Below are 907,723 nucleotides of genomic sequence, written 5' to 3' on the forward strand. Positions count from 1 at the left end.
GTGAGCCAGTAGGGTCTGGGCACCTTTCCACGAGCCAGGGACGTGCCATGCGCCGAAGCCTCACCCGCGCCGCCAGGATCCTCACCGCCGCGACCGCCGTCGGGACGGTGGCCAACGGCCTCCGGCTGCGCGGGCGCGCCGCCGGGCTCGCCACGCTGCCGGACGCGCCGGACGCGCCGACGGACGCAGCCGTGGCCGACGACTGGACCGTCGTCGCCGCGCACGGGGTGACCCCGGCGCCCGCCACGCTCGCGGCCGCGGTCGCGTGGGCCGACGCCGAGGGGCTCGACGCCGTCGACCTGGTCCCCGGCGACCTGCCGGCCGAGCGGGCGCTGGGCCTGCTCCGGCAGGTCGACACCCGCTCCTTCCGCCGCGACCCGCTGCGCGAGGGCCACACCGCCGGACACGCGCTGCTGGTGCGCACCGGGCTGGCCCGGCGCGCGGCGCTGCCCGGGGGTCCGCTCACGCCGGCCGAGCTGGTCGGGGTCAGCCGCCAGGTGAAGCGCTTCGCCCCGCGCTCCACCGACCTGGTGCTCGCCCCCGCCGAGCGCGCGGTCGCGCTCTCGCCGAGCGAGCAGCTCACCCTGGAGCGCACCGTGCTGGACCGCTACGCCGCCGGCCAGCGGGCCGCCGCCACGACCGCGCTCGGGGTCGCCGCCACCGGCGCCCTCCTCGCTCCCGCGGTCGGCGTCCCGGCCCTGGTCGCGCACGCGCTGCAGCCGCGGCTGGTCGGCGTGGGCTCCGGCCGGCCCGCCGGCGTACGACGCCTCCTCGCGGTGCTGCGCGCCCCGGCCCCGCCGCCGCCCGTCGTCCGGCTCTCGGCCGAGCTGCGCCCGCTCTACGAGAAGGAGCTGGAGCAGGGCACCGAGCGGTTCTTCGAGGAGCGGGTCGACTCCTGCCGCTGGTGCGGATCCCCCGACATCGCACCCCGGGTCACCTCGCCCGACCTCATCCAGCACAAGCCCGGCACCTTCACCCTCGACGAGTGCGCCGCCTGCGGCCACGTCTTCCAGAACCCCCGCCTGAGCATCGAGGGGCTCGACTTCTACTACCGCGACTTCTACGACGGCTTCGCCGGCGACGAGATGGAGAAGGTCTTCGCCTCCTCCGACGACGAGTACGCCGGCCGCGTCGGCATGGTCGCCGCGCACGCGACGAGCAGCCCCCGGCGCTGGCTCGACGTCGGCAGCGGGCACGCCCACTTCTGCCTCGTGGCGAAGGAGAGCTTCCCGGGGACGTCGTTCGAGGGCGTCGAGCAGAGCCAGGCGATCGAGGACGCCGCCCTGCGCGGCTGGGTCGACCGCGCCCACCGCGGCTTCTTCCCCGAGGTGGCCGACGAGCTGGCCGGCCAGTTCGACGTCGTGAGCATGCTGCACTACCTCGAGCACACCCGCGAGCCGCTGGCCGAGCTGGACGCCGCCGCCACCGCGCTCGTCCCGGGCGGGCTGCTCATGGTCGAGGTGCCCGACCCCGACTGCCCGTCGGGTCGCCGGCTGGGCAAGTGGTGGATGCCGTGGCTGCAGCCGCAGCACCAGCACTTCCTCTCGATGGCCCGCCTCGAGCAGGCGCTGGAGCAGCGCGGCTTCACGGTGCTGGACCGCTACCGCGAGCCCGCCACCCGGGGGCTCGACGTGCTGCCCGCGGTCTGGTTCGCCGCCGGCCAGGTGGTGCCCCGGCCGTGGATGCCGTGGCTGCCGCACCCCACCCGCGCCCAGCGCGCCGCCCGGGTGGCGGTCTGCCTCGCCGCCCTGCCGGTCGCGGTCGTCGGCGCGGTCGTCGCGCAGGTCGCCGCGGCCCGCGAGCAGGGCGAGCCCGGCGAGCAGGCCGGCAACGCGTTCCGGGTGCTCGCCAGGTACGACGTACCGTCCGGGGCATGAGGCTCCTGCTCCTGCGCCACGGCCAGACCACCGCCAACGTGACGGGGTCGCTCGACACGGGCGCGCCCGGCCCCGACCTCACCGACCTCGGTCGGGCCCAGGCCGCGGCGGCGGCCCGGGCGCTGGGGGCCCGCGGCGTCGAGGGGCTCTTCGTCTCCCGGCTGGTCCGCACCCACCAGACCGCCGACCCGCTGGCCTCCGCCGCGGGGCTCGCCCGCGACGAGCTGCCCGGGCTGCACGAGATCGCGGCCGGGGACTACGAGCGGGCCACCGACCACGACTCCGTCCGGGGCTACCTCACCACCGTCCACCGCTGGGTGCACGGCGAGCTCGACGCGCGCATGCCGGGCGGCGAGACCGGGCGGGAGTTCCTCGAGCGGTACGACGCCGACGTGGCGCGGGTGGCCGAGACCGGGGCCGCGACGGCGCTGGTGGTCAGCCACGGCGCCGCGATTCGCGCGTGGGTGGCCGCGCGGGTGCCCGACGTCGCCGGCAGCCCCGAGGCCACCAGCCCGCTGCACAACACCGGGCTGGTCACCGTCGAGGGCGACCCGGCCCGCGGCTGGCGGCTGGTCGAGTGGCACGCCGACCCGGTCGGCGGCCACCTCCTCGAGGACGGGACGGCGCCCGACCCGACGGGCGAGCCGGTCGAGTAGCCGTCGGCAGGCCAGGCAGGCGACGGGTCAGGCGGACGACGGGTCAGGCGGCGAGCGCGACGACCAGGGCGACGACCGCCCCGACCGCGGCCGCGATCCCGCCCAGGGCGGCCCACCGGAAGCGCTTCTCGGCGCCCTCGACCAGCTCCTCCTCGGTGCGGGTCGTGAGGACGAGCTTGCCGGACTGGGGCTTGCGGACCGACAGCCGGCCGCCGCGGTCCACGGCCTCGCCGCAGACGAAGAGCTGCGCCCCCTCCGGCAGCACCCACTCCTCGTACTCGTAGCCGAGCGTCCCGCCCCGGTTGCCCGACGGGAGGTCGAGGGAGAAGGAGCCGAAGGTCAGCCGCGAGGAGCCCCCGCCCCCCTCCGCCTGGCGGAACTCGCTGAGCACCTTGCGGGCGCCCTGCACCGACTTGTCGGGGACGACCGGGATCCGGCCGGTCTCGTCCACGACGAAGAAGGCCTTGTCGGAGTGGTGGTCGGTCATCACCTCCTCGCGCTGCTCGACCCGACGGTTGCCGTCGGAGTCCCGGCGGACCTCCTCGTACTTGCGGGTGACCTTCTGCCGGTACCAGACGCACGGGGTGCTGGTGAGCTCGGAGGTGAGGAGCCCGTCGACGTGGGCCGCGGCGCGCCCCTTCAGCTCGACCGGCTCGCGGAACGCGTCGGGGCCGGCGGCCTCGCCGGCCGCCGCGTGCAGCTCGCGCAGCTGGGCGGCCGTCAGGGTCTCGTTGCCGACGAGCCGGCGCCGCTCCTCGCGCGCCTGGTGCGCCGTCCACGCCGCCACCGCTGCCGCGACCGCGAGCCCCACCGCCACCCAGATCATGTCTCCCCCTCGCGTCGGCCGACCCGCTGTCGGCGTCCTGCCGCGTCATCCAACCAGAGTCGGCCGGTGCCCCGTCAGATCCAGCCCATCCGCCGGGCGGTCGCGACGGCCTCGTGGCGGTTGGTCGCGCCGAGCTTGGTGACGGCGCTGGAGAGGTGGTTGCGGACCGTGCCGGGCGAGAGGTGGACCCGGCGGGCGACCTCCTCGACCGGGGCCGAGTCGCCCGCCGCCTCGAGGACGTCGGCCTCCCGCGGGGTCAGCGGGGAGTCGCCGGCCGCGATGGCCTCCGCGGCGAGCTCGGGGTCGACGTGGCGGCCGCCGGCGTGCACGATCCGGACCACCTGGGCCAGGGTCGCCGCCGAGGTCGTCTTCGGCAGGAAGCCGCGGACGCCGCCGGCCAGGGCGCGCTTCAGGTAGCCGGGCCGTCCGTGGCTGGTGACGACCATGCAGGCGCAGCCGGGCACCGCCTCGAGGATCCGCCTCGCCACCTCGATCCCGTCCAGGTCGGGCATCTGCAGGTCGAGCACCGCCACGTCGGGCCGGGCGGCCAGCGCGGCGGCCACGGCCTCACCGCCGCTGGCGGCCTCCGCGACCACCTCGAGGTCCTCCTCGAGGTCGAGCATCTGGGCCAGGGCGCTGCGGATCAGGTTCTCGTCGTCGGCCAGCAGCACCCGGACCGGGCGCGTCCCGCCCTCCCCGGTCACCGGGCCTCCCCCCGCGGGTCGCCGGCCAGGCGCAGCCGCAGGACGAACTCGTCACCGACCCGCTCGTGGTCCAGCCGGGCACCCAGCGTCGCGACGTCGTCGGCCAGCGTGGCCAGCCCGGTGCCGTCCCCGGCGCCCCCGGCGACGGCACCGCCCTCGGCGACCCCGTCATTGCGCACCACCAGCACGCCGTCGGCGTACCCGATCCCGACCCGGGTGGCCCGGGAGTGGCGCAGCACGTTGGTGACGGCCTCGCGCACCACCCGGGCGACCGGCGGGTGCCACGCCTCCGGCAGCCCGTCGAGGTCTGCGGTCGCGGCGATGCCGGCCGACCCGAGCAGCGCCACCGCGCCCTCGAGCTCCTGCGCCAGGTCGAGCGGGCGGTAGCCGCGGGCCAGCTCGCGGGCCTCGCGCAGCGCCTCGTGGGCCGTGGCCCGCACCTCGCGGACCCTGCCGGGCGCGCGGGGGTCGCCGCGCTCGGCCAGGGCGGCGGCCAGCTCGGCCTGGACGGCGATCGTGGAGAGGTGGCGGCCCATCACGTCGTGCACGTCGCGGGAGAAGCGCAGGCGCTCCTCGGCCACCGCGAGCGCGGCCTGGCTGGTGCGGCCCCGGTCGAGCTCGACCACCACGCCGAGCAGCCACAGCGAGCTCTGCACGGTGAAGGCGAAGAAGGCGCAGGCCGCGGCGCCGTACACGCCCGTGAAGGGGTTGCCCGCGGCCACCCCGACGAAAAGGCCCCCGCCGACCACGGCGGCGGCCTGGACGCGGCGGTCGCGCAGGCCGCCCACCCCCCACGCGACCATCCCCGCGACCAGGACGGCGGCGCCGACCGACCGCGCGTCCGGCAGCAGCAGGACCCACGCGGCGGCGGGCAGCGCCACCGCGAGCAGGACGGCGACCGGGCGGCGCGGGAACGGCCCCCACGCGGGGTAGAGGGCGACGGCCGCCGTCATCGCCCGGTGGGCCGCGAGGCCCACGACGAGGGCGACGACCGCGAGCGCAGCCTGGTCGCGCTGCTGGTCCAGCTCCGCGGCCGCGCTCACGACGCCCATGGCGACCAGCAGCCAGTAGACGAGGTGCAGCGAGCCGCGGGTGTAGAGGTCGACCAGCTCGACGTCGCCGCGCCCCGCCAGACCCCAGAACCGTGGCAGCCGGGGCAGCGGTGCGGGCGCGGTCTCGGACGGGGGCACGACCGCCATCCTCTCAGCCACGCGGCTCCCACCGCAGCGAACGGGTGGCCAGCCAGAGCGCGAGCGCGGTCCAGGCGACGAGGACGCCGAGGGCGGGGGCGGCCTCCAGCCAGGTCTGCCAGAACCCGACGGTCGCCTCGTCGGAGCCGCGCTCCAGCCCGAACCAGCCGGCGCGGACCAGCTCGTTGACCGCGGCGCCGGGCAGCAGCTCCAGCCAGCGGGCGACGGCGTCCGGCACGGCCGGCGTCGCGAAGCCGGCGAGCGCCACGATCATCACGGGGCCGCTGGTCAGCTGGGCCGCCTCGGCGGTCCTCGTCCAGGCCGCGGTCCACAGCGCGAGGGCGGCGAAGGTGACGGCCGCCAGCAGGGTCCCGAGCAGGAGGAGCACGGGGTTGGCGGGCAGGTCGAACCCGGCGGCCGCCGCGATCGGCACCATGAGCACGAGGACCGCCAGCACCAGCGAGAGGCCGGGCAGCGCCATCGAGGCGACCAGCTCGACGTCGCGGACCTCCCCGGTCCGCAGCCGCTTGAGCACCAGCTCGTCGCGACGCGTGACGAACATCGAGAGCAGGTTGTAGTAGCCCGGGAAGAGCAGCGCCATCAGCAGGGCGCTGCCGAGGCCGGCGGTCCCGGACGTCGGCTCGGGGTCGCCGACGGCGAAGAGCAGCGCCAGCGGCAGCAGCGGGACGAGGAAGGCGTAGAGCATCGTCGTCCTGTTGCGGACCATGAGCGTCCAGTTGATCCGGGCGAGGCCCAGGGTGCGGCGGGCGTCGGGCAGGGCGACGGTGGTGCTCATCGGGTGGCTCCCTCGAGGTCGTGGGCGGGGGCGGCGGCCAGCTCGAGGAAGACGGACTCGAGGGTGGCGGTGCGGGCCTGCAGCAGCTCCAGCACGACGCCGGTGTCGCGGGCCCCCACCAGCAGCTCGGTGAGGGCCGGCTGGAGGTCGGCGCAGCGCAGCACGGTCCGGTCGCCGTCCCGGGAGGCCGTCACGCCCGCCGGCAGCGCCGGCTCGTCGGCCGGGGTGCGGAAGGAGATCTCGGCGGGGTGCCCCGCGACGATCTCGGCGAGCGTGCCCTCGCGGACGACCTCGCCGGCGCGCATGATCGAGACGTGGTCGGCGAGCGCCTCCGCCTCCTCCAGGTAGTGGGTGGTGAGCAGGACGGTGGCGCCCTCGGTCCGGAGCCGGCGCACCAGTGCCCAGACCGCCCGTCGGCTCTCGGGGTCCAGGCCCGTGGTCGGCTCGTCGAGCATCACCAGCTCGGGGTGGCCGGTGAGCGCGCAGGCCAGGTCGACGCGCCGGTGCTCGCCGCCCGAGAGCGCGCGCATCCTGGTGTCGGCGACCCGGGCCAGGTCGAGCATCTCGAGCGACTCCTCGACCGGCCGGGCCCGGGTCACCGTGGCCGCCCACATCCGCAGCGTCTCGCGGACGGTGAGGTCGCCGACGAAGCCGCTGCGCTGCAGCAGCACCCCGGTACGCCGCCGCACCTCGGCGCGGTCGGCGACCGGGTCGAGCCCGAGGACGCGGACCTGTCCGCCCGAGCCTGGGGAGAGCCCCTCCATCACCTCCATCGCCGAGGTCTTGCCGGCGCCGTTGACGCCGAGCAGCGCGTGGATCCGACCCCGCGGCACGGTGAGGTCGATCCCGCGGACGGCCTCGAAGGCGTCGTCGCCGGACCCGTAGGTGCGGCGCAGCCCGCGCACCTCGAGGGCGGGAGCGTGCGGGTCGGGCGCCGCGGGGGTGGGGGCGGGTCGTGCCGTCGTCCGGCTCGTCGTCCGGGTCGTCGTCCTGGTCATGGCTCCACGGTCCCCCGGCTCCGGGCCGGCGACCAGTGCGAGGCGTCACGAGGTCCCGGACGCCGCGCACGGGCCGACCATGACACGCGTCACGGGGCCCGCTGGGCGGGCCCGGTCGCGCTAGACCGCGTCGTCGGCCAGGCCCGGGTGGACGAAGGGGCGCCCCGCCCGCATCTGCTCCGCGGCGCCGGGGTGGACCCGGTGCAGGTGCGCGACGGCGCGCCGCCGGAAGCGGACCATCTGGGCCGCCCCGAAGAGCCAGAACGCGTACTGGGTGGCCATCGCCCACCGGAAGTCGTCGAGGTCGTAGGCCGCCATCCCGCGGGGCTCGCGCAGGTCCAGGACCAGGCCGATCGCGGCCATCGTGAGCAGCGAGGCGACGAAGCCGCCGACGTTGACGATCCCGTTGGCCCGCCCCAGGGCCTGCACCGGCATGAAGGTGCGGGCGAGGTCGAAGCCGATCATCGAGGCGGGCCCGCCGCTGGCCGTGGCGAACGCCATCAGGACCACCAGCCAGCCCGGTGCGGGGTCCGGGCGCAGCAGCACGGCCGCCCAGGCCGTCGCCATCACGGCCACGATCCCGAGCACGATCCACGACCGGTACCAGGGCCAGCGGGAGACGGCGGCGCCGAGCACCAGGCCGCTGAGCACGACCCAGCCGATCATCACCATCATCAGCGTGCCCGCGGCCACCTCCGACCACCCCTGGCCGCGGACCAGGAAGGGGAAGCCCCAGAGCAGGGCGAAGACCGTCCCGGAGAACTGGGCGGTGAAGTGGGTCCACATGCCCAGCCGGGTGCCGGGGTTGCCCCAGACGGTGCGCACCGACTCCGCCAGCGCCCGGAGCTTGACCCTGGCGACCTCGCGGCGGGCGTAGGGCGAGTCCTTGACCAGCAGGGCCACGGCGACGAGCAGCACCACGCCGACGCTGGAGGCGGCGGCGAAGGTGCGGGTCCAGCCGAGCCCGTCGAGCAGCAGGGTGAGCGGGGCGGCGGCGGCGATCGAACCGAGCTGCCCGCCCCACCCCGTCACCTGGGTGACCATCGGCGCCTGCCGGACCAGGAACCAGACCGCCACCAGCCGGATCACGCTGACGAAGACCATCGCGTCGCCCGCGCCGAGCACCGCCCGGGCCAGCACCGCGACCCCGAACGAAGTGGCGAAGGCGAAGGTCAGCTGGGCCAGCGTCATGAGGACCAGACCGCCGAGCAGCAGGGCGCGCGAGCCGTAGCGGTCGAGGAGGACGCCGACCGGGACCTGCATCGCGGCGTAGACGACGAGCTGGAGGACCGTGAAGAACGCCAGCTCGGTGGCCGCGATCCCGAACCGCTCCGAGGCCAGCAGGCCCGCCACCCCCAGCGAGCTGCGGTGGAAGACGGCCAGCACGTAGACGGCCATCGCGACCAGCCAGATGCCCCAGGCCCGCCGCCCGCCGATGGCGTGGACCTGGTCGCGGGGCATCCCCGCAGTCTGCCTCACCGTGCTGCGGGGTCCGACGGGTCGGTGCGGGCGGCGACGAAGGTGACCTGCTGCCCCGGGCGCAGCTGCGCGCAGAGGTCGACGGCCTCGTCGTCGACGTACCCGATCACGGGGTATCCGCCGGTCACGGGGTGGTCGGCGAGGAAGAGCACGGGCAGCCCCGACGGCGGCACCTGCAGCGCGCCTCGCAGCATCCCCTCGCTCACCAGCTCGCCCTCGCGGGCACGGGCCAGCGGCTCCCCGGCCAGCCGGACGCCGACCCGGTTGGAGTCGCTGTCGACGGTCCAGGCCTGCGAGGTCAACCGCTCCCAGGCGGCGTCGTCGAACCAGTCCCGGCGCGGTCCGCGGAGCACCGGGAGGCGGAGCGGCCCATTGGTCGGCTCCGGCACGGGGGCGACATCGACGTTCGGCAGCGGGCGGCCCGTGACACCCACGGGCAGCACGTCGCCGGCCTCGACGGCCTTCGGCCCGAGCCCGGAGAGCACGTCGGTGGCGCGGCTGCCGAGCACCGGCTCGACGTCGACCCCGCCGCGCACGGCGACGTAGGTGCGCAGGCCGGCGGCCGGCATCCCGAGCTCGAACGACTCGCCCGCGCGCAGGACGAACGGCGCCAGGTGCGGTGCCGACCCGGGGCACCGCGCGCCGGTGGTGGCGACGACGACGTCGCCGTCGGCGACCAGCGAGAGGCCCCCGAGGGTGACCTCGAGGGTGGCCAGCGTCGGGTGGTTGCCGACGAGCGCGTTGGCGAGCCGGTGGGCGCCGCGGTCGCAGGCGCCGGAGCGGCCGATGCCGAGCGCGGCCCGCCCCGGCCGCCCGAAGTCCTGGACGGTGGTGAGCGGGCCGGGCTCGACCACCCGCAGCGAGGTGGTCACGACGCCTCCACGAAGGTGACGCGGAGGCCGGGCACCAGCAGGGCCGGCGGGTCCCGGTCGGGGTCGAAGACGTCGACCTCGGTGTGCCCGACGAGCTGCCAGCCGCCGGGCGACTCCCGTGGGTAGACGCCCGTGAAGCCGCCGGCCAGGGCCAGCGAGCGCGCGGGCACCTTCGTCCGCGGGGAGGAGCGACGGGGCACGTCCCACTCCTCGCCGTCGGGCACGAGGTAGCCGAAGCCGGGCGCGAAGCCGCAGAAGGCGACGGTCCACTCGGCCGCGAGGTGGCGCCGGACCAGCTCGTCGGTCGACCAGCCGAGCAGCTCGGCGGCCTCGCCGAGGTCCTCCCCGTCGTAGCGGACCGGCAGCTCGAGCGGGGCGGCCTCGCCGGCGACGTGCTCCCCCGGCCCCACCTGCTCGACCCGTCGCCTGAGGTCGTCGAGGTCGACGTCGCGGTCGCCGACCAGGAGGATCGTGCGCCCGGCGGGGACGAGGTCGAGCACGGGCAGGTCGGCGTCGGCCAGCGCGGCGTACCGCTCCAGCACCTCCTCGAGCGAGTCGAGCTCGAGGAGCAGGCCGCGGGTGCCGCTGGGGAGGACGCGCACGGCTCAGCCCGCCGGGGCGAACGGCGCCAGCCGGACGCCCGCCCCCTCCAGCGCGCCCCGCACCTCGCGCGCGATGACGACGGCGCCCGGGGTGTCGCCGTGGACGCAGATGGAGTGCGGCCGCACCGAGAGCCGGTCGCCGTTGACGTCGGTGATCGGCTCGCCGGTGGCCATCGCCACGCAGCGGCGGGCGATCTCGCCCGCGTCGTGCAGCACCGCGCCGGGCTGCGACCGCGGCACGAGGTGACCCTCGGGGGTGTAGGCGCGGTCGGCGAACGCCTCGTGGGCGGTGCGCAGGCCCGCCTGCTCGGCGAGGGCGAGGACCACCGACCCGGGCAGGCCCAGCAGGACCAGCGCGTCGTCGTACGCCCGCACCGCCTCGACCACCGCCCTCGCCTGCTCCTCGTGGGTGACGATGGCGTTGTAGAGCGCGCCGTGCGGCTTGACGTAGGTGACCCGACCGCCGGCGGCCCGGGCGATGCCGTCGAGCGCCGCGACCTGGTAGACGACCTCGTCGGTGAGCGCGTGCGGCTCCATGTCGATGAACCGGCGGCCGAAGCCCACGTGGTCCCGGTAGGCCACGTGCGCCCCGACCGCCACCCCACCCTCGCCCGCGCGGGCCGTCACCCGGCGCATGATCGAGGGGTCGCCGGCGTGGGCGCCGCAGGCCACGTTGGCGCTGGTGACGACGGCGAGCAGCGCGTCGTCGTCGCCCATCTCCCAGCTGCCCAGGCCCTCGCCGAGGTCGGAGTTGAGGTCGATCGTCGGGGTCGAGCCGTCGGTCACGGGGGCCTCCTCAGCCGGTCACGAGCTCGATGGCGGGACGCACCGAGCTGAACGCCAGGTAGATGGTGACGAGCCAGGCGACGGTGCCGACCGCGGCCAGCCACCTCGGGGAGTCGTACCCCTGGAGGAGGTCGCGGCGACGCCACGCCACCCACATCATCACCCCGATCCCCACCGGGAGCAGGATCCCGTTGAACGCGCCGGCGAAGACGAGCAGCTGCGAGGGTGCCGCGCCGATCACCAGGAAGAGCACCAGGGAGAGCACGATGAAGCCCACCACCATCAGGTTGGTGGTGCGCGGGGCGGTCCGCCGCGAGGTGAGGAACGTGACCGTCGTGTAGGAGACGCCGATGACGCTGGTCAGCGCCGCGGCCGCGAAGACGACGCCGAACATCCGGTAGCCGACGTCCCCGGCAGCGGCCTGGAAGGCGGTGGCGGCCTGGTTGTCGGGGTCGAGGGAGGCGCCGGAGGCGACCACGCCGAGGATCGCCAGGAAGAGCACGACGCGCATCACCCCGGTCACGACGATCCCGGTCACCGCGCTGCGGGTCAGCTCCCCCACCCGCTCGGGGCCGGAGACCTCCGCGTCGACGAGGCGGTGCACGCCGGCGTAGATGATGTAGCCGCCGATCGTCCCGCCGACCAGCGTGGTGATCGCCAACGGCCTGACCTCCTCGGGCGCCACCGTGTTGCGCAGGGCGTCGGCGACCGGCGGGCCGGAGGTGAGGGCGACGTAGAGGGTCAGCATGATCATCACCGCGCCGAGGAGCACCACGACGCGGTCCATCGCGACGCCGGCCCGCTTCGACAGGAAGATCCCGATCGCCACCACCGCGAGGATCGCCGCGCCGACCTTCGCGTCGACGTCGGTCATGATGTTCATGCCGAGCCCGGCGCCGGCGACGTTGCCGAGCTCCTGGGCGCGCATCCCCGAGACCCCGATGACGCGCCAGACGTTGGTCTGGATCGCGATGTCGACCAGGATCGAGACGAGGATCGCGAAGGCGAACGCCGCGCCGAGCTCGACCGTGAAGCTGGCGGTCTGGGTGATGAAGCCGGGGCCGATCGACGACGTCGCCATGAGGAAGACGGCGCCGAGCAGGGTGCCGCGGCTGGTCGGGGTCAGCGTCCTGGTGCCGTCTGCGGCCATGGTGCCCTTCAGGGCGGTCGTGGCGTGCGGGTCCGGGGGCCCGGTACCCGGTGCCGCCGGCGGGCACACCGGCGTGCCTGGAGCACACTGGACGGCATGGACGACCTCGAGCGGCTCCGGCGCTGGGAGGACGCGGGCGGGCACTGGCGGGTGCTGGCCCGGACGCCGGACGCCGTCACGCTGGCGCTCACCACCTGCGACGGCGGCGAGGAGATGGACCGGCTCACCTCGGGCGCGCCGGCGCTGCTCGCGCACGTGGGCGAGCGGGACGCGCGCGCCTGAACCCCGACGACCTGGCCCCGGACGACCTGGCCCGGAAATGACCTGAGCCCCGCACGTGGCGGGGCTCAGTGGCAGGTGAAGGATTCGAACCTTCGAAGGCATAAGCCGACGGATTTACAGTCCGCTCCCATTGGCCGCTCGGGCAACCTGCCGGGTGCTGCGCGGACCGTTTGGCCCGGCGACAACAAGACGGAAGAATAGCGCAGGCCCCACCCCAGAGGAAAAACAGGAGACGTCATGGCTGACTCGTCGTTCGACATCGTGAGCAAGCTCGACCGCCAGGAGGTCGACAACGCGCTCGGCCAGGCCGCCCGCGAGGTCGCGACCCGGTTCGACTTCAAGGGCACGGGCGCCACCATCGAGTGGCAGGGCGAGAAGGCGATCGAGATCACCGCCAACGCCGACGACCGCGCCAGCGCCGTGCTGGACGTCTTCAAGGACAAGCTGGTCAAGCGCCAGCAGTCGCTGAAGATCCTCGACGCCTCGGAGCCGCGCCCGTCGGGCCAGCAGTCGAAGATCTCGATCACCCTCAAGGAGGGCATCACCTCCGAGGACGCCAAGAAGATCAGCAAGCTGATCCGCGACGAGGGCCCCAAGGGGGTCAAGGCGCAGATCCAGGGCGACGAGCTGCGCGTGTCGTCGAAGAAGCGCGACGACCTGCAGGCCGTGCAGCAGCTGGTGAAGGCGCAGGACTACGAGTTCGCGGTGCAGTTCACGAACTACCGCTGAGGGCCGCCGCCCGCGGCATCACCGTGGCACCCTCGGCCGGGCTGAGCCACACCGTGGCCCCCTCCTCGAGCCGCAGCGAGCGGGCGTGGGTGCGGGTGAGCTGGACCAGCACCTCCTCGCCGTCGAGCGTGTGCACCGTCAGCCGGACCTCGAAGCCCACCCGGAGCACCCGGGCGACGGTGCCCTCGGCGGCGCCCGCGACCTGCGGGGTCACCTGCACGTCGATGTCGTGCGGCCGGATCGCGTGGCCGCCCAGGGTGGTGACGTCGCCGAGGAAGCGCATGACGAAGTCGCTGGCGGGCGCGTCGTAGAGCTGGTCGGGGCTGCCGACCTGCTCCACGCGACCGTCGTTGACCACGACGATCTCGTCGGAGACCTCGAGGGCCTCCTCCTGGTCGTGGGTCACGAAGACGGTGGTCACGTGCATCTCGTCGTGCAGCCGGCGCAGCCAGTCGCGCAGCTCCTTGCGGACCTTCGCGTCGAGCGCCCCGAACGGCTCGTCGAGCAGCAGCACGGTCGGCTGGACCGCCAGGGCGCGGGCCAGGGCCATGCGCTGCCGCTGACCGCCCGAGAGCTGGGCGGGCAGGCGGTCGGCGAACTGCGAGAGGTGGACCAGCGCGAGCAGCTCGTCCACCCGCCTCTTGATGTCGGCCCGGGGGGTCTTGCGGATCTCCAGGCCGAACGCGACGTTGCGCGCGACCGACATGTGCTTGAACGCGGCGTAGTGCTGGAAGACGAAGCCCACGTTGCGCTTCTGCACGGGCAGCCGGGTCGCGTCCGTGCCCTCGATGACCACCGAGCCGCTGTCGGGCGTCTCGAGGCCGGCGATGATGCGCAGCAGGGTCGTCTTGCCGCCGCCGCTGGGCCCCAGCAGTGCGGTCAGCTGGCCGGTGGGCAGGGTGAGGTTGATGTCTTCCAGGGCCACGAAGTCGCCGTAGCGCTTGGAGATGCCCGTGACGTCGATGCTCATGACAGGTGACTGACCTTTCGGTGGTGGCGCGCTTCGCGCGAGTCAGTGGTGGCGCGCTTCGCGCGAGCGGAGCACGAAGACGACGAGGATGGCGAGGACGGAGACGCTGGCGAGGAGGAAGGCGATCGCGTACGCCCCCTCCTGGTCGAAGTTGAGGTACTTCTCCTCGACCGCGAGGGTCGCCGTACGGGTGGAGCCCAGGACGTTGCCCGAGACGACCTTGACGGCACCGAACTCGCCCAGCGAGCGGGCCAGGGTGAGGACCACGCCGTAGACGACGGCCCACTTGATGCTGGGCAGGGTGATCCGCCAGAACGTCTGCGCGCCGCTGGCGCCCAGGCTCGCGGCGGCCTGCTCCTGCTCGGTCCCGAGCTCGTGGAGGACCGGCACGACCTCCCGGATGACCAGCGGCAGCGACACGAACGCGGTCGCCATGATGATGCCGGGCGTCGAGAAGATGACCTGGAAGCCCGCGCTCTCGAGCGAGGGCCCGAGCCAGCCGTTGCGGCCGCCGTAGACCAGCACGAGCGCGAGGCCCACCACGATCGGCGAGACCGAGAGGGGCAGGTCGAGCAGCGCGCTTACGACCCGCTTGCCCGGGAACTCGTTGCGCACGAGCAGCAGCGAGACGCCCACGCCGAAGACGGTGTTGATGACGGTCGCCACGACCGCCGCGATCGCGGTCAGCCGCAGGGCCGACTGCATGTCGGGGTCCTCGAGGATCGCGCGGATCGCCTCGTCGCCGTGGGCGAACGTGTGGGTGACCACGAGCGAGACCGGCCACGCGACCAGGAGGAACAGGTAGGCGACGACGACGACCCGCAGCACGTAGGTCATCGGGCCCTTGGGGTAGCGGTGTCGCTCAGCCACGGCGGGCCACCCTTCGCTGGACGACGTCGAGCAGGACGATCACGGCCAGGGAGATCAGGAGCAGCAGCGTCGCGATGGCTGCGGCGCTGCTCCGGTTGTCGTTCTCGATCGCGGCGAGGATGCGCACCGACGTGACCTCGGACCTGAACGGCAGGTTGCCCGAGAGCAGGACCAGGGAGCCGTACTCCCCCACCGCGCGCGCGAAGGAGAGCGCCGCCCCCGCGGCGATCGCGGGCACCAGGGCCGGCAGCACGACGCGGCGGAAGGTCGTGAGGCGGGACGCACCCAGGGACGCGGCCGCCTCCTCGATCTCGGGGTCGAGCTGCTCGAGGACCGGCTGGACCGTGCGCACGACGAACGGCAGCGTGACGAACAGGAAGGCCAGGAAGACCGAGTACTCGGTGTTCGCGACGTGCAGCCCGAGCGGGCTGTCGTTGCCGTAGAGCGAGACCAGCACCAGGCCGGCCACGATGGTGGGCAGCGCGAACGGGATGTCGATGACGAGCTCGAGGAGCTTCTTGCCCGGGAAGCCGTCCCGGACCAGCACCCACGAGATCGTCGTGCCGACCACGATGTTGACGACCGTCACGGCGAACGCCGAGAGCACGGTGAGCTTGATGGCCGCAGCCGTCTGCTCGTTGGAGATGGCCGACCAGAACCCGCCGAGCCCGCCGGCCGCCGCCGTCGCGACGACGGCGGCCAGCGGGACCAGGACGAGCAGGCTGAACCAGATCATGGTGACGCCCAACCCGATCCCCGAGGTCCGGGTCAGGTCGTGGGTCGCCGTGCGGCGGGCCGGGGCCCGCCGCGCGACGTCTTCGGAGACGCTCATGGGGATCTCTCGCGCTCGTCCGACTAGGAGGAGGCCTTGCCGGACTTGGCGATCGCGTCCGTCACGATGCCCAGCGACTGGCCGTCCTCGCCGGTGCCGAACAGCTTGTCGGCGACGCCGCTCCAGTCACCGCCGCCGAAGTCCTGCTCCAGCGTCAGCAGGTTGGGGACCTCGGGGAACGGGTCGTCGGCGACCGGCGCACCCTTGATGTCGGTGGGCTCGAGGCCGACGGCGTCCCAGTCGACGGTGCCGGGCGCGGCGGTGTTGACCGGGCGGAAGCCGGTGAGGGCGAACTGCTTCTGGCCCTCCTTGCTCAGGACGAAGTCGAGCCAGTCCTGGGCGACCGGCGCGCTGTCCTCCAGGACCGCGCCCGGGTTCTCGATGAGGAGGGTGGTCTCCGGGATGACGTACTCGAAGCCCTCACCGTTCTGCGCGGCGAGGATGGCCTCGTTCTCGTAGGCCAGCAGCACGTCGCCGTTGCCCTGCAGGAAGCTCGTCGTCGCGTCGCGGCCCGAGTTGGTGAGCGAGACGACGTTCGCGAAGAGCTTCTCGGTGAACTCGGTCGCCTCCTCCTCGGAGCCCCCGTTCTCGGTGATGTGGCCCCAGGCGGCGAGGGCGTTCCAGCGGGCGGCGCCCGAGGAGGCCGGGTTGGCGGTCACGATGCCGACACCGGGCTCGACCAGGTCGTCCCAGCCCTGGATGTCCTTCGGGTTGCCGTCGCGGACGCCGAGGACCACGACCGAGGTGGAGACGATGCCCTTGTTCTCGCCCTGGTTCCAGGACGGGTCGACGAGCTCGGCGTCGACGAGGCGCTGGACGTCGGTGGAGACGGAGAAGTGGACGTAGTCGGCGTCGAGGCCGTCGGCCACCGCGCGGCTCTGGTCGCCCGAGGCGCCGTACGACGTCTTGAAGCTGGCCCCCTTGCCCTCGTCGGTCTTCACGAACTCGTCGGCGATGTTCTTGTTGGCCGCCTCCGGCACGGCGAAGCCGACGATGCTGATCGTCTTGTCGTCGCCCTCCGCCGCGTCCGATCCGCCGCAGGCGCTCAGGCCCAGCATCCCCAGCGCGACCGCGCCCGCGACCAGTCCTCGGCGCATTCCCCTCGACCTCATGTGCTGCTCCCTCGTGCAGCCGCCCTCGCGGACGGCGTGATCTGATGTTTGCCCAGTAACGTACTGCACTTTAGTGGCTTACTTCGCATATGAGACAAAGGCTGGGACGTGTCGCGGCTCACGCCGCCTCGCGAGGGGCCCCGGCGGCGTTCAAGACGAAGCGGTCGGCGGCTTGGCGCGGGGTTACTGTGGAGGCGGTGCGCCTGCTCCGGGGCGCCCCCAGGACATGCAGCAGGACAGGCAGAAGGAAGGCCCGCAGTGACGAAGCAGGTCAAGCAGCTGGACCGCGTGATCATCCGGTTCGCCGGTGACTCCGGTGACGGCATGCAGCTCACGGGCGACCGGTTCACCCAGGAGTCCGCGGCCTTCGGGAACGACCTCGCGACGTTCCCCAACTTCCCCGCCGAGATCCGGGCGCCGCAGGGCACCCTGCCGGGCGTCTCGTCCTTCCAGGTGCACTTCGCCGACCACGACATCCTCACGCCGGGCGACCGGCCCGACGTGCTGGTGGCGATGAACCCGGCGGCGCTGCGCGCCAACCTCGGCGACCTGCCCAAGGGCGCGACGATCATCGTCGACACCCACGACTTCACCGCGCGCAACCTCACCAAGGCCGGCTACGCGGGCTCGCCGCTCGAGGACGACTCGCTGGCCGAGTTCGCCGTGCACCAGCTCGACCTCACGGGGATGACCGTCGAGGCGGTCAAGGAGTTCGGCCTCTCCCGCAAGGACGCCGCCCGCGCGAAGAACATGTTCGCCCTCGGCCTGCTGTCGTGGATGTACGGCCGTCCGACCGAGACCACGGTCGAGTTCCTCTCCCGGCGCTTCGCCAAGGTGCCCGACATCCGCGACGCCAACATCACGGCGTTCAAGATGGGCTGGAACTTCGGCGAGACCACCGAGGCCTTCGCCGTCTCCTACGAGATCAAGCCGGCCCCGATGGAGCCCGGCACCTATCGCAACATCACGGGCAACCTGGCGCTGGCCTACGGGCTCGTCGCCGGCGGGGTGCAGTCGGGCCTGCCCGTCTTCCTGGGCTCCTACCCGATCACCCCGGCCTCCGACATCCTGCACGAGCTCTCCCGGCACAAGGCCTTCGGCGTCACCACCTTCCAGGCCGAGGACGAGATCGCCGGCGTCGGCTCCGCCATCGGCGCCTCGTTCGCCGGCCACCTGGGCGTCACCACCACCTCCGGGCCGGGCGTGGCGCTGAAGTCGGAGGCGATCGGCCTCGCCGTGATGACCGAGCTGCCGCTGGTGGTCGTCGACGTGCAGCGCGGCGGCCCGTCCACCGGACTGCCCACCAAGACCGAGCAGGCCGACCTGCTGCAGGCGATGTTCGGCCGCAACGGCGAGTCGCCGCTGCCCGTCATCGCGCCGCAGTCCCCCGGCGACTGCTTCGACGCCGCCCTCGAGGCCTGCCGGATCGCGGTCACCTACCGCACCCCGGTGATGCTGCTCTCCGACGGGATGCTCGCCAACGGCTCCGAGCCGTGGCGGATCCCCGAGGTCTCCGAGCTGCCGGTCATCGACCCGGCCTTCGCGACCGGGCCCAACCACGTCTCCACGACCAAGGACGCGAAGACCGGCGAGGTCAGCGAGGTCGCCGACTTCTGGCCCTACGTCCGCGACGAGGAGACCCTCGCCCGCCCGTGGGCGCCGCCCGGCGTCGCGGGCCTCGAGCACCGGATCGGCGGCCTGGAGAAGGCCGACGGCCACGGCAACATCTCCTACGACCCGGCCAACCACGACTACATGGTGCGCACCCGTGCCGCCAAGGTCGCCCGGATCGCCGACTCCCTGCCCCCGCTCGAGGTCGACGACCCGACCGGCGCGGCCAAGGTGCTGGTGCTGGGGTGGGGCTCCACCTACGGCCCCATCGGCGCCGCGGTCCGCCGGGTGCGCCGCGCCGGTGGGCGGGTGGCCCAGACCCACCTGCGCCACGTCAACCCGTTCCCGAAGGACCTGGGTGCGATCCTGGCGCGCTACGACAAGGTGCTGGTCCCCGAGATGAACCTCGGCCAGCTCTCGCTGCTGCTGCGCGCCGAGTACCTGGTCGACACCGTCGGCTACAACCAGGTCAACGGCATGCCGATCAAGGCCGCCGACCTCGCCGAGGTGATCGGCAGCCTCGTCGCCGAGGTCGAGGGCACGCCCCTCGACCTCGCCGGCACCCTCGACGACTCCGTGGAAGGAGCCTCCCGATGACTGCGACCGACCTCCCCTTCCCGACCTCCGGCACCGCCGGCGTCCCGACCCTCGCCGAGGGCGAGAAGCAGACCGGCAAGGACTTCACCTCCGACCAGGAGGTGCGCTGGTGCCCGGGCTGCGGCGACTACGCCGTGCTCAAGGCCGTCCAGTCGTTCCTGCCCGACCTGGGGCTGCGCCGCGAGAACATCGTCTTCGTCTCGGGCATCGGCTGCAGCTCGCGCTTCCCGTACTACCTCGACACCTACGGGATGCACTCGATCCACGGGCGGGCCCCGTCGATCGCCACCGGCATCGCCACGGCCCGCGAGGACCTCTCGGTCTGGGTCGTCACCGGCGACGGCGACGCGCTCTCCATCGGCGGCAACCACCTGATCCACGCCCTGCGCCGCAACGTCAACATGACGATCCTGCTCTTCAACAACCGGATCTACGGGCTCACCAAGGGGCAGTACTCCCCCACCTCCGAGGCCGGCAAGGTCACCAAGTCCACCCCGATGGGCTCGCTCGACCACCCGTTCAACCCGGTCTCCCTGGCGCTGGGCGCCGAGGCGAGCTTCGTGGCCCGCACCATCGACTCCGACCGCAAGCACCTCACGTCGGTGCTGGCCGCGGCCGCCGCCCACCGCGGCACGTCGCTGGTCGAGATCTACCAGAACTGCCCGATCTTCAACGACGGGGCGTTCGACGCGATCAAGAGCCCCGACACCAAGGCCGACGCGATCATCCCGCTGGTCCACGGGGAGCAGATCCGCTTCGGCCAGCACGACGAGGAGGGGCGCGGCACCAAGGTGCTGGTCCGCGACGAGGTGACCGGCGGGGTCCGGGCGGCCATGGCCGCCGACGTCGCCGAGGAGGCCGTGCTCGTCCACGACGCGCACAACCCCGACCCGACGCTCGCCTTCGCCATCAGCCGGCTCACCGACTCGGGCTACCTCAACCAGTCGCCCATCGGCATCTTCCGCCAGGTCGACCGCCCGACGTACGACGACCAGGCGCGCGAGCAGCTCACCCTCGCGGCCGGCTCCTCGTCCGACGGCGACCCGGGGGCCCGCCTCGCCTCGCTGATCGGCGGCGGCGACACCTGGACGGTCGTCTGAGCGACCGTCCAGGTCGGTCGGCTCAGCGCCGCTTCTTGCCACCCGGCATGATCACGCCGATCTTCGTGCTGCGGGAGCGGGCGAAGCCGTCCTGCCCGTTGACCTGCACGCGGTAGAGCCACTTGCCGGGCTCCTTGGGCGCGAGGATCCGGGTCTTGGCCACGCCGTTGGCGTTGACGTTGACCTTCTTGAACTTCTTCCACTTGCACTTGCCGCACTTCTTCTGCTGGATCACGGCCTTGCCGTCGACCATGTCGGAGATGGTCGCCTTGAGCTGGAAGGCGCGGTAGGTCTTCTGGGTCGTCGTCCACTCGATCGTGCGGACCGGGAGGTCCTCGGCCTGCGCCGGGACGGCCAGGAGCGGCCCGCCGAGCAGGAGGGCGACGGACGGGACGAGCAGTGCGCGGAAGATCCGCATGAGTGAGTACCCCCGTGGAGCGTTGGAACGGCTGACCCGCCCATCCTAGGGGGCGACCGCGGACCCCGCCCGGGGCAGGACGGGATGCGCCGCCTAGCCTGTGCCGGTGAGGAGACCGAGGAGCCGCGCGGGCACCGGCCTGGCGGCCGGGGTCGCCGCCTACACCCTCTGGGGAGGCTTCCCGCTCTACTGGCCGCTCCTGGAGCCCGCCGGCGCGGTCGAGATCCTCGCCCACCGCGTGCTCTGGTCGGCGCTCACCATGACGGCCGTCGTGCTGCTGCTCGGGCGCGGGCCCCAGCTGCGGGCCCTCGTGGCGGACCGGCGCAAGCTGGCCCTGCTCGGCGTCGCCGCTGCCGTGATCAGCCTCAACTGGGGCGGCTACATCTGGGGCGTCAACAACGGCCGCGTGGTCGAGGCCTCCCTGGGCTACTTCATCAACCCCCTCGTCACGGTGCTGATGGGGGTGCTGGTCCTGGGCGAGCGGCTGCGCACCCGGCAGTGGCTCGCGCTCGGCGTCGCCGGGCTCGCCGTCGTGGTCCTCACCGTCGACTACGGCCGGCCCCCGTGGATCGCGCTGCTGCTCGCCTTCAGCTTCGGCACCTACGGGCTGGCGAAGAAGAAGGCCGACGGCGGCGCGGTCGAGACCCTCACCGTCGAGACGCTGCTGCTGCTGCCGGTCGCGGGCGCGTACGTCGCCTGGCTGACCGCCACCGGCGGCGCCCACTTCGGGGCCGAGGGGGTCGCGCACGCGCTGCTCTTCACCACCACCGGCGTGGTCACCGCCGTGCCGCTCGTGCTCTTCGGCGTCGCCGCCACCCGGGTGAGCATGGTGGGCCTGGGCCTGCTGCAGTACCTCGCGCCGATCATCCAGTTCGCCCTCGGCGTGCTCTGGTTCGGCGAGGAGATGCCGACCGGCCGGTGGATCGGCTTCGGCCTGGTCTGGCTGTCGCTGGTCCTGCTGACGGCCGAGATGGTGGGCCACCGACGCCGGCAGCTCGCGCGGGCCGCGGAGGGCGCGGCCCTCTGAGGGGTGCCGCTCAGGCGGAGCGGACCGCCACCACGTCGGCGAACGCCTCCAGGGCGTCCCGGACGGGCCCGCCGGGCAGGGCACCGAGCAGCGCCTTGGCCTCGGCCGCACGCGCCCGGACGTAGGCCCGCGCCTCGTCCATCGCCGGGTGCTGGCGCAGCAGGCCCAGGGCCTCCGCGTGGCGGGCGTCGTCGGAGAGGTCCTCCCCGAGCAGCTCGAGCAGGCGGGAATCACCCGGGTCCTGCGAGCGCAGCGCGAAGAGGACGGGCAGGGTGAGCACCCCCTCGCGGAGGTCGGTGCCCGGGGTCTTGCCCGACTCGTCGGACTCCGAGGCGATGTCGAGGATGTCGTCGGAGAGCTGGAACGCCGAGCCCACCAGCTCGCCGTACGCCGTCAGCGCCTCGACGACCTCGGCGGAGGCGCCGGAGAACATCGCGCCGTAGCGGGCCGAGGTGGCGATCAGCGAGCCGGTCTTGCCGGCCACCACGTCGAGGTAGTGGGCGAGCCGGTCGGCGCCCGGCTCCGGCTGGACCGTCTCGAGGACCTGCCCCTGGACGAGGCGGGAGAAGGTCTGCGCCTGGATCCGCACGGCATCGGGGCCCAGGTCGGCCGTCAGCTCCGAGGAGCGGGAGAAGAGGAAGTCACCGACCAGGATCGCGACGTGGTTGTCCCAGCGGGCGTTGGCCGAGTCGGCGCCGCGGCGCAGGTCGGCCTCGTCCATCACGTCGTCGTGGTAGAGCGACGCCAGGTGGGTCAGCTCGACCACGCAGGCGGCGGTGAGCACCTCGGGGGCCTCGGGCCGGGGCCCGGCCTCGGCGGCGAGGAGCACCAGCAGCGGACGGAACCGCTTGCCGCCGGCGGACATGAGGTGGCCGGCGGCCTCCGTGATGAAGGGGGCACTCCCGCGGACGTGCTCGGCGAGCGCCTCCTCGACCTCGACCAGCCGGCCGCGCAGGCGGGCCGAGAGCTCGTCGTCGACGACCGGCAGGGCCAGTCCGGGGGTCGCGTCAGTGGTCACCTGATGAATTCTCCCGCACGGGCCACGAGGTCCAGCAGGGGGCCCGGCACGACGCCGAGGACCAGGGTCGCGGCGGCACCCACCGAGATCGCGACGGCGGTGAGCACCGACGGGGTCGCCACCGACGGTCCGTCGCCGACCGGTTCGCGGAAGTACATGAGCACGATGACCTTGACGTAGAGGTAGACCGCGACCGCGCTGGCGAGCACCGCGGCGACCACCACGGGCCACGCGCCGGCGGCCAGGGCGACGGAGAAGACCGCCCACTTGCCGATGAAGCCCGAGGTGAGCGGGATGCCCGCCATGGCCAGCAGGAAGAACGCGAAGACGGCCGCGACGAACGGCGCCTCCTTGCCCAGGCCGGCCCAGCGGCTCAGGTGGGTGGTCTCGCCGCCCGCGTCGCGGACCAGGCTGACGACGGCGAACGCGCCGAGCGTCATCAGGCCGTAGGTGGCGAGGTAGAAGAGGACGGCCTGGAGCGAGGTGATCTCGCCCTCGGCGATCCGGTCGGCGCCCTGGAGGCCCAGCACGCCGGTGAGGATGAAGCCGGTGTGGGCCACCGAGGAGTAGGCCAGCAGCCGCTTCACGTCGTTCTGGGTCAGCGCCAGCAGGGTGCCGACCACCATCGAGAGGATCGCGACGACCCACAGCATCGGCGCCCAGGACCAGCGGTCGTTGCCCAGGCCGACGTAGAGCAGCCGCAGGAGCGCGCCGAACGCGGCGACCTTGGTCGCGGCCGCCATGAAGGCGGTCAGCGGCGTGGGCGCGCCCTGGTAGACGTCGGGGGTCCAGGCCTGGAACGGGGCGGCGCCCACCTTGAAGAGCAGCCCGACGGCGAGCAGGCCCGTGCCGACCAGCAGCATCGCGCGGTTCTCCGTGGCCCCGGCGACCGCCTCGGAGATCGCGGCGAGCTCCATCGACCCGGCGTACCCGTAGAGCAGCGCCGCGCCGTAGAGGAAGAAGGCCGAGGAGAAGGCGCCCAGCAGGAAGTACTTCATGGCCGCCTCCTGGCTCAGCAGGCGGCGCCGGCGCGCCAGGCCGCAGAGCAGGTAGAGCGGGAGGGAGAGGATCTCCAGCGCCACGAACATGGTGAGCAGGTCGTTGCTCGCCGGGAAGAGCAGCATGCCCGAGACCGCGAAGAGCATGAGCGGGTAGACCTCGGTGTGCTCGAGGCCGCGGGTGGACGCCTCGCGCTCCCCCTCGGTGCCCGGCAGCGCCGCGGCCTGGCCGGCGAAGGCGGAGACCCCGCCGTCGAGCCGGCGCTCGCCGAAGAGCATGGCCCCCAGAGTGGCCAGGACCAGGATCAGGCCCCACAGGAAGAGGGTCGGGCCGTCCACGGCCACGGTGCCGACCGCCGCCACGAGTCCGTGCGCCCGGCCGTCGGCGTGCGCCAGGTCGGAGTCCTCGGAGAGGTCGAGCGCGACGACGACCGTGCAGGCCAGCGCGGCGACCAGGCCCACGAGGGTCAGGCTGGTCTGGGTGACGTAGCGGTAGGCCCGGGGCACGAAGGCCTCGGCCACCACGCCGACGCAGGCCACGCCGAAGACGACCAGCAGCGGCAGCAGCTGGAAGTAGTCGAGGGACGGCTTGACGAACTCGGTCACTGGTCAGCTCCCACGGTGGGCAGGTCGTCGGTCACACCGACCTGGGTGAGGGTGTCCTCGACGTGGGGGTTGATCACGTCGAGCAGCGGCATCGGCACGAATCCGAAGAGGACCAGCGCCAGCAGCAGCGGGGCGAGCACGCCGACCTCGCGGGTGTCGAGGTCGGTGACACCGGCGTGCTCGGGGCGGGTGGGCCCGGTCATCGTGCGCTGGTAGGTCCACAGCACGTAGATCGCGGCCAGCACGATCGCGGTGACCGCGACGGCGCCGGTCCACCAGGCGTAGCCGAAGGCCGCGATCAGGACCATCATCTCGGAGACGAAGGGCGAGAGACCGGGCAGGCCGAGCGCGGCCAGGCCGGCGACCAGGAAGGTGCCCGCGAGCACCGGCGCGACCTTCTCCAGGCCGCCCATCTGGCTGATCAGCGGGGTGCCGCTGCGCCGGATCATGAAGCCGGCGACCAGGAAGAGCGCCGCGGTGGCGAGGCCGTGGTTGACCATGTAGAGGATCGCGCCGGCCGCCCCCTGGCTGGAGAGGACGAAGATCCCGAGCACGATCAGCCCGAAGTGCGACAGTGAGGTGAGGCCGATCAGGCGCAGGACGTCGTCCTGGCCGATCGCCACCAGGGCGCCGTAGACGATCGAGACCAGCGCGAGCACCACCACGACCGGGGTGGCCCACCGGGAGGCGTCGGGCAGCAGCCCGAGGCAGAACCGCAGCATGCCGAAGGTGCCGATCTTGTCGAGCACGCAGACCAGCAGCACCGAGGTGCCGGTCGTCGCCTTCTCGGTGGTGTCGGCCAGCCAGGTGTGCACCGGGAACATCGGCGCCTTGATCGCGAAGGCGATGAAGAAGCCGACGAAGAGCCAGCGCTGGGTGGTCTCGTCGATCTCGAGCGCGGCGAGGTCGCCCAGGAGGTACGACGGTGAGCCGGCGTCCGCGGAGACGACGTACAGGCCGATCACCGACGCCAGCATGATCAGGCCGCCGGCCAGCTGGTAGACCAGGAACTTCGTCGCGGCCCGGCTGCGCCCCTCGCGGCCGAAGCCCGCGATGAGGAAGTAGGCCGGGATCAGCGTCGCCTCGAAGACGACGTAGAAGAGGAAGACGTCGGTGGCGGTGAAGACCGCCAGCGAGAGCGCCTCGAGCGCCAGCACCCAGCCGAAGAAGGCCCGCGTGGACCCCTCGTCGCTGTCGCGCCAGGAGGCGAGCATCACCAGCGGCACGAGGACCACGGTGAGCAGCACCATGAGCAGGCCCAGGCCGTCCACGCCGAGGGCGTAGTGGGCGCCCAGCAGGCCGATCCACTCGTGCTCCTCGGTGAACTGGAAGCCGCCGTCGCGCTCGAAGCCGAGGGCGACCACGAGGGCCGGCACCAGGGTGGCGGCCGCGAAGCCGAGCCCGACCTGCTTGGGCAGCGCCTCGCCCTGCCGACTGGGCAGGAAGCCCGTCACCAGCGCCCCGACGAGCGGGACGAGGATCAGGAGGGTCAACCAGGGAAGTTCGCTCATGCGAGGTTCACCGCCAGCAGGGCCAGGACGACGAGCAGCACGCCGCCGACAACGGAAAGGGCGTAGGAGCGGACGAAGCCGTTCTGGAGGCGCCGGCCGACCGTGGAGAGACCGCCGAGCGCGGCGGCGCCGCCCTCCACGACCCCGTCCACGCCGACCCGGTCCATGGTGGTCAGGCCGCGGGCCAGGCTGGTGCCGGGGCGCACGACGAGCACGTCGTTGAGCTGGTCGCCGTACAGGTCGGCGCGGGCCGCCCGGACGACCGGGGAGACCTCGGTCGGCGCGGTCCGCGGGACCTCCTTCCTGCCGACCAGGAACCAGGCCGCGGCGACGCCGAGGGCGACCACGGCGACGACGATCGTCGTGATCACCAGCGCCGGGAGCGGCGGCTCGTGGTGCTCGGCCACGCCGGTGACGGGCGCCAGGAACTCGACGATCCAGTCGCCGAGCAGCAGGACGCCGCCCAGCACCGACAGGGCCGCGAGCACGACCAGCGGCACGGTCATCACCTTGGGCGACTCGTGCGGGTGCACGCCCGGCTCCCAGCGCTTCTCGCCGAAGAAGGTCATGAGCATCAGCCGGGTCATGTAGAAGCCGGTGATGCCGGCGCCCAGGAGGGCGCAGAGGCCCACCAGGAGGTTCTCGGCCAGCGCGGTCTCGATGATCTTGTCCTTGGACCAGAAGCCCGAGAAGAGCGGGAATCCGATGATCGCCAGGTAGCCCATCGCGAAGGTGAGGAAGGTGACCGGCATGTACTTGCGCAGGCCGCCGTAGTGGCGCATGTCGACGTCGTCGTCCATCCCGTGCATCACCGAGCCGGCGCCCAGGAACATGTTGGCCTTGAAGAAGCCGTGGGTGAGCAGGTGGAAGATGGCGAACGCGTAGCCCGCCACGCCGAGCCCGGCGGCCAGCATCATGTAGCCGATCTGGCTCATCGTGGAGCCGGCGAGCGCCTTCTTGATGTCGTCCTTGGCGCAGCCGAGGACCGCACCCCAGAGCAGGGTGACCGTGGCGACGACGACGGTGGCCGTCTGGGCGGCCGGGGCCAGCTCGAAGATGAAGTTGGAGCGGACCACGAGGTAGACGCCGGCGGTGACCATGGTGGCGGCGTGGATGAGCGCCGAGACCGGGGTCGGACCCTCCATGGCGTCCAGGAGCCAGGCCTGGAGCGGCACCTGGGCCGACTTGCCGCAGGCACCGAGGAGGAGCAGCAGGCCGATCGCGTTGAGCGTGCCCTGCCCGGCCTCGGAGGAGGCGGCGCTGATCACCGAGAAGTCGGTGGAGCCGAAGGTGGCGAACATCAGGGCGATCGCCAGCGAGAGGCCGATGTCGCCCACGCGGTTGATCACGAACGCCTTCTTGGCGGCCGCGGCCGCGGACGGCTTGTGCTGCCAGAAGCCGATCAGCAGGTAGGAGGCGAGGCCGACGCCCTCCCAGCCGAGGAAGACGCCGAGGAAGTTGGCCGAGAGGACCAGCACCAGCATCGCCGCGACGAAGAGGTTGAGGTAGCCGAAGAACCGGCGGCGGCGCGGGTCGTGCTCCATGTAGCCGATGGAGTAGACGTGGATCAGCGTGCCCACACCCGTGATCAGCAGCAGGAAGAGCGCGTTGAGCGGGTCGTAGAGCAGGTCCATGCCGACCTTGAGGCCGCCGGCCTCGAACCAGGTCCACAGCGACTGGCCGACCTGGCGGTCGGCCTCGTCACGGCCCAGCAGCGCGAAGAAGGCAGCCAGGCTGAGCGCGAAGGAGCCCGCGACGGTGGCGGTGCCGAGCCAGTGGCCCCACCGGTCCATCGCGCCGCGGGCCAGCGCGCCGCCGAGCAGCAGCACCACCGCGCCGGCCAGGGGCAGCGCGATGACGAGCCAGAGCAGGGAGAGGACGCCGTCCGCGGCGCCGGGGTCGACGACCGGGATCTGGGCGTCGGCAAGGGAGAGAGACATGTCAGCGACCTCGTCAGTACTTCAGCAGGCTCGCGTCGTCGACCGAGGCCGAGCGACGGGTCCGGAAGATGGTCATGATGATGGCCAGCCCGACCACGACCTCGGCCGCGGCCACCACCATCACGAAGAAGGCGGCGACCTGGCCGTCGAGGTTGCCGTGCTGCTTGGCGAAGGTCACCAGGGCCAGGTTGCAGGCGTTGAGCATGAGCTCCACGCACATGAAGACCACGAGCGCGTTGCGCCGGGTGAGCACGCCGACCGCGCCGATGGTGAACAGGATCGCCGAGAGGACGATGTAGGGGGTGAGGCTCATGCCCGGTCCTCCTCGGTGTCGGTGACCGCACCGCTCTTGCCGCTGGTCTCCGGCGCCCTGGCCGGGTCCTGGTCGGGGACGCCGAGCTGGCGGGCGATCGGGTCGATGTCGTCGGCCAGCGCCGGGGCGGAGCGGACCACGCCGCGCGCCTGCATGACCCGCGAGACGGACAGCTCGGAGATGCTGCCGTCGGGCAGCAGCGCGGGGGTGTCGACCGCGTTGTGCCGGGCGTACACGCCGGGAGCCGGGAGCGGGCCGGGGTGCTTGCCCGACTCGGCGTAGTCGCGCATCCGCTGCGCGGCCATCTCGCCCTGGGTCTGCTTGGGGGTGAGGCGCTCGCGGTGGGCGAGCACCATCGCGCCGAGCGCGGCCGTGATCAGCAGGGCCGCGATCGCCTCGAAGGCGAAGACGTAGCGGGTGAAGAGCAGGGCGGCGATCCCCTCGACGTTGCCGTCGGCGTTGGCCGCGCCCATCCCGGTGACGGCGCCGAGCGAGACCTGGCCGACCGCGAGGACCAGCACCGCGCCGAGCGCGAGCCCGACGAGCGTGGCGGCGAGCCGCTGACCGCGGATCGTCTCGACCGAGGAGTCGCTCGCGTCGACGCCGACGAGCATCACGACGAAGAGGAAGAGCATGAGGATCGCGCCGGTGTAGACGATCACCTGGACGGCGAACAGGAACGGCGCCTCGAGCACCAGGTAGAGCACCGAGAGGCTCATCATGACGACGGCGAGCAGCAGCGCCGCGTGGACGGCCTTGCGCACGAAGAGGATGCCCAGGGCCGCCAGCACCATCACCGGGGAGAGGATCCAGAAGGCGGTCACCGGTCGGCCTCCTTCTTGGAGAAGTCGCCGCGGTAGTAGTCGCCCTCGTCGTCGCCGAGCAGCATCGGGTGGGGCGGCTGCTCCATCCCGGGCAGCAGCGGGGCGAGCAGGTCGTTCTTCTCGTAGATCAGCGACTCGCGCGTGGTGTCGGCCAGCTCGTACTCGTTGGTCATCGTGAGCGCGCGCGTCGGGCAGGCCTCGATGCAGAGCCCGCACAGGATGCAGCGCAGGTAGTTGATCTGGTAGACGCGGCCGTAGCGCTCGCCGGGGCTGAACCGCTCCCCGCCCTCGGCGTCGGAGTTGTCGTCGGCCTCGACGTAGATCGCGTCGGCCGGGCACGCCCACGCGCAGAGCTCGCAGCCGATGCACTTCTCCAGCCCGTCGGGCCAGCGGTTGAGCTGGTGCCGGCCGTGGAACCGGGGCGCGGTCGGCTGCTTGTCGAACGGGTACTGCTCGGTGACGACCTTGCGGAACATCGTCCGGAAGGTCACCCCGAACCCGGCGACGGGGTCCCAGAGCTGCTCCTTCAGGGTCTTCGAGCCCTGCTCGGACCCCGCCTTCTCAGGGCGGGACTCAGCGGCGGCCATCAGATCTCCTCACCAGCGTGGTCGGTCGTGCGGGTCGGGAAGGTCAGCGGGGCGGCGGCGCCGCGGACGGGACCGCCCGCCGGCATCGGGGGCACCGGGAAGCCGCCCGCGAAGGCGTCCTCCGGCTCGGCGGGCGCCTCGTCGGCGCCCTCGCCGTCGCCCCCGCCGCCGGGCAGCACCAGCGCGACGGCCAGCAGCACCACGGCGACCGCGAAGCCCGCGATCAGGTAGTTGCGGTCGATGCCGTCGGGGCCCGCCGCCAGGCGGATCGCGGCGACCGCCATGATCCAGGCCAGCGAGATCGGGATCAGCACCTTCCAGCCGAACGCCATGAACTGGTCGTAGCGCAACCGGGGCAGGGTGCCGCGCAGCCAGATGAACATGAAGATGAAGAGCAGCATCTTGCCGAAGAACCAGAGCACCGGCCAGTAGCCCTCGTTGGCGCCGTCCCACAGGGAGAACGGGAACGGGGCCCGCCAGCCGCCCAGGAAGAGCGTGGTGGCGATGGCCGAGACGGTGGCCATGTTGATGTACTCGGCGAGGAAGAACATCGCGAACTTCATCGCGGAGTACTCCGTGTGGAAGCCGCCGACCAGCTCGCCCTCGGCCTCGGGGAGGTCGAAGGGGGCGCGGTTGGTCTCGCCGACCATCGCGATCACGTAGACCACGAACGACGGCAGCAGGATGAAGCCGAACCAGCCCGGCACCGGCACGTCGAGGCCGAAGAGCTCGACCTCGCCGCCCGCCTGGGCCGCGACGATCTCGGAGGTCGACATCGAGCCGGCGTAGATGAAGACCGCCACCAGGGCCAGGCCCATGGCGATCTCGTAGGAGATCATCTGGGCGCTCGAGCGCAGGCCGCCCAGCAGGGAGTAGGTCGAGCCCGAGGACCAACCGGCGAGCACGATGCCGTAGATCCCGATCGAGGCGATGCCGAGCAGGAAGAGGACGGCCACCGGCATGTCGGTGAGCTGCAGCGGGGTCGTGAGGTCGGTGAACGGGACGTCGACCTCGGGGCCGAGCGGGATCACCGACCAGGTCACGAAGGCGGGGATCACCGCGATGAACGGCGCCGCGAAGTAGACGACCTTGTCGGCCGCCTTCGGGAAGATGTCCTCCTTGAACATCAGCTTCGTGCCGTCGGCCAGCGCCTGGAGCAGGCCGAAGGGGCCGTTGACGTTGGGGCCGATGCGGTGCTGCATCCGGCCCACCACGCGGCGCTCGAACCAGATGTTGAAGAGCGTCAGGAGGACGAGGACGAGGAAGATCAGGACGGCCTTGACCAGGACCAGGCCCCAGGGGTCCTGGCCGAACGCCTCGAGGCGTCCGCCGGCCTCGCCGACCTCGGCCTGGGCGCTCACCAGGACACGCGTTGCGGTGCTCACTCCCCTGCTCCCTTCACCGTGACGGTGCTGCCCGGCGAGGCGACGTCCGCCAGCACCCCGCGCCCCACCGAGCGCGCGGGCAGCCAGACGACGCCGTCGGGCAGGTCGGCGACCTCGGCGGGCAGCACGACGCTGCCCCGGTCGCCGGTGACCTCGACGCGGGCGACGACCCCGTCGGCGACGGGCCCGAGGATCCGCTCGTGGTCGGTGGCCGACAGGCGGGCCACCGCCCGCCGGCCGGCGGCGCGGTAGGCCGACTCGCCGTCCTGCATCGACCCGAGGTCGACCAGCTGCTTCCAGGTCGCCAGGCGCATGGCGCCGGGCGCCGGCTCCGAGGCCCCGGCCGTCGGGGCCGGCGCGGTGCCGGCGAGCGCGGGGCGCTCCCCGTCCCACGGGCCGACGGCGGCCATCTCGCGGCGCACCTCCTCGACGGTCCGGAAGCCGAGCGGGGCGCCGAGCTCCTCGGCGATCCCGGCCAGGACCCGCAGGTCGGGCAGCGACCCCGGGTTGGCGAAGACCTGCTCGAAGGCGCGGGTGCGCCCGTCCCAGGTGACGAAGGTGCCGGCCTTGTCGGTGACCGGGGCCACCGGCAGCACCACGTCGGCGTACGGCGTCACGTCGGTGGCGCGCAGCTCGAGCTGGACGACGAAGCGGGCCCGGCCCAGCGCCTCGCGGAACGCCGCGGGGTCGGCCGTGTCGTCGGGGTCCACGCCCCCGACCACGAGGCCGCCCAGCTCGCCCGCGGCCAGCGCGGCCACGATGGCGTCGCCGTCGCGGCCCGGCCCGGTCGGCAGCTGCTCGACACCCCAGGCGGTGGCGAGGTCGACCCGCGCGGCGGCGTCGGCCGCGGGGCGGCCGCCGGGCAGCAGCGTGGGCAGGCAGCCGGCCTCCACGGCGCCGCGGTCGCCGGCGCGCCGGGGCACCCAGGCGAGACGGGCCCCGGTGGTCCGGGAGAGCTCGGCCGCGGCCGTCAGCGCGCCGGGGGTGGCGGCGAGCCGCTCCCCCACCAGCAGCAGGCCGCCGCCGTCGAGCGCGACCTCCCCGTCGTGGGCCAGCTCGCGGAGCGCCTCGGCCTCGGCGCCGGGCGCCGTGCGGACGAGGCGGCCGTCCAGCTTGGCCAGGCCGCGGGAGGTGTACGGCGCCACGGAGACCACGCGGGTCCCGTGCTGCTTGACCGCCTTGCGGAGCCGCAGGAAGAGGGTGCCGGCCTCGTCCTCGGGCTCGAGGCCCGCCAGGACGACGACCGAGGCGCGCTCGAGGTCGGCGTAGGTGACCCCGCCGTCCTCGTGGCTGGTCAGCACCACCTCGGAGGCGAGGAAGTCGGCCTCCTCGGCGCTGTGCGGGCGGGCCCGGAAGTCGATGTCGTGGGTGCCGAGGGCGACCCGGGCGAACTTCGCGTAGGCGTAGGCGTCCTCGGCGGTCAGGCGGCCGCCGGTGAGGACGGCCGAGCCGCCGGCGCCGGCCAGGCCGCGGGCCGCGACGGCGAACGCCTCGGGCCACGACGCGGGACGCAGCTCGCCGGTGTCGGCGTCGCGGACCTGCGGGTGGGTCAGCCGGTCGGCCTGGCGCGCGTAGGCGAAGGCGTACCGGTCCTTGTCGGTGATCCACTCCTCGTTGACGTCGGCGTCGTGGCCGGCGAGCCGGCGCATCACCTTGCCGCGCCGGTGGTCGACCCGGATGGCTGCACCGCAGGCGTCGTGCTCGGCCACCGACGGCGAGGAGACCAGGTCGAAGGGGCGCGAGCGGAACCGGTAGTCGGCGCTGGTCAGCGCGCCGACGGGGCAGATCTGGACCGTGTTGCCGGCGAAGTAGCTCTCGAACGGCTCCCGCTCGTAGATCCCGACCTGCTGGAGCGCGCCGCGCTCGATCAGCGCGATGAACGGGTCGCCCGCGATCTCCTGGGAGAACCGGGTGCACCGGGCGCAGAGGATGCAGCGCTCGCGGTCGAGCAGGACCTGCGCCGAGATGTTGATCGGCTTGGGGTAGGTCCGCTTGACGCCGCCCTGGGCGGAGAACCGGGACTCGCCGCGACCGTTGGACATCGCCTGGTTCTGCAGGGGGCACTCGCCGCCCTTGTCGCAGACGGGGCAGTCCAGCGGGTGGTTGATGAGCAGCTGCTCCATCACGCCCTGCTGGGCCTTGTCGATGTCGGGCGAGGTCAGCTGCGTGCGGACCTCCATCCCCTCCGAGACGACGAGGGTGCAGGAGGCCTGCGGCTTCATCCGGCCGGGCGGGCCCTGCATCTGGCGCATCGAGCCGTCGGGGCCGGGCAGCGCCACCTCGACGAGGCACTGCCGGCAGGCGCCGGCGGGCGCGAGCAGCGGGTGGTCGCAGAACCGCGGGATCTGGACGCCGATCTGCTCGGCGGCGCGGATCACCAGCGTCCCCGGGGGGACGCTGACGGCCACGCCGTCGATCGTGAGGTTCACCAGCTCGGTGGAGACCTGGGTCATGCGCGCGCTCCTGCGGGTGCGAAGAGGGTGGACGCCGCGGGGTCGAAGGGGCAGCCGCCCTGGGTGAGGTGGGCGACGTACTCGTCCCGGAAGTACTGGATCGAGGACTGCACCGGGCTCACCGCGCCGTCGGCGAGGGCGCAGAACGAGCGCCCCAGGATGTTGTCGCACTGGTCGAGCAGCTGGTCGAGGTCGGCCTCGGTGCCCTGGCCCTTCTCGAGCCGGGCCAGCACCTGCACCAGCCACCACGTGCCCTCGCGGCACGGGGTGCACTTGCCGCAGGACTCGTGCTTGTAGAACTCCAGCCAGCGCAGGGTCGCGCGGACCACGCAGACGGTCTCGTCGAAGATCTGCAGGGCCCGGGTGCCGAGCATCGAGCCCGCGCCGCCGACGCCCTCGAAGTCGAGCGGCACGTCGAGGTGCTCGTCGGTGAGCAGCGGCGTGGAGGAGCCGCCCGGCGTCCAGAACTTCAGGGCGTTGCCGTTCCGCATCCCGCCGGCCAGCTCGATGAGGCGGCGCAGGGTGATCCCCAGCGGGGCCTCGTACTGGCCGGGGCGCTCGACGTGGCCGGAGAGGCTGAAGATGCCGAAGCCCTTGGACCGCTCGGTGCCCATCGAGGAGAACCACTCGGGCCCGTTGGCGACGATGCTGGGCACCGAGGCGATCGACTCCACGTTGTTGATCACCGTGGGGCTGGCGTAGAGCCCCGCCACCGCCGGGAACGGCGGGCGCAGCCGGGGCTGCCCGCGGCGGCCCTCGAGGGAGTCGAGGAGCGCCGTCTCCTCGCCGCAGATGTAGGCGCCGGCGCCGGCGTGCACGACCAGGTCGAGGTCGTAGCCGGAGCCGTGCACGTCCTTGCCGAGGTGGCCGGCCAGGTAGGCCTCCTGGACGGCGCGCTGGAGCCGCCGGATCACGTGCAGCACCTCGCCGCGGACGTAGATGAAGGCGTGGTTGGCGCGGATCGCGTAGGCGCTGATGATGACGCCCTCGACGAGGGTGTGCGGGCTGGCCATCATGAGCGGGATGTCCTTGCAGGTGCCCGGCTCGGACTCGTCGGCGTTGACGACGAGGTACTTCGGCTTCGGGTTGTCCTGCGGGATGAAGCCCCACTTCATGCCGGTCGGGAAGCCCGCGCCGCCGCGGCCGCGCAGCTGCGAGTCCTTGACGGCGGAGATGATGTCGTCGGGCGCCATCCCGAGCGCCTTGGTCAGGGCGCGGTAGCCGCCCTGGGCCTCGTAGGCCTCCAGCGTCCAGGAGCGCTCGTCGCCCCAGTTGGCGGTCAGGACCGGGGTCAGGGTCTCGATCGGGTCGCTCACTTGTCGTCCGCCTTCCGCTGCTCGCCGCCGGTGGGGGCGGTCCAGCCGTTCTCCCGGGCCAGCTCGCGGCCGACCAGCGAGGCCGGGCCGGCCGAGGGGCCCTCGTCGGCGAGGCCGTCGTTGAAGCCGGCCAGCACCCGCTCGGCCTCGCGCCACGTGCAGATCCGCGGGCCGCGGGTGGAGCGGACCTCGCGCCCGGCGCGCAGGTCGTCGACGAGCTGCACGGCCGACTCCGGCGTCTGGTTGTCCATGAACTCCCAGTTGACGGTCATCACCGGGGCGTAGTCGCAGGCCGCGTTGCACTCGATGTGCTCGAGCGAGACGGTGGCGGTGTCGCCCTCGCGGGACGCGGCCGTCTCGTCGTTGCCGACGTCGAGGTGCTCCTTGAGCCGCTCGAGGATGGCGTCGCCGCCCATCACCGCGCAGAGCGTGTTGGTGCAGACCCCGACGTGGTAGTCGCCGACGGGGCGGCGCTTGTACATCGTGTAGAAGGTCGCCACGCCGCTGACCTCGGCGGCGGTGATCCCGAGGACCTCGGCGCACGCCTCGATCCCCTCGGGGGTGATCCGGCCCTGGGCGGACTGGACGAGGTGGAGCATCGGCAGGAGCCCGGAGCGCGGCTGGGGGTAGCGGGCCGCGATCTCGCGGAGCTCGGCGACCGTGCGGTCGTCGAGCGGGGTGTCGGTGCTCATCGGTCCACTCCTCCCATCACGGGGTCGATCGAGGCGATGGCCACGATCACGTCGGAGACCATGCCGCCCTCGGACATCACGCTGGTGCCCTGCAGGTTGACGAACGACGGGTCTCGGAAGTGCGCCCGGAACGGCCGGGTGCCACCGTCGGAGACGACGTGCGCGGCGAGCTCGCCGCGGGGGCTCTCCACCGGCACGAAGGCCTGGCCCGGCGGGACCCGGAAGCCCTCGGTGACCAGCTTGAAGTGGTGGATCAGCGCCTCCATCGACTCGCCCATGATGTGGCGGATGTGGTCGAGGCTGTTGCCCATCCCGTCGCTGCCGATGGCGAGCTGGCTGGGCCAGGCGACCTTCTTGTCGCCCACCATGACGGGGGCCCCGTCGAGGCCGGCGAGCCGGTCGGCGCACTGCTCGACGATCCGCAGGGACTCCCACATCTCGTTGAGCCGCACCCGGAACCGCCCGTAGGCGTCGGGGGTGTCCCAGGTCTGGACGTCGAACTCGTAGTCCTCGTAGCCCGAGTACGGCTGGGTCTTGCGCAGGTCCCAGGCGTAGCCGGTGGCGCGCAGCGGCGGGCCGGTGATCCCCAGGGCCAGGCAGCCGGCGAGGTCGAGCTCGCCGACGCCCTCGAGGCGTCCCCGGAAGATCGGGTTGGCGTTGCAGAAGTCGGCGTACTCGGGGAGCCGCTTCTTCATCAGCGCGACGAAGGCGCGGATGTCGTCGAGCGCACCGGCGGGGAGGTCCTGCGCGACGCCGCCCGGGCGGATGAAGGCGTGGTTCATCCGCAGGCCGGTGATCGTCTCGAAGAGGTCGAGCACGAGCTCGCGCTCGCGGAAGCCGACCGTCATGACGGTCAGCGCGCCGATCTCCATGCCGCCCGTGGCGATGGCCACCAGGTGGGAGGAGATGCGGTTGAGCTCCATCAGGAGCACGCGCATGACCTGCGCCTTCTCGGGGATCTGGTCCTCGATGTCGAGGAGCCGCTCGACGCCGAGGCAGTAGGTCGCCTCGTTGAAGAACGGGGAGAGGTAGTCCATCCGGGTGCAGAAGGTGACGCCCTGCACCCAGGAGCGGTACTCCATGTTCTTCTCGATGCCGGTGTGCAGGTAGCCGATGCCGCAGCGGGCCTCGGTCACCGTCTCGCCCTCGAGCTCGAGGATGAGCCGGAGCACGCCGTGGGTGGACGGGTGCTGCGGCCCCATGTTGACGACGATGCGCTCCTCGGCGCCCTCGCCGAGGCCCTCGCTGATGGAGTCCCAGTCCTGGCCGGTGACGGTGAAGACCCGTCCCTGGCTGGTCTCGGAGCCGTGGGCGTAGAAGTCGTGCTGGTCGGTGCTCATCAGGTGTAGGACCTCCGCTGGTCCGGCGGCGGGACGGACCCGCCCTTGTACTCCACAGGGATGCCCCCGAGGGGGTAGTCCTTGCGCTGGGGGTGGCCCGGCCAGTCGTCGGGCATGAGGATCCGGGTCAGCGCGGGGTGGCCGTCGAAGACGACCCCGAACATGTCCCAGGTCTCGCGCTCGTGCCAGTCGGCCGTGGGGTAGACCGGGACGACCGTCGGCAGGTGGGGGTCGGAGTCGGGGACCGCGACCTCCAGCCGCACCCGGCGGTTGTGGGTCATCGAGAGCAGGTGGTAGACGACGTGCAGCTCGCGACCGGCGTCTTCGGGGTAGTGCACGCCCGAGATCGAGGAGCAGAGCTCGAACCGCAGCCGCGCGTCGTCGCGGAGCAGCCGGACCACGGGGAGCAGGTCCTCGCGGCGGACGTGGAAGGTGATCTCGCCGCGGTGCACCACGACCCGGTCGGTCGCCTGCTCCAGGCCCGAGCCGGCGAGGCCCTCGGCCAGCGCGTCGGCCACCTCGTCGAACCAGCCGCCGTACGGGCGCTGGGTGGCGCCGGGGAAGATCACCGGCGCGACCAGGCCGCCGAAGCCGCTGGTGTCGCCGGTGCCGGCGGCGCCGAACATCCCGCGGCGGACGCCGACCGCGCGCTCCTGCGTCGCGTCGGCAGGCAGGATCTCCCCGCCCTCGCCGGGCGCGTTGACCTCGTCCTCGCGGGCGCGGGTGCCCGGGGTGTCCCGGGTGACCCGCACGTTGTCGGCGGTGCCGAACTCCTTCTTCTTCTCGTCGCTCATCGCAGCAGGCCCCGCATCTCGGAGGTGGGCAGGGCGTTCAGCGCCGCGGTCTCGTCGGCCTCGATCTCCGCCAGGCGGTGGGCGCCCATCTTGGTGCCCTGCACCTCCTTGTGGAGCTTGAGGATCGCGTCGATCAGCATCTCGGGCCGCGGCGGACATCCGGGGAGGTACATGTCGACCGGCACGACGTGGTCGACGCCCTGGACGATCGCGTAGTTGTTGAACATGCCGCCGGAGCTGGCGCAGACGCCCATGGCGAGCACCCACTTGGGCTCGGGCATCTGGTCGTAGATCTGGCGCAGCACCGGCGCCATCTTCTGGCTCACCCGGCCCGCCACGATCATCAGGTCGGCCTGGCGGGGGCTGGCCCGGAAGACCTCCATGCCGAAGCGGCCCAGGTCGTACTTCGGGCCGCCGCTCGTCATCATCTCGATGGCGCAGCAGGCCAGGCCGAAGGTCGCCGGCCAGAACGACGCCTTCCGCATCCACCCCGCCAGGCCCTCGACGGTGGTGAGCATGACTCCGCTCGGGAGCTTGTCCTCGACACCCATGTCAGTTCCTCAGTCCCAGTCCAGTCCGCCACGACGCCACTCGTAGGCGTAGACGATGGTCACGTTGAGCAGGAAGAGCGCGACGGCCGCGAAGCCGAACCAGCTCAGCTGGTCGAAGTAGACCGCCCACGGCACGAGGAACATGATCTCGACGTCGAAGACGATGAAGGTCATCGCGATCGTGTAGTACTTCACGGGGAAGCGCCCGCCGCCGACCGGCTGGGGCGTGGGCTCGATGCCGCACTCGTAGGAGTCGACCTTGACCCGGTTGTGCCGCTTCGGCCCGAGGACCGAGCTCATCCCGATCGACAGCACGGCGAATCCGGCCGCGATCGCGGCCAGGAACAGCACCGGTGTGTAGAGCTCCATCTCCTGCGCACTCCTTCCCGTGGAGCGGCCACGTGGGAGACCCAGGTCACAGTCGTGCGATTGTGAAAGCCTTCACGAATGGCCGCGGCCGCCAGTCTAGGTGCCGGTGCGTCCTTCGTCACGCCGGGGGTGCAGAGCGGCGATTCGCACGCTGACCTGCGTATTTAACTCAGTCTGGCGTTGCGTAATTCTCGTCACGCACGGGCGCGGTGCAGCGCCACGATGCCGCCACTGAGGTTGCGCCACTCGACGTCGCGCCAGCCGGCCTCCCCGACCATCGCGGCGAGACCGGCCTGGTCGGGCCAGGCGCGGATCGACTCGGCGAGGTAGACGTAGGCGTCCGGGCTGGAGGAGACCGCGCGCGAGATCGCGGGCAGCGCCTTCATCAGGTACTCCAGGTAGACGGTGCGGAACGGCGACCACGTGGGGTGGCTGAACTCGCAGACCACCAGGCGGCCGCCGGGCCGGGTGACCCGGCGCAGCTCGGCGAGACCGGCGAGCGGGTCGACGATGTTGCGCAGCCCGAACGAGATCGTCACCGCGTCGAACGAGGCGTCCGCGAAGGGCAGCCGCGTGCCGTCGCCCGCGGTGAAGGGCAGGTGGGGCCGCGCCTGCTTGCCGACCCGCAGCATCCCGAGGGAGAAGTCGCACGGCACGACGGTCGCGCCCGCCTCGGCGAACGGCACGCTCGACGTGCCGGTGCCGGCGGCCAGGTCGAGGACCCGCTCCCCCGGCTGCGGCGCCACCGCGGCCAGCACGTCGCGGCGCCAGCGCCGGTCCTGGCCGAGCGAGAGCACGTCGTTGGTCACGTCGTACCGGCGCGCGACCGCGTCGAACATCCGCTGGACGTCGGAGGGCTGCTTGTCGAGTTCTGCACGGGCCACGGGCGGAGCCTATACGCGCCCGCTCAGCCGAGCCGGTCCAGCAGCACGGGGGCCACGACCAGCACCAGGGCGAGGAGCACCCAGGCGCCGCTGCGCAGCAGCCCCGGCCCGTACCGGGCGCCGGGCGGCACCGCGCGGCGCGCCACCACCAGGCAGCCCGCCGCCGCCCAGAGCAGCGCCGGCACGAGCGGTGGGGCCCCCTCGTCGGTGAACGCGGTCGCGGTGGCGACGGCGGCCATCAGCGCCAGCACGCCGGCCGACACCGCGAGCCGCAGGCGCCAGCGCCGCTCGAGCGCGGACCCCTGCTCGCCGGTGAGTGTCATCTGCGTCCTCCCGTCCCGGGGCCCTCGGCGGCCCGGCGGTAGTCTCGCGGGGTGAGCAAGAGCCCGGCCACCCCCGCCGGTCCGACGACCGGCGACCCGCTGGTGGTGCGGACCGTCGCGGTCGACCCCGCGTCCGTGGACGACCTGCTGGCCCGGCTCCCCGACGACCGGCCCGTCTCCTGGCTGCGCAACGGCGAGGGGCTCGTCGGCTGGGGCGTCGCCGCCCAGGTCCGCACCAGCGGCAGCACGCGGTTCAGCGAGGCCGACAAGTGGTGGGCCGAGCTGGTGGCGCGGGCCGAGGTCGAGGACGCCGTCGACGAGCCCGGGACCGGGCTGGTCGCCTTCGGCTCCTTCGCCTTCGCCGACGCCCCCGGCGACTCCGTCCTGGTCGTGCCCTCGGTCGTCCTGGGCCGCCGCGGGGCGGTGGCCTGGTGCACGACCGTCACCCCCGCCGGCGAGCCCGTCCCCGGCCCGGCGGACGTCCTCGCCGCCGACGTCGCCGCGCCGGCGGCCCCCCGCGACGTGCAGTTCGCCGACGGCGCGCTCAACGGCGACCAGTGGATGTCGGCGGTCGCCGACGCCGTGACCCGGATCCAGCGCGGCGACCTGGAGAAGGTCGTGCTGGCCCGCGACCTGCTGGCCACCGCCGCGGAGCCGGTGGACGTCCGCTGGCCGCTGGCCCGCCTCGCCGAGCAGTACCCGACCTGCTGGACCTTCCACGTCGACGGCTTCTTCGGCGCCACCCCCGAGATGCTGCTGCGCCGCGAGCGCGGCCTGGTCACCTCCCGGGTGCTGGCCGGGACGATCCGCCGCACCGGCGACGACGAGCGCGACCTCGCCCTGGCCGCCACGCTCGCCCGCAGCTCGAAGGACCTCGAGGAGCACGAGTACGCCGTCCGCTCGGTCGCCGACGCGCTGGAGCCGCACTGCTCCTCGATGAACGTCCCCGAGGCGCCGTTCGTCCTCCACCTGCCCAACGTCATGCACCTGGCCACCGACGTGAACGGCGTCGTCCACGACGCCGGGACCGTCTCCTCGCTCCAGCTGGCGGAGTCGCTGCACCCCTCCGCCGCCGTCGGCGGCACGCCCACGGGGCCCGCGACGGCGCTGCTGGCCGAGCTCGAGCGGATGGACCGGGCCCGGTACGCCGGCCCGGTCGGCTGGATGGACGCCTCCGGCGACGGCGAGTGGGGCATCGGCCTGCGCTCGGCGGGCGTCGAGGGACGCGTGGTCCGGCTCTTCGCCGGCTGCGGGATCGTCGCCGACTCCGACCCCGAGGCCGAGCTCGCGGAGTCGCAGGCGAAGTTCGTGCCGGTCCGCGACTCCCTGGGCTGAGCCCGCTACCGCGAGCCGGTCACAGGTCCAGGTCCTCCCCCGCCGCGAGGCGGGTCCAGCCCAGGCCGCGCGGCCCGTTGAGCCGTTCCATGTGGCCGTCGACGATGCCGTGCCCGGCCTCGGAGTAGACCGCGTCGTGGATCGCCAGGTTGCGCGGGGCGCCGACGGTGCGCACGAAGTCGATCGCCTCCCCCACCTTGAGCCACGGCGCGCTGGCCGGCGCCAGCAGCAGGTCGACGGGCTCCCCGGGCGGCGTCAACGCGTCGCCCGGGTGGTAGACGCGGGTCCCGTCCAGGTCCAGCAGGTAGCCGGAGTTGTCGACGCGCGGGAGCTCCTCGTGGATGACGGCGTGCCGCTCCCCCACCACCGAGACCGGGAGCCCGAGGTCGAGGCGGTCGCCGGGCACCACCCGCCGCAGCCGGACCGCCAGCTCCGGCGCCTCGGCGAGCACCCGGTCGGCCACGGCCCCGATCGTCACCACCTCGGCGTCGCAGGCGCGCAGGTGGTCGACGTGCAGGTGGTCCGGGTGCTCGTGCGTGACGAGGACGACGTCCGCCCCGGCGACGGCGTGGACGTCGGTGAAGACGCCCGGGTCGAGCACCAGGACGGTGCCGCGGTGCTCGAGGCGGACACAGGCGTGGCCGTGCTTCGTGATGCGCATGGGGCGAGCGTAGAAGCGTCGACGACACCGGAAAAGTCGGTCCCACCCGTTACGGTGGGCCCCGTCGTCGCCGATGGGGGCGGCACTCGACCACCCACCCACGCCCGAACAGGATCTCCATGTCTGGACGTCGTCTGATCGCCGCCGGCGCCGCAGCCCTGCTGCTGCCCGCCGCGGCCCTCGTCTCCACGCAGGCAAGCTCGGCCACCGCGCCGGCCGCCTCACCCCTCTCCAGCAGTGCGGCGCAGGCCGACGTGCTGGCCCGCAAGAAGGCACGCAAGAAGGCCCGCAAGGCCAAGGTCAGCATCAAGGTGCTGCCCCCGATCTCGCAGTACGGCAAGCGGCCCACCTCGCCGAGCAGCCGCGCGGTCATCGAGGTGACCGCCAAGCCCGGCAAGGCCGGCCGCAACAAGAAGGTCGTCCTCCAGGCCCGCAGCGGCTCCTCCTGGAAGAAGGCGGGCGCGGGTCGCACCAACGCCCGCGGCAAGGCCCACCTCCTGGGCGCGGTCAGCCGCGACGGCCAGCCCGTCGAGTACCGCGTGAAGCTCGGCAAGGCCACCTCGAAGTCGGCCACCACCGCGCAGTGGCTGGCCCCGAGCTTCGAGGACACCTTCGAGGGCACCACCCTCGGCGCCGGATGGAACCACCGGATCCCGGAGTACAACGGCGACGGCAACCGTCTCTGCTCCCGCGGCGGCCCCGAGGCCGTCAGCGTGGGCAAGGGCACGGTCCGCCTCAGCGTGATCAAGGACCCGGCCCGCAACGACAAGTGCGTCGCCAAGCGGAGCGGCAAGGTCACCGGCAAGTACAACTACCGGCTCAACGGCCACATCTCCACCGAGGAGAGCTACAGCTTCAAGTACGGCGTCGCCGCCGCGCGGATGAAGTTCCCCAAGGCCCGTGGCCAGCACAGCTCCTTCTGGATGCAGCCGGCCGAGCACGTCGCGGGCTCGACCGACCCGAAGCTCTCGGGCGCCGAGATCGACGTCATCGAGCACTTCGGCAAGGGCTCCGGCCCCAAGGACTCGATGGGCCTGACCACCTTCACCTACCACTGGGCCAAGGGCGGCCAGCGGGTGAAGACCGGCAACTGGCTCAAGAACGTCAAGCAGTACACCGCGAAGAAGAACGACGACTGGTTCAAGGCCTACCACGTCTTCTCCGTCGAGTGGACCCCTAAGCAGTACATCTTCCGCATCGACGGCCAGGAGACCTGGCGCAGCAACCGGGGTGTCTCCGGCCAGCCGCAGTACCCCATCCTGTCGCTGCTCAGCTCCGACTACGAGCTGTCCGACCTGGGCAACGAGCGCAAGCTGCCGCAGCACATGTACGTCGACTGGATCCGCGTCTGGGAGACCCCTTCCTGACCCGCGACACCGGTCGCTGAAGCACCGAAGACGCGCCGCATCCCCGTCAGGGGGTGCGGCGCGTTCGCGTTGTGGGGGTAGCCCCGGTCGGGCCGGCGTCAGGCCGGACGCAGCGCCCGGATCCGCTGGTCGAGCGCCCGGCGGTCGTCGCGGCGCACCCGCGCCTCCACGACCTCGATCCCGCCGGCGGGCTGGGCGAGGGCGTGCTCGAGCTCGGGGAGCGACTCCACCCGCCAGTGCGGGGTCCGGGTGGCGGCGCACCAGGCGGCCAGGTCGACCCCGTGCGGGGTGCCGAAGAGCCGCTCGAACCGGTCGGCGTACTCCTCGGCCCCCTGCTCGAGCATGCTGAAGATCGATCCGCCGTCGTCGTTGACGACGACCAGCGTCAGGTCGGGGCGGCTCTCCTCCGGCCCGAGCACCAGCCCTCCACCGTCGTGAAGGAAGGTGACGTCGCCGAGGAGCGCGAGGTTGCGCGAGCCGGGCCCGCGGGCCAGGGCGGCGCCGATCGCGCTGCTCACCACGCCGTCGATGCCGGCCAGCCCGCGGTTGGCGAGCACCTTGCGACGGGCCCCCACCTCCCAGCGGGGCACCATGAGGTCGAGGTCGCGGACCGGGCTCGAGGCCCCCACCCACAGCTGGCCCCCCGGGGGCAGCGCGCGGGCGACCGCACCGGCCACCTCGTGGGGGGTGAGCCCGGGCTCGCCGGCCAGGAGCCGGTCCAGCTGCGCGGAGACCGAGGCGTCGGCCTCCCGCCAGGCCGCCAGCCACCCGGCGTTCGCCTCGTCGGCCCCGGCCACCCGCAGCGCCCGGGCCGCGCGGGCGACGACGAAGGGTCGGCGCTGCCACAGCGCGTGGGGGTCGACGTCCCAGACCTCGACGTCGGCGCGCGCCAGCAGCCGGGTCACGGGCCGCGACAGCGTCGGGTGCCCGTGGACCACCACCCGTTCGACCTGCTCCCCCAGCTCGGTGTCGAGCAGCAGGCGGTAGGCGCGCAGCGCGTGGGTCCCCGTGCGGGAGCCGGAGCTGGGCTCGGCGAGCAGCGGCCAGCCGGCGTCCTGGGCGAGCACCCGCGCGGGCGGCCCGGCGTCGTCCCCCGCCACCACCACGGTCCGGGGGCCCAGGGGCACCTCGACGGCCTCGGCGGCCAGGTCGCGCCACGGGTGCTCGATGGGAGCGGGCGGCACCGTCACGTCGGGCACCCACCGGTCCGTGGGCAGCAGCGGCTCGTCGAGCTGCACGTTGAGGTGGACGGGTCCGGGGCGGCCGCGGGACGCCTCGCGCAGCAGGTCGCGGAGCCGCTCCGCCTCTCCCGCGCCACCGGCCAGGTCGAGGACCGGGGCGCCGACGAGGAGCCCCACGTGCTCGGTGGTCTGGTTGGCGCTCGTCCCGCGCAGCCGCAGGGGTCGGTCGGCCGTCACGGCGACCAGCCGCACCCCGGAGTGACGCGCCTCCAGCACCGCGGGGTGCAGGTTGGCGACCGCCGTCCCCGACGTGCAGACCACGGCCACCGGGCGGCCGGAGGACCGGGAGGCCCCCAGGGCGGTGAAGGCGGCGCTCCGCTCGTCGATGCGCGTGTGCAGCCGCAGCAGCCCGGCGACCGCCGCGTCGTGCAGCGCGAAGGCGAGCGGGGCGTTCCGGCTGCCCGGGGAGAGCACGGCGTCGACGACGCCGGCCTCCACCAGCGCCGCGACGACGTCCCGGGCCAGGCCCGTCGCCTGCGCGCCGCCGCCGACGTCGCCGCCCGTCCCGCGCGTCCCGCCGTCGGTCCCGCTGCCCGTGGCGCTCACGCGATCCCCTCCTCGTCCGTCCCGCCGGTCGTCGCCGCGAGTCGGCGGACCGCGTCGTACCGCTCCTGCCAGTGCGCGACCCGATCGGGGGGCGCCGCGTGCCGGGCCAGGGCGTCGCGGTCCACCCGGACGGGGCGCACCGGCAGCCGGCCGCCCACCGGCAGCAGCGGATCGACCGCCACGTCGGCGGCGAGCAGCTGCACGGTGGCCAGGCCGCAGGCGTGGTCGAGCGTGGGCAGCGCTGCGGCCAGGGCCACGCCCGCGGCGATGCCGACGCTGCTCTCCAGCGCGGAGGAGACGACGACCGGCAGCCCGATCTCCTCGGCGATCCGCAGGCAGGCCCGGACGCCGCCCAGCGGCTGCACCTTGAGCACTGCGACGTCGGCGGCCTCGAGGTCGCGGACCCGGTAGGGGTCCTCGGCCCGCCGGATCGACTCGTCGGCGGCCACCGGGACGTCGACCCGGCGGCGCACCGCGGCGAGCTCCTCGACGGCGGCGCAGGGCTGCTCGACGTACTCCAGGCCTCCCGCCGCCCGATCGAGGACGGGGATCCGCGTGACCGCCTCGTCGATGCTCCAGAGCCCGTTGACGTCGATGCGGATCCGCCCGCCGGGGCCGAGGGCGTCGCGGACGGCCTCGACCCGCGCCTGGTCGTCGGCGAGCGACTGCCCGGGCTCGGCAACCTTCACCTTGGCGGTCGCGCAGCCGCCCGCCACGACGATCGCGTGGGCCTGCTCCGGCCCGACGGCCGGCACCGTCACGTTGACCGGGACGTGGTCGCGCACCGGGGCCGGCCAGTCGCCGGCGGCCGCCTCGCGGGCGCTGCGCAGCCACGGCTCGGCGACGGGCGGCGGGTACTCGAGGAAGGGGCTCCACTCGCCCCATCCCCGGTCGGTCTCCAGCAGCGCGCCCTCGCGGACGGTGATGCCGCGGAACCGGGTCCGCATCGGCAGGGAGAAGACGTGCAGCCTCACGCGTCGCTCCCCCCGCTCGCGCGGCGGGCCAGCGCGAGCCGGTCGACCTTGCCGTTGCCGAGCAGCGGCCACTGCGCGACCAGCTCGAGCTGGCGCGGGGCCCACGACCGCGGGTGCGGCCCCGCGACCCACGCGCGCAGCCCGTCGAGCGTCGGCGACGCCCCCGGACGGGGCCGCACCCAGGCGACGACCCGGTGTCCCCACTCCTCGTCGGGCACCCCGACCACCTCGGCCTGCTCGACGTCGGGGTGCTCGCGCAGCCGGGCCGCCACGGCCGGCAGCGGCACGTTGACGCCGCCGGAGACCACGACGTCGTCCAGCCGCCCGAGGACCCGGAGCCGGCCGTCCTCGTCGAGCCGCCCCGCGTCGGCGGTGAGGTACCACCCGTCGACCAGGACCTCGGCCGTGAGCGCGGGGTCGTCGAGGTAGCCGTCGAAGAGGGTGGGCCCACCGAGCCGGATCCGGCCGTCGGTGCCGAGGGTGACCGCCACCCCGTCGAGCGGCACGCCGTCGTAGACGCACCCGCCCGCGGTCTCGGAGGCGCCGTACGTCGCCACCACCCGGATCCCGGCGGCCTCGGCGTCGGCGCGCAGTGCCGGGTCGGTGCCCGCGCCGCCGACGAGCACGGCCCGCAGCGCGGCCAGCGCGGCGGCCTCGCCCGGGTCGCGGAGCATCCGGTGCAGCTGGGTGGGGACCAGGGAGGTGTACGTCGCGGGCACGCCGCCGTCGTCCCACGCACCGACCACGGGCGGGTGCCCGGCGAGCAGGGAGCGGACGACGACCTGGACGCCCGCGACGTAGGAGGTCGGGAGGTGCAGGGCCCAGCGGCCCTGGCTCCCGAGCCTGCGGGCGCTGGCCCGGGCGGACGCGACGACGGCGTCGCGGGGGAGCAGCACCCGTTTGGGGAGACCGGTCGAGCCGGAGGTCTCCAGCAGGAGACGCTCCGGCTCGTCGGCGTCCAGCCAGTCGGCCAGCTGTCGCACGGCCACGTCGGCCTCGGGCGACGGTGCCAGCGGGGAGGGGGACGTCGGGGTCACCCCCGAACGCTATCCCCCTCCCCGGCGTGGCCTCAGTTGCCGGGCAGGGCGTGCCCGTGGTCGTGCCCGCCGCCGCCGGCGGCGTCGTTGAGCCGCGGGTCGTGGGGCTTGGCCGCCTTGCGGGTCTCGCCGCGCAGCTTCGGACCCTTGCGGTTCACGCTCCAGGTGGACTGGGCGTAGGTGTGCACCGCGTGGGCGATCGCGTCGCTGTTGGCGTCGAGGGCCTTCTTCGACACGTTGCCCAGGTCGTCGCACTCCGCGTGGTAGCACTCGTCGTAGGCGACCCCGGCCTTGCCGCCGAACGCCTTCGCCTGCGCCTTGGTCTTCACGCCCTCGGCCCCGGTGAAGAGACCACCGGAGGCAATGTCCTGGTCGATGAACGGCCCGTAGTCGCTGCGCCCGGAGAACGAGGTCTCGGCGGAGCGCAGCCCGGCACCCTTGAAGTGGTCGTGGAAGAGCGCCTCGATCGCGCCGGACCCCTTGGGCCCGACCGCGCCGTCCTCGAACTCGCCGGAGTTGTCCCCGTCGTAGACGAAGAGCGCGTAGTTGGGCGAGCCGACCATGTCGAAGTTGAGGTAGAGCGCGATCTCGTCGAGCGTGTCGGGGTCGTTCTCGGCCAGGTCGCCGACGTAGTGCTCGGCCCCCAGCAGGCCCTTCTCCTCCGCACCCCACCAGGCGAACCGGACCCGGTTGCGCGGCTTGGTCTTCTGCTTCGCCATCTGCACGGCGACCTCGAGCAGCGCGGCGCTGCCGCTGCCGTTGTCGTTGATGCCCGCGCCCTCGACGACGCTGTCGAGGTGGGCGCCGGCCATGACGACGTTGCTGCGCCGGCCCTGGCGGCTCTCGGCCAGCACGTTCCAGGTCTTGCGCACCTCGGACCGGGTGCTCGCGGCGAGGCGGACCGTCGCGCCGCTGGCCAGGGACTGACCGACGGCGAAGCTGGCGCCCACGGCCGGGATCCTGGCGACGGCGCCGCCGAGGGTGCCGGCGAACGCGTCGGTGGCGCCCTCGGTCCCGGTGTTCATGATGATGACGCCGGCGGCGCCGGCGGTCTGCGCGTTGACGACCTTGTCGCCGAAGGCGCAGGTGCCCCGGCGGATCAGGGCGATGCTGCCGGCCGTGAACCCGGCGAAGTCGGCCGCCTCGCAGCCGCTGGTGGAGCCGGCCAGGTCGCCGAGGTTGAGGTCGACGGCCTGCACCGCGGCGGTCAGGTCGCCCGAGCCCGAGTAGTCCATGAGCGCGAAGTCGGTGCCCTCGGCGAACGGGGTCGTCGTGGCGCCCTCCACCCGGGCCAGCGTGGCCGGGGCGAGCTGCTCGAAGTAGTCGAAGTCGAACGCCTGCACCGACGGCCGGTAGCCGGCCTTGCGCAGCGTGCGGACGACGTAGTCCCGGGAGGCGCGGTAGCCGGGGTTGCCCGACGCCCGGTTGCCGTCGTTCTGGTCGGCGATCTTCTGGAGCTCGCGCAGGTGGCTGCGGACCCCGCGCAGGGTGACTGCCTTCTGCAGGGCCCGGGAGTCAGGCGCGGTGACGGTGCGCGTCGGCTTGGACGGCTTGCCGGGCTTGCCGGGCTTGGCCTTCGCCAGGGCAGCGGAGTCGGCCACGGGGCCGGCGGTCGCCGGCGGCGCCAGGACGCCTCCCGCCAGGGCCGCGACGGCGAGGGCGACGGTGGCCGCCCCGGCCCGCCCGCGCTGCGCGGGCCGACGGTTCGATCGGTCGTTCAATGTGCTCAACCTTTCCCGAGTCGGACGCGGCAGGATGGCCGCCACGTGTGCGCTCATCTGAGCCGCAGGGGCTGGCCCTGTCAAGGGTCGACGCCGGATCGGTTCCGCTCGTCCGCGGCTCGGGAGTGTGCAGGTCGCGTGCGCCTCGCCCTCGCTGAGAGACTTTTTTCGAACACTTGTCCACAATTCGGACGTCCGGGCTCCTGCGGGGTCGTGTTGTCGGTGGTCGCTGGTTGAGTGGGGGTGTCGGCAGGTCAGCGGGGGCTCTGTCGGGTGGCGTCGGTACGGCGTCGGGGACGGGGGTCTCGGATGTGGGAGCAGGCGGGTGGTGAGCACCCGATCACCCGTGCGGTGGCGATGATCGACGCCGCGCTCGACTTGGCGGCGTCGGCGGATCCGATGTTCCTGTCGGCCCAGGCTCAGCGGGACGCGCTCCTGAATCTGACTCGGGTCGTTGACGGGGTGGAGTCGCTGCGGATGCGGGTCATGGGTGCCGTGGGAGCGCCCGGGGGTGTCGCCGAGACCGACGGAGCCCGGAGCGTCGCGGGGTGGCTCGACGCCCGGGCGCGGACCGGGTACGCCGCCGGCCGCGCGGCGGAGAAGCTCGGCGAAGCGCTGGCCTCCCGCTGGCACCTCGTGGCCGAAGGGCTCGTGTCCGGGGCGGTGAACCTCCCGCAGGCGCAGGTGATCGTGAAGGCCCTGGACAACCTCGTGGTCGACCCTTTGCCCGGAGAAGAAGTGCCCGCCGAGGTGCTCGCCCGAGCGGAGGCGCACCTGGTGGACGCCGCCCGCAAGTTCAACCCCAAGCAGCTGGAGACCCTCGGCGCGAAGATCCTGCAGACCGTCGCCCCCGAGACCTGCGACGAGCACGAACGCAAGCTGCTGGAGCGAGCCGAACGCCGGGCGAACGCGGCGACGAGGTTGAGCATCCGTCGCCGCGGCGACGGGGCGTCGAACCTCAGGGGCGTGGTCCCCGACCACGTCGCGGCCCGGCTCAAGACCATCCTCGAGGCGTGGACCTCCCCCAAGCAGGACGACGGCAAGGAAGCCGGTGCCGCCACCTCGCTCGGGTCGTTCAATCACATTGATCCCGCCACCGGGGAACGGCTCCCCCAGGAGCGGTTGCAGGGGTTGGCGTTCTGCGCGTTCCTCGAGGCCGCCGACCCCCACCGGATCCCGGCCCACGGGGGTGCGGCCACCAAGATCCTGGTCACCCTCGACTACGAGAAGCTGCGCGACCAGCTCGGCACGGGGTGGATCCTCACCAACGGCGAGGACCTCACCGAGGTCACCGCCCACACCATCCGGCGGATGGCCTGCCAGGCCGAGATCATCCCCGTCGTCCTCGACAGCGACGGGGTGCCGTTGGCCATGGGCCGCACGAGCCGGTTCTTCAAGATCTGGCAACGCGACGCCCACATGCTCACCCACCAGACCTGCCAGACCGTCGGCTGCTCGGTCCCCGCGCAGTGGTGCGAAGCCCACCACGGCGGCGCCAACCCCTGGGTCGGCGGCGGCAACACCGACCTCGACGAGCTGGTCCTCCTGTGTCCCTTCCACCACCACAAGGCCCACGACCCCGGCTACACCACCCACAAGCACGCGAACGGCGACGTCAGGTTCCACCGCCGGACGTAAGCCGCGGACCCAGGCCGGCGGACCCGAACCGGAGCCCGCTCGGCCGGGTGGCGGACCGCCGACGCGGGCCTGCTTCAATCCTCTGGTGGACCTGGCCTTCTTCCGCCCCGACGGCGACCGACTCGTCCCCCTCGACCTCGCGCGCAGCATGTGGCGCGACGACCAGATGCACGGGCTGGCGGTCAGCGGGGCGCTCGGACGCGCGATCGAGGCGCGCGGCCTGGCCGCCGGGCGGCCCGAGCTGGTCCCGGCCCGCTACACCGTCGACCTCTTCAGGGCCGCCACGATGGAGCCCTGCGAGCTGGAGACCGAGGTGGTCCGCGAGGGGCCGCGGCTGATGCTGGTCGACGCCGTGCTGCGCCAGGGCGGCGAGCCCGTGGCCCGGGCGAGCGCGGTGCTGCTGCGCCGCACCGAGGTGCCGGACGGCGAGGTCTGGTCCCCCGACGACGTGCCCGCCCCGCCGCCCCTGGACGTCGCCCCCGACGAGGACACCCCGCGGCTCCCCTTCTTCCACAGCGCCGCCGGCTGGTCCCAGGACTTCGGCCAGCACCAGAACGCCTCCCGCAAGCAGACGTGGCAGACGGGGCTGCCGATCGTCCTCGGCGAGCAGCCGTCCCCCTTCGTGGCAGCCGCGAGCATCGCCGACGGCGCGAGCCTGGTGACCAACTGGGGCACCCGGGGCGTGCAGTACATCAACACCGACATCACCCTCTCCATCGCGCGACCCCCGGTCGGGCTCCAGATCGGGCTGGTCGCCACCGACCACCACGCCAGCGACGGGATCTCGGTCGGCTCCGCCACCGTCTACGACCGCCGGGGCGCGTTCGGGGTCGCCACGGTGACCGCGCTGGCCAACAGCCGCCGCACGGTCGACCTCTCCGACGGCATGGACTACCAGCGGGGGCCGAAGCGATGAGCGGACCGAGCGCTGCCGACTGGTGGGCGGGCGCCCGTCCGCGCACCCTCCCCGCGGCGGTCGCGCCGGTGCTCGCCGGCACCGGGGTGGCGACGTACGCCGACGGGCTGGTGTGGTGGAAGGCCCTGCTGGCCCTGGTGGTCAGCCTCGCGCTGCAGGTGGCGGTCAACTACGCCAACGACTACTCCGACGGGATCCGCGGCACCGACGAGGACCGGGTCGGCCCGATGCGCCTGGTCGGCTCCGGCACCGCCTCCCCCGCGGCGGTGAAGCGGGCCGCCTTCCTCGCCTTCGGCGTCGCGGGCGTGGCCGGACTCGTGCTGGCCGTGACCACGGCGTGGTGGCTCGTCGCGGTCGGGGCCGTCTGCATCCTGGCGGCCTGGTACTACACGGGCGGCACCCGCCCCTACGGCTACCTCGGCCTCGGCGAGGTGATGGTCTTCGTCTTCTTCGGACTCGTCGCCGTCGTCGGGACGACCTACGTGCAGACGCTCACGTGGGAGTGGCCGGCGCTGTACGCCGGCGTGGGCGTCGGCGCGCTCGCCTGCGCGATCCTCGTGACCAACAACCTGCGCGACATCCCCACCGACCGGGAGTCGGGGAAGATGACGCTCGCCGTCCGCCTCGGCGAGGAGCGGACCCGGCTGCTCTACGTCCTGCTCGTCGCCGCGGCCGCGGTCGCCGTCGTCGCGGTGGCCGCGAGCACCCACTGGTGGGTGCTGGCGGCGCTGGCGTTCGTGGTGCCGATGCTCCCGGCGCTCCGCACGGTCCTGAGCGGGGCGAGGGGCCCGGCGCTCATCCCCGTCCTGGCGGCCACGGGGACCGGCCAGCTCTGGTGGGCCGGGCTGGTCGTCGTCATGCTCCTCGTGCCCTGACCCGGCGCCCTGACCCAGCGCCCTGACCCGGCCCACCCTTGCCGGGCGCGTCAGAACGACGTGCGCGACCAGGGGGTGGGGCCGCCGTCGGCCATCCGCGCCCACGACGCGAGGGCGCCGGGGTCGCCGGTGATCCGGCCGGCCGCGACGAGGGTGCCGACCCCGACCCCGCCCAGGTAGAGCGCCGAGAGGGTGGAGACGTCGGTCCGGACCTCCGACCCGTCGCCCGACCCGCCGACCGCAGAGACGGTCGCCGCCCCGTCGCGCACCGCGACGCGCCACCGGCCGGTCGCGTGGCCGAGCGGGTCGGCGACGTCGAGGACGACCTCCCCGTCGCCGTACCAGGGCCGCGCCTCCAGGCACCGCGGCACGTCCAGCACCCGCAGCCAGATGTGGTCGCGCACCCCGGTCACCCGGCGGGTCTGCGGGTCGGCAAGCGCCCACGTGAGCGGGTCGTCGGGCGAGGTGGTCGCCCGCACCACCTCGGTGAGGTCGATGTCGGCCAGGAAGCGCCACAGCGCCAGCTCGGCGCGGGGGGTGAGCCCGACGAGGTCCTGGACGCGCACCGTCCGGGGCCGGTCCCAGCCCTGGTGCCGGTAGAGCACGTAGCCGTCGGGGGTGCCGTCGGCGTCGAGGTGGACGGCTCCGCGGAGCCGGGGGTCCGGCTGCTGGTCCTCCCAGTTCCACTCCCCGCGGCTCATCGCCTCGTAGAGCGCCGGCCGCGAGACCGACCCGCGCGCGGTCCGGTGCCAGGCCTCGAAGAGGTCGCGCGAGAGCGGCCACAGGTCGGCGGGGTCGAGCACCTCGAGGCGGCCGTACCGTTCCTGTCCCGGCAGCGCGAAGCGGCTGCTCACGTCGACCTCGACGTCCGCGCGCCAGGTGGCCACGCCGAAGCCGAACCGGCCGTAGATCGCCCCCTCCGAGACGGTGAGGCCGGCGAGGGGCCGGCCCTGCTCCACGGCGTGCTGCAGGTCCTCGGTCATCAGCCGGCGCAGCACGCCCTGGCGGCGGTGGGCGGGGCTGACGGTGACGTCGGTGACCATGTGCAGCGGCAGGGGCGCGCCGCCCGTGCTCAGCTCGCCCGCGAACGACGTGAAGGTCGCGACCGGCGCCGGGCCGGCGCCGTACTCCCCCTGCGGCACCCAGGCGCCGCTGAGCCGCGGGGCGTCCGCCACGGTCGCACGCAGCCAGCGCGCGTAGGGCTCGTCGCCCAGCGGGGCGTCGTGGAAGCCCCGCGACACGGCGTCCGCGAAGGCCCGCAGGCGGGTGCGGCCCTGCCCGGCCGGATGCTCCTGCTCCCCCGTCGCGGGGTCGTGGGGATCGAGGGTCGCGAAGTCGAGGTGCACGGGGGTCACGCTACGTCGGCCCCGCGCGTCGCCGCACCGGGGTTTCCGCCGGCCCCGACTAGGGAGCGGGAGCCGCTCAGTCCTCCTCGCCCGGCTCCTTGCGGTTGGCCTCGAAGGCGGCGCGCGACCGGTCGGCGCGCTGCTGGATCCACAGGGCGGCGGCCTCCCGCTGGCGGGCCAGGAGGAACCAGGAGGAGACCCCCGACAGGAGCAGGGCGACCACGGCGGCCCAGAGCAGCGGGACCTCGTCGGTGACCAGCGACCAGATCCCCGCCACCACGAGCAGGCAGGCGAGGAAGAGGACGAGGCGCATCACGTTGTAGACGAGGAACGGCTTCACGGGTCCAGCCTAGGCGCCGACCACCCTCGTCCTACATTGGAGGGGTGCTGAAGATCCTGATCGTCGTGCTGCTGGTCGCCCTCGCGATCTACGCGGTCACCCGCCTGCTGGAGAAGCGCGGGCGCGGCAACCGCCCGGGCCCCCGGCCGCGGCAGGCGCCGCCGCGCGTGATGGGCCCCGACGACGACCCCGACTTCCTCCGCGACCTCGAGCGGAAGCGCCGCCGTCAGGAGGACGAGCCGGAGGCGGGCTGACCCGCCACCGCCGGACCCACCGCCACGACCGCGGCCTGCACCGCGCCCCCGTCCTCCACGCCCTGGGCGTAGGAGTGCTGCGAGGTGGTGGAGAAGAAGTTGATCCCGATGAAGTTGAACCACAGGGTGGCGACGCCGACCAGGGCGAGAATCGCGGCGTTCCGGCCACGCCAGCCGGCCGTCGTCCGGGCGTGCAGGTAGGCCGCGTAGACGACCCAGGTGATGAACGCCCAGACCTCCTTGGGGTCCCAGCTCCAGTAGGAGCTCCACGCCTCGTGCGCCCAGATCGGCCCGGTGATGAGCACCGCGAAGGTCCACACGGGGAAGCCGAAGGCGTGCATCCGGTAGGAGATCCGGTCCAGGGTCGCGGTGTCGGGCACCCGCGCCAGGTAGCCGGTGCGCGGCCCGCTGCCGCCCGCCTCCTGCGTCGCCGCGGGCCGCCCGAGCGGCTCGCCGGTCGCGACCCCGCCGGCGGGCACCGCGACTCTCTCCTCGACCCGCTCGGCGGCGCGGCGCTCCGACCGCGCCTTGAGCAGGAAGAGGGCGGAGGTGATGCCGCCGAGGGTGAAGGCCCCCGTGGCGATGATCGCCGAGACGACGTGGATCACGAGCCACGGCGAGTAGAGCGCCTCGGTGAGCGGGGCGACGGGGTCGTAGAGCCAGATCACCGCGGTCATGCTGGCGGCCAGCACGAAGCCCACGACCAGCGGCGCCATCCAGGAGAGCTGGAAGCGGCGGTGGAGCACGAGGTAGAGCAGCGAGACGAAGAATGCCCCCGAGATCGTGAACTCGTACATGTTGCCCCACGGCACCCGGTTGGGGTCCGCGGCCATCCCGCGGCCCAGGAGCGCGACGAAGTGGACGCCCGTGGCGATCACGGTGAGCAGCACGCCGAGGCGGCCGAACATCGCGGTGCGCCCGGTGGTGGGGGTCTCGTACGACGGGATCTTGCGCAGCGCGGCCCACTCCACGAGGTGGGCGAGCAGGGCGAGGAAGTACACCACCCCGGCCACGAAGATGGCCTGGTTGCTGAGGTTCTCCCACTGGGTGTCGGTCACGCGTCCTGCTCCTTGCTGGCTGGTGTCTCCATGATGCCTGCCTGCACCTCGGCGAGCTCCGCCGGGACGTCCCCGCCGCCGGAGCGGTCGAGGCCGGCGATCTCCACGACGGTACGGGCGTCGTCCCCGCTGCCGGTGCGGCGGGCCCGCACCCAGACCCGGCGGGGCCGGACGTAGAGCGAGCCGATGAGCCCGAGGAGGGCGAGGCTGACCCCCGTGAGGGCGACGAGCTTGCCGGGGGTCTGGCTGATCTGGATCCGGTTCCACCGCTCGAGCCGCTCGAACTCGACGGTCCCGAGCCCGTCGGGCAGCTCGACCTGGTCCCCCGGGCGCAGGTCGAGCCGGAACATCGACCCGTCCTCCTTCGTGACCTGCTCGGCCTTGCTCGTGTCGAGGACGTAGACCGACTGGGAGCCGGGGTCGTCCATCCCGAGGTCGCCCTTCCACACGGTCAGCGAGACCAGCGGGTCGAGGGCGTCGCCGAAGGCCGAGTAGGGGCCGATCCCGTCCTCGCCGGCCTGGAAGCCGAACGTCGGGTAGAGCTCGCCCTGCAGGCCGATCTGCTCCGGCCGGGCATCGCTGGCCTTGACCACCCCGAAGGAGCGGAAGGTGCCGTCGGTGGGCAGGAAGATCGTCGGGCCGGTCCACGCGACGTCCCCGTTGCCGTCGCGGACGGTGATCACCGGGGCGTAGCCGTGGCCGATGAGGAAGACGTCGGTGTCGCCGATGGTCAGCGGGTGGTTGACCCGCAGGTCGTACTCCCGCTCCGGCCCGCCCGGCTCCTCGGTGTAGGTGAGGTGGGAGACGAACTTGCGCGCCTGGCCGGCCGCCGGGCCGTCGGTGAGCCACTCGATGTCGAAGTCGGTGACGTCGAAGGCGAAGGGCTCCATCCACTCCTGGCGGAAGAGGCTGCCCGGCACGAAGTCGTCGTACAGCGTGACGTTGTTGCTGAACCCCTTGCCGACCACGACGATCGTGCCGCCCTTGTAGCCGAAGAGGCTGCCCATCGCGAACCCCACCAGGACCACGAGGATCGAGAGGTGGAAGAGCAGGTTGCCGGCCTCGCGCAGGTAGCCGCGCTCGGCGGACACCCAGCGGTCCCCGTCGGTCGAGCCTGCTCCCCCGTCGGTCGAGCCTGTCGAGACCTCGACCCGGTAGCGGCGGCCGCGCAGCACCTCCACGGCCCGGGCGAGCACGACGTCGGGCGCCTGGTCGGTCTCGTACGTCGTGTGGTCGGCCAGCCGGGTCAGGTTGCGGGGCGCCCGGGGCGGGCGCGCCCGCAGGGCCCGCCAGTAGACGCCCGTGCGGGGGATGATGCAGCCCACCAGCGAGACCATGAGCAGCAGGTAGATGGCCGCGAACCAGGGCGTCTCGTAGACGTTGAAGAGGCCGAGCTTCTCGTAGATCGGCGCCAGGGTCGGGTGCGACTCCCGCCACTGGGAGGCCTTGAGCGCGTCGATGTCCTCCTGCGGCACCACCGACCCCGGCACGGCGGCCAGGGCGAGCAGCAGCAGGAGCACCAGCGCGGTGCGCATCGAGGTGAGCTGGCGCCAGGTCCAGCGGCCCAGCTCGCGGACCCCCAGCTCGCCGGGCCTGCGGGTCGGCTCGTCGTCGGGGGTCGTCCCCGGACGGGCCGGGTCGTGGTCGCTCACACGCTCACCTCGAAGTCGTTCTGCAGGTTGACCTGGACCCAGGTCACGAGCTCGGCCCACAGCCCGGTGACCAGCAGGACGCCGACGGCCACCAGCATGAGGCCGCCCGCCCGCATCACCCAGGCCTGGTGCCGCTTGAAGAAGGAGAAGGCGCGCATCGCCCGCCCGTAGGCGAGCCCGGCGAGCACGAAGGGCAGCCCGAGGCCCAGGGAGTAGAACCCCGACAGCAGCGCCCCGCGGCCGGCGCTCCCCTCCTGGTAGGAGAGGTTGAGGATCACGCCGAGGGTGGGGCCGATGCACGGCGTCCAGCCCAGGCCGAAGAGCAGACCGAGGAAGGGAGCGGCCGCCAGGCCCACCGCCGGCACCCGGTGGACGCGCCAGTCCCGCTGCAGCCAGGGCAGGACGCCGGCGAAGACCAGGCCGAGGACGATGGTGAGCACCCCGAGCACCACGGTGATCTGGCGCTCCCAGGTGACCAGCCAGACGCTGAGCCCGCCCGAGAGCGCACCGAGGGCCACGAAGACGGCGGTGAAGCCGCCGACGAAGAGCAGCGAGCCGAGCAGCATCCGGCCGCGGCGCCGTTCCGCCTCCCCCGCCGCCAGGTCGGCGCCCGAGAGGCCGGTGGCGTAGGAGAGGTAGCCCGGGAGCAGCGGGATGACGCACGGGGAGAAGAACGAGACGAGCCCCGCGACGAGCGCGACGGGGATCGCCAGGGCGAGCGAGCCGACCGCGGCCTGCTGCTCGAACCACTCAGCCATCGCCGGCGCCCCCGGGAGCCCCGCTGCCGCCCGTGTTGCCTGCGCCCGCCACGTCCTCGACCAGGTCGACCAGGGTCAGCGCCGAGGGCAGCCGGCCGATGATCGAGCCGGCGACCCGCCCCTGGGCGTCGAGGACGACCGTGGAGGGGATGGCCCGGGGCGGGATCGTGCCGGAGAAGGGCAGCAGGGCCCGGCCGTCGGAGGAGTAGAAGGAGGGGTAGTCGATGCCGACGTTCTCGGCGAACCGGACCGCCTGGGCGGCGGAGTTGTCGCGCACGTTGATCCCGACGAACGCGGCCTCGTCGCCGAGGGTCTCCCGCGCCTCGAGGAGGTCGGGCATCTCGATCCTGCAGTCGACGCACCAGGCGCCCCAGACGTTGACCACGACGGGGGTGCCGCGGCTGTCGGCCAGGTCGAGCGGCTCGCCCTCTAGGCCCTCGCCGGCGAGCTCCACGGGGTCGCCGCGCTCCGAGGGGTCGAGGAAGGTGACCTGCCCGTCGCCGCTGACGTAGCCCTTGTCGCCGGTCGCGGAGAGGTCGGAGCAGCCGGCCAGCAGCAGGCAGGCGGTCAGGAGGGCCGGGACGGCCCGGGGCAGGCGGGACACGTCAGGGTCGCTTCTCCTCGGGGGCGCCGCCGGCCGAGAACGGCGCCCTGCGGTCGTGCACGGGGATCAGGTCGCCGGCCGGCTCGGAGTAGGTGAGCCGGACGAGGCGGTCGTCCTCGAAGTGGAGGGTGGTGAGCGAGCAGAGGGTGCACTGCCGGCTGCGTGGGTCGTGGACGAAGGAGCGGCCCTCGGCGGCCAGCCGCGTCGTCCAGATCGGGAGCTGGTGGGAGACCACCACGGCCTCGTGGCCCCGCGCAGCGTCGCGGGCGTCGTGCACCGCCGCCATCATCCGCGCGGCCATCTCCTTGTAGGGCTCGCCCCACGAGGGCTTGAAGGGGTTGTAGAGGTGGCGCCACAGGTGCGGCCGCTTGACGAGCGTCATCGCGCCCTCGCCGAAGCTGATCCCCTCGAACCGGTTGGTCGACTCGATCACCCGGGGGTCGACCACGGGCTCGAGGCCCCGCGCGGCCAGCAGCGGCGCGGCCGTCTCACGGGCCCGCTCGAGCGGCGAGGTGCGGACGTGGACGACGTCGCGGTCGCCGACGACGTCGGCGACCCGCTGGGCCATCCGACGGCCCCGCTCGGAGAGGTGGAAGCCGTCGCGGCGCCCGTAGAGGACCCCCTCCGGGTTGTGCACCTCGCCGTGGCGCAGCAGGTGCACCATCGTCCGGACCGGGCTCGGGCTCATCGGACCTCCTCCGTGGTCGGGCGCTCGTCGCGGGCGGCGGCCGCGGCCCGCGCGGCGCCCGGCAGCGCGGAGAGCACGTGCTGGACCGCACGGTCGTCGTGGGCGGCGGAGACGAACCAGCACTCGTACGCCGACGGCGGCAGGTAGACGCCCGCGTCCAGCATCGCGTGGAAGAACGCCGCGTACGCCGCGGTGTCCTGGCGGGCGGCCCCGGCGAAGTCGCGCACGGGCCGGTCGTCGAAGAAGACGGAGAACATCGTGCCGGCCGCCTGCACGACGTGGGGCACCCCCGCGGCGGCGAGCGCGTCGCCGGCCGCCTCCCGGATCGTGGTGGAGACCGCGCCCAGGCGGGCGTAGACGTCGTCGTCGGCCAGGCGCAGGGTGGCCAGGCCGGCGGTGGTGGCGACCGGGTTCCCCGACAGCGTGCCCGCCTGGTAGACCGGGCCCTCCGGCGCCAGGTGGGCCATGACGTCGGCCCGCCCGCCGAAGGCGGCGGCGGGGAAGCCCCCGCCCATCACCTTGCCGAAGGTCATGAGGTCGGGCGTCCAGCCCTCGTGGGCGCCGTCCAGGCCCCACCCGCCCCGGGCGGTCGCGCGGAACCCGGTCATCACCTCGTCGGAGACGAAGAGGGCCCCCGCCTCGCGGCAGGTCTCGGCGAGGAACGCGTTGAAGCCCGGCTCGGGCGGCACGACGCCCATGTTGCCGGGGGTCGCCTCGGTGACCAGCGCGGCGATCCGCGGGCCGTGCTCGGCGAAGGCGGCGGTGACGGCCGCCCGGTCGTTGTAGGGCAGGACCAGCGTGAGGCCGGCCTCCTGCGCCGGGACGCCGGGGGTGCCCGGCAGGGCGAGGGTCGCGACGCCCGACCCGGCCTCGGCCAGCAGGGAGTCGACGTGGCCGTGGTAGCAGCCGGCGAACTTCACGACCAGGTCGCGCCCGGTGAAGCCGCGCGCGAGCCGGATCGCCGACATGGTGGCCTCGGTGCCGCTGGAGACCAGCCGCACCCGCTCCACCGGGGCGCGCCGCACGATCTCCTCGACCAGCTCGACCTCGGGCTCGGTGGGGGTGCCGAAGGACGTGCCGCGGGCCACCGCGGCCTGCACGGCCGCGGTCACCTCGGGGTGGGCGTGGCCGAGCAGCATGGGGCCCCACGAGCAGACCAGGTCGACGTACTCCCGGCCGTCGACGTCGGTCAGCCAGGCCCCGGAGGCGGAGCGGATGAACCGGGGCGTGCCGCCGACGGCGTTGAACGCCCGGACCGGCGAGTTGACCCCTCCGGGGGTCACCGCCTTCGCGCGGGCGAAGAGGTCGGCCGAGACCGGGCTGGGGAGGCTCACCGGCTCATTGTCGCCCAACGGCCCAAGCCCGGCCCAATCCCCCACGGGCCGCGGACGCGTGACACAGACGTGAAACGGAGGGTGCGGCAGCGACGCGGGGGTTCCGTCCTCAGGGTGCGAGGAGCATGATCGGAGGGATTCGGGTCGTGCAGGGGGGCGAGATGGCGAAGACGGGGTTCCGCGGGTGGCAGCGGACCACCGCCGGCGCGCCCCTGGCCGCCCTCGCGGTCGGCTGGACGGCGTGCCTCGCCGCGCTGGGCGCCCCCGGGCCCGGTGCCCCCGGCGCGGGTGCCGTCGCACCCGACGGCGCCACGGCGGTGCTCGCCGCCCCGGGCGCCTCCGGACCCGCCGGGGGCGGCGGCGCGGGCTCCGCGACCGACCCGGTCCGCGACCTCCCGCCGCCCGACGTGGTCCGGGCGGCCGAGGTCGACAGCGTCGCCCGGGAGGTCGCCACCGGCCTCGACGTCGAGGCGGCCAGCAGCGGAGCCGTGCCGGGGCCCGCCCTGGCGGCGTACCGGCTCGCCGAGGCCGTGATGCGCACCGCCGACCCCGGCTGCGACCTCGACTGGGCGGTGCTGGCCGCGATCGGCCGGGTGGAGTCCGACCACGGGCGGTACGGCGGCAGCGTGCTGGACGACGACGGACGGTCCCGGCCCGGTGTCGTGGGGATCGCGCTCGACGGCCGCCACGGCACGGCGCGGATCACCGACACCGACCGCGGGCGCCTCGACGGCGACGACCGGTTCGACCGGGCCGTCGGCCCGATGCAGTTTATCCCGTCGACGTGGTCCGCGGTCGCCGTCGACGGGGACGCCGACGGCGTCCGCGACCCCCAGGACCTGGACGACGCCGCGCTGGCCGCGGGCGTCTACCTGTGCTCCGGGCCGGGCTCGCTCGCCGACCCCGCGACGCTGCGCGACGCCGTCCTCTCCTACAACCGCTCGACCAGCTACGTCCGGCTCGTGCTGGGGGTCGCCGAGGCCTACCGCGGGTCGACCGCCGCCGACCCGCTCGGTGCGCGCTCGCTGCAGGCGGCCGGCGTGGCCGACCGGCTCCGGCCCGGCGACCCCGGCTGGCGCAGCAGCCCGGGCAGCGGCGTCGTGGCGCCGGCCCAGGAGCTCGCGGTCCACCCGCTCACCAGCACCCGCGGCCGGCAGGGCGAGGAGGCGGGGCCGCGGATCGAGGCGCTCGGCCCGCCCACCCCCTGGCCGCCGTCGCGGCGCCGCACGCCGACGCCCAAGCCCACGCCGACGCCAACGCCCACGCCCACGCCCACGCCGACGCTCACCCCCACGGCCACCCCGACGGCGACTCCCACCCCGACGGCGACTCCGACGCTCACCCCCACGGCCACCCCGACGGCGACTCCGACGGCGACTCCGACGGCGACCCCGACGACCGAGCCCACCCCCACGGCGACGCCCACGGTGACCGACTCGGCCCAGCCCACGCCCTCCGCCGAGCCGACGCCGACCGCCGAGCCGTCCCCGTCGACGGATCCCACCGACGTGCCCACCGACGGACCCGCGGACCCCGATGACGGGTCCACCGACGAGCCCTGGGTCCCGCCGGCGCTGCCGACCCCGCGCGGCCCGCTGCCCGACGTGGACCCGACGACGCTCCCCTTGCCTGACGACCTGCCTGACGACCTGCTTGACGACCTGCCTGCCGATCTGCGTGACGACCGGCCTGTCGACGACCGCCCGGCGGACGAGGCCGCGAGGATCGCGCTGCTCACCGCGGCGGCGCTCTGCCTGGAGTCGGGCGTGGCGCTGGAGGACGTCGAGCAGCTGGAGGCGTGCCTGGCCGACTGGCTGCTGCCCCCGCCCGACGGGACCGGGGAGGAGCGCGAGCAGGAGCCCCCGGCGGGTCAGCCCGCGGCCCGGGCGGCGGGTCCGGCGGTCAGCGGGTCAGGAGCCGTGCGGCCTCGGCGGCCCAGTAGGTGAGGACCACGTCGGCGCCGGCGCGCCGGATGGAGGTCAGCGTCTCGAGGATCGCGGCCTCGCGGTCGATCCACCCGTTCGCCGCGGCGGCCTCGACCATCGCGTACTCGCCGGAGATGTTGTAGGCCGCCACCGGCACGTCGACGGCGTCGCGCACCCGGCGGACCACGTCGAGGTAGGCCAGCGCCGGCTTCACCATGACGATGTCGGCGCCCTGCTCGACGTCGAGGAGGGCCTCGCGGACGCCCTCGACGGCGTTGGCAGGGTCCTGCTGGTAGGTACGCCGGTCGCCCTGGAGGCTCGAGTCGACCGCCTCCCGGAAGGGGCCGTAGAAGGCGGAGGCGTACTTCGCGGAGTAGGCGAGGATCGAGACGTCGGTGTGCTCCATCGCGTCCAGGGCGGTGCGGATCGTCGAGACCTGGCCGTCCATCATCCCGCTCGGGCCCACCATGTCGACCCCGGCGTCGGCGTGGGCGAGCGCCATCTCGGCGTACGCCGCGAGCGTGCGGTCGTTGTCGACCTGCCCGTCGGAGGTGAGCAGGCCGCAGTGGCCGTGGTCGGTGAACTCGTCGAGGCACAGGTCGCTCATCACCGTCAGTCCGTCGCCGACCTCGGCGACCACGTCGGTGATCGCCAGGTTGAGGATGCCCGTGGGGTCCACGGCCCCCGACCCGGTCGCGTCCTTGTGCTCGGGGACGCCGAAGAGCATCACCCCGCCCAGGCCGAGCTCCGCCGCCTCGGCGGCGGCGGCCCGCAGGGAGTCCCGGGTGTGCTGGACCACGCCCGGCATCGACGAGATCGGCCGCGGCTCGTCGAGCCCCTCCCGGACGAAGAGCGGCAGCACCAGCTGTCGCGGCTCGACGGCGACCTCGGTGACCATCCGGCGCAGGGCCGGCGTCGTCCGCAGCCGTCGCGGCCGCACCACGGGCCCGGTGACGGCACCGAGGGACGCCGGGGCTCCCGACGTCGGGAGCTCCTCGCCCGGGCCCGCGGCGGGGGCCACTACTTGGACCCGGTCCGGCGCCGGCCCGACGCCTTGCGGTCCGAGGGCTTCGTGACGGGCTGGCCCGCCTCCACCATCGCCAGCCGGCGGGCCGCGCCGAAGTCGGCGAGGGCGTCGACGAGGACCTCCACGTCGGGCTTGGGGGCCATCACGTCGACCCGCAGCCCGTGCTCCTCGGCCGTCTTGGCCGTGGCCGGCCCGATCACCGCGATCACGGTCGACGGGTGCGGCTTGCCGGCGATGCCGACGAGGTTGCGCACCGTCGAGGAGGAGGTGAAGACGACGGCGTCGAACTTGCCGGTCTTGATCGCGTCCCGGGTGGGGGCCGGGGGCGGGGTGGCCCGCACGGTCCGGTAGGCGGTGACGTCGTCGCACTCCCAGCCCAGCTCGACCAGGCCGGCGACCAGGGTCTCGGTGGCGATGTCGGCGCGCGGCAGGAAGACCCGGTTGATCGGGTCGAGCAGCTCGTCGTACGGCGGCCACTCCGCCAGCAGCCCGGCGGCGGACTGCTCGCCGGTGGGGACCAGGTCGGAGCGCAGGCCCCACGCGGCGATCGCCTCGGCGGTCTTGTCGCCGACCGCCGCGATCTTGAGGCCGCTGAAGGCGCGGGCGTCGAGGCCGTACTCCTCGAACTTCTCCCGGACCGCCTTGACGGCGTTGACCGAGGTGAAGGCGATCCACTCGTAGCGGCCCTCGACGAGGCCGCGGACGGCCTTGTCCATCTGCAGCGGGTTCCGCGGCGGCTCGACCGAGATGGTCGGCACCTCCTCGGGCACGCCGCCGTAGGCCCGCAGCCGCTGCGAGAGCGAGCCGGCCTGCTCCTTGGTCCGCGGGACCAGGACGCGCCAGCCGAAGAGCGGCTTGGTCTCGAACCACGAGAGCGTCTCGCGCAGGTTGACCACGTCGCCGACCACGATGATCGCCGGCGGCGCCACCCGGGCGGCGCGGACGTCGGCGGCCACGTCGGCCAGGGTCGAGGTGAGGGTGGCCTGTTCGGTGGTGGTGCCGACCCGGGTCACCGCGACCGGGGTCTGCGCCGAGCGGCCGGCGGCGACCAGCGCGGCCGCCGTGTCGCCGATGCTCCCCACGCCGGAGAGCAGCACGAGGGTGCGGTCGTCGGCGTACTGCGACCAGTCGACCGTCCCGCCGCAGGTCACCACGGCGACCTCGCGGTGGTTCTTGTCGGTGAGCGGGATGCCGGCGTACGCCGGGACCGCCTGGACCGCCGAGACGCCCGGGACGATGTCGAAGCCGACACCCGCCTTCACGCACGCCTGCGCCTCCTCGGGGCCCGAGGCGTAGAGGAAGGGGTCGCCGGTCATCAGCCGGACTACGCGGTGCTTCTTGCCGTGCTTGACGACCACCCGGGCGCGGTTGGCGTGGGTGAGCGGCTGGCCGTCCTCGCCGAAGCCGCCGTCGACCAGCAGCGGGGCGCCCTCGACGGGGGCCGGCTCCTCGCCGGGGACGCGGACCGGGAGGCCCAGGACCGCACGGACCATGTCCTCGTGCTCGGGGGCCTCGGTGACGACGACCTCGGCGTCGCGGATCAGCTCCACGGCACGCACCGTGAGCAGGCCCGGGTCGCCGGGACCGCTGCCGACGAAGGAGACCCAGCCGGTGGGGGTGGTCTTGCTGGGGGTGTTGCCTCGGGTCATGGGTGCTGGTTCCTCACTGCTGCCTCGTGCGGTGCTTCCATCAGGTCCTTGGCGCCATCGGCGAGCATCTCGCTCGCCAGGCGGGCGCCGACGCCCGCTGCCTCCTCCGGCCGGCCGGTGGCGCTCATGCGCACCGACAGCCCGCCGTCCGCGGACAGGGCCACCGCCCTGATCCACAGCTCGTCCCCCGACTCCCCCTCGACCACCTCGGCCAGGGCACCCAGCGGTGCGCTGCACCCGGCCTCGAGCGTGGCCAGCACGGCCCGCTCCGCCTCGACGGCGACGCGGGTGCGCGCGTCGTCGAGCTCGCCCAGGAGGGCGGTCAGCTCCTGGTCGTCGCTGCGGCACTCGACCGCCAGCGCACCCTGCCCGGGGGCGGGGAGCATCTGGAGGGGGTCGAGCACCTCGGTCACCTCGTCGAGACGGCCCAGTCGGGCCATCCCGGCGCGGGCCAGCAGGATCGCGTCCAGCTCGCCCGAGGTCACCTTGCCGATCCTCGTGCCGACGTTGCCGCGGATCTCCACGACCTCCACGCCGAGCCCGAGGGCGCCGAGCTGCGCGGCCCGCCGCGGCGAGCCCGTGCCGACCCGGCTGCCCACCGGCAGCTCGCCCAGCGTCAGCCCGTCCCGGGCCACCAGCACGTCGCGGGGGTCCTCCCGCGGCGGCACGGCGGCCAGGGTGATGCCCGGGTGCGGGGTGGTCGGCAGGTCCTTGAGCGAGTGGACGGCGAAGTCCACCTCGTCGGCCAGCAGGGCGTCGCGCAGCGCGCTCACGAAGACGCCCGTCCCGCCCATCTGGGCGAGCGGCGCGCGGCTCACGTCGCCGTGGGTGGTCACCTCGACCAGCTCGACCTCGCGGCCGAGCCGCCGGACCATCTCGGCCACGTGGCCGGACTGGGTGGTGGCCAGGGCGGAGGCGCGGGTGCCCAGGCGCAGGGGTCGCAGGCTCATCGCGCCTCCCCCTCGCCGGGCACGATGCCGCGGGTCACGGCCGAGACCGCCTGGGGGTCGAGCGCGAAGAGCTCGGCGAGCGCCTCCGCGTAGGAGACGGGCTCGCTCTCGGCGGCCAGCTCCTTGACCCGGGTGGTCGGCTGGTGCAGCAGCTTCTCGGCGACCCGGTGCACCGTGCGGCGCACCTCGGCGCGGACGGCCTCGTCGAGCTCGGGCAGCCGCGTGGCCAGCCGGTCCATCTCGCTCTCCACCACGCCGGTGGCCATGGTCCGCAGCGCGACGACGGTGGGCGTGACGCTCGCCTGGCGGCGCGCGGCGAGGAACGCCTTGACCTCCTCGGCGACGATCTCCTGCACGCCGACGACGTCGCGGTAGGCGTCCTCGGCGTCGAGGACCGCCGCCAGCTGGGCCAGCCCGGTGAGCTCGACCCCCGGCAGGGCCGCGACGTCGGGGTCGACGTCGTGCGGCAGCGCGAGGTCGATGACGTCGAGGCGCTCGGTGCGCTCCCCGCGGGCGGTGGCCAGCATCGCCGCGCTGACCAGGATCCCGGTCGCGCCGGTGCAGGTGATGAGGACGTCGGCGTCGGCCAGGGCGGTGTCGAGCTCGGCCAGCGGCAGCGCGGAGACGTCGTACTCCGCGGCGAGGCGCTCGGCGTTCTCCAGCGAGCGGTTGGCGACCACCACCTCGCGCGCGCCCATCCGGGTCACGGTCGCGGTGGCGAGCGCGGCCATCGAGCCGGCACCCAGCACCACGACCTTGCGGCCCCCGAGGCCGCCGTGCGGCTCGGTGGTGTGGTGCAGCGCGGCGGTGACCAGGGAGGGCGCGGCGGCGTCGATGTCGGTCTCGGCGTGGGAGCGCTTGCCGACCCGCAGGGCCTGCTGGAAGAGCAGGTTGAGTGCCGGGCCGACCGTGCCGAGCTCCTGGCCGACGCGCAGCGCCTCGCGGGTCTGGCCGAGGATCTGGCCCTCGCCGACCACCATCGAGTCGAGCCCGGCGGCGACGTGGAAGAGGTGGGAGACCGCGCCGTCGTCGTAGTGGACGTAGAGGTGCGGAAGCATCGCCTCGGTGGTCTCGCCGGCCTGCTCGACCAGCATCCGGGAGAGCTCCTCGACGCTGCCGTGGAACCGCTCGACGTCGGCGTAGACCTCGAGCCGGTTGCAGGTGGCGATCGCGGTCGCCTCGAGCACGTGCTCGCAGGCGGAGACGTCGGTGACCAGCTTGCTGACCCCGTCGGCGTCGAGCGCGAGGCGCTCCAGCACCGCCACGGGCGCGGACTTGTGGGAGATCCCCACGACCAGGACGCTCACGAGACCCTCCCCTGGTCGACCAGGCCCTGCTCGACCAGCGGGACCGGCACCTCGTCGACCGACCCGTCGGGCCGGGCCTGCTGGGCCTTGCGCTGCTCGTGGTAGGCGAGGATCTGGAGCTCGATCGAGAGGTCGACCTTGCGCACGTCGACCCCCTCGGGCACCGAGAGGACGCCGGGGGCGAAGTTGAGGATGCTGGAGATGCCGGCCTCGACCATCCGGTCGGCCACGTCCTGGGCGGCCGGCGCCGGCGTGGCGATGACGCCGATGGCCACGTCGTTGTCGCGCACGATCGCCGCCAGGTCGTCGAAGGGCCGCACCGCGACGCCGGCGACGAGCTCGCCGTGGCGGGAGGCGTCGGCGTCGAGCAGGGCGACCACGCGGAAGCCGCGGCTGCGGAAGCCGGAGTAGTTGGCCAGGGCGTGGCCCAGGTTGCCGATCCCGACGATGACGACGGGCCAGTCCTGGGTGACCCCGATCTCGCGGGCGATCTGGTAGCGCAGGTACTCCACGTCGTACCCGACGCCGCGGGTGCCGTAGCTGCCGAGGTAGGAGAGGTCCTTGCGCAGCTTGGCGCTGTTGACCCCGGCCGCGGCGGCGAGCTCCTCGCTGGAGCACGTCGCGGTGCCGGCCTCCGTGAGGCTGGTGAGGGCCCTCAGGTAGACCGGGAGCCGAGCGACCGTCGCCTCAGGGATCTCCCTGGCCGCCTCGGGTGAAGTCCGTGCAGTCACTGGTTCTTCTTTCCAGCCAGAACGACGGCCCGGTCGGGTCCGGGTCCGGAATCGCTCGGCGCTCCTCACTGTAGGAGTTTGTGAACGCGAGAACAAAATCTGTCCGGTCCGCGGCGCACGCGTCTGGGGCGCCCCGCGGCGGCGGGGGCCGTGAGCGTGAGGTGCGCCACCCGGCGCCGGCGGGACGCGCTCAGGGGCGGGCGAGCGCCGCCCGGAGCCGGGTCTCGTCGACTCGCCAGAAGTCGTGCTGGCGACCGTCGACGAAGGTCACCGGCACCTCCTCGGAGAAGCGGTCGAGCAGATCGCCGTCGTCGTCCACGTCGACCTCGGTCCAGGTGTCGCCGGTCTCGGCGCAGACCCGCTGCACCACCCCCACCGCCTCCTCGCAGAGGTGGCAGCCCTGCCGGCCGTAGACGACGACCCGGGCCAGCCCGCGGGTCCCCTCCAGACCACGTTCCTCGGACACGAGCCGCTACTCCAGCAGGCCCAGGGCCCGGCGCCGCTCGATGCCGCGCAGCCGGCCCTTCTGGATCTTGCCGGTGGCGGTCCGGGGCAGCTCGGCGACCACCTCGATCCGGGCGGGGTGCTTGAACCGGGCCAGGTGGCTCGTGGTGCGCTCCCGCACGGCGGCCTCGAGGTCGTCGGCCGGGACCGAGCCGTCACCCACGACGTAGGCGACGACCCGCTCGCCGGTCTCGGGGTCGTCGGCGCCGATCACCGCCACCTCGACCACGCCCGGGACCTCGCGGACCACCTCCTCGACCTCGGAGGGGTAGACGTTGAAGCCCGAGACGATGACGAGCTCGCGGACCCGGTCGACGAGGTAGAGGTCGCCGTCGGCGTCGAGGTAGCCCACGTCGCCGGTGCTGAACCAGCCGTCGGCGTCGGGGCCGCCGGCGCCGTCGGGCCAGTAGCCGGAGAAGAGGTTGTCGCCGCGCACCTGGATCTCGCCGGGGTCGTCGCCCTCGAGGTGGCCGGTGTGCTCGTCGACCAGCCGCAGCTCGATGCCGGGCAGCGCCGCGCCGACCGAGCCGGTGTGCCGCACGCCGTCCGCGTCACCCGGGCGGCGGGGGTGGCGGCTGCAGAGGGTGGAGGTGACGACCGGCGCGGCCTCGGTGAGGCCGTAGCCCTGGTGCACCTCGACCCCGGACGCCTCGGTGAACCGGTCCATCACCTCGGCCGCCAGCGGCGCGGAGCCGGAGAGCATGAGCCGGACGGGGCCGAGCCGGTCGCGCAGCCCCTCGACCGGGAGCCAGTGGGCGAAGACGGGCGGGGCGACCGGGACCACGGAGACGGCCTCGTCGTCGATCAGGTCGAGCGTGGTCTCGGGCTCGAAGCGGTCGACGAGGATCAGCTTGGCGCGGTGCCGCAGCACGCTGCCGAGCACGGCGTTGAGGCCGTAGACGTGGAAGAGCGGCAGCACCCCGAGGACGACGTCGTCCCCGTGCATCATCGGCGGCTGGACCGCGGCGACCTGCTCGATGTTGGCGACCAGCGCCCGGTGGGTGAGCATCGCGCCGCGCGGCCGGCCCGAGGCGCCGCTGGTGTAGAGGAGGACCGCGAGCTTCTCCGGGTCCTGCAGGAGCGGGCGCGGCCCGGGCGGCTCGGCCACGAGCTGGGCATAGCTGGCGTCGGAGCCGGGGTGGGCGGCGTCGCCGATGACGACGAGGCGCGGGTCGCGGGCCCGCTCCATCAGGTCGTCCTCGAGCTCCCCCTCGGCGAGGGGGCGACCCTCGCGCGCCGCGGCCAGCATCTCGAAGGCCTCGCGGACCGCGGGAGCGGTGCCGCCGTCGGCGACCACGAGGCGGGCGCCGGAGTCGGCGAGCATCCGGGCGAGCTCGTACGCCGTGGAGCCGGGGTTGACCGGCACGGCGACGACCTGCGCCGCGAGGGCGCCGAGGTAGCAGGTGACGAACTCCAGCCGGTTGCCGAGCACGATCATGGCCCGCATCCCGGCGACCAGCCCGGCGCGGCCCAGGCCGGTGGCGACCCGGCCCACCTCCTCGTCGAGCTGGGCCCAGGTCAGGCTGCGGCCGCCGACCTCCACGAGGGCCAGCCGGTCGGGGCACTCGGCGGCGGCGGACACCACCAGGTCGGCGACGGAAGAGCTGCGCGGCATGGCCGTGATACTTGCACAACCGACCCCCCTCGTCTCCCACTACGCTGGACCGGTGACGCGCCCCGGACAGCACCGCACACCGTCCGACCTCCGACGCCGCTCCGCGCTGGCCGGCGAGGCAGCCGCCGCCTCCGCCGAGGTGGAGGTCGCGCTCGCCACGCCACCCGACGCCACGAGCGCCGCCTTCTTCGACGTGGACAACACCGTCATGCAGGGCGCGAGCATCTTCCACCTGGCCAAGGGGCTCTACAAGCGCAAGTTCTTCACCACCCGCGACATCGTCGGCGCGATGTACAAGCAGGCCTGGTTCCGCGTCGTCGGCAAGGAGGACCCCGAGCACATCGAGGACGCGCGCAACTCCGCCCTCGGGTTCATCGCCGGGCACACGGTCGCCGAGCTCGAGGAGCTCGGCGAGGAGATCTTCGACGAGGTGATGGCCCACCGGATCTGGCCCGGCACCCGGGCGCTGGCCCAGATGCACCTCGACCGGGGGCAGCGGGTCTGGCTGGTCACGGCGGCCCCGATCGAGATCGCCTCCATCATCGCCCGGCGGCTCGGGCTGACGGGGGCGCTCGGCACGGTCTCGGAGCACCGCGACGGCGTCTACACCGGCAAGCTCGTCGGCGACCTGCTGCACGGGCCGGCCAAGGCCGAGGCGGTCCGGGCGATCGCGGAGCGCGAGGGGCTCGACCTCGCCCGCTGCTCGGCGTACTCCGACTCGATCAACGACCTGCCGATGCTCTCCCTGGTGGGCGACCCCGTCGCGATCAACCCCGACCCCGCGCTGCGCGCACATGCCCGGGCCCAGGGCTGGCGGATCCGCGACTACCGGACCGGGCGGAAGGCCGCCCGGATCGGGCTGCTCACCGGTGCCGCCGCGGGCGCCACCGCGGGCGGGATCGCCGCCGGCCTGGCCGTGCGCGGCCGCCGCCACGGCTGAGCCCCGTCCGACATGTGACATCTTGCGCGCTCCTGTCACGCTACCCCTTCCCAAACCGCGCGTCCCCTCCTAGCCTCGAAACCACGAGGGAGGGAGGGGCGCGGCATGCTCGGGAGGCACGACGCCCGCGCGGGGCTGGAGGAGCTCCGCCGCGCGGCACTGGCTGCCCTGCGCCCGACCCTGCTCCCCACCCTGAGCCCGACCGGGGAGCTGCGGTACGCCGTCCCGGACGGCCTGCTCCTCGCCGAGGCGGGCCCCCGGCTGCAGGCGCCCGCCCGGGCCGGCACCGCCGCCGCGCCCGACGTGCCCGCGCCCCGGGGTCGCGGCCGGACCCGACCCGGCGACCGGGACCGCGCGACCGCCAACGAGGTCGACGAGGCCGAGCGCGAGCGGCTGATCGCCCTGGTCGAGCTTGCCCGCGGCGGCGACGCGGAGGCCTTCGGACTGCTCTTCGACCACTACCACCGCGCCGTGCACCGCTTCCTGCTGCACCGCACGGGATCGGTCACCCTCGCCGAGGACCTCACCTCCGAGACCTTCTTCCGGGCGCTCCGCTCGATGCAGGACTTCCGCTGGCAGGGCCGGGACTTCGGCGCGTGGCTGACCACGATCGCCCGCAACCTGGCGGCCGACCACTTCAAGTCGGGCCGCACCCGGCTCGAGAGCAGCACCGACGACCTCGGACCGCACGAGGCGGCCCTCGACCGCGACCGGGTGGTCGGCGGCCGCGACCCCGGGCCCGAGGAGGCGGCGCTGGCCTCCGCCACGCACGCGGTGCTGCTCGCGGCGCTGCGCTCCCTGCCCGACGACCAGCGCGACTGCCTGGCCCTCCGGTTCCTCCAGGGGATGAGCCTGGCGGAGGTCGGCGAGGTGCTCGGCCGCTCGACGGGTGCGGTGAAGCAGCTGCAGCTGCGGGGCCTGCGCACCCTGGCCCGGCGGCTGCCCGCGGAGATGGCCGAGCCGTGAGGACCGTAACCTCCGCCCCCTCCGGCTCGTTGCCACCAGTGACCCGGCCGTTCCCGGCGGTCCGGGCGCGCTCCCGAGGAAACCGCCAGCCATGACCCGCCCGTCCCGCCCGTCCCGCCTGCCCGGCCTGCCCGGGTCCCGTCGGCGCGCGGCGGCGCTGGCCGAGCTGGACGCGCTGGCGGACCGGCTCGCGCGGGTGCCGGACACCCCGCCCCGGGCGGAGTTCGTCGCCGACCTGCGCGACCGGCTCGTCGCCGAGGCCGCGACCGTCCTCGTGCCGCGCGCGCGGGCGGGCGGGCTGCGCGACGGCACCGGCCCCGGCACTGGCCCCGGGGTCAGCACCGGGGTCAGGACGCCGGCCCGGCAGGTGCGGGACCGGCGGGTGGCCGCCGTCCTCGGCACCGCCGCGGTGCTCGCGGCCAGCGGCTCGGTCGGCGCGGCCTCGCAGGCGGCGATGCCGGGCGAGTTGCTCTACCCGGTGAAGTCGGTCCTGGAGTCCGCCCGGGAGCAGCTCGCCACCGGCGACCGCGACAAGGGCGAGCTGCTGCTGGCCCGGGCCGGCTCCCGCCTCGACGAGCTCGAGGAGCTGGTCGCGCGCGGCGACGACGACAGCCTCGGGGCCACCGGGCCGACGCTCGAGGACCTCGCGGCCCAGGCCGAGGAGGGCGGCGGGCTGCTGCTCTCCGACTTCGAGGCCGACGGACGCCGCTCCTCGGTGCTCGCGGTGCGGGAGTTCGCCGCGGCCGCGCTCCCCCGGCTCGAGGCCCTCGCCCCGGACCTGCCCGCCGAGGCCCGCGACCCGCTCGTCGCCGCGGCCGAGGTGCTCGTGGCCCTCGACGACCGCGCCGTCGCGGCGTGCCCCGACTGCGGCGGACCCGACGTGCTCGTCGTCCCCCGCTTCCTCACCGCCCCCGTCCCGGTCGGTGCCGGTGGCGCCGACGGACCGCTGCCGCTGGCCTCCGGCGAGGGGCCGGCCGTCGGAGACGACCCGGCCGAGGCGCCCGGCGGAGCCGGGGACCCGGTCGGGCCGGGCACTCCCGGCGTGGGTCAGGAGGGCGAGCCCGCCGGGCCGTCCGCCTCCCCCAGCGCGTCCCCCCACGCGACTCCCAGCGCCTCGCCCACGGGCGGACCGGGCGGCACCGGGCCCACCGACCCGCCGACCTCCAAGCCCACCGACCAGGGCTCCGCGAGCGCGTCGCCCAAGCAGTCCCCCAGCCCGACCGCGAAGCGCACCGAGGAGACTCCCGCAGCGACCTCGGTGCCGCTCCCGACGCCGAGCGACGTGGTGGAGGAGCTCACCGAGGCGCTCGTCGGGTCCGGCGAGCCGAGCGGCACCGGTCCGACCGGCCCGGCGGACCAGGAGCCCACGGACGCCGGCCTCGTCGGTGACGTCGGCCAGGTGCTGGGCGAGGTCACCGGCACGCTGCTCGGCACCCCCGTCGGCGAGGCCGTGGAGCAGACCACCGGCGGCGTCCGCGGCTTGGTCTCCGGGGTGCTGCGCGGGGTCAACGGGGGAAGGCGGAACCCCGGTCCCTGAGCAGGGAGAAGAGGGTCTGCTGGATCGTCTCCCGCACCTGGTCGGTGAGGTCGAAGACCAGCATCGGGTCCTCGGCCTCGGCCTCGTCGTAGGCGTCGGTGCGGATCGGCTCGCCGAACTCCATCAGCCACTTCGACGGCAGCGGCACCAGGCCGAGGGGGCCCAGCAGCGGGAAGAACGGCGTGACGGGCAGGTAGGGCAGGTTGAGCAGCCGCGCCAGCGTCGAGAGGTTGCCGACGATCGGGTAGATCTCCTCGGCCCCCACCACCGACAGCGGGACGATCGGGACCCCCGTGCGCAGGGCCGCCGAGACGAACCCCCCACGGCCGAAGCGCTGCAGCTTGTAGCGCTCGGAGAACGGCTTGCCGATGCCCTTGAACCCCTCGGGCCAGACCCCGACCAGCTCGCCGGAGGTGAGCATCCGCTCGGCGTCCGCCTGGCAGGCGAGCGTCGCACCCGCACGGCGGGCGATGGAGGCGACCAGCGGGAGGCGGAAGACGAGGTCGGCGCCCAGCGGCCGCAGGAACCGGCCGGTCTGCTCGTGGACCGAGAACATCGTCATCAGTCCGTCGACCGGGATGGTCCCCGAGTGGTTGGAGACGACGAGCGCCCCGCCGTCGGTCGGGATGTTCTCGACGCCGCGGACCTCGATCCGGAACCACTTCTCCGCGATCGGCCGCAGCACCGCGAGCAGCAGGTGCTCGGTGAGCTGGGGGTCGAAGCCGAAGTCGTCGACCGGGTAGTCGCCGTCCAGCCGCTTGCGGACGAAGGCGAGCAGCTCGGCCAGCCGGCGCTCCCAGTGGTCGCCGAAGACCTCGCGCGCCCCGGCCTCGATCGCGCCGAGCCACTCCCCGACCGGGATCCCGCCCGTGGGCTCGCGCTCCTCGGTGGTGAAGGGGCTGCGCGGCTCGGACCGGCCGGCGGCCCCGGCGTGGGCCTGCGTGCCGGCGCCCGCGGCGCGGCTCGGGTCGTTGCTCGGGTCCTTGCTCGGGTCGCTGCCCGCGGCGGGGCTCGCGGCGCGCGACCGCTTGGGGGCGGGCGCGGGCTTGCCGGCGAGGTTGCGCGCGGCGGACGACGGCTTGGCGCGGCCGGTCCCGCGGCCGGGGCGGCCACCGGTGCCGAGGGGGATGATCTCTGCCTCAGGCACGGGAACCTCCTGTGGTCGCGAGAGGCGCCCGGTCGCCACGACCCAGGCTGCGGCAGAAGTCGGCGAAGGCCTCGGCGGTGGTGTAGCGGGGGGTGAACCCCAGCACCTCGCGCATCCGGGTGGTGTCCACCCCGCGGCCGTAGGTGAGCAGGTTGCGCTGCTCGGGCGAGAAGTCGGCGAGCCGCGCCGAGCGCAGCATCGACTCCACCCGGCCCAGGGCCAGCGCCGGGAGCGGCAGGCCCACCTTGCCCAGCCGGCGCACGGCCTGGGTCAGCATGAGGACGCCGTCGCCCGCCACGTTGAAGGTGCCCTCGACGTCGTGGGTGGTCGCGTGGAGGAGGACGTCGTAGAGGTCGTCCTCGTGGAGGAACTGCAGGCGCGGGTCGAAGCCCAGCACCATCGGGACGACCGGCATCCGGAAGTAGGACGTCATCGGGCTGACCACGTGGGCGCCGATCACGTTGGCGCAGCGCAGCATCGTGACCCGCACGTCGGGGCGACGGCGGGCGAAGCCGCGGACGTAGCCCTCGACCTCGGTGACGTCCTGGGCGTAGCCGGACCGCGGGAGCTTCTTGGCCCCCATGTCCTCGGTGAACATGGCCGGGTCGCGGTTGCTGGCGCCGTACACGCCGGTGCTCGACTTCACGACCATGTGCTTGACGCCCGGGGCCCGCTGGCACGCGGCCAGCAGCTGCATGGACCCGATGACGTTGAGCTCCTTCATCGCGGTGCGCCCGCCGGAGCCGGCGGGGGTCGCGATGACGCTCATGTGCACGACGGTGTCGACGTTCTCCCGCGCGATCACCTTGGCGATCACGGGGTTGCGGATGTCGGCGCGGACGAAGGAGACGTCGCCGATGTCACCGCGCGGCGGGACGACGTCCACGCCGATGACGCGATCGATGGAGGGGTCGGCAGCGGCCGCGCGCGCGAAGCGGCGACCCACGTCCCGGGACGTCCCGGTGACCAGCACGACCCTCCCCATGATCGCGAGGCCTTGCTTACTTGCCGAGCTTGCGACGCTGCACGCGCGTCTTCTTCAGCAGCTTGCGGTGCTTCTTCTTGGCCATGCGCTTGCGCCGCTTCTTGATGACAGAACCCACGGGAAACCTTTCAACGTCCTCACGGCTCCGACGAGTCGCCGGACCGAGGTGTCAGCCTACTGGCCAGCACCAGCCCGGCAGAATCGGGTGCCACCCGGTGGGCGGCGTCCGGCGGGCGGGAGTCGCCTCAGCCGGCGTTGAAGAAGCTCTTGCGGAGGTACTCGTCGACGTCGTCCTCGGTCACCCGGAACGAGCGGCCCACGCGCACCGCGGGCAGCTCGCCGTTGTGCACGAGGCGGTAGACCGTCATCTTGGAGACGCGCATCATCGCGGCCACCTCGGCGATGGTGAGGAACTTGACGTCTGCCCGGTCCGAGGGGTTGGCCATCTCTGCACCTGTCCTTCTGCCCCACGGCGCCGGCTTCCCCGCCGGCGTCACAGACGTGTGGCGTCTTCGGTGAGAATAGGGCTTCCTGTGACCCGTGGGGAAGAGAATGACTACTGAAACTTCACGGAAACGGCGTGTCGCGTTGATTTTCGGCTGAACGAGGCTCCCGCCGCGGGCTCTCAGGCGTAGGGATCGAGCCCGTGGAGCGGGAAGACCTCCATCCGGGTGGCGTGGATCGCGCGGTCCAGCCAGGTCTCCGGGTCGTAGCCGTCGCGCCAGTCCCGGTAGGCCGGCGTACGGCCGTCGGTCATCCGGTGCGGAGCGCCGCCGCCCAGCACCTCGACCACGTGGTCGCGCCAGGCCTCGGGGGTGTCCTGCGCCGGGTCCAGGGGGTGGCCCCCGACGATCGCGAGCAGGTGGGTCCAGGCCCGCGGCACCACCGTGGAGATCGCGTAGCCGCCCCCGCCTGTGACCACCCACCGCCCGTCCGCGACCTCGTGGGCGAGGTCGTGGAGCGCCAGGTACGCCGCGCGCTGGCCGTCGACGCTGAGCATCAGGTGGGTGAGCGGGTCCTCCATGTGGGAGTCGCAGCCGTGCTGGGTGACCAGCACCTGCGGGGCGAACTCGCGGACGAGCTCGGGGACCACCGCGTGGAAGGCGCGCAGCCAGCCCGCGTCGGCCGTGCCCGGGGGCAGCGCGACGTTGACCGCCGTGCCCGTCGCCTCCGGGCCGCCCAGGTCGGCCGGGAAGCCGGTGCCGGGGAAGAGCATCTGGCCCGTCTCGTGCAGCGAGACGGTGAGCACCCGGGGGTCGTCCCAGAAGACCTTCTCGACGCCGTCGCCGTGGTGGGCGTCGACGTCGACGTAGGCGACGCGCTCCACGCCCTGGTCGAGCAGCCAGCGGATGCCCACCGCCACGTCGTTGTAGATGCAGAAGCCGCTGGCGCGGTCGGGCATCGCGTGGTGCAGCCCGCCGACCACGCTCGCGCTGTGCAGCGACTCGCCGCTCCAGACCTGGCGGAACGCCTCGACGCTCGCCCCGACGACGTGGGCCGAGGCCTCGTGCATGTCGGGGAAGACGGGGTTGTCCTCGGTGCCGAGGCCGTGCTTCTCGTCGACCAGCCCGCGGGTCGAGCCGACCCGCTGCACGGCCTCGATCAGCGACTCGGAGTGCACGGAGGCGATCAGCTCCAGCTCGGCCACCGGCGCCTGCACCACCTGGAGCCCGCGCTCCATCACGCCCAGCTGCTCGGCGAGCCGCATCGTCAGGTCGACGCGCAGGGGCGACATGGGGTGGTGCGGACCGAAGTCGTACTCGGCGAGCGCCTTGTCGAAGACGACGCTCGCGGGCCCGTGGCACTCCCTCATGTGTCGCACGCTACTCCCCGCGCGCCGCGGTCGTGCGCCTTCCCCTGCGCCCGCGTCCCGTGAGGGTCACGGGTCCGTGCGCCCGCCCCCCACCGCTCCTGCGGCAGGATGGAGGCATGGCCGGCTCCCAGATGAACCCCGACACCCGCCTGCTCGCGCTGGAGTTCCCGCAGTCCCTGGCGGTCTACGACACCTACGCCGAGGCGCAGAAGGCCGTGGACCACCTCTCCGAACAGGAGTTCCCGGTCGAGAACTGCATGATCGTCGGCACCGACCTCAAGCAGGTCGAGCGGATCACGGGTCGGCTCACCTGGGGCCGGGTCGCCGGTGCCGGCCTCCTCTCGGGGCTGTGGCTGGGCGTCTTCCTCGGCCTCCTGCTCGGGCTCTTCGTGGAGGGGAGCGGGTGGCTCGCGATGCTGGCGTCGGCGGCCTCGTTCGGCGCGGTGTTCGGCCTGGTCTGGGGCCTGGCCGGGTACGCCGCGACGCGCGGCCGCCGTGACTTCTCCTCGGTGCAGGCGGTCGTCGCCACCCGCTACGAGGTGCTGGTCGAGCACCGGCTGCGCGACCGGGCACGCGAGGTGCTGGCGGCCACCCCGGGCCTGCTGCCCGACCCCTTCGCCTGAGGCCGGTCAGGACGGCGCGACGGCCTCAGGCGCCCTCGGCGAGGGCGCGGGAGCGGTCCCGGGCGGCCTCCATCGCGGCGAGGAAGGCGGCGCGGACCTTGTGCACCTCGAGCTCGCGCAGCGCGGCGGCGGTGGTCCCGGCGGGCGAGGTGACCTGCTCGCGCAGCACGACGGGGTGGGTGCCGGTCTCGCGCAGCATCACCGCGGAGCCGACGAGCGTCTGGACGGCGAGCTCGGTCGCCGTCGTGCGCGGCAGGCCGAGGTGGACGCCCGCCTCGATCATCGACTCGACGACGAAGAAGACGTAGGCCGGGCCGGAGCCCGAGATGGCGGTGACGGCGTCCATCTGCTTCTCCGGCACCCGGAGCACCTTGCCGCAGGAGTCCATGAGCGACTCCGCCTCGGCGAGGTGCGCCTCGTCGCAGTGCGAGCCGGGCGAGAGGGCGGCCATCCCCTCGTCGACGAGCGCGGGGGTGTTCGGCATGACGCGGACCACGGCGACCCCCTCGGGCACCCGCTCCTCGATCCAGGCGGTGGTGATCCCGGCCGCGAGGGAGACGAGCAGCTGGCCGGGTCGCAGCACGGGCGCGAGCTCGGCGAGCACGTCGGCCATGTCCTGGGGCTTGACCACGAGGGCGACGGTCTCGGCGCGCTGCGCCGCCTCGACGTTGCCGAGCACGGTGACGCCGTACCGCTCCTCGAGCTCGGTGGCGCGCTCGGCGCGCTTCTCGCCCACCAGGAGGGTGTCGACGCGCCGGCCGGCGCGGACCAGCCCGGAGAGGAGGGTCTCGCCCATCACGCCGGCGCCGATGATCGCGGTCTGCTTCATGCGGGCCATTGTGCCGGTACGCCGGCCCCGCCCGCCGCGGCCACTACTTCTTGCGGACCAGCGACCTGAGGAAGAGGGAGACGTTGCCGGGCTTCTCGGCCATCCGCCGCATGAGGTAGCCGTACCACTCCGCGCCGTACGGGACGTAGACCCGCATCGTCTCCCCGGCGGCCGCGAGCCGGCGCTGCTCGGCCGGTCGGATGCCGTAGAGCATCTGGAACTCGTAGGTCCCCTGGGCCCGCCCGTAGCGGCTGGCCAGCGACGACGCGATCTGGACCATCCGGGGGTCGTGGGTCGCGATCATCGGGTAGCCCTGCCCGGCGAGCAGGATCTTGAGGCAGCGCACGTAGGCCTTGTCGATCTCGGCGCGCTCCTGGTGGGCGACGTCGGCCGGCTCGAGGTAGGCCCCCTTGCACAGCCGCACCCGCGACCCCTCGTGGGCGAGCGCGCGGCAGTCGTCCTCGGTGCGCAGCAGCGCCGCCTGCAGCACCGCCCCGGTCTCGGGGAAGTCCTTGCGCAGCTCGCGCAGGATCTCCAGGGTCCGGTCGGTGGTGGTGTGGTCCTCCATGTCGAGCGTGACGCTGGTGCCGGCGTTGCGGGCCGCCAGGCAGATGGTCCGGGCCCCGGCCAGCGCGACCGCCTGGCCGGTGACACCGTCGCGGGTCGGCAGCGCCTGGCCGATCGCGCTGAGCTTGACGCTCACCTCGGCGCGCCGCCCCAGCCCCCGGGTCGAGAGCTGCTCGAGCAGCTCGACGTACGCCGCCACCGTGCGGTCGGCCTGCGCCTGGTCGGTGGTGTCCTCCCCCAGGAAGTCGAGGGTCACGGCGAGCCCGTCGGCGACCAGGTCGGCGGTGGCCCGCACGGCGGCCTCGGTGGTCTCGCCCGGCACGTAGCTCGCGACGACGCCGGAGGAGACGGGGAGCGTGCTGATCAGCTCCTTGACCTTGGTGGAGCGCGCGAGCACGAGGATGGGCTGGCGGAGCAACGACATGCGCATCAGGCTACGGGGTACGGCGTCGCAGCGTCGCCGCTCCGACCCCGAGGAGGGCGACGGCGAAGGCGGCGACCACGGCGACGTCCTGCCAGACCTCTCCGGTGGCGGTGCTGCGGCTGAGCCCCGACATCGCGTCGACCGCGAAGGAGAGCGGCAGCAGGTCGCCGACCGTCGCCAGCACGGGCGGCATCTCGTCGCGCGGGACGAGCAGGCCGCAGAGCAGGATCTGCGGCACCACGACGGCCGGCATGAACTGGACCGCCTGGAACTCGGTGCGCGCGAAGGCGCTCACGCACAGGCCCAGCGCCGTGCCGAGGACCGCGTCGGCGACCGCGACGACGGTGAGCAGCCACAGCGGACCCCGCACGTCGAGGTCCAGGAGCCCGACGCTGACCCCGACCGCCAGCACCGACTGGGCGGCGGCCAGCAGCGCGAACGCGACCGCGTAGCCGACGAGGAAGTCGAGCCGTCCCATCGGCATCGCGAGCAGCCGCTCCAGCGTCCCGCCGGTCCGCTCCCGCAGCGTGGTCACGCTGGTGACCAGGAACATCACGAAGAAGGGGAAGACCGCGAGCAGGGCCGGGCCGACCCGGTCGAAGAGCCCGCCGGGCACGTCGGACCAGAGCCACCACAGCAGCGTCATCAGCAGGCACGGCAGCACCAGCAGCATCGCGAGGGTGCGGCGGTCGCGGCGGACCTGGGTGAGCACCCGGCCCGCGACGGCGAGCACCCTGCGGGGGCTCAGCCCCGCGCGGGGGCCGCTCATGCCGACCCCACCAGCCGCAGGAAGGCCTGCTCCACGTCGGCGGCCCCGGTCCGCGCCAGCAGCTCGGCCAGCGAGCCGTCGCCGATCACCGCCCCCTCCCGCATGAGCAGCAGCCGGTCGCAGCGCTCGGCCTCGTCCATCACGTGGCTCGAGACCAGCACCACGGTCCCCGCGTCGGCCAGCCGGTGGAAGAGCGACCAGAGGTCCCGGCGCAGCACCGGGTCGAGGCCGACGGTCGGCTCGTCGAGGACCAGCAGGTCGGGCTCGCCGAGGAGCGCCACCGCGAGGCTGACCCGCGACTGCTGGCCGCCGCTGAGCCGGTCGACCACCCGGTCGGCCTCCCCGGCCAGGTCGACCCGGTCCAGGACCGCCGAGACCCGGGCGGCGAGCGCGTCGCCGCGCAGGCCCAGCACACGGCCGAAGAAGCGCAGGTTCTCGGCCACGCCGAGGTCGCCGTAGACGCTGGTGGCCTGGGTGACGTAGCCGACCCGGTGCCGCAGCCCCGGGGAGCCGGCCTCCTCGCCCAGCACGACCACCCGGCCGGCGCGCACCCGCTGGACCCCCACGACGCTGCGCATCAGCGTGGTCTTGCCGGAGCCCGAGGGGCCGAGGAGGCCGGTGACGCCCCGGTCGACCTCGAGGTCGAGCCCGTCGAGGACCGTGCGGCCGCCGCGCACGACCGTCAGGCCCTCGACCCGCACCGCCGCCCCGGCCACGCCCGCGCCCGCCCTAGCCCGTCCGGACGCCGAGGTGCTCGCGGGCGAAGGCGAGCGACTCGGCCAGGTCGGCGACCCGCTCCTCGACGGTGCCGCACCGGCGGGTGTTGATCTCGACGACGACCGATCCGTCGAAGCCGGTGCCGGCCAGGTGCTCCAGCAGCTCGCGCGCGCGGGTCCCGCCGCGACCCGGCACGAGGTGCTCGTCCTTGGCGCTGCCGTGCCCGTCGGTGAGGTGCAGGTGGCGCAGCCGCTCCCCCATCCGCTCCGCCAGCTCGACCACGTCGGAGCGGGACGTCGCGGCGTGCGAGAGGTCGAGCGTGGTGTGCGCGTAGTCACCGCGGGAGACGTCCCAGTGGGGCGAGTACATCTCCATCGCCCGGGTCCCGCGGCGCCGGGTGGCGGCCCGCCAGGGATACATGTTCTCCACGGCGAAGTGGAGCCCGGTCGAGGCCTCGAGGGCGGCGATCCCGTCCTCGAACCCGCTCGCGTACTCCTTCTGCCAGCGGAACGGGGGGTGCACCACCACCACCGGCGCCCCGAGCGTCTCGGCCATCCGCGCCGAGCGCTCGAGCTTGCCCCAGGGCTCCGTGCCCCAGACCCGCTGCGTCCAGAGCAGGCAGGGGGCGTGCACGGCGCTGACCGGGATGCCGTGGTGCTCCGAGAGCTGCCGGACGGCGGAGGTCTGCTGCGAGAGCGCGTCCATCCCGACCATCACCTCGACGGCGTCGTAGCCCAGGGCCGCCGCGTGGGAGAAGGCGTGCGCGGTCGACTCGGGGTAGACCGAGGCGGTGGAGAGGCCGACCGAGACCGTCACGACGGCGTCCTCAGCCCAGCACCGAGAGCCGGTCGAGGCGCTCGAGGATGACTCCCTCGCGCAGCGCCCAGGGGCAGATCTCCAGCGCCTCGAGGTCGAAGATGTCCATCGCCGCCTCGGCGACCAGCGCGCCCGGCACGATCTGGTGGGCGCGGCTCGGGGAGACCCCCGGCAGGTCGGCGAGCTCCTCGGTGGGGGCGGCGACCAGCTTGGGCAGCCACTCGGCGAGGTCGGCCCGGCGCAGCACCCGCGGCACCAGGGGCCCCTCGGCCGAAGGGGCGGCCCCGCAGATCCGGGCCAGCGAGCGGAAGGTCTTGGAGGTCGCCGCGGCCCGGTGCGGGGTGCCGCCCCGCAGGAGGCCGCCGGCGTCCCGGGCGATCTCGGTGCGGACCCAGCGGCGCAGCTCGCGGACCGACTCCTCGTCGACGCCGCCGGCGAACCGGTCGCGCGCCAGCCGGGCCGCGCCGAGCGGGAGCGACCAGGCGACGTCGGGGGCCTCGTCGGTGCCGGCCGCGATCTCCAGGGAGCCGCCGCCGATGTCGAAGACCGCCAGCCGGCCGGCGGACCAGCCGAACCAGCGGCGTACCGCGAGGAAGGTCAGCCGCGCCTCGTCCTCGCCCGAGAGCACCTCGATCCGGGTGCCGGTGGCCGACGCGACGTGGTCGAGGACGGCGTCGGTGTTGACGGCCTCGCGGACCGCGGAGGTGGCGAAGGCCAGGATCTCCTCGCAGCCCTTCTCCTCGGCGAACTCGATCGCGTGCCGGGTGAAGTCGGTGAGCGCGTCGATGCCGGCCCGGGTCACGGCGTCGGAGGCGTCGAGGTGCTCGGCCAGCCGCAACGGCTCCTTGTGGCTGGCCGCCGGCAGCGGGGCGGCACCGCCGTGCGCGTCCACCACCAGCAGGTGGCCGGTGTTGGAGCCGATGTCGAGGACGCCGAGCCGCATGGCCCCAACGTACCGGGCGTAGGGTTTCCGCCGTGCCAGAAGTCGACCTCGTCTTCCCCCGCGCGTACGTCGAGTTCGCCGACCCCGCCGACCCCGACCAGGTCTTCCGCTGCGACCTCACCTGGCTCACCTCCGCCTACACCTGCATCTTCGGCAGCGGCTGCCGCGGCATCTACGCCGACGCCCCCGACTCCGGCTGCTGCACGCTCGGCGCGCACTTCAGCGACGCCGACGACGAGCGGCGGGTGGCGGCGTACGTCGCGCAGCTCACCCCCGCGCTGTGGCAGCGGCACCCGGGCCGCGAGGTCCGCGACGAGGACTGGGTCGAGGTCGACGACGAGGGCGACCGCAAGACCGCGACGGCCGTCCACGCCGGCCAGCAGGCCTGCGTCTTCCACAACCGACCCGACTTCGCGCCGGGCGGGGACGTCGGCGCGGGCGGCGCCGGCTGCGCGCTGCACGGGCTGGCGCTGCTGCAGGGTCGCCACCCCCTGGAGACGAAGCCCGACGTCTGCTGGCAGCTGCCGATCCGGCGCACCTTCCGCGACGTCGAGCGGCAGGACGGCACCACCTACACCGAGGTCTCGATCGGCGAGTACGACCGTCGCGGCTGGGGCCCGGGCGGGCACGACCTCGACTGGTACTGCTCCGGGAACACCGAGGCCCACGTCGCCGTGGAGCCGCTCTACGTGACCAGCGCGGCCGAGCTGGTCGAGCTGATGGGCCGGCCGGCGTACGACGAGCTGGCGCGGCACTGCGACGCCCACCTGCGGTCGCGGTCGGCGCTGGCCCTGCACCCCGCAGACCCGCGCTGACCGCGCCGGCGCACGCTCGGACGACGCCGCGCAGAACCTCGACGTCAAGAGACCGGTACCCCGGTGCAGCAGCCGGAAAACGACCCGCCAGAATGCTTGACATGCGCCTGGATCACATCTCCTACGCCGCCGGTCCCGACGGACTGGCCGCCACGGCTGAGCGCATCGGGGGACTGCTGGGTCGTGAGTTCCTCGATGGCGGAGTGCACCCTCGCTTCGGCACCCGCAACATGGTCCTGCCCCTCTCGGGCGGGACCTACCTCGAGATCGTCGAGGCCCTGGACCACCCCGCCTCCGACAAGGCGCCCTTCGGCCAGGCCGTCAAGGCCCGGTCGGCCAACGGTGGCGGCTGGCTCGGCTGGGTCGTCGCCATCGACGACCTCGACGCCGTCGAGGAGCGGCTCGGCCGCGAGGCCGTGCCCGGCAACCGGCACCGCCCCGACGGCACCGAGCTGCGCTGGCTGCAGATCGGGGTCAACGGGCTGATCGGCGACCCGCAGCTGCCGTTCTTCATCAAGTGGCTCACCCCCGAGCTCCACCCGAGCACGGGTGCCGACGGCACCTACTCCCTGGCCTGCCTCGAGATCGCCGGCGACCCGCAGCGGGTCAGCGAGTGGCTCGGGGAGACCGTGGAGGCCCCGCTCGAGGACGTCAAGGTCGAGTGGGTCGCCCCCAACGGCACCCCCGGGATCATGGCGGTCCAGGTCCAGACCCCCGCGGGCCTGGTCCGGATCTGACCCGCCCGCCCATCACCCGGCCACCGAGGCGCCACGGCGCCACCCCGAGCCCCAACATCTGGCACCACCCGACCACCTACGAGGTCGAGAACCGGGCCTTCGACCCCGACGGCCTGGTCGAGGCCGCGATGGCGCGGGTTGCCGACTGGCGGGCGCGCACCTTCCTCGACGTCGGCTGCGGCACCGGCTTCCACCTGCCCCGCTGGGCCGAGCGGGCCGCCTCCGTGGTCGGGGTCGAGCCGCACCCCCCGCTCGCCGCGCTCGCCCGGCGGCGCACCCGCCGGCTCCCCCACGTCACCGTGCTCGAGGGGACCGCCCAGGCGCTGCCGCTGCCCGACGCCTCCGTCGACGTCGTCCAGGCCCGCTGGGCCTACTTCTTCGGCCCCGGCTGCGAGCCCGGGCTGGCCGAGCTCGACCGGGTGCTGCGCCGCGGCGGCACGGCCTTCGTCGTCGACAACGACGGGACCCGGTCGACGTTCGGCGGCTGGTTCCGGCGGGGCTTCCCCGAGGTCGACCCCGACGCGGTGGAGCGCTTCTGGTCCCGCCACGGCTGGACCCGCGAGCCCGTGCTCACCCGGTGGGCCTTCGACTCGGTCGAGGACCTCGAGGCGGTCGTGCGGATCGAGCTCCCCACCGCCGTCGCCGAGTCCGTGCTGGCCGAGTGGCGGGCGGCGGGCGGCGGCACCGAGGTCGACTACGCCGTCAACGTGTGGTGGCGCTCGGCCTGAGCCGGGGCGCCGGCCGTGTCAGTAGGGCGCGAAGCCGACCGCCGGGTCGAGGAACCAGGCCTGGCGGTACGCCGTACGTCGCTCCTCCCCCGCGCGCTCGCACGCCCCGGTGGTCACCGTGCAGCGGACCACCTGGACGGTGGCGGTGACCGTCTCGGCGTCCTCGCCCGACGCGTACCCGCCCGTCTCGGGCCGGCGGTCGAGGACCGGCAGCAGGAAGGAGAACGCGTCCTCCCACCCCACCTCGGCCCGCCACCCCGTGTCGGCGAAGGCCTCCCCGGGCACGTCGAGCGACGCCCACCGGCCCTCCTGCGCGTCCCACACCCGCGGGAGCCCGTCGGTGAGCAGCCAGCGGCCGTCGGGCGAGAGGTCGAGCACCTCGCCGAGGTGGGTGCCGGGGCAGGACCCGTCCTCCTCCTCCCACGCCGCGCCGGCGAGCCGGTGCACGGTGACGCAGGCGCCGTCGTCGCCGTACGCCCAGGAGAGCGCGAACCCGGCCGCGCCGCGCCCGAGGGCCCGCACGTCGTCGTCAGGCCCGTCGAGCCGCACGGTCGACCCGTCGGGGCGCAGCAGCCACGTGGTGCCCGCACCGCGCCGGAAGGGGTCGCCCTCGTAGACCAGCCCCTCGTCGGTCCAGCCCAGCAGCTCCCGGGGAACGTGCGGCAGCTCCGTCGTCGCGCCGGTGGCGAGGTCGACCGCCAGCACGCCGTACGCCACCCGCGCGCCGTCGGGCGACACGTGGACCTCGGGGACCCGGATGCCGGAACGGAGGGTGCCCCGCGCCCGGGGCAACGGGTCGAGCCCTCCGCCGGCGTCGAGGATCGCAGGCGCGACCGTCCCGAAGGGGGCCCGGGTGAGCACCACCCAGCGCTCCGCGCCGACCCGGACGGGCGGCATGCTGCGCTCCACCGACGCCGGGACAGGCACCACCCGGTCGCCGTCGCGCAGCCCCTCCCCCGTCCAGGCCGGGAGACGCGGCTCGGGACCCGGCGGCAGGGAGCGGGCCCAGGCCAGCTGCGCCGCGAGCGGGTCGGTCACCGCCGGCTCCTGCACCTCCCGCAGGGACGGCATCACCGAGGCCGCGGCCACGCCGCGAGCCGGAGCTCCAGCTGGTCGGTCATTGCGCCTCCTGCTCGACGGGGTGGGCGGTGCTGGCGGTGCGGGCGGGCTCGTCGAGCGCGGCGCGCAGGGCGGCCAGGCCGCGGGACGCCTGCGCCTTCACGGTGCCGCGGCTGCAGCCGAGGGTGCGGGCGATCTCGGCCTCGGAGAGGTCCTCGTAGTAGCGGAGCACCAGGACGGCGCGCTGCCGCGGCGCCAGGGAGGCCAGCACCGGCCACAGCGACTCGCGGTCGTCGACGGCCACGGACGCGTCGGGGACCGCTCGACGCGGGTCACCGCCCGCGGGGAGCTCGTCGACCAGGGTCTCCGGGCGGCGGCCACGCCACCGCGCCGCGTCGATCGCCGCCCGCGACATGGTCGTGCGCACGTAGGACTCCTGGGCGCCGGCGTGCCGGACCCGCCTCCACGAAGGCCACGAAGTCCGCGTCCCGGTCCACCCGTCCCCCTCACGTCCCGGGGCGGGCGTCGCCCCTCACCAGACAAGACGTCGCCGGCGCCGTACCGGTTGACGCTCGGCTACAAGCTCTCGGCGCTCAGCCCGAGCCGCGGACCTCGAGCGTCGGCGAGAGCAGCACCCCGGTGTTGGCCCGCGGCGGCGTGCTGAGCACCCGGCGCAGCGCCGTGACCACTTCCACCGCGACCTGCTCCAGCGGCGGGCGCACCGAGGTGAGGCCGCCGGGGACGACCTGGGCGACCTGGGAGTCGTCGAAGCCGACCACCGCCACGTCGCGGCCCGCGACCAGGCCGCGCTCGGCGAGCAGCTGCAGCACGCCCATCGCGAGCGTGTCGGAGGCGCAGACGAACGCCGTCGGGGCCGCCTCGGCGAGCAGCACCGCGGCCGCCTCGCGACCGCTGGCCACGGTGTCCTCGACCCGGGACGCCAGCCCGGTGGTGGGGAGGCCGCGGGCGCGCATCGCCCGCACCCAGCCGGAGCGGCGGTCCTCCCCGATGAACAGGTCCTTGCGCCAGCCGATCCAGGCGACCCGGGTGTGGCCGCGGTCGAGCAGGTGGTCGGTGGCCAGGGCGGTGCCGGCGGCGCCGTCGACGTCCACCCAGGCGTGGGTGGCCGACGGGTCCTCCCACGGGCGGCCGAACGCCACGAAGGGGGCGCGCTGCTGGGTGAGGAAGGCGGCCTGCGGCGCGCCCAGGTAGGTGTCGGTGACGACGAAGGCGTCGACCGCCGTGGAGCGGAGCAGGTCGTCGTAGGCCTGCAGGGGCTCGGTGTCGTCGTCGGAGAAGAGCAGGACGTGGTAGCCGTGCAGGGCCGAGGTCGCCACCAGCTTGTGCAGGAAGCGGTCCATCAGCGCGTTGGCCGTCCCCTCCTGGGCCGGGGTGAACCGGAGGCCCACCAGGTGGGAGTGCCGGGTGCGCAGGTTGCGGGCGGCGCGGTTGGGCGAGTAGCCGAGCTCGTCCACGACCGCGCGGACCCGCTCCAGCGTCTCGGGCCGCAGCAGGTGGGGGTTGTTGAGGGCGTTGGAGACCGTCTGCCGGGAGACCCCGGCCCGCTCCGCGACGTCGGCGAGGGTGGGCGGGTTGACCGGCACGGTGCACCCCCCTCGTCCTGGCCACGTGCGCTGGCTTGTATCGATCCAACCGTCGATCCGTGCAGCATAGGCGCTCGCGCCAGGACCGGCACCGGGCCCGGCCCGGACGGGACCGTCGGGACTGTCGGCGGCGTGGCCTAGCGTCGTCCCCATGAGTCGAGGAGTCCGCAGCCGCCCCGCCTACCGCTGCTCCGAGTGCGGGTGGGAGACCGCCAAGTGGGTGGGTCGCTGCGGGGAGTGCCAGGCCTGGGGGTCCGTCGCCGAGGCCGCGGCCGTCCCGGCGGGGCGCACCCAGGCGACCCCGGTCAGCACCCCGGCGGTGCCGATCGGCCAGGTCTCGGTCGAGGAGTCGGCGTTCCGCTCCAGCGGCGTGGCCGAGCTCGACCGGGTGCTGGGCGGCGGGCTGGTCCCCGGGGCGGCGATTCTGCTGGCCGGCGAGCCCGGGGTCGGCAAGTCCACGCTGCTCCTGGAGGTGGCCGCCCAGACGGCCCGGCTGCGCCACCGCACGCTCTACATCACCGGCGAGGAGTCGGCCTCCCAGGTGCGGCTCCGGGCCGACCGCACCGACGCGGTCCACGACGAGCTCTACCTCGCGGCCGAGACCGACCTGGGCGCGGTGCTCAGCCACATCGAGCAGGTCAAGCCCACCCTCATCGTGGTCGACTCGATCCAGACCATCGGCGCCCCCGGCGTCGACGGCGTCCCCGGCGGGGTGAGCCAGGTCAAGGAGGTCGCCGCCGCGCTGGTGCGGGTCGCCAAGACGCGCAACATCACCACGGTGATCGTCGGCCACGTGACCAAGGACGGCTCGATCGCCGGGCCCCGCGTGCTGGAGCACGTCGTCGACGTGGTGCTCCACTTCGAGGGCGACCGCAACTCGCGCTTCCGGATGGTGCGGGCGATGAAGAACCGGTTCGGGCCGGTCGACGAGGTCGGCTGCTTCGACCTCGCCGCCGAGGGGATCCGGGCGGTGGCCGACCCCACGGGGCTCTTCGTCGAGCACCACTCCAAGCAGGTCCCGGGCACGTGCGTGGCGGTGACGATGGAGGGCAGGCGGCCGATGCTGGCCGAGGTGCAGGCGCTGGTCGCCCCCACCCCCGCCGAGCGACCGCGCCGCACCACCTCGGGCGTCGACTCCTCGCGCGTCTCCATGGTGCTCGCCGTGCTGCAGCAGCACTGCGGGATCCGGCTGCACAACATGGACGTCTTCGTCTCGACCGTGGGCGGGGCCCGGGTCCACGAACCGGCCAGCGACCTCGCGATCGCGGTCGCGCTGGCCGGGGCGACGTTCGGGATCCCCGCGCCCACCGGGGTGGTGGCGATGGGCGAGATCGGGCTCGCCGGCGAGCTGCGCCGGGTCCGCGACCTGCCGCAACGGCTCTCGGAGGCGGCACGCCTGGGGTTCAAAGTCGCCGTCGTCCCCAGCGAGCGCCACCGCCCCCCGGGCCCTCGCTCCCCGGAGTCATGGACCGTCGACGGCATGCAGGTGCTCGACGTCGGCGACGTCGCCACGGCCCTGGGCCTGCTGCGGATCACCAAGACCCGCGCCCGCGCGCTGCGTCCCATAGACTGACCCGCGGAGCGCTGCCGCCACCGGCGTTCAGGGGCTGGACGTGCGTGGCTGGACGTGTGGACGGAGGATGCCTTGGTCGGTATCGAGCGCAGCGACGAGAGCCTGCGCCTGCGGGCGACCCTGGCCTCGATCGCTCCCGGGACCCACCTGCGCGACGGCCTGGAGCGGATCCTGCGCGGCCGCACCGGCGCCCTCATCGTGCTCGGCCACGACAAGTTGGTGGACTCCATCTCCACCGGCGGCTTCACCCTCGACGTCCCCTTCACGGCGACCGGGCTGCGCGAGCTCGCCAAGATGGACGGCGGCATCATCGTCGACAAGGACGTCACCCGGATCCACCGGGCCGCGGTCCACCTGATGCCCGACCACACGATCTACTCCGAGGAGACCGGCACCCGGCACCGCACGGCCGACCGGGTGGCCCGGCAGACCGGCTTCCCGGTCATCTCGGTCTCCCAGTCGATGCAGATCATCGCGGTCTACGTCGGGGAGACCCGCTACGTCCTCGAGGACTCCGGGCAGATCCTCTCCCGGGCCAACCAGGCGCTCGCCACCCTGGAGCGCTACAAGCTGCGCCTCGACGAGGTCTCCTCCACGCTCTCCGCCCTCGAGATCGAGGACCTCGTCACCGTGCGCGACGTCGCGGTCGTCGCCCAACGGCTCGAGATGGTGACCCGGATCGCCCGGGAGATCGAGGACTACGTCCTCGAGCTCGGCACCGACGGCCGGCTGCTCTCCCTCCAGCTCGAGGAGCTGGTCACGGGGGTCGACGCCGACCGCCAGCTGGTGATCCGCGACTACCTGCCGAGCGGCAAGACCAAGTCGCCCGAGGCGCTCCTCGACGACCTGGGCCTGCTCTCCCCCACCGAGCTGGTCGACCCGGCCGCGGTGGCCAAGGCGCTCAACCTCACGACCGGCGACCACCTCGACGGCGCCGTGGCCCCCCGCGGCTATCGCCTCCTGGCCAAGGTGCCGCGGCTGCCGGCGCCCGTCGTCGACCGCCTGGTCGAGCACTTCGGCGGCCTCCAGCAGCTGCTGTCGGCCGGGATCGACGACCTCCAGGTGGTCGACGGCGTGGGCGAGCTGAGGGCCCGCAGCGTCCGCGAGGGGCTCTCCCGGCTGGCCGAGTCGAGCATCCTCGAGCGGTACGTCTGACCCGTCAGTCGCGCAGGGTCGGCTCGACCGCGCCCGACGGCTGCGGCTGCGACGGCGACCGCCGCTCCTTCTTCTTCTTGTCCTTCTTGTTCTTCCCGCCACCCTCGCCCTGCTGCCGCGGCTCGGCGGCGCGCGTCTCGGTGATGGAGGCCGCGGTCCGCTCGAACTGGACCTCGGTCGGCTCGCCCTCGAAGGCGGCCGCCATCACGTGGTAGTAGCCGGGCATCGCCCAGGCGGTGTAGCGCGAGCACTCGGGGTCCGAGCGCTTCCCGCTCCACACGAACGGCACCGTCGTGTCCGTCTCGCGGTAGAGCACGACGTCCTGGGTGGGCACGGCAGCCGGGCAGTGGCTGCTGAACCAGTAGTCGTCGCTGCCCGAGCTGATCTTGACCGTGACGGTGTCGGCCGACACCTGCCAGGTGCAGGCCTCGGTCTCCCGGGTGCGGAGCACCAGCGCCATGTCGACCTTGCCGTCGGTCCGCGGGGCCCCGACCGCGGGGGTGACCACGACGTCGCCGTTGGTGCAGGGGCCGCTCGGCGTCGGCAGCGGCGGCGGCTCGGGGGTCGCCTCGGGGGTCGGCTCGGGGACGGGCTCGGGCGCAGCCCCTCCGGACGCCGCGACCTCGGGACCGGGGGTGACCTCCGCGCCGGCGGTGGTGGCCTGCACGTCGGCCTGCCGCTCCTCGGCGTCGCCGGCGAAGAGCCGGGCCACCCCGAAGGTGAGCGCGAAGACGGTCGCCAGCACGAGGACCCGGCGGAACCAGTACACCCGGGCGGGCAGGGGCCCCTTGGGCGCGGTCCAGGCAGACATGGCCGCAAGGTACCGACCCGGAGCGCCCAGTGGTGGGTGCCACACCGGGGGACGGCGTACTCTGCGCGCATGCGCAGCGAGCTCTTCAGCCGCGTCCACGAGGAGGTCTCCACCCCCGAGGCGCTGGCGCTCCAGAACGGCTACCTCCTCAAGGCCACGCTCGGCCCGCCGGTGGTCGCCACCAAGGGCTCGATGGTCGCCTACCAGGGCGACGTCGCCTTCGAGCACAAGTCGGCCGGCTCGCTGGGCAAGCTGATCAAGCGGGCCGTGACCAGCGAGGACACCCCGCTGATGACCGTCACCGGCCGGGGCGAGGTCTTCCTCGCCGACCGCGGCCGCAACGTCTTCCTCGTCGACCTCGAGGGGCCCCAGGACGCCCTGAGCATCTCGGGCACCAGCCTGCTCGCCTTCGAGTCCTCCCTCGAGCACGACGTGCACCGCGTCAAGGGCGCCGGCATGCTCGCCGCCGGCGCCTTCAACACCCTCGTGCGGGGGCGCGGCCGGGTGGCGCTGACCTGCCACGGCACCCCGCTGATCCTCGACTGCAGCCGGCAGCCGACGTTCGTCGACATGAACGCCGTGGTCTGCTGGTCGGCCAGCCTGCAGCCGACGGTCCAGAGCTCGATGAACGTGCGGTCGCTGCTGCGCGGCGGCACGGGCGAGGCGTTCCAGTACGCCTTCCACGGCCCGGGCTTCGTGGTCGTCCAGCCGTCCGAGGGCGACCCCCAGGCCCCCACCGACGGCTCCTCGAAGGGGTCGGGCGGGTTCCTCGGTGACGTCTTCGGCGGCTGAGGCCCCGCCCGCGGAGCAGCTCCACGGGCCGGTGCTCGCCTGGTACGACGCGCACGCCCGCGACCTGCCCTGGCGGCGGCCCGAGGCGTCGCCGTGGTCCGTGCTGGTCTCCGAGCTGATGCTGCAGCAGACGCCGGTGGTCCGGGTGCTGCCCGTCCACGCGGCGTGGCTGGAGCGCTGGCCCACTCCGGCGGCGCTGGCCGAGGAGCCCGCCGGCGAGGCGGTGCGGGCGTGGGGCCGGCTCGGCTACCCCCGCCGGGCGCTGCGGCTGCACGCCGCGGCGACCGCGATCGTCGAGCGGCACGACGGGGAGGTGCCCGCCGACCGCGACGAGCTCCTCGCCCTCCCCGGGGTCGGCGACTACACCGCGGCGGCCGTCGCGGCCTTCGCCTTCGGCCGCCGCGTCGCGGTGCTCGACACCAACGTGCGCCGGGTGCACCAGCGGGTGCTGCGCGGCGCGGAGTTCCCGCCCGACGCGGTGCGGGCCCACGAGCGCCGCGACGCCGAGCTGCTGCTCCCCGACGACCCGCCCACGGCCGCGACGTGGTCGGTGGCGGTGATGGAGCTCGGCGCCCTGGTCTGCACCGCCCGCGCCCCCCGGTGCGGCGAGTGCCCCGTCGCCGACCTCTGCGCCTGGCGCGCGGCCGGCCACCCGGCGTACGACGGTCCCCCGCGCCGCGGCCAAGCGTGGGAGGGCACGGACCGGCAGTGCCGCGGCCGGCTCTTGGCGGTGCTGCGCGAGGCGCACGGCCCGGTGCACCGCTCCGCGCTCGACCGGGCCTGGCCCGACCCCGTGCAGCGGGGCCGGTGCCTCGCCGGCCTGGTCGCCGACGGGCTGGCGGTCCCGGCCGGTCCCGACGGGTACGCGCTGCCCTGACCTGCGCCCGGGTCCCGCCTCAGGCGTCCCGGCTCAGGCGTCCCGGGCTGCGGTCCCGGACTCCAGGTCCCGGAGGCCCCGCACCTGCGAGAGGACCAGGAACGCGGGCGCCGCGAACGCCGCCAGCCCGAGGACGAGCAGCGTGGCACGGCTGCCGACGGACTCGGCGAGCAGACCGGCCACCACGCTCCCCACGGGGAGGGCGCCCCACGAGACGAACCTGACCGTCGCCATCACCCGGGACAGGAGGTCCGGCGGCGACGCCAGCTGCCGGTACGTGCGGGTGGTGATGCTCATGACCACCGTGCCGGCGGTGAAGACGATGGTCCCCACCGCGAAGACGGCCATCCCGACCCACGAGCCGCCCCAGGGGATCAGGACCGCGCCGGCCGCAGCCACGAGGCAGCCCGCGACCGTGATCCGGGCCGTGCCGAAGCGGGCGGCCAGGGGTGTCGCGAGGGCAGCCCCGACGAGGGCGCCCACCCCCTCGGTCGCCAGCAGGAGCCCGACGAGCCAGCCCGACGCGTCGAGCTCGCGCACGAGGTAGACGGGGAAGAGTGCCAGGTGTGCCCCGCAGACGAAGTTGAGGGCGGTCGCCGACCAGGTGAGGGGCGCCATCACGGGGTGGCCGGCGACGAACCGCCAGCCCTCGCGGATCATGGCCGTCACCGGGGGCCACTCGTCGCGCCGCTCGCTGTCCCGGGCAGGGAGGGTGCGCAGGAGGACGGCCGAGGCCACGTAGGTGACGACGTCGACCAGGAGTGCGACCACTCCGCCCAGCGCCGAGACCAGCAGTCCGCCCAGCGACGGGCCCGCGACGCCGGTCACGGCGTCGGTGCCGGACATCAGGCTGTTGCGCCGCTGGAGCTCGTCGTCGTCGACGATCCGAGGCAGGAAGGTCCAGGTGGCCACGTCGAAGAGCACGTCGCAGAGGCTCACCACGAGCCCCACGACCACGAGGTGGGCCACGGTCAGCTCGGCCAGCCACCAGGCGAGGGGGACGGAGAGGATCGCGGCCGCTCGGGCCAGGTCCATGGCGACCTGGCCGCCCCGGAGGGGGAAGCGCTGCACGATGACCCCGGCGGGGAGCCCCAGCACGAGCCACGCGACGTTGGCGGAGGCCGCGATGAGCCCGAGCTCCAGCGCCGAGGCGTCCAGCACCGTCACCGCGACCAACGGGATGGCGATCGCGCTGACCGCCGTACCCGTGCGGCTCAGCGTGAGGGCGGACCAGAACCGCCAGAAGATCGCCGCCGAGCCCTCGGTCGTGCCCCGGGGCGAGGCGTCGGCGGTGGCCGTCACGACCCCTCCTTCCAGGAGTGGCGCAGCTGCGCCGCCACCTCGTCGAGCGCCGTGCGGTCGTAGGGCCGGGGCGGGGACGCCAGGGTCATGCCGTCCTCCGGGGCCCGGGGGATCACGTGGAGGTGGGAGTGCGGGACCGACTGCTGGGCCGCCGTCCCCTGCGACATCAGGAGGTTGATCCCCTCCGTCCCGGGGAGCCGGGCGACCAGGACCGCCAACCGACGGGCCACGGACCACAGGTGGGCCCCGGTCCCCTCCGGCAGGTCGGTGACTCCCGCGTGGTGGGCGACCGGCGCGACCAGGAGGTGCCCCGGACGGACCGGGTGCACGTCGAGGAACGCCACCACCTGCTCGTCCCGGTGCACGAACGAGGCCTCGACCTCCCCCCGGACGATCCCGCAGAACAGGCAGTCCGCCGTCATTGCCCGGACACCTCGAGCAGGCCCTCCCCGTGGGCGGTCGTGGCCATCTCGAGGACGCGCACGGGATCGGCGCCCAGCGCCCCGGCCACCTCGTCGGCGCTGGTCTCCGCCCGGAACGACTGCAGCACGTCGACCCAGAGCGCGGACTCCTCGTCGTCGAACGTGTAGGCGACCACCCCGTCGACGGCCAGGAGCCGTACGTCGGGGGCCGACGAGTCGCTGAGGAAGCGGAGGCCCCCGACCAGGCGCATCCGCGTCGCCGGGCCGACCGGGGCCGCCTCGAACACCCGCTCCGCGATGGCCGCCTCGCTCTCCTCCCAGACGTCGACGACGAGCTCCTCCTCGACCTCGACCCGGTGCGGGTCGAAGGAGACGGACGGCAGCTCGGCGACGAGGTTCTCGAGCAGCCCCAGGTTGACGACGGCGAGGACGTACTCGAGCGAGGCCAGCGACGGGTCGGACTGCAGCGCCGTCACGACGCCCCACAGGGCGTCGCGGTCGACCAGCTCCTTCGCCCCCGGGGCGCTGAGGGCGTCCTCGAGGAGGGCCCGCCGGTCGACGCAGAGCATCCGCACGAACGCCCGCTGGTTGTTGTAGCCCCGGTCGTCGTAGTAGAAGCTCACCTTCGGCCGCGCGACGATGTCGGGCGGCAGCACGGACTCGAGGCCGCGACGCAGGATGGCCTTGTCCCAGAAGAGGCTCTCCCGCATCTCGACCGGGACCCCGTTGGTCAGCTCGACGATCCGGTGGTCGAGGAACGGCACCCGGGCCTCGATGCTGTTGCCGGCGGCGGTGCGGTCCTCGTGCCAGGTGTTGTACTGCTCGATGTCGTGGGTCTTCCACCGCACGAACTGGCGGTACACGTCCCCGCTCACGGCCGGCGTCAGCAGGTCGCCGTGCCGCGGGTCGTACCAGGGTCGCAGCTGGGGGTGCTCCCGCAGGTAGGTCGCACGAGCCATGTCGTCGAGGGTCGAGAGGAACCCGGCCCACCCTCCGCCCGCGGACAGCTTCTTGGAGTAGCCACCGTTGAACTCGTCGGAGGCCTGCCCCAGCATCATCGCCTTGAGGCGGGGGCGGGTGGCACGCGCGAAGCGGTGCAGCTGGTACTTGTAGAAGTGCTCCGGGCTGGCCTGCGGCGTCTCCAGCAGCCAGAGCAGCGCGCGCCACTCGTCACCGCTCGGCACGCGCTCGGTGTCGAAGAGGATCTGGTGGTTGGGCAGGCCGGCGAACGCCGCCGTCCGGTGGGAGTACTCGGCGTCCCCGTTGACCACCGTGCTCCCGGTCAGCGCCGTGAACGTGTGGATGCCGCTGCCCTGCGAGAAGGCCGCGACGGCGGCGGAGTCGATCCCACCGCTGAGCAGCAGCCCGACCTCGCAGTCGGCCGTGAGGCAGTCGCGGACCGAGGACTCCAGGAGGTCGCGGTACGCCACCACGATCTCCTCCTCGGAGGCGTCGGAGAGGTCTGCCGCGACGTCCACGTCCCAGTAGCGGCGCACGGTCTCCTCCCCCGTGTCGAGGTCGATGGTGACCGTGTGCGCCGCGGGGACGACGTGGATGTCCTCGAACCACGTGTTGACCCGGCCCGACACCAGCGTCAGGTCGAGGTTCAGCGCCGGGTCGCGCAGGGCGCCGTGCCAGTCGAGGCGCCGCGGGGTCCGGCCCTCGTGGAAGAGGGACTTGATCTCCGAGCCGAAGACCACCCGCTGCTCGTCGCGGTGGTAGTACAACGGCTTGATCCCGAACCGGTCCCGGCCCATCACGAGCTCGCGTCGGCGGTTGTCGAGCAGGGCGAAGGAGTACATCCCCCTGACCCGCTCGAGGAACGCGAGCCCCTCGTCGAGGTAGCCGTGGAGCAGCACCTCGCAGTCCGAGCTCGTCGCGAAGGTGTGCCTGCCCCGGAGCCGCTCCTCGAGCTCCCGGTGGTTGTAGACCTCCCCGTTGACCATGAGGACGACCTCGCCCTCCCGGTGCACGAAGGGCTGGCGCCCGTCGGCCGGGGCGAGCAGTGAGAGGCGCTGGAACCCCAGGCTGGAGCACTCGTCGTCGTAGTGGACCGTCTCGTCGGGTCCGCGGTGCAGGACCGCCGCGTTCATCCGTCGGACGGACTCGCGGTCCGCCTCGGTGGTGCGACCGCCCACGCGGCACAGTCCGACCATTCCGCACATGGCAGCTCCGTTTCTCTCGATCAGCTCGTCAGGTGGCCACGGCCACGTCGGCACGGGCATCGGCGTGGGCGGTGAGCCGCTCGTCGCCGTACTGGGCGGCGCCCAGGCGCAGGAACAGGTCGATCGTCCGGCGGGCGGAGCCGCGCGCCGAGGCTCGCACCGCCTCCTCGGAGAAGACCTCGGACAGGACGTCGTCGACGACCCCGGGCCGGAGGCCGAGCGCCTCCAGGTCCCGGCGGGAGGCCTCGACCTCCGGCGCGGTGAACGCCGCGATCAGGTCGGGCAGGACCGCGGTCGAGAAGCGCCGGTCGCCGGCCGACATCTGGGCCCAGAGGTGCTGGGCGAGGGTGGCGAAGTAGGCGTGGTGCCGGCCCTCGTCGCGGGCGTGGTCCTTCATCGTCTGGGCGACCGCCGCGTCGACGTGGTCCGCACGACCGACGTCGCCGAGGTTGCCGGTGATCAGGGTCTCGCTCACGATGACGAAGAGGAGCTCCACGAGCGCCCGGCGCTCGGGATGGGCCTCCATCAGGCCGGTGAGGCGCTGCAGGAAGACGGGGCGCTCCGGGAGCTCGGGGGCGACGCCGGACGCCCGGTGCACCTGGCGGACCAGGTCCGCCGAGAAGAGCGCGTGGTACGCCTCGTCGACGCTGATCCGGTAGGCGTCGAAGACCATCGGCTCGGGCAGTGCCAGCCCGAGGCTGCCGTGGGCGATCCGGAGCGCGGTCCGGTTGACGACGAGGTGCTCGAGCTTCGCGGTGAAGTCGAGGAAGCGGTACAGCTGCTGGACCTTGAGGTGGCCAGCCGCCTCCGGCGCCAGGGTGGCCAGGGCCTCGCTGCGCAGCAACGGGGTCAGCTCGGCGGGGAAGGCCTGGAGGATGCTGAACCCGTCGGCGACGACCCGCCGCGGCGCGGTGCGCACCGATGCCTGGCGGTCCCACGCCTCGAACGCGCTCGCGTAGTCGGCGTCGTCAGGCGTGACGGCTCCCGTCCCGCGCAGCAGGTCCTTCGGGCACACGTCCGCCAGCGGACATCCGGCGAACAGGCCGACGGTTCCACACATCATTCCCCCGAGACGATCAAGTGCTGGGCGGCGGCCGAGTGGCGCCGCGGTGGTGGCGGCCCGCCTCCGGGGAGGCGGGCCGCACGTGCGCGTCAGATGCGCGCCATCGCCGCGGTGCGCGCGTCGATCTGCTTGTCGGAAACCTTCGTCATGGAATTCACCCCCTGTCGCCTGCTGCACGTGCGGGTCCATGGAACAGGACCCGTCGGAACGGCGGAAAAGGGCAGCACAGGACAAAGGTCAGCGCGCCCGAACCCGCCGATGACCCCCCGAGACACTGAGAGGCGGCGGACATGCAAGCAGAACCGAAACCACCTTGATAAGGGCGCTGATCAAGGAATGAGACCGGCTGGAACGGAGCCGGTGCACACGCGCAGCGACGGCCCGGCCGACCGTGAGGTCGACCGGGCCGTCGCTGGCGTGCTGCGGGTGGAGCCGGGGCTCAGTCCTCCGACGAGCGGGGGACGTCGACCGGGCCGGCAGAGTCGTCGGGCCCCTCGCCGATCGGGCCCTCGACCACCGTCTCGAGCGGCGGCATGTCGGGCAGCGCGTTGACCTTCTGGCCCTCGAACGTGAAGGTCGCGGAGGGACCCTCGCCCTCGACGTCGACCAGCACGATCTGACCGGGGCCGATCTCGCCGAAGAGCATCTTCTCGGCGAGGGTGTCCTCGATCTCGCGCTGCACGGTCCGGCGCAGCGGACGGGCGCCGAGCACGGGGTCGAAGCCCCGGGTCGCCAGGAGGTTCTTGGCCGCCTGGGTCAGCTCGAGCTGCATGTCGCGGTCCTTCAGGCGCTTCTCGACGGCGTCGATCATGTTGTCGACCATCGCCACGATCTGCTCCTGCGACAGCGGCGGGAAGACGATGATCTCGTCGACGCGGTTGAGGAACTCGGGCCGGAAGTGCTGCTTGAGCTCCTCGGACACCTTGCTCTTCATCCGGTCGTAGGAGCCCGCCGCGTCGCCGACCTGGGAGAAGCCCAGGTTGACCGACTTGGCGATGTCCCGCGTGCCGAGGTTGGTCGTCATGATGATGACGGTGTTCTTGAAGTCGACGACCCGGCCCTGGGAATCGGTCAGGCGACCCTCCTCCAGGATCTGGAGCAGCGAGTTGAAGATGTCGGGGTGCGCCTTCTCGACCTCGTCGAAGAGGACCACCGAGAACGGCTTGCGCCGCACCTTCTCGGTCAGCTGGCCGCCCTCCTCGTAGCCCACGTAGCCGGGGGGCGAGCCGAAGAGCCGCGAGACGGTGTGCTTCTCGGAGAACTCCGACATGTCGAGCTGGATGAGGGCGTCCTCGTCGCCGAAGAGGAACTCGGCCAGCGTCTTGGAGAGCCACGTCTTGCCGACGCCCGAGGGGCCGGCGAAGATGAACGACCCGCCGGGACGCTTCGGGTCCTTGAGCCCGGCCCTGGTGCGCCGGATGGCGCGGGAGAGGGCCTTGACGGCCTCCTCCTGGCCGATGACCCGCTTGTGGAGCTCGTCCTCCATCTTGAGCAGGCGGCTGGACTCCTCCTCGGACAGCTTGACGATCGGGATGCCGGTCGCCACGGCGAGCACCTCGGCGATCAGCTCCTCGTCGACCTCGGCGATCTCGTCCATGTCGCCCGCGCGCCACTGCTTCTCGCGCTCGGCCTTCTTGGCGATGAGCTGCTTCTCCTCGTCGCGCAGGCGGGCAGCGGCCTCGAAGTCCTGCCCGTCGATGGCGCCCTCCTTGCGCTGGCGCACCTCGGCGATCTGCTCGTCGAAGGCCCGCAGGTCCGGCGGCGCGGTCATCCGGCGGATCCGCAGGCGGGAGCCGGCCTCGTCGATCAGGTCGATCGCCTTGTCGGGGAGGAACCGGTCGGAGATGTAGCGGTCGGCGAGGGTGGCCGCGGAGACCAGCGCCTCGTCGGTGATGGTGACGCGGTGGTGGGCCTCGTAGCGGTCGCGCAGCCCCTTGAGCATCTCGATGGTGTGCGCGATCGAGGGCTCGGCGACCTGGATCGGCTGGAAGCGGCGCTCGAGCGCGGCGTCCTTCTCGAGGTACTTGCGGTACTCGTCGAGGGTGGTCGCGCCGATCGTCTGCAGCTCGCCGCGGGCCAGCATCGGCTTGAGGATGCTGGCGGCGTCGATGGCGCCCTCGGCGGCACCCGCACCCACGAGGGTGTGGATCTCGTCGATGAACAGGACGATGTCGCCGCGGGTGCGGATCTCCTTCAGCACCTTCTTGAGGCGCTCCTCGAAGTCGCCGCGGTAGCGGCTGCCGGCGACGAGGGCGCCGAGGTCGAGGGTGTAGATCTGCTTGTCCTTCAGCGTCTCGGGCACGTTGCCCTTGACGATGTCCTGGGCCAGGCCCTCGACGATCGTCGTCTTGCCGACGCCGGGCTCGCCGATCAGGACCGGGTTGTTCTTCGTGCGCCGCGAGAGGATCTGCATGACCCGCTCGATCTCCTGCTCGCGCCCGATCACCGGGTCGAGCTTGCCCTCGCGGGCGGCCTGGGTCAGGTTGCGGCCGAACTGGTCGAGGACCAGCGACGAGGACGGCGCCTCGCTGCCGCTGGTGCCGGAGCCCGTCGCGGCGCCGGCCGACTCCTTGCCCTGGAAGCCCGAGAGCAGCTGGATGACCTGCTGGCGCACCCGGTTGAGGTCGGCGCCGAGCTTCTGCAGGACCTGGGCGGCCACGCCCTCGCCCTCCCGGATCAGCCCGAGCAGGATGTGCTCGGTGCCGATGTAGGAGTGGCCGAGCTGCAGCGCCTCGCGCAGCGAGAGCTCGAGGACCTTCTTGGCGCGCGGCGTGAACGGGATGTGGCCCGAGGGCGCCTGCTGGCCCTGGCCGATGATCTCCTCGACCTGGGCGCGGACGGCCTCCAGCGAGATGTCGAGGGACTCCAGCGCCTTGGCCGCGACGCCCTCGCCCTCGTGGATGAGGCCGAGCAGGATGTGCTCGGTCCCGATGTAGTTGTGGGAGAGCATGCGGGCCTCTTCCTGGGCCAGCACGACAACTCGTCGGGCACGGTCGGTGAACCGCTCGAACATGTGCGCCTCGATTCTCAGCAGTGTGCACAGGTGGTACGTCGTGTGTCGTCCCCGGCGTACCCGACACGGGGTCGGCGCAGCAGGAGTGCGGACACGGGTTCCAACTCCTCCGACAGCCTACGTGTTCCCGGTGACGGGGCCCACGCGGTCCGCTGACAGCGAACAGCCGCCGGCCGGGGCGGCCTCGTGGCCGCCCGGCCGGCGGCCGTGGCGTGGGTCGTGGCGTGGGCCGTGCCCAGGCTCAGTGGGCGGCGTCGTACGCCTGCCGCACCTCGGCGGGGACGCGTCCGCGCTCGGAGAGGTCGTAGCCGTTCTCCTTGGCCCAGGCCCGGATGTCGGCGGCGCTGGGGCCGCCGGAGCCGGAGCCGCCGGAGCCGGTCGAGGTGCGCCGGGTGGCGCCCCGCCGCCCGCCGGTCACCTTGCGGGCGTGGCCCACGAAGCCGGCCAGCGCCTCGCGCAGCGCGGCGGCGTTCTGGTCGTTCAGGTCGATCTCGTAGGCGGTGCCGTCCAGCGCGAAGCTGACCGTCTCGGTCGCCTCGCTCCCGTCGAGGTCGTCGACGAGCACGATGTTCACCTTCTGGGCCACGAATTCAATTCCTCTGCTGAGTCGGACCAACGCGGTCCGCAACGGGATAGGGAATCGACACCCGAAAGGCTGGTCGCCCTTTCCCCTGGCCGGGTGCCGGAACTCACCCTGCCACACGAGACAATTCCCCGACAATTGCACGTCAAGGAATATCGGCGGCAATGCGCCGGAATGGCCGGCAATGCGGGAGCAATGCGGGCGCAAATGCCGGGGCAATGGCAGGGCAATGGCGGGGCAATGCCGGGGCAATGCCGGAGCAATCGCAGGACAATGGCGCAGAATCCGCGGCCACGAATTGCGCGGGTCAGCCGCAGTTGCGCTCGTGCACCATCCGCAGGCCCTGCACCGTCAGCCACGGCGCGTGGGCCGTGAAGCACCCGCACTCGTCGAGCACCAGCGGCGCGAGGTGGCCGGTGGCCACGACCTGCACGTCGGACGGCGCGACGCCCAGCTCGGCGACCATCCGGGCGACCATCCCCTCGACCTGGGCGGCGACGCCGAAGAGCATCCCCGACTGGAGCGCTTCGACGGTGTTCTTCGCGATCACGTGGCGCGGCCGCTTCAGCTCGACCCGGCGCAGCTGCGCGCCGCGGCGGCCGAGCGCCTCGAGCGAGATCTCGATGCCGGGGGCGATCGCGCCACCGACGTAGGCACCCGCGGCGTTGACGACGTCGAAGGTGGTGGCGGTCCCGAAGTCGACCACGATGGCCGGGCCGCCGTAGGTGCGCGCGGCCGCGAGCGCGTTGACGATCCGGTCGGTCCCCACCTCGCGGGGGTTGTCCATCAGCACCGGGATCCCGGTGCGCACGCCGGGCTCCACGACCACCGCGTCGAGGTCGGCGAAGTGGGTGGCGATCATCTCCCGCCACTCCGCGAGCACGGCGGGGACGGTGGCGCAGACCGCGACGCCCGACAACCCCGCGGCGTGCTCGGTGTCGGCGAGCAGGCCGCGGACCAGCACGGCCCACTCGTCGCTGGTGCGCCGCTCGTCGGTGGCCACCCGCCAGTGGGCGACCACCTCGTCGCCGACCAGGAGGCCCAGGACGGTGCTGCTGTTGCCGATGTCGGCGGCCAGCAGGGTCCTCGCGCCCGGCTCGGCCACGCCCGGACGGTTCACGTCAGGTCCAGCCCGAGGTCGAAGACCGTCACCGAGTGGGTGAGCGCCCCGACGGAGATGAAGTCGACGCCGGTCTCCGCGACCTCGCGGGCCCGCGCCAGGGTCAGCCCGCCGGAGGCCTCCAGCTCGACGCCGCCCCCGGCCGGGTGGGCGTCGCGGAGCCGCACGGCCTCGGCCATCGTCGCCGTCGTCATGTTGTCGAGCAGCACGCGGTCGCAGCCCTCGTCGAGCAGCTCGACGAGCTCCTCGAGCCGGGTCACCTCGACCTCGACCGGCAGCCCCGGGAACGCCTCGCGCACGGCGCGCAGCGCCGGGACGACGCCGCCCGCCGCCACCACGTGGTTGTCCTTGACCATCGCCATGTCGCAGAGGCTGAACCGGTGGTTGACCCCGCCGCCGCAGCGGACGGCGTACTTCTGCAGCGCCCGCCAGCCCGGCAGCGTCTTGCGGGTGTCGAGCACCCGGGCACCGGTGCCGGCGAGCGCCTCCACCCAGTGCGAGGTCGCGGTCGCCACCCCGGAGAGGTGGCTGGCGAGGTTGAGCGCGGTCCGCTCGGCGGTGAGCAGGCCGCGGGTCGGGCCGCTGACGGTCATCACCCGGTCGCCGGGGGCGACGCGGGTCCCGTCGGGCACCCGGTCGGCGATGGTGACGTCGTCGCCCATCACCACCGCGAAGACGGCGGCGGCCACCCCGAGCCCGGCGACCACCCCGGCCTCGCGGGCGTTGATCCCGGCGGTGCCGCGCTGGTCGGCCGGGATGGTGGCGACGCTCGTGGTGTCCACGCCGCCGTCGGGGAGGTCCTCGTCGAGGCCGGCCAGGACGAGGCGGCGGACCGCGTCGGGGTCGAGGCCGGCGACCCACAGCTCGCCGGCGAGGTCGTCGGGGAGCGCGTCGGGGGCGGCGTACGTCGGGTTCATGCGGGGCTCCCGTCGGTCGGGTCGGTCGAGGGCGCAGGCGTCCACCGGGCGCGCAGCCCGCCGTCCTCCAGCCACGCGTCGACGTGGCCGGCGACCTCGGGGTCGCGGCCGGGGAAGTCCTCGCGCCAGTGGGAGCCGCGGGTCTCGGTGCGCAGCCGGGCGGCCTCGGCGAGCGCCGCGCTGACGGTGAGCAGGTTGGTGGTCTCCCACGCGTCGACCCCGGGCTCGGCGGGGGCGGCGAGGCCGTCGGCGGCGAGCCGCTCGATCTCGGCCAGGGCCGCGCGCAGCCCGTCCTCGTGGCGCAGCACCCCCACGTGCAGGGTCATCAGCTCCTGCAGGCGGGCGCGGACCCCGCCGGGGACCAGCGCCGGCGTCGCCGCCGGGGTCACCGGCTCGGCCCAGCCGCGCAGCTCGCCGGGCAGCACCTCGGCGATCCGCCGGGAGAAGACGAGCCCCTCCAGCAGGGAGTTGGAGGCCAGCCGGTTGGCGCCGTGCACCCCGGAGCAGGCCACCTCGCCGGTGGCGTAGAGGCCGGGGACGCCGGTGCGGCCGTGGAGGTCGGTGGCGACCCCGCCGGAGGCGTAGTGCTGGGCGGGCGCGACCGGGATCAGGTCGGTGACGGGGTCGACGCCGTGCGAGCGGCAGGTGGCGAGGATCGTCGGGAAGCGACGCTCCCAGAACTCGGCCCCCAGGTGCCGGGCGTCGAGCCACATGTGGGGCCGGCCGGTCTCGAGCATCCGCCGGGTGATCGCCTTGGCCACCACGTCGCGGGGGGCGAGGTCGGCGAGCTCGTGGACGCCGGCCATCAGCCGCGTCCCCTCCCAGTCGACCAGGAAGGCGCCCTCGCCGCGGACCGCCTCGGAGATCAGCGGCTGCTGGCCCTGCGAGTCGGCCCCGAGCCACATCACGGTCGGGTGGAACTGGACGAACTCCAGGTCACGGGCCACCGCGCCGGCGCGCAGCGCGAGCGCGGTGCCGTCGCCGGTGGCCACCGCGGGGTTGGTCGAGGCCGAGAAGACCTGGCCCAGCCCGCCGCTGGCCAGCACGACTGCCCGGGCGTGGACGGCGCCCACCCCGTCGCGCTGTCCCTCGCCGAGCACGTGGAGGGTCAGGCCGGCGACCCCGCCCTCGGCGTCGAGCAGCAGGTCGACGGCGAGCGCGTGCTGGACCACCTCGATCTGCGGGGCCCGCTCCACGGCGGCGATCAGCGCGCGCTGGATCTCGGCGCCGGTGGCGTCGCCGCCGGCGTGCGCGATCCGGTCGCGCAGGTGGCCGCCCTCCCGGGTCAGGCTCAGCTCGCCGTCGGGGTGGTGGTCGAACTCGGTGCCGAGCGCGATCAGCTCGTGCACGGCGGCCGGTCCCTCGGTCACGAGCACCCGGACCGCCTCGACGTCGCAGGCGCCGGCGCCCGCGACCAGGGTGTCCCGCTCGTGCTGCGCCGGGGTGTCCCCCGGCCCGAGCGCCGCGGCGATCCCGCCCTGGGCCCACTGGGTGGAGCCGGCGTGCAGCACGTCCTTGGTGACCACCAGGACCCGCAGGTCGGGGTCGGCGGCGTCGATCCGCAGGGCCGCCGTCAGTCCGGCGATCCCCGACCCGACGACGACGACGTCGGCCCGGGTGGTCCACCCCGGCTCGGGGGCGACCAGGCGGGACGGCAGCCGCACCTCAGCGACCGATCAGGTCGCCGCGCTGCAGCGACGGGTCGCCGAAGGTCTCGGCGGGGTCGAAGCCGGTGGCCAGCACCTTGTTGTCGGCGTCGACGAAGACGACGCTCGGCTGGAACTCCTTGGCCTCGGCGGTCTCCATCTGGCCGTAGCCGATGAGGATGACGAGGTCGCCCGGGTGCACCAGGCGCGCGGCGGCGCCGTTGATCCCGATGATCCCGGAGCCGCGCTCGCCGGCGATCGTGTAGGTCTCGAGGCGGGCGCCGTTGTCGATGTCGACGATGTGCACCAGCTCGCCCGGCAGCAGGTCGGCCGCGTCGAGGAGGTCCTCGTCGACGGTGACCGAGCCGACGTAGTGCAGGTCGGCCTGGGTGACCGTCGCGCGGTGGATCTTGCTCTTCATCATGGTGCGCAGCATCAGAGGTCTCCTTCGGTGGCGCGTGGTTCCCGGCGGGCGCCGAGGGTGAGGGGCATGTTGTCGATGAGCCGCGTGGTGCCCACGCGCGCGGCGACGAGGATCCGGGCCTCCGTGCTCTCGGGCACGGGACCGGCGGGGAGGGGACGCAGGTCGGGGAGCCGCAGCTCCAGGTAGTCGAGGTCGACGCCGTGGGCCTGCCGGAGCTCGGCGCGGGCCGCCTCCAGCGCCACGTCGGGGCCCCAGTGGGCGGCCTCGCGGGCGGCCACGAGCACCCGGTGCAGGGCCGCCGCGCGGAACCGCTGCTCGGGGTCGAGGTAGCGGTTGCGGCTGCTCAGGGCCAGCCCGTCGGCCTCGCGGACGGTCTCGGCCCCGACCACCTCCACCCCGAGGCAGAGGTTGGTCGCCATCTGCGTGATCAGCACGAGCTGCTGGTAGTCCTTCTGGCCGAAGACCGCGAGGTCGGGGCGGACCAGGCCGAAGAGCTTGGCCACCACGGTGAGGACGCCCCGGAAGTGGGTGGGCCGGGTGACGCCCTCGAGCTCGGCGGCCAGGGGGCCCGGGTCGACGGTGACCTGCTCGTCGGTGCGACCGGCCTCGACGCCGCCGGGGTAGACCTCCTCGGCGGTCGGCGCGAAGACGACGTCGACGCCCTCCCCCGCGCAGACCTCGAGGTCGGCGTCCAGGGTCCGGGGGTAGCGGTCGAGGTCCTCGCCCGGGGCGAACTGGAGCGGGTTCACGAAGACGCTCACCACGACGCGGCCCTCGGGGCCGACGCGGCGCCGGGCCTCGCGGACCAGGCTGGCGTGCCCCTCGTGCAGCGCACCCATCGTGGGGACCAGCGCGACCCGGCCGCGCTCCCCCGGGGCGCCGAGGGAGGCGACCAGCTCCTCGCGCGAGTGCGCGAGCGTCACGGGGGCGCTCATCTGGCCGGGCGGCGCTCGTCGGGGCGCAGCACGCCGGTGACGGCGACGCCGCGGGCCGCGGCGTCGAGCAGCTCGAGGATCCGGGCGGCCCGGATGGGCAGCACCCGGCCGTCGGTGACCACCCGGCCGAGCGTGGCGCGGCCCAGGGCGACGTACGACGGCACCGTCTGCGGGGCGTTCGCCTGCAGGTCGACGAGGTGGGCGGCGACCGTCTGCACGTCCCCGCGGACGATCGGGCCGGTGAGCGCGGCGTCGCCGGCGTCGAGCGCGTTGTCGAGGGCGGCGGTGAGCAGCGGGCGCAGGATCGCCGCCGGCTCGTCGGCCCCGGAGGCGGCCAGCATCTCCATCGCCTCGGCGACGAGGGTGACCAGGTGGTTGGCGCCGTGCGCCAGGCCGGCGTGGTAGAGCGTCCGCTTCTCCTCGGGCACCCAGATCCGGCGGGCGCCGAGGTCGGCGACGAGTCGCTCGACGAGCGGGCGCTCGTCGGGACCGGCGGTCGCCCCGAGGACGCAGCCGGCGAGCCGGGGCAGGTCGATGGCGGTGCCGGTGAAGGTCATCGCCGGGTGCAGCGCGACCGGCCGGGCGCCGACGGCCGCGGCCGGGGCGAGCACGGCCAGGCCGTGCCGGCCGGAGGTGTGCACGACGTGCTGGCCCGCGCGGAGGGCGCCGCTGTCGGCCAGGGTGGTGACGACGTTGCCGAGCATGTCGTCGGGGACGGTGAGCAGCAGCAGGTCGCAGGCGCGCGCCACGGCGGTCGGCTTGGCGACCGGGACGCCGGGGAGCAGCTGCTCGACGCGGGCGCGGGAGGCGTCCGACTCGGCGGCGGCGGCGACCACGTCGTGGCCGGCGGCGCGCAGCGCGGCGGAGAGGACGGCGCCGACGCGACCTGCGCCGACCACGCCCACCCGGAGGGTGGCGTTCATGGGGTGGACCTCTCGTTTCAGTCCCGCCGACCACTCCTCCGCTCGCGCGGTGGAGCCGGTACGGGTACCAGACGATGTGGCTCGTGCTGCTCTTTTCAACGACGAGGTTACGTCCCTGCTTCCCCCGTGTGAACAGACCGGGGTGTGACCTAGCCCACGGCGTGCGCCGGGTCGTCCACCACGAAGGGCCGCGGGGCCCGGGGCAGCCAGGCGTGGGTGACGTGGTCGACCACGTGGACGCCGTCGGGGGCGACGATCTCGACGACCCCCTCGGGCACCGTCCCCTCCTGCAGCGCGTTCCACACGGTCCACTCCCGCCGCTTGCGGCGGTTGCGCAGGCTCGTGGCGAAGGAGGCCGGGTCGGTCCAGTGGGCGAACTCGTCGCCGTCGAGCCACTTCAGCTCCACGCAGAGCCCCTGCGGGAGGGCGAACATCTCGAACCGCTCCGGGGTGGTCCGGATCTCCCACTCGGGCGCCTTGGAGTAGACGAAGTCGGGCCCCATCGGGAAGCCCCACTCCTCGATGTTGCGCAGGCCGAGGTCGAGGAAGGCGCGCCGCTCGGACTCGACGTACAGCCCGTGGCGGGGGAAGCGGATCACGGCGTCGGTGCTGCCCACCTGCCACGACAGGTCGGCCATCGAGACCTCCCCCTCGGTGGTGAGCACCATGTCGCCGTCCCACTTCCAGCTGTAGCGGGTCCGGACGTGGGCGAAGCACCAGTTGTAGAAGTAGGCGAGGGAGTGGACCGAGCGCTCGGGCACCGCGAGGTGCTCCGCACCGGCCCGGGCGACGTCGAACGGGTAGTGCTCGAGCGTCAGCCGGTCGGCGTGGCCGGCCTCGCGGGCGACCCGCAGGGCCTCCTCGCCGGTGCCGTCGGTCGAGTTGTTGTCGACCACCAGCACGTGGTCGACCGCGCGCAGCAGCGGGGGCAGCACGAACCGCAGCCCGGGCGCCTCGTCCTTGACCCGCAGCACCGCGGTGGCGCCGCGCCGCAGCCCGCCGGGACGCCGCCACGGCCAGGTGATGTCGTAGTCGGTGTGTCCCTCGAGGTTGGCGATGCCGTCGCCCCGACCGATCGGGATCACGGCTGGCCCGGGGTCCGCTCGCGGCCGAGCGCCCGCCGGACGCCCCGGCGCACCGACGGCGGGATCTTGGCCCGCACCTCGTGCGGCACCAGCTCGGCGAGACCGGGGCGCTCGTCGCGCGCCGCCGCGGCGTCCTCGCGGGCCTGCGCCACGCGGGCGGCGACCACCGACGACTTCGAGATCGCCTCGGACTCCTCGTAGAGCGACGTGTAGGCGTCGCGCAGCTGGTCGAGGGTGACGTGCGCCTGCGGCGTGTCGCCCCCCTCGTCGGCCAGCCCGTCGAGCACCGACCAGGTCTCGGCGACCAGCTCGTGCAGCCGGGGCGGGAGGGAGAGGTCGTCGAGGGTGGTGGTGACCCGGCGCAGGCTGGGGTCGATGAACCGGTGCACCTCGCGGATCTGGTCGCTGCGGGTGTGGATCACCGACTGCACGTCGAGGTGCCGGCCCAGCGCCGTCGTGGTCCGCACCCAGTCGCTCAGCAGGTCCTCGTAGCGGACGAAGACGCGCCCGCCCCCGACGTGGGAGCCGCTCAGCGACTCGCGGGTGGCCTTCTCGGTGTGCAGCAGCATGTTGAGCCAGCTGGCCGCCAGGTGGGCCGAGCCGAGCTTGTTGGCGTAGTACTTCTGCTTGCTGCCGACCACCTCGGCGGGCGGTCGGAGCATCGTGGCGAAGACGGGGGTCGCGCCGGTGCGGATCGCGGCGACCCGCCACAGGCCGAGGAACCAGCTGAGCCGCGGGTCCTTGACGACGAGCTCCGGGTGCTCGGCGAAGTGGGTCTCCAGCCAGTCGGAGACGCGGATCCGGGCCGGCTCGCGGCTGGAGATCCGGCCCGTCTCGAACCACGCGGCCGGGCGGGAGTCGCTGACCTGCACCCCGGCCTCGCGGAGCCACTCGTCGTGGACGTCGACGGCCCACCGCGGCTCGCCGAACCCCTTCGGGTTGGACGCGTCGGCCTCGACCTCGGGCTGGGGCACGTGCATGCCCAGCAGGCTGAGGATCCCCGCCAGCGTGCTGGTCCCGCTGCGACCGGCCCCGGCGACGAAGAGGACCTTCCGGGGCACGCCCTCGGGGTTCAGCTCGTCGATGGCACGGGCACGGGCTTCTCCAGTCACGGTCGGTGAGCCTATCCGAGGAGGCCGCTGGTTACCCTCGCCGCATGAGGTGGAGGCTGCGGGGTCGCCGGCGCGAGCCCCTCGTCGGCGTCGTGGTGCCGGCGTACGGCGTCGAGCAGTGGCTGCCGGAGGCCCTGGCCAGCCTCACCCACCAGGAGCACACGGCGTGGCGGGCGGTCGTCGTCGACGACGGCTCCCCCGACCGCACGGGCGAGATCGCCGAGGAGCTCGCCCGCGGCGACGACCGGATCCGCGTGCTGCACACCGACAACGGCGGCCTCGGGGCCGCCCGCAACCGCGGGGTCGCGGCGCTGCTGGCCGACGGCCCGACGGTCGACCACCTCGGCTTCCTCGACTCCGACGACGTCCTGCCGCCGCGGGCGCTGGCCGACCTGGTCGGGTCGCTGGAGGCCAGCGGCTCCGACTTCGCGGTCGGCTCCGTGCTGCGCTGGGAGGCCCCGCCGCCGCAGGGCGCCGGGCTCCACGAGCCGCCTTGGGTACGACGCCTGCACACCCCGCCGCGGACCGGCGCCCGGATCGCCGACCACCCCGAGGTGCTCGGCGACGTCTTCGCCTGGAACAAGCTCTTCCGGCGCTCCTTCTGGGAGGCGGCCGACCTCTCCTGGCCGGAGCGGATCCGCTACGAGGACCAGCCGACGACCACCCGGGCCTATCTGGCCGGCACCTTCGACGTCCTGGCCGAGCCGGTCTACCACTGGCGGATCCGCTCCGACGGCTCCTCGATCACCCAGCAGCGCAGCTCGGTGGAGGACCTCGTGGACCGGTGGGAGACCAAGCGGATGGCGCTGGCGTCCGTGCGCACCCACGGTGACCCGCGGGTGACCGAGGTCTTCGTCGACCGGGTGCTCCCCGGCGACCTGTGGCGCTACTTCGAGCTGGTGCCCGGCTGCTCCGACGCGTGGTGGCGGCTGCTGCGCGACGGCGTCCTGGAGCTCTGGGGCGGGCGCTCCCTGGTGCACTCGGGCCTCCCGCCCGTGCACCGGCTCTGCGGGTACCTCGTGGAGCGGGACCGGCGCGAGGAGGCGGCCGCGCTGATGACCTGGGTGGCGACGCTCCCAGGCCCCGTTCCGCGGAGCCCCGACGGGGAGCGGCTCGCGGTGCCCGCCGACGTCGTCCGCCCGGGCACCCTGCCCGACGAGGCCCTGGCGGTCCGCCCGCACGAGCGCTGAGCGAGGTGTCGGCCCCCTGCTCTACCGTTGCGCTGTGCAGACGGGCGGGCAGGGCGGGGAGACGCGGGAGCGCCCCCCGGGCGAGGTCGTCCTCGACCCGCAGGCCGTCGCGCTCCTCGAGGGCGACGGTCCCGTCACCTCGCGCCGGGCCCGGATCCTGGCGCTGGCCGTCTGGACCGCGGCGCTGGCCGGCTGGATCGAGCTCGTCGAGCTGCCCAAGTCGGTCTACCAGGCCTTCACCTGGACCTGGCTGGCGGTCATCGCCTGGAACGTCCAGGCCCCCTGGCGCTCCCACCTGGCCTTCCTCCGGGACTGGCTGCTCCCGCTCGCGGTGCTCACCTTCTACCTCTACAGCCGCGGCCTCGCCGACGACCTGGGCCTCGTCGGCGTGCACGTGACGGAGCCGATCGAGGCCGACCGCGCCCTCTTCGGCGGCACCCTGCCGACGGAGTGGCTGCAGGCCCGGCTGTGCGGCGTCCCGTGCGAGCGGACCGCGCCGCGGGCCTGGTACGACGTCGTGCTCACCACCGTCTACTACTCGCACTTCTTCGTGGCCCCGGTGACCGCCGCCGTGCTGTGGGTGCGGCACCGGCCGGCGTGGGTGCGGTTCATGCGGCGCTACCTCGGCCTCAACGTCCTGGCCCTGGTCGTCTACGTGCTCTACCCGATGTCGCCGCCGTGGCTGGCCTCGCGCGACGGCTTCCTGACCGACGACATCGCCCGGATCACCGGCCGCGGCTGGTACGACCTGGGCCCCGGCAACTTCCAGGACTCCTTCTCGGCGGTCGGCAACCCGGTGGCGGCGATGCCGTCGCTGCACGCCGGCATCGCGTTCTTCCTCTCCGTCTACGCCTTCTCCCGCTGCCGGGGGCTGCTGCTGCGGGCCGTGCTGGTCGCCTACCCGCTGGTGATGGCGTTCGCCCTCGTCTACTACGCCGAGCACTACGTGGTCGACGTGCTGGCGGGCTGGCTCGCCGCCGGCGCCGTCCTGGTGGCCGCCGCCGCCTGGGAGCGGCGGCGGCCCCGCGTCAGCTGACCAGGCCCTCCTCCTCCAGGAACCGCTCCGCCACGTCCTCGGGCTTGGCCCGGTCGACGGAGACCTCCTGGATCAGCCCGGCGAGGGTGTCGTTGTCGAGGGCGGCCATCAGGTCCTCCAGCAGACCCTGGACGTCGGGGTTCGCCTCGAGGAACTCGGTGGAGACGGCCGGGACGAGGTTCTGCGCGGGCTGGATCCCCCGGTCGTCCTCGAGCAGGACCAGGCCCTGCTCCTCCAGCGTCCCGTCGAGCGTCCCGGTCTGGCCGAGGTCGGCCTCGCCGTCGAGGACCGCCTTGTAGGTCTCGGGGCTGCCGTAGCCCAGCGGGAGCAGCTTGGTGACGTCGATGCCGTAGGTCTCGCGCAGCCCCTTCTCGCAGTCGTCGCGGCCCTCGCAGTCGGGGGCGGCCGCGAGCACCGTGGGCTCCCCCTCGAGGTCGGAGAGCGCGGTGATCCCGTCGGCCTCCGCCCGCTCGGCGGTGATGAAGTAGGCGTTCTGGGACGTCGCGTCCGACGGGGTGAGGAGGGTGATCCCGGCGTCCTCGAGCAGCGGCGTCGCGGCCTCGATCGACTCGGTCGGGTCGTTGGTCGTGATCGGCTCGGCGTCGGCGCCGTTCGCGGTCGTGTTGAGGTGGTCGGAGATGCCGGCGACGTACTCCGGGACGATGTCGACGTCGCCGGGGAACTCGGCCATGTAGACCGCACGGGTGCCCACCAGCCGGGTCGTCACGTCGTACCCGGCGTCGTCGAGGACCTCCTCGTACATCGCGGTGACCAGCGTCGCCTCGGGGAAGTTCTGGCTGGCCAGGGTGACCGCGCCGCGGTCCTGGTCGGAGCCGTCGCTGCCGCCGTCGTCGTCGGAGGCCAGGTCGTCCCCGGCGCAGGCGCCGAGGAGCAGGAGCGAGGCGACCGCGGCGGCCGCGGCCCCGCGTCGCCGGTGGGTGCGGGTGGTGTGCTTCATCGTGTTCTCCCTCGATCGTTGCTGTTCCTCGACGGCCCCCGGCGGGGCCCGGCCCTCGGTCCTCAGGTGCTGGCCGGCGCGAGCTGGGCGCGGCGGGCGGCACCGCGTTGTACCCCCGCGCCCGCGATCTCCAACACCAGCGCGCCGGCGGCGACCACGAGCGCGCCGGCAAGCCCCTGGCCGTAGTCGTTGCGGTAGAAGCCGTCGGTGATCACCCGGCCCAGGCCGGGCCCGGCGACCAGGGCGGCGATCGTGGCGGTCGCCCACACCTGGACCAGCGCCAGCCGCAGCCCGGCCACCACCAGCGGCAGCGCGAGCGGCAGCTCGACGCGCCAGAAGCGCTGCCGCCCGGTCATCCCCATCCCCCGGGCCGCCTCCTTGACGTCGCCGGGCACCTCGGTGACCGCGACGTAGGCGCCGGTGATGATCGGCGGCAGGGCGAAGAGCATGAGGGCGATGAGGGTCGCCGCGCCGGCGCGGCCGTAGGGCCCCAGCGTCGCGCTCCCCGGCCACTCGGCGGCGACCAGGATCGCCAGCAGCGCGAAGGTCGGCACCGCCCGGCCGACCGCCGACACGTTGATCGCCACGAAGCCGCCCCGCCCCAGGTGGCCCAGCCAGAGCGCCAGCGGGAGGCCGAGCGCGGTGGCCAGCGCGAGGGCCGTGCCGGTGAGCAGCAGCTGCTGCCACAGCAGGGCGAGCATCCCGCCGTCCCCGCGCCAGCTGGCGGCGTCGGTCAGGTGGGCCCACATCTCCTCGAAGACCCTCATCGGCGCCTCACGCCCGGCTCCACGGGGTCAGCGCCCGCTGCAGCAGCACGAGCAGGCCGTCGAGCAGCACCGCCAGCGCGACGCAGAGGACGGCCGCGGTCAGCACCTGCGCCCGGAACGACTCCGCGACACCGGTGACCAGCAGGTCGCCGAGACCGCCGTGCGAGACCAGCGCCCCCACGGTGGTGAGGGCGACGGTGGAGACCGTGGCCACCCGGATCCCCGCCATGAGCACCGGGAGGGCGAGCGGCAGCTCGACCCGCAGCAGCCGCCGGGTCGGGGCGTAGCCGAGCCCCCGGGCCGCCTCGCGGACCTCGGGGGGCACCGCGCGCAGCCCGTCGAGCAGCGCCCGGACCAGGATGGTGAGCGCGTAGAGCGCGAGCCCGAGGACCACCGTGGTGGCGGTCAGCCCGGTGAAGGGGACCAGCAGCGGGAAGAGCGCCAGCGAGGGGATCGTGTAGAGACCGGTGGCCGCAGCCGTGATCGCCGTCTCGAGCCTCGGCACCCGGCGCGCCAGCAGCGCCAGCGGCACCGCGAGCAGCAGGCCGAGCAGGACCGACGAGACGCTCAGCACCACGTGGGACCCGAGCGCGGAGAGGATCTCCTCGCGGCGGTCGACCAGGTAGTCGCCGCAGACCCACTCGTTGCGCAGCCGGCTGTAGCAGCTGGGCCCCTCGGCCGCCTGCCGCACGGCGCCCGCCGTCACCAGTAGGGTCACGGGCATGGACGCTACCGGGTCGGGCGCCCCTGGGGCCACGGACGAGACGCCGATGCTCCGGCTGGTGGGCCTCGGCAAGACGTACGACGACGGCACGGTCGCCGTCCGCGAGCTCGACCTCGACGTCGGGCGGGGCGAGCTCGTCTGCCTGGTCGGCCCCTCGGGCTGCGGCAAGTCGACGACGCTGAAGATGGTCAACCGGCTGATCGAGCCGACGACGGGCCGGATCCTGCTGGACGGCCAGGACGTCACCGGCATCGACCCGCACGCGCTGCGTCGCACCATCGGCTACGTCATCCAGCAGGTCGGCCTCTTCCCCCACCAGCGGGTGGAGGCCAACGTGATGACGGTGCCGCTGCTCCTCGGCGACTCGCGCGCCGCTGCCCGGGAGCGGGCCCGGGAGCTGCTCGCCCTCGTCGGCCTGGACCCCGACCTCTACGGCTCCCGCTACCCCCACCAGCTCTCGGGTGGCCAGCGGCAGCGGGTCGGGGTGGCACGGGCCCTGGCGGCCGACCCCCCGGTGCTGCTGATGGACGAGCCGTTCGGCGCGGTGGACCCGGTGGTCCGCCACCGGCTGCAGGACGAGTTCCGCCGCCTGCAGCGCGACCTGGGCAAGACCGTCGTCATGGTCACGCACGACATCGACGAGGCGGTCCGGATGGGCGACCGGGTCGCCGTCTTCGCCGAGGGCGGCCGGCTCGCCCAGCACGGCACCCCGCAGGAGCTCCTGGCCCACCCCGCCGACGACTTCGTCGCCGACTTCGTGGGCGCCACCAAGGGGTTGCGCCGGCTGTCGGTCACCCCGATCGACGAGGCCCACCTGGAGCCCCTCGAGGGGGTCTCCGCCGGTCAGCTGGGGGCGGCCATCGACATCGACTCCACGCTGGAGGACGCGCTGGCGCTCATGCTGCGCGACGACAAGCCGATGATCGGGGTCCGGCGCGGCCCCCGCTTCCTGGGCGTGCTGACCCCGGCCGGGGTGCACGCGCAGCTGCGGGCCTCGCTCAGCCCGTGACCGGCACGTCCCGGTGCCACGACTCGGTGACGTACTTCGTCGCCCAGCCCATGCCGGTGTAGAGCCCGTCCGCACCCGTCGGGGAGTCGGCGTCCACCTCGAGCCCCACGCGGTCGCGGCCGCGGGCCGCGGCGTCGGCGATCACCGTGCGCAGCAGCCCCTTGGCCACCCCCCGGCCGCGGGCCGACTCCAGCACGCCCAGGTAGGAGACGTAGGAGCCGTCGGGACCCGTCGACGACTCCGAGACCGTGCCGACGAGCGCGCCGCACGGCTCGGGCTCGTCGCCGTCGAGCAGCTCGGCCAGCCACCAGTGGTCCCACCGGTGGCCGGGGTCCTCGCGGAGCCGGTGCACGAACTCCTCGAACGTCTCCTCCGACGAGTTGAAGTGGTCGGTGAACGCCCCCTCGAGGACGCCGTGGACCGCCCGCAGGTCGGCCTCGTCGGGCATCCCGTCGCCCCGCCGGCGCACGGCACGGAAGCGGACGCCGCGGTCCTCCCACCGTCGCGGGTCCGGGACCAGCCCGGCCTCGTCGGCGACCACCGGCCGGCTCATCTGCCACCAGGTGCGGACCTTCTCGAAGCCGCGGTCGGCCAGCCAGCGGTGCTGGCGCTCGTCGTCGGCGAAAGCGCCCGTGTCGATCTGCTGCACGTCCAGCCCGCGGGCGGCGCCGACCGCCCGCGCCTGCGCCTCGGCCCAGTCGAGGAGCGCCCGCGAGCAGCGGTGCGCCTGCGCCTCGGGGATCGACCGGTCGACCACGTGCACGAGGAGCATCCGCCCCAGGGACCGGTCGTGGACGCTGCCCCAGGCCCGGATCACGCCCTCGGCGTCGCGGACCACCAGGTTCTCGCGCATGGCCAGCCCGTGCTCGGAGACCTCGACGAGGACGTCCTGCTCGGACGCCCCCGCCCAGCCCCGGCCTGCCCGCTCGTGCTCGCGCAGCAGGCGGGTGAGACGGGCGACGTCGGACGCGGAGCTGCCGTCAGGGGCCCCCGCCGACCAGCCGTCGGGCAGGCCTGGGTCGTCCGGCAGGGCCGCGTCCGGGTCGCTCTCGAACCTGTTGTCGTCGGGGATCACCCGCCGATTCTCCCCTACGGGTCAGGCGCGCTTGTAGGCCGCCTGGCTGGCCGCGGCCTGCCAGGCCTCCAGCTCGGCACGCAGGGCGTCCAGCTCGGCCTCGAGCTCGGCCACCCGGACGACCGCCTCGGCGGCGCGGGTCTCGGAGGCCTCGAGCACCTCGCTGAGCTTGAGGCCCTCGAGCTCGGCCACGTCGGCGCGGCGCGCCTCGGCGTTCATCTTGAGCGTCGCGGTGGCCGCCCGCTCCAGAGCCTTGCCCAGCTCGGACTCGAGCTGGCCGATGGTCTCCTCGCGCTCCACGATCCGGGCCTGCATGTCCGCGGCGAACGCGGCGCTCTCGGCGGTCCGCCGGGCGGTGATGTCGCGGTAGGCCTGGGCCTGCTGGGCCCGGTCCATCGCCGCGTCGCGCCGCGTCTGGACCAGCTCGGAGTGGGTGATCCGGGTCGCGGCCGCGCCCAGGACGAGCGCGCCCACGGCGGCGAGGAGGACCAGGAGGAACTGGCCAGTGGCGATCGCCCCGAAGACGAGGACGGCCGCGAGCAGCAGCAGGCCGGCGGCGACGGTGACGCGCGTGCTGCGCTGACGTCGGCGGGCGCTGGAACGAGCAGACGGGGAAGTCATGACCCTCAGGCTAGAGGTGAGGGTTCTCCTTGGGAACTCGACACGCGCGTTCCAGGAGCTTGGCCGAGAAGAGAACCGTCACACCCCCGACCGCCGCGAGCGCCGACCTCCGCATCCGCTCGTCGGCCAGCTCCGCGGGCGAGCCGACCCACGAGACCAGGTAGCCGGTGTAGAGGCCGGCCACCAGCGCGCCGACGAGCGCGCAGGCCCGGGCCAGCACCAGCCGGTTGACCATCTGCTGCGCGCCGAGGCGCTCGCGGCGCACGTGGACCGTCCGCCAGGTCACCCAGGCGACGACGGTCAGGACGGCGCCGACGAAGAGCAGCAGCAGCCCCTGGGTCCACGACAGCAGCGGGGCGACGCCCGCCACCCGGCGCGCGACCGGGTGCCACAGCCAGCCCAGCAGCAGCCCCAGCACGGCCGCACCGGCGAGCGGGCCCGGACCGAGCGGCCGCAGGTGGCCGTCGGGAGCCTCAGGTGGCTGCGGGGGCTGCTCGGTCACCCGGCTCAGTGCATCTCGAGGACGAGGTCCTCGCGGGGGCGCACCCCGGCGAGGTCGACCTTCTCGAGCAGCTCGGCGATCGGGCCGGCGTCCAGCAGGACGGCGTCGGGCTCGAGGTCGTGCCAGGGCTTGAGGACGAATCCGCGTTCGTGGGCCCGCGGGTGGGGCAGCTGGAGCAGCTCGTCGTCGGCACGCCGGTCGCCGACCTGGATCAGGTCGACGTCGAGGGTGCGGGGGGCGTTGCGGATGTCGCTGCGCTCGCGGTCGAAGGCGATCTCGACGGCCAGCGCCCGCTCCATCAGCCGGTGGGCCGGCAGCGTGGTGTCGAGCAGCACGACGGCGTTGAGGTAGGGCTTGGACCCGTCGGGGGCGTCGACCGGGTCGGTCTCGTAGACGCCCGAGACGCTGGTCAGCCAGACGTCGGGGGTGTCGGCCAGCGCGTCCACCGCGCCCTGCAGGGCCGTGAGCCGCTCGCCCAGGTTGGATCCCAGCGCCACCACGACCCGGCGGATCGGGTGCATCTCCCCGGTCAGCGCGTCGGCGTCGACGATGTGCGGGTTGGGCGTCTCGGTCACTGGTCGGTCCCCTTGTTCCTGGTGATGGTCAGCGCCACGTCCCGGAACGTGGCGTCGATCGGTGCGTCCGGCTTGTGCAGCCGCACCCGCACCCATTCAACACGGTCGTGCTCCAGGGCCACGTCGGCGAGGCGCTGGGCGAGCTTCTCGATCAGGTCGACCGGGTCGCTCCCCACCGCCTGCTCCACGCGTGCCACGAGGCTCCCGTAGTCGACGGTGTCCTGCAAGTCGTCGCTGGCGGCCGCGGGGCGGGTGTCGAGCCCCAGGGTCAGGTCGACGACGAACTTCTGGCCCCGGCTCCGCTCGAAGTCGAAGACGCCGTGGTGGCCCCAGCACTCGAGGCCGCTGATCGTCAGCTCGTCCGTCATGCCCACGCCGTCCACCCGTCCGCTCCTCCCAGTCGCTGCCACACCGCCAAGGCATCGAGGGTCGCACGGACGTCGTGGACGCGGAGACCCCACACCCCCCGTTGCGCCAGCAGCAACGACAGCGCGGCCCCCGTGTGCTCACGCCGGTCGACCGGCCGCGGGGACCCGTCGGGGGCCGGGGTGAGGGCGCCCAGGAAGCGCTTGCGGGAGGCGCCGACCAGCAGCGGGAGCCCGAGCGAGGCGATCTCGTCGAGGCCCGCCAGCAGCTCCCAGTTCTGCTCGGAGGTCTTGGCGAAGCCCAGGCCCGGGTCGAGGACCAGCCGGTCGTCGGGCACCCCGGCGGCGCGGACGGCCTTCAGCCGGGCGGCCAGCTCGGCGCGCACCCCGGCCACCACGCCGCCCCGGTAGTCGGTGAAGGCGTCCATGTGGTCGGCGTGCGCCCGCCAGTGCATCACCACGTAGGTCGCCGGCGAGTCCGCCACCACCCGCAGCACCTCCGGGTCGGCCAGCCCGCCGCTCACGTCGTTGACGATCCGTGCGCCGGCCGCCACCGCGGCGGCCGCGACCTCAGCCCGCATGGTGTCCACCGAGACCACGGCCCCCCGGGCGGTCAGCTCGGCGATCACCGGGACGACCCGGTCGAGCTCCTCGGCGACCAGCGGCCGGGTCGCGCCCGGCCGGGTCGACTCCCCGCCGATGTCGAGCACGTCGGCGCCCTGGTCGAGCAGCTCGACGCCGTGCGCGACCGCGGAGTCCCGGTCGGCCCAGCGGCCGCCGTCGGAGAACGAGTCGGGGGTGACGTTCACGATGCCCATCACGAGCGGACGGCCGGCGGGCTCGGGGCGGGTCACGGGGTCACCGCGTCCCGGAGCGGATCAGCGCCATCGCCTCGCTGCGGGTGGCCGCGTTGTGCATGATGCCGCGCACGGCCGAGGTGATGGTCCGGGCGCCGGCCTTCCGCACGCCGCGCATCGTCATGCAGAGGTGCTCGGCCTCGATCACCACGATCACGCCGCGCGCCTCGAGGATCTCGGTCATCGCGTCGGCCACCTGGGTGGTCAGGCGCTCCTGCACCTGCGGGCGCTTGGCGTAGACGTCGACGAGCCGGGCCAGCTTGGAGAGCCCGGTGATCTTGCCGGTCTCGGCGGGGATGTAGCCGACGTGGGCGACGCCCGTGAAGGGGACGAGGTGGTGCTCGCACATCGACCACAGCTCGATGTCGCGCACCAGCACCATCTCGTCGTGCCCGAGGTCGAAGGTGGTGGTGAGGACGTCCTCGGGGCGCTGCCGCAGGCCCTGGGTGAGCTCGGCGTAGGCCCGGGCCACGCGGGCCGGCGTGTCCCGCAGCCCCTCGCGGTCCACGTCCTCGCCCATCGCCGCCAGCAGCTCGCGGACGGCCGCCTCCGCGCGGGCGTGGTCGAAGTCCGGCACCTCGAGGGGGTCGCGCCGGTCGACGGCGATCGGGTCGGTCATGCAGGCGTCCCCGGTCCCGGGACGTCGCCGTGCGTGTCGCCGCCGCTGCCGGGTGGCGTGAGGATGACGCCCCCCTCGGAGCCGCCGGAGGACGCCGGGGACGCGACGGTGCCGTTGGTGCGGGCCCGGTCGCGGATCTCCTGGGGGATCTCCACGGGCGGGATGTCGGACGGCGTCCGGGTCGGCGAGCCGGTCCACGCCGGGCGGCGGGGGCGCAGCCGCAGCGCCTCGAAGACCCGGGCGATCTCCGCCTTGTCGAGGGTCTCCTTGTCCATCAGCTCGAGGACCAGCGCGTCGAGGACGTCGCGGTTCTCCACGAGGATGTCGAAGGCCTCCTGGTGGGCGGTGGTGAGGAGCTTCTTGGTCTCCTCGTCGACCGCGCCGGCGACCTCCTCGGAGTAGTTGCGCTGGTGGCCCATGTCGCGGCCCAGGAAGGGCTCGCCCTGGGTCTCCCCCAGCTTCATCGCGCCGAGCCGCTCGGTCATGCCGTACTGGGTGACCATCGCGCGGGCGAGGTTGGTGGCCTTCTCGATGTCGTTGCCGGCGCCGGTGGTCGGGTCGTGGAAGACCAGCTCCTCGGCGGCGCGGCCGCCGAGCATGTAGGCCAGCTTGTCGAGCATCTCGCTGCGGGTCGTGGAGTACTTGTCCTCGTCGGGCAGCACCATCGTGTAGCCGAGCGCGCGCCCGCGGGGCAGGATCGTCACCTTGTGCACCGGGTCGGTGCCGGGCAGCGCCGCCGCGACGAGCGCGTGGCCGCCCTCGTGGTAGGCGGTGATGAGCTTCTCCTGCTCGCTCATCAGGCGGGTGCGGCGCTGCGGGCCGGCGATCACGCGGTCGATCGCCTCGTCGAGGTTGTCGTCGGTGATGAGCTTGGCGTTGCCGCGAGCGGTGAGCAGGGCGGCCTCGTTGAGCACGTTGGCCAGGTCGGCGCCGGTGAAGCCGGGGGTGCGGCGGGCGACGCTGAGCAGGTCGATGTCCTCGGCCATCGGCTTGCCGCGCGAGTGGACCTGCAGGATCTGGTGGCGGCCGTTGAGGTCGGGCGCGTCGACCTGGATCTGGCGGTCGAAGCGGCCCGGGCGGAGCAGGGCCGGGTCGAGCACGTCGGGGCGGTTGGTGGCCGCGATGAGGATGACGCCGCCGCGGACGTCGAAGCCGTCCATCTCCACCAGCAGCTGGTTGAGGGTCTGCTCGCGCTCGTCGTGGCCGCCGCCCATGCCCGCGCCACGGTGCCGGCCGACGGCGTCGATCTCGTCGATGAAGACGATCGCGGGGGCGTTCTCCTTGGCCTGCTCGAAGAGGTCGCGCACCCGGGAGGCGCCGACGCCGACGAACATCTCGACGAAGTCGGAGCCGGAGATCGAGTAGAACGGGACGCCCGCCTCGCCGGCGACCGCGCGGGCCAGCAGCGTCTTGCCCGTGCCGGGCGGGCCGTAGAGCAGCACGCCCTTGGGGATCTTGGCGCCGACGGCCTGGAACTTGGCCGGCTCCTGCAGGAACTCCTTGATCTCGCCGAGCTCCTCGATCGCCTCCTCGCAGCCGGCGACGTCGGTGAACGTCGTCTTCGGCATGTCCTTGGAGATGAGCTTGGCCTTGGACTTGGCGAACTGCATGACGCCCCGACCGCCGCCGCCCTGCGCCTGGTTCATCAGGAAGACGAAGAGCAGCACGATCAGGACGAACGGCAGCAGCGTCAGCAGGATCGAGCCGAGCACGCTCGGCTTGGGCACCTCGGTGGTGTACTCGCTGATCTCGCCGGCCTCGTACTGCGCGGCGACCGCCTGCTCCATCTCGTCCTGCGTGTCGCTGAGCCAGAAGGCGACGACCTTGTCGGAGCCGTCGCGCACGCCCTCGTCGAGGGTCGCCCGGACCTCCTGGTCACCGTCGACGAAGGTGATCTCGTCGACCTCGCCCGCTGCGATGTAGTCGTTCATCTGCGACGTCGTGACCTCGTCGTACCCGTCGTTGGGCGCGAAGAGCTGGATGGCCAGCAGGACGCCGAGGGCGGCCACGACCATCCACAGCCAGGGACCCTTGAAAATGCGCTTCACAGGCTTCTTTCGAGATCAGGACGACAGGGCGGTGTGAAGGAAGACGGTACCCGTCGGGCCCCAGCCGCGCCCACGCGTCGCTCAGGAGTAGACGTGGGGCGCCAGCGTGCCGATGTCGCGCAGGTTGCGGTAGCGCTCCTGGTAGTCCAGCCCGTAGCCCACGACGAACTCGTTGGGGATGTCCCAGCCGACGTACTTCGGCTCCACCGGCATCGAGAGCGCCTCGGGCTTGCGGAGCAGGGTCGCGATCTCGACCGAGGCCGGGTTGCGGGTGCTGAGGCTGTTGACCAGCCAGCTCAGGGTGAGCCCGGTGTCGATGATCTCGTCGACGATCAGCACGTCGCGGCCGCTGATGTCGGTGTCGAGGTCCTTGAGGATCCGCACGACGCCGCTCGACTTCGTGCCGGCGCCGTAGGAGCTGATCGCCATCCAGTCCATCTCGACGTGGACGGGCAGCGCGCGGGCCAGGTCGGCCATCACCATCACGGCCCCGCGGAGCACCCCCACCATGAGGATGTCGCGGCCCGCGTAGTCGTCCGCGATCTGCTGGGCCATCTCGCCGAGCCGGTCCTGGATCTGCTGCTCCGTGAAGAGGACGTTGACCAGATCTGCCTCGACGTGGGTGGTCTCCATGCCGCGTACCCTAACCCGCCCCGTCGCGGGGTCCGGAGGACCGCTCGAGGAGCACCCGGCCGTCGCGCCGGACCGCGCGCAGGTGGCCCGGCAGGTCGACCCCGCGCTGCCCCCGCCAGCGGGTCACCAGCTCCTCCGTCGCGACCACGTGGCCGTGGAAGAGCTCGGCGGCCGGGGCGCCGGCCCGCAGCGCCGCCAGCCGGAGCACGCGGCGGCGCACCCCCGAGGGCAGCGAGGCCAGCGCGGCCACGTCCAGCCCGTCGGGACGGGCCAGCAGCGGGTCGGCCAGCGCCGCCTCGGCGAGGTCGTCGAGGGCCTCCATGTCGCCGCGCAGCGACTCCGCCGTGCGGGCCAGCGTCTCGGCCACGCCGGGGCCGAGCTCGCGCTCCAGCACCGGCAGCACGTCATGGCGCACCCGGGCGCGCAGGAAGCGGGGGTCGGCGTTGTGCGGGTCGGTCCAGAACTCCAGGCCCTGCGCCCGGCAGGCCGCCTCGGTCTGCTCGCGCCGCAGGTCGAGGAGCGGCCGGGCGTACGCCGTCCCGTCGCGGTCGTGCGTGCGGCGCATCCCCGCCAGGGAGCGGCCGCCGCTCCCCCGCGCCAGCCCCAGCAGCACGGTCTCGGCCTGGTCGTCGAGGGTGTGGCCCAGCAGCACCGCGGCGGCGCCGGTGCGGGACGCGACCTCGCCGAGTACGGCGTACCGGGCCTCCCGCGCGGCCGCCTCCGGCCCACGGCCCACCGCGCTCACCCGCACCCGGGCGGCGAACGTCTCGGCGACGCCGAGGGCCTCCATCTGTGCCACCACCCGGGCGGCCTGCTCGGCCGAGCCGGGCTGCAGCCCGTGGTCGACGGTCGCCCCGACGACGGCGAGCCCCGCCCGCCCGTCCCGGCCGCGGGCCTCGAAGACCGTCGCCGCCAGCAGGGCCAGGGAGTCGGCGCCGCCGCTGCAGGCCACCAGCAGGGTGGCGCCGTCGGGCACTTCGAGGTCGGCGAGGGTGCGGCGCACCGCCAGCCGGGCGGCCGCGACCGCCGGGTCGGGGCCCGCCACGTCGTCCCGCCGACCCTCAGCCGTGGACCCGGGCGACCCAGGCGTCGGGGTCGTGGATCTCGGCCCTGCTCGGCAGGTGGCCCGCCTCGGCCCAGACCGCGTTGAACCCCTCCATGCCGACGCGGTCCACGACCGCGCGGACGAACTTCGCCCCGTCGCGGTACTGCGCCATCTTGGCGTCCAGCCCCATCAGCCGGCGCAGCAGCCGGTCGAGCACCCCGACGCCGCCGCGGCGCTGGTCGAACTTGCGCCGGATGTCGGCCACGCTGCCGATCACCTCGGGCCCCACCCCGTCCATCACCACGTCGGCGTGCCCCTCGAGCAGCGACATCACCCCGGTCACCCGGTCGACCAGCTCGCGCTGCTCGGGGGTGCCGACGACCTCGAGCAGGCTCACGCCCTCCTTGCCGCGGACCAGCTCGGAGACCTTGCCGAGCACGTCGGTGACCAGGGCGTCGGGCTGCACCGAGCCCACGAGCTGGTCCATCAGGGAGAAGAGGTGCTCGCGCATCCAGGGCACGGCGGTGAACTGCACCCGGTGGGTCTCCTCGTGCAGGCAGACCCAGAGCCGGAAGTCGGACGGGTCGGCCCCGAGCTCGCGCTCGACGTGGACGACGTTGGGGGCGACCAAAAGCAGCCGGCCGGCGGGCTCGTGGAAGGGGTCGAACTGGCCCAGGACCTTGCCGCCGAGGAAGCCGAGGAGGACGCCGACCTCGGCCGCCGTGACGCGCGAGCCGACGGCACGGGTCAGCCCGCGCGGGGGACCCTTGCGCTCGGCCAGCCGGTCGGCGATCGGGTCGATCACCCGGGCGAAGCTGTCGGCGTTGGCCTGGACCCAGCCGGCGCGGTCCACGACGAGGAGCGGGGCGGTGCCAGACGCCGCGGCCAGCCCGGTGAAGTCGGCGACGAGGCCGGTGGAGCGCTCGGCGCCCGCGCGGAGCTCGGCCACCGCCTCGGCGGCCTCGCCGGCGCCGACCTCGGGCCCGGGGCCCGCGGCCCGCGCCCCGATCCGGGCAGCCAGCTCCCAGTCGACCATCCCGTGCCGGGTCCCCTGCTGCGTCATGCGCCGACCCTAGCCGCCGGCACCGCAGGAGCAGCCCGCCAGCGAGGCGGCCACCCGGTCGAGCGCGGCGCGCGCGTCGAGGCTGCGCTCGGCCGGCACCCGGTCGGCGCCCAGGACCACCACCATCGCGTGGCCGGAGACGTCGGTGACCAGGCCGGCCAGCGCGTGCACCCCGGTGAGGGTCCCGGTCTTGGCCCGCACCCGGCCCGGTCCCGCGGGCGGGCCCTCGCCGAAGCGCAGCGCCAGCGACCCGGAGAAGCCCGCGACAGGGAGGCCCTCGACGACCCCGCGCAGGCGAGGGTGCTCCGGCGAGGCGGCGAGCCGGAGCACCGCGACCAGGGTGGCCGCCGAGAGCCGGTTGTCCCGGGAGAGCCCGGAGCCGTCGTACAGCTCGTCGGCGCCGAGGTCGACGCCGAGGTCGGCCAGCGCCTGCCTGGTCCCGGCGGCGCCGGCCTCGAAGCTGCCCACCCCCGAGGTGGCCAGGCCGACGTGGTGGGCGAGCACCTCGGCGGTCTCGTTGTCGCTGACGTCGACCATCCGGGCGACCAGCTGGTCCAGCGGGGCCGACTCGACCGCCGCGAGCTCGGTCGCCCCGGCCGGCGCGGTCGCGGGCCGCGGCGGGCCGACCACCCGGACGCCGGCGTCGCGGAGCGCGGCCGCGAACCGCTCGGCGGCGTCGCGGGCGGGGTCCTCGACCCGTCCCCAGCCGGAGTCGTCCCGGCCGCCGTCCACCCAGAGCGGGACGATCGGCGAGACGATCTGGTCGCGGACGTAGTCGGGCCGCCACCGCGGGTTCTCGGCCGGGCCGGCGAAGAGGGAGGTGTCGTAGCGGAGCCGCACCTTGGCCGACGTCCGGACGGGCTGCCGGCCGGGCTCCCGGGCGGCCAGGGCGACGGCGGCCTGCTCGGCGAGCGTGGTCAGGTCGGCCCGGGCCGGGCGGGTGCCGGCGGGGGCGGGCTCGGCGGCCAGCAGCGGGTCGCCACCGCCGACCAGCACGACCTGGCCCTCCCGCTCCCCGGTGACGACCCGGGTCCGGAACCGGGTGCCGGGCTCGAGCACCGCGAGCGCCGCCACCCCGGTGAGCAGCTTGGTGGTCGAGGCGGGCAGCAGCCGCCCGCGGCCCCGCGCGAGCACGGGCTCGCCGCCGGCCAGGTCGGCCACGGCCGCGACCACGTGGGGGCCGAGCGCGTCGTCGCGCAGCCCGTCGGCCACGGCGGCCCGGACGGCAGCGGGGTCCAGCGCGGCGGGGCCGACCGGCTCGGCGACCGGCAGGGGCTCCGCGGGGTCCGGCAGCAGCGCCCCGGCCGCGGCGGCCGGCGGCTCCTCCGGGCCCCAGCCGAGGTACGTCGGCCCCCACTCGCGGTCGGCCGCGGCGACGGAGGTGCCGAGCAGGGCCAGGACCAGCAGGGTGGGCAGGACGTGCGCCGCGCGGCCGGGCCCCCGAGGGGACGCCGGCGGCGTGTGGCCTGCATCACGTCGCCCCACGGCAGCGTCCTCCCGACTGTGTGTGTGCGCCCATTGTGCGCGACAATGACCCCCGTCACGTCCCGGGGACTCTCCTGGCGGCCCTCGCCGCCTGCAGGCGCTGGTCGACGTGGACCAATCCGCTGAGCAGAGATGACGAGGTGAAAGCCGTGCTGGAGTTCGACGTGCTGGTCGAGATCCCCAAGGGTGAGCGCAACAAGTACGAGGTCGACCACCACACCGGGCGGCTCCGCCTGGACCGGATGCTCTTCACCTCGACGGCCTACCCGGCCGACTACGGCTACATCGAGAACACCCTGGGCCAGGACGGCGACCCGCTCGACGCGCTGGTCATCCTCGGCGCGCCGACCTTCCCGGGCTGCCTCATCGCCTGCCGCGCGATCGGCATGTTCCGGATGACCGACGAGGCCGGCGGTGACGACAAGGTCCTCTGCGTGCCGACCCACGACCCGCGGATGGAGCACCTGCAGGACATCGGCGACGTCTCCAAGTTCGACCGCCTGGAGATCCAGCACTTCTTCGAGGTCTACAAGGACCTCGAGCCCGGCAAGTCCGTCGAGGGCGCCGAGTGGGTCGGCAAGGAGGAGGCCGTCGCCGAGGTGCACGCCTCCTTCGAGCGCTTCAAGACCGAGGGCCACGGCAGCGACGTGGCCAACCTCGCCGACGACAGCCTGGGCGAGAAGGCCTGACGCCGCTCCACCCCACCCCGCCGGACGTCATACGGTGCGGCGGAGCGCTGCTCCGCCCCGTATGACGTCCCGGCGGTCCAGGCCCCGCAGCTTGTCGGGGTTGCGGACCACGTAGAGCGCGGTCACCACCCCGTCCTCGACGAGCATCGTGCCGACACCGGTGACCTCCCCGTCGACGACGAAGGCCAGCGCGGGCGCGCCGTTGCTCCAGACCGGTCGCAGCTCCAGCCCCTCGGGCGTGACGGCGGCCAGGAACCGCAGCACCTTCTCCACCCCGACGATCGGCCGCAGCGCCGCCTGGACGCGCCCGCCCCCGTCGCTGACGAGGACCACGTCGGGCGCCAGCAGGTCGAGCAGCTGCTGCAGGTCCCCCGTGCCGGCGGCCACCCGGAACCGCTCCACGATCTCGGCCGCCTCCCGCGCGTCGACGCGGCTGCGGGGCCGCCGCGCCGCGACGTGGCTGCGGGCCCGGTGCGCGACCTGCCGCACCGCGGCCTCGGACTTCTCCACCGCGGCCGCGATCTCGTCGTACCCGAGGCCGAAGACCTCCCGGAGCACGAAGACTGCCCGCTCGGTCGGCGCGAGGGTCTCCAGCACGAGCAGCATCGCGGTCGAGACGCTCTCGGCGAGCACGACGTCGTCGGCGACGTCGGGGGCGGTCAGCAGGGGCTCGGGCAGCCACGGGCCGACGTAGGTCTCGCGGCGCCGCGACGCGGTCCGCAGCCGGTTGAGGGCCTGGTGGGTGACGGTCCGGACCAGGTAGGCGCGCGGGTCGCGCACGCCTGCCCGGTCGACCTCCGACCAGCGCAGCCACGCGTCCTGCAGCACGTCCTCGGCGTCGGCCGCCGAGCCGAGCATCTCGTAGGCGACCGTGAGCAGCAGCCCGCGGTGGCGGACGAAGGGGTCGTCGTCCGGCTGCCCGCCCGTCGCCCCGCTCACGGGGTCGAGGGTACGGCGAGCGGCAGCGCGCAGGCGTCGGAGTAGCCCTGGCTGGCCAGGCCCATCGCGGCGTTGAAGCGCGAGCGCTGGTTCTCCACCGCCACCGTCATGGTCAGCTCGACGACCGCCGCGTGGCCCAGCGCCGCGTCGAGGCGGGCGACCATCTCGTCGGTCACGGTGGGCGGGGTGGCCGTGACGGCCTCGGCGTAGGCCATCACGTCGCGCTCGAGGTCGGTGAAGACCTCCGCCTCGCGCCACCGCGGCACCTCGCGCACCTTGGCGACGTCCAGCCCCTCCTGGTGGGCCAGGAAGTAGCCGAAGTCCAGGCACCACGAGCAGCCGATGGTGCCCGCGGAGGCCATCACGGCGTACGTCTTGAGGTGGGCGTCGAGCGCCGACCAGGTCGACACCTTCCGCTCGAACCCGAGGACGGACCTCAGCACCGGCTTGTTGTGCCAGAGCACGTACGCGTTGTCGGGGACCTCGCCCCACATGCGGCGGGCGACGCGGGTCATCACGGCGGCGTAGGCGCCGACGGGCTCGGCCTTCGGGATCCGGAACCTGCTGGGCATCGTGTCTCCTCTCGGCGGGCGCGCTCGTCGCGCCGTCGACATGGAGACACCGCCCGCCCCCGGTCTGTGACACCCCCCTCCCAAGTTGGAGGGGTCAGCCGAGGGAGCGGAGGAAGAGGTCGGTGGTCTCGGCGACGGCGTACTGCACCTCGGCGGAGCGGACGGCGTCGCCGGTGAGCATCCCGTGGTCGGCGTCGGGGACCTCGAGGACGTCGCAGCCGCCCTCGGCGAGCCGGGCGGCGACGGCCGGGTCCCAGAGCTCGTCGGCGAGGCCGCCGACCAGCAGCTGGCGGGCCGGGTTGGCGGCGATCGCCTCGGCCACGGCCGGGACGACGAGGAGCGGGGTGAGCCAGATGGCCGGCAGGCCGCGCTCGGCGGCGTACGGCGCTGCGCGGGTCCCGAGCGACTTGGCCACGACCAGAGCGGGCTCGCCCCCGTCGGCCACGACCTCCTCCACGTGGCGGCGCACCCAGGCGTCGGCGGCGGCCTCCGACGGGGTGGTGGCGTCGCTGGCCCACGGCAGCGGCCGGGCCGTCCAGCCGTGCTGCTCGACCGCCTGCCGGGCGAAGTGCAGGAGCGGCGCGGACGGCGGGTAGTTGCGGCCCGGCAGCAGGAGCGCCGTCCCCTCGCTCACCCGTCGACCCCGACGGCCTCGGAGGAGAGCAGCTCCTCGGAGCGCAGCATCTCCCGCGGGATCCCGTAGGCGTCGACCAGGTCGACCGCGATCGGCCGGATCTTGCGGCAGAGGTTGTTGACCTCGCGGGTGATCGCCTTGCTGCGGGCGATGGAGAGCCTGCCGTGCTCCATGAACCAGGCCCGGTCCGCCTCGATCCGCGACAGGGCGTAGAGGTCGCAGAGCAGGTTGAGGGCGACCTTCTCGTCGCCGTCGGGCAGGGCCGCGGTCTTCTCGACGAACGCCTCCAGCACGAGCCGCTCGACGTGCGCGCGGGCGGTCGCGATCACGTGGTCCTGGACCCGGGAGAAGACGTCGCCGGGGTTGCCGCCGGCGTCGACGCCCGCCTTGAGCCGCCGGGCGACGCCGCCGATCATGTGCTCCTCGCGGAACCGCAGCATCGCCACCTGGTAGTTGGGGTCGAGCAGGCCGGCCTCCTGGTCCCACTCGTCGCCGCCGGGGAGGACGTCCTTGATCCGCTCGAGCAGCTTGTGCACCGCGCTCTTCTCCAGCACGGTCTCGACGGCCAGCCCGGTGACGAACCGGACCATCCCGAACTGGTCCATCTCCTCGAACTCGCCCGCGTAGTCGGTGAGCAGTCCCTTGGCGACCAGCTGGAGCAGGACGTGGTTGTCGCCCTCGAAGGTGGTGAAGACGTCGGTATCGGCCTTCAGCGCGTGGAAGCGGTTGGTCGAGAGGTAGCCGGCGCCACCGCAGGCCTCACGGCACTCCTGGATGGTCCGGGTGGCGTGCCAGGTGCCGAACGCCTTGGTGCCCGCCGCGCGGGACTCCAGCAGCCGCCTGACCTCGTCGTCGTCGGTGAGACCCGAGAAGACGCCGTGCAGCTGGTCGGCGACGACCTCCTGGGCGAAGTGCAGGGCGTAGTTCTCCGCCAGCAGCGGCAGGAGGCGCCGCTGGTGCATGCCGTAGTCGAGGAGCAGCTGCTCGCTCTCGGGGTCGGCGGCCTCGAACTGGCGGCGCTTGTCGCCGTACTTCACGGCGATCGCCAGCGCGACCTTCGCGGCGTTGATGGCCGCGCCGCCGACGGAGACCCGGCCCTGCACGAGCGTGCCGAGCATGGTGAAGAAGCGCCGGCCAGGGCTCTCGATGGGGCTGCTGTAGACGCCCTCGGCGCTCACGTCGGCGAACTTGTTGAGCAGGTGGGACCGCGGGACCCGGACGCCGTCGAACCAGAAGCGGCCGTTGTCGACGCCGTTCAGCCCCATCTTGGGGCCGCAGTCCTCGATCCGCACGCCGGGCGCGGGCTCGCCGTCGACGCGGACCGGGACGACGAAGGCGTGGACGCCGTGGCGCTCGCCGCCGACCTCGAGCTGGGCGAAGACCACCGCGAGCTCGGCGTGGCGGGCGGCGTTGCCGATGTAGTCCTTGCGGGCGTCGTCGTCGGGGGTGGTGATGACGAACTCGTCGGTCTCGGGGTCGAAGACCGCGACGGTGCCGAGCGCCTGGACGTTGGAGCCGTGCCCGGTCTCGGTCATCGCGAAGGAGCCCAGCAGCCGGCCCGAGACGATGTCGGCCATCCAGCGGTCGTGGTGCTCCTGGGTGCCGAGCTGGAGGATCGCGCCGCCGAAGAGGCCGAACTGCACGCCCACCTTGACCAGCACCGACAGGTCGCCCAGGGCGAGGGTCTCGAACGCCGCGATCGACGCGCCGACGTCGCCGCCACCGCCGTACTCGGTCGGCAGGCCCATCCCGGTCTGGCCGGTCGCGGCGAGCTCGACCACGACCTCCTTGACCCGCTCGCGGAACTCCTCGCTGCCCAGCCGCTCGGCCTCCTCGAGCAGGCCGGCGTGCTGGACGAGGTTGTCGCGCACGAGCTGGCGCACCTCGGCGTAGCGGCCGTCGAGCAGGCCGCGCATCACGTCGACGTCGACGGTCGGCTGCCGGTAGCCCTTCTCGACCTCCTCCGCGGACTTCTCGGCGGCGGCGGCTTCGGCGGGGGTGAGCGGCTCGGCAGACATGTCGACACGATACCCACGGGTAGGTCTCCGCAATCGGCGTCGCGGCGATCGGGGGTACCCTCGGCGCCGTGACTCCCACCCGACCCGGACCCGAGGGCTCCCCCTTCGGCCGGCTCGGCTACAACTTCTCCATCGTCGGCGCCCAGAAGTCGGGCACCTCCACGCTGTCGGGCACGATCAGCCAGCACCCGCTGGTCTGCCGCCCGCCGCGCAAGGAGGCGCACTTCTTCAACGACGAGGAGTACGACTGGGAGCACCCCGACTACGAGCGCGACTACACCGCGCCGAAGCGGGCCCGGATCCACACGATGGTCGGCGACTCCACGCCCGTCTACCTGATGTGGCCGCAGGCGCTGGAGCGGATGGCTGCCTACAAGCCCGACATGCCGCTGATCGCGATCTTCCGCGACCCGCTGGAGCGGCTCTTCTCGCACTGGACGATGCTCCGCACCCGGCACCCCGACTGGCCCGACTGGCCCGGCTTCCTCACCGAGTTCCGCCCGACGTCGTTCCCCACGACGATCCCCGAGGGCGTGCGGCCGATGCGCTACAAGCACCTGTCGGGCATCGCGCGCGGCTTCTACGGCGCCCAGCTCGAGCACGGCTTCGGGGTCTTCGACCGCGAGCAGTGGCTGCTGCTGGAGTTCCGGCAGATGCTGGCCGACTACGAGTCCGTCGTCGACCGGGTCACCGACCACCTGGGGCTGCCCCGCTTCGAGGAGCGTCCGCCGCTGCGCAACCGGTACGCCGGCGCCGAGCGGGTGCCGGGGACCGCCCCGACGGGCGACGACCTGGCCGCGCTGGCCGAGCTGTACGCCGAGGACCTCGCCCTCTTCGGCCGGCTCTCGGGCCTCGACACCTCGCACTGGCCGACCACCCGGATCCTCGAGGGCTCCCTCGACCCCGCGGAGCTCGCGGCCCGCTTCGCCACCCGCGTCGCGGGGTGAGGAGTCACCGGGGCCCCGGCGGAGTACGCCGCCGCTACGGGCGGGCGAAGAAGTCGGGCGTCCGCCAGTAGTACATCGACTCCCTGACCACCGGACGGCCGGTCCGCGGCGCGTGGACGATCATCCCGCCGCCCACGTAGAGGGCGACGTGGTAGATCGACGAAGGGCTCGACGAGGCACCCCAGAAGACCAGGTCGCCCGGCGCCAGCTCGGAGGCCCGCACGGGCGTCGAGGCGGCGTACTGGCCCGCTGAGTGGCGCGGCAGGGTGATCCCGCCCGCCTTCCACGCGACGGAGGTCAGCCCCGAGCAGTCCCACGCGTCGGGCCCGGACGCGCCCCAGCGGTAGGGGTCGCCCAGCTGCGCGGTCGCCAGGGCCACGGCCGCGCGCGCCCCCGACTCCGGCGCCGGCGGGGTGACGGTCGGGGTGGCGGTCGGGGTGGGGGTCGGCGTGGGGGTCGGCGTGGGGGTCGGCGTCGGCGTCGCGGTCACCGAGGGCGTGGGAGTCGGCGTGGGAGTCGGCGTGGGAGTGGGCGAAGCCGAGGCCGTCGGGCTCGGGGTCGGCGTCGGGCTCGGGGTCGCCGTGGCCCGCCGCACCTTCGCGGCCTCCCTCTCGGCCGCAGCCTTCTCGGCGGCCGCGGCGGCCGCAGCGGCCTCAGCGGCCTCAGCGGCCTCCTGCCGCCGCTGCGCCTCGGCGGCCGCGGCGGCCCGGCGGGCGGCGCGCGCCTCCAGCGCGGTCTGGCGGCGCTCCGCCAGCTCGACGCTGACCCCCTGCAGGGCGGCGAGCTCGGCCACGAGGGCGTCGCGGGTGGCGGCGACCGCCTCGGCCTCGGCGGCGGCACCGGCGGCCGCCTGCTCGGCGGCGACGCGGGCGGCGTCGGCCTCCTCGGCGCGACGGACGGCCTCGACCTCGGCCGCGTCGGCGGTCCGCACGGCGACCTCCGCCAGGGTGGCCGAGGCGCGGAACCGGTCGTAGCCGCTCTCCAGCGCCTCGACGGCGTTGTCGGTGGTCACGGAGCGCTCGACCCAGGCCTCGACGCCGTCGCTCTCGACCATGGCGGCGAGGCCGGTGACCTGCGGGGCCGTCTCGTAGGCGTTGACCAGGGTCTCGCCGTAGGCCGTGCGCTGCGCCTCCAGGTCGCTCGCGGCACCCGTGGCCGCGGCGCGCGCGTCGGCCAGCGCGGCCTGCGCCTGCTCCAGCTCCCACGCGGTCCTGTTGGCCGCCTCCGCGGCCTGCGCCGCACGGACGCCCGCCTCGTCGAGGCGGTGCGCGGCGACGGCCAGCTCGGCCCGGACGGCGGCCACGCCGCGGGCGGCGGCGTCGGTGGCGCGCTCCGCGGCGGCGACCTCACCGGCACTCGGGGCGCTCGGGACGCCGGGCGGCTCCTCGGCTGCGCCGGCCCCGGGCACGGGGCCCAGCGCCAGCAGGAGGGTGGCTGCCGCCACGACGGTACGCACGATCGTTCCCCTTGCGTGGTCCTCGACCGCGTCGACGGGTCACCGACGGGGCCGTGCCTCGGGCGGCTTCCCCACCGTCCGAGGCACAGGCGGCACGTTAGTGCCCTTTCGTCACACAGGGAACAGAAAGCAACAACTTTTTCAGAATCGTCGGCGTGTCCCGTTGACAATTACACCGGTGTAGTTCTCGGTTCCACCGGCGAGGCCTGCTCGTGCAGGGTCTGCCGGGTGAACTTCTGCCCCGACGCCAGCCCGCCGAGGTAGAAGGAGACGAGGGCGATCGCGACGCCCGCGATGTCGTCGGCGACGTAGTGCCACCCGAAGTAGAGGGTGGCCAGCACGGTGACCCCGAAGTTGACCCAGAACAGGATCTTCACGGTCCGGTTGCGCATCGTGTACTGGACCATCAGGGCGACCAGCAGCGTGACGCCGGTGTGCAGGCTGGCGAACCCCGCCACCGACTGGACGGCACCCTCGATCCCGTCGTGGATCACGCCCTTGCGCGCGTAGAAGAGCGCCTCCATCAGCGTCCTGGTCCCGGTGTCGGGCAGGTCGGCGTAGAGCCACGGGTAGCGGAAGCCCGGGCCGAGGGTGGGCAGGGCGTAGTACGACGCCGTCCCCAGCGTCCAGATCAGCACCTGCGAGGTCACGAACCAGTAGCCGAAGACGATGTTGCGCGACCAGACCAGGAAGACGGCGACCCCGATCGGCACCAGCGGCAGGAACCACAGGTAGATCGTGGAGAGGAAGTGGGCGCTGATCCCGGTGCCGAGCACCGCGTGCAGCACCTCGGCCGGCTCGGTGCCCCCGAAGAGCGCCCGGTCGAGCACGTGCAGCTCGCGGTCGTACTTCTTGTCGCCCATGATGAACGGCAGGAACGACTTGAGGTTCCGGTAGCAGACGTAGGTGACGTAGAAGCAGACGATGCCCAGCACCACGAGGGTGAGCCGCTCCCGGTTCCAGTGGGTCCGCCACCGCTCCTTCATCGCCTCCCAGCCGGCCCGCGGGTGGCCCCGCCCGACCCAGAAGTAGCGCGGCAGCATGTCGGCGAGCAGCGCCGCGCCGACCAGCAGGGGCAGCCGCACCTGCGACGGCCCCAGGAAGCCCTCGGGGTCGACGAGCTCGCGATCGAGCGAGAGCGAGGCGGCCAGGGCGAGGATCCCCATGGTCGCGGCGACCCCGATGAGCAGCAGGTGGGCGCGGCGGTGCATCCGGGCATTCTAGGGAGTCGGGACGGCGGCCACCCGGGCCGCATCCACAGCCAGCCGGACGCGCTCGCCCACCGCCACCGGCACGTCGCGCCGGGCCACCGCGTGCAGCTCGCCGAGGCCCGGGACGTCGACCCGCAGGCGCAGCAGCTCAGGGGTCGCGGCCGCGCTCGTCACCGCACCCGCGAGCGGGCCTCCCGCGTCGACCCGCAGCGCCGAGCGGCGCAGCGCCAGCGAGGCGACCGGCGGCAGCCCGGCGACGTCGGCGACCCGGGCCGCGGCCTCCCCCACCAAGACGGTGGCGTAGCCGAGGAAGACGGCCGTCTCCGGGGACGCCGGCCGGGCCCAGACGTCGGCGATCGGGCCCTCCTGGACCACCCGCCCGCGGAACATCACCGCCAGCCGGTCGGCGACGGTGAACGCCTCCTCGTGGTCGTGGGTCACCATCACCGCAGTGGTCCCGGTCCGGGTGAGGAGGTCGCGCAGGTCCCGGGCCAGGGCCTCCCGCAGCCCGGCATCGAGCGCGGAGAGCGGTTCGTCGAGCAGCAGCAGGCGCGGCTCCACCGCGAGGGCCCGGGCCAGGGCGACCCGCTGGCGCTCCCCGCCCGAGAGGGTGGCCGGCATCCGCCGCTCGTGGCCGGCCAGCCCCACCGCCCCCAGCAGCTCGGCCACCCGCGCCGCCACCTCGGCCCGGGGACGGCGCGCCAGCCGCAGCGCGTAGCCGACGTTGCCGGCGACGTCGAGGTGGCCGAAGAGCTGGCCGTCCTGGAAGACCATCGCGAAGCCCCGGCGGTGGGTCGGTACGCCGGCCAGGTCGGCGCGCTCGAACCGCACCGTCCCGGCCGCCACGGGCTCCAGGCCGGCCACCGCGCGCAGCAGGGTCGACTTGCCGCACCCGGACGGGCCGAGCACGGCCAGCACCTGACCGCGGGGCAGGTCGAGGGTGACGTCGACGACGGCCGGCACGTCGTCGTACGCGACCGACACCCCGCGCAGCGACAGGGCTGGGTCGAAGGCTGAGTCGGGGGCGGGGACCGGCACGTCAGAAGGCTCCCACGCTCGGCACCCGCAGCCGCTCGACGGCCAGCACCACCAGCGTCGTGGTCGCCGCCAGCACCACCGAGCCGGCCAGCGCCATGCCGTAGTTCAGCTGGCCGGGCGTGCCCAGCAGCCGGAAGATCACCACCGGCAGCGTCGGCCGGTCGTCGCGGGCCAGGAAGGAGGTGGCCCCGAACTCCCCCAGCGACGCCGCGAAGGCGAACCCGCCGGCGGCCAGCAACGGCTTCCAGACCGCGGGCAGGTCGACGGTGAGCCACGCGCGGAGCGGGCCGGCCCCCATCGAGGCGGCCGCCTGCCGGAGCCGGTCGTCGACCGCCGCCAGCACCGGGACCAGGGTGCGCAGCACCAGGGGGAGCGCCACCAGCGCCTGGGCGACCGGCACGAGCAGCGCCGAGTCGCGCAGGTCGAGCGGCGGCCGGTCGAGCGTGATGAGGAAGCCGAACCCCAGCGTCACCGCCGAGACGCCGAGCGGCAGCATGAAGAGGGCGTCCACCCCCGAGCGCAGGCGCCGCTCGAGCCGGCCGTGCGAGCGGCGGGTGACGAGGACGGCGAGCACCAGGCCGAGCGCCACGGCCATGGCGGTGGCATCCACCGCGGTGCGCAGCGAGTTGACCAGCGCCTCCGTGACCGGCACCAGCAGGGCGCTCCCGCCGCCGCTCCCGTCGCCCCGGCTGCCCAGCGCCCGGTAGTGGGCCAGCCCCCACCCGTCGCCGACCCGCAGCGAGCCGACCACCAGCGCCGCCAGCGGGGTGGCGACGAAGAGCAGCAGCAGCCCCGTGGTCGCGCAGGCCGGCAGGTCGCTGCGGCGGGGCCGCCGGGGGCGGGCGGCCCGGCGCTCCACGGGCGCGGCGGTGGCCCGCAACCGCCCGGTGAGCAGCAGCAGGCCGGCCACGACGACGATCTGCAGCAGCGAGAGCGCGGCCGCGGCGCGCAGGTCGAAGAGGGTCGTGGTGAGCAGGTAGATCTCGGTCTCGACCGTGGCGTGCCGGACCCCGCCGAGGGTCAGCACGATCCCGAACGCGGTGGCGCAGAAGAGGAAGACCACCGAGGCCGACGAGACGACCGCCGGTCGCAGGGCGGGCCACGTGACGGTCCGCAGCACCTGCGCCGGCGACGCCCCCAGGGCGGCCGCCGCCTCCCCGGGCCGCGGGTCCAGGGACTCCCAGGCGGCCCCCACCCCGCGGACCACGACGGAGGCGTTGAAGAAGGCCAGGCCCAGCACGATCGCGACGGGCGTCCCGTCGAGGCCGAGGAAGCCGAGCGGCCCCGCCTCGCCGAGCAGCTGCCGGAAGGCGACGCCGACGACGACCGTCGGCAGCACGAACGGGACCAGCAGGGCCGAGCGGACCAGCCGCCGGCCCGGCAGCGCCAGCCGGCTCAGCGCGTAGGCCGCCGGCAGGCCGAGCAGCAGCGAGAGCGCGGTGCCGGCCAGGGCCGAGCCGACGGTGAAGGCGAGCACCCGGCCGACCCGGGGCCGGGCCAGCACCTCGAGCACCCCGCCGGGGTCGAAGGTGCCGTCGACCCACAGGCCGCGCGCCACCATCCCCGAGACGGGCAGCACGAAGAAGACCGCGAGCACCAGCAGCGGGCCGCTCGCGAGGCCGGCCAGCGCCCAGGTCCTCCTGGACGGCCGGGGCCGCCGGGTGCCGCCGCGCGTCACCGGGTGGTGATCTCCGTCCACTCACGCAGCCACTGCTCGCGGTTGGCCGCGATCTCGGCGGGCTCGACGCTCCACGGCTCGTCGGGCTGGACGGCGTGCCGGGCCCAGGCCTCGGGCAGCTCGACCGAGGAGTCGACCGGGAAGACGTACATCGACTCGGGCAGCGCCTCCTGCACCGGCTGCTCGAGGAGGAACTGGAGCACCGCCTCGGCCCCCTCGGGGTTGGCCGCGCCGTCCAGCACGCCGGCGTACTCGACCTGCCGGAAGCAGGTCTCCAGCAGGGCGCTCGTCGTCGGCTCGTCCTCGCCCTTGGGCACGGTGAAGGCCGGCGAGGAGTCGTAGGAGAGGACGATCGGCCGGCTGCCGCCGCCCCCGCCCTGGGTGAAGTCGGTGTAGTAGGCGTCGCTCCAGCCGTCGACGACCTTGAGGCCGTTGTCGAGCAGCGACTGCCAGTAGTCGCGCCAGTCGTCGCCGAAGGCCGCGACGGTGGTGAGCAGGAACGCCATCCCGACCGAGGAGGTCGAGGCGGCCGGGACGACCAGGAGGTCCTCGTACGCCGGCTCCGCGAGGTCCTCGAGCGTCCGCGGCGGCCGCACGCCCTCCTCGGCGAACCAGGTGTCGTCGACGTTGACGCAGACGTGGCCCACGTCGACGGGGAAGAGCCGGTCGCCGCCCTCGGCCAGCGCGTAGGCCTCGGCGCCGGGGGGCAGGGTCGGGTCGGAAGGCGCGAAGACGCCCTCGTCGAGGACCCGGGAGGCGAAGGTGTTGTCGATCCCGAAGGCGGCGTCGCCGGTCGGGCTCTCCTTGGTCAGCCCGAGCTTGGCGCTCAGCGCGCCGGCGTCGCCCGACTTGCGGACGATCAGCTCCATCCCGTGCTCCTCGCGGAACCGCTCGACGAGGGAGTCGGGGAGCTCGAACGAGTCGTGGGTGACGAGGATGACCTCGCCCGCCCGCTCCTCCCCGGAGGAGGAGCCGCCGTCGTCGCCGAGCGCGCTGCAGCCGGCCGTCACGACGCCGAGGGCGACCAGGGCCCCCGCCAGGGCATGGGTCTTCACTTCACTGACTCCCTTCGCCGGTGCTAACCGGTGCAGGTTCGGAGGGTCTGCGGCTCGTCCGCACTCTCAGCACGCTCCCTCGTCACGAGGGCGTGCTCCCCTGTCTGGTCCGGCCAGCCTACCGGTAGCCGAACCGGCGCAGCAGCGGCGCCGAGAGCGCGGTCACCAGCCGCCGGTCGCGCGCCGGCATCCGGCTGCGCCACTCCTCGTCGGCGCGCAGCGCGGTGGGCCCGGTGCGGAACCGCATCGGGTTGCCCGCGACCGAGTGGCAGGGACCGAGGTCGACCTCGTGCGGCCCCAGCATCGGCAGCGCCGGCTCGCCGGGCAGGTCGAGGGCCGCCCACGCCGCCGCCACCTCGCCCTCGGGGTCGGCGACCAGGTCCTCGTAGCGCAGCCGGGCCAGCGGCGTGCCGCGCCAGGCCAGCGCCTCGACGGTGAGGTTGCCCGAGACCCACAGGGCGGTGCTGCGGGCCGGCGAGAAGCGCGGCATCGGCTCCCCGCCCGCCTCGGGGCGCGCCACCGTCCGGGCCCACGACCAGGCGACGCCGCGCGGGTCGCGGACGACGTGCAGCGCCCGCAGGTCGAGGTCGGGCAGGTGGCTGAGCGTCACCGCGGTCGGGATCTCCTTGCTCGAGTCGACGAGCACCCGGGCACCGGTCACCTCGCGCGCCGCGGCGTACACGGCGCGGAAGTGGCCGGCGTACTCCAGCACCGCCGCGCGCGTGGCGGCGTCGGGCCGGCGGCGCACGGTGCGCGGCAGGTGGCGCTGCCGGTCGACCCGGGCCTTGAGCCCGGCGACGTGGTCGGGGTCGACGCGGCTCCAGCCGCCGAAGGCGCGCAGCCCGACCTCCGTCCAGAACGGGCAGGCCGAGAAGGCCGCCCCGCAGGCGCAGAGCTGGTCCTCGCGCAGCCCCCGCTCCCAGAGGTGGACGACCTCGCCGAGCAGGGTGACCCCGTCCAGCTCGCCGAGCAGCCGCTCGAGCAGCGTGGAGCCGCTGCGGCCCCACCCGGCCAGGTAGAGGACGACCGGGTCGGCTGCGGGGTCGGTCATGGCGCAGAGCCTAGGGTGCAGGGGTGCCAGCCCGCCCAGGACGTCCCAGCCGCCGCCACGAGCTCCTGGCCTGGGCGCTGCCCCGCGTCCGGCGCACCGGCGAGCTGGTCGACGTCGCCCACGAGCGGGCCCGCGTGGAGGAGCGCCAGCGGACGCGGAGGCCGGGGCTGCCGACGGCGCTGGTCCCCCGCTTCCCCCGGCGCTTCGCGGTGTGCCGCGACGACTCCGCGGGCTACCCGACGCACGTCGTCACCCCGCGCGGCGGGGCAGCCGAGTCAGCCGGGGCGGGCGGGCTCACGCTGCTCCACGTGCACGGGGGCGGCTACTCCTACCCGCTCGACCCCTTCCACCTGCGCTGGCTCTGCCGGCTCTCGGCCGCCACCGGCGCGCGCCTCGTGCTGCCCGACCACCCGCTCTCCCCGCGGCACACCTGGCGCGACTCCCACGCGGCGACGGTGGCGCTGGCCACCCGGTACGCCGAGGGGGCGGCCGCCGCGGGCGGGCGGCTGGTCCTCTCGGGCGACTCGGCCGGCGGCGGCTACGCCCTCGCCGTGGCGCAGGCGATGCGCGACGCCGGGGGCGCCGTGGCCGACCGGCTCCTCCTGGTCTCCCCCTGGGTCGACCTGGCCGACACCACCCCCGACGAGACGGCGGCCGCCACCGCGGCGGACCCGTGGCTCTTCGTCGGCAAGGTCCGCGCCCACGCGCTGTGGTGGGCAGGCAGCGAGGAGGACCTCGCCCGTCCCGAGGTCTCCCCGGTGCACGGCTCGCTCGCCGGCCTGCCGCCCGCGCTGCTGCTCTACGGCACCCGGGACACGCTCGCCCCGGGCTGCCGGCTGCTGGCCGACCGCGGCCTCGACGCCGGGTGGGACCTGACCGTGGTCGAGGAGCCCGGGCTGCTCCACGTCTACCCGCTGCTCCCGTTCGTCCCCGAGGCCGCCCGGGCGCGGCGTCAGGTGCTGGAGTTCCTGTAGACCTCGGTGCCGTCCACCTCGTCGCGGGCGAGCCGGCCGCGGGCCACGAGGAGCTCGAGGTGGGCCCGGGTCTCCATGGTGGCCAGCGCGGCGTTGAAGACGTCGAGGTCGCGCAGCGCGTGCTCGTGCCGGGTCCAGGGCAGGACCGCGGCGACGTCGTGCGCCGTCAGCTCCGCGCCCTCGCCGAAGGCGTCCAGGCAGAGCGTGAGCCGGTGGTCGTGGTGGGCCAGCAGCTCGTCGACCCGGGCGTGGGTGGAGGCGGCGACCGGGCCGTGCGCGGGGAGCAGGGCGAGGTCCGGGAGGGCCCGCACCTTGGCGAGCGAGCCGAGGAAGTCGCCGAGCGGCTGGTCGGGGACGACCGCCTCGAACCCGATCGACGGGGTGATGGTCGGCAGCACGTGGTCGCCGGCGAAGAGCAGCCCCGCGCCCGTCTCGGCGAAGACGTAGTGCCCCTGGGTGTGGCCGGGGGTGTGCAGCGCGTCGAGGGTGCGGTCGCCGACGGAGATCCGCAGGTCGCCCGCCAGCCAGCTGTCGGGGTCCTCCCACACCGTGAGGTCGGCGCTCGACCCGTCGCTGAGCCGGCCCCACTGCCGGGCGAGCTCGGCGGCCCCGGCGCGGCGCAGCTGGGCGACGTGCGGGTCGGCCTGCTCGAGCCCGGCGCGGATCGCCCGGAGCGAGGGGAGCTCGGCCGCCCCCAGGGTCACCCGGGCGCCCGTCTCGGCCCGCAGCGCCACCGCCTGGGTGTAGTGGTCGCGGTGGGCGTGGGTGACCAGGAACGAGCGGACGTCGGCCACCGTGCGGTCGATCGCCGCCAGCGAGCGCTCCAGCACCTCGCGGGAGGCGTCGATCGCCCAGCCGCCGTCGACGAGGGTCAGACCCTCCGCGGTCTCGAGGACGTAGACGTTGACGGCGCGCAGCCCGTCGCTGGGCAGCGGGAGCGGGATCCGGTGCACCCCGGGGGCCACCGGCCAGGCGCCCTCGTCGGCCCAGTGGCGGCCGGAGTCGGCGGAGACGGCGGCGGAGGTGGTCACGGGGTTCTGCACCGTCCCCAATCTAGGGGAGAGGAATGGACCGCCCGTCCGCGGGGGTCGCGGGTGCGGCACCCTGTTCGCCATGCCTCTCGCCCCCGCCACCGACCAGCTCGCCTCGTGGCGGCGCGCCGCGGCGGTGGCCGGCGCCACCGGCGCGGTCACCGGCGTCGCGGCGTGCGTGCTGGCGTGGCTGCTCGCCACCGAGTCGATGTCGACCGGCCAGCTCCTCACCACGGCCGGGGCGCTGCTGGCCGGCGCGTTCGGCGCCGGGGTCGAGGGGCGGATGAGCGGCAGCCTCCTCGTGGTCAGCGGCACCGCGCGGGGCAGCGCGCACGTCGTCCCGCTCACGCTCACCCTGCTGGCGGGCGCCACCTCCGTCGCCGCCTTCCGGCGCGCCACCCGGCGCAGCCGGGGCGGCTGGCCCGACCTGGTGGACGCCGCCCGCAGCGCCTGCGTCCTCGCGGCGCTGGTGCTCGCGGTGGGCCTGCTGGCGCGGACCGACTCCGGCGGGGTCCTCGTGGCGCTGGACTGGATCGCCGCCCGCGACGCCGACCAGGTCGGCGGCTCGCTCGGCGTCACGGCGTGGCAGGCCCCGCTCGGCGCCTTCGTCCTCACCTTCGCCCTGCTGGGCACGACCTGCCTGCTCCGCGGCGACGGCTGGCCGCCGGCCGTGGCCCGCGCCGCCGACCGGCTGCGCCCGGCCGTGCGCGGCGTCGTCACGCTCCTGCTCCTGCTCCCGGTCGCCGGCCTGCTGGGCCTCCTCATGCTGGTCGGGGGCGACGCCCCGCCCGCGGGGGCGGCCGACGTCGAGCCGGCGAGCGGGGTCGGCCTGGCGCTGGCGGGGCTGGCCAGCTGGGGCGTCGCCGTCCTGGCGCTCGGCGCCGGGGGCCCCGCGGGCCGCACGGTGGCGGGCACGGCCTCCGGCGACCTCGACGTGGCGCTGGGCGCCTTCCACCACCGGCTCGGCCACTGGACCGAGCAGGAGCCCGGGCTGTGGGCCTCGGTGCCGGTGCTGCTGGTGGTCCTGGCGCTCTCGGCGCGCTCGGTGGTCCGCGCCTGCGACGACGTACGCCGGGTCCCCGGCGACCTCGTCCGGTGGCTGCTCCTGCTGGCGCTCGTCGTCCCCGCCCTGGGGCTCGCCGCCCGGCTCTCGGGCGAGGGCAGCGTCGAGGGGGAGGTCTGGGGCGACAGCGGGCGCGGCGAGCTGGCCGCCACCCTGGGCGTGGAGCTGCTCCCGGCCTCGCTCTCGCTGCTGGCGGTGGCGGCCCTGGTCGCGCTGGGCGTCGGCGGCACGACCTTGTCGCGGGCCCGGCGCGCGCGCACACTGGAGGCAAGCGGCGCGACGCCCGTCGACCGCGAACCCTCCGATGGACACGCTCCTACCGCACACCCGTGAGGCGCACCGGGTCCTCCTGGACCGGCTGGCCGTGGCCGAGGCCGCCCACGAGGCGGAGGATCCCCTGGACGCCTACCCGCCCGTGGACGTCTTCCTCACCGCGGCGGCGCGGCACGTCGCGGCCGTGCTGGCCGTGCTCGTCCCGGCGGCCCGGCGCAAGATCGACCACGGCCACGAGCTGGCCCGGGCCTTCGTCGAGCAGAGCCGGCGGTTCGAGCTGGCCCTCAACCAGGTGAAGGCCCGGCTGCACGGCTCCGCCTACGCGCAGCGCCGCAGCTGGGCCTCGCTCTGGTCGGACGTGCGCCGCGAGCTGGAGCACCTGTGGCTGCTGGAGGAGCGGCTCGCCGAGGAGCTCGTCGCGGCCCGCGTCGGCTCCGACCCCGACTGGCGGACGGTCATGGAGCGCGTCGAGCGGCACGTCCCGGTGCGGACCCACCCGTGGATCCCGCACCAGGGGGTCCGGGCCCACCTGGTCCGGGTCTACGGCACGGACCCCGGACGGGACCTCAGGCGATGAGCTGGACCTCGTCGCGGCTGGCGGAGCCGTCGACGAGGACGTGGCGCTGCTCGGCGCCGCACCAGCACGTGAACGCGAGCTCGGGGCCCTCGGGCGTCTCGGCGACGGCGTGACCCAGGCTCGGGAAGATCAGCTGGACCTTGTCGCAGGCGGTGCAGTGGTGGGTGAACAGCACGGGAGTCCTCCTCGGGAGACGTGGGGTGGGCGGGCAGACGGATCGCCACCCTCAGGATGAGGGATCCCGCTTCATAGGGGTAGCCTTTCTTTGCTCTGGCGTCCCTAGGATTTCCCTATGCTCTCCCTGCACCAGCTCACCTGCTTCCTCGCGGTCTACGAGCGCGGCTCCATCACCGCCGCCGCCGAGGACCTCGGCTACGCCCAGCCCTCGGTCTCCGAGCAGCTCCGGACCCTGGAGCGCGGACTGGGCGCGCCGCTCTTCCACCGGGTGGGCCGCGGCGTGGTCCCGACCGACGCCGGCGAGCAGCTCAGGCCGCACGCCGAGCGGGTCGTCGCGGCCGCCGACGACGCCCGTCGGGCGGTCGAGAGCTCGATCTCGCTGGAGACCGGCACCATCCGCTTCGGCATGTTCGGGACGGCGCGGCTCTACGCCGGCGCCGACCTCGTCGCCGACGTGCTGGCCCGGCACCCCGGCGTCCGGGTCGAGCTGATCGGCCAGAACTCCAGCGGCGTCCAGGACGAGCTGCGCCGCGGCCGCCTCGAGGCCGCGATGATCGCCGTCCCCGCCCTGAGCAGCGAGGGTCTCGAGGTGACCCCGGTGGCCCGCGACGAGCTCGTCTACATCAGCAACGACCCCGAGCGGCTGGCCACGCCCGTCACCGCGAAGCGGCTCTCCGAGGCCTCGCTGGTGATGGCCGAGACCACCTTCCGGGCGGTCGACTCGGCCCGGACCGTGCTGCGCCAGATGCTGCACGAGGCCGGCCGCAACCCGCGGACGCGGATCGAGGTCGAGGACGTCGAGACCGCCGTCGAGCTGGTCGGCATGGGCCACGTGGACTCGGTGGTCCAGCGCGGCGTCGCCGAGGCGCTGCTCCCCCGGCTGGCGCCGGCGGCCGGCTGGGTCTCGCTGCGGCCGCGGCAGTGGGACACCCTCGCGATCGTGCACCGCAAGGGGGCCACGCTCTCCCCGGCCACCCGGCTGATGATCGAGCTGGCGACCCGGCGGATCCAGACGATCACGGAGCCCCTCGGCCCCGGGGGCAAGGTCCGGGCTCAGCCCCAGTAGGAGTGCCAGCCGGGCTGGTCCCGGTAGCGGTGGAAGGAGATCCGCACCTTGCGGGCCGAGTCGCACCGCGGGTAGGCGCGCACCTCGTAGCGGTAGCCGTCCCGCCAGGCGCTGCGCTCCTCCAGCACGCCGGCGTGGTCGAAGACCGCGGCCACGCGCTTCCTCGTCCCGCCGGTCCCGCCCTTGGCCACGTTGACCGCCTGCCACTCCCCCGGCGTGACGCACGCCCGGTCGTCGACCTGGGTGGGCAGGTCGTAGCGGAGCCGCACCTCGTCGAGCCGGACCTCGGTCCCGCGCGCCACGCTCACCGTGACCACCCGGGTGGTGCGCCCGGAACGCACCACGTCGACCAGCGCGTAGCGCCCCCGGCTGTCCTCGGCGAAGGTGCGCACGAGGGAGGAGCGCAGGTTGATCGCGGCCGCCGGCACCTCCACCTCGTACTCGAGCCAGAACGTCCCGCCCCCGCGGCACGCCACGTCGAGCCCGTCCCCCACCGCCTCGTAGCGGCAGCGCTGCGACTCGAGCTCGTCGTAGTCGCCGACCGGCACCGTCTCGACCACGCGCTCCGCCTCCTCGGTCGGCACGTCGGACGGGGCGGCCAGGGCGGCCTGGGCGGTGCCGGGCAGCAGGGTCAGCCCGGTCACGGCCAGCGCGGACAGCAGCAGGCGCCTCAGGTGCATCTCGAGCTCCTCCGGTTCGGGTGGGGTTCGGGGTCAGGGCTGGTCGGCGTCGGGGTCGGTCCCGGCCACCGACGTGGCGTAGGGGTCGTGCTGGTCGCTGATCACCACGGGGTCCGGGACCCCGGCGGTGATCTTGGTCCCGTCGGCCCGTACCCCGCCGGTCTGGGGCTTGTCACCCAGCAGCCCGTCGATCCGCGGCCCCTGGTGCTCGAGCGGGACCTCGAGCGGGGCCTCGACGGTCACCGTGGCGGGCTTCCCGCGGACCTCCACCTCGACCGGGGCGTCGCCCGCCACGAGCTCGATCCGCAGCAGGTCCTGGGTGACCTCGACGCGGAGCCGGCTGCCCCGCCAGGAGAGGTGGTAGGCCAGCGAGCTCCAGCTGGCCGGGAGCCGCGGGTCGAACGTGAGCCGCCGCTGGTGGTCACGCATGCCGCCGAAGCCCTGGACCAGGGCCGCCCAGACACCGCCGGCGGAGGCGATGTGCATCCCGTCGACGGTGTTGTCGTGCAGGTCGCCGAGGTCGGTGTGGAGGGCCTGGACGAAGTAGTCCATCGCCGCCTCGTGGTAGCCGACCTCCGCCGCGACGATCGACTGCACCACCGCGGAGAGCGTGGAGTCCCCGGTGGTGATCGGGTCGTAGTACTCGAAGTCGGCCTTCTTCTCCTCGAGGGTGAAGCGGTCGCCGTGCAGGAAGAGCGCCAGCACCACGTCGGCCTGCTTGAGCACCTGGAACCGGTAGATCACCAGCGGGTGGTAGTGGAGCATCAGCGGGCGCAGCTCCTCGGGGGTGCGGGAGAGGTCCCACACCTCCCGGTCCAGGAAGTAGTCGTCCTGCGGGTGGATCCCCAGCCCCGCGTCGAAGGGGATCGTCATCTTCTCGGCGCACCGCTGCCACTCGGTCGGCTCGTCCGCGGCGATCCGCAGCCGCGCCACGACCCGCGCGTGGGTCTCCGGGTCCATCTCGCGCAGCCGCTCGAGCACGCGGACGGCCGACTCCAGGTTGGCCCGCGCCATGACGTTGGTGAAGAGGTTGTTGTTGACGACGGTCGTGTACTCGTCGGGGCCGGTCACCCCGTGGATGTGGAAGGTGGGCTCCCCGCCGTTGCTGCGCCAGAAGCCGAGGTCGCGCCACATCCGCGCCGTCTCGACGAGCAGGTCGACCCCGTCGTGCTTGAGGAAGTCGACGTCGTCGGTCGCGGCGACGTACTTCATCACCGCGTGGACCACGTCGGCGTTGATGTGCATCTGCGCGCTGCCGGCGGCGTAGTAGGCCGAGGCCTCCTCGCCGTTGATCGTGCGCCACGGGAAGAGGGCGCCGCTCTGCGCCATCTCGGCGGCCCTCGTGCGGGCGGCCGGCAGCATCCGGCGGCGGAAGTGCAGGGCGTTGCGGGCCAGGTGGGGCTGGGTGTAGACGAGGAACGGCAGCACGTAGATCTCGGTGTCCCAGAAGTAGTGGCCCTCGTAGCCCGACCCGGTCACCCCCTTGGCCGCGATCCCCTGGCCGTCGGCCCGGCCGCTGGCCTGGGCGAGCATGAAGAGGTTGAAGCGCACGGCCTGCTGCACCTCGGGCGACGCGCCCACCTGCACGTCGGAGGTCGCCCAGAACTCGTCGTACCACTCCCGCTGGGCGGCGTGGTAGACCGCCAGGTCGTGCTTGGCGACCCGGTCGAGGGTGCGCTCGCAGCGGTCGAGCAGCTCGCGCACCGGCACCCCGCGCGAGGAGTGGTAGGTGACGACTTTCTCCAGCCGCGTGGTGGTCCCCTCCGTCGCCTCGACCCGGAAGACCTGCTTGGCGAGGTCGTCCTCGCTGCGGGTCCGCACGTCGTGGGCGTCGGCGGTCCGGAGCCGGTGCTGGGCCGAGACGGCCATCGTCATGCCTGAGTGGGTGCAGCGGTAGCCCAGGGTGAGCCGGTCGTCGGCGGCGGAGTGGTGGCGGGGCTGCAGCACCCGGCCCTCGAAGGCCCCCGCCTTGCGCGGGTCGCTGGTGCCGTCGGACTCGCGCGCCTGGTAGTACTCGTCCTGCCCGTCCTGCCGGTTGAGCAGCTGGGAGGAGATCACCAGCGCCGCGTCGCCGGTCAGCATCGTCACCTCGAAGGTGATCACCGCCAGGTGCCGCTCGGTCATCGAGACCATCCGCGTCGAGTCGATCCGCACCCGCTTGCCCGACGGGGTGCGCCAGACCAGCGAGCGGCGCAGGATTCCGTCGGCGAAGTCGAGGTGCCGCTCGTAGCTCTCCACCTCGGAGGTGCCGAGCATCAGCGGCTCGTCGTCGACGTAGAGCTTGACCAGCTTGGCGTCGGGGACGTTGACGATCGTCTGCCCGGTCCGGGCGAAGCCGAAGGCGGCCTCGGCGTGCCGGATCGGCCAGGTCTCGTGGAAGCCGTTGAGGTAGGTGCCGTGCTCGCGGGCCTCCCGGCCCTCCTCGGGGTTGCCGCGCATCCCCAGGTAGCCGTTGGCGACGGTGAAGAGGGTCTCGGTGGTGCCGAGGTCCTCGCCCGTGTACGCCGTCTCGACGAGCCGCCACGGGTCGGCGGGGAAGCGGTGCCGGTCGAGCGGCCGGTGCGCCCGGCTCCGCCTGCCGCGGCTCACCGGTCGCCCCCCGGCACCAGCTCGGCGAGGTCGGCGACCACCAGGTCGGCGCCGGCGTCGGCCAGCGCCTCCCGGCCGGCGCCGCGGTCCACCCCGACCACGAGGCCGAAGCCGCCGGCCGCGCCCGCCCGGACGCCGGAGACGGCGTCCTCGAGCACGACGGCGCGCTCCGCGGACGCGCCGAGCAGCCCGGCGGCGTAGGCGAAGGTGTCGGGCGCCGGCTTGCCGGGCAGGCCGCGCTCGGCGGCGACCGCGCCGGAGACGACGGTGCGGAAGCGGTCCGCCAGCCCGGCCGCCTCGACCACGGCCGGGGCGTTGCGCGAGGAGGAGACGACCGCGAGCGGCACGTCGGCGTCCCGGAGGTGGTCGAGCAGGGCGACCGACCCGGGGTAGGCCTCGACCCCGTCGCGGGCCAGCACGTCGTTGAACGCCTCGTTCTTCCGGTCGCCCAGCGCGCGGACGTGGTCCTCGTCGACCTCGATCCCCCGGGCGGCGAGGAAGTCGCGGACGCCGTCGTAGCGCGGCTTGCCGTCGACGTGGGCGAAGTAGTCGGCGTCGGTGTAGGGCGACCGGTCGCCGCCGCCGGGGGCGGCGGGGTCGGCGAGGAAGGCGTTGAACATCTCGGCCCACGCCCGCATGTGGACCTCGGCGGTCGGCGTGACCACCCCGTCGAGGTCGAAGAGGACGGCGTCGTAGCGGCTCCAGTCGACCGCGTCTGCACTGCTCACCCGGCCAGCGTAGGTGCCGGGGTGGCTATCGCGGGAACGTGCGGATCGACGGGAGCGTCCTCGTGGTCACCGGCGGCGGCAGCGGCATCGGCCGCGACGTCGTGCTCGCCCTGCTCGCCCGCGGGGCCCGCGTGGCCGCGGTCGACCTGCGGCCCGACGGGCTCGCCGGCACGGCGGAGCAGGCGGGCGCCGCCGCGGTGCGGCTGACCACCCACCCCGTGGACGTCTCCGACCGGGAGGCGGTGCAGGCGCTCGTCGGCGAGGTGGTCGCCGCCCACGGACGGGTCGATGGTCTGCGAGGCCTTCCTGCCGCTGCTGCGCGAGCGGCCGGCCGCGAGCCTGCTCAACGTCGCCAGCATGGGGGCGTTCGTGCCCGCGCCCGGCCAGTCGCTGTACGGCGCCAGCAAGGCGGCGGTCAAGCTGCTGACCGAGGGGTTGTACGCCGAGCTGCGGGGCACGCCGGTCGCCGTCACCCTCGTCTTCCCCGGGGCCGTCGGCACCGACATCGCGGCCCACTCGGGGGCGGCCGTCCCGGGCCGGGACGCGAGCGACAGCGACCTGGCCGCCGGGATGACCACCTCGGTCGAGGCGGCGCGACAGGTCGTCGAGGCGATCGAGCGGGGCACCTTCCGCGTCCGGATCGGCAGGGACGCCCGCATGCTCGACCTGCTCTCCCGGGCGGCGCCGCGGCGCGCCATCGAGCTGGTGGCCCGGAAGATGGCCTCGCTGCTCTCCCAGCGGTCGACCTAGCGCAGCAGCGCCTCGAGGATCGGCCCCGCCGTGCCGGAGCCGGAGTCGCCGCGCTCCACGAAGACCGCCACCGCCAGGTCGTCGCGGTAGCCGATCATCCAGGCGTGGGTCGACGGCTCCGGGCCGAACTCGGCCGTGCCGGTCTTGGCGCCCACCTCGCCCGGCAGGTCGGCGAGCCCGCGGCCGGAGCCCTCGGCCACCACCGCCCGCATCAGCTCGCGCAGCTGCCGCGCCTCGCCCGCGGAGAGGGGGGCGCCCGTCGGCTGCGGGGCCGGCTGGTCGGGCAGCAGCACCGGGAGCACCGTCCGGCCCGCCGCGACCGACCCGGCCACGGCCGCCATCGCCAGCGGGCTGGCCAGCACCTTGCCCTGGCCGATCATCGCGGCCGCCCGCTCGGTCTCGCCCCCGGGTGCGGGCACCTGGCCGAAGTAGGCCGGGAAGCCGAGGTCGTGGTCGACCCCGAGCCCCAGCGAGGCCGCGGCCGCGGCGAGGTCGCCCTCCGCCAGCCGGTCGCGGGCGTCGATCATCGCGGTGTTGCAGCTGTGGGCGAAGGCGGTGCGCAGCGTCGTCCGCCCCAGTCGGTCGGCCGGGTAGTCGTCGTAGTTCTCGAAGCGGCGGCCGTCGACGGTCGTGGTGGGGGCGCACGGCAGCACGTCACCCGGCTCCGCGCCCGCGCGCAGCAGGGCCAGCGCGGAGACGACCTTGAAGGTCGAGCCCGGGGCGTACTGTCCGTAGGTCGCGACGGGCAGCTCGCTCCCCGGCCCGGTCGCGGCGGCCAGCACGTGACCCGTGGAGGGCCGCAGGACCACCGCGGCCGAGGCGTGACCGGTGATCGGCTCGAGCAGGGCCTCGGCCCGCTGCTGGAGGGCGGGGTCGAGCGTGGTCGTCAGGTCGGCGCCGGTCACCGGGTCGCGGGAGAAGAGCGTGACCTGCTCGGTGGTGCCGTTGCCGTCGGGCAGCGCGACCACCTCCAGGCCACGCTGCCCGAAGAGCCGCTCGTCGTACCTCGCCTGGAGCCCGGAGACGCCGACCTCGTCGCCCGCGCGGACCCGCCCCTCGGACTCCTCGACGATCTCGGCGGTGGCGGGGGCGACCCGCCCGAGGAGCTCGGCGGCGAAGTCGCGGGTCGGGGCGAGCGGGAGCGAGCCGTCCAGGACGGCGGCGCCGGGGACGCCGGGGAACCCCGACGGCACCCGCTCGGCCGCCTCGTCGACGCGCAGCACGATCGCCTCCACGAACGCCTGCGGTCCGTAGGCCTTCACCTTCTCGACGTAGGCCCGGCGGTCGAGGTCGAACGCCTCCGCGAGCTGCCGCGCGCCGTCGACGGCACCGCGCGGGGAGGTCTGCGCCTTGTCGATCCCGTACCGCTTGACCGGCCGGTCGACCACGATGGGCTGGCCGCCCGCCCCCAGGACCCGGCCGCGCATCGGGGCGGTCTCGCGGACCGCCAGGGTGTGCCCCTCCACCAGCTCGGGGTGGAGCACCGTCGGCGCCCACTCGACCCGCCACTCCTCGCCCTCACGCACCAGCGAGGCGCTGGACTCGTAGTCCCAGAAGTCGCCGCCGACGTCCCAGGACCAGCCCAGCCGGGCGACGGCGCGCGCAGGCTCGCCCTCGTCGGTCTCCGGCGTCTCCTCGACCTCCAACAGCTCGACCGTCCGCGGCCGCTCCGCCAAGGGTTCGGAGAGCGCCGCGAGCGGGTCCTCGGCGTCGACCTGCTCCGTCAGCGGCACGCCGACGAGGTCGAGCCCGGAGACCGCCTCGACCAGTCGCTCGGCAGCCTCCTCGGGCCCCGGGGCGTCGTCGTCGCCCAGGAGCGAGCAGCCGAAGAGGACGAGGCTCGGGACGACGAGGCAGAGGATCGGCGGGACCAGCAGGCGGGCGCGGGGCATGCGCCGCATCCTGCCGGATCCCGCCGACACTGCGCGGGTCAGTCCTCCACCGTTGCGTGGACCACGTCGCGCTCCTCGGCGAAGTGGCAGGCGCTCGGGTGCGGGTGGGCCGGCCGCTCGACCAGCGGGGGCCGCTCCTCGGCGCAGATGTCCTCGGCCTTCCAGCAGCGCGTGCGGAACGGGCAGCCCGACGGCGGGTCGGCCGGGGACGGCACGTCGCCCTCGAGCACGATCTCGTCGCGGAGCCCGCGCAGCGTCGGGTCCGGCACCGGGACGGCCGACAGCAGCGCCTGGGTGTAGGGGTGCGTCGGGTGGTCGTAGATGTCGGTGTCGCTGCCGATCTCCATCACCTGACCGAGGTACATGACCCCGACCCGGTCGGCGATGTGGCGCACGACGGAGAGGTCGTGGGCGATGAAGATGTAGGAGAGGTCCAGCTCGCCCTGCAGCCGCTCGAGCAGGTTCATCACCTGCGCCTGGACGGAGACGTCCAGCGCGCTGACCGGCTCGTCGCAGACGATGATCGCCGGCCGCAGCGCCAGCGCGCGGGCGATGCCGATCCGCTGCCGCTGGCCACCGGAGAACTGGTGGGGGTAGCGGTTGACGTGGTCGGGGTTGAGGCCGACCAGGTCGATCAGCTCCTGCACCTTCGCCCGCCGGCTGCCCTTGGGGGCGACGTCGGCGTGGATCTCGAAGGGCTCCCCGATGATGTCGGCGACCGTCATCCGCGGGTTGAGCGAGGTGTACGGGTCCTGCATCACCAGCTGGATGTCGCGGCGGGCCTTGCGGACCTGCTGCGGCGAGAGCGTGGAGAGGTCGGTGCCGTGCACGGCGATGGAGCCCGACGTCGGGGTCTCCAGCCCGGTCAGCAGCTTGGCCAGGGTCGACTTGCCGCACCCGGACTCGCCGACGATGCCGAGGGTCTCGCCGCGGCGCAGCTGGATGTTGACCCCGTCGACCGCCTTCACGGCGCCGACCTGGCGCTGGAAGACGATGCCCTGGGTCAGCGGGAAGTGCTTGACGAGGTCGTGGGTCTCGAGGACGGTCTCACTCACCTTCACGGACCTCCTTCCAGAAGTGGCAGGCGCTGGTGTGCTGGGCCGCGACGACGTAGTCGGGCGGCGGCGGGTCCTGCCGGCAGACGTCGCGGGCGTAGCGGCAGCGCGGGTTGAAGGCGCAGCCCGGCGGGATGTTGGTGAGCACGGGCGGGAGCCCGCCGATCACCGCCAGGTCCTGGCCCTTCTTGTCCAGGCGCGGGATCGACTCCAGCAGGCCCTTGGTGTAGGGGTGGGACGGCTTCGCGTAGATGTCCAGCACGGGCGCGTGCTCGACCACCTTGCCGGCGTACATGACCGCGATCTGGTCGGCCACGTCGGCCACCACGCCCATGTCGTGGGTGATGAGGATCAGCGCCATGTTGCGCTCCTCGCGGATCTCCGCGAGGAGCTTCATGATCTGCGCCTGCACCGTCACGTCGAGCGCCGTGGTCGGCTCGTCGGCGATCAGCACCTCAGGGTCCAGCGCCAGCGCCATCGCGATCATCACGCGCTGCCGCATGCCGCCCGAGAACTGGTGCGGGTAGTCGGTCACCCGCTGCTTGGCGGCCGGGATCCTGACCAGGTCGAGCATCTCGACCGCCTTGGCCTTGGCGTCCTTCCGGGACATGCCCTGGTGCACCCGGAACAGCTCGCCCAGCTGGTAGCCGACCGTGAACACCGGGTTCAGCGCGGAGAGCGCGTCCTGGAAGATCATGGAGATCTTCCGGGCGCGGTACTCCCGGCGCTCCGCCTCGGGCAGCGACAGCAGGTCGGTGCCCCGGTAGAGCACCTGGCCCCCGGTGATCGCGGCGGGCGGGGTCTCGAGGATCCCCATCACCGCCTGCGCGGTGACGCTCTTGCCGCAGCCGGACTCCCCCAGGATCGCCAGGGTCTCGCCGGCCTCCACGCGGAAGCTCACGCCGTTGACGACCTGGGCCACGCCCGCGCGGGTGCGGAACTCCACGTGCAGGTCCTTGACCTCCAGCGGCGGGGCCTCGCGCCCGGTGCGGGGGGTGCGCGGCGCCGAGCCCTCCTGGCTCAGCACCTCGGTGTTGGGATCAGACATCGGCCCTCACTGGAGCTTCGGGTCGAGGGCGTCGCGAAGGGCGTCGCCCGCGAGGATGAACGAAAGGACGGTGCCGACCAGGAGCCCGACGGGGAAGAAGAGCAGCCACGGGTCGGTGTCGAAGTAGACCTGGTGCATGTTGATCATCACGCCCCACGACGCGGCCGGAGGCTGCAGGCCGACGCCGAGGTAGGTCAGCGTCGCCTCGGCGGCCACGAAGCTGCCGAGCATGATCGTGGCGTAGACCAGGACCGGGGCGATGGTGTTGGGGAGGATGTGCCGGAACATGATCCGGCCGTTGGTCGCCCCCAGCGCCCGGGCGGCCTGCACGTAGTCCAGGTTCCGCGCCTCGATCACGCTGCCTCTCATGATCCGGGCGATCGTCGTCCACCCCAGCACGATGAGGGCCAGCGCGACCGTCCAGATGTTGCGCGCGCTCACCATCGCCAGCACCACCAACGCGCCCAGGAGGAACGGGAGCGACAGGAAGATGTCGGTGATGCGGGAGAGGATCGCGTCGAGCCAGCCGCCGAAGAACCCGGAGAGCAGGCCGATGGTCCCGCCGATCAGCACCACCGCGGCGGTCGCGACCAGCGCGATCGACAGCGACGGCCGCGCACCGTAGATGGCGTGCGCGTAGTAGTCGCAGCCCAGCAGGTTGTAGCCGAACGGGTGACCGTCGGTGGGTGGCTGCCGGGAGAGGCTGATCGAGCAGTCGAACGGGTCCTGGCGCGTCCACAGCTTCGGCGCCACGGCCATCGAGGTGACGACCAGCAGGTAGAGCAGGGAGAGCATGAAGACGGGGCTGCGGACCAGCCGCTTGCGCGCGTCCCCCCACAGGCTGCTCGGCTTGCCTGAGCCCGACGCCGCGACGGCGTCGTCGGCCCCGGCGCCCGCGTCGGGGGCGGTGGTGCCGGTGGCACCCGTGGTCATGGAGGACGGGTCAGTCATAACGGATCCTCGGGTCGAGAACGGCGTACAGGATGTCGACCAGCAGGTTGACCACCAGGAAGACCAGGACGAGGGCGGTCGTGATGCCCACGACCACCGACGGCTGCTGCTGGGCGATGGCGCGGAAGATCTCGCGCCCGATCCCCGGGACACCGAAGATGCCCTCGGTGACGACCGCGCCGCCCATCAGGGCGCCGAAGTCGATGCCGAGGTAGGTCACCACCGGGATGAGGGAGTTGCGGAGCGTGTGCACGCCGATGACCCGCTTCTCCGACAGGCCCTTGGCCCGGCCGGTGCGCACGTAGTCGGCGCGGACGTTCTCCAGGATGCTGGTGCGGGTCAGGCGCGCGGTCGTCGCCAGCGAGATCGAGCCCAGCACGAGGCCGGGGATGATGAGGCTGGCCCAGGGGTAGTCCGGTTTGTAGACCGGACTCATCAGACCGTAGGCGAACCAGTCGGGGAAGTTGCCGCTGGACCGTACCGAGTTCCCGACGTTGACCAGGAACATGTCGCGGACCAGGAAGCCCAGGACGAAGACCGGGACCGAGATCACGAGGACGGTGCTGATCTTCACGAGGTAGTCGACGAAGTTGCCCGACCGCAGACCGGCGAGCACACCGGCGGTGATGCCGACCAGGATCTCGAAGATGATCGCGATGATGACGATCTTCACCGTGTAGGAGAGGCCGTCGGCGATGATGTCGGTGACCGGTCGGCGGGTGAAGTTCATGCCGAGGTCGAAGCGCAGGAAGATGTCGCTCAGACGGTCGAAGTAGAGCCCGATGCACGGGTCGCCGACCCGCTCGAGGCACTTGTCGCCCAGGCCGAGCGACTCCGACATGGCTTGGAGCTGGGCCTCGCTCGGGCGTCGGTCGCCGAAGATGGCGCGCGCCGGGTTGCCGGTCATCTGGATGCCCAGCGAGGTCAGGTAGTGCAGAAGAAAGATGGCGCCCAGGACAGTGGGGATGAACTGGAGCAGGCGCCGTACGACGTAGCGTCCCACGCGGGGTCCTCCTGAGGAGGCCGACCCGAGACGGCGGCGACCTCCGGGTGGGAGGCCGCCGCCGTCAGGGCCGGCGTGTTGGTGCGGACTTGCTAGTTCATCGAGATCTGGCCGTAGTCCACGTCCGTGATCGGGTTGTGAACCATCTCAGCCACGTTCTCGCTCCAGACGACGGTGGTCAAGCCCCACCACATCGGGATGACGGGCATGTCCTCGACGAGGATGTCCTCGGCCTGCTGGTAGAACGGGATCGCGTCCTCGAGCGAGTCGGCGGAGTCGCCGTCCTTGATCAGCTGGTCGAACTCGTCGTTGGCGTAGCCGGAGTTGTTGCTCGGCGCGCCGGTCGTGTACAGCGGAGCCAGGTAGGTCTCCATCACCGGGTAGTCCGGGCCCCAGCCGAGGCGGTACGGGCCGGTGAACTCCTGGTTGTCGGCGATCTCGAGGTACTGGCCGAAGTCGCTCACGTCGACCTTCAGCTTGTAGTCGATGCCGAACGCGCTCTTCCAGCCGTCACCGACGGCCTGCAGCCACTCCTCGTGACCCGCACCACCGTTGGCCCACAGCTCCACCGGGCCCTCGAGGCCGTCGGTGGACTCGTAGAGCTCCTTGGCCGCGTCGAGGTCGTACTCGCAGGCCTCGCAGATGCCCTCGCGGGCGCCGTCGAAGTTGGGCGCCACGAAGCCGGTCGCCGGCGACAGGGAGCCGTCGAAGATGGCGTCGATGATCGCCTGGCGGTCGATCGCCATGGAGAGCGCCTTGCGCAGGTCGGGGTCCTGGAAGCGGTCGTCGTAGTTCGGGAGGCCCAGGTAGGTGAAGCTGGAGCTGGGCTCCTTGAGGAGACGGTCACCGACGGTGCTCTCGAGCTCACCGATCTTGTTCGGCGGCACGGTGTACATGACGTCGAGCTCGCCGCCCTCGAACGCCGCGTAGGCGGCGTCGACGTCGTCGAAGATCCGGTAGGTCAGGCTGTCGGGCTTGCCGGTGTCCTCACCCGCGTAGTCCTCGTTGCGGACCAGCTTGATCTGGACGTTGTTCTCCCACTCGCCCTCGATCTTGTAGGGACCGTTGCCGATGGGGGTCTTGTTGCAGGCGTCGAAGTCGTCGATGCACTCCTGGGCCATCGGGAAGAACCCGGAGTAGCCGAGGACGGACTCGAAGCCGGAGAACGGCTGGGTCAGCTCGATGGTGAAGGTGAGGTCGTCGACCTTCTTCAGGCCGGAGAAGGTGGCGTTCTTCTTCACGCCCTCCTTCTGCAGGTCCTCGAAGCCGGCGATGCGGCCCATGAAGTAGGAGTTGTTCTGGGAGTTCGCCAGGTTGCCGGTGTAGTTCCAGGCGCGCAGGAAGGCGTCGGCGTCCACGGGCTCACCGTTGGTGAACGTGTAGCCGTCCTTCAGCGTGACGGTCCAGGTCTGGTTGTCCTCGGTCTCGATCGACTCGGCGATGTCCAGCTCCGGGGCACCCTCCTGGTTGTACTTCACCAGGCCGCGGTAGAGCTGACGGATCACCAGGATCGAGGGCTCGTCGTCTCCGGCGCTGGGCACCAGGAACGCGGGCTCGGAGCTGTAGATCCGCAGGTCGCCGCCGGCGGAGCCGCCGTCGGAGCCACCGGATCCCTCGTCGGAGTCAGACCCGCCGCAGGCGGCGGTGAGCATGCCCAGCGCGGCGACGGTCGCCGCCAGCTTCACCCTTGCTGTCCTTCGCATAAATGTCCTCCATCTAGAACGCCGACCACCGGCGCACGGACAGGACGAGTTCGTCCCGGCCGTCACCGTGTCACCGATCAGCAGAAAAGACGAGAGGGTGTTATCGAGTTGTGACAGCACCGATGCAGCCGCGTCACGCCGGGCTGGCGCTCCTGTCCGCGCCGTCGACCTCCAGGCCGGTGCCCTCGGCCGCCTTGCCGATCGACCGCTTGATGAGGGACTCGAGATCGAGGCCCGTCGAGGTCTTGAGCATGTTGAGGGTCTGCACCACGTTGTCGTTGACCTGGCGCGGCAGGGCGCCGGCACCCTCCGTGGAGACCACCGTGAGCTGGTCGATGGCCGCCATCGGGGCCGCCACCTCGCGGGCGATCTGCGGCAGCACCTCGATCAGCATCTGCAGCACGGCGGCGTCGTTGTAGTGGGCGAACGCCTCGGCGCGCTTGTCCATCGCCTCCGCCTCGGCCTGGCCGACGGCGAGGGTGGCGGCCGCCGTGGCCTCGCCCTCGGCCCGGGTGGCCTCGGCCTCCGCGATGCGGCGGGCCTTCTCGGCCTCACCGCGCCGGGCCCCCTCGACCGCCTCGGCCTCGGCGAGCGCCGTACGCCGCGACTTCTCGGCCTCACCGCTGAGCCGGGCCTTCTCCGCCTCGGCCTGGGCGGCGGCGATGGTGGCCGCCTTGCGCGCCTCGGCGGCCGCGATCTCGGCCGTGCGCTGGGCCTCGGCCTCCTGCTCGACCTTGTAGCGGGCGGCGTCGGCCGGCTTGCGGACCTCGGTCTCGAGGTTGCGCTCGGTCAGCGCCGCCTGCCGGACGGCGACCTTCTCCTGCTCGGTGAGGATCGCCTGGTCGCGGTCGGCCTGGGCCAGCGGGCCGGCCGCCGCCGCGGTCGCCGCCGCCGCGTCGGTCTCGGCCTTGATCTCGGCCTGCTTGAGCGCGAGGGTCCGCTGCGCCACCGCGATCTCCTGCTCGGCGGCGATCTGCGCCTGCTCGGCGGCCTGGCGGGCGTTCGCCTCGGCGATCCGGGCCTGCTGGCTCAGCCGGGCGGCCTCGGGGCGGCCGAGGTCGGCGAGGTAGGTGCCGTCGTCGGTGACGTCCTGGATCTGGAAGGTGTCGAGGATCAGGCCCTGGCCGGTCAGCGAGTTCTCCGACTCGTCGGCGACCCGCTGCGCGAAGGCCGCGCGGTCGCGGATGATCTGCTCGACGGTCAGGCCGCCGACGATCGAGCGCAGGGCGCCGGCGAGCACCTCCTGGGTGAACGACTCGATCTCGTCCTGCTGCGCGAGGAACCGCTGGGCCGCGAGCCGGATCTGGTCGGCGTTGCCGCCGACCTTGACGATCGCCACGCCCTCGACGTTGAGCTTGATGCCCTGGCCGGAGACGGCGCCGCGGATCTGCACCGAGATCCGCCGGGAGGAGAGGTCGAGGGTCGCGAGCTTCTGCACGAACGGGATGACGAACACACCGCCGCCGAGGACGACCTTCTGACCCGACAGGTCGGTGCTCAGCGCGCCGGTCTCGGGGTTGAGCACCGCCTTGCCCTTGCGGCCGGTGACGATGAAGGCCTGGTTGGGGCCGGCGACCTTGTAGCGGCTCGTGACCAGCAGCACGAGCAGCACCACGAGGACGACGAGGCCGCCGATCGCGACGACGGGGGTGGACAGGTCCATGGCGTTCTCCTCAGGTGAGCTCTGGCCAGACGGGTGCGACGGTGACGGCGGTGGGCGACAGGACGCCCGTGACGTGGACGGGGGTGCCGGGCTCGATCGGGTGGTCGGCCCGGGCGTTGAGCCGCAGGACGTGCCCGCCGACGAGGACGTCGACGACGCCGAAGCCGCCCTCGGGGACGGGGGTGACGACCTTGCCGTCGCGCCCGACGGTGTCGTCGATGCCGGGCGTCGCGTCGCTGCTGCCGTCGGCCAGCAGGCGGGTGAGCCACCACGCGAACCACGCGAAGGCGACCCCCGTCACGGCGCCCACCGGGAGCGCCAGGACGGTCCCGAGCGCCGGCTGCGCGGCGGCCGCGCCGAAACCGGTGGCGGCCACGAAGGCCCCGATCACGGCGCTGGAGAAGACGTCACCGGTCAGGGCGTCGAAGGCCCCGTCGAAGAGGTCGCCCACGACCAGCGAGACCAGGAGCAGGGCGAGGCCGACGACACCGATCACCAGGAACGTCGTCACGTCGTGTCTCCCCCACCCCACCGCCCCCTGCGGCGGCCCTAGCATGGCACGTGCCGCCGACGGCGCGGCACGACGGGAGGAACCATGGGACCCCAGCGGCAGTCCGACCAGTGGCAGCCCGACCTGCTCGGCGAGGGCTACGAGCAGCTCCGCCTCGACCTGGGCGAGGACCCCGACGGCCAGGGCGCGATCGAGGCCGTCCTGGTGCGGCGCAACGTGCGCGAGGGCGAGCGCGTCGACGGCGCGGTGCTCTACGTGCACGGCTTCTCCGACTACTTCTTCCAGACCGGGCTCGCGGACTTCTTCGCCGCCCGCGGCCTGGCCTTCTTCGGCCTCGACCTGCGCAAGTCGGGTCGGGCCCGCAAGCCGCACCAGACCGCGCACTTCGCCACCGACCTGGTCCACTACGACGAGGAGCTCGAGCTCTCGCTGCAGCAGGTCTCCGCGGCGGCCGGCGGCGGACCGGTCGTCGTGGTCGCGCACTCCACGGGCGGGCTGATCACCCCGCTCTGGCTCGACCGCCGGCGCCGCCGGGACGCCGTCGCGCCGGTCGCCGGCCTCGTGCTCAACAGCCCCTGGTTCGACCTGCAGGGCGGCAGGACCCCGCGCGCCAACGCCTTCCTGCGTGGTCCGGTGAGCCGGGTCGTGCGCGGCCTCGCCCGGGTCCGTCCGCACCAGGCGCTCAACCTCGGCGTCAGCTCGGCGTACGGCGACTCCCTGCACGTCACCGGCGGCGGGCAGGGCGAGTGGGAGTACGACGTCGCGATGAAGCCGATGGAGGGCGACCTCGTGACCGTGGGGTGGCTCGCCGCGGTCCGCCGCGGCCAGGCCCGGCTGCACCGGGGGCTCGACGTCGGGGTGCCTGCGCTCGTGCTGCGCTCCGACAAGACGCTGCTGGCGCGCCGGTGGAGCGAGGAGTGCGACCGCGCCGACGTCGTCCTCGACGTCCACCAGATCCAGAAGTGGTCCGGCTGCCTGGGCAACGAGACGACCGTCGTCCCGGTGCCCGACGCCCGCCACGACGTCTTCCTGTCGATCCCTGCGGCCCGCGAGCGGGCCTACCAGGTCGTGGACCGGTGGCTGGCCGCCCACGCGCTCGGGGAAGGTGCTGACGCCGGGGCGCGTTGACCGCGGGTGAGGTTCTCCCTGCTCGACCGCTCCCGCACCCGCGCCGGTCACCCGGACGCGGCCGCGCTGACCCGCACCGTCGGGCGGGCCGTGGCCGCCGAGCGGCTCGGCTACGACCGGTTCTGGGTGGCCGAGCACCACGCCGTGCCCGGGATCGCCTCGGGCTCCCCCGCGGTCCTGCTGGCCGCCGTCGGGGCGCGGACCTCCTCGATCCGGATCGGCTCCGGCGGCGTGATGCTGCCCCAGCACCGGCCCCTGCTGGTCGCCGAGCAGTTCCTCGTGCTCGCCGCCCTCCACCCCGGGCGGGTCGACCTGGGGGTCGGCCGCTCCCTCGGGTTCACCGCGCCGGTGCGCCGGGCGCTCGGCCGGTCGGCCGAGGAGCCCGACACCTTCGCCGAGGACGTCACCGAGCTGCGCGCCTTCCTCGAGCGCACGGCCCCGGTGACCGCCCGCCCCGTCGTCGAGGCGGGGCCGCCCCTCTTCGTCCTCGCCACCGGCCGGGGGCTCGCGGTCGCCGCCGGGCTCGGGCTCCCCGCCGTGGTCGGCGGGCCCGTGCTTGACCGGCCCGACGTGGGCGACCTGCTGGCGGCGTACCGACGCGACTTCCGCCCGCACGAGGGCAGCCGTCCGCAGGTCATCGCCTCGCTCGACGTGCTGGTGGCGGACACCGACGCGGAGGCCCGCGAGCTCGCCCTGCCCGAGGTCTGGGCGATGGCCGACTCGCGCCGCACCGGCTCCTTCGGCCCGCTCGAGCCGGTGGCGACGGTCCGCGAGCGGCTCGGCACCGACCGGCTCGCCGACCGGGTCGAGCAGGCGCTGGACCGGGTCACCGCCGGCTCGCCGGAGACCGTGCGCCGCCGCCTGGAGGCGCTCGTGGAGCGGACCGGGGCGGACGAGCTCCTCGTGTCGGGCTCGACGTACGACGGCGACGCGCTCGCCGCCTCCGACGCCGAGGTCGCGCGGCTGCTCTCCTGAGGCGCCGGGCTGACGGCGGACGACCCGACGATCAGACGGACCGGGAGCTGCGCTGCTTCCTGAATCCCGCCAGGAGGAAGAAGACGGCCATGAAGGTTCCGTACACGACGAGGAAGAGGCTGGTGACCTCCACGTCGATCAGCCGGCTCACGAGGGCGAAGGCCAGGCTGGCGACGACGCCACCCGCCAGGCTGGAGAGGACGACGCCCCACGACGAGCTCCCGTCCCGCACCCTCATCGCCACAGGGTATCGACACGGGTGGCGGCACCGGGTCCACGGCCGGTCACAGCGACCCCGGCACCGGCATGGGTGGCGGCTTGCCGTAGGCACAACGCCCGCTGCTCGTCCGGGTGCCGATCTCGGGCCCACCGCCGCGGAAGCCCACCCAGCTGGTCCAGCCGGGGGTCTCCTTGACGTGGTTGCAGCGCTCGCAGAGGCCCTGGCCGTTCTCGTACGACGTCCGGCCGTCCTCCCGCGCCGGCACCACGTGGTCGAGGTGGCGGATCGACGCGTCGCACCACGGGGTGCGACAGGTCTCCGCGTCGCGGATCCGGATCATCTCCGCGAGCAGACCGTCGAAGCAGCGGCTCGTCTTCTCCATGGCGACGAGCTGCCCGTCCTCCGGAAGGGCGAAGAGCCGCCGCACCGTCACCTCGTGGCGCTCGAATGCCTCGGCCAGCAGGCTGCGGCAGACGGCCGCGGGGAGGTGGCCGGAGCCGGGCACGAGGCCGGGGGCGTCGGCGGTGCCGAGCAGCGAGTCGAGGCCGAGGACGAGCCGCAGGTCGATCCGTCGCGGCTCGACCGGGTCCACCCCGGTGAGCCGCCGCACGACGACGTCGGAGCGGACCTGGTCGGGCGTACGCGGGTCGCCGGCGGCACGGGCCTCGGCGGCGGCCTCTGTGAGCGCCTGCATGACGGGTCCGTAGTGCTCGGAACGGACGACCGCCGTGATCCGCCCGGTGCCGTCGCCCAAGAGCCGCCCGGCGACGTGCCGCCCGGCGCGAGCCCGCGCCCTCCTGCGGGTCGCCGCCACGGGGTCGGCCCCGGTGACCAGGCGCCGCACGTGCTGGCGCAACTGGTCGGTGCCGAGGGTGGCCGCGCAGCCGGACGAGGGCCCGTGCCAGAGCTCGACGTCGACCCGCAGCCGGTCCTCGGCGGAGAGGTCGTCGGTCTCCCGCACGACCAGCAGCGCACGCTCCTCCGTGAGCACCCCGCGCTCCAGGGCCGCGAGCGTCCCGGGGAGGTCGTGGACGAGGGCGCTGGCCGCTCCCACCAGGAACTCGCCTCGCGCCGGCGACTCGCGTCGGGCGATGCCGAGCTGGCTGCCGACCGCAGGCTCTCGCCCACGACGTCGCGAACCGCCGCGCACCCTCGCGAGCCGCGCCCGCTCGCGGTCGGCGTACTCCGCCGTCACCCGCGCCTGTGCGGCGGCTGCCGCCGCTTTCAGCGCCTCGAGCGCCTCGACCTGGGACAGGCAGTCGGCGGTGAGACCGGGGTCGGCCGTGACCTCGACCAGCGAGGCGGCCAGCGCAGAGAGGTCCGCCGCGCTCCACCCCGTGCCACCCCGGCGGCTTTCCTCGATCATGTGTTCGAGAATAGTCCGCATCACCGACAGTAATGATGGCAACGCTCGTGGCGGTCGTGACTCTTGCTCCGACCGGCGTCCTGCTGGGCTGCCTTCAATCTGTAATGTCCGGCCGCCGCGAGCGGCCGTTGAACGGCGCCAGCCGGGCGGACATGACTTCATAAGAGCCTGGCAAGCGCCTCATTACTGTCCTGTCTGCCCACCCGGCTGGGGCCCACCCTCACGAGTGGAAGGCAGCACCCAGCATGACAGTCGAAGATGAAGTCGCCGAGGTCTACGCCGGTATCGACACCCACGACGACTCGATCCACGTCGCCGTGATCAGCGCCCAGGGCCGCGACCTGGACGACCGCGAATTCCCCACCAGCACCGACGGCTACCGCCGTGCCCTGGCGTTCATCGCCAGCCATGGCGACACCATCTGCATCGGGATCGAGGGCACCTCCTCCTACGGTGTCGGAATCACCCGGGCCGCGATCAGCGAGGGTTTCGACGTGGTCGAGGTGATGCGCCCTGAACGCGCCGAGCGGCGCCGGTTGGGCAAGTCCGACCCGATCGACGCCTACCAGGCTGCGCGGGCTGCGATGGGCAGCCACCGCACCGCTCCGGTCAAGGACGGCACCATCGACGGGATCCGGGCGTTGCACAACGCCCGCCGCTCGGCACGCAAGGCCCGCGGGGCTGCGATGGTCCAGATCCACCACCAACTGGTCACCGCACCCCCGGCCATCCGCGAGCGCTACCGCACCATGGGCGCAGAGAAGCGAATCACGGTCTTGGCCCGCATCCAGATCCGACCCGATCGCGATCCCGTCGAACGGGCGATCATGCTCGCCCTCAAGACTCTCGCCCAACGCTGTGTCGAGCTGACCCGTGAGCGGGACAAGCTCGAAGCCGAGCTCGACCAACTCGTCACCGCCGCCAACCCTGGGCTTCGCGCCGCCTACGGCATCGGACCCGACACTGCAGCCCAACTCCTGCTCACCGCCGGCGGCAACCCCGACCGCTTGCGCAGCGAAGCCGCGTTCGCGGCACTGTGCGGGGCCAGCCCGATCCCGGCCTCGTCGGGCAAAGTCACCCGGCATCGGCTCAACCGCGGCGGCGACCGCATGGCCAACAGCGCGCTCTACAGGATCGCCCTGGTCCGCATGTCCAGCGATCAGCGGACCAAGGACTATGTCGCGCGTCAGCGGCAAGCCGGACGGAGCACCGGCGAGATCATGCGACTCCTCAAGCGCGCGATCGCCCGCGAGGTCTTCCGCTACCTCACCACCCCGGTCACCGTCCCGGCCGTCGACGACCTGCGACCGCTCCGCCAGGCCAAGAACATCACCCTGACCGCCGCGGCCAACCAGCTCGGCGTCTGGCCGATCACCATCAGCGAACTCGAGCGAGGCATTCGCCGCAACGACGAACTCGCGGACAACTATCGCGGTGGCTCCTCAGCGCATGACCCGTACAGACTTGCATCGGCACGGTCGCGAGGACCGTGGGGCAGCAAGCCGAGGAGCGGGATGGACAAGATCGACTTCAAGAAGACGCTGGACTCCTATCGAGCATCAGCAGGCGACTTTCGTGTCGTCCACGTCCCCGAGATGCGCTATCTGATGGTCGACGGACACGGTGACCCGAACGTCTCGTCCGCCTACGTCGCAGCGCTCGAGTCGCTCTACCCGGTGGCCTACAAGATGAAGTTCGCCAGCAAGCAGGACCAGGGCCGCGACTACGTCGTCCCACCGCTCGAAGGCCTGTGGTGGGCAGAGGACATGGCGGTCTTCACGACGGCACGCAACAAGTCGCACTGGGACTGGACGATGATGCTCATGGTGCCGAGCTGGGTCGACCAAACGATGTTCGCTGCTGCCGTGAAGAAGGTCGGTACAAAGAAACCACCGCCACGCCTGGACGATGTACGCCTCGAATCGATGACCGAAGGCCAATGCGTTCAGACGCTGCATATCGGCTCGTTCGACAACGAAGCCGAAACGCTCGCGACGATGCACGACGACTTCATCCCCAGCCATGGCCTGCAACTCTCGGGAAAGCACCACGAGATCTACCTCAGCGACCCCCGCAAGGCAGCCCCCGAGAAGTTGCGGACCATCCTGCGCCAACCGGTCAGCGGCGACTACCAGGCTTGACGGCCAATAGGAGCATCAGTCCTGGCTCCCTGACGCGGTGATGCCCCAGGACATCGGTGACAGTCCTGGCCACGCCCGCCGCCCCGGGGAATAGTTAACCTGTCAACCATGTTGACAGCGCCATGAGCAACCTCGTTCTCAGCCCCGAAGCCCAGGCCCTCCTCTTCACCGAGGCCCGCACGGCCAACGCGTTCACCGCCGAGCCCGTCACCGACGAGCAGGTGGCCGCGATCTACGAGCTGGTGAAGTTCGGCCCCACCGCGATGAACACCCAGCCGCTGCGCGTCACCCTGGTGCGCGAGGGTGAGGCCCGCGAGCGCCTGCTCAAGCACATGTCTGACGGCAACCGGGACAAGACCGCGAGCGCCCCGCTGGTGGCGATCCTCGCCGCCGACACCGACTTCCACGAGCACCTGCCGCGGACCTTCCCGCACTTCCCGGGCGCGCGCGACATGTTCGCCGGCGACGCGGCCTCCCGCGCGCAGGCCGCGACGTTCAACGCCGCCCTGCAGGCCGGCTACTTCCTCGTCGGGATCCGTGCGGCCGGCCTGGCCGCCGGGCCGATGGGCGGCTACGACGCCGAGGGCCTGGAGCGCGAGTTCTTCGAGGGCACCACGCTCAAGCCGATCATGGTCGTCAACATCGGTCGCCCGGCCGAGAACGCCTGGTTCGACCGGCTCCCCCGCCTCGAGCTCGACGAGGTCGTCCGCGAGGCCTGAGCCAGCACGCCCGACTGCCGGACGAGCCCCCGCCCTCAGGGCGGGGGCTCGTCCCGTTCACAAAGAAGTAGAACCTGTTACACGGAGGACACGCGCTCGCCGCAACTTCGACATTCAACCTTCCTAGGTTGCGACTCCCGCACCCGACGAAGGGAACCTCCCCGTGACCCGCCCTCGCCCCCTGATCGCCTCGCTCTGCGCCCTCGCGCTGGGCGCCTCCCTGGTCCCGGGCGCCGCCTGGGCGCTGACCCCGGTGACCACCGACGACGGCGCCACCTGGAACGTCAACGACGCCCGCCGCCCCGGCCTGGACACCGGCAGCATCCGCAACGTCTCGAACTCGCGGCTCGAGGCCTTCGGCAGCCTCTTCCTCCGGGTCGAGGGCGGCAGCCACCGGATGAACGGGGAGATGCTCCGCGGCTTCGGCATTACCGAGGTCTCCGCCGGCTCCGGCTCCTACGTCTCCACCGCGTCGGTGCTGATGGACGGCGTCAGCGTCGCCCGCCAGCTCGACGTCGCCAAGGACACCGGCACCGGCACCTTCCTCGACACCTTCACCAACACCACCACCAAGCCGGTCACCCTGCGCGCCTCCTTCGGCGGCTCGCTGGGCTACGGCGTCCCCACCGCCAGCACCGCGGGCCGGGTCACCGCCACCTCGGACGGCGACGGCCAGCTCGACGGCGACGACACCTGGCTCGTCGCCACCACCGCGGGCAACTTCCGTCCGACCGGCGTGGTCGTGGGGTCCGTCCCGCCGGCCCGCCTCGGCGACCAGCAGAACGCCCCCTTCACCGACGACTACTCCCCCACCGGCTCGGCGCAGAACGACCCGGGCTTCGTCCACGAACTGACGATCGCGCCGGGCGCCACCGCCTCGCTCCTGCACTACGTGCACGTCGGTGCCCGTGGCGACTCCAGCGCGGTCGTGGGCACCACCCAGGCGCTCGCCGCGACCCCGGACACCTCCGCGCTCACCCTCGACCAGCTCTGCACCGTGGCCAACTGGGAGCCCGGCTCCCTCCCCGGCATCGACCCGGCCACCTGCGTGGGTGCCGACCCGCTGCAGCTGCCGCCCGCGGTCGCCGACCCGACGGTGCGCACGACGGTCGAGTACGACGTGACCGGCAAGACCGCCGCCGACCTGCGGCGCGACATGCGGGCCGGAGTGGTGACCTCGGTCGAGATCACCCAGGCCTACCTGGACCGGATCGCCGCCTACGACCAGGGCCCGCTGGGCTTCAAGTCGTTCATCCACGTCGCCGACGACGCGCTCGAGCAGGCCGCGGCCGCCGACGCGGCCCGGGCGGCCGGCGACGACCGTCCGATGCTCGGCATCCCGATCGCCATCAAGGACCTCTTCGACGTCGAGGGCCAGCCCAACACCGGCGGCATCAAGTCGCTGGCGACGTGGGAGCCGGAGTCGGACGCCTGGCAGATCGCCGCCATGCGCCGCGCGGGCGCGGTCTTCCTCGGGAAGACCAACCTGTCGGAGTTCGCCAACTCGGGCTCCTTCAGCGAGAGCGGCTTCATGCAGTCGTGGAACGGCCTCCACCCGTCGAAGACCTCCTTCGGCTCCTCGGGCGGCTCCGCGGCGGCGGTCGCGGCCGACCTGGCCCCGATCTCCATGGGCACCCAGACGGGCGTCTCCCTCTACGCCCCCGCCACCGGGGCGAGCCTGAGCACCTTCCGCGGCACCGACGGGCTCACCAGCGCCGAGGGCGTCATGCCGCTCACCTGGGCCCAGGACTACGCCGGCCCGATCGGCCAGACCGTGACCGACCTCGCGATCGTGCTCGACGCGACCGCGACCCGCACCACCGGCAACAACCCCGCCGACGTCCTCACGAACCGGGTCGAGGAGTCCCTGCGGCCGGAGTCGTTCAGCGCCGGTCTCGACGCGGGCGCCCTGCGCGGGAGGAAGGTCGGCTACCTGCCCGGTTCCTTCGCCTCCGCCCAGGTCAGCGACGACCCGGCGGGCGCCGACACCCTCGCCGACGTCCGGGCCGCGGTCGAGGCCGCGGGCGGCGAGCTCGTCGAGATCACCACCCCCGCTCCGGGCAACCCCGCGGCCCCGGGGCCGATCAGCGGCAACTCGGGCGCCCACGGCTGGGTCGACTACATCACCTCCGAGCAGACCTTCCCCTACCGGACGCCCGGGGAGGTCTGGAAGAACCTCGCCAACCTGCCCTACAACGTCTCCGGCACCTCGGTGGACAGCCGGACGCCGTACGACGAGACGAGCGTCGCCAACCTGCTCGCCCGTCGCGACGCCTACAAGGCGGCCGTGGCCACCTGGATGGACGACGCCGGCGTCGACGTCGTCGCCTACCCCGGCTTCCTCACCCAGCCCGGAAACAACGACGCCTCCTCGGCCGCCCTCTCCTCCGACCGGGCGAGCGGGGTGCTCACCTCCAACGTCGGGCTCCCGACCGTGGTGATCCCGGTGGGCACCACCTCCGAGGGCTACTCCAACTCGTTGCAGCTCGTCGGTCGCGCCTGGAGCGACGCCGAGGTGCTCGCGATGGGCTACGCCGTGGAGCAGGTGGCCGACGCCCGGGTGCGCGGCACGCACGCCCCGGCGCTGGAGTACGCCGGCCCCGCCGACTCGGTGGTCGGCCTGAGGCTGGACGCCTCCGCCGTCGAGCGCGGCACGGCCGCGAGGGCGACCGTCTCGGTCATCAGCGCCCGGCAGGCCACCGGCCCCGTCACCGTCACCGTCGACGGCCGCACCGTCACCGGCACCCTGGCCGGCGGCACCGCCACCGTCGCCCTGCCCGCCGACCTGCCGGCGGGCCGGCACCTGGTGGTCGCCCGCTTCGGCGGCACCGGCAAGGTCGCGGCCGGTGAGGCCGCCGCCGAGCTGAAGGTGACCGCTGGCCGCACGCAGGTCGCGCTGGCCGCGGCCGCCGACACCGTCACCGTCGGGTCGGACGCCGTCGTCACGGTGACCGCCACCGGTGCCTCCGGCCCCGCGGCCAACGGGACCGTGCTGGTCAAGCGCGGTGAGGAGGTGCTCCGCAGCGCCACCCTCGGCGCCGACGGCACCGCGTCGTTCACCCTTGCCGGGCTCGCCGTCGGCCGCCACGAGCTGACCGCCACGGTCACCTCCTCGGCCGACCAGGCCTCCGGCACCAGCGCGCCGGTGACGGTCACGGTGGTCCGGGCCAGGCCCGCGGCCACCGCGAAGCTGAAGGGCAAGAAGGTCCGGGTGGCCCTGCAGGCACCCACCCCGGTGGAGGGGACCGTCCGGTTCGCCGCCCGCGGCAAGGTCTTCGCCAAGGTGAGGGTCGCCGACGGCAAGGCCGTGGTCCCGCTGAGGAAGGTGCCCGGCAGGGCCGGGAAGTCCGTGAAGGTGAAGGTCACCTACCTGGGCTCCGAGTCCCTCCTCCGGGCGAAGGCGACCGTCAAGGTCAAGAAGAGGCGCTGAGCATCAGCGCCGCGCCACGGCGGTGGCCAGCTCGGTGAAGCGGGCCACCGTCAGCGGGGCGGCCTCGGTCGGCGGCTCGCCGAGCCGCACGGCCACGACTCCGGTCGACGGCGAGACGTGCAGAATCTGCTGACCCAGCCCGATCGCCCAGAACGCATCCTCCGGCGCCCCGGGGACCATCGGTCCCTGGGGCGTCGGCGTCCCCTCCGGCAGGGGCACCGCCGGCAGCACCGGGCCGGGCTCGTTGATCCAGAAGAGCAGCCCGTAGGCCCGGTTGAGCTCCGAGCTCGACCGCTGCGTGGCCTGTCGCAGGTAGCGCTTCGAGACGATCCGCCGGCCCTGGTACTTCCCGCCGTCGGCCAGCATCACGCCGAGCCGGGCGAGGTCGGGGCAGGTGGTGACGAGCCCCGCGAAGAGCATCGTGTTGCCCGAGGGGTCGCGCTGGATGCTGCTGCTGCGCATCCGCAGCGGCCGCAGCAGCACCCGGTCGGCGAACTCGTGGACCGGCATCCCGGTCGCCTTCTCCAGCACCGCCTCGAGGACCTGGATGGCGGAGTTGTTGTAGTACCACTCGGTGCCGGGGCGCGCCTGCTGGGAGAGCCGGACGGAGAACCGCGTCTTGTTCCGCGCCGAGGTCATCTCGGTGTAGTCGGTCTCCATGCTCCACTCACGGCCCGAGGTGTTGGCGAGCAGGTGCCGGACGGTGACCCGCCGCGACGGCGTACGACGCCACTCGGGCACGTACCTCGACACCCGGTCGTCGAGGCGCAGCAGCCCGCGGTCCTGGGCGATCCCGACCAGCAGGGAGGTCACCGACTTGGTGATCGACCAGGCGGTCGAGGTGTCGACCCTGCGGTCCAGGTCCTTCGACAGCACCGTCCGTCCGTCGCGGACCACGGCCACGCAGTGGGAGCCCGCCGCGCGGGCCTCGGCGAGGAGGGCCTGCCGGTCGCTCGCCGCCCCGGAGGACGCCGGCACCAGGGCCGAGCCGGCCACGACGAGGGAGAGCAGGGGGCCGACGAGGGTGGGACGCATGGGGCGCACCCTCCCCCACGGATGCCGCCGTGTCCACGGTCGGGGCGCACAAATCGTCGGCGCATTGCGCGCATTCCGTCCCCCGACGCGGTCGGGTTCGTGCACGCTGGACGGGTGACCGACGAGCGACTCGAGACCGCCGCACTGAACGTCGCCTGCGTGGTGGCGTCGGGCTTCACCGCCTTCGTCCTGGGCATGTGGGCCCGCACCGGCGAGACGAGCGCGCCGGCGGTGCTCGGCGTGCTGCTGGTCTGGGCGGTGCTGGCCTTCGGCTGGTTCAGTCGCCCACGGCCTCGCGCCCGCGCCTGACGAGCTTCTCGTCCGGCGCCAGGACGATCGCCTCGTCCTTGCCCTCGTAGTCGAAGAGGCTGAGGAAGAGCCGCATCGCCGCGATCCGCCCGCGCTTCTTGTCGTTGCTCTTGATGCTGTGCCACGGCACGTCGTCGGTGTCGGTGCGGAGGAACATCTCCTCCTTGGCGTCGGTGTACTCGTCCCACTTGTCGAGGCTCTCGAGGTCCATCGGCGACAGCTTCCACCGGCGCACCGGGTCGAGCTGGCGGATGGCGAACCGGGTCCGCTGCTCCTGCTGGGTGACCGAGAACCAGAGCTTGGTGACCTGCACCCCCGACTCGTTGAGCATCTGCTCGAAGACGGGCGCCTGCCGCATGAAGACGTCGTACTCCTCGTCGCTGCAGAACCCCATCACCCGCTCGACGCCGGCGCGGTTGTACCAGGAGCGGTCGAGCAGCACGATCTCGCCGGCGGTCGGCAGCTGGGAGACGTAGCGCTGGAAGTACCACTGCCCCTGCTCGGTGGTGGTCGGCTTCGTCAGCGCGACCACCCGGGCGGCGCGGGGGTTGAGGTGCTCGGTGAACCGCTTGATCGTGCCGCCCTTGCCCGCCGCGTCGCGCCCCTCGAAGACGACGACCAGGCGTCGGCCGGTGTCCTGCACCCAGTACTGCAGCTTGAGCAGCTCGATCTGCAGCAGGTACTTCTCCACCTCGTAGTCGTCGCGGCCCATCAGCTCGTCGTACGGGTAGTTCTCCCGCCACGTGTCGACCGCCTGGCCGTCCGGGCCGATCAGCACCGGGTCCTCGCCCTGGTCGTCGCGGACCGTGTAGCCCCCGTCGCGCAGGCTGTCGATGTAGTGGCGGAGGTCCATGTGCTGAGGCATGGGCCCTGCGTACCCGTCCGGGGGCACCCGTGCAACCTTCCCCCTCCCCTTCGCGTCTGGAACACGTCAGGATGAGGAGGGGAAGGTGAACGGCACCATGACCGCAACGGGGGGTTCGGTGGGCCTGAGGCCACGGGAGGAGCGTGCCGCGGCCCGCGACGCCGACTTCACGGCGTACATGCGGTCCCGGCAGCCCTCGCTGCTGCGCACCGCCTACCTGCTGACCGGCGACCTCGCCGGCGCGGAGGACCTGGTGCAGGACGCGTTCGCCAAGCTCTACCTCTCCTGGGACAAGATCCGCGACCGCGAGTCGCTCGACGGCTACGTCCGCCGGATCGTCGTCAACGAGCACAACTCGCTGTGGCGCCGGGCGTGGAAGCGCCGCGAGCGCAGCTCCGACGCCGTCCCCGACACCGCCGTGCTCGACACCTACGAGGACGGCGAGGCGCGCGCCCTGTGGCGGTTCGTGGAGACCCTGCCGCCGCGGCAGCGGGCGGTGGTCGTGCTCCGCTACTACGAGGACCTCTCCGAGGCCGAGATCGCCGCCACGCTCGGGATCAGCACCGGCACCGTCAAGTCCCAGGCGAGCAGGGCGCTCGCCACCCTGCGCGAACGAGCCGGCCGCACCGACCGGGAGGAGGAGCGATGACCGACTTCGAGCAGGAGCTGCGGGCCTCCCTCTCCCGCCGCGTCGAGGGCGGCGTCCCGCCCACCTCGCTGGACCTCGCCACGGTCAGGGGCCGGGCGCGGCGGATCGAGCGGCGCCGCCACGGGATCGTCGCCGGCGTCGCGGCCGCGGTCGCCGCCGTCGTGGTGCCGGGCTCGTTGGCCCTCGCGCCGGCGTTCGAACGATCCGACGTGCCCCCGGCACCGCAGCCGACCTTCACCCCCGCCCCGACGCCCGACCACGCGCTGGCCGGGGACGCGTCGCTCGACTTCCGCGACCTGCCCACCGGCCCCGACCCGACGATCGGCTACCTCGACCTCAGCGGGCAGGAGCCGGTCGTGCGGGAGCCCAGCGGCAACGAGACGGTGCTGGAGCTGGAGAACCCGACGCCGTTCGGCTACACCGCGCTCAACGACGGCCGGTACGTCGTGCTGACCAGGCTCGACGGCGGCTCCTGGCTCGTCGAGGTGACGGACACCTCGGGCACCACGCAGCAGGTCTACGAGACCACCGACGGCCTGAGCGTCGACCCCACCCACACCCAGGTCGCCTGGGCCAGCGACGAGGGCGAGGTGATGGTGCTGACCGCCGGGGTCGAGGAGGCCCGGGTGCTGGCCGAGGTCCCCGGCGACGGGCGGGTCGACGTCACCGACCTCGACGGCACCGACTGCTTCGCCACGCCCGAGCCGGGCGGCGAGGGGACGGGCTGCGTGGTCCACGTCGGCACCTACACCGCCGACGGCTACCCCGGCCCCGGCTACCTGGTCGCCGGCCAGGAGGTCGTCCCCCTCGAGGGGACGACGGAGGAGTTCCTCCGGCACGCCGACTCCGTCACCGCCGGCGACCCGCAGGAGACCAGCTGGACCTCCTACTCCGCCGGGATCCGGGAGCTCGTCGACCAGACGAACCCGTGCTCGGAGGTCTACGGCGTCGACGAGCAGTCGCGCGAGAGCGGCGTGCTCTTCGAGACCTGCGACCACGTCCCCGACGCCTTCTCCCCCGACGCCCGGTCGCTCCTCCTCTGGGGCACGGAGGACGGCGGCGCCCACTCCCGGATCGGCGTCGTCGACATGGAGACGCGCGCGCTCCGGTGGGAGCGGACGGCCACCGACCCCCGGATGGGCCGGGTCGCCCACGCCGCGTGGGAGGGCGACGGGAGCCTGCTCGCCTCCGCCTTCCAGGGCGGCCGCTGGCAGCTCGTCCGGTTCTCCGCCGACGGCGCGATCGAGCGGGTCAGCGGCCAGGTCCTGGGCGACGAGGTGGACGCTGCGTTCATCCCCGAGGCGCAGCACTCCGCTCCCTAGAGCGGCAGCAGCACCGCCCCTGCATGGGCGGGGAGCTCGACCCCGCCGGGGACGGCGGTCGCCCCCGCCGGCGTCGCCCAGCGCACCACGTGGTCGCCGCCGAGGTCGACGGTGACCGGCTCGTCGGAGAAGTTCACGGCCACGGCCACGTCGCCGCGCGTCATCACGAACCAGCGCGCGTCCTCGTCGTACTCGCACGACGTGCGGCGCAGGTCGGGGTCGGTGAGGTCGGGCAGCTCGCGGCGCAGCGCGGCGAGCGACCGGTAGACGTCCAGCAGCACCGCGTGCCGCCCGGTCTCCTTCTCCGACCAGTCGAGCTTGGAGGCCAGGAACGTCTGCGGGTCCTGGGGGTCGGGGACGGTGTCGACGTCCCACGCCATCCGCTCGAACTCCTTGACCCGCCCCTCGGAGACCGCGCGGCCGAGCTCCTCCTCGGGGTGGGAGGTGAAGAACGCGAACGGCGTCGAGGCCGCCCACTCCTCGCCCTGGAAGAGCATCGGGGTGAAGGGCCCGGCGAGCGTGAGCAGCGCCGCGACCGCGAGCTGGTCGTCGTCGAGGTGGGCGGTGAGCCGGTCGCCCGCCGCCCGGTTGCCGACCTGGTCGTGGTTCTGGCTGCAGACCACCAGCCGCCACCCCGGCACCCGCTCGACGTCGAGCGGCCGGCCGTGCTCGCGGCCCCGGAACGACGACCAGGTGCCGTCGTGGAAGAAGCCGCGCTCGCAGACCTTGGCCAGCGCCGCGAGCGGCGCGAAGTCGGCGTAGTAGCCGGTGGTCTCGCCGGTCAGCGCGACGTGGACGGCGTGGTGGAAGTCGTCGCTCCACTGCGCGTCCAGGCCGTAGCCGCCGCCCTCGCGGGGGGTGATCAGCGTCGGGTCGTTGAGGTCCGACTCGGCGATCAGGGTGAGCGGCCGCCCCAGCTGCGCCGACAGCCGGGCGGTCAGCACCGCCATCTCCTCGAGCAGGTGGGTCTCGGAGGTGTCGACCAGCGCGTGGACGGCGTCGAGCCGGAGCGCGTCGACGTGGAAGTCCTCGAACCACATCCGGACGTTGTCGAGCACGAGCGCCCGCACCTCGTCGGAGCCCTCGCCGTCGAGGTTGAGGTGCTCCCCCCAGGTGCTGCGTCCCTCGGTGGACAGGTAGGGGCCGAAGAGGGGCAGGAAGTTGCCCGACGGGCCGAGGTGGTTGTGGACGACGTCCTGGACGACGCCGAGGCCGGCTGCGTGGCAGGCGTCGACGAAGCGCCGGTAGGCCGCCGGGCCGCCGTACGCCTCGTGCACGGTGAACCAGGCGACGCCGTCGTAGCCCCAGTTGTGGGTGCCGTTGACGCCGTTGACCGGGAGCAGCTCGACGAGGTCGACGCCGATCTCCTTGAGGTGGTCGAGGCGGCCGATGGCGGCGTCGAGGGTCCCCTCGGGGGTGAAGGTGCCGACGTGCAGCTCGTAGACCACCGAGCCGGCGAGCTGCCGGCCGGTCCAGGCGTCGTCGCCCCACGCGTGGGCCGCGGGGTCGTCGGTGCGGGCCATGCCGTGCACGCCGTCGGGGAGCCGGCGGGCCCGCGGGTCGAAGACGACCAGGTCGCTCCCGTCGACGCGGTAGCCGTAGTCGACCTCGCCTCGCGGCTCCGGACCGGCAGGGTGCCACCAGTCGCCGGCGCCGCGCTCCATCGGCACCACCCGGCGCGACCCCTCGGGGCCCACGACGAGCTCGAGCGTCTCGGCGCGGGGCGCCCACACGTCGAAGCGGCCGCGGCGTCGGGGCTCGTCGGGCACCAGCAGCGCCACCGGGTAGTCGGCCAGCAGGTGGGTCACCTCGACCAGCCCGTCGCCGTCCGGGCGGACCCGGCGGTCGGTGAGCAGGTCGACGTACTGGCCGGGCGGGAGCTCGAGGGCGGTCTCGCCCCAGCCGCCGGCGCGGACCAGGCCCACCGGCAGCCGGGTCGCGACGGTGACCGCTCCCGGCGTCCCGTCGGCACCCCGGGCGAAGGCGAGCACGTGGTCGGCGGCGGCCCCGTGGGCGTGCAGCGGCCGGTAGCCGGCGAACCACTCGGGGTGGTCGCGGCGGGCGGTGAGGGCGACGTGGGTGAGCAGCAGCTTGGCCGCGCCCTCGTCGTCGGCGTGCGCCTGCACGTGCGGGCGCTCGCCCAGGCGCAGCTCCTCGAGCAGCGCCGCGCGCCGGGCGAAGTCGACGGGGCGACGGTTGTCGGGGTCGACGAGGCTCTGCTCCCACAGCTCGCTGCCCTGGTAGACGTCGGGGACGCCGGGCAGGGTGAGGCCGACGAGCTTGGCGCCGAGCGCGTTGACCCAGCCGGGGGCGGCGACCGCCTCGACCACCTCGGCCACCACGGCGTAGACCTCGGGACGGTCGAAGACGGCGTCGACGCAGCGGTGCACCGCGGCCTCGAACTCCTCGTCGGGGGCGGTCCAGGTGGTCCGCTCGGCGGCCTCGCGCATCGCCTTCTCGGCGTAGGCGTGCAGCCGCTCGCGGCTGGCGGGCCAGGCGCCGACGACGGCCTGCCAGAGCAGGTTGCCGAAGCCCGGGTCGGGCACGGGCACCAGGTCGAGCAGGCGGTCGAGGGCGGCGGCCCACTGGTCGGGGAGCTCGGCGAGGACCGTGATCCGGGCGCGCGTGTCCTCGCCGCGCTTGGTGTCGTGGGTGGAGGCGGCGGTCATCGCGTGCGGCCAGCGCTCCTGCCGCGCGGCCATCGCCTCGTGCAGCTGCTCGGGGCTGACGGCGAAGACGGCCGGGTCGGCGCCGACCTCGTTGAGGGAGGTGAGCCGCGACCACCGGTAGAAGGCGGTGTCCTCGACGCCCTTGGCCATCACCATGCCGCTGGTCTGCTGGAAGCGCAGCGCGGGGTCGGCGGCGCCGTCGGCCAGCACCGGCCCGAGCACGTCGAGGACGCCGGCCAGGTCGGGCCGGTGCCGCCGGGCGGCGGCCAGCGCGTGCTCGAGGTGCTCGTGGCCCTCGGGCAGGTAGGAGCGGTAGACGGGGAAGCAGGCGAGCAACTCGGCGACCCCGTCGCGCAGCTGCTCGGCGGACGGGACCTCGACGGGCTCGGCCGACGAGATCGCGAGGACGTGCGCGACCTCGCGGGCGATCCGGCGGACCTCGGACTGGAGGATCCCGTCGGCCACCGCACGCTTCGACTCGTGGACCATCGCCGCCCAGTCGACGGGGAGGCCGCGCAGCCGGGTCTCGAGGTCGTCGAGCGGCTGCTGCCCGGCGGGGTCGACGAAGACCCGGTCGACCAGCGCCAGCACGTCGTAGCCGGTGGTGCCGTCGGTGCGCCACGACTCCGGCAGCTCCTCGCCGGGCTCGAGGATCTTCTCGACCAGGACGTAGCCGTCGCCGGTGAGCGCCGCGAGGTCGCGCAGGTAGCCGCCGGGGTCGCGGAGCCCGTCGGGGTGGTCGACGCGCAGCCCCTGGACCAGCCCCTCGTCGAACCAGCGGCGGATCTCGGCGTGCGACCGCTCGAACCACTCCGGCTCCTCGACACGGAGCGCGGCGAGGGTGTTGACGGCGAAGAAGCGGCGGTAGTTGAGGTCGGTGTCGGCGCGCCGCCAGCTGACCAGCTCGTAGTGCTGGCGGGCGTGCACCTCGTCGGCGTCGGGCTCGTCGGGCCCGGCGACGGGGAGGCTCTCGGGCGCCAGCGGGAAGCGCTGGTCGTGGTAGTGCAGCTCGCCGCCGAGCACCCGCAGGTTGCGGATCCTCCTCGCCCCGTCGTCGCCGACGACGAGGTCGTCGTCGCCGACCACGGGGACCAGCAGCCGCCCGCCGCCGGCGTCCCAGTCGACGTCGAAGGCGCCGGCGTACGGCGACTCCGCGCCGTGGGTGAGCACGTGCCACCACCACTCGTTCTCCCACGGGTGGGCGATGCCGACGTGGTTGGGGACGATGTCGACCAGCACGCCCATGCCGAGCCGCTGGGCCTCCGCGGCGAGCGCGGCCAGCCCCGAGGCGCGGCCGCGCGACGGGTCGATCGCGCGGTGGTCGGCGACGTCGTACCCGTGGCTGCTGCCCGACTCCGAGGCCAGCAGCGGCGAGAGGTAGACCCAGTCGACGCCGAGCCGGTGCAGGTAGGGCAGGGTGCGCGCGGCCTCCAGCAGGTCGAGCTCCTCGGTGACCTGCAGCCGGTAGGTGCTGGCCGGGACGCGCCTCACGACTCGACCTCGGCCAGCGCCATGAGCGAGGCGGCCACCGAGGTCTCGGGCTCGGGGTCGGGCTGCTCGTACTGGCGGAGCACGACCAGGCTGCGGCCCTCGAGCACCAGGGTCGAGCCCGGGAGCAGCGGCGGCTCGGCGAGCTCGGCCGCGGCGGTGTCGACGACGGGCTCCCAGGCCGGCGCGTACTCCTCGCTCGGCAGCACCAGGTCGACCGGGTCGTCCCCGCCGTTGAAGTAGAGCAGGAAGTGGTCGTCGACCACGGGGTTGCCGGTCCGGTCGGAGCCCGGGATGCGCTGGCCGTTGAGGTACATCCCCAGCACCCGGGCGCCCTCGGCGTCCCACTGCTCGTCGGTCATCGGCTCGCCGCCGGGGTGCAGCCAGACGATGTCCTGGCTGTCGCCGGTGAAGAAGCGGCGGCGGCGGAAGGTCGGGTGCTCGCGGCGCAGCCGCACCACCGCGGCCGTGAACTCAGCCAGCGGCCAGTCGGCGCGGTCCCAGTGCACCCAGGAGATCTCGGAGTCCTGGGCGTAGGTGTTGTTGTTGCCGTCCTGGGTGCGGCCGATCTCGTCGCCGTGCAGGATCATCGGGACGCCCTGGCTGAGCAGCAGGGTGGCGAGGAAGTTGCGCTGGGCGCGGGCCCGCATCGCCAGCACCTCGATGTCGTCGGTCGGCCCCTCGACGCCGAAGTTCTGCGAGCGGTTGTGGCTCTCGCCGTCGTTGTTGTCCTCGCCGTTGGCCTCGTTGTGCTTCTCGTTGTAGGAGACCAGGTCGCGCAGCGTGAAGCCGTCGTGGGCGGTGACGAAGTTGATGCTGGCGACCGGCCGCCGCCCGGAGTGCTCGTAGAGGTCGGAGGAGCCGGCCAGCCGGGAGGCGAACTCCCCCAGCGTCGGCTCGCCGCGCCAGAAGTCGCGCACGGTGTCGCGGTACTTGCCGTTCCACTCGGTCCACTGGGGCGGGAAGTTGCCCACCTGGTAGCCGCCGGGGCCGACGTCCCAGGGCTCGGCGATCAGCTTGACCTGGCTGACCACCGGGTCCTGCTGGACGAGCTCGAAGAAGGTCGCGAGCCGGTCGACGTCGTAGAACTCCCGGGCCAGCGCCGAGGCGAGGTCGAAGCGGAAGCCGTCGACGTGCATCTCGGTGACCCAGTAGCGCAGCGAGTCCATGATCAGCTGGAGCGAGTGGGGGTGGCCGGCGTTGAGGGAGTTCCCGGTGCCGGTGTAGTCCATGTAGTAGCGCTGGTCGTCGTCGACGGTGCGGTAGTAGGCGGTGTTGTCGATGCCCTTCATGCTGAGCGTCGGCCCGAGGTGGTTGCCCTCCGCGGTGTGGTTGTAGACCACGTCGAGGATCACCTCGATGCCCGCGGCGTGCATCGCCTTGACCATCGCCTTGAACTCCTGCACCTGCTGGCCGGCGGCGCGGTTGGCGGCGTAGTCGGCGTGCGGGGCGAAGAAGCCCAGGGTGTTGTAGCCCCAGTAGTTGCGCAGCCCCTTCTCCTGGAGCGTGGAGTCCTGGACGAACTGGTGCACCGGCATCAGCTCGATCGCGGTCACCCCGAGCTTGGTGAGGTGGTCGGTGACCGCCGGGTGCGCGAGGCCGGCGTAGGTGCCGCGCAGCTCCTCCGGCACGTCGGGGTGCAGCTGGGTGAGCCCCTTGACGTGGGCCTCGTAGACGACCGTCTCGTTGTAGGGCACCCGCAGCTGGCGGTCGCCCTCCCAGTCGAAGAAGGGGTTCACCACGACGCCGAGCGTCATGAACGGCGCGGAGTCCTCGTCGTTGCGGCTGTCCTCGTCGCCGAAGTCGTAGCCGAAGAGCGCCTGGCCCCACTCGATCTCGCCGTCGGTGGCCTTGGCGTAGGGATCGAGAAGCAGCTTGTTCGGGTTGCAGCGCAGCCCCTGCGCCGGGTCGTGCGGCCCGTGCACCCGGTAGCCGTAGCGCTGCCCGGGCTGCACCAGCGGGAGGTAGCAGTGCCACACGTGGGCGTCGACCTCGGTGAGCTCGACCCGCGTCTCGGTCCGCTCGCCGGTCTCGGCGTCGACCTCGAAGAGGCAGAGCTCCACCCGCTCGGCGACCTCGCTGAAGAGCGCGAAGTTGGTGCCGCTCCCGTCGTAGGTCGCGCCGAGGGGGTAGGCGGAACCGGGCCAGACCTGCACGGGGTACTCCTGGGGGGTGAGCGGGCGAGTTGAACGATCCAATCGGACCCCCGCCCGGTACCCATCCCCGCCGTCGCTCACACCCGCAGGGCGCGTCGCACGGGCATGCTGCAGACGGTGCAGGCCAGCACCACCCCGTCGGCCTGCAGCCGGCGCGCGCAGCGCTCCAGCGCCGCCAGCCCGTCGACGTCCACCGCGACCACGTGGGTCAGGTCCAGGACGACCTCGCGCACCTGCGCGCCGACCGCCTCGTCGATGCTGCGGCACAGGTCGTAGGCCCCCACCGCGTCCAGCACCCCGTCGACCTCGACCACCGCCGAGTCGGCGATCGGGCGCCCCGGCGTCGTGGCGAGGCGCATCTCCGCTCGTCGCACCCGACCACCCCCTCGACACCGAGCCTAGGCACGCGGCGCGGGGTGGGCGAGGGTTCGCGCCACGACGTCACGCAGTGTTCACACGGGGGGGGCGGGTGTTCACACGGGGGCGCGGGTGTTCACACGGGCGCCTGCAGCCGGATCGCGACGACGGCCACGTCGTCCTCCGGCTCGACCGGGAGCATCTGGTCCAGCACCCGGTCGCAGAGCGCCTCCAGCCCCTCCCCCTCCGGGGCGAACGCCAGCGTGTCGGCCAGCCGGGAGATGCCGTCCTCGAGGTCCTCCCCGCGCCGCTCCACGAGGCCGTCGGAGTAGAGCAGCAGGACGGAGCCGTCGGGCACCTGGGCGTGGGAGACCGTGCGCGGCGACGCCGGGTCGAGCCCCAGCAGCAGGTCGGCGCTGGCCCGGGGCGAGCCGTCACCGGTGAGCACCCGGACCTCCCCCTCGGGGGTGAGCACCAGCATCGGCGGGTGCCCGGCGCTGGACCAGGCGAGCTTGAGGCCGTCGGGCCGGTGGTCGCCGAGCGGCTCGATCCGCACCACGAGCGCGGTCGCCATCGCCCCGATCCCGAGCCCGGCCATCGCCTCGTCGGCGCGCACGAGGATGCCGCCGGGGTCCTCGCCGGTGGTGTAGCCGATGCCGCGGAGCACGCCGCGGATCTGGCTCATCCCCGCGGCGGCGCGACGGTCGTGGCCGATCACGTCGCCGACGACCAGCACGGTCGCCCCGTCGGGCTGCGCGAAGGCGTCGTACCAGTCGCCGCCCACCTGGGCCTCGTGCGCGGCCGCGACGTAGCGGACCGCGATCTCCCCGTGCGGGACCCGCGGCGGCGCGGTGAGCAGGCTGCGCTGGAGCTCGCCGGCCAGCTCGTGCTGGCGGGCGTAGAGCCGGGCGTTGTCCAGGGCGATGCCGGCCCGGCGGCCCGCCTCGACCGCCACCGACAGGTGGGAGCGCCGGAAGGTGCGGCGCGAGTCGTCGCGGACCAGGACCAGGGAGCCGAGGATCCCGTCGCGGCCGGGCAGCGGGACGGCGATCAGGCTGGAGAGGCCGAACGAGCGGAAGTGCTCGCGCAGCACGGGGTCCTCCACCGAGCGCTCCAGCTCGTCGGCGTCGACGTCGCGGAGCAGCAGCGGCCCCTCCCCCCGCGCGACCCGGCGGCTCGGCGCCCCCGCGGAGGCGTGCAGCCCCTGGCGGCGCTCGACCTCGGCGACCGCGTCCTGGAGGGCGGGGTCGCGGTGCCGGACGGTGACGACGCCGAGGTCGCCGAGGTCGTCGGTGAGCTGCACGCTCACCCAGTCGGCGAACTCGGGCACCAGCACGGCGGCCAGCTGCCCCATCGACTCCTCGACGTCGAGGGTGGTGACGAGCGCCTCGGAGATCCGGCCGAGCAGGTCGACCTGGCGGCTGAGCCGCTCCCGGTCCCGCTCGGCCCGGCGCTGCTCGGTGACGTCCACGAGCAGCAGCAGCACGGAGCGGCGCCCCGCGTCGGTCTCGGTCACGACGCCCGTGACGTCGAGGTGGCGGCCGGTGAGGGTGGGCACGACGAGCCCGGTCTCGTGCGGGGCGGCCAGCAGCGGGACGGCGCCGGCCAGGACGTCCTCGAGCCGGTGGGACTCCGACGAGCCGGTGAGGTCGAGCATCTGGGCGGCGCGCCGGTTCCACGCCTCCAGCGCGCCGTCGGGCGCGCAGAGCACGACCCCGACGGGCGCCTGGTCGACGAGGGCCCCGACGTCGAGGGAGGGGGTGAACGGCTCCGGGGGGTGGCGCAGCGTCGCCACGAGGGGGGTGCGGGCCGTGCGGCCCCGGCCGAGCCCGGTGGCCACGGCCTGGCGCACCGCGTCGACGCCGGTGACGACCGTGACGTCGCGGGGCGGGGTGGAGAGGCAGGAGAGCTCGTAGCGGACCTGGACCTCCCGGGCCGGGGGGACGACGAGCACCACGGGGACGCGAGCCGCGGCGCGGCGGACCGCACGGACCACGGAGACCGGACGCGCGGCCCCCGACCCGACGACGACGACGTCGAGCTCGGGCTGGCGCTCCAGGGCGCCGGCGGCCTCGGCCTCGGCGCACCGGGCGCCGGTCAGGTCGTCGAGCGCGTACTGCTCCGCGTGCGAGCCGGCCACCAGCAGCACCCGCCGAGCCGGCGGCGCGGGCCGCGCCGTCTCCTGGGCGCGGTGGGAGGAGGGCTGCGACACCGGCGAAGAGTACCGAGCAGGCACCCCTCCGCGCGGGCGTTTCCCCCAACCCGTCCGCGGGGTACGCGGCCCGCGATGGACGTGGTGCTGGAGTGGCTGGTGCAGGTGATGCGGACCGTCGGCGCGCCCGGGGTCGGGGTGGCCACGGCCCTGGAGACGGTCTTCCCCCCGGTGCCGTCGGAGGTGGTGCTGCCCCTGGCCGGCTACACCGCCAGCCAGGGCCACTACGGGCTGCTCGCGGCGGTCCTGTGGGCGACGGGCGGGTCGGTCGCCGGCGCGCTGCTCCTCTACTGGGCCGGCGCGGCCTGGGGGGCGGACCGCGTGCTGGCGCTCGCCGACCGCCTCCCCCTGGTCGGCCGGGGCGACGTCGAGCGGGCCATCACGTGGTTCCAGCGCCACGGCCGCACCGCCGTCCTGCTGGGCCGCCTCGTGCCGGGGGTCCGCAGCCTCGTCTCGGTCCCCGCGGGGGTCGACCGGATGCCGCTGCCGACCTTCGTCGCCTTCACCACGCTGGGCTCGCTGGTCTGGAACGGCCTCCTCGTCGGCGCCGGCTACGAGCTCGGCGCGCAGTGGCACCTGGTCGAGGGGTACGTCGGCAGCGTGTCGCGGGTCGTCGTCGGCGGCCTCGTGCTGGCGGCGGTGTGGCTGGCCGTCCGGCGCCTCAGAGCCAGGCGGGGTCGAGGTCGAGCGTGACCCGGTCGCCCGCGGCCAGCAGGTCGAGCTGCGGCCCCACCCGGGGCAGCTCGCGCCCGAAGAAGTACGCCGTGGCGGCGCGCTTGCCGCGGGCGAAGTCGTCGTCGCGGTCCGCCACGACCAGCCACTGCTCCAGCCAGAGCCAGGCGACCACGAGGTGCCCGGTGGCCTCGAGGTAGGCGGTCGCGTCGGCCAGCACCTCGGTCGCGGAGCCTCGGCCGGCGAGCAGGCCGGTGACCTCGACCAGCCGGTCGGCGACGGCGGCGAGCTGATCGCCGTACGCCGCCGCGCCCGTGCCGCGGGACCGCTCGGCGGTCGCGCGCACCCGGTCCAGCAGCAGGCCGAGCCCGACCCCGCCGTCCCCGACGACCTTGCGGCCCAGCAGGTCCTGGCCCTGGATCCCGTGGGTGCCCTCGTGGATCGGGTTGAGCCGGTTGTCGCGGTAGTGCTGCTCGACGTCGAAGTCGCGGGTGTACCCGGCGCCGCCGAGCACCTGGAGCGCCAGGTCGTTGGCAGCCAGGCACCACTGGGAGGGCCAGCTCTTGGCGACCGGGGTGAGCACCCCGAGCAGCCGCTCGGCGTCCGCGACCGCCGCGGCGTCGTCCAGGGAGGCGATGTCGTCGACCAGCCGGGCGCAGTACAGGTTGAGCGCGAGCGCCCCCTCGGCGTACGACTTCTGGGCCAGGAGCATCCGCCGGACGTCGGCGTGCTCGACCAGCGGGACCTGCGGCGTCGCCGGGTCGGCTCCCGGGAGCCGACCCTGGAGGCGCTCCCGGGCGTAGGCCAGCGACTTGAGGTAGCCGGTGACGCCCAGGGCGGTGGCGCCGAGGCCGACCCCGATCCGGGCCTCGTTCATCATCGTGAACATCACCGGGAGCCCGCGGTGCAGCTCGCCCACCAGCCAGCCGACGGCCCCGGGGCGGCCCCCCGGGGTGAACGCGCCGTCGCCCAGCACCGGCGCGGTGTTGACCGTGCCCCGGAAGCCCATCTTGTGGTTGATCCCCGCCAGCACGACGTCGTTGCGCTCCGCCGGCGCCCCGTCCTCGCCCGGCAGGTGCTTGGGCACCAGGAAGAGCGAGATCCCCTTGGTGCCGGCCGGCGCGCCGGGGGTGCGGGCCAGGACGAGGTGGACGATGTTGTCGCCCATCTCGTGGTCGCCGCCGGAGATCCACATCTTGCGGCCGAAGAGCCGGTAGGAACCGTCTTCCTGGGGCTCGGCCCGGGTGGTGATGTCGGCGAGGTTGGAGCCGGCGTGCGGCTCCGAGAGCGCCATCGTCCCGAAGACGCGGCCCTCCAGCATCGGGCGGACCCAGCGCTCCACCTGCTCGTCGGTGCCGTGCACGGTGAGCAGGTGGGCGTTGGCGAGCGTGAGCAGGGCGTAGCCGGTGGTCCCGATGTTGGCGGCGTGGAACCACGCCATCGCCGCGTTGAAGACCGACGACGGCAGCTGCAGGCCGCCCAGCTCCTCGTCGACCTGGGCGGCGAGGAAGCCGGCGTCGGCGAACGCGCGCAGGGCCGGCTCCACCTCGGGGACCAGCTCGACCTTCTCCCCGTCGAACCGCGGCTCCTCCAGGTCGGCCTTCCGGTTGTGCGGGGCGAACCAGTCGGTCGCCACCTGCTCGGCGAGGCGGAGCAGGTCCTCGACGACGTCGCGGGAGTGCTCGGCGTACCGCGGGCGGGCGAAGAGCTCGTCGGTCCGCAGCCAGTCGAAGAGCAGGAACTCGAGGTCGGCGCGGGACATGATCTGGCTCATCGCGCCAGCGTACGCCGCACGCCATGCGGGATTTCGGCCCGGACGTGCGAGACTCGGAGGAGCCGAGCGGAGGAAACGCGTGATCCACGAGACCACACCTGCGCAGTCCTCCCCGACTGCGGGCCTGCCGCCACGCCCCGCCGACGAGGTCGGCCCGGCCCGGCTGGAGCAGCTCGTCGAGCTCGCCGCCCGGCTGCTCGGCGGCTCGGACGCCCGGATGACGCTGCTGCCCGACCTCCGCACGGTGATGGCCGGCCTCGGCCGCACCGCCCAGCGCGAGCTGGTGAAGTGGCCCGCCGAGGACGCGCTCTGCGCGGTGACGCTGCGAGGCGACGGTCCGCTGGTGGTCCCCGACGCCCGGCGCGACGACCGGGTCAACGACCTGCCGTCGGTCGCCGCGGGGCGGGTCGGCGCCTACCTCGGCGTCCCGCTGCGCGCCGGCGGGCACACCATCGGCGCTCTCTGCGTGACCACGGACCGCGCCCGGGAGTGGCGCGACGAGGACGTCGCCCTGCTCGACCTGGTCGGCCAGACCCTCAGCGCCGAGCTGCGTGTCGCCGCCCTGAGCAGCAGCCACCACGACGACCGGCTGCTGTGGCAGCTCGCCGTCGACGCCGCCGGGGTGGGCGCCTGGGACTGGGACCTCGTCACCGGCGACCTGCGCTGGGACGAGCGGCTGCACGCCCTCTCCGGCATCGAACCGGACTCCTTCGGCGGCACCATCGAGGCGTTCGGGGAGTGGGTGCACCCCGAGGACCGCGAGCGGGTGAGCGGGCTGCTCGACGAGGCCATCGCGTCGTGCGGGACCTTCGCCGCCGAGTACCGGATCGTGCACGCCGACGGCACGGTGCGCTGGGTCTCGGCCCGCGGCAGCGCGCTCGTGGGCGAGGACGGCACCGCCGCCCGGCTCGTCGGCGCGGCCTACGACTCGACCCTCACCCAGGACGCCGACGCCCGGGTGGCCCGGATCCTGGAGTCGATGCCGGCCGCCTTCTTCCACCTCGACACCGACTGGCGCTTCACCTTCGTCAACGCCCGCGCCGAGCGGATGCTCGGGGCGGTGACGAGCCGGCTCACCGGCGGCAACATCTGGGAGCTCTTCCCCGACGCCGTCGGCAGCGACTTCGAGACCCACTACCGCGCCTCGGCGGAGAGCGGGGAGCCGACGGAGTTCGAGGCCCACTACCCGCCGCCGCTCGCCAGCTGGTACGAGGTGCGGGTCTGGCCCTCCCCCGACGGCTTGTCGGTCTACTTCCTCGACATCACCGAGCGCAAGCTCGCCCAGCAGAAGCTGGCCCGCAGCGCCACCCGCGCCCGGCTGCTCGCCGAGGTGACCTCGGTGCTGACCGACACCCTCGACTCCGAGCAGGGTGTCGCCGAGCTGGCCCGGCTGCTGGTCCCCGAGAAGGCGGACTGGTGCATCGTCACCGTCACCGACGGCCCCGACCCGCAGGCGGGCCAGGACTGGCGCCGCAACATGCGCGACCTCGGCTGGTGGCACCGCGACGCCGAGCTGCGGCCGACCCTCGAAGCCTACGCCCGGCGCCGGGTGCGGGCGCTGCGCGAGGACTCCTTCCAGGCCCGGGCGCTGATGAGCCGCAGCACCCTGCTCGCCGACGACGCCCGCGAGACGGTGACGGCGGGGCTCGAGCCGGGCGAGGCGGCCGACCTGTACCGGGCCCTCGACGTCGAGCAGGCCCTGTTCGTGCCGATGATCCGGCGCGGCCGCGTGATCGGCATGCTGACGCTGGGCCGCGGCGCCGACCGCGAGACCTTCGGGCCCGAGGCCGTCGAGATGCTCGAGGACGTCGCCGGCCGGGCCGCGCTGGCGCTCGACAACGCCCGCGCCTACTCGGCGCAGCGCGACATGGCCGAGGGCTTGCAGCGGAGCCTGCTCACCGCTCCCCCGCGCTCCGACCTGGTCGAGATCGCGGTCCGCTACGCCCCGGCCGCCGAGGCCGCCCAGGTGGGCGGCGACTGGTACGACGCGTTCGTCAGGCCCGAGCGCGACCTCGTGCTGGTGATCGGCGACGTCGTCGGCCACGACGTGGAGGCGGCCGGCGCCATGGGCCAGGTCCGCGGGCTGCTCCGCGGCATCGCCGTCACCTGCGAGGGCGGTCCGGGCGAGGTGCTGCGCCGGGTCGACCGGGCCATGGACGCCCTCGCGGTCGAGAGCACGGCGACCGCGCTCGTCGCGAGCGTCGGCTCCGCGGCCGCGGACGGCTCGGTGCCGGTGCACTGGTCGAACGCCGGTCACCCGCCCGCCCTGGTCCTCCTCCCCGACGACGGGGGCGGCTACGCGGTGGACGTGCTCGGCAGCGAGGCCCCTGACCTGCTGCTCGGCTTCGACGCCGACTTCGAGCGCACCGACCACGCCCTCGACCTCCCCCCGGGGGCGGTCGTCCTGCTCTACACCGACGGCCTGGTGGAGCGCCGCGGCCAGGACCTCGACGACGGCATCGACGAGCTGCGCGCCGTGGTCGCCGAGCTGCTGCCGGCGGCGGCCGACCTCGACGGCCTGCTCGACGGCCTGCTGGCGCGCCTGCTGCCCGACCACGCCGAGGACGACGTCGCGCTGGTGGCCGTCCGGGTCAGGTGAGGCCGCGCGGCGGCAGCCCGTCGAGCGCCCGGCGCGCCAGCGCGGCCCTGGCCGCCACCGTGACCTTGCGGCGCAGCCGGCCCCCCTCGTCGCCGAGCTGCTCCTCGACCGTCGCGACCACCTGGGCGTCGGTGAACGTCGGTCGTTCGCCGGGCGGCACCTCGACGTCGGGGAGCGCGACCAGCACCGGAAGCAGCTGGCTGCCCAGCCCCTCGAGCAGCTGGTACCGGGCGTAGCGATCCATCGACGCCCAGGCCTCGTCGACCGGGGTGCGCCCCTTGCGGACGTCCTTGCGCTGGGCCGCCAGCACGCTCTTGGCCGCCGTCGTGAGGGCGGTGGTCAGCTCGTGCTCGGTGAATCTCATGGTTCCAGCATGCCCGGCGACGTCAGCGACGCAGCCGGACGACCCGGCTGACGGCCTCGGCCACACCGTGCTGGGCTGGCAGCACGACCCGGTAGCGGCCCCGGCGCAGGTCCAGCACCCGGCTCTCGGCCGGCCCCCGGGTGGTCGACCGCTTGACCTGCTTCCAGACCTTGCGACCCTTCCTCCGCACCTGGCGCTGCACCACGAACGCGTAGTCGACCGCCGCGCTGGCCGGCTGCACCCGCACCCGCAGCCGCGACTTCCTCCGCACCGCCGTGGCCGCGACCACCGCCTCGGCGGGCGCGACGGGCAGCCCGATCACCGGGTCGACCACCGGAGGGGGCGCCGCACCCGGCACCACCTCGAACCGCAGCTCGGTCGTCGGACCGACCAGCCCGACGGGGTCGATCGCCCGCACCTCGAACCGGTGCACCCCCTGGTCGAGCGTGCGAGAGGCCGGGCTCGCGCACGCCTGCCAGCCCGCCCGGTTCCAGTTGCACTCGAACCGCACGCCCGGCTCGTCCCCCGCGAACGACACCTGCACCGGGCCCGACCCCGCCGGGCTCGGCGGCGCCCCGGTGATCCGCGGCGCCACGGGCGGCGTCGTGTCGAGCACGACGTTGGTCCGGCGGGTGCCGAGCAGCTGGTCCCACCCGGTCCCGTGGTTGACCGCGTAGACGAAGACCTCCTGGTCCCCCGCCTTCGTCACGGTCTGGAAGGTGAAGTCGAAGCCGCCGCCGGGCTCGGCGTTCCCGACGAACGGGCCCTCGACACCGGGGGTGTCCCAGCCGCCGCCGACGTAGGCGTGGACCGTGACGGGTCGCGTGAGGTCGGAGGCGTCCTGCGCGGTCCCGCGGACCCGCACGGTGCGGTGCGCCGGTGACTCCACCGAGGTCAGGGTGCCGGTGGGGTGCGGCGTCGCCACGGACACCACCCGGCTCGTCAGCCGGGTGTGCGGGTCGTCGCCGACCGCGTTGATGGCCCACACGTCGACGGTGACGTCGCCGGAGAACCGGGTCTCGAGCGTCGCGTCGAAGCCCCGTCGGGTCCCGTCCGGGCGGACCCCGGTCGTCGGCCCCAGGTTGTGGCCCTCCTGCTGGCCGTCGGGACCGGTGACGTAGACGTGGATCGAGATGCTGCCCTCCGGGACGTCGGGGTCGTAGGCCCATCCGGCCACCCGGACCAGCCCACCCGCGGGAGACCCCAGGACGTCGATCGTCCCGCGGGGCTGGACGGCGCTCGCGGGCGGCGTCGTCACCACGGTGAGAACCGCCAGCACGAGCACCACCGCGGAGAGCCCCCGCCGGGCGGCCCGCGTCACCGCCGCAACCTCACGACCTTGCTGCGGGCCGCGGCCAGCCCGTGCTGCGCCGGGACCAGCACCCGGTACCTCCCCCGGCGCAGGTCGAGCACCCGGGACTCGTCGGCCCCGCGCGTGGTCGACCTCGTGACCTGCTTCCACGTCTTCCTCCCCCTCTTGCGGACCTGCCGCTCCACGACGAGCGCGTAGTCGACGGCGGCGCTCGCCGGCGCCACCGCGACCCGGAGCCGCGACTTCCTCCGCACCGCCCCGACCTGCACCGCGACCTGTCCCGGGACCGGGTCCACCTCGACCGGCACGGCCTGGGCCGGCACCACGGTGAACCCCTGCACCGCCTCCGCGCCCTGGTTGCCCACGGCGTCGCGCGCCCGCACCCGGAACTCCCACGCGCCGACCCCGACCGAGACCTGGTGGGGGCTCGCGCAGGGCTGCCAGTCCCGCGACGTCGTGCCGACGGCGTCCAGGCTGCACGTGAACGTCGCCGCCTCGGTCGCCGTGAAGGTGAACGGCACCGCACGCGTCGTCCCCGGCTCGACCTGGACGGGGCCCGACGGCCCCGACGTGATCGTCGTGACCGGCGGGGCGGTGTCCACGAAGACCGACAGGGACAGGCCGCTCACGGGGTCCCACGCATAGGGGGACGTCCCGTCGGCCTGGTAGTGGACGGCCCCGCCCGGGAGCTGGTCGATCGCCCAGATGTCCACCCTGACGGGACCGCCCTTGCGCACCGTGACGGTGGTGTCGAAGAAGCCGTCGGGGCCGGCGGTGAGCTGGAAGAGCTGCGTCCCCTCGTCGTCGTGGACGAAGACGTTGAGGTCCACCGGGCGGGTGCCGTCGTCGGGGTCCTTCACCTGTCCCGTGGCGCGGACCTGCAGGTGCCCCGGCGAGGTCACGACGAAGGGGGTGAGCACCTCCGGGAACTGCGAGTCGCCCGCCACCGCCGGGAGCGCGGGCCCGAGCGCCAGCAGGAGTGCCGGCAGGAGGGTCGGGACGAGCCGGCGCGCCAGCCGGCTCACCGCCGCAGCCTCACGACCTTGCTGCGGGCCGCGGCCAGCCCGTGCTGCGCCGGGACCAGCACCCGGTACCTCCCCCGGCGCAGGTCGAGCACCCGGGTCTCGGCCTCCTGGCGGGTGGTCGAGCGCTTGACCCGCTTCCAGACCTTCCGGCCCTTCTTCCGCACCTGGCGCTCCACCACGAAGGCGAAGTCCACCGCGGCGCTGGCCGGGACCACCCCGACCCGCAGCCGCGACTTCTTGCGCACCGCCTTGACGCTGACGTCGACCGGGGCCCCGGCGGGCAGGCCCGTGACCGGGTCCTCGGCGGGGACGGCCTCGGCCGGCACCACGCTGAACGGATGCACCGCCTCCGCACCCTGGTTGCCCGCGAGGTCCATGGCGCGGACCCGGAACTCCCACGCGCCGACCCCGACCGGCACCTCGTAGGGGCTGGCGCACGCGACCCACCCCCGGGTCGAGACGCCGGCCGCGTCCAGGCTGCACGTGAACCCGGAGACGGCCTCGCTCGCGGTGAAGGTGAACGGCATCGGCCGCGTCGTCCCCGGCTCCACCTGCACCGGGCTGACGGGGCCGGAGGTCACCCGCGTGACCGGCGGGGACTTGTCCACGAAGACGTTGACCGGCGGGCCGCCGAAGTACGTGCCGCCCAGGAAGGCGGCGTGCTGCGCGCCCGGGTCGGCGCTCTTCATGTTCGGCGCACCGCCGGGGAGCTCGTCGAGCGCCCAGACGTCGAACTTCACCTCGCCGCCCAGGGCCGAGGGCAGCACGACGTCGATGAGGCCGTTCGCGTCGGTCTCCCGGAGGTAGGGGCCTCTGCCGCTCCCGTCGTGGACGTAGATCTTCAGGGTGACCGTTCCGGTGCCGGGGTCCGGGTCGGTGACGGTGCCCGCCACCCGCACCTGCAGGTGGCCCGGGGAGGTGACCTCGACCTTGCCGACGATGTTCACGGCCGGGTCGGCGCCGGCGGAAGCCGGCACCCCGACGAGCCCTGCGGCCAGCAGCACCGCGGCCGCCCCGGCTCCCCGCCGTGCACGTGTCCTGCTCATGCGACTCCTCCCCCGAGTGCTCGGCGTCGAGGGTAACGCCCGGCCGGGGCTCCGCCGTTCAGCGTCCGTTCAGGCGCCCTCGGCCACACTTGGCGGGGTCCGGTCCACCGAGCGAGGAGGCAGAGCAGATGCGGGTGCTCGTCGTCGAGGACGAACGCCGCCTCGCGCGCTCCCTGCAGGTCGGGCTGCAGGCCGAGGGGTTCGCCGTCGACCTCGCGGCCGACGGCACCGACGGCCTCTGGCTGGCCCGGGAGCACGACTACGACGCGATCCTGCTCGACCTGATGCTGCCGGGGATCAACGGCTACAAGGTCTGCGAGACGCTCCGGGCCGAGGGCAACTGGACCCCGGTGCTGATGCTCACCGCCAAGGACGGCGAGTGGGACCAGGTCGAGGGGCTGGACACCGGCGCCGACGACTACCTCACCAAGCCGTTCTCCTTCCCGGTGCTGGTGGCGCGCCTGCGGGCCGTCGTACGACGCGGCGCGCGACCGCGCCCGACCGAGCTGACGGCCGGCGACCTGCGGCTCGACCCGGCCGCCCGCCGGGCCTGGCGCGGGGAGGTCGAGCTCGGGCTCACCGCGCGCGAGTTCTCGCTGCTCGAGCTGCTCGTCCGGCACCGGGGCGACGTGCTCTCCAAGACCCGCATCCTCGACTCGGTCTGGGACTCCGACTTCGACGGCGACCCCAACATCGTGGAGGTCTACGTGCGGCACCTGCGCAACAAGATCGACCGCCCCTTCGGGCGCGAGGCGATCCAGACGCTACGGGGCGCGGGCTACCGGTTGGCGAGCGACGGTGGCTGAGCGCGCGGCGTCCGTCCGGGTCCGCACCACCACCGCCGCCACCCTGGTCGTCGCCGTGGCGCTGGGGCTGGGGGCGCTGGCCCTGGTCGCGCTGGTCCGCGCCTCCCTGGCCGACGGCGTCGAGGCGACCGTCGAGCAGCAGCTCGACGCCCTGGTGGCGCAGGTCGAGGCGGGGGGCATGCCCGCGGGCGATCCTGACGCGGAGCCCGACGACGAGCTGGTCTGGCAGGTGCGCGCCGAGGACGGGCGGGTGCTGGCCGGCGTCCCCGGCCTGCCGGACGCGGGCGAGGGGTACGTCGTGGACGACGAGCGCGCCGACGCTCCCGACGGCCGGCGGGTCGAGGTGGTGGTGGCAGCCAGCCTCGAGGAGGTGGAGGACTCGACCGACGCGCTGGTCCCTCCGCTCCTGGTCGGCCTGCCGACGCTCCTCCTGCTCGTCGCCGGGACGACGTGGGTGGTGACGGGCCGGGCGCTGGCGCCGGTGGAGCGGATCCGCCGCGAGGTGGAGCAGATCACCGCCGACGCGCTCGAGCGCCGGGTGCCGGAGCCGGCCTCGCGCGACGAGGTGCACCGGCTGGCCCGCACGATGAACCAGATGCTGGGTCGCCTCCAGGACTCCCACGAGCGGCAGCGGCGCTTCGTCGCCGACGCCTCGCACGAGCTGCGCTCCCCCCTCGCCGGGATCCGGCAGACCGCCGAGGTCGCGGTCGCCCACCCGGGTGCGCTGCCCGAGGGCGAGCTGGCCGAGGCGGTGCTGGAGGAGTCCGTGCGGCTGCAGCAGCTGGTCGAGCAGCTGCTGCTGCTCACCCGCGCGGGCGCGGGGGCGGCGACCCGGCAGGAGGTCGACCTGGACGACCTCGTGCTCGACGACGTACGGCGCCTGCGCGCCTGTGACGACCGGGTGCGGGTGGAGACCGGCGACGTCGGCCCGGCCCGGGTCCTCGGCGACCCGGTGGCGCTCGGCCAGGTGGTCCGCAACCTGCTCGACAACGCCGCCCGGCACGCCCGCACGACGGTCGCCGTCGGGCTGCGCGAGGCCGGCGAGGGGGTGCTGCTCACCGTGGAGGACGACGGACCCGGGGTGCCGGTCGAGGAGCGCGAGCGGGTCTTCGAGCGGTTCGTGCGGCTGGACGAGGCACGGGCCCGGGACGACGGCGGCAGCGGGCTGGGCCTCGCCATCGTCCGGTCGGTGGTGGAGGCGCACGGCGGGACCTGCACGGTCGACGCCTCTCCGCGCGGCGGGGCGCGGTTCAGCGTCCGGCTGCCGGCTCCTCCTGCGGCGCCCTGACCATCGGGACGGTCACGCTCACCGTCGTCCCCACCCCGACCTCGCTGGTCAGGGCGTAGCTGCCGCCGTGCAGCGTGACCAGCTCCCGGAAGATCGCCAGGCCCAGACCCGTGCCGCCGTGCCGCCGCGTCATCGAGCCATCGCCCTGCACGAACGGGTCGAAGAGGAGGCCCTGCCGTTCCGGGCTGATCCCGATCCCGGTGTCGGCCACCTCGAGGCAGACGTCGACGGGCTCGTCGGGCGCACCCAGCCCGCCCACGACGCGGCAGCGGACCCGGATCCCGCCCTCGTCGGTGAACTTCAGGGCGTTCTCGAGCAGGATGTATGCCATCCAGTTGAGCCGGGGCGCGTCGCCCAGCAGGACGTCGGGGACCTCCGGGTCGATCTCCACCGACATCTCGAGGCCGCGGGCCGCCGCCTCGGGGGCGAAAATCTCCGTCAGCTGGGCCAGGGTGGCGCGCGGCTCGAACCGGGCGAGGTGCAGCTTGGCGCGCCCGGTGGCGAGGTCGATGAAGTCGAGCAGGTCGTCGACGAGCCGGGAGAGCCGGTCGCCCGAGCGCTGGACCGTCGCGACGAGGTTCTTGCCGAGATCCGGCATCGGGACGTCCTCGAGCAGCTCGAGGGCGGCGACGGCCGCCGCCAGCGGCGTGCGCAGCTCGTGGCTGACGTTGGCCAGGAAGAGCGACTTCGCGTCGTTCGCCTCCTCGGCGACCTTGCGGGCGGTCTCGAGCTCGCGCAGCGCCCGGTTCCGCTCCGTGACGTCCTGGGCGACCCCGTGGACGCCGATCACGCGGCCGTCGACGATCACCGGCACGCCCGTGATCTCGACCTCGACCCGGGCGCCGTCCTTGCGCCGCACCCCGCAGGCGACCGTCGCCGGGTGGCCGGCGGCGACCTCGCGGAAGGTGTCGACCACCCGCTGGAGGTCGTCGGGGTGGATCACCTCGTCGTAGCCCATCGCGAGGAACTCGTCCTCGGTGTAGCCGGTGAGGGCGGTGCTGGCGGGGTTCACCGCCTGGTAGCAGCCGTCGAGGTCGAGGGCGAACGCCGCGTGGGGAGTGTGCAGGAAGAGCGAGCGGTAGCGCTCCCGGTCCTCCTCCAGGGAGGATCCGGCCAGCGCGAGGTGGCTGCGCTCGTGCTCCATGGGACCCCTTCCGTGCGCTCCTTGATGGGCGACGGGGTACCCAGTGTGCCGCGCCTCACACGCGTCAGGCCACCCCCTCCCACTTCGCCGCGTGCCGCGCCCGCTCCCGCTCGACCTCGCGGGCCGTCGGCTTGGGCGGCAGGGGGCGCCGCTGCTCCCGGAAGTACACGAGGCTCGACCCTCCGAAGACGATCGCGCCGACGACCGCCGCGACACCGAGCAGGACCCACACCATCGTCGTGGTCTCCATGCTGCTCTCCTCTCACTTTTCGATACATCAACTGTAGCGAAAGCGAGCGGGGCCCCCAAACCTCCCGGCCCGACCCCGATACTGCACGGGTGACCTCCCACGCCCCCGTCGGCCGTCCCCGACGACCCGAGACCGAGCAGCGCATCACCGACGCCGCCCTGGCCCTGCTGCGCACCCAGGGGCCCGGCGCCGTCAACGTCGCCTCGGTCTCGGCCCGCTCCGGCGTCGCCCGCACCACGGTCTACCGGCGCTACCGGGACCGGACCGAGCTGCTCCGCGCCGTGCTCGCCGGGGTCACCGACCAGGGGGCGCCGCCGCCGGAGAGCTCCGCCCGGGACAAGCTCGTCTGGGTGCTCACCCGCACCCGCGAGGTGGTCTCCGAGGGCATCGGCGTGGGCGGGGTCGCCGCCGTGCTCGCCGGGACGGACCCGGAGTTCAACGACGCGCTGCGCGACGCCCTGGCGGCCGGACTTGAACCGATCCTCGCGCAGCTCGGCGACGACGTGGCGGCCGGACGGGTGGCGGCCCACACCGAGCCCGAGATCGTGGTCGACGTCGCCTTCGGGGCATGGCTCGCCGAGCTGGTCCGCCACCGCGAGCCCGACCCCGCCTGGGTCGACCGGACCGCCGACCTGCTCGCCGCGGCGCTCGCGCCTCGTTGACCCAGCACCTCGTTGACCAGCGTCTCGTTGACCCAGCGCCTCGTTGACCCAGCGCCTCGTTGACCCGCGGGGGTCCGGACGCTTTCATGACGCATGACCTTCGACGTGACCCACGCCACATCCGTCGACACCTTCGGCGCCACCGGCGGTCCGTGACCTCGGCGTCCGCGACGGGGTCGTGGCGGTCGTCTCCTGGGCTGCCGGAGTCGCTGCGCCACGGGGTCACCACCGTGCTGCTGGGCTCCTGCTCGCTCTCGACGGTCCACGTGGACAGCGTCGACGCCGGCGACCTCTTCGGCCGGGTCGAGGGGATCCCCCGCCGCCACGTCATCGACCACCTCCAGGAGGGACGCACCTGGCACGACGCCGCGTCGTACGTCGAGGCGCTCGAGAACCTGCCGCTCGGGCCCAACCTCGCGGCGTTCCTCGGCCACTCCGACGTCCGCACCGCCACGATGGGGCTGGACCGCGCCACCCGCGCCGACGTCCGGCCCACCCCCGAGGAGCAGCGCCGGATGGAGCGGATGCTCGAGCAGGCCCTCGACGCCGGCTTCGTCGGCATGTCGGCCCAGCAGCTGCTCTTCGACAAGCTCGACGGCGACCTGTGCCGCTCGCGCACCCTGCCGTCGACGTTCGCGAAGGGGCGGGAGATGCGCCGGCTGCGGCGCGTCCTGCGGCGCCGCGGCCGGGTGCTGCAGGCCGGCCCCGACGCCTCGCACCCCCACACGATCCTGCTCCAGGCGCTGCACTCGATCGCCGGACCCGGACGGCGCCCGCTGCGCACCAGCCTCCTCTCGGCCGCCGACATCAAGGCGATCCCGTTCATCATCCACCTCATGCGCCTGCTGGCCGCCGTGGTCAACCGGCTGGGCGCCGACTTCCGCTGGCAGCACCTGCCGGTGCCCTTCGAGGTGTACGCCGACGGCATCGACCTCGTCATCTTCGAGGAGCTGGGTGCCGGGGCGGCCGCCCTCCACCTCACCGAGAAGGTCGTCCGCGACGAGCTGATGCGCGACCCGGACTACCGGGCGGCGCGTTCCGCCGGGAGTACGAGAAGAAGTACACCCCGCGGGTCTGGCACCGCGACTTCTTCGACGTCGAGATCGTGGCCTGTCCGGACCCGGAGGTCGTCGGGAAGAGCTTCGGCCGGGTCGGCGTCGAGCGCGCGGTGCACCGGATGACCGGCGAGCTCGCCGACTGGTGCGGCCTGGACGCCGGCCACCTGCGGGTCGGCGACCGCGCCGGACGCTGTGCGCCGTCGCCCAGCGGGGTCAACGGACGTCTCGGACGTCGGATCCGAGCCGGCGTCCGCCCAGGTCGGGGTGGGCGGGCGGCACAGCCGGGGTGCCTACGCTGGGCCGGTGAACCCTTCGGACGACGACCACCCCACCCTGCGCCGGGAGCTCGCGGGCGACGTGCGCTCGATGGCGGGCGACCTGCGCGACGGCCTGCTCGAGCTCCTGGTCATCGGCGGCCCGGTCGTCCTGGGCGCCGTGGTCGGCTGGTTCGTCGCCGGCACGACCGGGCTGCTCGTCGGCGGGGGCATCGGCGCTGCGGCGGTCGCCCTGTGGTTCGCCTGGGTCGCCGCCGCTTGGCTGCGCGACGGCGTACGGCGGCTCCGCGGGCGTTCCTGACCCGACCTGCGGGGACGACACAGCCGCCCGACGGGGGCTTACCCCGCGGACGGCTGCGCGCTGTTGCTCACCGGCCCGTCAGCCGCCTCTCGGCGGAAGGCCGCTCGTAGCGGCGTGGTGTGAGCCCGGGGGCATGATCCGGACCGGCTGAGGTCTGCAACGACCCGACGCGGCCGGCTATTCCGCCTCGGCGGGTGCCCGTGGCCCTACGCTGCGCATCGTGACTCCCCCCGACGCCGCACCCTACGCCGCCCCGCCCCGCCGCCGCCGCTGGCTCCGCCGCACCCTGCTCGGGCTCGTGGTGGTCCTCGTCCTCGCCCTCGTGGGCTTCTTCACGCTCGTGCCGCGGATCGTGGAGAGCTCGCTCAACCAGGTGACCGACGCCGACCTGCCCGAGGTGACCGCCGAGGCGCAGGCGCTGCACGACGAGCTCACGATCGTCGACATGCACTCCGACACGCTCATGTGGAACCGCGACCTGCTCGAGCGCGCCGACCGCGGCCACATGGACCTGCCGCGCCTGGAGGAGGGCAACGTCGCGCTCCAGGTCTTCTCCTCGGTCTCCAAGTCGCCCAAGGGGCAGAACTACGACTCCAACTCGGCCGACTCCGACAACATCACGCTGCTCACCCTGGCCCAGGCCCAGCCGCCGCGGACCTGGACCTCGCTGCTGGAGCGCTCGCTCTACCACGCCGACCGGCTCCAGGACGCGGTCGAGGAGTCCGAGGGCCGGCTGCGCCAGGTCCGCACCGCCGGCGAGCTCGACCGGCTGCTCGCCGACCGGGCGGCCGGCGAGCAGGTCACCGGGGCGCTCTTCTCGGTCGAGGGCCTGCACAACCTCGAGGGCGACGCCGACAACCTCCGCGTGCTCTTCGACGCGGGGGTCCGGATGGCCGGCTTCACCCACTTCTTCGACAACGAGGCGTCGGGGTCGATGCACGGGGAGGAGAAGGGCGGCCTGACCGACCTCGGCCGCGAGGTGCTGGCCGAGATGGAGGAGCTCGGGATCGTCGTCGACATCGCGCACGCCAGCCCCGAGGCGGTCGAGGAGATCCTCGCCACCGCGACGAAGCCGCTGGTCTCCAGCCACGGCGGCGTCCAGGCCACGTGCGACGTCAACCGCAACCTCAGCGACGAGCAGATCGAGGCCGTCGCCGCCACGGGCGGGGTCGTCGGCATCGGCTACTGGGACGCCGCGATCTGCGACCCCACCCCCGAGGCCGTCGTCGATGCCCTGGAGCACGTCATCGAGGTCGGCGGGATCGAGACCGCCGCGCTCGGCAGCGACTACGACGGGGCCACCACGGTCGCCTGGGACGTCAGCGAGATCGCGGTGATCACCCAGGAGCTGCTCGACCGCGGCCGCACCGAGGAGGAGATCGAGGCGATCATGGGCGGCAACACGCTGCGGGTGCTGGGCGAGGTGCTGCCCGACTGACGCGTGAGCCCGCTGGGTACGCGCCCCCCATGCTGGCCACCACGCACGCCTACGACCCCGACGGCGAGGTCAACCTCGCCGGCTTCGCCGGGAGCATGCTCTCCTACGCCACGCTGGTGGGCCTCGTGGCCGCGGTGGCGCGCGCTCGCCCCGGCACGGTCCCGGAGCGGTACGACGTCCGCGACCTGGTCCTGGGCGGGGTCGCCGCCCACAAGCTCACGCGCCTCCTGTCGAAGTCGTCGGTGGCGAGCCCGCTGCGGGCGCCCTTCGTCACCTTCGAGGAGCCGGCGGGGTCGGGCGAGCACGTCGAGCGCCCGCGCGACGACGGGCACGTCCGGCACACGGTCGGGGAGCTGCTGACGTGCCCGTTCTGCCTGGGCGTCTGGGTGAGCACGGCGTACGTCGCGGGGCTGACCTTCGCCCCGCGCGCGAGCCGGGCTGGCGCGGCGGTGATGGTGGTCGTCTCGCTGTCGGACTTCCTCCAGCACGCCTACGCGCGGGTGCGTTCGGACTGAGGCACGCGGTTCCACTTTGCGGATTCCCGCCCACTGGGCGGGCCGGACAGGCTTCACTGTGCACCAGCCCAGTGCACACGAGCCCATGGGGGGACTCGACGCACCCGACCGAGGACGCCACTGCCGCCATGACCGAGACACCGCCGCCCAGCTGGAGGGACGTCGCCAACGGCCGCTTCGAGGTCGACCCGAAGCCGCTGCCGACCTACGACGACGAGCCGGTCACCCAGCCCCTCGCCGCAGCCCCCGCCGCCGCCCCGGTCCCGGCACCGGACCAGGAGGCCCACGGGGGCTCCGGTCGCACCGTGGCCGCGGTCCTCGTGACCGCGCTGGTCGCGGGCGGCGCCGGCTTCGCGGTGGGCACCCTCGACCCGCTCGGCCTGCAGGACGACGACTCCGACCTGCGCGCCGCCGAGCTGAGCTCCCGCGACGCCGACCTGGCCGGGCGCGAGCAGGCCCTCACCGAGGAGCAGCAGGAGCTGGCCAAGGCGCAGCGCAAGCTGCGCAAGCGCGAGCGCAAGGCCACGGCGCGGGCCAAGGCCCTGGACGGACGGGCGGCCGCCGTGCAGGCCGCCGAGCAGGCGCTCGCGGAGCAGGAGGCCCTGGCCGACAGCGTCGTCGGCGACGGCGTCTTCGAGGTCGGCGTCGACGTGGCCCCCGGCACCTGGACGTCCTCGGGCGGCAGCGACAGCTGCACCTGGGTGGTGCGGACGGCGGAGGACGGCGGCGACGTCGTCACCGAGGAGTCCGTCGCCGGCGGCGCCGCGGCCGAGGTGACCCTGGCCGACGACCTCTTCTTCGAGACCTCGGGCTGCGGCGACTGGTCGCTCGGCTAGGCGAAGAGCGAGACCACCAGCACCAGCGGGAGCGAGACCAGGGACGCCACCGAGGTGGCGACCGTCAGGGTCTTGAGCGTGCCCTGGGTCGAGAGGCCGAGCAGCCCCTTGAACATCCAGAAGAAGTTGCTGTTGACCTGGAGCGCGAACATCGCGCCTGAGGCGATCGCGAGCCCGACCGCCACCGGGGCCACCTCGAGCTGGCCGAGGATCGGGGCGATGATCCCCGCCGCCGCGATCGCCGCGACCGAGACCGACCCGATCGCCAGGTGGAGCAGGGCCGCGACGAACCAGGCGAGCAGGATCGTCGCCACGACCGGGGCGCCGGTGTCGGCGGAGAAGAGGTCCGCCAGCACGTCGCCCAGGTCGGTCGCGCCGATCACCGCGCCCAGCGAGCCGCCGACGCCGGTGATCAGCAGGATCTCGCCGGTCGTGTGGAACCCCTCCTCCATCGCCCGCCGGGTGGGGCCGGTGCCGAGCGTCGCCCGCGAGAGCACGTAGGCGGCGACGAGGCCGACGAAGAGCGCGAGGACGGCGTTGCCCAGGAAGGCGATCAGCGGCGTCGAGAAGTCGAACAGGTCGGCGAAGGCGCCGAAGGCGATCATGACCAGCGGCACCAGGATCGGCAGCAGCAGCACCAGCAGCGGCAGCTGGCGCCGGGTGGCGACGTGCTCGGCGTGGTCGGCCTCCGCCTCGGCCTCCGCCTCGTCGAGCTCCTCGGCGCCCTCCTCGTCGGCGTCGGGCTTCCAGTAGCGGCTGCGCAGCAGCAGGCGCATCAGCCACGTGGTGACCAGCGCGGTGACCGGACCGAGCACGATGCCGTAGACCAGCCACAGGCCGAGCGAGACGTCGAGCAGCCCGGCGATCGAGATCGCCGCCAGGCCCGGGATGACGAAGACGTAGCCGGCGAAGATGCCCGCCCCAGCGCGGAGGCGAAGAGCGGCAGGCCGTGCGGCCCGAGCCGCGGGGCGGCCGAGCGGGCGACCGGCGCGGCGAGCACGACCTGGACGTCGACGTAGATCGACGGCAGCACCGTCGAGAGCATCGCCGACAGCGCGTAGGGCAGGCGGGTGGCCCCGACGACGCGGACCAGCACCGCGACCAGCCGGCGGAACGCGCCCGCCTGCTGCAGCAGCGACCCGATCAGCACGCCGAACCCGATGAGCAGGCCGACCTCGGCCATGATCTCGCCGAAGCCGGTCGCGACCGCCTCCACCGTGCCCTGCAGCCCGACCCCGCCCGCGAGGCCGAGGTAGAGGGAGGCGACGATCAGGGAGATCACCGGGTCGACCTTGAACCGGATGATGAGACCGATCGCGAGGACGATCGCGACGGCGGTGTGGAGGGCGATCATGCTCCCCCGTGCCCCGGGAGGGCGCGGGGGATGCGACGACACGGGGAACGAGGGGGACGACGTGCGGCTGGACGAGATCGACGTGGAACCGGCGCTGCGCGAGCGCCTGGCGGCCGGCGGGCACACCACGCAGGTGTGGCCCGTCCTGGACAACGGGAGACCCGGCGTCCTGCAGGTCCGCGACGGCGCGCTCGTCGTCTTCACCGGGCGGGGCGACCACGTCTTCCGGTGGTCCGAGACCTACCGCGTGCGAGCCGAGGCCGACTGGGTGGGGGTCCTCGCTGCGGATGCCCCGGTCCTGCGCCGCTTCGGACTGGTCTCCTCCGCCCACGGCACGCAGATCCTCGAGGCCGTGGGACGGGCCGGCGGTCCGCTGGCCGAACCCGAGCCGAGCCCGGGAGCGCGGGCGCGGAACGCGCTCGGACTCTCCCTCCTCGGCGGGTTCCTCCTCCAGCTCGCCGCCGTCCTCGTGCTGGCGGTCTCCCCCACGCCCTCGGGCCAGCTGTTCGGCGTGCTGGTCGGCGCCGCCGGCGGCCTGCTGCTGCTCCTCGGCGTCATCGGTTGGGGCGTCGTGCTCGGGTTGAGGGTCGCGCGCGACGAAGGGTCAGCCTGACGAGGTGCTGCCGCGCGGCTCGGGCTGGGGTGACACCAGGCCTCGGCGGGTACGGGTCGGGGTCCAGAGCGTGTCCGTCCAGCGACGAGGAGAGTGCCATGGCTGCCTGCGAGGTCTGCGGCAACGACTACGACAAGAGCTTCGAGGTGACGGCCGCGGGCCAGACCCACACCTTCGACAGCTTCGAGTGCGCGATCCACCTGATGGCGCCCATCTGCGAGCACTGCGGCTGCAAGGTGATCGGCCACGGCACCGAGGTCGACGGTCACTTCTACTGCTGCGCGCACTGCGCCCGGCACGCTCACGAGGGATCGACCGTCGCCGATCGGGAGTGAAGCCCGTCAGCCTGCCAGGAGGCGGAGGAAGCGTTCCTCACGCGGGCTGTGGGTGAGGCGGTTCGGGCCGGTGTCGGGTGGTACGCGTGGGTGCTGGTCGAGGTGGCGTGTGCCGGTGTGGTCGACGAGGTAAAGGGTGCCGTGGGGGTCGCGCCAGAGGTAGATGCCGGGGAAGGGTTGGTGGACGTCCCAGTCGCCGTGGGTCTTGATCCGGTGGTGGAAGCGGGTCAGGGGGCTGTAGTTCCCGATGCGTGACTGGCCCGGTGTGCCTGGGTCGAAGGGGATGGTGTGGTCCAGGTCGTGGGCGTCGGGGTCGGTGTTGGTGGCGAAGGGGAAGACGTCGGCGGGGGTGAGGACCTGCACCGCGCGGCGGTGGGAGTCGGGGACCTCGTAGGAGTCGACCGGGGCCTGGCCCTCGATGCCCTGGACGGGGCGGATGGTGAACGCGGCGTCGCCGAGCCACCGGCGGACCCAGTCGGCGGTGACCGGGCCGACGCCGGGCAGGCGGAGGATCCCGGTGCCGGGCTCGTCGCAGGCACACGCCGGGGCGTAGGTGTGGACGATCAGGGTGACCTGGGGCAGCACCCTGGCCCAGTCGATGACCGGCTTGGCGCCGGTGCGCGCAGGTTCGTCGTGTGCCTGACCCTGTCCCGACTCTTCCTCCTCGGGCGTGGCGGGGGCTGGGGGGTCGGCGGGGCGGTCCTTCCACTGGGTGAAGGCGGTGACGAGCTCGGTGGCGAGGTGGGGGTTGGCCAGGACCGCGAGCGCCTTGACCCGGCGGTGGTCGACCGGGTCGGGGTCGCCCAGGGCGGCGAGGATGTCGGCGATCCAGGCGACCCGGGCGTCCAGCACGGCGATGATCGCGGCGGGGCCGCGGACGTAGAACCCGCGCATCCCGTGCTCGGTCGACCGGGTGCGCTTGGCGAACTGGTCGGTGGCGGCCCGGCGCTCCCGCTCGGCGGTGGCCTCGGGGTCGGCGGCCGCGACCGCGGCCTCGACCAGGGTCTCGAACCGGGACCAGGGGATCCGCCCGTCGGCGGACTCGACGACCCGAGAGTCGACGTAGCCGGCCTGGTCGGGGGTCAGGTCGCGGGTGCGGCGGGCCACGTGGCGGGCGTAGGAGGCACGGACCTCCAGGGCCTGCACCCGGGCCCACAACCGCGGGAGCCGGATCAGCAGGTCCAGCGCGTCACCGATCAGCGAGGCACCGGCGTACGGGCTGATCCCGAGCCGGGCGGCCAGGTCGGCGCAGCAGAACTCCGCAACCCGCGGGGTGCCCAGCCCGCCGTAGCGGCGGGCCCGCTCCCGCCCCGGGAGCCGGGACGCGGCCGGGTCGAGGGTCTCGGGGTTGTTGAGCACCGCGTGCTGGACCGCGATCCGCAGCTCGTGGACCTCCAGCTCACGGCGGGCCCGCGACACCTGGGCGGCGTGGTCGAGCAGCCGCGCCTGCGACAGCTCCTCCAGCACCACACGCGTGGCCGCACCCCCGAGATCCATGACCCCAGTCAAGCCGTCACCACCGACAATCCTGCCCCGCACAGCGCCTCCGTCCCGGACAGTGGATGCACGTGCGAAAAAGTCGTCAGTCGACCACTCCGAGGTCGTAGCCGGCGATCACCAGCTGCACCCTGTCCCGCACGGCGAGCTTCTCGAGCAGCCTGCCGACGTGCGTCTTCACCGTGCTCTCGCTGAGGTGCAGCTCCGCGCAGATCTCGCCGTTCGTCGCGCCGCGGGCGACCAGCGCGAGGACCTCGACCTCCCGCGCCGTGAGCCGCCCGAACGCCGCCAGCCGCGCGGGCGACGGCTGTCGGCCGAGCTGGCGGTCGACGAGGCGACGGGTGACGCTCGTCGACAGCTGGAGCTCGCCGGCGTGGACGGCCAGCACCGACTCCACCAGTCGGTGCCGCGGCAGGTCCTTGAGCAGGAAACCGCTGGCCCCGGCGCGGAGGGCGGCCGTCACCAGCTCGTCCTCGTCGAAGGTGGTGAGCACGACGACCCGGGTGGGGGCCGGTCGGTCGGCGAGCAGCTGACGGGTCGCCTCGATCCCGTCCCGGGCGCCGTCACAATCGGCCCACCGTCGCGACGGGGTCGAGGGAGGCGGTGGCCGTCGGTCACCCGCTCCCCGGAGGCGACCGGGCCCGGGTCCCGCACCTCGAGGTCGACCCGGTCGGGCCGGCACGCGAGGGTCACCCGCGCGGAGCTGGCGCCGCTGTGCTTCACGACGTTGGTCAAGGCCTCCCGGACGACCCGGAAGAGGTCGCGCGAGAGCGCCTCGGGCACCGTCCCGGGGTCGCCGACCAGGTCGACGGCGACGTCGAGACCGGAGTCGGTGAGGACGCCGGCGAGCACCGGCAGCTCAGCCAGGGTGCCGCCTCCCGACCCCTCCCCCGGCGACCGCAGCACCCGCAGCGTCGACCGCAGGTCGGCCAGGCCTCGCCGGCCGGCGTCGCCCACGCGTCGTACGGCGGCACGCGCGGCCTCCGGGTCGTCGGGCAGCGCCGCCACGGCAACCTCCGACTGCACCACCGTGACCATCAGCGTGTGCGCGACCGAGTCGTGCAGGTCCCGGGAGAGCCGCATCCGCTCTGTGGCCACGGCGAGCCGCACCGAGGCGTCCCGCTCCCGGGCCAGCGCCTCGTTGAGCCGACGCAGGTCCTCGGCCTGGGTCGCCAGCACGTGGACGACGCGCCCGGCACCGGTCGCCGCCGCCACGTAGAAGGAGGGGATCAGCGCCTCCCCCGGGGTCTCCACCAGGTCGGCCAAGGTCGCCGCGACGATGCCCACCAGCAACAGCGCGGCTCCGCCGCACACCCGCCCCCAGCCGGTCGCCCACCGCCCGGCCACCCAGGCCGCAGTGAGCACCGCGACGAACGAGCCGAAGTGCAGGCCCCCGCCGACCGCCACCTGGACCTGCAGCGCCAGCGCCACCGTGGCGGCGACCGCCACCGGCCACCGACGCCGCACCGCCAGCGGCAGCGCGAGCGCCAGCGCCAGGTCGGGGTCGGCCGCGGCCGACCCGCCCGGGAGGGTCTCGCCCGTGGCATGACCTGAGCCTAGGGCCGACGGCACCCTGACGGCTCGTACCGCGGTACCACGCACGGCGTACCGCGGGCGGAGCGGATCGGGACCGTCGGGCGGTGCCAGGGGCCCGGCGTGGGCGGCAGGCTCGCAGCACCACCCGACGCAGCACCCACCGCACCCAGGAGACCGCCGTGACTCAGCTTGCCCCGACCACGACCCCGGCCCACCTGCCCGACGACGACCTGGTCCGCGGCGCCGGCCAGGCCTCGCTCGCGGGTGGACTGCTGGGCGCCGCCTCCCTCGTCGGTGTCCTGGTCGGTGAGACCACGCAGGGCGCCGACTTCATGGCGACCGGCGCCGCCGAGCTCGCGGGGTGGGCCGGCTTCGCCTCGGCCTGCCTGCTGCTGCTCGGGCTGGTCGGCCTCGCCGTGCGGCACGGTACGGCGCTCGGCCGAGGCGGGCGCGCCGCGCTGGCGGTCGCCGTCCTCGCCGGGAGCGTCGTCACAGCGTCGGCCAGCACCCTGGCGCTGATGGTGCCCGACCTGGCGGTCCGCGCCCCCGAGGTGACCACCGACCCGCCCGTCGCCGTCCCTGCCTCGTTCATCCTCGGCGGACTGGTGCTCGGCGTCGCGGGGCTCGTGCTGGCGAACCGGTTTCGCCGCGCGGCCGTGGCACCGCGCTGGAGCACCACCCTGTTCTCCGTGGCCTCGGTGGTGGCGATCCTGCCGCTGCCGTCGCGCTACTTCCTGCTGGCGCTCGCCGTCGGCGCCGTGCTCGTGGCGACGGCCCGCGAGGAGACCGGGGCCTGAGGCCTCACGTGTCGCCTGGTCCCTCCCCCGCCACGACGGCCTCGGTCAGGGCGTCGAGCTCCTCGTCGAAGGCCGCCACCAGCAGCTCGGGCGTCGGGACCACCCGGGCGTCGACCTTGAAGCCGATCCGCACGGTCCCGGCGTAGCTGTAGATGCAGACGCCGAGTGTCTGGCGCCCCGACCCCGGGACCCAGCCGAGCACTCCCGCCACCTTGCGGCCGGCGAGGTAGCGGGGCTCCCGCGGGCCGGCGACGTTGGTCGTGACCCCGACCGCCTTGGCCGCGAAGAAGTCGACGAAGGGCCGCTCGATCGCGTGCAGGTAGCCGATGCCCTCCGCCACCGCCGAGGTGATCACGCTCTCCGGGGAGTGCTTGATGCTGGTCATCCGGCGGTTCACCTCGCGAAGCCGCTCGAGCGGCTCCAGCTCCCCGGTGGGGAGGTGGAGCAGGACCAGCGCGAACTTGTTGCCCAGCTCCCGGGGCAGCGGCCGGTCCAGCGGCCGCAGGTTCACCGGGACCATGGTGGTCAGGTGCTCCACCACCTGCCCCCGGGTGTCCAGGTAGCGCGCCAGCGCGCCCGAGAGGGCGGCGACCAGGACGTCGTTCACCGTCGCGTCGGTCGCACGGCTGATCCGCTTGACCTCGTCGATCCCCCGCGGCTGCGACCACGTGAGTCGCTTGGCAGGCCCGGGCTTCCCGTTGAGCACCGAGCGCGGCAGCGCGTCGAGGAGCACCTTCTGCGCCACCTGGACGCTCCGCACCCCGAGCACCGGGAGACCGGGCAGGGACAGCACGCCGCGCACCGCACCCGACAGCAGGGAGGGCCGCTCGCCGCCCGGCCGCCCGGGCTCCGGTGCCGGCTCCGGCGCGGGCGCGTCGGGGTCCGGGTCGGTGAGGGTCATCATCACCTGCGCCAGCGCGATCCCGTCGGCCATCGCGTGGTGGAAGCGGCTGAGCACCACCGAGCCGCCCCGGTAGCCGTCGACGAACCACATCTCCCACAGCGGCCGGTCCCGGTCGAGCGGGCGACTCACCTTCTTCTCCAGGAAGGCCTGGAGCCGGGCGTCGTCCCCCGGCGCCCGCAGCCGCGCGTGGTGCACGTGCCGGCTCAGCCGGAAGTCGGGGTCGTCCTCCCACGAGGGCAGAACCCACGGCCAGGACGACTCCACGGGGCGCTGCCGGAAGACCGGGTAGGTGGCGACGAGGCGCTCCTCCAGCACCTTGCGCACCTCGGCCCAGTCGAGCGGCTCGTCGGTCCACATGATCGCGTCGATCACCATGAGCTGGCTGTCGAGGTCGGCGCCGAGCCACATGGCGTCGGCACCGCTCATCTGGCGGCGGTTCCCGTTGCTCACCGGACCTCCTCCCGCACCGGCCGCACCGGCCGCACCGACCGCGCCGCCAGCGCCCGCTCCCGGATCCCGGCGACGTCCTCGTCGCTGTAGACGCCGTTCACCCCCGAGATCGTCGCCAGCCGCATCCCGTGCTTGAGGCCCAGCCGGTAGATCTCCTTCACCTTCGGCCACTCGATCTGGCGCCCCACGGTGAAGGTCTCGTAGCGGCCCTCCAGAGCCAGCACGATCGTCTCCGCGAGGCAGGCGTAGACGACGTTCTTCGGCAGCCCGATGTCGCGCATCCGCACGTCACCCGGGAGCTCGATCTCCCCCGACTCCACCACCAGCACGTCGGGCCGCTTGGCGACGTCCTCGGCGGAGAGGTCGAGCGGGCGGGCGACGTCGGTGATCACGCAGCCCGGCTTGACCGCCATGATGTCGAGGACCCGCTTGCCCGCGCCCGAGGTGGCGGTGACGACGAGGTCCATCTCGGGGAGCGCCTCGTCGGGGGTCGCGGCGACGTGGACCACCGCCCCGGGCGTCTCGCGCTCGATGTCGCGCTTGAGCGCGAGCAGCTTGGCCGACTCGGGCGAGACCAGCCACAGCTCCGCGCTGGCCACCGCGAGCAGCCGGGCGCAGACCGACCCGATGGCCCCGGTCGCCCCCACCACCATCGCCTTGCCGTGGAGCCGCCCCTGCTCGTCGACCTCGGCGAGGCCGAGCCGCCGCAACGCGTCGTGCGCGGCCCACAGCGCCCCCGAGGCGCTGTAGCTGTTGCCGGTGGTGACCGGCAGCGGTGCCTTCTTGGCAACCGTGACGCCGGCGTCGCCGACGACCTTGGTGAAGGCCCCCAGGCCCATCACCTGGGCGCCCAACTTGCGGGCGGTCTCGGCGGCTCGCAGCAGGCGCGAGTAGGTGAACTCGGGGCTGTGCGCGAGCAGCTCCTTGGGGGTGCCGCCGACGGTGATCAGCCACCCCTCCGCCTCGTCGCCGGTCGGCGAGACGATCCCGGTCACGTGGCTGTAGGTGAAGGGCGGGACGTACGCCGCCGCCTTCTCCACGACGTCCATCACCGGCGACGGCGCCACCTTGGCGATGGTCGCGAGCGGCTCCACGTTGGCCAGGTACTCCTGGGAGAGCGGGTGGATGACGAAGGCGAACCGGCTGCGCCGCTTCCGGCCGTTCGGGTAGAGGAGCCGCGGCTCGAGCCCCGCGGAGACGATCATCTCGAGCAGGTCGTCGTCGGTCAGCGCCCCGCTGGCCGAGCGGTGCACCGCCGCGTGCATGAGCGCCTCGAGGACGGCGGCGGTGACGGTCACCCGGAACGGCTGCGGCACCACGTCGACGACGAGGTCGACGCCGCGGTCGCCGAGGTCGGCGAGCCGCTCGGGCGAGATCGCCGAGCTGAGCAGGGTCTTGGCGGCGAGGTCCTCGAGGCCGAAGCCCTCGAGCTCGTCGTACGTCGCCACCACCACGTCGGCGTCCCGGGCGGCACGCCGGGCGAGGGTGCGCGACAGGAGGCTCCCCGGCATCCGCACCTGCGACTTCACCGGACCGGGCAGCAGGCGCAGGGGCAGCAGCGTGGCGTCGGCGGCGGCGTGCAGCAGGGGGTTGCGCTCCAGCCGCTCGGGGACGCCGAAGCGGAGCAGCGGGTCGGCGAACTCGATGTTGTCGGTGAACTCCCGCAGCACCCGGGCCGCCCGGTCCTGCCGGTGGCCGCTGAGCACCACGGTGCGGGCGTTGCTGAAGAAGCCCGGCATCTCGGCGTCGACGAACCGGACCGCCCACTCCTGGAGCACGTCGAGCAGACCGCGGCCGTCGGTCACCGGGACCTCGTCGGTCGCGGCCATGACCTGGTCCACGGCGCGCTGGTCGCCGTCGTACAGGCCGGCGACCCGCGCCTCCCGGAGGCCGGTGACAGCGATGGCGGCGGCGGAGCCGGCCCAGCGGCGCACGAGCCGCTCGGCGGCCTCGACGTCGCCGCTGACCCCGATCCGCTTGATCCGGTAGCGGTGGTGCAGGAAGGTGACGACCTCGTCGTAGTCGCGGTCGGGCCCGAGCAGGCTGACGTTGAGGACCAGGGGCGGGCGGTGCTTCATGGCTGGCCTCCTAGACCATCGCCGCGGCGGTGTGCTCGGGGTGGCCCCGCATGTAGTCGAGGAGCCGACCGGCGTAGTCGGGGAAGCGCGGGCACGCGACGCCCGTCCCGCGCAGGTCGGCGGTCGCGTGGGCAGTGCCGTACGTCGTGGGCGAGGCGAGGTAGTCCACCGACTCGGCCGGCGCGCCCAGGAGCGCCCCGACGCCGGGGAGGCCGACCACCGTGCGGGTGAGCCCCTGCGGCAGCGGCACCCACAGCACCCGACGGTCAAGGTGGCGGGCGAAGGTGTCGACCAGCTCGCGGACCGACGGCGGGTCGGGGTCGGTGAGAGCGTAGGTGCGACCGCGCGAGCGGTCCAGCAGCGAGAGGGCGTCCATCGCGTCGACGACGAAGTCGCGGGGCACGAGCCCGAAGCGGACGAGGTCGGGGTCGGCCACCCGCGGCATCAGGGCGAGCGGCCCCTGGCGGCGCAGCATCGTCGCCACGAAGTAGGGGCCGTCGTACTTCTGCGTCTCCCCCGTGCGCGAGTCGCCCACCACGATGCCGGGGCGGTAGACCGTGGCCGGGAGGCCGCCCTCCATCGCCCCGCGGACCAGCACCTCGGCGGCGTGCTTGGTCTCCTCGTAGTGGTTGCGGAACTCCTGCCCCTCCTCGAGGTGCTCCTCGGTGAACTCGCCGGCGAAGCTGCCGCTCACGTAGCAGGTGCTGACGTGCTGGAGGCGGCGCAGCGCGGGCAGCTCGTGGCAGAGCTCCAGGACCCGCGCCGTGCCCTCGACGTTGACGCGGCGGGCCACCTCCTCGGGGACCGACAGGTCGTAGACCGCGGCGAGGTGCCACACCTCGGCGAGCTGCTCGAGGCCGGCGCGGTCGTCCCTGGACAGGCCGAGGCCGGGCTCCGTGAGGTCGCCGGCCACCAACGAGACGCGGCCGAGCACCTCGGGGTGCTCGGCCTCGATCTCGGCAAGCCGCTGGCGGGCCAGGGGCAGGTGGCGCTCCTGCACCAGGCAGGTGGCGTCCTCCCCGGGGCGCCGGGCCAGCAGGCGCGGCAGGAGGGCGGATCCGAGGAAGCCGGGGAACCCGGTCATCAGCAGGGCAGCCATGGGCCGTCTCCTTCGACAAGTGCCCCTCCCCTCCCGGGAGGGGCACTTCCGACCCTAGACCCGCCGGGGGGTCAGCGGTCCGTCTCCTTGCTCACAACCTCGAAGGAGTCGTCGAGGTCGACGTCGACCTCCGAGCCGTCCTCGGCGCGGACCTCGACCTCGTAGGCGACGCCCCGGTCGTCGCTGGCCTCGACGTCGGTCACGGTGCCGCCGCCGACCGCCGCCAGCGCGGCGCGCTCGGCGTCGGCCCGCTCGGCGTCGGTGAGCACCCGGTCGTCGCTGTCGTCGCTGTCGTCGGTCTCCTGGCGGACCACGCCGAGGTCGTCGTCGAGGTCGACGTCGACCTCCGAGCCGTCCTCGGCGCGGACCTCGACCTCGTAGGCGACGCCCCGGTCGTCGCTGGTCTCGACGTCGGTGACGGTGCCGCCGCCGACGGCCTCGAGGGCGGCGGCGGAGACGCGGTCGCGCTCGTCGCCGCCCAGCCGGTCGTCGCCGCTGGTGGCGGCCCAGGCGACGCCGCCGGCCCCGAGCAGGGCGACGACGGCGACGGCGGGGACGAGGACGCGGGTCTTGGCGCTGGGCATGGGGGGAACCTCTCGATCGGTGTGTCTGGGGTGTGCTTGTGCGGACGAGTCTGCGACGGGGTCGCTGAAGGCTCGCTGAACGTCGCTGAAGGCGCGTTCAGGGCGCAGGTCACGCTGCGCGATCCGCGGAGAAGCAACCCCGACGGCTACCCGGCGGTACCTTGGAGGAATGAGCCCCACCGTCTCTGCGCAGCAGAGCCTCCCCGATGCCGACCACGACGAGATGGTCATGGAGGACGTCGCCGAGCCCGAGAAGATCTGGGCGGAGGCAGCGCGGACCGTGCTGCTCGAGGTCGCCGGCCGCTACAACGCCGTGACCACGTCGAAGGAGCTCGCCGCCGCCGTGCAGGAGCGCACCGGCGTCGTCACCGACCGGGCCGCGCACTACTGGGTGGGCGAGGTGCTGGCCCTGGTCGCGGAGGAGTGCCACGACCTCGAGGAGCCGCTGCTCCCCTCGCTCTGCGTCAACCCGCAGGGGGCCGTCGTGCCGGCGTACGCGCGGGTGCTGCGCGACATCCGCGGCGAGACCCCGGAGGACGTCGACAAGCAGGCAGCCGACGAGCGCCTCGCCCTCTACCGGCGCCACGACGCGACGGGCCTGCCCGCCGACGGCGGCCACGCCGAGCTCACTCCCCGGCTCGCGGCCTCTCGGGCGCGGGACCGGAAGAACCGGCTGGCCGAGCGGGTCCTGCCGGTGTGCCCGACCTGCTACCAGGAGCTCGCGTCGACGGGCGTGTGCGACCACTGCGACTGAGCGCTCGCAGGCCCAGCGCCACCATCAGCCAGGTCCAGGGCGCCCACAGCACGCCGCCGACGCCGTCGAGGACGGGCCAGTACCCGTACGACGGCCCCTGGCCGACCCGCAGCGCCGACCACGCGGCGAGCGACCCGAGGACCCCGGACGCGACGACCGCCACCGGGACCAGCCAGCCCGACCGACCCCGTCGGAGCAGCGCCGGCAGCGACAGGAGCAGCACGGCCGCCGCGGCGGCGTACCCGCCCGCCGACATCCGGTAGTCGTCGGCGTCGGGCGAGCCGCCGAACTGGAACCAGAGGGCGCCGTAGCCGACGACGATCCCGTTGAGCAGGGTGAACCAGACCGCGAGGGTCCAGCCGGCCGTGCCCCAGGCGTGGAGGCGAGGTGAGGTCATGCGGCGATCCTGCGCCCCCGCCCCGGGGCGGCGGATCCGCCGGCGTACTCAGCCGGGGGCGTCAGGCCCGGGCGCCCGTCCGCTCGTAGTGCTGCTTGTTGGCGAGCATCGCGCCGAACGCGACCGCGACGAGGACGACCAGCTGGAGGCCGACCCGGATGTTCCCCTCACCGAGGGCGAACCAGGCGCCGCCGCCGAAGAGGGTGGCGAGGACGGTGAGGGCGGGGTGGATGAGGGTGTGCGGGGACATCGGCCGTGCTCCTGGTGCGGGGGGAGGGGTGCTCTCCCAGCGTGCGTCAGGAACCCGGGGGTTGTCCGGGGTTTCCGACAGGCGGGACGTTCCGCCCGACAGGATGACACGACTCAGCGGGCGTCGCGTCGCTCCTGCAGCCGGGCCTGCGCCGCCGGGAGGTAGGACAGGCACGGGGCCTCGGCGCCGGGGTGCTTGGCGGTGAGGTGGAGGATCCACCGATCCATCGCCGCCATGTAGCCGTTGTCCTCGCCCGGACGACGCGTGCTCCAGGCGCGGGTGCCCGTCCCGGGCCGCGGCACCTCGCACTCGGTGCAGGTGATCTTGTAGGCGAACGAGTCGTCCGGGCTCACGTCGATGCGGACCTCGGCCAGCGGTCCGGCCTCGGCGCTGGCCTTCCTCTGGCGGGCGGAGCGGCTGGCGGGCACGGGGACCTCGTTCGTGGGGTGGGACGGGTGGACGCACGAAGGCCCCCGACCCGCATCGCAGCGGGTCAGGGGCCTTGACGTGAGCCGCCTGTCGGAATCGAACCGACGACCTAATCATTACGAGTGATTCGCTCTACCGACTGAGCTAAGGCGGCGTGCTGCCCGGGCGAGCCCACGAGGAGCGTGACCGGACAACCCGGGGAAGTATACGGACACCACCCCTCAGCGCGCGAAATGGTCCGCCCCTCACCCGCGCGAGCAGGCGTCCACGACTCAGTGGGCGACGAGCGCCGCCTTCAGCTCCTCGGCCCCGCCGAGCGGCTCGTGGTCGTCGCCGGCGACGAGGGTGACGTCGACGATCCGGCCGGTCCAGGGGAAGCCGCGGCGGCCGTGCGGGGCGGTGCCGTAGTCGTCGGTCACGGGGGTGCCGCGGTCGATCCCGACGTCGAGGGTCTGGTCCATCGAGAAGAAGGTCGAGATGGTCCGCTCGATCCGCCCCGACCCGACCTCGCGCCCGTCGAGCAGCAGGGTGAGCTCGCCGCCGCGGCCGGCGCCGCCGCCGTCGTAGGCGAACCGCGCCTGCACGACGTGCGGCCCCTCCCCCACGGGCGCCTGGGAGCGGACGATCGTCTCCTCCGCCCCGAGCCACGCGTAGGCGAAGGTGAGGAAGCCGTCGCGCACGTAGAACGACCACCCGGCGAAGCTGCTCCCCTGCGCCACGAGGACGCCCTCCGCCTTGCCGGCGCGCGGCCCGGCATCGGCGATCCGCGCGGTCACCGACCAGGAGCCGTTCTTGAACGGCGGCACGGCGTCCTCGCGCAGCCGGCCGGCCCCGGCGCGCAGGGTGAGCCGGCGCGGCGGCGCCGGTCGGCGGCTGACCCCGTCCGCGGTGCCACCGGGCAGCACCACCCCGTGGCGCCGCGCCTCGGCGTGGAAGAGCTCCTGGAGCTCGGCCAGCCGCTCGGGGTGCCGGGCCGCGAGGTCGCGCGCCTGCGTCCAGTCGGTGGTGGTGTCGTAGAGCTCCCAGGTGTCGTCGTCGAGCGACGTCGCGGGTGCGCCGAGCAGCCACGGCGACCGGTGCTTGGCCACCGCGGTCCATCCCTCGTGGTAGATCCCGCGGTTGCCGAGCATCTCGAAGTACTGCGTGGTGTGCCGCTCGGGCGCGTCGGCGTCGTTGAACGAGTAGGCGAAGGAGACGCCGTCCACCGGGTCCTGCGCCACCCCCTCGACGGTCTCGGGGTGCGGCACCCCGGTCACCTCGAGGATGGTCGGGAAGACGTCGACCACGTGGTGCCACTGGTCGCGGACACCCCCGCGGTCCGCGATCCCGGCCGGCCAGTGGACGATCAGCCCGTTGCGGGTGCCGCCGTAGTGGGAGGCGACCTGCTTGGTCCACTGGTACGGCGTGTCCATCGCCACCGCCCACCCCGCCGGGTAGTGGACGTAGGCATCCGGCCCGCCGACCAGGTCGAGCTGCTCGGCGATCCGCCCGGCGGTGTCCTCGACGCCGTTGAACCGCATCGTCTCATTGAGCGTGCCCTCCAGGCCGCCCTCCGCGGAGGCCCCGTTGTCGCCCAGGACGTAGAGGACGACGGTGTTCTCCAGGTCGCCGGCGGCGCGCAGGGCGTCGACGAGCCGCTGCACCTGCGCGTCGGTGTGCTCGGCGAACGCGGCGTAGGTCTCCATCAACCGCTCGGCGACGAGCCGCTGGGTCTCGTCGAGCTCGTCCCAGTGCGGCACCCCGGGAGTCCAGGGCGCCAGCTCGGCGTCGGGCGGCACGACGCCGAGCTCCTTCTGCCGTTCGAGGGTCAGCTCGCGCTGCCGGTCCCAGCCGTGGGCGAACTCGCCGCGGTGGCGGCCCCGCCACTCCTCCGGCAGCTGGAACGGCGCGTGCGTGGCACCGAAGGCCAGGTAGGTGAACCACGGCTTGCCGCCCCCGTGGGAGCGGACGTCGTCGATCCAGTCGATCGCCCGGTCCACGAGGTCCTCCGACAGGTGGTAGCCCTCGGCTGCGGTCCGCGGCGGGTCGACGAACGTCGTCCCCTCGACGAGGGTGGGCTCGAACTGGCTCGCCTCGCCGCCGAGGAAGCCGTAGAAGCGGTCGAACCCCTCGCGCGTCGGCCACCGGTCGAACGGCCCCGCCGGGGTCTGCTCCCAGGTCGGCGTCTGGTGCCACTTGCCGAAGGCAGCGGTGGCGTAGCCGCTGCCCCGCAGCGCCTGGGCGAGCGTGCCGGCGCTCGGCGGCCGCGTGGCGTCGTACCCGGGGGTGCCGCTGCTGATCTCGACGACCGTGCCCATCCCGACGGCGTGGTGGTTGCGGCCGGTCATCAGGGCCGCACGGGTCGGCGAGCAGAGCGCGGTGGTGTGGAAGCGCGAGTAGCGCAGGCCCTCGGCCGCGAGCTGGTCGGCGGCGGGCATCGGGCACGGCCCGCCGAACGCCGAGGAGGCCCCGAAGCCCATGTCGTCGAGCAGCACGAGCAGGACGTTCGGCGGGGCCTCGACGGCGGGACGGGGCTGGTGGCGGGACTGGTGGCGGGACTGGTGGGCGCTGGTCATCTCGGTTCCTTCGTGGGGGCGGGTCGGGCGGCGGGGATGGGGTCGTCGTTGGCGCAGCGGAAGCCGACGTTGGCCGAGGCCGAGTCGGGGGTGCTGCTGGAGCGGGCCGCCACGCGGTAGCGGCGGCAGTAGGAGTCGTGGCAGAGGTAGGAGCCGCCGCGCATGACGCGCTGCTCCCCGGAGCGCGGACCCCGCGGGTCCGCCACGGGGAGGTCGGCGGCGAGCGCGCGGTCGGCGTACTCGGTCGGCGAGAACCAGTCGGCGCACCACTCCCACACGTTGCCGACGGTGTTCCACAGCCCGTGGCCGTTGGGCCGGTAGGAGCGGACCGGCGCGGTGGTGGGGTGGCCGTCCTCCGCGGTGTTGTGGAGCGGGAAGTCACCCTGGAAGATGTTGAGCCGCCAGGCGCCCCGCTCGGTGGGCTCGTCGCCCCAGGGGAACCGGGCGCCGACCAGCCCGCCGCGGGCGGCGTGCTCCCACTCGGCCTCGGTGGGGAGCCGCTTGCCGGCCCAGCGGCAGTAGGCGTCGGCGTCCCGCCAGGTCACGTGGACGACAGGGTGGTGCGGCAGCTGGTCGACCGACGAGAGGGGCCCGGCGGGGTGGCGCCAGTCCGCGCCGCGCACCGCCCACCACCACGGCAGCCCGACCACGGGGTGCAGGACGTCGCGCGGGTGGGCCCGGACGGCCAGGTGGAAGACCGGCGAGACGCCGAGCTCCTCGGCCTCGGTGACGTGGCCGGTCTCCCGGACGAACCGCGCGAAGGCCTGGTTGGTCACCGCCGTCTCGTCCATCCAGTACGGCGCCAGGGCCACCGCGTGGACCGGCTGCTCGCCGTCGGCGGGGTCGCCCTCGCCGAACGTGTCACCCATGGCGACGGTGCCGCCCGGGATCCGCACCTGCCCCTTGCGGACAGCCGCCCCGGGGGACGGCCGGTAGGCGTCCGCCACGGCCGCGCCGCCGGACGCCGGAGCGCCCCCGCCGGCGCAGCAGCTCACGACGCCACCTCGACGAGCGGGGCCGGCTCCCGCCGGGCGGCGGGGTCGGGCACGGGGACGGCGGCGAGCAGCCGCGCCGTGTACTCGTGCTGCGGGCGGGAGAAGACGTCGGCGACCAGGCCGGACTCGACGACCTCGCCGCGGCGCAGCACGGCGACCTCGTCGGCGACCTGGTGGACCACGGCCAGGTCGTGGCTGATGAAGACGCAGGCGAAGCCCAGCTCCTGCTGCAGCGACCGGAAGAGGGCGAGCACGTCGGCCTGGACCGAGACGTCCAGCGCGCTCGTCGGCTCGTCGGCGACCAGCAGCGTCGGCCGGAGCACGAGCGCCCGGGCCAGGGCGATCCGCTGCCGCTGGCCGCCCGACAGCGCCCGGGGCCGTCGGTCGGCGACGTCGGCGGGCAGCCGCACCGCCTCCAGCAGCTCGAGCACCCTCGCCCGGCGCTCGGCCGGGGTGCCGACGCCGTGGATGTCGAGCGGCTCCCGGATGCTCGCTCCGACGGTCATCCGCGGGTCCAGCGACGCCTCCGGGTCCTGGTGGACGAAGGCCAGGTCGCGGCGCAGCTCGCGGCGGCGCCGGGCGCCGACGGAGAAGAGGTCCTCCCCCGCCACCTCGACGCGGCCCGCGGCGAGCGGGACGAGCCCGGCGGTGAGCCGGCCCAGGGTGGTCTTCCCGGAGCCGGACTCGCCGACGAGCCCCAGCACCCGTCCGGGCGCCAGCTCGAGGCTGACGCCGTTGACGGCGGGGAACGCCCGACCCCTGCGTGAGGAGCCGTAGCGGACGTGGACGTCGCTGAAACGGAGGGCGGGGGTTCCTGCCTGCTCCGGCACGCCGCGCAGGGGGGCCGCCGGGACGTCGTCCGGCGTCGGGAGGCGGAGCACCGAGGCGAGGAGCTGGCGGGTGTACGGGTACTGCGGCGCGGCGAAGAGCGTGCGGGTGTCGCCCTCCTCCACCACGTCGCCCTGCTGCAGCACCACGACCCGGTCGGCGATCTCGGCGACCACGCCCATGTTGTGGGTGATCAGCAGGATGCTCGTGCCGGTCCGGTCCCGGATCCGCCGGAGCAGGGCGAGGATCTCGGCCTGCACGGTCACGTCGAGCGCGGTGGTCGGCTCGTCGGCGAGCAGCAGCTCGGGCTCTCCGGCCAGCGCGAGCGCGAGGACGACGCGCTGCTTCTGGCCGCCGGAGAGCTGGTGGGGGTAGTGGTCGAGCCGCTCCTCGGGGTCGGGGATCTCGACCTGGGAGAGCAGCTCCACCGCGCGGGCGCGGGCCGCGGCGCGACTCACGGGCGCGTGGGCGCGCAGCGCCTCGCGCAGCTGCCAGCCGACGGTCCGCACCGGGTTGAGCGCGGTCTGGGGCTCCTGGAAGACCATCGCGATCCGGCTGCCCCGGAACCGGCTCAGCTCCGCCTCGGGCAGCCCGAGCACCTCCTCGCCGCGGAACCGGATCGAGCCGGAGGCCCGGGCCCCGGGCGGGAGCAGGCCGAGCACCGCCCGGGCGGTCATGGACTTGCCCGACCCCGACTCGCCGACCAGGGCGAGCACCTCGCCCCGCCCCACGCGCAGCGAGACGTCGTTGACCGCGGGACGCGGGTGGGCGAAGGAGATGGCGAGGTGGTCGACGACGAGCAGCGGGTCGGTCACGGGGTCAGTCACGGTGGGCCTCCGACAGGGACTGGGCCAGCAGCAGCAGCCCGAGGACGAGGAGCACGACCACCAGGAGGGGGCCGAGGGAGAGGAACGGCGCGTCGTACATGAGCCGGGTGCCGTCCTTGAGCAGCGAGCCGAGCGACGGGTCCGGCGCCTTGACCCCGATCCCGAGGAAGCTCATGGCCCCCTCGATGAAGACCGCCACCGACATCGACAGCGCCAGCTGGACCGTGAGCGGCTCCAGCGAGTTGGGCAGCACGTGGCGGCGCAGCAGCCACCACGGGCGGGCGCCGACGACCTGCGCGGCCTCGACGTACGGCATCTCCCGCACGGTCCGCAGCGAGGTGCGGACCAGGCGCCCGAAGACGGGCACCTCGATCGCCACGACGACCAGGACGATCGTCGTCGTCCCCGGGCCGATGACGGCGGCCAGGGCGATGGCGAGGATGAGCGTCGGGAAGGCGAGCACCAGGTCGAAGACGCGCTGCGTGAGCACGTCGGTGACCTTCCACCAGCTGGTGACCAGCCCGACCAGCATCCCCAGGGCCGCCCCGGCGGGCACGGCGAGGAAGACGACGAGCAGGTCGACGCGGATGCCGGCGAGCGTGCGGGAGAGGACGTCGCGGTTGACGTCGTCGGTGCCGAGCCAGTGGGCGGCCGACGGGCCGACCAGGTTGGCGCCGGGCACCTGCTGGGTCGGCGAGTACGGCGCCAGGAGGGGCCCGAGGACGCCGAGCAGGACGATGCCGCCCACCAGCACGAGCCCGGCGACCCCCTTCGGGGTGGCGAGCGCGGCCCTCATGCCGCGCCCCCGATCCGGATCCGCGGGTCGAGCCAGGCGTGCACCACGTCGGTCACCAGCTGGGTGACCACGAAGATCGCGACCGAGAGCAGCAGGAGCACCTGGACGACGGGGTAGTCGCGGCCCGAGATCGCCTCCTCGATCAGCCGTCCGAGCCCGGGCCAGGTGAAGATCGCCTCCACCAGCACCGCCCCGCCGAGCAGGGTGCCGAACTGGATGCCCAGCACCGTCACCGCCGAGGGCAGCGCGTTGGGCAGCGCCTGGGTGAGCACGATCCGGCGGTGGCGCACCCCGACCGCGCGGGCGGTGGTGACGTAGGGCTGGCGCAGCTGGGAGCGCAGCGCCTCGGTGAGGAAGCGGGACAGGCCGGCCCAGACCGGGACGGCCAGGCAGGTCGCCGGGAGCAGCAGGTACTGCAGGGCGATGTCGGGGCGGGCGACGAAGCCGTCGGGCGGGGTGCCGCCCGAGGGCAGCACCGGCACCACCACGGCGAAGACCAGCACCAGCAGGAGGCCGGTGGCGAAGGTCGGCATCGCCAGCGCGACGGTGTTGATCCCCGCGAGCAGGGCGTCGAGCCACCGACGCTGCGCGACCACGGCGGTCACCGCGGTGACCAGCGCCAGCGTGACCGCCAGCGCGAGGGCCGTGAGGGTGAGCACCACGGTGTTGACCGCCCCGGCGGCGAGGAGGTCGCTGACCTGCCCGCCGACCACGAACGACCGGCCGAGGTCGAAGGTGAGCACGTCGCCCAGCCAGTCGACGTACTGGGCGAGGAAGGGCTGGTCGAGGCCGAGCTCGGCCCGGATCGCCGCCCGCGCCTCCGGGGAGGCGTCGGGGCCGGCGAGCGTGTCGACCGGGTCGCCGGGGACCAGGCGCATCAGCCAGAAGATCAGCAGCGAGGCCGCGGCCAGGAGGCCGAGCGCGGAGGGCAGCCGCCCCAGGACGTAGCGCAGCATCACTGGTCCTTCCACGCCTCGTCGAGGAGCAGCTCGGTCCGCTTGCTGTAGTCGATGCCGTGCACGGCGCTGGTGCTGACCAGGCGCGGGTAGCTGGTGGTCAGGTCGGTGAGCCAGACGTTGTCGACGATGTGGTCGTTGACGCGGTCGAAGAGCTCCCTGGCCTCCTCCGAGGTCGGGTCCGCGACCTTCCAGGAGGCGTCGGAGTCCGCGAGGTACTCCTCGTCGGTGAAGTTGGACGCGTTGTGCGCGGCGTTGAAGGGGAAGGCGCTGACGGTCAGGGTCGCCGGGGAGTACTGCGCGTAGGTGTGGCCGAAGATCCACAGCCCCTCGAACTGGGCGCCGACGAGCTGCTTGTACATCTGGGCGAACTCGGTGGGCTTCAGCTCCACCTCGATGCCGACCTCCTCGAGGTTGGCCTGGACGATCTGCGCGATCGTCTCGCCCGCCGGCTGGCCGGCGGCGAACTGCAGCGGCAGGACCGGCACGTCCCCCAGCTCGGCGACGAGGGCCTTGGCCTTCGCCACGTCGCGGGCGTACGCCTGGCCCTTCGCCTCGTCGTACGCCGGGGAGGACGGCGACCAGGGCAGGCCGCTGGCCACCGCGGCGCCACGGAAGAGCTCGTCGACGATCCGCTGCCGGTCGACCGCGTAGGCGACGGCCTGGCGGAGCCGGACGTCCTGCAGGTCCTTGTTCTCCAGCTGGAAGCCGATGTACTGCTGCTGGGTGGCGCCCTCGAACGAGTGGACGTCGAACTTCGGGTCCTGCTCGAGGGTCTCGACGTCGCGGGCCGTGACGCCGAGCGCCAGGTCGTACTGACCCGACCGGAGCCCGGCGACCTGCGCCTGGGCGTCGGGGACGACCTGGACGTCGACGGCCTCGAGCTTCGGCGCGCCCTTCCAGTAGTCGTCGTTGCGCTCGAAGGTCATCTTGGAGCCGGGGCTCCAGCCGGTGAACCGGAACGGGCCGGTGCCGTTGTAGGTCTTGGCCTCCTTGAGCTCGTCGTAGGTCTCGGAGTCGATGATCGGGACGATGTCGAGCAGGTCGAGGATGTTGCTCAGCGGGTGCGCGAGCTCGAGCGTGATCTCGTGGGGCTTCGAGGTGTCGAAGCCGGTGACCGCGGCGGCGGTCCGCTGCACCTGCACGGCCCAGGCGGGGTCGGCGAAGGTCTGGATGCTGAACTTCACGTCCTCCGAGGTGAAGGGGCGCCCGTCGTGGAAGGTCACGTCGTCGCGCAGCTGGAGGGTGATCGACCTCCCGTCCTCGGCCACCTCCCAGGAGGTGGCCAGCGAGGGCTGGGCGTCGAGGCTGTCGTGCGGGTACTCCACCAGGGAGTCGTAGACGAGCCCGATGAGCGTGTTGCCGACGTCGCTGGACTGGCCGAACGCGGCGGCGGGGACGTGGTCGGTGGTGGCGGCGACCCGGAGGGTCCCGCCCTCGACGGGGTCGCCGGAGGCGCCGGAGCCCGAGGACTGCTCACCCACGGCGGACGAGCAGCCGGCGAGCAGCAGGACCGACGCGGCGGCCGCGGCGGCGAGCCGGAGGAAGGAGGGGCGGGTGTGCGGTGCGGTCACGGACGTGGCCTTTCTGGTGGTGGGGCTTTTCAGGCGGTGGTGGAACGGGGCTGCGGGGCGGTCGGGAGCACGGCGAACGGGTCGTCGTAGACCGGGCCGAGCGCGATCGTGCAGGCGGCGAGCGCCTGGATCCCGGCCCCGAAGCGGGTGAAGGAGAGGTCGAGCGGCGGCAGCGTGGTGGTGGCGTCGAAGGCGGCGACCACCTCGTCGAGCACGCCGGGGAAGTCGGTGAACGCCTGGCCGACGAGGATCATCCGGTCGGGGTCGACCATGTCGCGCACGAGCGCCACGGTCTCCCCCAGCAGGCGCGCGCGCTCGACGAGCAGGGCGCGGGCGCCGGGTACGCCGTCGGCGGCCGCCGCGTAGACCCGCTCGACCAGCGGCTCGTCGACCAGGCCGTCGCGGTGCGCGGCGACGGCCATGGCGTGGTCGCTGACGGCGGCCTCGAGGCAGCCGGTCCGGCCGCAGGGGCAGACCGCCCGCGAGCGGGTCGGGAAGTGGGTGAGCCGGGCGGCGCGGGAGACCTCGGTCTGCCCGCCCTTGTCGAGCGCCACCGCGAAGCCGGCGGTGTTGCGGACGTAGAAGTAGGTGGTCGCCCCGGGCGTGCCGTGCCGGCGGTGGATGTACTCGGCGGCGGCGACGGCCGCGATGTGCTCGCTGGTGGTGACCTCGAGGCCGAGCGCCTCGCCCAGCGCCAGGCCGGTCGCGTGCTGCTCGAGCCCGACCGCGTGCCAGGGGGCCACGACACCGGCCACGAGCGGGCGGCTCCCGGGGCGGGCGCGGAGCATCTCCACCACGCGGTTGCCGACCCACCCGAGGTCGAGCGCGTCGGCGGGGAGCCTCTCGCGGCTTCGGCTGTCGAGGACCCGGCCGGCGGCGTCGCCGAGCGCCACGGTGAGCAGCCGGGTGCCGACGTGGACGCCGACGACGACCCAGGTGGAGGGGTCGACCTCGACCGGGGTGCTGGGCCGGCCCACGGCACCGGGGCGGACCCGGTCGGGGCGCTCGCGGAGCAGGCCGGTGTCGAGCAGCGCGCTGACGGTCCGGGCGACCGTGCGACCGCTGAGGCCGGTCGGCGCGACGAGCTCGTCCCGGGTCATCCGGCCACAGCCGCGGACCTGCTCGAGGACCCGGCCGGCGGACGAGCCGAAACGGCCACGGGTGACCACGATGGTCGGGGGCTGCTGCGTCATCTGCTGCTCCTGGGTCGGGACCCGACGTCAATGTCGAGTAACTCGATCGAGAATGGCAGATATTGTCGTGGCCGTGCCCGTGTCTCAACACCGACACGCGGTTGACGCCACCGTGACGCGAACCCTTCCGGGCCCCCCGCGGAGCGTCCGAAGGTGAGGCCACCACACCCACCCAACGGAGGACTCACCCATGACCATCAGCCTCGACCGCCAGAAGACCTCGCTCGAGGTGCACCAGCTGGGGGGCCGGATCGGCGCCCGTCTCGACGGCGTCCGCCTCGGCGGCGACCTCGACGCCGCCACCGTCGGCGAGATCCGCGCGGCCCTGCTCAAGCACAAGGTCGTCTTCTTCCGCGGCCAGGACCACCTCGACGACGAGGGCCACATCGCCTTCGCCGAGCAGCTCGGCAGCCTCACCACCGCGCACCCGACCGTCAACACCGGCAGCGCGAAGATCTTCACGCTCACCGCCAACAAGGGGATGGCCGCCAACAGCTGGCACACCGACGTCACCTTCGTCGACCGGATCCCCGCCATCAGCATCCTGCGCGGCGTCACCATCCCGGCGTACGGCGGCAACACCGTGTGGGCCAACACGGCGGCCGCCTACGAGGCGCTCCCCGCGTCGCTGCGCGCGCTGGTCGACAACCTCTGGGCCGTGCACACCAACGACTACGACTACGCGGCCTCGCAGGAGAGCCAGGACGAGGTCGTCGAGTCGCACAAGTCCTTCACCCGCAGCCAGTTCGCCTCGACCCTCTTCGAGACCGAGCACCCCGTGGTCCGCGTCCACCCGGAGACCGGCGAGCGCACCCTGCTGCTGGGCCACTTCGTCAAGAAGTTCGTCGGGCTCAACCAGAAGGAGTCGGCGATCCTCTTCAACCTGCTCCAGGACCGCGTGACCAAGCTGGAGAACACCATCCGCTGGCAGTGGCAGCCGGGCGACGTGGCGATGTGGGACAACCGCGCCACGCAGCACTACGCCGTGGCGGACTTCGACACCCAGCCCCGCGAGGTCCGTCGGATCACCGTGGCCGGCGACATCCCGGTCGGGATCGACGGCCGCTCCAGCATCCCCGTCAAGGGCGACGCCGGGTCGTTCTCCGACATCGCCGCGCTGGTGAGCTGACCGACCTCAGCAGGTGACGTCGCCGTCGGGGACGACCCCGTCGACCAGGTAGTCCTCGATGGCGACGTCGATGCACTCGTCGCCCGCGTTGTAGGCGGTGTGGCCGTCGCCGTCGCGGGTCAGCAGGATCCCCGACTCCAGCTGGTCGGCCAGGGACTCGGCCCACTCGTACGGCGTCGCGGGGTCGCGCGTCGTGCCGGTCACCAGGATCGGCGCGGCGCCCGACCCGTCCACCTCGATCGGCTCCGACGGCTCGCCGCGGAATCCCTGGCAGCCCACCAGGCCCCAGGCGAAGACCCGCCCGAACGTCGGCGAGGCCTCCTCGAAGGCCTCGAACTCCGCCGGGACCTCGGAGGCGGGCGTGAAGGACGGGTCGTCGAGGCAGTTGATCGCGTAGATCGCCTCCGAGGAGTTGTCGCTGTAGCTGCCGTCGGGGCCGCGGGAGGCGTAGAAGTCCGACAGCTCCAGCAGGGCGGCACCGTTGCCGTCGAGCGCCTGGCGCAGCGCCCGGTCGAGGAGCCGCCAGTAGTCGCGGTTGTAGAGCGGCGCGACGATCCCGTAGAAGGCGTTGCCGATCCGCAGCTCCCGGTCTCCCGCCGGCAGCGGGTCGGCGTCGACCTCGTCGAGCAGGCGCGTGATCGTGGCCAGTCCGTCGTCCACCGAGTCGCCCAGGAAGCAGTCGCCCCCGTCGACGCAGTTCTCCACGTAGGCGGTGATCGCGGTCTCGAAACCTCGGGCCTGGCCCAGGCTCATCCCGCGGCTGTCCAGCTGGAGGTCGACGGCGCCGTCGAGCACGAGGTGGCCGACCCGCTCCGGGAAGAGCTCGGCGTAGGTCGCGCCCAGCTTGGTGCCGTAGGAGGCGCCGAGGTAGTCCAGCTGCCCCTCGCCCAGGGCGGCGCGGAGCACGTCCATGTCGCGGGCCGCCTCGACGGTGGAGACGTGGTCGACCAGGTCGCCGCTGCGCTGCTGGCAGCCCGCGCCGAACCGCTTGCTCCAGCGGACCGCCTCCCGCACCTCGGCGGGGGTGTCGGGCGCGGGGTCGCCGGCGAGGTACTCGTCGAGCTGCTCGTCGCTCAGGCAGTCGACCGGGTTGCTCCGGCCGGTGCCGCGCGGGTCGAAGCCGATGATGTCGAAGTGGTCGAGCAGCGGCTCGCGGAAGACGAACGCCGCCTGCGCGGCGTACTCGGTGCCGGGGGCGCCGGGGCCGCCCGGGTTGACCACCAGGGAGCCGACCCGGCGCTCTGGAGCGTCGGCGAGCACCTTGAGCAACGCGAGGTCGAGCTTCTCGCCGTCGGGCTCGTCGTAGTCCATCGGGACCTTGAGCCAGCCGCACTCGAAGCCGTCGCCGCAGGACTGCCAGTCGACCTCCTGGGAGTAGTACTGCTCCAGGGCGGGGTCGGGCGGCTCGGTCGCGTCGCCGGCCGGCTCGTCGTCGGAGCGCACCTGACGCTCGGGGGTCCGGGTCGTGGTCTCGCCGCCGCGGGCGCCGTCGCCGCCCCCGTCGTCGTCACCGAGGAGCAGGACCGCCCCCGCCACCACCGAGCCGAGCACCAGCGCGAGCGCCAGGAGCGCTGCCACCACACGGTTCACCGTGTCCCACCTTCCAGCCGCAACGCGACCATCATCGACTCGAGCGCCATCACGGGCGGCACGTTGAACTCCAGCATCTGCTCCCGGGCCGCGAAGATCGCCTCGATCCGGCGCAGGTTGGCCTCGGGGGTCGACCGGCGGGCCAGGGTCGCCACATCGGCGCGGATCTCCTCGTTGACCAGCCGGCCCGGGGCGCCCATCTTGAGGGCGATCGCGTCGCGGTAGACCGAGACGAGGTCCATCAGTCCGCGGTCGACGACGTCGAGGAGCCGCCGCTTCGACCTCGTCTTCTGGCCCTTCTCGAGGTCGCGCAGGGCGGGGGCGTACTCCTTGGGGCGCTTGCCGCGGCCCTCCACGCCGTACGCCCGGTCCAGCTCCGCCTTCTCCCGCGCGTCGAGCGCGGTGGTCTGGGCCTCCGCCTCGGCCTTGGCGACGTCGAGGAGGTTGCTCGCGGCGTTCATGCAGGAGCCCAGCGAGGTGAGCCGCGCGGGCAGCCGGACGACCTCGGCGCGCCGGTTGCGGGTCTCCTCGTCCAGCGCGAGCGCCCGGGCCCGGCCGATGTGGCCCTGGCTGGCGCGAGCCGCGTGGGCCGCCAGCGGCTCGCCGACCCCCTCGGTGCGGACCAGGAAGTCGGTGACGTCGGCGGCGTGCGGGGTGGTGAGGGTGACCAGCCGGCAGCGGGAGCGGATCGTGACGAGGACGTCCTCGGCCGACGGGGCGCAGAGCAGCCAGACCGTGCGCGCCGTCGGCTCCTCGATGGCCTTGAGCAGCGCGTTGCAGGCCTGGTCGGTGAGCCGGTCGGCGTCCTCCACGATCATCACCTGCCAGCGCGTGCCGTTGGGCGCGAGCGCCGAACGCCGCACGAGGTCGCGCACCTCGTCGACGCCGATCGAGAGCTTCTCGGTGCGGACCAGGGTGACGTCGGCGTGGGTGCGGCCCAGCGTGGTGCGGCAGGCGTGGCAGTCGCCGCAGCCCGCCCGGTCGCACTGGAGCGCGGCGGCGAAGGCGAGGGCGGCGTTGGAGCGGCCCGACCCCGGGGGGCCGGTGAAGAGCCACGCGTGGGTCATCCCGTCGCCACCCGCCGCGCGGCCGAGCGTGCCGACCACGTGGCGCTGGCCGACCAGCGCGTCCCAGACCGTCACGTCGCGGACTCCCGCGCCAGCAGCGGGGCGACCCGCTGGCGGACGGCGGCCGAGATCTCCTCGACCGGGGCGCGGGCGTCGAGCACGAGGTAGCGCTCCGGGTCCGCGGCGGCCATCTCGAGGAACGCCGAACGGACCCGCTGATGGAACTCCAGCGACTCCCCCTCGATCCGGTCCCGCCCCGTGAACCGCTCCAGGCCGGCGGCCGGCTCGAGGTCGAGGACGACGGTCAGGTGGGGCCGCAGCCCGCCGGTCGCCCAGCGCATCACCGGCTCCACCTCGGCGACCGGCAGCGCCCGGCCGGCGCCCTGGTAGGCCAGCGCGGAGTCGACGTACCGGTCGGTGACGACCACCTCGCCGCGGGCAAGGGCCGGCAGCACCACGGTGTCGACGTGCTCGGCCTTGTCGGCGGCGTAGAGCAGCGCCTCGGTGCGGTCGGACAGGTCGCCCGTGGCGGGGTCGAGCACGATCCGGCGCAGCCGCTGGCCGACCGCGGTGTCGCCCGGCTCGAAGGTCAGCACGACCGTGTGGCCCTCGGCCTCCAGCCACTCCCTGAGCGCCCGGGACTGGGTCGACTTGCCCGACCCTTCACCGCCCTCGAAGCAGACGAAGACGCCGCGCTCGGCGACGACGGGTGGGACAGGCACGATCACGCGTCACACCCTACGGGTGGGCGCCGACGCCCCCGCCCGGGCGCTCACCGCGCCTCAGCACGGTCGGGGCTTCTTCCAGTCCAGGCCGCAGCGGTCGCGGCCGCCGCCGCCCGCGACCCGCACCACGGCGGCGCCCCTCAGCTCCTCCCGGAAGACCTCCTTGCGCGGGCCGCCGCGGAAGGCGACCCGCCCCCGGCGCACGGTGCCCGAGACCGCGAGCTCCTCGGTGCCGCGCAGCGACGCCCAGCGGCGGCCCGCCACCCGGACCGCGCGACGGGGGACGTCGAGCCGCAGGTCGAGCGGACCGCCCGGCCGGCCGAAGGCCACCCGGAGCTCCAGCCCGTCCCAGCCGGGGCCGCCGACGAAGGCGCGACGCCCGGTCGTCAGCTCCGAGCGTCGCAGGGTCACGTGCACGTCGTCGTCGCCCGCCCCGCCGCGGGCCTCGCCGCCGTCCGACAGGAAGAAGTCGTCGTTCCGGGCGCCGCCGCGCAGCTCGTCGCCGTCGCCGCCGTACAGGAGGTCCGCGCCCTCGCCGCCCGACACCGCGTCCGGGGCGTGGACCCGGCTGCGCCGGTGGTGGAGGTTGGTGACGGCGTCCCCGTCGAGCTCGTCGTTGCCCGGACCGCCGTCGATCACGTCGGAGCCGCCGCCGCCGTGGATCGTGTCGTCGGCCGCACCGCCGACCAGGACGTCGTCGTACGGCGAGCCGACGATGCCGGCGAACGTGTCCGGCACCGACGCGGCGAAGGTGTCGGTCCCGTGCCCGGTGGCCACCCCCGCGCCGAGGTCGACGCGGACCGGGCCCGGGGCGTCGGCGTAGGAGACCTTGTCGCCGTAGACGCCGTCGGCGAAGTAGATGTCGTCGGGCCCCAGGTGGGGGCCGAGATCGACGAAGTCGTCACCCGGGCCGGGCTGCACCACGTCGCCCCAGTAGTCGTCGTCGGCCACGTAGGTGTCGCCACCCCCGAAGAGACGGTCGTCGCCGGGCCCGCCGACGATCGTGTCGGCGCTGTCGAGCCCGCAGATCGTGTCGTCCCCCTCGCCGCCGTCGATGTTGTCGAACCCGTCGCTGCCGACGATCACGTCGTCGCCGGGCGTGCCGTGCACCCACTCCCCGTGGGGGGTCGCGGGGTCGGCGACGATCGTCGCCACCTTGCCGTCGCAGGTGGGGACCTCCGCCTGTCCGGCGGCAGCACCCGTGAGCGGCAGGGCCGCGACCAGCAGGCCGGTCAGGGTCGCGAGGGCGGCGGCGGTGGGGGGTGTCGTGCGCATGCGGGACTCCTGGGTTCCTCGGTGTCGGCTTTCGCGGAGGGAGACGCACCGGGCGCCGGGAAAGTTGTCGTGCACCGTTCCCATCCCCCGGGCCGGAGGCTAGCGTGCCGGGATGGGGTGGTGGACGGACCACGTCGTGCCGAGGCTGACCGACTCCGCGCTCTCGAACGCCGAGGTCGCGGCGCTGCGGGCCCGCGCCTGCGCGCCGCTGGCCGGTCGGGTGCTCGAGATCGGCTTCGGCTCCGGGCTCAACCTCCCGCACCTGCCGGGTGACGTGGAGGCCGTCGACGCGGTCGAGCCCTCCGACGTCGGGTGGGCCCGCTCCGCGGGGCGCCGGGGCGCGGCGGCCGTGCCGGTGGCCCGCGTGGGGCTCGACGGCCAGGCGCTCGCGGCCCCCGACGCGACGTACGACGCCGCGCTCGTCACCTTCTCGCTCTGCACCGTCCCGGACCCCGCGCGGGCCCTCGCCGAGGCCCACCGGGTGCTGCGACCGGGCGGCGTCCTGGCCTTCCTCGAGCACGGGCTCTCCCCCGACCCGGTCGTGGCGCGCCGGCAGCGCCGGCTGGAGCCCGTGCAGCGGCGGGTCTTCGGCGGCTGCCACCTGACCCGCGACGTCCCGGCGCTCGTCGCGGACGCCGGCCTCACGCTCGGACCGGTCGAGACCGGCCACCTCGTGCCCGGGCCCCGGGCGATGCGACCGTGGACCTACGGCTTCCTGGGCACCGCGCGGCGGTGAGGCCGACCGGGCCCGGTCGGGAGCCGGCCGGGCTCCCGGTACGTCCCACCTGCATGAGCTCTCGTCGTGCCGCCCTGCTCCCGCTGCTCCCCCTGCTGCTCGCTGCCGCGCTCGCGGGTTGCGGGGAGGAGGAGCCGGGGGACGCGCCCGACGTCGGGCGGGAGACCACGAGCGTCTCGCCCACCCCCACCCCCACCCCCAGCCCCAGCCCGAGCTCCAGCCCCGGCGACACGACCGGCACGCCGCCGACCGAGGCGCTCCAGCGGATCCGCGTCGTGGGCGAGGTGGTGGAGGTCGACCCCGACCGGGGGTGCGCGGTGGTCCGGGACGACAACGAGATCCCCTGGACCCTCGTCGGCGAGGGCGTCACGGAGCTCGCGCCCGGCGACCGGGTCACGGCGGTCGGCGCCCCCCACCTCGCCGTCCCCGCGCCGTCGCAGCGCTGCGGCGACGGGTCGGTGGTCGCGGTGAGCCGGCTGGACGTCACGAGCTGACGGCACGGGACGCGACGAGGGCCGGGAGCGTCGCTCCCGGCCCTCGCCGTCGTGCTGTGCGTCGTCCCCGGTCAGCGGACCCGGATCTTCATCGACGTGCCGCTCTGCTGCAGCACCTCGATCTTGACGCCGACCCCGGCAACCTTCACCCCGACGCGGGGCAGTCCGCCGTCCACGTAGGGCTGGAAGTAGCGGTTGGGGTCGCTGTCGTCGAAGACCGGCTGGGCCGCCTCGCCCCGCACGAGGCTCTTGCGGCCACCGGCGGTGAGGGTGAAGGAGTCGGAGCGCTCGAGCCCGAAGGGGGCGTCGTACGTCTGGATCCGGCCACGCCACGGCTGGCCCTGCAGGTTGAAGTCGACGTTCGGGTTGGCGTCGACCGGGAGCACCAGGCCCTCACCGGGGTGCTGGCTGGTGTTGTTGTCGCCGTACGAGGCGTCCCAGTAGTTGACCAGGAGGCCGTTCTGGTACGGGAACTTCTCCACGAAGTTCGGCCGGTCCGGGAAGCTGAAGTTGTACGGCCCGGTCTGGAGGTACTTGTCGTAGGAGACGTAGGCCCGGTTGCTCGCGAGGTAGAACCGGTCGGTGTACGCCGTGATCGACGCGGCGACCGAGGAGAAGCCGTCCAGCGTCCAGCCGTTCGGCGAGGTCTCGGCCCCGTCGGCGAGGACGACCTCGCCACCCGCGGTGACCAAGATGTCGTCCACGAAGAGCCCGGTCCACTCGAGGTCGGGGTCCTGGCCCTGCACGGCGCCGTCGGTCTGGTAGCGGGCCCGGAAGCCGATGGTCTGGCCGGCGTACTCCGAGAGGTCGTAGGTCACCTGCTGGTAGCCCTCGCTGACCCCGTCGATGGCGACGTCGTCCTCGTCGAGCTCGGCGTCGGTGTCGAACGGCGTCGGGAGGGCCGTCCAGGTCCCGCTGCCGGCGGGCGCCTCGACCTCGAACCAGGCGAAGTCGTAGTCCTCCTCGATGTTGTAGGCCGTCTTCAGCGACAGCTCGGCACCGCCCGCGGGGACCGCGAGGTCGGCCCGCGCCATGGAGGACTCGTAGTTGTTGCCCTCACCGCTCCACCACTGCTTGCTCCCCTCGGCGGGGGTGGGCAGCGTGGTGACGTTCTCCTTGTCGGGGAGCACGACCGCGACGCCCTGGGCCTTGTCGGAGTTGTACTCGTGGGGGCCGAGGTCGATGGTGCGGTCCTGGCCCGCGACCACCGTCTCGTAGTCGAGCCAGCCCAGCTGCAGCTTGTCCCAGACGCCCAGGTCGGCGGCACGGGTGCCGATGCCCTGGTCGCCCTTGGCCGAGACCCGACTCTGCGCCATGAGGGTCCACCAGCTCACCGGGTTGTCGCCCGAGGCGGCGGTGTCGTAGTGGTCGGGCAGGCCGAGGTCGTGGCCGTACTCGTGGGCGACGACGGAGAGCCCGCCGTTCTCCGGCTGGATGGTGTAGTCGGCCACCCAGACGCCGGTGGTGCCGATCTGCGCGCCGCCGTCGAGGTTGCCCTCGGGACCGGCGGTGCCGTCGAGGTTCTGGAACGCCTTCCAGCGGTGGCTCCAGATGGCGTCCTCGCCGTAGATCGGGTCGCCGTCGGCCTCGTCGCCGCCGGCGTGGATGATCTGGAAGCGGTCGATGTAGCCGTCGGGCTCGTCGAAGTTGCCGTCGCCGTCGAAGTCGTAGCGGTCGCGGATGTCGTAGCGCGACACGACGCGGGCGATCTGGGCGTCGGTCTTGCCGGCCGCCTTCTGGTCGGCGACCCACTGCGTCATCGCGTCGGAGATCAGGGCCCAGTTGTTGCTGCAGACCTGCGAGCCGCACGGGTAGCCGCCGCTGCGGCCGTAGCGGGCCTGGTTGAACGGCACGCTCGTGATGTCGGTGACCATGCCCTCGACGCTGTAGCGGCCCGAGGACTGGCGCTCGTAGTAGGTCTTGAGCGACTCGACGCCCTCGCCCTCACCGAAGTAGAGGTCCTTGTAGTACTTCTTCGTGTACTTCTTGCGCCACTGGGTGGAGTTGTCGTCGCGGCCGGGCTCCGGGATCTCGTTGAACCGGGGGCCGTCGAAGCGAGCGGGGCCGGGGGTGGCCTCGTTGGTGTCCTGGTCGGGGAAGCTCGGGTGACGCTGGTCGCCGAACTCCACGAGCAGCACGAACACCTTGTCGGTGCGCTCGTTGGAGAGCTCGACGTACTGGTCCTGGACGGGGGCCGCCGCGGCGCTGCGCGGGTTGGCCCGCTCGGTCGCGACCTCGCGGCCCATCTTGAGGACCTGGTTGCCGTTGACGGTCCGCGGCTTCCGCTCGCCGCTGAGCACGTCGGCCCACGCCTGCTGGCGCAGCGCCTCCTGCTTCTCGGCGTCCTCGTTGGGGAGGACGTGGGAGGGGAGGGAGGTGGCCCGGGGTTCGCCCGTGCTGCCGGAGGGGTCGGCCGGCGGTGCGGCCGTCGCGGGCAGGGCCAGGAGGCCGCCACCCGCCATCAGCGCCAGGCAGAGCCCGGCAGTCGTGGTTCGCACGATCGTTCCTTTCCCGAGAGGCAGGGCGACCGGACCCCTGCGATACCGGCGCTCCCCTGCGTCGAGAGGACACTAAGCCGGGGATCCGACATCCCGGAAGGCCTCCGCACGTGCGACTTTGTGCAGGAGAAGTTCTGCAGAAAGTGAGCGGACGCCGCTCAGGATCCCGTCTCGAGCCGCTGCCGGGCCGGCGTCTCGACCGGCTGCGTGCGGCGGGCGGCCGCGATCCCGGCCTCGAGAAGGCCCCGCAGACGGGGGTCGCTGTCGGGGTGGGCGGCCCGGATCCCGCGGACGGCGGCGCGCACGACCGTCGGCGCGACGCGCCGGTGGAAGGCCTTCCCGGAGACCGGGCGCCCGGCGCTGAACCGCCTCGCCCAGGCGGCCTCGCCGGGGAACCGCTCCAGCACCGCCTCGACGTCGGCACGGGTGGTGCCGCGCCCCGGCGCGGGGTCGCCGAGGTCGTCGAGGACCCGCTGGACCGAGAGCAGTCCGGCCGCCAGCGCGCGCTGCGCCGAGCGCGGCGACCGGGGCAGGGCGTACGCCGCGACCGCGGCGGCGATCTCCACCTCGGTGCGCAGCCCGCTCCCGCGCAGCCCGACCACCGACGGCACCAGCACGACCAGGTCGGAGCGGTCGGCGTCGCTGGTGTTGTCGTTGACCAGGCGCGCCAGCTCGGCCAGGAGCGGGTCGGTGCACTGGGGGTGGTCGCTCCACCGCTCGCCCGCGAGGTAGGACGCCATCTCCATGAAGCAGGCGCCCGAGCGCGGTGTCCGGTGCCGGCCGCGGGAGAGGACCGGGAAGCTGTCGGGGACCTGGCTGCTGCTCATGGCATTCCTCCTCCCCCCAATGTGCGCCCGACCCGCGCCCCGGGGCAAGGGGTCGGCGGCCGAGATCTGCGCCGGGGTGTCGACGGAGTGCGCTTGACTGTGCGCCGACGCGGGTCACGAGCGTCTCGGGGGAAGCAGGGGGAGTCATGCGCATCGTCGCGCTGGTGGTGGGCCTGGTGACGGGCGTCGGGCTGCTGCCCGGGGTCGCGGCTCCGGCGGCGGTGGCCGGCACGGCCGAGCCCGACGCGCTGGTGACCGCCCGGACGACGTGGCGCTACCTCGCCGACGACACCGACCCGGGCGCCCCCGACGACCCGCTCGCCTGGGCCGCTCCGGGCTTCGACGACCGGGCGTGGTCCTCCGGGCAGGGCGGCTTCGGCGGACGGGTGCGCAGCGACGGCAGCGAGACGGCCGAGTTCGCCACCGGGATGGTGGCCCGCACCCCGCTCCCGATCCGCGCGCCGGGCGCCGCCCAGCCCGTGCGCAGCTACTTCTTCCGCACCACCTTCGAGGTCACCCCCGACCTCCTCGCGGCGGGGCGCGACCTGGTCGGCGAGGGGTACGTCGACGACGCCGCGCTCGTCCTGGTCAACGGGCGCGAGGTGGTCCGCTACCTCGTCGAGCCCGGCACCCCCAACCTCGCGTACGACGACGGGGTCGGCGGCAACGTGGCCTTCCGGATCCCCGCCTCGGCGCTGCAGGAGGGGACCAACACCCTCGCGGTCCGGCTCCACCAGGGCAAGCCCGAGAGCACCGACGTCTGGTGGTCGCTGGACCGGCTGGCGCTCGCCCCGGTCGTCGAGCCCGACCCGCCCGGCCCGCGGCGGGTGGTGCTCACCCCCACCGCCGACCCGTCCACGTCCCAGCACGTGACGTGGCTGGCCGAGGAGCCCACGCAGTCCCGCGGGGCGGTGGAGGTGGTCCCCGTGGCCGGCGGCGAGGTCCGCACCGTGGCGGCCACGCTGGCGGGCCGGGCTCCCCGGCAGCCCGCGCCGCACTTCTCCGCCGCCCTCACCGGCCTGCGACCCGGGACGGCGTACCGCTACCGCGTGGGCGACGCGGCGACGGGCTGGAGCGCCTGGCACGCCTTCACGACGGCCGACCCGACGCGGACCGACTTCCAGTACGTCTACTACGGCGACGCCCAGATGGGCCTCGACAGCACCTGGCCCGCCGTGGTCCGGATGGCCGAGCGGACCGCGCCCGCCTCGGTGGGCTCCGTGCACGCCGGCGACCTCGTCGAGGCGGGCAACGACGACGGCCAGTGGGCCTCGTGGTTCCGCGGGATGCGCCGCTCGGCCGCGACCACCAACGTGCTGGCCGCGCCGGGCAACCACGAGCACTCCGGCGACCGCCTGCTCCAGGCCTGGAAGGCGCACGTCGAGTACCCGGCCAACCAGCCGACCGACGCCACCATCGGCACGCTCGCCCGGCGGGCGGTCGGCGACGACCCGGTGGCCCGCCAGTACCGCGCGTACTTCGACCACTGGTCGCGCCTGGCCCGCGAGACCGTCTACCACGTCAACTACCAGGGCGTCCGGTTCGTCACCGTCAACGCCACCCGGGACCCCGTCTTCCTGACCCCTGCCGCCCTGCCGGAGTGCGAGGGCCAGGGCTGCCCGTCCGCCCGGGCCGACGAGGTGTGGATCGAGTACCAGGCCGCCTGGCTCGACCACGTCCTCGGACGGTCGCCCTCGAAGTGGAAGGTCGTCACCTTCCACCAGCCCGTCCTCTCGGCCAGCCAGGGGCGCGACGAGCCCGTGCTGCGCCGCCACTGGCTGCCGGTGCTGCAGCGCCACGACGTCGACCTGGTGCAGATGGGCCACGACCACGTCTACTCCCGCGGGTTCCTCGACGTGGACCGCACCAGCGAGCCGGGGGTCACCGACGGCCCGGTCTACGTCGTCAGCAACTCCGGCGCCCGCCACTACCACCTGGAGGCCGACCGGGGCAGTGTCTGGGCGGCCAACGGCGCCACCCAGGTGCTGAAGGGGGCCCGGGTCACGACCTTCGCGGTCGTCACCGTCTCCCGGGACGCCCTGGTCTTCCGCTCCTACGTCGCCGAGGTCGCCCCCGGCGCCTACACCGTGCCGGCGCGGCCCCTCGCCGTCGGGTCCGTGCTCGACGAGTTCACGGTCCACAAGGGCGACGACGGTCGCAAGCGGGTCGTCGGCGGGTGGGTCCCGGAGCCCACCCCGACGCCGGAGCCCACCCCGACGGCGAAGCCCACCCCGACGGCGGAGCCCTCGCCGACGAGGAGGCCCGCCCCGTCGGCGGGACCCACCCCCACCGCGACGCCGGGCGCGGTCGCCAAGACGGCCAGCCGCGTCACGGTCAGCCGGCTGACCACCCGCCGCGGGCGCTCCTCGGTGCGGGTGGGCGCCTCCGTGGGGCGGGTCGAGGTCGTCCTCCGACTCCGGGGGCGGACGCTGCGGCGCACGGCGCAGGTGGTCCCCGGACGCACGACGCGGGTGCCGCTCGGCTGGGTCGATCCCCGGGCGGTCCGCCGCAGCGGGAACCGGGCCCGCCTCGTGGTCACCCTGCTCCCCGCCGACCCGGCCGCGCACGCCGGGGCGCGGAAGGTCCGGCCGGTGAAGGCGCCCCGGCGCTGACGCCGGGGCGCGGGCTCACGCCTTCTTGGCGGTCGCCTTCTTGGCGGTCGTCTTCTTGGCGGCGGTCTTCTTCGCGGCCGCCTTCTTGGCCGGGGCCTTCTTCGCCGTCTTCTTCGCGGCCTTCTTGGCGCCCTTCTTCGCGGGCCCCTTGGCGCGCCGCTCCTCCAGCAGCTCGGCCGCCCGCTCGAGGGTGATCGCCTCGACGGTGTCGTCCTTGCGCAGCGTGGCGTTGTACTCGCCGTCGGTCACGTACTCGCCGAAGCGTCCGGCCTTGACCACGACCGGCTGCCCGGAGACCGGGTCGTTGCCGAGCTCCTTGAGCGGGGCCGTCGCGGCCCCCCGACCCCTGGCCTTGGGCTGCGCGTAGATCGCCAGCGCCTCGTCCAGGGTGATGGTGAGCAGCTTCTCCTCCGCGTCGATCGTGCGGGAGTCGGTGCCCTTCTTCAGGTAGGGCCCGTAGCGGCCGTTCTGCGCCGTGATCTCGACGCCCTCGGCGTCGACGCCGACGACCCGCGGCAGCGAGAGCAGCTGGACCGCCTGGTCGAGGGTGACCGTGTCGAGGGTCATCGACTTGAAGAGGGAGCCGGTGCGCGGCTTGGCGTTCTTGGGAGCGTCCTCGGGCAGCACCTCGGTGACGTAGGGGCCGTAGCGGCCGTTCTTCGCCACCACGACGAGCCCGGTCTCGGGGTGCACCCCCAGCTCGGTCTCCTCGCCGGCCGGGTTGGCCAGCAGCTCCTTGGCCTTCTCGAGGGTGAGCTCGTCGGGCGGCAGGTCGTCGGGCACGTTGGCCCGCTTGCCGGCCGGCGCCCCGTCGTCGCCCGGGCCCTCGATGTAGGGCCCGTACCGCCCCACCCGCAGGTGGATCCCGGAGTCGTCGCCGCCGACCGGGAAGGTCGCGAGCTCGCGGGCGTCGATCTCGCCCAGCCCGGTGACGAGCGGGTGGATCCCGGTGACGTCGTCGGAGCCGTAGTAGAACTCGCCGAGCTCGGTGACCCGGTCGCGGCGGCCGCCGGCGATCTCGTCGAGGCGGTCCTCCATCTCGGCGGTGAACTCGTAGGAGATCTGCCGCGGGAAGTGCTCCTCCATCAGCCGGACCACCGAGAAGGCGATCCACGCCGGCACGAGGGCCGTGCCCTTCTTGTAGACGTAGCCGCGGTTCTGGATCGTGCCGATGATCGAGGCGTAGGTCGAGGGGCGCCCGATCTCACGGTCCTCGAGCTCCTTGATCAGAGTCGCCTCGGTGTAGCGCGACGGGGGCTTCGTCTCGTGGCCGGCCGGGGTCACCGACGCGGCGCTCACCGCCGCGCCCTCGACGAGCTCGGGGAGGCGGGTCTCCTGGTCGTCGCGCTGCTTGGAGCTGTCGTCGAGGCCCTCGACGTAGGCCTTGAGGAAGCCGTGGAAGGTGATGACCCGGCCGGAGGCGCCGAAGACGACGTCGCGCCCGTCGGCGGCCCGCCCGGCGAGCCGGACCGAGACGGACTGGCCGACGGCGTCCTTCATCTGCGACGCGACGGTGCGCATCCAGATCAGCTCGTAGAGCCGGAACTGGTCGCCCTTGAGGCCCGTCTGGGCCGGCGTGCGGAAGGTGTCGCCCGCGGGCCGGATCGCCTCGTGGGCCTCCTGCGCGTTCTTGACCTTCGACGCGTAGGTCCGGGGTGCGTCGGGCAGGTACTCCGCGCCGTACAGCTCGCGGACCTGGTCGCGGGCCGCTCCCACCGCCGCGCTCGAGAGCGTGGTGGAGTCGGTACGCATGTAGGTGATGAAGCCGTTCTCGTAGAGGCGCTGGGCGACCGACATCGCCACCGAGGCGCTCATCCCGAGCTTGCGGCCGGCCTCCTGCTGGAGCGTGGTGGTCCGGAAGGGGGCGTACGGCGAGCGCTTGTAGGGCTTCGACTCCACCGAGCGCACCTCGTAGGAGGTGTCGTGGAGCGCCTCGGCCAGGGCCTCGGCGCCGCGCCGGTCGAGGTGGACCACCGCGTCGGGGGCCTTGAGCTCGCCGGCCTGGGTGAAGTCGGAGCCCCGGGCGACCCGCTTGCCGTCGACGGAGTGGAGCTTGGCCGGGAACATCCGCGGGTCGGCGTCGGCGCCGCCGTCGAAGGTGGCCTCGAGGTCCCAGTAGGAGGCGAGGCGGAACTTCATCCGCTCGCGCTCGCGGTCGACCACCAGCCGGGTCGCGACCGACTGGACCCGGCCGGCCGAGAGACCGGACATGACCTTCTTCCACAGCACCGGGGAGACCTCGTAGCCGTAGAGCCGGTCGAGGATCCGGCGGGCCTCCTGGGCCTCCACGAGGTCCATGTCGATCTCGCGGGGGTTCTCCGCGGCGGCGAGGATCGCCGGCTTGGTGATCTCGTGGAAGACCATCCGGCGCACCGGGATGCCCTTGGGCTTCAGCTCGTCGAGGAGGTGCCAGGCGATCGCCTCGCCCTCGCGGTCCTCATCGGTGGCGAGGAAGAGCTCGTCGGCGTCCTTGAGCAGCTGCTTGAGCTTGGAGATGTGGCTCTTCTTGTCGCGGGGGACGACGTAGTAGGGCTCGAAGCCGTTCTCCACGTCGACGCCGAAGCGGCCCCACGGCTTGTCCTTGATCTTGGCGGGGATCTCGGCGGCGCTCTGGGGCAGGTCGCGGATGTGGCCGATGGAGGACTCGACCACGTAGCCCTTGCCGAGGAACCCCCCGATCTTCTGGGCCTTGGTCGGGGACTCCACGATGACCAGCTTGTGCGCCACTTCTCATGCTTCCTTGCTCGAGGGGCCCCAGACGGGGCTCACGGCCGACACGGTAGCGCGACCCCGGGACCGCCCCGGCCACGCCGCCCCTCGCGCGGACCCCGCCGCCTCCCCGCGGCGTCCCCGATATAGGGGGTATGCGCCCCCGATCCCGCTCCGGGACCGTCCCGGTCACCTACGTTGCGCCGGTGAGCTCGGAGTCGCGTCCCCACCTCGTCCTGGTCCTCCTGGCCCTGGCCCTCCCGCTGGCGCTGCTCGTCGCCCCGCCGTCGGCCCGGGCCGACGACCCGGGCCCCGACTGGGGGGTCGTGACCGGCACCCTGGTCGACACCGGGGGCGCCCCGCTCCGGCTCGGGTTCGCCGCCACCTCCGGCGCCCAGCGGCGCACCGCCGCCACCGAGGCCGACGGCCAGTTCTGGTTGCAGCTCCCGCCCGGCCCGTGGCGGCTGACCTTCGCCGAGGACGACGCCGCCTTCGTGACCCGGACCCTCGACGTCACCGTGACCGAGCGCGGCACCACCGAGCTCGGCACCGTGACGCTCGCCGCGCGCGCCACGGTGACCTTCGACGGCGTCGTCCGCAGCTCGGGGGGCGACCCGCTGGCGGGGGCCGACGTGGAGCTCCTCCGGCTGGAGGGGTCGCCCGGCCGGTTCACCGGTGCCGACCCGGTCGCCTCGGCCGTCACCGACGCCGCGGGTCGCTACGAGCTCGCCGGCCTGCCGCAGCAGGCCGGCCGGTGGTACACCGTCGCCGCGTACGCCGCCGGGCACCGCGACGGCGTGCTCGGCGGCGGCAGCGACCCGCTCGCGGGGACGCCCCTGGAGTCCGACACCGACCGGACCGCCGCGCCGCTCGAGCTGCGGCGCGCGCCGTCGGTGCACGGCACGGTCCGGGGACCGGACGGCGCCCCCCTGCCGGGCGTGGACGTCCAGCTCTGGCGCTGGGACGCCTCGCTCGACGGGTTCGTCCCGGTCACCGCCGCGCCCAGCCGCAGCGCCGGCGCCTACTCGATCCCCTTCGTGGGGAGCGGGCACTACACGCTCTGGTTCGAGACCACGGGGAGCGCCGCCACCGCGGCGGTCGCCGAGCCGGGCTGGCTCGCGGGCGGCGCACCGCCCGCGGGACCGGGCAGCCCCGGCGTCTTCTCCTTCGACGAGGACGCCCCCGCCGACGTGACGCGCGACCGCACGCTCGCGGCACCGCCGTACGCCTCGGGACGCCTGGTCGACGCCGCCGGTCGCGGCCTCGCGGGTGTCGCGGTCGACGTCCTGCTCTGGGACGGCCTCTGGTTCTCGCCGCTCTTGACCCCGGTCACCAGCGCGGCCGACGGCACCTTCCGGGTGCGGCTGCCGCGCGGGGCAGTCGTCTCCCTCTCCTTCACCGGCCCCGGGGACCGCGTCCACCACCTCGGGGGTGGCACCGAGATCCCGGAGGAGCCGACCGGCGACAACAGCCTCACCGTGGCCGGCGACGTCGACCTCGGGACGCTCCTCGACGGGGTGCCGACGACCGGGCCCACGCCGACGGAGGAACCCAGCCCCACGGACCTGCCCAGCCCGACGCCCCAGCCCACCCCGACGGTCGCCCCGACGGTCGCCCCGCCGACGCCTGCCGGCACGCCGACACCCGTCGGTACGCCGTCGCCCTCGCCGACCTCCTCGGCTCCCACCGCCGTGCCCACCGCCGCGCCCACCGCCGTCCCGACGCCCCCGCTCGCCGCCTCGACGGTCCGGCTGCGGGTGCAGGGGAAGGGGCGGAAGGTGCGGCTCCGCATCACGGTCCGGATGGCCGCCGGGGGGTCGACGACCGGCCTCGTGCAGGTGCGCGCGGGCCGCGTGGTGCTCGCGAGCGGGCGCCTCCGGGCCGGGGCGGCCACGACGGCCAAGGTCACGCTCGCGATCAGCGCGAAGCGGCTCGCGCGGCTGCCGGGAGCCCGGAAGAAGCTGCGCGCCCACTTCGGCGGGAACGCCCGGACCGCGGCCTCCACGTCGCGGCAGGTCGTCCTGCGACCCTGAGCTGGACTAGTCCGGTGGACGCCTCGCGTCCCCAGCATTGAGCAAAAGTCCACGAGATCGGCCACCTGGCGGTTCGCCGCGCTCCTAGTGTGTGCCCACCTCGCGGGTGCCACGTGGGTCCCGCACCATCCCAGGGGGGATCTGTATGCACCGGTTGTCCAGGGTGCGCCGCGTCGTCTTGCTCGCGGTCGCACTCGTCGTCTCCATGGCCGGGCTCGCCGTGACGAGCTCGGCCCACGCCGCCCCGCCGAAGGACCAGCCCGACCCGAAGGCGGTCGCCCAGGCCGAGGGCGACCCCGGCACCGTCGAGGGCGCCGTCGCCTACCCCGAGGACGGGCCCGAGACCTGGGGCTACGTCAGCCTCTACGGCTGGAACGCCGACTTCGACTACTTCGACTACGTGGACGAGGCCGAGGTCTCCACCTCCTCCCCCGGCTACGCCTTCACCGGCGTCGCCCCCGGCACCTACTACCTGCGCTACGACGACTACGACGACCTCTACTTCCCGGCCTGGTCCCAGGGAGCCACCCAGTCCCCGAGCGACCCGGACCAGCCCGGCGCCTTCGTCGTGAGCTCGGACCAGACGGTCGGCACCCAGCTCGTGCCGATGCCGCGCAACGGCGGCCCGGTGGGCGGCCCGGCCGTCACCGGCACGCTGACCGGCGTGGGCGGTGCCCGGCTCGCCGACGCCCAGGTCACGGCGTACGCGTGGGACGGCAGCGCCTTCGGTCCCGTGGCCGCCGACATGACCGAGGACGACGGCTCGTTCCGCCTCGTCACGCCGACGGGTCAGCAGGTCACCCTCGGCTTCGAGAAGCGGGCCTACGTCCCCGTCTTCCTCGGCGGCGGCGCCTCCCTGCCCGCCGCCCCCGACGCGGGCAACACCGTCACCGTGACGGAGGACGACGTCGCGGTCGGCACGGTCGCGATGACCTCCCGGCCCAGCACGATCGGCCGCGTCGCCGGCCAGGCACACGACTGGTGCCGGACGAGCACGGTGCCCTCCAACGACGACGGCTCCAGCGCCGGCATCCCGGTGCCCTTCGACATGACGTTCTTCGGCACCCCGCACGACACCCTCTTCGTCAACAACAACGGCAACGTGACCTTCGGGTCGGGTCTCTCCGACTACACCCCCAGCGACCTCACCGGTCCCACCGAGCTGCCGATCATCGCGCCGTTCTTCGCCGACGTGGACACCCGCGGCACGAACAGCTGGGAGGTCAGCTACGGCACCTCCCCCGACGGCACGAAGTTCTGCGTCAACTGGGCCGACGTGGGCTACTACTCCTACGCGGACGACAAGCTCAACACGTTCCAGCTGATCCTGAGCTCCACGGAGAACGACCCCGGGCGCAGCGAGGGCGACTTCGACATCACCTTCAACTACGACCGGGTCCTCTGGGAGACCGGCGAGGCGTCCGACGGCGTCGACGGCTTCGGGGGCACCTCGGCGGCCGTCGGCTTCTCCGGGGGCACCGGCCAGCCCGGCACCTTCGTGCAGCTCGCGGGCTCCTTCGTCAACGGCGCCCTGCTCGACGGCGGGGCCAACGCGCTCGTCGCCGGTTCGCAGGGCGCCACCCAGCCGGGGCGCTACGTCTTCCCGGTGCGCAACGAGGGCCTCGAGACCCTGTACGGCGGCCTAGACGGCTCGGTGCAGACCGAGGACGCCGAGCCGGTGGCCGACGCCTACGTGCAGGTCTGCGTCGAGGCGGGCAACCAGTGCTCGTACACCCACACCACCCCGCAGGGCGCGTTCTCGTTCCCCGCGCGTCCCGCCGGTGACCAGGTCGTCCGCGTGTGGCCCCCGTCCGGGGACCTCTTCGCCGGTGGCGGCACCGCCACGGTGGCGGTGGGCGAGACCACCACGATGGAGCCGATCGTGCTCGCCGCCCCGCGCGGCATGCCCGACAACGCCACGCTCGGCGGTTCCACCGGCACCGGTGACGTCCCGTCGGTCTACTACGGCGACCCGCTCCCCCTCACGGTCCGCGGCTGCGCCGGGGTCGACTCCCCCACCTACACCGTCCTCCTCGAGGGTCGTGTGGTGCGGGGTCCGCTGCCCCTCACCGAGGGACCGGCCGGCAGCTACTCGGCCATGATCGCCCCGCTCTACCCGCTGACGGGCAGCGCGGAGATCCGGACCAACGTCCCCGGGACCTGCGGGGGCGCCGAGACCCGGTTCAACGTCTACATCGACCCGAGCGGGACCGTCACCGACCAGTGGGGACGCCCCGTGGCCGAGGCGATCGTCACCCTGCTGCGCTCGGACACCTACAACGGCGACTACACCGTCGTCCCCGACGGCAGCGACGTCATGTCGCCCTCCAACCGGGCCAACCCCGACACCACGGACGACGCCGGCTTCTTCCGGTGGGACGTGACGGCGGGCTGGTACAAGGTGCGGGTCGACGCCAACGGCTGCACCAGCACCACGACCGACGGCATGGAGGTCCCGCCGGAGAAGATCGACCTGCTGATCCGGATGCAGTGCTCCAGCGCCGCCCCCGCGCCCACGACCGCCCCGTCCGTGACGGGCGACCCGGTGGTGGGCAGCACGATCACCGCCGCGCCCGGCACCTGGGCCGAACCGCTGGTCGAGGCCGGCGTCGAGCTGCTGCGCAACGGGATCCCGATGGCCTCCGCGACCCACACGCTCACCGCGGGCGACGTCGGGGCGGTCTTCACGGCCCGCTCGGGCGCCCAGCGTCCCGACTACGTGGACGTGGGCCAGGCCCTCACGGTGACCTTCACCCGGGCCACCGCGACGTCGGCCCCGGTGACCGGTCGCGCGGCGCCGTCCGCGCAGCCGACCCCGGGACCCTCCGAGTCGCCGTCGCCGAGCCCGCAGCCGACGGCCGGCCCGACCCCGGCTCCCGAGCAGCCGGTCGCGGAGCCGGTCGTGGCGTCGAGGACCCTCCTCAAGGTGGACCGGAAGAAGTCGACCGCGAAGAAGACCGTCGTGGTCGTCACCCTCGAGGTGGCCGCCGGCGGGTCGACGGCCGGCACGGTCCAGCTGAAGGCGGGCAAGAAGGTCCTGGCCACCAGGACGGTCGCGGCCGGGACCACGAAGGTCACGTTCAAGCTCAGCGCCAAGAAGCTCGAGAAGTTGAAGGGCAAGGCGAAGGGCAAGGGCAAGAAGGGCAAGAAGCGCGCCAAGGCCAAGAAGGCCAAGGTCAGCGTCAAGGCCCAGTTCGGCGGCAACGCGCAGACCGCGGGCTCCGTCTCCAGGGCGGTGAAGCTCTGACCGCCTGACACCCGCGTGACAGGGTCCCGCGCAGCCATCTGGGAGGTGGCTGCGCGGGACCTTTCACGTCCGGGGCGTCACGACCCGTCGAGGAACCCCTCGGCGACCAGCTCGGCCACCACGGGGAGGTAGGTCGCCCGCAGCTCGGCGGCGTCCCGGCCGAGCAGCGAGGCGACCGCGTCGAGGATCTGTCCGACCGCCAGCTCTCCGTCGCAGGCCCCGACGAGCGCCGCCTCGACCGTGTCGACCTTCCGCGCGCGACGCAGGCCCCGCTGCTGGCGCAGCACGATGGACTCAGGGTCCTCGGCGCCGGGCTCCCCCTGGGTCTCCTGCAGCACGTCGACCCGGGTGGAGAGGCGCGCGGCGGCCAGGTCGGGGGTGCGGTGGAGCAGGTCCCGGGCGCGGGCCCACTGGAGGGTGGCCGGGGCGACCGGCTGCTCCACGTCGTACGGCCACTCCAGCAGCTCACGTGCGGCGCCCTGCGTGGCACCCCCGCGGCGCAGGTTGATCCACCCGAAGCCGATCCCCTCGACGCCCTCGGCGTCGAACCAGCTGAGCCAGGTGTCGTAGCGCTGCGCGTAGTCGGGACCCCCGTGCTGGCCGGCGTCCTTGAGCCACAGCTCGACGTACGCCGCGGGGTCGAGCACCTCGCGCTGCACGACGAAGGCGTCGGTGCCCTCGGGCACCCACTCCTCGAGCCGTTCCGCCCACGGGCGGTCCGCGGCGATCACCCAGTTGGCGAGCACCTGGCACCAGCCGCCGTCGGTGAGGTGGTTCGGCCCGGTGCGCACGATGTGCTCGACGACCCGGTCGCCGGGCAGGCCCGAGTCGCGGTAGACGAGCCGCTCGCCGGTGGCGGGCGAGATCACGAAGGGCGGGTTGGTGGCGATCAGGTCGAACCGCTCTCCCGCGACCGGCTCGAAGAAGGAGCCGTCGCGGACGTCGACTCCCGTCAGGTCGTTGAGCGCCACGTTGAACCGCGTCATCCACAGGGCCCGCCGGTTGACGTCGGTGGCCACCACCCGGCCGCTGTGCCGGGCCAGGTGGAGCGCCTGGACGCCGCACCCGGTGCCGAGGTCCAGCGCGCTGCCCACGGGCTCGCGCAGGGTCATCTGGGCGAGCGAGGTCGACGCGGGGCTGATCCCCAGCACGTGGTCGGGACCGACGCGCGCGGGCGAGCCGTCGAGGCCGGGGGTGAGGTCGCTGACCACCCACAGGTCGCCCCGGTCGTCGTCGTCGGTGGCGTAGGGGCGTACGTCGAGGCGCGCGGCGACCTCGCCCACCGACTGCTCGACCACGCCCTGGGCGGCCAGCCGGTCGACCAGGCCCGGCAGGGCCCGCTCCGCGGCCTCCAGGGGGACCGGGACCTGGAGAAGGAAGAGGCGGGTCAGCGTCTCCAGCGGCGACCCGCCGCCGGTGGCGCGCACGCCGGGGGTGGTCTCGTTGCGGCCCAGCGCGGCGTGGGCGCGCGGGCCCAGCGCCTCGGCGACGGCGTCGTAGGTGAAGCCTGCGGAGAGCACCCGGTCACGGAGCTCCCGGGCAAGGACGGCGGTCTCGTCGGACATGGGCGACATCCTCGCAGGGAGGGCAGGACCCGCGGGCCGCCTGGGCGACCCGCGGGTCCTACTCGCCGGGGACGTCAGCGGATGGTGACGGTCACCCACCTCGACGTGGCTCCGGCGACCCGGGCGTTTCCGGCGTAGACCACGCGCAGCCGGTGCTTGCCCTTCTTGAGCGCCTTCCTGACCTTGAGCGTCAGGACCCCCTTGTGGCCGGGCTTCAGGGTCCCCTTGGCCACGACCTTCGTGCCGTCGAGGACCTTGAGGGCACCCGTCACCGCCCTCACCCCGGTCGCCTTGACCGTGATCCTCAGGACCACGCCCTTCGGCTTCGTCTGCTTCGCGGCGGGCTTGGCCGTGACCTTCGCCTTCGCCTGGGCCTGCTCCGGGGTCGTCTCCGGGGTGGGCTCCGGCGTGGGCTGCGAGGTGGGCTGCGCCGTCGGTTGCTGCGTCGGCGTCTGCGTCGGCGTGGGCTGCTGCGTCGGCGTCGGCGTCGGCGTCGGCTCCGGCGTCGGCGTCGGCTCGGGCGTCGGCTCGGGCGTCCGGGCCGCCGGCACCAACAGGCCGGCCGAGACGTCGGTCAGGGTCCGGAAGTCGACCGGTGCACCACGCCCCTCCTCCTGCGTGTAGCTCGGCCGGCTCGCGACCCGGCGCACCGAGAGCGTCGCCGTCCGGTCCTGCTCCGTCACCCGGTAGGTCGCGCCGGTGGCGCCCGGGACGACGGCGCCGTTGCGGAGCCACTGGGCCGTCGCCGTGTAGCCCGCGGTCCATCCGGAGAGGTCGGCGGTCAGGACGTCCCCGACCTCCGCCGCGCCGCCGTTGGCGTCCGTCACCGTCACGGTCGCCGGGCCGGGGCGTGCGACCTCGCACTCCAGGTCGACGAGCAGGTCCACGCGAGGCGGGTTCACCTGCATCGCCTCGGTGGTCTCGGTCGCGCACCCGGACTTCTCGGCGCGGACCTTGTACCAGCCCTCCTCCACGTCCCAGCGGAAGTAGCCCACCGCGTCGGTCGTCGAGGGGTTGGCGCGGTTCGCGGGCGACATGACGTCGGACCCGTCCGGGACGGCCATGTAGGGGCCGTCCTCGGTGTCGGACCGCAGCAAGGTCACGGTGGCCCCCTCGAGGGGACGCCCGTACTGGTCGGTGACGACGCCGCTCGGGTCGATGTAGACCTTCGTCCGCGTCGGGGCACCGCCGCACTCGGCCGGCACGTTCGTGGTGAACGTGGCCATGCCGCTCGTCGGGAAGACGACGGAGGCGGAGTAGACGGCCTTGCCGTCCGCGACCGCACCCCTCGCCAAGGTGCCCGTCAGCGGCGTCGTGCCGTTGTCGAAGGTCACCTCGTACGTCGGCGCGGCGACGTCGGCGCAGCCGGTCACCTCGATCCGCTGGGGCGTCCCGGAGTAGACCATCGGCACCCCGTTGAAGCTGCCCGTACTGCCCGGGACCTCCACGTTGGGGGCCGGGGTCGGCGGCGACTCGAGGCGGACCTCGATCTCGGCGTCGGCGTCGGCGGTGACGTCGACGACGGCGCGACCGTCGAGCAGTCCGCTGCCCTCCGGGGCGTGGACGACGACCTGGTGACGACCCAGGGGGAGCGTCCCACCGAAGGAGCCGTCGGGTCCCGTCGGCGAGTAGCCCGCCTGACCGCTCCAGGCACAGCTCCAGCCGCCCGCGGAGCAGGCCAGCCAGCTCGCGCCGACGACCGGGGCGCCGTCGGCGTCCTCGACCGCCCGGCCGGCGAAGCGCCCGCGGAGGGGCTCGTCCCCGTCCCGGACGGTGCCGACACCCACCACGTGCGTCGTGGGCACGTGCCCCGGCGCCGTGGCGGTCACGCGCACCCAGAGGTAGCGGCCCGCGTCCCACCCGGAGGGCACGTAGGTGCTGGAGGAAGTCCCGGGCATCCACTGCCCCGTGGTCCGCCACTGGTAGGTGAGGGAGACCTCCCCGCCGTCGGCGACCCACGTGCCCGGCGCCGCCGTCAGCGTGCGACCGACCGCCGGGGTGCCCGTGACCGTGGGGGCCTCGACCATCTCCACCTGCGCCGGGGCCCCCAGCACGACGGGCTCCGTCTCGACGACGAGGTCGGGGTGGCCGGCGCGCGAGACCGTGACCTCGGCACGGATCCGCGCGCCCTCCTGGTGGGTCTGGGTCGCCCACTGGTCACCGGTGACGGGCTGCAGGTACCCCTCCGCGAACCACCGGGTCCGGAAGGAGAGGTCCGCCGTGGTCCCGCCCGGGACCTCCCACTCCCCGAGGTCGACGCGCACGGTCTGTCCAGCCCGCGGCTCCGCGGGGGTCACCGAGGGACGCGTGGTGCTGACGGCCGGGCGCTGCCCGACCGGCAGCACCCGGCTCGCGGTCCCGAAGCCGGGCGCGCGACCCTCCCGCCGCGCCACGACGGTCAGCGCCACCGTCGAGCCCGCGCTGTCGTCGGGCACCGTGTAGGTAGGTCCGGTGCCCACCTTCGTGCCGTCGAGGTGCCAGACGTACCGGTGCTCGAGGTCACCGACCTCGCGGAATCCGATCATCCAGGCCCCGGGGTGGGCCGTGAGCTCGTCACCGGCGAACCCACTCCCCACGATGCGCACGCCCTGTGGCACGGGCGGGGTGGCCCCGGCGAAGCCGGACGTGTGGAATCGGTAGCGGCCAGGCTGGTCGGAGTCGAGCGACCCGTGCACCAGACCCGTCTCGAGGTTGCTGTCGTTGTACGCACCCGAGGCTCCGCTGCCCGGAAGGAGCAGGTGTCCCTCGTCGGTCCCGGTACCGGACGTGAATCCGGCCCAGGCGCGGACGGGGTAGTCGTCGCTGACCGGCAGGTTCACGGCGTCGTAGTTGTAGGTGACGTCGAGCCCGCCGTCGGAGGCGGGCGCCAGCAGCACCTGGTAGGTCGAGTGGTCGGACTGCCACTGGACGCACGTGCTGCCGTCGTCCCGCACGCCCCAGGTCGGAGTCGCGTAGTACCCGCCGGCGAGCGGGGCCAGCTGCGGCAGCCCCATGTCGGGGTCAAGGGGGTCCATCTGCAACCAGGGGCTGTTGACCGGCAGGAGGAGGCCGGTGTCGCCCACCCTCAGGTACTGGTCACCGACCTGGATGCGGTTCTGGTCGTGGCGGTCGAAGCAGGCTTCGTCCCGGATCCCCGCCACGGCGCCGATCGCGCCCCACTGCACCTCGCCCAGCTCGTGGTCCACGACGGCGGTCGGGCTGCCGAAGGACCGGCTGGTCGTCAGCGACCCGTAGGGCACGCGGCTGCTGATCAGGTCCAGCGCGGTGTCGGAGGGGACCCGGATCCGGTACTCCCCGTCGTCCTCGGTGCTGGTGCTCGCGAGCCAGAGACCGCCACCCGCCGAGTAGGCGTGGACGGACGCGCCGCTCAGGGGTTCGCCACTGCCCCGGACCGTGCCGGAGACGACCGTTCCTCGACCCAGCTGCAGGTCGGCGTCGCTCCGCAGCCCCGTGGTGGTGTCGACGACCCCCGCCCCCTCCAGGCCACGGAACGTCGGCGCGTGGCTCGGGAGCGCCTGCACCATCCCGCTCGTGGATCCGTAGGGTCGGGCGACCAGCCCGTAACGTCCGGGCTCGACGTCCGTGAAGCCGAACCGGCCGTCGCCCCGGGCGAGGCGTGCGGCGTCGACCCGCGTGGACGCGACCTGGTAGCCCCCCTCTGACGAGATCAGGACGACCTCGACGGAGGTCGCGTTCATCTCGTCGCCCGCCTCCAGCGTCACGCTCCCGCTGATGGAGCGGGGGTCGGGGACCAGGACCAGGGGGCCGGCCGTGCCGACGCCGGCCTGCAGGGGGACGACGAGTCCGTCGTGCGGCAGCTCGGCCCCGCCCAGGACGGTTCGTCCGAGGTTCGCCTCCGGCTTGCTGGCGGAGACGGTGACCTCGGAGCCCGAGGCCACCCCCCGCACCGTGTAGCTGCCGTCCGCGCGCGACCGCGCGGTCGGTCCTGGGAGGGCACCCCACGGACTCTTGGTCCACACCTGGACGGTCGCGCCCGTCACCGGCTCGCCGTCCGCGTCGACGACCGTGCCGCGGACCCGTCCCGGGGCCGCCGGCATCACGATGGGCGCCAGCTCCTGCGGCTCGCCGGGGGCGAGGGTGAAGCGCGTCGCCTGCGACTCGGAGGCGACGTCGCCCAGGAACCGGCTGGTCCCGTTCCAGTGGGCCGAGACCGTGTAGCTGACGCCGGGCGAGAGGCGCACCGACCAGGTGCCGTCGGGCGCGGCCCAGGTGATGCCTCCGCCCGGCGACATCGGCGGCCCGTGGACCTCGATCCGGACGCCGTAGTCGCCGACCTCCAGGGGTCCGTCCTCGTCGGCCACCACGCCCCGCACCTCGACCAGGCTGCTCGGGAACCGGGTCTCGCCCACGTCCAGCCGCTCGCCTTCCGCCAGCGTGACGGTGCGGGCTCCGGCCGCCTCGGCCGCCCCGCCGAGGTGGACCGACTCCTCGGCCCCGAGGGACCGGGAGAAGCGCAGCGTCAGGGGAAGTCCGGCAGGCACCCGGGTCGAGAACTCACCCGACTCCCAACGGCTCCAGCCGAGGTGGAGGAGTGAACCTTCGACCACCGCCGCGAGGGAGTAGTCGTGGGCAGCCACCCCGTCGGCGTCCAGGATCCGACCCGTGAGCTCCGCTCCCTGCTGCACGCGCAGGTCACCCAGCTGTGCGAGGTTCCCGTCGGTCGGCACGCCGAACGTCTCCGCGGCACTCTGGACAGCGTGTCCGCCGAGCCACGTGGCGATCGCCTCGGCCCCGGTCTGGGGCCTTGCCACCACGGTGTACTCGTGGCGACGGTCGAGCCCCTCGAGGCGGAACTCGCCCCGCTCGTCGGTGACCACGCGGCTGTTGAACCAGATCGAGGGGTCCACTGCGAAGGCGTGGACCTCGATGTCGGACAGCGGACGCCCGTCCGGTCCCAGGACTCGGCCCTGCGCCGCGAAGCCCGGCTCCCGGACCATGGTGACCGGGTCGAGCCGCTTGGTCTGCTCGGCCGCGACGGAGACCGGCTCGCCGGCTCCACCGCCGTAGAACTTCGGGAGGTACTGCAGGACGCCCGACGGACCACCGAACGTGGCCGACGAGTAGCGCACGAGGAGGTCGCCGGCGGGGACCGGCAGCTCGTAGACCCCGTCGTGCGTCGTGGTGGTCGCGAGCGGCGCGGTGGCGGGGGCGCTCGCGTCGAACGCCTCCACGACGATCGCGGCGCTGAGGGCCTTCCCGCCCTCGTCGAGCAGGCGTCCCCAGAGCAGCGCGTCGTCGGGTGCCTGCGGATCGATGATGCCGCGTGGCTGCACCAGCACCTTGCCGTCCACCCGCGAGGCGGGACCGGAGACCGTCGGCTCGGCGTCAGGCCCGACGGCCGAGGCCCCGACGCTCACGCCGACCGTGAGACCGGAGGCGATGAGCAGGAGTGCGAGCAGGCGCATCAGGGCGCGCCCCAAGGACGTCATGGATGTGGATCCCCCGTGTGAAGTCGTGCCCGGCCAGGAAGCCGGGTGTGCGCACCGTACGGTCGCCCCTGCGCCCGCGCCCGCGAGACGCCGGAGATGGTCCGCACTCGGGACCCGAGGTCTAGACCGTCGCACGCCGGAGGGCTTGTCCTCAGGAGACGCACGCGGCTGCCGATGGGAGTCCTCGTGACGGCTCCTGACCTCGAGGTCCTCGACGGCGGCCTCGAGCAGCGACCCACGGATCCCCGGGTCGACGCCGTGCTCGAGGTGCTGGCCGGCGCCCCGCTCGGCGAGGTGGCGCTGCGCCGCGGCGTGGACCGCGCGGTCCTGCACCGCTGGGTGCACGGCTTCGTCGAGGCCGGGACGGGGGCGGTGACCAACCGCCCCGACCCGGACGCCGCCCGGCAGCGCGACCGGTTCCTCGCGGCGTTCGCCCACGAGCTGCGCACCCCGCTGACGGTGGCGCGCGGCTGGGTCTCGCTGCTCGCCGACGAGGAGCTCCCGCCGCCCGTGCCGCGGACGGTGGAACGGCTCCAGGAGTCGCTCGCGCGACTGACCGAGCGGGTCCTGGACGTCGAGCTGCTGGCCGCCGCCTCCCTGGGCCTGCTGCGGGCCGAGCCGCGGGCGGTCCCGGTGCGCCGGCTCCTGGCCGGTGTGGGTGGGCAGGCGGCCGAGGAGGACGTCGCCGACGTCGACGCCCTCGTGGACCCCACGCTCTTCCCGCGCGTGCTGCGCGACCTGTGGGAGGCCGGGGGCTCGCTGCCGGCGCCGCGGCAGCTGCGCTGGGAGGTCACGACCCTCGACGGGTGGGTCGAGCTGCGGGTGGTCCGCGACGCCGACCCGATCGACCCCGCCGTGCTCCAGGCGCTCTTCGAGCCCTTCGACCTCAACGACGACGCCACCGGCGTGACGATCGGCCTCTACCTGGCCCGGGCGCTCACCGTCGTCCACGCCGGCACGCTGGGCGTGGAGCAGGACGACGAGCACGCCGTGCTGTGGGTGCGGGTGCCCCGCGCCGACCGACGTGCCCCGACAGATCCCCCCACCGATCCACCGACCGAGGAGAACCCATGACCTTCAAGCTCGCCTGCGGCGACGTGATGCCCGGCTGCGCGTCCCGCTTCGAGGAGACCGACCGTCAGGTGCTGCTGGCCAAGGTGGCCGCGCACGCCGCCGCCGACCACGGCGTCACGACGCTGACCCCCGAGGTGGTGCAGGCGGTGGAGAGCAGGATCGTCGCCACCGCCTGACCGGCCCCGGTCACTGCGTCACTGGGTCATTCGGCGGAGGGGGACTCGGTCCCCTCCGGCATCATGCAGCCCATGAGCGCGCCCATCAGCTCGCCGCCGGCGCCGCCGGCCTCCTCGCCCTCGACCATCGAGGTGACGAAGAAGTCGCGGAGGGCGTCCTCGGTGATGGCGTCCTCGACGCACTCCTTGGACTCGGCCGGGATCGAGTCGTCTGCGCTCATCTCCTTGAGCATCTCGTCGCGCAGGTCGACGCCGCACTCCTCGAAGTTGTCGTAGATGTCGTTGCCCTGGTCCTCGGTGAGCTCGAGGGTGGAGAAGTCGAGGTCGTCGGTGCCCTCGCCGAACTCCTCGGGCGAGCCGGCCTCCTTGACCTTGTCGAGGCCGACGACGTCGACGAAGCCCTCGCTGAAGCAGGTCGACTGCTCCTTGTCCATCGGGGAGTCGCCCTCGGCCATCGAGGTGGCCATGGCGTCGACGTAGGGCTTGGCCTCGTCGCTCTCGCCCTCGCCACCCCCGCCGCAGGCGGAGAGGATCAGCGGGGCCAGACCGGCCAGGACGAGCGGGGCAAGACGACGACGCATGGAGCACAACCCTTCGATGAGGGCGCGCACTGCTCACGCCCGACTCCGCGCGACTATAGGGGAGCCGGCACCCGGCTGGCACCCCCGCGAGACGGCCTTCGGGACCAAGGTCTCGCGGCGCGCGCGTCAGGTCGTGGGGTGCGTCCGCCGGTGCGGGGCCAGCGAGGAGGAGCCGGAGTCGTCCCCGTCGTCGCTGATCACGACCTCGCGCTGCTTGGAGACCCAGATCGAGACGGCGATGATCGCCACCGCCACGAGGGCGATGAGGATCCGCACGACGTCGTTCTGGTCCTCCCCCACGCTCATCGAGACGACCGCGCCGGCGATCAGCAGCGAGACCAGGTTCATCACCTTGATCAGCGGGTTGATGGCCGGCCCCGCGGTGTCCTTGAAGGGGTCGCCGACCGTGTCGCCGATCACCGTGGCGGCGTGGGCGTCGGAGCCCTTGCCGCCGTGGTGGCCGTCCTCGACGAGCTTCTTGGCGTTGTCCCAGGCCCCGCCGGCGTTGGCCAGGAAGACCGCCATCAGGGTGCCGGCGCCGATCGCGCCGGCCAGGAAGCCCGCCAGCGCCGTGGCGCCGAGGCCGAACCCGACGGCGACCGGCGCGAGCACCGCGAGTAGGCCGGGGGTGACGAGCTCGCGCAGGGAGTCCCGGGTGACGATGTCGACGACCTTGCCGTACTCCGGGCGGGCGGTGCCCTCCATGATCCCGGGGATGTCGCGGAACTGGCGGCGCACCTCGTAGACGACCGCGCCGGCGGCCCGGCCCACGGCGTTGATCGCCAGGCCGGAGAAGAGGAAGACCACGGCCGCACCGAGCAGCACCCCGACCAGGACCGCGGGGTTGAAGACCTCGAAGCTGAGCAGGCCGATCTCGTCGTCGGTGGGTCGGGCCTCCGCCAGCGCGTCGGCGACCGAGGTCGCGTAGGAGCCGAAGAGCGCCGTCGCGGCGAGCACCGCCGTCGCGATCGCGATCCCCTTGGTGATCGCCTTGGTGGTGTTGCCCACCGCGTCGAGCTCGGTGAGGATCTGGGCCCCCTCCTCGCTCACGTCGCCCGACATCTCGGCGATGCCCTGGGCGTTGTCGGAGACCGGGCCGAAGGTGTCCATCGCGACGATGACGCCGACGGTGGTGAGGAGGCCGCAGCCGGCGAGCGCCACCGCGAAGAGCGAGACGGTGAGCGCGGAGCCGCCGAGCAGGTAGGCGCCGAAGACCGCGCTGCCGATCACCAGCGTGGTGTAGACGGCCGACTCGAAGCCGACCGACAGGCCCGAGAGGATGACGGTGGCCGCGCCGGTCAGGGAGGTCTTGCCGACGTCCTTGACGGGACGGTACTCGGTGCCGGTGTAGTAGCCGGTGAGCGCCAGGATGCCGGCCGACATCACGATGCCGATCACCACGGCCGCCGACGCGATCAGCCTCGGGTCGCCCTCGAAGCCGGCGAACTCGCGGCCGAACTCCGCGAAGCTGTCGGGCAGGTAGAGGTAGGAGAGGACGACGGAGGCGAGCGCCCCGACGCCGGCGGAGACGTAGAAGGCCCGGTTGATCGTGGTGAGGCCGTTCTCGTCCTCCCGCGGACGGGTGAGGAAGACGCCGAGGACGGCGGTCAGGGCGCCGATCGCCGGGATGAGCAGGGGGTAGACGAGCCCCTCGGTGCCGAAGGCCTGCGACCCGAGGATCAGGGCGGCGACCAGCGTGACGGCGTACGACTCGAAGAGGTCGGCGGCCATGCCGGCGCAGTCGCCCACGTTGTCGCCGACGTTGTCGGCGATCGTGGCCGCGTTGCGCGGGTCGTCCTCGGGGATGTTCTGCTCGACCTTGCCGACCAGGTCGGCGCCGACGTCGGCCGCCTTGGTGAAGATGCCGCCGCCGACCCGCATGAACATCGCCAGCAGGGCGGCGCCGAAGCCGAAGCCCTCCAGCACGTGGGGGGCCTCGTCGCGGAAGATCAGCACCACCACGCTGGCGCCGAGCAGGCCGAGCCCGACCGTGGCCATGCCGACGAAGGCGCCGGTGCGGAAGCCGATCCGCATCGCCGGGTCGCGGCCCTCCGTCTCGGCGGCCGCGGCCACCCGGAGGTTGGCGCGCACCGCCAGCGACATGCCGAGGTAGCCGATCGCCGCCGAGAAGCCCGCGCCCAGCAGGAAGAAGACCGAGCGCCCGATCCGCACGTCCGTCCCGTCGGCCGGCAGCACCAGCAGGACGAAGAACGCGATCGCCGCGAAGATCCCGAGCGTCCGGAACTGGCGGGTGAGGTAGGCGTTGGCCCCCTCCTGCACGGCCTGCGCGATGGTGCGCATGTTGCCGGTCCCCTCCGAGGCCGCCAGCACCTGCGAGCGGAACACCGCCGCCATGACGAGCGCCCCGAGGGCGATCACCAGGACCACCGTGACGAGAGCGAGGTTGCCTCCGGAGAGCTCGGCGAGCTCCTGCACCTCCGGCTCCACGACGAGGGGACGGATCGCGAGCATGTGCGGCCTCCTGGGACGTGCGTCGAAGTCCAACCGAGCCGGAGTCTACGCAGATGTGACCTGCCTCACGCCAGCCCCAGTTTCGCAGGAGCCCCTTGCGCAGGCGGTTTCCGCGCCCGGCCGGAGACGTCGAGAGCCCGCACGCCGGACGGCGTACGGGCTCTCGGGAAGCGTCGGGGAGTCAGCCGGCGAGGGCGCTCGACTGGTCCTCGTGGATCGCGAAGACCTTGGCCAGACCGGTGATCCGGAAGATCTTGAGCAGCCGGTCCTGGTTGCAGACCAGGGCGAGCGACCCGTCGTGGGCGCGCACCTTCTTCAAGCCGCCCACCAGGACGCCGAGGCCGGTGGAGTCCAGGAACTCCACGTCGGCCAGGTCGATGACGAGGTCGTACACGCCTGCGCCCACGAGCTCGGTGATCTTGTCGCGGAGCTTGGGGGCGGTGTAGACGTCGATCTCGCCCCCGACAGCGACAACGGTCTTGCCGTCGACGTCGCGTGTCACAAGAGTCAGGTCCACGTCGTGTTCCTCGGCCTTTCCGCGGGGGATCTCGCACGGTGCAGGGACGCACCTGTGCTGTCTGCGCAAGATATCAAACCACGCTTTGGGCTCTTGTCGGTCCTCCTTGCCAGACTTGTGGACGTGCCGCCCCCCACGTCGACCTCCGCGACGACCTCCGCCACCCGGCCCACGGGCGCCCTCCTGGCGCGGCTGGGCGAGGGGCCGGGTCGCGAGGAGCGGCTCCGCCACGTCCGGGTGCTGCCCGCCCGCGAGGCGACCACGGAGCCCTGGCCCGCCTGGACGCACCCGGTGGTGCGCGAGGCCCTCGAGCGGCGCGGCGTCGCCGCGCCCTGGCGCCACCAGGTGGTCGCCGCCGACGCGGTGCGCGCCGGGCAGCACGTCGTGCTCGCCACCGGGACGGCCTCGGGCAAGTCGCTCGCCTACCAGCTGCCGGCCCTCACCGCCGTCCTCGAGGGGCGGGGGTCCCGCGGGGAGCGGGGTGCGGGGGTGCTCTACCTCGCCCCCACCAAGGCGCTCGCCCACGACCAGCTGGCCGGGCTGACGGCGCTGCGCACGGGCGTGCGGGCCACCACCCACGACGGCGACAGCAGCCGCGAGCAGCGCGACTGGGCCCGCGACCACGCGGAGTACGTCCTGACCAACCCCGACATGCTGCACCGCTCGCTGCTGCCGGGGCACAGCCGGTGGGCCAAGTTCCTCGGCTCCCTGCAGGTCGTCGTGGTCGACGAGTGCCACCACTACCGCGGCGTCTTCGGCGCCCACGTCGCCCAGGTGCTGCGCCGGCTGCGCCGGGTCTGCGCGCTGTACGGCGCGTCCCCCACCTTCGTCCTGCTCTCGGCGACCGTCGCCGAGCCCGAGGAGGCGGCGCGGCGGCTGACCGGCCTCGACGTCCTCGCCCTCACCGCCGACCACTCCCCGCGGGGCGAGCTCACGGTCGGGCTCTGGGAGCCGCCGCTCACGTCGTTCACCGGCGAGAACGGCGCCCCGGTGCGGCGTGCGGCCTCCTCGGAGACGGCCGACCTCCTGGCCGACCTGGTGGTCGAGGGCGTCTCCACCCTGGCCTTCGTCCGCTCCCGCCGCGGGGTGGAGCAGGTGGCCGTCCGGGCCGCCGAGCTGCTCGACGAGGTCGACCCAGAGCTCCCCGCCCGGGTGGCCGCCTACCGCGGCGGCTACCTCCCCGAGGAGCGCCGCGCGCTGGAGGAGGCGCTGCGGGCCGGGCGGCTGCGCGGGCTCGCGGCGACCAACGCGCTCGAGCTGGGCATCGACATCAGCGGGCTGGACGCGGTGGTGCTGGCCGGCTTCCCGGGGACGCGGGCGGCGATGTGGCAGCAGATCGGGCGGGCGGGTCGCGAGGGCCAGGACGCGCTGGCGGTCCTGGTCGCGCGCGACGACCCGCTCGACACCTACCTGGTCGCCCATCCCGAGGCGCTCCTCGGCGCCCCGGTGGAGGCGACCGTCTTCGACCCCGGCAACCACTACGTCCTCGCGCCCCACCTCTGCGCCGCCGCCCACGAGGCACCGCTCACCGAGGCCGACCTGCCGCTCTTCGGCCCCACCGCCCGCGCGGCCGTCGACGGGCTCACCGAGGCCGGCCTGCTGCGGCGGCGCCCCCGCGGCTGGTACTGGACCGACCGCACCCGGCCGAGCGACCTGACCGACATCCGCAGCAGCGGCGGGGCGCCCTTCCAGCTGGTCGAGGAGTCCAGCGGCCGCGTGGTCGGCACCGTCGACGCCTCCAGCGCCCACGGCACCGCCCACCCCGGCGCGGTCTACCTCCACCGCGGCGAGTCCTGGCTGGTCACCGAGCTCGACCTGGTCGACCGGGTGGCGACCATGGAGCGCCGCGACGTCGACTTCTCCACCTCGGCCCGGGAGACCACCGAGATCACGATCGTCGCCGAGCGGGAGCACGAGCGATGGGGCGACTGCCGGCTCTCCCTCGGCGAGGTCGACGTGACGCACCAGGTCGTCTCCTTCCTCAGGCGCCGGCAGCCGAGCGGCGAGGTCGTCGCGGAGGAGCCCCTCGACCTCCCGCCGCGCGAGCTGCGGACCACGGCGGTGTGGTGGCAGGTCCCCGACCACGTGCTCGCCTCGGCGGGGCTGGACGCCGCCGACCTCCCTGGCAGCGCCCACGCCGCCGAGCACTGCTCGATCGGCCTGCTCCCCCTCTTCGCGACCTGCGACCGCTGGGACATCGGCGGGGTCTCGACCGCCCGCCACCCCGACACCGGGGTCCTCACCGTCTTCGTCCACGACGGCCACCCCGGCGGGGCCGGCTTCGCCGAGCGGGGGTTCCGCTCCGCCCGCGCCTGGCTCACCGCGACCCGCGACACCATCGCCGCCTGCGAGTGCGACGACGGCTGCCCGTCCTGCATCCAGTCCCCCAAGTGCGGCAACCAGAACAACCCGCTCGACAAGCACGGCGCGTCGCGCCTGCTCGACCTGCTGCTGGACCACGCGGGCCGGTAGCGTGGCGCGCATGGTCGCTCTCGGTCTCGTCCTGATCGTCGTCGGCGTCATCGCGATCCTCTCGGCCCTCTTCGTCAGCGAGGGGCGGGCCGAGCTGCTCGGCATGGACCTGTCGGCCCTGTCGATCTTCCTCGTCGGCGTGGCCGCGGGCGCCTGCGTGATCTGGGGGATCAGCATCCTCAAGTGGGGCACGCGGCGCAGCCTCGCCGCCCGTCGTGAGCGCAAGGAGCTGCAGCAGCTCAACGCGAAGCTCGACCGTGCCGGCAGCCCCCGGAACGAGGAGCCCCGGGACCGCGACCGGGACCGCGGCGCCGACGGGGCGTGACCGACCCCGCCCCGCGGCCGGCGCTCGAGCGGCGCCTGGGGCTGCGCGACGCGGTGGTGGTCGCCTACTGCAACGCCACCTCCTCGGCCCAGCTCGCCGCGGAGTACCCCACCTCCGGCGGCACCTACGTCTACGGCCGGGAGCGGCTGGGGAGTGGTGGGGCTTCCTGGCCGGTTGGGGCTTCGTGGTGGGCAAGACCGCCAGCTGCGCCGCGATGGCCCTCACCTTCGCCGCGTACGCCGCCCCCGCGGGCTGGGAGCGACCGGTCGCCGTCGTCGCCGTGGTGGCCCTGGCGACCGTCAACTACCGCGGCGTCACCCGGACCGCCCGGCTCACCCGCGTCCTGCTCGCCGTGGCGCTCGCCTCCCTCGCCGTCGCGGTGACGGCCAGCCTGCTCGCCGACGGGGCCGACCCCGGACGCGCCGCCGTCCCGCTCGAGGCCGACCTCGGCTGGTACGGCGTGCTGCAGTCGGCCGGTCTCCTCTTCTTCGCCTTCGCGGGCTACGCGCGGATCGCCACCCTCGGCGAGGAGGTCCGCGACCCGGCCCGGACCATCCCGCGGGCGGTCCAGCTCGCCCTGACCGCCGCCGTCGCCGTCTACGCGCTGGTGGCCGTCGCCCTGCTGTCCGCACTCGGGGCGGACGGGGTGGCCGCGACGCCTTCCCCCCTCGCGGCCGCCGTCGCCACCGGCCCGTGGCCCTGGGCAGGCCCGGCCGTGCGGGTCGGGGCCGCCGCGGCCGCCCTGGGCGCGCTGCTCGCCCTCGTCGCGGGGATCGGGCGCACCACCCTCGCCATGGCCCGCGAGCAGGACCTGCCGGGCTGGCTGGCGGCCGTCCACCCGCGCTTCCACGTGCCGCGCCGGGCCGAGGTCGCGCTCGCCGCGGTGGTCTGCGCGCTCGCGCTCTCCGTCGACCTGCGCGGGGCGATCGGCTTCTCCTCCTTCGGGGTCCTCCTCTACTACCTCGTGGCCAACCTCTCCGCGCTCACCCAGGACGCCACCCACCGGCGCTTCCCGCGCCTCCTCCAGGTCGTCGGCGCCGCCGGCTGCGTCGTGCTCGTCGTCACGCTGCCCGCGGCCTCGGTGGCGACGGGTCTCGTCGTCCTGGCCCTCGGGGTCGGCTGGCGGGCCGCGCGGAGGGGACGCGTGCGGGGCTGACGGTGCCCCCGAGGTCCGGGCCCGCCCGGGCGACCGCCCGCAGGGTGCCGATGGTGCCCAGCACGGCGGGCGGTGCCACCTCGACCTCCACCTCGAGCCACGCGGCGGTGGCGCGGCAGCGGACCAGCGCGGCCCCGTTGGCCTCGGCCAGCACCCCCGCCCGACCGCACCCGTCACCGCCGGCCAGCTGCTCCGTCGCTCCCGCCAGGGCCGCCAGGTCGGCGGCGGCCTGCGCCGTGCGGTGGGCGTGCACCAGCCCGACGACGCCCGCGACCGCACCGGCGACGAGGAGCAGCACCCCGGCCCCCGCGACCACCAGGACGGTCGCCGCTCCCCGCTCCGACCGGGCCCGCCGCGTCACGGCGGCACCTCCAGGGCCGCCACGGCCTCGGCCTGCACCGTGGGGGTCCGCAAGTCGCCCAGCCGACCCGGGGCACGGAGGGTCGTGGCCCTGACCCGGACCACGACCACCCCCTCGCCGACCTCCACCTCGATGCCGGAGCCGGGCCCCGCGACCCGTCGCCCCAGGGCGAGCGCGTCCGCCCGGGAGTCGCCCCGCGCCAGCGCACGCGCGGTCTCCCGGGCGGCGTCGACGACCCGCACCTGGGCGATCCCGAGGGAGACCATCCACGCCAGCACCAGGACCAGCGCCACGAGCACCGGGATGCCGAGCGCGAGCTCGGCGGTCACCGCCCCGCCCTGGTCGCGGCGCCGCCCGGGACGACGGGTCCGGGTCACCCGATGCCCAGCAGCTCGAGCACGTGGTCGAAGAGCGTCTTGAGCAGGTTGTCGCCGAAGCCGCCCGTCAGCAGCTTGAAGAGCAGGCCGGCCAGGCCGGCCCCGGCGGCGGTGCCGACCGCGTACTCCGCCGTCGTGATGCCCCGCTCGTCGCGGCCGCCCTCCGGCGCACCCGCGTCCTGCACCTGCTCGTGCTGCTGCTCCGTCTCCCGGTCGATCTCCATCGGCACTCCTCCCTCGCTGCGACCGCCCGCTGCGGTCGTCCGGGGACGAGCCTGTCCGGGAACGGAGACGGACGGCGGCGGGCGGCGGCTCTCCTGTGGGGAACCCCGGAGGCCGCGGGCCCTGTGCACCGCCAGCGGCCGCTACGCGGGTCGGGAGGGCCCGGTGGGGCGCGTGGGCTCGAGCACCGCCGCCGCCAGGGCGGCACTCCTCAGCTCGGCGACCTCGGCGTAGCCGGGCGCCTCGAGCATGCGGCGGAAGGCCCCCGGCGAGGGGTACCAGACCAGCATCACGCTGTCCCACGGCTCGTCGCCGACCAGGGTCGGCCCGCCCTGGCCGAGGTAGAGCACACGCGCCCCGACCTGCTCGACGTACGGCGCGGCCCGGCGCAGGTACTCGGCGTACCGCTCCCGCCCGCCGTCGGCGGCGTAGCGCAGCAGGTTGAGCATGACGAAGGGCTCGTCGGGCGCGGACGCCCAGAACTCGGCGAGGTCCTCGGCGGAGGGGTCGACGTGGGGCACCCGCGTCATCCTGCCGGGGCGACGGCCGGCGCGCGCGCCGGGGCCGGGCGGGGGTCGAGCTCGGCCAGCACGGCCCGGCGGATCGTGACCGACAGCGTCGCCACCCAGGCCCCGCACTCCGGCGTCGCGGGGTGCCGTGCCTCGAGGAAGGTGCGCTCCGGCAGGCAGCTGATCCACAGGTGGAGCTGGTCCCCCGCCGGCACGTGCCCGAGGTAGGCCTGGGCCCGGTGCGTGCGCCAGGCCTCCACCCCCGGACCCGTCCGGTGGTCGACCACCGCGAGGACAAAGCTGGGGCGCACCGGCACGCCGAGGAGCCGGCTGACCACGGGCGCCGGCAGCGGTTCGACGCCCGACCGGTCGCAGGTCTCGCGGACCTCGCGCGCGAGCGCGACCAGCGGGGCCGCGGGGTCCACCACGAGCGGGAGCGGGACGATCCCCGTGAACCAGCCGATCGAGCCGGCCTGCTCCTCGCTGCGCCCCGGGACCGCGAGCAGCGCCGGGACCGCCACGGGTGCCACGCCCTCCAGCGCCGCGACCGCGCGCAGCGCCAACGCCAGCAGGGCGTCCTCCAGGCGGGTCTCCCGCTCGGCCAGCAGCTCGGCCAGCTCGCCGGTCTCGCCAGCCGTCGCCAGGGGCATGGAGACCAGCTCGTGGGCCAGCCGGTCGGTGCGCCGCACGCCCGAGGCCGGCGGCAGCCCCGGCACCCCGCCGCCAGCGAGGAGCGCGCGCCAGGGCTCGAGCCGCGGGTCGTCGGGGCCCACGCCCGCGAGTCGCTCCCGCTCGGCGACCGCGTGGTCGAGGTGGCTGGCTGGCAGGGCCAGGAGGGGGTCGGGCCCGTCGCCCCGCGCGTAGGCCCGGTGCAGCAACGGGATCTCGTCGACGGCGGCGTGCAGCGACCCGAGGTCGAAGGCGACGTGGTCGAAGGCGGCGTACAGCGTGACGTGGACGCCGTCGTCGACTGTGAGGAACCCGGCCCGCGGCCAGACGTGCGGTTGGGCGGTGGCGGAGAGGTGCTCGGTCACGCAGGCGTGGGCCGCCCGGGCGTCGTCCAGCACCCCGAAGGCCAGCGGCTCGAACTCGGTCGCGCCGGGCGGCAGCACCACGCGGGTGAACCCGTCGCCCGCGCGCCGGTAGTCGCAGCGCAGGCCCTCGTGCCGGTCGAAGAAGCTCGCCAGCGCCGCCGCCACGGACGACGGCTCGGCGCTCTCGAGGCGGCAGGAGAAGCCGATCCACGGCGCCTCCGCGGGGTCCTCCCCCGCGTGGCCGAGCGAGGCCACCAGGTGGTGGTGCTGGTCCACGGTGAGCGGGCGCGGGTCGGGTGGCGCGTCCCGCCACGCGGCCTCGCACCGGCGCGACGGCACCCACGCCGTCACCCTCCCGGGGCGCACGTGTGCAGCCCCCACGTTGGTCGTACGCACAACCCGGCCCTCCCTGCTGGGTCCTCGCCACCCCCGCGCGCCCGGACGCGCCGGCGAGGGACCACACGCTGGCGGCACTCGCCGGACCCTGTCAAGGGTCGTCCCGCCGGCCCGGCTCAGCGGACGCCGAGCTGGGCGGCCAGCCCGGCGACCACGGGCACGACGCCCAGGAGCAGGAACGCCGGCAGCAGGCAGAGCCCCAGCGGCAGCGCCGCGCGCACCCCGACCGCCCTCGCGCGGTCCTCGGCACCCGCCCGCTCCCGCTCCGCCAGCTGGTCGGCCAGGGCCTCGACGGTCTCCCGCACCGAGGCGCCCGTCTGGTGGGAGCGCGCCAGGGTCCGGCCCAGCACCGCCACCCCCGGTTCCGTCGTCGGGGCGTCGCCGGCCCCGGACCCGGCCAGGTCCGACCAGACGGTGACGGGGTCGACCCCGAGGGCGAGACGGGCCGTGGTCGGCGCCAGCGCGTCGGCCGCCTCACCCGGCAGGGCGGCGCAGGCGGCCGCCAGCGCGTGGCCGGGCGGGGCGCCCGCCCGCAGCCCGGCCGCCATCAGCCCGACCAGGTGCGGGAGGTCGCGGGCCGCCCTCGCCCGGGCCCGACGCACGACCGCCGGCTCCGCGCTGCCCAGCACCCGCCAACACCCCAGCGCCGCCACCGCACCGGCCACCGCGCCGGGCGTCCCGCCCAGGAAGAGCTGCACCCCCACCCCCGCCAGCACGGAGACCCCCGCCTGCCGGGTCCGCGCGCCCGGTCCCGACGTGGCCAACCCCGCCGTGCCCAGCCCCGCCGTGCCCGACCCGTCCCCGGGCGGCGCGGGGCCGCGGGGCGCGACCCGCCACGGCGGGCCGAGGAGCGCGGCGACCGCGACCAGCACCCCGGCGAGCAGGGCCTGGGACGCCGCCCCGCTCACGGCCCACGCTCCACGTCGCCGGCGATCGCCTCGATCCACCACAGCCCACCGAGGGCGAGTGCGAGGCCGCCGACGAGGCAGGCCACCCCGACCGTCGTGGTGAGGAGGAACTCCCAAGGGCGTCCGCCTGCGCCGCCACCGGCGAGCAGGGCGAGCCCGGGCAGCGCCACCAGCAGCCGTGCGGTCGAGCGGGCCGAGGCCAGCTCGGAGGCGACGACCTGCCGGGTCGCCCGCGCCCGCACCAGACCGTCCGCCACCCGGCCCAGCGCCGTCGCCAGCCCCTCGCCGCTGCGGTGGGAGACCTGCCAGGCCGCCGCGAGGAGGCGCAGGTCCCGGTGACGACCCCGGCGCAGCGCCGCCGGCACGTCGGCCCCCAGCCGAGCGGCTCGGAGCGCGGGCTCCAGCTCCCGGCAGTCGCGGGCGGCGAGCTCGAGCGCCCGTTCCGGGCTCCGTCCGGCCCGGAGCTCGTCTGCGAGGGCGGAGCACGCCTCCAGCACCTCGTCGGCCAGCGCCGCCTCGGCCCGGCGCCGTCGTCCGCGGGCGGCGAGGCCGAGCACCCCGGCCACGACCGCCGCCCCCGTCCCGGCCAGCGCCACGTCGCGGGCGCCCAGCCACCCCGTTCCAGCGGCGAGCGCCAGCAGCCCCACCCCGACGACGGGCAGCCCTGCGGCGTCCCGCCCGTCGGCCCGCCCGGCCCGCCGGGGTGGCGCGGGGCTCGCGGGGCGCGGGCGGGACAGCAGCGTCGCGGCCACGACGGCGGCCACCGCCAGCCACTCGGGGCCCTCCCACGGGCTCACAGCCGGGCCGCCAGGGCGTCGGCCGCCGGGCCCTCCCGCAGGCCGCCGTCGGCGTCGAAGGTGAGGGCCGGCACCACCACGACCTGGTCGCCGACCCGGGTGGGCACCGCCACCTCCGCCAGCCGGCGCACGCCGTCGGGCCCGCGCACCACGTGCAGCACCAGGTCGACCGCCGCCCCCAGCTGGCTCGCCGCGGCCTGCCGCCCCAGCCCGGCGGTCGCGGCGAGGGCCTCGACCCTGGCGACGACCTGGGTGGCCGCGTTGGCGTGGAGGGTGCCGGCCCCGCCCTCGTGGCCGGTGTTCATCGCGGCCAGCAGGTCGACGACCTCGGCGCCGCGCACCTCGCCGACGACCAGCCGGTCGGGGCGCATCCGGAGCGCCTGCCGGACCAGCAGGCGCAGGTCGAGCGCACCCTCGCCCTCGACGTTGGCGGGCCGCGCCTCCAGCGCCACGACGTGGGGATGGTCGGGCCGCAGCTCGGAGGAGTCCTCCACCAGCACGATCCGCTCGTGGTCGGGGACCAGCCCCAGCACGGTGGAGAGCAGCGTCGTCTTCCCCGACCCGGTGCCGCCGCTGACGAGGAAGGCGAGCCGTCTGGCCACCACGTCGCGCAGCAGCCGGGCACCCGGGGCGGTGAGCGTGCCCGCGGCGACCAGCTCGTCCAGCCCGAAGGCCCGCTGGCGGGGCACCCGCAGGGAGATCAGCGTCCCGGGCCGGGCGACCGGGGCCAGCACGGCGTGGAAGCGGGTCCCGTCGGGGAGCCGCACGTCGCAGCACGGGGTCGCGTCGTCGAGCCGACGACCCCCGAGGCTCGCGAGCCGCTGCGCGAGGCGTCGCACCTCGGCCTCGTCGGCGAGCTCGACGGCCGTCTGCTCCAGGCCCCGGCCACGGTCCACCCACACGGGGCCCGGGCCGTTGACCAGCACGTCGGTGACGCTCTCGTCGCGGACCAGCGGCTCGAGCACGCCGACGCCGTAGGCTGTGCGCCGGAGCAGCTCGTGGATGGCCCGCACGGCCTCGTCGCCGACCGGCCGACCCTGGCGGCGCAGCACCTCGGCCACCCGGTGGGGCGTGACCTCCCCGGCCTCCCGCGCGAGCTCCTCGCGGACCGCCTCGACGGTGGCCGGGGCCGGACCGCTCAGGCGGCCCACGGCTCTCCCAGCCCGACCAGCAGCTCCGTCGCCGCCCGCGCCAGCGGGCCCCGCCGGGCCCGCGCCGGCCCCAGGCCCAGCTCGACCGACTCCTCCAGGCCGCGCTGCTCGGCCATGGCGACCAGCACGGGGGCGCCCACCGTCCGCTCCACGGCCGCCGGCGCCAGGCCGCGTCCCCGGAGCACCAGGCCCGCCCGCCCGGGACCGCCCTCGAGCACCCGCGCGGTGGCCGCGACGCTGGTCAGGGTCGGCCTCAGCACCACGAGGAGGCGGTCGCTGCGCGCCAGCACCTCCTCGGCCGCCGCCCCCGGCAGGCGGGGCAGGTCGACGACGACCAGGTCGTGCACCCGGCGCGCGGCCTCCAGGGCCTCGCGGAGCACCTCGGCCGGTGGCGGCTCGGCCCCTCCGCCCCACGTCAGCACCCCCAGCCCGCCGCGGCGGGGCACGGCGTCGCGCAGCGAGACCCCGGAGAGCCGGCCGCTGGTGCCGGCGAGCCCCTCCCACCCCAGGCCGGGCTCCCCGTCGAGCCCCAGCACCCGGCCGGCCCCCGGCCCGCCCGGGTCCGCGTCGACCACCAGGACCGGTCCGCTGCGCGCGGCGACCTGGCCCAGCGCGCACGCCAGGGTGGTCGCACCGGCCCCGCCCGAGCCGGCCCGGACGGCGACGACGTGACCGCGCCGCCGCTGGGTGACCAGGTCGGCCATCAGCCCCGCCACCCACCCGGCCGCCCGCTCGAGGTGGAGCACCGCCTCGGCGCCGAGCTCGACCGCCCGGCGGAACTCGGCCTCCTCCGGCTCCTGCCGGGCGACGAGGTGGACGCCCGGACGGCGCGGCGGGCGCAGGAGGGCCAGGCGGCCCGCCAGGTCGGCCCCGACGAGCACCGCCCCCGCTCCCGACCAGGCAGCCAACGCCTCCGCGGCGCCGCCCGCGACGTGGGGCATCACCCCCGCCCCCGCCGCCAGGCGGTGTACCTCCTCGACCAGGGCCGGGTCCGCGCTGACCAGCAGCAGCGGCGCCGTCCCGAACCCCTGAGCGTCCCTCGACTCGTGCATGCGGGGAACCCTGCCGACCCTCTCGCCCCGCCGACGGCCGCGCCCGCCGCGCCTGTGGAGAAGCGCCCGGGACACACGGCCTGTGGAGGCCGAGCGGCGCGCGGACGGCGCCGTTCGCCCGCCTCGGCGGGGCCGGCGACCTAGCATGGAGGGCATGCCTGGCGCGGCTGCGGCCTTCTTCGACCTCGACAAGACGATCATCGCCAAGTCGAGCACGCTCGCGTTCAGCCGCCCCTTCCAGGCCGGCGGCCTGATCACCCGCCGCGCGATGCTGCGCTCCGCCTACGCCCAGTTCGTCTACCTGGTCGGCGGCGCCGACCACGACCAGATGGAGCGGCTGCGCCGGTTCATGTCCCAGCTGGTCGCAGGGTGGGACGTCGCGACCGTCCGCGAGATCGTGGCCGACACCCTGCACAACGTCGTCGAGCCGATCGTCTACGACGAGGCGGTCGACCTCATCGAGGAGCACCGGCTCGCCGGCCACGACGTGGTCGTCGTCTCCGCGAGCGGCGCCGAGGTGGTGGGGCCGATCGCCGAGATGCTCGGCGCCGACCGGGTCGTCGCAACCAGGCTCGAGATCGTCGACGGTCGCTACTCCGGGGAGATCGAGTACTACGCCTACGCCGAGGAGAAGGCCCGCGCCGTCGAGGCGCTGGCTGCCGAGTGCGGCTACGACCTCGACGCCTCCTACGCCTACAGCGACTCGGTCACCGACGTGCCGATGCTCGAGGCGGTCGGGCAGCCCTTCGCGGTCAACCCCGACCGGGAGCTGCGCCGGGTCGCGACCGAGCGCGGGTGGCCGATCCTGACCTTCACCCGGCCGGTGGCCCTGCGCTCCCGCGTGCTCCCCGCCAGGCAGACCCTGGCCGCCCTCGCGGTGGGCGGCGCGGTCGCCGTCGGCAGCCTGGTCTGGGCCAGTTCACGCCGCCGCACGGGCCAGGCCTGAGCCCTCCGTCGGCGTCCGACGGGGCCGTCGCCGACCCAGACGCACGTCACAAAGTCAAGGCCTTGAACCCCCACCGGGAGAGGCGTACAAAGGAGTCAGAACTCCACAGAGCAGCACGTGAACCCGGTACCCACGCGGCGATCATCCCTTCGAAAGGGCGCTGGTCAGGGCGGCAGGTCCGCGGACCACTACTTTGATGCACGCCTGGTAGCCGGGTCCCACGTGTCAGCGGCGGCACCCGATCCCACGCGGCACGGGTGCCGCTCGCATGCTCAGGCCGGGCCCCGTCGCAGCGGGCTCGCCTCGGCGCCGGCGGCGAACGCCTCGGCGGCGTACAGCGCCCACGCGTGGGCCCCGCGCTCGCCACCGTCCCGGTAGCCGCGGAGGTTCGACTCGTACTGCGGGCGCAGCGCCAGGTGGCCGGCCTCCGGCACGACGAGCGACTTGGAGTCGACGCCCCGGGCCACGAGGACCAGCCGCTCGACCGCCCGGGCGACCATCCCGTTGTGGGAGCCGAACGGCTCCCCGGTCGCGATCTCGGCGTGCGCGACGGCGGCGACCAGCAGCGCGGGCGCCTCGGTGGGGGCCAGCAGCAGGTCGGCGACCCGGCGCAGCAGCGCGGCGGAGGCGGCGTCCCGGGGCCGTCCGAGCTGTTCCTCGGGGAGGCTGGTGGCGGCAGCGACGGCGTGCAGCCGGGCCAGGGCCTGGAGCGGGGCGCTGCCCAGCAGCGGCGCGTTGCCCAGCAGCACCGCCGAGAGCCGGAGCGCGTCCTGGGCGACCGCGTCGCCGCGTCCCTCGGAAAGGTCGGCCAGCCCGGAGGTCGACCCCTCCAGCACCGCGGAGGCGTGGGCGCCGCGGGCCAGCGACTCGGCCGTCGTCTCGGGCGAGGTGCGGCGCAGCCCGCGGTCGCGCAGCATGACGTCGATGCCGTCGCGGGTCGCCGCCAGCGCCGAGGAGACGCCCTCGAGCTCCGCCAACCACGCCAAGGGGTCCCTGCTCACCCGGGTCACGCTAGTAGCCTCGGACCAATGACCAGCGAGCAACCCCCGAGCGAGGTGACCCGCGCCCGCACCGCACGGGAGGCGGCGCGGCTCTACGACCGCGGCCGCCCCGGCTACCCGCAGGAGTCCTCCGACTGGCTGGTGGGCGGTCAGGCCCGGACCGTCCTGGAGCTGGGCGCCGGCACCGGACAGCTGACCCGGCACCTGGTCGCGGCGGGCCACGACGTGCTGGCGACCGACGCGGAGCCGGCCATGCTGGAGGTGCTGTCGGAGCGGGTGCCCGGGGTCCGCACCCTCGTCGCCCGCGCCGAGGAGCCCTGCGTGCCCGACCGGTCGGTCGACGTGGTCGTCGTCGCCGCGGCCTTCCACCGCTTCGACCCCGAGGAGGCGCTGCCCACCATCGCGCGGGCCCTGCGCCCGGGCGGCCACCTCGCGCTGGTCTGGAACGAGCGGGACACCCGGATCCCCTGGGTACGGCGCCTCGGCCGGCTGCTGGACGGCCCGCCCGAGGAGCGGGAGCCGCTGCGCGACGTGCTCGTGCGCAGCCCGCTCTTCAGCTTCGTGGAGGAGAAGACCTTCAAGGCGTGGCAGGACGTCAACGCCGAGACCGTCCGCCACCTCGTGCTCTCCCACTCCCACGTCGCGGGGCTGCCGCCCGAGGAGCAGGAGGACGTCGTCGCCGACGTCCGTGACCTGTACGCCGAGTACGGCCGCGGCATGGACGGCATGCAGCTGCCGCACCTCGTCCGCTGCCTGCGCACCCAGGTGGTCCATCAGCCCGGCCTCTTCGGCGAGGGGGCGGAGCCGACCCCCGAGCCCCCGGCGACGGGGGCGGCCGGGGAGCCCGACTCGGGGGACGACGCGGGGGACGACGCGGAGGCGGCCCGGCGCGCCCGCAGCCGGGAGCGGTTCCTCTCAGACGGCACCGACACCGACATGCTGCTCATCGACTTCCGCTGAGGTCGGCGCGGTCGGTCCCGTCCGGGAGGTTTGGCTGTCGGCGGATCGCGGCAGGATGACGCGCACGTGCTCGGGTCACCAGGGAGAGAAGCCATGCGCCACCACCAGTCCGCTAGCAGGTCCGCTAGCAGGTCCGCTCGCAGGATCGCCGCCGTCCTGACCGCCGGGAGCCTCGGGGCGACCACCCTCGCGGTGCTCGCCCTCGCGGGGCCCGCCCAGGCCGCCGCCACCTGCCGGGGCGCCACCACCACGATCCTCGGCACGCCGGGGGTCCCCCTGACCGGCACGCCCGGCAACGACGTCGTGGTCACCAACGGCGCGACCGTGGTGAGCACGCTCGGCGGCGACGACGTGGTCTGCGTGACCGGCGGGACGGCGTACGTCGACACCGCGACCGGCGCCGACGTCGTCGACTCCGTGAGCGCGGGCGGGGCGCCCGTGAGCGCCTGGCTCGGCCCGGGCGCCGACCAGTTCCACGGCGGCGACGGGGCCGACACCGTCGGCACCCACGCCGAGGAGCTGGTCCCCGACACCGACGCCGACACGATCCTCACCGGGGGCGGCGACGACACCGTCCGCTCCGGCACGGCCGGGGAGGACAACGACGACGTGGTCGACCTGGGCGACGGCAACGACCGGCTGGTGCTGCGCGGCGTCAGCGCGGGGAAGGCCACCGCGGTCTCGGGCGGACGCAACAGCGACGTCCTCGACCTCGACCTCTCCGGCAGCGCACCGTGGTGGCTCGACAACACCAAGGGGCTGCTCAACCGCGCGAAGAAGCGGCAGCACGACTTCACCGCCTTCGAGCGGTTCGAGGTGCTGCCCACCACCGGCCGCTTCACCTTCCTCGGCAGCCCCAGCAACGAGCGGCTCGTCTACGTCCACCCCGCCGGCGGGCCGGTGGGCGAGGTGGTCGTGGCGATGGGGCCGGGCAACGACGAGGTGGTCGCCCCGCCCCAGGCCCCCGCGACGAGCCGGTACGACGCGGGCGACGGCCGCGACGAGCTCAGCCTGCTCTCCCCCGGCGACCGGCTCACCGTCGACCTCAGCCTCGGTCGCGTCTTCCGCGGCGGCCGGCAGCGCGGCGGCCAGACCGCGTCGCTGGCCGGCTTCGACGACGTGACGCTGGTGGCCCGCAACGCCACCGCCAAGGGCGACGACAGCGCCAACCGCCTCGTGGTCGGCGGCTGCACCGTGCGGGCCTACGGCCTCGGGGGCCGCGACCTGCTGCGCCGGCTCGACGACGAGACCCTCGACTGCCGCAAGCGGGCCAAGCTGCTCGGCGGGGCGGGGCCCGACCGGCTGGTGGGCGGGGTCGGGCGCGACAAGCTTTTCGGCGGGCCCGGGCGGGACCGCGGCGACGGCGGCGCGGGGCGGGACGTCTGCCGCACCGAGAAGCGGAAGGCGTGCGAACGCCGGTAACCTGCGTCACATGAGCGCCTGGCCGGGGTTCCTGCGACGCACGCCGCTGGGCACCGAGGCCGACCGCGCCACCTTCCACACGCTGCACACCGCGTCGCTGGCCTCGCCCGCGCTGCGGCAGGGGCTGACCGGGGCGAGCGCGGCCCAGGCGGTGCCCCACCTGCGGGCGCTCCTGGGCTCCCCCGCGGTCGCCCTCACCGACACGGCGGGGCTGCTGGCCTGGGACGGCGACGGGAGCCACCACGCCGGCCACGTCCCGGCCCTCATCGGCCCCGCCGTCGAGCACGGCAGCACCCGGACCGCCGACGCCTCCGACCTCCCCTGCGAGGACCCGACCTGTCCGGTGCGGCACGCCATCGCGACCCCGCTCGTGGTGGAGGACCGGATCGTGGGGGTGCTGATGGCGTTCGCACCCCAGCCGTCGGCCGGCCTGGTGCTGGCCACGCACGAGGTCGCCCAGTGGGTCAGCGGGCAGCTGGAGCTCGCCGAGCTGGACGCGCAGCGGACCCGGGCGATGGAGGCGGAGGTGCGCGCCCTGCGGGCCCAGATCAGCCCGCACTTCATCTACAACTCGCTCGGCGCGATCGCCAGCTTCGTCCGCACCGACCCCGACCGGGCGCGCGAGCTGCTGCTGGAGTTCGCCGACTTCACCCGCTACTCCTTCCGCTCCCACGGCGAGTTCACGACGCTCGCCGAGGAGCTGCGCTCGATCGAGCGCTACCTGATCCTGGAGCAGGCGCGGTTCGGCGACCGGCTCCGGGTCACGCTGCAGGTGGCGCCCGAGGTGCTCCCCGTGACCGTGCCGTTCCTGTGCATCCAGCCGCTGGCCGAGAACGCCGTCCGGCACGGGCTGGGCGCCCTCGACGGCGTCGGGCGGCTGAGCATCGTCGCCCGCGACCTCGACCACGAGTGCCTCATCGAGGTCGAGGACAACGGCGTCGGCGAGGACCCCGAGCGGGTGCGCCGCGCGCTGGCCGGCGACGGCAGCCTCGACTCGGTGGGCCTGGGCAACGTCGACGCCCGGCTGCGCAACGCCTTCGGGGACGACTACGGCCTGGTGGTGGAGACCGCGCCCGGGGCCGGCACCAAGGTGATCGTCCGGGTCCCCAAGTTCGCCCCCGGGGTGCACGCGTGAGCGCCGTGCCGGACGAGGCGCTGGCCGTGCTGGTCGTCGACGACGAGCGCCCCGCCCTCGACGAGCTCGCCTGGCTGCTGGCCCGCGACCCCCGGGTGGGCGAGATCCGCACCTGCGACTCCGCGACCGAGGCGCTGCGGGTGCTGCGGGAGTGGGACGCCGACGTGGTGCTGCTCGACATCTCGATGCCGGGGCTCAGCGGGCTCGAGGTGGCCCAGGTGCTCGCCCGGTTCAAGGTGCCGCCCCCGATCGTCTTCGTCACCGCCCACGAGCAGCACGCCGTGGACGCCTTCGAGCTCCGGGCGGTGGACTACGTGCTCAAGCCGGTCCGCGAGGAGCGGCTGGCCGAGGCCCTGCGCCGGGTGCAGGAGCGTCGGGCGGCCGCGTCGGGTGCCGCCGCCCCCGCGGCCGGCGGCGACGAGCAGATCCCGGTCGAGCGCGGCGGGGTCACCCGCTTCGTGGCCCGCAGCACGGTCACCCACGTGGAGGCCCAGGGCGACTACGCGCGCCTGCACACCGCGGCCGGCTCCCACCTGGTCCGCACCCCCCTCTCCACCCTGGAGGCCGACTGGGCCGAGGCTGGCTTCGTGCGGGTGCACCGCTCGCTGCTGGTCTCCCTGGCCCACGTCGACGAGGTCCGGATGGACGCCGGCCGCTGCACGGTGGTGGTGGGCGGCCAGGAGCTGGCGGTCAGCCGCCGGCACACCCGTCAGCTGCGCGACCTCCTGGTCCGGCGGGCCGGCTCGTGAACCACCCGCCCGAGCGGGTCCGGGTGACCGGCCCCCCGCGCCACCACGGCACCGCCCGGCGACCGGGCACGGGCGACATCGACGCCGGCACGCGGATCGGGGCGATCCTCATGGGCAGCCTCGTCGGGGAGCAGCGGCGCCTGGCGCTGGCGACCCTGTCGCTGCTCGCGGTCAGCGTGGGCTCCCTCCCCCTGGTCTTCCACCTCTTCCCCCACCTCGCCGAGGTGCGGCTGCTCGGGGTGCCGGTGCCGTGGCTGCTGCTGGGGGTGCTGGTCTACCCCTGGCTGCTGGGGCTGGGCTGGTGGCACGTGCGCCGGGCCGAGGAGAACGAGCGCGCCTTCGCCGAGCTGGTGGCCGAGGCGATGCCCGACGAGGAGGTCGACGGGACGTGATCGACTCCTGGGCCGCCCTGGTCGGCGTGGTGCTGGTGGCGGTGACCACGCTGGCGATCGGCACCTGGGGGCTGCGCTTCTCCCGGACCACCAGCGACTTCATGGTCGCCTCCCGGACCGTGCGGCCGGGGCTCAACGCGTCGGCCATCGGCGGGGAGTACCTCTCCGCCGCGTCGTTCCTCGGGGTGGCGGCGCTCGTCCTCACCTTCGGCGCCGACATGCTCTGGTACCCCGTCGGCTGGACCGCCGGCTACCTCGTGCTGCTGGTCCTCGTCGCCGCCCCGCTGCGCCGCTCGGGGGCCTACACGCTGCCCGACTTCGCCGAGGCGAGGCTGCAGTCGCGGGGCGCCCGCGCCGTCTGCTCGGTGCTCGTGGTCGCCATCGGCTGGCTCTACCTGCTGCCCCAGTTCCAGGGCGCCGGCCTGGTGCTGCGCCAGGCGGTGGGGGCCCCGCCCTGGGTCGGCACCCTGGTCGTGAGCCTCGTCGTGCTGGCCAACGTCACCTCGGGCGGGATGCGCTCGATCACCTTCGTCCAGGCCTTCCAGTACTGGTTCAAGCTGACCGCCCTGCTGGTGCCGGCCGCCGTCCTGGTCGCGGTCTGGGTGGGCGACGGGGCCGTCAATCCGGCCGACGCCGACGGCCCGGGCAGCGCAGGGATCTGGTCGATCCCGCTCGGCGAGGGCGGGGCGCAGGGCCTCTACGTCACCTACTCGCTGATCGTGGCGACGTTCCTCGGCACCATGGGACTGCCGCACGTGGTGGTCCGCTTCTACACCAACCCCGACGGGCGCGCGGCCCGGCGCACGACGCTGGCCGTGCTCGGCCTGCTCGGCCTCTTCTACCTGCTGCCCCCCGTCTACGGGGCGCTCGGTCGGGTGTACGCCGCCGACCTCGCGGACGGCGGCGCGACCGACACGCTCGTGCTCGAGCTGCCCCGGCTGATGCTGCCGGGGGTCGGCGGCGACGTGCTGACGGGCCTGCTGACGGCGGGGGCGTTCGCCGCCTTCCTCTCCACCGCGTCGGGTCTGACCATCGCGGTCGCCGGTGTGCTGGGGCAGGACGTGACCGGGCGCCGGTACGGCGACCGCCGGCTGTCGGGCGTCACCGCCTTCCGGGTCGGCGCCGTGCTGGCCGTGGTCGTGCCGGGCGTGCTGGCGCTCGCGTCCATGGACGTGGGGGTGGCCCGGGTGGTGGGGCTGGCCTTCGCGGTGGCCGCCTCCACCTTCTGCCCGCTGCTGGTCCTGGGCATCTGGTGGCGCGACCTGACCGCCGCCGGGGCCGTCGCCGGCCTGCTGGTCGGCGGCCTGGGCTCCGGCTTCGCCGTGGCCTGGACCCTGCTCACGACGGCGACCGAGGGGTGGGCGCCGGTCCTGCTCGGCCAGCCGGCCGCCTGGAGCGTGCCGGCGGCCTTCGCCACGATGGTCGTCGTCAGCCTCGCCACCCGGGGACGCTCCCGGGTGGACGCGCGGCGCTTCATGGTCCGCCTGCACACCCCCGAGAGCCTTCCGCTGGACCGGGGCTGACCGACGTCCGTCCCCGGGGGGGGGGGGCGGTCACCGGGGCAGCGAGGTCGCCCAGTCGTGCTGGCCCTGGCGCGGGAGGTACTCCTGGCCGGTGGCCGTGTGCTCGAGCAGCATCAGGGCGACGTCGTCGCCGAGGAAGCCGTCCACGGCGTGCGCCGACACCGCCTCGAGGACCCGGTCCACGGCGTCGTGCACCGCGCCCGCGCGCACCACCGGGGCCAGCGTCCGCAGGTCCAGGAAGTCCCCCGCCTCGTCTCGGGCCTCGCTCAGCCCGTCGGTGTAGAGGAGCAGCCGGTCGCCCGGCTGCCAGGTGAAGGCGTGCTGGGAGAAGCCCAGGCCCAGCCCGAGCGGGAGGTCCGCGGGGACCTCGACGAGCTCGCACGAGCCGTCGGGACGGACCAGCAGGGGCGGCGGGTGGCCGGCGCTCACCAGCACCGGGCGGTCGGCGTCGGTGGTGTCGAGGAGGACGGCGGTGACGAACTCCTCCTCGTCGAAGAAGGGCTGGAGGTAGCTGTCCATGTCCTCCGCGACGTCCCGCAGGTCGCCCTGGACGGCGGCGGCCTGCCGGAAGGCGCGGATCACCCGGGCCGCCTGCTCGATCGCCTCGATGCCCTTGCCCCGCACGTCGCCGAGGAGGAAGCGCGTGTGGTCGCGGGAGTGGTAGCAGTCGTAGAGGTCGCCGCCGATCACGGCGTCCACGACGGCCGACTGGTAGCGCGCAGCGATGTCGACGCGCCGGGCGTGGGCGGGCAGCACCGGCAGCACGGCCCGCTGCGCGACGTCGGCGAGCAGGGTGAGCCGCTGCACCTGCTGCTCGCGGCGCACCCGGAAGGCCGCCACGGCCACGGCCGCGGCGCCCATCACGGCCACGTCGAGGATCCGGACCAGGTGCTGGGCGGTGTCGGCGTTGCCGTTCCACCACCCCGACACGACGGCGGCCAGGAGGGCGGACGCCGCGAACGCGGCAGTCGCGCGGGCAGGGAGCACGGCGGCCGCCACCACCGGGGAGAGCGCGAAGAGCGGGGAGAGCGCGACCAGGTCGGACGGCGTCACGATGTCGGCCACCGCGAGCACCGCGAGGGTCAGCCCCGCCGCGGCCGCCCCCGTCCTGTCGCTGGGGACCCTCATCAGGCTCCGCTCCCTCCCCGTCGCCGGCCCTCGTGCGCACATCGGGGGTCACCGTAACCCGCGACCGCCCTCCGCGCGGTCCAGCGACCGCTCGTCGCGGCGTACCGACCGCTGGGCGACGCGCGCGCGCCGCTGGGCGACCCGATCCGCGCACCCCCTCGCGCGGCTCGTGTGACCTGCGCCACCGTGAGTCAGATCACAAAACTCGGGGATCACCCAGGAAGGGAGCCCACGTGAGCCACCACGACCAGGCCGCGCGCCACGACCCGATCTACGACCACCTCGCCGAGCAGCCGGAGTTCGACCGGCTGCGCCACCAGTACCGCCGCTTCATCGTCCCCGCCACCGTCGGCTTCATGAGCTGGTACGCGCTGTACGTGGTGATGTCGATGTTCGCCCCCGGCTTCATGAACACGGTGCTGTTCGGCAACATCAACGTGGCGCTCGTCTTCGGGCTGCTGCAGTTCGTCACGACCTTCGGGATCGCCTACCTCTACAGCCAGTACTCCAACAAGCACCTCGACCCGCTGGCCCGCCAGCTCAACGAGACGTTCGAGGCCGACCGGGCCAAGCGCCGCGAGGGGGGCGACCTCTGATGGACGGCAACCAGATCCTCACCGCGGGCCTCTTCCTCGCCGTCGTCGCGCTCACCGTCGCCATCACCTTCTGGGCGAGCCGGCAGACCTCCGGCGCGGCCGACTACTACGCCGGCGGCCGCGGCTTCTCCGGCTTCCAGAACGGCCTGGCCATCGGCGGCGACTACATGTCGGCGGCGTCCTTCCTCGGCATCTCCGGCGCCATCGCGCTCTACGGCTACGACGGCTTCCTCTACTCGATCGGCTTCCTCGTCGCCTGGCTCGTCGCCCTGCTGCTGGTCGCCGAGGTGCTGCGCAACTCGGGCCGCTACACGATGGCCGACCAGCTCGCCTACCGGATGAAGCAGCGCCCGGTCCGCACCGCCGCCGCGGTCAGCACCGTCGCGGTCTCGATCTTCTACCTGCTGGCCCAGATGGTCGGCGCCGGCGCCCTGGTCGCCCTGCTGCTCGGCGTCGAGAGCGGCGCCGTCAAGAACCTCACGATCTTCATCGTGGGCGCCCTGATGATCTTCTACGTCACCGTCGGCGGGATGAAGGGCACCACCTGGGTGCAGATCGTCAAGGCGGTCCTCCTGATGACCGGCTCGGCGCTCATCGTCGTCCTGGTGCTGCTGAAGTTCGACTTCAACGTCTCCGACCTGCTCGGGGCCGCGTCGACCAACAACGGCGCGGGCCAGGCGTTCCTCGAGCCGGGCCTGAGGTACGGCGCCGACCTCACGAGCAAGATCGACTTCCTGTCGCTCGGCCTCGCCCTGGTCCTCGGCACCGCGGGCCTGCCGCACATCCTGATCCGCTTCTACACCACCCCGACCTCGCGGGACGCCCGCAAGTCGGTGCTCTGGGCGATCGGACTGATCGGCACGTTCTACCTCTTCACCCTGGTCCTGGGCTTCGGCGCCGCGGCGCTGATCGACCCCGGCGACTTCGACGCGGCGGGCAACCTGGCCGCCCCGCGGCTGGCCGAGGTGGTCGGCGGCGGCGTCGGCACCGTGGGCGGCGCGATCCTGCTCGCCCTGATCGCGGCGGTCGCCTTCGCGACGATCCTCGCGGTGGTGGCGGGCCTGACGCTGACCTCGTCGATGTCGGTGGCCCACGACATCTACAACTCGGTGATCCGCAAGGGACAGGCCACCGAGAAGGAGGAGATGAGGGTGTCGCGGATCGCGGCCGGCGTGATCGGCCTCGTGGCCATCCTGCTCGCCATCCCGGCCCAGTCGCTCAACATCGCCTTCCTCGTGGCGCTGGCCTTCGCAGTCGCCGCCTCGGCCAACCTGCCGGCGATCCTCTACAACATGTTCTGGCGCGGCTTCAACACCCGCGGCGCCGTGTGGAGCATCTACGGCGGCCTCATCTCGGCCGTCGGCCTGGTGATCTTCTCGCCGGTCTTCTCCGGCAGCGAGACGGCGCTCTTCCCGGACGCCGACTTCGCCTGGTTCCCGCTGGCCAACCCGGGCATCGTCTCGATCCCGCTCGGCTTCCTGCTCGGGTTCATCGGGTCGGTCACCTCCAAGGAGCCCGACGCGGCGGAGCGCTACACCGAGCTCGAGGTCCGCGCCCTCACCGGCGCGGGCGCCGAGCAGGCCGTCCAGCACTGAGCGCCCGCCCCGCGCGGACGTCGCACGCCCCCTCGCGGACGTCGTACGGAGGGTGGGGACGCTCCCACCGTCCGTACGACGTCCCGGCGGTCTCGGTAGATTCACGACGAGACCCCCGTCACACACATCACTCGACCCAGGAGCCCATCCCCATGGCTGACGAGACCCTGTCGAACCTGCTGCAAGAGAACCGTCGCTTCGAGCCGCCGGCCGCGCTGGCCGCCGCGGCCAACGTCACCGCCGAGGCCTGCGAGCGGGCCACCGCCGACCGCGAGGGCTTCTGGGCCGAGGCCGCCGAGCGGCTCGACTGGGGCCAGCGGTGGGACCAGGTGCTGGACTGGTCGAACCCCCCGTTCGCCAAGTGGTTCACCGGCGCCACGATCAACGCCTCCGTGAACTGCGTGGACCGCCACGTCGAGGCCGGCCGCGGCGACAAGGTGGCGCTGCACTGGGTCGGCGAGCCCGCCGACGACGCCCGCGACCTCACCTACGCCCAGCTCAAGGACGAGGTCTGCCGGGCCGCCAACGCGCTGACCGAGCTCGGGGTCCGCAAGGGCGACCGGGTGGCGATCTACATGCCGATGATCCCCGAGACGGTCGTCGCGATGCTCGCCTGCGCGCGGCTCGGCGCCCCGCACACGGTGGTCTTCGGCGGCTTCTCGGCCGACGCGCTGGCCTCCCGGGTCGTCGACTGCGAGGCGAAGGTCGTCATCACCGCCGACGGCGGCTACCGCCGCGGCAATCCGTCGGCGCTCAAGCCGGCGGTCGACGAGGCGTGCGCCAAGGTCGCCTCGCAGGGCCGCGAGGTCGAGAAGGTCCTCGTGGTGCGCCGTACCGGCCAGGACGTCGAGTGGGACGACTCGCGCGACGTGTGGTGGCACGACGCCGTCGGCGGCGCGTCGGCCGACCACACCCCCGAGCTGCACGACTCCGAGCACCCGCTCTACGTCATGTACACCTCGGGCACCACCGGCAAGCCGAAGGGCATCCTGCACACCACCGGCGGCTACCTCGTCGGCACCTCGTGGACCCACTGGGCCGTCTTCGACCTCAAGCCCGAGACCGACGTCTACTGGTGCACCGCCGACGTCGGCTGGGTGACCGGCCACTCCTACATGGTCTACGGGCCGCTCGCCAACGGCGCGACGCAGGTGATGTACGAGGGCACGCCCGACTCGCCGCACAAGGGTCGCTGGTGGGAGATCATCGAGAAGTACGGCGTGACGATCTTCTACACCGCCCCCACCGCGATCCGGACCTTCATGAAGCAGGGCGACGACATCCCGGCGAAGTTCGACCTCTCCTCGATCCGGCTGCTCGGGTCGGTGGGTGAGTCGATCAACCCCGAGGCCTACATGTGGTACCGGGAACACATCGGCGCAAGCTCCGCCCCCATCGTCGACACCTGGTGGCAGACCGAGACCGGCCAGATCCTCATCTCCCCGCTGCCGGGCGTGACCGCCGGCAAGCCCGGCTCGGCGATGACCCCGCTGCCCGGCATCGCCGCCGACGTGGTGGACGACGAGGCGCGCTCGGTGCCGAACGGTTCCGGCGGCTACCTCGTGCTGAAGGAGCCGTGGCCGGCGATGCTGCGCACGATCTGGGGCGACGACCAGCGGTTCAAGGACACCTACTGGTCGCGCTGGGAAGGTCTGTACTTCGCCGGCGACGGGGCCAAGAAGGACGACGACGGCGACATCTGGCTGCTCGGCCGCGTCGACGACGTGATGAACGTGTCGGGCCACCGGCTCTCCACCACCGAGATCGAGTCGGCGCTGGTCTCCCACCCGAAGGTCGCCGAGGCGGCCGTGGTGGGCGCCGCCGACGAGACCACGGGCCAGGCGGTCTGCGCCTTCGTGATCCTGCGCGACTCCGCCGGCGACGGCGGCTCCGACATCGTCGAGGAGCTGCGCAAGCACGTCGCCCACGAGATCGGCGCGATCGCCAAGCCGCGCCAGATCATGATCGTCCCCGAGCTGCCCAAGACCCGCTCGGGCAAGATCATGCGCCGCCTGCTCAAGGACGTCGCCGAGAACCGCGAGGTCGGCGACGTCACCACGCTCGCCGACTCCACGGTGATGGACCTGATCAAGCAGAGGGAGTCCTCGGCCGCCGCCAAGGAGGAGTGAGGCCCCCGGCCTCCTCCTCCCCTTCTCCCCGAGTAACGCGCCGTGACGGCGACTCCCGCTGCGTCATTTCAGGGTGGGTAGTGGCCGTCACGGCGCGTTACTTGTCGCGGGCCGGGTCGGGGGCCGGGTCGGGGCCGGGTCGTCGTGGTGCTGCTCGGGCTTCGGGGAGAGGGCGAGCAGGGCCACGACGCCCAGGAGCGCGGCGATCACCGACGCACCGAGGATGCCGACCTTGGCCTCCTCGGTGAGCAGCTCGGCGCCCGGGAACGAGAGCCCGGCGATGAAGAGGCTGACCGTGAACCCGATGCCGGCGACCATGCCGAGCCCACCCACCATCGGCCAGGTGGTGCGCTCGGGGAGCCGCCCGAGCCCCGCCTTCACGGCGAGGAAGCTGAAGAGCAGGATCCCCACCGGCTTGCCGATCACCAGACCCGCCACGATGCCGAGCGCGATGCTCGACTCCAGCGCCTCGCCGAGGACGCCGCCGCCGAGGTGGACGCCGGCGTTGGCGAGGGCGAAGACGGGGAGGACGAAGTACGCCGAGAGGGGGTGCAGCGTCGTCTGCAACCGCTCCACCACCGGCACCGACTCGTTGAGCAGGAACCGCAGCCGGACGAGCTCCTCGGAGTCGAGCTTGTGGTCCGCCAGCGCCTGCTGGGCGTAGGTGCGGGCGACCTCCTCCTTGAGCAGGGGCACCGCAGGGGTGATCAGGCCGACCGCGACGCCGGCCAGGGTCGCGTGGACGCCCGACTCCAGGAGCGCGAACCAGAGCACGACGCCGACCACGACGTAGGCCCAGGTCGCCCAGACCTTCACCGCGCGCATGAGGAGCATGAGCAGGAGCAGCGCGATCGCGAGGCCGAGCCACTCCAGGGCCAGGTCGTCGGTGTAGAAGACGGCGATCACGACGATGGCGCCGATGTCGTCGACGATGGCCAGGGTCAGCAGGAAGAGGCGGGCCGCCGACGGGATCCGCCGGCCGAGGACTCCGAGGACGCCGACCGCGAAGGCGATGTCGGTCGCCATCGGGATCCCCCAGCCGGACGCACCGTCGCCGCCAGCCACCACCGCGGTGTAGATCAGGGCGGGGACGACCATGCCGCCGAAGGCCGCCACGATCGGCAGCGCCGCCGACCTGGGGTCGCGCAGGTCGCCGTTGACCAGCTCGTACTTGATCTCGAGGCCGACGACGAAGAAGAAGATCACCATGAGGGCGTCGTTGACCCAGTGCTGCAGGCTCTCCGACAGCTCGACGAAGCCGAGGTCGAGGGTCAGGTAGGTGTGCCACAGGTCGTCGTACGACGAAGCCCACGGCGAGTTGGCCCACACGAGCGCCGCGACGGTCGCCAGCAGCAGGAGGATCGAGCCGGCGGCCTCGACACGGAGGAACTCCCGCAGCGGCCGGGCCACCAGCCGGGCCAGCGGGCGGTCGCTCTGCGTGAGGACGGGACCGGACTGCCAGACCTCGTCGTCGGCGGGGTGTCGGCGGTCGTCAGAGGGGTTCTTCGAACTCACGTGGCGGGACCTTCCGGGGTCGTGGACAGGGCAACCGCCGCCCGGTCGGACGGCGAGCCGACCAGACTTCCCGGCACTCCGTCTCTCAGCCTAGCAACGGCCCCTGTGGCCCACTTCACGGGTTGTGTAGGGTCGCGCCATGGCAACCGAACCGGTCAAGGACACCGATCCGACCATCGGCCGACTGGTCAGCGACGCAACCCGGGACATCTCCACCCTGATCAACAAGGAGATCCAGCTCGCGAAGTCCGAGCTCAAGGTCAGCGTCAAGGCCGGCGGCACGGGGATCGGGCTCTTCGCGGCTGCCGCGTTCGTCGGGCTGCTCGCGCTCATCCTCTTCTCGTGGACGCTCGTCTACCTCATCCACTGGGGCGGCAGCGGCCTGGCGCTGCACTGGGCCTTCCTCATCGTGACCGTGCTCTACCTGCTGGTCGCCGGCGTGCTCGGCCTCCTGGGCTACCGGGCGGTCCGCAAGGTCCGCGCACCCGAGCGGGCGATCCACCAGGCGCAGGCCACGAAGGCCGCCCTCAAGCGCTGAGCCCCCGGCCCCCACCGGACGTCATCAGCCCCGGTCGCCCCGGCGACCTCAAGTGATGACGTCCGTGGGAGCGAGACAGTCACTCTGCGCTCGGCCGGTGGGTCAGCCGCTGCAGTCGCCGGTCTCGACGGGGTCGCTGCCGCGCACGCCCAGCGTGGCGCTCTCGGCGACCTGGGCGGCGGTGAGCGCGTAGCCGGTCTTGGCGTCGGAGACCGAGGCGGCGAAGACCACCCCGACGACCCGTCCGTCGGAGTCGACGACCGGCCCGCCCGAGTTGCCGGGCCGTACCTTGGCGCGCAGCGAGAGGACCTCGCGGATCACCGCGCCCTCGCCGTAGATGTCGGGCGACCGCAGCCGCTGCTCGGCGCGGACCCGGCCGCTCTGCACGTCGTAGGGCCCGTCCTGCGGGTAGCCCAGGACCGCGACGGGCTCCTTGGCGGCCACCTCGGGGTCGAACGCCAGCACCGGCAGCCCGTCGGCGGCGAAGGCGAGGACCGCCACGTCGAGGTCGGGGTCGTAGTGGACGACCTTCGCCGGCACCGGCCCGCCCGCCAGCACCACCTCGGGCTCCTCCACCCCCGCGACCACGTGGGCGTTGGTCATCAGCCGGCCGGCGGAGTAGTGGAACCCGGTCCCCTCGATGCCGCGGCCGCAGGAGCTGGTGCCGTAGACCTTCAGCACCGCCGGCGCCGCGGCCACGACGTCGGGGTCGGTGAGCATCCGGTCGTCGCCCGCCTCCACGTCGACGATCCGCTCCGGCGCGAAGGGCTCGAGGTAGCGCGGGAAGAACGTCGTGCCGACGACGTCGTTGAAGGCCGCCAGCAGCCGGTCGGCCCCGTCGGGCAGGGCCCGGTCGACCCGGGCCAGCACCTCGGAGCTGCGCACCAGCGGCGTGACGCCGCCGATCCGGGAGCCGGAGATCGCGACGCCCAGCGCCCAGGCGACCAGCAGGACGGCGACGGCGCTGAGCAGCGCTCCCCCGACCGCGTCGACGGCACGCACCGGCTGCCAGGTGAGCCGGTCGCGGATTCGCGCCCCGACGTACTGCATGACCGCCTGGCCCAACGAGGCGCTGAGGATCACGAGGAAGAGGGCGCCCAGCGAGACCCAGAGGGAGGGGGCCGCGTCGCCCAGCGCCTTGGGCGCCAACCAGACCCCCGCCAGCCCGCCGGCGAGCAGCCCCGCCGTCGCGCTGGCGCCCGTGACGAAGCCCTGCCAGTACCCGGAGAGGGCGTAGGTGGCCGCGACGACCAGGAGCACCCAGTCCAGGACGTTCACGCGACTTACTCCCGCAGGTTGGTGTTGGGCGCCAGGTCGGCCCGCGTCTGCACACCCTGCAGCATGTGGGGCGGAAGGTCACGCATCCGGGACCTGTCCCACTCCGTGCCCCATCCGACGAAGTCGAAGAGCCGGGCGAGGATCCCGGCGGTGAACCCCCACAGGATCACCTCCTTCTCCTCGCCGATGAGGAAGCCCGGGCCGACCCACCCCGAGGGGTGGCGGACGTTGACCCGGTTGTCGGGATCGAGGAGCTCGGAGATCCGCTCGTGGTGGATCGCGTGCACCTCGTCGGGGCTCACCACGCTCACCTCGCCCCGGTCGCGCCAGTAGCCCAGCACGGGCGTGACCGCGAAGTTGGCCGGCGGCAGCCAGAGCTCGGGCAGCTCGCCGAAGACGTCGACCTCGGCGGGGGCCAGCCCGATCTCCTCCCACGCCTCGCGCAGGGCCGCCTCGACCACGGTCTCGCCGGGGTCGATGTGGCCCCCGGGGAAGGAGACCTGCCCCGGCTGGCTGCGCATGTGGTGGGCCCGCTCGGTCAGCAGCACCTCGGGCTCGCCGTCGGCGGTCTCGGCGAAGACCATGAGGACGGCCCCGCGCCGCGGGTCGCTGCCCTCCGGGACGACGAAGCGGGTGAGGTGGTCGGCGGTCACCTCGTGGCAGCGCTCGACGACCGGGCGCAGCCACGCGGGGAAGCGGTCGGCGTCCTGGGCGCGGGTCACACGGCCCCCAGGTGGGTCTCGACGAGCTCCTCGAGGTGGTCCAGGCTCCGCACCTCGACGAAGAGCTGGCCGGTGACCTCGCCGTCGGCGTCGACGAAGGCGAGGAACGGCAGGCCGCGCAGCGGCGGGAACGGGGCGGCGGCGTTGAGCTCGCCCTCGAGGTCGGTGTAGAGCGGGTAGGTCACGCCCGTCTCCCCCACCAGGTCCCGGGCCTCCTGGACCTTGGGGTCCTGGAAGTCGACGCCGACGACGTCGACCCGACCGGCGTACTTCTCCGAGAACTCCTGCAGGATCGGCATCTCCTCGCGGCACGGGCCGCACCAGGACGCCCACAGGTTGACCACGGCCGGCCCCTCGAGGGTGGCGAGGTCCAGCGGCGGCCCGCCGTCGAAGGAGTCGAGCTCGACGGCGGGCAGCGGGGCGGGCAGCTCGACTCCTGCCGCGCCGCCGCCGGACTCCCCCGAGCCGCCCGAGCCGCCGGAGCCGCCGGAGCCGCCCGAGCCGCCCGAGCAGCCGGCGGCCAGGACGGCGGCCAGCAACCCGGCGAGCAGCCGCGCGGTCGTGCGCGGCCTCATGCCGGCCCCTGGGTGCGCACCAGGGCGGCCGCGGCCACCGGGTCGGTCGGCCCCTCGCCGTACGACGGGCACCAGCGGGCGACCGGGCACGCCCCGCACGCCGGCTTCTTGGCGTGGCAGCGGCGGCGGCCGTGCCAGATGACGCGGTGGGAGAGCATGGTCCAGTCCTTCTTGTCGAACAGCGCGGCCACCGCGTGCTCGACCTTGACCGGGTCGGTCTCCTGCGTCCACCCGAAGCGACGCGCCAGGCGCCCGAAGTGGGTGTCGACGGTGATGCCGGGGACGTCGAAGGCGTTGCCGAGCACCACGAAGGCCGTCTTGCGGCCCACGCCCGGCAGGGTGACCAGGTCCTCCAGGCGGCCCGGCACCTCGCCGTCGTACCGCTCCACGATGGCCGCGCTCAGCTTGAGCAGCGACTCGGTCTTGGCGCGGAAGAAGCCGAGCGGGCCGACGATCTGCTCGAGGTGCTCCCGCGGAGCGGCCGCCATCGCCCGTGCGTCGGGGTAGGCCGCGAAGAGCGTGGGTCGCACCGCGTTGACCCGCCGGTCGGTGGTCTGCGCGCTGAGGACGGTGACGACCAGCAGCTGGAAGGCGTCGTCGAAGTCGAGCTCGCAGTGGGCGTCGGGGTAGGTCTCGGCCAGCACCCGGTGCACCTTGCGGGCCCGACGGACCAGGGTGGTGTCGGGGCGGGGCGGCGCGACTGGCGGAGGGGCTGAGGACCGGGCGGCGGGCACGCGCCCAGCGTACGGGGGGCCGCCGACAGCACCGGGACGGCGACGGCCCGCACGCGCCGGTTGACCCGGTTCTCCCCCTGTGACGCCCACCACGGCTAGGATCGGCGGAGCAACCCGCCCGCTGCACGGCCCCTGGCCCGACCGCAACCCATCCGGAGGACTTCTCGTGGACAACGACGTGCTGCGCCAGGCACCGCTCTTCAGCAGCCTGGACGACGAGGCCGCCAGCGCCCTGCGCAGCTCGATGGCCGAGACCCGGCTGCGTCGCGGCGAGGTGCTCTTCCACGAGGGCGACTCCGGCGACCGGCTCTACATCGTCGTCGAGGGCAAGGTGAAGCTCGGCCGCTCGGCCGCCGACGGCCGCGAGAACCTGCTGGCCGTGATGGGTCCCGGCCAGATGTTCGGCGAGCTCTCGCTCTTCGACCCCGGCCCGCGCTCGGCGACGGTCACGGCCGTCACCGACGCCTCGTTCGCCTCCCTCTCCCACGACGACCTGCTCAAGTGGCTCGACGGCCGCCCGATGGTCGCCCGCGGCCTGCTCGGCCAGCTCGCGGCCCGGCTGCGCAAGTCCAACGACGTCGTCTCCGACCTGGTCTTCTCCGACGTGCCCGGCCGCGTGGCCAAGGCGCTGCTCGACCTGGCCGACCGCTTCGGTCGCACCGCCGACGACGGCGTCCACGTGCACCACGACCTCACCCAGGAGGAGCTCGCCCAGCTGGTCGGCGCCTCCCGCGAGACCGTCAACAAGGCGCTGGCCGACTTCGCCTCGCGCGGCTGGATCCGCCTCGAGCCCCGCTCCGTCGTGATCATGGACCTCGAGCGGCTCGGCCGCCGGGCCCGCTGAAAGTTCCTCCCTCCGCCTGACCCCCGAGGGCGCCCCTGCCCGCGTCCAGGGCTGTGAAGGGGGTGGGCGATGCGCGCCGACGAGCAGCAGTTCCAGGAGTTCGTGGCCGCGCGGTCGCGCGCCCTGGGCCGGACGGCGTACCTCCTCACCGGTGACCACCACCTCGCCGAGGACCTCCTCCAGACCGCGCTCATGCAGGCGGCCCGGCACTGGGAGCGGATCGAGGGGCACCCCGAGGCCTACGTCCGCCGCACGCTCTACCACCAGAACATCTCCTGGTGGCGGAAGCGGCGGTTCCGCGAGCGGTCCCTCGAGTCGTACGACGACCGTCCGGCCGCGCCGTCCGACCCCACCCTGCGGCTGACCCTCGACGAGGCGCTCCGCCGGCTCACCACGAAGCATCGCACCGTGCTGGTGCTGCGCTTCTACGAGGACCTCACCGAGGTCCAGACCGCCGCCGCGCTCGGCATCTCCGCCGGCACGGTGAAGTCCACGACCCGCCAGGCGCTGGCCCGGTTGCGGGCCCTCGCGCCCGAGCTCGCCGAGCTGGTGGGGGCAGGAGACCCGTCATGACCACGCAGCTGCGCGACGCGCTCGACCGTCTCGGCGACGACGCCCCGTCCGTCCACGTCGACCCCAGCACCTGGGGCCGCGGCCGCCGGGCCCGCCGGCGCGACCAGGTCGTCACCGCCGTCACCGCCCTCGTCCTCGTCGGCTCGCTCGGCGGCGCGGGTCTGGCGCTCACCCGGGACCGCGCGGCGCACGAGGCCGTCGGCGGTCCGGCCGCAGGGGAGCCGACCGGGGGCGTGCCCGAGCTCGTGGTGCTGCCGCCGACGAAGCTCGTCGAGACCGGCGGGCGGCAGGCACGCTGGGACTCCGACGTCGCCACCCACGACCTCGCCATCGGCACCGGTGCCGTCGCGCTCGAGGTCACCGGCCTCGACCGGGCCGGCAGCGCCGTCCCGCTCGTGGTCGGCGCCGACGGGAGGCACCACGCGCTCGAGCTGCCCGGGTGGCAGGGCACGGTCCCGGAGGCCCACGTGCCGGGCGCGACGCGGATGCTGGCGCTCTCCCCCGACGGCACGCGCCTCGCCTATGCCTGGGGCACCGGGTCGGACGACAGCCTCGCCGCCCAGTACGAGGAGCACGGGCTGCGGGTGGTCGACCTGGCCACCGGCGACGTCCGCGACGTGGCCTTCGAGCCGGGCGTCGCCGACCTCGTCAGCCAGGTCGCCTGGTCGCCCGACGGCCGCTGGCTCGCCTGGTGCGGCGCGGAGGTCGAGGCCGACGGCCAGGGCTCCTCGAGCCAGGTGGTCTGCGGCCGGGTCGGCCCCGGGCTCGCCGGCAGCGAGTCGTTCGACTGGCACGAGGGCGGCCTGACCATCGACCACCGCGGCGGGGTCACCCAGTCGGAGGGCCGCTTCACCTGGCAGTGGGACGGCGGCCCGGCCGACGACGTCAGCACGCTCGTCCGCGACGTCGCCGCCGACGGCGCCGGGGCGCTGGCCGCGGCCTCGCCCGACGGATCCACCGCGCTGCTCGGCTCCGCGGAGCCGACACAGGCCGCACGCTTCCTCGACCGCCGGACCGGCGAGGTCACCGAGCGGCCGCTGGCGAAGGACCTCGGCCTCTACGACCTGGGTGCCGAGATCCACCCGCTGGGCTGGGTCGACGACACCCTCGCCGTGGCCCTGGTGATGCCCGCCGGTGACACCGTCGTCCCCGACGACGCCCAGCTGGTCGTGATGTCGAGCCCGTCGGTGCCCGAGGAGTCCTGGACCTACCGGGTCGTCGGCCACGTCGACACCCGCCTGAGCAGCGCCTTCGGGCCCGGCTCACTCAGCGTCGCGACCGACCTGATGACGCTCGACCGCCCCACGATCGCGACCGAGCGCCCTGACTGGCCCGAGGACGGCCCGTGGCAGCGGCTCCCGTGGGGCTGGGTCCTGCTGCTGGTCTCCGGCGCCGCCGCGGCGTACCTGCTCCTCGCCCGGCACCGCCGCCGCCTCCCCCGATAGTCCCCTACATTCTGACCGTCGACACGCCGGTGGAGACGGTCAGAACGTGGGGGACTATCACCCCGCGGGGAGCATCGTGCCGGTGTCGAGGTAGCGCTGGTGCCAGCTGAGTGCCTCGTCGAGCAGGTGCGGGGTGTGCCGGGCGGTGGGGCGGGCGGCGACGGCGCGGTCGAGGTAGTCGGTCAGCCGGTCGGCGTACGCCGGGTGGGCGCAGTTCGCGATCACCTTGCGGGCCCGGTCGTGCGGGGAGAGCCCGCGCAGGTCGGCGAGTCCCTGCTCGGTCACCACCACGTGGACGTCGTGCTCGGTGTGGTCGACGTGGCTGGCCATCGGGACGATCGAGGAGATCGCGCCGCCCTTGGCGGTCGACGGGGAGACGAACATGTTGAGGTAGGCGTTGCGGGCGAAGTCGCCGCTGCCGCCGATCCCGTTCATCACGGCGCTCCCCATCACGTGGGTCGAGTTCACGTGGCCGTAGATGTCGGCCTCGATCATCCCGTTCATCGCGATCACGCCGAGCCGTCGGACCAGCTCGGGGTGGTTGGAGATCTCCTCGCTGCGCAGCAAGATCCGGCCCTTGTAGCGGTCGATGCCCTCCATGAACCGCTGCACGCCCGCACTGGAGAGACCGAAGGAGGTGGCAGAGGCGAACCGCAGGGTGCCGTTGTCGAGCAGGTCGAGCATCCCGTCCTGGATCACCTCGGTGTAGGCGACCAGGTCGGTGAACTCGCTGCCGTCGAGGCCGGCGAGCACCGCGTTGGCGACGTTGCCGACCCCCGACTGCAGGGGAAGCAGCCGCTCCGGCATCCGGCCGGCCCGCACCTCGTGACGCAGGAAGTCGACGACGTGCCCGGCGATCGCCTCGGAGACCGCGTCGGGCGGGGAGAAGTCGCTGTTGCGGTCGGGCGCCCGGGTCTCGACCACGGCCACGACCTTGTCGGGGTCGACGCGCAGGTAGGGCTCCCCGATCCGGTCGGTCGGGTCGTCCAGCGGGATCGGCAGCCGGTGCGGCGGGAGCGCCGTCTTGTAGTAGATGTCGTGGAAGCCCTCGAACTCGCGTGGCTGCCAGTGGTTGACCTCGAGGATCACCTTGTCGGCGCGGTCGAGCCAGGTCTTGTTGTTGCCCACCGAGCTGCTCGGCACCAGCATCCCGCCGGGCAGCACCGCGGTCACCTCGACCACCGCGACGTGCAGGTGGCCGTAGAAGCCGAACCACATGTGCGGGGCGGAGTGGCTCAGGTGGGCGTCGACGTAGTCGACCTCGCCGGCGTTGATCAGCGCGCGCAGCGTCGGGTCGGAGTTGTAGGGCAGCCGCTGCGAGATGCCGTTGACCTCGGCGAGCACGCCGTCGGCGTCGGGGGCGGTCGAGGCGCCGGTCCACAGGCCGATCCGGAACTCCTCGCCGCGCTCCTGGGCCGCCCGGATCCGCTGGGCCAGCGCGCTCGGCAGCGCCTTGGGGTAGCCGGCCCCGGTGAAGCCGCTCATCCCGACGTTGTCGCCGGGGTCGATGTGGGTGGCAGCCTCCTCGGCCGTCACGACGCGGGCCAGCAGGGCGGGGTCGGTGATCCGAGTGCTCACCGGTCGATCATCGCAAACGACCGGGAGCCCGGACGCCGCGCCGTCCGCTACCGGACGGTCACCCCGAGCGCCTCTCGACGTGGTCGAGCGCGTGGTGTCGTGCCGTGCGCTGTCCCATGCCCGCGAGCATGGCACTGCCCGACGACAGGACGGCCGGGCCGACCGGTCAGCCGACCCGCTCGACCAGGTGGGCGAGCTGGGCCCGCACGGAGAGCTCGGCGGCCCCCCAGAGCACGGGGTCGACGTCGGCGTAGACCCGCTCGACCACGCTGCGCGGGGTGACGGTCGCCCCGCTGCCGGGGGCCAGGTCGAGCTCGGTGAGCGCACCGGCCAGGGTCGGCTGCTCGGCGAGCGCCAGCAGCGCCTCCTCGACCTGGGCCAGGCGCTCGCGCCGGTGGGCGATGTAGAAGTCGAGCGCGCCGAGCGCGTCCTCGATCACCGGACCGTGGCCGGGCAGGATCGTCTGCGCCTCGCGGGCGTCGGCCAGCGCGTGCAGCCGGTCGAGGGAGTGGAGGTAGGCGCCGAGCTCGCCGTCGGGGTGGGCCACCACGGTGGTCCCCCGGCCGAGCACGGTGTCGCCGGTCAGCAGCGCGCGGTCGCCCGGCAGCAGGAAGCAGAGGGAGTCGGCGGTGTGGCCCGGCGTCGCGACCACGTGCACCTCGAGGCCGTCGACCTCGACCACGTCACCGTCGCCCAGCCCCTCGGAGCCGAGGCGGTGGGCGGGGTCGAGGGCACGGACGCCGCACCCCATCCGCTCGGCGAACTCCCGCGCCGCCTCGCTGTGGTCGAGGTGGTGGTGGGTCAGCAGCACGACCGCGACCTGCTCGGCGTACGCCGCCACCTCGTCGAGGTGGCTCAGCACCGACGGCCCGGGGTCGACCACGACCGAGCGCCCGGCCCCGGGCTCGCGCAGCACCCAGGTGTTGGTGCCGTCGAGGGTCATCACGTTGGCGTTCGGCGCCAGCACGCAGCGGGCCCGCTCACCGAAGGTGCCGCCTGCCCAGGTCATCGGGTCCGCCGCTGGTGGTCGGCGAGCAGGTCGACGTAGTCGGGGTGGGTGGTCAGCGTCCACTCCTCCCCGTCCTGCTGCAGGGCGGGGGTGAACATCTCCACCCGCCGCCCGCGCGAGGCCTCCAGCACGGCGGCGGGGTCGGCGTACCGGGAGAGCGCCAGGCAGGTGAGCCACGTCGGCGGCATCATCCCGATCTCCCCGGCCTCGGCCCGGCGCACCGCCTCGGAGGCGGCGACCCAGCGCACCGAGGACGCCTCGGTACCGACGTGGCGCGTCACCTGCCCCTCGGGCAGGAGCGCCACGAAGAACCACGTGCGGTAGCGGCGCGGCTCGAACTCCGGCGTCAGCCAGCCCGACCAGACGCCGAGCAGGTCGGTGCGCAGCACCAGCCCGCGCCGCACGAGGAAGTCGCTGAAGTGGAGCTCGCGCGCCTCCAGGGCGACCCGGTCGGCCTCCCAGTCGTCGCCCGTCGTGTCGTCGACCAGGGTGTCGGCCGACGGGCCGGCCAGCAGGACGCCCGACTCCTCGAAGGTCTCCCGGACGGCCGCGCAGACCAGCGCGCGGGCCTTGTCCTCGTCGACGGCGAGCCGCTCGGCCCACTCCGCCGGCGTCGGCCCGGCCCACGCCACGGCCGGGTCGTCGTCGCGGGGGTCGACACCCCCGCCGGGGAAGACGCACATGCCGCCGGCGAAGGCCATCGTGGCCTGGCGCCGCAGCAGGTAGACGTCGGGCTCGCCGTCGCCCGCGCGCAGCAGGACGACGGTCGCGGCGTCCCGCGGCTCGACGGGCGTCGCCTCGCCGTCGCGGTAGCGCAACGCGTGCTCGACCAGCCGCTCGGGCAGGGGGAGGCGCACTCCTCAGACCTCCACCATGATCTCGACCTCGACGGGCGCGTCCAGGGGCAGCACCGCCACGCCGACCGCCGACCGGGCGTGGACCCCGGCGTCGCCGAAGACCTTGCCCAGCAGCTCGGAGGCGCCGTTGGCCACCTGCGGCTGCCCGGTGAAGTCGGGGGTGGAGGCGACGAAGGCGACGACCTTGACGACCCGCTTCACCAGCGAGAGGTCGTCGATCTCGGCCTTCACCGCGGCGATCGCGTTGAGCACGCACTGCTGCGCGCACTCCACCGCCTGCTCGGGGGTGACCTCGGCGCCGACCTTGCCCTTCGCGAGCAGCTCGCCGGAGCGCACGGGCAGCTGGCCCGAGGTCAGCACCAGCGAGCCGGTGCGGACGGCCGGGACGTACGCCGCCACCGGCTTGGCCACCTCGGGCACCGTCAGGCCGAGCTCGGCGAGCCGCTCCTCGGGGTGCATCAGGCCACCGGCCTCTTGAAGAAGCCGACGTAGTTGTCCGGGGTCGGGCCGGGCATCAGCTGCACGAGCTCCCAGCCGTCGTGGCCGAAGTTGTCCAGGATCTGCTTGGCGGCGTGGTTGAGGATCGGCGCCGTGAAGTACTCCCACTTGGTCATGGGTGGGACCTTACCTCCGGCCCCTCCCGGCCCCCGGCGCAGATCCTCGGGCCGCAGATCCTCCCCAGGGCGGACGCGCGTCGTCCCCGCCGCGGGCTACCTTGGCCGCCATGAGCGCCCCCACCCCTGCCGCGGCCGGCGTGCCCTGGCAGCTGGGGCCGCGCGGCCGGCGGGTCTTCGACCGGCTGCTGGTCGTGGGGCTGCTCCTGCCGGTGGTCGCGATCCTCGTCAGCGGGGCCGACCCCTGGTGGACCGTGCTCGGCTTCGCCCAGATCGTGCCGCTCTGGTGGCGGCGCTCCCGGCCCGTCGAGGTCTTCGTCGCGGTCGCGGCCGCCTCCGCGCTGCAGGCCGTGGTGATCGACTCGCCGCTGTGGAGCCAGCTCGCGTTCCCCGTCGCCACCTACTCGGTGGCCCGCCACGCGTCGTTCCGCTGGGGCCTCGGCGCCCTCGGCACCGGCCTCGCGGGGGCCGTCGTGGCGAGCGTCGACTGGGTGCAGGCCTTCGCCGTCGACCAGGTCGACGTCGCCACCCAGGTCGTCCCCTACGTGATGACCATCGGGGCGATCGTGGTCACCGCCTGGGCGCTCGGCACGGTCGGCCGCACCCGCGAGGCGCACGTCGCCACCCTGGTCGACCGCGCCGAGCAGGCCGAGCGGGTCGCCCAGCGCGAGGTCGAGCTCGCCGCCCAGGACGAGCGCGCCCGGATCGCCCGCGAGATGCACGACGTGGTCGCCCACGGGCTCACGGTGATCGTCGTGCAGGCCGACGGCGCCCGGTACGCCGCCGCGCAGGACCCCGCGGTCGCCGTCGAGGCGCTCGGCACGATCGGCACCACCGGACGGGAGTCGCTGCAGGAGATGCGGCGGATGCTCGGCCTGCTGCGGACCACCGACACCGGGGTCCGGCCGCAGCCGACGCTCGCCGACCTCCGCCACCTCGTCGAGGAGGCGCGGGCCGTGGGGACCGACGTGGAGGCGCGGATCCCCGAGCCCGTCCCGCAGGTGCCCGACGGCGTCGGCCTCACGGCGTACCGGGTGGTCCAGGAGGCGCTCACCAACGTCCGCAAGCACGCGGGGCCCGGCGTGCGGGTGCGGCTGCTCGTCCGGGTCGGCCCCGAGCTCGTCGTCGACGTGCACGACGACGGGCGGGGCGCGGCCGCCTTCGCCGCCACCCGCGGGGGCGCCGACGGCCGGGGGCTCGGTCTGGTCGGGATGCGGGAGCGCGTCGCCGCCCACGGCGGCACCCTCGAGGTCGGCCCGGCCGCCGGCGGCGGGTTCGGCGTGCGTGCGAGGATCCCGCTGTGAGCCGGGGCCAGGACGACGCGGCGGGCGCGATCAGGGTCTTCCTGGTCGACGACCAGGAGATGGTCCGCGCCGGCTTCCGGATGCTCGTCGACTCCCAGCCCGACATGACCGTCGTCGGCGACGCCGGCGACGGCGGGGCCGCCCTGCAGCAGCTCGCCGTGACCGCCGCCGACGTCGTGCTGATGGACGTGCGGATGCCGCGGATGGACGGCGTCGAGGCGACCCGACGGCTGGTGGAGCGGCCCGACCCGCCGCGGGTGATCGTGCTGACCACCTTCGACCTCGACGAGTACGCGTTCGCGGCGATCCGCGCCGGCGCCTCGGCCTTCCTCCTCAAGGACGCCACCCCGCCCGACCTGCTCGGCGCGATCCGGGCGGTGCACGCCGGCGACGCCGTCGTGGCGCCCAGCACGACCCGCCGGCTGCTCGACCACTTCGCGGCCCTCCCCGACCCGGCCGCCCCGAGCGGGGCGGACGACCGGCTCGACGCGCTGACCGAGCGGGAGCGCGAGGTGCTGGTGCTCGTGGCGCGGGGCCGGACCAACCCCGAGATCGCCGCGGCCCTCGTGGTCGCCGAGACGACCGTCAAGACCCACGTCGGCCGGATCCTCGCCAAGACCGGCTCCAGGGACAGGGTGCAGCTGGTCGTCCTGGCCTACGAGACGGGGCTGGTCAGCGCGTGAGCGCCGCGCTGGCCGACACCTCCCCGCGCCCGCAGGGAGCGGCCGTCCGGGGACGCCGGCTGCGCTGGGTCGCCTGCTTCCTGCTCGCGTGCTGGGTGGTGACGCTGGTCTGGCTCAGCCTCGTCTCGGTGCGTCCCGCGACGCTCGCCGACCTCGAGGCGGACCTGCGCGACGGCGAGGTCGGGACCCTGGAGGCGACGGGCGGCCTGGACCACCCCGGGGCGAACGGCTACGCGCTCGTCGACCTGCGCTGGCGGTCCGGGTGGGGCCTGCGCGAGGCGCGCGCCCTCGAGGCGACGCCCGGCCGGACGACCGCGGAGGCGCGGCGGGAGCAACGCTCCTGGACCGGTGGCCCGACCCCGGTGGTCGAGCCGGGCCTGCGCGAGCGGCTGGTCGCCCTCGACCCCGACGTGCGCCTGGTCGAGACCGACCTCCGCGGCGGCCACGGCACCCTCTTCGCGTGGAAGACCCCGCTGTGGTCGTTCTGGCTGCTGCTGGCGCTGACGCTGGCGACCTTCGCTGTGCTGCGGCTGCAACCGTCGCCCCACCGCGCCACCCGCGCCGCCTGGGGCTGGCTGGTCGTGCTGACGGTCCCGGTCGGGTCGATCGCCTACCTGGTGCTCGGGGGGCCGGCGGGCCTGCTCGCCGCGCCGCGGCCCGGGCGGCGCCGGCTCACCGGCGGCTGGGCGTTCCTGCTCGCCTGTGCCGTCGTCGCGGTGCTCACGCCGGAGGCGTGACCTCCGGCTCCGCCGTCTCGCCCTGCTGCCCGGCCTGCTGCTCGGCGTGCTGCTCCTGCCACTTCTCCACGGCGCTCATGCCGAGGGTGAGCACCGTGCCGGCCACGGCCAGCACCACGCGGGGGTGCTTCACCCCGCGCCGGGTCAGCCAGTCGGTGGAGGCGGCGTCCATCCGCTCGCCGCCGCGGACGCTCCCGTAGACGACGCCGCCGATCGCGGCGGCGACCGCGGCGCGGCCCGCGGGGGGCAGCGCCTCGGCGTCGCCCCGCGCGTCCTGCTGCCCGAGCGCGTGGTAGCCCGCCCCGGTCGCCAGGGCGGTGAGGCCGACCCGGTAGCCGCGGCGCAGCCGCGGGGAGAGGCGCCGGGGGTCGACCAGCACGGTGGCCCCGCTCGCGACGGCCATGACGACGTCCTTGCTGCTCAGCATGGCGCCGAGGCTACCGAGGCGCGCCGACGGCGGCCGTCCTCCCCAGGTACGACGCCGGCCGCCCGGCGTCCACCCGCGGTCGTACGGTGGGTCCGGACCACGGGCTGACGGATCCGGGCGCCGTCCGCGGAAGGCTCCTCACCATGACCACCACCCAGCACCACGCACCCTCCGAGGTCGCGATCGCCGCCACCGCCCGCGGCCTGGCGAAGACCTACGGCCACGACGACCACGTCGTCCACGCCCTGCGCGGCGTCGACCTGACCCTGCCCGCCGGCCGGTTCACCGCGATCATGGGCCCCTCGGGGTCGGGAAAGTCCACCCTCATGCACTGCCTGGCCGGCCTGGACGCCGCCACCGCCGGCGCGGTCACGGTCGCGGGCCGCGACCTCACCGGGATGGACGACACCGCGCTCACCCTCTTCCGCCGCGAGCACATCGGCTTCGTCTTCCAGGCGTTCAACCTGCTGCCGATGCTCACCGCCGGGCAGAACATCCTGCTCCCCCTCGAGCTCTCCGGCCGCCCCGTCGACCGGGCCCGGTACGCCGACGTCGTCGAGGTCCTCGGCCTCGCCGACCGGCTCGGCCACCTGCCCAGCCAGCTCTCCGGCGGCCAGCAGCAGCGGGTCGCGATCGCCCGCGCGCTCGTGACGCGGCCCGACCTGGTCTTCGCCGACGAGCCCACCGGCAACCTCGACAGCGAGGCGAGCGCCGAGGTGCTGGGCCACCTGAGGCGCTCGGTCCGCGAGCTCGGGATGACGGTGGTGATGGTGACCCACGAGCTGGACGCCGCGGCGTACGCCGACGACGTCGTCGTCATCCACGACGGCGCGGTCACCGCGCACCTCGTCGAGCCCGACCAGGACCAGCTCGTCGCCGCACTGCGCCGCCGGGGTCCGGGCCGGTGAACGCGGGGGTGCGCACCGTCCTGCTCGCCTCCCTGAGGCGCCACACCCGCCGCTACGTCGCGGCCGCCGTCGCGGTCGTCATCGGCGTCGCCTTCGTGGTCGTCACCGACGCCCTCTCCCGCGCCACCCGCGACGGACTCACCGCCGACGTCGCGGCGCCGTACGGCGACGCCGGCCTCGTCGTCACCCCCGACACCCAGGAGGAGGCCGACGCCCTGGTCGCGGCCGCCCGCGAGGACGGCACCGCCGTCGCCGCCGAGGGCTACGCCACCGAGCCGGTCTTCGCCGCCGGCGTCCGGCTCTCCCCCTCCGTCCGGGTCCGCGAGGCCGCGACCGACCCGGCGATGCAGTACCTCGAGCTCCTCGACGGCCGCCAGCCCACGCGGGCCGGCGAGGCGCTGGCCGACGCCGGCGACGCGGAGGAGCAGCGCGTCGGGGTCGGGGACGTCCTCGTCGTCGGCTCCGCGGGCGCCGCCACCGAGGTGACGGTCGTCGGGCTGGTCGACGGCCCCGCCTCCGTCGACGCCTCCCTCTACCTGCCCTGGGACGACCTGCGCCGGCTCGAGGAGTCGCTGTGGGTCCAGGCGGTCGCCTGGGGCGGCAGCGACGAGCGGGCGCTCGAGGTGGCGCCGGACGCGACGGTGACGCCCACCGACGAGCACGTCGCGGCCGTGCAGGCCGAGATCGCCCGCGGCGTCGACTACCTCTCCTACATGGCGCTGCTCTTCGTCGCGATCGCGCTCTTCGTGGCCGTCATGGTCATCGCCAACACCTTCTCGATCCTCTTCGCCCAGCGGATGCGCGAGTTCGCGCTGCTCCGCTGCGTCGGGGTGACCAGGCGGCAGCTGCGCCGCTCCGTGCGGCTGGAGGCACTGGTCCTCGGTCTCGTCGCGTCGCTGGCCGGCGTCGCCCTCGGCCTGGTCGGCGGCGTCGCGGTCGTGGCGCTCGTCGGGGTCTGGTTCGACGACATCGGCGCGGTCTCCTTCGGCCCGACGTGGCTGGTGGGGTCGGTCCTGGTCGGGACCGCCGTCACCACCGGCGCCGCCTGGCTGCCGACCCGAGCGGTGACCCGGGTCGCGCCGCTCGCCGCCCTGCGGCCCGACACCGGCGTCGACGTGCGCGACGCCGCGGGACGGCTCCGGGTCGCCTCGGCCGTCCTGCTGCTGCTCGGCGGGACCGCGCTGCTCGCCGCCTGCCTGGCGTCCTCGTCGCTGGGCCTGATGCTGGCCGGCGGGGTCGCCGTCTTCCTCGGCGTGCTGCTGCTCGGCCCGCTCCTGGTGCCGGCCGCCATCCGCCTCGCCGGACGGCTCGCCGGCGACGGCCCCGTCCGACGGCTCGCGACCGGCAACGCGGTGCGCAACCCGCGCCGTACGGCCACCACCGCCGCCTCGCTGCTGGTCGGCGTCACCCTGACCACTGCCGTGCTCACCGGGCTGGCCACCTCCCGCACGACGCTCGCCGACGAGATGGACCTCTCCTACCCCGTCGACGCGGCGGTCTCCGCCCTCGACGCCCCGCTGCCCGACGGCACCGCGGAGCAGGTGGCGGCCGTCGAGGGCGTCACCGAGGTGGTCGAGCTGCGCGGGACGATGGCGACCGTGGCCGGGGTCGAGGTGCCGGTCGCCGAGGTCGACGGCCGGCAGCCCGTGGTCCGGGGCGACCGCGACCTCGCCCCCGCGCAGGGACAGCTGCTGCTGCCCTGGCAGGTCGGCAACGAGGTGGCCGGCAAGGCGCAGCGCCAGCTCGCGCGCGACCAGACCGCCACCGTGGTCGTCGGCGACCGGAGCCTCGAGCTCGAGGTCGTCCACGAGAGCGGCTGGGGCGCCGTCGTGCTCGTCCCGCCCGGGACCCTGGACGCCCTCGAGGCCGCATCGGCGACCGTCGCCGTCTGGGCCAGGGCCGACGACGGCACCGACGCGGGCGACCTCGCCGACGCGCTGGAGTCCCGCGCGGCGGCCGCCGGCGGCGAGCTGGAGGAGGGATTCTCGAACCGCAGCTGGGTCGACCTCCAGGTCGACATCCTCACCGGGGCGGTGGTCGGCCTGCTCGGCGTCGCAGTCCTGATCGCGCTGCTCGGCATCGCCAACACCCTGGGGCTCTCGGTGCTGGAGCGGGGCCGGGAGAACGCCCTGCTCCGCGCGATGGGGCTGACCCGGCAGCAGCTGCAGCGCTCGATGGCCGTGGAGGGGCTCCTGCTCTCCCTCGTGGCCACGGTGCTCGGCACGCTGCTCGGCGTCGCCTTCGCTTGGGTCGGGGCGCGGGTGATGATCTCCGGGGTCGTCGACGAGCTCTCGATGACGCTGCCGGTGGGCCAGCTCCTGCTGGTCGTCGCCGTCGCGGCGCTGGCCGGGCTGGGGGCGTGCGTGGTCCCCGCGCGTCGGGCGGCCCGGGTCGCCCCGGCCGCGGGCCTGGCCCTGGACTGAACGACACACCCGGATCGTGGAGGTTCCGACGTACCTGGTGCGTCGGAACCTCCACGATCGGCCCTACCCTCCTGCCCATGGCGAGGAAGGCGACCGGCGGCACCCCGGCGACCGACGTGCTGACGGCGGCGGGGGTGGCGTTCGAGCTGCGCGCCTACGAGCACGACCCCCGGGCGACGTCGTACGGCGAGGAGGCGGCCGCCGCGCTCGGCGTCGAGCCCGAGCGCGTCTTCAAGACCCTGCTGGTCGACACCGGGAGCGACCGGCCAGCCCTGGCCGTCGGCGTGGTGCCGGTCTCGGGGAAGCTCGACCTCAAGGCGATGGCCACGGCACTGGGGGCCAAGCGGGCCGTGATGGCCGACCCGGCGGTGGCGGCGCGGACCACCGGGTACGTCGTGGGCGGCATCTCACCGCTCGGCCAGCGGACCCTGCTCCCCACCGTGGTCGACGAGACGGCCCAGCTGTTCGACACGGTCCTCGTCTCGGGGGGCCGTCGCGGCCTCGACCTCGAGCTCGCCCCGCACGACCTGGTCGCCCTGCTCGATGCCTCCTACGCCCCGATCGGCCGCTGACCGCCGGGAGGCCACGACCTAGGCTGCTCCGGTGACGAGCACGAACCTCGAGCAGCCCGAGACCGGCGGCATCCTCTCGCCCCCCTACCTCGCCACCACGCTCGCCGCCTTCTCGGTCATCGCGATCGTCGCCTTCGAGTCGCTCGCGGTCACCACCGTGATGCCCGAGGTCGCCCAGGTGCTCGACGGCCAGTCGCTCTACGCCCTCGCCTTCGCGGCCCCGCTGGCCAGCGGCGTCGTCGGGATGGTGCTGGCCGGCATGTGGGCCGACCGGGGCGGACCGGCCCTGCCGCTGGTCGCGGCGCTCAGCGCCCTCTCGGCGGGGCTCATCACCTGCGGGCTCGCCCCCGGGATGGAGGTGCTCGTCGCCGGACGCGTGCTGCAGGGACTCGGCGGGGGCGCGGCGACCGTGGTGCTCTACGTGGTGGTCGGGCTGGTCTACCCCTCCCGCCTGCAGCCGGCGATCTTCGCGAGCTTCGCCGCGGCCTGGGTCCTGCCCTCGCTCTTCGGTCCCTACCTCGCGGCGCTGGTCGCCGACTTCTTCGGCTGGAGGTGGGTCTTCCTCGGCGTCGTGGCGCTGATCGCCGTCGCCCTGGCGGCGATGACGCCCACGCTGCGGTCCGCCCCGGCGGGCAACGAGCACGCCGACGAGGCACCGTCCGGCCGGCTGGCGTGGGCCTTCGTGGCCGCGGCCGCGGCGCTCGGACTCAAGCTGCTGGACGCCTGGCCGTGGCTCGCTGCGGCGTGCCTGGTCGTCGTCCTCGTCGCCCTCTCGCGGCTGCTGCCGGCCGGGACGCTCCGTCTGGCCCGCGGGCTGCCCGCCGTGATCGCCACCCGCGGGCTGATCAGCGCGGGCTTCTCCTGCGCCGAGGCCTACATCGTCTACGTGCTCAAGGAGAAGTGGGGCGTCGCCGCGGCCACCGCCGGCCTGGCGCTGACCGGCGTCGGCCTCTTCTGGGCGGCCGCCTCCCAGCTGCAGGCCCGGATGCCGCATGTCTCGCACACCCGCGCGCTGGTGATCGGGACCTCGGGGGTGCTGGGCGGGATCAGCCTCGTGACGGTCGTGGTCGCGACCGAGGCGCCGGCGCCGCTCGCGATGGCCGCCTACGTGCTGGCGGGCGCGGGGATGGGCTTCGGCTTCCCGCGGCTCGGCGTCGCCACCCTGCAGCACTCCACCGACCGGGACCGCGGCGCCAACACCTCCGCGCTGGCCGCCGCCGACTCGCTCGGCGCGGCCTTGGCGCTGTCGGTCACGGGCGTCGTCTTCACGCAGGCCGAGGGGTCTGCGCTCGACCCGTTCGTCGCCGTCTACCTGGTCGCGGTCCTCTGCGCCGCGGGGGCGCTGCTCGGCGCGAGCCGCACGGCCGTCCCCGACGCCGTCCGCCGCTGAGCGCCTGAGCCGCCCGGGCTCAGGGGGACTGGCCCTCCGGCAGCCGGGCGCACTCCGTCATCGTGCAGGCCACCAGGACGGTGTCCTCGACCTCGTCCAGCACGTGCAGGACCACCCGGCCGTCGGCGGACCACTCGGCGTGCTCGATCGTCTCGTCCCGGTGCGTCCTGAGGCGGACCACCGGTTCCCCCCGCACGGTGCGGACCCGCGCCACCCTCCCGTAGTTGCCGCCCGTCAGCACCGACCGGCCGTCGGAGGAGAACGAGCTCACCGACTCGCAGGTGCGCCACAGCTCCTTGCCGGAGCCGACCTTCGCGACCACGCTGCAGCCGCCGCTGTACTGGTCCTGGTCGTCGGTGCGGCGCGCGTACACCCCGGCGTCGAGCTCGGCGGCGTCGGCGCTCTGGGCGCTGATCCGCTTGTCGCGGTCGGATCGGTAGTTCCACAGGTGGGTGCCGCCGCTCGCCCCGCCGATCCCCCCGAGGAGGACGCGGCGCTCGTCCATGTCGATGGCCCAGACGCCGTCGTCGATCGTGCGCCGCTTCACCACCCTGCCGGTGCGCGCGTCGAGCAGCCTCACCTCGGTGCGGAACCGCACCAGCCTGCTGGTGACCACCGTCCTGCCGTCGGGTGCCATCTGCACCTCGTCGACCCCCTCGGCCACCGTCCGGCGGGTGCCGTCGCGGGCGACCCGCAGCACGTCGGACGCGCCGCCGCGGCGGTAGTGCTGCACGACGTACGTGCGGCCGACGCGCCCGAGGATCCGGACGTCGGCGGGCACGGGGACGCGCACGTCGCCGTCGACCAGGGTGCGGCGGTCCTCCAGGTGCGGCCCGACGAGGGACTCGCCGACCGGCAGGGTCGCGACCAGCGGGAGCTCCACCGTGGGCTCTGCCGGGTCGGCACCGGTCGGGGCGGGCGGGGCGGGCGGGGCGGCGGTCGCGGGTGCGGCGAGCAGCCCGAGCAGGACCGGGGCGGCCAAGGCGGCGACGAGAGGGGCGACCAGGCGGGCGGGGGCACGGCGGCAGCGGCTCATGCCCGGGACGCTACGCGTGGATCGGCGGCTCCGTCTTGTCCCGCACCTCGGCCTCGGACACCCCCGGCGCCAGCTCCACGAGCCGGAGCCCCTCGGGCGTGACGTCCAGGACGCAGAGGTCGGTGATGATCCGCTGCACGACGCCCCGGCCGGTGTAGGGCAGCGAGCACTCCTCGACGATCTTGTGGGAGCCGTCGCGGGCCACGTGCTCCATGAGCACGATGACGCGCTTGGCGCCGTGGACGAGGTCCATCGCCCCGCCCATCCCCTTGACCATCTTGCCGGGGATCATCCAGTTGGCGATGTCGCCGCGGGCCGAGACCTGCATCGCGCCGAGGATCGCGGCGTCGATCTTGCCGCCGCGGATCATCCCGAACGACGTGGCCGAGTCGAAGAACGACGCCCCGCGGCGCAGCGTGACCGTCTCCTTGCCGGCGTTGATCAGGTCGGGGTCCTCCTCGCCCTCCAGCGGGTAGGCGCCGACACCGAGGATCCCGTTCTCCGACTGCAGCACCAGCTCGACGTCGTCGGCGACGTAGTTGGGCACCAGCGTCGGCAGCCCGATGCCGAGGTTGACGTAGGAGCCGTCGGTCAGCTCCGAGGCCGCGCGCGCGGCCATCTGCTCCCGGGTCCAGCCCATCTCAGGCCCCCTCTCCGCGCGGACGCACCGTCCGTCGCTCGATCCGCTTGTCGGCCGCCTGCTCGGGCGTCAGGGCGACCACCCGTTGCACGTAGACGCCGGGGGTGTGCACGTCGTTCGGGTCGATCTCGCCCGGCTCGACCAGGTGCTCCACCTCCGCGATCGTGACCCGGCCGCACATTGCGGCGAGCGGGTTGAAGTTGCGGGCGGAGTCGCGGTAGACGAGGTTGCCGTGCCGGTCGCCCTTCCAGGCGCGGACCAGCCCGAAGTCGGCGACGATCGCCTCCTCCAGCACGTACTCCCGGGTCTCGCCGTGGACCGTGAACTCCCGGGTCTCCTTCGGCGGCGAGGCGACCACGACGTTGCCGGCGTCGTCGTACCGCCACGGCAGGCCGCCCTCGGCGACCTGCGTGCCGCCGCCCGTGGCCGTGAAGAAGGCGGGGATCCCGGAGCCGCCGGCGCGCATCCGCTCCGCGAGCGTCCCCTGCGGGGTCAGCTCGACCTCGAGCTCGCCGGAGAGGTACTGCCGGGCGAACTCCTTGTTCTCCCCGACGTAGGAGGAGACCATCCGGCGCAGCCGCTTCTCGGCCAGCAGCCGGCCCAGGCCCCAGTCGTCGACGCCGCAGTTGTTGGAGACCGCCTCGAGGTCGGTCGTCCCGGCCTCGAGCAGCGCCTCGATCAGCACCGCGGGGATCCCGCAGAGGCCGAAGCCGCCCACCGAGAGGGTCGCCCCGCTCGGGATGTCCGCCACGGCGTCCGCGGCGGACGCCACCACCTTGTCCATCGACTCCTCCTCGCGTCCGGGTGCCCCGATTCAACGGGCGACCGCCGACACCGTCAACGCCCGACCACCCTGCTGACGCCGATCTCTCGCTGACCGGACCCACAGGACCGGTAGCGTTCATCCAGTGGACGCCCGGAACGCGGACAGGACCGCCCCCGCCGACGTGGTCGGCCGCGCCGCCGCCCTGCTGAGGGCCGTCTCGGCGGGCGAGCCGCACGGCGTCGCCACCACGGGGCTGGCGCGCGCCGCCGGCCTGGCCCGCCCCACGGCGCACCGCCTCCTCGTCTCCCTGGCCGAGCAGGGCCTGACCGAGCGCGACCCCGCCACCGGCCGCTGGGTGCTCGGCCCCGAGCTCTACCTGCTGGGCACGGCGGCGGCCGCCCGGTACGACGTCACCACGCTCGCCCAGCCCGTCGTCCGCCGGCTCAGCGTGGCGACGGGCGAGAGCGCCTTCTTCTCCGTGCGCCGCGGCGACGAGACGGTCTGCCTGCTCCGCGAGGACGGCAGCTTCCCGATCCGCTCGCACGTCCTGCACGAGGGGATCCGCTTCCCCCTCGGCGTCGCCTCGGCCGGCCTGGCGATCCTGGCCCACCTGCCCGACCCCGAGGTCGACGCCCACCTGCGTCGCGCCGACCTGGTGCCGGCGTACGGCGCCGCGCACGCCGCCGACCGGGTGCGGGAGCGCGTCGCGGCGACCCGCGCCGACGGCTGGGCCACCAACCCGGGCCTGCTCGTCGAGGGCAGCTGGGGGATGGGGGCGGCGGTCTTCGACGAGCGTGACCGGCCCGCGTGGGCGCTGAGCCTCACAGGGATCGAGCAGCGGTTCGGCGCCGCGCGCCGCCGCGAGCTCGGCGCGCTGCTCCTCGCCGAGGCCCACGCCCTCAGCCGGGCGCTTGGTCGCTGACCCGGCGGGGCAGGGAGGCCACGGCCACCAGCGCGAGGAAGCCGCTGATCATCTTGTCGGCCCACGACGTGACCAGGTTGGCGGCCAGCACGCCCAGCACCGCGCTGCCGGTCGCGACCCGGACGTTGCCGGCGATGCCGTCCGCGGCGTGCCCCACGGAGCCGCCGTGGGCGAGCAGCAGCGGCACGGCGATCGCCGTGCAGACCACCGCGACCGCGAGGTTCAGGACGAGGAACCGGGGCAGGGTCCGGCCCATCCGCCAGCGCCACACGCCGTAGCCCCACACCAGCGCGCCCGCGACGTTGACCAGCGCGAAGGGCGCCGACTCCGCGAACCCGCTGCCGACGGAGCCGACCAGGTTGGTCGCCAGCCCGACGCCGGCCCCCCACCACGGACCCAGCGCGATGGCGGCCGCGGCCGTCCCGACCATGTCGAGGTAGATCGACAGGCCCAGCCCGTCGACGAGCACCCGCCCCAGGAGGTTGGCGGCAAGGCAGGCGAGCAGCACGGGCAGCCGGGCCCGCCGGGTCCAGCGCGACGTCCCCGGGGCGGCCAGCCCCGGCGGGACCACGGCCGGCGGGACCACGGCCGGCGGGACGAGCGCGGGCGACGTCGCCGGCTCCGACGCGAGCGGCTCCGCGGGGGTCTCGGCGGGCTCGGCCGCTGTCTCGGGAGCGGCCGGTCCGGGCGTGCCCCGGCGCGCGGAGCGGCAGGCCTCGGCCCACCAGCGCGCACCCTCGTCCTCGACGCCCAGCGCCCGGACGATCTCGAGCACCAGCCGGGAGTCGACGCGGCGCCGCCCCGTGCGGAAGACGTCGTAGACCGTCGTGCGGGCCAGGCGCGCCTCGCCCTCGCCCATCCCCCGGGCCCGGCGTGCGACCACCACCCGCCGGGCGATCTCGGCGTACGACGGCTCGCCGGCCTCGGCGCGCAGGTCCTGCAACGCGGTGGCGAGGTCGTCGAGGGAGCGCGGCACGGCGCGTTCCACGTCCACGGCGTCCTCCGAGATCCGGTCAGGGTGTCTGGAGGCAGGGTAGGTCGGCACCGCCGGGACGCGCGACGGAACGTCCGGATGCGCACGGCGCGGCCCCGGCAGTCCCCCCGCGGACTGCCGGGACCGGCGGCCGTCCGTCTCGGCGGATCGTAGGCACGGCGGACGGCCGTCCGGGGCCGTTCCACGGGTGTCCGGGGGGCCTCCCGCGCGTTCCCGGACAACCCCGGACAACCCACGCCCGCCTATCCTGCTGACGTGAGCCCATCGAAGGACTGGTCCGGGGTCGACCTGCACGTCGTCACCGGCAAGGGCGGCACCGGCAAGTCGACGGTGGCCGCCGCCCTGGCGCTGGCGCTGGCCTCCTCGGGCCGGCGCGTGCTGCTCTGCGAGGTCGAGGGACGCCAGGGGATCGCCCGGATGTTCGACGTCGACCCGCTGCCCTACGCCGAGACCCGGGTCGCCCGCGGCCTCCCCGACGCCGGGGGCGGCGCCGGCACCGTCCACGCGCTGCACGTCGACCCCGAGTCGGCGCTCCTGGAGTACCTCTCGATGTACTACAAGCTCGGCCGCGCCGGGAAGGCGCTCGACCGTTTCGGCGTGATCGAGTTCGCGACCACGATCGCTCCCGGCGTCCGCGACGTGCTGCTCACCGGCAAGGTCTACGAGGCGGTCCAGCGCAACTCGCGCAGCAAGGGCGCGACCACCTACGACGCCGTGGTCCTCGACGCCCCGCCGACGGGTCGGATCACCCAGTTCCTCAACGTCAACGGCGAGCTCGCGGGGCTCGCCCGGGTGGGCCCGGTGAAGAACCAGGCCGACACGGTGATGACCCTCTTCCGCTCGTCGCGCACCGTCGTCCACCTCGTCACCCTGCTCGAGGAGATGCCGGTCCAGGAGACGGCCGACGGGATCGCCGAGCTCGAGGCCGCCGACCTCCCGGTGGGCGCGGTGGTGGTCAACCTGGTGCGGTCGCGCGACCTCGACGACGAGGCCCTGGACGCCGCGGCCCGCGGCGCCCTCGACACCGAGGAGATCGCCGACGACCTGGTCCGCGCCGGGGTGCTGGGCGAGACCGGCGGGACCGGCGACCGCGAGGACCTCGACGCCCTCGTGGAGGAGCTGGTCGAGGAGGGCCGCGAGCACGCGGAGCGCCGCGACCTCGAGGAGGCCCAGCGCGCGCTGGTCGCCGACCTCGGGCGGCCGACGTACGAGCTACCGCTGCTCGCGGCGGGCGTGGACCTGGGCGGCCTCTACGAGCTGGCCGCCTGCCTCAAGGAGCAGGGGCTGGGCCGATGAGCGAACGTCGCACCCGGGTGGGCCCGCTGGCCGCCCTGCCCACCGACTCCCCCGCCCTGGACGTCGACGCCCTGCTGGACGACCCCTCGATCGGGATCCTGGTCTGCTGCGGCTCGGGCGGCGTCGGCAAGACCACGACGTCAGCGGCCCTGGCGCTGCGGGCCGCCGAGCGCGGCCGGAAGGTCGTCGTACTCACCATCGACCCGGCCCGCCGGCTGGCCCAGGCGATGGGGGTCGAGAAGCTCGACAACACCCCGCGCCCGGTGCCCGAGGTGGCCGGCGAGGGGTCGCTCGACGCGATGATGCTCGACATGAAGCGCACCTTCGACGAGGTGGTGACCAGCCAGGCCACCCCCGAGAAGGCGCGGCAGATACTCGAGAACCCCTTCTACGTCGCCCTCTCCAGCTCGTTCGCGGGCACCCAGGAGTACATGGCGATGGAGAAGCTCGGCCAGATCCACCGGCAGGCCGAGGCCGACGGCTCCTACGACCTCGTCGTCGTCGACACCCCGCCCTCGCGGTCGGCGCTGGACTTCCTCGACGCGCCCGAGCGCCTCTCCAGCTTCCTCGACGGCCGGTTCATCCGGCTGCTCACGGCCCCGGCGCGCGGCCCGGCCCGCCTGATGTCGGCGGGGCTCGGCGTGGTGACCGGAGCGCTCACCAAGATCCTGGGCGCGCAGGTGCTGCGCGACATGCAGGTCTTCGTCGCGGCCTTCGACACGCTCTTCGGCGGCTTCCGGGCGCGGGCGGAGAAGACCTTCGCGCTGCTCCAGGACGACCGTACGGCGTTCCTCGTCGTCGCCGCGCCCGAGGAGGACGCGCTGCGCGAGGCCGCCTACTTCGTGGAGCGCCTCGAGGAGGACGAGATGCCGCTGGCCGGCCTCGTGGTCAACCGGGCGAGCCCGCCGACGAGCACCACGCTCTCGACCGAGGAGGCGACGGCCGCCGCGGACCGGCTGCGGCGCTCGGGACGCCGCAGCGTGACCGCGGGGCTGCTCCGGCTCCACGCCGACCGGCTGGCGATGGCGGCGCGGGAGCGCCACCTGGTGGCGCGCTTCGCGGCCGCCCACCCCGCCGTGCCGGCGGTGGTGGTCCGTGCCCTGCCGACCGACGTGCACGACCTGGAGGGCCTGCGCCGGATCGGCGACCTGCTCGCCGGCGAGGGTGAGGGCTGCTGACGCCCCTCCCCCTGCGCGGCTGCGGGCGTCAGGCGTCGACGGAGGCGGTGAGCGGGGAGGCGGTCTTCGTGTGCGCCTCGCGGGCGCTCTCGAGGACGTTGCGCCAGCTGGCACCCGGGCGGCGGCGCAGCAGGGCGCGGCGCTCACGCTCGGTCATGCCGCCCCAGACGCCCCACTCGATCTGGTTGTCGAGGGCCTCCGCCAGGCACTCGGTGCGGACGGGGCAGCCGTTGCAGAGCTGCTTGGCCTTGTTCTGCTCGGCGCCGCGCACGAACAGCTGGTCGGGGGCTGAATCCCGACAAGCCGCCTTCGACGTCCAGTCCTCGACCCACATGTTCACTCCCAAGATCCTCAATATGCGGGTGGACATCCCCATGAAGTCCACTCACGCTGGTGTGACCCAGAAGCAAAGGTATGGACCAGCACCCTGTGCTGCCCAGACACCTATGGCCCACTTTGAGTAGTCATCTGGGACTAGTCCACCCGGGGACCAGCTGCCGTGCCGTCGTGGTCCACGCGCCGACGCGCCGTCCTCGAGCGCCCGTGGCGGGGGTCCCCGACCACCCCACCGACCGCCCCGTGCGACGAGTACGAGGGTGTCGGACCGCTCCCGTACATTGGTTCCCATGTCGAAGCCTGCACCGGGGTCCGTCGAGGACGACAGCCAGCGCGGCGGCCGCGTCCTCACCCACCTCGGTGTGATGGCCGCCGTCGCCACCGTGATCGGCGTGCTCGCCGCCGGCCTGGCCCTGCCCTTCGCCGCCGTGCTGGGTGCCGCCAGCGAGGACGTCTCCAAGGGGATCGACGAGCTGCCCGCCGAGCTCGAGGCCAAGCCGCTGGCCCAGCGCACCTCGGTCTACGACGCCGACGGCAACCTGATCGCCTCCCTCTTCGACGAGAACCGGATCACCGTCGGGCTGGACCAGATCTCGCGCAAGATGGTCGAGGCGATCGTCGCGATCGAGGACTACCGCTACTTCGAGCACGGCGCCCTCGACCTCAAGGGCACGCTCCGGGCGCTGATCACCAACCAGGCCAGCAGCGGCGTGGTCCAGGGCGGCTCCTCGATCACCCAGCAGATGGTCAAGCTGACGCTCGTCGACCAGGCGGAGGACGAGGAGGAGGCCGAGGCGGCCACCGACGAGACCTACGCCCGCAAGTTCAAGGAGCTGCGCTACGCCATCGCCTTCGAGCAGAACTACTCCAAGGAGTGGATCCTCGAGCGGTACCTCAACATCGCCTACTTCGGCGACGGCGCCTACGGGATCCAGTCCGCCGCCAAGCACTTCTTCAACAAGAACGCGAAGCAGCTCAACCTCAAGCAGGCCGCGACGCTCGCCGGGCTGGTGAAGAACCCCACCGGCTACGACCCGACCAACTACCCCGAGCGCGCCCTGGCGCGGCGCAACGTGGTCCTGGACCGGATGGCCGAGCTCAACGTCATCGACGACGAGAAGGCGGAGAAGCTCAAGGGCCAGAAGCTGGGCCTCAAGGTCAAGAAGCAGTCCAACGGCTGCGTGAACTCGCCCGCGCCGTTCTACTGCGACTACGTCATCAAGTACCTGCTCGAGGACCGTTCGCTCGGCAAGACCAAGAAGGACCGCGAGCGGCTGCTCTGGTCGGGCGGCCTGACGATCCGGACCACCCTCGACCTCGACTTCCAGAAGGCCGCCGACGACTCGGTCCGCAGCCACGTCTACCCCACCGACGACGCGATCGGCGGGCTGGCGATGATCGAGCCGCGCACCGGCAACGTGAAGGCGCTGGCGCAGTCGCGACCGATGGGCAGCAACAAGAAGGCGGGCCAGACCTACCTCAACTACGTGGTCCCCGAGGAGTACGGCGACTCCCGCGGCTTCCAGGCCGGCTCGACGTTCAAGCCCTTCGTGCTCGCCGCGGCGCTCAAGCAGGGCGAGATCTCGATGACCCAGACCTTCAACTCGCCCGAGTCGATGACCTTCCGGCGCGAGGACTTCATCGACTGCGACGGCGCTCCCTACGACTACGGCGAGTGGACCGTCGGCAACTCGACCACCTCGGGCGCCAAGAACATGTACACCGGCACCCGGGAGTCGGTGAACACCTACTACGTGCAGCTGATCCGCGAGACCGGCATCTGCGAGCCCTTCAACCTCGCCAAGAAGATGGGCGTCAGACTCACCAACCCCGAGGGCGACGCGAACGGCTTCGGCGCCGAGCGGGTGGCCTCCTTCGTGCTGGGCATCCCCAGCACCAGCCCCCTGGAGATGGCCGAGGCCTACGCCACCTTCGCCGGCCGCGGACTGCACTGCGACGCCCGCCCGGTCACCGCCATCGAGGACGCGCAGGGCAACCTGCTCAAGGAGTACCCGCAGCAGTGCGAGCAGGTCCTGCCCGGGGCCGTGGCCGACGCCGTCAACGACGTGCTGCGCGGGGTGGTCGAGCCCGGCGGCTTCGGCGCCGCACTCACCCCCGGCCAGCCGGCGGCGGGCAAGACCGGCACGATCAACAGCAACATGGCGGTCTGGTTCGTGGGCTACACCCCCAACATGGCGGCCGCGGCAATGATCGCCGGCGCCAACGACGTGGGCCACTGGGTCACCCTCAACGGCCAGGTCGTCGGCGGCAGCTACATCGGGTCGGCGTCCGGCTCCAGCGACGCCGGCCCGATCTGGGGCGACGCGATGCGCACGGTCGCCCCGGAGCTGGCCGACGAGGACTTCCAGCGTCCCGACTCCACCCAGATCGTCGGCGTGCTCACCCCGGTCCCCGACGTGGTCGGCCAGTCCATGGCCGACGCCGAGGCCAACCTGCGTGCCGCCGGGTTCAACCCGGTCCAGGGCGACTACGTCAACTCCGAGCTGCCCGCCGGCACGGTCGCGGCGACCTCGCCGGCCCCCGGGGCCCAGCTCAGCGGCGGCGACACGGTCGTGATGAACCCGTCGACGGGCTACGTCCCCGAGCCCCCGCGCCGCAAGGGCAAGGGCAAGGGTCGGAAGGGGCGCGGCCGGGGCTGACGCCCGGACGCCGCCCGGCGGGCGCCGTCAGCCGAGCTGACGGCGCACCTCGGCGGCGACCACGCCGCCGTCGGCCCGGCCCTTGACGCGCGGCTGCAGCACGCCCATGACACGACCCATCGCCTTCATCCCGTCGGCGGCCGCCCCGGTCTCGGCGATCGCCTCGGCGACCAGCGCGGCCACCTCCTCGTCGGTGAGCTGCTCGGGCAGGTAGTCGGCGAGCACCTCGGCCTCGGCCCGCTCCTTGGCGGCCTGCTCCTCGCGGCCGCCGTCGGCGAACGCCACGGCCGCCTCGCGCCGCTTCTTCGCCTCGCTGCCCAGCACGCCGATCACGTCCTCGTCGGTGAGCTCCCGGTGTGCCTTGCCCGCGACCTCCGCGTTGGTGATGGCGGTCAGCACCATCCGCAGGGTGCTGGCGCGCAGCTCGTCGCGCGCCTTCATGGCGGTGGTGAGGTCGGAACGGAGTCGGTCCTTCAGGCTGCTCATGGGTCCAGTGTGGCAGCCTTGAGCGGTGACCCCCAGCGAGCTCCTCTCCCGCACCGCGGCCCTCGGGCTCGTCGCCGGCGCCGGCCTCGCGTCGTACGCCGCGTGGGAGGCCCGGCAGTACACGCTGCGGCGCGCCGAGGTCCCGCTGCTGCCGCCGGGCCACCGGCCGCTGCGCGTGCTGCACCTCTCCGACATCCACCTCGCCCCCGACCAGCGCGCCAAGCGCGAGTGGCTCGCGTCGCTGGCCGCCCTCGAGCCCGACCTCGTCGTCGACACCGGGGACAACCTCGCGCACCTGCACGCGGTGCCGGTGCTGCTGGAGGCGCTCGGAGGGCTGCTGGACGTCCCCGGGGCCTACGTCCTGGGCTCCAACGACTACTTCTCCCCCAGCATGCGCAACCCGCTGCGCTACCTGCTCCCCGACGACGGGCAGCGGCACACCCGGGTGCCCCAGCTGCCCTGGCCGGAGATGAAGGCGGCCTTCGACGCCGCCGGTTGGCTCGACCTCACCAACGGCTTCGGGAGCCTCCAGGTGGGCGACACCCGGATCGCCTTCACCGGCGTCGACGACCCGCACCTGGGGTACGACGACCTCGCCCGCGTCGCCGGGCCGGCCGACCCCGACGCCGACCTGCGGCTGGCGGTCTGCCACGCCCCCTACCTGCGGGTGCTCGACCAGTTCGCCGCCGACGGCTACGACGCGATCATCGCCGGCCACACCCACGGCGGGCAGGTCTGCCTGCCCGGAGGCCGGGCGCTCACCACCAACTGCGACCTCGAGCCGGCCCGGGCCCGGGGCCTGCACCGGCACCCGGCGGGTTCCAGCGACGGCGAGCCCGGCTCGGCCTGGCTGCACGTCTCGGCGGGGCTGGGCACCAACCCCTACGTACGGTTCCGGGTCGCCTGCCGCCCGGAGGCCACGCTGCTCACCCTGGTGCCGCGCGCCTGAGGCCCGGTGCCCGTCCTCCCCGCCCACGGGCGGACCCGATTTCGGGACGCCACACCCGCTCCGCTATGCTCGCGTTGCTCGTGAGCAGCGCCGTGCCCCGCACGTCGACGCCCACGATCGGGCTGTGGCGCAGCTTGGTAGCGCGCCTCGTTCGGGACGAGGAGGCCGCAGGTTCAAATCCTGTCAGCCCGACCAGTTGAATCCCGGCACGACGAGCTCCCGGATCCCAGGTGGGTCCGGGAGCTCTCTGCTTCCCGGGCTCGCCCGCCCACGGCGGCCCGGAACGACGCGGGCCCGCCGACGCCGCGTGGTGACGGCGTACGACGGGCCCGGGGCCGCTCGGGTCAGCGGGCGGCGGCGACGATCTCGGCGAGCTGGACGGTGTTGAGGGCCGCCCCCTTGCGCAGGTTGTCGTTGCTGACGAAGAGCGCCAGGCCACGGTGGCCGTCGACGCCCTCGTCCTGCCGGATCCGGCCGACGTAGGACGGGTCCTGGCCGGCCGCCTTGCGCGGCGTGGGGATCTCCTCGAGGACGACGCCCGGGGCGTCCGCGAGCAGCTTGCGCGCCGACTCCGGGGTCATCTCCTCGGCGAACTCGGCGTTGATCGCGAGCGAGTGCCCGGTGAAGACCGGCACCCGCACGCAGATGCCGGAGACCTTGAGGTCGGGCAGGCCGAGGATCTTGCGCGACTCGTTGCGAAGCTTCTGCTCCTCGTCGGTCTCGTTGAGCCCGTCGTCGACGACCGAACCGGCCAGCGGGAGCACGTTGTAGGCGATCGGCTCGACGTACGGCGCGGGGTCGCCCGCCTCGACGGCGGCGCCGTCGTAGGCCAGCCCGCGGGCGTCGCCGGCGCGCTCGACCCCGCCGGCCAGCGCCTCGACGCCGGCCACGCCGGAGCCCGAGACGGCCTGGTAGGTCGAGACGACCAGCCGCCGGAGCCCGGCGGCGTCGTGGAGCACCTTGAGGACCGGCATCGCGGCCATCGTGGTGCAGTTGGGGTTGGCCACGATGCCGCGCCCGGCGGCGATCACGGAGTCCATCGCCTCGGGGTTGACCTCGGAGACGACCAGCGGGATGTCGGGGTCCTTGCGGAACGCCGAGGAGTTGTCGATGACGATGACGCCGGCGTCGACGAACCGCTGCGCCTGCGCCCGGGAGGTCGTCGCACCGGCCGAGAAGAGGGCGATGTCGAGCCCGCTCGGGTCGGCGGTGGCCGCGTCCTCGACGACGACGTCCTCGCCGCGGAACGGCAGCACCTTGCCCGCGGAGCGCGCGGAGGCGAAGAACCGGATCGAGGTGAGCGGGAAGTCCCGCTCCTCGAGGATCTGGCGCATGGCGACGCCGACCTGGCCGGTGGCGCCCACGATCCCGATGCTGGTCATCGCCCGGACCCCCCGTAGACGACCGCCTCGACCTCGTCGGCGTCCAGGTCGAAGGCCGTGTGGGTGGCCCGCACGGCCTCGTCCACGTCGTCCTCGGAGACCACGACGGAGATCCGGATCTCGGAGGTGGAGATCATGTCGATGTTGACACCGGCGCCCGCGAGCGAGCCGAAGAACTTCGAGGTGATCCCCGGGTGCGAACGCATGCCCGCGCCGATCAGGGAGATCTTGCCGATGTGGTCGTCGTAGAGCAGCTTCTCGTAGCCCACCTCGGCCTGGATCCGCGCGAGCGCCGCCATCGCCGTCTGCCCGTCGGTGCGCGGCAGGGTGAAGGAGATGTCGGTCAGCCCGGTCGCCACGGCGGAGACGTTCTGCACGATCATGTCGAGGTTGGTCTGGGCCTCGGCCAGCGCCTCGAAGATGCGGGCGGCCTCGCCCACCTTGTCGGGGACGCCGACCACGGTGATCTTGGCCTCGGAGCGGTCGTGCGCGACCCCCGCGATGATGGGCTGTTCCATGGTGCCTCCCTCACTGGGGTCGTCCACGACCCAGGTGCCTTGCAGTTGGCTGAACGACGAACGGACGTGGATCGGGATGCCGTAGCGACGGCCGTACTCGACGCAGCGCAGGTGGAGGATCTTGGCGCCGGCGGCGGCCAGCTCCAGCATCTCCTCGTAGGCGACCTTGTCGAGCTTGCGGGCGGCCGGCACGATCCGCGGGTCGGCGGTGAAGACCCCGTCGACGTCGGTGTAGATCTCGCAGACGTCGGCCCGGAGCGCGGCAGCCAGGGCGACGGCGGTCGTGTCGGTGCCGCCGCGGCCCAGGGTGGTGATCTCCTTGGTGTCGGCGCTGACGCCCTGGAAACCCGCCACGATGACGATGTGGCCCTCGCCGAGCGCCTCGGTGATCCGGCCCGGCGTGACGTCGATGATCTTGGCCTTGCCGTGCACGGCATCGGTGATCACGCCCGCCTGGGACCCGGTGAAGGAGCGCGCGGTGTGGCCGAGGTCGGAGATCGCCATCGCGACCAGCGCCATCGAGATCCGCTCGCCGGCGGTGAGCAGCATGTCCATCTCGCGGGCCGGCGGCAGCGGCGAGACCTCGTTGGCGAGGTCGAGCAGCTCGTCGGTGCTGTCACCCATCGCGGAGACGGCGACCACGACGTCGTTGCCGGCCTTCTTGGTCTCCACGATCCGACGGGCGACGCGCTTGATCGCGTCGGCGTCGGCGAGCGAGGAGCCGCCGTACTTCTGCACGACAATGCCCACGCTGACAACCCCTTGCTCGATCGACTCACTGGTCCCAGTGCCGCCCGTGCGGCCGCACTGCTGGTCGGCTGCGCCGACCAGCTACCGAGTCTAACTTCCGCCCTCGGCGTCGAGACCCAACATCTCATTCGCCGCGGCCACCCGCTCCTCCTCGCCGGTGAACTCCGCGTCGAGCCGGTCGTGGTGGACCACGGACCACAGCGCGTTGAGCGCCGCGCCCGCCAGGTTGCCCCACGAGGAGACGTAGGAGAACTGCCACCACCACAGGGCCTCGGCCACGTCGCCCGCGCGGTGGTGGCGCAGCCCGTTGGCCAGGTCGGTGGCGATGCTGGCGAGGTCGTCGGACAGCTGGCTCTCGACCACCTCGGGACGGTAGGGGTCGTCGACGTAGCTGTAGGTGTCGACCGCGTCGAGGGTCCGGGCCAGCCGCAGGCGCAGCCGGTCGAGGTCGGGATCGGGGCCGACGTCGGGCTGGTACTCGGACCCGGGCCGGAAGTCGACCTGGGCGCCCAGCCGCGCGCCGGCCAGCGAGATCTGGGCCACCTCGAGCAGCAGCAGGGGCACCGCCCGCCCACCCTCGTCCTCGGAGGCCACGGCCCGGAGCACCAGGAGGAACGACTCGACCTGGTCGGCGATCTGGCCGGCCAACTCCTCGAGGTCGGCTTCGAGGGGACGGACGCCCACGGCTCGCCCCTCGGGCACCCGGTCAGTCATCGGCCGACCGCCGTCCGGCGAAAGCCCGGCCCAGCGTGACCTCGTCGGCGTACTCCAGGTCGCCGCCCACCGGCAGGCCGCTGGCGAGGCGGGTGACCCGCAGCCCCATGGGCTTGAGCATCCGGGTCAGGTAGGTCGCCGTCGCCTCCCCCTCGAGGTTGGGGTCGGTGGCGAGGATGACCTCGGTGACCGTGCCGTCGGCCAGCCGGACCATGAGCTCGCGGATCCGCAGCTGGTCGGGGCCGATGCCGTCGATGGGCGAGATCGCGCCGCCGAGGACGTGGTAGCGGCCACGGAACTCCCGGGTCCGCTCGATCGCCACGACGTCCTTGTACTCCTCGACGCAGCACAGCACCGTCGGGTCGCGCCGGGGGTCCCGGCAGATCCGGCACTGCTCGTCCTCGGAGACGTTGAAGCAGACCGAGCAGAACTTCACCCGGGCCTTCACCTCGATCAGGACGTCGGCGAGCCGGCGCACGTCGGCGGGGTCCGCCTGGAGCAGGTGGAACGCGATGCGCTGCGCGCTCTTGGGACCGACGCCCGGCAGCCGGCCGAGCTCGTCGATGAGGTCCTGGACGACGCCTTCGTACAAGTCGGGTCAGCCCAGTCCGGGAAGGCCGCCGCCGGCGAGGGGGCCCAGCGCCTGGCCGGCGATGGCGTCCGCCTTCGCCTTGGCGTCGCGGTAGGCGGCGACGATCATGTCGCCGAGGTCCTCGAGCTCGTCGGGCTCGTTGCCGTCGAACTCGCCGGCCTTGACCGCCACGCCGACCAGCTCGCCGGCGCCGTTGAGGGTGACCGTCACGGCCCCGCCGGCGACCGTGCCGTCGACCCGGACCTCCTGCAGCTTCTCCTGGGCAGAGGCGAGCTGCTCCTGCATCTGCTGGGCCTGGGCGAGCAGGGCGTTCATGTCGAAGCCGCCGGCTCCACCGAGCGCGTCGAAGGGGTTCTGGGTCATCTGCGGGTCCTCGTTCCTGGCTGGCCGGACTGGCTTGACTGGCTTGACTGGATGGACTGGTGGGGCTTGATGGACTGGTGGGGCTTGCTCGACTGGCTCACCGGTGCTCGATCTCCTCGATCACCTCGGCGCCCAGCGTGCGGCGGAGCAGCTCGGCGCTGTCGAGCCCCTGGGAGTCGGCGTCGGGGTCGTCGGGGTGGGCGGCCGCGTCGGCGAGCGCGCGCTGGTCGACGTCGGGTCGGACCGGTCCACCCGTCCGAGTCTGCTGGATCGCCCCCCGCGCGGCGGCGAGCCCTTGCGGGTCGGCCGAGGGAGCCGCCTGCGCGGACGGGTCTGCCTGACCGGGCTGACCGGGCTGGCCGCTCGAGGAGGCCGCCGAGCCCCGGGCGTCCTGGTCCGGGGCGCCCGGGGACTGCGGGGACCCTCCCGGAGCGGTCGCGGCCTCCGGCCGGGGCGGGGCGTCGGCCCCGCCGGACGGCCCCCACGGGTCGGCCGACGGGTCCGGGGCAGCAGACGCACGGTCGACCTCGGGGGCGCCGCCCGTCGAGGGCTCGCGGACGACGTGGGAGGCTCCCGGCGACCCGGAGGGGACGGCACCGGGGTCGACGACGCAGTCGATCCGCCACTCCACGCCGACGGCCTCGATGGCGGCCTGGCGAAGGATCTCGTCGTTGCCGCCGGCGACGAAGGAGTCCCGTGCCCCGGGATTGTTGAAGCCCAGCGTGAGGGTCCGGTCGTCGATGCCACTGACCTGCGCGTTCTGGGTGAGCAGGATCCAGGCGAGGCGACGGCGGCTCTTGACCGCCTCCACGACGTCGGGCCACAGCCGGCGCACGTCCACCAGGGACAGGCCGCCCGCGGGGGCGCCGGGCGGAGCCGTGTGCGCGCCCGAGTCGGTCGGGGCGGGCTGGGCCGGCGCCTCGGCTGTGGGGACCTGGGCCGCGGGGCTCTGGGCTGCCGGGCTCTGGGCTGCCGGCGCCTGGGCCGCGGGCGCCTGGGCGGGCGGCTGCTCCCAGCCGGTCGGCTCGGCCGGCGCCGGCGACGACGCCTGCGACGACCGCGGCAGCGGAGCCTGCCCGCCGGGCCCGGCCGCGGGGGTCGCCGGCCACTCGGACTGCGCGGGCCGCTCCGGCTGCGCGGGCCGCTCCGACTGCGCGGGCCGCTCCGGCTGCGCGGGTCGCTCGGGCTGCGCTTGCCGGTCGGGTGCGGCCGGGGTGGTCCGCTCGGGCGGCAGGACCGGCTGCGCCGAGAGCGCGGCCGCGGGCGTCCCCGGGCCGACGATGGCGAACCGCTTCTCGAGCCGGTCGAGCCGCGCCTGCACGCCGTCGGTGCCGTGGTCGGCCCCCGGCAGGAGCACCCTCGCGCAGATCAGCTCGAGCAGCAGCCGGGGCGAGATCGCGCCCTTCATGTCCATCAGCCCCGCGGCCACGAGGTCGGCGGCGCGGGAGAGGTCGGCCCCGCCGAAGCGGGCCGCCTGCGCGACCAGGCGCTCGCCCTGGTCCTGGGAGACGTCGATGAGGCCCGTGACCGGCGCATCGGGCACGGCGGCCACGATCACGAGGTCCCGCAGCCGGCGGAGCAGGTCCTCGGCGAACCGTCGCGGGTCCTGCCCCGACTCGATCACCTTGTCGACCACGCCGAAGACGGCCGCCCCGTCGGCCGCGGCGAACGCGTCGACCACCTCGTCGAGCAGCGTGTCGGGCGTGAAGCCCAGCAGGTTGACCGCCAGCTGGTGGGTCACCCCCTCGGGGCCGGAGCCGCCGATCAGCTGGTCGAGCACCGAGAGCGTGTCCCGGGCGGAGCCGGCCCCCGCCCGGACCACCAGCGGCACCGCGGCCGGCTCGATGGCCACGCCCTCGCGCTGGCACAGCTCGGCGACGTAGTCGGAGAGCATCCGCGGCGGAATCAGCCGGAAGGGGTAGTGGTGGGTCCGCGACCGGATGGTCGGGATGACCTTCTCCGGCTCGGTCGTGGCGAAGATGAAGCGCAGGTGGGGCGGGGGCTCCTCGACGAGCTTGAGCAGGGCGTTGAAGCCCTGGTTGGAGACCATGTGGGCCTCGTCGATGATGTAGATCTTGTAGCGGTCCCGGACCGGGGCGAAGAACGCCTTCTCCCGCAGGTCGCGGGCGTCGTCGACGCCGCCGTGGGAGGCCGCGTCGATCTCGATGACGTCGATCGAGCCGCTGCCGCCGGTCGCGAGGTCGCGGCAGCTGTCGCAGGAGCCGCACGGCTCGGCCACCGGGGCGGCCGCACAGTTCAGCGTCCGCGCGAGGATCCGCGCCGACGTCGTCTTGCCGCACCCGCGCGGGCCGGAGAAGAGGTAGGCGTGGTTCACCCGGTCGGCCGCCAGCGCGTTGCGCAGCGGGTCGGTGACGTGGTCCTGGCCGATGACCTGGGCGAACGTCTCCGGCCGGTAGCGGCGGTAGAGCGCGAGGGGTGAGTCCACGTGTGAACCCTAACGACCCCCGCCGACAGGGACCACCGCGGTCGGCCGGCCGGCGTACCCCCTCGTGCGGACGCGGGCGCCGGGGACGAGAAGGCCCCCCGCGCACCTGACAGAGCCCATCTGCCCTTGCTGCCTTCCGGCCCTGGGGGATTCGACGAGGTGCCACCACGCGGGGGGTTGCCGCACAGTCTAGGGCGTGGGTCGGTACGCCGACAAAAGGGGCCGCCGACGGCACCCCGCCCGGCCGTCCGGGCGTCGCGGGAGGAGGCGATTTCCCGGCTCAGGTCCGGTACGGGTAATCTCCTCCGCGGAGGATTCGCCTAGTGGCCTATGGCGCTCGCTTGGAAAGCGGGTTGGGTTAACAGCCCTCAGGGGTTCGAATCCCCTATCCTCCGCCGCCGGTCCCGCGCAAGGGACCCCAGCAGGCCGGGCCCACGGGTCCGGCCTGCTGCCATTTCCGGCCCCTCCCACCGCGCCCCAAGCCCCCGGAGGTCACAACAGCGCGTTACTTGGCGAGGGGCGGGGTGCGACGGCTCGCGTTGGATGCAATGTTCTAGTACGATGCAAACATGTTGATCCGACTCGACCCCGCCAGCACGGCGGGGCTCGCCGAGCAGATCGCCGGTCAGGTCCGGGGGGCCATCGCCTCCGGCGACCTGGCATCCGGCGACCGGCTGCCCCCGGCCCGCGAGCTGGCCGCCGGGCTCGACGTCAACATGCACACCGTGCTCCGCGCCTACAACACCCTCCGCGACGAGGGGCTGCTCGACATCCGTCGCGGGCGAGGGGTGCACGTGCGTGCCGGAGGACACCCCGACGCCACCGCCGACGGCGCCCGGCTCCGGCAGCAGATCCACGACCTGCTGCACAGCGCGGCCCGGATGGGCCTGACCCGCGACCAGCTCCTCGACGAGATCCGAAAGGCCCAGCCATGACCAGGACCCTCCGCTCCCTCGCCTCCGCCCTCCTGCTGGTGGCCGCGCCGCTCGTCGTGGTGGCGTTCCGCCTCACCTCGGCCGACGCCCTGCCGGAGCCGCTGCCCACCCACTGGGGGCCCGGCGGCGAGGTCGACGGCACCAGCACGCTGGCCGGGTTCACCACCGGCGTGCTGGCGCTGACCGGGCTCGCCGCGGTCGTCGGGCTGACGCTGCTGGTGCTGCGGATCCGCCGCACGGTCGTGCCGGAGGCGATCGCCCTCGTCGGCTGGCTGGGCTGGCTGCTGGCTGCCGTCTACGTCCAGGTGCTGACGGTGGCCGACGGAGCCGCGACCGCCGCCGAGGTCGAGCTCGGCCCCGGCGCGGTGGCGCTCGTCATCGCCGTCCCGACCGCCCTCGCCGCCCTCCTGTGGTGGCTGCTCCCGACGGCCGGTCCGCACGCCCCGGTCGCGCCGCCCGCCTCGAGCCTGACCCTCGCCCCCGGCGAGCGGGTGGTCTGGGTGGGCAGTGCCCGGTCCCGGGTGCTGCTCGCGGTCGGCGTCCTGCTCGCCGTCGGCGGAGCCGCGCTCGCCCTGGCCGTCGCGGTGGAGGGCGCGGTCATGGTCGGCACCGGCCTCCTGCTCGCCCTGCTCAGCTCCCTCACCGCGCGGGTCGACCGGGAGGCGGTCACCGTCCGCTGGGGGGCGCTCGGCCTCCCCCGGCACCGCTACCCCCTGGGCCGCGTCGCCGCCGCCCGCACCGAGCACCTCGAGCCGCTGTCCTGGGGCGGGTGGGGCTACCGGGTCAGCACCCGCGGCCGCGCGGCCGTCGTACGCCGGGGGCCCGCGCTCGTCCTGACGCTGACCGACGGGCGCGAGCTCGCCGTCACCGTCGACCGCCCGGAGGGGGCGGCCGACCTGGTCAACGCGCTGGTCGGCACCCGCGGCGCCACCCATGCCGACGCCCACTAGGCTCGCCGGATGGCTCGCTCCGACTCGCCCAGGCTCGCCGTCCTCATCGACGCGGACAACACCACGCCGACGATCGCCGAGGCCATCCTCACGGAGATCGCGAAGTACGGCACCGCCACCGTCCGTCGGGCGTACGGCGACTGGACGACGCCGCGGCTGGCCGGCTGGAAGGACGCCAACAACGCCCACGCGATCCAGCCGATGCAGCAGTTCAGCTACACCACCGGCAAGAACGCGACGGACAGCGCGCTGATCATCGACGCGATGGACCTGCTCTACACCGGCAACCTCGACGGCTTCTGCCTGGTCTCCTCCGACTCCGACTTCACCAAGCTCGCCTCCCGGCTCCGCGAGTCCGGGATGACCGTCTACGGGTTCGGCGAGAAGAAGACGCCGAAGCCGCTCGTGGCGGCCTGCGACAAGTTCGTCTACCTCGACGTGCTCCGCTCGTCCGGGGCCGCCGCGGAGGCCGATCGCGAGGAGGAGGACGAGGTCGAGGACGACGCCACCGACGGCGCCGAGGGCGGGGCCGCCCGCCGCGGCGGCGGACGTCGCCAGCGGGCCAGCAGCCAGGACCTGCGCGGCGACTCCCAGCTGGTCCGCTGGCTCCGGGACGCCATCGACGCGAGCTCCGACGACGACGGCTGGGCCGCGCTCGGCGGCGTGGGCTCCCACGTCGTCAAGCAGGCGCCCGACTTCGACTCCCGCAACTGGGGCTACGCCAAGCTGGTCGACCTCGTCACCGAGATCGGCCTCTTCGACGTCGAGCGCCCGCCCGGCCAGCAGGTCCGGATCCGGGAGAAGCCCAAGGGTGGCGGCCGGTCCAAGGACGCCAAGGAGCTCAAGCAGGTCAAGGAGCCCAAGCAGGTCAAGGAGGTCAAGGAGGCCGCCAAGGACGCGAAGGCCGACGAGCCCGCGGCCCCGGCCAAGCCCGTCGTCACGCGCACGACCCGCAGCCGTCGGTCGGCCTCGACGTCCTGAGGCCCGGGTCGGCCCCGGCCCGGCCGGACGACCCGAGCGGCGTCAGGTCACTGCGACGGCTCGGGGACGTCCACGTCCTTGCAGGAGATCTTCGGGTTCACGCCCATGTAGTTCAGGGGCCCGGCGACGATCGTCAGCGCGGTGTCGCCGAAGGACTTGCAGCTGACCTCGCGGTCGTCGCCGAAGTAGCCACGCTGCCACGCGGCCGCGGCACCGACCACGAGCCAGACGACCAGGACCAGTGCGATGAGGTTGCGCACGCGGGACTCCTCTTCTCCAGGGGAAGCGTGCGGCGCCCGTACCCGCCGGTCACCGATCCGATTCCTCAGCCGGAACGGCGGCGCAGGAGCGGTCGCGCCACGAACGCCAGGGCGACCAGCGCCCCGGCGAGCAGCCCGAACCACAGCAGCATCGTCCGGGACGGCCCGAACACGTCGGGCCGGTCGGGCGGCGGCGGCGCCTGGGCGCCCGTCCGCTCGACGGTCTCGGTACGCCGCAGCGTGCCGTTGCCCTTCGGCGAGAGCTCGTGGGTGAGGGCGTCCGCGGCCTGCACCACCCCGGCCCCGGTCCACGGGTTCGGCGCGAGCTCGGAGCCCTCGGCCGTCCGCGTCAGCCGGGCCACGACCTGCTTGCGGTTCTCGTCGGGGAAGCGGGCGCGCAGCAGCGCGACCACCCCGCTGACGGAGGCCGCCGCCCAGGAGGTGGCGACCTCGGTCGTCGGCACCTGGCAGCGCTGGCCGTTGAGGTTGTAGGAGAGCCCGCCTCCCCCGGGCGCGGCCACGGTGGTCTCGGCGTTGGGCACCACGTAGTCGCGGACGTCGACGGCCGGGGAGGGGCCCACCGCGCTGACGGCGACCACGCCGGGGTAGTCGGCCGGGAAGACCACGGCGTCCCCGCCGACCCGGCCGCGCGGGCCCTGCGGCGCCTCGGGGTCGACGTTGCCCGCCGCCGCCACGACCACCACGTCGAGGTCGAGCAGCCGCTTCACCGCCGCCTCGACCCGGGTGTCGTTGGCCGGCAGGGCCAGCGAGACGTTGACGACGTCGATCGGGTCGCTGGCGTGCACCTGCGCCAGGCGCTCCAGCGCGGCCGCCAGGTTCTCGGAGCGGAGGCCGCGCTGCCCCTGCTGCAGGTCGGGGGAGTCCTTGTCGAGCACCCGCACCGAGATGAGCCGGGCGTCGGGGGCCACGCCGTCGGGCCCGGCGATCAGCCCGGCCACGATGGTGCCGTGCCCGGAGGCGAAGGGGCCGGCGAAACCGATCTGCTCCTGCCGGACCTGCTTGCCGGGCAGGAAGCCGACGCCGCTGTCGACGACGGCGACGGTGCTGCCGGCGCCCTTCGTGACGCGGTGGGCCAGCGGCACGTTCATCCGCTCCAGCGGGAGGTTGCGCACGCCGTCGCCGACGTCCCGGGTCCTCTCGGTGTCGGGCAGGATGTCCCGGCTGCAGGCGTCCTCGCCCGCCGCCGCCGCCGGCGGCGTCACCGGACTGAGCAGCACCGCGGGCACGAGCGCGAGCGCGCCGGCCAGCCGTGCGGCCACCGGCCCACGGGTCACGACGTGGCCGCCGGCGCGTCGGCCGGGGCGTCCTCGGGCAGGCCCCGCGCGGCGTTGACCGAGAGCGGCACGCCGTCGGCGAAGAAGCTGAGCCAGGCGTCGGGGACGACCGGGGGGTCGACCTCGCCGTAGCCGATGTAGTCGGCGACGGTGGGCCCCAGGAGCGCGTACTTGGCGCCCTTGGCGTCGACCACGAACGGGGAGCCGCCCTCCTCCGAGGTGCTGCCACCGGCCAGCACGTAGGCGCCGCCGGAGGGCTCCACGACCACCTCGTGGGAGCCGGCCGGCGCGTCGGCCTGCAGGACGGAGGCGTCGGGTCCGGGGGCGACGGCCACCCGGGTGCGGCTCACGCCCTCCTCGACCTCGAGCAGGGCGCACATCTCCTGGCCGACGGCCGGTGCGGGCAGCTCCTGCGGCCACTCGTCGGGGTGGCCGGCCGCGACGAACTCGGCGCGCAGCGTGCCGCTGACCTGGACGGGGTCCTGGACGAGCGCGGCGTGCAGCGCGGCCGGGAAGGGCGCCAGCCGCTCGGGGCCGGAGTCGCCGAGCAGGTAGTGGACCCCGCTGACGTCGAGGAGGGTGCCGATCGGGTAGGACGCCGGGTCGGTCGAGCCGTCCTGCGAGGCGACGGCGTAGTCGACCGGCTGCCCGGCGCGGGTCACGCCGAACGCCTTCTGGCTCAGCTCGGGACCCAGGGGGAAGAGGTTGAGCCAGGCGTCGTCGACCAGGGGCGCCTCGCTCGCGGCCCCGAAGCCCAGGCTGTCGAGCAGCGTCGACCGGGCGGTGGCACCGCCCGGCAGCTCGAAGCGGTACGCCGCCCCCTCGGGGCTGCCGGCCAGCAGCCACAGCGCGCCGCCGGCGGAGCGGACCACGAAGCCGGGCAGGCCGTCGGTGGCGACCCCCGGCTGCTCGCCCACGTGGACCTTGATCCCCTGCCCCTCCGCGGTGCAGGCGGTCCACCCGGTGTCGACGAGGCCGTCGGCGCCGGGCAGGCCGGCGGGCGCCCGCTCGATCCCGAGGTCGGGACCGAGGGTGACCGTGCGGATGTGCTCGTCCTTCACGGTGTAGACGTCGGGCTGCGCGGTGCCGAGGAGCAGCTGCCCCGAGATGAAGTTGGGGACGCGCTGGATCAGCGGGTCGTCGCCACCGCGCAGCACGACGTACTGCTCCCCCGTGTCCTTGGAGATGACGAAGCTGCCCTCGGACTTCCAGCTCGAGTCGGGACGCCCGCCGAGGTAGCCGGCGACCCCGGCCCCGGCGCACAGCAGCACGGCCAGCGCGATGCCGCCGACCAGGCTGCGTGCGGGCTTGGTCGGCTCCACCTCGCGGCCGCCCGGTGCACCGCTGAGGAAGGCCGTGACCAGGCGCCGGCGGCTGAACTGGTAGGCCTCGACGAGCTCCTTCTTGGTCGCCACGGATCAGCCCCTGATCCGCTCGAAGAGGCCGACGGCCAGGACGGTGAGCGGGAGCAGGGAGAGGAGGGCGATCGACTCGACGACGTCGCCGACGCGGCCGCGACGCACCGACGCGGGCGGCGGGGCCAGGGTCATCACGAGGAGCACGGCCCCCACGACGGCCAGCGCGACCGCCGAGCCGGCGCGCCACTCCGGGTGCAGGAACAGGACGGAGACGGCGGTGGCGACGAGGCCCGCGATCCCCGAGACGAGTCCGGCGAGGACCTCGGAGCGGGTCCGGTACTGGCGGGTGCGGAGCATCACCGCGAGGCAGCACATGACCACCAGCAGCGTCCCGGTGACGCCGCGCTCCACCGCGAAGGGGGCGACCAGGGTGATCAGCACGCCCACCGTGGCGGCCACGGCGAGCAGGATCTCGTGGGCCATCCGGGCGTCGGCGGCGACCTGCTCGGGGTCGATGTCGTCGGGGTCCTTGGTGACGTCGGCCAGCGTGACCACCTGCTCCACCTTGGTGGAGGTCAGCCCGAGGGCTAGCCAGGGGAAGACGTTGCCCAGGAGCACCACGACGGTGAGCACGACGGTCAGCACCACCGAGGGGGAACCGTCGGTCACCTGGACCACGGCGCCCACCACGGTGAGCACGGCTCCGACCACCCCGACGGGCAGCACGAGGGCGCGCCCGTCGTCGATGCCGACGAGCGCGATCACGCCGACCACCAGCACCGCCGCACCGGCGCACAGCAGCGGGGTCGCGAAGGTGCTGCTCGGCAGCGGCCACTGCCAGGCCCCCAGCTCCCCGGGCGCGAGGACCAGGCCGGCCACGGCGGCGTACACCCCGGCGAGCAGCGCGACGGCGACCGCCGCCTGGGGCTCGTCCTGGGCGCGGGCCAGCACGACGGCCCCGGAGGCCAGCAGCAGCGCGATGACGGCGGCGGCCACGCCGCCCAGCAGGCTCTCGCCCTGGACCAGCAGCGCCAGCGCCCCCAGCCCGAGCAGCAGGCTCGCGGCCCAGAGGGCGGTCCGGCGCCCGGCCTCGGGCTCCCAGGGACTCAGCTCGTGCTCGACGACGTCGGCCATCGCCTCGACGACGTCGTCGTAGACCTGCGGGGGCTTCTCGCGGTAGCCCGCCGTGACGGCGAGCACCCCGCCGTCCTCGACGCCCTGCATCGTGAGGCCGGCCTCGTTGCTCAGCTGCCGGCCGTCCTGGGTGACGAGGCGGTAGCCGCCGTAGACCGTCGACGCGTCCAGGAGGCCCACGCTGCGGGCCAGCTCCGGCACCAGCTCGGCGACCGGCACGGCGGACGGGAGCACCAGGTCGACCCGGCGGGAGCCGGAGGTCACCGTCACCCGCACCAGTCCCGACGTGCTCGCGGCAGTCTGGCTCATCTCGTCATCCCCACTCGTCGATCCGGACCTCGGCGCCGGGGACCTGCGGCCACGCCACCCGACGGTCCCCCCGACGCTGGGCCCACCCTAAGGGTCCCCACCGACTGCGCCGGCACGGCGCAGGCGCGGCACACGCAGAAAGGAGGCCGACCGTCCGGACGGACGGTCGGCCTCCCTCACGTGCGATCAGCTGAAGCGACCGGCTCCGCGGGAGTCGGCGGCCTTGTACTCCTCGTTGGAGGACTGGACGGCCATGCCGACCTGGTCGAGCAGCACGACCATCTCGTTGATGGCGGTGTCCCAGGTCTGCTTGGCCTGGCGGTAGCTCTCCTTGGCCGAACCGGTCCAGTCGGAGGCCAGCGGCTTGAGCTGGTTCTCGAGGTCGTCGAGGCGGGCCTCGATCTTCTTGGCGGTGCTCTTCAGGTCGGTGGCGGCCTGGTCGAGCGCGCCGTGGTCAACGCGGATTCCATCGAAGGACATGGTCATTCTCCTAGGGTCAGGGCCGGCGTCAGCCGAGGCGGTTCAAGAGGTTGGCGGAGGCGTCGGCACGAGCCTGGTCGGTCGCGACGTTGTCCTTCTCGGTCTGGCGCAGGGACTCGGAGAACTGGTCGAGCGCACCGACGATCTTGCGCTGCTTCTCCTGCCACGCCTGGTGCAGCTGGCGGAACGCCACAGCGCCCTGACCGCCCCACTTGGCACCGATGGCGTCGATCTGGCCGCCGAGCGCCTGGCAGCGCTGGGTGACGTCGTTGCGCGCCTGGTCGACCGCGTCGGCCGCCTTGCTGAGGGCCTTTTCGGCCGCTGTCAGACCTGCTTCAGACATGTTGTTCCTTCCCCCTCAGCGGCCCTGTGCCGCAAGAGTCTTGTGTGGGTCCTGGTGGACTGTTCCGGTCCGGAGAGACGTCCCGGCCCTCCGGACAAGCCAGCATCTACCCACGGGTCCGGGGCCTAAAACACCTCACGAGTTCATTTCCCAGAAGAATCTGAAAAGTCCCGAGGCGACGACCGTGGCGGCGATGCCGAAGGAGCCGCACAGCGTCTCCGCGACCTCGGCCCGGCGGGCCCACCACACCGACCGCCAGCCCCGCCCGGTGGCGACCGCGGCGGCCAGCGAGATCGCGCCGAGCCCGACGGCCGTGCCGAGCAGCACGAGCTGCCACGACGGGCTCGCCACGGCGAGCAGCTCGACGACCAGGAGCAGCCAGGCCCACAGGCCGGCGAGGCGCAGGAGCGTCCGGGCCGCCGCGTGCCGGTAGCTGCGGGCCGCGAGCAGCACCGCGCCGCCGGCGAAGAAGAGGAGGCAGCGCACGCCGATCACGTCGAGGTCGACCTCCGCGGAGGCGACCAGCTGCGGCACCGCCACGCCCAGCACGGCCAGGACCGCGGCGGCCGAGGCGGTGACGGTGCGCGAACCGCGGGCGACCAGCTCGCGCACCCGCGCCTCGGGGACCACGATCCGCCCGCGGCGGCCCTTGACCCGCTCGCGCGCCGACCACGCGGTGACCGCGAGCTTCTCCAGGTCGAGCAGCGCCTCGTCGGGCACGTCCACGGCCATCGAGGGCGCCACCCGGGTCGCCAGCATCGCCAGCAGCACCAGCACCGACCAGGCGACCAGGTCGGAGAGCTCGAGCAGGACGACGGTCGCGCAGACCACCGCGACCACCGCGCCGACGACCATCCAGACGAGCAGCTCCTCGTCGTCGTCGCCGCCCAGGGCGCGGGCGAACGCCGCGACCGCCGCGGCGGCCAGCGCGCAGGCCGCCACCACCGCGGGGGCCTGGTAGAGCCCCTCCGCCGCCAGCACGGCGTACGTCGCCCCGACGGCGAAGGCGGGCGCGGCGACGGTCCGCTGGTGGGCGTGGCGCCCCCCGGGCAGGGCCGCGGCCAGCCCGGTCGCCAGGAGGATCGCGGCGACGAACCAGCGCAGGTCGTCGAAGTCGGCGTACGAGGCGAACCAGCCGGCGAGCACCGCGCAGAGGGCCGCCGCGGTCATCGCCACCACCGGCAGGGCGCCCGACCGGCCCGTCTCGGCCGGGCGCTGGTCCCGGTCCTTGGCGCGACCGCGGTGGAAGCCCGTGACGGCGACCAGCACGTCGCCGGACTCCAGCCCCGCCTCCACGAGCGGGCGGTCGGCGACGACCAGCTCCCCGAGGGGGGTCTGCACCAGCGGGATCGACCCGAGGCCGGACTCGGCGGCGTAGGCCCGGGCCACGTCGTGGGCGGTCGCCCCCGCCGGGACGACCAGGTCCAGGACGCCCAGCGGACCGTGGATGCTGAGCGTCACGGTCGCCCGCGCGCCCGACCCCGCCCTGCCGGACGCCGTCCCCGTCTCCGTCACCGTCTCCCCCGCCGTCACCGTCGCCAGCCACCGCGCCTCGGCCGCGCGGTCCCCCGCAGGGTAGCCGCTGCGTCGGACCCTCGGCCTATCATCATCCGCGACCAGCCGCTGGTCACGGAGCCGGTCACCGAGGGGGGACGTGTGAGCACCGCACTGCGCAACGGGCAACGGCTCGAGGAGCCGGAGATGCCGACCGGCCAGATCGTCCTGCAGCCGCCACCGGCGCTCCAGGAGGACGAGGGCGCCTCGGGCGTCCTGATGAACGCCATCCCGATGCTGGGCAGCCTGGGGTCGATCGTCCTCGTGGCCACCATGGGCGGCGGGGGCGCCGGGCGGGGGCGCAGCTTCCTGGCCGCCGGCATGTTCCTCTTCGCCACCCTCGGCTTCATCGTGGTCCAGATCGACCGGCAGCGGAAGCAGCGGGCCCAGCAGGTGACGGGCTCCCGCACGGAGTACCTCCGCTACCTCTCGGGCGTGCGCAAGGTCGCCCGGGACGCCGCGGCCCAGCAGCGGCGCGCGCTGACCTGGCGGCACCCCGACCCCGACGCCCTGCCGGCCCTGGCCGAGGAGCGGACCCGGATCTGGGAGAACGGGCCGGGCGACCCCCACTTCCTGCACGTCCGCTACGGCCTCTGCTCCCAGCCCCTCTCCCTCGAGCTGATCCCGCCCGAGAGCGCACCCATCGACCAGGTCGACCCGGCGGCGGCCTCCGCGCTGCACCGGCTGCTGGTGGTGCACCGGACCCAGCCCCACCTGCCCGCCTCGCTGGACCTGCGCGCCTTCGACCGGGTGGAGGTCTGCGGGCCCGAGGAGGAGGCGCGGTCCCTGGCCCGCGCGCTGATCTGCTCCGCCACCGCCTTCCACAACCCCGACCACCTGATCGTCGCCGTCCTCACCTCCGACGCCAACCTCGCCCACTGGGACTGGGTCAAGTGGCTGCCGCACGCCCAGAGCGCGCAGGAGTCCGACGCCGTGGGGCCGATGCGGATGGTCTCGACGTCGCTCGACGACCTCGGTGCCCTGCTGCCCCCCGACCTGAGCGAGCGACCCCGCTTCGGCGCCGACGAGCGGCCCGCCAGCCCGCACATCCTGCTCGTCATCGACGGGGGGCACCTCCCGCCCGGCAACCACGTGGTGCCGCCCGACGGCCTGCACGGCGTCACCCTGCTCGACCTGCCGAGCCGGTGGGACGAGCTCGAGGACGCCGACCGCCTGCGCCTGGAGCTCACGGGCGGGCCCCAGCAGCTGGGCAAGTGCCCCGTGCTGGCCGTCCGGCTCCGCGCCGAGCCGGTCAAGGCCCTCGTCGACCAGTGCGACCTCGCCACCGCCGAGGCGTTCGCCCGGCGGCTCGCCCCGCTGCACGTCGTCTCCTCCGGCAGCAACGAGACGAGCGCCGACATCAGCGGCCCCACCGACTTCATGGAGCTCCTGGGGATGGGCGACGTCCACTCCTTCGACCCGACGTCGGCCTGGCGGCCCCGGCCGGCCCGCGACCGGCTGCGGGTGCCGATCGGCAACGGCGACGGCGGCTCCCTCATCCACATGGACATCAAGGAGTCCGCCCAGCAGGGCATGGGCCCGCACGGCCTGGTGATCGGCGCCACCGGCTCCGGCAAGTCGGAGTTCCTCCGCACGCTGGTGCTGGGCCTGGCGATGACCCACCCGCCCGAGCAGCTCAACATGGTCCTCGTCGACTTCAAGGGCGGTGCCACCTTCGCCGGCATGTCCGAGATGCCGCACGTCTCGGCCGTCATCACCAACCTCTCCGAGGAGCTCACCCTCGTCGACCGCATGCAGGACGCCCTCTCGGGCGAGATGGTGCGCCGGCAGGAGCTGCTCCGGGCGGCCGGCAACTACGCCTCCATCCGCGACTACGAGAAGGCCCGCGCCGCGGGCGAGGACCTCGCCCCGCTGCCGTCGCTGTTCATCTGCGTCGACGAGTTCTCCGAGATGCTGACGGCCAAGCCCGAGTTCATCGACCTCTTCGTCGCGATCGGCCGCCTCGGCCGCTCCATGGGGATCCACCTGCTGCTGGCCTCCCAGCGGCTCGAGGAGGGTCGGCTCCGCGGGCTGGAGTCCCACCTCTCCTACCGGGTCGGCCTAAGGACCTTCTCGGCCGGCGAGTCGCGCACCGTGCTGGGCGTCCCCGACGCCTACGAGCTGCCGGCCGTGCCGGGCCTCGGCTACCTCAAGCCCGACCAGTCCACGCTGCTGCGCTTCAAGGCCGCCTACGTCTCCGGGCCTCCGCCGAACCGCACCCGGGTGATCCGCGACGAGGGCGGGCACGTGCGCGGCATCCTGCCCTTCTCGATCGCCGAGGTGCAGACCCTCGAGCCCGAGGTCGAGGTCGAGGAGGAGGCCCCCGCGAGCAAGCAGCAGGGCGAGGCGCCGTCCCTGCTCGACATCGCTGTCTCCCGGATGGTCGGCCACGGCATGCCTGCCCACCAGGTGTGGCTGCCCCCGCTGGACGTCCCCGACACCCTGGACGAGCTGATGCCCGACCTGGTCGAGGACCCGCAGCTCGGCCTGGTCTCGCCGCACTGGCGGGCGGCGAAGGGCCTCGTCATCCCCCTGGGCACCGTCGACCGGCCGCGCGAGCAGCGCCGGGACACGCTCACGCTCGACCTCACCGGCGCCTCCGGCCACGTCGCCGTGGTCGGCGGCCCGCGCACCGGCAAGAGCACGGTGCTGCGCTCGATCGTCACGAGCCTCTCGCTCACCACGACCCCGTTGGAGTCGCAGTTCTTCGTCATGGACTTCGGCGGCGGCACCTTCTCGCCGCTGGCGCGGCTGCCGCACGTCTCCGGCGTCGGCACCCGGGCCGAGCCCGACGTGGTCCGGCGGATCATGGCCGAGGTCGAGGGCATCGTGGACCGCCGCGAGGCCTACTTCCGCGAGCAGGGCATCGATTCCATCGAGACCTACCGGGCCCGGCGGGCGCAGGGCACGGCCGACGACGGCTACGGCGACGTCTACCTGGTGATCGACGGCTGGAGCACGCTGCGGGCCGAGTTCGACGACCTCGAGCTGGAGATCCAGCAGCTCGCCGGCCGCGGCCTCACCTTCGGCATGCACCTGATCACCTCGACCGCGCGGTGGGCCGACTTCCGCGCCGCGATGCGCGACATCCTGGGCTCGCGGCTCGAGCTGCGCCTCGGCGACCCGCTCGACTCCGAGATCGACCGCAAGATCGCGGCGCTGGTCCCGGCGGGCCGGCCCGGTCGCGGCCTCGTCCCGGGGAAGCTGCACTTCCTGGCGGCGCTGCCCCGGATCGACGGCAACCCCGACCCCGACAACCTGGGCCCCGGGGTGGACCACCTGATCGAGCGGTCCGTGGCCGCCTGGCGGGGCCCGGCCGGCCCCAAGCTGCGGCTGCTGCCCGAGCTCGTCACGCTCGACCAGATCCGCGAGGACGCCCGCCGGCGCGACCAGCTCGGCCGCGACCTCATCCTCGGCATCAACGAGAAGGAGCTGGCCCCGGCCACCCTCGACCCCGAGGCCGAGCCGCACCTGCTCGTCTTCGGCGACGGGCAGTCCGGCAAGAGCGCCCTGCTGCGCAACTACGTGCAGGAGGTGATGCGGACCCGCACGCCGAAGGAGGCGCAGATCGTCGTCGTCGACTTCCGGCGCGCGCTGCTCGGCGAGGTGCCCGAGGAGTACCTGCTCAACTACCTCACCAGCGCCACCCAGGCGGCGCCCGCGCTGCAGGACCTGGCGGCGTACCTGCAGAACCGTCTGCCCGGCCCCGACGTCACCCCCGAGCAGCTGCGCACCCGGACCTGGTGGACCGGCGCGGAGGTCTTCGTGGTGATCGACGACTACGACCTCGTCGCCACCTCGCAGAGCTCGCCGGCGCAGGTGCTGCAGCCGCTGATGGCGCAGGCCCGCGACACCGGCCTGCACGTCGTGATCGCGCGGCGCGCGGGTGGTGCCTCGCGGGCGCTCTACGACCCGCTGATCCAGTCGATGCGCGACCTCGCCATGCCGGGCGTCATGCTGTCGGGCCCCCGCGACGAGGGCGTGCTGATCGGCAACGTGCGACCCGAGCAGGCCGACCCCGGCCGGGCCCGCCTCGTCACCCGCGACCGCGGGACCGAGGTGGTCCAGCTCGCCTGGACCGAGCCGACCATGTGACGCCACGACCGCTCCCGGTCTGACGCACCCAGCCCGAGAGGTGGGGGGCGGGGGCCGGGGCGGCGTGGTCAGCGGCGGCGCCGACGACCCGAGCCGAACATCCCGCGGGCGATCTCGCGGGCGGCGGTCCGCATGAAGTCCTTCACGACGGGCGAGTCCAGGACCTCGCGGACGACGTCCTTCTCGGCCGGGGCGGGCCGCGGGGCGCGACGCCGCGGCTCGGGCGCGGGGCCCCGGGTGCCGGACTCGCGGATCGCCTTCTCCAGCTCCTCCTCCTCGGCCCGCCGCGCGGCGGCCGTCTCCTCCGCCTCCGCCTGGCGGGCGCCGGCCTCGAGCCGGGCGGCGAGGATCTCGTGGGCGGACTCCCGGTCGACCTCGGTGGCGTAGCGGGCGTGCTGCGGGCTGGCCAGCACCGCCGCCTCCATCTCGTCGGCGTCGGCCGGGCCCATCCGCGACCCGGGGGCGCGGAGCCGGGTCCAGGCGACGGGGGTGGGGGCGCCGCGCTCGTCCATCACGGTGACGACCGCCTCGCCGATGCCGAGCCCGGTGATCACGCGGCCGAGGTCGTCGTACTCGGGATGGGGGTAGGTGGCCACCGTGGCCCGCAGCGCCTTGGCGTCGTTGGGGGTGTGGGCGCGCAGCTGGTGCTGGATCCGGGAGCCGAGCTGGGCCAGCACCTCGTCGGGGACGTCGGTCGGGCTCTGGGTGACGAAGAAGACCCCGACCCCCTTGGAGCGGATGAGCCGCACGGTCTGCGCCACCTGCTCGAGGAACGGCTTGGAGGCGTCACGGAAGAGCAGGTGCGCCTCGTCGAAGAAGAAGACCAGCCTGGGCTTCTCCACGTCGCCGACCTCGGGCAGGTCGTGGAAGAGGTCGGCGAGCAGCCACATGAGGAAGGTGGAGAAGAGGGCGGGCCGGTCCGCGAGGCGCGGCAGCTCGACCAGGCTGATCAGCCCGCGTCCGTCGGGGGCGGTGCGCAGCAGGTCGGCGGAGTCGAACTCGGGCTCGCCGAAGAAGGCATCGGCCCCCTGGGCCTCGAAGTTGACCAGCTTGCGCAGGATCACCCCGGCCGTGGCCGAGGAGAGGCCGCCGAGCGCCTTGAGCTCGGCCTTGCCCTCGTCGCTGAGCAGGTGGGTGAGGACGGCGCGCAGGTCGGCCAGGTCGAGCAGGGGGAGGCCGTGGGTGTCGGCGTGGTGGAAGACGAGGCCGAGGCTGGACTCCTGGGTGTCGTTGAGGTCCAGCACCTTGGAGAGCAGCAGCGGCCCGAAGGCGCTCATCGTGACCCGCAGCGGGACCCCGACACCCTCGCCGCCCAGCGCGTAGTACTCGACCGGGAACCCCGTCGCCCGCCACTCCTGGCCGATGCTCGCGGTGCGCGCCAGCAGCTTCTCCCCGCCCTCGCCGGGCGTGCTGAGGCCCGAGAGGTCGCCCTTGACGTCGGCGGCGAAGACCGGGACCCCGGCGGCGGAGAGCTGCTCGGCGAGCAGCTGGAGGGTGACGGTCTTGCCGGTGCCGGTCGCCCCCGCCACCAGGCCGTGCCGGTTGACCATCGCCAGCGGGATCCGCACCGGCACGCCGCCGAGGGTGTCGGCGTCCACGACCAGGCCGCCCAGCTCGAGCGCCGGACCCTCGAAGGCGTAGCCGGCCGCCGCGGCGGCGACGACGGGGTGCGCGGGCTGCTCGGGTGCCGACGCGTCGGCCTGCTCGTCCATGCCCGGCAGACTATCCAGCGTCCTCGCTCCCGCCGAGGGCTCCGCACCACGTCGTTATAGTCGCCGCGTGATCTTCAAGCGCGTCGGCGACGGACGGCCGTACCCCGACCACGGACTCTCGTCCCGTGGCTGGGCCGCCATCCCCCCGCGCCAGGTGCGCCTCGACCAGCTGGTCACCACCAAGGACACGCTCCACCTCGTCGCGCTGCTCGACGAGGACTCCACCTTCTACGGCGACCTCTTCGCCCACGTCGTGAGCTGGCAGGGCGAGCTTTACCTGGAGGACGGGCTGCACCGCGCGCTGCGCGCCGCCCTGCAGCAGCGCGCCGTCCTGCACGCGAGGGTCCACGACCTGGCCGGGGCGCCGGCCTGATGCACCCCCGCCTGCGCTCCGCGCTCACCCTCACCGGCCTGGTCGCGCTGGTCCTCGTCGCCTCCGCCTGGGGCCTCTTCGCCCTGACCCGCCCGCTCCCCCAGCAGGAGGTCGTGCCGGTGTGCACCAACACCCGGGTGGCGGCGGGCGCCGAGGTCACCCCCGAGCAGGTGGCGGTCAGCGTCTTCAACGCCAGCACCCGCAACGGGCTGGCCTCCAAGACGCTGGGCCAGCTGGTCACCCGCGGCTTCGTCCCGGCCTCCACCGGCAACGCCCCGCAGGGCACCGAGGTCAAGGGGGTCCAGGTCTGGGCCTCCGACGCGCGCAACCCGGCGGTCGCCCTGGTGGCCCAGCACTTCCGCAACGCGCGGGTGGTCGCGGGCAGCAACCTCGGCCCCGGGGTGGTCGTGGTGGTCGGCAACGGCTTCAAGAGCCTGCGGCCCCGCAAGCAGGCCCCGCAGGCCGTCACCGCCGAGGCCAACAGCGTGGTCTGCACGCCCCCCGACGTCCTGCCATGATGGGCGCGGCACGCCGCGGCGACCGCGCGCCGCGCTGAGGAACGGGTTTGCCCCCACGTACGCGGGGTATGCCACCCGAGGAGCACCGAAAGGGGTCAGATGTACGGCGAGACGGCTGCGATGCGCCGGCGCGTGGGGCAGCTGCGCGAGCAGGCCCTCGAGATCCGGCAGATGGCCGACCGCCTCGTCGCCCGGGCCGAGGCCGTGCCGTGGCACGGGCGGGCCGCCGAGTCGATGCGCCTGCGGATCAAGGAGCGTGCCGCCCACCTGCGGGAGGCTGCCGGCCTGCACGAGACCGCCGCCGACACCCTCGGCCGCCACGTGCAGGAGGTCGACCGCCGGCAGGACGCGATCGCCGTGGTCGAGCGCAAGGTCGACTCGCTCGTGGGCGACGCCCGGGCCCGTCTCGAGGCAGCCCGGCAGACCGACCCCGACGTGGAGCCGGAGCCCGAGGACGCCCCGCTGCTGGCGTTCGAGCCGCCGCCGCCCGGCCACCGGGACTGGCTGGACGTCGAGCTCCCGGGGCTGTGAGGGCTGTGAGGGCGATGACGGCAGCGACAGCGACGACGCGACGAGGAGAGGCCGCCACCGTGGTGCGTGCGACGACACAGGGACGGGACCGGGCAGGGGCCCCGGGGCGAGGCACGACGCCCGACGCGCTGCGAGGTGCGTCGCCGTGGTGACCGTCGACCTCACCGCGCCCCCGCCGCCGCGGACCGAGCGGGTCCTCGAGGGCCTGCCGCGCCGCCTCGCGGTGACGCTGCCCGAGCTGCGGCTGCTCGCCGAGGCCGCGGGCGGCGCCCCGCTGCCCTTCGACGAGCCGCGGAGCAGCTCCCCGAGCGCGCTGGACACCCGCCTCGGTGCGAGCGCGGCGTCGGCCGAGGACACGGCGTACGCCGCGGCGCTGGCGTCGCTGCACGACCCGGCGGAGACCCTGGCCCGCCGCGGCCTGACCGGACCCGACGGCGTCGAGCCCGGCCTGGTGGGCGCGGTCGGCCTGCTCGCCACCCCCGAGCTGGCGCTCGAGATCGACATCACCGCCGGCTCCGACCACGTGAAGGCGTGGCACCGGGAGGCCGGTGGGGCGGTCGCCACCCTGGCCACCGTCGACGGGCTGGTCTTCGAGCTCGCGTGGTTCCCCGCCGACCAGTGGGCCGGGGAGCTGGCGCGGGTGGCCGTGCCGCCCGAGGACGTGCCGCTGGGCGAGTCGGCGGTGCCGGTGTCGCTGAGCGTGCCCTACTCGCTGGCCGACGCGGTCGGCGAGGCGCTGCGTGCGGGGCGACGCGACCTGGTCCCGGTCCTGGTGGGCCAGCGCAGCGGGTCGGTGCGCGACGCCGCCGGGGAGCCCCTCGACGACGCCTCGGCCGCGACCGCGGTGGCTGCCCTCCACGAGGAGGCCCAGGGCCGGCTCAGGGTGCTGGCCGCCCGCGTCGACGACAGCGAGTCGACGGCCGTCGGCGTGGTCTCGTGGACCCTGCTGGCCGACGGGTGGCACGCGCTGCTGCCGCACCACGAGGACGAGGACCCCCACGTGGAGGTGCGGCGGGTGGAGCCCGACGAGCTCGCCACCACCCTCGCACCGGTCCTGGCGGAGGTGGACGCGTGAACGAGATGCGCGACCAGATCCCGCACGTGGAGCGACCGCCCGCCGCCGCCCCGACCGAGCACGGCACCGACGCGGCGGTCAACGCCGACAAGTACCACCAGATGCTGGCGCTGGCCGACTTCTTCGACTCCTCCGGCGACGAGATGCGCAGCCGAGCGCGGCTCGGCTCGGCCGTCCTGGCCGACGAGGACGTCGCCTCCTCCGCGCCGCTCTCCCCGGCCACCTTCGCCGAGGCGGAGGAGGAGATCCGCGCCGCCACCACCGGCAAGCACGGCCTGCTGACCCGCTCGGTCGAGCTGGACGCCGACGCCCTGGTCGTCCGGGCCACGGTGCTCACCTACCGCTGGATCGACGAGCTGCAGCAGGCGGCGTACCAGACGCTCGGCTCGATCGCGGGGCGCGCCATCGGGTACCTCGCGCCCGAGGTGGCGCTGGGCGGCGCGATCGTCTCGGCCGGGCTGATCGAGACCGACCACCTCGACCGCGACGGCGTCGCGGCCTACCTGAGCCAGCTCGCGGAGAGCAACCCCGAGCTGATGGACCACGTGCAGGGTGGCGGCGGCCTGCTCGACGGCCTGCAGATGCGCTCGATGCTCACCGCCGGCGTGATGGCCGGGGAGCACGCGGGCCACGCGGCGCGCGGCGGGCTGCGGGCCCTCGGCGTCCAGCCCTTCGCGGGCGACTCGGGCTCGGCGCTGCGCGACTCGATCGGCGCCTTCGTGACCGGCGCCGAGGAGGAGGCCGCCACCGACGCCGGGGCGCCCCGCGAGGACGGGCAGGCCCCCGGCTCGCTGGCCGCCCTGATGCGCACCCTGCTGGACACCGAGGACGGGGTCGCGGTCCACGCGGTCGGCCCCGACCGGTTCGTCGCCTACCTGCCGGGCCCCCGCGGGGGTGCCGCGCCGCGCGCCGGCGTCCGGCTGGTGAGCACCGACCACTCGATGTACGCCCGCCAGGTGGTCAAGGCCGTCGAGCGTGCGGTCGCCCACGCCGACGACGCCCGGGTGATGCTGGTCGGGACCGGCCAGGGCGGGGCCACCGCCGCCCAGATCGCCGCCGAGGGCCGCTCGCGCAAGTTCGTCGTGGAGCAGGTCGTCACCGCACGGGCCCCCGCCGCCCAGGTGCCGGTGGTGCCGGAGACCTGCCGGGTGCTCTCGCTCGAGGACCGCCACGACCCCGTCGCCCTGCTGGGCACGCTCGTCAACCAGGGCGTGGCCAACCGGCTCACGGTGGTGCTGGACGCGCCCGGCAGCGAGGAGGAGCCGGCGGTCGTCGCGGCCGGCCGGGCCGCCGACGAGTCCGACCACCCCGCGCTGGTGGCCGAGGTCTCGCGGCTGCGCGAGCGGGGCTTCCTGGCGGGCTGACGGGCAGGCGGCCCTCAGACCAGGTCGTGCACGAACTGCTCGAGCTGGACCAGGTTGCGGCACTCCACCATCGGCACGATCGCCCCGTAGACGGGCGCCGCGGAGTCACCGGTGCCCCAGTGCCGCGGGTGCTCCGGGTTGAGCCACCAGGCGCTGCGGCAGGAGGCGACGAGCTCGGCCAGCACGCCCTCGCCCAGGTCGCGGTAGTTGGACCGCGCGTCGCCCAGCACCAGCAGCGACGCCTTCGGGCCGAGCGCGTCGGCGTGCTCCTCGGCGAACCGGGCGAACGCCCGCCCGTAGTCGGTGCGCCCGAACCGGGCCGCGTGCTGCGCCCTCAGCGCCAGCTGGGCCAGCACCTCGCCGGGGTCGGCGCCCGGCACGAAGGCGTCGGTGACCTCGTGGACGTCGTCGACGAACGTGAAGGCGCGCACCTTGCTGAACTGCTCGCGCAGGGCGAAGACGAGCATCAGGGTGAACTGGGCGAAGCTGGCCACCGAGCCGCTGACGTCGCAGAGCACCACGAGCTCGGAACGGTGCGGCCGCTTCGGCCGGTGGTGGGTGGTCAGGGGCACCCCGCCCGTCGACACCGAGGCCCGGACGGTGCGCCGGAAGTCCAGCGGCCCGCGCCGCCGGGCGTGCTGCTCCTTGGTCAGCCGGGCCGCCAGGCGGCGCGACAGCGGGTAGAGCTGGCGTCGCATCTCCTCCAGGTCGGCGCGGCGGGCGGAGGTGAAGTCGAGCAGGTCGACGGGGGGCCGCACGGTGATCCGGGCGACCTCGGCCGGGTCGCGGTCGGCCGCGATCCGGCGTACGGCGTCCGCCTCGACGAGGCGGGTGAACTCCGCGACCCGCCGCTCGGCCCGCCGCTGCGCCTCCTCCTCGCTCCGCCCGCGCTCCGCGAGCGCCGCGAGCAGCCCGGCGACCAGCTCGCCCGGGGCGACGCGGCGCAGCGTGTTGTAGGCCGACCACCCGGACCGTCCCGGCGCCCGACCGGGCATCTGCCCGAACCGGCCGACGGCCTCGGCCGCGAGGTCCTGCAGGGACGGTCCCCCGCCGTCGCCCTCGCTCTCGCCCTCCTGCGGCTCGTTGGCGGCGAGCTCGTCCAGCTGCTCCAGGGCCGTCGCCAGCCGCTCGCGGAACTCCTCCAGGGCGGCGGCGGAGTCGCGGATGCCGTGCTCGTCGGCCAGCTCGGGGGCGGCGGCGCCCTCGCCGAGCAGCCGGGGGAAGTAGAGGTCGAAGACCGCGTCGAAGGCGGCCCGCTGGGTCTGCCGCTTCACGACCGTGGCGGCGTACGCCGCGCGGACCAGCTCGCGGTCGTCCCAGCCCAGGGCGCGGACGCCCGCGACCGCGTCCAGCCCCTCGGCGAGCGAGACGGGCAGCCCTGCCTCGCGCAGCGCCTCGAGGAAGGCCACGTGGCGGCGCAGCAGCCCGGAGTCGCCGGTCTCCTCGCCGGTCATCGCGCCGTCACCGCCGCAGCTTGAGCTCGCGGACCGCGCGGTCGTGGTCGGAGGCGTGCTTGAGCACCACGCCCAGGGTCGCGTCGACGGCCGCCTCGTCGAGGTCGCCGATCTCGAGCGCGAGCAGGGTGCGCGCCCAGTCGACCGACTCGGCGATCGACGGGGCCTTCTTGAGGTCGAGGTCGCGGAGCCGGGTGATCGTCTCCACCAGCTGGCGGGCGACCCGCTCCTCCAGCGCCGGCACCTGGCTGCGGACGATCTCCAGCTCGCGCTCGAGGTCGGGGTAGTCCAGGTGCAGGTAGAGGCAGCGGCGCTTGACCGCCTCGGAGAGCTCGCGGGTGGCGTTGGAGGTGAGGACGACGAAGGGGCGCCGGACGGCGGTGACCGTGCCCAGCTCGGGGATCGTCACCTGGAAGTCGGAGAGCACCTCCAGCAGCAGCCCCTCGACCTCGACGTCGGTCTTGTCGACCTCGTCGATCAGCAGCACGGTCGGCTCCTCCCGCCGGATGGCGGTCAGCAGCGGGCGGGTCAGGAGGAACTCGTCGGTGAAGATGTCGTCGTGGGTCTGCTCCCAGCCCGGCCCGCCGTCGCCTGCCTGGGTGCTCGCCTGGATCCGGAGCAGCTGCTTCTTGTAGTTCCACTCGTACAGCGCCCGCGCCTCGTCGAGCCCCTCGTAGCACTGGAGCCGCACCAGCTCGGCCCCGCAGGCCCGGGCGACGGCCTTGGCGAGCTCGGTCTTGCCGACGCCGGCCGGGCCCTCCACCAGCAGCGGCTTCTCCAGCGCCCCGGTGAGGAACGCGGTCGTGGCGGTCGCCGCGTCGGCGAGGTAACCGACCTCGAGCAGGCGGCGCACCGCGTCGTCGGGCGAGGCGAACCAGGCGGGATGCATGGGGCGACTCTAGGCGGGCCCCGCTGCGGGGCGGCGGCTAGGCTCGGCGGGCACCCTGACGAGCCACCCGAACGAGGGAGACCCCATGAGCAACGAAGAGGACGCGACACTCAGCGTCGCCGCCCAGCTGATCGCCGACGAGGAGACCGTCCACGACGCCACCGTCAGCGGCACCCGGTCCGGCATCCACCTGGAGCTCGTGGACCTCTCCACGACGCCCCCGCCCGCCGACGACGACTGGGACCTCGACCCCACCGCCGACCTCGGTCTCAAGATCATGATCGGCGGGATCGACCCCGAGGTCGCCGGCCAGCTGCTGCGGATCGCCGCCGACTTCCTGGACGAGGCGACGCTCGAGGACCACGAGCACGACGAGCGCGACGGTCACGACCACCGGTGACCACGGGCCGCTGGGCCGGTGACCACGCTCCGTGGCCCGGGCCCAGCGGCGCCGGTCGGCAGAGGGGGCGGGATTCGAACCCGCGGTAGGTCTCCCTACGACCGCTTTCAAGGCGGTTCCGATCGGCCACTCCGGCACCCCTCCACGCACGGCGGGCGCGCGTGCGGAGCAGTCTAGGAGATCACTCCGACCCGCCGAGCTCTGCCTCGACCTCGTCGTAGGCCAGGTCGTGGAGCCGCTGGAGGTAGTGCCGGACGTCGACGACGAGGCGGCGCATCTCGTAGGTGGCCCGCTCGACGTCGGGGTCGCCCATCACCCGGAAGCGCAGCTCGCTCATCCGGCCCAGCAGGGCGTTGCGCTCCCGCAGCGCCCGCGAGCGCCGCGCGGCCAGCCAGTCGGTGGGCAGCTCGGTCTCGCGCACGAGGCTCTCCCGCACCGGCAGCATCCGCTGGAGCACCGCCCACCGCCACACGCTCAGCGGCGTGGACGGCCCGCGGTGGGTCAGGGCGTGCTCGAGCCGCTGCAGGTGCACCTCGGGGGGCGTCGGCGTGCTCTCGGCCTCCCGGTCGGCAGCAGTGGTGCTCATGAGGGCTCGTCCTCCCAGGTGTCGGGAGCCAGGCAACGAGTGTGACTCCGGGCGCAGCCCCGGGGCAAGGCCCGGATGCTAGTCAGTTCGGACCATCTTGTTCAATCGTCCTGTGGCCGTCGACTACCGCTTCTCCCCCGCCCTCACCGCCCGGCTCCTGGGCCTGACGCTGGTCGGCTCGGCCGTCCTCATCTCGCTGGCCACCCTGGGGGTCGCCGTCCTCGACCTCCACACCGCCGTGCTGCTGGTGCCGGTCGTCCTGGTCCTGGTCGCGCTGGTGGCCCTGATGGCGTGGAGCAGCGGCTGGGTGGTCCGGCTCGGCGACGAGGGCTACCGGGTACGCCGGATCCGCGGCGCCGGCGTCCCGGCCGCCCGGTGGAAGGACGTCGAGGACGCGGTCACCACGGAGCGGCACGGCTCCCCGTGCGTCGTGCTTCGCCTGCGGGACGGGCGCACCACCACGATCCCGGCCGAGGTGCTGCACGTGGACCGCGAGGTCTTCGCCCGCACCGTCGTCGAGCACCTCCAGCGCGGCCACGGCATCACCCGGCTCTGACCGGCCCGACCACCCGGCGGGGCAATTGGGCACGAGCCGCCGGCTCCTTGTAGCCTGTCCTCGCTGCAAGGAGGCGTCGCCTAGTCCGGTCTATGGCGCCCGCCTGCTAAGCGGGTTTGGGGCTACAACCCCATCGAGGGTTCAAATCCCTCCGCCTCCGCCAGCGTGTTCGGGCCTCGTGCGACTGCGTGCGAGGCCCGAACCCTTTCCCGGCACCCGCTGACACCCGCCCGGCACGCAACTGCACCAAACTGCACTGCAGGAACTTGCACCCTCAATTTGGTGACGTCAGCGTGCGGATTGTCGAGACTGGGGGAGCACGGGTCCTCCCCAGACCCTGATCGAGAGGGAATTCCATGAAGCTCGCCCGTCTGACCGCAGTCGCCCTGACCGCCAGCCTGCTCGCGCTGGGCGCCATGGCCGCCCCGGCCCAGGCCAAGGACACCAGCTGGGGTTACGTCAGCAACCCCCGCTGACCCACCGGACCAGCGGGACCCGGGAGACTCGGATCCCCCCGCCGAGCCGTACCGACACCAGGCCCCTCAGTGGCCGGTCCCGCACGAGGATGAAGGCAGCGACCCACGGTCGCTGCCTTCGTCCGTTCCTGGCGCGGCGCGCGGTCAGGCTTCCTCGGGCGGGCTCTCGTGGCCCGAGACGCCCAGCCGCCCCATGGCGTAGCCGAGCTGGAAGCGCGTCTGCGCGTCGAACTCCTCCTTGAGGTCGGCCACGTAGCCGGCGTAGGTCCGCGGGCTGACCCCGAGCCGCTTGGCGCTGGCCGGGTCGGCGTACCCGGCGATCAGCATCCGGATCGTCATCGCCCGCTGCTCGGCCGCGATGTCGCGGCTCATGGAGGTCTCGCGGTTGGTGAAGGGCCGGGCCCGCTCCCACGTCCGCTCGAACATGTCGACCAGGTAGGCCACCAGCGAGGGTTCTCGAATCGCCAGGGCCACCGCCAGCCCCTCGTGGCCGGGGATCACCGCCACCCGCCGGTCGACAACGATCAGCCGGTTGAAGAACTCGTCGAGGGTGCGGACCTCGGCGCCGCGGCTCGAGACGGCCGCGACGTACTTGTGCGTGGTCGAGCTGCGCCGGGCCGAGTGCTGGTAGAGGGTGCGCATCTTGACGCCGCGCTCGAGGGCCGCGATGTCGCGCTGGGTCGCCGCGGCGAGCGTGGGGGCGTTGCGGCCGAACTGCGGCTGCGCGGTCAGCAGCTCGGACTCGGCGTCGGCGACCACCGAGGCGATGAACGGGTTGATCGCGGAGCCGCGGACCTCGGTGAACAGGCCGCGCGCCGAGCCCGGGGCCTTGCGCCACAGGTGGGCGAGGCCGTTGAAGGCCGCGGCCCAGCGCGAGGACTCCGCGATCAGGTCGGCACCCTGCTGGCCCATCGGGGCCACGATGAGCGAGGCCACCGTGCTGGGGTCGACGGCCACCCACCGCTCGCCCTCGCGGACCACCAGGCCGATCCGGGCGAGCAGGTCCAGCGCCGCGGCCTCCTCGCCCGTGCCGGAGATCCGCGGGTCGTCGGCGGAGAGGCCCCCCGCGCTGACCACCGCGTCGTAGAGGTCGGTGGCGATCCGTTCGAAGAGGTCGCGCTCCTCGGGTCCGAACTGCGGCACGTCTCCTCCTCACCGGCGCTCGCGGTCGCGCCCGGTCGGAATCCTCGCACAGCGCCCGAAGCCGCCGGCCGGGTACGGCGACGCCCCCGACCCGGGCGGGGGTCGGGGGCGTCGTGGTGCCGGTCGCGGCGGGGCCGGCCGGCGTCGGCCGGTCACCGGGCTGCCGTCAGGGGCGGCTCACGCCTCGAGGCGCGCCCTCAGGGTGTCGAGCTCGGACCACAGGACGCCGGGAAGGTCGTCGCCGAACTTCTCGAACCACTCCTGGATCTGCGGGAGCTCGGCCTTCCACTCCTCCACGTCGACCGCGAGCGCGGCAGCCAGCTTCTCGTCGGTGAGGTCGAGGCCGTCGACGTCGAGCGACCCCGGGGCCGGCACGTGGCCGATCGGCGTCTCGACGGCCGCGGCCTGACCCTCGAGGCGGTCGATGACCCACTTGAGGACGCGGCTGTTCTCGCCGAAGCCGGGCCACAGGAAGTCGCCGTCCTCGCCTCGGCGGAACCAGTTGACGTAGAAGATCCTCGGCAGCCGGGACTCGTCGTTCTCCTTGCCCATGGCGACCCAGTGGGCGAAGTAGTCGCCGGCGTTGTAGCCGATGAAGGGGAGCATCGCCATCGGGTCGCGGCGCACGACGCCGACCGCGCCCACCGCCGCGGCGGTGGTCTCGGAGGAGAGGGTGGCGCCCATGAAGGTGCCGTGCGTCCAGTCGCGCGCCTCGGTGACCAGCGGGATCGTCGTGCGCCGGCGCCCACCGAAGAGGATGGCGTCGATCGGCACGCCGCGCGGGTCGTCGTACTCGGCGGCGAGGATGTCGCACTGCTTGATCGGGGTGCAGTAGCGGCTGTTGGCGTGGCTGGAGAGCTCCGTGCTGTCGGGCGTCCAGGGCTCGCCCTTCCAGGACGTGGCCCTCGCCGGCGGGTTCTCCAGGCCCTCCCACCAGACGTCGCCGTCCTCGGTGAGCGCGACGTTGGTGAAGACCGAGCTGCCCTTGTTGATGGTCCGCATCGCGTTCGGATTGGTGTGCTCGTTGGTGCCCGGAGCGACGCCGAAGAAGCCGAACTCGGGGTTGACCGCCCACAGCCGGCCGTCCTCGCCGATCCGCATCCACGCGATGTCGTCGCCGATCGCCTCGACCTTCCAGCCGGGGATCGTCGGCTCGAGCATCGCCAGGTTGGTCTTGCCGCAGGCGCTGGGGAACGCGGCGGCGACGTACTTCGTCACGCCGGCCGGGCTGGTGAGCTTGAGGATGAGCATGTGCTCGGCCATCCAGCCCTCGTCGCGCGCCATCACGCTGGCGATCCGCAGGGCGTAGCACTTCTTGCCCAGCAGCGCGTTGCCGCCGTACCCGGAGCCGAAGCTCCAGATCATCCGCTCCTCGGGGAACTGGACGATGTACTTGGTGTCGTTGCAGGGCCACGCGACGTCGGCCTGGCCCTCGGCCAGCGGCATCCCGACGGAGTGCAGCGCCGGCACCCAGGCGACCTCCTGGCCGGCGGCGTCCAGCTCCTCCATCCGGCGGAGCACCTCGGTGCCCATCCGCGCCATCACGCGCATCGAGACGGTGACGTAGGCGGAGTCGGTGATCTCGACCCCGAACATCGGCTTCTCGGCGTCGAGGTGGCCCATCACGAAGGGGATGACGTACATCGTGCGGCCGGCCATGCAGCCGTCGTAGAGCCCACGCATGAGCTCCTTCATCTTCTCCGGCTCCATCCAGTTGTTGGTGGGGCCGGCGTCGCGCTCGGCGACGGAGCAGATGTAGGTGCGGTCCTCGACGCGCGCCACGTCGGTGGGGTCGGAGGCGGCGTGGAAGGAGTTGGGCTTGAGGGCCGGGTTGAGGCGGGTGAAGGTGCCCGTGGCCTCGAGGGCCCGGGTGAGCTGGTCCCACTCCTCGTCGGAGCCGGTGCACCAGTGGATGTCGGCCGGCTTGGTCAGCGCGGCGATCTCCTCGACCCAGGCGAGGATGCCTGCGTGGCTCGTGAGTGCCGGGCTGGTCTGGGCGTTGTCGATCGTGGCAGTCATGCCTGTCCCTCTCGCGCGGTGCGGGTGATCATGTCGCCCGGCACCTTTGCCCGGCGGGATGGGTGCCGCGAGGTTAGCCCGCGGCGACGCCCGCGCGAATTGGATCGATCCACGGCGGACGACGGGCTCGCGTCGCCGTCCTGCCTCCCCTGAAATCGCCGGGACGTCATCAGGTCGGGCCGCCCTGGCGACCGGACCTGATGACGTCCTCGGGGTACTGCGGGTGCTGCGGGTGCTGCGGGCTGGTGAGCCGGAGGCTCAGCCCTCGTACTGGTCGAGCTCGGCGGCCACGCGGCGGTGGGCCTCCCAGATCGCCTCGGGCATCCGCTCGAAGCCCTTGAGGTGCTCCTCGCGGAAGCCCATCTCCTGCTGCCAGCGCTCCTTGTCGATGCTCAGGATCCGCTGCAGGTCCTCGGCCGGGAGGTCGAGGCCGTCGAGGTTGAGCTCCTCCTCGGTCGGCAGGATGCCGACCGGGGTGCGGTTGCCCTTGACCTCGCCGTTCTTGAGCTGGAGCAGCCAGAGCAGCGGGCGCAGGTTCTCGCGGTATCCCGGCCACAGGAAGTGGCCGTCCTCCGGGTCGCGCTGGAACCAGTTGACGTGGGCGAAGATCGGCTGCTCCTTGGCGGCGCCGACGACGTCCAGGTAGTGCTGGGCGTAGTCGCCCTCGCCGTAGGCCATGAACGGCCGGTTGGACATCGGGTCGTAGCGCAGCTGGCCCTCGACGCCCTCGGCGGCGAAGGTCGCCTCGGCGCCCAGGGTGAGGCCGTCGTAGACGCCCTCGGCCAGGTCGTGGATCGCGCGGACCAGCGGCTCGCGGTCACGGGTGCGGCCACCGAAGATGATCGCGTCGATCGGGACGCCGGCGGCGGCGTCGTAGTCCTGCGCGATGTTGGGGACGTTGTCCAGCGTGGTGGTGAACCGGCTGTTCGGGTGCGCCCACGGGTCGTTCTTCTCGGCCTCGGAGCGCTCCGCGATCGGGTTGCCCTTCCAGTCGAGCCAGCCGTCGACGTCGGCCGGCGGCTCGGGCGTGCGGCCCTCCCACCAGACCTCCTGGGTCTTCGGGTTGTAGGCGACGTTGGTGAAGATCGTCTTGGTGCCCGGGTCGACCGACTTGAGCGCGGTCGGGTTGGTGGTCTCGTTGGTGTCCTTGGCGACACCGAAGACGCCGTACTCCGGGTTCATGCCCATGAGGCGGCCGGTCTTCTCGTCCACCCAGAGCCACGCGATGTCGTCGCCGTAGAAGGAGACGTGGTAGCGGTCGCCCAGGGCGTCCGGCGCCAGCATCATCGCGAGGTTGGTCTTGCCCGAGGCGCTCGGGAAGCCGCCGCAGACGTGGTAGTCCTTGCCGGTCTCCTTGTCGTGGATCCCGATGAGCATGTACTGCTCGGCGAGGAACTTCTTGGACGCCCAGCCGTCGTAGGCGCCCTGGCGCAGGCCGTGGGCGATCTTGCCCAGCAGCGCGTTGCCGCCGTACGACGAGCCGAAGTGCAGGATGGTGCGCTCGTCGCCGATGGTGACGAAGTAGCGCTGGTCCTCCGGGGTGCCCTGGCCGAGGTTCTCCAGGTCGCCGGTCACGTGGACGGCGCGGACGAAGCTGTTCTGGTCCTCGAGCTCGTTGATGTGCTCGACGCCGACGCGGGCCATGCGGATCATGTGCAGCACGACGGTGCGGGTGTCGGTCAGCTCGACGCCGGCCGCCCAGGGGGCGAGCTCGTTGCCGGGGGGCGACATCAGGTAAGGGACGACGTACATCGTCTTGCCCTTCGAGGCGCCGCGCATGCGGTCCTCGAGGAGGGGCTTCATCTCCGACGCGGGGCGCCAGTTGTTGTAGACGCCCTTGTCCTTCTCGTCGTTGGTGGCGACGATCGTGCGCTCCTCGGAGCGGGCCGTGTCCTTGTGGTAGCTGCGGGAGTAGTAGCGACCCTCCCCGGCGGGCTCGAGCTCGCCGGCCTCGAGCGCCTCGGCGATGAGGCGGTCGTCGTCGGCCGCCGTGACGACCTCGACCCGCTCCGCCCCGGTCAGCTCCGCGTAGTACTTCACGTAGTCACGGACGTGCGGGTTCGTCAACCCGGCTGCGTCCAGCGCCGCCTCAACGTCTGCCATCGTGCCTTGCTCCCTACCTGTGGAAGTGCTGGTGCCCGGACACCATCGCCCGGGGTGTCGCCCGGGCCGACTTGCTTCAGCCCGAGCACGGTTCTGCTCTGCGTGCACCCTAGTTGAAGAGTTCTTCAACTCATGTAGTGTGCACGCGCAGTGAGACTACCCCCGGAGGAGGTGCGCGCATCATGGCAGTCCCTCTCTACGAGGCCAAGGCCGACCTCTTCCGCACCCTGGGCCACCCGACCCGCGTGCGGGTGCTCGAGCTGCTCGTCCAGCAGCCGATGCCGGTCAAGGACCTGCTCGCCGAGATCGGCGTCGAGGCCTCCAACCTCTCCCAGCAGCTCTCGGTGCTCCGCCGCGCCGGCCTGGTCACCTCCGCGCGCCAGGGGACGACGGTGACGTACGCCGTCGCCAGCCCCCAGATCGCCGACCTGCTCGCCGCCGGTCGACAGATCCTCGCCTCGGTCTGGAGCGACACCGAGGCGTTGCTCGGCGAGCTGCGCGAGACCTCCTGATTTCGCCCGGGCCGGGGGGATCGGCTACTCTCTTCCAGTCCTCGTCTCGTGCGAGGGCGGGCGCCTGTAGCTCAACGGATAGAGCATCTGACTACGGATCAGAAGGTTTGGGGTTCGAATCCCTACAGGCGCGCAGATCAAGACCCCGGTCCCGCGACCGGGGTCTTTCTGCGTCCCGAGGCGCGTCCCCCGGGGCTTTGCGGCGGTTCGCAGTCACCTGGTGACTGGGATCCACCGCAGACCCTGCGAGGTGGCCGAGGTCAGGGCAGCGGAGCCGGCGGCACCGGCCCGTCCTGCAGCGCCGACACCATCGCCCGGCGGGCGAGCGGCTCGATGCAGCCGGTCTGCCGACCGACGCTCCGGAAGCCGCCGAGGTCACCGGCACCGAACCGGTCGAGCAGCTGGAGCGAGGGGTACATGACCTGCGCCCTCCCCGAGGCGTGGCCGAGTCCGACGGCGTGGCCGAGCTCGTGCCGGACGAGGTTGACGGCCTTGTCGTAGGTGAGCTGGGCGTCGGCGTCGAGGAAGACCCCGCCCTCGGTCGTCCGGACGACCGCGCCGCGCGCGTCCCTCGCCTCCCGGCCGGCGCTCACGCCGCCGACGCCGATCACGCTGCCGGAGACGTCCTGCTCGGTGAGGGACTGGGGGCCGTGGGCGATGACGAGATCGGTGTCGGCCGGGTAGGGCCGGCCGTCCGTGGGCCAGGGCACGACGTCGGTGTCCCCGAGCAGGGCGAACCGCAGCCCGGTCCCCTCGGCGACGTCGTCGAGCGCGGCCAGGGTGGCGGCGCGCAGGAAGGTGGGTCCGCTGCCGACGTTGAGCCGGACGCCGATCGGCGTGCAGGGGTCCCAGCGCCACCGGGTGTCACCGTCCAGGGACCGCCAGTCGGTGGCCGTCCCTGCCGGAGACCAGCCGGGGACGCTCGCCACGTCGACGACGGCCGAGGTCGCCGCGGCCAGCTCGCCGGCCGCCGGGACGACGACGCGGGCGGGGGTCCGGAAGAGCCAGTCGGTCGCCAGCGCGACCCGGTAGGAGCCGTCGGCGGCCGAGGTCGTCGTGGCCAGGGTGCGCCAGCCGTCCTCGAGCTCGTGCTGCACCTGGACCGTGCGGCCGGCGACGACCGCCCCCGTGACGGTGCCCTCGATGACGAGGCGCTGGCCCGTCCGGGAGCTCACGGTCGGGACCGCCCAGTGGGCGAGCTGGTCGGGGGTCGGGGCCGCGGTCGGCGTCGGCTGCAGCGTCAGGGGCGTGCGCGGCACCTGGCCCGGCGTCGCCGTCGAGGCCGTCGGACCGGCCGTCGGACCGTCGGTCGGTCCGGGCGTCGCGGTCGGCTCTGCGGTCGGGGCGGGCGTGCCGCTCGGGCCGTCGGTGGGCAGCGGGGTCGGCGACGCGGTGGGCCGGGCGGTCGGGGTCGAGCCGACGACGCGGACGTGGAAGGTTCGGCGAGCGGGGCCCAGCCCTCGGTGCCGGCGCGCCTGCACGACGAAGGTCCGGGTGCCCGGCACCGCGCCCGCCCGGGCGACGCGGCGGAACCGCCCCGTCCCCGCCGTGCGGCCGCGCAGCACGGTCCGACCGCCGTCCACGACGACGTACGGGCGCCGCACCCCTCCGGGGAGGCGGCCTGCCAGCACCACGCGACCCCCCACGGCGACCGTCGCCCGGCGGGCGCGCGGTCCCGGACGGGCGACCGCTGCCGCGTCGGCGCGCACCTCGACCGTCACCCCGGTGCGCGCCGGGGCCGGCGACGCCGGGACCACCACGACGGCGGCGGCGACGGCGACCACGGCGGCGGTGCCGAGCAGCGCGGCCAGGGCACGGCGTCCGGCGCCGTCCGCGGCGCGGCCGGGGCAGCGGTCGGCAGGAGGCGTGGGAGTGGGCACGTCGTCTTCCTCGGGTCGTTCCTCGGGGGTCTCCCCCGGCGGTCGCGCGCGAGCGTCGTACGCCGCGCCGCAGCGCCCATGCTCACACGACGCGGGCCGCCTCGTCCCTCGTTCCCGCGGATGCGCGACCGGCCCGGCGAGCGGGCAGGTAGAGGGGGGCGGCGACGGCCAGGGCGACGCCGCCGACCACCATGGCAAGGCCCACCGAGGCGACGTCGGCCAGCGCCGTGAGCGCGACCATCCCCAGCGCCCCGGCCGGTTGCGCGACCATCGAGTTGAGCGAGATCACCGTGGCCCGGACACCGTCGTCGGCGCGCTCGTGCAGCAGCGTCATGTGGGCGGCGTTGGAGAGCCCGTGGACGCAGTAGCAGGCCAGGTAGGCCACGAGGATCCCCGCGACGCCGGCCAGCAGCCCCATCGCCAGCACCGCCGCTCCCTGCGCCACCCGCATGACCGCCGCCGTGGTGGCGACCCCCCACCGGCGGCACAGCCACGGCGTCGCGGCCGCCCCGGCCGCCGAGGCCAGCCACGCTCCCGTGGCGGCCGGTCCGAGCACGGCCGCGGCGGCACGGTCGCTGTCGAGCACCTCGGCCAGCCGGACCGGGGTGAGCGACTCGAAGGCGACCATCCCGAAGCCCCAGAAGAGCTCCACGGCGACCAGGGCGAGCAGCACCCGGTCGGCCCGGACCAGCGCGAACCCGGCGCGGACCACCCGCGGGGTGGCGACCACCGAGGCCCACGTGCCGGCGCCCGCCGTCGGCCGAGGCGCCTCCACCATCAGCACGGCCGTGACCAGCAGCGTCACCGCCTGCAGGGCGAGCGCGACCACCACCGGCAGCGCCAGCGCCGCGAGCCCGGGCACGGGGTCCCAGGCGACCAGCAGGCCGCTGGTCGCCGAGCCGGCCGCGATCGCGACGGCGAGCACCGCGCCCTGCGCGCCCATGCCGGCCTCGATCGACGTGCCGGGGTCCGCGGCGCGGGCGGACTCGACGTACCAGGCCTCGAGGGGACCGCTGTCGAGCGCGCGGTGGACGCCCTGCAGGGCGAAGACGGCGGCGAAGGCCACGAGGCTCTCGGCGACCAGCAGCACGCCGAGCGAGACCAGCGAGACCGCCTGGGCGGCGAGCAGCAGCCGGCGCCGGCCCAGGGAGTCCGCCAGCCCGCCCGTGGGGAGCTCGAGGGCCAGGACGACGAGGCCCTGCAGCGCGACCGCCAGCCCCAGCTCGGAGAGGGTGAGGCCGCGGTCGAGCGGCAGCAGCACGAGGACGGGCATGAGGAATCCCGTCGGCAGCCAGCGCAGGGCGACCAGCACCAGGAAGCGGCGGCGGACCTCGCGCTCGGTGAGCGTCATCGCGGCGCCCCGTCCCCGTCTCCCCCGGGGACCCCGTCGCCCCCGGGGACCCTGTCGTTCAGCGGGACCGTGTCGTTCAGCGGGACCGTGTGCTGGATCCACATGACGCGGCTGACCGGCTCGTCGCCCTCGGGCGGCGGCGGCCGGCTGCGGTAGCGCTGCACGACCTCCCACAGCTCGGCCTGCATCGCCTTGAGCGCGGACGGCGTCAGCTCGAGCACGTCGTCGTCGGTACCGGCGGCGTCGACCCAGGCGTCGTCCCACTGCGACTCCTCGGCGAGCCAGCCCTCCAGGAGGCCGAGCTGCCAGCGGTAGAGCCCGCGGCGCAGTTCCTGGGTGGCCCGGTAGGCCGTGGCGTCGCCGAGGAAGTCGGCCGTCGACCAGCTGGTCCCTTCGTGGACCGAGCGCCACCAGCGCTCCCGGCGGTCGCCGCGGTCGGGGTCGTCGGCGACCAGGCCCACCTCCGCCAGCTTGCGCAGGTGGTAGCTGGTGAGGCCGCTGGACTCCCCCAGCCGGGCGGCCAGGCCGCTGGCCGTGGCGGGACCGTCGATCCGCAGCAGCCCCAGCAGCCGGCTGCGCAGCGGGTGGGCGAGCGCGGTGAGCGCCGCCGCGTCGAGGACGGCCGTCGGGCGGCCCCCGGGTCCTTCGTGCTTCTCCATGTCGCCATCCTGACATTGCAAAGCCTCTTTGCAAATACTCTTTGCGTTATGGGTGCGCCGTCGGTGTGACCTTGGAGTCACCGTGGGGCCACGGGGTGCCCTCGGGCCCGGGCAGGGCTAACGTGGCAGGTGAGGACGCAGGCGACCGTCCTGCGGCCCCGTCCCCGGCCCGAGGAGGTTGCCATGAACGCGCTGCCCGGATCCGTCCTGGTCGGCGTCACCGGTCCCGGCGAGAACACCGAGGCCCTGCGGTTCGCGCTCGACGAGGCGCGCCGCCTCGACCGGCCGGTGACCCTGGTCCACGCGGTCGCGCCCGCACCTCCGCCGCCGCCCGGCGGCGTCCTGGTGACCTACGAGGAGTCGTGGGCCGAGCTGGCCCGCACCATCGTGGCGGACGTCGCCGGCGAGCTCGCGGAGCTCCAGGCCGCCGCGGGGACCGACGTCCGCGTCGCGACCGTCGTCGGGCACGGCTCCCCCGGTTCGCTGCTCAGCGAGCTCAGCCGGGACGCCGCGCGGGTGGTGCTCCAGCACCAGCACGTGCACCGCCTCGTGCGCATGGTGACCGGCTCCACCACCGCCCGCGTCGCCGCCCACGCGCACTGCCCGGTGGTCTCGGTCCCGGCCGCCGAGCAGGAGGACGACGCAATCCCGCGCGAGGACCTCCTGGTCGTCGGCGTCCACGAGGACGGCGGCCCCCGGGAGGTGGTCCGCGCCGCGACGGCCCAGGCCGCGCTGCACGGCTGGGGCACGCGCCTCCTCCACGCCTGGCGACTGCCCGGCGCCTACGACGAGCTGCTCGCCGACGACGAGCACTGGCGCACCGCCGCGCTCGACTCCCTGCACCGCGTGGCCGTCCGGCTCGGCGCGGAGGAGGAGGGGCCGACCCCGGACGCGAGGGTGGTCCACGACTGGGCGCCCGACGCGCTCGTCGAGGCCTCCCGGACCGCCCGGATGGTCGTGGTCGGGCGGCACGGACGGCGCGGCCCGCTGTCGCCGCGCCTCGGCTCCCGGGCCCGCGCGGTGCTGGCGGGCGCGCACTGCCCCGTCATGGTCGTGCCCCTGGCGGAGGACGAGGCCTGACCGGTCCGCCCGACGACCGCGCCCGGCGCTCAGCCCAGCTCGACGGGCGCGGCCGGCAGGGCGCGCTTGTGGGCGGTGCGGTCGTAGGCCGCCTCGATGATCGCCCGCGCCTCCTCCGAGACCTCGCCGCCGGTCAGGTAGGTGTCGATCTCGGCGTAGGTGACGCCGTACGCCGTCTCGTCCGGCAGCGCCGGGCGGTCCTCCTCGAGGTCGGCGGTGGGGACCTTCTGGACCAGCTCGTCGGGGGCGCCGAGGTGGCTGCCCACCTCCTTGACCTGGCCCTTCGTCAGGCCCGCCAGCGGGGTGACGTCGGCGGCGCCGTCGCCGTGCTTGGTGAAGAAGCCCATCAGCGCCTCGGCCGCCTGGTCGGTGCCGATCACCAGGGCGCCGAGCCGCCCGGCGACGGCGTACTGGGCGACCATCCGCATCCGGGCCTTGATGTTGCCCTTGACGAAGTCCCCCTGGCCGCGGTCGGTGTAGCCGCCCGTCGGGGTGGTGGCGGCGTGCAGCGGCTCGACGGCCGGCTTGATGTCGACGGTGAGCACCTCGTCGGGGCCGATGAAGTCGAGCGCCGCGCGGGCGTCGTCCTCGTCGGCCTGGACGCCGTGCGGCAGGCGCATGGCGGTGAACCGCTTCCCGGTCCGCTCGCAGGCGAGCTGGGCGAGCTTGCCGGCGACGGTGGAGTCGACGCCGCCGGAGATCCCGAGCACGTAGCCCGACGCGCCCGCGCCGGTGAGGTAGTCGGCGAGGAAGGCGATCCGGCGCTCCGCCTCGGCCGCCGGGTCGAGGTCGGGGACCACGCCCAGGGCGCGCGCGATCTCCTGCTGCCGGGGGGTCTGGCTCATCTCGTCCTCCGCTGTCGGTGGTGGCTGCTGGACTGGGGTCCCGCCGGGGCGGGCCCGCCTGCCCCCGACCCTGTTCCCGACCCGCCGCCCTTCATGCCGGACGCCACCGGTTTGCGGTCGCGGCGGTGGGGTACGACCCGGGGGCCGCCGACCCGATCGGCGGCCCACTTCCCCTGCTCGGGCCACCGGCCCGGGCGCAGCAGAGAGGCACCACCGTGGTCAACCGGATCGCCGGCACCGTCCCCGCGCTCCCCTGGCGGCTCCGCCGGGCCGCCGCCTGCCTGATCCTGGGCCGGCCGTGAGCGCGCGGCGCGAGGTCGTGGGCCGGGCCGGCGAGCTGCTGCGGCTGCACCGCGCGCCCGAGCTGCTCACCGTCGTCAACGTCTGGGACGTCGTGTCGGCGAAGGTCGTCGCCGGCACCGAGGGCACCCTCGCGCTGGCCACCGCCAGCCACTCGATCGCCGCCTCCCGGGGCTACGAGGACGGCGAGAACATCCCCGTCGACGAGATGCTCGCCGAGGTCGCCCGGATCGTCGCCGCCACGGACCTGCCGGTCAGCGCCGACCTGGAGGCGGGGTACGGCGACGCGGCCGACACCGTCCGACGCGCCATCGGCGTCGGGGTGGTGGGCGCCAACCTGGAGGACCAGATGAAGCCCCTCGACGAGGCGGTCCGCGTCGTCGAGCAGGTGATGGAGGCGGCCCGCGCCGAGGGCGTCGACGACTTCGTGCTCAACGCCCGCACCGACGCCTTCGTGCTCGGCAAGGACCGCGACCGCGGGGAGGTGCTGGCCGACGCCGTCGAGCGGGGCCGGGCCTTCCTCGAGGCGGGGGCGCCGGTGGTCTTCGTGCCGGGCGCGCTCACCGAGGACGAGGTCTCGACGCTGGTCGACGCGCTCGGCCCGCAGCGGCTCACGCTGATCGGCCTGCCCGGCGTCCCGCCCCTGCGTCGCCTCGAGGAGCTCGGCGTCGCCCGCGTCTCCTACGGCCCGCTGTCGCAGCGCGTCGCCCTCACCGCGCTGCAGGAGCTCGTCGAGGACGTGCACCGCGGCGGCGGCGTCCCCGACTCCGTGCGCCCCCTCAACTAGTTCACCGGGGTAGTCCCCGACATCTTGACCACCCGCACCGGCGTGTCGCTGGTCAGAACGCGGGGGACTATCTCGAGGACGCGGGGAGCCAGGGGACGAGGGCGGGGTCGGCCACCAGGTCGACCCGCTCCCAGAAGCGCCTCTGCTCGGCGGAGGCGAAGCTGCCGCGCACCGGCCGCACCAGCACGACGTGGTCGCCGACCCGGCGCTCGAGCTCGCCCGCGATCGCGCCCTCGGGGCGGCACCCCGTGGGGTCGGCCGCCGGGGCCGCGCACAGCGAGACGACGTCGCCGGAGGCCGCCTGGAAGGCGGTGGTCGCCGCGACGACCTCGCCGTCGCGGTGCTCGCGCTGCGCCTCCCCCACCCAGCCGAAGCCGTCGGGGAGGCTCACCGGGAGGTGGAGCGGCAGGGCCAGCGGGTCGATGGTGGCGTCCACCGCGACCGCCACCTCGCGCTGCGGCGGACGCGCCTCGCGGCCGTCCTCCCCGCCCCACCGGGACCAGCCCCACAGGCCGAGCACGAAGGCGATCACCGCCAGGAAGACAGCCGAGCTCTTCACGATCCCCCCTCGCACGCGACGGTCGAGGGCCCGCGTGCGCCAGCGAAACTAGCGCAGCGCGAGGACCCTCCCGGACGGGCGCCGCGACCGCGGACACGCGCCGTACGTCACCCGGCCCCGGCGACTCCTCACCCCTCGGCGGGCGGGCAGGTGAGGGGGACCGTCACGGTCGCCTCGGTGCCCCTCCCGGGGGCGGAGCGCATGACCAGCCGGCCGCCCATGAGCGCCACCACCTCGCGGCAGATCGCCAGGCCCAGGCCCGCGCCCTCGTGGCGGCGGGTGACGGAGGGGTCGGCCTGGGTGAAGGCGCCGAAGACGCGCTCGTGGAGGTCGTCGGGGATGCCCGTGCCGCTGTCGCGGACGACGACCCGGAGGGTGGGCGACTCCTCGGCGGCGCCCCCGGCCCCGTCCGTGACCAGGTCGGCGGCGAGCGCCACCCGCCCGGTGTCGGTGAACTTCACGGCGTTGTCCAGGAGGTTGGTCAGGACCTGGCCGAGGCGCAAGGGGTCCAGGACACAGCAGAGGTCGACCTCGGGCGCCAGCACGGCGTCCAGCGGGATGCCCTTGGCGTTGGCCCGCTCGCGGGCCCACTCCACGGCCTCGCCGAGCACCTCGCGGAGCTCCACCCGCCGCGGGCGCAGCCGCAGGGTGCCGGCCTCGATGCCGGTCATGTCGAGGATGTCCTCGATCAGGCCACGCAGTCGCTCGCCGTTGCGGCACAGCGACTCCACGAAGCGGGCCTGCACCGGGTCCAGGCCCGAGTCGGCGAGCAGCTCGGCGGTGGCCAGGACGGTGGTGAGCGGGGTGCGCAGCTCGTGGCTCATGTTGGCCAGGAAGTGCGACTTGGCCGCGTTGGCCTCCTCGGCGACCTGCCGGGCGGCGAGGAGCTCGACGGCCACCTGGTTGCGCTCCGTCACGTCCTCCGCGACCCCGTGCACCCCGACCACGGCGTCGTCGACCATCACGGGGACCGCCAGCAGCGAGATGTCGCGCACCTCCCCGTCGGCGCGGACGAGGCGCGAGGAGGCCTGCCGGGGCTCGCCCGCGACCACCTCGAGGTAGAGGCCCAGGATCCGCTCGTGGTCGGCGGCGTCGATGACCTCGAAGAAGTGCATCCCCATGAGCTCGGCCGCGTCCCGGCCGCTCAGCTGCTCGGCGGCGGGGTTGACGTCGGTGAAGTGGCCCTCGAGGTCGAGGGAGAAGACGGCGTGCGGGTTGTGGGTGAAGAGCGACCGGTAGCGCTCGGCACCCTCCACCAGCGAGCGCACGTCGTGCACCGGACGGTGACCGTCCCACCCGCTCATCGCACGCCTCCGCTCGCTCCCCACGGTCCGGCCGGCGGCCGGGCGCGGTCATCCTCACACGAACACCGGGGGCGCACGGGCACTTGGCCGCATTGCGCCCCCGGTGGGTGACGTACCCGGTCAGCCCTTGCGCAGCACCACCTTCCGGCTGGTGCTGGCCCGGCGGCCCGACGGGTCGGTGAAGGTGACCGTCACCGAGACCCTCGCCTTGCCCGTGCGCGCAAGTTTCTTGCGCAGCGCCGGCTTGAGCCGGACCGTGAGCTGGCGGCTGCCGGTGGTCTGCTTCGCGACCGCGACGACCTTCTTGCCGCTCAGGACCAGGACGCCGTCGACGCCCGTCTCGACCCGGATCCTGGCCGTGCCCCTCTTCCGGTCGACCTTGACCTTGCCCACGGTCGCCGTCGGCGCCGGGGTGGCCCCCGTCGTCGGCGTCGGACCCGCGCTCGGCGTCGGACCCGCGCTCGGCGTCGGACCCGCGCTCGGCGTGGGACCGTCGGTCGGCGTCGGACCGGCGCTGGGCGTCGGACCGTCGGTGGGCTCGGGCGCCGGCTCGAGCACCGTCACCGTGAGGCCGGCGGAGGTGGTCTCCTGCCCGGCGGAGTCGGTGACCACCGCGGTGAAGGTGACCTCACCGGCCTCCGCGGCCTTCCAGGTGAAGGCGTACGGCGCGGAGTCGACGACGTCGACCAGCTCGCCGTCGGCGTAGAGCGCCGCCGACCGGACCGCGTGGTCGTCGGACGCCCGGACCAGCGGGGCGACCTTCTCGCCCACCTCGACCTCGAGGCCGACACCCGGGTCCACCACCGCGGCGGTGGGGGCGACGTCGGTGACCGAGGCCTCGCGGGTCGGCACCGACGCCGGCACGCTCGAGGCCCGCGACTGGACGGTCACCGTCAGGGCGTTGCCGGAGTCGCGCCCGGAGACGGCCTCCAGCCCGGCGGTGGGGTCGGCCGGGCCGCCCACGACCGGGTTGCCGGTCCCGAGGTGGGTGCCGGAGACGACGACCGGGGCGCCCTCGCGGACCCCGCTGCCGTCGGCGTTGCCGTTGAAGACGGCGTACCCGTTGCCGGTCAGCGAGCTGGTGGAGACGGTGAGCGCCCCCGCCTTCTCGGTCCCGGCGTCGGTCAGGAGCACGCCGTACGACTTCGACGGGTCGGGCCGGAAGAAGTTCCCGGTGACCCGGCTGCTGCGGACGAAGCCGGTGGCGCCGCTGGTGAAGGCGATGCCGGTCTGCGGCACCACGGCCTGGGGCCGGCCGGTCACGACGGTGCCGGAGACGTGGCCCTTGTGGATGGTCCCGGTCCGGGTCGTGTTGGCGGACCGCCCGTCGGGGCCGCTGGCCCCGTCGAACAGGATGCCGCCGGACTGGTAGCCGTGGACCCGGCTGTCGGCCACCGTGACCTCGTTCTCGACCGTGCCGGGGCCCTCGCCCTTGACCAGCCCGGTCTTCACCACGCCCCAGCCGTGCGGGTGCTCCGCCAGCTCGGCCGCGGTGGTCGCCGTCCGCAGGGGGCCGACGACGCTGTCGGAGACGCGGCCGGCCGCGCCGAAGAAGGCGATGCCCGCCTCGGCCCACACGGAGCCCGAGGTGATGGTGACGCCCGAGATGTCGACGAACATCTCGTTGGTGTCGGTCGAGCCCAGCGACTGCCGGGAGACGGTGACGACGTTGCCGCCCCCGTCACGCAGGTACGGCGTGGTGCCGGCGAGCGTCTCCCGCGACTGGTCGGGCCTGATGGTGACCTTGTCGGCGCCCGCGCCCTTGATCTTCAGCGGCTTGGTGATGGTCAGGCCGTTCACCGCCCCGGTGGCCACCGGGTTGGAGGCGTGGAAGACCGGGGTCGAGGACTCCTCGTAGACCCCGGCGCAGACCACGATCGTGTCCCACGGCGACGCGAGGTCGATCGCGTCCTGGATGGAGGTGGTGTTGGCCGTCGGGCACTGCGCGCGGTCGTCGTCGACGAGCCAGGTGGTGTTGGCGCCCTCGGTGCCGACGGTGTCGAGGAGCGCCAGGTTGCCCGGCGTGACGTCGTACGCGTCGATCAGGTCGGCCGGGTCCGGGCCGCTGGCGGGCGGGCCGGAACCGGCGCCCTGGTCGAGCGCGGTGCCGTCGGAGAGCAGCAGGTCGCCGGAGGCGGCCTCCTGGAACCGGACGTCGGCCAGCTGGATCGAGCCCGACGCCGGGGTGCCGTCGACGCCGAAGCGCAGCTCGAGGCTGTCCACCGAGGTGAGGTCGACGCCCTGGGCGGCGAACTCGGCGAGCGGCACCCGGACCTGGTCGAGGACGATGTGCATCCGCGACGTCTGGTTGCCGGTCGACATGTGCAGGGCGTTGCCCCAGCGCTCGTCACCCGCGCGGACCGTGCCCTCGTTGCCCTCGGTGTCGGTGAGGGCGATGACGAAGTCCTGGGTGGTGGCGGCGGGGTCCCAGCTGACCGGCGGCTGGCTGCTGCGGTCGGCGACGGCGCCCGGGTTGCGCAGGTCGAAGTAGTTGACGTCGGCGCCCATCGCGAGGGCCTCGAGGCCGCTCACGTCGGACGACGCGGCCGGGATCTCGGCGGTCAGCGTCGCCGTCCGCCCCTCCTCCCACGCCAGCGCGAGCTGGCGGCCGTAGGAGTGGTTGACGGGCGAGTTCTCGCGCATGCCGTTCTGGCCGCCCAGCGCCGCCTTGCCCGGCAGCGGGCACGGCTTCACCGCGGTCGGCTGGGTCGACTTGCCCAGCTGCGCCGGCGCGAAGTCGTCGGGCTCGGGGTTGCACCAGTCGAGGCCGCCCGGGGTGGTCGGCGGGACCGGGACGCCGCCGTCGGCGAGGTAGGGGTTGGCGAACCCCTTCCCCTTGAGGGCGCCACCGAGCGCGTTGACCTCGAGCGGCGCCTGGACCTCGGGACGGATCACGTCGACCCGCTCCTGGGTGCCCGGGAAGTAGCTCGTGGAGACCCGCTCCTCGCAGCCGATCGCGCGGCCCGAGGGGCTGGTCGGGCACGCCGACTCGGGGATCTGCAGGTGCGACTCGGTGTCGGAGAGCTCACCGGTCATGTAGGGCTCGAACGCGCCCTCGCCGCCGACGTAGCGCCGGAAGAAGGCGCCCATCGTCGCGAGGCCGATCTTCTCCTGGTCGCCCATCCGCGCCGGGTCCCCCGAGATCTTGGTGTTGACCAGCGGGTTGTAGGTGTCGGAGTTGTCGATCACGTAGGACCACGGGTCGTGGCTGGCCGCGCCCGAGAGCCGGTGGTTGTTCGGCTGCACGTTGTTGTTGTTGGTGGGCGCGGAGTTGCCGCAGCCGGCGTCGGCGACGTTGCCGCCGTCCTGGCCGTCGGCGAACCAGACGGTGTTGTACCAGTTGTGGTTGGCGCCGAGCTGGGAGCTCTGGATCCGCGGGAACGGGTCGGCGCCGTTGACGTACTGGCTGCGCTCGAAGAACCGCGCACCCTGCAGGTTGGAGACGTCGCCGTCGCACCAGGGCAGGATCGAGAGGTACGGCGTCCCGTAGGGCGCCTTGCGCTCGTAGTCGACCGGCGCGAGGGAGATGACGCCGCGCAGCGGGTAGCGCGGGCCGTCGGTGCGCTGGCGGTTGTAGTCGATGAAGCTCGTGACGGCGTCGCCGCCCCGGGAATGGCCCATGAGCCCGATCCGGGTCATGTCGAGCCTGCCGGCGAGCGTGTCGCCGATGGTCGCGGTGGGGGTGACCGGGAGCCCACCGGGCGCGTTGGCGGCGGCGAGGGCGTCCAGCGAGGCGGCGATCAGCCGGCGACGCTGGTGCATCCCCTTCCCCTTGGCGTTGTCCTGGCGCATCATCAGCTGGTCCATCGAGACCGAGAAGGTGGTGTAGCCCCAGGTCGCGAGGTTCTCGCCGAGGTAGGCGTAGCCGGCCTCGTTGCGCTTGAACTCGGTGCACGACATGGTCGCCGTGTTCTGGCCGGCGTCGCAGGAGCCGTGGTTGCCGTGGACCAGCACGAGCACCGGGGAGGGCTCGGAGCGGTCGGCCGGGTAGTAGAGGGACCCGCGGATCTCCATCTCCTCGGCCGCCCGGGCGGTGCCGGCCTGCGGGGCCGCGCCCGAGGAGTCGGGCTCGTGGAGGGCGACCGTGCCGAGCCGGGTCTCCTGGATCGTGGCGGGGGTGAAGTCACCGCGCTCCATCGGGTCGGGCAGCTCGGCCGCGGTGACCGGGCCGGTGGCGGCCGGTGCTGCGGGCTCGGCCTGCGCCGGGGTGAGGAGGGCGGAGACGGGGACGGCTGGCGCCGCGAGGGCGGCGAGGAGGGGGAGGACGGCCAGGCGGCCGCGCCTCCGTGTCGTGTGGTTCAAGCGCTGGGCTCCTTCGCTGACTGGCCGGCGGGGACCGGCCTGTCGCGGACGCTAGGAACCGCGCGTTGCCCGACGATCTCCTTCATGTTTCAAGCAGGTGACACCTACTGCGGGTATGTGAACATGTTCCATGCGACCGGGAGGACCCGCCCGGCAGGAGGAAGCGAGCCGACCCGCCGCCGTCTTGGCGGGTCGGGCACGCCTCTCCTGTCGGACGGGCCGGTCAGCGAGGGACGAGCAGCCTCAGCGGGGCCGCCCCGGGTTGCTGAAGTGGTTGGCCGGGTCGGAGCCGCGCCTGATCTCCTGCTTGTCCGACAGGCCACCGCGATCGGTGTCGTGGTGGGCGGGGTCGGTCCGGCGCTTCCCGAACTTCTTGTTCCGCTTGCCCGTGACCTCGGCCTTGTCCTTGAGGCCGTCGCGGTCGGTGTCCTTGCGCAGCGGGTTGGACTTCAGCCGCTTGAGCACGACCCGGCCGTTGCGGAGCGGGACGACCTGGCGCTTGACCTTGCGGCCCTTGATCTCGGCCTTGTCCTTCAGCCCGTCACCGTCGGTGTCGGCCTTGCTGGGGTTGGTCCGGACGAGGCCGATCCTGCGGGTCCGGGGCTGCTTCGCCTTCTTGCCCTTGCCCTTGCCCTTGCCCTTGCCCTTGGCGAGCACGACCTTCTTGCCCATCTTGATCCCGCGGATCTCGCGCCGGTCCTTGAGGCCGTCGCCGTCGGTGTCGGCCTTGGTCGGGTCGGTCGGCTGCTGGCCCCAGCGGGTGTTCTCCGAGCCCGACACCTCCTGGCCGTCGGTCAGCCCGTCGCCGTCCGTGTCGGCCCTCGCCGGGTCGGTGCCGAGCTCGATCTCGCGGGCGTCGGTGAGGCCGTCGCCGTCGGAGTCGGTCGCGGCCCCGGGCTTCGGGGCCGGCACGCTGCGGGGGTCGCGCGGGTCGGTGCCGGCGGCGACCTCCTCGCCGTCGGTGGCGCCGTCGCCGTCGGTGTCGGCGTCGTCCGGGTCCGTCCCGCCGGCGACCTCGTCCTCGTCGACCACCCCGTCACCGTCGCTGTCGGTGCCGCCCTCCGGCGTCCCGCCGTCGGGGCACTGCACGCCGCCGACCGGAGCCTGGGCCCGGGCCGAGAGGGGCATCAGCGCGAGGTCGACCACGGTCACGCCCAGCAGCGACGCCTCGACCTCGAGCACCGAGGCGCTGGCCGAGGCGACCGTGCCGTCGCCCGCCTCCACGACGTCGGAGAGCTGGCCCAGCCGCAGCTCGACGCCGAGCAGCGGGTTGGCCGGCAGGGTGACGTCCAGCGGGGAGCCGTCCGCCGGCAGCGTCCGCGGGTTGCCGGCGACCTCCACCGTGACCACGGGTGCCGACCAGGTGACCCGGGCGGGCCGCTGCCCGTCCGCGGTCGCGGTGAGCTCGGGCGCGGAGACCACCGAGACCCCCACCTGCCCGTCGAAGAGGTCGACGTCCGCCGCCGAGCCCCGCGCGCTGGCCACCACCTGCCGGCTGCCGGCCGGTCCCTCCGCGGGGAGCAGCCGCGTGCTCTGCGAGGCGCTGAGCGCGCCGGAGGCGCGCAGCACCTCGACCGAGTCGGTGCCGACCGGCAGCGGCAGCAGCGAGAGGTCGGCGGTGCTGACCTCGGAGGCCGAGAGCGGCGTCGTCGTCGAGACGCACCGCTCCCCCGCCCAGCGGGCGGACGCGCTGGTGTCGGAGACCCCCAGCGAGAGCAGCCCGGGGACCGTGCCCCCGTCGCTGCCGTTGCTCGCGGGCGCCTGGTTGTCGGGCGGCGCGCTCTGGCTGGAGCGGGCGAGCAGCCCGACCGGGAGCCCGGCCAGCTCGGCGGCCAAGTTGCTCGCCTCGGCGGTCGACGCGGGCGTGCCGCGCGAGGCCACCGCGCCGGCGGCGCGGCCGACCGTGGCGTCCACGACCTGCGCGACGCCCAGGTCGAGCGCCCCCAGGGCCAGGACGCCGGCCTCGGCGGAGGCGCCGTACGACGCCTCGCCGTGCGGCACCGCGTGGGCCGGGGCGCCGCCCAGCGCCACCACGGGGAGGCCGAGCAGCGGCAGCCCGAGCAGCGTGGTGCCGACCACCCCCCGGCGCCACGTCGAGCCCCCTGCCCGACCGCCTCCCGGACCTCGGTGGTCGCGCTTCCTCGATGTCGTCATGTGTCGGCTCCTCTCCCTCTCCCGGACGGTGTGCCAACACAACGAGGCATACCCGTTATTGGGTACGCCGCTCGCTTCGCAATCTGCACAGCCGTCCCCGGCGCAAGGGCCGGTCAGGAGAGGCGCACGCGGTCCACGACGTGCTCGGCGATCGCCAGGCTCGAGGTCGCCGCGGGCGAGGGCGCGTTGCGGACCGTCGTGACGCCGTCGGCGTGGCCGATCCGGAAGTCCTCCACCAGTGAGCCGTCCCGGTCCACCGCCTGCGCGCGGACGCCCGCGCCCGCCCGGACGACGTCGTCGGCGCCGATCGCCGGGACGTAGCGACTCGCGACCGCCATGTAGGCGCGCACCGAGAGGCTGCCGCGCAGCTCCTTGACGCCGGTGCGCCAGTGCTGCGCGGCGAGCCGCCACGAACCGGGGTACGCCGCGAGCTCGCGGAGGTCGGCGAGGTCGACGTCGCGGCGCCGGTAGCCCTCCCGGGCCAGCCCGAGCACGGCGTTGGGCCCGACCTCGAGGCCGCCGTGGACGCGGCGGGTGAAGTGCACGCCGAGGAACGGGTAGCGCGGGTCGGGCACCGGGTAGACCATCCCCCGGACCAGGTCCTGCTTGGCCGGGCGTACCGCCATGTACTCCCCGCGGAAGGGGACGATCCGGGGCTCCTCCAGCCCGTCGGCGGGGGCCGAGACCCGGTCGGCGTGCAGGCCGGCGCAGACGACCAGGTGGTCGACGAGGTGGTGCCCGTCGGGGGTGGCCACCTCGACGCGGGTGCCGCGCCGCCGGATGCCGGTCACCGGGGTGGAGAGCAGCACCCGGCCGCCGGCGGCCACGACGTCGTCGCCGAACGCGCGGGCCACCGCCACGTAGTCGGTGATGGCGGTCCGGGGCGAGTGCAGGGCGGCGAGGCCGACGGCGTGCGGCTCGACCTCGGCGAGGTCGCGCCCCGCCAGGCGACGCAGCCCGGGCACCCCGTTGGCCCGGGCGGTCTGCTCGAGGGCGTCGAAGCGGCCCATCTCGTCGCGGTCGACGGCGACCACGAGCTTGCCGCACTCCTCCCACGGCAGGCCGCGCTCGGCGACGTAGTCGCGCAGCAGCGACCGGCCGCGGGCGCAGAGCTCGGCCTTGAGCGTGCCGGGCCGGTAGTAGAGCCCCGCGTGCACGACGCCCGAGTTGTGGCCGGTCTGGTGGGCCCCGAGGCGGTCCTCCTTCTCCAGCACCAGGACCCGGGCCCCGGGGAAGCGGCGGCCGAGCTCGCGCGTCACGGCCAGCCCCACGATGCCGCCGCCCACCACGCCCAGCGTCCGTTCCACCATGCCCGCACTCCACCACCCTTCGTGCGCCCCCGACAATCCCGTTCCCCCGGTGAGATCGGCGCGGACGCACCCTTCCCAGCGGGCCGTCCGCGGTCCTACCGTCGACCATGACCTCGCCCCGCCCCGCCCGCCGCCCCGGCCGGGCGCCGCTCGCCGCCCTGTCGTCCCTGCTCCTGGCGCTGGCCCTGCTCGTGCTGCCGACCCTGCCCGGCAGCCAGGCCGCGAAGCCGGACCGACCTCGGCCCACGCCGCCGGGCCTCACGCTCGACTACGACGCGCTCGGCGACTCCTACGGCTCGGGCTACGGCGTGCCGCCCTACTCGGCGACCTGCGGCCGCTCCGACTCGTCGTACGCCGGGCTGCTCGACGGCCTGCGGCTGTGGGTCTTCCGCTTCGTGCTCGACGACTTCGTCGCCTGCGCGGGGGCGACCACCACGACCCTGCTCGAGGGCGCGCCCGGCGGCGTGGAGCCGAGCCAGCTGGAGGCGCTCGACCGGCGCACCCGGCTGGTCACGCTCAGCATCGGCGGCAACGACATCGGCTGGAGCCGGGCCGTGCGGGACTGCCTGCTCGGCACCGACGAGGCGTGCGCGGCGACGCAGGCCGAGATCCGGACCCGGATCAGCGACGAGCTGCCCGCCCTCCTCGACGACGTCCACCGCCAGGTGCGGCGGCGGGCTCCCTTGGCGCTGGTCGTGGTGACCGGCTACCCGCGGCTCTTCTCCCCCGAGGCCGGCGACTACGTCTTCGCCTCGCCCGCCGAGCAGGAGCAGCTCAACGAGGGCGCCGACCTGCTCAACGCGACGCTCCGCGCCGCGGCGCGGCGACACCGGTTCGCCTTCGTCGACGTCACCCAGCGCTTCGTCGGCCACGGCGCCAACGCCGCCGACCCGTGGATCCTGGGGCTCACCGACCCGGGGGCGTTCCACCCGACCGCGGCCGGCTACGCGGCGTACGCCGACGCCGTCGCCGAGGCGCTCGGCGCCCGGCGGTGAGGTCCCCCGAGCCCGACCGCGTGACACCCGCACGCCCCCACGCGTGACCCACGACACAGATTTTCCCGGCCGGCCATTGCCACGGGGTGTGGCCCGGACGCAGGATCAGGGCCTCACCTGGGGAAAGGGAACACACGCATGACCACACGCACGCGCCACTCGACGAAGGGGATGGCAGCCGCGCTGCTGTCCCTCGTGCTCGCCGTCCCGCTCGGCCTCGCCTCCGCGAGCGCCGCACCCGGCGGGCAGGGGGAGCAGAAGTCGGCGAACGCCAAGCCCGCGAAGCCGGGCAAGCCGGGGGCCAAGAACAAGGGCAGGGCCAAGCCGATCACGGTGATGACCCGCAACATCTACCTCGGCGGCGACATCTTCCGCCCGGTCCAGGCGGCCAACGAGGCGCTGGCCGCCGGCAAGTCGTTCCCCGAGGTGCTCAACGCCGTCGCCACCGCGGCCGACGCCACCTGGGCCAACGTCGAGGCCACCAACTTCCCGCTCCGGGCCACCCTGCTCGCCAAGGAGATCAAGCGGGCCAAGCCCGACCTCGTCGGCCTCCAGGAGGTCGCGCTGTGGCGCACCGGCCCGGTCGAGACCACCTTCGGTCAGGGCCTCGCCACGCCTAACTCCGAGACCGTGGCCTACGACTTCCTCGCCCTCCTCAAGCAGGAGCTGAAGGAGATCGGCGCCAAGTACAAGATCGCCGTGGTCGGCCAGCGCGCCGACGTCGAGGCGCCGGCCTGGAACGCCACCCAGCAGAACCAGCGCGACATCCGGCTCACCATGCACGACGTGATCCTGCAGCGGGTCGGCTCCGGCAAGGTGCTCGACACCGGCGACGGGATCTTCACCAGCAACCTCGAGGTCAAGCTCGGCGGGGTGCTGCCGATGAACTTCGACCGCGGCTGGCAGTACGTCGACCTCAAGGCCGGCAAGGACCGCTACCGGTTCGTCAACACCCACCTCGAAGCCGCCGGCTCCGACCTCGCGCTCGCGCAGGCGCAGGAGATCGGGACCACCCTGGTGCAGCCGAAGCGGACGACCATCATGGTCTGCGACTGCAACTCCGACCCGCTCGACAGCAGCGTCAAGCCCGGCGACACGGTCCCGCACAAGGCCGCCTACGACTACCTCACCGACGAGGTCGGCTTCACCGACCAGTGGCTGGAGTGGGCGCCGGCTGCCAAGGGGTGGACCTCCGGCCTGTCGGAGCTGGTCAACGACCCGACCCCGGCCGGGTTCGACCACCGGATCGACTTCGTCCTCACCCGCACCCCCGACGGCACGCCGATGGCGGTCAAGAAGGCCGAGGTGACCGGCGACGAGCTGAAGGACCGTGACTCGGCCTCCGGCCTGTGGCCCTCCGACCACGCCGGCGTCGTCGCGAAGCTCAAGGCGGCCAAGGCCGACCAGGGCAAGGGCAAGGGCAAGGGCAAGGGCGGCAAGAAGGGCGGCAAGAAGAAGGGCTGACCAGCCCCCCGCCGGTCTTTCGTGCTCCGGTCGGGTCACCTGGTGACCCGACCGGAGCACACACCATTTCGGGGGACAGTCAGGCGGGTCAGGCGGGTCAGGGGGCGGGCCGGTCGGCGACGACGCGGTTGCGCTCGACCACGGTGCCCGGCGTCCCGAGGATGACGAGGACGCCCACCCGGTTGCCGACGAGCACGTTGTCGTGGATCCAGTTGCCCTCGCCGCTGGCCCCGTGCCGGTGGGTCGTGCCTCCGGAGTTGCCTAGGGCGATCCCGGCCCGCTCGCCGTCCACCACGACGTTCTCCCGGACCTCGTTGCCGTACTCCCCCTCGCCGTGCAGGTCGATCGCGTCCAGGCGGCTGCGCCGGACCACGTTGCGCGCCGCCAGGTTGTGGTGGGTGGGGAACTGCAGCAGGATCGCGTGCCGCAGGTGGTGGCCGTGCAGCACGTCGTCGACGACGACGTGGTGACGCGAGTCGTCGGCGGCGGCGGGGTCCCGCCGGTCGGCGAGCCCCTCCACGGCGATCCCGTAGCCGGCCCCACCCGGACCGACGCTGGTGGCGTCGCGGACCTCGCAGCCGCGGACCGTCACCTCCCGGCTGGCCTTGACCGAGATCCCGTGGCGCTGGAACCGCTCGACGCGCACCCGCTCGACCAGGACGCGCCTGCTGCCGCGCCCGTCCTGGCTGCCGACGAAGACCCCGAACATGGGTCCGCCCCCGGCGTCCTCGTCCTCGGTGTCGGAGCCGAGCGCACCGTCGTACGTCGAGGTCACGGTGAGGTCGGCGACCGTCACGTCCTCCACCGCCCGGCCCTGCACCACAGCCGCGTCGTGGTCGCCGTCGAACGAGGAGCGGAGGACCGTCTCGTCCGCGCCCTCCCCGCGCAGCGCGTCCCGCTGACCAGCGTCAGGTGGGTCCTCGGGTCGTCCGGGTCCGCGGTGCGCAGGTCGTAGGCGCCGGCGGGGAGGTGCCCCTCGTCGCCGGGGCGGGCAGCGGCGAGGGCGGCGCGGATCGGCGCTGCGTCGTCGGGCGAGCCCGGTTCCGGGTCGGCGCCCAGGGCGGTGACGTCGATCCGCCTCCCCGTGGGCGGCGGCGGCTCGGGCACCTGCACCGGCTCGCCCCGCGCGTCCACGAGCCCCGGGGTCGTCCACGCCGCGGCCGGCCGCGGGCCGTCACGGCCTGACGAGGCCGGCGCGGCCGGGCCGTCCGAGGGCGAGCAGGCAGGCGCCAGCCCTCCGAGTGAGGTGCCTCATGTGCGTACGTCCCGAGTGTTCGACGCGATGAGGGTCCGGGCCTTCGGGGTCCGGGCTCCCGAGATGGAGAGGGGCCGGTTGCTGACGTGGGTACGCCGGTCGTGGCGAGCGCGAGATTCCAGTAACACACCCATCCGGCGCCGCTGGCAAGGGGTCAGGCCGCGCCCTCGACCAGGAGCACGTGGCCGTCCGGGTCCGCGAGCTCCACGCGCCGGTCGTGCGCGTGGGCCAGGGGCCGGGCACCCAGCGCCACGAGGCGGTCGACCTCGGGAGCGAGGCGCGCGCCGGCCGGGAGGGTCCGCCGGAGCCGGTGCCGTCCGTGGACGACCCGAGGCGTCCCCGGGTCGCTTTCGAGGGACGGCCCGTCCCAGGAGACCTTGGTGCCGCCGTGCGGGGACTGGACCGCGGTCTGTGCCCCCTCGTCCCAGACGAGCGGCCAGCCAAGCGCAGCGGCCCAGAAGAGGCCGACCTCGCGGCCCCCCTCGCAGGTCAGCTCGCCGAGCAGCCCGCACCCGTGCGTGAACCCGTTGCCGGGCTCCAGCACGCACAGGAGGTTTCCGTCGGGGTCGGCGAGGACGACGTGCCCCTCGTCGGGCCCCTGACCGAGGTCGAGGCAGGCGCCGGTGGGGGCGAGCACGAGGTCGAGCTCGGGTCCGGCCCCGGGAGGAGCAGACCGTCACCCTCCGGGACGACGTCGCGCCGCAGCAGCGGCGCCCAGAATCCCCCGAGCCGGTCGGGGTCGCGGGCGTCGAGCAGGCAGGAGAGGACCGGCTCCATGCCCCACGGTAGGAGCGGCAGCGGCGGCGGGGAACCCTCGGCTCAGGCCGGCCGGGTCATGAAGACGCTGTGCGGGTCCTCGACGTACCCGCCGAAGGGACCGCAGGGCTCGAAGCCGGCCGAGGCGTAGAGCCGCCGGGCCGGGGCGAAGAACTCCGCGCTGCCCGTCTCGAGGGAGACCCGCTCCACGTCGCGCACGTGGGCGTTCTCCAGGACGTGGTCGAGGAGCCGTCTGCCGATGCCGCGACCCCGGAGGGCGGGGTCGGTCCGCATGCTCTTGACCTCCTCGTGCAGGGGCTCGACCGGCGCCAGCGCCACCATCCCCACGAGCCGGCCCCCGAGGCCGGCCACCCAGACCCGGGCGGCAGCCTCCTGCAGGGCGATCAGCGGCTTGGCATGCCGGCTCTCCTCCGGGGCGGTGTGCTCGAGCTCGGCCAGGTGGGCCACGACGAACGCCTCGAGCTCGGGGGAGTCGAGGTCGGCGGGCGCGATCGACAGGTCCATGCGCCCCATGGTGACGGGCCGGACGCCCGAACCGGAGCGGTCGTGAGGCAGCCCACAGGGCCGGCGTCGACGTGGCGCGATCCCCGCCCACGACGTACGGCGCCACCTGTACGGCGCCAGCCGGCCGGCGTCACCGGGTGCGGCGCCGGTGCTCCTCGAGCTCGAGCGCGACGAAGGCGTCGACCATCGCCGTCCAGACCGCGCGGACCACCTCGGGGGCCAGCCCCTCCTGCTCGGCCCACGCCTCGAGGCGCACCATCATCGCGGCCCGCCGGTCGGGGGCGGCGACGTCCGCCGCGTCGGCCTTGAAGGCGGCCGCCTCGAGCACCAGCGCCTGCCGGCGGGCGAGCAGCCCGACGACCTCCCGGTCGATCGCGTCGATCCGGGCGCGCACGTCCTCCAGCGTCATCCTGCGACCTCCCGGGCCTCGTCGGAGCCGTCAGGGTAGGGCAGAGTGGACTGGACCACGTCGCCGTCCCGGGGAGCAGCCATGCTGACGTTGTCCAAGGAGTCCAGGCCGATCGTCGAGGCGACCCTGCCGGTCGTCGGGGAGCACATCGGCGCCATCGCGGAGCGCTTCTACCAGCACATGTTCGGGGAGCACCCCGAGCTGCTGGACGGCCTCTTCAACCGGGGCAACCAGGCGGAGGGCACGCAGCAGCAGGCGCTCGCCGGGTCGGTCGCGCTCTTCGCGAGCGCGCTGGTCCACCACCCCGAGGCCCTCCCCCACCACCTGCTCTCCCGGATCGCCCACAAGCACGCCTCCCTCGGCCTGCGCCCCGACCAGTACCAGGTGGTCCACGACAACCTGCTGTGGGCGGTCGCCGACGTGCTCGGCGACGCGGTGACGCCCGAGGTCGCGGCCGCCTGGAGCGAGGTCTACTGGGTGATGGCCTTCGCGCTCACCCAGCTCGAGCGCGGCCTCTACAGCGCCCGCGGGGTCCGGCCCGAGATCGTCTACCGCGACTGGGAGGTGACCGACAAGGTCCGGGAGACCGACGACGTCGTCACCTTCAGGGTCCGTCGCGCCGACGACCGGCCCGTGCGCACCTCGCTGCCGGGGCAGTACGTCAGCGTCCTGGTCACGATGCCCGACGGCACGAGGCAGCCGCGGCAGTACAGCCTCACCCGCGCCGACGACGGGGAGCACCGGCAGTTCGCGGTCAAGCGGGTGCGCGGCGGGGAGGAGCACGGCGGGCGTCCCGACGGCGAGGTGTCCACCCTGCTGCACGACACCGTCGGGGTCGGCGACACCCTCACGATGTCGGTCCCGTTCGGCGACGTCGTGCTCGACGACTCCGGCCGCCCCCTGGTCTTCTGCAGCGCCGGCATCGGGATCACCCCGATGGCGGGGATGCTCTCCCACCTGGTCGCGGCCGGCTCCCACTTCGACGTCCGGGTGCTGCACGCAGACCGCAGCGAGGCCACCTTCGCGCTGCGCGACCAGGTGCTCGCCGACGTGGCCGCGCTCCCCCACGCCCAGGTGCACCTGTGGTTCGAGGAGGGCGTGGCCGAGGACGGCGCCAGCGGGCTCGACGCCGACGGCGTCCACGCGGGCCTCATGGACCTCTCCGACCTCGACCCGCCGGCGACCGCGCTGCCCGCCGGGGCGGCGTACCACCTCTGCGGGCCGCTGCCCTTCCTCCGGATGGTCCGCGCCGCCCTGCTGGACCGCGGGGTCCCGCCCGGCGACATCCAGTACGAGGTCTTCGGGCCCGACCTGTGGCAGGCGGACGCGCAGGCGGAGTAGCCGCGGCGTGGCGCGGGTACGGCGTCGCCATGCGCTTCGGATACTTCCTGTCCACGGAGGAGTTCACCCCCGCCGAGCTGGTCGAGCAGGCCGTGCTGGCCGAGGAGGCCGGCTTCGACGGCCTCTGGATCAGCGACCACTTCCACCCCTGGAACGACGAGCAGGGGCAGAGCCCGTTCGTCTGGTCACTGATCGGGGCGATCAGCCAGGCGACCTCGCTGCCCGTCACGACCGCGGTGACCTGCCCGACGTACCGGATCTCGCCGGTCGTCCTCGCCCAGGCGGCGGCGACCAGCGCGGTGATGCTGGAGGGCCGCTTCACCTTCGGCGTCGGCTCCGGGGAGGCGCTCAACGAGCACGTGCACGGCGAGGCGTGGCCGACCGCCGACGTCCGCCTGGAGCGGCTCGAGGAGGCGATCGGCCTGATCCGCGAGCTGTGGACCGGCGAGGTGGTCTCCCACCGCGGCAAGCACTTCACCTGCGACACGGCCCGGATCTACACGCTGCCCGACGCGCCGCCGCCCATCTACGTGTCCGGCTTCGGCCCGAAGGCGACCGAGCTGGCCGCCCGGGTCGGCGACGGCTACATCACCACGCAGCCCGACACCGAGCTGCTGGGCCTTTTCCGGGAGCAGTCGGGCGGCAGGCCCGCCCAGATCGGGATGAAGGTCGCGTGGGCGCCCACCGAGGAGGAGGGCGTCGACGAGGCGCACCGCCTCTGGGCCAACGCCGGGCTGCCCGGGGAGCTCTCCCAGGTGCTGCCCTCGCCCAAGCACTTCGAGCAGGCCTCCGAGCTGGTCACCCGGGAGAAGACGGCCGAGAGCGTCTCCTGCGGCCCCGACCTGGAGAAGCACCTGGCGGCGCTCCAGCCGGCGGTGGACGCCGGCTTCGAGGAGCTCTACGTCTCCAACATGGGCCGCCACTACCGCGAGATGATCGCCGCCTTCGGCTCCGAGGGGCTGCCCGAGCTGCGGCGGCGGGCTGGCGCGTGAGGCGCATGCCGGACCGGGCGCCGGGTACGACGACGCCATGAGCAACCCGATGGAGGACCCGGACCGCGTCGACCCGACGAAGCAGTCGGGACGCCCCTTCCAGGTGATGGGGTTCTTCGGGATCCTGGTGGCGGTCCTGGTCGTGATGCTGGTGGTGGGGATCGTCGTCCTCTGACGCGGTCTCCCCTGACGTCCCCCGACTTCCCCCGACTGCGCGGCGACGCGCGAGAGGAGCGACATGGCTGCGAAGAAGTCCGGCACGGGCAAGGGCTCGGGGAAGGGCTCCGGCAAGGGGCCCGGGCCGAGCGTCAAGGACCCGGAGCTCTACGAGGAGCTGCGCGACGACGGCGCGAGCAAGGAGAAGGCCGCCCGGATCGCCAACGCCGCCGCCAACAGCTCGCGCAGCGCGGTGGGCCGCAGGGGCGGGAGCTCCGGCGACTACGAGGACTGGACCGTCGACGACCTGCGCAGGCGGGCCGCGGAGATCGGGATCGACGGACGCTCCTCGATGCGGAAGTCTGAGCTGATCGACGCCCTGCGCTCGCACTGAGCCCACCCGCCACCACCGACCGAGGGAGACCCATGACCGAGAAGCCGATCGACCCCGACGGGGAGCGGTTCGTGCCGCCCGTGACCGACGACTCGCTGGACGACACCGACCTCCCGCCGGCGGCGGAGCTGCCCACCGAGGACGTGCCCGCGGGCCTCGAGGAGGACCCCGAGGGCCAGCGCAACCTCACCGACCCCGACCCCGACCGGCTCGCCGGCGACCCGGAGGACTCCCGCCCCGACCCGGGCGAGGACACCTGACCGGGGCCTCTCCGCCCTCCTCCACAGGAGTCGCGCCGTCCTGTCGGCGCCCCGTGGCATGCTCGGCGCCGTGCCCCTCCACCTGCACCGTGCGACCAGCACCGCCCAGCTCGCGGACGAGCTCGGCGGCCTGCTGGCCGCGCCCCTGCCCGACCCGTTCGAGCAGGAGGTCGTGGTCGTCCCGGTCAAGGGGATGGAGCGCTGGCTGACCCAGCGGCTGGCCCACCGCCTCGGCACGGCGTCCGGCGACGACGGGGTCTGCGCCGGGGTGCGGTTCCTGGCGCCCTCCTCGCTGGTGGCGCTCCTCCTGGGTCGCGAGCGCGACGACCCGTGGTCGCCCGACCAGCTCGTGTGGCCGCTGCTCGGCGTGGTCGACGGCGCGCTGGGCGAGCCGCGTTTCGAGGCCCTCTCGGCCCACCTCGGCCACCACGACGGCGACGAGCTGCGCCGGGGGCGCCGGTTCTCGGTCGCCCACCGCCTGGCGTCCCTCTTCTCCTCGTACGCCGTGCAGCGGCCGCGGCTGCTCGCCGACTGGCGCGCGGGCCACGACACCGACGGGGCGGGCGGGGCCCTGGCCGCCGACCTCCTCTGGCAGGCCGAGCTGTGGCGCCGGTTGCTGGCGCGGGTCGACGCCCCCGCCCCCGACGAGCGGCACGCCGCGACGCTCGAGCGGCTCCGCGAGGGCGACCCCTCGCTCGACCTGCCGACCCGGCTCTCGCTCTTCGGCCACACCCGGCTGCCCGTCACCGAGGTCGAGCTGCTGGCCGCGCTGGCGGCCACGCGCGAGGTGCACCTGTGGCTCCCCCAGGTCTCGGCGACCCTGTGGGAGGAGCTCGCGCCGACGGCCCTCGCCGGACCGGTGCCGCGCGAGTCCGACGACTCGGTCCGGCTGGTCGGCCACCCGCTGCTGGCCTCGCTCGGCCGCGACGCCCGCGAGCTGCGTCGCACGCTGGGGCCGGCCGCGGCCCGGGTCGAGGTCCACGAGCCGGCTCCCGCCGCCGCCCCCGAGCCGCCCGAGACGCTGCTCGGCTGGCTGCAGGCCGACCTGCGCGCCAACCGGGCGCCCGGCGCCGCCACCCGGGAGGCTCGCGCCCTCGCCCCCGGCGACCGGTCGGTCCAGGTCCACGCCGCGCACGGCCAGGCCCGTCAGGTCGACGTGCTCCGCGAGGTGCTGGTGGGCCTCCTCGAGGACGACCCGACCCTCGAGCCCCGCGACATCCTCGTGATGTGCCCCGACATCGAGGGCTACGCCCCGCTGGTCTCCGCGGGCTTCGGCCTGGCCGACGTGGCGGGTCCGCAGACCGGCCACCCGGCCCACCAGCTGAGGGTCCGGCTCGCCGACCGCTCCCCGGGCGCGACCAACCCGCTGCTCGCGGTGGCGGCGACCCTGGTCGAGCTGGCGCACGGGCGGCTCACCGCGACCCAGGTGCTCGACCTGGCGGCCACCGAGCCGGTGCGCGGCCGGTTCGCCCTGGGCGACGACCAGCTGGAGCGGATCGCCACCTGGGTCCGCCAGGCGGGCATCCGCTGGGGCCACGACGCGGCCCACCGGGGGGAGTTCGGGCTCCACCTCGACGCCAACACCTGGCGGTCCGGCCTGCGGCGCGTCCTGCTCGGCGCCGCGGTGAGCGGGCTGGGCCACCGTCAGGTCGGGGGCACGCTGCCCGTCGACGACGTGGGCGACGGCGACCTCGACCTCGTGGGCCGCTTCGCCGAGCTGGTCGAACGGCTGCACGCGTTCGTCGACCGCACCCGGGAGGCACGCACGGCGGGAGCCTGGACGGCTGCGCTCGGTGACGCCGTCCACGAGCTCACCACCACGGCGCCCGACGACGCCTGGCAGCTCGCCCAGCTCGACCGTGAGCTGGCCCGGGTGGCGGCGAGCGCCGGCGGCGGGGCCGAGACCCGGCTGCGCCACGCCGACGTCCGGGCGCTGCTGGCGCACCGGCTGCGCGGCCGGCCCACCCGCTCCAACTTCCGGACCGGCACGCTCACGGTCTGCACGATGGTGCCGATGCGCTCGGTGCCGCACCGCGTCGTCTGCCTGGTCGGGCTCGACGACGGCGTCTTCCCCCGGACCACGTCGGTCGACGGGGACGACGTCCTGGCCCGCCGTCCGCTCACCGGCGAGCGGGACCTGCGCTCGGAGGACCGCCAGCTCCTCCTCGACGCGATCGGCGCCGCCGGCGAGACCCTCGTGGTCACCTACACCGGCCGCGGCGAGCACACCGGCGCCGAGCGCCCGCCCGCCGTGCCGCTCGGCGAGCTCCTCGACGCGCTCGACCGGACGACGGCGGGGCCGGTCCGCGAGCGGGTCCTCGTCCACCACCCGCTGCAGCCCTTCGACGAGGCCAACCTGGTCCCGGGCGGGCTGGTCGGCGACGAGCCCTTCACGTTCGACCGCTCGGCGCTCGCGGGCGCCGTCGCCGCCCGGACGCCCGCGGCGGTGGTCCGCGACCTGGTGCCCGAGCCGCTGCCGCCCGCTCCCCGGTCGGCCGACGAGCCGGTGCCGGAGGTGTCGCTGGCCGAGCTGCACGACTTCCTCCGCCACCCGGTCCAGGCCTTCTTCGTCGACCGGCTGCGGATCACGACCCCCTACGAGGCCGACGAGCTCAAGGACGCCATCCCGATCTCCCTCGACGCCCTCGAGCAGTGGGACGTCGGCAACCGGCTGGTCCACGACGTGCTCTCGGGTGCCGACCCCCAGGCCGCGATGGTCGCCGAGCAGCTGCGTGGGCTGCTCCCGCCCCTCGACCTGGGCGCGGGCGTCCTCACCGACGTCGTCACCAAGGTCCGGCCCCTGGTCGAGAAGGCCCTGTCGCTGCGCACCGGCACGCCCCGGACCCTCGACGTCTCGATCGACCTCGGCGACCGCCGGGTCACCGGGACCGTGGGCGACATCTTCGGCAACCAGGTGGTGCGCGTCGGCTACTCCAACCTCGGCGCCAAGCAGCGGATCGCCTCGTGGCTGGACGCGCTGGCCCTGGCCGCCGGCCACCCCGACGAGAACTGGACGGTCCACACGATCGGCAAGCACCGCAGCTCCGGGAAGGTCGCCCAGGTCTCGCCGCTGGCCGAGCCCGACGCGCGGCGCTGGCTGCGCGACCTGGTCGACGTCCACGAGCGCGGCCTCCGGGAGCCGCTGCCCGTGCCGCCGCGCACCGCGCTGGCCTGGGCCGAGGAGCGGTGCCACCAGCTGCGGGGCCGCGAGGCCGACCCCGACGCCAAGGCGCGCCGCGAGTGGGAGACGCCCCGCTTCAACGACTCGCCGTTCCCGCGGGAGGACGCGGACCGCTGGCACGTCCGCGCCTGGGGCGAGCAGGCGCCGTACGAGCAGCTGGCCCGCGCCCTGCGTGCCGACGAGCGCGACCACGACCGCGACCCGGTGACCGGGGAGGCGGCCGCCGAGGGCTCGGCCCCGGCCCACCGGCTCGGCCACTACGCGTGGCGGGTCTGGGGCCCGTTGGTGCACGGCGGCCACGAGCTGGTCAGGGGGATCTGATGACCACGACACCCACGACGCCGTCGGCGGGGGCCGCGACGCCGCAAGCCCCGCAGACCTTCGACATCACCGGCCCGCTGCCGACCGGGACCACCCTGCTCGAGGCCAGCGCCGGCACGGGAAAGACCTGGACCATCGCCGCGCTGGTCACCCGGTACGTCGCCCAGGGGGTCGCCACCCTCGACCAGCTGCTGGTGGTCACCTTCACCCGCGCCGCCAGCCAGGAGCTGCGGGAGCGGGTCCGGGCCCAGCTGACCGACGCCGCCCGGGTGCTCGCAGAGCCCGACCTCGCCGACCCGGCCAACCGGCTGCACGACTGGCTGCTCGACGTCGACGACGCCGGACGCGCGGAGCGGCTGGCCCTGGTCACCCAGGCGCTGACCGGTTTCGACGCCGCCACCATCGCCACCATCCACCAGTTCTGCCAGCTGGTGCTGCGCAGCCTCGGGGTGGCGGGCGACACCGACCGCGACGCCGTCCTCGTCGAGGACCTCGAGCTGCTCACCGACGAGGTCGTCGACGACCTCTACCTCGCCCGGTTCGCCACCGAGCAGCAGCCGCCCTGGGGCCACGACGTCGCCCGGCGGATCGCCCGCGCCGTGGTCGGCGACCCGCGCGCCCGGGTCGAGCCGGCGGCCGCGCTGGAGGCGCCCGACTCCGAGCCCGCCGCCCGGGTCCGGTTCGCCTGCGACGTGCTGGCGGAGGTCGACCGGCGGAAGCGGCGGCTGGGGATCCTCAGCTACGACGACCTGCTCGGGCAGCTGGCCGACGCCCTCGCCGAGCCCGGGTCACCGGCCCGCCTCCGGATGCAGCAGCGGTGGAAGGTCGCGCTGATCGACGAGTTCCAGGACACCGACCCGGTGCAGTGGCAGGTCTTCGAGCGGGCCTTCCACGGCTCCTCCACGCTCGTGCTGATCGGCGACCCCAAGCAGGCGATCTACGCCTTCCGCGGCGGCGACGTGGTCACCTACCTGCAGGCCGCCGAGGTGGCCACCACCCGGCAGACGCTCGGCACCAACTGGCGGGCCGACCGGCCGCTGCTCGACTCGCTCCACGCGGTGCTGCAGGGCGCAGAGCTGGGCGACCCCCGGATCGTCGTCCACCCGGTCGAGGCGCACCACCCCGACTCCCGCCTCGAGGGCGCCGGGGCGCCCTTCCGGATGCGCCTCGCGCGACGCCACGAGCTCGGCGCGGGCCCCCGCTCCAAGCCCTCGGTGGACCGCTGGCGCGAGCACGTCATCACCGACATGGCCCACGACGTCAAGCGGCTGCTGACCAGCGGCGCGACGTGGGAGGGGCGCCCGCTGGTGCCCGGCGACGTCGCCGTGCTCGCCGCCCGCCGGGCCGACCTGCAGGCCGCCCAGCACGCCCTGGCCGACGTGGGCGTCCCCTCGGTCGTCAACGCCGGCGGCTCGGTCTTCCACACCCCCGCCGCGACCGAGTGGCTCGCCCTCCTCGAGGCGCTGGAGCAGCCGCACCGCACGGAGCGGGTCCGCGGCGCGGCCCTGACCTGCTTCCTCGGCGTCACGGCGGCGGAGCTCGACGCCGGCGGGACCGCGCAGTCCGACCAGCTGACCGACGAGCTCTCGGAGCAGGTCCGCGTGCTCGCCGACGTGCTGGCCAAGCGCGGGGTCGCCGCCGTCCTGGAGTGCGCCGTGCTCGACGGCCTGACCGAGCGGGTGCTCTCCCGGCTCGGCGGGGAGCGGCTGCTCACCGACGTCCGCCACATCGGCGAGGCGCTGCACAAGGTCTCGGTGGAGCAGCGGCTCGGTGCCGTGGGGCTGGTCGCCTGGCTGCGCGACCAGGTCGCCGACGAGAAGCTCGAGGTCGCCTCCGAGCGGACCCGCCGGCTCGACTCCGACGCCGCGGCCGTCCAGCTCGTGACGATCCACGGCAGCAAGGGGCTGGAGTACCCCGTCGTCTACGCCCCGACCCTGTGGAACCGGTGGACCGGCACCGAGCCCGAGGTCCCGCTCTTCCACGACGACGACGGCCAGCGGTGCCGTGACGTCGGCGGCCGCGGCCAGCACCGGGCGGCCACGGTCGCCCGCCACTGGAGCGAGGACGCCGGCGAGTCGCTGCGGCTGCTCTACGTCACCCTGACCCGGGCCAAGTCCCAGGTCGTGGCCTGGTACGCCCCCACCACGAAGAACACCAGCGGCTCCGCGCTGCACCGGATGCTGCTGGGCCGTCGACCGGGCGGCTCCGCGGTCCCCGACGACCAGCCCCTGGTCGAGGAGGAGCGCCTGGTCCAGATCTTCGGCCACTGGCGCGACGCCGGCGGCTTCCAGCCCGAGCTCGCCAGCTCCGAGCGCCCCGACGACACCCCCCTGCTGCCGTCGCGCGAGCGGCTCGCGGTCCGCTCCTTCACCCGGAGCGTGGACACCGACTGGCGTCGCACCTCCTACTCCGCGCTCTCCGCCGCCGCCGGCACGGGTGCCGCGGGCGGGCCCGGCCCGGCTGGGGCCGGAGCAGGCGCGGCCGACGCGGGCAGTCCCGGAGCAGCGGGGGCCGGCGCGGGCAGTCTCGGCTTCGGCGGTCCCGGCTCAGGCGGGGCCGACGGGACCCGGCGCGGCGTCCGCGAACGGGGGCTGGCGGAGCCGGAGGAGATCCCCGAGATGGAGGACGCGGTGCAGCTCGCCGAGCTCGGCATCCTCTCCGCCGAGCCCGAGCACCCCGAGCTGGCCGCCGTCCCGTCGCCCATGGCCCACCTGCCGATCGGGGCGACCTTCGGCTCGTTGGTGCACGCGGTCCTCGAGCACGCCGACCCGGCGGCGCCCTACTTCCGCGCCCACCTCGTCGACCTGGTCGAGGAGCACCGCGTCTGGTGGCCCGTGGAGCTCGACGCGGGCGCTCTCGCCGACGCCCTGGTCACGGTCTGCGCCAGCCCGCTGGGCCCACTGGCGGGTGACGTCACCTGGATGGACCTGCCGCTGCGCGACCGGCTCGCCGAGCTCGACTTCGAGGTCCCGCTCGTCGGCGGCGACCAGCGCCGCGACGCCGTCGGCGCGCCGGGGCCCTCAGGTCGACCGGACCGGCCGCCGTCCGGGCGGCCCGTGCGGCTGGGCGACCTCGCGCCGCTGCTGCGCCGGCACCTGCCGGCGGGCGACCCGCTCCTGGGGTACGCCGACACCCTCGAGGCCGACCCCGCGCTGGCGGGGCAGGTGCTCCGTGGCTACCTCACCGGCTCCATCGACGTCGTGCTGCGGGTGCCGGTCGACGGCGCCACCCGCTACCTCACCGTCGACTACAAGACGAACTGGCTGGGCGACACCACCGCCCCGCTCACGGCCCACTCCTACCGCCCGGCCGTGCTGGCCGAGGCGATGGGCCACTCCGACTACCCCCTCCAGGCGCTGCTCTACACGGTGGTGCTGCACCGCTACCTGCGCTGGCGCCTCCCGGGCTACGACCCCGAGCAGCACCTAGGCGGCGTGCTCTACCTCTACCTACGGGGCATGTGCGGCCCCGACACCCCCCGGGTCGACGGGGAGCCCTGCGGCGTCTTCGCGTGGCGGCCGCCGGTGCCGCTCGTCGAGGAGCTCTCCGCGCTCCTCGACGGCGTCACGCCCACCACCACGTCCACCGTCCCGGGCCCCGCGACCGGGGAGGGCCCGCGATGACCGACGTCTTCGAGCCGCTGGACACCCGGGACGCCCGGCTCGTGCTCCGCTCGACCGGGCTGCTCGCGGCGTTCAACGCCGCAGGCGTCCTCACCTCGGGAGACGTGCACGTGGCCCGGACCCTCGGCGAGCTCGGCGGCGAGGCCGACGAGACGGTGCTGCTCGCCGCGGCGCTCGCCACCCGGGCCGTCCGCTCCGGCTCCGTCTGCCTCGACCTCGCCGCGACGCTCGAGCTGGCCGCCGAGCCGCCCGCCACGCCCGATCCTGCGCCCGGCGTGCCCCCCGACTCCGCGACCGCCGAGCCGTCCGCCACGGCCCCGGCGCCCCCTGCGGCCCCGGCGGCCCCGCCCGTACCGACCGCGGAGCTGCCGTGGCCCGACGCGCCGGCGTGGGCCGACGCGATCGCCCGGAGCCCGCTGGTCGCCCTGGGCGTGCTGCGCTGGGAGCGTGGCCTGCTCTACCTCGACCGCTACCACGAGCAGGAGTCCCAGGTCCTGCGCGACCTGCTGACCCGCGCGGAGTCCGCCCCGCCGTACGACGCCGGGCTGGTGGCGGCCTCCCTCGAGCGGGTGCTGCCGGGCGAGGAGTCGGCCGAGCAGCGCGCCGCCTGCGTCCGCGCCGTCGAGCTGTGGACCAGCGTGGTCACCGGCGGCCCCGGCACCGGCAAGACCACGGCGGTCGCCGGGCTGCTGGTGGCCCTCCAGGACCAGGCGGCGGCCCGCGGCGAGCGGCTGCGGATCGCGCTGGCCGCGCCCACCGGCAAGGCGGCCGCCCGGCTCCAGCAGGCGGTGCACGACTCGGCCACCCGCTTCGGCCCCGACGACCGGGCCAAGCTCGCCGGCGTCCAGGCCTCCACCCTGCACCGGCTGCTGCGCCGCGACCCGGGCAACAGCACCCGGTTCCGGCACCACCGCGGCAACCGGCTGCCCCACGACGTGGTCGTCGTCGACGAGGCCTCGATGGTCTCGCTCACGATGACCGCGCGGCTGCTCGAGGCGGTCCGGCCCGACGCGCGGCTGGTGCTGGTCGGCGACCCCTTCCAGCTCTCCTCGGTCGACGCGGGGGCGGTGCTCAGCGACCTGGTCCGGGGCTTCGAGGGCCGGCCCGGGTCGCCGGTGGCCTCCCTCAGCACGGTCCACCGCTACGGCGCCGAGATCCGCGAGCTCGCCGAGGCGCTGCGCACCGGCGACGCCGACCGGGTGGTCGAGGTGCTCGGGGCGGGCCACGACCGGATCGAGTGGGTCCGCGACGAGGACCCGTCGGCCCGGATCCGCGAGTCCGCCCTCGGCACGGCGCTGGCGGTCCGCGACGCCGCCGAGGCGGGCGACGGGCCGCGCGCCCTGCGGGCCCTGGACCGGCACCGGCTGCTCTGCGCGCACCGCGACGGCCCGTGGGGGGTGCGCCACTGGAACCGCCGGGTCGAGCAGTGGATCACCGCCGAGACCCAGGACCCGCTCTTCGAGGCCGCCTACCTCGGCCGCCCGCTCCTCGTCACGGCGAACGACTACTCCCTCGGCGTCCACAACGGCGACACCGGCGTGGTGGTGGCGACCCCCGAGGGGCGGCGCGTCGTCGTCGACTCCGGGGGCGGGCCGCGCGACTTCGCGCCCTCGCGGCTCGGAGACGTCGAGACGATGCACGCCATGACGATCCACAAGAGCCAGGGCAGCCAGGCCGAGGAGGTGACCGTGCTCCTCCCGCCCGTGGAGTCCCGGCTGCTGACCCGCGAGCTCTTCTACACCGCGGTGACCCGCGCCAAGGAGCGGGTGCGGGTCGTCGGGTCCGAGGCCGAGGTGCGCGCCGCCGTGGACCGCAGGGCGCAGCGCGCCACCGGCCTCGCCGACCGGCTGCGCGACGCCTGACCCCACGCCGCCGACCGGACGCGAAACCTCGGCGTCACACGGATTCGCTACTGTCGTGCGGTCACCCCGCCGCCGATCGGCGCGGTGATCCCGGTGACCTCCCGGTGACCGGCCGTCCGACCTGCCTGGAGCCCGACCGATGCCATACCTGCTGCGCGTGGAGCTGCCCGACGTCCCCGGATCCCTGGGGCGGGTGGCCACGGCGATCGGTGAGGCCGGCGGCGACATCGAGGCGATCGAGATCGTCGAGAAGACGGCCGAGGGCACCGCGGTCGACGACGTGCTCCTCGAGATCGCCCCCGGGACGATGCCCGACTCGATCGTCTCGGCCTGCAGCCAGCTCGACGGGGTCCGGGTGGTCTGGATCAACCGGTACGCCGCCGGCGGCAACCTCTTCCTCGACCTCGAGGTCGTCGAGGAGATCACCGCCCACCCCGAGGAGGCACACCACCGGCTCCTCGGCCTGATGCCCGTCTCCTTCCGGGTCGACTGGGGCGTGCGCCTGCGCCAGACCCCTGACGGTCCCGTCATCGTCGACCGCACCGAGGCGGCCCCCGACCAGGTCGACTGGGCCGACCTCGACCACCCCGCCCGCCTCGAGGCCGCCGACGACAACCTGGTCCTGTGCGGCGTGCCCGTCGGCGCCGAGCTCTACGTGGTCGGCCGGCGCGGCGGTCCCGAGTTCCTCGACTCCGAGCTCGCCCGGATCGGCCACCTCGTCAACCTCGCCACCTCGATCACGCAGGCGGCCCAGGCCGCCCAGGCTTTGGGCGACCCGAAGGCCTAGCCCGCCATCGCCTCCGCGGCCCGTGCCTCGGCGAGCTGCTGCAGCTCGGCGAAGCTCTCGCCGAGGGCCCGGCGGAACGCCTCGGGGTCGTCGAGCGCGTCGGCGAAGGCGAGACAGCCCAGGAGCAGCCGGTCGCCGTAGCTCCAGACCATCACGTTGACGCCGACCCCGTTGCTGGGCGGGCCGTCGACGTGCAGGTCGACGACGGTGCGGCCGCGCAGCGACCACGGGGCGGCCGGCCCGCGGACGTTGGAGACGAGGATGCTCGCGTCGACGCCCGGCGGGTCGCCGTCGTCGGCCTGCGCCGCGGCGTCCCGGGCGGTGCGACCCCGCTCGAACATCGCCCGGGCCCCGGGCTCGACGACGAGCGGCGGCAGGACGTCGAGCCAGTCGGGCACCAGCCCCACGCCGAGCGCCTCGAGGCGTCGCTTGCCCTCCCGGGCGCAGGCGCCGATCACGGCGAGCCGCTCCCACGGGTCGGCCACGTCGGTGGCCAGCGAGGTGGTGAAGCTCCAGAAGTGGTTGCCCCACTGCCGGGTCGGCGCCGTGGTGTCCTCGCTGGTCACCGGCACGGTGGTGAGCAGCGGCCGCTCCGGCAGGCCCCCGCGGGGCGGCAGGTAGCGGCACAGCGCGCCGGCCACGACGGCCAGGACGACGTCGTTCAGGGTGCCCCCCGAGACCTCCTTGACCCGCTTGGCGGCGGCGAGGGACAGCTCGGCGCGCACGTAGCGCCGCGGCAGGGTGCCCGCGTCGTTGAGGGGGGTCCACGGCGCCTGCGCGTCGAAGCCGGGGACCTGCACGTCGGCGGTACGCCGCCGGGCGCGGGCCGCGCGCACCCCGCGGACCGTCCGCCCCACCAGCCCGGGCAGCCGGGGCAGCGCCCGGAGGTGGTCGAGCAGGGCGCCCGCGACGAGCCGCCCGCCCGACGGCAGCCGGGTCGGCGCCCAGGGCACCGGGACCGGCAGCGGCGGCAGCTCGGCGTCGCTGAAGATGCGGGAGAAGTTGTGGATCGCGGCGACCCCGTCGGCGAGGCAGTGGTGGTACTTCGCGACCAGCGCCTGGCGGCCCCCCTCGAGCCCGTCGACCAGGACGACCTGCCACAGCGGCTGGTCGCGGTCGAGGTGCTCCTCGGCCACCCGGGCGAAGAAGGCCTCGAGGTCGGCGTCGGTGGCCCCGCCGGCGTCGTCGAGGACGACGTGGCGCAGGTGCCGGTCGAGGTCGAAGTCGGGGTCGGGGACGGCGACCGGGTGGTGCAGCCGGCCCGGCACCGGGAGGATCCGCCAGCGGAAGGACGGCAGGTCGTCGAGGCGCGAGGCCAAGTGGCGGCGTACGTCGTCGAGGGTCAGCGCGACGCCGTCGGGCGCCGGCTCGAGCACGCCGACGGCCATCGAGTTCATCGGCTGCTCGGCGCGCTCCATGTGGAGGAAGCCGGCGTCCTCCCCGTTGAGCCGGCGGATCACGCGACCACCCCCGCCCCGGCGGGCTCGGGGTGGGCGTGGGCCTCGACCAGCTCGGCCATGGCCTCCTCGAGCCGGGCGGCCAGCTCGTCGGGCCGGTCGACGGCGGCGGGGTTGACCACCAGCGCGAGGGTGAGGTGGTCGCGGTAGCCGGTGACGGTGACGTTGAGCCCCGCCCCGTCGGCGACGGGACCCGACATGAAGAAGTCGCCGACCGGCCGACCGAGCACGGTCCACCCCCGGCCCGCCACCCGCATGTTGGAGATCAGCACGTTGCAGTCGGGGTCGACGGCCTCGGCCCGCTGGCGCGCGGCCATCCGCGCGGCGACGCGGCCGGCGACCAGCGGCGGGACCAGGTCGATCCACGCCGGGACGGTCTCCTTGCCCTGCAGCTCCAGCTGGTGCTTGGCCTCCGCCGTGGCGGCGGCGACCCGGGCCAGGCGCGCCCGCGGGTCGGCCTCGTCGGTGGGGAGCAGCGCGAAGTAGTTGGAGAAGTAGTTGCCCGTCGTCCGGGGCCCGGCGCCCGGCGGGTCGTTGCCGACCGGCACGTTGGCCACCAGGGGGTCGACCGGCAGCTCCTCGCGGTCCTCCAGGTAGGAGCGCAGCGCACCGGTCACCACCGCGAGGACCACGTCGCTCACCGTCGTGCCGGCCGCGGTGCGGACCGCCCGGACGTCGGCCATCTCGAGCCGGGCGCGGGCGAAGTCGCGGGCCGCGTCGGCGGAGCGGTTGAGCACGCAGCGGGGGGCGTCGCGCAGCGAGCCGGGCACCCGCACCTCGGCCGTCGCCCGCCGGCGCTCCACGGCCCGGAAGCGGCGCACGGTCCGGACCAGCAGGGGCGGCGCGCCCAGCCATGCGCGCAGCATCCGGCCCACGGTGAGCAGCAGCAGGGGCAGGGCGCCGGGGTCCCGGGCGGGCACCGCCGCGGGCTCGGAGCCCGGCGCGGGCGGCGTGCCGTCGGCACCGTCGTCCAGCAGGCGGCGGATCGTCTCCACCAGCCCGGCACCGTCGGCCAGGGTGTGGTGGAACTCCAGCACCAGGGCCTGCCGGCCGCCGGCCAGCCCGTCGACGAGGGTGAGCCGCCACATCGGGCGGCCCCGGTCCAGCAGCCGGGGCAGCACGTCGGCGAGGTGGGCGCGCAGCTCGCGCTCGCCGCCGGGCTCCGGCAGCACGACGTGGGCGAGGTGGTGGTCGAGGTCGAACCGCGGGTCGTCGACCCAGACCCCGTGGCCCACCCGGAGCGGCACCTCCCGCAGCCGGCGGCGCAGCGCGGGCACGGCGGGCAGCCGCGCGGCGACCCGCTCGCGGAGGGCGGCCGGGTCCAGCGGCCCCTCGGGGCCGGGCTCGAGGAGCACCACGTCGACGCACGTGGACGTCTGGCTCGGCCCCTCGATCACGAGGAAACCGGTGTCACTTCCCGCCAGCCGATGCATGCCCCACCTCTCGCCCGCCTCTGGTCCCAGCCGTCGCCCGACCCCTCGGACGAGGCGCGAGCATGCCACGAGTTCGTGACCGCCGTCACCGGGACCAGAACGAGCGGTGGACTGGTCCAGAAGGTTCCCGGTAAAGAAAAGGTGACCTGGGTCATAGGGGTTACGCATGCGTAGGTTTCGACTTACAGTGGCCCCTCACCGAATGTGACCGTCTGGTAACAAAGGGAGGTTCCCAGACTCGATCCGCGGAGGGCGGAGGTCACGGTCGTCGGAGGGAGCCATGCGATGCACGGTGCGATGAGCCAGACCCGACCCGGGACGACGCTGCCGGGAGGGCAGCTGCCGGGGGACGGGCTGGTCGTCGCCGCCGACCCGTGTGGTGAGCCGAACCCTGGCCTGGTGGCTGCCGCGCACCGGGCCGGGGGCATCGGCCTCCTCGACGTCGCCGACGACGCAGCGCTGGCGACCGCGGTCGCCGACCTGCGCCGACGGCGTACGACGTCGTGCTGGCTGCGGCCCGGCGCCTCGGTGACGCCGGCCGCCGTCACCGGCACCGTCACCGGCCCGGCCGGCGGTCCGGACGCCGACGCGGGCGCCCCGCTCTTCCCCGTCGTCGTGCTGCCGCTCACGGGCCCGCTCACCGTCACCGGCACCAGCACCGACCCGGCCACCCTGGCCGCCCTCGTCGCCGACTGGGCCGCCGAGGGCCGCACCCTGGTCGCCCAGGTGACCAGCCGCGAGGAGGCCCGGGCCGCCGTCGAGGCCGGCTTCGACGGGCTCCTGGCCTCGGGCCGCGAGGCCGGCGGCGTGGTCGGCCCCACCGAGGCGTTCATCCTCTTCCAGCAGGTCGTCGACCTCGGCGTGCCGGTCTGGCTGCGTGGTGGCATCGGCCTGCGCACCGCGCCCGCGGTCGTGGCGGGCGGCGGCGCGGGCGTCGTGCTCGACACCCAGCTCGGCCTGCTCCGCGAGTCCGCGCTGGGTCCCGCCGCCCGGCAGGCCCTCGCCGCGATGGACGGCTCCGAGACCCGCGTGGTCGGCGGCGTCCGGTTCTTCACCCGCCCCGACCTGCCGGCCGCCTCGCTCGAGGAGCAGGGCGACCCGGCGGCGGTCCGCGCGATGCTCGGCCCCGACCTGCACCGCCAGCTGGTCCCCTTCGGCCAGGACAGCGGCGCGGCCGCCGACCTGGCGCAGCGGTTCGTCACCGTCGGCGGCGTCGTCCAGGCCGTCCGCGCCGCGGTCGCCGAGCACCTCGCGGCCGCCGCGGAGGCCCCGCCGCTGGCGCCGGGCGCGGGCATCGCCGCCGCCCACGGCACCCGCTACCCGATCGCCCAGGGCCCGATGACCCGGGTGAGCGACCGGGCCGCCTTCGCCGCCGCCGTCGCCGAGGGCGGCGGGCTCCCGTTCCTGGCGCTGGCGCTGCTGCCCGCCCACGAGGTGCGCGCCCTGCTCACCGAGACCGCCGAGCTGCTGGGCGACCGGCCGTGGGGGGTCGGCGTCCTCGGCTTCGCCCCCGCCGAGCTGCGCGCCGAGCAGCTCGAGGTGATCCACGAGGTCGCACCCCCGGTGGCGCTGATCGCCGGCGGCCGGCCCTCGCAGGCCGCCCCGCTCGAGGACGCGGGCATCGCGACCTACCTGCACGTCCCCTCCCCCGGCCTGCTGGCCCGCTTCCTCAAGGACGGCGCCCGCTCCTTCGTCTTCGAGGGCCGCGAGTGCGGCGGCCACGTCGGCCCGCGGTCGAGCCTCGCCCTCTGGGACGCCCAGGTCGAGCGGCTCATGGCGCTCGACGACGTGAGCGACGTGCGGGTGCTGCTCGCCGGCGGCGTCCACGACGCCCGCTCCGCCGCGATGACCGCCGCGGTGCTCGCCCCGCTGGCCGCCCGCGGCGCGCAGGTCGGCGTCCTCATGGGGACGGCGTACCTCTTCACCACCGAGGCGGTCGACGCCGGCGCGATCCAGCCGGCCTTCCAGGAGGTGGCGGTCGAGGCCGACACCACCGTGCTCCTGGAGACCGCGCCCGGGCACGCCACCCGCTGCGTCGAGACCGACTTCGTGCGCGCCTTCGCCCGCCGCAAGGCCGACCTGGAGGAGGCCGGCGCCGAGGCCAGCGCCCGCTGGGCCGAGCTCGAGGAGCTCAACCTCGGCCGGCTGCGGATCGCCTCCAAGGGGCTGGTCCGCGGCGCCGACGGCCTCGAGCCCGTCGACCCCGACCGGCAGCGCGCCCAGGGGATGTACATGATCGGCGAGGTCGCCACCCTGCGCGACGAGGTCACCACCGTCGCCGCCCTGCACGCCGAGGTCAGCCTCGGCAGCGCCGCGCTGGCGACCGAGGGGCCGGCCGGCTCCCGCGCCGAGGCCGGCGACCGGTACGACGTCTCCGAGCCCGACGCCGACCCCTTCGACATCGCCGTGATCGGGATGGAGTCGTTCTTCCCCGGCTCCACCAGCGCCGACGAGTTCTGGGCGACCGTGCTCTCGGGCCGCAGCGAGGTCACCGAGGTGCCCGCCGACCGCTGGGACCCCGCGCTCTTCCACGACGCCGACGCCTACACCAAGAAGGCCGGGCGGCTCACCCCGTCGAAGTGGGGCGGCTTCCTCGACCGGATCGGCTTCGACCCGCTCGCCTACGGCATCCCCCCGGCCTCGCTGGCCGCGATCGAGCCGGTCCAGCTGCTCAGCCTCGAGGTCGCCCGCCGCGCGCTGGCCGACGCCGGCTACGCGTCGCGGCACTTCGACCGCGAGCGCGCGTCGGTGGTCTTCGGCGCCGAGTCGGGCAACGAGCTCGGGAGCGCGTACGGCGTCCGCTCGTTCCTGCCGCAGCTGCTCGGCGAGGTGCCGGGCGACCTGGACGAGTGGCTGCCCACGATCACCGAGGACTCGTTCCCCGGCGTCCTGGCCAACGTGATCGCCGGGCGGATCGCCAACCGGCTCGACCTCGGTGGCGTCAACTTCACCGTCGACGCCGCCTGCGGCTCCTCCCTGGCCGCCCTCGACGCGGCCTGCAAGGAGCTGCGCACCGGGCAGTCCGACCTCGTCCTGGCGGGCGGCGCCGACCTGCACAACGGCCTCAACGACTACCTCATGTTCTCCTCGGTCAAGGCGCTCTCGCCGACCGGCCGCTGCCGCACCTTCGACGCGAGCGCCGACGGCATCGCGCTCGGCGAGGGGATCGCCTGCGTCGTCCTCAAGCGCCGGGTCGACGCCGAGCGCGACGGCGACCGGATCTACGCCGTGATCGACGCGGTCGCCGGCTCCAGCGACGGCCGCCACCTCGGCCTCACCGCCCCCCGCAAGGAGGGGCAGCAGCGGGCCGTCGTCCGGGCCCTCACCCTGGCCGGCCGCAGCGCCGCCGAGGTCGGCCTCGTCGAGGCCCACGGCACCGGCACGGTCGTCGGCGACCGCACCGAGATGGCGACCCTCACCGAGCTCTTCGCCGAGGCGGGCGTCGAGCCCGGGTCGGCCGTCCTGGGCTCGGTGAAGTCGCAGATCGGGCACACCAAGTGCGCCGCCGGCCTCGCCGGCCTGATCAAGGTGGTCAAGGCCGTCCACCACGGCGTCCTGCCGCCGACGGCCGGGATGGTCGAGCCCAACCCCTACTACGACCGCGAGGCCAGCCCCTTCCGGTTCCACGACCGGCCCGTGCCGTGGGCCGACGAGACCCGCCGGGCCGGGGTGAGCGCCTTCGGCTTCGGCGGCACCAACTTCCACGCCCTCGTGTCGTCGTACGACGGCGGCGACCGCCCGGCGTACGGCGCCGACCACTGGCCCAGCGAGCTCTTCCTGCTCCGCGGGCCCGACGCCGAGGCCGGCGCCCGCGCCGCCTCCGAGCTCGCCGAGAAGGTCGCCGCGATCCTGGCCAGCGACCCGACCGGCCAGCGGCACCGCCTGCGCGACCTCGCCGCGACCGTCGCCCGCAGCGGCCGCGGACCGGTCCAGGTGGCGTTGGTCGCCGACAGCCTCGAGGAGCTCGCCACCCAGCTCGGCCGCGTGGCCGGCGGCAGCGACGCCCGCCACGGGGTCTTCGTCGCCGCGGCCGAGGCCGCGGCCCTCGGCGAGGGTGCCGCGGCCCCGAAGGTCGGCTTCCTCTACCCCGGGCAGGGCAGCCAGCGGCCCGGGATGCTGCAGGACCTCTTCGTCACCTTCGGCGGCCTCGACGACCTGCTGCGCCTCGGCTCCCGCTGGCGCGACACGCTCTTCCCGCCGACCCCCTTCAGCCGCGAGCAGCGCGCCGCCCAGCAGGCCGCGATCACCGCGACCGACGTCGCGCAGCCGACGCTCGGCATCGCCGCCCTCGCCGTGACCCGCCTGCTCGGGCGGCTCGGCGTCCGCCCCGACGTGGCCGGCGGCCACAGCTACGGCGAGCTCGCGGCCCTCGCGGCGGCCGGCTCCCTGGACGACGCCACCCTGCTCGAGCTGAGCGCCGCCCGCGGCGGCGCCATCCTCGAGTCCGTCGAGCGCTCGGGCGGCGACCCGGGCACGATGGCCGCGGTCGCCCTGCCGGTCGAGGAGGTCACCGTCCGGCTCGAGGCGTGGCCCTCCCTGGTCGTCGCCAACCACAACGGCCCCCGGCAGGTGGTGGTCTCCGGACCCACCGACGCGGTGCACGAGGCGGTCGCCGCCCTGCACGCCGACGGGGTCAAGGCCACCGTCATCCCCGTCGCCTGCGCCTTCCACTCCCCCCTGGTCGCCGAGGCGGGCCAGCTGCTCGCGAACCGGCTCGCCGAGCTGCCGGTCGCCGCGCCGCGGTTCCCGGTCTGGTCCAACGTCACGGCCCAGCCCTACCCCGAGGGCGACCCCGACGCCGTACGCCGCCTCCTCGCCGACCAGGTGACCGCCGGCGTCCGCTTCGTCGAGCAGGTCGAGTCGATGTACGCCGCCGGCGTCCGCGTGTTCGTGGAGGCGGGCCCCGGCCGGGTGCTGACCCAGCAGGTCGGCAAGATCCTCGGCGACCGGCCGCACGCGATGGTCGCCACCGACGCCTCCGGCGAGCCCGGCCTGCGCCGTTTCCTCGCCGCCGTCGGCCAGCTCGCCGCGCTCGGTGTCCCCGTGGATCCGACCGCCCTCTTCGAGGGCCGCGCCGAGGTGCTGGACCTGCCCGGCCTGCCGCTGCGCGCCCCCGCCTGGACCGTCGACGGCGCCTTCGTCCGGGGCGCCGACGGCACGCCGGTGCGCGGGAGCTTCCAGCCCGCCACGACGATGCCGGCCCTGTCGGTGCCCGCGCCTGCCGCACCCGTCCAGTCCGTCGCCCAGTCCGTCGCGCCCGGCCACGCCGCGCACCCCCAGGGAGCCCCCGTGACCGCTGACCTCGCCACCGGCGCGCTGCCGGCCCCCGACGACGCCGTCTCCGCCGTGGTGCAGGAGTACCTGCGCGGCCTCCGCGAGGTGGTCGCCGGCCAGCGGGAGGTGATGCTGCGCTACCTGGGCGCCGAGGCGCCCGCCGGTACGCCGGGGCTCCCCGCCCTGCCCCCGCTCGCGGGTGCCGCCCCGGCCGTGGCGTCTGCCGCCGCCACCGCGGCGTCCCCGCCCGGGGCTTCTGCAGCCCCGGCCCCGTCCGCACCGGCCGTCGCGGCCGTCGCGCCGGCGGTCGCGGCGCCCGCTGCTGCCACTGCCGACGCCCCGTCTGCTCGAGCCGGCCGGACCACCGCCGAGCTGCTCGCCGCCGTCCAGGGCGTGGTGAGCGACCGCACCGGCTACCCCGTCGACATGCTCGACCCCGACCTCGACCTCGAGGCCGACCTCAGCATCGACTCCATCAAGCGGATCGAGATCGTCGGCGAGCTCGCCGAGCGCGTCGGCCTCGGCGGCGTCGCCGGCGGTGCCGGGGGTGCGGGCAGCGCCGGCGGCGCGGACGCCCTCGACGAGTCGGTCGTCGAGGAGCTCGCCAGGCACAAGACCCTTAGCGCCCTCGTCGGCTGGATCGAGGCCCAGCAGGGCGCCACGCCCGCCGCGGCGCCGGTCGAGGCCCCGGCCGCGGCCCCGGCCCCGGCCCCGGCGGCGGAGTCTCCGGCCCCGGCCGCGGCGGCCGCGGCCTCCCCCGCGCTCTCCGGCGCCGCGCTGCTGGCCGCCGTCCAGGGGGTCGTGAGCGACCGCACCGGCTACCCGGTCGAGATGCTCGACCCCGACCTCGACCTCGAGGCCGATCTCAGCATCGACTCCATCAAGCGGATCGAGATCGTCGGTGAGCTCGCCGAGCGCGTCGGCCTCGGCGGCGTCGCCGGCGGTGCCGGGGCTGCGGGCAGCGCCGGCGGCGCGGACGCCCTCGACGAGTCGGTCGTCGAGGAGCTCGCCAGGCACAAGACGCTGCGCGCCCTCGTCGGCTGGATCGAGGCGCAGCAGGCCGGCCCCGCCGAGGCGCTCGCCCCCGCGGCGGCACCTGTGACCAGCCCCGTGGTCGCACCGGTGGTCGCCGAGGCGCCCGCCGAGACACTCGTCGGGGCGCCCGTCGCGGAGGCCCCCGCGACACCCGAGTCGCAGGAGCAGCACGAGGCCCAGCACGCCGAGGAGCCGGTCGCGCCGACGACGACCCACCTCTTCGAGGTCCGCAGCGAGCCGCTGGGGCCGACGGTCCCGTTCGGCGACCTCTCGGGGTCCCACGTGGTCCTGCACGCCGGGCACCCGGGCCTCACCGCCGCGGTCGAGGAGGCGCTGCGCACCGCCGGCGCCGCCGAGGTCCGCGTCGCCGGCCGGGACGGCGTACCGCTCGACACCTCCGCCCTCGACACGACCGGGCTCCGCACCGCCGACGTCCTGGTCGACCTGAGCGCCACCGGTGACGACCCGACCGTCGACGCCCGCCGCGTCTTCGCCGGGCTCCGGCCCGCGCTCGCCGGGCGGGCCCGCCGGGTCCTGGCCGTCGGGGTCGCGCTGCACGCGGACGGTGCGCCCACCGGGGTCGCCGGCCTGCTCCGGTCCCTGGCCCGGGAGCGCACCGACGTGCTCCTCCGGTCGGTCGAGGTCGCCGCCGCCGACCTGCGCGACGAGGACCTCGCACCCCTCGCCGCGACGCTGGTCGACGAGCTGCTCGACCTGGACGCCCCCACCTCCCTCTCGTGGGTGGGCGGCCACAGGGCCAGCCGCACGGTCGGACCGGCCCGGACCCTCGCCGCGCAGGAGCCGGCGCTCCCGCTCGACGCCGACTCGGTCGTCGTGGTCACCGGCGGCGCCCGCGGGATCACCGCGCGGGTGGCGGAGGCGTTCGCGCGCCGGTCGGCCTGCCGGCTCGTCCTGGTCGGCCGCTCGCCGCTCCCCGAGGCCGAGGAGGACCCGCGCACCGCGTCCGCCCCCGACGCCCGGGCGCTGCGCCGCACCCTGCTCGCCACCGGCGAGCTGCGCACCCCCGCCGAGGTCGAGGCCGCCTGCTCGCGCATCCTCGCCGCCCGGGAGATGCGGGCGACGATCTCCTCGTTGCGTGCGCTGGGCTCCGAGGTGGAGTACGTCGCGCTCGACGTCCGCTCGGCCCGCTTCGGCCTGCTCCTCGACGACCTGCACGCCCGCCACGGCCGCGTCGACGGGGTCGTCCACGGGGCAGGCGTCCTGGAGGACCGGCTCGCCCGCGACAAGACCGACGAGAGCTTCGACCGGGTCTTCGGCACCAAGGTCGACGGCGCCGAGGCGATCCTGTCGCGGCTCCACCTGGGGATGCGCTTCGTGGTCCTCTTCGGCAGCGTGAGCGGCGTCTTCGGCAACCGGGGCCAGGTCGACTACGCCGCCGCCAACGACGCCCTCGACACCCTCGCCCGCGCCCACGACGGTCGTCAGGGCTGCCGGGTGCTCAGCCTCGACTGGGGCCCGTGGGCCGGCGGCGGGATGGTCTCGCCCGAGCTGACGCGCGAGTACGCCCGCCGCGGCATCGGCCTCCTCGACCCCGCCGACGGCGTCCGGGCGCTGCTCCAGCAGGTGGCCGCCGAGGAGGGTCCCGCGCAGCTCGTCGTGATGTGCGGCGACCCCCAGGCGTTCGCGCCCGAGCTGGACCGCTCAGCACTCGCCCAGGCCCTCCAGCTCCAGGACTCGCGGACGCCCGGCACCGCGGGCCACGACTGAGCGGTGACGCACCGGCGATGAACGGGGCCACGGGTCGGACCGACGAGGGGAGCCGCGGGGGCGGGGACCGCGAGGAGCTGCTGCTCCTCGCGGGGCGCGACGCTGCCGACCTCGCGGCCCAGCTCGAGCAGGTCGCCGCGCTCCCGCCCGAGGAGCGCGTCGGGCGGCCCGTCCCCGAGGGCGGCCCCGCCCGGCTCGCGATCGTCGCGCCCGACGCCCGCCGCCTCGCCCTCGCCGGCAAGGTGCTGGCCCGGGGCACGGCGTTCCGCGGGCGCAACGACGTCTGGTTCGACCCCGACGGGCTGGTCTCCTCCGGGGGCCGGGTCGCCTTCCTCTTCCCCGGCGTGGAGCCGGAGTTCGCCCCCCGGGTCGACGACGTGGCCGGCCACTTCGGCCTCGCCTGGGAGGGGCTGCAGGACGGCCTCTCCCTCCAGGACCAGGGCCGCGGCATCATCGCCGTCGGGCGCCTGCTGGCCGGCGCGCTCGAGCGGCTGCGGGTGCGGCCCGACGCGATCGCCGGCCACAGCCTCGGCGAGTGGACCGGCCAGGTCGTCTCGGGGATGGTCCCCGACGCCTCCCTCGACGGGCTGCTGGCCAGCCTGCGCCCCGGGGAGATCCAGGTCTCCGACGTGGTCTTCCTCGCGCTGGGCTGCGGCGTCGAGGTGGCCGAGGAGCTGGTGGCCGGGCTCCCCGACGCCCACGTCTCCCACGACAACTGCCCCCACCAGTCGATCGCCTGCGCGCCCGCGGGAGTGGTCGAGCAGGTGCGCGAACGGGCCGTCGCCCGCAAGGTGCTCGCGCAGGAGCTGCCGTTCCGGTCGGGCTTCCACTCGCCGCTCTTCGCCCCGCTGGTCGACGCGATGTGGTCCCGGTTCAGCGACCTGCCGCTGCTCCCGGCGCAGGTGCCGCTGTGGTCGGCGACCACCTGCGACACCTACCCCGACGACGCCGAGGGGATCACCGCCCTCTCGCTGCGCCACCTCGTCGAGCCCGTGCGGTTCCGGCGGCTCACCCGCCGCCTCCACGAGGAGGGGGTGCGGGTCTTCGTCTAGGTCGGCACCGGCAGCCTGCTCGGCTTCGTCGACGACACCCTGCGCGGCGAGGACGTGCTGACCGTCGCCGCCGCCAGCGCGAAGGTCTCCGGCCTCGCGCAGCTGCGCCGGGTCGCCGCCGCGCTCTGGAGCACCGGCGCCGAGGTCGACCTCTCCGTCCTCGACGAGCCGGTCGTCGCGGAGCCGGTCGTCGCGGAGCCGGTCGTCGCAGAGCCGGTCGTCGCAGAGCCGGTCGCCGCGGAGCCCGTCGCCGAGGAGCCCGTCGCCGCCCCCGCGGTCCCCGTGGTCCCCGCGGCCCTGCTCGCGGAGTACCAGGCCCTCCTCGACGAGACCGCCGAGGCGGCCCGCGTCGTCCTGGCCGCGGCCGCGTCGCCGGTACGCCGTCGCGTCCGCCGCGCAGCCAGCGCCCACGCCGCGCCCACGAGCCCGCCGCCGGCGGCCGCCGTACCGACGCCTGCACCCACGCCCGAGACCACTCCCGCCCCCGTCCCCGCGGCCGCGGCGACGGCGACCGAAACCACCGGGGCGACGGGTGGAAACGGCGGCACCCCCGGCACCCCCGGCATCCCCGGCACCCCCGGCGCGCCGCCGAGCCGGCACCGCTCGCTCCGCCTCTCCGTCGAGGAGCAGCCGTGGTGGCTCGACCACGCGTTCTTCCAGCAGCCCGACGGCTGGCCGGACACCGAGGACACCTTCCCGCTCGTCCCGATGACGGGCATCGTCCAGCTGCTCGTCGAGGAGGCCGAGGCGCTGGTGCCCGGGGCGGTGACGGTCCGGGTGGAGTCGGTCCGCGCCTTCAAGTGGCTGGCGGTCGACCCGCCGGTCGAGGTGACCGTCCGGGCCGCCGTCGACCCGGTCGCGACCGAGCAGGCGCCCGAGGGCACGACGGTCGTGCGGACCAGCGTCGACGGGCACGCCCGCGCGGTCGTCCACCTCGCGGCCCGGCACCCGGAGCCCCCGGCGCCATGGAACCGCTTCATCCGCGGCCGGCTCGAGATGCCGTGCCCGGTCGAGGAGGTCTACACCCGTCGCCACCTCTTCCACGGCCCCGCCTACCAGGGCATCCGCTCCATCGAGGTCTTCGGTGGCGACGGCGTGCGCGGCACGCTGGAGAGCCAGACCGCAACCGGCGCGCTGCTCGACAACGCCGGGCAGCTCTTCGGCTACTGGTTCGCCTGCGCCGTCGACCGGGACCGGATGGTCCTGCCCACCACGATGGACTCGATCACCTACCACGGCCCCCACCCCGCGCCCGGCACGCTCGTGGACTGCGTCGCCCACTGCACCGAGCTGACCGACGACGCCGTGCGCGCCGACCTCGAGCTGCTGGTCGACGGGGTGCTCTGGTGCCGGATCGAGGGCTGGGAGGACCGGCGCTTCCAGTCCGACGACCGGCTCTTCCGGGTGCTCAAGCAGCCGCAGCCGCACCTGCTCGCGCAGCCGCAGCCGGGCGGCTGGATGCTGGTCCGCGAGGGCTGGCCCGACTCCCCCTCCCGCGACATCGTGATGCGCCGCTTCCTCGGCGTGGCCGAGCGCGCCGACTACGCCGGCCGCAACCCCCGTGCCCAGCGGACCTGGCTCCTGGGCCGCATCGCCGCCAAGGACGCCGTACGCCGCGAGGTGCTGGAGCGCGGCCTCGAGCCGCTCTTCCCCGTCGAGGTGCAGCTGCGCAACGAGGAGTCGGGGCGGCCCGTCGTCACCACCTCGACCGGGCTCGACCTGCAGGTCTCGATCGCCCATTCCGGCAGCCTCGGCGTCGCCCTCGCCTCGGTGGGGACTCCCGTGGGGATCGACATCGAGCTGGTCGCCGAGCGGTCGGCGATCTTCGAGGCGGCGTCGCTGTCGGCCGACGAGCACGAGCTCTTCGTCCGCACCTCGGGCGGCGACCGCGACCGTGAGCTGACGCGCTGGTGGGCGGCCAAGGAGGCGGCCGCGAAGGCGCTGGGCACCGGCCTGCAGGGCCGGCCCAAGGGCTTCGAGGTGCTCGAGGTCGACTTCCACCACCTGCGCGTCGGCGACCAGTGGGTGGCCACCCGCTCGCTCGTCCACCCCGAGCCCCCGGCCGTCGGAGGCGTCGGCGGTCCCGACGACCCCGCCTCCGGGCAGGACCCAGACCAGACCCCCGCGGTCGCCGCCCCGGCGTCCGCCGCACGTGAGGAGTACATCGTTGCCTGGACAGTTCCCGACCCCCGCCATGGCTGAGGCCCCGACCGCGACGGCGACCGGAGCCGCGGCGCCGAGCCGCGACGACGTCCGCGCCGAGCTCGAGCGGATCCTCACCGACGTCGTGGGCGACGACCTCCTCCTCGACGGCCCGCTCACCGACGAGACGTCGTTCGACGCCGACCTCCAGCTCGAGAGCATCGAGTTCGTCGCGCTCGCCGACCAGCTGCTCGCCACCTACGGCGAGCAGGTCGACTTCGTCGGCTGGATGGCCGGGATGCAGCTGGACGAGATCATCGGGCTCACCGTCGGCCAGGTCGTCGACTTCGTCGTCTCCGCCGTGGAGGGCTGAGGACGTGCCCCACGTGCAGGCCAACGGGCTGAGCTTCCACGTCCAGGTGATCCGTGGCGACGACGCGTCGTCCCCGGCGTCGTCTGCTGCGTCGTCTGCTGGGCCACGCCCGCCCGTGGTGATGCTGCACGGCCTGGTGATCGACAACCTGTCCAGCTGGTTCTACACGCTGGCCCACCCGCTCGCCCTGACCTGCGACGTCCACCTCTACGACCTGCGCGGTCACGGCCGCACCGACCAGCCGCCGACCGGGTACGGCGTCGACCGCCAGGTCGACGACCTCGTCGCCCTGCTCGACGCCTGGGGGCTCGACGAGCCGGTCCACCTCTTCGGCAACAGCTTCGGCGCCGTCGTCGCGCTGGCGCTGGCCAACCGGCACCCCGAGCGGGTGGCGAGCCTCTTCCTGGTCGAGGCGCACTTCGCCGTCGAGGGCTGGGCCGAGCACATGGCCGGCAGCCTCGCGCTGGCGGCGTTCGGCCTCGACGAGAACACCTCGCAGGAGTGGATCGAGAACAACGCCGACCGCAAGATGTCCCGGCTCGCCCGGCGGGCCGAGCGGTTCCTCGCCGACACCACCCTCATCCAGGACCTCAAGGAGGAGCAGCCGATCGGCTGGCTGCCCCAGATCTCCTGCCCGGTGCGGGCGATGTACGGCAGCGAGTCCGACATCCTCCACCTGGCCGAGGCGCTGGAGACCCAGATCCCCGGCTGCGAGCTCGAGATCGTGCCCGGCACCACCCACTCCCTGCTCACCGAGCGGAGCGAGCTGGTCCGCGAGCGGGCCCTGGAGTGGATGGCGCGGCAGCGGGCCGTCGCCACCGCCGGGGCCTGAGCCCGTGCCATCACCTCCCGCCGACGCGCTCGGCTTCCTCTTCGTCGTCCCGCCCTTCACGGGCCACGTCAACCCGACCGTGCCGGTCGCGGCGCGCCTGGTCGCCGACGGCCACCGGGTCGCGTGGACCGGCGTGCCCGGCACGGTCGAGCACCTCCTCCTTGACGGCGCGACCTTCCTGCCCGCCACGCCGCCCGAGGTCACCGGGTACGCCGGCGAGATGGCCGCGCGCCGCAGCGACCTGCGCGGCGCCGCCGCCTTCAAGTTCCTCCAGGAAGAGGTGCTGCTGCCGCTGGGCGACGCCATGGTCGACGGGGTCGACGCCGCGGTGGACGCCTTCGGCGCCGACGTGCTCGTGGTCGACCAGCAGGCCCTCGCGGGCGCGGTCGTCGGACGACGCCGCGGGCTGCCCTGGGCCACCTCGGCGACCACGTCGGCCGAGCTCGTGGACCCGCTCGCCGGCCTCCCCCTCGTCGCGGAGGCGATGCACCGCAGGCGGGTCGAGCTCCAGCTCGCCCACGGGATCCCCGCCCACGTCGCCGAGGCCGGGGACCTCCGTGTCTCCGAGCACCTGCTGCTCGCCTACACGACCGCCGAGCTCGTCGGCCCGCTCGCGGTCGAGGCGCCCGTGACCTTCGTCGGCCCGGCCATCGCCGGGCGCCCGGAGTCCGACGACTTCCCCTGGGACCGGATCGACCCCTCCGTGCCGACCGTGCTGGTCTCCCTGGGGACGCTCAACGCCGAGGCCGGGGCACGCTTCTGGCAGGTCGCCGCCGAGGCGTGCCGGGGCCAGCGCTGGCAGGCCGTCTTCGTGGCGCCGCCCGAGCTTGTGCCCGACGCCCCGGCCAACGTGCTGGTCCGCCGCCACGTCCCCCAGCTGGCCCTGCTGCACCGGGTCGACGCTGTCGTCTCTCACGCCGGCCACAACACCGTCTGCGAGTCGCTCGCCGCCGGGCTCCCGCTCGTGCTCGCCCCGATCCGGGACGACCAGCCCGTCGTGGCCGACCAGGTGGTGCAGGCCGGTGCGGGGGTGCGGGTCCGCTTCGCGCGCGTGCGTGCCGAGGAGCTGCGCACCGCGATCGCCACCGTGCTGAGCGACGAGGAGCTGCAGGCCGCCGCCGGCCGGATCTCCAAGTCGTTCGCCGCCGCGGGCGGGCCCGCGGCGGCCGCGTCGTCCCTCGTCGCCCTCGGGAGCGGCGGCGTGGGGGGTACGCACTAGCGTGCGGGGGTGCTCGCCACCCTTCTCGCCGGGTTCCTGACCGGCGGATCCCTGATCGTCGCCATCGGCGCGCAGAACGCCTACGTGCTGCGGCAGGGGATCCTGCGCCACCACATCGGTGCCGTCGTCCTGGTCTGCGCGGTCTCGGACGCGGTGCTCATCGCCGCCGGGGTGAGCGGGATCGGGGCGATCGTGGACCGGGCCGGCTGGGTGGTCGACGTCGTCCGCTGGCTGGGCGTCGCCTTCCTGCTCTGGTACGCCGCACACTCGCTGCGACGCGCCTTCCGGGCTGAGTCGTTGCACGCCGACCGGACCGGTGGGGCCACCCCCGACTCCCGGCGCACCGTCGTCGGGAGGGCCGTGGCCCTGACCTGGCTGAACCCGCACGTCTACCTCGACACCGTCCTCCTCGTCGGTTCGATCGCCGCCACCCACAGCGGGCCCGTCGACGGGTTCGGCGCCGGCGTCGTCGACGGCCGCTGGGCCTTCGGGGTCGGCGCGATGCTCGCCAGCGTCGCATGGTTCTCCGGCCTCGGCTTCGGCGCCCGCGCCCTCGCCCCGCTGCTCGCCCGACCCCGGGCGTGGCTCGTCCTCGAGCTCGTCATCGCCGCCACCATGCTCTTCGTCGCGGCGAAGCTGGCGTTCGACTTCTGACATCATCCGTCGGGTGACCAGTCGGCTCTTCGCGCTCGTGGGGATCGACGGTTCGGGCAAGACCACGGTCGCAAAGGAGCTGACCCGCACCCTGGGGGCGGAACCCGGCACACGCGGCTCCACCCGCTCTTCCCATTCCTCCTGGTCCCCCCGTGCCGCACGTGTCCGCTCCTTCGAGAACGCCGGCGGCCGCCCGCCGCTCAACTGGCTGGCCCGGCGCCTCGGCCACCCCGACGCCCACGCCTGGCTCGGCACCCGCCGGCTCGAGGCGGTGGAGCAGCGGTTCCGGCACGGCGTGATGCGCACGGCCACGACCTGGTCCCGGCTTCCCGGTGACCGCGTCGCCGTCCTCGACCGGTGGGCTCCCTGCCAGTACGCCGCCATGCGCGCCCGAGGCAGCGACGACGCCCCGGCGCGGCGCCGGTACGCGCGCCTGCCCACGCCCGACCTGGTCGTCTTCCTCGACGTCCACCCGGTCGTGGCCCGCGAGAGGTTGGTGGCGCGCGGCCGCGACGTCGACGAGCTCGGGTGGCTCGAGGCCGCGGACGCCGCCTACCGGTCCCTCCCCGAGTGGCCCACCTTCACCGTCGTCGACGCGGACCGCCCCGTGAGCCAGGTGGTCGACGCCGTGCTCGTCCAGATCCGCCGACTCACGTCCTGCGGTGGAACCTGATGTCGCCGTTCGCGTGCTTGTGGGTGGTGTAGCCGGGGTCGTGGGCCTTGTGGTGGTGGAAGGGGCACAGCAGGACCAGCTCGTCGAGGTCGGTGTTCCCTCCGCCGACCCAGGGGTTCTCACCCCCGTGGTGGGCTTCGCACCACTGCGCGGGGACCGAGCAGCCGACGGTCTGGCAGGTCTGGTGGGTGAGCATGTGGGCGTCGCGTTGCCAGGTCTTGAAGAACCGGCTCGTGCGGCCCATCGCCAACGGCACCCCGTCGCTGTCGAGGACGACGGGGATGATCTCGGCCTGGCAGGCCATCCGCCGCACGGTGTGGGCGGTGACCTCGGTGAGGTCCTCGCCGTTGGTGAGGATCCACCCCGTGCCGAGCTGGTCGCGCAGCTTCTCGTAGTCGAGGGTGACCAGGACCTTGGTGGCCGCACCCCCGTGCGCCGGGATCCGGGCGGGGTCGGCGGCCTCGAGGAACGCGCAGAACGCCAGCCCCTGCAACCGCTCCTGCGGGAGTCGCTCACCCGTCGCAGGGTCGAGGTGGGAGAAGGGGTGCCACCCGGTCGCCGCACCCGCGGCCTTGCCGTCGTCCTGCTTGGGTGAGGTCCAGGCCTCGAGGATGGTCTTGAGCCGGGCCGCGACGTGGTCGGGGACCACGCCCCTGAGATTCGAGGCGCCGTCGCCGCGGCGGCGGATCGTCAACCTCGTCGCCGCGTTCGCCCGGCGTTCGGCCCGTTCCAGCAGCTTGCGTTCGTGCTCGTCGCAGGTGTCGGGGGCGACGGTCTGCAGGATCTTCGCGCCGAGGGTCTCCAGCTGCTTGGGGTTGAACTTCCCGGCCGCCTGCACCAGGTGCGCCTCGGCCTTCGCCAGGACCTCGGCGGGCACTTCTTCTCCGGGGAGTGGGTCGACCACGAGGTTGTCCAGGGGCTTCACGATCACCCGGGCCTGGGGGAGGTTCACCGCACCCGACACGAGCCCTTCGGCGACCAGGTGCCAGCGGGACGCCAAGGCTTCGCCGAGCTTCTCCGCGGACCGGCCGGCGGCGTACCCGGTCCGCGCCCGGGCGTCCAACCACCCCGCGACGCTCCGGGCTCCGTCGGTCTCCGCGACCCCACCCGGCGCCCCCACGGCACCCATGACCCGCATCCGCAGCGACTCGACCCCGTCGACGGCCCGGGTCAGATTCAGGAGCGCGTCCCTCTGAGCCTGGGCGGAGAGGTACATCGGGTCAGCAGACGCGGCGAGGTCGAGCGCGGCGTCGATCATCGCCACCGCGCGGGTGATCGGGTGCTCACCACCCGCCTGCTCCCACATGCCACGGACCCCCGTCCCCGACGCCGTACCGCCGCCCGTGGCAGACCCCCGATGAACCTGCCGACACCCCCACTCAACCAGCCGCCGCCGACAAGACGGGCGCCAGGAACTGCCCGAGTCCAGCCTGTGGACAGGTGTTTGAAAAAAGTCCAGACGGCTACCCAAGCGTCTTGCCCAGCATCACCTCGTGGCGTCCGTCCCGCACGTGCACGCGCTCGCCCGTCGGCGCGTAGCCGTTCCGCTCGTAGGCCCGCCGCCCCCTCGGGTTGTCCTCCATCACGCCCAGCTGCACCCGGTGGGCGCCGGCGGCGCGCACCACCTCTTCGCAGGCCCCGAGCAGCAGGTCCACCAGCCCGCTTCCGCGCGCGTCGGGCGCGAGCCACATCCCCGCCACGGTCCAGGTCCCGTCGACCTCGTAGACCCCGCCCATCCCGACGTCCTCCCCGTCACAGGTGGCCAGGAAGGTGGCCGGGCGGGCGGCCCGCCGCCGCCACTCCGCCTCGTCGAAGGCCTCCTCGCGGGCAAGAGTCGACCCGAACATCTCGGGCGACTCGGCCAGCGAGGCCAGGCGCACGCGACGCAGCCGCTCCCAGTCGGTCGGCCCGACCCGCGTCACCGACAGCACGTCAGAGGCCCGCGAGCCCGTCCAGCAGCCGGTCGACGTCGCGAGCGTCGTTGTAGGGGGCGAGCCCCGCGCGCACGGCACCCTCGTCCCCGAGACCGAGGTGCCGGGAGGCCTCGATCGCGTAGAAGTGGCTGGCGGGCACGTTGACGTCGAGCGTCGCCAGCCGCTCGTGCACCTCGCGGCCGGTGACGCCGTCGACGGAGAAGTACACGGTGGGGGTGCGGCGGGCGGGAGCGCCGTGGAGCCGCACGCGGCCGAGCCCCTTGAGCCCCGCCACCAACCGGCCGAAGAGCCGCTCCTCGTGCTCCTCGACGGCGCGCATCGACTCCAGCACCCGCGTGCGCCGGTCGGCCGCCGACGAGGCCAGCCCCGCGACGTACTCGATCGCGGCGGTCGTCCCGGCGAGCAGCTCGTAGGGCAGCGTGCCGAGCTCGAACCGCTCCGGCACGGCGTCGGAGGAGGGCAGCAGCTTGTCGGGGCGCAGCGTCTCCAGCAGCGCGGGATCGGCGACGACGAGGCCGTGGTGGGGGCCGAAGAACTTGTAGGGCGAGCAGGCGACGAAGTCGGCGCCGAGGTCGGCCACGTCGAGCGGCGCGTGCGGGGCGAGGTGGACGGCGTCCACGTAGGTGAGCGCCCCCACCGCGCGGGCCGCGTCGGCCACCAGGCGCACGTCGGGGCGGGTGCCCAGCACGTTGGAGGCCGCAGTCAGCGCCACGAGGCGGGTCCGCTCCGTCAGCCCCGCGACCAGGCCCTCGACGTCGAGCTCGCCCGTGGCGCGGTCGAAGTCGACCCACCGCACCCGCGCCCCGACCGCCTCGGCGGCCTGCACCCACGGCCGGACGTTGGAGTCGTGGTCGAGCCGGGTCACGACCACCTCGTCGCCCTCCCGCCACTGGCGGGCGAGCGTGCGGGAGACGTCGTACGTCGCCTGGGTCATCGACCGCGCGAAGACGACGCCGCGGGCGTCGCAGCCCAACAGGTCGGCGACCGCCGCCCGGGAGGCGAGGACGACGTCCTCCGCCCGCCGCTCGGCCGCGGTCACGGTGCCGCGGTTGGCCAGCCCGCCGGTCAGCGTCGCGGCGACCGCGTCGGCGACCTGCCGCGGCACCTGGCTGCCACCGGGGCCGTCGAAGTGGGCGACGCCCGAGGCGAGGGCGGGGAAGTCGGCGCGGACGCGGGCGACGTCGAAGGTCGCGTCGGACGAGGGGGCAGCACTCATGGCGTCATCCTCCCCGACGCCTCCCGGAGAGCTCCGCGACGGCTCGCCACACCCGGGGGCTCAGTCGCGCCGCGCCACCGAGCCCACCAGCTCCTCGGGCATCGGCTCGTGGTGGGCGAACTCGCGGGTGAAGGTGCCGGCGCCGTGGGTCGCCGCCCGCAGGTGGACGGCGTACCGGACCAGCTCGACCTGGGGCACGTGCGCGAGCACGAGGGTGCGTCCGTCGGCCACCTGGTCGGTGCCGAGGAGGCGCCCGCGGCGGGCCGAGAGGTCGCTCATCGTCTCCCCGACCGCCGTGTCCTGGACCAGCACCGCGACCTTGTCGTAGGGCTCCAGCACCACCACCCCCGCGGCCTCGGCCGCCTCGCGCAGGGCGAGCGCCCCGGCGGCCTGGAAGGCGGCGTCGGAGCTGTCGACGCTGTGGGCCTTGCCGTCCACGAGCGTCACCCGCAGGTCGACCAGCGGGTAGCCGAGCCGCGCGCCGCGTGCCATCTGCGCCCGCACCCCCTTCTCCACCGAGCCGATGAACTGCCGCGGCACCGCTCCGCCCACCACCCGGTCGACGAACTCGAACCCCGCGCCCGCCGGCAGCGGCTCCACCTCGACGTCGCAGACGGCGTACTGACCGTGGCCGCCCGACTGCTTCACGTGACGCCCGTGCCCCCGCGCGGGCCCCGCGAGGGTCTCCCGCAGCGGCACCTGCAGGTCGCGCTGGACCACGCGTACGCCGTACCGCACCGCCAGGCGGTCGAGCGCGAGCTCGGCGTGGGCCTCGCCGAGCACCCACAGCACCACCTGGTGGGTCTCGGGGTTCCGCTCGACGCGCAGGCTCGGGTCCTCCGCGGCGAGCCGGGTGAGGGCGCCGGAGAGGCGGTCCTCGTCGGAGCGGGTCGCGGCCTCGACCGCGAGCGGCAGCTGCGGGTCGGGCAGCGACCAGGGCCGGAGCACGCGGGGCTCCTCCGGCGCGCTGAGGGTGTCGCCCGTCTCGGCCGTCGTCAGCCGGCTCACGCAGCCCACGTCGCCGGCGACCAGCGCGGTCGCGGGCAGCAGCTGGCCGCCGAAGGGGTGGGTGAGCGCCCCCGCCCGCTCGTCGGCGTCGTGGTCGGCGTGGCCGTGCTCGCCGAGGAACGACCACCCCCGCCCGGCCACGTGCAGCGGCTGGTCGGGTCGCAGGGTGCCCGAGAAAACCCGGACGACGCTCACCCGGCCCACGTAGGGGTCGCTGCTGGTGCGGACCACCTCGGCCACCAACGGGCCGTCGGGGTCGGCGACCAGGGGCGGCGCGGCGGCCCCGGCCGGGGTGAAGACCTCGGGCGACCGGCGCTCCGCGGGTGCGGGGAAGCCGGCGACGACCAGGTCGAGCAGCTCGGCCAGCCCCACCCCGGTGGTCGCGCAGACGGGCAGCAGCGGGTGGAACGCGCCGTGCTGCATGGCGGCGTCGACGTCGGCGACCAGCGCCTCCTCGGCGATCTCCTCGCCGCCCAGGTAGGAGTCGAGCAGCGCATCGTCCTCTGCCTCCTCGACGAGCGCCTCGACGAGCCGGTCGTGGGCGGCGGCGACCTCCGGGGTCGCCGACCCGGGGGCGAGCAGGTGGCGCAGCCCGGTGACCCGGCCCCCGTCGCGGAGCGGCTCGAAGAGCGGCAGCACCCGCTCCCCCAGCACGTCGCGCAGGGCGGCCACCACCCCGTCGAGGTCCGCCCGGGCGTGGTCGAGCTTGGTCACCACCACCGCCGTCGGCACCTCGGCGACCAGGCACTCGCGGGCGAGCTGGCGGGTCGGCTCGTCGAGCGCGCCCTCCGGGGCGGCGTCGGCCGGGACGACGAGCAGCGCGGCGTCGGCGGCCCGGAAGCCGGCGCGCACCTCCCCGACGAAGTCGGCGTACCCGGGGGTGTCGAGGAGGTTGACCTTGGTGCCGCGGTGGACGAGCGGGACTACCGACAACGCCGCGGAGCGCTGGTGGGCCTTCTCGAACTCCTCGTGGTCGCTGACCGTCGTGCCGTCCTCGACCGTGCCGACCCGGCCCAGCACGCCCGCGTGCAGCAGCAGGGCCTCGACCAGGGTCGTCTTCCCGCCCCCGGGGGGACCCACGAGGACGACGTTGCGGATCCGGGCGGGGTCCCGGGCCGCCAGCTCCTGCTGGTCGCGTGCCTGCCGTGGGGTGCGCCGCTCCGCCATGACGACACCCAACTCCTGCCGGGCCGTCGCCGCAAGACCCCCGGTAGCCTCGCGGCCATGAGCGCGATCGACGGAGTCTCCGAGATCTTCGACCCGACGGACTGGGACGTCGTCCCGGGCTTCGAGGACCTGACCGACCTGACCTACCACCGCGCGAAGGCGCACGGCACCGTGCGGATCGCCTTCGACCGCCCCGACGTGCTCAACGCCTTCCGGCCGCACACCGTCGACGAGCTGCTCCGCACCCTCGAGCACGCCCGCACCAGCGCCGACGTCGGCTGCGTCATCCTCACGGGCAACGGGCCCAGCGCGAAGAACGGCAAGTGGGCCTTCTGCACCGGCGGCGACCAGCGGATCCGCGGCCGGGCCGGCTACCAGTACGAGGTCTCGACGAGCTCGACCGACGGTGACGTCAGCGCGCAGGACACCGGCGCCGAGGAGCCAAGCGTCATCGACAAGGCCAAGCTGGCGCGGCTGCACATCCTCGAGTGCCAGCGGCTGATCCGCTTCATGCCCAAGGTCGTCATCTGCGTGGTCCCCGGCTGGGCTGCCGGCGGCGGCCACTCCCTGCACGTCGTCTGCGACCTCACGCTCGCCAGCGCCGAGCACGCTCGCTTCAAGCAGACGGACGCCGACGTCGGCTCCTTCGACGGCGGCTACGGGTCGGCGTACCTCGCCCGTCAGGTCGGGCAGAAGTTCGCCCGCGAGATCTTCTTCCTCGCCGAGGAGTACGACGCCGAGACGATGCACCGGATGGGTGCGGTCAACCGGGTGGTCCCGCACGCCGAGCTCGAGAAGGTGGCGCTCGAGTGGGGCGCCAAGATCAACGGCAAGTCGCCCACGGCGCAGCGGATGCTCAAGTACTCCTTCAACCTCCTCGACGACGGGCTCGTCGGCCAGCAGCTCTTCGCGGGCGAGACCACGCGGCTGGCCTACATGACCGACGAGGCGCAGGAGGGGCGCGACCAGTTCCTCGAGAAGCGCGAGCCCGACTGGTCGCCCTACCCCTGGTACTACTGAGCCCTGGTTCCACCGGTGCCCGGTGCTCCTGAGCCGGTGACGCCCGGGCCCGTGAAGCCGACGGCCGCCGACGTGCGGAGGGCGCTCGCCGAGCGGGCCGACCCGGTCGACGCGGCCCACCTGGCGCGCTTCTTCCAGGTCCGGCCGGGCGGGTACGGCGAGGGGGACGTCTTCGTCGGCGTCCGGGTGCCCGCGGTGCGGGCGGTGGCGCGGCGGTACGCCGACCTGCCGCTCGCCGAGGTCCGCGCCCTGCTCGACGACCGGGAGCACGAGCACCGGCTCGCCGCGCTGGTCGTCGCGGTCGAGGCGTTCAGGCGGGCGCTGCGCCCGCGGACCGCCGACCCCGCGCTGCGGGCGCGGCTGCACGCGCTCTACCTCGACGCCCTGCGGGCGGGACGGGTCAACAGCTGGGACCTCGTCGACGTCTCCGCGGAGTGGCTCGTCGGCGAGCACCTGCGGACCTCGCCCGGCGGCGAGGACGGCGGCGAGGGCGATGAGGACGGCGGTGCGCACGTGGTCGAGGAGCTCCTCGCCGACCCCGACCTCTGGCGTCGCCGGGCGGGGGTGATGGCGAGTTTCGCCGCCACCAAGGCCGGCGACCCCGGACCGGCGCTCGTCGCGGCGGCCGCGGTCCTCGACGACCGGCGCGACCTGGTCCAGAAGGCCGCCGGCTGGATGCTCCGGGAGGTGGGCAAGCGGGTCGACCGGAAGACGCTCGTCGACTTCCTGCGGGCCCACGCCCCCCGGATGGGCCGCACCGCCCTCTCCTACGCCACCGAGCACCTCGACCCGGGCCTGCGGGCCGAGCTCAGGAGACGGTGACCAGCCCGCCGGTCCGCGCCAGCGAGGCGCACCGCTCCTTCGACCTCGCGTTGGTCCGCTGGGCGAGGCCGACCTGGCGACCCGTGGCGTTGTTCGCCAGGTCCATGCTGCGGAACGGCTCGTCGTTCAGCGCGACGTCCTCGTAGCTGGTGGTCACCTTCTCGGCACGGACGGCACCGAAGTCGATGGTCAGCAGGGCGCTCCAGTAGCAGTGCCGGAACGCGTCGCCCGTGCCGCCGACCTGCGTGGTCGGGAACAGCTCCTCCGACGCGGTCTTCGCGATGCTCGCCGAGATGCCCGCCCCCGCGCAGACCCAGAAGCCGGTGGCCCCGACCGCGCTCACGCAGGCGGAGTACTGCACCGCCAGCGGGTCGGGCTCGGCGTACTCGCCGGACGTCGGCACAAGGACCGCCCTCGCCTGGACCGCCTCGGTCTGCACGCCCGTCTGCACGCCCGCCGTCCCGGACCGCGCGCCGTCCTGAGACGGACCGGCCGGGCTCAACCGAGGGGCAGGGTCACCCGGAAGGTGGTGCCGACCCCGAGGGTGGAGTCGACCTCGATGCGCCCGCCGTGCCGGTCGACGACGCGGCGCACGATGGCGAGGCCGAGCCCGGTGCCGGGGCGGCCCTGGGCCCGGACGTCGGCCGAGCGGAAGAACTCGGTGAAGAGCCGCGCCTGGTCGGTCTCCGAGATGCCGAGCCCCTCGTCGGCGACGGCGAGCACCACCTCGTCGCCCGCCGGTGCCAGCCGGACGTGGACGGTCGTCCCCGGGTCGGAGTACTTCACCGCGTTGCTCAGCAGGTTGGTCACCACGTGGCCGAGGTCGTCGGCGCTGCCCGTGACGACGGTCCCCGCACCGTCGGCTCCCCCTGCGTCCGGCACGTCGGCCTCGACCCGCACCCCGGCGCGGCCCGCGACCACCGCGACCTGCTCGCAGGCGTCGAGCACCAGCGCCCGCAGGTCGACCGGCCCCCGGGCCGCGGCGTCGGGGCGGCCCACTCGGCTCAGGGTCAGCAGGCTCTCGGCCAGCTGCTCGAGCCGCCCGGTCGCCCGCGACATCGCGCCGAGCGGGCCGTCGAGCGCCTCCGGCACCGCCGGGTCGTCCTCGAGCATCTCGAGGTGGCCCAGGACCGCCCCGATGGGGTTCTTCATCTGGTGGGCGACGGTCGCGATCAGCTCGGCGCGGTACTCGTCGACCCGGCGCAGCTCGGCGTTGAGCCGCTGCTCCTTCTCGAAGGCCAGGGCGTCGAGGACGGCCCGCCCGAGGTCCTCGCCGACGTCGAGCGCCGCGGTGCTCTCCGACTCCGCCCAGCGCTCCCGCTGGGCGTCCCGCACGATCGCCATCAGGCCGAGCAGGCGACCGCCGGCGGCCACCGGGACGACGACGACGGCGGCCAGGGAGTGGCGACCGACCACGTCGAGGAGCAGCTCGACGTCGTGCGGCTCCAGCCCGTCGGCCCCCCAGACGGCCTCGCTCTCCACGATCGCCACGGTCCGCGCCTCGTGCGCCCGCCGCGCCGCCGCCTCCACGGCCGCCAGCAGCTCGGGAGAGGCGTACGCCGACACCTCGGTGTGCTCGTCCGGTGCGCCGTCGACGCCGAACACGCGGACGTGCAGGTCGGCCGCCCGGAACCCCTCGCGCAGCCGGGAGCGCGCGCTCTCCAGCAGCTGGGCCACCCCGAGCTGGCTGTCGACGGCCCGGATCGCCGCACGGGAGACGTGGCCCATCCGGTAGCGCTGCGCCAGGACCTCGCGCTCCACCGCGCTCACGACGGCGGTGAAGGCGAGCTCCAGCTCGTCGGTGAGGGCCAGGAGTTGCCGCGCGGTCGGGCGCCGGCCGCTGAGCGGCTCGTCGAGGTAGAGCATCCCGCGCAGCTCGCCGTCCCGGCCTCGCAGCGGAGCGACGAGCATGTCGTCGGCGTGCCAGGCGTCGTCCGTCGCGGCGGGCGGCAGGTCGGGCACGTGCGCGTAGGCGAGCAGCTGGGCGGCGGCCTCGTCGGTGAGCCACTCGGCGGCGACGAAGGTGAAGGCACCGCACTCGGCGCCGCAGGCGAGGACCGGGGTCATCACGCCCACCGGCGAGCCCTGGCCGAGCAGCCGGGCAGCCCCGTCGGGGCTGCCGTGGATGGCGACGAACTCGAGCATGCCGTCGTGGCGCAGGACCTCGAGGGCGCAGACGGCGAAGCCGGCCCGGCGTGCCACGTCGGCGGTGATGCGCTGCAGCAGCTCGCGGTCCGCCGCCCCGCCCCACGACGTACGGCGGGTGCGGACGACCTCGGTCTCCTGCCGGCGGCTCATGGGCGCCCTCGACTCCCTGGTCCTCGGCTGACCAGGACCCCTCCCGGACGAGTGGGCCAGCGACGTGATCGGGACCGTCCTCGAGCCGGTCTCCCCCTGGCGGGAGCCTACCGGGGAGAGGGCTGGTAGGACTGGTTCATGAGGAAGTCCGCATGAAGATCGTCGTCCTGACGGGTGCCGGGATCTCCGCGGAGAGCGGGGTGCCGACCTTCCGCGACGCCGACGGCCTCTGGGAGGGCCACGACCCGATGACGGTCGCCACGCCGGAGGCCTTCGAGGCCGATCCCGACCTCGTGCAGCGGTTCTACGACGAGCGGCGCGCGGCGCTCGGCCGGGTCCGGCCGAACGCGGCCCACCGGGCCCTGGCCCGGCTGGAGGAGGCGCTCGGCGAGGACCTCCTGCTGGTCACCCAGAACGTCGACGACCTGCACGAGCGCGGCGGGTCGCGGCGGGTCCACCACATGCACGGCCGGCTCCGCGCCGCCCGGTGCACCGCCTGCGACGCCCGCCACGAGTGGCACGAGCCCCTCGGGCACCGGCCGCCCTGCCCCACCTGCGAGCGCCCGGCGCTGCGCCCCGACGTGGTCTGGTTCGGGGAGGTGCCCCACGGGATGGACCTCGTCGAGGAGGCGCTGTGGGAGTGCGACCTCTTCGTCGCCATCGGCACCTCGGGGCAGGTCTACCCCGCCGCCGCCTTCGTCCACTGGGCCCGGCGCGACACCCTCGAGCTCAACCTCGACGCGAGCGTCGGGGCGGGGGACTTCCGGCGGGCCCGGCAGGGGCCGGCCACCGAGCTGGTCCCGGCGTGGGTCGAGGAGGTCCTGTCGGGTCGCAAACCTGCTTGACTGCTCCCCATGCGCTCCCGCCCCGCCGCCCCGGCCGCCGCCTCCCTCGCCCTCCTCGCCCTGCTGACGGCCTGCAGCACCGGTCCCGGCGTCGTGGAGGCCTCGACGCTCGAGGAGAAGGTGAGCGAGGGAGTCACCCCCGACGAGGAGGGCACGGAGCTCGAGATCGACTGCCCCGAGGACCTCGAGGCCGAGGTCGACGCCACCGCCACCTGCACGGTCGACGACGGCGAGTCGCGCACCGGCATCCGGTTCACCACCACCGAGGTGGAGGACGACGAGGTCCGCTGGGAGACCACCCCGTTCCTCGAGCGCGACGTGCTGGAGGAGACGCTCACCCTGCAGCTCGCCGACCAGGGCATCGAGGTCGACGGGCTCGACTGCCCCGAGGACCTGGACGGCGTCACCGGCGAGACCACCCGCTGCACCGCCACCGCGGGCGGCGAGGAGGGCGAGGTCGAGCTGGAGGTCAATCGGGTCGACGGCCTGCGGATCGGCTTCTCCTGGAAGGTCGTCTGACCGGCGGTCGGTCCCGTCCTCAGTCGCCGGCCGCCGCCGGGAGCCAGACCCGCACGGTGGTCCCCCGGCCCAGCTCGGACTCCAGCTCGACCCGGCCCCCGTGCTGCTCGACGACGCGCTGCACGATCGCCAGGCCCAGCCCCGTGCCCGGGCGCGCGAGTGCCCGGGGGTTGGTGGAGCGGAAGAAGTGGGAGAAGAGCCGGGCCTGGTCGGCCTCGCTGATCCCCAGCCCCTCGTCGGTGCAGGTGAGCCGCATCCCGCCGACGTGCGGCTCCAGGCACAGCCGCACGGTGCCTCCGGGGTCGGAGTACTTCACGGCGTTGCCCACGACGTTGACGAAGACCCGGAACAGGTCGTCGGCGTCGCCGAGCACGGTGGCCCGTTCGGGCGCCGCCTCGACCACCAGGGTCACCCGGTGCTGCTCGACCTCGAGGGCGAGGTCGTCCACCGCCTCGGCCAGCACCCGGGCCAGGTCGATCGGCAGCGGCGGACGGACGCCCGCCCCGGGCTGCTCGAGCCGGCTCATGGTCAGCAGGTCGTCGGCCAGCACCTGCAGCCGGCGCGCGGCCCGCGCCATGGCCCGCAGGCTGACGCCCGCCCGTCCGGCCGCCAGCTCGGCGCCCGCGTCGTCCTCCAGGCCCAGCATCTCGACGTGGCCGAGCAGGACGCCGATCGGGTTCTTCAGCTCGTGCGAGACGGTCGAGACCAGCTCGCGCCGGTACTCGTCGGTGCGGCGCAGCTCGGCGTGCAGCGCGTGCTCGCTCTCCAGGGCGCGGGCCTGCAGGATCGCGGCGGCGAGGTCTCGGCCCACGTCGAGCGCGGCGACAGTCTCGGAGTCGGTCCACCGCTGCTCGCCCAGCCGCCGATGGATGAGCAGCGCCCCCAGCAGCTGGCGCGCGGTGCCGATCGGGACGAGGACCAGGCTGCCCAGCCCCTGCTCCCGCAGGCTCCGGGCGAGGAGCTCGCGGTGCTGCGGGGCCAGCTCGGGGTCGCCCCACACCTGCCCCGGCTCGGCGATCAGCACCCCCTCCCGCCGCCAGACCCGGTGCAGCGCCTGCTCGAGCTCGAGGTAGAAGTCGGGGCTGACGCCGTAGTCCGTGGCGTCCTCCCCCGGCGGCGGGCGCACCTCGATCTGGAGCCGCTCGGCGCGGAAGGCGTCCCGCAGCTCGTGGGTGGCGGCGTCCAGCAGCTCCGGCAGCTCGAGCCGGCCGCTGGCGGAGCGGATCATCGTGCGCGCAGCCTGCGCCATCCGGACCTGCTGGGCCAGGGCCTCTCGCTCGACGGTGGTCACGACCGCCCGGAAGGCCAGCTGCAGCGAGTCGGACAGCGCGCGCAGCTCCTCGCCGACTGGGCGCCTCCCGCCGACGGGCTCGTCGAGGTGCAGGAGTGCGCGCAGCGCGGAGGTGTCGTCGGTGAGTCGGGCCACCAGCACGTCGCCCCGCCGCCAGCCGTCGCCGCGCACCGGGCCGTCGGCGGCGCCGGACCACTCGGCGGCGACGAAGGTCAGCGTCCCGAAGGTGGCGCCCACGTCCAGGTCGGAGCCGGTCGACTCCAGCGGTACGGCGCGGCCCGGGGTGCGTCCCGCCACGGCGGCGGGCCCGGCCACGGCCACCGTCTCGAGCAGCCCGTCGGTGCGCAGCACCTCGATGGTGCAGACGCCGAACCCGGAGCGGGCCACGACGTCCTCGGCGATCAGCTGCAGGGCGGTCCGGTCCCGCGGGCCGCCCCATGCCCCGGCCCGGGAGGGCGCCTCGCGCTCCTCCGCGTCGATCTCCCGCACTGGCCACACTCCCCTGCGCCTCAGCGCCCGCACCGGCATGCCGGCTCGCGCCGGAAGGCCGACGCCCCCCGGCGTCGTACTGGAGGCTTCGTGCCTGAACCTCCCCACCCGGACTGTAGCCGTCTCGACGGGCGGCGACAGTCCTGACCGACGGGTAACCTGTGCGGCATGACGCGCGAGATCTACGACGAGGACCACGAGGCGTTCCGCGCCTCGGTCAAGGAGTTCCTGGACCGACAGGTCGTCCCGAACCTGGAGGAGTACGAGAAGAACCACGGGCTCACCCGACAGTTCTGGCTGGACGCCGGGGCGCAGGGCCTCCTGGGCCTCGAGATCCCCGAGGAGCACGGCGGCGTGGACGCCGGCGACTACCGCTTCAACGCGGTCCTCACCGAGGAGCTGGCGAAGGTCAACATGACCCTCCCCTCCTGCGTGGGCATCCACGCCGACATCACCGCTCCCTACCTCGTGCACCTGACCAACGAGGAGCAGCGCAAGCGCTGGCTGCCCGGCGTCGCCACGGGCGAGACGGTGCTGGCGATCGGCATGACCGAGCCCGGCGGCGGCTCCGACCTCGCCAACCTCAAGACCACGGCCGTCCGCGACGGCGACGACTGGATCATCAACGGCTCCAAGACCTTCATCACCAACGGCGGCTCCGCCGACATCGTCGTGGTCGCGGCGCGCACCGCGCCGGAGAAGAAGGCCAAGGGCATCTCGCTCTTCGCCGTCGACACCAGGACTCCCGGCTTCTCCGTCGGGCGGGTGCTGGACAAGGTCGGCCAGGACGACTCCGACACCGCCGAGCTCTCCTTCGAGGACGTCCGGGTCAGCAACGACGACCTCGTGGGCCCGCTCGACACCGGCTTCATCTCGATGATGCAGTTCCTCCCGCAGGAGCGCCTCGGCACCGCGATCACCGGCGTCGCGCACGCGAAGCAGATCCTCGAGGAGACCATCCAGTACGCCAAGGACCGGGTCGCCTTCGGCCAGCCGATCGGCAAGTTCCAGAACACGCAGTTCCTGCTGGCCGACCTGGTCACCCGGGTCGAGGTCACCGAGGCCTACATCGACCAGTGCGTCATGAAGCACACCCGCAAGGAGCTGACCGCCGTCGACGCCGCGAAGGCGAAGTGGTGGGCCACGCAGGTGCAGTCCGAGGTCCTCGACCACTGCCTGCAGGTGCACGGCGGCTACGGCTACATGAACGAGTACCGCGTGGCCCGCGCCTGGCGCGACGCCCGCGTCACCAAGATCTGGGCCGGCTCCAACGAGATCATGAAGATGCTCATCGCCCGCGACCTCGGTCTCTGACACGTTCACCTGGCCCCGGAGGTCCTGTCGGTTCCTGACTGCTGCACCTGTCAGGAACTGCTGGGATCACCGGGGCCCCGGTGATTTCGACCCACGTCCCGGGGTCAGCGGAGGCTCTCCTTGCTTGCGCGGCACGCGCGCGACGGGTGGGATGACGGCGTGAGCAGACTGGACGAGTCCCACGCGGGCGAGCCCCACGGCGTCAACCTGGCCAGCCGGTTGAACTGGCTACGGGCGGGCGTGCTGGGCGCCAACGACGGGATCGTGTCGACCGCGGGGCTGGTCGCCGGGGTCGCGGGGGCCACCGACGACACCCGGGCCATCGTGCTCGCCGGGGTCGCGGGCCTGGTGGCCGGCGCGATCAGCATGGCGGCCGGCGAGTACGTCTCCGTCAGCACGCAGCGCGACACCGAGCGGGCCCAGCTGGTGATGGAGGCGGAGGAGCTGCGCACCGAGCCCGAGCTGGAGCTCGCCGAGCTCACCGGCCTGCTCCGGGGGCGAGGGCTGAGCGCCCGCCTGGCCGAGCAGGTGGCCGAGGAGCTCACGGAGCACGACGCCCTGGCGGCGCACGCCGAGATCGAGCTGGGCCTGGACCCCGAGCAGCAGACCAACCCCTGGCACGCCGCGTGGGCCTCCATGATCGCCTTCGTGCTGGGCGCCCTCCTGCCGCTGCTCGTGATCGCCTTCGCCCCTGCCGAGCAGCGGGTCTGGTTCACCGGCGTCTCCGTGGCGGCCGCCCTGGCCCTGACGGGGTGGATCAGCTCACGACTGGGCGGGAGCCCACCGCTGCGGGCGGTGGCGCGCACCGTGGCCGGCGGGCTGCTCGCCATGGTCGTCACGAACGTGGTCGGCAACCTCTTCGGCGTCTACCTCGACTGAGGCCGCTCCGTCGTCCCCCGACTCCGCGAGCGGCAGGGTGAACCGGAAGGTCGCACCCCGGCCCTCGACGCTCTCGGCCCAGATCCGGCCGCCGTGCCGCTCCACGATGCGCCGGCTGATGGTGAGGCCGAGGCCGGTGCCGCCGCCCTGGCGGCTGTCGTCCATGCCGACCTGGTGGAAGCGGTCGAAGACCCGCTCGAGCTCGTCTGCCGGGATGCCGCGGCCCTGGTCCGCGACGGAGACCAGGACGTGGTCGCCGTCGACCCGGGAGGAGACCTCGATCTCGCTGCCGGCGGGGGAGAACTTCAGCGCGTTGCCGAGGAGGTTGACCAGGACCTGCACCACCCGGTCGGCGTCGCAGCGGGCCTCGACCTCGCTCGTCAGCAGACGGACCCTCACCTCCCTCTCGGTGGCCAGCGAGCAGAGGGAGTGCACGGCCTCGCCGACCAGCGTGCCGAGGTCGTGCACCCCGGGGGCGAAGCCGAAGCTGCCGCTCTCGAGGCGCTCGAGGTGGATGATGTCGTCGACCAGCCGGGAGAGCCGCTCGCTGCCCCGGGTGGCACGGGAGATCATTGGCAGGGCCGTCGGGGGGAGCGCGCCGGCGTCGCCGTCCTCGAGCATCTCCAGCGACCCCCGGATCGCCGCGAGGGGGGTGCGCAGCTCGTGGCTGACTGCGGTGACGAACTCGCTCTTGATCGAGTCGAGCTTCTCGTAGGCGGCCGTGAGCTCGGCGAGCTCGTGGGTCCGGTCGGCCACCCGCGCCTCGAGCACCCCGCGGAGCCGCCAGGCGTCCTGGGTCTGCACGAGCTGGCGGACGCCGACCACCGCGATGGTGAACGCCCCGAGAAGCACCGAGCCCGCCTCGCGCGGGGCGAGCGCCACGGCGGCGGCCAGCGCCCCGAGGGCCACCAGATCGGGCAGCACGGGCGAGAGCCCGCCGTCCAGGTGGCGCCGGAAGGTCCGCAGCGGCGTGGGCCGCGTGCTGGCCACGGCCGCGGCGGCGGCCAGCAGCAGCGGTCCGAGGGAGTAGCCCACGTCGATCCCCCACGAGGGGTCGACCCCGCGGGCCACCGCCAGGGCGTAGCCGCTGTCGCCGACCGCGAACGCGGTGAAGGCGAGGCCGACGAGGACGACGTCGGTGCGACGGGGGCCGGCGCTGCGGAGCAGCAGCAGGCAGGCCAGCGACACCGCGAGGCCCGACCCGAGCGAGTAGACCGTCAGCATCACCCGCATGGTGACGTCCACCGACGAGCCGTAGACCGTGCCGAGGACGAACGTGTGGACGAGCTGCACGAGCCCCGTCGCCAGCACCAGCGCGTCCAGCAGCACGGGCCGCCACATCCCGCTCTGCCAGCGCACGGCGGGGTAGAGGAGGAGGGCCACGGCGCCGGTCACGAACGCCAGGAGGTAGGCGACGTCGCTGGTGCCGGTGGCCAGGGCGGAGCCGGTCTCGGCGCCCACCCGGACCAGCAGGTCGGCGCCGCCGTACAGGGTGAGGTAGGCCGCCATCAGCGCCCACGAGAGGCGTCCGCGCCCGCGGTGGTGGGCGGCGGCGTCGACGGAGAAGGCCGCGGCGACGAACGCGGTGGGGACGCCCAGGACGCCCCCCGACAGCGCGAGCGGCGCCTCGCGGCCGGCGAGGGACCACGCCGAGGCGACCGCGGCCGCGGCGACGAGGGCCAGGCGCACCGCGAGGGGGCGCGTCAGCCAGCCAGGGGGACCCATCCGCATCTCGACACTTCCACGAGCTCGTCCGCACGTGTCCCGAGCGGCACGGCGGTGGCCCCGCACACGACGGGGCCTCGACCATGAGAGCACCCGGGCGCGCCCGCCGTCCGGCGATTCACCCGAGCCGAGGCGGGAGGTAGGTCACACGTCCCGGGACGGGCGGCACGGGCCGGTGGAGGCGCGCAGGACCAGCTCGGGCTCGAAGACGTACTCGTGGGCGGGGACGGGCTGCCCGTCGATCGCGTCGGCGAGCGCGGCGACCGCGGCCGCCCCCATCGCCGCCGCCGGCTGCCGGACCGTGGTGAGCGGCGGGTCGAGGAAGCCGATCAGGCGGGAGTCGTCGAAGCCCACCACGGAGACGTCGCCGGGCACCTCGAGCCCCCGCTCGCGGACCTCGCGGACCGCTCCGAGCGCCATCAGGTCCGACCCGCAGACCACGGCCGTGGCGCCGCGGTCGAGCAGGTTGCGGGTGGCCGCGGCGCCGCCCTCGACGGTGAAGAGGCCCTCCTCGATCCACTCCCGGGCATCGGCCTCCGACAGGCCCAGGGCCCGGCCGAGGGCCGCCACGAAGCCGGCCCGCTTGCGGGCCGACGGCATGAACCGCACCGGGCCGATCGCGAGCCCGATCCGGGTGTGGCCGAGCTGGGCCAGGTGGCTGACCGCGAGCTCCATGGCGGCCACGTCGTCGACGGAGACGAACGGCGCGTCCAGCCCCTCGACGTACCCGTTGACGAAGACGCAGGGCAGGCCCTTGTCGAGCAGGCTCTGGTAGCGCTGGTGGTCGGCCGCGGTGTCGGCGTGCTTGCCCGAGACGAAGACGATCCCGGCGACGCCGTGGTCGAGCAGGGACTCGACGTACTCGTCCTCGGAGATCCCGCCGGGCGACTGGGTGCAGAGCACGGGGGTGTAGCGGCGCCGGGCCAGCGCGTCCTCGATCACCTGGGCGAAGAGGGGGAAGACGGGGTTCTCCAGCTCGGGCACGACCAGGCCGACCAGGCCCGCGCTGCGCCGGCGCAGCCGCGAGGGGCGCTCGTAGCCGAGCACGTCCAGGACGGCCAGCACCTGCTGCCGGGCGGCGTCGCTGACGCCGGGCTTGTCGTTGAGCACGCGGGACACGGTGGCCTCGCTGACGCCCGCCTCGACCGCGATCTGCGCCAGGGTTGCCATGGTGGTATGAAACTCCTTGCACGGCGATGCTGCAAGACTTTCCAGTTCTTGCAGGGATCTTGCCAGCACGCCGTGACACACGTCACACTAGCAACAACTCCACGCGGCTCCGTCCGCGCGGTCGACCCAGCCCATCCGAGGAGCACCCATGCGTCGTACCCACGCGGCCGCCGTCGCCGGCACCGCAGCCCTCGCCCTCGTCCTGGCCGCCTGCGGCTCGGACTCGGACGACAGCTCGGAACAGAACGAGCCCGACCCCCAGTCGCTGTCCGCCGAGCTGACCTGGTGGGACACCTCCGACCCGGAGAACGAGGCGCCCGCGTTCGAGGAGCTGATCAAGCGCTTCAACGAGGAGTACCCAGACGTCGAGGTCAACTACCAGTCGGTCCCCTTCGGCGAGGCGCAGAACAAGTTCAAGACCGCCGCCAGCTCCGGCTCGGGCGCGCCCGACATCCTCCGCGCCGAGGTCGCCTGGGTGCCGGAGTTCGCCTCGCTGGGCTACCTCTACGCGCTCGACGGCACCGCGGCGCTCGAGGGCAACTTCCTCGAGACGCCGCTGTCGAGCAACGAGTACGACGGCTCGACGTACGGCGTCCCGCAGGTCACCGACACCCTCGGCCTGATGTACAACAAGGAGCTCTTCCAGAAGGCCGGCCTCGACCCCGAGGCCCCGCCGACCACCTGGGACGAGGTCCGCGAGGCCTCCGAGGCGCTCCAGCAGAAGGCGGGCGTCGAGGGCATCTACCTCAACGCCGCCGGCTACTTCATGCTCCCGTTCCTCTACGGCGAGGGCGGCGACCTGCTCGACGTCGACGCCGAGACCATCACGGTCAACTCCGAGGAGAACGTCGCGGGCCTCACGGTGGCCCAGCAGATGGTGAAGGACGGCACGGCCGCCAAGCCCAACGCGTCGGACTCCTACGGCACGATGATGACCCTCTTCAAGGAGGGCAAGGTCGGCATGATCGTCAACGGCCCGTGGGAGGTCGCCAACATCGCCGGCGACCCGAAGTTCGGCGGCTTCGAGAACCTCGGCATCGCCGCGGTCCCCGGCGGCAGCGAGCAGGCCGGCGCGCCGGTCGGCGGCCACAACTACGTCGTCTGGTCCGGGATGGACGAGGCCAAGGCCGACGCCGCCCTCGCCTTCGTCGAGTTCATGGCCTCCCCCGAGAGCCAGGCCTACGTCGCCGAGGAGCTGGGCCTGCTGCCCGGCAACGCCGACGCCTACGACCTGCTGAGCGACAACGAGAAGGTCTCCGCCTGGCAGGGTGCGCTCGACGCCGCCCAGCCGCGGCCGTGGATCCCCGAGGGCGGCCTCTTCTTCGCGCCGCTCGACGAGATGGCGGTCAAGGTGCTGGTCCAGGGCCAGGACCCGAAGAAGGCCCTCGACGAGGTCGCCGAGACCTTCAAGGCCGAGGTCGTCCCCGACTACGAGGCCCAGTGACCTCGTGACGCTCAGCTCCACACCCGGCCCCACGCCGGACCACGCGCAGCCGGCCCCCTCCCGGGGGGGCCGGCTCCGCCGGTCCTTCGACCGGCACTGGTACGCGTGGGCCATGGTGCTCCCGACCGTCGTGGTCCTGGCGGTGCTGATCGGCTTCCCGCTCGTGCAGGGGATCTGGCAGTCGTTCACCGACCTCAACGAGTCCAACCAGCGCAGCGAGGTCTGCACCAAGACCCTCGGCGGCGGGGAGACCTGCAAGCCCAACCCCGACGCCGCGAAGTTCGTCGGGCTCGACAACTACGTCGACGTCGTCACCGGCGAACGCGGCCGCTTCTGGCTCTGGTTCACCAACACCGTGGTGTGGACCTTCGCGTGCGTCTCGTTCCACTACCTGCTCGGCCTCGGCCTGGCCGTGATGCTCAACCGGCCGATGCGCGGCCGCGGGCTCTACCGCGTGCTGCTGATCCTGCCGTGGGCCGTGCCGGGCTTCGTCGCCGCCTTCGCGTGGCGCTTCCTCTTCAACGAGAACTTCGGGCTCTTCAACAGCCTGCTCACCACCGTCGGCCTCGACCCGGTGGACTGGTTCTCCCACCGCTGGACCTCGCTCTTCACCGCCATCACCACCAACATCTGGATGGGCGTGCCCTTCATGATGGTGGCGATCCTCGGCGGTCTGCAGTCGATCAACGCCGACCTCTACGAGGCCGCCGAGATGGACGGCGCCTCCGCGTGGCAGCGGTTCCGGCACATCACCCTGCCGGGGCTGCGCCCGATCAGCGCGACCGTGATCCTGCTCGGCACCATCTGGACCTTCAACATGTTCCCGGTGATCTTCTTCGTCACCGGCGGCCAGCCCGCCGGCGAGTCCGAGATCCTCGTGACCGGGGCCTTCCGGGCCGCCTTCGAGGGCGTCCGCAACTACTCGCTGGCCGCCACCTACGGCGTCCTGATCCTGTCGCTGCTGCTGGTCTTCGCGGCGACCTACCGGCGGGCCCTGCGCTCGCAGGGAGAGGTGTGGTGATGGCCGACCCGACCCTCGCCCAGGACGCCGGGGCCCACACCCGGGCGGCGACCCCGCGCCCGCGGCGTACCCGCTCCCCGCTGGCGTCCGTGGCCCTCCACGGCACGCTGGGCCTCGCGGTGCTGGTGGCGCTCTTCCCGATCGTCTGGGTGGTGCTCAGCTCGCTCAAGCCCGGCTACGCCATCCAGAGCTCGGAGATCACGCTCTTCGTCGAGCCGTCGTTCGACAACTACGTGCACGTGCTGACCGAGACCAGCTTCCCGCGGTGGTTCCTCAACAGCGCCGTCGTGGCGGCGTTCACGATGGTCATCGGCATCACGATGTCGGCGAGCGCCGGCTACGCGATGAGCCGCTTCAACTTCCCCGGACGGCGCGGGCTGATGTGGGTCTTCCTCGTCACCCAGATGTTCCCGGTGGCGATCCTCATCGTGCCGATCTACACGATCATGGCCAACCTCGGGCTGATCGACACCAAGCTCAGCCTGATCATCGCCTACTGCACGGTGGCCGTGCCGTTCTGCGCCTGGATGATGCGCGGCTACTTCGACACCATCCCCAAGGAGCTCGACGAGGCGGCGGCGCTGGACGGGCTCGGCCCGTTCGCCACCTTCTACCGCGTGGTGCTGCCGCTCGCCCGCCCCGGGCTGGCCGTGACGGCGTTCTACACGTTCCTCACCGCCTGGGGAGAGGTCGCCTACGCGATCGCCTTCATCCAGACCGACGAGAACCTCACGCTGGGGGCCGGGCTGCAGCAGTTCGTGCCGCGCTTCAACCCCCAGTGGGACAGCCTCACCGCAGGGGCCGTGCTGATCACGGTCCCCGCCGCCCTCGTCTTCTTCTTCGCCCAGAAGCACCTCGTCGCCGGCCTGACCGCCGGCGGCACCAAGGGATAGGACCCCAGCCCGATGAGCACGAGCACCAGCAGCAGCGTCACCTTCTCCGGCGCCACCCGGATCTACCCCGGCTCCGACAGGCCGGCCGTGGACGCCCTCGACCTGCACATCGAGGCCGGCGAGTTCCTCGTCCTCGTCGGCCCCTCGGGCTGCGGGAAGTCGACCTCCCTGCGGATGCTCGCGGGCCTGGAGGAGGTGGACGCCGGCCAGATCCTCATCGGGGACCGCGACGTCACCCACCTGCGCCCCAAGGACCGCGACATCGCCATGGTCTTCCAGAACTACGCGCTCTACCCGCACATGACGGTCGCCGAGAACATGGGCTTCGCGCTCAAGATCGCCGGCGTCGACAAGGCGACGGTCCGCAAGCAGGTGGAGGAGGCGGCCGCGATCCTCGACCTCGCCGACTACCTCGACCGCAAGCCTAAGGCCCTGTCGGGCGGGCAGCGGCAGCGGGTGGCGATGGGCCGGGCGATCGTGCGGCAGCCGTCGGTCTTCTGCATGGACGAGCCGCTCTCCAACCTCGACGCCAAGCTCCGGGTCTCCACCCGGACCCAGATCGCCTCCCTCCAGCGCCGCCTCGGCACGACCACCGTCTACGTCACCCACGACCAGGTCGAGGCGATGACGATGGGCGACCGGGTCGCCGTCCTCAAGGACGGGCTGCTGCAGCAGGTCGACACCCCGCTGGGTCTCTACGAGAAGCCCGCCAACGCGTTCGTCGCCGGCTTCATCGGCTCGCCCGCCATGAACCTCGGCACCTTCTCCGTGGTCGACGGCCACGCGCGGATCGGCGACGGCCTGGTGCCGCTCCCCCGCTCCACGGTCGAGGCCGTCGGCGCCGCCGGCCAGGTGCAGGTCGGCTTCCGCCCCGAGGCGCTCCTCCCCGCCTCCGAGGGCGATCCCGGCTCCTTCGCCGTCCAGGCCCTCGTCGTCGAGGAGCTCGGCTCCGACGCCTTCCTCTACGGCGACCTCGTCGGCGACGACCTGCGCGCCGACCACGTCGTCGTCCGGCTGCCACCCCGCGGCGTCCCGCAGAAGGGCGAGACCGTCTGGTTCACCGTCGAGCCCGGCGGGCTCCACGCCTTCGACGTCGAGACCGGCGCCGCCCTCCCCACCCACTGACCTGCTGCGGGGGGGCGTGGGATCCCCGCCTGAGCGGGGGTTCCTGAGGTTCGTGCCCTTTGCAGGGCCCGCCAACCCGCAGGAAGCCGCGCCAAGTTCGGCGGATTCAGGGCAACCGCGGGTCCCGTCGTACGCCGTCGGTGCCGGCCGGCGTAAGCCTGCGCGGTCAGCCGCCACCGCCGTCCTCCGATGTCCCAGCGGCCACGCGGATCGAAACTTGGCTGGGGTTCCTGTTGCTTGGCGGGCCTTGCAGAGGGCACGAACTTCAGCGATCCCCGCCTGAGCGGGGATTCCCGGGTCGGGGCCCGGGGGACAGACAGGGAGGGGTCAGGGACGGGAGAGCCAGGCGGCCGCGTCCCGGCCGAGTGCGAGCCGCCGCTCGAGCCCCGCGGCCTCGGGCTCGCCCACGGAGGTCAGCACGACCTCTCCCGGGAGCGTCACCAGCAGGCAGCGCTCGGCGAGCAACGCGGGGACCAGCGGGGCCAGCGCCTCAGGGACCCCCGCGACGTCGCCCCCGGCCAGCACCGGGTCGTGCCCGGGGCCGACCACAGGGCCGACCACCCTGCCCTTGAAGGCCCGAGGGAGGAGCACCGGCGAGTACGGGCCCGGGACGGGGGCGACCACCTGCGAGCCGGTCACCCCCGGGGCGGCGATCCGCAGCACGTGCTGCACCAGCCCGTGGGCGAGGGCGGCGCCCCGCCTCCGCTCGTGGCCCGCCCACGTCTCGGCGACGAAGTCGTCACCCTCCACCACCGCGAGGCAGTGGGTCATCGTGGCCAGCTCGGCGGCCAGGTGCTCGGGCGGCCTCCGATCAGCCAGCCCCTCCTCCTGCACCCGCCAGGAAAGTCGGGCGGCCAGCGCGCGCGTGCTCTCCCGGCTCCGGGCCGCCTCCGACGCCAGGCGCCGGTCGCCGGCGCCGCCCCGCCGGTGGGCACCGAGCTTGACCACGACCGTGGCGCCGAGCAGCGCGACGCCACCGAGGGCGAGGAACAGGTCAGCAGCCACGGGGCGACCGTACCGGTGCCCGGCCCGGCGGGCGCGCCCCGCCGCCGGGGTGGTCGGCACACTGGGGGCATGCGGTTGTTCGTGGCGGCGGTGCCGCCGCCGGAGGTGGTCGAGGACCTCGACGCGTTCCTCGACGTACGACGCGGGGCGGCGCGCGCAGAGGGGTTGCGGTGGTCGCTGCCCGAGCACCTGCACGTCACCCTGGCCTTCCTCGCCGACGCCGCCGAGCGGCACCTCGACGAGCTGCTGGAGCGGCTGGAGCGGGCGGCCGGCCGGCGCTCCCAGGTGCCGACGCGGGTCGCGGGGGGCGGCGCCTTCCCCCACGTCGCCGGAGCCAGGGTGCTCTGGGCGGGCCTCGAGCTCGACGACCCGGGCGCCACCGAGCTGCGCCGGATGGCGGAGGGGGCACGGGCCGCGGCCTCCCGGACGGGGATCGCGGTCGACGGCCAGCGGTTCCGGCCCCACGTGACGCTCGCGCGGCTGCGCCGGCCCACCGAGGTGTCGCCGTGGGTGCGGCTGCTCGACTCGTACGCCGGCCCGCCCTGGACCGTCGACACCCTCACCCTGGTCCGGTCCCACCTCGGCGAGGGGCCGCGTCGCCGTCCCCGCTACGAGGTGCTCGCCGAGCTCCCGGTGGGCCGCTGACCGAGCCGACGCCGACCGACCTCGACGCCACCGGTGGCTGCGGGTGCGACCGCTGGGGTCAGCCGTCCCGCGGGCCCCACTTGGCGGCCGTGCGCTCCTCGATCTCGGGGCCACCGGCGATCAGCCAGAACATCGGCTCGAGCTCCTCGCCGGCGGGGGTGCGGCGGGTGACGGTGACGGACTCCAGCTCGCGGATCCCGCTGTGCCAGCCGATCTTGGCCACCTCCTCGGCGACCTCCTCCCCCGGGGGGTCGGCGACCTGGAGGTCGACCGCGAGCTGCGGCCCCGACTTGTAGTCGCCGTGCGTGTAGGCGACCTCGACGAGGTCGGCCACCCCGTCGAGCCCCTCCACCGCCGAGCGGATCTCGGCCACCTCCTCCTCGCACTCCCCGCAGCCCTGCGCCGTGCCGGCCGCGACCGAGCCCGACCCGCCGCAACCGGCCAGCCCGCCCGCCAGCACGCCGGCCAGCCCCAGGGCCAGCACCCCGCCCGGCAGCCGCCCCGGTCGTCCGTGGCGCGAACGCGCGCGCGACCGTCGTACCGTTCTCCCCATCGAGCTCTCCCCTGCTCGTGCGGCGGCCCCAGCCAGGCCCCCGCGGTTCTCCCTCGTGGCCGCGCACACTATCGGGTGCGGGGCCGCGCCCGCGGCCCTCGAACCGACCGGTGGACTGGCAGGATGAGCGGATGTTCGCCTACGAGTTCGAGGGCAAGGCCCCGCAGGTCCACCCGGAGGCGTTCGTCGCCCCGACCGCCACCCTGATCGGCGACGTGCGCGTCGAACGCGGCGCCAGCGTCTGGTACGGCGCGGTGCTCCGCGCCGACATCTGCACCATCGTCGTCCGCGAGGGCGCCAACGTGCAGGACAACTCGGTCGTCCACGGCACCCCCGACTCGGTCGTCGAGATCGGCCCCGGCGCGACGGTCGCCCACTCCTGCATCGTGCACGGCGCGACGATCGGCACCGAGGCCCTGCTGGGCAACGGCAGCACGACGCTGGACGGCGCCACGCTGGGCGACCGCGCGATGGTCGCCGCGGGGTCGCTGGTCACGCCGGGCACGCAGGTCGAGGGCGGGATGCTCGCCGCGGGCTCGCCCGCGACGGTGCGCAAGGCGCTCGAGGGCACCGGCGCGCAGTTCTGGGTCGAGGCCAACCCGCCGTACTACCAGGAGCTGGCGCGTCGCCACCGCGACGGCCTCCGCGAGGCCTGAGCGGACGCCCCGACTCACCGCCGCCACGGGACAGTCCCCCGCGTTCTGACCAACGACACGCGGGTGCGCACGGTCGGAACGCGGGGGACTGTCCGAAGCAGCGGGCTCGAGTGGGCCCCAGCGGGCGGCCGGGGTCAGCGGAGCCGGGTCAGCGCAGCGCGGGCTCGCGGTCGCGCGGCAGGGCGCGGGCGATGTCCTCGACCCGCTCCTTGGCGTCGCCGAAGAGCATCCGGGTGTTCTCCTTGAAGAAGAGCGGGTTCTGCACGCCGGCGTAGCCCGTGGCCATCGACCGCTTGAAGACGATGACCTCCTTGGCGTTCCAGACCTCCAGCACCGGCATCCCGGCGATCGGGGAGCCCGGCTCCTCGACGGCGGCCGGGTTGACGGTGTCGTTGGCGCCGATCACCAGGACGACGTCGGTCTCGGGGAAGTCGTCGTTGATCTCGTCCATCTCGAGCACGATGTCGTAGGGGACCTTCGCCTCGGCCAGCAGCACGTTCATGTGGCCGGGGAGGCGCCCCGCAACGGGGTGGATGCCGAACCGGACGTCGACCCCCCTGGCCCGCAGCGCCGCGGTGAGCTCGGCCACCGGGTACTGCGCCTGCGCCACCGCCATGCCGTAGCCCGGGGTGATCACCACGGACGACGCGCCGGCGAGCAGCTCGGCGGTCTCCTCGGCGTTGATCTCGCGGTGCTCGCCGTAGTCGCGGTCCTCGCCGGCGCTGCCGCCGTCGGAGCCGAAGCCGCCGGCGATCACGGAGATGAACGAGCGGTTCATCGCCTTGCACATGATGTAGGACAGGATCGCACCGGAGGAGCCCACGAGGGAGCCGGTGATGATCAGCAGGTCGTTGCTCAGCATGAAGCCGGCGGCCGCCGCGGCCCAGCCGGAGTAGGAGTTGAGCATCGAGACGACGACGGGCATGTCGCCGCCGCCGATCGCGGCGACGAGGTGGAAGCCCAGCACCAGCGCGAGCACGGTCATGATCACCAGCGGGACCACGCCGACCTCGACGTCGTCGGTCAGCAGCTCCTGCGAGGACATGAACCAGACCATCAGGCCCAGCGAGACCAGGATGATGCCGGCGTTGAGCAGGTGCCGCCCGGGCAGGGTCAGCGGGGCGGACTTCATCTTCGCGCTCAGCTTGAGGTTGGCCACGATCGAGCCGGTCAGCGTGACCGCGCCGATGAAGACGCCGAGGAAGACCTCGACGGCGTGCACCTTGTCGTGGGTGCCGTGCTCGAAGAAGGAGTTGAAGCCGACCAGCACGGCGGCGAGGCCGACGAAGCTGTGCAGCAGGGCGATCAGCTCGGGCATGCCGGTCATCTCGACCGTGCGGGCCTTCCAGGCGCCGATCGCGCCGCCGACGAGCATCGGGACGGCGATCAGCACGAGGGTGATCGGCAGGTCGCGGTAGCCGGCGTACTGGCTCTGCCGCGCGGCCAGCAGGACGGTGGCGACCAGCGCGAGGCCCATGCCGGCCATGCCGGCCTGGTTGCCGCGCTTGGCGGTCTCGTGCTTGCTCAGCCCGGCGAGCGCCGCGATGAAGAGGACGCCCGCGATGATGTAGAGCCCCTGGACGAGGCCCACCAGCTCGGAGGAGGTCAGGAAGTCGGTCACGGGTCAGTCCTTCCGGAACATCTCGAGCATGCGGAGCGTGACCAGGAAGCCACCGAAGATGTTGATGCTCGCCACGAGCACGGCCAGCACGGCCAGCGCCGACACGAGCAGGCTCTCGGAGCCGACCTGCAGGATCCCGCCGACCACGATGATCCCGGAGATCGCGTTGGTCTCGCTCATCAGCGGCGTGTGCAGGGCGTGGGCGACGTTGGAGATCACGTAGTAGCCCACGAAGACGGCCAGGGCGAAGACCGTGAAGTGGTTGAGGAACGCGCCGGGCGACACGGTCGCCAGGGCCGCGAAGGCCACGGCGGCCAGCGCGGCGGCGAAGACCTTGCGGCGCGGGTCGGGCGGCGGCTTCGGGGCCGCGGGCTCGACCGGCGCCGGAGGCGCGGCGGCCGGGGCGGCGGAGACCTGGACCGGCGGCGGCGGCCACATCGACTCGCCGTCGCGGACGACGGTGATGCCGCGCTGCACGACGTCGTCCATGTCGAGGACGAGCTCGCCGTCCTTGCCCGGGGTGAGCAGCTTGAAGAGGTTGACCACGTTGGTGCCGTAGAGCTGGCTGGTCTGGGCGGCGAGCCGGCCGGCGAGGTCGGTGTAGCCGAGGATCGTCACGAGGTTCTCGGTGACGACCTTCTCGTCCTTGACCGTCAGCTCGACGTTGCCGCCGTTGGCCGCGGCCATGTCGACGACCACGGAGCCCGGCTTCATCCGGCTCACGGTCTCGGCGCTGATCAGCCGGGGCGCGGGGCGGCCGGGGATCAGGGCGGTGGTGATGACGATGTCGGCGTGCCGCGCCTCCTCGTCGTACATCACCGCGGTCGCCTTCTCCTGCTCGGCGGTCATCTCCTTCGCGTAGCCGTCGGACGAGACCTCGGCCTCCATGTCGACGGTGACGAACTCGGCACCCATCGACTGCACCTGCTCGGCGACCTCGGGGCGGACGTCGAAGGCTCGCACGATCGCGCCCATCGCGCCCGCGGCGCCGATCGCCGCGAGGCCGGCGACGCCGGCGCCGACGACGAAGACCCGGGCAGGCGGCACCTTGCCGGCGGCGGTGACCTGGCCGGTGAACTGGCGGCCGAAGGCGTGCGCGGCCTCGACGACGGCGCGGTAGCCCGCGACGTTCGCCATGGAGGAGAGCACGTCCATCGACTGGGCGCGCGAGATCCGCGGCACCGCGTCCATCGCGAGACCGGTGACGCCAGCGGCCTGCAGCTGGTCGAGCAGCTCGGGGCTCCGCGCGGGCGCCATGAGGGAGACCACCGTCGCACCCCGGCGCATCCGGGCGACCTCGTCGGCGGTGGGCGCGTTGACCTTCACTACCACGTCGCTGGACCACACCTCGGTCGCGTCCGCGACCCGGATGCCGGCCTCGGCGTAGGTCTCGTCGCGGAGGTCGGCGGCCTGACCGGCGCCGGACTCCACGACCACCTCGTAGCCGAGCCCGACGAGCTGCTCCGCGGTCTTGGCGGTCGCCGCGACGAGGGTCTCGCCGTCGCGGGACTCGCGGGGGATGCCGATGCGCACGTGGTTCCTCCTTGGGGGTGGGCGAGGTCAAGGTACCCCCGACGCTCCCGGGCGCCCCGGACGTCCACTCATCGGGACCGTCGTCCGCGGAGCGGGACGCCCCGCGGACGACGGAGGGCCGCGACCACCGTGCGGTGGCCGCGGCCCTCTGCTGTCCTGCGGTCCTGCTGTCCTGCGGCCCTGCCGTGCGCGGGAGCCGTACGCCGGCCGCCCGGCGCGGCCTCGCCGTCTCGCGGCTAGACGTAGTCGTCGTCCACGACCCCGGCCTTCAGGTGGGGACGGTCGAGCTTCTCGCCCTCGACGTCGACGTTCGGCAGCACCCGGTCGAGCCAGCGCGGGATCCACCACGCCCTCTCGCCCATCAGGTAGAGCAGCGCCGGGATCAGCACGAGCCGCACCACGAAGGCGTCGAAGACGATCGCGGCCGCGAGCGCGAAGCCCATCGACTTGATGATCGGCTCGGTCTGCAGGATGAAGGCCGCGAAGACGGCGATCATGATCGCGGCCGCGGCCGTGACCACCCGGGCGCTGTTGCGGAAGCCGTCGACGACGGCGTCCCGGGTCGACATCCCGTGCACGTGCGCCTCCCGCATCCGGGTCACCAGGAAGACCTGGTAGTCCATCGCGAGGCCGAAGACCATGCCGATGAGGATGATCGGCATGAAGGAGACGATCGGCTGGCCCTCGATGATCCCGAAGGTGCCCTTCTGGAAGATCAGCACCGTGGCGCCCAGGGTCGCGAGCACCGAGAGCAGGAAGCCCAGGGTGGCGGTGAGCGGCACGAGGATCGACCGGAAGACGAGCACCAGCAGGATGAACGCCAGGCCGATCACGACGGCCAGGTAGACGGGCAGGGCGTCGCTGAGCCGGTCGGAGACGTCGGTGGTGATGGCGGTCAGGCCGGTGACGCCGGTGGTGGTGCCGGTCTCCTCCTCGATGTCGGACTGGCCCGCGCGGAGCGTCTCGAGCAGGTCCTTGGTCGCCTCGTCGTCGGGGCCGGTGGCCGGGGTGACCATGACCTGGGCGCCGGTGCCCTCCTCGTTGGTCAGCACGACCTGGGCGTTGCTCACGCCCTCGGTCTCGGCCGCCCAGGCGGCGACGGCGCCGAAGGACTGGCCGCGCTCCTCCTCGGGCACGTCGCGGGCGTCCACGACGACCAGCAGCGGGCCCTCGCGGCCCGGCCCGAACGCCTCGGCGACGAGGTCGGTGGCCTGCCGCTGGGTGGTGGAGGTGGGCTTGGTGCCGTCGGTCGGGAAGGCCAGGTAGAGGTCCTTGATCGGGAAGGCGAGCGCCCCGAGGACCACGACGACGAGCAGGGCGAAGGCGGCGGGCGCCTTGCCCACGAGCCGCGCCCAGCGGACGCCGTTGTTGATGATGTGGCCGTCGGCCTCGCGCTTCGGGTTGTGCTTGATCACCTGGCCGCCGAACGCCTTGGACTTCAGCACGCCGAGGAAGGCGGGCAGCAGGGTGAGCGCGGCGAGCACGGCCAGCGCGACGCCCGAGGCGGCCGCGAAGCCCATGGACGCCAGGAACGGGATGTCGACGACGACCAGCGCGGTGAGCGCGATGATCACGGTGAGGCCCGCGAAGACGACGGCGGAGCCGGCGGTGCCGACCGCGATCCCCACGGCCTCCTGGCGGTCGTCGGTGTGGTGCAGCTCGGAGCGGTACCGGGCGAGGATGAAGAGCGTGTAGTCGATGCCGACGGCGAGGCCGATCATCGTGGCCAGCATCGGCGTGGTCGAGCCGATGTCGGTGAAGGCGGTCATCGCGACGATGCCGATGTTGGTGAGCCCGACCGCGACGAGCGCGATCCAGATCGGCATGCCGGCGGCGACGAGCGAGCCGAAGGTGACCAGCAGGACGAGCAGGGCCACGGCGACGCCGATCGCCTCGGACGTCAGGCCGAGCTCGGTGATCGCGCTGGTGCCGGAGCCGTTGACCTCGACCCGCAGGCCGCTGGACTCCTCGACGTCGGCCATCAGCTCCTCGAGGGCGTCGATCGAGGCGACCTCGACCTCGGTGGGCGCGTCGACGTCCCACTCGAAGGTGATCGTCCCGACCCTCTTGTCCTCCGAGAGCGGCGAGAGGACGGCGGCGTTCTGCCGGGCGACGTCGAGCGGCTGGCCGCTCTCGCGGGCCGCGTCGACGAACATCTTCTGCTGCCCGGCGGCCGCGGTGGCGGGGTCGGCCAGCTGCAGCTCGTCGGCGGGCGGGGTCTGCGGGAGGTCGGGGATCCCGGCGATCAGCTCGTCGATCGCCTCGACGTTCTCCTCGTCCTCGAGGGTGGTGCCCTCGGGCGCGACGACGACGAGGTTGACCGTCGCCTCGGAGAACGCGTCCCGGGAGCCCGGGAAGAGCTCGGCCTGCAGGTCGGCCGCCTTCTCCGACGGGATCCCCGGGATGGTCAGCGCGTCGCTCATCGGCTTGGACTGGGAGGCCGCGAAGCCGCCGACAGCGAGGAACGCGATCAGCCAGGCGAGCAGGAAGAACGGCCAGCGCCGGAAGGCGGTCTTGCCGAGTCGGTAGAGCAGGGTTGCCATCTGGCGGATCTCCTGTGGGTGGGGCGGGAATCGTGGGGGGGGGTACGCCGGGGCGCTCAGGCGAGCAGGCGGCGGGCGGACTCCAGGGCCTCGCCGAACAGCTCGGCGAGGGGCCGGTCCTGGTGCTCCTCGGCCAGGCTGTCGAGGCAGCTGTCGAAGAGCGAGACCATCAGCCGCACGAGCATCCGCGCCCGGGCGGCTCCGAACTCCTCGCCCTCGCGGGCCAGGATGTGCTCGACGAGCTGGCCGGCGATGGTCTCGAAGCGCTCGTGCACGGTGACCACCAGCCGGGGGACCTCGAGGATCACCCGGCGCTGCAGCTGGATGTCGCGCCGGCTGAAGGTGTCCTCGGCGAGCACCGCCTGCGCCAGCACCTTGCAGTCCTCGGCCAGCCGCCCGGTGGGACCGCCGGCGCGGAACTCCGCGAAGAGCTCGGGCGAGAGCTCGGGCATCGGGCCGAGCACGGCGTCGAGCTTGGCCGGGTAGTAGTTGAAGAGGGTGCGCCGCGAGACGTCGCTCGCGACGGCCAGGTCCTCCATGGTCCAGCCCTCGAGGCCGCGCTCGAGGGTGAGCTCACTGGCCGCCCGCATGATGCGCCGGCTCGTCGCGAGGCGCTTGGCCTCGCGCGACCCGGTTGCACTTTCGGACATGGAGTGCATTCTTGCACTCTGATGGTGAAAGTGCAGAGGATCGAGCCTGTCGGCTCCGTCACACCGCCTGGGGCACGATCTCGGCCCCGGCCCCGGGGACGGCCACGGGGGACGTCGGCCACCCGTCGAGACGCGGCACCCGGCGCACCGACCGGCTCAGGGTCGGCACCAGGGCGGCGAGCGCCGCGGCGCCGAGCAGCAGCGCGGTCGCCGTGCGACCGCCGTACGCCTCCAGCAGCCAGCCGCCCAGCAGCGGGGCGAGCGGGATGGTGGTGAAGGCCAGGAACTGCGACGACGACGCGATCCGCCCCTGCAGCCGCTCGGGAGTGATCGCGACCCGGTAGGACTGGGTCGCGGCGTTGCCGGCGGGGTTGAGCAGCAGGCCCGCCCCCAGCACGGCCGCGACCACCCACGGCGAGGACCACAGCACCAGCGGGAGGAGCAGTGGGACCCAGCTCCAGGCGATCAGCACGGTGAGGCGCCCGGTCGGCACGCGGTGCACGAGGAACGGCGCGAGCAGCGCGCCCAGCACGCCGCCGGCACCTGCGACGGCCTCGACGGCCCCGATCACCGGCGGCGCCACGCCCTCCTCGACCATCCTCAGCACCGCGACGAGGAAGACCGCGTTGACCACCAGGTTGGACGCGGCCGAGAAGACCGCGGAGGCGCGGAAGTAGGGGACGGCGAGCAGGTGGCGCAGCCCCCCCCCACGAGCTCGGCCACGGGCGCCCCCCGTGGGGCCCCGGTCTCGCGGAGGGGCGCCGACAGGTCGGCCTTCACCCGGGAGACCGCGACCAGCGAGACGGCGTACGTCAGGGCGTCGAAGAGGAACGGCAGCGACCGGCTGCGCGAGCTGTCCCGGCAGCCGGGCGGGGAGGCCGCCGCCGACGTCTTCCGCTCGCAGGCCGCCGCCTGGGCGCACGCCCTCGTCGACGCGGCGCACGCCGGCGGGACGCCGGAGGGCGACCACCGCTCCGTCACCGAGCAGTCGCTACGCCTGACCGAGGAGGAGGCGCGCGAGCTCACGGGCGAGATGGGCGCGCTGCTGCAGCAGTGGGTACGCCGCACCCGGGGCCGCGACGCGTCACGCCGGACCTACGTGCTGTTCTCGATGCTGCAGCCGCACCCGGGGACGCCCGGCGCGCCGGACGGGACCGGCGGAGCGGGCGAGGATCAGCCGGCGATGCCGTAGAGCCGGTCGCCCGCGTCGCCGAGGCCGGGGACGATGTAGCCCTTCTCGTTGAGCCGCTCGTCCATCGCCGCGGTGACCACCTTGACCGGGACGGTGAGGTCGGCGATCTCCTGCTCGAGCTTGTCGCAGCCCTCGGGCGCGACCAGCAGGCAGATCGCGGTGATGTCGTCGGCACCGCGGTCGGTGAGGAAGCGGATGGCCGCCGCCAGGGTGCCGCCGGTGGCCAGCATCGGGTCGAGCACGTAGCACTGCCGCCCCGACAGGTCGTCGGGGAGCCGCTCGGCGTAGGTCGCCGCCTCGAGGGTCTCCTCGTTGCGCACCATCCCGAGGAAGCCGACCTCGGCGGTGGGCAGCAGCCGCATCATCCCGTCGAGCATCCCGAGCCCGGCCCGCAGGATCGGCACCACCAGCGGCTTGGGGGTGGCCAGCTTGACCCCGGTGGTCGGGCCGACCGGGGTGGTGATGTCGACGGGGTTGACCCGGACGTCGCGGGTCGCCTCGTAGGCCAGCAGCGTGACCAGCTCGTCGGTGAGTCGGCGGAAGGTCGGCGAGTCGGTGCGCTCGTCGCGCAGGGTGGTGAGCTTGTGGGCCACGAGCGGGTGGTCGACGACCTGGGTCTGCATGGGGGTGACTTTAGTCGAGCCCCGGCCCACCGCGGGGGTTGGCGGGCGTCGGCATCCGTGCCACGCTCATGGGCATGGGCCTGGCTCCGGAGCAGCTGGAGGGCATCGACTTCGCGCTGGCGGCCCGGCGCGAGGAGGGTCGCTGGCGCCTCGACGAGCTGGCCGAGTCCGCCTGCGGCTCCGTGGAGGAGATCGCCCACGCGCTGCGCCGGCTGCCAGGCGAGGGCGGGGCGCTGGGGATGGTCGCGGTCGACGAGGACTTCTTCGTGATGGTCCGGGTCGAGGGCTCCACCACCCGGGTGCTGCTCTCCGACGTCAGCGCCGCCGGCGAGTGGGAGCTGGCCCGCTCGGTCGTGGAGTTCCTCGGCGTGATCCCCGAGGACGAGGACGCCCGGGAGCCCGCCGGCGACCTCGGTCTGGTCGCCGACCTCGGGATGCACGCCGTCGACATGGCCGTGCTGCTCGACGACGTCGACCTCTACCCTGACGAGATGCTCTCCGACGTCGCCCGCCGCCTCGGCTTCGGCCCCGAGTTCGACGACGCTGTCGGGCTCAGCGCGGTCTGAGCGGTGACGACCTCCCGCTGGGACGAGGCGATGCGCCTCGCCCTCGACCAGGCCTCCGACGCGCTGCGCTCCGCCGACGTGCCGGTGGGCGCCGTGGTGCTCGACCCCGACGGCGTACCGCTGGGGTCGGGCCGCAACGTGCGCGAGGCCGAGGCCGACCCGACCGGCCACGCCGAGGTGGTCGCCCTGCGGGCCGCCGCCCGCGCCCGCGGCGAGTGGCGGCTCGACGGCTGCACGCTCGTGGTCACGCTCGAGCCGTGCACGATGTGCGCCGGCGCCGCCGTGCTGGCCCGGGTCGCGCGCGTCGTCTTCGGGGCGTACGACGAGCGGGCCGGCGCCGTGGGCAGCCTCTGGGACGTCGTCCGCGACCGCCGGCTCAATCACCGCCCCGAGGTGGTGGCCGGGGTGCTGGCCGCGGAGTCCACCGCCCTGCTGGACGCCTTCTTCCGCGACCAGCGGCTCACTCCCGGTTCTGGATGATCCCGCTGGTGCTCGGCTGGTAGGGGTTGAGCCCCTTGTCGATCGCGTACTGCCGCAGGTAGCCGTCGCGGCCCAGGACCTTGATCCGCTCCTGGATCTTCTCGGCCTCGGCCCGCTCGACCTTGACCTGCGCCTCGGCTGCCTTGACCTGCGCCTCGGCCTCGGCCTCGCGCGCCTTGGCCCGGGCGACCGCCTCCTGCTGGGCGATCAGCGCCTCCTTGACCTGCTCCGGCGGGACCGGCTTCTGCAGGGTGATGGAGAAGTTGACGAAGAACTCCTCCTCGCCGTCGATCTGCCGGCCGACCAGGTCGGGCAGCTGCTCGAGGACGTCGCGCTCCCACTGCGCCTTCACGTTGGGGTCGGTGTAGAGGTCGGTGTAGGTGTAGTTCTGCGAGGCCCGGTCGATCGCGGTCTCGAGCGGCTTGGAGACGTAGACCGAGAGCATGGTCAGCCAGCCGACGGAGCCGTTGCCGTCGCTGGTGTCCATGTAGGCCGAGTAGCGGTTGCCGATCAGGTCGTGGAAGCGGCGCAGCGTCTGGCACTCGGTGTTGAGCAGGAACGACGCGACGCCGTCGACGCTCATCTCGATGCCGTCCTTGGTCACGAAGGTCATGCTCGGCCGGTCGCCGCCCTCGCCGAAGACGTAGTTGCGCTGGCTCGAGGGGTAGGAGAAGTGCTTGTCGCCGGGGCCGTCCCAGGCCCGCGTCGAGGTGCCCACGCAGTCGCCGAACCGGGTCGGGGTGAAGGCGCCGCCGGTGTAGTGGAGCGCCACCTGGTCGGGTCCCGTCGACACCGTCGTCGGCCGGACGAAGGCCAGCACCACCAGCAGCGCGACGACGAGCAGGGCCACGGCGACGCCGCCCTTGGCGAACCGGCTCCCCGAGGCGGCGGTCGGGACGGACGGGTTCTTGGACATGCGGCGGCTCCCCCTGCTCGGTGCGCGCGGCTCGGTGCGCCGCGACGGCGCCGCACATCATGGCAGGCGCCGCGCCGGCGCACTCCCCCGGCGCGTGCTCAGCCGAGCTCGCGCGTCCGCACGGTGTCGATGACGATCGTGGCGAGGTCGGGCTCGGTGGCGCGGTGCTCGCGGGCGAGCCCGAGCACGTCGTCCAGCGCCGCCTAAAGCTCCTGCACGGCGGAGTCGGGGCCCAGGCCCCGGGTGCGCTCGATGATCGCCCCGGCGAGACCGTCGGAGATCTCGTCGTGCTGGTAGGCCACGTCGGTCACCTTCCTGACCCGGGCCAGCTCGGTCGCGTGCCGGCCGGAGTCCCGCCGCTGACCCCTGAGCAGCACGACCGCTGCCCCGACCAGCAGGGCGAGGACCACGAGGAGGAACAGGATCCGGATCACACCACGAGCCTAGCGAGCCCCGCCCCTAGGCTGGCGGGATGCCGATCCCCGAGTTCGTCGTGGCCCTGCGCGAGCGGGTGGGCGCCATGCCCCTGTGGCTGCCCGGCGTCACCGCGGTGGTGCGCCGTGCCGACGAGGTGCTGCTCGTCCGGCGGGCCGACACCGGCGAGTGGGCGCCGGTCACGGGGATCGTCGACCCCGACGAGGAGCCGGCCGTCTGCGCCCGGCGGGAGGCGCTCGAGGAGACCGGGGTCGAGATCCGGGTCGACCGGCTCGCCTCGACGTCCGTGATCTCCGGGGTGGTGCACGGCAACGGCGACCGCGCGTCGTACCTCGACCTCACCTTCGCCTGCACCTGGCTCGGGGGCGACGCCCACGTGGCCGACGACGAGTCGGTCGACGTGCGGTGGTGGCCGGTCGACGCGCTGCCGCCGATGGGCGCCCACATGGCCGCGCGGGTCGAGGCCGGGCTGGCCGACGAGGAGCGGGCCCGCTTCCTCCCCTGACCCGGGGTCCCGCTGGCCGAGGGGGATTTCCGCGGCCCGACCGGCGTCCGGTAGCCTCTCCCGCGGTGGCGTGTCCGAGCGGCCTAAGGAGAACGCCTCGAAAGCGTTTGTGGGTGCAAGCCCACCGAGGGTTCAAATCCCTCCGCCACCGCCATGTGATGTCGCAGGACATCCGCGAGGCCCGGACCCACCCGTGGGTCCGGGCCTTCGTCGTCCCCGCTGCTCGTCCGGGAGGGGGTTTGTGCTCCCTGAGGGTCACCCGGTGACCCTCAGGGAGCACAAAGGCGGCGGGAGCACAGAGGCGGCCCCGGCGTCGCGGGTGTGGCGCGCGGTCAGCGCAGCGTCGAGAACCACCCCGCGGCACGCCTGCCGGCCAGGACGGCCCGCTCCCAGGCGACGCCGATCCCCAGCAGCAGGGCGCCGAGGAGGAAGAGCGTCACGAAGGCGTGCACGTGGACCAGCAGCGGCCCGCCCTGGGTGAGCGCGACCAGCACGAGGACCACCGCCCCGACCACGACCGGCGCCCGCCAGCGACGGGCCACGCCGGCCACCAGGGCGGCGACCGCGAGAAGGCTCACGACGACCAGGCGCAGGACGTCGCCGTCGGCGATCGCGACCCAGCTGCTCGGCAGCAGCGCCACCCCGAGCGCGGGACCCATGGTCAGGGCGGTCGGCGACGCCGGCTCCCGGCGCGACTGCAGCAGCCCGACCCCGACCAGCAGCACGAACGGCACCGCCGTGTAGGCCTCGACCGGCTCCACCTCGGCGTCGACGAGCAGCCGCCAGACCCCTGCCGAGACCAGGAAGGTCCCGGGGTAGGCGCCGACGAGCCGGCCCCGCGCCGCGGAGACCGCGAGCAGGCAGACGCCGGTGACGACGAGGGCGGCGGCGTTGAGCACCGCGGACTCCGGCGCGCTCACCGCGATGGCGGCGACGCCGTACCCGGCGGCGAAGAGGTGGGCGACCAGCTCGTGCTGCTCCCGCTCGGGGCCGGCGGGGAGGACCCCGGGGACGCCGGCCAGCGCGGCGGTGACGACGCAGGCGACCAGGGTGGCGACGACCTGCACCTGCGGCTCGGCGTCGCGGACCAGCAGGGCCACGGTGGCCAGCGCGGCGGTGTGGGCCACGACGGTCCAGGCGGCCCGGCGGGTCGTCGCGACCGCGCCGAGCGAGGCCGCGAGCCACGCGAGGGCGGGCAGCACCGGCAGCCACCAGGGGGCGGGCGACCCGCCGAGCTCGGCGAGCAGGGCGAGCCCGTCCTCGGCCGCGGCCTCGGTGAGCGCCCAGGTGGCGAGCACCAGCACGGGGAGCAGGACCCAGCCGACCGTGCCGGCGGTGCCGGGCCTGCGGTCCGTGCGGCGCAGTGCCAGCTCGGCGACGACCCCGGCGGCGACGACCACCGCGAGGCCCACCAGCACCAGCCGGTGGGCGTCGACGAGGACCACCGCGAGCGCCGGCAGGGCCGCCACGACGGCCACGTCGACCAGCAGGTCCCGGCCGACGGCCGCGCGCACCGCGGCCGAGGCCCGCGGGACGGCGCGCAGCACCAGGGCCAGCACGGGCAGGGCGAGCAGCAGCGCCGCGGCGGCGTACCGCTCCGCGGGCGGGCGGGTGGGCTCGAGACCGACCACGAGGCCGGCGTGGGCGTGCACCAGGAGCGCCGCCAGCGCCGTGACCGCGACGGGCAGGGCCGAGAGGGGCAGCACCCGCGGGCGCGTGCCCCGCCGGGCGGGCAGCGGGACGCCGGGGCGCCCGCGGACCACCCCGCCCGGCACGACGGCCGGCGGCACCGCCAGGTCTGGGACCGGACGGTCGCACCGGAGCGCCACGGCGACCCCGACGAGCGCCAGCACCAGCAGGCCCAGGTGGGCCGCCGACCGCGCCAGGCCGTCACCGGCGGCGCTCGCCGCGGCCAGCCCGGCCCAGGAGAGCAGGGTGGCGGCCGCCGGCCGGAAGGTGAGCACCGGCCTCAGCGGGAGCCCGTCGCGGACCCGGGGCACCGCCCGGTCGGCGAGCAGCAGGACGCAGCCGCCGAGCAGCCCGGCGAAGGCCCAGTAGCCGTCGAGGGGCAGGTGGCCGAGGCCCCCGAGGTCGAGCCGGTGGGCGGCCTCGAGGTCGATGAGCAGCAGTCCGGCGGCGACCGCCGCGAAGGTCTCCGCGGCGGCGGGGAGGCGGCGGAGGGTGCTCCACGCGGACGCGCCCACCGCGGCGGCTGTGAGCGAGACCATGATCAGCGCCTGGCCGGCGACCCCCACGACCAGCCAGAAGACGACCAGGAAGAGCGAGGCGGCCGACAGCGTGAGCAGCGCCCCCAGGCCGAGGAGCACCTGCTGGCCGCTCGGGCCCGAGCGCCGGCGGGCGGCGTAGGGCGGCATCGGCGGCATCGGTTGCGGCGGGGCGCCGTACGGCGGCCTCGGCTGCGTGGCGCTCAGCGGCGGGGCGGGCGTCGGGGCGCCGTACGGCCGGGCAGCAGGGCCGCCCACCGGTTGCGGCGCCGGCTGGCGGAGCCGGCCGACCAGGTGGTCGGCCTCGGCACGCAGCACGTCGATCTGCTGCGTGACCTGCCAGAGCCGGGCCGCGTCCGGGCCGACGAGGCGCAGGTGGCAGCGGGGACAGGCCGGCAGCCCGGGCTCGACCGGTGCCGAGCACTGCGGGCAGGGGACGGGGTTCCTGGGGGTCACCGGGCCATCCTGATGCACCCGCGGCCGCGCCGGGATCCGTCCCGGTACTCAGGCCGTCCCGGTGCCCGGTGCGCCTTGGTGCTCAGGCGCCGAGGACGACCAGCACGTCGCCCTCCTGGACGACGTCGCCCGGCGACACCTTCACCGCCACGACCCGGCCGCCCGCCTCGGCAAGCACCGGGATCTCCATCTTCATCGACTCCAGCAGGACGACGGTGTCGCCGGGAGCGACCTCGTCGCCCGCGCCGACCGCCACCTCCATGACCGCGGCCACCATCTCGGCGAGCACCTCGGTCGTCCGTTCGCGTGCCATGCCAGCGACGCTAGGGGTTACCGGGAGGTACCCGTAACCGGCTCGACGCGGCCCTGCTCAGAGGGAGCCGAAGCGGCGCGGCTCGGGCCGGACCGCGTGCTCGGCCTCGGCCGCCCGGGCGCGGCGCCCGCGCTGGCCGGTGAGGCGCAGGTCGAGCCGGATGACGCCGTAGCCGACGAGCAGGCCCAGCGCGACGCCGTACACCTGCTGGAGCCCCGCCTCGACGTAGGAGGTGTCCCAGTTGACCAGGGTCTTGGCGACGTCCAGGGTCGCGGCGGCGCCGAAGGCGCAGACCCACCACCCCTGGCGGCGACGGGCGCGCATGTGCACGCCCCACGCCAGCGCCGGCACCCCGAGCAGCACCAGGATCGGGCTGGGGGCGGCGCCGAGCGTGTCCCGGCTCCAGTCGACCGCGGCGTTGGTCGGCCCGACGACCGCCGAGACGTCGTAGCGGCGCAGCATCTCGGCGTAGAGCAGGCTGCCGGCGAGCAGGACGGTGCCGACCAGGACGGTGACCAGCCCGCGGGTGCCCAGGCCGTGCAGTCCCGCGCCGAAGCGCCAGACGAGGATGAACGTCACGAGGAAGCCCAGGGCGAGGGTGACGTGCTCGAAGCGGACCGAGCTGGCCACGGGCTCGAACCCGACGGTGGCGAAGGCGCCGACGGAGGCGACGGTCGTCGCGACGACCACCTCCCGGACCACCCCGGCGAACGTCCGGGCCGGCACGGTGAGCACCACCGCGAGCACCCCGCTCACCACGCACGTCATCACGGCAGCCCCGCTGCGCAGCACCTCGCTGTCGCCCAGCACCGCGGCCAGGCCGATCACCAGCGCCAGCACGCCGAAGACGACCTGGCGGCCGCCCGTGCGGCCCATCAGCGCCCAGGCGTAGGTGGTCAGGACCGCGACCGCGCCGGCGCCGTCCAGCCAGCCCGGTCCGGCGTGGAGGGCCGCGAGGGCGAGCGCCACGCAGCCGGCGAGCAGCACCGCGGCGGCCGCGGCGAGCAGCTGCCAGGAGCGGCCGAAGCGGGACGCCAGTCCCGTGGGCACGTCGGCGGTGACGGCCTCCGAGAGCGGGTCGACCGGGTGGTCGGTGGTCCACTCGGGCGCGGCCTGCACCACCGGCTCCGGCGCCTCGGACGGGACCGGGGCGACCACCGGCTCGGCGACCGGCTCCACGACCGGATCCGCGACGGGCGAGGCGGGCGTCTCCTCCGGACCCGGGGCCGGACGCCCCGTGCGGTCGGCGACCCGGCGGCCGGCGGGCTGGCCGCCGCCGCGGGAGACGCGCACCTTCGACCACCGCGAGGTCTTGGGCGCGGCGCGGCGACCGGGTCGTGGGGAAGACACCTGAGGGAGGTTACCCGCGCCGGTTGGCCAGCGAGGGGTTGATGCGCCGAGCGGTCTCGAGCTCCTCGCGGGTCAGCACGACCTCGACGGTCGCCGCCTCGGGACCGGTCTGGACCAGCTCGTCGCCGAGCGGGGAGAAGGCGGCCGAGTGGCCGGTGTAGCGAGGCGCCGGCTGGCCGACGCCGACGACGTGCACGGTGTTCTCGATCGCCCGCGCCCGCAGCAGGGTGAGCCAGTGGTCGACCTTCCGTTCGCCGGCGACCCAGGCCGCGGGGACCACCAGCACCTCCGCGCCGGCCAGCACCAGCGCCCGGGCGAGCTCGGGGAAGCGCAGGTCGTAGCAGGTCATCAGGCCGACCCGGAAGCCCCCGACCTCGACCACGACCACCTGCCAGGGCCCAGCCGACAGCCGGTCGGACTCGCGGTAGCCGAAGGAGTCGTAGAGGTGGATCTTGTCGTACGACGCCTCCACGGCGCCGCGGACGAGCAGGGTGTTGAAGGGCCGGTCGGGGTCCTCCCCGGTGCGGAACATCCCCGCCACCACGGTGGTGCCGCGCTCCTCGGCGACGCGCGCGAGCTCGCGGGCGAAGGGGCCGTCCAGCGGCTCGGCGTGGCCGGAGACGTCGGACCCCGGCTTGCCGAAGTCGCGGGCGAAGGCCTCGGGCAGCACCACGAGGTCGGAGCCGGCGGGGACGAGGTCGGCGAGGCGCTCCCGGTTGGTGCGGGGGTCGAGGTCGGAGGCCTCCTGGACGAGCGTGACGCGGAGCTGGTCGGCCATGCCGCCCAGCCTGACAGACTGCCGCGCATGGACCAGCCCGCCGACGCCTTCGCCGCCGTCGTCCTCTCCGGCGGCACGGGTCGACGCCTCGGCGGGGTCGACAAGGCGGGGCTCGAGCTCGAGGGGCGCCGGTTGCTCGACTGGGCCCTCGACGCGGTCGTCGACGCCCGGGCCGTCGCCGTCGTCGGCCCCGCGGCCCCCACCGCCCGGCCCGTGCGGTTCACCCGGGAGGAGCCGCCGGGAGGCGGGCCCGCCGCCGGGATCCTCGCCGGTCGCGACGCGCTGGCCGACGTGCTGGCGGGCCACCCGGCCGACGCGCTGGCGGGCGAGCCGGCGGGCGAGGGGGACGGGGCGCCGTGGCTGGCGGTGCTGGCCGTCGACATGCCACGGGTGAGCGCCTCGACGTTCCGCCGGCTGCTGGCCGCCGCGGAGGGCCGCGACGGCGCCTTCCTGCACGACGGCGCCGGCGGCCGACAGCTGTGCGGCGTGGTCGCCGTACGGCGGCTCGACGCGGCGCGCCCCGGGGACTCCGGCAGCGGCCTCTCGGTCCGCCGGCTGCTGGGCGACCTCGACCTCGCGGAGGTCCGCGGCGAGGGTCGCGAGGCGCGCGACGTCGACACCTGGGGGGACTTGCGGGACCTCTCGCCGTGACCCACGCTGGTCCCGTGAACCTCCACGACTGGATCGACGAGCTGTGCGACACCCTCGACCTCGACCTCGAGGTCGACGAGGCGCTGGTCCTCGACCTGGCCCGCGACGTGGCGCACAACGTGGAGCGACGGGCCGCCCCGGTGAGCACCTTCATGCTGGGGTACGCCGCCGGCGCGGCCGCCGCCGGGCCGGAGCACGTGGAGTCCCTGGCCGCCCGGGCCCAGGCGCTGGCGCTGGCCTGGGACCGTCCCGCCGACGCCCCGGACCCCGACGACGTGGAGGTCCCGGTGCCCGACGACAGCGAGGTCGACCACACCGGCGACCGGATCGACTGAACCCTCCCCCGGTCGACCGTTCGGGGGCCCTGCACGGTGGGCGCCGCTGACTAGGGTGGGCGCCATGCGTGCAGCCCACATCGCCGAGCCCGGCGGGCCCGAGGTCCTCTCCGTCACCGACGTCCCCGCCCCCGTGGCCGGGCCGGGCGAGGTGCTCCTCGACGTCGTCGCCACCGCCGTCAACAAGGCCGACACCCTGCAGCGCCAGGGCTTCTACCCCGTGCCGCCAGGCTCGTCGGAGATCCTCGGCCTGGAGTGCAGCGGCCGCGTCGCGGCGCTCGGCGAAGGGGTGACCGGCTGGTCGGTCGGCGACGAGGCGTGCGCCCTGCTCGTGGGCGGCGGGTACGCCGAGCAGGTCGCAGTCCCGGTCGGCCAGCTGATGCCGGTGCCCGCGGGCGTCGACCTCGTCACCGCCGCGGCCCTGCCCGAGGTGGCCTGCACGGTCTGGTCCAACGTCTTCATGACCGCCGGCCTCGAGGCGGGCGAGACCTTCCTCGTGCACGGCGGCGCGGGCGGGATCGGCACCTTCGCGATCCAGCTCGCCTCCGCCTGGGGCGCCAAGGTCGCGACCACCGCCGGCTCGACGGAGAAGCTGGCCACCTGCGCCGAGCTGGGCGCCGACATCACGGTCAACTACCGGGAGGAGGACTTCGTCGAGGTGGTCCGGTCGGCCACCGACGGCCGCGGCGCCGACGTCGTCCTCGACAACATGGGGGCCAAGTACCTCGCCCGCAACGTCGACGTCCTGGCCCCCGACGGCCGGCTCGTCGTGATCGGCCTGCAGGGCGGGACCAAGGCAGAGCTCGACCTCAACAAGCTGCTCCGCAAGCGCGCGTCGGTGACCGCGACCGCCCTGCGGGGCCGCCCGGTGGAGCAGAAGGCCGCGATCTGCGCCGACGTCGTCGAGCACGTCTGGCCCCTGGTGGCCGACGGTCAGGTGCGGCCGGTCGTGCACGCGACGATGCCGCTGGAACGGCTGGCCGAGGCGCACGCGCTGATGGACGCCAGCGGTCACGTGGGCAAGATCGTCCTCACGGTCGCTGACTAGGCTGGACGGCATGACTGACGCCTCCGCCACCCCCGACCCCGCCGCCACCCCCGCGGAGGGCGGGCCCAGCGAGGTCCCCGAGGGTCACGTCCTCGTGATCGGTCCCGACGGCGAGCCGGTCGGCAGCGTCCCCGCGGCGATGGTCGCCCAGGCGGTCGAGGCGCAGGAGGAGGACGGCGGGGGCTCCGAGGAGCGCGCCATCACCGAGCTCGTCGAGCAGCCGGCGAAGGTGATGCGGATCGGCAGCATGATCCGCCAGCTCCTCGAGGAGGTGAAGGCCGCCCCGCTCGACGAGGCGAGCCGCGCCCGCCTCAAGGAGATCCACCAGGCCTCCATCAAGGAGCTCGAGTCGGGCCTGGCGCCCGAGCTGATCGAGGAGCTCGAGCGGATCGCGCTGCCCTTCACCGAGGAGGAGACCCCCTCGGAGAGCGAGCTGCGGATCGCCCAGGCCCAGCTGGTCGGCTGGCTCGAGGGTCTCTTCCACGGCATCCAGACCGCGATCTACGCCCAGCAGATGGTCAGCCGCGCCCAGCTGGAGCAGATGCGCCGGGCCCTGCCGCCCGGCGTCGCCGGCGGCCACGGCCACCCGGGCGTCCCCGGCGGACCGGGTCAGGAGGGTCAGGCCGGGCCCGTCCAGCCCGAGCCGGGCGCCCCGGGCGGCTCCGGCGGGATGTACCTCTGACTTCTCGATAGTCCCCCACGTTCTGACCGACCCGCCGCGGCGTGTCGTGGTCAGGACGCGGGGGACTGTCCAGGCGAGCGGATCAGTGGGGGCGGCCGACCCGGCTGACGACGGCCAGGCCGAGCAGCCCCAGCAGGACGAGGGCGGCCCCGGGCGCGGCGAGCCGGGAGAGCTCGGTCGGGGGCGACGACTCGACGCGGGTGCGGACCGCCTCGGTCGGCGCCGGCGGCTCGAGCCGGGTGCCGATCCCGAAGAGGCGCTGGGCCCGCTCCATCACCTGGGTCGAGGCGGGGGCACTGCCCGAGCAGCTGCTCGTGGTCCCCTCCGTGGTGAGGAAGAGCCAGTTCTGGCCGGTCTCGACCGGGCCGATGCCGCAGGCGGCCGAGTCGGCCGCCGACGACACCTGGACTCGCGGGTCCTCGAGCTCGCCCTTGAAGACGCGGCTCGCCACCACGTCGTAAGTCAGGTCGTTGCCCGACGGCGTCCCCTCGCCGGCCACCTTGCCGACGAACACCGTGTCGGCCATCTTCACCTGCTGCTTGAAGGTGAGCACGGCGCAGCTGCAGGCGGCGGCCGGGCCGGCGGCCGCGACGAGGCCGGCCAGCGCGAGGGGGCCGGCCAGCAGGAGCGCGAGGAGCGGGCGCAGGGCACGGGCGAGCATGGCGACGAGAGTAGCCGTCCGGCCCGCCGCCGCGTCAGCCCACGGGGCGGGTCGGCGTCAGCCGACGGCCGGGCGGGCGACCATCCGGGCGACGACGACGCCGTTCCCGGGGAGACGGTCTGCCTCCCGTCACCTCCACGTCCTGACTGCTTGAAGAGTTCTTCACAAGAAGAAGACGTGAAGTACGCGACATCTCGCCGCGGGGCTCGGCGTTCCGGGGGCTCGGAGTCGCGGGGGGTCAGAGCCCGAAGATCTCCGCCAGCGTGCGCGCGACGCCGTCCTCGTCGTGCCGGGGCGCGGTGTGGTCGGCCAGGGCAAGGACCGTCGGGTGGGCGTTGCCCATCGCGTACGACGTGCCCGCCCACTCCAGCAGGGGCAGGTCGTTGGGCATGTCGCCGAAGGCCACCACCTCGCCCGGCGCCACGCCGAGCTCGCGGCAGAGCTCGGCCAGGGTGGACGCCTTCGTCACCCCGGCGGCGCTCATCTCCACCAGCGAGCCCACCGACGACCAGGTGGTCGTGACGAGCCGGCCGACCGCCTCCTCGACGACGCCCCAGAACTCCTCCGGGGCCAGACGGTCGTGCCGGGCGAGCAGCTTGACCACCGTGCCGTCGGCGATCTGCTCCAACCGCCCCCGCGGCACGTCGGGGACGCGACGGTCGTCGGCGTGGCTGAGGAAGTCGTCCTCCAGGGCGAAGCCGCCGGTCTTCTCGAGCGCGAAGGTGGTCCCCGGCACGGTCCGTCGCAGGGTGCGTCCCACCTTCACGAGGACGTCGCGCGGGATGGTCCGGGCCTGGCGCACGGAGTGCGTGGGGACGTCGTACACGATCCCGCCGTTGCTGCAGATCGCGAGGCCGTGGCCGCCCACGGCCTCCCAGAGCGTCTCCATCCAGCGCATCGGCCGGCCGGTCACGAAGACCACCGGCACGCCCATCTCGTCGAGCACCGAGATCACCTCGCGGGTCCGCGCGGTCACCGCGCCGGCGGCGTCCAGCAGCGTCCCGTCCAGGTCGGTGGCGACCAGCCGGGGCCGCGGGGCCTGCTCGCCGGTCACCCGCCCGCCGGCGGGAACCACCGGCCGATCTCCACGGCCGCGCCGTTGTCGTGGACGGTGTCGGTGACGGCGTCCGCCGCGGCGCGCACCTCCTCGACCGCCTGTCCCATGGCGACCCCCCAGCCGGCCCACGAGAGCATCTCGATGTCGTTGCGCCCGTCGCCGATCGCCAGCACGTCGGCGCGGTCGACGCCGAGCCGGTCGCAGACGTGCTGCAGACCGGACGCCTTGGAGATCCCCACCGGGGAGAGGTCCATCCAGGCGGTCCAGCCGACCACGTAGTCGGTGCCGTGCAGGCCGAGGCTGGCCGCGAGCTCGACGAAGTCCTCCGCGGTCGCCTGCGGGTCGCGGACGATCACACGGCTGACGGGCTCGCCGATGATCTCGTCGACCTCGGTGACCAGCTGCTCGCCGGTGAGCTCGCCGTCGGGGAAGACCATGCTGACCCGGTAGCCGCCGATGCCGCGCTCCTCGACCGCGACGAGCGCCTCGGGGTGGTGCTCGAGGACGGCGGCCACCGCCGGGGCCGCGTCGAAGGTCTCCTCGTGGACCACCTCGAGCGGGGGGTAGCGGAAGATGACGGCGCCGTTGGAGGCGACGACCCAGAGCCGCCCGTCCTCGTCGGCACCCTCGCCCGCACCGCCGGCGCCGTCGCCCGACGCCCCGGCGGGCAGCCCGAGCAGGTCGGCGATCGTGGTCATCGCGTGCGGCGAGCGGCCGCTGGCCAGCACGACGTGGGCGCCGGCCGCGCGGGCCCGGTGGACGGCGTCGTGGATCTCGGGGCGGATGGTCTCGTAGACCTGGCCCGACCCCTCGACCCAGGCGAGCAGGGTGCCGTCGATGTCGAGGGCGACCATCTGCGGGACCCAGCCGGGCTCCCCAGGCCGGGGCTTCGCGGCGTCAGTCACCGGCACCCCCTTCGGTCGCCGCGGCGGGCGCGACCGGGACCACCGGCCGCAGCACCTCGCACCCCATCCACTTCTGCAGGGCCTGCGGCACCCGGACCGACCCGTCGACCTGCTGGTGGGTCTCGAGCACGGCGACGATCGCGCGCGTGATCGCGGTGAGCGTGCCGTTGAGGGTCGCCACCGGGGTGGTCCCCGACTCGCCCCGGGTGCGGATGTCGAGCCGACGGGACTGGAAATCGGTGCAGTTGGAGGTCGAGGTGAGCTCGCGGTACTTGCCCTGGGTGGGGATCCACGCCTCGCAGTCGAACTTGCGCTGGGCGCTCAGCCCGAGGTCGCCGGCGGCGATGTCGACGACCTGGTAGGCCAGCTCGAGCTTGTCGAGGAACGCGCGCTCCCACGCCAGCAGCCGGGCGTGCTCCGCCTCGGCCTCCTCGAGCGTCGTGTAGACGAACATCTCCACCTTGTCGAACCAGTGCACCCGGATGATGCCGCGCGTGTCCTTGCCGTGCGAGCCTGCCTCCTTGCGGAAGCAGGGGCTGAACGCGGCGTAGCGGCGCGGCAACGTCTCGGCGTCCAGGATCTCCTCGGAGTGGTACGCCGCCATGGCGACCTCGGAGGTGCCGACGAGGTAGAGGTCCTCGCCCTCGATCCGGTAGACGTCGTCCGCGGCCTGGCCGAGGAAGCCGGTGCCCTCCATGGCGGCCGGCTTGACCAGCGACGGGGCGATGACCTGGGTGAAGCCGGCCTCGCGCGCCTGCTCCATCGCGAGGTTGACCAGCGCCAGCTCGAGCTGGGCGCCGACGCCGGTGAGGAAGTAGAAGCGCGAGCCGCTCACCTTGGCGCCGCGCTCGAGGTCGATGGCGCCGAGGATGCGACCCAGCTCGACGTGGTCGCGCGGCTCGAAGCCCTCGGCGGCGAAGTCGCGCGGGGTGCCGACCGTCTCGAGCACGACGGAGTCGTCCTCGCCGCCCTCGGGGGTGTCGGGGTGGACCAGGTTGGGCAGCGCCCGGACGGCGTCCTGCCACGCCTGCTCGGCGGCGCCCTGGGCGGCCTCGGCCTCCTTGACCCCGGCGGAGAGCTCCTTGGTCCGGGCGAGCAGCTGCTGCTTCTCCTCGCCCCGGGCCTGCGCGATCAGCCTGCCCTGCTGCTTCTGCTCGGCGCGCAGCGCCTCGAAGGCCACGATCGCCTCGCGCCGGGCGGCGTCGGCCGCGAGCGCGGCGTCCACCAGGTCGGTGGGCGCCCCCCGCTTGGCCAGCGAGGCGCGCACGCGGTCGGGGTCGTCACGGAGCAGGCGAGGGTCGATCACCCCGACAGGCTATCCGGCGGGGGCGACACCGAATGGCCGGGGACGCGGCTGGGCATACTGTCCGGGTGCTGGAGCGATCTCGTGGGAGTCACCTCGTCCGGGCCGCCCTGTGCGCGGCCCTCTTCGCCGTCCTCGCCCTGGCGGTGACCCGGGACGTCTCCCCCCTGGACGGCTTCGACACGTGGGGCCGCGAAGCCGAGGACTGGGCCGACGACACCGGCTGGCTGCACCAGCTCCTGCTCTGGATCGAGGACGCGTTCAACACCGTGGGGATGACGGTCCTCACCGTCCTGGTCGCCGGGTGGATGCTGCTCAAGCGGCACCCGCGCGCCGCCGGCTTCCTGGCCGGCGGGATGCTCGTGACGGCGCTGGCCACCACCGGCCTCAAGCTGGCGCTCAGCCGTGCCCGCCCCGACTGGCAGGAGGCCGTCGGGCTGCACGACAGCCACTCGTTCCCCTCGGGTCACGCCTCCTCGATCGCCGCCTTCACCCTGCTGCTCTGGGTGCTGGCCGCGGCCTTCCTGCGGCGCGCGAGCATGCGCCGCGCCGCCGTCACCGGGCTGGTGCTGCTCTGGCTGGTCGTCGTCGCCGACCGCGTGCTGCTGGGCCGGCACTACCCCACCGACGTCATCGCGGGCACGCTGCTGGCCGCCACCGTGGTCTGGGTCGCCCTCGCCGTCATCGACCCACGGCCGCGGAGCATCGCTGCGACCAACGACCCGCTGCCCGTGGTCTTCACCTCCCAGCGCCGGCTCGCGGTCGTGCTCAACCCGATCAAGGTCGAGGACGTCGGCGCCTTCCGCCACCTGGTCGCGAGCCTGGCCAAGGAGTCCGGATGGCAGGAGCCCTCCTGGCACTACACGACGATCGAGGACCCGGGCACGGGGATGGCCCGGCGGGCGGCGGAGGCCGGGGTCGACCTCGTCCTGGTCTGCGGCGGCGACGGCACCGTGCGGGAGGTCTGCGCCGAGCTGGCCGGCACCGGCATCCCGGTCGGGATCATCCCGGCCGGCACGGGCAACCTGCTCGCCCGCAACCTCGACATCCCGCTCTACATCCGCTCCGCCGTCGACGTCGGTCTCAACGGGCAGGACCGCGCCATCGACATGGTCGAGGTCAGCGGCGACGGGATCGAGGACACCCACTTCATGGTGATGGCCGGCATGGGCTTCGACGCCGCGATCATGGAGGGGGTCAACGAGGACATCAAGAAGCGGATCGGCTGGGTGGCCTACGTGCTCTCGGGGCTGAAGTCGCTGATGTTCCCGGCCTACCGGATCGAGATCTCCGTCGACGGCGCCGAGTTCACCACCCACCGGGCCCGCACCGTGGTGGTCGGCAACGTGGGCTACCTGCAGGCCGGGATGCCGCTGCTGCCCGACGCCGCGATCGACGACGGCCTGCTCGACGTGGTGATCCTGCACCCCAAGCGGTTCCTCTCCTGGGTGCCGCTGGCGTGGCGGGTCCTCGCCAAGAGCCCCCGGGTCGACGAGACGATCGACCGGGTGACCGGGGCCAGGGTCACGCTGCGGGCGACCGCGGAGACCCCCCGCCAGCTCGACGGCGACTCGGTCGGCCTGGGCAAGGAGCTGACCATGGAGTGCATCCCCGGCCGGCTGCTGGTGCGCGTCCCGCGCTGACGGGTCAGGGCTGCTCGGCCGGCAGGCCGGTGTCGCGGACCAGGTAGATCCACGGGAAGGCCAGGACGGCGACCTCCCACCCGTCGCGCTCGAAGCTCGACGGGCGTCGCGTCCAGACGACCCGGCGGTGCTCCCACTGCGTCGGGGTGCGGCGTACCCGGTGCTTCAGCATCCCCGCGCCCACCGTGCGCCAGCCCAGCCGGCCGGCGATCTCGAGCTCGGCCATCTCGTCGAACGCCGTGATCGGCCCGAGCCAGCGCTCCTCGGGCCCGTCGTCGCCGGGCGCCGGCGGGGCGGCGGCAGGGTCGTCCGCCCCGAACCGCTGCTGCGCGGCCTGCCGGCTCATCCCGAGCTCGCCGCCCAGGACCGCCCAGCTGTGGCCGGCCGCGCGGGCCGCCGCGACCGCCTGCCGCAGGAGGGTGCGCGCCTCCGCCTCGGCCTGCGCGCTGCGGCGCACGATCGCCAGGTGGTCCTGCTGGTCGCCGTCGCCGTCGAGCCCCTCGAGGATCGCCGCGCCGATCGCCTCGGCGAGCTCGCGGGGCCGGTGCTCAGCGCTCGTCACGGCTCGGCAGCCAGGTCGGCTCGTCGCGGTCCTGGCCGTGGCGCCACATCGCCCCGAAGGACCAGGCGCCGACGAGGACGAAGCCGACGCCGGCCCCCTGGGCCATGCCGCCCAGGAAGCCGTCGAGCCGCTGCCCGAGGATGGCGAGCAGGATGCCGAACAGGATCAGGAGGACGATCGAGGTCGAGGTGGGGACTGGTCGCTTCATGGTGTCAACGTTAGGTTGACGACCCGATTCGTGTCAACCATTTCTTGACACCCTGCCCACCCTAGGGGCGAGCGCGGGGTTCAGGGGCGCGCGTGCGCGACCGCCTCCTCCTCCTCGGGGGAGAGCTGCTGCTCGCTGGCCCAGCCGGCGATGGTCTTGGCGTAGGTGCGGGCCTCGCTGCGGCCGTGGATCGAGGTGAGGACGACGCCGTCGCCCGCGTCGTCGAGCAGCGCGACCGACCAGGAGAGGTGCCCGCCGACGTCGCCGAAGGCGTCGTACCGGACGACGGCCAGGTGGCGCAGCGCCCCCTGTGCGACCGCCTGCAGGGCCGCGACCTCGCGGCGCAGGCCCACGACGTCCTCGGGCAGGGGGGCCGATCCCGTCCGGGGTCGCAACGAGGCGGTACGGCGCAGCGCGACAACCGAGAAGACGGCCGAGACGAGCGCCAGGACGAGGGCGGGGACCACGACGAACCACACGCCCCGCACCCTATGGGACCATCGGGGCGTGAGCAGCGACCCACGCCCCCGCATCGCCTACCAGGGCGAGCCGGGCGCCAACTCCCACATCGTCTGCGCGCAGCACTACCCCGACTGGGAGGCCGTGCCGTGCGCCTCGTTCGAGGACGTCTTCGCCGCCGTCGAGGGCGGCGAGGCCGACCTGGCGATGATCCCGATCGACAACTCGCTGGCGGGCCGGGTGGCCGACATCCACCACTTCCTGCCCACCTCCGACCTGCACATCGTCGCCGAGCACTTCCTGCGGATCGTCTTCCACCTGGTCGCCGTCGAGGGCGCCACGACCGAGACCATCAAGACGGTGCACAGCCACGTCCATGCGCTCGGCCAGTGCCGCCGGGTGATCCGCGAGCTCGGCCTCACCCCGGTGATCTCCGGCGACACCGCCGGCGCCGCCCGCGAGGTCGCCGAGGCCGGCGACGTCACCCAGGCGGCCCTCGCGCCGCCGCTGGCCGCGGAGATCTACGGCCTGCGGGTGCTGCGCACCGACGTCGAGGACGAGGCCCACAACACCACCCGGTTCGTGGTCCTCTCCCGCGAGCTGGTCGAGGCGCCGGCGGGCGACGGCCCCGTGGTCACCAGCTTCATCTTCAACGTGCGCAACCTGCCTGCCGCGCTCTACAAGGCGCTCGGCGGCTTCGCCACCAACGGGGTCAACATGACCAAGCTGGAGAGCTACATGGTGGGCGGGGAGTTCGCCGCCACCCAGTTCCTCGCCGAGGTCGACGGGCACCCCGCCGACCCCCCGGTGGCCCGTGCCCTGGAGGAGCTGGCCTTCTTCACCACCGACGTCAAGGTGCTCGGCGTCTACCCGGCGTCCCCGGACCGACAGTCCCGACCTCGCCCCTGACCTGCTGGTATTCGCCCATTCCGCCCCTCCCGGCCACCGCGCTGTGGCAGGCTTCGCGGCGGTGACGTGCGGGGCCACGGAAGGCGCGCAGGACCGGTCCGACTCGGAGGAACGCAATGGAGGGCGCGCAGGTCGTCGTCGCGAGCGTGCTGGCGTACTCCGCGCTGCCCCTCGTCTACGCCCTGCGCCGCTGGAACGTCCAGTTCCTCCTGCTCTACACCCACCTCGCCGGCCTGCTCGCGTTCGGCTGGATCCTGGGCGGCCTCTACGAGATGCGCCTGGGCGACGTCGCCCTGCTCCCCGGCGAGCTCTCGTACGGCGGCTTCGTCCTCACCGCGGTCGTCACCGTGGTGGTGGGGCGCGACCTCCAGGTGGTCCGCAACATCATCGGCCTCACGCTCGCGGTCTGCTCCCTGGGGCTCGTCTTCTTCACCGTCGCCCGGCTCGCGCTGGCCGTGCCCGGCACGGCCGACCCCCACGGCGTGGTCCCGGCGCTGCTGGACCGCTCGCCGGTCGTCGCCGTGGTCTTCGCCCTCTTCGTCGTGGGCGAGCTGCTGCTCCTGCTCAACCTGCTGGAGGTGGCGAAGCGGCGACTCCCCGGCGCGGTCATGCCGTTGGTCTACCCCGCAGTCTTCGTCGCGGTGCTGCTGGTGCACGGCGTGCTGGGCGCGCTGCTCTCGGGCGGGTCGCCCGGCGAGGAGCTGGTCGCCAAGCTGGTGGTGACCGCCCTCTACCTGCCGGCCCTGCTGGCCTTCGTGGCGCTCTACCGGCGCTCGGTGACCGCCTTCGAGTCCCGCCCGCTGCACCTGCGGCACCTGCTCTCCACGTCTCACCAGCCGCTGCTCGACGAGCTGGAGAGCAAGGCCCACGAGCTGGCCGAGCAGCGTTCCCTGACGCTGGCCAGCGACGCCTCCGTCGGGCGCGTCAACGCCACGGTCGAGCGGATCCTCGACTCGGCCACCAACACCATCCTCATCGCGCTCGACCCCGACCTGCGGATCACCCACTTCAACTCCGGCGCCCAGGCCCTGCTGGGGTGGACGCCGCGGGAGGTCTGCGGCCAGGGCCTGGAGGTGCTGCTTCCCGCGGAAGAGATCGCCCGCCACGCCAGCGCGCTCGGCACGGGCCCCGAGCTCGTGCAGGTGCTGCAGGTGCAGATGGCCGTCGACGCCCGCCGCGACTGGCTGATGCTCTCGCGCCACGACACCTGCCCCACGGTCTCGATGGGGGTGAGCCAGGTGCTGGTCGACGGCCACGTCGTGGGCCACATCCTCGCCGGTGAGGACGTGACCAGCCGGCTGCGGGTCGAGACCGCGATGATGACCGCGCTGAGCCGCGAGCACGACGCGCTGGTCCGGCTCCAGGAGGCCGACCGGGTCAAGCACGAGCTGGTCTCGACCGTCAGCCACGAGCTGCGCACCCCGATCGCGAGCATCACGGGCTACACCGAGATGCTCCACGACGGGGCCTACGGCGAGCTGAGCAAGGACCAGGTCGCCGCGCTCGACCGGGTGCTGCGCAACACCTCTCGCCTCGAGCGGCTGGTCGACGACCTGCTGGTCCTCGAGCGGGTCGAGCAGGCCCCGCTGCCGCTGGTCCGCGAGCCCGTCGACCTGTGCGACGTGATCCGCGGGACCAAGTCGATCGTCGGCGAGATGGTCCGCGGGCGCGACCTCAAGTTCAGCGTGTCGCTGCCGGCCAGCCCGGTCACCCTCGACGGCGACCGGGCGGCGCTGGAGCGCCTGGTGATCAACCTGCTGAGCAACGCCGTGAAGTTCACCCCCGGCCGCGGCACCGTCGCCTTGCGGGTGACCAGCCACTCCGGGCAGGCCTGGCTGACGGTGACCGACACCGGGATGGGCGTCGCGGAGTCGGACCAGCCCCACGTCTTCGCCCGCTTCTACCGCACCAACCAGGCCAACGAGCTGGCGATCCCCGGCTCGGGGCTGGGCCTGAGCATCGTGCAGGCCGTGGTCGCCGGGCACGGCGGCGAGGTCAGCCTCGCCTCCACCCCCGGCGAGGGCACGACCGTCACGGTGAGCCTCCCGATGGAGCCCGTCCTGGGGTCCGTCAACGGGTCCGCCGCGGACCCCGACGCCGTCGTCCGCGCGGGCTGACCGGCCGCCGCTCGCGGCGTCGTCCCGACGCTCCTCCCGGGTGGTCCAGACCGCTCGTGGGCCGAACGGTCATGTTGTCCCGATTCTCCTGACGTCGCCGGACCGCCCGCTCTACGGTCCTCCGGTACCCCCGGACCGAACCAGAAGGTGGCCATGGAAGGGCCCGAACTCTTCGTCGCGTGCGTGACGGCCTACACCGTCGCCCCCTTGGTGCTGGCGATCCGCCAGACCGTCTTCCAGTTCGTGCTGCTGTACTCCTACATCGCGACCCTCACGGCGGTCACAGGGCTGGTGGGCCTCTCCCACGTCATCCCGCTCACCGAGTCGCTGAGCGTGACCTCGGGCGAGGTGGCCTTCGCGGGCCTGCTCTTCGCCGTGCTGGTGACCGTGGTGGCGGGCCGGGACCTGCAGGTCGTGCGCAACGTCGTCGTCCTCGCGATCGGCGTCCACACGCTCCTGGCGGTCGTGCGGGTCCTCGACGGCCTGGTCGCCGACCGGCCGCGTCTGTACGCCGTCCGCGAGGTCCCCTCCCGCCTCGCCGACGCGCCCCCCTGGGCCGCCCTCCTGGCGGGCGTGCTCCTGGCCGGCGAGATCGTGCTGCTCGTCGGCCTGATCGAGGGGTCGAAGCGCCGCCTGCCCTCGCTGGCGATGGTGATCGTCTACCCCGCCGCCATGGCGGTGACGCTGGTGGTCGACGGGCTCCTCCGACCGCTGCTGCTGCGGGACGCCGAGCTCGGCGTCTGGCAGCAGGTCGAGCAGGCGACCGGCGCCCGGGTCCTCCTGGCCTGGGGCCTCATCATGCCGATCTTCATCTTCGTGGCGCTCTACCGCCACCTGGTGCTGGCCTTCGAGGACGAGCCGCTGCGGCTCGACGCCCTGGGCCGGCTCTCCCGCGACGAGCTCCTGCTGGGCCGGGCGACCGCGACGGTCGAGCGGATCCTCGACGCGGCGGTCAACACACTGCTGGTCGCGATGGACCCCGACCTGCGGGTCACCCACTTCAACGTCGGGGCCGAGCAGCTGCTCGGCTGGACGGCCGAGGAGATGCGCGGCCGCACCACCGCGCTCCTGGTCGACCAGGACGAGGCCCTGCGGCACGCCATGGCGCTGGGCACCGGCAGCACCGACCTGACCGTCCTCACCCACGCCCAGATCGCGCACGGCGGCCGCCGCGAGTGGGAGCTGGTCGGCAAGGACGGGCAGCGCCACATCGTCTCGCTGAGCATCAGCGAGATCGAGGCGGGCGGCCGCGTCGTCGGCTACCTGGCAGCCGGCGAGGACGTCACCAGCCGGGTGCGCAGCGAGCGGGCGATGCTCCAGGCGATGTCCCGCGAGCACACCGCCGCGCTCGCCCTGCAGGAGGCCGAGGGCGTCAAGCACGAGCTGGTGTCGACCGTGAGCCACGAGCTGCGCACCCCGATCACCAGCATCACCGGCTACACCGAGCTGCTGGAGGAGGGGGTCTTCGGCGAGCTCAACGAGAAGCAGGCCAACGCGCTGCGGCGGGTGATCCGCAACACCGAGCGCCTCGAGAGCCTCGTCGAGGACCTGCTGGTCCTCGAGCGCGCGGAGTCGGGGCTCCTCCAGCTCGACCTCACCCACATCGACCTGCGCGCCGTGGTGCACGACGTGGAGGACATGCTGGCCGAGATGGTCCGCGGCCGCGACCTCGACCTGCGGTTCGAGCTGGGCCACGGCCCGATCCACGTCAAGGGCGACCACTCGGCCCTGGAGCGGGTGGTCCTCAACCTCGTGAGCAACGCCGTGAAGTTCACCCCCGCGGGCGGTCGGATCACCGTGGAGGCCTACGCCCGGGACGGCAGCGCGGGCCTGCTCGTCTCCGACACCGGCGTCGGCATCTCGGCCGAGGACCAGGAGCGGCTCTTCGAGCGCTTCTTCCGCACCCACGAGTCCTACAAGAAGGCCGTCCCCGGCACCGGCCTGGGCCTCTCGATCGTCCAGGCGATCGTCCAGGGCCACGACGGCAAGGTGACGGTGATGTCGGCGCCGGGCCGCGGCACCACCTTCGCCGTCTCCATCCCGCTCGACGTGCAGTTCAGCCGGTTCGGCATCTCGGCCTGACCCGGCCCGGGGTCACCGCCCGCACGCGGCCGCGGCGAACCGCAGCGCCCGCGCCGCGCCGCGGGGGGTCATCCGGACGAGCAGCTCGCCCCGCCGCCCGTCGAGCCGCATCCGCACCCGGAACGCCGTGGCGCCGCCCGACTCCGCGACCGCGTGCCCGTCGCAGCGGGCCGGGGCCACCCGCAGCGGCACGGCGACCGCGTCGCCGTGCCCGGTCACCGTCACCCCGGGTCGCCAGACGGGTCGCCGGTACGGCGTGAGCACGGGCGTCCCGGAGACGGAGCGGAGGTCGAGCCGCCGGTGCGCCCCGCCGGGCCGCCCGCGCGGGCGGACCCGCAGCGTCAGCTCGGCGACCTTCTCGTCGACCCGCTGCACCCGGTCGTCGACCGAGAGCGCGAAGTCCCGGCGCAGGTCCAGCTCGAAGCAGCGGGACGCCACGTGCCGGGCGACGACGTCGGCCTCGTCGGAGACGTCGAGCATCCGGGTGCGGGTGCCGTCGGAGCGACCACCCGGCCGGACCACGCGGAGCTCGACCGCGGGCGGTCGGTCGACCGGGGCGCACCGGGGCCGGGAGGGCAGGGCGACGAGGAAGCCGCGCTCGCTGCCGGCCGGGACGGGGCGGACCCGGTCGGCGTCGAGGGGCCCGAAGTAGCGCCAGTCGAGGTAGCGCACCGACCGCAGCCGCAGCGGCCGGTCGGTGCCGTTGCCCACCCAGACCTGGAACCTCCCCGCCGCGGCGTCGCGCGAGGACTGGAGCAGCTCGGCGACGAGCTCGCCCTCCGGCGGTCCGTCGTCGACCGCCGGCAGGGGCTCGAGCGTGCGGATCGAGGGGCTGGCCGCCGGGCTGGCCGCCGGCGCGCCCGCGTCGTCCCCGCCCGTGCCCGGGCTGCACGCCCCGGTCCAGAGCAGGGGCAGGACGGCGAGCGAACGGAGGCATCGGACCCGCGGCTCGCCGGGCCCCCTCGTGCCCTGTCGCCGCTCGTGCGTCGCCATCCCGACCCCCGTCGTCGTCCGGCTGCCAGTGTGGCGGAGGGGCATGTCGTACGGGAAGGGACGGCCGCACCGACAGGAACGACCGCACCACACGCCGTACGTCGTCGGCGGGGCGCGACGTTGCTCCTGTCGGGCGGGCCGGCGCTCCGGGCACGTCCGTCGGCCGGACCCCGCGCGGGGGTCGCGGGGTCCGGCCGGTCTGGGGGGCGGTCAGCCCGTGCGGCCGACGGCGAGGCCCTCGCGTCGGTCGGCGGCCGGGGCGGCTGCCGCCTCGAGCAGGACGCGGGCGAGCTCGGCGGGGTGGGTCAGGTGGGGCCAGTGGCTGCTGGGCAGGTCGACCCAGGTGAGGTCGTCGAGGAGGGCCAGCTCGTCGCTCCCGGGACGGGCCCGCATGAGGTCCCGTCGCAGCTCGGTCGAGGAGCGGGCGCAGGCCACCACCGTGGTCGGCACCCGCAGCCGGTCGGAGTCGTGCAGCCGCTGGGGCTCGGTCAGCACGCCCGCGGGCGACGGCACCGCCATCGCCCGGATCGCCGCGCGGGTGACGTCGTCGAGCCCGCGGGTGAACGGCTCGTCGAGCTCCCACCACTCCGGCATCGGCACCTCCCCGTCGACCACCGGCAGGTCGGGGCCGCGGTGGCCGTCGCTGCGCGGGGTGCCGGAGACGTGGACCGCCCGGCGGACCAGGCGGGGTCGCGCGTCGACCGCGGCGTGGACGAGGGCCCCGCCCTCGGCGTGGCCGACGAGCACGACCGGCTCAGGCGCGGCGGCGCCCGGCCCGGCGAGCGAGTCGACGAGGGCCAGCAGGTCGGTGACCTGGTCGCGCAGCCCGATCCGGGAGCGGTCCAGGCGCCGCGAGCCCATCCCGGGCGGGGTCACCGGGTGCACGGTGTGGCCGGCCGCCTCGAGCAGCGGCACGACCCGGCCCCACGACGCCCCGGGCAACCAGAGCCCGGGGACGAGGACGAGGTGCATGCCGTCATCCTGCGGCCGCGTCGGGGCGTCGCGGGGCGGAACGCCGGACGTCTGCCCGAACGGTCCCGCGGCATGGTCAGCGCGGGCCAGTGGGGTCCCGGTCGGCGGCGGCGACGCCCACCTCGGGCAGGGTGCGGGCGACCAGCACGCCGACCAGTCCGAGGCCGGCCAGGAAGAGCAGGGCGACGTCGTTGCCGAGGGCGGACAGCGCACCCGAGAGGGCCCCCGCCACGAGCAGCAGCACGCCGATCGCGGTGTTGGAGACGGCGACGTACTCGGTGCGCCGGGCGTCGCCGGCCATGTCGACGACGTAGGTCTTGCGGGCCACCCGCACCCCGGTGTGCACGAAGGCGAGCAGCAGGTAGGTGGCCGGGTAGAGCAGCGACCACTCGCGGACCGGGTCGACCCGCAGCAGCCCGAGGAAGGCCAGCACCACGCCCGAGGAGAGCAGCGCGCCGACCACCAGCAGCCGCCGCGAGGAGCGGTCGGCCTGCCGGCCGAAGAGCCGGCCGCCGACCAGCCCCGCGACCCCCTGGGCGATGACGAAGGGCCCGAGCCCGCCCAGCCCGGCGCCGCCCTCGGCGACGGCGACCGCCACGACGAAGGGCGGGCTGAGCGCGGAGACGAGCAGCAGCGCCCGGACCAGGACGAACCGGCGGAGGTCGGCGTCCCCGCGCAGCACCTCGACGGCCCGCCGCGCCCAGCCGTCGTCACCCGGCTCGACCGGCTCCTCGGCGGGCTCGACCACCCGGGAGAAGACGGCCCCGGCGAGCGCCCACGCGAGCGCCGCCCCGGCCAGCAGCGCGACCAGCACCGGGAGGCCGGTGTCGTCGCCACCGAAGGCCCGCAGCGCCAGGCCCAGGGTGATCGCGACGACCCCGGAGACGACGGTGACCAGGCCGTTGACCTGACCGCGCTGCCCCTTCGGCACGGTCCGGCCCAGCACGTCCTTGCCGGCCAGCGAGTTGAGCGCCCGGGCGGTGGCGAAGACGGCGAGCGCCGCCACGATCCCGACCCCGGCGACCCATCCCTCCGCGACCAGCGCGAGCAGCGCCATCGCGGCCACCGCCAGCGCCTGGCCGGCCGCGCCGGCCACCCAGATGCCGCGGCGGTGCCGGTGGGCGGCCACCCACGGGGCGAGCGCGGCCTGCGGCAGCATCGAGCCCGACTCGCGGATCGGGACCAGCAGGCCCAGCAGCACCCCGGGCGCGCCCAGCGCGCTGAGCAGCCACGGCAGCACGGTCTTGGCGTTGACCACCTGGTCGCCGACGTTCTGCAGGGCGTCGGCGGCGACCTGTCGCAGCCCGTTGCGGCCCACGTGGTCGCGGACCGCCGGGTCGAGGTCCGCGAGAGTGTCGCGGCCGCCGGGGGTGCGGACCAGGCGGCCGAAGAGAGCGTCGGCGTCCATCCGGCGTCCCGCGCTCAGGCGTCGTGGATCGGCTGCTTGGGCAGCTTGCGGACCCGGGCGCGGCGGCGCTTGCGCTCGGGGATCATCGAACGCATCTCCTCGAGCTTGCCGAAGCAGAGCAGGCGGTCGCCGTCCTCGAGCAGGGTCTTGTTGCGCGGGTTGGGGATCACCGTGGTGCCGCGGTGCAGCGTGAGCACGCTGATGTCGCGCTCGTCGAGCCCGGAGTCGCCGAGCTTCTTGCCGACCAGGTCGGCGCCGGGGAGGACGACGATCTCGGCGACGCCGTACCCCGTCGAGACGGTCAGCCGCTGCCGCACGTCGATCTCGGGGAAGGCGACCTGGTTGGCGATGTAGTCGATGATCGCGCCGGCCACGTCGAGCTTGGTGGCGGTCTCGATGCCCTCCAGGCCCGGCGAGGAGTTGACCTCCATCACCAGCGGGCCGTCGTCGCCCTCCAGCATGTCGACGCCAGCGACCCGCAGCCCCATGATCTGCGCCGACCGGACCGCGACCCGCTCGTAATCCGGCGACAGGTCGATCCCCTCGACCGAGCCGCCGCGGTGCACGTTGGAGCGGAACTCGTCGCCCTGCGCGCTGCGCCGCATGGCCGCGACCACCCGGTCGCCGACGACGAGCGCGCGGATGTCGCGGCCGCGCGACTCCTTGACGTAGCGCTGGATCAGCACGTTCTGCCGGGTCGACTGGAGCGTCTCGATGATCGCCTCGGCGACCTTGAGCTCGGGGGCCAGGATGACGCCGATCCCCTGGGTGCCCTCGAGGAGCTTGATCACGACCGGCGCGCCGCCGACCTGCTCGATCGCGGGGATCACGTCGGCGCGGTTGCGCACGAACATCGTCGCCGGCATCTCGATGCCGTGCCGGGAGAGGATCTGGGTGGCGCGCAGCTTGTCGCGGGAGTTGGAGATCCCGTACGACGGGTTGGGGGTGTAGACGTCCATCTGCTCGAACTGCCGGACCACGGCGGTGCCGTAGTAGGTGATCGAGTTGCCGATCCGCGGCAGGATCGCGTCGTAGTGCGACAGCGGCCGGCCCCGGAACTGCAGGTCGGGCTCGTCGTGGGAGATGTCGATCGCGAAGCGCAGCGTGTCCAGCACCTTGACGGTGTGGCCCCGATCGAGCGCGGCGGTCCGCAGCCGCTGCGTACTGTAGGCGCGTGGCGCCCGGGAGAGGATGGCCAGCTTCAACGGGAGTTCCCTCTGGAGAGCGTGGATGAGGAGCGGGTGGGTGACGAGCAGGAGTACCGCCGACGCGGGCCATTCAAACATCGTCGCCGGGTGGCGCGAGTGGGTGAGCCTGCCCGAGGCCGGGGTGCCGTGGCTCAAGGCCAAGCTCGACACGGGGGCGCGGACGTCGGCCGTGCACGCCTTCGACATCACCGAGCTCACCCGTGACGGCGAGCCGTGGGTCCGCTACTCGCTGCACCCGTGGCAGCGCTCCACCGAGGACTCGGTCGTGGTGGAGAGCCCGGTGCACGACCGGCGGCTGGTGCGCAGCTCGTCCGGGCACGCCGAGGAGCGGCTCGTCGTGCTGATGGGGATCACCCTCGTCGGCCGCACCGTCACGGCCGAGATGACGCTGAGCCGCCGCGACGAGATGGGCTTCCGGATGCTGGTCGGCCGGCAGGCGCTGCGCCAGGGGTTCCTCGTCGACCCCGGCCGCTCCTACCTCGGCGGGCGCCCCAAGCGCGGCACCCGCCGCAAGAACCGCGGCCGCTCCGACCTCGGGACGGCCACGTGAGCCGGGCGCGAGCGCGGGAGTCGTTCGCGATCGGCTCGGTCCGGGTGCGTCCCGGCTCCGCCCGCGAGCTGGAGCTGCCGGTGACCCGGCTGGTCACCGGGGCCGACGTGACGCTCCCCGTGCGGGTCCTGCACGGCCGCGAGGACGGTCCGACCGTCTGGATCAACGCCGCGACCCACGGTGACGAGCTCGTCGGCGTCGAGGTGGTGCGCCGGGTCCTCGCGTCGCTGTCACCCCGGACGCTGCGCGGCACGCTGATCGCCGTCCCGGTCGTCAACGTGCTGGGCGCGATGACCGCCGACCGCTACCTGCCGGACCGCCGCGACCTGAACCGCTCGTTCCCCGGCTCGCCGCGCGGGTCGCTGGCCGCCAGGATCGCCCACCTGATGATGACCGAGGTGGTCGCCAAGTGCTCGGTCGGCATCGACCTGCACACCGGGTCGGACCGGCGGACCAACCTGCCCCAGGTGCGCGCCGACCTCGACGACCCCCGCACCAGGCAGCTGGCCGAGGCGTTCGGCGCGCCGGTGATGCTGCACGCCAAGCTGCGCGACGGCTCCCTGCGGCACGCCGCCGGCCAGGTCGGCGCGACGGTGCTGCTCTACGAGGGCGGCGAGGCCTGGCGCTTCGACGAGTGGGCGATCACGGCAGGCGTCGACGGCGTACGACGCGTGCTCGCGGCGCTCGGGATGGTCGACGCCGAGCCGGGGTCGGACGACGCCCCGCCGACCGCCGGCGTGGAGTGCCGCGAGAGCTCGTGGGTGCGGGCCCGGCACACCGGCTTCCTCCACCTCGACGTGGCGCTCGGGCAGGAGGTCGCGGAGGGCGAGCGGCTCGGGCACCTGTCCAACTCGTTCGGCCGGACCCTGCGGGTGGTGCGGGCGCGGCGGCCCGGGATCGTCGTCGGGCGGACCGAGGCGCCGCTGGTGAACTCCGGCGACGCTCTGGTGCACGTGGCCACCCCGGCCTAGTCTCGGGGGATGGCCATCGCGCGCTTCCCGTCGGTCGTGCTGGACTGCCCCGACCCGCGGATCCTGGCGACGTTCTACTCCGCGGTGCTCGACTGGCCGGTCGAGGGCGACCCCGGCGACGACTGGCTGGAGCTGCGCGCCAGCCACGGCCAGGTGATCTCCTTCCAGCAGGTCGACGACTACACGCCGCCCCACTGGCCCGGGCAGGACCACCCGCAGCAGATGCACCTCGACCTGGTGGTCGACGACCTGGACGCCGCCGAGGCGGCCGTCCTGCGCCTGGGCGCGACGAAGACCGACCACCAGCCCGGCACGTCGTTCCGGGTCTTCCTCGACCCGGCCGGGCACCCGTTCTGCCTCTGCGTCTCGTGACCGCCGAGCCGGCGCTCCCCCCGCCCACCCGGGTCGCCCGGATGGTGGTGGGAGTCCTGGCCGCCTTCGCCATGCTGGTGGGCCTCGCGGCGCTGGGGCTCAGCACCTTCCTGCTCCTCTTCGCGGGCGTGCCCCGTTGGACGGTCTTCCCCATCCTCCTCGGCGTGGCGATGGTCCTGGTGCTCTCCGGGCGCAAGGTCCGCGACCACGCCCAGCGGCACCGCCACGGACCCGGCCCCGCCTGACCCCTGGTCGCATTCAGCCCCGGCGCCACCAGGAACGCCGCCGCGGCTCGGGCTCGAGCCGGTGGCCGAGCGCGACCCGGAACGCCCGCGCCGCCGCGGCCTCGCCCTGCACGACCACGTCGGGGCCGGCGGACCCGTGGAGCCAGCGCAGCAGTCCCACCGAGGAGTCGGTGACCGTGAGCACCGGCCGGGCCGGCGAGCCGGGGGCGATGTCACCCAGGTCGCCCCCGCGGTCGGTCCCGAACCGGACCCACCACTCCCGCCCGGTGTCCGACGACACGAGGCGGGCGGGCGCGGGCTGCCACAGCACGTCGGAGTCGGGCCGCGCCCAGTGGGCCAGCGCCCGGTCGACGCAGTCGGACGCGACGTCGGGGTGGAGCCCCGGCTCCGCCAGCCCCGCGGCGCGGCTCGCGGCGAGGTCGACGTCGATCACCTCGTGGGCCAGCAGCCGGGCCACCTCGTGGGAGGTGCCCGGGCGACCGAAGTAGTCGAGCTGCACGTCGGGGCCGACGTCGACGAGCAACCGGGTCAGCTCATCCCGGACCCGGCCCAGCTCGACCAGCACGTCGGCCATCACCACCGGCGGGGCCTGGCCCTCGTAGGAGCGCCAGTCCAGCTGGGGATGCCTGAGCAGCCACGCCCAGACCGCCAGCGTGCCGAGGTGCTCCTGCGCGTAGGCGAGCGCCTCCTGGTCGAACGGCCCCACCCGCTCCTCGGGCAGCAACCGCCCGAGCGCCTCCACGCTGGACCGGCCGTGCCGGTCGAGCAGGTCGAGGTACTGGGTGTGCGGCAGCATCTCCGTCGTGGTCACGCCACGACCCTAGGTGGTGTCGCGACACCCGACCGGACGCGTCTGCGTCGGCGGATCGGAGTCGGTGGTGGTGGCCGTGGAGCGCGCGGCGGCGGAACGTCCCGGTCCGGGTGCCGGTCCCGGTGCCGTCCTCGTGCCACGCCAGAAACGTCTCCTGGTCGGGTTTCTGCGGTCGGGGCCGGGGAAGGAGCACCACGGACCCACTGATCAAGGAGCTGCTCGTCCCCACTCCCACCCCGTCCCACCTGCGCCGCGGCCACCGCGTCGCCGCGGTGGCCTGCGCGAGCCTCCTCGCGCTGCCGACCGCCGTCCTCGCCTCGGCCCCCACCGCGTCCGGAGCCCCGAGCGCCGCGACCGCGGCCGCCTCGGCCGCCGCGGGGTCCGCGCAGGCTCCCCGGGAGAAGCGCCAGCCCACCGCGAAGTTCGTCCAGCCCGGCCCCGCCCAGCTGGGCGCCCCGCACGTCCTGAGGATCCGGGTGGTCGGCCACGACGCCGTCGGCGAGCCGGCCAGCATCGCCCTCGACCGCATCCCCGACCTCGCGGCCACCCCGATCGAGCGGGTGCCGGTCGAGCGGATCGACCTCACGCTCACCGCCGAGCCCCGGTACGTCGAGATCCCGCTCGACACGAGCGCGCCGGGCCGCGTCGGCTACGTGCTGGAGATGCACTACGGCGACGTGGTCTGCGACTTCCAGTCGATCTACTACTCCGTCCTGGCGCCGGGCCAGCAGCCCGACCCCGACGACGCCGTCCCCGACGGGTGGGAGGCCTGCGCCAACGTGCCGAAGCCGGCCTCGGTCACCGTCGCCCGGACCCCGAAGCGGGTCGCCGCGGGGACCCGCCTGCGACTCTCCGGCAAGGTGCGGGGCGGCACCCTCCAGGTCGCCTACCCCGTGGTGGTGACGGCCCGCTTCCCCGGCGGCTGGGTGCCGGTGGGGCGCACGAAGACCGTGCGCGCCAACCTGCGCTGGTCGCTGCGCACCGCCCCGCTCCCCGCGGGCACCCGCGAGCTGAAGGTGTCGGTCAAGCCGCTCGACGCCGTCACCTCCCGGAAGATCCGGGTCCCGGGCGGGCGGGGCAGCCGGGGCTGACGTGGGCGTGGACGACACCACGATCGCCCGCTGGCGCCTCCGGTCCCAGCGCCTCACGCGGCCCGGCCCGGGCGCCGCGGGCGACGTGGTGCGCCACCTGGCCGGCGTGCAGGCGGAGAACCCCCTCCAGTCGGCCTGGGCGGTGGCCACCCGCACCGCCGACCCCGACGCCGCGGACCTCGCGGGCGCCCTCGCGAGCGGCGACGTGCTGCGCACCCACGTCCTGCGCAGCACCTGGCACTACGTGGCCCGGGAGGACGCCGACTGGCTGCTGGCGGTGAGCGCCCCGAGCCTGCTGCGCATCACGGGCGGTCAGCTGCACGGCGAGCTGGGCTTCACCGAGGTCGAGACCGGCCGGCTGGGCGACCTCGTGCTCGAGGCGCTGGACGGCGGCGCCCACCTGAGCCGCCCGGAGGTCGCCGCCCTGCTGCGCGAACGGGCCCCCGACCTCGCAGAGCGGCTGACCGGCCGGGCGGTGATGCTGCTGATGGCCCACCTCGAGATGGACCGCCGGGTCTGCAGCGGCGCGCCGCGCCCGGCGGCGGGCGGGAAGGAGCCGCAGCACACGTACGCCGCGTGGTCGGCGCGGGTGGGCGCCCGCACCGCCGACGCCGACGTCGACCGCGAGGGCGCGCTCGCCGACCTGGCGCGTCGCTACCTGGCCGGTCACGGGCCCGCGACGGCGAAGGACCTCTCCTACTGGGCGACGGTCACCCTGACCGAGGCGAAGCGCGGGATCGCCGCCGTCGCCGACGGCCTGGCCTCCTTCGACCACGAGGGCCGCACGTACTGGCACCCGGCCGACCAGCGGCCCCCCGCCGACGACGAGGTCGCCGACCCTGCCGGTCACCTGCTGCAGCTCCTCGACGAGACCTACCGGGGCTACCAGGACTCCCGCTGGGTCCTCGACCCCGACGGCCTCGTCCCGCGGGGCCGCGAGGCGGCGGTCGGGATGGCGCTCGTCGACGCTCGGCTGGTCGCCTGGATGAGGCGCACCCTCACGGCGCGGACCGCCCGCTTCGACCTCACGCCGTTCCGCCCGCTGACGCCGCCCGAGCGGCGGGCGGTCGACGCGGCGGCGGAGCGGTACGCCGGCCACCTCGGCCTGGAGCCCGAGGTCCGGGTCGCCGACGGCTGAGGGCTGACGCGAGGCGCGGTCAGGAGTGCGACGGCGCCGGCGGGGCGTCGTCCAGCTCGAAGGCCACCTCGTCGGGGTAGCACCAGAACCACGACTCCCCCGGCTCGAAGGAGCGGATCACCGGGTGCCCGGTCTCCCCGTGGTGGCCGGTCGCGTGCCGCTCCGGCGAGGAGTCGCAGCACCCGACGTGCCCGCACGCCTGGCAGGTGCGCAGGTGGACCCAGCGCGTCCCGTCGCGGAGGCACTCGACGCAGCCGTCCCCCGACGGCTCGGTGTCGAAGCGGAGCTCCTGGGCGTGCGCGCACGGGTCGGCCATCCCCCGAGTGTGCGCCCGCGACCCGCCGGAGGGGAAGCCCCGCCGACGCTCCCGCGACAAACGGCTCAGCGGAGCTCGAAGGCGCCCAGGTCGGGTCGGCCCACGGTCGGCCGCCGGACCTGCCGGGCCGGCGGCGCGAACTCCCAGCGAGGGCGCCAGCGGCGCGGCACCCCCACCCCGCGGTCGACGGCGGGCGAGCCCGCGGCGAGCCGGTAGTCCTCCCCGCCGGCGTCCACGAAGGCGCCGGGCCCGACCCGCCGGTTGCCCCGCGCGGCGACGCGGCCGCCGACGGCGAGCTCGCCCGGCCCGACGAACAGGTTGTTGCGCAGCGTCGCGCGACTCCCCTCCGCGAGGGCGAGGAACGTGCCGCTGCCGCGCTGGTTGACGAAGGTGTTGTGCACCACCCACAGCCGGCGCGACGGCCCGACGAGCCCCTCGGCGCCGTAGGAGACGAGCGTGGCGTTCTCCGAGCGCGGGCCCTGGACGACGACGTTGCCCGCCACCAGCGACCGCCCGCCGTTCGGCAGGTCGATCGAGTAGCTGCCGGTCGAGGTGGCGTCGCTGACCAGGTTGCCGACGAGGGTGTTGCGGGCGGCGCGCGACTTCAGCTGGTGGCCGACGTCGGTGCCCCACAGGTGGCTGCCGGTGACGGTCAGCGAGCGGACCGCGCCGACGTACAGGTTGTGGCTCAGCCCGTCGCCCGCGCCGTTGCGGGAGAAGCGCGAGCGTCGCACCACGACGTCGCTCGCCGGGTCGGCGCCGGTGAGGATGCCGGTCTGGTTGTCGTGGAACCAGCTCCGGGTGACGGTGAGGTCGGTGCCCTCGGCGCGGATCCCGGCCCCGTTGCGGTCGGGCACCCTCGCGCCGCTCAGCTCGACGCGGTCGACCCGGGTGCGGTCCCCGGCGACGACCCAGATCGCCTTGCCCTGGGCGGAGCGTCCGTCGGCGCGCAGGTGGGCGCGTCCGCCCACCCCGCGCAGCGTGAGGTCGTCCTGGGTCCAGGTCGCCACGTCACCGGCGTAGGTGCCGGCGTCGATCAGCACCGTGTCGCCGTCGCCCGCGACCGCGGCAGCCGCGCTGGGCACGGCGAGCTCCTGCCCGGGCCCGACCCGCCAGGTCCGCGGCCCCCGGTCTTTCCGCGTCACGGCGCCGTCGCGCCCGTCACCGCCGTGCCCGCCGTTCGGTACGGCGTACGACGTCGGGCCCGCCGCGGCGACCGCCAACGGGGGAGACGGCGGGGAGACCAGCGGGCAGACCAGCAGGGAGGCGAGCAGCAGCGGGACTGCGCGAGGGGCGGGCACCGCGCCAGTGTCGCGGAACCGACCCCCGCGAGCCAGCGCGTGGCAGGCTGGGGCGATGAGGGTCGAGATCGAGCACGTCGCCCACCTGAGGTTCGCCGACGGTGCTCCGGTCCGGGCCGCCTCGGCGGTGGCACCCTGGGGAGACGGCTTCGTCGTGGTGCAGGACGACGGCACGCACGGCGCCCGGTTCGCCGACGCCACCGACACGTCGGAGGCCGCCGTCACGAGCGGCGTAGCCGTGCGGCTGCTGCCCACGACGCAGGGGCACGAGCGGTTCGACACCGACGACCTCAAGCACCTCAAGCCCGACCTCGAGGCCGCCTGCCCGGTCGAGGTCGAGGGCGGGCCCGGCGTGCTGCTGCTCGGCTCGGGCGCCTCGGCGGCGCGGACCCGGTGGTCGCTGCTGCGGCCCGGGGACGGCCCGGACGCCCGCCGCTGGAGCGACGCGCGCAGCCTCGCCGTCGAGATGGCGCCGCTCTACGAGGTGGTGGCGTCGGTCCTCGGCGCGCAGGCCGGCGGGCTCAACCTCGAGGGCGCGCACGTCGTCGGCGACCGGCTCCGCTGGTACCAGCGCGGGCTCCCGTCGGCGGGCCTCCCCTCGGGCAGCGTCGACCTCGACCTCGCCGCCGCGCTGGAGGCGGTGCTCGGTCGGCGCCGGCCCGAGGACGTGCCCGTCGCCGACCCGCACTTCTACCGGGTCGCCGACCTCGACGACGTCCCGCTCGCCATCACCGACGTCGCCCTCCTGCCCGGCGGCACCGTGATCGTCTCCTCCGCGGCCGAGGACAGCCCCGACCCGCAGCACGACGGGCCGGTCGTGGGGTCGGCGCTGGCCCACCTGGAGGGGCCGGCGGCGCTCGACGTGGTCCGCCTCCCCGAGGTCGACGGGGAGGTCCCGAAGGTCGAGGGGCTCATGCTGCTGGACGCCTCGCCGCACGGGGCGCGGCTGCTAGCCGTCGCCGACGCCGACGACCCCGGCACCCCGTCGCTGGCGCTCTGGCTGGACGTCTCGCTCTGACGGTCGGGCGTCAGAGGCCCAGCACTCAGAGGCCCAGCACGCCGGGGTTGAGGATCCCGCGCGGGTCGAGCGCCGCCTTGGCCCCGCGCAGCGCGGCCGCGAAGGGGTCGGGGCGCTGCCGGTCGTACCAGGGCGCGTGGTCGCGGCCGACCGCGTGGTGGTGGGTGATCGTGCCGCCGTGCGCGGCGATCGCCTCGCTGACGCCGGCCTTCACCTCGTCCCACATCGGCAGCAGCGAGCCCCAGCGCCCCGAGGCGTAGACGCCGTAGTAGGGAGCCGGGCCGTCGGGGTAGACGTGGGTGAAGCGGCAGGTGACCACGCCGGGCGCGCCGAGCTGCTCCAGCACGCCGTACGCCGCCGAGGTGATCGCCGCGTGCAGCTCGGCGAAGCGGTCCCACGTGCAGGCGGTCTCGAAGGTCTCCGCGATCAGGCTGCGCCGGGTGACGGCGTCGCGCTGGTAGGGCATCCGCAGGAACGACGAGCGCCAGGCGTCGGCGCCCTCGGGCGCCTCCCCGCGCGGGCCGCCGGCTCCGGCGTCGGGCGACCTCGCGCGGACGGCACCGGGGCGACCGCCGTGGTCGCGCACGAGCTCGAGCGCCCGGTCCAGCCACGCGTCGACCGGGTGGTCCGCCGACTCGAAGGCCAGCACCAGCAGCCCGCCCGTGGTCGAGGAGCCCGCGTTGACGGCCGCCTCCATCGGGTCGAGCAGCCGGCAGTTGGAGGGGTGGAGCCCGCTCTGCGCGACCGCCCGGGTGGCGGCCACGGCGGCGTCGAAGAAGTCGAAGTCGACCGTGCAGGTCGACTGCCAGCGCGGGCGGTCCTGGAGCCGCACCCACGACTCGGTGATCACGCCGAGGGTGCCCTCGGAGCCGAGGAACATCCGGTCGGGCGACGGGCCGGCTCCCGAGCCCGGCAGCCGGCGCGACTCCGAGACGCCGACCGGCGTGACGACGCGCAGGCTCTCCACGAGGTCGTCGACGTGCGTGAGGACCGTGGCGTAGTGGCCGCCGGCGCGGGTGGCGAGCCAGCCGCCGAGGGTGGAGAACTCGAAGGACTGCGGGAAGTGGCGCAGCGTCAGGCCGTGCGGGCGCAGCTGGTCCTCGAGCGCGGGCCCGAGGATGCCGGCCTGGACGCGCGCCGCCCGGCTGGTCCGGTCGATCTCGAGCACCTTGTCCAGCGCGCCGAGGTCGAGGCTGACCACCGGCCCGTCGACCCGCGCCTCCACCCCGCCGACCACCGACGTGCCCCCGCCGAAGGGGACCATCGCGACCCCCGCCGTCCCCGCCCAGTCGAGGACGTCGACGACGTCCTGCTCGCTGCGCGGGCGCAGCACGAGGTCGGGCGGGTGCGGGAGGTCGCCGGAGAGGTTGCGGACGACGTCGCGGTAGGCCTTGCCGTGGGTGTGCGCGGCCCTGTCCTCCGGGTCGTCGGAGGCGAGCGCCGCCAACGCGCCCGGGGCGGCGACCCGCGGGGCGCGCAGGTCGAGGTCGGCGACGGCCGGCGGCTCGTGCGGGGTGAAGTCGTGGTCGGGCAGCAGCGCGCCGATCCGGGCGACGAGCTCGTCGGCCTCCGCGCCGGTCACGGCGTCCTCGACGTTGCCCCAGCCCCACCACGATCGCGTCATGGCCGCGACCCTAGGCGCGGCAGGCCGCCTGCGAGCCGAGATCGCCGTCCTCGTCAGGCACGGTCCGGCCGACCCGTACCCCTCCGGGGGTTTCGACGGCTGCTCCCCGGGTAGCACTCCGGGAGACGGTCCCGGGGGAGCACGTGGCGGACGAGGCGAGGAGGACCAGTGACCATCGAGATCAGGATGCGATCCATCTACCGGGCGGCGCACCACACGCTGCCCGCGAAGGCGACCCGCTTCCAGCGGCGCGCCGACGAGATCACGTCGGGCATCGAGCCGATGGTCAGCGAGCTCGCGCTGGCGGGCAACCACCCCGTCGCCGGCGAGCTGGCCGACCTGTCCGTCGAGCTCTTCGTCCACCTGCGGGAGATGGTGCGCACCCTCAACGACAGCGCCACCGCCCTCGACGCGATCGCGGACGACTTCGTCGCGGTCGACGAGGAGGCAGCCGCCTGGTTCGAGCAGAACCAGCACTACGCCGGCGACCCCGAGCTGGCGACCGAGCCGACCGCCCCGGAGGTGTGAGCGTCGTGGTCATCGAGCAGCTCGACCCCCTGTTCACCGAGATCGCCGGCTACCTCGGGGAGATCGAGGGCAACGAACGCGTCTGGAGCATCCTCGACAGCGAGGAGACCCGGCCCCTGCAGGAGGGGTGGACCCGCGAGCCCGGCTACTTCACCGTCCCCGGCACCTACGGCTTCGACACCCAGGCGCTCTACGTGGCGGTGGCCCCGGCGTACGTCCAGGACGACCCCTCCGGGGTCACCAACGCCGAGCGGGAGCAGCTGCTCCAGCAGCTCATCACCGACGTGTGGAACGAGTCGCGCGACGCGTGGTCGACCGGCACCATCGAGACCGTCTACCGCAGCGCCAGCCGCAACGTCTGGGAGCCCGCCCCGAGCCGGATGGCGGCGGCCGCCAACGATCTCGGTGACGTGGCGCGGTGGCTCGCCGACCAGGTGGCCCCCGGATCGGGGTGGACCTCCCCGCAGAACGGCGAGGCCCACCAGTGGCTCGTCGACCTGCACCAGAACTGGCCGGCGACGTCGCAGAGCTCGCAGTCGTTCTACGAGTTCTGGGACGACGTGAGCGACAAGTGCTCGCTCTACCTGCACGCCGCCACCCGGCTGGCGGCCACCAGCGCCCAGGCCACGGCCGTCGTCAACGACCTGCAGACCAACCTGGTCGAGGCGGCCACGGCGGTCCGTGACCGGGCCGTCGAGACGCTCAAGCAGTGGCAGGCGTGGAAGGACTCCAGCGGCGCCTGGCCCACCGGTCGCACGGTGCCGGGCGACGCGCCCGGCATCCTCGGCGGCCTCAGCCTCGCCACGGGGGCGATCGGCCTCTTCCCGCCGGCCGCTTTCCTGGGCTTCGTCAGCGTCGCGGCCGGCGTCGGCAGCTACCTGGTGCCGGCGGGCGAGAAGCTCGAGATGGCGGTGATGGAGGCGGTCACGGCCTCGGACCTCTACAACGGCTTCCTCACCGACCTCAAGACGATGTCCGACGAGCTCACCAAGGCGCTCGACTCGCTGCGCACCGAGGCCCCGGGCGGCGACGCGACGTTCGGCCACCAGTCCCTGCAGGCGTTCACCGCCGACGTCGTCGCCAACCGCCACGACTGGAGCCCGCTGCCGGTGAACCTCTGACCCCTGGCGGCGGGGGTCAGGTCGTCAGCACCACCTTCGTGCACGCCTGCTCCTTGTGCTTGAAGATGTCGTAGCCGTGCGCGGCGTCGGCGAGCGGCAGGTGGTGGCTGATGATGAACCGCGGGTCGATCTCGCCGCTGCGGATCCGTCGGTAGAGGTCCGGCAGGTAGCGGTGGACGTGGGCCTGGCCCGTGCGGACCGTGACCGACCGGTTCATCAGCGAGCCGAGCGGGAACTTGTCGACCAGCCCGCCGTAGACCCCGACGATCGAGACCGTCCCGCCGTTGGCGACCGAGAGGATCGCCTCGCGCAGCGCCTGCGGCCGCTCGGTGGAGAGCTTGGCGACCTGCTTGGCCTTGTCGTAGGCGTGGACAGCCGCGAGGTCGGTGTGCGCCTCCATCCCGACGGCGTCGATCACCCGGTCGGGCCCGCGGCCGGCGGTGAGCTCGCGGAGCTCCTTGAGCACCGACGTCTCCTCGTAGTTGAGCGGGTGCGCGCCGGTGTGCTCGGCGGCCATCGCGAGCCGCTCGGGGACGCGGTCAATCACGATCACCTTGGCAGCGCCCATGATCTCGGCGGCGAGGCAGGCGAACTGGCCCACCGGCCCGGCGCCCCAGACCGCGACGACGTCGCCGGGCTGGATGTCGCACATGTCGGCGGCCATCCAGCCGGTCGGCAGCACGTCGGTGAGGAAGAGGACCTGGTCGTCGGTGAGGTCGTCGTCGACCTTGAACGGCCCGACGTCGGCGAAGGGGACGCGGACGTACTCCGCCTGACCGCCGGGGTAGCCGCCGAGCATGTGGGAGTAGCCGAAGATCCCGGACGGCGAGTGGCCCATCACCTTCTCGGCCTCGCCGGCGTTGGGGTTGGAGTTCTCGCAGAGCGAGGTGAGCCCGCGCTGGCAGGGCGTGCAGGCGCCGCAGGCGATCGGGAAGGGGACGACGACGCGGTCCCCCACCTTCAGGTCGGGCCGCCGCTCGGCGGCACCCGGCCCGAGCTCGACGACCTCGCCCATGAACTCGTGGCCGAAGACGTCGCCCGGCATGAAGCTCGGGATGTAGCCGTCGTAGAGGTGCAGGTCGGAGCCGCAGATCGCGGTCGAGCTGATCTTGACGATCGCGTCGCGCGGGTTGAGCAGCTGCGGGTCGGGGACCTCCTTGACCTTCACCTTGCTCGGTCCCTGCCAGACGACCGCCTTCATCGGGCGCTCCTTCCGTTGCTCGCGCTGCCGCTCGCCTGCGCGACTCCCTGGACGAGCTGCCGCTTCGCCTCGGTGCCGCGCGGGAGGATCTCGGTGCGGACGACGTCGCCGGTCTCCATCACCTGCTTGAACCGGCGGAGGTCGTCGCGGACCTGCTGCTCCGGCTCCTCGCCGAAGAGCCGCGCCACGGCCCGGCCGAGCAGACCGCCGGGGACGTCGTAGTGGAGCACCACGCGGACCTCGGTGCCGCGGTCGCCCGGGGCGGGGACGAAGTGGACGGTGCCGGAGTTGTCGACGCTCGCCCCCTTCAGCGAGCGCCAGGCGAGCCGGCGGCCGGTCTCCTCGCTGGTGATCTCGGCGTCCCAGCTCACCTTCCGGCCGGCGGGGCCCTTGGCGACCCAGTGGCTGCGGCCGTCGGCCTGCGGGGTGACCGACTCGAGGTGGAGCATGAACGTCGGCAGGTTGGCGAGGTCGCGCCAGAAGGCGTAGACCTCGTCCGGGGGCCGGTTGACCGTGGTGGAGGCCTCCAGGGACAGCGGGCCCGGGCGGCCCCTGCCGTGCTGGGCGCGGGCGGTGCGCGCGGCGGCGTACAGGTCCAGCGCCGTGATGCCGGCGACCGCCGCGGTGGCCGCGGTCAGGCGCGTCACCCGGTCGCGCTGGCGGCGCCGCCCCTGCCGCTCGTGGATCGCGTGGCCGAGGACGGCGAGGTCGAGCGCGTCGCCCGCCACCCGGGTCCAGACCGCGCGCTGCGGGCCGAGCAGGAGGGCCGCTGCGTGGGCGAGCTCACGGGCGCCGACCCCCTTGATCACCGCCGGCGCGGTCGCCGAGTCGTCGACGCCGACCAGGCGCGCGACCTCGGTCGTGCGCCACAGCATCGGGACGCCCAGGCCGAGGCTGGCGACGCCGAGGGCACGGACCAGCCGGCCCGTGCCGCGTTCGGGGTTCTGCGTGCTCTTCATGACACCTCCGAGTCGGTGCTCCGCCGGCGCCCCGCCGCGGGACACCGGGCCGTCAGCGCGACCCGGCCCGCCTCGTGGGGCTCGAGATGTGTTGCGTACCCAGCACGCCCCGACCCACACACCCGTCAGCGACGCACGCGCAGCACGCGGGCACGGGACCCGCGCCACCCTTGACACGCAAGCCGTCACTTGCCTAACGTCTGGGCGTGGGGGACATCTACCGGGCACTCGCGGACCCCACCCGCCGCGCCCTGCTCGACGAGCTCGTGGAGAGGGACGAGCAGACCCTCTTCGAGCTCTGCACCCGGTTGGCGGTCAAGCACGACCTGACGCCGAGCCGACAGGCCGTCTCCCAGCACCTCGACGTCCTCGAGGAGGCAGGCCTGGTGCGGACCGAGCGCCGGGGCCGCTACAAGCTCCACACCATCGACACCGCCCCGCTCGAGGAGATCCCGACGCGGTGGCCCACCCGGAGGAGAGACCCGTGAGGCTCCAGACCGTCAGCATCTTCGTCGACGACCAGCAGCAGGCCCTCGACTTCTACACCGGGACCCTCGGCTTCGAGGTGACCGCCGACGTGCCGCTGGGCGAGCACCGCTGGCTCACCGTCCGCCTCGGCGACGGGGACGGCGCCACCGAGGTGTCGCTGGAGCCGAAGGGCCACCCCGCCGTGGCGCCGTTCACCGAGGCGCTGCTCGCCGACGGCATCCCCTGGTGCGTGCTGGGGGTGGACGACGTCGAGGCCGAGCACGCGCGCCTGACGGGGCTCGGGGTCACCTTCACCCAGGCCCCGACCGACCTCGGTCCGGTCGTCGTCGCCGTCCTGGACGACACCTGCGGCAACCTGCTCCAGATCGCCCAGCTGAAGGGCTGAGCCGTCCCGGCGGCGGCCGCTCAGCCGTCGACGACCACGCTGGGCGGGAGTACCAGGTCGGGCACCAGCTCGGCGAGGAGGTCGCGGACCCGGCCGTCGAGGTCGGCCAGGATGCGGCGGACCTCGGCCTCGTCCTGGCCGCCCGGGTCGTCGACCGGCCAGTCCCGGTAGGTGACGCCGGGGACGTAGGGGCACTCCTCGCCGCAGCCCAGCGTGATGGCCAGGTCGCTGCCGGCGACCATCTCGGTGGTCAGCCGCTTCGGGCGCTCCTGCGAGGTGTCGAGACCCAGCCGCTCGAGCACGTCGGCCACCTCGGGGTGGACGTGGTCGCCGGGCTGGGTGCCCGCCGAGAGGGCGACGACCCGGCCCTGCGCGTAGTGCTCGGTGAGCACCCGCGCGGCCACCGAGCGGCCACCGTTGCGGACGCAGGCGAAGACCACCTGCGGGCGGTCGGCGAGGTCGGTGTGGTCGGTCACGGTGCTGCTCCTGTCGTGGTCGTGCCGGTCGTGGTCGTGCCGGTCGTGGTCGTGCCGGTCGTGGTCGTGCCTGTCGTGGCGTCGGGGAAGAAGCGGCGCGCCCAGAGGCTCACGTAGACCAGCCCGACGAGCACCGGGACCTCGATCAGCGGGCCGACGACACCCGCGAGCGCCTGGCCGCTGGTCACGCCGAAGACGGCGATGGCCACCGCGATCGCGAGCTCGAAGTTGTTGCCCGCCGCGGTGAAGGAGACGGTCGTGGCGCGGGCGTAGCCGAGCCCCACCCGGTGCGCCAGCAGCATGGAGCCGCCCCACATGAGCGCGAAGTAGACCACGAGCGGGACGGCGATCCGGGCGACGTCGAGCGGCTGGTCGGTGATCCGCTCCCCCTGCAGGGCGAAGAGGACGACGATCGTGAAAAGCAGGCCGTAGAGCGCCCAGGGGCCCACCCGCGGCAGGAACCGGCCCTCGTACCACTCGCGCCCCCGCCGGCCCTCGCCGATCCGGCGCGTCAGGTAGCCGGCGGCGAGCGGGATCCCGAGGAAGACCACGACGCTCCAGGCGATCTCCCACGGGGAGACGTCGAGGCCGGTGGTGGCGAGCCCCAGCCAGCCGGGGAGGAGGTCGAGGTAGAACCAGCCGAGCAGCGCGAAGGCGAGCACCTGGAAGACCGAGTTGACCGCGACCAGCACGGCGGCCGCCTCCCGGTCGCCGCAGGCGAGGTCGTTCCAGATGATCACCATCGCGATGCAGCGGGCGAGCCCGACGATGATCAGCCCGGTCCGGTACTCCGGGAGGTCGGCCAGGAAGATCCAGGCCAGCGCGAACATCAGCGCCGGCCCGACCAGCCAGTTGAGCACCAGCGAGAGCACCATGGTCCGCCGGTCGCGCGCGACGTGGCCCACCTCGTCGTACCGGACCTTCGCCAGCACCGGGTACATCATCACCAGCAGGCCCACGGCGATCGGCAGCGAGACGGAGCCGACGGTGACCGTGTCGAGGGCGTCGTCGAGGCCCGGCACCCACCGCCCGGCCAGCAGCCCCACCACCATGGCGAGCCCGATCCACGCGGGCAGGAACCGGTCGAGGGTGGAGAGCCGCTGGACGACGGCGGCCTCGGGCGCCGCGGCGGTCACGCGGCCCCCGGCTTGCCGGCCCGGACGATGGCGCCGTGCATGCCCGGGACCGCCTCGTGGGTGAACTCGACGCTGGCGTCGACGAAGCCGGCGGCGGCGAGGCCCTCCAGGTACTCGTTGCGCGAGAGGGCGCCGGCGATGCAGCCGACCCACGAGCCGCGCTCGGCGCGGTCCTCGGGGCCGAGCGCGTCCTCGGCGACCACGTCGGAGATCCCGATCCGCCCGCCCGGGGCCAGCACCCGGAACATCTCGGCCAGGACGCGCGGCTTGTCGACGGAGAGGTTGATGACGCAGTTGGAGATCACCACGTCGACGGAAGCGTCGGGGAGCGGGACGTCCTCGATCGTGCCCTTAAGGAACTCCACGTTGGTCGCGCCGGCCTTCGCGGCGTTGGCGCGGGCCAGGTCGAGCATCTCGTCGGTCATGTCGACGCCGTAGGCGAAGCCGGTCTCCCCCACCCGTCGGGCCGAGAGCAGCACGTCGATGCCGCCCCCGGAGCCGAGGTCGAGGACCCGCTCACCGGCCCGCAGCTCGGCGACGGCGGTCGGGTTGCCGCAGCCCAGGCTGGCGGCCAACGCCTCGGCGGGCAGCGCCGCCTGGTCGTCGCCGGCGTAGAGGGCGGCGCCGAAGGAGTCGTCGACCGCCACGTCGCCGCTGCAGCACGAGGCTGAGGAGGAGGGGTCGCAGCCCTGGTCGACCGTCTGCAGGGCGTCGTTGAGCTCGGCGTTGCCGACCCCGCGACCCACGGCCGTCGCGGCCTCGGCGTAGCGCTGCCGGACCTCCTCGCGCAGGTCGCCCCCGTCGGCGGCGCTCGCGCCCTCCGGGAGCGTGGCGGCCTGGGGCGTGGCGTCCTGGGGCGTGGACTCGGTGGCGGACATGACGGGCTCCTCGGTCTCGGATCGGCAGGGGTCGATGCATCGAGATTCCTCGATGCATCGACGAATGTCAATAGATCTGGCAGGATCGACCCCATGAGCCCGCGAACCACCCTGCCCGTCGTCGACGCGACGGCGTGCTGCTCGTCCCTCACCGGCGGGGCGCTCGCCCCCGAGGAGGCGCAGCGCCTGGCCCGGACGTTCAAGGCGCTCGGCGACCCCACGCGCGTCCGCCTGCTCTCCCTGATCGCCGCGCACCCCGAGCGCGAGGCGTGCATCTGCGACCTCACCGACCCCGTGGGCCTGTCGCAGCCCACCGTCTCCCACCACATGAAGCAGCTCGTCGACGCGGGCCTCGTGGAGCGCGAGCAGCGGGGCCGCTGGGCGTTCTACCGGCTCGTCGCACCGACGCTCGAGGCGATGAGCGTGGCCCTGCGTCCCTAGCTGGGGCTCACCTGGCGCTGCAGCGGGCGAGACGGGTCGGCCGTCCAGGCGTTCATCGAGCCGTCGTAGACGGCCACGTCCTCCCGCCCGACCTCGGCCAGCGCGAACGCCGCGGCCGTCGCGGCGATCCCGCCCCCGCAGTAGGTGACGGGACGGCGCCCCGGGTCGAGGGCGCCGACGGCCGCGAAGAGGGCGCGCAGCTCCTCCCGCGGCCGCAGCCGGCCGGCCTCGTCGACCAGGTCGCCGAAGGGGACGTTGACGCTCCCGGGGATGTGGCCGGCGGCGTGCTGCTCGGCGTCCAGCGCGTTGACCAGGAGCACCGCGGGGTCGTCGGCGGCCGCCTCGACGTCGGCCGTCGAGGCGATCCGTCCGGGCCGACGGCGGGCGGTGAACGTCGCGGGCGGCAGCGTCTCGACGCCGGCGACCGTGTCGTGGCCCGCGGCCTGCCAGGCGGCGAGGCCGCCGTCGAGCACCGAGACGCGGTCGAACCCCTCGAGACCCAGCTGCCACCACAGCCGGGTGGCCCAGATGCCGTTGACGGAGTCGTAGACGACGACGTGGTCCCCGTCGCCGATCCCGTGCCCGCCCAGGACCTCGGCGAAGCGGTCGGCGTCGACCACCGCGAACGGCGCCTCCCCGTCGGGGTCGCTGAGCTCCGTGACCTGGTCGACGAAGACCGCGCCCGGCACGTGCGCCGCCTCGTAGGACGACCGGCCGGACTCGACGTGCGCCCCGCGCTCGTCGAAGGTGAGGTGGACGGTCGCGTCGACGACGCGCAGCCGCGGGTCGCCGAGCTGCTCGCGGAGCTGGTCGGGCGTGACGTGGCGGGCGGGGGTGGTCATGCCGGCGACGTTACCCGCGGGCCGGTCCCGTCAGGCCGGGGCGGCGGAGTCCAACGCCTCGACGTAGCTGGCGGCCCAGCCGAAGGCCATCGCGCCGATGAGGGTGACCTGGTCGTGGTCGACCCGGCGCGGGGCGTCGGTGCCGAGCGACTGCTCGTGCTCGATGACCCGGGTGACGAGGTCGCCCACCGTCCCGTGCCGGCCGAAGGCGGCGTCGGCGAGCTCCTCGTCCACCTTGACCTGCCGCTCGACCTCGGAGACGGGCACGCCCAGCAGGACGTGGAGGGCCGACAGCAGGCCGGCGGTGAAGGCGAAGGGGCCGTCGACGCCGCGGGCCCGGGCGAGCAGCTCGCACATCCGCGCGCGGACCAGCGTGGTGACGAGGGCGTCGGTCTGCGGCTGGCAGTGCCGGCTGAGGATCACCAGGGCGGCCCACTGCCGCAGCCGCGCGGTGCCCATCACCACCAGCGCCTCGCGGAGGCTGCGGACCTGACGGCGTAGCCCCCCGCCGGCCCCCGACGAGGTCATGTTGAGCAGCTGGACGACGAGGCCGGGGTCGCCCCGGAGCAGGTCCTCGATGCGGTCGAAGTCGAGGTCCTGGCTGAGCAGCTCCATGCCGAGCTGCAGCTGGGAGAGCGGGAGCGGGGCGTCGGCGACGGCCGTGACCGGCGCTGCCTCGAGCGCCTGGACCGCGCGCCCGGAGAAGAGGTGGAAGCCGGCGGCCAGCGCCCAGTCGAGCTGCGCCTCAGAGTCGCAGCCGGTCGCGAGCAGCCGCACCGCGCTGCCCCGGTGGGCGTCCACCGCGGCGAGCAGCTCCTCGGGCGTGCCGGCGCCGAGGTCCACCCGCACCACGCCGGCGAGCGCGACGAGCGCGTCGTACCCCTCGCTCGGCTGCGCGTGGTCGACCAGCAGGGTGAACCCGACGTGCCGGTGCGCCCGCGCCGCCTCGAGGAGGTCGGCGTCCACGTCCCCGTGGGGGAGCTCCAGCACGGTACGACGCGGCGGCAGGCCCAGGTGGACGTCGCCCACCAGGACGTCGCGGTCCACCGGGCAGAAGAGCAGCTTGTCGGAGACGACGGAGGCGAGGTCGGTGTCGGCCGTGCCGAGCAGGCCGGCGACGGTGAGCACGGGCTCCTCGCGGGAACCGCCGTGCGGGTGGGCGGTCGCGTCCTCGACGGCGCGGGTGACCAGCTCGAAACCGACGATCGTGCGGTCCGCGTCCACCACGGGCACGCGCGCGACGACCACCGGCGCGGTCGCCTGGGCCGCGGCGCTCAACTCGGTCATGGGTCTGTCTCCTCCTCGTGCGACACCCGAGGCCGCCGTCGCGATCGTATGCCGTATTGGGTATGTCCGCAGGAGAATCGACCGCCCGACCCCCGGCATGCGGTAGGGGCTTGCGCGGAGGGTGCGCGAAGGGAGCGCGGAGGGTGCGTGGCGCGCGGAGGGAGGGTGCCCGGCGGGCCGGCGGGGTACCTCACCCGCATGACCGAGACCTCCACCGACCGGGCCAGCGGGTTCATCCACCACGTCGGCGCCCACGAGCCCGAGGCGACGGACGGCCGGGCGACGCTCGTCGTCGACGTGGACGAGCGCCACCTCAACCACGCCGGCGCCGTCCACGGCGGGCTGCTCGCGACCCTCGTCGACACCACGATGGGAGCGGCGATCGGCAGCACCCTGGCGGAGGGCTCCGCCGCCACCAGCCAGCTGACGGTGACCTACCTGCGGCCGGCGAAGCCCGGTCGGCTCGCGGTCTCGGCTGCGGTGAGCAAGCGCGGCGAGAGCCTCACCGTCTGCGAGGCCGACATCGAGCAGGACGGCGAGTCCCTCGTGCACGCGCTGGCCACCTTCGCGCTGCTCGACGGCTGACCGAGCTACGGTCCCCCCATGGACGAGAACGAGGTCAGCGAGTGGTTCGCGGAGTACCTGAGGGCCTTCGAGGCGCTGGGCCGCGGCGAGGCGACGGCTGACACCGTCAGCCCCTTCTACGCCGTCCCGCTCACGGTGACGACCGACGACGGGGTCGTGGCGATCGACCGCCGCGACGAGGTGGAGGCCTGGATCGGCGGCCAGGCCGCGGGGCTCGCGGAGGTGGGCTACCACCACACCGAGACCCTCGAGGGCGGGTTCACCGTCGTCAACGCGAGCACCGCCCTGCACCGCGCGACCTTCTCCCGGCAGCGCGCGGACGGCTCCGAGATCGCCCGCATGGGCGTCACCTACCTGATCACCTGCGACGCCGGCAGGTTCGGCCTCTCCACGCTGGCGGTCCACTCCCCGGTCGGGTGACCGGTCCCGTGCCCGGTCGCGGTCCCGGTCCCGGTCCCGGTGAGGACTGTCCCAAGCGGATGGTCTTCGGGCCCTGCGGCGGGGTCCGGGACGACCACACCTGCGAGCTGGACGCCCGCCCCTGCCCCTTCGCCGGGCCGACCGCCGAGGCGGTGCCCTGGCCGGCGGCCCCCGGCAGCACCGGAGCCACCCCCGGCGCCGGCAGCACCGGCTCCGACAGCACCCGCAGCACCCGCAGCGCCCTCCTCGACGCGGCCGCCCGCGGCCCGGTCGTGCTCACCGACCTCACGATCCCGGCGTACGACGCCGAGGGCCTCGCCGCGGTCACCCGCACGCTCGAGGGCTCCTGCGACGCGGTCCTCGTCGGCGAGCACCAGAGCCGCCCCGACTTCCCGCCGACCCTCATGGCCGCCCTCGTCGCCGAGGCCGGGGGCACCCCCTGGGTGACCCTCGCCTGCCGCGACCGCAACCGGGTGGTGCTCGAACAGGAGCTCGCCGGGCTCGCGGTCGCGGGCGTCGACGGGGTGCTCTGCGTGACCGGCGACATCCGCGCCCCCGGCGTGCGACCTGGGGTGACCCAGGTCTTCGACCTCGACGGCACCCAGCTGGCGGCGCTCGCCAGCGCGGCGGGCCACGCGGTCGCCGTCCCGGAGGCGCCCTGCGCCGCACCCCGGGGGCTGCGGCCGGGCCGCCTGGTGGAGAAGCAGCGGGCGGGCGCGCACCTGGCGGTCCTCAACCACGTGGGCAGCCCGGGCCAGGTCGCGGCGTTCGTCGCCGCGGCCCGGTCGCTGGGGCTCACCCTCCCCGTCGTCGCCGGCGTGGCGGTCTACACCGACGAGCGCTCCGCGCGCGTGCTCCAGCGGTTCCCCGGCCTCCACCTCGATGGGAACGAGGTCGAGCGGGTACTGGCCGCCGACGACGTGCGGGCCGCGGGGATCGACGCGGCGGTCCGCGAGGCACGGGCGCTGCTGGCGGTCGAGGGCGTGGCAGGGGTCAACCTCTCCGGGCTCGGCTCCGCCGAGGGGCCGCTGGCGGGCGCGCGGGTCAAGGCCGAGGTCGGCCGGCGGATCAAGGAGGAGAGCGATGGAGCAGGGAGCGGGCACGGCTGAGGAGACCCCCGAGGCGATGGCCGACGAGTTCGACACCGTCGCCTGGTGGACGGCGCGGGCGGTCGCCGAGCTCGGCGACGACCACGCCCTGCCCGCCGCGTGCCGCGGCAGCGGCAGCCCCGCGGCGCTCGACCGGCTCGCGGCCTCGATGGGGCTCACCGCGGGCACCCGCCTCCTGGACTCGGGTGCCGGGGTGGGCGGCCCCGCGGCGTACGTCGCCCGCACGTACGGCGTCCGGCCGACGCTCGCCGAACCGATGGAGGGCGCCTGCCGGGCCGCCCGCCGCCTCTTCGACCACCCGGTGGTGGTCGCGGACGGGCTCACGCTGCCCTTCCCCGACCAGGCGTTCGACGCCGCCTGGTCGCTCGGGGTGCTTTGCACGGTCGAGGACAAGCGGGCCTACCTCGACCAGCTGCGCCGGGCGGTCCCACCCGGCGGCGCCGTGGGCCTGCTCGTCTACTGCCGCACGGTCGACGAGCTCCCCGAGCAGCCCGAGGGCAACTCGTTCCCGAGCCGGGACGAGCTGCGCGGACACCTGGCGGCGGTCGGCCTCGACCTGCTCGACGAGGTCGACCTGGCCGACCTGCCCGCCGCGCCCGACGACTGGGACGCCGCCGCCGACCGGGTCGAGGAGGTGGTCGCCCGCGACCACGCCGGCGACGAGCGCTGGCAGCGCGCGCGGGCCCAGCAGGAGACGATCGTCAGCCTGATCCGGGACGGGCTCATGGCCGGCGTGCTGGTCAGCTGCCGGCGCGCCGGCTGAGGTCCGGCCGAGCCGCCCGTCCGCTCAGCCGGTGTGGGCCAACGGGCGGTCGGGCTCGAGGAGACCGCCGAGGCCGGCGAGCAGGAGGAGCCGCCGGCAGCGGCCGCCCGGGCAGCGCAACGTCAGGGTGCCGCCCCGGGCGACGGTCCGCTGCCGGGCCATCACCAGAAGCCGCAGGCCACCGGCGTCGAGGAAGGCCACCTGGTCGAGGTCGACGACCACGTGGCGGGCGTCGGCATGGGCGGCGTCGGCGAGCGCCCGCCACAGGAGCGCGGCGGTGGCGAGGTCGGCCTCACCGACGAGCGTCAGCACCACGGTGTCGCGGCGCGGACCGGTGAGGGTGGTCGAGAGGGTGGGGGCGGCCGGGGGGCCGAGGGAGGGACGGATCGGAGAAGGCATGAGGCCCGAAATTCCGGAGCAGGGCGTGACACGCACCCGCTCCTCGCTGCATCGATCGCCGGGCATGCCGCAACTGACTGTGACGGACGAGTAGACCTCGGTACCTCGACCGTACGCCGCCGGTGGGCAGGGCACAACCAGGCGCGCATCGCGAACGCGGCGGCCGGGTCGCCGCTACGCTCCCGCGCATGGAGATGAGCGTCCCGATCCTCCCCAGCCGTGACCTGCAGGAGACGCTCGCGTTCTACGAGGCGCTCGGCTTCGAGAACCGCGGCGACCTGGACGAGGAGTGGGGCTACCTGATCCTGGGACGGGGGGACCTGTGGCTGCACTGCGTCGCCACCCCGGACGTCGATCCCTTCAGCACCGCGTCGAGCTGCTACCTGTACGTCGACGACGCCGACGCGCTGCACGCCGCGTGGTCGGATGTCGTCGAGCCGGACCCCTTGACCGGGAGCCGGGTCGTCGCCCCGGTGACGACGGCGTACGGCATGCGGGAATTCGCCGTGGTCGACCGGAGCGGCAACCTGCTGCGGATCGGCTCCGACGTCACAGCCGCCAGGTGAAGGGCTTGTCGAACCCCCGGCCGAGCGGGTCGACGGCCGGGGACCCCGACGCGAGCGAGAAGGCCGAGGCGGACCACCTCAGCACCTTCGCCCCCTTCTTGACCTTCTTGAGCCTGACCTCGGCCCGGAACGTCCTCGCGTCGACCGCGGTGACCGGCACGGACGAGCAGTTCGTCGCCGGCGGGAGCTCCTCCTCGCGCATGTCGTAGGTGCAGATGCGCCCCTCGTAGGCGCCGTCCCGGGCGGAGATCTCGACCGACCGCAGCCTCTTCTTCTGCGTGTGGAAGCTGACGCCCATCGCGCCGGGACGCGCGAGGTCGTCGGTGGTGACGTCGTGGTGGAGGCCGAACGTGATGCGGACCTTCTGCTTCCCCCTGGTCCGCAGCTGGACCTTCGCCAGGTCGAGGTTCGCGGAGCCGGTGACGTGGTCCCCCACCGGGTCCTTCTTCGTCGTGGAGGACGCGTGCGCCGGCGCGGCGGCGAGCGCCGTCGCCAGCCCCAGCGCCAGACCCAGCGCCAGCGGCGTGGTGGTCAGCGTGAGCGCGCGGCTCCTGGTGCGGTTCATCTCTTCCCCCTGCGTGGTGCGTGTCCGGATCTGTGTCGTGCGTGTCCGGATCGTCCGGTGTCGGGGCACGTCCTACCCGCCCGGGGCGGAGCTCAACCCTCCTCGCGACGCGACGCCGTACGGCGTTCACGGCACGAGGCCGCCGCCCCGGGGGGGGCGACGGCCTCGCGTCGGGTGCGACCGGGGATCAGGGCACGACGGTGACGGTGATCCACTGCGAGTAGATGTACTCGTCGAAGGACGACGTCGGGGTGTAGAACGCCTTGAACTGGTAGGTGCCGGGGCCCATCTCGGCGACCCGGCCGAGGAAGGTCGAGCCGCCGAACCGGAAGGCGCCGCCCTCGGTGACGGAGGACATGCAGCAGTAGTTCTCGGACCCGCTGCCGCCCTTGTTCTTGCCGTCCTTGTAGATGTCGACGTAGCCCTCGCTCGGCGCCACGCCCTTGAACTTCACCGAGCCCAGGAGCTCCGGGTAGTCGTAGCTGGGAGTCGACTGCGAGATCGTGAAGGTGGCCGCGTTCACGGCGAGGGCCGAGTCCCAGACGATCGTCTTGATCTGACCCTTCTGCTTCTTGAACTTCGCCTTCACCTTGTAGGTGCCGGGCGTGAGCTCGATCGGCAGGCGGAAGCTCGCCTTGCCCTTCTTGACCTTCTTCTTCACCTTGGTGCCGGCGACGCTGAAGGTCACCTTGCCCTTGCCCCGGACCTGGGCGGTGATCTTGTTGCCGGCCAGACCGTAGTGGGTGCCGGGCTTGGCCTTCTTGAGCTTGATCTTGCCCTTGGCCTTGCGGGCGAGCACGTCGGCGGACGCCACGGACGCCACCGACGGGGAGACGCCGGACGCGGTGACGGGCGCGGCTTGCGCGGTGCCGACCGCGGCGACGGGGAGGGCGAGCGCGAGCGCCGAGACGGCGGTGGTGGCGAGACGGGGGATTGATCGCATGAAGGTGACTCCTCGGGAAAGTCGTGACGGGTGCCGCCGGCCCATTGCCGGCAGCCCCACCGGTCTACCCGGTTCTGGGTAGACGAAACCTCGGCGCGGTCCCGGCGTGGTCGGCAGCGCTCGGCGGCGGTCAGGGCCCGGCCGTCAGCAGGCCCTCCGCCTGCACGACCTCGAGCGAGAGCGTGCGGTAGCCGACGTCCTCGAAGAGGATGGTGAGCCGGTCCTCCTCGACGTCGGTGACGGTCCCGGCACCGAACTCGTCGTGCCGCACCTGCGACTGCACCGGGTACGGCGCGTCCGCGTCCGCCACGACCGACTCCCCGGCGCGTCCCGCGACGCAGTTGTCGCAGAGCCCGCAGGGGTCCTCCTGGTGCTCGCCGAAGTAGCCCACCAGGAACGACGACCGGCAGCGGTCGGTCTCGGCGTACCCGCGCATCATCTCCACGCGGGAGTCCTCCAGGCGCCGCTGCGCCTCGGCGCGCTCCACCACCGCCGACACGGTCGCGTGGACGCCCGAGGAGTCGTCGATCGCCCCCACCTCGCGGGCCAGCGTGACGAGGTTGAGGATCCGCCCGGTCTTGCGCGCCCCGAACTCGCAGGCGGCCGTGACCTCCCGCGGGTCGCTGCTGCCGGCCGCCTCCGCGGCACGGAGCACCTTCTCGACGTCCTTGCGGCGCGGCACCGAGGCCGCGAAGAACTTGCCCAGCGAGAGGTCCTCGGGCCGGTAGACCAGGGTGCCGCGGGCGGGCTCGCCGTCGCGACCGGCCCGACCCACCTCCTGGTAGTAGGTGTCGGGCGACTCCGGGGCGTCGGCGTGGACGACGTAGCGGATGTCGGGCTTGTCGATCCCCATCCCGAACGCCGAGGTCGCGACCACGACGTCGACGCTGCCGTCGGTGAAGTCGTCGTGCGCCTGCTCGCGGACCTTGCGCGCGAGGCCAGCGTGGTAGACCGCGGTGCGCAGTCCCGCCTCGGCCAGCGCCCCGGCGTACATCTCGGCGCCCTTGCGGGTGCGGGCGTAGAGCAGGCCCGTCCCGGACCCCGACGCCGCCTCGGCCCGCTCGGCCACCAGCTCGAGGACGAGCCGCCGCTGGTGCTCGGGGTCGGTGGCGCGGACGACGTCGAGCGCGAGGTTGTCGCGCGCGAAGCCGGTCGCCACGGTGAGGGGGTCGACCATCGCGAGCCGGTCGGCGACGTCCTCGCGGACGGGGTGCGCCGCCGTGGCGGTCATCGCGACGACCCGCGGGCGGCGCACGTCGGGCGTCCCCTCGGCCGCGCCGCTCAGGGTCGCCACGAGCTCGCCCAGCCGGAAGTAGTCGGGCCGGAAGTCATGGCCCCAGGCCGAGACGCAGTGCGCCTCGTCGACCGCGACCAGGACCGGCTGCAGCGCCGCCACCGCGGCGTGCACCTCGGGGTTGGCCAGCTGCTCGGGCGCCAGGAAGAGGAACCGCAGCTCGCCCGACGCGGCCCGCTCGAGGACGTCGGCCCGCTCGCCCGCCGACTCCGCCGAGCTGATCCGCCCCGCGACCTGCCCAGCCTCCTCGAGGTGGGCGAGCTGGTCGGCCTGCAGCGCGAGCAACGGGGAGACGACGAGGGTCAGCCCGTCGAGCAGGACGCCCGAGAGCTGGTAGGTGAGCGACTTGCCCGACCCCGTCGGCGAGACCAGGAGCACGTCGCGGCCATCCAGCAGGGCGCCCACCGCCTCCGCCTGGCCGGGCAGCAGCGAGTCGTGGCCGAAGTGCTCGCGGGTGGCCGCGAGCAGCTCCCCGTCGCGCCCGCCGCTCACAGGGCCACCGTCTCGCCGCGGCGGACCGGCTGCAGCCGGTCGCCGAACCCCGCCTCCCGGGCGCGCCGCTCGAAGTCGGCGAGCGGCGACCGGAAGACGCCGTAGTCGTCGAAGTGGACCGGGACGGCCTTGGCGGGCCCCACCCGGCGCAGGAAGTCGACCCCCTGGACGTCGTCCATCGTCACGGTGTGGAAGAGGACCCGGGTGCCGCCGAGGTGGACCACCGCGACGTCGATCTCGGGGTGACGGCGGGCGACCTCGTCCAGGTGGTCACCGGTGAGGGTGTCGCCGCTGACGTAGACCCGGCGGCGGACCCGGCCGCCCGCCCGGTGGGTGAGCAGGCTCCCCATCACCGGCGGCAGCAGCGCCCCCATCGCGCCGCGGGCGTGGATGCCCGGCAACGCCTCGACCGTCAGGGTCTCGTCGCCGTCGGCAGCCACCGGGGCCGGCTTGGTGATCGTCTCGGACTGCCAGGTCTCCAGGCCCCGGGCGTCGAAGTCCCACCGGCGCAGCCGGCGCGCGGCCTGCGTCGTGGTGAGGACCGGCTGGGCGCGCACCAGCTCGCGGCGGGCCACCCGGTCGAAGTGGTCGCCGTGCAGGTGGGAGAGGACGACCGCGTCCAGCGGCGGCAGGTCCGCCGGCTGCATCGCCGGCTCGGTCAGCCGCCGCGACCAGAGCCCCTTGCCGAGGTAGGCCCGCTGGCCCCGGTGCAGGAAGTTGGGGTCGGTGAGGACCGTGAAGGCCCCCAGCCGCAGCAGGGTCGTCGCCGTCCCGACGAAGGTGAGCGTGTCCACGCCCGCCGGTACCCCGTCGCAGGCGTCTTCACCGGCGCGGCTGTGGCCGGGGGGTGGTTTCACCGGGTACCCGATGACTTCAGCGCTTCTCGACCGTTGCAGCCCTCGGGAGGCGCGAAAATCTCCGGGTACCCGGAAATTCCTCACCCCAGCCAGGCGGGCAGGGTGGCGTAGCCGCGCAGGATGCGGGTGGGACGGCGTACGGCGCCGGGGGCGGGACGCAGGTCGGGGAACCGGTCGAAGAGGGCCCGGAGCCCGACCTCCCCTTCCATCCGGGCGAGCGAGGCACCCAGGCAGTGGTGCCGGCCCGCGGAGAAGGCGAGGTGGTCGCGCGCGTTGGCCCGGGTGACGTCGAAACGGGTCGGGTCGTCGAAGACCTCGGGGTCGCGGTTGGCGCCGCCCAGCAGGGTCGCGACGAGCGTGCCCGGGACGATCGTGCGGCCCGCCACCTCGGTCTCCTCACGACACTGCCGGGCCGTCAGCAGCACGGGCGGGTCGACCCGCAGCGCCTCCTCGACCGCGTTGGTCCACAGCGACGGGTCGGCGCGGAGCAGCTCGAGCGGGCTGCGGTCCGGGCGGCCGTCGCGGGTGGTGAGGAGCACCACGGCGTTGCCCAACAGGTTGACGGTGGTCTCGAAGCCGGCGGCGAGCACGAGGCCGGCCGTCGCCTTCAGCTCCTTCTCGTCGAGCCCCACGCCGTCCTCCTGGGCGCGGACGAGCTGGCTCATCAGGTCGTCGCCGGGGTGGCGGCGCAGCTGGGCGAGATGGTCGGTGAGCCACGCGTCGAACTCCGCGAGCGCCGCGTCGGTGCGCCGGTACTCCCGCCACGGCAGCCCCATGTCGAGGCTCGCGGCGGCGGCCGTGCCCATCTCGAGGACGTGCTGCTGCTGGTGCTCCGGGACGCCGAGCACCTCGCAGATCACCGCCACAGGCAGCGGCGCGCAGTAGGCCTGCACCAGGTCGACCGGCGGGCCGCCGCGCCGGGCGCGTGCCGCCATCGTGTCGAGGAGGTCGGAGGCGATCTGCTCGGTGCGGTCGCGGAGCCTCTCGACGGCCCGCGCGGTGAAGACGCGGGTGACGAGCCGGCGGTAGCGCGTGTGGTCGGGCGGCTCGACGGCGAGCAGCGACGGGGGCCGCACCGGGTGGACGGTCGGCGGCTCGGTCCGGGCCAGCAGGCGCAGGAGGAACGGCTGGTCGGGGCCGGGGAGGCCCGCGCCGAACGCGGGGCTGCTCAGGACCTCCTTGACCACCGCGTGCCGGGCGGTGATGAAGCCGAACGCCGTCCCGGGCAGCGGGCCGCGCTCGCGGACCTCCTCGATCACCCGCCACGCCTCGGCCGGGTCGGGCTGGGAGGTGGCGCGCACCAGCCGGCCCTGGAGGTCGCCGCGACGCGCGGCGGCCCGCAGCGCCAGCCGGGGCAGGCCCTGCGAGACGCCCCAGTGGACGGCGCGGTCGCGGGCCCGGGTCAGGTTGGTCGACACAGTCGGTCATCCTGCACCCGTCAGCGCTCCCTGGCCACCTGCCATCCCAGCGCCGCGACGGCCCCGGCGAGCACCCAGGGCTCCCCGACGAGGACGAGCGCGAGACCCAGGACCAACGCCAGGTCGGGGCCGTGCAGGAACGAGTGGATGAGCCCGGTGGGCAGCGCTCCCGCCGGGGTGCTCACCACGGCGCCGAGCTCGACGGGGACGGGGTCAGCGGCCCGCATGGTCGCGGCGAGGCCGGCGACCGCGAGGTGCACGCCACCCCACCAGGGCCCGTCGACGAGGAGCAGGGCGGGTACGCCGACCAGCGCGCACGCCGCGGTCGGGGGCAGGGTGAGCGCCAGGGTCACGGTCCAGGGCCGGGCCCGGACCGTCCGCCGCAGGCCGGGCGAGCCGAGCCACGCGCGCAGGCCAACGCCGGCCTTGCGCCCCGCCCAGGCCGTGACGGCGGCCGCGGCGAGGACGGCGGCGCCGTACCCGAACCCCTCCCCCGCGACCAGGACGAGCGGCACGGCGAGGAAGGTCTGGGCCACCGAGCGCCAGCGGCGCCGCAGCTGCCGGGCGTCGGCGACCAGGAAGGCGACCCCGCCGCGCCCCCGGAGCGGGCGGGACGTGTGCCGTCCGCGGCGCTGGTCGGCGCGGCGTCGCTGCAGCCCGGTCAGCAGCGTCGCGTCGAGCATCATCGTGGAGTCGGCCACGGCGTCCACCACCTCGCGCCCACGCGCCAGCTGGGCGTCCGAGAGCTCGGCCAGCCGGCCCCCCACCCGCAGCACGGCCAGCAGGGCACCGACCAGGGTGACCGCCAGCAGGGCGGCGAGCGCCCAGGCGACGACGACCGCCCGGTCGGCGTCCGGGGCGGGCGTCGCGGGCAGGCGGGTGCCGCCGAGCAGCACCCAGCTGAGGAGGCCGAGCCCCGCACCGGCCAGCAGCGCCGCGACCGCGGCACCGGGCGCGCGCCCCCAGGGCCGCGACCCCTGGCCTGGGAGGAGCGCCAACGGGACCAGGGCGCCGACCGCCGCACCCAGGGCCGCGCCCGCGCCGAGCGGCCCCGGCTCGAGACCCCCGCCCTGCGCGGCCATCGCGGCGAGCAGGCCGACGACGACGCCACCGAGCGCCGCCCCCGTGACGACGCCGCCGAGGGGCCCGCGGAGCAGGACGGCCCGATCGGCGGTGGTGGTGAGCAGCCAGCGCGCGGTCGCCCGGTCCGCCGAGACGGGGCCGACCGCCCCGGCGGCGAGCAGCAGCCCGCCGAGCCCGAGGCAGGCGACCGCCAGGGCGGCGTACGCCGGGTGCTCCTGCACCGCGCACGCCCCGGCGCTGCAGGTGCGCCCGGTGAAGGTCTCGCGGGCGAACGAGAGGACCCAGACCGTGATGAGCGCCAGGCTGAAGATCCAGACGTAGAGGTCGGTGAACCGGTCGCCCGTGTCGCGGGCCCGTGAACGCGCGGCGGCCAGCGCGCGGGTCGCCTCCCGCGCCGCGACGTCGTCGCCGCCCCGCTCCGTCACGCGACGTCCACGGCGACGACGCGGGCGCCGGCGGCCGCCACGAGGGCCTCGGAGTGGCACGCCATGAGGACCGACCGCCCCTCCCTCGCCTGCTCGGCCAGCCAGCGACCGAGCCACGCCTGGCCATCGGCGTCCAGCCGCTGCTCGGGCTCGTCGACGAGCAGGAGGCGCCAGGGTCGGACGAGCGCCACGGCGAGCGAGAGGCGCTGCTTCTGCCCCGAGCTGAGCGTGCCGGGCACCTGGTCGGCGATCCGGGTGAGGCCGACCTCGGCGAGCGCGTCGCGGGCGACCGCCCCGGGGTCGACGACGCTGTCGGCGCGGGCGAGCAGGTCGAGGTGCTCGAGGACCGTGAGGTCGGGGAACCACGCGGTGTCGTCGAGCAGGGCGAGCACGTCACCGCGGACGTCCGCCTCGCGCGTGTCCAACGGCCGGTCGTCGAGGAGCACCTCTCCTCCGTCGGGCTCCTCGATCCCCACGACGCAGCGCATGAGTGTCGTCTTGCCCGCCCCGTTGGGTCCGACCAGCGCGACCACCTCCCCCGGCTCGACCACGAGGTCGAACCCATCGAGCACGCGCCGCCCGCCGAACTCCTTCTCCAACCCCCGCACCGTCAGCACGCCGACGATCCTAGGGGGTCCGGCGGTGACGTTTTTCGAACGTTTGTCCACACTGTGGGCGAGACACCCTTTCGGGGGTCGCGTTGTCGGCGGCGGCTGGTTGAGTGTTGCCTGTCGGCGGGGCATCGGGGTCTCCCGGCGAACCTTTTGTACGGCGGCGGGGGCGGGGGTCTCGGATGTGGGAGCAGGCGGGTGGTGAGCACCCGATCACCCGTGCGGTGACGATGATCGAGGCTGCCCTGGACCTCGCGGCCGGGGCGGACGCCATGTACTTGTCCGCGGCCGCGCAGCGCGAGGCGCTGCTGGGGCTGACCCGGCTGGTCGACGGGGTGGAGTCGCTGCGGATGCGGGTGATGCAGACCGTCGGGGCGCCCGGGGGTGTCGCCGCCACCGACGGTGCCCGGTCGGTCGCGGGATGGCTCGATGCCCGGGCCCGGACCGGGTACGGCGCCGGGCGGTCGGCGGAGAGGCTCGGCGAGGCGCTCGCATCGCGGTGGCGCCTCGTGGCGGCGGGGTTGGAGGCGGGGGCGGTGAACCTCCCCCAGGCGCGGGTGATCGTGAAGGCGCTGGACAACCTCGTGGTCGACCCGCTCCCGGGTGAAGAAGTCCCCGCCGAGGTGCTGGCCAGGGCAGAGGCGCACCTGGTCGAGCAGGCAGCGAGGTTCAACCCCAAGCAGCTGGAGACCCTCGGCGCGAAGATCCTGCAGACCGTGGCCCCCGAGACCTGCGAGGAGCACGAACGCAAGCTCCTGGAGCGGGCTGAGAGGCGCGCGAACGCCGCCACCCGGCTGACGATTCGCCGCAGGGGTGACGGCGCCTCCACCCTGTCCGGCACGATTCCGGATCACGCCGCGGCCCGGCTCAAGACCTACCTGCAGGCCTGGACCTCACCCAAGCAGGACGACGGCAAGACCACCGGCGCCGCCACGTCCCTGGGGGCGTTCGCCCACCTCGACCCGGCGACGGGTGAGCGGTTGCCGCAGGAACGGCTGCTCGGGTTGGCGTTCTGCGCGTTCCTCGAAGCCGCAGACCCGGCGCGGATCCCCGCCCACGGCGGTGGCGCCACCAAGGTCCTGGTCACCATCAACTACGAGGACCTGCTCGACAAGCTCGCCCACGGCCACTGCCCATGCACCACCGAGGGCAAGGGCAAGGGCCAGGGCAAGGGCAAGGGATCCGGCAAGGGCCGGGGCAGGGGCAAGAGATCGGGGTGGATCCTGACCAACGGCGAGGACCTCACCGAGGTCACCGCCCACAACGTGCACCGGATGGCGTGCCAGGCCGAGATCATCCCCGTGGTCCTCGACGGCGACGGGGTGCCGCTGGCGATGGGCCGCAAGAGCCGGTTCTTCCAGACCTGGCAACGCGAGGCCCACATGCTCCGGCACCACACCTGCCAGACAGTGGGGTGTTCCATCCCCGCCCAGTGGTGCGAAGCCCACCACGGCGGCCCCAACCCCTGGGCGGGCGGCGGGAACACCGACCTGAACGAACTCGTCCTGCTCTGCCCCTTCCACCACCACAAGGCCCACGACCCCGGCTACGCAAGCGAAAAGCACGCAGGTGGCGACGTCAGGTACCACCGGAGGACCTAGACCGTAGGAGGAGCTGACCATCCACGGTCCCCAGGACCACCGCCGGACCTGGTCCGGAGCGCCGGCACGGCCGAGCGCCAGGGTCCGGAGATCCCGGGGCCGAGGATCCCGGGGGCGGAGGGGCCCGGGGGCGGAGGGTCCCGGGGGCGGAGGGACCGCTTCGCTTCGCCCTACGAGAATGCGTCGAAGGGTGCGGCGTATCGGAAGACGCCACTGGGGTGGACGCGACCGCCGAGGACGATCGCCTGGAAGTAGTCCCCCCACGCGGGATCGGGAGCCTCGACACCCAGCTCTCGCGCGGGCAGGAAGCCGAACCTCCCGTAGTACGACGGGTCCCCGAGCAGGGCGACGAGCGCCTCTCCGGTCGCGTCGGCACGGGCCAGCACCTCGCGCACCAGTGCCGAACCGATCCCGCGACCGTGCAGCGCGGGCAGCACGCTCACCGGTCCCAGCCCGAGGGCAGGTACGGAGTCGGAATCGGAGTCGGAATCGGAGTCGGAGTCGATGGCGCCTGGGCCGGGGCCGGCGCCACGGACGGAGGAGACCACCGTGGCACGGCTGCAGACCACGTGGCCGACCGGGCGACCGTCCACCTCGGCGACGACGGAGAGGTGCGGCAGCCAGCCCGGGTCCGCGCGCAGCATGCGCAGCAGGTCCACCTCCCCAGGCGGGCCGCCGGGGGTGCGCGGGGGCGCGGAGTGGGCCGCGGCGACGAAGGCGGCGGCGACGACCTGGTCGACGACCCCGGCGTCCGCCGGCTCCTCGGTGCGCAGGATGACAGGTGGTGTCGGACCGGACGGTGTCGTGCCGGGGGCAGGGGTCACGCGTGGACGGTAGCCCGGGACCCGCCCCGTGGCGACGGGTTCGCCCCCGGCCGCGGGCCCCCTGCCTCAGGCCCTGCCTCAGGCCCTGCCTCAGGCCCTGCCTCAGGCCTCCTCGGAGCGCGCCCGGAGGAAGTCGCGCTCGGCGTCGTTGTCGGTCATGGCGACGGCGCGCGCGTAGGCCTCCCGGGACTCGTCGGACCGACCCAGCCGGCGGAGGAGGTCGGCGCGGGCCACGTGGAAGGGCTGGTAGCCGTCGAGCGTCCCCGCCAACCCCTCGACGAGCCCGAGCCCGGCCCCCGCGCCCTCGAGCTCGGCGACCACGAGCGCCCGGTTGAGCGCGACCACGGGCGTGGGGGTGACGGCGTACAGCTGGTCGTAGAGGGCGCGCAGCTGGGACCAGTCCGTCTCGGCGGCGGTGGGGGCGTCGGTGTGGACGGCGTTGACGGCGGCCAGCAGCTGGTGGTGGCCGGGGTGCCCGAGCCCGGCCCGGTGGCGGCGCAGGCACTCGCGGACGAGGGCGTGGCCCTCGGCGACGAGGTCGGCGTCCCACCGGGAGCGGTCCTGCTCGGCGAGCGGGACCAGACGACCGTCGACCACCCGGGCCGACCGCCTGGCCTCGGTGAGAAGCATCAGCGCCAGCAGCCCCATCACCTCGGGCTCGTCGGGCATCAGCCCTCGCAGCACCCGGGTGAGCCGGATCGCCTCGGCGCAGAGGTCGGTGCGAACCGCCTCGTCGCCCCGCCTGGGCAGGTAGCCCTCGTTGAAGACCAGGTAGAGGGTGGCGAGGACGCCGCCCAGCCGGTCGGGCAGCTCGGCGTCGGACGGCACCCGGTAGGGGATGCGCGCCGCGGCGATCTTCTGCTTCGCGCGGGTGATCCGCTGGGCCATCGCCCGCTCCTCGACGAGGAACGCGGCGGCGATCTCGGGCACCGTCAGGCCGCCCAGGAGCCGCAGCGTCAGCGCGACGCGGGTCGCGGGGGCGAGGGCGGGGTGGCAGCAGGTGAAGAGCAGCCGGAGCCGCTCGTCGGGGATCGAGGTGAGGGCGGAGTCGTCGGTGCCCCCGTAGGAGCCCCCGTAGGAGCCCCTGGCACCGTCGCCGGGCAGGCCGTGCAGCACGTGGGCCTCCTGGTGACGGGCGTCCCGGGTCGACTCGCGTCGCACCCGGTCGAGCGCCCGGTTGCGGGCCGTGGTGGCCAGCCACCCGGGCGGGTGGGGCGGTACGCCGTCGGCGGGCCAGCGGCGTACGGCCTCGGCGAAGGAGTCCTGGGTGACCTCCTCGGCCAGCCCCAGGTCGCCGAACCGGCGGGCGAGGGCGGCGACGATCCGGCCGAACTCCTCCCGGTGGAGGCGCTCGATCCGGGCCGTCACCGCCTCACCGTCGGTGGGCTGCTCCTCGTCGGTCACGCCGAGCGGTCACTCGGACTGGAAGGGGCGCACCTCGACGGCGCCGCGGCAGGCCCTCGACCCCTCGGCGGCCAGCGCGAGCGCCTCGTCGAGGTCCTTGGCCTCGACCACCCAGAAGCCGCCGACGTGCTCCTTGGACTCCAGGTAGGGGCCGTCGGTGACGACGACGTCGTCCCGGGTCCCGTCGACGACGGTGGCGGTGTGGGCCGGCATGAGACCGCCGGCGAACACCCAGTGGCCGCGCTCCTGGAGCGACTCGTTGAAGCGGCCGGTGTCCTCGAACGCCTTCATCATCTGCTCGTGGCTCTCGTAGGGGCCGAACTCGCCGGCGTCGACGGAACCGTGCACGGACAGCAGGTACTGGGTCATGACGAACTCCTCGTGTCTGGGACGACCGTAGTGGTCGTGCTCTCACCCCTTCCACGAACGGGGGCTGGCGGATGCGACACCTCCTGCCAAACTTTTTCCGGACCGGCGCAGAATTGCCCGGTGAACCTCTACTTCCGCCTCGTCGTGCTCCTCGTCGGCCTGTGGCGCCGGCCCCGTCTGTCGATGCAGGAGGGCGGCGTCCGGCAGTTCCGCGTCTGGCCGTCGGACCTCGACACCGTGGGGCACATGAACAACGCGAAGTACTTCGGCCTGATGGACCTCGGCCGCGTCGACCTCATGCTCCGCTCGGGCCAGCACCGCGAGACGCAGAAGCGCGGCTGGTACCCGGTGATCGCGGCCCAGACGATCCGCTACCGCCGCTCGCTCAAGCCCTTCCAGAAGTTCGACGTGCGCACCTCGCTGCTCGGCACCGACGAGCGAGGGCTCTACTTCGAGCAGGCCTTCCTGGTCCGCGGGGAGCTCTACGCGCAGGCCGTCGTCCAGTGCCGGTTCCTGCGGAAGTCGGGCGGCACCGTCCCCGCCGCCGTCGTGCTCGCCGCGATCGGCGTCGACCCGTCCGCCGACCTCGCGCTGCCGCAGTGGGTCGCCGACTGGGCCCGCGGCGTGCGCGAGCCGCTCGCCGCCTGACCCGCCGCCCGACCGCGCCGCCCGGGCTCCCGCCGTACCCCTGTCCCGTCGCCGGGCCGCGCCATAGGATCCGCTCCATGGTCGACCTCGTTCGGCTGGTCCGCGCCCCGAGCCCGGTCGGCGTCGGGCTCTCGGCGCTCTTCCTCGTCCAGTCGTGGCAGCCGACGCTGCTGGCCCGGGACTGGCTCCTGCAGGGAGTCGTCTCGGGGTGCGCGCTGGTGGTCGGCCACGGCCTCGGCCGGCTCCTGGCAGCGGCTGCCCGGTGGGTCGTCGCGCTCGTACGCCGGCGCACCGGCCGCGCGCCGACACCCCTGTCCCGCGCGACGGACGTCCGGCTCCGCCTCGTCGCCGGTGCCGCGCTGCTCGCGGCCGTGGCGTGGGCGGCGGTCGACGCGGTCGACGCCCACCGCTGGACGTGGGAGCGGCTGGACCACGACCCGGGGCGGGTGTGGCTCGGCCAGGCCGCCTCGCTGGTCGTCGCCCTGCTCGTCCTCGGGGTCGCGCTGCTGCTCGCCGGCGGAGTGCGCTGGCTGGTACGGCGAGCCACGTGGCTCGGCGACCTGGTGCTGCCGCGCTGGATCGCCGCCGGGGTGGCCACCGTCCTCGTGCTCTCGGCGGTCGCGACGGCGGTCAACACCTGGGTCTTCCAGCGCACGCTGGACGGGCTCAACGAGGCGTTCACCCTCTCGGACCTGGAGGTCGACGGCGACCGGGAGCCGCCCACCTCCGCGCTCCGCTCGGCCGGGCCCGCCTCGGCGGTGCCGTGGGAGGAGGTCGGGACGAGGGCCGACGCTTCCTCACCCGCGGTCCCTCCGTCGAGCAGCTCGCGCAGCTCGCCGTGGAGCCCGACGCGGTGCTCGAGCCCGTGCTCGTCTACGTCGGGCGCGCCACCACCGACGACGCCGACGAACGGGCGGCCCTGGCCCTCGCCGAGCTGGAGGCGTTCGACGCCTTCGAGCGCGAGGCCGTGCTGGTCGTGGTCCCGACCGGGACCGGCTGGGTCAACGAGCAGGTCGTGCAGCCGGTGGAGCACCTGCTCGGCGGCGACGTCGCGACCGTCTCGATGCAGTACTCCCACCTCCCCTCGCCGCTCGCGTTCCTCACCGAGGCCGACGCCGCCCGCGACTCCGGCCGGGCGCTGGTCGAGGCGGTCCGGGCACGGATCGACGAGGAGCCGGTCGAGGAGCGGCCCGAGCTGCTGGTGGCCGGCGAGAGCCTCGGCTCCTTCGGCGGGAGCGCGGCCTTCGCGGACCTCGACGAGCTGACCGTGCGGACCCGCGCGTCGCTGTGGGTCGGTCCTCCGGAGACGGTGCACCTGCGTCGGGAGGCCGAGCGGCTGCGCCGGCCCGGCTCGCCACAGGTCAAGCCCGTCGTGGGCGACGGTCGCACCGTCCTCTTCGCCAACCGCGACGCCGACGTCGTGGGCAACCCGCGGGTCGTCTTCCTGCAGCACGCCGACGACCCCATCGTCTGGTGGGACTGGCAGACCGCCTGGGAGGAGCCCGACTGGCTCGACGAGCCGCTCGACCCGGCCGTCAACCCCGAGATGGAGTGGGCGCCGCTCACCACCTTCCTCAACCTGGCGGTCGACATGGCGGTGAGCACCGCCTTCGAGGAGGAGCTCGGCCACAAGTACGGCACCCAGCCGCTGAGCGCCTGGGTCGCGATGCTCCGGCAGGAGGGGTGGGACGACGAGCGCGTCGCGGCGCTGCGGGAGCGGCTCTCCCGCCTGCCGCGCTGAGCACCCCGGACAGGTGACGGTCAGACGGTCCGGCGCATCACGACGCGCGGGAAGCCACCCGCGACGGCGTCGGTCCGGGCGGCCAGGGTGAACCCGGCGTCCTCGAAGAGCCGCCGGGTCCCGACGAACGCCATGGTGAGGTCGACCCGCTGGTCGCCGTTGTCGGCGGGGTAGCCCTCGACCACGGGGGCGCCCTGCGACGCGGCGTAGGCGACCGCCCCCTCGAGCAGGTGGTGGGTGACGCCGCGGCCGCGGAAGCCGGGCCGCACCCGCAGGCAGATCACCGACCACGCGGGCTGGTCGTCGACCTGCGGGATCTTCCTCGACCGCGCCACCGGCAGCTCGGCGCGCGGCGCCACCGCGGCCCACCCGACGACCTCGCCGTCGTCGTGCGCGAGGACGCCGGGGGCGACCGCGCGCGAGCAGAGCTCGCGCATGGCCTCGCCCCGCGCGGGGCCGAGCAGCTCGCGGTTGGTGCGCGAGTCGAGGCGGTGGCTGAGGCACCAGCAGACGTTGGAGCCCGGCTTCTTCGGCCCGAGCACGGTCGCCACGTCGTCGAACAGGTCGGCGCTGGCCGGACGCACCTGGATCGCCATCCGCCCAGTGTGGCGCGTGACGGCCGCGTGCGCCACGCTGGGACGATGGACCCGGTACGCCGCGCCACGACCGCGGACGCCCACCTCGTCGCGCGGATGCTGCACGACTTCAACACCGAGTTCGAGAGCCCGACGCCGCCGGTCGACGTGCTGGCGAGGCGGTACGCCGCGCTGCTGGCCCGCGACGACGTGCTGGTGCTGCTCGTCGACGCCGAGGGGGAGGGCGGCGGGCAGGAGGCGGTCGGCTTCGCCTACCTGACGCTGCGCCCGACGCCGTACCACGACGGGCCGCTGGCCCAGCTCGAGGAGCTCTACGTCCGGCCGCGGCTGCGCGACCAGGGGCTCGGCACCGCGCTGATGGCGCGGATCCTCGGCGAGCTGCGCGACCGCCGGGCGGGCGAGGTGCACATCAACGTCGACGAGGTGGACGTCGACACCCGGCGGTTCTACGAGCGGCACGGCTTCGTCAACGTCGAGCCCGGCGCCGACTACCGGATGCTCTGCTACCTGCGCGAGCTCTGACCCGCGTCCTGACCCGCCGCCTCGTCCTGACCCGCCGCCTCGTCCTGACCCGCGGCCTCGTCCTGCCACGTCGTCTTGCCGGCCGCGGTCCGGTAGGTGCTCGGCGTGAACCCCAGGACCGTCCGGAAGTCGGTCGCCAGGTGGGCCTGGTCGGCGTACCCGAGATCGGCGGCGAGGGCCGCGAGCCCGGTGCCCGGGTCCGCGCGCAGCCGCTCCGCCGCCTCCTGCAGGCGGCGACGCCGGATCATCGCGGCCGGCGCCACCCCCACGAACCGGCGTGCCAGCCGTTGCACCGTGCGCGTCGAGACCCCGAGCCGGTCCGCGGCCTGGTCGACGCGGAGCATGGTCGGGTCGCCGTCGACGAGGTCGGCGAGCGCGTTGGCGAGCAGCGCTCCCTCGGGAAGCGGCCGGCGCGCCGCCCGCTCCCGGAGCCATCCGACGTACGCCGCCACGGCGGCCTCGCGCCGCGCCTCGCCCTTGTCGGCGCTCCCGCCGCGGGCGCCCGTCATCGCCGCGACCACGGGCGCGTGCAGGTCGGGCAGGTCCAGCTCCCGGTAGCCGTCGCGGACCGCTCCGGGGTCGTCGACGACCAGGACGGTGCCTGCGGGGCGCAGCAGCGCGCCGACCGCCCAGCCGCGGCCGGTGAGGTCGCGGTGCGAGGCGCGGGTGGTGGGGCCCGCCAGCGCCACGAAACCCCGCTCGACGACGAGGTTGCTGGCGGGGAAGGAGAGGACGTGCTGCCGGGAGGTGCGGCCCGGGGGCAGGTCCCACTCCGGGATCCAGAACCAGCGCACGAGGTGGGCGACGTCCTCGGGCGGCGGCAGCCGGTGGAAGGTCGGGAGGGCGGCGGGGTGGAGGATCCCGCGGCGCTCCGGGACGCTCCCCTGCTTGCGCTCCTCCCCGGTCACGCCGCGAGCGTAGGGCGCCCGCGGGGAGGGTGTCGCGTATCTCCAAGCCTCGGGCGCCGGCCCCCGCCTAGCGTCGGGCCCATGACCGAGAACCTCACCGCCGCCCACGGCGAGCACACCGAGCGCGGGATCCCCCGCGGCTTCACCAGCCTGACCCCGTTCCTCGCCGTCCCCGACGCGCGCGGGGCGATCGCCTTCTACCGCGACGTCCTCGGCGCCCGGGTGGTCGACGTGACCGAGATGGGCGGCGTCGTCGTGCACGCCGACCTCGCGCTCGCCCAGGGGCGGTTCCAGGTGGGCGAGCCGTCGCCCGACTACCACCTCGTGCCTCCGCCGGCCGGGGACGAGGACTGCTACTCCCTCGGCCTGTACGTCGAGGACGCGGACGCCGTCGTCGAGCGGGCCGTGGCCGCCGGGGCGACGCTGCGGGAGCCGCTCGCGACCTTCGTCTCCGGGGACCGGTACGCCAGCATCCGGGACCCCTTCGGGGTCCGGTGGACCGTGATGACCCGGGTCGAGGACCTGTCGGAGGAGGAGAGCGCCAGCCGGGTCGCAGCGTGGGCGGCAGCCCAGGAGTGAAGGCCCGCCTTTCCGCCCGACGTACCGTGGCGGGGTGCCCCCGGAGACCGAGACCGCTGACGTCCCCGCCGGCACCCATGCGCTGCTCGTGGGCGCCGGCGACCTCGGCACGGCCGTCGGCCACCGGCTGGCCGACCGGGGGCACCGGGTGCTGGCGATGCGCCGCCGGGCCGAGCTGGTCCCCGCGCCGCTCGAGGGGCTCGCGGTCGACCTGACCCGGGACGCCCCCGCGCTGCCCCCGCTCGACCTGGAGCACCTCGTCGTCGCGCTGACCGCGCACCCGCGGAGCGAGGAGAGATACCGCGCGACCTACCTCGAGGGCATGTGCCGGGCGCTCGACGCGCTGGAGGCCGCCGGACAGCGGCCGCGGCGCGCGGTGCTGGTCTCCTCGACGGCGGTCTACGGCGTCGTGGCCGAGGGGACGCCCGTCGACGAGACGACGCCTGCGCGCCCCGCGAACGGCCGGGCCCGGGTGCTGCTCGAGGCCGAGGAGGCCTTCCTCGCGCGGGTGCCCGCGGGCACCGTGCTGAGGCTCTCGGGGCTCTACGGGCGCGGACCGAGCCGGCTGGCGGCGAAGGTGCTCGCCGGCGGGATCACCGACCCGGACCGCTGGACCAACCGGATCCACCGGGACGACGCGGTCGGGGCGGTCGTCCACCTGCTCACCCGCGAGGAGCGTCCCGACCGGGTCTACCTCGGCACCGACGACGAGCCGGCGATGATCGGCGACGTCGCGGGCTACCTCGCCGCGCGGCTGGGCGGGCCTCCCCCGCCGCGCCCCGACCCCGCGCTCGCGCACAGCAAGCGGCTGAGCAACGCCCGGCTGCGGGCCTCGGGGTGGGTGCCGACGTACCCGACCTACCGGGAGGGCTACCGCGACTACCCCGTCGCCGACCCGGACCGCCCCCTGGGGGCCTGACCCCCGCGCAGGCGGCCAGGCTGCCGGTCGGTCAGGCGCCGCAGGCGCAGGAGCCGCAGGCCCCGCCGCAGACCGACGCGCCCCGCTCCTCGGGGGCCTCGTCGGCGTGGTCGCGCGCGTACTGCAGCGCCGAGGTGTAGACCGCGCTGGGCTGCGGGCCGCCGACGCCGTACTTGCGGTCGACGACCAGGTAGGGCGCGTCACCGAAGCCGATCTGGGCGGCGGTCGCCTCGTCGACGCGGACGTCGTACCCGTGGTCGTCGGAGCCCAGGAGGGCCTCGACGGCCTCGACCTCCAGGCCGGCCTCGGCACCGAGGCGCCGCAGCACGTCGTGGTCGGTCGGCGACTCCTGCTCGGTGACGAACGCCTTCATCGCCAGCTCGCGGGCGACGTCGCCGCGGCCCCGGGCCGTGGCGAGGTGGACCAGGCGGTGCGCGTCGTAGGTGCTCGGCCGGTCGACCTGGTAGGCGTGCCAGACGACCTCCACCTCGTCGCCGTGCTCCCACTCGGCGAGCGCAGACTCGAGTGCCACCTTGGCGAGGTAGCTGTCGAGGTGGGCGAGGTCGGCCCAGATGTCGATGATCACGGCGTCCACGGTACGCCGGGGCCTGGCGCCGCCGCGAAACGCGCGGGGTCGCTCCCCGCCTCCCCGGACGCAGCCCCTCGGGAGCCGGTCACCCGGGTGCCGGTCAGCCGAAGCAGCCGAGCCAGGCGGGCCGCGGCTCGAGGAGCTGCGGCGGCACCGTCCCGGCGCGGAAGGCGGTGGGGTCCCCGACCCGGTCGCCCACGGAGAGGACGAGGTCGAGGCGGGCGCGGAAGTCCCGGGCGGCGGCGGTCCAGCAGGCCGCCCCGGAGCCGAGGTCGGCGCGGACCTCGGCGCCCACCTCGTCGCCCAGCGCGTGCACGACGACGCCGGCGAGCGGCTCGTGCCCGCCGATCAGGAGGCCCGCGCAGGCGAGAGCGGCCAGCTGTGCCCGAGCCACGACCCCCTCGCTTCCCGGGGCGCTCGCCGGTCCGACCGCCCTGGCCGGGCGTCGACGTCCCTGCCGTCCAGCGTGGCACCGCGTTCGCTCCGAGGACATCCACACAATTGGGCAACCCCTCCCGCCGCCGCGTGGCCTCGGTCACCCGCGTCAACCTCGTGGGCGCGCGGGGGCTGCCGACGGCGGGCGGGAACAACATCCACAGGAAGTTGTTGAACGTTCTATGAAGAAGATCGGATTCCTCTCCTTCGGCCACTGGACGCCGTCCCCGCACTCGCAGACCCGGTCGGCCTCCGACACGCTCCTGCAGTCGATCGACCTGGCGGTCGCGGCCGAGGAGCTGGGGGCCGACGGCGCCTACTTCCGGGTGCACCACTTCGCGCGGCAGCTGGCCTCCCCCTTCCCCCTGCTCGCGGCCGTGGGCGCCCGCACCAGCCGGATCGAGATCGGCACCGGCGTGATCGACATGCGCTACGAGAACCCCCTCTACATGGCCGAGGACGCCGGCGCCGCCGACCTGATCTCCGGCGGCCGGCTCCAGCTCGGCGTGAGCCGGGGATCACCGGAGCAGGTCGTCGACGGCTGGCGCTACTTCGGCTTCCAGCCCGCGCCGGGGCCCGACGGCCAGCCCGGCGACCCCGCCCAGATGGCCCGCCAGCACACGGAGGTGCTGCTCGAGGTGCTCAAGGGCGAGGGGTTCGCCGAGCCGCACCCGCGCCCGATGTTCCCCAACCCGCCCGGGCTGCTGCGGATCGAGCCGCACGCGCCCGGCCTGCGCGACCGGATCTGGTGGGGCGCCGGCTCCCGCGCCACCGCCGAGTGGGCCGCGGAGAAGGGGATGAACCTCATGAGCTCCACCCTGCTCACCGAGGACACCGGCGTCCCCTTCCACCAGCTGCAGGCCGAGCAGATCCAGATGTTCCGCGACGCGTGGAAGGCCGCCGGCCACCAGCGTGAGCCCCGGGTGTCGGTGAGCCGGAGCATCTTCCCGCTCGTCGACGACCGGGACCGCGCCTACTTCGGGGCCGAGGGCACCGGCAGCGACCAGGTGGGGCAGCTCGAGGGCGGACGCGCCCGGTTCGGCAAGTCCTACGCCGCCGAGCCCGACGTCCTGGTCGAGCAGCTGCGCGAGGACGAGGCGATCGCCGCCGCGGACACCCTGCTGCTGACCGTGCCCAACCAGCTCGGGGTCGACTACAACGCCCACGTGCTCGAGAGCCTGCTGACCCACGTGGCACCCGCGCTCGGCTGGCGCTGACCCCCGGCCCCCGGCGTACCCCACGCCCCGGACGTCATCACACGCGGTCGCCCCAACGACCCGCGCTGATGACGTCCGGCGGGGGTGGCCGGGGTGGCGGCCGCCCTGCGGGGATGATCTGCGGCAGGGTTGGGCACAGGGGCCCACGGCCCGGCCGCCGCCGCGGCCGTCGCGCAGGAGGACGGAGAGAGACGTGCTGGGCAGAAGAAGGACGCCGTCGTCGCGGCAGGCACAGCGCACCATCGAGGGGACCTCGGCGCCCGAGATCCCGCCGTTCGTGCCCTCGCCGCCGCCCCCGCCGCCGACCCGCGGTGCCCTGCTCGACACCGTCGGGGGCCGGATGGCCACCTGGGCCGTGCGGTTCCTGCTGATCGGCGCCGCCACCGTCGTGCTGCTCTGGATCCTGGGCAAGATCTGGGACGTCACGCTGCCCGTCGTCCTGGGCCTGCTGCTCGCCACCGTGCTCTGGCCGCCGACCCGGCTGCTGCGCAAGGTGATGCCCGCGGCCCTGGCCGCACTCATCACCCTGCTCGCCGGGATCGGGGTGATGGTCGGGCTCGTCTTCGTCCTCGCCCCCCAGGTCACGGGCCAGTGGGAGGAGGTCTCCGACTCCGCGCTCGAGGGCATCCGCGAGCTGCAGGACCTCATCGCCGAGGAGCCCTTCAACGTCAGCAACGAGCAGATCGACGACGTCTTCGACCAGGTCCTCGAGCAGGCGCAGGGCAACGCCAGCTCGATCGCCGGCGGCGTGCTGACCGGCGTCAGCACCGCCACGTCGTTCCTCATCACCGGCATCCTCGCGCTCGTCCTCTGCTTCTTCTTCCTCAAGGACGGCCCGAAGTTCATCCCCTGGCTGAGCGCGCTGGCCGGCCCCCGCGCCGCCCCGCACGCCGCGGAGGTCTCCCGCCGGCTGTGGGCCACCCTCAGCGGCTTCATCAAGGCCCAGGCCGCGGTCGGCCTCGTCGACGCGATCGCGATCGGGGTCGGGCTGGCGCTGCTCGGGGTGCCGTTCGCGCTGCCCCTGGCCGTGCTCATCTTCTTCGGTGCCTTCATCCCGATCATCGGCGCGTTCCTCACGGGCGCGATCGCCGCGCTGGTCGCGCTGGTCACCGACGGACCGACGACCGCGCTGATCGTGGTGGTCCTCATCGTGGTCGTGCAGCAGCTGGAGGGCAACGTCCTGCAGCCGGTCCTCGTCGGCCGCACCCTCGACCTGCACGCCGCGCTGGTGATCCTCGCCGTCACCGCGGGCGGCGGGCTCGCCGGCATCGTCGGGATGTTCCTCGCCGTCCCGGTGCTCGCCGTCTCGGTGGCGCTGCTGCGCTACGGGCGGGAGCAGCTGGAGGAGGCGACCCAGCGGGAGAAGGTCCCCGAGCCCCGCGGGCCCGCCGTCAAGCTCTGAGCAGCTCTGAGCCCGACGGTCCACGAGGACGTACGACGTCCCGTCAGGTGCGCGGGAGCAGCTCCCGGACCCGCGCGGCCAGCTCGACGGACGCCTCGATCTCGGCGCGGCGCACCGAGACGCTCTCGACGTTGAAGCCGATCGGGGCGCCCAGGCGGGCGGCGTACGCCGTCAGCTCGGCCGCGGTGGCGAGGCACTGGTCGAAGGACTCGGCGAGGGTGTCGTCGGTGTGCCGCAGCTCGTTCTGCATCCACCGCGGCACCTTCACCCCCAGCCACTGCAGGAAGTCCAGCGTCCTCGCGGAGCCGCAGACCGAGAGGGTGAAGACGAGCGGCACCGGGTCGACGCCCTCGTCGCGGCAGGCGTAGGCGTAGTCCGACAGCAGGTCCTTGGCGGCGTTGACGTCGTAGACGACCTGGCTGACGAAGAAGTCGCAGCCCCTGGACTGCTTGGCCAGCAGCCGGGCGTGCTCGCCCCCGCGGTCGACGTGCCGCTCGGGGATGGCCACCGCGCCGAGCAGCACCTCGGGGCCGACCTCGGCGCGCAGCTCCTGCGCCCGCGTGAGGCTGGTCCGCACGGGCTTCTCCCGGGAGGAGGCGCCGACGAAGACCGTGAGCACCCGCTCCGGGTCCTGCCGGGCCAGCCAGCCGGCGAGGTCGGCCTCGTCGTACTTGCCGACGCACCGGTAGATCACCACCGGCCGCTCCCAGCCCTCGAGCTCGGACGCGAACCCGGCGGGGTCGAGCGTCGAGCTGAACGGGAACGGCCGCTCCTCGGGGTTGCGGTCGCTCTCGTCGTCGATGTCGTAGAGGACCAGCCCGTCCAGGTCGAGGCCGGCCAGCCGCTCGACGGTGCGGACCGCGACCTCGCGGACGCGCTCCGGCGGCGTGCCGACGCGCGGCGGCGTCATCCCGAAGAGGACGACGCCGCCGCGGCGCTCCGCCAGCCGACCCGCGAGGCCGGGCTCCCTCAGCACCCTGTCTTCCTCGGCACTTCGCCTACCCTCGGCACTCGGCTCCGCATTCAGCACTCTGCCCCGCCCTCGACGGACCAGCCGCCGTTGGGGTGCTGCACCAGCGCCAGGACGACGACCACCTCGCCGTCGACGGTCACCGACGCCTCGGCCCGCCCGTCGTGGCGGGAGTCGATCGCGACCTCCCCGCCGGGCCGGTTCCAGGCGGCGGCCGCCTCCTCGGGGGTGGTGCCCGCGTCGGGGGTGACCGAGTCGTTCATGAAGACCGAGGCGTTCGGGCCGCAGCCGAGCCGCTCGGTCATCGCCTTCCAGCGGGCCGCGGCGGCGCCGTCGTCCTCGCCCCCACCCTGGCCGCCCTGGCCGCCCTGGCCGGCCTGGCCGCCGAGCCCGGCCTCGCCGACCGCGCGCAGCGTCTCCAGCAGGGACGCCGGCGCCTGCAGCACACCGGGGACCGCCCCGCCCTCGTCGTCCAGGCCGGCCACCCGCTCCCCGGGCAGGCTCGTCACCCGCACCTCGCGGCAGCCGAACCCGTCCACCACGACGCCGGTCAGGTCGCCGGCGTCGGCCGTCACGAGCATCCAGCGCGGGCCGAGCTCCATGGTGCAGGAGCGGTCCGACTCGGCCGGCTCCAGCGCCGCGAGGTCGCGCTCGAACGCCGCGAGCGCCTCCCCGTCCACGGGCTGGGGGCCGCCGTACCGCTGCCACTCCTCGCCCGCCGCGTCGTACCGGCAGACCCACGCCTCCTCGACCGCGCCCAGCTCGGGGGACGCGGCCGCGGGCTCGGACTGTGCCGTCGCGTCCGCGGGGGGCTCGGGCAGCGAGGCGGGGCAGGGCTCCCCCTCCTGCGCCGCGAGCTCGTCGACGACCTCGGGCGTGGCCGCGGGCGCCGAGCCGGAGCCCGCCTCGCCCGAGCCGTCGTCGCTGCCGCAGGCGCCGAGCGCCAGCACGAGCGTGAGGGCCGGGGCGAGCAGCACGGGGGTCTTGCGGAAGGCGGCCGGGACGAGGCGGGACGTGGTCTTCATGCGGGTGTGACGCGGCCCGCGGGCGAGCGGTTCCACCTCACGCGTCCTCGCGCGGGGTGGCCGGGAGCGTGACCACGAACGTCGTGCCCATGCCCAGCGCGGAGGTGAAGGTGATCGTGCCCCCGTGGCGCTCCACGGCCTGGTGGACGATCGACAGGCCCAGCCCGCTGCCCGGGGAGGCGAGCGCCTCGGGGTTGGTCGAGCGGAAGAACTCCTCGAAGAGGTGCTCCTGGTCGGCCTCCGACATGCCCAGACCGGTGTCCGCGACCTCGAGGACGACGGCGTCCCCGGTGCGCTGGAGGCGCACGGTCACGGTGCCGCCGCCGGGGGTGTACTTCACCGCGTTGCTCAGCAGGTTGGTGACCACGAGGTCGAGCTCCTGCCTCTCGCCCCAGGCGTGGACGTCGCCGCACGGACCCTCGCGCTCGACGTGCAGGCCCTTGCGCAGCACCTCGACGCCGAGCAGGTCGAGCGCCTCGTCGACCACCGCGGCGAGGTCGACGGCGACCGGGACGAGCGGGCGCTGCTCACCGTCGGCCCGGGAGAGGACGAGCAGGTCCTCGACGAGCTGCTGCATCCGCTTGCCACCCCGCTCGATCACCTCGATCGAGTGCAGCACCCCGTGCGGCAGCTCGGGGTCGCCGTCGAGGATCTCGACGTGGCCCAGGATCGCGGTCAGCGGGTTCTTCAGCTCGTGGGCCAGCGTCGAGATCAGCCGGGCCTTGTAGCCGTTGACCTCGCGGAGCTCCGCGACGACGCGCCGCTCCTTCTCGAAGGCGCGGGCCGTGGCCAGGGCGCGGCCGAGGTCGCGGCCGATGTCGAGGGCGGCCCGCTGCTCGCCCGGGGTCCAGCCGTGGTCGGACTCCTTGCGGCTGAGCACGAGCGTGCCGAGGCACTCGCGGCCGGCCCCGATCGGCACGCTGAGCAGGCGGGTGATCCCCAGCTCGGCCATCGTCTCGTAGACGCGCTGCTGCTCCTCCTCGGGGAGCACCCAGTCGGGCGTGGTCGCGCCGTCGAAGACCGTCACGCCCTGGAGGTCCCACATCTGACGGGCCACCACCCGCCCGATCAGCTTGAGCTCGTGCGGCAGCTCGACGGTGCGCCCCCGGTCGTCGCGCACCGCGTCGTGGCCGAGCTCGTCGCCCTTGAACGCCTGGATCCAGACGCCCGAGGCACGGAAGCCCTCCATGATCGCGTGCTGGCAGACCTCGACGATCCGGGCGAGCGTGAGCTCGGAGCTGACGGCGCGCACGATGGTCCGGGACACGCCCGCGAGCCTGACCCGCTCGGTCAGCTCGACGTCCATCGTGCTGGTCATCGTCCGGCGCCCCTCACCCCACGCCCCAGGAGGGACGTCCCCCGACGAGGGTAGGGTTACCGCTCGGTAGACGTCCATAGGACAAGACAACCCGACCGGGCCAAAGGTCCCGGAACGTCGAAGTGGCCGCCGCGGCCCCCTGCTGGACCACGACGACCACCGTGGAACATGGGTACCCGCCGCCCGCCGCACAAACCGGTGGATGTGCATTCCGCGCAAGCCGCGGCGCCGGTCGGGACTACTGGTCCCGGCGCACCTGCTCCAGCTGGCCGTCGAGCACCTTCTGCGCGACGCTGCCCAGCTTGATGTTGAGCTCCTGCGACGCCCGGCGCAGCACCTGGAAGGCCTCCTCGTCGGAGATGCCGTGCGCCGCCATCAGCAGGCCGGTGGCCTTGCCGATCACCCGGTTGCTCACCAGCCCCTCGCGCAGGGTGCCCGCCTGCTGGGCGTGGGCGGCCGCGCCGAGGGCGATGGAGGCGAACGCCGCGAGCACCGCGCCGATGCTGGCCGAGCGCTCGTCGAGGGCGCCCGGCGTCTCGGAGAAGATGTTGAGAGCGCCCGCCTTCCGCGACCCCACCCGGATCCGGTAGCCGATCATCCCGCGCACCGGGGTCTCCGCCAGGACGCGGCGACCCAGCTCGGGCCACGTGCAGCCGTCGGTGAGGTCGCTCTCCATCTGGAACGCCTCCTCCACGATCGCGTCGTAGCAGGGCCCCTCGCGGAGCTCCCCCTCCATGTCGTCGATCTTCTGCGCGAGCGGGCTCGTGGCGCCGTGCGCGGTGAGCTCGCCGCCCCCGACGAGCACGCTGATGGCGGCGTGGTGGCAGCCGGGGACCACCTCGAGGGCCGTCCGCGTGATGGCGGCGTAGACGTCGGGGTAGTCGGGACGGTCGTAGACGATCTCAGCGAGCGCGGTGAGGGCGCGGGAGACGTCGTCCGGGATCTGCTCGGGCACCGGACGATTATGCGGCACCCGGGCGTGTCGCGCACGACGTCCGCTCCGTGACCTCGTCGGGACGGTCCCGACGATCCCTCCGATCCCACCGGTCACGCAGGACCTCGGTCAGGCGGGATCCACCGTCAGGCCGGACCCGCCGCCTGCGGTCGCTCGACCGCGGCGGCCAGGTGGTCGGGGGCCTGGAGGCAGTAGGAGTCGGTGAGGGCCTCGCCCAGCTCCTCCCAGTCGGTGCGCTCGTCGAGCAGCATCCCGATGAGGTTGCCGCCCCACCCCACGCGGAAGTAGGGGTCGCCGAGGTGCTCGAAGGCGGCGACCTCGTCGGGCTCACCGCGGAAGGTGACCCGGAAGAGCTGGTCCTCGCCCCCGAAGACGTGGGCCACCGTGGCGCCCCGCACCCGCCAGCGCGTCCCCGTCCAGGCGGCCTCGCGGGCGCAGCCGGGGAGCCGGCCGAGCACCGCGTCGATCCGCTCGACCCACGCCTCGGGCACCTCGGGTCGGTCTGCCAGCGCCATGCCCCGAGACTGCCACGCGACGCCGACACCGGTGCGCCACGATGGGCGGGTGAACACCTACACCCACGGCCACCACGAGTCCGTGCTGCGCTCGCACCGATGGCGGACGGCCGAGAACTCCGCGCCCCACCTGCTGCCGCACCTGACCCCGGAGACCGTGCTGCTCGACGTGGGCGCCGGGCCGGGGACGATCAGCGTCGACCTTGCCTCCCGGGTCGCGTCGGTGACCGCGACCGAGGTGGGCGAGGCGGAGCTGGCACTGAGCCGCGACTTGGCCGACGAGCGCGGAGTGACCAACATGCGGTTCGAGGTGCAGGACGTGCACGCCCTCGACGTCCCCGACGACACCTACGACGTCGTGCACGCCCACCAGGTCCTGCAGCACGTGGCCGACCCGGTGCGGGCGCTGCGGGAGATGCGCCGCGTCACCCGCCCCGGAGGCCTCGTCGCAGTCCGGGACAGCGACTACCACGGGTTCACGTGGTTCCCGGCCGTCCCCGAGCTGGACGAGTGGATGGACCTCTACCAGGCCGCGGCGCGCGCCAACGGCGGCGAGCCGGACGCCGGCCGCCGGCTGCTCTCGTGGGCGCGGGAGGCCGGCTTCACCGACGTCGTCGCGACCTCCTCCACGTGGTGCTTCACCGACGACGCCGACCGGGGGTGGTGGGGCGGGATGTGGGCCGACCGGATCCTCGAGTCCGCCATGGCCGCCCAGCTCCTCGACGAGGGCCGCGCGACCCGTGCCGACCTCGAGCGCCTCTCCGCCGGCTGGCGCCGGTGGGCCGAGCAGCCCGACGGGTTCTTCTCGATCCTGCACGGCGAGGTGCTGTGCCGGGCGTGACCGGGCCCGACCGGGCGCAGGCCCGGCTGCGGGTCGCCGGCGTCGACGACCTCAGCGCGCGCGAGCTGCACGACCTCCTGCGGCTGCGCGTCGACGTCTTCGTGGTGGAGCAGGCCTGCGCCTACCCCGAGGTCGACGGGCGCGACGTCGAGCCGACCACCCGGCACGTGTGGCTGGAGGAGGACGGCGCCCCCGTCGCGGTGCTGCGGGTGCTGCGCGACCCCGACGCCGTCGTCCTCGGGCGCGTCGCCACGCGGGCGGACCGGCGGGGTCACGGGTACGCCGCCCGGCTGGTCGCCGCGGCGCTCGAGCTGGTCCGCGCCGAGCGGGACACGCTCGTGCGGATCGGCGCCCAGGCCCACCTCGAGGAGTGGTACGCCGGGTTCGGCTTCCGCCGCAGCGGCGCCGACTACCTCGAGGACGGGATCCCTCACCTGCCCATGGAGCTGGTGCTCCCCGGCGCCGACCGGGGAGTCGCTGGAACGGTCTGATTCACTGGCCGGATGACCAGCCAGACCTCCACCCGCGCCCTCGTCGCCGCCTCCGCCGGCGCCCCCTTCGAGCAGCGCACCGTCGAGCACCGCGCCCTGCGCGACGACGACGTGCTCATCGACATCGCCTTCGCCGGCATCTGCCACAGCGACATCCACCAGGTCCGCGAGGAGTGGGGCAGGGCGATCTTCCCCATGGTGCCCGGCCACGAGATCGCCGGCACGGTCGCCGCGGTCGGGTCGGCCGTCACCCGGCACAAGGTCGGCGACCGGGTCGGCATCGGCTGCATGGTCGACTCGTGCGGGGAGTGCGAGTTCTGCAAGGACGGCGAGGAGCAGTTCTGCGTCAAGGGCGCGGTGATGACCTACAACGGCCGCGGTTACGACGGCGAGGAGACCAAGGGCGGCTACGCCCAGCGGGTCGTCGCCTCCGAGCGGTTCGTCGTCCGGATCCCCGAGGGGGTCGGCCTCGACGAGGCGGCACCCCTGCTCTGCGCGGGTATCACCACGTGGACCCCGCTGCGCCGGTACGGCGTGGGCGAGGGCAGCAAGGTCGCCGTCATCGGGCTCGGCGGGCTCGGCCACATGGCGGTGAAGCTGGCGCGCGCCCTCGGCGCCGAGGTGACCGTGCTGAGCCGGAGCGAGGCCAAGCGGGACGACGCAGTCGAGCTCGGTGCCACGGCGTACGTCGCCACCGAGGACCCGGCCGCCCTCAAGCCGCTGCGCAGCAGCTTCGACCTGGTCGTCAACACGGTCAGCGCCGACCTGCCGATCGGCTCCTACCTCAAGCTGCTCAAGCCGCTCGGCACCCTGGTCAACGTCGGCCTCCCGCCGGGCGCCTTCGAGGTGCCGCCCGGGATGCTGGTGGGCGGGAGCCGGTCGCTGGCCGGCTCCAACATCGGCGGCATCCCGGCGACCCAGGAGATGCTCGACTTCTGCGCGGAGCACGGCATCGGCGCGACCATCGAGACGATCTCGGCCGACCAGGTGGACGAGGCCTACGACCGCGTGGTCGCCGGCGACGTGCGCTACCGGTTCGTCATCGACACCTCGACGATCGCCTGACGGCGGTCCCCTCCGCCGGAGCCCGCCGGAGACCCGGCGGAGGGTCCGGTCAGTCGGCGGCCCCGGCCAGCCAGGGGCAGATCAGGTCGCGGGTGCGCAGGTGCTCGCGGCCCGGGTCGGCCAGCACCGCGTGCAGGCGGTCTGCCGGCTCCGCTCCCGTCGTCCCTGGTGCGGGCGGGAGGGAGACCTCGACGACGGGCACCCGCGGCGCGGCGGGCTCGAGCAGGACCTCGACGTCGTTGACGCCGTGGCCGGCCGGGTGCACGGTCACCGGCCCGAGCCGACGCAGCATGGCCAGCGAGGCGGGGTTGTCCTGCAGCACCTCGGTGAGCACCCGCGTCACGCCGGGCGGCCGCTTCGCCACGAGGACGGGGAGGAGCGCGGAGGCGACGCCCCGCCCCTGCCAGTCGTCCTTGACGGTCACCGCGAGGTCGGCGGCGTCCGGGAGGTCGGGGTAGCGGACCATCCGTCCGATCGCGACCGGGTCGAAGACGTCGGGCGCGGTCTCGGCCACCAGGACCAGCGCGACGTGGTCGACGCCGTCCACGTCGTCGACCAGATGGCTCAGCATCGAGTCGCTCAGCCGGGTCATCGGCGCGAGGAAGCGCAGGCGCCGCGACTCCGGCGACAGCTCGCGGAAGGCCTCGGCCAGCCGCTCGCGGTCGGTGCGCTCCAGCCTCAGGACCCACGCCTCGGTGCCGTCGCGCAGCCTCACCTCCTGGGGCATCGCGCGGACCTCCTGCTGGCGGGAAAGGACGCCCCGACCCTAGGGCAGCCGCCCGGCCCGGCGCTGCGGAACGCCCGTGCCGGAACGGGGTGGGTCCGCGGGCCGTGCCTACGCTGACCGCATGGGCGAAGGAGCGCGGACACCGGAGCGGACCCCCGACGGTCACCACCTGGTCATCGACGGCCGCAGGTGGCGGGTCACCGACCCTCTGATCCCCGAGGAGCGGCGGGCCGAGCTGACCCGGGTCCTCATGGCGTGGCGCCGCGAGGTGCGCCGGACGAAGGGGACCGACGAGGAGCGGGCCTCGCGCGACGGCGTCCAGGCGGCCAAGGTCGCGCTCGGGGAGCGCGGCACGCCCTGGTGGGAGCAGTCGGACGACGAGCGCCGGGCGCGCTGGTCCGCCGACGTCCCGGTCCCCACGGGCGAGGAGGCGACGTGAGCCGCCGCGTCAGTCGCGGCTCTCCAGCGGGTCGTCCGGGACCTGCTCGATCCACTCCAGCAGCCGCTTCTCGGCGTCGCCGAGGAACTCCGGCTCGTCCTCGACCCAGCCGCCGTCCCCGGTCGAGGTGGTGAACGTCCACCCCTCGGTCGTCTCGCCGTGGCCGCCCTCCGTCCCCTCCCAGAGGACGACGTGCGCCGGCTCGTCGAGCTCGGCGACGATCTGCTCGGCGGCCTGGATCGTGTGGTCGTAGCCGGCGTCGCGGCTGAAGCGCCACACGACGACGTGGACGGGCAGGTCGCGCTCCGCGATGGCGGCGGCGACGGCCGCCTCGCCCTCCTCGTCGAGCATCGACCGCCCGTCGACGGTCACGTGGACCCGGTCGTCGGCCAGCCCGGCGACCGCCTCGAGCACCCGGTCACCGGGCTCGGCTGGGCGGGGGTCGGCCCAGCCGGCCACGTCCGCCCGCTCGTCGCGTCCGTCGAAGAGCTCCAGGACCGTCATGGAGACGGCCACCCCCACGACCAGGGAGAGCACGGCGCGCACCGCCGTCACCGGGGCGCTCACCGCTCCACCCCTCCTGCGCGCAGCGCGTCGGCCGCCGGGCGCCACAGGTCGTCGACGAAGGCGCCGTACCCGGCGCGCGACCACACGGTGTCGTGCTCGTACCAGGGCCGCGTGCGGCCGAGCGGGCCGGCGGCGACCTCCATCGGCCACAGCCGCTCCGCGTCGGCGCACGCCGCGCAGGCCGGGACCTCGAGCAGGCGGTCGGCGACGGGGACCCGGCGGGTCCGGGTGCCCTCGCCGTGGCGCGGGTCGACGAAGCAGGGGCGCCACGGCTGCCCCCCGGGCCGCGGGCCGCGGCCGGAGACGTGCCGGGCGACCTCGTCCCGGGCCACCCGGGCCAGCACCAGGGCTCCGACGAGGTCGCCCAGGTCGTCGCGGCCGGTCCCGGTCCGCTCGAGCAGGGTGCGGGCGGTGTCGTAGGAGCCGTCCACCCGCACCCGCGCCTGCTCGCCCAGTCCGCCCTCGCCCAGCGCGCCGGCCAGCTCCGTCGCGAGTGCCTCGAGCTCGAGCTCGGCCTCGGCCCGGACGTCCTCCGGGCCGGGCTGCTCGGGCGCGGTCCCGCGCTCCAGCGCCGCCCTGCGGGCGGCGGCGAGCCGGTCGGCCACGACCCCGGAGACCACGAACGCGGCACCCGCGGCGAAGGCGCCGAAGAGCAGCGCCAGGACCCAGGTGCTGCCGTCGGCCCCCGCCCCGTCGTCCCCGCCGGCGTGCCAGTCCTCCGGGGCGCGCCAGGGGTCCTGCTGGGCGAAGGACGCCCACTCGCTCGGCTCGATCTCGCCGTCCCGGAGCAGGACGGTCAGCTCGCGGGCGATCAGTCCCGGCTCGGAGAGCCCGTAGTTCGCCCCGCCGCCCGGGGCGTTCTCGCTGGCCGCCCTGCCGGCGAGCTCCTCGCCCGGGGCGTCGCCGAAGCTGACGACCTCGGTGCCGAGGTACTCCCCCTCCCGGGTGTGGACGGCGATCACGGCGTCGCCGCCGCCGAGGCGCTGGTGCAGGAGGGTCGCCACCTCGCGCGCGGCGTCCTCGCCGGTCACGTCGACCACCTGGGGCACCATCGCGACGTAGACCGGGAAGTCCGCCTCCTCGACGATCTCGTGCAGGCCCTCGCGGACCTCCTCGGTGCGGCCGTTGCCGAACATCTGCGGCACCTGGACCGGGTCCTCGCGCAGCGCCGTGGCGAGCTCGTCGAGGGTGGGGTCGAGCAGCTCGCCCATCAGCGCCCACCTCCGGTGTGCAGCCGCCGGACCAGGTCGGGCTCGAGCGCCCCGAAGCCGGTGAGGGCCCACGGCTCGCGGTCGGTCTCGAAGTAGTGGCGCGGGGTGCCGTCGACCACGACGTCGAGGGTGTCGGGGCGGCGCCCGGCCTCGAGGTCGGCGCGGCAGGCGCGGCAGATCGGCGCCTCCACCGTGCGTCCGTCGGCCTCGAGGGTGCGGTCGACGGTCGCCGTCCCGTGCAGCGGGTTGAGGAAGCAGGGCGTGGACGGCTCGAACGCCGACCCGCGCTCGGCGGCGGCCAGCGCCTCCAGCCCGCGGGTGGCGAGCACCACCGCGCCGACGGCGTCGAGGGGGTCGACCGCCGCGTCGGCGGAGTCGGCGGGCAGCACCCGTCCGGCAGCCTCGTAGTGGTCGAGCGCGGCGGCCCAGGCCGCGGCCCCGCCGCTGCCCGCCCCCGCCGGGGACATCTCGGTGGCGTCGATCGCCTCGCCGAGGGCGAGGACGTCCTGGCGGGCGCGGCGTACCAGCTCGGCGTCGCCGGCGGCGCGCACCCGCTCCAGCACCGATCTCGGCAGCACGAAGGTCTGCGGGGCGGCCAGCCGCTCGCGACGGCGTCGGCGGAACCGGCCCAGCAGCGCGAGCGCCACCGCCCCCAGGAGCAGGACGCCCACCACGTCGCCCACGCCGTTCTCGTCGTCGGCGAAGGGGATCCACCCGGCCACGCCGGTGCCCTCCTGGTCCTGCCGCTCCTCGGACCGGACCTCGAGCCAGTCGGAGCGGGCCTGCTGGGCGTCGCGCACCTCCTGCTCGAAGGTGCCGTCGGCCAGCGACGCGAGGACCAGCTGCAGCCCGTCGCCGAGCGGGAAGCCGCTGTCGGGGACCCCGCCCTCGGCGTTGCCCCAGCTCAGCACGTCCTCGACGTCGGAGGTGATCTCGCCGCGCTCCGCGACGTCGCCCCACTGCTGCACCGAGAGGAACACGCGCGAACCGTCGACGAGGACGGGGTCGCCGGCGGTCTTCTCGCCCGGCCCGGGCTGGTAGGCGGCGTTCAGGCCGACGTAGAGCCCGTCGGGCCCGCCGGCGTCGTGGACCCGGAACAGCAGGTCGTCGCCCCGGCTGGTCCCCCCGCCCTCCGGCGGCACGAGGACCACGTGGAGCGGGATCCCGGACTCGCGGGCCTGGGCGCTGATCGCGTCCAGCTGCTCCGCGGGGACCCAGTCCTGCGCGCCGGGCGCGACGTGGACGCCGTCCTCCCGGAGGTCGGCGACGATGGCCTCGACGTCGGCCGCGTCGCTCACCAGGTCAGCTCGATCTCCAGCTCGTTCTCGTCTCCGCCGATCTCGACCTCGACCTTGAGCTGGACCTCGTCGGGCACCTCGACGGTGATCCGGTGACCGTTCTTCACCATCTCCACCGAGTTGTGGCGCGCCAGCGCGTCGGCGAGCGCCCGCAGCTTGGCGGCGGCCTCCTCGCGGCTCATCCTCCCGGTCTCGTCGATCTCCAGCAGCTCGCTCACGGTGGTCCTCCTCGTGTCACGGGTCGGGTGCTGGGGCAGACGGTATCCGGACGTCCCGCGCCACCGCACCGCGCCACCGCCGGGCGCCTCGACGTGGGATCCTCCCCCGCATGAGCCACGCGACCCTCGACCCCGACACCCCGCGCCCCGTCCGCGACGTGACCGGGGCCGGCGACGCCCGGAGGGCCCTGCTGCTGCGCACCGGGAAGCACCCGGTCGCGGCGGAGGCCTACAAGATCGTCTCGATCGTCCTGGGCGCCGTCGTCTTCGCGGTGGGCCTTGAGGGCTTCCTCATCCCCAACGACTTCCTCGACGGCGGCGTGGTCGGCGTCTCGATCATCGCCGCGCGCTTCGTCGACGTCCCGATGGGCCTCTTCATCGGGCTGCTCAACCTGCCCTTCGTGGTGCTCTCCTGGGTGATGGTCGGCCGACGCAGCGCGGTGCGGACCGGGATCGGGATCGCCACGCTGTCGGCGGCGACGATCGTCTTCCACCACATGGAGCCGCTGACCGACGAGTCGTGGCTCGCCCTGGTCTGCGGCGGCGCGATGATCGCGGTGGGCATCGGCGTCGCGCTGCGCCACGGTGGCGCGCTTGACGGCAGCGAGGTGCTGGCGACCATCCTGGCCAGCCGGACGCCGTTCACCGTCGGCCAGCTGATCCTCTACGTCAACCTCGCGATCTTCGCGGTCGCCGGCTTCGTCATCTCCTGGGAGTCGGCGCTGCTGTCGGCCGTCCTCTTCTACGTCGTGGTCAAGGACCTCGTCGACCAGATCGCCCACGGCGAGTCGGGAGCCCGGCAGGTCAAGGTGGTCACCGAGCGCCACGAGGAGGTCGCCCGCCTCGTCTCCAGCCACACCAACCGGCCGGTCCTGCTCGACCGGGTCCAGCGCTACTTCCCCGACACCGGCCTGGCGGAGGACGTCTGGGTCCTCACCTTCGCCACCACCCGGCTCGAGGAGGTGGCGATCGTCGAGGAGATCGAGGCGGTCGACCCGGCAGCCAACATCACCTTCTCCGACATCGCCAACCTGCACGGTCCGATGGCGGAGTCGATGACGCTCCAGCACTGAGCCGACGCGCGGGCGGCGCCCGGGGGCCGGTCAGTCCTCGGGCAGCTCGGCGAACTGCTTCTTCGTCGCGAAGTACCAGCCCAGCGACTGCTTCGGCCGCCGCCACCGGCCCTTCATCGCGTCGCGCGCCTCCTGGTGGGTGGCGTCGCCGGCCTTCTCGGCCTCCTTGAGGTGCTGGTCCTGGGCGTTGATCACGTCGTCGGCGGTCTCGCCGCGGTGGGCGAGGTCGCAGGGTCCGCCGAGCTGCCGGCAGGTCATCGTCTTCACGGTCTTCTCCTCACGGGTCGTTGCTCCACCCTCCTGACGCGCGGGCCGGCCCGGGTGTGACGGCCCGGGTGCGACGGCCCGGGTGCGACGGCTCGGGTGCGACGGCTCAGACGTGGCCGCTGAGCTGGGCGAGGCGGAGGGCCAGGGCGTCGACCATCGCGTCCGCCTCCTTCGCGGTGACGCCGGCCCCCTTGCCGCCCTCGCTGCAGACGGGGAGGACGTCGACGGAGAGCCGCGCCCCGCCGGCCAGCGCCCGCAGCTCGTCGAGCCGGTCGCCGAACGGCGTCCCGCTGCCCGGGGAGTAGTGGGCGAGCGCCTCGTCGACACGGTCGGGGAAGAGGTCGGTCTTGGTCACGGCCACCACCAGCCACACCGGGCGGTCGCGCCGGACCGCCATCGAGGCGATCCGGTGGGCCGTGATGGTCCAGTCCTCGAGCTCGGCCGCGAGCAGCTCCTCCCGGGTCGCGGACCCCGGACCCGTGGTGCCGGCGGTGCGCCGCGGCGTCGCGTGCCCCCAGGCGACGACGTGGACGACGCCGTCCACGGGCTCGTCGTGGAAGACCTCGTCGAGCGCCCCCAGACGGGTCGCGGCGTTGTCGCCGGGCACCACGAGGAAGCGGAAGCCCCGCAGGCGGCTGCCGCGGCGGGTACGGCGCTCCATCACCGCCGAGCCGACCTCGGCGGTGGCGGCGTGGGTGGCGCGCCGCGAGAGCCGGTCGGCCAGGCGGGTCTTGCCCACGCCCGTCATCCCCGTGACGGCGACGACCGGAAAGCGACGGCGGAAGAGGTGGCCCACGCGTTCCGGGGCGCTGGCGAGGCCGTGACGGATCCGGGCGGCGGGGCGGGGCACGGGGCGCGGCACGTCCCCGAGCCTACGGGGTCGGTGGCGCCGACTACCGTCGTCCGGGTGACCGACACCCCCAGGCCCGAGGACGAGGGACTCGTCCTGCCCGAGTGGGTGCGTCTCGTGACGCCGCGCGTCCTGGAGCAGCTGGTCGGCCCGCCGACCTTCCAGCGCGGCGTGACCTACCAGCGTCGCCGCGCCGTCCACGACCTGCGGGTCGGGCCCGACGGTCGGGCGCTGTCGGCCAGCGTGCTCGGCACGGTGCCCTACCGGACGACCGTGCGCCCGGAGTCCCGGACGGGCGACGGGCTGCCCTCCAGCCCCGACGACCTCGACGTGGACTGCCGCTGCAGCTGCCCCGTGCAGGTCGACTGCAAGCACGCCGTCGCGGTGCTCCTGGAGGCCCGCGCCCAGCTGGGCGTCGCCAGCACGGCGGCCCCGAGCTGGGAGCGGCTGCTCGCACCCGTGGTCCAGGCCGTCCGGGAGGACGGCGCCGGCGACAGCGACACCACGCCGCTGGCGCTCCACGTCGACCTCGTGCCGGGGGAGGACTCGCCGCAGCAGGGCCACCTGCGCGACCCCCGCGTGCAGCTGCGGCCGCTCGCCCGCGGGACGACGGGCTGGGTGCGGTCGGGCGTCGGGTGGGCCGACCTGCAGTTCGCCCACCACTGGCGCCACTTCGACCCGGCGCAGCGCGACGCCCTGGTCGCGCTCGCGCAGGCCGAGCGGACGAGGACGGCCGGCCAGTGGTCCGCGACGCAGGTGGTCTCGGCGCAGGTGCTGGGCCCGTCGCTGTGGCGGCTGCTCGACGACGTGGTCGCGGCCGGCGTCCCGCTGGTCACGGGTCCGCGCTCCAGGGAGCCCGTGGTCCTGGCCGACGAGCCCGTCGAGGTGCGGATCGACCTGGTGCGCGACGCCGACGGCACGCTCGTGCTGCGCCCCAGCCTCGACCTCGCGCCGCTCGGCGACGCGGTCGGCCCGCCGGAGCTCTTCGGCACCCCGCCCCACGGGGTCGCCGTCCGCACCCCCGACGGCCTCGCCCTCGCCCCCCTCGGCCGCGCGCTCACCGGGCCGCTGGCCGACGTCTTCCGGGCCGGCGAGGAGCTGACCGTCCCGGGCGACGACGAGCCGCGCTTCTGGACGGGCTTCTACCCCGCGCTGCGCCAGCTGGTCGAGCTCGGCTCCTCCGACGGCAGCGTCACTCCGCCCGAGGTGGAGCCGCCGCAGCTGGCGCTGCGGGTGCTCTTCGAGCCCGGCCACCGCACCGCGCTCGCGTGGTCGTTCCGCTACCGGGTGGGCTCCGGCGTCGCCGACGTGCCGCTGTCCCGGCACCCCGTCGGGCCGGGTGTCGGTCAGGGCGGCGGGCCGGACGGGGAGCACGGCGTCGTCCGGGACGCCGGCGAGGAGGAGCGGCTGCTGGCCGCCCTGGGCCCCGACCTCGCGCCCGTCCCCGGGCTGGTGCGGCGGCTGCCGGGGCGGCCCCGCCCCGAGGTCGTCCCGGCCCCCGTCCTCGAGGGGGCGGCGACCGTCGACTTCGTCGACCTGGTGCTGCCGGTGCTGCAGGAGCGCAAGGACGTGGAGGTCGAGGTCGAGGGGTCCGCCCTGGAGTACGTCGAGGCCGAGGGCGACGCCGTCGTCGAGCTCGCCACCGACGACCACGGCCAGGAGGACTGGTTCGACCTCGAGATCACCGTGAGCGTCGGGGAGCGCCGGCTGCCGCTGGCCGACCTGCTGACCGCCCTCGCCCTGGGTGAGGAGCGGCTGATCCTGCCCGACGGCACGTGGTTCCGGCTCGACGCGCCCGAGCTGCACGAGCTGGCCCGGCTGGTCGAGGAGGCGCGCCGGCTGCACGACCAGGAGGGTGAGGGGCTGCGGGTCAACCGGTTCCAGGCCGGCTACTGGGAGGAGCTGGTGGCGCTCGGCGTCGTCACCCGGCAGAGCGAACGCTGGCAGCGGTCGGTGGGCGCCCTGCTGGCGCTCGACGAGGTCCCCCGGCCCGACCCGCCCCCGACGCTGACGGCGACGCTGCGCGAGTACCAGCTCGACGGCTACCGCTGGCTCTCCTTCCTCTGGGACCACCGGCTCGGCGGCGTGCTCGCCGACGACATGGGGCTGGGCAAGACCCTGCAGACCCTCGCGACCCTCGAGCGCGCCCGGCTGGCCGGCTCCCTCACCCCCGGGGCGCCGGTCCTCGTCGTCGCCCCCACCAGCGTGGTCGCCGTCTGGGAGCACGAGGCGGCCAAGTTCGCCCCGGGGCTGCGGGTGGCGACCGTGGGGCGCACGAGCCGGTCGGGCGGCGGCCCCGGCGACGACGCCCTGGCGGGCGCCCACGTCGTCGTCACGTCGTACGCGCTGCTGCGGATCGACGGCGACGAGTACGCCGCCCGGCCCTGGGCGGCGCTCGTCCTCGACGAGGCCCAGGCGGTGAAGAACAGGAAGGCGAAGACCTACCAGGTGGCCCGCCGGATCGAGGCGTCGGTCAAGATCGCGATCACCGGCACCCCGCTGGAGAACTCGCTGATGGACCTGTGGTCGCTCATGTCGATCGTGGCGCCCGGCCTCTTCCCCAGCCCCGAGCGGTTCGCCGAGGTCTTCCGCAGGCCCATCGAGTCGGGGCGCGCGCCCGAGCTGCTGCCGGTGCTGCGGCGGCGGATCCGTCCGCTGATGCTGCGGCGGACCAAGGAGTCGGTGGCCCGCGACCTGCCACCCAAGGTCGAGCAGGTGCTGGCGGTGCCGCTCAACGCCCAGCACCGGCGGATCTACGACACCCACCTGCAGCGCGAGCGGCAGCGGATCCTCGGCCTGCTCGACGACGTCGACGGCAACCGGATCGCGATCCTCGCGGCGCTCACCCGGCTGCGTCAGCTCAGCCTCGACGTCCACCTCGTCGACCACGACGCCCCGCCCGGCGTCCGCTCCAGCAAGGTCGACGCGCTGCTCGAGCAGCTCGTCGAGGTGGTCGCGGAGGGGCACCGCTGCCTGGTCTTCAGCCAGTTCACCCGCTTCCTCGCCACGGTCCGGGAGCGGCTCGCCGCCGAGGGCCTCGACCACGTCTACCTCGACGGCCGCACCCGCGACCGCGCCGCCCGCGTCGCCGAGTTCACCGAGGGGGACGCCCCGGTCTTCCTGATCAGCCTCAAGGCCGGCGGCTCGGGCCTCACGCTCACGGAGGCCGACTACGTCTTCGTGCTCGACCCGTGGTGGAACCCGGCCGTCGAGGCGCAGGCCGTCGACCGGACCCACCGGATCGGCCAGGACAAGACGGTGATGGTCTACCGGCTCGTCTCGGAGGGGACGGTCGAGGAGAAGGTCGTGGAGCTCCAGCAGCGGAAGCGGGACCTCTTCGACCGGGTGGTCGACCAGGGCGGCGCGATCGCGGCTCCGCTGAGCGCCGACGACATCCGCGGCCTGCTCGACGGCTGAGCCGCGTCGGGTCAGGTCCGGCGGACCACGCGGGCCGGGACTCCCACCGCGACCACGCGCTCGGGCAGGTCGTCGAGCACCACGCTGCCGGCCCCGACGACCGTGTCCGCGCCGATCGTGACGCCCGGGCCCACGGTCACCGACGCCCCCAGCCACACGTTCTCACCGAGCACCACCGGCAGGGCCCTCTCCCAGCCCTCGCGGCGCCGGTCGTGGTCGTCGACCGGGTGGAGGGCCGTCATCAGCCGGGCGCCCGGACCGATCCGGGTGTCCGCGCCGATCGTGATCGTGGCGTCGTCCATGAGGAAGGCGTCGGCGTTGACGAAGACCCGGTCCCCGAGGTGCACGTGGCTGCCGTAGCTGCACCGGAAGGTCGGGACGACGTCCACGCCCTCGCCGAGCCCGCCCAGCAGCTCACCCAGGACACCCGCCCGAACGTCGTCCTCGTCGCTGCCGGCGCGGTTGAAGCGGTCGAGGAGGCGGGCGCAGGCGCGGCGCAGCCCGGCGAGCTCCTCGTCGTCGAGGTACCACTCGCCGCGAGCCAATCTCTCCCGCTGCTCCCCCACGGCGGGAAGTCTCGCACCGAGAGGGGCGGAGACGCCGGACGCGACCGGGAAGTGGTCAGGAAGTGGTCACGGGGAGGGGTTCGAGAGGTCCTGGAAGACCTCCGCGTGACCACTCGCTGCTCCAGCGCTCAGCCGCGGGGAGTCGCGCCGTCCCGACGGACGACGCGGGCCAGCACGTCGGCGTCGGCCCGGAAGGTGATCCGGGCGACGCGGCCGTCGGCGACGACGAAGTCGAAGAGCACCTTCGCCTCGCCGCGGTGGAACCACGCCGACCCCGGCCGGTCGTCGACCGCGACCGGAAGCGCGGCCTGCGCGCTGCCGTTGAAGAACTCGGCGACCGTCCGACGACCCTCGATCCGCTCGGGGGTCCCGACGAGCACGGCCGCCTCGTCGGCCCCGACCACCACGTCGGGCGCGAGGAGCCGCACCAGCCGCTCGAAGTCGCCCTCGCGGGCGGCCGCCATGAAGGCGTCGACCACTTCCCAGTCGGCCAGGGCGTCCTCCGCGACGGGGAGCCGGACCTTGGCCCGCGCCCGCGACGCCAGCTTGCGGGCCGCGATCGGGGTGGTGCCGAGGACGGCGGCCACCCGGGCGAACTCGAAGCCGAAGGAGTCGTGCAGCACGAAGGCCACCCGCTCGTCGGGGGTGAGCCGGTCGAGCACCACCTGCAGCGCCACCCCGACGGTGTCGGCGAGGGCCACCTCGTCGGCGGGGTCGGGCGCGGTGTCCTCCACCTCGACCTCCTCGACGGGCACCGGGGTGCGGGCGCGGAGCCGGTCGAGGCAGAGCCGCGTGGTGACCGTGGTCAGCCACGCCGGCAGGCTCTCGATCGGGGCGCCGCTGCCCCCGCCGTCGCCGGTGACCGTGCGGTGCAGCCGCAGCCACGCCTGCTGCACGACGTCCTGCGCCTCGTCGGCGTCCCCCAGCACCCGGGTGGCCAGTGCCACCAGCCGCGGCCGCTCCCGCTCGAACTCCTGCGTCGTCATCGCGCTCCTCCGTCCCGGTCCCACCCTCCTGACGCGAGGCGACCCGCCGAGGTGACGGACCCGGCCGGCTACCCCGGCCGGCTACCCCAGGAAGACCTGCTCGTCGGCGACGGTCCGCCACCCGCAGCGCCGCTTGGTGCGGCCGTTGCTGAGCTTCACCTTCTTGCACGCCTTGCGCTGGCCGCGCACCTCACCGGCGTGCTCGGGGGCGTCGTTGAGCTCGACGAGGTAGAAGAAGCGCATCCGCTCGCCGTCGACCGTGAGCACCCTGCTGGTCGCCGACGTCAGGGTCAGCCACGGCTGACCGTGCGGCTGGACCTTCAGGCGCTGCACCCGCGGGGCGGTGGCGAAGACGTCGATGTTCATCGCGACCTCGTCGCCGTGGGCGGTGTAGACGCCGCCGAGGTCGAGGACCCGTCGGCCGGCCACGAGCCTCGACCGGTCCTTCTCGAAGCAGTTCACGCTGTCGAAGGGCTCCGTCATCGAGACGTGCGCCGTGACGGCCCGCGCGCAGAGCGCAGGCTTGCCCTCGTCGGTCGTGCCGGGGCCGTACTGCATGTCGTAGGTGTAGGTGCCGATCGCACCCGAGGTGACCGTGGTGAGCGTGGCCGGCGTGTCGGCGCCCGTGTCGGCTGCCGTGTCGGCGCTGGCCGGTCCGGTCAGGCCCGCGGCGAGCAGCGCCAGTCCGGCGACGCCGGCCAGCCCCCTGGTGCGGGCGGTACGGATCTGCATGGTCGACTCCCCTGATCGTCCGGTGGTCCGGTCCGGCAGCGTAGCGATCCCGACGGACCCCCCCGGCCGCCTCCGACGGGGCGCGGACACCTCGCCCCGCCAGACCCTCAACCGCCAGACCGTCACCCCGCCGAGCGCTCACCCCGCCAGGGAGCCACCGAAGATCTGCCAGGCCAGCGCCGACTTCGCGACGAGGCTGAGCACCAGGTAGGCCTTCTCGCCGAACGCGTAGCTGCACCACGGACCCACCTCGCGGTACTGGAGCCACTGGTTGAGCGCGAAGCTGTTGAAGAAGACGAAGAGGGAGACGAAGATCCCGATGACGAAGCCCGGCACCTCGTCGGCGGCCACGACGTTCCAGGCGATGGCCACCCAGGGGGCGGCCCCGGCGACGCAGCCGAACCAGAAGGGCTTCCTCGTCAGCCGCTCGCGGCCGGGCGGGTTGGCGGACTCCTGGAGCCAGCCGAACAGGATCATCGAGACGTTGGCACCGATGATCCCGATCAGCGCACTGATCCCGTCGATCCCCGTGTAGAGGGCGATGAGCACCACCATGAGGGTGGCGCTGAACGAGTACTCCACCCACCGGAAGCGGTTGATCCCGGCGCGCAGGTCGGCCTCGTAGGTGCGCCGGGCCAGCGTCGCGGTGAGCAGGTGGTCGAGCGCGGCGAGGGCGAGGAAGGTCGCCACCGCCGCCCCGACCGGCAGGTCGAACAACGCCTCGGGCGACCCGGTCGGCGTGCCCGGGGGACCCGCCGGCAGCGACTGGGTCACCGGTACGGCGAAGTCGGTCGCCAGCCACAGCACGGCCGCCGCCTGCGCGAGGTGGAGGACGGTGAGCGCCAGGTTCCAGCGGCGCAGGGAGCGCAGGCTCCCCTCGTCCACCCCGGTCGCCGTCGTCGCCGTCGTCGCAGAGGTCGTCCCCGAGGCCGTCATCCCGCCATCATGCCGCGGTGTCGGGCCCCGCCGTCAGGGCTCGTCCACGTCGGCGCCGGTCACGGCGTCGTAGACGTAGACAGGCTCGCCGGCCCGCCGGTCCCGGGCGTGGAGCACGTGGAAGGTCGGCGCCTCGGGACCCTCGAGGTCGACCACGGTGGCCGCGGCGCCCAGCACGCCGCGGACCAGGTGGGGCGGGGCGGTGGTGTCGATCCGGGTCACCACGCCGGGGGTGACCCAGACGGGGACCCCGGCCAGCGTGCCCGTGACCTGGAAGTGCAGGTGCCCGGCCAGCACGGCGCGCACGTCGCGGCCGCGGACGACGTCGGCCAGCGCCTCGACCTGCTGCAGGACGACCCGCTCCGCCAGCGGGACCGCGGGGATCCGCAGCGGCGGGTGGTGCAGCACCAGCAGGGTGCCGGCGGGGGCGGGGGTGGCCAGCAGCGCCTCCAGCCGCTCGAGCTGTCGCTCGCCCAGCAGCCCCGCCACCTCTCCGGGGACGAGGCTGTCGAGCGTGACCACCCGGAGCCCGCCGACGTGGCTCACCCCGGCGCAGCTGTCGGCCCCCGGGTCGAGCGGCTCGCCCCGGTCGCCCCCGTCGGCACCCAGGTGGCCGCTGCCCAGGGCCTCGCGGAACGCCGTACGGTCGTCGTGGTTCAGTCGAGGTCGGGCACGTGACGCACGTCGTGCAGCAGCCCCTCGAGGGCGGCCACCGCGTCGACGCCGTCCTCGTCGGGGCCGGCGGCGGAGACGTGGGTGTCGGAGAGGTGGAGGACCCGGGTCACGACGGTCGCCCGGCCTGGACGCGGCAGTAGAGGGAACCGCCCGCCCGCCGGGCCGCGCGGGCGAGGTCGGCCAGCAGCCGCAGCTGGACCCGCAGGGTCTCGGGCGTCACCGCGCCGCCGAACTCCTCCGTCGCCGCCCACGGGACCGCCACCTCGGCCAGCCGTGCGTCGTCGGCGGCCGCGAGAGCGTCGACCAGCGCATCGGTCACGGTGAGCACGAGCCGCTCGCCGCCGTCGCCGACGGCGAGGCGTGCACCCCAGCGCGGGTCGGCGGCCACCTGCTCGAAGGAACGACCGGTGAGCAGCTCGTCGAGGCTGCCGCCCTGGGCCACCGGGTCGATCCGGGTGTCGGCCAGGGTGCGGTACGACGTCGCTCCCGGCGTGAGCGCCGCCGCGGCGGAGGCGTCGTCGGGGGCGAGGAACCAGTCGTGGCGCACAGGCATGCGGGCACCCTAGTGGCGCCCGCCGACCGTCCCGTCGATCCACCACCACCACAGCGGCACCGAGACCAGGCCCAGCAGTGCGGAGCCCGGGACCCACGCGTCCGTCCACGGGTGGGGCGGGTCGAGCGGCACCATGAAGGGCACGACTCCCAGCAGGATCCCCACCACCAGGGCGAACAGCCAGGTGCCGAGCCCCAGCACCGGCGCCAGCAGGAGTGCGGCCCCGCGGCGACGGGCACGGGCGTCGGGAGCCGCCACCGCGGACGGGGTCGGTGCCGTCCCCCGGAGCACCGCGGCGACCACGGCCACCGGGACCGCCGCCGAGAGCAGCAGCGGCGAGCCGGCGGGGAGCAGGAAGAAGGCCACGAGCCCGAGCGCCAGCGCCACCGGGAGCGACAGGACGACGAGGAGGTGGCGGGACGAGGTCATGCGCCCCATCGTGGCGGGAGGGGCCCGGCCGGCGCATGCGATCGCGTACTCAGGCCGCCGCCTCCTCAGGACCCGTCGAGCACCAGCACCCGCACCTCGAGGCCCTCGCTGCCGGCGGCGTCGCGCAACCAGGCGGGCCGGGTGCGGTGCACCTCGCGCCAGCCGGCGGCGGCGTACATCTCGACGGCCGCCTCGTGCACGGGCAGCACCTCCAAGCAGGGACGCAGGTCGTGGGCGCGGAGGTCGGCGACGACGACGTCGAGCAGCCGGCGGCCCACCCCCAGCCCGCGGGCCTGCTCGGCGACGAAGAGCGACCGGACCCATGCCAGCCGGTCCGGCCCGCAGCCGTGGGCCGCCGCCGCGGCGGCGTTCACCTCGTCGGCGTCCGGCGACCCCTGCGCCGGGCCGGTGCGGCAGACGTGGCCGACGGGGCGACCGCCCAGCTCGGCGGTCCACGCCGCGTCGGCGTCGTGCCCGTGCAGGAAGCGCTCGGTCGGGACCGGCAGCGGGTTCCTGAACGGGTAGCGGCTGCGGGGCTGCTGGGCGAGCAGGGCCTCGCCGAGCGCGGGGAGGTCGCCCGCGCGGCGGGGGCGGACCGCGACCCGGCCCGCGCCGGGGGGTGATCCGCTCGGCTGTGCGCTGCTCACCGGCCCCATCCTGCCGGGCGTAGTGTCGGAGGTGCCCGGCAGGATCGCCGTGAACCCACGAGGAGGACCCTGTGCCCCGACCCCTCGCCCCCCGCACGAGCCGCGCCCGGCGCCGCCCCCTCGCGGCGCTCGCCGCACCGCTGCTGGTCCTGCTGCTCGCGCTGGTCGCGGCCGGCTGCAGCGGCGACGACGACGACGTCGTCGCCGAGCCCTCCGAGGGTGCCAGCGAGACCGACCACAACGAGGCCGACGTCGCGTTCGCCCAGGAGATGATCCCGCACCACGCGCAGGCGCTGGTGATGGTCGACATGGCGCAGGGGCGCACCACCGACCCCGAGTTCGAGCAGCTGCTGGAGGCGATCCGGGCCGCGCAGGGCCCCGAGATCGAGGAGATGGCCGACTGGCTGGTCGAGTGGGGCGAGGAGGTGCCCGAGACGATGCGCGACCACGCCCGCGGGGGCGGCCACGGCGGCGACGACGAGTCGATGGGCGAGCGGATGGAGGGGCTCGACCACGGGATGCCGGGGATGATGGGTCCCGAGGAGCTCGAGGAGCTGGACGCCTCCGCCGACGACCGCTTCCAGGACATGTGGCTGACCATGATGATCGACCATCACGAGGGCGCGATCGAGATGGCCCAGGACCTGCAGCAGGACGGGCAGTACGGGCCCGCCATCGCCCTCGCCGAGTCCATCGAGGAGAGCCAGACCGCCGAGATCGCCCAGATGGAGGAGATGCTCGCCTCCTGACGGCAGACTGCGGCCATGAGCTGCTTCGTCGCCCACACCAGCCTGGACTGCCGGGACGCCCACGCCCTGTCGGAGTGGTGGAAGCCGGTCCTCGGCTACGTCGACCTCGCCGACGACCCCAACCGGCCGGGGGACGAGGAGTGCATGATCCTGGACCCGGAGACCGGGCACCGGCTGCTCTTCCTCGAGGTGCCGGAGGAGAAGACGGTGAAGAACCGGCTTCACCTCGACCTGCGACCGCGCGAGCGCACCCAGGCCGAGGAGGTCGAGCACCTGCGCGGCCTCGGGGCGACCGTGGTGGCCGACCGGCGCGGCATCTACGGGCCCGACAGCGGCTGGGTCGTCCTGGCCGACCCCGAGGGCAACGAGTTCTGCGTGCTCAGCTCCGAGGCGGAGCTGGCCGAGCGGGCCGAGCGGGCCGCGGAGGCGGCTCGGTGACCACCCTCGCCCTGCCCTCGCCCGACCGGTACGACGCGTGGCTGGCCTGCGTGCGCGACTTCGGCGACGGCCCCACCGACGGCTCCGGGGCGTGGATGCTGCCCGAGCTGCGCCCGGACCGGGCCTCGTTCGACGCGCTGCTGGCGGCGACCGCGGCCGAGGCGGACACCGCCGTCCCCCCGCCGCAGGGCAAGGTGCACTCCGACTACTGGTGGGTGACCGAGGGGTCGGCCGTGGTCGGCTTCCTCGCCGTCCGGCACGCCCTCAACGACTTCCTGCTCCGGCAGGGGGGTCACATCGGCTACAGCATCGCGCCGTCGTACCGGCGCCGCGGGCACGCGACCCGGGCGCTGGCGCTGGGCGTCGCGCGCGCCCGCGAGCTCGGGATCGCCCGCGTCCTGGTGACCTGCTCCGAGGACAACGTCGCCTCCGCGCGGACGATCGAGCGCAACGGCGGGGTCTTCGAGGACGTGCGCGAGGGGAAGCGGCGCTACTGGATCGAAGCCTGACGACACCCGGCCCGACACCTCGGGGAGCGGCCGGGCGGAGCGGTCAGGGCGGAGCGGCCGGGGAAATGAGAGAGACGCTGCAGGCGTCTCGGGTCACCTGCAGCGTCTCTGAGGAACATCTTGGCCCACCGGGCGGGGGCTCGTCCCGGCTATCCCCGAAATCTGTCGAGAAATGTCCACGGTGGTCCAGACCGGTCGGTCGGTGCGGCCCCTCAGGTGCCCTCCGCCCGCGCGATCCGGCCCTGTCGGACGGTGCGGGCGACGGCGACCACGACCGCCAGCACGCCCCACCACGCGAGGACCCCCAGCGCCCCCAGGAGCAGCCCGATCCCCGCGCCCGCGACGGGGCCGCCGTAGTAGTCGAACTCCTGACGCTCCACGGGTTCGTCAGGGAGCTGCGCGATCCACTCCGGGAGCCGCAGGGCCGCCTCCCCGAGGTACTCGGGCTCGGACGCCACGGGCTCCTCGAACGGGTCGGCCCCCGGCGGCGCGTCGACCACGTCGTACCCCGGCGTGGCGACGGCGACGCTCGTGTCGGGTCCCTGCCACAGCACGAGCACCGACGGCTCGTCGAGCAGGTGCAGCATCTGCTCGGCCGCCAGGACGTAGTGGTCGTACCCGGCGTTCCGGCTCTCCGCCCAGACGACGACGTGGACCGGCAGGTCGCGCTCGGCGATCGCGGCCGCGACCGCCGCCTCGCCCTCCTCGTCGAGCATCGCGCGCCCGTCCTCGGTGACGTGGACGTGGTCGTCCCGGAGCCCCTCGACGGCGGCACGGACCCGGTCACCGGCCCCGCCGTAGGCCTCGTCGTCCTCACCACGCAGCGGCAGGACGGCGACGACTGCCGCCGCCACGCCCAGCGCGACGGAGACGCCGAGGCGGCGTACCGGCGACCTCACCGCCCACCCCCGGCCAGCTCGTCGGCCACCGGCCGCCACAGCTCGGCGACGAAGGCGCCGTACCCCGTCCGCGTCCAGACGGTGTCGTGCTCGTACCAGGGCCGCGGCCCGCCCAGCCGGCGTCGGGCGACGCGCAGCGGCCGCAGCCCGGCCTCGGGCGCCGCGCGGCAGGCGTCGCAGACCGGGACCTCGAGCCGGCGGTCGGCGACGGGGACGCTGCGCCGGTGCCTGCCCTCACCATGGCGCGGGTCGAAGAAGCACGGGAGGTAGGGGCGGGGTCGACGGCGGCGCGGAGCCTCGGCCGCGTCCAGCGCGCGGTCGGCCATCCGGACGAGCACGAGCGCCCCGACCAGGTCGTCGAGGTCGTGGTCGGCGTCGCCGTGGCGCGCGAGCAGCAGGCGGGCGGTGTCGTAGGAGCCGTCGACGAGGGTCCGGGTGGTCGCGTCGCCGGCGGCGCCGCGGGCGAGCCGCTGGGCCAGGGCGTCCAGCGCGCCCTCCACCTCGGCGCGGACCTCCGCGGGCGCGGCCGGGTCGCCTTCACCCGACCCACGTAGGTCGGCCGCGCCGGCTGAGGTCCCGGCGGGGGTCCCGGCCCGCGGCACGGCGGGGAGCGCGCGCCACTGTGCGACCGCCCGCAGCGACAGCCAGACGAATCCGGCGACCAGGACGAACGCCAGCGTGGCGTGGTGGGCGTAGGCGCCGGGCATGACCGGCTCGTGGTCGAGGTCCCACTCCGGCGGCTGCCGCCACAGCCCGACCTCGGCCCAGGCCTCGTACTCCGCGGTCGTCATGTCGCCCTCCCGGGCGACGAGCGTCAGGTTGCGGGCCGCCTCGCCGGCGCTCGTCAGGTACTCCGGGTACTCGCCCGGCTCCCACCGGTCGTAGGTGAACTGCGCCGGGGCGTGGGCGCTCGGCACGTCGCCGAACCCGACGGTCCTCCCCGCGACGGCGAGGGGGTCGAGCTGGACGTGGAAGATCGCGTCGCCCCCCAGCCGGTCGTGGAGCAGCGTCGCGAGCTCCTCCTCGGGCGCGTCGCCCGACAGGCCAGGCGGCTCGGGGACCAGCACGACGTACGCCGGGAAGTCGAGGTCGTCGACCAGGTCGCCGAGGGCCTCGCGGACCTCCCCGGTCCGCCCGTTGCCGTAGAGCTCGTGGACCTGGACCGGGTCCTCGCGGAGCGCCTCGGCGAGGGCGTCGACCGCCTCGCCCGCGTCGGTCCGCCCGCCGCTCACGCGCGGCCCTGCAGCCGGCCCACGAGGTCGGGGTCGAGGGCGCCGTAGCCGGTGGAGGCCCAGGGCTCCCGGTCGGTCTGGAAGTAGTGGCGCGGGGTGCCTCGGACGACGACGTCGAGGACGTCGGGACGCCGGCCGGCCCCGAGGTCGCGGCGGCAGGCCAGGCAGACGGGAGCCCGCAGCGTGCGGCCGTCGTGCTCGAGGGTGCGGTCGCCGCTCGCCCGACCGTGCAGCGGGTTGAGGAAGCACGGGGTGCTGGGGACGAAGGGGCGGCCCGCCCGCGCGGCGGCCAGGGCCTCGCGGCCCCGTCCGGCCAGGACGACCGCACCGACCGCGTCCAGCGGGTCGACGTCGCCGGGTCCGGCGCTGGCCGGCAGCAGCCGGCCCGCCAGCTCGTAGTGGTCCAGCGCCGCCGCCCACGCGCGGTCGGCCGACCCGGTCATCTCGGCGGCGTCGAGCTCCTCGCCGAGGGCGAGCACGTCGCGCCGGGCGCGGCGCACGAGCTCGGCGTCCCCCGCGGCCTGCACCCGCTCCAGCACCGACTCGGGGAGGACGAAGGTGGTCGTCGTCCGCCGGCGGGCGCGGCCGCGCGCGACCAGGCCGACGACGGCGGCCAGGACGGCGAGGCCCACGCCGAGGCCGACGAGCTCGCCCGTCCCCCAGCCGTCGCCGGCCGGCGCCGCCGGGCCGGGGGTGGACTCCTGCCCCGTCGCCGTCCCCTGCTCTTCCTCCTGCTCTTCCTGCTGCTGGGCCTCGCGCTCCGCGCGCCACTGCTCGTGCGCGACGTCCCCGGCCTCCTCGGCCTCGGCGGTCAGCGCATCGAAGCTGCCGTCGGCGAGCGCCTCGGCGATCCGCAGCAGCCCGTCGCCCGGCGCGTACGGCGCCCCCGCGCCGTCGGCCTGCACGCGTCCCTCGCGCAGGACCGTCTCCACGGCCCGGGTCAGGTCCGTGGAGCCGTCGACCTCGCCCCACTGCCGCAGCGCGACGTCGACGGCCCGCCCGTCGGCGAGCGTCGGGGCGCCCGCCACCTCCTCGCCCGAGCCGCTCCAGACCTCGTTGACGCCCACGTAGAGGCCGTCGGGCCCGCCCGCGTCGTGCACCCGGACGAGCAGGTCCTCCCCCGCGGAGAGGCCACGTCCGTCGTCGGACGGCTCGAGGAGGACGAGGTGGACCGGCACGTCGGCCTCGCGGAGGGTGCGGACGATCGCGTCCAGCTGGGCCGGGGGGATCCAGTCGTCTGCCCGCGGGTCGACGTGCACGCCGTCGCGGCGGAGGTCGGCGACGACCAGGGCCAGGTCGGTGTCAGTGTCGGCGTCGACCACGCGCGCTCCTCCCGGGATCGTTGTCGAGGACCAACCTCGAGGACGCGCCCCGAGGACGCGCACAGTCTCGCAGGCGGGCGAAGACCCTCGGCGAACGCCGGCTCACCGGGGCCCACCCGGGCGCACCCCACGCACCGGGGCCCGACAGCAGACGTGAAAGACGCTGCAGGGGTCTCGGGTCCCCTGCAGCGTCTGGGGACGATCCTGCCTCCTCCCCCGGCCCCGTGTCCCGAGATCGCCGGAACTCCTGCCGATCACCGTCACCGGCGCGGGTCAGCCGGCGTACGCCGGATCGGTCGGGGCCACCCACTGCACGAGCTGGTAGACCACGCCGTTGGGGTCGGCCATCTGGAAGTACCGCTCCCCCCACGGCTCGGTCTCGAGCGGGGTGACCACCTCCACCCCCTCCTCGCGCAGGCGGTCGTGCTCGGCGTCGACGTCCTCCACCGTGAAGACGACGAGGAGGCCGTCCGCCCGGCCCGCGGCGGAGGCCGGCTTGAACGTCGGCAGGCCCGTCGCGAGGTAGACGAGGTGGAAGCCCGCCTCGGGGTGGGCGAGCGAGCAGAAGCCCTCGGCCGCCATGGCCTCGGTGAACCCGAGGTGCTTCTTCGCCCAGGCGGCGGACGCCTCCACGTCGGGGACGTTCAGCGAGATCGCGCTTTCGGTGATGCGCACGGGGCCTCCTGGGTAGTCTGTCATCTCACACTGTACGCCGTACACCGTACAACGTATCGAGAAAGCGTGCAAGAATCCCCGCGTGACCGACTCGAGCACCGGCGCCGGCGAGCCCAGCCGCACCCTCGCCCTGCTGTGGGGCGACCCGACCCTCACCGCCCCGCGGAAGGGACCGCGGCGTTCCGCGACCCCGGACCAGGTCGTCGAGGCGGCGCTGTCGCTGGCCGACGAGCGGGGCCTGGCCGCCGTCACCGTGCGCGCGGTGGCGGAGCGGGTGGGCGTCTCCGCGATGTCGGTCTACACCTACGTGCCGGGCAAGCCGGAGCTCCTCGACCTCATGGTCGACCGCCTCCACCTCGCGATGCCGCGGCCGCCGTGGCGCAGCCGCTCGTGGCGACGCCGGCTGACCGACGTGGCCGAGGCGAACCGCGCGCTGCTCACCACGCACGCCTGGCTCACCGAGGTCGCCGCCCTCAGCCGTCCGCCGCTCGGGCCGGGGGTGATGGCGAAGTACGAGCACGAGCTCGCGGCCTTCGACGGCACCGGGCTCGGCGACGTCGAGACCGACGCCGCGCTCACCTTCCTGCTGGGCTTCGTGCAGTCGCACTGCCGCTCCGCCCACGACGCGGCCCGGGCCACCACCGACTCCGCGATGAGCGACGCCGACTGGTGGGCCGCCAACCAGCCGGTCCTCGCCCGCGCCCTCGACCCCGCCGCCTACCCCCGCGCCGTGCGCATCGGAGCCGCCGCCGGGGAAGCCCACGGAGCGGCCTGGTCGGCCGACGCCGCCTGGGAGTTCGGCCTCGCGCGGACGCTCGACGGGCTGGCCGCCCTGATCGACGCCGCCGCCTGAGCGACGCCCTGGCCCCGCCCGGCTGCGCGCGGGTGGGTCAGAGGGTCAACTTCAGGCCCTGCTCGGTCAGCAGGGCCCACTCGTCCTCGCTCCACTCGTCCTCCGGCGCGGCGTACTGGAGGCCGAGGAGGTATCCGTCGATCCAGCGCGCCACGTAGAAGGAGCGGAAGCGGGTGCCGCTGGGCGTCCCGTAGGCCAGGTCCTGGGCCACGAACTCCATCGTCCCCTGCGTCGAGTCGAGGACGACGGTGTCGTACGTCGGGTCGGTGACGTCGCTGGCGCCCGCACTGTCGGCCACCTGCGCGTGGTAGTTGTCCAGCCAGTCCCGCGCCGCCTGCTCGGCGTCCGAGCCGCTCGGGTCGGCCAGCTGGTAGGCGGTGACGACGGTCTCGCTGCCCTCCTTGCCGATCTGGAAGACGCCCGACTGCAGCTCCTGCGGGACCGACCACCCGTCGACCAGCGGCAGGCCCCACGCCGGGGGGTCCTGCGCCGACAGCTCCTCGGAGAGCGGGAGCTCCGCGTCGGCGCCCCCTCCGGAGGACGCCTCCCCCTCCTGGTCCTCCGTGGCCTCGGGGACGTCCGTGGCCTCCGGGGCGTCCGGCGCCCCGTCGCTCCCCGAGGTGGGGAACGTCGCCTTGTCGTCCCCGCCGTCGTCGGAGGAGTCGCCCGCGCACCCGGCCAGAGTGAGGACGGCGGCCGCGGAGAGCGCGGCGAGCGTGCGGCTGGCGCGGGGCAGGGACTTCACGGCGGCTCCAAGGGGTGCGGGGACCGGCCGGCCTCGTCGCCGGCGCTGTCGTCGGGTGGTGGCGTACCCCTCCGGCCTGTCCGGGGCGCACGCTCGCCGGCCAGTCCAGCACAGCCCGCGGCCAGCCGACGGCCGCGGCCAGCCGGCGGAAGGGTGTCGACACCCTCCACCGCGGGGGTGTACGGTGGGACGCGTGCGCCCGCGTCGCCGGGACCCGTGCCGCCGGTCCCGCGTTGCCAGTCCCGTGTTGCCAGTCCCGTGCTGCCGGTGCGTGCCGGATCAGTTGTTGGGCGACATGTACCTGACAGTGGTCACGTCAACTGATGTCAGTGCTGACACGTTTATGTCGTTCCTCCACAGGCATCGGCCGGTGCTGCCATGACTGAGGTACCGGCGAACCTGGGGATTCAGGGCGCGGCCGACTGCTACGCCGGTGTTGCGCATTCGGGAGGTCAGTGAACAGCAGCCCTGTTTCAAGTTCGGCGTCGGGGGCCCGCCGACCGGTTCGGTCTCACACACCTTGCCGGTGCGATTAGCGCAGGCGTCGCATGATTGCCCAGCCGGTCTCGACGCTCGCGGCTACGGCGAGGCCGAACACTAGGAGCGCGATGAACCCGCGAACGTTGGTGCTGAGTGGGTACTCCAGGTTGGGCGCGGAGAACCCGAACGCGCTAGCGCTGTGATGCCACCAAGTCCGACCGCTAGCAGCACTGCATGCCCGGCGCAGCAACAACCATCGCGAGGGCTCCGAGAGCGGCGGGCCGGGCCGGGTCAGGCACAGCAGGAGGTGGGTAGTTCGTTACGGAACAGTCCGGCGGCGATCCGCAGGCTCTCGGCCATGGTCAGGTACGGAGCCCAGGTCTCGGCGAGGTCGTCGACGGTCATCTGCGCCTTGATCGCGTAGGTAGCGGCGAGCATGATCTCTCCTGCTCCGTCGGCGACTGCGTGGACGCCCAGGACCTTGCCGGTGCTAGCGTCGGCGACGAGTTTCAACGCGCCACGGGTGTCGCGGTTCACCAGCGCCCTGGGGACGTCTTCCAAGGCCAGGATGCGGCAGGCGCATTCGTGGCCTTGCTTGAGTGCTTCTTCCTCGGTGAGTCCGGCGGAGGCCAACTGTGGCCGGGTGAACATCACCGATGGCAGACCGGTGTAGTCAACGGTCTGGGGGGCGTTGTGTCCGAGCGCGTTGGCTGCGGCGACTCGTCCGGAGTCGGCGGCGACGTACACGTACTGCGGGGTGCCCGCTACGTCGCCTGCCGCGTACACACGCGGGTTTGACGTGGCCTGGTGTTCATCGATCACGACGAAGCCCCGCTCGTCGGTGTCGACTCCGGCTGCCGCCAGGTCCAAGGCGGACGTGTCGGAGTGTCTGCCGGTCGCCACCAGCAGCCGCTCGGCGCTGACTTCCTCCCCGGACGCGGTCATCACCCTGACGCCGCCGTCCTCGGCGGCCTCGACACCGGTTGCGTGTTCGGCGAGCACGGTCATGCCGTCATCGGCGAACACCCCGGCCATCACCTGCCGCAACTCCGGCTCCGCATGCGGGGCCAATCGTCCGACCACGGTTACGCGAGCACCGAGGTGGGCGAACAGTTGCGCCTGCTCCATCCCGACGTAGCCGCCGCCAATGACCGCGAGCGACTCGGGCACCTCGGATAGTTCCATCGCCGTGGTCGACGTCAGGTAGTCCACATCCTCGATCCCGGCGATGCCACGGACCGTGGGCTGCGAGCCGGTCGCAATCACGTAGGCACGTGCCCTCAGCGGCTTCCCGTCGACCTCCAACGTGTCCTTGTCGGTGAACCGAGCCTCACCGGAGATCACCGGGAACCCCCACGCGTCGGCGACCTCGGCGTACTTGTGCTGCTTGAGCCGGTCGATCAACTCAGCCTTCTGCGCCACAATCGCTCCGAGGTCAACCGCAGCGGCGGAGGTGGGGACGCCGTCGAACGGGTTCGCCAGTGCACCGTGCCGGGTCCCGGCAGCAGCCAGCAGGGTCTTCGACGGAACGCAGCCGACGTTCACACATGTCCCGCCCAGAGCGCCGCGTTCGACGAGCACCACCTTGGCGTCTGCCTTGCGGGCTGCGATCCCTGCCGCCATCGCGGCTCCTCCCGACCCGATGACGGCCAAGTCAACGTCGTACTCCGCGCTCATCTGCATCTCCTTCGGTTGGTGTTCGCCTGTTCGTTCATCCACCATGGACGTTCCAGCGCACTAGAAGGTCAAGTCGTCAGAGCGGAGATCGGCATGCGCATCGGAGAACTGGCATCCCTCGCCGGGACCACGACGAAGACGCTGCGCTTCTACGAGGACAGCGGCCTGCTGCCGCCCGCTGAACGCACCGCCAGCGGATACAGGGATTACGGCGACGACGCCATCGCCCGGCTCGACTTCATCCGGCGTGGCCGCGCGGCCGGGCTCACACTGGCGGAGATTCGCAAGGTGCTCGACATCCGGGACGCCGGGACCGCTCCCTGTCGTCACGTCGCCGAACTCCTCGACGACCGCCTCACCACCCTCGACCAGCAGATCGCCGACCTGCACGCGCTCCGCGCAAACGTCGCCCAACTACGCGCCGACGCCACGCATGCCAATCCGGCCGAGTGTCAACCCGAAGATGTATGCCGCTACCTGTGAACCGGTTGACCGGCATGTTCACGGGTAGCCCGAACCTCCGCGACACGCCGCGTAGCCGGTGCCGTTGGTCCCATCGTCGGTCATGACTGGCGTGCTTTGACGGCGGCGTGGGCGACGGCGAGCGGAATGCGTTCTTGTTCGATGCGGCGGTGTCCGGTGTGGGCAGCGTCGAGGACCCGTTCGTAGACGGCTCGCTCGTCCGGGGTGAGGCACGGCAGCGCCTTCGGCACACCGGGTCGGAGGGGCTGGTTGTTCTTGTCGGTGTTGGTGCCGAACGGTTCGTAGGTCTCGTAGGTGTCGGGGTCCATGAGGATGCTGGTGACGGGTACTCCGTCGGCGCGCCACCCGTTGAGGATTTCGTAGCCGTGGGCGTCGATGTCGCCCCAATAGTAGAGGTGCGGTGCGCTGGTGAGCCAGGGGAACGCGGCGGCGGTCTTGCCTCCGAACCCGTCGCCTTCGACGGCGATGCCGCCGGGGATGGGCGGGAAATGGATGGCAGTGTCCTTGTTCTCGGAGATCACCACGACCTGCGGTGGGTAGGCGGGGCCGAATGCGTCGTCGACGGTGGCGGAGTCGTGGACCCGTCCGCCTGCGGCCCGGTGGTCGGGGTCGAGGTAGGTGAAGTGGATGCGTGGCGGGTGTTCGGGGAGGAGTCCGAGGGTGTCTCGTCCGGTGAGGGTGAGGAGGAGTGAGCGGTGGCTCTTGAGCCATTTGGCGTGGACGCCGGGGATGGGGACCTGTCGTGGGGTGAGGCCCGTGGCGTCGTTGCGGCTAAACCAGTCGGCGACGGTGAGAAGTAGCCCGAAGTCGGTCTCGGTGTACCGGTCGACGGCTCGGAGCACTTTGCTGGGGTTGACCAGGTCAGGGTGACGTTGGCGGAGTGTTGTGAGGCGGTGGGTGGCACGTTCCAGTCGGGTGGGCCAGTCTTCTCCGGCGAGGCGGGCAGCGGCGTCGATGGTGGTGATGGTTAGGCCGACGGGGAGGTCCTGGGTGGTGGAGTAGACGCGTTTTGGTTCGGTGTGGAGTGTGGTGGCGGGGTGTTTCCGCGCCCAGTCAGCCCAGGTGCGGCGCAGCGGCTGGTAGGTGTCTTGCCATTCTGCTTCGAGGACGCTTTTGGAGTCCGTGCCGAGGGGGAACCGGTGTGGCCACGCGGGTTGGCCTGCGAGGTGGTCGGCCCAGGTGTTGTCCAACCGCCGCCTGATGTCGGCGAGGACCGCCTCTGGGGTCTTCATCCGGTGACCTCGGAGCCCGCAGCCCTGGTGGCGGCGGGCTTGCTGGTGGGTTGGACCGGCTTAACGTAGGAGATGCCCTTGTCGCTTTTGGACATGTAGAGAATCTGCTCGGCGTGGGGTTCGAGGGCGGTGAACTGTCCGTACGGGGCACCGATGATGAGTTGGAACCCGAGCCCCTTCCACGCGTCGACGGCTCGTCCGGCGAACTCGCTGTCGGCCTTCACGAATCCTTCGTCGAGGAAGACGGGAGCGAACCGGGGCCGGGTGCTGGTGTCGTCGCCCAACTGGAACCGCAGCGCTGCTCCAACGATGAACGCGACGAGTTCCTGGGTTTCGCCGCCGGACTTGCCGCCGAGGGCGGCGTAGGTGGACCGGTCGACCTTGGTGATGGGGTCGTAGGCGACGGCGGTGATTTCGATGTGGCGGTTTACGTCGAGGAAGTAGTCGCGGTCGCGAGTGGACTTCCCGGTGGTGTCCTTGCGGATGGCGGACATGAACTTGCGGAGTCGTTTGAACCAGTTCTGAATCTGCTCGTCGGTGAAGTCGTCGGCGTTGACGCGGGACAGGATGCGCAGTTCCTTCTTGAACTTCACGATGTCGTCGCGGTGCAGTTCGCGCAGGTCGATGCGGAGCCGGTCGCGGTGGGCACCGAAGGGAAGCCGTTCGAGGATGGTGTTGACCGGGTCGAGCCGTTGGCGGATTTCTTCGATGGCCATGCTGAATGCGCCAGCGAGCGGCACGAGGTCTTGCCCGGACCAGTCGGTGAGGCGTTTGGACCATTCGGCGCGGCGGTCGGCGAGACCTCGGGCGATGATGTCGTCATAGATGCGGCCGAACGTGTCGTAGTTCTCCACCGACTCGGACAGGTTGGGTTCTTCCCACCGGTCCAGGTAGCGACGGAAGGTGGCTTCGAGGGCGCGGGTCTTGTCGTTGACCTTGTCGTTTGCGCCCTTGAGTTGGTCGCCGAGGCGGGTCTTGAGCCTGGCCCAGCCGCCGTGGCGGAACTCGTGAAGGTCGCCTTCGTTGGCGACTTGGCGGTATTCGGTGTCGAGGTAGTCGACTTGATGGTCGGTGAGAACGACTTGCTGGTCGCGGTCGATGCGTTCGATTTCGCGGCCGACCTGGTCCTTGCGGGCCATGACCTCGCTGGTGGTGTCCGCAATGGCGGTGAGTTTCTCCTCCGCCATCCGCAGGTCGCCGGTGACCTCCTTGAGGGCGGAGATGATGCGCCCCTGCTCTTCCTTGAGGGCGCGCAGGTCATCGTCGTCGTCCAGGATGCGGTCGCGCTGCTGGGTTAGGTCGTTGATGCGTGCGCTGATGCCGTCTTCGTCGATGAGCGCCCAGTCGGTGGCGACGATGTGCTCGTGGGCGGACTTGTCGGCGAGCAGCGCGTTCGACTGCTGGGTGAGCGCTCGTTCTTGCTTGCCGAGGTCGCCGATGATGGCGTCGAGGTCGCGGATGCGGTCGTCGATTTCGCGGAGTCGGTCGGCGTTGGAGAACCCGATGACGTAGGGGGCGTTGTTGGAACCGTGTGCACCTGAGCGGCCCCGCCGGGTTTGCCCGTTCACGGTGACGCGCTGCCCGTGCCCGGAGAGTTCGTCGGGGGTGTTCACGCACAGGGCGTCGGTGTTGTCGTCGGTGAGCCGGTCGAGGACCCAGTTGGTGAACGGGGTGTCCTTGTAGTCCAGTTTCCCGGAGATGTAGCGGGCGTCGAGGTTCTCGGCCTGGAAGTCGGACAGGTCGACGCCTTGGAAGTTGACTCGTGCCGGGATGTCGGCCTGGTCGATGGCGCGGGAGAACCGGTCGAGGTGGTTGGCGTCGACGAGCATGACTCGGGCGATGCCGAACAGGGTTGTTTCGATGGCCTTGCGCCACCGCTGCTCACCGTCGCGTACGTCGATGAGTTCACCGACGAACGGGAGGTTTTCGGGGCGCATCCCGGCGGCCTGCGCCATCGCCAGCCTCGCGACGTGGAGGCGGTGGTCCATGCGGCCTTTGCGGTCCTTGAGGGACTCTCGCTCGGTCACGAGGTCGTCCTTCTCGGTCATGGGTGCGGCGACCTGCCGATTCAGCAGCGCCTTCTGCCGGTCCAGGTCGTCGAGGGTGGTTTGGAAGCCGTCGAGGAACGCCTTCGAGGTCGCTTGGGCGGTGGTGAAGTCGGCTTCGGTGTCGATGGTCAGGTTGAGCCGGGCGGTGGCACGGTCGAAGGTGTCGCGGCGGATGCGTGCAGCGTTCTGGTCGAGGCCGAGCCGGTCGATGTCGGCGTCGAGCCGGGCGATGGTGCCGTGTGACTCGTTCTCGGTGAGGTCGGCTTCCACGTTGGCTTTGCTGATGTTGAGGTCGGCCTCCCGCTGCTGCGCGGTCCGCTTGGCCTTCTCGAAGGTTTCGCGCTCGGCACGAAGGTTGTCCTCGGCGGCTTCGAGGAGCCGGTCTTCGGTGGTGAGTTTCCACAACCCGAACGGGGTGTCGCCCTGGGAGTATCCGAGTCCGAACGTGTCGATGAGGCGGACCTTCTTCCGTGCGGCCTCCCGTTCCTCCCACAGGTCGGGGATGGGCGCTAGGACTTCGGCCTTCTTTGCCTCGGACTCCATGGCGTCGTAGGCGTCTTCGAGGTCCTTGAAGTGCTCGACGGCGGCGTCGGCTGCCGCGTAGGTGCCGGGTTGTTCGAGGACGAGTTTCTTGTACAGGTCGTCCACGGTGGGAATCTGGTGACCGGCTTGGATGCGGGCCAGCAGCCGGAGTGCCTTGGCTCCGTCGCCGTGGGGGCCGATGCCGAGGCGGGTGCAGAACGCTTGCGCGAACGCGGTGTAGGAATCGTGCATTTTGAGGTTCGCGAACCGGCCTTCGACGGCGCGCTTGTCGAACTTGCCTGCCGCCAGGGGTTCGAGGTCGGGCAGGTGGATGGTGCCCTCGATGGTGCACATCTTGCGGACCAGGTCGCTGTCCTTGGTGGCGGAGCGGGGCACGTAGTAGAGGCGGGCGACCGTGTACCGGCGGTCGTGGTCGTCGATGAAGGTGACCGCGAGTGCACCCCAGGTGGCTGAGTCGCGTCCTCGTAGCACTTGGTCTTCGAGTTCCCCGGCGGCGCTGCGGTTGGTGTCCATCTTGCCGCGCAGGTAGGAGACGAGGCTGCGTTGTTCGGAGCCACGTGCCCTGCCGATGGTGGCGTCGTTGGAGGCTCCGTTGAAGGGGGTGCCCGAATCCATCAGGAGCGCAATGTAGGCGTCGAGGAGGGTCGACTTGCCGGTGCCGGATGCGCCGGAGAGCAGGGTGACGGTGGGCGCGAACTCGACGACGGTGTGGTTGTGGAAGCCGCCCCAGGCGAGCAGTTGGAGTTTCTCGACCTTCCATTGGGTGGTGCCTTCGGTAGCCCCTGGGAGGTAGAGGAGCGCGTCTTGGGTGGTGGTCATGACAGGGCCTCATCGGTGTCGCGGTCAGTGTCAAGGTCCCCGGCATGGTCGGTGGACTCGTCGGACGGGGTGCCGTTCTGGGACATGAGCCACTCGAACAATTCATGGAGCCGGGGCAGCGGCAGGAGCACCGCGATGACCGGGGAGACCCGGAGCCGGTCGCTGTCGTTGGTCTTGCGCAGGACCTTCGCTTTGATGAGGTTGTCGACGGCATTGTTGGCCTTGGCGGCGTCACCGGACCGGTTGGTGGCGTGGGCCGGGCGGAACGAGGCCACGTGGGTGAGCATCTCGTCGCGGTCCACGGTCACGTCCTCATGGCCCGAGGCGCGCTCGCTTTGGAAGCGCATCCGCAGGAACGCCAGCAGGATGGTCTCTTCGCGGGTGTAGGCGATGTCGTGCAGGAGGGTGGGAAACTCTCGCGCGCCGCCGTCGGTGGCTGCCTGCCGCTTGAACGCCACCTCGTGCTGCAGGTCTAGGTGCAGGTCGAGGAACATGTCGTTGAGCCGTGACTTGAACGGCTCGGGGTCTTCGCGGATGACCCGCCACTCCACTGGGTTGTCGATGGCGGAGACGAACCTGTTCTTAAGCAGGCAGACGAACGCGCGGCGCTGCGGCAAGGAGAGTCCGCCGGAGTCGTCGGGGAAGAGCGCGAGAGTCGATTCCTGTGTCTCGTCGGCGTCGGTGAAGTCGTCGTCGAGGTCGGTGAAGACGTCGTCGGTGTCGTGGGTGAAGTCGTCGAGGTCGTCGCCGTTGAAGTCAGTCATGGGGTGGTTCCTTCACCTTCAAGGTCTGCGGCGGGGTCGTCGAGGTCCGCGAGACGGGCGAGAGCGTCGGCCTCGTCGGTAGTGAGCGGTACGGCGGGGACAAGGAAGTGGCGAAGTTCTCCGTTGGGCCGGATGGCTTCGAAGACCTCCGTGTCTGCAACCTGGTCGAGGGCGTTCACGCGGGAGGCCAGATGCAGCAGCCCGAGGATTTCCACGGGACGGCGCAGGTCGTCGGGCAGGGCATGGAACAGGTCGCCGATGGTCTCGGAATCGCCGCTGTTGAGGGCTCCGACGAGCGCGGCCCGGAGGTCGTCGAGCGAGGGGCCGCCCTGCATGCGGAGTTCCTCCACGGTCGGCGGCTCGGGGACGTCATCCTCGATGTCTTCGAGCGGAGGCGGTGGTGCGGCGGAGGCGGGGTCCCAGAGCCGTTCGCGGAGGTGCCCGACCTTCATGGTGGGCGGCAAGAGTTCCACGGGGACCGTGGCTCGCGGACCGGCAGACTCCATCCACTTGGCCAGTTCCCGGTTGATGCCACGCAGCACCCGGTCGAGTTCGCGTTCGTGGAGCACGTCGTTGTTGACGATGTGCTCTTTCAAGGTGGCGGTGAGGCGTCGGCGCTGCGCGAGCACGTCCTTGGTGCCTTGCCGGATGATGGCCTCCGCGCCCCGGAGTTCGGCCATGTCGGAGGCAACGAGCGCAGCGGAGGCGGGGTGGTCCATCAGGACCTGCACGTTGGTGCGCAGTTGCAGAAGCATGTCATCGTCGCGCAGCAAAACGAACGCCCCGTCGAAGGCCCGCCCTTCGGCGGTGTCCTTCACCAGGGTGTCCTGCTTGTGCAGGTACTCGTCGAGCACGTCGGTGACAGGTCGCTCTTCCTCGCGGAAGTCTCGGAGAATCTTGCGGTGCATGTCGAGCACGGACTCTTCGACCCGCTTGAAGTCCGACGGCAACTGCCCGATGAGGTCGATGAGGTTGGCGTAACCGTCGAGCATCCGGTCGTCGGAGGCCAGCATGACCTCTCCCCCGTTGGCGAGCCGGTCACGCTCGACTTCAAGTTCGCGAATCTGAGCGTTGAGCCGGTCCACACGCGCCTGCGCGTCCGGTGAGGCTTCGAGCGCCCACCGGCGCACCGTGTCCAAGATGGTGGTCAGCCGCGATTCGGACACCAGCACCCGGTCCCGGGACAGGGTTGCCACCAAGTCGAGCGCCTCCAGCGCAGAGGACGTGAGCGAGTACACCAGCGCGCCGTCGGCGTCGTTGTCGCGAAACAGCCACTGGTCGTTGACCCAGGTGTTGCACAGCGCTCGCCCGTTCTGCACCGGCGGCACGTCCAGCCCTTCGCGAAGCAGTTCGCTCAGGTAGGTGTCGACTTGGGCGTGGAGGCGGTCGGCGGGCACGCTGCGCCGGTCGCGTGAGAACGCGGCCCGGAACACGGCGACGCGGAACGCTGCCCACTTGCCGTCGAGTAGGCGCAGCGTCGGCTTCTCGAAGGCTTCGGTCACCCTGGCGATTTCGCCCACGATGTCGCTCATGCTCACCCCCGTTCACCTGCCGACGACTCGTCCACGGCAGGTTAAGCCGTCGCACCGACAGGTCGGGGTGATTCGGAGACGGAGGGTGCCCGACCGGTGCTAGGGGCCGGGGTGCAGGCTCCGCCTCGGTGGCGGACGAGCGTGGCCCGAGCCGCCTGCAACAGCGGCTCGGGCTCACGTGGTCGGCCGTGTCTGGGTCGAGGAGCCTGTCAATACTCCTCGCATCCGAACCATCCCGGCCAGCCTCAGTATGTGCGTGGACATGAGGTGGCCGCCACCGTTGCGCACGGGCTCTACGGTCGGCGGCTGGTGCTCCGACCGTGTCGTCTAGTGCCCGTATACGTCGCCGAAAGACGCTTCGGTGTGGCTGCGCTGACTCTTGACCTATTGGTTGCCGCCCGAGCGGTGGCGGGCAGGATGAGGTCAACATCGGCGCGAGCAGAATCATGCCTGCGACCGCCGACAGTGCGCTGTACTCCTCCTCCGTTGACTGGAAAATGTTGTGCAACATGTTGCGCAAGACGCTCCGGTAGCCGATACTGGACGTGTCTCACGACCACCACGACCCGAGAGGAGTCCGGCATGGATGTCACCCGCCTCAGCGGTCTCACGGATGCCAAGAGCCTCAAGCCGCGAGGCCGCTTCGTCGCGGCCGGAACGGATAAGCGGGTCTCGGCCAGCACGTTGCATCAGAAGACTCGCCCGACGCTGGACATGCTCCGCACCAGCGAAGCGGTCGCGGTCACCCATTACAACGAGGTCGAGGGTTATCTGGTGGCCCCAGACCGCTATGACGGTCTGGTTGAGAATGCGACGCGCGCTGCTGAGCGGGAGAACGAACTGCGCGCAACGCTGCCGATGCTGTTGGCTGCCGCACGCACTGGTGTTGCCATCCCGTCGGAGACGTTGGAGCGCGTGATGCCGGGTCACGGGAGTGACGACTGGCGCGCCATCGCCGAGTTTGCAGCCACCTTCCCGGTGCGCCTGTCGGCGGGCGAGCACGGCGAGCACATCACGCGTGCTCGTTTGTCGGCCCACGCTGGACCCATCGAAGAGTCTGGGAACGACGACGACCTCAATCTCGACTGATGGCGGAGGGTTCTCAGCGCGACGCCATCATCACCGATGCGTGGTACCCCCGCCCAAGCGACTATTGGGTGCCTGCCGATGAGGCCGAGCAGCCCGGGGCCTGGCCGTACAGGTTCGGCGACCTATTCAATGCCCCACCGGTCGACGAGCATGGAGTGCCCCTGACGGACAAGCAGGGTGAGCCGTGGCACGCCGTCATGGTGGCCTCTCCCAGTTGCGAAATGGTCTCGAAGGCTCGCGACAACGACAGCATCGAGGTGGTCCGAGTGCTGCGGCTCGACACCCAGGACCCCAAGGCTCAAGCCGCGATTGTGGCGGGTTGGCAGGAGAAGGGGGAGCGTGTCACGGTCGCGTTTGCGCACACCGTGTTCCTCGCCCCGGTACCGAGGCACGGCACCCACGCCGAGCCCATGTTCACTCATCTCAAGAGCACCCGCCGCGTCCCACTGGCTTCACTGCGGGAGGCCGGTCGCGTCGCGGCGTTGACCCACGAGGCTCGGGTCTGCGTCATTCGTCGCGACCTGTACTACCGATACCGGTGGCTGGTGCCGATGAGCGATGTCGCAGAGGCGGAGCGGGTCCGTATCAGCAACGACCCCTTCTTCACGCCTCCGCGACCCGACTGGGCACCGCTGGACCCCGACGCCTGACCAGCATCTGCCCCGCATACGCCTCGTCAACCCCTAGGCTCAGGCGCTGTGACCACACCGACTGCGCCCCGAGCAAACCGGAACGTGTCGGGACCACAGAAGTGGTGCTCGCCGCCCGAGGCGTTCGGACAACTGGAGATTCGCGGAGAGCGCATCACCGAACGGACTTGGCTTCCGCCGAACGGCAACGACCTGGTCGAGGTTGCGAAGTTCCGGGCTGCGGTTATGCAGCACGTCATCTGCCTGCACGTACGCAAGGCCAAGAATGAAGAGCAGTTCGGTCCGAACGGTGAGCATCGGCTCACCCAGGAGCAACTGGCGGCGCTGGACCCGCGCCCGGACACCCAGAAGCGGTGGAACGCGCGGCTGTGCGGGCGGGCCAACTTGACCACCGCCGACATGGCCACGCTCATGGTCATCCTCCCCGGAGCAATGCCGAGCGAGGACGAGGTCCGTACGTTCATTGAGGTAGCCGAGAAGCGCATCGAGCCGCCCGAGTGGTGGCGCTGGCCCGACCGCTGAGGCGAGGCAACTGCATCAGCAGCGAGGGGCCGCTACCCCTAGGGCATAGGCCGCTGTAGCCACAATCGGCAAAATGGGCCGGGGCGCAAAGTGCCATGGCAGACGCTGCCAGGGCGTTGTTTGCGGGCAGATTTCAGACGGAATCTCGACAACGATTCCTGTCATGAACAACAGCACTCCCTCCTCGCCCCTCACCTCGATGTTCGCGTCGAGCGCGCGGTCGACCAGGCCACCGGGACCCACTTGGCGGCGGCTCTTGACGCGACCACCGGTCCGGACGCTACGGTGCACAACATCGAACGTATGTTCGAGTGTGGTAGCAGTGACCGCGCCGGAGACGGCGCACAGTCTGAGGAGAGTGCGGGATGCACGAGCGGTACAGAGACCGGCTGGCGGTCCTCTACCCGTGCCACCACGGGTCCCATTAGCCCGAACCGTTCCCGGCGCGGGCCCGGCTCCCTCGGAGTGCTCATGCCGACCCTGCTCCCCGCGCGGCCCACCTTCACCGGTCGCGGCACCGGCGACCTCGGCTCGCTGACCCACGGCCTCATCGGCTCTCACATCCAGTTCGTCACCGGCGGCGAGGAGCCGAGTGACCTGCTGGCTCGCATGTACGCAGTCGCCTACGCCGTCATCGACGCCAACCCGAACGCCACCCGTGTACTGGCGACCGAGGCAGCCAGCCTCGCGTTCCGTTACCTGACCGAGTTCCCGCCCGCTCCGCCGTGGCGGCTCCTCGCGGTCGAGTACGACACCGGCAGCGGGCCTGTGGACCTGGCGTGGGTGCACGAGGCGACCGGTGAGGTGTTCTTCGACGAGGTGAAAACCAGCCGGGTGTCCAGCGGGCGTCAGGTGCCGCCGACCTGGGTGGCGCAGGCGCGCCGATACGCGGCTGCCGGGTCGGTCCGGTTCAGTGGCTCGTTCCTCGGAGTGCGCCTGGTGCCGTTGATGTCCGCCGACACAACCCGGCTGGTGCGCGACCGTGAGCCGGTGGCCGGGCTGTCCCCTACGCCGGTGGCACCGCTGCGCCGCTCGGTTCCGGGTGGGGGTGTGCGCTGATGACCACCTCGATGTCGCACGAGCAGAGCCATGGGTTCGTGGTCACGCCGGAGTTGAGGGACGCAGTGCTGTCCACCCTGCTGCGGCGCAAGGAGGAGCAGGGTCAGGTCCGCAGCGCTGACGTACGTGACGCGGTGCGGGTGCTGGGCTGTTCGGAGCGGACCGTGTGGCGGTGGTTGCAGCGCGGCTACGGCCCGAAGACGCAGCGCAAGCGTTGGGAGCCGGACCCGGAGTACAAGACGATGCTGGTCCGTCACGGCGGCTCCATCGCCGACCTCCGCGAAACCCTGGTGGCGGACGGCAAGGAGACCGTGTGCGCCCGGACGATGCAGCGCGCGTTCGCCCGCGAGTACCCCGCCGCGTTGCTCGCCTTCGCCCGGGAGGGCTACCAGTCGGCGCAGGCGCAGTTGCCGACCAGCAAGATGCCCGACCTGGCCGTCAACGAGGAGTGGTCGATGGACGACACCCAACTGCCGGTGTGGTGCATCCTCCCGTCCGGCGAGGTCGGTAAGGCGCAGATGCAGGGCATCATCGAGGGCTGCACCCGCTACATCTTGTCGTTGAACGTTTCTCCTTACACGTTCAACACCGAGGACGCCGTGGAGAACCTGGCGACTGCGATGGCGGGCCACCACACCGAAAACGGCGTATTCGTCGGCGGAAAGCCTCGCGCGCTGCGCACCGACCGGGGCAGCATCTTCGTCGCTCGCGCCACCTCGATGGGGTTGGTGACCGAGAAGATTGACCGCCGTTACAGCGAGCCGTATACGCCGCAGCAGAACGGCAAGATTGAACGCTGGCACCGCTTCAAGCGCAGGTTGCGGAAGTTGCCCGGTTTCGACTGGACCGACTTCAAGCCAGGCGACCCGCGCAAGGCTGCCGTCCCGCCACCACCGGAGCACCTACTGACATCGGGTGTCGCGACCACTGACATCAAGGTGTCGCGTCTCATCAGTGGGCCATGTCGACGAAGCGCGAGTAGTGACCCTGGAAGGCGACGGTGATGTCGCGGGTGGGGCCGTTGCGGTGCTTGGCCACGATCAGGTCGGCCTCGCCGGGGCGGGTCGACTCCTTCTCGTAGACGTCGTCGCGGTGCAGCAGGATCACCATGTCGGCGTCCTGCTCGATGGAGCCGGACTCACGCAGGTCGCTCATCATCGGACGCTTGTCGCCACGCTGCTCGGGGCCACGGTTGAGCTGGGAGAGCGCGATGATCGGGACCTCGAGCTCCTTGGCCAGCAGCTTGATCTGGCGGGAGAACTCCGAGACCTCGAGCTGGCGGGACTCGACCTTCTTGCCCGAGCTCATCAGCTGCAGGTAGTCGATGACGATGAGGCGCAGGTCGTGCTTCTGCTTCAGGCGCCGGGCCTTGGCCCTGATCTCCATCATTGTCATGTTGGGCGAGTCGTCGATGTACATCGGGGCGGCCGAGACCTCGCCCATCTTCTTGGCGAGCTTGTCCCAGTCCTCCTCCTGCATGTTGCCGTTGCGGATGTGGTTGAGCGCCACCTTCGCCTCGGCGGACAGCAGTCGCATGACGATCTCGGAGCGCGTCATCTCCAGGCTGAAGAAGACCGACGCCATGTTGTTGTGGATCGACGCGGCGCGACAGAAGTCGAGGGCGAGGGTCGACTTCCCCATGGCAGGTCGGGCCGCGACGATGATCATCTGGCCGGAGTGGAGACCGTTGGTGAGGTCGTCCATGTCGGCGAAGCCGGTCGGCACGCCGTAGACGCCGGCCTCCCGGTTGCTGATCGCCTCGATCTCGTCGAGGACGCCGTTCATGATGTCGCTCAGCGGGGCGTAGTCCTCGCCGGAGCGCTTGTCGGCGATCTTGTAGACCTCGGCCTGCGCCTGGTCGACCACGTCGTCGACCTGGCCCTCGCCCGCGTAGCCGATCTGGACGATCTTGGTGCCGGCCTCGACCAGCCGCCGCAGGATCGCCTTCTCGCGCACGATCTCGGCGTAGTAGCCGGCGTTGGCCGCGATCGGCACGTTGGCCGAGAGGGTGTGCAGGTAGGGAGCCCCGCCGACCCGCTGCAGCTCGCCGCGCCGCTGCAGCTCGGCGGCGACGGTGACCGGGTCGGCGGGCTCCCCACGGCCGTAGAGGTCGATGATCGCGTCGTGGATCAGCTCGTGGGCGGGCCGGTAGAAGTCGACCCCGCGGACCGTCTCCGAGACGTCGGCGATCGCGTCCTTCGAGAGCAGCATCGAGCCCAGGACGCTCTGCTCCGCGGCGTTGTCCTGCGGGGGCGTCCGGTCGTGGGGCCGGCGCGGGGCCTCGCCGGGCTCGTAGGCCGCGGGACCGTCGCCCCACTGCTCGAAGTCGTCGCCGTACGGGGGCTCGGAGGGCCCGACCGTGTCCTGCTCGGCGATGCTCAAGGGGGGCCTCCGGGAGGGTGTGGAAGGGGGCTGACCAGCGCTGTCCACGGTAGGGAAGACCACCGACAGGACGGGTCCGGGGACCCCCGGGCGGGGAGGTCCCGGGTGCTGTCCGTGCGCGACGGTACGTCCCGGCGGGCCACTTGGCACAGCCCGTTCTCCACAGGCTCTGTGGATAACCCACCCGTGGTGGTGCAGGAACTCTCCGCATCTGTGCAGCAGCCCGGGTGTGTTGTGTGGAAAACATGTCCACAACTTCCACGACACGCCCTCTGACCTGCGAAGACGTCGTACCCAGCCTGTGGATGAAAGTTGGGGACAAAGAAATTTGCCCGGCCCGCCCGGCATGTGAAACCCGTCGGTTGCTTTGTCGACAAGTAGGTGACGACACGCCGAGGGGTGTGATATCCCCCGGATGTCCACAGGGGACGTCGGCTCAACCCGTATGAGTCAAGCGTCACTGCTGCCCATTACACTGCGCAGGTGCGACGGACCGACCGGGAGATCCTGCGGCTCGCCGTCCCCGCGTTCTTCGCGCTGGTCGCCGAGCCGCTCTACCTGCTGACCGACTCGGCGATCGTCGGGCACCTCGGGACGGCCGAGCTGGCCGGTCTCGGGATCGCGGGCGTCATCCTCCAGACGGTCGTCGGGCTCTGCGTCTTCCTGGCCTACGGCACCACTGCCAGCGTCGCCCGACACCTGGGCGCGGGCGAGCACCGCCGGGCGCTGGCCCAGGGCGTCGACGGGCTCTGGCTCGCCGTCCTCATCGGCGTCGCCGCCACCGTCCTGGGCATCACCCTGACCGATCCGCTGGTCGGCGCCTTCGGCGTCTCGTCGGAGGTCGCGGGCCACGCCCGGACCTACCTGGGGATCGCCTTCCTCGGCACCACGCCGCTGCTGCTCATGCTCGCCGCGACCGGCGTGCTGCGCGGGCTCCAGGACACCCGCACCCCCCTGGTGGCCGCGGTCGCCGGCAACGGCCTCAACGTCGTCCTCAACCTGCTGCTCGTCTTCGGCGCCGGCCCCCTGCCCGGACTGGGGATCGCGGGCGCCGCCCTCGGCTCCGTCGTCGCCCAGACCCTGGCGGCCGCCCTGCTCGTCGCCGTGGTGGTGCGCGCCGCCCGCCGAGAGGGGGCGCCGCTCTCCCCGGACCGGGCGGGCATCACCGCCGCCGCACGCGCCTCGGTCGGCCTCGTGGTCCGCACCCTGACCCTGCGGGCCGCCCTGCTCGTGCTCGCGTGGTCGGTGGCGACCGTCGCGACCGGCGACTCGGGAGCGGAGGTCGCCACCCACCAGGTCGCGCTCACGCTGTGGAACTTCCTCGCCTTCGTCCTCGACGCGGTGGCGATCGCCGCCCAGGCGCTCACCGGCAAGGCGCTGGGGGCGGGGGACCGCCGCCAGGTCCGCAGGCTCACCGCCCGGATGACGGCCTGGGGGCTCTGGTCCGGCGTGCTCACCGGGGTCCTCGTGGCAGCCGCGAGCCCCTGGCTCGGCGTGCTCTTCACCCCCGACCAGGAGGTCCGCGACCTGCTGGTCCCCGTGCTGCTGGTGATGGCGCTCGGCCAGCCCCTGGCCGGTGTCGTCTTCGTGCTCGACGGGGTGCTGATCGGGGCCGGTGACGGCAGCTACCTCGCGCGGGCCGGCGTCCTCACCCTCGTCGCCTTCGCCCCCGCCGCGCTGCTCGCGGCGTCGTGGGGCGTCGGGCTCGTCACGATCTGGGTGCTGTTCGTCGTGCTCTTCATGGGCGCCCGCGGGGTCGTGCTGGTACGCCGCGCCCGCGGCGACGCCTGGATGGTCACCGGCGCCGCCGCCTGAGCGGAGACGACTCCGGCCCGCCCACCGCGAGGGTGGACGGGCCGGGGCGTCGAGCGGGTGGGTCAGGCGGGGATGACGTTGAGCGTCACCTTCGCCGAGACCTCGTCGTGCAGCTTGACCGAGACCTCGTGGGCACCGAGGGCCTTGATCGGGTTGCCGAGCACGAGGGTCCGCTTGTCCACGGACTCGCCGGTGCTCGCCTCGAGGGCGCCGGCGATGTCGGCGGCGGTGACGGCGCCGAAGAGGCGACCGCCCTCACCCGCACGGACCTTGAGCTGGACCGGCTGGCCCTCGAGCTTGCCCTTGAGCTCCTCGGCGTGCGCCTGGTCGCGCACGGCGCGGGAGGCACGGGCCGCCTTGATGGACTCGATGGTCTTCTCGCCACCGCGGGTCCAGCGGATGGCCTCGCCACGGGGCACGAGGTAGTTGCGGCCGTAGCCGTCCTTGACCTCGACCACGTCGCCGGCAGCGCCGAGGCCGTCGACTTCCTGGGTCAGGATGAGCTTCATGTCTCCGACTCCCTTCAGCGACCGGTGGAGGTGTAGGGCAGCAGGGCGACCTCGCGGGCGTTCTTGACGGCCATGGCCACGTCGCGCTGGTGCTGGACGCAGTTGCCGGTCACGCGACGCGCACGGATCTTGCCGCGGTCGGAGATGAACTTGCGGAGGAGGGTGGTGTCCTTGTAGTCGACACCGGTCGCCTTCTCCTTGCAGAACTGGCAAACCTTCTTCTTGGGCTTGCGAATCACTGCCTTGGCCATTGTGGTGCTTCCTCTCTAGAAGCCCGGCCGGTGAGGCCGGAATGGTTGAGGTGTATTCGAACGGGAGGTGGTTTCGAGACGGGCGCTGAACGCCCTCCTCAACCACCGGTCGAGGGGAGCGGGACGCCCTCCTCAACCACCGGTCGAGGGGAGCGGGACGCCCTCCTCAACCACCGGTCGAGGGGAGCGGGACGCCCTCCCCGACCACCGGATGGATCAGAAGGGAGGCTCGTCCTGACCGACCCCGGGGGCTCCCCACGGGTCGTTCTGGCCGCCGCCCTGACCGCCGCCCTGGCCACCGCCGTACCCGCCGCCGCCCTGGGAGGGCTGCGACGGAGCCGGGGTGCTCCAGGGGTCGTCGGCCTGGGAGGCGCCGCCACCGGCGTAGCCGCCCCCGCCACCGCCCTGGAAGCCACCGCCGCCACCGCCCTGACGGGTGGTGCGGGTGACCTTGGCGGTCGCGTACTTCAGGGACGGACCGATCTCCTCGACGTCGATCTCGAAGACGGTGCGCTTCTCGCCCTCGCGGGTCTCGTACTGCCGGGACTTGAGCCGCCCCTGCACCACGACGCGCATCCCCTTCTGGAGGGACTCGGCGACGTTCTCCGCCGCCTGGCGCCAGATCGAGCAGGAGAGGAACAGCGCGTCGCCGTCCTTCCACTCGTTGGTCTGGCGGTCGAAGGTCCGCGGGGTGGACGCGATCCGGAAGTTGGCCACGGGTGCCCCCGAGGGGGTGAAGCGCAGCTCCGGGTCGTCGACCAGGTTGCCGACCACGGTGATGACGGTCTCGCCTGCCATGTCAGGACTCCCTCATTGATCCATCGGTGATGTGGTGCGAATGTCTGCCGGTGTCATCGTCGCCGACGCCACCGACAGGAGTCAGGGCTTCTCCACAGGAGAGGCCCGTCCTCGGTCAGCGCTTGCCGGGCTTGATGACCTTGGTGCGCAGGATGGACTCGTTGAGGGTGAGCTGGCGGTCGAACTCCTTGACCGTGGCCGGCTCGGCCTGCAGCGAGACGACGGCGTAGATGCCCTCGGCGTTCTTCTTGATCTCGTAGGCGAGACGACGACGTCCCCAGACGTCGACCTTCTCGACCGTCCCGCCGTCCTTGCGGATGACGTTCAGGTACTTGTCGAGCGACGGCTCGATCGTGCGCTCTTCGAGACTGGGGTCGAGGATGACCATGACTTCGTATGCACGCAAAGCGGTCTCCACCTCCTCTGGACTCAGGCGGCCACGGACTCTCCGTGGCAGGAGGGCTTGCGTTCGCGACGGTCGGGCCCGCCTCGGCGGGCCCGGGTCGCGGTCGTCGGACCACCTCCCACTGAGGAGGCGGCGGGCGACAACCGGCCAAGGCTAACAGTCGGCACCGGCTGCCGGGGAATCGAGCGCACGGGTCCCGGACCGTCCCCAGGCGCCGCCGTGCGCCGGGCCGGGGGCCGACCTGTGGATGGGTGCCGGAGCCGTCGGCCGCTGCGCCTACGGTCGCACCGTGAGCTCCACCGCGCGCCCCGGACCCCGGCTCGTCGCCGGGCGCTACCTGCTGCTCGACCAGGTCGGGGCCGGCGGGATGGGCTCGGTGTGGCGGGCCCGCGACGTCCGGACCGGCGAGCTGGTCGCCGCCAAGGTGCTGGGCCAGCACTCCGGGGCCCTGCTCGCCCGCTTCCTCCGCGAGCAGGCGATCCGGCTCCGCCACCCCCACGTGGTGGCGCCGACCGGGTGGGCGGCCGAGGGCGACGTGGTGCTGCTGACGATGGAGCTGGTCACCGGCGGCTCCGTCGCCGACCTCCTCGCCGAGCAGGGGCCGCTGCCCGACGGCCTGGTCGCCGTCGTCCTGGAGCAGACCCTGCTCGCGCTCGACGCCGTCCACGCGGCCGGCATCGTGCACCGTGACGTGAAGCCGGCCAACCTGCTGCTGGAGCCGCAGGACGACGGCCGGCTGCACGTCCGGCTCGCCGACTTCGGCATCGCGGTGACCCTGGCGGGCGAGCGGCTCACCACGTCCCCCGCCGCGGTGGGCACCCCGGGCTACATGGCGCCCGACCAGGCCGCGGGCGCGCCGCCCGACCCGCGGCAGGACCTGTACGCCGTCGGCATGCTCGGGCTGCACCTCCTCACCGCCCGGCGCCCCGTGCCCGGGGAGCCGCTCCCGTCCACGCGGCTGCGTCCGCTCCTGGAGTCGCTGCTGGCGGCCGCCCCGGAGCACCGCCCGCCCGACGCGCGCGGGGCGCTGCTCCTCCTCCGGCGGCTCGACGTGCCGCCCGCCCCGGCCCCCGACGTCCGGCCCCGGCTCGGACCGGCCCCGGACGCCCGCCCCGGCGCCGGGCTCCGGGCCCTGACCGGCGTGGGCCCGCTCGCGCTCGCGCTCGTCCCGCTCGCGGTCCTCGGGATCTCCTTCGCCGTCACGCTCGGCAGCTTCGTGCTGCTCGCCCGGCTGCTCGGGGTGTGGGAGTGAGGGGCACGGCGTCGACCTGCGAGCACGCGCGCGAGCGGCCACCGGAGCCGTCGGCGCGGGTTCCTAGACTCGGGTCATGAGCAGCGAAGCCACCGCCCCGTCCTCCGGCTCGACCCTCGTGGTGGGCGCCCACGTCGACCAGCGCGACCCGGTGGGCGAGGCGCAGGCCCGCGGGATGGGCCTGGTCCAGCTCTTCCTGGGCGACCCGCAGGGCTACAAGGGTCCCGAGGTCGCCCACGAGGGTGGCGCCGAGGGGCTCCGCGCGGAGGCCGAGGCCGCCGGGGTCGACCTGTACGTCCACGCGCCGTACGTCGTCAACGTCGCCACGACCAACAACCGGATCCGGATCCCCAGCCGCAAGCTCCTGCAGAAGCACCTCGACGCCGCCGCCGAGATCGGGGCCAAGGGGCTGATCGTCCACGGCGGTCACGTCAACAAGGCCGACGACCCGGCGGTCGGCTTCGACAACTGGCGCAAGGCTGTCGAGGCGAGCGACCTCAAGGTCCCGCTGCTGATCGAGAACACGGCCGGGGGCGACAACGCCATGACCCGCTACCTCGAGCGGATCGCCGGGGTCTGGGCGGCCATCGAGGGCACCGAGGGAGCCGACCGGGTCGGCTTCTGCCTCGACACCTGCCACGCCCACGCCGGCGGCAACGCGCTCGAGACCGTCGTGGCCGACGTCCTGGCGATCACCGGCCGGATCGACCTCGTGCACTGCAACGACAGCCGCGACGGGTTCGACTCGGGCGCCGACCGCCACGCCAACCTCGGCGCCGGCCAGGTCGACCCCGACCTGCTGGCGGCCGTGGTCCGCGACGCCGGGGCGCCCGTGGTGCTGGAGACCCCCGGCGGGGTCGAGCAGCACGTCGCTGACGCCGCCTGGCTCCGCGAGCGCCTCTGACCGACGTGACCGGCGTGACGTGGCACACGCGGTGTTTCACGTGAACCCCCCGTGGGTACCGCCCCCAGCACGGGCGTGCAGGGCCCTGGCCGCCGGGTGTCGGCCAGGTCCCTGCTCGGGCCCGCACCTCCCCCGCGGGTAGCCTCGAGCCGTGCCCCAGACCTCCGGACCAGACGCCGTCCCCGACCCGTCGACCGCCGGACCGCTGGAGGCCGGACCCCTGGAGGCCGGCGCCCTGGAGCTCCGGGTCGTCGGCGCCGACGAGCACCTCGCGTTCCTCCGCACCCGGCCCTCGGCGTCGTTCCTCCAGACGCCGGCCTGGGCGGCCGTCAAGCCGGAGTGGCGCGCCCAGTCCCTGGGCTGGTTCACCACGCGCCCCGACGCGGCCGGACCCGCGGGCCGGATGGTCGGCGCCGCCCTCGTCCTCTACCGGCAGCTGCCCAAGGTCAGGCGCTACCTGGCCTACCTCCCCGAGGGCCCGGTGATCGACTGGCAGGACCCCGACCTCGCCCGGTGGCTCACCCCGCTGACCGCCCACCTGCGCCGCGAGGGCGCCTTCGGCGTCCGGATGGGTCCCCCGGTCGTCACCCGGCGCTGGTCCGCCGCCGACCTCAAGGCCGGCATCGCCGACGAGGCGGTCCGCCGACTCGACGACCTGGTGCCGCTCGAGCGGAGCCGCGACGGCGCCCGGGCCGTCTCCCAGCTCCACGAGCTCGGGTGGGTCCCGCAGGCGGTCGAGGGCGGCTTCGCCGCCGGCCAGCCGCAGTTCAACTTCCACCTCCCGCTGGTGGTCGACGGCCGCCCGCGCACCGAGGAGGAGGTGCTCAAGGGGATGAACCAGCAGTGGCGGCGCAACATCAAGAAGGCCGACAAGGCGGGGGTCGTCGTCACCTCGTCCTCCGGCTCCGCGGCCGACCTCGGCGCCGACCTCGAGGCCTTCCACGCGCTCTACGTGCACACCGCCCAGCGCGACGGGTTCACCCCGCGGCCGCTCTCCTACTTCCGCACGATGTTCGACGCCCTCTCCGCGGAGGAGCCCGACCGGATCGTGCTCCACCTCGCCCGGCACGAGGGCGACCTGGTCGCGGCCACGATCTCGGTGCGGGTCGGCACCCACGCCTGGTACTCCTACGGCGCCTCCTCCACCGAGAAGCGCGAGGTCCGCGGCTCCAACGCCGTGCAGTGGGCGATGGTCCGGGCCGCGCTGGCGGCGGGCGCGGAGGTCTACGACATGCGCGGCATCACCGACACCCTCGACGCCGACGATCCCCACGTCGGGCTGATCCAGTTCAAGGTCGGCACGGGCGGCGAGGCCGTCGAGTACGCGGGGGAGTGGGACCTGCCCCTCAACCGGCCGCTCTACAAGGCGTTCGACCTCTACATGAGGAGGCGCGGATGAGCCTCGTCCTCACCGTCGACGGCGACCGCTGGCGCGGCCACCTGCGCGACGTCGCCGAGCGCACCCCCGGCCTCGTGCCGGTGGCCAAGGGGAACGGCTACGGCTTCGGGCTCGCCCGGCTCGCCCGGCGCACGGCCTGGCTCGCCGAGCAGGTCGGCGGAGGCGACGTGCTCGCCGTCGGCACCTACGACGAGCTGCCCGAGGTGGCCACCCGGTACGGCGGCAGCCTGCTCGTGCTCACCCCCTGGCGCCCCTTCGGCGCCGCGCTCGACCTGGACCCGGCCCTCGCCCGGCGCGTCGTCCACACCGTCAGCCGCCCCGAGGACCTCGCCGCCCTGCTCGAGCGGCAGCCCGACGCCCGCTACGTCCTCGAGCTGGTGACGTCGATGCTGCGCCACGGGATGACCGGTCGGCAGCTCCGCGACCTCGGCGGCCTCACCGCGCGTGGCCGCCTCGAGGGGGTGGCCATGCACCTCCCGCTCGCCCAGGGCTCCCACCTCTCCCAGGTGCACCGGCTGGTCACCGACGTGGTCGCCGCCGGCCTGCCCACCCGGAGCCTCTGGGTCAGCCACCTGACGCCCGACGAGCTCGACCGGCTGCGGGCGTCGTACGCCGACTTCGAGATCCGTCCGCGGATCGGCACCGACCTGTGGCTCGGGGCCCGCGACGCGCTGCGCGTCACCTCCACGGTCCTCGACGTGCACGCCGTCGAGCGCGGCGACGTCTTCGGCTACCGGTCGCGGACCGCGCCGAAGTCGGGCCACCTGCTGGTGGTCAGCGGCGGCACCGCGCACGGGATCGGGCTGGAGGCCCCCACCGGCGAGCAGAGCCTCAAGGCCCGGGCCGCGACGCTGGCCCGCGGCGGCCTCGACGCCGTCGGCTTCGTGCGCTCGCCGTTCTCCATCGACGGCAAGCAGCGGCTCTTCGCCGAGCCGCCGCACATGCAGGCCTCGATGCTCTTCCTGCCCGCGGGCGCGCGGGTGCCCGCGGTGGGCGACCCGATCGACGTCCGGGTCCGCTACACCGCCACCGCGTTCGACCGCGTCGACGTCGTCTGAGCCTCGCCGTCGGGGGCGTCGGCCGCGGCACCCGGGCGCGGCTCCGGCTCGTCGGACCCACCCTCGACCGGGTCGCGGTCGACCGGGTCGTGCTCGGGCCGCAGCACGTCGCGGGTGACCAGGGCGACCAGCCACAGCTCGGCGGCGACCCGCAGCACGATCGCCACCCAGTAGAAGACCGGCTGCCCGTCGGATCCCGGGGCCAGGAAGCCGCCGAGGTACCACCAGACGGCGGCGAAGTAGAGGAGCTCGGCGGCCTGCCAGGCCAGCAGCTCGCGCCAGCGCGGCCGGGCGAGCACCGCCAGCGGCAGCAACCACAGGACGTACTGCGGCGAGTAGACCTTGTTGACCAGCAGGAAGCCGGCCACCACGAGGAAGCCGAGCTGCGCGAGCCGCGGCGGCCTGGGGGCCAGCAGCCCGACCACGAGGACCGCGCCGCACCAGGCCCCGAAGAAGATCCACGAGCCCCGGTTGACGAGCGCGTCGGTGACCTCGTCGCCGGTGAACTGCTGCCAGACGAGCCAGAGCGACCCCAGGTCGGCGCCGCGCTCGCTGTTGAAGCTCCAGAAGACCTTCCAGTCCTCGGGGCCCAGCAGCCAGGCCGGCAGGTTGGCCACCCCCCACGCGAGGAAGGCGGCGCTGACGGTGTTGACCAGGTCGGCCCAGCGGCGGCGGCGCAGGCAGAGCACCAGCACCCCGCCGAGGAGGAAGAGCGGGAAGAGCTTGGTCGCGGTGCCGAGGCCGATCATCACGCCCGTGAGCACGGGCCGGTCCCGGGACCAGGCCCACAGCGCGGCGGCGACGAACCCGATGGCCAGCAGGTCCCAGTTGACCAGGCCGGTGACGGCCAGCGCCGGGGCCAGCGCGAAGCCGGCCGCGTCCCAGGGCCGGGAGCGGCGGCGCCCGGCGGCGTCCCGGCCGCGGTTCACGCCGGCCAGCAGCCAGGTGCTGAGCAGCACCACGAGGGCGAAGCCGGCCGCGTTGACCGCGACGTAGAGCGTGCCCTCCTCCGCGACGTCCCGGTCGGGGTCGTCGGAGGCCGGTGAGCCGCTCAGCCACCAGGTGACGTGGCTCGTCGCCCAGGCCCAGTAGGAGATGCCGACCGGGTACTCCATCGCCTGGTACTCGGCCCGGACCTCGGCGTCGTCGGAGTAGGGCCAGTGCCGCTCGGTGAAGCCGCGCCCCGTGTAGAGGTAGGGCATGTCGGAGTAGCACATCGCGGTGTAGCGGACCTCGCCGTCCTGCCACTGCGACGTCACGCACGGCGCCTTGGTCATCATCCCCAGCGCGAGGCAGACCCCGGTGAGCACGAGCAGCACCCGCACCGGCGTCCACCAGCGGTGCCGGGCCACCCGGCTGCCGGCCGGGCCGCCGACGACCTCGGAGAGCGCTGCCACCGTCGGGTCGTCGCGGGTGGCGTGCACCCAGCCGGGCTCCCGGGGCTGCTCGACCGGCGTGCGTCGCGTCATCTCGTGGCTCCTAGCCGACGGGCTGGGTGGGGGTCGGGTCCGGCGGGGGCAGCGTCGGCGTCGGCGGCGGGAGCGTCGGCGTCGGCGGAGGCGGGGTGGGCGTCGGCGGAGGCGGGGTGGGCGTCGGCGGCGGGAGCGTCGGCGTCGGCGGCGGCGGGGGCGGAGTCGGCTCCTCGGTGGGGGTCGGCTCGCGCGTCGGCTTCGGCTTCTTCGAGGGCTTCGGCTTCTTCGACGGCGGGGGCGGCGGGGGCTGGGTGGGCCGCGGCGGCGGGGTGTAGGTGTAGCGGTCGTCGGGCGCGTCGCCGTCGAGGAAGACCGGGTCGGGGAAGTCCTCGACCTCCATGCCCTCGGTCAGCCGCTCCATGATCCCGCTCCAGGTCTGGGCGGGGTAGGTGCCGCCGTAGAAGGAGGGCAGCCAGTCGTCGAGCTGGTCGTCGCCGTCGCCGCGGACGTACATCACCGCGGTGGACAGCTGGGGGGTGAAGCCCACGAACCAGGAGGAGGAGACCTGGTCCTTGTCGTTGGTGGCGGTGCCGGTCTTGCCGGCGGCGGGCCGGCCGACGCCGAGGGCAGCCCGGCCGGAGCCGCCGCTGACGACCTGCTCGAGGGCGTAGACGGTGTCGGCGTTGACGTCCTCGTCGACCACGCGGCGGGTGGTGTCCTTGCGGGTGTAGCTGGTCTCGCCGTTGGCCTCGACCACCTTGCGGACCACGTGGACGTCGGCCCGCTCGCCGCCGTTGGCGAAGGTGGCGTAGGCGTTGGCTATGTTGATCGGGCTGGTGCGGGCCTTGCCCAGGGTGATCAGGGCGTCGTCCTGCAGCAGGTCGACCGTGCGGCCGGGGATCCCCGGGAACCGGTCCTGCGGCTCCTGGGGCGGCAGCCCGGCGGCGACGGCCAGGTCGTGGATCTTCTTCGGGCCGTCGTCCATGCCGGCGCTCATGTCGACGAAGGCGGTGTTGGTCGAGTTCTGCGCCGCGGTCACCATCGAGATCGACGAGCCGAGGTCGGTGGCGCCCTCGCCCGCGTTGTAGACCTCGAGGCCGTCGGGGAAGGTGAAGGGCGAGTTGCCGTCGAAGCGGTCGTTGAGGGAGAAGCCCTCCTTGATCGCGGTCGCGATGGTGAACGCCTTCATCGTCGAGCCGGCCATGCCGCCGGTGGCGGCCCAGTTGATCTGGGAGTCCAGGTAGTCCTGGCCGCCGTAGAAGGCCTTCAGCGCCCCGGTCCCCGGCTCGACGGTGGCCGCGCCGATGTGCAGCTGCTTGTCGCCGAAGCCCTCGGGCCGCTCCTCGACCACCGCCTCCTGCAGGTCGCTCATCATCTGCGCGTCGAAGGTGGTGGTGACCCGCAGGCCCCCGCCGTCGATCTGGGCCTCGGAGTAGCCGAGCCGGAGCAGCTCGTCGCGGACCAGCTTGAGCATGTGGCCCTTCTGGCCGCCGTAGGAGCTCTGCGCCTCCTGCTTGGGGAACTTCGGCAGCCGCTTCATCGCGGTCTCCGCCTTCTCCTCCGTGATGTGGCCGTCGTCGGCCATCCGGCCCAGGACGTACTCGTAGCGGCGGGAGACCGCCTCCTTCGCCTCCTCGCCGTTGGCCGGGTCGTAGGAGGAGGGGTTGTTGAGCACGCTGGCCAGGAAGGCGGCCTCGCGCAGCTTGAGCCGCTTGGCGCCCTTGTTGAAGTAGGCCTCCGAGGCCGCCTGGATGCCGTAGGCGCCGCGCCCGAAGTAGATGGTGTTGAGGTAGCCCTCGAGGATCTCCTGCTTGCTCATCTCCCGCTGGATCTTGAGCGAGAGGATCGCCTCCTTGACCTTGCGCGAGAGCTTCCGCTCGCTGGTCAGGTAGAGGATCTTCACGTACTGCTGGGTGATCGTCGAGGCACCCTGGGTGGTCTCGCCCGCCCGCGCGTTGGAGAACGCGGCCCGCACGATCCCCTTGGGGTCGATGCCGCTGTCCTTCCAGAAGTTCTTGTTCTCGGCCGAGACCACGGCGTCCTGCATCCGCTGCGGCACGTCGTCCAGCGGGATCGAGACGCGGTTCTGGCGGGCGAACTGGCCGAGCTCGGCCTCGCCGTCGGCGTAGTAGACGAACGACGTCTGGGTCTCGAACTCCTCGTTGGCCTCGGGGATCTCGATGGTCTGGTAGGCCAGCACGAAGGCGCCGACGGAGAGCAGGCCCCCCACCAGCACCAGGACGAGGAACCCGAGGAGGCCCCGCTTGACCCACTGGCGTGGGGTCAGCTTCTGCTTCGCCGGCTTCTTCTTCACGGCGGGGCCGGGCTTCCTGCGGGTCTGGCTCACGCGGGCAAGACTAAAGGGCTCGCGCGCAACTCCGGATTCTTCGCCGCAGGGCGTGCGGGGAACCGGTCCGGTCCGGCTGTTCAGTTGCCGCAGATATATCGCTACGATAGGTCGCGTGGCACGTCGTGGAGAGACCATCGAGCTCGCAGTCCTCGGACTGCTGCACGAGGGACCCATGCACGGCTACGAGCTCCGCAAGCGGCTCAACCTGATGCTCGGGTGGAGCCGCGTCCTGTCCTACGGCTCCCTCTACCCGGCCCTGAAGAAGATGCTCCGCTCCTCGCTCATCGAGGAGGTCGACACCGTGCCCGCCCCGGTCACGCGTCGCCCGCGCATCGTCTACCGGGTCACCGAGGCCGGCCACGCGGAGTTCGAGCGCCTGATGTCGGAGGTGGGTCCTGCCGCGTGGGAGGACGACAACTTCGACATCCGCTTCGCCTTCTTCTCCTCCACCGACATGGAGATCCGGCTGCGCGTCCTGGAGGGGCGTCGCACCCGGCTCCAGGAGCGGCTGGAGCGGGTGCAGACCGACCTGGCGCGCACCCAGAAGGAGGTCGACCGGTACGCCGCGGAGCTCCAGCGCCACGGTGTGGAGTCGGTCGAGCGCGAGGTCCGGTGGCTGTCGGACCTCATCAAGGCCGAGCGGGACGGTCACTCCAAGGCGGGCCCGGTCACCGAGCCCGTCACCCCGGACTGAGCACTGCCGCGCTCCGGTCCGTCACCGACATCGCGAGAACGAGAATTTCGCACCAAGAAAGAGGAGAGCCCATGGGTTCGGTACGCGTAGCAATCGTCGGCGTGGGCAACTGCGCCACGTCACTGGTCCAGGGCGTGCACTACTACAAGGACGCCGACCCGAACGGGACCGTCCCCGGCCTGATGCACGTCGTCTTCGGCGACTACCACGTCAAGGACGTGGAGTTCGTCGCGGCGTTCGACGTCGACGACAAGAAGGTCGGCAAGGACCTTTCCGAGGCGATCAACGCGTCGGAGAACAACACGATCAAGATCGCCGACGTCCCCACCCTGGGCGTCGAGGTCCAGCGCGGCCCGACCCTGGACGGCCTCGGCAAGTACTACCGCCTCACCATCGAGGAGTCCGCCGCGACGCCGGTCGACGTCGTGCAGGCGCTCAAGGACGCCGAGGTCGACGTCCTCGTCTCCTACCTGCCCGTGGGCTCCGAGGACGCCGACAAGTTCTACGCCCAGTGCGCCATCGACGCGGGCGTGGCCTTCGTCAACGCCCTGCCCGTCTTCATCGCCTCCGACCCCGAGTGGGCCGCGAAGTTCGAGGAGGCCGGCGTCCCGATCGTCGGCGACGACATCAAGTCGCAGGTGGGTGCCACCATCACCCACCGCGTCATGGCCAAGCTGTTCGAGGACCGCGGCGTCACGCTGGACCGCACCTACCAGCTCAACGTCGGCGGCAACATGGACTTCAAGAACATGCTCGAGCGCGAGCGCCTGGAGTCCAAGAAGGTCTCCAAGACCCAGGCCGTCACCTCCAACCTCAACGGCTCGCTGGCGAACGTCGGCGCCGACGACCGCAACGTGCACATCGGCCCGTCCGACTACGTCGCCTGGCTCGACGACCGCAAGTGGGCCTACGTGCGCCTCGAGGGTCGCGCCTTCGGCGACGTGCCGCTCAACCTGGAGTACAAGCTCGAGGTCTGGGACTCGCCCAACTCGGCCGGCATCATCATCGACGCCGTCCGCGCCGCCAAGATCGCCAAGGACCGCGGCATCGGCGGCCCGATCATCCCGGCCTCGGCCTACCTGATGAAGTCCCCGCCGGTGCAGATCCCCGACGAGGAGGGGCGCGCCCAGCTCGAGGCGTTCATCCGCGGCGAGTGACCTAGCAGCACCCGCAGCACCGCTCCACCGCTACACCGAGGGCCCGTCCGACAGGGGGAGACCGCCCGACCCGCCGAGCAGCACGGCGAGTCGCGGCGTTCCTCCTGTCGGGCGGGCCCTTTCGTCTCCCGGGGGCCCGGGCGGGTCAGCCGCGCTCGGCCTCGGCGCGGATCCGGTCGAGCGTCTGCCGCATCCCGGCGCGCAGCTCGGCCTGGAAGGTCGTCTGCCCGCCGAGCACCCGGTCGGTGAGCCGCAGGGAGAGCGCGCTGATGCCGTCGGGCGCCTCGCGACGCTGGACGACGCGGGTCGCGGCGCCGCCGTCGACCGGCTCGAGGGCGAACGACCAGGTGCTGCCGTTCTCCTTCACTCGGAAGGCCACCTCGCGCTGCGGCTCGAGGCGGACCACCTTCGCCTGGGTGGGCCAGACGAGGAGACCCCGCCGGTTGAGGTTCAGCATCCGGGTGCCGAGGCGCACCGGCCGGCCGCCCCGGAGGAAGGTGCGGACCACCTGCGGGCTCCACTCGGCCATCCGCGGCAGGTCGGAGACCAGCGCCCAGACCCGCTCGGGCGGCGCGGCCACCTCGACGGTCTCCTCGATCAGGGGCTCGACCAGGTCTGCGCTCGGAGTCGTCACGGGCGCAATCTAGGGGAGTCCGGGTCGCGCGAGGAAGAGGTTGGCGCGGCCTGCTGCAGGTTGGCGGGGCATGCACGCCACACGAACTTCGGGGATCCCCGCCTGAGCGGGGATCCCGACGGCAGGGGTCACCCCCGCGCTGCCCACCACGCGAGCAGCGCCTCGCGCGCCTCCTCCTCCGTCTTCGGGCCCTCGTCCATCCGCAGCTCGAGGAGGAACTTGTAGGCCTCGCCGACCTCGCGGCCGGGCGCGATCCCCAGGACCTCCATGATCTGGGTGCCGTCGAGGTCGGGCCGGATGGCGGCCAGCTCCTCCTGCTCCGAGAGCGTGGTGATCCGGGACTCGAGGTCGTCGTAGGTGCGGCGGAGCCGCGCGGCCTTCCGGGCGTTGCGGGTGGTGCAGTCGGCCCGGGTCAGCACGTGCAGCCGGTCCAGCTGGTCGCCGGCGTCGCGCACGTAGCGACGCACGGCGGAGTCGGTCCACTCCCCCGAGCCGTAGCCGTGGAAGCGCAGGTGCAGCTCGACGAGCTTGGAGACGGCCTCGACCTCGTCGTTGGAGAACCGCAGCGCCTTCATCCGCTTGCGGGTGATCTTGGCGCCCACGACGTCGTGGTGGTGGAAGGTCACGGTGCCGTCGCCGACGAACCTGCGGGTGCGCGGCTTGCCCACGTCGTGCATGAGCGCGGCGAACCGGGAGACGAAGTCGGGCTTCCCGCCCAGCCTGTCCTCCATGTCGATCGCCTGCTCGAGGACGGTGAGGGTGTGCTCGTAGACGTCCTTGTGCCGGTGGTGCTCGTCGCGCTCCAGCGCCAGCGCGGGCAGCTCGGGGAGCACGTGGTCGGCGAGGCCGGTCTCGACCAGCAGGGTGAGGCCCCGGCGGGGGGACGGCGCGCAGACCAGCTTGACCAGCTCGTCGCGGACCCGCTCGGCGGAGATGATCTCGATCCGCCCGGCCATCGCCCGCATCGCCTCGACCACCTCGGGGGCGACGTCGAAGCCGAGCTGCGCCGCGAACCGGGCGGCCCGCATCATCCGCAGCGGGTCGTCGGAGAAGGAGTCCTCGGGGCGGCCGGGGGTGCGCAGCACCCGGTGGGCGAGGTCGACCACCCCGCCGTAGGGGTCCTCGAAGGTCCTGTTGGGGATCGCCACGGCCATCGCGTTGACGGTGAAGTCGCGGCGGCCCAGGTCGCCGGCGAGCGAGTCGCCGAAGTCGACGTCGGGCTTGCGGGAGGACGGGTCGTAGGTCTCGGCCCGGTACGTCGTCACCTCCACCTGCCAGTCGCCCTTGCGGCAGCCGATGGTGCCGAAGGCGCGGCCCATGTCCCAGACGGCGTCGGCCCAGCCCTTGAGCAGGCGCTCGGTCTGCTCGGGCCGCGCGTCGGTGGTGAAGTCGAGGTCGTTCTGGAGCCGTCCCAGCATCGCGTCGCGGACCGGTCCGCCCACGAGGTGGAGCTGGTGCCCCGCGGCGTCGAAGCGGGCCCCCAGCTCGTCGACGACCTCGCCGATGCGGTCCAGCTCGGCGGTCACCGCTCGCTGGACCTCGACCATGCTGAGCGGCGGCGGGGCAGGGGCGTCGGACACGAGGAGCCAGTCTAGGCGCACTAGAGTCGTGGGGTGCCCCGCCGTCGTCCGTTCCCGCCTGCCCCCGTGGCGGGACGGACCCCGCTCGCGTCCGCCGCCGCGGTGCTGGCGCTGCTGCTGGCCGTGCTGGCGCCCGGTCTCGGCGTGGCCGGGCCGGCCTCCGCAGCCTCCGCAGCCTCGGCGGCGCAGACGACCCAGGCGACCCAGGCGACCCAGGCGACCCAGGCGGCGCAGGCGGCCCCGGCGACCCAGGCGACCCCGAGCGCCCCCGCCGCGCCGGCCCGGGAGTCGTCCTCCCCGCTCCGCCTGGCGATCGACGAGCTGACCCCGTCGGTGCCGCGCGCCGACGAGCAGGTGACGGTCACGGGGACGGTCACCAACACCACCGAGGAGACCTGGACCACGGTCAACGTCCACGCGTTCCACTCCGTGGCCCCGATCGTCGACTCCGCGACCCTCGCCTCGGCCGCCTCGGCGCCCGAGACCGACGACCTCGGTCCGCGCGTGGTCGACCCCGGCACCTTCCAGACCATCCCGAGCCTCGGGCCGGGCGAGTCTGCCGCCTTCACGGCGTTCATCCCGGCGGGCCGGCTGGCGGGCGGCGACGGGGTCTACTGGGCAGGCGTCCACGCCCTCGGCCAGACCGACTCCGACGCCCGCGACCTGTACGGGCGGGCCCGCACCTTCCTCCCCGTGCTCTCGGGCGAGCGGCGCCAGCTCGACGCCGCCCTCGTGCTGCCCCTGCGCGCGCCGGTGAGGTACACCCCGGGCGGCCGGGTGGCCGGCCCCGCCCGCTGGGCCAAGCTGCTCGGCCCGGGCGGGCGGCTGCGCAACCTGCTCGAGGCCGGTGCCGCGGCCGGCGACCGCCCGGTCACCTGGCTGCTCGACCCGGCCGTGCCGCACGCGGCCATGAAGCTGGCCGCCGGCAACCCCCGCGCCAGCCTCGCCCCGCTCCCGGGCGCCGAGGAGCCGGCCGACGAGGAGGGTGACGACGGCGACGGCCAGGGCAGCGAGGACCCGACCGACCCCGGGCAGCCGCTGCCGAGCCCCACCCAGCCCACCGACGTCCCCTCCGTGCCGGAGGAGGAGGGCGAGCCCGAGGAGGTGGACCCCGAGCAGGCGGCGGCGGCCGCGGCCGCCGAGGGCTGGCTCGCGCTCTTCCGCGCCGAGATGGCCGCCCACCCCGTCCTGTCGCTGCCCTACGGCGACGTCGACGCCTCCGCCCTGCAGCGCCACGACCCCGACCTGCTGGTCATGGCCCGGGCCCACGCCACCTCCCTGCTCGTCACCCTCGGCATCGACGCCACCCCGGTGCTCGCCTCCCCCGACGGCTTCCTGTCGCCCGACGTCGTCTCCGCCTCCGACCCCGGCACCGTCGTGCTGCTCAGCGACCGGGCCCTGCAGGACCCCCTCGGCGGGACGCCGAGCACCGGACGCGTGCTCGACCGGACCTTCGCCACCACCTCCTCCGGCGTGGCCGCGGGGGGTCCCGGCCCCGAGCCGGCCGCCGGCGCGGTGGCTGTCCGCCAGCGGGTCGTGAGCGAGGCCGCGCTGCGGCTCCTCGCCGGCGACGACTCCCCCCTCGTGATCGCCCCGCCCCCCAGCTGGGACCCGGCCACCGGCTCCGCCGTCCTCTACACCCAGTTCGACGAGGGGCTGCTGCGGCTGCGCCCGCTCTCGGCCCTGGTGGGCGACGACGTGCTGACCGAGCCCCAGCAGGCCGGCGACGGCGTGACGGGCGAGGGCGGCCTGCCCGCGGAGGCCCTCGTGTACGGCGAGCCCCAGGTCTCCGCCGAGCTCCCGGGGGTCAGCGTGGCGGCCGCCGCGCAGCGGCTCGACGCGGCCCGGCTCCTCGACGGCGTGCTGACCCGGCGCTCGGGCCTCGTGGCCCAGCTGGTCGAGGCCGTGCTGCCCAGCACCTCCTACTTCGGCCGGCGCGCCGGAGGCCAGTCGGCGACGTGGCGCAAGCGCAACGTCCGCGGCACCCGGTGGCTGGAGGAGCGGCTCGGCGCGATCTCCGTGGAGACGCCGCTGCGGGCCACCCTCTCCAGCGACCACGGCACCCTCGGCGTCACGCTCGTCAACGACCTCGACGTCTCGGTGACCGTGCGGATCGCCGCCAGCAGCCAGGGCGGCGTGCTGATCGAGGAGCAGGAGCCCCTCACGCTGCGGCCCCGCTCCCGGCGGCTGCTGCGGATGTCGGCGACGGCGACCCGGCAGGGCACCGACGAGCTGACCCTGCGGGTCACCGACGTCGACGGCAACCCGCTCGGCGCCTCGGCGACGTACCCCGTGCGCACCTCCCAGGTCAGCGGCACCGTCTGGGTGATCATGGGCATCGGCGCGGTGCTGCTCTTCGGCACCATCGGGGTCCGGTTCGTGCGCGGCAACCGGCGCACCCGCCTCGAGCAGGCGGAGGCCGAGGCCCGCGCGGCGGAGGAGCCCGGCGAGAGCGACCAGTCCGAGACGGAGGCAGCCACCCGGTGAGCGGCACTGACGGCACGACGGAGCAGGAGCGCCGCTCGCTGGCCAGCAGCAGCGCGGTGATGGCCGCGGGCACCACCTTCTCGCGGCTGTCGGGCTACCTGCGCAGCGCGCTGCTGGTGGCGGCCCTGGGCAGCGCGCTCCACGCCGACCTCTTCAACGTCGCCAACACGATCCCCAACGCCCTCTACATCCTGCTGGCCGGCGGCGTCTTCAACGCCGTGCTGGTGCCCCAGCTGGTCCGCGCGCTGACCCGCGACGAGGACGGCGGCGACGCCTACACCAGCCGGATCATCACCCTGGCCGCCCTCTTCCTCGGCGCGGTGACCGCGCTGCTCGTCCTGGCGGCCCCGCTGGTGGTGGACCTCTACTTCACCAGCGAGCTCTCCTCGCCCGCCCTGGCGGAGCAGCGCGACTCGGCGGTCGCCTTCGCGCGCTACTGTCTGCCGCAGGTCTTCTTCTACGGGATGTTCGTGCTGGTCGGGCAGGTGCTCAACGCCCGGGGCACGTTCGGCCCGATGATGTGGGCGCCGATCGCCAACAACCTGCTCGCCGTCGGGGTCCTGGTGGTCTACCTCGTCGTCTTCGGCCCGGTCTCCGGCGACGGTCTCGCCGGGCCCTACACCGACGGCCAGGAGCTGCTCCTGGGCCTGGGCTCCACGCTCGGCATCGTGGTGCAGCTGCTGGTGCTGCTGCCCTACCTGCGCGCCGCGGGCTTCGCCTACCGGCCGCGGTTCGACTTCCGCGGGACGGGCCTGGGCCACACCCTGCGCCTCGGCGTGTGGACGGTCCTCTTCGTCGTGGTCAACCAGGTCACCTACTGGCAGGTGACCCGCCTGGCCACCAGCGGCCCGGCCGGCTCGGAGGAGGGCACCGGCGTCACCGTCTACGCCAGCTCGATGCTGGTCGCGATGGTGCCGCACGCGATCGTCACCGTCTCCTTCGCCACCGCGGTGCTGCCGCGGCTCTCCCGGTACGCCGCCGACGGCGACACCGGCCGGCTGGCGACGACCCTGTCCTCGACGATGCGCACCTCCCTGGCCGTCGTCGTCCCCTTCGCCGCGCTCCTCCCGGTGGTCGCCGACGACGTCGCCAACGCGGCGTACGGCTGGGGGGCGGGGGCCGGCGACGCCTCCACGTTCGTCCCGGCGCTCTCGCTCTTCGGCCTCGGCCTGGTCTTCTTCACCGTCCACTACTTCATGCTCCGCGGCTTCTACGCCCTCGAGCAGACCCGCACGGTCTTCCTCGTCCAGCTGGTGCACGCGGTGGTCAACATCGCCGCGGCGGTGCTGCTGGTGCGGGAGGCCTCCGCCCGGCAGACGGCGCCGGCGCTGGTGGTCGCCTACACCCTCGCCTACCTGGTGGTCTCCGCGCTCAGCTACGCCGTGCTGCGGCGGCGGCTGGGCGGCCTCGGGACGCCGCGGCTGGTCCGGTTCGCGGTCCGCCTGCTGCTGGTGGTGGCCGTCGCCACGCTGGCCGCGTGGCTGGTCGACGTCGGGCTGGGCGCGCTGGGCGAGGACCCGCACCCCCTGGTCTCGGTCGGCCGCGGCGCCGTGGTGGGCGTCGTCGACCTGGCCGCCCTCGTGGTGCTGGCGCGGTGGCTGCGCCTGCGGGAGGTCACCGACCTGGTGGATCCCGTCCTGGACACGGTCCGAAGGCGGCTCCGCGCGGGCTGACGTGGCCGTACGATGACCGGGAAGCTGCACCCGGTGCACCCGAGAGACCTGGAGGACCGTGGCCACCTCGCTCCGTGCCGGCGACGTGCTCGCCGAGCGGTACCAGATGGTCGACCTGCTCAGCGAGACCGAGGGTGGGTGGTTCTGGTGTGCCCACGACGACGTCCTCCAGCGGCAGGTCGCGGTCCACCTGATCCGCGCCGACGACGAGCGCGCCGACGCGCTGATGACCGCCGCGAAGCGCTCGGCCGCGCTGATGGACCGGCGCAACCTCCGGGTGCTCGACGCCGACCGCGACGACGCGCACTGCTACGTCGTCAACGAGTGGGGCCAGGGGACGTCGCTGGACAACGCGCTGGCCGACGAGGGGCCGCTGAGCCCGCGCCGGGCGGCGTGGCTGGTGGCCGAGGTCGCCGACACCCTCGCGGTGGCCCACGACGGCGGCCGCGCCCACGGCCGCCTGCAGCCCGAGAACGTCCTCGTCGACGAGAACGGCCAGGTGCGGATCATCGGCTTCGGGGTGGACGCCGCCCTGCACGGGCTGCCGCCCGACCGGGTCGAGCAGGACGTCCGCGACCTCGCCGCCCTCCTGTACGCCGCCCTGACCGGCCGGTGGCCCGGCGACCGGGAGTCGCTCGTCCCCGCCGCGCCGCGCGAGCACGACCACCCGCTCCGCCCCCGCCAGGTCCGCGCCGGCATCCCCCGCGTCCTCGACCAGGTCTGCGGCGAGGTGCTGGGCGAGGGGACCCCCGGACGCAACGGGAGCGCCCGGGCGGGGCTCCCCGGCCTCGGCCACCGCCCCACCCACGACCTCACCACCGCCGCGGGGATCCGCGACGCCCTCGGGGAGTTCCTCGGCGACGAGGCGACGGGCAGCACCGCCGTCCCCCTGGCGGCGGCGGTGGCCGGTCCGTCCGGCGGCGCCGACGTCCCCACCGAGGCCGGGATGCCGGTCTTTCACGACGACGACGAGGTCGAGTGGCTGCGCGCCCGGGGCAACCCGCCGCCCCCGCCGCCCGCGCTCGAGGAGCCGCCGGCCCGCCCCCTCTTCGCCACCGACCCCGAGGACGGCACCCCCGTCCGGCGCCCGCGGCCGCCGCGCCCGGCCCCCTCGGACGGTGCCGAGTACTGGCCCTGGGACACCTCCACCGGCCACGGCGGCACCGGCGGCAGCCACTCGGGCCTGCTCCCGGCCGTGCCCCCGCCCGACCGCGTGCCGGGCCGTCGCTGGCTGCGGCTCGCCTTCATGGTCGGCCTCGCCGCGCTCGTCCTGCTGGCCGTCGCCGCGGCGTACCAGCTCGGCGGTCGGGGCGACGACGAGGACGACCCCGACGGCGACGCGGCGCGGCGCGGCGGACCCAGCGCAGGGCTGACCGCCTTCCAGGGCGTCGAGGCCACCGACTTCGACCCCGAGGGCAGCCCGCCGCAGGACGAGAACCCCGAGCTGACGCCGTACGCCGTCGACGGGGACCCGGCCACCTCGTGGATCACCAGCAGCTACCGGCAGCAGTTCGGCCCCGGCGGCCTCAAGGACGGTGTCGGCCTCACCCTCGACCTCGGCGAGGTCAAGGGGGTGCGGCTGGTCGAGATCCAGGTCGGCGGCGGCACGACCACCGCGGAGGTCCACCTCCGCGAGGAGCCCCCCACCGCCGCACCGGGCGACGAGCCGGTGGGTGGCGGCACCGACGACGACACCATCGTCGTCGAGCTCGACGAGGCGCAGCAGGCCCGCTACGTGACGGTGTGGCTCACCGCGATCCCGCCCGTGGACGCCGACTTCCGCGGGGAGATCCGCGAGATCGTGGTCAGCGGGTGACCTCCCCGCCCACCGACGCGGAGCTGCTGGCCGCGCACGTGGCCGGCGACCCCCACGCCTTCGGAGAGCTCTTCGGCCGGCACCGGGACCGGCTGTGGGCCGTCGCGCTGCGGACCATGGGCAACCCCGAGGACGCCGCCGACGGGCTGCAGGACGCGATGGTCGCCGCGTTCCGGCGGGCGGGCTCCTTCCGCGGCGACTCCGCCGTCACCACCTGGCTGCACCGGGTCGTCGTCAACGCCTGCCTCGACCGGCTGCGGGCGGCGAAGGTGCGCGCCGCCGACCCGCTGCCCGACGACCTCGACCAGCGCCGCCCGGCCGCCGGCGGCCCCGCGGCCGGCGCCTCCGCCCAGCCGGCCGACCCCGCCGACGTGGTGGTCGGTCACGAGCGCCGCGACCGGGTGCTCGCCGCCCTCGCCCGGCTGCCCGACGAGCAGCGCGCCGCACTGGTCCTGGTCGACATGGAGGGCTACCCGGTGGCCGAGGCCGCCCGGATCCTGGGGTGTGCGGAGGGCACGGTGAAGTCGCGGTGCTCGCGCGGCCGGTCGCGGCTGGCCCAGCACCTCGCGGACCTGCTGACGGAGCCGGGGAACCCTGCCGGGCCGCCGCCCGTCCCATCCCGGGAGCCGAGCGCGCTCCCGACCGAACCGCGACGACACGGACCCGAGGAGGTGGGCGGATGACGGGGCACGACGGGACCGGGCATGACGAGCAGGAGCTGGTCCGACGGCTGCTGGCCGCCTCCCGCGCCGAGGAGCCCCTCCCGCCCGACGTCGCCGCCCGGCTCGACGACGCCCTCGCCGCCCTGGTCGCCGAGCGCACGGTCTCGGCGGGCGCGTCCGTGACCCCGCTGTCGCGGCGCCGCCGGCGGGTCGTGTCGTGGGCCGTCGCCGCGGCCGCGGCCGTGGTGGTCGGCGGCGTGGCCGTCGGTCAGCTGGTCTCCAACTCCGGAGAGGGCGACGCGGGGTCGACGGCTGCCGACTCGGCGGCCGGTCCGAGCGTCCTCGCCTCCGACGACGCCGGTGCCGGGGGCCTCCCCGAGGCCGCCCCCGACCCCGACGCGCAGGAGGACCGGGAGGACGGCGGTGGCCTCGTGGCGGGTGACCCGCAGCCCGACCGCTCGGGGGGCGCGACGACCGACCCGTGGGCCCGGGCGTCCCGGGTGGCCACGGCGACCGCGGAGCGTGACCTCGCGGCGCTGGTCGCGACCGCGGACCCGGGCGTCGTGGCGGGGCTCGCCGCGCAGGGCTGCCTGCCGCGCGAGGTCCGCCCGGACGACACGGTGGTCGCGGTCCTGCTGGACGGCCGGCCCGCCACCGCGCTGCTGCGTCCCGCCGGGCCGCGGGGTCAGCGGGTGCTGGTCCGGGCCTGCGACGACGAGCGCCCGACGCTGCGCCTCCGGCTGGCGCCCTGACTCGGAGGCGACGCCCTGACTCGGAGGCGACGCCCTGACTCGGGGCCGACGCCCCGACCCGGCGCCGACCCCGACCGCGGGGGAACAACGCTCCCCTACGATCGGTTCTACGATCGTCCCGCCCACCGCCGACCCGCAGGGAGCGCCACGCGCCATGAGCGACAGCACCGCCCAGACCCCGATCGACGAGACCCCGGTCCGCAACGTCATCATCATCGGCTCCGGCCCGTCCGGCTACACGGCTGCCGTCTACGCCGCCCGGGCCTCCCTCGAGCCGCTCGTCTTCGAGGGCTCGGTGACGGCCGGCGGCGCGCTGATGAACACCACCGAGGTCGAGAACTTCCCGGGCTTCCGCGACGGGATCATGGGTCCCGCCCTGATGGACGAGATGCGTGCCCAGGCCGAGCGCTTCGGCGCCGAGCTGGTCGCCGACGACGTGGTGGAGGTCGACCTCACCGGTGAGGTCAAGGTCGTGCGGACCGCCGACGCCACCTTCCGGGCCCGGTCGGTCATCCTGGCCACCGGCTCCGGCTACCGGAAGCTCGGCCTGCCCCGCGAGGAGGAGCTCTCCGGTCGCGGCGTCTCGTGGTGCGCGACCTGCGACGGCTTCTTCTTCCGCGACCAGGCGATCGCCGTGGTCGGCGGCGGCGACTCCGCGATCGAGGAGGCGACCTTCCTCACCCGCTTCGGACAGAAGGTCTACCTCATCCACCGCCGCGACGAGCTGCGCGCCTCCAAGATCATGCAGGAGCGCGCCTTCGCCGACGACAAGCTCGAGATCGTCTGGAACTCCGAGATAGCCTCGATCAACGGCACCGACCGGCTCGAGTCGGTGACCCTGCGCGACACCGTCACAGGCGAGGAGCGCCCCCTGGAGGTCACCGGCCTCTTCATCGCGATCGGCCACGACCCGCGCTCCGAGCTGCTCGGCGGCCAGGTCGACCTCGACGAGAACGGCTACGTCCTCGTCCACCACCCGTCGACCGCGACCAACCTGCCCGGGGTCTTCGCCGCCGGCGACCTGGTCGACCACCACTACCGGCAGGCGATCACCGCCGCCGGGACCGGCTGCGCCGCGGCCCTCGACGCGGAGCGCTACGTCGCGATGCTCGACCACGCGGCCTCCACCGCCGGCTCGGCGGACGACACGGCCGAGCTCGCCCAGGAGATGGTCGACGAGGTCGAGGCCGCCAAGGTCTGAGCCCGTCCCGTGGCCGGGAACAACCCTCCCGGTCGCGGCGTTCACCCCCCAGCCCCGACCACCACCGGAAGGACCCCCATGAGCAACATGACCGCCGTCACCGACGCCGACTTCGAGTCGACCGTCCTCAAGTCCGACAAGCCCGTCCTGGTCGACTTCTGGGCCGAGTGGTGCGGTCCGTGCCGCCAGGTCGCCCCGATCCTCGACGAGATCGCCGGTGCGCACGGGGACAAGATCACCTTCGTGAAGATGAACGTCGACGAGAACCCGGTCACCCCGGCCTCCTACAAGGTCACCGGCATCCCGACGATCAACGTCTACCAGGGCGGCGAGGTCGTCAAGACGATCGTCGGCGCCCGCCCGAAGGCCGCGATCCTCAAGGAGCTCCAGGACCTGATCTGAAGGTCCGCCCCTGCTGGGGCTTGAGCACCGGGCGCACGGCACCCACCAGGCGCTCCAGGGCCTGCTCGACGTCGGACATCCAGGCGCGAGTGGTCCGGAGCTCCATCCGCATCCGCGGGGTGGTGCCGTGCGCCCGCTGCGTCCTGAACCCCACCGCGCCGAGGAAGGCCGCGGGCAGCACGCAGTCGCGGGCGAGCCCGTCGCGGGGGAGGTCGCGGGTGTCGCCGAACGCCTCCACCGCGGCGAAGCCGCGCGGGACGAGGTCGCGGGCGACCCCCTGCACGAGCATGCGGCCCAACCCGCCCCCGCGGTGCTCGTCGTCGACCCACAGCTGGGCCAGCAGGACTGCGTCGGGGCCCGCCGGGGCCGTGGGCAGGTCGGAGGCGCCCGGGAGGTACGCCGGCGGGGCGTAGAGCGCCGCCCCCACCACCTCGTCGTCCACCAGGACCACCCGGCCGCACGAGCCCCACTCCCGGAGCACCTCCGAGACCCAGGCCTCGAGCTCGGCGGCACGCTCCTGGGGGCGGACCCGGGACCGTGCGACCGGGTCGAGCTGCCAGCGCAGGCAGGTGCGGGGATGGTCGGCCAGCGCGAGGAGGTGGTCCGGGGTCAGCCGCACGACCTTCCGGGACATCGGGCACCTCCTCCGGCTTCCGGCTTCCGGCTCGCGGCGGCCCGGTGCGGCGCGTCGCGGGGAATCCCCATGCTAGGCGCCCGCGGCGCCTGCGAGAATGGTCCGGTGCGCCCCATCAGACAGAGCAAGAAGCTCCAGAACGTCCGCTACGACGTGCGCGGTCCGATCCTCGTCGAGGCGCAGCGCCTGGAGGCGGAGGGGCACCGCATCCTCAAGCTCAACATCGGCAACACGGCGCCGTTCGGCTTCGAGGCGCCCGAGGCGATAGTCGCCGACATGGTGCACCACCTGCCCCACTCCCAGGGGTACAGCGACTCCCGCGGGATCTACTCGGCACGCACCGCGGTGATGAACTTCTACCAGTCGCGCGGCCTGCGCGACGTCCGGGTCGACGACGTCTTCATCGGCAACGGCGTCTCCGAGCTCATCTCCATGGTCCTGCAGGCGTTCGTCGACGACGGCAACGAGATCCTCGTGCCTGCCCCGGACTACCCGCTGTGGACCGGTGCCGTCACGCTGGCGGGCGGGACGCCGGTGCACTACCTCTGCGACGAGGAGGACGGGTGGAACCCCGACCTCGCCGACATCGAGTCCAAGATCACCGAGAACACCTTCGGACTGGTCGTGATCAACCCGAACAACCCGACCGGGGCGGTCTACAGCGAGGAGACCGTCAAGGGGCTCGTCGACATCGCGCGACGCCACGAGCTGGTCATCTTCTCCGACGAGATCTACGAGAAGATCCTCTTCGAGGACGCGGTCCACCACCACACCGCGACCTTCGCGGGCAACGACGTCCTCACGCTCACCTTCAGCGGGCTCTCCAAGGCCTACCGGGTCTGCGGCTACCGTGCCGGTTGGCTGATGATCTCGGGTCCCAAGGAGGTCGCGACCGACTTCCTGGAGGGGCTCACCCTCATCGCCAACATGCGGATGTGCGCCAACGTCCCGGCGCAGCACGCGATCCAGACGGCGCTCGGCGGGTACCAGTCGATCGAGGAGCTGATCGGTCCGGGCGGGCGCTTCTACGAGCAGTCGATGCTGGCCCACCGGCTCCTTAACGAGATCCCCGGGGTGAGCAACGTCAAGCCTCGGGGGGCCCTCTACTGCTTTCCCCGGCTCGATCCCGAGGTCTACGCCGTCGAGGACGACCAGCAGCTGGTCATCGACCTCCTGCGGTCGAAGAAGATCCTCGTGACCCACGGGACGGGCTTCAACTGGCCGCACCCCGACCACTTCCGCCTGGTGACGCTGCCCGACGCCGAGGTGCTGGAGGAGGCCATCGGCCGGATCGCGGACTTCCTCGCGACCCGGCGCTGAGCGTCCTGCTCTAGGCTTCCGGGGCACCGTCCACCGACCCCTGACCGACCCAGGAGCAACCCACCATGCGGGACCTCACCTACCGCCCGATCGTGCTCAGCGCCCTGACCGGCTTCAAGCTGCTCGGGCAGCGCTTCGACGTCCAGGGCACCGAGCACATGCCGCGCTCCGGCGGCGCGCTGATCGCGTACAACCACGTGGGCTACCTCGACTTCATCTACGGCGGCCTCGCGGCGCACCTGGCCGGGCGGCGGCTGGTCAGGTTCATGGCGAAGAAGGAGGTCTTCGACCACGGGATCGGCGGCCCCGTCATGAGGTCGATGCACCACATCCCCGTGGACCGGGGCGACGGCGTCGCCTCCTTCCACCACGCCGTGGAGTACCTGCGGGCGGGCGAGCTCGTGGGGATCTTCCCCGAGGCGACGATCTCGCGGGCCATGGAGCTCAAGGAGTTCAAGTCGGGTGCCGTGCGGATCGCGGCCGAGGCCGGCGTGCCGGTCGTCCCCGTCGTCCTCTTCGGCACGCAGCGGATCTACACCAAGGACCACCCCAAGGACTTCTCCCGCGGCAAGACGATCGCCATCACCGTGGGCGCCCCCTTCCACCCGACCGGTGAGGACGCCGCGGCCGAGACCGCCGAGCTGCGCCGTCGGATGGGGATCATGCTGGACGAGACCGTCTCCCGCTACCCCGCAGACGAGCGCCCGGCCGGCGCCTGGTGGGTGCCGGCGAAGCACGGCGGCTCCGCGCCGTCCCTGGAGCGGGCGGCGGAGATGGACGCCGAGGAGCTGCGGGCGCGGGCCGCCCGCAGGGCGGCCAAGGCGGCACAGAGGCGCGAGCAGGCCGGCTGAGACCCGCAGGAACAGACAAGGCCATATGTCGACAAAGCGACATATGGCCTTTTCCGTCTCGTCTGGTCACTCCTGCTGGTCGTTCCCCGGGTCCATCACGTCGACGATCCGGCGCAGGTCGTCCATGGAGGCGAACTCGACGGTGATCTTGCCCTTGGACTTCCCCAGGTCGACCTTGACCCTGGTCTCGAACCGGTCTGACAGGCGGTCCGCCAGGTCGACCAGCCCGGGGGCCACGGGCTTGCTGCGGCGAGCCGCGCGTGCCGGCTTGCCGTGGTCACCCAGCGCGACGATCTCCTCCAGGGCGCGCACGCTGATCCCCTCCGCGACGACCCGCTGGGCGAGGCGGTCCTGCAGGTCGGCGTCCTCCACCGCGAGGAGGGCGCGAGCGTGGCCCGCGCTCAGGACGCCGGCCGCCACGCGGCGCTGGACCGCCGGGCTCAGCTTGAGAAGACGCAACGTGTTGCTGATCTGGGGTCGGGAACGACCGATCCGCTGCGCCAGCTCCTCGTGGGTGCAGCCGAAGTCCTCCAGGAGCTGGCCATACGCCGCAGCCTCCTCCAGGGGGTTGAGCTGGGAGCGGTGGAGGTTCTCCAGGAGCGCGTCACGCAGCATGTCGCCGTCGTCGGTCTCGCGGACGATGGCCGGGATGTGCTCCAGCCCCGCCTCCTGCGACGCGCGCCAGCGACGCTCTCCCATGATCAGCTCGTAGCCGCCCTCGGCGGAGGGACGGACCACGACGGGCTGGAGGAGGCCGATCTCCCGGATCGAGTGGACGAGCTCGGCGAGCGCCTCCTCCTCGAAGACCTGACGCGGCTGGCGAGCGTTGGGGCGCACCTCGGCGATCGGGATCTCGCGGAAGTAGGCCCCCGTGACCACCCCGGACTCGTCGGGACCGGGTACCGGGCCGGAGCCGACGTCGGGGGACGGGTCGCCGGACCCCGTGGAGTAGCCGGGCACTCCACCGGGAGGAACGACCGCCGCCGCGTCAGAGCGCTCGGGCGCCGGAGCGGCGGGTCCGTCAACTGCATGGCTGTCGCCGCTGACCCCAGCGGCCTCGCTGGGAGCCGTGGGGATGAGGGCGCCCAGGCCCCGGCCGAGACCGCGACGTGGGGGGCGAGGGGTGCTGCTCATCGGCTCGGGGCTCCCTTGCTGGCGATCTCGCGTGCTGCCTCCAGGTAGCACAGGGCACCCGGCGAACCGGGATCGTAGGTCATCACGGTCTGCCCGTAGGACGGCGCCTCGGAGACCCGGACGGAGCGGGGGACCATCGTCCTCAGCACGGTGTCGCCGAAGTGGTCCCTCACCTCCCCGGCCACGCCGGCGGCGAGCCGCGTCCTGGCGTCGTACATCGTCAGCAGGATGGTGGACACGGCAAGGGAGGGGTTCAGGTGCTTGCGGACCATCTCCACGGTCTCGAGCAGCTGACCGAGGCCCTCCAGCGCGTAGTACTCCGCCTGGATCGGGATCATCATCTCGTCGCCGGCCACGAGGGCGTTGAGCGTCAGCAGCCCGAGGGAAGGGGGGCAGTCCACGAAGACGTAGTCGAAGCGGTCCGCCCCGACCTCCGCCGCGCTCCCCACCCACGGGTGCCCGTGGATGGCCTTGCGGAGCCTGTTCTCCCGGGCCACCACGCTCACCAGCTCGATCTCCGCGCCCGCGAGGTCGATCGTGGCCGGCACCACCCACAGGTTGGTCAGGTCGGGGCACGTCGTGACCACGTCGGCGAGGGTCACGGTGTCGACCAGCAGGTCGTAGGTGGAGGGGACTCCGCGCCGGTGCTCGACGTTGAGGGCAGTGGACGCGTTGCCCTGGGGATCCAGGTCGATCACCAGGACCCGTTGGCCGAGCTGGGCGAGGGCGGCCGCGAGGTTGACGGTGCTCGTGGTCTTCCCGACGCCGCCCTTCTGGTTCGCCACCACCATCACGCGGGTGGCGTCGGGGCGTGAGGGACCGGAGCGATTCAGCGCACCGTGGCGTGCCATCACCACGTGCTCCGCCGCGCGAGCCAGCGGCGTGCTGTCGTCGTAGGCGCTGGTCTCACGCTCGGCGATCTGACCCGCGGTACGGGGGGTTCCACGTGAAACATCGGTGCGCGCGGGTGAGACCCCGGCATTGGCCCCCTGCTCCGTTTCACGTGAAACCGGGCTGACGTGTGTCGGCACGGTCCCGGCACTCCCCGTTTCACGTGAAACCGAACCCGCCGGCCCGGGACGTGCCTCGGACGAAGGGTGGGTGGCAACGGCGTCGAAAGGGTTCGTCGACGACGGAGCGCCGGTTTCGGACGACCCCCCCACCCACGCCGGAGGCGGCGCTGGACGGCCGGGCGCGCTCTCCAGGGCATCGACGAGGTGACGCGGGGTCGATCCGCCGGTCGACGAGACCCCGGCGGGCCCGCCGGCAGTCCCCGACGCCCCACCGGTGTCCTGTGGATAACCGGTGGAGAACTCACCGGATCCACGCTCAGGACCCTGTGCGTCACCGGTGGATAACTCCCTGGACCCGGTGGAGTCCCAGCTCTGGGCATCGGTCACGTGAAGTGCCCCTTCGAAGTGTGCGGACGATGGTGGTCCTGGTTCTGCGGCGATGCCGAAGCCATGCCGGGCGGAGCCCCAGTCCCGGTGACGGGACGTGAGCACAGCGCGAAACGGGCCTGGCGACTCGACGTCGTGCCTGCACCGACGAGGTGGAGTCCCACCTCAGCCCTCGCGCCGGCCCTGACGCTTCGCCTTGGGCGAGCCGCCCTTCCGACGACTCCCACTGGCTCCACCGGGCAACGGTAGCGCCCCGGGGTCGCGGCGGGAAACCCGGAGGGCGAAGGTCGGGACCTCCACGTCCTCGCCACCGAGGCGCACCACCTCCGGGACGCCACAACCGTGCCGGGTCAGCTCGCGCGAGGCGGAGTCGATCTCCTCGCGGACCGACGACCCCTTGAGCGCCACGAGTGCACCGCCCGCGTCGACCAGAGGCATCGACCAGTCCAGCAGACGCGGAAGAGGGGCCACGGCCCGTGACGTCACGACGTCGAAGCGTCGTTCCCCGTGCAGCGCCTCTGCTCTTCCACGCACGACCTCCACGTGGTCGAGCCCGAGCTGCTCCTTGACCTCCTCGAGGAAGGTGGTCCGCCGCAGGAGCGGCTCCACGAGGGTCACCCGGAGATCCGGACGCACGATGGCCACGACGAGACCGGGGAGTCCTGCCCCGGAGCCGATGTCGCAGACGCGTGCGCCCTCGGGCAGCAGGTCGCAGAGCCAGGCGCAGTTCAGCAGGTGCCGCTCCCACAGGCGCGGGACCTCGCGAGGCCCGATGAGACCGCGCACCACGCCATCGGTGGCGAGACGCTCGGCGTAGGCGACCAGGCCGGGGAGGTGCTCCGACGGCACGACCCCCCTGACCGTCCCGGGGACCGGGGGCAGGGGGGTCGGCACGGGCACGCCCGTGGTTCCACGTGAAACGTCGTCGGTCACCGGGGCAGGATCACCACGTGACGGCGCGGCTCCGCGCCCTCGGACTCCGAGCTGAGACCGGCGGCCTTGACGGCGTCGTGCACGACCTTGCGCTCGAAGGACGACATCGGGTCCAGCTCGACGCGCTCGCCGGTCGACTCCACCTGGGCGATGAGACGCTCGGCCAGCGCGACCAGGTCGCGGCGCTTCTGCTCCCGGTACCCGGAGATGTCGAGCATCAGCCGCGAACGCTCGCCCGTCTCGCGGTAGACCGCCAGGCGGGTCAGCTCCTGCAGCGCCTCGAGGACCTCGCCGTCCTTGCCGACGAGCATGGAGAGGTCGGCGCCGACGATCGAGACAGACGCGCGGTCACCCTCCACGTCCATGTCGAGGTCACCGTCGAGGTCAGCGATGTCGAGGAGCTCCTCGAGGTAGTCGGCCGCGATGTCGCCCTCCTGCTCGAGGCGCTCCAGCTTGCCGGGCCGCGGCGCCTGGGGCTCCTGCGGCTCGCGCTCGACGTCCTGGACGTCGTTCTCGGTGTCGGTCACGCGATCTCTCCCTGCCTCGTGGTCGTGCGTCGTGGTGCTGCGTCGTGTGCTGCGTCGTGGTGGGTGCCCCGCGTCGGCGGACCGGAGACGGGGCGAGGGTCAGCGCTTCTTGCGCTGAGACCTGGTCTGGCGCTTCGGCTGGTGCCGCGCCGGCCGCGCCGGCTCGTCGACCGCTTCGGTCGCGACCGCGCCGGGCTGCTCGCCCTCGGGCGCCTTGCCCTTGCGCGCCGCCTTGGCGCGGTCCCGCTCCTGCTTCGCGGCGAAGGCCGGGGTGCCGGGGGCCGGGTTGTTGCGGATCACGTAGAACTGCTGCCCCATGGTCCAGAGGTTCGACGTGGTCCAGTAGAAGAGCACGCCGATCGGGAACGCGATGCCGCCCACGGCGAAGACGACGGGAAGCACGTAGAGCAGCATCTTCTGCTGCTGCGCGTACGGGCCGCTCAGCGCGTCCGCCGGCATGTTCTTGCTCATCAGCTGGCGCTGGGTCAGGAACGTCGTCGCCGTCATCGCCAGGACCAGCACGGCCGCCAGGACCATGACGGTCCACTCGCCGTCGTTGCTGAGGAAGGTGTCGGAGATCGGGATGGTGCCGAAGAGCTCGGCCTGGCCGAACTCCTTGGCCCGCTCGGAGGTGAGCACCCCGTGCGCCTTGCCGTCGGCGGCCTGGTCGATCAGCCGGAAGAGCGCGAAGAAGATCGGCATCTGCAGCAGGATCGGCAGGCAGGAGGCGAAGGGGTTGGTCCCCGCCTCCTTGTAGAGCGCCATCGTCTCCTGGGCGAGCCGCTCACGGTCGTGGCCGTACTTCTTCTGCAGCTCCTTGACCTTGGGCTGGATGAGCTGCATGTTGCGGCTCGACTTGATCTGCTTCACGAAGAGCGGGATCAGGGCCGCGCGGATCACCAGCGTGAGGCCCACGATCGACAGCACCCACGAGGCACCCCCCTCGGGGTCCAGGACCGTGCCGAGCACGTTGTGGAAGCCCACCAGCACCACGGAGATGACGTAGTAGAGCGGCGTCATGATCGCGCCGCCGATGGCACCGAAGAAGTCGAGCACTCAAGCTCCTGGGGTAGGGGAGGGATCCGCGTTGCGGCGGGAGGGACGGGTGCGAGAGCCGCGCTCCGGGACGGGGTCGTAGCCCCCGGGGGACCACGGGTGGCAGCGCGCCAGCCGGCGGACCGCCAGCCAGGAGCCACGCAGGGAGCCGTGCCGGGTCACCGCCTCGAGCGCGTACGCCGAGCAGGTGGGGTGGTAGCGGCAGACCTGGCCGTAGAGCGGGCTGACGAACGTGCGGTACAGCCGCAGCAGCCCGATCAGGAGGTACTTCACGGCAGCACCCGGGCAAGACCGCGGGTCAGGTCGGCCCGCAGCGCCTCGTGCCCGGCGGCCGCGGCGTCGGGCAGGGCCCGGACCACGAGCACGCCACGACCCGGGAGCTCCTGGAGGTGCTCCCGGGTCAGGTGGCGCAGTCGCCTCTTCACGCGGTTGCGTGCCACGGCATTCCCGACGGCCTTGCTCACCACGAACCCCACCTCGACCGGTGCCGGACCTTCGTCGTGCCAGTGCACGACCATGGTCCGGGTCCCGGCCCGCCTGCCGGCGCGCACCGCCACCCGGAAGCCTTCGCCCCGGGTGAGGCGGGCAGCGCGGGGCAGCACGGGTGCTCGACGACCTGGCGGGGTCCGCCGTGGCCCGGCGTCAGACGGCCAGGCTGTTGCGACCCTTGCGACGGCGCGCCGAGAGGATGGCGCGGCCGGCGCGGGTGCGCATGCGCAGGCGGAAACCGTGCACCTTGTGCCGGCGACGGTTGTTCGGCTGGTACGTACGCTTGCTCACGAGCTCTCTCCGATGTGTCTCTCTGCGGGTGTCCACTCCGGCGGGATTGCGGTGCGCCTGACTTCGGCTGGCACCGCCTCCCCACGGCACACACCGTTGGACTGGGCGTGAATATCCGTGGACATGCGGCACCGGTCGACCACGAGCGGACGTCGGGTGACCTGCCAACGGTACGCGGAGCGGAGAAGCACGGTCAAACCCACGACCGCGTCCCCCGGCGCTGTCGATCGACCGGGACCGGAGCGCCACCGGCCGGCCTGTGGATGACGGGTTGCCCGCGCGCTCTCCCCGTTGTTACTTTTCCCGTTCGCTCATGGCCCGGCCAGACTCCCGTCCTCCTCCCACTGTCGGTTCCCCCGCACCCTCCCGCCACGCTGACATACCCGCTCTGACCTGCGACGACGTCGGCAACAGGGGGCGGAAGCCGGATCTGGTCCGACGTCTGGGTCACCCAAATGGGGCAAGATGCACACCTGTGGATAACCTTGTGGACCGATGAGCAGTCCCGTCACCCCCGGGGGTCGGACCACTGGTCGGAGGAGGCGCCGTCCCGGCGCCGCGGACGACACGCCGACAGGCACTGAGGGAGAGACGTGGAGAACGAGCCGGTGGACCTGGCCACGGTGTGGCGCAGCGTCGTGGAGCAGCTGCAGCCCAACCAGCGGGCGTGGCTGCGGGCCAGCGAACCGGTCACGCTGCACGAGAGCACGGCGATCATCGCGGTCCCCAACGACTTCACCCGCGGCCAGCTCGAGGGTCGCCTCCGCGCCCAGCTCGAGGACTCCCTGAGCGTCCGCTTCCAGCGAGAGATCAGGATCGCGGTCACGGTCAACCCCGCCCTGGAGGACCAGGGACTGCCTCCGGCGGACGACCATCGAAGTCAACAAGACGACTTGTCGACAAATGCGTGGGAGGCCCCGACCGTCCACCCCGCTCCGATGCCTGGTCCCGGGCTGGGCGGGAGTGGCCTGGCCGGCGGTGGCCCGGGCGGGGGACTGGGCGGTGGTCCGACCCTCGGCGAGACGCTCGGTCACACCCCCCAGCCCGTGCCCGCGGGGATTCCGGGTGCCCCTCCGGCCGGCCCCCCCGGGTTCCACGCCACCGTCCAGCCGGGTGCCCCCGGGTCGCTGGAGACCCGGCTCAACCCGAAGTACACCTTCGAGACCTTCGTCATCGGCTCGTCCAACCGCTTCCCCCACGCCGCGGCCGTCGCCGTGGCCGAGGCCCCCGGCAAGGCGTACAACCCGCTGCTGGTCTACGGCGAGTCGGGGCTGGGCAAGACCCACCTGCTGCACGCGATCGGCCACTACGTGCGCTCCCTCTACTCCGGGGCGAAGGTGCGCTACGTCTCCTCGGAGGAGTTCACCAACGAGTTCATCAACGCGATCCGCGACGACCGGCAGGACCGGTTCAAGCGCCGCTACCGCGACGTCGACGTGCTGCTGATCGACGACATCCAGTTCCTGGAGGGGAAGACCCAGACCCAGGAGGAGTTCTTCCACACCTTCAACACGCTGCACAACGCCAACAAGCAGATCGTCCTCACCTCCGACCGCCCGCCCAAGCTCCTCGAGGCGCTCGAGGACCGGCTGCGGAACCGGTTCGAGTGGGGCCTGATCACCGACGTCCAGGCACCCGACCTCGAGACCCGCATCGCCATCCTCCGCAAGAAGGCGGCGATGGACCGGCTCACGGCGCCGCCCGACGTGCTGGAGTTCATCGCCTCCAAGATCCAGACCAACATCCGCGAGCTGGAGGGTGCCCTGATCCGGGTGACGGCGTTCGCCAACCTCAACCGGCAGGAGGTCGACATGACCCTCGCCGAGATCGTGCTCAAGGACCTGATCCCCGAGGGCGGCGAGCCCGAGATCACCTCGCCGCTGATCATCGCCCAGACGGCGGCGTACTTCGGCGTGAGCATCGACGACCTCACCGGCCCGAGCCGCGGCCGGCACCTCGTGCTGGCCCGCCAGATCTCCATGTACCTGTGCCGCGAGCTCACGAGCATGTCGCTCCCGCAGATCGGCCGGGAGTTCGGCCGCGACCACACGACGGTGATGTACGCCGACCGCAAGATCAACCAGCTGCTGGCGGAGCGGCGCGCCGTCTTCAACCAGGTCAGCGAGCTCACCAACCGGATCAAGATGCAGGCCCGCCAGGGCTGAGCCGGGACCGGGCCCCGTCGAGCCGGTCCTCGCCCAGCGGCCTGTGAAATTCCTGTGGTCCCGGGCCCCTGCTCCTCCACAGGGTTGTGCACCCCTGCGGGTCCGCGGGGGGACACCACCCGCTCCCCCACACCCCGCGCCAGGAGTCCACATCCCGTGCACAGGCTCGCCCCACAGGCCTCGACGGCTCCGACCTGCGGCGATGGTGGTTCTCCACAGAATCCCCAACCCCTGTGACGACTACTCACCCGTACATGGACCGATCCTCCTCAACAACCATCCGGCCCGCCGACTGGGGAGAACCTGTCGCCACCGGCACCGGGAGCACACGCCGGTCCCCGTGCGTCCCACCCCTCACGGCCACGGGCACCGCACGGACAGGCGCACCGGTGGCATGGCAGGATCACCCCCACGCTCGAACCACAAGATCCGGAGGAACGAAGTGAAGTTCCGCGTCGACCGCGACGTCTTCGCCGACGCCGTCGCCTGGGCTGCTCGCAGCCTTCCCGTGCGTCCCAGCGCACCCGTGCTCGCCGGCCTGCTCGTCGAGGCCGGTGACGAGGGACTCGTCCTCTCCTCGTTCGACTACGAGACCTCCGCCCGCGCCGAGCTGCGCGCCGACGTCGCCGCCGAGGGCCGGGTCCTGGTGAGCGGTCGGCTGCTCGCCGACATCTGCCGCAGCCTTCCCCACAAGCCCGTCGACTGCGAGCTCGTCGGTGCCAAGCTGGAGATCAAGTGCGGCTCCGGCCGGTTCAGCCTGCAGACCATGCCGGTGGAGGACTACCCCGCGCTCCCGACCGTCCCGCCGCCGAGCGGCACGGTCAAGGGCGAGGAGTTCTCCCGCGCGGTCGCCCAGGCCGTCACCGCCGCCGGGCGCGACGACATGCTGCCGGTCCTCACGGGCGTGCGCATCGAGATCGAGGGCGACCGGATGTCGCTGCTCGCGACCGACCGCTTCCGGCTCTCCCACCGCGAGCTCACCTGGTCCCCGGCCGAGACCGACGCCTCGCTGGCCGCGCTGGTCCCGGCGAAGGTGCTGAGCGACACGGCCAAGACGCTCGGCGGCGACGTCACCATCTCGATCTCCCCCGCCGGCGGCGACGGCATCATCGGCTTCGAGGGCTCGACGCCCGACGGCGTGCGCCGCACGACCACGCGCCTGCTGGACGGCGAGTTCCCCAAGGTCCGCAGCCTGTTCCCGGCCGAGCACCTCACCGTCGCCACCGTGAGCAAGGCCGACCTCATCGACACGGTCAAGCGCGTGGCGCTCGTCGCGGAGCGCAACACCGCGGTCCAGATGAAGTTCGCCGACGGGGAGGTCGTCCTCGACTCCCAGTCGGGCGACGAGGCGCAGGCCACCGAGGCTATCGAGGCCGAGATCCGCGGCGAGGAGATCGTCACGGGCTTCAACCCGACGTACCTGCTCGACGGCCTCGGCGCCCTCGACGGCGAGAAGGTCGACCTCGCCTTCACCCAGGCCACCAAGCCGGTCGTCATCTCCGCCACCGACGGCGGCGACGACCACGCCTTCCGCTACCTGCTCATGCCGCGGAGACTGCTCTCCTAGCACCCGCTCGCCCCACCACCCCCAGGAGGATCCGCATGGAGATCGGGCTCGTCGGCCTCGGAAAGATGGGCGGCAACATGCGCGAGCGGTTGCGCCGCGGCGGCCACACGGTCGTCGGCTACGACCGCAACCCCGAGGTGAGCGACGTCGACTCGCTCGAGGCGTTGGTCGGGCAGCTGTCCGCGCCGCGCGTCGTCTGGGTGATGGTGCCCGCGGGCGGCCCCACCCACGAGACGGTCACCGCGCTGGGCGAGCTGCTGTCGGAGGGCGACGTGGTGGTCGACGGCGGCAACTCGCGCTGGACCGACGACGTCGCCCACGCCGAGCAGCTGTCCGGCCGGGGGATCGGCTACGTCGACTGCGGCGTCTCGGGCGGGGTCTGGGGCCTCGAGAACGGCTACGCCCTCATGTACGGCGGCTCCGCCGACGACGTCGCGAAGGTGCAGCCGGCGTTCGACACCCTCAAGCCCGAGGGCGACTTCGGCGCCGTGCACGCCGGCAAGGTGGGCGCGGGCCACTTCTCCAAGATGGTCCACAACGGCATCGAGTACGCGATCATGCAGAGCTACGCCGAGGGCTGGGAGCTGCTCGAGGCGGTCGACGTCGTCGACAACACCACCGAGGTCCTGCGCTCGTGGCGCGAGGGCACCGTGATCCGCTCCTGGCTGCTCGACCTGCTGGTCGCCGCGCTCGACGACGAGCCCGGGCTGGCCGGGATCCAGGGCTACGCCGAGGACTCCGGCGAGGGCCGCTGGACCGTCGAGGCGGCCATCGAGAACGCCGTCGCGGTCCCGGCGATCACGGCCGCGCTCTTCGCGCGCTTCGTCTCCCGACAGGACGACAGCCCGGCGATGAAGGCGATCGCCGCGATGCGCAACCAGTTCGGCGGCCACGCCATGCGCACCCCCGCTCCCGAGGGTGGGGACGCCGCGGGCGAGACCGGTCCCGACGAGGCGCCCGCCGCGGAGCGGGCCGGAGCGGGCACCGAGGCCGAGCCCGGTGAGAGCTAGCCGCACCGTGCACGTCTCCCACCTCCTGCTCCACGACTTCCGGTCCTACGCCGACGTCGACGTCGAGCTGGACCCGGGCGCCATGGCGTTCATCGGTCGCAACGGGCAGGGCAAGACCAACCTGGTCGAGGCGATCGACTACCTCTCCCGCCTCGGCTCGCACCGGGTCGCGACCGACGCACCCCTGGTCCGCGCCGGCGCCGACCAGGCGCTGGTCCGGGCGGTGGTCGTCAAGGAGGGGCGGCCGGCGACGCTGGAGGTCGAGCTCAACCCGGGCCGCTCCAACCGGGCCCGGATCAACCGCTCCCCCCTCCCCCGGCCGCGCGAGATCCTCGGCCTGGTCCGCACGGTCGTCTTCTCCCCCGAGGACCTCACCCTGGTGAAGGGCGACCCGGGCGACCGGCGCCGCTTCATCGACGACCTGCTCGTGCTCCGCACCCCCCGGCTGGCGGGCGCGCGCGCCGACTACGACCGGATCCTGCGGCAGCGCAACTCCCTGCTCAAGACCGCGGGTGCCGCGCGCCGCGGCGGCTCGTCGCAGGAGGCGGCCCTCTCCACGCTCTCGGTCTGGGACTCCCACCTGGCGCGGGTCGGGGCCGAGCTGCTCGCCCAGCGGCTGGCCTTGGTCGAGGCGCTGCGCCCGTACGTCGCCAAGGCCTACGAGGCGGTCGCCCGCGGGGCCTCGCGCGACGACGCCGAGGTCGAGTACAGGTGCTCCTTCGAGCTGGAGCCGGAGCCGGAGGGGACGGGCACGCCGGGGTCGGAGACCCTGGAGCGGCAGCTGCTCGCCGAGCTGGAGCGGCGTCGCCGCGACGAGCTGGAGCGCGGCGTCTCGCTGGTGGGGCCGCACCGCGACGACCTCGTGCTGGTCCTGGGCAACGGCGAGGTCCGGCTCCCCGTCAAGGGCTACGCCTCGCACGGGGAGTCCTGGTCCTTCGCGCTGGCGCTCAAGCTCGCCTCGTTCGACCTGCTCCGCAGCGAGGGGGACGACCCGATCCTCATCCTCGACGACGTCTTCGCCGAGCTCGACACCGGCCGCCGCGAGCAGCTGGCCGCCCTGGTCGCGGGGGCCGAGCAGGTGCTGGTCACCGCGGCGGTCGCCGAGGACGTCCCGGCCGCGCTGGCCGGTGGGCGCTTCCACGTCGCCGACGGGCAGGTGCGCCGTGCCTGACGGGAGCGACCCGCAGGAGCGGCAGCCGGGGTCCGAGCCCGACCGGTCCGGCGGGCTGCTGCCCGAGCCCGAGCCGCGCCGGGACGAGGGCCTCGACCTGGCCCGCGCCCAGGCCCGCGCGGCGGCCCGCTCGCCGGGCGCTCCCCCGGCGAAGCGACGGCGTACCGGCGCGGGCCCCGGTCCGGCCGCCCCGCGCTCGCGCGGCCGCAGCGGCGCCTCGGGCGCCCACCCCGACGACCGCGACCCGCAGCTGCTCGGGAGCGCGCTGGAGCGGCTCGTGCGCAACCGGGCGTGGGAGACCGACCTGCAGGTGCAGGGGGTCTTCGCCCGGTGGTCCGAGCTGGTCGGCGCCGAGGTCGGCGCACACTGCACCCCCGAGACGCTGGTCGACGGCAAGCTCGTGGTGCGCACCGACTCCACCGCCTGGGCGACGCAGCTGCGGATGCTCGCGCCGCAGGTGGTCCGCCGGCTCAACGAGGAGCTCGGCCACGGGACGGTCGTCCTCATCGAGGTCCTGGGCCCCCACCTGCCGTCGTGGAAGAAGGGCCCGCGCTCGACGCGCGGCCGCGGACCGCGGGACACCTATGGCTGAGCGGCCGACGGGACGGCGACCGGGCCCGGACGACGGGTGGCGCGGCCCCACCCGCCTCGCGGCGTTGCAGGGGACGCTCTGCGCCCTCATGCACCTCGTGGTGCTGGCGCAGTGGTGGGTCCAGTGGTCGTTGCGCGACGACGTGGCCCGGTACGCCGTCGAGCCGGTGCCGCCGTCGGGCTCGGCGTGGCTGCTGGTCGGGGCGACGGGCTCGGCGCTGGGGGTCGTCGGTTCGCTCGCCCTCGCGGCCTGGGGAGCTGCGGGCCTGGTGCACCGACGCAAGCCGGCACGGCGGGGTCTGGTCGTCGCCCTGGTCGGGGCGACGGCGGCGCTGGGGCTGGGGGTGACGGTGCCCGTCGCGGGGGCGTTCGGTGCCTCGCTCGGCGACCGGACGCTCCTGGTGCTGGTCTGGTCCGGCGTCCTCGTGTTCTTCTCGCTGGTGCTGCTGCTGTGGACCGCCGCGGTGTGGCTCTGGAAGCCAGCCCAGCCGATCGGGGAGGCGCATGGACGTATGGGGAGTCGTCCGACCCCCTGATCGGCCCTGCGAAACGCCTTGGAACGCCGCCTAGAGGCACATTTCCGTGCGGGTAGCCCCCCGTCGCCCACGCGATGCGTGGTTTCGGGGGCTCCAGACGCTAAACTGACGTCCGGGTCGCCGGCTCGTCCGCCAGTGACCCGCTGCATGTCGAGCCGCATGACGAGCAGCCTGTCGAGCAGCCCCTCGAGGGCGAGTGGAAGAAGGCCCCTGCGTGAGCGCTGAGTCCCCAGCCGAAGACCTGAACACCGGCCTCTCGGGCACCGCCAGCAACGGTGACTACGACGCCTCCGCGATCCAGGTCCTCGAGGGCCTCGAGGCGGTCCGCAAGCGCCCCGGCATGTACATCGGCTCCACCGGCGAGCGGGGCCTGCACCACCTCATCTGGGAGGTCGTCGACAACTCGGTCGACGAGGCGCTCGCCGGCCACTGCGACCGGATCGTCCTCACCCTCCAGGCCGACGGCGGGATCCGCGTCGAGGACAACGGCCGAGGCATCCCCACCGACATCCACCCCACCGAGGGGATCCCGGCGCTCACGATGGCGCTGACGATGCTGCACGCGGGCGGCAAGTTCGGCGGCGGCGGCTACAAGGTCTCCGGCGGTCTGCACGGCGTGGGCATCTCGGTGGTCAACGCGCTGTCGACCCGGGTGGTCGCCGAGGTGAAGAACCGCGGTCACCTGTGGCGCCAGTCCTTCCACATCGGCGTCCCCGAGGGCGACCTCGAGCAGGTCCGGCCGATGGAGGACGGCGAGCGGACCGGCACGACGATCACCTACTGGGCCAACGACGATATCTTCGAGACGGTCGACTACGACCTCGAGACCATCACCACGCGGCTGCGCGAGATGGCCTTCCTCAACAAGGGACTCGAGATCGTCGTGCGTGACGAGCGCCCGTCGGCCGAGCAGGTGGCGGACGCCGTCGAGGACGAGACCGTCTCCGACGACGTCGAACAGGGTGCCGACGCGCTGCGCCGCGCCGAGGGCGGCGGGGTCGAGCAGGTCTTCAAGTTCGACCGCGGCATCGTCGACTACGTCGAGCACCTCAACCGCCGCAAGGACAAGGCCAACGCGTCGGTCATCTCCTTCGAGGCCGAGACCCCGGCCGGCGCCCAGAGCCACATGAGCCTCGAGGTGGCGATGCAGTGGAACGCCTCCTTCACGGAGTCGGTCCACACCTTCGCCAACAACATCAACACCCACGAGGGCGGCACCCACGAGGAGGGCTTCCGCGCGGCGCTCACCACCCTGGTCAACAACTGGGGCGAGGAGTGGGGCCTGGTCAAGAAGAAGGAGGACCGGGTCTCGGGCGACGACATCCGCGAGGGCCTGACCGCCATCATCTCGATCAAGCTCGGCGAGCCGCAGTTCGAGGGCCAGACCAAGACCAAGCTCGGCAACACCGAGGCCAAGGGGTTCACCCAGCGGGTGGTCAACGACCAGCTGGGCGCCTGGCTGGAGCAGAACCCGGCCGAGGGCAAGGAGATCATCCGCAAGGCCCAGGCCGCGGCGTCCGCCCGGATGGCCGCGCGGAAGGCGCGCGACCTGGCCCGCAACCGCAAGGGTCTGCTCGGCGGCGGCGGCCTTCCCGGCAAGCTGGCCGACTGCCAGTCGACGAGCCCGAGCGAGTGCGAGGTCTTCATCGTCGAGGGAGACTCCGCCGGCGGCTCGGCCAAGCAGGGCCGGGACCCGCGGATCCAGGCGATCCTCCCGATCCGCGGCAAGATCCTCAACGTCGAGAAGGCGCGGATCGACAAGGTCCTGGGCAACCAGGAGGTGCAGGCGATCATCTCGGCGCTCGGCACGGGCATCCACGAGGAGTTCGACCTCGACAAGCTGCGCTACCACAAGGTCGTGCTGATGGCCGACGCCGACGTCGACGGCCACCACATCAACACGCTCCTGCTCACGCTCCTCTTCCGGTTCATGAAGCCCCTGATCGAGCACGGCTACGTCTACATGGCGCAGCCGCCGCTCTACCGGCTCCGGTGGAACAAGCCCCACGAGCACGAGTTCGTCTACTCCGACCACGAGCGCGACACCCTCATGCGCGACGGCCTCGAGCAGGGCAAGAAGCTGCCCAAGGAGAACCCGGTGCAGCGCTACAAGGGTCTCGGCGAGATGAACGCCGACGAGCTGTGGGAGACCACGATGGACCCGGAGCACCGGATCCTGCTCCAGGTGACCCTGGACGACGCCGCGCAGGCCGACGAGGTCTTCTCGATCCTCATGGGTGAGGACGTCGAGCAGCGCCGCTCCTTCATCCAGCGCAACGCCAAGGACGTCCGATTCCTCGATATCTAGCGATCTAGCACGATCCCTAGACTCGAGTAGACACGACCAGAGACAGGTGCAGCAGACGTGACCGAGACGACGAACCCCGGCGGCGACGGACCCGGCCCCGGCGGGCGCGTGGAGCCCATCGACCTCCAGACGTCGATGAAGCGCTCCTACATCGACTACGCGATGGCGGTCATCGTCGGCCGCGCGCTCCCCGACGTCCGCGACGGCCTCAAGCCGGTGCACCGCCGCATCCTCTACGCGATGTACGACGGCGGCTACCGCCCCGACCGCGGCTTCTCCAAGTGCTCGCGGGTCGTGGGCGACGTGATGGGTCAGTACCACCCGCACGGCGACTCGGCGATCTACGACACCATGGTCCGCCTCGCCCAGCCGTGGGTGATGCGCAACCCGCTGATCAACGGCCAGGGCAACTTCGGCTCGCCGGGCAACGACCCCGCCGCGGCCATGCGGTACACCGAGTGCCGGATGGCGCCGCTGGCCATGGAGATGGTCCGGGACATCGACGAGGAGACCGTCGACTTCCAGCCCAACTACGACGGCCGCTCCTCCGAGCCCACGATCCTGCCGAGCCGCTTCCCCAACCTGCTGGTCAACGGCTCCGCCGGCATCGCGGTCGGCATGGCGACCAACATCCCGCCGCACAACCTGCGCGAGGTCGCCGAGGGGGCCATCTGGGCGCTCCAGCACCCCGACGCCACCCGCGAGGAGCTGCAGGACGCGCTGGTCGAGCGGATCAAGGGCCCCGACTTCCCGATGGGTGCCCTGATCGTGGGCCGCCAGGGCATCGAGCAGACCTACCGGACCGGCCGCGGCTCGATCACGCAGCGCGCCGTCGTCGAGATCGACGAGGACGCCCGGGGTCGCACCTGCCTGATGATCTCCGAGCTGCCCTACATGGTGAACCCCGACAACCTGGCGCTCAAGATCGCCGAGCTGGTCGACAACGGCCGCCTGCAGGGGATCGCCGACGTCCGCGACGACACCTCGTCGCGCACGGGCCAGCGGCTCGTCGTCGTGCTCAAGCGCGACGCCGTCGCCCGCGTCGTCCTCAACAACCTCTTCAAGCACACCGAGCTGCAGACCAACTTCAGCGCCAACATGCTGGCCCTGGTCGACGGCGTGCCGCGCACGCTGACGGTCGACCAGTTCATCAGCAACTGGGTCGCCCACCAGGTCGAGGTCATCCAGCGCCGTACCCGCTTCCGGCTCCGCAAGGCCGAGCAGGACGCCCACATCTGGCGCGGCCTGGTCAAGGCGCTCGACATGCTCGACGAGGTCATCGCCCTCATCCGGCGCTCCCCCGACGTCGACGAGGCCCGCACCGGCCTGATCCAGCTGCTGGACGTCGACGAGGTGCAGGCCGACGCGATCCTCGCGATGCAGCTGCGCCGCCTCGCGGCGCTGGAGCGGCAGAAGATCGTCGACCGGCTCGCCGAGCTCGAGGAGATCATCGCCGACCTCGAGGACATCCTGGCCAACGAGGTCCGGCAGCGGCAGATCGTCATCGACGAGCTGACCGAGGTCGTGGACAAGTACGGCTCGGAGCGGCGTACCCAGATCATCGCCGCCGACGGCGACCTCTCGATGGAGGACCTGATCCCCGACGAGGAGCTCGTCGTCTCCATCACCCGCGGCGGCTACGCCAAGCGGACCCGGCGCGACCAGTACCGGATCCAGAAGCGCGGCGGCAAGGGCGTGCGTGGCGCGACCCTGCGCGGCGACGACGTGGTGGAGCACTTCATCGCCACCACCAACCACCACTGGCTGCTCTTCTTCACCACCGAGGGCCGGGTCTACCGGACCAAGGCCTACAACCTGCCCGAGGCGTCCCGGGACGCCAAGGGCGGCCACGTGGCCGGTCTGCTCTCCTTCCAGCCCGACGAGTCGATCGCCCAGGTGCTGGCGATCCGCGACTACGAGCAGGCGCCGTACCTCGTGCTCGCCACCAGCAGCGGCCTGGTGAAGAAGACCCGGCTCGCCGACTACAACAGCCCGCGCCAGGCCGGAGTCATCGCCATCGACCTGCGCCGCGAGGGCGACGAGCTGATCGGCGCCGAGCTGGTCGGGCCCGACGACCACCTGCTACTGGTCTCCCGCAAGGGCCAGGCCGTGCGCTTCCGCGCCGACGACGAGCAGCTGCGGCCGATGGGCCGCTCGGCGGGCGGCGTCACGGGGATGAAGTTCCGCGACGGCGACCAGCTGCTGTCCATGTCGGTGATCCGCGCCGCCCAGGTCGAGGCCGAGGAGGCCGCCGACGAGGCGGGCGTCTCGGTGGAGGAGGCCGCCGAGCGCGCCGGCACCGGCGACGAGCAGCCCGCCGGCGAGCAGGGCCCGTGGTTCGGCCTGCACCCGCAGTACGTCTTCACCATCACCGACGGCGGCTTCGCCAAGCGCACCCCCATCCCGGAGTACCGCATCCAGTCGCGCGGCGGCATCGGCATCAAGGCGATGTCCCTGGCCAACGCCGAGCGCGGTCAGCTGGTGGGTGCGTTCATCGTGGAGGAGGGCGACGAGATCCTCTCCATCACCGCCGGAGGCCAGGTCGTCCGGAGCCCGATCAACGAGAACTTCCGCCCCACGGGCCGCTCGACGATGGGCGTGAAGTTCGTCAGCCCGAAGTCCGGGGACTCGGTCGTCGTGGTCGCCCGGTCGATGGAAGCCCGCGAGGATGCAACAATCGACGAGGAGCAGGAGCCCGGCGAGACGACCGAGCAGGTCGACGCGCAGGCCCCTGAACCCAGCGAGATCGCTGGCACGGACAGCAGCACCGACGACGGCACCGAGACAGGGAGCGACGCCTGATGGCCGAGAGCGCCAGCCCGCGCAACCGTGGACCGGAGGACACGGTCGTGCGCACGGCGCTGCCCGGACGCATCGGCGCCACGCTGAGCAAGGCCGCCGAGCAGCACCGGGACACGGCGGCCATGAAGCCGACCACCGCGGGCAAGAAGCAGCCGCGCCGCGCCCGGCTGCGACTCACCCGGCTGGACCCGTGGTCGGTGATGAAGACGTCGTTCCTGCTGTCGGTGGCCTTCGGCATCGTCACCTTCGTGGCGGTCTTCATCATCTGGTCCGTGCTCGGTGCGGCCGGGGTGTGGGAGTCGATCAACGAGACCGTGGCGAGCGTCGCGGACCCCAAGGACTCCCCCAGCGCCTTCGACATCACGGAGTACGTCGGCATGAGCCGCGTCCTGGGCTTCACCGCCCTCGTCGCGGTGGTCGACGTGATCCTGCTGACCGCGATCGCGACCCTGGGCGCCTTCCTCTACAACATGGCGGCGGCCCTGCTGGGCGGCGTCGAGGTCACGCTCGCCGAGGACCGCAACTGAGCACTGCCTCGCGGGGCTCGACGGGCCGGGGCGTTTTGTCCCTGCCCGAGCCCATCAGGTAGTCTTCCCCGCGGTCACCGCCTCGGTGGTGACGTCGTCCGGCCCCGGCCGGAGGAGGGCCTATAGCTCAGACGGTTAGAGCGCTTCCCTGATAAGGAAGAGGTCACAGGTTCAAGTCCTGTTAGGCCCACCACCCCCGGTCGGACTCCCCGGCACCCCGCCGCGGAAAGCGGCCCGGTGGAGACGAGGGAGAGATCCGTGAAGAAGCTCGTGCTGATCCTGCTGGCCGCCGGCGGCGCCGTCCTGGCCAAGAAGAAGCTCGACGAGGGCCGCACCGAGCAGGCGCTCTGGGCCGAGGCCACCGACCCGGTCCAGCCCAGCACCCCGCCGCAGTCCTGATCCACCCGGCCGCCCTCCGGCGGTCATCCGCCGCCCGCGGGCGGCTCCGGGGCCTTGGCGCAATTGGTAGCGCACCTGCTTTGCAAGCAGGGGGTTACGGGTTCGAGTCCCGTAGGCTCCACCAGCAAAACCCCAGGTCAGCCTGGGGTTTCGTTCGTTTATGGGGTGTTCCGGTCGACTTCGAGAGGCGCCCTTTGGGGGACTGGTGGGGGAATCGGCGGCTAGCTTCTCCGCGAACGAGCTGCGAAGCTCGCGCCCGTGGACGGGTATCGACGGCACGTGAAGGCCGTGATCCCGCCCGAGCACTCACAAGAGGTCGGGGAAGTCGATGCGTTGGCGGAGCGCCTGCGCAGCCACATCCACGCCACGAGTGCGGAGATCGCGGCGATCCACGTCCACGGAGCCAAGAGTTTGGCGGTACAGGCCCACTTCGCCAAGCTGCTGCGGCTCGAACTGGGATTCGGCGAGGAGGTGGTGCTCACGCCTCAGAGCGGTTTCGTGACGCAGGCCCGGCCGGACTTCTTCTTCCGCTTGGGGTTGGGGCGTGGGGTGATCGCCGAGGTTGAGCGCGGCGGCACCACCACCAACAACCACGATCTCAAGGACTTGTGGAAGGCGCACCTGTCGCCGGATTCGCATCACCTGTTCCTGATCGTCCCTTGGAACAACTGGAAGGCGGACGGGTCGGCGCGCGAGCGCCCGTTCCAGGTGGTGGCGCGGCGTATCGGAGCGTTCTTCGGCGACCCACGGCGAGAGATCGATGTCTTGAGCGCCCACATCTTCGCCTACTAGCTGCGATGGCCCCCGGCGCAGGCGGATCGCCAGACCCGAAAGACCCAAGACTGGGAGCAGTCGAACGAGTGCGGCGCTTCCCCTGACCCCAGAGCTGAGTGGCATTAACCTGCTGCCTGTCACAACGTGGGGGAAGGGCCAATCGGGTGGAACTGAGCGCGCAGGAACGAGCTTTGCTCGAACAACTGGAACTGCTGATCCGGCAGGGCCGGTCAGAGGCTGACGCCGCTGCAACGCTCGGAGTGATCCTCCCCGGCCAGGACGAGCTGTTGGCTCGGGTCGTGGCGTTCCGTCATGAGATCGCCGAACAGCGCCGGACCATGGCTTGGAACAACGCGATCTTTGACCCCGAGGACGACGGTGGCCCCTGGTACGGAGGGCCCTCGTCCATGGACGTGTTCTGGCCCAAGCTGAAAGCCAACCTCGAAGCGGACCTCTCGTGGGTCGAGGCCGTCCCGAGCCTGGACGAGGCCTCGACCGACATCGTCGGTCTGCTTGCCGACCCGCACAGCCCGACGATCCGGACGCGAGGACTGGTCCTGGGGTTCGTGCAGTCCGGAAAGACGGCCAACTTCACCGCGACCATCGCGAAGGCCGCCGATTCCGGCTACCGACTCTTCATCGTCCTGTCCGGCGTACACAACTCGCTCCGTCGACAGACCCAACTGAGGATCGACGAGCAGCTGGTCGAGGAGTTCCCGACCCGATGGGTGGGCTTGACGGACGAGCACCGTGACTTCGGCAAGCCGGTCAAGGCGCTTCCACTTCTGTCGTCGCCCGACCTGCGCCTGATCGCCGTCGTCAAGAAGAACGTCTCCAGGCTCACCAACCTGAGAGATTGGCTCAGGGAGGCGCAGAAGCACGGCGGTCTTGATTCCTGTCCCATCATGATCATCGACGACGAGGCCGATCAGGCCAGCCCCAACGCGGCCAAGGACCCTGAGCTGGACCGTACGAAGATCAATCAGCGGATCACCGAGTTGCTCGAGCTGCCGAGAGTGGCGTACGTGGGGTACACCGCGACCCCCTTCGCGAACGTCTTGGTCAATCCTGCCGATGAGAGCGACATCTACCCGCGATCGTTCATGTATTCGCTGCCGAAGCCGGCAACGTACTTCGGTTCCAGGGAGCTCTTCGGACAACAGGTCTCCGAGGATGAGGAAGCGGAGGCCGACGCGGCGCACGACATGATCCGCATCGTGCCGACGACGGAGGCCGATCGGCATGCGACCAAGAGGTTGATCTCAGAGGGCGTCGAGGTCACCCACGAGCTCGGGCAGGCCATCACGTGGTTCGTGCTCGCCACCTCGGCACGGCGAGTCCGTTCCGGTGTCGCGAAGCACTCGAGCATGCTCGTCCACACCACGATGCGGGTGGCGCCCCAACTCGCCTACATCGATCCGATCCGAGCCTTCGTCAAGCAGCTGGGTGCCGATGTCGCCTCCGGCCGTACCGACCTCCTTCGCCTCAAGTGGGAGCAGGAGACCGCGAAGGAGCCGGCGCACCGGCACGGCCTGACACCGGTGACCTTCGACCAGCTCGAGGAGGAGTTGCTCGCCACGATCGACGACGTGAAAGTCCTGGCGGACAACGGTCTCTCCACGGACCGCCTCGTGTACAGCGACGAGCCCGCGACAGTGATTGCTGTGGGCGGTAACACACTCTCCCGGGGACTCACTCTCGAAGGCTTGATCTCGTCCTACTTCCTCCGCAGCTCGAACACCTACGACACCCTTCTCCAGATGGGCCGGTGGTTCGGTTACCGCCCCGGTTACGGGGACCTGCCTCGGATCTGGACCACCCAGGATCTCGCCGACGACTTCGAGTTCCTCGCCGATGTCGAGGACTCCCTCCGCGCGGAGATCACGCGCTACCGGACGATGGACGGTGCCACTCCCGCGAACCTCCCGGTGCGCATCCGCCTGCACCCCAAGATGCAGGCGACCGCGAAGGTCAAGATGAACTTCGCCGTCCAAGGAGAAGCGTCCTTCAGCGCACAGAGGCCGCAGACGACCTACTTCGCCCACCGCGACCCGAATGTTGTCAGCTCCAACCAGGAGGCGGCGCGATCCCTGGTCACCGACGCCGTCGCCGCGGGCGTCGTCCCCGACCCCCAGGACAGCCGCACCGTCCTCCGCGATGTCCCTGTCACCCTGGTCCGAGACTTCGTCAACGCCTACAAGTTCCACGACGACAGCGAGATCACCTCCGAACTGGTCGTCAAGTACATCGACGGACAGCTGAAGCACGGGGCCCTCAAGCACTGGAACGTGGCCGTGATGGGTCTCAAGAACGCCAACAACACGCTGCCGCTGGGGCTGAACGCCGGCAGCCCACTGATCAGTCGATCGAAGCTCGCACGATCAAGCACGCAGCGACGCGCGGTCATCGGAACCCTGATGTCGAAGCCCGACCGCGTGGCTGACCTCGTCCCGGCGGCGGACGTCCGCCCTGGAACCCCTGACACCGAGCTTCAGCAGATCCGGGATGAAGATGGGCGCGGCCTGCTGGTGCTGTACCCGATCGACAAGGACTCCCAGCCGAAGAAGGGCGCAGAGTCCAACCGTCAGCCACTCGAGGCAATCGATCACCTCATCGGAGTCGCCCTGTGTTTCCCAACGGCGAAACCGGGCACCGAGCCCACCAGCACCATCCAAGTCGCACTGCCAGAACTATCCGATAGCGAAGTCGACGGGGTCGACGGGTACCAAGACACCGAAGGTTCGCAGGACGAGGTGAATCTCGGTGACCGATAGGCGCGACCTCGACGGGATCTGGACCGTGCTGGCCTCCAAGCCGCCGGTGGCGGGTGTTGTGACCGCCGCGACCGGATATCGAGTCGCAGCAGGTGACCTCTTGGCCGGTATCGACAGCGACGGCCGGAGACATCTTCTGATCCCTCTCCACGCGGGGGAAGCGGCAAGGACGGATACCAAGGGACGCGCGGTGCACCTCGCCCGCATAGCCGAGGACGGGTCGCAGTACCTCACTGTGTTCTGCCTGCTACCGGACCTGCACCGCGTGTTTACCCAGTTCTGCCGGGAGCTGGTCGAATCCATCGAGGACGCCGCCTCCCCCGCCCGAGAGGCAGCCGCCGCGTTCGAGCGTTGGCGCGCCCTGTTCTCAGAGGCCGCACAACACGGTCATCTCTCCGACGAAGCACTCATCGGACTGATGGGTGAACTCGTCGCGGTGGAACGCCTCCTCAACCACGGTGCGCCACCGGACCTCCGGTTCTGGGTAGGTCCGCACAGCGACCTTCACGACATCCGCAGCTCGACACACGCCATCGAGGTCAAGGCCACCCTCGTGCGCGAAGGACGGATCGTGCCCATCTCCAGCATTGATCAGCTGCAGGAGCCGGCTGGGTCGGACCTCGTACTGCTCCACCTGCGGTTCGACCGGGATCCCGGCGGGCTCAATCTGACAGACCTCGTCACCCGCGTCCTGGACGCCGGGGCCCAACGGCTGGAGCTTGAGCAGCGGCTAAGGGACGTCGGCGCCAACCCCGACGATCTCGCGTCGTATGGGGCCAAGAGATTCCGGCTCACCGAGATGCGTGCGTACGACGTCGCCGGGACGGCGTTCCCACGTCTGGTGCGGTCGGACTTCGCGACCGGGGATGTGCCCCCGGGCACTCTGCGCCTCAGCTACTCCATCGACCTCACCAACGAACCCCCCGTTCCTCTGAGCGAAGCGCTCGTCGATGCCGCGCTCGCGTCCCTGGCGCAGGAGGCCGTCAATGCGATGGATTCCTGAGCCCAAGCCACCGTCGGGGGGTCTGGCTGCTGAGGGCTTCTACAAGCTGCTCGGGAGACCGCGACTGGACCCGCTGACCGTTTTGGTACGGGAGACCGCGCAGAACAGCTGGGACGCCCGCATCAAGAACGGTGACCCCGTTCTGTTCGGGCTCCAGGGATGGCAGCTGGACAGGAACGAGAGGGCAGCTCTCCTCGAGGAGGTCTTCGTCCAAGCCGACGAGGTGAAGGGAACACATCTCGCGTCAGCGTTGGACGATTCCGGCTTGATCGGTCTCTACATCGCCGATCGCAACACCAAGGGCCTCGGCGGGCCGCTGCAGGCCGACCAGGTCAACCCGGCCGGCACCTACGACTGGGTCGACTTCGTGCTGAACGTAGGTGAGGCCAACACCCAGGGCCACACCGGCGGGACCTACGGATTCGGCAAGACGATCTCCTACGTGGTGTCCGGGGCCAACGCGATAGTCATCCATTCGCGCACCTACCACCAAGGCCGCTTGGAGACTCGACTCATCGCGTGTGCCATCGGCGAACGGTTCACCCGCGGAGACAAGCTGTTCACGGGTCGGCACTGGTGGGGCGAGAGCGGCGGGGACGTTCCGATCCCACTCACAGGGCCCGAGGCAGATCGGGTCGCCAACCTGATCGGCATGCCAGAGTTCGTGGGACAGGACACCGGCACCAACATCCTCGTCGTCGCCCCGGATCTCGGCGGCCGCTCTCCGGAGCAGGCGATGAGGTTCATCGCCGAGTCCGTCACCTGGCACCTTTGGCCGAAACTCACGCCCCGCCGCGGACAGCGCGCGATGGACATCGACGTCAGCTGGAACGGTGTCTCGGTCACCATCCCTAAGCCGGAGGACCGACCCCCGCTTCACGGGTTCGCGCAAGCGTTCCAAGCACTCCTCGACGACGGAGCCCCGGATACCACCCTGGGACTTCGCTTGGACGACATCCGCTGTGGCAGGCCAAGGGCGGACATCGGCGTTCTGGCGACCGTGCCACTCATCCACAGAGACCGTGTCGCGGTCGACGACGGTTCCGACCCCGACGACAGCGAAGCACCACAACCGGCCGCCGCCATTACCGGGATCTGTCACCACGTGGCACTTCTCCGCACACCGGAGCTGGTCGTCGACTACCTCGAGGGCCCACCACCCCCCGAGGGAGGCACCGAATGGGCCGGTGTCTTCCGGGCCCGCGACGAGCACGACGCGCACTTCGCCGCCGCCGAACCACCCACCCACGACTCGTGGAACCCAGAGCTTCTCCCCAAGAGCTCCGGACGGACCATCGTCAATGTGGGCCTCCGGGAGATCAAGGCGGCGCTCGAGAACCGGTGGGCGCCCCGTAAGAAGCCAGCGCACGTCGACGTCGCCAGCACCGCCCTAGTCGCTGATGAACTGTCCCATCTCGTCGGTGCCGTGGACGGTCGTGGAAAGGGCAGACGACGCAAGGAGCGCGTCCCCACCAAGCCCGGCCTGGCCAGGCCCAAGATCGACCTCACCTTCTCCACACCCATCGAGTTGACCGGCGGGTTGGGCACCCTCGCACGCCTACAGGTGAGCCCTGCCCCGGTATCCAGAGGCACCAACCTTCGGTTCAGCGTGGCTGCAGCGCTCGACGGATCGGCTGCCGACCCCGATCTGGACCCACATCTCTCGCTCGTTGAGGTCCGAGTCGCCGGCCGCGCGGTCGAGGTCGACGGCAGAACCGGTGAACTCACCGTCGACAATGTCGGACCGTTCGAGCTTGAGCTGGTCGCCCAGCGCGGCGCAGAGACGACCGTCCTGTTCGACGTGGAAGCCGAGCCCATCCGATGAGGCGCCCGATCGTCCCGTTTCGCACCCCACCGGCGGAGGCAATCAGCCACGGAGAATGGTTGCTGAAGTCCATCAACGGCGATGCTCCGCTGCCCAAGGAGGTCCCGCACTGGGACTACCAAACCGTTCTCGAACTGGCGGCCCCGGTATCCGTCGACCGCCGAGCCGTCACTGAAGCGTGCCGACTCGATTTCGACAGCGGGCTGGCGGTCTTGGTCATGGCACGGTCGAACCACACCAACGCCGAGATCATGGCCGCACGACTCGATCTGCCCATGACCGACCGGTTCGACCTTGCGGTCGACATAACCCTCAAGGGCGCGGACCTCGGAGGGCGACTCACGCTCGAGACGCTGCTCGTCGTCACGTCTCCCCGACCTCGTGACCGGCTCGCTCCCCAACATCCCGGCAGCATCATCTGGCGGACCACCACCTGGACCGACTTGGAGGGTGTCGGAACGCAGTTCCCCACAGACACTCTGGACTTCGCTGCCGTCGGGCTGGATCCCGAAGCCGGCTGGCAGTTCAAGCTCGACCTCACCGACCCGGATTCTCGATTCATGTCCGCGGCCCGGCTGACGTTGAACTCCGGACATCCCGCGATCCAGCGGCTGCTGAACGGAGCCAAGGACGATGGCACCGAGCAGCTGCTGCGGACCCTGCACTGGGACGTGACGCGTCAGATGGTGCAGGCCGCCCTGAGATGTGAGGACGTCATCGGACTCGACGTCGACCCCGAGGCAACCACCACGGCAGGGGTGCTGCGCAACCTGTTAGGACGAGTCTGGCCCCTCGAGAGTCCCACGACCCTGGCGGGCTGGCATCGGACCGACCCGGCGCGGATCGAGGTCCACCTTCAGCATCAATCGAGGCTCCTTCGATGACAGTTCCCACGCTCCTCTACCCGCGACTCCCCCGCAACGTGGCAAGACAGCTGATCCTCGACCGCGTGGGCGCAAGCCTCGCGGAACTGCGCGACATGGCGGTACTGAGCCACCCCGATGCAGAGCCCTCCGCCACCGGCGGTCATCCGGTCGACACGGAGAAGCTGCGCCAGGTCCAGCAGGCCGTTCGCGCGATCGCCGAGAAGGCGGGTTTTCCTGAGCCATTGGGCGGCTCGGCTCAGAGCTTCGACCGACCGTGCGGCACGGCACTGCTGGAAGTCATGGACATCGTTCCCGCTGATGCGGCAGAAGAGGGGGTCTGGTCGTTCCTGACCCTGGTGCTCCTGCCCGAGATCGGGCCTTGGCGTTTCCCGGCACTAGCTGAGGAGCGTCTCATCGGTCATCCCCGCAATGTCCTGCGACGAACGTGGTGGCGCGCCTGGGCGCTGGGACCAGACCTTGGTCGAGCTCCGGCCGGTTGTGCGCCGCTCGGTGAGGACGAGTCGGTACAGATCATGGAGCGACCGTCCCTTGGCGGGAACAGGCGAACGGCCCGAGCACTGCAGGAAGCGCTCTGGCGTGCCGAACTCGCAGGCCTGACCATGCCCCGCTCGGAGCTGATGCGCCAGCTCGCGAGACGTCTGCGAGCCGTCAAGTCCCACATCGCACTGGACAGTCTCGACGACGAGTCCCTCGCCGGACTCCTCGACGGACTCTGCGCCGAAGCGGCCAAGAGCACACAGTGACTCTCGGCTCGCCGCCCCTCCCATGTCGGTGACCGTTCATACAATCGATCCGATGACTCTCCAAGCCCCCCAGCACGCCACCGGGTTCGCGCGTGGCCAAGCGCTTCGTCTTCCCAGGCACCCGGAGCACTGCTCCGACCCAGGGGAGCTCGCCGACCTGGTCAGGCGGCTTCGGGCGACGGACACCCGCCCTCTGCTCGCCGCTGACTTGTTCTCGGGTGCCGGAGGAATGAGCCTGGGCCTCGAGCAGGCGGGGATGCGTGTCGTCTTCGGCGCCGACTTCGATACGGATGCGCTGGCGACTCACGCTCACCACTTCGGAGGCATGTCCGTCGGCTGGGATCTGGGGGACCCGGACCGCGTGGCAGAGGTCGGAGCCATCCTCCGCGCCTCCCGGATAGACGTGATCGCGGGGGGACCGCCGTGCCAACCGTTCTCGAAGGCCGGTCGCTCCCGGATGCGATATCTGGTCCAGCACGGCGTGCGCGAGGCCCATGACAAGCGTCGCGATCTCTGGCAGTCCTACCTAGAGATCGTGCGCATCGCCCGTCCTCGTGCGGTGATCATGGAGAACGTGCCGGACATGGCGCTCGACCGTGAGATGTTCATCCTGCGCTCCATCGTGCGCCGCCTCGAGGACTGGGGGTATTCGGTCCAGGAGCGCGTGGTCGACACGTACAGGTACGGCGTGCCCCAGTTCCGCCAGCGCCTCATCCTCGTGGCGGTCCTGGGCGGGCTTGACTTCACCTGGCCGGTCGAGTCCACAAAGAAGGTGACGCTAGGCAACGCCATCCGGGACCTGCCACCGGTCGACCCCAAGGATGGATGGGCCTCGGACAGCACTCGCTCGGGGTGGCGCCGGTACGACGGCCCGCGCACCGAGTTCCAGCGCGAGATGCGCAGCCTCGTCCCGGCCTCCCACTCGGACCGGATCTACGACCACGTTACGCGACGTGTGCGGGATGACGACGAAGCGGCCTTCGAACAGCTTGACACCAAGACCCGGTACTCAGAGCTGCCCGAAGAACTGAAGCGCTACCGGGACGACATCTTCGACGACAAGTACAAGCGGCTGGACGCTGACGACCTGTCGCGGACAATCACGGCGCACATCGCCAAGGACGGCTACTGGTACATCCATCCCGAGCAGAACCGGACACTCACCATCCGTGAGGCGGCTCGGATCCAGACGTTTCCCGACCACTTCCGTTTCGCCGGTGCGCCGACCTCGGCATTCCGGCAGATCGGCAATGCCGTGCCGCCCCGTCTCGCGCGAGCCATCGGCGCGGCCGTTGAGCAAGTCTTGCAGCGGGGCGCGCCGGGACTCGCGGTCACCACGTCGGACACCAAGGCCGCGCTCGCGTCATGGTTCCGCACCTCGTCCACGGCTAGCCCCTGGCTGAGATCGGGGTCGCGCTGGCTTGTCGTCGTCGGTGACACCATGCTGGGTTCGGAGTCGGCGACCGTGGTCGACGCCCTGTGGCCCTCCGTCACAAGCTGGTCATCGCCGAGCCGTCTGCTCGAGGAGCGTGCCACGGTTGAGGAGCTCGCTACGTGGTTGGGCAGGCCTGACCTGGCATCTCAGCTCTTCGAGCTGGCTCGCTCGGTCAGCACGGGCGGCGACGTCCTGGATGACGAGCGTCTCGCGAGCCTGGTTTCCGACGGGCATCTCCGCAGAGGAGCCGCCGAGCTCGCGATGCTAGTGGATCCCGAAGGCGAGGAGCCGGTGATCGCGAACACCGGCGCTCTACGTGTGGCCGGCCGCTACTTCCAAGGGACCGAACGGTGGCTGAAGAATCGAAGCTCGGACGGTCGCATCGCGGTGAGTCGACTGATCGGCTTCGATGAGGAGAGCACGAAGGCCCAAGTGGCGCTCATCGAGGTCGGTGCCCATGTCTGCACCCCGAAGGCGCCGGACTGTCCCTCGTGTCCCCTCGCGGCTTGGTGCACGTACCGCTCCGGACGCTGAGCCGTTCCCCTCAGAGGCCGAGCTGCTTCGCCAGGCCCGGATGGCGACTCCGCATCAGGTCGAGAGCGGATCGGAAGTCCTCAAGGGCTCGATCCTCCATCAGCGCTGCCTTGAGCGCGATGCCCACGTCGCGCAGCGCGGTATCGGAGGCCTTCGCCGACTTGGCCTTGCCGTCGGCCGCGCCGATGGCATTGGCCGACCGCCGATAGGCGTCATCGGCCAGGACACACAGCTCGTGGACTGGACGCTCGAGCATCTGCCTGACAACCGGCGGCAGTTCCACGTGCATCTTCGCCACGTTGATCTGGAAAGCCTCATCCAGGTCGGTGTCGAAGTCGACTGCTGCGCGAGCCAGCTTGGTGTGCTCGTCGATCCCTCTCAGGCCTGACCAGCCTCCGTGCTGAACCAGTCGGTCAGCTCGGTAGATGTAGAGCCCTTGCTGTCGGTTCCACTTCTGCGGACCTGACAGACGTTCGAACTGCTCAAGAGACGAGAAGCGATCCCTGGCGGGCAGGACGACCCCGCGGAAGCGCACCTCAGAGCTGCCCCCATCTACCTCCACCTCGAAGACCTGCTCCGGCAGAACCGAGCGCGCCGCCTCGTCCGGAGCGAAGGGGTCCCATGGGACCAGCTTGGTGCCGTCCACGCAGATGACGACTTCGTTGCGGTCCGACGCCTCGCCGGCGATGAAGCGATGGAAGACCATGGCGAGGTGGTCCGCGGTGCGGCTCGCGAGCGCACGCAGGCGTCGACGCCCCCAACCGGTCTCCGCGTAACGCTCGGGCAGAACGCGATCGAGGTCCTCCCAAACGACGACTGTCCCGGGGGACTCGCGCAACATGTCCTTGGCCCGCTCGATCGCCGGGGTGGACTCGCCTGCGGTGATGTCCCAAGCGTCCGTCCGAGCGATGCGGTTCAGATCGAGGGTCATCACGTTGATCCGCGCCTGCGCGGGTGTCGTGCGGGTAACCACGGTGAGTCGCCGACACTGCGAGAACGATCCGGTCTTCAGCCCCAGCCCGAACCGACCCAGTTCGTTCTTACCGTAGTCCCGCCGAGTGCCGAACCGCAGCGCCTCGACCAGATCCTTCTGCGACATGCCCGATCCGTCGTCGCTGATGAGCACGTACGAACCGTGCGGCACGAACTGGGTATAGACATTGATGCGGGACGCACCAGCGGCGATGGAGTTGTCGACGAGGTCGGCGACAGCGGTCGTGAAGTCGTAGCCGATGTCGCGCAGCGAGCCGGTGAGGCGCGCGGCAGACGGCGCCACCTCGAATGTCTTGTGTCCGGCCACCAGATCAACCTCCTAGTGTGGAAAGCATGCCAGGCGAAGAGCGATCGGTCCGGCGGGGCGACGGTGTGTCGGAGAAAGGGTATTTGAAGCCCCCGACAATCGTGGAGTCGCCTGTGAGCGCGGCCGCCCGAAACACGATGCTGGCCAACCGTCGTCGAGACACCGGACCGGAGCTCGCCATCCGCTCGCGCCTTCACCGGGCGGGTCTTCGCTACCGCGTCGATTGGTCGCTCCCCTTCGATCGTCGCCGGCGGGCGGACCTCGTCTTCACCCGCGTTGGGCTCTACGTGTTCATCGACGGATGCTTCTGGCACGGGTGCCCTCAGCACTTCGTCGTCCCCAAGACCCGGACCGACTTCTGGGTCGGCAAGATTGAGGGGAACCGGCGCAGGGACCGCGACACAGATGAGCGACTGAAGCAGCTTGGGCTGACCCCCCTGCGGGTGTGGGAACACACCGATCCGGACACCGCCAGTGCCGTCGTCATCGCGGCCTACCGCACACTGGAGCGGAAGGGTGCGACCACCCTCGGATCCGGTCGGCGTGTCTCGGGGACTACCGAGGGGGCCTGACAGCACACCGCGCGTGTCATAGACCGAGCTGCCCGGCCACGTTTCGCCGAAGCAGGTTCTCGCGGCGCTCATGGCGCTCGACCGACCCCAAACTCGACAGGTCCGACTGATACGCAACGGCCCACGCGGGCGCATCCTGTCTGAGAGCCGTTCGCATCATGCCGCTCCGCAACGATGTCCACGCGTAGCGGCCGCGGAGTTCCGCCTCCGCACACCGCGCTCGGATGACACGGTTCAGTCCCTGCGCGGCCAGCGCCCTGCCTTCGATCACCGAGTAGTTGCACGTGGGGAAGGCGGGTGCCTCCGGCTCGGTCAGTGCCTGCTCGTCCAAGCGCGCCACCCACGCCAGCCATGTCCGGACAGGGTCGTACCGAGGATCTGTGACGGAGGGGACCAAGACCTCCGAACGTCGGCCGGTCACTCGCAGCAGCAGACCGTCCTCCCTGACGATCACGTCGCGACGTCGGAGAGCCGACGCCTCGTGAGTGCGCAACGCGGCCCCGTACCCCAGCGTCAGGAGCGCACGATCGCGGGCTGGAGCCGGGGCATCCTGACCCACCTCAAGGAGCGCCCGACTGAGAGCGCCCTGGCTTCTGCTGTTGCGGACGTAGGGGTCGAGGGATCTGCGCAGCCTGGCCTCGTCCCACACGGCCGGCTTGTCAACCAGTACGTACCGTCCTCCACGCAGAGGCAGCCACGCAGAGGCAGCAGACCGGTCACCGGACAGGCAGGGTCGTCGGGCAGAGCCCGGAGCGTCCAGGACCTCTGTGTCGGAGCCCCTCGACCTACCCGTTGGCTGACAGTGACGATGACCTGTCTCCTCGTCAGCCGCACCTGATCCCACGTCAATCGCGACAGCACCGCAGCGGGCAGTCCCGTGGACGCGTGCAGGATGATGGCGGCCGCGGCCCTGCGCTGGTGAACTGACCGAATGAGGGTTGCGTCGACCAGAGCGTGGACGAGTTCGACGTAGAGCGGATCGACGTGACCGGGAGTCTGGGGTCCGATCGGACGTGCGCGGTGGAGGCCCCGGAGCAGCGACCGCACGTCAGGGTTCGCGGACCACGTCGGGCGTCCGCCGAGGCGTCGGACGAGGTCGAGGGACTGCAGGCGCCGCCGCGTCGCATGCCCTGTCTCAGCGTCCGCATGAGAGGCGAGGTAGATCGAGACGGCCTCGGCTTCCTCGTCCAGACCGAAGGCGGAGCAGAAGGCCGCGAAACGTGCGGTCTCCCTCACCGCTTGCAGCCGTCGACGCTGCGGGACGGCACCTGCGAGCGTCGGGTCACGGCCCATCAGATCCCCAACTGCGATGCTGGATTGTTCCGCAGAGGATCGTCGGTGGAGATGTAGAGCACCAGGCTGTCCAGCGTCGCGTGTCGGCTCTGCCGTGCGATGTCCTCCAGCGGTACGCATAGGTCGGCGGCCGTCGAGATGAAGCCGCGTCGCAGCGACCTGGCGCACGATGCTCGTGACGCTGGCGGTCGAGAGGGGGTCGGTGCCGATCCGACCCGCGCGGCCCACTCTGGTGAAGCAGGGCAGATCAGGGACAGTCTCGGCTCCCAGCTGAAGCTCGACGCGCTCGAGCCATCGACGGAGCGCCGTCACGGGACAGGTCAGGTCGGAGCTTCCGTTCGGGATGCCCACGTCGACACCGTGACCCTCGGGGTCCGTCTTGGACCTACGCAGGCGGACTATTGCACCACGCTCCTTGAACGTGATGTCGCTCCAGCGCAATTGGCACAGATCCGGTCTCCGGAAGGCACCCGCGAAACCCAGAAGCAGCAGCGCCTTGTCCCTGAGCACCTCGGAGGGGACCCCACCGAGCAGGGCTATGCGGTGGTCGACATCACCGCCGAGCGACTCGCGACGGGACCTCCGAACGCTGAAGACCGGCTTCGTACTCCACGGCCGGTCCTCCCGTGCGCCGTGCCTGTCGACGGGGGTTATCACCCACACAGCGGTGGCCCCCGATACGTCGCGCCACTGTCGAAATGCGGAGACCGCGCACAGCGAGTGGTTGCGATGAGCGTTGATGCGGACCGAGCGACCGGCGCGGCCCGCACGTGGGGACTCGACGCTGATGATCACCCGACGCGTCGTCAGCACCACGTCCTCCCAACGAAGTCGCGCGATGGCGCCGTCACTCAGGCCGGCGCGGTGAAGGCAGAGCACGACCCGGTCGCGAAGCTCGACTGGGTCGGGAGGAAAGTCGTCGAGCCTCCGGCACACCTCGCGGAGGAACCCGATGCGAAGCGCCGTGATCTGCTCGCTCGGCGTTCGAGGTGGAGCCACCCGCCGCAGGGTGCGGAGGAACATCGCCATCGCCGGATCATCGCCGGGCGGCGCGTACCCGGCCTCGACGTGCAAACGGTTGATGGCGGCCACCCACCCCCGAAGCGTCGCCAGGGCGGCACCATTGGGTCTCTCTCCCGCGGCGTCGGCGAGGTACAACATCACCGTTTCCGGATCCGCAGGGAGGGGGCACAGACTCCTGGTGACGCACCACGCCGTGAAGAGCTTCCACCGCCGCGCGTAGGTCTGGCGCGTCGAGACAGCGATCCCTTGGCTGTAAAGCTGAGCGGTCCGTGAGATGAGGACGCTCAGTTCGTCGGTGGAGGCGATCGGCTCGGACGCGCCCAAGAACTCAGCGACCCTCGCATCTCGGAGACGCTGGGCGACTGATCCCGGATCGACGTCCTGACGCGTTGCGGATGGTGAGGGGTGCTGCAGTCGTCGATACGGCGGCCGTTGCGATCTGACCACCCGTCAACGATGCACCTGACTGACCTGCGACGCCAGACCCCTCAACACTCTGCCGCTCGAGTCCCCCTGCTCAGCCTGTGACGAGAAGTGACGAGTACCGAACTGCCCCACTGCGAGAGCCCCAACACACCTATCGAATCGAGCGGCACGCATGCTACGAAGGTCCGTAGATCGGTCCGCCCCTTGGGGCGGGCCGAGCGTCATTTCAGGGCCAAGTGACGAGTGTTGACGGGTGGTGACGAAGCCGATGCACGGTGGGGTGAAGTTCTACCGCGGATCCGCCGCTGCCGCGCGCTCATACGTCGAGACGGACCGCTCGCGCGTCGACGATTACTACCTGGCCGAGGGCACCGCGGTGGCGGAGCGGTATGTCGCCACGACGCTCGCAGCGGGGGGACGCGGTGTTCCCGGAGTTCAGAATGGAGGAACGTTGGCAGGTGACGCCTACGAGAGCTGGGTCGCCGGCTACGACGTCGAGACCGGCGCGGCCAAGGGACGCCTGCGCGACGACGCCCATGCACTGCGGTTCGTCGAGGTCGTGGTGAACGGGCCGAAGTCCTGGTCGCTCGCCGCCGCGCTCCACCGCGACGTCGCGACGGCGTACGACGCTGCGATGGACCGGGCGGCTGGTGAGGTGATCGGGTGGGTTGCCGAGCACGCCACCACCCGGGTCGGCCCGCGTGGCCGGCAGGTGCAGGTCCCGGTGGAGAAGGTCGAGGCGGCCGTCGTACGTCACTACACCTCGCGCGCCGGCGACCCGCACCGCCACCTCCACGTGCAGATCAACGCGCGCGTCTTTGCGCGCGGGGCGTGGCGGGGACTGCACTCGGTCGGTGTCGTGGACAGCATCGAGGCGCTCAACGGGATCGGTCACGCGGCCGTGATGTGCGACCCCGAGTTCAGGACGGCCCTCGCCGCGCGGGGATACACGCTCGACGACGACGGCGAAATTCAGCAGCTCGCGCCGTACACCGGAGGGTTCAGCCAGCGCGCCGCACAGATCAACCGCAACGTCGAACGGTACGAGGCGGCATGGCGAGCCGAGCATCCCGGGCAGGAACCCGGGCCGCGACTGCACCAGGCCTGGGACCGACGCGCCTGGGCGGACGCACGACCCGACAAGGTCGTGCCTCGCAGCGGCGCCGACCTCGTCGTCGCGTGGAACAACGAGCTGCGCGATCTCGGCTTCACGCCACCGACCAACCCGGTGACAGCGCCGGGTCTGCAGATCGGCCGCCTCAACCGGGACGGCGCAGCGGGTCTGGTGCTCACACGTCTCGGTGCCAAGCGGTCGGCGTGGAATGCAGCCGACATCCGCGGTGAGGTGGAGAAGCTGATCGCCTCCCTCGGCGTGGTCACCGAACGCCCCGTTCGTTACGAACTGGTCGAGGACATCGCCGACCGTGCCCGAACACGGTGCGTGCCGTTGCTGGACCGAGCAGACGTCCCCGAGCACGTCCGATGCCTGACGTCGGAACGGGTTGTCGCCGTCGAGGCTGGTCTGGTCGAGACCTTTGCTTCGCGCGCATCGCGACCGGTGACCGCCGCGCGCCGGCTCCGCAGCATCGACCACCTCGACCCGGCGCAACAAGGCGTGGTTGCGGCCCTTGCCGGCGACGCCGGCCTGCTCGTGATCGAAGGCGCCGCAGGCACCGGCAAGACCACCACGCTGGCCGCCGCACGCGACGTGCTGGACGAGGCCGACCGTCGACTCGTAATCGTCACTCCAACGCTCAAGGCTGCCCAAGCAGCGCGCCAGCAGGTCGGCGCCGACGCGTTCTCCGCCGCCTGGCTCATCCACCAGCACGGCTACCGCTGGGACGAGGACGGCCACTGGTCACAGACTGACGCCACACCCGATGCCCGTGTACGCCTGCTCCCCGGCGATGTCCTTCTCATAGACGAGGCCGGCATGCTCGACCAGGACACCGCCCGCGCGCTGTTCGCCATCGCCGACCAAGCGCACGCAGTCGTCGCGCTCCTCGGCGACCGCCACCAACTCCCAGCCGTTGGTCGCGGCGGCGTCCTCAACCTCGCCGCCCGCTGGGTACGACCCGCCGCTCACCACGAACTCGACTCGGTCCACCGGTTCAACGATCCCGCGTACGCCGACCTCAGCCTGCTCATGCGCTCTGGTGAGCGACCTGGTGAGGTCTTCGACAAGCTGAACGAGCGCGGCCATATCGTGATCCATGCCAGCGAGGCCGAACGCACCGCAGGCCTGGCCGCCATCGGCGCCGATGGTGCTGATGGCGGCAACCAGCTCGTCATCGCCGACACCCGCGACCAGGTCGGAGCGCTCAACGCAACCATCCGCGACCGCCGCCGCGGCGCTGGCGCACCGCTCAGCGAACAGTCTGGTGAGCCGGTCACGCGTCGCGGTGAGCGGATCGGTCTCGGCGACCGGGTCGCCACTCGACGCAACGACCGCGACCTCGGGGTCGCCAACCGCGACACCTGGACCGTGGCCGGGATCGGCAAGGACGGCAGCCTGTTCGTCACCGGCCGCGCCGGCCCACGCAATCTGCCCGCCGAGTACGTCCGCGTGCACGTCGAGCTCGCCTTCACCACTACCACCTACGGCGCCCAAGGCGAGACCGTCGACACCGCACATCTCGCGCTCGGCGAGACGACCGGCGCCGCGTCGGCGTACGTCGCCATGACCCGGGGCCGCCACCACAACGTCGCCCACCTCGTCGCCGAGTCCATCGACGACGCTCGCAGCCAATGGATCGACGTCTTCAGCCGCCACCGCGCCGACCTCGGACCCAGCCACGCTGCCCAGAGGGCCGCAGACGACATCGACCGGTACGGACCGAGCGCGCCGCCAGCGAGCACCGAACTGCAGGCTGCGGTGCTGCGCGCTGGTACCCGCCGCCGGCCCGAGCCGATACCGAGCTCCCTGCCGCCATCGCGCAGGATCGGCCGCTGACCAACCTCCTCACACTGAGTGATCGCCCAAAGTGGCTACGTCGACATAGGTGACCAGGAGAGGCGCGAGTCTGGACGACAGCGGTCACAGTCATCCGATCCGCAGGCCCCGACGTTGCTTCTCCACGCCCGAGTCGCCGAGCCCGTCGGCGGCCACGACGAGAGGCGACGTGATGGTGACACCGATCGGCATCCCGGACGAGTGGGACGACGACAACCTGATCCTGTTCGAGGAGTTCTGCGAACTCATCCGCACACCCCAGCGCACGGTCCGTGATTGGCGCCAGCGGGGGGTGGGCCCACGCTGGACTCGCTTCCAGGGCGTGGGCCGGCTCTACATCACAGTCGCGGAGGCGCGACGCTTCCTTACCTCGGCCACCGTGACGCGAGTGGAGGCGCGTTCCGATGGCTGAGCGTCGGGCCGTCCCGGTCTACCTGAGCCTGGAGGCGGCCGAGTGCATGTCGGTCTCGGTCAAGACGATCCGGCGCTGGATCGCCGCCGGCTCGCTCCCGGCGTACCGCTGCGGCAAGCGCGCCATCCGGATCAAGCTCGAGGACCTAGAGGCCACGCCTCGGCAGATCCCCTCTTCGCGGTGGTGACAGCGCTGCGCAGGCGAAGCCTCGCGAAGAGGCGTACGACGACGACCCTCGGTACCGATCGCACACCGAAACAGCATGTTGGGGAGCACAACGTCGTGACAGCGGGTCCGGCCACGAAATCGTTCGCGGTTGGCCGTGGATCTGGTGGCTAGCTCTCAACTGTCGACGCCGTACACGCCGTGGTCCCGGCTACATCGCCTGGTGGTGTTCAAGGTCGGAGGGCAACCCCATCTTGACGTGGTGGCGGTCAAAGTGCAGGCTGACGGAACCACCTATGTGCAACTTGGCGCGCCACGTACCGTGAAAAGCAACGGTTCTGTCGGTGCTCTGTACGAGGATGCATGTAGGCCACTGGGGTCGCGAAAGGGGAGTTGACGTCTATGACGACCATCGCGGTCGCACCGCAAGGTGCACGGGAGCGCGCAGATTCAGTGATCGGCGGCCTTCGCCGCAAGGCGCTGACGTTCCTAGAGGAGCGCGGAAATGAAGTGCAGCTGGCCGAGCTTCTTGGCCACCTTCGAGCCGAGGAAGCTAGGACCGAGTTAGTGAGCCGTGCTGTGGCGGGACTGCTGTCGAGCGGTCGGCTCGTGCTCACGAGTGATCGACGCGTCCTGCTCCCGCATTAGTAGGCCAACCAAGGGTCGAGCACGGAGTGCGCTCCGGTCCCTGTCAGCCGCTCGTAAAGGTCGATGGCCTGAGTCTCGGTCAGGGATGCGATGTAGTCGGCCACCGCGCGGGCTCGGCGAACGTGCTCGTTTACACCGAACTCGCTGCGTCCTGGCTCGGTCTCAGTGACCATCCAAAGGTCGTACAACCGCTTGGGCAGCCGGAATTCCTCCTTCGCTGCAATGGCATCATCAAGCCACTTCGTGAGTCGGTCGAACAGGCATCGGAGGAGCTCGGCCTGTCCCTCCTGAAGGGTCGCCAGCGCGGGGTCGTGGATGACGTAGTGCCACGTGAGCTGCTTGAAGAGTTCAACCTCGGCCCGGACCAACGGCGGGATCTCAATGGGCTCGGGCCCCTCCACGAGTCGGATGGCGCTGACGTAGGAGTTTATGAGCCGGCTGCACACAGACCGAAGGCGAGCGAGGTCGTCTGCCGTCCCATTGTGGATGTTGAACTGGGCAAACTCGAGAGTCAACACATCGCCGAAGCGTTTGACCGCCGTGTCCCAGTCCGTGTCCTTGTACTTCTTACGTAGGCGACTAACGGCGCGGGTGGTGAAAGCTTCTCGTTCAAGTTCAACGGTCGCCAGGGCGACCATCGGGACCCTTCCAGCGCGGATGAAGTCTTCAAGGTCGTGGATTGCGTAGGTGATGTCGTCGGCCCAGTCCATGATCGCGGCCTCGGCACTGCGCGCGCCGTCCGGCAACCCGCCCCGAGCACGCAGAAAAGCCTCGCGCTCGGTCCCGTAAGCGTTCCACTTCTTCAAGGAGGCGTCGCCAGCCTCGCCACGCAGCCAGGGGTACTTGATCACGGCCCGCAGAGTGGCGTCGCTCAGATCCAGGCCGAACGGCGTGTTCTCGCCGCGACGAGAGAGCGTGGCCAGGATGCGGAACGTCTGCGCGTTACCTTCGAAGCCGTCGAGTCCCGCCTTGTAGCAGCGCTCGTTGAGTGCGGTCTCGCCGACATGACCGAACGGAGGATGGCCAAGGTCGTGAGCCAGGCCAGCCGACTCGGCCGCCCCGACGTCAAGTCCGCCCAAGCTCTTGATGACGGACTTATTGGATGGGTCGCGCTTGAGATGCTCTGCCATCCGTCGTGAGAGTTGCTGCACCTTGAGGGTGTGGGTCAACCGGGTATGGAACAAGGGCATCTCACCGACAGCAACCACCTGTGTGACGCCGCCGAGCCGCCGGAGCTCGTCGGAGTACAGGATGCGGTCACAGTCGTGCTCCGAGGGCGTTCGACCATCACCTGTCGGGCCCGGTTCTTCTGACGTGCGCGTCGCCGCATCTGGGAGCTGGTGATCGTCGTCCGTCACGTTCGTCTCCGGCTCACTCATCGTGTCCCAAAGCCTCCGCTGAGCGGTCGACTCGGCAGCCGTCCGCGGAATCAGCTTCTGCGGTGGCCCGATTCCCGCGAATGCGGGTGGCCTTCTGGCCAGAATCGCTGACGTCGACACACAGGACCCCGTATTCCATGCCCGGCACACTAGCGGCACTTATCGATGCGCACGTCGCACGCACCACGATCTCGCGACGAACCACGCGTATGCCGCCCCGAACACGACGGCGCCCTGCACACGGCGAAGCGCAGCGTCGGGCAGCCATGCTGGGTAAAGTCCGTCCCGCTCGGAGAGCGCGATCTCGGAGCCACCCGCTGAACGGCAGGATCTCGGGTGCATGGAATCGGGAGCCACCTTGGCAGAAGTCACGCTTGAGGACCTTGTCGTCTCCTACCGCAAGGCGAAGGTTGACTGTTTCCTAGCCACGGACCAACGCGCACTCGAACTGGCGGCATACGAAGACGACCTTGAGCGGAACCTTCGGCGACTTCTCAGGCTGATCCAATCCAGCGACGAGCACTGGGTCGAGACTTCCAACTTCGTCGGAGGGTTTACAGTCAGGCCGAAAAGCATTGGATTGCAGGATCGTCCTGCCTCGTCCTACTGGTCGGATCCGACCGAAGACTGGCAATACCGGGCGGAGCGCGCCCAAGAACGTCCACGAGCGCGATTCCGTCTGATGGCGGCATGCAGCATCGACTTCCATGTGTTCTCTACGCTTTGGATGTTGAAAGTTGGCACGCTTCTAGATGGTCGACTGACCGAGGATGCCTACGGGAGCCGGCTGCGTCGTGGACATAGCGGTGGGCCAAACTTGCTGGGGCACGGGTCGTTCAAGCACTACTACACGCCCTACCAAGAGTGGCGTGACGCCGGCTTGGAGGAGATGACGAGGGCTCTCGATGCTGGCGAGTCGGTCGTTGCGCTGACAGCAGACGCCACTTCCTTCTATCACGCTCTCGATCCCGCCTTCCTGCTCGACCGGCGCTTCTTGGACGAGGTGCTGGGGGTTCGCCTTAATTCGGACCAGCGGCGCCTGAACCGGCTCTTCGTGCGCGGACTCCAGGCGTGGGCGCGCCAACTTGGCTCGATGGGATGGTCGCCCATCGGTTTGCCCGTTGGTCTTCCTGCCTCGGCCGTCGTGGCGAATGTTGCGTTGGCAGAATTCGACGAGATAGTTCAGCGCCTCGAGCCCCGCTACTACGGACGGTATGTCGACGACATCATCCTGGTGATGGACGACGACGGGCGTCTGCAGGATCACGACGCGATCTGGGACCGTGTTCTTCGACTGTCGGGGAGTCACATCCGCCGCGTCCGCGAGCCGGGGGCCGGCGGCGCTGTCGCATTCTCGCCGCCATACTTCAATGGGGTCGAAGTTCGATTCGAGAACGAGAAGAACAAATCATTTCATCTGACAGATCGCAGCGGGCGGGCACTTATTGACTCGATCAAGGCTGAGATTGCGGAGCGGTCCAGTGAATGGCGAACCCTGCCTACGGTTCCAGGCGACTCGGCCGCGATTAGCGCCAAGGTCGCGAGGGCGGCCCGTCGCGACGGATCAAATGCTGCAACGCTCAAGGACGCGGACCGCGTCTCAGCCCGTCGGCTGAGCTTCTCACTCGCACTGCGAGATTTTGAAGCCTATGAGCGCAATCTTGATCACGACGCGTGGGCGGCTCGGCGGATTGAGTTTTTCGACGCCGCACTTGAACACGTACTGAGTCTGCCCGCCTTGTTTGACTTGGTTCCTGAACTACCACGCCTGGTGCAGCTTGCGGCCGCGTGCGGCGATGCAGACTCATTAGAGCGGCTCGTGTCCACGCTTATGCGACTGCCGGACGAAGTGGAGCGTACGTGCGATGTCCAGCTTGCCTACTACAGCGTTGAGGAGAGCCAGCCAGAGATTGCAGCGCTATGGGCCGAAAGCCTTCTACGGTCCATCGTGGAATGGCTCACGGTCGCTTGGAACGACAGCCTGACAGCGAGCGACACAGAGCGAATCTTGAGGCCGTTGGGTGCGCTCGCCCGCGAATACCGCGTGTCGCTACCGGGTGTCAGTGCGCTTCGGCGTGATCATCGGCGGCTTGGGTCTCGTGACCTCGCGCGTCAGCCATATCGATGGGCCGCGCTTAACCTCCCCCGACCACCCGGCCGAGATGAAGTCCCCGAGCCACTCAGTATCGCGGGCCTGCCGCTGCCGCGCGCTGTCGTCGAGGGGCTCGATGCGCTTGGCGACGCCATGGATGAGGAGCACGCCGCGAAGGCATTCCGCGGCATGGCAGGAGGCGATGTCGCTGGACTGGCATTTTCGACCCGTCCCCCGACGGTCCTCGAGGTCTATATGGTTGTTCACGGGCGAGGGAGCCGGCTCGGAGTGCCACCGCGCCGGCTGATCAACTCCATTCTGCGCGCGGTCCGCGGCTATCCACCCCTGAGCGACCTTCCCCGCTTCCGCCGAGCGAGCGACTCCGATGCGGCTGCCGTCGTTGTCCCGCTGTCTACTACTGGATCTACGCGGCGGATCGCAGTGAGTATGTTTGCCACGAACGAGAAGCACGCCAAGGCGGCCGCTTCCGGCAACCCGCATCTCAGTGTGGCGCGGTTCGACCAAGTGAGCCGGGTGCTGGACAGCCTGCTGCGCCAGCCCGGGCGAGCGCACTACCTTCTTCTACCGGAGCTTGCGCTCCCGCCTCACCTCTTCACTCATTTCGCTCATCAGCTGCGAATCAGACGCGGGCCGAACCTTGTCTCGGGCGTTGAACATCAACCCAGCGGACCCAGCACCGTCGCCAATCAAGTCTGGGCCGCGCTGGAGATGAACGGGCTGGGCTTTCCGACGTATTTCTACAGACAGGACAAGCAGCGACCTGCGAACTTTGAGGCCCGGTTGCTGCACGGAGTGGGCAAGAGCCTCAGCCCACTAAATACGTGGGACGTGCCACCGGTAATCGTCCATGGCGAGTTCCAATTCGGCCTGCTGGTCTGTAGCGAATTGACAAATATCGCCCATCGGGCCCATCTGCGCGGACAAGTCGATGTCCTCTTCGTACCTGAATGGAACCCAGACCTTGAGACATTCGCAGCTCTTGTGGAATCAGCTGCGCTAGATATGCACTCCTTCATTGCCCAAGCCAATGATCGCGGACACGGTGACTCTCGAATTCGTGCGCCGATGAAGGACTCCTGGCTGCGCGACGTCGTCCGACTCCGGGGTGGTGACCGCGACTACATCGTGGTCGGCGAGATCGATTTCCATGAGTTGAGAGCCTTCCACGCGACCCGCTTTGATCCTTCTTGTTGCAGCCCGGCCAAGCCGCTCTTCAAGCCACTGCCGGACGGGTTCAAGGCGGCGTCAAGTCGCGACGCAGTGCCGCTAGGGACGTGCAACTGCGTCGCTGACAAGTGCACGCCCGACTGTGCGTGCTCCGAGGGCGCCCAAGGCAAATGATCAGTCCTTCGCCCGTCGAGGGTCCGCCTGCCTATATCGCGAGCAGATGATGCATCGTGACGCATGCGAACACGTCGCCGATCAGACCCGTGGCCCATCTGGGCTGCGGGACTCATAGGCTGGGCCACCAGACGGCCTCCATTAAGGCTACGGTCGCCTCTCGCGCCATGCCTCGTACGTAGCTCCGATCTTCTCGGCCAGCGCCCGGTCGCGATCGAGCGTGGCGTGCTGATAGATCGCCATGGCGGCTTGGGAGGCGTGGCCGGCTCGCGCCTGCAACTCGGCGGCAGTCGCTCCGTGCTGGCCGGCTAGGGTCAGGGCGGTGTGGCGCAGGTGGTGGATGGTCAGGTCCGGGCGGCCGGCCGCCTCGCGCGCGGGGCGATAACGGTCCATCAAGTAGCGAACACTCATGTGGTCGGTGCGGTCGCCGGGGAAGAGCAGCCCGGCTGACCCGGCAGCGGTGTGCTCGAGCAGGTGTTTTTGCAGCATGGGAAGGAACGGCGGCGGGATGTGCACAGCACGGGTTCCGCTTGCCGTCTTAGGTGCGCTGATGACCCTCCCGCACTCGCGGCAAGCGCCGTTGGCCCCAGGGATGACGTCCTTGTCGACCTTGCGGGTCACGCTGATGCGGCCGCTGACCCCGTCGACGTCCGAGCGGCGCAGCTCCAGCAGTTCGCCCTGGCGAAGGCCAACGAAACCCGCTAGGACAATGAGCAGGCGTAGGCGGTCGGGCATCTCGTCGACGATGATCGCGAGCTCGTTGAGAGTGGCCGGCACGGCTACCCGCTTCACTCGCGATGAGCCGGCGCCGCGGATCTTGGGGGGTGCGCGGAAGATCAGCTCTTCCTCCTCGGCGGACTGGAGGATCGCCCGGAGAAGCCGGTACGCGGCGGCGTTGCTGGACTCGGTGACGGGGTCGAGCGAGGCGCGCCACTGCTTGATCTCCGACAGCGTTACCTCGGTCAGCGGCATCTCCTCGAAGTACGGGAGGATCCGAGACTTCAGCAGTAACCGATAGTTGCGCTGGGTCGTCGGCCGCAGCCCCCGCTCGTTCAAGAAGCGCTCCGCGAACGAGCCGACCGTGTTGCTGGCCGCGGCGGCCTGGCGCTTCGACTCGGCCACGCTCCGCGCGGCCGGCGGAGTCCACTCCTCGCGGTCGATCAAGAGCCGCTCGGCGACGAGCCACGCCTCGGCGTCCATCCTGGTCGTCAGGGTCCGTGAGTGCCGGGTGCCGTCGGGCATGGCGTAACGCGCCCGGTGCGTCACCTTTCCGGTCGCGCTGACCCGGCGCTCGACCTCGCCGAACCCGCGTCGCCTGGCCATCTCGAACCCTTCTCCCGCCCCGGTTCCTAACCCCCTGCTGGGTTGTCAACGGGAGTCCCTGTGGGGGACTGGTGGGGGAAAGAATGGCCCCTGTGGGGGAATCTTGTCCACTCCCGTCCAGTGTTTTCGCAGGTCAGAGCCATAGTGCGCCTATTCCGAGTCGATTTGCAAGCAGGGGGTTAGGGGTTCGAGTCCCCTAGGCTCCACCAACCGAACCGGGTCTGCGGAGGATCGCAGTCACCAGGTGACCGGGATCCTCCGCAGACCTCCTGGGCGTGACCGTCGCTCAGTGCTGGCCGACGAGCGCGTCCTCGTCGCGAACAACGGTCGCGGCCCGCTCGGCCTTCTCCCGCTCCCAGGCCTTCCGGGCGACGAGGACGCTCACCGCCAGGGTGGCGAGGATCAGCGGGACGTCGACGACCCAGGGGAGCCCGCCGAAGCTCGAGACCACGGTGATGCCGTTGGTCAGCACGACGAGCCCGCCGACCATCGTGCCCAGCGGGGCGTGGGGCAGCCTGCCGGCGAGGCGGGCGGCGATCGGCGCCATGATCACGCCGCCGAAGGAGAGGCCGATCACGGCCAACCAAGGGATGTCCTGGTGGGCGATGCCGACCAGGAAGCCCATCGACACCGACACGGCGACCATGAACTCGGCGAGACTCACGGTGCCGACGACCTTGCGCGGCTCGTGGGCGGTGACGGTGAGCAGGCTGGGAGTGACGACCGGCCCCCAGCCGCCGCCGCCGGTGGCGTCGACGAAGCCGCCGAGCAGGCCGATGGGGGAGAGCCAGCGGGCGGTGCTGCCGTTCCTCGGCGCCTTGATCACGCTGCGCCCGAAGCCGAACTTCGCGAAGATCACCAGGCCGAAGAAGATCAGCAGGCCCGACATCCAGGTCTTGGCCGACGCCAGGCTGATGTTGGTGAGGACGACGGCGCCGAGGAAGCCGCCGACCATGCCGGGCAGCGCGATCCGCACGAGGACCCGGCGGTCGACGTTGCCGACCTGCCAGTGCGACAGGCCGCTGACCAGCGTCGTCGGCAGCTTGGCGGCGTGGGTGGCGGCGCTCGCGGTGGCGGGCGCGACGCCGAGGAAGAGCAGGACCGTGGCCGAGGTGACCCCGAACCCCATCCCGAGGGTGCCGTCGACCAGCTGGGCGAGGGCGCCCGCGAGGGCGAAGGCGGCGACGAGGAGCATGAAGGGGAACCTTTCCAACAAAGTCCGGTAACTCGCTTAAGTTTGCATGACAGAGCAAGAAACGTCGAGTCCTCGACCGAGGACACGCCGTGGCGTCCGTCTCACGGAGCACCGACGCCGTCGGACCGCCCAACCGACCGGCTGGGCGAGCCGCCTACCCTCGGGGGGTGCCGTCCCACCCGCTGCTGCGCCCCGTGGCCTGGGGGGCGCACCTGCTCGCCCTCGTGCTGGTCACGGCCGCGGTGCTGCTCGGCCTCTGGCAGATGGGGTCCTGGCAGGAGCAGCGCAGCGACGCCGCCGCGGAGCGGGCCGAGCTGCCGCCCGTGCCGCTGGCCGAGGCGATGGGGCCCGACGAGCCGTTCCAGAAGGACCAGGTGGGCCGGCCGGTGACGGTCTCGGGCACCTGGGTCCCCGAGGGGAGCGTCGCCGTCTCCGACCGGCGCCAGGACGGCGAGACCGGCTACTGGGCCGTCACCCCGGTCTCGGTGTCGGCCCCGGAGTCCTCGACCGGCGGGCAGGCCGCCCTCCTCGTGGTCCGCGGCTGGGTCGCCGACCTCGAGGCGCTTCCCCCGGCCCCCGAGGGTGACGCCGAGCTGTCCGGGTGGCTGCAGCCACCGGAAGGGGCGGCTGGGGTCACCGACGAGGACCGCACCGACGACGTCATCCCCCAGCTGCGGATCGCCGACGCCATCCAGCACGTCGACCAGGACCTGTACGGCGCGTTCCTGGTGCTCGACCACGACGGTGCCGCGGGCCCCGTGGTCGACGGCCTCGTCCCCGCGGACCTCGCCCAGCTCCCCGACGCCGCGCGGAGCACCGGCCTGCGCAACCTCCTCTACGGCATCGAGTGGTGGGTCTTCGCCGCGTTCGCCGCGTTCATCTGGTGGCGCTGGTGCGCCGACGAGGTGGCCCGCGGGCGCGTTGCCGAGGACGGGTAGCCTCGGGGCGTGAAGGCAGCACTCACGCGGTACCGCGTCATGGCCTGGGTCGTCGGCGTCCTGCTCGTCGTCCTCTGCCTGGTCGGCGTCCCGCTCTCCAACTTCGACGGCACCGAGATGTGGGGCTTCGTCCCCACCACCCCGAACTGGTTCGACGAGGGCAGCCGGGCCGACGAGCTGGGCGAGTTCATCACCGGCTGGCTCGGCACGCTGCACGGCTGGCTCTACATGATCTTCCTGGTCTTCGCCTTCTCGCTGGCCCGCAAGGCTCGCTGGAGCCTCGGCTTCATGGTCGCGACGCTGGCGATGGGCACGGTCCCGCTGCTCTCCTTCTGGTCCGAGCGCCGGGCCACGGCCAAGGTCCGCGCCGACTTCGCCGACGAGCTCGCCGCGGAGCCCCGCCGCCAACCGGTCGGGTAGTCCGCCGGTGCGCGGGCAAGGGGGCCGGGGGTGACCACCGCGTTCGTGCTGGGCGGCGGCGGCGTCCTGGGCGCCGTCGAGGTGGGCATGCTCCGCGCGCTGCTGGAGCGCGGGATCGTCCCCGACCTCGTCCTCGGCACCAGCATCGGCGCCCTCAACGGAGCGCTGGTGGCCCAGGACCCGACCCCCGACGTCGTCGAGCGGCTCACCGGGTTGTGGACGACGGCCGCGCGGACGCGCGAGGTGTACGGCGACCGCCCGATGCGGACGGTCCGCCGGGCGCTGTCGACCCGCACCCACGTCTACTCCTCGCGGCCCCTCGCCCGGCTGCTCCGCGAGGAGCTGGGGGAGGCCACCTTCGAGGAGCTCCCGGTGCGGCTCCAGGTCTGCGCGGCCCACATCGAGCGGGCGGCCGAGCACTGGTTCGACTCCGGCCCGGTGGTGGAGGCGGTGGTGGCGAGCGCCGCCGTGCCGGGGCTGCTGCCGCCCGCCCGGATCGGGGACGACCACTACCTCGACGGCGGCATCGTCAACTCGGTCCCGGTGGGCCGCGCGGTCGAGCTGGGCGCGACCCGGGTCTTCGTGCTCCAGGTCGGGCGGGTCGACCGCCCGCTCCGGGCGCCGGCGAAGCCGTGGGAGGTCGCCCGCGTCTCCTTCGAGATCGCCCGCCGGCACCGCTTCGTCCGCGAGATGGCGGCGCTGCCCGACGACGTCGAGGCCCACGTGCTGCCGGCGTCCGGCACGTCGGCCCGCGACGACTCGCTCCTGGCCCACCGCGACTTCGCGAGCATCGAGGCGCGGATCGAGGCGACGTACGCCACCAGCCGCGACTACCTCGACGCCCACCTGGGGCGCAGCCCGTGAGCCCCCGGGCCGCCTGGCTGCTGCAGCGCTGCGTGGTGGCGCCCGCCACGCTGGCCCTCGCAGTCCTGGCCTGGGTCTCGCTGCCGCTGTGGCTGGTGGCCGCGGCCGCTCTCTCGCCGCTGCTCCCCGGCCGGTGGCGGTTGCTCCGGCTGGGGTGGGTGGCGCTGCTCTACCTGACGGCGGAGGCGCTGCTGCTCGCCGTCCTGCTCTCGCTCTGGCTCGCCAGCGGCTTCGGCCGCCGGATCCGGACGCCGTACTTCGCCGGCATCCACTACGAGCTGGTCGAGGGGGTGCTGGTCGTGCTGTTCCGGGAGGCGCGGCGGGTGCTGCGGCTCCGGGTGCGGACCGTCGGGCCGGCGCCGGACCGGTTCCCCGACCGGCCGGTGCTCGTCTGCTGCCGGCACGCCGGCCCGGGCGACTCGTTCACCCTGATGTACGCCCTCATGCACTGGTACGCACGCGAGCCGCGGGTGGTGCTCAAGGACACCCTGGCCTGGGACCCGGCCATCTCCGTGCTGCTCAGCCGGCTGCCGGCGCGCTTCGTCTCCCCGGGCGGGGGCGAGGGGCTCGAGGAGCAGGTCGGCGCGCTCGCCCGCGGCCTGGACGCCGACGACGCGTTCGTGATCTTCCCCGAGGGCGGCAACTTCACGCCCGAGCGACGGGAGCGCGCGATCGCCCGGCTGCACCGGCTCGGCCTGCACGGGATGGCGGAGCGGGCCGAGCAGCTGATCCACGTCCTCGCACCCAAGCCCGGCGGCTTCCTCGCCGCCCTCGACGCGGCGGAGGAGGCCGACGTCCTCATGGTGGCCCACACGGGGCTCGACCACGTGCTCACCGTCGGGGACGTGTGGCGGGAGCTGCCGATGGACAAGGAGATCGTGATGCGGTGGTGGCAGGTGCCCCGGGACGAGATCCCCGACGACCGGGACGCCCGCATCGAGTGGCTCTACGACTGGTGGGCCAGGGTCGACGACTGGGTCGCCGACCACCGGCCCACCGAGCTGGAGCGGTCCGCCGGGGACGGACCGGCCGGGGTCAGGGCCGCGGGCCGTCGCCCGGGACGTCGTCGAGGTCGATGACCTCGGCCGGCGCGTCGGGGGTGGTCGCGGCGTGCGGAGCCTCCGCGGCGTCGGCCAGGGCCTCGCCCGGGTCGGCACCGCCCTCGTCGTCACCGGCGGCGCCGCCGACCGTCCCCGCGGTGCCGCCCGTGGCCACCGAGGTGCCCGCGGTCGCGGTCCCACCCGGCGTGGTGCCCGGGGGAGGGGTGGGGACGTAGGAGCTCTGCCACTTCTCCTCCTGGCCGCCCCGGAGCTTGCTGAAGACCACGCCGCCCGCGACGGCGAGCGCCGAGAGGACCAGCACCTTCTTGAGGGTGCCGCCGCCCTGGGACTTCTTCTCCTCGGCGCGCAGCTCGGCCGCGCGCTGCGCCGCCAGCTGACGGGCGGCCTGCGCCTTCACGGCGGTGGCACCGGCGGCCTTGACGGCCCCCGCCTCGGCGGCCTTGGCCGCGGCCCCGGCGACGACGGCGGCCTTCCCGGCGGCGACCTGCGCCCGCTCCGCGGCGACGACGGCCTTGTCGGCGGCGACGATCTTGCCGTGGGCCAGCAGCGGGGCCGCCTGGGTGCGGGCCTCCTGCGCCTGGGTACGCGCGGTCTCGAACGCCGCCTCCACCTGGGGTCGGACCTGCTCGGCGACGTCGTGCGCCCGGATCTGGGCCTTCTCCAGCAGAGTCTTCTGCCTGCGGATGCGCATCTGATCAACCTTTCCTGGGGGATTTCCCATCCCACCACGGGGATCCTCGGGTCGGACAGGGCTCCGACCGCACCTCGGACCTCTTGGGGGACGTGGGAGGATCGGGCAGCAACTCCACGTGTACCCACTTGAGCGAGAGGCAGTCATGGCTGACCCGAAGGCCACCCTGAAGACCAACATGGGTGACATCGTCATCAACCTGTTCCCCAACCACGCCCCGGAGACCGTCGACAACTTCGTCGGCCTGGCGGAGGGGACCAAGGAGTACCGGGACGACGCCGGCCGCTCCGGCGAGCGCTACTACGACGGCCTCGGCTTCCACCGAGTCATCGACGGCTTCATGATCCAGGGCGGCTGCCCGCTGGGCACCGGCACCGGCGGCCCGGGCTACACCTTCAAGGACGAGCCGCACCCGGAGCTCGTCTTCGACAAGCCCTACCTGCTGGCCATGGCCAACGCCGGCCCCGGCACCAACGGCTCCCAGTTCTTCATCACCGTCGGCGCGACGCCGTGGCTCAACATGAAGCACACGATCTTCGGCGAGGTCGCCGACCAGGCCTCGCGCGACGTCGTCGACGCGATCGCCAAGGCCCCGACGGGCGCGATGGACCGCCCCAAGGAGCCGATCGTCATGGAGTCGGTCGAGATCACCCGCTGACGAGCCACCCGACTCCGACCCGAGCGCGACGCGAGCTGACTGCGCCGTGAACGAGCCCGTCCCCGCGGCCGGGGTGCCGGTCTGCCACCGCCACCCCGACCGCGAGGCCCACGTCCGGTGCCAGCGCTGCGGGCGGCCGATCTGCCCCGACTGCATGCGCGACGCCGCGGTGGGCTTCCAGTGCCCCGCGTGCGTGAGCGAGGGGGCCCGCTCCACCCGCACCGGCCTGGCGGCGTACGGCGGTCGTCGCTCCGCCGATCCGCGTCGCACGTCGCTCGGGCTGATCGCGCTCAACGTCGCCGTCTGGCTCGCGGTGATGGGCACGGGCGCGCGCGACTCGGGGCTGCTGGCGCGGCTGATGCTGCTGCCCCGGGGTCGCTGCACGGTCGAGGGCGACGCGGGCAGCTACTACCCCGGCGTCGAGGAGGCCCGCTGCTTCCTGGCCCCCGACGGGGTCTGGTCGAGCGGCCTCTCCGACGGCGCCTGGTGGATGGTGGTGAGCCACGGGTTCGTCCACGTCGACCCCTTCCACCTCCTGCTCAACTGCCTGGGCCTCTGGGTCCTCGGCCCGGCCGTCGAGGCGGCCTTCGGACGGCTCCGGTTCCTCGCCGTCTACCTGGTGGCGACGCTGGCCGCCGGCGCGACCATCTACTGGCTGGCCGACCCCGCCGGCAGCACGCTGGGCGCCTCGGGCGGCGTCTTCGGCCTCATGGGCGCGCTCGCCGTGCTGACGCTGAAGGTGGGCGGCGACCTGCGGGGCGTGGCCACCCTGCTCGCCGTCAACGTCGTCTTCACGCTCACCTTCCCCGGGATCTCGTGGCAGGGCCACCTCGGGGGGCTGGTCGGCGGCGCGCTGGCCGCCGCCCTGCTCATCTGGTCCCCGCGCGGTCCTCGTCGTCCGCTGTGGCAGGTCGCCGGGTTCGCCGCGGTCGCCGTGCTGCTGGCCGTCGCCTTCGTGACGCGCACGCTCGCCCTCACCTGACGTCGTACGCCGCGCCCGCGCCGCACGTGACCGGCCCCGACCCGCCCCGGGTCGGGGCCGGTGCTGTCTCCACAGGTGGGGAGAACCTGTGCATAACTACACCGGTGTAACTCTCCACAGCGTTCTCCCCAGATGTGCAGAACGCCCGGCCCTTGAGAGGGGCCGGGCGTCCGTCGGAGTCGCGCGTGGGAGGCGGGGTCACTCCCACTTCGTGGCGTAGGTGAACCCCACGGCCATGAAGGCGATGCCGACCATGAGGTTGTAGTTGCCGAGGTCGTTGAAGACCCAGAGGTCCTCGAGCTTCTCGCCGCTGAAGATGTAGAACGTGCAGATCCAGACGAGGCCGACGAGGAACGAGCCGAGCATCCCGACGACCACGCCGTTGCCGCGCCCCAGCGGGGTCGAGGGAGCGGACGCGATGGCGAGGCCGAGCAGCAGGGCGCCGAAGCCGATCAGGTAGTTCCACCTGCCCAGGTCGGCCATGAAGGCCGGGGAGCCGGGCTCGCCCGGGGGCACCGCGCCGGGGTCGACGCGCACGGCGGCGTAGTAGTAGGCGATCCAGGCGATGCCCGCGACGACGAGCAGGACGGAGAGGACGAGGGCCCAGGGGAAGGACCTCCCGGTCTTCTCCTGGGTGGTCTCCCGGCTGGCGTGGGGCTTCGACACCGTGGGTGCTCCTCGTGGATCGTTGGTGGGCGGAGGCTAGCGTAGTCGTCATGGAGCCCGAGACCGACGCGTCCCCCACGGGGAGGCCGTGGCGGTTCGGCACGCCGGTGGTCTTCCTGCTCAGCGGCGTCCTCTTCGTGGTGAGCGCTGCCAACAGCGAGGGGGGTGACCTGCGCCCCGCCCGCTACACCGACCTGGCCTCCGTGGTCGAGGCGGAGGCGGAGGAGGCCAACGCGCTCAACGCCCGGATCGCCGAGCTGACCCGGGAGCGCGACGAGCTGACGCAGAGCATCGGCGACCGCAACGTCGACCGCGTCAACCAGCAGGTCGACGTCATGGAGGACCCGGCCGGCCTGACCCCGCGCTCGGGACCGGCGGTGACCGTCGTCCTGGACGACGCCCCCGACGAGCTCCTGGCCGAGGCCACGCCGGAGACGGCCGACGACCTCGTCGTCCACCAGCAGGACCTGCAGGCGGTGGTCAACGCCATGTGGCGGGGCGGCGCCACGGCCGTCACCCTCCAGGGGCAGCGGATCATCTCCACCACCGGCATCAAGTGCAGCGGCAACACCGTCCAGCTCCAGGGCGTCCCCTACTCGCCGCCCTACGTGATCACCGCCATCGGCGACCAGGGCGACGTGCTGCGGGCGTTGGAGTCCGACCCGTTCGTCGGGGCCTACCGCCAGGACGCGCTCGACCCCGCGGTCGCGGTCGGCTGGGACCTCACGGTCGAGGCCTTCAAGACCGCGCCGGCGTACTCCGGCCTGCTCGACCTCGCCTACGCGAAGCCGCTCGACGGCTGACCCGGGCGGACCGGCCCAACCGCGGACCGGCTCAGCCGGGCTACCGGCTCAGCCGGGCGGACCGGGCGTCTCCGGGGGGCCGGTGGGCAGGTCCGTCGGGGGGCCGGGCGTCGGCAGGTCGGTGGGCGGGCCGGGGGTGGGCTGGTCGGTCGGCTGCTCGGTGGGCGTCGGCTGCTCGGGCGGCGGCTCGTAGACCGAGACGTAGATGACCACGGTGCTCCCCGCGGGGGCGTCGCGCCCGGCCTCGGGGGTCTGTCCGATCACGGTGCCGCGCGGCTCGGTGGTGTCGGTCCGCTCGACGACCTCGGGGACGAAGCCGAGGTCCTTGACCGCCTGCTCCGCAGCCTTCCGACGCATGCCGACCAGGGACGGGATCTGCTCGGGGCCGTCGGAGAAGAAGAGCGTCACGACCGTGCCCTCGGGCACCTGCTCGCCGGCCCCCGGGGTCATCTCGACCACCTGGTCGGCCGGCTCGTCGGACTCCCGCTCCTCGAACTTCACCTTGAGCGAGCGGTTGCGCAGCACGTCGCGGGCCTCGCGGCGGTCCTGACCGACGAGGAACGGCACCTCGACCATCGGGGCCCCCGTGGAGACGACGAGGCTGATGGTGCTGCCCTTCTCCACGTAGACGTCGTTGGGGGACTGCCGGATCACCTCGTCGGCCTCGGCGTCGGGGTCGGCCTCGTACTCCACCTCGCCGACGACCAGCTCGGCATCGCGGATCTCGGCGCGCGCCTCGGCCTCGGTCAGCCCGATCAGGGCCGGCACGCGCACCTCCTCGGCGCCGTCGTCGAAGAGCTTGGGGATCCCCCACGCCGCCAGCACCAGCAGGCCGAGGGCGACCAGGCCGATGAGGACCAGCGGCAGCACCCGGCGCCCGCCGTCGTCGGTCCCGGCGGCGGGCGCCGGGGCGGGCGCGGCGGCCGGCGGGACGGGCGGGACGGTCCGGGTGGCCGTGGTGGCCGGGCCCGACGCCGCCGGCGTCGGCACGGGGGCGACCCGGACGTCGTGGCCGGCCAGGTAGCGCTCGATGTCGGTGCGCATGGCTGCCGCCGACTGGTAGCGGTCCTCGACCCGCTTGGCCAGCGCCTTGAGGACGATCGCGTCGATCTCGGGGGTGAGGTCGGGGTCGTGCACCGACGGCGGCTGGGCCGGCTCCCGCACGTGCTGGTAGGCGACGGCGACGGGGCTCTCCCCGACGAACGGGGGACGCCCGGTGAGCAGCTCGTAGAGCAGGCAGCCCGTGGAGTAGACGTCGGAGCGCGAGTCGACCGTCTCGCCGCGGGCCTGCTCGGGCGAGAGGTACTGCGCGGTGCCGACCACGGCGGCGGTCTGGGTCATGGTGTTGGAGGCGTCGGAGACCGCGCGGGCGATCCCGAAGTCCATCACCTTCACGTCGCCACCCGGGGTGAGCATGACGTTGCCGGGCTTGATGTCCCGGTGGATGATCCCGGCCCGGTGGCTGTAGTCGAGGGCGCCGAGGACGTCGCTGGTGATCTCGAGCGCCCGCTCGGGCAGGATCTTGCGACCCTCGCGCAGGATGTCGCGCAGGGTGCGCCCGGCGACGTGCTCCATCACGATGTAGGGCTGCGCCACGCCGCCCTCGGGGGAGCCGTCGTCGGACCACTCCTCGCCGGTGTCGTAGACGCTCACGATCGAGGGGTGGTTGAGCGAGGCCGACGACTGCGCCTCCCGGCGGAACCGCGCCTGGAAGGTCGCGTCGCTGGCCAGGTCGGTCCGCAACCGCTTGACGGCGACCGTGCGCCCGAGCCTGGTGTCGGTGCCCTTGCGGACCTCGGCCATCCCGCCGCGGCCGAGCAGCTCGCCCAGCTCGTAGCGGCCGCCGACCACGGTCGGCCCTGGCTTGCTCATCGATCGCCTCTCGCAGTGGTGGTCGCAGTGAAGGTCGTGGGGGTCTCGGTGGGCGTGGTGCTCGTCGGGGTGGACGTCGTGCCGTCGGGCCCCGCGGTGCCCTCGGGGGAGGGGGCCGGCGGCTCGGGGGTCGGGGTGGCCTCGGGTGGCGGCGTGGGCTCGGGCGTCGGGGTCGGCGTCGGGGTCGGCTCCGGGGTGGGCGGGGGCGTGGGCGTCGGCTCCGGGGTGGGCGTCGGGGTCGGCTCCTCCGAGGGCTCCTCGGTCGGCTCCTCCTCGGGCGCAGCGCCCCAGAAGGCGACGGTCACCCGGTCGCCGCGCACCAGCGCCCCGGTGGGGTTCACCGACACGACCTCGCCCTCCCGCTCGTCGCCCGGGTTGTCGCGCTCGTCGCGGACCACCTCCAGCCCGAGCCGGCGGAGCTCGCGGACGACCTGGTCGACGTCGCGGCCGACGTAGTCCGAGGCCCGGACCTGGACCGGCTCGTCGCTCGGCTCCTGTGACGGCGCGGGCCGCTGGGAGCGGGTGGGCCGGTCGCGGGCGGGCTCGTCGTCGGCGTCACCGCCCCCGGCCAGCACCCACCAGGCCCCGGCGGCGAGCAGGGCCAGGAGCACCACGCCGGCGACGGCGAGGGGCCACGCGGAGCGGCGCTCGTCGGGCGGCTGGGTCGGCAACGCGCCGGTGGCCGGGTGGCCGGCCGCGAGGGCCCCGGTCGCCGGCAGCACGCCGGTGGCGGGCTCCGGGGCCGGCGGGGCCAGCACGGTGGTCACGGGCTCGTCCACGGGCACGGGCACGGGCGCGGCGTGGGCGGCCGGGTCGCGCAGGGCGGCCGCCAGGGCGGCGCCGTCGGCGAACCGGTCCTCGGGCTTCTTGGCCAGGGCACGGCGTACGACGGCGGCGAGCGGCGCCGGGACGTCGCCGGGGAGCTCGGGCACGGGCTGGCGCAGGTGGGCCAGGGCGGTGGCGACCGGGCTGTCCGCCTCGAAGGGGCGGCGCCCGGCCAGGCACTCGAACGCCACCACGCCGAGGGAGTAGACGTCGGAGGCCGGGGTGGCGCGCCCGCCCTCGGCCTGCTCGGGGGAGAGGTACTGCGGGGTGCCCATCACCTGGCCGGTCTGGGTCAGCGCCATCCCCTCGGCGGCGCGGGCGATGCCGAAGTCGGTGACCTTGACCCGGCGGTCGGGGGTGACCAGCAGGTTGGCGGGCTTGACGTCGCGGTGCACGATGCCCGCCCGGTGCGCGGCGCCCAGCGCGTCGCCGACCTGGGCCAGGAGCTCGCGGGTGGCCTCGGGGTCCAGGGGGGTGCCGGAGCGCAGCAGCGCCGACAGCGGCTGGCCCTCGACGAGCTCCATCACCAGGTAGGGGCGCGGGGCGCCGGAGCCGTCGGCGGCGCCGGCCTCGCCGAAGTCGTAGACGGCCGCGATGCCGGCGTGGGAGAGGGCCGCGGCGTGCCGGGCCTCGGTCTCGAAGCGGGAGCGCAACGTCGCGTCGTCGGCGTACTCGGCCTTGAGCAGCTTGACCGCCACGGTGCGCCCGAGGACCGTGTCGGCGGCCCGCCAGACCTCGCCCATGCCGCCGGTCGCGATCCGCGACTCGAGGCGGTAGCGGTGCGCGTCGTCGACCCAGCGCCCCGGCCCCTCCGCCCCCGGGCCGAGAGCCTGGGTGCCGGGCTCGTCGTGGTCGCTCACTGGGTGATCACCGCTTCCATCACTGCCTTCGCGATCGGCCCGCCGAGGCGGCCGCCTGCAATCTCGCCGCGGGGGATGTCGGCCTTCTGGATCATCACGGCCACCGCGACCTGCGGGTCGTCGGCCGGCGCGTAGGAGACGAACCACGCGTACGGCGGGACGTCGTCGAGGCCGCTCTGCGCCGTGCCGGTCTTGCCCGCCACCGGCACGCCCGGGATGGCCGCGGGTGAGGCCGTGCCCTCGTCGACCGTGGCGACCAGCAGCTCGGTGAGGTCGCGCGCCGTGGCGGGGGAGACCGCCTGGCGCAGCTCGCGGGGCTCGGTCTGGTCGAGGACCTGCAGGCTCGGCGAGCTCACCTTGTCGACGAGGTAGGGCGTCATCAGGGAGCCGTCGTTGCCGAGGGCGGCCGCCACCATCGCCATCTGCAGCGGGGTCGCGGCCACCTCGAACTGGCCGATGCCCGTCTGGCCGAGCTGGGCCTCGTCGAGGTCGGCGGGGAAGACCGAGGAGGCCTGGCGCAGCTCGTCGAGGTACTGCTCGTTGAAGCCGAAGGCGTCGGCCTGCTCCTTCATCCCCTCGGCGCCGACCTCGATGGCGAGCTTGGCGAAGGTGGTGTTGCAGGAGTTGGCCATCGCCTGGGTGAAGGGGATCCGGTCGCCGCCGCAGGAGCGGCCCTCGTTGTCGATGAGGCCGCTCTCGTCGCTGGTGAGCGGGAGCTGGAAGGAGGCGCCTCCGGGGACCCGGGAGCTCGCGGTGTAGCCCGCCTCCTCCATCGCCGCGGCCGCGGTGACGAGCTTGAAGACCGAGCCGGGCGGGAGGCGGGTGCCGGTGGCCCGGTTGAGCAGGGGCTGGCCGGGGGCGTCCTCCAGCTCGCGCTGGGCGGCGGTCACCTCACCGAGCCGGTGGCTGGCCAGCCGGTTGGGGTCGTAGGTGGGCAGGGAGACCATCGCCAGGATCTTGCCGGTGGACGGCTCCAGCGCCACCACGGAGCCCTCGACGTCGCCGGGGAGCGCGGAGAGCCCGTCGAAGGCGGCCTGCTGCGCGGCGGGGTTGATCGTCACCTGGACGCTGCCGCCCTGCGGCTCGGTGTTGCTGAGCATGTCGACGAGCCGGGTCACGAAGAGGCGCGAGTCCTCGCCGGAGAGCACCTCGTTCTGGCTGCGCTCCAGCCCGGTCTGGCTGAAGTAGGTGAACGCGCCGGTGATCGGGGCGTACTGGAACGGCCGCGGGTAGACCCGCTGGAACTCGTACTTGTCGTCGGAGGGCACCGACTCGGCGACCGCCTGCCGGCCGACCAGGATCGCGCCGCGCTCGCGGGAGAAGGCGGCCTCGACGATGCGCCGGTTCTGGGGGTCCTCCGCGAGCTCGCCCGCGCGCCAGTACTGCAGGTAGGTCGCGTTGACGAGCAGGGCGACGAAGAGCAGCAGGCAGAAGCCCGCCACCGTGCGGATGGGCTTGTTCACCTCAGCTTCACCACCTGGGTCGCGTCGTCGTCACCGGTCCCGGCCGCCTCGGGGGAGAGGTCGGGGGGCGGCCGCCGCGCCTGGTCGGAGATGCGGGCGACCAGGGCGATGATGACCCAGTTGGCGACCAGCGACGAACCGCCGTAGGAGAGGAACGGGGTGGTGAGGCCGGTCAGCGGGATCAGCCCGGTGACGCCGCCGACGACCACGAAGACCTGCAGGGCGAAGACGGCGGCCAGGCCGGTGGCGACGAGCTTGCCGAAGCCGTCGCGGCAGATCAGCGCGGTGCGCAGCGCCCGCTCGACGATCAGCCCGTAGAGCAGCAGCACCGCCATCACGCCGGTGAGTCCCAGCTCCTCGCCGATCGCGGCGATGATGAAGTCGGACTCGGCCACCGGGATCCGGTCGGGCCGGCCCTCGCCGAAGCCGCGACCGATCAGGCCGCCCCAGCCCATCCCGAAGAGCCCCTCGACGAGCTGTCCGGAGCCGGGGGTCTGGTCGATGTAGGCCATCGGGTCCAGCCAGATGTTGACGCGGTTCCGGACGTGCCCGAAGAGCTGGTAGGCCGCCAGCGCGCCGGCCGAGAAGAGGAGCAGCCCCACCACGGGCCACCCGGCCCGCTCGGTGGCGACGTAGAGCATCACCAGGAAGAGGCCGAAGAAGAGCAGGCTGGAGCCGAGGTCGCGCTGGAAGACCAGGATGCCCAGGCTCAGGCCCCACATCATGAGGATCGGGCCGAGGTCCCTGCCGCGCGGCAGGTCCAGGAAGAGCAGCCGGCGCCCGGCCAGGGCGAGCGCGTCGCGGTGCAGCACGAGGTAGCCGGCGACCGCGACGACGAGGAGGACCTTGGCGAGCTCGCCGGGCTGGAAGCTGAAGGGGCCGACCCGGATCCAGATCTGCGCGCCGAAGTTGCGGTAGCCGAGCCCGGGCACGAGCGGCAGCAGCAGCAGCACCACGGCGCCGAGCCCGCTGGTGTAGGTGAACCGCTGGAGCACCCGGTGGTCGCGCACCAGGGCGACGGTGCCGACGAAGAGGGCGACGCCGAGCGTCATCCAGATGAGCTGCTGCTGGGCGTAGTCGTGGGGCTTGCCGGCCGCCTCCTTGGCCAGGTCGAGCCGGTGGATCACCGCCAGCCCCAGCCCGTTGAGCGCCGCGACCACCGGCAGCAGCACGGGGTCGGCGTACGGCGCGGCGAAGCGCAGCGTGAAGTGGGCCACGAGGACGAGCGCGGCCAGCCACCCGCCGTACCCGACGATGTCGACCGGGACCTCGCCGTCGACGCCGAGGCCGACCGCCGCGTAGGCGCCGATCCCCACCGCGAGCGCGAGCACCAGCAGGAAGAGCTCCGCGCCCCGCCGTCGGCGGTGCACGAAGCCCATGAGGGCTCCGGTCTGGCTCATCGCACGAGCTCCGCCACGACTCAGCCGCCACCCTGCTGGGCGGCGAGGTTGTCGACGGTCTGCTCCGCCTTGGCCAGGTCGTCGGCCTCGATCCCCTCACGCACCTGGTTGGCGTCGTAGTCGGAGAGCTCGTCGAGGGCGATGTCGGTCGTCTCGTAGGGGTGGGAGAGGTCGATCCCGGGGATGTCGGCGTTGATGCCTCGGAAGATCGTCACGACGCCCTCGTGCTCGCCGACGTAGAACTGCTGCTGGCTCCAGTGCCAGGCGGCGGCGAGCAGCATCCACAGCACGCCCACGCCCACCAGGGCGGCGAAGGACCGGCGCAGCCAGGCGAAGCGTTGCGGCGGGCGGGGGGCGTAGCGGGCCGCCTCGACGTCGATCGGCTCGGCCGACGCCGCGGGCGCGTGGCCGCCGCCGGCCACGGGGACGGGGGCGGTGCGCGGCTCGGCCGCCGGGCCGGGCGCCGGCCCGCCGACGGTCGGGGCGACCCCGCCGGAGTGCTGTCGCGGCAGCTCGGCGGCCGCACCGACCAGCAGCGGCCTGAGCTCCTCGGGGGCAGGGTCGGTGGCGGCCACCACGTCGGCCACGACGCAGGTGACGTTGTCGGAGCTGCCGGCCTCGAGGCTGGCGCGGACCAGCTCGACGGCCGCGTGGTCGGGGGTGCCGGAGCCGAGGATCTCGCCCAGCCGGGCGTCCTCCAGCACGCCGGAGGCACCGTCGCTGCACAGCAGCACCCGGTCGCCCTCCTGGAGCTGGACGGTGAAGAGGTCGGGGGCGGGGTCGTGCACCCCGTCGAGGGCCTTGAGGATCAGGTTGCGGTGCGGGTGGACCCGCGACTCGGCCTCGGTGATCCGGCCCTCGTCGATCAGGCCCTGGACGAAGGTGTGGTCGTGGGTGAGCTGGCTGATCTCGCCCTGGCGCCACAGGTAGGCGCGGCTGTCGCCCACGTGGCCGACCCCGAGCACCTGGCCGTCGAAGGCGGCGAGCGTCGCGGTGGTGCTGGTGCCGGAGATCGAGGGGTCCTCCTCGACCAGCTCGGAGATCCGGTCGTGGGCGCGGTGCAGGGCCCCGGCCACCCGGGTCAGCAGCGCGTCGCCGCCGACGGCCGCGGGCGCCTCGTCGAGTCGGCGGAGCACCGAGACGGCCGTGGAGGAGGCGATGTCGCCGCGGGCGGCCCCGCCGACGCCGTCGCAGACCGTCAGCAGCCAGGGGCCGGCGTACCCGCTGTCCTGGTTGTCCTTGCGGACCCGCCCCACGTCGGAGATCGCGGAGTAGCTCAGCCGCATGGTGGCGCTCGCCGCGACGTCGGGGTCGCGCTCCGCGGTGTCGCTGTGCTCGACCGGCGGGGGGGTCCGCGCCAGCGAGGGGTCGCGGGCGACGGTGTCGTTCTCGGGGTCGGTCACGAAGCGCCTACTTCCGGAGCTCGAGGATCGTCTTGCCGATCCGCACCTGCGTACCGAGGGAGATGGTCGTGGGCTGGGTGATCCGGACGGACCCGACGTAGGTGCCGTTGGTCGAGCCGAGGTCCTCGACGTACCACTGGTCGCCGGAGGCGGCGACCCGCGCGTGGCGGGTGGAGACGTAGTCGTCGTCGAGGCGGATCGCGGCGTCCGATCCCCGGCCGATGAGCAGCGGGGCGTCGTCGAGGGCGGCCTGCTCGCCGGCGTTGGCGCCCTCGACCACGGCGAGGTGGGTGGGCTGGCCGCGGCGGCGGACGGGCTTGGCCTGCTTGCCGGCCTTCTTGCGGGCGGCGCGGGCCTCGGGGATCCGGGCGCCGAACATGTCGGAGCGGATCACCGAGATGGCGGAGAGCACGAAGATCCACAGGACCGCCAGGTAGGCGAACCGGATCAGGAACAGCGTCAGCTCCGACACCCGCTCACTCCCTGTCCGCGTCGTCGCCCACGACCCGCACGGTGAGCTCGGTGTTGCCGATCCGGACGACGGTGCCGTCCGCGACCGGTGCGCGGTCGATCTTCCTGCCGTCGACGAGCATGCCGTTGGTGGAGCCCAGGTCGTGGACCGAGACCTCGAGGTCGCCGTGGTTCTCGGTGACGACGAACTCGACGTGGCGGCGGCTGATCCCGGGGTCGCTGATCCGCAGGTCGGCCTCGATACCGCGACCGACGACGACGCCGGGCGGCAGCAGGGGGTGCTTCGTGCCGTTGACGTCGAGCTGGACCCGCGGACGGCGGTGGCGCGTCCGGTCGTGGTCGCCGGTGACGCTGGCCTGGGCGCGGCTGCGGATCCGGAACCGGCCGGTCGTGAGGTCCTCCGCGGCCTCGAAGGCGATCTGGACGGGGCCGGGGAAGACGTAGCCCTGGGAGTCGGCGTGGTCCTGCAGCTGGTCGGAGAGGTCGCGCGCCATGGCGTTGTCGTAGGGCGCCAGGCGGTCGAGGTCGGCGGACGAGAGCTCGACGGCGAAGTCGTTGGGGACCAGGCGGCGGTCGCGGCTGAGGATCTGGGCGTTGTTGTCGACCTCGCGCTGCAGGGCGGCGGAGATCTCGACAGGCTGGACGGCGCTGCGGAAGGCGCGCGCGAAGACCCCGGAGATCAGCTGCTCGAGCTTCTGCTCGAAGCGCTGGAAGCCGCTCACGCGTTCTCCTTCGTCTCGTCGGGTCGTCCCGGGGCCGGCGGGCAGCCGCGCGGTGTCCGCGGGGGCGGACCCCGCGATGCTATCGGGGAGGCCACGCGGGGGCCCGGCGGCGCGGCGGGGAGGCGCCGGTTTGGGGGGCCGGGCACCGGTGGGATAGCCTGAGCCCGCTTCTGGCGCGAGTGGCGGAATAGGCAGACGCGCACGGTTCAGGTCCGTGTGTCCGAAAGGACGTGGGGGTTCAACTCCCCCCTCGCGCACCACCAGCACTGACAAGGCCCCGGGTCCTCGGACCCGGGGCCTTGCGCGTTGTCGCCCTCCTGACGGATCAGCCCGTGGGCGTCGCCGTCGCCACGTTGGAGTAGGCCAGCGTCAGCTGGTCGGCAGCACCGTCGTGGTAGCGCTTGTCGTTCTTCGGGAAGGGCTGGACGCGGTACTGCACGGCCGCGTTCTTCGGCACCCCGAGCAGCATCGGCAGGTCGACGTGGCTGGTCCCGGTGGCCCAGGACTTGGGCCCGATGCCGTCGAACCGGAACGGCGTCCAGCTGCCGCCCGGCACCTTGCGCTCGACGTAGTACCACATGTCGGTGCCGAAGGAGGTCCAGTCGAGCTTCACCGTCCCGTCGGCCTGCCAGGCGGCCGACAGGTTGACGACCTGCGCGGTCGCGCGCGGCTGCAGGTTGGGGCACCCGCCCGAGAAGTACGGGTCCGACCCGCCGAGGAAGCCGGACCGGTTGTAGAACCAGCGGGTGTCCGGCACCCCGACGCCGGTGGAGGTCCCCGGGTTGGGGGAGCTGGGCGTCTTCGTGGGCGTCGCGCTCAAGGGCTGGGCGAGGCTCGCCTTGAACGACGAGTTCGGGACCCGGACGAACCGGGGCCGGTAGATCGTCGGGTCCCGGTCGATCACCGGACCGCACCCGACCGTCTTGGCGTCGCTGTTCACGTTGTACGAGAAGACCGTCTGGTCGGTGTAGTAGCCGTCGTGCACGCGGGCGTCGTAGTGGTAGTAGTACTTCGGCGACCGCAGGTCACCCTCCGGCGTGGTGTACAGGCGGATGGCCTTCGAGGTGAATCCCCACAGCGTGCTGGCCGGGTGCGCGACGACGTCCCCACCCCACCAGTCCGGCTCGTGCTGGATGTTCCACCACGTGCCGTTGATCTTGCGCACCGAGAAGCCGGGCGAGGTGTTGATGTTGCCCACCGCCCTGGCGTTGGTCTCGCCCGGCACGAAGGTGGAGCCGTTGTAGAAGTTCCACGACGAGAAGTTCGTCAGGCCGGCGAACGACGTCGTGCGCGCCAGGAAGAGCTCGCGAGAAGCGGTGGTGGCGTGCACCTTGGCCACCCCGTACACGTAGAAGAAGCCGCCGTCCCGGACCACCTCGGCACCCCACAGGATCGGGTGGTGGGTCGTCTCGTCGACCTTAAGGGTGGCGGGGTCGTCCGGCGTGGTGCTCCGGATGCGGGGGTTCGGGTGGTCCACAGGGCTCCTGCCCATCGTGACCGAGCCGAAGTCGCTGACGTCGTGCAGCGTCCAGGCCCAGGTGTCCTCCTTCCACAGGTCGAGGTGCGGGCTGTTCTTCACGTGGAACTTGAGCACCTTGTCACCGGCCGGGTTGGTCAGGGCGGCGGTGTTCCAGTACCAGTTGGACACGCCGATCGCGTTGGACCTGATCGGGGTGTGGGCGTAGCGCTCGAAGAACTCACGGTTCTGGTTCTTCTCCTGGCAGGTGTTGCCTCCCGTGATGGTGCGCTTCAGCGAGGCGGGGTCGCTCGACGTCGCACCGTCCTGGACGACCATCGAGTTGCGCAGGAAGCTGACGAAGAAGCCTCCCCGCTCGGAGGGTCGACCCAGGTAGGTGTCGGAGAAGGACCAGAGACGCCTGTTGCCCGGCAGCACCACGGACTGGGTGCCGTCAGCCCCGGACCACCTCGCGCACAGGGCCTCGTAGCTGCCGTTGGTGCCGGAGCCGTTGCCGTAGCTGGCGAACATGTTGGTGAGGCTGGTCAGTGCGACGGCGCCGGACACCTTGGGGGCGTTAGCGGCGGCGACGGCAGCCGGAGGTGCCGGCAGGTCGGCGCCCAGTGCGGGCTGGCTGGTGGTGGCGAAGGTGAGAGCTGCGGTGACGGCGAGGCCCAGGACCCCGACGGCTCTCCTGGATGACAGTGACATGGTGGTCGTCCCTCCCAGAACGGTGAATGGCGCGCGCAGTGTGGCAGCGGAGCGGAGGCGGTGCCAAGACCCGCCGACGCTGCGTGGACCGGCGTCCGGGGGTCCGGGTACGTGCGCCAGGGTGGTGCGGACCGGCGAGTGGGCGCTCCCGGGGCCCTTCGTGCGTGCCGGGCCCCTCGTGCGAGGGTCGGACCATGGACCTCTACGAAGCCATCGCCCGCCGCCGCGACACCCGCGCCGAGTTCACGGGCGAGCCGCTCCCCGACGACGTCCTGGCCAGGGTGCTGGGCGCCGCCCACCGCGCGCCGAGCGTCGGCATGTCGCAACCGTGGGCGTTCGTCACCGTGCGGGAGCCCGCCACCCTGAGCGCCTTCCGCGACCACGTGGCGGCGGAGCGACAGGTCTTCGCGGACTCCCTCTCCGACGAACGGGCCGACACGTTCCGAGGGATCAAGGTGGAGGGGATCGTCGAGTCCGGGCTCGGGATCGTCGTCGGGCACGACCCGACCACCGCCGGCGAGGTGGTGCTCGGCCGGCACGCGATCGCCGACACGAGCCTCTACTCGGTCTGCCTGGCGATCCAGAACCTGTGGCTGGCCGCGACCGCCGAGGGGGTGGGCGTGGGCTGGGTGAGCTTCTACCGGGAGGAGTTCCTGGCGGACCTGGTGGGCCTGCCGCCCCACGTGCGACCGGTGGCCTGGCTCTGCGTGGGGCCGGTGGCCGAGCTGCAGGAGGTCCCTGACCTGGAGCGGTTCGGCTGGCGCGCACGCGGTCCGCTCGAGCGCGTGCTGCACCGCGAGCGGTACGGGGGCTGACCGGGGACGACGAAGGGCCCCGGATCTTCCGGGGCCCTTCGTGCGGGTCAGCGGCGTGTCGCCGGGCTCAGCGGCGCACCTTCACCTTCTTCGACTTCGCGCGGGTCGACTCGTAGCCGCTGCGCTTGGCGCGGACGACGACGTGCAGCTTCTTGCCGCGGTCCCGACCGGTGACCCGGTAGGTCTTCTTCCTGGCCTTCTTGATGGCCTTGCCGTTGCGGAACCACTGGTAGCGGGCCTTGCTCGGCTTCGGGTTCCAGCCCTTGAGCCGCACCTTGAGCGTGCTGCCGGGGCGCGCCTTGCCCTTGATCCGCGGACGGGACCTGTCGAACACCCCCTCGGCGACCACCGCGGGCGCGGAGGCGGCGCCGACGCTCGGGTAGTAGGGCGCGGAGGCGGTGAGCTGCAGGGAGACGGTCCGCCCGATCAGGTCGGTCGACGGCCGGAACGTCGGCCCGGTCTCGCCGGGGACGGGGACCCCGTCGACCAGCCACTGGTGGGTGAAGGTCACGTTGGCCGGCGCCCAGCCGGCCGCCGAGGCCCGCAGGAGCGACCCGGCGCGCACGCTGCCGGTGATGGCGACGGTGCCCGGGTAGATCTGCGACTGCCGGTAGTTGGCCACCAGCGGCGCCTGCTCGTTGATCGCGCGGGCGTTGTCGGCTGCAGCAGTGCCGGTGATCCGGCCCGCCGGGGTGTTGACCGCGGGGTTGGAGAAGTAGGGGATCACGGTGCAGTTGATCCGCGCGGCGATGCACTGCTCGTAGTAGGCCATCACGGTCATCGTGGCGGCCGGGACGTCGACGTACGCCCGGGCGTAGGCCTTGCCCCGTGGGTTGGGCGGGTTGGCGGCGGCGACGTCGTGCTGGGCGCTCAGGTTGTGGCCGACCTCGTGGGCGAACGTGTAGGTCCGCGTGGTGCAGTCGGCGTGCAGGACGGTGAACGGCGTCAGCTCGGAGTCGTTCGGGACGATGCCGCCCAGGCCGCCGAGGGCGCAGGACTCGTACTGCGGCGAGGGAGCGCTCACCCACAGGCTGACCAGGTCGGCGTGCGTCTGCTCGCGCACCACGTGGGCGTCGTCGAAGAGGCCGTCGGCCGGGTCGGCCAGCTGGTCGTACATGGTGAAGAGGTCGGTGCCGGTCTCCGTGGCGGTGACCGCCGTGCCGGCCAGCCGCACCCGGGCGGCGATGCCGGAGTTGGCGAACGCCTGGTTGGTCTGCGAGATCGCCAGGGCGATCTGGGCCTGCAGCGCGTCGGCCCCGATCCGCGCGGGCGCGGAGGGCGGGTAGACGACCGCCACGTCGATCTGGTCGACCGGGTCCTGGCCGGTGCCGGCGGCGGTGACGCCCCGGTCCCCGCCCTGCCGCCCCTCGGTGTGCCCCTCGGTGTGCCCGTCGGAGTGCTCGGGGACCTCGGGGACGTGGACGTCGCGGCCGCGCTGGGCGGTCGCGGTCTCCACGACCCGGTAGGTCTCCCCGCCTGCGAGCGTCACCTCGTAGACCGCCTCGGCGGTCGCCAGGTGGAGGTGGTGGGTGCCGTCGACCTCGACCGCGGTGAAGGGGTGGCGGCTCCCGGCGACGTGGCCGGTCCAGGTGGTCGTCCCCCCGAGCTCGGTCGGCTCGTCGGTGCGCCGGTCGATCACGGCGGTCACCGTGGTGTCCTCGAAGAGGTCGAGCTCGATCCGGTCGCCGGCCCGGCGCCGCTCCAGCTGGTCGGCGTCGAGGGCCACGAGCCGGCTGCGCTCGGCGGCGGGCGGCGTGGCAGTGAGGTCGTCGGTCGGCGTGGCGGCGGGCGTGAGCAGCGGCTCCTCGGCCGGGCTCGCGGTGGCGCCGCCGGCTCCCGAGACGGCGGGCGCCAGGGCGGCCAGCATGGCCACCAGGATCCCGGATCCGGTGGTACGTCGTACGTTCATGTGAGTTCTCCCCCGTGGTGGATGGCGGGTGCATCCTGCCCCAACGCGGCGACCTCACACCTCCTGCAGGGCCGCGACCTGCTCGCGCAGTCCCTCGAGGTCGCGGGCGGGCGCCGGGAGCTGCACGAAGACGACGCTCGTCCGGTCGGGGTCGACCCGCATGAGGTGGACGCCGACCGCGTCGACGTCGACCACCAGCACGCGCCCGACGGTGCCGGAGCAGGTGGTCCGCGTGGGCCGGTCGCTCAGCACGCGGCCGGGGAGGCGCTGGGCGGCGACGGCGTCGCAGAGCGCCCGCAGCTCGTCGTCGGGCACGGAGGCCACGACCTCGTGGGCCTCGAGCTCCTGGTCGGGGCCCGGGAAGGTGCGCCCGTGCGCGGAGTCCGCAAGTCCGGTCCAGGGGAACGGGGTCACCCCGGAGGCGTCGTGCAGCAGGACGCGCTCCGCGCGCACCGCCCCGAGCCGGACGCCCTGTGCGGCGGCGACGAGGCCGAGCGTCCCCCGCAGCCCGGCGGCGACGACGGACGCGTGGTCGGCCTCGTCCAGCCACTCCACGGTGCCGTGGAGGTGGACCGAGGCGGAGATCACCCGGACCCGCGCCTCGGCGGCCTCCCGGCGGACGTCGAGCCGCACGGTCGTCACGCCGCCGCGCAGCCCGGGCGCCTCGGCGTCGACGACGGCCACGAGCAGGTCGCCCCGCCCGGTCAGGCCGTGGGCCAGGACCGCGACCGAGCGGTCGGCGTCGTCGCGGTGGGGCACGAACGACGCGGAGCCGCCGCCGTCGAGCAGCCGGTACGCCGTCGAGGAGGCGCGCTCGGAGAGGGACGGGGAGGCGGCGGAGTGCGACATCGAACGGGACCCTTCGGTAGGTGAGGCTTACCTTACCTCCCGTCGCTGGCGGGCGATCCCACTCGAGCGGACGCCCACCTCACCAGCCGGGTGGGCGAAAATCCGGCGGACGCTCTCGCGGCCCTGCAGGATGCTCACGCAGAGGTCGCGCAGCTCGTCGTACGCTGCCGCCCATGTCCAGCAGCCAGCCCCGCACCGACACCGCCCGGGCCTTCCGCGCCGCCGTCGAGGCCCGCGACCCCGAGGCGATGACCGCCCTGCTCGCCGAGGACGTGGTCTTCCGCAGCCCGGTCGCGCACAAGCCCTACCCGGGCAGGGCGATCACCGCCTCGATCCTCACCGAGGTGGTCGACGTCTTCTCCGACTTCGTCTACGTCACCGAGATCGGCGGCGACGGCGCGCGCGACCACGCGCTGGTCTTCGAGGCGCGGGTCGGGGACAAGCAGCTGACCGGCTGCGACTTCCTGCACCTCGACGACGACGGGCTGATCGACGAGTTCATGGTGATGGTGCGGCCGCTGTCGGGCGCCCAGGCCCTGGCCGACGAGATGGCCTCGCGGTTCGACCGGATCGTCGCGCGCGCGGCCGGGCAGGAGTCGGGCGACCAGGCAGCCGGTTGAATCGGGGGGTGACCTCGATCCACGTCTTCGCGGCCCCGACCATCCAGGGCACCGAGCAGTCCCTGTCCACCTATGCCGGCCAGGTGCTGCTGGTGGTCAACACGGCGTCGCAGTGCGGATTCACGCCGCAGTACGAGGGCCTGCAGGCGCTGGAGGAGAAGTACGCCGGCGCCGGCTTCCACGTCCTCGGCTTCCCGTGCGACCAGTTCGCCGGGCAGGAGCCGGGCACCGAGGAGGAGATCGAGGCGTTCTGCACCGGCCGCTTCGGGGTCACGTTCCCGATGTTCGCCAAGGTCGACGTCAACGGCCGGGACGCCCACCCGCTCTTCGCCTGGCTGCGCCAGCAGAAGGGCGGGGTCCTCGGCGACCGGATCAAGTGGAACTTCACCAAGTTCCTCGTCGGGCGGGACGGCCGGGTGCTGAGCCGCTACGCCCCCACCACCCGGCCCGACGAGATCGCCGCCGACATCGAGGCGGCCCTGGCCGTCCCGGCCTGAGGCGCCGCCCCGGCGCCCGTCCGCGTCAGCGCCGCTTGACCCGCACGGCCCGGGAGGCTCCCCGGGCGAGGTGGTACCCGGACCGACTGCCCGTCACCACGACGCGGATGGTCTTGCCGCGGTCCTTGGCCCGCACCCGGTAGGTGGCGCCCGCCGCGCCCTTGATCCGCCTGCCGTTGCGCAGCCAGGTGTAGGAGGTGGCGGCGGGGGTCGGCGACCAGCCGCCCACCCGCGCCCGGAGCCGGCCGCCGGGCCGGGCCTTCCCGGAGAGCCTGGTCCGGGTGGAGCTGAAGTGCGCCCGGCCGTCGACCGGCGGCGTGACCACCGGCGGCGTCGGGGCCGCGGTGACGACGACCGGCGCCGAGGCGAGCGACACCGGCTGGTACCAGGGCCCGGACGCGGTGGCCAGCACGGAGACGGAGCGGCCGACCAGGGTGGCGTCGGGCGTGAAGGTCTGGCCCGTGGCGCCCGGCACCGCCGCGCCGTCGACCTGCCACTGGTAGCCGAACGACAGCTTCTCGGGGGCCCACCCGGCGGCGCTCGCCGACAGCGTCGTCCCGGCCTGGCCCGCGCCCGTGACGGTCACGGTGCCGGGGTGGATCCGGGACTGCCGGTAGTTGGCCACCGCGGGCGCCTGCTCGGCGACGGCGCGTGCGTTGTCCGCCTCGGGGGTCCCGGTCAGTCGGCCGCCGGCCGTGGTGACCGACGGGCTGGAGAAGTGGGGGACGTGGGTGCACTCCACGCCCGCCGCGTAGCACTGGGTCCAGTAGGCCATCACGGTCATGGTTCGCGCCGGCAGGTCCACGTACCCGCGGGCGTAGGGCTTGCCGTCCAGCGGGGCGGACGCCGCGCCGGCGTCGTGCTGGGCGCTGAGGTTGTGGCCGATCTCGTGGGCGAAGACGTAGGCCACGTCCTCGCACTCGGCGCGGATCACGGTCCAGGGCGCGAGCTCGGGGTCCCAGTAGGGGCTCAGCCCGCCGAGGCTGCCGCGGCCGCAGACGTTGTCGATGGCCGGGTCCCCGCTGAGCCAGAGGCTCACGAGGTCGGCGTGCGTCTCCTCGCGCAGGGCGAAGGCCTCGTCGAAGACGCCGTCGCCGGCCTTGTCCAGCTGGCGGATCAGGGTGAGCGTGTCGCCCGGGGTCTCGGCCGCGACCTGCCGCGAGCCGACCATCCGCACCCGGGCCGTGAGCCCGGAGTTGGCCAGGGTCTGGTTGGTCTCGGCGATGCCCAGGGCGAACTGCGCCTGCAGCGGCCCGGCGCCGAAGCGGTCGACGAGGCTGCGGGGGTAGAGGAAGGCGATGTCGATCTCGCTGACCGGGTCGCCGCCCGCCGCCTCCGGCAGCGGGGCCCCCGGTGCCTCTGGCCGGCCGCCCGTCCCGCCCGTCCCGCCCGGACGGGCCGCCGGCACGTCAGGCACGTGGGTGTCGTCGCCGTCGCGCTCCGACGGGTCGGACGCCTGGACCAGGCGATGGGTCCCGGCCCCGACCTCGGTGACCTCGAAGATCCCCGCCGGGGTGCTGAGCCGCAGGTGCTGGGTCCCGTCGACCTGGACGGCCGTGAACGAGCCGGGACCTGCCTCGGGCCGTCCGCTCCAGCTGGTGGTGGCGCCGTCCTCGGCGCGGCCGTCGAGCACGACGGTCACGGCGTCGCCGTCGAAGAGGTCGACCCGGAGCCGGTCGCCGGGACCCTGCTCGGCGAGCAGCTCCTCGTCGAGCGTGACGAGCCGGTGCCGCTGCGCCCCCGGAGGGACCGGGGCCAGGTCGCCGCCACGGGCCGCGCCGGGCGCGTGCAGCAGTCTCTCGCCCCCGGCGGCGTCGCCCGTGCCGGCGGCGCCGGCCGGGCCGATCCCGGACAGGGCGGGCGTGGCGGCGGCCGCGAGGACCACCAGGGTCGCCGAGGCGACGGTGTGCCGAACGTTCATCTTCTCCCCCAGATCGTGCGTGTGGGGGTCATCCTGACGGGTGGCCGGCGTCCCCGGCGCGGAAGCGCGGGGGACGAGACGCCTCGGCGGGCGCGGGCGTCAGGCCAGGTCGAACTCGGCCCGGCGGTCGGCCGGGACCAGATCGACGAACTCCGGGTTCTTCTTCAGGTACTTCGCGTAGAACGCGCAGTGCGGCAGGACGCCGAGGCCTCGGCTCCGCACGTCGTCGAGGGAGTGCCGGGCCAGCCGCTGCGCGAGCCCCTGGCCGCCGAACTGCTCGAAGACCTCGGTGTGGGTGAAGTCGACCAGGCCGTCGGACGTCTCGTAGTCGGCGAAGCCGGCGAGCTCGTCGCCGACGTGCACCTCGTAGCGGCTCGCGTCGGCGTTGTCGGTGACGGTGGGCTCCGGTGTCGTCTCGCTCATGCCCCGACCGTAGCCCCGCACCGGTGGACGGGCCGGCGGGCCCGGCGGTGACTTGCCGGTACGCGGGTGCGGGGTGGAGGGTCGGGGGCATGGCCGCCACCGCTTCGTCGTACTCGATCACCATGCGCCTGCACACCCGGCCCGACCACGCGGTCGTCGGAGCCGTGGCCACCACCCTGGCCGAGCACGGCGGCATCGTCACCGGCATCGACGTGGCCGAGTCGAGCCACGAGCGGCTCGTCGTCGACGTCACCTGCTCGGCCGCCGACCAGGCCCACTCGGAGCAGCTGGCCGAGGTGGTCGACGCCCTCGACGGCGTCCAGGTGCACAAGGTCAGCGACCGGACCTTCCTGCTCCACATCGGCGGCAAGATCGCGGTGCAGAGCCAGGTCCCGCTGCGCACCCGCGACGACCTGTCGATGGCCTACACGCCCGGCGTCGGCCGGGTCAGCACGGCGATCGCGCAGAACCCCGAGGACGTCTGGCGGCTCACCGTGAAGGGCAACTCGGTGGCCGTGGTGACGGACGGGTCGGCGGTCCTGGGCCTGGGCAACATCGGGCCCGGTGCCGCGCTCCCGGTGATGGAGGGCAAGGCCGCCCTCTTCAAGAAGTTCGCCGACATCGACGCCTGGCCGATCTGCCTCGACACCCAGGACACCGACGAGATCGTCCGCGCCGTCCAGCTGATCGCGCCCGGCTTCGGCGGGATCAACCTCGAGGACATCGCGGCGCCGCGCTGCTTCGAGATCGAGGCGCGGCTGCGCGAGACGCTCGACATCCCGGTCTTCCACGACGACCAGCACGGGACGGCGATCGTGGTGCTCGCCGCGCTCACCAACGCACTGCGCGTGGTGGGCAAGACGCTGGCCGACTCCCGGATCGTGGTCGCCGGCGGTGGCGCGGCCGGGACGGCGATCGTGAGCCTGCTCCTCGCGGACGGCGCCTCCGACGTCGTGGTCTGGGACCGGGAGGGCTGCCTGAGCCGCCACGACACCAGCCTGTCGGACGCGAAGGCGGCGCTGGCCGCGCGGACCAACCCGCGCGACGTGCGCGGCGACCTGCCCACCGCCCTCGCCGGCGCCGACGTCTTCGTCGGGGTGAGCGGACCCGGCGTGCTGCAGGCCGAGTGGATCGACCTCATGGCGCCCGACCCGGTCGTCTTCGCCCTGGCCAACCCCGACCCCGAGATCGACCCCGCCGAGGCGGGGAAGCGGGCGGCCGTGGTGGCCAGCGGTCGGTCCGACTACCCCAACCAGATCAACAACGTGCTGGCCTTCCCCGGCGTCTTCCGCGGGCTGCTCGACGCCCGCGCCCACGTGATCACCACCGACATGCTGATCCGCGCGGCGCACGCGATCGCCGCCGTGGTCACCGACGACGAGCTCAACCCGAGCTTCATCATCCCCACGGTCTTCCACCCCGACGTCCCGCACGCCGTGGCGCGCGCGATCCGCGGCCTCGAGGAGTGAGCCACCGCCCGCGGGACGTCATCACGGTGGGTCGTTCCAGCGACCGGGGGTGATGACGTCCCGCGAGGGAGTGGTAGATCAGGCGGCGTCGGCGGGCGCGGGCTCGGCGTCGCGGACCCGGCGCGGCCACCAGAACCTGTCGCCGAGGGTGAGGGCCAGGGAGGGCACCAGCACCGTCCGGACGACCAGGGTGTCGAGCAGCACGCCGAGGCAGATGATCGCGCCGAGCTGGGCGAGCACGACGAGCGGCAGCACGCCGAGCACCGCGAAGACGGCGGCCAGCAGGATGCCGGCGCTGGTGATCACGCCGCCGGTCGCCGCGAGGGCGCGGAGCATGCCCGGCCCGGTGCCGTGCCGTCGCGCCTCCTCCTTGGCCCGGGTCACGAGGAAGATGCTGTAGTCGACGCCGAGTGCCACCAGGAAGAGGAAGGCCAGCAGCGGCACGCCCACGTCCATCGCCTCGAAGCCGAAGACGCCGGTGAAGATCCACCACGACGTGCCCATCGCGGCGGCGTACGTCGCCACCACCGCGAGCACCAGCAGCACCGGGGCGACGAAGGAGCGCAGCAGCAGGAAGAGCGCGCCGAGCACGAGCAGCAGGATCAGCGGCAGGATGAGGAACCGGTCCCGGACCGACGCCTCGCGCTCGTCGAGCGCCTCCGCGTCGCCGCCGCCGACGTACGTCGCGTCGAAGTCGGCCACCGCGTCGCGCACGGCCGCCACGGTGTCGCGCGCCGCCTCGCTGCCGGGGGCCGCGTCGAGGACGGCGTCGACCTGGGCGATGCCGGACTCCTGCGTGGTGACCCGGGCCGAGGCGATCCCGTCGACCCCCTCGACCGCGCCCAGGACGTCGTCGGCGTCGGCCCGGGTGACCACCTGCACCGGGTCGGTGGTGCCGGCGGGGAACGACTCGCCCAGCCGGTCGGCGGCGGTGATCGCCTCGGGGGTGTCGAGGAACTGGTCGGAGGGCTCCAGGCCGGTCGTGACCTGGGTGAGCCCCACGGTCATGAGCGCGAGGACGACCAGGGTGCCGGCGACGAACGCCCTCGGCGCCTTCGCGACGGTGCTGCCGACCGAGCGCCAGATCGACTTCGAGTCGACCAGGGCCGGGTCGCCCTCTCGGGGCACCCGCGGCCAGAAGATCCAGCGGCCGAAGACGACGAGCGCGGCGGGCAGCACGACCATGACGAAGAGCGCGGCGATGAGGATGCCGATGGCGCAGGCCAGGCCGAGGCCACGGGTCGGCGGGAAGACCGACAGCAGCAGGGTGAGGAGGCCGAGGACCACCGTGGTGGCGCTGGCGAAGACCGGTTCGGCGGTCCGCGTCACGGCGACCGCCATCGCCTCGTGCCGGGAGTGGTGCCGCTTGAGCTCGTCGCGGTAGCGCGAGATGAGCAGCAGCGCGTAGTTGGTGCCGGCGCCGAAGACCAGCACGCTGAGGATGCCGATCGTCGACTCGTCCCAGTTGACGTAGTCGATCCGCTGCATCACCTGGGTGGCGACGATCGCGGCGAGCCGGTCGGCGACGCCGACCACGGTGAGCGGCACGAGCCAGAGCACGGGGCTGCGGTAGGTGATGATCAGCAGCAGCGCGACGACCGAGGCGGTCGCGGCGAGCAGGCGGAAGTTGGCGCCCTCGAAGACGGCGGCGATGTCGGCCTGGATCCCGGCCGGACCGGTCACCTGCACCTCGACGCCGTCGGGGACCTCGTCGGCCAGCAGGTCGCGGAGCTCGCCGACCCGGTCGGCGTTCTCCGACGCGGTCGCCGCGACGACGGGGACCACCGTGTACGCCGCCGTGCCGTCGTCGGCGACCTGCAGCGGCGAGCCCCCGGGGCCACCGGGGCCGCCCGGGCCGCCCTCGCCGGCGCCGGGGGGACCGCCGGGCCCGCCCTCGCCGCCGGCCATCTCCGCGACGAGCGGGCCGACCTGCTGCTCGAGCGCGCCGAGCTGCTCCTGGGAGAGCTCGCCCTCCTCGGCCGTCCACAGGACGATCGCGACCGAGGCCTCCTCCTCGGGCAGCTCGGCCTGCAGCGCGACGGCGTCGGTGCTGTCGAAGCCGACCGGCATCCCGTCGGTGGGACCGGTGTTGCGCTCTCCCTCGCTCACGAACCCGAGCGCGCCGATGGCGAGGACGAGGGGGACCAGGGCGACGAGCCAGGCGAGCCTCCTGCTGGTGAGCAGGGTCGCCAGCCGGTTCGCTCCGGAGGGCTGCGAGGAGGACATGGGATCTCCGTGGGGGGCCGGGTAGGATGACTAGAGAAACTGATTGCTAAGTAGGTTAGCAATGTTGCCACACCCCGCAAGCGGGGCCCACGGCGGCAGGAGGCGAGCATGGACGAACGGGATCCCGCGACGCCGGGCACGCCTTCTGCGGGCACCCCTTCGCTCGGTACCCCTTCCCTCGCCCGCACACCCGACGGGCGCTCGTGGGACCAGACCGGCAGCCTCCTGGTGCTGCGCGAGGTGCTCGCCCGGAGCCAGCGGCTGCACCGGGCGGTCGCGCAGCGCGCCGGGCTCACCGACCGCGAGCTGGAGGCGATGGCCCACCTGGCCCGCGAGGCCCTGGGTCCCGCCGAGGTGGCCCGGCGGCTCGACGTCTCCACCGCGGCCTCGACGGGGATCGTGGACCGGCTCGTCGCCCGCGGCCACGCGGAGCGCAGGCCGCACCCCGGCGACCGACGGCGCACCGAGGTGCACGTGACCGACTCGGGGCGCCGGGAGGCCGCCGCCCACCTGAGGCCGATGTTCGTCGCCCTCGACGAGCTCGACCGCGGCTTCTCCGACGCCGATCGCGCGGTGGTGGAGCGCTACCTGCGCGGCGTGCTCGAGGCGTTCGACCGGGTGCTGGAGCCCGACGAGCAGGACCCCCGGCAGGGCTAGGAGCGCAGCCCCGCGCGGCTGGCCACGAGCGCCGCCCCGATGATCCCGGCCTTGTTGCGCAGCGCCGCCGGCACGATCTCGGTCTCCACCTCGATGAGCGGCAGGAACTTGTCGGCCGACTTGCTGACCCCGCCGCCCACGACGAAGAGGTCGGGGGTGAAGAGGCGCTCGAGGGTCCGGTAGTAGACGGTCAGCCGCGCCGCCCACTCCTCCCAGGAGAGGCCCTCGCGCTCGCGCACGCTGTTGGCGGCGTGCTTCTCCGCGACCCGGCCCTCGACCTGGAGGTGGCCGAGCTCGGAGTTGGGGACCAGCACGCCGTCGTGGACCAGGGCGGAGCCGATCCCGGTGCCGAGGGTGGTGACGATGACGAGGCCGCTGCGGCCGCGCGCCGCGCCGTACTCCACCTCGGCGAGGCCGGCGGCGTCGGCGTCGTTGACGACGTGCACCTCGCGCTGCAGGGCCTCGGAGAAGATCGCGTCGGCGTCGGCGCCGACCCACGACCGGTCGATGTTGGCCGCGGAGCGGACGACGCCGTGCACCATCACCCCGGGCACGGTGACCCCGACGGCCGCGTGGGAGGGCGGGAAGCCGGCGACGAGCTCCTGGAAGACCGCCGAGACGGCGGCCGGGGTGGCGGGGCGGGGGGTGTCGATCTTCGCCTTCTCTCCGGCCAGGTCGCCGGCGGCCAGGTCGACGGGCGCCCCCTTGATCCCGGTGCCGCCGAAGTCGATGCCGAAGGGGTGCTCGTCCGCGCGCTCCATGCGGGACATCAGACCACAGAGGGGGGCCTAGGCTCGACGGGTGCAGCCGTCCGCCGTGCGCCTCGGGACCCCGCAGGGCCGGGGCGTGCTCGCCGCCGCCGTGCTGGGCTCGGGGCTCACCCTGCTCGACGGGACGGTCGTCAACGTCGCGCTGCCCACGATCGGGCGCGACCTCGGCGCGAGCCTGGCCCAGCTGCAGTGGGTGACCAACGGCTACCTGCTCACGCTGGCGGGCCTGGTGCTGCTCGGCGGCTCGCTGGGCGACCGGTTCGGCCGGCGCCGGGTCTTCGTCGTCGGGGCGGTCTGGTTCACCCTCGCCTCGCTCGCGTGCGGCCTGGCCCCCACGCCCGGGGTGCTGGTCGCGGCGCGGTTGCTGCAGGGCGTCGGCGGCGCCCTGCTCACGCCGGGCAGCCTGGCGATGATCCAGGGCGCCTTCGCCGCCGAGGACCGGGCCCGGGCGATCGGTGCCTGGTCGGGGCTGGGGGGCGTCGCCACCGCGGTCGGCCCGCTGGTCGGCGGGCTGCTGGTCGACCACGTCTCGTGGCGCTGGATCTTCCTGGTCAACCTGCCGCTGGGCCTGCTCACCGTGGTCGCGGCGCTGCGCTGGGTGCCGGAGACCCGCGACACCCGGACGTCGGGCCCCGGCGGCCGGGCGCGGTTCGACGTGCTGGGCGCCGCGCTGGCCTCCGCGGCGCTCGCGGGCACGACGTACGCGCTGATCGAGTGGCAGGGCCCCGGCGTGTGGGCGGCGGCCGCGGTCGGCGCGGTCGCGGTGGTCTGGTTCGTCGCGCACGAGCGGCGTGCGCCGGCCCCGATGGTGCCGCCCGCCCTGTTCGGCTCCCGGACGTTCAGCGCCGCCAACGCGATGACCTTCCTGGTCTACGCCGCGCTGGGCGCCGTCCTCTTCTTCCTCGTGATCCAGCTGCAGACGGTCTCGGGCTGGTCGGCGCTCGCGGCGGGGCTGGCGACCCTCCCGGTCACCGTCTGCATGCTGCTCCTGGCGTCGCGGGGCGGCGCCCTCGGCGAGCGGACCGGCCCGCGGCTCCCGATGTCGCTCGGCCCGCTGGTGATGGCCGGCGGCACGCTGCTGCTGCTGGGCGCGGGCGAGGACCTCGTCTACTGGCGTGACGTGCTGCCGGGGCTCACCGTCTTCGGGCTCGGGCTGGCGCTCATGGTGGCCCCGCTGACCGCGACGGTGCTGGCGGCGGCCCCCGACGACAGCGCGGGGGTGGCCTCCGGCATCAACAACGCGGTCGCGCGCGCGGGCTCGCTGCTCGCCGTGGCGGCGCTCCCGCCGGCGGTGGGGCTGTCGGGCAGCCAGTACGCCGACCCGGCGGCCTTCGACGCGGCCTACGGCAGCGCCGTGGCCGCCTGCGCGGCCCTGCTCGCGACCGGCGGCGTGCTCTCCTGGCTGGCCCTCCCCGCCGGTCGGGCGGGCCGGGACCTCACAGGTCCCGGTGGACCGACTCCGGCATCTCCGGGCTCCGGCGGAGGTTGAGGATCGCCACCGCCAGGCCGCCCCAGATCACGGCCATGGCCAGCAGCATCATCACGATGGCGGCACCGCTCATCGGACCGCTCCCTTCTCGTCGTCGTCGTGGACGGACCGGGCTGCCCCGGCGTCACCCGGTGGCGCGCCGCGGCGGACCTCCGCCGGGTCGGGCTCGCCCGGGTCGTCGAGGGAGATGCCGCCGCGCCAGGGCACCGGCGCCAGCACGTAGCCGAGCAGCATCACCAGGGCCGCCGAGCCCCAGCCGAAGAACGCCAGCATCCAGGTCGGGTAGCCCTCGTAGGGCGTCTCGACGTCGGTCCAGAAGCCCTGCGCCAGGACGTAGGTGAGGGCCGCGGGGGTCACGAGCCCGATCAGCAGCCGCCACCACAGCCCGAGCGTGATGGCGCTGCCCTCGCTCAGGTGCCGGCCGAGGCGGGGGAGGGCCCGGATGCCCCAGGAAACCACGACCATCGAGACCACCGCGACGAGCAGGATCCCGAACTGGTTGATGAAGTGGTCGACGATGTCGAGCACGTGCAGGCCGCTGGTGGTGGAGAAGAGCCCGAGGCTGAGCAGGGCGGCCGGGACCCCGACGATCGCCGTGGCGGCGACGCGGCCCAGGTCGAACTTGTCGCGGACCGCCGAGATCACCACCTCGAGGATGGAGACGAGCGAGGTGAGGCCCGCGATCACCAGGGAGGCGAAGAAGAGCACGCCGATCAGCGCTCCCGCGGGGGCCTCGCTGATGATCGCCGGGAAGCCGATGAAGGCCAGGCCGACGCCGCTGCTCGCGACCTCGTCGACCCCGACGCCGCTGGCCTGCGCCATGAACCCGAGCGCGGCGAAGACGCCGATGCCGGCGAGCAGCTCGAAGCCCGAGTTGGCGAAGCCGACCACCAGGCCCGAGGAGGGCATGTCGGTGTGCCGGTGCACGTAGGAGGAGTAGGTGATCATGATGCCGAAGCCGATGGAGAGCGAGAAGAAGATCTGGCCGAAGGCCGCGCCCCACACCGTCGCCTCGGTGAGCGCTCCCCAGTCGGGGGTGAACAGGGCGTCGAGGCCCGCGCCGGCGCCGGGCAGGAAGAGGGAGCGCACGACCAGCGCGCCGAAGGCGATGATGAGGATCGGGATGAAGATGACCGACGTCATCCCGACGCCCTTCTGCACGCCGGCCAGCATGATGCCGACGACCACGACCCAGATGAGCAGCAGCGGCACCAGCACGCCCGCCACCGGGTCGGCGGTCACCCCCGGGTCGCTCACCTGGAGGAACTCGCCGATGAAGAAGCCCTCGGGGTCGTCGCCCCAGGCCTCGTTGACGGAGAAGAACGTGTAGCGCAGCGCCCAGGCGATCACGGCGGCGTAGTAGACGGCGATGACGAAGCAGATCCCCACCTGCCACCAGCCGATCCCCTCGGCGGGTCGGCTCATCCGGGCGAAGGAGAGCGGAGCCGAGCCGCGGTGCCGGTGGCCGATGGCGTAGTCGAGGAAGAGGAAGGGGATTCCCGCGGTCAGCAGGGCGACCAGGTAGGGGATCATGAACGCGCCGCCGCCGTTGTCGTAGGCGACGTAGGGGAACCGCCAGATGTTGCCCAGGCCGACGGCCGAGCCGATGGCGGCCAGGATGAAGACCTTGCGAGAGCTGAAGGCCCCCCGCTTCGCCTCGTGCGTGGACTGCTGCGGCTCCGTTGCCATCGGCCCTCCCGAAGATCGCGGTCCCCGCGACCCGGCGCGGTGTGACCTGGCTGACACCTGATGCTAGCCCCGGGCGGCTCGGTAGCGTGGCAGGCGTGGGCCACCACCCGAGCGGGCCGACCCGCCGACGCACAGGGCTCCCGGCACGGGCCGGGCTGCTCGTCGGCGTCCTCCTGGCCTCCGTCGCCGTGGGCGGCTGCGGGGGTGCGGTGGAGCGGGCTGCCCCTGCGTCCCCCGCCGCGAGCCCCGGCAAACCTCCCGGGACGCCGGTCCCCGGGGCAGGGGAGGGGGAGGCGGCGACTCCTCCCGGGACGCCGACCTGGGGGACGACCGGGGCGGTCGGGGGCCCGCCCCCCAGCAGTGCGCCGCCGCCCCCGCTGGCCGGCCGGCTCCTCGCCCCCGACCTGCTGGTCCACGCCCGGCGCACCCTCACCGACGACGAGGTGGCCCGGGTCCGCGCCGTGCCCGGCGTCGACCGGGTGCTGGCGCTCTCGCTGGCCCAGGTCGCGGTCCAGGACCGGGCGCTCCAGGTCGCGGCGGTCGACCCGGCGCAGTACCGGCGCTTCACCCCTCGGCGCACCGCCCGGCACCGCGCGGTCTGGGCCCGGGTCGCGGCGGGCGACGCCGCCGTCGAGCCCGCGCTCGTGCGCCGGCTGCGGCTCGGCGACGCGCTGCGCCTCGGCACCGACGAGGCGGCTCCCGAGGTCCGGATCGGCGCGCACGCCCCGCAGGTGCCGCAGGTCGACGCGGTGGTCAACGCCGGCTGGGGCGAGCGGCTCGGGATGCCGGCCGGCAACGCCCTGCTCGTGCACACGGGCTCGGCGTCCCCCCAGGTGGTGCGGCCGCGGCTGGAGCGGCTGCTGGGCCGTGCGCTGCGCGAGGAGGTCTCGGTGCAGGTCCTCGGCCCCGACCTGGACGTCACGGCCGTCCGCACGGCGTACCTCACCGGGGGGTCGGTGGCGGCCGCGGTCGGCTCCTTCTCCTACCGCCTGCTCGGCGGCGGCCGGGTGGCGCCCGACCCCGCGTGGGTGGCGGCGCACGTCCGCACCGAGGAGGTCCCGCTCCTCGGCCGGGTCACCTGCCACCGGGTGGTGCTGCCGCAGCTGCGTGCGGCGCTGGAGGAGGTGGTGGCGAGCGGCCTCGCCGACAAGATCCACCCCGACGAGTACGCCGGCTGCTACCACCCGCGGTTCATCGCCGGGACGTCGACGCTCTCCTTGCACTCCTTCGGCATCGCGCTCGACCTCAACGTCCCCGGCAACCTGCGCGGCACGGTCGGCGAGATCGACCGCCGGGTGGTGGCGGTCATGGAGCGGTGGGGCTTCGCGTGGGGCGGCCGCTGGGCGTGGACCGACCCCATGCACTTCGAGCTGGAGCGCCTGGTCGAGCCGCGGTAGCCGTCGGGCCCGCGGCCGCTAGTCGAGCGGGTGGGCGACCTCGTCGGCGGGCATCCGGGCGGCGAGCAGGGCGACGACGCAGAGCACGGCGGGCGCCAGCGCGGCACAGTAGAAGGTCGCCCGGAGCCCGACAGCCTCCGAGACCGGCCCGGCCAGCGCCATCGAGACGGGCATCAGCGCGATGCTCACGAAGAAGTCGAGCGAGGAGACCCGGCCCAGCAGGTGCTTGGGCACCCGGCGCTGCAGCAGGGTCCCCCAGATCACCATCGGGGCCGAGAAGAGGACCCCCATGACGACCCCGGCGACGACCAGCTGCCAGACGGCGTCGGCGTGGGCCACCGCGAGGAACGGGAGCCCGGCCGACCCCCACATCACGGTCATCGTGGTGAGGTAGCGCCGGGGCATGCGGCGCGAGGCCATGGCGAGCGAGCCGAGGGCACCCCCGACCCCGAAGGCGGCCAGCACCAGCGCGTGGTCGCCGGCGTCGCCGCCCAGCCCCGACTTGATGAAGTAGGGGAGCAGCACCTCCAGCGGTCCCATCATCGCCAGGATCATCAGGCAGGCGAAGAGCAGCGAGGCGAGCAGCCAGGGCGTCCGCACCATGTAGCGCATCCCCTCCGCCACGTCGGCGAGCGCGGTCCGCACCGGGTGGCCGGCGGACGCGGCCCCCGCGCCCGGCTCGCGGCGCAGCGGCACCGGCGGCACCCAGCACAGCGCCAGGACCGCGCCGACCATCGCCGCCGCCGCGACGGCGAACGCCGCCGACGGCGCGGCCCACCCCACCACCGCGCCCGCCACCGCCGGGCCGAGCGCCTGGCCGATGGTGGGGCGGATCATCCCCTCGAAGCCGTTGACGGCCATCAGGTCCCGCTCGGGGACGATCGAGGGCAGCATCGCGGAGTAGGCGGGGTAGTAGAACGCCATCGCCATCCCGATGACGAAGGCGACGGCGGTGAGCAGCGGCACCGTGGTGAGCCCCGCCCAGGCGAGGCCGGCGACCAGCGCCATCCCCGTCGCCTCGGTCGTGGCGACCGCGAGCAGGACCCGGCGCTGGGGCACCCGGTCGGCGACCACCCCGGCGAGCAGCGCCGGGACCATCACGCCGACCGCCGAGGCGCCGGAGACCAGGGAGAGGTGGGTGGCGTTGCCGCCGAGGCCGAAGACCTCCCAGACCAGCCCGATCACCCACACCCCCTGGGCGAAGGCACCGAACGCGACCGAGAGCGCCAGCCGTCGGTAGGCCCGGATCCGGAACGGCGTCAGCGCCCGGGGCAGCGAGCGGCCCGTCGCCTGGTCGCCGACGGCGTCGACGACCTGGTCGAGGAACGGATCAGCCACGCGGGCGATCCTCCCACCCGGGCGCGGCGCCCAGCACCTCTGGGCCGCGCGCCCGTCCCGCCGCTGTGGGGCGGCCCCTAGGCTGGCGACCATGCGTGCTCTCCAGGTCGTCACCACCACGGGTCCCTCCGGCGTCGAGCTCCGGGAGGTGCCCGACGCGGTCGCCGGCCCCGGCCAGGTCCTGGTCGAGGTGCACGCCGTCGGCGTCTCCTTCCCCGACCTGCTGCTCTCCAAGGGCGAGTACCAGCTGAAGCCCGAGACCCCCTTCACCCTCGGGGTCGACCTCGCCGGCAGGGTCGCCGCGCTGGGCGAGGGCGTGACGGGCCTCGAGGTCGGCCAGCGGGTCGCGGGCGTGCTGCCGCACGGCGGCGCCGCCGACCTGGTCGCCGTGCCGGCCGACTTCGTCTTCCCGCTGCCCGACGCGACGTCGTACGACGAGGGCGCGGCGCTGCCGATGAACTACCTGACGGCGCAGTTCGCCCTCGCCGAGCGGGGCGCCCTGAAGCCGGGCGAGACGGTGCTGGTGCACGGCGCGGCGGGCGGCGTCGGCACCGCCACGATCCAGGTCGCCAAGGGGATGGGCGCGCGGGTCGTGGCCGTCACCTCCACCGAGGAGAAGGCCGAGGTGGCCCGCGCCGCCGGGGCCGACGACGCGGTGCTGCTCGAGGGCTTCCGCGACGCGGTCGGCGAGCTGACCGGGGGCCGCGGCGTCGACGTCGTCCTCGACGTGGTCGGCGGCGCCGCCTTCACCGACTCGCTGCGGGTGCTCGCCCCGCAGGGTCGTCTCCTGGTGGTCGGCTTCGCGGCCGGGCAGGGGATCCCCGAGGTCAAGGTCAACCGGCTGCTGCTCAACAACGTCGACGTCCGCGGGGTCGGCTGGGGCGCCTACGCGATGACCCGGCCGGGCTACATGCAGGCGCAGTGGAAGGCGCTCGAGCCGATGCTCGCCAGCGGCGTGGTGAAGCCGCCGGTCGGGGCGACGTACCCCCTGGCGGAGTTCGCGAAGGCGCTGGAGGACCTCGACGGGCGCCGGGCCACCGGCAAGCTCGTCGTACGGCTCCGGTGAGCCGTTCCGGCACGTAGGCTCGCCCCCATGAGGGCGCGACTGGTGCAGGGCCTCGCGCTCCTGCTGGCACTGGGCGTGACGGCCTCCGGCTGCACCACCACCCCACCCGACCCGAGCACGTCGTGGTTCCCCGACCCGCGGGCGGTCGGCGACCTGCGGGTGCTGGCCGAGTCGGACGCCGAGGGGTTCCGGCTGCACACCTCCTCGGGCGACAAGACCTTCCTGCCGGGGGTCAACCTCGGCTCCACCCTGCCCACCCTGCAGCCTGGCGAGGTCGGCACGATCGAGGCCTCGCACTACCGCACCTGGCTGCGCCAGATGGGCGAGCTCGGGATCCGGGTGGTGCGGGTCTACACGCTGCTGCCGCCCGGCTTCTACGCGGAGCTCAAGGCCTACAACGAGGCCAACCCCGTGCAGCCGATCTACCTCGTGCAGGGCGCCTACCTGCCCGACGAGAGCTACGTCGAGCCCGGGGGCACGCTGTACGACGCGCCCGTCGACGAGGCCTTCTCCGCCGAGCTGCGCGACCTCTCCGCCGCGGTCCACGGCGACCTGGAGCGGCCGCGGCGGCCCGGCCGGGCGTGGGGCACCTACGACGCCGACGTCTCGCCCTGGCTCGCCTCCTGGATCCTGGGCGTCGAGTGGGATCCGCGGGGCACGCGGCGCACCGACCGGTGGCACGCGGACGCGCCGTACGAGCCCGGGCGGTACTTCGTGGCCGACCCCGAGGCGACGGCGACCGAGCGCTGGATCGCCACCCACATGGAGGAGCTGGCGGCCCTCGAGGCGGAGCGGGGCGTCTCGGTCCCGGTGGCGATGGTCAACTGGCCGACCACCGACCCGCTCGACCACCCCACCGAGCCGCTCCTCGACGAGGACCTGGTGGGCATCGACGCCCTGCACGTGCTGCCCACCGACGCCTGGCCCGGCGGCACCTTCGCCAGCTTCCACGCCTACCCCTACTACCCCGACTTCCTGCGCGACGAGGAGGGCCTCGACGAGGTCACCTGGGACGGCGAGCCCGACCGGTACGGCGGGTACCTCGCGCGGCTGCGCGACCACTTCGCCCCCGCGATGCCGCTCCTGGTCACCGAGTTCGGCGTCCCGGCCTCGCTCGGATCGGCCCACCTCGGCACCCGCGGCCGCGGGCAGGGCGGCCACTCCGAGCGCGACGCCATGCGCCACGACGCCGAGATGATGCGGATGATGGAGTCGCTCGGCCTGGGCGGCGGCTTCGTCTTCATCTGGGCCGACGAGTGGTTCAAGCGGACCTGGAACACCATGGAGCACCAGGACCCCGAGCGCCGTCAGCTGTGGCACGACCCGCTGACCAACGAGCAGTGGTTCGGGATGGTCGCCACCGACCCGGAGCCGCTGGTCGACGCCGCCGTGGAGCGGCTGGCCGTCGAGGAGGGCGGCGACCTCCCCGCCGACGGGGCCTACGAGTACCTCTACGTGTGGGCCGACGCCTCGTGGGTGCACGTCGACGTCAAGCTGCGCGAGCGGGTGCCCGCCCGGCTCCGGGTGGAGGCCGACGTGGTCCCCGGGCCCGAGCGCGCGGACTTCCGCGTGACCGTCGACACCGAGCCGCGCGAGGCTCTGCTCGAGGTGCGCCGCGAGCTCGACCCGGTCCGGCTCGACACCTCCGTCGAGGACTACGTGCCCGACCACGAGCAGGGGTGGCACCCCTACCGGCTGCTGCTCAACCGGGCCTTCAGCGAGCCGGGGGAGGAGCGGGCGGCGGAGCACCAGGAGGTCGGTCGGCTGGTCGAGGGGACGTGGGACCCGGCGGACCCGGCGTACGACTCGCTCGCCACCTGGCGGGTCGACGAGGAGCGCCGCACGGTCTCGCTCCGCATCCCGTGGTCGATGCTCGGCTTCGCCGACCCCTCGGCGCGCCTGGCGCTGGGCGAGGGGAAGCCCGCGGAGCGGGTCACGGTCGACGGCATCGACCTGCGGTTCGACGCCGACGGGGAGGTGCTGGAGCAGACCTTCTCCTGGCCCACCTGGAACCGCACGGGGTACACGGAGCGGTTCAAGGCCGGCGTCGACGTCCTTTCCGAGGCGTTCCACGACCTGGCGCCCTGAGGGCACCGCCGCGAGGAGGTGCCGGTGCCGCGGGGCGCGTCAGAGGTCGGCGAGCGGGTCGCCGGCCGGCGCCGCCGGCGGGTGCTCCGCGTCGTGGCACAGCCACGGGGTGCGCTCCCCGTCGCGGCCGAGGGAGCGGACGCAGTAGCCGGGGATCGCGTCGCCCTTCGCGCCGACCGCGTCCTCGCGGCGTACCTCGGTGGTGACGTCGGGGCTGGCGGTGAAGGACTTGGTCGCCAGCTCGAGGGTCTCGCCGGGGGCCAGCGAGGTCTCGACCGGCTCGAGCCCCGCGGTGACGGCGAGGTGCTGCAGGGAGGCCATCGCCTGCCGGTCGGCGTACATCACCCGCTCGTGGTCGATGCCGCGGTCGAGCCACATCGCCGCCGGGACCAGCGCGCCGAGCACCACCAGCGCGCCGACCAGGAGCAGGACGGGGCCCTTGCTCCGGGTGGTCTCCGGGGGCGGGTAGGCACGCTCGTTCATGGCCCCATGGTGCCGCACCCGCGGGGACGGGTCGCTGTCGGACCACCCGGTTAGGGTGGCGGCGTGAGCATCCTCGACGACGCCCGTGACGGCATGGACCTCGACACCCGCCCGCAGGACGACCTCTTCGGCCACGTCAACGGCGCCTGGCTGGAGTCGGCGGAGATCCCCGCCGACCGCAGCAGCTGGGGCCCGTTCGTGATGCTCGCCGATGCCGCCGAGGCGCAGGTGCGCGCGATCATCGAGGAGCTGGCGGCCGACCCCGACGGCGGCGCGGAGCCGGAGGACGCCCGCAAGATCGGCGCCCTCTTCACCTCGTTCATGGACACCGGGCGCATCAACGCCCTGGGCGCCGACCCGGTGCAGCCGCTGCTCGACGCGGTCGACGCCCTCGAGGAGGGCCAGCTGGCGCGGTTCCTCGGCGAGTTCGAGCGGCTCGGCGGCGGGGGCGCCTTCGGCTCCTACGTCGACACCGACGCGAAGCAGTCCGACCGCTACCTGCTCAACCTCACCCAGGGCGGCCTGGGCCTGCCCGACGAGAGCTACTACCGCGAGGAGAAGTTCGCCGAGGTCCGCGACAAGTACGTCGACTACCTCGCCCGCCTCCTCGGGCTGGCGGGCCGCCCCGACCCCGAGGGGTCGGCGCGCGCCGTGCTGGCCCTGGAGACGAGGCTGGCCGAGGGCCACTGGGAGCGCGCGGAGACCCGCGACGTGCAGCGCACCTACAACCTCACCACGCGCGACGAGCTGGAGCAGCTCGCCCCCGCGTTCGACTGGGACGCCTGGATCACGGCCCTCTCGGCGGGCCACCCCGACAGCGCGGCGCGGATCGCGGAGACCTGCGTGCGGCAGCCCTCCTACCTCGAGCACCTCTCCAAGGTCCTGACGGAGGTCCCGCTCGAGGAGTGGAAGCCGTGGCTGGCGGCCAAGGTGCTGCGCGCGCGAGCGGCGTACCTCACCGACGACTTCGTCGAGACCAACTTCGACTTCTACGGGCGCACCCTCAACGGCACCCCCGAGCTGCGCGAGCGGTGGAAGCGCGGCGTCGGCTTCGTCGAGGGCGCGATCGGCGAGGCGGTGGGCCGGGAGTACGTCGCCCGCCACTTCCCGCCGCGGTCCAAGGAGCTGATGGACGAGCTGGTGGCCAACCTGCTGGAGGCCTACCGCCGCTCGATCGCCGACCTCGACTGGATGACGGAGGAGACCAAGCAGCGGGCCTTCGACAAGCTGGCGACCTTCCGGCCCAAGATCGGCTACCCCGACAGGTTCCGCGACTACTCCGCGCTGCGGGTCTCCGCCGACGACCTGCTGGGCAACGTCGCGGCGGCCGCCGAGTTCGAGACCGACCGCGAGCTCGGCAAGCTCGGCAGCCCGGTCGACCGCGACGAGTGGTTCATGCTCCCGCAGACGGTCAACGCCTACTACAACCCCGGCACCAACGAGATCTGCTTCCCGGCCGGCATCCTGCAGAAGCCGTTCTTCGACCCCGACGCCGACCCGGCCGAGAACTACGGCGGCATCGGTGCGGTGATCGGCCACGAGATCGGCCACGGCTTCGACGACCAGGGCGCCCAGTACGACGGCGAGGGCAACCTCCACGACTGGTGGACGCCCGACGACAAGGCCGCGTTCGAGGTGAAGTCCAAGGCGCTGATCACCCAGTACGACGCCTTCGAGCCGCGCGCGCTCCCCGGCGAGCGGGTCAACGGGGCGCTGACCGTCGGCGAGAACATCGGCGACCTCGGCGGCCTGACCATCGGCCACAAGGCCTACCTGATCGCCACCGACGGCCAGGCCACCCCCGAGCAGCGCCGCAAGGTCTTCCTCAACTGGGCCTACTGCTGGCGGACCAAGCGCCGCAGGGAGCAGGAGCAGCAGTACCTCACGATTGACCCGCACTCGCCGCCGGAGTTCCGGGCCAACATCGTGCGCAACCTCGACGAGTTCCACGAGGTCTTCGGGACCGCCCCGGGCGACGGGCTGTGGCTCGACCCCGAGGACCGCGTCCGGATCTGGTGACCCGGCCCGGCCGCCCCGGCGCGCCCGGGGCGGGTGGTCAGCCGACCGAGGCGCAGACCAGGTCGAGGTAGAGGGTGTCGGCGGCGACCACGTCGTAGTTGTAGCCGTAGCCCGTGGCGGAGCGGCCGTCGGCGTCGATCGCGACCTGGGTGGCGTCGTACGAGGCGTCGAAGGAGGCGGTCGCGCCGAGGACCCGCTTGGTGCCGGGGCAGGTGCCGGTCACGCTCCCGCCCTCGTCGCTGCCCACAGTGGTGGAGAACTGGACGACCTGGTAGCCGCTCACCCCGGGCGCGCCGGGAGCCCCCGGGGCGCCGGGCGCACCGGCTGGTCCGGACGGTCCGGCCGGTCCCGCCGCACCGGCGGGTCCGGTCTTCCCCGACAGGCCTGCGACGGCGGCGGGGCTGAAGTCCTTGAGGGCGAGCGAGCGGTTCTTGACGTCCTTCGACGTGAGGGTGTTGTCCTTGACCTGCTTGCCCGTGATGACCAGCGCGGCGCTCGCGCCGCCGGTGGCGGAGAGCCCGAGGAGGAGGGCGGCGAGACCGACGGTGGGCAGGCTGCGGCGAAGTTCGAGGTGGCGCATGGGTCCTCTTTCCGGGACGGGACGGTGTGGGTCCCTGCCTACTCCCGTGCGGCCCGCGCCCACAAGCACCGCGTGCTGTTCCCGGGACGGCCCGGTCGTGGCCCGCGGGTGCGGCGCTGTCGGAGCCGCTTGCTAGACAGGACGCATGACTGCACCCGACGACGTACGCCGTGCCTCCCGCGCCGAGGCCGAGCGCCACCTCCGGGCGCTGGTCGGGCGGGATGACGCGGTCCTCCGGGAGGACCAGTGGTCGGCGATCGAGGCGCTCGCGGTCGACCGGCGCCGCGCGCTGGTGGTGCAGCGCACGGGGTGGGGCAAGTCGGCGGTCTACTTCGTGGCGACGCTGCTGCTGCGCGCCCACGGGGCCGGGCCCACGGTCATCGTCTCCCCGCTGCTGGCCCTGATGCGCAACCAGATCGCGGCCGCCGAGCGGGCCGGGATCCGGGCGGTCACCATCAACTCGACCAACATCGAGCAGTGGGAGCCGATCCACGAGGCGATCCACCGCGGCGAGGTCGACGTGCTGCTGGTCAGCCCCGAGCGGCTCAACAACCCCGGCTTCCGCGACGAGGTGCTGCCCCGGCTCGCCGCGAGCGCCGGCCTGCTCGTGGTCGACGAGGCACACTGCATCTCCGACTGGGGCCACGACTTCCGCCCCGACTACCGGCGGATCCGGACCCTGCTCCACGAGCTGCCGCCCGGGATCCCGGTGCTGGCCACGACCGCCACGGCCAACAGCCGGGTCACCTCCGACGTCGCCGAGCAGCTCGGGGTCTCGACAGGCTCGACCGACGACGGGGTCCTGGTGCTGCGCGGCTCCCTCGACCGGGAGTCGCTGCGGCTGGGCGTGGTGCGGCTGAAGACGGCCGAGCAGCGGATGGCGTGGCTGGCCGACCACCTGGCCGAGCAGCCCGGCTCCGGCATCGTCTACTGCCTCACCGTCGCCGCGACCCAGGAGATCGCCGACTACCTGCGCTCCCGCGGGCTGGAGGTCGCCGCCTACTCCGGCCAGACCGAGGCGAGCGAGCGGCAGGCGCTGGAGGAGGACCTGGTCGCCGGCCGGGTCAAGGCCCTGGTCGCCACCAGCGCCCTCGGGATGGGCTTCGACGCCCGGCTCGGCTTCGTCGTCAACATGGGCGCCCCGGCCTCCCCGGTCGCCTACTACCAGCAGGTCGGCCGCGCGGGCCGCGGCACCGACGAGGCGACGGTGGTCCTCCTGCCCGCGGTCGAGGACCGCGACATCTGGGCCTACTTCGCCTCGCTGTCGTTCCCGCGCGAGGAGCTGGTCCGGCAGACGCTCGGGGTGCTCGAGCAGGCCGGACGGCCGCTGAGCACCGCCGTCCTGGAGACCCACGTCGAGCTCAACCGGTCGAGGCTCGAGCAGATGCTCAAGGTGCTCGACGTCGACGGGGCGGTCCGGCGCGTCCAGGGCGGGTGGACGGCCACCGGCCAGCCCTGGAGCTACGACGCCGACCGCTACGCCCGCGTCGCCGCCGCCCGGGAGCGCGAGCAGCAGGCGATGCTCGACTACATCGGCACCGACGCCTGCCGGATGTGGTTCCTGCGCGACCAGCTCGACGACCCCGACGTGGCCGAGCGCTGCGGTCGCTGTGACAACTGCGGGGGCCTGTCGCTCTCCACCACGGTCTCCGAGCAGTCGGTCGAGGCCGCCCACGAGCGGCTCGCCCGGCCCGGGGTCGTGGTGGAGCCGCGCAAGATGTGGCCCACCGGCCTGGCCAACCTCGGCATCGACCTCAAGGGCAAGATCGCCGACGGCGCCGCCGAGGGGCGGGCGGTCAACCGGCTCACCGACCTCGGCTACGGCCAGCAGCTGCGCGACCTGTTCCGGGTCGGGTCCGAGGGCGAGGCGCAGGACGGCCCGGTCCCCGTGCCGCTGGTCCGGGCGGTCGTCGAGGTGCTGGGCGACTGGCGGCCGCGGGTGGACGCGATCGTCTTCGTGGAGTCCGCCCGGCGTCCGACCCTGACCCGCGACCTGGCCGAGGGCCTCTCCCGCTACCTGAAGGTGCCGGTGGTGGGGGCCTGGGCGATCGTCGACCCCGAGGTGCCGCCGGGCAAGGGAGCGGCCAACTCCGCCCAGCGGGTCGCGGCGGTGGGACGGCGCTCGGCCCTGCGGGCCGACGTACCGGCCGGGGCGTCCGTGCTGCTGGTGGACGACCTCGTGGTGACCGGCTGGACACTCACCCTGGCGGCCCGGGCGCTGCGGGCCTCCGGGGCGGCCGAGGTGCTGCCCCTGGCGCTGGCCGTCAACGGCTGAGCCGGCGCACGCCGCACGGCGTCCGGGGGCTACTCGCCGGCGGTGCCGGCCAGGTACTCCTGCAGGAGCTCCCGCTCCTCGTCGCTGCGGATCAGCTCGGGACGACGCCCCACCTCCTCGGAGAGCCGACGCAGCAGCGGCTCGAGGGTGGTCACGAAGGTGCGGGAGACCTTGGTCCACCGCACCTTGCCGTCCTGGTCCGGGCCACGGACGGCGACGGCCTGGTTCCAGAACTCGGGCGTGATCGACCCGAGCCCCCCGTCGACGAGCACGCGGACCTCCGTGACGTCGTCGAACCGGTGCTGGTGCTTCACCCGGTCGCCGGCGGTCACCGTGACGGCCTCCTCGGAGACGAAGACGTGCTTGCGGGCGAAGACCCAGGCGGTGAGGGCGGGGACGACGACGAGGACGAGCGCCATCACCGAGGAGACCGCCCAGGCCAGCGCCACCTGCTCCTGCTCCCCCGCCGCCCGGCGGAACGCCCGCACCGTGGGAAGGAGCATGACGAGGGCGATGCCCAGCCCGCCCCACACGTAGACCCCGCGCTGGGGCAGCTCGGTCCCGAGACTCGCATCCATGTTTGGAGCATAGGGAGTCGGGGGATCGTCTGGTCGGCCACACCCCGGACGACAGGAACACCATGACGAGCTCCCGCCTCGAAGCCGTCCTCGCGATGCACGAGGAGAAGACCAACGCCGCGCTCGACCAGCTCGACAAGGCCGAGCAGTTCGCCCGCGAGAGCCAGGCCCTGCGGGTGGCCGGGGAGTCCGCCGACCGCGACGCGACCGTCACGGTGGACGGCGTGGGCCAGATGGTGGAGCTCTCCTTCGGCCCGCGCTTCCAGGAGCTGTCCGGCCCGCAGCTCTCGGCCGCGGTGCTCGAGGCCCACGCGCAGGCCAAGCGCAGGCTCAGCTTCGCGATCGAGCGGCTCGGCGAGGACGTCTACGGCGCGGGCTCGCCGACGGCGCAGCGCTTCGCCCAGAGCTACCGCGACCAGTTCGGCTACGAGGAGGACGAGCGGTGAACGGCTTCCACGTCGACACGGGCGAGATGCGCCGCCACGCGGCCAACGTCCGCGGACTCGCCGCCCAGGCGGACACCGCGGTCGGCGCGGCCCGCCAGGTCAACTTCGGCCCCTCGATGTACGGCCAGATCGGGCAGCTCCTGGTCTTCCCGCTGATGGCGCCGCTGCAGGGCGCGGGCGTGCTCTCGACCGAGGCCGTCAAGGAGATGCTCAAGGAGACGGCCGAGGGCGTCACCGAGATGGCCAACGGCTACGACGCGGTCGAGGACGCCGTCGTCGACGCCCTGACCTGGGTCAAGGGCAAGCTGTGAGCGGCCTCGTCGTCACCGGGGAGACCGACCACGGCTGGGTCGCCAACCACGGCTCCGCCGGTGAGTGGACCAACGGCCTCAAGATGGTCGACGGGGCGGTGGACGCCGCCGAGGCCTTCCGTCGCGGCGACTTCATCGAGGGCTCCGTCAACGGGCTCAGCGCCGGCCTCGACGTGGTCGGGGCGATGCTCAACCCGTTCGGCGCCGCCGGGTCGATGGTGGTCGGCTGGCTGATCGAGCACATCGGCCCCGTGCAGGACTTCCTCGACGAGATGCTGGGCGATCCAGCCGCCATCCGGGCCGGCTCCCAGACGTGGCGCAACATCAACGAGCACCTCACCGGCGTGGCCGCCGACTACCGGTCCCGCGCCCAGGGCGACACCAGCGGCTACACAGGTCTGGCCATCGACGCCTACCGCGGCTATGCCAACCTCTCCGCCGACCTCATGCACGAGATCGCCCGGGTCGCCAGCGGGGTCGCCGGTGGCATCGAGGTGGCCGGCACGCTGCTCGCCGGCGTCCGCGACTTCATCGTCGGCTTCGTCAGCGACTTCGTCGGCGAGGCGATCGGGGCCGCCGCCCAGTCCGCCGTCACGCTCGGGATCGCCGCGCCGGCGGCGCTCGCCAGCCTGGCCAACAAGGCCCGGCGGCTGATCCAGCGGGCCCGGCAGCTGATGGACGACCTGGCGCGCTCGCTGGACCGGATGGCCGACCTGCTCGGCCAGATCAGCCCCGCCCTGGAGACGGCGACCACGACCGGCGCCGCGATGGCCCGGCACGCCTCCCGGATGCGGGAGCCCGAGCTCAACCTCATCGTGTCGATGAGCAAGGCGTTCGGCGGGCACGACGACAGGTCCACCGCCACCGCCTGACGACGCCTCCCGACGACGTCACTGCCTGACGACGCCCCCGGGGCCGGCTACTCCCGGCCCTGGGGGCGTCCGCGTCAGTGCCCGGCCATCGCGGCGGGGTCCACCGGCCGGTCGAGCTTGCGGCGCGGCAGGAAGAACGCCGGGACGAGGCAGGTGGCCACCAGCACCGTCGCGACCACGAAGACGGTCGCGAAGGCGTCGGCCATGCCGTCGGCCGCGCGGTCGAAGAGCTGCGGCAGGGTGGCCGGGTCGAGGCCCAGCTTGGTGGCCGCCTCGGCGAGCACCGACTGATCGTCGCTGCCGCCGGTGGCGTTGTTCAGGTCCCGCACCTGCTCCACGGCCGGCTGCGCCAGGAAGCGGTCGGTGAGGATCACCGAGAAGAGCGCGGTGCCGATGGAGGCCGCCACCTGCTGCTGGATGTTGAGCAGGGTCGAGCCGCGGGCGATGTCGTGGTCGCGCAGCGTGCCCAGCGCCGCCGTCATGATCGGCATCATCGTGGCGCCCATGCCGAGGCCCATGACGAAGAGGGCGGAGAGCAGGTAGGCGTAGCTGGTCTCGGCGTCGATCTGGGTGAAGAGCCCCATGCCGACGGTGATGACCGAGATGCCGACGAGCACGATCTTGCCGGGGCCGATCCTGTCCACGAGGAAGCCGGCGACCGGCATGGTCAGCATGGCGCCGATGCCCTGCGGCGCGAGCAGCAGGCCGGCGCCGAGGGCGTCCTCGCCGCGCACCTGCTGGAAGTAGAGGGGGAAGAGCAGCGAGGCGCCGAAGAACGAGATCGCGAAGAGCGACATCGTGATCAGCGCGACCGTCATGGTGCGGTCCTTGAGCAGGCGGAGCTCCACCAGCGGGTGGATGTTGGCCCGGCGCAGCGCCCACGGCACGAACGCGACCAGGAGCAGGACGCCGGCGACCATCGTGCCGACCACCTCGGCGGTCCACGGCGTGCCGTGCTCCTCCTTGGCGCCGGGGATCGAGCTCACGCCGTACAGGAAGAGCGCAAGGCCCGGCGAGAGCAGCACCATGCCGACCCAGTCGAAGGTCTCCGACGGCTCGACGTGGTCCTTCTCGAGGACGACCAGCGCGTAGCCGAAGGCGAAGATCCCGATCGGCAGGTTGATGAGGAAGATCCAGTGCCAGGAGGCGATGTCGATGAGCCAGCCGCCGAGGATCGGGCCGAAGATCGGGCCCAGCAGCATCGGGATGCCCATGATCGCCATGACCCGGCCGACCCGGTGGGGGCCGGCCTCGCGGGTCAGGATCGTCATGCCGAGCGGCATGAGCATGCCGCCGCCGAGGCCCTGCAGCACCCGGAAGGTGACGAGCATCGAGAGCGAGTCGGCGACCGCGCAGAGCACGGAGCCGGCGGTGAAGAGGCCGACCGCCAGCAGGTAGAGCCGCTTGGTGCCGAACCGGTCCGCCGCCCAGCCGGTCAGCGGGATCACGGTGGCCAGCGCCAGCGTGTAGCCCGTCATCGTCCAGGCGACCTGGGCGGCGGTGGCGTCGAACTCCTGCTGGAAGGTCTGCAGCGCCACCGACACGACCGTCACGTCGAGGATCGACATGATGCCGCCGAGGACGACGACGCCCGCGACGAGCAGGACGCGCGCGTCGAGCCGGTCGCCGTCGGGGACCCCGGGGGTCTGGTCTGGCTGCGGGACGGGAGTCTCGGTCTGGGTCACCGGGGAAGGCTAGTGGTTGCGGCCCGCAACCTTCACCCGATTTCCGGGTGCCCTCCGTCACGCCCCGCCCCGCTGTGGAGACAGTCCCCCGCAACGTGACCGCGGCACGCCGGGCGGACGTGGTCAGAACGTCCCGGACTATCTCCCCCCAAAGGGGTCAGTCGAGGAGGAGCTCGATGCGGGAGACGAGGGCGGGGGCGTCGGGCTCGGTGACGGGGTTGAACCGGGCGACGGGGGTGCCGTCGGCGTCGACGAGGAACTTCTCGAAGTTCCACTGCACGTCACCGGTGTGGCCGTTCTCGTCGGGGAGCGCGACCAGGGGCTCCATGACGGGGTGCCGGCCGTCGCCGTTGACCTCGATCTTCTCCGACATCGGGAAGGTGACGCCGTAGGTGGCGGAGCAGAACTCGGCGATCTCGTCGGCGCTGCCCGGCTCCTGCCCGCCGAACTGGTTGCACGGCAGGCCGACGACGGTGAGGCCGCGCTCGGCGTACTGCTCGTGCAGCGCCTCGAGCTTGGCGTACTGCGGCGTCAGGCCGCACTTGCTGGCCACGTTGACCAGGAGGGCCGGACGGCCGCCGGTGAGGTCGCGCAGGGTGCCCGGCGTGCCGTCCAGGCGGGCGAGCGGGGTGTCGAGGATCGTCATGCGCGCAGGCTAGCGGGCGGCCCGTCGCCACGGGCGCGCGTTCGGTCGGTGGTCCGGGCTAGCGTCGCCCGCGTGAGCTTCGTACCCCTCGACGGTCCCGCGACCCTGCGCTCGGCCGAGCCGCCGCGCGAGGGGCGGGTGGTCTTCACCGGCCGTCGCACCGTGGAGCTGCCGATCGCGGGGGCGCTGCCGGTGCTGGCCCGGGCGCACCGCGACGAGGGCGGCGGGGGCGGGGGCGAGGTGCACCCGAGCGTCGCGCTGCTGGCGGGCGCGGCCCACCTCGCGCTGCGCCTGGTCGCCGAGGGGCGTCTCGAGCCGCACCCGACCCAGCCGTGGTGGCAGGCCGCGCCGCTGCGCGCGGCGGACCGCGACCGGGTCGAGCAGCTCGCCCGGGTGCGCGCCCACGACGGGATGGACGAGGCGACCGCCGAGGGGCTGGTGCTCCGGGTGCTGGACGCCGTCGTCGACTCGGTGCCGCGCCGGGCGCCCACCCGGCCGGTGCTGGTCGCCCCCGACGGGCGCGTGCCCCGCGGGGCGCCCGGCCGCGCCTTCCCCGAGACGCTCGAGGAGCGGCTCGCCCGGCTGCGGCGCAGTCGGGGCACCGACGACCGGCCCCAGCTGGTCCAGCTCTCCCTGCGGGTCGAGGCCGACGAGGACGACCTGTACGCCGGCGAGCTGCGGGTGGTCCCGCAGGTGCACGCCGAGGGCAACCCGGTGCACATGGCCGACGCCGCCGAGCTGTGGCTGGAGGCCGGCCCCGAGGCGGCCCACGGGTTCGGCGACCGCGCCCGGACCCACGCCGTGCTGGCTCTGCGGCAGGCGGCGACCGCCTGGCCGGTCCTGGACCGCCTCCTCGACCTGCGGGTGCCCGACCGGATCACGCTGTCGACCGACGAGGTCGTCGACCTCCTCGAGCACGGGCTCGCCGCGCTGCAGGAGGTCGGGGTCGACGTGCACTGGCCCCGCGAGCTGGGCCGCGACCTCACGGGCCGGGCCGTCCTCGACGCCGCGCCCCGCCGGCGACGCGGCGAGGCCGAGGGTCCAGTGGAGGGCGCGCTGCGCAGCGGCCTGCTGGGGGCCGACCACCTCTTCGCCTTCCGGTGGCAGCTGGCGCTGCACGGCGACCCGCTCACCGACGACGAGATGGCGTCGCTCGCGGCCGCCACCCGGCCCGTGATGCGGCTCCGGGACAGCTGGGTGGTCGTGCCGCCCGACGTCGCCCGCAAGGCCCGCCGCCGGCTGATCCGCACCGTGAAGCCGACCGAGGCGGTCGCCGCCGCGCTCACCGGCGTGACCGCGGTGGACGACGCCCCCGAGGTGGAGGTCGTCGTCGGGGCGTCGCTCCTGGCGGTGCGGGAGCGGCTGCGCGCGGCCGGCAGCCGCCCGCCCGTGCCGGTCCCGGCCGGGCTCGACGCCACGCTCCGCGACTACCAGCGCCAAGGGCTGACGTGGCTGGCCGAGCTGACCGACCTCGGCCTCGGCGCCTGCCTCGCCGACGACATGGGGCTGGGCAAGACGATCACGCTGATCGCGCTCCACCTGCACCGCGCAGAGCAGCGCGGGGCCACCGGCGGCGGGCCGACGCTCGTGGTCTGTCCGGCCTCCCTGCTGGGCAACTGGGAGGCGGAGATCAGGCGCTTCGCGCCGGGGGTGCCGGTGCGTCGCTTCCACGGCGGCGCACGGAGCCTGGCGCCCGACGCGGGCGGGGCGCTCGCGGGGTTCGTCCTCACCACCTACGGGACGATGCGCAACGACGTCGACAGCGAGACGGGGGTGCTGCGGTCGGTGCCGTGGGACCTGGTCGTCGCCGACGAGGCCCAGCACGTGAAGAACTCCCGCTCGTCGACCGCGCGGGCGCTGCGCCGGCTGGAGAGCGCCGCCCGGGTCGCGCTGACCGGCACCCCCGTCGAGAACGACCTCACCGAGCTCTGGTCGATCCTCGACTGGGCGGTTCCCGGGCTGCTGGGCAGCCGGCTCGCGTTCCGGCGGGTCTGGGCCTCGCCGATCGAGGCCGGCGTCGACCCGGCGGTCACGGCCCGGTTCGCCGAGCTGGTCAGCCCCTTCCTGCTGCGTCGGCGCAAGTCCGACCCCGGGATCGCGCCCGAGCTGCCGGCCAAGACCGAGACCGACCACCTGCTCGGGCTGACCCGGGAGCAGGCGGTGCTCTACGAGGGCTTCGTGCGCGAGCGGATGGAGCGGATCGAGCGGGCGGAGCCGCAGGCCCGCCGCGGGCTGGTGCTGGCGATGCTCACCGGCCTCAAGCAGATCTGCAACCACCCGGCGCACTTCTTGAGAGAGCACAGCCTGAGAGAGCACAGCCTGAAGGAGCAGAGCCTGAAGGAGCAGAGCCTGGGAGAGCAGGGACCGAGGAGGCCCGCCCGCCGCACTCTCTCGGGCCGCTCGGAGAAGGTCGACCTGCTCGACGAGATCCTCGGCACGGTGCTCGCCGAGGAAGGCGCCGTGCTGGTCTTCACCCAGTACGTCGCCATGGGCCGGCTGCTCGAGCAGCACCTCGCCCGCGCGGGCGTGCCCCACCAGTTCCTGCACGGCGGCACCCCGGTGGCCGAGCGGGAGGCGATGGTCCGGCGGTTCCAGGCCGGCCCCGACGACCCCGACCACGTGCCGGTCTTCCTGCTCTCGCTCAAGGCGGGCGGCACGGGCCTCAACCTCACCCGCGCCGACCACGTCGTCCACTTCGACCGCTGGTGGAACCCGGCGGTCGAGGAGCAGGCGACCGACCGCGCCTACCGGATCGGCCAGACCCGTCGCGTCCAGGTGCACCGCTTCGTCGTCCAGGGCACCGTGGAGGAGCGGATCGCGCTGCTGCTGGACCAGAAGCGCTCGCTGGCCGACGCCGTGCTCGCCCGCGGCGAGACGGCGCTGACCGAGCTGAGCGACCGCGAGCTGCGCGACCTCGTGGAGCTGAGGTGAGCCCGTGACGTCGCAGCCCGTGCGGGTGACCCACCCCCGGCTCCCGCCCCGACCGGCCGGCGGGCGCGGGGTGGCCTCGACCTGGTGGGGCAAGGCGTGGACCCGCAGCCTGGAGGAGGCGGCGTACGGCGTCGAGGAGCTGCGCGGCGGCGGCCGGCTGGCCCGGGCGGGTGCGGTGGGGGCGATCGCGGTCGAGGTCGGCTCCTACGTCGCGACGGTCGAGGAGAGGCACGCGGTCCACACGGTCACCGGGAGCGTCGAGCCGCTCGACGACGTCGGGGCCGAGCTCTTCGTCGAGGTGGTCGCCGGCGCCTCCGGCACGGTCGCGGCCCTGCTCGCCGGCGAGCTGCCGCTGGCCCTGGTCGAGGCGTGCGAGGAGGTGGGGGTCGAGCTCGTCCCGTACGCCGGGGAGCTGGGCTGGTCGTGCAGCTGCGACGCGTGGGTCGACCCCTGCGCCCACGGCCTGGCCGTGGCGGTCCAGGTGGGGTGGCTGGCGGCCGCCGACCCCCTGCTCCTGCTCCACCTGCGCGGGCTGCCGCGCGAGGAGCTGCTCGCCCGGGTGCACGCGGTCACCGCCCCGGCAGGCGACGCGGAGGGGGCAGGCGCCGAGGGCGTGGGTGCGGAGGTCGACGACGACCTCGAGACCGGCACGGACGCGGCGCTGCGCGCCGAGGCGATGCTCGCCGGGTGGACGAGGGACGACCGAGCTGGGGTTAGTGACCGCTAACCTGTGCGGGGTGACCCGCAGGGAGCAGATCCTCGAGACCGCCGCGACGCTCTTCGCCGCGCGCGGCTTCCACGGCGTCTCGGTGGCCGAGCTGGGGGCGGCCTGCGGGATCAGCGGGCCCGCCCTCTACAAGCACTTCCCGTCCAAGGACGCGATGCTCGCCGAGATGCTGGTCGCCATCAGCGAGGAGCTGCTCCGGGTGGGGCGGGCCAGGGTGGCCGAGGCCGGTTCCGCCGAGGAGGCGCTCCGGGCGCTGGTGGCCTGGCACACCGACTTCGCCCTCCGGCAGCGGCCGCTGATCGTGGTGCAGGACCGCGACTGGGAGTCGCTGCCCGCCGAGGCGCGCGAGCGGGTCCGCTCGCTCCAGCGGGCGTACGTCGACGTGTGGGCCGACCAGCTCTGCGCCCTGGAGGCCGGGGGAGCGGCCGAGGCAGGGGGAAGCGAGGCGGCCGGCAGCGCGCGCGACCGCGCGCGGGCGTCGGCGCACGCGGCGTTCGGGCTGATCAACTCCACGCCGCACAGCGCGGTCCTGCCCGACGACGAGATGCGCGACCTGCTCGGCCGGATGGCGCTCGGCGCGCTGGCCGCGGCGGTGGGGCCAGCGGCGCGGTCGCTCAGGCCGGCGTCTGGCCCGACCTGAACCCGCGACCCGCCGAGAGCCGCATCAGGAAGCGCCAGTAGGGCAGCACCAGGTCCTGGTAGCGCTCCTCGTCGACGCGGGTCCGGGCGAGCAGGCGCAGCGGCACCCGGATGGCCCGGTGGGCGAGCGGCATGAGGTGGCGCAGGGCCTCGATCTGCTCGTCGGTGGGGAGCTTCGCCGTGCTCGGGGCGCCGGCCCGCACCCCGACCAGGTAGAGGTCGAAGGTGGAGTCGTTGTACCAGGAGCGCCAGGAGGAGAACCAGGTGTCGAGGGGCAGCCGGTCGAGGTCGGCGCGGGTCAGGTTGCGGTAGTGGTCGAGGCCGGCGTCCTGGGTGCCGGGGGAGTCCCGGATGTCGCTGCGCCGGGTGCCGTGCTCGACCCGGCCGCGCGACGCGCACGAGACGGCGACGACGCCGCCGGGCCGCGTGAGCCGGACCATGTTGGCCAGGGTCTTCTCCCAGAACGGGTCGTGCTCGAAGCACTCCCCGGAGATCGCGAGGTCGTAGGCCGCGTCGGGGTCCGCCACCTCGTGGCCCAGCCCGACGCGGTCGACGTTGGGGCCCTCGACGAGGTCGACGCCGACGTACTCGCGCGCCTCGTCGAAGAGGCGACGCACGTCGCCGTTGACCGAGTAGGAACCGATCTCGAGGACACGGCCCCCGGCGACGAGGTCGGGGTTGGCCTGCGCGACGGCGGCGAAGAAGCCGCGCTGCTCCGGATGGCTCACGGGCCGCACGGTACCCCAGCAGGAGGCCTCGCACGGGAGAACCCGACCGCGGGCCCTCCGTCGCGGGGGCGGGCCGGAGGGCCTGTGCATGGCATCATCAGTGCCCATGCCGTCGGTGGGGAAGCAAGCCGTGTCCACGCGCGCCCAGTTGTGGCGCCTCACGCTGGTCTGCTGGGCCTGGTCCTTCGCGGCGATGCTGCTGTGGTCGGTGGCGACGCCGATGTGGGCCTCCCCCGACGCCCCCGCGCACGCGATGCGCGCCTACGCCGTGGGCCACGGCGACATCACGGGCGAGCCGGTGGAGGGGGTCTACATGACCAACACCCCGGTGCCGCTCGGCCTGCTCGAGTCGGCCGGCTCGGTCGGCTGCCTGGCCTTCATGCGCGACACCCCCGCGAACTGCGTGACGATGCCGGACCCGGAGAAGACCGAGGAGGTCGACTACTACAACCCGGCCGGCCGCTACATCCCCAGCTACTACCTGGCCGTCGGCGTCCCCTCGGCCTGGGCGCCGCTGAAGTACACCTGGTACGCCCAGAACTTCCTGGCCGCCGCCTACGCCTCGCTCTTCGTCGGGATGGCCGCCGCCGCCGCGCTGACCGCGCGGCGCCGCGGCGTGGCGCTGGCCGGCGTGCTGGTCGCCTGCTCCCCGATGGTGGTCTGGCTCGGTGGCCTCGCCAACCCCAACAGCCTCGAGATCGCGGCCGCCACGGCCATGGGCGCCTGCACGCTGGTCTTCCTCCGCGAACCGGACTCGTGGCTGGGCCGGGCGATGTTCGCCCGGGCCATGGTGGCCGCGGCGGTGATGGTGCTGGTGCGCCTGATCGCCCCGGTCTGGGTGGGGGTCTGGTTCCTGGTCTTCGCGATCCTCGCCGGCGGCGTGGTCTGGCGGGCGCTGCGGCAGCGCCGCAACCTCGCCTGGATGGGGGTGCCGGTGCTGGCGACCGCGGTCAGCGCGCTGTGGACCTTCACCTCCGGCGTGGACGACGTGGGCAAGGTCCCCGCCTTCGACTACTCGTGGGGCGAGCGCCTCGTGCTCTCCCGCCAGCGCAACGACCCCGACACGATCTACGAGATGGTCGGGTGGTTCGGCTGGCTGGACGCGCCGCTCGACATCCGGGTCCTCGAGCTCTACCTCTGGCCCGCGCTCGCCGTGGTCGTGCTGGCGGCGGCCTTCCTGCGCAGCCGCGAGGTGCTGGCGCTGATCTTCCTCGGCGTCTGCACCTACGTGGTGCCGATCGTGCTGCAGGCGGCGAACTGGAACACCGGCGGCCAGTGGTGGCAGGGCCGCTACACGCTGCCGCTCATGGTGCTGCTGCCGATCACGGCGCTCTGGCTGGCCGCGGAGAAGGTCGACCTCGCCGACCGGCTCTCCCCGGCGCGCAAGCTGCGCTGGATGCTCCCGCTCCTGCTGCTGCCGCTGGCGGTCGTGCACCTGGTGGCGTTCCAGACCCACCTGCGCCGCAACGTCAACGCCGGTCGCGGCGACTCGGCGTTCGACGGCCCCTGGGAGCCGCCGGTCAACGCCGAGACCTGGATGGTCGGCTACCTCGTGCTGGTGGTGGCGACGTGGGCGCTGGTGATCCTGCTGCTCATCCGCGACGCCGGAGGGCCGGCCGCGGCGGCGGCCGTGCCTGCCGCGGAGCCGGGTCGCGAGCCCGCTCACGAGCCCGGTGACGAGCCCGGTCGCGCGTCCGGCGACCCGCGCGGTGACGAACCCGACGCCGAGCCCGACGGCAGGGTGGTCGGGGCCGCGCCCGCCCAGCCCTAGGATCGGCGCCATGTCCGTTCCTGCTGACCCGCGCCGCGTCCTGGTGATCATGCCCGCCTGGAACGAGGAGAAGTCGGTCGGCGCCACGATCCGCGAGCTGCGCGAGGTGCACCCGAGCGTCGACGTGCTCGTGGTCGACGACGGCTCCGGCGACGCGACCACCCAGGCGGCGCTCGCCGAGGGGGCCAGGGTCTGCCAGCTGCCCTTCAACCTCGGGGTGGGCGGGGCGATGCGGACCGGCTACCGGTACGCCGTCCGGCACGGCTACGACGTCGCCGTCCAGGTGGACGCCGACGGCCAGCACGACCCGCGCTACCTCGGCCAACTGCTCGACGGGCTCGACGACGCCGACGTGGTGATCGGGGCGCGCTTCGCCGGCGAGGGCGACTACCGGGCGCGGGGTCCGCGGCGGTGGGCGATGGTGCTGCTCGCCTGGACGCTCTCCCGGCTCACCAAGGTGCAGCTCACCGACGTCACCAGCGGCTTCCGCGCCGCCAACCTGCGCGCCACGAAGGTCTTCGCCGAGCACTACCCGGCGGAGTACCTCGGCGACACGGTGGAGTCCCTGGTCATCGCGACCCGGATGGGCTGCCGCGTCAAGCAGGTCCCGGTCGGCATGCGGGTGCGCGCGGCCGGGCAGGCCAGCCAGACCCCGGTCAAGGCCGCGGTCTACCTCTTCCGGGCCGTGCTCGCCCTCTTCCTGTCCCTGGTCCGGCGCTGGCCGAGCGTCGAGGACACGACGGCCGAGGTGCCCGCATGAACACCACCCACCTGCTCGGGCTGGTCGGGGCGACCCTGACCCTGGTCACCCTCTTCGAGCTGCTCCGCCGCCGCCACCTGCGCGAGAAGTACGCCGTCATCTGGAGCGTGGTGGCCGTCGGCACGGTCGTGGTCGCGGTCTGGCCACAGGGGCTGGCGTGGCTGGCGGACCTGCTGGGCGTCGCGGTCCCGGCCAACCTGCTCTTCTTCCTGGCCTCGATGCTGCTGCTGGTGGTGAGCATCCAGTACAGCTACGAGCTGGGGCGCCTGGAGGACCGGACGCGGACGCTGGCCGAGGAGGTCGCGCTGCTGCGGCTGGAGCTGGCCGAGCACCGGGCCGACTCACCCGAGGTGGACCCCCTCACCCCCCGGCCCCGTCCGGGCGAGGACGTGCCGGGCGAGTAGCCGCACCGCCGCGGCGTCCCGGGCGGCGAGGGCGCCGGGCAGCAGCGTGGCGCCGTGCAGCCGCGAGGTGACGCGCCGCCGCGCCGCCCGGCGGGCCCGCGGCCAGCCGAGCTCCTCGGCGCGCCGGGCCGCCTCGGCGAAGAAGCGGCGGTCCTCCTCGAACCGGTCGCCGCCGGCCAGGAGCGCGGAGGACTCGCTGGCGGCGTGCCGCCGGTAGCGGAAGCAGACCTCGTCGGCGAGGACGAGGCTGCCGCCCTCCATGACGATCCGGAGGATCAGGTCGAGGTCCTGGATGGTCCGCAGGTCCTGCCGGAAGCCGTGCCGCCGGGCGGTGGCCCGGTCAAGGGCGAGGGCCGGGAAGTACAGCCAGTTGCCGGCCAGCAGGCTCGCGGCGAGTCGCTCCCCGGACAGCACCCGGGTCCCCGTGGCCGGGACCTCGGGGCGCAGCAGCCGCTGCTTCACCCGGTCGGCGAGCGGCAGCGACGGCTCGCCGTGCTCGTCGATCACCTCGACGCCGGGCTGGAGCAGGGCGGCGTCGGGGTGGGCGGCGCGCATCCGGAGCACGGTGGAGACGTAGGTCGGCAGCAGCTCGTCGTCCCCGCCGAGGAGGGTGACGAGGTCGCCGTCGGCGAGCTCGAGGCAGCGGTTGAAGTTGCCGCTCACCCCGAGGTTGGCCTCGTTGAGCACGTAGCGGACCCGGGGGTCGCCCAGCCCCTCCACCCACTCCCCGACCGAGGCGTGCGGGTAGCGGTCGTCGACGACCGTGAGCGTCCAGTCGGGGCTGTCCTGGGCCAGCACGCTGCGCACGGCGGCGCGCATGAGCGCCGGGTCGCCGTAGAAGGGCAGGAAGATCTGGAGCGTCACGCGGTGAAGGCTACTGCGCGTCCCGCGTCGCCCCTCCCGCTCGCGGTTAACAACCGTTAACCTGTCCCCATGAGCCTGCACGACCTGACCGCCGAGCTCCGCGAGCGCCTCGCCCTGGTCCGCCTCGGCGGGTCGGAGAGCGCCCGGCGCAAGCACACCGACCGCGGCAAGCTGCTGGTCCGCGACCGGGTCGACCGGCTGCTCGACCCCGGCAGCCCCTTCCTCGAGGTCGCGCCGCTCGCCGCCTGGGGGATGTACGGCAGGGACGCCGACGACCTCAACGCCGTCCCGTCGGCCAGCATCGTCACCGGCATCGGCCGGGTCGCGGGCCGCGAGTGCATGGTGGTCGCCAACGACGCGACCGTGAAGGGGGGCACCTACTACCCGATCACGGTCAAGAAGCACCTGCGCGCCCAGACCATCGCCGCGGAGAACAACCTGCCCTGCCTCTACCTGGTCGACTCCGGGGGTGCCTTCCTGCCCAGGCAGGACGAGGTCTTCCCCGACCGCGAGCACTTCGGCCGGATCTTCTACAACCAGGCCAACCTCTCGGCCCGCGGTCTCGCCCAGGTCTCCGCGGTGATGGGCTCGTGCACCGCCGGCGGCGCCTACGTCCCGGCGATGAGCGACGAGACCGTGATCGTCCGCGACCAGGGCACGATCTTCCTCGGCGGCCCGCCGCTGGTGAAGGCCGCGACCGGCGAGGTGGTCAGCGCCGAGGACCTCGGGGGCGGCGACGTGCACGCGCGGACCTCCGGCGTCGTCGACCACCTCGCCGAGGACGACGACCACGCGCTGCAGATCGTCCGCTCCATCGTCGACACCCTCCCGCCGGTCAGCGGCTACGAGGCCGTCGGTCGCGCGAGCTACGACCTGCGGGAGCCCGAGGAGCCGCTGGAGGACCCGCAGGGCCTGTACGACGTCGTGCCCAGCGACACCCGCCAGCCCTACGACGTGCGCGAGGTCATTCGCCGCGTCGTCGACGGCAGCCGCTTCCACGAGTTCAAGAAGCTCTACGGCCAGACCCTGGTGACCGGCTTCGCCCACATCTGGGGCCACCCCGTCGGCATCGTCGCCAACAACGGCATCCTCTTCAGCGAGTCCGCGCTCAAGGGCGCGCACTTCATCGAGCTGTGCAACAGCCGCGGCATCCCGATCGTCTTCCTGCAGAACATCACCGGCTTCATGGTCGGGCGCGAGTACGAGAACCGCGGCATCGCCCGCGACGGCGCCAAGCTCGTCACGGCGGTGGCGACCAGCGTCGTCCCGAAGTTCACCGTCGTCATCGGCGGCTCCTTCGGCGCCGGCAACTACGGCATGGCCGGCCGCGCCTACGACCCCCGCTTCCTGTGGATGTGGCCCAACGCCCGGATCTCGGTGATGGGCGGGGAGCAGGCCGCCTCGGTCCTCTCCACCGTCAAGCGCGACGGGCTGGAGGCCCGCGGCGAGGAGTGGTCCGCCGAGGAGGAGGAGGCCTTCAAGGCCCCGATCCGCGACCAGTACGAGACCCAGGGCTCGCCCTACTACTCCACCGCACGGCTGTGGGACGACGGGATCATCGACCCGGTCGACACCCGGCGCGTGCTCGGCATGGGCCTGGCGGTCGCCGCCCACGCCCCGACCCCGGCGCCCTCCTACGGCGTCTTCCGGATGTGAGCTGATGACCACCGTGAGCACTCGCGAGATCAACACCCTCCTCGTCGCCAACCGGGGCGAGATCGCCCTGCGCGTCTTCCGCACCTGCGCCGCGCTCGGCATCCGCACGGTGGCGGTCCACACCGCCGTCGACGCCGACGCGCCCCACGTGCGCGAGGCCGACGTCGCCGTGGAGGTCCCGGGCTACCTCGACGTCGACGCGGTGGTCGCGGCCGCCGTCGAGGTCGACGCCGACGCCGTCCACCCGGGCTACGGCTTCCTCTCCGAGCGCGCCGTCTTCGCCCGCGCGCTGGAGGCCGCCGGCATCACGCTCGTCGGCCCGTCCGCCGACGTGATGGACGCGATGGGGCGCAAGGACGCCGCCCGCGAGATCGCGGTCGCCGCCGGCGTGCCGGTGGTCCCGGCGTACGACCTCGACGCCGACCCGGCCACCTTCGCCTACCCGGTGCTGGTCAAGGCCGCGGCCGGTGGCGGCGGCAAGGGGATGCGCGTCGTCCGGAGCGCCGAGGAGTTCGCCGAGGCCCGCGCGGCGGCGGCGCGCGAGGGGCTCAGCTCCTTCGGCGACGACACGCTGCTGGTCGAGAAGTACGTCGAGTCGGGTCGCCACGTCGAGGTGCAGGTGGTGGCCGACGCCCACGGGACCGTGCGCCACCTCTTCGAGCGGGACTGCTCCACCCAGCGTCGCCACCAGAAGGTGCTGGAGGAGGCGCCCGCGCCGACCGTCTCCGCGCAGCAGCGCGCCGCGATCACCGCCTCGGCCGTCGCCCTGGCCGCCGAGGTCGGCTACACGAACGCGGGCACCGTCGAGTTCCTGCTCGACAACGCGACCGGCGAGTTCTACTTCCTCGAGATGAACACCCGGCTCCAGGTCGAGCACCCCGTCACCGAGGAGGTCGTCCGGGTCCGCGGGGAGAAGCCCGACCTGGTCGCCCTGCAGCTCGCGGTGGCCGCCGGCGAGCCGCTCGACTTCGCCCAGTCCGACGTCACCGTCGAGGGGCACGCCATCGAGGCGCGGGTCTACGCCGAGGACTCCTTCGCCGGCTTCCTGCCGCAGGCCGGTCGCGCCACCCACGTGGCGTGGGGCCAGTGGGTCGACCTGCCGGGGGCCGTCGTCCGCGTCGACCACGCGCTGGAGTCGGGGCAGGAGGTCTCCACCCACTTCGACCCGATGCTCGGCAAGGTCGTCGCCTGGGGCCCGGACCGCGAGTCCGCGCGCGCCGCGCTGCTCGAGGCGCTCGACGGGACCGTGATCCTGGGGCTGACCACCAACACCGGCTTCCTGCGCGCGCTGGTCGCGACCGACGAGTTCCGCGACGCCGGCATCGACACCGCGTGGCTCGACCGCCACCAGGTGCCCCAGCCGGACCCGGCCACCGCGCGCACCCTGGCCGCGGCGCTCACGCTGCGCGACGCCGGCGACAGCCCGTTCCACGGCGACGGCTGGCGGATCGGCGGCGAGCGCGCCCCGGTCCGGGTCCACCTCGACGAGTGGGTCGAGGTGCCGCGCGACGTGACCACCCGGAGCGTCGCCCGCACGCCCCTGCGCGGGCTGACGAAGGTGGTCCACGGGGACGAGCGGGCCCTCGGGGTCGCGCGCCGCCACGAGGTCGAGGTCGTGCACCGCGGCCAGCGGCACGTCTTCGCCTTCGCGGACCCGTTCGCGGACACCGCCGCCGCTGCCGGTGACGGCACCCTCACGGCGCCGATGCCCGGCACGGTCCTCGAGGTCAGGGTCGCGGTCGGTGACACCGTCGCGGCCGGCCAGGCGCTGGGCATGATGGAGGCCATGAAGATGGAGCTCGCCCTCAAGGCCCCCTTCGACGGCACCGTCACCGAGGTCGCGGCCGCCGCCGGCGCGCAGGTGGCGCTCGGCGCCCCGCTCTTCGTGGTCGAGGCCGACGCCGCGGGGGAGGGCCGATGAGCGAGACTCCCGCCGGACGTCATCAGGCTGGGTCGTCGGGGCGACCGCTGCCCATGACGTCCGCCGAGGAGGGGCTGCCGGCGGAGGTGACCGTCTACGAGGTGGGCGCCCGCGACGGGCTGCAGAACGAGCAGGTCGTCGTGCCGGTCGAGGTGAAGGCCGAGATGGTCACCCGGCTGCACGCCGCCGGCCTGCCGGCCGTCGAGGCGACCAGCTTCGTCCACCCGAAGTGGGTGCCCCAGCTCGCCGACGCCGCCGAGCTGATGGGGCTGCTGGTCGAGCGGCTGGGCGACGCCGCCCGCCGGATGCCGGTCCTGGTGCCCAACGAGCGGGGCCTCGACCGGGCCCTCGACCTGGGCCTGGAGCACGTCGCCGTCTTCGGCTCCGCCACCGAGACCTTCGCGCAGCGCAACCTCAACCGCTCCTACGACGAGCAGTTCGCGATGTTCGAGCCGACGGTACGCCGGGCGCGGGAGGCGGGGCTCACGGTCCGCGGCTACCTCTCGATGTGCTTCGGCGACCCGTGGGAGGGCGCGGTGCCGCTCGACCAGGTCGTGCGCGCCGGCGTACGCCTGCTCGAGATGGGGGCCGGCCAGCTCAGCCTCGGCGACACCATCGGGGTCGGCACCGCCGGCCACGTCAAGGCCCTGGTCGCCGCCTTCGCCGAGGCCGGGGTCGGGGTCGACCGGCTCGCGATGCACTTCCACGACACCTACGGGCAGGCGCTGGCCAACACGCACGCGGCCCTGCAGGCCGGGATCACCACCTTCGACGCCAGCGCCGGGGGCCTCGGCGGCTGCCCCTACGCCAGGTCGGCGACCGGCAACCTCGCCACCGAGGACCTGCTGTGGATGCTGCAGGGGCTGGGGGTCCGGACCGGGGTCGACCTCGACGCCGTCGTCGCCACCAGCGCCTGGATGGCCGGGCAGCTCGGCCGACCCAGCCCGTCCGCGGTGGTGCGGGCGCTCGCCGAGCCCGGCGGGCTGGCAGAATCCGGCGCATGAGCGCTCCGGTCGTCCACCTGCACATCGGTGCCCCGAAGACCGGGACCACCTACCTGCAGGACCGGCTGACCCGCAACGCCGCCACCCTCGCGCGGCACGGCGTCACCTTCCCGTCGAAGAACCGCTTCATCCCGGCCGACCTCTTCCAGTTCCGCGCGGCCCTCGACCTGCTCGAGCAGGAGTGGGGCGGCCGGCCCGGCCACATGGACGGCGCCTGGGAGCAGCTGGTCCGCAAGGTGCACCGGGCCAAGGGGCCGGTGATCGTGAGCCACGAGATCCTCGCCGCCGCCAAGAGCGACAAGATCGCCAAGGCGATGAACGACCTCGACGGCGTCGAGGTGCACGTCGTCTACTCGGCGCGCGACCTCGCCCGCCAGCTGCCCGCCGCCTGGCAGGAGACCATCAAGCAGGGCCGGCGGTGGACCTACCGCCGGTTCCTCACCAAGATGGAGCGCGGCGACATCTGGTTCGCCAAGGCCTTCGACCTGCCCCGGGTGCTCGAGAGGTGGGGCGCCCGGATCCCCCCCGAGCGGGTCCACCTCGTGACGGTCCCGCACGGCCGGGCCGGCGACGTGCTCTGGCACCGGTTCGCCGAGGCCTTCGGCATCGACCCCGCCTGGGCCCCGCTCGACAGCGAGCGGGCCAACCGCTCGCTCGGCGTCGCCGAGGTGCAGCTGCTCCGCAAGCTTAACAGGCGGCTGGGGCTCGACCTGCGCACCGAGCCGACGTACGACGTGCTGGTGCGGCAGATGCTCGCGCAGGGCGAGCTCGCCAACCGCGAGTCGCAGCCGGTGACGCTGCCGCCCGACCGCTACGACTGGGTGGAGGCGCAGGCCGACGAGTGGATCCGCTGGGTCGCCGAGAGCGGCATCCACGTGGTCGGCGACGTCGAGGACCTGCGCCCGCGCCGCCCCGACCCGACGGAGGAGTGGGTCAACCCCGACAAGGTCCGCGCCCGGCCGCAGCTCGCCGTCGCGATGGACGCGCTGACGGCGATGACCCACGAGGCGGCCGCCCGCGCCGACCAGCAGGGCGTCACCGACCTGGTCCGCACCCGCGCCCAGCAGCTCCTGGGCAAGTGAGCGCGCGCGCCTGGGGGTGGGTGCGCCACCTGCTCGACGGCGGCACCACCGCGTGGGGCGAGTGGCACGCCGAGGCCGACGCGGTCGGCCGCGTCGTCCCCGGCGCGCAGCAGCTCGAGCTGCTGCGTCGGCTCAACCAGTCGGCCCGGCCGGTCCCCGAGGGGCTCGCCCGCCGCGTCCTGGAGGCGAGCGCCCCCGGCCGCGGCCGCCCCGACCTCGAGCTCGAGGGGGCGGCCCACGACTCACGCTTCGGCGCCCGCCCGGTCGATCCGAGCCTGCTGCCGACCGAGGAGCTGCTGCGCGTCGCCACCCACCTGCTCGCCGAGGACCTCGTCGCACTCGGCCCGGTGGACCGACGCCCCGACGCCCTGCCCCGGCCGTGGCGCCGCCGCTACCGGCTGGTGGGCGACCCGCTGCTGGCCGACCCGGTCCGGCGCGACCTGGTCGCCCGCGGCCGCCCGCCGCGCCCGGGGGGCGAGGTCGTCGTGGTCGGCGCCGACCTCGGCCGGATGCTGGCCGACGCCTGGACCGCCCTCTGCTTCGACCACGGCGTCGGCAGCTGGGCCGCCTGGCAGGCGACCTGGCACCAGCGCGACCAGATCCCGCCGCGGGTCGACCTGCCGCGGGTGCTGACCACGTGGCAGGAGCGCCGGGGGGCCGACCACGTCCACCTGCTCGTCGAGGGCACACCCGGCTGGCAGCGGCTGCCGCGACTGGTCGGCGTACGCCGGCTCGAGGTGCCGCCGCGTCCCGGCGAGGAGGCCGCCGAGCTGGCCCGCCGGGTCGCCGCGGTCCTCGGTCTCATGGTCGACGCGCCCCGGCGCAGCGTCCTGCTGCGTGACGGGCTGCTGCCACGGCTGCCCGCCGAGGCCTTCGTCGCCGCCGCCCCGGGCGCTGCCGACCGCGTCCGGCTGCCCGCGGTCTCGGCCGAGCACGCCGACTGGGTGGCCCGACGGGCGCGCCGGATGTCCCGTCGGCTGACCGCCGCTGGCTACCCTGTCGACCTGGCGCCGGGCCCCGGGGGCGGCGCCGCGGGCGGGGTCGGCGGCGCCGACGACGGCCGGGAGGCGGCGCGCGACGACGCCGCCGACGGCGTACTCTCCCTGGCGGTGCGGATGCTCCTGGGCGGCTGGAAGGAACGAGCGTGACGGGCGTGGCAGGAGCGGACGGACGACCCGCGACGGAGACCGTCCCGCGCGGGGCGACCGCGACGGGGCGGCGCCGGGTGCTGGTCCACGTCGGCACCCCCAAGACCGGCACCTCCCACCTGCAGGACGTGCTCTTCCGCAACGCCGACGTGCTCCGCGAGCACGGCATCTCCTACCCCGCCGAGCGGTTCGACGCCCACTTCCTCGCCGCCCTCGACCTGATGAAGCTCACCTGGGGCGGGCTCGAGCTCGAGGCCGTCGGCGCGTGGGACCGGCTGGCCGAGCAGGTCCGCGCCTGGCCCGGCACCTCGATCGTCAGCCACGAGATCCTCGCCACCGCCTCCCGGATGCAGGTCGACCGGGCGCTCACCTCGCTCGCCGGCGAGGACGGCGCCGACGCCGAGGTCCACCTCGTCCTGTCGGTCCGCGACCTGGTCCGCCAGATCCCCGCGGAGTGGCAGGAGAACGTCAAGCACCGCAGCACCCTCACCTACGCGAAGTTCCTCGAGCAGGTCCGCGACCCCGGGCGGGACAGCCGGATCGGCTCGTGGTTCTGGGGCGTCCAGGAGCTGCCCGACATCATGAACCGGTGGGGCGCCACGCTGCCGCCCGAGCGGATCCACCTCGTCACCGTCCCCGCCCCCGGGGCGCCGCGCGACGAGCTGTGGAGCCGGTTCAGCCGCGCCTTCGGCCTCGACGGGATCGACCTCGACCTCACCCCCGAGCGGGCCAACCCCTCGCTGGGGGCGGCCGAGACCGCGCTCGTGCGGCGGATCAACCGGCAGGTGGTCCGGACGGTCGAGCCGGGCGACTACCGGCCCCTGGTCCGCGAGCTGCTGGCCCACCAGACCCTGTCGCGCCGGGCGGGGTCGCCGCGGCTGGCGCTGCCCCCGGAGCTGCACACGTGGGCCCGGGACCTCTCCGCCACCTGGGTGGAGGAGATCGAGCGCCGGGGCTACGACGTGGTCGGCGACCTCGCCGACCTGCTCGGCCCCGAGCAGCCGCTGCCGTGGGCCGACCCCGACGAGCCCGACGAGGCGCTGGTGGCGAGGGCCGCCGTCGACGCGATCTCCGCGCTGCTCGTGGAGGGGTCCCGGCTCCGCGCGGTCGAGGCCGACCTCGCCGCGCAGCTGCACGACACCCGTGCGGCGCTCGAGCGCTCCTACCTGCGCCCGACCTACCGGCTGCGCGAGAAGCTGGTGCGGGTCATGGAGGGCACCCGCGCCGGGCGCGGCGCGCTGATGGTCTACCGCCGCGCGCGGGGCAGGAGCTCCTTGTCGGCGTAGCGGCCCGCCCGCCAGGTCGAGTAGGCGTCGGTGCTCATCCCGACCAGCCCGCCGACCACCGGGATCCGCCGCCCGGCCACGGTCGCGAGCCGCTTGCCCGCCACCTTGGCCACGAGCACGTTGCCGACCTCGGCGGCGATCCGGGCGCCCAGCTCCTCGTCGAGCGCCGGCGCCGTCGCCAGCGCCATCGGGGTGCCGGGGAGCTTCTTGCGCTTGACCAGGTCGGACACGACGTCCTCGGTGAGCAGCACCGACAGGACGCCGTTGCGCACCCGAGGGTCGGCGAGGTCGTGGCCCCGCAGGTGGGCGATCCCGGCGATCATCCGGGACTGGATGAGGGCCAGCCCCGTGACGTTGGTCGGCAGCGCGACGGCGAGGGTGACGAGGCCGCCGAGGTTGGTCGCGAAGCCCTGCGCGCCGGCGAGCCGGACGTGGTTCTCGATCACCTCGTGGACCGCCCGCTCGACGTCGCCGCGCTGCTCGGCGAGCTGCTTGTCGGCCGCCTTCGCGGCCGGCGGCAGCGGCCCGACGCCGTCGACCGCCCGGCGGAAGGCCTCCAGCACCGCCCGGCTGGTGACGCCGGGGGCGAGGTCGCCCACCTTCGGTGCCAGCCGCTTGCCGATCTCCCCTGGGATGCCCATGCGACACAGCCTAGAGACCGCGGGGAAGGACGGCTCCGGCCTCGCCGCCGCGGTGTCGGCGGGAGCGGATACGTTGTCCGCGTGCCCCTGGAGCCCGCGCCCTCGCCCTGGGCCTTCGAGACGCTCGGGGCCCCGGGGCGGATGGACCCCCACGAGGACCTGGTCGCGATCGGCGCCGACCTCGCTCCCGGCACCCTGTTGGCCGCCTACCGGCACGGCCTCTTCCCGATGCCGTCCGGCGAGCCGGGGGACCCGCCGTACTGGTTCTGCCCCGTGCGCCGCGGGGTGCTGCCGCTGGACGCGATGAGGGTCTCCCGTTCGCTGCGCCGCTCGGCTCGCGACTTCGAGGTCCGGGTCGACACCGCCTTCGACGAGGTGGTCGAGGAGTGCGCCGACCCCACCCGCGCCGACGGCTGGATCGACGCCGACATCCGCGCGGCCTACGGCGACCTGCACCGGCTCGGCTGGGCCCACTCGGTCGAGGCGTGGCAGGACGGGCGGCTCGTGGGCGGGTTGTACGGCGTGGCGATCGGCGGGCTCTTCGCCGGCGAGTCGATGTTCCACCGGGTGCGTGACGCCTCCAAGGTCGCGCTGCTGGGGCTGGTCACCCTGATGCGCGACGAGCTGGCCCCGCTGCGCCTCCTCGACGTGCAGTGGAGCACCCCCCACCTGGCGTCGCTGGGGGTCGTCGAGCTGACCCGCAAGGAGTACGCCGCCCGCTTGCGGACCGCGCTGGCGCTCCCGCCGCCCGACGTCTTCGACGACTGAACGAGCCCCCCGACGAGGCCGCGTGCCACGTCGGGACGGTCCCGTCAGGCAGGCGCGCCGCGGCGAGACGCATCTCACATCGGGATCGGCGCTGCGCCGGGGGGCCCACATGGGGCACCCTGTCCACCATGCCCCGCACGCGCCTCGTCCGCCGCCTGTGCGCCGTGCTCCTGGTAACCGCGGCGGCGACGGCCTGCGGCGGCGAGGAGGAGACCGCCGGGCCGAGCGTCGAGGACCGCTACTGCGAGGCCTACCAGGAGTTCTTCGCCGAGCGCGCCGAGCACGACATGGAGACCACCGACGCCGAGGTCGTCGCCACCCTCAAGGAGTGGGGCACCGACCTCGTCGAGATCGGGGCTCCCGAGAGCATGCCCGAGGGGGCCCGGCGCGGCCATGCCACCTGGAGCCGGCTGATCAGCGAGGTCGACGACGACGCCGAGCAGGCCGACGTGGTGGCGCTGGAGGCCGAGCTGACCGAGCGGCAGATGGCCGAGGTGGAGGAGTTCTTCGCCTACAACGACGCCACCTGCCTGGGCTCCCGGCAGACCGGCGTGCCGCAGGAGTCGCCGACCCCGTGACGGCGGGCTCGGGGGCCGGCTACTTCAGCAGCCGGCTCATCCGCCGGTCGGCGAGCGGCTTCCCGCCGGTCTGGCAGGTCGCGCAGTACTGCAGGCTCGAGTCGGCGAAGCTGACCTCGCGGACGGTGTCGCCGCAGACGGGACAGGGCTGTCCGGCCCGGCCGTGGACGGCGAGGTGGGACTTCTTCTCGCCCTTGAGCTCGCTGGCGGCCAGCCCGTGGCTGCGGTCGACCGCGTCGCCGAGGGTGACCTTGACGGCGTCGTGGAGCACCGCGAGCTCGTCGTCGGTGAGGCTGCTGGCCGGCTTGAAGGGCGACATCCGGGCGGCGTGCAGGATCTCGTCGGAGTAGGCGTTGCCGATGCCGGCGATCGTCCCCTGGTGGCGGAGCACGCCCTTGAGCTGGGCGCGGCCGGCCTCGTCGAGGATGGCGCGCAGCACCTGGGGGGTGAACTCCTCGGCGAGCGGGTCGGGGCCGAGCCGGGCGATCCCCTCGACCTCGAGCGGGTCGCGGACCAGGTAGGCGGCCAGGCTCTTGCGGGTGCCGGCCTCGGTCACGTCGAGGCCGTTGAGGTGGCCCGCCTCGTCCTCGTCGAGCACGATCCGCATGGCCAGCGGGCTCTTCGAGCTGGGCCGGGCAGGCAGCGCGGGGACCTCCTCGCGCCACCGGATCCACCCGGCGCGAGCGAGGTGGAGCACCAGGTGGAGCCCGCCGGCCTGGACGTCGAGGAACTTGCCGTGCCGCCCGACCCGCTCCACCAGCGTGCCGTGCAGCGCCGACAGCGGCGGGTCGAAGGTCTTGAGCGCGTTGAAGGCCGCCAGGTCGATCCGGGTGATCGGCCGGTCGCGGAGTCGGCGGTCGAGGTCGTGGGCCAGCGCCTCCACCTCGGGCAGCTCGGGCATGGCGTCGAGCGTAGTGCCCGAGGCATGATGGAGCCATGGCCGTCGTCCGACCACTCCCGCCGACGGGGTCGATGTTCTTCGACACCCGCGGGGGCGGCCGCGTGCTGAGGGTCTCCTGGCACCAGGAGGCCGACGTGGTGGTGCTGTCGTTGTGGCGCGACAACCTGTGCACGGGCTCGTTCCGGCTGACGATCGACGAGGTCCCCGTGCTCATCGAGACGCTGCGCAGCGGCCTCGACGCGGCGTACGACGACGCCACCCGGCGCGCCGAGCGCGTCGACGGGCTCCGCTCGCGCGCCTCGGGCTAGGCGGGCCGGGCGCTCAGCCCTCGGGGGAGGCGCTCTGCCAGAGCCCCATGAGGTTGCCCTCGCAGTCCCGGAAGTACGCCGACCAGCCCATCTCGCCGACCGGCTCCTTGCCCGAGACGGTGCTGCCGCCAGCGGCCTCGACCTGCGCCAGCGTGGCGTCGATGTCGTCGACGCCCATGGTGACCACCGGCGCATTCAGCTCCCCGTCCCGGCGGAACATGCCGCCGCCGATGTAGCCCGGCTCGGTCGGTCCCTGCTCGCCCTGGGGGCCGGTGGAGACCATGTCGTACTCGAAGTCGTCCCACCGGGAGACGTCCCAGCCGAAGATCTCGCGGTAGAACGCCGTCGCCCGGTCGTGGTCGTCGTACGGCACCTCGAAGTGCACCACTCGTCCGCTCATGCCACGAGCCTGCCCCCGGCGAGACCCCGTCGGGAAGGCCCCGGATGGGGTAATCGGCGACGGGGAACTTGGCGATGCGACTCGCTAGGGATGTCTAACCGATCGGCTAGAGAGCCCGATACCGTCCCATCGTGGACCCGATCAGGAACCCCTACGCCCCCGGCGCCGGCCAGCGACCCCCCGAGCTCGCGGGCCGGGACGAGCAGCTGCGCGCCTTCGACGTGGTGCTGGAGCGGATCGCCGCCGGCCGGCCCGAGCGCTCCCTCGTGCTGACGGGGCTGCGCGGGGTGGGCAAGACGGTGCTGCTCAACGCGCTGCGCTCGGCCGCGGTCCGCAAGCGGTGGGGGAGCGGCAAGCTCGAGGCCCGCCCCGACCAGGGGCTGCGGCGGCCGCTGTCGAGCGCGCTGCACCAGGCGGTGCGGGAGCTCGGCCACCCGCAGGCCGACGAGGCCGACCACGTGCTCGGCGTGATCCGCGCCTTCGCGCAGCGCGACGCGGGCGCGGGCGCCAAGCTCAAGGACCAGTGGAACCCGGGGATCGACGCCCCGGCGGTCCGTGGCCGGGCCGACTCGGGCGACATCGAGATCGACCTGGTCGAGCTCTTCACCGACGTCGGCGGGCTCGCCGCCGACGTGGGCAAGGGCGTGGCGGTCTTCATCGACGAGATGCAGGACCTCGGGCCCGACGACGTGTCGGCGCTCTGCGCGGCCTGCCACGAGATGAGCCAGAGCGGGCTGCCGATGATCGTGGTCGGCGCCGGCCTGCCGCACCTCCCGGCGGTGCTCTCGGCGAGCAAGTCCTACTCCGAGCGGCTCTTCCGCTACCAGCGCATCGACCGGCTCTCCCGCGAGGCCGCCGACCGCGCCCTGGCCGCCCCCGCCGACGACGAGGGCGCCTGCTTCACCGAGGACGCGCTCACCGCGATGTACGCCGCCACCGGCGGCTACCCGTACTTCATCCAGGCCTACGGCAAGGCCGTCTGGGACCTCGCCCCGCGCAGCCCGATCACCGGCGACGACGTCGCGGTCGCCGCCCCCGAGGCCGAGGCCGAGCTGGCGGTGGGCTTCTTCGGCTCCCGCTACGAGCGGGCCACCCCGGGGGAGCGGGAGTACCTGCGCGCGATGGCCGACGCCGCGCTGGCGATCGCCGAGTCGGAGGACGAGGAGCTCGACGACATCGAGTCGGTCCCCACCGCCGACGTGGCGGCGATCCTGGGCAAGAAGCCGCAGTCGCTCTCGCCGGCCCGCGACGCCCTGCTCAAGAAGGGGTTGATCTACTCCGGCGAGCGGGGCCGGATCGCCTTCACCGTCCCCCACTTCGGGCGCTACCTGCGAGAGCGGGGCTGAGCGCGCTCACCGGCGGCGGGCGGCGAACTCGATGGAGGCGTAGCAGTTGCCGGGGCCCAGGTAGGTGAACCACCCCCGGGTCACCTTCGACCCGACGACCCTCATCTGGAGGGTGGCGACGTACCGGTCGGTGCGGCGTGTCGCGTGGACCACCCCGTCCCGGCCGACCGCCGCCCTCGGGAACGCGTAGCGGGAGGTCAGGTAGGTGAACGGTCCGCCTCCCGCGCTGCCGCACCTCGTGCGCAGCGCGCCGGAACGGAACCCCACGACCGCACGGCCCCGGACCCGGAAGGTGACCTTGCTCGACCCCGTGCCGCGGTACGACCCGGCGGCCGGGGGCCTGGCCGGCGCGGTCCGCCTGACCGGGAGGACCCGCTGCGACGCGTGGTCCCCGCTGCGGGCGACGAGGGTCAGCGGCCCGGCCTTCGCATCCTTCCCACGCAGCCGCACCCGGACCTCGAAGGTGGCAGTGGACCCCTCCGACAGCGGGTAGGTGAGCACCGGCGAGGGCTTCACCGTGAGCCCCCGGCCGCTGCCCGTGACGTGGACGGCGTCGGCGTCGCCGCCGGCGACGTTGTCGACCGTCACCTCGAGCGTCGTCCAGGCACCGGGGACGAGCCGGAGCCGGGAGACCTCCTGGCGCAGCACGCGGACGTCGCCGACGGCGAGGTCGGGCGCCGGGGCGGGAGCCTCCTGCGCGGTCAGCCCGCCCGAGACCACGTCGAACGGCTCGCGGGAGCCGGTCGGCAGGGTCAGAGCAGCAGCGCAGTCCCAGGTGGCGGAGGCCGCCTTCGTGCTGGGACGGTCGACTGTGACGACCACGCCGGAGCGGCTCGCGCCGTCGGCCGGGGCGAGGGTGTTGACGAGGACGGTCTCCTCGGCGGTGCAGCGGCCGGCGACCGTGGTGCCGAAGCCGACGACGAGGTCGACGTCGGCGGTCGTCGGCTCGCCGCGCAGCGTCACGCTCGCGCGCACCCGGGAACCGACGACGTCCTGGGTGACGACCGCGCTCTCGATCTGGGTCCCGGGCGCCGCGTTCGCGGGGTAGCCCGGCTCGTGCGCAGTGAGCGTGCCGTGGCGGGCGACGACCTGGGCGGCCGCCGCCAGGGCGGGCGCGGGCGATACCACCAGCGGGACGACCAACGGGACGAGCAGGGCGACCTTCGTGGCTGTGGTGACTGTCCGTGCGCGCATCTGCGATCCCCCCGGGTCGACGACTGCGTCGGAGCCTATCGCGGCTGAGACCTGGGTCACCCCACGGTAAAGACCTCCCCATTCGTCGGTGCTGGGACCTACGTCCCACCTAGCCTGACGCGCATGGCGAATGGCAACCTGGCCGAGCGCGTGGCCGCGGGTCCCTACTGGGGGCTCGTGCGTCCCGTGATGCTCCCGACCGAGAAGCCGGTCCACCTCGCCCACCTGCGCTGCGTGCAGGGGGCCCAGGACTACTCGGGGACCCTCTTCGTCACCACCCACCAGGTCGTCTGGCGCACCATCGACCCGCGGATGCCCGAGGGGTCCGCCTTCGAGATCCGTTTCCCCGACCTCGTCGACGTCGAGCGCCCCGCCCGGGTGGCGATGTTCCACGCCTTCCGCCTGGTCACCGAGGAGAACGGCCGGCCGGTCGACGTCTACCTCTTCCCGCAGCACAAGACCGAGGTCGACCGGATCCTCTGCGACCGGATGTTCGACGCCGTGCGGTCGACCTGGGAGCAGGCCTCGGGCCTCGGCTCCGCCGCGACCGCCTGAGGAGCCCTCGCCGCCCGGCTCAGCCGTCGAGCGTGCCCCGGGCCAGGCTGGTCCCCGAGTGGGTGGGGTCGCCGTCGCCGGGCTCGTAGGAGATGTCGACGATCTTGTAGCCCTCGTCGAGCAGACCGGCCGGGAACTCGAAGTCGCCCGCCTCGCCGCGCGTCAGCAGCCCGAGGGAGACCATCCGCTTCCCGTCCTCGTTGATCAGCCACACCTCGCGGATCCCGTCGGGACCGTCGAGCCGCGCGGCCTCGACGTGCAGCACGACGCGGTCGTCGTGACGGCGCACCTGGGCGCTGCCGCGGTCCTGGGCGCTGGCGTCGAGCGAGGCCAGCTGGGCGGTGCTCACCACGGTGGGCGTGGCCTGGGGGGTCTCGTCGTCGCCGCCGGCGATCAGCATCCCGCCACCGAGACCGGCCAGCAGCGTCACGGCCGCGGCGGTGGTCGCCAGCCAGGTCGGGACGCCGCGGCGCCGCGAGGCGAGGTCGGTGACGGTGGCGCGGGGCTCGCCCGTCGGCACGTCGACGGTGGGCGCCACGGGGGCGGGCGCGGGTGTCGCCACGGGCCCCGGCGCGGGCGGCGGGACCGCGCGCAGCGCCTCGGGCCGTTCCTGCGGCGTGCTGCCGAGCTCGGCGGAGATGGCGGCCCACACGGACGGCGGCGGGGCGACGAGCGCCTCGTCGCCGGCGGAGGAGACCAGGGACATGGTCTCGCGGAGCGCTCCGACCTCGTCGCGGCAGGTCGGGCAGCCCGCGACGTGGGCGCGGGCGGCGTCGGTCTCGGGCCCGTCGTCCTCGAGCGCCAGGGCGGCGAGGAGCATGTCGTCGACGTGCTGGTCGCCGGGGTCATGCGGTCGCACGGTGCACCTCCTCGAGGGTCTGGCGGAGCTGGACGAGCCCCCGGCGGACGTGGCTCTTCACGGTGCCGAGGGGGAGCCCGAGGCGCTCGGCGACCTGTTCGTGGGTGAGGTCCGCCTGGAAGGCGAGCCGCAGGATCGTGCGCCGCGGCTCCCCGAGGCTGTCGAGCTGCTGGGCGACGACCAGGCGGTCGACCACGCCCCCCTCGGGGTCGGCACCTCCTCGGCCGGCGGCGGGGCCGCCGGTGAGCTCGGCCTGCTCGCCCGGCACCTGGGCGGCGGCGGCCGCGACCTTGTGGGCGTCGCGGGCCCGCTCGGCGCGTCGGTCGGCGATCCGGTGCTTGGTGATCCCGATCAGCCACGCGGGGAGCGCGTGGTCGGTGGCGACGAGGGTGTGCCGGCTGCGCCAGGCCGAGACGAAGACCTGCTGGGTGACGTCCTCGGCCTCGTGGTGGTCGCCCAGGGCGCGGAGCGCGACGGTGTGCACGAGGGAGGACCAGCGGCGGTAGGCCACCGCCAGCATCTCCTCGTCGCCGGCGTGCAGACCCGCGGCCACCTCGGCGGCCGTCGGGTCGGTCCCGGCGGTGATCGTCACGCCGGTCACGCTACCCCGAGCACGGTGGGTCCGGGGGAAGTACCCACCGTGCTCGGGCGCGTGGAGAGGCGCCGTGCTCAAGGCGCAGCCCTCAGGCTCGACTCACAGGTCGATCGGGCGGAGCACCCGGTCGATGCCGTGGGCGACCTGCTTGTTGCCCTTGTTGAGGTCGAGGGCGCCCAGGATGACGCGGGGGTCCTTGTCGTTGCGGTCACGGTCGACGAGGCGGATCACCGGGCCCTCGTGGTTCTTGCCGATCTTGACCTTGACCTTGCCGCCCTGGGCGGTGGTCACCGAGGCGTTGTTCGACTTGAGGACCTTCTTGCTGGTCAGGGTCGCGCCCGGCACGACGTGGTAGAGCAGCACGGTCTCGATGGTGTCGACGCCGGCTGCCTCGACGAGGGTGTTGAAGACCTTCTTCTCGCTCTTGATGTTCTTGCCGGTGAGGTCCTTGGCGAGCTGGCGGAAGGCCTGGTCGGTCGGGACGAAGGCCGTCACCCGGGTGCTGCCGTCGGCGAGCACGGCCACGGGGGAGTCGGGCTTCGCGCCGACCACGGCGAGCGCGGCCTCGGTGACGATGTCGAAGTCGAACTTGTTCTTGTCGAACTTGTTGTCGTCCGCCGTCAGGACGTTGACCAGCGGGTTCTCCTTGGGCGCCTTCGCGGCCTCGGCGGGCAGCGCGGCGCCGAGGACGGTCGCGGCGGTGGCAAGGGCGGCCAGGGATCCGGTGAAACGCTTCATCTCGGTGGTTCCTCTCAACGCGCGGGCGCCTCGGTGGCGCCCTGTTGCCCTCTTCTCCGCAGAAGTGCCCGACACGGATGCACTCGCGCGGAAGTTTTTTCGAGAATCTTCGCCGTGTTGCAGACTGCCCCCATGAGACCGCAGGTGGTCGCCCATCGCGGGGCCAGCCACGAGAAGGCCGAGCACACGCTCGCGGCGTACGTCGCGGCCCTCGACGCCGGCGCCGACGCCCTCGAGTGCGACGTCCGGCTGACGTCCGACGGCCACCTCGTGTGCGTGCACGACCGCAACCTGCGGCGCACGGCCGCGAGCAAGGGCCTGGTCTCCACGATGAGCCTGGCCGAGCTCGACGAGCTGGACTTCGCCAGCTGGAAGAACCCCTGGGCCGACCTCGACGACGACGCGCCCGAGCTCGACGACTCCTACCGCAAGGTGCTCACCCTGCGGCGGCTGCTGGAGACGGTGCGCGACTACGACCGTCCGGTGCAGGTCGCGATCGAGACCAAGCACCCGGTGCGGTACGGCGGGCTGGTCGAGCGCCGCCTGGTGGAGACGCTCTCCGACTTCGGCTGGGCCGGTCCGCGGTCGCCCGTACGGGTGATGAGCTTCTCGTGGTCGGCGCTGCAACGGGTCGAGCGCCTCGCGCCGGCGCTCGAGCTGGTGATGCTCGTCGAGAAGGCCCACCACTGGCCGATGCTGCGCCGGGTCGTCGGGCCCGACTGGAAGGTCGGGCCGGGGATCGACGAGCTGCGCGAGCACCCGGGGCTGGGCCGCCGCCTGGTCGCCAGCGGACGCGGCATCCACGTCTGGACGGTCAACAACCAGGCCGACCTCGCGCTCTGCCTCCAGCTCGGCGTCGAGGCCGTGATCAGCGACCGCCCGGGATACATGCGGGAGCTGCTGGGCTGCTGAGGGCGGCCGGGTAGGTTGCCGCGCATGGCCAAGAAGTCGCGCACCAAGTCACGAGCCCACGCCCCGCAGGACGGGACCCCGGCAGCCGAGGGAGCGGTCGGGCACCGTCAGCCGTGTCCGTGCGGGTCGGGCAAGCGCTACAAGGCGTGCCACGGGGCCCCGGGCGGGGCGGCGACCCCGTTCGTCGCGCGCCCCTTCGAGGGGTTTCACGACGAGTGCGACCTGATCGCGCTGCGCGAGCTGGTGCCGGCCGCGACCGCGCCGCTGACCCTGCGCGACGGCGTCGCGCCCGAGGGGTTCACCGGCTCGGTGCGGCTCTGCTCGCTGCTGCCGATGGCCGCCCCGGCGATGGTGCGCGAGTCGGGCGACGTGTGGCTCGGGCTGCAGGTGCAGCACCAGTACGGCGACCCGTCGCGCGACCTGGCGGCCGTCCTGGAGCGGGCGCTCGCCCGCTCCGTGGCGGGGGAGGTCGGCGTCGTCGGCGTCACCGAGGACCCGGGCCCCGGCCCCCGGCTGCAGGACCTGGTCACCGACGAGCCCCTGGAGATCACCGTCCACGAGGGCTTCGCCTACTGGATCGACGACGTCGAGGAGCGCGACGCGAGCGTCGAGGCCGCCCTCGAGCAGGCCGACGCGGCCGCCAACCCGACGGTCCGTCTCGGCAGCGTCGAGGCGGCGTACTGGACCAACGTCGGACCCAAGGAGCACCTGCGCTGGGTGATGCCCCACGACGAGGACGCCCTGCTCACCGCGCTGGCGCGGGTCCACGCCGCCGGCGAGGACTCCGTCGCCGAGGGGTCGCGCCTGGTCGGCATGTTCCGGGCCCACGGCCTGCTCGCCCCGGTGTGGGACCTCCCGGTCGGCACCGGTGCGGAGGTGCTGGAGGAGCCGGCGGCGCGCTTCGCCGCCGCCCTCGAGGCGGCCCTCGCCGACGACAGCGAGCTCACCCCCGAGCAGCGGGCCGCCCGCGCGGGTCTCGCCAACCGCCAGGTGACCATCCGCTGAGCGGACGGAACGCTGCGCTGCGGCCCGCCCTCCGAGACGTCTGGTGCGCCATGCAGCGAGACGCCCGTCTCACTCGACAGGAATCATCGCGAAAGGTTGTTGATCTTGGTCGTTGTGGCGTAGGTTGTGACAGCCCGGTCGTTGTTGTATCCCCCGTCAACAACGGCCGGGTTCTCACATTTCTGGGGAGCCGCCGCCAGGGCCCGTCCCGGCCGGCCGCATCGCCGCCAGTCCGCGCCGGTGCCACCACCAGCCCAGCGCGACGAGCACCGCGCCGGAGGCCAGGAACGCCAGGTCCCACGAGAGCGGCGCGCCCAGGTCGTCGCGGACGTGGTGCACCCCGAGCAGCTGGTGGTTGACGAGCCCTTCGACAAGGTTGAAGAGGCCCCAGCCGGCGACCACCAGGCCGAGCTGGAAGCCCCAGCTCGGCGCCATCCGGCCCTGCCGCCAGGTGGCGAGCATCGCGACCATCCCGCCGGCCACGAGGAGCCAGGTGCCGAGGTGGAAGAAGCCGTTGGCCATCGTGTTGAGCTCGAGCCCGGCGACCGTGTCGACCGGCTCCTCCGCGCTGACCATGTGGTGCCACTGCAGCAGCTGGTGGAGGACGATCCCGTCGACGAAGCCGCCCAGGCCGAGCCCCAGCATCAGGCCCGGCCCTCGGGACGGGGGCTCGGCGGGCCCGGAGTGCTCGGAGTGGTCGCGGGGCCCTGACGTGCCGGCGTACCGGGCGGGGCTGGTGGCGTCGTCCATGCCCGACCCGTACCCGGGCCGCCCGTCGCGCAGCGCGGGCCGGGCGCGTGCGGCACCCTGTGCCCATGACCACCGGCCGCTCCGTCCTGCTCTTCCTGCTCGCCGCGCTCGCCGAGATCGGCGGGGCCTGGCTCGTCTGGCAGGGGGTGCGCGAGCACCGTGGCTGGCTGTGGGCCGGGGCGGGCGTCGTCGCGCTTGGCCTCTACGGCTTCGTGGCCACGCTTCAGCCCGACGCCCACTTCGGCCGCATCCTCGCGGCGTACGGCGGTGTCTTCGTGGCCGGATCGCTCGCCTGGGGGATGGCGGTCGACGGCTTCCGCCCCGACCGGTACGACGTCGCGGGAGCCGTGATCTGCCTCGTCGGGGTCGCCGTGATCATGTACGCCCCGCGGGGCGGGTAGGGGGGTTTCGAGACGGGCGTGGCCGCCCTCCTCAACCCCCGAGGGACGGCGTGGCCGCCCTCCTCAACCCCCCAGGGAGCGGCGTGGCCGCCCTCCTGAACCCCCGAGGGAGCGGCGTGGCCGCCCTCCTCAACCCCCGAGGGGGAGGGGCGCCCGGGAGATCGGGCAGCTCATGCAGCGCGGTCCGCCGCGGCCCGAGCCCAGCTCGGAGCCGGCGATCCGGACCACCTCGATGCCGGCCGCCTCGAGCCGGTCGTTGGTCTCGTCGTTGCGCTCGTAGGCCACCGCGACCCGCGGCGCGAGGGCGAGGGTGTTGTTGCCGTCGTCCCACTGCTCGCGCTCGGCGGTGACGGGGTCGAGGCCGGTGTCGATCTGGTGCAGCGTGTCGATCTCCATCGCCTTGGCGGCCGCGACCAGGAACGGCTCGGCTCCGGCGACCAGGAGTTCGCCCGGGGCCCGGTCGCCGCGCTCGTCGCCGTCGCCGTTGCCGCGGGGCGCGTGGAAGCCCTCGCCCGCGGTGACGGCGTAGGCCTGCAGCGAGTCGGCGACGTTGGGGTACATGACGATCTTGTCGACGTCGACCATCGTGCAGACGGTGTCGAGGTGCATCGTCGCCCGCTCCTGGGTGATCGGCACCGCCAGCACGGTGTGGGCCAGGCCGTCGGCGAAGAGGTGCCGGGCGAACCGCTCGACCCCCGCCGGCGTCGTCCGCTCGCCCACCCCCACCGCGACGACCCCCGGCGACATGAGCAGCACGTCGCCGCCCTCGACGTACTCGTGCTGCCAGCCGTGGATCGTGCCGGTCCCCGCGAACCGCGGGTGCAGGGTATAGATCAGCTCGGTCAGCTGGGTCTCGCGGCGCCGCGCCGGCATCGCCAGCGAGGTGACCGCGACCCGGTCGCGGATCCAGACCGACGAGTCGCGGGTGAAGAGCAGGTTGGGCAGCGGGTCGATGAGGAAGTCGTCGCTGGCCATCAGCGAGGTGACCAGGCCGAAGCCGCCGCGGACCTCGTCGTTGCGCACCCCCGCGGTGAGGAAGAGCGCGAGCTCTGCGGGGGAGTGGTCGTGCAGGGCGGTGCGCAGGTAGTCGGCCAGCGTGTCGCCGAGGTGGAGGGTGTTGGTGACGCCCTCGATGGCCCGCTCCCGGGCCTCCTCGAGCGCGAGCGTCTCGGTGAGCAGCTCGGTCAGGTAGAGCACCTCGACGTCGCGGTCGCGCAGCGCCTGCGCGAAGGCGTCGTGCTCCTCCTGGGCCCGGCTCACCCACGGGATCCCGTCGAAGAGCAGCTTGTCGTTGTTGCGGGGGGTGAGCCGCTTCAGCTCCGGTCCGGGCCGGTGCAGCATCACCGTGCGCAGGGTGCCGACCTCGCTGTCGGCGCCGTGGGGACGATCGGGCGAGGGACCGGTGGCGACCATGACGGCACTCTAGTTGCGGGGTCGCGAGCCGTGCGGCGTTCGGCGCCTCACCCGCGGGCGACGTGCTCCTCGGCCAGCACGGCGTAGCGCAGCGAGTCGGCCCACTCGCCCTTGCACCAGTAGTCGCGGCGGGTGTGGCTCTCCAGCCGCATCCCGAGCCGCTCGCAGAGCCGCGCCGAGGCGGTGTTGCGCGGGTCGAGCTGGGCGTCGACCCGGTGGAAGCCGTAGTGGCCGAAGGCGAGGTCGAGCGCGGCCCGGGCGGCCTCGGTGGCGAACCCCCGTCCGGCGACGTCGGGGTGCATCGCCCAGCCGATCTCGACCACGCTCCACTCCGGCGGCCGGAACATCAGCAGCAGGTCGCCGACGAGCCGCCCCTCGTGCTCGACGGCGAGGCCGAGCAGCGGCGGCTCGGGCTCCTCCTCCTGGGGCAGCCGCCGCGCGAGCTTGGCGGCGGTCTCCTCGAGGGTCAGCGGCCCGAAGGGCAGGTACGCCGCCACGTCGGGTCGGCCGTAGTAGGCGGCGAGTGCCGGGGCGTCGTCGGGACGGATCCGGCGCAGCAGCAGCCGCTGGGTGCGCAGCGGCAGCTCCGGGAGGCGGGGGAGCAGCAGCCGACGACGAGCCTCCAGCAGCCACTCGGGCGGAGCGGACAGCCGGTCGTGGGCCTCGCCGAGCAACCCGCGGCCGACCGGGTCGGCGCGGTCGGCCTCGAGGCGGCGCACCCCTTCGCGCGCCTGCGGCAGGAAGACGTCGGGCTCGCCGGGCGGGGCCGCCGAGGGGGGCGGGGGCGGGGGCATGGGCCCAGCCTGCCCGAGCCGGGCTCAGCCGGCCAGCAGCTCGTAGGCCGACAGCCCGGCCAGCACCAGGCAGACGGTCGCGCCGGCGTAGTGCAGCACCGAGAGGCTCACCTTGGCCAGCAGCACCCGCCCCACGATCACGGCCAGGCCCGAGACGGTGAGCAGCGCGCCCCAGGCACCGAGGAAGACCGAGACCGGGTCGTCGTACTTGGCGACCAGCGAGAGCGTGAGCAGCTGGGAGAGGTCGCCCCACTCGGCGGCGAAGAGGACCAGGAAGGAGGTGAGGACGACCTTGAGGCCGTGCACCTCGCCGCGGGCGGCCGCCTTCTCGGCGAACTCCGCCTCGGTCTCGTCCTCCTCGGCGTCGGCGCCGCGCGCCTCGCGGAGGAGCAGGAAGGCGCCGACCAGGAAGAGGACCGTCGCCGCGGCCCGCACCACGTCGGTGGGCAGGAACGCCGCCGCCTTGCCGAGGGCGACCGCGATCCCGGTCTGCACGGCGAAGGCGAGGCCGACGCCGACCCAGACCAGGAACGGCCGGAACCGGGTGCTCAGCACGAGGGTGGCGATGAAGGTCTTGTCGGGCAGCTCGACCAGGAAGAGCGCGCCGAAGGTGAGCGCGACGACGGCCAGGTCCACGGGGGGTGCTCCTCAGGGGTGGTGCGGGATGAAGGTCCTGCTCGCGGCCGCGGCGTCGGCCAGCACCTCGCTGACCGGGCGGCCCAAGGCCTCGGCGGCGCGGACCACGTCGTCGAACTCGGGCTGAGCGTTGACCAGCACCCCGTCGTGGCGGGCGAGCTTGACCGCGATCCGCTGCCCGTCGACCTCGACGCTCACCATCTCACGCTCCAGCGCGTGCTTCCCGAGCGGCACCTCGCGCACCCCGATCGTGGTGGTGTGCCGGAAGATCGCGGCCCGCACCCGCGCTGCCCGGTCGGCGGCGACCAGCACCGAGAGCGTGTGGGCGGGACGCCCCTTCTTCATGAGGATCGGGGTGAGCCAGGCGTCGCTGGCGCCTTCCGCCAGCAGCGCGGCGATCACCCGCGGCCACAGGCGCGGGTCCATGTCGTCGACGTTGGTCTCGACCAGCAGCGGCGGCCGGTCCACCCGCGCGCCCCCGGTCGCGGCCTCCTCCTCGGGGGCGCCGAGGAGGAGGCGGACGACGTTGCTGTGCCCCCCGTGCCCCCCGGGGCCGCCGTGGTCCCGTCCACCGGCGCCCACCCCGATCGCGTCGGTCGTCATCGGGGGCTGCGGGCCCCAGACGTCGGCGAGGGTGGTCAGCAGCGCGGCCCCGGTCGGGGTGCAGAGCTCGGCCGCGGGAGCGGTCTCGGGTCCCGCCCACGACGGGACGCCTCGGAGCAGCTCGGCGACCGCGGGCGGCGGCACCGGCAGCACGCCGTGCGCGCTCCGGACCGTGCCGGAGCCGACGGCGACGCGGCTCACCACCACGCGCGTCACCCCGCGCTGCTCGCGCAGCCACGCGAAGCCGGCACTCACCCCGACCACGTCGGCGATGGCGTCCAGCGCCCCGACCTCGTGGAAGGCGACGTCCGCCGGGTCGACCCCGTGCACGGTCGCCTCCGCGACCGCGAGCCGTTCGAAGACCCGCAGCGCCAGCTCGCGGACCGGCCCGGGCAACGCGGCTTCGCCCAGCAGGGACCGGACGTCGCGCCACGTGCGGTGGTGCACGGAGTCGGCGACCTCGACGTGGCAGCGGGTGGCGGCGAGCTCGCCGCGACGCACGGTCTCGGTGCGCAGCGCGACCGGCTCCGGCGAGGCCGCGGTCACCGCGCCGGCCAGTACCTCCACCGGCACCCCGGCGCCGACCAGGGCTCCGAGCAGCATGTCGCCGCTCGCGCCCGACAGGGAGGCGTCCACCCAGGCGGTGCCGCTCACGGCCGGCGCCCCCCGTCGACCTCGGCCCGCGGGAGGTCGTCGGCGGCGTGGCCGCACGACTGCCGCGCGATCCGCGCGGCGGCGACCCCGGCGCCGTACCCGTTGTCGATGTTGACCACGGTGACCCCCGGCGCGCAGGAGTTGAGCATCGCCAGCAGGGCCGCCACCCCGCCCAGCGAGGCGCCGTACCCCACGCTGGTCGGCACCGCCACCTGCGGGACGCCGACCAGGCCGCCCACCACCGACGGCAGGGCGCCCTCCATCCCGGCGACCACGACGAGGCAGTGGGCCGCCTCGAGCCGGTCGCGGACGGCGAGCAGCCGGTGCAGCCCGGCCACCCCGACGTCGGTGATCCGCTCGACCCCGGCGCCGTGCACCCGCGCGGTCACCTCGGCCTCGCCGGCGACCGGGGCGTCGGAGGTGCCGGCCGCGACCACCACGACTCGCCCGCGCGGCGCGGGCAGCGGGCCCAGCACCGCAGTCCGCGCGACCGGGTCGACGTCGGCGCCGACCGCGCGGCAGGCGACCTGGGCCTCGTCGGAGAGCCGGGTCGCCAGCACCGCCCGGTCGGGGTGCGCCGCGTGCAGGGTGGTGAGGATGTCGGCGACCTCGGGCGCGGTCTTGCCGGCGCCGTAGACCACCTCGGGGTCGCCGGTGCGGCGGGCGCGGTCGAGGTCGACACGCGCGAAGCCCAGGTCGGCGGTGCGCTGCTCGGCGGTGCGCTGCTCGGGGGAGGCGTCCTTCACACCGGCAACCTACTCTGGAGGACAGACAGCACCCGCAGCGTCACGACCGTCAGGAGCCCGCCGTGTCCTTTGCCGACGACATGAAGAAGAAGATCGACGAGCTCGAGGTCGAGCGCCGGCTCAAGGAGCTCGCCGACGGGGCCGACAAGACCGTCAACGAGACCGTCGAGAAGGCCGGCGCGCTCGCCCACGAGCGCCGCGGCGAGGTCGAGGGCTGGATCGCCCACGCCAGCGAGGCCGTCAACACCAAGACCAAGGGGCAGTACGCCGACAAGGTCGACAAGGTGCGCACCGGACTGCTCTCCGGGCTCGACAAGCTCGCCGCCAAGCGGCCCATGCACCCCGTCGCCGAGATCGAGGAGTCGACCGAGGAGGACGGCCCCGGTCAGGCCCAAACCGGTCAGGCCCAGCCCGGTCAGGCCCAGCCCGGCGACGGACCCGACCGCCCCGAGGGCCCGCCGCTCTCCTAGGCTCGACCCGGGAAGGGGAGTCGACCCACCGGGGGGCGGGATGCGGTTCGTGCGACGCGAGGTGGCGCTGCTCCGGGCGCTCGCTCTGCTGCTGACCGGCCGCCGCGACGTGGCGCCCGACGAGCGGGCGATCGGCTACTCGGGCCCGCTGGTGCCGATGCTGGTCGTGCTGACCGTGGTCGACGGGATCGTCGCCGTGCTGCTGCACGTCCTGCTGCCCGACGCGGTGCAGGGGCTGGCGCTGGTGCTCGGGCTCGTCGGCGTGCTGTGGCTCGCGGCCTTCGTCGCGTCGCTGGTCGTCCTGCCGCACACCGTCTCGGCCACCCGGTTGCGGCTGCGGTTCGGGGTCTTCCAGGAGGTCGAGCTGCCCGTCGGCGCCGTCCGGTCGGTGAGCACCACGCACGCCCAGCCGCGGACCACCCGGTCGGCGCAGCTCTTCGACGACGAGCTCGAGATGGCGGTGGCCAACCAGGCCGGGGTGGTCGTCGAGCTCGAGCCCACGGCGTACCGGAGCCTCGACCCGCGGGTGGCCGCCCCGGCGCTGACCCGGGTGGTCTTCCACGCCGACGACCCGCGGGAGGCCCGCCGCCTGCTGCTGGCCGCGGCGGCCGAGGCTCACCAGGGCGAGGGCCGGTAGTCCTTCACGAAGCAGCCGTAGAGGTCCTCGCCCCGCTCGCCGAGCACGATCGGGTCGTAGACGCGGGCGGCGCCGTCGACGAGGTCGAGCGGCGCGTGCCAGCCCTCCGCGGCGATCCGCAGCTTCTCCTGGTGGGGCCGTTCGTCGGTGATCCAGCCGGTGTCGACGGCGGTCATGAGGATCTTGTCGGTCTCGAACATCTCGCCCGCGCTGGTGCGGGTCATCATGTTGAGCGCCGCCTTGGCCATGTTGGTGTGCGGGTGGCCCGGCCCCTTGTAGCGGCGGGAGAACTGCCCCTCCATCGCCGAGACGTTGACGACGTAGGCCCGGCGCGCGCCGGCCGCGACCGCGGCCCGCATGGCGGGCCGCAGCCGCGAGACCAGCAGGAACGGCGCGATCGAGTTGCACAGCTGCACCTCGAGGAGCTCCAGCGGGTCGACCTCGTCGACGTGCTGGGTCCAGGAGTTGGTGGTCGCGGTGTCGGGCAGCAGGCCGCCGGCGTCCACCGCGCTGCCGTCGAGGTGGGCCGCCAGCGAGGCGGAGCCGGCCTTGAGCGCCAGCGCCGTGATCGAGGCGGCGGTGTGGGCGGCCTCCGCCAGCGCGGCCGGCTCGCCCTCGTGGTGGGCCACTGCGGTGGTGGTCAGCGCGCCGGCGATGGCCGCCGGGTGGGCGTTCGAGATGCCGTCGAAGGTGACCATCTCGGGCAGCTCGCGGTCGCCCGGGAGCGGGGCGTCCTCCATCTCGACGAGGCGGGAGTAGGCGCCCGGGGAGCGCCGGACCGTCTGGCAGGCGTTGTTGATGAGGATGTCGAGCGGTCCGGCGGCGGCGACGTCGTCGGCGAGGCTGATCACCTGGGCAGGGTCGCGCAGGTCGATCCCGACGACCTTGAGCCGGTGCAGCCAGTCGCCGGAGTCCTCCATCGCCGAGAAGCGTCGGACCGCGTCCTTGGGGAAGCGGGTGGTGATCGTGGTGTGCGCGCCGTCGCGCAGCAGGCGGAGCGCGATGTACATGCCGATCTTGGCCCGGCCGCCGGTGAGCAGCGCCCGCTTGCCGGTGAGGTCGGTGCGCTGGTCGCGCTTGGCGTGCGACATCGCCGCGCACCGCGGGCAGAGCCAGTGGTAGAACGCGTCGACGAGGGTGAAGTCTTCCTTGCAGATGTAGCAGCCGCGCGCTGTGATCAGCTCGCCCGCGAAAGCGCCCGGCGCGTGCGAGACCAGCGGGATGCCGGCGGTCTCGTCGTCGATCCGCATCGGCGACCCGGTCGCCGTCTTCTCGATGATGTCCTGGTCGTGGCGCTGCCGCTCCTGCCGGATCTCGGCGCGGCGGGCCTTCTTGATCAGCTTGTACATGTACGACGCCTCGCGCTTGACCGTGCGGATGTCCGGGTGGTCGGGGTGGAGGTCGGGGAGCTGGCGCAGCACCTCGAGCGCGATGGCCATCTTCTCGGGGTCGATGCCGGGCTCGTCGGGGCTGGTGCCCCGTCGGGGGTCGGTGCCACCCGCGGTCGGCTCCACGTCGTACGTCGTCACAGGGCGGGATTCTCCCACCCGGCGACGCCGTCCCTCGAACTCGCGACGACGTGAGGTCGCACTCCCGCGGCGTACGCGGGGGCCCGACGACCGATGGCTAGGCTCCCGGAGCATGCCTGGTCAGTCGCGGCGACGGCCCTCCCGCGTCCTCACGGTGGTGGTGGCGGTGTGGACGCTGCTGCACGCCTTCTCGCTGACGCTCCTGCTCACCGACGCGGACCATGACGGTCTCCGGGAACCCCTCACCGGGGCGGCGATGGTGACCGTGGGGGTCGTCGTGCTGTGGCTGGTGTGGCGCCCGCGCGCGACACCCCGCACGGATCATCACGGCACCGCGGTGGCACGGCCGGTCTGGTGGCTGCGGATGGCCGGACTGCTCGCCGGTGTCATCGGCGCTGTCGTGCTGGCGAACGCGCTGACCCTGGCCGTCGGCGCCGACCCGCCCCTCGACGGGGCCGGCCGGGCCGCGGTGGCGGTGCTCCTCTGCCTCGTCGGCCTCGTGCTGCTCGGTGCCGCGTGGGTCTCGTGGTGGCTCCGGCAGTCGATCGACCCGCACGAGGCGACCGTCCGGGTGCTGGGGCGGACGCATCGCATCCGTCAGGCGTCCGCGACGGCCGTGCGAGCCACGACGGCGACGCTGCACGCCGGTCGGGTGGGCGGGAAGATCCCCTTGACGCGGATCCTCGTCGAGGGGCCGAATCAGGACGGCGAGGCGGCTCGTGCCGCTTTCGACGCCACGATGACCGACGTGGAGCAGGCGGCCGTGTCGCTCGACGGGTGGGTCCGGGCCCGGCCCGAGCTCGTGCAGGACGAGACGACGCGCCTCTTCTTCGAGGCCCGCGGGGTGTTGACCCCGACGGAGTGACGCATCCCGCGGCCAGCGCGGGTCAGGGCCGGGCGCCGGGCGGGAACCGCTCCTCGAGCCGCGCGCGCAGGACGTCGTACAGCGGCATGCGGCTCTCCTCGTCCAGGTTGCTCTCGGCCGCGAGGGAGTTGAGCGGCGTCCCGACCTTGCGCGCGACGGCGTTCGGGTCGGCGCCGAGGTCGAGGAGCCGCTGGAGGAGGCCGGCCTCGCGGACGGCGTCGCGCTCGCCGTGACCGCGCAGCAGGACGTGCGCGGGGGTGAGGCCCTCGGGGGTCGTCGCGGTCGCGTCGGCCCCGTCGTCGAGCAGTCGGTGCGCGACGGTGAGGCGCGCCTCCACGTCGGGGTTGTCGAGGACGGCGTGCAGCAGCGACCAGCCCGTCCCGGGGTCGACGGAGGCCACGTCGTCGGGTCGGTACGCCGCGAGGACGCGGTCGGCGCCCGCCCACCGCGCGAGGGAGACGAGGCTCTCCTCCGGCAGCCTGCCCTCGCGGCGGAGCCGCTCCTCCAGCAGCCCGACCAGGTGGTCGCGCCGGGGCCGCCACCGCCGGATCGACTCCCACGGGGAGCGGTCGTGGCGGGAGGGGGCGAGAAGGTCGAGGTCGGGTCGCGCCAGCAGCACGGCGTAGTACGGCGCCAGCGCCTCGTCGGAGTGCTTGAACCTCGCCGCCAGCGCCTCCAGCGGCGTCCCCTCCCGCGGGTGGGCGTGGTTGACGTCGCAGCCGCCCTCGCAGAGCGTCGCGAGCAGCGCCGCCTCCTCGGCGGCGTGCCCCGGGGAGTGAGCGGGGGCGACGCGGGGGACGAGCAGGTGTGCGGTGGTGTAGCCGCCGCTGCTCAACGCCGACGCATCGGCACCGTCGGCCAGGAGCCGCCCGGCGATCCGGACGCGTGAGACCGGGTCGGGGTGGCACAGGGCGTCGTGCAGGAGGGTGTTGCCGTGGTCGTCCGTCCACTTCCGGGCGGCCCTCGGCTGGTAGCAGGCGAGGAACTCCTCGACGCTGCCGTGACGGGCGGCCCGGCTCATGGCCCGGCCGCGCTTGTCCGAGACGAGACCGGGTCCGATCACCCGGGACCGTCCTGCACCGCTGCCAGGACGACCGGGTCCTCGCAGGCCCGCGCCCAGGCGTCGATCCGCGCCCGGATCTCGCGGCCGAGCAGCCACTGGCCGATCGGCTCGGCGACGCGGCGCAGCCACGCCGGCTTGACGGAGTAGGTGTACTTCCAGACGGCCTTGGTGCCCTCGACCGTCTTCCCGTCCGGTCCCTCGCCGGCCTCCCAGACGAAGCGCCAGCCGCCGCCGAACGCGGCGAAGAACCACGGCCCGCTCACCATCGTCATCCCGACAGAGGTGGGCGGGCGGTAGGAGACGTACTCCGAGACCATCCGCGGCCCCACCCGTGCGCGGGTGTGGGTGCGCACCCCCTTGGCGGGCTCCGTGGCCTCGATGAGGTGCTGCTCCCGGATGAACGGGTCCCAGCGCAGCCGGAGCTCGCCCGTGGTCTGGGAGACCGCGAACGCCGTCTCCGGCGGCACGGGCACCCAGACCTCGGCGGTCACCTGCGGCATCGTCCGTCCCCCTCGTACCCCGGCGCCCCGGCCTCAGCCGTCGCCGAGCAGCTCGCGCTCGGCCCCGATCGTCGTGTCGTCGCCGTGGCCGGTGTGGACCACGGTCTCGTCGGGCAGGCCGAAGAGCCTGGCCCGGATCGACGCCTCGAGGGTCGGCCGGTCGCTGAACGAGCGGCCCGTCGCCCCGGGCCCGCCCTGGAAGAGGGTGTCGCCCGTGAAGAGGCAGCCGAGCTCCTCGGCGTACAGGCAGACGGCGCCGGGCGCGTGGCCCGGGGTGTGCAGCACCGTGAGCGTGGTGCCGGCGACCTCGAGGGTCTGGCCGTCGGCGAGGTCGGCGTCCCAGAGACGCCCGTCCTCGTCGTCGGGCCCGCCGTGGGTGAGCTCCCACAGCGGCCGGTCGTCGGGGTGCAGCAGGATCGGCGCGCCCGACCCGCCGTTGACCGCCTCGCGCAGCGCCGGGGCGACCCGGACGTGGTCGTCGTGGGCGTGGGTGCAGATGATCGCCTTCACCGTGCGGTCGCCCACGACGGCGAGGATGTCGTCGACCGAGTGGGGGGCGTCGATCACCACGCACTCGGAGTCGTCGCCGACCACCCAGATGTTGTTGTCGACGTGATGAGTCTCCCCGTCGAGCGAGAAGGTGCCCGAGGAGACGGCGTGGTCGACGCGGGCGTTGGTCTGGGCGGCCATCAGAGCACCACCACCGAGCGCAGCACGTCGCCGGAGTGCATCCGGTCGAAGGCAGCCTCCACGCCGTCGATCCCGATCTCCTCGGTGACGAACGCGTCGAGGTCGAACCGGCCCTGGCGGTACAGGTCGACCAGCATCGGGAAGTCGCGGCTCGGCAGGCAGTCGCCGTACCAGGACGACTTGAGCGCCCCGCCACGGCCGAAGACGTCGCCGAGCGGGATCTCGGGGACCTTCATCTCCGGGGTCGGGACGCCGACCAGGACGACGGTGCCGGCCAGGTCGCGGGCGTAGAAGGCCTGCTTCCACGTCTCCGGGCGACCGACCGCCTCGATCACCACGTCGGCGCCGTCGGCGCCCTCGTAGGTCTCGGCGCAGATCCGCTTGATCTCCTCCACCGGGTCGACCTGCGAGGAGTCGACGACGTGCGTGGCGCCGAGCTTCTTCGCGGCCTCGAGCTTCTTGGCGTCGATGTCGACCGCGATGATCGGGCTGGCGCCCGCCAGCGCCGCGCCGGCCACCGCAGCGACGCCGACGCCACCGCAGCCGATGACCGCGGCGGACCTGCCGCGGGTGAGGGCGCCGGTGTTGATGGCGGCACCGACGCCTGCCATCACGCCGCAGCCGAGCAGGCCGACGGCCGCGGGACGGGCGTCGGGGTCGACCTTGGTGCACTGGCCGGCGGCGACCAGCGTCTTCTCGGCGAAGGCGCCGATGCCGAGCGCCGGGGAGAGCTCCGTGCCGGCGTCGGTGCCCTCGGCCAGGGTCATCTTCTGCTTGGCGTTGTGGGTGTTGAAGCAGTACTGCAGGTCGCCGCGCTTGCAGGCACGGCACTCGCCGCAGACGGCCCGCCAGTTGAGGACGACGAAGTCACCGGGCGCGACGTCGGTGACGCCCTCGCCCACGGACTCGACGATCCCCGACGCCTCGTGGCCGAGCAGGAAGGGGAACTCGTCGTTGATCCCGCCCTCGCGGTAGTGCAGGTCGGTGTGGCACACCCCGCAGGCCTGGATCTTCACCACCGCCTCGCCCGGACCCGGGTCGGGGACGTTGATGGTGGTCACCTCGACGGGTGCTCCCTTGGCTCGTGCGACCACGGCCTTGACCTGCTGCATGGGTGCTGCCTCCTTCTTCGGTTGCCTGTCGGTCAGTCTGCCCTGTCACCGGTGGCGACGTCGCCGTCGGTGAAGGCGGTGGTGGCCGTCGAGGTCGTGGCGGAGCTGCCATCCGGGGTCGTGGGCCTTGCGGTGGTGGTGGCCGCAGAGGGGGAGGGCGTTGTCGAGGCTGGTGTGGCCGCCTTCGCCCCAGGGGTGTGGGTGGTGGATCTCGGTCCAGGCGAACGGTCTCTCGCAGCCTTCGATGGCGCAGGTGTCGTACAGGAGGGCGAGGGCTCTTCGTTGGGCCATGGTGTGCAGCCGCGCGAGTCGGCCGAGGTCGAGGGGTTCGGAGCGTGTGCCCAGGACGGCGGGGACGATCCCGGCGTTGCAGGCCAGGCGGCGGGCCTCGCCGGTGGTGATGGTGATCCCGGTGTCGAGCTTGGCGGTCCCGAGGCCGCTCATGAGGTGGCCCAGGGACATGGTGACCAAGATCGTGGCCTGGGAGGGGGCCAGGCCGGTGGCGGGGAGGTGCTCGATCAGCTCGCACAGGGCCTGGCCGTGGGTGATGAGGTAGGACTGGGAGGTGGGGGCGGACTCGTCGACGGTGGTCTGGTCGGTGCCGTCGGGGTGCTGCAGGCGGGTGCCGTCGGCGGCGCGCTTGATCCCGAGTCGGCGCGGTGAGGTCAGGTGGCCCAGGACGCCTGCGAGCAGGTTGCCGTGGAGCTCGGGGATGCGGAACCTGCCGGTCCAGGTGCCGTCGCCGTTGTCGTGCAGGGCCAGGAAGGTCTCCTGGTCGGCGCCGTGCTTCTCCCGGGTGAGCATCTTGTGCTCGTGGTCGTCGGCGAGGTCGTGGTCGATCGGGTCGAACATGCGGCGGGCGGCCTGGCGCAGCCGTTTGGCGTTCATCGGCCGCCCCGACCGGGTGGCCTGGCCGGTGGCCTTGGCGACCATCAGCTCCTCGGCGGCGCGCAGCTGGTCGGGGGTGGCCCGGTCGGGGGCCTGCTCGGCGGCGTTGACGATGACCCGGACCTGGTCGGCACGCAACCGGCCGGCGGCGTAGGCCTGGCGCACCGCGGCGTACTTGGTCTTGAGGAGCCCGGCCAGCCGCAGCCCGGCGGCCTGGGACTCCCGGGTCGACCCGAGCAGCCCGGCCAACCAGGCATCGGTCCCGGTGGCCGCACCCCCGTGATCGGGGTCCTCAGCGACCCGTCGCGCCTCGGCCTCCGCCGACAGCGCCAACCGCAACGCCGCCGCCGCCGACTCCAGCTCCGCGACCGCCTGCAGCACCGACCCCAGCTCGCCGGTCGGCACCCCGGCGAGCTCGATCGCCCCTGCGGACCGCACCGCGTCCCGCCCGGCCTCGACCAGCACCCCCACCCGCGAGGGCACCGACGAGCCAGCAACGCGCGGCGCCCCGGGGGTGTCAGTGACGGCGGACTGGCTGCTGGACATGCCCCCTACTCAACCGGGCCCCGCCGACAGTCCTGACCCAAGACGGCCCCAGATCTCGGACTCTGGACAATTGTTCGAAAAAAGTCCGACAGGCGGTGGGACGAGCGCGCGTCGGGCCACGTCCCTAGGCTGCCCCGCATGACGATCCGCCTGGTCGGTGCCGGCCTCCCGCGCACCGGCACGACGTCCCTCCGCGAGGCGCTGACCCGGCTGCTCGGCGCGCCGACCTACCACATGAGCACCGCCCTGCGACGCCCCGAGCACGCGCCCACCTGGGTTGCGGCGATCCACGGGGACCCGCCCGACTGGGACGAGCTCCTGACCGGATACGCCGCGGGCGTCGACGCGCCGTTCTCGACCTGCTGGCGCCAGCTCGCGGCGGCCTATCCCGACGCTCCCGTGCTGCTGTCGCGGCGCGAGAGCGCCGAGGTGTGGCTCCGCAGCATGGAGCCGACGGTCCTCACCCGCACCCGCGAGGTCCTGGCGCACGGCGACCCCGCCGACCCCGTCACCGCGCTCTTCGGCGCGATCTTCCACGGCATCGTCGACGACCTCGCGGACCTCGACGACCCGACCGCCCTGCTCGCGGCCTACGAGCGGCACGACGCTGCCGTCCGCGCCACGATCCCGGCCGAGCGCCTGGTCGAGTGGCACCCCGGCGACGGGTGGGAGCCGCTCTGCCGTGCCCTCGGCGTACCGGTGCCCGACGAGCCGTTCCCACACGAGAACTCGACCGTCGACTACCTGCGACGCGCCGAGGAGCGCCGCCGCACCGGCACCTGAGCCGGGCGCCTCACGACCCGACGCGCCCGTCGATCCCCTCCCGCAGCAGGTCGGCGTGCCCGCAGTGCTGTGCGTACTCGCCGATGATCCGCAGCAGCAGCCAGCGCAGGTCGACGTCCTCGTCCCAGTCGAGCGGGCGGGCGCGGTCGTCGAGGTCGTGGGCCCGGCCCGCCGGGTGGCGTCCAGGCCCCAGGCGGTCAGGCGTCGGCCGGGACGCGCACGTGCGCCCGCGTGACGCCGTGCCGCACCAGCTCCTCGAGCAGGACCTGCCGGAGTCGGGCGGCCATCGGGGGCTCGATCGCGCCCTTGCAGTCGAGGTAGAAGCCGACGCGGCCGCGTTCGTCGACCTCGACGTCGGAGACGTAGTTGGGCGTGTAGACGCCCTTGGTGGCGGCCTCCTCGACGTCGGCGTACTCACGACCGTCCTCCCCGACGCACGTCATCCGCGCGGCCGCGGCGCCCAGGGCTGCGACCAGGGTCTCCTGCGGCGCCTCCGAGGTGACCACGACCGACTCGTGGGAGGCGTGCTCCCCCTCGCCGTAGACGTCGTCGTCCAGCACGAGGCCGGGGTGCTCGCGCCGCAGCACCGACTCGGCCGACTCGAGGCGCACGTGCTCGACCACGAGGCCCGGGAGGGTCCGCGTGAAGCACCGCTCGACGAGCGCACGGCGGTCCTCGTCCTCGAAGACGCTGTCGGAGAGCAGCACGGTGCCCTGCTCGAGGAGCGTCCAGACCACGGCGCCGAAGAAGCGGCTCGCGAACGGATGGGGGTTGTCCTCGAGGGCGCCGGCGTGGAAGTGCTGCACGAGGACGTGCGGGCCCTCGACCTCTGCGAGGAGGGCGTCGGCGCTCCGGGTGAGGGTCGTGGTCTGCTGGGCGTCAGGCCCCCAGAGGAGGACGAGTCGAGCGGTCCGCGGCATGGCGCCATCGTGGCAGCGCGCCGGCGGTCGCGGAGGTGGAAGCGCACAACGGGTGTCGGTGGCCGGGCCTACCCTCGAAGCATGAGCGACCGCCTGCTGAAGACGCCCTTCGCGTCGATCTACCCGCACTACGTGACGAAGGTGGAGAAGAAGGGCCGCACCAGGGCGGAGCTGCACCAGGTGATCGAGTGGCTCACCGGCTACGACGAGCAGGCGCTCCAGGAGCACCTGGACGCCGAGACGACGCTCCCCGAGTTCTTCGAGCAGGCGACCCTCAACCCACACGCCTCCGAGATCAGGGGCGTGATCTGCGGCCACCGCGTGGAGGAGATCGAGGACCCGTTCATGCAGCGGGTCCGGTGGCTCGACAAGCTGGTCGACGAGCTCGCCAGGGGCAAGGCGATGGAGAAGGTGCTCCGGGGGTGACCGCGGCCGCCCACGCGGTCACGGCCGCGACCCTGGGCGCCTGGCTGCTCAAGGCCGACCCCCGCGCGACCGACGTCGGTGCGCTGCTGGCGGGGGACGCCGGGGAGACGACCCGGTGCGTACGGCGGAGCTACCGCGCCGCGCTCGTCGCGCCCGGCCAGCCGGTGCTGCTGTGGGTGAGCGGCGCCGACAGCACCCACCCCGCAGGGATCCACGCCCAGGGCCGCACCCGCGGCCTGGTCCACGAGGACGACGACGGCCGGCTCGTCATGCCGCTGACCCTCGAGCCGCTCGCCGAGCCCGTGCCCCGCGCCGCCCTGCTCGCGCACCCGGTCCTCGCCCACGCCGAGGTGCTCCGGATGCCGGCCGGCAGCAACCCGTCGTACCTCACCGTCGACCAGCTCGCCGTGCTCCGCCGTGACTGGCCACAGGTGACCGTCGGCTGAGCCCTCGCTAGCCTCGACGGGTGGACCTCCCGCTGAAGTACGCCGTCGTGGAGCGCGAGCGCCGCTACCTGCTAGCCAGACTCCCCGAGGGGGTCGTCGACAGCTGGGAGGTCGAGGACCACTACGTGACCGGCACGCGCCTGCGCCTGCGCGAGGTGTGGCGGGGCGACGGGACGGTCGTCCGGAAGCTGACCCAGAAGGTCCGGCTCGGGGAGGGCCCGGCGGAAGTCGCGTGCACCAACCTCTACCTCGACGACGCCGAGTGGCAGCTGCTGCTCACGCTGCCCGCCGACCTGCTGACGAAGACGCGGCACGTGGTTGAACGCGACGGCGTCCGGGTGGTCGTCGACGAGCACGCGGACGGCTCGCTCGTCGCCGAGATCGACGACGGCGAGCACCCGTCGTCCGACGTGCCGGCGTGGCTGGAGGTCCTGGCCGACGTCACCCGCGACGAGGCGTGGACGGGAGCGGGGCTGGCCGCCGGGACCGGAGGGATTGGCTCGGCTGCGCTCGTTCAGCGCCAGGGGTCGTGAGCGTTGATCGTCTCCGGCGTCAGGATCATCGCGCCGAAGTCGGCTCGGGCCTGCTCCTGCACGTCGAAGGGTCGTGGCGCCACGTCGTGCGGCCGGTGCGGCTCGCGAGGCTGCCGGGTCACCCACGGCTCAAGATCGGCGGCGCTCACCAGGTAGCGCTCCGCAGCGACCTGCTCGACGCGCCACCGGGAGAGGTCGTGGGCGCGCTCCAGATGTGCTGAGGTGAGGAGCTGGACACCGAACGCGTCCGGGACGTACGACGCCAGGAGCGGTCGGGGAAACGCAGTTCTCCCTCGTCCCGGTACCACTCACGCCGGAGACTCTTGCGGTCGAGCGCGACCATCATGCCCCCCTGCCCCCTGCGCTCGAAGGTCCAGCGCGACCTCTCGGCGTCGGATCTTGCGACGCCCGCAGGGCCGGGGCTCGTGTCCGCGCACGACCGACTCCTGCTCCGCCGCCGTCACCGGACTGGCCGCCGGGCGATGACGTGGAAGACGTGCCAGTGCTTCGGCCCGCTCGAGGCCGGCCCGTCCTCGTCCTCCTCGTCGAACCGGGCGACGTCGAGGCCGTCGAGGAGCACCTCCGCCTGCGCGCGCGTGAACGACGTGATCCCGTCGTCCCGGGCCCACGAGTCCTGGTCGCCGAAGAGGTCGACCGCGAGCCAGCCGCCCGGCCGCACGGCGCCGCGCAGCCGCTGCCAGAACTCCTCGAAGCGCCCGGGCGCCACGTAGGGCAGCGTGTAGCTCGCGTGCACGAGGTCGGCGTCGGGCAGGTCGGCTTCCTCGACGGGACCGACGTACGCCGTCACGGCGGCGTCGTCGCCGACCAGCCGCGCCAGCCGCTCGCCGAGGTGGGGGTCGGTGTCGAAGGCGTGCACCCGCCACCCGTCGGCGAGGAGCGCGCGGGTCTCGATCCCCGCACCCGCGCCGAGGTCGAGCGCAGTCCGCCCGTCGCCGGGCCCGGCCAGGGCGACGACGTCGCGGCACAGCGGCCGGGGCTCGCGCTCGCCCTGCCCGTCGTTGTAGGCGATCCAGTGGGCGGTGTCCTTGGCCATCCGGCTCACCCTCCCAGCGGCTTGACCCAGCGCGACCACTCGGACTGGGGCGCGTAGCCGGCCGCCCGCCAGGCGGCGTGGGCGAGGTCGTTGTCGTCGAGGACCATCGCGTCGGACCGGGTCCCGCCGAGGGAGCGGAACCGCTCCTCGGCGTGCGCGATCAGCCGGGCGCCGATGCCCTGGCGGCGTCGCTCGGGGTCGACGGCGAGCCGGTAGAGGTGGCAACGCCAGCCGTCCCACCCGACGACGACCGTGCCGACGATCCGCCCGTCGGCCTCGGCCAGCACGAGCGCCTCGGAGTCGCGGGCGAGCAGCCGCTCCACGGCCGCCGTGGAGTCGGCGGGGCGGTGGGCGTCCTCGGCCGCCCGACCCCAGAAGGCCATCACCTCGGGGACGTCGTCCACGACCGCCGGCCGCAGCGTCACCCGCGACGCCGCCCCGGCGGCGAGCTCCGCGAGCGCCCGGTCCACCGCGGGGGCGGGGCCGAGCGGCGGGCGGTCGGTGCGGGGCGCGGGCATCCCCTCGGCACGCAGCCACTCCCACGTGTCGGCGACGGTCTCCTCGACCGGTCGGCAGCGCAGCCCCGCCTCCTGCGCGGCCGAGACGTCGCCGTGGTGCAGCCCGGCGAGGTCGCTGTCCGGGGGCGTCCAGATCGGCAGGTCGTTCCAGCCCGTCGCCCCGGCCGCGGCGACCTCCCGCGGAGTCAGCCAGACGAGCTCGGCCGCCGGTCCGTCCTGGGCGACCGCGGCACGGCAGGCCCCGAGGAGGCTCGACATGGTGGCGTGCCCGCGCGGGCCCACGGCGTTGAAGGTGCCCGTCACGGCCCGCTCGGCGGCGTCCAGCAGCCAGGCGGCGAGGTCGCGCGCGTCGACGTACTGCAGGGGGAGGTCGGGCGGGCCGGGCGCGGGCACGACGCCGCCGCGGCTGGTCCGGTGCAGCCACCACGGCAGCCGTCCGACGTCCTCGTGGGGTCCGAGGATCAGCCCGGCTCGGGCCAGGAGCGAGCGGTCGGCGAACCCCTCCAGGACGGCGAGCTCGCCGCCGCGCTTGGCCGCGGCGTAGTCGGCGGCGTCGGTGCCGCCCGCGTCGCCGTCGACCACCGGGGCGTCCTCGTCGGCGCCGGGCTGCGGGGGCCAGCGGTAGACCGAGCGGCTGGAGACGTAGCCGTAGTGTCCGGTCCGGTCGCGCAGCAGCCGTACGGCGTCACGCACCGCCACCGGCTCCGCCGACCAGGTGTCGACGACGGCGTCCCACTCGCCTCCGCCCGGGGCAGAGGCGAGCGCCTCGGCGAGCGACCCCGGTGCGCGCCGGTCGGCGAGCAGCGTCCGCACGCCCGGGGGAGCCGACCCCGTCGTCCCCCGGTGGACGACCGTGACGTCGTCCCCGCGGCGTACCGCCTCGGCCACGAGCGCCCGCCCGACGAACCTCGTCCCACCCAGCACCAGGAGCCGCATGAGGACAGCCTGTCAGGCTCGCCGGTAGGTGAGGTGCGTGACGTGCGGGGTGGTACGGGCCGCGACGGGAACCATCGCGAGGTCGGGGACGCGGTCGAAGACGCGCAGCCCCTCGCCGACGGTGAACGGCACGACGTGCAGCCTCAGCTCGTCCACCGCCCCCGCGGCCAGGTAGGCGTCGAGGGTGGTGGGGCCGCCGGCGATCGAGACGTCGCCGTCGCCCGCCGCCTCGCGGGCCAGTGCGAGCGCCTGCTCCGGGCCCTCGGTGACGAAGTGGAACGTCGTCCCGCCCTGCATCTCCAGCGGCTCCCGGGGCCGGGAGCAGAGCACGAAGACGGGCGCGTGGTACGGCGGCTCGGGACCCCACCAGCCCTGCCACTCGGAGACCCAGTCCCCCCGGTGCGGGTCGAACATGTTGCGCCCCATCACGTAGGCCCGCGCCCCGAGGATGGCGGCGATCTCGTCGGGGCTGTCGTCGGCGTGGTCGAACATCCAGGTGTGCAGCCGGTGGCCGACGTGCGGTCCGAACGGGTGCTCCTCCGACTGGTCGTGGCCGGTGGCCACCAGGTCGAGGGAGACCGCGATGTCGGCGGTGACGCGTCCCATGGCGTCGACCCTAGGGAGCCGCCGGGGCGCCGCGCATCCCCGAAAGGCGGGAGCCGGACGCCGTTCCCGGACGCGACCCGGCCCGACGTCCCGCGACCCCTAGCCTTTCGAGCATGCGGACACGGGGGACGGGACTGGCGATGGCGTCGTGCGCGGCGCTGCTGACGACGCTGCTCGGGGGGCAGGTCGCCTCGGCGACCTCCCACACGGCGGCAGCCGCCCCTCGTGACGCGCCGCGGGTCCTCACGCCGTACCCGGAGTTCTCGCCCGACGGCAACGGCGTCCGCGACCGCCTGACCGTCCGCTACGAGCTCCCCGTGGCGACCACGGTGCGCATTCGCGTCGAGCCCGAGGAGAAGACGGGGATCGCCCCCTTCGAGGTCGGGCTCGGGCGGCAACGGGCGGGCCGCCACGCGTGGACGTGGAACGGCCGCGTCGGCGGGAGGCTCGTGCCGGCGGCCTACTACCGGGTCCACGTCGTGACGCCGCTGGGCTCCGACGACGCCTTCGCGGAGGCGGACCTGGAGTTCGACGCGAGCCTCCACGTCCAGCACCGGTACGGCGCCCGGCGCAGCGCGGTGCCCAAGGTCTACCCGCGGTCGGTCGAGGTCAGGGACGGCGTGCCGCTCGAGGTCGGCGGGTGGAGCGACGGGGTGCGCCGCGTCGTCGTCACCTTCCGGGACGCCGACGGCCGGGTCGTGCTGCGACGGAAGGTCCGCCTGCAGGACAAGTGGGGCGGCGAGCTCGTGTGGGAGGGCCGGGACGGCCGCGGCCGCCCCCTGCCCCCCGGTCGCTACACCGCCACGCTCTCCGGCAAGGACCGGCTCGGCAACCGGGGCGCGAGCGAGCCGCTGCGACTGTGGGTCTCCCAGGACCTCCTGGAGTGGCGGGAGGAGACCCGGACGCTGCTCCCGCAGGACGTGCAGGTCCACCCGTGCTTCGCGTCCACGTGGCCCGAGTGCTGGGCGTACGTGGCGCAGGGCGAGGTGACCCCCAGCGCCCGGTTCCCCGGCGGCCTGACCCACCGGGCCAACCCGGACCCCGCGATCTCGGGCCGCGCCGAGTCCAGCTACTGGGTGCCCGTCCCCGAGGCCGTGCGCGGGCTCCACGCCGTGCGGGTCGCCTTCGCCGGCGAGCCGACCGTCGTCGGCGAGACCGACGAGGGACACCTCAGCACCGAGGCGTTCCGCGACGACGGTGTCGTGGTCTCCTCCAGCAGCACCGCGCAGACCCCGTGGGACGAGGACCACGTCTTCGGCGACGGCCAGGGATGGGACAGCCGTTCCCGCCGCCTGCCCCCGGGCGCCTGGTGGGAGTTCTGGACCACCGACGACGACGCCTTCGACGTCGCGACCTTCACGCTCGACCTGCGCTACCTCGCGGTCGCCGACCAACCCTGACGTCGTACGCCGCACCCTCGGAATAGCGGCCGGCCGCGGGGCGGTTGGGCACGGCATGAGCCCCCTGCCGATCTCGGTCCTCGACCTCGCCCACGTCCCGCCCGGCGCCACCGCCGCGGACAGCTTCGCGGCGAGCGTCGAGATCGCCCGGCTCGCCGAGCGGACCGGCTACCGCCGGGTCTGGTACGCCGAGCACCACAACATGCCGACCATCGCCTCCTCGGCGACGTCGGTGCTGATCGCCCACGTCGCGGCGCACACCTCCTCGATCCGGCTGGGCGCCGGCGGGGTGATGCTGCCCAACCACAGCCCGCTCGTCGTCGCGGAGCAGTTCGGCACGCTGGCCACGCTGCACCCCGACCGGATCGACCTCGGTCTGGGCCGGGCGCCCGGCTCCGACCAGAACACCATGCGGGCGCTGCGCCGCGACCCGCGGTCGGCCGACACCTTCCCCACCGACGTGCAGGAGCTGCAGGGCTACCTCGCCGGCCGCTCCACCATCCCGGGCGTCCAGGCCGTCCCGGGGGCGGGGACGCACGTGCCGCTCTTCATCCTCGGCTCCTCGCTCTTCGGCGCCCAGCTGGCCGCGGCGCTAGGCCTGCCCTACGCCTTCGCCTCCCACTTCGCGCCCCAGGCGCTCACCCAGGCGGTGGCCACCTACCGGCGCGGCTTCCAGCCGTCGGAGCAGCTGGCCGAGCCCTATGTCATCGCCGGCGTCAACGTCGTGGCCGCCGACTCCAGCGAGGAGGCGCAGGTGATGGTGCGCGAGGCGCAGCGGATGCGGGTCACCGCGCTGGTCGGCCGGGGCCGGACCTTCACCGACGTCGAGGCCGACGCGATCCTCGACTCGCCGTCGGGGCAGCAGATCAAGCAGATGAGCCACTACACCGCCGCGGGCGACCCGGCCCAGGTGCGCGACTACCTGGAGAAGTTCGCCGTCCACGCCGACGCCGACGAGCTGATCGTCGCCTCGATGGCACGCGACACCGAGGCCACCCTGCACTCCTTCGAGCTGCTCAGCCAGGTCGCCGAGCTGGCTGGCTGAGGGTGCGGTCCGCGGCGGGCTCGACGGCCGCCAGCTGGACCTCGGCCGCCGGCGGGACCGCGGCCAGCGGCAGGCGCAGGGTGAAGGTGCTGCCGGCGCCCAGGGCGCCGCTGACCGAGATGGTCCCGCCCATGAGCTCCGTCGGGGCGCGCTCGGCGTGCATGAGGGCCGCCGCCTCCCGCACGACGATCTCGACGATCTCCTCCGACGACGCGGCCGAGGAGGTGCGGTCGACGTGGCCGCCGCCGTCATCGCGCTGCTGCTGCGGTACCCGGCGCGTCGTCCCGCACGACCGGCGCCGGACCCTCGTGGGGCCGGCGCCGGTCGGCGCACGGGTGGTGCAGGTCAGCTCACCGCGTCGAGGGCGTCGACCACGCCCTCGCCGAAGTAGCTGTTGTCGGCGTCCGTGCCGACGCACGGGGCGCCGGCGGTGGTGGTGCCGCACGGCTTGTCGTCGGCCTGCTCGCGCAGCTTCTCGATCATCTGCGCGGGGGTCCATTCGGGGTGGGCCGACTTCATCAGCGCCAGCACGCCGGCGACGTGCGGGGACGCCATCGAGGTGCCGTTCTTCAGGCCGTAGCCGTTGTCGCGGACGATCGTCGACAGGATGGCCGAGCCGGGGGCGGCGACGTCGATGACGCCGAGGCCGCGGTTGGAGAAGCCGGAGAGGCGGCTCTCCGTCGTCCCGGCCGGGAAGCGCTGCATCGAGGAGACCGTGACGACCCCGTCGAGCTCGGCCGGGATGTCCTGGCACTCGTTGTTGATGGTCCGGGCCATCCCGCCGTTGTCGTTGGGGCTGACCGTGTCGGTGGTCTTGTTGGCCAGGTCGTACGACGCGTTGCCGGCGGCCGCCGCGTGCACGACGCCCCGCTCGGTCGACCACTCGACGGCGCGACGCACCGCCTCCTTGGCGGCGTACTGGTCGGGCTGGTCGCCGCACCAGAACTGGAACGGGTCGACGTAGTAGCTGTTGTTGGTCACGTCCATCTTGCGCTGGCCGGCCCACACGAAGCCGCAGACGGCGTACTCGGGGTAGATGTAGCCGTCGTCGTTGACGACCTTCACCGACGCCATCCGCACGTTCGGCGCGACGCCGACGATGCCGACGCCGTTGCGGGCCGCGGCGATCGTGCCGGCGACGTGGGTGCCGTGGTCGCTCGTCGTCGGCGCCCAGCCGAGGCCCGACTGGTCGGGGCGGCCGGCGTCGGCGCAGTTGACAGACTCGGAGGTGTCGAGGTTGGCGACGAGGTCGGGGTGGTCGGGGTCGATGCCGCTGTCGAGCACGCCGACGAGGACGTTGCGGCTGCCCTCGGTGATCTGGTGCGCCTGGTCGGCCTTGATCATGGCCAGGTCCCACTGCTCGCCCTCACGCGGGTCGGGCGCAGTGGCGATGGTGCCCTCGGAGCCGACGTCGCCGTTGGCGGGCTTCTTCGCGCCCTTCTGGTGGCCGGACGCGCCGGGGCCCCACGAGGCGCCGACGCCCTCGGGCGTGCCCTCGCTGACGGCGACGGTGCGGGAGGCGCCGACCGACTCCAGGGTGTGGCCGGCGGCCTTGCGGACGTCGTCGCGGAACGACGCGGTGTCGGCGTGGGCGACGACGACGCCGATCTGCGGCCAGGCCTGGACGACGACGCCGCCGGCCTTCGCGACCGCGCGCTCGAGCTGCTTGGTGTGGCCGGGGGTGGCCTGGCGGGCGTTGAGCACGTAGCTGAAGACCACGCCGTCGGGGGTGGTGATCGGGACCGGCGTGGAGACCGGCTCGGTGGTGGCGGTGGGTGTTGCGCTCGCGCCGGTGACGGAGACGAGGGCGGCGGCGATGACTCCGGACGTCGCGGTGGCGAGGGCCGGCCAGCGCCGGATGGGCCGATGGGCCATGGAGGGTTCCTTCCCGAGAGATGTGACAGGTGTCCTGGTTCGGACACCTGACCTCATCCTGCATGTGACCGCCGACACTGTGGGAAGGAGGGTGGCGGTTCCCGGGTCAGGTCTTGTCGTCCTCGTCGTCCTCGTCGTCCTGGCCGAAGGGGACGAGCGCGAAGGCGGGCCCCATCGCGACCCCGACGCCGATCATCGCCCAGCTGTCCATCAGGACCGAGAGCACGACGCCGAAGAGCAGCCCGAAGCAGATGCCGAGGCCCATCCGCTGGCCGATCTCGTCGTCGTCCTCGTCCTCCTCGAGGGGGTCCCCCCCTCCTCGGCAGGCTTCCGCTGCTGCTCGTCCATGCCTCCACCGTGCCAGGGGCCGGGGTGGCGGACAACCGGCCTCGACGTCGGTTCAGCGACCGCGCTCGCAGCCCTTGCGGATCTCGGCAGAGCAGTGGTCCCGACCCTGGTGACCCCGGGCGACGTCCTTGCCCGGCCCGCCGACGAGCCGGTCACGCTCGCTGCCGCCCCTGAGCACGTCGTCCCCCGGCCCGCCGGAGAAGGTCGCCGGGCAGGCGGTGCCGTAGAACTCGGGGTCCTTCGCGACACCGAGCCGGTCGTCGCCCCCGCGGCCCCACACCCTCGCGCCGTACCCGCAGGAGGTGACGGAGAGGCGGTTCGGACCGTCGGTCCCCGCGAGCCGGACCTGCGCCGCATCCACCGTGGCGTCCTCGAAGCCGGTCACCCGCGCGCCGGTACGGCGTCTCCCCGCCGCTCACGCGGAGGTCGCCGGACCGCAGGTCGAGGGCGACCCGGTCCGGGCCGTAGAGCTCCGTGTAGTAGCCGTCCCGGCCGCGACCGCCGTCCACGACGGACCCGTCGCCGACCCAGAAGAGCGATGCCCAGTCATCACCGTCACCCATCCGGGCCGTGACCGTGAGACCCACGCCGTAGAGGGACTCGTCGGCGGCCGAGCCGCGGAACGCCAGGGTGCCAGGGTGGTCTCTCGCGTCGACGACGAAGCGCTCGAAGCCCTCCAGGACCGCGGCCGTGCGGCCGTCCTCGGAGTAGGTGCCGGCCTTCGCGTCCAGGACCAGCGAGTCGCTCGTCGGCTCCAGGGAGAGCGTGTCCTCGCCCCCGGCGCCGCGGAGAAGGCCGCCGTCGGCCCAGTAGCCGGCGAGGTTGACCCGGTCGTCCCCGGCACCGAGGACGACCCGGTCGCCGTTGGCCTCCCCGTGGGTGCCGCTGGTGAACCAGTCGCGGCGCGCACCGCCGACCAGGACGTCGACTTCCGTGTCGGCGTGGTCCTCCCCCCAGGAACCGGCCACCACCTCGTTCCAGACGGGCCCGCCCACGAACGTGTCAGAACCCGCCCCCAGGGTGACGCTGAGGTTCAGGGTCGGCGCCTGGGAGCCGTCCACCACGTCGTCCCCGTCGCCCACGTCGATGAAGCGCGCGATGGAGTCGGGCAGGCTGTAGCCGGGGTCGTCGCCGCGCAGACAGACGACGTCGTCCCCGCCGTAGGTCCGCACGTTGCCGTCGTCGCCGGAGTACTCGACGAGCACGACGTCGTCCCCCTCGGTGCCCTGCACGTTCCGGGCGGAGGAGTGGATCGTGACCGGAAGGCCGCGGCAGGTCTCGCCGGTCGAGCCGGTGGCGGACCCGGCCGTCGTCAGCAGGGCGGTCCCGAGCAGGAGCACGGTCGAGCAGGCGGTGGTACGGCGCATCGGTCCCCCGTGGACTGGTCGGCAGCGAGGCCCGGAGCCTAGCGCCGGTAGGGTCCCGGCCATGCCGCCGTCCGTGAGCCTCGTGATCCTGATCAGCACCCAGCCGGGGAAGGGTGGGGAGCAGGTCGCCGCGTTCGAGCGCCTCGCGCCGGTGGTGCGTGCGGAGGAGGGCTGCCTCCAGTACGACCTGCACGCCGTCGTCGACGACCCGGACCGCTTCGTGCTGGTCGAGCGCTGGGCTTCGGAGAAGGCCCTGGCGGCGCACGACGTCGCGCCCCACATGGTCGAGGCCGACGCCGCCCACGGCGCCTTCCGAGCCGGCCCGGTCGAGGTGCTCCGCCTGGTGCCCGACCCGGTGGCCTAGCCACGACCGCCCCGGTGCCTCCAAGATGAGGCGATGACGAGGTTCTCGGGGACGGACGAGTTCGAGGGCGCGACCTTCGTGCGGGCAAGCTTCCAGGGCGCGACGCTGCGCTACTGCGACGTCGGCGGCGTGACGATGCGCGCCGTGGACGTCGGTGGGCTCGACATCGACAGTCACGACCTGGCGTTCGGCACGCTGATCGTCAACGGGGTCGACGTGGTGCCCCTCGTCGAAGCGGAGCTCGACCGCCGCTTCCCCAGGCGGGAGCTGATGCGCTCGCAGACACCCGAGGGCCTGCGGGACGGGTGGGTCGCCGTCCAGGCCGCCTGGGCGGAGACCGTCGCCGGGACGCCGGAGGAGCAGCGCGACGTGCAGGTGGACGGCGAGTGGTCGCTGGTGCAGACCCTGCGGCACCTGGTCCTGGCCACCGACGCCTGGCTGCGCGGTGCGATCCTCGGCCTCGACCAGCCGTTCCACGAGATCGGCCAGATCTTCACCGGTGCCGAGCAGATGGGCTTCGACGTGTCGATCTTCCGCAGTGACCCCCCGTCGTACGGCGAGGTGCTCGAGGGCCGCGCGGAGCGGCAGCGGATGGTCACCGACTTCCTGGCCACCGTCACGCCCGAGCAGCTCGACGAAAAGCGCCGAGACCCGTGGACCGACGACGAGGACTGGCGCCCGACCGTGGGCGACTGCGTCCGGGTCATCCTCGAGGAGGAGTGGGCGCACCTGCGCTACGTGCGGCGCGACCTCGCGAAGCTTGCGTCGGGCGAGTAGCACGGCTCGCGCAGACGGTCGTGGGACGCTCAGAGATGGGACTGAGACGACCTCGACGCCCGGCAGCTGCAGGCTCCACGAGGCGCGATGTGCCCGATCACGCGGGTGAACTGGCCCCCGCTCGCCGGTGCGGCGCTCAGGCGGGTGACGGTGCCCCGTGACGCGACGCGAGCGCGCCGCCCGCCTCGACCGCGGCCTCCTCGGCGGTCTTGCGCATCAGCGTCGCCAGCTCGGTGAACTCGTCCAGCGCCGGGTTGACCCCCACGAGGGTGAACTCCCGCTCCACGACGGTGAGGTCGGCGCCCCAGATGTCGACGAGGATCCGGCGCAGGTAGTCGGTGTTGTGGTCCCAGCCCTCGCGCGGGGTGCCCGGCCCGTACGCGCCACCGCGGGTGGTGACGAGCACGGTCGGGGTGCCCTCGAGCAGGCGCGCGCCCTGCGGTGCCCCGACCATGGCCAGGTCGATCCAGGCCTTGGCGTGCTGCGAGACGCCGTAGTTGTACAGCGGCAGCGCGAGGACGGCGTACGACGCCTCCTGCAGCTCGGCGGCCAGCCGGCCGGCCAGGGCGAGGGCGTCCCGCTGGGCCGGGCTGCGGTCGGCCTCGGGGGTGAACCCCCCGACGACCGCGAGCGCCCAGGCGTCGGCGGGCAGCGGCTGCTGCCCCAGGTGGCGCCGGACGACCGGGGTCTGCGGCCGGGCTGCGGTGAGCTCGTCGAGGACGAGGTCGGCGAGGGCGCCGCTGGCGGAGCGGTCGCCCTGGATGCTGGCGTCGATGCGGAGGACGGTCATGGGATCTCCCTGATGGTTTGAATGTTCAAGTCGAGCGTAGGGTGAAGCGACTTGAATGTTCAAGACCCAGTTATGATGAAAGGCATGGACGTCGACGACCAGGCCGCCCTCGACGCCGCGGAGCGTGCCGCGGACGACGCGCCCTGGCTCACCCCCGCGCAGCAGCAGGAGTGGCGGGCGCTGGTCCACCTGCTGGCCACGCTGCCGCCCGCGCTCGACGCCCAGCTCAAGCGCGACGCGGGGCTGAACTTCTACGAGTACCAGGTGCTCGGGGTCCTCGCGATGGCCGACGACTGCACCCGCGGCCTCAGCGAGCTGGCGATCCTGTCGGCCGGCTCGCCCTCCCGCCTCTCCCACGCGCTGACCCGGCTCGAGAAGGCCGGCTGGGTGGAGCGCCGGCCGGGCGACTTCGGCCGCCGGATGCAGGCCCGGCTCACCGCGGCGGGGCAGGAGATGCTCGACGACGTGGCGCCCGCCCACGTCCGGGAGGCGCGGCGCCTCGTCGTCGACGTGCTCACCCCCGAGCAGCTCACCGCCCTGGCCGAGGCGGCCCGCGCCATCACCGCCGTCACCCACGAGGAGCGGCCCGGCCGCTGCTGAGCGGTCAGCCGCGGGTCGCCCCCGCGACGCCGGCGGCGATCAGCCCCTGGCCGGCGGTGTAGGTCGACATCACGACCGACCCGACCACCGGGTGCGGGTCGCGCAGGGCGAACCGCTGCAGTCCCAGCACGGTGTCGGAGAGCAGGAAGAGGGCGGTGCCTGCCCGCACGCGCCGACGCGCCTCGCGGGGCAGTGCGGGGTCGAGCACTCGCGAGGCGGCCGGCATCGCGGTGATGACCGTGGCGTACGCCGCGACGGGGCCGCGGAGCGCGTGGTCCTGTCGTCCGGCCGCGGCCGCCATGCCGGGGGCGAGGACCAGCCAGGCCCCCAGGGCGACCTCCACCCCCGCCACGTCGTGCTCCCGGTGCTCGCCGCGCACCGACCCGAAGGCGGCCAGGTAGGCCACGTGCGCCCCGAGGAACGACCCCAGCCCGGCCAGGAACGGCCGCTTCCCCGACCCCAGCAGCGCCACGTCGCCGCCCCACGAGAGCGCCTGGGCGGCGACGGTCCCGGTGCGCAGCAGCCGCGTGCCCGCACGCCGGTCGGGCCCCCGGGTGGCCGAGACGAACGCCGCCGTCAGCACCGGCATCAGGGTCGGCTTGAGCACCAGCCTCGCCCGCCGCGCACCGGGTCCCCGGCCCGCGACCACGCTGTCGGCCGCGCTGAGGCCGACGTAGGCGGCGGAGAGGAGCGTCGTCTTCGAGGGGAGCACGGCGCCCATCCTGCGGGCTGCGCGCCGCCGCCCGCAGGAGCGACCCGCGGGAGGCGCCGCCGCCGGCTCAGACCGCGACGACGAAGACCACGTCGTCGGGCTCGGCCGGGTCGGTGCCGAGCACCGTGACCCGGTGGGTGCCCGGCTCGACGCCCATGGCGTCGTACTCCCGGCCGTGGACGTCCCGGATGGCGAGCTGCCCCTCGGCCTCGACCTCGAAGTCGCCGAGGTGCTCGAGGTCGAGCCGGTCGACGACCTCGGACTCGGTCGACGGCACGACCTGGACGCGCACCGGCCCCACGCGGGTGTCGCGCAGCCCCACCGCCACGCAGTCGCGCGTCGCGACGACGCTGGCGCCGCCGAACGACGTGGGCGGCGTGAACTCCTCCCGCCCGACGAGCAGGACGACCGGGTAGCTGGGGCGGATCGAGTGGCTCACCCGCGCATCGTGGCAGCGCCCACCGACAGCCGCCCCCTCAGGCCGGGTCGGGCCTGGTCCCCTCGGGAGCCGTGAGCCCCACGTCGGTCCACACCTCCGTCCTGTCGACGATCCGCTCGTCGCGGGCGGTGACGAAGGTGGCGACGGCGAACTCCACGGGCTCGCCGTCGGTGGTGGCCGTGACGCGGCAGCGCGCGACGGCCCGGTCGCCGGAGGCCACGAGGTCCTCGACGTGCATCCGCTCGAAGTCCGGGTACTCCGCGTTGACGCGGACCCACCCGTCCTTGTCGAAGGTCTCGTCGGTGTGCACGTAGCGTCACGCGAAGTCGTCGTGCAGCAGCGCCGGCAGCTCGTCCCAGGCGTGGGCGTCGATCGCGCGGCACAGTGACGCGAGCAGGTCGTGGGCGTCCATGCCCCCCAGCATCCACCCGGGGGCCGGAGGGTTTGTGGAGGATCCCCGTCACCAGGTGACTGCGATCCTCCACAAACCCGTGGGCGGGTCAGCCGCTCAGCGACGGACCCGGTGCTCCGGCCCGCGCCACTGGTAGCCGCGCGTCGCCCGGTCGCCGGCGCTGGCGCGGTGGTGGTCGTGACCCGTGCGGAACGGGTCCCGCGAGGCGCCGAAGTAGTACACGGCGTAGCTCGCCGCGTCCGACAGCTCGTCGAGGCCCCGCAGCGCCCCGCCCGCCATCGCCCGCTGGGCTGCCCGCTTCGCGGCCTCGTCGCCCTCGGGCGCGAGCCCCTCCGCCTCGAGCGGCGGGACGCCGGTGAAGACGGTGGTCAGGTCGTCGCAGGCCTGGTGGTAGCACGGGTCGTACCAGGAGCCCTCCGCGCCGCCGTACTCCGCCGCCTGCTCGGCCGTCTTCACGCCCTCGGCACCGGCGAAGACCCCGCCACCGGGGATGCCGCGGTCGATGAAGCCGACGTAGTCCGACCGCCCGTCGAAGGGGATCCGCTCGCTGGCCAGCCCCTTGGAGCGCAGCCAGTCGTCGTGCACCTGCTCGACCAGGCCGGAGCCCTCGGGGCCAGCCGGGTTGTCGGGCGCGTCGTCGCCGTCACCGTCGTAGACGAACCGGACGTAGTTGGCCGAGGCGAGCATGTCGTAGTTGAGGATCACGTCGATGCGGTCGACCTCGGCCTGGCTGAGGTTCTGGGCGTAGTAGACCGAGCCGACGAGACCGTTCTCCTCGGCGCCCCAGAACCCGAACCGGACCTTGTTGCGCAGCTTGTGCCGGCCCTCGGCGATCTCCTCGGCCTGGGCCAGCAGCGTCGCCACGCCGGAGCCGTCGTCGTTGATCCCCGGACCCTCGGGCACGGAGTCGAGGTGGGCGCCGACGACCACGACGTGGTCGGGGTCGCCGCCACGGGTCTCGGCGATCACCTGCGGGAAGAAGCGGTCGGTGAAGGTGCCGTAGACCTTGAGGTCGACCGTCGGGTTCTCGCCGGCCTTGTAGGCCTGCAGCAGCTCGTCGCCGAGGGCGTAGTCGGAGATCACCGCCGCGATGGTCGCCGGCGCGTCCGGCTGGTTGTCGACGAAGAGCGGTGCCTGCCGCTCGGGGGTGTTGCCCTCGTTGTAGATGATCACGCCGGTGGCGCCCGCGGCCTGGGCGAGCTGCCACTTGTCGACAAAGGGGCAGGTGCCCCGCTGGACGAGGGCCACCTGGCCGGCGACGCCGGCGTAGTCCTCGGGGGCGCAGCCACTGGCCGAGCCGCCGGTGGGTGGGTCGACGATGCCACCGACCGGGAAGACCGGCGCGTCCTCGAGCTCGACCGTGGGCGAGTTCGCCATGGTGATGAAGTCGACCGCCGCCGAGCCGTCGTCCTCGGCGTCACCCGGGACGTACGTCGTCGGCCTGGGCGAGACCTGGTCGAGCACCGGCGGCTGCGACTCCTGCCAGAAGGGGAAGTTGAACTCCTCCACCTGGACCCGCAGGCCGGCGTCGCGCAGCGTGTCGACGACGTAGTCGACCGACTCGGCGTAGCCGGGGGACAGCACCTCGCGGGTGCCGTCGTTGAGCGACGCGATCCGCTGGAGCGCGACCTGGTGCTCGGTGATCTCCTCGAGCGAGACACCGCGCACGAAGCGCTTGGCCAGCGGGTCGCGCGGCGTGACGACCTTGCCCTTCGCCGTCTTGGACCCCCCGGGTCCCGAGGACCGGTCCGGGCCCGCGGTGGCCGCGCCCGACGACGCGGCGACCGCGGCGAGCAGGACCGAGGTCGCGCCTGCCGCGACCAGCTTGGACGCTCTGTTCATGGCTTCCCCTTCGGGCAGCCGACGAACGATTCCGGCGCGGTGCCGACCGGTCGGCCGCCGTCCCGACTCTAGGAGCGGGCAGGGCCGGACGAGTGCCCCTCAAATCGGGGATCTTGACGCAGCGTCGGGGCGCTCGGCCCGACCCGCTCGGCGAGCCACGCCCGGCGCTGCGCGTCGTCGGGGGAGAGGGCGTCGGAGATGACGTGGGGGCAGACCCGGCCGTAGTAGTCGGTGATCGGGCCGTCGGACTCGCGCACCAGCATCCCCGCGGCCTCGCCGTCGATCACCCACGAGCCGATCACCACGTAGTTGCCGTCGAAGACGGGCAGGTCGGTGTAGGCCTGGTAGACGAACCCCTCGGCGCCGTAGGAGCCGGGCATCTCGATGTCCTCGAGCGCGTCGGCGAGGTGGATCCGGATGTTGTCGCCCTCCCGGCCGTGGAGGGGCTTGGCGACCCAGTCCTCGAGGTCGCCGGGGTCGTCGAAGTACGCCGGCAGCAGCAGGCGGTGGCCGGGGTTTCGCTCCCACAGCACGGGCAGCAGCGCCTTGGTCGACAGCATCGCCTTCCAGGCCGGCTCGAACCAGTTGACCGGCCGCGCCTCCCGCTCCTCCACGATGTGGCGCCCGAACGGCTCGGCGAGCATCTGCTCCCAGGCGTAGAGCTTGAAGGCGTTGCGGACGCGGTAGTCGTGGGCGTCGCGGAACTCCCGGGCGTCGGGGTTCCACCCGACCTCGGCCATCGGGTGCGCGAGCGTGGCGAAGCCGGCCTGGACGGCGGTGTCCATCAGGTAGTGGGCCGTCATCTCCATCTCGCCGTCGTCGTAGGCGTCGCCCTCGCCGAGGTCGTAGAAGAAGTGCAGCTCGTTGCCGTCGGTGGCGCCGGAGCGCAGCAGCCGCTCCCACCCCGCGACCAGCCGCTCGTGGACGCTGTTCCACTGGTCGAGCTCGGGCATCCGGTCCTCGAGCCAGCGCCACTGGGCGACGCCGGTCTCCACCAGCCCGGTGGGGGTGTCGCCGTTGATCTCGAGCATCTTGATCGAGGCGTCCGCGCCGTAGACGAGGTCGAAGCGCGAGTAGAGCGAGGGGTCCTGCCGCGCGATGGAGCGGCGTACGACGTCCATCGTCCCCGCGGGCAGCCCGAGGCGGGCGTCGCTCATCGTCGCGGCCATGTGGCCGGCGGCGTCGACGCACATCGCCCACAGCTCCTCGGTGGCCGACTCCAGCGCCTCCACCTCGTCGCCGGTCACCTCGTACCAGGCGGACTCGTTCCAGTAGGGGCGCTTCGTGCCGTCGGGCAGCTCGGTGACCGGGAAGACCAGCCCCTGCTCGGTGACGATCCGCTCCCAGTCAGGGCGCGGCTTGATCTGGTGGCGCCACATCAGGCGATGCTGGCGCAGACGATGGCCGCGACCGAGAGGGACGAGGCGGCGGCGAGCCAGGCGAGCGGGCGGACCGGGCCGGGCTCGGTGACGATCTGGCGCAGGTTGCCCGGCGTCACCGCGTCGATCGCGCAGAGCATGGCGGCGTTGAGCGCGACGCCGAGGAGCGCGAAGGAGACCGTCCAGGCCAGCGGCTCCCCGAGGTCGGTCGCCCCGTTGACCCAGATCGCGGTGAAGAGCACCAGCGCGTTGGAGACCATCCACGACGAGGCGACCAGCCCGGCCGAGCGGGACTGCAGGTGGACCGACGCCCGGCCGTCCTCGTCGGTGCCGTGCAGGTGGCTGCCGAGGTGGCCGGGGGTGACGAGGTCGAGGACGTAGTAGGCGACGATGAGGACCACCCCCGACACCAGCGCGTAGACGACGGCGTGGAAGAGGGCGGTGAGCAGGTCGGACACGGGTTCTCCTGGTCGGGGGTGGGGCGGGTCAGGACGAGAAGCCGCGGTTGGAGCCGCCGAACCCGCCCTTGGTGGTCGAGGACTTCACGCTCGAGCCCCCGGTCGTGGGGAGGCCGCCGCGCTGCACGGTGCCGTTGAGGGTCGAGCCGCGCCACGTGCCGCCGGTGGCGACACCGCCGACGGGCGGGACCCGCGAGCTGGCGCCCAGGTAGTACCAGAAGAAGCCCGTGCCGACGCCGTTGTAGTCGCTGCTGGAGTCGCACTCGTCGTCGTCGACCCGCTCCTGGGTGTCGGGGTCGACGCAGACCGCGGCGTAGTCGGCCGAGGTGCTGGCGCAGCCGGTGAGGCCGGACGCCGCAAGGGCGGTCACGCCGATGGCGACTGAGGCCGAGCGCATCCGGCGACGAGGCGTGGTGGTCATCGGTCCTGCTTCCGGAGGGGGTGGCGGGTCAGGCTGGGCCAGGCGAGCCCGGTGCCCAGGACCACCGCGGCGGCCACCAGGGAGGTCGTCGAGCTGTCGCGCACGCTGAGGACCAGGGCTGCCACGAACGTACCGGCTGCGACCACGGGCAGCACCACGCGTCGTACCGGACGGACGGCGCAGCCGCGCCTCCCGAAGAAGAACGGGACGGCCGCGCAGGTCAGGGCGTAGTACGCCGAGACCAGCAGGGCGGTCGCGGCCACCGAGTCGGCCAGCACCGCCTCGCTCGTCGCGACCAGCGCGGCGTACGCGACACCGGCCAGCGCGGTGAAGACCCACGTCGCGGTCGCGGGGGAGCCGGTCGCGGTGACCCGGGCGAGGCCGGGCGGGAGGTCGCCGCGCCGCGCCATCGAGAACATCGCGCGCGCCGACGGGAGGATCGTGGTCTGCGCGCTGGCCAGGGCGGAGACGAGCACGGCGCCGGCCAGCACCGTGCCGCCGGCCGACCCCATCAGGCTGGTGGCGAACTCCGCCAGCACGTCGCCCTCGCCGACCGCGACGAGCCGGTCGACCCCGGCGTACGACGTGACCGCCCACGCGAAGCCGGCGTAGAGCACGACCAGGACCCCCATCGCGGCCAGCGCCGCCCGCACCGGCGTCCCCGTCGGGTCGTCGGACTCCTCGTTGACCGCGAAGGAGGAGTCCCAGCCCCAGTAGAGGAAGACCGCGACGAGGAAGGCGGGGACGACCGTGCCGGTGGTGAGCACGAAGCCGGCGGCACCGCCGTCGGGGGAGGCCGGGAGTGGCGTCGCGACCGCCGCGCGAACGGCGAAGGCGACCAGCAGCACCGCCTCCACCGTGAAGAGCACCACCTGCGTGCGGGCCGCCAGGGTGATGCCGCGCGCGGCCAGGCCCGCCATGACGACGAGCAGCACGCTCCCGGCCGCCGCCTGGGCGACGCGGGAGCCGGCGAGGTCGTCGAGCCCGACGACCGTCCAGCCGTAGATCGCGGCGGCCTGCAGCAGGTTGGTCATCACCAGCACGCAGGCGGCCACCACCACCCAGCCCGCCAGGAAGCCGGTGCGCCGGCCGAAGGGGCGCGATGTCCAGGCGTAGCAGGTGCCGCAGTCGGGCTCGGCGGCGTTGAGCTCGCCGAAGCAGAGCACGACCAGCACGACCGGGACCGCGGCGGCGGCCAGCAGCAGCGGCGCCGCGTCGCCGACCAGGGCGGCGAGCAGGCCCACGGTGACCGCGAGCGAGTACGCCGGTGCGGTGCTGGCGAGCGAGAAGACCGTCGAGACCACCGGCCCGACGGAGCGCGGGGCGAGCTGGCCGGGCGACACGGCCGTCAGCGTAGTGGCGTCGGGCGCGGGAGCCCGACTCAGGACCGGGACGCCTGCTGCTCCAGCCACTCCCGCCAGGCCGGCTCCTCGCGCGCCACGAAGGCCGCCGCGTCGTCGGCGTAGTGGTAGGCCCGCACCCCCGCGGTCGAGCAGCCGTCGGCCTCGGCGTGGTCGTAGGCGTAGACGCTGAGCAACCCCGGCACGGGTCCGGCGAGCCGGACCAGCGCCTGGCGCTCCCCGAGGCGCTCGACCGTCCCCGTGGTGCCCCGCACGTCGACGGCGTCGCCGACCTCGCCCAGCCCCATGCTCGCGCGGAGCCAGGCCCACACGGCGTCGGCGTCGCCGGGCCGCTCGACGCTGACCTCCAGCTGGGCGGCCTCCTGGCCGGGGAAGTGGGAGAGGTAGAGGCGCAGGTTGTCGAAGAACGGCTTCCAGCCCAGCTCCATGTCGTCCCAGAACTCCTGCTCCCAGTCGGCGCCGGTGCCGAAGCCGCTGGTCGTGACGCGGACGACGCAGGTGCCGCCCGAGCGCGCCTCGACGAGGAACTCGGAGGTCATCGGGCTGAGCTCGTCGGGCTCCTTGCCCATGAGCGCCGCCCAGTCCTCCTCGTAGGCGAGCCGGTGCGGCGGCTCCCACCTGGTGACGTGGCCGTCGGAGCCCATCTCGGGGCCCATGGAGAAGTGCAGGGCGCCCCCCTCCCGCTCCTCCAGCTCGGTCGGCAGGAACCACGCGCTCAGGCCGCGGGCGGTCGCGATGGCCTCCCAGACCTCCTCGGGGGTGCCGGGGACCTCGACGCTGAACTCGAGGCGGTAGGGGACGTGCGGGGTCGGGCTCATGGCCGCTCCTCGGGCAGGGGATGGGCGGCGACGACGAGCCGGTGGGGCCGCCCGTCGTCGTGGTGGTGGCGGGCGGCCAGCTCGAGCACCGCCGCGGTGAGGTCGTCGGCGAAGGCGGCCCGGTCCTCGGGCGTGCGGAAGCGGATCGTGGTGTCGATGGTCAGCGTGGGCAGCCGCCGGCCCGAGGCGCCGGCCCGGCGGGCCAGGGCGCCGACCTCGCGCACCAGCCGTCCCGCGAGGGCGACCAGGTAGCCGGCCGAGAGGTGGTCGGCGTTGGCGTCGGGGTCGGCGGCGTCGGCGCTGACCGCCGCGGGGGAGACGACGTACGACGTCGCGGAGGCCCGCAGCACGCGCTCGGTGATCCCGCCGTGACGTCGTTCCTCGGCCAGCTCGACCAGCCCGTGGGCCTCCAGCGCCTTGAGGTGGTAGTTGACCTTCTGCCGCGCCACCCCGAGCCGCGCGGCCAGCCCGGCGGCGCTCGACGGCTCCGCCAGCTCGGCGAGCAGCCGCGCCCGGACCGGGTCGAGCGCGACCGCTGCCGCCTCGGGCGCCTCGATGACCTCCACGTCGTGCATGGCCTCCACGCTCCTCCTGACAATAATTGTTGTCAAGGGGCCGGCCGTCTTTGCGGTGGATTGCAGTCACCAGGTGACTGGGATCCACCGCAAACCCCTCGCGGGACGCGGCCGACGTCTCAGCGGGCCGTGAAGTGCTGGTAGTCGGGCTGGCGCCAGCTGCCACCCCAGGTCCACCCGACCCGACGGAACGCCCGGGTCACCACGTCACCGCGCCGGATGACGCCGGCCCGCGGCCGCGCCGTGGCGGAGCGGTCGACGTCGGCGAACCGCCGCCCGCGAGGGGGCAGGATCCCGCTGCTCGTGACGTACGGGTTCTGCACCGGGTTGAGGTCGATCGCGGCGCCGTAGGCGTGGGCCGACCAGCTCCGTTGCCCGGCCACACGGCGGCAGTTGTAGGCCGAGGTGTTGTTGGCGGCCATCGACCGGTCGTCGTCCGCCCCGTAGGCGTCGACGAGCCGCATCCGCCGGATGGGCCACCGCTCGGCGTAGAGCTCGCCGAAGACGGAGACGACGTCGTCGGCGAGGTCGGCGTGGACGACGAGCTCGCCCGTCCGCGCTCGCCCGTCGAAGCCGACGTACGACAGCGACAGGTGGCGCAGGTCGGCGAGGGGCACGGGGCAGCGGCCCTCGTCGTGGCTGGCGCGCAGCCGCCGCGCCAGGGCGTCGTCGATCTCGCTGACCTCGGCTTCGTACGCCGGCAGCTCGCTGTCGACGGGGGCCAGGCCGGAGCAGCCGCGCAGCGCCTCCCAGTCGGCGAGTGCCGTGCCGCGTCGCTGCCCGCGCGTCGGGGTCGGTTGCCCACCGGGCAGCGGGATCCGTGCCGGAGGGAGCGCGTCGGCGACGACCTCGCCGTCCTCGAGCGTCACCGTGAGGACGCCGGTGGAGGGGCGGCGGCCGTGGTACCAGAGGAAGTCCGCCAGCCCGTAGGAGACGTAGGTGTCGTCGAGCATCCCGGCGCCCGGCAGGACGTGGCCGTGGGTGCCGACCACGACGTCGGCGCCGGCGTCGGCGAGCTGGGTGGCGAGCCGCTGCTGCTTGGCCGTGGGGCAGCCGCGTCGGGGGCGGCCCCAGTGCAGGTAGACGACGACCACGTCGTCGGTCGCCGCGGCGGCCTCGACGGCGTCGAGCAGCCGCTCGGGGTACTCCTGCCGGGCCGAGGCGATCCCGGCGTGCTCGGGGCCGGCACGCCAGATCCGGTCGTTGCTCTCCGCGACGGAGGCGTCGGCGGCCAGCACGGCGACGCCGAGGTCGCCGACGGTGGTCCGGTACGGCGCGAACGCGGCGTCGGCATCCGACCCGACGCCGACGACGGCGACGGGGGAGTCGTCGGCCGCCTCGAGCGTCTGTCGCAGGCCGGTCCCGCCGAAGTCGACCCCGTGGTTGTTGGCGACCGTCACGACGTCCACGCCCGAGCGGGACAGCAGGTCGAGGGCGGAGGGCGGGGAGCGGAACCAGTAGCGCGCCTCGGGCACCTCGAGCTCCTTGCGGGTCGGCCGCCCGCCGGTGGCGATCGCGCTCTCGAGGTTGACCATCGCCAGGTCGGCGGCGGCGAGCACCTCGGACATCGGTCCGAGCGTCGCGTCAGGGTCGTCGAGGAGGGCGGCGAGCTCCTCCTCGAAGTGGACGTCGCCCGCGAAGGCGAGGGTGAGCCGCCCCTGGGGCCCGGCCTCGGTCGCCCCGGCCGTCGGCTCCGTCGAGGTCTCGACCGGGTCCGCCGACGGGCCGGGGCCGCTTGCCGAACAGGCCGTCAGCAGCAGGGCGCCCAGCAGGGCGCCGACCCCTCCGACGCGCTGGGCTCGCATGCGACCTCCCTCGTCCCAGCGTGGCACCGGACTGGTTGCGCCGGTGCTCTGCGGCCCGCCCGTGAGTGTGGGAGGGTCGGCGCGGAGCGAGAGCGGAGGTGGAGGGCGTGGCGGAGCAGGTCCCCGCGGTCGGCAACGTGCTGGCCCTGATCGAGCGGCGTGACTGGGTGCGTCTGGAGCGCGCCCTGGCACCCGACGTCCACTGGACCACCGCGATCGAGGAGCAGCTGCACGGCTCCGCCGCCGTGGTCGCCCTGCTGCGGACCGACCCCGTCCCCGGGCCGCCCGCCTACCACGAGGTCGACGGGCGCGGCCGGGTCGTGCGGTGGATCGACAAGATGGGCTGAGCGAAGGACGGACCGCACCTGTCAGCGCGATGCGGTCTGTCTCACCTGGACGCGGCCCCGTGGCCAGCCTGGGTCAGTCGATGAGCCTGTCGAGGAGCTCGAACGAGGCGTACTCCTGGTCGATGTCGCCGAAATGACCGTCGTCCCGGACGATCTGCGTGCCGCCGAGCCGCTCGAACATGGCGCGACCCTGCGTGTCGTCACAGCCGTAGGGGTCCTCACGCGAGTTGATGAAGTAGAGGTCGCGGACGTGGGCTCGGATCGCTTCCCAGTCGTACTGCTCCTGCAGTACTGGCTCGTCCGCGGTGTTGGGCCGGGTGCAGTACCCGGCGACGAGGATGGCCTGGTCGACCTTCGAGTCGATCTTCTCCAGGACGGCGAGCAGGAGCGCTGCGCCGCCTGAGTGGCCGACCAGCACGGTCCCCGCATCGAACGTGTGGTTGGCCAGCACCTTCGGCAGGAACGTCGCGACGGGCTCCGTGTTGAGGCCGGGGTAGTGTGGCGCCTCGACGGAGTAGCCCCGCTCGGTCAACCGTCTGCGGAGCCACGGCAACCACAGGACGTCGGGGTGGGCGCCGGTTCCGTGGAAGAGGATCGCTCTGCGGTTCATGGCGACCACTCCCGGTCAGAGGCCGGGGAGGACCCGCATGTCGCGCACCGCGCCGCCGTCGAGCACCTCGAGCGCCGCCTGGTATGCCTCGCCCTCGTAGGCCGCGACGGCCGCCTCGACGGAGTCGAACTCCATCAGCACGACCATTGTCTTCTCGCCGGCCTCGAAGACCTGCTCGGGCTGCCCCGCGGCGAGGAAGCGGGCGCCGGCGTCGAGCAGCGCGCGTCGGGCGAGCTTGGAGTACGCCGCCACCTTCGCCTCGTCGGTGATCTCTCGGTAGCTGCTGATCAGGTAGGCACTCATGGCTCGATCCTGCCGGACGGGTCGCGAGGATCGCGCACCCGGTGACGAGGTAGCCGCCCCCTCCTTGGGCACGACCGCCGGCGGGTGGTCAGAACGCGATGCCCGCGGAGGCGCTGCGGGATACTCCGCCCATGATCTCGATCCCCCCGTCTGCGGTGAACACCCACAAGAAGCGGGTGTGGCTCTTCGGCTACTTCACCGTCGTCACCGCGGTCGTCGCCGTCCTCGTGGTGGCGATGGTGGTGGTGGTCGGTGAGTGGGGCGGTTTGGTCGTGGCGGCCTTCATGGCCGCGCTGTCGCTCTACGCGGGACAGACGTGGCGGGAGTGCCTGCGGGAGGGACCCGACGGCTTCCCGAGGTCAGGACGAGGCGTACGACGAGGCCCGCGACCAGCGCCCAGAACGCGGCGCTGACCCCGACGATCGCCACCCCGGAGGCCGCGGTCGCGAAGGTGGCGACGGCCGGGACGTGCTGCCGCGGGTCCGCCAGCGCGGCCTGCAGGGAGGAGGCGAGGGTGCCGAGCAGCGCCAGCCCGGCGACGGCCGCCAGGACCCCGACGGGGGCGAGGAAGACCAGCGTCCCGAAGGCCGCCGACGCGATCCCGAGGCCGACGACCACCACGCCGCAGGTGACGCTCGCGATCCAGCGGCGGGAGCGGTCGGGGCCCGCCTCGGGCCCCGCGGCCAGCGCGGCGCTGAGCGCGCTGAGGTTGATCGCGTGCCCGCCGGCCGGCGCCCCGAGCAGGGTGCCGGCGCCGGTGACGAGCATCGCCCGCCGCCACGGGACGTCGTACCCCAGTCCCTTCATGACGGCGACGCCCGGCACGTTCTGCCCGGCCATGGTGACCAGGTAGAGCGGGAGGGCGATGCCGACCAGGCCGGCGACGGTGAACGCCGGGGTGGTGAGCTCGAGCTGCGGGGCGAGGGCCGCCGGGTCGACGCCGCGGCCGGCACGGCCCAGGTCGACGGCGATGACGACCGCGGCGGCGACGAAGGCGAGCGGGGCCGCGAAACGGGGCGCGAACCGGACGCCCGCCACCCAGACCACCACGATCGGCGCGACGGCCGCGGCGTTGTCGGCCAGGCCGGTGACCGGACCGAGGCAGAGCTGGAAGAGGATCCCGGCGAGCATCGCCTGGGCGATCGAGGTGGGGATGCGCGCGATGAGCGAGCCGAGCTGCGGCAGCAGCCCGGTCAGCACGACGAGGACGCCGGTGACGAGGAAGGCCCCAACCGCCGCGGGCCACCCGCCCGCGACCGCGCCGGTGGTGGCGAGCAGCGCGGCGCCGGGGGTGGACCACGCCGAGGTGATCGGCCGTCGCGTCGACAGCGCCAGCACGATCGAGGCCAGCCCCATGGTGACGCTGACCGCGAGGAGCCCGCTCGACGCCTGCGCCGGCGTCGCGCCCACCCCTTCGAGGCCGGCAAGGACGACGACGAAGGCGCTCGTGTAGCCGACCAGCCCCGAGACCATCCCGGCGGTGACGGGCTGGAGCAGCCCGCCGTGCTGCCTGACCGCGTCGTGCATGTCGTCCCTCCGGCTCGGTGACCGAGGGACACCCAGGCGGTCGATGTCTCTCTCGTGCTCCACGCCGGTCAGTCCGGCCACGCCAGTCGCGGGTGCGAGGCTACCGGCCGCGGGCACCTCGGTCAGTTGGCCGGTCCACCGCCGTGGCTCGACCTCTTGGGTGCGTGGCGTCTCGATGCCGTCGGAGCCGGCCCGAGGACCGGATCCGTAGGGTCGGTGGCATGTCCACCACCGACCGCTCGGCCATCAGCCGGCTGCTCGAGGAGAGCCGCCGGACCCTCGACCGGGTCGAGCCCGGCGACCTCGAGGCCGTGAAGGCGGCGGGTGCCCTCGTGGTCGACACCCGGCCCGTGGAGCAACGGCACCGGGACGGCGAGCTGCCCGGGGCCGTCGTGATCGACCGCAACGTGCTCGAGTGGCGGCTGGATCCGACCAGCCCCGACCGGCTGCCGTTCGCCGACGACCCCGACCGCCGCATCGTGATCGTCTGCCACGAGGGCTACAGCTCCAGCCTGGCGGCGTGGACGCTCCAGCAGCTGGGCCTGCGCCACGCCACCGACCTCGTCGGCGGGTTCGTGGCCTGGGTGGAGGCGGGCGGCCGGCCCCTGGAGGCCGGGCCGGCCGCCGAGGGGTGAGCGGTCAGGAGCGCCAGCGCCGCCGGGAGCTCGGGACCTTCGCGGAGCGCGGCGGCAGCGGCCCGACCTGGATCTCGGTGCCGTAGGACCAGCCGGGGCGCAGCGGCAGGAACTCGCCGCTCCAGAAGGTGCCGGGGTCGAACCACGTCGGCTTCCACCCCTCCTCGACGATCCCCATCTCCTGGAGGGTCAGCGCGACCGCCTCGGCGCAGAACGCCGCCTCGGGCCGCACGCGCTGGCCGCGCTTGCGCCGCGGCTGGTAGCCGTTGCGCCCCGAGAGCCACCGGCCGGCGAGCCGGGCGGTGCTGGGGAAGGAGACGCCGTCGAGGCGTGCGACTGCCCGCAGCGCGCCGTCCTCCTGCGCCCGGCCCGCCTCGGGCGTGAGCTGGCGCATCCAGGCCGCCTGCCCGTAGGTCTCGCGCCACCGGGTGACGGCGTCCCCGAGGTCGTGCAGCTGCACGCCCCGGTGGTGCCCGCCGGTCCAGTGGTCGACGAGCGCTCTGCCCAGCTCGGCGTGCCACAGCAGCGGCGGCAGGTCGTCGATCACCACGGCCATGCCCACGTGGTTGACCGGGGCGTTGGTCAGCGTCCGGATGGCCCGGTCGGCGGTCGTGCGGCCGCGGAAGAGCCAGAGGTCGCCGGTGCGGGTCAGGCGGGCGGCCTCCTCCACGGAGAGGCCGTCGGCGCGCGCGTCGCTCACGCCAGGCATCGTGCCTCATCACGGCTAGGGTCGGCGTCATGCGCGCGGCGACGTGGTGGAAGGTTCTCGGGCTGGCCGGCATGGCCGGGGTGGTGGCGACGGGCGTCGCAGTCACGCGCGCGGAGCGTCAGCGGCAGGCCTACACGCCCGAGCAGGTCCGCGACCGCCTGCACCAGCGGCACGCCGAGATCGAGCAGGAGCAGCCCACCGCGGACTAGACGTACCCGCGCGCCGTGAGCGCCTGCGGTCAGTCGACCGGTCCGCCGCCGTGGCTCGACTCGTTGACGCGCGGCGTCTTGATGTCGTGGCAACCCATGACGCGGTCCCGGCTCCGGGCAGTCACCGCAACCTACGCACTCGGCTCGGCTGAATCACGCGCCTGGGTCGGCCGCGCGTCTGTCGTCGTTCGTCTCGGGCAAACCGCGGTCGCGCCTCCGCACTCGCGTGCACCTGAGCAGTCAGGAACGTCTTGAGCGGCTACGGCACGACGCACCTCTGCACGCCGGGCGGATCGCGGCGCCAGATTGGCGGTAGTCCGGCGGTCGCTTCCGAATCCTCCGGTCTGAAGATGTAGCAGTCCGATTCACTTCGGGGTGCGCGGCGTGCCCCAGCGCTGCAGTCGAGCGCTGCAGTCGGTGGCCGAGGGCGATGATCACCTGTACCGGCTGTACGGCCGGCACGTCCTTGAGGGGCTCTTCCCAGATGAGGGTGTAGGCCGGCCGGGCGCGTCGGTCCGTAGATAGACGTCGAGGTGTCCCGACGACGGAGGTTCCTACGCCATCCATCCGAAAGACCTCGACGTGTCCGACGCTACCCCGCCGGCCGGCTTCGGCCGCCCTGACCTGACCGCCTTCGCGTCTCATCCCAATCGACCCTGATCGGGTCTGCTGACCCCCTCGACGAGAACGCAGCGACATCACAGCCACCCAACCCCGACCGTCCGGGAAGCCGGGGCACGTCACATGGCCTGTGCTGCGGGCGTGTCGAGTGGGTCGTCCAGGACGACGCAGGAGCGTCGACGCGACGTGCTGAGAGGTGGTTCCAACCGAGCGCCAGGACACCGGCTACGGGCATGGCGATAGGTCAGGAACGGCGTCGCTCCCTGCGCAGGAGGGAGCGCAGAGTCTCGGCGTTCGCGTAGCCGACCCGTAGCGCGATCTCGGCCGAGGTGAGGTCCGTGGTTGCTGAGAGGTGCCGAGCTCGTTCGATGCGAATCCGTTGGACGAAGCCGAGCGGAGTGAGGTTGAGCGCCGCACGGACTCGTCGTTCGAGGGTGCGCCGGCTGGTGCCGAGCGACTGCGCGACGAAGGCGACGTTGAACGGTTCGTCCAGGCGGGCGCGCACGAAGCGTTCGAACTCGACGACGATCGGGTCCTCGTGCCGGAGATGTTCGTAGGCGACGAAGGCCGCCTGCGACGGACGCTCGTCGATGATGAGGAGCTTGGCGACATGTTGGGCCAGGTCGGGGCTGATCGATCGCACGAGTGAGAGCGCGAGGTCGATGTGGGCGAACGCGGCGCCGGCGGTGACGAGGTTCCCGTCGACCACGACCATGGTGTCGAGATCGAGGGCGACGGTCGGATAGCGCTTCAGGAACTCCGGCCCCAGGAACCAGCTGGTCGTCGCCCGCCGATGATGCATCCGTCCGGTCTCGGCGACAGCGAACACGCCGGTGCACGCCGCGGCGATCTGGGTGGTCGCCTCGTCGAGGCGCCCGAGCGAGGCGATGACCGACCGAGCATCTCGGCTCTGGAGGGCGTCGTTGGTAGCGGCGGCCGTGAGGGTTCCAAGCGCAGGGACGACGACCACGTCGAACTCTCCGGACTCCGACAGCGGGTGGTCCACCGACAGGGTCATCGATGCCGTCGTGGTCACTCGCCGTTTCGGTCCGAGGATGGCGAGTTCGATCGGGTCGATCCGCGGGTCGACATCGCCGCGGGCTCCGTCGGCCACCCGCGCGATGTCGATGACCGACGCGACCGCCGAACCGAAGCAGCCGTCGATCGCGATCAGTCCGATACGCATGGCGCGAACAATAGCAATACTGCCGTATACGCCACTCGTCACATGTCCTTGCCCGTCATACGCTGAACTCGCTTCACCAAGAAACCTCGACACCTAGGAGAACCCCTCATGTCCACACCCGCATCACTTCCGTATGCCTTCGTCGCCAAGATCGTCGCGGCCGATGGACAGCACGACGCGCTCGCCGATCTGCTCGCCGGCGCTGTCGCACTCGCCAACGAAGAAGTAGGAACGATTGTCTGGTTCGCGGTCAGGACCCACGCCGACACCTTCTGGATCTTCGATGCATTCCCCGACGAGGCCGCTCGCGACGCCCACGCCAACGGCGCCATCGTCGCAGCCCTGATGGCCAACCAGCACCTCCTCGGCGCAGCGCCCGAGATCCTGGCGGCCGACGTCCTCGCGTCCAAGCTCCCGTAGTCCGCCAACGCACGAGACGATCGCGCCCCGCCGAGCCGTCGGACCCGACCGCCTCGACACCCGCACCACGTTGACGATCCCCGACGGGCCGATCACGAGGAGGCCAGGAAACACCAGGCGCAAGCCTGGAGCGGCACTGGTTCACCGGTGGTCATAGAGAGAGCCAGCGCGGTTCCATGGCAGCGCGACTGTGTCAACTTTCCCTCCGTCCCGCTAGGCGCCGTGGCGGCGCGATGCCGACCGCTCAACTTCTGCAACTGGCCAACGAAATCGCGAGTGCTCGAAAGCAGTCGTGAGACCCAGGCCCAACGACGAAGCACTTTGGCTCAGCCGGCCTCCGCCAGCAGCCGCCGAATCAAGTACTTCGCCGTCGCCCCGACCCCACCCGCCGCAACCTCCGCCGGCGTCCCGCTAGCCACGACCTGCCCCCCGGCGTCCCCGCCGCCCGGCCCCAGGTCGACCATCCAGTCGGCGGTGGCGACGGCGTCCAGGTCGTGCTCGACGAGCACGACGGTGTTGCCGGCGTCGACCAGCCGGTGGAGCTGGCGCAGCAGGAGCGCCGAGTCGGCGGGGTGCAGGCCCGAGGTGGGCTCGTCGAGCAGGTAGAGGGTGTGGCCGCGCTGGGCGCGCTGCAGCTCGGTGGCGAGCTTGATCCGCTGAGCCTCGCCGCCGCTGAGCTCGGTCGCGGGCTGCCCGAGCCGCAGGTAGCCGAGCCCGACCTCCTGCAGCGCCCGCAGCCCGCGTGCGGCCGCGGGCACGTCGGCCAGGAACGTGGCCGCCTCGTCCACCGACAGGCCCAGCACGTCGGCGATCGTCCGGTCCCGGTAGGTCACCTCGAGCGTCTCGGGCTTGTAGCGCGCCCCGTGACAGGTCGGGCACGGCGCGTAGGTGCTCGGCAGGTAGACCAGCTCGACCGAGACGAACCCCTCGCCCTGGCAGGTCTCGCACCGCCCGGCCGCGACGTTGAAGGAGAACCGGCCGGCGTCGTACCCCCGCTCCTGCGCGAGCGGCGTCGCCGCGAAGACCTTGCGCACCGCGTCGAAGAGCCCGGTGTACGTCGCCAGGTTGGAGCGCGGCGTCCGGCCGATCGGCCGCTGGTCGACGACGACGAGCCGGTCGAAGGAGTCGACCCCGCGGACCTCCCGGACGTCCACGTCCACGACCGCCGTGGCCTCGTCGTCGGAGGAGTCGGTGTCCGACGGGGTCAGCACGTCGCGCGAGAGTCCCAGGTGACGGCGCACGACCTCGCCCAGCACCTGCACCGCCAGCGTCGACTTGCCCGACCCCGACACCCCGGTCACGGCGGTCATCGCGCCGAGCGGCAGGTCGAGGGTGACGTCGCGCAGGTTGTGGCGGGTGACGCCGCCGAGGTGCAGCCACCCCGACGGCTCGCGCGGCTCGCGGACCAGCTGCTCGGCACGGCCGAAGAGGTACGCCGACGTGGCCGACCCGTCTACCTCCTCCAGGCCCGCGACGGGGCCGGAGTAGAGGACCCTCCCGCCGTTTTCGCCGGCGCCGGGACCGATGTCGACCACCCAGTCGGCGCGGCGGACGACGTCCATGTCGTGCTCCACCACGAAGAGCGTGTTGCCCGCCGCCTTGAGCTGGTCGAGCACCGCCAGCAGGGGAGCGGCGTCCGCCGGGTGCAGCCCGGCCGACGGCTCGTCGAGCACGTAGACGACCCCGAAGAGCCCGGAGCGCAGCTGGGTGGCGATCCGCAGCCGCTGCGCCTCGCCCGGCGACAGCGTCGTGGAGCTGCGTCCCAGCGACAGGTAGCCCAGTCCCAGGTCGAGCAGCACGTCGATCCGCGCCACCAGGTCGCCGCTCAACCGCGAGGCGACGTCGTCGGGGTCGCCGGTGGCGTGCGGGCGAAGCAGGTCGACGAGCTCGGTGAACGGCAGGGCGTTGACCTCGGCGATCGTCGCCCCGGCGAAGGTCACGGCCAGCGCCTCGGGGCGCAGGCCGCTGCCGTGGCAGGTCGGGCAGGTCGTCGAGGTGACGAAGGCGAGCATGCTGGCCCGCAGCTTCTCGGACGGCGACCCGGCGAGCACGGTGTGCACGTGGCGACGGGCGCTGCGGAAGGTGCCCATGTAGTCGCGGCCGCCGCCGCCGTCCTTGTCCTGCGGGCGGATCAGCACGCGCGGCTGCTCGTCGGTGAAGAGCAGCCACTCCTGGTCCTTGCGGGCGAGCTCGCGCCACGGCTTGTCGACGTCGATGCCGAGGTTCTTCACGATCCGGCGCAGGTTGTGGGCCTGCCAGGCCCCGGGCCACGCGGCGATCGCGCCCTCGCGGATGCTCAGCGAGTCGTCGGGGACGAGCAGCTCCTCGGCGACGTCGTGGCTGACCCCCTGCCCGTGACAGGTGCGGCAGGCGCCGGCGGCGGTGTGGGGGGAGAAGGCCTCCGCGGCGAGGTGGTCGGCGCCGTCGGGGTAGGTGCCGGCGCGGGAGAAGAGGATCCGCAGCAGGTTCGAAAGCGTGGTGATGGTGCCGACCGTCGACCGCGAGCTCGCCGCCCCGCGCCGCTGCTGAAGCGCGACCGCAGGCGGCAGCCCGGTGATCTCCTCGACGTGCGGGGCGCCGACCTGCTGGAGCAGCCGCCGCGCGTAGGGCGCCACCGACTCGAAGTAGCGGCGCTGCGCCTCGGCGTACAGGGTGCCGAAGGCCAGCGACGACTTCCCCGACCCCGAGACGCCGGTGAAGGCGACGATCGCGTCGCGCGGCAGGTCGACGTCGACGTCCTTCAGGTTGTGCTCGCGGGCGCCGCGGACGCGGACGCAGCCGTCTGGTTCGGGGATCTCCACCGCGTCCCCCTACCCGGTGGACGCCGGGTCCACGCGCCCCACGACGAGCGGGGCCCGGGCGGCTGCCGGGGTGAGCCACCCCGAGGGACCCGGTGCCGTTGGACGCCATGGCTACGTTGGGACGCATGACTGACGAGGTGCAGCAGGCAGCGGTCGAGGCGGCGCAGCGCGTGGTGGACGAGGTGTCTTCCTGGCAGTACAGCGCCGAGGACAGCACCATCGCCGACCAGCTCGACGAGGGCCTGGCGAAGGCGAAGGTGTCGCTCGACGACGAGGAGCGCGCGCGGATCCTCACCGAGATCGACGGCATGAAGGACGAGAGCTCGTCCGCGCCGCAGGTGAGGTCCGCGACGCCGGTGGAGTGACCCTCCGGGCGCACTGAGTACGCGAGCGGATGCCAGGACGCGCCCGCGGGCGCATGCTCGGGCCATGAGCACCGTGCAGCCCACCCCCGGCAGCAGCGCCCCCCGCCTCGCCCTCGTCGCCGTGGCGCTGGCGCTCTTCGCCGGCGCGATGTGGTTCGCCTGGCTCGGCTGGGACGACGACTACTACCTCGTGGACGGCGTCGCGCAGGGCCCCTACCGCCCCTGGCAGGTCGTCGGCTGCGGCCTGTCGGTCGCCATCGGGGCGGTCGCGGCGATGCTCGCGCTGCGTGGTCGCGGGGTCGTGCGAGCCGGCGCCGTCCCGGTGCTGACGGCCGCGGCGCTGGGCGGCTTCGCGCTGCCGTGGAGCGTCCACGCCGCCGCGACCGACGACTCCGGCCTCTGGGCGGTCGGGCTCTTCTTCCTGCTCGTGGGCGGCGGGCTGGGGCTCGTCACGCTGCTCACCGTGACCGCGGCACTGGCCGGACGCCGGAGCGGCTGACCCCCTCCGGGGACGACGAAAGGGGCTCGCAGGAGCCCCTCCACTTCCAAGGTATACGGGCACGGGGGCTTGTTTCAAGCCCCCCGTCGTCCCCCATGATCGGCGGCCGGAGCCCGCTCGGGGCTCCTGGGGACCGGGGTGGGCGATGGAGCGGGACGACGTCGAGGTCGTGGTGGTGGGGGCCGGTCCGACGGGCCTGATGCTGGCGTGGGAGCTGGCCCGTGCGGGGGTCCGCACGCTGCTGCTCGAACGGCGGCAGCAGCCGTCGCAGGTGGCCCGGGCCGGCGGCCTCGCCGGTCAGGTCCTCCAGCTGCTCCACCACCGCGGCGTGCTCGAGGCGTTCCGCGCCGAGAGCCCCGTGCCCGAGCCCCCGCCGCATTTCCCCTTCGGCGGGATCCACCTCGACTTCACCCCGCTGCCCGCCTCCCCGATGCGCGCGCTCGTGCTGCCGCAGGACCGGATCGAGGCGCTCCTCGCCGAGCGCGCCGAGGCCGCCGGCGCCGAGCTGCGTCGCGGCCACGAGGTCGTGGGGCTGCGGCAGGACGAGCGGACGGTGACGCTGGAGGTCGACGCCGGCGGCACGGCGTACGACGTCTCCGCGGCCTTCGTGGTCGGCTGCGACGGCGGCCGCAGCAGGGTCCGCGAGCTCGCGGGCATCGCCTTCGCCGGCGACACCCTCCCCGAGGTCGAGCGGCTCGCCTCGACGACGCTCCCCGACGGCGTGACCGTGCGCGACGACGGCGGCGTCGAGGTCGACGGGGTCGTGCTGCCTTTCGGCTACACCGCCACCGAGCACGGTGTCTTCGCCTGCCACGCGACCGGCGGGACCGGCGTCACCGGGGGGACCCTGGGCGTCTACACCGCCGAGGTCGAGCCCGCGTCGGACGAGGGCGGCGCGTACGACGACGCCTCGCCGATGACGGTCGGCGAGCTGGCCGCGAGCGTGCGGCGCGTCCTCGGGGTCGACCTCCCGCTGGGGGAGCCGCTGCGGATGACCCGGTTCGGCTACTCCGCGAGGCAGGCCGAGACCTACCGCGCGGGGCGGGTCCTGCTCGCCGGGGACGCCGCCCACCTCTTCCCCGCCGGCGGAGTGGCGGTCAACGCCGGGATGCTCGACGCCGCCAACCTCGCCTGGAAGCTCGCGGCCACCCTGCGCGGGTGGGGCCCCGAGTGGCTGCTCGACACCTACACCGAGGAGCGCCGGACCGCCGCCGAGCGGACCCTGCTCCACACGCGGGCCCAGGTCGCGCTGCGCCGGGCCCACGGCCCCGGGGGCGACGCGCTGCGAGCCCTGGTCGCCGAGCTCGCGACCGACGAGCAGCCGTTGCTGCGGCTCGGGGCCCTGATGGCCGGCACCGACGTCGGGGCACCTTCGGCCGACCGGCCCCTGGCTGGCGGCTTCGTCACCGACGCGCTGCTCGGCGTCGAGCACGAGGACGACCGCACCCGCGGCCTGCTCGCCGTCGCACCGGGCACGACCGGGGCGGTCCTGCTCCTGCTCGCCGACCGCCCGGGCCTGGCGGAGGTGACCGGTCCGTGGGCGGGTCGCGTCCGCGTGGCGCGCCTGACCGTGGAGGGGCCGCCGGTCGACGCCCTGCTGCTCCGCCCCGACGGGGTGGTCGCGACCGCGGTGCCGCACGGGGAGCCGGACGAGACCGCCGTGCCTGCGCTGCTCGAGGCGCTCAGCGCCTGGTGCGGGGACCCCGCTCGCAGCGCTTGACGCGTGACGCCGCCGTCACCCGCCGGACGTCATCAGGCCGGGCCGCCGGGACGACCGCGGTTGATGACGTCCCGGGAGGCAGTCAGCGGGCGACGCGGGGCGGGAGCCGGTGGAGCTCCACGTCGCGCAGCACGCCGGCGTCGGCGACCGCCGTCATGTAGGTGCAGTGCGGCTGCCGCCTGCGGTCGGTGGGGGAGCCGGGGTTGAGCAGCCGCAGCCCGGTCGCGGCGGTGGTGTCCCAGGGGATGTGGCTGTGGCCGAAGACCAGCACGTCGACGTCGTCGTACGCCGCAGCAGCCCGCTCCTCGCGGCCCTTCGCCTGACCGGTCTCGTGGATCACCGCGAACCGGACGCCGTCCAGCTCGGCGCGGGCGACCTCGGGCAGCCGCTCCCTCAGCACCCCGTGGTCGTTGTTGCCCCAGCAGCCGACCAGCCGGCGCGACCGCGCCTCCAGCTCGTCGAGGAGGCGCACGTCGACCCAGTCGCCCGCGTGCACCACCACGTCGGCGGCGTCGACCGCCGCCCAGACCTCGGCGGGCAGGTCCTTGGCGCGCTTGGGCAGGTGGGTGTCGGCGAGGAGCAGCAGCCGGGTGGTCACGCGCCCACCGTAGGAGGCCACCGGTCGGGGGAGGATTCGTCGAAAACCGCCACACGGACCCCCGCGGCGACCGATGCTGTGGTGGGGGCGACCGTCCCCGTGCCCTCCTCGCACCTGGACCGCTCGTGCCGCTGCCGATGCCCCTCACCGCCGTCGCCGGCGTCCTCGGGACGCTGCTGACCAGCAGCCTGCTCGTCGTGGCCGTCCAGCCGGCCACGCACTCCGCCGACGCGGAGCCGCAGCGGCAGCACGCGCGGGTGCTCCGGCTGACCGGGCCCTCGACGGTGGAGGTGGGGGACCGGCTGGTCCTGCACGTGCGCCTCGGGTCCGGAGCCGGACGCCGCCAGGTCCGGCTGGCGACCAGGCGCGGGGACACGTGGGTCGCGCTCGGGCGGCTCCGCACGGACGCGCACGGCCACGCCGTCCGGCGGCGTACGGCGGCCCGGCCCGGTCGCCACGTCTACCGCGCCGAGCTCGTGCAGTCCGACCGGAGGCCGCGGGTGCTCAGCCGACCGTTCGCCGTGACCGTGCGTCCCGCGCCGGTCACGCCGACGCCCACCCCCACGCCCACCCCCACGCCCACCCCGACCCCGACGCCGACGCCGACGCCGAGCCCGACGCCCACCGCCCAGCCCACCCCGACGCCGACCCCGACCGCCCAGCCCAGCCCCACGCCGACGCCCACCCCGACCCCGACCGCCCAGCCCAGCCCTTCGGCCCAGGCCAGTCCGTCCGTCCAGCCGAGCCCTTCACCGGAGCCGAGCCCGACGGCGACCCCCGCCCCCCAGCTGCAGAACCCGGAGGCGCTCGTCCCCTTCTGGGACGCCCTGCGCGAGCGCGACACCCGCCGGGTCGACGTGGCCTACGTCGGGGACTCGATCTCGGAGGGCCTCGGGGCCGACCTCTGGTCCCAGCGGCCGCCGCCGGCCCTGCAGGAGGCCCTGCGGGCGCGCCACCCGATCGCGGCGGCGCAGGGGACGGGGCACGTCCCGGCAGTCAGCCACGCCGGCCTGGCGGCGCCGGGGCTGCAGGAGGTGGGCCAGGTGACGCGGGTGAGCGGCTACGGCCTGGGGTCCAAGGCCGCCGCCTTCCTCGCCGGCTCGGGGCTGACCCTCGACTTCGAGGGGACGGGGCTGCGGGTCTGGTTCGGGCGCGACGCCACGACGGCGCCCGCGGAGGTCCGGGTCGACGGCGGCGAGTGGTCGCCCCTGACGGCCGACGACGACACCTCGACGGGTGGCTCCGGACACCTCTGGGAGTCGGCGACCCTGGCGCCGGGCCCGCACCGGGTGGAGGTGCGCGGCACCTCGGCCCAGCTGCCGTCGGTGGTGGAGGGCTTCGAGGTCTTCGCCTCCGAGGCCGACCGCAGCTCGGGGGTCCACGTCCTCGACGCCGCCCACTCGGGCTACTCGTCGCACCACTTCAACCCCGCCACGACGACGGGTCGCCCCGTCTGGCAGGTGCTGGACCGGGTGGCGCCCGTCCTCACGGTGGTCAACCTCGGAGTCAACGACCCGGCCTGGCAGATGAGCGCCGCGCAGACCAGGAGCAGCATCGAGCGGATCGTCGCGCGGGCGGAGCAGGCGGCCGGCGGGCGGCCGACCTCGGTGCTGCTGGTGGTCAACTACGCGCCGGTCTCCGCCAACCCGGAGTACGCCGCGAAGTGGCAGGCGGTCCGCGACGTGCTCATGGGCTTCCGCCACGACTTGGTCGCGGTCCTCGACCTGCAGGCCTCCTGGCCGACGATCGGGCCGGGCGAGCCGCAGGGCGTGATGGCTGAGACGGCGTACCCGCTGCACCCGAACGCCGCCGGGCACGCCCTGCAGGTCGAGGTGGTCTCCCGCCTGCTGCGACCCCCGGACGCGTGAGGGCCCCCTCGGCGCTCAGTCGAGGTCGATGCAGCGGTTCACCCACGAGTCTCGGACGACCATGCCGACCTTCTCGTAGAGGCTCAACGCCCCGGTCCGGGAGTCGGTGGAGAGCTCCGACTTCGTGGCGCCGTGCGCGCGGCCCGCGCCGAAGGCATCGACCAGCAGCGCCTGGGCCAGGCCGCGGCCTCGCTCGGCGCGGGCGACGGCGAGGCGGCTGATGAAGACGGCCTGCTCGTACATGGAGAGCACCGCCGTCCCCACCACCGCACCGTCGGGGCCGGTGACGACCCGGACGTGCCAGGGCTCGAAGCCGGGGCGGCCGACCACGGAGGCGTGGAAGTCCTCCCAGCTCTCCCGGTCCCGCTCGGACCACTCGAGGAACGCGTCCTCCACGACCGTCCACACCTCGCGGTGCTGCTCCGGCGTGGCCACCGACAGCGCGTAGCCGTCGGGCAGCGGCCGCGGGGCGACCTCGGCCCCGGGCGGCAGCTCCAGCACCCAGGAGTGCCAGCGGACGCGGTAGCCGAGCTGCTCCAGGAGCCGGTCGCCGGGCGAGCCGACGGGCACCGGCATCCCCACCACCCGCGAGCCCCGGGCCCGCGCGATCTCCTGCATCCGGTGGGCGAGCCAGGTGCCGATCCCGCGTCCGCGGTGGCTGGGGCGGACGGCCGCGTCGCCGCGGTCGGCGCCCATCACCTCGGCGTAGCCGACGAGCAGGTCGCCGTCGAAGACGCCCACGGACGAGGAGGGGACGTCGTGGCTGGGCTTCGCCCAGTCGGAGACGATGTCGGCCTCCTCGATCTCCACGGAGCCGAGGTCGACCAGCTCCTGGGCGGCGATCGCCTCGTGGACGGCGCTGGCGTCGGCGGTGGTGAGCGGTCGGGCGGTGAGCCCCTCGGGCAGGCCGGTCAGGTCCATGGGGGCAGGATGGCATCCGTCGAGGGTCGTTGTCCCCGGGGTTTCCGCCACGCCCGCGCCCGCTGCGCGCGGCGCCGGGTGACCGAGGTCGCGCACCCGCGGAATCTCCGCGTGTCCCCGCCTGCGACTACCGTGGAAACCATGAGTGACGACGCGCCGGCACAAGAGGCGACCCCGGAAGTACCCACGTTCGCGGAGCTGGGGCTTGACCCGTCCGTCCTGAAGACGCTCGCCGAGGTCGGCTACGAGCGCCCCTCGCCGATCCAGGCTGCCACGATCCCGCCGCTGCTGGAGGGCCGCGACGTCGTCGGCCTGGCCCAGACCGGCACCGGCAAGACGGCCGCCTTCGCGCTGCCGATCCTCTCCAACCTCGACCCCGCGCAGAAGACGCCGCAGGCGCTGGTGCTCGCGCCGACCCGCGAGCTCGCGCTCCAGGTCTCGGAGGCGTTCGAGCGGTACGCCGCCCACCAGAAGAAGATCCGCGTGCTGCCGGTCTACGGCGGCCAGGGGTACGGCGTCCAGCTCTCCGCCCTGCGTCGCGGCGTCCACGTCGTCGTCGGCACCCCGGGCCGGATCATGGACCACCTGGAGAAGGGCACGCTCGACCTCTCCGAGCTGCGCTTCCTGGTCCTCGACGAGGCCGACGAGATGCTCAAGATGGGCTTCGCCGAGGACGTCGAGACGATCCTCGCCGACACCCCCGCCACCAAGCAGGTCGCGCTCTTCTCCGCGACGATGCCCGCGCAGATCCGGCGGATCTCCAAGAAGCACCTCGACGACCCGGTCGAGGTGACGGTCAAGAACAAGACCACCACCTCGGCCAACATCACCCAGCGCTACCTGATGGTCAGCTACCCGCAGAAGGTCGACGCGCTGACCCGCATCCTCGAGGTCGAGAACTTCGAGGGGATGATCGTCTTCGTCCGCACCAAGCAGGTCACCGAGGTGCTCGCCGAGAAGCTCCGCGCCCGCGGCTTCTCGGCCCAGGCGATCAACGGCGACGTCTCCCAGCCCGTGCGCGAGCGGACGATCAACCAGCTGCGCGACGCCAAGCTCGACATCCTCGTCGCCACCGACGTCGCCGCCCGCGGCCTCGACGTCGAGCGGATCAGCCACGTCGTCAACTTCGACATCCCCACCGACACCGAGTCCTACGTGCACCGGATCGGCCGCACCGGCCGGGCCGGCCGCAAGGGCGACTCGATCGCCTTCGTCACCCCGCGCGAGCGTCACCTGCTGCGGGCGATCGAGAAGGCGACCCGCCAGCCGCTGACCCAGATGCAGCTGCCCACGGTCGAGGACGTCAACAGCACCCGCCTGAGCCGCTTCGACGACCAGATCACCGCCGCGCTGTCCGACACCGACCGGATCGAGTTCTTCCGCGACGTGGTGGCCCACTACGTCACCGAGTACGACGTCCCCGAGGTCGACGTGGCCGCCGCGCTGGCTGCCGTCATGTACGGCGAGACCCCGCTGCTGCTCGAGCCCGAGGCCGAGGTGCTGCACACCCCGCGCGAGCGCGACGGCTCCGACGGCCGGGGCCGGGGGGACCGGGACGACCGGGGGCCCAAGGGGCCGCGCCGTCCCTCCCGCGACGACCTCGCGACGTACAAGATCGCGGTCGGCAAGCGGCACAAGGTCGAGCCGCGCCAGATCGTCGGCGCGCTCGCCAACGAGGGCGGCCTGGGCCGGGGCGACTTCGGCAAGATCGACATCCGCCCCGACTTCTCCCTCGTCGAGCTCCCCGCCACCCTGCCCTCGGGCACGTGGGAGGCGCTGAAGGAGACCCGGATCTCCGGCAAGCTGATCGAGCTGGCGAAGGACACCGGCCCGCGCCGTTCCTCCGGCCCCCGCGACGGCGGCGGCTACGACAAGCGCAAGCCCCGTCACAAGGGCTGACGCCTCGGCCCGGTGCGGGTGAAATGAACACCGGCCCGCCTGCGGGGGAACAGACGGGCCGGTGAGTCGGTGGAGGCGCGGTCGCGCCCCGGGGGTCAGGCGTTCTTGATCGCCGAGATGTCGAAGTCGAGCTTGATCTTCTCGGAGACGAGGACGCCGCCGGTCTCGAGCGCGGCGTTCCAGGTGAGGCCCCAGTCCTTGCGGTTGATGGTGGTGCCACCCTCGAAGCCGATCCGGGTGTTGCCGAAGGGGTCCTGCGCCGAGCCGGTCTCCTCGAACTCGATCGTGACGGGCTTGGTCACGTCCTTGATGGTCAGGTCGCCGGTGACGGTCCAGTCGGAGCCGTCGCGCTTGACGTCGGTGGAGACGAAGGTGATCTCCGGGTTGTTGGCGGCGTCGAAGAAGTCGGCCGACTGCAGGTGACCGTCGCGGTCGGCGGAGCCGGTGTCGATGCTGGCGGTCTTGATGACGACCTTGACCGACGAGGCGGCCGGGTTGGCGGTGTCGACGTGGGCGGTGCCCTCGAACTCCTTGAACTGGCCGCGGACGGTGGTGACCATCGCGTGGCGGGCCGAGAAGCCGAGGCGAGTGTGGCTGGCGTCGATGGTGTAGTCGCCGGTCACGTCGTCGAGGACGGTGGTCGGGGCGTCGAAGGTCTCGGTCTTGTCGGACTTGCGGCTGAAGAAGTTCATCTGGGTCTCCCTGAGGCTTGGGTGCCGCCGGAGGTGGACCTCTGCGGCTTTGGTTGATTGTTCAACTATCCAAACCGTACGGCACCCGGGTCCATTCCGGCAACCCCTGTGACGTGCCTCACATCAGCGGAGAACGACGAACGGCGGTGGACCCCGCGTGGGGATCCACCGCCGTTGCGTTGGTGTGGGAGCCGGCCGCCTCAGGCGGCCTGGCGCGCCCGCGGCACCACCGGTGTGGCGGCCCAGCGCGCCTGCATCCGCACGCGGCCCTGCGCGTCGCGGACGGGGACCCAGCTCATGCGCAGGGTCGAGCGGTCTTCAGTCATCTTGCGGTCAGCCATGGGACACCTCTTGTTCACCTTCCGTTCACCTAGGGTAGCAGTCCCCCACTTGTGCACCACGCCGAGCGTGGAAGATCGCGTGTCTCCACCACTCGGCGACCCGACTCGCACCCAACCATGACCCCATAACCAAAGAACCTGCCCGATTCCGGGCAGATCGTTGCGCGACGCGAGCCCATGTCCCCACACTCGTGGAGTGCCGCACCCGAACCACCCCGACGACGACCTCGTGCGTCACCTCGTGGCGACCACCGGACTCTCGCCGGCGGAGGCGCGGCGCGTGGTCGGCGACGTCCTCGCCTTCCACGCCGAACCGGTGGAGGAGTACGTCCGGCGCCGGCACGCCCACCTGAAGACCTACGGCGCCAGGAACGCCGAGATCTTCCCGCTCCTCGCCGCCGAGCTGGCCACCCGCGTGGTGGCCGCTCCCCGGCTCACCGAGCGACAGCTGCGCCGCCTCGTCTACGGCTGAGGCGGCCCCACCCCAAGAAGGAGCACCCCATGTGCGGAATCGTCGGCTACGTCGGCCCCCAGCAGGCCGCCCCGATCCTCGTCGAGGGCCTCGCCCGGCTCGAGCACCGCGGCTACGACTCGGCAGGCCTGGCGGTCGCGGGCAGCAAGGGCTCGCTGCGGGTCGCCAAGGCGGCGGGCCGGGTCCGTCCGCTGGCCGACGCGCTGCCCAAGCGGTTCTCGGGCCACACCGGGCTGGGCCACACGCGCTGGGCCACGCACGGCCCGCCGACCGACGCCAACGCCCACCCCCACACCGACGCGGAGCAGCGCGTGGCCGTCGTCCACAACGGCATCCTCGACAACGCCCACGACGTGCGCCGCCGGCTCGTGGCCGAAGGGGTGGAGCTGGCCAGCGACACCGACACGGAGGTGCTCGCCCACCTGGTCGCGCGCTCCACGGCACCGACGCTGCAGGAGAAGGTCGTCGAGGCGCTCGCCCAGGTCACCGGCACCTGGGGCCTCGCCGTCGTGCACGCCGACCACCCGGGCGAGATCGTCGTCGCCCGGCACGGCAGCCCCCTGATCCTCGGGGTGGGCGACGGCGAGATGTACGTCGCCTCCGACCTGGCCGCGATCGTGCGGCACACCACCTCGGTCGTCGTCCTCGACGACGGCGAGCTCGCGTCGGTGAGCGCCGGCGGCTTCACCACGACCACCGGCAAGGTCGCCTCGGAGGTCGACGTCGACCCCGCGGCGTACGACGCCGGGGAGCACGACTCCTTCATGCACAAGGAGATGCTCGAGCAGCCCGAGACCACGGCTCGGATGCTGCAGGGCCGGCTCGACGAGCGGTTCGGCACCACCCACCTGGGCGGGCTGCACCTCGACCCCCGCGAGCTGCGGGGGGTGCGCCGGGTCAAGGTGCTCGGCTGCGGCTCCGCCTACTACGTGGGGCAGATGGGGGCCGGGCTGGTCGAGGAGCTGGCCCGGATCCCCGCCGACGCCGAGCCGGCCAGCGAGTTCAGGTACCGCAACCCGATCATCGAGCCCGACACCCTCTACGTCGCGGTGAGCCAGTCGGGCGAGACCATCGACACCCTGCTCGCCGTCCAGGAGATCCGGCGCAAGGGCGGTCGGGTGATCGGCCTGGTCAACGTGGTCGGCAGCGCGATCGCCCGTGAGGTCGACGGCGGGATCTACCTGCACGCCGGCCCCGAGGTGGCGGTGGCCAGCACCAAGGCGCTCTCCCACATGTTCCTCGGCTTCGCGCTGCTCTCGCTCCAGCTGGGCCGGGTCCGGGACCTCTCGGTGGCCGACGGCCGGCGGCTGGTGCAGGCCCTCGAGCGGCTGCCCGAGCAGGTCGCCGAGGTGCTGGCGCTGGAGCCGCAGCTGGTCGAGGTGGCCAAGGAGCTGGCCGTGGCCGACTCGCTCTTCTTCATCGGCCGGGTCCGCGGCTTCCCGGTGGCCCGCGAGGGGGCCCAGAAGTTCAAGGAGATCACCTACCGGCACGCCGAGGCCTACCAGACCTCGGAGCTGAAGCACGGCCCGCTGGCGCTGATCAGCCCCGACGTGCCGACCGTGGCGATCGTCCCCGACGACGAGCTGGTCGGGCGCAACGTCGCGGCGCTGCACGAGGTCGCGGCCCGCGGCGGCCCGCTGGTCGTGGTCACCCACGAGGGCGTGGACCTCGGCGACCTGGACGTGACCCGGGTCGACGTCCCCCGCAGCGAGGTCGAGCTCGACCCCCTGCTCCTCACGGTCCCGCTCCAGCTGCTGGCCTACCACGCCGCCACCCACCTCGGCCTCGACGTCGACAAGCCCCGCAACCTCGCCAAGTCGGTCACGGTGGAGTAGTCGCGCTGTCCACGGAGGTTTGCGGTGGATCCCGGTCACCAGGTGACTGCGATCCACCGCAGACCCCTCACGAGGGACAGGACGGACATCGACGCACGTGCCCGTCCCAGCCGCGCCGTTGCAGGAGGGTGCCGACCCGGTCTGCGGTCCGGCAGGGCGTGCCGACCACTTGTCCCCACCCGAGCCGGACGGTGTGGAGCCCGTCGAGTGCTGCGTCGAGGTCCCGGTCCAGGTCGGCATGGCGTGCCGCCGCGGTGTCGTGGAAGAGCCGTCCGTCGATCTCGACGACCTGCCGGTAGCGCCGGTACAACACGTCACGGAGCACCGGTCCCCGGCTCGACCCGTGCACCTGGCGTTCGCCCCGGAGGAGCCCGTGGGCCCGCTCGACCCGCGCGAGGTAGACGTGCTCCAGCACGGAGCAGGCGCCGGCTGCGACGTCCGCGAGCACTCGGGCGAGGAAGTCGCGCCGCGGCAGGCGCTCCATCGTCCCGAGCACGTGGAGGAGTCGCGCAGCGGTCGTCCGTCGCGACTGGACGGCGTTCGCCAGCACCTGCACGGCCTCGAAGTCGTCCCGTGCCCGGGCAGCGGTCCGCAGCACCGCCGGCTCGGTTCGGAGGCGCGGGGGAGACGCGTTCCACAGGGTCATCTCGTGCAGCCCCGTCACGCGGTGCAGCCGGGTCCCGGCGGGGGCGACGACTCGTCGCTCCCGGTCCACCGCCACGTGGATGACGCTTCCGGCCGGGCCGCCGGCGTTCTCCGAGGCGAGCAGGGCGGAGGAGTCGCACAGTGCCGCCGGCCAGGCATGGAGCACGCCGGCCCAGGCGCGCTGCCGCCACGTCGGCTCCCCGGTGTGGTCGACGAGCACTCCGGGGTGGATCCGGCTGAGCTCGCGGCGGCGCAGCATGCGTCGCAGGTCGTGGTCCCCCAGCCCGGCCTCCAGTGCCTGTCGGCGGGAGACGACGCCGGACTGCTGAGCCAGGAGCCGCGCCAGGTTCTCGTCCACCTGGCCAGCGTGGCGCGCCGGGCGCCCCCCGGCGCCCGTCCCCGGGCAGACCTGTGGATGACGCCCCGCAGCAGGGGATCTGTGGAGGATCCAGGTCACCAGGTGACTGCGATCCACCGCAGACCACCGAAGCGGGCGGGCCCGGCCACGTCGGACTGTGCGCTGCGCCCGACGACCGGGGCGCACTGCCCGGCCTAGGGTGTGAGAAGACCCCGTGCCGCATGGGGTCGGCACGGGGTCTGGGAGGACCCTACCGGGGAGTTCGTCGTCGCCCTCAGGGGTACTCAAGGTTTTACCGTCGTGTCCGGACCAGGAGGCCAGATGACCCAGCAGGAGAGCGCAGCCCACCAGGACCTCGCGGGCGTGGAGACGCGTCTGCTGGTCGGTGGCGAGTGGCGCGACGCCGAGGACGGCGCCACGTTCGAGGTGCTCGACCCGGCCGACGGCTCGGTGCTGGCCCGGGTGGCCGACGCCGGCACCGGAGAGGCGCTCGAGGCACTGGACGCCGCCGCGGCCGCCCAGGCCGAGTGGGCCGCCACGGCCCCGCGCAAGCGCGGCGAGCTGCTCCGGGCGGCGTACGAGGCGGTCAACGCCCGCGCCGACGAGTTCGCCCGGGTGATCAGCCTGGAGATGGGCAAGCCGCTGGCCGAGGCGAGGGGCGAGGTGGTCTACGGCAACGAGTTCCTGCGCTGGTTCTCCGAGGAGGCCGTCCGGGTCCACGGCCGCTGGATGGAGAACCCCGCCGGCGGCAGCCGGATGCTCACCATGAAGAAGCCGGTCGGCCCCTGCTTCTTCATCACCCCGTGGAACTTCCCGCTCGCGATGGGCACCCGCAAGATCGGCCCCGCGCTGGCCGCCGGCTGCACGGTGGTCGTCAAGCCGGCCAGCCAGACCCCGCTCACCATGCTGCTGCTCGCGCAGGTGCTGCAGGAGGTGGGCGTCCCGCCCGGCGTGGTCAACGTCGTCACCACCACCTCCTCCCGCGAGGTCGGCGAGGCGCTGATGGGCGACGAGCGGCTGCGCAAGGTCAGCTTCACCGGCTCCACGCCGGTCGGCCGCGGCCTGGTCAAGCAGTCGGCCGAGCACCTGCAGCGGGTCTCGATGGAGCTCGGCGGCAACGCGCCGTTCGTGGTCTTCGCCGACGCCGACCTCGACGCCGCCGTCGACGGCGCGATGGTCGCCAAGATGCGCAACATGGGCGAGGCGTGCACGGCCGCCAACCGCTTCCTGGTCCACGCCGACGTGGCCGACGAGTTCGCCGCCCGCCTCGCGGAGCGGATGGGGTCGCTCACGGTCGGCCGCGGCCAGGACGAGGGCGTCGACGTCGGGCCCCTCATCGACGAGGACGCCGTCAGCTCGGTCTCCCAGCTCGTCACCGACGCCGTCCACGGCGGCGCGAAGGTGCTCACCGGCGGCACGCCGCCCGAGGGCGCGGGCTGGTTCTACCCGCCGACCGTGCTGCTCGACGTCCCCGACGGCGCCGAGATCACCCGCGAGGAGATCTTCGGCCCGGTCGCCCCGATCACGCGCTTCACCGAGGAGGAGGAGGCGGTGCGGGCCGCCAACTCCAGCGAGTACGGCCTGGTCGCCTACGTCTGGACCCGCGACCTCGCCCGCTCGCTGCGGGTGAGCGAGGCGCTGGAGTTCGGCATGGTCGGGCTCAACACCGGCATCGTCTCCAACGCGGCCGCCCCCTTCGGCGGGGTCAAGGCGAGCGGCTTCGGCCGGGAGGGCGGCTTCGAGGGGATCGAGGAGTACCTCGACACCACCTACGTGGCCATTCCGCTCTGATCCCCGCTCCGACCACTCCGCCGGGACGCCGCCAGCGCCAGCGCCCGCTCGGCGAGCGGCCGGGCGACCTGCCGGTCGGCCGTGACCAGGCCCACCCGGGTACGCCGGTCCAGCAGGTCGTCGACGTCGGCCGCGCCCTCGTGGGTCACCCCGAAGACGAGCTCGGCCAGGGTGACCGGCACCTCGGGCGACGCCGGCGCCAGCAGCTCGTCGTCGCCGAGCCCGGTCACCTCCCGGGCCGTCGCCAGCACGAGCGCGGCGTCGGTGCCGTAGCGGCGGACCAGCCGCGGGTGCTCGCGGAGCGCGGCCAGCTCGGCGCGGGGAGCCGCGCCGGTGAGCGGCAGGGTCCGGGTGCGGCACGGCCCGGCGACCAGTCCGCCGGCCCGGACGGCGGCGTCCACCGCGTCCTCGGCCATCCGGCGGTAGGTGGTCAGCTTGCCGCCGACCACCGTGACCACCGTGGCGTGGTCGTCGCGCCCGACCAGGACGGCGTGCCGGCGGGAGAGGTCGGCGGTGGAGTGGGCACCGGTGACGGGTTCGGTGGACTCGAGCAGGGGGCGCAGCCCCGCGAAGGCACCGACCACGTCCTCGCGGCGCAGCGGGGTGGCGAAGGCGGCGGAGACGACGTCGAGCAGGAAGCCGACCTCGGCCTCGGTCGGCTCGGGCACGTCAGAGGGCGGACCTTCGACCGGCTCGTCGGTGAGGCCGACGTAGACCGTGCCGTCGGGCTGGGGCAGCAACAGCGCGAAGCGGCTCATGCTGCCCGGCACCGGGACGGTCACGGCGGTCGAGAGGCCGGGCAGGGTCGAGGCGCGCAGGACCAGGTGGCTGCCGCGGCTGGGCCGCAGTCGGACGTCGGGGGCCAGCGCGGGCGCCCACACCCCGGTTGCGTTGACCACCGCCCCGGCCCGGACGACGCGGGTCTCGCCGGTGAGCGTGTCGAGCAGCTCGGCGCGGCCTCCCCCGACCGAGACGGCGCGGACCCGGCTCCGCACCTGCGCCCCCTGCTGGGCGGCCGTGCGCGCGACGGCGAGCACCAGTCGCGCGTCGTCCTCGAGCTGGCCGTCCCAGGAGAGCAGCCCACCGCGCAGGTCGTCGGTGCGTAGGCACGGCACCAGCGCGCGGGTCTCGGTGGCGGTCAGTCGGCGGGGCGCCGGCAGGGTCTCGCGGGCCGTGCGGGCGCCGCGGCGCAGCAGGTCGCCGGCGGCCAGCCCCCAGCGGTTGACCTGCTCCTGCAGCCGCGGGGTCGTCGTGGTGAGCGGGATGAGCATGGGCAGCGGGTGGGTGAGGTGGGGAGCCGTGGTCTCCATGAGGATGCCGCGCTCGACCGCGCTCTCGTGGGCGACCCCGACCTGGCCGCGGGCGAGGTAGCGCAGCCCGCCGTGCACGAGCTTGGAGGACCAGCGGGACGTGCCGAAGGCGACGTCGTGGGCGTCGACGGCCAGCACCCGCAGCCCGCGGCTCGCCGCGTCGAGGGCGCAGCCGGCCCCGGTGATGCCCAGCCCGACGACGAGCACGTCGACCTCGTCGGCGAGGCCGGCGGTGCCGTGGCCGAGGCGGCCCGTGCGGTCGGTCACGGTGTCACGGGGCCAGGTGCCGGGTGACCATGGTGTGCAGCTCGTCGAGGAGGGCCTCCTCGGAGAGGTCGTCCTCGACCATCGTGTGCAGGCTGAGCACGAAGCCGTGGCCCATGAGCAGCATCGTGCGGGCGATGGCGCCGGGGTCGCCCGTCCGCACCTCGCCGAGCTTCTGCTGCTCCGCGATCCGGTGGGTCAGCGACTCGAGGATCGCCTGCTGGCTGCGGCCGCGGCGGTCGAGCAGGTAGGGGAGGAGGAGCTCGGGGTCGAGCTCGACGATCCGGGTGAAGAGCTCGTTGTCGCGCAGGTGTCGGACGACGGCGACGACGCCGTCGGCGATGGTCCCGGTCCGGACCCCGGCGGCCACCACGGTGCCCCACTCCCGGGTCATCAGGTCGGCCATGAGGGCGCGCATGTCGGGCCAGGCGCGATAGATCGTCATCCGGCTGACCCCGGCCCGGCGGGCCACCTCGGTGAGCGTCGTACGACGCCACCCGACGTCGAGGATGCAGGCGCGCGCCGCGTCGAGATAGGGGTCGAGGCGGGGGTCCAGCCCCGCGGCCCGGGCGAGCTCGACTGCCAGAGCGTTGTGACGGAGTGACGTCATGTGTCACACTGTAACACATGACCCCGGTCGACCCGTCCCGCGAGATGCACCCGACCCGGTGGGGGGACCCCGCGCGGGCCGCCGCCCTCCCCGACTCCGCACAGGGGCTGGTGGACCTCGCCTTCGGCCACCAGGACCGCGCCTCGGCGGACCCGACGGCCGAGGCCGTCATCCTCCCACCGGTGCGCCTGGATGACGAGGCCCTCGACGCCGTCCGGACGATGCTCGGCGCCGAGCACGTGCTCACCGACGCGACCACCCGCCGGCTCCGGACCCGGGGCAAGTCGACCCCCGACCTGCTCAAGGCGCGGATGGGGTGGTTCGAGGAGGCGCCCGACGCCGTCGTCCGCCCGGCCGACGCCGACGAGGTGGCGACCGTCCTCGCCTGGGCGACCGAGCACCGGGTCGCCGTCGTCCCCTTCGGCGGCGGCACCAGCGTGACCGGCGGCCTCGTCGCCGACCTCGCCCCCGGCGGACCCGGCACCCACCTGGTCGCCGCGGTCTCCTTGGACCTGGGCCGGATGCGGCGGCTGCTCGCCGTCGACCCCGTCTCGATGACCGCCACCCTCGAGCCGGGGCTCCGCGGCCCCGAGGCCGAGGCGCTGCTCGGCGCGCACGGCCTCACCCTCGGCCACTTCCCGCAGAGCTTCGAGCACGCCACGATCGGCGGCTTCGCCGCGACCCGCTCCTCGGGGCAGGCCTCGGCCGGCTACGGCCGGTTCGACTCCCTCGTCGTCGGCCTCACCGCCGTCACCCCGACCGGCCCGCTGACCCTCGGCGTCGCCCCGGCCAGCGCCGCCGGCCCCGACCTGCGCCAGCTCGTCCTCGGCTCCGAGGGGACCCTGGGCGTGATCACGTCGGTCACCGTGCGCGTCCGCCGGCGGCCCGAGGCGAGGGTCTACGAGGGCTGGCGCTGGTCGTCGTTCACCGCCGGCACCGAGGCGGTCCGCCGCCTCGTCCAGGCCGGGCTGGCCCCCACCGTGCTCCGCCTCTCCGACGAGGCCGAGACCGGCCTCAATCTCGCCGACCCCGCGGCGGTGGGGGCGGCCAGCGATGGCGACGGCGGTCCCTGCCTCATGGTCGTCGGCCACGAGGGCAGCACCGAGGCCGTGGAGGCCCGCGGCGCTGCGGTGACGACGATGCTCCACCGGCTCGCCGAGGAGCTCGGCGGTGCCCCGGCCGGCCCGGCGCCGGGCGAGAGGTGGGCGCACGGCCGCTTCGACGCGCCGTACCTGCGCGACTCCCTCCTCGACGCCGGCGTCCTGGTGGAGACGCTCGAGACCGCGACCTTCTGGTCCGGGGTGCCGCGGCTCCACGAGGTGGTGCGCGAGGCGCTGACCGAGGCGCTCGGCGAGGGCACCCTGGTGCTCTGCCACGTCTCCCACGTCTACGAGACCGGGGCGTCGCTCTACTTCACCGTGGCCTGCCGCCAGGGGCCCGATCCGCTGACCCAGTGGCACGTCGCCAAGCAGCGCGCCACCTCGGCGATCGTGGCCGCCGGCGGCACCGTCACCCACCACCACGCCGTGGGCCGCGACCACAAGCCGTGGCTGGAGCAGGAGATCGGCTCCGTCGGGGTGGCCGCGCTGCGGGCGGTCAAGGCCGCGCTCGACCCGGCCGGCATCCTCAACCCGGGCGTGCTGGTCCCGTGACCGGCGTCGGCGAGCCGGGGACCCGCGGCTACACCTTCCTGGTCAACCCCGCGGCGGGTGGGGGCGCCGCCCCGGCCGCCACCCTGCCGGTGGCCGCGCTGCTCCGGGAGGCCGGCGCGCGGGTCGAGGTCACGCAGTCGCCGGGCTCGGCGAGCGTCGACGCCCTGGTGGCCGCCGCCGTCGAGCGCGGCGACGTCGTCGTGCCGGTCGGCGGTGACGGGATGCTTCACTGCGTGGTGGGGCCGGTCGCCGACCGCGGGGGCACGCTCGGCATCGTCCCGGTGGGCCGCGGCAACGACTTCGCCCGGATGGTGGGGCTGCCCACCGATCCCGAGGGGGTCGCCGACGTGCTGCTGCGGGCGCCTGCGCGCCCGGTCGACCTGCTGGAGGTCTGCGGCCCCGAGGGTCGGCACGTCGTGGCCGGCTCCGTCTACGCCGGGGTCGACGGCCGGGCCGCCGAGCTGGTCGCCGCGATGCGCCGCGTGCCCGCCCGGCTGCAGTACCCCCTCGCCGCGGTCCGCGCGCTCGCCACCTACACCCCCGCCCACCACGTCGTCCGGGTCGACGGGGAGCGCCACGAGTTCCGGGCCGCCACCGTGGTGGTCGCCAACTCCGGCTACTACGGCAGCGGGATGCTGATCTCGCCCGACGCGGTCGTCGACGACGGCCTGCTCGACGTCGTCGTGATCGAGGCGGCCGGGCGGTGGGGGCTGATCCGCTCGCTGCCGAAGGTGTACGACGGGGGCCACGTCGCGCTGCCCGAGGTCACCGTGCTGCGCGGGGTGCGGGTCGAGGTCGTGACCCAGGCGCGCGCCGGCGGCCCCGGCGTCCCGGTGGGCGGCGACGGCGAGCCGCTCGGCGCCCTGGACGCCGACCACGACCGGCTCGCGGTCGAGGTGCGCCCGGGCGCGCTGCAGCTGCTCAGGCCGGAAGGGTCTCTCAGGCCGGAAGGGTCCAGAGGAGCACCTCGGCCGCGGTGACGGCGGCCACCGCGAGGCCTTCCTCGCCCTCGGCGTCCCAGAGCCGGACGGCGTCGCCGGCCTCGAGCAGCGCCGGCTCGCCGTGGCCGCCCCCGAGGGAGGGCAGCCGCAGCCGCACCGAGCCGGTGGCGACGAAGAGGTGGTGCCGCGGGCTGACCGGCAGGGGGTGCTCGGAGCCGGCCTCCAGGGTGCCGATCCACAGGGTCGCGCCCCTCGTGCCGACCGGCAGCTGACCGCCCTCGCCGGCGACGGCGACCAGCCCGGGGCCGGCGAGGCCCGCCGCGGTGAACCGGGCCGGCGGCTCGCCCGGCTCGTCGGGGCGCAGCCACGACTGGACGAAGCGGGTGGGCTCGGCCGAGGTGTCGGCGTGCTCGGCGTGGGTGATCCCGGTGCCGGCGGACTGCACCTGCACCGTGCCGGCCGGGAGGGTGGAGGCGTGGCCCAGCGAGTCGGTGTGGACCAGCGTCCCGTGCAGCACCCAGGTGACCAGCTCGACGTCGGCGTGCCGGTGCTCCTCGAAGCCGGCGCCCCACGAGAGGTGGTGGTCGTCGTGGGCGACCAGCGGGCCGAAGGAGACGTTCTCGGGGTCGTAGAACTCGCCGAACGAGAACGAGTGGTGGGTGACGCGGTCCGGCAGCCGGGAGGCAAACCTTTCGGATCCGGCGTACACGCTCATCTGCATCCGGATATCGTCGCTGGGTGACCAGTCCCAGCCAACACCGGGGGTCGGGGGAGTACCCCCTGCTGCCCGCCGGGTTCCACTTCGGGACCGCCACCGCCGCCTACCAGCACGAGGGCGCGACCGCCGAGGACGGGCGCGGCCCCAGCGTCTGGGACACCTGGACCCGCGAGCCGGGCCACGTCGCCGACGGCAGCACCGCGGAGGTCGCGGCCGACCACTACCACCGGGTCGCCGAGGACGCCGCCCTGCTCGCCGAGCTGGGTGCGCCCGGCTACCGGTTCTCGATCTCCTGGCCGCGGGTGCTGCCGACCGGGTCGGGCCGCGTCAACGACGCCGGGCTGGACTTCTACGACAAGCTGGTCGACACCCTGCTCGAGCACGGCCTCGCGCCGATGGCAACGCTCTACCACTACGACCTCCCGCAGGGTCTCGAGGACGACGGCGGCTGGCTCAACCGGGCGACCGCCGACCGGTTCGCCGAGTACGCCGCCGTGGTCGGCGAGCGGCTGGCCGACCGGGTGGCGCACTGGGTCCCGGTCAACGACCCCAACGTCGTCACGATGCTCGGCTACGCCGACGGCCGGCACGCGCCGGGCAAGACGCTGCTCTTCGACGCGCTCCCCGTCGCCCACCACCTGCTGCTCGGCCACGGCAAGGCGGCCGCGGCCCTGCGCGCGGCGGGCGCGCGGAGCGTCGGCTGCGCCAACAACCACTCCCCGATCTGGCCGGCCAGCGAGGACGTCGCCGACACCGGGATGAGCAAGGTCTTCGACCAGATGTGGAACGGGCTCTTCCTCGAGCCGATGCTGCTCGGCCGCTACCCGATCGACCTCGCGCCGATGATGGAGGAAGTCGTCGAGCCCGGCGACATGGCGCTGATCCGGCAGCCGCTCGACTTCTACGGCGTCAACTACTACTACCCGCTCCGGGTCGCCGCGGCGCCCGAGGAGCAGGAGAACCCGATCGAGATCGTCGACGTGGTCGGCCACCCGCTGACCGACGCCGGCTCGCCGGTCGTGCCCGAGGCGCTGCGGGAGTGGCTGATCGTCTTCCGCGCCCGGTACCGGGCGGCCCTGCCGCCGATCTTCATCACCGAGTGCGGGGCCGCCTACGACGCGGAGCCCGACGCGGACGGGGTGGTCGACGACCAGGCGCGGATCGACTTCTACGACGCCCACCTGCGCGCCGTCTCCGAGGCCGTCAACCGCGGCGTCGACGTCCGCGCCTTCTACGCGTGGTCGCTGATGGACTGCTTCGAGTGGGCCAAGGGGCTCGAGCACCGCTTCGGCCTGGTGCACGTCGACCACACGACCGGTGTGCGGACGCCGAAGCGCTCCTTCCGCTGGTACGCCGACATGGTGGCCTCGCAGCCCGTCGACCGCTGAGGCCACCGGCCCGCGGGACGGCGGGTCAGGCCGACCTGGTCTCGCCCGCCCGGTCGTCGTAGGCCGCCACGACGTCGCCGTCCAGCGCGAGCCCGACGCGCGCCCGCAGGTCGAGCACCCCCGCGCGGTCGGCCGGGAGCAGGTCCTCGGAGGTGCCGGCCACGACGAGGTCCGCCTGCCGGAGGACCTCGCTGCGATGGGCCCGGGTCGAGGCGGCCGTCGCCGCGTCGCGCAGCAGCCGGAGCAGGGCGACCAGGACGGTCGGCTCCGCGGCGGCGTACCGGCGCAGCGGCCCGCACACCAGGTCGAGGTAGTAGCGCAGGTCCCGACCGGGCAGGACCAGGCGCACCACCTCGTCGTCGTCGGTCCGGGCGCGGGCTCCGAGGTGCCGACCGAGCAGGACGACGGTCAGGTCGCTCAGGTGGCCGAGGGCGTGCACCGCCGTGACCGGGTCGTTGATGCCCGGGGAGAGGGCCCGTCCCGCGATGTCACCGAGCTGGCGGAACCCGAACGCCGCGTCGTGCTCCATGGTGCGCTCGAAGCCGAGCGGCACCGCCCCCCGGACGGCTCGGGCCAGCTCCTCGGCGGTCTCCTCGTCGAGCACCGGCGCCGTCGCGGAGCCGCGGGCCCACAGCCGGGCCAGCGGGTTGCCCGCCACGACCAGGTCGCCCGGCACGACCGTGAGGTGGCAGACGAGGTCGTGGCGTCGGGCGAGGGCGACCAGCCGGGCGTGGTCGACGTAGCGGACGAACCCGCCGTCCCGGGAGGTGACCAGCAGGCCGTCGGTGCCGGGCGCCGGGGGCGGCGGCGGCCCGGCGTCCTCCGGGGCGGGGTGGACCAGCCGGACGGCCGAGGACGTCTCGCCGTGCACCCCGCTCATCACCGCGTCGACCCGCAGCGCGCGGGCGATGTGGGTGATGAAGCCGAGCACGGTGCCCAGCGAGACCAGCCCCATGAAGAACGCGGCCAGCACCGCCAGCGCCGGGGCCTCGTCCCCGAGCCGGAGGTTGCGCAGCACCGTGAGCGCGAGCACGAAGGTGCCGACCAGCACGGCCAGGACCGCCCGGGTGAAGGGGTCGCGGGTGAACTCCCGCAGCAGGCGCGGGGAGAACTGCTGCGAGGCCAGCTGGAGCGCCACCACGGTGAGGGAGAAGGTCAGGGTGGTCACCGTGATCGCCGAGCCGGCGACCACCTGGAGCAGGGAGGACGCGGCGTCGATGTCGACGTCACGGGTCAGGCGGCCGGCGAAGCCGTCGGGGGCGAGGTCCACCTCCACCAGGACGGTCCCGGCCACGAAGGCCGCCAGGCCCGAGACCACGGGCCAGACCCACATCGGGCGCGCCTGTCGCTGGGCGAGGCGGGGGCCCGCACCGGGCAGGCGGGGACGGCGCATGGACACACGGTGCCACACCGCCCCGACCGGGAGCGGCCACTACGCTGGCCCGCATGAGTGCCGAGCCGAACGAGCCCGCCGAGCCGACACAGGCCAGCAGCCCCCGCCGCGTCGTCTACGTCGTCGGCTCCGGACGCAGCGGCACCAGCACGATGGCCGGGACGCTGCGCACCCTCGGGCTGCACGTCCCGCAGCCGGAGGTGGCCGCCGACAGCACCAACCCGAAGGGGTTCGGCGAGCCGCAGTGGCTGGTCGACACCCACGACGAGCTGCTGCGCCGCTCCGGCGTCCAGGTCTCCGACGCCCGGCCGCGCGCCTGGCTCGACGCCGGCACGGTCGGCGCCGACCACGCGGTCCGCGAGCGGGTGGCCGCGTGGCTGGGCGAACAGCTCGACGGGTCCGACGAGCTGGTGCTCAAGGACCCGCGCGCGGCCTGGTTCCTCGGCCTGTGGCGGGGCGCGGCGCAGCGCCACGACGCCACCACGTCCTACGTGACGATGCTGCGGCCGGTGACCGAGGTCGTGGGCTCCAAGCAGAAGTACTACGACGCCCGTCAGGGCGGCGTCACCCGCACCGCGGCCTGGGTCAACATGATGCTCGGCACCGAGCGGGCCACCCGCGGGGAGCAGCGGGCATTCGTCCGGTACGCCGACATGCTGGCCGACTGGACGGTCCCCGTCTTCGCCCTCGGCGAGGCCTTCGACCTGCAGGCGGTCAAGACCGCGATGGCGGCCGACATCGCCGCGGTCCACCGGTTCATCGACCCGTCGCTGCGCCGGGTCACCCTCACCTGGGACGACGTGCCTGTGCCCGCGTCGCTGCGCGAGCTGGCCGACGAGACCTGGCGGGTGCTCGAGGGGCTCGCCGACCCCGGCGGCGACACCCCCGAGGCGCACCGGACCTGCGACGAGCTCCGCACCGCCTACACCCGGATGTACGACGACGCCGAGGCGTTCGCCGCCTCCAGCGTCCTGGCCGCCCGCCGGGAGGGCGTGCGCCAGGGTCGCGACCAGGAGCGCGAGGAGGCCCGCGCGGCGGTCGGGGCGCGGGGCGAGCGGCTCTCGCGGGTGCCGCACCGGGTGCGCGCGCTGGTCCCGCCGACGGCGAGGCGGTCGCTGCGCAAGGCGCTCCAGGGCAAGAGCGCGGGGCGCGAGCAGTGAGCCGCCCGCTCGCCCGGGCGCCCCGCTTGCTCGCCGTCGCCGCCCTGCTCCTGCCGCTGGCCGCCTGCGGCGGGGGCGACCCCGCCGCCGGGGCCGACCGCGAGCTCGAGCCGGGAGACGCGGTCCGGGTCCTCGATGACACCCGGGTGGCCGGGCTCGGGGACGACCCCGCGCTGACGATGGCGCTGCCCACCGGGACGCTCGGCCTCGGGTGGTCCACCGACGCAGACCTGCTCGCCACCGTGACCGCCGACGACGGGGCGTCGCTGACCGCCGCCGACGGCGCCGAGCTGGTCGCGCTCGCCTGGGACGTCGACACCACGCAGACCCAGGTCGACGGGGTCGCCGCCGAGGTCCTCGCCGGCACCGCCCCCCACGAGCTGGTCCTGGTCAGCGGCGACCAGCGCACGACGATCTCGCCCGAGGACGCCGCCGACGGCGAGCGGGCGGTGACCGGGATGGCGGTGGTCGCGGTCGAGGACGCCGACGACCTGGCCCTTGAGGCGACCTTCGACGGGGTGACCCAGACGGTCGGTCCCGGTGCCGAGCAGCGGGACGTGCCCGACGAGGCGGCCCCGCTCTACGAGGAGGCGCCGGCGTTCTCCGGCTCGCTCGACTGCGGGGCCGAGGTCTTCTGCCGGGTCGACGCCGCGTGGCTGCCGTGGGTCTCCGGCGAGGGGTGGGCGGAGCCCGGCACCCTCTGGCCGGTGGTCCGGGTCGAGGGCCGCGTGCCTGGGGCTCGCGGCGAGGTCGAGGTGACGACCACGCTCGACGGCGTGGAGCCCCTGTCCGTGAGCGACCTCGGGGCCGGGGACGGCCGCTGGAACCGGCTGGTGGTCCTGCCGGCCACCGCCCCGGGCGGGTCGACCCTGGCCGTGGAGGCCACCGGTGACGGGGTGGACCCCGTCACCGGTGAGGTGGTGCTGACCCACCCCTGAGCGGGCGGGTCAGGCCGTCTGCCAGGGCTGGTTGATCTGGTTGCTGTCGAGGCTGGTGAAGTCGGGCCACTGGTCGTTCTCGAGGCCCCGGTCGCCCAGCATCGACTGGATGCCGTCCCAGTCTCCGGCCTTGCTGATGTTGACGTCGGCCCAGTAGCTGGCGGTGTCGGTGAGGATCGTCGACGCCCCGCTCGCGGCCGTGGCGATCAGCGAGACGATCACCCCCGCGCCGGCGGTGGCCCAGTTGCCGATGTCGCCGATCTCGGCCGCCTCCTTGGTGATGTCGGCGGCGAGGTCGACCAGGTTCTGCAGCTGCTGGGTCCAGAACTGCACCATCTGGGTCGCGTGGTCGTCGAGCAGCTGGGCGGAGTCGTCCAGGGTCGCGATCACCCCCGCGAGCGCCGCCAGCTGGTTGGTGGAGGTGTTGCCGTAGGCGATGTGGGCCCGGCCGGTCCAGCTCGCCGCGACGTAGGAGTTGGCCGACTCCACCTCGCTCTTCACCTGGCCCAGCACGTCGATCGCCTCGCGGTAGTGGCTGGAGATCGACGCCATCTTGAGCGGGTCGCCGGTCATGCTCCCGATCGACTGGCGGATCGTCGAGGAGGCGGTGCGCCACTCGACGTTGATCTGCTCGGCGCCCTCGTTGAGCCGCCCGATCAGCTCCTCGACGTAGGCCTCGGCGGCCCCGGCCGTGCCGCCGGCGATCGCGCCGGGAACGCCTCCGGTGACCAGGCCCTTCGCCGCGCCCTTGATGCCGCCCCAGACGCCGCTCGGCGCCGCGGAGAGCGAGGCGATGGCGATGTTGAAGGCGTTGGTCGACTCTTCCAGGAACTTGTTGATCGCCTCCTCGACGGCGTCGATGGCGTCGTCGATCTGGGTGAGGAAGACCTCGGGGTCCTTGCTCGCGTCGGTCACTCGCCCGCCCTCCGCTCCAGCGTCCGGAACGGGGTCCCCTGCGAGGTGTCGGTCCCGGAGTAGTCGTTGGCCGTCTCGACGAGCCCGTCGGCGAGCAGGCCGGTGATGGCCGCCCCGTCGCCGCAGGCGTTGACCACGATCCGGTTGGCCAGCATGTGCAGGCGGCCGGCCGTGAACAGCGTGTCGTGCATCCCGAAGAGGCCGGGGTAGCCCCAGCCCTCCTGAGTCAGGTTCCACGCCTTGCTCAGGGCCTTGGAGACGTCGTCCCAGGCGCCGGCCGCGTTGACCAGGTCCTGCGCCTCGACGGCGTACCCGCCTCTGGGGGCGTGCGCCTGGCCGTGCCCGCCGGGCGCGCCGACCTCGGGCTTCTGCGGTGGGAGGAAGGGCCCGTAGTAGCTCCCCTGGTCCTGCGTCATCGGAAGGTGACCTCCTGGTCGGTGTCGGAGCGGCGCGCGGCGTCGGCGAAGGCCTCGCGCAGGGCGTGCCGCAGGAGGGTGGTGTCGGCCGAGGCGAGGAAGGCGTGGTCGACCGCCAGCTCCTCGAGGCCCCGGAGGAGGGACATCGTGACCCGAACCTCGTTCTCGCGGGAGACCCCGGTCCAGCGGCGGCCCCAGCGCTCGTCGGTCGCGTAGCCGGACGGCGCGACGGGATGGGTGGGGATCTCCACGGGCGGGCTCGGCTCGACCCGCGGCGGGGTCAGCGTGGTCCGGCCTGCCAGGAGATCAGCGGCCCGCTGCCGGCCCATCGCCGACAGGGTCCGGAGCCGGGAGTTCTCCAGCAGGTGCATGGCGGCGGCGGCGTCGAGCGCCCGGCGCACGGCCAGCTCCAGGCCCTGGGCGTCGCTCACGCCCAGGCCTCCCTCGGGGACCTGAACGTCGACGACCCAGCCGGTCGCGTCGACGGTCAGCGTCAGTCCGGTCTCGTCGTCCGCTCCCTCGACGTCCACGGTGCTGGCGAACCACGAGTCGCCCCGCAGATGTCGCAGCGCGTCCATCCGTGCGTGCATGCCTACTGCCGGCATGGTGTCCCTCTCTTCTGCTCGCTCTGTCGTCGTGCCGCAGTGACCCTTCCCCAGTCAGCGCGATCCCAATCCTTCACACGGTTATAGGGTGCACCGCATGCCAGCGCGCGCCGACGTCCCGTGCCTCGAGGGGATGGCCGACTTCGACGTGACCTGGCCCTGGTCCGCCGGCGTGCCGCTCGAGCCCGGGCTGACCTGCGTCTTCCGGGTGCGCAACGAGGCGCGCAACCTGCCCTGGGTGCTGCCGCCGATCCTGGCCGCGGTGCAGCACGTGCTGCTGGTCGACAACGGCTCCGATGACGGCACCGCCGACGTCGCCCGCAGGGTCGCGGCCGAGCAGGGCGCGGCCGACCGGCTCACGGTGCTCGACTACCCGCACCGGGTGGCGCGCGCCGGCGGCGAGCACCTCGCCACGCCCGCCACCTCGGTGCACTCGCTGACACACTTCTACAACTGGTCGTTCAGCCACGTCCGCACCGCCTACTCGATGAAGTGGGACGGCGACATGGTGCTGACGCCCGAGGGGTCGCGGATCCTCGCCGACCTCTCCTGGCAGCTCGAGGCGACGAAGGCGATCGTCGCGATGCCGCGCCACCCGCTCACCGTGGTCGACGACTCGACCGGCTGGCTCGACCTGAGCCTGCGCTTCCTCGAGCCGTGGGTCTACCCGATGGGCCCGGAGTTCACCTTCGTCAAGGCCTTCGACTGGGAGCTGCGCGAGTTCCCCGACGACGTCGAGCGCGTCGTGCTGCCGCAGGGCCTGGTCGTCGAGGTGAAGTGGCTGGACGCCGACGAGTACGCCCACTGGCGCACCGAGGGCGTCGACTTCACCCACACCCGGCTCTACCGCAAGCTGCGCGAGTTCGAGGTCGACCGGGCGATCCGGGAGGGTCGCGCCGAGGAGCTGGGCGGGCTGACGAAGGTGGTGGCGCCGCCCGGCGTGCACGTCATCGACCACGTGACCCAGACTTGGCTGCGCCAGGCGCCCCGGCCCCTGGTCAGGCACAGCCTCCCCAGCTCCCTCCGGGAGCGGTCGCCGCGCGAGAGGACCCCCCGCTGATGCACTCCCTCGACTCCTTCTTCGCCAACTCCCCGGCCCCCGTGCTGGTGGTGGCGGGCGACGACCCCGTGGTGGCGGCGCTGCCGACCGGGTTCGAGGGGTCGCTGCTCGCGCTCTCGCAGGTCGAGCCGGGCAAGCCGGTCAAGCGCGGCTGGAAGACGGTGCTGCTGGTCGTCTCCGACCGGGCCGCGCTGCGGCGGGCCGCCTCGCTGGTGCCGCGGCTGGGCCAGTGCCGCACCGTCGGGGTGTGGCTCACCGAGGCCTGCGCCCCGCTGCTGCTGCACCCGCGCGGCGAGTGGCCCCTGATGACCAGCCTGCACGCGCGGCCGCTGCACGGGCCCAAGGGCGAGCAGGACCCCGCGGGCTTCCTCACCGTCGCCCGGTTCGCCGAGCCGGTCGGCGCCCACCTCGTGCTCGCCGAGATGGCCCGCCAGGCCGTGCCCGCCGCCGACACCGCCCACCACGGTCTCGTGCTCGCGTACGCCGGCCGCCCGCCCGCGGCGGGGCTCGACCCGCGGGCGCTCCACCTCGCCGACGCGGCCGACGCCGGCGACCCGTCCCGGGACGTGCCGCCCGACGTCGTCCTGGCCGAGGGCGAGGCGGGCGCGGCCCCCGAGTCGCACCACGTCGTCGACCGGGCGCCCGCCGTGGTCCGCGCGCGGGCCCTGGACCCGGTCGACGAGCTGGTCTTCAACCCGATCGGCTGGCGCAAGACCTGGGAGAAGCCGCCTGTCGACCTCTTCGACCTGGCCCCCGGTCCCGCCGGCGTCACCGAGGCCGTCGTGGCAGCTGCGCGCGCCCACCAGGGGGTCAGGGTCGACCTGGCCCGCGACGACGCCGCGCAGGTGCTGCGGCTGGCGATGGCCGGCGTCCCGCTGGTCGCCACCGGCCAGCAGCCGCACGACGCCCCCCAGCTCGCCCCGGTGCTCCGGGCCACCCTCGACGGCGCCGGCGACCTCGACGACCCGCTCGCCCGCGAGGAGCACGCCCTGCGGGTCCGCCGCGCCGCCTTCGACGCCCACTCCACCCTCGTCTGGCGGGCCGGCCTGAGGGCAGCCGCCGGGCTCGACCCGGTGGGTCGGGCGCTGCCCCCGGTCAGCGTCCTGCTCGCCACCCGCCGCCCCCAGCAGCTCGCCTTCGCCCTCGACCAGGTCCGCCGGCAGCGCGGTGCCGAGGTCGAGCTGGTGCTGGCCACCCACGGCTTCACCCCCGACGAGGGCGAGGTGCGCGCGGCGCTGGGCGACGAGGTACCCGTGACCGTGCGGCCCCTCGGCGAGGAGACGTTCTTCGGCGACGTGCTCGACGCCGCGGCCGCGGCGGCGTCGACCCAGCTGCTGCTCAAGGTCGACGACGACGACTGGTACTCGCCCAACTTCGTCCACGACCTGCTGATGGCCCGCCGCTTCTCCGGCGCCGACGTGGTCGGGATGCCGAGCGAGTTCGTCCACCTGGAGGAGCAGGACGTCACGGTCCGACGCAACCACCCCTCCGAGCTCTTCAACCGGTTCGTCGCCGGCGGCACCACCCTCCTCGGCCGCGACCTGCTCGACGACCTCGGCGGCTTCCGGCGGGTGCGGCGGTTCGTCGACACCCAGCTGCTCAGCGGGGTGGAGGCGGCAGGGGGCCGGATCTACCGGACCCACGGGCTGGGCTACGTGCTGCGGCGCACCGGCGACGGCCACACCTGGACGCGGGACGCCGACGAGTTCCGCCGTCCCGAGATCATCGACACCGAGTGGCCCGGCTTCCGGCCCAGCAGCGAGCTCGAGGCGGGCGACGGGCCGGGCGACAGGCCGGGGGACGGGGGAGCCGGCTGATGCCCCGGCAGCCCGTCGTCCGGCACAACGACTACCGCTCCCTGCAGCCCCCGGCGCTGGGGGAGTGGGAGCCGCGCCTGTCGGTCTCGGTGGTCGTGCCGGCCTACAACTACCACCGCACGCTGCCCTACGTGCTGGCCGGCCTGGCCGGCCAGAGCTATCCGGCCCACCTGCTCGAGGTGGTCGTGGTCGACGACCAGTCGACCCCGCCGATGGAGCTGCCCGAGGTGCGGCCGGAGAACACCCGCCTGCTGCGGGTGGAGTCCGGCTGGGGCCGTGCCAACGCCTGCCACCTGGGCGCGCAGGCCAGCGACGGCGACGTCCTGCACTGGTACGACGCCGACATGCTCCCCTACCGCGAGGAGGTGGAGGCGCACCTGCGCTGGCACCACCTCGTCGACTACGCCGTCCCCGGCGGCGACAAGCGGTTCGTCGACCCCGAGTGGGTGCTGGCGCTCGACCCCGCCGAGGTCCGCGACCGGGTGGCGGCGGGCGAGGCCGGCGACTTCTTCCCGGGCGTGCCCCACGAGGAGCACAAGTGGGTGGAGGGCTACTGGCGCCGCACCGACGACCTGACGCTGGCCGGACCCCGCGCGCAGCGGGTGCACATCGGGATGACCGGCTCGGTGACCCGCGACCTCTACCGCGCCTCCCGCGGCTTCGACCCGATGCTGCGGCTGGGCGAGGACATGGCGCTCGGCCACGAGCTCGCCCAGGTCGGCGGCGTCTTCGTCGTCGAGCGCGAGGCCCGCTCCTGGCACCTCGGCCGCTCCCAGGTGCTGCGCCGGGCCGACCAGGTCAACCGCTACAACGACCCCTACCTCGCCAACCTCGTGCCGGCGATGCGGCCCAAGCGGCGCAAGCACGGGCGCAGCTACGAGGTGCCGTACGTCGAGGTCGTGGTGCCGGTGGCCGACCGGCTCACCGACCCGACCGTGGAGCAGGCCGCCGACGAGGTCGTCGCCTGCGTCGACGCCCTGCTCGACGCCGAGTTCAGCGACCTGCGGGTGCTGCTCGTCGGGCCGTGGGGCCGGGTCCACGAGGAGCGCACCCAGCCGGTCGAGGACCCGACGCTGGAGCTGCGGATCGTGCACCGCTCCTACCGCGGCGAGCCGCGGGTGCGGCTGGTCGAGGCGATGCCGCCCTGCACCCCCGACGCGACCGACGCGGAGTTCCGCGTCGTCCTCCCCGACACCTCGCACGCCCCGCTGCCGCACGCCCTGCAGGGGCTGCTCGACGACCTCGAGCGGACCCACCACGGCCGCCGCACGGTCGTCTACCCCGGGGGCGCCGAGGCCCGCCTCGAGCGGATCGCCGCCGTGGCCCGGGTCGAGCGGGTCGCCCAGGTCGGCGACGACCGCGACGCGCTGATGGAGCAGGCCTTCGGGACGGGCACGTACGCCGCCGCCGAGGTCGGCTTCGTGCCGACCGAGGAGCGCGAGCTGCCGCGGTTCGTGCTCAAGCCCAAGCCCGCGATGGAGCCCGAGGAGTCGCGCGCGATCCTGCTGGGCGAGGAGCCGGCGCCGGCCGGCGCCGAAGCCGACCCCGGGCGCAAGCCCTGGTGGCGCCGCTGAGTGGTTTCACCCGCGGCGGAGAGCGACCACCACCGCGAGGTGGTCGCTCGCGGCGAGCCGGTGCAGGCTCGCCTCGCCCACCGGCACGAGGCCGTCGACGAGCACGTGGTCGAGCCGGCCGACCGGGCGGCGGGCGGGGTACGTCGGCCCGGTCGGCACCCGCCGCAGGCCGGCGCCGCGGACCAGACGCTCCACGACGGGTGCCGGAAGGTTGAGGTCGCCGGCGAGCACGAGCGGCCGGGGCAGGCCGCGGGCCCAGGCGACGAGCTCGCGCAGCTGGCCGGCCGCGCGCCACGGCACGAACGAGAGGTGCGTCGTCACCACGGTGACCGCGCCACCGGGTGCCTCGACGCGGGCAGCGAGCGCGACGCGCTGCTCGTCGGGCACCACGACCAGTGGCTCGTCGGTCCACGAGGGCCGCGGCACGGGCACCTTCACCGCGGAGGGTGCCATCCGCAGCTCGTGCCACTCCGTCACCGGGTGCCGGCTCAGCAGCGCGACCCCGTACGACGGCTCCGCGAGGCGGGTCGCCGGCGCCGAGCGCATGGTCGTGATGTCGCCGGGGGTCCCGTGGACGGCGGCGGCGAACCGGGAGTGCCAGGCGTCCCCGCCGCCGCTCAGCGCCTCCCGCAGGAGCGCCGTCTGGTCGACACCGCCCGAGCGCGGCAGCAGGTGGTCGACCTCCTGCGCGGCCACCACGTCGACCGCCAGCGTGGCCGCGTCCGCGGCCCAGTCGGTCAGGTCGGGGGTGCTGGGCGCCCCGGGCCGGCCGTCGCGGCCCGAGGCCGCGTTGCCGGTCGCCAGAGCGAGCGTGGAACCCACGGTCATGCCTCGACGTACCCCCTGACGCGACTCCATGTACGGCGGGCGCGGCAACGACATGCTGGTGGGAGGCCCTGACCCAGGGCTGACCTAGGACCGCGCGGCCCGGGCCAACCGCCCGGCGTCGCGCAGCGTCGCCCAGACGGCCAGCAGCGGCGCGACGGTGAACAGGGTCCACGGCAGCTCACCCACGACGAGACCCGCGCCGGTCACCAGCACCCCGAACGCGGCGAGGGCCCGGAGCGCCCGGGACAGCGCCCTGGTGCCGTGGGCGCCCGTCGCCACGAGCGGGACCAGCGCCGTGATCCCGAGGCCCGTCGAGAGGATCGCCACGGCCGTCGGGACGAAGACCCCGACGACGTCGGACGGCTGGTCGCGTCGGAAGAGGAACAGGAGCCCCAGCGCGAACAGCCCGACGCCGATCCCGAGGCCGACGAGCCCCCCGCGCAGGACCTCGCGCCGCGTCATCACCCGCTCGTCGTCCCCCATGGCGTGAGCCTCGCACGCTGGCCGCCCACGGACGGCTCAGTCCCGCGGGCGGAGACTCGCGCGCGGCGTGGGGTGTGGGCAGACCCCGACATCCTCGAACACCTGCGCGGCGCCCGACCTCCTCCCTAGGGTGAGGCATCGTGAGCCACGCCCCCGCGCGCCGTCCTGCCCGGCGACAGTCCCGGAGGGTGGGCGGAGCCTCGGCCGTCCTGCTCGCCGTCCTGCCGCTGCTCGCCCTGCTCGTCGGACTGCCCGCGCCGGCCCAGGCAGCCGCCGTACGGGTCCTGACCCTGACGGGCGTGACGTTCGAGGACGGGGGCCGGGCGGAGGGCACGGTGACGGTCGAGGCCGCCGGACTCACGCCTCTGTCCGCCGACATCATCGTCACGGGCGGCGACACCGGCACGTTCGGCTCGAGCCACACCTACGACACCGACGCCGGCTACGCGACGGGCTGGGCGGACAACCTCGGCGCGATCTGGGTGGGAACGCCGGACGGCTCCCGCTCGATCCGCTTCGAGGTGGGGCGAGCGGAGCTGAGCGCGGCCGGCCCCGGCGACCTCCTCTCCCTCGCCACCGACCAGACGGGCGAGTGCCTCGGCATGTGCGACACCTATCGCCGGGCGGTGGCCGGCGGCTCCCTGGCCGTCGCCGCAGAACTGCCGGAGACGACGATCAGCGTCGCGCCGCCAGCCCTGGTCAACGACCCCGACGCGACCTGGGAGTTCACGGGGTCGGAGCAGGCAACCGGGTTCGAGTGCTCCCTCGACGGCAGCCCCTGGGCCTCGTGCTCCTCGCCGCACACCCGGACCCTGCCGCAGAACGCCACCTCCACGCTCCGCGTCCGCGCGGTCGACCCGTGGGGCCGGCCCGACCCCACGCCGGTCGACTCCACGGTCACGGTCGACACGGTCCCGCCGGACACGCGGATCCTCACGGCCCCCGCCAACGGCTCGTCCGTGAACAGCGCGTCGGCGACCTTCGTGATGGGCAACCCGGACGGCGAGCCCGTCACCTACGAGTGCAGCCTCGACGGGGCGGCGTTCGCCGCCTGCGCGAAGACCACCCTCTACACCGGCCTGACGGAGGGCGCACACACCTTCGCGGTCCGCGCCGTCGACCTGGCGGGCAACCGTGACCCGGTCCCCTCCACCCGGGAGTGGACCGTCGACCTCACCCCGCCGTCCGTCACGTTCACCGCGGGTCCGTCCGAGGGCGCCCTCGTCACCTCGACCGACGCGGACCTGGCGTTCTCCGGGGACGCCGACGTGGCGTCGTACGAGTGCCGGGTCGACGGCGGCGCGTGGGCGCCGTGCGCGAGCCCGGTCGCGCTGACGGGTCTGGCCGACGGGGACCACACCCTCGAGGTGCGGGCCGTCGACCTCGCCGGGAACGCCGGCGCGGCCGTGTCGCGGTCGTGGACCGTCGACGCCACCGCACCGACCCTGACCGTGGTGCCCGCCGCCGGACAGCCCGACCCGGTCACCGGGGAGCGGGTCGCCTTCGTGGTCTCCGCCGACGAGCCGGTCTCCGCGCCGCGGGTCGAGGACGTCGTCCCCACCGGTGCCGCGGGCGCCACCGCCGTCACCGTCGCGCGGACCGATGACCGGAGCTTCCGGGTCACCGTCACCGGGATGACACAGACCGGCACCCTGGGGATCCGGGTCGCTGGAGGGGCGGTGCGCGACGAGGCCGGCAACGGCAGCGCGCGCGCCGACTCGACGCTGGTGTCCTGGCAGGCCCCCGCGAAGCCCGAGGAGCCGAAGCCCGAGCCGAAGCCCCAGCCGACGCCCCAGCCGACGCCCCAGCCGACGCCCCAGCCGACGCAGCCCGTCCCGCCCACCCGGACCCCGCGGCCGGCACTCGTGCCGGTCTTCGACCAGTCCTGCCGCGGCGACGTCGCCCGCCTGGCCGTGCGGCTCGACGACCTCGAGGGTGCGACGCTGACCGTGAGGTCGGGGAGCCGGCGGCTGCTGCCGACGTCGCGGGTCGAGGTGACCCGCGACGGCGACCGCGCCGTCCTGACCCTGCGCCCCCGGGCCGGGACGTCGGGAAGCGCCAGGGTCGTGCTGACGGCGACCGGGCCGACGGGCGAGGCGTCCTGGACGGTCCGCCTCCGGGTGGGCACCGCGCGCGCCGACCGGCTGGTCGGCGGCAAGGGGACCGACGTGCTGATGGGCCGCGGCGGCGACGACCGGCTCGAGGGCCACGCCGGCAAGGACCTGCTCTGCGGCGGTGCCGGGGACGACGTCCTCGTCGGCGGCTGGGGACGCGACACCCTGCTCGGTCAGCGGGGTGACGACTTCCTGGTCGGAGACGAGGATCGGGACCGGTTCGTGGGCGGACGCGGGCGGGACCGCATCGTGGCGGCGACCCGCTAGACCGGGGCGGGCTCGGTCTCCGGCGGGTCGGGGATGGTGCCCGGGTCCTCGCCCGGCATGGGGGCGCCGGGATCCGGGGTGATCGCCGGGTCGCCGCTGGGGACGACCTCGGGGTCGGGCTGGGGCTCGAGCGGTGTCGTGGTCATGCCGACCTGTACCCGGTCGGGGCGTCGCGGAACCGCCGGCGGCCCCGGCTCAGTCGTCGGGAGGGTCGCCCGCGGCGTACATCTCGTTGGTGCTGTCCACGACCTCCTGCGCGATCACCCGCAGCTTGACGTTGCTGTTCTGGGAGACGCGGACGAGGAACTGGAAGGCGCGGTCGTCGTCGATCCGGTAGCGCTCGGTGACGATGCCGACCGCCTGGCCGATCATCTTGCGCGTCGCGACCGCCTCGTTGAGCTGGTCCTCGACCCGCACCCGGCCCAGGGCGATCGCGGCGTGGGTCGCGAAGAGCTCGGCGAGGTGGACGTCGTCGGGGTCGACCGTCGCGGCGGTCGAGGAGCAGAGGGTGAGCACCCCGAGGGTCTCCTCCTCGGTGTAGAGCAGCAGCGAGAGCTGGGCGCAGACCCCGCGCCGCGTGGCCTCCGCCGAGTAGCGGGGCCAGCGCCCGTCCCCGCCGCCCCGCTCCACCACGACCACCCGCTGCTGCTCGATCGCCTCGAAGCTCGGGCCCTCGCCCAGCTCCTGCTGCAGCGCGTCGAGCTCCCAGACGATCTGGTCGGTCCCGCTCACGGTCTCGATCCCGCCCTGCCGGTGCCGGATGGAGATTCCGGCGTGGTCGAACGTCGGCAGGGCGAGCACCACGGTCTGCACGATCGAGTCGAGCGTCTCCTCGACGGACCGGGCGACGTCGAGCTTCCTCGCGGCCTCGGCCAGGGCGGCGGCGACGTCGTGCTGTCGGCTCACGGAGGCTCCTTGGGCGCACGTGCCCGGCGCAGGACTGCGCTGCGCGGGCGGGACGGGCGGCTCTGGTCGGAACCTGTGCGCACTCTAGCGTCAGTCGCCGGGTTCCCTCGTCACCTCTTCGTTGGTGCTGCTGACGAGCTCGCGCGCGACCTCGTGGAGCTTGGTGTTGGTGTCCTGCGAGACCCGCACGAGGAACCGGAAGGCCCGGTCCTCGGGCACCCGGAAGCGCTCGGTCACGATGCCGACGGCCTGCCCGATCACTCGGCGGGTCACCAGCGCCCGGTTGAGCTGGTCCTCGGTGCGGACCCGTCCCAGGGCGATGGCGGCGTGGGTGGCGAAGAGCTCCGCGAGCTGTGCGTCGTCGGGGTCGACGGTCGCCGTGGTGGTGGAGTACAGGTTGAGCGCGCCGAGCGTCCCGGCCTCGACGTAGAGGCGCAGGCCCAGCATGGAGCGCACCCCGGCGCGCACCGCGCCCGGCACGAACCGCGGCCAGCGCTGTGCGTGCCGGAGGTGCTCGACGAGCACGACGGACTCCTCCTCGAGCGCGTCCACGCAGGGCCCCTCGTGCAGGTCGTACTGCAGCTCGTCGAGGTCGGTCACCAGCCGGTCCGTGCCGGCCATCGTCTCGAGCCGACCGTCGGCGTGGCGGACGGTGACACCGGCGTGCGTGAAGGCCGGCAGGGTCAGGACGACGTTCTTGACGACCAGGTCGAGGGTCTCCTCCACCGACCGGGCGACGTCCACGGCTCGGCTGGCCTCGGCGAGGGCGGCGGCGAGGTCGAAGGATGCGGTCATGCGCACCCGTACCCCTTCCGGCGGCGGGACACCGGGGCGGGGGCCCCTCAGCCGCCGCAGGTGGTCGGGCGGGGGTCGCTGCCGGCCCGGCGCGAGTCCTCCAGCACCCCGGCGACCTGTTCGCGGGTCAGGACGAAGCCGGTGCTGTCGTCGACCCGGGAGGAGGCGACGACCACGCCCAGCACCTCGCCGCGCGGGGTCACCAGGGGGCCGCCGGAGTCGCCGCTGCGGATCCGCCCGCGCACCGAGTAGGCGTCGTGCTCGTGGCGACCCTCGCCCCAGATGTCGGCCGACTGCCACGGCTGCCGGGCGCGGATCCGGGCCGGCTGCAGCTCCAGGGGACCGTCGGCCGGGTAGCCGACGACCGCGGCGGGGTCGCCGCCCACCCCGTCGGTGAAGGCCAGGACCCGGCCCGTGGCGCCGGGGACGTGCAGGACGGCGACGTCCTGCCGGGGGTCGCAGGCCACGACCGTCGCGGAGCGGTCGCCCTCGGGCGTCTCGACCGTGATCCGCCTCGCGCCGCCCACCACGTGGGCCGCGGTCATCACCCGCTCGGGCGCGACGAGGAAGCCGGTGCCCTGCTGGGTGAAGACGGCCTCGTCGGCATAAATCTTCCACACCGAGCGGGAGGCGCGGACGACACCCGGCTCCCTCACGACCCCCGGCCGGGGCGGGGGGACGTCGACGATCCGGGTCGCGGTGAAGACGTCGACGTAGCGGGGGAAGTCCGACTCCTCGCCGATCTCCGAGAGCCGGCCGGCCAGGCGGGTGCTCCAGGGCAGCGGCACCCGGTCGAGGGCGCGCAGCACGACCGAGCGGTTGGCCCCCGCGGCGAGGCTGTCGACGGTGGAGCCGGCCAGGGCCAGGCCGATCATCCAGCTCACCCCGAGCGCGACGACCACGCCGAAGACCAGTCCGCCGGGCCGGTCGAGCCAGTGCGGCGGCCGCCAGCGGGCGACCCGGCCGACGCGGCGACCGACCCGCAGCACCAGAGCGCGGACCACCAGCGCGGTGACGCCGACGAAGCAGAGGGCGGCCATCGCGGTCCAGACGGAGAGCTCCACGCGCACGAGGACGAGCGGGGCCGTGAGCAGCCCGAGGGCGGTGCCCAGCACCAGCCCCGAGTAGCCCCACACCGCCCGCACCAGCCCCTCCGCCCAGCAGAGGGTGCCGACGCCCACGACGGCCGCCAGCACCAGCGCGTCGATGGCGTTCACTGCGTCCCCCCGAGAGGTCTCAGGTCACCGACCGCCCGCCAGCCAAGCCGGCAGGAGGCCGCTCCGCAGGGCGCCGTCGCGCAGGGGAGCGGCCAGCTCGAGGACCCGGCGGGTCCCGTCGAGGCCGAGGTGGCGCCACCCCTCGAGGGCGAGCCGGTCGGTCTCCCGCTCGAGCTCGCGGCGGAAGGCCGTGCCCTCCTCCGTCAGGCCGCCGTCGGCCATCCAGCCGCGCGCCGCCAGGCGGTCGGCCCCGGCGGCGTACTCCTCGTCGGTCCACCCGCGGGTGGCGCGCATGAACTCCGTCATCCCGGAGTAGAGCCCGTAGAGCACCACCGCCTCGACCGGGTCGAGGCCCGCTCGGACCAGCAGGGCGAGGTGGCCGTCACCGCGGTGCTCGCGGATCAGGGTGGCGGCGTGCCACAGGGCCAGGCCACGGTCCTCGGGCCACGGGAGGCCGGCGTACGCCGCGTAGAGCGGCCGCCCGGGTGCCGACAGGCCGGCGCAGGCGGTGCGCAGCAGCGCCAGCAGCTCGTCCAGCCCGGCGTCGTCGAGGGAGTCCCCGGCCACGTGGGCGGTGACCTGGTCCATCACCGCGGTCATGGTCCGGCGCTGGGCATCCAGCACCTGCTCGGGCGAGGCGACCTCCCACGACGAGGGCAGCGCCTTGTCGAAGAGCCACGGCGCGAAGACGTAGAACGTCGCCGCGGGGAGCGCCGGCCCCACCGGGCCGAACGGGGCCGAGCGGGCGGCGAAGTAGGAGAGCCGCGGCCGCAGCCCCAGGTCGACGTACCCCTGCGTCACCGGCTCGGCGAAGTGGGCCAGCACGTGGACCGTCTCCAGCGCGCCCCACGCCTTGCGGGAGGCCTTGGTCAGCTCGATCTCGTCGGTGGTGGGGGCGTCGGTCATGACGCGACTGTACTCAGCCCGCGAGCCGGACCTGGACGACCTCGAGCCCGGACTCCTCCGCGGCGAACCAGACCGCTCCCACCTGCGGGCTCACGGGCCTGGTGCCCTCGGGACCGACGGTGAGGTAGTGACCGAGGGCGGTCCGCCACAGGTAGCGGCCCGGGCCGACCTGGCGCACCTCGAACCCCGCGTGCGTCTTGGGCCGGTGGTTCCACCGGGAGAGCGGCTGGGAGTGGTGGGTCCCCGTCTGCCCCGGCGGCCGGTGCTCCCAGGGGGTCGGGTGGTCGAAGTCGACCCGTCTCGACCGGCCGCACGCCCAGGGGAACATGTCCCGCCCACCGGTGAGGAGCCAGACCCGCTCCTTGCCCCTCTCGGCGTGCTCGTAGCCCGTGGCGGCCACCGCCTCGGCCAGGTCGACGACGGGCTCCACCGCCACCTGGCAGGGGCCCAGCCAGTGGGCGACCTGCGAGGCCAGGACCGGCCCGCACTCCTCCACCCGCCCGACGGCCGACCGCGGATCGGCCATGCCCGCGACGGTGAGGTGGAGGTGGAGGACGGCCCGCGGGCGCAGCTGGGCCGGCTCGATGCTGCGCAGCGCGTCGAGCAGGAGCTGCAGCACACTCGAACACCTGCTCGAACAGCAGCCTTTGTCCACAGGGTGTCGCGCACAGGCTGGCACGCACGGCTGGCAGGCGACCGACCGGTCAGTCGGAGCCGAAGAGGTCGCGGGTGTAGACGCGCTCGGCGACGTCCTCGAGTTCTTTGACGAGGCGGTTGGCGACGATGAGGTCGGCCGTGGTCTTGAACTCGTCGAGGTCGCGGATGACGCGGGAGCCGAAGAAGGTGTCGTCGGGCAGCTCGGGTTCGAAGACGACGACCTCGACGCCCTTGGCCTTGATCCGCTTCATGATCCCCTGCACCGAGGAGGAGCGGAAGTTGTCGGAGCCGGCCTTCATGATCAGGCGGTGGATCCCGACGACGCGGGGGTGGCGGTCGAGGATGTCGAAGGCGATGAAGTCCTTGCGGGTGCGGTTGGCCTCGACGATGGCGGAGATGAGGGTCTGGGGGACGTCGGCGTAGTTGGCCAGGAGCTGCTTGGTGTCCTTGGGCAGGCAGTAGCCGCCGTAGCCGAAGGAGGGGTTGTTGTAGTGGGTGCCGATCCGGGGGTCCAGGCCGACGCCGTCGATGATGGCGCGGGGGTCCAGGCCGCGGGTGACGGCGAAGGAGTCGAGCTCGTTGAAGTAGGCCACGCGCATGGCGAGGTAGGTGTTGGCGAAGAGCTTGATGGCCTCGGCCTCGGTGGGGTCGGTGAGCAGGACCGGGACGTCGTCGTCCAGGGCGCCGGCCAGCAGGAGGTCGGCGAAGGTGCGGGCGCGGTCGGTGCGTTCGCCGACGATGATGCGGGAGGGGTGGAGGTTGTCGTGCAGGGCCTTGCCCTCGCGGAGGAACTCGGGGGAGAAGATCACGTGGTCGGTGCCGAGGCGGGCGCGGACGTCGTGGACGTAGCCGACGGGGATGGTGGACTTGATGACCATCACGGCGTCGGGGTTGGTGGCGGTGACGTCGCGGATGACGGACTCGACGGTGGAGGTGTCGAAGTAGTTGGTCGCGGCGTCGTAGTCGGTGGGGGTGGCGATCACGACGTAGTCGGCTCCGGCGTAGGCCGCGGGGCCGTCGTCGGTGAAGGTGAGGTCGAGGGTCTCCTCGGCGAGGTACCGGGAGATGTCGTCGTCGTGGATCGGCGAGCGGCCGGCCCTGAGGGTGGCGAGCTTGGCCGGGTTGATCTCGACCCCGACGACCGGGCAGTGCTGGGCCAGCAGCACCGCGACCGAGAGGCCGACGTAGCCCAGCCCCACCACCGCGATCCGGGGGCAGTCCTCGGGGGCGGGGGAGGCGGGGGTGTTCGGCTCGTCGGTCACGGGCGTGAGTCTAGGGAGGAAAACCGGTGGCGCGCTCCGCCCGTGCGGGGGTGAGGATGGGGGGATGACCACCACCGCGACCGACCCGATCGCCGAGATCGTGACCCTGGCCGAGCGCCCGGGGCTGATGGACGTCTTCTGGACGATGCCCGACTCGTGGCCAGAGTTCATGAAGCACGACCCGATCGGCAACGTCTGGTACGACTGCCTGGAGCAGTTCGCCGAGTTCGTGCTCGTCTGCCTGGACGCCGACGGGCAGGTGGCCGCCAAGGCCTACTCGGCGCCGTTCGCGCTCCTCGGCGACGACGGGGACGAGGACGACGTCGAGCTGCCGCCCGACGGCTGGGACGGCGTGGTCCGGCGGGCGTTGCGCGGCCGGGTCACGGGCGAGCCCGCCACCCACGTGTCGGCGATCGAGATCGTCATCCGCCCCGAGCTGCAGGGCCTCGGGCTCTCGGGCCGGATCCTGGCCGCGCTCCGCGACAACGCCGGCCGGCTCGGCTTCGCCGAGCTGCTCGCCCCGGTCCGCCCCAACGGCAAGCAGGACGCCGCGGAGCCGATGTCGTCGTACGCCTTCCGGACCCGCGACGACGGCCTGCCCGTCGACCCGTGGCTCCGGGTGCACGTGCGGGCGGGCGGGCGGATCGACCGCGTCGCCCCGCGGTCGATGACGATCCCGGGCACGCTGGCGGAGTGGCGCGCCTGGACCGGCCTGCCCTTCGACCGCAGCGGACCCGTCGTGGTGCCCGGTGCGCTGACCCCCGTGCTGTGCGACGTCGAGCACGGGACGGCCGTCTACGTCGAGCCCAACGTGTGGGTGCGGCACCCGACGGGCGCATGACCTGACCGGGCGGGTGGTACTGCTGGGGGCATGAAGCTCTTGAGGACCGCAGCACTGGCCGGCGTCGCGAAGAAGGTCTACGACGAGGCGCGCAAGCCCCACAACCAGGCCAAGATCAAGTCCGCCGTGGACCAGTTCAAGGCGAAGCAGGCCAAGAAGAAGCGCTGACCCCTACAGGCCCGCGGCCACCTCGGTGCCCTGCTTGATGGCGCGCTTCGCGTCGAGCTCGGCCGCGACGTCCGCTCCGCCGACGAGGTGCAGAGTGGCTCCGCGGTCGAGGGCGTCGTACAGGTCGCGCACCGACTCCTGACCCGCGCAGACCACCACGTGGTCGACCTCGAGCACTCGCGGCTCGCCGTCGACGGTGAGGTGCAGGCCGGCGTCGTCGATCCGCTCGTACGTCGCCCCGCTGACCTGGCGCACCCCCGACTGCTTGAGCACCGCGCGGTGCGCCCAGCCGGAGGTCTTGCCGAGGTCCTTGCCGATCGGGGTGGCCTTGCGCTGGACCAGCGTGACCTCGCGGACGGCCGTCCGCGGCTTCGCCTCGGTGAGGCCCCCGCGGTGCACCGACGGGTCGCCCACGCCCCAGTGCGACATCCACTCCTCCAGGCCGTGCTCGGCCGGGTCGTGGGTGAGGAAGTGGGAGACGTCGACGCCGATCCCGCCGGCGCCGATGACGGCGACGCGGCGGCCGACGAGGACCCGCCCGGCCAGCACGTCGGCGTACGAGACGACCTTCGGGTGGTCGATGCCCTCGATCTCGGGCACCCGCGGCGCCACCCCGGTGGCGACGACGACGTGGTCGAAGCCGGCGATGTCGTCAGGCCCGGCCTCGGTGCCGAGCCGGACGTCGACGCCGAGCACCTCGAGGCGGCGGGCGTAGTAGCGCAGCGTCTCGGCGAACTCCTCCTTGCCCGGCACCTGCATCGCGAGGCGGAACTGTCCGCCGATCTCGGGGAGCCGCTCGAAGAGGGTGACCGCGAGCCCGCGCTCGGCGGCGCTCACGGCCGTGGCCAGGCCGGCGGGACCGGCCCCGACGACGGCGACCGACTCCTTGCGACGGGCCGGCGACAGGACCAGCAGCGTCTCGTGGCAGGCCCGCGGGTTGACCAGGCAGGACGACGTCCTGTTGCTGAAGGTGTGGTCCAGGCAGGCCTGGTTGCAGGCGATGCAGGTGTTGATCTCGTCGGCGCGGCCGGCGGCGGCCTTGTTGACGAAGTCGGGGTCGGCGAGCAGCGGCCGGGCCATCGAGACGAGGTCGGCGTCGCCGGAGGCCAGGATCTCCTCGGCGACGTCGGGGGTGTTGATCCGGTTGGAGGCGCAGACCGGCACCGACACCTCGGCCTTGAGCCGCGCGGTGAAGGAGCGCCAGGCCGCCCGCGGCACCTGCGTGATGATCGTCGGCACCCGCGCCTCGTGCCACCCGATGCCGGTGTTGAAGGCGGTCACGCCCGCCTCCTCGAGCCGGTGGGCCAGCTCGAGGGTCTCCTCCCAGGTCTGCCCGTCCTCGACGAGGTCGAGCAGCGAGATCCGGTAGACGACCGGGAAGTCACCGACCAGCTCGCGGGTGCGGCGGACCACCTCGACGGGGAAGCGCATCCGCTTCTCGGCGCTGCCGCCCCACGCGTCGGTGCGGTCGTTGGTGCGGGCGGCGAGGAACTGGTTGATCAGGTAGCCCTCGGAGCCCATGATCTCGACCGCGTCGTAGCCCGCCTTGCGGGCCAGCGCGACGGACTTCGCGAAGTCGGTGGCGGTCCGGTCGACCGCCTTGGTCGACATCGCGCGCGGCGAGAAGGGGGTGATCGGCGACTTCCGCGCCGACGCGCCCGCGCTGAAGGGGTGGTAGCCGTAGCGGCCGGCGTGCAGCACCTGCAGGGCGATCGCGCCGCCCTCGGCGTGCACCGCCTCGGTGACCCGTTGGTGCCGCGCCGCCTGGAGACGGGTGGTCATCTCGGAGGCGAACGGCTTGAGCCATCCCCGCTTGTTGGGGGCGTAGCCACCGGTGACGATGAGGCCGACACCGCCGCGGGCGCGCTCGGCGAAGTACGCCGAGAGCCGGTCGAGGTGCCAGGGCGCGTCCTCGAGGCCGGTGTGCATCGACCCCATCACCACGCGGTTGCGCAGGGTGAGCGGGCCGAGGTCGAGCGGCCGGAGCAGGTGCGGGTAGGTCATCGGGTCTCTCCTGGGGTGTGGGCGTCGAGGTAGTCCTCGAGCCAGCCGACCCAGAACTCCTCCAGCCGGATGCCGCCGCGCAGCACCAGGAACTGGTCGAGCGCGTGGCCGGTCAGGGCGGCGGGGTCGTCGTAGGCCTTCTCGAGGCGGCGGTAGTGGTCGAGGCGGGCGAGGTGGTCGGCGAGGTTGGCGCGCAGCACCTCGAGGACGGCGGCGCGCTCCCCGAACGAGGCGCCCCGCATCTTGACCGCGACCTCGCTGCGCAGCTCCTCCATCGGGGTGGGCGCCGCCAGCCAGTCGGCGAGCGCGGCCGCGCCCGCGTCGGTGACGGCGTACACCTTGCGGTCGGGGGCGCCGGCCTGCGGCACCACCTCGACGGCGAGCCAGCCGTCCTTCTCCATCCGGCCGAGCACCCGATAGATCTGCTGGTGGGTCGCGTGCCAGAAGAAGCCGATCGACTTGTCGAAGCGGCGCGCGAGCTCGAGCCCGGAGCCGGGCTTCTCGCTGAGCGCCACGAGCAGGGCGTGTTCCAGGGCCACGCGGGGAAGGATGGCAGCGCTATGCAACGAGTTGCAAGGCCATCCCACGGATCGGACGGCGCGGCACCCCACACCGTGACAGTTCTCCTGTCACGGTGTCTGCGATGATGCCGGGCATGGTCTACGCACTCGGTCAGGGAACGGGCCCGCTCAAGGGCGTCAAGGTCGTGGAGATCGCCGGCATCGGGCCCGGCCCGCACGCGTGCACGATCCTCGCCGACCTCGGCGCCGACGTGGTCCGGGTCGAGCGGCCGGGCGGCAACCCCCTCGGCGGCGGACCCGCCGACCTGCTCACCCGCGGCCGTCCCAGCGTCGCCCTCGACCTCAAGCGGCCCGAGGCCGTCGCCGCGGTCCTCGACCTGGTCGAGCGCGCCGACGTGCTCGTCGAGGGGATGCGCCCCGGTGTCACCGAGCGGCTCGGCCTCGGCCCTGAGGACTGCTGGGCCCGCAACCCCGCGCTGGTCTACGGGCGGATGACCGGCTGGGGCCAGGACGGCCCGCTCGCCCACACCGCCGGCCACGACATGAACTACGTCGGGCTGGCCGGCGTCCTGCACGGCCTCGGGCAGGACCCGGCCCGCCCGCACTTCCCCGGCAACCTGCTGGGCGACTTCGGCGGCGGCTCCACCTACCTGGTGATCGGGGTCCTCGCCGCCCTGCTGGAGGCCCGCGTCTCCGGGCAGGGGCAGGTCGTCGACGCGGCGATCGTCGACGGCACCGCCCACCTGGCGACCATGTACGCCGGGTTCCTGGCGATGGGCGTCCAGCAGGAGCGCCGCGCGGCCTCGCTGCTCGACGGCGGGGTGCCCTACTACGACGTCTACGAGACCAGCGACGGCGGCCACCTCTCGGTCGGGGCGCTCGAGCCGCAGTTCTACGCCGAGCTGCTGCGGCTGCTCGACCTCGAGGAGCTGCCGAGCCGCGACGACCCGGCCAACCTCCCCGCCATCCGGGAGGCGTTCACCGCCCGCTTCGCCGAGCGCACCCTCGCCGAGTGGACCGAGCACTTCGACGGCACCGACGCGTGCGTCGCCCCGATCCTCCCGATGACCGAGGCGGCGCGTCACCCCCAGGTCGCTGCGCGCGGCACGTACGTCGAGCGCGACGGCGTCCTCCAGCCCGCCCCCGCGCCGCGCTTCTCGCGGACGCAGGCCACGATCTCGATGTCGCCCCCGGCCACGGGCGGCCAGACCCGGGAGGCGCTGGAAGCCTGGGGCGTGGCCGGCGTCGACGAGCTGATCGCCTCGGGCGCCGCCGTCCAGGCCTGAGGCCCGCTACATTCGCAGGATGGAGAACGCGGACCGCACCCAGCACGTCGACGTGCTGATCATCGGGGCCGGGCTGTCGGGCATCGGAGCGGCCAGCAAGCTGTCCCGCGAGCTGCCCGGCAAGAGCTACGCGGTCCTCGAGCGTCGCCCGCGGATGGGCGGCACGTGGGACCTCTTCCGCTACCCGGGCGTGCGTTCCGACTCCGACATGTTCACCCTCGGCTACCGGTTCAAGCCGTGGCGCGGCGAGAAGGCGCTCGCCGACGGCGCCTCGATCCTCGACTACGTGCGCGAGACCGCGGCCGAGCACGACGTCGACCGGCACGTCCGCTACGACCGGCGGGTGGTCGCCGCCGACTGGGACTCCGACGCCGCGCGCTGGACCGTGACGGCCGAGGTCACCCACGAGGACGTGGGCGGCGGCTCGATCACCGAGCGGGAGACCTGGACCTGCTCCTTCCTGTGGGCGTGCAGCGGCTACTACGACTACGACCGCGGCTACCTCCCCGAGCTCCCCGGCCTCGACCGCTTCGGCGGCCGGGTGGTCCACCCGCAGCACTGGCCCGCCGGGCTGGAGTACGCCGGGAAGCGGGTCGTCGTGATCGGCTCCGGCGCCACGGCGGTCACCCTCGTCCCGGCCATGGCCCTGCCGTCGGCCGAGGAGGGCGGAGCCGCTCACGTGACGATGCTGCAGCGCTCCCCGACGTACGTCCTGCCCGTCCCCGGCACCGACAAGATCGGGCTCGCCCTCAAGCGCGTGCTGCCCGAGAAGGCCTCCTACCGGGTGACCCGCTGGAAGAACGTCGCCCAGGCGACGCTGCTCTTCCAGGCCTCCCAGCGCTGGCCCGGCCCGGTCCGCCGGATGATCCGCCGGCTCAACGCCAGGATGCTGCCCGAGGGCTACCCCGTCGACGTCCACTTCAAGCCGACCTACGGCCCGTGGGACCAGCGGATGTGCCTGGTCCCCGACGGCGACCTCTTCCGGGCGATCAGCGCCGGAAGGGCATCGGTGGCCACCGGCACGATCGAGACCTTCGACGAGACCGGGGTGCGGCTCACCGACGGCACCCACCTCGAGGCCGACGTGGTCGTCACCGCGACCGGGCTCAACCTGCTCGCCTTCGGCGGCATGGAGCTGAGCGTCGACGGCAAGCCCGTCGAGCTGGCCGAGACGATGGCCTACAAGGCGATGATGCTGTCGGGGATCCCCAACTTCGCCTACACGATCGGCTACACCAACGCCTCCTGGACGCTCAAGGCCGACCTCGTCGCCGAGTACGTCTGCCGGCTGCTCGCCCACCTCGACGCCCACGGCCTGCGCTCCGCCGTCCCGGAGCGCGACCCGTCGATCGCCGAGGAGCCCTTCATGGACTTCGAGGCTGGCTACGTCCTGCGCTCGATCGACCGGCTCCCCAAGCAGGGGTCGGTCGAGCCGTGGAAGCTGCGGCAGAACTACGTCCACGACGTCAGGACGATCCGCCGCGGCGCGATCGACGACGGGGTGCTCGCCTTCCGCTGACCCGGCCGCTCAGTGGACGAGCTTGAGCCCGACCACGCAGCCGATCAGCCCGAGGATCAGCAGCACCCGTGCCACCGAGACCGGCTCGGCGCCGGTCGCCATCGCCCACGCGACGGTGAGCGAGGCGCCGATGCCGACCCAGACGGCGTACGCCGTGCCGACCGGCAGGTCGCGCATCGCCCAGGCCAGGCCCAGCATGCTCAGGACGACCGAGACCCCGAAGACCACCGAGGGCACCGGCCGGGTGAACCCCTCCGAACGGCCCAGGGCCGTCGCCCACACCGCCTCGAGGACCCCGGAGACCACCAGCACGACCCACGCCATGACACACCGCTCCTGGTGCCGTCTTGTCGCGTGGCCGGGTACGGCACCCCTCGTCCGGGAGCCCGGGAGCGGGCCCTGGTGACCAGTGTCGCAAACGCCGCGATGCCGCCGGAGGAGGCCCGAGGGGCTAGTGTGACGGGCAGACGCCTCGTCAAGTCTTGCCTCGAGCGTCCTGCGGAGCCCGACACGCTCGGTCCCCGCCCTCACTTCGTGAGGCACACGCAGCGGCCCGCTCGGGACCGCCAGCCCCGCCACCGGCGGAAGCGCGTTGGTGAGACACCAACCGAAAGATCTCCACATGAAATTCGCCGACCTCGGCGTGCCCTCCGCCCTGTCCACCGCGCTCGCGGAGCGGGGCATCACGGAACCCACCCCCATCCAGGCCGCGACGCTGCCCGACTCGCTGGCGGGTCGCGACGTCCTGGGCCGGGGCCGCACCGGCTCCGGCAAGACCTACGCCTTCCTGCTGCCGCTGGTCGCGCGGCTGGACGCCGCCAAGCTGCCGGCGATGCCGCGCAAGCCCCGCGCGCTGATCCTGGCCCCGACCCGTGAGCTGGTCGGCCAGATCGTCGAGTCCCTCGCCCCCCTGGCGAAGGTCGCCGGCCTCACCACCCAGACCGTCTTCGGCGGCGTGGGCCAGGGCCCGCAGGTCGCGGGCCTCAAGCGCGGCGTCGACATCGTCGTCGCCTGCCCCGGCCGGCTCGAGGACCTCATGGGCCAGGGCCACTGCGACCTCTCCGCCATCGAGGTGACGATCCTCGACGAGGCCGACCACATGGCCGACCTGGGCTTCCTGCCCGGCGTGAAGCGGATCATGGACAAGACCCCCAAGCGGGGCCAGCGGCTGCTCTTCTCGGCGACCCTCGACAAGGCGATCGACGTCCTGGTCAAGCGCTACCTGAGCAACCCGGTCACCCACCAGGCCGACTCGGCGCAGTCGCCGGTCGCCACGATGGCCCACCACGTGCTGCACACGCGGCGCGAGCAGCGGCTGCCGATCCTGGTCGACCTGACCAGCGCCCCGGGCCGCACGGTGGTCTTCACCCGCACCAAGTACGGCGCCAAGGCGCTGGCCCGCCAGCTCAACAGCAACGGCGTGCCCGCGGTCGAGCTGCACGGCAACCTGTCGCAGAACGCCCGGGTCCGCAACATGGAGGCCTTCCACTCCGGCAAGGCCACGACCCTGGTCGCCACCGACGTCGCCGCCCGCGGCATCCACGTGGACGACGTCTCGCTGGTGGTCCACGCCGACCCGCCGTCGGAGCACAAGGCCTACCTGCACCGCTCGGGCCGCACCGCTCGCGCCGGCGCCGAGGGCACCGTCGTCACGCTGATGACCGACGACCAGGTCCGCGACGTGCGCGACCTGACCCGTCTCGCCGGGATCAAGCCGACCACCACCAAGGTCGACTCCGCCGGCCACCCGATCCTCGTCCAGCTGGCCCCGGGCGAGCGGACGCTGGTGCCGGGCGGCTACGCACCCCCCGCCCCGGCGGGCAACCGCACCGCCGGTGAGCAGGGCCAGGCCCGCAACGGCGGCGGCGGGCGCAACCGTTCCCGCGGCGCGCGCTCCGGCGCGAAGGCCGGCGCGCCGCGCGCGGGCGGCCAGAAGTCGGGCGCGAAGCAGGGCGCAGCCAAGTCCGGCGGCGCCAAGACTGGGGGCGCCAAGTCCGGCGGCCAGGGCGGCGGTCAGAAGTCCGGCGGCGGCCGTCGTCGCGGCGGGGCCGGCAGCAGCACCGTCTACAGCACCTCCACGGGCGGCTCCTCGCACAGCGCCGCCTCGTTCAGCGGACGCCGCTGACCGACGTACGACGACGCCCCCGCACCCCCGGGTGCGGGGGCGTCGTCGCGCCCGCCCCCCTCGTACAGTCGGGGTCGTGACGCGGCGCCGGCCGCGGGAGGGTGGGTGATCGGTCGTGCGGGCGTTCCTGCGACGGGCGCTGTGGGACGTCGTCCCGCGCGACCAGCGCGACACCGCCGCGGCCCTGCGCCGACGCCAGGTCGTCGTGGGGATCGTCGTGCTGCTCGGCGCCGCCCTGCTCGGCTGGTCGGTCCGGCTCGAGCCCGGCGACGACCTCTTCTACCTCGGCACCACCGCGCTCGCGGCGCTGTGGGCGGCCGGGTCGCTCGTCTCCGGCCGGCTCCACCTGGGCCGGATCGCCTTCCGGGACCGGCTCGCCCGGCCCGTGCTCACCCCGCTGGCGCTCGGCTTCGGGCTCGCCGCGGTCTTCATCCTCGGCGCGCTGGTGGTGCGCCAGATCCCCTTCCTGGAGGACCAGGTCGGCTCGGTCCTCGACTTCGCCGACGAGGGATCGGTGCCGCTTCTCGTGGTGATCACGGCGGTCAGCGGGGTGGCCGAGGAGCTCTTCTTCCGCGGCGCCGCCTACGCGGCGATCCCGCGGCACCCCGTGCTCTGGACGAGCCTCGCGTACGTCGTCGCCACGGGCGCCACGGGCAACGTCATGCTGACCTTCGCGGCCGGCCTGCTCGGGGTGCTCTGCGGGCTGCAGCGGCGCGCGTCGGGCGGGATCCTCGCGCCCGCGCTCACCCACGTGAGCTGGTCGCTGACGATGCTGCTGGTGCTGCCGTACCTGATCGCCTGACGCCTCCGGCGTCCTGCCGTGCGTTCAGCGGCCTCCGGCCTCGAGGGCCCGCCGGACCGACTCCTCGTAGCTCAGCGGCTCGAAGGGGAGCAGGTCGCGGATCGAGTGGTCGGTCACGACCACCTCGGTGCCCATCGAGTCGATGAGGTTGCGCCCGGTGGTGGCGTCGATGTCGGTGACGAAGGAGAGCCAGTAGGAGGAGAGCCGCGGGGTGAAGACGGGCACCGCGACGACCGGGACCGCCTCGCCGTGCATCACCTCGGAGGCGACCTCCAGCATCCGGCGGTAGGTGAGGACCTCGGAACCGCCGATCTCGAAGGTCCGCCCGAACGCCTCCTCGCGCCCGACCACGCCGACGAGGTAGCGGATCACGTCGTCCAGCGCGATCGGCTGGGTGCGGGTGTCGGCCCACCGCGGCACCACCATCGCCGGCAGGTTCTTCACCAGCTGGCGCGTGATCTCCCAGGAGATCCCGCCGTGCCCGACGACGATCGCGGCCCGGAGCACCGTCACCGGCGTGCCGGCCTCGGCGAGCAGCCGCTCCACCTCGCGGCGGCTGCGCAGGTGGGGGGAGAGGTCGCCGTCCTCGGCGCCGAGACCGCCGAGGTAGACGATCTGGCGGACCCCCGCGGCGGCCGCCTGCCGCCCGAAGGTGCGGGCCGCCTCGGCGTCCTCGGCCTCGAAGTCGTCGCGGTCCAGCGAGTGCACCAGGTAGACCGCCACGTCGACCCCCTCCAGCGCCTCGGCCAGGCTGTCGGGGTCGGTGACGTCGGCGCCCACCGGGGTGCCCGGGCCGTCGTACTCCCCTGGGCGCCGGGTCATCGCCCGGACGTCGTGGCCCTCGTCCAGCAGGGCGGGGACCAGGCGGCTGCCGACGAAGCCGGTGGCGCCGGTGACGAGCACTGTGGTGGTGGTCATGCTCGAAGCCTAGGCAGGGACGGGTGAAGCCGGGGTCAGGCGCGAGTAGGGTCGGGAGCATGACCGAGCAGACCGCCCCCCGTGCGCTCGACGAGGACCAGGCCTGGGAGTTCCTGCGCTCCCACGAGTTCGGCCGGCTGGCGTTCCACCTGGCCGACGAGGTCCACATCGCGCCCATCAACTACGCCGTCGACCACCGCACGCTCCTCTTCCGCACGGCGGAGGGCAGCAAGCTGCTCGGCGTCGTGATGAACCCCGACATCGCCTTCGAGGTCGACGAGATCGACGAGCACGAGGCGACCAGCATCGTGATCCGCGGCACGGCCCGCCGCCTGGAGGAGGACGAGGCGCACCGCGCCGAGAACGTCCCCCTCCGGCCCTGGGTCGACGACCTCAAGTACGACGTCGTCGAGATCACGCCGACCGAGGTCACCGGCCGCCGGTTCCACCTGAGCCGGCCCTGGCTGCACCTGCGCCCCGAGCACGAGTGACCGAGCGCGAGTGACGCTCAGGACTCCTGGAGCGCCTCCTCCTGGAGGGCCATGACGGGGTCCAGCCGCGTCACGGCGCGGGTCTCGAGGTCGATCATCACGGCCATGTCCTCGGGCACCGGCGTCCAGCCGGGCTCGTCCAGCCCGCTGGAGACGACGGTGAGCCCCTCCTCCTCGGTGCGGTAGTCCATCGCGAAGTACTCGCTGAGGTGCCGCGGGGGCACGTCGTCCTCGTCGTCGAAGAGGTCGCGCAGGCCCTGGCGGGGCGAGGTGGCGCGGCTGTTCACGTGGATCGCGACCATGTGGGTCGGGGTGAGCATGAGCGCGTTGAGGCTGCAGTCGGCGAAGTCCTTGAGCAGCCGGCCCAGCGCGTGCCGGAGGCCGGTCTCGAGGTCGCCGTGCTCGTCGATGCACTGCTTGACGAACCGGAAGTAGCGCTCGGAGTCGGTGTCGCCCACCAGCAGCGCCTTCGTCGCGGGCGTCAGCAGCGCCTCGAGGTCGGCGATGGGGGAGACGTGGCCGTTGTGGGCGAAGGCGTAGTCGCCGTCGGTGAAGGGGTGGGTGTTCTCCGGCCGGACCGGCAGCCCGCCGGTGGCCCAGCGCAGGTGGACGAAGCCCGCCTTGCCGAGCGGACGCCGCACCAGCTCGTCGTACCGCTCGTCGTCGGCGGCGGAGTCGGACGAGGTGACCGCGTGCGTGCCCTCCTCGTCGCGCCACGCCATCCCCCAGCCGTCGCCGTGCACGCGGGTGAGGGCGGTGAAGCCCTCCAGCCCCTCCTCCCCGAGGAGCTCCTCCACCGAGATCGGTTCCTGGCGCACCCAGCCCAGCAAGCGGCACATCTGTGTGGTCTCCTCCTCGAAGCGACGGCATGACGGTCCACCGACCACTGTGCCCGATCGGGGGCGACGCATGAGTCGGGCGCATGGGTCCGGCCCCCGACGGGGTAAGAGGGCCGCATGCGAGCGATGGGTGTCGAGGAAGAGCTGCTGCTGGTGGACCCGACGACGGGGGCGCCGACCTCCCGGGCGGCGGAGGTGCTGCGCGCGGCGGCGGTGCGCGAGGAGCGCGACCCCGCACCGGCGACGGAGAAGGGCGGGTCGCTCGGCCACGAGCTCCAGAAGAGCCAGGTCGAGACCGACACTCCCCCCGAGACGAGCCTGGCGAAGCTCGAGGAGGCGCTGCGCGCCTGGCGCGAGCGGACCCGGGTCAGCGCCCTCGAGGTCGGCGCGCGGGTGCTCGCCACCGGCACCTCACCGCTGGAGGGGGGCACCAGCCACCTGCGCACCCCGCGGTTCGACGCGATGGCCGCCCGCTACGGGCTGACGCTCGCCGAGCAGCTCACCTGCGGCTGCCACGTCCACGTCGACGTGGCCGACGACGACGAGGGCGTGGCGGTGCTCGACCGGATCCGCGTCTGGCTGCCGGTCCTGCTCGCGCTGAGCGCCAACTCCCCGTGGACCAGCGGGGTCGACACGGCGTACGAGAGCTACCGCTCCCAGATGATGGTGCGCTGGCCCAGCAGCGGGCCGACCCCCGTCTTCGGCTCGGTGAAGGCCTACCGGGCCCACGTGCAGGCGATGCTCGACACCGAGGTGCTGCTCGACGAGGGGATGGTCTACAGCGACGCCCGCGTCTCGGCCCAGCACCCGACGGTCGAGGTGCGCGCCGCCGACGTCTGCCTCGACGTGCGCGACACGGTCCTGGTCGCGGCGCTCAGCCGCGCCCTGGTCGAGACCGCGGCCGGCGAGTGGGCCGACGGTCGCCCGGCCCCCGCGGCCGAGGTGCCGGTGCTCCGGCTGGCCACGTGGCAGGCCGGTCGCTACGGGCTCGACGGCCAGCTCGTCGACCCCACCTCCTGCCACCCGAAGCCGGCGCGCGAGGTGCTCGACGCGATGCTCGAGCACGTCGACGACGCGCTCGGTGCCTACGGCGACCGCGAGCTCGTGCACGCCGGCGTCGACCGGCTCTTCGCCGAGGGCACCGGATCGGTGCGCCAGCGCGCACTGCTCGCCGAGCACGACCCGGCCACCGTGGTCTCCCAGCTCGCCCGGATCACCGCCGGCGAGGAGTGAGCCTCAGCCGCGCTGCCGGATCTTGGCGCGGCGGGTCTCGTCCATGGCGGCCTCGTAGGCGGTGACCAGGGAGGTCACCGAGAGCGGCTTCAGCCGCTCGACGACCTCCTGGAGCCGTTCGGGGGTCATCCCCGACTCCTTGTACTTGGGCCAGACCATGGTGCGGAAGAGCTCGTAGAGCTCCTCGGCGATCTCGCGCCCGTGCCGGGCGTAGAGCGCGTTGGCGGCCTGCGCGGCCTCCACGGGGTAGCCCAGCTCGAGCAGCCCGAGGCCGACGGAGAGCTGCGAGACCGCGACGTCGTAGTCGCCGTCCGGGCGGGGCACCACGATGTCGAGCGCCTCCAGCGTGGCCAGGTCGTCGTCGGAGAGCTCGCGGGCGGCCCGCCCGCAGAGCTCCTCGCGACGCATCGCCACGGGGCGCTCCGACATCCACGGCGCGATCATCGACCGGTGCAGGGCGATGTCGGCGGCCGAGGCGCCGGCCGGGACCGACTCGACGTACCGCTCGATCGCCGACAGCGTGAAGCCGTGGCTCTGCAGCTCCTGGACCAGCTCGAGGCGGGCCACGTGGTCGGCGGTGTAGTACCCCGACCGCCCGCGTCGGATCGGCGGCGGGACCAGCCCGCGGGAGGTGTAGAAGCGCACGTTGCGCACGCTCATGCCGACCCGAGCGGTGAGCTCCTCGAGGGTGAGCAGGTCCGCGGGCGCGTGCTCCATGCGTCTCCCTCCCGGCGCGGCGCCGCTGTGTGTCGTGGATCACAGGGGGCCAGGATCTGCCCGGCCCTTGACGATTGTGACAGCAAGAATGTCACAATCGACGCACACCCAGCCACGACGGACGCCCGACGGCGACCCGACCGGCACCACAGGCACGAGCAAGGACGGTCATGGCAGAAGCATTCGTGTACGACCACATCCGCACCCCGCGCGGCAAGGGCAAGGCCAGCGGCACCCTCCACGAGGTGAAGCCGATCGACCTGGCCGTCGGCCTGCTCGACGCGGTGCGCGAGCGCAACCCGGGCCTCGACCCGGCCCGCGTCGACGACGTCGTGCTCGGCGTCGTCTCGCCCGTCGGCGAGCAGGGCTCCGACATCGCCAAGACCGCGGCCATCGCGGCGGGCTACCCCGACACCGTGGCCGGCGTGCAGCTCAACCGCTTCTGCGCCTCGGGCCTCGAGGCGGTCAACCAGGCGGCCTCCCGTGTCCGCGGCGGCTTCGAGGACCTCATCCTCGCCGGCGGCGTGGAGTCGATGAGCCGGGTGCCCATGGGCTCCGACGGCGGCGCGTGGGCCCAGGACCCGGCCACCGCCCTGAAGTCGGGCTTCGTGCCGCAGGGCATCGGCGCCGACCTGATCGCCACCATCGAGGGCTGGAGCCGCGACGACGTCGACAAGTACGCCGCGCAGTCCCACCAGCGCGCCGCCAAGGCGTGGGCCAACGGCTACTTCGACAGCGCCGTCGTCCCGGTCCGCGACCTCAACGGCCTGGTCGTGCTCGACCGAGACGAGACCATCCGCCCCGACACCACCCCCGAGAGCCTGGGCGGCCTCAAGCCGTCGTTCGCCCAGATCGGCGCCGACGCCGGCTTCGACGACGTCGCGCTGGAGAAGTACCACTGGCTCGAGCGGATCGACCACGTCCACCACGCGGGCAACTCGTCGGGCATCGTCGACGGCGCCGCGATCGTGGCGGTCGGCTCCGAGCAGGTCGGCCAGGACCTCGGCCTCACCCCGCGCGCCCGCATCATCGCCACCGCGGTCTCCGGCGCCGACCCGGTCATCATGCTGACCGGCCCCGCCCCGGCCGCCCGCAAGGCGCTCGCCAAGGCCGGCCTCGAGGTCTCCGACATCGACCTCTTCGAGATCAACGAGGCCTTCGCGGCCGTCGCCATGCGGTTCATGCGCGACATGGGGATCAACGACGAGATCACCAACGTCAACGGCGGCGCCATCGCGATGGGCCACCCGCTGGGCGCCACCGGCGCCATGATCCTCGGCACCCTCATCGACGAGCTGGAGCGCCGCGGCCAGCGCCGCGGCCTCGCCACGCTCTGCGTCGGCGGCGGCATGGGCATCGCCACCATCGTCGAGCTGGTCTGACCCTCCCTCTCCCGGTGGTCGAGGAGGTCGCCCCGCGACCGTCTCGAGACCACGCGAACCGAAAGGCACAACCCGTGAGCAGCACCCAGACAGACCAGAGCGCCGTGCGCTACGACAAGGACGCCGACGGCATCGTCACCCTGACCCTCGACGACCCCAACCAGAGCGCCAACACGATGAACGCGCTCTACCAGTCCTCGATGGAGGCCGCCGTCGCGCGCCTCCTCGAGGAGGGTGACTCCGTCACCGGCGTCGTCGTGGCCAGCGCGAAGAAGACCTTCTTCGCCGGCGGCGACCTCAAGCTGATGTCGAAGGCCACCAAGGCGGACGCCGCCGACCTCTTCGCCTCCACGGAGTCGATGAAGGCGACGCTGCGCCGCCTCGAGACCTTCCCCCGCCCCGTGGTCGCCGCGATCAACGGCGCCGCGCTCGGCGGTGGCCTCGAGATCGCCCTCGCCTGCAACCACCGGATCGCCTTCGACGGACCCAAGGTGCAGATCGGCCTCCCCGAGGCGAGCCTCGGCCTGCTGCCCGGTGGCGGCGGCGTCACCCGCACCGTCCGGATGCTCGGCCTGCAGACCGCGCTGATGGACGTCCTCCTCCAGGGTCCGCGCTTCAAGGCCGCCGACGCCAAGGCCAAGGGCCTCGTCGACGAGCTGGTCTCCGACCTCGACGACCTCGTGCCCGCCGCCAAGCGGTGGATCCTCGAGCACAAGGACGACGAGACCGCGGCGAAGCAGCCGTGGGACCGCCCCGGCTACAAGATGCCCGGCGGCAACCCGAAGTCGCCGGCCCTGGCGGCGTTCCTGCCCGCCTTCCCAGCGCTGCTCCGCAAGCAGCTCAAGGGCGCCGACTACCCGGCGCAGAAGGCGATCCTCTCGGCCGCGGTCGAGGGCGCGAGCACCGACTTCGACACCGCGTCGCGGATCGAGTCGCGCTACATCACCAGCCTGATCGTCGGCCAGAACTCGAAGAACATGATCCAGGCGTTCTTCTTCGACCTGCAGGCCATCAACTCCGGCTCGCTGCGCCCGCAGGGCGTGGAGAAGTTCACCGCCACCAAGGTCGGCGTGCTGGGCGCCGGGATGATGGGCGCTGGCATCGCCTACGTCTGCGCCCGGGCCGGGATGCAGGTCGTCCTCAAGGACGTCGAGGTCGCAGCAGCCGAGAAGGGGAAGGCCTACAGCGAGAAGATCAACGCCAAGGCCGTCTCCCGCGGCAAGCTCAGCCAGGAGAAGTCCGACGAGCTGCTCGCCCGGATCACCCCGACCGCGGACCCGGCCGACCTGGCCGGCTGCGACCTGGTGATCGAGGCCGTCTTCGAGGACCCGGCCCTCAAGGCCAAGGTCTTCGCCGAGGTGGCGCCGCACGTCAACCCCGACGCGCTGCTCTGCTCCAACACCTCGACCCTGCCGATCACCGAGCTGGCCAAGGGCGTCGACCGCCCCGCCGACTTCATCGGCCTGCACTTCTTCTCGCCCGTCGACAAGATGCCGCTGGTCGAGATCATCCGCGGCGCCGAGACCTCCGACGCCACCCTGGCCAAGGCGTACGACGTCGTGCAGCAGATCCGGAAGACCCCGATCGTCGTCAACGACAGCCGCGGCTTCTACACCTCGCGCGTCATCGGCACGCAGATCAACGAGGGCCTGCGGATGCTCGGCGAGGGCGTCCGGCCGATGAGCCTGGAGCGGGCGGCCACCCAGGCCGGCTTCCCGGTCGGGCCGCTGCAGATCAGCGACGAGCTCAACATGGAGCTGATGAAGAAGATTCGGATCGCCAACGAGGCGGCCTGGAAGGCCGAGGGCAAGGACGTCGCCGCCGACCCCTCGACCAAGGTCGTCGACACGATGCTCGACCTCGGCCGCCCCTCGCGGCTGGCGGGCGCCGGCTTCTACGACTACGACGAGTCCGGGAAGCGCGCCGGCCTGTGGTCCGGGCTGGCCGAGACCTTCCCGCCCGCCGAGGAGCAGGTCCCGTTCCGCGACGTGCAGGACCGGATGCTCTTCATCGAGGCGCTCGAGACCGCCAAGTGCTTCGAGGAGGGGGTCCTCACCTCCGCCGCCGCGGCCAACATCGGCTCGATCATGGGCATCGGCTTCCCGGCCAACACCGGCGGTGCGGCGCAGTTCATGACCGGCTACGAGGGCGCGGACGGGTCGATCGGCCTGGCGGCCTTCGTGGCGCGCGCCGACGAGCTCGCGGCGGCCTACGGGGAGCGGTTCGCGCCCACCCCGCGGCTCCGCGAGATGGCGGAGAAGGGCGAGTCCTTCCCCGCCTGACGCTCGCCCCCCGCTCCAAGTAACGCGCTGTGACCACCACTGCCCACCCGGTGATCTCCGGGTGGGCGGTGGGGGCGGGGGCGGGTCGGGGCGAAAGCCCGCGCGGGAGCGGCGGAACGACGAGAATCGCCGGGTGACCGCATCCGTCCCTCCCGCCGCCGTCCTGGTCGAGGACCTCCACGTCCGCTTCGGCGAGGTCGAGGCCGTCGCGGGCGTCTCCCTCACGGCGTACGCCGGCCAGTCGACCGCGCTGCTCGGGCGCAACGGGGCCGGCAAGTCCACGACCATGCGGGTGCTGGCCGGCGTCGTCCCGCCCACCACCGGCCGGGTGTCGGTGGCCGGCCACGACGTGGCGCGCGACCCCCTCGCCGTGAAGCGCGCGGTCGGCTACTGCCCCGACGTGGGAGGCCTCGTGCCGCGGGCGACGCCCTGGGAGCACCTCCAGCTCGCGGCCCGGCTGCGCCGGCTGCCGTCGGTCGCCGAGGCCGGTCACGAGGCCGGCTGGGAGACCCGCGGCCGGGACCTGCTGGAGCGGTTCGAGCTCGGCGGCGTGGCCCACCGGGTGACCGCCGGGTTCTCCCACGGCATGGGCCGCCGGCTCTCGGTGGTGCTGGCCGCCTTCCACCAGCCCGACGTCCTGCTGCTCGACGAGCCGTTCGACGGCGTCGACCCGCTCGGCGTCGAGGCGACCTTCGACGTGGTCGCCGACGCCCGCTCGCGCGGCGCCAGCGTCCTGCTCTCCACCCACCTGCGCGAGCTGGCGATCCAGGTCTGCAGCTCGGCGCTGGTGCTGCGCGGCGGCGAGCGGGTCGCGACGCTCGACGCCACCGAGCTGCTCGGGGAGGTCGGCGCCGATGCCTACCGCGCACTCCTGGACTGACCTCGTCGTCCGCCCGGTCGTCGACACCGCGCACCTCGTGCGCTTCCGGGGGGCGACGGTGCGCCGCCCCCGCGTCGCGCGGATCGCGTGGGGGACGATGCTCGGGATCACCGCCGCGGTGGTGGTGGTGCCGGCCCTGGCCCCGGGCGCGGGGGCGCCGACGGGCCGGGCCTTCGACGCGCTGCTGCTGCTGCCGACCTTCATGGCGGGCTTCCTGGTCCTCGCCCTGGTCTCGGCCGTGGCCTCCGGGGGCGGCCGCGAGCTGCTGCCGCACGAGCAGGCCGTCGCCCATCCCGTCAGCCCGACCACCGACCACCTGGGCGCGCTCCTGCTCGCCCCGCTCAACATCGCGTGGCTCCTGCAGGCGTGGTTCCTCCTGGGGTCGGCGGCCTGGGCGAAGGGGCCCGACGGGCTCCTGGCGCTCGAGGTGGTCCTGCTGGTCTGGCTCGCGCTGGCCACCGCCCTGGCCCAGGTCGTGGCGTGGAGCGTGGAGGCGGTACGCCGCCGCAGCCACGGCGTCGCCGTCGTGCGGACCGCGGGGGTCGCCCTGGCGCTGGTCGCCCTCTGGCTCCAGCTCACCGACCGCTGGGGGCCGCTCCTCGACGCCCTGCCCACCCTCGAGCTGGTCGTCGCCGGCCTCGACGGCCACTCGCCGCGCTGGTGGGCGACCGTGGCCGGGATGCTGGTCGCCCTCGTCGCCACCGTGGCGCTGGGAGCCTGGCCGGCGCACCTCACCGCCCGGCGGCTCCCGCGGGACGAGCAGCGGGTCGAGAGCGCCAGCCACGCGGCGCGGCCCACCCCGTGCTCCGAGCTCGGGATGCTGCTGCGGCTCGACCGCGCCTCGGTGTGGCGGGCCGTGCCCATGCGGCGGGGGCTCGGGGTGCTGGCCGTCGGGCCCGGCCTCGTCGCGCTCGCCGGCGGGCTGACCTGGGACATGGTCGTGGTGCTGCCCGGTCTCGTGGTCAGCGGCGGCGTCCTGCTCTTCGGGGTCAACGCGTGGTCGCTCGACGGCCGGGGCGGGCTGTGGCGGGAGAGCCTGCCCGTCGACCCCGCCCTCGTCTTCCGCGCGCGCAGCCTCGTGATGGCCGAGTGGCTGCTCTCGGCGGCGGCGGTGACCGTGGTCCTGGCCTCGCTGCGGGCCGGGGTGCCCGACGCCTCCGAGGCCGCCGCCCTGCTCTGCGCCCTCGTGGTGGTGACCGCGCAGGTCGTGGCCGTCGCCATGACCTGGTCGATCCGCCGTCCCTTCTCGGTCGACCTCCGCTCCGCCCGGGCCACGCCCGCCCCTCCGGTCGTGATGGTCGGCTACTCGGCCCGCCTCGCGACCAGCACGACGATCACGGCGATGGTCTTCTCGGCCCTGTCGTGGACGGCCCCGTGGTGGGTCAGCGTCGCGGTGGCCGCGCCGTTCCTCGCCTGGTCGGGCGTGCGCTGGCGGCGCGCGCAGCGACGCTGGGTGGACGCCCCGACCCGGGCCCTGGTCGTCACGACCGTCGCCGCCTGACGCGACCCCGTCGACCCGCGGCTAGCCGGGCGGCGCGACGCGGTTGGCCTCGAGCAGGCAGGAGTCCTCGGCGGCGCGGACCGTCTCCCACGCCGGCCCACGCGGCTTGCGCAGCAGCGCGGCGCGGGCGGCGGAGCGGCTCTCGTCCTCGCTGACCTTGCGGCCGTAGCAGGCGGCGTAGGCCATCACGTCGACCCGGCCGTTGGTGGCGAAGGTCTGCGCCCGGGTCGCGAGCTTGACGTAGTCGATGCAGTCGAACTGCGACTCCACCCACGGGTCCACCATCCGCTTCGGGAGGCGCGGCAGCATCCCCTCGATGTTGGCGGGGTCCAGCACGCCGGCGCGCTCCAGCGCCTCCTCGCCCACCTCGCCCACCAGCTCGTCGGCGAAGCAGCCGCCCTCCTCGACGTCCTCCGGCGAGGGGTAGGCGCCCACGACCAGGTCGATCAGCCGCTGGCGGACCGAGGGGGGACCGGCCGCCTCGGGGCTGGCGGCGACCGCCGGGTCGGTGGGCGGGGGCGCGCTCGTGCACCCGCCCACGGCCAACGCCAGGGCGAGCAGCAGTGCGCCTCCCGGCACGGTCGGCACGGCTCTCGACACGGTCGCTCCCCTCGACCCCCGCTTGCGCGGAGACCCGGCCGACGCCTCCCTGCGCGGACGGGCTTCTCCCTGGGTCGGGAGGTTACCTGTTGGTACCCGTCCCGGGAAGGGCCGTCCGGCCCGTCACACCAGACGGCGGAAGAGCGGCAGCGGCGCGAGCCGGATCACCCGCGCCAGCGGCGCCCACGGGAGCCCCGGCACGTAGGCGGAGTCCCGGCCCGCCTCGATCGCGGCGACCATCGAGCGCACGCCGCGCTCGGTCGAGGCCATGAGGGGCGGCGGGGTGGCGGACGGGCCGGTGGCGTTCATCTCCGAGGCGATGTAGCCGGGGTAGAGGACGGTGAAGGTGTACGGCGAGCCGTGCAGCTCGGCCCGCAGGCCCTCCACGAGGTGGGCCACGCCGGCCTTGGTCGCGGCGTAGGTGGCCATCGACTTCGGCATCCCGCGGACCGCCGAGATGCTGGAGACCATCACGAGGTGGCCGCTGCCCTGCTCGCGGAAGAGCTCCATGGCGGCCTCCGTCTGGGCGAGCGCCCCGACGAAGTTGGTCATCGCGGTCTCGCGGTTGGCGTCGAACCGTCCGGTGCCCAGCGGCGCGCCCTTGCCGAGGCCGGCGTTGACGACCACCCGGGCCAGCGGGTGCCCCTGCGCGGCGAGGTCGTCGCGGAAGCCCCGGAAGACCTCGAAGACCTGGTCGTGGTCGTTGACGTCCAGGGCGCGCAGCAGCACCGGGTGGCCCGGGTGGCGGGCCTGGATCTCTGCGCGCAGCTCCTCGAGCCGGTCGGTCCGCCGCGCGCAGAGCGCCAGCGGGTGGCCGAGGGCCGCGAGCTGGCGGGCCATCTCGGCACCGAGGCCGCTGCTGGCCCCGGTGACGAGGGTGGCCCGGACGCCGGGGGTGCGGCTCACGGGCGGAGGCGGTGGTGGATGTCCTCGCTCATCCGGACGACGGCGACGTAGAACTCCAGTGTCATTCGGATCAGGCACAGGTAGAGGACCAGGATGAGCGGGCCGACCACGAGGACGCCGATCCCCGCGGCCGGGCTGTCGATGAAGGCGGCCAGGACGAAGAAGAGCCAGAAGAGCGTGAGCAGCCCGACCGAGAGGGCGTAGACCGCCTTGACCACCGTGGGCGTGATGAAGCTGCTGAAGGAGAAGTCGAAGAGGCTCGCGAAGAAGCCCTTGGCCTGCGGACCCTGGGGGACGCCCGGGTCGCCGTAGCCGCCGCCGTACGCCGCGTAGCCCTGGCCGCCGTCGCCGTACCCGCCGCCGTACTGCTGGGGCTGCTGGCCCGGGTCGCCGTAGCCGTAGGGCGATTCGCCCTGGCCGCCCTGGCCGTAGGGGTTCTCGGGCGGGTTTCCGTAGCCGGACATCTCTGTGCTCCCTCTCCCGGTCTCCCGGGTCCTCGTCGACCACGCTGCTGACGCGTGGTGGCTGCGCGCAGCCTAGTGAACGACGCCCCTCCTGCCCCGGCGCGTCCGCCCGCAAACCTGCGCCGAGGGTTGCCGCGCCACTGCATACGCGGTATACATACCCGGTATGCGGCGCACGCGGGCGCCGCGGGAGGGGGGCCGCGATGTCGGTCAAGCAGGCGCTGCTGGCGCTGCTCGAGCAGGGGCCGAAGTACGGCTACCAGCTGCGCACCGAGTTCGAGGAGCGCACGGGGTCGACCTGGCCCCTCAACATCGGGCAGGTCTACACGACGCTGTCCCGGCTGGAGCGCGACGGTCTCGTGGTCGCCGGGGGCGACGACGGCGAGGGCCACGTGGTCTACCGGACGACGGAGGCGGGTCGGGCGGAGGTCGACGCGTGGTTCGGCTCGCCCGTGCCGCGCGACCAGCCGCCGCCGCGCGACGAGCTGGCGATCAAGCTGGCGATCGCGATCTCCTCGCCCGACGTCGACGTCGAGTACGTCATCCAGCAGCAGCGGACCGCCACGATGCGCGCGCTGCAGGAGCACACCCGGCTCAAGCGCAGCGGCCGGGCGGCTCGCCCCGAGGCGCCCGAGGACCTGGCCTGGAGCCTCGTCCTCGACGCCCTCGTCTTCGAGGCGGAGGCCGAGATCCGCTGGCTCGACCACTGCGAGGCGCGGCTGGCGCGCCTGGCCACCACCGGGGGAGGGACCCACTCATGACCGCACGACAGCAGCACGCCCTGCTCGCGCTCACCCACGTCAGCCGCGTCCACGGCACGGGGGCCACCGAGGTGCGCGCCCTGCGCGACGTCTCCTTCGAGGTCGCCCCCGGCGAGCTCGTCGCCCTGATGGGTCCGTCGGGGTCGGGCAAGTCGACGCTGCTCCACGTCGCAGGCGGGCTCGACCAGCCGACCGGCGGCTCGGTCGCCGTCGACGGCACCGACCTGTCGAGCCTGGGCCAGGCCGAGCGGGCCCGGCTGCGCCGGACGACGATCGGCTACGTCTTCCAGGACTTCAACCTCATCCCCGCCCTCACGGCGGAGGAGAACGTCGCGCTCCCCGGCGAGCTGCACGGCCTCCGGTCGGGCGAGGCCCGGGAGGCGGCCCGCGCCGCGCTCGCCGAGCTCGGCGTCGCCGACCTGGCCGACCGGTTCCCCGACGACCTGTCGGGCGGGCAGCAGCAGCGGGTGGCGATCGCCCGCGCGGTCGCCGGCGAGCGCCGGCTGATCCTCGCCGACGAGCCGACCGGGGCGCTGGACACCAGCACCGGCGAGCAGATCCTGCGGCTGCTCCGGGAGCGCTGCGACGCCGGCGCCGCCGGGGTGCTGGTCACCCACGAGGCGCGGCACGCCGCCTGGGCCGACCGGGTCGTCTTCCTCCGCGACGGCGTCGTCGTCGACGAGGCCGACGCCGGTCTGACCGGCCTGGCCGGCATGACCGGGGCGCGCTGATGGGTGCGTGGCTGCGCGGCTGGCGGCCGCTGCTGCGGCTGGCGTGGCGCGACGTGCGACGGGCCCGGGCGCGCAGCGCGCTGGTCCTGGCGCTGGTGGCCCTGCCCGTGCTGGCCGTGACGACTGCGCTCGTCCTCACCGCCACCGCCGACGTCACCGGCGACGAGGCGCCCGAGCGCCGGCTGGGCGCCGCCGACGCCAGGATCCGGGTCGAGGGGCTCGCGCGGGTCGGGCAGACGGCCGACCCCGACCGCGGCAGCGCCTTCGGCGAGGGCCTGCGCGACGACCTGACCCTCGCCGGGGTGGGCGACGTGCTGGGCCGTGAGGTCCGCGGCATCGAGTGGGAGTCCACCGAGCTCTCCGTGCTGGTGGACGGACGAGGCGTCCGGGCCGCGGGGGAGTGGATCGACCTGCGCGACCCCCTGACCACCGGCCTCGCCACGCTCGACGAGGGCCGCCTGCCCGAGGCGCCCGGCGAGGTGATGGTCAACCGCGCGCTGGCCGACCGCGGCCCGGGCGTGGGCGAGACCCTCACCCTCGTCGACGGGAGCACCCTCGAGGTGGTCGGCGTGGGCGAGGACGCCGAGAGCCGCGCCTTCCCCCACCTGTGGTCCCCACAGCGTCCCGACGGCGTGCCCGAGGCGCAGGGCACGACCTGGCTGGTCGAGGCCGGCCCCGTCACCTGGGACGAGGTGCGCGCGCTCAACGACCGCGGCGCCTTCGTGCTCTCGCGGGCGGTGCTGGCCGACCCGCCGTCCGCGGCGGAGCTCCACCCCGAGGTGAGCGACGGCGAGGCGGACGACGCCCTGGTCGCCGCCGTCGTCCTCATCGTGGTGATGGTGCTGATCGAGGTGGTGCTGCTGGCCGGGCCGGCGTTCGCCGTGACCGCGCGGCGGCAGGCGCGGACGCTGGCGCTGATGGCGGCCGTCGGCGCGACGCCGGCGCAGGCCCGCCGGGCGGTGCTGGCGGTCGCGGTGGTCCTCGGCGGCCTCGCGGCCGTCGGCGGCGTGGTCCTCGGGATCGGGCTGGCGGCCGCGCTCCTCCCGTTCCTGGCGCGCTGGAGCGGCTCCTACCCCGGTCCCTTCGACGTGCCGTGGGCGCTGGTGCTCGGGGTGGCCTGCTGCGGCCTGCTGGCCGCGCTGCTGGCGGCCGCCGCCCCCGCCTGGCTCGCGTCGCGGGCCGACGTGGTCGCCGTGCTCGCCGGCCGCCGCGGCGACGCCGCGCCCTCGCGCCGCTCCCCGGTGCTCGGCCTGCTGCTCTTCGCCGCCGGCGTGGCGCTCGCGGTCGCCGGCACCCGCCAGGACTCCTACGGCGAGAACTGGGTGGCGCTCGCGGCGGTCGTCTGCGTGCTCGGGATGGTCCTGCTCGTGCCGGTCGTGCTCGGGCTGCTCGCCCGGCTGGGCGCGCGACTGCCCCTGCCGCTGCGGTACGCCGTCCGCGACGCCGTCCGGCACCGCACCCGCACCGTCCCGGCGGTCGCGGCGGTGGCGGCCACGGTCTGCGGCGTCGTCGCCCTGGGCATCAGCACCAGCAGCGACGCGGCGCAGAGCCGGGAGACCTACACGCCGCAGCTGCGCCACGGCGAGGCGGTCCTCGTCGCCTCGGAGGCGACGCCCGAGCAGTGGGAGCGGGCCGAGGAGGTGCTCCGCGCCGAGCTGCCGGAGGCGGACGTCAGCGTCGTCACCGGCGTCCCGGCGCCGACGGGGGAGGGCGACGTGCACGTCGCCTACCGCCCGCCGGCCACGAGCGAGGACACCTGGTTGCTGGGCGGCGTCGGCTCCACCCTGGGCACCACCGACGTCGTGGCGGAGCGGATCCCGGCGGCGCTGCGGGGGCTGGACGCGGCCGGGCGGGCCCGCGGCGACGCGGCCCTCGCGCAGGGGCGGGTCGTGGTCTTCACCGACGAGCCGGTCGAGGCCGACCGGGTCGTGGTCACCGCGACCTCCTACGACGGCCGCTCGGGCGAGGAGGAGGTGCTCGCGGACGAGGTCACCCTGCCGGCGGCGTACGTCGTGGTCGCGGAGGACGGCGGGACGCCGTTCGCGGTCCTCCCGCCGGCCTCCGCCGAGGAGCTCGGCCTGCCGGTGGCCACCACGTCGCTGCACGTGGCGGGCGCGGAGCTCGACCGTGACCGCGAGCGCGCGGTCTCCGAGGCGGTCGCGGCGACCCTGCCGTGGTCCCACCTCTACGTCGAGCGCGGCTACTTCGCGGACGACTTCGACGAGCTGGTGGCGTGGGTGCTCGGCGCGCTCGGCGCGGTGCTGATGGTCGGTGGCACGCTGACCGTCACGCTGCTCGCCCTGAGCGACGCGCGGCCCGACCTGGCCACGCTCTCCGCCGTGGGGGCCTCGCCGCGGACGCGGCGGGCGGTGGCGGCGTCGTACGCCCTGGTGGTCGGCGGGACCGGCGCGGTGCTGGGGGCGCTCGTCGGCTTCGTGCCGGGGGTGGCCGCGGCGGTCACGCTGACCCGGGACTCCTACGCCGGGCCGCAGCAGGTCGTCGGCCCGTTCGTCGAGGTGCCCTGGCTGATGATCGCGGTCGTCGTGCTGCTCCTCCCGCTGCTGACCGCCGGGGTGGTGGCGCTCGCCACCCGCTCCCAGCTGCCGCTGGTGGCGCGGGTGGACTGACGGGTGGCGGGAATGTCGCACCGGGCCCACGGGGTTGGCCCGGTGTGACTGCCCCCGCCGAGCCCGCTCCCGCCATGCCCGCCCTGTCCGTCCTCGACCTGGTCCCGGTGCGCAGCGACCAGACCACCGGCGACGCCGTCGCCGCCTCGCTGGCGCTGGCCCGGACCGCCGACGAGCTGGGCTACACCCGCTACTGGCTGGCCGAGCACCACAACATGCCGGCCGTCGCGGCGACCAACCCGCCGCTGCTGATCGCGATGGTCGCCGCGGCGACGTCGCGGATCCGGGTGGGCAGCGGCGGCGTCATGCTGCCCAACCACTCACCGCTGGTGGTGGCCGAGCAGTTCGCGCTGCTCGAGGCGGCGTACCCCGACCGGATCGACCTCGGCATCGGCCGGGCGCCCGGCACCGACCCGCTCACCCGCTACGCGCTGCGGATGGGCGCCGGCGGCGGCGAGGACCCGGTCGCGCAGTTCCCGACCTACGTCGACGACATCATCACCCTGATGTCCGAGCACGGCGCCGCGATGGAGGTTGCAGGCCGGCGACACCCGCTGCGAGCCACCCCCAAGGCCGCCTCGACCGCGCCGGTCTGGCTGCTCGGCTCCTCGGACTACTCCGCCCGGCTGGCCGCCGAGCGGGGCCTGCCCTACGTCTTCGCCCACCACTTCTCGGGGCAGGGCACCGCCGAGGCGCTCGAGCTCTACCGGTCGTCGTACCGGCCCTCCGAGCGCTTCGCCGAGCCGCGCACCTTCCTCACCGTCAACGCCTGCGTCGCGGAGACCGAGGAGGAGGCGCGCCGGCTGGTCCGGCCGCAGGTGCTGCAGATGCTGGCGATCGTCACCGGCGGCACGCTGACGCCGCAGTCGCTGGTCGAGGAGGCGGAGCAGGTCGAGATCGCCGAGGGCCAGCAGGGGATCGCCCGCGGGATGATGAACCGCTGGGTGATCGACGACGCCGCCGGCGCCCGCGCCCGGATCGCCGAGCTGGCCGCGACCTTCGGGGTCGACGAGGTGATGGTCCACCCGGTCGCGGGCTCGTACGCCGGCACGCCGGCCGCCGCGACCCCCGCGCGCGAGGAGACGCTGCGCCTGCTCGCCGGCTGACTAGCCCCGGCGCGCCTCCCGGCCCGCGTCCCGGCGCGCGTCCCTGGCGAGCCGGGCGCCCAGGCGAAGTGTCGAGGCGGCGAGCCAGAGGGCCAGCGCCGCGCGCGCGACGTACGTCGCCACCACGCCGACGAGGAAGCCGACCAGGGCGCCGGGCGTGCCGGCCACCAGCCCGCCGACGAGGACGGGAGCCAGGAGCGCCACGAGCATGACGGCGACGTAGGCGCCGTCGACCACGACGTTCCCGGCGAGGTCGCGCCGGAACTGCCGGCCCAGCCTCCGTCGCGGGGTCGACGGGGTCCGCAGCTCGCGGGCGAAGTGTCCCCAGAACCCGCGCTCGTCCTCGCTCACGCGGCCCATCATCGCGTGGTCGGGGGCCGGCTGACCGGGGTGTCCAGCCCTGCTGTCCCCGCTCAGGCCGCCGGCTTGGCCGGGGTGTCGAGCCAGGCGTCGAAGAGGGCGTCGAGGTCGCGGCCGGAGACCCGCTGCGCGAGCCGCCGGAAGTCGCGCGTGCCGGCGGTCCTGCCGCCGTACGTCGTCACCCAGGCGCGGGCGACCGCGCGGAACGCCTCCTCGCCCACCGCGAGCCGCAGCGCGTGGAGGGTGGCGGCGCCGCGGTCGTAGATCGCGTCGGCGAAGAGCCCCGTCGGACCCGGGTCGGAGACGACGGTGGTCCAGAACTCGTCGTCGGCCGGGCGGGCGAAAACCGCCTCGTAGGCCTGCTGGGCGGTCGTGCCGCCGCGGGCCTCGGTCCACATCCAGGTCGCGTACTCGGCCCAGCCCTCGTTGAGCCAGATGTCGGCCCAGCGGCGCGGGCCGACGTGGTTGCCGGTCCACTGGTGGGCCAGCTCGTGCAGGGCCGTGCCCTCGCTGGCGACGCGGCTGAAGAACGAGCGGGTCTGGGTCTCCAGCGCGTAGCCGACGGAGTCGTCGTCGACGATCGCGCCGTAGGAGACGAACGGGTAGGGGCCGAAGAGGGCCTCGAGGAAGGTCGCCATCTCGCCGGCGAGGGCGAGGCTCGCCTCGCTGCGGGTCCGGTCGGCGGGCCGGAGGTCCTCGTCGAGGAAGTCGAGCAGCGGGACGCCGGAGGGGGTCCGCGAGCGCCGCAGCTCGAAGTTGCCGACCGTCGCCGTGGCCAGGTAGGCCGCCATCGGGTCGGGGGCGTCCCAGGTCCAGGTGGTCTGACCGCCCCTGGTGCGGGAGCCCACGAGGTCGCCGTTGGCGACGGCGGTGAGCCCCTTCGGGACGGTGACCGCGAACCGGTAGGTCGCCTTGTCGGTGGGGTGGTCGTTGACCGGGAACCAGGTCGCGGAGCCGTCGGGCTGGCTCACGACCATCGCGCCGTCGCGCGTGGTGACCCAGCCGTAGAGCGCGTCCTCGACGTCGGTCGGCCGGCCCGTCGCGCCGCCGTACTCCACCACCACGCGCGACTTCGCGCCCCGGCGCAGGGGACGGCGCGGGGTGACCACCAGCTCGTTGCCCTGGGTCTGGCTGAAGCGGGCGGGGCGGCCGTCGACCGTCACCGAGGTCGCCTCCAGGCCGCGGAGATCGAGGTTGAACCGGCGCAGCGCCTGGGTGGCGACGAGCTTGATCCGCGCGACCCCCCGCAGCTGCCCGGTCAGCGGTGCGGGCTCGGGCGCGGGAGGGGTGTAGTCGAGCGCCAGGTCGTAGTGCTCGACGTCGTAGCCGCCGTTGCCGGCGAGCGGGAAGTACGGGTCGCCGATGCCGGAGGACCCGACGGCCCTGCGCTCGGGGGCTGTCTCACTGGGCGCTGTCTGACTGGGCGCTGCCTGGCTGGGCGCGAGGGAGGGAAGGACGAGTGCGCCGAGGACGAGTCCGGCGGCGAGCCCCGAGCGGCGAAGGGTCGTCATCCGGCGACTGTAGACCCGCGGGCGCCCGTTGGCACCGCCCATTCAGGGGAGGGTGTGGAGCGCGAGACTCGGGTGACAGTCGGACGCGTGCTCCTGCGAGACACGAGGACTGTCGGCGGTGCTGACTATTCTCGAACACATGATCGAGACGGGGGAAGCGAGTGGCCCCACGGGGCCCGGGGCGGCGGCCTGGTCGGTCGCCGAGCTGGAGGGGTTGGTGGCCGAGCTGGCGTCGAACGTGGTGCCGGAGGTGGATCCGCGGGCGTGTCTGGCGCAGGTGGAGGTGCTGGAGGCGATGAAGGCGGCGTTGGCGGCGGCGCAGGTGCGTGCCACGGCGGCGTACGCCGCCGCGGAGGTGCGGCGGCTGGAGGAGTGTGCCGAGGAGGCTCGCCGGGCTGGTGCGGTGTCTGGGCGTGGCCCTGCTCCGGTGGCGGTGGTGGCCGCCCAGGTGGGGCTGACCAGGCGGGAGTCGCCGGCGCGTGGCAGGGCGTGGGTGTCGGCTGCGTCGGCGTTGGTGGCCGACCTGCCGCGGACGTTGGAGGCGCTGGGGCGGGGTGTGCTGACCGAGGAGCGGGCGATGGTGATCGTCCGGGAGACCGCGGACCTGACCGCGGAGGACCGGCGGGCGGTGGATGCGGAGCTGACCACGCCGGTGGGGCCGCCCGACGGGATCGACGACCAGGGCAACCCCCGGTGGGACGACCCGACCGGGGAGGGTCAGGTCGCGGGACTGGGGACGGAGGCGCTGCGCCGGTTGGTGCAGAGACTCGCGCTGCGCCACGACTCGACCGAGGTGGCGCGGCGCCGGGAGCGGGCTCGGGCGCGGCGTCGGGTGAGCGGCAGGTTGCTGGGTGATGGGACGGGTCGGATCACCGCGGTGGTGAAGGCCGAGCACTATGCCCACGTCATGGCGGCCCTGGGTGCGGCGGCCGCGACCGCCCGCAACGAAGGCGACGCACGCAGCGGTGACCAGGTGCGGGCCGACACCCTGGTGGCCCGGGTGACGGGGGTCGACCCGACGGCACCGGTGCCGGTGGAGCTGCACCTGGTGGTCCCGGCCACGGGCCTGCTCGGTCAGCCGGGTGCACCGGCGGAGCCGGGCTGGATCCTCGGCAGCGCGGGGGGAGCGGTGGTGCCGGCGGGGATCTGCCGGGACCTGTTCACCCAGGCTGCGGAGGCTGGGGTGGCGGCGGTGCGGCGGGTGTTCGCCGACCGGGTGGACGGGCGGCTGGTGGCGATGGAGAGCTCGAACCGCACCTTCACCGGGCTGCTGGCGAGGTTGATCAGGATTCGCGACGGCGGCACCTGTCGCACCCCGTGGTGCGACGCCCCGGCCAAGCACGTCGACCACGTCGATCCCGCCGCCGAGGGTGGCCCGACCAGCGAGGCGAACGGGCAGGGGCTGTGCGAGGCGTGCAACCAGGTCAAGGAGGCGCCGGGCTGGTCCCACTGGGTCGGGATCGGGGGCCGGACCCACGTCACCACCCCGACCGGGGCCACCTACACCAGCCGGCACACGCCGCTGGCCTCCTGAGCAGGCGCGCGCGGCGCGGACGGGATGTCGAGCGCCAGTTAAAGTCAGGCTTGACTGTTTGTTAGTTCCTGACGCAGGATGTGCCCGTGAGCAGCCAGCCGACCCGTGTGCCCCAGGAGGAGCGGACCCGCGTCATGCGTGCGCGCCTCCTCGAAGCGACGATCGACTGCCTGGTGGAGTACGGCTTCGCGGCCACCTCGACCACCCTGGTCTCCAAGCGCGCGGGCGTCTCCCGGGGCGCACAGCTGCACCACTTCCCGACCAAGAACGACCTGGTCGTCGCGGCGGTCGAGCACCTCACCGCCAAGCGGGGCGCCGAGCTGGCCGCCGTGCTGGGGGAGGACGCGCGCCGCGAGCACGGCACCCGAGCCGTCCTGGGCACGCTGTCGGACCACTTCACCAGCCCGGTCTTCACCGCGGCGCTCGAGCTGTGGGTGGCCGCGCGCAGCGACGTCCAGCTGCTCGCCGCCGTCCAGCCGCTCGAGCAGCGGGTCAGCCGGGAGACCCACCACCTGACCGCGGCCGCGCTCGGTGTCGACGGCAACGCGTCCGGGACCCGCGAGCTCGTCCAGGCCACCCTCGACCTGCTCCGCGGCCTCGGCCTGGCCAACACCTTCTCCGACGACACCCGTCGCCGCGAGCGGATCCTCGACCGGTGGGCGCTGACCCTCGACGCCGCGCTGGCCACCACCCCCACCCCCGCACCCCCGCACGAAGGAGCCTGACCCTTGCTGGACGACGTCCTGGCCGACCTCACCGCGGAAGGCGACCGGCTCGAAGTCCTGGTCGCCCCGCTCGCCCCCGAGCAGTGGCGAACCCCCACGCCGGCCGCGGGCTGGGACGTGGCCACCCAGGTCGCCCACCTCGCGTGGACCGACGAGGTGGCGGTCAAGGCCGCCACCGACAAGGCGGCCTGGGACGCCGAGGTGATGGGCGCGATCGGCAACCCCGAGGGGTACGTCGACGAGATGGCCCTGACCGGCGGCGCCGTCGACCCCGCCGAGCTGCTCGCCCGCTGGCGGACCGCCCGCGCCGCGCTGGTGCAGACCCTGCGCGACTTCCCCGAGGGGGAGAAGCTGCCGTGGTTCGGCCCGCCGATGTCGCCGACGTCGATGGCCACCGCCCGCCTCATGGAGACCTGGGCGCACTCGCTCGACGTCCACGAGGCGCTGGGGGCCGAGGCCGAGCCCACCGACCGGATCCGGCACGTCGCCCACCTGGCGGTCCGCACCCGCAACTACTCCTTCGCCCAGAACGGGCTGGAGAAGCCGGCCGAGGAGTTCCGCGTCGAGCTGGTCTCCCCGAGCGGCGAGGCCTGGACCTACGGCCCCGAGGACGCCGCGCAGCGCGTCACCGGCCCGGCGTACGACCTCTGCCTGCTGGCCACCCAGCGCGTCCACCGCGCCGACACGGCCCTGGTCGCCACCGGCGCGGACGCCGACCGGTGGCTGGACATCGCCCAGTGCTTCGCGGGCCCCGCCGGCGAGGGGAGGGCGCCGCGATGAGTGGTTTCGAGACGCTCGCCGGCGCTCGCTCCTCAACCACCGGAGTGGTCCGGATCGGCAACTGCTCCGGCTTCTACGGCGACCGCCTCTCGGCGATGCGCGAGATGCTGGAGGACGGCGACCTGGACTACCTGACCGGCGACTACCTCGCCGAGCTGACCATGCTGATCCTCGGCAAGGACACGATGAAGGACCCGAGCCTCGGCTACGCGCGCACCTTCGTCCGCCAGGTCGAGGAGTGCCTGGGCCTGGCCCTGGAGAAGGGCGTGAGGATCGTGACCAACGCCGGCGGGCTCAACCCCGCCGGCCTGGCCGAGAAGCTCCGCGAGGTCGCGGCCGGCCTCGGCCTGGACGCGAGGATCGCCCATGTCGAGGGCGACGACCTGCGCCCCAAGGCGGCCGAGCTCGGCCTCACGAACGCGCTGACGGCCAACGCCTACCTGGGCGGCTTCGGCATCGCCGCCGCCCTGGCCGGCGGGGCAGACGTCGTCGTCACGGGGCGGGTCACGGACGCCTCGCTGGTCGTCGGCGCCGCGGCGCACCACTTCGGCTGGACGCCGGAGCAGCACGACGAGCTCGCGGGCGCGGTCGTTGCCGGCCACGTCATCGAGTGCGGCACCCACGCGACCGGGGGCAACTTCTCCGGCTTCAAGGCGCTGGCCTCGACAGGCTCGGCCGGCGAGAGGGGCGGCTCGGGCGGCGAGACGGTCTGGCCGCTCTCGCTCGGCTTCCCGCTGGCCGAGATCGCCGCCGACGGCTCGTCGGTGATCACCAAGCACGCCGGCACCGGCGGCGCGGTCACCGTCGACACGGTCACGGCCCAGATGGTCTACGAGATCCAGTCCGCGACCTACCTCAACCCCGACGTCACCACCCGGCTCGACAGCGTCGAGCTGACCCAGGTCGGCCCCGACCGGGTCGCCATCTCCGGCGTGCGCGGGGAGGCCCCGCCGGCCACCCTCAAGGTCTGCGTCAACGAGCTCGGCGGCTGGCGCAACAGCTTCGAGATCCTGCTCACCGGGCTCGACATCGACGCCAAGGCCGCCTGGGTCCGGGAGCAGATGACGGCCGCGTGGGGCGACCGCGCCCCGGCCACCGTCGCGTGGTCCCGCTCGGCCCCGCCGGTCGAGGACCCCGCCTCCCAGGAGCTCGCCTCCTGCGTGCTCCGGGTGACCGCGCTCGACCCCGACCCCAAGGTCGCCGGCAAGGGCTTCACCGCCCCGGCGGTCGAGGTCGCGCTCGGCTCCTTCCCGGGCCTCACCCTGATGGCTCCGCCCGGACCGGCGACGCCGTACGGGATCTACCGTCCCGAGTACGTCGACCGGGCCCACGTCGAGCACACCGTCGTGCACGCCGACGGCCGGCGCGAGGTCGTCGCCGACCCGACGGCGTACCTGACGCCTGAGGAGCTCGCCGCGGTGCCGTCCGCCGGCCTCCGCCCGAGCCCGTTCGAGGCGCCCGCCGACACCGTGACCCGCAAGGTGCCGCTCGGCACCTTCGTGCACGCCCGCTCCGGCGACAAGGGCGGCAACGCCAACCTCGGCCTCTGGGTCGCCCGCGACGGGGTCTCGACCGGCTCGACCGGCGAGGGGGTCGACGAGGAGAAGTACGCCGCCCGCGTCACCTGGCTCACCAAGTTCATCACCCCCGAGCGCGTCAAGGAGCTCGTCCCGGAGGCGGCCGACCTGACCGTCGAGGTCTTCGCCCTGCCCCGGCTCGGGGCCGTCAACGTGCTGATCCACGGCCTGCTCGGTCCAGGCGTCGCCGCGTCCACCCGCGTCGACCCCCAGGCGAAGGCCCTGGGCGAGTGGGTCCGCTCCCGTCACGTCCACGTCCAAGGAGACCTGCTGTGACCGTGCAAGACGCAGCGTCGAGCGTCCGCTCGACGCCCGAGGAGCGCGCCGCGCTCCGCGAGATGGCGGCGGAGTTCACGCGCCGCGAGATCGCGCCCCACCACCAGGCGTGGGAGGACGCGGGCGAGCTGCCCCGCGAGCTGCACCGCAAGGCCGCCGCGGCGGGCCTGCTCGGGGTGAGCTTCCCCGAGTCCGTCGGCGGCTCCGGCGGCGACCTGCTCGACACCGTCGCCCTGCAGGAGGGGATGTTCTCCCAGGGTGCCTCCAGCGGCCTCATGTCGGCGCTGTTCACCCACGGCATCGCCTGCCCCCACCTCGCCGCGCACGGCAGCCCCGAGCTCGTCGACAGGTGGGTCCGGCCGACCCTGGCCGGCGAGCTGATCGGCTCGCTCGGGATCACCGAGCCCGGTGGCGGCTCCGACGTCGGCAACATCCGCACCACCGCGGTGCGCGACGGCGACCACTACGTCATCAACGGGTCGAAGACCTTCATCACCTCGGGCACCCGCGCCGACTTCGTCACCACCGCGGTCCGCACCGGGGGCCCGGGCGCGGGCGGCGTCTCGCTCGTCGTCGTGCCGACCGACACCCCCGGCTTCACCGTCGACCGCAGGCTGGCCAAGATGGGCTGGCACTGCTCCGACACCGCCGAGCTCAGCTACGTCGACGTCCGGGTGCCGGTGACCAACCTGGTCGGCGAGGAGAACGCCGGCTTCTGGTACATCGCCGAGCAGTTCGTCGTCGAGCGGATGGCGCTGGCCATCCACGGCTACGCGATCGCCGAGCGCTCGCTCGCGCTCACGGTCGACCACTGCCGCGAGCGGACGACGTTCGGGGAGCCGCTGATCAAGCGCCAGGTGGTCCGCCACAAGCTGGTCGAGATGCGCCGCCAGGTCGAGGCCGCCAAGGCCTACACCCACGCGATCGCCGAGCAGTACGTCGCCGCGGGCGGGCCGAACGAGGCCGTCATCGCCGCCGCGTGCATGGCGAAGGAGACCGCCTGCAACACCGCCACCCACGTGACCGACCAGGCCGTGCAGCTGCACGGCGGGGCCGGCTACATGCACGGCACCGAGGTGGAGCGGCACTACCGCGACGCCCGGCTGCTGCCGATCGGTGGCGGTGCCACCGAAGTCCTCACCGACCTTGCCGCCAAGCTGTTGGGATACACGAAATGACCGAGACGACCACTGAGCCCACGACCGAGGAGAAGCGCCGCGCGCACCTCCTGGACAAGCTCGCCGACCTCGACGCGCAGCACGCCAAGGCCGTCGCCGGCGGCGGCGAGAAGTACGTCGCGCGCCACCACGAGCGGGGCAAGCTGCTGCCGCGGGAGCGGATCGAGCTGCTCATCGACGAGGGCACCGCGTTCCTCGAGCTGAGCCCGCTCGCGGGCTACGGCTCCGACTTCACCGTCGGCGCCTCGACCGTCTGCGGCATCGGCGTCGTCGAGGGTGTCGAGTGCATGATCAGCGCCAACGACCCGACCGTGAAGGGCGGCGCGTCGAACCCCTGGACGCTGAAGAAGACCTTCCGCGCCGCGCAGATCGCCGAGGAGAACAACCTCCCGCAGATCTCGCTGGTGGAGTCGGCCGGCGCCGACCTGCCGACGCAGAAGGAGATCTTCATCCCGGGCGGCAAGATCTTCCGCGACCTCGCCCGCGCCTCCGGACGCCGCCAGCCGACCATCGCGCTGGTCTTCGGCAACTCGACCGCCGGCGGCGCCTACGTCCCGGGCCTGTCCGACTACACCGTGATGGTCAAGGAGCAGGCGAAGGTCTTCCTGGCCGGCCCGCCGCTGGTCAAGATGGCCACCGGCGAGGAGACCGACGACGAGGAGCTGGGCGGCGCCGAGATGCACGCCCGGATCTCCGGCCTCGCCGACTACCTCGCCGAGGACGAGCGCGACGCGATCCGCCTGGGCCGCCGCATCGTCGCCCGGCTCAACTGGAGGAAGGCCCGCCCGGAGGGCGAGCGCACGTACGCCGAGCCGGCGTACGACCCCGAGACGCTGCTCGACCTGATCCCGACCGACCTCAAGGAGCCCTTCGACCCGCGCGACGTGATCGTCCGCATCGTCGACGGCGTGAGCCCCGGCAACGAGGTGCCCTTCGACGAGTTCAAGCCGCTCTACGGCTCCTCGCTCGTCACCGGCTGGGCCCGGCTGCACGGCCGCGAGATCGGCATCCTGGCCAACGCCCAGGGCGTGCTCTTCTCCGAGGAGGCGCAGAAGGCGACGCAGTTCATCCAGCTCGCCAACGCCAAGAACACCCCGCTGCTCTTCCTGCACAACACCACCGGCTACATGGTCGGCAAGGAGTACGAGCAGGGTGGCATCATCAAGCACGGCGCGGCGATGATCAACGCGGTCTCCAACTCGACCGTGCCGCACATCTCGGTGCTGATCGGCTCCTCCTACGGCGCCGGCAACTACGGGATGAACGGGCGCGCCTACGACCCGCGCTTCCTCTTCACCTGGCCCAACGCGAAGTCGGCGGTCATGGGCCCGCAGCAGCTGGCCGGCGTCCTCTCGATCGTCTCCCGCGCCGCGGCCGAGGCGAAGGGCAAGCCCTTCGACGAGGAGGCCGACGCCGGCATGCGGGCCTTCGTCGAGCAGATGGTGGAGGAGCAGTCGCTGCCCTACGTCCTGAGCGGGATGCTCTACGACGACGGCGTCATCGACCCGCGCGACACCCGCACCGTGCTCGGCATCGCCTTCTCCGCCATCGACACCGTCCCCACCGAGGGCACCGACCGCTTCGGCGTCTTCAGGATGTGAGTGAAAAACCCATGAGCGACACCACCACCCCCCGCACGATCACCCGCATCCTCGTCGCCAACCGCGGCGAGATCGCCCGCCGGGTCTTCACCACCGCCCGCCGCCTCGGCATCGAGACGGTCGCAGTGCACTCCGACGCCGACGCCGGCCTGCCCTTCGTGGCCGAGGCCGACCAGGCGGTCCGGCTGCCGGGCAACACCCCCGCGGAGACCTACCTCCGCGCCGACCTCGTCATCGAGGCCGCCCGCAGGACGGGTGCCGACGCGATCCACCCCGGCTACGGCTTCCTGTCGGAGAACGCCGACTTCGCCCGCGCCGTGGTCGACGCCGGGATCGCCTGGATCGGCCCCGCCCCGGAGTCGATCGTCTCGATGGGCTCCAAGATCGAGTCCAAGAAGCTGATGGAGTCCGCCGGCGTCCCCGTGCTCGCCGACCTCGGCACCACCGCCACCGACGCCGACCTGCCGCTGCTGGTCAAGGCGTCGGCCGGCGGCGGCGGCCGCGGCATGCGGATCGTCCGCGACCTCGCCGACCTCCCCTCGGAGGTCGAGAAGGCCTCCGCCGAGGCGGCGTCGGCGTTCGGCGACGGCACCGTCTTCGTCGAGCCGTACGTCGAGCACGGCCGCCACGTCGAGGTGCAGGTCGTGGGCGACCACGCCGGCACCGTCGCGGTCTTCGGCGAGCGCGACTGCTCGATCCAGCGCCGTCACCAGAAGGTCGTCGAGGAGGCGCCGGCCCCCGGGCTCTCCGACGAGACCCGGGCCGCGCTGCACGAGGCGGCCCGCAACGCCGCCGCCGCGATCGACTACGTCGGTGCCGGCACGGTCGAGTTCCTCGTCGACGCACATGACCCGACCCGGTTCTGGTTCCTGGAGATGAACACCCGCCTCCAGGTCGAGCACCCGGTCTCCGAGGCGATCTTCGGCGTCGACCTGGTCGAGGCGCAGATCGCGGTCGCCGAGGGGCGCGAGGTCACCCCGTTCCTCCCCGGCGAGCCGCGCGGCCACGCCGTCGAGGTGCGCCTCTACGCCGAGGACCCGGCCGCCGACTGGCAGCCGCAGTCGGGCACGCTGGGCGCCTTCGAGGTCCCGGGCGTGCAGGTCGAGTTCGCCAACCCCCGCCCGTACGGGCTCCGCCTCGACACCGGCTTCGTCGCCGGCTCCGAGGTGGGCACCCACTACGACGCCATGCTCGCCAAGGTGATCGTCCACGCGCCGACCCGCGAGCAGGCGCTGCGCCAGCTCGCCGGCGCGCTGGCCCGGGCGAAGGTCCACGGCCTCACGACCAACCGCGACCTGCTCGTCGAGGTGCTGCGCCACCCGGTCTTCGTGGCCGGCGACGTCGCCACCGACTTCTTCGAGACCCAGCAGCTCGCCTCCCGCGCGGCCGGCGTCGACGAGACGCTGGTGGAGCGGTCGGCGTTCGCGGCGACCGTCGCCCTGATGGAGCGGGCCCGCGAGGCGCGCACCGTCCAGCGCGGGATCCCGGTGGGGTGGCGCAACGTCGTCTCCGCGCCGCAGGTCACCGAGCTGGCGCTCGACGGTCGCGAGACGCCGGTGCGCGTCGAGTGGTACGGCGGTCGCGACGGCTACACGTCGGAGGTCGGCACGGTCCTGGCCGCCTCGCCGACCCAGGTGACGCTGGAGCACGACGGCGTCGCGGTCCGGTACGACGTCATCGTCGACGCCTCCGACCTCGCCGCCCCGGTGGTCCACGTGGACTCCCCGGCCGGCTACGTGAGGCTGACCAAGGTGCCGCGGTTCGTCGACCCGGCCGACCAGGTCGCGACCGGTTCGCTGCTCGCGCCGATGCCGGGCAGCGTCATCTCGGTGTCGGTCGAGGAGGGCCAGCAGGTCACCGCCGGCCAGACCGTCCTGGTGATGGAGGCCATGAAGATGCAGCACACGATCACCGCGCCGACCGACGGCGTGGTGACCGGGATCAACGTGAAGCCCGGCAGCCAGGTCGGCGCCGGTGACGTCCTCGCGGTCGTCGAGGGAGAGGGAGCAGAGGCATGAGCGCGAACCCGTTCACCGAGCCCGAGGAGCGCCTGGCGCTGCGCGAGGCCGTCGCCAAGCTGGCCGGCAAGTACGGCCGGGAGTACGTCGAGAAGCAGGCCGCCGAGGGCGGCAAGACCACCGAGCTGTGGCTCGAGATGGGCCGCAACGGCTTCCTCGGCGTCAACATCGCCGAGGAGTACGGCGGCGGCGGGGGCGGCATGTCCGACCTGGCCGCGGTGCTCGAGGAGGCGGCCGGCCAGGGTGCCCCGCTGCTCATGATGGTCGTCAGCCAGGCGATCTGCGGCTCGATCATCGGCCGCTACGGCACCGACGAGCAGAAGCAGCGCTGGCTGCCCGGCATCGCCGACGGCACCATCACCATGGCCTTCGGCATCACCGAGGCCGACGCCGGCTCCAACTCCCACAACATCACCACCACCGCGCGCCGCGACGGCGACGAGTGGGTGCTCAAGGGCCAGAAGACCTACATCTCCGGGGTCGACGAGGCCCAGCTGGTCCTCATCGTCGCCCGCACCGAGGACGCGAAGACCGGCAAGCTGAAGCCGGCGCTCTTCGTCGTGCCCACCGACGCCGAGGGGTTCGGCAAGCAGGTCATCCCGATGGCCTGGTCGGCGCCCGAGAAGCAGTTCACCCTCTTCATCGACGACGTCCGGCTGCCGGCCGACGCGCTCGTCGGCGACGAGGACGCCGGCCTGGTGCAGCTCTTCGCCGGGCTCAACCCCGAGCGGATCATGGGCGCGGCGTTCTCCTGCGGCATGGCGAAGTTCGCCATCGACCGTGCCGTGGAGTACGCGAAGACCCGCACCGTCTGGAAGGCGCCGATCGGCGCCCACCAGGGCATCGCGCACCCGCTCGCCAAGGCGAAGATCGAGCTGGAGCAGGCCCGCCTGCTGTGGCAGAAGGCGGCCGCCATGTACGACGCGGGCGACGACTTCGGCGCCGGCGAGTACGCCAACATGGCGAAGTACGCCGGCGGCGAGATCGCCTGCAACGCGACCGACATCGCGGTGCACACCCACGGCGGCAACGGCCTGACGGTGGAGTACGGCCTGGCCAACATGATGGTCGCCGCGCGGCTGGGCCGGATCGCCCCGGTGAGCCGCGAGATGATCCTCAACTTCGTGGCCATGCACTCCCTGGGCCTGCCGAAGTCCTACTGACGCCCACCCCCTCCCGGGGCTCGCACAGCGAAGGGCCCGCAGCCGGTGGTCGGCTGCGGGCCCTTCGTCGTGGGCGGCGGCGGGGCCGGGGCCGGACCAGTGGATCCCCGGACGCGCCGCCGCCTACCCCCCGCCGAACCAGCGACGGCGCCGTGCGGGCGCCGGCGACTCGCCGGGGGTGTCCTCGGTCGCCGCGGCAGCTGCCACCGGGAGCCTGGTGAGGTCCTCGACCTGCGTGCGCAGGGAGGCCGGCGGGGCGAGCTCGATCCCGACCGAGAGCAGCTCGGCCGCGTCGCGGACGTCCTCCACGTCGCCCCGGCACTCGGCGCACTGCACGAGGTGGCCCTCGAACCGCAGCCGCTCGATCCCCTCCAGCCCCTCGAGGGCGTAGGCGACCGACATGTCGTGGACCGGGCTGGTCGCCGCGCTCATGCGAGCACCTCGCGCTGGTCGTGCTGTCCGTCGGGGTGGCCGGCACGCACCCCCGCGGCGTGCCGGTCACCGTCCGGGGTCCCCTCCCGGGTCCCGTTGTGCAGCTGCGCCAGGTGGAGCATCGCGCGGTGCAGCGTGCTGACCGCGGTGCCCGGCGCCCAGCCGAGCCGCTGGTCGGCGACCCCCACCGCGTGACCCCGCAGGTAGACCTCGGCGAGCGCCTCGCGCTCGTCCTCCTCCAGCCCGGGGAGCCAGCCGCGGTCGGGCGGGAAGGCGCGGACCTCGGCGTCGCCGCTCCGCTGCGCCGGCACGCGGGCCCGCGTCCGCTGGCGGGCGACCGCCCGGGCATGCGCGACGCCGAGCAGCCACGGCAGGCTCGCCCCCTCGGGGATCTCGACCTCGCCCTGCCAGAGCGCGGCGTAGGCCTCCACCACGACCTCGTGGGCCTCGGGGCCGGGGCCCAGGACGCGCGACACCAGGCCGAGCACCCGCCCGGCCGTGAGGTCGTAGAGGTGCACCAGGGAACGCGCGTCGCGCTGGGCGCACCGCGTCAGCAGGTACTCGACCCGGCCGAACAGGTCGGCCGGCGACCCGGTGGTGGGGAGGTTCCTCGTCATGGTCGCCCATCTTGGAGAACCCCTCGGGCGAATGGGGGTTCGGGCCCCGGGATTCACCCATTTCGAGGACCGGCCCGCCCGACCGGTCCAGACCAGTCGGTGACAGCGAGTTACATCTTGGGTTGCACGCCGGGTGACGGTTCGGTGGCGCTCTCCACCAGGGGGACGAAGCGGTACTGCCCGTGCTCGGTGACCCGATCGGCGGTGACCCGGAGCATCCGCCCCTCGACCGGGGCCACCATCACCCCGTCGTCGGCCAGCTGCGCCCGCAGCGCCTCGGGGAGCCGGTGGGCCATCGCGGAGACGAGGACGCGGTCGTACGGTGCGTGCTCGGGCAGCCCGAGCACGCCCGGGCGGGCGGGCTCGATGCTGGTCCACGGCTGCCCGGTCGCCGCGAGGTGGTGACGCCCCAGGGTCACGAGCTCGTCGACCAGCTCCACGCCCCGGACCCGGCCCGTCGGGCCGACCAGGTGGCCCAGCAGCGCGGTGGTCCACCCCGAGCCGGAGCCCACGTCGAGGACCCGCTGCCCGGGCCGCACGTCGAGCAGCCGGAGCATCGCGGCGACCGTCCGCGGCTGCGAGCTGGTCTGGCCGGCGCCGATCTCGAGCGGTCCGTCGTACGACGCCCGGTCGCGGACCGACTCCGGCAGGAACCCCTCCCGGGGGAACGCCTCGAACGCCCGGTCGACGGCGTCCATCAGCCCAGCTCGAAGAGGACGATCGGCTCCCCGGACGGCTCCTCGGAACCGCCCTCGGGCTCGACGGTGATCCCGACGGCCGTGGCGGCGGTGGCGTCGCCCTCGAGCAGCACGGTCTGGTCGGAGCGGCGGGGCATGACGCCTGCGGGGACCATGTCGCCGGCGGGCGACTGGAACCAGATCTGGTAGTCGCGGCCCTCGGGGGCCGGCGGCATCGCCTCGGTGACGAGGACGGCGCGCCCGGCCTCGCGGGAGCGGACCAGCGTGGCCCGCGCCTCGCCCACCTCGACCTCGACGCGGTCGGCGCCGGTGTCGGCGAGCACCCGCTCGCTGGCGGTGAGGCTGCGCGAGGTGCCGTCGCCCCCGGCGGGGTCGTCCTGGGGCCACACGGCGACGCCGACGCCGATCCCCACCGCCGCGACGGCCGCGGCGGCGACGAGTGCCGGCAGCCAGCGCGGGCGGGCGCCGCGACGGGTGCGCCGCGCGGTGCGCGGCGGCAGCGGCCGCACCGTCCGGGCGTCGGCCAGCACGCGCTCGCGCAGCGCCTCGGGCGGCGCCGCCGGTGCCAGCCCGGTGAGCAGGGCGGCGGCCTCCCGGAAGGAGTCCACCTCGGCCCGGCACTCGGGGCACCCCTCGAGGTGCCGTTCGAACTGCGCCTGCTCGAGCTCGTCGACGGCGTGGATCGCATAGGCACCAGAGAGGGCGTGGATGTCGCTCATGACGCCACTCCCATCTGGTCGCGCAACCGGATCAGTCCGTCCCGGATGCGGGTCTTGGCCGTGCCGACCGGTAGGTCGAGCAACCTGGCCACTTCCGTGTGCGTGTATCCACCGAAGAAGGCGAGGCCCACGGCCTCGCGCTGCACCTCGGTGAGCGACTCCATCGCCTGCCGGACCCGGTGGGCGTCCAGCGCGGCGGTCGCCGCGTCGGAGGTGGCGTCGTGGGCCACCTCCTGGTTCTGCTCGTGGTACGTCGCCTCGCGGCGGGTGCTGGCCTCCGCGGCCCGCACCCGGTCGACTGCGCGGCGGTGGGCGATGGTCATCAGCCACGCCAGCGCCGAGCCCCGCGAGACGTCGTACCGGGCGGCCGTGCGCCACACCTCGAGGAAGATCTCCTGCGTGACCTCCTCCGACTGCGCGGGGTCGCGCAGCACCCGCAGCACCAGCCCGTGCACGCGCGGTGCGGTGGCGTCGTAGACGCGGGCGAAGGCCTGCTCGTCGCCGCGGGCGGAGAGCCGCAGCAGCCCGGCGAGGTCGTCGCCCGTCCCCCCCGGGTCACCGGAGGGGACGGGCGAGAGGTGGCTCATGGCGTCCATGGAACTACCCGGGTGGTGACCCGGATCAGGGCATCAGGACCGAGTCGATGACGTAGACCGTCGCGTTGGCGGTCGGGACGTTGCCGCAGAGCACGGCCGCCTCCTCGTCGCCGACGGTCCACATCTCGCCCTCGCCCATGACCTCGATGGTGTCGCCGTTGAGCGTGGTGTGCTCGCCGCCGACCTCGTCCGGACCCAGCTGGCCCTCGACCACGTGGTGGGTCAGCACCTGGGTCAGCGCCTCCTTGTCCTTCAGCAGCGCGTTGAGGTCCTTCTTCGGGATCTCGGCGAAGGCGTCGTTCGTCGGGGCGAAGACGGTGAGGGCCTCGGCGTTGTTGAGGGTGTCGACCAGGTCGGCCTCGCCGACTGCGGTGACCAGGGTCTGCAGGAGCGGGTTGCCCGAGGCGGCGGTGGCCACCGGCTGCTCGGCCATGGTGCCCAGGGAGCCGTCACCCTCGGCGGGCAGCGCGCTGCAGGCCTCGCCGAAGACCGCGGCGGCGGGGTCGCCGGCGGCCGCGTCGTCGCTCGGCGACTCCATCGGCGACTCCGACTCCATCTCGTCGGCCGGGGTCTCGGAGGTGGTGGTCTCGTTGGCCGTGGTGTCGGCGTCGTCGTCGCTGTCGCCGCAGGCGGCGAGGCCGAGCGAGAGGGTGAGGGCCAGGGCGGCCAGGCCCCCGGTGCGGGCGGTGCGTCGGGTCGTGGTGCGCATGATCTCGTCCTTCGGTTGCGGGGAAGACCTTCTCGGTCGGTGTCGTAGGGGATTCGCGGCCGCGGGGGGAGCGGATTGGTCGGATCCGGGAAAAGTTTCAGGAGACCCGGACGAGGACCTCCTGCAGGCCGCTGGCCCCGTCGGGGAACGGCGCGGCGCGGACCTCGGTCTGGACCTCGCCGTCGGTGGTGGTGGCCCGGACGGCCAGCCGCCGGGTGCCGGGCTCGGCGTCCCACGGCAGGTACCACTGGCGCCAGTAGTCCACCCCCGCGTCGGGGCCCAGCTCGCACTCCTGCCACGGGCCGCCGTCCACCCGCACCTCGACCCGGGCGACGCCGCGGCCCTGGGCCCACGCCACCCCGCCGACCACCGTGCGGCCGGCGTCGAGCTCGGCGAAGGGGCGCGGGGTGTCGATCCGGCTGGAGACCTTGACCGGCCCCTGCTCCGCCCAGCCGCGCTCGGTCCAGTACGCCGCCTGCTCGGCGAAGGTGGTCAGCGTGAGCCGGGTCAGCCACTTGGTGGAGCCGACGTAGCCGTAGAGGCCCGGCGTGACCAGCCGCGCCGGGAAGCCGTGCTGGCGGGGGAGCGGCTCCCCGTTCATCCCGACCGCGACCAGCGGCTCACGGCCGTCGAGCACCACCTCGAGGGGGGTGCTGATCGTGAATCCGTCCACGTCGGTGGAGAGCACCTGGTCGGCTCCGGTGTCGGCCGCGGAGCGCACGCCCGCCCTCGCCAGCAGCGCCGGCAGCGGGACGCCCAGCCAGCGGGCGGCGCCGACGTACCCCCCGCCGACCTCGTTGCTCACGCAGGTCATGGTGATGTCGCGCTCGACCATCGGCATCGCGAGCAGGTCGTCGAAGGTGAGCTCGACCTCGCGGGCGACGTCGCCGTCGATCCGCAGGCGCCACCCGTCCAGGTCGACGACGGGGAGCACGAGGCGGGTGTCGATCCGGTAGAAGTCGTCGACCGGGGTGCGGAACGGCGAGATCCCCGGCACCTCGCCCTCCAGCCCGGCCGGCAGCGGCGGCAGGGGGCGGCGGGCGGCCGGCAGCACCACGTCGGCGATCGCCGTGCGGGTCCGGACCAGCCACTGGCCCGTCGCCGCGAGCGCCACCGCGACCCCGCCGGCGACCAGGAAGGCGCGCCGCCCCGGGGCGGTCGCCGGCGCCTGCGGCGCGGTGGGCGGCGGCCCCAGGCGGCGGAGCACCAGCACGCCCACCCCTGCCGTCACCAGGGCGGGGAAGGCGGCCGCCGGACCTCCCTCGGGGCGGGTCACCGCCGCCGCGCCGGCGAGCGCGGCGAGCCCGACGACCAGGGCCGTCCCGAGCGCCGGCCGGCGCCGGGCCACCAGGCCGGCGCCCGCGGCGAGGAGCAGGGTCACCACCAGCACGCTGCCGAGCAGGACGGGCTTGTCGGCCGTGCCGAACGTCGCGACCGCCCACTCCTTGACCGGGGTGGGGGTCAGGTCGATCACCGTCGAGCCGACGGCGGGGACGGGGGAGGTGGCCGGGTCGGTGAGCCCGGCGGCAAGGTGGCCGGACGCGCCGCCGACCAGGGCCGCCAGGACGCCGGCCAGGGCGGAGCGGGCGCGCGCGACCGTCACGGGGGGTGTCATGGGGAGGGTTCGTCACCGCGGTGCCGGACGGATTGGTCGCGCCGGGGAGACTGGCCCGCATGGCGATCGAGGTGGTGCCGTGGACTCCCGCGTGGGCGGAGGCCTTCGAGGAGCTCGCGGCCGTGCTCCGGGAGGCGCTGCGCGACGTGCCGTCGGCGATCGTCGAGCACGTCGGCTCCACGTCGGTGCCGGGGCTGGCGGCGAAGCCGGTGCTGGACGTCGACGTGGTCGTGGCCGCCGCCGACGTGGAGGCGGCCGTCGACGCGCTGGAGGGGATCGGCTACCTGCACCGGGGCGATCTGGGGGTGACCGGACGCGAGGCGTTCGCGGCCCCCGACCTGGAGCCGCGGCGGCACGTCTACGTCTGCCTCGCCGGCACCCTCGCGGTCCGCAACCACCTCGCCGTCCGCGACGTGCTGCGGGCGCGCGACGACCTGCGCGACGAGTACGCCGCCACCAAGCGAATGCTCGCGGCCCAGCCTGAGATGGACGTCGAGACCTACGTGGCGGGCAAGTCGGTGGTGCTGCAGAAGGTGCTCGCCGAGTCCGACCTCACCGAGGAGGAGCGGCTCGCGGTGCTGCTGCTCAACGGGCCCGCTCGACCTGCTCCTTGAGCGCGTCGCGCTTCTCCCGGACCAGCGCCAGCCGGGCGCGGACCTGGCGCAGCTTGCCGTCCGCGGCCCGCAACCGGGCCCGGAGCTGCTCGTTCTCCTCGTGCAGGCGGGTCAGGCCGAGGTTGGCCTCGTGCAGCTGGGTGGCGACCTGCTGGGCGTGCTCGCGGTGCTGGTGCGCCTCCGCGCGGGCGGCCTCGATCGCGGCCCGCGCGCCGGCGAAGGCCGAGCCCGGCACCAGCAGCTCGAGGTCGTCGAGGCGGGCGAGGATCCGCGCCTTGGCCTCGTCCCACTCCTCCTCCGCGTGCGCCTCGCGGGAGGAGCCGGCGTCCCACCAGCGGTAGACGCTGGTCAGCTCCGGCACCGAGTGGACGCCGACGACGCACGCCGCGCGGACCACCATGTCCCAGTCCTCGGTGGTGTCCAGCGTCTCGTCGAAGCGCAGGGCGAGGGGGTCGAAGAGGCCGCGCGGGAACGCCACCGTCATGCACGGCGTGTGGTTGCCGCGCAGGTGGTCGGCGGCGTCGAACTCCCACGGCCACTCCAGGCGCGCCGGCTCGACGGGGCACGGCAGGGGCTCGTCGTGGGCCGGGTCCCGGCGGACGGGCTGCAGCAGCGCGACCGCGCGCAGCATCCGGCCCTCCGCCTCGGCCTCGGCGCGGTGGAAGGTCTCGACCCAGTGCTCCAGCACGGTGTCGTCGTCGTCCAGCATCACGACGTAGCGGCCGCGCGCCGCGGCGAAGCCGTCGTTGAGCGGGGCGGCCCGGCCGGGCCGCTCGACCTCGAGGACGCGGGCCCGCTCGCGCAGCCACCCGGGCTGGTCCTCGAGCAGGCCGCGGACCGCCGCGACCGCGTCGGGCTCGGCCCGGTGGCAGACCAGGAGCAGCTCGAAGTCCCGGTCGGTCTGCGCCGCCAGGCAGGCGAGCACGTCCTCGAGGGTGCGCAGCCGCGTCCCCACCGTCCGCGTCACCACGCTGAGGAACGGCCGGTCGACCGGGGCCGTGGCGGACTCCGGCACCAGCGGGGCGGGATCCACGCCGGCGGTGCCGAGGAAGGCGTGCAGCGCGCTGCCGGGCAGCAGCGCGGGGTGGAGCGAGCCGCTGGGCCGGGGCGCCGGGACGGGGGTGGCGTCGACGGGCCGCGCCGGCAGGGGGCGGCCCTCGCGGTCCAGCCGCACGCGCCGGACGACCGTGGCGGCCGCCTCGGGGCGCAGCCGGGCGCCCGCCCGCACCGTGAGCGCCAGCAGCCGGCGTCCGGCCTTCTCCAGCGGGACCGTCCACGCGTCGCCCACCTCGGCGAAGGTGCGGGCGTCGAGCAGGGTGAGCGCGGCCGAGCACGGGGTCTCGTCCTCGTCCCGGTGGCGCGGCTCGAAGGGCAGCGCCCGGCCGTCGACCACCGTGCCGGGACGGTCGTGGGCCGCCAGCAGGCGGGCCACCGCGGCGGGCCCGGGGGCCGACGGCGCGTCGGCGACCGCCACGAGGTCGAACTCGGCGAGCCCGAGCTCCTCCACGAGGCGCGGCGCCCAGCCCTCGTCGTCCAGGGGACGCGGCACGCTCCGCAGCTCGGGGGCCAGCGGGGAGCCGGCGTACGAGGAGCCGGCGAGCTGCTCCTGCCACGGCGCGAGGTCGGGGGCGTCGCCCTCGGGCCCCAGCAGCAGCAGGACGAGGCGGGTCGGTCGGGTCACGGGCGGGGCTCCTCGGTCACGTCGGCCTCCTCACCGCACCACGGTCAGCAGCTGCGTGGCGCGGGTGAGCACGACGTAGAGGGTGGCACGCCCGGTCGCGGACTCGCCCTCGATCTCGTCGGGTCGGACCACGACGATGCCGTCGAACTCCAGGCCCTTGGTGTCGAGGCCGGTGAGCACCACGACCCGGTCGTCGCCCGACGGGGTGGCGCCGGGGTCGGCGGCCGCCCTGGCCGCCCCGCGGGCGTCCTGCGCGCGCTCTGGCCAGCCGGCCAGCCAGCCGTTGACCTCGGCGCGGCGGGCCGCCGGGACCACGATCCCGACGGTGCCGGCGACCCGGTCGGCGAGCTCCGCGACGGCCGCGCGGACCTCGCGCTCGAGGGCGTCGGCGGAGTCACCGGCCTCGCGCTCGACGGGCGCCTCGCCGGTCGACCGGACCGCCTCGGGGAGGTCGGCGTCGAGGCCGACGCGCCGGGCGTACGCCGCGGCGTACGCGTAGATCTCGGCGGAGTTGCGGTAGTTCTTCGACAGGTGGAAGGAGTGCACCTCCTTGCGCTCCAGCGCCGCCGCACGGGCGGCCTCGGACTCCTCGGGCACTGGCCACGAAGACTGCGCGGGGTCGCCGACGATCGTCCACGACGCGGCGCGGCCGCGCCGTCCGACCATCCGCCACTGCATCGGGGTGAGGTCCTGAGCCTCGTCGACCAGCACGTGGGCGAAGGGGTCGTCGTCCAGGCGGTGCAGCGGCGGGGACCAGGCCCGGCCGCGGGGGGCGTACTCGCGGTCGGAGGCCGTGGTCAGCTCCTGCAGGTCGACGCCGCCGTCCCGGAAGGCGAGGGTGTCGTCGAGGTCGTGGTCGGCGTCGGTGCGCTGCGGCACGTCGCCGAGCAGGTAGCGCAGCTCGTCGAGCAGCGCGACGTCCTCGACGCTGAGCGCCTCCGCGGCCCCCGGACGGGTGGGCAGCAGCCCCCGGCCCTCGGGGTCGGCCTCGGCCCACGAGCGGACCAGCACGGCCTGCCGGTCGGCGTCGAGCACCCCGTCGGCGACCTTCGCGAGGAAGTCGGGGTCGCGCAGCCAGCCGAGCACCTCGCGGGCCTCGAGCGGCGGCCACCACCGCGCGGCGAAGTCGACGAAGTCGTGGTGCGACAGCATGTCGTCGTCGAACTGCTCGCGGCCGCGCTCCCGGCCGCGCTCGCCGCGCACCTGGCGCCACATCGCGTCGAGCAGGGTGCTGGCGACGCGGGGCAGCTGCCGGTTGCGGCGGCCCTGGTTCATCAGCTGGCGGCGCAGCCGGCCCAGCAGCGCCGGGTCGAGGTGGATCGTGTCGTCGCGCCAGAAGACCTTGAACTCGCGGGGGCTGCCGGGGGCCTGCTGGCGGGCGGCCCGGCGCAGCACCTCGGCCATCACCGCGGCGCCCTTGACGTCGGCGACCGCCGGCTCGTCGTGCCGGGTGGCCCGGACCCCGTCGACCACCTCGCCGAGGGAGCGCAGGGCCACGGCGGTCTCGCCGAGGGAGGGCAGGACGCGCTCGATGTACCGCATGAAGACCCCGCTGGGGCCGACGACGAGGACGCCGCCGGTCTCGTAGCGCCGGCGGTCGGAGTAGAGCAGGTACGCCGCCCGGTGCAGCGCCACGACCGTCTTGCCCGTGCCGGGGCCGCCGGAGATCGCGACGACGCCCTTGCCGGGGGCCCGGATCGCGCGGTCCTGCTCGGCCTGGATGGTGGCGACGATCGAGTGCATCGAGCGGTCCCGGGCCCGGGAGAGCTGCGCCATCAGGGCGCCCTCCCCGACGACCGGCAGGTCGCGGTCGGTCTCGGCCAGGGCCTCGGCGTCGAGCAGCTCGTCCTCGACGCCCACCACCGTGCGGTGGTCGGACCGCAGCACCCGGCGGCGCACGACGCCCTGCGGCGTGGCGGCGGTGGCCTGGTAGAAGACGGCGGCGGCGGGCGCGCGCCAGTCGATGAGGAGCGAGTCGCGGTCGTCGTCGCGCAGGCCGATCCGGCCGACGTACCGGGGCTCGGGGTCCAGGTCGTCGCGCAGGTCGAGGCGGCCGAAGACGAGCCCCTCGTGGGCGGCGTCGAGCTGGGCGATCCGCCGGGCGGCCTGGAAGACCATGGCGTCGCGCTCCACGAGCCCGCCCTCGTGGCCGAGGCGGGCCCGGCTGTGGCCCTCCCTCGCGAGCTCGGCGGCGGCGGCCGCCGACTTCTCCAGCTGCACGTGGACCCGGTCCACGAACGCCTGCTCGGTGGCGATCTCGCGCGCGACGAGATCCTCGGACGACTCCCCGGACAACCTGTTCCCCACTCCTGGCGGCACTTGCGGCAAGTGCGCAAGCCTACCGGCCGCGAGCGGCGGGAGCGTCAGTCGACCCGCGTGTAGGTCGCCACCCCCCAGGAGAGTCCCGGCATGGGGCCCGTCCCCTCGAAGGCGAGGTCGACCCGGCCGCCGGTCGGGACGAAGAGCGCCCCGAGACTCCCCTCGCCGCCCTGGAGCCGGGAGGCGGCCTCGCCGTCGACGGAGACCTTCGCGATGCCGCCGCGCGGGAGGCCGGAGACGAAGACCTGGGCCATGGACGGCTCCGTCACGGGGGTGCCTCGCACGGTCCCCTGCCCCGAGTAGCCCGCCTGCGTCGTGGTCAGGGCCCACGTCACCCCGTCGACCTCGACCAGCTCGGGCACCGGCTGGCGACCGAGCCGGGTCCGGGACGGCTCGGCGATCTCGTAGAAGGAGGCAGCCAGCAGGACGTCGTCGTCGGGGTCCACCGGGTCGCCGTCGGCGTCCCGCATCCGCACCTCGACGTCGACCACGTCTCCCGGCTCGAGGGGGCCGGCGTCCGTCGCGAGCCCCTCGGGGAAGGAGGCGAACCAGGAGGTCCCCGGGTCGAAGGGGGTCCGGCGCTCGCAGCTGCTCCCCGAGTTGACGACCTCGCCGTCGAGGGAGACCTCGAGCTCGACCTCGGCGTCGTACCCGGAGCAGAAGGCCCCGAACCGCAGCGTCCCCTCGGGGACGGTGAGCCGCAGGGGCAGGGTCGACGCGCCGCGGACCGCGTCGGCGGCGACCAGCCGGTCGCCCGCCACCGTCGCCCGGAACGTCATCCCCTCGACGGTGGTGCCGGGCGGGCGCTCGTCGGCGAGCTCGTAGACGGCCAGGGCGCTCGCTCCCGGTCCGTGGAAGCGGAACGTGCCGTCGACGTCCGCCGGCACCCGCCAGAACTCGGTGAAGTCGGCTGCGGTCGGCGCGAACACCGGCCCGCCGCCCGGCACGACCACCTTCCACGCGTCCAGCTCGCCGGGAGGTGGGGTGGCCTCGTTGCCCCAGGCGATCACGCGCGGCTCGTCGGAGGGCTCGAGGTCGAGCTCGACGACGTCGTCCCCGGTCACCGAGCCGGCGTACTCGTAGGTCCAGCCCGTCGACTCCAGCGTGAGCGGGACCGCATGACCCGCCAGCTCCGCCGGGACGTCGCCGCCCGCGGGGCCGGGCCCGGAGCCGTCGGGCAGGAGGGCGGGCCCCAGCAGCGCCGCGGCCGCCACGAAGGCGCCGGCGGCCGCCCCGGCGGTGCGTCGGCGACGGGTGGCGCGGGCGCGGTCGCGGGCGGCCCCGGCGCGGGTCGCCAGCGCCGAGCGGTCGGCGCCGGCCTCGCGGGCGTGGGTGTGGAGGGTGCTGCGCAGGTCGTCGAGGGTGTTCATGCCGGGGCTCCGTCCGGGCCGGTGCCGTCGATGACGGGGGAGAGGGAGGGGTCGATGCGGAGCTTGGCCAGCGCCTTGCTGGTCTGGCTCTTGACCGTGCCGGGCGAGCACTGCAGCAGCGCCGCGGTCTCGCTCACGGAGAGGTCCTCGAAGAAGCGGAGCACGACGACGGCACGCATCCGGCGGGGCAGCCGCCCCAGCGCGTGCCACAGGTCGTGGGAGTCGTCGGCCGCGCCGGTGCCGTCGGCGGACCCGGGGTCGGGCAGCCGCTCGGTGGGCCGTTCGTCGTTCCACCGGCGGCGCCACCACGAGGCGTAGGTGGTGACGAGGATGCGCCGGACGTAGGGCTCGGGGTCGCCGTCGATGCGGCGCCAGGCGGCCCACGCCTTGGCCAGGGCCGTCTGGAGCAGGTCCTCGGCCAGGGCGTGGTCGCGGGTCAGCAGGTAGGCGGTGCGCAGGAGGCCGGGGGAGCGGGCGACGACGAAGTCGTCGAAGCCCACGGCGGGGCCGGCGGCTGGGCTCACCGGCCCCTCCCGGGTCTCGTGCGCGGACGTGGCGGTCATGCCCCCTCCTACCGGTCGGGGAGGGGAGGAGGTTGCCTGCTTCCTGCGCCCTACTTCTTGCGGTTCAGGAACGCGGTCATCGCCTCGCGGGCCTCGTCGGAGCCGAAGAGGCGGGTGCTGAGCGCCGACATCTCGTCGCCGAGCGTGTCGATCCGCTCCACCAGGGCGGCATTGAGGATCTTCTTGGTCTCGCGGATGCCCTGGTTGGCGCCCGTGGCGACGTCGGCGCAGAGCTTCGCCACGACGTCGTCGAGCTCGGCCGCCGGGACGGCCTTGGTGACCAGCCCGTACGCCGCCGCCTCGGCGCCGGTGAACGTCTCGCCCGAGAGCGCGGTCAGGGAGGCCGAGCGGGGGTCCATCCGGTGGAAGACGGTGAGGCTGATGATCGCGGCGGCGAGGCCGAGCTTGACCTCGGTGAGCGCGAAGGTGGCCTCCTCGGCCGAGACAGCGATGTCGGCGGAGGCGACGATGCCGATGCCGCCGGCGCGTACGGCGCCCAGGTTCTTGGTGACGACCACCTTGGGCATGGTCGCGATCAGCCGCTGCAGCGCGATGATCCGCTTCGTGCCCTCCTCCATGCTGGTGGTGGCGGCCTCGGAGAGGTCGGCCCCGGAGCAGAAGACCTTGCCGGAGCTCTGCAGCAGCACGACGCGGACGGCCTCGTCGGCGGCGGCGGTCTCGAGGTGCTCGTGCAGCTCGGTGACCAGCCTGCGCGACAGCGCGTTGCGGTTGTGCGGGGAGTCGAGGGTGATCGTGGCGACGCCGTCGGCGACCACGTACGTCACGTACGGCGCGTCCGTCGCGTCGGTCGTGGCGGGGGAGGGGGAGTCAGACATGGCGCACAGTGTGCACGAGCGGGGACCGCCCGTGCCCGTGGAATCCCGTGCTTTCTGCTGCGACCGCCGGTCGCGTTACGATCACGCGTCAGGTTCTGAGCGGGACGCGTCGACCGAGCGCCGCCGAGGGGGAGTTGCTGCATGTCTCCGTGGATGCGCCGGGGTGCGCTCGCCGCGTTCGACATCGTCGGGTGGGCGCTGGCCACGGCCGTGGTCCTGGGCGTGCGGCACGACTTCACGATCAACGAGGTCCAGTGGGAGTCGGTGCTCCAGTACTGGATGCTCAGCTCGCTACTGCTCCTGCTGGTCGGCTACGCCACCAAGTTCTACCGTGGCCGGTTCCTCGTGGGCTCCTTCGACGAGGCGCTGGGCCTGGCGATGCACGTGGCCGCGGTGGGGGGCGTCAGCCTCGGCGTCGCCACCGTGCTCAACGAGGCGCTGCCGCGCAGCATCCCCGTCCTGGTCCCGCCGGTGGCGCTGCTCATCTCGGCGGCCGGCCGCTGGTTCTACCGCGCGCTGCGCACCCGGCCGAGCGACGCGTCGGGCCAGGACGAGACCCGTCCCGTCCTCGTGTACGGCGCCGGCGACGCGGGCCGGCAGGTCCTTCAGCTCCTCCGGGCGGAGCGTGGCACCGCGCGGCACCTCGCCCCGGTGGGCCTGCTCGACGACAACCCGGGCAAGCGCAACCTGCGGATCCAGGGCGTCCCCGTGCTGGGCGACGGCACCCAGCTCGCCGAGGCCGCTGAGCAGACCGGCGCCCGGGCCGTGATCCTGGCGATCCCCGACGCGCCGGGCGAGTTCGTCGGCCGGGTCCAGGACGAGGCCGCGCGGGTGGGCCTCGAGTTCTTCGTGCTGCCGCGGGTGGCGGAGATGATCGGCGGGAGCGTCGACGCGAGCGCGATCCGCCCGGTGGAGATCAGCGACGTCCTCGGTCGCCACCAGGTCACCACCGACCTGGCCTCCATCGCCGGCTACCTCACCGGCAAGCGGGTGCTGATCACGGGCGCCGGCGGTTCGATCGGCTCCGAGCTCGCCCGCCAGGTGCACGCCTTCGGCCCGGCGACCATGACGATGCTCGACCGCGACGAGTCCGCGCTGCACACGGTCCAGCTCGCCGTCCACGGCCACGGGCTGCTCGACGGCCCCGAGACCGTGCTGGTCGACATCCGCGACCGCGACAGCCTCCGCAAGGTCTTCGAGGAGCACCGCCCGGAGGTGGTCTTCCACGCGGCCGCGCTGAAGCACCTGCCGATGCTCGAGCGGTTCCCCGCCGAGGGCTGGAAGACCAACGTGCTCGGTACCCTCAACCTGCTCACCCTGGCCGCCGAGTTCGACGTGGAGCGCTTCGTCAACGTCTCCACCGACAAGGCCGCCGACGCCACCAGCGTCCTGGGGGCGACGAAGCGCCTCGCCGAGCAGCTGACCGCCTGGCACGCCCGGGAGACCGGCCGTCCCTACATGAGCGTCCGCTTCGGCAACGTGCTCGGCTCGCGCGGCTCGATGCTCCACACCTTCAACGCCCAGATCGCGGCCGGGGGGCCGGTGACCGTCACCCACCCCGAGGTCACCCGCTACTTCATGACGATCCCCGAGGCCTGCGAGCTGGTCATCCAAGCCGGCTCGATGGGCACCGCCGGCGAGGTGATGGTCCTCGAGATGGGGACGCCGGTGAGGATCCTCGACGTGGCGAAGCGGATGATCCGGCACTCCGGCGCCCACGGCGTGGAGATCGTCTTCACCGGGCTGCGCCCGGGGGAGAAGCTCCACGAGGTGCTCTTCAGCGACGGCGAGGTCTCCAGCGCCACCGCCCACGACATGATCCGCAGCGTGCCGGTCCCGCCGGTCGCGCCCAGTGAGGCCGCCGGGCTCGAGAACCTGCCGCGGCTCGAGGTGACCGCGGAGACGCTCCCGCCCGAGGAGCGCCGTACCGACCTGGCGGGAGGCGAGCGGTGAGCGCGCGCATCTTCCTGTCGTCGCCCGACGTCGGCGACGCCGAGGAGGCAGCCGTCGTCCGGGCCATCCGGTCCAACTGGGTCGCTCCGCTCGGCCCCGAGGTCGATGCCTTCGAGGAGGAGCTCGCCGCCGCGACGGGGCGGGAGCAGGCGGTGGCGCTCTCGTCGGGCACCGGCGCCCTCCACCTGGCGCTGCTCACCCTGGGCGTCCGTCCCGGGTCGGCGGTGGTCACCTCCAGCATGACCTTCGCCGCCACGGCCAACGCGATCACCTACACGGGCGCCGTCCCGGTCTTCGTCGACTCCGACGAGACCGGCAACGTCGACCCCGCCCTGCTCGAGCACGCGGTCGCCGACCAGCTGGCCCGGGGCGCCGACGTGTCCGCGATCGTCCCCGTGGACCTCCTCGGCCGCGTCGCGGACCACGCGGCGATCGGCGAGGTGGCCGACCGTCACGGGATCCCGCTCGTCGTCGACGCGGCCGAGTCCCTGGGCGCGGCGCGCGCCGGGCGGCGCGCCGGCCAGGACGGGGTGGCCGCGATCGTCTCGTTCAACGGCAACAAGATCATGACGACCTCGGGGGGCGGCGCGCTCGTCTGCGACGACGAGGAGATGGCCGCCCACGTCCGCTACCTCGCCACCCAGGCGCGGCAGCCGGTCGTCCACTACGAGCACACCGACATCGGCTACAACTACCGGATGTCCAACGTGCTGGCCGCGCTGGGCCGCGCGCAGCTCGAGCGGCTGCCGTCGATGATGGCCCGCCGCCGCGCCTGGCGCGACCGCTACGAGGCGCTGTTCGCCCCGGTCCCGGGGGTCCGGGTGCTCGGCCGCGAGCCCGGCCGCACCGAGACCGACGACGACCACGACAACTGCTGGCTGACCAGCGTGGTGGTCGACCCCGGCGAGGCCGGCTTCGCCTCCGACGACCTCCGCGAGCACCTCGCCGCCCTCGACATCGAGGCCCGGCCGCTCTGGAAGCCCATGCACCTCCAGCCCGTCTACGCCGACCGGCCGTCGTACACCAACGGCGTCTCGGAGCGGCTCTTCCGCACCGGCCTGTCCCTCCCCAGCGGCTCCGCGCTCAGCGACGAGCAGTTCGGCCGCGTGACGGAGGCGATCGCCGACTTCCTCGACCGGTCGGCGGGCCGGTCCCGCCACGCGCAGTTCGTCCCCACAGGAGAGACCCGATGAGCCTGCCCCAGCCCGACTCCGCCGAGACCGAGGTCGCCGCCGAGGCGGCCAAGACCGTCGAGGGCGACGTGGTCGGCAAGGTCGTCACCATCACCGGCGGCACCGGCTCGTTCGGCTCGGTGATGGCCCGCACCCTGCTCGCCCAGGGCGCGGCCGCGATCAACGTGCTGAGCCGCGACGAGGCCAAGCAGGACGAGATGCGCCGCCGGGTCAACGACGAGCGGATGCGGTTCTTCCTCGGCGACGTCCGCGACCTCGACAGCGTGCGGACGGCGGTGCTCGACGCCGACTACGTCTTCCACGCGGCCGCGCTCAAGCAGGTCCCGTCGTGCGAGTTCTTCCCCGAGCAGGCGGTCAAGACCAACGTGACCGGCAGCCACCACGTGATCGAGGCGTGCGCGCGCGCCGACGTCCGCTCCGTGGTGCTGCTCAGCACCGACAAGGCGGTCTACCCGGTCAACGCCATGGGCATGTCCAAGGCGCTGATGGAGAAGACCGCGCAGGCGTTCGCCCGCAACCACCCGCGCTCCGACCTCACCGTCTCGGTCACCCGTTACGGCAACGTCATGTACTCGCGCGGCTCGGTGATCCCGGCCTTCATCGCCATGCTCAAGGACGGCCGGCCGCTCACGATCACCGACCCGAAGATGACCCGGTTCCTCATGTCGCTGGCCGACTCGGTCGACCTGGTCAAGCACGCCTTCGCCCACGCCCAGCCAGGCGACCTGTTCGTCAAGAAGGCGCCCGCCGCCACCGTCGACGTGCTGGCCCGCGCGGTCGCCGGCCTGTACGGCGTCGACGAGCCCGAGGTGGTGCACATCGGCACCCGGCACGGCGAGAAGCTGCACGAGACCCTGCTGACCCGCGAGGAGCTGGCCAAGGCCGAGGACCAGGGCGACTACTTCCGGGTCCCGCTGGACACCCGCGGCCTGCAGTACGAGAAGTACTTCTCCGAGGGTGAGGAGGAGGTCGACGAGACGGTCGACTACTCCTCCGACTCCGTGCCCGCGCTCACCGTGGAGCAGGCGAAGGACCTGCTGCGCACCATCCCCGAGATCGCCGCCGACCCGGCCCTGGCCGGATGAGCGGCGCGCACGCCCCGGCCCCGGCGCGGCGCCGGGTCGTCGTCACCGGCGCCGACGGCTTCCTCGGCTGGCACGTGCGCTGCCGGCTGCGGGCGACCACCGACGACGTGGTCGTCCCGGTCGGCCGGGCCTCGTGGGACCGGCTGCCCGAGCTGGTGGCCGACGCCGACGTGGTGCTCCACCTGGCCGGCATCAACCGGGCCGAGCCCGACGAGCTCGCCGCGGGCAACGAGCGGCTCGCCGCCGACGTGGCCGACGCCGTGCGCCGCGCGGCCGGCGCGGGCCGGCCCGCCCCGACGGTCGTCTTCGCCAACTCGGTGCAGGTCGGCAACGGCTCGCCGTACGCCGACGGCAAGGCGCGTGCGGCCGCCCGCCTGGCCGAGGCGGCGTCGGCCACCGCCGGCGCCTTCGCCGACGTGCTGCTGCCCAACCTGTTCGGCGAGCACGGCCGGCCGGCGTACAACTCGTTCGTCGCCACCTTCGTCGACGCGGTGGTGCGCGGCGAGACCCCGCAGGTCGACGACCGGGAGATCGAGCTGCTGCACGCCCAGGGGGCCGCGGAGGCGCTGCTCCGCGCGGCCGCCGACCCGTCCGTCGTCCCGCCCCTGCCGACCGAGGCCACCTCCGTCGCGGGCGTGCTGGAGACGCTGCTGGGCTTCCACGCGCTCTACCCCGAGACCGGGGACGTGCCCGACATCTCCACCACCCTGGCGCGGGACCTGTTCAACACCTACCGGGCGCGGCTCTTCCCCGAGCGGGGCGCGATCAGCCTGACCCCGCGCGCCGACCAGCGGGGCCGGCTGGTCGAGACCGTGCGCGCGCACGGCCGGGGCGGCCAGACGTTCGTCTCCACCACCGTCCCGGGCGTCACCCGCGGCGAGCACTACCACCTGCACAAGGTGGAGCGGTTCGTCGTGCTCGAGGGCGAGGCGGTGATCGCGCTGCGCCGGATGTTCACCGACGAGGTGGTCGAGATCCCCGTCTCGGGCGAGCACCCGGTGGCCGTCGACATGCCGACCATGTGGTCGCACAACATCACCAACGTCGGCAGCGGGACGCTGACCACCCTGTTCTGGACCGACACCCTCTTCGACCCCGACGCGCCCGACACCACCCCCGAGCCGGTCGCGACCGCCGAGACCAGCGGGGCGACCCGCGAGGAGACCGCCCGATGAGCCGCACCAAGGTGATGACCGTCGTGGGCACCCGCCCCGAGATCATCCGACTGTCGGAGACCATCAAGCTGCTCGACGCCCACGTCGACCACGTGCTGGTGCACACCGGCCAGAACTACGACTACACGCTCAACGAGGTATTCTTCTCCGACCTCGGCCTGCGCGCGCCCGACCACTACCTGGGCGTCGACACCAGCAGCCTGGGCCGGGTGCTGGGCGAGGTGCTGATCAAGACCGAGGAGATGCTGCTGGCCGAGCGGCCCGACGCGCTGCTCGTGCTGGGCGACACCAACAGCTGCCTGTCCGCGGTGATGGCCAAGCGGATGCGGATCCCCGTCTACCACATGGAGGCCGGCAACCGCTGCTTCGACGAGAACGTGCCGGAGGAGACCAACCGGCGCCTCGTCGACCACGTCGCCGACTTCAACCTCGTCTACACCGAGCACGCCCGCCGCAACCTGCTCGCCGAGGGCCTGCCACCGCGGCGGATCCTCAAGACCGGGTCGCCGATGAAGGAGGTGCTCGCCGCCCACGCCGAGCGGATCGACGCCTCGGGCGTGCTGGCCGAGCAGGGCCTCAGCGCCGGCGCGTACGTGCTGGTCAGCGCCCACCGCGAGGAGAACGTCGACGACCCGGCGCGGCTGCACGCGCTGCTCGACTGCCTCGAGCGCACGGTCACCGAGTTCGGCCACCCGGTGCTGGTCTCCACCCACCCCCGCACCCGCAAGCGCCTCGACGCGCTGGGCCGCGCGGTGGAGGGCATCACCTTCCACGAGCCGCTCGGCTTCCTGGACTACAACCACCTGCAGAAGAACAGTTTCTGCGTGCTCTCCGACTCGGGCACCATCGCGGAGGAGTCGTCGCTGCTCGGCTTCCCGGCGGTCACCCTGCGCGCCTCGATCGAGCGCCCGGAGGCCCTGGACACTGGGTCCATCCCGATGACCGACCTCGACCCCGACAACGTGGTCGAGGCGGTCCGGTTCGTCACCGCCGGGCTCGCCCCGGCCGAGGTGCCGGCCGACTACCAGATCGGCGACACCGCCCGGCGTACCGTCAGCTTCATCCTCTCCACCCACCGCCGGCACGCGAGCTGGGCCGGGATCCGCACCCCCGGGACCGGCGGGCGGTGAGCGCCCGGCCCGAGGTGGCCACCGCCGCCGCCGACCCCGCCGCGACGTGGCGGGGGAGCCCGACGTTCCGCTGGGCGGTCGTCGCGGTGGCGTGCGTCTTCGGCCCCTACGTGGTCGGCGGCCTGCGCACCGAGCAGCTAGCCCTCTACGGCTCCGCGGCGGTCGCGGTCGTGCTGCTGCGCCGGCACCTGGGCGCGCTCCGGCCCGGCTGGCCGGTGCTGGCGGCCTGGGCGGTGTACGCCGGCACCGCCGCCGTCGCCGCGTTCGTCGTCGACAGCGAGCTCGGCTGGGGCACCGGCTCCCTGGTCGCCGGGCTGGACAACGCGTTCCTGCCGCTGGCGACGATGACCGCGGTCGCGCTGTGGGGCAGCGCCCTCCCGCGGGAGGCGCTGCTGCGTGCGGTCTGCTGGGTCGTGGTCGTCGGCATGTCGGTCAACGCCGCGCTCGCGTTGCTCACCTCCTACGTCGGCTTCGACGGCGTCCCGCTGCTGCCGCGGTTCTGGGCCGCCGGCGGCAGCGGCACCACGGTCGCCGAGCTCGCGGCGGGCTCCGGCCGCTACTCCGGGCTGTTCAACCAGCCCGCCGAGGCCGGGGTGGCCTACAGCCTCGCCGTCTTCTGCCTGGTCTTCCTCGTCCGCACCGGCACCCGCGCCCCGCGGTGGTCGTGGCTGGTCGCCTGGGCCCTGCTCATCCTGGGCGGGCTGCTCACCCTGTCCAAGATCTTCATCGTCGTCGGCGTGCTGCTCACCGCCTGGCTGGTGCTCACCGGCCGCGCGCACCGGGTGGTGCTCACCGTCACCGCGATCGGGACCGTGCTCGCCTCCGGCGTCCTCGGTGTGGCGGGGTGGCTCGGCTCGTGGGGCGCCAGCGTCCAGCTGCAGTGGTACGTCGACAGCGTCCGGTACGGCGACTCGCTCTCCTACACCCTCAGCGCGGGCCGCTTCGGCACCGCCGGCGACGGGCACCCGCCCGCGCCCCCGCCGGAGCCGAAGGCCACCGAGGGCGGCGAGGGGGTGCCGGAGGAGTTCCAGGTCCCCGGCGGCCTGGTCGAGGTGGCGCGCGAGGTCGTGCAGCACCACCCCTGGTTCGGCGTCGGCGCCCGCGGGCTCCCGGTCTCCTACGACTCGACCTGGCTCGAGGCGGTCATCGTCGCCGGGGTCGTCGGCGTGCTGTGCCTGCTGGCGGTGCACGTCCTGCTGCTGGTGCGCTGGATCCGGCTGCGGCACACGCTGCCCCGCGAGGAGTGGCGCCTGGCGGGCGCGGTCGTCCTGCTGGCGCTGGGCGCGTCCCTCGGGATGCCGGCCCTCACCGGCAACCGCGAGAGCTCGCTCATGTGGGTGCTGCTCTCCCTCCTCGTCGTGTTCCGGGTGGTGGGGGAGCGCGGGCGCGAGCGCGACCAGGAGCCGCCTTGGCGCTGACCCGGCTGCGCCACCGCGCCGGCGCGGTGCTGCTGCGCACCGACCTGAGCGGCCTCCCGCTGGCCCGCAGCGGGGAGCCGGCCGGCGACCTGTGGTCGCTGGCGGTCGCGGCCGCCTTCTTCCTGCTGAGCAACCCGCTGGTGCTGGTCCCGCTCTTCGGCACCTCCCTGCAGTGGGCGGTCTGGGCGGTGTGCGGGGCCGCCGCGCTCACCACCTGGCGGCTGCGGCCGCCGAGGGTGCCGGTGGCGGTCGCGCTGTTCCTGGCCTGGGCGGCGCTCTCGCTGACCTGGTCCGAGCTGCCCGACGAGGGCCTCGGGTCGCTGCGCATCTACCTGGCGGTGGCCCTGCTCGCGCTGGTCGTCTCCAGCAACGTCTCCGCGCACGCGATCGCCCAGGGCGTCGCCTGGGGCGGCGCGGCGGTCGCGGTGGCGTCGTACGTCGCGTGGGCGCGGGAGATGCCCGGCGCCGCCGTCGACCTCGGGATGGAGGGGTCGCTGGCCGGGATCGGCACCAACCGCAACATCCTGTCCTACACGCTGGTGCTCTCCCTGGGCTTCGCCATGTGCCTGAGCCCGCGCACGTGGTGGTCCCGGGTGAAGTGGGTCGCCCTCGTCGGGATCATCTGCGCCGGCATCGTCCTGGCCGTCTCCAGCACCGGCAAGGCCAGCGCGGTGCTGGTGGTGCTCGCCGCGGGCGCGGCCCGGGCCTACCCCGCCGTGGCCAGCAGGCTGCCCCGGTGGGCCCCCAGGGTGGCGCTCGCGCTCACCGTCGCGGCGGCGGTCGGGGTGGTGCTCTCGCTGGAGAGGGTCACCTCGCTGCTGGGTCGCGACATCACCTTCTCGGGGCGCACGCAGTTCTGGGGCGCCACCCTCGAGGTGACCGAGGACGCGTGGCTCCAGGGCTACGGCTGGGGGTCGGTCTGGCTGCACCCGTGGGCCCCGGCGCCCGACAACGCCGTGCGCACCGAGATCTTCGAGCGCGCCGAGATCGCCTACAGCCACGGCCACAACTCCTGGGTCGACCTCTACCCGATGGTCGGGCTGGTCGGCGTGCTGCTCGGCGCCGCGATCTTCGTGGGCGCCTGGGTCCGGGTGGCCCGCCGCCCCGCGACCATGCGGCCCGACCAGCTCTCGGCCTACCGCACCGTGCGGCTCCTGGTGGTCGCCGTGCCCACCGGCCACCTGTTCTTCGGGGTCACCGAGCCGATCCTCTCCACCCCGGTCGGGTGGTTCGTGCTGGTGCTGCTCGCGGGTGCCGCGGGGCAGGTGCCGCGGCGCGGCCGCCGGGTCCGCGGCGGCCGGCGACGGCGTACGCCGGACCCGCTCGCCGGCTGACCGGGGTCAGCCGGCGTCGCCGGACTCCTCGGCCGCCGCGCGCTCGGCCGCGGCCTGCTCGGCCATCACGGCGCGCAGGGCGTAGAGCTCCTCGCCGGTCTGCGCGGCGAGGGCTGCCGACCCCTGGGGCAGCACCATGAGCATCTGGTCGAAGCCCTCGCGCACCCGCCGGCGGCCGGACTCCCACACGTCGCCCGCGTGCTCCTGGCGCGACGACGCGGCGGCGAACCAGCGGTAGACGCTGGTGACCTCGGGCGTCCCCTGCACGCCGACGACGGCCGCCGCGCGGACCAGGAAGTCCCAGTCCTCGGTCGTCGGCAGCGACTCGTCGAACCGGAGCCCGAGGTGGCGCACGACCCCGCGCGGGAACGCGGCGGCCAGGTTGGGCGTGTGGTTGAGGTGCAGGTGGGCGGGCAGGTCGAACTCCGGCGGCCAGGCCAGCTCCGGCGGCGCGGTGACCACCGGCCAGCCGAGCCCGTCCGGCGCGCCGTCCTCGCCGAGCTGGGCGGCGTGCTGCCGCACCGAGCCCGCCCGGAGCACGCGCCCGGGCGCCCGTTCCTCCAGGGCGCGGAAGGTGGCGACCCAGTGGCCCAGCACGGTGTCGTCGTCGTCCAGCACCGTCACGTAGCGCCCGTCGGCGACGTCGAGGGCGTCGTTGAGGGGAGCGCTGCGGCCCGGCCGGTCGACGTCGAGGACCCGGACCCGGTCGCGCAGCCACGCCGGCTGCCGGGCCACCAGCTCGCGCACCCGGGCGCGCTCCTCCGGCGCGACCCGGTGGCAGGCCAGCAGCACCTCGAGGTCGCGGTCGGTCTGCGCGGCCAGCGAGGTGAAGGTGTCCTGCAGCATCAGCAGCCGGGTGCCGCGGGTGCGGACGACCACGCTGAGGAACGGGCCGGTGTGGGCCGGCTCGGCGGGGCCCGGGTCGGTGACGTCGAGCCGCACCTGGGCGAGCAGCTGGGACAGCGCCGTGCCGGGCAGCGTCGCGGGGTGGCCGCACGGGACCGGCCGCCCCGGGGCCGCCACCGGGCGCAGGTCGTCGGGGCCCGGCTCGGCGAAGGTGGTCTCGGCGCCGACCAGCGGCGCCCCCACCCAGCCCACCCGGACGTCGCGGAACAGCGCGGCGGTCGGCACGACGGTGCCGGTGCCGGCGCCCGCCACGATCGCGGCGAGCGCGGCGTCGTGGTCGCGGGGGCGCTCGTCCTAGGCGGCGTCGAGGTCGCCCAGCTCGCGCAGCGTGCCCGCGCGGAGCGCCAGGCAGGCGCGCACCCGGGTGCGCGCCGAGGCGGGGTCGGCGTCCACCCCGTCGTCAGGGCCCCCGAGGTCGTGCTCCAGGGGCAGCAGCCGCGGCCCGGCCACCCGCGCCCAGCCGGCCACCGCCTCGGCGAGGTCGCCGACCAGGGTGGGGGAGGGGACGTCCTGCGGCCGTGCGACCACCAGCACGTCGTCGGCCGCGCCGCGGTGGTCGGAGGCCCACGGCACCTGGGTGCCGCTGCCTCCCAGCGGCAGGTGCCGCACCTCGACCTGGTGCCCCCGGGCCCGGGCGTCGGCGACCGTGTCGTCCCAGCGGGCCAGGAACCACGGGTCCAGGAAGGCGGGGCCGGCCGTCAGCTGCACGACCACGGTGGCGGGCCGGGGCGCGCTCGACATGGGGCTCCTCACTCGTCCGGTCTGACGGGGACTCGGTGGCGGGCGACCGGCGGCGCCCAGTGTAGGGGGGCCGGCCGGGGCCGCCCGGCCGGATTGGGACGGGTGCCGGGCCGCCCGGCGCGCCGAACTAGGGTGCGGGCATGAGCCAGAGCGCGCCCAGCCCCGAGGGGGCAGGAGTCCAGAAGGTGCGAGCCACGCTCGCCGAGCTCCAGGGGCACGAGGCGTGGGCGCTGGTGCGGCTGGCCCGGAAGGATCCGGGCGACCCCGACGTGGTCACCTTCGTCGGCGGCGCCCGGCACGAGGTGGAGTCGCTGCTCGACGTGCCGCTGGCCGAGGGGGTGCCCGAGCCCGGACGCCGGTTCGACCGGCTGCTGGCCGTCCCCTTCCGGCAGGTCCGCGAGCGCGGGTTCGAGGCCCACGACGACGGCGCCCCGCTGGTGGTGGTCGACGTCGAGACCGAGCGCCGGCACCCGGTCGCCGACGTGCTCGCCGCGATCCCCGACACCGGCGTGGAGTTCACCGACCGCGGCGGGTTCGACACCTCCGACGAGGACTACGCGAGGATCGTGGAGGCGATCATCCGCGACGAGATCGGCCAGGGCGAGGGCGCCAACCTGGTGATCGGGCGCCACTACCGCGCCGTGGTCGCCGACTGGGGGCCCGACAAGGCGCTGACGGTGTTCCGCCGCCTGCTCGAGCGCGAGCGGGGCGCCTACTGGACCTACGTCTTCTTCACCGGCGACCGGTTCCTCGTCGGCGCCAGCCCCGAGCGGCACGTGAGCGTGCACGGCGGCGACGTCCGGATGAACCCCATCTCCGGCACCTTCCGCGTGGGCGGGCGCTCCGCCGCCGAGATGAAGCCGGCGCTGCTGGACTTCCTGCGCGACGAGAAGGAGATCTACGAGCTCTTCATGGTGGTCGACGAGGAGCTCAAGATGATGTGCGACCTCTGCCACGAGGGCGGCATGGTGCTGGGCCCCTTCCTCAAGCCGATGACCCACCTGGTGCACACCGAGTACCTGCTGGCCGGCCGGTCGCGGCGCGACGTGCGCGAGATCCTGCGCGACACGATGTTCGCCGCCACCGTCACCGGCAGCCCCGTCGAGAACGCCGTCCGGCTCATCAAGCAGTACGAGCCCGGCGGCCGCGGCTACTACGGGGCGGCGCTCGCCCTGCTCGGCCGCGACGAGGAGGGCCGGCCCACCGCCGACAGCCCGATCGTCATCCGCAGCGCCGACGTCGACCTCGAGGGCCGGATGAAGGTCACCGCCGGGGCCACGCTGGTGCGCGACTCCGACCCGGCGTACGAGGTGGCCGAGACGCACGCGAAGGCCGGCGGGATCCTCTCGGCGTTCGGGCTGGTGCCCGCCGCGGGCGCGCCCTCGGAGGGCCTGGCCGACCTGGCCCGCGACGAGGACGTGCTGATCGCCCTGCAGTCGCGCAACCGGCGGCTCTCCACCTTCTGGCTCACCGACCAGGCGGGCAGCACCCCCGACCCGGCGCTCGCCGGGAAGCGGGTCGGCATCCTCGACGCCGAGGACGACTTCGTCAACATGCTGCGCCACCTGCTGGCGGTCATGGGCATGACCAGCGAGGTGGTCCGGCACGAGTCGTACGCCGACGGCGACCTCGACGGCTACGACCTGGTGATCGTGGGTCCCGGGCCCGGCGACCCCCGCGACGGGGACGACCCCAAGATCGCGACGGTGCGCCGCGCGGTCGGCCGGCTGCTGGAGCGGGAGCAGCCGTTCCTCGCCGTCTGCCTGGGCCACCAGACCCTCTGCCACGCCCTCGGCATCCCGCTGGCGTTCAAGGACATCGTCTTCCAGGGCACGCAGGCGTCGGTGGAGATCGGCGACCGGGTCGAGCGGGTCGGCTTCTACAACACCTTCGTCGGCCGGGTCGGCGACGCCGTGCTGCCGCCCGGTGTGGAGGCGCAGGCCGACCCGGAGACCGGGGACGTCCACCTGGTGCGCGGGCCGCACTACCGGGGCATCCAGTTCCACGCCGAGTCGATCCTCACCGAGCGGGGCTTCGACCTGGTCAACGGGCTCGTGAGCGAGCTGCTCGTCGGGACCTAGGTCCCGAGTCCTCCCGGAGTGGCAACCGGAGCGGCCGCCCTGCCGTCTCCTAGGGTGCTGCCAGTTCCCGGGGGAGGTCACGAGTGCGCGCACGTCGCTGGAGGTTCGCCGCGACGCTCGCGGGCGTCGTGGCCCTGGCCGCGTGCAGTGCCGCGGTCGGCCAGGAGGCGAGCACCACGCCCGCCCCGGCCGACCCGGCACCCAGCGCCGTCGAGCCCGCGGAACGGCCGGCCGAGCCCCCGGCCCAGCGGCTGGCGGGGTCGCGGCCCGACATCGTCGTGGTGCTCATGGACGACTTCTCCATGGACCTGCTCGCCACCATGCGCGGCGCCCGCGAGCTGGCCCGCACCGGCGCCTCCTACGACCACTTCGTCGTCGACTCGCTGTGCTGCGTCTCCCGGGCGAGCCTGCTCACCGGGCAGTACCCGCACCAGACGGGGGTGCGGACCAACACCTCCGACGGTCCCCTGCCGTACGGCGGCTACCCGGCCTTCGCCCGCTACGGCAACGGCCCGCGCAGCGTCAACGTCCGGCTGCAGGAGGCCGGCTACACGACCGGGTTCGTCGGCAAGTTCCTCAACGAGTACGAGTACGTCCCCGGGCGGGTCGACGTCCCCGCGCCGCCGCTCGGCTGGTCGCGGTTCAACGTGCTCTTCGGCTCCGCCTACGACGGCTGGGGCTTCCACAGCACCGAGCTCGTCGACGGCCGGCTCGAGGTGCGCCACCACCCGGCCCCGCCCGCGGGCTCCCCGCACGACGTCCTCGACGCGGCGTACGCCGGCCAGGTCGTGGAGGACCACGCGCTCGACTTCCTGGCCGACCAGCGCGGCTCGGACCACCCGTTCTTCTTGCTGGTCGCGCCGTACGCCCCGCACAACCGGGTCGACCCGGAGGGCGCCTACCCGGGGGACCCGCTGTTCCCGGCCGCGTTCGGCGACCGGCCCGGCGGTCGCAGGGCCGGGGGCGACTGCGGGCGGGTGACCTGCCGGTCGCTGACCGCCCGGGACCTGCCGGGCTTCGGGGACAACCGGCGCGACAACGCGCCGCGGACCCGGGCCGGCGCGCGCACCCGGCCGTGGAACACCGTGCGCACCACCTCGGCCGCCGACGCGACCCGGCACCTGCGCGACCGGGCGCGGATGGTGCAGTCGGTCGACCGGACCGTGCGGCGGATCCTGCGCGCCGTCGACGACGACACCTACGTCGTGCTGACCTCCGACAACGGCTTCCACCTCGGCCAGGTCGGGATGGGGCTGGGCAAGGGCACGCCCTACGACACCGACGTGCGCGTGCCGCTGCTGGTCCGCGGGCCCGGGGTCGAGCCGGGGCCGCGGGCCGAGATGACCAGCAACATCGACCTCGCGCCCACCTTCGAGGAGCTCGCCGGCCTGCCGCCGGCGCCGTACCGCGCGGGCACGTCGCTGGTGGCCTCGCTGGCCGACCGGACCGTGCGCACCCGCGGCCACGTCTTCTTCGAGCACACCACCGGCACCGCCGGCGGCGACCCCGACCGGGCCTTCACCGGCGGCGAGCTGATGCGCATCCCCAGCTACGTGGCCGTCCGCAGCCGCGACGCCCTGCTGGTGCGGCACGACCTCGACCCCTCGCCCGACGGCACCCGCCACGCCTACGAGCTCTACTCCTACGAGAAGCACCCGTGGGAGAAGAAGAACAAGTACGGCGTGCGCAAGCTCGCCGCCGTCCAGGAGGCGCTGCTGCGCCGGCTGCGCGCGTTCGACCGGTGCGCGGGCGTCACGGGGGACGACCCGGTCCCGCCGCGCTGCCGGGCGCTGACCCGCTGACCACGGCGCTGACCGCGGCGCCCGCCACGGCCTAGACTCCTGGCCCGTGAAGCCCTACGACCCGCTCAAGCGCCTGGTCGACCTGGTCGTCGGCGGGGTCGCGCTCCTCGCCTCGCTGCCGGTCCAGGCGGTGATCGCCGTGCTGGTGCGCCGCAGGCTCGGCTCCCCGGTGCTGTTCCGCCAGCCGCGGCCCGGCAAGGACGAGCGGGTCTTCGAGCTGGTGAAGTTCCGCACCATGCTGGAGCCCGACGAGGCCCGCGGGCTGGTCACCGACGAGCAGCGGATGACGCCGTTCGGCTCGTTCCTGCGCGCCACCAGCCTCGACGAGCTGCCGACCCTGTGGAACGTCGTGCGCGGCGACATGAGCCTGGTCGGCCCGCGCCCGCTGCTCGTGCGCTACCTCGACCGCTACACCCCCGAGCAGCGCCGCCGGCACGAGGTGCGCCCCGGGGTGACCGGCCTGGCCCAGGTCAGCGGGCGCAACGCGATCGGCTGGGACGCGAAGTTCGCCAAGGACGTGGAGTACGTCGACACGCGCAGCCTCGCGCTCGACCTGCGGATCCTCTGGCGCACCGTCGCCGGCGTGCTGCGCCGCGACGGCATCTCCGCCGACGGCGAGGCGACGATGAGCGAGTTCATGGGACCGGGGGCCGGCCGTGGCTGAGCAGGACGGGCGGGACGGGCGGGACGACAACACCGGCGTGCTCGTCGTCGTCGGCGCCGGCGGCTTCGGCCGCGAGGTGCTCGACGTCGTTGACGCGGTCAACGCGGCGGCCGCCGGCAACGGCTCCGCCGCCCCCTGGACCGTCGCCGGCGTGGTCGACGACTCGCCGTCGGAGCAGAACCTGGCCCTGCTCGCCGACCGGGAGGTCGCCCACCTGGGCGGGGTCCAGGACCTGGTCGACGGGCTGGCGGGGACGCGCCCCACCCACTACACGGTCGGGATCGGCAGCCCGCGGGTGCGGCGCGCCGTCGCCGAGCGCCTCGACGTCGCCGGCCTGCGCCCGGCCACCCTCGTCCACCCCAGCGTCACCCGCGGCTTCGACGTCCGGGTGGGGGAGGGCAGCGTGCTCTGCGCGGGGGTCCGGCTCACCACCCACGTCCGGCTCGGCCGGCACGTCCACCTCAACCTGAACGCCACGGTGGGCCACGACACCGTGGTCGGCGACTACGTGAGCGTCAACCCGCTGGCCTCGGTCTCGGGCGACTGCGTGCTCGAGGACGAGGTGCTGGTGGGGGTCGCCGGCGTCGTTCTCAACCAGGTGCGGGTGGGCCGCGGCTCCACGGTCGGCGGCTCGGCCTGCGTGGTGAAGGACGTCCCGCCGGGCGTGGTGGTCAAGGGGATCCCCGCCCGATGAGTCGGCTGCCGTGACCCCGGACGTCGTGGTGGTCGACCACCACGACTCCTACACCTGGAACCTCGTCCACCTGGTCGCCGGCGTGACCGGCGTGCTCCCGGCCGTGGTGCAGCACGACGAGGCGACCGCCGCGCAGGTGCTGGCGCACAGCCACGTCGTGCTCTCCCCCGGCCCGGGGCGGCCCGAGGACCCGCGCGACTTCGCCGTGGGCGGCCAGGTGCTGCGCGCCGGCACCCGCCCGGTGCTGGGCGTCTGCCTGGGGATGCAGGGGCTGGTCACGGCGTACGGCGGCCGGGTCGACCGGGTCGAGCCCGCCCACGGGGAGGTGGCCCGGATCCGGCACGACGGCACGGGCGTCCTGGCGGGGCTGCCGCAGGGCTTCGCCGCGGTCCGCTACCACTCGCTCGCCGCGCTCGAGCTGCCCGCCGACGTCGTCGCCACCGCGTGGGCCGAGGACGGGACCGTCATGGCCGTCCGGCACACCTCGCTCCCGCTGCACGGCGTGCAGTTCCACCCCGAGTCGGTGCTCTCCGAGCACGGCGCGGCGCTGGTCGCGGCCTTCCTGGCGGGTCCGCGGTGAGCGCCGGGGACGGGCCGGACGTGCCGCTGGAGGAGGTGGCCGCAGCCCACCGCCGCTGCTTCTGGCTCGACGGCGGCGGGGCGCGCGAGTGGTCGGGCCGGCGCTCGGTGCTGGGCTGGCTCGAGGACGACGACGTCTCGCTCACCCTCGACGCCGCGACCGGCGAGGTGCGCCGGCACCAGGGCGACGCCGTCGGCGCCGACGCCCCGGTCGTCGGGGACGACGTCTTCCAGGTGCTGCGCGCCGAGCTCGCCGCCGGCCCGGCCGACGCGCAGTGGTTCGGCTACCTCGGCTACGCGAGCCGGCGCGACCTGCCGGCCCGGCCCGACCCCCGGCTGCCCGACGCGGTGTGGATGCGGCCCAGCCGCACACGGGTCTTCGACCACCCGGCGCCGGCGCGCCCGGCCGCCCGGCCCCCCGCGCGCTCGGCCGCGGAGGCGGACGCCGCCGTCCCCGCCGACTACGCGCGCGCCTTCGCCCGGGTCCAGGAGGAGCTGCGTGCCGGCAACTCCTACGAGGTCAACCTGACCCACCGGGTCACCGCCGCCGCCGACCCCGACCCGGTGGCGACGTACCGCCGGCTGCGCGCGCTCAACCCCGCGCCGTACGCCGGGTTCCTCCAGCACGACGTGCCCGGGGCGCGCGCCTGGCTGCTGAGCTCCTCGCCCGAGCGCTACGCGCTGGTCCGCTGGGAGGAGGGCAGCGAGGACGGCAGCGGGGGCGCGCGGCGGGTGCTGGAGACCAAGCCGATCAAGGGCACCACCCCGCGGGGCGCGACGGTGGCCGAGGACGAGGAGCTGCGCCGGCGGCTGGCCGCCGAGCCGAAGTTCCGGGCCGAGAACCTCATGATCGTCGACCTGCTCCGCAACGACCTGGCCACGGTCTGCGACCCCGGCACCGTGGAGGTCCCGGCGCTGATGGAGGTGGAGTCCTACGAGTCGGTCCACCAGCTGGTCTCCACGGTGCGGGGCCGGCTGCGCGCGGACGTCACGACCGTGGACGCGCTGCGCTCCCTCTTCCCGGCCGGCTCGATGACCGGGGCGCCCAAGCTGCGCACGATGGAGATCATCGACGCCGTGGAGGCGACCCCCCGGGGCGCGTACGCCGGGGCGTTCGGCTGGCTCGCCGCCGACGGCAGGGCCGACCTGGGCGTGGTGATCCGCTCGCTGACCACCGCCGGCGACGGCACCTGGACGCTGGGCACCGGGGGCGGCATCACCGTCCGCTCCGACGTCGCCGAGGAGCACGCGGAGACCGGGTGGAAGGCCGCCCTGCTGCTCGGCGCGCTCCGGCCGCGCTCGGGTGACCCGGCCGGCGGCGGCCCCGCCGCCGTCTAGACTCGCCGACGGCACGGGCCCGCGCCGCGGGCCGCACGGACACGGCAGCACGACGACGAGCAGGGGCGCACAGGGTGGAGTCGCACGGTCGCAGGGTCGCCTTCGTCTGCCAGTGGTACCCCCCGGAGCCGGCCGCCGTGCCGCAGGGGATCGCCACCGCGCTGGCCGACCAGGGGCTGCGGGTCGAGGTGCTGACCGGGGTGCCGAACTACCCGACCGGGGTGGTCGCCGACGGGTACGCCGCGTGGCGTCCCTCCCGGGAGCAGCTGGGCGGGCTGCCGGTCCGGCGGGTCCCGCTCTACCCCAGCCACGACGCCAGCGCCGTGCGCCGCCTGCTCAACTACGCCTCCTGGGCGGTGTCGGCGGCCGTCCTGGGCCAGCGCCTGCTGCGCCGCGCCGACGTCGCCCTGGTCTACTCCTCCCCGGCGACCGCGGCGCTGCCGGCGATGGTCGCGCGCCGGCTGTGGGGCACGCCGTACGTGCTGCTGGTCCAGGACGTGTGGCCCGACTCGGTCTTCGCCTCCGGCTTCCTCCCCGGGACGGTGGGCCGGGTGGCCCGCCGCGTGCTCGAGGTGCTGGTCGGGTGGACCTACCGGTCCGCCGACCACGTCGCCGTCACCTCCCCCGGGATGGTCGGGCTGCTCGCGTCGCGGGGCGTGCCGGCCGACAAGCTCTCCGTGGTCCACAACTGGGTCGAGGAGGCGCCCGCCGCGCAGCCGGAGGCGGGCGAGGCGGACGCGGTGCGCGCCGCCTGGGGCGTCGGGGCCGACGACTTCGTCCTCATGTACGCCGGCAACCACGGCCAGGCGCAGGCCCTGGAGCCGGTGGTCGACGTCTTCGCCGGCCTGCCCGCCGACGCCGGCTGCCACCTGGTCCTCGTCGGCGACGGCATCGCCAAGCCCGGCCTGGTCGAGCGGGCCGCCGGCCACCCGCTGGTGCACTTCCTGGACCCCGTGCCGCGGACCGCGATGCCGGCGCTGACCTCCGCCGCCGACGCCCAGCTGGTCTCGCTGGACGCCCAGCCGCTCTTCGCCGTCACCATGCCCAGCAAGGTGCAGTCGATCATGGCCGCGGGCGTGCCGCTCCTGGTCTCGGCCGAGGGCGACAGCGCCGACGCGGTCCGCACCGCCGGCGCCGGGCTCACCGCGCCCCCCGGCGACCGCGACGCCCTGCGCGAGGCGGTGCTGGCGCTGGCCGCCACCCCGGCGGAGGAGCGCCGCGCGATGGGCCGCCGCGGGCGCGCCCACTACGAGGAGCACATGTCCCGCGACGTCGGCGCGGGCGCGCTGCGCCGGCTGCTGGAGCGGGCCGCGGATCGGCGGCGCCGGTGACCGGCCCGCGCGTCCTGCTCGACCTGTCCAACCTGGTCGCGGGCGGCGGCGTCCAGGTGGGCGCCTCGTTCGTCGACGAGCTGGTGCGGATCTCCGAGGACCCCGCGGAGCACCGTCGCCGGCCCTGGCTGGCCGGCGCGGCCGTGGAGATGTCGGCCCAGGTCGCCGACAACCTGACGCGCGACCCGGCCGCGCTCGGCGCCGCCGTGGTGGACGGCCGCCCCCTGGCCCGGGCGCGCCGCCGCCCCGACCTTCCGGGCCGGCACCCCTTCGACGTCGCCTTCACCGTCTTCGGCCCCGACTTCGGCCCGCGGCGCGCGCCCGTGCGGGTGGTGGGGTTCGCCGACGTCACCAGCCTGTTCCCCGAGCACGCCGGCTTCGTCGGCGCGCAGGCGCGACTCAAGCACGCGCTCCGGATGCGGCTCTCGCGGCGGCGGTTCCGCACCGCCGACCTGGTGGTCACCGAGGCGGCGCACGTGGCCCGCTCGCTCGCCGAGCGGTGGGGAATCGACCCGGCCCGCACCCGGGTGGTGCCCAACGTCCTCAACGGGATCTTCCGCGACGCGGCCCGGCACGAGCCGCTGGGCGCCACGCTCCCCGACGGCCCGGTGCTCGCCTTCCCCACCCGCGCCTACCCGCACAAGAACCTCGCCGTCCTCGGCCCGGCCGCCCGGCTGCTGCGCGAGCGCCACGGCCTCGACGTCCGGTTCGCCCTCACCCTCACCGACGCCGAGTGGTCCGGCCTCGACCCGGCGACCCGGGACGCCGCGGTCAACCTCGGCCCCGTCCGCGTCGCGCAGGTCCCGGCCCTCTACGCCGCCTGCGACGGCGTCGTCTTCCCCAGCCTCAACGAGTGCTTCTCCGTCACCCCGCTGGAGGCGCTGCGGGCGGGCCGGCCGCTGGTCGCCTCCGACCGGGAGTTCGTCCGCGAGATCGCGGGCGGGGCCGCCTGGTACGCCGAGCCCACCGACCCCGCCTCGCTCGCCGACGCGCTCGCCGCGATGCTGACCGACGCGCCCGGGCGGGCCCGGCGGGTCGCCGAGGGGGAGCGGATCGCCGCCGCCTGGCCCACCGCCGCCGACCGCGCCGAGGCCTACCTCGCGGTGGTCGACGAGGTCCTGGCGGGCGCGCGGTGAGGCACGTCCGGCGCCTCGGCCTGGGCGTCATCGACCAGGGGCTCTCGAGCATCTCCAACGTCCTGTTCCTCGTGGCGGTCGCCCGCGAGGCCGGGGTCGACGAGTTCGGCGCGGTCTCCTTCGCCTACGCCCTCTTCGCCTTCGGCCTCGCGGTGCAGCGCGCCTCCATGGGAACGCTGATCTCCCTCTCGGCCGGGCGCCGGGTGCCGCCCCCGGTGCTGGTGAGCCTGCTCTGGGGCGTGCTGATGGGCGCCCTCGGGGTGGTGCTCGGCCAGGTGGTCGGGGACGGCGGCTCCGCGGCGTACTACGTGGTGGTCGGCGCGTGCCTGGTCGTCTACCCGCAGGACCTGCTGCGCTACAGCGTGATCGCCGAGCGCCGGGTCGGCCTGGCCGTGGTCAGCGACGGCGTCTGGGTGGCGGTCACGGTCGGGCTCTTCGGCGCCAGCGTGCTGGGCGTCGACCTGGACGCGACCACGATGACGCTGGTCTGGGTGGTGCTGGGCGGCGGGGCGGCGCTGCTGGCAATCCTGGTGCCGCTGCTGCGGGGGGTGAGCGTCCGGCTGCACTGGCTCTCCGAGCACGCCCACGAGCTGCGCACGCTCGGCCCGGACGCGTTCCTGGGCGCGGTCGCCCCGCTGGTCCTGGCCGCGGTGATGGCGCACTTCATGACCTTCGGCGACGTGGCGGCGGTGCGCGGCGCGGGCACGCTGCTGGGACCGGCGGCGATGCTCTTCTCCGCCCTGCCGGTGGTGCTGCTGCCCGAGATGGCCCGGGTGCTCGGCGACGACCGCTCCCGGCTCGCCGTCGCCCAGGCCGTGGCGATGGCGCTGCTGGTGCTCGGCTGGGGCGGGGTGCTGGCGCTGCTGCCCGACGGGGTCGGCGGGCAGGTGCTCGGCGAGACCTGGTCGGCCAGCCGGGCGATCCTGCTGTGGGTGGTGCTGGAGATGGTGATGTGGGCGTTCGCGTCGGGGCCGATCGCCTTCCTCGGCACCTACCGGCGGTGGCGCACCCTGCTCCTGGCCCGGGTGGTCTACCTGACCGCGGTCGGCTGCGCCCTGGCGGCGACGGTGTGGACCGGCGACCTCACCAAGGTGATGGTCGGGATGCTGCTGGCCAGCGTGGTCAATTGCGCGGTGCTGACCGCAGCGGCGCGCCGGGAAAGCTCACGCCCGGGCGAGCAGGCAGCTTCCCCCGCCGGGTGACGTCAGTGGGCGGCACCCCAGTTCGCGCGCACCTGCTGCCGACGCTCCCGGCCATCCTCGCCGTCCGGCATCTTGCGGATGAAGAAGCGGTCCGACGCCAGTGCGGTCCTCAGGTCCTCGGCCGTGACGCTGCCCTGCAGCGATCCGCGAAGCCAGTGGAAGTTCGAGAAGTGGGCCAGCGGACGTCCCTCGTAGTGCTCGGGTCCCCCGACCTGTGTCCTGCTCGCCCAGGGCGAGTTGAAGATGTGGGTGTGGAACGCGATCTCGTCGGGGGCCCAGGCGTTGGACAGGTGGGCGAACGCACCTTGCTCGTCCTCCGACACGAGCTCAACGGCAAGAGCGCGTGGAAGGCCGATCCACTGAGAGCCGCACATGGAGTCCTCACGGGCGTCGCGCACCGGGCGAGCGAGGAGTCCGGCGACCCGGCGGAGCGGCCCGCCCAGCCCTCGGCCTCCACGCTTCCTCAGGTGGCCGATCGCCCCGTCGAGGAAGTGACGCCGTCGCACCCGGTCCAGCCCCATGAACGCGTCGCCCTCACGCAGGGGAAAAGCGCGGCAGTGCACCGAGAACGGGGCCCCCTCGACGAATCTCACGAAGTCCTCGACGGGGCGCAACGGGAAGCACCTTCCCGAGAGGAAGGCCACGAAGTCGACCTCCGGGTCCTCCAGGGCGGCGGAGAGCAGTCGGACCATCACCCGGTGGACGCTGAATCCGCCCCAGTGCACACATTCCGGGTCGTCGAGCACCCGCACGTGCGTGCCGATCGAGTCCAGCTGCCCCGCGTGGGCGAGTTCCCGGTGAAAAGGCCGGTCCAGGTGGACCACCACACGGTGTGGAGCGAGCTCGCGGCACAGCTCGCGCAGGCCGACGAGGTCGTCGTGAGCCACGACGAGGAAGGCGACGTTCACGGGCGCACCCTACTCAGGCGAGCGCGTCGGCCTCGAAGTCCGGGTGCCGGCTGGAGACCTTGCGGACGGCGGCGAGGTGGCCGCCGAGGTAGCCGCCGACGCCCATCGCCGTGGAGCCGGCGAGGCCCAGGGCGACGCCGGTGAGGTGGCTGCCCCGGCGCCGGGCGGCGAGCGAGGCGCCGTACAGCCCGATCGCGGCGACGTTGGAGAACGCGTGGACGACGCCGACCCGCTTCTCCGACCGACCGCTGCGGTGCCACTCCGCCCAGCCGGCCAGCGCGGTGGGCAGCGACGCGGCGAGGCCGCCGGCGACGAGCAGCTCGGCGGCGGGCCGGGAGCGCTCGCCCCCGACCAGGTCGAGCACCGTCGCCGAGGTCCACATCCCGATCGGGACGTCGGTCATCAGCGGGTGGATCGCATGGCCCAGCCAGTCGCCCTGCAGCAGGCGGCGCCGCCCCTCGCTGCCGACGAGGGCGTCGGCGAACGGCTGGTAGAAGCCCACCAGCGGGTCGAGCCGCTCGCTGCGCTCGAGAGCCTGGGTCGCCCGGACGAGGGGGTGCGAGGAGGTGGTGGCCATGCGGCCTACGTACCCACCTGCGCCCCCGGCACCCACATGACCAGGCGGGCCCCGCCGGCGGGGGAGTGGTCGGCCCGGACCGCCCCGGAGTGCCGCTCGACCGCCTGCCGGACGATCGAGAGCCCCAGCCCCGAGCCGGGCAGCGCGCGGGCGTCGTCGGAGCGGTAGAACCGGTCGAAGACCCGGGGCAGGTCCTCCTCGGCGATCCCCGGCCCCTCGTCGTCGACGGTCAGCACCCCGTCGGCGAGACGCACGGTGACCGTGCCGTCGGCGGGGCTCCACTTGGCGGCGTTGTCGAGCAGGTTGGTGACGGCACGCTCCAGGGCGCCGGCCTCGCCGCGCACCCGCCACGGCTCCACCTCGACGTCGAACGTCGCGCTCGAGCGGCGGCGGACCCGGGCGACCGCGCGCTGCACCACGTCGGCGAGGTCGAGCTCGGTGACCACGTGGGAGAGCGGCTCGTCGCGGGCCAGCTCGACCAGGTCGCCGACCAGGGTGGAGAGCTCCTCGGTCTGCGCGCGCACGTCGTCCAGCAGCTCGGCGCGCGCGTCGGCGGGCAGCCCGTCGCCGGCCTGGGAGAGCAGGTCGAGGTTGGTCCGCAAGCTGGTCAGCGGGGTGCGCAGCTCGTGGCCGGCGTCGGCGACGAGCCGGCGCTCGCGGTCGCGGGAGGCCGAGACCGCGCGGACCATCTCGTTGAACGCGCGGGCCAGCCGGGCGACCTCGTCGTCGCCCTCCACGCGGATCGGCCGCAGGTCCTGGGTGCGGGCGATCTTCTCCATCGCGGCCGTGAGCCGGCGCACGGGCCGCAGGCCGTTGCGGGCCACCAGCCAGCCGGCCAGCGCGGCGACCAGGACCCCGGTGCCGCCGAAGATCGCCATCACGGTGCCCACGCCGCGCACGGTCCGGTCGACGTCGGCCGTGGGCTGCAGCAGCACGAGCGCGGCGCCGCCGCGGCCCGCGGGCACGGCGGCCACGCGGTAGCGGGTGCCGTCCTCGGCGCGCAGCGAGCGCAGCGACTCCGCGCGCTCGCCGGCCGCCACCTCCACCTCGGGGTCGCCGAGGGTGAACGCCGGCCCCTCGTCGTCGGCGGTGAACCAGCGACCGTCGGCGGTCACGTAGACGATCCGCACGTCGGCCGCGCCGAGCATCCAGGACGGCGCCTCGCGCGCGGTCATCTCCGCCAGGACCGCGGTGGAGGCGGCGCTGCGGGTGCGGTTGAGCAGCGAGTCGTCGAGGTTGGACTGCAGCTGCATCCGCACCGTGAGGAAGGAGCCGGCCGCCATGAAGGCGATCGCGACGCCGACGGCCATCGTGGTCAGCAGCGCCACCCGGCTCGCCAGCGAGCGGCGGTAGTGGAGGCGGTTCATCCGTCCCTCAGGCCTCCCGCAGCACGTAGCCGACCCCGCGGACGGTGTGGATCAGCCGCGGCTCGTCGCCCGCCTCGGTCTTGCGACGCAGGTAGCCGACGTAGACCTCCAGCGAGTTGGCGCTCGTGGGGAAGTCGTAGCCCCACACCTCCTCGAGGATGAAGGAGCGCTCGAGCACCCGGCGCGGCCGGCGCAGGAACATCTCGAGCAGCGTGAACTCGGTGCGGGTGAGCTCGATCGCGCGCTCCCCGCGGCGGACCTCGCGGGTGGCCAGGTCCATCGAGAGGTCGGCGAAGGCCAGCACCTCGTCGTGCGCCCCGTCGGCCCCGTCGCCCGGGGCGACGCGGCGCAGCAGCGCCCGCAGCCGGGCGAGGAGCTCCTCCAGGGCGAAGGGCTTGGTGAGGTAGTCGTCGGCCCCCGCGTCGAGGCCCTCGACCCGGTCGCCGACCGCGTCCCGCGCGGTGAGCACGAGGATCGGGACGTCGTGGCCGGCGGTCCGCAGCGCGCGGGTCGCCTCGAGGCCGTCGAGCCTCGGCATCATCACGTCCATCACCACGACGTCGGGGGTGACGGCCGAGATGCTCGCCAGCGCCTCCGCGCCGTCGCTGGCGAGGGCGACCTCGTAGCCGTTGAACTCCAGCGAGCGGCGCAGCGACTCGCGGACGGCGCGGTCGTCGTCCACGACCAGCACGCGGGAGCGGGGGGCGTCGGTGGGGGACGGGCTGGGCACGGCCCCACTCTGCCAGCCCGACCTGAGCCCCTGCTGAGTCGTCGCTGAGCCGCATCTGGTCGTTTCGCGCACGCGGGGGTCCCGCGTGCGCGCATTTCCGGGACAGCGGCCGAAAAGCCTCCATACCCTAAATTGGTGATGTCCTTCCCGCGGGCCGCAGCCCACCTCGCCGCCGCCGTCCTGGCCGTCGCCGCCTCGATGTCGACCTCCACCGCGGCGGCCCCCCAGGCCGTCTCCGCCGCGCCGGCCGCGCCCGACCGGCCGAGCACGTACGGCGAGAAGTCGTCCCGGACGACGCTGGAGTACACGCGCCGGGCGAAGAAGTACGACCAGCACGCGGTCGGCGCCACGCGCGAGCCCGCCGCCGAGGTGTGGCAGGTCCCCGAGGCGGCGTACGCCGAGAACCCCGGCAACCCGCTCGCCGGCCGGCGCTGGGGCGTCTACCTCGGGCCGCAGGACCAGGTCTGGTCGCCCTTCCTGTCGAGCGTCGGCGAGGAGCGCGAGCAGCTCGCCAAGATCGCGCTGCGGCCGCGGACCAAGTGGTTCGGCGGGTGGATCCCCGACCAGCAGATCTCCAGCACGGTCTCGCGCTACATCGCCGACTCCCAGGCCGGCGACCCGACCGCGCTGGTCCAGATGGCCCTCTTCCGGATGTCGCCGTGGGAGGGCGAGGCGTGCGAGCGCCGCTCGACGCCCGAGGAGCGGAGCAGCTACAAGACCTGGATGCGCAACGTCGCCACCGCCATCGGCGAGACCCCGACGCTGGTCGTGATGCAGCCCGACATGCCGTTCTTCTGGTGCTCCCCGGACCGCGGCGCCAAGTCGAAGCTCTTCCGCTACGCCACCCGGATCCTGTCGGAGCTGCCGAACACCGACGTCTACCTGGACGCCGGGGCCGCGGACTGGTGCAAGAAGGGCACGGGCCAGCAGCCCGAGCACTGCGCCGACCTGCTCGCCCGCGTCGGGATCGAGCACGCCCGCGGCTTCGCCCTCGACTCCACCCACTACACGGGACCGGTCGAGAACGTCCTGCACGGCAGCGAGATCGTCAAGGCGCTGCGCAAGCGCGGCTTCGGCCACAAGCACTTCATCGTCGACACCGCGAAGTCCGGCCGGCCCACCATGTGGCCCCGGGTGATCCCGGCCGCGAAGGGCGAGAAGAACGACAACTCCCGGACCTGCACGACCCGGTCGATGAAGCGCTGCGTCACCCTCGGCATCCCGCCGACCGTCCGCACCGCCGACGACCGGTGGGCGCTGCCCACCGAGATCCGGGCGCTGGCCCGGCGGCACGTCGACGGCTTCGTCTGGTTCGGCCGCCCGTGGCTGCACTACCAGGCCGACCCCTTCGTGATGCAGCGCGCGCTGGACATGGGGCGCTCCACCCCGTGGCCGGGCCCGCTGGCCGACGTCCACGCGCCGCTGCTGCGGGGGCGCTGACCGCGGTCAGTAGCGGCGGGCGACCTCGCCCGCGCGGGCGCCGTACCCGCCGCCGAACATCGCGGCGTGCACGAGCAGCGGGAAGAGCTGGTGCAGGGCCTGGCGGTCCTCCCAGCCGTCGGCGAGCGGGGTCGCCTCCTGGTAGGCGGCCAGCACCCGCGCCAGGTGGGGGAGGCCGAAGAGGGCGAGCATCGCCAGGTCGGTCTCGCGGTGTCCCCCGTGGGCCGCGGGGTCGATCAGGTGCACCCGACCGTCCAGCCCCCACAGGCAGTTGCCGTTCCACAGGTCGCCGTGCAGGCGGGCCGGAGGCTCGTCGGGGACCAGGCCCGGAAGCCGTCCGACGAGGGCCTCGATGCTGCGGGCGTCCGCCTCCTCGACGGCGCCGCGGTCGCGCGCGAGCTTGAGGTAGGGCAGCACCCGGCGGGTGGCGAAGAACTCCCCCCACGAGCCGGCCGGTCGGTTGAGCAGCGGGAGCCGCCCGATGAACCCGTCGCCGGGCTCGTCACCGGGGGCGGAGCCGTGGGCGGGCGCCCCCGCCGCGTGGGTGGCGGCGAGCCGGCGGCCGAAGTCGACCGCTGCGTCGGCGGTCGGACGTCCCGGCTCGATCCAGCGCACGATGACGCAGTCCCGGTCGACGGCGAGCACCTCGGCCGCCGGGGCCCCGTCGTCCACCTCGCCGAGCCACCGCAGACCCGCCGCCTCGGCCCGGAAGAACCCGTCGGGTGGGTGCGGCAGGCTCTTCATCAGGGCCGTGGTGCCGTCGTTGAGGCGGAGCCGGGTGGCGGTCGAGACGTCGCCGCCCGCCACCGGGGCGGTGCTCACCACCGCCGCGTCGAGGAGCGACTCGGCGCGACGGGCGACCGACGGCAGCCGGGTCACGGTCCCGCCGACCCCGCGAGCGCGTCGCCCAGCGCCTCGACCAGCGCGGTGCTCGTGCGCTCGACCATCCGCAACACCTCCGTGAAGCCCTCGTCCCCACCGTAGTACGGGTCCGGGACCTCGCCCCCCGGGTCGGCGGGGTCGAAGTCGCGGAACATCCGCACGTGGGCCGCGGTCTCCGGGTCGTCCCGCTGCTCCGCCAGCGCGACGACGTCGGTCTCGTTGCTGCGGTCCATGACCAGGACCAGGTCGAGGTCGTCGAACCAGCCCGCCTCGAGCTGCCGGGCGCGGTGCCGGGTGGCGTCGTACCCGGCCGCGGTCAGCGTCGCCGCCGCCCGGTGGTCCATCGGCTTGCCGACGTGCCAGCCGGCGGTGCCCGAGCTCACCACCTCGACCCGGTGCGCGAGCCCGGCGTCGGCGACCTGCTGCTCGAGGACGACGTGGGCCATCGGGGAGCGGCAGATGTTGCCGAGGCAGACCACGCCGACCCGGTAGCGGCCGGGGGTGCGCGGGGCGGGGACGCGAGCCGTGGCCATCAGTCGTCGAGAGCCGTCTGGAAGAACCACCCCACGAGCGAGATGACGACCGAGCCGCCCACCGCGGTCCAGAAGCCGTCGACCTCGAAGCCGAGGCCGAGGCCGCCCGCGATCCACGCGGTGAGCATGAGGAGCAGGGCGTTGATGACGACCAGCAGCAGGCCGAGGGTGAGGATGATGAAGGGCAGCGAGAGCAGCTTGAGCAGCTTGCCGACCACGATGTTGACCAGTCCGAGGAGGACCGAGACGGCGAGCAGCGGCAGGATCTTCTCCTGCACCTCGGTGCCGAAGGGGTCGGTCGCACCCTCGAAGGAGATCCCGTCGAAGAGCCACGCGGCGGTCGCCACGGCCGCGGCGGTGGCCAGGAGCCAGGTCAGGAAGCGCATGGCCCCCACCCTAGGGCGGCTCAGGTCACGGGCACCGGGTCGTCGGGGTGCTCCTCGGCCCGGGCGCTCTGGGCGAGCAGGATCCCGGCGACCACGGCGACGCACCCGGCGACGGCGACGGCGCTGAGCGCCTCGGCGTACCAGGCCCAGCCGAGCGCCGCGGCGCCCACCGGCTCGAGCATCGCGATCGCCGTGACCAGCGTCGCGGGGATGAAGCGCAGCGCGACCAGCTCGACGCCGAAGGGGGCGAGGGTGCCGAGCAGCACCACCGAGGTGAGCACCACCCACAGCGGCAGCGAGAGGTGGTCGAGGTTGCCCTGCAGCGACACCTGCGCGGCGTAGTCGGCCTCAACCCCCCAGACCGGCTCCACGAGGTTGAGGGCGAGGGTCGCGACGCCGAAGCCCCACAGCATCACCTGCACCGAGGAGAGGCCGGAGGCGTGGCACTCCTCGCCGAGCAGGAAGTACGCCGCGAAGCAGACCGCGCCGCCGAAGCCGGCGACGACGCCGAGGGCGTCGAAGGAGGCGCCCTCCCAGATCTCGGTCGCGGCGGCCAGGCCGAGGACGGCGAGCCCGAGCCCCCACCACAGCCGCGCGGTCACCTTCGACCCCTGCACGAACTTGGCCCAGAGCGCGACGAGGATCGGCGCCTGGTACTCCAGCAGCAGCGCGAGGCTGATGGTCAGCCGGTCCAGGGCCACGAAGTAGCAGAACTGCAGCAGCGCGACCCCGAAGAGCCCGAGCCCGACCACGAGCAGCGCCTGCCGGCCGCGGGGCAGGCGCAGCGCCGGCCGGTCCCAGAGCGCCGCGATCACGAGCAGGGTGACGAAGGTGCCGGTGACCCGCAGCGAGGTCAGCTCGAGGGACTCGATCCCGTTGCGCAGGGCGATCCGGGAGACGCCGGAGTTGACGATGAAGAGCGCCGCGCCGAGCACGACGAGGGAGACGCCGATCCGGCGCTGGGCAGCCACCGCCGCATTCTCGCCCACGCTAGCCTCGGCGCCGTGATCGAGGTGGGCGGCGCAGGGGTGATGCTGGTGGGCTCGGCGGCCGCCGCGGTGGTGCTGGGGCTGGTCGGCCTGTTCGCCAGCCGCCGGCTCGGTCCGGTCACGGCGTTCGCGCTGGCCGGCCTGGCCTGGTCGCTCGTGGTGATCGCGCTGGTCACCCTGGTGCCCCCGTCGGGCACCGCCACGCTGGTCCTGGCCGAGGAGCGCAGCGAGAGCTGCTCGACCGACTACGGCGGCCCGGCGCCCGAGGGGTTCTGGATCCTCGGCGGGGGCCAGCGGATGCTCAACACGGCGCTCTTCGTTCCGGCCGGCGCGCTGCTGGTGCTGGGCCTGGCCCGGTGGCGGGGCGCCTGGGTGCTGGTCCCGCTCGGGCTGGCCGGGCTGGTGGGCTACTCGGTGCTGATCGAGCTCACCCAGCTCGAGGTGGCGCGGATCGACCGCGCCTGCGACGTCACCGACGTCGTCGACAACTCCACCGGCGCCCTGCTGGGCGGCGCCGTCGGGCTCGGCCTGGCGTGGGTGCTCCAGCCGTGGCGCCGCGACTAGGGTGCGCCCATGACGCAGCAGACCCCCCGGCCCCGCGCGAGCGTCGCCGCCATCCCGGCGTACGTCGCCGGCCGGCCGCCCACCCCGCGGCCCGGGCTCACGACCTACAAGCTCTCCTCCAACGAGAACCCCTACCCGCCGCTCCCGGGCGTCCTCGACGCCGCGGTCGAGGCGGCGGCGGTGATGAACCGCTACCCCGACATGGGGACCACGGCGCTCTACGAGGCGCTGTCGGCGCGGCTCGGCGTCCCGACGGACCACCTCGCGGCGGCGACCGGCAGCGTCGCGCTGATCTACCAGCTGCTCAGCGCCTTCTGCGAGCCCGGCGACGAGGTCGTCCACGCCTGGCGCTCCTTCGAGGCCTACCCGATCGCGATCACGGTCGCGGGGGCGACCGGGGTGCCGGTGCCGCTCGCCGCCGGCGGCCGGCACGACCTCGACGCGATGGCCGCGGCCGTCACCGACCGGACCCGCGTCGTCCTCGTCTGCACCCCCAACAACCCGACCGGGCCGGCCGTCACGCGGGCCGGGCTCGACGCCTTCCTCGCCGCGGTGCCGTCGCACGTCGTGGTCGTCGTCGACGAGGCGTACGTCGAGTTCGTCCGCTCCGCCGACCCGGTCGACGGCGTCGCCACCGCCCTGGCCCACCCGAACGTCGTGGTCACCCGGACCTTCTCCAAGGCCTACGGGCTGGCGGGCTTCCGGGTCGGGTACGCCGTCGCGCAGCCGCCGCTCGCGGCGGCGCTGCGGGCGGTCTCGCTGCCCTTCGGGGTCAGCCACGTCGCGCAGGCCGCGGCGATCGCCTCGCTCGCGGCGGAGGCCGAGCTGCTGGAGCGCGTCGACGCCCTGGTCGCGGAGCGCGACCGGGTGCTCGCCGGGGTCCGGGCGGCCGGGTGGGACGCCCCCGACGCCGAGGGCAACTTCGTCTGGCTCCCCGCGGGCGACCGGGCGCTCGAGGTCGCGGCCGAGGCCGAGGAGCTCGGGATCACGGTGCGCCCCTTCGCCGGCGACGGCGTCCGGGTCAGCATCGGGGAGCCCGAGGGCAACGACCGGGCGCTCGAGCTGGCCCGGCGCACGGCCCCGTGACGGGCACGTGACCTGCGCCTCCAAGTGACCCGTCAGTACGAACCCGGCCTCGCTCCGGCGGCCCTGCGAGGGTTACGGTTCGGGGCATGAGCGCCTCCTGGAAGCCCGGTGACGTCGTCGTCCGCCGCGAGATCCTCCGCGGCCAGCCGTGGATCGGGTGGTCGGTGCGCGTCGTCGAGGACTCCTTCGACCTGCTCGCCGTCTTCCTCCCGTCGGGCTCCGAGCTGGGCTTCGGCGGCGCCGAGACGCTGGGTTGGGAGCACCCGTGGAAGGCGTCCGGCCGCCGCGCGTGGAGCGGCCACGGCAAGCTCATGCTGATGCGCCCCGACGACGCCTACGCGGTCGAGCTCTCCTGGAAGGGCCCGGAGCGCGACTTCGAGGGCTGGCGGATCCTGCTCCAGGAGCCGATCCGCCGCCACGACGGGGGCTTCGACACCCTCGGCCACGGCCTCGACTTCGAGATGGCGCCCGACGGCAGCTGGAAGGCGCTCCCCGACACCGCCTTCGAGCAGCGCGTCGCGCAGGGCCGGTACGACGCCGCGCAGGCCGAGCAGGTCCGCGCCACCGCCGCGGGCGTGAAGTCGATGCTGCAGTGGCGCAACCAGTGGTGGGACCGCTCCTGGGCGGCGTGGACCCCGCCGGCCGACTGGGCCGCCACCACGCTCCCCGAGGGCTGGGCGTCCACCGGCGCCCGCTCCCGCGCGGCCGGCTGAGGCTCACGACCCGCGGGCTACTGTCTGGCCCATGAGCGCCGACCTGACCCCGACGTACACCGAGAAGGGCAAGGCCTTCGAGCGGGACATGGACTACGTCCCCGACCGGATCCTCGCCGGGGAGCGCTCGCAGGACCCGCACGACGACCTGCACGCCGAGCAGTACGGCGGCGTCCGCGAGGGCGTGCGGGTGTGGCCGGTCGAGCCCGGCCGCTACCGCCTCGTCGCCGCCCCGGCCTGCCCGTGGGCCAACCGCTCGCTGATCGTCCGCGAGCTGCTCGGCCTCCAGGACGTGATCAGCGTGGGCCTGCCCGGCCCGGTCCACGACAAGCGGTCGTGGACCTTCGACCGCGACCCCGGCGGCAAGGACCCCGTCCTCGGCATGGAGCGGCTCCAGGAGGCCTACCTCAACCGGTTCCCCGACTACCCGAAGGGCATCACGGTCCCCGCGATGGTCGAGGTGGAGAGCCGCCAGCTCGTCACCAACGACTTCCCGTGGATCACCCACGACCTCTTCTTCGAGTGGCGCGACCACCACCGCGAGGGCGCCCCCGACCTGTGGCCCGAGGACGTCCGCGAGGAGATGGAGACCGTGATGAAGCGGGTCTTCACCGAGGTCAACAACGGGGTCTACCGCTGCGGCTTCGCCGGCTCCCAGGAGGCGTACGACGACGCCTACGACCGGCTCTGGACGGCGATGGACTGGCTCGAGGAGCGGCTGGCCGACCGGCGCTACCTCATGGGCGACTCGATCACCGAGGCCGACGTGCGGCTCTTCACCACGCTCGTCCGCTTCGACCCGGTCTACCACGGCCACTTCAAGTGCAACCGCAACAAGCTGACCGAGATGCCGCACCTGTGGGGCTACGCGCGCGACCTCTTCCAGACCCCCGGCTTCGGCGAGACGGTCGACTTCGAGCAGATCAAGGCGCACTACTACGTCGTGCACACCGACATCAACCCGACGGGGATCGTCCCGAAGGGTCCCGAGCTCGACTCCTGGCACACCCCCCACGGCCGGGAGGCGCTCTGACGGGCGAGCTCCGCATCGGGATCAGCGGCTGGCGGTACGCCGGCTGGCGCGGCGACTTCTACCCGCCCGGCCTGCCCCAGCGCCGCGAGCTCGAGCACGCCGCCTCGCGGCTGACCTCGATCGAGGTCAACGGCTCGTTCTACTCCCTGCAGCGCCCGTCGTCGTACGCCGCGTGGCGCGACGCCACGCCCGACGGCTTCGTCCTCTCGGTCAAGGGCGGCCGCTTCATCACCCACCTCAAGCGGCTGCGCGACGTGGAGACGCCGCTGGCCAACTTCCTCGCCTCGGGGGTGCTGGCGCTCGGCCCCAAGCTAGGCCCCCTGCTGTGGCAGCTGCCGGCCACCCTGCCCTTCGACGCCGGCGTGCTCGGCGACTTCCTCGCGCTCCTGCCGCGGACCACCACCGAGGCGGCGGCCCTGGCCCAGCGGCACGACGGCAAGCTCGCCGGCGACCGGGTGCACGCCACCACCGACGCCGACCGACGGCTGCGGCACGCGCTCGAGTTCCGCTCCGAGAGCTTCTGCACCGACGAGGCCTTCGCGCTGCTGCGCGAGCACGGCGTGGCCTGCGTGCTCGCCGACACGGCGGGGCGCTGGCCGCGGGCCGACGTCGACACCGCCGACTTCCGGTACGTGCGCCTGCACGGCGACTCCGAGCTCTACACCAGCGGGTACTCCGACGCCGCGCTCGACGCCTGGGCCGACCGGTGCCGGGCCTGGTCGGAGGCCGGGCAGGACGCCTTCGTCTACTTCGACAACGACGCGAAGGGGTTCGCGCCCCACGACGCCGAGTCGCTGCTGGCGCGGCTGCGCCCCTCGCGGCTCCCGGCGTAGGAGGCGACCCGGACCCGCGCCACCCAGCGCGGCACGAAGCGCCACCCCGGCGGCTCGTGCAGCACCGGGTCGAAGTCGACGGCCGGCGCGTCGGGCCCGGTCACCTCGACCTCGCCGCGCTGGAGCACCTGCCCGCCCCCGCCGTCGACCCGGACGCTGAGCACCACGGGGAGGAGCCCGACGAGATCCTTCACGTCGGGGGTGGTCAGGCGCGGGTCGTCGACCTCGACCACCACGGTCGCCCGCTCGCCCTCGAGCGGACCCGGGCCCGCCTCCCAGGCGAGCAGCGAGGTGAGGCTGACCCGCCCCCACGCCGCCGCGGGCCACAGGGTGAAGCGCCGCCAGCCCCGGGCGCCGGAGCTGCTCGCCACCAGCACGTCGACCGGGCCCACGCCCTCGGGGCCGGCGTCGGTGAAGCGCAGCGCCACCCCGAGGATGTCCGGCAGGTCGCCGGGGGTGCCGAAGGCCTTGGAGAGCCGGACGACGCAGTCGGTCTCCCCGGTGGGCAGCGGCCCGGCGCCGGTCACCCGGAGGCGGCCGGCCAGCACGACGCCGCGGGGGTGGAAGAAGCGGGCCGACCGGGCCCGGGAGCCGAGCCGGAACCCGGCCCGGGAGGCGGAGGCGAGCAGCGAGACGGGGTCCATGGCGCCCCCGTACCCGGCTACCGGCCCAGCCACCCCGTGACCACCGGGAGGCCGCCCTCCCATCGCAGCCGGGCGGCGTACATGGCCCGCCGGGCGCGTTGGCGCTCGCGCTTGGACCAGTCGAACCCCGACGCGCACGGCTTGGCCTTCCCGTGGCAGACCCACCCGTGCAGGAAGAGGCGCTTGCCGGCCACGTCGGCGCCGCCGGGGCCGCAGAGCCCGGTGCTGGCGCGGTCGAGGAGGACGCCGCTCTCCGCGGCGCTCCAGTCGGTCGGGTCGGGGGAGCGCAGCCACAGCGTCCGGTAGGTGCAGCGCGTGTAGTCGCCCTCGGAGAGGAGCAGCACCCAGCCCTCCGGCCGCTGGACGAGCAGCGGGTTCTCCACGACGCCGTCGGAGCGCAGCACCTCGCTGCTCACCGCCCCGCTGCGGATCCTCGTGCCGTTGCGGGTCAACGCCACCGCCCGGATGCTCGACGGGATCCGGTCGGTCTTGTAGAGCAGCACCGGTCCGTCGTCGCCCACGTGCACCGACGGGTCGATCACGCCCGCGCGGGGCAGCGTGGGGTCGCGGGGGAGCAGCGGGTCGCCGGCGGTCGGGACCTTGCGCACGTAGGCGGGGCAGACCAGGGGGCGGTCGCCGACCGGCGCGAAGCCGCGCAGCGGGTGCCGGGAGCGGGCCACCCCGATGCAGCGGCCGTAGGGGCCGAGCCCGCGGACGGGCGCGGAGTAGTAGAGCACCCACCAGCCGCGCAGCCGTCGCACGTCGGCCGCCCAGACGTCGCCCGGGCGGGACCACCCGGGCAGCCGGGTGAGGGCCGGGCCGTGCTCGCGCCACCGGCCGGTGCGGCTGCGGGTCCACGCCCGGGGGGCGCGCTCGCCGGTGGCGTAGCCGACGTAGCCCGAGCCCCAGCGCTCCACGGCCGGGTCGGCGAAGTTGGTGAGCAGCACGGGGCGCGGGACGTCGGAGGCCCGGGCGGCCGGGGCCGGCCCGGCCACCAGCAGCGCCGTCAGCACGGCGCCCAGGAGAGCCTTCCTCACCAGCTGACCTCGCGGCACTCCGACGCGTCGGTCTCGACCTGCAGGGTCGCGTGCTCGACGCCGAACCGCTCGAGCAGCAGGGTCCGCGCGGCGCCGAGCACGGAGTCGGCCGGGGCGGCGGCGGCCACGAGGTGGGCGGTGGCGACGTGCATCCCCGAGGTCAGGGTCCACAGGTGCAGGTCGTGGACCTCCTCCACGCCGGGCACGGCGGCGAGCGCCTCCTCGACCTCGGCGGGCACCATCCCGGCCGGGGCGTGCTGGCCGAGGACGGCGAGCACCTCGCGCCCGAGCAGCACCGCGCGGACCGCCACGAAGAGCGCGATCGCGCCTGCGACGAGGGTGTCCCAGACCGGCTCCCCGGTGCGAGCGACCAGCACCCCGGCGACCAGGACGCCGACCGAGCCCACGGTGTCGGCGACGACCTCGAGGTAGGCGCCCCGGACGTTGATCGACTCGCCCGCGCCGCCGCGCAGCAGCACCAGCGCCACCAGGTTGGCCAGCAGCCCGAGCGCGCCCACGACGAGCATCGGGGTGGCGGCCACCGCGACGGCCTCGCCGGCGCGCCGCACCGCCTCGATCCCGACGTACGCCGCCGCCCCCAGCATGAGCAGCACCGTGAGGCCGGAGGCGAGGACCTCGGCCCGGTAGGAGCCGTAGGTGCGCAGGCCGGTCCGGTCGGGGCGGACGGCGATCCGGGTGGCCGCCAGCGCCGCCCCCAGGGCGACGACGTCGGCGGCCATGTGGCCGGCGTCGGAGAGCAGGGCCAGGGAGTCGGCGACCAGGCCGGCGACCAGCTCCACGACGAAGAAGGTGCCGACGACCGCGAAGGCGAGCGCCAGCCGCCAGCGGTGGCGTCCTCCGGCGTGGCCCGCCGCGCCGCCCGCGCCGTGCCCGTGTCCCGCTCCCATGCGAGCAGGGTAGAGGGCATGCGGCTCCGGCCCGCCGGGTACCTGCTGCGGCATGGAGGTCCGTCCACACCGATTCGCGACGAGCGACCCGGCGAGCGCGGAGGAGTTCCTGCGGAACCGCTGGCGAGCCCTCGAGGACGTCGAGCTCGGACCCCGCTTCTCCCTGGAGGTGCAGGGGGTGCGCGCCCCCACCTTCCGCGTCGAGCGGATCGCCCACACCTCGAGCATGAGCGTCACCGTGACCGCCGACGGTCCGGTGCAGGTGGTGGAGGTGCTCGGCGGCAGCCTCGCCTACGAGGAGGACGGCGTCGCCACCACGCTCGGCCCCGGCGACCTGGTCGCCTTCGACGCGGGGTCGGCCCCGATGACCGTCAGCCGGCAGGCCAACGTCGGCGTCGTGCTGCTCGACCGCGGGCTGCTGGCCGAGGTCGCCGGGGTCCCGGCCGAACGGCTCGCCCTCGCCCGCAGCACGGTCTCCTCCGCCGACGACGCCGAGCGGTGGCGGGCGGCGGTGCGCCGCGCCAACCGGGAGATCAACGAGCACCTGCGCCACGGCGTCCATTCCGCCGACGAGGTCGCCCGCCGCCTGGCCCGGGCCGCGCTCGGGGTCTTCGGGGTCCGCGAGCAGGGCGCCGCCGGGTCGACCCCCGACGTCGACCCCTCCCACCCCGTCGCCAAGGCCGTCGCCTTCATCGAGGCGCACGCCACCGACCCGCTGCGCGTCGGGGAGATCGCCGACGCGGCCGAGACCAGCGTGCGGGCGCTGCAGCAGGCGTTCGCCCGCCACCACGACACCAGCCCGACGGCATACCTGCGCCGGGTCCGGCTCGAGGGCGCCCACCGCGACCTCGCCTCGGCCGAGCCCGACGGCGACGTCACCGTCGCCGAGGTGGCCGCCCGCTGGGGGTTCAGCCAGGCGGGGCGGTTCGCTGCCCACTACCGCGACGCGTTCGGCGTGCTGCCGAGCGAGACGCTGCGTTCGCGACCCCGCACGGGCGCCCCCCAGTGGTCCTCCTCCGCGTCCTCCCGGTAGGTTTGCCCTGACTGTGGTGCGGGTCACACCCCGACCGGTGCCGCGGCGAGGAGAGCGGCCGCCGGAGACCCCGGTGGCCGCGCGACACGAAGGAGCGTGCACGTGAGCCACCACGGTTTCGGACCCGACCTGGTCGAGGTCTTCGGACCCTCCCAGTCCGACGGCGGTCCCGAGCTGGTCCAGCTCCTCACCCCGGAGGGTGAGCGGACCCACCACCCCGAGTTCGACCGGGACTTCAGCGCCGAGGAGCTGCGCGGCTTCTACCGCGACATGGTGCTCACGCGGCGGATCGACGTCGAGGCCACCGCGCTGCAGCGTCACGGCGAGCTCGGCATCTGGGCCCAGCTGCTCGGCCAGGAGGCCGCGCAGATCGGTGCCGGCCGGGCCCTGCGCCCGCAGGACCACGTCTTCCCGACCTACCGCGAGCACGGCGTCGCCTGGTGCCGCGGGGTCGACCCGCTCAAGCTGCTCGGCCTCTTCCGCGGCGTCGACCACGGCTCCTGGGACCCGGCCGAGCACAACTTCGGCCTCTACACGATCGTGATCGGCGCCCAGGCGCTGCACGCCACCGGCTACGCCATGGGGATGCAGCGCGACGGCGTCGTCGGCACCGGCGACCCCGACCGGGACGCCGCTGTGGTCGCCCACTTCGGCGACGGCGCCTCCAGCCAGGGCGACGTCAACGAGGCGTTCATCTTCGCCGCCTCCTACAACGCCCCGGTCGTCTTCTTCTGCCAGAACAACCAGTGGGCGATCTCGGAGCCGATCGAGCGCCAGTCGCGGATCCCGCTATACCAGCGGGCGCTCGGCTTCGGCTTCCCCGGCGTGCGGGTCGACGGCAACGACGTGCTGGCGACGTACGCCGTCACCCAGGCCGCGCTGCAACGGGCCCGGGAGGGGCAGGGGCCGACCTTCGTGGAGGCCTACACCTACCGGATGGGCGCCCACACGACCACCGACGACCCCACCCGCTACCGGCTCTCCGACGACGTCGAGCGGTGGAAGCTGCGCGACCCGATCTCGCGCGTGGAGGTCTACCTGCGCCGCAACGGGCTCGTCGACGACGCCTGGATCGAGGAGCTGAAGGGCGAGGCCGACGAGCTCGGCGCCCGCCTGCGCGAGGGGTGCAAGGCGATGCCCGACCCGCAGCCGCTCGACATGTTCGCCCACGTCTACGCCGAGGAGACCGACGAGCTGCGCGCCCAGCGCGAGGGCTACGCGGCCTACCTCGAGACCTTCGAGGAGGCCGGCCGATGAGCGAGACGATCACGCAGGACCGGATCACTCTGGCCAAGGGGCTCAACATGGGCCTGCGACGGGCCATGGAGGACGACCCCAAGGTCCTCGTGATGGGCGAGGACGTCGGCAAGCTCGGCGGCGTCTTCCGGATCACCGACGGGCTGCAGAAGGACTTCGGCGAGGACCGGGTGATCGACTCCCCGCTCGCCGAGTCGGGGATCGTCGGCACGGCGGTCGGGCTGGCCCTGCGCGGCTACCGGCCGGTGGTGGAGATCCAGTTCGACGGCTTCGTCTACCCGGCGTACGACCAGATCGTCTGCCAGGTCGCGAAGATGCACTACCGCTCCAGGGGGCGGTCGAAGATGCCGATGGTCATCCGCATCCCCTTCGGCGGCGGGATCGGCGCGGTCGAGCACCACTCCGAGTCGCCGGAGGCGCAGTTCGCGCACACCCCGGGCCTCAAGGTGGTGGCCTGCTCCAACCCCGTCGACGGCTACTGGATGATCCAGCAGGCCATCGCCTGCGACGACCCGGTGGTCTTCCTGGAGCCCAAGCGGCAGTACCACGCCGACAAGGCGCAGCTGGACACCTCCGCGACCCCCGACCCGCTCTTCTCCTCGCGGGTGGTGCGCCGCGGCGAGCACGCCACGCTGCTGGCCTACGGGCCGACCGTGAAGACCGCGCTGGCCGCCGCGGAGGCGGCGTCGGGCGAGGGTCGCTCGCTCGAGGTGATCGACCTGCGCACGCTGTCGCCGCTCGACATGGCCCCGGTGCTGGAGTCCGTACGCCGCACCGGTCGCGCCATCGTCACCCACGAGGCCCACGTCAACCTGGGCATGGGTGCGGAGCTGGCCGCGCGGATCACCGAGGAGTGCTTCTACTCCCTCGAGGCGCCCGTGCTGCGGGTGGGCGGGTTCGACACGCCCTACCCGGCGTCGCGGATCGAGGAGGAGTTCCTCCCCGACCTCGACCGGGTGCTCGACGCCGTCGACCGTTCGCTCGACTTCTGAGGAGGCGCCGCCATGGCCGAGTTCAAGCTGCCCGACGTCGGTGAGGGCCTCACCGAGGCCGAGATCGTCTCCTGGAAGGTCAAGGAGGGCGACACGGTCGAGATCAACGAGGTGATCTGCGAGATCGAGACCGCCAAGTCGATCGTGGAGCTCCCGTCCCCGTTCGCCGGGACCGTGCTCTCCCTCATGGTCGCCGAGGGCGAGACCGTCGACGTCGGCACGCCGATCATCGCGATCGGCGACCCCTCCGCGTCGTCGGCTGAGGAGGGCCCCCCTGGCCCGTCTCCAAGCCAGGACCTCGAGATCGACCTCTCCAACCCGGCCGCCAGCGGCGGCGGCGAGGGCGAGTCGCTGGTCGGCCGCAACAAGGCCGACCGGGGGCCGCAGCGCCGGGCCCGCAAGGGCTCCGCGTCGCCGTCCTCGGTGGCGGGCGCCCAGGCGCAGATGCAGCTGCAGGGCGCGTTCGCGCCGGGCGGGGCGCAGTCGCAGGAGGTCGCCCCCGCCGACGAGCCGGCGGTGCCCGTGGAGCCCGTCGTCCCGGCGCAGCCGCCCGCCGCGCCGGCGTCCCCCGCCGCCGTCCGCGCCCTGGCGAAGCCGCCGGTGCGCAAGCTCGCCAAGGACCTCGGCGTCGACCTCGCCTCCCTCGCGGGCTCGGGTTCCGGCCCGGGCGGGGTCGTCACCCGGTCCGACGTGGAGCAGGCGGCCTCCGGGACGTCGTACGCCGCGGAGGAGCGCTCCGCGCGGGCGTACGACGTCCGCGGCGGGGGGCCGCGCGAGCACCGGGAGCCGGTCAAGGGCGTGCGGAAGATGATGGCGCAGGCGATGACGCAGTCCGCCTTCACCGCACCCCACGTGACGGAGTGGATCACCGTCGACGTCACCGCGACGATGCAGCTGGTGGAGCGGCTCAAGGAGCGCCCCGAGCTGCGCGAGGTGCGGGTCGGCCCGCTGCTGGTGCTGGCGAAGGCCTGCCTGCTGGCGATCCGGCGCACGCCCGAGATCAACTCGTGGTGGGACGAGCAGGCCCAGGAGGTCGTCTACAAGGGCCACGTCAACCTCGGCATCGCCGCCGCCACGCCGCGCGGCCTCGTCGTGCCCAACGTCAAGGACGCCGACGCGATGTCGCTGCCCGAGCTCGCGTGCGCGCTGGGCGACCTCGTGACCACGGCGAAGGAGGGCCGCACGCAGCCGGCGGAGATGAGCGGCGGCACGTTCACGATCACCAACGTGGGCGTCTTCGGGGTCGACGCGGGCACGCCGATCATCAACCCGGGCGAGTCGGCGATCCTGTGCTTCGGCGCGGTCAACCGGCGGCCGTGGGTCGACGAGGCGACCGGCGAGATCGTGGCCCGCGACGTCACCACGCTGGCGCTCTCGTTCGACCACCGGCACGTCGACGGGGAGAAGGGGTCGCGGTTCCTGGCCGACGTGGCCGGGATCCTCGCCGACCCGGCGAGCGTGCTGCTGTTCTGACCGTCGGGTGGTTTGACCTTCACCGAACCGGGTAGAAAGCGCCCGTGACCGCGCCCGCCCCCCGCATCGGCCCCTACGTGGTCGGGCGACGGCTGGGCCGGGGCGGAGTCGGCGTGGTGCACGCGGCGGTGCCCGACCCCACCGGGAGCAGCGCCCCCGTCCCCGAGGTGGCGCTCAAGCTGCTCCCGGGCGACCTCGCCCGCGACCGGGACTTCCGAGCCCGCTTCACCCGCGAGGCGCGGACCCTGGCGGGTCTCGGTTCCCCCCACGTGGTGCCGGTCCGGGGCTTCGGCGAGGAGGCCGGGCAGCTCTACGTCGCCAGCGACCTCGTGCCCGACGGCGACCTCGAGCGGATGCTGCGGGTGCACGGCGCCCCTCCCCTGGAGACGGCCCTGCGGCTGGTGCTGCAGGTCGCCCAGGGCCTGGTCGACGCGCACGACGCGGGGCTCGTCCACGGCGCGCTGAAACCGGCCAACGTGATGCTGCGCCGCGAGGACGACGGTTTCCGGGCGTGCCTGGTCGACTTCGGGACCGCCCACGGAGCCCACCCCGTGGCCGCCGGCAGCGCTCGGTGGGCGGCCCCCGAGCTGCACACGGGCGCCCCTGCCAGCCGCGCCTCCGACGTCTACTCGCTGGGGTGCGTCCTGTGGACCACCCTCACCGGCCACCCGCCGTACGACGGCGCCACCGACTTCCAGCAGGCCAGCGCCCACCTCCAGGAGCCTCCCCGCCAGCTCGCCGGGGGCTCGCCGCTGGTGCTCGAGCTCAACGCGCTGCTCGAGCGGACCATGGCCAAGGACCCCGCGCGGCGGCCGGCCTCGGCCCGGCAGGTCGCCGACGTGCTGCGCCGCGTGCAGACCCTGGCGGGTGCCCGCGACGGCCGCGTCGTCCCGGTGCCCGCACGCAGCGCCGTTGGCCTGCAGGCCGGCCCGGGTGCTGCGGCCCGGGGAGGCTCGGGGGCTCGGTCGTGGCGCTCGCGCCTCGGCGTCGCGGCCGGCGTCGCAGCCGCCCTCGTGGTGGGCGTCGTCGGCACGCTGCTCCTCGTGGACCGCGAGTCGTCGGCGGCCCCCGCCGCGTCGATCTCGGTGCGGTCCGGGGAGGGCGCCGAGGGGGCGTCGCCGCTGAACCCCGAGGCCCGCGCCGTCAACGACGTCGCCGAGGGGCTGGAGGTGCAGCTGATGGTCGACCACGCCAACGCGCGCTGCATCGCGGGCCTGTGGGTCGAGCAGGTGGGGCTCGGCCGGCTGCTGGCGGCGGGGCTCCTTGACGCCGACCTCCGCTACACCGGGCGCGACCTCGAGAAGGTCGACCCCGACATCAAGGAGCTGCTCGGCGCGGCCACGCGCGACTGCCTCGCGTGAAGGTTTTGCCGAGACTGTCATCACTTCGTTACCGCTGAGTATAAATCAGGGTTACAGTGACCCCGCTCACGAGTATCTCAACAGGGGGTGGCGGGCATGGGATGTCCCAGGTGTGGCATGCGGGTGCGGCAGGGGACGCAGTGGTGTCCTGACTGCGGCTTCCAGCAGATGGTCCCCGAGATCCACCCGCCCCTGGCCGACCGGGTCTCGCTGCTCGCGGCAGGCGGGACGCCCGTCGCCGCCACCCCGCATGGCGCCTCCCGTGCGGGGATCCTCTCGTTGGTCGCCGTGCTGGTGCTGGTGGCGGGCATGATCGCGATCGGCATGAGCCCCGACGAGGAGGAGTCCGTCGCGCAGGAGCCGTCGAACCAGCCCTTCGGGCTGCTCACGCCCGTGGAGGAGACGACGGCCGCGGCCGCGGAGCTCGACGCGGAGAAGAAGGCCGAGCGCTGGGCCCGTCGCCAGGCGAAGAAGGCCATGAAGGCCGCCGGGCTGCCCACCGACATCCCGACCGACCTGCCCACGGCGCTCCCGACCGACCTGCCCACGGCGCTCCCGACCGCGCTCCCGACCCCGACGGCTCCACCGACGCCGACGAAGACCCCGCGGACCAGGAAGCCCAAGCCCACCGACCCGGCCACGCCCACCCCGACGGGTGGGGTCACGCCGACCCCCACGCCGACCCCCACGGCGCAGCCGACGCTGCAGCCCACCCCGACGCTGGATCCCACGCCGACGCCGACCCCCACGCCGACGCCGACCCCGACGCCGACCCCGACGCCGACCCCCACGCCGACCCCCACGCCGACGCCCAAGACGGCTCAGGAGATCGCCGCGGGCATCCCCGCGGGCAAGAACTGCTGGTCGCTGGCGAGCGAGGGCTACAGCAACGACGTGGCCCGGGCCTACTGGGAGCGCGTCGGCCGCCCCGCCTTCTGGGACATCTCGCGTCGGGACCCGCGGATCTGCGAGTACACCTACCCGCGCTGACGCCCTTCCTGCGGTCCGCGCCGGGCGGCCCAGCGGGCGGGGGTCACGCCGTACTCCCGGCGGAACGCGCTGACGTACGCCGACGCGCTGGCGTAGCCGACCCGGTGCCCGACCTGGCCGACCGGGAGCAGCCCGAGCAGCGCGCGCGACGCCTCCAGGCGCGTCCGCGTCCGCCAGGCTGACCACGGGAGCCCGTACTCGCGCAGGAAGTCGCGCTGCAGGGTCTTGGGCGACAGGTGCAGCCGCTCCGCCCACGCCGCGAGCTCCGTCGGGTCGCCCGGGTCGCTGAGCAGGGCCGCGGCGACCCGCCGGGCGTGCCCCAGGCCGGCCGCCGCGTGCTCCACCGCGTGCGGGTCGCCGAGGTCCGCCAGCAGCCGGTCCCTCAGGTCGAGGGCGTCGACCTCCGCGAGGTCCGTCCGGCACAGCGCCCGCACGGCGTGCGCCGCCTCCTGGCCGAAGGCCACCAGGGCCGCCGGCAGCCGGGTGAGCGCCGCGGGGGCCTGCCGGACGCAGACGACGTGGACCGTCTGGGAGTCGCAGCCGCTGACCTCCAGGGTCGTGCCGCGCCGCGCCCAGAACGCCCGGTCGGGCGGCACGTGCGCGACCTGCGCACCGAGCCGGACGGCGAGGACGCCGTCGGGGGACCAGAAGAGCTGGTGTCGCTGGTCGTCGCGGGTCTCGGGGAAGCGGGGGACGCCCCAGCTCCTCGGGTAGCGCAGGACGAGGACGCCGGTCGGCGGGCCGAGCCCGTGACCGAACTCCTCGACGCCGGGTCCGTCGGCCCGGGCGGCGGGGTGTCCTGCCAGCGACATGACGTGTCCTCTCCGCGACACTTCTACTCGATAGGTAAGGCTTACCTTAGGCGCATGACCGCTCGTCCCCTGCGCCGCGCCCTGACGCGGACGTCCACCGTTGCCGCCCTCACCGGACTCCTCGCCCTCGGGCTCGCCGCCTGCGGGGGGGAGGCGGACGAGGCTGCCGGCGCCGACTCCGGCACCCGTACCTTCGCCGCCGACAACGGCGACGTCGAGATCCCCGTCGACCCGGAGCGGGTCGTGGCCACCGGCTACGCCGTCCCGGTGCTGATCGAGTCGGACGCCGACCTGGTCGGCGTCTCGGAGTGGTCGCGCGGTGTCCCGATGATGACCGACGAGGACGTGGCCACCTACGAGGGCCTGGAGAAGGTGGCCGGGGAGACCGCCGCCGAGACCAACTACGAGGCGATCGCCGGGCTCGACCCCGACCTGATCGTCATCGGCGTCCCGCAGCCGGCGCTGGTCGACCTCGACATGGACCGGCTCGAGGACATCGCCCCCGTGGTCGTGCTCGGCCCGGCCGCCCCCGACTCGTGGCGCGAGCTCAACGAGCGCCAGGCCGACGCGGCCGGCGCGAGCGAGGGCTTCGAGGCGAGCAGGTCGGCGTACGAGGAGCGCGCGGCCGAGCTGGAGGAGAAGTACGCCGACGTGCTGGGGGACCTGCGGTTCGGGCACGTCGGCGCCTACGGCGACGTCTCGGCCGGCAGCTTCCACCGCGAGTACGCCGGCTCCTGGGGCACCAACATCGCCGGCGACATCGGCGTCGACTACTACGGCGAGCCGAGCGAGCCAGGCGAGGGCGCCGCGGCTGTGACCGAGTACCCCTCGATCGAGGAGCTCCCCGAGAAGCTCGGCGACGCGGACGCGATCACCTACACGCTCGGTGCCGACGGGAAGCCGGCCGAGGCGATCGCCTACGTCCTCGAGCACCGGCTGTGGAAGAACCTGCCCGCCGTGAGGGCGGGCCACGTCTTCGGCCTGCAGCACACGGAGGCCGCCACCTACACCTCCGCGCTCAGGACCCTCGACTCGCTCGACACCGCGCTCGAGCCCCTGCTCGGATGAGCCGGTTCCGCATGGACCGGTCCGACCCCGCCGGACGGGTCGCGGCGCACCATGCGTCGACCCCGCCCGCGGGCGAGGGCGTGACGCGGATCGGCTACCCGATCGGGGTCCGGACCGCCTCCGTGGTCCGGGTCGCGGAGGTCACGCCCACCATGCTCCGGCTCACCCTGGGCGGGCCGGGCCTGGCGGGCTTCCACAGCCACCAGGCCGACGACCACGTCAAGGTCGTCTTCCCGCTCCCCGACGGCACCCGCAACGATCCGGTCCCCGACGACGAGGAGTCGCTCGAGTGGCCGCGGCCGGTGCCCCCGACGCGCAAGTACACGGTGCGCCGGTGGGATCCCCGGGCGCTCGAGCTCGACCTGGACTTCGTGGTCCACGACGGCGGTCTCGCCTCGGACTGGGTCGGCTCGGTGGCCGTCGGCGCCGACGTCGTGGTGGCCGGGCCGCCCGGGGCGAAGGCGTTCGCGCACACCTACGACCACTACGTCTTCGCCGTCGACACCACGGCCCTGCCCGCACTGGCCCGGTGGCTGGAGGAGTCGCCCGCCGACGTCTCGGCCGACGTCCTCGTCGACGTCGACCACCGGTGGGAGCGCGACTACCCGCTCGCCGACCGGGACGGCGTACGGGTGCGCTGGCTCGACCGCAGCGGTGGGTCGCGCCTGACCCAAGAGGTGGCCGGGCTGGACCTGCCCGCCCGCGACCGGGCCCGGACGTTCCTCTTCGCCGCCGGCGAGGCCGGCGACATCAAGCCCCTGCGCGCCTGGGCGCGGGACCACGTCACCGACTCGCTGGTGACCGGCTACTGGAAGCGCGGGGTCGCCGGACTGGATGAGTGAGACCCGTTCCGGACCGGCGCTGCTGGGCTGGTTGCTCGCCTGTGCGGTGCTGCTGGCGGTGCTCGGCGTCCTCAGTCTCTGCGTCGGCGCGCGCCCGGTGCCGCTGGGCGAGGTGGTGCAGGCGTTCACCGGCTACGACGGCACCGACGACCACGTCGTCGTGCGCGACGTTCGCCTGCCCCGGACCCTGCTCGCCCTCGCGGTCGGAGCTGCTCTCGCGGTCGCCGGCGCGCTGGTCCAGACGCTGACCCGCAACCCGCTCGCCGAGCCGGGGATCCTCGGCGTCACCGCGGGCGCCTCCTTCGCAATCGTGGTGGCCGTGGCGACGTGGGGCGCCGACTCCCAGGTCGCGATGCTGCTGGCCGCGTTCGTCGGGTCGGCGGTCGCCACGGTCCTCGTGTACGCCGTCGGCGGCAGCTCGCCGCTGCGGCTCGTGCTGGCCGGCGTCGCCCTCTCGGCGGTGCTCGCCGGGGTCACGCTCGGGATCCGGCTGACGATGCCCGACGTCTTCGACAGCTACAGGTTCTGGTCGGTCGGCTCGTTGGCGGGGCGGGAGCAGACCGCCCTGGGCCTGCCCCTGGCGGCGATCGGCGTCGGCGTGGTCGGGGCGCTGCTGCTGGTCCGGCCGCTCGGCGCGGTCGCCCTCGGCGAGCACGTCGCCCACACCCTGGGCGCGCACGTGGTCCGCACCCGGGTGCTCACCGTCGTGCTCGTCACGCTGCTGGCGGGCGCGGCCACCGCCGTCGCGGGACCGATCGGCTTCGTCGGGCTGATCGTGCCGCACCTGGCGCGTCGGGCCGCCCGCGGCTCGATCGGCTGGCTCGTCACCCTCTGCCTCGTCCTGGGGCCGGCGCTGGTCCTCTTCTCCGACATCGCGGCGCGGGTCCTGCTCCCGACCGGCGAGGTGCCGGTCGCCGTCGTGACCGCGTTCCTCGGCGGTCCGGCGCTGATCTGGGTGGTCCGGCGCTACGGGACGGTCGCGCTGTGAGCGTCCTGCCGGCCGGGCCCACGACCCGGCGGGAGCCGGTGGTGTGCGTGCTCATCGCGCTCGCCACCCTCGCCGTGGCGTTCGTGGCGCTCTGCCAGGGCGCCACCTGGACCACGCCGGGCGAGACGCTCGCCGGGCTCCTGGGTCGCGGGGACCAGAGCTTCGTCATCACGCAGTGGCGGTCGCCGCAGGTCGCGGCCGGGGTCGTCTTCGGGATCGCGCTCGGGTTGGCCGGCGCCGTCTTCCAGAACCTCACGCGCAACCCGCTGGGCAGCCCCGACGTGATCGGCCTCGACGCCGGCGCCTGGACGGGTGCGCTGCTCGTCGTCGCCTTCGCGGGTGGCACCGCCGGGCAGGTGGCCGGAGGTGCTGTCACCACCGCGACCGCCACCGCGCTGGTCATCTACCTGCTGTCGCTCAAGCAGGGGTTCAGCGGGCTGCGGCTGATCGTCATCGGGATCGCCGTCAACGCGATGCTCACGGCGGTCAGCTCGTGGATCGTGCTGCGCGCCGAGCTCGAGGTGGCGATCGCTGGGACCGCGTGGAGTGCGGGCTCGCTCAACGGGCTGGACTGGGACGAGGTGGCGTGGCCGTTCGCGGTGGTCGGGGTGCTGGCGGCCGTCCTGGCCGGGCAGTCCCGGGCGCTGCACCAGGCCGCCCTCGGCGACGCCGTCGCCGTCACCACCGGGGTGCGGCTCGGGGTCCACCGGTTCGTCCTGGTGGTGGCCGGAGTGGGGGCGACCGCGACCGTCACCGCTGCGGCGGGCCCCATCGTCTTCGTGGCCCTGGCGGCACCGCAGATCGGCCGCCGGCTCACCGGCAGCGCCGGCGTACCCCTGCTGCCCGCAGCACTCACCGGCGCCCTGCTCCTCGTCACCGCCGATCTGGTCGCCCAGGTGGTCACCCGACCCGTGCCGCTCCCGGTCGGCGTGGTCACCACCGCGGTCGGGGGCCTCTACCTGATCTGGCTGCTCGTGAAGGAAGTGAAGCGATGACCCGTCTGCAGGCGCACGACCTGACCCTCGGCTACGCCGACCGCACGGTGTCGGCCGGACTGTCGCTCGCCGTCCCGGACCGGGCGTTCACCGCGATCGTCGGGGCCAACGCGTGCGGCAAGTCGACCATGCTCCGCGCCCTGGTCCGGCTGCTCCAGCCGCGTGCTGGCCGGGTGGAGCTCGACGGGACCGACGTACGCCGCCTCCGCCCGCGCGCGGTCGCGCGCGAGCTCGGCTTCCTCCCCCAGGGCCTGGTGCCGCCGGAGGGGATCCGGGTCGAGGCGCTGGTGCGTCGCGGCCGCTACCCCCATCAGTCGCTGCTCGCCGCGTGGACGCCCGACGACCAGGGGGCCGTGGACGCGGCGATGGTGGCCGCCGGCGTCGAGGAGCTCGCCGAGCGGCAGGTCGAGGAGCTGTCCGGCGGGCAGGCCCAGCGGGTCTGGATCGCGATGGTGCTCGCCCAGGAGACGCCCTACCTGCTGCTCGACGAGCCGACGACGTTCCTCGACATCGCCCACCAGTACGAGCTGCTGCGGCTCCTCGCGCGGCTGCGCGACGAGGGCCGGACGGTCGTCGCGGTGCTGCACGACATCAACCAGGCGTGCCGCTTCGCCGACCACGTGGTCGCGATGAAGGCCGGGCGCGTGGTGGCCGAGGGCGCGCCCTCCGACGTCGTGGACGCCGCGCTGGTCGAGGAGGTCTTCGGCCTCACCTGCGCCGTCGTCCCCGACCCCGTGGCCGGGACGCCGATGGTGGTGCCGCACTAGTCGCCTGTCGCTGGCCCTCAGTCCAGGCAGAACTCGTTGCCCTCGACGTCCTGCATGACCAGGCAGGACTCGTTGTCCTCGCCGGCGGGCAGCAGCGCGACGCGGGTGCCGCCGAGCGCCACGAGCCGGGCGCACTCGGCCTCGAGCGCGTCGATCCGCTCCTGGCCGGTGAGGCCGGTGGCGGCGCGGACGTCGACGTGCACCCGGTTCTTCAGCTGCTTGGGCTCCGAAACGCGCTGGAAGTAGAGCCGTGGCCCGACACCGGCCGGATCGGCGCAGGCCGACCACTCCTCCTCGCCGCGGGCCGAGTCGGGCACCGCGTAGCCCAGCACCTCCGCCCAGAACGCCGCCACCTCGGCCGGGCGGGCGCAGTCGAAGGTCACCTGGATCTGTCGTGCCGTCATGCGGCCACACGATGGGCGGGACGCTCCACGCCGCGGCGCTGGCCGCCCTGCGTGAGGCGCTGGCCGAGGTGTCGGCCCTCTGAGGGCTGTGGAGGACGCGGCGAACTGTCGGCGCTGTGGACTATTCTCGAACACATGAGCGAGGCAGAGGTTCGATCCGGGTCTCTGGGGGAGTCGGAGGCAGCGCCTCCGACCCCTCCACCGCTGACGCCGTGGTCGGTGCCCGAGCTGGAGGGGTTGGTCGCCGAGCTGGCCACCAACGTGGTGCCGGAGGTGGACCCGGCTGCGTGTCTGGCGCAGGTGGAGGTGCTGGAGGCGTTGAAGGCGGCGTTGGCGGCGGCGCAGGTGCGGGCGACCGCCGCCTTCGCGGCTGCTGAGGTGCGTCGCCTCGAGGAGCGTGCCGCGGAGGCTCGCCGGGCTGGTGCGGTGTCTGGGCGTGGCCCTGCTCCTGCGGGGGTGGTGGCCGCGCAGGTGGGGTTGGTGCGGCGGGAGTCGCCGGCGCGGGGTCGGGTCTTGGTGTCTGCTGCGTCGGCGTTGGTCGCCGACCTGCCGCGCACGCTGGAGGCGCTGGGGCGGGGTGTGATGACCGAGGAGCGGGCGATGGTGATCGTTCGGGAGACCGCGGACCTGACCGCGGAGGAACGGCGGGCGGTGGATGCGGAGCTGACCACGCCGGTGGGGCCGCCCGACGGGTTCGACGAGCACGGCAACCCCCGGTGGGACGACCCCACGGGTGAGGGCCAGTGCGCCGGACTCGGGACCGAGGCGCTGCGGAGGTTGGTGCAGAAGCTCGCGTTGCGCCACGACTCGACCGGGGTCGCGAGGCGTCGGGAGCGGGCCCGGGCGAGGCGTCGGGTGACCGGTCGGTTGCTGGGTGACGGGACGGGGCGGATCAGTGTGGTGGTGAAGACCGAGCACTACGCCCAGGTGATGGCCGCTCTCGCGAGGGCGACGGCGTCAGCCCGTAGCGAGGGCGACGAGCGGAGCGCCGACCAGGTCCGGGCCGACACGTTGGTCGCCCGGGTGACGGGGGTGGACCCGGTGGCACCGGTGCCGGTGGAGCTGCACCTGGTGGTCCCGGCCACGGGCCTGCTCGGTCAGCCGGGTGCACCGGCGGAGCCCGGCTGGGTCCTCGGTGGACCCGGTGCTCCCGCGGGCGGGGTCATCCCGGCGGGAATCTGCCGGGATCTCTTCGCCCAGGCCGCGGAGGCTGGGGTGGCGGCGGTGCGGCGGGTGTTCGCCGATCCCGAGGACGGTCGGTTGGTGGCGATGGAGAGCTCGAACCGGACCTTCGCGGGGTTGCTGGCGCGGTTGGTCCGGATCCGCGACGGTGGGACGTGTCGGACTCCGTGGTGCGACGCCCCGGCCAAGCACGTGGATCACGTCGACCCGGCCGCCGCGGGTGGCCCGACGAGGGAGTCGAACGGCCAGGGGTTGTGCGAGGCGTGCAACCAGGTCAAGGAAGCACCGGGCTGGTCGAGCTACGTCGGCGTGAACGGCCAGACGCACCTCACGACCCCGGCCGGGGCGACGTACACCAGCCGACACACCCCGCTCGCCTGCTGACGGGGGACTCGTTCTGGTGGAGGAGGGGACGAGCGTCACCAGTAGCGGCGAGCCCGCTCCTCGGGCGACCCCGGACCACGCGCGAGCAGCCCGAGCAGCTCGTGCTCCAGCACCGCGCCCGTCCGCCGGCAGAAGTCGGCCGGCTCGTCGGCGGCGTCGGGGAGCTCGGGCACGATGCGGTCGACGATGCCGAGCCGCTGGAGGTCCAGCGCCCGCACGCCCTGCGCGCGGGCCATGTCGGCCGCGTGCTCGGTGTCGCGGTGCACGATGGCGCTCGCCCCCTCGGGCGGCAGGGGGGAGAGCCAGGCGTGCTGGGCGGCGACCACCCGGTCGGCGGGCAGCAGGGCCAGGGCGCCGCCGCCGTTGCCCTCGCCGAGCATCAGGCAGAGCGAGGGGGCGCGCAGGGTGACCATGTCCTCCAGGCAGCGGGCGATCTCGCCGGCCAGCCCGCCGTTCTCCGCCTCCGCCGAGAGGGCGGCCCCCTGGGTGTCGATCACCGTGACGAGCGGCAGCCCCAGCTCGGAGGCGAGCCGCATCCCGCGCCGGGCCTCGCGGAGCGCGCCCGGGCCCATCGGGTGGTCGGTGGTCTGCCCGCGCCGGTCCTGGCCGAGGAAGACGCACGGCGCCTCGCCGAAGCGGGCCAGCGCGAAGAGCAGCCCGGGATCGCTCTCACCCTGCCCCGTCCCGTTGAGGGGGATGACGTTGGTGGCGCCGTACCGCAGCAACCGGCGCACGCCGGGGCGGTCCGGGCGGCGCGACCGGGTCACGGCGTCCCAGGCGTCGACCTCGGGGACCTCGTCGGGCGTCGGGTCGGGCACGGTCGGGAGGTCGCGCCGGGGCCGCTCGAGGATGTCGAGGGTGCGGCCGAGGATGTGGCGCACGGCCCCCGGCTCGATGACGCCGTCGACGATGCCGCGCTCGAAGAGGTTCTCCGAGGTCTGCACGCCCTCGGGGAAGGGCCGGTCGTAGAGGGCCTCGTAGACCCGGGGGCCGAGGAAGCCGACCAGCGCGCCGGGCTCGGCGACGGTGAGGTGGCCGGTCGAGCCCCACGACGCCATCACCCCGCCGGTCGTGGGGTGGCGCAGGTAGACGAGGTAGGGCAGGCCCGCGGCCTTGTGCGCGGCGACGGCCTCGGAGATCCGGACCATCTGCACGAACGCCGCCGTGCCCTCCTGCATCCGGGTCCCGCCGCTCGTCGGGGCGCCGAGCAGCGGGATCCGCTCGGCGGTGGCCCGCCGGATCGCCGAGACCAGCCGGTCGGCGGTCGCCCGCCCGATCGAGCCGGCCAGGAAGGAGAACTCGCCCAGCACCACCGCGACCCGGTGGCCGTCGAGCCGCCCCTCGCCGGTGACGACGGCCTCGTCGACGCCCGACTTCTCCGCCGCCCGCGCCAGCTGGTCGGCGTACGCCGGGTCGAGCTCGCCGCGCTCGGGCGGCACGTCCCAGGAGGACCAGGAGCCCTCGTCCAGCACCAGGTCGATGAGCTCGCGGGCGGAGAGGCGTTCGGTCACAGGGTGAAGGCTAGGCCAGTCAGGACCTTCGTCCTCCCCCTGCGCGACCGCTGGTCCCGCCGCCGGCTAGGAGCCGGCCCGGGAGAGCAACGTGAGGGCCCACCACGAGATCACCCAGAACCCCGCGAACGACGGTGGTCCCGCCCACCAGGAGACCCGCCTCTGCAGCCGGTCGTCCGCCCCCTGCTGGCGCAGCCGTTCCCGCCACCGCCAGTAGCCCGACACGTACGGCGCCGTGGTGACGAAGAACGGCAGGTACAGCGCCAGCGCGACCGTGACGACCAGCCACGGCCACCACCAGGGCATGGTGCCCCCCGGCAGGTGCGCCACCATGAGGACCACGACGAGGGCGATCAGTGCCAGTGACGAGATCGCGGCCGACCAGGGCCCGGCCCAGCGGCCACGTCGCTGCGCCCGCGGCACCCACCAGGCCGCCAGTCGATCCGGGAGTCCCAGCTCGTCGACGACCCACACGTGGGCGAAGCCCACGCCCAGGCACACCAGGTAGACGGGCCAGGCGTGGTCGGCGAGCGCCTCCCTCACCGGGCTCCGCGCAGCAGCGGCCGGGCGAGCTTGCGACCGTGGTGGATCTGCGCCTTGACCGTGCCGAGCGGCAGCTCGAGCTGGTCGGCGATCTCGTCGTAGGCCAGCCCGTAGACGTCGCGGAGCACGAGCGGCTGCACGAACGCCGGGTGCTCGGCCTCGATCGTCTCCAGCGCCTCGAGCAGGTCGAGGCGGGTGCCGGCGATGACGCTCGTGGTGCGCGGGTCGGGGCGCTCCAGGGGGGCGACGTCGGTGGGTGCGGCCAGGTTCTTGAGCCGGCGGTACGTCGAACGGGCGCTGTTGAGCGCCACCACGTGCAGCCAGGTGGTGAAGCGGCCGCGCCGGTGCCACTGGTCCAGCTTGGCCGAGATGCTGAGCAGCGCCTCCTGGCAGGCGTCCTCGGCGTCGTCGGAGTAGGGCAGCACGCCCTGGCAGATCCGCAGCACCCGGGGCCGCAGCTCGCCGAGCAGCTGCTCCATCGCGGCCCGGTCGCCCTCCTGGGCCCGACGGGCGACGGCGTCGATCTCGTCCGGGGTCATCGGGGTGGCCTCCATGGGGCCAACCCTAGGCGTCCGGCTCCGCCATCCTGCGGTGCAGGGCCGCCTTGGCGCGGTCCGGCAGCACCTTGCTGGCCGCCTCCTGCACCCGGGTGCGCCAGCCGCCGCCGACCACCCGCGACTCGCCCGACATCAGCGCCTCGAACCCCTGGCGGGCCACCTTGGCCGGGTCGTCCTTGGCGCCCTGGCCGACCTTGGTCTTCTCCATGTCGGCCCGCGCGAAGAACTCCGTGTCGGTCGGCCCCGGCATCAGCAGGGTGAGCGAGACGCCCGTGTCGCGCAGCTCCTCCTGGAGCCCCTGGGTGAGGGACTGCAGGAACGACTTCGAGGCGTTGTAGGTGGACTGGAACGCGCCGGGCATCTCGGAGGCGATCGAGCTCGTCACCAGCACCCGCCCCTCGCCGGCGCGCACCATGTCGACCAGCACCAGCTTGGCGAGCTGGACCGTCGAGACGACGTTGAGCTGGATGATCCCCAGGTCGTGGGCGAGGTCGGTGTCGACGAAGCGGCCGCCGTGGCCGACGCCGGCGTTCAGCGCCACCGCCGCCAGTGGCCGGCCGGCCTCGCGGACCGCGGCCATCAGCTCGCTCACGCCGTCGGAACGGCGCAGGTCGACCTGGACGGCGCGCACCTCGCCGCCGTGGGCGCGCAGCTCCTCGGCGGCTCCCTCGATCGCGGGGTCCTCGGCGTTGACCACGAGGTCGAAGCCGTGCTCGGCGAACTGCCGGGCGAGCTCGAGGCCGATCCCGCTGCTGGCCCCCGTGACGAGGGCGAGCGGCCTCTCCGTCGGGGCGGGCCGGTCCTGGGCGGTGGTGGGCTCGTTCATCTGCCGTCCGTACCCCTGCGCGGTGCGCCCATGCTGCAAGACTGGCGCCGATGTCCTCGCCTCGCTCGATCGGTCGCTACCCGGTACGCCGCCGCCTCGGCGCGGGCGCCTTCGCCACCGTCTGGCTCGCCGAGGACGAGGAGCTCGACTCGCCGGTCGCGATCAAGGTGCTCGCCGACAACTGGTCGGGCGACGAGCACGTGCGCCGCCGCTTCGTGGAGGAGGGCCGATTCCTCCGCAAGGTCGAGTCGCCCCACGTCGTCCCCGTCTACGACGCGGGCGAGACCGACGACGGCCGCCCCTACCTCGTGATGGCGTACGCCGACCGGGGCACGCTGGCCGAGCGCGTCGCCGCCCTGCCCGGCCGGCCCCTCCCGCGCGACGAGGCGCTGCGCATCCTCGTCGAGGTCGGCGCCGGGCTGCAGGCCCTGCACGCCCGCGGCGTCCTGCACCGGGACGTGAAGCCCGGCAACGTGCTGCTCCGCGCCGACGAGACCGGCGAGTCGGGCGGGGGTCGCACCCGGGCGATGCTCGCCGACCTCGGGCTGGGCAAGGCGCTCGACGTCTCCTCGCGGCTCACCGTGATCGCCGGGACCCCGTCGTACGTCGCCCCCGAGCAGGCGCGCGGGGAGGGCCTCGACGGCCGCGCCGACCTCTTCTCCCTCGCGGCCCTCGCCCACCGGCTGCTCGTGGGCCGCCCGGCCTGGTCGCACGACTCGCTCGCCGCGGCCGCCGAGCCGCCCCCGCTGGCGCCGCTGGACGGGCTCGACCCCGCGCTGGCCGCCGTCGTGGCCCGCGGGCTGGCCGCGGACCGCGAGCAGAGGCAGGCGGGGGTGGCGGAGTTCGTCGCCGACCTGGTCCGGGCGACGGGTGGCGGCGTCGACGTCGACCGCACGGCGCTAGAGCCGCTCCGCACGGCGCTCGAGCCGCTCGGGGCGGCACTCGAGCCGGACGCGGCGACCGTGCACGAGCCGTCGACATTGCCAGGGCCGGCGCCCGCCGCGAGCCGGCGCCCGGCGCTCCTCCTCGCCGGCGGCGCGCTGGTGCTCGCGGCAGGGGGCGGGCTGGGCTGGGCGGCCGCGGGGTCGCTCGGGGGGGAGCAGCGGGTCGAGGACGCCAGCGGGACCCTGGCGGTGACGGTGCCGGCCGCCTGGGCGGGCGAGGTCCGGGACGCCGGCTGGACGCCGCCGGGCCGGGACGCGTCCCTGCCGGCCCTGTCCGTGGGCTCGGCCGGTGACTGGCGCAACGCCGGGACCGGCGCCTTCGTGGCCCTGCTGGACGGCGACGACCTGCCCGGCGCGCTCCCGGGCCACCCGGAGTGCGGCAGCAGCCGGGTCGAGCCCGGCGCTGCGGGTGCCGACGGCGAGGCGATGACGGCGGTGCACCGCGACTGCCCCGCCCCCGCCTCCGTGGTCCTGGAGCACCTGGAGCAGGTGGGCGACGACCGCCAGCTGTGGGTGCAGGTGCGCGGCGCCGACCTGGCGACCGTCCGCCGGGTGCTCGACTCGGTCGAGGGCCCCTGAGCCGTCGTCAGCCCACCCAGCTGCGCTCGCGGACCTCGACCCGCACGCCGTCGTCGGTCGTCACGACCAGGGGGGCCGCGGCGAGGGCGTCCCAGTCGGGGGACCACGGGCCGCGGTGGTGGAAGACGGTCCAGCCGGGCAGCACGGTCGCGCTCTGGGCCGCCACCGGCTCGACGGTCCCGTCGGGCGCCTCGACCGAGACCGCGACCCGGCCCGGCACCGCGCCGAGCAGGTCGTAGGCGCCCTGCTCCTCGAAGCCGCCGTACAGGTCCATGCCGTCGGGGGCCTCCTCCTCCTCGGGCGAGAGCGCCGGGACGGTCCGGAAGATCCGGCCCTCGCTGAGCAGGCCGTAGGAGACGAGCGCGCGCTGTTCGCCGTCGTCGGGGTCGGCGACGGCGTAGACGACCCGGGGCAGCCCGAAGGCCTCCCCGGCCGGGAGCCGGTCGCCCAGCAGCTCGGCCTCCTCCCACTCACCCACCACCGTGACGCCGCCGTCGAGGGTGAGCTCGTCGCCGGTGGAAGGGTTGCCGGTGGAAGGGTTGCCGGGGGAAGGGTCGGCGGGGCTCGCCGACGGCGTCGGCCGCTCCGTCGTCTCCGCGTCGTCGGCGCAGCCGCTCACGACCAGACCGAGCAGGAAGGCGGGGGCGAGCCGCGTGAGGGTCCTCATGCCCGGTGAGACGCGACGGAGGCCCATCTGGTTGTCCCTCACTCCTGCCGCATGCCGCCGGCGACGCGCCGGGACAGGTCGGCGGCCCCCTCGGCGTCGCGGACCCGCGCCGAGACGTTGACCTCCGCCTCGGCCGCCGGGCCGCCGGCCAGGTCGAGCCAGCGCACGACGAGGTGGCGGCGCTGCCCGAGGTCGTCGACGTAGGTGTAGGTCAGCCCGTCGCCGGAGTCGTCCAGGACGTCGACCTCGAGCTCCTGGGCCTTCGCCGACCTGATCCGCTCCGCCCGGTGCTCGGCGATGGTCCGGCGCTGGCTGCCGACGTGCTCCACGCGCAGCACGTAGGTGTCCTGGGGGTGCCCGGGCACCTTCCAGCGGAACTCGTTGGGGGCGTTCGTCAGCCGCTGCCACCCCACCGGCACGGGGAAGACCAGGCGGGTCGGGGTGGTCCCGAACGACGTCTCCGCCAGCGGGACGCCCGGCTCCAGCGGGGGCTGGGGCGGGTCGGGGGTGAGCTCCTCGTCGGTGGTGAACGGGAGCGCGGGGGACTCCGCCGGCACCGGCGCCGCCTCGCCCGGGACGTGGTCGGGGGCGTCGACGGTCCGCTGGGCGACCCACCCCGCCCCGGCCCCGACGACGAGCAGGACGCCCGCCACCGCTGCGGCCCGCCGCCTCACGTGGTCACCCAGATGGCGCCGAACGTCACCACCATGACCCCCGCGACGGTCGGCGGCCCGGCCCACCAGGCGATCCGGCGCTGCAGCCTCCGGTCCGCTCCGGCGTCGGCGAGGTCGGCGCGCCACGCCCAGTAGCCGCTCTGCTGCGGGCAGGTGGCGCAGAGGAACGGCGCGTAGGCCAGCGTCGCCACCCAGCAGGCCGCCAGCGCCCACCAGCCGCCGCCCTCCTCCCGCGCGGCTCCGAGGACGAGCAGCACGACGGCGCTGTAGGCGCCCAGCGCCCCGAGGGAGAGGAGCAGCGAGAGCGGCCCGGCGGCGCGTCCGCGCCGCTGCGCCCAGCCGACCCACCAGCGGGCGAGCCGGGCGTAGGTGCGCCAGCGGACGTCGAGCAGCATCGCCCACGCGATCGCGCTGCCCCCGAGCAGGGCGAGCCACCATCCGGTCGTCATGCCCCACAAGGTAGTGCGGCAGGGTGGACGCCATGACCCGGGTCGCCCTCTCCCGCCTGCCGGGCGAGCGCGTGCTGGTGGTCGACGGGGAGGGGGCCCGCGAGCTGGCGCAGGCCGAGCTCCCGGGGTACGTCGCGGCGCGCGAGGCGCGGGAGGGGCCGCGCTGGGTCTGGGACGACACGGCCCGGTGGTACCCGCCCCTGCTCGCCGCCGGCGTCCGGGTGGGTCGCTGCCACGACCTGCGGCTGGCGCACCGCCTGCTGCGTCGCGCGCCCGCGGCCGACCCGGCGCTGCTGGACGGTCCCGACCGGGCGGTCTGGGACCGGCTCGGGCCGGCGGCGCCCGACGAGCCCGGCCTCTTCGCCGCCGACGACGCCGCCGAGCACCTGCGCGCCGACCTCGAGGACGCCCGCCAGCTCGCCTGCGTCGCCGCCTCGGACGAGCCGGGGCGGCTCGGGCTGCTGCTGGCCGCCGAGTCGGCCGCCGCGCTGGTCGCCGCCGAGATGACGTACGCCGGGGTGCCGTGGCGCGCGGAGGTCCACGAGCGGATGCTCCTCGACCTGCTCGGGCCGCGGCCGTCGCAGTGGCACCGTCCGCAGCGGCTCGAGGAGCTGGCCGCCGAGGTCGGCCGGCTGCTCGGCACGCCGGGCCTCAACCCCGACTCGCGTCCCGAGCTGATGGCCGCGCTGCGCCGCGCCGGCCACGAGGTCGCCGACGTGCGGGCCTCGACCCTGCGCGCCGTCGACCACCCGGCGGTCGAGCCGCTGCTGCGGCACAAGTCGCTCTCCCGGCTCTGGTCGGCCAACGGCTGGGCGTGGGCCGACGAGTGGGTGCGCGGCGGCCGTTTCCGGCCGTCCTACCAGCCCGCCGGGTCGGCGACCGGGCGGTGGGCCTCCGACGGCGGCGGGGCGCTCTCGTTCCCCGCCCAGGTGCGGCCGGCGGTGGTCGCGGACGACGGCTGGGCCCTGGTGGTCGCCGACGTCGCCCAGCTCGAGCCGCGGGTGCTGGCGGGGATGAGCGGCGACCGGGCGCTCGCCGCGGCCGCGCGCGGGGTCGACCTCTACCAGGGGATGGTCGACTCGGGGGCGGTGTCGACCCGGCAGCACGCCAAGCTCGGGCTGCTCGGGGCGATGTACGGCGCCACCCGCGGCGAGAGCGGCCGGATGGTCGCCGACCTGACCCGGCGCTACCCGCAGGCGTTCGGCCTCGTCGAGGAGGCGGCCCGAGCGGGCGAGCGCGGCGAGGTGGTGCGCACCCTGCTGGGGCGCGGCTCGCCGTCGCTGGGGGAGTCGTGGGACGTCGACCCCGACGCCCCCGCCCCCGACCCGCGCGACCAGGCCCGGCTGCGCCGCGCCTACGGCCGCTTCACCCGCAACTTCGTCGTCCAGGGCACGGGGGCCGAGTGGGCCGCGGCGTGGATCGCCGACCTGCGCAACCGGCTGTGGGCCCTGGGCGAGGGCGGTGCGCCGCTGGAGCGGCGGCCCCACCTCGTCCTCTTCCTCCACGACGAGGTCGTCGTGCACACCCCGGCCGGGCTGACCGACGCCGTGGTGGAGGCGGCGCGCGAGGCGGCGGGCACCGCGGCGCGGCTCCTCTTCGGTGCCCGCGTCGACTTCCCGCTCAGTGCCGCCGTGGTGGCGTCGTACGCCGACGCGAAGTGACGGCGGCCCCGGGCGCGCGGCTCAGGCGAGCCGGGCGGGGAAGCCGCCCGTGGCGACCGGGCCCCAGCGGACGGGGGTGACCCGGAGCAGCGACTTGCCCTGGTCGACCATCGCCCGCCGGTACTCGTCCCAGTCGGAGTGCTCGCCGGAGATGTTGCGGAAGTACTCGACGAAGGCGTCCAGCGCCTCGGTGGCCCGCGCGGGGTCGGGGTCGGTGGCGTCGAGCACCTCGCAGCTCCCGGTGACCTGCACCCACGGCCCGTCCCACTCGTCGGAGACCACGACGACGTCGACCTCGGGCCGCCGCCGCGCGTTGCGGGTCTTGGCGCGCTCGGGGTAGGTCGCGACGACGAGCCGGCCGGCGTCGTCCACCCCGCCCGTGACCGGCGAGGCCTGCGGGCTGCCGTCGCCCCGCCGGGTGACGAGCAGGAAGCGGTGCCGCGGCCGGACGAAGTCGAGCAGGCCGTCGAGGTCGACGCGGGTGTTCGTGGCGATGGTCCGGGGCATGCGGCCGAGGTTAGCCAGCGGCCTACAGTGGGAGGCATGCAGACGTCGGACGCCACCCTCCACACCCTGGTCCTCGGCCTCATCATGGTCGTCGGCACGGCGGTCGGGATGTGGCTGCTGCTCCGGTACGGCGGCCGCCGCTAGCCTCGGTCCATGGGGATCCGGGCCACCTACTTCTCGCTCCGGATCGGCCTGGTCGCCTGCACCGTCCTGGTGCTGCTCGCCCCGCTCGCCGTCCGGGTGGCCGACGGGGCGTGGCCCCCGACGATCTCCGACACCTGGTACACCGACGCCCGCACGCTCTTCGTCCTCGCGGTCGCCGCCGCGGCGTGCCTGCTCCTGGCGGTCCGCGGCGACACCCTCACCGAGCAGACCCTGCTCAACGTGGCGGGCGGGCTCGGGATGCTCGTCGCGGCCGCGGCGTGCTGGCCCAAGGACTCCTCCGGCGAGCACCTGCCCGCCCACGACCCGGCCGTGGTGCGGCTCAACGCGTACGCCGTGGGCGCGCTGCTCGCGGTCGGCCTGCTGCTGTGGGTGGTCTCCGTCGTGCTGCTGCCGCGGGCGGGCGGCGACGTCGACGACTGGCGGTGCCCGCGCCGGTTCCGCCGGGTCCTGCGGGGTGCCCCCGCGGTCCTGCTGGTGGCCCTGCTCGTCGCCTTCGCGATGGCCCCCGGGTGGGTGTCGCGGCACGTGCACGAGCCCGCGGCCGTGGCGATGTTCGTCCTGCTCGGCGGCGTGGCGCTGCTGCGCACCACGCTGGGGCTGCGCCTGCTCGAGCGGCTGGGGGACGTGCCGGCGGAGCAGTCGCCGGCGGGCGCCCACCTGCGCCGCGCCCCGGCCGCCGGCCGCCGGATGACCGGGCTCGACGCGGTCTACGGGGCGCTCGCCCTGGGGATGGTCGCGGTGGTGGCGCTGGCCGCGGTGCTGCTGCTCGTCGAGGCCCCCGTCGGGTGGGTCCTGCTCGTCGAGGCGCTGCTGCTGGTGCTCTTCGCCACCTTCTGGGCGGTGCAGACGTGGGAGGTCTGGGGGGAGACCGGGGTCGGCGCCTAGGGTGCCGCCCATGACCGAGTCGGCCCACCTCCTGCTGCGCGACGTGCGCCTCGTCCCCGTCCGCCCCGGCGACGCCGTGCCGGACGCGCCTGTCGACCTGCGGCTCCGCGACGGCCGGGTGGCCGAGGTCGCCCCGGGCCTGGACCGCGACGGAGCCGAGGAGGTCCGCGCGGAGGGTCGCTGGGTGGTCCCGGGGCTGTGGGACCAGCACGTCCACCTCGGCCAGTGGACGCTCTCGAGCGCCCGGCTCGACCTGGCTCCGGTGCGCTCGGCCGCCGAGGCGGTCCGGATGGTCGCCGACCGGCTGGCGGAGTGGCCCGACCTGCCGGTGATCGGCTGGGGGCACCGCCCGACCGCCTGGCCCGAGGACCCCGTCGTCTCCATGCTCGACGCGCTCGGCTCCGACCAGCCGGTCGTCCTGATCGCCGGCGACGGCCACCACGCGTGGCTCAACACGGTCGCCCTCAAGACGCTCCACCTGCCGCTGCGCGAGGGCGTCGTCTCCGAGCTGGAGTGGTTCGACGCCTACGGCCGGCTCTCCTCGGTGCTCGGCGACGACGGCACCGGGCCCGACGCCTACCGCCGCACGATGGAGCAGGCCGCGGCCCTCGGCGTGGTCGGGCTGACCGACTTCGAGTTCAGCGGCGGCCACGAGGACTGGGCGCGCCGCTGGGAGGCTGGCGCCGACCTGCTGCGGCTGCGGATGGCGACGTACGCCGCCGGGCTCGACGACGTCGTCGAGGCCGGCCTGCGCACGGGCGACGTGCTGCCCGGCTGCAGCGACCTGGCCCGGATGGGGCCGCTCAAGATCATCAGCGACGGGTCGCTCAACACCCGCACCGCCTGGTGCTGCGAGCCCTACGCCGGCCCGGCACCCCTGGGCTTCCCGCACGGCAACCCCAACCAGTCGCCCGAGGAGCTCGCCGCCCTGCTCGCTCGCGGGAGGGCGCAGGGCCTCACCGCGGCGGTCCACGCGATCGGCGACCGGGCCGTGACAGCCGCCCTCGACGCCTTCGCGGCCACCGGGATCGAGGGCACGATCGAGCACGCGCAGCTGGTGCGCCGCGAGGACGTGCGCCGGATGGCGGAGCTCGGGATCGTCGCGAGCGTCCAGCCCGCCCACCTGCTCGACGACCGCGACGTCAGCGAGCGGCTGTGGCCGGGCCGCGGGGACCGCTGCTTCGCGCTGCGCTGGATGCTCGACGACGGGGTCACGCTCGCGATGGGCTCCGACGCCCCCGTCGCGCGGCTCGACCCCTGGCTGGCGATGGCCGCCGCGGTCCACCGGACCGCCGACGACCGGGAGCCGTGGCACCCGGAGCAGGCGATCACCGCGCAGGAGGCGCTGGCCGCCTCGGTCGACGGGCTCGGCACGGTCGCGGCCGGGCACCCGGCCGACCTGGTGCTGCTGGACGCCGACCCGCTCGCGCCCCAGGAGTCGGCTGCCGCGACCGGTGAGCACCTGCGCGGCATGGGCGACCGGGTGGCCGGGACGTGGGTGGCCGGGGTGCGGGTCCACGACCCGGAGGCGTCCGCGACCTGAGCGCCGGGTGGACGCCGGACCCTCCGCTCTGAGTAAGGTGAGCCTTACCTAACTCATTCGGAGGTCTCTCGGTGACCACGCCACCCCCGCAGCAGCCGCCCCTGTCGCAGCTGTTCCACCACGACAACACGACGTCCTACCTCGACGCCGTCGCCCTCGGTGCCCGCACGGTCGCCGACCACCTCGACCGCGGCGGCCGCCCGGCGACCGGCCGGGACGCGCGCTCCGCGGCCGCCCGGGTCGCCGCCGTCGACCTCGACGCGCCGCTCGGCGACGCCGCCAGCGCCGTGGAGGAGCTCTCCCGGCTGTGGCTGCAGGACACGGTCTGGTTCCACGAGCCGGCCTACGCGGCCCACCTCAACTGCCCCGTGGCCGTCCCCGCCCTGCTGGCCGAGGTGCTGATCAGCTCGGTCAACGCCTCGCTGGACACCTTCGACCAGAGCGTCGGCGCCACCTTCATCGAGCGCCACCTCGTCGACTGGACCGCCGGCCGGATCCACGGCCCCGACCACGTCGGCGGCGACGGGATCTTCACCAGCGGCGGCACCCAGTCCAACCTGCAGGGCCTGCTGCTCGCCCGCGACCACGCGCTCGCCGCGGGAGCGCCGGCCGACCGGCTGCGGATCCTCGCGTCCACGCAGGCGCACTTCAGCGTCCAGAAGGCCGCCCGGCTGCTCGGCCTCGGCGACGCCGCGGTGCTCGGCGTCCCCATCGACGCGGGGCGCCGGATGGACCCCGCCGCGCTCGCCCGCGCCCTCGACGGCGTCGCCGCCGCCGGCGACGTGCCGATGGCGGTGGTGGCCACCGCCGGCACCACCGACTTCGGGGCGATCGACCCGCTGCCCGAGCTCGCGGCCCTGGCGCGACGGCACGGAGCCTGGCTGCACGTGGACGCGGCGTACGGCGGCGGCCTGCTCGCCTCGCGCACCCGGCGGCACCTGCTCGCCGGGATCGAGCACGCCGACTCCGTGACCGTCGACTTCCACAAGACGTGGTTCCAGCCGGTCTCGGCGAGCGCGCTGGTCGTCCGCGACGGCGCCACCCTGCGCCACGTCACCTGGCACGCCGACTACCTCAACCCGAAGGACGCCGCCCACCCCAACCAGGTCGACAAGTCCCTGCAGACCACCCGCCGCTTCGACGCGCTCAAGCTCTGGATGACGCTGCGGACCATGGGCGCCGACACCGTCGGCGACTGGTTCGACGCGGCCATCGACCTCGCGGCCGCCGTCGCCGAGCGGGTGGCCGCGGCGCCCGACCTCGAGCTCGCGGCCCCTCCGTCGCTCTCCACCGTCGTCTTCCGCTACGCCCCGGCCGGCGTCGACGGCGCCCACCTCGACGCCCTCAACACCCGCCTGCGCGCCGCGCTCTACGACTCGGGCCGGGCGATGGTCGCGGCCACCAAGGTCGACGGCCGCACCTTCCTCAAGCTCACCCTGCTCAACCCCCGCGCCGACGTCGAGCAGCTCGCCGGCCTCCTCGACCTGCTCCGGGAGACCGGCGCGGGGCTGGCGGCCGAGCTGGTGGTGGGCCGCCCGCCGCGGCAGCGCGCCCTCCACCTCGTGGAGGCGGTCCGGTGAGCGACGCGCACGTCCACGACTTCGTCGGGATCGGGATCGGGCCGTTCAACCTCGGCCTCGCCGCCCTGGCCGACCCGGTGGAGGGGCTCGACGGGGTCTTCCTCGACGGCCGCGACCGCTTCGAGTGGCACGGCGGGATGATGCTCGACGACGCCACCCTCCAGGTGCCGTTCCTGGCCGACCTCGTGACGCTGGCCGACCCGACCTCCCGCTTCTCCTTCCTGCAGTTCCTCAAGGAGACCGGCCGGCTCTACCCGTTCTACGTCCGCGAGAGCTTCTACCCGCTGCGTCGCGAGTACGACCGGTACTGCCGCTGGGTCGCCGACCGCCTGCCCACCCTGCGCTGGGGCCGGGAGGTCACCGAGGTGGCCCACGACGGCGAGGCGTACGTCGTCCGCGCGGCCACCGGCGAGACCTTCCGGGGGCGGCGGCTCGTCCTCGGGACGGGCACCGCGCCGCGGGTGCCCGCGGGGCTCGAGACGGTCCTGGGCGAGCGCGGCACGCACTCGGCCGACTACCTCGCCCGCAAGGCGGAGCTGCAGGCGACCGGGTCGATCACCGTCGTCGGCTCCGGGCAGTCGGCGGCCGAGGTCTACGCCGACCTGCTGGCCGAGCAGCCGGCCGGTGGCTACGCGCTGCACTGGGTCACCCGCAGCCCGCGGTTCTTCCCGATGGAGTACACCAAGCTGACCCTCGAGATGACCTCCCCGGAGTGGAGCGCCCACTTCCGCGGCCTCCCGCCCGAGACCCGGACCCGGGTCCAGGCAGGGCAGGCCGCGCTGTCGAAGGGGATCAGCTCGGCGACGATCGACGCCATCCACGACGCGCTCTACTCCCGCTCGGTCGACGGCGCGCCCGACACCACCCTGCTCACCGCCACCGAGGTGACGGGGGCGGCGCGCGAGGGCGACGGCTGGCGCCTCGCGCTGCGGCACACCGAGACCGGCGAGGCCTTCTCGCTGGCCACCGGGTCGGTGGTGCTCGCCACCGGGTACGCCGCGCAGGTGCCGGCGTTCCTCGACCCGGTCCGCCACCGCATCCGGTGGGACGAGCAGGGGCGGTTCCTCGCCGACGAGCGCTTCGCCCTCGACGACGACGGCACGGTCTTCGTGCAGAACGGCGAGGAGCACACCCACGGCTTCGTCGCCCCCGACCTGGGGATGGGCGCGATGCGCAGCTCGGTGATCATCGCCGCCCTGACCGGCCGCGAGGTCTACCCGGTGGAGAAGCGGACCGCGTTCCAGGAGTTCGGGGTGCCCGACCGGCTGAAGGGGGGAGTCCGATGAGGCTGACGCTGGAGCCCCTGGACCCGGAGCGCGACCTGGCCGTGCTGCACGGCTGGGTCACCCACCCCCGCTCGGTCTTCTGGGGGATGCAGGGCGCCTCGGTCGCCGAGGTGGCCGCCGAGTACGCCCGGATCGCCGACGACCCGCACCACGACGCGTGGCTCGGCCGGGCCGACGGCGTGCCCCAGTTCCTCGCCGAGACCTACGACCCGCTGCGCCACCCCGACCTGCGCGACCTGCCCGAGGTCGCGGCCGGAGACGTCGGGATGCACCTGCTGGTGGCCCCGACCGACGCGCCGGTCTCCGGCTTCACCGCCGCGGTGATGCGCGAGGTCGTCGCCTTCTGCCTCGCCCGGGGGCCGCGGGTGGTGGTCGAGCCCGACGTCCGCAACCATCGGATCGCCGCCCTCAACGCGGCCGCCGGCTTCCGGGTCGCCCGCGAGGTGCGGCTCTCCGACAAGGTCGCGGCGCTGAGCTTCTGCGACCGCGCCGACTTCGCCGGGTCGCGGCTCGGCTCCGAGGAGGCGGTCGTATGAGGTACGACGAGCACCTGACGCCCGAGCTCATGGCCCGGGCCCAGCGCCACCTGGTCGCCAAGGCGATCGCCGAGCTGAGCCACGAGAGGCTGCTCGCCCCCGAGCCCGTCCCC

At 73.9% G+C, this 907,723-nt stretch carries 855 protein-coding genes, 11 tRNA genes, 1 other RNA gene, 3 pseudogenes and 3 riboswitches (2 of these 873 only partly in view); of the genes and pseudogenes, 383 read left to right on the forward strand and 487 right to left on the reverse strand.

Annotated features, from left to right (window positions below):
• The 3 genes in view from fahA to DNK53_RS00590 are tightly spaced (at most 43 nt apart) and all read left to right on the forward strand, a layout consistent with a single transcriptional unit that may run on beyond the window.
• Positions 1-4, forward strand: the final stretch of a protein-coding gene (fahA, locus tag DNK53_RS00580; protein WP_110180398.1) for a fumarylacetoacetase. 1,172 nt of this gene lie to the left of the window's left edge; only the last 4 of its 1,176 coding nucleotides appear in the window; its start codon lies beyond the left edge, outside the window; it ends in the stop codon at positions 2-4.
• A gap of 43 nt (positions 5-47) precedes the next feature.
• Complete coding sequence (locus DNK53_RS00585; RefSeq protein ID WP_110180399.1) at positions 48-1,877, forward strand: class I SAM-dependent methyltransferase; 1,830 nt, start codon at positions 48-50, stop codon at positions 1,875-1,877.
• The gene (locus DNK53_RS00590) at positions 1,874-2,533 is read left to right on the forward strand and encodes a histidine phosphatase family protein (protein WP_110180400.1); all 660 of its coding nucleotides are present in this window, start codon (positions 1,874-1,876) and stop codon (positions 2,531-2,533) included. The genes DNK53_RS00585 and DNK53_RS00590 overlap by 4 nt, the downstream gene beginning before the upstream one ends.
• 43 nt (positions 2,534-2,576) lie before the next feature.
• Here the strand turns inward: DNK53_RS00590 and DNK53_RS00595 are convergent, their stop codons facing one another.
• From DNK53_RS00595 to DNK53_RS00640, 10 genes are all read right to left on the reverse strand, one after another.
• Positions 2,577-3,359, reverse strand: coding sequence for a GIDE domain-containing protein (locus tag DNK53_RS00595; protein WP_110180401.1), 783 nt, complete (start codon positions 3,357-3,359; stop codon positions 2,577-2,579).
• Positions 3,360-3,433: 74 nt separating this feature from the next.
• Positions 3,434-4,063 (reverse strand): response regulator transcription factor, encoded by a 630-nt coding sequence (locus tag DNK53_RS00600; protein WP_275425721.1) that lies wholly within the window; start codon positions 4,061-4,063, stop codon positions 3,434-3,436.
• Positions 4,060-5,253, reverse strand: a complete 1,194-nt coding sequence (locus DNK53_RS00605; RefSeq protein ID WP_162599688.1) for a sensor histidine kinase — start codon at positions 5,251-5,253, stop codon at positions 4,060-4,062. The genes DNK53_RS00600 and DNK53_RS00605 overlap by 4 nt, the downstream gene beginning before the upstream one ends.
• 13 nt (positions 5,254-5,266) lie before the next feature.
• The gene (locus DNK53_RS00610; protein ID WP_110180403.1) at positions 5,267-6,049 is read right to left on the reverse strand and encodes an ABC transporter permease; all 783 of its coding nucleotides are present in this window, start codon (positions 6,047-6,049) and stop codon (positions 5,267-5,269) included.
• On the reverse strand, positions 6,046-7,047 hold the full coding sequence (locus tag DNK53_RS00615) for an ABC transporter ATP-binding protein (protein ID WP_110180404.1): 1,002 nt from the start codon (positions 7,045-7,047) through the stop codon (positions 6,046-6,048). Before DNK53_RS00615 ends, DNK53_RS00610 begins: the two co-directional genes overlap by 4 nt.
• A 120-nt stretch (positions 7,048-7,167) precedes the next feature.
• A complete protein-coding gene (locus DNK53_RS00620; RefSeq protein WP_110180405.1) occupies positions 7,168-8,508 on the reverse strand; it encodes an MFS transporter in 1,341 nt (446 codons plus the stop codon).
• A 14-nt stretch (positions 8,509-8,522) separates the two neighbouring features.
• Positions 8,523-9,398 carry a 5-oxoprolinase subunit C family protein gene (locus DNK53_RS00625; RefSeq protein ID WP_110180406.1) on the reverse strand — a complete coding sequence of 292 codons (876 nt, stop codon included), beginning with the start codon at positions 9,396-9,398 and terminating at the stop codon, positions 8,523-8,525.
• Positions 9,395-10,000 (reverse strand): 5-oxoprolinase subunit B family protein, encoded by a 606-nt coding sequence (locus DNK53_RS00630; RefSeq protein ID WP_110180407.1) that lies wholly within the window; start codon positions 9,998-10,000, stop codon positions 9,395-9,397. Before DNK53_RS00630 ends, DNK53_RS00625 begins: the two co-directional genes overlap by 4 nt.
• A 3-nt stretch (positions 10,001-10,003) precedes the next feature.
• Positions 10,004-10,786 carry a LamB/YcsF family protein gene (locus tag DNK53_RS00635; RefSeq protein ID WP_275425722.1) on the reverse strand — a complete coding sequence of 261 codons (783 nt, stop codon included), beginning with the start codon at positions 10,784-10,786 and terminating at the stop codon, positions 10,004-10,006.
• Positions 10,787-10,796: 10 nt separating this feature from the next.
• On the reverse strand, positions 10,797-11,936 hold the full coding sequence (locus DNK53_RS00640) for an NRAMP family divalent metal transporter (RefSeq protein ID WP_110180408.1): 1,140 nt from the start codon (positions 11,934-11,936) through the stop codon (positions 10,797-10,799).
• A gap of 96 nt (positions 11,937-12,032) precedes the next feature.
• Between DNK53_RS00640 and DNK53_RS00645 the strand changes: the two genes are divergently transcribed.
• Positions 12,033-12,218 carry a hypothetical protein gene (locus DNK53_RS00645; protein WP_110180409.1) on the forward strand — a complete coding sequence of 62 codons (186 nt, stop codon included), beginning with the start codon at positions 12,033-12,035 and terminating at the stop codon, positions 12,216-12,218.
• A 69-nt stretch (positions 12,219-12,287) separates the two neighbouring features.
• On the opposite strand, the gene DNK53_RS00650 is transcribed toward DNK53_RS00645, so the two are convergent.
• Positions 12,288-12,370: transfer RNA gene (locus tag DNK53_RS00650), tRNA-Tyr, on the reverse strand.
• Between the two features lie 85 nt (positions 12,371-12,455).
• Here DNK53_RS00650 and DNK53_RS00655 point away from each other — a divergent pair.
• Positions 12,456-12,947 carry a YajQ family cyclic di-GMP-binding protein gene (locus DNK53_RS00655; RefSeq protein WP_110180410.1) on the forward strand — a complete coding sequence of 164 codons (492 nt, stop codon included), beginning with the start codon at positions 12,456-12,458 and terminating at the stop codon, positions 12,945-12,947.
• Here the strand turns inward: DNK53_RS00655 and DNK53_RS00660 are convergent.
• From DNK53_RS00660 to DNK53_RS00675, 4 genes are read right to left on the reverse strand one after another with little or no spacing between them, the layout of a single operon-like run.
• On the reverse strand, positions 12,931-13,917 hold the full coding sequence (locus DNK53_RS00660; RefSeq protein ID WP_110180411.1) for a sulfate/molybdate ABC transporter ATP-binding protein: 987 nt from the start codon (positions 13,915-13,917) through the stop codon (positions 12,931-12,933). The genes DNK53_RS00655 and DNK53_RS00660 overlap by 17 nt on opposite strands.
• 42 nt (positions 13,918-13,959) lie before the next feature.
• The gene (locus DNK53_RS00665) at positions 13,960-14,787 is read right to left on the reverse strand and encodes a sulfate ABC transporter permease (RefSeq protein ID WP_239456288.1); all 828 of its coding nucleotides are present in this window, start codon (positions 14,785-14,787) and stop codon (positions 13,960-13,962) included.
• On the reverse strand, positions 14,780-15,619 hold the full coding sequence (gene cysT / locus DNK53_RS00670; protein WP_110180413.1) for a sulfate ABC transporter permease subunit CysT: 840 nt from the start codon (positions 15,617-15,619) through the stop codon (positions 14,780-14,782). Before cysT ends, DNK53_RS00665 begins: the two co-directional genes overlap by 8 nt.
• Positions 15,620-15,642: 23 nt before the next feature.
• Positions 15,643-16,731 carry a sulfate ABC transporter substrate-binding protein gene (locus DNK53_RS00675; RefSeq protein ID WP_110180414.1) on the reverse strand — a complete coding sequence of 363 codons (1,089 nt, stop codon included), beginning with the start codon at positions 16,729-16,731 and terminating at the stop codon, positions 15,643-15,645.
• Between the two features lie 258 nt (positions 16,732-16,989).
• Between DNK53_RS00675 and DNK53_RS00680 the strand changes: the two genes are divergently transcribed.
• Positions 16,990-18,939, forward strand: a complete 1,950-nt coding sequence (locus tag DNK53_RS00680; protein WP_110180415.1) for a 2-oxoacid:acceptor oxidoreductase subunit alpha — start codon at positions 16,990-16,992, stop codon at positions 18,937-18,939.
• Positions 18,936-20,039, forward strand: coding sequence for a 2-oxoacid:ferredoxin oxidoreductase subunit beta (locus DNK53_RS00685; protein WP_110180416.1), 1,104 nt, complete (start codon positions 18,936-18,938; stop codon positions 20,037-20,039). The genes DNK53_RS00680 and DNK53_RS00685 overlap by 4 nt, the downstream gene beginning before the upstream one ends.
• Positions 20,040-20,061: 22 nt before the next feature.
• Here the strand turns inward: DNK53_RS00685 and DNK53_RS00690 are convergent, their stop codons facing one another.
• Complete coding sequence (locus DNK53_RS00690) at positions 20,062-20,457, reverse strand: hypothetical protein (protein WP_110180417.1); 396 nt, start codon at positions 20,455-20,457, stop codon at positions 20,062-20,064.
• Positions 20,458-20,563: 106 nt separating this feature from the next.
• Here DNK53_RS00690 and rarD point away from each other — a divergent pair, with 106 nt between their 5' ends.
• The gene (gene rarD / locus DNK53_RS00695; protein ID WP_239456289.1) at positions 20,564-21,484 is read left to right on the forward strand and encodes an EamA family transporter RarD; all 921 of its coding nucleotides are present in this window, start codon (positions 20,564-20,566) and stop codon (positions 21,482-21,484) included.
• Between the two features lie 10 nt (positions 21,485-21,494).
• Here the strand turns inward: rarD and DNK53_RS00700 are convergent, their stop codons facing one another.
• The 17 genes from DNK53_RS00700 to DNK53_RS00780 all read right to left on the reverse strand — a co-directional run bounded on the left by DNK53_RS00700 (position 21,495) and on the right by DNK53_RS00780 (position 39,388).
• The gene (locus DNK53_RS00700; RefSeq protein WP_110180418.1) at positions 21,495-22,502 is read right to left on the reverse strand and encodes a polyprenyl synthetase family protein; all 1,008 of its coding nucleotides are present in this window, start codon (positions 22,500-22,502) and stop codon (positions 21,495-21,497) included.
• Positions 22,499-24,106: an NADH-quinone oxidoreductase subunit NuoN gene (gene nuoN, locus DNK53_RS00705; RefSeq protein ID WP_110180419.1), complete on the reverse strand. Its 1,608-nt coding sequence runs from the start codon at positions 24,104-24,106 to the stop codon at positions 22,499-22,501. Before nuoN ends, DNK53_RS00700 begins: the two co-directional genes overlap by 4 nt.
• A complete protein-coding gene (locus DNK53_RS00710; protein ID WP_110180420.1) occupies positions 24,103-25,617 on the reverse strand; it encodes an NADH-quinone oxidoreductase subunit M in 1,515 nt (504 codons plus the stop codon). The genes nuoN and DNK53_RS00710 overlap by 4 nt, the downstream gene beginning before the upstream one ends.
• Complete coding sequence (gene nuoL, locus DNK53_RS00715) at positions 25,614-27,557, reverse strand: NADH-quinone oxidoreductase subunit L (protein ID WP_110180421.1); 1,944 nt, start codon at positions 27,555-27,557, stop codon at positions 25,614-25,616. Before nuoL ends, DNK53_RS00710 begins: the two co-directional genes overlap by 4 nt.
• Positions 27,558-27,570: 13 nt before the next feature.
• The gene (gene nuoK, locus DNK53_RS00720; protein ID WP_110180422.1) at positions 27,571-27,870 is read right to left on the reverse strand and encodes an NADH-quinone oxidoreductase subunit NuoK; all 300 of its coding nucleotides are present in this window, start codon (positions 27,868-27,870) and stop codon (positions 27,571-27,573) included.
• Entirely contained in the window at positions 27,867-28,694 is an 828-nt protein-coding gene (locus tag DNK53_RS00725) for an NADH-quinone oxidoreductase subunit J (protein WP_110180423.1), read from the reverse strand. Before DNK53_RS00725 ends, nuoK begins: the two co-directional genes overlap by 4 nt.
• A complete protein-coding gene (gene nuoI, locus DNK53_RS00730) occupies positions 28,691-29,281 on the reverse strand; it encodes an NADH-quinone oxidoreductase subunit NuoI (protein ID WP_110180424.1) in 591 nt (196 codons plus the stop codon). The genes DNK53_RS00725 and nuoI overlap by 4 nt, the downstream gene beginning before the upstream one ends.
• Positions 29,281-30,645 (reverse strand): NADH-quinone oxidoreductase subunit NuoH, encoded by a 1,365-nt coding sequence (gene nuoH, locus DNK53_RS00735; RefSeq protein ID WP_110181311.1) that lies wholly within the window; start codon positions 30,643-30,645, stop codon positions 29,281-29,283. Before nuoH ends, nuoI begins: the two co-directional genes overlap by 1 nt.
• A 17-nt stretch (positions 30,646-30,662) precedes the next feature.
• Entirely contained in the window at positions 30,663-33,119 is a 2,457-nt protein-coding gene (locus DNK53_RS00740) for an NADH-quinone oxidoreductase subunit G (RefSeq protein WP_110180425.1), read from the reverse strand.
• The gene (gene nuoF, locus DNK53_RS00745; RefSeq protein WP_204163691.1) at positions 33,116-34,435 is read right to left on the reverse strand and encodes an NADH-quinone oxidoreductase subunit NuoF; all 1,320 of its coding nucleotides are present in this window, start codon (positions 34,433-34,435) and stop codon (positions 33,116-33,118) included. The genes DNK53_RS00740 and nuoF overlap by 4 nt, the downstream gene beginning before the upstream one ends.
• A complete protein-coding gene (gene nuoE / locus DNK53_RS00750) occupies positions 34,432-35,127 on the reverse strand; it encodes an NADH-quinone oxidoreductase subunit NuoE (protein ID WP_110180426.1) in 696 nt (231 codons plus the stop codon). Before nuoE ends, nuoF begins: the two co-directional genes overlap by 4 nt.
• On the reverse strand, positions 35,124-36,467 hold the full coding sequence (locus DNK53_RS00755) for an NADH-quinone oxidoreductase subunit D (RefSeq protein WP_110180427.1): 1,344 nt from the start codon (positions 36,465-36,467) through the stop codon (positions 35,124-35,126). The genes nuoE and DNK53_RS00755 overlap by 4 nt, the downstream gene beginning before the upstream one ends.
• Complete coding sequence (locus tag DNK53_RS00760) at positions 36,467-37,261, reverse strand: NADH-quinone oxidoreductase subunit C (protein ID WP_110180428.1); 795 nt, start codon at positions 37,259-37,261, stop codon at positions 36,467-36,469. Before DNK53_RS00760 ends, DNK53_RS00755 begins: the two co-directional genes overlap by 1 nt.
• On the reverse strand, positions 37,258-37,812 hold the full coding sequence (locus tag DNK53_RS00765) for a NuoB/complex I 20 kDa subunit family protein (RefSeq protein WP_110180429.1): 555 nt from the start codon (positions 37,810-37,812) through the stop codon (positions 37,258-37,260). Before DNK53_RS00765 ends, DNK53_RS00760 begins: the two co-directional genes overlap by 4 nt.
• A gap of 9 nt (positions 37,813-37,821) precedes the next feature.
• Positions 37,822-38,181 (reverse strand): NADH-quinone oxidoreductase subunit A, encoded by a 360-nt coding sequence (locus tag DNK53_RS00770; protein WP_110180430.1) that lies wholly within the window; start codon positions 38,179-38,181, stop codon positions 37,822-37,824.
• Positions 38,182-38,375: 194 nt separating this feature from the next.
• Complete coding sequence (locus DNK53_RS00775) at positions 38,376-39,065, reverse strand: demethylmenaquinone methyltransferase (protein ID WP_110180431.1); 690 nt, start codon at positions 39,063-39,065, stop codon at positions 38,376-38,378.
• 23 nt (positions 39,066-39,088) lie between these two features.
• Positions 39,089-39,388, reverse strand: a complete 300-nt coding sequence (locus DNK53_RS00780) for a hypothetical protein (protein WP_110180432.1) — start codon at positions 39,386-39,388, stop codon at positions 39,089-39,091.
• Positions 39,389-39,439: 51 nt separating this feature from the next.
• Here DNK53_RS00780 and DNK53_RS00785 point away from each other — a divergent pair, with 51 nt between their 5' ends.
• On the forward strand, positions 39,440-40,723 hold the full coding sequence (locus DNK53_RS00785) for an isochorismate synthase (protein WP_110180433.1): 1,284 nt from the start codon (positions 39,440-39,442) through the stop codon (positions 40,721-40,723).
• A 19-nt stretch (positions 40,724-40,742) separates the two neighbouring features.
• Here the strand turns inward: DNK53_RS00785 and DNK53_RS00790 are convergent, their stop codons facing one another.
• The gene (locus DNK53_RS00790) at positions 40,743-41,384 is read right to left on the reverse strand and encodes an MBL fold metallo-hydrolase (protein WP_110180434.1); all 642 of its coding nucleotides are present in this window, start codon (positions 41,382-41,384) and stop codon (positions 40,743-40,745) included.
• A gap of 119 nt (positions 41,385-41,503) precedes the next feature.
• Here DNK53_RS00790 and DNK53_RS00795 point away from each other — a divergent pair, with 119 nt between their 5' ends.
• On the forward strand, positions 41,504-42,751 hold the full coding sequence (locus DNK53_RS00795) for a glycoside hydrolase family 16 protein (protein WP_110180435.1): 1,248 nt from the start codon (positions 41,504-41,506) through the stop codon (positions 42,749-42,751).
• A gap of 98 nt (positions 42,752-42,849) precedes the next feature.
• Here the strand turns inward: DNK53_RS00795 and menD are convergent, their stop codons facing one another.
• From menD to DNK53_RS18260, 4 genes are read right to left on the reverse strand one after another with little or no spacing between them, the layout of a single operon-like run.
• Entirely contained in the window at positions 42,850-44,538 is a 1,689-nt protein-coding gene (gene menD, locus DNK53_RS00800; protein ID WP_239456291.1) for a 2-succinyl-5-enolpyruvyl-6-hydroxy-3-cyclohexene-1-carboxylic-acid synthase, read from the reverse strand.
• Entirely contained in the window at positions 44,535-45,512 is a 978-nt protein-coding gene (locus tag DNK53_RS00805; RefSeq protein ID WP_110180436.1) for an o-succinylbenzoate synthase, read from the reverse strand. The genes menD and DNK53_RS00805 overlap by 4 nt, the downstream gene beginning before the upstream one ends.
• Positions 45,509-46,549, reverse strand: coding sequence for an AMP-binding protein (locus DNK53_RS00810; protein ID WP_239456292.1), 1,041 nt, complete (start codon positions 46,547-46,549; stop codon positions 45,509-45,511). Before DNK53_RS00810 ends, DNK53_RS00805 begins: the two co-directional genes overlap by 4 nt.
• Positions 46,550-46,581: 32 nt before the next feature.
• Positions 46,582-48,270 (reverse strand): M20/M25/M40 family metallo-hydrolase, encoded by a 1,689-nt coding sequence (locus DNK53_RS18260; protein WP_275425723.1) that lies wholly within the window; start codon positions 48,268-48,270, stop codon positions 46,582-46,584.
• Positions 48,271-48,579: 309 nt separating this feature from the next.
• On the opposite strand from DNK53_RS18260, the gene DNK53_RS00820 reads away from it, so the two are divergent.
• The 3 genes from DNK53_RS00820 to DNK53_RS00830 all read left to right on the forward strand — a co-directional run bounded on the left by DNK53_RS00820 (position 48,580) and on the right by DNK53_RS00830 (position 51,699).
• Complete coding sequence (locus tag DNK53_RS00820) at positions 48,580-49,908, forward strand: HNH endonuclease signature motif containing protein (RefSeq protein ID WP_110180438.1); 1,329 nt, start codon at positions 48,580-48,582, stop codon at positions 49,906-49,908.
• An 85-nt stretch (positions 49,909-49,993) separates the two neighbouring features.
• A complete protein-coding gene (locus tag DNK53_RS00825; RefSeq protein WP_110180439.1) occupies positions 49,994-50,824 on the forward strand; it encodes a thioesterase family protein in 831 nt (276 codons plus the stop codon).
• Positions 50,821-51,699, forward strand: a complete 879-nt coding sequence (locus DNK53_RS00830) for a 1,4-dihydroxy-2-naphthoate polyprenyltransferase (protein ID WP_110180440.1) — start codon at positions 50,821-50,823, stop codon at positions 51,697-51,699. Before DNK53_RS00825 ends, DNK53_RS00830 begins: the two co-directional genes overlap by 4 nt.
• 50 nt (positions 51,700-51,749) lie before the next feature.
• On the opposite strand, the gene DNK53_RS00835 is transcribed toward DNK53_RS00830, so the two are convergent.
• Positions 51,750-53,045: a GNAT family N-acetyltransferase gene (locus tag DNK53_RS00835; RefSeq protein ID WP_162599689.1), complete on the reverse strand. Its 1,296-nt coding sequence runs from the start codon at positions 53,043-53,045 to the stop codon at positions 51,750-51,752.
• A gap of 76 nt (positions 53,046-53,121) precedes the next feature.
• The gene (locus DNK53_RS00840; protein ID WP_110180442.1) at positions 53,122-53,385 is read right to left on the reverse strand and encodes a DUF4229 domain-containing protein; all 264 of its coding nucleotides are present in this window, start codon (positions 53,383-53,385) and stop codon (positions 53,122-53,124) included.
• A 44-nt stretch (positions 53,386-53,429) separates the two neighbouring features.
• Here DNK53_RS00840 and DNK53_RS00845 point away from each other — a divergent pair, with 44 nt between their 5' ends.
• Entirely contained in the window at positions 53,430-53,639 is a 210-nt protein-coding gene (locus tag DNK53_RS00845) for a hypothetical protein (RefSeq protein ID WP_204163692.1), read from the forward strand.
• On the opposite strand, the gene ccsB is transcribed toward DNK53_RS00845, so the two are convergent.
• The 6 genes from ccsB to hemL are packed head-to-tail and all read right to left on the reverse strand — an operon-like array spanning position 53,612 to position 59,733.
• Positions 53,612-54,697: a c-type cytochrome biogenesis protein CcsB gene (ccsB, locus tag DNK53_RS00850; protein ID WP_110180443.1), complete on the reverse strand. Its 1,086-nt coding sequence runs from the start codon at positions 54,695-54,697 to the stop codon at positions 53,612-53,614. The two genes, DNK53_RS00845 and ccsB, sit on opposite strands and share 28 nt — an antisense overlap.
• Positions 54,694-56,349 carry a cytochrome c biogenesis protein ResB gene (gene resB / locus DNK53_RS00855; protein WP_239456293.1) on the reverse strand — a complete coding sequence of 552 codons (1,656 nt, stop codon included), beginning with the start codon at positions 56,347-56,349 and terminating at the stop codon, positions 54,694-54,696. Before resB ends, ccsB begins: the two co-directional genes overlap by 4 nt.
• Positions 56,346-57,107, reverse strand: a complete 762-nt coding sequence (locus tag DNK53_RS00860) for a cytochrome c biogenesis CcdA family protein (RefSeq protein WP_110180444.1) — start codon at positions 57,105-57,107, stop codon at positions 56,346-56,348. The genes resB and DNK53_RS00860 overlap by 4 nt, the downstream gene beginning before the upstream one ends.
• Positions 57,100-57,711, reverse strand: coding sequence for a TlpA disulfide reductase family protein (locus DNK53_RS00865; protein WP_110180445.1), 612 nt, complete (start codon positions 57,709-57,711; stop codon positions 57,100-57,102). The genes DNK53_RS00860 and DNK53_RS00865 overlap by 8 nt, the downstream gene beginning before the upstream one ends.
• Before the next feature lies 1 nt (position 57,712).
• Positions 57,713-58,399, reverse strand: a complete 687-nt coding sequence (locus DNK53_RS00870; RefSeq protein WP_110180446.1) for a histidine phosphatase family protein — start codon at positions 58,397-58,399, stop codon at positions 57,713-57,715.
• The gene (gene hemL / locus DNK53_RS00875; RefSeq protein ID WP_110180447.1) at positions 58,396-59,733 is read right to left on the reverse strand and encodes a glutamate-1-semialdehyde 2,1-aminomutase; all 1,338 of its coding nucleotides are present in this window, start codon (positions 59,731-59,733) and stop codon (positions 58,396-58,398) included. The genes DNK53_RS00870 and hemL overlap by 4 nt, the downstream gene beginning before the upstream one ends.
• Positions 59,734-59,894: 161 nt before the next feature.
• On the opposite strand from hemL, the gene DNK53_RS17900 reads away from it, so the two are divergent.
• Positions 59,895-61,679, forward strand: a complete 1,785-nt coding sequence (locus DNK53_RS17900) for a lytic transglycosylase domain-containing protein (protein ID WP_162599690.1) — start codon at positions 59,895-59,897, stop codon at positions 61,677-61,679.
• Here DNK53_RS17900 and hemB read toward each other — a convergent pair.
• The 7 genes from hemB to DNK53_RS00915 all read right to left on the reverse strand — a co-directional run bounded on the left by hemB (position 61,636) and on the right by DNK53_RS00915 (position 69,441).
• Positions 61,636-62,556 (reverse strand): porphobilinogen synthase, encoded by a 921-nt coding sequence (gene hemB, locus DNK53_RS00885; RefSeq protein ID WP_239456370.1) that lies wholly within the window; start codon positions 62,554-62,556, stop codon positions 61,636-61,638. The genes DNK53_RS17900 and hemB overlap by 44 nt on opposite strands.
• Before the next feature lie 122 nt (positions 62,557-62,678).
• On the reverse strand, positions 62,679-64,334 hold the full coding sequence (locus DNK53_RS00890; RefSeq protein ID WP_110180448.1) for a bifunctional uroporphyrinogen-III C-methyltransferase/uroporphyrinogen-III synthase: 1,656 nt from the start codon (positions 64,332-64,334) through the stop codon (positions 62,679-62,681).
• Positions 64,331-65,278 (reverse strand): hydroxymethylbilane synthase, encoded by a 948-nt coding sequence (gene hemC / locus DNK53_RS00895; RefSeq protein WP_239456371.1) that lies wholly within the window; start codon positions 65,276-65,278, stop codon positions 64,331-64,333. The genes DNK53_RS00890 and hemC overlap by 4 nt, the downstream gene beginning before the upstream one ends.
• Positions 65,279-65,280: 2 nt before the next feature.
• A complete protein-coding gene (locus DNK53_RS00900) occupies positions 65,281-66,591 on the reverse strand; it encodes a glutamyl-tRNA reductase (RefSeq protein WP_110180450.1) in 1,311 nt (436 codons plus the stop codon).
• Positions 66,588-67,322, reverse strand: a complete 735-nt coding sequence (locus tag DNK53_RS00905; protein WP_110180451.1) for a redox-sensing transcriptional repressor Rex — start codon at positions 67,320-67,322, stop codon at positions 66,588-66,590. Before DNK53_RS00905 ends, DNK53_RS00900 begins: the two co-directional genes overlap by 4 nt.
• Positions 67,323-67,512: 190 nt before the next feature.
• On the reverse strand, positions 67,513-67,788 hold the full coding sequence (locus DNK53_RS00910; RefSeq protein WP_239456294.1) for a glutaredoxin family protein: 276 nt from the start codon (positions 67,786-67,788) through the stop codon (positions 67,513-67,515).
• Positions 67,789-67,794: 6 nt separating this feature from the next.
• Complete coding sequence (locus DNK53_RS00915; RefSeq protein ID WP_110180452.1) at positions 67,795-69,441, reverse strand: class I adenylate-forming enzyme family protein; 1,647 nt, start codon at positions 69,439-69,441, stop codon at positions 67,795-67,797.
• 52 nt (positions 69,442-69,493) lie between these two features.
• Here DNK53_RS00915 and DNK53_RS00920 point away from each other — a divergent pair, with 52 nt between their 5' ends.
• The 3 genes from DNK53_RS00920 (at position 69,494) to DNK53_RS00930 (ending at position 72,884) form a co-directional block, all read left to right on the forward strand.
• Positions 69,494-70,381: an HAD family hydrolase gene (locus DNK53_RS00920; protein ID WP_239456295.1), complete on the forward strand. Its 888-nt coding sequence runs from the start codon at positions 69,494-69,496 to the stop codon at positions 70,379-70,381.
• Positions 70,382-70,486: 105 nt separating this feature from the next.
• Positions 70,487-71,347 (forward strand): sigma-70 family RNA polymerase sigma factor, encoded by an 861-nt coding sequence (locus DNK53_RS00925; RefSeq protein WP_110180454.1) that lies wholly within the window; start codon positions 70,487-70,489, stop codon positions 71,345-71,347.
• Positions 71,348-71,438: 91 nt separating this feature from the next.
• The gene (locus DNK53_RS00930; protein WP_110180455.1) at positions 71,439-72,884 is read left to right on the forward strand and encodes a DUF5667 domain-containing protein; all 1,446 of its coding nucleotides are present in this window, start codon (positions 71,439-71,441) and stop codon (positions 72,882-72,884) included.
• Here the strand turns inward: DNK53_RS00930 and DNK53_RS00935 are convergent.
• The 5 genes from DNK53_RS00935 to DNK53_RS00955 form a co-directional block, all read right to left on the reverse strand.
• A complete protein-coding gene (locus tag DNK53_RS00935; protein ID WP_110180456.1) occupies positions 72,853-74,031 on the reverse strand; it encodes a lysophospholipid acyltransferase family protein in 1,179 nt (392 codons plus the stop codon). The genes DNK53_RS00930 and DNK53_RS00935 overlap by 32 nt on opposite strands.
• Positions 74,024-75,016, reverse strand: coding sequence for an NAD-dependent epimerase/dehydratase family protein (locus tag DNK53_RS00940; protein WP_110180457.1), 993 nt, complete (start codon positions 75,014-75,016; stop codon positions 74,024-74,026). The genes DNK53_RS00935 and DNK53_RS00940 overlap by 8 nt, the downstream gene beginning before the upstream one ends.
• A gap of 16 nt (positions 75,017-75,032) precedes the next feature.
• The gene (locus DNK53_RS00945; protein WP_008356322.1) at positions 75,033-75,134 is read right to left on the reverse strand and encodes a 30S ribosomal protein bS22; all 102 of its coding nucleotides are present in this window, start codon (positions 75,132-75,134) and stop codon (positions 75,033-75,035) included.
• A gap of 127 nt (positions 75,135-75,261) precedes the next feature.
• Positions 75,262-75,462 carry a helix-turn-helix domain-containing protein gene (locus DNK53_RS00950; RefSeq protein WP_110180458.1) on the reverse strand — a complete coding sequence of 67 codons (201 nt, stop codon included), beginning with the start codon at positions 75,460-75,462 and terminating at the stop codon, positions 75,262-75,264.
• A gap of 179 nt (positions 75,463-75,641) precedes the next feature.
• Positions 75,642-76,829, reverse strand: a complete 1,188-nt coding sequence (locus DNK53_RS00955; protein WP_110180459.1) for an acetoin utilization protein AcuC — start codon at positions 76,827-76,829, stop codon at positions 75,642-75,644.
• 116 nt (positions 76,830-76,945) lie between these two features.
• On the opposite strand from DNK53_RS00955, the gene DNK53_RS00960 reads away from it, so the two are divergent.
• Entirely contained in the window at positions 76,946-77,452 is a 507-nt protein-coding gene (locus DNK53_RS00960; RefSeq protein ID WP_110180460.1) for a YflT domain-containing protein, read from the forward strand.
• Between the two features lie 25 nt (positions 77,453-77,477).
• Here DNK53_RS00960 and proC read toward each other — a convergent pair whose 3' ends face one another.
• The 6 genes from proC to DNK53_RS00990 are packed head-to-tail and all read right to left on the reverse strand — an operon-like array spanning position 77,478 to position 82,517.
• On the reverse strand, positions 77,478-78,281 hold the full coding sequence (proC, locus tag DNK53_RS00965; RefSeq protein WP_110181319.1) for a pyrroline-5-carboxylate reductase: 804 nt from the start codon (positions 78,279-78,281) through the stop codon (positions 77,478-77,480).
• A 43-nt stretch (positions 78,282-78,324) separates the two neighbouring features.
• Positions 78,325-79,272, reverse strand: coding sequence for a proline dehydrogenase family protein (locus DNK53_RS00970; RefSeq protein ID WP_239456296.1), 948 nt, complete (start codon positions 79,270-79,272; stop codon positions 78,325-78,327).
• 10 nt (positions 79,273-79,282) lie between these two features.
• The gene (locus tag DNK53_RS00975; RefSeq protein WP_204163693.1) at positions 79,283-80,041 is read right to left on the reverse strand and encodes an ABC transporter permease; all 759 of its coding nucleotides are present in this window, start codon (positions 80,039-80,041) and stop codon (positions 79,283-79,285) included.
• Complete coding sequence (locus tag DNK53_RS00980) at positions 80,038-80,757, reverse strand: ABC transporter ATP-binding protein (protein ID WP_110180461.1); 720 nt, start codon at positions 80,755-80,757, stop codon at positions 80,038-80,040. Before DNK53_RS00980 ends, DNK53_RS00975 begins: the two co-directional genes overlap by 4 nt.
• A 13-nt stretch (positions 80,758-80,770) precedes the next feature.
• Entirely contained in the window at positions 80,771-81,574 is an 804-nt protein-coding gene (locus DNK53_RS00985) for a sugar phosphate isomerase/epimerase family protein (protein ID WP_110180462.1), read from the reverse strand.
• A 10-nt stretch (positions 81,575-81,584) separates the two neighbouring features.
• Positions 81,585-82,517, reverse strand: a complete 933-nt coding sequence (locus DNK53_RS00990) for a Ppx/GppA family phosphatase (protein WP_110180463.1) — start codon at positions 82,515-82,517, stop codon at positions 81,585-81,587.
• A gap of 32 nt (positions 82,518-82,549) precedes the next feature.
• On the opposite strand from DNK53_RS00990, the gene DNK53_RS00995 reads away from it, so the two are divergent.
• From DNK53_RS00995 to DNK53_RS01005, 3 genes are all read left to right on the forward strand, one after another.
• Positions 82,550-83,332 (forward strand): DUF3109 family protein, encoded by a 783-nt coding sequence (locus DNK53_RS00995; RefSeq protein WP_110180464.1) that lies wholly within the window; start codon positions 82,550-82,552, stop codon positions 83,330-83,332.
• Positions 83,333-83,433: 101 nt separating this feature from the next.
• On the forward strand, positions 83,434-84,069 hold the full coding sequence (locus DNK53_RS01000) for a VOC family protein (RefSeq protein WP_110180465.1): 636 nt from the start codon (positions 83,434-83,436) through the stop codon (positions 84,067-84,069).
• A 128-nt stretch (positions 84,070-84,197) separates the two neighbouring features.
• Positions 84,198-84,797, forward strand: coding sequence for a class I SAM-dependent methyltransferase (locus DNK53_RS01005; RefSeq protein ID WP_239456297.1), 600 nt, complete (start codon positions 84,198-84,200; stop codon positions 84,795-84,797).
• Between the two features lie 18 nt (positions 84,798-84,815).
• Here the strand turns inward: DNK53_RS01005 and DNK53_RS01010 are convergent, their stop codons facing one another.
• The 3 genes and pseudogenes from DNK53_RS01010 to DNK53_RS01020 all read right to left on the reverse strand — a co-directional run bounded on the left by DNK53_RS01010 (position 84,816) and on the right by DNK53_RS01020 (position 87,460).
• Positions 84,816-85,835, reverse strand: a complete 1,020-nt coding sequence (locus tag DNK53_RS01010) for a hypothetical protein (protein WP_162599691.1) — start codon at positions 85,833-85,835, stop codon at positions 84,816-84,818.
• A gap of 79 nt (positions 85,836-85,914) precedes the next feature.
• A pseudogene (locus tag DNK53_RS01015) lies at positions 85,915-86,289 on the reverse strand (sigma-70 family RNA polymerase sigma factor); the annotation flags it as partial.
• 160 nt (positions 86,290-86,449) lie between these two features.
• On the reverse strand, positions 86,450-87,460 hold the full coding sequence (locus DNK53_RS01020) for a LacI family DNA-binding transcriptional regulator (protein WP_239456299.1): 1,011 nt from the start codon (positions 87,458-87,460) through the stop codon (positions 86,450-86,452).
• A gap of 151 nt (positions 87,461-87,611) precedes the next feature.
• On the opposite strand from DNK53_RS01020, the gene radA reads away from it, so the two are divergent.
• A complete protein-coding gene (radA, locus tag DNK53_RS01025; protein ID WP_110180468.1) occupies positions 87,612-89,033 on the forward strand; it encodes a DNA repair protein RadA in 1,422 nt (473 codons plus the stop codon).
• Between the two features lie 81 nt (positions 89,034-89,114).
• Positions 89,115-90,188, forward strand: a complete 1,074-nt coding sequence (disA, locus tag DNK53_RS01030; RefSeq protein ID WP_110181324.1) for a DNA integrity scanning diadenylate cyclase DisA — start codon at positions 89,115-89,117, stop codon at positions 90,186-90,188.
• A 4-nt stretch (positions 90,189-90,192) separates the two neighbouring features.
• Here the strand turns inward: disA and DNK53_RS01035 are convergent, their stop codons facing one another.
• A complete protein-coding gene (locus DNK53_RS01035; protein WP_162599692.1) occupies positions 90,193-90,999 on the reverse strand; it encodes a hypothetical protein in 807 nt (268 codons plus the stop codon).
• 69 nt (positions 91,000-91,068) lie between these two features.
• Between DNK53_RS01035 and DNK53_RS01040 the strand changes: the two genes are divergently transcribed.
• Positions 91,069-91,791, forward strand: a complete 723-nt coding sequence (locus tag DNK53_RS01040) for an AIM24 family protein (RefSeq protein ID WP_110180470.1) — start codon at positions 91,069-91,071, stop codon at positions 91,789-91,791.
• A complete protein-coding gene (locus DNK53_RS01045) occupies positions 91,772-92,668 on the forward strand; it encodes an HhH-GPD family protein (protein WP_110180471.1) in 897 nt (298 codons plus the stop codon). The genes DNK53_RS01040 and DNK53_RS01045 overlap by 20 nt, the downstream gene beginning before the upstream one ends.
• A gap of 33 nt (positions 92,669-92,701) precedes the next feature.
• Here DNK53_RS01045 and DNK53_RS01050 read toward each other — a convergent pair whose 3' ends face one another.
• The 14 genes from DNK53_RS01050 to DNK53_RS01115 all read right to left on the reverse strand — a co-directional run bounded on the left by DNK53_RS01050 (position 92,702) and on the right by DNK53_RS01115 (position 109,378).
• Complete coding sequence (locus DNK53_RS01050) at positions 92,702-93,970, reverse strand: MFS transporter (protein ID WP_110180472.1); 1,269 nt, start codon at positions 93,968-93,970, stop codon at positions 92,702-92,704.
• The gene (locus tag DNK53_RS01055; protein WP_110180473.1) at positions 93,967-94,392 is read right to left on the reverse strand and encodes an HIT family protein; all 426 of its coding nucleotides are present in this window, start codon (positions 94,390-94,392) and stop codon (positions 93,967-93,969) included. Before DNK53_RS01055 ends, DNK53_RS01050 begins: the two co-directional genes overlap by 4 nt.
• Positions 94,389-96,617: an asparagine synthase (glutamine-hydrolyzing) gene (gene asnB, locus DNK53_RS01060; RefSeq protein ID WP_110180474.1), complete on the reverse strand. Its 2,229-nt coding sequence runs from the start codon at positions 96,615-96,617 to the stop codon at positions 94,389-94,391. The genes DNK53_RS01055 and asnB overlap by 4 nt, the downstream gene beginning before the upstream one ends.
• Positions 96,586-97,572, reverse strand: coding sequence for a diiron oxygenase (locus DNK53_RS01065; RefSeq protein ID WP_162599694.1), 987 nt, complete (start codon positions 97,570-97,572; stop codon positions 96,586-96,588). The genes asnB and DNK53_RS01065 overlap by 32 nt, the downstream gene beginning before the upstream one ends.
• Before the next feature lie 487 nt (positions 97,573-98,059).
• Positions 98,060-100,633 carry an ATP-dependent Clp protease ATP-binding subunit gene (locus DNK53_RS01070; protein WP_110180476.1) on the reverse strand — a complete coding sequence of 858 codons (2,574 nt, stop codon included), beginning with the start codon at positions 100,631-100,633 and terminating at the stop codon, positions 98,060-98,062.
• Between the two features lie 241 nt (positions 100,634-100,874).
• Entirely contained in the window at positions 100,875-101,219 is a 345-nt protein-coding gene (locus tag DNK53_RS01075; RefSeq protein ID WP_110180477.1) for a histone-like nucleoid-structuring protein Lsr2, read from the reverse strand.
• Positions 101,220-101,523: 304 nt separating this feature from the next.
• Positions 101,524-102,321, reverse strand: a complete 798-nt coding sequence (locus DNK53_RS01080) for a type III pantothenate kinase (RefSeq protein WP_239456300.1) — start codon at positions 102,319-102,321, stop codon at positions 101,524-101,526.
• A gap of 11 nt (positions 102,322-102,332) precedes the next feature.
• Positions 102,333-103,253 (reverse strand): carboxylating nicotinate-nucleotide diphosphorylase, encoded by a 921-nt coding sequence (nadC, locus tag DNK53_RS01085; RefSeq protein WP_110181326.1) that lies wholly within the window; start codon positions 103,251-103,253, stop codon positions 102,333-102,335.
• Entirely contained in the window at positions 103,250-104,917 is a 1,668-nt protein-coding gene (locus DNK53_RS01090; protein ID WP_239456301.1) for an L-aspartate oxidase, read from the reverse strand. Before DNK53_RS01090 ends, nadC begins: the two co-directional genes overlap by 4 nt.
• 1 nt (position 104,918) lies before the next feature.
• Positions 104,919-105,335: an aspartate 1-decarboxylase gene (panD, locus tag DNK53_RS01095; protein ID WP_110180478.1), complete on the reverse strand. Its 417-nt coding sequence runs from the start codon at positions 105,333-105,335 to the stop codon at positions 104,919-104,921.
• Entirely contained in the window at positions 105,335-106,246 is a 912-nt protein-coding gene (panC, locus tag DNK53_RS01100) for a pantoate--beta-alanine ligase (RefSeq protein WP_338040986.1), read from the reverse strand. The genes panD and panC overlap by 1 nt, the downstream gene beginning before the upstream one ends.
• Before the next feature lie 8 nt (positions 106,247-106,254).
• Positions 106,255-107,181, reverse strand: coding sequence for a Rossmann-like and DUF2520 domain-containing protein (locus DNK53_RS01105; protein ID WP_110180480.1), 927 nt, complete (start codon positions 107,179-107,181; stop codon positions 106,255-106,257).
• A gap of 149 nt (positions 107,182-107,330) precedes the next feature.
• The gene (locus DNK53_RS01110) at positions 107,331-108,266 is read right to left on the reverse strand and encodes a glycosyltransferase family 2 protein (RefSeq protein ID WP_110180481.1); all 936 of its coding nucleotides are present in this window, start codon (positions 108,264-108,266) and stop codon (positions 107,331-107,333) included.
• Positions 108,263-109,378, reverse strand: coding sequence for a sulfotransferase family protein (locus DNK53_RS01115; RefSeq protein ID WP_239456302.1), 1,116 nt, complete (start codon positions 109,376-109,378; stop codon positions 108,263-108,265). The genes DNK53_RS01110 and DNK53_RS01115 overlap by 4 nt, the downstream gene beginning before the upstream one ends.
• A gap of 44 nt (positions 109,379-109,422) precedes the next feature.
• Between DNK53_RS01115 and DNK53_RS01120 the strand changes: the two genes are divergently transcribed.
• Both DNK53_RS01120 and DNK53_RS18265 read left to right on the forward strand, forming a co-directional pair.
• Positions 109,423-110,568: a glycosyltransferase family 2 protein gene (locus DNK53_RS01120; protein WP_239456303.1), complete on the forward strand. Its 1,146-nt coding sequence runs from the start codon at positions 109,423-109,425 to the stop codon at positions 110,566-110,568.
• A gap of 34 nt (positions 110,569-110,602) precedes the next feature.
• On the forward strand, positions 110,603-111,604 hold the full coding sequence (locus DNK53_RS18265; protein WP_162599695.1) for a phosphatase PAP2 family protein: 1,002 nt from the start codon (positions 110,603-110,605) through the stop codon (positions 111,602-111,604).
• Here the strand turns inward: DNK53_RS18265 and DNK53_RS01130 are convergent.
• The 3 genes from DNK53_RS01130 to DNK53_RS01140 all read right to left on the reverse strand — a co-directional run bounded on the left by DNK53_RS01130 (position 111,597) and on the right by DNK53_RS01140 (position 114,047).
• Positions 111,597-112,562, reverse strand: a complete 966-nt coding sequence (locus tag DNK53_RS01130) for an ABC transporter substrate-binding protein (RefSeq protein ID WP_110180483.1) — start codon at positions 112,560-112,562, stop codon at positions 111,597-111,599. The two genes, DNK53_RS18265 and DNK53_RS01130, sit on opposite strands and share 8 nt — an antisense overlap.
• A 62-nt stretch (positions 112,563-112,624) precedes the next feature.
• Positions 112,625-113,329 (reverse strand): ABC transporter permease, encoded by a 705-nt coding sequence (locus DNK53_RS01135; protein WP_110180484.1) that lies wholly within the window; start codon positions 113,327-113,329, stop codon positions 112,625-112,627.
• Between the two features lie 7 nt (positions 113,330-113,336).
• The gene (locus DNK53_RS01140; protein WP_204163694.1) at positions 113,337-114,047 is read right to left on the reverse strand and encodes an ABC transporter permease; all 711 of its coding nucleotides are present in this window, start codon (positions 114,045-114,047) and stop codon (positions 113,337-113,339) included.
• A 4-nt stretch (positions 114,048-114,051) separates the two neighbouring features.
• On the opposite strand from DNK53_RS01140, the gene DNK53_RS01145 reads away from it, so the two are divergent.
• A complete protein-coding gene (locus tag DNK53_RS01145) occupies positions 114,052-115,062 on the forward strand; it encodes an ABC transporter ATP-binding protein (RefSeq protein WP_420846469.1) in 1,011 nt (336 codons plus the stop codon).
• Here the strand turns inward: DNK53_RS01145 and DNK53_RS01150 are convergent.
• From DNK53_RS01150 to dacB, 12 genes are all read right to left on the reverse strand, one after another.
• Positions 115,052-116,137, reverse strand: a complete 1,086-nt coding sequence (locus DNK53_RS01150) for a GNAT family N-acetyltransferase (RefSeq protein ID WP_204163695.1) — start codon at positions 116,135-116,137, stop codon at positions 115,052-115,054. The genes DNK53_RS01145 and DNK53_RS01150 overlap by 11 nt on opposite strands.
• Before the next feature lie 21 nt (positions 116,138-116,158).
• Positions 116,159-116,758, reverse strand: coding sequence for a hypothetical protein (locus DNK53_RS01155; protein WP_110180487.1), 600 nt, complete (start codon positions 116,756-116,758; stop codon positions 116,159-116,161).
• 10 nt (positions 116,759-116,768) lie between these two features.
• A complete protein-coding gene (locus tag DNK53_RS01160) occupies positions 116,769-117,260 on the reverse strand; it encodes a DUF3180 domain-containing protein (RefSeq protein WP_239456304.1) in 492 nt (163 codons plus the stop codon).
• A 5-nt stretch (positions 117,261-117,265) separates the two neighbouring features.
• Positions 117,266-117,835 carry a 2-amino-4-hydroxy-6-hydroxymethyldihydropteridine diphosphokinase gene (gene folK / locus DNK53_RS01165; RefSeq protein ID WP_110180488.1) on the reverse strand — a complete coding sequence of 190 codons (570 nt, stop codon included), beginning with the start codon at positions 117,833-117,835 and terminating at the stop codon, positions 117,266-117,268.
• On the reverse strand, positions 117,832-118,218 hold the full coding sequence (gene folB / locus DNK53_RS01170) for a dihydroneopterin aldolase (RefSeq protein WP_338040987.1): 387 nt from the start codon (positions 118,216-118,218) through the stop codon (positions 117,832-117,834). Before folB ends, folK begins: the two co-directional genes overlap by 4 nt.
• Positions 118,200-119,054, reverse strand: a complete 855-nt coding sequence (folP, locus tag DNK53_RS01175) for a dihydropteroate synthase (protein ID WP_476739096.1) — start codon at positions 119,052-119,054, stop codon at positions 118,200-118,202. Before folP ends, folB begins: the two co-directional genes overlap by 19 nt.
• Before the next feature lie 4 nt (positions 119,055-119,058).
• Positions 119,059-119,676, reverse strand: a complete 618-nt coding sequence (folE, locus tag DNK53_RS01180; protein WP_110180489.1) for a GTP cyclohydrolase I FolE — start codon at positions 119,674-119,676, stop codon at positions 119,059-119,061.
• Positions 119,673-121,724, reverse strand: coding sequence for an ATP-dependent zinc metalloprotease FtsH (ftsH, locus tag DNK53_RS01185; protein ID WP_420846470.1), 2,052 nt, complete (start codon positions 121,722-121,724; stop codon positions 119,673-119,675). Before ftsH ends, folE begins: the two co-directional genes overlap by 4 nt.
• Positions 121,725-121,805: 81 nt before the next feature.
• Positions 121,806-122,357: a hypoxanthine phosphoribosyltransferase gene (hpt, locus tag DNK53_RS01190; protein WP_110180491.1), complete on the reverse strand. Its 552-nt coding sequence runs from the start codon at positions 122,355-122,357 to the stop codon at positions 121,806-121,808.
• A gap of 10 nt (positions 122,358-122,367) precedes the next feature.
• On the reverse strand, positions 122,368-123,402 hold the full coding sequence (gene tilS / locus DNK53_RS01195; protein WP_110180492.1) for a tRNA lysidine(34) synthetase TilS: 1,035 nt from the start codon (positions 123,400-123,402) through the stop codon (positions 122,368-122,370).
• 16 nt (positions 123,403-123,418) lie between these two features.
• Positions 123,419-124,465 (reverse strand): zinc-dependent metalloprotease, encoded by a 1,047-nt coding sequence (locus DNK53_RS01200; RefSeq protein WP_239456305.1) that lies wholly within the window; start codon positions 124,463-124,465, stop codon positions 123,419-123,421.
• A 9-nt stretch (positions 124,466-124,474) separates the two neighbouring features.
• Positions 124,475-125,950, reverse strand: a complete 1,476-nt coding sequence (dacB, locus tag DNK53_RS01205) for a D-alanyl-D-alanine carboxypeptidase/D-alanyl-D-alanine endopeptidase (protein ID WP_110180493.1) — start codon at positions 125,948-125,950, stop codon at positions 124,475-124,477.
• A gap of 152 nt (positions 125,951-126,102) precedes the next feature.
• On the opposite strand from dacB, the gene DNK53_RS01210 reads away from it, so the two are divergent.
• Positions 126,103-126,639, forward strand: a complete 537-nt coding sequence (locus tag DNK53_RS01210) for an inorganic diphosphatase (RefSeq protein ID WP_110181335.1) — start codon at positions 126,103-126,105, stop codon at positions 126,637-126,639.
• A gap of 27 nt (positions 126,640-126,666) precedes the next feature.
• Here DNK53_RS01210 and DNK53_RS01215 read toward each other — a convergent pair whose 3' ends face one another.
• The 4 genes from DNK53_RS01215 to DNK53_RS01230 all read right to left on the reverse strand — a co-directional run bounded on the left by DNK53_RS01215 (position 126,667) and on the right by DNK53_RS01230 (position 130,802).
• Positions 126,667-127,578, reverse strand: coding sequence for an RNA polymerase sigma-70 factor (locus DNK53_RS01215; protein ID WP_110180494.1), 912 nt, complete (start codon positions 127,576-127,578; stop codon positions 126,667-126,669).
• Positions 127,575-128,150, reverse strand: a complete 576-nt coding sequence (locus DNK53_RS01220; protein ID WP_110180495.1) for a carboxymuconolactone decarboxylase family protein — start codon at positions 128,148-128,150, stop codon at positions 127,575-127,577. The genes DNK53_RS01215 and DNK53_RS01220 overlap by 4 nt, the downstream gene beginning before the upstream one ends.
• A gap of 94 nt (positions 128,151-128,244) precedes the next feature.
• Positions 128,245-128,784 (reverse strand): alpha/beta hydrolase, encoded by a 540-nt coding sequence (locus DNK53_RS01225; protein ID WP_110180496.1) that lies wholly within the window; start codon positions 128,782-128,784, stop codon positions 128,245-128,247.
• Positions 128,781-130,802 carry an acyl-CoA dehydrogenase family protein gene (locus DNK53_RS01230; protein ID WP_110180497.1) on the reverse strand — a complete coding sequence of 674 codons (2,022 nt, stop codon included), beginning with the start codon at positions 130,800-130,802 and terminating at the stop codon, positions 128,781-128,783. Before DNK53_RS01230 ends, DNK53_RS01225 begins: the two co-directional genes overlap by 4 nt.
• Positions 130,803-130,870: 68 nt before the next feature.
• Here DNK53_RS01230 and DNK53_RS01235 point away from each other — a divergent pair, with 68 nt between their 5' ends.
• Positions 130,871-131,749 (forward strand): sulfotransferase domain-containing protein, encoded by an 879-nt coding sequence (locus DNK53_RS01235; RefSeq protein ID WP_162599696.1) that lies wholly within the window; start codon positions 130,871-130,873, stop codon positions 131,747-131,749.
• Between the two features lie 34 nt (positions 131,750-131,783).
• Here DNK53_RS01235 and DNK53_RS01240 read toward each other — a convergent pair whose 3' ends face one another.
• The 6 genes from DNK53_RS01240 to DNK53_RS01265 form a co-directional block, all read right to left on the reverse strand.
• On the reverse strand, positions 131,784-133,205 hold the full coding sequence (locus DNK53_RS01240; RefSeq protein WP_110180499.1) for a C40 family peptidase: 1,422 nt from the start codon (positions 133,203-133,205) through the stop codon (positions 131,784-131,786).
• Positions 133,206-133,375: 170 nt separating this feature from the next.
• A complete protein-coding gene (locus DNK53_RS01245) occupies positions 133,376-134,416 on the reverse strand; it encodes a phosphatase PAP2 family protein (RefSeq protein WP_110180500.1) in 1,041 nt (346 codons plus the stop codon).
• Between the two features lie 9 nt (positions 134,417-134,425).
• Complete coding sequence (locus tag DNK53_RS01250; protein ID WP_239456306.1) at positions 134,426-135,454, reverse strand: ABC transporter ATP-binding protein; 1,029 nt, start codon at positions 135,452-135,454, stop codon at positions 134,426-134,428.
• A gap of 1 nt (position 135,455) precedes the next feature.
• A complete protein-coding gene (locus DNK53_RS01255; RefSeq protein WP_239456307.1) occupies positions 135,456-137,153 on the reverse strand; it encodes an ABC transporter permease in 1,698 nt (565 codons plus the stop codon).
• Complete coding sequence (locus tag DNK53_RS01260; RefSeq protein ID WP_110180501.1) at positions 137,129-138,187, reverse strand: thiamine ABC transporter substrate-binding protein; 1,059 nt, start codon at positions 138,185-138,187, stop codon at positions 137,129-137,131. The genes DNK53_RS01255 and DNK53_RS01260 overlap by 25 nt, the downstream gene beginning before the upstream one ends.
• Positions 138,180-138,299, reverse strand: a riboswitch (TPP riboswitch). (Overlaps the previous gene by 8 nt.)
• Before the next feature lie 6 nt (positions 138,300-138,305).
• Positions 138,306-139,238 carry a sulfotransferase gene (locus DNK53_RS01265; protein ID WP_110180502.1) on the reverse strand — a complete coding sequence of 311 codons (933 nt, stop codon included), beginning with the start codon at positions 139,236-139,238 and terminating at the stop codon, positions 138,306-138,308.
• Between the two features lie 23 nt (positions 139,239-139,261).
• Here DNK53_RS01265 and DNK53_RS01270 point away from each other — a divergent pair, with 23 nt between their 5' ends.
• Positions 139,262-140,212, forward strand: a complete 951-nt coding sequence (locus DNK53_RS01270) for an alpha/beta hydrolase (protein ID WP_110180503.1) — start codon at positions 139,262-139,264, stop codon at positions 140,210-140,212.
• Here DNK53_RS01270 and DNK53_RS01275 read toward each other — a convergent pair.
• Positions 140,191-141,255 carry an MBL fold metallo-hydrolase gene (locus tag DNK53_RS01275; protein ID WP_239456308.1) on the reverse strand — a complete coding sequence of 355 codons (1,065 nt, stop codon included), beginning with the start codon at positions 141,253-141,255 and terminating at the stop codon, positions 140,191-140,193. The two genes, DNK53_RS01270 and DNK53_RS01275, sit on opposite strands and share 22 nt — an antisense overlap.
• A 70-nt stretch (positions 141,256-141,325) precedes the next feature.
• On the opposite strand from DNK53_RS01275, the gene DNK53_RS01280 reads away from it, so the two are divergent.
• Both DNK53_RS01280 and DNK53_RS01285 read left to right on the forward strand, forming a co-directional pair.
• Positions 141,326-142,639 carry a hypothetical protein gene (locus DNK53_RS01280; protein WP_110180505.1) on the forward strand — a complete coding sequence of 438 codons (1,314 nt, stop codon included), beginning with the start codon at positions 141,326-141,328 and terminating at the stop codon, positions 142,637-142,639.
• Complete coding sequence (locus tag DNK53_RS01285; RefSeq protein ID WP_110180506.1) at positions 142,611-143,156, forward strand: hypothetical protein; 546 nt, start codon at positions 142,611-142,613, stop codon at positions 143,154-143,156. The genes DNK53_RS01280 and DNK53_RS01285 overlap by 29 nt, the downstream gene beginning before the upstream one ends.
• Here DNK53_RS01285 and DNK53_RS01290 read toward each other — a convergent pair.
• Positions 143,146-143,331, reverse strand: a complete 186-nt coding sequence (locus DNK53_RS01290; RefSeq protein ID WP_110180507.1) for a hypothetical protein — start codon at positions 143,329-143,331, stop codon at positions 143,146-143,148. The genes DNK53_RS01285 and DNK53_RS01290 overlap by 11 nt on opposite strands.
• 117 nt (positions 143,332-143,448) lie before the next feature.
• Between DNK53_RS01290 and DNK53_RS01295 the strand changes: the two genes are divergently transcribed.
• Positions 143,449-144,399: a LysR family transcriptional regulator gene (locus tag DNK53_RS01295; RefSeq protein WP_110180508.1), complete on the forward strand. Its 951-nt coding sequence runs from the start codon at positions 143,449-143,451 to the stop codon at positions 144,397-144,399.
• Here DNK53_RS01295 and DNK53_RS01300 read toward each other — a convergent pair.
• The 3 genes from DNK53_RS01300 to DNK53_RS01310 are packed head-to-tail and all read right to left on the reverse strand — an operon-like array spanning position 144,387 to position 148,396.
• On the reverse strand, positions 144,387-145,079 hold the full coding sequence (locus DNK53_RS01300; protein WP_110180509.1) for a hypothetical protein: 693 nt from the start codon (positions 145,077-145,079) through the stop codon (positions 144,387-144,389). The genes DNK53_RS01295 and DNK53_RS01300 overlap by 13 nt on opposite strands.
• 33 nt (positions 145,080-145,112) lie before the next feature.
• The gene (locus tag DNK53_RS01305) at positions 145,113-147,668 is read right to left on the reverse strand and encodes a glycoside hydrolase family 65 protein (RefSeq protein WP_110180510.1); all 2,556 of its coding nucleotides are present in this window, start codon (positions 147,666-147,668) and stop codon (positions 145,113-145,115) included.
• The gene (locus DNK53_RS01310) at positions 147,665-148,396 is read right to left on the reverse strand and encodes an HAD family hydrolase (RefSeq protein ID WP_110180511.1); all 732 of its coding nucleotides are present in this window, start codon (positions 148,394-148,396) and stop codon (positions 147,665-147,667) included. The genes DNK53_RS01305 and DNK53_RS01310 overlap by 4 nt, the downstream gene beginning before the upstream one ends.
• A gap of 101 nt (positions 148,397-148,497) precedes the next feature.
• Here DNK53_RS01310 and DNK53_RS17645 point away from each other — a divergent pair.
• Positions 148,498-149,146, forward strand: a pseudogene (locus tag DNK53_RS17645) (SDR family NAD(P)-dependent oxidoreductase).
• Here the strand turns inward: DNK53_RS17645 and DNK53_RS01320 are convergent.
• The 8 genes from DNK53_RS01320 to DNK53_RS01355 all read right to left on the reverse strand — a co-directional run bounded on the left by DNK53_RS01320 (position 149,143) and on the right by DNK53_RS01355 (position 158,972).
• Positions 149,143-151,038, reverse strand: coding sequence for a penicillin-binding transpeptidase domain-containing protein (locus tag DNK53_RS01320; protein ID WP_110181338.1), 1,896 nt, complete (start codon positions 151,036-151,038; stop codon positions 149,143-149,145). The pseudogene DNK53_RS17645 and the gene DNK53_RS01320 sit on opposite strands and share 4 nt — an antisense overlap.
• Before the next feature lie 38 nt (positions 151,039-151,076).
• Positions 151,077-152,093, reverse strand: coding sequence for an ABC transporter ATP-binding protein (locus tag DNK53_RS01325; protein ID WP_110181339.1), 1,017 nt, complete (start codon positions 152,091-152,093; stop codon positions 151,077-151,079).
• Positions 152,086-153,039: an ABC transporter ATP-binding protein gene (locus DNK53_RS01330; protein ID WP_476739097.1), complete on the reverse strand. Its 954-nt coding sequence runs from the start codon at positions 153,037-153,039 to the stop codon at positions 152,086-152,088. Before DNK53_RS01330 ends, DNK53_RS01325 begins: the two co-directional genes overlap by 8 nt.
• Positions 153,040-153,147: 108 nt before the next feature.
• Positions 153,148-154,092 carry an ABC transporter permease gene (locus DNK53_RS01335; protein WP_239456310.1) on the reverse strand — a complete coding sequence of 315 codons (945 nt, stop codon included), beginning with the start codon at positions 154,090-154,092 and terminating at the stop codon, positions 153,148-153,150.
• Complete coding sequence (locus DNK53_RS01340; protein ID WP_110180514.1) at positions 154,085-155,095, reverse strand: ABC transporter permease; 1,011 nt, start codon at positions 155,093-155,095, stop codon at positions 154,085-154,087. The genes DNK53_RS01335 and DNK53_RS01340 overlap by 8 nt, the downstream gene beginning before the upstream one ends.
• Before the next feature lie 92 nt (positions 155,096-155,187).
• Complete coding sequence (locus tag DNK53_RS01345; RefSeq protein WP_204163698.1) at positions 155,188-156,780, reverse strand: peptide ABC transporter substrate-binding protein; 1,593 nt, start codon at positions 156,778-156,780, stop codon at positions 155,188-155,190.
• A gap of 151 nt (positions 156,781-156,931) precedes the next feature.
• Positions 156,932-158,461: a flotillin family protein gene (locus DNK53_RS01350; protein WP_204163699.1), complete on the reverse strand. Its 1,530-nt coding sequence runs from the start codon at positions 158,459-158,461 to the stop codon at positions 156,932-156,934.
• 10 nt (positions 158,462-158,471) lie between these two features.
• On the reverse strand, positions 158,472-158,972 hold the full coding sequence (locus tag DNK53_RS01355) for an NfeD family protein (RefSeq protein ID WP_110180515.1): 501 nt from the start codon (positions 158,970-158,972) through the stop codon (positions 158,472-158,474).
• A gap of 84 nt (positions 158,973-159,056) precedes the next feature.
• Between DNK53_RS01355 and DNK53_RS01360 the strand changes: the two genes are divergently transcribed.
• Together DNK53_RS01360 and DNK53_RS01365 are read left to right on the forward strand one after the other, a co-directional pair.
• The gene (locus DNK53_RS01360) at positions 159,057-160,100 is read left to right on the forward strand and encodes an alpha/beta hydrolase (protein WP_110180516.1); all 1,044 of its coding nucleotides are present in this window, start codon (positions 159,057-159,059) and stop codon (positions 160,098-160,100) included.
• A gap of 6 nt (positions 160,101-160,106) precedes the next feature.
• On the forward strand, positions 160,107-161,075 hold the full coding sequence (locus DNK53_RS01365; RefSeq protein WP_110180517.1) for an MsnO8 family LLM class oxidoreductase: 969 nt from the start codon (positions 160,107-160,109) through the stop codon (positions 161,073-161,075).
• 31 nt (positions 161,076-161,106) lie between these two features.
• Here DNK53_RS01365 and DNK53_RS01370 read toward each other — a convergent pair whose 3' ends face one another.
• Together DNK53_RS01370 and DNK53_RS01375 are read right to left on the reverse strand one after the other, a co-directional pair.
• Positions 161,107-161,313 (reverse strand): hypothetical protein, encoded by a 207-nt coding sequence (locus DNK53_RS01370; protein ID WP_162599697.1) that lies wholly within the window; start codon positions 161,311-161,313, stop codon positions 161,107-161,109.
• Between the two features lie 46 nt (positions 161,314-161,359).
• Positions 161,360-162,661, reverse strand: coding sequence for an HNH endonuclease (locus DNK53_RS01375; protein WP_110180519.1), 1,302 nt, complete (start codon positions 162,659-162,661; stop codon positions 161,360-161,362).
• Between the two features lie 245 nt (positions 162,662-162,906).
• On the opposite strand from DNK53_RS01375, the gene DNK53_RS17650 reads away from it, so the two are divergent.
• The 3 genes from DNK53_RS17650 to DNK53_RS01395 all read left to right on the forward strand — a co-directional run bounded on the left by DNK53_RS17650 (position 162,907) and on the right by DNK53_RS01395 (position 168,951).
• Positions 162,907-164,802 (forward strand): IS110 family RNA-guided transposase, encoded by a 1,896-nt coding sequence (locus DNK53_RS17650; protein WP_204163700.1) that lies wholly within the window; start codon positions 162,907-162,909, stop codon positions 164,800-164,802.
• 122 nt (positions 164,803-164,924) lie between these two features.
• Positions 164,925-165,521 carry a malonic semialdehyde reductase gene (locus tag DNK53_RS01390; RefSeq protein WP_110180520.1) on the forward strand — a complete coding sequence of 199 codons (597 nt, stop codon included), beginning with the start codon at positions 164,925-164,927 and terminating at the stop codon, positions 165,519-165,521.
• 163 nt (positions 165,522-165,684) lie between these two features.
• Positions 165,685-168,951 carry an amidase family protein gene (locus DNK53_RS01395; protein WP_110180521.1) on the forward strand — a complete coding sequence of 1,089 codons (3,267 nt, stop codon included), beginning with the start codon at positions 165,685-165,687 and terminating at the stop codon, positions 168,949-168,951.
• A 3-nt stretch (positions 168,952-168,954) separates the two neighbouring features.
• Here DNK53_RS01395 and DNK53_RS01400 read toward each other — a convergent pair whose 3' ends face one another.
• Entirely contained in the window at positions 168,955-169,986 is a 1,032-nt protein-coding gene (locus DNK53_RS01400; RefSeq protein ID WP_110180522.1) for a serine hydrolase domain-containing protein, read from the reverse strand.
• Positions 169,987-170,100: 114 nt separating this feature from the next.
• On the opposite strand from DNK53_RS01400, the gene DNK53_RS01405 reads away from it, so the two are divergent.
• Positions 170,101-170,295 carry a hypothetical protein gene (locus tag DNK53_RS01405; RefSeq protein WP_110180523.1) on the forward strand — a complete coding sequence of 65 codons (195 nt, stop codon included), beginning with the start codon at positions 170,101-170,103 and terminating at the stop codon, positions 170,293-170,295.
• Here DNK53_RS01405 and ppk2 read toward each other — a convergent pair.
• A complete protein-coding gene (gene ppk2, locus DNK53_RS01410) occupies positions 170,264-171,160 on the reverse strand; it encodes a polyphosphate kinase 2 (RefSeq protein WP_110180524.1) in 897 nt (298 codons plus the stop codon). The genes DNK53_RS01405 and ppk2 overlap by 32 nt on opposite strands.
• Before the next feature lie 85 nt (positions 171,161-171,245).
• On the opposite strand from ppk2, the gene DNK53_RS01415 reads away from it, so the two are divergent.
• Entirely contained in the window at positions 171,246-171,809 is a 564-nt protein-coding gene (locus DNK53_RS01415; RefSeq protein ID WP_239456311.1) for a SigE family RNA polymerase sigma factor, read from the forward strand.
• Positions 171,806-173,131 carry a TolB-like translocation protein gene (locus DNK53_RS01420; protein WP_162599698.1) on the forward strand — a complete coding sequence of 442 codons (1,326 nt, stop codon included), beginning with the start codon at positions 171,806-171,808 and terminating at the stop codon, positions 173,129-173,131. The genes DNK53_RS01415 and DNK53_RS01420 overlap by 4 nt, the downstream gene beginning before the upstream one ends.
• On the opposite strand, the gene treY is transcribed toward DNK53_RS01420, so the two are convergent.
• The 4 genes from treY to DNK53_RS01440 form a co-directional block, all read right to left on the reverse strand.
• Positions 173,128-177,291, reverse strand: coding sequence for a malto-oligosyltrehalose synthase (gene treY / locus DNK53_RS17915; protein WP_239456312.1), 4,164 nt, complete (start codon positions 177,289-177,291; stop codon positions 173,128-173,130). The two genes, DNK53_RS01420 and treY, sit on opposite strands and share 4 nt — an antisense overlap.
• Entirely contained in the window at positions 177,288-179,444 is a 2,157-nt protein-coding gene (gene glgX, locus DNK53_RS01430) for a glycogen debranching protein GlgX (RefSeq protein ID WP_110180526.1), read from the reverse strand. The genes treY and glgX overlap by 4 nt, the downstream gene beginning before the upstream one ends.
• Positions 179,445-179,521: 77 nt before the next feature.
• On the reverse strand, positions 179,522-179,818 hold the full coding sequence (locus tag DNK53_RS01435) for an STAS domain-containing protein (protein ID WP_162599699.1): 297 nt from the start codon (positions 179,816-179,818) through the stop codon (positions 179,522-179,524).
• A gap of 119 nt (positions 179,819-179,937) precedes the next feature.
• Positions 179,938-182,013: a GAF domain-containing SpoIIE family protein phosphatase gene (locus DNK53_RS01440; protein WP_162599700.1), complete on the reverse strand. Its 2,076-nt coding sequence runs from the start codon at positions 182,011-182,013 to the stop codon at positions 179,938-179,940.
• A 75-nt stretch (positions 182,014-182,088) separates the two neighbouring features.
• Here DNK53_RS01440 and DNK53_RS01445 point away from each other — a divergent pair, with 75 nt between their 5' ends.
• The gene (locus DNK53_RS01445) at positions 182,089-182,706 is read left to right on the forward strand and encodes a DedA family protein (protein ID WP_110180529.1); all 618 of its coding nucleotides are present in this window, start codon (positions 182,089-182,091) and stop codon (positions 182,704-182,706) included.
• Here DNK53_RS01445 and DNK53_RS01450 read toward each other — a convergent pair.
• Positions 182,675-184,459: an acyl-CoA dehydrogenase gene (locus DNK53_RS01450; protein WP_110180530.1), complete on the reverse strand. Its 1,785-nt coding sequence runs from the start codon at positions 184,457-184,459 to the stop codon at positions 182,675-182,677. The two genes, DNK53_RS01445 and DNK53_RS01450, sit on opposite strands and share 32 nt — an antisense overlap.
• Before the next feature lie 79 nt (positions 184,460-184,538).
• On the opposite strand from DNK53_RS01450, the gene DNK53_RS01455 reads away from it, so the two are divergent.
• Positions 184,539-187,058, forward strand: coding sequence for a SpoIIE family protein phosphatase (locus tag DNK53_RS01455; protein ID WP_162599701.1), 2,520 nt, complete (start codon positions 184,539-184,541; stop codon positions 187,056-187,058).
• On the opposite strand, the gene DNK53_RS01460 is transcribed toward DNK53_RS01455, so the two are convergent.
• From DNK53_RS01460 to DNK53_RS01475, 4 genes are read right to left on the reverse strand one after another with little or no spacing between them, the layout of a single operon-like run.
• Positions 187,051-187,422, reverse strand: coding sequence for a hypothetical protein (locus DNK53_RS01460; RefSeq protein WP_110180532.1), 372 nt, complete (start codon positions 187,420-187,422; stop codon positions 187,051-187,053). The two genes, DNK53_RS01455 and DNK53_RS01460, sit on opposite strands and share 8 nt — an antisense overlap.
• A gap of 22 nt (positions 187,423-187,444) precedes the next feature.
• A complete protein-coding gene (locus DNK53_RS01465; RefSeq protein ID WP_110180533.1) occupies positions 187,445-188,743 on the reverse strand; it encodes a hypothetical protein in 1,299 nt (432 codons plus the stop codon).
• The gene (locus DNK53_RS01470) at positions 188,740-189,759 is read right to left on the reverse strand and encodes a hypothetical protein (RefSeq protein WP_110180534.1); all 1,020 of its coding nucleotides are present in this window, start codon (positions 189,757-189,759) and stop codon (positions 188,740-188,742) included. Before DNK53_RS01470 ends, DNK53_RS01465 begins: the two co-directional genes overlap by 4 nt.
• On the reverse strand, positions 189,756-190,805 hold the full coding sequence (locus DNK53_RS01475) for a hypothetical protein (RefSeq protein ID WP_162599702.1): 1,050 nt from the start codon (positions 190,803-190,805) through the stop codon (positions 189,756-189,758). Before DNK53_RS01475 ends, DNK53_RS01470 begins: the two co-directional genes overlap by 4 nt.
• Before the next feature lie 128 nt (positions 190,806-190,933).
• Here DNK53_RS01475 and DNK53_RS01480 point away from each other — a divergent pair, with 128 nt between their 5' ends.
• Entirely contained in the window at positions 190,934-191,611 is a 678-nt protein-coding gene (locus DNK53_RS01480; RefSeq protein WP_110180536.1) for a response regulator transcription factor, read from the forward strand.
• Complete coding sequence (locus tag DNK53_RS01485; protein WP_110180537.1) at positions 191,604-192,899, forward strand: sensor histidine kinase; 1,296 nt, start codon at positions 191,604-191,606, stop codon at positions 192,897-192,899. Before DNK53_RS01480 ends, DNK53_RS01485 begins: the two co-directional genes overlap by 8 nt.
• On the opposite strand, the gene DNK53_RS01490 is transcribed toward DNK53_RS01485, so the two are convergent.
• Both DNK53_RS01490 and DNK53_RS17295 read right to left on the reverse strand, forming a co-directional pair.
• Positions 192,862-194,043 carry a PAS domain-containing sensor histidine kinase gene (locus DNK53_RS01490; RefSeq protein WP_110180538.1) on the reverse strand — a complete coding sequence of 394 codons (1,182 nt, stop codon included), beginning with the start codon at positions 194,041-194,043 and terminating at the stop codon, positions 192,862-192,864. The two genes, DNK53_RS01485 and DNK53_RS01490, sit on opposite strands and share 38 nt — an antisense overlap.
• A gap of 64 nt (positions 194,044-194,107) precedes the next feature.
• Positions 194,108-194,293, reverse strand: coding sequence for a hypothetical protein (locus tag DNK53_RS17295; protein ID WP_162599703.1), 186 nt, complete (start codon positions 194,291-194,293; stop codon positions 194,108-194,110).
• Between the two features lie 89 nt (positions 194,294-194,382).
• On the opposite strand from DNK53_RS17295, the gene DNK53_RS17300 reads away from it, so the two are divergent.
• The 6 genes from DNK53_RS17300 to DNK53_RS01515 all read left to right on the forward strand — a co-directional run bounded on the left by DNK53_RS17300 (position 194,383) and on the right by DNK53_RS01515 (position 199,378).
• Positions 194,383-194,955, forward strand: coding sequence for a TetR/AcrR family transcriptional regulator (locus DNK53_RS17300; protein ID WP_162599704.1), 573 nt, complete (start codon positions 194,383-194,385; stop codon positions 194,953-194,955).
• 152 nt (positions 194,956-195,107) lie between these two features.
• Complete coding sequence (locus DNK53_RS01500; protein ID WP_204163701.1) at positions 195,108-196,136, forward strand: hypothetical protein; 1,029 nt, start codon at positions 195,108-195,110, stop codon at positions 196,134-196,136.
• A 180-nt stretch (positions 196,137-196,316) separates the two neighbouring features.
• Positions 196,317-196,589, forward strand: coding sequence for a hypothetical protein (locus DNK53_RS17305; protein WP_162599674.1), 273 nt, complete (start codon positions 196,317-196,319; stop codon positions 196,587-196,589).
• 220 nt (positions 196,590-196,809) lie between these two features.
• A complete protein-coding gene (locus tag DNK53_RS01505) occupies positions 196,810-198,027 on the forward strand; it encodes a dipeptidase (RefSeq protein WP_110180540.1) in 1,218 nt (405 codons plus the stop codon).
• A gap of 29 nt (positions 198,028-198,056) precedes the next feature.
• Entirely contained in the window at positions 198,057-198,542 is a 486-nt protein-coding gene (locus tag DNK53_RS01510; protein ID WP_110180541.1) for a DUF1360 domain-containing protein, read from the forward strand.
• 128 nt (positions 198,543-198,670) lie between these two features.
• On the forward strand, positions 198,671-199,378 hold the full coding sequence (locus DNK53_RS01515; protein WP_110180542.1) for a hypothetical protein: 708 nt from the start codon (positions 198,671-198,673) through the stop codon (positions 199,376-199,378).
• Here the strand turns inward: DNK53_RS01515 and DNK53_RS17920 are convergent.
• Together DNK53_RS17920 and DNK53_RS18270 are read right to left on the reverse strand one after the other, a co-directional pair.
• A complete protein-coding gene (locus tag DNK53_RS17920; RefSeq protein ID WP_275425732.1) occupies positions 199,375-200,268 on the reverse strand; it encodes a GntT/GntP/DsdX family permease in 894 nt (297 codons plus the stop codon). The two genes, DNK53_RS01515 and DNK53_RS17920, sit on opposite strands and share 4 nt — an antisense overlap.
• On the reverse strand, positions 200,154-200,732 hold the full coding sequence (locus tag DNK53_RS18270) for a GntT/GntP/DsdX family permease (RefSeq protein ID WP_275425733.1): 579 nt from the start codon (positions 200,730-200,732) through the stop codon (positions 200,154-200,156). Before DNK53_RS18270 ends, DNK53_RS17920 begins: the two co-directional genes overlap by 115 nt.
• 61 nt (positions 200,733-200,793) lie before the next feature.
• Between DNK53_RS18270 and DNK53_RS01525 the strand changes: the two genes are divergently transcribed.
• Together DNK53_RS01525 and DNK53_RS01530 are read left to right on the forward strand one after the other, a co-directional pair.
• Positions 200,794-201,345, forward strand: a complete 552-nt coding sequence (locus tag DNK53_RS01525) for a hypothetical protein (protein WP_110180543.1) — start codon at positions 200,794-200,796, stop codon at positions 201,343-201,345.
• Between the two features lie 98 nt (positions 201,346-201,443).
• Positions 201,444-201,680, forward strand: coding sequence for a Prokaryotic metallothionein (locus DNK53_RS01530; protein WP_110180544.1), 237 nt, complete (start codon positions 201,444-201,446; stop codon positions 201,678-201,680).
• A gap of 6 nt (positions 201,681-201,686) precedes the next feature.
• Here the strand turns inward: DNK53_RS01530 and DNK53_RS01535 are convergent, their stop codons facing one another.
• The 3 genes from DNK53_RS01535 to DNK53_RS17925 form a co-directional block, all read right to left on the reverse strand.
• Positions 201,687-203,177: a DUF222 domain-containing protein gene (locus DNK53_RS01535; protein WP_162599705.1), complete on the reverse strand. Its 1,491-nt coding sequence runs from the start codon at positions 203,175-203,177 to the stop codon at positions 201,687-201,689.
• 85 nt (positions 203,178-203,262) lie between these two features.
• Positions 203,263-203,724: a LuxR C-terminal-related transcriptional regulator gene (locus tag DNK53_RS01540; protein WP_239456373.1), complete on the reverse strand. Its 462-nt coding sequence runs from the start codon at positions 203,722-203,724 to the stop codon at positions 203,263-203,265.
• Complete coding sequence (locus DNK53_RS17925) at positions 203,637-204,749, reverse strand: sensor histidine kinase (protein WP_110180547.1); 1,113 nt, start codon at positions 204,747-204,749, stop codon at positions 203,637-203,639. The genes DNK53_RS01540 and DNK53_RS17925 overlap by 88 nt, the downstream gene beginning before the upstream one ends.
• 143 nt (positions 204,750-204,892) lie before the next feature.
• Here DNK53_RS17925 and DNK53_RS01550 point away from each other — a divergent pair, with 143 nt between their 5' ends.
• The gene (locus DNK53_RS01550) at positions 204,893-205,510 is read left to right on the forward strand and encodes a hypothetical protein (protein WP_110180548.1); all 618 of its coding nucleotides are present in this window, start codon (positions 204,893-204,895) and stop codon (positions 205,508-205,510) included.
• Between the two features lie 4 nt (positions 205,511-205,514).
• Here the strand turns inward: DNK53_RS01550 and DNK53_RS01555 are convergent, their stop codons facing one another.
• The 4 genes from DNK53_RS01555 to DNK53_RS01570 all read right to left on the reverse strand — a co-directional run bounded on the left by DNK53_RS01555 (position 205,515) and on the right by DNK53_RS01570 (position 210,625).
• Positions 205,515-206,864 carry a wax ester/triacylglycerol synthase family O-acyltransferase gene (locus DNK53_RS01555; protein ID WP_204163702.1) on the reverse strand — a complete coding sequence of 450 codons (1,350 nt, stop codon included), beginning with the start codon at positions 206,862-206,864 and terminating at the stop codon, positions 205,515-205,517.
• Positions 206,861-208,942, reverse strand: coding sequence for a dehydrogenase (locus tag DNK53_RS01560; protein ID WP_110180549.1), 2,082 nt, complete (start codon positions 208,940-208,942; stop codon positions 206,861-206,863). The genes DNK53_RS01555 and DNK53_RS01560 overlap by 4 nt, the downstream gene beginning before the upstream one ends.
• A 10-nt stretch (positions 208,943-208,952) precedes the next feature.
• Positions 208,953-210,041 (reverse strand): SDR family oxidoreductase, encoded by a 1,089-nt coding sequence (locus DNK53_RS01565; protein WP_239456313.1) that lies wholly within the window; start codon positions 210,039-210,041, stop codon positions 208,953-208,955.
• Positions 210,042-210,112: 71 nt separating this feature from the next.
• The gene (locus tag DNK53_RS01570; protein ID WP_110180550.1) at positions 210,113-210,625 is read right to left on the reverse strand and encodes a PepSY domain-containing protein; all 513 of its coding nucleotides are present in this window, start codon (positions 210,623-210,625) and stop codon (positions 210,113-210,115) included.
• A 169-nt stretch (positions 210,626-210,794) separates the two neighbouring features.
• Between DNK53_RS01570 and DNK53_RS01575 the strand changes: the two genes are divergently transcribed.
• Positions 210,795-211,379 carry a hypothetical protein gene (locus tag DNK53_RS01575; RefSeq protein ID WP_110180551.1) on the forward strand — a complete coding sequence of 195 codons (585 nt, stop codon included), beginning with the start codon at positions 210,795-210,797 and terminating at the stop codon, positions 211,377-211,379.
• Positions 211,380-211,837: 458 nt separating this feature from the next.
• Here DNK53_RS01575 and DNK53_RS01585 read toward each other — a convergent pair whose 3' ends face one another.
• The 10 genes from DNK53_RS01585 to DNK53_RS01630 all read right to left on the reverse strand — a co-directional run bounded on the left by DNK53_RS01585 (position 211,838) and on the right by DNK53_RS01630 (position 222,179).
• Complete coding sequence (locus DNK53_RS01585; protein WP_110180553.1) at positions 211,838-212,026, reverse strand: hypothetical protein; 189 nt, start codon at positions 212,024-212,026, stop codon at positions 211,838-211,840.
• A gap of 113 nt (positions 212,027-212,139) precedes the next feature.
• Positions 212,140-212,454 carry a hypothetical protein gene (locus tag DNK53_RS01590; RefSeq protein ID WP_110180554.1) on the reverse strand — a complete coding sequence of 105 codons (315 nt, stop codon included), beginning with the start codon at positions 212,452-212,454 and terminating at the stop codon, positions 212,140-212,142.
• Positions 212,455-212,536: 82 nt separating this feature from the next.
• A tRNA-Thr gene (locus DNK53_RS01595) sits at positions 212,537-212,609 on the reverse strand.
• 118 nt (positions 212,610-212,727) lie between these two features.
• Entirely contained in the window at positions 212,728-215,010 is a 2,283-nt protein-coding gene (locus DNK53_RS01600) for an arylsulfatase (RefSeq protein ID WP_110180555.1), read from the reverse strand.
• A complete protein-coding gene (locus DNK53_RS01605) occupies positions 215,007-216,005 on the reverse strand; it encodes a formylglycine-generating enzyme family protein (RefSeq protein ID WP_110180556.1) in 999 nt (332 codons plus the stop codon). Before DNK53_RS01605 ends, DNK53_RS01600 begins: the two co-directional genes overlap by 4 nt.
• Complete coding sequence (locus DNK53_RS01610) at positions 216,002-217,660, reverse strand: dipeptide ABC transporter ATP-binding protein (RefSeq protein WP_239456314.1); 1,659 nt, start codon at positions 217,658-217,660, stop codon at positions 216,002-216,004. Before DNK53_RS01610 ends, DNK53_RS01605 begins: the two co-directional genes overlap by 4 nt.
• Positions 217,653-218,456, reverse strand: coding sequence for an ABC transporter permease (locus tag DNK53_RS01615; protein ID WP_110180558.1), 804 nt, complete (start codon positions 218,454-218,456; stop codon positions 217,653-217,655). The genes DNK53_RS01610 and DNK53_RS01615 overlap by 8 nt, the downstream gene beginning before the upstream one ends.
• The gene (locus DNK53_RS01620; RefSeq protein WP_110180559.1) at positions 218,453-219,412 is read right to left on the reverse strand and encodes an ABC transporter permease; all 960 of its coding nucleotides are present in this window, start codon (positions 219,410-219,412) and stop codon (positions 218,453-218,455) included. The genes DNK53_RS01615 and DNK53_RS01620 overlap by 4 nt, the downstream gene beginning before the upstream one ends.
• On the reverse strand, positions 219,412-220,986 hold the full coding sequence (locus tag DNK53_RS01625; RefSeq protein ID WP_110180560.1) for an ABC transporter substrate-binding protein: 1,575 nt from the start codon (positions 220,984-220,986) through the stop codon (positions 219,412-219,414). The genes DNK53_RS01620 and DNK53_RS01625 overlap by 1 nt, the downstream gene beginning before the upstream one ends.
• Before the next feature lie 29 nt (positions 220,987-221,015).
• Positions 221,016-222,179 carry an ROK family protein gene (locus DNK53_RS01630; protein ID WP_110180561.1) on the reverse strand — a complete coding sequence of 388 codons (1,164 nt, stop codon included), beginning with the start codon at positions 222,177-222,179 and terminating at the stop codon, positions 221,016-221,018.
• A gap of 190 nt (positions 222,180-222,369) precedes the next feature.
• Between DNK53_RS01630 and DNK53_RS01635 the strand changes: the two genes are divergently transcribed.
• Complete coding sequence (locus DNK53_RS01635) at positions 222,370-223,308, forward strand: TauD/TfdA dioxygenase family protein (protein ID WP_110180562.1); 939 nt, start codon at positions 222,370-222,372, stop codon at positions 223,306-223,308.
• 6 nt (positions 223,309-223,314) lie between these two features.
• Here DNK53_RS01635 and DNK53_RS01640 read toward each other — a convergent pair whose 3' ends face one another.
• The 4 genes from DNK53_RS01640 to DNK53_RS01655 are packed head-to-tail and all read right to left on the reverse strand — an operon-like array spanning position 223,315 to position 227,965.
• Positions 223,315-224,898 carry an alpha/beta hydrolase gene (locus DNK53_RS01640; RefSeq protein WP_110180563.1) on the reverse strand — a complete coding sequence of 528 codons (1,584 nt, stop codon included), beginning with the start codon at positions 224,896-224,898 and terminating at the stop codon, positions 223,315-223,317.
• Complete coding sequence (locus DNK53_RS01645) at positions 224,895-226,040, reverse strand: DNA polymerase III subunit delta' (RefSeq protein WP_110180564.1); 1,146 nt, start codon at positions 226,038-226,040, stop codon at positions 224,895-224,897. The genes DNK53_RS01640 and DNK53_RS01645 overlap by 4 nt, the downstream gene beginning before the upstream one ends.
• A complete protein-coding gene (gene tmk, locus DNK53_RS01650) occupies positions 226,037-226,693 on the reverse strand; it encodes a dTMP kinase (protein ID WP_338040988.1) in 657 nt (218 codons plus the stop codon). The genes DNK53_RS01645 and tmk overlap by 4 nt, the downstream gene beginning before the upstream one ends.
• A gap of 54 nt (positions 226,694-226,747) precedes the next feature.
• The gene (locus tag DNK53_RS01655; RefSeq protein WP_110180565.1) at positions 226,748-227,965 is read right to left on the reverse strand and encodes a calcium-binding protein; all 1,218 of its coding nucleotides are present in this window, start codon (positions 227,963-227,965) and stop codon (positions 226,748-226,750) included.
• Positions 227,966-228,077: 112 nt separating this feature from the next.
• On the opposite strand from DNK53_RS01655, the gene DNK53_RS01660 reads away from it, so the two are divergent.
• The gene (locus DNK53_RS01660) at positions 228,078-228,701 is read left to right on the forward strand and encodes a class I SAM-dependent methyltransferase (protein WP_110180566.1); all 624 of its coding nucleotides are present in this window, start codon (positions 228,078-228,080) and stop codon (positions 228,699-228,701) included.
• A 53-nt stretch (positions 228,702-228,754) separates the two neighbouring features.
• The gene (locus DNK53_RS01665; protein ID WP_110180567.1) at positions 228,755-229,195 is read left to right on the forward strand and encodes a hypothetical protein; all 441 of its coding nucleotides are present in this window, start codon (positions 228,755-228,757) and stop codon (positions 229,193-229,195) included.
• Positions 229,196-229,266: 71 nt separating this feature from the next.
• On the opposite strand, the gene DNK53_RS01670 is transcribed toward DNK53_RS01665, so the two are convergent.
• Together DNK53_RS01670 and DNK53_RS01675 are read right to left on the reverse strand one after the other, a co-directional pair.
• On the reverse strand, positions 229,267-231,693 hold the full coding sequence (locus DNK53_RS01670) for an immune inhibitor A domain-containing protein (protein ID WP_239456315.1): 2,427 nt from the start codon (positions 231,691-231,693) through the stop codon (positions 229,267-229,269).
• 158 nt (positions 231,694-231,851) lie between these two features.
• Positions 231,852-232,520 carry a hypothetical protein gene (locus DNK53_RS01675; RefSeq protein WP_110180569.1) on the reverse strand — a complete coding sequence of 223 codons (669 nt, stop codon included), beginning with the start codon at positions 232,518-232,520 and terminating at the stop codon, positions 231,852-231,854.
• A 146-nt stretch (positions 232,521-232,666) separates the two neighbouring features.
• Here DNK53_RS01675 and DNK53_RS18275 point away from each other — a divergent pair, with 146 nt between their 5' ends.
• Positions 232,667-235,132: a purple acid phosphatase family protein gene (locus DNK53_RS18275; RefSeq protein WP_110180570.1), complete on the forward strand. Its 2,466-nt coding sequence runs from the start codon at positions 232,667-232,669 to the stop codon at positions 235,130-235,132.
• A gap of 15 nt (positions 235,133-235,147) precedes the next feature.
• Here the strand turns inward: DNK53_RS18275 and topA are convergent, their stop codons facing one another.
• Positions 235,148-237,859 carry a type I DNA topoisomerase gene (gene topA, locus DNK53_RS01685; protein WP_110180571.1) on the reverse strand — a complete coding sequence of 904 codons (2,712 nt, stop codon included), beginning with the start codon at positions 237,857-237,859 and terminating at the stop codon, positions 235,148-235,150.
• A 188-nt stretch (positions 237,860-238,047) separates the two neighbouring features.
• Between topA and DNK53_RS01690 the strand changes: the two genes are divergently transcribed.
• Together DNK53_RS01690 and DNK53_RS01695 are read left to right on the forward strand one after the other, a co-directional pair.
• Positions 238,048-239,874: a carboxypeptidase-like regulatory domain-containing protein gene (locus tag DNK53_RS01690; protein ID WP_110180572.1), complete on the forward strand. Its 1,827-nt coding sequence runs from the start codon at positions 238,048-238,050 to the stop codon at positions 239,872-239,874.
• A gap of 163 nt (positions 239,875-240,037) precedes the next feature.
• Positions 240,038-243,121, forward strand: a complete 3,084-nt coding sequence (locus DNK53_RS01695) for a nidogen-like domain-containing protein (RefSeq protein ID WP_110180573.1) — start codon at positions 240,038-240,040, stop codon at positions 243,119-243,121.
• A 77-nt stretch (positions 243,122-243,198) separates the two neighbouring features.
• On the opposite strand, the gene DNK53_RS01700 is transcribed toward DNK53_RS01695, so the two are convergent.
• Together DNK53_RS01700 and DNK53_RS01705 are read right to left on the reverse strand one after the other, a co-directional pair.
• A complete protein-coding gene (locus tag DNK53_RS01700) occupies positions 243,199-244,686 on the reverse strand; it encodes a DUF7059 domain-containing protein (RefSeq protein WP_110180574.1) in 1,488 nt (495 codons plus the stop codon).
• A gap of 74 nt (positions 244,687-244,760) precedes the next feature.
• Entirely contained in the window at positions 244,761-250,136 is a 5,376-nt protein-coding gene (locus tag DNK53_RS01705) for a carboxypeptidase regulatory-like domain-containing protein (RefSeq protein WP_162599706.1), read from the reverse strand.
• 186 nt (positions 250,137-250,322) lie between these two features.
• On the opposite strand from DNK53_RS01705, the gene DNK53_RS01710 reads away from it, so the two are divergent.
• Positions 250,323-251,210, forward strand: coding sequence for a sensor histidine kinase (locus DNK53_RS01710; RefSeq protein ID WP_162599707.1), 888 nt, complete (start codon positions 250,323-250,325; stop codon positions 251,208-251,210).
• Positions 251,207-251,386, forward strand: a complete 180-nt coding sequence (locus DNK53_RS01715) for a DUF1059 domain-containing protein (protein ID WP_110180577.1) — start codon at positions 251,207-251,209, stop codon at positions 251,384-251,386. Before DNK53_RS01710 ends, DNK53_RS01715 begins: the two co-directional genes overlap by 4 nt.
• Before the next feature lie 26 nt (positions 251,387-251,412).
• Here the strand turns inward: DNK53_RS01715 and DNK53_RS01720 are convergent, their stop codons facing one another.
• The 3 genes from DNK53_RS01720 to DNK53_RS01730 all read right to left on the reverse strand — a co-directional run bounded on the left by DNK53_RS01720 (position 251,413) and on the right by DNK53_RS01730 (position 254,956).
• Positions 251,413-251,967: a hypothetical protein gene (locus DNK53_RS01720; RefSeq protein ID WP_110180578.1), complete on the reverse strand. Its 555-nt coding sequence runs from the start codon at positions 251,965-251,967 to the stop codon at positions 251,413-251,415.
• A 126-nt stretch (positions 251,968-252,093) separates the two neighbouring features.
• Positions 252,094-254,439, reverse strand: coding sequence for a sodium-translocating pyrophosphatase (locus DNK53_RS01725; protein ID WP_110180579.1), 2,346 nt, complete (start codon positions 254,437-254,439; stop codon positions 252,094-252,096).
• Between the two features lie 181 nt (positions 254,440-254,620).
• Positions 254,621-254,956 carry an STAS domain-containing protein gene (locus tag DNK53_RS01730; RefSeq protein WP_110180580.1) on the reverse strand — a complete coding sequence of 112 codons (336 nt, stop codon included), beginning with the start codon at positions 254,954-254,956 and terminating at the stop codon, positions 254,621-254,623.
• Between the two features lie 123 nt (positions 254,957-255,079).
• Here DNK53_RS01730 and DNK53_RS01735 point away from each other — a divergent pair, with 123 nt between their 5' ends.
• The 3 genes from DNK53_RS01735 (at position 255,080) to DNK53_RS01745 (ending at position 258,909) form a co-directional block, all read left to right on the forward strand.
• Positions 255,080-257,428 (forward strand): DEAD/DEAH box helicase, encoded by a 2,349-nt coding sequence (locus tag DNK53_RS01735; protein WP_110181347.1) that lies wholly within the window; start codon positions 255,080-255,082, stop codon positions 257,426-257,428.
• Between the two features lie 10 nt (positions 257,429-257,438).
• The gene (locus tag DNK53_RS01740; RefSeq protein WP_162599708.1) at positions 257,439-257,753 is read left to right on the forward strand and encodes a hypothetical protein; all 315 of its coding nucleotides are present in this window, start codon (positions 257,439-257,441) and stop codon (positions 257,751-257,753) included.
• 187 nt (positions 257,754-257,940) lie between these two features.
• Positions 257,941-258,909, forward strand: a complete 969-nt coding sequence (locus DNK53_RS01745) for an APC family permease (RefSeq protein WP_239456316.1) — start codon at positions 257,941-257,943, stop codon at positions 258,907-258,909.
• Here DNK53_RS01745 and DNK53_RS01750 read toward each other — a convergent pair.
• The 9 genes from DNK53_RS01750 to ssd all read right to left on the reverse strand — a co-directional run bounded on the left by DNK53_RS01750 (position 258,815) and on the right by ssd (position 265,716).
• Positions 258,815-259,270, reverse strand: a complete 456-nt coding sequence (locus DNK53_RS01750) for an Rv3654c family TadE-like protein (protein WP_110180582.1) — start codon at positions 259,268-259,270, stop codon at positions 258,815-258,817. The genes DNK53_RS01745 and DNK53_RS01750 overlap by 95 nt on opposite strands.
• Positions 259,267-259,599 carry a TadE family type IV pilus minor pilin gene (locus tag DNK53_RS01755; RefSeq protein WP_162599709.1) on the reverse strand — a complete coding sequence of 111 codons (333 nt, stop codon included), beginning with the start codon at positions 259,597-259,599 and terminating at the stop codon, positions 259,267-259,269. The genes DNK53_RS01750 and DNK53_RS01755 overlap by 4 nt, the downstream gene beginning before the upstream one ends.
• A gap of 44 nt (positions 259,600-259,643) precedes the next feature.
• Positions 259,644-259,871, reverse strand: coding sequence for a DUF4244 domain-containing protein (locus tag DNK53_RS01760; RefSeq protein WP_110180584.1), 228 nt, complete (start codon positions 259,869-259,871; stop codon positions 259,644-259,646).
• 141 nt (positions 259,872-260,012) lie between these two features.
• A complete protein-coding gene (locus DNK53_RS01765; RefSeq protein WP_204163703.1) occupies positions 260,013-260,390 on the reverse strand; it encodes a DUF1330 domain-containing protein in 378 nt (125 codons plus the stop codon).
• A 5-nt stretch (positions 260,391-260,395) separates the two neighbouring features.
• On the reverse strand, positions 260,396-261,778 hold the full coding sequence (locus DNK53_RS01770) for a condensation domain-containing protein (protein ID WP_162599710.1): 1,383 nt from the start codon (positions 261,776-261,778) through the stop codon (positions 260,396-260,398).
• Positions 261,779-261,924: 146 nt separating this feature from the next.
• The gene (locus DNK53_RS01775) at positions 261,925-262,716 is read right to left on the reverse strand and encodes a type II secretion system F family protein (protein ID WP_110180587.1); all 792 of its coding nucleotides are present in this window, start codon (positions 262,714-262,716) and stop codon (positions 261,925-261,927) included.
• The gene (locus DNK53_RS01780; RefSeq protein ID WP_110180588.1) at positions 262,713-263,513 is read right to left on the reverse strand and encodes a type II secretion system F family protein; all 801 of its coding nucleotides are present in this window, start codon (positions 263,511-263,513) and stop codon (positions 262,713-262,715) included. Before DNK53_RS01780 ends, DNK53_RS01775 begins: the two co-directional genes overlap by 4 nt.
• Positions 263,510-264,664, reverse strand: coding sequence for a TadA family conjugal transfer-associated ATPase (locus DNK53_RS01785; RefSeq protein WP_204163704.1), 1,155 nt, complete (start codon positions 264,662-264,664; stop codon positions 263,510-263,512). The genes DNK53_RS01780 and DNK53_RS01785 overlap by 4 nt, the downstream gene beginning before the upstream one ends.
• Positions 264,652-265,716 carry a septum site-determining protein Ssd gene (gene ssd, locus DNK53_RS17670; protein ID WP_204163705.1) on the reverse strand — a complete coding sequence of 355 codons (1,065 nt, stop codon included), beginning with the start codon at positions 265,714-265,716 and terminating at the stop codon, positions 264,652-264,654. Before ssd ends, DNK53_RS01785 begins: the two co-directional genes overlap by 13 nt.
• Before the next feature lie 154 nt (positions 265,717-265,870).
• Here ssd and DNK53_RS01790 point away from each other — a divergent pair, with 154 nt between their 5' ends.
• Positions 265,871-266,662, forward strand: coding sequence for an HAD family hydrolase (locus DNK53_RS01790; protein ID WP_239456317.1), 792 nt, complete (start codon positions 265,871-265,873; stop codon positions 266,660-266,662).
• 272 nt (positions 266,663-266,934) lie between these two features.
• Here the strand turns inward: DNK53_RS01790 and DNK53_RS01795 are convergent, their stop codons facing one another.
• Positions 266,935-267,663 (reverse strand): oxidoreductase, encoded by a 729-nt coding sequence (locus tag DNK53_RS01795; RefSeq protein ID WP_110181348.1) that lies wholly within the window; start codon positions 267,661-267,663, stop codon positions 266,935-266,937.
• Positions 267,664-267,690: 27 nt separating this feature from the next.
• Between DNK53_RS01795 and DNK53_RS01800 the strand changes: the two genes are divergently transcribed.
• The 6 genes from DNK53_RS01800 to DNK53_RS01825 all read left to right on the forward strand — a co-directional run bounded on the left by DNK53_RS01800 (position 267,691) and on the right by DNK53_RS01825 (position 273,844).
• Positions 267,691-268,623, forward strand: coding sequence for a class I SAM-dependent methyltransferase (locus DNK53_RS01800; protein WP_110180591.1), 933 nt, complete (start codon positions 267,691-267,693; stop codon positions 268,621-268,623).
• A gap of 93 nt (positions 268,624-268,716) precedes the next feature.
• Positions 268,717-270,045 carry a hypothetical protein gene (locus tag DNK53_RS18280; protein ID WP_204163706.1) on the forward strand — a complete coding sequence of 443 codons (1,329 nt, stop codon included), beginning with the start codon at positions 268,717-268,719 and terminating at the stop codon, positions 270,043-270,045.
• 10 nt (positions 270,046-270,055) lie between these two features.
• A complete protein-coding gene (locus DNK53_RS01810) occupies positions 270,056-271,180 on the forward strand; it encodes a histidine kinase (RefSeq protein ID WP_110180593.1) in 1,125 nt (374 codons plus the stop codon).
• Positions 271,177-271,929, forward strand: coding sequence for a LytR/AlgR family response regulator transcription factor (locus DNK53_RS01815; RefSeq protein WP_110180594.1), 753 nt, complete (start codon positions 271,177-271,179; stop codon positions 271,927-271,929). Before DNK53_RS01810 ends, DNK53_RS01815 begins: the two co-directional genes overlap by 4 nt.
• A 23-nt stretch (positions 271,930-271,952) precedes the next feature.
• Complete coding sequence (locus tag DNK53_RS01820) at positions 271,953-272,321, forward strand: hypothetical protein (RefSeq protein WP_239456318.1); 369 nt, start codon at positions 271,953-271,955, stop codon at positions 272,319-272,321.
• Complete coding sequence (locus DNK53_RS01825) at positions 272,318-273,844, forward strand: sodium/solute symporter (protein WP_239456319.1); 1,527 nt, start codon at positions 272,318-272,320, stop codon at positions 273,842-273,844. Before DNK53_RS01820 ends, DNK53_RS01825 begins: the two co-directional genes overlap by 4 nt.
• Positions 273,845-273,874: 30 nt before the next feature.
• Here DNK53_RS01825 and DNK53_RS01830 read toward each other — a convergent pair whose 3' ends face one another.
• On the reverse strand, positions 273,875-274,972 hold the full coding sequence (locus DNK53_RS01830; RefSeq protein ID WP_162599711.1) for a PP2C family protein-serine/threonine phosphatase: 1,098 nt from the start codon (positions 274,970-274,972) through the stop codon (positions 273,875-273,877).
• 233 nt (positions 274,973-275,205) lie between these two features.
• Here DNK53_RS01830 and DNK53_RS01835 point away from each other — a divergent pair, with 233 nt between their 5' ends.
• The 3 genes from DNK53_RS01835 (at position 275,206) to acs (ending at position 279,292) form a co-directional block, all read left to right on the forward strand.
• Positions 275,206-275,568 carry a DUF485 domain-containing protein gene (locus tag DNK53_RS01835; RefSeq protein WP_110180597.1) on the forward strand — a complete coding sequence of 121 codons (363 nt, stop codon included), beginning with the start codon at positions 275,206-275,208 and terminating at the stop codon, positions 275,566-275,568.
• Positions 275,568-277,163: a solute symporter family protein gene (locus DNK53_RS01840; protein ID WP_110180598.1), complete on the forward strand. Its 1,596-nt coding sequence runs from the start codon at positions 275,568-275,570 to the stop codon at positions 277,161-277,163. The genes DNK53_RS01835 and DNK53_RS01840 overlap by 1 nt, the downstream gene beginning before the upstream one ends.
• Before the next feature lie 152 nt (positions 277,164-277,315).
• Positions 277,316-279,292 carry an acetate--CoA ligase gene (acs, locus tag DNK53_RS01845; RefSeq protein WP_110180599.1) on the forward strand — a complete coding sequence of 659 codons (1,977 nt, stop codon included), beginning with the start codon at positions 277,316-277,318 and terminating at the stop codon, positions 279,290-279,292.
• 87 nt (positions 279,293-279,379) lie between these two features.
• Here acs and nhaA read toward each other — a convergent pair whose 3' ends face one another.
• Positions 279,380-280,807: a Na+/H+ antiporter NhaA gene (gene nhaA, locus DNK53_RS01850; RefSeq protein WP_110180600.1), complete on the reverse strand. Its 1,428-nt coding sequence runs from the start codon at positions 280,805-280,807 to the stop codon at positions 279,380-279,382.
• Between the two features lie 139 nt (positions 280,808-280,946).
• On the opposite strand from nhaA, the gene DNK53_RS01855 reads away from it, so the two are divergent.
• Positions 280,947-281,345 carry a phage holin family protein gene (locus tag DNK53_RS01855; protein WP_110180601.1) on the forward strand — a complete coding sequence of 133 codons (399 nt, stop codon included), beginning with the start codon at positions 280,947-280,949 and terminating at the stop codon, positions 281,343-281,345.
• Positions 281,346-281,447: 102 nt separating this feature from the next.
• Here DNK53_RS01855 and DNK53_RS01860 read toward each other — a convergent pair whose 3' ends face one another.
• The 4 genes from DNK53_RS01860 to nth are packed head-to-tail and all read right to left on the reverse strand — an operon-like array spanning position 281,448 to position 284,654.
• Entirely contained in the window at positions 281,448-282,623 is a 1,176-nt protein-coding gene (locus DNK53_RS01860) for a MarP family serine protease (RefSeq protein WP_110180602.1), read from the reverse strand.
• 5 nt (positions 282,624-282,628) lie between these two features.
• A complete protein-coding gene (locus tag DNK53_RS01865; protein ID WP_110180603.1) occupies positions 282,629-283,345 on the reverse strand; it encodes an NUDIX hydrolase in 717 nt (238 codons plus the stop codon).
• A complete protein-coding gene (locus DNK53_RS01870) occupies positions 283,342-283,920 on the reverse strand; it encodes a TlpA family protein disulfide reductase (RefSeq protein ID WP_110180604.1) in 579 nt (192 codons plus the stop codon). The genes DNK53_RS01865 and DNK53_RS01870 overlap by 4 nt, the downstream gene beginning before the upstream one ends.
• On the reverse strand, positions 283,917-284,654 hold the full coding sequence (gene nth / locus DNK53_RS01875; RefSeq protein ID WP_239456320.1) for an endonuclease III: 738 nt from the start codon (positions 284,652-284,654) through the stop codon (positions 283,917-283,919). The genes DNK53_RS01870 and nth overlap by 4 nt, the downstream gene beginning before the upstream one ends.
• A gap of 166 nt (positions 284,655-284,820) precedes the next feature.
• On the opposite strand from nth, the gene DNK53_RS01880 reads away from it, so the two are divergent.
• The 3 genes from DNK53_RS01880 (at position 284,821) to DNK53_RS01890 (ending at position 287,516) form a co-directional block, all read left to right on the forward strand.
• Entirely contained in the window at positions 284,821-285,498 is a 678-nt protein-coding gene (locus DNK53_RS01880) for a Crp/Fnr family transcriptional regulator (protein ID WP_110180605.1), read from the forward strand.
• A 69-nt stretch (positions 285,499-285,567) separates the two neighbouring features.
• On the forward strand, positions 285,568-286,071 hold the full coding sequence (locus DNK53_RS01885) for a SigE family RNA polymerase sigma factor (protein ID WP_110180606.1): 504 nt from the start codon (positions 285,568-285,570) through the stop codon (positions 286,069-286,071).
• Entirely contained in the window at positions 286,068-287,516 is a 1,449-nt protein-coding gene (locus DNK53_RS01890) for a PD40 domain-containing protein (protein ID WP_110180607.1), read from the forward strand. The genes DNK53_RS01885 and DNK53_RS01890 overlap by 4 nt, the downstream gene beginning before the upstream one ends.
• A gap of 57 nt (positions 287,517-287,573) precedes the next feature.
• On the opposite strand, the gene DNK53_RS01895 is transcribed toward DNK53_RS01890, so the two are convergent.
• The 5 genes from DNK53_RS01895 to DNK53_RS17680 form a co-directional block, all read right to left on the reverse strand.
• Positions 287,574-289,094 carry an acetyl-CoA hydrolase/transferase family protein gene (locus DNK53_RS01895; RefSeq protein ID WP_110180608.1) on the reverse strand — a complete coding sequence of 507 codons (1,521 nt, stop codon included), beginning with the start codon at positions 289,092-289,094 and terminating at the stop codon, positions 287,574-287,576.
• Positions 289,095-289,260: 166 nt separating this feature from the next.
• Positions 289,261-290,103, reverse strand: a complete 843-nt coding sequence (locus DNK53_RS01900; protein WP_110180609.1) for an MBL fold metallo-hydrolase — start codon at positions 290,101-290,103, stop codon at positions 289,261-289,263.
• Positions 290,100-290,960 (reverse strand): NUDIX hydrolase, encoded by an 861-nt coding sequence (locus tag DNK53_RS01905; RefSeq protein ID WP_110180610.1) that lies wholly within the window; start codon positions 290,958-290,960, stop codon positions 290,100-290,102. The genes DNK53_RS01900 and DNK53_RS01905 overlap by 4 nt, the downstream gene beginning before the upstream one ends.
• A gap of 3 nt (positions 290,961-290,963) precedes the next feature.
• The gene (locus DNK53_RS01910; protein WP_239456321.1) at positions 290,964-291,419 is read right to left on the reverse strand and encodes a RidA family protein; all 456 of its coding nucleotides are present in this window, start codon (positions 291,417-291,419) and stop codon (positions 290,964-290,966) included.
• On the reverse strand, positions 291,419-291,574 hold the full coding sequence (locus DNK53_RS17680) for a Sp36 family protein (protein WP_204163707.1): 156 nt from the start codon (positions 291,572-291,574) through the stop codon (positions 291,419-291,421). Before DNK53_RS17680 ends, DNK53_RS01910 begins: the two co-directional genes overlap by 1 nt.
• Positions 291,575-291,684: 110 nt before the next feature.
• Here DNK53_RS17680 and DNK53_RS01915 point away from each other — a divergent pair, with 110 nt between their 5' ends.
• From DNK53_RS01915 to DNK53_RS01925, 3 genes are read left to right on the forward strand one after another with little or no spacing between them, the layout of a single operon-like run.
• Positions 291,685-292,878, forward strand: a complete 1,194-nt coding sequence (locus tag DNK53_RS01915) for a sensor histidine kinase (protein WP_110180611.1) — start codon at positions 291,685-291,687, stop codon at positions 292,876-292,878.
• Complete coding sequence (locus DNK53_RS01920) at positions 292,875-293,561, forward strand: response regulator (RefSeq protein WP_275425725.1); 687 nt, start codon at positions 292,875-292,877, stop codon at positions 293,559-293,561. Before DNK53_RS01915 ends, DNK53_RS01920 begins: the two co-directional genes overlap by 4 nt.
• Positions 293,558-294,298 carry a hypothetical protein gene (locus DNK53_RS01925; RefSeq protein ID WP_110180612.1) on the forward strand — a complete coding sequence of 247 codons (741 nt, stop codon included), beginning with the start codon at positions 293,558-293,560 and terminating at the stop codon, positions 294,296-294,298. The genes DNK53_RS01920 and DNK53_RS01925 overlap by 4 nt, the downstream gene beginning before the upstream one ends.
• Here the strand turns inward: DNK53_RS01925 and DNK53_RS01930 are convergent.
• Positions 294,282-294,725 (reverse strand): hypothetical protein, encoded by a 444-nt coding sequence (locus DNK53_RS01930; protein ID WP_110180613.1) that lies wholly within the window; start codon positions 294,723-294,725, stop codon positions 294,282-294,284. The two genes, DNK53_RS01925 and DNK53_RS01930, sit on opposite strands and share 17 nt — an antisense overlap.
• A gap of 143 nt (positions 294,726-294,868) precedes the next feature.
• Between DNK53_RS01930 and DNK53_RS01935 the strand changes: the two genes are divergently transcribed.
• The 4 genes from DNK53_RS01935 to DNK53_RS01950 all read left to right on the forward strand — a co-directional run bounded on the left by DNK53_RS01935 (position 294,869) and on the right by DNK53_RS01950 (position 300,018).
• Positions 294,869-295,633 (forward strand): ABC transporter ATP-binding protein, encoded by a 765-nt coding sequence (locus DNK53_RS01935; protein WP_110180614.1) that lies wholly within the window; start codon positions 294,869-294,871, stop codon positions 295,631-295,633.
• The gene (locus tag DNK53_RS01940) at positions 295,630-298,056 is read left to right on the forward strand and encodes an FtsX-like permease family protein (protein WP_110180615.1); all 2,427 of its coding nucleotides are present in this window, start codon (positions 295,630-295,632) and stop codon (positions 298,054-298,056) included. The genes DNK53_RS01935 and DNK53_RS01940 overlap by 4 nt, the downstream gene beginning before the upstream one ends.
• A 77-nt stretch (positions 298,057-298,133) precedes the next feature.
• Entirely contained in the window at positions 298,134-298,628 is a 495-nt protein-coding gene (gene ybaK, locus DNK53_RS01945; RefSeq protein ID WP_110180616.1) for a Cys-tRNA(Pro) deacylase, read from the forward strand.
• A 31-nt stretch (positions 298,629-298,659) separates the two neighbouring features.
• A complete protein-coding gene (locus DNK53_RS01950) occupies positions 298,660-300,018 on the forward strand; it encodes an MFS transporter (RefSeq protein ID WP_110180617.1) in 1,359 nt (452 codons plus the stop codon).
• 19 nt (positions 300,019-300,037) lie between these two features.
• On the opposite strand, the gene DNK53_RS01955 is transcribed toward DNK53_RS01950, so the two are convergent.
• From DNK53_RS01955 to DNK53_RS01965, 3 genes are read right to left on the reverse strand one after another with little or no spacing between them, the layout of a single operon-like run.
• Complete coding sequence (locus tag DNK53_RS01955) at positions 300,038-301,054, reverse strand: hypothetical protein (protein WP_110180618.1); 1,017 nt, start codon at positions 301,052-301,054, stop codon at positions 300,038-300,040.
• Positions 301,055-301,064: 10 nt separating this feature from the next.
• Positions 301,065-301,694 carry a CoA transferase subunit B gene (locus tag DNK53_RS01960; RefSeq protein WP_110180619.1) on the reverse strand — a complete coding sequence of 210 codons (630 nt, stop codon included), beginning with the start codon at positions 301,692-301,694 and terminating at the stop codon, positions 301,065-301,067.
• Position 301,695: 1 nt separating this feature from the next.
• The gene (locus DNK53_RS01965; protein ID WP_110180620.1) at positions 301,696-302,478 is read right to left on the reverse strand and encodes a CoA transferase subunit A; all 783 of its coding nucleotides are present in this window, start codon (positions 302,476-302,478) and stop codon (positions 301,696-301,698) included.
• Between the two features lie 124 nt (positions 302,479-302,602).
• Here DNK53_RS01965 and DNK53_RS01970 point away from each other — a divergent pair, with 124 nt between their 5' ends.
• Positions 302,603-303,382, forward strand: coding sequence for an IclR family transcriptional regulator (locus tag DNK53_RS01970; RefSeq protein WP_204163708.1), 780 nt, complete (start codon positions 302,603-302,605; stop codon positions 303,380-303,382).
• On the opposite strand, the gene DNK53_RS01975 is transcribed toward DNK53_RS01970, so the two are convergent.
• Positions 303,360-304,376 carry an ECF transporter S component family protein gene (locus tag DNK53_RS01975; RefSeq protein WP_110180621.1) on the reverse strand — a complete coding sequence of 339 codons (1,017 nt, stop codon included), beginning with the start codon at positions 304,374-304,376 and terminating at the stop codon, positions 303,360-303,362. The genes DNK53_RS01970 and DNK53_RS01975 overlap by 23 nt on opposite strands.
• A 255-nt stretch (positions 304,377-304,631) precedes the next feature.
• Between DNK53_RS01975 and bagA the strand changes: the two genes are divergently transcribed.
• Together bagA and bagB are read left to right on the forward strand one after the other, a co-directional pair.
• Positions 304,632-305,672: an ATPase BagA gene (gene bagA / locus DNK53_RS01980; RefSeq protein ID WP_204163709.1), complete on the forward strand. Its 1,041-nt coding sequence runs from the start codon at positions 304,632-304,634 to the stop codon at positions 305,670-305,672.
• Positions 305,669-306,850, forward strand: coding sequence for an ArsA family ATPase (gene bagB / locus DNK53_RS01985; RefSeq protein WP_110180622.1), 1,182 nt, complete (start codon positions 305,669-305,671; stop codon positions 306,848-306,850). Before bagA ends, bagB begins: the two co-directional genes overlap by 4 nt.
• A 28-nt stretch (positions 306,851-306,878) precedes the next feature.
• Here the strand turns inward: bagB and DNK53_RS01990 are convergent, their stop codons facing one another.
• Positions 306,879-307,184 (reverse strand): WhiB family transcriptional regulator, encoded by a 306-nt coding sequence (locus DNK53_RS01990; RefSeq protein WP_110180623.1) that lies wholly within the window; start codon positions 307,182-307,184, stop codon positions 306,879-306,881.
• Positions 307,185-307,476: 292 nt separating this feature from the next.
• On the opposite strand from DNK53_RS01990, the gene DNK53_RS01995 reads away from it, so the two are divergent.
• Positions 307,477-309,846 (forward strand): transglycosylase domain-containing protein, encoded by a 2,370-nt coding sequence (locus tag DNK53_RS01995; protein WP_162599712.1) that lies wholly within the window; start codon positions 307,477-307,479, stop codon positions 309,844-309,846.
• A gap of 27 nt (positions 309,847-309,873) precedes the next feature.
• On the opposite strand, the gene DNK53_RS02000 is transcribed toward DNK53_RS01995, so the two are convergent.
• Positions 309,874-310,332 (reverse strand): GatB/YqeY domain-containing protein, encoded by a 459-nt coding sequence (locus DNK53_RS02000; RefSeq protein WP_110180624.1) that lies wholly within the window; start codon positions 310,330-310,332, stop codon positions 309,874-309,876.
• A 25-nt stretch (positions 310,333-310,357) separates the two neighbouring features.
• Here DNK53_RS02000 and DNK53_RS02005 point away from each other — a divergent pair, with 25 nt between their 5' ends.
• Both DNK53_RS02005 and DNK53_RS02010 read left to right on the forward strand, forming a co-directional pair.
• Positions 310,358-311,281 carry a metallophosphoesterase gene (locus DNK53_RS02005; RefSeq protein WP_110180625.1) on the forward strand — a complete coding sequence of 308 codons (924 nt, stop codon included), beginning with the start codon at positions 310,358-310,360 and terminating at the stop codon, positions 311,279-311,281.
• A 118-nt stretch (positions 311,282-311,399) separates the two neighbouring features.
• Positions 311,400-311,476 (forward strand) — tRNA-Pro (locus tag DNK53_RS02010).
• A gap of 149 nt (positions 311,477-311,625) precedes the next feature.
• Here the strand turns inward: DNK53_RS02010 and DNK53_RS02015 are convergent.
• From DNK53_RS02015 to ffs, 7 genes are all read right to left on the reverse strand, one after another.
• Entirely contained in the window at positions 311,626-312,663 is a 1,038-nt protein-coding gene (locus DNK53_RS02015; RefSeq protein ID WP_110180626.1) for an aspartate-semialdehyde dehydrogenase, read from the reverse strand.
• On the reverse strand, positions 312,660-313,931 hold the full coding sequence (locus tag DNK53_RS02020; protein WP_110180627.1) for an aspartate kinase: 1,272 nt from the start codon (positions 313,929-313,931) through the stop codon (positions 312,660-312,662). Before DNK53_RS02020 ends, DNK53_RS02015 begins: the two co-directional genes overlap by 4 nt.
• 90 nt (positions 313,932-314,021) lie before the next feature.
• A complete protein-coding gene (locus DNK53_RS02025) occupies positions 314,022-314,615 on the reverse strand; it encodes a DUF5063 domain-containing protein (RefSeq protein WP_239456322.1) in 594 nt (197 codons plus the stop codon).
• Positions 314,616-314,637: 22 nt separating this feature from the next.
• A complete protein-coding gene (gene recR, locus DNK53_RS02030) occupies positions 314,638-315,237 on the reverse strand; it encodes a recombination mediator RecR (protein WP_110180629.1) in 600 nt (199 codons plus the stop codon).
• A gap of 6 nt (positions 315,238-315,243) precedes the next feature.
• Positions 315,244-315,600, reverse strand: coding sequence for a YbaB/EbfC family nucleoid-associated protein (locus DNK53_RS02035; RefSeq protein ID WP_110180630.1), 357 nt, complete (start codon positions 315,598-315,600; stop codon positions 315,244-315,246).
• A 97-nt stretch (positions 315,601-315,697) separates the two neighbouring features.
• Positions 315,698-318,046 (reverse strand): DNA polymerase III subunit gamma and tau, encoded by a 2,349-nt coding sequence (locus DNK53_RS02040; RefSeq protein WP_110180631.1) that lies wholly within the window; start codon positions 318,044-318,046, stop codon positions 315,698-315,700.
• An 89-nt stretch (positions 318,047-318,135) separates the two neighbouring features.
• An RNA gene (gene ffs, locus DNK53_RS02045) (signal recognition particle sRNA small type) lies at positions 318,136-318,225 on the reverse strand.
• 130 nt (positions 318,226-318,355) lie between these two features.
• Between ffs and DNK53_RS02050 the strand changes: the two genes are divergently transcribed.
• The 4 genes from DNK53_RS02050 to DNK53_RS02065 all read left to right on the forward strand — a co-directional run bounded on the left by DNK53_RS02050 (position 318,356) and on the right by DNK53_RS02065 (position 320,912).
• Positions 318,356-318,441: transfer RNA gene (locus tag DNK53_RS02050), tRNA-Ser, on the forward strand.
• 174 nt (positions 318,442-318,615) lie between these two features.
• Positions 318,616-318,981, forward strand: coding sequence for a GntR family transcriptional regulator (locus DNK53_RS02055; protein WP_110180632.1), 366 nt, complete (start codon positions 318,616-318,618; stop codon positions 318,979-318,981).
• Complete coding sequence (locus DNK53_RS02060) at positions 318,978-319,931, forward strand: hypothetical protein (RefSeq protein ID WP_110180633.1); 954 nt, start codon at positions 318,978-318,980, stop codon at positions 319,929-319,931. Before DNK53_RS02055 ends, DNK53_RS02060 begins: the two co-directional genes overlap by 4 nt.
• Before the next feature lie 9 nt (positions 319,932-319,940).
• Positions 319,941-320,912, forward strand: coding sequence for an NYN domain-containing protein (locus DNK53_RS02065; RefSeq protein WP_110180634.1), 972 nt, complete (start codon positions 319,941-319,943; stop codon positions 320,910-320,912).
• A 47-nt stretch (positions 320,913-320,959) separates the two neighbouring features.
• On the opposite strand, the gene DNK53_RS02070 is transcribed toward DNK53_RS02065, so the two are convergent.
• The 7 genes from DNK53_RS02070 to DNK53_RS02100 form a co-directional block, all read right to left on the reverse strand.
• A complete protein-coding gene (locus DNK53_RS02070; RefSeq protein WP_110180635.1) occupies positions 320,960-321,172 on the reverse strand; it encodes a hypothetical protein in 213 nt (70 codons plus the stop codon).
• Positions 321,173-321,237: 65 nt separating this feature from the next.
• Positions 321,238-322,452: a S8 family serine peptidase gene (locus DNK53_RS02075; protein WP_162599713.1), complete on the reverse strand. Its 1,215-nt coding sequence runs from the start codon at positions 322,450-322,452 to the stop codon at positions 321,238-321,240.
• A gap of 11 nt (positions 322,453-322,463) precedes the next feature.
• Positions 322,464-323,882 (reverse strand): type VII secretion protein EccB, encoded by a 1,419-nt coding sequence (locus DNK53_RS02080; protein WP_110180637.1) that lies wholly within the window; start codon positions 323,880-323,882, stop codon positions 322,464-322,466.
• Positions 323,883-323,885: 3 nt separating this feature from the next.
• Positions 323,886-325,268, reverse strand: coding sequence for a type VII secretion integral membrane protein EccD (eccD, locus tag DNK53_RS02085; RefSeq protein WP_110180638.1), 1,383 nt, complete (start codon positions 325,266-325,268; stop codon positions 323,886-323,888).
• A gap of 186 nt (positions 325,269-325,454) precedes the next feature.
• Positions 325,455-325,748 (reverse strand): WXG100 family type VII secretion target, encoded by a 294-nt coding sequence (locus tag DNK53_RS02090; RefSeq protein ID WP_110180639.1) that lies wholly within the window; start codon positions 325,746-325,748, stop codon positions 325,455-325,457.
• A gap of 28 nt (positions 325,749-325,776) precedes the next feature.
• Positions 325,777-326,091, reverse strand: a complete 315-nt coding sequence (locus tag DNK53_RS02095; RefSeq protein WP_110180640.1) for a WXG100 family type VII secretion target — start codon at positions 326,089-326,091, stop codon at positions 325,777-325,779.
• Between the two features lie 135 nt (positions 326,092-326,226).
• Positions 326,227-327,552 carry a hypothetical protein gene (locus tag DNK53_RS02100; protein ID WP_110180641.1) on the reverse strand — a complete coding sequence of 442 codons (1,326 nt, stop codon included), beginning with the start codon at positions 327,550-327,552 and terminating at the stop codon, positions 326,227-326,229.
• Between DNK53_RS02100 and DNK53_RS18285 the strand changes: the two genes are divergently transcribed.
• Positions 327,539-327,670 carry a hypothetical protein gene (locus DNK53_RS18285; protein WP_275425726.1) on the forward strand — a complete coding sequence of 44 codons (132 nt, stop codon included), beginning with the start codon at positions 327,539-327,541 and terminating at the stop codon, positions 327,668-327,670. The two genes, DNK53_RS02100 and DNK53_RS18285, sit on opposite strands and share 14 nt — an antisense overlap.
• Before the next feature lie 77 nt (positions 327,671-327,747).
• The gene (eccCa, locus tag DNK53_RS02105; protein WP_239456323.1) at positions 327,748-331,740 is read left to right on the forward strand and encodes a type VII secretion protein EccCa; all 3,993 of its coding nucleotides are present in this window, start codon (positions 327,748-327,750) and stop codon (positions 331,738-331,740) included.
• A gap of 68 nt (positions 331,741-331,808) precedes the next feature.
• Here the strand turns inward: eccCa and DNK53_RS02110 are convergent, their stop codons facing one another.
• Entirely contained in the window at positions 331,809-333,452 is a 1,644-nt protein-coding gene (locus DNK53_RS02110; protein ID WP_110180643.1) for a helicase HerA-like domain-containing protein, read from the reverse strand.
• A 67-nt stretch (positions 333,453-333,519) separates the two neighbouring features.
• On the opposite strand from DNK53_RS02110, the gene DNK53_RS02115 reads away from it, so the two are divergent.
• From DNK53_RS02115 to DNK53_RS02135, 5 genes are all read left to right on the forward strand, one after another.
• Positions 333,520-333,825 (forward strand): type II toxin-antitoxin system VapB family antitoxin, encoded by a 306-nt coding sequence (locus DNK53_RS02115; RefSeq protein ID WP_110180644.1) that lies wholly within the window; start codon positions 333,520-333,522, stop codon positions 333,823-333,825.
• Positions 333,825-334,343 (forward strand): LytR C-terminal domain-containing protein, encoded by a 519-nt coding sequence (locus DNK53_RS02120; protein ID WP_110180645.1) that lies wholly within the window; start codon positions 333,825-333,827, stop codon positions 334,341-334,343. The genes DNK53_RS02115 and DNK53_RS02120 overlap by 1 nt, the downstream gene beginning before the upstream one ends.
• A gap of 99 nt (positions 334,344-334,442) precedes the next feature.
• A complete protein-coding gene (locus DNK53_RS02125; protein ID WP_110180646.1) occupies positions 334,443-334,874 on the forward strand; it encodes a hypothetical protein in 432 nt (143 codons plus the stop codon).
• Between the two features lie 145 nt (positions 334,875-335,019).
• A complete protein-coding gene (locus tag DNK53_RS02130) occupies positions 335,020-335,949 on the forward strand; it encodes a hypothetical protein (protein WP_110180647.1) in 930 nt (309 codons plus the stop codon).
• The gene (locus DNK53_RS02135; RefSeq protein ID WP_110180648.1) at positions 335,946-337,313 is read left to right on the forward strand and encodes a hypothetical protein; all 1,368 of its coding nucleotides are present in this window, start codon (positions 335,946-335,948) and stop codon (positions 337,311-337,313) included. Before DNK53_RS02130 ends, DNK53_RS02135 begins: the two co-directional genes overlap by 4 nt.
• A 14-nt stretch (positions 337,314-337,327) precedes the next feature.
• Here the strand turns inward: DNK53_RS02135 and DNK53_RS02140 are convergent, their stop codons facing one another.
• Together DNK53_RS02140 and DNK53_RS02145 are read right to left on the reverse strand one after the other, a co-directional pair.
• Complete coding sequence (locus DNK53_RS02140) at positions 337,328-338,767, reverse strand: VWA domain-containing protein (protein WP_110180649.1); 1,440 nt, start codon at positions 338,765-338,767, stop codon at positions 337,328-337,330.
• 7 nt (positions 338,768-338,774) lie between these two features.
• Positions 338,775-339,656 carry an AAA family ATPase gene (locus tag DNK53_RS02145; protein WP_110180650.1) on the reverse strand — a complete coding sequence of 294 codons (882 nt, stop codon included), beginning with the start codon at positions 339,654-339,656 and terminating at the stop codon, positions 338,775-338,777.
• An 85-nt stretch (positions 339,657-339,741) separates the two neighbouring features.
• Between DNK53_RS02145 and DNK53_RS02150 the strand changes: the two genes are divergently transcribed.
• Positions 339,742-340,056: a hypothetical protein gene (locus tag DNK53_RS02150; RefSeq protein ID WP_110180651.1), complete on the forward strand. Its 315-nt coding sequence runs from the start codon at positions 339,742-339,744 to the stop codon at positions 340,054-340,056.
• A gap of 59 nt (positions 340,057-340,115) precedes the next feature.
• Here the strand turns inward: DNK53_RS02150 and DNK53_RS02155 are convergent.
• Positions 340,116-340,200, reverse strand: a tRNA-Ser gene (locus DNK53_RS02155).
• Between the two features lie 37 nt (positions 340,201-340,237).
• The gene (locus DNK53_RS02160; RefSeq protein ID WP_110180652.1) at positions 340,238-340,642 is read right to left on the reverse strand and encodes a hypothetical protein; all 405 of its coding nucleotides are present in this window, start codon (positions 340,640-340,642) and stop codon (positions 340,238-340,240) included.
• Between the two features lie 112 nt (positions 340,643-340,754).
• On the opposite strand from DNK53_RS02160, the gene DNK53_RS02165 reads away from it, so the two are divergent.
• A complete protein-coding gene (locus DNK53_RS02165; RefSeq protein WP_110180653.1) occupies positions 340,755-341,198 on the forward strand; it encodes a hypothetical protein in 444 nt (147 codons plus the stop codon).
• Between the two features lie 69 nt (positions 341,199-341,267).
• Positions 341,268-341,361 (forward strand) — tRNA-Ser (locus DNK53_RS02170).
• 457 nt (positions 341,362-341,818) lie between these two features.
• Here the strand turns inward: DNK53_RS02170 and DNK53_RS02175 are convergent.
• From DNK53_RS02175 to DNK53_RS02185, 3 genes are all read right to left on the reverse strand, one after another.
• Positions 341,819-342,817: a TrmB family transcriptional regulator gene (locus DNK53_RS02175; RefSeq protein WP_110180654.1), complete on the reverse strand. Its 999-nt coding sequence runs from the start codon at positions 342,815-342,817 to the stop codon at positions 341,819-341,821.
• Positions 342,818-342,994: 177 nt separating this feature from the next.
• Positions 342,995-344,836: a phosphoenolpyruvate carboxykinase (GTP) gene (locus DNK53_RS02180; protein ID WP_110180655.1), complete on the reverse strand. Its 1,842-nt coding sequence runs from the start codon at positions 344,834-344,836 to the stop codon at positions 342,995-342,997.
• Between the two features lie 258 nt (positions 344,837-345,094).
• The gene (locus DNK53_RS02185) at positions 345,095-346,939 is read right to left on the reverse strand and encodes a phosphoenolpyruvate carboxykinase (GTP) (protein ID WP_110180656.1); all 1,845 of its coding nucleotides are present in this window, start codon (positions 346,937-346,939) and stop codon (positions 345,095-345,097) included.
• Between the two features lie 182 nt (positions 346,940-347,121).
• Here DNK53_RS02185 and DNK53_RS02190 point away from each other — a divergent pair, with 182 nt between their 5' ends.
• Both DNK53_RS02190 and DNK53_RS02195 read left to right on the forward strand, forming a co-directional pair.
• Positions 347,122-347,451 (forward strand): ArsR/SmtB family transcription factor, encoded by a 330-nt coding sequence (locus DNK53_RS02190; protein ID WP_110180657.1) that lies wholly within the window; start codon positions 347,122-347,124, stop codon positions 347,449-347,451.
• Positions 347,452-347,511: 60 nt separating this feature from the next.
• Positions 347,512-347,584: transfer RNA gene (locus DNK53_RS02195), tRNA-Arg, on the forward strand.
• 127 nt (positions 347,585-347,711) lie between these two features.
• Here the strand turns inward: DNK53_RS02195 and DNK53_RS02200 are convergent.
• From DNK53_RS02200 to DNK53_RS02210, 3 genes are all read right to left on the reverse strand, one after another.
• The gene (locus DNK53_RS02200) at positions 347,712-349,331 is read right to left on the reverse strand and encodes a matrixin family metalloprotease (RefSeq protein ID WP_110180658.1); all 1,620 of its coding nucleotides are present in this window, start codon (positions 349,329-349,331) and stop codon (positions 347,712-347,714) included.
• Positions 349,332-349,413: 82 nt separating this feature from the next.
• Positions 349,414-350,682, reverse strand: a complete 1,269-nt coding sequence (locus DNK53_RS02205; protein ID WP_110180659.1) for an MFS transporter — start codon at positions 350,680-350,682, stop codon at positions 349,414-349,416.
• The gene (locus DNK53_RS02210; RefSeq protein ID WP_110180660.1) at positions 350,679-351,341 is read right to left on the reverse strand and encodes a winged helix-turn-helix domain-containing protein; all 663 of its coding nucleotides are present in this window, start codon (positions 351,339-351,341) and stop codon (positions 350,679-350,681) included. The genes DNK53_RS02205 and DNK53_RS02210 overlap by 4 nt, the downstream gene beginning before the upstream one ends.
• Positions 351,342-351,524: 183 nt before the next feature.
• Here DNK53_RS02210 and DNK53_RS02215 point away from each other — a divergent pair, with 183 nt between their 5' ends.
• Entirely contained in the window at positions 351,525-352,421 is an 897-nt protein-coding gene (locus DNK53_RS02215) for a universal stress protein (RefSeq protein WP_110180661.1), read from the forward strand.
• A gap of 29 nt (positions 352,422-352,450) precedes the next feature.
• Here the strand turns inward: DNK53_RS02215 and nadE are convergent, their stop codons facing one another.
• Positions 352,451-353,266, reverse strand: coding sequence for an ammonia-dependent NAD(+) synthetase (nadE, locus tag DNK53_RS02220; RefSeq protein ID WP_110180662.1), 816 nt, complete (start codon positions 353,264-353,266; stop codon positions 352,451-352,453).
• A gap of 125 nt (positions 353,267-353,391) precedes the next feature.
• Here nadE and DNK53_RS17315 point away from each other — a divergent pair, with 125 nt between their 5' ends.
• Positions 353,392-353,568, forward strand: a complete 177-nt coding sequence (locus DNK53_RS17315) for a hypothetical protein (protein ID WP_162599714.1) — start codon at positions 353,392-353,394, stop codon at positions 353,566-353,568.
• Positions 353,565-354,353: an isocitrate lyase/PEP mutase family protein gene (locus tag DNK53_RS02225; RefSeq protein ID WP_204163710.1), complete on the forward strand. Its 789-nt coding sequence runs from the start codon at positions 353,565-353,567 to the stop codon at positions 354,351-354,353. Before DNK53_RS17315 ends, DNK53_RS02225 begins: the two co-directional genes overlap by 4 nt.
• Before the next feature lie 67 nt (positions 354,354-354,420).
• On the opposite strand, the gene DNK53_RS02230 is transcribed toward DNK53_RS02225, so the two are convergent.
• The 5 genes from DNK53_RS02230 to lhgO form a co-directional block, all read right to left on the reverse strand.
• A complete protein-coding gene (locus DNK53_RS02230) occupies positions 354,421-354,912 on the reverse strand; it encodes a hypothetical protein (protein ID WP_110180663.1) in 492 nt (163 codons plus the stop codon).
• 128 nt (positions 354,913-355,040) lie between these two features.
• Positions 355,041-356,216, reverse strand: a complete 1,176-nt coding sequence (locus tag DNK53_RS02235) for a PAS domain-containing sensor histidine kinase (RefSeq protein WP_110180664.1) — start codon at positions 356,214-356,216, stop codon at positions 355,041-355,043.
• Positions 356,217-356,336: 120 nt separating this feature from the next.
• The gene (locus tag DNK53_RS02245; protein ID WP_204163711.1) at positions 356,337-360,518 is read right to left on the reverse strand and encodes an Ig-like domain-containing protein; all 4,182 of its coding nucleotides are present in this window, start codon (positions 360,516-360,518) and stop codon (positions 356,337-356,339) included.
• 243 nt (positions 360,519-360,761) lie between these two features.
• Positions 360,762-362,672: a binary toxin-like calcium binding domain-containing protein gene (locus tag DNK53_RS02250; RefSeq protein ID WP_162599715.1), complete on the reverse strand. Its 1,911-nt coding sequence runs from the start codon at positions 362,670-362,672 to the stop codon at positions 360,762-360,764.
• Positions 362,673-362,785: 113 nt separating this feature from the next.
• On the reverse strand, positions 362,786-363,982 hold the full coding sequence (gene lhgO / locus DNK53_RS02255) for an L-2-hydroxyglutarate oxidase (protein ID WP_110180666.1): 1,197 nt from the start codon (positions 363,980-363,982) through the stop codon (positions 362,786-362,788).
• 107 nt (positions 363,983-364,089) lie between these two features.
• On the opposite strand from lhgO, the gene DNK53_RS02260 reads away from it, so the two are divergent.
• Together DNK53_RS02260 and DNK53_RS02265 are read left to right on the forward strand one after the other, a co-directional pair.
• Positions 364,090-364,977 (forward strand): SGNH/GDSL hydrolase family protein, encoded by an 888-nt coding sequence (locus tag DNK53_RS02260; protein ID WP_110180667.1) that lies wholly within the window; start codon positions 364,090-364,092, stop codon positions 364,975-364,977.
• A 138-nt stretch (positions 364,978-365,115) separates the two neighbouring features.
• Positions 365,116-366,441, forward strand: a complete 1,326-nt coding sequence (locus DNK53_RS02265) for an exonuclease/endonuclease/phosphatase family protein (RefSeq protein ID WP_162599716.1) — start codon at positions 365,116-365,118, stop codon at positions 366,439-366,441.
• A 97-nt stretch (positions 366,442-366,538) separates the two neighbouring features.
• Here the strand turns inward: DNK53_RS02265 and DNK53_RS02270 are convergent, their stop codons facing one another.
• From DNK53_RS02270 to DNK53_RS02285, 4 genes are all read right to left on the reverse strand, one after another.
• Positions 366,539-367,246 carry a right-handed parallel beta-helix repeat-containing protein gene (locus DNK53_RS02270; RefSeq protein ID WP_162599717.1) on the reverse strand — a complete coding sequence of 236 codons (708 nt, stop codon included), beginning with the start codon at positions 367,244-367,246 and terminating at the stop codon, positions 366,539-366,541.
• Between the two features lie 604 nt (positions 367,247-367,850).
• Complete coding sequence (locus DNK53_RS17320; RefSeq protein WP_204163712.1) at positions 367,851-368,333, reverse strand: VOC family protein; 483 nt, start codon at positions 368,331-368,333, stop codon at positions 367,851-367,853.
• A 182-nt stretch (positions 368,334-368,515) separates the two neighbouring features.
• Positions 368,516-368,977 (reverse strand): GNAT family N-acetyltransferase, encoded by a 462-nt coding sequence (locus DNK53_RS02280; protein ID WP_110181357.1) that lies wholly within the window; start codon positions 368,975-368,977, stop codon positions 368,516-368,518.
• A 130-nt stretch (positions 368,978-369,107) separates the two neighbouring features.
• The gene (locus DNK53_RS02285; protein WP_110180671.1) at positions 369,108-369,386 is read right to left on the reverse strand and encodes a chorismate mutase; all 279 of its coding nucleotides are present in this window, start codon (positions 369,384-369,386) and stop codon (positions 369,108-369,110) included.
• Positions 369,387-369,467: 81 nt separating this feature from the next.
• Here DNK53_RS02285 and DNK53_RS02290 point away from each other — a divergent pair, with 81 nt between their 5' ends.
• From DNK53_RS02290 to DNK53_RS02330, 9 genes are all read left to right on the forward strand, one after another.
• Positions 369,468-370,727 (forward strand): globin domain-containing protein, encoded by a 1,260-nt coding sequence (locus DNK53_RS02290; RefSeq protein ID WP_110180672.1) that lies wholly within the window; start codon positions 369,468-369,470, stop codon positions 370,725-370,727.
• A 29-nt stretch (positions 370,728-370,756) separates the two neighbouring features.
• A complete protein-coding gene (locus tag DNK53_RS02295; protein ID WP_110180673.1) occupies positions 370,757-371,719 on the forward strand; it encodes a TIGR03557 family F420-dependent LLM class oxidoreductase in 963 nt (320 codons plus the stop codon).
• Between the two features lie 37 nt (positions 371,720-371,756).
• Positions 371,757-371,894 carry a hypothetical protein gene (locus tag DNK53_RS17325; protein WP_162599718.1) on the forward strand — a complete coding sequence of 46 codons (138 nt, stop codon included), beginning with the start codon at positions 371,757-371,759 and terminating at the stop codon, positions 371,892-371,894.
• 63 nt (positions 371,895-371,957) lie between these two features.
• Entirely contained in the window at positions 371,958-372,269 is a 312-nt protein-coding gene (locus DNK53_RS02300; protein WP_110180674.1) for a DUF7218 family protein, read from the forward strand.
• Positions 372,270-372,301: 32 nt separating this feature from the next.
• A complete protein-coding gene (locus DNK53_RS02305; protein ID WP_110180675.1) occupies positions 372,302-372,529 on the forward strand; it encodes a hypothetical protein in 228 nt (75 codons plus the stop codon).
• A 70-nt stretch (positions 372,530-372,599) separates the two neighbouring features.
• Positions 372,600-376,031: an exodeoxyribonuclease V subunit gamma gene (recC, locus tag DNK53_RS02310; RefSeq protein WP_110181358.1), complete on the forward strand. Its 3,432-nt coding sequence runs from the start codon at positions 372,600-372,602 to the stop codon at positions 376,029-376,031.
• Positions 376,031-379,654 (forward strand): UvrD-helicase domain-containing protein, encoded by a 3,624-nt coding sequence (locus DNK53_RS02315; RefSeq protein ID WP_239456324.1) that lies wholly within the window; start codon positions 376,031-376,033, stop codon positions 379,652-379,654. Before recC ends, DNK53_RS02315 begins: the two co-directional genes overlap by 1 nt.
• Positions 379,651-381,516: an exodeoxyribonuclease V subunit alpha gene (recD, locus tag DNK53_RS02325; protein WP_110180676.1), complete on the forward strand. Its 1,866-nt coding sequence runs from the start codon at positions 379,651-379,653 to the stop codon at positions 381,514-381,516. Before DNK53_RS02315 ends, recD begins: the two co-directional genes overlap by 4 nt.
• A 139-nt stretch (positions 381,517-381,655) precedes the next feature.
• Complete coding sequence (locus DNK53_RS02330) at positions 381,656-382,303, forward strand: ACT domain-containing protein (RefSeq protein ID WP_110180677.1); 648 nt, start codon at positions 381,656-381,658, stop codon at positions 382,301-382,303.
• Here the strand turns inward: DNK53_RS02330 and DNK53_RS02335 are convergent.
• Both DNK53_RS02335 and DNK53_RS02340 read right to left on the reverse strand, forming a co-directional pair.
• Positions 382,300-383,763, reverse strand: a complete 1,464-nt coding sequence (locus tag DNK53_RS02335) for a wax ester/triacylglycerol synthase family O-acyltransferase (RefSeq protein WP_110180678.1) — start codon at positions 383,761-383,763, stop codon at positions 382,300-382,302. The genes DNK53_RS02330 and DNK53_RS02335 overlap by 4 nt on opposite strands.
• On the reverse strand, positions 383,760-385,193 hold the full coding sequence (locus DNK53_RS02340) for a wax ester/triacylglycerol synthase family O-acyltransferase (RefSeq protein ID WP_162599719.1): 1,434 nt from the start codon (positions 385,191-385,193) through the stop codon (positions 383,760-383,762). Before DNK53_RS02340 ends, DNK53_RS02335 begins: the two co-directional genes overlap by 4 nt.
• Positions 385,194-385,490: 297 nt before the next feature.
• Here DNK53_RS02340 and DNK53_RS02345 point away from each other — a divergent pair, with 297 nt between their 5' ends.
• The 8 genes from DNK53_RS02345 to DNK53_RS02380 are packed head-to-tail and all read left to right on the forward strand — an operon-like array spanning position 385,491 to position 400,175.
• Entirely contained in the window at positions 385,491-393,230 is a 7,740-nt protein-coding gene (locus DNK53_RS02345; RefSeq protein WP_110181359.1) for a type I polyketide synthase, read from the forward strand.
• A gap of 17 nt (positions 393,231-393,247) precedes the next feature.
• Positions 393,248-394,282, forward strand: coding sequence for an acyltransferase domain-containing protein (locus DNK53_RS02350; RefSeq protein ID WP_110180680.1), 1,035 nt, complete (start codon positions 393,248-393,250; stop codon positions 394,280-394,282).
• Between the two features lie 54 nt (positions 394,283-394,336).
• Positions 394,337-396,484, forward strand: a complete 2,148-nt coding sequence (locus tag DNK53_RS02355; RefSeq protein WP_110180681.1) for a 4'-phosphopantetheinyl transferase superfamily protein — start codon at positions 394,337-394,339, stop codon at positions 396,482-396,484.
• Entirely contained in the window at positions 396,477-396,797 is a 321-nt protein-coding gene (locus DNK53_RS02360; protein ID WP_110180682.1) for an acyl carrier protein, read from the forward strand. Before DNK53_RS02355 ends, DNK53_RS02360 begins: the two co-directional genes overlap by 8 nt.
• Positions 396,798-396,801: 4 nt before the next feature.
• Positions 396,802-397,629 (forward strand): alpha/beta fold hydrolase, encoded by an 828-nt coding sequence (locus DNK53_RS02365; protein WP_162599720.1) that lies wholly within the window; start codon positions 396,802-396,804, stop codon positions 397,627-397,629.
• 4 nt (positions 397,630-397,633) lie between these two features.
• Positions 397,634-398,848 carry a glycosyltransferase gene (locus DNK53_RS02370; RefSeq protein WP_110180684.1) on the forward strand — a complete coding sequence of 405 codons (1,215 nt, stop codon included), beginning with the start codon at positions 397,634-397,636 and terminating at the stop codon, positions 398,846-398,848.
• A gap of 9 nt (positions 398,849-398,857) precedes the next feature.
• Complete coding sequence (locus DNK53_RS02375) at positions 398,858-399,502, forward strand: LysE/ArgO family amino acid transporter (RefSeq protein ID WP_110180685.1); 645 nt, start codon at positions 398,858-398,860, stop codon at positions 399,500-399,502.
• Positions 399,503-399,515: 13 nt separating this feature from the next.
• Positions 399,516-400,175 carry a nucleoside/nucleotide kinase family protein gene (locus DNK53_RS02380; RefSeq protein WP_110180686.1) on the forward strand — a complete coding sequence of 220 codons (660 nt, stop codon included), beginning with the start codon at positions 399,516-399,518 and terminating at the stop codon, positions 400,173-400,175.
• Here DNK53_RS02380 and DNK53_RS02385 read toward each other — a convergent pair.
• The 4 genes from DNK53_RS02385 to DNK53_RS02400 form a co-directional block, all read right to left on the reverse strand.
• On the reverse strand, positions 400,153-401,481 hold the full coding sequence (locus tag DNK53_RS02385; RefSeq protein WP_110180687.1) for an HNH endonuclease signature motif containing protein: 1,329 nt from the start codon (positions 401,479-401,481) through the stop codon (positions 400,153-400,155). The two genes, DNK53_RS02380 and DNK53_RS02385, sit on opposite strands and share 23 nt — an antisense overlap.
• Positions 401,482-401,638: 157 nt before the next feature.
• On the reverse strand, positions 401,639-402,097 hold the full coding sequence (locus DNK53_RS02390) for a GNAT family N-acetyltransferase (protein WP_162599721.1): 459 nt from the start codon (positions 402,095-402,097) through the stop codon (positions 401,639-401,641).
• A gap of 10 nt (positions 402,098-402,107) precedes the next feature.
• Entirely contained in the window at positions 402,108-403,325 is a 1,218-nt protein-coding gene (locus DNK53_RS02395; protein WP_110180689.1) for a cysteine desulfurase-like protein, read from the reverse strand.
• 60 nt (positions 403,326-403,385) lie between these two features.
• Positions 403,386-405,500: an elongation factor G-like protein EF-G2 gene (locus DNK53_RS02400; protein WP_110180690.1), complete on the reverse strand. Its 2,115-nt coding sequence runs from the start codon at positions 405,498-405,500 to the stop codon at positions 403,386-403,388.
• Between the two features lie 57 nt (positions 405,501-405,557).
• Here DNK53_RS02400 and DNK53_RS02405 point away from each other — a divergent pair, with 57 nt between their 5' ends.
• Together DNK53_RS02405 and DNK53_RS02410 are read left to right on the forward strand one after the other, a co-directional pair.
• Positions 405,558-406,520 carry a 1,4-dihydroxy-2-naphthoyl-CoA synthase gene (locus DNK53_RS02405; protein WP_110180691.1) on the forward strand — a complete coding sequence of 321 codons (963 nt, stop codon included), beginning with the start codon at positions 405,558-405,560 and terminating at the stop codon, positions 406,518-406,520.
• A 51-nt stretch (positions 406,521-406,571) separates the two neighbouring features.
• Entirely contained in the window at positions 406,572-407,342 is a 771-nt protein-coding gene (locus tag DNK53_RS02410) for a DNA alkylation repair protein (RefSeq protein WP_204163713.1), read from the forward strand.
• Here the strand turns inward: DNK53_RS02410 and DNK53_RS02415 are convergent.
• Both DNK53_RS02415 and DNK53_RS02420 read right to left on the reverse strand, forming a co-directional pair.
• Positions 407,329-407,781: a DUF6973 domain-containing protein gene (locus DNK53_RS02415; RefSeq protein WP_162599722.1), complete on the reverse strand. Its 453-nt coding sequence runs from the start codon at positions 407,779-407,781 to the stop codon at positions 407,329-407,331. The genes DNK53_RS02410 and DNK53_RS02415 overlap by 14 nt on opposite strands.
• A gap of 59 nt (positions 407,782-407,840) precedes the next feature.
• Complete coding sequence (locus DNK53_RS02420) at positions 407,841-409,640, reverse strand: sensor histidine kinase (RefSeq protein WP_110180693.1); 1,800 nt, start codon at positions 409,638-409,640, stop codon at positions 407,841-407,843.
• A gap of 152 nt (positions 409,641-409,792) precedes the next feature.
• Between DNK53_RS02420 and DNK53_RS02425 the strand changes: the two genes are divergently transcribed.
• Positions 409,793-410,485 carry an NAD-dependent deacylase gene (locus DNK53_RS02425; protein WP_110180694.1) on the forward strand — a complete coding sequence of 231 codons (693 nt, stop codon included), beginning with the start codon at positions 409,793-409,795 and terminating at the stop codon, positions 410,483-410,485.
• A 9-nt stretch (positions 410,486-410,494) separates the two neighbouring features.
• Positions 410,495-411,004 (forward strand): DUF4333 domain-containing protein, encoded by a 510-nt coding sequence (locus DNK53_RS02430; RefSeq protein WP_110180695.1) that lies wholly within the window; start codon positions 410,495-410,497, stop codon positions 411,002-411,004.
• Between the two features lie 19 nt (positions 411,005-411,023).
• Here DNK53_RS02430 and DNK53_RS02435 read toward each other — a convergent pair whose 3' ends face one another.
• Complete coding sequence (locus DNK53_RS02435) at positions 411,024-412,784, reverse strand: sensor histidine kinase (RefSeq protein ID WP_110180696.1); 1,761 nt, start codon at positions 412,782-412,784, stop codon at positions 411,024-411,026.
• 168 nt (positions 412,785-412,952) lie between these two features.
• On the opposite strand from DNK53_RS02435, the gene DNK53_RS02440 reads away from it, so the two are divergent.
• Positions 412,953-414,098, forward strand: a complete 1,146-nt coding sequence (locus DNK53_RS02440) for an acyl-CoA dehydrogenase family protein (protein ID WP_110180697.1) — start codon at positions 412,953-412,955, stop codon at positions 414,096-414,098.
• 159 nt (positions 414,099-414,257) lie between these two features.
• On the forward strand, positions 414,258-414,977 hold the full coding sequence (locus DNK53_RS02445) for a VIT1/CCC1 transporter family protein (RefSeq protein WP_110180698.1): 720 nt from the start codon (positions 414,258-414,260) through the stop codon (positions 414,975-414,977).
• Here the strand turns inward: DNK53_RS02445 and DNK53_RS02450 are convergent.
• Together DNK53_RS02450 and DNK53_RS02455 are read right to left on the reverse strand one after the other, a co-directional pair.
• On the reverse strand, positions 414,861-416,702 hold the full coding sequence (locus tag DNK53_RS02450; protein ID WP_162599723.1) for a sensor histidine kinase: 1,842 nt from the start codon (positions 416,700-416,702) through the stop codon (positions 414,861-414,863). The genes DNK53_RS02445 and DNK53_RS02450 overlap by 117 nt on opposite strands.
• A gap of 144 nt (positions 416,703-416,846) precedes the next feature.
• Complete coding sequence (locus DNK53_RS02455; RefSeq protein ID WP_110180700.1) at positions 416,847-417,872, reverse strand: LacI family DNA-binding transcriptional regulator; 1,026 nt, start codon at positions 417,870-417,872, stop codon at positions 416,847-416,849.
• A gap of 148 nt (positions 417,873-418,020) precedes the next feature.
• Here DNK53_RS02455 and DNK53_RS02460 point away from each other — a divergent pair, with 148 nt between their 5' ends.
• The 4 genes from DNK53_RS02460 (at position 418,021) to DNK53_RS02475 (ending at position 422,355) form a co-directional block, all read left to right on the forward strand.
• On the forward strand, positions 418,021-419,316 hold the full coding sequence (locus DNK53_RS02460; protein WP_110180701.1) for an extracellular solute-binding protein: 1,296 nt from the start codon (positions 418,021-418,023) through the stop codon (positions 419,314-419,316).
• 112 nt (positions 419,317-419,428) lie between these two features.
• Positions 419,429-420,337 (forward strand): carbohydrate ABC transporter permease, encoded by a 909-nt coding sequence (locus DNK53_RS02465; RefSeq protein ID WP_110181361.1) that lies wholly within the window; start codon positions 419,429-419,431, stop codon positions 420,335-420,337.
• Positions 420,337-421,230 (forward strand): sugar ABC transporter permease, encoded by an 894-nt coding sequence (locus DNK53_RS02470; protein WP_110180702.1) that lies wholly within the window; start codon positions 420,337-420,339, stop codon positions 421,228-421,230. Before DNK53_RS02465 ends, DNK53_RS02470 begins: the two co-directional genes overlap by 1 nt.
• Positions 421,231-421,242: 12 nt before the next feature.
• Entirely contained in the window at positions 421,243-422,355 is a 1,113-nt protein-coding gene (locus DNK53_RS02475; protein ID WP_110180703.1) for an ABC transporter ATP-binding protein, read from the forward strand.
• Positions 422,356-422,682: 327 nt separating this feature from the next.
• Here DNK53_RS02475 and DNK53_RS02480 read toward each other — a convergent pair whose 3' ends face one another.
• On the reverse strand, positions 422,683-423,360 hold the full coding sequence (locus tag DNK53_RS02480) for a hypothetical protein (protein ID WP_162599724.1): 678 nt from the start codon (positions 423,358-423,360) through the stop codon (positions 422,683-422,685).
• Positions 423,361-423,429: 69 nt separating this feature from the next.
• Here DNK53_RS02480 and thpR point away from each other — a divergent pair, with 69 nt between their 5' ends.
• Positions 423,430-424,005 carry an RNA 2',3'-cyclic phosphodiesterase gene (thpR, locus tag DNK53_RS02485; RefSeq protein WP_110181362.1) on the forward strand — a complete coding sequence of 192 codons (576 nt, stop codon included), beginning with the start codon at positions 423,430-423,432 and terminating at the stop codon, positions 424,003-424,005.
• 58 nt (positions 424,006-424,063) lie between these two features.
• Here thpR and DNK53_RS02490 read toward each other — a convergent pair whose 3' ends face one another.
• Positions 424,064-424,558 carry a hypothetical protein gene (locus DNK53_RS02490; RefSeq protein WP_162599725.1) on the reverse strand — a complete coding sequence of 165 codons (495 nt, stop codon included), beginning with the start codon at positions 424,556-424,558 and terminating at the stop codon, positions 424,064-424,066.
• Positions 424,559-424,689: 131 nt separating this feature from the next.
• Between DNK53_RS02490 and DNK53_RS02495 the strand changes: the two genes are divergently transcribed.
• The gene (locus DNK53_RS02495) at positions 424,690-425,214 is read left to right on the forward strand and encodes a gamma carbonic anhydrase family protein (RefSeq protein WP_110180706.1); all 525 of its coding nucleotides are present in this window, start codon (positions 424,690-424,692) and stop codon (positions 425,212-425,214) included.
• Positions 425,215-425,362: 148 nt separating this feature from the next.
• On the opposite strand, the gene pntB is transcribed toward DNK53_RS02495, so the two are convergent.
• From pntB to DNK53_RS02520, 5 genes are all read right to left on the reverse strand, one after another.
• Positions 425,363-426,835: a Re/Si-specific NAD(P)(+) transhydrogenase subunit beta gene (pntB, locus tag DNK53_RS02500; protein WP_239456325.1), complete on the reverse strand. Its 1,473-nt coding sequence runs from the start codon at positions 426,833-426,835 to the stop codon at positions 425,363-425,365.
• 3 nt (positions 426,836-426,838) lie between these two features.
• Complete coding sequence (locus DNK53_RS02505; protein WP_110180707.1) at positions 426,839-428,368, reverse strand: Re/Si-specific NAD(P)(+) transhydrogenase subunit alpha; 1,530 nt, start codon at positions 428,366-428,368, stop codon at positions 426,839-426,841.
• Positions 428,369-428,604: 236 nt separating this feature from the next.
• Positions 428,605-430,911 carry an MMPL family transporter gene (locus DNK53_RS02510; protein WP_110180708.1) on the reverse strand — a complete coding sequence of 769 codons (2,307 nt, stop codon included), beginning with the start codon at positions 430,909-430,911 and terminating at the stop codon, positions 428,605-428,607.
• A 56-nt stretch (positions 430,912-430,967) separates the two neighbouring features.
• The gene (locus tag DNK53_RS02515) at positions 430,968-431,561 is read right to left on the reverse strand and encodes a TetR/AcrR family transcriptional regulator (protein ID WP_162599726.1); all 594 of its coding nucleotides are present in this window, start codon (positions 431,559-431,561) and stop codon (positions 430,968-430,970) included.
• A 58-nt stretch (positions 431,562-431,619) separates the two neighbouring features.
• A complete protein-coding gene (locus DNK53_RS02520) occupies positions 431,620-432,195 on the reverse strand; it encodes an MFS transporter (protein ID WP_110180710.1) in 576 nt (191 codons plus the stop codon).
• 57 nt (positions 432,196-432,252) lie between these two features.
• On the opposite strand from DNK53_RS02520, the gene DNK53_RS02525 reads away from it, so the two are divergent.
• Entirely contained in the window at positions 432,253-432,753 is a 501-nt protein-coding gene (locus tag DNK53_RS02525) for a hypothetical protein (protein ID WP_110180711.1), read from the forward strand.
• Here DNK53_RS02525 and upp read toward each other — a convergent pair.
• Positions 432,735-433,376, reverse strand: coding sequence for a uracil phosphoribosyltransferase (upp, locus tag DNK53_RS02530; protein WP_110180712.1), 642 nt, complete (start codon positions 433,374-433,376; stop codon positions 432,735-432,737). The two genes, DNK53_RS02525 and upp, sit on opposite strands and share 19 nt — an antisense overlap.
• A 74-nt stretch (positions 433,377-433,450) precedes the next feature.
• Here upp and DNK53_RS02535 point away from each other — a divergent pair, with 74 nt between their 5' ends.
• Positions 433,451-433,942, forward strand: coding sequence for a tRNA adenosine deaminase-associated protein (locus tag DNK53_RS02535; protein ID WP_110181364.1), 492 nt, complete (start codon positions 433,451-433,453; stop codon positions 433,940-433,942).
• A 30-nt stretch (positions 433,943-433,972) separates the two neighbouring features.
• Positions 433,973-434,422: a nucleoside deaminase gene (locus DNK53_RS02540; RefSeq protein WP_110181365.1), complete on the forward strand. Its 450-nt coding sequence runs from the start codon at positions 433,973-433,975 to the stop codon at positions 434,420-434,422.
• Here the strand turns inward: DNK53_RS02540 and DNK53_RS02545 are convergent.
• Together DNK53_RS02545 and DNK53_RS02550 are read right to left on the reverse strand one after the other, a co-directional pair.
• A complete protein-coding gene (locus DNK53_RS02545; protein WP_110180713.1) occupies positions 434,403-435,338 on the reverse strand; it encodes an SPFH domain-containing protein in 936 nt (311 codons plus the stop codon). The two genes, DNK53_RS02540 and DNK53_RS02545, sit on opposite strands and share 20 nt — an antisense overlap.
• A gap of 203 nt (positions 435,339-435,541) precedes the next feature.
• The gene (locus DNK53_RS02550) at positions 435,542-435,772 is read right to left on the reverse strand and encodes a hypothetical protein (protein WP_110180714.1); all 231 of its coding nucleotides are present in this window, start codon (positions 435,770-435,772) and stop codon (positions 435,542-435,544) included.
• A 38-nt stretch (positions 435,773-435,810) separates the two neighbouring features.
• On the opposite strand from DNK53_RS02550, the gene DNK53_RS02555 reads away from it, so the two are divergent.
• Both DNK53_RS02555 and DNK53_RS02560 read left to right on the forward strand, forming a co-directional pair.
• Complete coding sequence (locus DNK53_RS02555; protein ID WP_110180715.1) at positions 435,811-436,278, forward strand: NUDIX hydrolase; 468 nt, start codon at positions 435,811-435,813, stop codon at positions 436,276-436,278.
• 64 nt (positions 436,279-436,342) lie between these two features.
• Positions 436,343-436,432: transfer RNA gene (locus DNK53_RS02560), tRNA-Ser, on the forward strand.
• 178 nt (positions 436,433-436,610) lie between these two features.
• Here the strand turns inward: DNK53_RS02560 and DNK53_RS02565 are convergent.
• From DNK53_RS02565 to DNK53_RS02580, 4 genes are all read right to left on the reverse strand, one after another.
• Complete coding sequence (locus DNK53_RS02565; RefSeq protein WP_110180716.1) at positions 436,611-438,959, reverse strand: SCO7613 C-terminal domain-containing membrane protein; 2,349 nt, start codon at positions 438,957-438,959, stop codon at positions 436,611-436,613.
• An 82-nt stretch (positions 438,960-439,041) separates the two neighbouring features.
• Positions 439,042-439,272, reverse strand: coding sequence for a biotin/lipoyl-binding carrier protein (locus DNK53_RS02570; RefSeq protein WP_110180717.1), 231 nt, complete (start codon positions 439,270-439,272; stop codon positions 439,042-439,044).
• 57 nt (positions 439,273-439,329) lie between these two features.
• Positions 439,330-440,622, reverse strand: coding sequence for a hypothetical protein (locus tag DNK53_RS02575; RefSeq protein WP_162599727.1), 1,293 nt, complete (start codon positions 440,620-440,622; stop codon positions 439,330-439,332).
• A gap of 10 nt (positions 440,623-440,632) precedes the next feature.
• Positions 440,633-441,400 carry a carbon-nitrogen hydrolase family protein gene (locus DNK53_RS02580; protein ID WP_110180719.1) on the reverse strand — a complete coding sequence of 256 codons (768 nt, stop codon included), beginning with the start codon at positions 441,398-441,400 and terminating at the stop codon, positions 440,633-440,635.
• Positions 441,401-441,427: 27 nt separating this feature from the next.
• Here DNK53_RS02580 and mobA point away from each other — a divergent pair, with 27 nt between their 5' ends.
• The 4 genes from mobA (at position 441,428) to DNK53_RS02600 (ending at position 444,116) form a co-directional block, all read left to right on the forward strand.
• Complete coding sequence (gene mobA / locus DNK53_RS02585) at positions 441,428-442,051, forward strand: molybdenum cofactor guanylyltransferase (protein WP_110180720.1); 624 nt, start codon at positions 441,428-441,430, stop codon at positions 442,049-442,051.
• A 14-nt stretch (positions 442,052-442,065) separates the two neighbouring features.
• Positions 442,066-442,386 (forward strand): DUF6457 domain-containing protein, encoded by a 321-nt coding sequence (locus tag DNK53_RS02590; RefSeq protein WP_204163714.1) that lies wholly within the window; start codon positions 442,066-442,068, stop codon positions 442,384-442,386.
• 64 nt (positions 442,387-442,450) lie between these two features.
• On the forward strand, positions 442,451-443,434 hold the full coding sequence (locus DNK53_RS02595; RefSeq protein WP_110180721.1) for an NAD(P)H-quinone oxidoreductase: 984 nt from the start codon (positions 442,451-442,453) through the stop codon (positions 443,432-443,434).
• A 10-nt stretch (positions 443,435-443,444) separates the two neighbouring features.
• A complete protein-coding gene (locus DNK53_RS02600) occupies positions 443,445-444,116 on the forward strand; it encodes a bacterial proteasome activator family protein (protein ID WP_110180722.1) in 672 nt (223 codons plus the stop codon).
• 82 nt (positions 444,117-444,198) lie between these two features.
• On the opposite strand, the gene DNK53_RS02605 is transcribed toward DNK53_RS02600, so the two are convergent.
• From DNK53_RS02605 to serS, 4 genes are all read right to left on the reverse strand, one after another.
• Entirely contained in the window at positions 444,199-444,777 is a 579-nt protein-coding gene (locus DNK53_RS02605) for a hypothetical protein (protein ID WP_110180723.1), read from the reverse strand.
• Positions 444,778-445,015: 238 nt separating this feature from the next.
• Positions 445,016-445,831, reverse strand: coding sequence for an HAD family hydrolase (locus DNK53_RS02610; RefSeq protein WP_110181366.1), 816 nt, complete (start codon positions 445,829-445,831; stop codon positions 445,016-445,018).
• A complete protein-coding gene (locus DNK53_RS02615) occupies positions 445,828-446,739 on the reverse strand; it encodes an HAD family hydrolase (protein ID WP_338040990.1) in 912 nt (303 codons plus the stop codon). The genes DNK53_RS02610 and DNK53_RS02615 overlap by 4 nt, the downstream gene beginning before the upstream one ends.
• Positions 446,732-448,045: a serine--tRNA ligase gene (gene serS, locus DNK53_RS02620; RefSeq protein WP_110180725.1), complete on the reverse strand. Its 1,314-nt coding sequence runs from the start codon at positions 448,043-448,045 to the stop codon at positions 446,732-446,734. The genes DNK53_RS02615 and serS overlap by 8 nt, the downstream gene beginning before the upstream one ends.
• Before the next feature lie 65 nt (positions 448,046-448,110).
• Here serS and DNK53_RS02625 point away from each other — a divergent pair, with 65 nt between their 5' ends.
• Positions 448,111-449,685, forward strand: a complete 1,575-nt coding sequence (locus tag DNK53_RS02625; protein WP_239456327.1) for a bifunctional phosphatase PAP2/diacylglycerol kinase family protein — start codon at positions 448,111-448,113, stop codon at positions 449,683-449,685.
• Positions 449,686-449,689: 4 nt separating this feature from the next.
• On the opposite strand, the gene DNK53_RS02630 is transcribed toward DNK53_RS02625, so the two are convergent.
• The 3 genes from DNK53_RS02630 to DNK53_RS02640 form a co-directional block, all read right to left on the reverse strand.
• On the reverse strand, positions 449,690-450,247 hold the full coding sequence (locus tag DNK53_RS02630; RefSeq protein ID WP_204163715.1) for a hypothetical protein: 558 nt from the start codon (positions 450,245-450,247) through the stop codon (positions 449,690-449,692).
• Positions 450,234-450,455, reverse strand: a complete 222-nt coding sequence (locus DNK53_RS02635) for a hypothetical protein (protein WP_110180727.1) — start codon at positions 450,453-450,455, stop codon at positions 450,234-450,236. Before DNK53_RS02635 ends, DNK53_RS02630 begins: the two co-directional genes overlap by 14 nt.
• An 80-nt stretch (positions 450,456-450,535) precedes the next feature.
• Complete coding sequence (locus tag DNK53_RS02640; RefSeq protein WP_239456328.1) at positions 450,536-450,934, reverse strand: DUF4446 family protein; 399 nt, start codon at positions 450,932-450,934, stop codon at positions 450,536-450,538.
• Between the two features lie 28 nt (positions 450,935-450,962).
• Between DNK53_RS02640 and DNK53_RS02645 the strand changes: the two genes are divergently transcribed.
• From DNK53_RS02645 to DNK53_RS02655, 3 genes are all read left to right on the forward strand, one after another.
• Positions 450,963-451,823, forward strand: coding sequence for a prephenate dehydratase (locus DNK53_RS02645; RefSeq protein WP_110180728.1), 861 nt, complete (start codon positions 450,963-450,965; stop codon positions 451,821-451,823).
• A 116-nt stretch (positions 451,824-451,939) separates the two neighbouring features.
• Positions 451,940-453,940: an ATP-binding protein gene (locus DNK53_RS02650; RefSeq protein ID WP_110180729.1), complete on the forward strand. Its 2,001-nt coding sequence runs from the start codon at positions 451,940-451,942 to the stop codon at positions 453,938-453,940.
• 153 nt (positions 453,941-454,093) lie between these two features.
• Positions 454,094-456,022 (forward strand): sensor histidine kinase, encoded by a 1,929-nt coding sequence (locus DNK53_RS02655; protein ID WP_110180730.1) that lies wholly within the window; start codon positions 454,094-454,096, stop codon positions 456,020-456,022.
• A 12-nt stretch (positions 456,023-456,034) separates the two neighbouring features.
• Here the strand turns inward: DNK53_RS02655 and DNK53_RS02660 are convergent, their stop codons facing one another.
• The 4 genes from DNK53_RS02660 to rimK form a co-directional block, all read right to left on the reverse strand.
• On the reverse strand, positions 456,035-457,015 hold the full coding sequence (locus DNK53_RS02660; protein WP_110180731.1) for a hypothetical protein: 981 nt from the start codon (positions 457,013-457,015) through the stop codon (positions 456,035-456,037).
• Between the two features lie 210 nt (positions 457,016-457,225).
• Positions 457,226-457,987: an alpha/beta fold hydrolase gene (locus DNK53_RS02665; protein ID WP_110180732.1), complete on the reverse strand. Its 762-nt coding sequence runs from the start codon at positions 457,985-457,987 to the stop codon at positions 457,226-457,228.
• A 76-nt stretch (positions 457,988-458,063) separates the two neighbouring features.
• Positions 458,064-459,395, reverse strand: a complete 1,332-nt coding sequence (locus DNK53_RS02670) for an MFS transporter (RefSeq protein WP_110180733.1) — start codon at positions 459,393-459,395, stop codon at positions 458,064-458,066.
• Between the two features lie 14 nt (positions 459,396-459,409).
• Positions 459,410-460,600 carry a 30S ribosomal protein S6--L-glutamate ligase gene (rimK, locus tag DNK53_RS02675; protein WP_110180734.1) on the reverse strand — a complete coding sequence of 397 codons (1,191 nt, stop codon included), beginning with the start codon at positions 460,598-460,600 and terminating at the stop codon, positions 459,410-459,412.
• A gap of 40 nt (positions 460,601-460,640) precedes the next feature.
• Between rimK and DNK53_RS02680 the strand changes: the two genes are divergently transcribed.
• The 4 genes from DNK53_RS02680 to DNK53_RS02695 are packed head-to-tail and all read left to right on the forward strand — an operon-like array spanning position 460,641 to position 462,741.
• A complete protein-coding gene (locus DNK53_RS02680; protein ID WP_239456329.1) occupies positions 460,641-461,153 on the forward strand; it encodes an ATP-dependent zinc protease family protein in 513 nt (170 codons plus the stop codon).
• Positions 461,150-462,124, forward strand: coding sequence for a succinylglutamate desuccinylase/aspartoacylase family protein (locus DNK53_RS02685; protein ID WP_204163716.1), 975 nt, complete (start codon positions 461,150-461,152; stop codon positions 462,122-462,124). The genes DNK53_RS02680 and DNK53_RS02685 overlap by 4 nt, the downstream gene beginning before the upstream one ends.
• 9 nt (positions 462,125-462,133) lie before the next feature.
• On the forward strand, positions 462,134-462,496 hold the full coding sequence (locus tag DNK53_RS02690) for a VOC family protein (protein ID WP_110180736.1): 363 nt from the start codon (positions 462,134-462,136) through the stop codon (positions 462,494-462,496).
• Positions 462,493-462,741 (forward strand): hypothetical protein, encoded by a 249-nt coding sequence (locus DNK53_RS02695; RefSeq protein ID WP_110180737.1) that lies wholly within the window; start codon positions 462,493-462,495, stop codon positions 462,739-462,741. The genes DNK53_RS02690 and DNK53_RS02695 overlap by 4 nt, the downstream gene beginning before the upstream one ends.
• A 13-nt stretch (positions 462,742-462,754) precedes the next feature.
• Here DNK53_RS02695 and DNK53_RS02700 read toward each other — a convergent pair whose 3' ends face one another.
• Complete coding sequence (locus tag DNK53_RS02700; RefSeq protein WP_110180738.1) at positions 462,755-463,552, reverse strand: hypothetical protein; 798 nt, start codon at positions 463,550-463,552, stop codon at positions 462,755-462,757.
• A 272-nt stretch (positions 463,553-463,824) separates the two neighbouring features.
• Between DNK53_RS02700 and DNK53_RS17330 the strand changes: the two genes are divergently transcribed.
• Both DNK53_RS17330 and DNK53_RS02710 read left to right on the forward strand, forming a co-directional pair.
• Positions 463,825-464,643 (forward strand): hypothetical protein, encoded by an 819-nt coding sequence (locus tag DNK53_RS17330; RefSeq protein ID WP_162599728.1) that lies wholly within the window; start codon positions 463,825-463,827, stop codon positions 464,641-464,643.
• Positions 464,644-464,650: 7 nt separating this feature from the next.
• Entirely contained in the window at positions 464,651-465,781 is a 1,131-nt protein-coding gene (locus tag DNK53_RS02710; protein ID WP_162599729.1) for a winged helix DNA-binding domain-containing protein, read from the forward strand.
• A gap of 19 nt (positions 465,782-465,800) precedes the next feature.
• On the opposite strand, the gene DNK53_RS02715 is transcribed toward DNK53_RS02710, so the two are convergent.
• Positions 465,801-466,097, reverse strand: a complete 297-nt coding sequence (locus tag DNK53_RS02715; RefSeq protein ID WP_110180740.1) for a UBP-type zinc finger domain-containing protein — start codon at positions 466,095-466,097, stop codon at positions 465,801-465,803.
• A 65-nt stretch (positions 466,098-466,162) separates the two neighbouring features.
• Entirely contained in the window at positions 466,163-467,398 is a 1,236-nt protein-coding gene (locus DNK53_RS02720) for a right-handed parallel beta-helix repeat-containing protein (RefSeq protein ID WP_162599730.1), read from the reverse strand.
• A gap of 55 nt (positions 467,399-467,453) precedes the next feature.
• On the opposite strand from DNK53_RS02720, the gene DNK53_RS02725 reads away from it, so the two are divergent.
• On the forward strand, positions 467,454-468,416 hold the full coding sequence (locus tag DNK53_RS02725; protein ID WP_162599731.1) for a DUF6910 family protein: 963 nt from the start codon (positions 467,454-467,456) through the stop codon (positions 468,414-468,416).
• 25 nt (positions 468,417-468,441) lie between these two features.
• Here DNK53_RS02725 and DNK53_RS02730 read toward each other — a convergent pair whose 3' ends face one another.
• Complete coding sequence (locus DNK53_RS02730; RefSeq protein ID WP_110180743.1) at positions 468,442-470,040, reverse strand: FAD-binding oxidoreductase; 1,599 nt, start codon at positions 470,038-470,040, stop codon at positions 468,442-468,444.
• Between the two features lie 168 nt (positions 470,041-470,208).
• On the opposite strand from DNK53_RS02730, the gene DNK53_RS02735 reads away from it, so the two are divergent.
• Complete coding sequence (locus DNK53_RS02735) at positions 470,209-470,568, forward strand: hypothetical protein (RefSeq protein ID WP_110180744.1); 360 nt, start codon at positions 470,209-470,211, stop codon at positions 470,566-470,568.
• A 5-nt stretch (positions 470,569-470,573) separates the two neighbouring features.
• The gene (locus DNK53_RS02740; RefSeq protein WP_162599732.1) at positions 470,574-471,689 is read left to right on the forward strand and encodes a hypothetical protein; all 1,116 of its coding nucleotides are present in this window, start codon (positions 470,574-470,576) and stop codon (positions 471,687-471,689) included.
• A gap of 16 nt (positions 471,690-471,705) precedes the next feature.
• Here the strand turns inward: DNK53_RS02740 and DNK53_RS02745 are convergent, their stop codons facing one another.
• Entirely contained in the window at positions 471,706-472,890 is a 1,185-nt protein-coding gene (locus tag DNK53_RS02745; RefSeq protein WP_110180746.1) for a zinc-dependent alcohol dehydrogenase, read from the reverse strand.
• Complete coding sequence (locus DNK53_RS02750; RefSeq protein ID WP_110180747.1) at positions 472,887-473,849, reverse strand: SRPBCC family protein; 963 nt, start codon at positions 473,847-473,849, stop codon at positions 472,887-472,889. The genes DNK53_RS02745 and DNK53_RS02750 overlap by 4 nt, the downstream gene beginning before the upstream one ends.
• Before the next feature lie 206 nt (positions 473,850-474,055).
• On the opposite strand from DNK53_RS02750, the gene DNK53_RS02755 reads away from it, so the two are divergent.
• Together DNK53_RS02755 and DNK53_RS02760 are read left to right on the forward strand one after the other, a co-directional pair.
• Positions 474,056-474,337, forward strand: a complete 282-nt coding sequence (locus DNK53_RS02755) for an ArsR/SmtB family transcription factor (protein WP_110180748.1) — start codon at positions 474,056-474,058, stop codon at positions 474,335-474,337.
• Positions 474,334-474,723, forward strand: a complete 390-nt coding sequence (locus DNK53_RS02760; RefSeq protein ID WP_110180749.1) for a VOC family protein — start codon at positions 474,334-474,336, stop codon at positions 474,721-474,723. The genes DNK53_RS02755 and DNK53_RS02760 overlap by 4 nt, the downstream gene beginning before the upstream one ends.
• Before the next feature lie 20 nt (positions 474,724-474,743).
• Here DNK53_RS02760 and DNK53_RS02765 read toward each other — a convergent pair whose 3' ends face one another.
• Genes DNK53_RS02765 through arsM form a run of 3 tightly spaced genes read right to left on the reverse strand, consistent with a single transcriptional unit; the run spans position 474,744 to position 477,213 of the window.
• Positions 474,744-475,199 carry an arsenate-mycothiol transferase ArsC gene (locus tag DNK53_RS02765; RefSeq protein WP_204163717.1) on the reverse strand — a complete coding sequence of 152 codons (456 nt, stop codon included), beginning with the start codon at positions 475,197-475,199 and terminating at the stop codon, positions 474,744-474,746.
• A complete protein-coding gene (gene arsB, locus DNK53_RS02770) occupies positions 475,196-476,335 on the reverse strand; it encodes an ACR3 family arsenite efflux transporter (RefSeq protein ID WP_110180750.1) in 1,140 nt (379 codons plus the stop codon). The genes DNK53_RS02765 and arsB overlap by 4 nt, the downstream gene beginning before the upstream one ends.
• Entirely contained in the window at positions 476,332-477,213 is an 882-nt protein-coding gene (gene arsM, locus DNK53_RS02775) for an arsenite methyltransferase (RefSeq protein WP_110180751.1), read from the reverse strand. The genes arsB and arsM overlap by 4 nt, the downstream gene beginning before the upstream one ends.
• A gap of 93 nt (positions 477,214-477,306) precedes the next feature.
• On the opposite strand from arsM, the gene DNK53_RS02780 reads away from it, so the two are divergent.
• Complete coding sequence (locus DNK53_RS02780; protein WP_110180752.1) at positions 477,307-477,654, forward strand: ArsR/SmtB family transcription factor; 348 nt, start codon at positions 477,307-477,309, stop codon at positions 477,652-477,654.
• Here the strand turns inward: DNK53_RS02780 and DNK53_RS02785 are convergent.
• Both DNK53_RS02785 and DNK53_RS02790 read right to left on the reverse strand, forming a co-directional pair.
• Positions 477,651-478,496, reverse strand: a complete 846-nt coding sequence (locus DNK53_RS02785) for a sulfurtransferase (RefSeq protein ID WP_110180753.1) — start codon at positions 478,494-478,496, stop codon at positions 477,651-477,653. The two genes, DNK53_RS02780 and DNK53_RS02785, sit on opposite strands and share 4 nt — an antisense overlap.
• Before the next feature lie 30 nt (positions 478,497-478,526).
• The gene (locus DNK53_RS02790; protein WP_162599733.1) at positions 478,527-479,783 is read right to left on the reverse strand and encodes an EAL and HDOD domain-containing protein; all 1,257 of its coding nucleotides are present in this window, start codon (positions 479,781-479,783) and stop codon (positions 478,527-478,529) included.
• A 198-nt stretch (positions 479,784-479,981) separates the two neighbouring features.
• On the opposite strand from DNK53_RS02790, the gene DNK53_RS02795 reads away from it, so the two are divergent.
• The 4 genes from DNK53_RS02795 to DNK53_RS02810 are packed head-to-tail and all read left to right on the forward strand — an operon-like array spanning position 479,982 to position 482,660.
• Positions 479,982-480,368, forward strand: a complete 387-nt coding sequence (locus tag DNK53_RS02795; protein ID WP_110181371.1) for a PaaI family thioesterase — start codon at positions 479,982-479,984, stop codon at positions 480,366-480,368.
• A gap of 18 nt (positions 480,369-480,386) precedes the next feature.
• Entirely contained in the window at positions 480,387-480,788 is a 402-nt protein-coding gene (locus tag DNK53_RS02800) for a DUF6841 family protein (protein WP_110180755.1), read from the forward strand.
• 59 nt (positions 480,789-480,847) lie between these two features.
• Positions 480,848-481,897: a methylenetetrahydrofolate reductase gene (locus tag DNK53_RS02805; RefSeq protein WP_110180756.1), complete on the forward strand. Its 1,050-nt coding sequence runs from the start codon at positions 480,848-480,850 to the stop codon at positions 481,895-481,897.
• Positions 481,872-482,660 (forward strand): class I SAM-dependent methyltransferase, encoded by a 789-nt coding sequence (locus DNK53_RS02810; protein WP_110180757.1) that lies wholly within the window; start codon positions 481,872-481,874, stop codon positions 482,658-482,660. Before DNK53_RS02805 ends, DNK53_RS02810 begins: the two co-directional genes overlap by 26 nt.
• A 24-nt stretch (positions 482,661-482,684) precedes the next feature.
• On the opposite strand, the gene DNK53_RS02815 is transcribed toward DNK53_RS02810, so the two are convergent.
• A complete protein-coding gene (locus DNK53_RS02815) occupies positions 482,685-483,059 on the reverse strand; it encodes an STAS domain-containing protein (protein ID WP_162599734.1) in 375 nt (124 codons plus the stop codon).
• A gap of 188 nt (positions 483,060-483,247) precedes the next feature.
• On the opposite strand from DNK53_RS02815, the gene DNK53_RS02820 reads away from it, so the two are divergent.
• Entirely contained in the window at positions 483,248-483,625 is a 378-nt protein-coding gene (locus DNK53_RS02820) for a bleomycin resistance protein (protein WP_110180759.1), read from the forward strand.
• On the opposite strand, the gene DNK53_RS02825 is transcribed toward DNK53_RS02820, so the two are convergent.
• From DNK53_RS02825 to DNK53_RS02855, 7 genes are all read right to left on the reverse strand, one after another.
• Positions 483,609-484,190, reverse strand: a complete 582-nt coding sequence (locus DNK53_RS02825; RefSeq protein WP_110180760.1) for a hypothetical protein — start codon at positions 484,188-484,190, stop codon at positions 483,609-483,611. The genes DNK53_RS02820 and DNK53_RS02825 overlap by 17 nt on opposite strands.
• A 187-nt stretch (positions 484,191-484,377) precedes the next feature.
• A complete protein-coding gene (locus tag DNK53_RS02830) occupies positions 484,378-485,133 on the reverse strand; it encodes a hypothetical protein (RefSeq protein WP_110180761.1) in 756 nt (251 codons plus the stop codon).
• Between the two features lie 130 nt (positions 485,134-485,263).
• The gene (locus DNK53_RS02835; RefSeq protein ID WP_110180762.1) at positions 485,264-486,919 is read right to left on the reverse strand and encodes a RecQ family ATP-dependent DNA helicase; all 1,656 of its coding nucleotides are present in this window, start codon (positions 486,917-486,919) and stop codon (positions 485,264-485,266) included.
• Positions 486,916-487,713, reverse strand: coding sequence for an MBL fold metallo-hydrolase (locus tag DNK53_RS02840; protein WP_110180763.1), 798 nt, complete (start codon positions 487,711-487,713; stop codon positions 486,916-486,918). Before DNK53_RS02840 ends, DNK53_RS02835 begins: the two co-directional genes overlap by 4 nt.
• 143 nt (positions 487,714-487,856) lie before the next feature.
• Positions 487,857-489,194: a cytochrome P450 gene (locus tag DNK53_RS02845; protein WP_110180764.1), complete on the reverse strand. Its 1,338-nt coding sequence runs from the start codon at positions 489,192-489,194 to the stop codon at positions 487,857-487,859.
• 20 nt (positions 489,195-489,214) lie between these two features.
• Entirely contained in the window at positions 489,215-490,702 is a 1,488-nt protein-coding gene (locus tag DNK53_RS02850; protein ID WP_110180765.1) for a DUF6297 family protein, read from the reverse strand.
• Positions 490,699-491,319: an ABC transporter ATP-binding protein gene (locus DNK53_RS02855; protein WP_110180766.1), complete on the reverse strand. Its 621-nt coding sequence runs from the start codon at positions 491,317-491,319 to the stop codon at positions 490,699-490,701. Before DNK53_RS02855 ends, DNK53_RS02850 begins: the two co-directional genes overlap by 4 nt.
• Positions 491,320-491,495: 176 nt before the next feature.
• On the opposite strand from DNK53_RS02855, the gene DNK53_RS02860 reads away from it, so the two are divergent.
• Positions 491,496-492,914, forward strand: a complete 1,419-nt coding sequence (locus DNK53_RS02860) for an HNH endonuclease signature motif containing protein (RefSeq protein WP_110180767.1) — start codon at positions 491,496-491,498, stop codon at positions 492,912-492,914.
• Positions 492,915-493,084: 170 nt separating this feature from the next.
• Here the strand turns inward: DNK53_RS02860 and DNK53_RS02865 are convergent, their stop codons facing one another.
• The 3 genes from DNK53_RS02865 to DNK53_RS02875 form a co-directional block, all read right to left on the reverse strand.
• Entirely contained in the window at positions 493,085-493,738 is a 654-nt protein-coding gene (locus DNK53_RS02865) for a GNAT family N-acetyltransferase (protein ID WP_110180768.1), read from the reverse strand.
• Between the two features lie 102 nt (positions 493,739-493,840).
• Positions 493,841-495,142, reverse strand: coding sequence for an RNA polymerase sigma factor (locus DNK53_RS02870; protein ID WP_204163718.1), 1,302 nt, complete (start codon positions 495,140-495,142; stop codon positions 493,841-493,843).
• Positions 495,143-495,151: 9 nt separating this feature from the next.
• Positions 495,152-495,511: a YciI family protein gene (locus DNK53_RS02875; protein ID WP_110180769.1), complete on the reverse strand. Its 360-nt coding sequence runs from the start codon at positions 495,509-495,511 to the stop codon at positions 495,152-495,154.
• 120 nt (positions 495,512-495,631) lie between these two features.
• Here DNK53_RS02875 and DNK53_RS02880 point away from each other — a divergent pair, with 120 nt between their 5' ends.
• From DNK53_RS02880 to DNK53_RS02890, 3 genes and pseudogenes are all read left to right on the forward strand, one after another.
• Positions 495,632-496,159 (forward strand): thioesterase family protein, encoded by a 528-nt coding sequence (locus tag DNK53_RS02880; RefSeq protein ID WP_110180770.1) that lies wholly within the window; start codon positions 495,632-495,634, stop codon positions 496,157-496,159.
• Positions 496,160-496,236: 77 nt separating this feature from the next.
• Positions 496,237-496,884, forward strand: a pseudogene (locus DNK53_RS18470) (alpha/beta-hydrolase N-terminal domain-containing protein); the annotation flags it as partial.
• 38 nt (positions 496,885-496,922) lie between these two features.
• A complete protein-coding gene (locus tag DNK53_RS02890; protein WP_110180771.1) occupies positions 496,923-497,900 on the forward strand; it encodes an alpha/beta-hydrolase family protein in 978 nt (325 codons plus the stop codon).
• A gap of 20 nt (positions 497,901-497,920) precedes the next feature.
• On the opposite strand, the gene DNK53_RS02895 is transcribed toward DNK53_RS02890, so the two are convergent.
• Positions 497,921-498,496: a GNAT family N-acetyltransferase gene (locus DNK53_RS02895; protein ID WP_110181373.1), complete on the reverse strand. Its 576-nt coding sequence runs from the start codon at positions 498,494-498,496 to the stop codon at positions 497,921-497,923.
• Between the two features lie 45 nt (positions 498,497-498,541).
• Here DNK53_RS02895 and DNK53_RS02900 point away from each other — a divergent pair, with 45 nt between their 5' ends.
• Positions 498,542-499,018, forward strand: coding sequence for a GNAT family N-acetyltransferase (locus DNK53_RS02900; RefSeq protein WP_110181374.1), 477 nt, complete (start codon positions 498,542-498,544; stop codon positions 499,016-499,018).
• Here DNK53_RS02900 and DNK53_RS02905 read toward each other — a convergent pair.
• Positions 499,000-499,926, reverse strand: a complete 927-nt coding sequence (locus tag DNK53_RS02905; protein WP_110180772.1) for a helix-turn-helix domain-containing protein — start codon at positions 499,924-499,926, stop codon at positions 499,000-499,002. The two genes, DNK53_RS02900 and DNK53_RS02905, sit on opposite strands and share 19 nt — an antisense overlap.
• Positions 499,927-500,007: 81 nt before the next feature.
• Here DNK53_RS02905 and DNK53_RS02910 point away from each other — a divergent pair, with 81 nt between their 5' ends.
• Positions 500,008-500,505 carry a VOC family protein gene (locus DNK53_RS02910; RefSeq protein ID WP_110180773.1) on the forward strand — a complete coding sequence of 166 codons (498 nt, stop codon included), beginning with the start codon at positions 500,008-500,010 and terminating at the stop codon, positions 500,503-500,505.
• Between the two features lie 34 nt (positions 500,506-500,539).
• The gene (locus DNK53_RS18290; RefSeq protein ID WP_204163719.1) at positions 500,540-501,424 is read left to right on the forward strand and encodes an NAD-dependent epimerase/dehydratase family protein; all 885 of its coding nucleotides are present in this window, start codon (positions 500,540-500,542) and stop codon (positions 501,422-501,424) included.
• Positions 501,425-501,455: 31 nt separating this feature from the next.
• Here DNK53_RS18290 and DNK53_RS02920 read toward each other — a convergent pair whose 3' ends face one another.
• A complete protein-coding gene (locus DNK53_RS02920) occupies positions 501,456-502,010 on the reverse strand; it encodes a DsbA family protein (protein ID WP_162599735.1) in 555 nt (184 codons plus the stop codon).
• Between the two features lie 103 nt (positions 502,011-502,113).
• A complete protein-coding gene (locus DNK53_RS02925; RefSeq protein ID WP_110180775.1) occupies positions 502,114-502,407 on the reverse strand; it encodes a hypothetical protein in 294 nt (97 codons plus the stop codon).
• Between the two features lie 223 nt (positions 502,408-502,630).
• Here DNK53_RS02925 and DNK53_RS02930 point away from each other — a divergent pair, with 223 nt between their 5' ends.
• Together DNK53_RS02930 and DNK53_RS02935 are read left to right on the forward strand one after the other, a co-directional pair.
• Positions 502,631-503,665: an LLM class flavin-dependent oxidoreductase gene (locus DNK53_RS02930; protein ID WP_110180776.1), complete on the forward strand. Its 1,035-nt coding sequence runs from the start codon at positions 502,631-502,633 to the stop codon at positions 503,663-503,665.
• A 193-nt stretch (positions 503,666-503,858) separates the two neighbouring features.
• The gene (locus tag DNK53_RS02935) at positions 503,859-505,067 is read left to right on the forward strand and encodes an AI-2E family transporter (RefSeq protein ID WP_162599736.1); all 1,209 of its coding nucleotides are present in this window, start codon (positions 503,859-503,861) and stop codon (positions 505,065-505,067) included.
• A 43-nt stretch (positions 505,068-505,110) separates the two neighbouring features.
• On the opposite strand, the gene DNK53_RS02940 is transcribed toward DNK53_RS02935, so the two are convergent.
• The 5 genes from DNK53_RS02940 to DNK53_RS02960 all read right to left on the reverse strand — a co-directional run bounded on the left by DNK53_RS02940 (position 505,111) and on the right by DNK53_RS02960 (position 509,850).
• The gene (locus DNK53_RS02940; protein WP_239456330.1) at positions 505,111-506,043 is read right to left on the reverse strand and encodes a methylenetetrahydrofolate reductase; all 933 of its coding nucleotides are present in this window, start codon (positions 506,041-506,043) and stop codon (positions 505,111-505,113) included.
• A 47-nt stretch (positions 506,044-506,090) separates the two neighbouring features.
• On the reverse strand, positions 506,091-507,062 hold the full coding sequence (locus tag DNK53_RS02945) for a hypothetical protein (protein ID WP_162599737.1): 972 nt from the start codon (positions 507,060-507,062) through the stop codon (positions 506,091-506,093).
• Between the two features lie 37 nt (positions 507,063-507,099).
• On the reverse strand, positions 507,100-508,380 hold the full coding sequence (locus DNK53_RS02950) for a GAF domain-containing sensor histidine kinase (protein WP_110180779.1): 1,281 nt from the start codon (positions 508,378-508,380) through the stop codon (positions 507,100-507,102).
• Between the two features lie 238 nt (positions 508,381-508,618).
• Positions 508,619-509,335, reverse strand: a complete 717-nt coding sequence (locus DNK53_RS02955) for an ANTAR domain-containing protein (protein WP_110180780.1) — start codon at positions 509,333-509,335, stop codon at positions 508,619-508,621.
• Between the two features lie 125 nt (positions 509,336-509,460).
• The gene (locus DNK53_RS02960) at positions 509,461-509,850 is read right to left on the reverse strand and encodes an MmcQ/YjbR family DNA-binding protein (protein WP_110180781.1); all 390 of its coding nucleotides are present in this window, start codon (positions 509,848-509,850) and stop codon (positions 509,461-509,463) included.
• A gap of 49 nt (positions 509,851-509,899) precedes the next feature.
• On the opposite strand from DNK53_RS02960, the gene DNK53_RS02965 reads away from it, so the two are divergent.
• The 3 genes from DNK53_RS02965 to DNK53_RS02975 are packed head-to-tail and all read left to right on the forward strand — an operon-like array spanning position 509,900 to position 512,247.
• The gene (locus DNK53_RS02965) at positions 509,900-510,691 is read left to right on the forward strand and encodes a class I SAM-dependent methyltransferase (protein WP_110180782.1); all 792 of its coding nucleotides are present in this window, start codon (positions 509,900-509,902) and stop codon (positions 510,689-510,691) included.
• Entirely contained in the window at positions 510,688-511,182 is a 495-nt protein-coding gene (locus tag DNK53_RS02970; protein WP_110181377.1) for a GNAT family N-acetyltransferase, read from the forward strand. Before DNK53_RS02965 ends, DNK53_RS02970 begins: the two co-directional genes overlap by 4 nt.
• 12 nt (positions 511,183-511,194) lie before the next feature.
• Positions 511,195-512,247, forward strand: a complete 1,053-nt coding sequence (locus DNK53_RS02975) for an NAD(P)-dependent alcohol dehydrogenase (protein ID WP_110180783.1) — start codon at positions 511,195-511,197, stop codon at positions 512,245-512,247.
• 49 nt (positions 512,248-512,296) lie between these two features.
• On the opposite strand, the gene DNK53_RS02980 is transcribed toward DNK53_RS02975, so the two are convergent.
• Positions 512,297-512,974 carry a GNAT family N-acetyltransferase gene (locus DNK53_RS02980; protein WP_110180784.1) on the reverse strand — a complete coding sequence of 226 codons (678 nt, stop codon included), beginning with the start codon at positions 512,972-512,974 and terminating at the stop codon, positions 512,297-512,299.
• Positions 512,975-513,095: 121 nt separating this feature from the next.
• Between DNK53_RS02980 and DNK53_RS02985 the strand changes: the two genes are divergently transcribed.
• A complete protein-coding gene (locus DNK53_RS02985; protein ID WP_110180785.1) occupies positions 513,096-513,413 on the forward strand; it encodes a hypothetical protein in 318 nt (105 codons plus the stop codon).
• A gap of 9 nt (positions 513,414-513,422) precedes the next feature.
• Here DNK53_RS02985 and DNK53_RS02990 read toward each other — a convergent pair whose 3' ends face one another.
• The 4 genes from DNK53_RS02990 to DNK53_RS03005 are packed head-to-tail and all read right to left on the reverse strand — an operon-like array spanning position 513,423 to position 516,707.
• Positions 513,423-513,980 (reverse strand): hypothetical protein, encoded by a 558-nt coding sequence (locus DNK53_RS02990; protein WP_110180786.1) that lies wholly within the window; start codon positions 513,978-513,980, stop codon positions 513,423-513,425.
• Positions 513,977-515,191, reverse strand: a complete 1,215-nt coding sequence (locus DNK53_RS02995; RefSeq protein ID WP_110180787.1) for a hypothetical protein — start codon at positions 515,189-515,191, stop codon at positions 513,977-513,979. The genes DNK53_RS02990 and DNK53_RS02995 overlap by 4 nt, the downstream gene beginning before the upstream one ends.
• Positions 515,191-516,489: an Rv1476 family membrane protein gene (locus DNK53_RS03000; RefSeq protein WP_110180788.1), complete on the reverse strand. Its 1,299-nt coding sequence runs from the start codon at positions 516,487-516,489 to the stop codon at positions 515,191-515,193. Before DNK53_RS03000 ends, DNK53_RS02995 begins: the two co-directional genes overlap by 1 nt.
• Positions 516,486-516,707, reverse strand: coding sequence for an amphi-Trp domain-containing protein (locus DNK53_RS03005; protein ID WP_204163721.1), 222 nt, complete (start codon positions 516,705-516,707; stop codon positions 516,486-516,488). The genes DNK53_RS03000 and DNK53_RS03005 overlap by 4 nt, the downstream gene beginning before the upstream one ends.
• A 110-nt stretch (positions 516,708-516,817) precedes the next feature.
• On the opposite strand from DNK53_RS03005, the gene DNK53_RS03010 reads away from it, so the two are divergent.
• Positions 516,818-517,780: a YitT family protein gene (locus DNK53_RS03010; protein WP_110180789.1), complete on the forward strand. Its 963-nt coding sequence runs from the start codon at positions 516,818-516,820 to the stop codon at positions 517,778-517,780.
• Between the two features lie 30 nt (positions 517,781-517,810).
• Here the strand turns inward: DNK53_RS03010 and DNK53_RS03015 are convergent, their stop codons facing one another.
• On the reverse strand, positions 517,811-518,038 hold the full coding sequence (locus DNK53_RS03015) for a hypothetical protein (protein WP_239456375.1): 228 nt from the start codon (positions 518,036-518,038) through the stop codon (positions 517,811-517,813).
• Between the two features lie 115 nt (positions 518,039-518,153).
• Complete coding sequence (locus tag DNK53_RS03020; protein ID WP_204163722.1) at positions 518,154-518,909, reverse strand: hypothetical protein; 756 nt, start codon at positions 518,907-518,909, stop codon at positions 518,154-518,156.
• Positions 518,910-518,954: 45 nt separating this feature from the next.
• Between DNK53_RS03020 and DNK53_RS03025 the strand changes: the two genes are divergently transcribed.
• Entirely contained in the window at positions 518,955-522,314 is a 3,360-nt protein-coding gene (locus DNK53_RS03025; RefSeq protein ID WP_110180792.1) for a DEAD/DEAH box helicase, read from the forward strand.
• An 11-nt stretch (positions 522,315-522,325) separates the two neighbouring features.
• Here DNK53_RS03025 and DNK53_RS03030 read toward each other — a convergent pair whose 3' ends face one another.
• The 9 genes from DNK53_RS03030 to DNK53_RS03060 all read right to left on the reverse strand — a co-directional run bounded on the left by DNK53_RS03030 (position 522,326) and on the right by DNK53_RS03060 (position 527,838).
• Entirely contained in the window at positions 522,326-522,880 is a 555-nt protein-coding gene (locus DNK53_RS03030; RefSeq protein WP_110180793.1) for a sugar O-acetyltransferase, read from the reverse strand.
• 128 nt (positions 522,881-523,008) lie between these two features.
• The gene (locus DNK53_RS03035) at positions 523,009-523,866 is read right to left on the reverse strand and encodes a sigma-70 family RNA polymerase sigma factor (RefSeq protein WP_110180794.1); all 858 of its coding nucleotides are present in this window, start codon (positions 523,864-523,866) and stop codon (positions 523,009-523,011) included.
• Positions 523,867-523,947: 81 nt separating this feature from the next.
• On the reverse strand, positions 523,948-524,598 hold the full coding sequence (locus tag DNK53_RS03040) for a hypothetical protein (protein WP_110180795.1): 651 nt from the start codon (positions 524,596-524,598) through the stop codon (positions 523,948-523,950).
• A gap of 138 nt (positions 524,599-524,736) precedes the next feature.
• A complete protein-coding gene (gene heR, locus DNK53_RS03045; RefSeq protein WP_110180796.1) occupies positions 524,737-525,534 on the reverse strand; it encodes a heliorhodopsin HeR in 798 nt (265 codons plus the stop codon).
• 33 nt (positions 525,535-525,567) lie between these two features.
• Positions 525,568-526,080 carry a metallophosphoesterase family protein gene (locus tag DNK53_RS03050; RefSeq protein WP_239456331.1) on the reverse strand — a complete coding sequence of 171 codons (513 nt, stop codon included), beginning with the start codon at positions 526,078-526,080 and terminating at the stop codon, positions 525,568-525,570.
• A gap of 110 nt (positions 526,081-526,190) precedes the next feature.
• A complete protein-coding gene (locus DNK53_RS18295; protein WP_275425727.1) occupies positions 526,191-526,319 on the reverse strand; it encodes a hypothetical protein in 129 nt (42 codons plus the stop codon).
• Positions 526,316-526,762 carry a hypothetical protein gene (locus DNK53_RS03055; protein WP_162599738.1) on the reverse strand — a complete coding sequence of 149 codons (447 nt, stop codon included), beginning with the start codon at positions 526,760-526,762 and terminating at the stop codon, positions 526,316-526,318. The genes DNK53_RS18295 and DNK53_RS03055 overlap by 4 nt, the downstream gene beginning before the upstream one ends.
• 9 nt (positions 526,763-526,771) lie before the next feature.
• Complete coding sequence (locus DNK53_RS17335) at positions 526,772-527,191, reverse strand: hypothetical protein (protein WP_162599739.1); 420 nt, start codon at positions 527,189-527,191, stop codon at positions 526,772-526,774.
• Positions 527,192-527,256: 65 nt separating this feature from the next.
• The gene (locus DNK53_RS03060) at positions 527,257-527,838 is read right to left on the reverse strand and encodes a GNAT family N-acetyltransferase (RefSeq protein ID WP_110180798.1); all 582 of its coding nucleotides are present in this window, start codon (positions 527,836-527,838) and stop codon (positions 527,257-527,259) included.
• 71 nt (positions 527,839-527,909) lie between these two features.
• On the opposite strand from DNK53_RS03060, the gene DNK53_RS03065 reads away from it, so the two are divergent.
• Genes DNK53_RS03065 through DNK53_RS03075 form a run of 3 tightly spaced genes read left to right on the forward strand, consistent with a single transcriptional unit; the run spans position 527,910 to position 529,534 of the window.
• Entirely contained in the window at positions 527,910-528,587 is a 678-nt protein-coding gene (locus tag DNK53_RS03065; RefSeq protein ID WP_110180799.1) for a DUF305 domain-containing protein, read from the forward strand.
• Positions 528,588-528,602: 15 nt separating this feature from the next.
• Complete coding sequence (locus DNK53_RS03070; RefSeq protein WP_110180800.1) at positions 528,603-529,025, forward strand: VOC family protein; 423 nt, start codon at positions 528,603-528,605, stop codon at positions 529,023-529,025.
• A complete protein-coding gene (locus DNK53_RS03075) occupies positions 529,022-529,534 on the forward strand; it encodes a GNAT family N-acetyltransferase (RefSeq protein WP_239456332.1) in 513 nt (170 codons plus the stop codon). Before DNK53_RS03070 ends, DNK53_RS03075 begins: the two co-directional genes overlap by 4 nt.
• Positions 529,535-529,746: 212 nt before the next feature.
• Here the strand turns inward: DNK53_RS03075 and DNK53_RS03080 are convergent, their stop codons facing one another.
• From DNK53_RS03080 to DNK53_RS03095, 4 genes are all read right to left on the reverse strand, one after another.
• Complete coding sequence (locus DNK53_RS03080; RefSeq protein ID WP_110180801.1) at positions 529,747-530,433, reverse strand: hypothetical protein; 687 nt, start codon at positions 530,431-530,433, stop codon at positions 529,747-529,749.
• Positions 530,430-531,665, reverse strand: a complete 1,236-nt coding sequence (locus tag DNK53_RS03085; protein WP_110180802.1) for a hypothetical protein — start codon at positions 531,663-531,665, stop codon at positions 530,430-530,432. Before DNK53_RS03085 ends, DNK53_RS03080 begins: the two co-directional genes overlap by 4 nt.
• Positions 531,662-532,987: a hypothetical protein gene (locus DNK53_RS03090; protein WP_110180803.1), complete on the reverse strand. Its 1,326-nt coding sequence runs from the start codon at positions 532,985-532,987 to the stop codon at positions 531,662-531,664. Before DNK53_RS03090 ends, DNK53_RS03085 begins: the two co-directional genes overlap by 4 nt.
• Positions 532,988-533,260: 273 nt before the next feature.
• Positions 533,261-533,662, reverse strand: a complete 402-nt coding sequence (locus DNK53_RS03095) for a VOC family protein (protein ID WP_110180804.1) — start codon at positions 533,660-533,662, stop codon at positions 533,261-533,263.
• An 82-nt stretch (positions 533,663-533,744) separates the two neighbouring features.
• Between DNK53_RS03095 and DNK53_RS03100 the strand changes: the two genes are divergently transcribed.
• On the forward strand, positions 533,745-534,515 hold the full coding sequence (locus tag DNK53_RS03100) for a TetR/AcrR family transcriptional regulator (RefSeq protein ID WP_110180805.1): 771 nt from the start codon (positions 533,745-533,747) through the stop codon (positions 534,513-534,515).
• Between the two features lie 37 nt (positions 534,516-534,552).
• Here DNK53_RS03100 and DNK53_RS03105 read toward each other — a convergent pair whose 3' ends face one another.
• Both DNK53_RS03105 and merA read right to left on the reverse strand, forming a co-directional pair.
• Positions 534,553-535,260 (reverse strand): hypothetical protein, encoded by a 708-nt coding sequence (locus tag DNK53_RS03105; RefSeq protein WP_110180806.1) that lies wholly within the window; start codon positions 535,258-535,260, stop codon positions 534,553-534,555.
• Between the two features lie 771 nt (positions 535,261-536,031).
• A complete protein-coding gene (gene merA, locus DNK53_RS03115) occupies positions 536,032-537,417 on the reverse strand; it encodes a mercury(II) reductase (protein ID WP_110181380.1) in 1,386 nt (461 codons plus the stop codon).
• Between the two features lie 93 nt (positions 537,418-537,510).
• Here merA and DNK53_RS03120 point away from each other — a divergent pair, with 93 nt between their 5' ends.
• Entirely contained in the window at positions 537,511-537,900 is a 390-nt protein-coding gene (locus DNK53_RS03120) for a heavy metal-responsive transcriptional regulator (protein WP_068119651.1), read from the forward strand.
• Positions 537,901-537,980: 80 nt separating this feature from the next.
• Here DNK53_RS03120 and DNK53_RS03125 read toward each other — a convergent pair whose 3' ends face one another.
• The 4 genes from DNK53_RS03125 to DNK53_RS03140 are packed head-to-tail and all read right to left on the reverse strand — an operon-like array spanning position 537,981 to position 544,838.
• A complete protein-coding gene (locus DNK53_RS03125; RefSeq protein ID WP_110180807.1) occupies positions 537,981-539,132 on the reverse strand; it encodes a Wadjet anti-phage system protein JetD domain-containing protein in 1,152 nt (383 codons plus the stop codon).
• Positions 539,129-542,542 carry an ATP-binding protein gene (locus tag DNK53_RS03130; protein ID WP_110180808.1) on the reverse strand — a complete coding sequence of 1,138 codons (3,414 nt, stop codon included), beginning with the start codon at positions 542,540-542,542 and terminating at the stop codon, positions 539,129-539,131. The genes DNK53_RS03125 and DNK53_RS03130 overlap by 4 nt, the downstream gene beginning before the upstream one ends.
• On the reverse strand, positions 542,539-543,306 hold the full coding sequence (locus tag DNK53_RS03135) for a DUF4194 domain-containing protein (protein ID WP_110180809.1): 768 nt from the start codon (positions 543,304-543,306) through the stop codon (positions 542,539-542,541). Before DNK53_RS03135 ends, DNK53_RS03130 begins: the two co-directional genes overlap by 4 nt.
• Entirely contained in the window at positions 543,303-544,838 is a 1,536-nt protein-coding gene (locus DNK53_RS03140) for a DUF3375 family protein (RefSeq protein ID WP_162599740.1), read from the reverse strand. Before DNK53_RS03140 ends, DNK53_RS03135 begins: the two co-directional genes overlap by 4 nt.
• A gap of 582 nt (positions 544,839-545,420) precedes the next feature.
• On the opposite strand from DNK53_RS03140, the gene DNK53_RS03145 reads away from it, so the two are divergent.
• The 5 genes from DNK53_RS03145 to DNK53_RS03165 all read left to right on the forward strand — a co-directional run bounded on the left by DNK53_RS03145 (position 545,421) and on the right by DNK53_RS03165 (position 549,162).
• Positions 545,421-545,927 (forward strand): hypothetical protein, encoded by a 507-nt coding sequence (locus tag DNK53_RS03145; protein WP_068124792.1) that lies wholly within the window; start codon positions 545,421-545,423, stop codon positions 545,925-545,927.
• Positions 545,927-546,577, forward strand: a complete 651-nt coding sequence (locus DNK53_RS03150) for a hypothetical protein (protein WP_110180811.1) — start codon at positions 545,927-545,929, stop codon at positions 546,575-546,577. The genes DNK53_RS03145 and DNK53_RS03150 overlap by 1 nt, the downstream gene beginning before the upstream one ends.
• 48 nt (positions 546,578-546,625) lie before the next feature.
• Positions 546,626-547,099 carry a hypothetical protein gene (locus DNK53_RS17340; RefSeq protein WP_162599741.1) on the forward strand — a complete coding sequence of 158 codons (474 nt, stop codon included), beginning with the start codon at positions 546,626-546,628 and terminating at the stop codon, positions 547,097-547,099.
• 471 nt (positions 547,100-547,570) lie between these two features.
• Entirely contained in the window at positions 547,571-548,158 is a 588-nt protein-coding gene (locus tag DNK53_RS03160; protein WP_162599742.1) for a hypothetical protein, read from the forward strand.
• The gene (locus tag DNK53_RS03165) at positions 548,158-549,162 is read left to right on the forward strand and encodes a DDE-type integrase/transposase/recombinase (protein ID WP_110180814.1); all 1,005 of its coding nucleotides are present in this window, start codon (positions 548,158-548,160) and stop codon (positions 549,160-549,162) included. Before DNK53_RS03160 ends, DNK53_RS03165 begins: the two co-directional genes overlap by 1 nt.
• Here DNK53_RS03165 and dnaB read toward each other — a convergent pair.
• Positions 549,110-550,540, reverse strand: a complete 1,431-nt coding sequence (dnaB, locus tag DNK53_RS03170; protein ID WP_110180815.1) for a replicative DNA helicase — start codon at positions 550,538-550,540, stop codon at positions 549,110-549,112. The two genes, DNK53_RS03165 and dnaB, sit on opposite strands and share 53 nt — an antisense overlap.
• 483 nt (positions 550,541-551,023) lie before the next feature.
• Here dnaB and DNK53_RS03175 point away from each other — a divergent pair, with 483 nt between their 5' ends.
• Positions 551,024-552,355, forward strand: coding sequence for an MATE family efflux transporter (locus tag DNK53_RS03175; RefSeq protein ID WP_110180816.1), 1,332 nt, complete (start codon positions 551,024-551,026; stop codon positions 552,353-552,355).
• Positions 552,356-552,417: 62 nt separating this feature from the next.
• On the opposite strand, the gene rplI is transcribed toward DNK53_RS03175, so the two are convergent.
• The 4 genes from rplI to rpsF form a co-directional block, all read right to left on the reverse strand.
• Complete coding sequence (rplI, locus tag DNK53_RS03180) at positions 552,418-552,864, reverse strand: 50S ribosomal protein L9 (RefSeq protein ID WP_110180817.1); 447 nt, start codon at positions 552,862-552,864, stop codon at positions 552,418-552,420.
• Between the two features lie 14 nt (positions 552,865-552,878).
• Entirely contained in the window at positions 552,879-553,115 is a 237-nt protein-coding gene (gene rpsR, locus DNK53_RS03185) for a 30S ribosomal protein S18 (protein ID WP_101525917.1), read from the reverse strand.
• A 216-nt stretch (positions 553,116-553,331) separates the two neighbouring features.
• Positions 553,332-553,913, reverse strand: a complete 582-nt coding sequence (locus tag DNK53_RS03190; RefSeq protein ID WP_110180818.1) for a single-stranded DNA-binding protein — start codon at positions 553,911-553,913, stop codon at positions 553,332-553,334.
• A gap of 115 nt (positions 553,914-554,028) precedes the next feature.
• Positions 554,029-554,319: a 30S ribosomal protein S6 gene (rpsF, locus tag DNK53_RS03195; protein WP_110180819.1), complete on the reverse strand. Its 291-nt coding sequence runs from the start codon at positions 554,317-554,319 to the stop codon at positions 554,029-554,031.
• Positions 554,320-554,608: 289 nt separating this feature from the next.
• Here rpsF and DNK53_RS03200 point away from each other — a divergent pair, with 289 nt between their 5' ends.
• The 4 genes from DNK53_RS03200 (at position 554,609) to DNK53_RS03215 (ending at position 558,932) form a co-directional block, all read left to right on the forward strand.
• On the forward strand, positions 554,609-555,571 hold the full coding sequence (locus tag DNK53_RS03200; RefSeq protein ID WP_162599743.1) for a serine/threonine-protein kinase: 963 nt from the start codon (positions 554,609-554,611) through the stop codon (positions 555,569-555,571).
• Positions 555,572-555,647: 76 nt separating this feature from the next.
• Positions 555,648-556,475, forward strand: coding sequence for a deoxyribonuclease IV (locus DNK53_RS03205; RefSeq protein WP_110180821.1), 828 nt, complete (start codon positions 555,648-555,650; stop codon positions 556,473-556,475).
• 235 nt (positions 556,476-556,710) lie between these two features.
• Positions 556,711-557,874, forward strand: coding sequence for a lipid II:glycine glycyltransferase FemX (locus DNK53_RS03210; protein WP_110181381.1), 1,164 nt, complete (start codon positions 556,711-556,713; stop codon positions 557,872-557,874).
• A complete protein-coding gene (locus DNK53_RS03215) occupies positions 557,871-558,932 on the forward strand; it encodes an alanine racemase (RefSeq protein WP_110180822.1) in 1,062 nt (353 codons plus the stop codon). The genes DNK53_RS03210 and DNK53_RS03215 overlap by 4 nt, the downstream gene beginning before the upstream one ends.
• Here the strand turns inward: DNK53_RS03215 and DNK53_RS03220 are convergent.
• Complete coding sequence (locus DNK53_RS03220) at positions 558,893-560,401, reverse strand: glycosyltransferase family 87 protein (RefSeq protein ID WP_110180823.1); 1,509 nt, start codon at positions 560,399-560,401, stop codon at positions 558,893-558,895. The two genes, DNK53_RS03215 and DNK53_RS03220, sit on opposite strands and share 40 nt — an antisense overlap.
• 10 nt (positions 560,402-560,411) lie before the next feature.
• Entirely contained in the window at positions 560,412-562,691 is a 2,280-nt protein-coding gene (locus tag DNK53_RS03225; RefSeq protein ID WP_239456333.1) for a transglycosylase domain-containing protein, read from the reverse strand.
• A gap of 115 nt (positions 562,692-562,806) precedes the next feature.
• Here DNK53_RS03225 and DNK53_RS03230 point away from each other — a divergent pair, with 115 nt between their 5' ends.
• Positions 562,807-563,388 carry a PadR family transcriptional regulator gene (locus DNK53_RS03230; protein ID WP_110180825.1) on the forward strand — a complete coding sequence of 194 codons (582 nt, stop codon included), beginning with the start codon at positions 562,807-562,809 and terminating at the stop codon, positions 563,386-563,388.
• Between the two features lie 71 nt (positions 563,389-563,459).
• Positions 563,460-564,545 carry an inositol-3-phosphate synthase gene (locus DNK53_RS03235; RefSeq protein ID WP_110180826.1) on the forward strand — a complete coding sequence of 362 codons (1,086 nt, stop codon included), beginning with the start codon at positions 563,460-563,462 and terminating at the stop codon, positions 564,543-564,545.
• A gap of 145 nt (positions 564,546-564,690) precedes the next feature.
• Here the strand turns inward: DNK53_RS03235 and DNK53_RS03240 are convergent, their stop codons facing one another.
• Together DNK53_RS03240 and DNK53_RS03245 are read right to left on the reverse strand one after the other, a co-directional pair.
• Positions 564,691-565,179 carry an SRPBCC family protein gene (locus DNK53_RS03240; protein ID WP_239456334.1) on the reverse strand — a complete coding sequence of 163 codons (489 nt, stop codon included), beginning with the start codon at positions 565,177-565,179 and terminating at the stop codon, positions 564,691-564,693.
• A 128-nt stretch (positions 565,180-565,307) separates the two neighbouring features.
• Positions 565,308-566,726, reverse strand: coding sequence for a CCA tRNA nucleotidyltransferase (locus DNK53_RS03245; RefSeq protein WP_110181383.1), 1,419 nt, complete (start codon positions 566,724-566,726; stop codon positions 565,308-565,310).
• 66 nt (positions 566,727-566,792) lie between these two features.
• On the opposite strand from DNK53_RS03245, the gene DNK53_RS03255 reads away from it, so the two are divergent.
• The 7 genes from DNK53_RS03255 to trxA all read left to right on the forward strand — a co-directional run bounded on the left by DNK53_RS03255 (position 566,793) and on the right by trxA (position 575,752).
• Complete coding sequence (locus DNK53_RS03255; RefSeq protein ID WP_162599744.1) at positions 566,793-569,246, forward strand: DUF6049 family protein; 2,454 nt, start codon at positions 566,793-566,795, stop codon at positions 569,244-569,246.
• Positions 569,243-570,919 carry a murein biosynthesis integral membrane protein MurJ gene (gene murJ, locus DNK53_RS03260; RefSeq protein WP_239456335.1) on the forward strand — a complete coding sequence of 559 codons (1,677 nt, stop codon included), beginning with the start codon at positions 569,243-569,245 and terminating at the stop codon, positions 570,917-570,919. Before DNK53_RS03255 ends, murJ begins: the two co-directional genes overlap by 4 nt.
• A gap of 58 nt (positions 570,920-570,977) precedes the next feature.
• Entirely contained in the window at positions 570,978-572,735 is a 1,758-nt protein-coding gene (locus DNK53_RS03265; RefSeq protein ID WP_110180828.1) for a protein kinase family protein, read from the forward strand.
• Complete coding sequence (sigM, locus tag DNK53_RS03270; RefSeq protein WP_110180829.1) at positions 572,732-573,418, forward strand: RNA polymerase sigma factor SigM; 687 nt, start codon at positions 572,732-572,734, stop codon at positions 573,416-573,418. The genes DNK53_RS03265 and sigM overlap by 4 nt, the downstream gene beginning before the upstream one ends.
• A complete protein-coding gene (locus DNK53_RS03275; RefSeq protein ID WP_110180830.1) occupies positions 573,415-574,149 on the forward strand; it encodes a hypothetical protein in 735 nt (244 codons plus the stop codon). Before sigM ends, DNK53_RS03275 begins: the two co-directional genes overlap by 4 nt.
• A gap of 154 nt (positions 574,150-574,303) precedes the next feature.
• Positions 574,304-575,350: a thioredoxin-disulfide reductase gene (trxB, locus tag DNK53_RS03280; protein ID WP_110180831.1), complete on the forward strand. Its 1,047-nt coding sequence runs from the start codon at positions 574,304-574,306 to the stop codon at positions 575,348-575,350.
• A gap of 78 nt (positions 575,351-575,428) precedes the next feature.
• Complete coding sequence (gene trxA / locus DNK53_RS03285) at positions 575,429-575,752, forward strand: thioredoxin (RefSeq protein ID WP_110180832.1); 324 nt, start codon at positions 575,429-575,431, stop codon at positions 575,750-575,752.
• On the opposite strand, the gene DNK53_RS03290 is transcribed toward trxA, so the two are convergent.
• Positions 575,727-576,386 (reverse strand): GNAT family N-acetyltransferase, encoded by a 660-nt coding sequence (locus DNK53_RS03290; protein ID WP_110180833.1) that lies wholly within the window; start codon positions 576,384-576,386, stop codon positions 575,727-575,729. The genes trxA and DNK53_RS03290 overlap by 26 nt on opposite strands.
• A 105-nt stretch (positions 576,387-576,491) precedes the next feature.
• Between DNK53_RS03290 and DNK53_RS03295 the strand changes: the two genes are divergently transcribed.
• Both DNK53_RS03295 and DNK53_RS03300 read left to right on the forward strand, forming a co-directional pair.
• On the forward strand, positions 576,492-577,706 hold the full coding sequence (locus DNK53_RS03295) for a pyridoxal phosphate-dependent aminotransferase (protein ID WP_110180834.1): 1,215 nt from the start codon (positions 576,492-576,494) through the stop codon (positions 577,704-577,706).
• 65 nt (positions 577,707-577,771) lie between these two features.
• Complete coding sequence (locus tag DNK53_RS03300) at positions 577,772-578,557, forward strand: lysophospholipid acyltransferase family protein (RefSeq protein WP_110180835.1); 786 nt, start codon at positions 577,772-577,774, stop codon at positions 578,555-578,557.
• Positions 578,558-578,623: 66 nt separating this feature from the next.
• Here the strand turns inward: DNK53_RS03300 and DNK53_RS03305 are convergent, their stop codons facing one another.
• The 8 genes from DNK53_RS03305 to rpmH all read right to left on the reverse strand — a co-directional run bounded on the left by DNK53_RS03305 (position 578,624) and on the right by rpmH (position 584,387).
• The gene (locus DNK53_RS03305; RefSeq protein ID WP_110180836.1) at positions 578,624-579,691 is read right to left on the reverse strand and encodes a ParB/RepB/Spo0J family partition protein; all 1,068 of its coding nucleotides are present in this window, start codon (positions 579,689-579,691) and stop codon (positions 578,624-578,626) included.
• The gene (locus DNK53_RS03310) at positions 579,688-580,542 is read right to left on the reverse strand and encodes a ParA family protein (protein WP_110181385.1); all 855 of its coding nucleotides are present in this window, start codon (positions 580,540-580,542) and stop codon (positions 579,688-579,690) included. Before DNK53_RS03310 ends, DNK53_RS03305 begins: the two co-directional genes overlap by 4 nt.
• 714 nt (positions 580,543-581,256) lie before the next feature.
• Complete coding sequence (gene rsmG, locus DNK53_RS03315; protein WP_338040993.1) at positions 581,257-582,024, reverse strand: 16S rRNA (guanine(527)-N(7))-methyltransferase RsmG; 768 nt, start codon at positions 582,022-582,024, stop codon at positions 581,257-581,259.
• A complete protein-coding gene (locus tag DNK53_RS03320) occupies positions 582,021-582,551 on the reverse strand; it encodes a Jag family protein (RefSeq protein ID WP_204163723.1) in 531 nt (176 codons plus the stop codon). The genes rsmG and DNK53_RS03320 overlap by 4 nt, the downstream gene beginning before the upstream one ends.
• Positions 582,552-582,650: 99 nt before the next feature.
• Complete coding sequence (gene yidC, locus DNK53_RS03325; RefSeq protein WP_239456378.1) at positions 582,651-583,571, reverse strand: membrane protein insertase YidC; 921 nt, start codon at positions 583,569-583,571, stop codon at positions 582,651-582,653.
• 36 nt (positions 583,572-583,607) lie between these two features.
• Positions 583,608-583,880 carry a membrane protein insertion efficiency factor YidD gene (gene yidD, locus DNK53_RS03330; protein WP_110180839.1) on the reverse strand — a complete coding sequence of 91 codons (273 nt, stop codon included), beginning with the start codon at positions 583,878-583,880 and terminating at the stop codon, positions 583,608-583,610.
• Positions 583,877-584,209 (reverse strand): ribonuclease P protein component, encoded by a 333-nt coding sequence (rnpA, locus tag DNK53_RS03335; protein ID WP_110180840.1) that lies wholly within the window; start codon positions 584,207-584,209, stop codon positions 583,877-583,879. Before rnpA ends, yidD begins: the two co-directional genes overlap by 4 nt.
• Before the next feature lie 40 nt (positions 584,210-584,249).
• The gene (rpmH, locus tag DNK53_RS03340) at positions 584,250-584,387 is read right to left on the reverse strand and encodes a 50S ribosomal protein L34 (protein ID WP_110180841.1); all 138 of its coding nucleotides are present in this window, start codon (positions 584,385-584,387) and stop codon (positions 584,250-584,252) included.
• A gap of 593 nt (positions 584,388-584,980) precedes the next feature.
• On the opposite strand from rpmH, the gene dnaA reads away from it, so the two are divergent.
• The 19 genes from dnaA (at position 584,981) to DNK53_RS03430 (ending at position 607,438) form a co-directional block, all read left to right on the forward strand.
• Positions 584,981-586,552, forward strand: a complete 1,572-nt coding sequence (gene dnaA / locus DNK53_RS03345; RefSeq protein WP_110180842.1) for a chromosomal replication initiator protein DnaA — start codon at positions 584,981-584,983, stop codon at positions 586,550-586,552.
• 442 nt (positions 586,553-586,994) lie between these two features.
• On the forward strand, positions 586,995-588,119 hold the full coding sequence (gene dnaN, locus DNK53_RS03350; RefSeq protein WP_110180843.1) for a DNA polymerase III subunit beta: 1,125 nt from the start codon (positions 586,995-586,997) through the stop codon (positions 588,117-588,119).
• A gap of 35 nt (positions 588,120-588,154) precedes the next feature.
• Positions 588,155-589,129 carry a phosphogluconate dehydrogenase (NAD(+)-dependent, decarboxylating) gene (gene gnd, locus DNK53_RS03355; RefSeq protein WP_110180844.1) on the forward strand — a complete coding sequence of 325 codons (975 nt, stop codon included), beginning with the start codon at positions 588,155-588,157 and terminating at the stop codon, positions 589,127-589,129.
• Between the two features lie 7 nt (positions 589,130-589,136).
• Positions 589,137-590,300: a DNA replication/repair protein RecF gene (gene recF / locus DNK53_RS03360; protein WP_110180845.1), complete on the forward strand. Its 1,164-nt coding sequence runs from the start codon at positions 589,137-589,139 to the stop codon at positions 590,298-590,300.
• Complete coding sequence (locus DNK53_RS03365; protein WP_239456336.1) at positions 590,293-590,892, forward strand: DciA family protein; 600 nt, start codon at positions 590,293-590,295, stop codon at positions 590,890-590,892. Before recF ends, DNK53_RS03365 begins: the two co-directional genes overlap by 8 nt.
• The gene (locus tag DNK53_RS03370) at positions 590,885-591,427 is read left to right on the forward strand and encodes a hypothetical protein (protein ID WP_162599745.1); all 543 of its coding nucleotides are present in this window, start codon (positions 590,885-590,887) and stop codon (positions 591,425-591,427) included. Before DNK53_RS03365 ends, DNK53_RS03370 begins: the two co-directional genes overlap by 8 nt.
• A 214-nt stretch (positions 591,428-591,641) precedes the next feature.
• On the forward strand, positions 591,642-593,735 hold the full coding sequence (gene gyrB / locus DNK53_RS03375) for a DNA topoisomerase (ATP-hydrolyzing) subunit B (protein ID WP_110180847.1): 2,094 nt from the start codon (positions 591,642-591,644) through the stop codon (positions 593,733-593,735).
• Positions 593,736-593,870: 135 nt separating this feature from the next.
• Positions 593,871-596,537: a DNA gyrase subunit A gene (gyrA, locus tag DNK53_RS03380; RefSeq protein WP_110181388.1), complete on the forward strand. Its 2,667-nt coding sequence runs from the start codon at positions 593,871-593,873 to the stop codon at positions 596,535-596,537.
• On the forward strand, positions 596,537-597,064 hold the full coding sequence (locus DNK53_RS03385) for a DUF3566 domain-containing protein (RefSeq protein ID WP_110180848.1): 528 nt from the start codon (positions 596,537-596,539) through the stop codon (positions 597,062-597,064). Before gyrA ends, DNK53_RS03385 begins: the two co-directional genes overlap by 1 nt.
• A gap of 116 nt (positions 597,065-597,180) precedes the next feature.
• Positions 597,181-597,257, forward strand: a tRNA-Ile gene (locus DNK53_RS03390).
• Positions 597,258-597,322: 65 nt separating this feature from the next.
• Positions 597,323-597,463 (forward strand): DLW-39 family protein, encoded by a 141-nt coding sequence (locus DNK53_RS17685; protein WP_204163724.1) that lies wholly within the window; start codon positions 597,323-597,325, stop codon positions 597,461-597,463.
• A gap of 48 nt (positions 597,464-597,511) precedes the next feature.
• A tRNA-Ala gene (locus tag DNK53_RS03395) sits at positions 597,512-597,587 on the forward strand.
• Positions 597,588-597,742: 155 nt separating this feature from the next.
• Positions 597,743-598,255 (forward strand): hypothetical protein, encoded by a 513-nt coding sequence (locus DNK53_RS03400; protein ID WP_204163725.1) that lies wholly within the window; start codon positions 597,743-597,745, stop codon positions 598,253-598,255.
• A 146-nt stretch (positions 598,256-598,401) separates the two neighbouring features.
• Positions 598,402-601,011, forward strand: coding sequence for a Z1 domain-containing protein (locus DNK53_RS03405; RefSeq protein WP_162599746.1), 2,610 nt, complete (start codon positions 598,402-598,404; stop codon positions 601,009-601,011).
• Positions 601,001-602,014: a PD-(D/E)XK motif protein gene (locus DNK53_RS03410; protein ID WP_162599747.1), complete on the forward strand. Its 1,014-nt coding sequence runs from the start codon at positions 601,001-601,003 to the stop codon at positions 602,012-602,014. Before DNK53_RS03405 ends, DNK53_RS03410 begins: the two co-directional genes overlap by 11 nt.
• Positions 601,998-603,839: a hypothetical protein gene (locus DNK53_RS03415; RefSeq protein WP_110180852.1), complete on the forward strand. Its 1,842-nt coding sequence runs from the start codon at positions 601,998-602,000 to the stop codon at positions 603,837-603,839. The genes DNK53_RS03410 and DNK53_RS03415 overlap by 17 nt, the downstream gene beginning before the upstream one ends.
• Positions 603,840-603,898: 59 nt before the next feature.
• Positions 603,899-604,723, forward strand: a complete 825-nt coding sequence (locus DNK53_RS03420) for a hypothetical protein (protein ID WP_162599748.1) — start codon at positions 603,899-603,901, stop codon at positions 604,721-604,723.
• Complete coding sequence (locus tag DNK53_RS03425; RefSeq protein WP_110180854.1) at positions 604,720-605,469, forward strand: DUF6339 family protein; 750 nt, start codon at positions 604,720-604,722, stop codon at positions 605,467-605,469. The genes DNK53_RS03420 and DNK53_RS03425 overlap by 4 nt, the downstream gene beginning before the upstream one ends.
• Before the next feature lie 52 nt (positions 605,470-605,521).
• The gene (locus DNK53_RS03430) at positions 605,522-607,438 is read left to right on the forward strand and encodes a DNA cytosine methyltransferase (RefSeq protein WP_110180855.1); all 1,917 of its coding nucleotides are present in this window, start codon (positions 605,522-605,524) and stop codon (positions 607,436-607,438) included.
• A 10-nt stretch (positions 607,439-607,448) separates the two neighbouring features.
• Here the strand turns inward: DNK53_RS03430 and DNK53_RS03435 are convergent, their stop codons facing one another.
• Positions 607,449-608,738 (reverse strand): ATP-binding protein, encoded by a 1,290-nt coding sequence (locus tag DNK53_RS03435; RefSeq protein ID WP_110180856.1) that lies wholly within the window; start codon positions 608,736-608,738, stop codon positions 607,449-607,451.
• Positions 608,739-608,764: 26 nt separating this feature from the next.
• Between DNK53_RS03435 and DNK53_RS03440 the strand changes: the two genes are divergently transcribed.
• Positions 608,765-609,310 (forward strand): very short patch repair endonuclease, encoded by a 546-nt coding sequence (locus tag DNK53_RS03440; RefSeq protein WP_204163727.1) that lies wholly within the window; start codon positions 608,765-608,767, stop codon positions 609,308-609,310.
• Between the two features lie 16 nt (positions 609,311-609,326).
• On the opposite strand, the gene DNK53_RS03445 is transcribed toward DNK53_RS03440, so the two are convergent.
• Both DNK53_RS03445 and DNK53_RS03450 read right to left on the reverse strand, forming a co-directional pair.
• Positions 609,327-609,641, reverse strand: coding sequence for a hypothetical protein (locus tag DNK53_RS03445; protein WP_162599749.1), 315 nt, complete (start codon positions 609,639-609,641; stop codon positions 609,327-609,329).
• A gap of 182 nt (positions 609,642-609,823) precedes the next feature.
• The gene (locus DNK53_RS03450) at positions 609,824-611,950 is read right to left on the reverse strand and encodes a hypothetical protein (protein ID WP_162599750.1); all 2,127 of its coding nucleotides are present in this window, start codon (positions 611,948-611,950) and stop codon (positions 609,824-609,826) included.
• Positions 611,951-612,305: 355 nt separating this feature from the next.
• Between DNK53_RS03450 and mobF the strand changes: the two genes are divergently transcribed.
• The 3 genes from mobF (at position 612,306) to DNK53_RS03465 (ending at position 615,604) form a co-directional block, all read left to right on the forward strand.
• Positions 612,306-615,005 (forward strand): MobF family relaxase, encoded by a 2,700-nt coding sequence (mobF, locus tag DNK53_RS03455; protein WP_275425729.1) that lies wholly within the window; start codon positions 612,306-612,308, stop codon positions 615,003-615,005.
• A 172-nt stretch (positions 615,006-615,177) separates the two neighbouring features.
• Positions 615,178-615,417 (forward strand): hypothetical protein, encoded by a 240-nt coding sequence (locus DNK53_RS03460; RefSeq protein ID WP_162599751.1) that lies wholly within the window; start codon positions 615,178-615,180, stop codon positions 615,415-615,417.
• The gene (locus DNK53_RS03465; RefSeq protein WP_110180859.1) at positions 615,410-615,604 is read left to right on the forward strand and encodes a helix-turn-helix domain-containing protein; all 195 of its coding nucleotides are present in this window, start codon (positions 615,410-615,412) and stop codon (positions 615,602-615,604) included. Before DNK53_RS03460 ends, DNK53_RS03465 begins: the two co-directional genes overlap by 8 nt.
• Before the next feature lie 622 nt (positions 615,605-616,226).
• Here DNK53_RS03465 and DNK53_RS03470 read toward each other — a convergent pair.
• The gene (locus DNK53_RS03470) at positions 616,227-617,609 is read right to left on the reverse strand and encodes a deoxyguanosinetriphosphate triphosphohydrolase family protein (RefSeq protein ID WP_110180860.1); all 1,383 of its coding nucleotides are present in this window, start codon (positions 617,607-617,609) and stop codon (positions 616,227-616,229) included.
• A 340-nt stretch (positions 617,610-617,949) separates the two neighbouring features.
• Here DNK53_RS03470 and DNK53_RS17345 point away from each other — a divergent pair, with 340 nt between their 5' ends.
• Positions 617,950-621,063 (forward strand): Reverse transcriptase, encoded by a 3,114-nt coding sequence (locus DNK53_RS17345; protein WP_162599752.1) that lies wholly within the window; start codon positions 617,950-617,952, stop codon positions 621,061-621,063.
• A 147-nt stretch (positions 621,064-621,210) separates the two neighbouring features.
• On the opposite strand, the gene DNK53_RS03480 is transcribed toward DNK53_RS17345, so the two are convergent.
• Together DNK53_RS03480 and DNK53_RS03485 are read right to left on the reverse strand one after the other, a co-directional pair.
• Complete coding sequence (locus DNK53_RS03480) at positions 621,211-622,386, reverse strand: tyrosine-type recombinase/integrase (RefSeq protein WP_110180862.1); 1,176 nt, start codon at positions 622,384-622,386, stop codon at positions 621,211-621,213.
• 286 nt (positions 622,387-622,672) lie between these two features.
• The gene (locus DNK53_RS03485) at positions 622,673-623,581 is read right to left on the reverse strand and encodes a sulfite exporter TauE/SafE family protein (protein WP_110180863.1); all 909 of its coding nucleotides are present in this window, start codon (positions 623,579-623,581) and stop codon (positions 622,673-622,675) included.
• A gap of 167 nt (positions 623,582-623,748) precedes the next feature.
• On the opposite strand from DNK53_RS03485, the gene DNK53_RS03490 reads away from it, so the two are divergent.
• The 4 genes from DNK53_RS03490 to DNK53_RS03505 are packed head-to-tail and all read left to right on the forward strand — an operon-like array spanning position 623,749 to position 626,882.
• Positions 623,749-624,519 carry an SURF1 family protein gene (locus tag DNK53_RS03490; RefSeq protein ID WP_110180864.1) on the forward strand — a complete coding sequence of 257 codons (771 nt, stop codon included), beginning with the start codon at positions 623,749-623,751 and terminating at the stop codon, positions 624,517-624,519.
• A 9-nt stretch (positions 624,520-624,528) separates the two neighbouring features.
• Positions 624,529-624,939, forward strand: coding sequence for a DUF3817 domain-containing protein (locus DNK53_RS03495; protein WP_110180865.1), 411 nt, complete (start codon positions 624,529-624,531; stop codon positions 624,937-624,939).
• A gap of 30 nt (positions 624,940-624,969) precedes the next feature.
• Complete coding sequence (locus DNK53_RS03500) at positions 624,970-625,803, forward strand: patatin-like phospholipase family protein (RefSeq protein WP_110180866.1); 834 nt, start codon at positions 624,970-624,972, stop codon at positions 625,801-625,803.
• The gene (locus tag DNK53_RS03505; protein WP_110180867.1) at positions 625,800-626,882 is read left to right on the forward strand and encodes a 1-acyl-sn-glycerol-3-phosphate acyltransferase; all 1,083 of its coding nucleotides are present in this window, start codon (positions 625,800-625,802) and stop codon (positions 626,880-626,882) included. Before DNK53_RS03500 ends, DNK53_RS03505 begins: the two co-directional genes overlap by 4 nt.
• Here DNK53_RS03505 and DNK53_RS03510 read toward each other — a convergent pair.
• Positions 626,839-627,555 (reverse strand): hypothetical protein, encoded by a 717-nt coding sequence (locus DNK53_RS03510; RefSeq protein WP_110180868.1) that lies wholly within the window; start codon positions 627,553-627,555, stop codon positions 626,839-626,841. The genes DNK53_RS03505 and DNK53_RS03510 overlap by 44 nt on opposite strands.
• 145 nt (positions 627,556-627,700) lie before the next feature.
• Between DNK53_RS03510 and DNK53_RS03515 the strand changes: the two genes are divergently transcribed.
• Both DNK53_RS03515 and DNK53_RS03520 read left to right on the forward strand, forming a co-directional pair.
• Positions 627,701-628,213, forward strand: coding sequence for a peptidylprolyl isomerase (locus tag DNK53_RS03515; protein ID WP_110180869.1), 513 nt, complete (start codon positions 627,701-627,703; stop codon positions 628,211-628,213).
• A gap of 46 nt (positions 628,214-628,259) precedes the next feature.
• Positions 628,260-629,195 carry a rhomboid family intramembrane serine protease gene (locus DNK53_RS03520; RefSeq protein ID WP_239456337.1) on the forward strand — a complete coding sequence of 312 codons (936 nt, stop codon included), beginning with the start codon at positions 628,260-628,262 and terminating at the stop codon, positions 629,193-629,195.
• 198 nt (positions 629,196-629,393) lie between these two features.
• On the opposite strand, the gene DNK53_RS03525 is transcribed toward DNK53_RS03520, so the two are convergent.
• Complete coding sequence (locus DNK53_RS03525; RefSeq protein WP_110180870.1) at positions 629,394-629,861, reverse strand: cell division protein CrgA; 468 nt, start codon at positions 629,859-629,861, stop codon at positions 629,394-629,396.
• Positions 629,862-629,911: 50 nt separating this feature from the next.
• Between DNK53_RS03525 and DNK53_RS03530 the strand changes: the two genes are divergently transcribed.
• Positions 629,912-630,664: a DUF881 domain-containing protein gene (locus tag DNK53_RS03530; protein WP_110180871.1), complete on the forward strand. Its 753-nt coding sequence runs from the start codon at positions 629,912-629,914 to the stop codon at positions 630,662-630,664.
• A gap of 48 nt (positions 630,665-630,712) precedes the next feature.
• On the opposite strand, the gene pknB is transcribed toward DNK53_RS03530, so the two are convergent.
• The 7 genes from pknB to DNK53_RS03565 are packed head-to-tail and all read right to left on the reverse strand — an operon-like array spanning position 630,713 to position 639,680.
• Positions 630,713-632,536, reverse strand: a complete 1,824-nt coding sequence (gene pknB, locus DNK53_RS03535) for a Stk1 family PASTA domain-containing Ser/Thr kinase (RefSeq protein ID WP_110180872.1) — start codon at positions 632,534-632,536, stop codon at positions 630,713-630,715.
• Complete coding sequence (locus tag DNK53_RS03540) at positions 632,533-634,221, reverse strand: protein kinase domain-containing protein (protein ID WP_110180873.1); 1,689 nt, start codon at positions 634,219-634,221, stop codon at positions 632,533-632,535. Before DNK53_RS03540 ends, pknB begins: the two co-directional genes overlap by 4 nt.
• The gene (locus DNK53_RS03545; RefSeq protein ID WP_110180874.1) at positions 634,218-635,684 is read right to left on the reverse strand and encodes a peptidoglycan D,D-transpeptidase FtsI family protein; all 1,467 of its coding nucleotides are present in this window, start codon (positions 635,682-635,684) and stop codon (positions 634,218-634,220) included. The genes DNK53_RS03540 and DNK53_RS03545 overlap by 4 nt, the downstream gene beginning before the upstream one ends.
• Positions 635,681-637,084: an FtsW/RodA/SpoVE family cell cycle protein gene (locus tag DNK53_RS03550; protein WP_110180875.1), complete on the reverse strand. Its 1,404-nt coding sequence runs from the start codon at positions 637,082-637,084 to the stop codon at positions 635,681-635,683. Before DNK53_RS03550 ends, DNK53_RS03545 begins: the two co-directional genes overlap by 4 nt.
• 20 nt (positions 637,085-637,104) lie before the next feature.
• Entirely contained in the window at positions 637,105-638,487 is a 1,383-nt protein-coding gene (locus DNK53_RS03555; RefSeq protein ID WP_239456338.1) for a PP2C family protein-serine/threonine phosphatase, read from the reverse strand.
• A 7-nt stretch (positions 638,488-638,494) separates the two neighbouring features.
• Positions 638,495-638,959: an FHA domain-containing protein FhaB/FipA gene (locus tag DNK53_RS03560; protein WP_110180876.1), complete on the reverse strand. Its 465-nt coding sequence runs from the start codon at positions 638,957-638,959 to the stop codon at positions 638,495-638,497.
• A gap of 4 nt (positions 638,960-638,963) precedes the next feature.
• Positions 638,964-639,680: an FhaA domain-containing protein gene (locus DNK53_RS03565; protein ID WP_110180877.1), complete on the reverse strand. Its 717-nt coding sequence runs from the start codon at positions 639,678-639,680 to the stop codon at positions 638,964-638,966.
• A 173-nt stretch (positions 639,681-639,853) separates the two neighbouring features.
• Between DNK53_RS03565 and DNK53_RS03570 the strand changes: the two genes are divergently transcribed.
• Positions 639,854-639,940, forward strand: a tRNA-Leu gene (locus DNK53_RS03570).
• Between the two features lie 65 nt (positions 639,941-640,005).
• Here the strand turns inward: DNK53_RS03570 and DNK53_RS03575 are convergent.
• Complete coding sequence (locus DNK53_RS03575) at positions 640,006-641,847, reverse strand: hypothetical protein (protein ID WP_162599753.1); 1,842 nt, start codon at positions 641,845-641,847, stop codon at positions 640,006-640,008.
• Positions 641,848-642,041: 194 nt separating this feature from the next.
• Here DNK53_RS03575 and bluB point away from each other — a divergent pair, with 194 nt between their 5' ends.
• Entirely contained in the window at positions 642,042-642,662 is a 621-nt protein-coding gene (gene bluB / locus DNK53_RS03580; RefSeq protein ID WP_110180879.1) for a 5,6-dimethylbenzimidazole synthase, read from the forward strand.
• 67 nt (positions 642,663-642,729) lie between these two features.
• Here bluB and DNK53_RS03585 read toward each other — a convergent pair whose 3' ends face one another.
• Both DNK53_RS03585 and DNK53_RS03590 read right to left on the reverse strand, forming a co-directional pair.
• Positions 642,730-644,571 (reverse strand): M12 family metallo-peptidase, encoded by a 1,842-nt coding sequence (locus tag DNK53_RS03585; RefSeq protein WP_162599754.1) that lies wholly within the window; start codon positions 644,569-644,571, stop codon positions 642,730-642,732.
• A 54-nt stretch (positions 644,572-644,625) separates the two neighbouring features.
• On the reverse strand, positions 644,626-645,420 hold the full coding sequence (locus DNK53_RS03590) for a hypothetical protein (RefSeq protein WP_110180881.1): 795 nt from the start codon (positions 645,418-645,420) through the stop codon (positions 644,626-644,628).
• 173 nt (positions 645,421-645,593) lie between these two features.
• Between DNK53_RS03590 and DNK53_RS03595 the strand changes: the two genes are divergently transcribed.
• Together DNK53_RS03595 and DNK53_RS03600 are read left to right on the forward strand one after the other, a co-directional pair.
• Positions 645,594-646,040: a nuclear transport factor 2 family protein gene (locus tag DNK53_RS03595; protein WP_110180882.1), complete on the forward strand. Its 447-nt coding sequence runs from the start codon at positions 645,594-645,596 to the stop codon at positions 646,038-646,040.
• Between the two features lie 8 nt (positions 646,041-646,048).
• Positions 646,049-646,537 carry a glutathione peroxidase gene (locus tag DNK53_RS03600; protein ID WP_110180883.1) on the forward strand — a complete coding sequence of 163 codons (489 nt, stop codon included), beginning with the start codon at positions 646,049-646,051 and terminating at the stop codon, positions 646,535-646,537.
• Positions 646,538-646,562: 25 nt separating this feature from the next.
• Here the strand turns inward: DNK53_RS03600 and DNK53_RS03605 are convergent, their stop codons facing one another.
• Both DNK53_RS03605 and DNK53_RS03610 read right to left on the reverse strand, forming a co-directional pair.
• Entirely contained in the window at positions 646,563-648,458 is a 1,896-nt protein-coding gene (locus tag DNK53_RS03605; RefSeq protein ID WP_110180884.1) for a M12 family metallo-peptidase, read from the reverse strand.
• A 99-nt stretch (positions 648,459-648,557) separates the two neighbouring features.
• Positions 648,558-648,881, reverse strand: coding sequence for a GNAT family N-acetyltransferase (locus DNK53_RS03610; protein ID WP_110180885.1), 324 nt, complete (start codon positions 648,879-648,881; stop codon positions 648,558-648,560).
• Positions 648,882-648,970: 89 nt separating this feature from the next.
• Between DNK53_RS03610 and DNK53_RS03615 the strand changes: the two genes are divergently transcribed.
• Positions 648,971-650,350: an NAD-dependent malic enzyme gene (locus DNK53_RS03615; protein WP_110180886.1), complete on the forward strand. Its 1,380-nt coding sequence runs from the start codon at positions 648,971-648,973 to the stop codon at positions 650,348-650,350.
• Between the two features lie 78 nt (positions 650,351-650,428).
• On the opposite strand, the gene DNK53_RS03620 is transcribed toward DNK53_RS03615, so the two are convergent.
• On the reverse strand, positions 650,429-652,576 hold the full coding sequence (locus DNK53_RS03620) for an MMPL family transporter (RefSeq protein WP_110180887.1): 2,148 nt from the start codon (positions 652,574-652,576) through the stop codon (positions 650,429-650,431).
• A 108-nt stretch (positions 652,577-652,684) separates the two neighbouring features.
• On the opposite strand from DNK53_RS03620, the gene DNK53_RS03625 reads away from it, so the two are divergent.
• Positions 652,685-653,233 (forward strand): MarR family winged helix-turn-helix transcriptional regulator, encoded by a 549-nt coding sequence (locus tag DNK53_RS03625; RefSeq protein WP_110180888.1) that lies wholly within the window; start codon positions 652,685-652,687, stop codon positions 653,231-653,233.
• On the opposite strand, the gene ppgK is transcribed toward DNK53_RS03625, so the two are convergent.
• The gene (ppgK, locus tag DNK53_RS03630; protein WP_204163728.1) at positions 653,230-653,994 is read right to left on the reverse strand and encodes a polyphosphate--glucose phosphotransferase; all 765 of its coding nucleotides are present in this window, start codon (positions 653,992-653,994) and stop codon (positions 653,230-653,232) included. The two genes, DNK53_RS03625 and ppgK, sit on opposite strands and share 4 nt — an antisense overlap.
• A gap of 40 nt (positions 653,995-654,034) precedes the next feature.
• Here ppgK and DNK53_RS03635 point away from each other — a divergent pair, with 40 nt between their 5' ends.
• Positions 654,035-655,492 (forward strand): MFS transporter, encoded by a 1,458-nt coding sequence (locus tag DNK53_RS03635; protein WP_110180890.1) that lies wholly within the window; start codon positions 654,035-654,037, stop codon positions 655,490-655,492.
• On the opposite strand, the gene DNK53_RS03640 is transcribed toward DNK53_RS03635, so the two are convergent.
• Both DNK53_RS03640 and DNK53_RS03645 read right to left on the reverse strand, forming a co-directional pair.
• Complete coding sequence (locus DNK53_RS03640; RefSeq protein WP_110180891.1) at positions 655,440-655,565, reverse strand: methionine/alanine import family NSS transporter small subunit; 126 nt, start codon at positions 655,563-655,565, stop codon at positions 655,440-655,442. The genes DNK53_RS03635 and DNK53_RS03640 overlap by 53 nt on opposite strands.
• Positions 655,562-657,181 carry a sodium-dependent transporter gene (locus DNK53_RS03645; protein ID WP_110180892.1) on the reverse strand — a complete coding sequence of 540 codons (1,620 nt, stop codon included), beginning with the start codon at positions 657,179-657,181 and terminating at the stop codon, positions 655,562-655,564. The genes DNK53_RS03640 and DNK53_RS03645 overlap by 4 nt, the downstream gene beginning before the upstream one ends.
• Positions 657,182-657,276: 95 nt before the next feature.
• Here DNK53_RS03645 and DNK53_RS03650 point away from each other — a divergent pair, with 95 nt between their 5' ends.
• Positions 657,277-658,578: a M15 family metallopeptidase gene (locus DNK53_RS03650; RefSeq protein ID WP_110180893.1), complete on the forward strand. Its 1,302-nt coding sequence runs from the start codon at positions 657,277-657,279 to the stop codon at positions 658,576-658,578.
• Positions 658,579-658,596: 18 nt separating this feature from the next.
• On the opposite strand, the gene DNK53_RS03655 is transcribed toward DNK53_RS03650, so the two are convergent.
• Complete coding sequence (locus DNK53_RS03655) at positions 658,597-659,916, reverse strand: MFS transporter (RefSeq protein WP_204163729.1); 1,320 nt, start codon at positions 659,914-659,916, stop codon at positions 658,597-658,599.
• Positions 659,917-660,007: 91 nt separating this feature from the next.
• On the opposite strand from DNK53_RS03655, the gene DNK53_RS03660 reads away from it, so the two are divergent.
• Together DNK53_RS03660 and DNK53_RS03665 are read left to right on the forward strand one after the other, a co-directional pair.
• Entirely contained in the window at positions 660,008-660,982 is a 975-nt protein-coding gene (locus DNK53_RS03660; RefSeq protein WP_110180895.1) for an NADPH:quinone oxidoreductase family protein, read from the forward strand.
• Between the two features lie 27 nt (positions 660,983-661,009).
• Positions 661,010-663,070 (forward strand): hypothetical protein, encoded by a 2,061-nt coding sequence (locus DNK53_RS03665; RefSeq protein ID WP_162599755.1) that lies wholly within the window; start codon positions 661,010-661,012, stop codon positions 663,068-663,070.
• Positions 663,071-663,109: 39 nt separating this feature from the next.
• Here DNK53_RS03665 and DNK53_RS03670 read toward each other — a convergent pair whose 3' ends face one another.
• Positions 663,110-663,553 carry a hypothetical protein gene (locus tag DNK53_RS03670; protein WP_110180897.1) on the reverse strand — a complete coding sequence of 148 codons (444 nt, stop codon included), beginning with the start codon at positions 663,551-663,553 and terminating at the stop codon, positions 663,110-663,112.
• 63 nt (positions 663,554-663,616) lie between these two features.
• Here DNK53_RS03670 and DNK53_RS03675 point away from each other — a divergent pair, with 63 nt between their 5' ends.
• The gene (locus tag DNK53_RS03675; RefSeq protein WP_110180898.1) at positions 663,617-665,572 is read left to right on the forward strand and encodes a M13 family metallopeptidase; all 1,956 of its coding nucleotides are present in this window, start codon (positions 663,617-663,619) and stop codon (positions 665,570-665,572) included.
• Positions 665,573-665,609: 37 nt separating this feature from the next.
• Here the strand turns inward: DNK53_RS03675 and DNK53_RS03680 are convergent, their stop codons facing one another.
• Entirely contained in the window at positions 665,610-666,152 is a 543-nt protein-coding gene (locus DNK53_RS03680) for a hypothetical protein (RefSeq protein WP_110180899.1), read from the reverse strand.
• Positions 666,153-666,297: 145 nt separating this feature from the next.
• Here DNK53_RS03680 and DNK53_RS03685 point away from each other — a divergent pair, with 145 nt between their 5' ends.
• Positions 666,298-668,427, forward strand: a complete 2,130-nt coding sequence (locus DNK53_RS03685) for a RecQ family ATP-dependent DNA helicase (protein WP_110180900.1) — start codon at positions 666,298-666,300, stop codon at positions 668,425-668,427.
• 29 nt (positions 668,428-668,456) lie between these two features.
• Here the strand turns inward: DNK53_RS03685 and DNK53_RS03690 are convergent, their stop codons facing one another.
• Positions 668,457-669,005 (reverse strand): hypothetical protein, encoded by a 549-nt coding sequence (locus DNK53_RS03690; RefSeq protein WP_110180901.1) that lies wholly within the window; start codon positions 669,003-669,005, stop codon positions 668,457-668,459.
• Positions 669,006-669,067: 62 nt separating this feature from the next.
• Between DNK53_RS03690 and DNK53_RS03695 the strand changes: the two genes are divergently transcribed.
• Genes DNK53_RS03695 through DNK53_RS03705 form a run of 3 tightly spaced genes read left to right on the forward strand, consistent with a single transcriptional unit; the run spans position 669,068 to position 670,634 of the window.
• Positions 669,068-669,451: a YbaB/EbfC family nucleoid-associated protein gene (locus tag DNK53_RS03695; RefSeq protein WP_110180902.1), complete on the forward strand. Its 384-nt coding sequence runs from the start codon at positions 669,068-669,070 to the stop codon at positions 669,449-669,451.
• Positions 669,448-669,762, forward strand: coding sequence for a hypothetical protein (locus DNK53_RS03700; RefSeq protein WP_110180903.1), 315 nt, complete (start codon positions 669,448-669,450; stop codon positions 669,760-669,762). The genes DNK53_RS03695 and DNK53_RS03700 overlap by 4 nt, the downstream gene beginning before the upstream one ends.
• Positions 669,759-670,634: a hypothetical protein gene (locus tag DNK53_RS03705; RefSeq protein WP_110180904.1), complete on the forward strand. Its 876-nt coding sequence runs from the start codon at positions 669,759-669,761 to the stop codon at positions 670,632-670,634. Before DNK53_RS03700 ends, DNK53_RS03705 begins: the two co-directional genes overlap by 4 nt.
• A 74-nt stretch (positions 670,635-670,708) precedes the next feature.
• Here the strand turns inward: DNK53_RS03705 and DNK53_RS03710 are convergent, their stop codons facing one another.
• Positions 670,709-672,319, reverse strand: coding sequence for a DHA2 family efflux MFS transporter permease subunit (locus DNK53_RS03710; protein WP_110180905.1), 1,611 nt, complete (start codon positions 672,317-672,319; stop codon positions 670,709-670,711).
• 157 nt (positions 672,320-672,476) lie between these two features.
• Positions 672,477-672,965 carry a glutathione peroxidase gene (locus DNK53_RS03715; RefSeq protein ID WP_110180906.1) on the reverse strand — a complete coding sequence of 163 codons (489 nt, stop codon included), beginning with the start codon at positions 672,963-672,965 and terminating at the stop codon, positions 672,477-672,479.
• Positions 672,966-673,037: 72 nt separating this feature from the next.
• Between DNK53_RS03715 and DNK53_RS03720 the strand changes: the two genes are divergently transcribed.
• Genes DNK53_RS03720 through DNK53_RS03730 form a run of 3 tightly spaced genes read left to right on the forward strand, consistent with a single transcriptional unit; the run spans position 673,038 to position 677,263 of the window.
• Positions 673,038-675,896 (forward strand): DEAD/DEAH box helicase, encoded by a 2,859-nt coding sequence (locus tag DNK53_RS03720; RefSeq protein ID WP_110180907.1) that lies wholly within the window; start codon positions 673,038-673,040, stop codon positions 675,894-675,896.
• A gap of 4 nt (positions 675,897-675,900) precedes the next feature.
• Positions 675,901-676,623 carry an SWIM zinc finger family protein gene (locus tag DNK53_RS03725; RefSeq protein ID WP_110180908.1) on the forward strand — a complete coding sequence of 241 codons (723 nt, stop codon included), beginning with the start codon at positions 675,901-675,903 and terminating at the stop codon, positions 676,621-676,623.
• Positions 676,624-676,633: 10 nt separating this feature from the next.
• Positions 676,634-677,263: a TetR/AcrR family transcriptional regulator gene (locus tag DNK53_RS03730; protein ID WP_110180909.1), complete on the forward strand. Its 630-nt coding sequence runs from the start codon at positions 676,634-676,636 to the stop codon at positions 677,261-677,263.
• Here DNK53_RS03730 and DNK53_RS03735 read toward each other — a convergent pair.
• Positions 677,238-677,990, reverse strand: a complete 753-nt coding sequence (locus tag DNK53_RS03735; protein ID WP_162599756.1) for a class I SAM-dependent methyltransferase — start codon at positions 677,988-677,990, stop codon at positions 677,238-677,240. The two genes, DNK53_RS03730 and DNK53_RS03735, sit on opposite strands and share 26 nt — an antisense overlap.
• A 130-nt stretch (positions 677,991-678,120) precedes the next feature.
• Between DNK53_RS03735 and DNK53_RS03740 the strand changes: the two genes are divergently transcribed.
• Genes DNK53_RS03740 through DNK53_RS03750 form a run of 3 tightly spaced genes read left to right on the forward strand, consistent with a single transcriptional unit; the run spans position 678,121 to position 680,925 of the window.
• The gene (locus tag DNK53_RS03740; protein ID WP_162599757.1) at positions 678,121-679,761 is read left to right on the forward strand and encodes a DUF2142 domain-containing protein; all 1,641 of its coding nucleotides are present in this window, start codon (positions 678,121-678,123) and stop codon (positions 679,759-679,761) included.
• Between the two features lie 10 nt (positions 679,762-679,771).
• Positions 679,772-680,521, forward strand: a complete 750-nt coding sequence (locus DNK53_RS03745) for a glycosyltransferase family 2 protein (RefSeq protein ID WP_110180911.1) — start codon at positions 679,772-679,774, stop codon at positions 680,519-680,521.
• On the forward strand, positions 680,518-680,925 hold the full coding sequence (locus tag DNK53_RS03750) for a DUF2304 domain-containing protein (protein WP_110180912.1): 408 nt from the start codon (positions 680,518-680,520) through the stop codon (positions 680,923-680,925). The genes DNK53_RS03745 and DNK53_RS03750 overlap by 4 nt, the downstream gene beginning before the upstream one ends.
• On the opposite strand, the gene DNK53_RS17350 is transcribed toward DNK53_RS03750, so the two are convergent.
• Positions 680,863-681,789, reverse strand: a complete 927-nt coding sequence (locus DNK53_RS17350) for a glycosyltransferase (RefSeq protein WP_162599758.1) — start codon at positions 681,787-681,789, stop codon at positions 680,863-680,865. The two genes, DNK53_RS03750 and DNK53_RS17350, sit on opposite strands and share 63 nt — an antisense overlap.
• A 69-nt stretch (positions 681,790-681,858) precedes the next feature.
• On the opposite strand from DNK53_RS17350, the gene DNK53_RS17355 reads away from it, so the two are divergent.
• The 6 genes from DNK53_RS17355 to DNK53_RS03780 are packed head-to-tail and all read left to right on the forward strand — an operon-like array spanning position 681,859 to position 689,886.
• Positions 681,859-683,445 (forward strand): carboxyl transferase domain-containing protein, encoded by a 1,587-nt coding sequence (locus tag DNK53_RS17355; protein ID WP_162599759.1) that lies wholly within the window; start codon positions 681,859-681,861, stop codon positions 683,443-683,445.
• A 4-nt stretch (positions 683,446-683,449) separates the two neighbouring features.
• Entirely contained in the window at positions 683,450-685,366 is a 1,917-nt protein-coding gene (locus tag DNK53_RS03760) for an acetyl/propionyl/methylcrotonyl-CoA carboxylase subunit alpha (protein WP_110180913.1), read from the forward strand.
• 53 nt (positions 685,367-685,419) lie between these two features.
• Positions 685,420-686,370: a hydroxymethylglutaryl-CoA lyase gene (locus tag DNK53_RS03765; protein ID WP_204163730.1), complete on the forward strand. Its 951-nt coding sequence runs from the start codon at positions 685,420-685,422 to the stop codon at positions 686,368-686,370.
• Positions 686,367-687,452 (forward strand): hypothetical protein, encoded by a 1,086-nt coding sequence (locus tag DNK53_RS03770; RefSeq protein ID WP_110180915.1) that lies wholly within the window; start codon positions 686,367-686,369, stop codon positions 687,450-687,452. Before DNK53_RS03765 ends, DNK53_RS03770 begins: the two co-directional genes overlap by 4 nt.
• Positions 687,449-688,600: a hypothetical protein gene (locus DNK53_RS03775; RefSeq protein WP_110180916.1), complete on the forward strand. Its 1,152-nt coding sequence runs from the start codon at positions 687,449-687,451 to the stop codon at positions 688,598-688,600. The genes DNK53_RS03770 and DNK53_RS03775 overlap by 4 nt, the downstream gene beginning before the upstream one ends.
• A 5-nt stretch (positions 688,601-688,605) precedes the next feature.
• The gene (locus DNK53_RS03780; protein ID WP_239456339.1) at positions 688,606-689,886 is read left to right on the forward strand and encodes an alkaline phosphatase family protein; all 1,281 of its coding nucleotides are present in this window, start codon (positions 688,606-688,608) and stop codon (positions 689,884-689,886) included.
• On the opposite strand, the gene DNK53_RS03785 is transcribed toward DNK53_RS03780, so the two are convergent.
• Complete coding sequence (locus tag DNK53_RS03785) at positions 689,847-690,527, reverse strand: EcsC family protein (protein WP_110180917.1); 681 nt, start codon at positions 690,525-690,527, stop codon at positions 689,847-689,849. The two genes, DNK53_RS03780 and DNK53_RS03785, sit on opposite strands and share 40 nt — an antisense overlap.
• An 81-nt stretch (positions 690,528-690,608) precedes the next feature.
• Here DNK53_RS03785 and aat point away from each other — a divergent pair, with 81 nt between their 5' ends.
• Positions 690,609-691,295 (forward strand): leucyl/phenylalanyl-tRNA--protein transferase, encoded by a 687-nt coding sequence (aat, locus tag DNK53_RS03790; protein WP_239456340.1) that lies wholly within the window; start codon positions 690,609-690,611, stop codon positions 691,293-691,295.
• A 128-nt stretch (positions 691,296-691,423) separates the two neighbouring features.
• Complete coding sequence (locus DNK53_RS03795) at positions 691,424-691,873, forward strand: hypothetical protein (protein WP_110180918.1); 450 nt, start codon at positions 691,424-691,426, stop codon at positions 691,871-691,873.
• Between the two features lie 19 nt (positions 691,874-691,892).
• Here DNK53_RS03795 and DNK53_RS03800 read toward each other — a convergent pair whose 3' ends face one another.
• Positions 691,893-692,774, reverse strand: a complete 882-nt coding sequence (locus DNK53_RS03800; RefSeq protein WP_110180919.1) for an Fpg/Nei family DNA glycosylase — start codon at positions 692,772-692,774, stop codon at positions 691,893-691,895.
• 35 nt (positions 692,775-692,809) lie between these two features.
• Here DNK53_RS03800 and DNK53_RS03805 point away from each other — a divergent pair, with 35 nt between their 5' ends.
• Positions 692,810-693,082: a hypothetical protein gene (locus DNK53_RS03805; protein ID WP_110180920.1), complete on the forward strand. Its 273-nt coding sequence runs from the start codon at positions 692,810-692,812 to the stop codon at positions 693,080-693,082.
• A 13-nt stretch (positions 693,083-693,095) separates the two neighbouring features.
• Here DNK53_RS03805 and DNK53_RS03810 read toward each other — a convergent pair whose 3' ends face one another.
• Entirely contained in the window at positions 693,096-693,482 is a 387-nt protein-coding gene (locus tag DNK53_RS03810; RefSeq protein ID WP_110180921.1) for a VOC family protein, read from the reverse strand.
• 131 nt (positions 693,483-693,613) lie between these two features.
• Between DNK53_RS03810 and DNK53_RS03815 the strand changes: the two genes are divergently transcribed.
• Complete coding sequence (locus tag DNK53_RS03815) at positions 693,614-694,828, forward strand: ATP-binding protein (protein WP_110180922.1); 1,215 nt, start codon at positions 693,614-693,616, stop codon at positions 694,826-694,828.
• Positions 694,829-694,834: 6 nt separating this feature from the next.
• On the opposite strand, the gene DNK53_RS03820 is transcribed toward DNK53_RS03815, so the two are convergent.
• Positions 694,835-696,022 (reverse strand): hypothetical protein, encoded by a 1,188-nt coding sequence (locus DNK53_RS03820; RefSeq protein WP_110180923.1) that lies wholly within the window; start codon positions 696,020-696,022, stop codon positions 694,835-694,837.
• Positions 696,023-696,145: 123 nt separating this feature from the next.
• On the opposite strand from DNK53_RS03820, the gene DNK53_RS03825 reads away from it, so the two are divergent.
• Entirely contained in the window at positions 696,146-696,577 is a 432-nt protein-coding gene (locus tag DNK53_RS03825) for a hypothetical protein (protein WP_110180924.1), read from the forward strand.
• A gap of 19 nt (positions 696,578-696,596) precedes the next feature.
• Here DNK53_RS03825 and DNK53_RS03830 read toward each other — a convergent pair whose 3' ends face one another.
• The 3 genes from DNK53_RS03830 to DNK53_RS03840 form a co-directional block, all read right to left on the reverse strand.
• On the reverse strand, positions 696,597-697,436 hold the full coding sequence (locus DNK53_RS03830) for an anti-sigma factor (RefSeq protein ID WP_110180925.1): 840 nt from the start codon (positions 697,434-697,436) through the stop codon (positions 696,597-696,599).
• Complete coding sequence (locus DNK53_RS03835) at positions 697,423-698,028, reverse strand: RNA polymerase sigma factor (protein ID WP_239456341.1); 606 nt, start codon at positions 698,026-698,028, stop codon at positions 697,423-697,425. The genes DNK53_RS03830 and DNK53_RS03835 overlap by 14 nt, the downstream gene beginning before the upstream one ends.
• Positions 698,029-698,130: 102 nt before the next feature.
• Positions 698,131-698,769 carry a fasciclin domain-containing protein gene (locus DNK53_RS03840; protein WP_110180926.1) on the reverse strand — a complete coding sequence of 213 codons (639 nt, stop codon included), beginning with the start codon at positions 698,767-698,769 and terminating at the stop codon, positions 698,131-698,133.
• Positions 698,770-698,901: 132 nt separating this feature from the next.
• Here DNK53_RS03840 and DNK53_RS03845 point away from each other — a divergent pair, with 132 nt between their 5' ends.
• A complete protein-coding gene (locus tag DNK53_RS03845; protein ID WP_110180927.1) occupies positions 698,902-699,681 on the forward strand; it encodes a glycerophosphodiester phosphodiesterase family protein in 780 nt (259 codons plus the stop codon).
• Positions 699,682-699,705: 24 nt separating this feature from the next.
• The gene (locus DNK53_RS03850; RefSeq protein ID WP_110180928.1) at positions 699,706-700,686 is read left to right on the forward strand and encodes a DUF5926 family protein; all 981 of its coding nucleotides are present in this window, start codon (positions 699,706-699,708) and stop codon (positions 700,684-700,686) included.
• A gap of 174 nt (positions 700,687-700,860) precedes the next feature.
• Here DNK53_RS03850 and DNK53_RS03855 read toward each other — a convergent pair whose 3' ends face one another.
• Positions 700,861-701,436: a DUF2243 domain-containing protein gene (locus tag DNK53_RS03855; RefSeq protein WP_110180929.1), complete on the reverse strand. Its 576-nt coding sequence runs from the start codon at positions 701,434-701,436 to the stop codon at positions 700,861-700,863.
• A gap of 65 nt (positions 701,437-701,501) precedes the next feature.
• Here DNK53_RS03855 and DNK53_RS03860 point away from each other — a divergent pair, with 65 nt between their 5' ends.
• Positions 701,502-701,837 (forward strand): YnfA family protein, encoded by a 336-nt coding sequence (locus tag DNK53_RS03860; RefSeq protein ID WP_110180930.1) that lies wholly within the window; start codon positions 701,502-701,504, stop codon positions 701,835-701,837.
• A 129-nt stretch (positions 701,838-701,966) separates the two neighbouring features.
• Here the strand turns inward: DNK53_RS03860 and DNK53_RS03865 are convergent, their stop codons facing one another.
• From DNK53_RS03865 to larB, 5 genes are read right to left on the reverse strand one after another with little or no spacing between them, the layout of a single operon-like run.
• Positions 701,967-703,250 carry an arginine deiminase gene (locus DNK53_RS03865; protein ID WP_110180931.1) on the reverse strand — a complete coding sequence of 428 codons (1,284 nt, stop codon included), beginning with the start codon at positions 703,248-703,250 and terminating at the stop codon, positions 701,967-701,969.
• Between the two features lie 47 nt (positions 703,251-703,297).
• Positions 703,298-704,044 (reverse strand): GNAT family N-acetyltransferase, encoded by a 747-nt coding sequence (locus DNK53_RS03870; RefSeq protein ID WP_110180932.1) that lies wholly within the window; start codon positions 704,042-704,044, stop codon positions 703,298-703,300.
• A 24-nt stretch (positions 704,045-704,068) separates the two neighbouring features.
• Positions 704,069-704,680: a TMEM165/GDT1 family protein gene (locus DNK53_RS03875; RefSeq protein ID WP_110180933.1), complete on the reverse strand. Its 612-nt coding sequence runs from the start codon at positions 704,678-704,680 to the stop codon at positions 704,069-704,071.
• A 12-nt stretch (positions 704,681-704,692) separates the two neighbouring features.
• Entirely contained in the window at positions 704,693-705,937 is a 1,245-nt protein-coding gene (gene larC / locus DNK53_RS03880) for a nickel pincer cofactor biosynthesis protein LarC (protein ID WP_110180934.1), read from the reverse strand.
• On the reverse strand, positions 705,934-706,683 hold the full coding sequence (gene larB / locus DNK53_RS03885) for a nickel pincer cofactor biosynthesis protein LarB (RefSeq protein ID WP_110180935.1): 750 nt from the start codon (positions 706,681-706,683) through the stop codon (positions 705,934-705,936). The genes larC and larB overlap by 4 nt, the downstream gene beginning before the upstream one ends.
• A gap of 62 nt (positions 706,684-706,745) precedes the next feature.
• On the opposite strand from larB, the gene DNK53_RS03890 reads away from it, so the two are divergent.
• Positions 706,746-707,153: a hypothetical protein gene (locus tag DNK53_RS03890; protein WP_162599760.1), complete on the forward strand. Its 408-nt coding sequence runs from the start codon at positions 706,746-706,748 to the stop codon at positions 707,151-707,153.
• 40 nt (positions 707,154-707,193) lie between these two features.
• A complete protein-coding gene (locus DNK53_RS03895; RefSeq protein WP_110180937.1) occupies positions 707,194-707,790 on the forward strand; it encodes a hypothetical protein in 597 nt (198 codons plus the stop codon).
• Here the strand turns inward: DNK53_RS03895 and DNK53_RS03900 are convergent.
• Positions 707,769-709,319 carry an SDR family NAD(P)-dependent oxidoreductase gene (locus tag DNK53_RS03900; protein WP_239456342.1) on the reverse strand — a complete coding sequence of 517 codons (1,551 nt, stop codon included), beginning with the start codon at positions 709,317-709,319 and terminating at the stop codon, positions 707,769-707,771. The genes DNK53_RS03895 and DNK53_RS03900 overlap by 22 nt on opposite strands.
• Positions 709,320-709,431: 112 nt before the next feature.
• Here DNK53_RS03900 and DNK53_RS03905 point away from each other — a divergent pair, with 112 nt between their 5' ends.
• The gene (locus tag DNK53_RS03905; protein ID WP_162599761.1) at positions 709,432-710,184 is read left to right on the forward strand and encodes a hypothetical protein; all 753 of its coding nucleotides are present in this window, start codon (positions 709,432-709,434) and stop codon (positions 710,182-710,184) included.
• Positions 710,185-710,206: 22 nt separating this feature from the next.
• On the opposite strand, the gene DNK53_RS03910 is transcribed toward DNK53_RS03905, so the two are convergent.
• The 5 genes from DNK53_RS03910 to DNK53_RS03930 are packed head-to-tail and all read right to left on the reverse strand — an operon-like array spanning position 710,207 to position 714,983.
• Positions 710,207-711,247: an ankyrin repeat domain-containing protein gene (locus tag DNK53_RS03910; protein ID WP_110180939.1), complete on the reverse strand. Its 1,041-nt coding sequence runs from the start codon at positions 711,245-711,247 to the stop codon at positions 710,207-710,209.
• Entirely contained in the window at positions 711,244-711,747 is a 504-nt protein-coding gene (locus tag DNK53_RS03915; RefSeq protein ID WP_110180940.1) for an SRPBCC family protein, read from the reverse strand. The genes DNK53_RS03910 and DNK53_RS03915 overlap by 4 nt, the downstream gene beginning before the upstream one ends.
• Before the next feature lie 33 nt (positions 711,748-711,780).
• On the reverse strand, positions 711,781-712,437 hold the full coding sequence (locus DNK53_RS03920; protein WP_110180941.1) for an MBL fold metallo-hydrolase: 657 nt from the start codon (positions 712,435-712,437) through the stop codon (positions 711,781-711,783).
• A complete protein-coding gene (locus DNK53_RS03925) occupies positions 712,437-713,549 on the reverse strand; it encodes an S-(hydroxymethyl)mycothiol dehydrogenase (RefSeq protein WP_110180942.1) in 1,113 nt (370 codons plus the stop codon). The genes DNK53_RS03920 and DNK53_RS03925 overlap by 1 nt, the downstream gene beginning before the upstream one ends.
• A 45-nt stretch (positions 713,550-713,594) precedes the next feature.
• Positions 713,595-714,983, reverse strand: coding sequence for an HNH endonuclease signature motif containing protein (locus DNK53_RS03930; protein ID WP_110180943.1), 1,389 nt, complete (start codon positions 714,981-714,983; stop codon positions 713,595-713,597).
• Positions 714,984-715,121: 138 nt separating this feature from the next.
• On the opposite strand from DNK53_RS03930, the gene DNK53_RS03935 reads away from it, so the two are divergent.
• Positions 715,122-715,766 (forward strand): sulfotransferase family protein, encoded by a 645-nt coding sequence (locus tag DNK53_RS03935; protein ID WP_110180944.1) that lies wholly within the window; start codon positions 715,122-715,124, stop codon positions 715,764-715,766.
• Between the two features lie 10 nt (positions 715,767-715,776).
• On the opposite strand, the gene DNK53_RS17945 is transcribed toward DNK53_RS03935, so the two are convergent.
• Together DNK53_RS17945 and DNK53_RS17950 are read right to left on the reverse strand one after the other, a co-directional pair.
• Positions 715,777-715,959, reverse strand: a complete 183-nt coding sequence (locus tag DNK53_RS17945; RefSeq protein ID WP_239456380.1) for a mycothiol transferase — start codon at positions 715,957-715,959, stop codon at positions 715,777-715,779.
• Between the two features lie 4 nt (positions 715,960-715,963).
• Positions 715,964-716,686 (reverse strand): hypothetical protein, encoded by a 723-nt coding sequence (locus DNK53_RS17950; protein ID WP_239456343.1) that lies wholly within the window; start codon positions 716,684-716,686, stop codon positions 715,964-715,966.
• A gap of 81 nt (positions 716,687-716,767) precedes the next feature.
• Here DNK53_RS17950 and DNK53_RS03945 point away from each other — a divergent pair, with 81 nt between their 5' ends.
• Genes DNK53_RS03945 through DNK53_RS03955 form a run of 3 tightly spaced genes read left to right on the forward strand, consistent with a single transcriptional unit; the run spans position 716,768 to position 718,091 of the window.
• Positions 716,768-717,112 carry a DUF2200 domain-containing protein gene (locus DNK53_RS03945; RefSeq protein WP_110180946.1) on the forward strand — a complete coding sequence of 115 codons (345 nt, stop codon included), beginning with the start codon at positions 716,768-716,770 and terminating at the stop codon, positions 717,110-717,112.
• Entirely contained in the window at positions 717,109-717,558 is a 450-nt protein-coding gene (locus tag DNK53_RS03950; protein ID WP_110180947.1) for a hypothetical protein, read from the forward strand. Before DNK53_RS03945 ends, DNK53_RS03950 begins: the two co-directional genes overlap by 4 nt.
• A gap of 20 nt (positions 717,559-717,578) precedes the next feature.
• Positions 717,579-718,091, forward strand: a complete 513-nt coding sequence (locus DNK53_RS03955) for a hypothetical protein (RefSeq protein ID WP_110180948.1) — start codon at positions 717,579-717,581, stop codon at positions 718,089-718,091.
• On the opposite strand, the gene DNK53_RS03960 is transcribed toward DNK53_RS03955, so the two are convergent.
• From DNK53_RS03960 to DNK53_RS03975, 4 genes are all read right to left on the reverse strand, one after another.
• Positions 718,073-718,399 carry a hypothetical protein gene (locus DNK53_RS03960; protein WP_110180949.1) on the reverse strand — a complete coding sequence of 109 codons (327 nt, stop codon included), beginning with the start codon at positions 718,397-718,399 and terminating at the stop codon, positions 718,073-718,075. The two genes, DNK53_RS03955 and DNK53_RS03960, sit on opposite strands and share 19 nt — an antisense overlap.
• 152 nt (positions 718,400-718,551) lie before the next feature.
• Entirely contained in the window at positions 718,552-719,145 is a 594-nt protein-coding gene (locus DNK53_RS03965) for a class I SAM-dependent methyltransferase (protein WP_110180950.1), read from the reverse strand.
• A gap of 5 nt (positions 719,146-719,150) precedes the next feature.
• Positions 719,151-720,599 carry a GNAT family N-acetyltransferase gene (locus tag DNK53_RS17955; RefSeq protein WP_110180951.1) on the reverse strand — a complete coding sequence of 483 codons (1,449 nt, stop codon included), beginning with the start codon at positions 720,597-720,599 and terminating at the stop codon, positions 719,151-719,153.
• A 12-nt stretch (positions 720,600-720,611) separates the two neighbouring features.
• Positions 720,612-721,205 (reverse strand): dihydrofolate reductase family protein, encoded by a 594-nt coding sequence (locus tag DNK53_RS03975; protein WP_110180952.1) that lies wholly within the window; start codon positions 721,203-721,205, stop codon positions 720,612-720,614.
• Positions 721,206-721,318: 113 nt separating this feature from the next.
• On the opposite strand from DNK53_RS03975, the gene DNK53_RS03980 reads away from it, so the two are divergent.
• Together DNK53_RS03980 and DNK53_RS03985 are read left to right on the forward strand one after the other, a co-directional pair.
• Positions 721,319-722,605 carry a flagellar hook assembly protein FlgD gene (locus tag DNK53_RS03980; RefSeq protein ID WP_162599762.1) on the forward strand — a complete coding sequence of 429 codons (1,287 nt, stop codon included), beginning with the start codon at positions 721,319-721,321 and terminating at the stop codon, positions 722,603-722,605.
• Positions 722,606-722,660: 55 nt separating this feature from the next.
• Positions 722,661-723,650, forward strand: coding sequence for an LLM class flavin-dependent oxidoreductase (locus DNK53_RS03985; RefSeq protein ID WP_110180954.1), 990 nt, complete (start codon positions 722,661-722,663; stop codon positions 723,648-723,650).
• Here the strand turns inward: DNK53_RS03985 and DNK53_RS03990 are convergent.
• From DNK53_RS03990 to DNK53_RS04005, 5 genes are all read right to left on the reverse strand, one after another.
• On the reverse strand, positions 723,622-723,834 hold the full coding sequence (locus DNK53_RS03990) for an ATP-binding protein (RefSeq protein WP_110180955.1): 213 nt from the start codon (positions 723,832-723,834) through the stop codon (positions 723,622-723,624). The two genes, DNK53_RS03985 and DNK53_RS03990, sit on opposite strands and share 29 nt — an antisense overlap.
• A 161-nt stretch (positions 723,835-723,995) precedes the next feature.
• Complete coding sequence (locus tag DNK53_RS03995) at positions 723,996-725,525, reverse strand: S8 family peptidase (protein ID WP_110180956.1); 1,530 nt, start codon at positions 725,523-725,525, stop codon at positions 723,996-723,998.
• A gap of 106 nt (positions 725,526-725,631) precedes the next feature.
• On the reverse strand, positions 725,632-725,790 hold the full coding sequence (locus tag DNK53_RS17360; protein ID WP_162599763.1) for a hypothetical protein: 159 nt from the start codon (positions 725,788-725,790) through the stop codon (positions 725,632-725,634).
• Between the two features lie 135 nt (positions 725,791-725,925).
• A complete protein-coding gene (locus DNK53_RS18475) occupies positions 725,926-726,051 on the reverse strand; it encodes a hypothetical protein (protein WP_110181399.1) in 126 nt (41 codons plus the stop codon).
• Positions 726,026-727,240: a hypothetical protein gene (locus DNK53_RS04005; RefSeq protein WP_110180957.1), complete on the reverse strand. Its 1,215-nt coding sequence runs from the start codon at positions 727,238-727,240 to the stop codon at positions 726,026-726,028. Before DNK53_RS04005 ends, DNK53_RS18475 begins: the two co-directional genes overlap by 26 nt.
• Before the next feature lie 61 nt (positions 727,241-727,301).
• Here DNK53_RS04005 and DNK53_RS04010 point away from each other — a divergent pair, with 61 nt between their 5' ends.
• Entirely contained in the window at positions 727,302-727,604 is a 303-nt protein-coding gene (locus tag DNK53_RS04010; RefSeq protein ID WP_110180958.1) for a putative quinol monooxygenase, read from the forward strand.
• Positions 727,605-727,637: 33 nt separating this feature from the next.
• Positions 727,638-728,381, forward strand: a complete 744-nt coding sequence (locus DNK53_RS04015; protein WP_110180959.1) for a DinB family protein — start codon at positions 727,638-727,640, stop codon at positions 728,379-728,381.
• Positions 728,382-728,517: 136 nt separating this feature from the next.
• Here the strand turns inward: DNK53_RS04015 and DNK53_RS04020 are convergent, their stop codons facing one another.
• Positions 728,518-729,171, reverse strand: a complete 654-nt coding sequence (locus DNK53_RS04020) for an FMN-dependent NADH-azoreductase (RefSeq protein ID WP_110180960.1) — start codon at positions 729,169-729,171, stop codon at positions 728,518-728,520.
• 84 nt (positions 729,172-729,255) lie between these two features.
• On the opposite strand from DNK53_RS04020, the gene DNK53_RS04025 reads away from it, so the two are divergent.
• Positions 729,256-729,771: a MarR family winged helix-turn-helix transcriptional regulator gene (locus DNK53_RS04025; protein WP_110180961.1), complete on the forward strand. Its 516-nt coding sequence runs from the start codon at positions 729,256-729,258 to the stop codon at positions 729,769-729,771.
• A gap of 4 nt (positions 729,772-729,775) precedes the next feature.
• Here the strand turns inward: DNK53_RS04025 and DNK53_RS04030 are convergent, their stop codons facing one another.
• The 11 genes from DNK53_RS04030 to DNK53_RS17695 all read right to left on the reverse strand — a co-directional run bounded on the left by DNK53_RS04030 (position 729,776) and on the right by DNK53_RS17695 (position 739,993).
• Positions 729,776-730,483, reverse strand: a complete 708-nt coding sequence (locus DNK53_RS04030) for a lysoplasmalogenase (RefSeq protein ID WP_162599764.1) — start codon at positions 730,481-730,483, stop codon at positions 729,776-729,778.
• Between the two features lie 67 nt (positions 730,484-730,550).
• On the reverse strand, positions 730,551-730,922 hold the full coding sequence (locus DNK53_RS04035) for a hypothetical protein (RefSeq protein WP_110180963.1): 372 nt from the start codon (positions 730,920-730,922) through the stop codon (positions 730,551-730,553).
• 37 nt (positions 730,923-730,959) lie between these two features.
• Positions 730,960-731,232, reverse strand: a complete 273-nt coding sequence (locus DNK53_RS04040; RefSeq protein WP_204163731.1) for a nuclear transport factor 2 family protein — start codon at positions 731,230-731,232, stop codon at positions 730,960-730,962.
• Positions 731,233-731,430: 198 nt separating this feature from the next.
• Positions 731,431-733,176: a M28 family metallopeptidase gene (locus DNK53_RS04045; protein WP_110180964.1), complete on the reverse strand. Its 1,746-nt coding sequence runs from the start codon at positions 733,174-733,176 to the stop codon at positions 731,431-731,433.
• 68 nt (positions 733,177-733,244) lie between these two features.
• The gene (locus DNK53_RS04050; protein ID WP_110180965.1) at positions 733,245-734,555 is read right to left on the reverse strand and encodes a glutathionylspermidine synthase family protein; all 1,311 of its coding nucleotides are present in this window, start codon (positions 734,553-734,555) and stop codon (positions 733,245-733,247) included.
• Complete coding sequence (locus tag DNK53_RS04055; protein ID WP_110180966.1) at positions 734,555-735,013, reverse strand: DUF350 domain-containing protein; 459 nt, start codon at positions 735,011-735,013, stop codon at positions 734,555-734,557. The genes DNK53_RS04050 and DNK53_RS04055 overlap by 1 nt, the downstream gene beginning before the upstream one ends.
• Before the next feature lie 28 nt (positions 735,014-735,041).
• Positions 735,042-735,434, reverse strand: coding sequence for a hypothetical protein (locus DNK53_RS04060; protein WP_110180967.1), 393 nt, complete (start codon positions 735,432-735,434; stop codon positions 735,042-735,044).
• On the reverse strand, positions 735,431-736,777 hold the full coding sequence (locus DNK53_RS04065; RefSeq protein ID WP_162599765.1) for an APC family permease: 1,347 nt from the start codon (positions 736,775-736,777) through the stop codon (positions 735,431-735,433). The genes DNK53_RS04060 and DNK53_RS04065 overlap by 4 nt, the downstream gene beginning before the upstream one ends.
• Positions 736,778-736,815: 38 nt before the next feature.
• A complete protein-coding gene (locus DNK53_RS04070) occupies positions 736,816-737,613 on the reverse strand; it encodes an SRPBCC family protein (protein ID WP_110180969.1) in 798 nt (265 codons plus the stop codon).
• Positions 737,610-738,188 carry an ArsR/SmtB family transcription factor gene (locus tag DNK53_RS04075; RefSeq protein ID WP_110181401.1) on the reverse strand — a complete coding sequence of 193 codons (579 nt, stop codon included), beginning with the start codon at positions 738,186-738,188 and terminating at the stop codon, positions 737,610-737,612. Before DNK53_RS04075 ends, DNK53_RS04070 begins: the two co-directional genes overlap by 4 nt.
• A 119-nt stretch (positions 738,189-738,307) precedes the next feature.
• On the reverse strand, positions 738,308-739,993 hold the full coding sequence (locus DNK53_RS17695) for a CapA family protein (protein WP_110180970.1): 1,686 nt from the start codon (positions 739,991-739,993) through the stop codon (positions 738,308-738,310).
• Between the two features lie 107 nt (positions 739,994-740,100).
• Here DNK53_RS17695 and DNK53_RS04085 point away from each other — a divergent pair, with 107 nt between their 5' ends.
• A complete protein-coding gene (locus DNK53_RS04085; protein ID WP_162599766.1) occupies positions 740,101-740,340 on the forward strand; it encodes a hypothetical protein in 240 nt (79 codons plus the stop codon).
• Between the two features lie 73 nt (positions 740,341-740,413).
• On the opposite strand, the gene DNK53_RS04090 is transcribed toward DNK53_RS04085, so the two are convergent.
• The 3 genes from DNK53_RS04090 to DNK53_RS04100 form a co-directional block, all read right to left on the reverse strand.
• Positions 740,414-740,950: an RBBP9/YdeN family alpha/beta hydrolase gene (locus tag DNK53_RS04090; protein WP_110181402.1), complete on the reverse strand. Its 537-nt coding sequence runs from the start codon at positions 740,948-740,950 to the stop codon at positions 740,414-740,416.
• 15 nt (positions 740,951-740,965) lie between these two features.
• On the reverse strand, positions 740,966-741,253 hold the full coding sequence (locus DNK53_RS04095; protein WP_110180972.1) for a DUF1330 domain-containing protein: 288 nt from the start codon (positions 741,251-741,253) through the stop codon (positions 740,966-740,968).
• Positions 741,254-741,535: 282 nt separating this feature from the next.
• Positions 741,536-742,780, reverse strand: a complete 1,245-nt coding sequence (locus tag DNK53_RS04100) for a benzoate/H(+) symporter BenE family transporter (protein ID WP_110180973.1) — start codon at positions 742,778-742,780, stop codon at positions 741,536-741,538.
• Positions 742,781-742,803: 23 nt separating this feature from the next.
• Positions 742,804-742,880: riboswitch (ZMP/ZTP riboswitch) on the reverse strand.
• 121 nt (positions 742,881-743,001) lie between these two features.
• Here DNK53_RS04100 and DNK53_RS04105 point away from each other — a divergent pair.
• Positions 743,002-743,415 carry a rhodanese-like domain-containing protein gene (locus tag DNK53_RS04105; protein ID WP_110180974.1) on the forward strand — a complete coding sequence of 138 codons (414 nt, stop codon included), beginning with the start codon at positions 743,002-743,004 and terminating at the stop codon, positions 743,413-743,415.
• Between the two features lie 4 nt (positions 743,416-743,419).
• Here DNK53_RS04105 and DNK53_RS04110 read toward each other — a convergent pair whose 3' ends face one another.
• Complete coding sequence (locus DNK53_RS04110; protein WP_239456344.1) at positions 743,420-744,115, reverse strand: hypothetical protein; 696 nt, start codon at positions 744,113-744,115, stop codon at positions 743,420-743,422.
• Positions 744,116-744,153: 38 nt separating this feature from the next.
• Between DNK53_RS04110 and DNK53_RS04115 the strand changes: the two genes are divergently transcribed.
• A complete protein-coding gene (locus DNK53_RS04115; protein ID WP_110180976.1) occupies positions 744,154-744,333 on the forward strand; it encodes a hypothetical protein in 180 nt (59 codons plus the stop codon).
• 865 nt (positions 744,334-745,198) lie between these two features.
• Here DNK53_RS04115 and DNK53_RS04125 read toward each other — a convergent pair.
• Positions 745,199-746,140, reverse strand: a complete 942-nt coding sequence (locus DNK53_RS04125; protein WP_110180978.1) for a GlxA family transcriptional regulator — start codon at positions 746,138-746,140, stop codon at positions 745,199-745,201.
• A 108-nt stretch (positions 746,141-746,248) separates the two neighbouring features.
• Between DNK53_RS04125 and DNK53_RS04130 the strand changes: the two genes are divergently transcribed.
• The gene (locus DNK53_RS04130; protein ID WP_003941073.1) at positions 746,249-746,560 is read left to right on the forward strand and encodes a putative quinol monooxygenase; all 312 of its coding nucleotides are present in this window, start codon (positions 746,249-746,251) and stop codon (positions 746,558-746,560) included.
• A 326-nt stretch (positions 746,561-746,886) separates the two neighbouring features.
• Here the strand turns inward: DNK53_RS04130 and DNK53_RS04135 are convergent, their stop codons facing one another.
• Positions 746,887-749,361, reverse strand: a complete 2,475-nt coding sequence (locus DNK53_RS04135; RefSeq protein ID WP_110180979.1) for an excinuclease ABC subunit UvrA — start codon at positions 749,359-749,361, stop codon at positions 746,887-746,889.
• Positions 749,362-749,486: 125 nt separating this feature from the next.
• Between DNK53_RS04135 and DNK53_RS04140 the strand changes: the two genes are divergently transcribed.
• The 3 genes from DNK53_RS04140 (at position 749,487) to DNK53_RS04150 (ending at position 751,945) form a co-directional block, all read left to right on the forward strand.
• Positions 749,487-749,726: a hypothetical protein gene (locus DNK53_RS04140; protein ID WP_162599767.1), complete on the forward strand. Its 240-nt coding sequence runs from the start codon at positions 749,487-749,489 to the stop codon at positions 749,724-749,726.
• Between the two features lie 64 nt (positions 749,727-749,790).
• Positions 749,791-750,225 (forward strand): hypothetical protein, encoded by a 435-nt coding sequence (locus tag DNK53_RS04145; RefSeq protein ID WP_110180981.1) that lies wholly within the window; start codon positions 749,791-749,793, stop codon positions 750,223-750,225.
• A 145-nt stretch (positions 750,226-750,370) separates the two neighbouring features.
• The gene (locus DNK53_RS04150; RefSeq protein WP_110180982.1) at positions 750,371-751,945 is read left to right on the forward strand and encodes an FAD-dependent oxidoreductase; all 1,575 of its coding nucleotides are present in this window, start codon (positions 750,371-750,373) and stop codon (positions 751,943-751,945) included.
• An 82-nt stretch (positions 751,946-752,027) separates the two neighbouring features.
• Here DNK53_RS04150 and DNK53_RS04155 read toward each other — a convergent pair whose 3' ends face one another.
• Entirely contained in the window at positions 752,028-752,543 is a 516-nt protein-coding gene (locus DNK53_RS04155) for a metallophosphoesterase family protein (protein WP_110181403.1), read from the reverse strand.
• 137 nt (positions 752,544-752,680) lie between these two features.
• Between DNK53_RS04155 and DNK53_RS04160 the strand changes: the two genes are divergently transcribed.
• The gene (locus DNK53_RS04160; protein ID WP_162599768.1) at positions 752,681-754,411 is read left to right on the forward strand and encodes an SGNH/GDSL hydrolase family protein; all 1,731 of its coding nucleotides are present in this window, start codon (positions 752,681-752,683) and stop codon (positions 754,409-754,411) included.
• A gap of 15 nt (positions 754,412-754,426) precedes the next feature.
• On the opposite strand, the gene DNK53_RS04165 is transcribed toward DNK53_RS04160, so the two are convergent.
• A complete protein-coding gene (locus tag DNK53_RS04165) occupies positions 754,427-755,332 on the reverse strand; it encodes a GNAT family N-acetyltransferase (RefSeq protein WP_110180984.1) in 906 nt (301 codons plus the stop codon).
• A 141-nt stretch (positions 755,333-755,473) separates the two neighbouring features.
• Here DNK53_RS04165 and DNK53_RS04170 point away from each other — a divergent pair, with 141 nt between their 5' ends.
• A complete protein-coding gene (locus tag DNK53_RS04170) occupies positions 755,474-757,231 on the forward strand; it encodes a DEAD/DEAH box helicase (protein WP_110180985.1) in 1,758 nt (585 codons plus the stop codon).
• A 95-nt stretch (positions 757,232-757,326) separates the two neighbouring features.
• On the opposite strand, the gene DNK53_RS04175 is transcribed toward DNK53_RS04170, so the two are convergent.
• Positions 757,327-757,923, reverse strand: coding sequence for a YceI family protein (locus tag DNK53_RS04175; protein ID WP_110180986.1), 597 nt, complete (start codon positions 757,921-757,923; stop codon positions 757,327-757,329).
• Positions 757,924-758,123: 200 nt separating this feature from the next.
• The gene (locus DNK53_RS17370) at positions 758,124-758,264 is read right to left on the reverse strand and encodes a hypothetical protein (protein ID WP_162599769.1); all 141 of its coding nucleotides are present in this window, start codon (positions 758,262-758,264) and stop codon (positions 758,124-758,126) included.
• A gap of 196 nt (positions 758,265-758,460) precedes the next feature.
• On the opposite strand from DNK53_RS17370, the gene DNK53_RS04180 reads away from it, so the two are divergent.
• Both DNK53_RS04180 and glmS read left to right on the forward strand, forming a co-directional pair.
• Positions 758,461-758,736, forward strand: a complete 276-nt coding sequence (locus DNK53_RS04180) for a hypothetical protein (RefSeq protein ID WP_110180987.1) — start codon at positions 758,461-758,463, stop codon at positions 758,734-758,736.
• Between the two features lie 29 nt (positions 758,737-758,765).
• The gene (gene glmS / locus DNK53_RS04185; protein ID WP_110180988.1) at positions 758,766-760,571 is read left to right on the forward strand and encodes a glutamine--fructose-6-phosphate transaminase (isomerizing); all 1,806 of its coding nucleotides are present in this window, start codon (positions 758,766-758,768) and stop codon (positions 760,569-760,571) included.
• A 67-nt stretch (positions 760,572-760,638) separates the two neighbouring features.
• Here the strand turns inward: glmS and DNK53_RS04190 are convergent, their stop codons facing one another.
• Positions 760,639-761,574 carry a type IV toxin-antitoxin system AbiEi family antitoxin domain-containing protein gene (locus DNK53_RS04190; protein ID WP_110180989.1) on the reverse strand — a complete coding sequence of 312 codons (936 nt, stop codon included), beginning with the start codon at positions 761,572-761,574 and terminating at the stop codon, positions 760,639-760,641.
• Positions 761,575-761,895: 321 nt separating this feature from the next.
• Between DNK53_RS04190 and DNK53_RS04195 the strand changes: the two genes are divergently transcribed.
• Positions 761,896-763,365, forward strand: a complete 1,470-nt coding sequence (locus tag DNK53_RS04195) for an NAD-dependent succinate-semialdehyde dehydrogenase (protein WP_110180990.1) — start codon at positions 761,896-761,898, stop codon at positions 763,363-763,365.
• Here the strand turns inward: DNK53_RS04195 and DNK53_RS04200 are convergent.
• Both DNK53_RS04200 and DNK53_RS04205 read right to left on the reverse strand, forming a co-directional pair.
• A complete protein-coding gene (locus DNK53_RS04200; RefSeq protein ID WP_110180991.1) occupies positions 763,344-764,942 on the reverse strand; it encodes a glycerol-3-phosphate dehydrogenase/oxidase in 1,599 nt (532 codons plus the stop codon). The genes DNK53_RS04195 and DNK53_RS04200 overlap by 22 nt on opposite strands.
• A gap of 4 nt (positions 764,943-764,946) precedes the next feature.
• Positions 764,947-765,549: a TetR/AcrR family transcriptional regulator gene (locus DNK53_RS04205; RefSeq protein WP_110180992.1), complete on the reverse strand. Its 603-nt coding sequence runs from the start codon at positions 765,547-765,549 to the stop codon at positions 764,947-764,949.
• Positions 765,550-765,566: 17 nt separating this feature from the next.
• Between DNK53_RS04205 and DNK53_RS04210 the strand changes: the two genes are divergently transcribed.
• Together DNK53_RS04210 and DNK53_RS04215 are read left to right on the forward strand one after the other, a co-directional pair.
• Complete coding sequence (locus DNK53_RS04210; protein ID WP_239456345.1) at positions 765,567-767,201, forward strand: FAD-binding oxidoreductase; 1,635 nt, start codon at positions 765,567-765,569, stop codon at positions 767,199-767,201.
• Complete coding sequence (locus tag DNK53_RS04215; RefSeq protein WP_110180993.1) at positions 767,198-768,181, forward strand: diacylglycerol/lipid kinase family protein; 984 nt, start codon at positions 767,198-767,200, stop codon at positions 768,179-768,181. Before DNK53_RS04210 ends, DNK53_RS04215 begins: the two co-directional genes overlap by 4 nt.
• Here DNK53_RS04215 and DNK53_RS04220 read toward each other — a convergent pair.
• A complete protein-coding gene (locus tag DNK53_RS04220; protein WP_110180994.1) occupies positions 768,141-768,863 on the reverse strand; it encodes a pirin family protein in 723 nt (240 codons plus the stop codon). The genes DNK53_RS04215 and DNK53_RS04220 overlap by 41 nt on opposite strands.
• 17 nt (positions 768,864-768,880) lie before the next feature.
• Between DNK53_RS04220 and DNK53_RS04225 the strand changes: the two genes are divergently transcribed.
• Entirely contained in the window at positions 768,881-770,248 is a 1,368-nt protein-coding gene (locus DNK53_RS04225; protein WP_204163732.1) for a GH1 family beta-glucosidase, read from the forward strand.
• 25 nt (positions 770,249-770,273) lie between these two features.
• Here DNK53_RS04225 and DNK53_RS04230 read toward each other — a convergent pair whose 3' ends face one another.
• Positions 770,274-771,641: a DUF2254 domain-containing protein gene (locus DNK53_RS04230; protein ID WP_110180995.1), complete on the reverse strand. Its 1,368-nt coding sequence runs from the start codon at positions 771,639-771,641 to the stop codon at positions 770,274-770,276.
• A 53-nt stretch (positions 771,642-771,694) separates the two neighbouring features.
• On the opposite strand from DNK53_RS04230, the gene DNK53_RS04235 reads away from it, so the two are divergent.
• On the forward strand, positions 771,695-772,801 hold the full coding sequence (locus DNK53_RS04235) for a sulfotransferase family protein (RefSeq protein ID WP_110180996.1): 1,107 nt from the start codon (positions 771,695-771,697) through the stop codon (positions 772,799-772,801).
• Positions 772,798-773,739, forward strand: a complete 942-nt coding sequence (locus DNK53_RS04240) for a hypothetical protein (protein ID WP_110180997.1) — start codon at positions 772,798-772,800, stop codon at positions 773,737-773,739. Before DNK53_RS04235 ends, DNK53_RS04240 begins: the two co-directional genes overlap by 4 nt.
• A 9-nt stretch (positions 773,740-773,748) precedes the next feature.
• Here the strand turns inward: DNK53_RS04240 and DNK53_RS04245 are convergent, their stop codons facing one another.
• Genes DNK53_RS04245 through DNK53_RS04255 form a run of 3 tightly spaced genes read right to left on the reverse strand, consistent with a single transcriptional unit; the run spans position 773,749 to position 775,675 of the window.
• Entirely contained in the window at positions 773,749-774,654 is a 906-nt protein-coding gene (locus DNK53_RS04245; protein WP_110180998.1) for a hypothetical protein, read from the reverse strand.
• Positions 774,651-775,070, reverse strand: a complete 420-nt coding sequence (locus tag DNK53_RS04250; protein ID WP_110180999.1) for a hypothetical protein — start codon at positions 775,068-775,070, stop codon at positions 774,651-774,653. Before DNK53_RS04250 ends, DNK53_RS04245 begins: the two co-directional genes overlap by 4 nt.
• Positions 775,067-775,675: a hypothetical protein gene (locus tag DNK53_RS04255; RefSeq protein WP_162599770.1), complete on the reverse strand. Its 609-nt coding sequence runs from the start codon at positions 775,673-775,675 to the stop codon at positions 775,067-775,069. The genes DNK53_RS04250 and DNK53_RS04255 overlap by 4 nt, the downstream gene beginning before the upstream one ends.
• A 97-nt stretch (positions 775,676-775,772) precedes the next feature.
• On the opposite strand from DNK53_RS04255, the gene DNK53_RS04260 reads away from it, so the two are divergent.
• From DNK53_RS04260 to DNK53_RS04270, 3 genes are read left to right on the forward strand one after another with little or no spacing between them, the layout of a single operon-like run.
• Positions 775,773-776,735 carry a glycosyltransferase family 2 protein gene (locus tag DNK53_RS04260; RefSeq protein ID WP_110181001.1) on the forward strand — a complete coding sequence of 321 codons (963 nt, stop codon included), beginning with the start codon at positions 775,773-775,775 and terminating at the stop codon, positions 776,733-776,735.
• Positions 776,735-778,552, forward strand: a complete 1,818-nt coding sequence (locus DNK53_RS04265) for a glycosyltransferase (RefSeq protein ID WP_110181002.1) — start codon at positions 776,735-776,737, stop codon at positions 778,550-778,552. The genes DNK53_RS04260 and DNK53_RS04265 overlap by 1 nt, the downstream gene beginning before the upstream one ends.
• On the forward strand, positions 778,552-780,126 hold the full coding sequence (locus DNK53_RS04270) for a glycosyltransferase family 2 protein (protein ID WP_110181003.1): 1,575 nt from the start codon (positions 778,552-778,554) through the stop codon (positions 780,124-780,126). Before DNK53_RS04265 ends, DNK53_RS04270 begins: the two co-directional genes overlap by 1 nt.
• A gap of 6 nt (positions 780,127-780,132) precedes the next feature.
• On the opposite strand, the gene DNK53_RS04275 is transcribed toward DNK53_RS04270, so the two are convergent.
• Both DNK53_RS04275 and DNK53_RS04280 read right to left on the reverse strand, forming a co-directional pair.
• Positions 780,133-780,954, reverse strand: a complete 822-nt coding sequence (locus tag DNK53_RS04275; protein ID WP_162599771.1) for an endonuclease/exonuclease/phosphatase family protein — start codon at positions 780,952-780,954, stop codon at positions 780,133-780,135.
• 84 nt (positions 780,955-781,038) lie between these two features.
• Complete coding sequence (locus tag DNK53_RS04280) at positions 781,039-781,437, reverse strand: hypothetical protein (RefSeq protein WP_110181005.1); 399 nt, start codon at positions 781,435-781,437, stop codon at positions 781,039-781,041.
• A gap of 140 nt (positions 781,438-781,577) precedes the next feature.
• Here DNK53_RS04280 and DNK53_RS04285 point away from each other — a divergent pair, with 140 nt between their 5' ends.
• Positions 781,578-783,818, forward strand: coding sequence for a hypothetical protein (locus DNK53_RS04285; protein ID WP_162599772.1), 2,241 nt, complete (start codon positions 781,578-781,580; stop codon positions 783,816-783,818).
• On the opposite strand, the gene DNK53_RS04290 is transcribed toward DNK53_RS04285, so the two are convergent.
• The 7 genes from DNK53_RS04290 to DNK53_RS04320 form a co-directional block, all read right to left on the reverse strand.
• Positions 783,815-783,964, reverse strand: a complete 150-nt coding sequence (locus tag DNK53_RS04290; RefSeq protein ID WP_204163733.1) for a hypothetical protein — start codon at positions 783,962-783,964, stop codon at positions 783,815-783,817. The two genes, DNK53_RS04285 and DNK53_RS04290, sit on opposite strands and share 4 nt — an antisense overlap.
• Before the next feature lie 49 nt (positions 783,965-784,013).
• On the reverse strand, positions 784,014-784,724 hold the full coding sequence (locus tag DNK53_RS04295) for a GAF and ANTAR domain-containing protein (RefSeq protein WP_110181007.1): 711 nt from the start codon (positions 784,722-784,724) through the stop codon (positions 784,014-784,016).
• A 90-nt stretch (positions 784,725-784,814) separates the two neighbouring features.
• Positions 784,815-785,519 carry a GAF and ANTAR domain-containing protein gene (locus DNK53_RS04300; protein WP_110181008.1) on the reverse strand — a complete coding sequence of 235 codons (705 nt, stop codon included), beginning with the start codon at positions 785,517-785,519 and terminating at the stop codon, positions 784,815-784,817.
• Between the two features lie 47 nt (positions 785,520-785,566).
• Positions 785,567-786,736 carry a MarP family serine protease gene (locus DNK53_RS04305; RefSeq protein ID WP_110181009.1) on the reverse strand — a complete coding sequence of 390 codons (1,170 nt, stop codon included), beginning with the start codon at positions 786,734-786,736 and terminating at the stop codon, positions 785,567-785,569.
• 24 nt (positions 786,737-786,760) lie between these two features.
• The gene (locus DNK53_RS04310; protein WP_110181010.1) at positions 786,761-787,642 is read right to left on the reverse strand and encodes an SCO6745 family protein; all 882 of its coding nucleotides are present in this window, start codon (positions 787,640-787,642) and stop codon (positions 786,761-786,763) included.
• 13 nt (positions 787,643-787,655) lie between these two features.
• On the reverse strand, positions 787,656-788,261 hold the full coding sequence (locus DNK53_RS04315) for a hypothetical protein (RefSeq protein ID WP_110181011.1): 606 nt from the start codon (positions 788,259-788,261) through the stop codon (positions 787,656-787,658).
• Positions 788,262-788,346: 85 nt separating this feature from the next.
• The gene (locus DNK53_RS04320; RefSeq protein ID WP_275425734.1) at positions 788,347-789,498 is read right to left on the reverse strand and encodes a nucleotide sugar dehydrogenase; all 1,152 of its coding nucleotides are present in this window, start codon (positions 789,496-789,498) and stop codon (positions 788,347-788,349) included.
• Between the two features lie 127 nt (positions 789,499-789,625).
• On the opposite strand from DNK53_RS04320, the gene DNK53_RS04325 reads away from it, so the two are divergent.
• Both DNK53_RS04325 and DNK53_RS17700 read left to right on the forward strand, forming a co-directional pair.
• Entirely contained in the window at positions 789,626-790,402 is a 777-nt protein-coding gene (locus tag DNK53_RS04325) for an N-acetyltransferase (RefSeq protein ID WP_110181013.1), read from the forward strand.
• Positions 790,403-790,432: 30 nt separating this feature from the next.
• Positions 790,433-790,570, forward strand: a complete 138-nt coding sequence (locus DNK53_RS17700) for a hypothetical protein (RefSeq protein ID WP_204163734.1) — start codon at positions 790,433-790,435, stop codon at positions 790,568-790,570.
• A 3-nt stretch (positions 790,571-790,573) separates the two neighbouring features.
• On the opposite strand, the gene DNK53_RS04330 is transcribed toward DNK53_RS17700, so the two are convergent.
• Positions 790,574-792,574 carry an NADPH-dependent 2,4-dienoyl-CoA reductase gene (locus DNK53_RS04330; RefSeq protein ID WP_110181014.1) on the reverse strand — a complete coding sequence of 667 codons (2,001 nt, stop codon included), beginning with the start codon at positions 792,572-792,574 and terminating at the stop codon, positions 790,574-790,576.
• Positions 792,571-793,113, reverse strand: a complete 543-nt coding sequence (locus tag DNK53_RS04335) for a PadR family transcriptional regulator (protein ID WP_110181015.1) — start codon at positions 793,111-793,113, stop codon at positions 792,571-792,573. Before DNK53_RS04335 ends, DNK53_RS04330 begins: the two co-directional genes overlap by 4 nt.
• Before the next feature lie 116 nt (positions 793,114-793,229).
• Here DNK53_RS04335 and DNK53_RS04340 point away from each other — a divergent pair, with 116 nt between their 5' ends.
• Both DNK53_RS04340 and DNK53_RS04345 read left to right on the forward strand, forming a co-directional pair.
• Positions 793,230-794,381 (forward strand): CaiB/BaiF CoA transferase family protein, encoded by a 1,152-nt coding sequence (locus DNK53_RS04340; RefSeq protein WP_110181406.1) that lies wholly within the window; start codon positions 793,230-793,232, stop codon positions 794,379-794,381.
• 19 nt (positions 794,382-794,400) lie between these two features.
• Positions 794,401-795,900, forward strand: a complete 1,500-nt coding sequence (locus DNK53_RS04345) for a flavin-containing monooxygenase (protein WP_110181016.1) — start codon at positions 794,401-794,403, stop codon at positions 795,898-795,900.
• 9 nt (positions 795,901-795,909) lie between these two features.
• On the opposite strand, the gene DNK53_RS04350 is transcribed toward DNK53_RS04345, so the two are convergent.
• A complete protein-coding gene (locus DNK53_RS04350) occupies positions 795,910-796,224 on the reverse strand; it encodes a DMT family transporter (RefSeq protein ID WP_110181017.1) in 315 nt (104 codons plus the stop codon).
• Between the two features lie 12 nt (positions 796,225-796,236).
• A riboswitch (guanidine-III (ykkC-III) riboswitch) is annotated at positions 796,237-796,303 on the reverse strand.
• A 219-nt stretch (positions 796,304-796,522) separates the two neighbouring features.
• Between DNK53_RS04350 and DNK53_RS04355 the strand changes: the two genes are divergently transcribed.
• Positions 796,523-798,025: a DEAD/DEAH box helicase gene (locus DNK53_RS04355; protein ID WP_110181018.1), complete on the forward strand. Its 1,503-nt coding sequence runs from the start codon at positions 796,523-796,525 to the stop codon at positions 798,023-798,025.
• Between the two features lie 115 nt (positions 798,026-798,140).
• The gene (locus DNK53_RS04360; protein WP_110181019.1) at positions 798,141-798,827 is read left to right on the forward strand and encodes a CPBP family intramembrane glutamic endopeptidase; all 687 of its coding nucleotides are present in this window, start codon (positions 798,141-798,143) and stop codon (positions 798,825-798,827) included.
• Between the two features lie 24 nt (positions 798,828-798,851).
• Here DNK53_RS04360 and DNK53_RS04365 read toward each other — a convergent pair whose 3' ends face one another.
• Positions 798,852-799,745: an NAD(P)H-binding protein gene (locus DNK53_RS04365; RefSeq protein ID WP_110181020.1), complete on the reverse strand. Its 894-nt coding sequence runs from the start codon at positions 799,743-799,745 to the stop codon at positions 798,852-798,854.
• Positions 799,746-799,804: 59 nt separating this feature from the next.
• Here DNK53_RS04365 and DNK53_RS04370 point away from each other — a divergent pair, with 59 nt between their 5' ends.
• Entirely contained in the window at positions 799,805-800,236 is a 432-nt protein-coding gene (locus DNK53_RS04370; protein WP_110181021.1) for a pyridoxamine 5'-phosphate oxidase family protein, read from the forward strand.
• A gap of 17 nt (positions 800,237-800,253) precedes the next feature.
• On the opposite strand, the gene DNK53_RS04375 is transcribed toward DNK53_RS04370, so the two are convergent.
• The gene (locus DNK53_RS04375) at positions 800,254-801,075 is read right to left on the reverse strand and encodes a class II glutamine amidotransferase (protein ID WP_162599773.1); all 822 of its coding nucleotides are present in this window, start codon (positions 801,073-801,075) and stop codon (positions 800,254-800,256) included.
• A 117-nt stretch (positions 801,076-801,192) separates the two neighbouring features.
• On the opposite strand from DNK53_RS04375, the gene DNK53_RS04380 reads away from it, so the two are divergent.
• The gene (locus DNK53_RS04380) at positions 801,193-802,308 is read left to right on the forward strand and encodes a carboxylate-amine ligase (protein WP_110181023.1); all 1,116 of its coding nucleotides are present in this window, start codon (positions 801,193-801,195) and stop codon (positions 802,306-802,308) included.
• A 3-nt stretch (positions 802,309-802,311) separates the two neighbouring features.
• Here the strand turns inward: DNK53_RS04380 and DNK53_RS04385 are convergent, their stop codons facing one another.
• Positions 802,312-803,025: a MerR family transcriptional regulator gene (locus DNK53_RS04385; protein ID WP_110181024.1), complete on the reverse strand. Its 714-nt coding sequence runs from the start codon at positions 803,023-803,025 to the stop codon at positions 802,312-802,314.
• 170 nt (positions 803,026-803,195) lie between these two features.
• On the opposite strand from DNK53_RS04385, the gene DNK53_RS04390 reads away from it, so the two are divergent.
• The 4 genes from DNK53_RS04390 to DNK53_RS04405 all read left to right on the forward strand — a co-directional run bounded on the left by DNK53_RS04390 (position 803,196) and on the right by DNK53_RS04405 (position 809,070).
• The gene (locus DNK53_RS04390) at positions 803,196-804,407 is read left to right on the forward strand and encodes an acetyl-CoA C-acetyltransferase (protein ID WP_110181025.1); all 1,212 of its coding nucleotides are present in this window, start codon (positions 803,196-803,198) and stop codon (positions 804,405-804,407) included.
• A gap of 74 nt (positions 804,408-804,481) precedes the next feature.
• Positions 804,482-806,689, forward strand: a complete 2,208-nt coding sequence (locus tag DNK53_RS04395) for a 3-hydroxyacyl-CoA dehydrogenase NAD-binding domain-containing protein (RefSeq protein ID WP_110181026.1) — start codon at positions 804,482-804,484, stop codon at positions 806,687-806,689.
• A gap of 133 nt (positions 806,690-806,822) precedes the next feature.
• Positions 806,823-807,569 (forward strand): ABC transporter ATP-binding protein, encoded by a 747-nt coding sequence (locus DNK53_RS04400; RefSeq protein WP_239456347.1) that lies wholly within the window; start codon positions 806,823-806,825, stop codon positions 807,567-807,569.
• Positions 807,544-809,070: a hypothetical protein gene (locus DNK53_RS04405; protein WP_110181027.1), complete on the forward strand. Its 1,527-nt coding sequence runs from the start codon at positions 807,544-807,546 to the stop codon at positions 809,068-809,070. Before DNK53_RS04400 ends, DNK53_RS04405 begins: the two co-directional genes overlap by 26 nt.
• Before the next feature lie 21 nt (positions 809,071-809,091).
• On the opposite strand, the gene DNK53_RS04410 is transcribed toward DNK53_RS04405, so the two are convergent.
• The 3 genes from DNK53_RS04410 to DNK53_RS04420 all read right to left on the reverse strand — a co-directional run bounded on the left by DNK53_RS04410 (position 809,092) and on the right by DNK53_RS04420 (position 811,040).
• A complete protein-coding gene (locus DNK53_RS04410; protein WP_162599774.1) occupies positions 809,092-809,670 on the reverse strand; it encodes a hypothetical protein in 579 nt (192 codons plus the stop codon).
• 123 nt (positions 809,671-809,793) lie between these two features.
• The gene (locus DNK53_RS04415) at positions 809,794-810,576 is read right to left on the reverse strand and encodes an SDR family oxidoreductase (protein WP_239456348.1); all 783 of its coding nucleotides are present in this window, start codon (positions 810,574-810,576) and stop codon (positions 809,794-809,796) included.
• Positions 810,573-811,040: a DUF4282 domain-containing protein gene (locus tag DNK53_RS04420; protein WP_110181029.1), complete on the reverse strand. Its 468-nt coding sequence runs from the start codon at positions 811,038-811,040 to the stop codon at positions 810,573-810,575. Before DNK53_RS04420 ends, DNK53_RS04415 begins: the two co-directional genes overlap by 4 nt.
• 203 nt (positions 811,041-811,243) lie before the next feature.
• Between DNK53_RS04420 and DNK53_RS04425 the strand changes: the two genes are divergently transcribed.
• The 4 genes from DNK53_RS04425 (at position 811,244) to DNK53_RS04440 (ending at position 816,265) form a co-directional block, all read left to right on the forward strand.
• Positions 811,244-811,801, forward strand: coding sequence for a PadR family transcriptional regulator (locus tag DNK53_RS04425; protein WP_110181030.1), 558 nt, complete (start codon positions 811,244-811,246; stop codon positions 811,799-811,801).
• The gene (locus tag DNK53_RS04430; protein WP_110181031.1) at positions 811,798-812,532 is read left to right on the forward strand and encodes an ABC transporter ATP-binding protein; all 735 of its coding nucleotides are present in this window, start codon (positions 811,798-811,800) and stop codon (positions 812,530-812,532) included. The genes DNK53_RS04425 and DNK53_RS04430 overlap by 4 nt, the downstream gene beginning before the upstream one ends.
• A complete protein-coding gene (locus tag DNK53_RS04435) occupies positions 812,532-815,159 on the forward strand; it encodes an FtsX-like permease family protein (RefSeq protein WP_110181032.1) in 2,628 nt (875 codons plus the stop codon). The genes DNK53_RS04430 and DNK53_RS04435 overlap by 1 nt, the downstream gene beginning before the upstream one ends.
• Before the next feature lie 74 nt (positions 815,160-815,233).
• Complete coding sequence (locus DNK53_RS04440; protein WP_110181033.1) at positions 815,234-816,265, forward strand: LLM class flavin-dependent oxidoreductase; 1,032 nt, start codon at positions 815,234-815,236, stop codon at positions 816,263-816,265.
• Here the strand turns inward: DNK53_RS04440 and DNK53_RS04445 are convergent, their stop codons facing one another.
• On the reverse strand, positions 816,266-816,616 hold the full coding sequence (locus DNK53_RS04445; RefSeq protein ID WP_162599775.1) for a hypothetical protein: 351 nt from the start codon (positions 816,614-816,616) through the stop codon (positions 816,266-816,268).
• A gap of 62 nt (positions 816,617-816,678) precedes the next feature.
• Entirely contained in the window at positions 816,679-818,136 is a 1,458-nt protein-coding gene (locus DNK53_RS04450; RefSeq protein WP_110181409.1) for a M1 family metallopeptidase, read from the reverse strand.
• Positions 818,137-818,275: 139 nt separating this feature from the next.
• On the opposite strand from DNK53_RS04450, the gene DNK53_RS04455 reads away from it, so the two are divergent.
• The 8 genes from DNK53_RS04455 (at position 818,276) to DNK53_RS04490 (ending at position 828,988) form a co-directional block, all read left to right on the forward strand.
• Positions 818,276-819,670 (forward strand): HNH endonuclease, encoded by a 1,395-nt coding sequence (locus DNK53_RS04455; protein ID WP_162599776.1) that lies wholly within the window; start codon positions 818,276-818,278, stop codon positions 819,668-819,670.
• A gap of 86 nt (positions 819,671-819,756) precedes the next feature.
• On the forward strand, positions 819,757-820,395 hold the full coding sequence (locus tag DNK53_RS04460; protein WP_239456349.1) for a TetR/AcrR family transcriptional regulator: 639 nt from the start codon (positions 819,757-819,759) through the stop codon (positions 820,393-820,395).
• Between the two features lie 3 nt (positions 820,396-820,398).
• Positions 820,399-821,175 carry a TIGR03084 family metal-binding protein gene (locus DNK53_RS04465; protein ID WP_110181036.1) on the forward strand — a complete coding sequence of 259 codons (777 nt, stop codon included), beginning with the start codon at positions 820,399-820,401 and terminating at the stop codon, positions 821,173-821,175.
• Positions 821,172-823,028: an acyclic terpene utilization AtuA family protein gene (locus DNK53_RS04470; RefSeq protein WP_204163735.1), complete on the forward strand. Its 1,857-nt coding sequence runs from the start codon at positions 821,172-821,174 to the stop codon at positions 823,026-823,028. The genes DNK53_RS04465 and DNK53_RS04470 overlap by 4 nt, the downstream gene beginning before the upstream one ends.
• On the forward strand, positions 823,025-824,206 hold the full coding sequence (locus DNK53_RS04475; protein ID WP_275425730.1) for an acyl-CoA dehydrogenase family protein: 1,182 nt from the start codon (positions 823,025-823,027) through the stop codon (positions 824,204-824,206). The genes DNK53_RS04470 and DNK53_RS04475 overlap by 4 nt, the downstream gene beginning before the upstream one ends.
• Positions 824,203-825,807, forward strand: coding sequence for an acyl-CoA carboxylase subunit beta (locus DNK53_RS04480; protein ID WP_110181038.1), 1,605 nt, complete (start codon positions 824,203-824,205; stop codon positions 825,805-825,807). The genes DNK53_RS04475 and DNK53_RS04480 overlap by 4 nt, the downstream gene beginning before the upstream one ends.
• An 11-nt stretch (positions 825,808-825,818) precedes the next feature.
• Positions 825,819-827,825, forward strand: a complete 2,007-nt coding sequence (locus DNK53_RS04485; protein WP_110181039.1) for an ATP-binding protein — start codon at positions 825,819-825,821, stop codon at positions 827,823-827,825.
• Complete coding sequence (locus DNK53_RS04490) at positions 827,822-828,988, forward strand: acyl-CoA dehydrogenase family protein (RefSeq protein ID WP_110181040.1); 1,167 nt, start codon at positions 827,822-827,824, stop codon at positions 828,986-828,988. Before DNK53_RS04485 ends, DNK53_RS04490 begins: the two co-directional genes overlap by 4 nt.
• A gap of 123 nt (positions 828,989-829,111) precedes the next feature.
• On the opposite strand, the gene DNK53_RS04495 is transcribed toward DNK53_RS04490, so the two are convergent.
• The 7 genes from DNK53_RS04495 to DNK53_RS04525 form a co-directional block, all read right to left on the reverse strand.
• On the reverse strand, positions 829,112-829,420 hold the full coding sequence (locus DNK53_RS04495; protein ID WP_110181041.1) for a zf-HC2 domain-containing protein: 309 nt from the start codon (positions 829,418-829,420) through the stop codon (positions 829,112-829,114).
• On the reverse strand, positions 829,417-830,037 hold the full coding sequence (locus tag DNK53_RS04500; protein ID WP_110181042.1) for a sigma-70 family RNA polymerase sigma factor: 621 nt from the start codon (positions 830,035-830,037) through the stop codon (positions 829,417-829,419). The genes DNK53_RS04495 and DNK53_RS04500 overlap by 4 nt, the downstream gene beginning before the upstream one ends.
• 110 nt (positions 830,038-830,147) lie before the next feature.
• Positions 830,148-830,735, reverse strand: a complete 588-nt coding sequence (locus tag DNK53_RS04505) for a protein-L-isoaspartate O-methyltransferase family protein (RefSeq protein WP_110181043.1) — start codon at positions 830,733-830,735, stop codon at positions 830,148-830,150.
• Positions 830,735-831,454, reverse strand: coding sequence for an anti-sigma factor (locus DNK53_RS04510; RefSeq protein WP_110181044.1), 720 nt, complete (start codon positions 831,452-831,454; stop codon positions 830,735-830,737). The genes DNK53_RS04505 and DNK53_RS04510 overlap by 1 nt, the downstream gene beginning before the upstream one ends.
• On the reverse strand, positions 831,451-832,041 hold the full coding sequence (sigK, locus tag DNK53_RS04515) for an ECF RNA polymerase sigma factor SigK (protein ID WP_110181412.1): 591 nt from the start codon (positions 832,039-832,041) through the stop codon (positions 831,451-831,453). The genes DNK53_RS04510 and sigK overlap by 4 nt, the downstream gene beginning before the upstream one ends.
• A gap of 34 nt (positions 832,042-832,075) precedes the next feature.
• Entirely contained in the window at positions 832,076-832,759 is a 684-nt protein-coding gene (locus DNK53_RS04520; protein WP_110181045.1) for a fasciclin domain-containing protein, read from the reverse strand.
• A gap of 97 nt (positions 832,760-832,856) precedes the next feature.
• The gene (locus DNK53_RS04525) at positions 832,857-834,374 is read right to left on the reverse strand and encodes a molybdopterin-dependent oxidoreductase (RefSeq protein WP_110181046.1); all 1,518 of its coding nucleotides are present in this window, start codon (positions 834,372-834,374) and stop codon (positions 832,857-832,859) included.
• Positions 834,375-834,433: 59 nt separating this feature from the next.
• Between DNK53_RS04525 and DNK53_RS04530 the strand changes: the two genes are divergently transcribed.
• Complete coding sequence (locus DNK53_RS04530; RefSeq protein ID WP_110181047.1) at positions 834,434-834,988, forward strand: GrpB family protein; 555 nt, start codon at positions 834,434-834,436, stop codon at positions 834,986-834,988.
• Here the strand turns inward: DNK53_RS04530 and DNK53_RS04535 are convergent.
• From DNK53_RS04535 to DNK53_RS04555, 5 genes are all read right to left on the reverse strand, one after another.
• Entirely contained in the window at positions 834,960-836,669 is a 1,710-nt protein-coding gene (locus DNK53_RS04535) for a glycosyltransferase family A protein (RefSeq protein WP_110181048.1), read from the reverse strand. The two genes, DNK53_RS04530 and DNK53_RS04535, sit on opposite strands and share 29 nt — an antisense overlap.
• A 30-nt stretch (positions 836,670-836,699) precedes the next feature.
• Complete coding sequence (locus DNK53_RS04540) at positions 836,700-838,964, reverse strand: HelD family protein (protein ID WP_110181049.1); 2,265 nt, start codon at positions 838,962-838,964, stop codon at positions 836,700-836,702.
• A 68-nt stretch (positions 838,965-839,032) separates the two neighbouring features.
• Positions 839,033-840,358, reverse strand: coding sequence for a hypothetical protein (locus DNK53_RS04545; protein WP_110181050.1), 1,326 nt, complete (start codon positions 840,356-840,358; stop codon positions 839,033-839,035).
• Positions 840,355-840,921 (reverse strand): SigE family RNA polymerase sigma factor, encoded by a 567-nt coding sequence (locus DNK53_RS04550; RefSeq protein ID WP_110181051.1) that lies wholly within the window; start codon positions 840,919-840,921, stop codon positions 840,355-840,357. Before DNK53_RS04550 ends, DNK53_RS04545 begins: the two co-directional genes overlap by 4 nt.
• 50 nt (positions 840,922-840,971) lie before the next feature.
• Positions 840,972-841,757 (reverse strand): enoyl-CoA hydratase-related protein, encoded by a 786-nt coding sequence (locus DNK53_RS04555; RefSeq protein WP_110181052.1) that lies wholly within the window; start codon positions 841,755-841,757, stop codon positions 840,972-840,974.
• Positions 841,758-841,898: 141 nt separating this feature from the next.
• Here DNK53_RS04555 and DNK53_RS04560 point away from each other — a divergent pair, with 141 nt between their 5' ends.
• From DNK53_RS04560 to DNK53_RS04590, 7 genes are read left to right on the forward strand one after another with little or no spacing between them, the layout of a single operon-like run.
• Entirely contained in the window at positions 841,899-843,710 is a 1,812-nt protein-coding gene (locus DNK53_RS04560; RefSeq protein WP_110181053.1) for a polysaccharide biosynthesis protein, read from the forward strand.
• On the forward strand, positions 843,707-844,903 hold the full coding sequence (locus DNK53_RS04565) for a DegT/DnrJ/EryC1/StrS family aminotransferase (RefSeq protein ID WP_110181054.1): 1,197 nt from the start codon (positions 843,707-843,709) through the stop codon (positions 844,901-844,903). The genes DNK53_RS04560 and DNK53_RS04565 overlap by 4 nt, the downstream gene beginning before the upstream one ends.
• Positions 844,900-845,988 carry an SDR family NAD(P)-dependent oxidoreductase gene (locus tag DNK53_RS04570; RefSeq protein ID WP_110181055.1) on the forward strand — a complete coding sequence of 363 codons (1,089 nt, stop codon included), beginning with the start codon at positions 844,900-844,902 and terminating at the stop codon, positions 845,986-845,988. Before DNK53_RS04565 ends, DNK53_RS04570 begins: the two co-directional genes overlap by 4 nt.
• On the forward strand, positions 845,985-847,163 hold the full coding sequence (locus tag DNK53_RS04575; protein ID WP_110181056.1) for a polysaccharide biosynthesis C-terminal domain-containing protein: 1,179 nt from the start codon (positions 845,985-845,987) through the stop codon (positions 847,161-847,163). The genes DNK53_RS04570 and DNK53_RS04575 overlap by 4 nt, the downstream gene beginning before the upstream one ends.
• The gene (wecB, locus tag DNK53_RS04580) at positions 847,160-848,293 is read left to right on the forward strand and encodes a non-hydrolyzing UDP-N-acetylglucosamine 2-epimerase (RefSeq protein ID WP_110181057.1); all 1,134 of its coding nucleotides are present in this window, start codon (positions 847,160-847,162) and stop codon (positions 848,291-848,293) included. The genes DNK53_RS04575 and wecB overlap by 4 nt, the downstream gene beginning before the upstream one ends.
• Complete coding sequence (locus tag DNK53_RS04585) at positions 848,290-849,711, forward strand: hypothetical protein (protein ID WP_110181058.1); 1,422 nt, start codon at positions 848,290-848,292, stop codon at positions 849,709-849,711. Before wecB ends, DNK53_RS04585 begins: the two co-directional genes overlap by 4 nt.
• Entirely contained in the window at positions 849,702-851,045 is a 1,344-nt protein-coding gene (locus DNK53_RS04590; RefSeq protein ID WP_110181059.1) for an O-antigen ligase family protein, read from the forward strand. Before DNK53_RS04585 ends, DNK53_RS04590 begins: the two co-directional genes overlap by 10 nt.
• Before the next feature lie 6 nt (positions 851,046-851,051).
• On the opposite strand, the gene DNK53_RS04595 is transcribed toward DNK53_RS04590, so the two are convergent.
• Together DNK53_RS04595 and DNK53_RS04600 are read right to left on the reverse strand one after the other, a co-directional pair.
• The gene (locus DNK53_RS04595) at positions 851,052-852,203 is read right to left on the reverse strand and encodes a glycosyltransferase family 2 protein (protein WP_110181060.1); all 1,152 of its coding nucleotides are present in this window, start codon (positions 852,201-852,203) and stop codon (positions 851,052-851,054) included.
• 42 nt (positions 852,204-852,245) lie between these two features.
• Entirely contained in the window at positions 852,246-852,692 is a 447-nt protein-coding gene (locus DNK53_RS04600; RefSeq protein WP_110181061.1) for a hypothetical protein, read from the reverse strand.
• A 140-nt stretch (positions 852,693-852,832) separates the two neighbouring features.
• Here DNK53_RS04600 and DNK53_RS04605 point away from each other — a divergent pair, with 140 nt between their 5' ends.
• The 9 genes from DNK53_RS04605 to DNK53_RS04645 all read left to right on the forward strand — a co-directional run bounded on the left by DNK53_RS04605 (position 852,833) and on the right by DNK53_RS04645 (position 863,519).
• Complete coding sequence (locus tag DNK53_RS04605) at positions 852,833-854,773, forward strand: anthranilate synthase family protein (protein ID WP_110181062.1); 1,941 nt, start codon at positions 852,833-852,835, stop codon at positions 854,771-854,773.
• An 83-nt stretch (positions 854,774-854,856) separates the two neighbouring features.
• Positions 854,857-856,575: a sulfatase-like hydrolase/transferase gene (locus DNK53_RS04610; RefSeq protein WP_110181063.1), complete on the forward strand. Its 1,719-nt coding sequence runs from the start codon at positions 854,857-854,859 to the stop codon at positions 856,573-856,575.
• Between the two features lie 46 nt (positions 856,576-856,621).
• Positions 856,622-857,239 (forward strand): sugar transferase, encoded by a 618-nt coding sequence (locus tag DNK53_RS04615; RefSeq protein ID WP_110181064.1) that lies wholly within the window; start codon positions 856,622-856,624, stop codon positions 857,237-857,239.
• Positions 857,232-857,933: an acetyltransferase gene (locus DNK53_RS04620; RefSeq protein ID WP_204163736.1), complete on the forward strand. Its 702-nt coding sequence runs from the start codon at positions 857,232-857,234 to the stop codon at positions 857,931-857,933. The genes DNK53_RS04615 and DNK53_RS04620 overlap by 8 nt, the downstream gene beginning before the upstream one ends.
• Positions 857,934-857,943: 10 nt before the next feature.
• Complete coding sequence (locus DNK53_RS04625) at positions 857,944-858,513, forward strand: anthranilate synthase component II (protein ID WP_110181065.1); 570 nt, start codon at positions 857,944-857,946, stop codon at positions 858,511-858,513.
• The gene (locus DNK53_RS04630; RefSeq protein ID WP_110181066.1) at positions 858,510-859,850 is read left to right on the forward strand and encodes an anthranilate synthase component I family protein; all 1,341 of its coding nucleotides are present in this window, start codon (positions 858,510-858,512) and stop codon (positions 859,848-859,850) included. The genes DNK53_RS04625 and DNK53_RS04630 overlap by 4 nt, the downstream gene beginning before the upstream one ends.
• A gap of 74 nt (positions 859,851-859,924) precedes the next feature.
• Positions 859,925-861,181 (forward strand): glycosyltransferase family 4 protein, encoded by a 1,257-nt coding sequence (locus DNK53_RS04635; protein WP_110181067.1) that lies wholly within the window; start codon positions 859,925-859,927, stop codon positions 861,179-861,181.
• On the forward strand, positions 861,178-862,317 hold the full coding sequence (locus DNK53_RS04640) for a glycosyltransferase (protein ID WP_110181068.1): 1,140 nt from the start codon (positions 861,178-861,180) through the stop codon (positions 862,315-862,317). Before DNK53_RS04635 ends, DNK53_RS04640 begins: the two co-directional genes overlap by 4 nt.
• Positions 862,314-863,519 carry an MATE family efflux transporter gene (locus DNK53_RS04645; protein WP_110181069.1) on the forward strand — a complete coding sequence of 402 codons (1,206 nt, stop codon included), beginning with the start codon at positions 862,314-862,316 and terminating at the stop codon, positions 863,517-863,519. The genes DNK53_RS04640 and DNK53_RS04645 overlap by 4 nt, the downstream gene beginning before the upstream one ends.
• Before the next feature lie 2 nt (positions 863,520-863,521).
• Here the strand turns inward: DNK53_RS04645 and DNK53_RS04650 are convergent, their stop codons facing one another.
• The 4 genes from DNK53_RS04650 to DNK53_RS04665 are packed head-to-tail and all read right to left on the reverse strand — an operon-like array spanning position 863,522 to position 867,101.
• A complete protein-coding gene (locus DNK53_RS04650) occupies positions 863,522-864,427 on the reverse strand; it encodes a beta-1,6-N-acetylglucosaminyltransferase (RefSeq protein WP_110181070.1) in 906 nt (301 codons plus the stop codon).
• Positions 864,428-864,440: 13 nt separating this feature from the next.
• A complete protein-coding gene (locus tag DNK53_RS04655) occupies positions 864,441-865,004 on the reverse strand; it encodes a DUF2231 domain-containing protein (protein WP_110181071.1) in 564 nt (187 codons plus the stop codon).
• A 5-nt stretch (positions 865,005-865,009) separates the two neighbouring features.
• The gene (locus DNK53_RS04660; RefSeq protein ID WP_110181072.1) at positions 865,010-866,371 is read right to left on the reverse strand and encodes a sensor histidine kinase; all 1,362 of its coding nucleotides are present in this window, start codon (positions 866,369-866,371) and stop codon (positions 865,010-865,012) included.
• A gap of 7 nt (positions 866,372-866,378) precedes the next feature.
• On the reverse strand, positions 866,379-867,101 hold the full coding sequence (locus DNK53_RS04665; protein ID WP_110181073.1) for a response regulator transcription factor: 723 nt from the start codon (positions 867,099-867,101) through the stop codon (positions 866,379-866,381).
• Between the two features lie 138 nt (positions 867,102-867,239).
• On the opposite strand from DNK53_RS04665, the gene DNK53_RS04670 reads away from it, so the two are divergent.
• Positions 867,240-868,541 (forward strand): glycoside hydrolase family 6 protein, encoded by a 1,302-nt coding sequence (locus tag DNK53_RS04670; protein ID WP_110181074.1) that lies wholly within the window; start codon positions 867,240-867,242, stop codon positions 868,539-868,541.
• A 6-nt stretch (positions 868,542-868,547) separates the two neighbouring features.
• On the opposite strand, the gene DNK53_RS04675 is transcribed toward DNK53_RS04670, so the two are convergent.
• From DNK53_RS04675 to DNK53_RS04690, 4 genes are read right to left on the reverse strand one after another with little or no spacing between them, the layout of a single operon-like run.
• Positions 868,548-869,420, reverse strand: coding sequence for a fructosamine kinase family protein (locus tag DNK53_RS04675; protein ID WP_110181075.1), 873 nt, complete (start codon positions 869,418-869,420; stop codon positions 868,548-868,550).
• Positions 869,417-869,956 (reverse strand): low molecular weight protein-tyrosine-phosphatase, encoded by a 540-nt coding sequence (locus DNK53_RS04680; protein WP_110181076.1) that lies wholly within the window; start codon positions 869,954-869,956, stop codon positions 869,417-869,419. Before DNK53_RS04680 ends, DNK53_RS04675 begins: the two co-directional genes overlap by 4 nt.
• Positions 869,956-870,342: a phage holin family protein gene (locus tag DNK53_RS04685; RefSeq protein ID WP_110181414.1), complete on the reverse strand. Its 387-nt coding sequence runs from the start codon at positions 870,340-870,342 to the stop codon at positions 869,956-869,958. The genes DNK53_RS04680 and DNK53_RS04685 overlap by 1 nt, the downstream gene beginning before the upstream one ends.
• Before the next feature lie 20 nt (positions 870,343-870,362).
• Positions 870,363-871,313 (reverse strand): EamA family transporter, encoded by a 951-nt coding sequence (locus DNK53_RS04690; protein ID WP_162599777.1) that lies wholly within the window; start codon positions 871,311-871,313, stop codon positions 870,363-870,365.
• A 33-nt stretch (positions 871,314-871,346) separates the two neighbouring features.
• Between DNK53_RS04690 and DNK53_RS04700 the strand changes: the two genes are divergently transcribed.
• From DNK53_RS04700 to DNK53_RS04720, 5 genes are all read left to right on the forward strand, one after another.
• Positions 871,347-871,895, forward strand: coding sequence for a VanZ family protein (locus DNK53_RS04700; protein ID WP_162599778.1), 549 nt, complete (start codon positions 871,347-871,349; stop codon positions 871,893-871,895).
• A gap of 9 nt (positions 871,896-871,904) precedes the next feature.
• On the forward strand, positions 871,905-872,981 hold the full coding sequence (locus tag DNK53_RS04705; protein ID WP_110181079.1) for a histidinol-phosphate transaminase: 1,077 nt from the start codon (positions 871,905-871,907) through the stop codon (positions 872,979-872,981).
• A gap of 86 nt (positions 872,982-873,067) precedes the next feature.
• A complete protein-coding gene (locus tag DNK53_RS04710; protein ID WP_110181080.1) occupies positions 873,068-873,694 on the forward strand; it encodes a DUF402 domain-containing protein in 627 nt (208 codons plus the stop codon).
• Between the two features lie 31 nt (positions 873,695-873,725).
• Positions 873,726-874,727: a glutathione S-transferase family protein gene (locus tag DNK53_RS04715; protein WP_110181081.1), complete on the forward strand. Its 1,002-nt coding sequence runs from the start codon at positions 873,726-873,728 to the stop codon at positions 874,725-874,727.
• 119 nt (positions 874,728-874,846) lie between these two features.
• The gene (locus DNK53_RS04720; RefSeq protein ID WP_239456382.1) at positions 874,847-875,560 is read left to right on the forward strand and encodes a DUF72 domain-containing protein; all 714 of its coding nucleotides are present in this window, start codon (positions 874,847-874,849) and stop codon (positions 875,558-875,560) included.
• Here DNK53_RS04720 and DNK53_RS04725 read toward each other — a convergent pair.
• From DNK53_RS04725 to DNK53_RS04735, 3 genes are read right to left on the reverse strand one after another with little or no spacing between them, the layout of a single operon-like run.
• Positions 875,473-876,204, reverse strand: a complete 732-nt coding sequence (locus DNK53_RS04725) for a catalase family protein (protein WP_110181082.1) — start codon at positions 876,202-876,204, stop codon at positions 875,473-875,475. The two genes, DNK53_RS04720 and DNK53_RS04725, sit on opposite strands and share 88 nt — an antisense overlap.
• A 17-nt stretch (positions 876,205-876,221) precedes the next feature.
• Positions 876,222-877,241: a family 43 glycosylhydrolase gene (locus DNK53_RS04730; RefSeq protein ID WP_162599779.1), complete on the reverse strand. Its 1,020-nt coding sequence runs from the start codon at positions 877,239-877,241 to the stop codon at positions 876,222-876,224.
• Entirely contained in the window at positions 877,238-878,149 is a 912-nt protein-coding gene (locus DNK53_RS04735; RefSeq protein WP_110181084.1) for a cation diffusion facilitator family transporter, read from the reverse strand. The genes DNK53_RS04730 and DNK53_RS04735 overlap by 4 nt, the downstream gene beginning before the upstream one ends.
• Before the next feature lie 52 nt (positions 878,150-878,201).
• On the opposite strand from DNK53_RS04735, the gene DNK53_RS17705 reads away from it, so the two are divergent.
• The 6 genes from DNK53_RS17705 to DNK53_RS17710 all read left to right on the forward strand — a co-directional run bounded on the left by DNK53_RS17705 (position 878,202) and on the right by DNK53_RS17710 (position 885,255).
• Complete coding sequence (locus DNK53_RS17705; RefSeq protein WP_204163737.1) at positions 878,202-879,182, forward strand: AraC family transcriptional regulator; 981 nt, start codon at positions 878,202-878,204, stop codon at positions 879,180-879,182.
• 96 nt (positions 879,183-879,278) lie between these two features.
• The gene (gene pdhA, locus DNK53_RS04745) at positions 879,279-880,439 is read left to right on the forward strand and encodes a pyruvate dehydrogenase (acetyl-transferring) E1 component subunit alpha (RefSeq protein WP_110181085.1); all 1,161 of its coding nucleotides are present in this window, start codon (positions 879,279-879,281) and stop codon (positions 880,437-880,439) included.
• Positions 880,436-881,431 carry an alpha-ketoacid dehydrogenase subunit beta gene (locus DNK53_RS04750; RefSeq protein WP_110181086.1) on the forward strand — a complete coding sequence of 332 codons (996 nt, stop codon included), beginning with the start codon at positions 880,436-880,438 and terminating at the stop codon, positions 881,429-881,431. Before pdhA ends, DNK53_RS04750 begins: the two co-directional genes overlap by 4 nt.
• Before the next feature lie 12 nt (positions 881,432-881,443).
• Entirely contained in the window at positions 881,444-882,904 is a 1,461-nt protein-coding gene (locus DNK53_RS04755; RefSeq protein ID WP_110181087.1) for a dihydrolipoamide acetyltransferase family protein, read from the forward strand.
• Between the two features lie 44 nt (positions 882,905-882,948).
• Positions 882,949-884,265, forward strand: a complete 1,317-nt coding sequence (locus DNK53_RS04760; protein WP_110181088.1) for a serine/threonine-protein kinase — start codon at positions 882,949-882,951, stop codon at positions 884,263-884,265.
• Between the two features lie 117 nt (positions 884,266-884,382).
• Positions 884,383-885,255 carry a hypothetical protein gene (locus tag DNK53_RS17710; protein ID WP_204163790.1) on the forward strand — a complete coding sequence of 291 codons (873 nt, stop codon included), beginning with the start codon at positions 884,383-884,385 and terminating at the stop codon, positions 885,253-885,255.
• On the opposite strand, the gene DNK53_RS04770 is transcribed toward DNK53_RS17710, so the two are convergent.
• Positions 885,243-886,067, reverse strand: coding sequence for a helix-turn-helix domain-containing protein (locus DNK53_RS04770; RefSeq protein ID WP_110181090.1), 825 nt, complete (start codon positions 886,065-886,067; stop codon positions 885,243-885,245). The two genes, DNK53_RS17710 and DNK53_RS04770, sit on opposite strands and share 13 nt — an antisense overlap.
• Positions 886,068-886,121: 54 nt before the next feature.
• Between DNK53_RS04770 and DNK53_RS04775 the strand changes: the two genes are divergently transcribed.
• From DNK53_RS04775 to DNK53_RS04795, 5 genes are read left to right on the forward strand one after another with little or no spacing between them, the layout of a single operon-like run.
• The gene (locus DNK53_RS04775; protein WP_110181091.1) at positions 886,122-887,135 is read left to right on the forward strand and encodes an ABC transporter substrate-binding protein; all 1,014 of its coding nucleotides are present in this window, start codon (positions 886,122-886,124) and stop codon (positions 887,133-887,135) included.
• Complete coding sequence (locus DNK53_RS04780) at positions 887,132-887,977, forward strand: siderophore-interacting protein (protein ID WP_110181092.1); 846 nt, start codon at positions 887,132-887,134, stop codon at positions 887,975-887,977. Before DNK53_RS04775 ends, DNK53_RS04780 begins: the two co-directional genes overlap by 4 nt.
• Positions 887,970-888,965, forward strand: a complete 996-nt coding sequence (locus tag DNK53_RS04785) for a FecCD family ABC transporter permease (RefSeq protein ID WP_110181093.1) — start codon at positions 887,970-887,972, stop codon at positions 888,963-888,965. The genes DNK53_RS04780 and DNK53_RS04785 overlap by 8 nt, the downstream gene beginning before the upstream one ends.
• Positions 888,962-889,960, forward strand: a complete 999-nt coding sequence (locus tag DNK53_RS04790; protein WP_204163738.1) for a FecCD family ABC transporter permease — start codon at positions 888,962-888,964, stop codon at positions 889,958-889,960. The genes DNK53_RS04785 and DNK53_RS04790 overlap by 4 nt, the downstream gene beginning before the upstream one ends.
• A complete protein-coding gene (locus DNK53_RS04795) occupies positions 889,957-890,727 on the forward strand; it encodes an ABC transporter ATP-binding protein (protein ID WP_110181094.1) in 771 nt (256 codons plus the stop codon). Before DNK53_RS04790 ends, DNK53_RS04795 begins: the two co-directional genes overlap by 4 nt.
• Before the next feature lie 17 nt (positions 890,728-890,744).
• Here the strand turns inward: DNK53_RS04795 and DNK53_RS04800 are convergent, their stop codons facing one another.
• Complete coding sequence (locus DNK53_RS04800; protein ID WP_110181095.1) at positions 890,745-891,131, reverse strand: VOC family protein; 387 nt, start codon at positions 891,129-891,131, stop codon at positions 890,745-890,747.
• Positions 891,132-891,266: 135 nt separating this feature from the next.
• Here DNK53_RS04800 and DNK53_RS04805 point away from each other — a divergent pair, with 135 nt between their 5' ends.
• Entirely contained in the window at positions 891,267-892,697 is a 1,431-nt protein-coding gene (locus DNK53_RS04805; protein WP_162599780.1) for an HNH endonuclease, read from the forward strand.
• Positions 892,698-892,732: 35 nt separating this feature from the next.
• Here DNK53_RS04805 and DNK53_RS04810 read toward each other — a convergent pair whose 3' ends face one another.
• From DNK53_RS04810 to DNK53_RS04825, 4 genes are all read right to left on the reverse strand, one after another.
• The gene (locus DNK53_RS04810; protein WP_110181097.1) at positions 892,733-894,208 is read right to left on the reverse strand and encodes a carboxyl transferase domain-containing protein; all 1,476 of its coding nucleotides are present in this window, start codon (positions 894,206-894,208) and stop codon (positions 892,733-892,735) included.
• 66 nt (positions 894,209-894,274) lie between these two features.
• A complete protein-coding gene (locus DNK53_RS04815; RefSeq protein WP_110181098.1) occupies positions 894,275-894,751 on the reverse strand; it encodes a hypothetical protein in 477 nt (158 codons plus the stop codon).
• Positions 894,748-895,305 (reverse strand): RNA polymerase sigma factor, encoded by a 558-nt coding sequence (locus tag DNK53_RS04820; protein ID WP_110181099.1) that lies wholly within the window; start codon positions 895,303-895,305, stop codon positions 894,748-894,750. The genes DNK53_RS04815 and DNK53_RS04820 overlap by 4 nt, the downstream gene beginning before the upstream one ends.
• Before the next feature lie 10 nt (positions 895,306-895,315).
• Positions 895,316-896,134 carry an SDR family NAD(P)-dependent oxidoreductase gene (locus DNK53_RS04825; protein ID WP_110181100.1) on the reverse strand — a complete coding sequence of 273 codons (819 nt, stop codon included), beginning with the start codon at positions 896,132-896,134 and terminating at the stop codon, positions 895,316-895,318.
• 50 nt (positions 896,135-896,184) lie between these two features.
• Between DNK53_RS04825 and DNK53_RS04830 the strand changes: the two genes are divergently transcribed.
• Positions 896,185-897,657 carry a serine/threonine-protein kinase gene (locus tag DNK53_RS04830; protein WP_110181101.1) on the forward strand — a complete coding sequence of 491 codons (1,473 nt, stop codon included), beginning with the start codon at positions 896,185-896,187 and terminating at the stop codon, positions 897,655-897,657.
• 7 nt (positions 897,658-897,664) lie between these two features.
• On the opposite strand, the gene DNK53_RS04835 is transcribed toward DNK53_RS04830, so the two are convergent.
• Genes DNK53_RS04835 through DNK53_RS04845 form a run of 3 tightly spaced genes read right to left on the reverse strand, consistent with a single transcriptional unit; the run spans position 897,665 to position 899,447 of the window.
• The gene (locus DNK53_RS04835) at positions 897,665-898,324 is read right to left on the reverse strand and encodes a hypothetical protein (protein ID WP_162599781.1); all 660 of its coding nucleotides are present in this window, start codon (positions 898,322-898,324) and stop codon (positions 897,665-897,667) included.
• Between the two features lie 38 nt (positions 898,325-898,362).
• Positions 898,363-898,998, reverse strand: coding sequence for a hypothetical protein (locus DNK53_RS04840; RefSeq protein WP_162599782.1), 636 nt, complete (start codon positions 898,996-898,998; stop codon positions 898,363-898,365).
• Positions 898,995-899,447, reverse strand: a complete 453-nt coding sequence (locus DNK53_RS04845; RefSeq protein WP_110181104.1) for a hypothetical protein — start codon at positions 899,445-899,447, stop codon at positions 898,995-898,997. Before DNK53_RS04845 ends, DNK53_RS04840 begins: the two co-directional genes overlap by 4 nt.
• 32 nt (positions 899,448-899,479) lie before the next feature.
• Between DNK53_RS04845 and DNK53_RS04850 the strand changes: the two genes are divergently transcribed.
• Positions 899,480-901,108, forward strand: a complete 1,629-nt coding sequence (locus tag DNK53_RS04850) for a bifunctional 3'-5' exonuclease/DNA polymerase (RefSeq protein WP_110181105.1) — start codon at positions 899,480-899,482, stop codon at positions 901,106-901,108.
• A 21-nt stretch (positions 901,109-901,129) separates the two neighbouring features.
• Here DNK53_RS04850 and DNK53_RS04855 read toward each other — a convergent pair whose 3' ends face one another.
• Complete coding sequence (locus DNK53_RS04855; RefSeq protein WP_110181106.1) at positions 901,130-901,615, reverse strand: PPOX class F420-dependent oxidoreductase; 486 nt, start codon at positions 901,613-901,615, stop codon at positions 901,130-901,132.
• A gap of 153 nt (positions 901,616-901,768) precedes the next feature.
• Between DNK53_RS04855 and DNK53_RS04860 the strand changes: the two genes are divergently transcribed.
• From DNK53_RS04860 to DNK53_RS04885, 6 genes are all read left to right on the forward strand, one after another.
• Positions 901,769-902,665 (forward strand): hypothetical protein, encoded by an 897-nt coding sequence (locus DNK53_RS04860; protein ID WP_110181107.1) that lies wholly within the window; start codon positions 901,769-901,771, stop codon positions 902,663-902,665.
• A gap of 10 nt (positions 902,666-902,675) precedes the next feature.
• Positions 902,676-904,208: an amidohydrolase gene (locus tag DNK53_RS04865; RefSeq protein ID WP_110181108.1), complete on the forward strand. Its 1,533-nt coding sequence runs from the start codon at positions 902,676-902,678 to the stop codon at positions 904,206-904,208.
• A 71-nt stretch (positions 904,209-904,279) separates the two neighbouring features.
• Positions 904,280-905,788 (forward strand): pyridoxal phosphate-dependent decarboxylase family protein, encoded by a 1,509-nt coding sequence (locus DNK53_RS04870; RefSeq protein WP_239456350.1) that lies wholly within the window; start codon positions 904,280-904,282, stop codon positions 905,786-905,788.
• Positions 905,785-907,074: a lysine N(6)-hydroxylase/L-ornithine N(5)-oxygenase family protein gene (locus tag DNK53_RS04875; RefSeq protein ID WP_110181109.1), complete on the forward strand. Its 1,290-nt coding sequence runs from the start codon at positions 905,785-905,787 to the stop codon at positions 907,072-907,074. Before DNK53_RS04870 ends, DNK53_RS04875 begins: the two co-directional genes overlap by 4 nt.
• Entirely contained in the window at positions 907,071-907,610 is a 540-nt protein-coding gene (locus DNK53_RS04880; RefSeq protein ID WP_110181110.1) for a GNAT family N-acetyltransferase, read from the forward strand. Before DNK53_RS04875 ends, DNK53_RS04880 begins: the two co-directional genes overlap by 4 nt.
• On the forward strand, positions 907,607-907,723 hold the beginning of the coding sequence (locus DNK53_RS04885; protein WP_110181111.1) for an IucA/IucC family protein. The gene runs 1,734 nt beyond the window's last position; the window shows 117 of its 1,851 coding nt (coding positions 1-117); the start codon lies at positions 907,607-907,609; its stop codon lies off the right edge, out of view. The genes DNK53_RS04880 and DNK53_RS04885 overlap by 4 nt, the downstream gene beginning before the upstream one ends.

Source organism: Nocardioides solisilvae, assembly GCF_003194625.1.
In the GTDB taxonomy this organism is placed as follows: Bacteria; Actinomycetota; Actinomycetes; order Propionibacteriales; family Nocardioidaceae; genus Nocardioides; species Nocardioides solisilvae.

Bases quoted from the DNA above. Each gene is read 5' to 3' on its own strand.
- DNK53_RS00585 (WP_110180399.1), top strand. From the start codon at position 48: ATGCGCCGAAGCCTCACCCGCGCCGCCAGGATCCTCACCGCCGCGACC.
- DNK53_RS00590 (WP_110180400.1), top strand. From the start codon at position 1,874: ATGAGGCTCCTGCTCCTGCGCCACGGCCAGACCACCGCCAACGTGACG.
- DNK53_RS00595 (WP_110180401.1), bottom strand. From the start codon at position 3,359: ATGATCTGGGTGGCGGTGGGGCTCGCGGTCGCGGCAGCGGTGGCGGCG.
- DNK53_RS00610 (WP_110180403.1), bottom strand. From the start codon at position 6,049: ATGAGCACCACCGTCGCCCTGCCCGACGCCCGCCGCACCCTGGGCCTC.
- DNK53_RS00615 (WP_110180404.1), bottom strand. From the start codon at position 7,047: ATGACCAGGACGACGACCCGGACGACGAGCCGGACGACGGCACGACCC.
- DNK53_RS00620 (WP_110180405.1), bottom strand. From the start codon at position 8,508: ATGCCCCGCGACCAGGTCCACGCCATCGGCGGGCGGCGGGCCTGGGGC.
- DNK53_RS00640 (WP_110180408.1), bottom strand. From the start codon at position 11,936: ATGGCCGCAGACGGCACCAGGACGCTGACCCCGACCAGCCGCGGCACC.
- DNK53_RS00645 (WP_110180409.1), top strand. From the start codon at position 12,033: ATGGACGACCTCGAGCGGCTCCGGCGCTGGGAGGACGCGGGCGGGCAC.
- DNK53_RS00655 (WP_110180410.1), top strand. From the start codon at position 12,456: ATGGCTGACTCGTCGTTCGACATCGTGAGCAAGCTCGACCGCCAGGAG.
- DNK53_RS00660 (WP_110180411.1), bottom strand. From the start codon at position 13,917: ATGAGCATCGACGTCACGGGCATCTCCAAGCGCTACGGCGACTTCGTG.
- cysT (WP_110180413.1), bottom strand. From the start codon at position 15,619: ATGAGCGTCTCCGAAGACGTCGCGCGGCGGGCCCCGGCCCGCCGCACG.
- DNK53_RS00675 (WP_110180414.1), bottom strand. From the start codon at position 16,731: ATGAGGTCGAGGGGAATGCGCCGAGGACTGGTCGCGGGCGCGGTCGCG.
- DNK53_RS00685 (WP_110180416.1), top strand. From the start codon at position 18,936: ATGACTGCGACCGACCTCCCCTTCCCGACCTCCGGCACCGCCGGCGTC.
- DNK53_RS00690 (WP_110180417.1), bottom strand. From the start codon at position 20,457: ATGCGGATCTTCCGCGCACTGCTCGTCCCGTCCGTCGCCCTCCTGCTC.
- DNK53_RS00710 (WP_110180420.1), bottom strand. From the start codon at position 25,617: ATGAGCGAACTTCCCTGGTTGACCCTCCTGATCCTCGTCCCGCTCGTC.
- nuoL (WP_110180421.1), bottom strand. From the start codon at position 27,557: ATGTCTCTCTCCCTTGCCGACGCCCAGATCCCGGTCGTCGACCCCGGC.
- nuoK (WP_110180422.1), bottom strand. From the start codon at position 27,870: ATGAGCCTCACCCCCTACATCGTCCTCTCGGCGATCCTGTTCACCATC.
- nuoI (WP_110180424.1), bottom strand. From the start codon at position 29,281: ATGGCCGCCGCTGAGTCCCGCCCTGAGAAGGCGGGGTCCGAGCAGGGC.
- DNK53_RS00740 (WP_110180425.1), bottom strand. From the start codon at position 33,119: ATGACCCAGGTCTCCACCGAGCTGGTGAACCTCACGATCGACGGCGTG.
- nuoE (WP_110180426.1), bottom strand. From the start codon at position 35,127: ATGAGCACCGACACCCCGCTCGACGACCGCACGGTCGCCGAGCTCCGC.
- DNK53_RS00755 (WP_110180427.1), bottom strand. From the start codon at position 36,467: ATGAGCACCGACCAGCACGACTTCTACGCCCACGGCTCCGAGACCAGC.
- DNK53_RS00760 (WP_110180428.1), bottom strand. From the start codon at position 37,261: ATGAGCGACGAGAAGAAGAAGGAGTTCGGCACCGCCGACAACGTGCGG.
- DNK53_RS00765 (WP_110180429.1), bottom strand. From the start codon at position 37,812: ATGGGTGTCGAGGACAAGCTCCCGAGCGGAGTCATGCTCACCACCGTC.
- DNK53_RS00770 (WP_110180430.1), bottom strand. From the start codon at position 38,181: ATGGAGCTCTACACACCGGTGCTGTTCCTGGCCGCGATCGCGGCCGGA.
- DNK53_RS00780 (WP_110180432.1), bottom strand. From the start codon at position 39,388: ATGACACTCACCGGCGAGCAGGGGTCCGCGCTCGAGCGGCGCTGGCGC.
- DNK53_RS00790 (WP_110180434.1), bottom strand. From the start codon at position 41,384: ATGCGCATCACGAAGCACGGCCACGCCTGTGTCCGCCTCGAGCACCGC.
- DNK53_RS00795 (WP_110180435.1), top strand. From the start codon at position 41,504: ATGTCTGGACGTCGTCTGATCGCCGCCGGCGCCGCAGCCCTGCTGCTG.
- DNK53_RS00820 (WP_110180438.1), top strand. From the start codon at position 48,580: ATGTGGGAGCAGGCGGGTGGTGAGCACCCGATCACCCGTGCGGTGGCG.
- DNK53_RS00830 (WP_110180440.1), top strand. From the start codon at position 50,821: ATGAGCGGACCGAGCGCTGCCGACTGGTGGGCGGGCGCCCGTCCGCGC.
- DNK53_RS00860 (WP_110180444.1), bottom strand. From the start codon at position 57,107: ATGGCTGAGTGGTTCGAGCAGCAGGCCGCGGTCGGCTCGCTCGCCCTG.
- DNK53_RS00870 (WP_110180446.1), bottom strand. From the start codon at position 58,399: ATGAGCCCGAGCCCGGTCCGGACGATGGTGCACCTGCTGCGCCACGGC.
- DNK53_RS17900 (WP_162599690.1), top strand. From the start codon at position 59,895: ATGGCGAAGACGGGGTTCCGCGGGTGGCAGCGGACCACCGCCGGCGCG.
- hemB (WP_239456370.1), bottom strand. From the start codon at position 62,556: ATGGTCACCGAGGTCGCCGTCGAGCCGCGACAGCTGGTGCTGCCGCTC.
- DNK53_RS00890 (WP_110180448.1), bottom strand. From the start codon at position 64,334: ATGACCCGAGGCAACACCCCCAGCAAGACCACCCCCACCGGCTGGGTC.
- DNK53_RS00915 (WP_110180452.1), bottom strand. From the start codon at position 69,441: ATGCCGCGCAGCTCTTCCGTCGCCGACCTGGTGGTGTCCGCCGCCGCC.
- DNK53_RS00925 (WP_110180454.1), top strand. From the start codon at position 70,487: ATGCTCGGGAGGCACGACGCCCGCGCGGGGCTGGAGGAGCTCCGCCGC.
- DNK53_RS00930 (WP_110180455.1), top strand. From the start codon at position 71,439: ATGACCCGCCCGTCCCGCCCGTCCCGCCTGCCCGGCCTGCCCGGGTCC.
- DNK53_RS00940 (WP_110180457.1), bottom strand. From the start codon at position 75,016: ATGGGGAGGGTCGTGCTGGTCACCGGGACGTCCCGGGACGTGGGTCGC.
- DNK53_RS00950 (WP_110180458.1), bottom strand. From the start codon at position 75,462: ATGGCCAACCCCTCGGACCGGGCAGACGTCAAGTTCCTCACCATCGCC.
- DNK53_RS00955 (WP_110180459.1), bottom strand. From the start codon at position 76,829: ATGAGGGAGTGCCACGGGCCCGCGAGCGTCGTCTTCGACAAGGCGCTC.
- DNK53_RS00960 (WP_110180460.1), top strand. From the start codon at position 76,946: ATGGCCGGCTCCCAGATGAACCCCGACACCCGCCTGCTCGCGCTGGAG.
- proC (WP_110181319.1), bottom strand. From the start codon at position 78,281: ATGAAGCAGACCGCGATCATCGGCGCCGGCGTGATGGGCGAGACCCTC.
- DNK53_RS00970 (WP_239456296.1), bottom strand. From the start codon at position 79,272: ATGTCGTTGCTCCGCCAGCCCATCCTCGTGCTCGCGCGCTCCACCAAG.
- DNK53_RS00975 (WP_204163693.1), bottom strand. From the start codon at position 80,041: ATGAGCGGCCCCCGCGCGGGGCTGAGCCCCCGCAGGGTGCTCGCCGTC.
- DNK53_RS00990 (WP_110180463.1), bottom strand. From the start codon at position 82,517: ATGCGGCTCGGCGTCCTCGACATCGGCTCCAACACCGGCCACCTGCTG.
- DNK53_RS01000 (WP_110180465.1), top strand. From the start codon at position 83,434: ATGCGCCTGGATCACATCTCCTACGCCGCCGGTCCCGACGGACTGGCC.
- DNK53_RS01005 (WP_239456297.1), top strand. From the start codon at position 84,198: ATGGCGCGGGTTGCCGACTGGCGGGCGCGCACCTTCCTCGACGTCGGC.
- radA (WP_110180468.1), top strand. From the start codon at position 87,612: ATGAGTCGAGGAGTCCGCAGCCGCCCCGCCTACCGCTGCTCCGAGTGC.
- DNK53_RS01035 (WP_162599692.1), bottom strand. From the start codon at position 90,999: ATGTCTGCCTGGACCGCGCCCAAGGGGCCCCTGCCCGCCCGGGTGTAC.
- DNK53_RS01040 (WP_110180470.1), top strand. From the start codon at position 91,069: ATGCGCAGCGAGCTCTTCAGCCGCGTCCACGAGGAGGTCTCCACCCCC.
- DNK53_RS01055 (WP_110180473.1), bottom strand. From the start codon at position 94,392: ATGACGGCGGACTGCCTGTTCTGCGGGATCGTCCGGGGGGAGGTCGAG.
- asnB (WP_110180474.1), bottom strand. From the start codon at position 96,617: ATGCCCGTGCCGACGTGGCCGTGGCCACCTGACGAGCTGATCGAGAGA.
- DNK53_RS01070 (WP_110180476.1), bottom strand. From the start codon at position 100,633: ATGTTCGAGCGGTTCACCGACCGTGCCCGACGAGTTGTCGTGCTGGCC.
- nadC (WP_110181326.1), bottom strand. From the start codon at position 103,253: ATGAACCCGACGTACGCCGCCCCCGACGCGCTCCCCGACGACCTCGCC.
- panD (WP_110180478.1), bottom strand. From the start codon at position 105,335: ATGCTGCGCACCATGATGAAGAGCAAGATCCACCGCGCGACGGTCACC.
- DNK53_RS01105 (WP_110180480.1), bottom strand. From the start codon at position 107,181: ATGAACGCCACCCTCCGGGTGGGCGTGGTCGGCGCAGGTCGCGTCGGC.
- DNK53_RS01120 (WP_239456303.1), top strand. From the start codon at position 109,423: ATGAGGTGGAGGCTGCGGGGTCGCCGGCGCGAGCCCCTCGTCGGCGTC.
- DNK53_RS01130 (WP_110180483.1), bottom strand. From the start codon at position 112,562: ATGAAGCACACCACCCGCACCCACCGGCGACGCGGGGCCGCGGCCGCC.
- DNK53_RS01135 (WP_110180484.1), bottom strand. From the start codon at position 113,329: ATGAGGGTCTTCGAGGAGATGTGGGCCCACCTGACCGACGCCGCCAGC.
- DNK53_RS01145 (WP_420846469.1), top strand. From the start codon at position 114,052: ATGGACGCTACCGGGTCGGGCGCCCCTGGGGCCACGGACGAGACGCCG.
- DNK53_RS01155 (WP_110180487.1), bottom strand. From the start codon at position 116,758: ATGACTTCCCCGTCTGCTCGTTCCAGCGCCCGCCGACGTCAGCGCAGC.
- folE (WP_110180489.1), bottom strand. From the start codon at position 119,676: ATGACCGACCCGATCGCCGTCGACCGGCGCGACCCCCTCGAGGTGCCG.
- hpt (WP_110180491.1), bottom strand. From the start codon at position 122,357: ATGGAGACCACCCACGTCGAGGCAGATCTGGTCAACGTCCTCTTCACG.
- DNK53_RS01200 (WP_239456305.1), bottom strand. From the start codon at position 124,465: ATGACGCAGCAGGGGACCCGGCACGGGATGGTCGACTGGGAGCTGGCT.
- DNK53_RS01220 (WP_110180495.1), bottom strand. From the start codon at position 128,150: ATGCCCAGCAGGTTCCGGATCCCGAAGGCCGAGCCCGTCGGCGCCTAC.
- DNK53_RS01230 (WP_110180497.1), bottom strand. From the start codon at position 130,802: ATGTCTGCCGAGCCGCTCACCCCCGCCGAAGCCGCCGCCGCCGAGAAG.
- DNK53_RS01245 (WP_110180500.1), bottom strand. From the start codon at position 134,416: ATGCACCGCCGCGCCCACCTGCTGCTCATCGGGGTCGCCGCGACCATG.
- DNK53_RS01265 (WP_110180502.1), bottom strand. From the start codon at position 139,238: ATGACCGACCCCGCAGCCGACCCGGTCGTCCTCTACCTGGCCGGGTGG.
- DNK53_RS01280 (WP_110180505.1), top strand. From the start codon at position 141,326: ATGCCTCTCGCCCCCGCCACCGACCAGCTCGCCTCGTGGCGGCGCGCC.
- DNK53_RS01285 (WP_110180506.1), top strand. From the start codon at position 142,611: ATGGACACGCTCCTACCGCACACCCGTGAGGCGCACCGGGTCCTCCTG.
- DNK53_RS01295 (WP_110180508.1), top strand. From the start codon at position 143,449: ATGCTCTCCCTGCACCAGCTCACCTGCTTCCTCGCGGTCTACGAGCGC.
- DNK53_RS01300 (WP_110180509.1), bottom strand. From the start codon at position 145,079: ATGCACCTGAGGCGCCTGCTGCTGTCCGCGCTGGCCGTGACCGGGCTG.
- DNK53_RS01320 (WP_110181338.1), bottom strand. From the start codon at position 151,038: ATGCCCCGCGCCCGCCTGCTGGTCCCGCCGATCCTCTGCCTCGTCGTC.
- DNK53_RS01335 (WP_239456310.1), bottom strand. From the start codon at position 154,092: ATGACTGACCCGTCCTCCATGACCACGGGTGCCACCGGCACCACCGCC.
- DNK53_RS01350 (WP_204163699.1), bottom strand. From the start codon at position 158,461: ATGGACCTGTCCACCCCCGTCGTCGCGATCGGCGGCCTCGTCGTCCTC.
- DNK53_RS01360 (WP_110180516.1), top strand. From the start codon at position 159,057: ATGGGACCCCAGCGGCAGTCCGACCAGTGGCAGCCCGACCTGCTCGGC.
- DNK53_RS01370 (WP_162599697.1), bottom strand. From the start codon at position 161,313: ATGAGGGTGCGGGACGGGAGCTCGTCGTGGGGCGTCGTCCTCTCCAGC.
- DNK53_RS01375 (WP_110180519.1), bottom strand. From the start codon at position 162,661: ATGATCGAGGAAAGCCGCCGGGGTGGCACGGGGTGGAGCGCGGCGGAC.
- DNK53_RS17650 (WP_204163700.1), top strand. From the start codon at position 162,907: ATGACAGTCGAAGATGAAGTCGCCGAGGTCTACGCCGGTATCGACACC.
- DNK53_RS01390 (WP_110180520.1), top strand. From the start codon at position 164,925: ATGAGCAACCTCGTTCTCAGCCCCGAAGCCCAGGCCCTCCTCTTCACC.
- DNK53_RS01400 (WP_110180522.1), bottom strand. From the start codon at position 169,986: ATGCGTCCCACCCTCGTCGGCCCCCTGCTCTCCCTCGTCGTGGCCGGC.
- ppk2 (WP_110180524.1), bottom strand. From the start codon at position 171,160: ATGCCTCAGCACATGGACCTCCGCCACTACATCGACAGCCTGCGCGAC.
- DNK53_RS01420 (WP_162599698.1), top strand. From the start codon at position 171,806: ATGACCGACTTCGAGCAGGAGCTGCGGGCCTCCCTCTCCCGCCGCGTC.
- DNK53_RS01445 (WP_110180529.1), top strand. From the start codon at position 182,089: ATGGACGTGGTGCTGGAGTGGCTGGTGCAGGTGATGCGGACCGTCGGC.
- DNK53_RS01450 (WP_110180530.1), bottom strand. From the start codon at position 184,459: ATGAGCCAGATCATGTCCCGCGCCGACCTCGAGTTCCTGCTCTTCGAC.
- DNK53_RS01460 (WP_110180532.1), bottom strand. From the start codon at position 187,422: ATGAGATTCACCGAGCACGAGCTGACCACCGCCCTCACGACGGCGGCC.
- DNK53_RS01475 (WP_162599702.1), bottom strand. From the start codon at position 190,805: ATGAGCAGGACACGTGCACGGCGGGGAGCCGGGGCGGCCGCGGTGCTG.
- DNK53_RS01480 (WP_110180536.1), top strand. From the start codon at position 190,934: ATGCGGGTGCTCGTCGTCGAGGACGAACGCCGCCTCGCGCGCTCCCTG.
- DNK53_RS01490 (WP_110180538.1), bottom strand. From the start codon at position 194,043: ATGGAGCACGAGCGCAGCCACCTCGCGCTGGCCGGATCCTCCCTGGAG.
- DNK53_RS17295 (WP_162599703.1), bottom strand. From the start codon at position 194,293: ATGGAGACCACGACGATGGTGTGGGTCCTGCTCGGTGTCGCGGCGGTC.
- DNK53_RS01510 (WP_110180541.1), top strand. From the start codon at position 198,057: ATGCTGGCCACCACGCACGCCTACGACCCCGACGGCGAGGTCAACCTC.
- DNK53_RS01515 (WP_110180542.1), top strand. From the start codon at position 198,671: ATGACCGAGACACCGCCGCCCAGCTGGAGGGACGTCGCCAACGGCCGC.
- DNK53_RS18270 (WP_275425733.1), bottom strand. From the start codon at position 200,732: ATGATCGCCCTCCACACCGCCGTCGCGATCGTCCTCGCGATCGGTCTC.
- DNK53_RS01530 (WP_110180544.1), top strand. From the start codon at position 201,444: ATGGCTGCCTGCGAGGTCTGCGGCAACGACTACGACAAGAGCTTCGAG.
- DNK53_RS01535 (WP_162599705.1), bottom strand. From the start codon at position 203,177: ATGGATCTCGGGGGTGCGGCCACGCGTGTGGTGCTGGAGGAGCTGTCG.
- DNK53_RS01560 (WP_110180549.1), bottom strand. From the start codon at position 208,942: ATGAAGCACCGCCCGCCCCTGGTCCTCAACGTCAGCCTGCTCGGGCCC.
- DNK53_RS01565 (WP_239456313.1), bottom strand. From the start codon at position 210,041: ATGGCTGCCCTGCTGATGACCGGGTTCCCCGGCTTCCTCGGATCCGCC.
- DNK53_RS01570 (WP_110180550.1), bottom strand. From the start codon at position 210,625: ATGCCCAGCGCCAAGACCCGCGTCCTCGTCCCCGCCGTCGCCGTCGTC.
- DNK53_RS01575 (WP_110180551.1), top strand. From the start codon at position 210,795: ATGAGCCCCACCGTCTCTGCGCAGCAGAGCCTCCCCGATGCCGACCAC.
- DNK53_RS01585 (WP_110180553.1), bottom strand. From the start codon at position 212,026: ATGTCCCCGCACACCCTCATCCACCCCGCCCTCACCGTCCTCGCCACC.
- DNK53_RS01600 (WP_110180555.1), bottom strand. From the start codon at position 215,010: ATGACCAGCGCCCACCAGTCCCGCCACCAGTCCCGCCACCAGCCCCGT.
- DNK53_RS01615 (WP_110180558.1), bottom strand. From the start codon at position 218,456: ATGAGGGCCGCGCTCGCCACCCCGAAGGGGGTCGCCGGGCTCGTGCTG.
- DNK53_RS01620 (WP_110180559.1), bottom strand. From the start codon at position 219,412: ATGCTGCGCTACGTCCTGGGGCGGCTGCCCTCCGCGCTCGGCCTCCTG.
- DNK53_RS01630 (WP_110180561.1), bottom strand. From the start codon at position 222,179: ATGACGCAGCAGCCCCCGACCATCGTGGTCACCCGTGGCCGTTTCGGC.
- DNK53_RS01635 (WP_110180562.1), top strand. From the start codon at position 222,370: ATGACCATCAGCCTCGACCGCCAGAAGACCTCGCTCGAGGTGCACCAG.
- DNK53_RS01655 (WP_110180565.1), bottom strand. From the start codon at position 227,965: ATGCGCACGACACCCCCCACCGCCGCCGCCCTCGCGACCCTGACCGGC.
- DNK53_RS01660 (WP_110180566.1), top strand. From the start codon at position 228,078: ATGGGGTGGTGGACGGACCACGTCGTGCCGAGGCTGACCGACTCCGCG.
- DNK53_RS01665 (WP_110180567.1), top strand. From the start codon at position 228,755: ATGAGCTCTCGTCGTGCCGCCCTGCTCCCGCTGCTCCCCCTGCTGCTC.
- DNK53_RS01675 (WP_110180569.1), bottom strand. From the start codon at position 232,520: ATGAGCAGCAGCCAGGTCCCCGACAGCTTCCCGGTCCTCTCCCGCGGC.
- DNK53_RS18275 (WP_110180570.1), top strand. From the start codon at position 232,667: ATGCGCATCGTCGCGCTGGTGGTGGGCCTGGTGACGGGCGTCGGGCTG.
- DNK53_RS01700 (WP_110180574.1), bottom strand. From the start codon at position 244,686: ATGTCCGACGAGACCGCCGTCCTTGCCCGGGAGCTCCGTGACCGGGTG.
- DNK53_RS01705 (WP_162599706.1), bottom strand. From the start codon at position 250,136: ATGACGTCCTTGGGGCGCGCCCTGATGCGCCTGCTCGCACTCCTGCTC.
- DNK53_RS01715 (WP_110180577.1), top strand. From the start codon at position 251,207: ATGACCTTCAAGCTCGCCTGCGGCGACGTGATGCCCGGCTGCGCGTCC.
- DNK53_RS01720 (WP_110180578.1), bottom strand. From the start codon at position 251,967: ATGCGTCGTCGTCTTGCCCCGCTCGTCCTGGCCGGTCTGGCCCCGCTG.
- DNK53_RS01725 (WP_110180579.1), bottom strand. From the start codon at position 254,439: ATGCTCGCGATCCGTCCCCTCGTCGTGGAGCCGGAGGTGCAGGAGCTC.
- DNK53_RS01740 (WP_162599708.1), top strand. From the start codon at position 257,439: ATGGTCGCTCTCGGTCTCGTCCTGATCGTCGTCGGCGTCATCGCGATC.
- DNK53_RS01760 (WP_110180584.1), bottom strand. From the start codon at position 259,871: ATGGAGATCGACCGGGAGACGGAGCAGCAGCACGAGCAGGTGCAGGAC.
- ssd (WP_204163705.1), bottom strand. From the start codon at position 265,716: ATGCACGAGTCGAGGGACGCTCAGGGGTTCGGGACGGCGCCGCTGCTG.
- DNK53_RS01790 (WP_239456317.1), top strand. From the start codon at position 265,871: ATGCCTGGCGCGGCTGCGGCCTTCTTCGACCTCGACAAGACGATCATC.
- DNK53_RS01800 (WP_110180591.1), top strand. From the start codon at position 267,691: ATGACCAGCGAGCAACCCCCGAGCGAGGTGACCCGCGCCCGCACCGCA.
- DNK53_RS18280 (WP_204163706.1), top strand. From the start codon at position 268,717: ATGCGCCACCACCAGTCCGCTAGCAGGTCCGCTAGCAGGTCCGCTCGC.
- DNK53_RS01810 (WP_110180593.1), top strand. From the start codon at position 270,056: ATGAGCGCCTGGCCGGGGTTCCTGCGACGCACGCCGCTGGGCACCGAG.
- DNK53_RS01830 (WP_162599711.1), bottom strand. From the start codon at position 274,972: ATGAGGGTCCCCAGCGACAGGACGGGGGCGGCCGCGGCGGGGCTGACC.
- DNK53_RS01840 (WP_110180598.1), top strand. From the start codon at position 275,568: ATGGACGGCAACCAGATCCTCACCGCGGGCCTCTTCCTCGCCGTCGTC.
- acs (WP_110180599.1), top strand. From the start codon at position 277,316: ATGGCTGACGAGACCCTGTCGAACCTGCTGCAAGAGAACCGTCGCTTC.
- DNK53_RS01855 (WP_110180601.1), top strand. From the start codon at position 280,947: ATGGCAACCGAACCGGTCAAGGACACCGATCCGACCATCGGCCGACTG.
- DNK53_RS01870 (WP_110180604.1), bottom strand. From the start codon at position 283,920: ATGAGGCCGCGCACGACCGCGCGGCTGCTCGCCGGGTTGCTGGCCGCC.
- DNK53_RS01885 (WP_110180606.1), top strand. From the start codon at position 285,568: ATGCGCGCCGACGAGCAGCAGTTCCAGGAGTTCGTGGCCGCGCGGTCG.
- DNK53_RS01890 (WP_110180607.1), top strand. From the start codon at position 286,068: ATGACCACGCAGCTGCGCGACGCGCTCGACCGTCTCGGCGACGACGCC.
- DNK53_RS01900 (WP_110180609.1), bottom strand. From the start codon at position 290,103: ATGACCTGGGCAGGCGGCACCTTCGGTGAGCGGGCCCGCTGCGTGCTG.
- DNK53_RS01910 (WP_239456321.1), bottom strand. From the start codon at position 291,419: ATGCACCCCGAGGAGCGGCTCGCCGAGCTCGGCCTGACGGTGCCCGAG.
- DNK53_RS17680 (WP_204163707.1), bottom strand. From the start codon at position 291,574: ATGACCAAGTGGGAGTACTTCACGGCGCCGATCCTCAACCACGCCGCC.
- DNK53_RS01915 (WP_110180611.1), top strand. From the start codon at position 291,685: ATGAGCGCCCCCACCCCTGCCGCGGCCGGCGTGCCCTGGCAGCTGGGG.
- DNK53_RS01930 (WP_110180613.1), bottom strand. From the start codon at position 294,725: ATGCTGAGCAGCAAGGACGTCGTCATGGCCGTCGCGAGCGGGGCCACC.
- DNK53_RS01935 (WP_110180614.1), top strand. From the start codon at position 294,869: ATGACCACCACCCAGCACCACGCACCCTCCGAGGTCGCGATCGCCGCC.
- ybaK (WP_110180616.1), top strand. From the start codon at position 298,134: ATGGCGAGGAAGGCGACCGGCGGCACCCCGGCGACCGACGTGCTGACG.
- DNK53_RS01955 (WP_110180618.1), bottom strand. From the start codon at position 301,054: ATGAGCCGCTGCCGCCGTGCCCCCGCCCGCCTGGTCGCCCCTCTCGTC.
- DNK53_RS01960 (WP_110180619.1), bottom strand. From the start codon at position 301,694: ATGGGCTGGACCCGGGAGCAGATGGCCGCGCGCGCGGCCTCGGAGCTG.
- DNK53_RS01965 (WP_110180620.1), bottom strand. From the start codon at position 302,478: ATGGACAAGGTGGTGGCGTCCGCCGCGGACGCCGTGGCGGACATCCCG.
- bagB (WP_110180622.1), top strand. From the start codon at position 305,669: ATGAGCGAACGTCGCACCCGGGTGGGCCCGCTGGCCGCCCTGCCCACC.
- DNK53_RS01990 (WP_110180623.1), bottom strand. From the start codon at position 307,184: ATGTGGGTCGAGGACTGGACGTCGAAGGCGGCTTGTCGGGATTCAGCC.
- DNK53_RS01995 (WP_162599712.1), top strand. From the start codon at position 307,477: ATGTCGAAGCCTGCACCGGGGTCCGTCGAGGACGACAGCCAGCGCGGC.
- DNK53_RS02000 (WP_110180624.1), bottom strand. From the start codon at position 310,332: ATGAGCAGCCTGAAGGACCGACTCCGTTCCGACCTCACCACCGCCATG.
- DNK53_RS02015 (WP_110180626.1), bottom strand. From the start codon at position 312,663: ATGACCAGCATCGGGATCGTGGGCGCCACCGGCCAGGTCGGCGTCGCC.
- DNK53_RS02035 (WP_110180630.1), bottom strand. From the start codon at position 315,600: ATGACCCAGAACCCCTTCGACGCGCTCGGTGGAGCCGGCGGCTTCGAC.
- DNK53_RS02055 (WP_110180632.1), top strand. From the start codon at position 318,616: ATGTTGATCCGACTCGACCCCGCCAGCACGGCGGGGCTCGCCGAGCAG.
- DNK53_RS02060 (WP_110180633.1), top strand. From the start codon at position 318,978: ATGACCAGGACCCTCCGCTCCCTCGCCTCCGCCCTCCTGCTGGTGGCC.
- DNK53_RS02065 (WP_110180634.1), top strand. From the start codon at position 319,941: ATGGCTCGCTCCGACTCGCCCAGGCTCGCCGTCCTCATCGACGCGGAC.
- eccD (WP_110180638.1), bottom strand. From the start codon at position 325,268: ATGAGCCAGACTGCCGCGAGCACGTCGGGACTGGTGCGGGTGACGGTG.
- DNK53_RS02090 (WP_110180639.1), bottom strand. From the start codon at position 325,748: ATGTCCTTCGATGGAATCCGCGTTGACCACGGCGCGCTCGACCAGGCC.
- DNK53_RS02095 (WP_110180640.1), bottom strand. From the start codon at position 326,091: ATGTCTGAAGCAGGTCTGACAGCGGCCGAAAAGGCCCTCAGCAAGGCG.
- DNK53_RS18285 (WP_275425726.1), top strand. From the start codon at position 327,539: ATGCTGAGCGTCACGGTCGCCCGCGCGCCCGACCCCGCCCTGCCGGAC.
- DNK53_RS02110 (WP_110180643.1), bottom strand. From the start codon at position 333,452: ATGGACGAGCAGGCCGACGCGTCGGCACCCGAGCAGCCCGCGCACCCC.
- DNK53_RS02120 (WP_110180645.1), top strand. From the start codon at position 333,825: ATGCACCCCCGCCTGCGCTCCGCGCTCACCCTCACCGGCCTGGTCGCG.
- DNK53_RS02125 (WP_110180646.1), top strand. From the start codon at position 334,443: ATGTACGGCGAGACGGCTGCGATGCGCCGGCGCGTGGGGCAGCTGCGC.
- DNK53_RS02140 (WP_110180649.1), bottom strand. From the start codon at position 338,767: ATGACCGGCGAGGAGACCGGCGACTCCGGGCTGCTGCGCCGCCACGTG.
- DNK53_RS02145 (WP_110180650.1), bottom strand. From the start codon at position 339,656: ATGCATCCCGCCTGGTTCGCCTCGCCCGACGACGCGGTGCGCCGCCTG.
- DNK53_RS02150 (WP_110180651.1), top strand. From the start codon at position 339,742: ATGAGCAACGAAGAGGACGCGACACTCAGCGTCGCCGCCCAGCTGATC.
- DNK53_RS02160 (WP_110180652.1), bottom strand. From the start codon at position 340,642: ATGAGCACCACTGCTGCCGACCGGGAGGCCGAGAGCACGCCGACGCCC.
- DNK53_RS02180 (WP_110180655.1), bottom strand. From the start codon at position 344,836: ATGACTGCCACGATCGACAACGCCCAGACCAGCCCGGCACTCACGAGC.
- DNK53_RS02185 (WP_110180656.1), bottom strand. From the start codon at position 346,939: ATGGCAGACGTTGAGGCGGCGCTGGACGCAGCCGGGTTGACGAACCCG.
- DNK53_RS02190 (WP_110180657.1), top strand. From the start codon at position 347,122: ATGGCAGTCCCTCTCTACGAGGCCAAGGCCGACCTCTTCCGCACCCTG.
- DNK53_RS02205 (WP_110180659.1), bottom strand. From the start codon at position 350,682: ATGACGCTCACCGAGCGCGAGGTCCGCCGCCGCTTCCTGGTGCTGGTC.
- DNK53_RS02210 (WP_110180660.1), bottom strand. From the start codon at position 351,341: ATGGAGAAGCACGAAGGACCCGGGGGCCGCCCGACGGCCGTCCTCGAC.
- DNK53_RS02215 (WP_110180661.1), top strand. From the start codon at position 351,525: ATGAACGCGCTGCCCGGATCCGTCCTGGTCGGCGTCACCGGTCCCGGC.
- nadE (WP_110180662.1), bottom strand. From the start codon at position 353,266: ATGAGCCAGACCCCCCGGCAGCAGGAGATCGCGCGCGCCCTGGGCGTG.
- DNK53_RS02235 (WP_110180664.1), bottom strand. From the start codon at position 356,216: ATGAGCGGGTGGGACGGTCACCGTCCGGTGCACGACGTGCGCTCGCTG.
- DNK53_RS02250 (WP_162599715.1), bottom strand. From the start codon at position 362,672: ATGACGACATCGAGGAAGCGCGACCACCGAGGTCCGGGAGGCGGTCGG.
- lhgO (WP_110180666.1), bottom strand. From the start codon at position 363,982: ATGGTGGAACGGACGCTGGGCGTGGTGGGCGGCGGCATCGTGGGGCTG.
- DNK53_RS02260 (WP_110180667.1), top strand. From the start codon at position 364,090: ATGACCTCGCCCCGCCCCGCCCGCCGCCCCGGCCGGGCGCCGCTCGCC.
- DNK53_RS02265 (WP_162599716.1), top strand. From the start codon at position 365,116: ATGACCACACGCACGCGCCACTCGACGAAGGGGATGGCAGCCGCGCTG.
- DNK53_RS02280 (WP_110181357.1), bottom strand. From the start codon at position 368,977: ATGGACCTGTCGATCGCGCCCGCCGACCTCGACTCCCCCGAGCTCGAG.
- DNK53_RS02285 (WP_110180671.1), bottom strand. From the start codon at position 369,386: ATGACGCTGGAGGACGTGCGCGCCCGGATCGACGCGATCGACCGGGAG.
- DNK53_RS02290 (WP_110180672.1), top strand. From the start codon at position 369,468: ATGCTGACGTTGTCCAAGGAGTCCAGGCCGATCGTCGAGGCGACCCTG.
- DNK53_RS02295 (WP_110180673.1), top strand. From the start codon at position 370,757: ATGCGCTTCGGATACTTCCTGTCCACGGAGGAGTTCACCCCCGCCGAG.
- DNK53_RS17325 (WP_162599718.1), top strand. From the start codon at position 371,757: ATGAGCAACCCGATGGAGGACCCGGACCGCGTCGACCCGACGAAGCAG.
- DNK53_RS02300 (WP_110180674.1), top strand. From the start codon at position 371,958: ATGGCTGCGAAGAAGTCCGGCACGGGCAAGGGCTCGGGGAAGGGCTCC.
- DNK53_RS02305 (WP_110180675.1), top strand. From the start codon at position 372,302: ATGACCGAGAAGCCGATCGACCCCGACGGGGAGCGGTTCGTGCCGCCC.
- DNK53_RS02315 (WP_239456324.1), top strand. From the start codon at position 376,031: ATGACCACGACACCCACGACGCCGTCGGCGGGGGCCGCGACGCCGCAA.
- recD (WP_110180676.1), top strand. From the start codon at position 379,651: ATGACCGACGTCTTCGAGCCGCTGGACACCCGGGACGCCCGGCTCGTG.
- DNK53_RS02330 (WP_110180677.1), top strand. From the start codon at position 381,656: ATGCCATACCTGCTGCGCGTGGAGCTGCCCGACGTCCCCGGATCCCTG.
- DNK53_RS02340 (WP_162599719.1), bottom strand. From the start codon at position 385,193: ATGCATCGGCTGGCGGGAAGTGACACCGGTTTCCTCGTGATCGAGGGG.
- DNK53_RS02345 (WP_110181359.1), top strand. From the start codon at position 385,491: ATGAGCCAGACCCGACCCGGGACGACGCTGCCGGGAGGGCAGCTGCCG.
- DNK53_RS02350 (WP_110180680.1), top strand. From the start codon at position 393,248: ATGAACGGGGCCACGGGTCGGACCGACGAGGGGAGCCGCGGGGGCGGG.
- DNK53_RS02360 (WP_110180682.1), top strand. From the start codon at position 396,477: ATGGCTGAGGCCCCGACCGCGACGGCGACCGGAGCCGCGGCGCCGAGC.
- DNK53_RS02385 (WP_110180687.1), bottom strand. From the start codon at position 401,481: ATGTGGGAGCAGGCGGGTGGTGAGCACCCGATCACCCGCGCGGTGGCG.
- DNK53_RS02395 (WP_110180689.1), bottom strand. From the start codon at position 403,325: ATGAGTGCTGCCCCCTCGTCCGACGCGACCTTCGACGTCGCCCGCGTC.
- DNK53_RS02400 (WP_110180690.1), bottom strand. From the start codon at position 405,500: ATGGCGGAGCGGCGCACCCCACGGCAGGCACGCGACCAGCAGGAGCTG.
- DNK53_RS02405 (WP_110180691.1), top strand. From the start codon at position 405,558: ATGAGCGCGATCGACGGAGTCTCCGAGATCTTCGACCCGACGGACTGG.
- DNK53_RS02420 (WP_110180693.1), bottom strand. From the start codon at position 409,640: ATGAGCCGCCGGCAGGAGACCGAGGTCGTCCGCACCCGCCGTACGTCG.
- DNK53_RS02425 (WP_110180694.1), top strand. From the start codon at position 409,793: ATGAAGATCGTCGTCCTGACGGGTGCCGGGATCTCCGCGGAGAGCGGG.
- DNK53_RS02430 (WP_110180695.1), top strand. From the start codon at position 410,495: ATGCGCTCCCGCCCCGCCGCCCCGGCCGCCGCCTCCCTCGCCCTCCTC.
- DNK53_RS02440 (WP_110180697.1), top strand. From the start codon at position 412,953: ATGACGCGCGAGATCTACGACGAGGACCACGAGGCGTTCCGCGCCTCG.
- DNK53_RS02450 (WP_162599723.1), bottom strand. From the start codon at position 416,702: ATGGGTCCCCCTGGCTGGCTGACGCGCCCCCTCGCGGTGCGCCTGGCC.
- DNK53_RS02455 (WP_110180700.1), bottom strand. From the start codon at position 417,872: ATGGCAACCCTGGCGCAGATCGCGGTCGAGGCGGGCGTCAGCGAGGCC.
- DNK53_RS02460 (WP_110180701.1), top strand. From the start codon at position 418,021: ATGCGTCGTACCCACGCGGCCGCCGTCGCCGGCACCGCAGCCCTCGCC.
- DNK53_RS02465 (WP_110181361.1), top strand. From the start codon at position 419,429: ATGGTGCTCCCGACCGTCGTGGTCCTGGCGGTGCTGATCGGCTTCCCG.
- DNK53_RS02470 (WP_110180702.1), top strand. From the start codon at position 420,337: ATGGCCGACCCGACCCTCGCCCAGGACGCCGGGGCCCACACCCGGGCG.
- DNK53_RS02475 (WP_110180703.1), top strand. From the start codon at position 421,243: ATGAGCACGAGCACCAGCAGCAGCGTCACCTTCTCCGGCGCCACCCGG.
- thpR (WP_110181362.1), top strand. From the start codon at position 423,430: ATGCGGTTGTTCGTGGCGGCGGTGCCGCCGCCGGAGGTGGTCGAGGAC.
- DNK53_RS02490 (WP_162599725.1), bottom strand. From the start codon at position 424,558: ATGGGGAGAACGGTACGACGGTCGCGCGCGCGTTCGCGCCACGGACGA.
- DNK53_RS02495 (WP_110180706.1), top strand. From the start codon at position 424,690: ATGTTCGCCTACGAGTTCGAGGGCAAGGCCCCGCAGGTCCACCCGGAG.
- DNK53_RS02510 (WP_110180708.1), bottom strand. From the start codon at position 430,911: ATGGCAACCCTGCTCTACCGACTCGGCAAGACCGCCTTCCGGCGCTGG.
- DNK53_RS02515 (WP_162599726.1), bottom strand. From the start codon at position 431,561: ATGTCCGAAAGTGCAACCGGGTCGCGCGAGGCCAAGCGCCTCGCGACG.
- upp (WP_110180712.1), bottom strand. From the start codon at position 433,376: ATGCAGACCCAGGTCGTCGACCACCCGCTCGTGGCCCACAAGCTCACC.
- DNK53_RS02535 (WP_110181364.1), top strand. From the start codon at position 433,451: ATGGGCCTGGCTCCGGAGCAGCTGGAGGGCATCGACTTCGCGCTGGCG.
- DNK53_RS02540 (WP_110181365.1), top strand. From the start codon at position 433,973: ATGCGCCTCGCCCTCGACCAGGCCTCCGACGCGCTGCGCTCCGCCGAC.
- DNK53_RS02545 (WP_110180713.1), bottom strand. From the start codon at position 435,338: ATGTCCAAGAACCCGTCCGTCCCGACCGCCGCCTCGGGGAGCCGGTTC.
- DNK53_RS02555 (WP_110180715.1), top strand. From the start codon at position 435,811: ATGCCGATCCCCGAGTTCGTCGTGGCCCTGCGCGAGCGGGTGGGCGCC.
- DNK53_RS02570 (WP_110180717.1), bottom strand. From the start codon at position 439,272: ATGGCACGCGAACGGACGACCGAGGTGCTCGCCGAGATGGTGGCCGCG.
- DNK53_RS02580 (WP_110180719.1), bottom strand. From the start codon at position 441,400: ATGGCCGACCAGCTCCGCGTCACGCTCGTCCAGGAGGCCTCCGACCTC.
- mobA (WP_110180720.1), top strand. From the start codon at position 441,428: ATGGACCAGCCCGCCGACGCCTTCGCCGCCGTCGTCCTCTCCGGCGGC.
- DNK53_RS02595 (WP_110180721.1), top strand. From the start codon at position 442,451: ATGCGTGCAGCCCACATCGCCGAGCCCGGCGGGCCCGAGGTCCTCTCC.
- DNK53_RS02600 (WP_110180722.1), top strand. From the start codon at position 443,445: ATGACTGACGCCTCCGCCACCCCCGACCCCGCCGCCACCCCCGCGGAG.
- DNK53_RS02605 (WP_110180723.1), bottom strand. From the start codon at position 444,777: ATGCTCGCCCGTGCCCTGCGCCCGCTCCTCGCGCTCCTGCTGGCCGGC.
- DNK53_RS02635 (WP_110180727.1), bottom strand. From the start codon at position 450,455: ATGAAGCGACCAGTCCCCACCTCGACCTCGATCGTCCTCCTGATCCTG.
- DNK53_RS02650 (WP_110180729.1), top strand. From the start codon at position 451,940: ATGGAGGGCGCGCAGGTCGTCGTCGCGAGCGTGCTGGCGTACTCCGCG.
- DNK53_RS02655 (WP_110180730.1), top strand. From the start codon at position 454,094: ATGGAAGGGCCCGAACTCTTCGTCGCGTGCGTGACGGCCTACACCGTC.
- DNK53_RS02660 (WP_110180731.1), bottom strand. From the start codon at position 457,015: ATGGCGACGCACGAGCGGCGACAGGGCACGAGGGGGCCCGGCGAGCCG.
- DNK53_RS02665 (WP_110180732.1), bottom strand. From the start codon at position 457,987: ATGCACCTCGTCCTCGTCCCCGGGCTCTGGTTGCCCGGGGCGTCGTGG.
- DNK53_RS02670 (WP_110180733.1), bottom strand. From the start codon at position 459,395: ATGGACGCCGACGCTCTCTTCGGCCGCCTGGTCCGCACCCCCGGCGGC.
- DNK53_RS02690 (WP_110180736.1), top strand. From the start codon at position 462,134: ATGGCCATCGCGCGCTTCCCGTCGGTCGTGCTGGACTGCCCCGACCCG.
- DNK53_RS02715 (WP_110180740.1), bottom strand. From the start codon at position 466,097: ATGGCCGACCCGTGCGCGCACGCCCAGGAGCTCCGCTTCGACACCGAG.
- DNK53_RS02725 (WP_162599731.1), top strand. From the start codon at position 467,454: ATGAGGGTCGAGATCGAGCACGTCGCCCACCTGAGGTTCGCCGACGGT.
- DNK53_RS02730 (WP_110180743.1), bottom strand. From the start codon at position 470,040: ATGACGCGATCGTGGTGGGGCTGGGGCAACGTCGAGGACGCCGTGACC.
- DNK53_RS02745 (WP_110180746.1), bottom strand. From the start codon at position 472,890: ATGAAGGCGGTCGTCTGGCAGGGACCGAGCAAGGTGAAGGTCAAGGAG.
- DNK53_RS02750 (WP_110180747.1), bottom strand. From the start codon at position 473,849: ATGAAGAGCACGCAGAACCCCGAACGCGGCACGGGCCGGCTGGTCCGT.
- arsM (WP_110180751.1), bottom strand. From the start codon at position 477,213: ATGTCCGCCACCGAGTCCACGCCCCAGGACGCCACGCCCCAGGCCGCC.
- DNK53_RS02780 (WP_110180752.1), top strand. From the start codon at position 477,307: ATGAGCCCGCGAACCACCCTGCCCGTCGTCGACGCGACGGCGTGCTGC.
- DNK53_RS02785 (WP_110180753.1), bottom strand. From the start codon at position 478,496: ATGACCACCCCCGCCCGCCACGTCACGCCCGACCAGCTCCGCGAGCAG.
- DNK53_RS02790 (WP_162599733.1), bottom strand. From the start codon at position 479,783: ATGACCGAGTTGAGCGCCGCGGCCCAGGCGACCGCGCCGGTGGTCGTC.
- DNK53_RS02795 (WP_110181371.1), top strand. From the start codon at position 479,982: ATGACCGAGACCTCCACCGACCGGGCCAGCGGGTTCATCCACCACGTC.
- DNK53_RS02800 (WP_110180755.1), top strand. From the start codon at position 480,387: ATGGACGAGAACGAGGTCAGCGAGTGGTTCGCGGAGTACCTGAGGGCC.
- DNK53_RS02805 (WP_110180756.1), top strand. From the start codon at position 480,848: ATGGTCTTCGGGCCCTGCGGCGGGGTCCGGGACGACCACACCTGCGAG.
- DNK53_RS02810 (WP_110180757.1), top strand. From the start codon at position 481,872: ATGGAGCAGGGAGCGGGCACGGCTGAGGAGACCCCCGAGGCGATGGCC.
- DNK53_RS02815 (WP_162599734.1), bottom strand. From the start codon at position 483,059: ATGCCTTCTCCGATCCGTCCCTCCCTCGGCCCCCCGGCCGCCCCCACC.
- DNK53_RS02820 (WP_110180759.1), top strand. From the start codon at position 483,248: ATGGAGATGAGCGTCCCGATCCTCCCCAGCCGTGACCTGCAGGAGACG.
- DNK53_RS02825 (WP_110180760.1), bottom strand. From the start codon at position 484,190: ATGAACCGCACCAGGAGCCGCGCGCTCACGCTGACCACCACGCCGCTG.
- DNK53_RS02830 (WP_110180761.1), bottom strand. From the start codon at position 485,133: ATGCGATCAATCCCCCGTCTCGCCACCACCGCCGTCTCGGCGCTCGCG.
- DNK53_RS02860 (WP_110180767.1), top strand. From the start codon at position 491,496: ATGTGGGAGCAGGCGGGTGGTGAGCACCCGATCACCCGTGCGGTGACG.
- DNK53_RS02875 (WP_110180769.1), bottom strand. From the start codon at position 495,511: ATGACCCAGTACCTGCTGTCCGTGCACGGTTCCGTCGACGCCGGCGAG.
- DNK53_RS02895 (WP_110181373.1), bottom strand. From the start codon at position 498,496: ATGGCGATCCAGGTGCGTCCGGCCAGCGCCGACCTGTTCGACGACGTG.
- DNK53_RS02900 (WP_110181374.1), top strand. From the start codon at position 498,542: ATGGACCCGGTACGCCGCGCCACGACCGCGGACGCCCACCTCGTCGCG.
- DNK53_RS02910 (WP_110180773.1), top strand. From the start codon at position 500,008: ATGACCGAGAACCTCACCGCCGCCCACGGCGAGCACACCGAGCGCGGG.
- DNK53_RS02930 (WP_110180776.1), top strand. From the start codon at position 502,631: ATGAAGAAGATCGGATTCCTCTCCTTCGGCCACTGGACGCCGTCCCCG.
- DNK53_RS02945 (WP_162599737.1), bottom strand. From the start codon at position 507,062: ATGAAGACCACGTCCCGCCTCGTCCCGGCCGCCTTCCGCAAGACCCCC.
- DNK53_RS02950 (WP_110180779.1), bottom strand. From the start codon at position 508,380: ATGACCAGCACGATGGACGTCGAGCTGACCGAGCGGGTCAGGCTCGCG.
- DNK53_RS02960 (WP_110180781.1), bottom strand. From the start codon at position 509,850: ATGGCGCTGGCAGACCGACCCGAGGTGCCCGAGGCGTGGGTCGAGCGG.
- DNK53_RS02975 (WP_110180783.1), top strand. From the start codon at position 511,195: ATGACCAGCCAGACCTCCACCCGCGCCCTCGTCGCCGCCTCCGCCGGC.
- DNK53_RS02980 (WP_110180784.1), bottom strand. From the start codon at position 512,974: ATGCCCCAGGAGGTGAGGCTGCGCGACGGCACCGAGGCGTGGGTCCTG.
- DNK53_RS02985 (WP_110180785.1), top strand. From the start codon at position 513,096: ATGGGCGAAGGAGCGCGGACACCGGAGCGGACCCCCGACGGTCACCAC.
- DNK53_RS02995 (WP_110180787.1), bottom strand. From the start codon at position 515,191: ATGGGCGAGCTGCTCGACCCCACCCTCGACGAGCTCGCCACGGCGCTG.
- DNK53_RS03010 (WP_110180789.1), top strand. From the start codon at position 516,818: ATGAGCCACGCGACCCTCGACCCCGACACCCCGCGCCCCGTCCGCGAC.
- DNK53_RS03015 (WP_239456375.1), bottom strand. From the start codon at position 518,038: ATGACCTGCCGGCAGCTCGGCGGACCCTGCGACCTCGCCCACCGCGGC.
- DNK53_RS03035 (WP_110180794.1), bottom strand. From the start codon at position 523,866: ATGACGACGCAGGAGTTCGAGCGGGAGCGGCCGCGGCTGGTGGCACTG.
- DNK53_RS03040 (WP_110180795.1), bottom strand. From the start codon at position 524,598: ATGCAGATCCGTACCGCCCGCACCAGGGGGCTGGCCGGCGTCGCCGGA.
- heR (WP_110180796.1), bottom strand. From the start codon at position 525,534: ATGACGGCCTCGGGGACGACCTCTGCGACGACGGCGACGACGGCGACC.
- DNK53_RS03055 (WP_162599738.1), bottom strand. From the start codon at position 526,762: ATGCCTGTGCGCCACGACTGGTTCCTCGCCCCCGACGACGCCTCCGCC.
- DNK53_RS17335 (WP_162599739.1), bottom strand. From the start codon at position 527,191: ATGACCTCGTCCCGCCACCTCCTCGTCGTCCTGTCGCTCCCGGTGGCG.
- DNK53_RS03070 (WP_110180800.1), top strand. From the start codon at position 528,603: ATGAGCTGCTTCGTCGCCCACACCAGCCTGGACTGCCGGGACGCCCAC.
- merA (WP_110181380.1), bottom strand. From the start codon at position 537,417: ATGAGCGCGGAGTACGACGTTGACTTGGCCGTCATCGGGTCGGGAGGA.
- DNK53_RS03120 (WP_068119651.1), top strand. From the start codon at position 537,511: ATGCGCATCGGAGAACTGGCATCCCTCGCCGGGACCACGACGAAGACG.
- DNK53_RS03125 (WP_110180807.1), bottom strand. From the start codon at position 539,132: ATGAAGACCCCAGAGGCGGTCCTCGCCGACATCAGGCGGCGGTTGGAC.
- DNK53_RS03130 (WP_110180808.1), bottom strand. From the start codon at position 542,542: ATGACCACCACCCAAGACGCGCTCCTCTACCTCCCAGGGGCTACCGAA.
- DNK53_RS03135 (WP_110180809.1), bottom strand. From the start codon at position 543,306: ATGACTGACTTCAACGGCGACGACCTCGACGACTTCACCCACGACACC.
- DNK53_RS03140 (WP_162599740.1), bottom strand. From the start codon at position 544,838: ATGAGCGACATCGTGGGCGAAATCGCCAGGGTGACCGAAGCCTTCGAG.
- DNK53_RS03145 (WP_068124792.1), top strand. From the start codon at position 545,421: ATGGATGTCACCCGCCTCAGCGGTCTCACGGATGCCAAGAGCCTCAAG.
- DNK53_RS03150 (WP_110180811.1), top strand. From the start codon at position 545,927: ATGGCGGAGGGTTCTCAGCGCGACGCCATCATCACCGATGCGTGGTAC.
- DNK53_RS03160 (WP_162599742.1), top strand. From the start codon at position 547,571: ATGCCGACCCTGCTCCCCGCGCGGCCCACCTTCACCGGTCGCGGCACC.
- DNK53_RS03165 (WP_110180814.1), top strand. From the start codon at position 548,158: ATGACCACCTCGATGTCGCACGAGCAGAGCCATGGGTTCGTGGTCACG.
- rplI (WP_110180817.1), bottom strand. From the start codon at position 552,864: ATGAAGCTCATCCTGACCCAGGAAGTCGACGGCCTCGGCGCTGCCGGC.
- rpsR (WP_101525917.1), bottom strand. From the start codon at position 553,115: ATGGCCAAGGCAGTGATTCGCAAGCCCAAGAAGAAGGTTTGCCAGTTC.
- DNK53_RS03190 (WP_110180818.1), bottom strand. From the start codon at position 553,913: ATGGCAGGCGAGACCGTCATCACCGTGGTCGGCAACCTGGTCGACGAC.
- DNK53_RS03205 (WP_110180821.1), top strand. From the start codon at position 555,648: ATGAGCAGCGAAGCCACCGCCCCGTCCTCCGGCTCGACCCTCGTGGTG.
- DNK53_RS03215 (WP_110180822.1), top strand. From the start codon at position 557,871: ATGAGCCTCGTCCTCACCGTCGACGGCGACCGCTGGCGCGGCCACCTG.
- DNK53_RS03220 (WP_110180823.1), bottom strand. From the start codon at position 560,401: ATGACGCGACGCACGCCGGTCGAGCAGCCCCGGGAGCCCGGCTGGGTG.
- DNK53_RS03235 (WP_110180826.1), top strand. From the start codon at position 563,460: ATGGGTTCGGTACGCGTAGCAATCGTCGGCGTGGGCAACTGCGCCACG.
- DNK53_RS03245 (WP_110181383.1), bottom strand. From the start codon at position 566,726: ATGGTCGAGGTCCAGCGAGCGGTGACCGCCGAGCTGGACCGCATCGGC.
- DNK53_RS03275 (WP_110180830.1), top strand. From the start codon at position 573,415: ATGACGGGGCACGACGGGACCGGGCATGACGAGCAGGAGCTGGTCCGA.
- trxB (WP_110180831.1), top strand. From the start codon at position 574,304: ATGAGCGACAGCACCGCCCAGACCCCGATCGACGAGACCCCGGTCCGC.
- trxA (WP_110180832.1), top strand. From the start codon at position 575,429: ATGAGCAACATGACCGCCGTCACCGACGCCGACTTCGAGTCGACCGTC.
- DNK53_RS03290 (WP_110180833.1), bottom strand. From the start codon at position 576,386: ATGTCCCGGAAGGTCGTGCGGCTGACCCCGGACCACCTCCTCGCGCTG.
- DNK53_RS03300 (WP_110180835.1), top strand. From the start codon at position 577,772: ATGCGGGACCTCACCTACCGCCCGATCGTGCTCAGCGCCCTGACCGGC.
- DNK53_RS03305 (WP_110180836.1), bottom strand. From the start codon at position 579,691: ATGAGCAGCACCCCTCGCCCCCCACGTCGCGGTCTCGGCCGGGGCCTG.
- DNK53_RS03310 (WP_110181385.1), bottom strand. From the start codon at position 580,542: ATGGCACGCCACGGTGCGCTGAATCGCTCCGGTCCCTCACGCCCCGAC.
- yidC (WP_239456378.1), bottom strand. From the start codon at position 583,571: ATGACGCCGCTCTACTACGTCATCTCCGTGGTGCTGGTGGGCTTCCAC.
- gnd (WP_110180844.1), top strand. From the start codon at position 588,155: ATGGAGATCGGGCTCGTCGGCCTCGGAAAGATGGGCGGCAACATGCGC.
- DNK53_RS03370 (WP_162599745.1), top strand. From the start codon at position 590,885: ATGGCTGAGCGGCCGACGGGACGGCGACCGGGCCCGGACGACGGGTGG.
- gyrA (WP_110181388.1), top strand. From the start codon at position 593,871: ATGAAGCGCTCCTACATCGACTACGCGATGGCGGTCATCGTCGGCCGC.
- DNK53_RS03385 (WP_110180848.1), top strand. From the start codon at position 596,537: ATGGCCGAGAGCGCCAGCCCGCGCAACCGTGGACCGGAGGACACGGTC.
- DNK53_RS03415 (WP_110180852.1), top strand. From the start codon at position 601,998: ATGCGATGGATTCCTGAGCCCAAGCCACCGTCGGGGGGTCTGGCTGCT.
- DNK53_RS03425 (WP_110180854.1), top strand. From the start codon at position 604,720: ATGACAGTTCCCACGCTCCTCTACCCGCGACTCCCCCGCAACGTGGCA.
- DNK53_RS03430 (WP_110180855.1), top strand. From the start codon at position 605,522: ATGACTCTCCAAGCCCCCCAGCACGCCACCGGGTTCGCGCGTGGCCAA.
- DNK53_RS03440 (WP_204163727.1), top strand. From the start codon at position 608,765: ATGCCAGGCGAAGAGCGATCGGTCCGGCGGGGCGACGGTGTGTCGGAG.
- DNK53_RS03460 (WP_162599751.1), top strand. From the start codon at position 615,178: ATGGTGACACCGATCGGCATCCCGGACGAGTGGGACGACGACAACCTG.
- DNK53_RS03465 (WP_110180859.1), top strand. From the start codon at position 615,410: ATGGCTGAGCGTCGGGCCGTCCCGGTCTACCTGAGCCTGGAGGCGGCC.
- DNK53_RS03470 (WP_110180860.1), bottom strand. From the start codon at position 617,609: ATGAGTGAGCCGGAGACGAACGTGACGGACGACGATCACCAGCTCCCA.
- DNK53_RS17345 (WP_162599752.1), top strand. From the start codon at position 617,950: ATGGAATCGGGAGCCACCTTGGCAGAAGTCACGCTTGAGGACCTTGTC.
- DNK53_RS03480 (WP_110180862.1), bottom strand. From the start codon at position 622,386: ATGGCCAGGCGACGCGGGTTCGGCGAGGTCGAGCGCCGGGTCAGCGCG.
- DNK53_RS03485 (WP_110180863.1), bottom strand. From the start codon at position 623,581: ATGCTCCTCGTCGCCGCCTTCGCCCTCGCGGGCGCCCTCGCCCAGCTG.
- DNK53_RS03510 (WP_110180868.1), bottom strand. From the start codon at position 627,555: ATGCGCATCCGCAGGCAGAAGACTCTGCTGGAGAAGGCCCAGATCCGG.
- DNK53_RS03515 (WP_110180869.1), top strand. From the start codon at position 627,701: ATGGCTGACCCGAAGGCCACCCTGAAGACCAACATGGGTGACATCGTC.
- DNK53_RS03530 (WP_110180871.1), top strand. From the start codon at position 629,912: ATGGAGCCCGAGACCGACGCGTCCCCCACGGGGAGGCCGTGGCGGTTC.
- pknB (WP_110180872.1), bottom strand. From the start codon at position 632,536: ATGAGCAAGCCAGGGCCGACCGTGGTCGGCGGCCGCTACGAGCTGGGC.
- DNK53_RS03550 (WP_110180875.1), bottom strand. From the start codon at position 637,084: ATGAGCCAGACCGGAGCCCTCATGGGCTTCGTGCACCGCCGACGGCGG.
- DNK53_RS03575 (WP_162599753.1), bottom strand. From the start codon at position 641,847: ATGTCACTGTCATCCAGGAGAGCCGTCGGGGTCCTGGGCCTCGCCGTC.
- bluB (WP_110180879.1), top strand. From the start codon at position 642,042: ATGGACCTCTACGAAGCCATCGCCCGCCGCCGCGACACCCGCGCCGAG.
- DNK53_RS03585 (WP_162599754.1), bottom strand. From the start codon at position 644,571: ATGAACGTACGACGTACCACCGGATCCGGGATCCTGGTGGCCATGCTG.
- DNK53_RS03590 (WP_110180881.1), bottom strand. From the start codon at position 645,420: ATGTCGCACTCCGCCGCCTCCCCGTCCCTCTCCGAGCGCGCCTCCTCG.
- DNK53_RS03595 (WP_110180882.1), top strand. From the start codon at position 645,594: ATGTCCAGCAGCCAGCCCCGCACCGACACCGCCCGGGCCTTCCGCGCC.
- DNK53_RS03605 (WP_110180884.1), bottom strand. From the start codon at position 648,458: ATGAACGTTCGGCACACCGTCGCCTCGGCGACCCTGGTGGTCCTCGCG.
- DNK53_RS03610 (WP_110180885.1), bottom strand. From the start codon at position 648,881: ATGAGCGAGACGACACCGGAGCCCACCGTCACCGACAACGCCGACGCG.
- DNK53_RS03615 (WP_110180886.1), top strand. From the start codon at position 648,971: ATGGCCGCCACCGCTTCGTCGTACTCGATCACCATGCGCCTGCACACC.
- DNK53_RS03620 (WP_110180887.1), bottom strand. From the start codon at position 652,576: ATGTCCTCCTCGCAGCCCTCCGGAGCGAACCGGCTGGCGACCCTGCTC.
- DNK53_RS03625 (WP_110180888.1), top strand. From the start codon at position 652,685: ATGGACGAACGGGATCCCGCGACGCCGGGCACGCCTTCTGCGGGCACC.
- ppgK (WP_204163728.1), bottom strand. From the start codon at position 653,994: ATGGAGCGCGCGGACGAGCACCCCTTCGGCATCGACTTCGGCGGCACC.
- DNK53_RS03640 (WP_110180891.1), bottom strand. From the start codon at position 655,565: ATGAGCGGTGCCGCCATCGTGATGATGCTGCTGGCCATGGCCGTGATC.
- DNK53_RS03645 (WP_110180892.1), bottom strand. From the start codon at position 657,181: ATGGCAACGGAGCCGCAGCAGTCCACGCACGAGGCGAAGCGGGGGGCC.
- DNK53_RS03660 (WP_110180895.1), top strand. From the start codon at position 660,008: ATGCGTGCTCTCCAGGTCGTCACCACCACGGGTCCCTCCGGCGTCGAG.
- DNK53_RS03665 (WP_162599755.1), top strand. From the start codon at position 661,010: ATGAGGGCGCGACTGGTGCAGGGCCTCGCGCTCCTGCTGGCACTGGGC.
- DNK53_RS03670 (WP_110180897.1), bottom strand. From the start codon at position 663,553: ATGAACGAGCGTGCCTACCCGCCCCCGGAGACCACCCGGAGCAAGGGC.
- DNK53_RS03680 (WP_110180899.1), bottom strand. From the start codon at position 666,152: ATGCGCCACCTCGAACTTCGCCGCAGCCTGCCCACCGTCGGTCTCGCC.
- DNK53_RS03685 (WP_110180900.1), top strand. From the start codon at position 666,298: ATGACTGCACCCGACGACGTACGCCGTGCCTCCCGCGCCGAGGCCGAG.
- DNK53_RS03690 (WP_110180901.1), bottom strand. From the start codon at position 669,005: ATGGATGCGAGTCTCGGGACCGAGCTGCCCCAGCGCGGGGTCTACGTG.
- DNK53_RS03695 (WP_110180902.1), top strand. From the start codon at position 669,068: ATGACGAGCTCCCGCCTCGAAGCCGTCCTCGCGATGCACGAGGAGAAG.
- DNK53_RS03715 (WP_110180906.1), bottom strand. From the start codon at position 672,965: ATGACGATCCTCGACACCCCGCTCGCCCGCCTGGACGGCACGCCGGGC.
- DNK53_RS03745 (WP_110180911.1), top strand. From the start codon at position 679,772: ATGTCCGTTCCTGCTGACCCGCGCCGCGTCCTGGTGATCATGCCCGCC.
- DNK53_RS03750 (WP_110180912.1), top strand. From the start codon at position 680,518: ATGAACACCACCCACCTGCTCGGGCTGGTCGGGGCGACCCTGACCCTG.
- DNK53_RS17355 (WP_162599759.1), top strand. From the start codon at position 681,859: ATGAGCCTGCACGACCTGACCGCCGAGCTCCGCGAGCGCCTCGCCCTG.
- DNK53_RS03760 (WP_110180913.1), top strand. From the start codon at position 683,450: ATGACCACCGTGAGCACTCGCGAGATCAACACCCTCCTCGTCGCCAAC.
- DNK53_RS03765 (WP_204163730.1), top strand. From the start codon at position 685,420: ATGACGTCCGCCGAGGAGGGGCTGCCGGCGGAGGTGACCGTCTACGAG.
- DNK53_RS03770 (WP_110180915.1), top strand. From the start codon at position 686,367: ATGAGCGCTCCGGTCGTCCACCTGCACATCGGTGCCCCGAAGACCGGG.
- DNK53_RS03785 (WP_110180917.1), bottom strand. From the start codon at position 690,527: ATGGGCATCCCAGGGGAGATCGGCAAGCGGCTGGCACCGAAGGTGGGC.
- DNK53_RS03795 (WP_110180918.1), top strand. From the start codon at position 691,424: ATGCCCCGCACGCGCCTCGTCCGCCGCCTGTGCGCCGTGCTCCTGGTA.
- DNK53_RS03800 (WP_110180919.1), bottom strand. From the start codon at position 692,774: ATGCCCGAGCTGCCCGAGGTGGAGGCGCTGGCCCACGACCTCGACCGC.
- DNK53_RS03805 (WP_110180920.1), top strand. From the start codon at position 692,810: ATGGCCGTCGTCCGACCACTCCCGCCGACGGGGTCGATGTTCTTCGAC.
- DNK53_RS03810 (WP_110180921.1), bottom strand. From the start codon at position 693,482: ATGAGCGGACGAGTGGTGCACTTCGAGGTGCCGTACGACGACCACGAC.
- DNK53_RS03820 (WP_110180923.1), bottom strand. From the start codon at position 696,022: ATGCGCGCACGGACAGTCACCACAGCCACGAAGGTCGCCCTGCTCGTC.
- DNK53_RS03825 (WP_110180924.1), top strand. From the start codon at position 696,146: ATGGCGAATGGCAACCTGGCCGAGCGCGTGGCCGCGGGTCCCTACTGG.
- DNK53_RS03840 (WP_110180926.1), bottom strand. From the start codon at position 698,769: ATGAAGCGTTTCACCGGATCCCTGGCCGCCCTTGCCACCGCCGCGACC.
- DNK53_RS03845 (WP_110180927.1), top strand. From the start codon at position 698,902: ATGAGACCGCAGGTGGTCGCCCATCGCGGGGCCAGCCACGAGAAGGCC.
- DNK53_RS03850 (WP_110180928.1), top strand. From the start codon at position 699,706: ATGGCCAAGAAGTCGCGCACCAAGTCACGAGCCCACGCCCCGCAGGAC.
- DNK53_RS03855 (WP_110180929.1), bottom strand. From the start codon at position 701,436: ATGGACGACGCCACCAGCCCCGCCCGGTACGCCGGCACGTCAGGGCCC.
- DNK53_RS03860 (WP_110180930.1), top strand. From the start codon at position 701,502: ATGACCACCGGCCGCTCCGTCCTGCTCTTCCTGCTCGCCGCGCTCGCC.
- DNK53_RS03865 (WP_110180931.1), bottom strand. From the start codon at position 703,250: ATGGTCGCCACCGGTCCCTCGCCCGATCGTCCCCACGGCGCCGACAGC.
- DNK53_RS03870 (WP_110180932.1), bottom strand. From the start codon at position 704,044: ATGCCCCCGCCCCCGCCCCCCTCGGCGGCCCCGCCCGGCGAGCCCGAC.
- DNK53_RS03895 (WP_110180937.1), top strand. From the start codon at position 707,194: ATGCGGTTCGTGCGACGCGAGGTGGCGCTGCTCCGGGCGCTCGCTCTG.
- DNK53_RS03905 (WP_162599761.1), top strand. From the start codon at position 709,432: ATGCCTGGTCAGTCGCGGCGACGGCCCTCCCGCGTCCTCACGGTGGTG.
- DNK53_RS03915 (WP_110180940.1), bottom strand. From the start codon at position 711,747: ATGCCGCAGGTGACCGCCGAGGTCTGGGTGCCCGTGCCGCCGGAGACG.
- DNK53_RS03920 (WP_110180941.1), bottom strand. From the start codon at position 712,437: ATGGCCGCCCAGACCAACGCCCGCGTCGACCACGCCGTCTCCTCGGGC.
- DNK53_RS03925 (WP_110180942.1), bottom strand. From the start codon at position 713,549: ATGCAGCAGGTCAAGGCCGTGGTCGCACGAGCCAAGGGAGCACCCGTC.
- DNK53_RS03930 (WP_110180943.1), bottom strand. From the start codon at position 714,983: ATGTCCAGCAGCCAGTCCGCCGTCACTGACACCCCCGGGGCGCCGCGC.
- DNK53_RS03935 (WP_110180944.1), top strand. From the start codon at position 715,122: ATGACGATCCGCCTGGTCGGTGCCGGCCTCCCGCGCACCGGCACGACG.
- DNK53_RS17950 (WP_239456343.1), bottom strand. From the start codon at position 716,686: ATGCCGCGGACCGCTCGACTCGTCCTCCTCTGGGGGCCTGACGCCCAG.
- DNK53_RS03945 (WP_110180946.1), top strand. From the start codon at position 716,768: ATGAGCGACCGCCTGCTGAAGACGCCCTTCGCGTCGATCTACCCGCAC.
- DNK53_RS03965 (WP_110180950.1), bottom strand. From the start codon at position 719,145: ATGGCCAAGGACACCGCCCACTGGATCGCCTACAACGACGGGCAGGGC.
- DNK53_RS17955 (WP_110180951.1), bottom strand. From the start codon at position 720,599: ATGCGGCTCCTGGTGCTGGGTGGGACGAGGTTCGTCGGGCGGGCGCTC.
- DNK53_RS03975 (WP_110180952.1), bottom strand. From the start codon at position 721,205: ATGGGACGCGTCACCGCCGACATCGCGGTCTCCCTCGACCTGGTGGCC.
- DNK53_RS03980 (WP_162599762.1), top strand. From the start codon at position 721,319: ATGCGGACACGGGGGACGGGACTGGCGATGGCGTCGTGCGCGGCGCTG.
- DNK53_RS03985 (WP_110180954.1), top strand. From the start codon at position 722,661: ATGAGCCCCCTGCCGATCTCGGTCCTCGACCTCGCCCACGTCCCGCCC.
- DNK53_RS03995 (WP_110180956.1), bottom strand. From the start codon at position 725,525: ATGGCCCATCGGCCCATCCGGCGCTGGCCGGCCCTCGCCACCGCGACG.
- DNK53_RS17360 (WP_162599763.1), bottom strand. From the start codon at position 725,790: ATGGGCCTCGGCATCTGCTTCGGGCTGCTCTTCGGCGTCGTGCTCTCG.
- DNK53_RS04005 (WP_110180957.1), bottom strand. From the start codon at position 727,240: ATGCGCCGTACCACCGCCTGCTCGACCGTGCTCCTGCTCGGGACCGCC.
- DNK53_RS04010 (WP_110180958.1), top strand. From the start codon at position 727,302: ATGCCGCCGTCCGTGAGCCTCGTGATCCTGATCAGCACCCAGCCGGGG.
- DNK53_RS04015 (WP_110180959.1), top strand. From the start codon at position 727,638: ATGACGAGGTTCTCGGGGACGGACGAGTTCGAGGGCGCGACCTTCGTG.
- DNK53_RS04020 (WP_110180960.1), bottom strand. From the start codon at position 729,171: ATGACCGTCCTCCGCATCGACGCCAGCATCCAGGGCGACCGCTCCGCC.
- DNK53_RS04025 (WP_110180961.1), top strand. From the start codon at position 729,256: ATGGACGTCGACGACCAGGCCGCCCTCGACGCCGCGGAGCGTGCCGCG.
- DNK53_RS04045 (WP_110180964.1), bottom strand. From the start codon at position 733,176: ATGAACAGAGCGTCCAAGCTGGTCGCGGCAGGCGCGACCTCGGTCCTG.
- DNK53_RS04050 (WP_110180965.1), bottom strand. From the start codon at position 734,555: ATGTGGCGCCACCAGATCAAGCCGCGCCCTGACTGGGAGCGGATCGTC.
- DNK53_RS04060 (WP_110180967.1), bottom strand. From the start codon at position 735,434: ATGACCACCACGCCTCGTCGCCGGATGCGCTCGGCCTCAGTCGCCATC.
- DNK53_RS04070 (WP_110180969.1), bottom strand. From the start codon at position 737,613: ATGAGCCCGACCCCGCACGTCCCCTACCGCCTCGAGTTCAGCGTCGAG.
- DNK53_RS04075 (WP_110181401.1), bottom strand. From the start codon at position 738,188: ATGCACGACGTGGAGGTCATCGAGGCGCCCGAGGCGGCAGCGGTCGCG.
- DNK53_RS17695 (WP_110180970.1), bottom strand. From the start codon at position 739,993: ATGCGAGCCCAGCGCGTCGGAGGGGTCGGCGCCCTGCTGGGCGCCCTG.
- DNK53_RS04090 (WP_110181402.1), bottom strand. From the start codon at position 740,950: ATGAACCGCAGAGCGATCCTCTTCCACGGAACCGGCGCCCACCCCGAC.
- DNK53_RS04095 (WP_110180972.1), bottom strand. From the start codon at position 741,253: ATGAGTGCCTACCTGATCAGCAGCTACCGAGAGATCACCGACGAGGCG.
- DNK53_RS04100 (WP_110180973.1), bottom strand. From the start codon at position 742,780: ATGCACGACGCGGTCAGGCAGCACGGCGGGCTGCTCCAGCCCGTCACC.
- DNK53_RS04105 (WP_110180974.1), top strand. From the start codon at position 743,002: ATGTCCACCACCGACCGCTCGGCCATCAGCCGGCTGCTCGAGGAGAGC.
- DNK53_RS04115 (WP_110180976.1), top strand. From the start codon at position 744,154: ATGCGCGCGGCGACGTGGTGGAAGGTTCTCGGGCTGGCCGGCATGGCC.
- DNK53_RS04125 (WP_110180978.1), bottom strand. From the start codon at position 746,140: ATGCGTATCGGACTGATCGCGATCGACGGCTGCTTCGGTTCGGCGGTC.
- DNK53_RS04130 (WP_003941073.1), top strand. From the start codon at position 746,249: ATGTCCACACCCGCATCACTTCCGTATGCCTTCGTCGCCAAGATCGTC.
- DNK53_RS04140 (WP_162599767.1), top strand. From the start codon at position 749,487: ATGACTGACGAGGTGCAGCAGGCAGCGGTCGAGGCGGCGCAGCGCGTG.
- DNK53_RS04145 (WP_110180981.1), top strand. From the start codon at position 749,791: ATGAGCACCGTGCAGCCCACCCCCGGCAGCAGCGCCCCCCGCCTCGCC.
- DNK53_RS04150 (WP_110180982.1), top strand. From the start codon at position 750,371: ATGGAGCGGGACGACGTCGAGGTCGTGGTGGTGGGGGCCGGTCCGACG.
- DNK53_RS04160 (WP_162599768.1), top strand. From the start codon at position 752,681: ATGCCCCTCACCGCCGTCGCCGGCGTCCTCGGGACGCTGCTGACCAGC.
- DNK53_RS04165 (WP_110180984.1), bottom strand. From the start codon at position 755,332: ATGGACCTGACCGGCCTGCCCGAGGGGCTCACCGCCCGACCGCTCACC.
- DNK53_RS04170 (WP_110180985.1), top strand. From the start codon at position 755,474: ATGAGTGACGACGCGCCGGCACAAGAGGCGACCCCGGAAGTACCCACG.
- DNK53_RS04175 (WP_110180986.1), bottom strand. From the start codon at position 757,923: ATGAACTTCTTCAGCCGCAAGTCCGACAAGACCGAGACCTTCGACGCC.
- DNK53_RS17370 (WP_162599769.1), bottom strand. From the start codon at position 758,264: ATGGCTGACCGCAAGATGACTGAAGACCGCTCGACCCTGCGCATGAGC.
- glmS (WP_110180988.1), top strand. From the start codon at position 758,766: ATGTGCGGAATCGTCGGCTACGTCGGCCCCCAGCAGGCCGCCCCGATC.
- DNK53_RS04195 (WP_110180990.1), top strand. From the start codon at position 761,896: ATGACCCAGCAGGAGAGCGCAGCCCACCAGGACCTCGCGGGCGTGGAG.
- DNK53_RS04205 (WP_110180992.1), bottom strand. From the start codon at position 765,549: ATGACGTCACTCCGTCACAACGCTCTGGCAGTCGAGCTCGCCCGGGCC.
- DNK53_RS04210 (WP_239456345.1), top strand. From the start codon at position 765,567: ATGACCCCGGTCGACCCGTCCCGCGAGATGCACCCGACCCGGTGGGGG.
- DNK53_RS04220 (WP_110180994.1), bottom strand. From the start codon at position 768,863: ATGCAGATGAGCGTGTACGCCGGATCCGAAAGGTTTGCCTCCCGGCTG.
- DNK53_RS04230 (WP_110180995.1), bottom strand. From the start codon at position 771,641: ATGCGCCGTCCCCGCCTGCCCGGTGCGGGCCCCCGCCTCGCCCAGCGA.
- DNK53_RS04235 (WP_110180996.1), top strand. From the start codon at position 771,695: ATGAGTGCCGAGCCGAACGAGCCCGCCGAGCCGACACAGGCCAGCAGC.
- DNK53_RS04250 (WP_110180999.1), bottom strand. From the start codon at position 775,070: ATGACGCAGGACCAGGGGAGCTACTACGGGCCCTTCCTCCCACCGCAG.
- DNK53_RS04255 (WP_162599770.1), bottom strand. From the start codon at position 775,675: ATGCCGGCAGTAGGCATGCACGCACGGATGGACGCGCTGCGACATCTG.
- DNK53_RS04260 (WP_110181001.1), top strand. From the start codon at position 775,773: ATGCCAGCGCGCGCCGACGTCCCGTGCCTCGAGGGGATGGCCGACTTC.
- DNK53_RS04265 (WP_110181002.1), top strand. From the start codon at position 776,735: ATGCACTCCCTCGACTCCTTCTTCGCCAACTCCCCGGCCCCCGTGCTG.
- DNK53_RS04270 (WP_110181003.1), top strand. From the start codon at position 778,552: ATGCCCCGGCAGCCCGTCGTCCGGCACAACGACTACCGCTCCCTGCAG.
- DNK53_RS04275 (WP_162599771.1), bottom strand. From the start codon at position 780,954: ATGACCGTGGGTTCCACGCTCGCTCTGGCGACCGGCAACGCGGCCTCG.
- DNK53_RS04280 (WP_110181005.1), bottom strand. From the start codon at position 781,437: ATGGGGGACGACGAGCGGGTGATGACGCGGCGCGAGGTCCTGCGCGGG.
- DNK53_RS04290 (WP_204163733.1), bottom strand. From the start codon at position 783,964: ATGACCACGACACCGCTCGAGCCCCAGCCCGACCCCGAGGTCGTCCCC.
- DNK53_RS04300 (WP_110181008.1), bottom strand. From the start codon at position 785,519: ATGACCGCATCCTTCGACCTCGCCGCCGCCCTCGCCGAGGCCAGCCGA.
- DNK53_RS04310 (WP_110181010.1), bottom strand. From the start codon at position 787,642: ATGACCGACGCCCCCACCACCGACGAGATCGAGCTGACCAAGGCCTCC.
- DNK53_RS04325 (WP_110181013.1), top strand. From the start codon at position 789,626: ATGACCACCACCGCGACCGACCCGATCGCCGAGATCGTGACCCTGGCC.
- DNK53_RS17700 (WP_204163734.1), top strand. From the start codon at position 790,433: ATGAAGCTCTTGAGGACCGCAGCACTGGCCGGCGTCGCGAAGAAGGTC.
- DNK53_RS04330 (WP_110181014.1), bottom strand. From the start codon at position 792,574: ATGACCTACCCGCACCTGCTCCGGCCGCTCGACCTCGGCCCGCTCACC.
- DNK53_RS04340 (WP_110181406.1), top strand. From the start codon at position 793,230: ATGGTCTACGCACTCGGTCAGGGAACGGGCCCGCTCAAGGGCGTCAAG.
- DNK53_RS04345 (WP_110181016.1), top strand. From the start codon at position 794,401: ATGGAGAACGCGGACCGCACCCAGCACGTCGACGTGCTGATCATCGGG.
- DNK53_RS04350 (WP_110181017.1), bottom strand. From the start codon at position 796,224: ATGGCGTGGGTCGTGCTGGTGGTCTCCGGGGTCCTCGAGGCGGTGTGG.
- DNK53_RS04355 (WP_110181018.1), top strand. From the start codon at position 796,523: ATGAAATTCGCCGACCTCGGCGTGCCCTCCGCCCTGTCCACCGCGCTC.
- DNK53_RS04365 (WP_110181020.1), bottom strand. From the start codon at position 799,745: ATGACCACCACCACAGTGCTCGTCACCGGCGCCACCGGCTTCGTCGGC.
- DNK53_RS04370 (WP_110181021.1), top strand. From the start codon at position 799,805: ATGACCGAGCAGACCGCCCCCCGTGCGCTCGACGAGGACCAGGCCTGG.
- DNK53_RS04375 (WP_162599773.1), bottom strand. From the start codon at position 801,075: ATGTGCCGCTTGCTGGGCTGGGTGCGCCAGGAACCGATCTCGGTGGAG.
- DNK53_RS04380 (WP_110181023.1), top strand. From the start codon at position 801,193: ATGCGAGCGATGGGTGTCGAGGAAGAGCTGCTGCTGGTGGACCCGACG.
- DNK53_RS04385 (WP_110181024.1), bottom strand. From the start codon at position 803,025: ATGGAGCACGCGCCCGCGGACCTGCTCACCCTCGAGGAGCTCACCGCT.
- DNK53_RS04390 (WP_110181025.1), top strand. From the start codon at position 803,196: ATGGCAGAAGCATTCGTGTACGACCACATCCGCACCCCGCGCGGCAAG.
- DNK53_RS04405 (WP_110181027.1), top strand. From the start codon at position 807,544: ATGCCTACCGCGCACTCCTGGACTGACCTCGTCGTCCGCCCGGTCGTC.
- DNK53_RS04420 (WP_110181029.1), bottom strand. From the start codon at position 811,040: ATGTCCGGCTACGGAAACCCGCCCGAGAACCCCTACGGCCAGGGCGGC.
- DNK53_RS04425 (WP_110181030.1), top strand. From the start codon at position 811,244: ATGTCGGTCAAGCAGGCGCTGCTGGCGCTGCTCGAGCAGGGGCCGAAG.
- DNK53_RS04430 (WP_110181031.1), top strand. From the start codon at position 811,798: ATGACCGCACGACAGCAGCACGCCCTGCTCGCGCTCACCCACGTCAGC.
- DNK53_RS04435 (WP_110181032.1), top strand. From the start codon at position 812,532: ATGGGTGCGTGGCTGCGCGGCTGGCGGCCGCTGCTGCGGCTGGCGTGG.
- DNK53_RS04440 (WP_110181033.1), top strand. From the start codon at position 815,234: ATGCCCGCCCTGTCCGTCCTCGACCTGGTCCCGGTGCGCAGCGACCAG.
- DNK53_RS04450 (WP_110181409.1), bottom strand. From the start codon at position 818,136: ATGACGACCCTTCGCCGCTCGGGGCTCGCCGCCGGACTCGTCCTCGGC.
- DNK53_RS04455 (WP_162599776.1), top strand. From the start codon at position 818,276: ATGATCGAGACGGGGGAAGCGAGTGGCCCCACGGGGCCCGGGGCGGCG.
- DNK53_RS04470 (WP_204163735.1), top strand. From the start codon at position 821,172: ATGAGTGGTTTCGAGACGCTCGCCGGCGCTCGCTCCTCAACCACCGGA.
- DNK53_RS04480 (WP_110181038.1), top strand. From the start codon at position 824,203: ATGACCGAGACGACCACTGAGCCCACGACCGAGGAGAAGCGCCGCGCG.
- DNK53_RS04485 (WP_110181039.1), top strand. From the start codon at position 825,819: ATGAGCGACACCACCACCCCCCGCACGATCACCCGCATCCTCGTCGCC.
- DNK53_RS04490 (WP_110181040.1), top strand. From the start codon at position 827,822: ATGAGCGCGAACCCGTTCACCGAGCCCGAGGAGCGCCTGGCGCTGCGC.
- DNK53_RS04495 (WP_110181041.1), bottom strand. From the start codon at position 829,420: ATGAGCGCGGCGACCAGCCCGGTCCACGACATGTCGGTCGCCTACGCC.
- DNK53_RS04500 (WP_110181042.1), bottom strand. From the start codon at position 830,037: ATGACGAGGAACCTCCCCACCACCGGGTCGCCGGCCGACCTGTTCGGC.
- DNK53_RS04505 (WP_110181043.1), bottom strand. From the start codon at position 830,735: ATGGACGCCGTCGACCGGGCGTTCGAGGCGTTCCCCCGGGAGGGGTTC.
- DNK53_RS04510 (WP_110181044.1), bottom strand. From the start codon at position 831,454: ATGAGCGACATCCACGCCCTCTCTGGTGCCTATGCGATCCACGCCGTC.
- sigK (WP_110181412.1), bottom strand. From the start codon at position 832,041: ATGAGCCACCTCTCGCCCGTCCCCTCCGGTGACCCGGGGGGGACGGGC.
- DNK53_RS04520 (WP_110181045.1), bottom strand. From the start codon at position 832,759: ATGCGCACCACGACCCGACGCACCGCCCGCACCGGGGGCCTGGCCGCC.
- DNK53_RS04525 (WP_110181046.1), bottom strand. From the start codon at position 834,374: ATGACACCCCCCGTGACGGTCGCGCGCGCCCGCTCCGCCCTGGCCGGC.
- DNK53_RS04530 (WP_110181047.1), top strand. From the start codon at position 834,434: ATGGCGATCGAGGTGGTGCCGTGGACTCCCGCGTGGGCGGAGGCCTTC.
- DNK53_RS04545 (WP_110181050.1), bottom strand. From the start codon at position 840,358: ATGAACACCCTCGACGACCTGCGCAGCACCCTCCACACCCACGCCCGC.
- DNK53_RS04550 (WP_110181051.1), bottom strand. From the start codon at position 840,921: ATGACCGCCACGTCCGCGCACGAGACCCGGGAGGGGCCGGTGAGCCCA.
- DNK53_RS04555 (WP_110181052.1), bottom strand. From the start codon at position 841,757: ATGTCTGACTCCCCCTCCCCCGCCACGACCGACGCGACGGACGCGCCG.
- DNK53_RS04560 (WP_110181053.1), top strand. From the start codon at position 841,899: ATGTCTCCGTGGATGCGCCGGGGTGCGCTCGCCGCGTTCGACATCGTC.
- DNK53_RS04570 (WP_110181055.1), top strand. From the start codon at position 844,900: ATGAGCCTGCCCCAGCCCGACTCCGCCGAGACCGAGGTCGCCGCCGAG.
- DNK53_RS04575 (WP_110181056.1), top strand. From the start codon at position 845,985: ATGAGCGGCGCGCACGCCCCGGCCCCGGCGCGGCGCCGGGTCGTCGTC.
- wecB (WP_110181057.1), top strand. From the start codon at position 847,160: ATGAGCCGCACCAAGGTGATGACCGTCGTGGGCACCCGCCCCGAGATC.
- DNK53_RS04600 (WP_110181061.1), bottom strand. From the start codon at position 852,692: ATGTCGAGCGCGCCCCGGCCCGCCACCGTGGTCGTGCAGCTGACGGCC.
- DNK53_RS04605 (WP_110181062.1), top strand. From the start codon at position 852,833: ATGAGCCAGAGCGCGCCCAGCCCCGAGGGGGCAGGAGTCCAGAAGGTG.
- DNK53_RS04655 (WP_110181071.1), bottom strand. From the start codon at position 865,004: ATGGCCACCACCTCCTCGCACCCCCTCGTCCGGGCGACCCAGGCTCTC.
- DNK53_RS04660 (WP_110181072.1), bottom strand. From the start codon at position 866,371: ATGAACCGCCTCCACTACCGCCGCTCGCTGGCGAGCCGGGTGGCGCTG.
- DNK53_RS04670 (WP_110181074.1), top strand. From the start codon at position 867,240: ATGTCCTTCCCGCGGGCCGCAGCCCACCTCGCCGCCGCCGTCCTGGCC.
- DNK53_RS04680 (WP_110181076.1), bottom strand. From the start codon at position 869,956: ATGGCCACGGCTCGCGTCCCCGCCCCGCGCACCCCCGGCCGCTACCGG.
- DNK53_RS04685 (WP_110181414.1), bottom strand. From the start codon at position 870,342: ATGCGCTTCCTGACCTGGCTCCTGGCCACCGCCGCGGCCGTGGCGACC.
- DNK53_RS04705 (WP_110181079.1), top strand. From the start codon at position 871,905: ATGACGCAGCAGACCCCCCGGCCCCGCGCGAGCGTCGCCGCCATCCCG.
- DNK53_RS04710 (WP_110181080.1), top strand. From the start codon at position 873,068: ATGAGCGCCTCCTGGAAGCCCGGTGACGTCGTCGTCCGCCGCGAGATC.
- DNK53_RS04715 (WP_110181081.1), top strand. From the start codon at position 873,726: ATGAGCGCCGACCTGACCCCGACGTACACCGAGAAGGGCAAGGCCTTC.
- DNK53_RS04725 (WP_110181082.1), bottom strand. From the start codon at position 876,204: ATGGACCCCGTCTCGCTGCTCGCCTCCGCCTCCCGGGCCGGGTTCCGG.
- DNK53_RS04735 (WP_110181084.1), bottom strand. From the start codon at position 878,149: ATGGGAGCGGGACACGGGCACGGCGCGGGCGGCGCGGCGGGCCACGCC.
- DNK53_RS17705 (WP_204163737.1), top strand. From the start codon at position 878,202: ATGGAGGTCCGTCCACACCGATTCGCGACGAGCGACCCGGCGAGCGCG.
- DNK53_RS04750 (WP_110181086.1), top strand. From the start codon at position 880,436: ATGAGCGAGACGATCACGCAGGACCGGATCACTCTGGCCAAGGGGCTC.
- DNK53_RS04755 (WP_110181087.1), top strand. From the start codon at position 881,444: ATGGCCGAGTTCAAGCTGCCCGACGTCGGTGAGGGCCTCACCGAGGCC.
- DNK53_RS17710 (WP_204163790.1), top strand. From the start codon at position 884,383: ATGCGGGTGCGGCAGGGGACGCAGTGGTGTCCTGACTGCGGCTTCCAG.
- DNK53_RS04770 (WP_110181090.1), bottom strand. From the start codon at position 886,067: ATGTCGCTGGCAGGACACCCCGCCGCCCGGGCCGACGGACCCGGCGTC.
- DNK53_RS04775 (WP_110181091.1), top strand. From the start codon at position 886,122: ATGACCGCTCGTCCCCTGCGCCGCGCCCTGACGCGGACGTCCACCGTT.
- DNK53_RS04780 (WP_110181092.1), top strand. From the start codon at position 887,132: ATGAGCCGGTTCCGCATGGACCGGTCCGACCCCGCCGGACGGGTCGCG.
- DNK53_RS04785 (WP_110181093.1), top strand. From the start codon at position 887,970: ATGAGTGAGACCCGTTCCGGACCGGCGCTGCTGGGCTGGTTGCTCGCC.
- DNK53_RS04795 (WP_110181094.1), top strand. From the start codon at position 889,957: ATGACCCGTCTGCAGGCGCACGACCTGACCCTCGGCTACGCCGACCGC.
- DNK53_RS04800 (WP_110181095.1), bottom strand. From the start codon at position 891,131: ATGACGGCACGACAGATCCAGGTGACCTTCGACTGCGCCCGCCCGGCC.
- DNK53_RS04805 (WP_162599780.1), top strand. From the start codon at position 891,267: ATGAGCGAGGCAGAGGTTCGATCCGGGTCTCTGGGGGAGTCGGAGGCA.
- DNK53_RS04820 (WP_110181099.1), bottom strand. From the start codon at position 895,305: ATGGAGGCCACCCCGATGACCCCGGACGAGATCGACGCCGTCGCCCGT.
- DNK53_RS04825 (WP_110181100.1), bottom strand. From the start codon at position 896,134: ATGAACGAGCCCACCACCGCCCAGGACCGGCCCGCCCCGACGGAGAGG.
- DNK53_RS04830 (WP_110181101.1), top strand. From the start codon at position 896,185: ATGTCCTCGCCTCGCTCGATCGGTCGCTACCCGGTACGCCGCCGCCTC.
- DNK53_RS04835 (WP_162599781.1), bottom strand. From the start codon at position 898,324: ATGAGGACCCTCACGCGGCTCGCCCCCGCCTTCCTGCTCGGTCTGGTC.
- DNK53_RS04845 (WP_110181104.1), bottom strand. From the start codon at position 899,447: ATGACGACCGGATGGTGGCTCGCCCTGCTCGGGGGCAGCGCGATCGCG.
- DNK53_RS04850 (WP_110181105.1), top strand. From the start codon at position 899,480: ATGACCCGGGTCGCCCTCTCCCGCCTGCCGGGCGAGCGCGTGCTGGTG.
- DNK53_RS04855 (WP_110181106.1), bottom strand. From the start codon at position 901,615: ATGCCCCGGACCATCGCCACGAACACCCGCGTCGACCTCGACGGCCTG.
- DNK53_RS04860 (WP_110181107.1), top strand. From the start codon at position 901,769: ATGGGGATCCGGGCCACCTACTTCTCGCTCCGGATCGGCCTGGTCGCC.
- DNK53_RS04865 (WP_110181108.1), top strand. From the start codon at position 902,676: ATGACCGAGTCGGCCCACCTCCTGCTGCGCGACGTGCGCCTCGTCCCC.
- DNK53_RS04880 (WP_110181110.1), top strand. From the start codon at position 907,071: ATGAGGCTGACGCTGGAGCCCCTGGACCCGGAGCGCGACCTGGCCGTG.